The organism is Neobacillus phoenicis, from assembly GCF_047302305.1.
Lineage (GTDB): Bacteria > Bacillota > Bacilli > Bacillales > Cytobacillaceae > Neobacillus.
Genome location: NZ_CP154847.1, coordinates 173,015 through 1,095,760 on the forward strand (window position 1 = coordinate 173,015; position 922,746 = coordinate 1,095,760).

Genomic DNA, 922,746 nt, shown 5'->3' on the forward strand with positions numbered 1-922,746 from the left:
TCTTCTATAATATAGTGTTAAAAAAGAAAGCCGGCACACAGCCGGCTCCCCATTACTTTGTAATTTTAATAATACCTTCTTGTTTTACATCAACAAGACCCGGCTTTGTAATCTCCACTTTTTCGCCTTCAGCTAGATTAGTGAAGACAATTGGCGTGATCGTAGATGTAGCATGCTCTTTAATATAATCTAGATCGACTTTCAATAGCGGCTGACCCTTTACTACTCGGTCATTCTCAGAAACCAATGTTTCAAAACCTTGGCCCTTTAAGTTAACAGTATCAATACCCACGTGGATAAGGATTTCACGTCCGCCGTCAGATAAGATTCCAATCGCATGCTTTGTTGGGAATAGGTTGACAATCTTTCCGTCTACAGGTGATGCCACTAATCCTTCTGAAGGAACAATCGCAAAACCATCACCCATCATTTTTCCCGCAAACACTTGGTCAGGAACTTCAGTAATTTCTTTGATTTCCCCTTTAATAGGAGCCACGAAGACTTCGTTAGCTTTGGCTTGTGTTGGAGCTACAACTGGTGCCTCTTCATTCTTTTCTACATTTACTGTAGTTGCGCTTGGTCTTTTCCCAGCCATAATATCTTTCATTTGACCTTTAATGGTTTCAGAACGTGGACCAAAGATCGCTTGAATATTGTTACCTACTTCAAGAACACCTGCAGCACCTAATTTTTTCAATTGGTCTTTATTTACATCCTTAATATCATTAACAGAAACACGAAGACGTGTAATACATGCATCAAGGTGAGCGATGTTTTCTTTACCACCCATCGCTGCTAAAATGTTAGCTGCTAAATCACCAGAACCTGCTTTACCTGTTTGTGCTTGGACTTCTTCTTCCTCTACTTCACGACCTGGTGTTTTTAAGTTGAACTTACGAATCGCAAAGCGGAAACCAAAGTAATAAACAACCGCAAAAACTAAACCAACTGGGATGACAATCCATGCATGCGTTTGTGGGTTGATTAATCCGAATAGGATGTAGTCAATTAAACCACCAGAGAAAGTCATACCGATTTTTACATCTAATAAATGCATGACCATAAATGATAAACCAGCGAAAATCGCATGGATACCGAATAGAATTGGTGCTACGAATAAGAATGAGAATTCAATTGGTTCTGTAATACCAGTTAAGAAAGAGGTTAAAGCAGCAGATGCCATTAATCCCCCTACGAAAACTTTCTTCTCAGGTCTTGCTTCATGATAAATCGCTAATGCTGCAGCAGGTAAACCAAACATCATGAATGGGAATTTACCTGTCATGAATGTACCAGCAGTTAGATTTTTCACGTGATCAGAAATCTGTGCCATGAAGATACGCTGGTCACCGTGAACCACTTGACCCGCTTTTGTTGTATAGTTTCCAAATTCAAACCAGAATGGAGAATAGAAAATATGGTGTAATCCAAATGGAATTAACGAACGTTCAATTACACCGAAAACAAATGCTGAAAGAGTTAGGTTTGCATTAACCATGTTATTTGAAAATGCGTTCAATCCTGATTGGATTGGAGGCCAAATAACGAGCATTAGTAATCCTAATAGAATCGCTGTACCTGCCGTAACGATTGGAACAAAACGTTTTCCAGCAAAGAATCCTAAATAAGATGGTAATTCAATTTCAAAGAACTTATTATACAAAGCCGCCGCAATAATACCAACGATAATCCCTCCAAACACTCCTGTTTGAAGAGTTGGGATTCCTAGGACACTCACGTAATTCGTACCATTTATTTCCTTTGGGTCAATCCCTAAAACAGTACCCATTGTTACATTCATAATTAAATAACCGATGATTGCTGCTAGTCCGGCTGTACCTTCCCCACCGGCTAAACCAATAGCAACACCGACTGCAAAAAGGAGCGGCAGGTTACCGAAGACAATATCACCAGCATTTTTCATAACTGATGCCACCATTGCTACAGCACTGTTATCTAAGAATGGCGCTAAATCTAATAGGGCTGGGTTTACAAGAGCAGCACCCAAAGCAAGTAAGATACCAGCTGCCGGTAAAAGTGCAACCGGCAACATTAAAGCTTTACCGACTTTTTGCAAGACGCCGAAAGCATTTTTAAACATATTTGTTACCTCCTAAATATTTTTCTTAGCTCATAAAGCGGTTACATTATTGGTAAAAATACCAATAAAAAAAGGCATGAGTAAAAGTTCAATTGAATGCAGGCTATGGGTATAGATTACCCCTAAACCTTCAATTCAATTAATACTTTTCACTCATGCCTGATCGAATCAGTAACACGTAAAAAATAATAGCTATTTAAATTTATGTTGAAGTCGCTGCAGATGCATCGTTAGATAGACCGCTTCTGCATCAAAAACCTTCATTTTTAATGTTTGCTGCATCACTTTAATGAGCTTCCATGAGAGATTATAACACACAGGATATTCTTCTTTCAAGAGGGAAGCAATTTTTTCTGGTTCCTCTACTTTTTCCTCTTTCACTACTCTCTCAATGGCAAACCGCAAATGACGAACAAGCCTCATATAATCAATGCTTTCTTTATCAATCTCTATTTCAAACTGCTCTTCGACCATTTCAACCAAGCGGCTAACAAGCTGTGAATATTGATTCACGTCGGAGAGGTTTCTGTTGGTCACCGCACTATGAATATGGAGGGCAATAAATCCAACCTCCCCAATCGGCAATTCAATCCCGGTCTTTTCTTTAATTAACCCAACCACTTCTTTTGCTATTTCAAATTCATGGCGATAAAGAGCCTTTGTTTCCACTAAGAATGGATTTTTCATTTCCATACCTTGAGAAACTCTCGTTAAGGCAAACATAAGATGGTCCGTTAATGCCACATGAATATGTTCATTTAGCATCGCATTGGTTCTTTGCTTAATTAAATCCATGGAGGAAATAATGACTTCCAAGAATTCATTATCAATAAATGGAAGCAGTTTTATATAATTTTCTTGTTCTTTTTCATTTTTTAAGACAAAAAGCTTTTCGACTACATCTGTATCGATATAATCACCGCGCTTTCGGTTAAAACCAATGCCTTTTCCAATTACAACTACTTCTTCATAGGAAGGGTGCTCAGCAATTAAGACATTGTTATTTAACACTTTATCAATTAGTAAATTCGCCAAACCCTTCCCTCCCATTTCACCATGTTTATCTTAGTATTTTCATGTTATAAGAGGTGAAACAGGAAGTCAACGACAAAGTTCGACAACCATGTGACAAATAACTGGTAACGCCTAGTCTTCTTTTAAATAAAAAAAGAGCCGCTATGATAGCAGCTCTTCAGATTAATTATTTTAAAAAGATAAAATACAGAACAAAGATGACAAAGAAGAAGTACATGATTGGATTGATTTCTTTTATTCTTCCCTTAACAATCATGGTAATTGGATAAAAGATAAATCCTACTGCAATACCCGTTGCAATACTGTAAGATAGTGGCATCGCAATCATTGTTAAGAAGGCAGGCACTGCAATTTCAAAACGCTGCCAGTCAATTTTTCCTAAAGACGAAACCATCAATACCCCAACAATGATAAGAGCTGGTGCTGTTACAGGTGCAGTTACTACAGATAATAACGGAAAGAAAAAGAGCGATAAGATGAACATACCTGCTGTGACTAAGGAAGCAAATCCTGTTCTAGCTCCAGAAGCAACCCCTGCTGATGATTCGATATATGATGTTGTTGTTGATGTACCAAGAACGGCACCTACACTCGTTGCAATTGAATCAGAAATTAGCGCGCGGCCTGCACGAGGTAGCTTATTGTCTTTCATGATACCCGCTTGGTTCGCAACTGCTACCAAGGTTCCTGCATTATCAAAGAAATCTACAAACAAGAAAGTTAAAATAATCCCTAACATCGAAGTTGTATAGAATGAGCTGTCTCCAAAGGAGGAGAAAGCTGCACCAAAGGTTGGTGATAAACTTGGCACTGTATCAACTACTTGATGCGGCACCTTAATTAAGTCAAAAATCATTCCCACAATAACTGTAATGACCATTCCAAAGAATACTGCGCCATTAATTCCTCTAGTCATCATAATAACTGTAACTAGAATTCCAAAGATTGAAAGTAGTGTATTACCAGCTGTTAAATCGCCAAGTCCTACTAGTGTCGCATCGTTGTTTACAACAATTCCAGCATTCTGTAACCCAATAAAAGTGATAAACAAACCAATCCCCGCACCAACAGCGTGCTTTAAATCAATCGGAATCGCATTAATAATTTTTTCACGAAGACCTGTCAGTGTTAGTAAGAAGAAAAATACTCCGGAAATAAGGACAGCGCCAAGTGCATGTTGCCATGGAATTCCGCTTCCTAATACAACTGTGTAAGCAAAGAAGGCATTTAATCCCATACCTGGTGCCAAAGCCAACGGATACTTACCAAGGAGTCCCATGATAATGGATCCTAGAGCAGACGCTAAGGCTGTTGCTACAAATACAGCACCATAATCCATTCTTAGTGCATCAGGAAAGTCTTTTATCGAAGCAAGTGATAAAGTTAACGGGTTAACGACTAAAATATAGGCCATTGCCAAGAAAGTGGTTAATCCCCCGATAAATTCGCGGCGGTAATTTGTACCGTATTTTTCAAACTCAAAATATTTGTGCATGATTCTTTTCCCCCTAAAAATCTTTGTTTTTTACAACAAAAAACGCTCCAGGATATTCTACCGGAGCGCTGACGTGGGCAAAGATAATTAACAGAGGAAAGAGAAAACCCTCTCTATTAATCACTGCCTCGTAGTCAAGCCATTTACGGTGGCTCGGTAGAAACTTTTGGGCCATATTCCCAATATTATACGACGTGATTCGACAATCTATTCATTTCTTTATTATCATAACAGCATCAACCGTCTTCGTCAATAAAAAATACGAACGATTTTTATAAAAAAATAAAAATCGTTCGTATATAAGCAACATTATACAATTACTCGACTATTATTCCCACTCAATGGTTGCAGGCGGTTTGCTGGTGATATCGTAAACCACTCGGTTGACATGTGCCACTTCATTGACAATTCTCGTGGAGATCACTTCAAGGACATCCCAAGGAATTCTTGCCCAATCGGAAGTCATTCCATCGATGGATGTAACAGCACGGATACCAATCGTGTAATCGTATGTTCTCGCATCCCCCATAACTCCAACACTGCGGATGTCTGGAAGTACGGTGAAGTACTGCCAGATTTCACGATCAAGTCCTGCCTTCTTGATTTCTTCACGTAAAATCCAATCCGATTCACGAACAATTTCTAGCTTATCTTCAGAAATGGCCCCTAACACCCGAATTCCAAGACCTGGACCAGGGAATGGCTGTCTCCAAACGATATCATCCGGAATACCCAGCTCCGTTCCAAGTGCGCGAACCTCATCCTTAAACAAAGTGCTTAATGGTTCTATCAATGTAAATTGCATGTCTTCCGGCAGACCGCCTACATTGTGGTGAGACTTGATCGTTTGCGCCGTAGCGGTACCACTTTCGATGATATCTGTGTAAAGAGTTCCTTGCGCTAAAAACTCAATTCCTTTAAGCTTTGTCGCCTCATCATCGAATACATAAATAAACTCATTGCCAATGATTTTCCGCTTCTTCTCAGGATCAGAAACGCCTTCAAGCTTGGACATGAATCTTTCTTTGGCATCGACTTTGATGACATTCATATTGAAGCCTTCTGAGAAAGTCTTCATAACACCTTCCGCTTCATTTTTACGAAGCAAACCATGATCAACAAAGATACACGTTAACTGGTCGCCAATTGCTTTATGAATTAAAACTGCAACAACTGATGAGTCTACTCCTCCACTTAATGCACAAAGAACTTTTTTGTCGCCAACAGTCTCGCGAATCTTTGCCATTTCCATTTCGATGAAATTTTCCATGGACCAATCGCCACTACAGTCACACACGTTAAAGACAAAGTTCTTAAGAAGGTCATTTCCATAAACAGAATGCTGTACCTCTGGATGGAACTGAACCGCATAAAGCTTTCTAGCTTCATCACTCATCGCCGCTATTGGACAGGACGGGTTCGTACCGTCAACCGTAAATCCGGCTGGTGCTTCCACCACTAGGTCACCGTGACTCATCCAAATAACTTGCTCATCAGGTAGACCTGCAAACAATGAGGATTGATTTTGAACTGTCAAAGTCGCTTTTCCGTACTCACTATTTTTTGCTTTTTCAACTTTACCATTAAAATGAACGGTCATTAGCTGCATTCCGTAGCAAATCCCAAGAATCGGCAGACCCATTTCAAAGATAGATTCATCACAACGGAAAGAATTTTCATCATACACACTGTTTGGCCCGCCGGAAAAAATAATTCCCTTCGGATTTAAACGGCGGATTTCTTCAGCCGTAATGGTATGCGGGTGAAGCTCACTATATACACCAAATTCACGAATTCGTCGTGTTATCAACTGATTGTATTGACTTCCAAAATCCAAAACAATAACCAAATCATTTTTCCCTGCCAAAACAGCCACCTCAATCTTCTCAAGTTTTTATTAGCTTTTACCATTTTGAAAAAAAATAAAAAAAACTAGAATCTGCCCCCTAAAAATATCAGGAAGGCAGAATTCTAGTTCTCTAGTAAAAAGACTAATAGAAAAAAATCCTGCCTTCATAGTCAGGCCATTTTCGGCGACCCGGTAGAGACTCTCGAACCCTATTTTCGAGGATATATGAAGGAAACGTACCTATTTAGACTAGCTCATGCATTTGTGGATGCAATTGCTAGGCATTGAATTAAATCATATTGTAACAATAGGTCGTTTTTCAGGTCAAGCGATTGTCTTTTTAATTAAATTTTCCCATAATTTATACGACTCTTCCCATGTTCCCTTTGGAAGGTGCTGATGGTACATATATTGCTCATAATAAACCGTTAACCGAGTCATTTCCCTTGTTGAAAAAAACGTATCGATATAACGGGCATAGTTACGAAGGGTTTGATTTTCCTTTCGTTTTAACCCATAGCGATCCAGTTGAGCCAATAAGATTAAATAAGCTTCCCCGATGCTCTCATCCTTCTTCTTAAACCTGTATCTAAGCATGACGACGTATGGAACCCATTTGCCCCGGACTCGGTAAAGAATCCAGACAATGAATGTGAGAATAACAAGAAGGAAAACGCCCATCTTCCAATTGGTCTTAAAAGCGGTAGCTATACTTTTCCACATTTTATTAAAATCAAACGTGCCTTCCGAATCCTTCTTTGTATTCGGCTCATCCTTTTCTTCCTTTTGCGGTTTCTGTGCTAAAGGAGGCGTTGCTCCTGGATTGTTTGCAGAATTCCCTACAGCTTCATAGTTGATAATGATCTCGTTACTAAATCCTTTGGTCGGTTCAAATGGAACCCAGCCTTGGTTCGGAAAGTACACCTCTACCCAAGAGTGGGCATTATTGTTGGTCACCGCATAAACCTGTTCACCTGAACTCTCATCACTATATTGGAGAAAATCACCGCCCGTATATCCTTTTACCCAACGGGTGGGAATCCCCAATGTTCGGAGCATAATCGCCATGGAGGAGGAGAAATTATCGCAGTATCCCCTTTTGGTATCAAATAAGAACTGATCCACATAATCATCGTTTTCACCAGGTACCGCGACATTTTTTTGGTCATAGGAATACTCCGTTTTCCCAAAGTAACTTTCCACGGCTTTTGCCTTTTCAAACCAATTTGATTTTTCCTTCGTGATTTCTTCAGCTAACCCCTTCACTCGATCCGGCAACGCCTCAGGCACCTGCGTATACTTTTTATAAAACTCCGGATTCATCTCATTTGGATTGAAGCTGGTTGTTTTGATTAAGTCAGATGCTTTGTATTTTGGTTTTTCAAATTCCAAGGTAAAGACCTGTGGTGCAGCCGGCCGGTTGTCATTTTTGAAGAAACTAATCCGCTCATTGGTGGTATCAATAAAGAATTTATTCCCATTTGGATCTTGCGGAAGCATTTTCACAATTTTTTTAACACCCGCAGGATACATAATATAGTTGTACTTATAATTGACATGGGCTCTGACAATAACAGATTCCTTAATCGTCTCTACTGTATCTGGATAGGAGAAAACAGGTACTAGGTCTTCTTGACGAAATGAGATGGGGGTTGAGCCAGATGCAAGCCAGCCCTTGCCTGTATAGGTATCCTTTGTCTCCATCTTCCAATACGTTTTACCGTTTGCTTGATATTGAAAGGCCGGGCTACTGTCACCAATAAACGGTCCGCCTAATACCGAATCATCCGTGCCATAGCCTATACGGTGAATCCCACCTGCACTTTCCTTCTTATCCTTATCATTATTTGCTGTCAGATACGGAACAGGATCCGGCCAAATAGGAGCCGCCTTTGGAGCCGCAATTCCCACGAGCACACTAACAGCAATCATAACGGCCAGCGGTGCCATCCATTTGCGAACAAAAGAGGGATGATAAGAGACATTTTCCCTATGGATGATTCGTGAAAAGGTTAGCATCCCCATCACTGCAAATCCTGCCACGACCGTGCGAACAATGGCTATTTTTGCACTATAAGGTGTGAACGTGTCTAGTACGGTGATATACACCAGAGTCATAAAGAAAAAGATAAAAATTCTCTGCCTGTTTAACAACCAATAATGGATTAAGTAAACCATTAGCCATAGCAATACAAAAAACAACAGTGTTCGAAATTCATTGGTGATTTCACTCCATTGGCGGGTAAAAAGCAGACCGATATTATGAGCAATATCACCGAAAAAGCTCATCACCCAGCTTGCCTGGAAGAATCCTTCTTCATAATGTAATTGGTTGATAGAAAATAAAATATAGACAATCTTAATCAGAAACTGCCAGATCCACTTCAGATTCAAATAGGAGATTACAAAAGAAACCAACAGAAAAACAATAAACATTTCTATATTATCCGTGTTGGTTAATTTCTCCATCGGCCTAAGCCATTCCCACAGAAGTAAAAACCCTAACATGTTTAATAAAAACGAAGGAATATCCCTTTTCATTTATCGCGTCACCTCCGAAAAAACAGCAGCAAAATTACCTTCATGAACGAGTACAATGCGAATACCTCGTGCATTCGCGACGGCAATAAGCGAGCGTTCCTCATCTGTTGGTGACTCTTTTAGACCCTTAATAAGAAAAAGCGTAATTGAACCTTTTCTTTGTCCAAGAAAACTTGCCTTTTCAATGAGTGGTTTAGTTAATTGCGCCGTAACCAGCATAAACGAAACCATTTGTTGAATAAAAAACGCTTCTTTCTCTAACACTTTTTCAAAGGAACGTAAGCTTTTTGCTTCTATTTTAGCTAAATGATAAAAAAGCTGCTGTAGATGCTGCTCTCCCCCTCGAATAGGAAATGTGGCTCGCTCCTTGCTATAGGTTAACAGCCCCGTCTGCGCTCCTTTTTTTAGAACGGCACGTAGAAGAGATGCTGTAAAGGAAACGACCGGTTCAAAGCGTTGATCTGGCACACAATCCATGATAACGAATACGTCATGTGACTGCCGCTGTTCGAACTCCTTTGTCATGATCTCATTTCGTTTAGCGGAGGCTTTCCAGTTAATCCAAGAGAAACGATCTCCCGGCTGATAGTCCCTTACACCCACTGCCATGGAGGTATCGCGCTGGACCCGCTCCCGTGATGCGGTCAATCCTTGATCATATTGGTTTTCAAACGGTCGGTACAATAGCTCTGTATAAGCAGGATAGACTACGATTTTCCCTTCAGACGCAAACGTTTTTTCCTTTTCAAATAATCCAAGCGGGTCACCAATTCTCAGTGTAAAGGATTGAAAGAAATGCTCCCCCCTCGGGAGTTTAGTAATCGTATATTGATACGAAAATTCCCTTTTTAATCCGGGAAAAACAAGTGCCTTCGGAGAACTAATCTTTTCTGTATATTTTAATGCATCAGTTAAATGGTCTTCGACAAGCAAATAAAATAGTGGAAACGAGTTTCTCCTTTTGATCGTGACGGTCACCTTCAAGGGTTCCCCTGCATTATAATCTGACTTTGGTAAAACCCGTGTGACCTCAAGCTCATTTAAGGAATAGAAAGAGAGTACGACACAATAAATAGAAAATGGCAGAAAGCTGTAAAATAAAAACCAGCTAACAAACCCTCCCTGAAACATCGCGTACGAAAAGGTGAGGCAGATTAAAAAAAGCAATAGGATAAATCTCCATATTTTTTTAAATGGATTCCACAACTTTTTCATCCTACTTCACAAGCCTTTGTACCGGTACAGGAACTCTTGCAACCACCCGGTTCACCACTTCTTCCGCAGAAATCCCTTCGAATTTTGCTTCTGACTTTAAGATAATCCGGTGAGATAAGACAAATGGAGCTAAATATTGAATATCATCTGGTAACACATAATCACGGCCAAACATATATGCATAGGCTTGGGCTGCTTTCATAAGGGCAATCGATCCCCTCGGGCTTGCACCAAGGTACACACTTCCATGTCCCCTCGTCCGATTGACGATATCAACAATATAACGCTTGATACTATCATCAACGAACACGTCTTTGATTTCTCTTTGTAAATTGAGCAGACCTTCAAGGTCGACAACTGGATAGAGATCCTCAATCGGCGGTACCTTTTGCGCTCGATTCAATACTTCAATTTCCTCGTGCAACTCCGGATAACCCATCTTCATTTTTAATAGAAAGCGGTCGAGCTGCGCTTCCGGAAGTGGATACGTTCCTTCATATTCAATCGGATTTTGTGTCGCCATAACGAAGAATGGCTTTTTCAGTTTATGTGTTACCCCATCAATGGTAACGCTCGCTTCCTCCATCCCCTCTAACAAGGCAGACTGAGTCTTCGGTGATGTCCGGTTGATTTCATCCGCTAAAATAATGTTACCCATTAATGGACCTGGGCGAAATTGGAATTCCATTTCTTTCGGGTTATAAATCGAAACGCCCGTTACATCCGATGGCAATAAGTCCGGGGTAAATTGAATTCGTCGAAAGTTAGCATTTACCGATTTGGCAAGTGCTCGAACCATCATCGTCTTCCCTACACCTGGAACGTCTTCTAATAACACGTGTCCTTCTGCCAGTAAGGCAACAAGGCTGAGCTCCGCCACATTTCTTTTTCCAATCATAACCTTTTCAATGTTTGCTAGTATTTTCTCTATAGTGGGATTCATTTGTTCTAATGACAAGTTGACTCCTCCTTATCTAATCGACCATTTATCATTATGTATTCTCTATATTTTGGAAATCTCCTGTAAATAAAGTCACACAATATTCAAAAACTGCATAATTATTAGACGAAAAAGATGGAGAAAACGTTTCATAATTGCTATTCCATCTTTATTTAGACAGCATAAAAAGGCCACGGGTGACCCGTAACCTTTTTCGTCAAACCTTTAATTAGGAAACACGAAAACGTTGAATAATACAAATTTCCCCAGGAACAGGTACATCTGCAGTGCCACCAGATACAGTAATTGCATCGAAACGGGAAACGGTAAATGTAACACATCCCCCAGCCGGAATCATTACCGTCCGAACCGGCGTTCCACCTGTTCCGCCACTAGAAACTCCCCTTAGAAATGTGACCGTTAAAGTTGCTGTTCCACAGTTTTTAATCGAACCGGAAGCTACAATATCACATCCAACAGAGAGATCCCCTGTGAAAATAGTTGTAGTTCCTGCTGCCGACACAAAATCACAGCACAGTTTATCTGTGATGAATTTCTTTTCGGGACAGCAAGTAAAACAGCATGGATTGATGTCACCACGATTATCATGTTTTTTCATACACATATTTAAAAACCTCCATTATTTTTTTGAAGACATTACGGGATATTTACTCAAGATAGAATGGGTTTTCCAACGATATGACAGGAAGATAGTTTCCTATAATTCGGAAAGATTATAAAGATAACTATCGATTTGTCTCAATAGTCTTTTAGAGCGAAAATGATTTTATTTGATTTTACGAACCCCTATTCAGGAAACTGGAAAACGCTGAACAATGCAAAGTTCGCCAGTGCTTGGAGCACCCGGAGAAGCTACGATAATAGCATCAAAACGTGAAACCGTAAAGGTAGCACAACCCCCAGCAGGAATAACTAATGTACGTACATCTGTTCCACCTGTACCATTTGCAGCAACCCCTCTTAAAAATACAACACCAAGGATATCTGTTCCGCAGTTTTTAATGGATCCGGATGCAACTAAGTTACAGCTAGTAGACGGATCTGCTGTAAAAATAGTATTGGCAGTTTCACGAGTTGTTCCAGTTACTGTAAACTCACAGCAAAGTTTATCTGTAATGAATTCCTTTTCCTCACAGCAACTAAAGCAGCAAGGATTGATGTTCTCGTGGTGATCATGATTTTTCATACACATTATTTAACCTCCTAAAAATTTTTGAAAAACCCTTTTAAATTGAACTTTCCGAATTCAATTCCTTGTCCCTACTATTATTAAATGCAGACAAGCAATTTTGGTTAATAGTTAACCGCACATTTTTCAAGATGAGATATTAAAGAATGTGCAGTAAAACTTCTGAAGAAAAATAGGCAATATCACTCTCAGAATAGGATAAGTTTCCATATGATATGAGAAGAAGGAACTTGTCAGTAAAGGAGAAGGAAAATAATGGGTGAATACCACGATGATAGTAGTTGTATAAAAAGAACGTTAGAAAGAATACTTGAAGCACAAAGAAACGTAAAAAATAAAAATGATGATTCCTGCAGAACATCATGTCTTCGTTCACTTGGTGAAAGAAGACATTCAAATAATACAATCCCTTTTATCTTATTTTGTAATTGTCAACCATTAAAAGTCGAAGGGGTAACAACCTGTTTTGATGAACATTCGCAAAAGGAAAAGTTTGTTTGTTTTTTGACATTTGTTTTCAAAATAATTGACATAAAAGGTGACTGTGTAGTTTTGGAATTATTAAAATTTAAAAAGCATAATAAGTGTGTGCCAAATAGCCATAATCATATTTGTTCGCCATGCTGTCAGTTTGATTGTGAGGATGTAGACGATTTGATTGCAACAGGTGTGTGCGTCACTTTTGAAATTTCAAGTTTCAATGGTATCCATTGCTTAGCTCCTGTTTGCATTTAGAAACTGTTAATTTAATAAAAAAAGGGGTGATATTAAAAATAATCACCCCTTTTTGGCAAGCAAATTTAACAAAAAAACCACTCCTCGTTTTATTAGAGAAGTGGTTTTTGCTATTCATTTGTTATTTTACATCGTTCTATTATTCTCCTACTATTTTCGCATTCTTTAGCATCTCGTCAGTTAAAGTGATTCCTTCCTCCTGAGCTGCCTTTTTATTGATGTACAACTCCAGCTTTTCAGGGAAACCGACAGGAATCTCACTTGGTTTCTTCCCTTTGAGAATTTCAACGGCCATTTTACCCGTACTATAGCCAAGATCATGGTAGTCAAAGCCATAAGAGGCAAAGGTTCCGCGTTTCACAGAATCCCCTTCCCCAACAAAGGTTGGAATATTCTTAGCATTGGCCACAGTAATCACCGATTCTAGGGCAGCTACAACCGTATTATCCTTTGGAATGTATAATACATCTGCACGTCCTACCATGGACTCGGCTGCCTGCTTTACTTCGGAACTAGTTGTAATGGTGGTTTCCACCGCTTCCAGCCCTGCTGCCTCCAACGCTTTCTTGGCATTCTTCACATTTACAACCGAGTTAGGTTCACCGTTGTTATAAATGATGCCTACTTTCTTTGCATTAGGAATGAACGTTTTAATCGCTTCAATTGTATTCTTAATCGCATCGGGGTGCGTATCAGATGTGCCTGTTGCATTCCCTCCTGGCTTATCAAGGCTTTGGACAAGTTGAGCTCCAACCGGATCCGTAATCGCCGTAAATAAGATTGGAATATCCTTTGTCGACTTGACCACCGCCTGCGCGCTAGCAGTAGCAATTGCTAAAATAAGATCATTTTTGTCCGCGACTAGGTTTTGGGCAATGGACATGTTATTGTTCATGTCCCCCTGGGCGTTTTGGTAATCAAGCTTCAAGTTCTTTCCTTCTACATAGCCGGCATCTTTGAGAGCAGCGATAAACCCTTCTCGTGCCGCATCAAGTGACGGGTGTTCGACAATTTGTGTAATACCTATTTTTACGACTTTCTCTTTTTTCTCTCCACTTGTCTCCTTACTACCCGCTCCGCAGGCAGAAAGCAATAATAGCATTGCAGATAATAATAGAACTAGACTCTTCTTCATCCCCTTTTTCCCCCTTTAAAAATCTTTATGCACTCTTTCGCTGTATTAATAATAGTTGGATTTTAACACAGCAAAGCGTTGTAGCACAACTATATTTTCAGAATATACAAACATATTAAAAAAATTAACATTCATCTAAAAATCTTCCATTATCTTTGAAAACGATTTCAACTATAATGAAACATGTATTTTTGGAGAAAGGGGGTTACGGAGGTTACTTGCTTCACAAAAGACAGTTGAAAGGTGGTAATAATAGTTGAAGAGATTTAAAGAAAGTATTTCGATCTTCCTTGTACTTCTACTTGTATTTGGGCAAACAGGTGCGGTCACCTATGCGGAAACGCAATCTACTGCACCAGCATCTCCAGTAAACTTAAATACTGCCAAAACACAATGGAAATTAAATGTTTCGAAGAACCCAAGAGACATCACACGCCCTTATCTTGTTGCCTTATGAAAATATTGTAACTTGAAGCTTACAGGAATTAGTTAATTATTAAAAATTATAAATATTCTATCTATTATGATAAAATATTTATATTAATTCATTAGGAGGCAAACCAATGAAAAAAAATAAGTTAGTGATTGTAGGAGTGGGCCATGTTGGCTCTTATGTTCTTGCGGATGCCATGAAATTAGGATTATTTGCGGAAATAGCTGTCATTGATATAGATAAGGATGTTGCTTATGGCGAAGCTCTTGACCAAGAACATGCTACCGCTCTTACATATATGTCAAATACAACCGTACGTGCTGGAGATTATTCCGAATGTTCGGATGCAGATGTGATTATATGTGCTGCTGGTCCGAGTATGATAAAAAATGACAAAGATGCGATGCCGGACAGGGCACAATTAGCTGTTGTCAATTCAGTTGTAATTCGTGAAGTCATGACTGGAATCACTAAATATACGAAAAACGCAGTCATTATTATGATAACAAATCCTTTAGATACAATGGTGTACATAGCAGAAAATGAATTCAGCTATCCGAAAGGACGTATATTTGGAACCGGAACTATGTTGGATTCCGCACGTCTTCGTAAAATAATTGCAACTAATTATGACATAGATCCAAAAAGTGTGGCAGGTTATATGATGGGCGAACACGGACATACAGCTTTCCCAGTATTAAGCCGCTTAAGCGTGCAAGGATTTGGTGAAAAAGAATTAGACCAAGTTCTTCAAGGAAAAGAACCATTAAGTCGGGAAAGTATTAAACAACAAGTTGTAAAGGCAGCATTTGATGTGCTAAATGGAAAAGGGTGGACAAATGCAGGTGTTGCCCAAGCTGCTGTTACATTAGCAAAGACAGTTATGCTTGATGAACGCAGTGTTTATCCTGTATGTACAACACTGCACGGACAATATGGATATTATGGAGATGTAGCATTAAGTATGCCATGCGTCATCGGCAGAAGTGGCGTAGAAAAACAATTAGAGATTGCTCTCGATGATCAAGAACTTGAATGGTTGCATCAATCAGCGGAATATATAAAAGAAACGATGAAAGTAGCAAAGACAGGTAAGAATTCATCATTAAATCTGAAATCGTAGGTCTGTATAATTATATTTGCAACTTACATTTTTTTAGGCGAACAGGAATTGTACTGTTCGTCTTTTAATTTTTTGAGAGGCTACTTGCCTCTCTCAACGTAACGCAAGAAATAAAAAAGAAGCCTCCCAAAAGTTTACTCAACTTATGAGAAGCCTTCGTTAAAATATTCAAAATGTTATCATTTCACTCTCTTACTTTAAAAACCTAGATCAAGGCTTCAAGAGCGTTATTACATCATGCCGCCCATTCATTTTCGTAATTAATAGAAGAAAATCTGTTACAAAAAAATCGCTATAAATCAACATTTTGCTAGTTTTAATTTTATTAACCTGAAATAGTTTATAAACAAGTCGAGGACAAACCCGAGGACACAAAAAACAATTATAAAAGTTTTCTATTCTGAGAGGGCTTTGCTTATTTAACATAATTTTCAATATAGTCCTTGAATTCTAAAATTAAATTTTATACGTATAGAGATTTCATTTCCTATATTACTTATAGTTTTTATATTATTAATGTGCTGTTTAATTATTGTTCATCATATCTTAAGAAATCCTTGGCAGCTGCCACCTTCTGTTTACTATGAATCTATATCGTTTTGTTGCCTTAGTGCATCTATTTACTGGTCAGTTTTTTCCATTTAAACATATTTGTAATCCCAGTGGATATTCATGGTATCCTCCCTTTTATGATTTTGGACAGGAAGATTTACAAAAAGAACAACCATCTTTGGTTGCTCTTTTTGTAAATTATCAAATTATCTTACTGCTACTGCAGATTTTTCAGCAATTAAATCTTCTAATCTTTCTTTTTGGCTTACAAGTTCCTCCATTGTTAGTTCTGCTCTTGGCGCTTGAAAACTCAATGCAGGTACATTATTTTGAATTAAACTCTTTAATTGTCCATTATTTTGCTCGTACAAGCGATAGCCTACCGCTCCTACCACAGTTCCTGAAACAAATCCCATTAAAAAATCTCTGTTAAAAGCCATTAAAATCTCTCCCTCTACTCTAAATATTATATTTAAAGAAATCTTCGACTTCTTCTCATATCATGGAAAATTTCTAGAGCATTTACTGCCCAAGTAAACATTGCAACTTGTAAAATATTATTTGTTCCTAGGGAGAACATACTGATCATCCCTGTTAATACATCTGGATGCCTTAACTTATTTTCACCATGTGAGAGAACCGTGTAGGCAGTAGAAATGACAGCAGCATATTCAAAAATATTGGGACTTGGCCCAACTCCTTTTCGCAAATAAGCAATCAGTAAGAGAAATCCAGTACATAAGGAGCGGAGGAAATCCTTTCTACTATCTGGCTTAACCTGGACCATAAACCGATCAAGCGGATCAAATTGAGTCTGCTTAAAAAACAGGGATATGTAACGGAGGATTACACTCCTGTTAACAATCTTCGGTTCGTACTCAATCATCATAGACTGTATAATTGGTTCTATTCTCACTTTCTTAACGCCTTTTAATGCGGAAAACATTTTTTCAATATTTATATAATCAGTTTTATCCGATAATGCTTGAACAACGAGACGTACCCTTCCGGGAATACTGTGGGCGATTCGATAATTAGCTTCCACTCCAATTTCCCCCTAATAAAATAATCTTCCCACTATTGATTACAACGGCAATGGTCGCAGCATTATGAATAGCGGCTCCCACAACAGGTGATATAAAACCTAGTGTCCCTAGTAGAATGGCACCGCTATTAACAAGTACAGTGACAATGATATTTTGGTATATTAACTTCATCGTTCTTTGAGATAATTTAATTACCTTTGCTAGAGCCAAGGGGTCATCTGCTGTAACAATTACATCTGCAGTTTCTACTGCGATATCTGTACGTTTTGTGCCTAGTGTAACCCCTACATTAGCATATGCAAGAGCAGGTGCATCATTTATTCCATCTCCCACCATCATTAAGTGGTCCGTTTTATTTTTATAATTCAAAACAAACTTTGCTTTATCTTCAGGGAGAGCTTCTGCAACAAACGAATCCATCCCAAGCTGATTGGCTATCTTTTTCGCTGGATGATAAAGATCTCCAGTTAACATAATAATTTCATCTACACCGGATCTTCTTAACTGATTAATGCTCTTTTTCATTCCGTCTCTAACCTTATCTTCTAAAACAATGATACCGATAAGTTTCTGATTATACGCAACATAAACCATATTTTCATCTGGATTAACTTGACTGCTACTATCTCCAAGTCGACCTAGAGGAATTCTCCAATCAGATAAGAATCTCTTGCTACCGACGAGAACGTTTTTTTGACCAACTGAGACCTTAATACCCTTTCCAACTACCATTTCTAGTTCATCATGGTGAGGAATAGGAAGATTTAACTCATTTGCTTTGTTACAAATGGCTTCTGCAATCGGGTGTGAGGAATGTACTTCAGCAGAAGCTGCGAGGCTTAACACTTCATCCTCTGGCATTTCAGCAAGTGAAATAATCTTGGTTACTATGGCTCTTCCTTCGGTAATAGTCCCTGTTTTATCTAAAATAACCGTATCGATTTGCGCCAATTTCTCGATTGTTTGACCACCTTTTAACAGAATTCCATTCTTTGCAGCTAATCCGATAGATGACGAAATAGCTGTAGCTGTAGACAGTTTTAAACCACAAACATAATCAATAACCAGCATATTTAATACTTTATTCCAATCTCTTGTAACAAGATAAACTAACCCTGCTAAGGCAAATGAAAGTGGTACAAGTTTTTCGGTTAAGCGATTAGTAATAGATTGGATGGGCGCTTGTTTTGTTTGGGCATCTTCAATTAAATGGATCATTCTCGCAATGGCTGTGTCGTCTCCAGCCTTTTCTACTAAAATCTTGAAGTTTCCTTCAACGATAACGCATCCAGCGAAAACCAGGTCACCCTTTGACAGCTCTTTGGGAAGATACTCACCTGTAATCGATGATTCATCTACAACTCCTGTTCCATCAATGATTTTCCCGTCTACTACAACCTTTTCACCTTGGAAAACAACAACCTGGTCGCCTGCTTTTACTTGATCGACTGAGACCTTTACTTCATGGCCTAATTCATCTACTCTCCAGACAGAATCTGCTTTGACACTCAACATGTCTCTCACATAATTTCTTGTTTTATATGCCGTGAAATCGGTTAACCACTCACTAATGGTCGACATTAAATAGATAATGAGAGCTGATTTTGGATTTCCTTTTATGATAGATGCAAGTAAAGCTGCTGTCGTTAGTGTGTCTGCACTAGGTTTTCCAGTGGTTAATAACGATAAAAATCCTTTTTTGATAATACTGTACGATGAAAACAATACCGCTATGGAGGTTGGTCTAACTAGCTGAATCATTCCTTGAGTTGGAACAGGAGAGGATTTTACTACTTCAAAGACAAACGCACTAACACATGTAAGTAGTTCAATAATCGGAAACCTTGCTTTGGCGGGTGTGGGTGTAGTACCCGTCGTGGGTTTCGTATTTTTCTGAAAAAGATCAGTCCATGACCGCTGTGAATCATGATAGAGAAGCACTGACCCTGTTTCTTTGGTATAGGAGGCGGAATAAATAGATCGATTGGAACGGAAAAACGCTTCAATCTCCTTTTCATTTCCGTTTTTTAATCCTAACTTTAATCTTGTCCTTCCTGGTAAGGAATGGATTAAAGAAAGCTCGAATTCCATAGTCCTATCCTTTCCCTTTCGTAATGATAGTATATGACCAATAGAGCAAACTACTTGAAAAAGCCGGATTTGCAGATATACCTACTGTTCCGTAGATAAGGAGAAATAATGATAGCAATGAATCGATGTCTGCCTTGCCAGATGTTCTTTTCTTTATTAGACCATCTACGGAGGAAACGGTATTTTTCATTGTTTTCATAAGTTGCGCCTCTACATGTGGAAAGGCATTTACTGAGGTGTTAACAGCAAGCTTAACTAACTCGTCAAATTGCTCGGTGGTAAGACTAGGAACAAAAAACTCAATTAATAGACTCCCGGTAATAGGAGATGCACTTACATGTTTAACAATTCCAAGGTGTGAAAAGGTCTGTTCGAGATGCGCTGCCACGACCGGGTCTTTCCAGCGATCGCATTTAAGCCTTACTCTGCCAGGCATGGCATGAACAACTTCTACCTTTTGATCATTAATTTGGGATAAAATTTTAGGAGCTAATAGGGAAGCACCTAAACCTACTAGTGAAGAAATCATACTTTCTCTCCTTCTACTGGATAACGCTTACAGATATCCTTTCAATTTGTTCCACCCATTGTTCAAGCTGCTTGACATTGTCAACCGGACTACTATCATAGGAAATTAATAAACTACCTGTTTCAGGTGTGTATTGAATAGAATGAATTCTAGACTCCCCTTTAAAGTGACTAATTAATTGACCAACGGTATTGGGGTTATGCTTCCACAAAGTAGACTTTAGCCGAATTCTTCCGGGAATATAATGGGCAATTTCAATTGAGTGTCTATTCAGGATTTTATTTACCCTCGTAACCAGCATAAGCTCTTTTACTTTATTCAACATACACTCAAACTCCTGAAAAATAATTTAATAAAATATATATATGAGCGAACATGATCCTTAATGTTTACTGTTTAATATAGTGTTGCCCTGAGGCAAGTTTAAATCAATGATAATAGGAAATGGCATTAATGTAAACAAATATATGGATTTTATGGTAATTTTTTACTACAAAAAAGAATAGACTAGGTATTTATTACCTAATCTCAGCATTTTTTATGCCACTCATATAAGTTCTAATTTTTGCTATGGCATTTCCACTTAGATGGTATTTAATACATGAAATTTCGTGCGGAATATGTTTCTGATCCATTCCTATAAGCTGAAAAAAGGCTTCTAAAACTTGATAGTCGTATGCTAACTTTTCCCCTTTGATCATACCTTTTTCTGTCATTTGAATCTTTCCATACCGTTTGTATTCCAGGTATTCTTCATCACTTAGCTTTCGGACCATTTTGGTTACGGAAGATACAGATACATTTAAAGAAATGGCAATATTGGTAACACTACTATACCCTTGCTTTACGACATCGTAATAAATCTTCTCTAGATATTTCTCATTACGTGGTAATGCCATCTCAACATCCCCTTAATAAAAGAATCAACATTAAGTTTGATGAGTAAATTTATTTCTCCTCCATTTTTTAACCAAAATCCCGTGTATGGGTGAGAACAAGAAGGCAAGTACAAATAGGAATCCCGCAACCGAAACCATTGTTGCACCGATGGATGCATCTAGTAGAAAAGCAACGTAATAGCCTATGATAGAACATAAAATACTTACCACAACACTGATAACAATCATCATACTCAATCTGTCGGTTAAAAGATAAGCTGTTGCAGCAGGGACAATAATCATGCCCACTACTAAGATGGCGCCAACACTTTCAAAGGAAGCAACCGTTGAAACAGACACCAAGCCCATTAATAAATAGTGAAAAATTACCACCGGAATACCTAATGAAGCGGCCATTGCAGGATCGAAGGCGCTTATTTTAAACTGTTTATAAAAGATTCCAATACACAATACATTTAACAGAAAGCTAGCGCCGATTCCCCAAACGGCCTTTGGCCCGATACTATGTCCGCCAACTTCGAGAGTGTCCCATGGTGCATAAGCAATCTCCCCATATAAAACACAATCTAAATCCAAATCTACCTGTCTAGTAAACAGACTAACTAAAATAACACCTACAGCGAATAATGCCGTGAATACGACTCCAATGGACGCATCAGCCTGCACTCCGCTATTCTGAAACATTTGGATGAGAAAAACAGTGATCAAACCAATAGCAGCAGCCCCAAACATCATAATGAAAGAATCTCTTGAGCCACTCATTAAAAAAGCAATTACGATCCCCGGTAAGACGGAGTGACTGATGGCATCCCCGATCATCGACATTTTCCTTAAAACGAGAAAACATCCTAATATGCTACAGGAGCCCCCAACCAGTGCACCAATCAATATGATCCAGAAATGATTCATAAGGATTTCTCCTTTACAATCTGATTGGTGAAAGTTTTCTTGTAGTCATTCCTTGCAGAATGTCTTAATCTAATTTTCGCAACCATTCCGCGATTTGGTGCAAATACAATGGAAATCACAAAAATAATGGTGGCTGATAATACAATTAGGGGACCTGTTGGAAGATTGTTAGCCATCGTACTAACAACCGTTCCTATAAAACCACTTAGAGCCCCGAACAGGCCGGCTACAATTACCATCACATGTAGCTTTTCTGTCCAATATCTTGCTGCAACAGCCGGAGTTATGAGTAAAGCAGCCATTAACACGACACCTACAGCCTGTATTCCAATGACAACGGCCATTACAATGAGCAACATAATAAATTGATCTAACAGTACAACCGGAAGACCAATTCCTTTAGCAAAGCCTGAATCAAATGATAAAAGTTTAAATTCTTTAAAGAATAAAAAAGAAAGTGAAACGAGTAAAACACTAATGCCAGCAATTGTGTAAACATCTGATTGAACCATCGATGCTGCATGACCGAAAAGAAACTTATCTAACCCACTCTGATTCCCACTATTGCTATGTTGTATTTGTGTTAAGAGGACAATTCCTACTCCAAAAAATACAGTTAATATAATCCCTAACGCAGAGTCTTGTTTAATTCGAGAATGCCTTGTGATATAGCTAATCGAAACAGTTGCTAGAATACCAGCAATGATAGCACCAATTAGAAAGAAAAAGATGGACTTTGTACCGGTAATCATAAATGCTACACACACACCAGGTAATGCTGCATGCGATAGGGCATCGCCCATTAACGATTGTTTACGTAGATAGGCAAAGCTACCAATTACACCACTGCTCAACCCAAGAAGCATGGACCCCATTAAAATCCATTGTGTATTGGGATCTAAAAAGATGTAAAACCAATTCATACGATCACCTCTAACTAAGAATGAATGGTGATGAGTTTGATTCAATCAGCGTCAAGCTCCCACCGTATGTCTTCTGAAGATAATCTTTTGTAAACAATTCCTCGGTAGGTCCAATCCCAATCAGCTTAACGTTTAAAAGCATAATCCAATCAAAGTATTCTTTAACGGTATTAAGATCATGATGAACGACGAGAACGGTCTTTCCGTGTTCTTTAAGATTCATCAATAAAGAGATAATTGCTTTTTCCGTTGCAGCATCAACTCCTACAAATGGTTCATCCATGAAGTATAAATCCGCATCCTGTGCAAGGGCTCTCGCTAAAAACACTCGTTGTTGCTGCCCTCCTGAAAGCTGACTAATTTGTCGATGGACAAAATCACCCATACCTACTTTGTTCAGACAATCCAATGCAATTTCTTTATCTTTTTTACCTGGGCGTTTTAACCATCCAAGATGTCCATATCTTCCCATTGTCACAACGTCAAAGGCATTGGTAGGAAAATCCCAATCAACCGATTCCCTTTGCGGAACATAACCTACTTTTTTTCGATTCTGCTGATAAGCCCTCCCAAAGACCTCTACTTCTCCAGTAATAGATGGAATTAGCTCTAAAATTGACTTGATAAGTGTTGACTTACCTGCCCCGTTTGGCCCAATGACCCCAATAAGCTTTCCCTTGGGAATACTAAAGCTAATATCCTCTAAGACAGGTTTTTTCTGATATGCAACGGCTAAATTTCTAACCGTAAGTGGTGTCGTCATAAGCAATCCTCTCCTTCTATTTCAATGCATTTACAATCGTATCGACGTTATGTTTAACCATACCTAGATAGGTTCCTTCTTCGGTCCCTTCCTCGCCCATTGCATCCGAGAAGAGTTCCCCACCTATTTTTACATCGTGGCCTTTTTCTTTTGCTCCCTCAATAACCGCTTCTATTGCTTTTTTAGGAACACTTGATTCAACAAAAACGGCTTTAATTTTATTTCCAACTAGAAAGTCTCTCAACTCAGTAACATCCTTGGATCCATATTCTGAAGCCGTACTGATTCCTTGAAGACCCATTACCTTGATTCCATATGCTTCTCCAAAATAACCAAAGGCATCATGAGCTGTAACTAATACCCGAAACGGTTCTGGAATTGTCGAAATCTGCTTTTTAACATATTCATCAAGTTCTCTTAGCTTTTTTATATACTCTTCTGCATTTTGTTGATAATCTTCCGAATGATCAGGGTCAAACTTGGATAACTCTTGCTCAACGGTTTCAGCTGCTGAGATCCAATGTTTCACATTAAACCACACATGTGGATCATGTCCTTGCGACCCATCGGCAGGAGAGAGAAGTTCCTGTTCAGGAATATTTTTGGTAACGGCTACCGTTGGCTTATCCTTCGCCATTTTTTCAAATATATCGACCATCTTCCCTTCTAAGTGCAACCCGTTATAAAAAATCATATCGGCATTATCTAATTTCTTAATATCTCCTTGTGAGGCTTTGTACAGATGAGGATCGACGCCGGATTTCATCAAACCAATTGTTTCCAAATGATCCCCACCAATATTTTTTACAATGTCATTAATCATCCCAATGGTTGTCGTAACCTGAATTTTCTCTCCATGTTCTCGTTCATTGCCTACTTCTGAACTTGCACACCCTGCAATTGCCAATACCATTACAAACCAGAGTATGGCTATTTTTTTCATCATTTTGATCACCTGTAACTCCTCCTTTTACCTTCGGACAACACTTTTATCCACGACTATTTTTTTTATAAACATGAAATTATTTTGCTCTCGTGCAACTTTATGTTATTCCATATCCATTCAATAAGTCAATAAAAATAGTTCTAAATTTTTCGACAATAAAAAAGGATTAAACCCATGAAAGAGTTTAATCCTTTTTCGTTCTTTTTATCTCAAAATGTCTGTTATAAGAATCATCGTAAGTAGACCAATGACAAAAGAAAAGGTAGCAGACCTCTCATTCCCATCACCATGGCTTTCGGGAATGAGCTCCTTATAGACAACAAACAGCATTGCCCCTGCAGCAAACGCTAATCCATACGGAACAACTCCAAGATATTGATCCGTCAACTGTAACCCCAGATACGAAGCCGCTAATTCAATACCTCCTGTAAAGGCTGTATACATAAGGGCTGATAACTTTGGGATTCCATTCGCCACTAAAAACAAACAAACCAGAAAGCCTTCCGGGATATTTTGTAGGCCAATCGAAAAGGCAACAAGTGAGCCTAAATCCTCGTATTGACTTGCAAAACTAACACCGACTGAAATTCCTTCCGGTATATTATGTATAGCCATGGCCGCGATTAAAAGCAGTGGTCTTGCTTGGTGAGCAGCTGGAGAAGTATGCTCAAGTTCTATATGTGGCAAGCTCATTTCTAGGGCGGTAAGAGTGGCCGTTCCTACTAGAATTCCAATCGTCAATACAAACATATTGGAGAGCTTCAACGTAGAAGGAATCAGGGCATATGTTGAGGCTGCCACCATAATCCCCGCACTGTAGGCCAATAAATTATCCTTAAACCGGTGCGAAAGATTACCTAGGAACAAAGCAGGAACGGCTCCTAAGGCAGTACACAAAGCACTAATGAAGATTCCTAAGTTATTTCCCACAAAACCCCTCCTTTATAAAAAATCATTAGTCATTATATGTACAACCCCTTTGAAAAAGACATCACTATAACTAGTAAAAAGCCTGGCTTAGGTAACTTTATACTTCCTGCGTTCCTTTTACTCCATTGATGGAGTAGCTAGCGCAAAGTTAATTTCTTGTATTTTTCACCAGGAAAGGACACCGAGCCTTGCAATAACACCCTCAAAGAAATTTTTTATTGTTTTGGTTGTCAAGCTATGGGCGATATGATAATACTGGTTTCCCTTTTAAAAACGTATCACAAGCCAGGGCGGCTTATATCATAGCCGAAGACTTTGGTTTATTGGATAAGGTAAAACCGCAGCTAATTGGGAATTCCTTTTACAACTCTAGGAAATTATGAACGTGGTGATCGAAGTCCAGACTTTGGTACAGTCTTAGAAATAGCAAAATATTTTGGTGTTTCAATGGATTACCTCACAAAGGGGGATGAAGTTGTTAGCTATGATGAATACCAAGTAAATCGTTACAATGATGACTTTCATCAAATGCTTATAAAAGCTGAACCGAATGTAAGAGAAAAAATATTAAAAATAAATAATCAAATATTCTTTCTAACATCAGATCATGCCATCAGTAAACCAGATAATAAAGAACTAGACCATTTACATGAAATTTTTAATTTTATACTTAGAATGAAAAACAGCTTTGGAATGGGGACAAAAAAAGGGGGCTTTTCACCATCAGATAAATATGAGCTTTTAAAATTATTTCTAAAGGAAAAGCAAGAAATTGATAAAACCTTTAACGAACTCTTTGAAATATATATTGAAAGAAGTATTAAATAATTATTTAAATGCTTAATGGATAAACAGCTATGCTCTGAAAATCACATAATACTAATAAAGGAGAACACTTAATGTGGCAAAGTTTAGACAACGAGGAAAAACATGGAGTTATCATATTTATTTAGGGCTGGACCCCCTCACAAAAAAACGCAAAGAGATATCTAAAGGTGGCTTTAAAACCCAACGGGAAGCAAAGGCAGCAGCACGCCTTTTAGAATTAGAAATTCAAAATGGCACCTTTACCAAAGAATCCGATATGCCTTTTGAACAATTCGCCCAGGATTGGTTAAAAACGTATGGCCGTAGTGGTGTGAAAATAAGCAGTGTGAGAGCTCGAGAAAAGGAAATGTAACATTTTATCTCTGTTTGGGGACCTTATCCAATAAGCCGCATTACTAAGAAAATGTATGAAGAAAGAATTCTGGAATTAAACGAAAAATACAGCCAAAATTATATGGATGGTATTCATGCTTGTGGAAGAATGATTTTTCGGAAAGCAATAACTCAAGGGCTGATAAAAAATAATCCTACTGAGGATTTCAAAATGCCTAAAAAGTAGCAAAGTATTGAAGAACTGGAGAAAGCAGAAGAGGATATTGTCTTTCTGGAAAAAGAAGAGCTTGCTCATTTTCTTAAACTAGCCTATACAGAAGGGCTTGAAATGGATCATCTTGTCTTCACGGTACTTTCCTGTACCGGGCTAAGAATAGGTGAATTATTAGCCTTAAAATGGGGAGATTTTAACGAAAAGCAAGGTACTATTCGAGTTACTAAAACTCTTTATAACCCTAATAATCATTTTGAAAAATACCAGCTTTTAACACCAAAAACAAAGGGCTCTGTCCGTACAATCAAGATTGATGAAATGCTGACCAGCATGTTAAGGAAGCATCGTCTTAAACAAAATGAAATTAAATTAAAAAACAGACATATTTACCAAGATAACGGATTTATTTTCGCTCGGGAGGATGGACATCCACAACTAAGAAAAGTAGTTGAGACACGTCTTAAACGACTTCTTAAAGAAGCAGAAATTGAAAAGAACATTACTCCACACTCATTTCGACATACCCACACTTCATTATTAATTGAAGCTGGAGTTGGCATTAAAGAAATACAACAGCGGCTTGGACACACCGATATAAATACCACAATGAATATCTATGCCCATATGACCGCCAATATGGAAGAAAAGGCCTTCTAACAGTTTAGCAAACTGATGAAAGACCTTCTCCTATAGCTAGCTTTTTTGTCACAGGTTGCCTTGTTTTTTATAAAACGAGGACAAATCCGAGGACAAGAAAAGCATATTATCACTTTAGACGTTGATATAACAAGGTTTTAAAACCCTAATTACATCATGCCGCCCGTATGCTGCTAGAGTGTAATATTGTTAACAATGAATGCAAAAAGTGCGGTAAATCAACGTTTTGGGTGTTCTTGACTGTAACATCTTTAACGAGGATTTTCCGTTTTTTATGGTAAGGCGTTAGCAAAATGTTAGCATTTATTAGCCACAACTATCTAGTGCTTTAGCTATTCCTTAACTTCTTTCCTACCAAATAAAGACTATTTTCCAGCCACTGAGAATAATTACCTTCTATACTTGCTTTAGACGAGAAAGTATATGTTTCTTTCCATGGAAATCTATATACTCAATCGTTTGGATTTCACCAGCTGGATGATGAAATGTAATCTGCTCATGAATCATTTCTGTTAAAAGGACTGTTTTTACCGAATTATGGAGAATTGGTACAAGTTTAAATTTATATAGTACTCCATACATTTTAGGGACTGTAACATATAATCGCCCCTGATTAAACGAAATGTCCAGATTGAAATGATTCTCCTTTTCATACAGTCCAGAAAAGAGTTTTGGTTCTTTAATCTTAATTGGTAATATTGGTTCAGGTAATGAAACGGGTTCCTCAAACATAACTTTTGCAATTTGACGAGTTAGGTACGTTACAGGTGTGACGTTTATATTACTTAGGAAAATGATAGAAACTTGGTCATCAATAAATCTTAGAAAATCACTAAAAAATCCACTTATATCACCAAAATGATGGACACATTTCCTATTTACAATATTGGCTACCACCCAACCACATGCATACGAGTCAAGATTAGGAGTAAATAGCTTATCCATATGCTCTCTGCTTAAGAGTTGAGACGATGACAACGCCTTATCCCATATAAATAAGTCCTCCGTTGTGGAATATAGACCATATGCACCTAATGGAAAAGATAAGTCTGCATAGGCTGTGTGAATGGGTTGTTCCCAGAATGAATAACCAGATGCTAAATTAGGAACAACCTTCACTCCATTATCACAACCTGTATTATACATACCCAATGGGATACATATTTTTTCCCGAATATAGTCAGAATAAGGCATTCCCGAAACTATTTCTATAATAGCTGTAAGCAATGTGTAGCCTGAACTTGAATATTCAAATCGACTTCCAGGTTCAAAATCAAGTGGTTGTTTTTTTAATAAGTCAATAAGATTTTCCAAGGTAGAAGGGAGTCTCATTGTAGTCGACCAAAAATCAGGAAAACTTGTATAGTTTGGAATACCAGAAGTGCTTGTTAAACAATGGTAAATAGTGATTTTTTCACCATTTGGGTAATTCATCAGGTACTTACCAATACAATCAGTTATCCTCAATTTCTTTTTCTCATGTAATTGGAAAATGGCAATAGCAGTAAAAGCTTTCGTAAGGGAACCAATTCGAAACTTCGTATCTGGCTTATTTGGTACGGAATGCTCCAGATTGGCCATACCAAAACTCTTATTGACAAGAACCTCTCGGTTAGCTGATACCAAAATGGAGCCATTTAAATACCCGTTCCTCTCATACGCTTCTATCCAATCATTTACCCGTTTCTCTAGTTTCATTACTTCCTCCTAATTTGGACATCCCACATTAACTTCCAATACTCTTGGTACCATCTTTCATTAAAAGTAAGGTTAAAAGCTTTTCCAAAGTATACCTCAAACTGTATAAACCCTCATATTTAAAAATGCGGGCCTTTCCTATTTCCTTCAGATTTCTTGCAATAGTAAAAGCTTCTTCCTTATTTACTAGCAAACTTTTACTCATTAGGTACATATCTACCCATTGAATCATTTTTTAACTTTTCAATTAAACATTTCATATTTCAATATTTATCCCATTATTTGTATTTTCTTTCATCACTCCCAAGGTTGTGATAAAAAATATAATCGCAAAAACAAATGGGAGTGCAGGATATGCATAATCTAACATGTATCCCCCTATTAGAAATGCAGAGAAAGTCATCCCTAATGTCAAAAATAAATACCACTTACTCGAATATAGCCAATAGTAGATAATAAAGTGAGAACCGCCTAGCAAACCAATTGTAAAGGGTAGAAACTCTGGACTCTCCTGATAGACGAGAATAAACACAGGAATATAAAATGCTTGCATTCCAGCAGCAAGTCCACCTAAGTTTCCTAGTGGGTTCTCTTTCACAAAGTAATTAAGTCCAAATGCCTTTCCAATAAGAACACCTACTGGAAAAATGGCCATTAAACCTACGACCCAAACAAACTGAATGGTTGGTAATGGCAATAGAAAAGTTAGAATTCCTAATACAACATTGTAAAGGGCACCAGCCATTAAGATGGTATATCCACGCTTTGATGTTTCAAACAGTTCATCCCTATACTCTTGTATACTTTTATTCATTTTCTTCTCCTTTCTATGATTGGATTATTTTGTTTTCGCTCTTACTATTTTTATTGCCCTTGTGAAACTTTCGTTCGTAGTATGTTTTGAACCCAATTAAAATCGGAACTAGAACGAACGTCGGGGCTAACCATAAAAAGATATTTGAAGATGAAATTTGAAGTAATTTCGGTGCCCCAAAAACCGCAAATGCCGTTACTGTGGAAATACTACAAGCAAACATTCCACCAAAATGCTCAAAATACCAATGCATTTTCTTAGTAGTCTTTCGCAACCAATAATTCAGTTGTATGATTCCTAAAAAAAGTCCCAAAATTGGAAAATAAGTCAATAATGAGGAACCAATGCTTATCCCGTAAATACTTATGGAGATCCCAGAGGCAAGGAGTAAACAACTAGCAAAAAGATCGATTATATTTCGATGTTGGTTTTTTCTATTTTTGTATCGTAATACCCTTAGTCCATACCATGAAGAGGTACCGCTTAAAATAGAGATAAAGATTAGAAACCATGAAAATGATATTCTTTCTGAATCCGCGTCACTGTCAAAAAATATTCGATAGCTTCCCATAAAAAGAGCAGAAACTGCTACAAGCGCCATGGCAATCACAAATGACCAACCTACGCTATTATGCACCCTTCCCCCTTTTTTTGTAACAATCGGAATCCAAAATAAGAATAAAGCGACAAACCCTGCTACAATATGCAAGATTCGAAATGAACTAAACACAACCTCCATATCATTCACCTTTCTTAATCGAGATTCCCAAATTTTCTTCTGGGTTTTCCCTAATTAAACTTCCACTCCGATCGAAGAATGGCCATTAGGATACTATCATATCTATTACCGTCTCTATATACAGCGGACCTTTTTCTACCTTCATGTTGAAAACCTGCCTTTTCGTAAGCTCTTACGCCGCCTACATTATATTCAATCACTTCGAGAGAAATTCTATCTAAGTTTAATTCATTGAACCCATAATTTAAAATAAGCTGTAAAGCATCAGATCCATATCCTTTATTTCGGTGACTTTTGTTACCGATCCCAATGGCTAAAGTTCCTGTCCGATTATTCCACTCAATGCTGTGAATGGAAACAAATCCGATTAATTCTTCCTCCGAAATCGTTCGTAGCCGAAATGAATATTCATTGTGACCTATTTTTCCTTCTTCCAATAGTTGTTCCTTTGATTTTGGCATGGCAATCTCTGTATCTACATTTCGTAAATATTCAGCATCCTCCATCCACTCGAGCATAATAGAGGTATCTTCCTCTCTAGGTGCAGTTAATTTTATATATTTTCCGGTAAAAAGGTTGGTAGTAATAGATCGCATATTAATTCCTCATCTTTTTTCATTTTTTGTAAATTTTTCGATATTCATTTTCTAAGATTGCCATTAAAATAGAATCATGGTAAGCATGATCATAGTAAAGTGCATCTTTTTGAATTCCTTCCTTTTTAAAACCGATTTTCTCATATACACGATAAGCATTTTCGTTATAAGAAAACACATTCAGCTCAATTCTATGGAGATTTAATACACCAAAAGCATGCTCTAAAAGTAATTGTATTGCTTCTGTACCATATCCCTTCCCTCTATGCTTTTCGTTTACAATAGAGATTCGGATATTGGCATTTTGATTTAAATGATCAATAGATTGCAGGGCTATATCACCAACCACTTCCTCTGTCTCTATCACAACAATCAATAGCAGAATGCCAGTCGTTGTATCTTTTGCTTTTCTCTCAAGATAATCATGAATTTGTTCACGGGTAAATATAGCCTGTGTCCCTGTTAGACGGCGAGTGACCGGGTGAAATAATGTATTTAAATAGACCTCGGTATCTTCGACGCTGATTGGTCTTAGATAAACCTTTTGACCTTCTAATATTCTTGTAGATTGTGCATATAACATAGTTTTTACCTCCTATTAATTAGCAATTTTGATTATATAAGGAAATGGATGAACCCAAAATGGGCAATTTAAAGATTTTTTAAAGGACAGATAAGGAGAATAACCTTTTATGTTACCTCATGTTCAGTTTGATTTTAAAAATAAAAATATTCCTCAATACGAACGGCTTTATAAATATTACCAACAAGAAATAACATCAGGAAATCTTGTTGAAAATAGTCGTCTCCCCTCGATTCGGGAGTTAGCTGATTTCCTTGGCTTAAGTACCACACCTGTGGAAATGGCTTATCAGCAGCTTGTGGCTGAAGGTTACATAAAAAGTAAACCTAAAAGTGGTTACTATGTAGAAAAGATACAAGAGACATTTCAAATTCAAGCAGATCTTATAAATAGCCGCGCTCTCTCTTCCAGTGATCAATTCTCAGAATTTGATTTTCATATGTCTAAGAATGATTTTACACAATTTCCCTTTAAAGAGTGGAAGCTTGCTTACCATTATTCTCTTGACTCATTGCATCTAAATACATTGTTTTATGGGGACCGGCAAGGTGAAGTAGGTTTGAGAGAACAAATTGCGAGGTATGTTAGAAAGATTAGAGGTGTTAGATGTTCAGCTAACCAAATTATTATTGGAGCAGAACAACAAAATCTGATCTCCCTATTAAGTTACATTTTAAAGCAGAAATTTTTGCAGCTTGCTGTTGAAGATCCAGGATATCCACTCGCTCCGGAAACATTTCGTTTAAACGGTTTTTCTGTTACCCCCATTCCTCTTGACGAAGATGGGATCTCCATTCAGGATCTTTATAGTAGCGGTGCTAAGATCGTCTGTGTCACACCTTCTCATCAGTTTCCAATCGGGATCACCATGTCATTAGACAGAAGAATGGAGCTACTGAAATGGTCAACGGATGTGAATGGTTATATTATTGAGGATGATTACGATGGAGAATTTCGTTATTATGGAAACCCTGTACCTTCATTACAAGGAATGGAAAGAAGAAATAACGTTATTTATTTGGGCAGTTTTTCTCAGGTACTTGCTCCCGCGATAGGCGTTTCTTATATGATTTTGCCAGAGCAGCTACTCCCTGACTACCATGAGATAAAGAACTATCTTCTAAATGAACAAGGCTCTTCCAAATTACATCAGCATGCTTTAGAGTATTTCATGAAGCAAGGATACTTAGAAAAACATATTCGGAAAATGAGAAACATTTATCGAAAAAAACATGACTGCTTACTCACACAGCTCCACAAGGAATTTGGTTCAGCGATCACGATTAATGGGAAAGATGCGGGATTCCATATGTATGTAAGAGTGCAATCCACAAAATCTGAAACTGAAATGCTTAAAATAGCGAGAGAGGCCGGCATAAATATTGCCTCTGCATCATATACGTGGAATCGTAAAAGCGATTATCCTGGTAAGGAATTTATAATCGGCTTCGCAGGAATAGAAAAAAGGAAAATAATTGAAGGTATAAAATTATTAGCTGATTTATGGATTATGGAGTAACAAAAAGAATAAGACAAGCTCATACTCGGTTCTTCTTTCAAACTTTTGAAAAAATGGATTTATTACTAGAGCGAGAGTTCCAGATTGTAGGAACTGCACCTCTAGCCTTGCGCAACTTAAAGGCACAACGATACTCACCTAGGAGATAAATTAATATAAAGTTAAATAGGCATATTTGTTTATTCCCACTAGGAGTCAAGTGGCAGCAAGGCAACGAAAACATTTTCTTTGAACAAATCAAAATACTAACCTAACATCATTAAAAAACCAAATACAGTCATTAATAGCCCCAAAGAAAAAAGTGCTCCCGACGGGTCAATGACAAAATTGAAGAAGAACAGTCCCCACTTGTGCTTTCTTGTTTTGCCTTTTCTTAAATCACTTCTTAGTTTTTGAATTGGTTTGCCCATGACGAAAATTCCTGCTACGAGTAGGAGAAGTCCAAAAATGACGCAATATTAGCACCTCCAATCGTTGTTATTTTAAACGCCATATAGTCGCTATTTTATGTTAAGAGAAAATAATTTTTCATTCAGACACTTGGCCGAATTAACCCAAGATGAGTTAGCAAATATTGTTGGTGTCCGCCGGAATATAATTATTCGTTTGGAGGCAGCAAAATATAATCCTTCATTGGAACTAGCCATTGATATATCGAGGGCCATAACACCAAAGACAAGAAAGTAACGAAGGAAGATCATTGTTGACGAGGAAGTTATAAATACTTTGAAGGATCACAAAAACAATCAAAATCAAGTGATTAAACGTTTAGGTGCGGATTACTTTCATTTTGGCCAAAATGGAAAGACAATACGGCTATCCCGTAGATAAAAATGTGAGAGATCGAATGAAAAGACTTCTTAGAATCGCAGGACTAAACGAAGATTTAACACCACATAGTTTAAGACATACGCACACGTCTCTTCTTGCCGAGGCTGGTGTCAGTCTTGAACAGATTATGGACCGCTTAGGTCATACTGACAATCAAATTACAAAAAATGTGTATCTCCACGTTACGCAAGAGATGAAAAAGAAGCTTCCCAAAAGTTCAGCGAACTCATGAGAAGCCTCCGTTAATATCCTCTTTTGTTAAAAATGTTAGCAAACCACTCTCACCTTACCAACAAACCCAGTCATATCAAGGGTTCAAGGGGCAGATTACATCATGCCGCCCATTCCGCCCATACCGCTCATGTCAGGCATGCCACCTTGACCAGCAGGTTCTGGCTTGTCAGCAACAACTGCTTCAGTTGTTAAGAACATAGCAGCTACAGATGCAGAAAAGCTTAAAATAATCATGTATTACTTATATTCAATTAGCATTAACCACTTCTCATGATAAAGCTTCTAATACAATTATAAAGTAGTGATAGAATTCAGTAAAGTGGTCAGTGAAATAGCTTCTTCTACTCCCCAACTCAAATTCAAAAAATCTATTTGATGTAATGTAGCTAATCAGAAATTCTTTAAATAATATACCTTATTTGGCTACCTCCTGTTAAAATACCAGTTTACTTAAGTTCATCCAACATTACCCTTTAAAAGAGAACTGCTGAACTTTTCTATACAAATTTAATTCGTTAAATCATTTTTCAGAGACTTGTGACAGCAATAGCGGATATTTTTTCTCAAGATAATTTCTTGTTTCTTTTGTTATTTCCCTGATGTATATTATTAATTCAGCTACTGCTTTATCTAACTCTTCTTCTGAATAATCAAATCTTTCATTGCTCATAGCAACAACATTTATCCATCTATCTTCTAACTCACTTGGAATAATAGACCTCTTATCTAAAAATATTTCAGTAATTTTATCCATATCTGGAGTTGCCCATGGAAAATCATATGTTGGACCAGATAAAATTGGGTTTTTAAAATCGTTCCATTTTTGAAATACTTCCTTCTTACTACTTTGTAAAAGGAAAAAGGAAAATAACTCTTTAATAAATTTCTTAAGTAAATACCTTTGGTTACCCCTATAGGCTACAAAAGCTTCCGTTTTAACCTCGTGTAATAAGTTATTTAAAGGTATATATAATTCTATATATCTCCTACTTGCTAAACTTGCTCGTCCTAGCGTATTTGTTTTATAAGTTGTGTACAACCATTTAATAAGAATTATAATATTGGCACTTAATGAACTAATAATAAGCCAATTTTTTGTTATCCATGAAATGGTCGAATTAATATAATCCATAGCTTATCCCCACTAAATGTTTAAACTTTTACCTTTTTTATATAAACCTACATAAATCATCAGATATAGTTGTCATTTCTTTATTCTTTTTACTGCTGGAACTATACATGAATCAGACTATTTATTCGCTTAAAGCATCTTTAGTTGAATAGAAACCATTTAAGACGACTAATCTAAAATAAGAGAGTTCTTAATCTTTATATAAAGTTACATAAGGTAATTTCCATGATTCCCCATAAACTTCATTAACTTTTGAAATATGCTCCATTGGAGTTCCACTTTCAATTTCATTAAGATACTCGATAAATTCCTCTTTGTTAGACTGTGAGAATATCCTTGTTGGAAAACCTATGTTATCAGAAAATGGCTTTTCCTTCATGTAACTTGCACACTCATTATCTATAAACATAGCATCACAATATGGCAACAGAGTTGAAATCATTTCAATATCATTCGCAGTTCCTTTATTAGGTGGTTTTTTCCTTCCCGCCCCTGCTTTTCTTGCAATAGAAGCAAATAATGAAGCTGACAGATGTAAGAAGGGCAAATTTCCAAAATTAGCTGTATTGAAGTATTGAGTAATTTTATACCATACACTTGATAGTTCTTCAATTCCTCGCTCATTCAATATATCTTGCATCCTGTTTATCATTAAAGTTGAAGAAGTCGGATATAATTCAATGTAACTTTCTACTTCCTCAATACCCATTATCTTATTTAATTGTTTTAAATATTCGTTTATTATCCCTTTTCCAAATGATTCAATTTCCATCCGATACCAGTAGCTGAAATCCGTAATCTTTGAGTCATGCCAGTATTGAAAAACACCTTCTAACCCATTATGAGTTTGTTCTCTAATTCTCCTAATGGTTTCAACCAAATCTACATTCATTTCTACTTCAACGGATATGATAAACTTATCTGTCCATGAGTTTATATTTCCTCTTACAATGGAATTTACATCGATATCAATTGATTCATCTTCTTTACCATCTAACCAATTAATAAAATGCTCCTCTAGTTGAAATCTTTTGATTGTTTCCTTACCGTAAAAAGTGCCACCATGACTTAATAACTCATACAATCGTTTTAATTGTTTGTAGAATCCTGTTACTAACGATTCATTATTATGAAATTCTGAGTCTGGACAAGTAATTAATTGCATTTTGCACAAACTATCCAACCGTTCATATAATCTTAGCCAATAATCGTCTATTCTCCCTTTTTTATATGCATCTGTATTAGGATTTAAAACTTTCATCATGTTACTTATTGCAAATTGGTCTAGGTAAATAATTTTTTTGTTTAACTCGGGAAGTACATAACTAGCTGAAGATTCGCTTCCTTTAGGATAAAGGCAATTTTTACATCGCCTATCATAGGAATTATCATGTACCGCTAATATACCAAACGTTACATGATGGCATTTAGGGCAATTTATAAATGGACCAGATACCATCATTCGAGGGTCAAAATGAAAAGTTCCCACTTATTCTCCTCCCAACAAATTATTAAAGCAAAGTTAATTCTATCACAATCAATTATACCATTTGTTGGAATTGAAAATAACCTTAAAGTCCTCTTGCTGTAGCGCTATCTAGACCCGCTCTAGTACGTTTTGAGATTAAATCTCGTTCTATCTCAGCTAGGACAGCCACATCTTAAACATTGCCTTTCCGACGGCTGTAGTGGTGGCAATGCTATCTCTAATGCTAACTAACTCTATTCCTCTTTCTTCAAGTTCTTCTGATAGTTCAATCAATCACTTAGTAGACCTTCCAGACGGTCTAGTTGGCGAAAACATAAAAAATACCGTATCCATATGGAAGAGATACAGAAAATTGCTAGGCGAAAATGTAGTCGTTTTTTGATATGATATTCCTAGTTAAATTCGAAAGGAGTGCGTAAAAATGGAAAAAGAAAAGCAAGAAATAATGGAGTTAATATCTGGAATAAACAAGCAGATGAAGGAGTTAGACCACCTGTTTGACAAGGGATTTGATTCAATTAATAAGCGCCTTGATTCGAAAGAATCCAAAATGAAGGAAGAACGGCAAATACTCGAAAATATTTTGCGCAAATTATAGACCCAGTGAAGTAATATTCACAAAATTGAACACCTCCCCTCTTATAAAATACTACTGGAAAATTGTTAGATTTTTTTGGTTTATTTTAAATTTAACATACCTCCTTTGGAATATAAGTTAACCTTGGGCTAATGGTGTATTACCAACAGCCACTAAAACCTACCTATGTAATTTCCTTTTAACCACTCCCCCCATAGGTGCATAGTTCAAGTTATAATATAATTATGAATAAAAGAGAGGTGAAAGTCAGTATGGCTATAATTGAATTAGGTGGTGATACTACCCTAATTGACAAAATTGAGTATGAAGTATTTATCAATCATTATGTAGGTTTGTATTTTGAAAAAGATTTTGTTATTGATTTTAATCATGAATTAATAACAAAGGTCGAACTTATACCAATGCCTGAAGTTAAAGAAGAACCTTGCAAGTTAAAGGTTATTTTTTATTTGAGCAGTCCTTATAAGAAAAACACATTGATGCCCGCAGCCGATGAGCTATTGAATATGATTTTGGATTACTTAGCTTTTGAGTATGGAATAAGCATCAAAAGCACTCGATATTTGGATGGTGTTTACTTATCAGTTCATGCTGTGGTAACTCATGGATTTACAAAAGAACAAATAGCCAAAATGGAAGCTGAAATACCTCAATGTAAAAGTGAACCATATAAGCGATTATATAGGGCAGCATTACAAAGTGTTGACCCCATAGCTAGGTTTATGTTTCTATATAGCATTTTATTTGATGTATTAGAAGCAGAAATTGAATGGGGTCAATTTACTGTTGATTCGTTTATAAGAAAACACTGTAAAGACGTGTATAAACGAACAGAGGACAAAAAGAGTAAAAGGATTCAAAAAAATAAGAAGCCGCCTAGATATGAGACTATTTATACTTGGTTAAGAAACCAAGTGGGACATACCCAATCAGATAGCGAAATTATAGAGATAGGGAGAATGATAGATGAAAAACTAGGGGAATTATCTACAATAGTTAAAAAGGCTTTTAAACTTAAGGGAGTGGCTTAAATCACTCCCTTTTATATCCTTCAGCTTTTATCTTCTACCTACAAGCTACACTACATTTATAACTCCCATCAGACCACTTATTCCTACTATTGGTGAGTGATTTAATTATTGGGTCAAAGCAGTTCCGCTTCTTCCCGTTTATTTAAGGAACTAAGCATCCTCACTCCACTCTCTAACTGCTCTATACAAAGTAGCTTTACTTATCTTGGTTATCTCTTCAATCTCTTTAACAGTCATCTTATTAGTTGCTCTGTTTTTAAATAACTCAAGGGCATATTGTAATCCTCTGTTATTCTTTGTGTACTTCTTAGGTCTACCTTTATAAACACCCCTTTGCTTTGCTTCTACAATGCCCTCCAATTGTCGTTCCTTAATCATGTCCGCTTCAAATTCAGCTATTCCAGACAGGACAGTAATCATTAACTTACCAATTGCTGTTCCCGTATCAATCTTATCCCCACCCATGTTCAAAACAATAAGCGACACTTTTTTGCTATTTAAATATTCAATGGTGTTTAAAGCATCCTTTGTACTTCTGGCAAATCTATCTAGCTTTGTAACAACGATGGTGTCACCTTCTTGAACTGTCTCTAGAAGCATGTTGAATTGCTTCCTGTCTTCTTTCTTTCTTCCACTAACCTTCTCTTTATAAATGGTGTCACAACCTGCTTCTTGAAGTTGTTTAATTTGTGCAGTTAAGTTTTGACCTTCAGACGACACACGACCATAACCATATTTCATAGCAATTTCACCTCTCTATTTTGATACATGTATATGAGACACTTGTAATCTAAGTATATCAATCTTCCTATAACGTATCAATAGGGTGTACTCAAAAGATACACATTAATGCGAGCTTAATAATTAATACTCTTTTTGGATAATGTCTTATCAATGTTTGTATACTTGAAAAATACATCTAATCAAAAAACATATGTCATTAGATGTATTTTTTACTCAATAAAAAAATACTCACTTTTATAGTGAGCATTAAGTGCTTTTTTATTTCATTACTTTACTCTTAATCTTTTTAATTCTCCGACTGCAAATTTATTTTAACACACTGAATATATTACTATTTTCAATACGATTAAATTTCGTCAACAATTAGTGAACTCTAAAGTCACTCCTACATATTCTTTCGATTAGCTTGTTTTACGAACCATCTTAAACTTAGTTCTGTTGCTAAACACTCTCATAATAAAGAAATCAAGATATTGTGCTTTGGTATTATTCTTAATTTGATATTTTGAATGAAATTCATCATGACAATTTGTACATAAGGTAACTCCATTATTAACATCAGTTCGCTTTTCTTTGCACCAGCTGTAACCATCTAAATGGTGTGCCACAACATCTAAACCAATATATCCACAACAATCACATGTATAGTCATCTCTTTCCTTTACCTCTTTCACCCATCTATAATACTCTGGGTATTTTCGCTCCTTTATCCTTTCTTCTTCATTCAATGTATAATGCCAATCTGGTATCATGCACTTCCAACATTTACGCTTAGGATTTTTCCCTTCTCCAGCCCACATGAATCTTCTATATGTGACAGTATCAATGTTGCCACAAGTACATTCAAACTTCATTGGTGTCCCAGCATTCATATACTCATCTTCTAGTAGATTTAATCCTTCCTTTTTAAATAGATTTCTAACAAATTTAAGTGTGAGCCTTTTCGAACCACCACAATAGTCACATCCATGCTCAGCATTTTTAAATTTATTAAACGTCGTAACGCTCTTATGACCTTCTGGACATAGAAATTTCAATTTTTGATTTACATTTTTATATGTTTTAGACAATAGCAAATAACCACGTTCATTAAAGTAAGCTTTGACTTCCTCATAACTCCACCTTCTTAATCCTTGACAGTCTGGACAACGTCTTCCATTGTTTTTGAAGTTATTCCAAGTCATTGGGAAGGTATGACCTTTTGGGCATCTAAATATAAGATTTACCTTTGCATTAATATAATTGTTTGAAATCAATTCATAGCCAACACTGCAAGCATGCTCTTTAACATCCTCTATAGTAACTTTCCTTTTGCTGCACTTAGCACATCTACGACCATTCTTAAATGCGTCCCATGTTATTGAAACTGTGTGACCTTTGGAGCATAAAGCACTTAAGTGTGTCTTAGCGTTTATATACTCTTTACTAAGCAGTTTATACTCCTTTGACTCAAAAAACTTACTAACAAATTCAATGTTAATTCTTTTCTTCAATCACTTACCCCCTCTTTCAGATAGTATGGTAAGAGTATTGACAAAAAAACGCTATCAAATACATGTATTTCTAAATTATTTATTATAGCCAAAAGTAATCAAACAAATACTCAAATAAATAGTATTTTTTTATATAATTGCACTTATACGACAAAAACAGTCCATATTGGACTGTTTTTGTCATAAATCTTTACATCCTCTCATTTTTTACACTCTCTAGACTGGATTTGAAATCATTATCAATAAGAAAAGAAGCGATATTTATGTGTGATTACCATTCATTCACATAAACTTATTCAAACCTTTATCCATTACTACAAATACTAATTACCTTTTTTTATCGTTTCAAATAAAGTGCAAAAATCTGATATTTCACTGTCGAAACTATTAAGGAGAGTATCTGTTACAAATAAACTCAGTATTTTTTTGCATTGTTCAATCCTACTATCAATTGAAGGGTGAGTTTCACTTGGTTTATTTGAATCCTTAGACATAAGCTTAAGAATAGATAAGGTTAATAGTGAACCCAGTACAGTCTCTATTTCTTTTCTGGATTCACCCTTTGCCAATTGACTTTGAGTAAAATTTGAAGCCGAAATACCCAACATTAACATCAAAGCCAATGCATCTGCTTGGTATTCATTAGAGTGATTAAGGTTTTTGTTCTCCCAATATCTACAATCTTTTGGTAAGAGATTTAATACTGTTAAACCATCATTTCTTTTTCCTGTATGCCCTAGTAGGTGATGAGATACCTCATGAGACAAAATAAATAAATCGGTTAAGACTGCAATCGATGCTGCTTTTTGCTCAATCTTATTTGATTCGGGTATGATTATAGTATTCTCTTTCAAACCAACAATATCTTCATTTTGGATTGTCCAATCTTTAATTGCTTCCAATAATTTATGTACATGGATAAGTACATTAACATAAGCCATTTTATCTGAATGTTCATCAATTTTAATTTTTCCCCTAGCTTGTAAAAACTCTGTATAAACAGTTGTGAATTGAAAACAAGCATCAGAAAGTCCAACATGGAAATAGACTAAATCACCCCAGTACTCCACCATTGATTGGACTGCGTATGCATTACTTTTAAAATCTCTAATCTTAGCAATAAAAACATTTTCTAATCGTTTTCTTATGTAGTCAGAATTATTATTAATTAATTTTACTACTAACTCCTCTAATAACCTATCATTACTCCATTTCGGGATGTGTCTTAATATCTTCTTACCGATTAAGGTGTTATTACCATTATAAATTTTCTCTTGGTATATTTTTTGATAACTCTTCCCTTTATTTTCTTTCTTTATTATAGAGTAAAAGTACTGTCTAGCATTCATGTCTAATCTCCCTAATCTATATAGAAACTTAAAAGTATTTAATTGTATATTTGCCTATTCATACTAAGTATATTTAATACTTCTTTCCTTGATATATTGATAAGAATTGAACTTTTAGGTTGAAAAACTTATATATCTGTCCGTTCCAACCCATCTCAGTAAACTACTAAAACCAACATCCTTAAAATTAATTGTAGTAAGATAATAATCTTTTATAATCTATTTCAATCTCACATTTTGTAAGCCTATCTTTTCTTTTTTGATATAAATCTCTAATTATTTGTTCTATTTTGTCTAAAGATGCATGGTGAACCGCTTTGTGACAAAGAGGGCATAACGAAATTATATTTGCTTCAACATCTAAACTTCTATTAAATTGTTCTTGAAATTCCATTGGAATTAGATGATGTGCTTCTACATAGTTTTTACCTGTAACCTTTGATGTAAATGAACTATGACTCTCGTCATACTCACATTTATAATCTGCCAAAACAATTGCCTTTTTAGAGGTTATATTGTTTCTCTTCCACCTCTCTGACTGCCCTCTTGTAGAAGTACCTACAGGCTCTCTTGGTTCATCATTAACCTCTACAGTTGAATCAAGTTGTGTCTGTTCTATAGCATCCTGATAAGACTCTTCTGTATCATCAAGAACAGCAAACCTTATTTGCCTATTAGCGATTAATTTAATAAAATCTATGTAATTATATAAATCTAATTTCTTATGTGTTTGGGAAAATCCTTTAAAGCAGTTCCAAATACTATTCATTTCTTGACTATTAATTGAGTCAAATATCGCTATAGAAGATGGAATAAACCTATATGCCCCTCTATAAACACCACCCAATTTTGATTCAAAATCAATTCTTTCATCCAACACTGCTGAAGCTATAACATGTGCATTATATTGAAACAATACTAGCGTACCATGTTCACTGTTTAAGCCCCTTTTAAAGTTGTATTCTCGATAAGGCAATACATTGATAAACCATTTTTGAACTTCTTCAATACTGCTTCCTGTGAACTCTGGGTCACTACCTGACATAGGTAAAATCCGAACTGAGTTTACATCTGAATATGGTATCAATCCATTAGGTAACTCTAAGTATTTAGGATTAATCCTAACTTTTTCATCACCATAAAATGTATTCTTTGCATGATTATTCCTATTCCCACTATTTGCCAACTCTGTGAATTTATCTTTTAATATAGCATTACTAAAAATAAAATAGTCTCTACCTTTTTGCCCACTAAACATGCTAGTCATTGCATAATGATATGATTCAGTTTTAATAATTCCAGATGTATTGTAAGGAATAAGTGTTTCAATTTCCGATATTGTATACTCCTTTCCAAATACATCTCCCTGATGCCCAACTCTTGTTAATAACAATTCAAATAGTTTGTCAGCATTTGCATTACCTTTAAGTTCTACCATTTATGATGCCCCTATCATAACTACTAGTTTTATTGTAGCAACTATTAAGCAAGAACCATCTACTGATTCTTGCTTTAAAAAAATAACTGGTTTATCTTAATGCTCACCTAAAATATTCATATAATGCATTCCAATTATTCAAATACTCGTGCCTTAATCCTTCTCTCTCATGAACAACATTGCTTCTTACATTTTTAAATTCTACAATTGGGATGCAGGCATAAAAGGAGTTATCTGGATTATAGCCTACAACAAAATCAATGTAGCCCAATGCACTGTCTCTTTGGTCGTTATCTTTAAATGCTTCTACTTTATAGATGGTATATGGCAGAGGTGATTCTTTATATGCACCATCATACTCCAATTTCTTAACACGAATATTTGCTTTTTTGTCATTTCGCATCACACACAGATGAAACTCTTTGCTTATATGTGATTCCCTTACTACATCAAATCCTTCACGCTTTAGTAGTTCCCCAACCAATTTTTCCGTATCGTACTGATTGTATCTAGGCATATTACCACTCCTCGAAATCCAATCATTTAAATATATTAATATTTATTCTAGTCTTGTAAATTTTCCCCTTCCATATAAATACCTAAAATGGTGTTTTTTTACCCCCCTATTATAATTGCACTCCTGCTTCACTGGGTGCTATTAAAAAAGAAATTGCTTCCGCCCGTGAGGGGGGTGTGGGGGGTGGTGCGGGAGGTTCTGAGATTGTGGAGTGTAACGAAACAATCTCAGAAGATGGTTCAGCACCCCCCACTGATGAGATAAATAGCACACTCGCTTCTCTTGAGGGTGACTGACGCAGAAACCGCAAGACGGTTTCTTTGTCCCCGACAACAAAGGCAAGCTTTGTTGTCGCTGGTTCACATCTACAATAAAATATGCAATCTTCTTTTAACAAAAAGATTTTTAAATCCTTATAAACATTGGTGTTTTGCAATACGCTTAGGTAATGTTCCTGCCTAAATTAAAGCTCAGTAATTAACTACATCGACCAATCACTGTCATATTGGTCTGTAATTGCTCCTTTAGGTGGTTTTTCAAAATCATCACTGTTCAAGTATTGATATAACAAATTTCTCATCCGCTTGCTTGGGATATAAAGGTTAATTGGTTTCCCATCTCTAATACGGCTTCTCCAAATCCATTGTATAAGTTCTGATACTGCCCATGTATGTCTATCTACATCTACCCCATGTAATTGAAAAAACCTCTCTTCCATTACATGCATATACCTATTGACTAAGTATGCTAAATTATATCTGTCTTTGTACTTATTCGTTGCCCTCTCAGTTACAGAAACAAATCCACCAGCATATCCTCGTGGTTGTACTTTTTTCATAATCTTATCCTTTTCACCCTTAAAAACAGTCCACATAGAATCATCTGATTTTGCCTTATTCATGTTTTGTAAAAAGTTTCGAGCATTGTCACTTACTTTTTTTACAGCAGGGCTATACTGACTTTTTGAATACCACGTTTTAGAAAGCGAATTAGGTTTTTCACCTACTTTATTTAAGTCACCTTCATAAACATTAATCAGAGATTTTATTTTGCTTTTGTCGTGTATCATTCTTTTATCGTAAGGAACTATTTCATAACTTTCTTCATTTTGAGTAACAGACAAATATCGATACTTTACTTCATGCAAATCAAAATAATACTTCTGTTTTTGACCCTTAAATAGGTAAGTAAGTAAATACACATGCTTGAATATTGAGAACATATCTACTGGAAAATTCCATATAAATGCCGACTTGTTACAGAATACTAAATTGCCACTCAATGCCATGTTCCTTATATCGTCATATCTTGTTTGATAGTCTTTTTTTGTATCATTCCATTTTACTAATTCAATCTTATCTTTGTATGATTCAAGGAAGATTAAATTTGATTCGACTAGTAAGTTATAATCATCTTTCTCCAGTTCAATTTGTTCGATTACATCCATGACTTCATCAAGTATAAGTGTGTAATTTTGGGATTGAATTAACTCTCTAGTCTCCTTATTAGCTCGTTTGAATAGAGCATGAGTAGTACAAATGTCAGCCCCCTTTTTAAGCAACCTGTGAAGGTCAGAAAGCTTGGTTTCACCTTTTATGATAGTTGGTTCTTCAAATTTCCTATCTTTCACATGTGACTTAATCCGCTCAATCTCTTCTAAAAAGGGTGTAACGTAAATAAACCTGTGAGTATCCACACTTGCTTCATTCATCGTTTTTATAGCCCATGAAGTTTTTCCATACCCACATGGTGCATCAACAATATTAATTCTACTTTCATTATCCATTATCAAACATCTCCTTTAATATTCAGTAGATGTTTATAGACAAAGCAAAAAAAGCCAACAGTCTATAAACATGACAAATAGAATAGACTCTTGTCTATTTTTATTTGTGTTTATGACCATTAGCTCCAACTTCAGCTCAATGTAATATTTAATTAGTTAAAATTATAGTCAAAAAGATGGTGAATGTCCACAGAATTTCTAAATAGAATCTATCTTTCATTCAGAAGTTTTTGCTCTCGCTCGAATGCTTTTAAGAACGAGTGTCGGAGAGGTAGTATTAAAGGCGGTATGATTGAAGTAGTTTTATTCATTTCCTTTCAACCACCCTCCCCTGACAAAACAAAAACCGTTAGTATAAACTAACGGTTAAGTTCATTCTCCATATGGATTATCATTCAGAAGCTAGTAGTTTTTATCCTCAAATGTCTAATGTATTTAACGGATTATACTTATCGTTTTGCTCCCTCAATTCATTTCCCCACATCGCTACATATTTCATCGTTATAGAAATATTTTGGTGTCTCATTAGCTTTTGGATAGCAAATGCACTCATTCCTGACATAGCTAATCGATGGCAAAATGTGTGCCTAAAGGTGTGTGCTGATACCCTTACATCTTTGAAATTCATTCTCTTTTGAAGATATTGAAATACCAGCATTAAAGCATTCTCTGTTAACTGCCTGTTATCACGTTTAACAAAGACAAAATCACTCATGTTACCCCAATACTGTTTACAAAAAGTTTGATAGCCCGCAAGTTCTTTTGTTAGTTTGTCAGTAATCGGAATAGTTTCTTTCCTTCTGGTCTTGCCAAAAACTGATATGGACTTATTAACAAAGTCAATATCATTCCATTGTAAATTGATTATCTCTCCTCGCCTAATTCCTGTACCAAGAATCAGCACAATAACCATGTAGTCTCTGTAAGCCACGTAAGACTTTTCACGCTGTTTGATTCGTCTGTAGAAGTTCAGCATTTGGCGTATTTGGTCATCACTAAAAACGTTAATCTTCACATCAGCTTTTTGCATTTTGACTTTTTTAGCTGGGTTATTTTTAATGACCTCCCATTCTACCATATAATTAAAAAAGGCTCGTATTCTTAATAGTTTGGTGTTTATGGTACTGGCTTTGTCTCCTTTTTCTTGGCAAAACAACAGATATTGCCGAACATGACTGTACGTAATTTCCTCAACGTTTACCACTTGATTCTCAATACAATAATCAATAAATTTTCCTAAGAGCATCTCATAATTTTTGATATTCGTTTTAGTCGTGTTCTTGAAACGTCTGTCATCCAAAAAGTCTTGATACGCAAATTTTAACAACACAAAAAACCACTCCCTTATTTTTTTAGGAAGTGGTTATTGCTATTGAAAATAATTATTTACATGACAGCTTCACAGAATGGAAGTCGATGTTTGGCTCAAAAGCCTTACATCATGCCGCCCATTCCGCCCATACCGCTCATGTCAGGCATGCCACCTTGACCAGCAGGTTCTGGCTTGTCAGCAACAACTGCTTCAGTTGTTAAGAACATAGCAGCTACAGATGCAGCGTTTTGAAGAGCTGAACGTGTCACCTTAGTTGGGTCAACGATACCAGCTTGAATCATGTTTACCCACTCGCCATTAGCAGCGTTGAAGCCTGTGCCAACTTCTTCGCGCTTTAAGCGGTCAACGATGACAGATCCTTCAAGGCCCGCGTTGTGAGCGATTGTGCGAACAGGCTCTTCCATCGCACGTAATACGATGTTGATACCAGTTTGAATGTCACCTTCAGCTTGAATTTCAGCTACTTTGCTGTATACGTTTAGAAGGGCTACACCACCACCGGATACGATACCTTCTTCAACTGCAGCACGAGTTGAGTTCAAAGCGTCTTCGATACGAAGCTTGCGCTCTTTTAATTCTGTTTCAGTTGCAGCACCAACTTTGATGACTGCTACACCGCCAGCTAACTTAGCTAAGCGCTCTTGTAATTTTTCACGGTCAAATTCAGAAGTCGTTTCTTCTAATTGAACACGGATTTGGTTTACACGAGCTTCGATTTCTTCAGTAGCTCCTGCACCTTCAACGATTGTTGTGTTTTCTTTTGTTACAACCACTTTAGAAGCGCGTCCTAAAGATGCAATTGTTGCAGATTTAAGGTCACGGCCAAGCTCTTCAGTGATTACTTCACCGCCAGTTAATGCAGCGATATCTTCAAGCATAGCTTTACGACGGTCACCGAAGCCAGGAGCTTTAACAGCTACTGCATTGAATGTTCCGCGAAGCTTATTTACTACTAATGTAGATAATGCTTCACCTTCGATATCTTCCGCAACAAGTAATAATGGCTTACCTTGTTGTACCACTTGCTCAAGTACTGGAAGGATTTCTTGAATGCTAGAAATCTTCTTGTCAGTGATTAAGATATATGGATTTTCTAAAACAGCTTCCATTTTGTCTGTGTTTGTTACCATGTAAGCTGATACATATCCACGGTCAAATTGCATACCTTCAACAACGTCTAATTCAGTTGTGAAGCCTTTAGATTCTTCAATTGTGATTACGCCGTCGTTACCAACGCGCTCCATTGCTTCAGCAATCAATTGACCTACTTCTTCGTCAGCAGCAGAGATTGCAGCAACTTGTGCGATAGAAGCTTTGTTTTCGATTGGTTTAGAAATAGCTTTTAATTCTTCAACAGCAGTTGCAACCGCTTTTTCGATTCCTTTACGGATACCCATTGGATTCGCACCTGCAGTCACGTTCTTTAAGCCTTCGCGAATCATCGCTTGTGCAAGAACAGTTGCAGTTGTTGTACCGTCACCGGCAACATCGTTTGTTTTGCTAGCTACTTCAGCAACAAGCTTTGCACCCATGTTTTCGAATGCATCTTCTAATTCGATTTCTTTTGCAATCGTTACACCATCATTTGTGATTAGTGGTGAACCAAATTTTTTCTCAAGAACCACGTTGCGTCCTTTAGGTCCAAGAGTAACTTTTACTGCATTTGCTAGAGCATCAACACCGCTAAGCATTTTGCGGCGTGCTTCTTCACTAAACATAATCTCTTTAGCCATTGTTCAAAAAACCTCCTCATAATTTTTCAATTTTTATATTTTTGTATGAACCTTACTCAACAATAGCAAGGATATCGCTTTCGCGTAAAATTAAGTATTCAACACCCTGGTATTTCACTTCTGTACCAGCGTATTTTGAGAAGATAATGCGATTGCCTACAGTAACATCAAGTGCTACACGCTCTCCGCTTTCAAGTACGCGGCCAGTACCAACGGCAACAACTTTTCCTTCCTGAGGCTTTTCTTTCGCTGAATCTGGTAATACGATACCGCTTGCAGTTTTTTCTTCTGATTCAACAAGCTCAATGATAATGCGATCACCTAATGGTCTTAACAAATCAAACAACCTCCTCAAATATATATGTAGTTCTGTCATTATTAGCACTCTCGATTAATGAGTGCTAACACAATTATTATAATAATGAATCTGATAATCTTTTGCAAGTATGAAGCATAAAAATTTTTGGTAAAAAAATCATTTTTTACAACCTTATAAAGTATGCGAAGAAGAGGACATTCTATACCTGACTTATTAAAATAGTTCATCTAAATTGAAACAATACGCGTTTTAAGAGTAAAATGAATAATAGTGAAGTGAAGACAAGCATAAGAATGAGTAAAATAGATAGTTGTGCGAAAAGGAGATTACCATTTGAAAAAAGAGTATTGGTGGATCATCATTGTTTATATTGCTATGCAGCTTTCCAGTCTGGTTGGACTGCCATTATTACTATTCGGTTTTAAATATGCAGGAATTAATCAAAAGCTCGCTGTACCCATTTGGTTAATTGTCAGCTTTTCTATAGCCCTCATCATCATTCTTGTCCTCTTACGGAAAGAATTCAACACAAAAAGATTAGAGGAAAGAAACAGTTCTTTCGGCTCGTCCATCGCCTGGGCGATCTTTGGTGTCTTTTTAGCGTTATTTGCTCAATATATTGCGGCCATCATCGAAAGTCTTTTAGGAATTAAAATGGGCTCGGAGAACACGAAGGATATACTAACCATCATAGACACATTACCGCTCGCCATCCTTGTGACAAGTATTTTCGGTCCGATCTTAGAAGAAATCGTCTTTCGCAAAATTATTTTCGGCGCCCTCTATAAACGATTTAACTTCTTTATCTCGGCCATAATCAGTTCAGTGGTGTTCGCCTTGGCACATATGGAGCCTGTTCATATTTTACTTTATTCAGCAATGGGCCTAACCTTTGCCTTTCTGTATGTAATCACCAAGCGTATCTGGGTGCCAATTTTTGCCCATGTGACCATGAACACGATGGTTGTCTTAGTCCAATCAGTCTACAAAGACGATATTGAAAGACTGCAGCGAGAGGCTGAGGCGGTTCAAAACTTTATCGGAGGATTCTTATGAGACGTTCACCTTTGTTTTCCGGTTTAATTTATTTCTTTCTTGGCGGGTTGTTTACTTATTTTGCTATTGACGATGTTCAAAAAAACGGCTGGGGCTTTTTCAGCTATCTATTAGTTCTCCTCGCCACCTTTGACTTTGGCTCAGGCCTAAAAATGATCGTCTTTCATTTTAAATATAAAGATAAACTGAAAAAATAAGGCTTGTATTAGCTAAAGTTAAAACTTTTAGCTAATATAAGCTCTTTTTTATGTGTAAAATTACACTCATTCTGAAGAAATTATATTTTATCGGCGAATTTCTAACCTTTATCAGCGAATTCACCGGTTTTATCAGCGAATCTTGAATTTTATCAGCGAATTCAAGCCATTTATCAGCGAATCACAAAAAAAGGTTTCAGGCACCATGTGAAGTTTTCACATTGGTGCCTGACACCTATTATTTTGAAGTCTCACCCCGGTGGATGACCATTCGTTCTTTGCCTAAAATGAAGATAAATAAGAAAGCCAGACCCGCTGGTACCAATGCCCAAGTAAAGGTGTGGACGATTGAACTGGAAAGCGCATCTGTAATTTTATCAAGAATCTGTGGAGGGATCATCTTTCGCCCTTCCTCTGATAATAACGCCCGTGAATCCCCGAACGCTCCCCCCTTCGGCATCGGTCCCATACCAGCAAAGGCTTTTTCAAGAGCCTCTGTAAAATCATTTCGTTGAATCGTTCCAAAGATGGTAATCCCAATCGTCATGCCAAGTGAACGAATAAAGTTACTAGTTGAAGTCGCTGAGCCCCTCTGCTCTATGCCAAACGGATGAATCGCCGCCATGCTCAACACCGAAAACGAGAACCCTACTCCCAGTCCTATGACAATCATATACACCGTTAACATTGCTCGGCTGGTTTCTGGAGTGATCGTACTTAACAGCAAAAATCCACCAATCAGAATTACCGCCGACAAAAACATGATATTACGGTAGCTCATTTTCGTGGTCAAAAATCCGCCTACTTGCGCCGTCACCACCGACCCAAGCATCATCGGTAATAAAATCAATCCAGAATTCGTGGCACTGCCTCCATACACCCCTTGGACAAAAATCGGTATATATACCGTTCCGGCCATAAAGGCTGCCCCATAAAACAGACCGACAATCGTACTTCCAGCAAACAACCTGTTTTTAAACATCGAAAATGAGATGATGGGATCCTTCGCCTTTGTCTCAGCAAATAAAAAGACTACAAACAAAATCGTAAATCCTGCAAATAAGCTTAAAATTATCATGGAATCCCAGTCATACTTCTGGCCACCCAGCTCCAGGGCAAACATTAAGCAGACTACTGCGCTGACTAATGTCACTGCTCCCCACCAGTCAATGGTTTGCTTTTGATGAATCGGTGACTCTTTGTAAGCTATCACGACAAAAATCAAGGATAAAATTCCAAGTGGCATGTTAATATAAAAAATCCAATGCCAGCTGATATGATCCGTAATATACGCACCTAGCAACGGCCCAAAAATGCTCGATAATCCAAAGACGGCTCCAAACAATCCGCCCATCTTCCCGCGTTTTTCAGGTGGAAAGAGATCAAACATGATCGTAAAGGCAATCGGCACAAGTGCTCCACCGCCAATTCCTTGAATCGCACGGTAAATACTTAACTGTGTAATCGTCTCGGCTGTACCGCATAAGGCGGATCCTGCCATAAACAAAATTAGCCCAAAAATAAAGAACCGCTTCCGTCCGTACATATCAGACAATTTCCCGAAGATTGGCATCCCCGCCATCTCTGCAACCATATAAGCAGAAACAACCCAAACGAAGCTCTCTAGCCCCCCAAGGTCACCAACAATCGTCCCCATGGCGGTCACAACGATTGTATTATCCATAGAGGCCATTAAAATCCCCAATAATAATCCTGCAACAACAAACCCTAATTTGCTTTCCTTCGCTGTCATCCCATGTCCCCCTTAAATCTTTGTTTTCGTCTTAATCGTGGCACTAGGGTCATGGGTCAAATCGTCTCGATACTCCACCAAACCAATGTCGCATCCTGGTCCGATTTTCACACTATTTCCCCGAACAATTGCTGCCTTTGTGTTTTCTAAGTACACTTCATCGCCTTCGATAACTTTCGCATCGAGAAAGCCCGCCCTCTTTGAGAGTGGAATATTGGTGAATGGAATAAACCAAGATCCTCTTTTCACCGAAATCTTCCCGCCGCCAATTTCCTCTGCTGTGCTCTCACCAAAGCTCAGAATAATTTTAACGTTGTCGGCAGATAGCAACCCCTTAATTTCAAAGCCTCCGCTCGATTCAAATTTCTCATACTCGACATCACCTTTTACAGAGATACTTCCTTTAATTACGGCGGACTCGCCCATCAATCGGTCATCCGCCTCTAACAAGCCAAAAATCTTCATTTTTTTCAGCTGCGCCTTCCCGCCAACAGTCATTGTTCCCATGACAAGTGCTTCCTCTGCTTCCATCGATCCTTTAACCTCTGCCTCACCCAAAATCTTAGCTGATCGTGTTTTCACATTTTCGCACGCCTCACTTGTTCCATATACATGAAAGCTGGAGCAGTCGACATTATTGACGATGGTTCCTTCTCCTCTTATGCTGATTTTTCTATATTGACCGCCAGGGTAACTCCCTGAACCATTTATGATAAGGTTACTGCTTTTCTCCATTGTCCTACCCCCCAATTACACTTTTATACTTTCTTTGACTACAGCATTTTTATGTTGTGAAAAATCTTCCCGGTACTCTACGACACCAATTTGGCAATTCCGCCCAATCTTTACCTGATTTCCCCGTACAACCTTGGCAATGGTATTCTCTAGTTCAATTTTGTCCCCTTCAATAAATTCCACTTCCAGCTGAGTGGAAAACAGCGGTTTAATAAGACTTTCAAAAAAAGAACCTCTATGTTTCACCAATATTGTTTCTCCGCCGATTTCCTTTGCCTTGCATGGGCCATGAAGTTGGATCGTAATTTGTTCGGCATTTAATAATCCGCCAATAGCAAATTGAGAATCTGCTTTAAAAATCTCCGCCTCACAATCTCCCTCTACCCTTAACACTCCATTAATTTTGATTTCTTCACTTTTCACTTTTCCACCAACAGATGCCTTGCCAGAAACCTTTAATTTTTTCACATATAGATTTTCATCAATCTTTGCCGTTCCATCTATCGATAAGTGTTGGGATTCAATCGTTCCCTTGACCTTTGCTTTACCGTTTATTTTGGCCTGTTCACTTGTCACATTCCCATCCACAGTCCCGAAACCATTACTTTCAAACTCAACGCAATCAACATCACTGTTAACCGTACCGAATCCATTGACAATGACCTGGCGAAACGTCCCGCCATTGGAAGCACCGAAGCCATTGATGACTAAGTCTCCTCTTTCCTTCATATCCATGTATATTCTCCTTTATAATAATTTTGCTTTGATCTCTTCCATACACGACATCAGTGAGAGCTGCACAACCATTTTCGTCCCCAGATCCATATGCATGGCTTCTGCGTTAATAAGCAAAAGACATGATGACACCCCAAGCTTCCTTGTTATCACTAATTCACAGCTTTTTTGTTTGATTAAAGCCGCATGCTCTTTTAGCACCTGAAGCAGCATCTTTCCTTCATCTTGATTAATCTCACCAGATTGCAGCAGCTTCTCAAGCACGTATACCTCGAGCATTCTAGTAATCGTAAAGGTAAGGCTTCCTTTTTCATTCTCAAGGTAAAAATCCATGACAGTTGATGAAACAATGTTACGTTTTACTAACTCATCTTTTCCTAGCTGCAAATCAGAAATATTCGGTGAAAACATGTCTGCCAGTTCATCTAGCGATAAATTTTCTTTCATTGTTTGGATTTTATTGATTCTTTCTAGAATCTTCTCTTTTGGAAAAAAGGTCTCCTGTCCAGTAAAGGTTGATTTACGGATGAACCAGTCTTCTGGAATAAGGTCCTTTCGCTTCCATCTATATAGCTGCCCATACGAAATTCCAGCTAATTCTAATAGGTCTTTTTTTGAGATTAACTCCTCGCTCATGATAAAAACCCCTTTCTATTTATCAATGTAACATAACACTGTTACGTTTGTAAAGCTGTGACTTACCTATTTTTGTAAAAAAAAAGACCTCCTACGATTAAATCATCGTAAAAGGCCTTCCCCTGTTCTATTCTTCTATATCCACTGTCGGATAGTGCTTTAAAAAGTAAACCAATGATTGCAGTTCCACTGCCAAGTCAATATGGTGAACCCGAATCGACGCTGGTACATTTAACCGAGCGGGCGTAAAGTTCAAAATCCCTTTGACCTCTGCTTTTACAAGTCGGTCCGTTATCATTTGGGCAACAGGAGCAGGGACCGTCAAAATAGCCACCTGAATATCACTATTTTCTAATACCTTCTCCAAATCATCCATATGATGAACCGGAACTTCACGAATCATGGTTCCCATTTTTTCCGGGTCGACATCAAAAGCGACCTCGATCTTCGTGTTGTTATTTTTTAAAAAGTTATAATTTAAAAAGGCAGTCCCTAAATTACCAACCCCAATTAATGCAACCTTCGTTAATTCATCCTGATCCAGCGTTTTCCGGAAAAAGGTTAACAAATAGTTAACATTATAGCCATACCCCTTTTTACCTAATGCCCCAAAATAGGAAAAGTCACGGCGAATCGTTGCCGAGTCTACCTTTACCGCTTCACTTAACTCTGCAGATGAAACTCTTTGTTTGCCGGAAGTATGCAGGTTCTTTAAAAATCGATAATAGAGGGGCAGCCGTTTCGCTGTCGCCTGTGGTATTTTCATCGTTTCGTTACTCATATTCTCCCACACCCCATGAATGGTTTTTTAACTCTTATTTAACCTGTTCATTTCTTCTAAAATCACCGTTTTTACCGCCTGTTTTTTCCACTAAATAGGTTGGTCCAATAACCATCCCTTTATCAACTGCCTTACACATGTCATAAACGGTTAACGCACAAGCAGATGCAGCTGTGAGCGCTTCCATTTCCACACCTGTATTCCCCTTAGTTTTCACCGCTGCCTCAATATGTAATTGAAAGTTTCCTGTTTGATCCTCTTCCCATGCAAAAGAAATATTCACACCTGTCAGTGGAATGGGATGACACATTGGAATGAGATCCCATGTTTTTTTTGCCGCCATCACAGCAGCAACCTGGGCAACAGCTAATACATCGCCCTTTTTCATCTCATGATTGGTTATTTTATCAAAAATCTCTTTACTTACGGTTATGCTAGAATGAGCAAGAGCAGTACGTGCTGTTTCGGGCTTGTCACTGACATCGACCATCTTTGCTCTGCCTTCTTCATTAAAATGCGTAAATTCGGCCATATAAAAAATCCTCCTATCAAAAAATAATACACTATTTTTCCTTTTATGTGTGTGAAACTTTGAACGAATCACTAGATTTTTTATAAGAACAGCACCTAGAAGAGTCCGAGTTATTGCTGTCATTCCGCTTATACGGTACACTAGTCCTAAGTAATAGAGGTGAATAAAATGATTTTATTGCAAGTGAATCAATTACAAAAATATTATGGTGCTGACCTTATTTTATCGAATATAAAGCTAGAATTACAAACGAGAGACCGAGTGGCCCTTGTTGGCCGTAACGGTGCCGGAAAATCGACTTTATTAAAGATTATTGCCGGACATTTGTCTCATGATGGCGGCGAGATCATCAAACCAAAAGAAGTAACCATCGGGTATTTAGCCCAGAACACTGGATTAGAATCCAAATTGACCATTTGGGACGAAATGTTAACCGTATTTGAGCCACTTCAAATCATGGAAAAATCGCTCCGCAAACTGGAAGAACAAATGGCCGATCCTTCTGTGTTTGAAGACCCAAGCAAGTACGAACGGGTGCTGAAAGAATATGATACCCTTCAGGTAAAATTCAAGGAGCAGGGCGGATACCAGTTTGAAGCTGACATTCGTTCGGTTCTGCACGGTTTAAACTTCCAGGATCATTCTCTCATGATTGCTAGTTTAAGCGGTGGTCAAAAAACCCGGCTCGCCTTAGGGAAATTGCTGCTAACCAAACCTGATATATTAATATTGGACGAGCCTACCAACCATTTAGATATTGATACCCTTTCATGGCTGGAACAATATTTACAGGGCTACGATGGCGCGATTTTAATCGTCTCTCATGACCGCTACTTCTTAGATAAAGTCGTGAATCAGGTCTATGAAGTATCCCGCAAGCAAATCCAAAAGTTTCCGGGTAACTATAGTTCTTACCTTGAACAAAAAGCGGCCAATTATGAGCGAGATTTGAAGCTTTATGAAAAACAACAGCAAGAGGTTGCTAATTTACAGGATTTTATCCAACGGAATCTAGCGAGAGCCTCCACCACCAAACGAGCGCAAAGCCGTCGAAAAAAGCTGGAGAAAATGGACTTAATGGACCGGCCTCTTGGTGATGAAAAGTCTGCCACTTTCTCTTTTGAAATTGAAAGACAAACCGGGAATGATGTACTAACGGTCGATTCTCTTGCGGTGGGTTATGATGGAGAGAAGGTATCTGAGGCGATTTCGTTCCGGGCTTTTAAAGGGGAAAGTATTGCTCTTGTGGGCCCAAATGGAATTGGTAAGTCTACGCTTCTAAAAACGATTATTAAGAAGCTCCCTGCCCTTGCCGGCACCATCTATTATGGAACAAACCTTTCCATTGGCTATTACGATCAGGAACAGGCGGAATTAACCTCTAATAAGCGTGTATTAAATGAGCTTTGGGATGACTATCCGTTGAAAAGTGAAAAAGAAATCCGAACCGTTCTTGGAAACTTCTTATTCTCTGGTGACGATGTGTTAAAAATAGTCTCCACTCTTAGCGGCGGGGAGAAGGCTCGGTTAGCACTTGCCAAGCTGATGCTAGAAAAGGCCAATGTACTCATTCTTGACGAGCCAACAAACCACCTGGACCTTGATAGTAAGGAAGTCCTTGAGAATGCACTGATTGACTATCCTGGTACCATTTTGTTTGTATCCCATGACCGATATTTTATTAACCGGATTGCCACTAAGGTATTGGAATTAAGCAGACATGGCAGCATGGAGTATCTTGGGGATTATGATTATTATTTAGAAAAGAAGCTCGAGCAGGAAGAATTGGCTGCATTAGCCCTAGCGGAATCGGCTAAAAAGGCTGCGCAGGTTGAAGCTTTTGAAAAAAACTCTTATCAACAGGAGAAGGAAAGCAAAAAGCTAGAGCGCCAGCGCAAACGGAAATTAGAAGAAATCGAGTTACGGATTGAAGAGCTTGAGGAACAAATTCAGGATTACGAACAGCAGTTATGTGACCCAGAAGTGTTCCAAAATCACGAAAAAGTGCTGGAGATTAACATAAAAAGTGAAAAAGCGAAGGCGGAGCTTGAGCAATTAATGGAAGAGTGGGCTGAGCTGGCTGATTAATAGGAAAACCGGGCTGATGTGCCCGGTTTTTTATTATATTTTTTTCTGTCTTTGTGCTGGGGGGATTTTTTCTACATACTTTTGTTGTTTTTCTACACAAATCTGCGGTATTTCTACACACTTTCCGATTATTTCTACACACTTTCTTCATTTATCTACAATTTTGTAAAAAAACGCCCCTTTTTCCACAACCTTATCTACATTTTAAAGCCTACCATTTCAGTTACTCCACACACTTTTCCACATTATCCACAGTAATTACTGTTTTTATCCACATTATCAACAGTTTACCCTTGAGTTATCCACAACCCAAGGAGTTTTCAATCATTTTAAAAATTAATTATCCACAAGAAAACCCTTCCATGAAGGAAGGGTTACTCATTATTAATTATGCATTTCAATATCCAATCCCGGATTCGCATTTAGCGCTAGACCTGCTCTGATTCCTTTTTCAAACATGATGCTTCCTGCTGCAGCAATCATGGCTGCATTATCGGTGCACAAGGATAGCGGAGGAATGACTAATTCAATATCAGGTTGTTCAGCGAACGCCTTTTCTAGTGCATGTCTTAGCCCTTTATTAGCTGCCACCCCGCCTGCTACTAATACTTGCTTCACGCCATACTGGGCAACAGCCTTTTCTGTCTTTTTCACAAGTACATCAATGACACTCGCTTGGAAGCTTGCCGCTAGGTCTTCCGGTGCAATCGTTTCACCGCGCTGTTCCGCATTGTGGACCGTATTAATGACAGCCGACTTCAGGCCGCTAAAACTAAAGTCAAACGAGCCTTCTTCCAGCCAAGCCCTAGGCAAATCAATCGTTGGGCTTCCTTCCTGTGCTAAGCGATCAATATGCGGACCGCCTGGGTACGGCATATTTAACGTTCTTGCCACCTTATCATAGGCCTCTCCAGCTGCGTCATCTCTTGTTTCGCCAATTACTTCAAACTGACCGTGCTCTTTCATATAAACAAGCTCTGTATGGCCACCAGAAACCACAAGAGACAACAAAGGAAATTTCATTTCTGTTACCAGCCGGTTTGCATAGATATGTCCGGCAATATGGTGGACCGGTACAAGCGGCTTATTATGGGCAAACGCCAAAGCCTTTGCGGCATTTACACCAATTAATAGCGCACCCACCAATCCGGGACCTTCTGTGACAGCAATGGCATCCAAATCAGCAATTGTAAGGTTTGCCTGATTCAACGCTTCCTCCATCACGATGGTAATTTGCTCCACATGGTGACGGGAGGCAATTTCAGGTACTACCCCGCCAAACCGCTTGTGACTTTCTATTTGTGATGCCACGACATTGGCTGTAATCTCACGGCCGTTTTTAATAATCGCTACTGCTGTCTCATCACAGCTTGTTTCTATTGCTAAAATGTACTGATCTTTTTTCATAAATTCACCCACATTACTAATGCATCTTCTTGGTTATCTGAATAATAATTTTTTCGAATTCCGCCATTTTGAAACCCTAATTTCCGATAAAGGGATTGTGCAACATGATTCGTTACCCTTACTTCAAGCGTCATACTTCTAGCTCCTAACTCTCTAGCAATAGACATTAGCTTAGTCATTAATGCCTCTCCTAGCTTTTTTCCTCGATATCCAGGCATTATGGCCACGTTTGTCACGTGTGCTTCATCGATGACAACCCAGGTTCCACAATAACCAATGATCTGATTTTCTTCCTCAAGGACAATATAGACAGCGAATTTATTATTGTGTAGTTCATTATAAAATGCTTCCCTGCTCCAAGGCGTGGTAAAGGACGCATGCTCTACTTCAAGTACTTGGTCAATATCCTCTTCCCTCATATATCGAAAAACATAAGAATCTACCATATTTCTCTTTCCCTATCCATTTTTTATTTTCCCTTTTGCTTCAAGCCACTTCGTTTCCGCTTCTGCTAAACGTATATAATTTGGTACAAAAGAATGTAAATCGTCTCCTGCTCGGTCCTTTCCTAATAAAGCAAGTTCAGCTGGACGTGGGTTATGTTCTGTCATACTTGCAAAAATGGCTTTATGTCCCAAGACTTCTTCAATTTTAGCTTTATGAATCGGCAGGTCATTCCCTACAAATAAGATAGGCTTATCTGCAACTGATAACTGTTCCACCCAGCCATCTAGCATCACTAACTGATCCTGTTTCACCACTGTAAGCTTTCCGTCTACAAATTGATATAAGCCTGTATAGACTTGTCCTCTTCTAGCATCAAACAACGGGGACACCATGCCATCAAAGTATCGTCCAGTTCCTGCGGCTAAAATTTCTAAACTTGAAACACCCACAAGCGGAATCTTAAGAGTCCATGCTAGTGTTTTTGCAATCGTAACACCGATTCTTACTCCTGTATAAGACCCAGGTCCTTTAGCAACTACAATCTTCGTTAAATCTGCTGGCACCCGTTCACAATCACTCATTAAAGTTTCAATAGCCGGCATAATCCGAACAGAGTGATTCTTTTTTAAATTAGTAATGTATTCTCCTAATACTTGATTCTCTTCTAAAAGCGCTACTCCTAATGCATAGTTAGAAGTATCTATCGCCAAAACTGTCATTTGAAAATCTCCTTACATAGTTGCTCATATCTATTGCCCTTTGGCACAAATACCATTTTCCTTTGATCTTCCTCTCCACGATACAAGAAAATAGTTAATAATTCTTGTGGAAGCTGCTCCTCAATTAAATGAGCCCATTCCACTACAGTAACGCCATCACCTTCAAAGTATTCATCAAAACCAAGATCTTCAAAAGCATCCGCTACTCGATAGACATCCATATGATACAAAGGCAGCCTGCCATTATATTCTTTAATAATTGTAAAAGTAGGGCTGTTAACAGTTTTCTTAACGTCTAACCCTTTAGCAAGACCTTTGGTAAAGGTCGTTTTTCCGGCTCCTAAATCACCCTCAAGGGCGATCACATCCCCTGGCTGTAAAAGCTGAGCCATACGTTTGGCCAATGTAGAGGTTTCTTCAGAATTTGTAGTCTTCCATTCGAATTGGTTCATTCCATCACCTTTTACTTTCCTAGCAATCCTTTACTCTCATTTTACCTTATTTAAGTGCAAAAAAAACCTTAGGATCTCTCCTAAGGATGCTTTTCCATATGTAGTGTACATAATTATAACCCTATTGAGCAAAAAAACCTAATATAATGGCATAAAAAAAAGCCGAAACTTGGTTTCGCACTTGATTTTAGCATATATATGGCGGTCCGGACGGGACTCGAACCCGCGACCTCCTGCGTGACAGGCAGGCATTCTAACCAACTGAACTACCGGACCATATTGCGGGGACAGGATTTGAACCTGCGACCTTCGGGTTATGAGCCCGACGAGCTACCAGACTGCTCCACCCCGCGACGGTAAAATTTATTAATTTAAATAAAACAGCCTGGCAACGTCCTACTCTCACAGGGACTTTCGTCCCAACTACCATCGGCGCTGAGAAGCTTAACTTCCGTGTTCGGTATGGGAACGGGTGTGACCTTCTCGCCATAGTTACCAGACTATTTTGTTAGAGAGATCGTTCTCTCAAAACTAGATAATGCAGAAGAAGTGTTTGTAAAAAACGAGTTCGCTTAAAACTTGGTTAAGTCCTCGAACGATTAGTATCAGTCAGCTCCACATGTTACCACGCTTCCACCTCTGACCTATCAACCTGATCATCTTTCAGGGTTCTTACTAGCTTGACGCTATGGGAAATCTCATCTTGAGGGGGGCTTCATGCTTAGATGCTTTCAGCACTTATCCCGTCCGCACATAGCTACCCAGCGATGCCTTTGGCAAGACAACTGGTACACCAGCGGTGCGTCCATCCCGGTCCTCTCGTACTAAGGACAGCTCCTCTCAAATTTCCTGCGCCCACGACGGATAGGGACCGAACTGTCTCACGACGTTCTGAACCCAGCTCGCGTACCGCTTTAATGGGCGAACAGCCCAACCCTTGGGACCGACTACAGCCCCAGGATGCGATGAGCCGACATCGAGGTGCCAAACCTCCCCGTCGATGTGGACTCTTGGGGGAGATAAGCCTGTTATCCCCGGGGTAGCTTTTATCCGTTGAGCGATGGCCCTTCCATGCGGAACCACCGGATCACTAAGCCCGACTTTCGTCCCTGCTCGACTTGTAGGTCTCGCAGTCAAGCTCCCTTGTGCCTTTACACTCTACGAATGATTTCCAACCATTCTGAGGGAACCTTTGGGCGCCTCCGTTACTCTTTAGGAGGCGACCGCCCCAGTCAAACTGCCCACCTGACACTGTCTCCCACCCCGATAAGGGGTGCGGGTTAGAATTTCAATACAGCCAGGGTAGTATCCCACCGACGCCTCCACCGAAGCTAGCGCTCCGGTTTCTACGGCTCCTACCTATCCTGTACAAGCTGTACCAAAATTCAATATCAGGCTACAGTAAAGCTCCACGGGGTCTTTCCGTCCTGTCGCGGGTAACCTGCATCTTCACAGGTACTATAATTTCACCGAGTCTCTCGTTGAGACAGTGCCCAGATCGTTACGCCTTTCGTGCGGGTCGGAACTTACCCGACAAGGAATTTCGCTACCTTAGGACCGTTATAGTTACGGCCGCCGTTTACTGGGGCTTCGATTCAGAGCTTCGCTTGCGCTAACCCCTCCTCTTAACCTTCCAGCACCGGGCAGGCGTCAGCCCCTATACTTCGCCTTGCGGCTTCGCAGAGACCTGTGTTTTTGCTAAACAGTCGCCTGGGCCTATTCACTGCGGCTCTTCGAGGCTATTCACCTCAAAAAGCACCCCTTCTCCCGAAGTTACGGGGTCATTTTGCCGAGTTCCTTAACGAGAGTTCTCTCGCTCACCTTAGGATTCTCTCCTCGCCTACCTGTGTCGGTTTGCGGTACGGGCACCTTTTATCTCGCTAGAGGCTTTTCTTGGCAGTGTGGAATCAGGAACTTCGGTACTAAATTTCCCTCGCTATCACAGCTCAGCCTTTACGGAAAGCGGATTTTCCTACTTTCCAGCCTAACTGCTTAGACGCGCATATCCAACAGCGCGCTTACCCTATCCTCCTGCGTCCCCCCATCACTCAAACGATAAAGAGGTGGTACAGGAATATCAACCTGTTGTCCATCGCCTACGCCTTTCGGCCTCGGCTTAGGTCCCGACTAACCCTGAGCGGACGAGCCTTCCTCAGGAAACCTTAGGCATACGGTGGATGAGATTCTCACTCATCTTTCGCTACTCATACCGGCATTCTCACTTCTAAGCGCTCCACCAGTCCTTACGGTCTAGCTTCAACGCCCTTAGAACGCTCTCCTACCACTGACATCTAAGATGTCAATCCACAGCTTCGGTGTTACGTTTAGCCCCGGTACATTTTCGGCGCAGAGTCACTCGACCAGTGAGCTATTACGCACTCTTTAAATGGTGGCTGCTTCTAAGCCAACATCCTGGTTGTCTAAGCAACTCCACATCCTTTTCCACTTAACGTAAACTTTGGGACCTTAGCTGGTGGTCTGGGCTGTTTCCCTTTTGACTACGGATCTTATCACTCGCAGTCTGACTCCCACGGATAAGTCTTTGGCATTCGGAGTTTGTCTGAATTCGGTAACCCGATGAGGGCCCCTAGTCCAAACAGTGCTCTACCTCCAAGACTCTAACTACGTGAGGCTAGCCCTAAAGCTATTTCGGAGAGAACCAGCTATCTCCAAGTTCGATTGGAATTTCTCCGCTACCCACACCTCATCCCCGCACTTTTCAACGTGCGTGGGTTCGGGCCTCCATCCAGTGTTACCTGGACTTCACCCTGGACATGGGTAGATCACCTGGTTTCGGGTCTACGACCACATACTCATTCGCCCTATTCAGACTCGCTTTCGCTGCGGCTCCGTCTCTTCAACTTAACCTTGCATGGGATCGTAACTCGCCGGTTCATTCTACAAAAGGCACGCTATCACCCATTAACGGGCTCTAACTACTTGTAGGCACACGGTTTCAGGAACTATTTCACTCCCCTTCCGGGGTGCTTTTCACCTTTCCCTCACGGTACTGGTTCACTATCGGTCACTAGGGAGTATTTAGCCTTGGGAGATGGTCCTCCCTGCTTCCGACCGGATTTCACGTGTCCGGCCGTACTCAGGATCCACTCAGGAGGGAACGAAGTTTCGACTACAGGGTTTTTACCTTCTCTGACGGGCCTTTCCAGGCCGCTTCATCTACCCCGTTCCTTTGTAACTCCATGTTGAGTGTCCTACAACCCCAAGAGGCAAGCCTCTTGGTTTGGGCTATGTCCCGTTTCGCTCGCCGCTACTCAGGGAATCGCGTTTGCTTTCTCTTCCTCCGGGTACTTAGATGTTTCAGTTCCCCGGGTATGCCTTCAATACCCTATGTATTCAGGTAAAGATACTGTTCCATTACGAACAGTGGGTTCCCCCATTCGGAAATCTCCGGATCAAAGCTTACTTACAGCTCCCCGAAGCATATCGGTGTTAGTCCCGTCCTTCATCGGCTCCTAGTGCCAAGGCATTCACCGTGCGCCCTTTCTAACTTAACCTGAAAGGTTTGTTTCTCTAAATTAATAGAGAGAAAACTAAAATGGCGATTACTCGATGTTTTACTTGACTTCTTCATTACGATTATCTAGTTTTCAAAGAACGATGTTTTGAGAGAAAATTGCACTCTCAAAACTAAACAAACAAGAAACAATCAAACAAACATGTTTTGTCTGGCTCATATGTCCAGCTTATATCCTTAGAAAGGAGGTGATCCAGCCGCACCTTCCGATACGGCTACCTTGTTACGACTTCACCCCAATCATCTGTCCCACCTTAGGCGGCTGGCTCCTTACGGTTACCCCACCGACTTCGGGTGTTACAAACTCTCGTGGTGTGACGGGCGGTGTGTACAAGGCCCGGGAACGTATTCACCGCGGCATGCTGATCCGCGATTACTAGCGATTCCGGCTTCATGTAGGCGAGTTGCAGCCTACAATCCGAACTGAGAATGGTTTTATGGGATTGGCTAAACCTCGCGGTCTTGCAGCCCTTTGTACCATCCATTGTAGCACGTGTGTAGCCCAGGTCATAAGGGGCATGATGATTTGACGTCATCCCCACCTTCCTCCGGTTTGTCACCGGCAGTCACCTTAGAGTGCCCAACTGAATGCTGGCAACTAAGATCAAGGGTTGCGCTCGTTGCGGGACTTAACCCAACATCTCACGACACGAGCTGACGACAACCATGCACCACCTGTCACTCTGTCCCCCGAAGGGGAACGTCCTATCTCTAGGAGTGTCAGAGGATGTCAAGACCTGGTAAGGTTCTTCGCGTTGCTTCGAATTAAACCACATGCTCCACCGCTTGTGCGGGCCCCCGTCAATTCCTTTGAGTTTCAGCCTTGCGGCCGTACTCCCCAGGCGGAGTGCTTAATGCGTTAGCTGCAGCACTAAGGGGCGGAAACCCCCTAACACTTAGCACTCATCGTTTACGGCGTGGACTACCAGGGTATCTAATCCTGTTTGCTCCCCACGCTTTCGCGCCTCAGCGTCAGTTACAGACCAGAAAGCCGCCTTCGCCACTGGTGTTCCTCCACATCTCTACGCATTTCACCGCTACACGTGGAATTCCGCTTTCCTCTTCTGCACTCAAGTCCCCCAGTTTCCAATGACCCTCCACGGTTGAGCCGTGGGCTTTCACATCAGACTTAAAGGACCGCCTGCGCGCGCTTTACGCCCAATAATTCCGGACAACGCTTGCCACCTACGTATTACCGCGGCTGCTGGCACGTAGTTAGCCGTGGCTTTCTGGTTAGGTACCGTCAAGGTACCGGCAGTTACTCCGGTACTTGTTCTTCCCTAACAACAGAGCTTTACGACCCGAAGGCCTTCATCGCTCACGCGGCGTTGCTCCATCAGACTTTCGTCCATTGTGGAAGATTCCCTACTGCTGCCTCCCGTAGGAGTCTGGGCCGTGTCTCAGTCCCAGTGTGGCCGATCACCCTCTCAGGTCGGCTACGCATCGTCGCCTTGGTGAGCCGTTACCTCACCAACTAGCTAATGCGCCGCGGGCCCATCTGTAAGTGACAGCCGAAACCGTCTTTCAGCTTTTCCTCATGAGAGAAAAAGGATTATCCGGTATTAGCTCCGGTTTCCCGAAGTTATCCCAGTCTTACAGGCAGGTTGCCCACGTGTTACTCACCCGTCCGCCGCTAACCACCGAAGTGGTCCGCTCGACTTGCATGTATTAGGCACGCCGCCAGCGTTCGTCCTGAGCCAGGATCAAACTCTCCAAGAAAGTTGATTAGCTCATTTTGTTACGTTGGCTAGCTTCACTAAGAAGCTAAATATTATTGTTTGTTGACGTTTTTGTTTGTTTAGTTTTCAAAGAACAATTTTAGAATAAAAGTTGGAGCGGGTGATGGGAATCGAACCCACTACATCAGCTTGGAAGGCTGAGGTTTTACCAGTAAACTACACCCGCATATAATTAATAAAGTTGTTGAATGGTCGGGAAGACAGGATTCGAACCTGCGACCCCTTGGTCCCAAACCAAGTGCTCTACCAAGCTGAGCTACTTCCCGTAATAAGAATGGCGCGCCCGAAAGGAGTCGAACCCATAACCTTCTGATCCGTAGTCAGACGCTCTATCCAATTGAGCTACGGGCGCATCTTTTAAAATCAACTTTCAAAGTATATCATACTCAGTTTGGTTTGTCAATAAAGTTTTTGGTGCGGCCGAGAGGACTTGAACCTCCACGGGGTTGCCCCCACTAGGCCCTCAACCTAGCGCGTCTGCCATTCCGCCACGACCGCGTTATAATAGCGACAAAAACAATCATAACACGATAACTACTTTATTTCAAGAGGAAATGATTGGTTGGTGCGGGTGAAGGGAGTCGAACCCCCACGCCTTGCGGCGCCAGATCCTAAGTCTGGTGCGTCTGCCAATTCCGCCACACCCGCATATTTTAATAAATGGTGAGCCATGAAGGACTCGAACCTTCGACCCTCTGATTAAAAGTCAGATGCTCTACCAACTGAGCTAATGGCTCATACTAAGATGTTTCACTAATCTTTGATAGCCCTTAGTCAGATGCTCAAAAGAACTTCTATACCTGGTCAATAAAAGAAAAATGGCTGGGCTAGCTGGATTTGAACCAACGCATGTCGCAGTCAAAGTGCGATGCCTTACCGCTTGGCTATAGCCCAATATTATAAAAAGTAACTATAAAGATTAAGAAACAGGAAATGAGTTTAATGTCACTCCCCGTCCCTGATGACCCTTACGGGATTCGAACCCGTGTTACCGCCGTGAAAGGGCGGTGTCTTAACCGCTTGACCAAAGGGCCGTATAAATTATTATGGCGGAGAAGGAGGGATTTGAACCCTCGCGCCGGTTACCCGACCTACACCCTTAGCAGGGGCGCCTCTTCAGCCTCTTGAGTACTTCCCCATAATGGCTCCGCAGGTAGGACTCGAACCTACGACCGATCGGTTAACAGCCGATAGCTCTACCACTGAGCTACTGCGGAATAATGTATATTTCGTTTCAACAAGGCGATCGCCCTGTCGACTCTTTACATTATAATGACGGTTTAACAGAAAGTCAACATAGTTTTTAGATAAAATTCAATTCCAGATTTTTCACTTTAACCTACTATAATTTCCTTAGTTTTCACAAGCTTACCTCGGCATTTACCACATACATATCTACTGGTATTAATACTTCTCTTTCTCGTATAGGTGAGTTGGCAATTGGAGCACTGATATATTAGAAGCTTTTTCACTGAACGCTTTACCTTTTTATCCGGGAGTTGAGAACAAAATCGAGGAGCTTTTACTTTTTTCAACAATGCCTTAAAGTCCGAATCTTTATGTTGGTAGCCTTTCCCCTCAATATGGAGATGATAATGACAAAGTTCATGTTTAATTATGCCGACTAGCTCATCTTCTCCTAACTGATCTAAGTATTTTCTATTGATTTCTATATTATGTGTCCCTAGAAGATATCTTCCTCCTGTAGAACGTAATCTTGGGTTAAAGGTTGCTCGGTGACAAAAAGGTTTTCCAAATGACTCACTAGAAATCTTTTCGACTAATATTTGCAATTCCTGCTCGGTCATTTTACCTTTCACCCCTTTTTTCGCGAACGTGACAACCTATTATAGCATATATTGTTTATACCATTATTGGTGACGAACTTTTCGGGAGGTTTTCATTATGCCAACTTGGTTGCAAAACCAAATGAAAAGGGCTTTCTATGAGAAGGACCGCTACCAGATCAAACTCTTAAACCAGTGCTGGTTTTTTTACAGAAAAAAACACTGCTCGTAAAAAAGCAGTGTTTTCTTTTTATAATGTTTTCGGATTTGTTATTGAGGGTGTTAGTCTTATCTCAAATTAGTTGTCTACTACGTGACTCAAATTGGCTCAAAACCCTTTTCTAGTAACGTAGAGCCAACCTTTGTTACCCAATTCCGCTCTAAAACATATGGCCGGTCACGTAGAAGCACTCTACGTGACCCAATTCCTTTCCAAACCCTTTTCAAAGGCACGTAGAACCGCCATACGTTACCAACACCCATTTCAAAAGAGTAAAAAGATAACTTAGAACCGCAAATCAAACTAGATTACCTAACTATTTTGACGGCGCTAGCATCGTTAACGCGACCCTGCCCTTTTTCATATCAACAGAATCCACCCACACCGTCACTACATCACCAACAGAAACAATATCTAGCGGATGCTTGACAAAGCGGTTACTAAGCTTAGAAATATGAACTAAACCGTCTTGTTTCACACCGATATCTACAAAAGCACCAAAGTCGACGACATTTCGAACTGTCCCCTGAAGCTCCATTCCCGCCTTCAAGTCTTCGAGCTTTAACACGTCTTTTTTCAGTAGTGGTCTTGGTAAATCGTCGCGCGGATCACGTTCCGGTCTGACTAAAGCATCAATAATATCCTTTAGGGTTAACTCACCAATCGATAACTCTTCAGAAACAGACTTTAGATCAAGTCCGCTTAGCGCCACTTTTAATGCTTCCGTTCCTAAATCATCTGTTGTAAAGCCCAACTTGGACAATAACTTCTTAACCTCATCATAGTTCTCCGGATGAATACCCGTACGGTCTAGCGGCTGTTTCCCGTCTAATACCCGTAAGAAGCCAATCGCTTGCTCATATGTTTTCGCACCTAAACGAGGGACTTTCTTCAATTGAACCCTGCTGGTGAATTTCCCTTCCTCTTCACGCTTCTTAACAATATTGTTGGCAGCCGTTTTATTAAGACCTGCCACATACTGCAGCAAGGAGGAAGAAGCCGTATTTACATTTACACCTACACGGTTTACTGCTGTCTCAACGACAAAATGGAGTGATTCGGATAAACGTTTTTGCGTTACGTCATGCTGGTACTGACCAACACCCACTGATTTCGGGTCAATCTTCACCAATTCGGCAAGCGGATCCTGCAAACGTCTTGCAATAGAAACAGCACTTCTTTCTTCAACCTGGAAATTAGGAAACTCTTCTCTAGCAATGTCAGAGGCAGAGTACACACTAGCACCCGCTTCATTCACAATTAAATAAAAGATTTCCTCATCCATCTCTTTTAATATATCAGCAACGAACTGTTCCGTTTCCCTTGAAGCTGTTCCATTTCCGATTGCAGCCATTTCTACCTTATACTCACGAAGAATAGAAATAAACTTTTCACGTGCTTCTTTTGTTTTCGAAACCGGTGGATGCGGATAAATCACATCAATCTTTAATACTTTACCCGTTTCATCAACGACTGCTAATTTACAACCTGTCCGGTAAGCAGGGTCGACACCGATAACCACTTTTCCTTTTAACGGCGGCTGCAATAATAGATTCCTTAAGTTTTCAGAGAAAATATGTATGGCTTGTTCTTCCCCTTTTTCAGTTAACTCGCTACGAATTTCGCGTTCAATCGATGGTTGAATAAGTCTCTTATAACTATCTTCAATCGCCTCTACTACCACCTGTGCTGCTGGAGAGTGTTGATTACGAATCCATTTTCTTGAAAGGTAGGTCAAGATTAAACCGACATTCATTTTGATTGATACCTTCAAAATATCTTCCTTCTCCCCTCGATTCAAAGCAAGCGTGCGGTGAGGAACAATTTTATTAACTGGTTCTTCATATTCATAGTACATTTCGTACACGTTTTTCTCGTCTTTTTCCGCATCTTTTACAACTGAGGCAACGGTACCAGATTTGAACGTCTCTTTGCGAATCCATTTGCGGCATTCCGCATCATCTGAAACCATTTCTGCAATGATGTCTTTCGCACCAGCAATTGCCTCTTCAATTGTGAGGACTTGTTTTTCCTCGGATAAGAATTCCTTGGCTTTTGCCTCGATACTCTCTTTTGGAAAAGTCATCAACCATTCTGCGAAAGGCTCTAATCCTTTTTCTTTCGCAACAGTCGCTTTTGTTCGTCTTTTTTGTTTATAAGGACGGTATAAATCTTCCACTTCTTGAAGCTTCTCAGCCTTGGTAATGGCTTGGCTGAGCTCGTCCGTTAGTTTGCCTTGTTCCGCAATTATTCGAAGGACCTCTTCTTTTCTTTGCTCAAGATTCTGTATGTATTGCCATCTCTCCAAAATATTACGGATTTGAACTTCATCAAGAGCTCCTGTCATTTCCTTGCGGTAACGAGCGATAAAGGGAACGGTGTTACCTTCTTCTAGTAATGAAATGACACTCTTCACTTGTTTATACGAAATTGCTTGTTCAGCAGCGATTTTTCCTAGTAATTGATCATCTTTTACAACTGTATCATTCACAAAACAATCCTCCATTTTCGTAAAATGTATCAAGTGTGTTATTGCTTTCCTTACATATTGTACCAAAATTCAGGTTGCGTTTCATTAAAGCTACCAAAAGCAGTTGTTAAAAAAAGGCTTTGTTAAAACAAGTCTGTTGATTTCTGCTCCAGGCACGAGCGGTTCGCGGGCGGTCGGGGAGCCTCCTCGTCGCTTTGCTCCTGCGGGGTGTCCCCTGACACGCTTTTCCCGCAGGAGTCTACGCGCCTTCCGCTCCAATCAACAGAGTGCCCAAAATCTATAACTTGATATAACAAAACCAAAAAAAGAAAAGCAAGCTGGCGTAGCTTGCTTTAGGCAGAATTATAATATGAGGTCAGGATATGTATGAAAAAACGCTCTTTTAAAAAAGAGCGTGCTTTAAAACTAAAATTCGATGAGACCTAAGCTTACCTGCAAGGCTTCATCCACTTTCTCCATCATTTCGTCATCGAGATGGGTAATTTTATCGGTTAACCGCTGCTTATCAATTGTACGAATCTGCTCTAACAGAATGACCGAATCTCGTTCAAATCCGTAGCGCTTCGCATCAATTTCTACATGAGTAGGAAGCTTAGCTTTTTGAATTTGAGCTGTAATCGCTGCAACAATTACTGTGGGACTAAACCGATTCCCGATGTCGTTTTGGATGACAAGTACTGGTCGGACGCCGCCTTGTTCAGAACCAACAACTGGGGATAGGTCCGCGAAATAAACGTCACCACGCTTGACAATCAAAGGATTATCCTCCGCTTACAAGACGTTCAACTGTGTGTTCTGCCTCATATTCTGCTTGAAATGCTTCTGACGCAATTCTTAAATTAATTTTAGCCATTTCCATGTATCCACGTCTCATGGACTCGCGAATTTGTCTCTTTTTACGTTCGCGTAGATACATTTTTGTTGCCTGGTAGATAAACTCGCTTCGGTTCACATTTTCTTGCTTAACGAAACCATCTAATTCCGTTAAAAGATGTTGCGGTAATTTCACCAAGATTTCCGTAGTTGCGCCGGATTCAGACACAAACATACACCTCCACCATCACTACACACCAATATAATTTATCTGTACCATATTTAATAATAACACTATTCAACCTTAATTCATAGACTAAATATAATTCTACTGTATTATAAGCCAATAAAAGATGCTTTTATGCACAAATTACCGCAATAACATAAATATGTTTGAATTTCTTTATTTAGGCCTGATAATTGTTCAACAAATCATTTTTTAAATCGACAATTTTTCCGCCCTTTTTATAAAGCCGAGGAACTCGATTAGCTATAATACAAGGTACTTCATAGTTGATCGTCTCGAGTTTTTGAGCTATTTCATTCACGGAAATGAATTGATCTTCTTGCTTTCCAATTAGAGTAACCGTGGTTCCAACCGGCACATATTTAGGGAGACGTATCATGCATTGATCCATACAAATTCTGCCAACTATTGGCGAACGTTCACCCGCTACCAGCACTTCCTGACCTTGTAGCTTACGAAGCCACCCGTCTGCATAACCAATAGGAATAGTCCCAATCCATTCTTCCTCTTCACTTTCATACGTAGCCCCGTAACTCACTTTATCACCTTTTGTCAGTTTTTTCACATGGACAAGCCGTGAATGTAAGGAAAAGGCTTCTTTAATCGGAAAAGGAATTTCTTTTTCCATTTCTAAAGACGGGGTCAGCCCGTACATCGCAATCCCTATGCGAACCGCATTAAAGTAAGCCTTTGGGAATCGTATAGCGGCGGCACTATTACTTGAATGCACGTATTTCGGACGCTCAGGCAAAGCCGCAATCATGGTTTCAAATAACTCCAGTTGCTGCTGAAAATAGCTTTGATCCAGTTCATCTGCTGTTGCAAAATGAGTATACGCGCCTTCTAGCATCAAGCGTTTTTCCTCACCGATGAGTCGATGAATAGTGTGTAGCTCCTCTACACTTCGGACACCAATTCTCCCCATCCCCGTATCTACTTTGATATGAAGTGCCACTGATTGATTGGTTGTAAGATGTTTCTTTGCTTCTTCTAGCCATTCCTTTTGAAAAACAGTAAGGGTAATTGAAAACTTTGCTGCCATATTAATATCTTCTGGCCTCGTCGCTCCTAAAACAAGAATAGGTGCGTCAATCCCTTTATTTCTCAAGGCGATCGCTTCATCCATGAAAGCAACTGCTAGAAAAGATGCACCGGCAGCCAAAGCTGTTTCTGCGATCTGTACATCTCCATGACCATAAGCATTCGCTTTTACTACTGCAATAATCGAAACCTGTTGAGGCAGATGTTTTTTAACGGAGGTGACATTCTCTGAGATACAATCTAGGTCTACTTCTGCCCAAGTATCTCGATAGAAATATCCTTGCTCTTCCATACTTCCACTTCCTAATTGAATTTCACACATTAAATTATTTTATCACAAAAAATAACAGACTGCTTTCTCAAGTTACTATATAACAACTTCTCCAAAAAGAAAAACAGACCCTTATTGGGCCTGTTTCACTGATACCTTATTTTACAGCATCACCCTGAACGGATTTTGCCACCTCGATCATTTCATCCTTCGTTAGGTTTTTCGATGCGATCATATAATCGACACCACCATGCGACCAAGAAATCGAATGATCTGTTACTGCTCCAATGGTGAGGCCTAAATCCACAATATCGCCTTCAACATAGGTTGGTGTTGTTGACGCTACCTTCGCAGTTACTTTCTCTTGTACAAGAGTATATGACTTTTTACCGTCATAAGTGAGGACCACTCGTTTTCCATCTTCAATCGCTACTTCTTTTTCGCCAATTAACTTGGTACCTTTTAGCTCTACGGTTGGATACTTCACGCTAAAGGATTTGTCGCCGCCATCTGCCATTGCCGGCAAGTTAAGCTGGGCACGTGTCATATTTTTCTTCATATCGAAATCGTCTTTATCAAAGCTCGCATTAAATTTAACCTTCGAAAACTCGACAGTCACAAGAGCGTTTCGATCTGGATCCATTACCTTTACAACAGCAGGTGATAGGTCACTCTTATTTAGTTTAATTTCCTGGATTGGAAGCATACTATTATTTTGATAACGAGTTTTTGTTTCAAACACATAAAAGTCTTTAGTAGAGGAGAACTTGGCCTCTTTGTCCGCAACAATATCCTTAATTAGTGATTCATATAAGTATGCCTGGCTACTGTTTTGCGGCCAATCACTTTGGAAACGGAAACTTTTATTTAGGGCAGGTGTAAGAACAAATACCCCTTGGTTATTTCTTAAAATCATTTGACTTTGATCTTTTTCAGCATTCTTTAAATTGACGCGATAGAAAGTAGGATCCTTATGCCAGATTTCCACGTTATAGACTTGTGAATCTGCCCCCATTTTCAATGTCATTTTCGCGTTCACTTTGTAGCTCGATAAATCTCCTAATTTACCATTTAACTCTTTCACCACGTCATCTTGTGATTTAGAGCCACAGGCAGCTAGTAAAAAGATGACCATCAGTCCTGTCATGAGCAGCACTAACTTTTTCTTCATTCCTTCAACCCCTTCTTGTCTCATTTCATATGATTATAGAGAAGAGAAAGGCAGGGATCAGGCAGAGGATTCAAAACAAATTCTCTTTTTAAAAAGAGGTTTGTTTTCCAAAATGACCATAGCTGACCTTGTCTCTCCTATTTCCCTATGAATATATGAGACAACCTTAGGGTTTATGATAACGAAGTTGCCAAGCTGTCTATTTTTTGTTCAATTTGATAAGTCTGTTGATTTCCATTCCAGCCGCTTCGCTTTCCGCGGGCGTGCCGCGGAGCCTCCTCGCACTTCGCTCCTGCGGAGTCTCCCCTGCCCCGTACTCCCGCAGGAGTCTTCGCGCCTTCCAATTCAACTATGACTTTAATAAAGCAACTTTTAAAAATTATCTTTCTCATTCTCTTCAATCACCACTTGTGCCACTGCGTAGTCTCTGCTGTGTGAAATTGATAGGAGCGCCTGGACGTTTGGTTTTACTATATGTGGTTTTCCGAGTTGATCGCTGATAATTTCAATATCTAGAAAAGATAGGTCTTTTCCAATACCGGTTCCTGTTGCTTTTGAAAATGCCTCTTTGGCTGCGAATCTCCCTGCTAGAAACTCTACCTTACGCCTTTCTGATAGGGTTTCGAATGCATCCCTTTCACGAGCGGTTAATATTCGATCAATTAGCTTCGTTTGTCTATTCAAAATGTCCTGAACCCTTGATAGTTCAATAATATCAATTCCAATTCCTTTAATCATCGTGCATCAATCCTTCTATTTATAATGTCATCGGCATAATAGTGTACAAGACAGAAAATAAGGTTATCATGATAGTGAGAGGAGGGTGTTCATGTTTACAAGGACTGAAAACGTACGTGATTTTATTCGTTTCTATCCGGTTGTTTCAATAATCGTCAGCATTCACTTAGTATTATATCTTTTAACCATCTTACCAGTATTCCCAAACTATTGGTTCTTTGAAAATTTTTCTGGAGTCAATCTTTATATAATGGAAGGGGAATATTGGAGGCTTATTACACCGACCTTCATGCACAATGGTTTCTCACATATGCTATTTAATAGTTTTTCTTTGGTGCTATTCGGACCAGCACTGGAGCGGATGCTAGGTGGAGGAAGATTTTTATTTGTGTATCTTCTCTCCGGACTAATGGCCAACGTGGCCACACTACTTCTAGAGCCGTTAACGTATACGCATGTTGGCTCAAGTGGAGCAATTTTTGGACTCTTCGGCTACTATATTGCCGTCATTATTTTCCGAAAAAATATGATGACCAAACAAAACTCACAAATTATCATCACTCTGAGTGTAGTCAGTTTAATTATGACCTTTCTTCAGCCAAATATTAATATTACCGCTCATCTTTTCGGCTTTCTAGGCGGCTTTTTATTAGGTGCCATTCCTTATTATAATAAAAAAGATCTTTCTACTTCTATTAAAGGTACAGCCAGTTGGGCAAACAGCAGAAAGAAAAACCTGTCCTTTCAATCCCCTGTGAAGGTTTTGGTATGGGCAGTCATCATTATTGTTGCCGTTCTTGGATTTTGGAGCCAGAAATAACAGGGCTGGACGTTTTATAGGTGGAAAACGAGTTTATTTATTCGGATGAAGGACAAAACTCTGCTTCATTTCTATAAAATTGTCCTTCATCCCGCTCATGAAGGACAAAGCTTTGCTTCTTTCCTGTAAAATTGTCCTTCATCCCGTTCATGAAGGACAAAACTTTGCTTCTTTCCTGTAAAATTGTCCTTCATCCCGTTCATGAAGGACAAAACTCTGCTTCATTTCTATAAAATTGTCCTTCATCCCGCTCATGAAGGACAAAACATTGCTTCTTTCCTATAAAATTGTCCTTCATCCCGTTCATGAAGGACAAAACTTTGCTTCTTTCCTGTAAAATTGTCCTTCATCCCGTTCATGAAGGACAAAACTTTGCTTCTTTCCTATAAAATTGTCCTTCATCCCGTTCATGAAGGACAAAACTTTGCTTCTTTCCTGTTAAATTGTCCTTCATCCCGTTCATGAAGGACAAAACTCTGCTTCATTTCTATAAAATTGTCCTTCATCCCGCTCATGAAGGACAAAACATTGCTTCTTTCCTGTAAAATTGTCCTTCATCCCGTTCATGAAGGACAAAACTTTGCTTCTTTCCTATAAAATTGTCCTTCATCCCGTTCATGAAGGACAAAACTTTGCTTCACCCCAGTAAAATTGTCCTTCATCTCGCACATAAAGGACAAAATCCTGCCCCGTCCCCATACAATAGTCCTTCATTCCATTTTCTCAGGTCTATTCCATCTGAAAACTAGACTGATCGAGCCACTTTAAACCCTCATACCCCTTTAAATCCTTCACCAATTGAAAAAGTGCAGCGTCTTTTTGTTTGGCTTCTATCATGCAATGAATTTCCGGAACTGTTCCTTTTATTTCTTTTAAAAACTCCATGAACATTTCAGGGTTAACATGGTCGGCATGTGCGCGAAAATCCTTTTCGGAACGGGGACTAGAAATATGCATTTTCACCGGTAACGGCGAATGTGACCATGTGCTAATAATCCGCTCCCAATCTGATACCCAATCCAAATCATCATAATTAGCTAAATGGTGATGATAATCAAACACCATCGGAATCCCTAATTTTTCACAGAGATATAACGTTTCCTTTGTGGTGAAGGTGGTATCATCATTTTCAAGCATAATCATTTTTTGGATAGATGGTTTAATGTATCCCCAGTTATGAATAAACTGTTCAAGTGCTTTTTCCTTGTCATCGTACCCGCCGCCAACATGCAGAACACACCGGTGTTCGGTATCGATGGTCATTCCTTTCAGCATAGCCTGATGCATCATCAGTGTCTTAAGGGAATTTTTCAAGATTTCTTTATCAGGTGTATTTAAGACAACAAAATGGTCAGGATGGAAATCAATTCTTATCGATTTTTCTTTACTGTAACTCCCCAGCTCCTGAAGTGGCTCGCTCAACGGTTCCAAATAGTCCCAATCAAGCAACTCTTCATGATTGGCTAGGGGAATCAGACGTGAACTTAATCTAAAAAAGTGAATATCGTTAGCCGCATTATGCTTTAATAACCGCAAGCAATTTTCTATGTTTGAGATCGCAATTCTTTCTAGTTTCCGAATGGCGGCCTCTCGGTCTTTAATCCGGCTGAATTGCGCAAAGGTCATCGTTTGAGAGGGGGAAGCATTGGCTACCTCTACGCTCATTGCCACATAGCCAAGACGAACAATTGTCATACCATCACTCCATCGTAAGGGTTTTTATTAGTATTCCCTTATTGGACATAGAAAAAAGCATGAACATAAAGTCCATGCTTCTTGTCTATGATTTAACGTTCTTGAAACGATCTTGGCTTTGATGATTTACCACCAGTTCTTTTTTCACCGCTTCTTGGTTTTACCGGTGCTTTTTTTCTGTTGCGATCGCCACCACCATAAGATCCTCTAGAATCATCTCTTCTTTTACGGTCACGATCATTGTACGACTTTCTTTCTCTTTTTTGTGGAAGCTGTTCTTCTGTCAGCTTAACCGGTGTCGTATCAGGTTCTTTTGTAAGCATCTTAAGGACAGCAGCGATAACTGTTTCTGCATCATTTTCTTCAAGCAACTCTTGTGCAGCTGCTTTATAGTAATGCAAGTTATTGGATTCAATCGTTTGAACGATTTTTTCAACAACAGCTTTTTGTTGACCCTCTAATGCTTCATCAAGCGTAGGAGCCTTCATTTTATCCATCTTACGTTTTGTTGTTTTTTCAACTACTGCAAGATAAGATTTTTCACGCGGAGTAATGAAGGTCATAGCCATACCTGTTTTACCAGCACGACCTGTACGGCCAATACGGTGAACATAGCTTTCTGGATCTTGCGGGATATCAAAGTTGTATACATGAGTAACACCAGAGATATCAAGACCCCTTGCAGCTACGTCTGTTGCTACAAGGACATCAATTGTTCCTTCTTTAAATTTACGAAGAACAGATAGACGTTTTGCCTGGCTTAAGTCACCATGAATACCTTCTGCTGTATATCCTCTTAACGTTAATGCTTCTGATAACTCATCCACACGGCGTTTTGTACGACCAAATACAATGGCTAATTCTGGTGATTGAATATCAAGAAGTCTTGTTAACACATCGAATTTATTTCTCTCTTGAACTTCAAGATAGTATTGCTCGATGGAAGGAACAGTCATTTCTTTTGTTTTCACACGCACGATTTGCGGGTTCTTCATGAACTTTTCTGCCATTCTTTGAATGGGTCCTGGCATTGTTGCAGAGAAAAGCAATGTTTGGCGCTCTTCTGGAGTTGCAGCAAGAATGGATTCAATATCTTCAATGAATCCCATGTTTAGCATTTCATCTGCTTCATCAAGAATCACAGTATTTACTGTATCTAAGCGCATTGTTTTTCTGTTAATATGATCTAACACACGTCCAGGGGTACCAACAATGATATGAGGGGCTTTCTTGAGAGATCGGATCTGACGGCTAATATCCTGACCTCCGTAAATAGGTAGGACACGAACTCTTTTACCCGATCCAATTTTATAAAGCTCTTCTGAAACTTGAATCGCTAACTCACGAGTTGGTGCAATGATAATCCCTTGAATAGCATCCATTTTTGTATCAATTTTTTCCACCAATGGAATTCCAAATGCAGCTGTTTTACCGGTTCCTGTTTGAGCTTGACCGATCAAATCCTTGTTTTCTAAGCTCAATGGAATCGTTTCTGACTGGATTGGTGTTGCTTCCTCAAAACCCATTTTGAGAACAGCTTTTAAAGTGGCCTGGCTTAGACCTAAATCTTCAAACTTTGTCAATGTTTTCATTCTCCTTCATCTATTTGAAAATATTTATAGTACTGAATATTTTCGTCCGATACGCATCAAAATGCCGTAGTAATCAGGTAACATCTTTATTTTACCAAAAAAAAGACACTCTCCCAAGGAGTATGCCCTTTTTGCTCGTTCTTTAGACACGTTGATGATTATCATACCACTCTTACTAGTATTTTGCAATAAAGACGAGTTGTTTACTATTTCCAACTAGTCTTACCGCACCATCAAAAAGTCTAACACTTGATTAAACAGGGCTTCACGTTCTTCACAATGGCAGATATGATGTTTCGATTGCTTAATATAGGTAAGTTTTTTTTGTTTCGCGCCTATGGTTTGGTACAAATATTCAGCACTTTTGAGCGGCACAATCCCGTCACACTCCCCCTGTGCAATCAGCGTGGGGACTTTCACTTGGTTTAAAAGTGGCTTGATGAATGAAACAAGTTTGCGGAATTGCAGAGTAGCCGCTAAAGGTGTCTCTGTTATTTTTCTTTTATAGCGGTGAAATAATTCATTCTCTTTTAAGTTTCCTTTGAAAGCGTCAATAAGGGTCAGCTTGATATCAGAAACCAGCTGCCTTGGATTAATATAATAGGCAGCTGCGCTGAGGAGGATTAACTTGTTAACAGGATAATTGGCAGCAAGATAACTGGCGATCATTCCGCCCATTGAAAAACCGACCACATATACCTCATCACAGGTTTCGATGAGTTTTTTGAGCTCTGTTTCTGCATGGGTAAGCCACTCCTGGTAATGGACTCCTTTTAATGAACCTGTTTCACCATGTCCTGGTAGCGTGGGAACACGAAAGTCCCAATCCGTATGTTCTTGTAAAAATTCAACTAAGGGTTCTACCTCGTAGGGAGCACCAGTAAAACCATGAATACATAAACAGCCAATCATCCAGTTTCACCTGCCAAACACTCGAAATTTTTCTGTTCCTTATTTTTGTAACGCTGTGACGATTTCCTCCATCTTCATCCCACGTGATGCCTTTACAAGGATTAACGTCTGCTCATTCACATGCTTTTTTAATTCCTCGATGAGTTCTGCTTTATTACGGAAAGCAAGTACACGTTGATCTCCTAAAACTGTCCTTGCTCCTTTGGCAATGTGTTCTCCTAGAGGACCAAAAGTAAAGAGAAGATCTGTTTTTTCAGCATCCAAGCCTTCACCAATTTGCAAGTGGTATTGCTCTTCTTGTGGCCCAAGCTCAAGCATATCACCAAGAACAAGGATTTTTCGATCATACCCTTGAAGATTTGACACTAGTTCGATTGCCGCCATCATGGAAGTAGGACTCGCATTATAAGCATCATTAATGATTTTTTCCCCACGTTTGCCTTCGACCAGCTCCATACGCATATTCGTTAGTTTAATTCCTGATAAGCCAGCCTTCATTTTTTCATATGGAATGGAAAAATAGTGGGCAACGTGCATAGCTGCTAATGCATTTAAAATATTATGAGTGCCTAACACTGGTAGTTCAAAGCTTTCCGAAGAGACATTCATTTTAAAACGGTTCCCTTGTGCCATTTGGGTAATTTCTGTAGGGTACAAGTCGTTTGTTTCACTTCGGCCAAAGGTTTTCACTTGAACATTGCCTTTATATTTCTTAATCCGCTCCATTAAAAGCGGCTCATCTCCATGAAGAACAGCAAGTCCACCATCCTGAAGTCCTTGTAGAATTTCTAATTTTGCTTCAGCTATCCCTTCACGAGAACCAAGATCCAAAAGATGGGATTCACCAATATTCGTGATTACAACCGCATCAGGACATGCAAGCTTGGTGAGGAATTCAATTTCACCTCTTCCGCTCATCCCCATTTCAAGTACAGCTACTTCTGTATCCTCATGCAGGCCTAACACCGTTAATGGCAAACCAATATGGTTGTTATAATTTCCTTCTGTTTTTTGTACTTTATATTGGGTCGATAATAGACTTGTTGTCATATCCTTAGTCGTTGTTTTCCCGTTACTCCCAGTGATGCCCACCACTTTAACAGGTAACTGCTTTCGGTAATTCCGGGCCAATTCCTGGAGTGCAGTGAGACAGTCGTCTACAATAAGAATAGGCAGGTTTTCCGGTGGATTGGGAACATCCTTCTGCCAAAGAGCAGCTGCTGCACCTTTTTCAATCGATTCCACAACATACTTATGCCCATCTACACGTTCACCTTTAAAGGGGACAAATAAATTTCCTTCCCCTATTTTTCGAGAATCAATCGTCACACCGTTGATCACAACATCTGAGAATGCACTGCTATCATTTATTGCTGAAACCATCTCCGAAACCTGTTTTAAAGACCGCTTGATCATGTAATACCCCTCCTCCATCAATAATTAAACAGAAACGGACACGGCACTATAGCCGTGTCTCCGTTGTCTTTTCTTCGATACTAGAATGTATATTTTATGTTTTGTTTTTCTGTATGTCTTTCGATTGCCAGTTGAACAAGACGCTCAATTAATTGCGGATACTCAAGTCCTGTATGCTTCCATAAAAGCGGGAACATGCTAAACGGAGTAAAGCCAGGCATCGTGTTCACTTCATTGATTAATAATTTACCCTCTTTTGTTAAAAAGAAATCAGCACGAACTAGTCCGGAGCAATCCAACGCTTTAAAAGCTTGAACCGCCATTTCTTTTAACTCAAGGTATTCATCTTCTGTAATATCAGCAGGGATAATTAATGCGGTATCCCCATCTTCATATTTCGCTTTGTAATCATAAAAATCCTTTTTCGGAACAATTTCACCAGCAACAGAGCATTCTGGGTCATCATTTCCTAATACAGCAATCTCAATTTCACGGGCAATGACTCCCTCTTCAATAATGACTTTACGGTCAAATTGAAAAGCCTCCGCAAAAGCTACAGCTAATTCCGTACGATTGGTACACTTGCTAATCCCAACACTTGAGCCTAGATTCGCCGGCTTGACAAAACACGGATAACCTAGTTCTGCTTCCACCTTGCTATAGGCTTCGTCTGCCCCTTTTTCCCATTCGCTTTTAATAAAAGCAACGTAGTTTACTTGTGCGAGGCCTGCTTGCGCAAAGACATTTTTCATCATTACTTTATCCATTCCCGCGGCTGAGGCCAGGACACCATTTCCTACATACGGTAAGTTTAATAATTCTAATAGTCCTTGAACAGTCCCGTCCTCACCATTCGGTCCATGTAGTAATGGAAAAATCACATCAAGCGGTGCAGCTGCCTGCGGTTCCGCTTGGAATAGCGCTGGTGCTAACGAAAGTGGGGATAATTGGTTTCCCTGTGAAAACGCAAGTGCTTGCACGTTCTCTACCGGCTCACTGAGTTGAGGCCCTTTAACCCATTGTCCCTCGACATTTATGTAAATAGGATGAATTTCAAATTTTTCAAGATCTAACGCTTTTATTACAGCAAGAGCTGTCTGTAAGGATACTTGATGCTCAGCGGATTTTCCTCCGTATAATAACCCTAGTTTTGTCTTCATACCAAAACCTCCATATTCTCTTTCACGGTTTTATTTTAACACTTTATTAAATAAGAAAGGAAATGTAGTCATCCTATTTAGTAATGTTTTTTTCTATTGATTATTGTATGTTTCCAATAGCTTGCTTAAAAACAATCTATTGGAAATTTGTCATTATTTCACGCCATTTGCACTTGTTTTTCCTGATATGATAATTTTAATAAACCATACGGGGGCGACACATATGATTACCGGTTCATTATTATCTATTTTATTATTAGGCTTTGTACTCGGAATCAAGCATGCCATTGAGCCTGACCATGTCATTGCAGTTTCCACTATTGTTAGTGAATCCAAAAATATTAAACGATCACTTTTTGCCGGCGTGTATTGGGGAATTGGGCATACCGCCACGTTGTTTATAGTGGGTATGTTCTTACTTCTGGCGAAAAATACGATCAACAATACGGTTGCCATGAACCTCGAGTTTCTCGTTGGTATCATGCTGGTTACCTTAGGTTTTAACAGTCTATTATCCCTCATTACACATCGACACCATCATACATATACACTATCTGAACACAACAAAAAAACACGCTCAAATGTAAAGTCTTTTTTTATTGGACTTGTTCATGGTCTCGCCGGGAGTGCGGCCATGGTTCTTTTAACGATGAGTACGGTATCAACAGCTTGGCAAGGCGCCCTGTATATCCTTATATTTGGTGCAGGTACCGTTCTTGGCATGCTAAGCTTCTCTACCGTCATCGGGCTCCCTTTTATGCTAACCTCTGGTAAGCAAGTGAATCGCTACTTAAACAACATAACGGGAGTTATCAGCATTTTGTTCGGACTTTACTATATGTATAACTTAGGTGTGAACGAAGGATTGTTTTCCATTTGGTTTTAAGAAAAGCGCAAGCGCCTTGATCAGCCCCGACAGGCAAATGTTCTTCGGCAAGAAAAGTCCGCCTTTTGACTTTTATTGCCGAAGAACATTTGACCCGAGGGGCTAGGCGCTGGAGCTGGACAATTCTCGAAGTCGAATTTTATGATCGTTAAAAGTATAGGCTGACTCACAAGGAGTCAGCCCTCTATATTACATTTAATTTCCATTCTTTTGTCTTTTTATCAAAGATCAACTTGGCATGGTATGGTTTATTAGATAGATTTTCATATTCCTCATACATGTCATCCATATTCGCGAAATCACCAATCACCCAGATTGGAATTTCCAAACGCCCGCGTTGATGATCGGCATCCCGTAAAGAAATACAGATTCCTTCCTTAATGAACGGCGTTAATGAGAGCAGAATTTCTTTATTCACTGGTGGATAGATTCGTTTTTTTCGAATACCAAGAATGGACTTTTCCAGCTTCAGCTCGCCTACCTTGTGAGCAACCACTTCACTTAGTAAATGGAAAAAATCCTTAAAGCTTCGGTAATAAATTTTGTTGAACCAGCCATCATCATGCGCTAAATAAACAAAACGATTCCCCAGCTTATTATAAAAAGGTAGCTTTAAATGTTGTTTTTGATGGCCAAGATACAATAATTCAGCCAACTCCTGCCCTGATAATTCATTTAAGACCTCTTCTTCAATAAAATCAATCCAACAAAAGTCCCCATAACTGTATACATCTTCGCCAGCTAATTTATTTATTCTATCTTCCGGACAATATTCGAGTAGTGTATGCATATTAAAATCAGCATCATCAAAACGGTGCTTTAATAAAAGCAGATGATTTAATGAGCCTGAAAAAGCAGCAGCAAATTCATCGAATTCAATACCGTAGGACATAACATACTGGTCTGTTTGGTTTAAATGGACATAGATGAGATCCCGTATGTCTTGATGATGCTTCTTCAAAGCCAAACTCCTCCGATCAAACACATGTAATTTATGTCTTAAAGAAAATTGCCAAACCTTTTTTTCATACTTACTTATTTTATCAAATAATAGGTCAAATAGCTTATTTCAATTCTTTTACAAATAATATTTTTGAATAACACCTATTTTGCTTTTTTACACATACTAGTAATAGCACTTCTTATTATTATTTCTGATTCCCTTCTATTTCATTGATTTATTTTTATTCTCTGTAAAATTGCCTGTTGATTTCCGCTCCAGGCGCTTTGCTTTCCGCGGGCGGTCGGGGAGCCTCCTCGTCGCTTCGCTCCTGCGGGGTCTCCCCTGACACGCTTTTCCCGCAGGAGTCTTCGCGTCTTCCGCTCCAATCAACAGAGCTCAAAAAAATCAATTCAACCAGCTTTAACATAGGCTATTTTTAAAAATCATCAACACCGCACCTGAGGAAAGGAGTGTGGCCTGCGTGATTAAAGATATGACTCAAGATGAAATTAATCTTTATATCATAAAAACGTTAAAGGAAAACAAAAAAGCTGAGTTTGAATCCATCATAGAAGAACTTCAGCCTTATGATGTGGCAAAGATCTATGAGGAACTACCCGAGAAGCATAAAGCTCGATTTCTCCTCTTTTTAAAATTTGACCTTTTGGCAGACTTAATGGAGGAGTTACCGAAAACGGAACAGCTGGATTTATTAAACAAGCTCGGAATCGAAAAATCCAGTAAAGTTCTCGACTTAATGGATAATGACGATTTGGCCCTTTTGTTAGACGAATTATCTCCTGAAAAAAAGGATGAATTTTTATCAGGGATGAAGGCAGAAGAATCGAATGCCGTTAAAGGCATTATGAATTACCCGCCGGAAACTGCAGGGCGAATCATGACCAACCGCTTTGTATGGATTCGGGACTATTTTACTGTTAAAGAAGCCGTTGAAAAATTTAAGGTCTTTGCGGAGTTCGCCGAATCAATTAACTATATTTATGTCATAGACGAGACGCGAAAACTCGTTGGTGTTGTTTCCTATCGAGATCTCCTGTTAGCTGAACCTGAAGAAAAAATACGAACAATCATGTATGAACGAGTCATTTCTGTCACAGTAACGACTGACCAAGAAGTGGTTGCTCGAATGGCAGAACGATATGACTTCTTAGCCATCCCCGTTGTCGACGAGAGGAATGTGCTTGTCGGGATTGTCACTGTCGATGACATTATCGACATTGTCATCAAAGAAGCGAATGAAGATATTGAAAAATTATCAGCCACAGGGAAATCCATCGATTTTGAAACGAAAATGTTAGTGGCGGCCGCGCGGCGGTTACCATGGTTGATTTTGCTATTGTTTATTGGACTTATTTCAGGCAGGATTATCAGCAGTTTTGAGAATACCTTGGAGCAGGTTGTGGCCCTGGCCTTTTTCATGCCCATGATTGCGGGGATGACAGGGAATACAGGCACTCAGTCCCTTGCGGTGGTCGTTAGGGGACTTATTTCACACGATATCGACCGGGGTGTGATTACCCGCCTTATTATTAGAGAGCTCGGGGTAGGCATTACGATCGGAGTTACCTGTGCCATCCTTATCTCGATTATCGCTTATGTTTGGCAAGGAAATCTGATTCTTGGAGCGGTTGTCGGTTGCTCCCTTTTCTTCACCCTCATCATCGGAACACTTGCAGGGACAGTTATTCCCCTTATTCTTTATCGTCTCAAGATTGACCCTGCGGTGGCATCTGGCCCGTTGATTACCACCTTAAACGACATTTTTTCCCTGCTTACCTACTTCGGTATAGCCACCATGTTTTTAAAGCACCTTATGTAGTTTTTGAAAAAGGGAAACATTTTGCTAAAACAAACGTCATTTATTATAAGAGTTGTTATAGTTTTCCTAATTAGCATTGTGGGATAATCCCTTGTTTTCTTGCATAAAGTTAATAATTATTAAAAAAATTGGGTGTTGCAATGATGAAAAAAGCCGATCGATTTGACTGGACATTAACGTTATTCCTTTTTCTCTTCTTCCTTGTCAGCTGTGCGGCCATCTATAGCGCACAAACTTCAGAGCAGTATGGTGAAAAAGACTTCTTAGTTATGCAAGTATTTTGGTATGTGGTCGGAGCCGCAATTATATCTGTCTCCATCTTTATTGATGCCGATCAGTACAAGCGGCTTTCCTGGTATTTATATGGCTTGGGTTTATTGTTACTCCTTGCGGTATACGTTGCCCCAGAGTCCATTGCACCCGTCAGAAACGGCGCAAAGAGTTGGTTCATTATTAAGGGTATAGGTTCTATTCAACCGTCCGAATTTGTTAAGGTCTTCTTGATTTTGGCCTTAAGTCGGTTAACAACCAGCCACCAGGATAAATACATAGATAAATCATTGAAAACTGACTTTCTCTTGTTGCTAAAATTAGGTGTAACCACTGCCGCTCCACTCGGTTTAATTATGATGCAGCCAGACCTCGGTACTGGGCTTGTGATCCTTTCCATATTAACAGGGTTTATCCTTGTTTCTGGTATCACATGGAAAATCATTATTCCTATTTATAGTGCCGGAATTTCAACCGGTGTCCTTATCTTCTATCTTGTTTTACAAAAACCTGAACTTCTTGAAAAATATCTCCATGTAAAGACCTATCAATTCAATCGAATTTACACCTGGCTTGACCCAACCAATCATTCATCAGGATCAAGCTACCATCTATTAAAATCATTAAGTGCGATCGGCTCAGGTTTAATTACTGGTAAAGGTTTTACCCATCGAGAGGTATATATTCCTGAAGCACATACCGATTTTATTTTTAGTGTGATCGGTGAGGAATATGGCTTTGTCGGTGGAAGTATCGTCATTGGCCTTTACTTTCTATTAATTTATCATTTAATTAAAACCTCACTTGAAACCAATGACCCTTTTAACACGTATATATGTACAGGAATTATTAGTGTGCTAACCTTTCATGTGTTTCAAAATATCGGAATGACGATTCAAGTCCTGCCGATTACAGGCATTCCGCTGCCATTTATCAGTTACGGAGGCAGCTCCCTCATGGGAAATATGTTTGCAATGGGCCTTGTATACAGCATCCGTTATCATCATAAATCCTACTTATTTTCTTCAAGTAAATCATTAAGCAGTTAACCTAATTTATTTCTTAATGAGACAATCTAAGATAAAATAAGAGTAGACAAAAACTTTTTACATAAGCGAAGGTGAATTATGGCTGATTTTATTAATGGTGTTTTGGAGTTTTTATCACAGTTAGGCTACTTTGGGATTGCCTTAGGATTAATGATTGAGATTATTCCTAGTGAAATCGTGTTAGGCTATGGCGGTTATATGATTGCACAAGGACATCTCAATTTTTTTGGTGCCGTGATTGCTGGTACCATCGGGGGAACAATCGCTCAGTTGTTTTTATATTGGGCAGGTTATTATGGGGGCCGGCCATTTTTAGAAAAATACGGGAAGTTTGTCTTAATTAAGAAGAGTCATATTGATATTGCTGAACAATGGTTTGAGAAGTATGGAGCAGGTGTCATTTTCTCAGCACGTTTCATTCCAGTTGTGAGACATGCCATTTCGATTCCTGCCGGTATTGCTAAAATGTCTGCAACGAAATTTACGCTTTACACTGTGGCAGCAGTGTTACCTTGGTCGATCCTTTTCCTTTACTTAGGAAAGGTGCTTGGAAGCAACTGGTCACATATTAAAGAATACGCACAACCCTACGTTATGCCCATCATCATTGCAGCAGTCGTTATAGGCGCCATTTACTTTTTAATCAAAAAAACAAAGAAAACCACCGATTAGAATCGGTGGTTTCTTTCTTATGGTCTTTACGACGGTTGCTTAGAAAACTTCGCATGTGCCCAGGCATCGAGCTTTTTCACATGCTTTTTCCCTATCGTGAATCCATATAAAATCAGTAGCACAATGATTAAGGTAAACAAATCTATTTTTTTAGTCGCAATGAAGTTCACAATCCCCATTAATACCTGTGGAATCACGCCGGTTAACGCAAAGAGAACCGTAGCAACCTTAAACCAAAAGCTTGATTTCAACCCATATCTTGCGTAAAGCAAGAAAAAGGTTGAAGACCAGGCCAACACTTCAAGACTAACTAAAATGACCCACTTATTCTCAACCAAAAATTCCAAGTCCCTCTCCACCTTCTATTACTTTTTAAAATGAAATGGCAAGGTGGCCACAATCACTCTCTTTTTAAAAATGAGGTAGGTACGGATTAATAAACTTGATTGATTATGCAATATGTTATGCCAGCTTTTCTTAGTAATAAATTGCGGAATCAGCACCGTCACTCGGTAATTGTTTTCACTCGCCTTGTGTTCCACCGTATCAATAAACTTTGATAATGGCTGTAACACGCTGCGGTAATGTGATTGCAGTGTCACCAGCCGTACATCCGGCTGCCATTGCTGCCACTTTTCCTCAAATCGCTTTTCATCCTCACGGTCAAACGAGACATACACAGCAAAAATTTGATCAGTAATAGACTTGGCGTAGTTAATTGAATTGGCAACAACCTTCGTAATCCCTGCTACAGGAACGATGATAACGTTACCTGAAATGTTATAATCACAATCTCCCGGTTGAATTCTTAATTGTTCCCCTACCGCTTCATAATGCGTTTTCACTCTTAGGAAACCTATGACAATAAACGGCAAAAAGATGATTACAAACCAGACTTGACTGAATTTCGTTACGAAGAAAATGATTAAAACCGTTAACGTGATTAGAGCTCCGACTAAATTAGAAGTCAACTTTGCCACCCAGCCAGGTGGTTTTTCCCTGAACCACTTTAAGATCATTCCCGTTTGCGACAAGGTGAAGGGAATGAATACGCCAACCGCATAGAGTGGAATAAGGCTCTCTGTCTTACCCTGGAAGGCAATAATGAGTAGGATCGAAGCAATTCCTAAGGAAACAATTCCATTTGAGTAACCGAGACGGTCCCCCCTAATGGTAAACATCCTTGGCATATACTTATCCTTGGCCATGCTAAAAGCAAGTAACGGAAAAGCAGAGTAACCGGTATTGGCCGCAAGCACCAAGATCAGGGCAGTAGTTCCCTGGACGAAAAAGTAAAGGTAGTTTCGACCAAACGTTTCTTTGGCAATTTGGGAAACGACTGTTTCATCATGCTTCGGCGAGATACCGTAATAATACGCCAAAAAAGTGATTCCAGAAAACAGGATTGCTAAAAGGGTCCCCATAAGAACCAGTGTCTTGGCCGCATTCTTTGGAGCAGGATCCTTAAAGTTTGGAATGGCATTAGAAATAGCTTCCACACCCGTCAAGGCAGAGCATCCAGAAGCAAATGCTCGGAGCAGCAAGAATAAGGTTATCCCTTGAACCGGAGCTCCAATTGCCGCATGCTGTGCAGTTGGAGACACATCTCCAGTCATTATTTTATAAAGTCCCACTCCAATTAAAACAAAGAGAGCAACCACAAACAAATAAACTGGATAGGCTAAAATCGATGCTGACTCCGTTAGCCCTCTCAGGTTAAGAATGGTAATGAAAACAACCAAAATGCACGCGATCAGGACTGTATGGGTATGCAGGGCAGGAAATGCTGACGTAATCGCATCCGTTCCTGCGGATACACTAACTGCTACGGTTAATATGTAGTCAACTAGCAGGGAGCCTCCAGCAATTAATCCCGCTTTCTCACCAATATTTTCTTTTGATACAAGATAGGCACCGCCACCTTGTGGATAAGAATAGATGATTTGTCGATACGATAAGATGAGTGCAGCTAGAAGAAACAAGACGCCTACCGCAATGGGAATTGAGTACCAATAAGCAATCACGCTGATGGTTGCCAGTACAATTAATATCTGTTCAGTCCCATATGCTACAGATGAAAGAGCATCTGAAGACAAAATGGCTAACGCCTTAAGTACATTTAATTTTTGTTCACCTAGTGCCGTTGATTTTAACGGCCGGCCAATTAACAGCCTCTTAAAAGAAGAGAGCAAGTGATTCACCCACCACATTCAAAGTAGAATTACCGATTGATTTTATCACAAGATAACTGCGAAGATGAAGTGTTTTCTTTTTTGACAACGAAACTATTTCCATCATTTTTCATCTCTTTCTAGCTTAGAGTACCCGCTTTTAGTGCCATTAACACGTTTTGGCCATTCTCTGCATAAGAAAAGCATGAAGAAATGAACCTTCATGCTTAGCATACTATTTCGTAAATTTTATCGGGGAATGAGACAGCCTTCAATTTCTAGCAACATTTTTTTAATAGGCGTATTCGTCCCAGCATACCCTACTAGACTTCCGCTTTTTCCAATTACCCGATGACACGGAATAAAGATAGGCAACTGGTTTGCTCGATTGGCTTGTCCCACCGCTCTAACTGCTTTCGGATTACCAATCATTTCCGCTACTTCTGCATAGCTCTTTACTTCACCATAAGGAATAGACTGAAGTGCCTGCCAAACCTGCTTTCGAAAATCTGTTCCCTCAATGGAAAGAGGCAAATCAAATTCCCTCCGCTTACCGTTAAAATATTCATCCAACTGACGAATCGCTTCGCTACATAGTGCTTGGTCTTCAAGCATGTCAGGATGATCGTTCAAAAACTTTTCCCAATCCTCCTCAAATAGTTCCACGCGCTTAATCCCATCCGTATCTGCAATCACTCTTATTTTTCCAAATGGAGACTGATACTCGGCATAACCTAGAGTCATCATTTCACTGCCTCTCTTGTTTTCTTTACTCCCATTATACAAAAAGAAAGAAGAATCGGTATACGACTCTTCCTCTTTTAGCTGACCTTCTTATTTTACTTGAACTGCTTTAATCATTCGCTTCATTGCTTGTATTTGCCCCAGATGTAGGGATTCATGAAAAATAGCAAAGCTGGTTAACTCGCCAAAGGTCTCTTGACCTAGGAATGGCGTTTTTAGCTTGGCATCAAAACTTTCTACTGAAATTTCTTTGATTCTACCCAGTTGTTCATTTAACTGCTCTACCAACACCTGTACGGATGGAACTTCCCCCTGCCAATCAGCTGGTTTCGTTCCATTTCCAAATAGCTCTACGTAGTTCGCTGGTAAATGGGTTGATTTCTTCGGGAAGCCAAACATAAATTGCTCTGCCACTGTTAGAACATGACCGACATGCCAATGAAGGGTATTGTTGAAACCTTCTGGTTGAACATCTACCATACTTTCATCTAGTGATTCCACTGTTTTCACAAAATACCTTCTTGCTACCTCATAGCCTTTAAATAACACTTCACTCATTTCATTGCCCTCCCTTTGTCCATATCTCTATTTTATTACATTTCCTCAGGTGCTTCTATTCCTAATAAACGCAGGCCTTCCTTTAGAACAACGGTGACTGCCAAGACAAGCGCCAATCGAGACTGCTTCGCTTGATTTTCTTCTAAGATTTTCACCTCAGCATAGTACTTATTGAAAGCCTGGGCAAGGTCAACACTGTATTTCGCTACTTGTGATGGGTCAAAATTCTCACAGGCTCTTTTAATCGCTGGTGCAAATTCCATTAGCAGGCTTGTCACCTTCCATTCCTTCTCCCAGGAATAATCATATGCTAGGAAATCCATTTTAGAATACCCGTTTCCTTTTCTTAGAATGGAACACGCCCGAGCATAGGTATATTGGAGATAAGGTCCTGTTTCCCCTTCAAAACGAAGCATTTCCTCCAATGAAAACTCAATATCATTCATTCTGTTGTTCTTTAGGTCATGAAAAATAACTGCTCCAACACCCACTTGTTTTGCTACTTCATCTTTGTTCTCAAGGTTTGGATTTTTCTCCTCAATATTCTGTCTTGCCATCGCAATCGATTCATTTAGGACTTCTTCTAATAAAACAACCTTCCCTTTACGAGTGGACATCTTCTTGCCGTCTTTTAGCATCATCCCGAATGGAACATGGACCATTTTTCCTGCCCATTCATAACCCATTTTCCCTAACACAGCAATTAATTGTTTGAAATGAAGACTTTGTTCATGTCCTACGACATAAAGGGATTGGACAAAGTCGTAGTTTTCTTTACGATAGAGGGCGGCTGCTAAGTCCCGTGTGGCATAAAGTGTTGCCCCGTCGGATTTTTTAATTAAGCACGGCGGCAGTTGCTCCTCCGTTAGTTCCACCACCTGCGCTTGGTCAGATTCTACTAATAACTGCTTCTCCTCTAGGAGCTTTACAATTCGATCCATTTTATCATTATAAAAAGCTTCTCCTGCGAATGAATCGAACTGAACGTTCATTAGCTCATAAATTCTTGAGAATTCCTTCAGTGACTCGTCACGGAACCATTGCCAAAGCTTTAACGCCTCTTCGTCTCCGTCTTCAAGCCGCTTAAACCAGCTTCGTCCCTGGTCTTCCAGTGCTGAATTGTTCTCTGCTTCTTCATGGAACTTAATATACAGCTGTAACAGTTCTTTAATCGGATTTTGTTTGACCTTCTCAGACTCTCCCCAAAGCTTATAGGCAGTAATTAACTTCCCAAACTGTGTGCCCCAGTCACCAAGGTGGTTAATCTTAATTGGTTGGTATCCACATTTTTCAACAATGTGAGCGAGCGCATTGCCGATGACAGTGGAGCGTAAATGCCCCATTGAAAAAGGCTTAGCGATATTCGGTGAGGACATATCAATGGTGACATTGCCGTCGCCAAAATCCTGTGATCCGAATTGTTCACGTTGTGTGAGGACTTCACTGATTACTTTTTTCGAAACAAGCTTTTTATTTAAAAAGATATTGAGATAGGCTCCTACCACTTCTACTTTTTCAAATGTGGCTGACTGGATTTTCTCACTTAATTCCTGTGCAATGAGGTTTGGTGATTTACGTTTTAGCTTAGCTAGTGTAAAGCATGGAAAGGCAAGATCGCCGTGTTGTGTGTTTTTAGGTTTTTCAATCATGAGTTCCAGTTCGTTTAATGAAATTTCTTGATCAAGCAGTTCGTAAAGAATCGATGCAAGCTCTTTTTTAAAATTCATTCTGAAGACCTCCTAATTTATCTTTAAACTGTAGTAAACTTGGATGTTCCGCTCCAGGTACTTCGCTTTCCGCGGGCGTGCCGGGGAGCCTCCTCGTCGCTTTGCTCCTGCGGGGTCTCCCCTGCCCCGTACTCCCGCAGGAGTCTTCGTACCTTCCGCTACAATTTCATGCCTATCTTTAAATAACAAAAAACCCCCGTCTCTATAAAAGAGACGAGAGTTGAATTTCCCGCGGTACCACTCTAATTGTTCGTATTGAACCAGCTTTCCCTTGGTAACGGAGAATTCTCCGGCAAGCCCTACTCCATTCGGGTCCACATCTCAAAAGTGCGCTTCATTATCTATTCCGTATCAGGCTTCCACCATCCCTGACTCGCTGCAACATCCTAGGTAACTACTCTCTTTTTCATTGACTTTTCCGACTTTATTACCAGTTATTATACTGGAAGGAAAAGGATTTTTCCACTGAATACTGATTATTTTTTTTAATAAGGAAATTCTATACCTAAAGGAGGGATTTACTTGGCTAGAAGAAGAAATAAAATACTCGTTCCTGAGGCACGGAGCGGCTTAGATGCCCTTAAGGCAAAGGTGGTTCAATCACAAAGCCCGGATGAAGCGAAGTTTGAAGCTGCAGAAGAGGTCGGGGTGCCTTTACAAAGAGGTTATAACGGGAAGCTTACCTCTGAACAGGCAGGAAAAGTGGGCGGAAGGCTTGGAGGCAGCATGGTCCGCGAACTGGTCAAAATGGCACAGGAAAACCTAACGAAGAAAAAGTAAATGTGTCTAAGGGGGTCAGACCCCATTTTTCGGTCTGACCTCCTTATTTTTGAAAAAAAGTTTGACAATTTTGTGACAATTGATAGAATATTCTTAACAAGGAGTTGATAATGATGCGTGAAATACATTTAAAAAGCATTTTTACTTTTAAACGGACTGCTATTTTCGGGAGTTTGTTAGGCATTATTCTTATTTTGTCCGGACAATTTGTAAACGGTTCCAGTAATGCTTATTTTTTAACTGCTCTTGGATTTGGTATCCTGTTAGGGTCTGTAGTCAATTACCTGTTTGGAACCTTTTTAAGTTTAATGGAAGAATACACTGCCAACAGCAAGGTGGCTCCTAATAAGATACAATAATAAAAAAGACTTGTGGCTGCACAAGTCTTTTTTATATGGAGAGGCCTTTTAAAAAGAATACCTTAATCACTTCCGCTATTTGTTCAGAACTTAGTGGTTCGTGATGTCGCTCCCAATCAGAAACAAGAGCGATGTACATTTTTAAAAGAAGGAAGCTCGTTAACTCGATATTTGTGGCAGGTATAGATCCCTTATCAATGGCAACCTCAATTTTCCCCTTTAAATAAGTGATAATCTCTTTTTCTACATGCTGTAACATTTCCGAAACCGCAATAGTTCCCATTTCCGCTTCCTCTTGGACGAGCTTAATCATCAGCTGGTGCTGTGAACGGAATTCTAATAAGCGATAGAGGGCTCGATGAACTTTTTCCGTAAACGGCAGATCCGGTTGAATCACTGCCTCTGCTTCTGCTATCATTTCTTTTACCAGCGTGGAAATGATTTCTTCGAATAATTCTTCTTTATTTTTAAAAAAGGTATAGATGGTTCCTTTCCCCACATTAGCGAGCTTCGCCACCTGGTCCATGGTTGTTGCTTTGTAGCCAAATAATGAAAAAGACTTGGTTGCAGCCTCCACTATCATTTTTCTTCTATCGGGTGCCATTCAGCTCTCTCTCCTTTTTGACTATTTTAGTTCTACGGTCATATAGATAAATTTACTATAGCACAGCTTTATAGCGGTTTCAAACCTCTGGGAATTTGTTTGGAATTATGACAAAACATGACCAAATAATATACTGGTCATGTTTTTTTGATTTTTTATGCTAGGTTTCGGGCCATTCCTCGTTTTAAATCAACAAAGATTTCTGCGAATACCGGATCCCATTGGGTACCTTTTCCTTCATGAATAATCGTTAACGCTTTGTCGATTGGCATCCCACTACGGTAAGGACGATTGGAGGTCATCGCATCAAAAGCATCCGCAACCGCAATGATTCTCCCAAACAGAGGAATCTTCTCACCACTTAAGCCCTTAGGGTAGCCCTTACCATCATATCGCTCATGATGGTACAGCACCCCTTCTACTACAGGTTGAAGGTCAGAAAATCCCTGTACTTGTTTAATAATATTTCTACCTATTTCAGGATGTCTTTTAATTGCTGCGTATTCCTCATCTGTTAATTTTCCATCCTTTAAGAGGATTCGGTCCGCAACTCCAATTTTTCCAATATCGTGTAGAAGTGCCGAGGTTTTCAAAAGCATTAGTTCTTCCTCATTTAATCCTGCTTTCTCTCCAATTTCTAGTGAATAAGCAGCAACTCGGGTAGAATGCCCAAAGGTATATTGGTCCCTCGCATCTAATGCAGCTGTCATACTCTCTAAAAAACTCGCAAACATCGCCTTGTTTTTTTCATCGCGAGCCTGAATCGCCTCCACCATATGATTGAATCCATTTACAAGCCCTGCAAACTCATCGGAGTACAACGCATCCGTTTTTACCAAAGAGCCTTCCTGGACCTCTTTCATAGAGTCCCTAAGCTGGTCAATTGGCTGATGGACATCAAGAAACAGCAGCTTGGCTCCATAGTAGGCAAAGATAAGACCCAGCACAATAATAACGGCTGCCCAACTCCAGAAGCTTTGGCTTGAGTTTTCTGCAATACCCAGTTTTACTTGTGTAGCTAACCCAAATAAAAGAATCGGAAACACGGAAATGTAAAGGAAGCTGAATTGAAACTTGCGCTTAATCGAAAGAACCATTTTCCCTTTCAGCGTATGCTTATCTCCAAATTGCTTGATAGCCATCTGCTCCACTTTTTTTAATAAGGGCTGAACGGCTTTAATAGCCAAGAAGAACTCAATAATTCCGTGCATTCCCGCCACAAGCGTAGCCCCAGCCATGGCTAGCAAAATATAATAGTATGAAATATGTAGTAGCTGAAGTTTTATGGCAAAAACCGTTAGAACAATGGCAGGAGCGGATAGACCTAATAAGTGCGGTCCCATTATTCGCTTGAATGTTACTAGCGGAAATTCATGCAAATAATCAAACACACCTTGTAATCCTGCAAATTCGTGTATTTCTTTCGTAAATACAACAGAAACAGGCTTCATATCCTTAGAAAATTGAAGGAATTCTAAGATCATCATAATGATAAACGAAGTCCCTAAGATCCCTAACATATACAAATTTTCCGTTTTTGTAAGAGTTAAGGTGAAAAAGATAAAGACACCGCCAACGACCCCTACCGCCAGCGATGACCCTATTAAATAATTTTTTAACAATTGCTGTCGAAATCGTCTATATTCATTCATACAATATTGCCTGCTTTCAGCGAAACTAGTTTTGTACCAATAATTATAAACGAAACCATTATCATTTGTATCTACAACTACCTTAAATAGGAAAAAAACTTATGATCCTGTCGATCGATAATGTCTCACTCCAAATTGCCAAACGAAAAAACAAGGTAGAATGAAGAGGCTCCCAGCCACAGGTGTGAGTAAGTAAAGAATGTCATTCCCCTCACTTTTTCCGAGAATATACAGTAAGGGCAAATAATTTACTGTACCAAAAGGAATCACATAGGTAAAAAAACTAGACACCCATTTTTGATAGATATTAAGAGGATACTGGGCCATCTCCCTGCCACCATCTGTAAATATATTTGCCACCTCTAGACCCTGGACAGTCCAAAAACACATGGTAGCTGCAAGCATATATATCCCCGTAAAGATAAGTACCCCGCTGATGATCATAAACATTAGTATCAAAATTTTTATCGGCGTCCAATCAATCGATAGATTCATTAACGCCCAAATTAACACAAATAAACTTTGAAGCAGCCTACCAAATCTCGTAAACTCGAATTGTGAGCCCAATACTTGGACAAAGGTACTTCTCGGCCTTACCAGCACCCGATCAAAGTCTCCTTTAATGATGAGACTTGAGAAGGAATCAAAGCCCCTTGCAAAACATTCACTTAAGGCAAAGGCCATATGAATAATCCCAAAGCAAAGAGCTACCTCGAAAAACTGCCACCCTTTGATTTGACCAAATCTCTCAAACAATAAATACACACCTGCAAAAACGGTAAACGGAATAAAAAATTGCCCCATAGATAGCAGCAGGAATGACATTCGATACTGCATTTGAGATTTAAAGAGTATCTGCAAATATTTAAAATAAAGCCGCAACCTACATCAACCTCCCTGAACGACGACTTTCCCTAAGATTCGATTAAGCGAAAACCTTCCTAACACGACTAGCACAGCCAAATATACAAGCTGGATCAGGATTCCGTTGATGGCAGCCTGTTCGGAGATGTGCCCGGAGTAAACCCTGAACGGAAAATCGGCCGTCCAGCGGAAAGGAAGGATGTTGGCAATAGCCTGAAGCCATGACGGCATGAGCGGAACTGGGATGATTAAGCCTGCAAAAAACTCGCCGAGAACACTAAATACTAAAAGAGATCCTACCGGTGACATGGTCACGAATACGGATATGTATAAGAACATAGAAATAGCAATTAACAGAAGCAATCCTAGCAATAGGGTGATCATAAAAAGTATAAGTGTAATCACATTTGGCGGTAGTGTCAGGCGGTAGGGGGCAGGCAGCATGAAAGCAATGATCAATATAGGGAAGCAGCGCAGCATTGCACTCGACAGCCGTTGGGCTAGCAGCTTCGCATACCAAAATCCATAGAGCTCCCAAGGACGGCAAAGCTCATACGCAATGTTTCCACTTGTAATCAGTTCAAACAGTTCATTATCGCGGAACCACATCGTAACAAAGACTAGAAAGGCCTGTTGCAACCATATGTACGTAATAATTTGAGGTAAGGATATGGGTGGTGTCTTGGTCGCATGTTCATAGAAGGCTTCGAACACCATAATAATGATCATACCCCAGAAGAATTGTGTGGCTACTCCCGCAAATGCAGCTGTCCGATACTGCATCCCCATGTTAAGCCTCAATTTTAAAAAGGATACATATGGCCTCATATTTGGTACTCCTTATAAAGCTGGACAATTATATCCTCGATCGGCTGTGCCTCGATGGTCACATCTTGGAGTTCAACCTGATTAGACAGCTGGGTAATCACATCGGATGTTTTGCTCGCCTCGGTATCTACGCTCAGTACAACCCGTTCAGGTGACCAAGAAAGGATAGAAGTCCCCGGGATTTGAATTTGCTTTGAATTTTTTTCATAATCAGCCGTGATGGTCTTATGGGTACCATACTGGTTTCTTAGCTCATTTAGATTGCCATCGTATAATAAGCTTCCTTTTCCGATCAGAATGACTCGTTCAGCCAATGCTTCAATATCGTTCATATCGTGTGTAGTGAGGATAACCGTTACACCTTTTTCCTTGTTAATCGTTTTAATAAACTGGCGGACCGCTATTTTTGAGACTGCATCAAGGCCGATGGTCGGTTCATCTAAAAATAAAATCTTGGGATTATGAATGAGGGAAGCTGCAATTTCACAACGCATCCGCTGCCCTAAACTTAATTGGCGGACTGGTGATTGGACGATGGTTTGCAGTTCAAGTGTTTCAATGAGCAGATCAATGGTGGTGTAATATTCTTGCTGTGGAATCTTGTAAATATCTTTTAAGAGTTCAAAAGAATCGAGTACGGGAACATCCCACCAGAGCTGAGAACGCTGGCCAAAAACCACCCCGATGTTTTTTACATATTGCACTCGATCCTTCCAAGGGGTGTAGCCCATAATGCTGCAGCTTCCGGTGTCAGGCACCAGAATCCCACTCATAATTTTAATGGTGGTAGACTTTCCCGCCCCATTCGGACCGATGTAACCGACGATTTCTCCTGGATTAATAGAAAAAGAGATATCCTTCAGTGCCTCAACAGTCGTATGTTTTCGATAGAATAGGGCTTTTGCCGCTTCCTTCACTCCCGAAGTGCGCTGGGCCACTTTATAGGATTTCGAGATACCTTCTAATTTAATCAATAACTTCTCCCTCCTTTTGAGTCACAGAGGAAAATAATAACATTTGGTAGTTAATTCTGTCAATAATATTCCGAATAGTGAAAGTTAACTAAATGTTCATTTGTGGAGCAAGTGTTTATAGGTGAATTTTTATAAAATAGACATGAGTGTTTTTATAAAGAAAGGAAGTGGCCCATGGATGTTTTAAAGTCTCGTACCGAATCAAAGGAATTATTAGTCTGGAGGAGTTTACATGCACGAAGTGAATTAACATCTGATGAAAAATATTACTATCGCACCCTTGAAAAGGGATATGAAGGAGAGTTGATGTTCGATAAGCTGATAAAGGAGCTTCAATGTGATGTTTACATTTTGAACGGTCTACTCTTTGAAATTAACAACTCTTATTTCCAAATCGACACCCTACTGATTGCTCCACAAAAGATCTACGTGTACGATGTGAAAAATTCCGAAGGCGACTATTTGTACGAAGCTGAAAAGTTTCGAAGGCTTCGGGGTGGCAACGATATCAAAAATCCATTACACCAATTAGAACGGTGTGAAACATTACTTCGCCAATTGTTGAAAAAACTCGGCTATCAGTTACCTATTGATGGTCACATTGTCTTCATTAACCCTGAGTTCACCTTATATCAAGCTCCCCATGACAAGCCCATTATTTTTCCAACGCAGTTAAATCAACTTGTCCAGCGATTAAACACTATTCCTTCGAAGCTATCAAAAAGACATAAGGATCTTGCTGACCAATTAATGGCTGCGAACCAAAATGAGTATCCCTTCTGCAAATTTCCTCCCTATCAATTTGACCAACTGAAAAATGGGAAACTATGTGCGATTTGCCACTCCCTTTCTACTTTCCAAAGAGATAGACGTTTGGTGTGTAATGTTTGCGGCCATGAAGAGACTATAGAAGCCGCAGTCCTCCGAGCTGTGGCGGAGTTAAGGCTGCTTTTTCCGGAGAGGAAGATTACTACTAATCTTGTTTACGAATGGTGTGGTGAGGGTAAGGGTGAGGGTGGTTCACGAAAGAGGATTGTTAGGATTTTAAGAAATAATCTTTGTTCTAAAGGGCACAGGAGATGGGTTTACTATGAGTGATTAAAGTTTGAAATTCCTTATTTTTAAACAAATAAAACTTTTGTAAGCGACTGTTTTGTTTTGTGAATTTTGCTTTGTTCACGGTCTCGTAAATACACCGTACGAGACCGCTTGTCATTTTTTTTTGGCTTCGGGCGCATAGGACTCCTCTATGAACCCTTTTGCCATTTTTTCCTTTGACTTCGGGTGCATAGGACTCCTCTATGAACCATTTTCCTGTTTTTTCCTTTGACTTCGGTCGCATAGAATCCCTCTATGAACCCTTTTGCCATTTTTTCCTTTGACTTCGGTCGCATAGAACCCCTCTATGAGTCAAGTCCATTTAATTGTGTAAAAGTGTCAACAATGATTCCGATCAATAAAAAAATTAGTAAGGTGAACTATATTATTTCGAATTTACATTGAGAGGCGGGCATGATAGCCTAGGAGGGCAAGCCAGGTGTTGTTAAACTCCTGGCTTCCTGGCGTTACATCATGCCCGCTGGAGGCTCGATGTCAATTCGAAATTAGGCTTTTCCACTCCACTTGAGTAGAGAGTTATTTTTCATTTGTTTTCTTGAGGTAAGGAACATTATTTTTGTTCCAATCTTTTTCAATATCCATTAATACGGATCCAATTATTCGGATAGCGGAAAAATCATTTGTAAAAATACGTATGACTTTTTCTCTTCTCCGTACTTCTTGGTTTAAGCGCTCTAGCATATTCGTTGTGCGTAAGTGCTTATGATACTGGACCGGCTGTGAATGAAATTGGATTGCATCTTCAAAGCCATTTTCTAATGTTTCAATTACTTTTGCGAATCCCTTGGTATCTTGATACTTCTCTACAAAGCGATTTTTCAAGTCTCTTACCACACTTAAATCTGAGTTTTGAAAGAGGTCTTTTAATTCCTGACGAGCCTCAGCAGTACCTTTTTTCGGCATAGTATCCATGATATTTCTTAAAAAATGAACACTACACCTCTGCCATGAAGTTCCTAAAAATGATTCTTTAATGGAGGTAACTAAGCCACCATGAGCATCAGAAATCACCATTTTAGGGGATTGAAGACCTCTGGACTTTAAGTATTCGAAGAAGGAAGTCCAGCTATCAGTGGATTCGGTGTGATTGACTTTGAGGCCAATGATCTCTCTATGACCGCTTTCACTAACTCCAACCGCAATATGAACACTTTTAGAAACTACTCTATCGTTCTCACGAACTTTAATGTACATAGCATCCACGTACACATATGGATAATAATGAACGTTAAGTGGACGGTTTCTCCAGTCGTTGATGATGGGGTCTACGGTCTTCATTAGATTGGAAACAAGTGATTTGGACACACTCTTCCCGCATAATTCCTCTACAATTTTTGTGATTTTACGTGTAGAAACACCATTTACAACCATTTCAATCATAGAAAGAATTAGAGCTTGATCGCAGCGTTTAAATTTTTCAAAGATAGAAGTAGAAAATTCACCGTCTCTGGTACGAGGAACTTTTAGTTTGAGAGAACCTACACCAGTAATGAGTTCACGCTCATAGTAACCATTTCGATAGCCCCTCCGATCTTCGGTTCTTTCATGAGAAAGAGCATTAATATATTCATCTCTTTCTTTTTCCATTAAAGAATTTAAAATGAGTGATAAAGAAGCCTTAACTGGTGATTCTAATGAGCTGCTTTCAACTTTTTCTTTGAGATCTTCTAAGTTTATAGTAATATTGATTTGGGTCATCATCATGTCCTCCGTTTATGGTTTTCTTGGTCGAAAACATTGTAACACGGGTCATGATGATGACCTATTTTCTTTTTACACAATTATATGGACTTAATCCCTCTATGAACCCTTTTGCCATTTTTTCCTTTGACTTCGGGTGCACAGGACTCCTCTATGAACCCTTTTGCCATTTTTTCCTTTGACTTCGGGTGCATAGGGCTCCTCTATGAACCATTTTCCTGTTTTTTCCTTTGACTTCGGTCGCATAGAACCCCTCTATGAACCATTTTCCCATTTTTTCCTTTGACTTCGGGCCCATAGGACTCCTCACTGCGGTACCATCCTCTTCTTTTCGCATTCCACACAGTCAAATAGCTTACCAACTCAAAGAAAAACCGCCGCTTAGCTCATCTAAACGGCGGCACATCAACGATTAAACAAACTTTTGTTCAACCCTCCGAACCTCTTCGTATGGCTGCACTACAACAAAACCTTCGCCCTCAAATCTCATTTGGATGGACTCGCCGCTTCCTCTTCCAAAGAATGTCTTCAAACTAATATCCGTTTGAAACTCCGGGCGAAGATTACCTGACCATGCAACCGTTGCATTAGGATCCGTAATAACAGGCTGTCCTGGCGTAACCTTTAAGGTTAGCGGTTCATAATGAGTCGTGATGGCAATCATCCCTGTGCCTTCACAACGAACATTGAACAAACCACCAGCCATTAGCCCGGCAACCTTTTTCATTAACTTAATCTCCCACTTAATGCTCGGTTCAAATGCAAGCAAATCATTCCCGTTCACATAGATAGATTCATTATTCAAATGAAGAATAATAATCTTTTTGCCTTCATCCGCCAAATACAATTTTCCTTGGCCGCCGGCCTTCATTAACGAGGCACCCTCACCAGTGATCGCCTTTTTGAAAGCCGTCCCCAAACCATGCTCCAAAATCCCTTCGCGCTCAAACTTAATTTTCCCATGATACGCAACCATAGAACCAGCCTTCGCCCATACCTGACCGTCGAGATTCACCTCTAGCATTCTAGGAGTCTCTAATTCAAAGAACCCTTCACCCTTATCTACCTGCTCTGTTTTAGTAATAAATTCATTTATCGAATATTTACTCAACTTTTCCCCTCCTTAACATCCGCCTTCTCCTAAAAATTTTACCATACTTTTCCTTTTTAAAAATACACAAAAAACACCGTCCAAGTAATTTGAACGGTGTCCCCAGCCTTATTTCCGTACCACTAAATGCGCAAAATGAAAATGATTGAAGGCGTGCAGATCATCCTCTCTATCCACGAAGTACCATTCTTCAATATTTGCCGGCGATAGATTTTCATAGACTAACATATTACAATCCTGGAGTTCCAGATCTAGCGTAAATGGGTCAAAGCCAGTTATCATCGGTTCACCTGTATGAGCCGTGATTTGTCGCATTTGGATTATTTTCTTGGAGGCTAGTTCGTCATTAAATGCAGTATCGTCGAGGTAATCAAAGATGAAAGAACTACCATTCACCGACAGATCAGAAACAGTAGAAAGAAGTTGATAGAAATCGTTTTTCTCTAGGTACATCACCACACCTAGTAAGCTGAAGTAGGTTAAGGTTTGTTCATTGTAGCCGACCTTCTTTAACTCTTCCTGAAGAGAGTCCTTTTTAAAATCAACAGGGACGAACCTTACGTTCTTAGGAATTTCAATCCCCATTTCTTGGAGGCGGCTAATTTTAAAAGCTTGAGTTGCGGGGTGATCGACTTCATAGATGATAAAATCGTCTGGGAGATTCTCTTGCCTTAATGCAAATGTATCAAAGCCTGCCCCTAAAATCACATACTGTCTGACGCCTCGTTCAATAGCTGATAACAGTCCATCCTCTGCATAACGAGCGCGGCTGACTAATTGAGGTACCGTTTGGTTATTCATCACCCACTGCAATTTTTCTTCGAATGTCTTCAAGGTCTCACTCTTTTCTGGAGCAAAAAAAGCAAGCGCATTCGCCCAATTCGTGCTGATTAGCTGCTTTTCTTCATCCTTTAACAGAGCACTCGCAACAAAATCATTAAAAACGGGTTGATTGTTTTGCAAGGCATGATACCCCCTAGCAAAGCAACTGACTAATGCAGTTAAACTTTCCTTGTTCTTTTCCAAAGAAACTCCCCCTTCTAAAAAAACAAAAAACTCCAAGCAGAATTCTGCCAGGAGTCTATTATATGATACATTATATTAATTTACAATAATTTAAAAATTATAGCACGAATAAATTATTTTGTCAAGATTTTTTTATATTTTTTCAATTTCCGGTTCACTTAACTGCCTGACAAACTCTTGATCAAAATTACCATTTTGAAAGCCGCTCCCATTCACAGAATTCATCGTTCTCGCAACATGTCCCGACTTATCGTAAGGAATATACCCGAAATAAATACCAGTATTAAAAATGATTCCGTTAGAGAAAAGTCTAGTTTTTTCAGTAGGACCAGCTTGTGAGAATGAACTGATAGACGCAGCCCATTCATTAGGCATTTTCAACACCCCATAAGACTCTTTTTGTTCAACCATTTTTTCCATTTGAATCCTCGGTTCATACCATAGTTCTCTATTAGCACCATGATAGCCTCTATCCCTTATCAAATAAAATTTCAATTGATTCACTTGGTCATCAGGATGGAAGTTCCATAAAAAGTAAAACGTAGATGGGTCATTATTGTCTATTTTCCAAACATGCACATCCCCTGTAGTTTCAATGGAAACTACTTTCCACTTATGATATTTCCATTGCCAATAACTCACTCCATATTTTTCATCCTCCGAAATAAAAGGGACAAATCGATGCCGCTCATCTAGAGCAACGGAATCCTGAATGATTTTTGGTGAAGCCTCTGGGAAAACACGATGAATCTTCTCAAGTAATTGGTCACTTTTGGGAAACTCAGTCGGTTTTGAAAAATAATACCAATAAACCAATATACTAGATACAACAATGACAACAGCTAATAAAGGGAAAATAATTAACCTTTTTTTCAATGCTAGTTCCCTCCCATTAACAGCGACTCTTTAGATCGGTAATAGAGCTGCTTTTTCGGTGTAGATACTAACAAACCTTTCCCATCGGCTTCAATGTAAATAACGGCATTAAGATTACTTCCCCATTTAGGTGAAAAACCTATAAGTTGATAAGGGAATTTTTCATTTTTTTTAGTAGAATCCACTTCAATTTCGTTATACCACTCGATTCCATGGTTAACTGCCGGCTTCATATTATGTATTTGTTTTTGTAAACTTTCCTTATCTAAAGTTTGCTCATTTGCCGAAGGATTTGTATTGATTACGTAAGCATCCTCCACACGAGAGATATAGGTCGAAAGTTCATCTTCCGAGTAAAAAAACTGATGAACTGGTATAGAAAGTAACGTAGTTGCTAAAAAGATGTAATTAGCAAAAAAGCCCAGCCACGCATATGATCGGTACCTCTCCCATCTTCCTTCCTTTCTCTTTAAAATCCAATATAAAACCCAAACACCTAATGGTAAAATTGCAAGCTTTATCGGGGTATCCGCTACATTCCAATTGATAGAAAATGAAAAGAGTCCAATATAAGTACAAACAAGAATCTTCAAAACCTTTGATTTTTCAGGTATACCACTGTAAATTCGATAAGCAATCAGTCCGATTATGGCCCACGATATAAGTTCAAAAATGAACTCTATTAGATTAAACGAAAAATCATATGAAATATTCATCCATCCGCCTCCCACTTACATAATTCTCCAAAAATATACAAATACCCTTTATAATTATATATTCCGTAATTTATATGAAATGCCGGTATTTGTTTACTATTTTTTAATAGGCGGAAAGGTTTTCTGCGTTATAACATAGTCAAAAAATAAAAAGCCTCGTTCCAATAAAAATTGGAACGAGGCTTAAGTTTTCCTACTTACAATTACTCAACCGTTACTGATTTAGCAAGGTTACGCGGTTTGTCTACGTCGCAATCGCGGTGTAGGGCCGCGTAGTATGAAAGTAATTGTAATGGAATGACAGAGATAAGTGGTGTTAATAAATCATTTACTTCTGGAATCACGAAGCTGTCTTCGTCACGGTTTAGACCCTTCATTGAAATGATACATGGGTTCGCACCGCGGGCAACAACTTCTTTTACATTTCCACGAATACTTAGGTTGACACTTTCTTGCGTTGCAAGAGCAATTACTGGTGTACCTTCTTCAATTAAAGCGATGGTACCGTGCTTTAATTCACCGCCAGCAAAGCCTTCTGCTTGGATATAAGAAATCTCTTTCAGCTTTAGGGCACCTTCTAACCCAACGTAGAAGTCAATTCCACGACCGATAAAGAAGCAGTTGCGTGTAACGGATAAAAATTCTCTTGCGATCTGTTCGATAATCTCTTTTGAATCACAAAGAACTTCCATCGAGTTCGCCACGATACCTAGCTCTTTTACAAGATCAAAATCAATGCTTAGGTTACGGCTCTTTGCAGCCACTTCCGCTAAAATGACAAGAACAGCTAACTGAGCAGTGTAAGCCTTTGTAGAAGCTACAGCGATTTCAGGGCCTGCATGTAATAAAAGCGTATAGTCTGCTTCACGAGAAAGCGTAGAACCTGGAACGTTTGTAATCGTTAAGGCAGGGTGACCCATTTCTTTCACATTGACAAGAACGGCACGGCTGTCTGCTGTTTCTCCACTTTGTGAAATGAAAATAAATAACGGCTTTTCAGAAAGCAACGGCATGTTATAGCCGAATTCACTTGAGATATGAACCTCAACTGGAATTTTAGCCATTTTTTCAATGAATTGCTTTCCAACTAGACCTGCGTGATAAGAAGTACCAGCAGCAATGATGTAGATACGGTCCGCTGCATTAACAGCTTTGACGATTTCACGATCAATCGCTAATTCACCTTGCTCATCTTGATACATTTGGATGATACGACGCATCACTAGCGGCTGCTCATCAATTTCTTTAAGCATATAGTGTGGGTACGTACCCTTTTCAATATCACTTGCATCAAGTTCTGCTTTGTATGGAGCACGGTTGATGATTTCACCGTTAAGATTTTGAATCGTCACTTCATCCTTTGTAACGATAACAATTTCTTTGTCCATTAATTCAACGTATTGGTCAGTTACTTGTAGCATAGCCATTGCGTCACTTGCTACTACATTAAAGCCATTTCCAAGACCGACAAGAAGTGGACTTTTGTTTTTCGCAACATAGATGGTATCATTGTCCTCAGCATCTAAAAGGGCCAGCGCATAAGAACCATGTAACAATGTTAGTGTTTTACGGAACGCTTCTAAAACATCTAAGCCTTCGTTAACAAACAGTTCAATCATCTGAACGATTACTTCTGTGTCTGTTTCACTTACAAATGTTACGTCTGTTAGGTAGTCGTTCTTTAACAGGTCATAGTTCTCAATTACACCATTATGAACTAAAGTAAAACGGCCAGATGCACTTTGGTGCGGGTGAGAGTTCACTTTGCTTGGAACACCGTGTGTCGCCCAGCGAGTATGACCAATCCCGATATTAGCCATAACGTCCTGGTCTACAATATTACGTAAATCCGCAATGCGGCCCTTTTCCTTAAACACATGAATGCCGTTTTCGTTTTTAACAGCAATACCTGCTGAGTCGTATCCTCTATATTCAAGTTTTTCTAACCCTTTTAATAAAATTTCTTTCGAGTCGTCATTTCCAATATATCCAACAATTCCACACATTTTCTGTTTCCTCCCTGATACAGGGGGCAAGGCTCATTTGGAGGCGTACTTGCCCCCTTATCTCTGTTTTAGGTATCTGTCTATACCGTTTTAAACATTACAATTAGTATGCGCATATTCTTCTCTTTGTGCACAGAGTTGCCCCTATGTTTTAAAGAAGAATTTTTTCGGTTGTGCGTTGCAACCGGGAGGTATCCGCCGATCATTCGATAAACCTCCTCCTCGTCAACTAATCTACCCACTGAAGATTAGTTCAGGCGCTTTTATTGTTCCTACCTAACAACTATCCACCTTTCTATATTAAAATGATCAACCTGCTTTAAAAACAAAGCAAGTTAATACTACTATGATTGGCAGAGTCCGTCAACTAATAACCTAAAATTATAAATATTTTCCATAAATATCCGTCATACATAATAAGATATGCAAAGCGATACCCTCCCGTTCCCTAATTCAAAAAGCGGAAGCGCCTTGGTCAGCCCCGACAGGCAAATGTTCTTCGTCAAGAAAAGTCCGCCTTTTGACTTTTATTGATGAAGGTTATTTGACCCGAGGGGCTAGGCGCTGGAGCTAGATTACATGGAAAAGCTCCAGCCACTTGTGCCGGAGCTTCATTCATTTATTCTTTTAATTCCATTTCTTCTTTCACTACAGTCACAATACGGTCAACATAAGCATCACATAATTCCTGTGTTGGCGCTTCTGCCATTACACGTACTAACGGCTCTGTTCCAGATGGACGTACTAGAATTCTTCCATCTCCAGCCATTTCAGCTTCTACCTGATCGATAACTTCCTTCACTCTAACGTTATCTGTAACATGGTGTTTATCTGTCACACGTACATTCACAAGCTTTTGAGGGAATTTTTTCATTTCTCCCGCTAGCTCAGATAATGGCTTCTGTGTTGCCTTCATAATGTTTACTAATTGTAACCCTGTTAATAAACCGTCACCTGTTGTGTTGTAATCCAAGAAAATAATATGTCCGGATTGCTCTCCACCTAGATTAAATCCATTTTTCTTCATTTCTTCTACCACGTAGCGGTCACCCACAGCAGTTGGTACACTGTTAATTCCGTGGGCTTCAAGGGCTTTATAAAAACCAAGGTTACTCATAACTGTCGATACAATCGTTCCATGCTTTAAGCGTCCATGTTCCTTCATATACTTTCCACAAATATAAAGAATTTGATCGCCATCAACAATATTTCCCTTTTCATCAATCGCAATTAAACGGTCGCCATCCCCATCAAAAGATAAACCAACATCTGCACCTTTTTCTTTTACTAAAGCAGCAAGGGCTTCAGGGTGGGTGGAACCCACTCCTGCATTGATATTCAATCCATTAGGAGAAGCACCCATAGTCGATAGGTCTGCATCCAAATCGGCAAATAAGTGAGAGGCTAATGAAGATGTTGCCCCGTGTGCGCAATCTAATGCAATATGAATACCAGAGAAATCTTCATCCACACTATTTTTTAAGTATTGCAGATACTTTTGCCCGCCTTCAAAATAATCCATGACCTGTCCAAGGTCACCACCAGTTGGACGCGGCAGTTGATCTTCAGGTAAGTCCATTAACTCTTCAATTTCATTTTCCTGCTCATCAGATAGTTTGAAACCGTCCGGACCGAAAAATTTAATTCCGTTATCCGCTACTGGGTTATGTGAAGCAGAAATCATTACACCCGCCTGAGCTCCCAATGCTTTTGTTAAATAGGCCACACCTGGTGTAGAAATGACACCTAAACGCATAACCTCTGCACCAGTAGATAATAATCCTGCTACGAGGGCACCTTCAAGCATATGACCAGATATACGTGTATCACGTCCGATAAGAATCTTTGGACGATCTTTATCCTTCGTTAAAACATAACCGCCAAATCTGCCTAATTTAAAGGCTAATTCAGGTGTTAATTCACTATTTGCTACTCCGCGTACCCCATCGGTACCAAAATATTTTCCCATTCAAAAATCGCTCCTTCAATATATAGGCTGGATCTTATGCATTGTTATTTGTAATCGTGATTTTCGCCTTCGCTTTATCCGGTTTCCAGTTCAGATTTTTAGGGCCTTCTATACGGATATTCACATCGTAATCCCCTTCAGAAAGGCTGGAGAGGTCAACATACACGGAAAAATCCTCAGGCTTTAACCCATTTATAGAAGCACTAGGACCAGTAACCAATAAACTGATCATCTGATTTACAGGGTCGTTAATCTCCGCATTATAGTTTTCGGATAATCCTCTAATTTTTAAAGGGATTTGCGAAACCGTTTTTTCTTCCACCTTGCTCACAACCACTGTCGCCTTTACCATTTGCGGGGTTACCTTGCTTATTCCATTGGATATAATGACTGGTAGGTCGAGGGTAGTGTTACCCGTTATTTTACTTACGTCAACCTCTACTCGTACACTTTCTGTATCCTTAAGAATATCCTCAGGGCCGATAATGGTCGCCTCTTTTACATCTAAATCAATAGATTCAATCGTAACTCCTGCTGGTGGTGTTCCTTTTTTTACGATGGAAATCGGTACTGTTTTACTATTATCTTTAATTGGAATGGTGACTTTCACCGTACTAGGCTCTACCTTGACATCCAACTTATTTAATTCTTTGTCTAAAACTTGTACAGTGGCTTCTTTCGACACTGTCTCTTTCATTTTTTCTTTTTCTTCCAAAGTGGCTTTTACATAGGTAATCCGGTCAATATCACTCTTCGCTCCTGTTATCTTTACCTTATTTGGTTCTACAACAGGTTGTCCGGCAGAATACCCATCCTCAATCTGATTCTTATTAAATTCAGCTTCTACTTTGAATTCTTTGGTGATTTTCTCTTGAACCGTGACTGTGACAGTATCCGGCTTCAAGGTTGCCTTTAGTTTATCGGAAAGGTCTTTTACCTCAAGTTTCACTTTTTGCTTTCCAATTTTCACATTCGTTAAATCTACAAATACTTCAAAGTTTCTTAAAGCATTGGCTGATTGGACATGTGTAGTTGGACCTTTTAATGTAATGTCCACCGAATCTGGAATGCCAGAAACCACTAAATTTTCCGTATCATAATACACTTTTACAGGAAAATCCTTAATGGTAACGGATGATTGAACGCTTGGTACATTCACATCCGTCATTTCTTTACCTGTGTGTGGTGGGATGGAGTTATACAAAAGAACTGCCAATAACAACGCAAGAATTTTTATAAACCAAGGGTTATCCATCAATTTATCCATTATTCTTCCCCCTCCAGTTCCAACGAGTGGAAGAAGCTTGTTTCGCTTTGTTATGAATGACTAATTCACTAGTAAGTAATTCCTTTAATCCATCTGTTTTCAAATCACGATGTAGTTCTCCGTTCCTTGTAAGAGAGATACTACCTGTCTCTTCAGAAACAACGACGGTAATACTATCTGTAACTTCACTAATTCCTAGTGCCGCCCTATGCCTTGTACCTAACTCCTTTGAGATAAACGGACTCTCAGACAAAGGAAGATAGCAAGCGGCCGCTGCCACACTATTCTTTTGGATAATTACAGCCCCGTCATGGAGAGGTGTGTTTGGGATAAAAATATTAATGAGCAATTCCGAAGATATCGAGGAATTTAACGGAATACCTGTTTCTATGTAATCACCCATACCTGTTTCTCTCTCAATAGAGATCAAAGCACCAATCCGCCGTTTGGCCATATAGTCGGTTGCCTTAATAATCGCTTCGACTGTTTTTTCCTGGTCATCATCATCTGGATTACTACTCCGTGAGAAAAAGCGCCCTCTCCCTAATTGCTCAAGAGCTCTTCGGAGTTCAGGCTGAAAAATAATGATTATAGCAAGAAATCCCCAATTTATGGCTTGTTGCATCATCCAACTTAATGTGACTAAGCCAAGGAACTCACTGACAACTCTGACTAAGAGAATCACCAGTATCCCTTTTAATAACTGAACAGCTTTTGTTCCTTTTATCACATTAATCAGTTTATAAATGACATACCATACGAGGACAATATCAACAATACTAGCTAAATACTTCCATACAGTGAAATCAGCAAACTGCATTGTTTTTCCTCCGTAATTTTATAAAGACCTATATTCATGACAACTCAATTATTATACCATAAATTCCTCATATACTTATTATATGTCTATATTTAGGCGAAAACTCCCTCAATCCTAACACTTTTAAGAAAAGCGGAAGCGCCTTGATCAGCCCCGACAGGCAAATGTTCTTCTGCAAGAAAAGTCGCTCTTTGACTTTTATTGCAGAAGAACATTTGACCCGAGGGGCTAGGCTTGGGAGCTGGACAATTCTCGAAGTCGAATTTTGTACGTTCTTTATTACGATAAAAAACAAATCACTCATACACAGAGTGATTTGTTTTTAGTTGGTTTCAGGCTGTTCAAAAAGTTGGACAGCATCTTGTCCTGCCTTTTTCATATGATACCATATCCAATCAAAGACCTCATTTACCTCTTCAATTTGTCCGGTTACATGTCCCGCTGAAGCTAAATATTTCTCTCCATTAATAATCTCTCCATGGATAACTGTAACGTCACCTTGGACTTCGCCCTCTATTTTAAGTGTCCCATTACGTACAATGACATCGCCCTTTACAACTTCTCCTTTAGGCACAATGACCGTATCATTTTTGACGATTAAGTTATTTTGCTTAGATACAGCAAACTCTCTGTCCTGGTTCCAAGTAGAGAATAAGCTTCCCAACATTAAGACTACGAATACGGATGCCGCAGCAAGTATAGGATGATTTTTCAACCACCGTTGCATCCCTATCTTTTTCTTTTCTTTAGGAAGACGAGCTAACACTTTTGCTGTAAAATCGTCCGGAGCTTGCATATGAGAAATGCTTTGTACAAAAGCAATGGTCCTTTTTAGTTCATTAAAAATAGCATCACATTCTGAACAGCTTTTGAGATGCTCTCGTAGGACTTGTTCTTTTTCTGGTTCTATTTCTTCATCTAAATATTCGTGCATTAGTTCAATGATATGTTCTGGACACATTTAACGTTTCACCTCTTATCACACATATCTTAATTGTTGTCTTAACGCTTCTCGTCCTCGGTGAATTCTTGTTTTAACTGTTCCAAGCGGCAAATCAAGAATTTCACTAATTTCATTTAATGACAGCTCTTCAATGTATTTTAGGACAATAGCCGATCGATATTTTTCAGGTAGTTTTAAGATTTCCTGTTGAACAGTCTCATGCAGCTCCAAACTTTCGACCTCATTCTCAGGCAGCGGAGTATTAGACGGGACCTGTGCATACATAGTTAATCCTTCTGTTCCTGCCACTTCCGCATCTAAATAATAATCAGGTTTCTTTTTCCTCATGCGGTCAATACATAAATTAGTGGCTATCCGAAAAAGCCAGGTAGAGAATTTTAAATCTTGATTAAACGATTTAATATTTACATATGCTCGGATAAAAGCTTCCTGTGCCACGTCTTCCGCTTCATGTCGGTTCCCCAGCATTCTAAAACAAAGCTGGTAGACACTATTTTTATATATCTCGACGATTTCACCAAAGGCATCCTGGTCGCCTCTAATGACTTGTTTTATTCTTTTTTTAATTATAGCTTCCATTAAAATACCTCAGCTCCAATGCTGCTATACGATACTACGAATCGCTAGCAAAAAAGTTTCGTTTTAAAACGAAATAACTTTCAATACCTATAATATTAACAAAAATTTACTAATAACGTTAAGAAAATAGTTTAAAGTTTTTTCCTTGGGGTAAAAAGATAATAACGATTGAAAAGAAAAGAGGTTGTGTGCGAAGTGGTGCTTCAACGTCCTCAGTTAATGAAGGAAATAGAAATATGCCGTGATGAAATGGTGCGACTTGCATCCAAGACTTCTTTGTTACATCCCCATGTCATTGCTGTCAGTAAAAAGCTTGATGTGTTGCTCTATCAGTATCATACCTTGGATTCTTAATAAAAAAAGCAGCTGTGGTGTGGACAGCTGCTTTCTTATTTATAATAGTTTTTCCCCAAAAAGTGATCCCATTAACTCAACTGCGCAAACCGCAGTTTTATTTTTTTCATCAAGAATTGGGTTCACTTCTACAAATTCTACAGAAGTAATTATTTTTGCTTCTTCTAGCATTTCCATTGCAAGATGACTTTCTCTGTAGCTTATTCCACCCATAACTGGTGTTCCCACCCCTGGTGCATCGCTAGGATCTAGACCATCTAAATCAAGTGATAAGTGAACGCCATCCGTTTTTTCCTTTAGATAGGCAATCGTTTCTTCCATTACTTTCGTCATACCTAGACGATCAATCTCATGCATAGTATAAACTTTTATACCTTTTTCTTTTATTAATTCTTTTTCGCCCTCATCAAGTGCCCTTGCTCCAATAATGACAACATTCTCAGGCTTTACCTTTGGGGAGTAGTTTAAGATTTGGGTTAATAAAGAGTGACCCCATCCAAGGCTGACCGCTAAAGGCATCCCATGGATGTTTCCTGTAGGGCTTGTCTCTGCTGTATTCAAATCACCATGTGCATCATACCAGATGACACCTAGGTTTTTATAATGCTTGGAAACGCCAGCTAATGTACCAATTGCAATGCTATGGTCTCCACCCAAGACAAGTGGAAAAGCTCCGGATTGAACGACTTCGTCTACTTTTTCAGCTAGCAGAGTACTTTTTTCTGCCACTAGGTCTAGATTTCGTAAGTTTGATTCTTTATCTACGACAACTTCAGGTCTTCCAACTGGGATATCACCTAAATCGTGAATTTCGTCGAACAGCGGTTTTAACCGCTCGTAGATTCCTGCATAGCGGATGGCACTAGGTCCCATATCCACTCCACGCCGCATTTGGCCTAAGTCCATAGGCATCCCAATAATCGATAGTTTCTTAGTCAAAGCAATTCCCTCCCTAACCCTTTATCATTACTATTTTAACCGCTTTCATCCATATGACTCAACTCGACAGAATTTTGTATATATATGCGGTGGGAAGGTGTGGTTTGTGAGTGTGGTACTCTATGCGACCTTTTTTCTTATTAATCCTGATTACGGGCTCATAGGGCCTCTCTATGCGACCTTTTTTTCTTATTAATCCTGATTACGGGCTCATAGAACCTCTCTATGCGACCTTTTTTTCTTATTAATCCTGATTACGGGCTCATAGAACCTCTCTATGCGACCTTTTTCTTTTATTAATCCTGATTACGGGCTCATGGAACCTCTCTACGCGGACTTTCTATTATTATTAGCAAGAATTCAAGCTCATAAAAAAAGCCTTAAATCATCGTCTGATTTAAGGCAAAATATGTAGTGTGATGGTGGAGCCTAGCGGGATCGAACCGCTGACCTCCTGCGTGCAAAGCAGGCGCTCTCCCAGCTGAGCTAAGGCCCCATAATGGAGCGGAAGACGGGATTCGAACCCGCGACCCCCACCTTGGCAAGGTGGTGTTCTACCACTGAACTACTTCCGCATATTCGAAGATAAAACCCGAGGATACATATCCCAGGGTTTTATCTTAAATTTATGAGCCATGAAGGACTCGAACCTTCGACCCTCTGATTAAAAGTCAGATGCTCTACCAACTGAGCTAATGGCTCTTGGCTGGGCTAGCTGGATTTGAACCAACGCATGTCGCAGTCAAAGTGCGATGCCTTACCGCTTGGCTATAGCCCAATATTGAACGTTAATTATAGTTTGTCCAACTTTTTTAAAAATATAAATGGTGGAGGGGGACGGATTCGAACCGCCGAACCCGGAGGGAGCGGATTTACAGTCCGCCGCGTTTAGCCACTTCGCTACCCCTCCATATTTATTTTTAAAAAAGTGGTGCCGGCGAGAGGACTTGAACCCCCAACCTACTGATTACAAGTCAGTTGCTCTACCAATTGAGCTACACCGGCATTTAGTAAGGAAAATTTATGGTGGAGGATGACGGGATCGAACCGCCGACCCTCTGCTTGTAAGGCAGATGCTCTCCCAGCTGAGCTAATCCTCCAAAATGGTGACCCCTACGGGATTCGAACCCGTGTTACCGCCGTGAAAGGGCGGTGTCTTAACCGCTTGACCAAGGGGCCATAATTAATTATAAAAATAGGTAAGCTTCCAAGCGGGCTCGAACCGCTGACCTCTTCCTTACCATGGAAGTGCTCTACCTACTGAGCTATGGAAGCATAGCTGAATTTTCTTGATGACATAAAAATGGCTCCGCAGGTAGGACTCGAACCTACGACCGATCGGTTAACAGCCGATAGCTCTACCACTGAGCTACTGCGGAACAGTAAGATAACAGCCTGGCAATGTCCTACTCTCACAGGGACTTTCGTCCCAACTACCATCGGCGCTGAGAAGCTTAACTTCCGTGTTCGGTATGGGAACGGGTGTGACCTTCTCGCCATAATTACCAGACTATTATTTGACACTATTTTATTATAATGTCTTTTTTGATTTTTTCAAGAGGAAAATTAATTTTTTCATTCCCTCAAAACTAGATAATGCAGAAGAAGTGTTTGTAAAAAACGAGTTCGCTTAAAACTTGGTTAAGTCCTCGAACGATTAGTATCAGTCAGCTCCACATGTTACCACGCTTCCACCTCTGACCTATCAACCTGATCATCTTTCAGGGTTCTTACTAGCTTGACGCTATGGGAAATCTCATCTTGAGGGGGGCTTCATGCTTAGATGCTTTCAGCACTTATCCCGTCCGCACATAGCTACCCAGCGATGCCTTTGGCAAGACAACTGGTACACCAGCGGTGCGTCCATCCCGGTCCTCTCGTACTAAGGACAGCTCCTCTCAAATTTCCTGCGCCCACGACGGATAGGGACCGAACTGTCTCACGACGTTCTGAACCCAGCTCGCGTACCGCTTTAATGGGCGAACAGCCCAACCCTTGGGACCGACTACAGCCCCAGGATGCGATGAGCCGACATCGAGGTGCCAAACCTCCCCGTCGATGTGGACTCTTGGGGGAGATAAGCCTGTTATCCCCGGGGTAGCTTTTATCCGTTGAGCGATGGCCCTTCCATGCGGAACCACCGGATCACTAAGCCCGACTTTCGTCCCTGCTCGACTTGTAGGTCTCGCAGTCAAGCTCCCTTGTGCCTTTACACTCTACGAATGATTTCCAACCATTCTGAGGGAACCTTTGGGCGCCTCCGTTACTCTTTAGGAGGCGACCGCCCCAGTCAAACTGCCCACCTGACACTGTCTCCCACCCCGATAAGGGGTGCGGGTTAGAATTTCAATACAGCCAGGGTAGTATCCCACCGACGCCTCCACCGAAGCTAGCGCTCCGGTTTCTACGGCTCCTACCTATCCTGTACAAGCTGTACCAAAATTCAATATCAGGCTACAGTAAAGCTCCACGGGGTCTTTCCGTCCTGTCGCGGGTAACCTGCATCTTCACAGGTACTATAATTTCACCGAGTCTCTCGTTGAGACAGTGCCCAGATCGTTACGCCTTTCGTGCGGGTCGGAACTTACCCGACAAGGAATTTCGCTACCTTAGGACCGTTATAGTTACGGCCGCCGTTTACTGGGGCTTCGATTCAGAGCTTCGCTTGCGCTAACCCCTCCTCTTAACCTTCCAGCACCGGGCAGGCGTCAGCCCCTATACTTCGCCTTGCGGCTTCGCAGAGACCTGTGTTTTTGCTAAACAGTCGCCTGGGCCTATTCACTGCGGCTCTTCGAGGCTATTCACCTCAAAAAGCACCCCTTCTCCCGAAGTTACGGGGTCATTTTGCCGAGTTCCTTAACGAGAGTTCTCTCGCTCACCTTAGGATTCTCTCCTCGCCTACCTGTGTCGGTTTGCGGTACGGGCACCTTTTATCTCGCTAGAGGCTTTTCTTGGCAGTGTGGAATCAGGAACTTCGGTACTAAATTTCCCTCGCTATCACAGCTCAGCCTTTACGGAAAGCGGATTTTCCTACTTTCCAGCCTAACTGCTTAGACGCGCATATCCAACAGCGCGCTTACCCTATCCTCCTGCGTCCCCCCATCACTCAAACGATAAAGAGGTGGTACAGGAATATCAACCTGTTGTCCATCGCCTACGCCTTTCGGCCTCGGCTTAGGTCCCGACTAACCCTGAGCGGACGAGCCTTCCTCAGGAAACCTTAGGCATACGGTGGATGAGATTCTCACTCATCTTTCGCTACTCATACCGGCATTCTCACTTCTAAGCGCTCCACCAGTCCTTACGGTCTAGCTTCAACGCCCTTAGAACGCTCTCCTACCACTGACATCTAAGATGTCAATCCACAGCTTCGGTGTTACGTTTAGCCCCGGTACATTTTCGGCGCAGAGTCACTCGACCAGTGAGCTATTACGCACTCTTTAAATGGTGGCTGCTTCTAAGCCAACATCCTGGTTGTCTAAGCAACTCCACATCCTTTTCCACTTAACGTAAACTTTGGGACCTTAGCTGGTGGTCTGGGCTGTTTCCCTTTTGACTACGGATCTTATCACTCGCAGTCTGACTCCCACGGATAAGTCTTTGGCATTCGGAGTTTGTCTGAATTCGGTAACCCGATGAGGGCCCCTAGTCCAAACAGTGCTCTACCTCCAAGACTCTAACTACGTGAGGCTAGCCCTAAAGCTATTTCGGAGAGAACCAGCTATCTCCAAGTTCGATTGGAATTTCTCCGCTACCCACACCTCATCCCCGCACTTTTCAACGTGCGTGGGTTCGGGCCTCCATCCAGTGTTACCTGGACTTCACCCTGGACATGGGTAGATCACCTGGTTTCGGGTCTACGACCACATACTCATTCGCCCTATTCAGACTCGCTTTCGCTGCGGCTCCGTCTCTTCAACTTAACCTTGCATGGGATCGTAACTCGCCGGTTCATTCTACAAAAGGCACGCTATCACCCATTAACGGGCTCTAACTACTTGTAGGCACACGGTTTCAGGAACTATTTCACTCCCCTTCCGGGGTGCTTTTCACCTTTCCCTCACGGTACTGGTTCACTATCGGTCACTAGGGAGTATTTAGCCTTGGGAGATGGTCCTCCCTGCTTCCGACCGGATTTCACGTGTCCGGCCGTACTCAGGATCCACTCAGGAGGGAACGAAGTTTCGACTACAGGGTTTTTACCTTCTCTGACGGGCCTTTCCAGGCCGCTTCATCTACCCCGTTCCTTTGTAACTCCATGTTGAGTGTCCTACAACCCCAAGAGGCAAGCCTCTTGGTTTGGGCTATGTCCCGTTTCGCTCGCCGCTACTCAGGGAATCGCGTTTGCTTTCTCTTCCTCCGGGTACTTAGATGTTTCAGTTCCCCGGGTATGCCTTCAATACCCTATGTATTCAGGTAAAGATACTGTTCCATTACGAACAGTGGGTTCCCCCATTCGGAAATCTCCGGATCAAAGCTTACTTACAGCTCCCCGAAGCATATCGGTGTTAGTCCCGTCCTTCATCGGCTCCTAGTGCCAAGGCATTCACCGTGCGCCCTTTCTAACTTAACCTAAAAGGTTTGTTTCTCTAAATTAATAGAGAGAAAACTAAAATGGCGATTACTCGATGTTTTACTTGACTTCTTCATTACGATTATCTAGTTTTCAAAGAACGATTAAAAAAAGATTTGAGAGATTGCACTCTCAAAACTAAACAAACAAGAAACAATCAAACAAACATGTTTTGTCTGGCTCATATGTCCAGCTTATATCCTTAGAAAGGAGGTGATCCAGCCGCACCTTCCGATACGGCTACCTTGTTACGACTTCACCCCAATCATCTGTCCCACCTTAGGCGGCTGGCTCCTTACGGTTACCCCACCGACTTCGGGTGTTACAAACTCTCGTGGTGTGACGGGCGGTGTGTACAAGGCCCGGGAACGTATTCACCGCGGCATGCTGATCCGCGATTACTAGCGATTCCGGCTTCATGTAGGCGAGTTGCAGCCTACAATCCGAACTGAGAATGGTTTTATGGGATTGGCTAAACCTCGCGGTCTTGCAGCCCTTTGTACCATCCATTGTAGCACGTGTGTAGCCCAGGTCATAAGGGGCATGATGATTTGACGTCATCCCCACCTTCCTCCGGTTTGTCACCGGCAGTCACCTTAGAGTGCCCAACTGAATGCTGGCAACTAAGATCAAGGGTTGCGCTCGTTGCGGGACTTAACCCAACATCTCACGACACGAGCTGACGACAACCATGCACCACCTGTCACTCTGTCCCCCGAAGGGGAACGTCCTATCTCTAGGAGTGTCAGAGGATGTCAAGACCTGGTAAGGTTCTTCGCGTTGCTTCGAATTAAACCACATGCTCCACCGCTTGTGCGGGCCCCCGTCAATTCCTTTGAGTTTCAGCCTTGCGGCCGTACTCCCCAGGCGGAGTGCTTAATGCGTTAGCTGCAGCACTAAGGGGCGGAAACCCCCTAACACTTAGCACTCATCGTTTACGGCGTGGACTACCAGGGTATCTAATCCTGTTTGCTCCCCACGCTTTCGCGCCTCAGCGTCAGTTACAGACCAGAAAGCCGCCTTCGCCACTGGTGTTCCTCCACATCTCTACGCATTTCACCGCTACACGTGGAATTCCGCTTTCCTCTTCTGCACTCAAGTCCCCCAGTTTCCAATGACCCTCCACGGTTGAGCCGTGGGCTTTCACATCAGACTTAAAGGACCGCCTGCGCGCGCTTTACGCCCAATAATTCCGGACAACGCTTGCCACCTACGTATTACCGCGGCTGCTGGCACGTAGTTAGCCGTGGCTTTCTGGTTAGGTACCGTCAAGGTACCGGCAGTTACTCCGGTACTTGTTCTTCCCTAACAACAGAGCTTTACGACCCGAAGGCCTTCATCGCTCACGCGGCGTTGCTCCATCAGACTTTCGTCCATTGTGGAAGATTCCCTACTGCTGCCTCCCGTAGGAGTCTGGGCCGTGTCTCAGTCCCAGTGTGGCCGATCACCCTCTCAGGTCGGCTACGCATCGTCGCCTTGGTGAGCCGTTACCTCACCAACTAGCTAATGCGCCGCGGGCCCATCTGTAAGTGACAGCCGAAACCGTCTTTCAGCTTTTCCTCATGAGAGGAAAAGGATTATCCGGTATTAGCTCCGGTTTCCCGAAGTTATCCCAGTCTTACAGGCAGGTTGCCCACGTGTTACTCACCCGTCCGCCGCTAACCACCGAAGTGGTTCGCTCGACTTGCATGTATTAGGCACGCCGCCAGCGTTCGTCCTGAGCCAGGATCAAACTCTCCAAGAAAGTTGATTAGCTCATTTTGTTACGTTGGCTTAACTTCACTAAGAAGCTAAATATTATTGTTTGTTGACGTTTTTGTTTGTTTAGTTTTCAAAGAACAAATTCACCGTCGCCCAAAAGCGACTTTATTAATATATCATCTACAAAACATCATGTCAACAACTTTTTAAATTTCATTAAGTTGTTTTTATGTCAGCAGCGACGTTTATTACTATACCAAAGCCGCATATGATTGTCAACGATATTTATGAAAAATACTTATCCCTTTTTTCTATCTTTCTTTCCTCTCCTCATATACTTCAAACATTCATGTGGTGAGGCCACTCTTCTAAACAATGTAAATAATACTTTATATCTTTCTTCCATTGCTCTTTTTACAATATGATCAATTCGCTCATCTTTTAAATCAAATAGTATTTCATCCATTTCTCTTTTAATAAGGTATTCCATTTCTTTTACTTCTTTTTCATTAATCAGAAGTCCAAACATTGAATAACCTCCAGCAAATATTCTAGTTATAGTAGTCTTTTCCAATTTCTGTGATTTTATAAACGTAATTTTTAATCATATTTTCAAAAATACAAGCATAGGTTGAGACAAGGATGGTATTGGACGAGGTGGGAAGGATGAATTTCTTTTTTGTATTGAATGGGAAATCTTTAAAAAATGTATCATTGGTATTAATCGCAGCTTTTTTTACCGCATGGTTTCTTTATATGGAAAACCATGCACAAATTCCTGTATTTTCAACGAAAGATGGTCCAAAAGCGGTCTATCGGGGGGAAAAAGATTTAGCTTTATCCTTTAATATTGGTTGGGGTGATGAAAAGGCAGAACCAATTTTAGACACACTAAAGAAAGAAAATGTGAAATCAGCCACCTTTTTCTTAGCCGGTTCTTGGGCAGAAAGACACCCCGACCTTGTTAGCCGGATTGTTAAGGAAGGATATGAAATCGGTATTCTTGGCTACAATTATGAAGAGTATACCGATTTAGAAGATGTGAAGATTGCTAAGGATATATCTAAAGCACAAGAAGTCTTTACAAAATTAAATGTTAAAAACATCAAACTGCTTCGTGCCCCGACCGGACACTTTGATGAACGCACCTTAAAAATCGCCAAGAGATATGGCTACACAGTAGTCCATTGGAGTGTTGATTCTAAGGATTGGCAAAATCCTGGTGTATCTAAAATTGTAGAGAATACAAAAAAAGCGAAGAAGGGGGATATCATTCTTCTTCATGCATCAGATTCCGCCAAGCAAACAGCAAAAGCACTGCCGCTCATTTTAGCTGATATTCGCCAAAAAGGATTGAAGTTTGTTTCCGTTACTGAGATGATTGCTAACGGAGAAGCACATTCAAAGGAAATTAGATGAATATAATTTTACAGAAAAAACCGCCCATTTAATTGGACGGTTTTACTTTTTTATTTTTATTTTTCACATTTGGACTAGCTGTTTGTGCACGATTTTGACGTTCTTGTGCAGATTGTGTATTTAATTTATGAAGAATCAATAGCTGATAGGCATTACAGGCCATTAAAGCAAACATCATCAGAAAGAGCCAGCTTCTTTCGTTAACACGGAGAACAGGAACCCACTCAACCAGGGTAACCACAATCATAAAGAAAAGAGCAGGAATAAATGCCTCTCGACTGGTCTGTTTAGTTTTATACCAAGCAACGATTAGACCAACAACTAGAAGAATGAGAGCAGGGACAAAATAAGGTAAGACAGAGTCCCCATCTTTAGCAAAGTTATCGTATCGTAAATAGATCAAATCAAATAGAGCAAAAAGGATAAGAACCATTTGAACCGCATTCCAGAGAGAGGCGGATTTAAAAATCCCTAACCCGAAACGATGAACGGTTAAATAAGCAAAAAAACCCATCTGACTTATAACACTAAAAAGAAAGCCCATAACAATTAACCAAACTAACGTTGATAAAATATCAATGATTCTAAATTCAACAAAATAAGGCTGAAATTCGTTCCAGCGAACAATAAAACCCACAATAGCCGTTGTGATCCCGCCTATTAATAATGTGGTCATAAAAAGTCTTACCCAATTACGGCTTGTCACACTATAAACCTCCATATTACAAAAATGAATACCATACTGATTGTACCAAGCAAAATTTGAAAAATCTATAATTTCATTTACATACGAATAATCTCTTCCCTTTTACTTCATTATAAAATTAAGGATTCTTATGTGAAAGGAGCTTGAATAATGAAAATAAAAAGTATGTTGCTCCTCCTACCCATCATGTTGTTCCTAACAAGCTGTTCTTCTGGTGAATCAAGTAGCGGAGGGCAAGTTGATTACGAACAAACAAAGAAAATGGTTGTTGATATTTTAAAGACAGATGATGGTAAGAAGGCAATTCAAGATGTAATGGCTGACGATAAAATGAAAGAAAAGTTGGTTATGGACCAAAAAGTGGTCTCTGACACCATTGAACAAACACTTACCTCTGATAAAGCAACAGACTTCTGGAAAAAAACCTTCAGTGACCCTAAATTCGCTAAAGGTGTAGCCAAGAATATGAGAAGCGAAAATGAAAAGTTACTTAAGGAATTAATGAATGACCCGGAATATCGCGGCATGATGATTCAAGTCTTCAAAGAGCCGGAAATTCAAAAGGAAATGGCAGACGCATTGAAAAGCAAGGAATACCGGGCCCATCTTCAGTCAGTCATATCAGAGACGATAGAAAGTCCGCTGTTTAAAGCTAAAATGCAAGAGCTACTCTTAAAAGCAGCAGAAGAAGCACAAGGAAAATCCAGCTCAAAGCAAGGAGGAGACCAATCTAGTGGCGAACAAAGCTCTGGAGGCGGTCAAAGCGGAGCTGGAGGCGGTCAATAAAGAAAAGCGCAAGCGCCTTGGTCAGCGCCGACAGGCAAATGTCATAAATAAAGCCTCTTCGTTCAAAACGAAGAGGCTTTATTTATTATTTTTTAAGCAAGCTCGTTACTTTTTCAGCAATTTCCAAATAAATCTTTCCTATTTGATGATCTTCCTGATATACAGATGGAGCAAAATCTTCATCATTCCAGTCAGGCTGATTCAGAGGTAATCGTCCAAGAACTTCCGTATTTAGCTCATCGGCTAATTTGTCGCCGCCGCCTTGACCAAACACATATTCTTTTTCCCCTGTTAGCTTACTTTCGAAGTAAGCCATATTTTCAATTACTCCAAGCACCTCATGTTCAGTTCGAATAGCCATTGCTCCCGCACGCGCAGCTACAAAGGCCGCTGTTGGATGTGGAGTCGTGACGATAATTTCTTTACAAGCAGGCAGCATGGTGTGTACATCTAACGCAACATCCCCTGTACCCGGTGGTAAATCAAGCAGTAAATAATCGATTTCTCCCCATTCCACTTCATTAAAGAAACTATTCAGCATTTTCCCTAACATAGGACCTCGCCAGATAATCGGGGCATTATCTTCCACAAAGAATCCCATTGAAATAACTTGAACACCAAAGCGTTCCACAGGAATAATCTTTTCGCCTCTTACAACCGGTCTTTTTGTAATTCCCATCATATCTGGTACACTGAATCCATAAATATCAGCATCAATAAGACCCACTTTTTTGCCTAAACGAGCTAAAGCTACAGCTAGGTTCACAGATACAGTTGATTTACCTACTCCGCCCTTCCCACTAGCAATGGCAATAAAAGTCGTATTGTTAGATTGAAGCAGATTTTTTTCTTTTTCTGGCTCTTTATTTCGATGCTGGGTTAATACTTCTTCAGGAAGTTGATTGAAACGGATTCCAACAGTCGCTGCACCTGCTTCTTTTAAAAGATTTACAATTTGGGTTTGCAACTGTAACTGTTCAGACGTTCCTGTTCTTGCAATGGCTATTTTCACGCTAACGTGATTTTTCTCTTCTTTTATTTTAATTTCTTCAATCGCATGTAGTTCAGCTAATGTTTTATGTAAAAATGGCTCTTTAAGGCTGCCAAGAACCTCTTGGATCTTTACCTCTGTTAACATGAAAAGCACCTCACCTTATGAATTCGTTTCCATCTATCAGTATACCATAATCACGCTGGGATACAGTTAAATGAATCACACATACTACCTATTAAAACACAGAAAAGCATTTAAACAAAAAAGGGATGGCAGACCCCACCATCATCCTTCATCTATTTCTTTAATCTCTTTTTCATTTGTAAAATAACGCATAATTCCTTTATAGATAGAAATGGCTACTTTTTCTTGATAGGAATCCTTTTTTAACATGGCTTTTTCACCTGGGTTAGAAAGAAAGCCAACCTCAACTAGTGCTCCTGGTTTTTTTGCATTCTTTAAAATATATACTTGATTCAAAGGCTTTGCTTTCCTGTTTGTATTCTCTAAATTCTTGCGTAGCTCTTCTTGAATAAATTTAGCCGCCCTTGCATTCTCTTGATGATGCGGCGCATAGAAGGTTTGAGCCCCGCTCCATCTGGAGGAAGGTATGGCATTTAAATGAATGCTGACGAAAAGATCATTATCGGTATTATTAATCATCTTTAACCTTTTTTTCAAATCTTCCACTTTTCTTCTACTATACCCTCTTGTATCATCATCGGCCAAATCGGTATCCGTTTCCCGTGTCATAATAACGAGGGCTCCTTGCTGTTGGAGATAATCCCTTACTTTTATAGTGATATCTAATGCTATGTCTTTTTCAAGGGTTTTCCCTGTTCCTGCTCCACCATCTGGGCCTCCATGTCCCGCATCTAACAAAATGATTTTACCTGACAACGGAAGGTTCCATGTGTTCCAAGAATCATCCTCCATAAAGTCATGCTGTAAGATGAGAAACAATACAAGTAAACCTGCAATAAAACTTATGATTTTTATTCTTCGCTTCGACACCCAAATCATCCTTCCCGCTCGTCCCTGTTCAATAAACTATATGGGACAAGAGGGAAAAATAGAACAGAAGAAAGAGTAAAGCAGAAGTGCACTATTTATAGCTATGCACCTCTGCCAAAATATTCAAGGATTCAATTTAATGCAGGCGAAGTTTATGTCGCCTTTGGCCCTTTTCATACCCTTCTCTCCACCAAACATGTATATACTGTTCACATAGGTAATAAAGAGATTCACTCATCGTGCCTTCTTCACCATTTCCCCAGTAAAGTAGAAAATTGTATAACGTATCAATTAAGTGTTTTTCTTCTTTGTAACAACGTAACCGCACTGCCTCTTGGTCCTCTCCGTAATACCCAAATTTGCTGAACTTTGCCCCTAATAGGAAGGCCTCTAACGCTACATCATAACAAGCCTCTTCTATACCTGTATTCATGACAAAACTGGAGGCTATTTTTGTTGAACCAAAGTATTGTTTTACTCTTTCTTTTAACGTATTGATGGATAAGTCCCGAAGTACGGAACGCTCATATTTAATCTGTTTTTCACGTCTTTTTTCTTTAAAGGTAGTAATAACAGTCACTTCAATTTCACCTCTTAGAACTATTCTTTATCCCTTGTTCATAAGAAATGCAAAGACAGTTTTACCAATTTTTTATGTAATTGGACAGGTACACGAACGTATAGTCTCTTCCTCGATACAATATATATGTAAAACCCTTTATATAGGAGGAGCTGAAATGAAACTCTATTTAGATCCAGGTCATGGTGGTAGTGACCCAGGTGCCCAAGGTAATGGACTAAATGAAAAGGATATTACATTAGATATTGCGCTTAAAATTCGGACAATCCTTATCAACAATTACGAGAATATCGAAGTCAAAATGAGTCGTACAACTGATATAACAAAAAGCTTAAGCCAGCGGACAAATGAAGCAAACTCCTGGGGGGCCAATTTTTACATGGCCATTCATATTAATGCCTTTAATGGTACCGCACAAGGATACGAGGATTACATCTACAGTAATCTATCCGATTCCTCAACGACAGCAAGGTATCGTGAGATTATTCATGCGGAAGTAATGAAACTTAATCAATTAATAGACCGCGGAAAGAAAAAAGCAAATTTCCATGTTCTCCGGGAATCAGCAATGCCAGCCATCCTTTCTGAAAATGGCTTTATTGATCATGCCCATGATGCAGCCTTAATGAAACAATCTTCTTGGCGACAAAATGTAGCCCAGGGACATGCGAATGGCATCGCAAAAGCTTTTAATCTAAAGCCTAAATCCGTGTCACCAGTACCAGTACCTTCTGAAACCATTTACAAAGTGATTGCAGGATCATTCAAACAACGGAATAACGCTGACAATCGAGCAGCTTTCATTGAATCAAAAGGCATTGAAGCATTTGTTATGACAACAACCATTTCGGGTGAAATTTGGTATCGTGTACAGGCTGGAGCCTTTTCAAATCGAGCAAATGCTGAAGCTCGTCAGGAAGAAATCCAAAATCTAGGCATTACAGATACCTTCATCATTACCGAAGGTACCAGCCCGACGACTACACCTACTCCGTCAGAACCCACTCCCACTGGATATTCCATTCTTGGGCAGACCTTCTTGTCCCCAGAGCACATGAATCTTTATGTTAAAACAGTCAATCCCCATGCGATTGAACTAGGTGATTTTTATTTAACCTTTGGCGAATACTATGGAATCAGAGGTGATATTGCGTTTGCGCAAGCTTTACATGAAACAAACTATTTCCGCTTTACAGGCACTGTAAAACCAGCGCAAAATAATTATGCAGGGATTGGTACAACAGGACCGGATAATCCTGGCGCAAGCTTTGCCACACCAGAAGAGGGAGTACTCGCACATCTTCAGCATCTATTCGCTTATGCTTCTACAAAGGTCCTACCCGATGAATATCCGCTGGTAGATCCCCGTTTTTATCTAGTTAAACGAGGATCGGCTCCAACATGGACCGCTTTAAACGGTATATGGGCCGTGCCGGGCACAACCTATGGCCAATCTATTTTAAGTCTATATGGAAAAATGCATTCGCCAAACAAAATTTAGACACAGTTTTGAATGAAATCAATAAATAAGAAGCAGAGGCTGATTCCTTGGGTAGGAGTCAGCCTTGTTTCTTTCTTATTCGTTCTCCCCTATTACATAATCCTTCCACTATAGGAAATACTATTCTAAATGTGATGTAAACTACGGCGGTGAATTGTAATAATGAACTGGTTTATGAAGAAAAAGGCGCAAAATAGTGAAAAAGCAACGTTAGAACAATATCTCCAACGTTCGAATGATTATACAAAAGTTCATTATATAAACCAGGCAACCAATTGCCGATTTTCTTTTTCCTTTATATCTACACTCATTGACGAGAGCATTTTGCAGGAAAATGTCCTACCCTATTTACTAGAAAAGCCATTTGAAAAGATTGAAGAAGTAAAGAAGCTCATTCCCCTTGCGGATGTGCAGATAAGTAATGATGAAAGTCTTATTGAACAGAAATTATTTAATGGATATGTATTTTTAACACTTGATTCAGACCCAGGTCATTTTGCCTTTTTGGCTGCGCAAAAAGAAATTGTCCGCAGCATTACACAGCCTGAGGTTGAGTTTAGTGTTATTGGGCCAAAGGAAGCCTTTGTTGAATCTCTCGAGCAAAATGTTAACTTAATCCGCAAACGACTTCCTGTTAAGGAACTAATAAGTGAAGAGTTGACACTAGGCACTCTATCGAAAACAAAGATTTCGGTTATGTATTTAGATGGGATTGCTGACCCGGATAATATCCAGGAAGTGATGAAGCGGTTAAAGGCTGTTGACTTTGATGCCATAACCGATAGTTCTTATATTGTTCAATTAATCTCAGATAATAAAAATTCCCCCTTCCCACAGCTTCTCGATACCGAGCGGCCAGACCGGGTAACTGCCATCTTGGCAGAGGGGAAAATTGCTATATTTGTTGATGGGTCTCCGCATGTGCTGATCACGCCAACAACGCTGGTTGAGTTTTTTGGCTCGTTTGAGGATTACTTTTTAAATTGGATGTTATCCTCATTCTTTCGGTTAATTCGGCTTTTTGCCGTTGCCTTTTCTATTTTGATTACACCAGTTTATGTAGCGACTTTGTCTTATCATTATGAACTGATTCCAAAGGATTTAATGAATACGTTAGTTACGTCTCGCCGTGAAATACCGCTTCCCCCTATCCTGGAAGCATTGTTTTTAGAGCTAACGATTGAGCTTCTACGTGAGGCTGGAGCCCGACTTCCTACAAAGGTCGGTCAGACAATCGGTATCGTGGGTGGTATCGTTATCGGGACCGCTTCGGTTGAAGCAGGCCTTACAAGTAATGTTCTATTAATTATCGTCGCTCTTGCGGCACTGGCGTCATTTACTACCCCTGTTTATAAAATGGGCAACGCCATTCGTTTACTGCGCTTTCCATTTTTATTTTTTGCTGAGCTTTGGGGCCTGCTAGGAATCGTTTTTTGTTTTTGCCTGTTAATGGCACATTTACTTAGACTAACATCCCTTAATAGACCGTTTTTAGAACCGATCTATCCACCAAGAATGACGGACCTAAAGGATTCTATTATTAGGCTCCCATTCTCAAAGCAATCCTTAAGGCCTCAGACTTTACGGACTCAAAATCCCGTTCGTTTTACTCCTAGGAAAAAAGTGAAAAAAGGAGATATTGACGAATAGAACGTGGAGGAAGTGCTATGGAACATTTAGTGCCGGAAAAAGCAAAAGTATCGCCTTTTTTAGTTTTCTTTCTCGTCCATACGATGCAGGTGGGCATAGGCGTTCTTGGCTTTCAACGCATTATCGCTTTAACAGCAGGATATGATGCATGGATGTCGGTGATTTTTGCAGGTTTAAGCATTCATATCATCATATGGATGATGTATAAAATTCTTGAGACCGTCGATGGTGATATCATCACTGCCCATTCGTTTGTTTTCGGAAAGAAAATTGGTAAACTCCTATCATTTCCCTTTGTCCTTTATTTTTTGATGATTGCCTTGACCCTTCTAAGAACCTTTATTGAAGTCGTCCAAGTATGGATGTTCCAGGATATGAGCACCTTTTGGTATTCTTTCGCTTTTTGTGGATTAGCCATATATATTATCTTCGGAGGCTTTAGAACGGTGACCGGGGTGGCTTTCTTTGGAGTCGTCCTCCCTGCTTACTTAATCTTAACTTTTTTCTTTACGATTCCTTATGCAGATGTAAAAAATTTACTTCCTATTTTTGATCACTCCGTTAAGGATTTGGTAATGGCATCCTATCAAATGTCCCTTACCTACCTTGGCTACGAGGTGCTTTTATTTTTCTATCCATATATTAAAGATCCTCAAAAATCGAAAAAGTGGGCACATTTAGGAGTCCTTTACACAACTGTACTCTATACATTGCTAACGTTCGTCACCTTTACCTATTTTTCAGAGGGGCAGCTGCAAAAAAATATTTGGGCCACCCTGACGATGTGGAAAGTGGTTGAAATGCCCTTTGTTGAAAGATTCGAATACATTGGGATCGCTAATTGGAATATCATCATTCTTCCTAATTTTTGCATCGCCCTTTGGTGTGGTAGCCGGATTGTTAAAAGAGTAACCAACATAAAACAAAAATATGGTGTTCTTGTTTTAGCGATGTTTACTTTAATTTTTATTAATTTTTTTAAGTCACGGGAACAAATAAATACGCTTATCGATTATACCGGAAAAATTGCCTTTTTCCTTAATTACGGCTATATTCCATTGCTCTTTTTTCTTGTGTTAATTGTGAAGAAGGTGAAGAAAAAATGAGGAAACTCCTTACCTTTTTTATTGTTTTAACCATTCTAACAGGATGCGTACGAAAAGAAATTTTAGACGATGTCAATCTAGAAACGGGAAGTGCCTATGATTATATTGATAACCAAATACGCGGTACAGCTCTCATTCCTGTTTATTTACCCGATAAATCAGTAGAAAATAAAACCTTTTCCGCTTCTTCTAGTCTAAGCAGAGACTTTTTAAGAGATGTTCAGCGTCAATCTTCTGACCCTCTCGTAACAGGGTCTCTTAAAGTGGTTCTTTTTGGAGAAAAGCTTGCGAAGCAGAAAGGAATTTTAGCCCTCATCGACTCCTTTCAACGGGACCCAAGCATCGGTGCTGGCCTTTACCTTACTGTTACGGAAGGGGAAGCCAAAGATGTTATTGAAGGCAAATATGGAAAAAGAGGGAATGCAGTCTATCTATCCAATCTTATTCGCCATAATATGAAGTCGAAAGATTTGCCGAAAACAAATCTACAGCGATTTTTATTTGATTTTCACCAAAAGGGAAAATCCCCCTATCTGCCGCAAATTCGTTCGTTGAGTGATGACCAAATAGAAATTAGCGGCATCAGCTTTTTTCGATATGGTAAAGTGGTTCAGACCATACCAGCTGCAAAGATGTTTTATTTTAAGCTTCTTGTAGACAACTATAGTGAGGGAACCTTAAAGGTAAACATCGATAAAGAAATTGCATCCATTGAAAGTATTCGTTCTAAATTCAAGATGAAACTCGCAGCTAGGAATCCCTATACCGTAAATGTACACATTAAAGTGAAAGCCATGTTAAATGAATACACCGGAGCTAGTGTGACGCCAAAAGGTATTAAGGAAATTGAAAAAAAAGTGGAAAAGGACATAGAATCAGAATGCCTTAAGTTAACAAAAGGTTTTCAAGAAAATGAAATTGATCCCGTAGGATTTGGCCACTTTATAAAAAGTAGAACAAGGAATTTCAACTTTAAAAAGTGGGATACCGACTATCAATATTTGAAAGTCAATGTACATGCAGATGTGAGCATTATCGAATCAGGTGTTATTGAGTAAATTAAGCTAAAAAAGAGACTCCCATCAGCCTTCAATTGATAGGAGTCTCTACTGGTTAATTCATATTTTGTGACTGATTCATTTTGTAGATTTTTGCAGGCTTGGGAAGCGTTATCCCTGTAAAACCATAAAAAACAGTGAGTAGCGGTGAAAATAAACAAAATAACGCAAAAGGAAAATATTCTGTAACGGAAACGCCAAGGACTGATGCTAAAAATACACCACAGACACTCCACGGTACAAGCGGATTAACAACTGTCCCCGCATCTTCAAGCACCCGTGAAAGATGCTTTGGTTCCAAACCTGCTTTTTTGAAATGCTCTTTAAATGCGTTTCCAGGCAATAAGATCGATAAGTATTGCTCACCAAGTATAAAATTTACCGCTATCGCCATTCCGGCCGTTGCACTGATTAATACGGACACTCGGGTTAATAGGGAATTGATCATTGATAATACAGCTGGAATAATTCCTAATCTGAACAGCAGGCCTCCCATACTCAGTGCAAGCAGAATGACTGATATACTAAACATCATGCTTTCGATACCGCCCCGTGTCAGAATTGAATCAACTTCCTTTATCCCACTTTCAGATTTGTAACCAGAATAGAGCAGGTCTAAAAATCCTTTACCGCCCAATCCTCCCTTAATCCACAACGAGATAATAAGAGCAGATAAAATGCCCGCGGAAAGCGTTGCAATGGCAGGGACCTTTTTAGCAGCCAAAATGGCAAGGATTAAGAGTGGTAATAGTGAATACCAGTGCACTAGGCGCATATCTAGTAAAGTATTCTTAATAACTGCAATTTGTTGAATGCTCTTTGCTGTTTCCGCTGGGGATAGAACCAGATACACGATAAATGAAAGAATAAAAGCAGGGATAGTCGTCCATGCCATATTTTTTATATGTTCAAATAAATCGGCTCCTGCAACACTAGATGCAAGGTTCGTTGTATCCGATAGAGGCGACATTTTATCACCGAAGAAAGCACCTGATACTACCGCCCCTGCAGTGATCACAGGCGAAATGCCTAGTGCAGTGCTTGCAGAAACAAAAGCGACTCCTACTGTTGCAGCAGTGGTTAAAGAGCTACCTATACTGAGACCTATAATGGATGTTACGACAAAAACAATGGCATAGTAAAATTTCCCCGATACTAAGTCAACCGCAATATAAATAAATGTTGGAATGGTGCCACTTGCCATCCAACTGCTTATCAGCATCCCGATAAAAAAGAAAATCATAACAGCTGCGATGCCTGATTTAGCTCCATTTGACATGGCTTCTTCCAAATCTTTAAAGCTTACTTTTTTAATTACGCCATAACCCAGTAATAGAGCGATGCCTGAAATTATTGCTAAGTGCGGTACTACCTGAAGGCCAATAATTAAATAACTAACCAGCCCCATTAAAGCCGCTATAATCAACATGGCTTCAGCTGGTTTGATGGTTAATACTTTTTGTTCTTGTTCCATAAAAAATTTCCTCCTATTAAAGATATAACTAAACGCAAAAAAGCCCCTCCATCTAGGGACGAAAGGACTCCGCGTTACCACCCTAATTGGCAAGGTTAAATCTTGTACCCCTTACCCTCTTAAAAATGTATGCCTGTATAAAACAGCTGTACTTCAAAATGGTCACTGCCCAGATTTTCACCCTCCATCTGGTCTCTATTTGCTGCTCATGTCATTTCTACTAGAACTGTAGGCGTGATATTTACTATTACACTAAAACGCTTTTAAGCGTTAAAGTGTGTGTGTGAATAATATACAACGTCATTCTTTATTTGTCAAAAGTTTTTTTAACATAATGTCTGTGTTAAAGAACAGTGTTGATTTATACACCCTTTTGATTGGAGCGGAAGGCACGAAGACTCCTGTGGGAGTATGGTTCAGGGGAGACCCCGCAGGCGCAAGCGCCGAGGAGGCTCGCCGAAACACCCACGAACCGCTCGTGCCTGGAGCGGAAATCAACAGGCAAATTTAACAGAGCCAACATAATAAAAAATACTCTCAACCAATTTGGTTGAGAGTATTTGAACGTTCAGGGGAAAATCATGTTTTATTTTTCGATAGATATCTACTAAGAATTTGTCGATATTTCCTGGGAATTTGTAGAAAATTGGAAAAACAGTGGATACGGTAGGTTAAATATCATCTCGCATATCGACTTCTTTTTCTATTAAAGAAGAAGGCTCTGGGGATTTATTTGTATGTTATATCGCCCGGCGATACGAACAAAAAAAAGCCTTTAACAGGCACGTTATTTTCTGAATATGGAGAAAAGCCACGCCCATTTTTCTTTAGGCTGTTGTATCGCTTCTTCTAAACGTTTATTAAAAACATTTTGTGAAATCCATTCTTTTTTCTGTTCGTCCCTCATATTTTGTATTTCTTTTTGTAAGAAATCGCTTATTTGTTGCTCCTGTTTCAGCAATGTTTCGTAATGGATCATTTGGTGTTCAGTTAATTTTTCAATTTTAGCATGAGTTTTTTGTGCAGAATTTCCAATATTAGAACTTATAACATGATGATCTTGCTGGAGCCGGGAAACCTGTGTTTTAAGCTGAGACATATCGTTTGTCAGTTGAACATTCATTTCACGTGTGGCTGCGAGTTCATTAGCTAAAAACATTAAGATCTCTTCTAATTGTTTGGGGTCTTGTGGTAGATTACCATATGTATCGGGTATAGCAATCTCAGTTTCATTGAGTCCTTCTAAACTTTCTTTTTGTTTATATACAATGTCTTTAGCTGTTTCGTCTAGGGGCTTGTCCGTATCGCGTAACGCTATAAGAGCTCCGATGTCAGATAGTACAAAAATACGCCGATCTCCATCTTTCAAAAACTCATATCCATTCCGCTCTAAGATTTGTCCATACTTTCGAACAGTGGGTGTTGCAATTCCTAATTCTTCTGCCACTTCTTTGGAAGAGAAAGCTTGTTCATTAGGTTGTATATCACGTCGCATATCGCACCTCCTTTTTTATTAAATATGAACGTTTTCAAATGAATTTGCAAGGGTCATATCACCTAACGATACAAAATAAAAGAGAGAACCACTTAGCTCTATTACAAAGAATGTTTTTTTGGTGATATTGCAATGTATCGCCAGGCGATACGGAAACCCCATTCGATCCTGGATAAGTAGGAATCATAATTTCTTTCCCGCAACAAAACTAGGCGGCCTATTTCACGTTGATCGTTCATAGAATGTTGCTTTTATACAGGAAGTTCAATCAAGCCGGACACTCTAAAAGAGCAAACAGTTACTATATTTCAAAAATACATTGAGCTAAGATTTATGGTCAAACTGTGGTCAAATGCTTTTTTCTAAATAAAAGGCTATATTATCATTTGTTTGTTGATTTACGTGTAGATAAGAGAATTCATAAGCGGAGATATTCCGGTTAACTGCTCTAAATGAGACAAAATCCAAAGATTTGGATACAATAACCGGAAAAAATACCCTTATTTTTAAGGAAATAAGGGTATTTCCCAATTTAAGCGGAATTTTTCCGTTTATTTTTCAAACACTATGAAATCACCATTCAGTTATAACAGAGCCAAATAAAAAAGACACCCAACCAAATTGGTTGAGAGTCTTTGATGTTCGAAAAGATTAACGTTTTGAGAACTGAGGCGCACGACGAGCACCTTTAAGACCGTATTTCTTACGCTCTTTCATACGTGCATCACGAGTTAATAGACCTGCGCGCTTTAATGTTGGACGGAACTCAGGGTCAGCTTGAAGTAATGCGCGAGCAATACCGTGGCGGATTGCGCCAGCTTGACCAGTGTATCCACCGCCGCTTACGTTTACAAGAACATCATAGCTGCCTACAGTTTCAGTAGCTACTAATGGTTGTCTTACAACAACACGTAAAGCTTCAAATGGGATATAATCTTCGATTTCACGACCGTTAACTACAATTTTACCTGTGCCTGGAACTAGACGCACACGTGCGACTGAGCTCTTACGACGACCAGTACCGATATATTGAACTTGTGCCAAGTTAATTCCCTCCCTCTAAATTATCCGCGAAGTTCGTAAACTTCAGGTTTTTGTGCTTGGTGCGGATGTTCGCTACCAGCATATACGTGTAATTTTTTGATCATTTGACGGCCAAGAGAATTCTTTGGAAGCATACCTTTAACAGCAAGCTCGATCATTTTCTCAGCATAATTTGTACGCATTTCAAGAGCAGTTCTTTGCTTTAAACCACCAGGATGCATGCTGTGACGGTAGTAGATCTTGTCAGTTAATTTCTTTCCTGTTAGTTCTACTTTAGATGCATTAAGAATGATTACATTATCACCAGTGTCAACATGTGGTGTAAAAGTTGGTTTGTTTTTACCACGTAGAATTGATGCTACCTCAGAAGCAAGACGTCCAAGAGTTTTGCCCTCAGCATCAATCACGTACCATTTACGCTCGATATTGTTGGCATTTGCCATAAACGTTGTACGCATGAGTTTCCCTCCTAATTAAATCCATAAAGATTATTTTTTCGCACCTTCATAAAGCAATTAATGTTTATTCTGTTCCGGGAATCCACATTAATGCCCTTGTGCGCTTAAGTTTTCTAATTCATATATTTTCAATCACGATGAAGACTTTTCCGGGGCTTAATCGTGGGATTAAAAACACACACATATAATATAATAAATACTTTGGGTCTATATGTCAAGGGGATGTTACACCAGGTTGGGTTGTTTTATTAAAATGTTGAATATATATTGATTTCCGCTCCAGGCGCGAGCGGTTCGCGGGCGTGCCGGGGAGCCTCCTCGTCGCTTCGCTCCTGCGGGGTCTCCCCTGCCCCGTACTCCCGCAGGAGTCTTCGCGCCTTCCGCTACAATAAAAAGGTGTCTCAAATTAGCCTTAAAAAAGCTAATAAACCCGATGTTTCACATCCCAAATATTAGTAAAAAACTTCCCAAAGGTATAGACCGTGGGCTGGAGCTGTTTTTCCTGCCAGGCGTCTATCTTTTTTTTCTAGGATAGCAGGAATGTCATCAGGGTTTCGATCACCTGACCCTACTTCTAGCAAAGTTCCTACCAAAATTCGAACCATATTATACAAAAAGCCATTTCCGACAAAGCGAATCGTAAGCTGGTCATCTTCCAGCAAAAAGTCTATTGCTTTAACGGTTCGTACTTTATCCTCCACTTCTGTTTTTGCCGAACAAAAGCTAGTAAAGTCATGGGTGCCAAGGAAATATTTACTTGCATCCCTCATAGCATCTATATTGAGATGATAAGGGTAACGATAGGCAAAGAGCCTCTGAAAAGGATTCCTCTTAGAAGATAAGTGCAGCACATAGCGATACTCTTTCCCTATCGCATCAAACCGAGAATGAAAGCTATCGCTTACTTTTTTAACAGAAAGAATTGAAATATCCTCCGGCAACATCGAATTTAGCGCAATTTCCCACCGATCTTCAGCGATAGGTAAGGGAGAATCAAAATGAATCACCTGTCCTATTGCATGAACGCCTGCATCTGTTCGTCCAGAGCCTGTAACCTTTACAGAGGTGCCCTTATGCATTTTTGCTAAGACAGCTTCTATTTCTCGTTGTACAGTCCTCTTATTTGGTTGTACTTGATACCCCGAGAAACCCGAGCCATCATAGGATATAATGCATTTGTATCTTTGCATGATTTCGCTCCATTATGAACGTAATAAGATTAAAAAGATGGTTAAAACACTAAGAAGTACTAATTGCAAGGAATCGCCTAATTGCCATTCTAACTGCCTGTATTTTGTTCTTCCTTCTCCTCCGCGATAACCTCTTGCTTCCATCGCTATGGCCAGTTCTTCCGCCCGTTTAAAGGAGCTGACAAACAACGGAATAAGTAGTGGGATGACTGCCTTAATCCGCTCCATAAAGGGACCACTTGAAAACTCCACGCCACGAGCCATTTGAGCTTTCATAATTTTGTCAGTTTCCTGCATTAATGTTGGTATGAAACGTAAGGAAATAGACATCATTAAAGCCATTTCGTGGACTGGAAAATGGACCTTTTTTAGTGGATGTAAAAGTGTTTCTAGTCCATCTGTAATTTCAATAGGAGTCGTAGTTAATGTTAACAATGAAGTCATTAAAATCAAGAAGAAGAAGCGTAAAGAAATAAAGATCCCCTGTCTAACACCTTCTTCGTAAATTTTAATGGGCCCCCAATGATACAAAAGATCGCCTTGTTTTGTAAAGAACAATTGTAAGGCTAAGGTAAAGAGAACAAGCCATAGAACCGGTTTCAGGCCCCCATATAGAAAACGCACAGGAATACGGGACAAACCAAGCATGAAAAAAGTATAAATCCCTATAAGTGCATAAGTAACTGCATTATTTGCTAAGAAAATAACACATACAAATAAAAAGATAATTAGCAATTTAGAACGAGGGTCCATTTTATGGATTAAAGAATCAGCAGGAACATAGCGGCCAAAGATCATTTTCTCCATCATGAGCGAACACCTCTTAACGCTTCAGTAACAGCTTCAGTTAACTCATCTATTGATAAATACATTTTATTAAGTTTTACACCCATCTTCTCTTCCAGCTTTAACTGGAAACGTACTACTTCGGGAACATCTAAACCCATTTGTACTAACTGAGCAGGTGCAGAGAAAATTTCTTCTGGTGTTCCTTTATTTACTACTTTTCCTTGTTGCATGATGACAATCTGGTCAGCGTATCTAGCTGCATCTTCCATACTATGTGTAACTAATATAGTGGATAGATTTCTTTCTTTGTGTAGTGAATTAAACATATCCATAATTTCTTTCCGCCCGCGTGGATCTAGTCCTGCAGTAGGTTCATCCAGAACGATAACATCTGGTTCCATGGCCAACACACCAGCAATCGCCACTCGACGCATTTGCCCACCTGAAAGATCAAAGGGAGATTTTTCTAAGACTTCTTCCCCAAGCCCTACCTGTTTCAAGGCAAGACGCGCCCGCTTTTTTGCCTCAGTTTCAGAAACACCGAAATTCAGCGGACCAAAAATAATATCCTTTTCTACTGTTTCTTCAAAAAGCTGGTGTTCCGGAAATTGAAAAACGATGCCTACCTTTTGCCGTACTTGTTTTAAATTCTTATTTTTTTGCTGTGCTCTAATTTCATGTTCCCCAATTTTAACCGTTCCATTAGTTGGTTGTAATAGGGCATTTAGATGCTGTAGAACCGTTGACTTACCAGAACCTGTATGACCGATTATTGCCAAGAATGTTCCAGATGGGATGTCGATAGAAACATCCTTAATCGCTATACGTTCAAAAGGGGTGTTTGCTTGATAACGGTATTCTATATTTTGAAGCGAGATGTCCATAGCTCTGTCACCAACTCTTCTTCCGATAAATAATGCTTGGATAGGTCAATCCCTTTTTGACGGAATGCTTTGCTCATTTTAACCGAGAACGGAATATCCAATCCTAATTGAATCAACTGCTCGTCCATTGAAAAAATCTCTTCCGGTACACCTTCACGAAAAACCTCACCTTTATTCATGACAATGATACGATCTGCTTTTGCTGCCTCTTCTAAGTCATGGGTAATAGAGATAACCGTTAAAGACTTCTCTTCTTTTAATACTCTAACCGTTTCTAAAACCTCCTCACGACCTCTGGGATCAAGCATGGAGGTAGCCTCATCTAGAATAATAATAGAAGGTCTTAAGGCAAGTACGCCAGCAATTGCTACTCGCTGCTTCTGTCCACCTGATAGATGGTGGGGCTCTTGATATAGAAATTTATCCATTTTCACTTTTTTCAATGAATCTTCCACACGTAGTACCATTTCATCTCTAGGTATGCCATGATTTTCTAGACCAAAAGCCACATCATCCTGTACAGTTGTACCGACAAATTGGTTATCAGGGTTTTGGAATACCATCCCTAATTGTTTACGGACATCCCATATCGTTTCCTCATTCAAACCTATGCCACATACAGTAATCTCACCCTTTTGAGGGAATTGTAGCCCATTAAGGAGCTTTGCCATGGTTGATTTACCAGAGCCATTATGACCGACAATAGCCAGCCATTCACCTTCATAGATATCAAATGTTACATTATGAAGTGCGTAGCGTTCCTGTCCTTCGTATTGAAAGAAAACTTCCTTAAGTGAAACAATTGATTCTTTCATTGTTATTCCTCCTCTCGACTAACATACTAAACTATGCTCTACTAAGACAATATTTTTACATATAAAAAAAAGCCCGCACCTCGTCCCCAGGCAGCAATTACTACGGCTGCAAAAAGGAATTTCGATAAAGAAATGGGAGGAGGTGCATGAGCTAGACGAGACGTGAAAAAGAAAACAAATGTTACTATAAATCATTTTCAATCCCAGGGAGTATTATTCCCTTCATGCTCCTATACGTAGGAGTCACGCTCATCATAACACTCGTTTGGCTTGGGTCGGACAATATATTCCCTTACAGAAAAAGGGCAAAGAACAAGTTTGTTTGTAAACTGTCCAGCGCCCTTGTTGTCTGTTAAAAGGTATTAAACTAACTCGATAATAACCATTGGCGCACCGTCACCGCGGCGAGGTCCAAGTTTCATAATACGAGTATATCCACCTTGACGCTCTTGGTAACGTGGAGCGATATCAGCGAAAAGTTTTTGTACAGCATCTTGACCATTTTCAGCATTAGCAACTTCATTACGAACGTAAGAAGCAGCTTGACGACGAGCATGTAAATCGCCGCGCTTACCTAAAGTGATCATTTTTTCAACAGTCACACGAAGTTCTTTCGCGCGAGTTTCTGTTGTTTCGATGCGCTCGTTGATAATTAAATCTGTAGTTAAATCACGTAGCATAGCTTTACGCTGTGCACTTGTGCGTCCTAACTTTCTGTATGCCATGAAGGGTTCCCTCCTTTGTTGAAGTCATTAAACGGATCGTCAGCAGCGTTTGAACTAGTCGTCCTTACGCAAGCCTAATCCAAGCTCTTCTAGTTTCGCCTTCACTTCTTCGAGTGATTTGCGGCCTAAGTTACGGACCTTCATCATATCTTCTTCAGTCTTATTAGCTAATTCCTGAACAGTGTTGATTCCAGCACGCTTTAAGCAGTTATAAGAACGAACAGAAAGGTCTAGTTCTTCAATAGTCATTTCAAGAACTTTTTCTTTTTGATCTTCTTCTTTTTCAATCATGATTTCAGCATTTTGAGCTTCATCGGTTAACCCAACGAAAATGTTCAAATGCTCGGTCAAAATTTTCGAACCAAGAGCAATCGCTTCCTTTGGCCCAGTGCTTCCATCTGTCCAAACATCTAGCGTTAGCTTATCATAATTTGTCATTTGACCTACACGAGTATTTTCTACTTGATAGGACACACGAGAAACTGGAGTAAAGATTGAGTCAATTGGAATCACACCAATTGGTTGATCTTCTCTCTTGTTTAGATCAGCCGGAGTATAGCCACGACCGCGTCTAGCAGTTAACCGCATGCGAAGATGACCATTTGTAGCTAATGTAGCAATATGAAGGTCTGGATTTAAGATTTCAACATCACTATCATGTGTGATATTGCTAGCCTTAACAGGTCCTTCACCCTGTACATCAATCTCAAGGGTTTTCTCTTCGTCAGAGTAGATTTTTAAAGCTAATTTTTTAATGTTTAAAATGATGGATGTTACATCCTCTACGACGCCTTCAATTGTTGAGAACTCATGAAGTACCCCATCGACCTGAATCGATGTAACAGCGGCACCTGGGAGTGAAGATAGTAGGATACGACGTAAGGAGTTACCCAAAGTGGTACCATATCCACGCTCAAGTGGCTCTACGACGAACTTACCGTACTTGGCATCATCGTTGATCTCAACCGTTTCGATTTTTGGTTTTTCTATTTCGATCATCAAATAACCCTCCTTCAAAACGTCGAAACCTCAATTAGTTTTATTAACTAACTGAAATTCCCCCATGTATACGTTCCCGTTTTGTGCACAACAACTGGAATAAATTCTCTGTATGAACTCTAAAAAATTAGTATCATATCCATTATAGACGCATGATACAACTTCTATACAAAGAAATTAAACGCGACGGCGTTTTGGTGGACGGCATCCGTTATGAGGAACAGGTGTAACGTCTTTGATTGCAGTTACTTCAAGACCAGCAGCTTGAAGAGCACGGATAGCAGCTTCACGGCCTGCACCAGGTCCTTTAACAGTAACTTCTAAAGTTTTCATACCATGTTCGATAGATGTCTTAGCTGCAGTTTCAGCCGCCATTTGAGCTGCGAATGGAGTAGATTTACGAGAACCTTTAAATCCAAGCGCACCAGCACTTGACCAAGAAATTGCATTACCGTGTACATCAGTAATAGTTACGATCGTATTGTTAAAAGTTGAACGGATATGAGCGATCCCAGATTCAATATTCTTTTTAACACGACGTTTACGTGTATTAGTTTTACGTGCCATTTAAATAACCTCCTTTGCCGATTACTTCTTCTTGTTCGCTACAGTCTTACGAGGACCTTTGCGTGTACGAGCGTTGTTTTTCGTATTTTGTCCACGAACCGGTAAACCACGACGATGACGTAATCCGCGGTAGCAGCCGATTTCCATTAAACGCTTAATGTTAAGAGAAATTTCACGGCGAAGATCACCTTCAACTTTTAATTTGTCGATGATGTCACGGATTTTGTTTAATTCGTCTTCTGTTAAATCACGTACACGAGTATTTTCAGAAACACCTGCTTCAGCTAATACTTTTTGTGCAGTATTTTTACCAATACCATAAATGTAAGTTAATGAGATAACTACACGCTTTTCACGTGGAATATCTACACCAGCAATACGTGCCATATTTTAGCGCACCTCCTTCAGATTAACCTTGTTTTTGTTTATGTTTAGGGTTTTCACAGATAACCATAACTTTTCCGCGTCTACGGATAACTTTGCACTTTTCGCAGATCGGTTTAACAGATGGTCTTACTTTCATTATCCTAACCTCCTTAATGGTACGGAGTGCAAGCTGATTATTTAAAGCGGTAAGTAATTCTTCCGCGTGTTAAGTCATATGGAGAAAGCTCAACAGTCACCTTGTCACCCGGAAGGATTCGAATGAAGTGCATTCGAATTTTGCCAGAAACATGAGCTAGCACAGTATGACCATTTTCTAATTCTACCTTAAACATTGCATTTGGCAAAGTTTCAATTACTTTACCTTCAATTTCAATTACATCATCTTTGGCCATCGGTCTCGTCTCCCTTCTCTATTCAGAATAGCGTTCGCCAATACATAGTAGGGCGCATTGGGTCAATTCTTCATACGTAATCCTGCAACCTTACAATTTTAACATAATGAGTAGCATTCTGTCCTCTAGTAACTATTACAAATTACAAATATTTCGGATTAGAATGGGTCTGGTCATAAAACACTAAATTTTAGTTAATATTTCAAAACCTGTTTCAGTGATCGCAATCGTGTGCTCAAAATGTGCACACCATTTTCCATCTACTGTCACAACCGTCCAATCGTCAGCCAATGTTTTTACATACCGGCTTCCGGCATTCACCATCGGTTCAATTGCAAGGACCATACCAGGCTTTAATACAGGACCTTTGTTTGGTGGACCAAAATGAGGAATATCTGGGTCCTCATGTAAGTCTTGCCCTACTCCGTGCCCCACATACTCACGTACAATAGAAAAACCATTTGCTTCCACATACTTTTGTATCGCATGGGAGATGTTCGAGAGTCGCTCGCCCGGTTTAGCTTCCTTTAAGCCTTGATAAAGTGACTCCTCTGTTACGTCGAGAAGACGCTGGGAATTTTCATCAATCGTTCCTACAGCATACGTCCATGCTGAATCACCATGATAGCCGTTATACTTAGCACCGATATCGATACTAATAATATCGCCCTTATTTAGGACACGGTCACCAGGAATTCCATGAACAAGTTCGTTGTTCACACTTGCACAGATACTGCCGCGAAAACCATTATACCCTTTAAACGAAGGAAAAGCATCCCTGCTGAGAATAAACTCTTCAGCAATTCTGTCCAATTCACGCGTTGTCATACCTGGAACGATATGTTTCTTCAACTCCTGATGAGTCAAAGCAACTATTCGACCGGCTTCCCGCATGATGTCAATTTCCTTAGGGGTTTTACAAATGATCATTCAGCTAAGCCCCCAAGTAATTCCTCGATATCAATAAATACTTTATTAATATCTTGTTGGCCATCAATTGTGCGTAAATAGCCCTTATCCTCATAAAAACCTAATAATGGTGCAGATTGCTTGATGTTAACGTCTAAGCGATTTTGAACTGTTTCAGCATTATCGTCAGCTCGTTGGTACAGCTCACCGCCACAGCGGTCGCAGACACCCTCTTTTGCAGGAGGATTAAAAACTAAATGATAAGTCGAACCACAGTCCTTGCAAATACGTCTTCCAGTCAAACGATCCATTAAAATGCTTTTATCCACGTCGATATTAATCACATAGTCAATCTTTTTATTAAGATCAGCTAGTAGATTCTCTAACGCTTCTGCTTGAGGTACTGTTCTAGGAAAGCCGTCTAGTAAGAATCCCTTTTGACAGTCATCTTTACTTAAACGTTCACGTACAATGCCGATTGTTACTTCATCAGGAACAAGTTCACCTTTGTACATGAAAGATTTTGCTTGTAACCCTAGTTCGGTTCCTTCTTTCATCGCTGCACGGAACATATCTCCAGTAGAGATATGAGGGATGCCGTATTTTTCGACGATTCGTTCAGCTTGAGTACCTTTACCTGCACCAGGTAGCCCCATTAAAACTAAATTCACACGTGTTCCCCCCTCGTGCTATAAATGGGTTTTAGGGAACAATAGTCCCCAAAACCATTACTTTATAAATCCTTTATAATGACGTTTAACCAGTTGAGCTTCAAGTTGTTTGTACGTGTCAAGCGCAACGCCGACAACGATCAAAAGACTTGTTCCCCCAATTTGAGCCGATTGCGGTAAATTCGCTATTTTAATAAAAATAGTAGGAAGTACTGCAATGATGGTTAGGAAGATTGCACCAACAAAAGTTAATCGATATAAAACGCGAGTTAAGTATTCCTGCGTACTCTTACCAGGACGAATGCCTGGGATATAGCCGCTTTGCTTCTGTAAGTTTTCCGCTGCTTGTTCAGGGTTAACTTGGATAAAAGCATAGAAATAAGTGAACGCGATAATTAATGCTGCATATAGCGTCATCCCAAGTGGATGAGAATAATCTAGATTTCTGTTAATCCAAAGTGTTACATCATTTGTTGGAAAAAATGATGCAATAGTTCTTGGTGTTACAATGAATGAAACTGCGAAGATAACAGGGATAACACCTGCAGCGTTAACTTTTAACGGCATGTGTGTAGACTGTCCTCCAACAGGATTCTTTCCAGCAACAACACGTTTTGCATATTGAATTGGTATTTTACGATTAGCTTGTTGGATGAAAATAACACCCACAACAATTGCAATAACAGCAAGAGCTATTAAAACAACAGTTACAATACGTAAAAATAAAGCTTCTCCTGCGTTTTCAAACTGCTGAACATAAATTTGATTGATAGTTGAAGGCATTCCAGCAACGATCCCTGCAAAGATGATAATGGAAATACCATTTCCTACACCCTTTTCAGTGATCTGCTCACCTAACCACATCAAGAAAGATGTTCCAGCAGTAAGTGTAACGGCAATCAGTAGATACGTTCCAATTCCAGGACTTTCAATCAAACGACCGCTTGCTAAGTTATTAAAGCCGTATGACATACCTAATGCTTGGATAAATCCAAGCACAACAGTGAAATAGCGAGTGAATTGTGCAATCTTACGACGACCAGATTCACCTTGCTTGGACCATTCCGTGAATTTAGGAACAACGTCCATTTGTAACAACTGAATGATAATGGAAGCTGTGATATACGGCATAATACCCATTGCAAAGATGGAGAATTGTTTCAATGCTCCACCGCCAAAGGTATTTAAAATACCGAAAACACTAAGCTTATCCTGACTAGCAAGTACATCAGCATTAACATTCGGTACAGGAATAAATGTACCTAGTCGAAAGACGACTAGCATTAAGAGGGTGAATAAGATCTTACGTCGTATATCACCCACGCGCATAAAATTGGAGATTGTCTGGAACATTAGATCACCTCAGTAGTTCCACCAGCAGCTTCGATCGCTTCCTTAGCAGCAGAGGAGAATTTGTGAGCTTTTACAGTCAACTTTTTCTCTACGTTCCCTTTAGCAAGAATCTTGATTCCTGCTTTTTCGTTACTTACAACGCCTGTTTCGATAAGAAGTTCTGGAGTAACTTCTGTACCTTCTTCAAAGCGATTTAATGCATCAAGATTGACAACAGCATATTCTTTGCGGCTGACATTTGTAAATCCGCGTTTTGGTAAACGACGGTATAAAGGTGTTTGACCACCTTCAAAACCTAAACGTACACCACCGCCTGAACGAGCATTTTGTCCTTTATGACCTTTACCCGCGGTCTTCCCTTGACCAGAACCGATACCACGTCCTAAACGTTTACGCTCTTTACGAGAACCTTCGGCAGGTTTTAATTCATGAAGTTTCATATTGGCACCTCCTTATGAAAGAAAAGAATCAATTATTGTTCTTTAACTGTTACAAGGTGAGCAACTTTATTAATCATACCGCGAATCGCAGCGTTATCTTGATGCTCAACTGTTTGATTTAATTTACGTAAACCTAATGCAGTAACTGTCGCGCGTTGGTCCTCAGGGCGACCAATTACACTACGGTTGAGGGTAATTAAAAGTTTATTCGCCATTTGATTTCCCTCCTTATCCTAACAGTTCTTCTACTGATTTACCACGTAATTTCGCTACGTCTTCAGCACGTTTTAATTGTTTTAATCCGTCAATAGTTGCACGAACCATGTTAATTGGAGTGTTAGTTCCTAATGATTTAGAAAGAATATCAGCAACTCCACCTAATTCAAGAACGGCACGAACTGGACCACCAGCGATAACTCCTGTACCTTCAGAAGCAGGCTTTAGAAGGATTTCGCCAGCACCAAAGCGTCCAATTACTTGGTGAGGAATTGTAGTTCCAACCATTGGCACTTCGACTAAGTTTTTCTTTGCATCTTCGATGGCTTTACGGATTGCATCTGGAACCTCTTGAGCTTTACCAGTACCAAATCCTACATGACCGTTTTTATCCCCAACTACTACAAGAGCAGAGAAACGGAAACGACGTCCACCTTTAACAACTTTCGCAACACGGTTAACCGTTACTACGCGTTCTTCTAGTTCAAGTTTGTTTGGATCAATACGACGCATCTTTTTGTGTCCCTCCTTTGTCTATTAAAATTGTAAGCCGTTTTCGCGAGCAGCATCAGCTAATGCTTGCACACGTCCGTGGTATAGGTATCCTCCACGATCAAAGACAATAGAAGTGATACCTTTTTCTACCGCACGTTTAGCGACTAATTCTCCGACCTTTTGTGCTGCTTCAACGTTACTAGTAGATTCAAGACCGAAATCTTTTTCTTTAGTAGAAGCACTTGCTAAAGTTACTCCAGCCATGTCATCGATTAATTGAGCATAAATATGCTTATTTGAACGAAACACGTTTAGACGTGGACGAGCAGAAGTACCGCTAAGTTTCGCACGAACACGAGCATGTCTTTTCTTGCGAGTAGCGTTTTTATCTTGCTTCGTAATCATTTACGTCACTCCTTTCGTTTACCTATGCGGCATTACTTACCTGTTTTACCTTCTTTACGACGAACGTTTTCGCCTTCGTAACGGATCCCTTTACCTTTATAAGGCTCTGGAGGACGTACTCCGCGGATGTTGGCAGCTAATGCACCAACACGTTCTTTATCAGTACCTTTTACAATAACTTTTGTATTAGCAGGTACTTCGATTTCAAGGCCAGCTTCAGGTTCAATTTCAACTGGGTGAGAGTAACCTACGTTTAATACAAGCTTGTTACCTTGCTTTTGAGCACGATATCCAACCCCGATTAATTCAAGGTTTCTTGTAAATCCGTTGGAAACACCTTCAACCATGTTCGCAATCACTGCACGAGTTGTACCGTGCAACGCGCGGTGTTCTTTCACGTCAGATGGACGAGCGATCGTTACAACGTTCTCTTCAACGTTGATTGTGATATCAGGATTAAAAGTACGAGTTAATTCGCCTTTAGGTCCTTTAACAGTTACAGTACTACCGTTTAAAGTAACAGTAACACCTGCTGGAATTTCAATTGGTTTTTTTCCTACGCGAGACATTTAGTGCACCTCCATTCATTCAAAAACTCGATTACCAAACGTAAGCTAATACTTCTCCGCCGACTTGCTTTGCACGAGCTTCTTTATCTGTAATAACACCTTGTGATGTTGATACTAAAGCGATACCAAGACCGTTAAGAACGCGTGGTACCTCATTTGATTTAGCGTAAACTCGAAGTCCAGGCTTGCTTATGCGCTTAAGACCAGTAATAACACGTTCGTTATTTGCACCGTACTTTAAGAAGATACGGATAATACCTTGTTTGTTGTCTTCGATAAATTCGACGTCACGTACGAAACCTTCGCGCTTTAAAATTTCAGCAATTTCTTTTTTCAGATTAGAAGCAGGCACTTCTAACTTTTCGTGACGTACCATGTTCGCATTACGAATGCGAGTAAGCATATCAGCAATTGGATCTGTCATGACCATTATTTTTACCTCCTTCCCAGACTTGGGTTTTACCAGCTAGCTTTTTTAACACCAGGAATTTGTCCTTTGTACGCTAATTCGCGGAAACAAATACGACAAAGCTTAAATTTACGGTATACAGAGTGTGGACGGCCACAACGTTCGCAGCGTGTATACTCTTGTACTGCATATTTAGGCGTGCGCTTTTGTTTCGCAATCATTGACTTTTTAGCCACGTTTTCGCCTCCATTATTTAACGATTACTTTTGGAATGGCATTCCAAATTGAGTTAAAAGTTCACGAGATTCTTCATCAGTGTTAGCAGTCGTTACGATAACGATATCCATACCACGAACTTTGGTTACTTTATCGTAATCAATTTCTGGGAAGATTAATTGTTCTTTAATCCCTAAAGTATAGTTACCGCGACCATCGAAAGCTTTTTTAGAAACTCCACGGAAGTCACGTACACGAGGTAAAGAAACTGAAACTAATTTATCCAAGAATTCGTACATGCGCTCACCGCGAAGAGTAACTTTTGCACCGATTGGCATACCTTCACGAAGACGGAAGCCAGCGATTGATTTTTTCGCACGAGTTACTAATGGTTTTTGACCAGTGATAGTTGCAAGCTCTTCAACTGCATTATCAAGCGCCTTAGCGTTTGCTACCGCGTCACCAACACCCATGTTCACAACGATTTTTTCAAGTCTAGGAACTTCCATAACTGATTTATAGTTGAACTTGCTCATAAGAGCAGGAGTAACTTCTTTAACAAATTTTTCTTTTAGGCGGTTCACTTATTGTACCTCCCTTCTAAAATTTAAACTATTTATCTAAAACTTCACCGGATTTTGCTACGCGTACTTTTTTGCCATCAACCGCAGTGTAACCTACACGAGTTGGGTTACCTGACTTAGGATCGATAGGCATTACGTTTGATACATGAATAGGAGCCTCAAAACTGATAATTCCGCCTTGTGGATTCACTTGAGAAGGCTTAGCGTGTTTTTTAACAATGTTAACACCTTCAACTAGTACACGGCTTTCTTTAGGATAAGCAGCTAGGATTATACCTGTTTTGCCTTTATCCTTACCAGAGATGACTCTTACTTTATCACCTTTTTTTACATGCATCTGTGCGCACCTCCTTAAAGGCAATTAATTTTGAAATTATAATACTTCTGGAGCTAAAGAAACAATTTTCATAAAGTTGCTATCGCGAAGTTCACGGGCAACTGGTCCGAAGATACGAGTTCCACGTGGGCTTTTGTCGTCTTTGATAATTACACATGCGTTTTCATCAAAACGAATGTAAGAACCATCATTACGGCGAGCACCGCTCTTTGTACGTACAATAACAGCTTTAACAACATCACCTTTTTTAACAACGCCACCTGGTGTTGCTTGTTTTACTGTACATACGATCACATCACCAATACCAGCAGTTTTGCGACCAGAACCTCCAAGAACTTTAATCGTAAGTACTTCACGAGCACCAGAGTTGTCAGCAACTTTTAAACGTGATTCTTGTTGAATCATGTGTGTAACCTCCCTTCGGAATGAACATAATCCGAACCATTAAATAATTACTGCTTTTTCTACTACTTCTACTAAACGGAAGCGTTTTGTAGCTGAAAGTGGGCGAGTTTCCATAATACGAACTACATCGCCAGTCTTAGCCTGGTTTTGCTCATCATGAGCCTTAAACTTTTTAGAGTACTTAACGCGTTTACCGTATAATGGATGCTTTTTATATGTCTCGACAAGAACAGTAACAGTCTTATCCATTTTGTCAGAAACTACGCGTCCTGTGTAAACCTTGCGTTGGTTACGTTCACTCATTGTGTGAACCTCCTCTCAATTATTACTTGTTAACGCTGATTTCTCTTTCACGAACAACTGTCTTCATGCGAGCAATCGATTTGCGTACTTCACGAATACGAGCTGTGTTTTCAAGTTGTCCTGTCGCCAATTGAAAGCGAAGGTTGAAAAGCTCTTCTTTTAATGATTTAACTTTTTGTTCAATTTCTGCAGTGGTAAGGTCACGTAGTTCATTAGCTTTCACTTGATTCACCACCAATTTCTTCTCGTTTTACAAACTTACATTTTACTGGAAGTTTGTGCATTGCAAGTCGAAGTGCTTCACGTGCGATTTCTTCAGAAACGCCAGCAATTTCGAACATGATCTTTCCAGGCTTAACAACAGCTACCCAGCCTTCTGGAGCACCTTTACCGGAACCCATACGCACTTCTAATGGCTTAGCAGTGTAAGGCTTATGTGGGAAAATTTTAATCCAAACTTTACCGCCACGTTTCATGTAACGTGTCATCGCAATACGAGCAGCTTCGATTTGACGGTTTGTGATCCAAGAAGCTTCTAGTGCTTGTAGGCCGTATTCACCGAAAGTTACTTCAGTACCGCCTTTAGCGTTACCACGCATGTTACCACGGTGTTGACGGCGATATTTTACGCGTTTTGGCAATAACATGATTATTTGCCTCCTTCCGCATTTTTCTTCTTAGTAGGAAGGACTTCTCCCTTATAGATCCATACTTTTACGCCAAGCTTACCATATGTTGTATCAGCTTCAGCTGTAGCATAGTCGATATCAGCGCGAAGAGTATGAAGTGGAACAGTTCCTTCGCTGTAATGTTCAGAACGAGCGATATCAGCGCCACCAAGACGACCAGATACCATTGTTTTGATACCTTTCGCACCAGCACGCATAGCACGTTGGATAACTTGCTTTTGTGCACGACGGAAAGATACACGGTTTTCTAATTGACGAGCAATATTTTCAGCAACTAATTTCGCATCAAGATCAGCTCTCTTGATTTCAAGAATGTTGATATGAACACGTTTGCCAGTTAGTTGATTTAGAGCTTTACGAAGTGCTTCAACTTCAGTACCGCCTTTACCGATAACCATACCAGGCTTAGCTGTATGGATTGTAACATTCACACGGTTAGCAGCACGTTCGATTTCTACTTTAGAAACAGAAGCATCTTTTAAACGTTTCGTGATGTACTCACGAATTTTAAGGTCTTCGTGTAAAAGAGTAGCGAAGTCTTTACCTGCGTACCATTTAGATTCCCAATCACGGATGATTCCGATACGCAAACCGACTGGATTTACTTTTTGACCCACAGCTTATCCCTCCTTCTTTTCTGATAAAACGATTGTAATGTGGCTAGTGCGTTTGTTAATTTGGCTTGCACGGCCCATAGCGCGAGGACGGAAACGTTTAAGTGTCGGTCCTTCATCAACGAATGCTTGAGTAACAACTAGGTTGTTAACGTCCATTTCATAGTTGTGCTCAGCATTTGCCATAGCTGATTTTAATACTTTTTCTACGATTGGAGAAGCAGCCTTAGGAGTGAGATTTAAAATCGCCACCGCTTCACCAACTTGCTTTCCTCGGATTAAATCAACGACTAAACGTGCTTTACGAGGAGCAATACGAACTGTTCTTGCAACAGCTTTAGCTTGCATTTGGATGCCCTCCTCTCTTAACGTCTTGTTTTCTTATCATCGTTACCATGGCCTTTGTAAGCACGTGTTGGAGCGAATTCTCCAAGCTTGTGTCCTACCATGTCTTCAGTAACATATACAGGCACATGTTTGCGACCATCATAAACTGCGATTGTGTGGCCGATAAATTGTGGGAAGATCGTAGAACGGCGAGACCAAGTTTTAATAACTTGTTTACTCTCAGTTTCATTCAACTTTTCGACCTTAACCATTAAATGATCATCAACAAATGGTCCTTTTTTCAAGCTGCGACCCATGAAGGAACCTCCCTTCGTGACTGTTCTACGGTTCTTTCTTTGAACCGTAGGAAAGTCCCGTTATTTTTTACGACGACGTACAATAAACTTATCTGATTTGTTTTTCTTCTTACGAGTTTTGTAACCAAGAGTTGGTTTACCCCAAGGAGTCATTGGTGACTTACGTCCGATTGGTGAACGTCCTTCACCACCACCGTGTGGGTGATCGTTAGGGTTCATTACTGATCCACGTACAGTTGGGCGTTTACCTAACCAACGAGAACGACCAGCTTTACCAATGTTGATAAGTTCGTGTTGTTCGTTACCTACTTGACCGATAGAAGCACGGCACTCAGCAAGGATCATACGAACTTCACCAGAAGTTAAACGTACTAATACGTATTTACCTTCTTTACCAAGTACTTGAGCAGATGTACCAGCAGAACGAACTAGCTGACCACCTTTACCTGGTTTTAACTCGATGTTGTGTACTACTGTACCAACAGGAATGTTAGCTAATGGAAGAGCATTACCTACTTTAATATCAGCCTCAGGGCCAGACATTACTTCCATGCCAACTTGTAGATTTTTAGGAGCTAAGATATAACGCTTTTCTCCATCCACATAATTGATTAATGCAATATTTGCAGATCTGTTTGGATCGTACTCGATAGTGGCAACGCGTCCAGGAATGCCATCTTTGTTACGCTTGAAATCGATGATACGATATTGACGCTTATGGCCGCCACCTTGATGACGAACAGTTAACTTACCTTGGTTATTACGGCCGCCTTTTCTCGTTAATGGAGCTAATAGAGACTTTTCTGGAGTGCTAGTTGTGATTTCTGCGAAATCAGAAGTAGTCATTCCGCGACGACCATTAGAGGTAGGTTTGTACTTTTTAATCGCCATTTTATTTCCCTCCTCTTCTTGTTAGGTTCTTATGCTTCAAAGAATTCGATTTCTTTGCTGTCAGCAGTTAATTTTACAATTGCTTTACGACGTTTGTTTGTATATCCGCCGAATTTACCCATACGCTTGAACTTACCTTTGTAGTTCATGATGTTTACTTTCTCAACTTCAACGCCGAAGATTTCTTTGATTGCATCTTTGACTTGAGTCTTGTTAGCTCTAACATCAACTTCAAACGTATATTTCTTTTCAGCCATTAGGTCAGTAGAACGCTCAGTGATAACGGGGCGCTTAATGATATCGCGTGCATCCATTATGCAAGCACCTCCTCTACTTTTTCAACCGCTGCTTTAGTCATGATTAATTGATCATGATTCACAACATCTAATACGTTAATTCCATTAGCTATTACTACTGTTACACCAGGAATGTTACGAGCAGAAAGTGCTACATTCTCATCTAGGTCAGCAGTAACAATCAAAGCTTTCTTTTCAACAGAAAGACCAGCTAATACAGCTTTGAAATCTTTTGTCTTTGGTGCTTCGAATGCTAAGCTATCTAAAACTAAGATGTTTTCATCTTGTACTTTAGAAGATAATGCAGATTTAATCGCTAAGCGACGTACTTTCTTTGGTAAAGTATAGCTGTAGCTGCGTGGTGTTGGACCGAATACAGTACCACCTCCGCGCCATTGTGGAGAACGAATTGACCCTTGACGTGCACGGCCAGTTCCTTTTTGACGCCATGGTTTACGACCACCGCCGCGTACTTCAGAACGAATTTTAGTTTTATGAGTACCTTGACGTAATGAAGCTCTTTGCATAACAATTGCTTCGAATAATACGTGTTGGTTAGGCTCAATACCAAAAACTGCTTCATTAAGTTCGATTTCACCAACTTGTGAACCGTTTTGGTTTAATAATGCTACTTTAGGCATTCCTTGTTCCTCCTTTCTTAAGAACTATTTATGCTTTTACCGCACCTTTAATTTTTAATAATGCTTTTTTAGCGCCTGGTACGTTACCTTTGATTAGAAGTAAGTTGCGTTCAACGTCAACTTTTACAACTTCAAGGTTTTGAACAGTAACTTGATCTCCACCCATGCGTCCTGGTAATAATTTACCTTTGAATACACGGTTTGGAGCAACAGGTCCCATTGATCCAGGGCGACGGTGATAACGAGAACCGTGAGCCATCGGGCCGCGTGATTGTCCGTGGCGTTTAATTACACCTTGGAAACCTTTACCCTTTGAGATTCCTGTTACATCTACGATATCGCCTGCAGCGAAAATATCAACTTTGACTTCTTGACCAACTTCATATCCTGCTAAGTCGTCTCCGCGGAATTCGCGAATGAAGCGCTTAGGAGCAGTGTTTGCTTTAGCAACATGTCCTTTTTCAGGTTTGTTAGATAACTTTTCACGTTTGTCTTCAAAACCAACTTGAACAGCAATATATCCATCGCTATCAACTGATTTCTTTTGAAGAATTACGTTTGGAGCTACCTCAACAACAGTTACAGGGATTAAGTTGCCGTTTTCTGCAAATACTTGAGTCATACCAATCTTTCTTCCTAAGATTCCTTTGGTCATTTAAGTCACACCTCCTATAGAATGTTTGTTTATTTAGATTAAAGTTTAATTTCAATATCAACGCCAGATGGTAAATCTAAACGCATTAACGCATCAACTGTTTGTGGAGTTGGGTTAACGATGTCGATTAGACGCTTATGAGTTCTCATTTCGAACTGCTCACGAGAATCTTTGTACTTATGAACCGCACGTAGAATCGTGTAAACAGACTTTTCTGTTGGTAACGGAATTGGACCAGAAACTGCCGCACCTGAACGTTTTGCTGTTTCAACGATTTTTTCTGCAGATTGATCAAGAATTCTGTGATCATAAGCTTTTAAACGGATACGAATCTTTTGTTTTGCCATTATTTTCCCTCCTTTATTCGCCTATTTTTATAAATAGACATTCTCAGTGGAAATTTCCCACACACTCGCCATGGCAAAGCGGCCGGGTGTGTCAGCAACCTTCCACATCATCGCAGTCAAAGACCAACATTGTCTATTATACATAAAACATAGAACAAACGCAACATTAATTACGATTTTTTTCTTTATGTTTTTGTACTGAACACTTTTCCTATTATAGCGGGTGAAAAATACTTTTTCAACTGAAAATATCATTCTCCAATAATATCCTAATTACTAGTGATGATTAACGAATTTTTTGATTATATTTATATAGAAGAAACTCGAAAATTTTTCAGATATGAAGACACAAAAAAGCAGATGGATCGTCACCCATCTGCTTTCTTATATAAATATTACTCAGTGATTGAAGTGATTGAACCTGAACCTACTGTACGGCCACCTTCACGAATTGAGAACTTAGTTCCTTCTTCGATCGCAACTGGAGCGATTAGCTCAACAGTCATTTCGATGTGGTCACCAGGCATTACCATTTCAGTACCTTCTGGAAGGTTACAGATACCAGTGATATCAGAAGTACGGAAATAGAATTGTGGACGGTAGTTAGAGAAGAATGGAGTATGACGTCCACCTTCTTCTTTAGTTAAAACGTAAACTTGTGCTTTGAACTTAGTGTGTGGAGTGATTGATTTTGGCTTAGCCAAAACTTGTCCACGCTCGATTTCTTCACGAGCAACACCACGAAGAAGGGCACCAATGTTGTCACCAGCTTCAGCATAATCAAGAAGCTTACGGAACATTTCTACACCTGTTACAGTAGTAGATTTTGGCTCTTCAGTGAAACCTACGATTTCAACTACGTCACCAACTTTAACTACACCACGCTCAACACGTCCTGTAGCAACTGTTCCACGACCAGTGATTGAGAATACGTCCTCAACTGGCATCATGAAAGGCTTGTCAGTGTCACGAGTTGGAGTTGGGATGAATTCGTCAACAGCAGTCATAAGTTCAAGAACTTTTTCTTCCCACTCTGCTTCGCCTTCTAATGCTTTAAGAGCAGAACCTTTGATAACTGGAGTGTCATCGCCAGGGAAATCGTATTCTGATAATAGATCACGAATTTCCATTTCTACTAATTCAAGAAGTTCTTCGTCATCAACCATATCACACTTGTTCATGAATACAACAAGGTAAGGTACGCCTACCTGACGAGAAAGAAGGATGTGCTCACGAGTTTGTGGCATTGGACCATCAGTAGCAGATACTACTAAGATACCGCCGTCCATTTGAGCAGCACCAGTGATCATGTTTTTAACATAGTCAGCGTGTCCTGGGCAGTCTACGTGTGCGTAGTGACGTGCATCAGTTTCATACTCAACGTGTGCAGTAGAGATTGTGATACCACGCTCTTTTTCTTCTGGAGCACCATCAATTTGATCGTATGCACGAGCTTCTGCTTTACCTGATTTAGCAAGTACAGAAGTGATTGCAGCAGTTAAAGTAGTTTTACCATGGTCAACGTGTCCGATTGTACCAATGTTAACGTGTGGCTTTGAACGGTCGAATTTAGCTTTTGCCATTTGGAAAATCCTCCTTTGGATTATAAAAGTTTTAAGTATATTAGGTAGAAACTGCGAAAATGTTTGTCCATATTTCACAGTTTCTATTCTTACATAAGTAGTTATACTTTAAACAAAGGTGAAAATCAATTATTCACCTTTATTTTTTTTGATAATTTCTTCAGAAACTGATTTTGGTACTTCTTCGTAGTGATCGAAGTGCATAGAGAATACTCCACGACCTTGAGTACTTGAACGAAGTGCTGTTGCATAACCAAACATTTCTGAAAGTGGAACCATTGCACGAACTACTTGTGCGTTACCGCGTGCTTCCATACCTTCAACGCGACCACGACGTGCAGTGATTTGTCCCATGATATCCCCTAGGTATTCTTCAGGGATAACAACTTCAACCCTCATCATAGGTTCAAGGATAACTGGGCTACACTTAGACGCAGCATTTTTAAGAGCCATTGAAGCGGCAATCTTAAACGCCATCTCAGATGAGTCAACATCATGGTAAGAACCGTCAAATAGACGAGCTTTAATATCAACTAATGGATATCCAGCAAGAACTCCACGATCAAGTGAATCTTCAAGACCAGCTTGAACAGCAGGGATGTATTCACGAGGAACAACACCACCGACGATACCGTTTACGAATTCGAATCCTTTACCTTCATCATTAGGTGAGAATTCAATCCAAACGTGACCATATTGTCCACGACCACCAGATTGACGTGCGAATTTACCTTCAACTTGTGCAGAAGCACGGAAAGTTTCGCGGTACGCTACCTGAGGTGCACCTACGTTAGCTTCAACCTTAAATTCGCGACGCATACGGTCAACGATGATATCTAAGTGAAGTTCACCCATACCAGCGATGATTACTTGTCCAGTTTCCTGGTCAGTATGCGCACGGAATGTTGGATCTTCTTCTTGAAGTTTTTGTAGAGCTGTTGTCATTTTGTCTTGGTCAGCTTTTGACTTAGGTTCAACTGAAAGTTGAATTACAGGCTCTGGGAATTGCATTGACTCAAGGATAACAGGGTTTTTGTCATCACAAAGAGTATCACCAGTAGTTGTATCTTTCAAACCTACAGCGGCAGCGATGTCACCAGCAAAAACCTTAGAGATTTCTTGACGGCTGTTCGCATGCATTTGTAGAATACGTCCGATACGCTCACGCTTGCCTTTAGTTGAGTTCTGAACATATGATCCAGATTCTAAAGTACCAGAGTAAACACGGAAGAATGTTAATTTACCAACATAAGGGTCAGTCATAACTTTAAATGCAAGAGCAGAGAATGGCTCTTCATCGCTAGAATGACGTTCAATTACATCTTCTTCATCATCAATCGCATGACCTTTGATTGCAGGTACATCTAGTGGAGATGGAAGGTAATCGATAACGGCATCTAACATTAACTGAACACCTTTGTTTTTGAAAGCTGATCCACAGATTACTGGGTAGAATTCAACGTTAACAGTACCTTTACGAATCCCTGCTTTTAGTTCTTCTTTAGTGAGTTCTTCCCCACCAAGGTACTTTTCCATTAACTCTTCATCTAATTCAGCTACTGCTTCAACTAGTTTTTCGCGATATTCTTCAGCTTGCGCCATATATTCTTCTGGGATTTCACGAACTTCAATATCAGTTCCTAAATCGTTTCCGTAGAATACAGCGTTCATTTCCACAAGGTCAATGATAGCTTCGAATTGGTCTTCAGCACCAATAGGTAACTGAATAGGATGTGCGTTCGCTTGTAAACGGTCGTGGATTGTTCCTACAGAATAAAGGAAGTCAGCCCCGATTTTATCCATTTTATTTACGAATACAACACGTGGTACACCGTAAGTTGTTGCTTGACGCCAAACTGTTTCAGTTTGAGGCTCAACACCAGACTGTGCATCTAGTACAGCTACCGCACCATCAAGTACACGTAGGGAACGTTCAACTTCAACCGTGAAGTCTACGTGTCCTGGTGTGTCGATGATGTTAACGCGGTGGCCTTTCCATTGTGCAGTTGTTGCTGCGGAAGTGATTGTGATTCCGCGTTCTTGCTCCTGCTCCATCCAGTCCATCTGAGAAGCGCCTTCATGTGTTTCACCGATTTTATGAATCTTACCAGTGTAATAAAGAACACGCTCAGTGGTAGTCGTTTTACCGGCATCGATGTGAGCCATGATACCGATATTACGTGTGTTTGCTAAGGAGAACTCTCTTGCCATTTGGTCTTTCTCCTTCCTAGTTTGGAATGAAATTATTTATATTGAAGGTTAGATTACCAACGATAGTGAGCAAACGCTTTGTTCGCTTCTGCCATTTTGTGTGTATCTTCACGCTTCTTAACAGATGCACCAGTGTTGTTAGCTGCATCCATGATTTCATTAGCTAAACGCTCTTCCATCGTCTTTTCACCGCGTAGACGAGCGTAGTTTACTAACCAACGAAGACCAAGAGTTGTACGGCGATCAGGACGCACCTCAACTGGTACTTGGTAGTTTGCACCACCTACACGGCGAGCTTTAACTTCTAATACAGGCATGATGTTTTTCATAGCTGCTTCAAAAGTTTCCATTGGCTCTTTGCCAGTACGTTCGCGAATAGTATCAAACGCTGAGTAAAGAATTTCTTGTGACTTACCTCTTTTACCGTCAACCATCATTTTGTTGATTAAACGAGTAACTAATTTTGAATTGTAAAGCGGATCTGGTAACACGTCTCTTTTTGCTACAGGACCTTTACGTGGCATATATTTTCCTCCTTTCAAAGAAGCTATTATTAAAGTAGTAATTATTTCTTAGCTGCTTTCGGTCTCTTAGTACCATATTTTGAGCGACCTTGCATACGGTTGTTTACACCAGCAGTATCAAGTGCTCCACGTACGATGTGATAACGTACCCCTGGTAAGTCTTTTACACGTCCTCCGCGAATAAGAACAACACTGTGCTCTTGAAGGTTGTGGCCAATACCAGGAATGTATGCAGTCACCTCGATACCATTCGTCAAACGTACACGTGCATATTTACGTAACGCTGAGTTTGGTTTCTTTGGAGTCATTGTACCAACACGAGTACATACTCCACGTTTTTGTGGTGAAGATACATTTGTTTGTGATTTCTTGAAACTGTTATAACCTTTGTTTAGCGCAGGTGATTTTGACTTCTCCTCTTTTGATTGACGAGGCTTGCGCACAAGTTGGTTAATAGTAGGCATGTATTTTTCCTCCCTTCATTTTTTGTAAGCCCACACATCCAGGTGGTTCATTTTTTTGCAAAAACAAAGTTTTTGCAGACTACTCTATCTACAAAAACAGTTTTTAACGGATAATAGCGACAGCTGCAGCACCAACTTCAATTCCACATGCTTTTCCGAGCTTTTTCATCGAATCAACATATCGAACCGGAACTTCTATGCCAAGAGCTACTTCTACGACTTTCGCTGTAACCTTTGGTTCAGCATCGCTTGCAACGACTAACTCTTGTACATTACCTTCCTTAAGTGCTTTAACTGCTTGTTTTGTTCCTATAACAAACTTTTGTGCCTGTAATACTTTTTCATAAGACATAAATCATATTCTCCAAAGTATCAGGTGAATAGGAGCACCTTTGATATAGTATCATCTTACCAAATAGTTGTCAACAAATGTTTCGATATTTTATTCAAGACAGCATTTGGTAAATTTTATGCTTAAAATAGGGTACCCGCAATTGTGCAGGTACCACTATGTTAATTAATCAATTGCAACGGTCTCTTCAGAGGTTGTATCACGAAGCACTGGCTCCGCTTTACGGTAGCGTTGCATCCCCGTTCCAGCAGGAACAAGCTTACCGATGATAACATTTTCCTTCAAGCCGAGTAACTCATCACGCTTGCCTTTGATCGCTGCATCTGTAAGAACTCTTGTTGTTTCTTGGAAGGATGCTGCAGACAAGAATGAATCTGTTTCAAGAGATGCTTTTGTAATACCAAGTAACACTGGACGTCCTGTAGCAGGCAATTTACCTTCAAGTAACGCCTTTTCGTTAGCATCAGTGAATTGGTGAATATCAAGCAGGGTACCTGGAAGTACTTCTGTTTCACCTGCATCACTAACGCGGATTTTACGTAGCATTTGGCGAACCATTACTTCTACGTGTTTATCGCCAATTTCTACCCCTTGCATGCGGTATACTTTTTGTACTTCGCGCAATAGGTACTCTTGAACAGAGGTAACGTCTTTGACTTTGATTAACTCTTTAGGATCAATTGAACCTTCAGTAAGTTCTTGACCACGAGCAACCTTATCATTGATCGCAACTTTTAAACGTGCTGTGTATGGAGCGTTATAAGTACGTGATTCAACTTCGCCTTGAACAACGATTTCATGCTGACGGTCACGTCCTTCATTAATTCCAACAACTACACCTTCAATTTCAGAGATAACAGCTTGACCTTTAGGGTTACGCGCTTCAAAAATCTCTTGGATACGCGGTAAACCTTGGGTAATATCGTCTCCCGCAACACCGCCCGTATGGAAGGTACGCATGGTTAACTGTGTTCCTGGTTCACCAATGGATTGTGCAGCAATAATACCAACTGCTTCACCCACTTCAACTTCCTGACCAGTTGCCAAGTTACGGCCATAACATTTCTTACATACACCATGGCGTGTATTACAAGTAAATGCAGAACGAATTTTTACTGTTTCAATTCCTGCACCGACAATAATTTCTGCTAAATCTTCTGTAATTAAGCCGTTTTCAGGAACAAGTACTTCTTTTGTTTCAGGATGCTTGATTGCATTACGTGCATAACGGCCAATTAAACGCTCATCAAGGCCTTCAATGATTTCTGTACCGTCTTTCAATGCACTAATTGTAAAGCCGCGGTCGGTTCCACAATCATCTTCACGAACAATTACATCTTGTGCAACGTCCACGAGACGACGAGTTAAGTAACCTGAGTCAGCTGTCTTAAGGGCTGTATCGGCAAGACCTTTACGCGCACCGTGTGTAGAAATAAAGTACTCTAATACGGTTAAGCCTTCACGGAAACTTGATTTAATTGGTAACTCAATGATACGACCAGCAGGGTTGGCCATCAGACCACGCATACCAGCAAGCTGTGTAAAGTTAGATGCGTTACCACGGGCACCGGAATCACTCATCATGAAAATTGGATTCGTCTTATTTAAGGATTTCATCAACTTGCCTTGAATAACATCCTTAGCTTGAGACCATATCGCAATTACACGATCATAACGCTCATCTTCGGTAATAAGACCACGTCTGAATTGTTTTGTAACGTTATCTACTTTACCTTGCGCTTCTTGGAGAATTTGTTGCTTCTCACCAAGTACGACGATATCAGATACACCAACTGTAATACCCGCTTTTGTAGAATGTTTAAAGCCAAGGTCTTTCATGCGGTCAAGCATTTTAGACGTTTCAGTAATTTTGAATCGCTTAAATACTTCTGCAATGATATTACCAAGGATTTTCTTCTTGAACGGATCTACTAATGGCATCGCCTTGATTTTCGCTAGAATATCTTCACCTTTTTCTACGAAATATTTAACAGGTGTTTCAACTTCTAGGTTATGTCTAGTTGGTTCATTGATATATGGGAATGACTTCGGAAGAATCTCATTAAAAATAAGTTTACCAACCGTAGTTATTAGTAGCTTATTATTTTGTTCTTCTGTGAAAGTCTCATTTCCTAATGATCCAGCATGAACAGCTACACGAGTATGGAAATGAACAAATCCATTCTGATATGCAAGTATAGCTTCGTTTGTATCTTTGAAAATCATACCCTCACCAACTGCACCTTCACGTTCTAGAGTTAAGTAATAGTTACCTAACACCATATCCTGCGAAGGAGTAACAACCGGTTTACCATCCTTAGGGTTTAGGATATTTTGCGCTGCAAGCATTAATAATCTAGCTTCCGCTTGCGCTTCAGATGAAAGTGGTACGTGAACAGCCATTTGGTCACCGTCGAAGTCCGCATTGTATGCTGTACATACAAGTGGGTGAAGGCGAATTGCTCTTCCTTCAACAAGTGTTGGTTCAAACGCCTGGATACCTAGTCTATGCAATGTAGGGGCACGGTTCAAGAGAACTGGATGCTCTCTAATTACATCTTCAAGTACATCCCATACATCTGGAGAGACGCGTTCAATTTTACGTTTAGCTGATTTGATATTATGGGCTAAACCTTTTTCTACAAGCTCCTTCATTACAAATGGCTTGAAGAGTTCAAGTGCCATTTCTTTAGGAAGACCACATTGATACATTTTTAAGTTTGGACCTACAACGATAACGGAACGACCGGAATAGTCAACACGCTTACCAAGCAAGTTTTGACGGAAACGTCCTTGTTTACCCTTTAACATATGTGAAAGTGATTTTAATGGACGGTTACCAGGTCCTGTAACTGGACGGCCACGACGACCGTTATCAATCAAGGCATCAACTGCTTCTTGGAGCATACGCTTTTCATTTTGAACGATGATGCTTGGTGCACCAAGGTCTAATAGACGCTTTAAGCGGTTGTTACGGTTAATTACTCGACGGTATAGATCGTTTAAGTCAGAAGTAGCAAATCTACCTCCATCCAGTTGTACCATTGGACGAAGTTCAGGAGGAATAACAGGCAGTACGTCAAGAATCATCCAGTCAGGTTCGTTTCCAGAACCGCGGAATGCCTCTAACACTTCAAGGCGTTTAATCGCACGTGTACGACGTTGACCTTGTGCTGTTTTAAGTTCTTCCTTTAAAATATCTACTTCTTTATTTAAATCGATATCAGAAAGAAGTTTTTTAATCGCTTCAGCACCCATGGCAGCTTGGAATTTGTTTCCGTACTTTTCACGATAGGCACGATATTCCTTTTCAGATAGAAGTTGCTTTTTATCAAGAGCAGTATCTCCTGATTCTGTCACTACATAAGAAGCGAAGTAAATAACTTCTTCTAATGCACGAGGGGACATATCTAGAACAAGTCCCATTCGGCTCGGGATTCCTTTGAAATACCATATGTGTGATACAGGTGCAGCAAGTTCGATGTGACCCATACGCTCACGACGGACTTTTGCACGAGTTACTTCAACCCCACATCGGTCACAAACAACGCCTTTATAACGGACACGCTTATATTTACCGCAATGACATTCCCAATCCTTCGTTGGACCAAAAATACGTTCGCAGAATAAACCGTCCTTTTCAGGCTTTAACGTACGATAGTTAATGGTTTCTGGCTTTTTCACTTCTCCGAATGACCATGAACGGATTTTATCCGGTGAAGCAAGACCAATTTTCATATACTCAAAATTATTAACGTCAAGCAAGGGGCCTACCTCCCTTTCGATCTTCAGGTTCTACCCTTAGTGCTAAGAAAAGCGGAAGCGCGCGGGTTAGCCCCGACAGTCAATTGTTCTCCAGCCGGAAAGTCGCCCTTTGACTTTTTGGCTGGAGGTTATTTGACCCCGAGGGGCTGCGCGCTGCAACTAGACAAGTTTGAAAAACAAAACAGCGCACACACAATAGATGTGCGCTGTTGCTAAATATTAATTAATTACTCTTTTGAACCTACTTTTTCAGATTCAAGGCTTGGTGCATCAGGGATAATATTCAACGTATCGACTTGTTGTAAGTCATCCTCGTCTTCCGTGTCGCGCATTTCTATTTCTTCTTCATCACCAGATAGGATTTTTACATCCATACCTAAGCTCTGAAGTTCTTTAATTAATACTTTAAATGATTCTGGAACACCAGGTTCAGGAACATTTTCGCCTTTGACAATGGCTTCGTATGTTTTCACACGACCAACAACGTCATCCGACTTAACAGTAAGGATTTCTTGAAGAGTATATGCAGCACCGTAAGCTTCGAGTGCCCATACCTCCATCTCTCCGAAACGCTGTCCACCAAATTGTGCTTTACCACCAAGTGGTTGCTGTGTAACAAGAGAGTATGGTCCAGTTGAACGCGCATGAAGTTTATCGTCAACCATGTGCGCTAGTTTGATCATATACATGACACCAACGGATACTCGGTTATCGAATGGTTCTCCAGAGCGACCGTCATATAGAACAGTTTTCGCATCACGAGCCATTCCTGCTTCTTCAATTGTTCCCCAAACGTCTTCTTCACGCGCACCGTCAAATACCGGAGTAGCAACGTGAATATTAAGTGCTCTTGCAGCCATACCAAGGTGAAGCTCAAGCACCTGTCCGATGTTCATACGTGAAGGTACCCCTAATGGGTTTAACATGATATCGACTGGTGTACCATCTGGTAAATAAGGCATATCTTCTTCTGGTAAAATTCTTGAGATAACCCCTTTATTACCATGTCGGCCCGCCATTTTATCTCCTTCATGAATCTTACGTTTCTGAACGATATAAACGCGGACAAGCTGGTTAACACCTGGTGGCAGTTCGTCGCCATCTTCACGATTGAAGACTTTAACATCATGAACAATACCGCCGCCGCCATGTGGCACACGTAATGATGTATCACGTACTTCACGGGCTTTTTCTCCAAAGATTGCATGTAAAAGACGTTCTTCAGCCGTTAATTCTGTCACACCTTTTGGCGTTACTTTACCAACTAGAAGGTCACCATCTTTTACTTCGGCACCTGTACGAATAATACCGCGCTCATCCAGGTTACGAAGTGCATCTTCACCTACGTTTGGAATATCACGAGTAATTTCTTCAGGTCCTAGCTTTGTATCACGAGATTCTGACTCATATTCTTCAATATGAATGGATGTATACACATCATCTTTTACAAGACGTTCACTCATAATGATCGCATCTTCATAGTTATAACCATCCCAAGTCATGAAGGCAACTAGTACGTTACGTCCAAGGGCTAACTCTCCTAGTTCCATTGAAGGACCATCAGCAAGGATTTCGCCTTTTTTCACTCGGTCACCAACAGCAACGATTGGACGTTGGTTGTAGCAAGTACCTTGGTTAGAACGGATAAACTTTAATAAACGATATTTCTTCAGATCGCCTTTTACTTCTTGGCCATCCACTTCTTTCATTTCACGAACCCAAACTTCACGAGCTTCAACGTGCTCTACGATACCGTCTGTCTTACAGATGACGGCTGCACCGGAGTCTTTTCCTGATACATATTCCATACCTGTACCAACTCTTGGAGCCTCTGGCTGCATAAGTGGTACTGCTTGACGCTGCATGTTCGCACCCATCAAGGCACGGTTGGAGTCATCGTTTTCTAAGAACGGAATACAAGCTGTTGCGGCAGAAACAACCTGTTTTGGCGATACATCCATATAATCGATACGGTCGCGATTAACAACAGTGTTCTCACCACGGAAACGCGCAACAATATCTGCATCAATAAACGATCCATCATCACCAAGACGGGAATTCGCCTGTGCAACTACATAATTATCTTCTTCATCTGCAGTTAAGTAATCGATACGGCTTGTTACCTTGCCAGTGTCAGGATCAACACGACGGTAAGGTGTTTCAATAAATCCGAAACGGTTTACTTTTGCATAAGATGATAATGAGTTGATCAAACCAATGTTTGGACCTTCCGGCGTCTCAATCGGACACATACGGCCATAGTGGGAATAGTGAACGTCACGAACTTCAAATCCTGCACGCTCACGTGTTAAACCACCAGGTCCGAGTGCTGATAGACGACGCTTATGCGTTAACTCAGCAAGTGGATTTGTTTGATCCATGAACTGAGATAACTGGGAGCTTCCGAAGAACTCCTTAATTGACGCGATAACAGGACGAATATTGATTAGCTGCTGTGGAGTGATTGTTGCCGTATCTTGAATAGACATTCTTTCACGTACTACACGTTCCATACGGGATAAACCGATACGGAATTGATTTTGCAACAATTCACCAACAGAACGAAGACGTCTGTTACCTAAATGGTCGATATCATCTGTATCACCAACTCCATGCAATAAGTTGAAGAAGTAGCTGATGGAAGCAATGATATCTGCAGGTGTAATATTTTTAATTGGCTCTGCCACATAGGCATTACCCAATACATTAATTACTTTTTCATTTTCATCACCAGGTGCATAAATCTTAATTCCCTGTAAAGTGATTTCATCTTCAACCACACCGCCAACAGGATTGAAGCCTTTGAAATTAATGTTTTTTTCAAGAGCAGGAATAATTCTATCAAGGTTTCTTCTATCTAGAACAGTTCCCTTTTCAGCAATAATTTCACCTGTTTCAGGATCGGCAAGCGATTCTGCTAAACGTTGGTTAAATAAGCGGTTTTTAATATGAAGCTTCTTGTTAATTTTATAGCGTCCTACATTTGCAAGATCGTAGCGCTTTGGATCAAAGAAACGAGAAACTAATAAGCTTTTTGCATTATCAACTGTAGGTGGTTCACCTGGACGTAGACGCTCATAGATTTCAAGAAGCGCTTTATCCACACCTTCTGTGTTGTCCTTCTCAAGAGTATTACGAATATACTCATTGTCACCGATCAATTCAATGATTTCTTGATCAGAGCCGAAGCCTAATGCACGCAAAAGAACCGTAACGGGCAGTTTCCGAGTACGATCTATTCTCACATATACGACATCTTTGGCATCTGTTTCATATTCCAGCCAAGCGCCGCGGTTCGGAATTACAGTTGCTGTAAATCCTTTTTTTCCATTCTTATCAAGTTTTCCACTAAAGTAAACGCTCGGTGAACGCACTAATTGTGAAACAATAACGCGTTCTGCCCCATTAATGACGAACGTACCAGTTTCAGTCATAAGTGGGAAATCACCCATGAATACATCTTGATCTTTTACTTCGCCTGTTTCTTTGTTTACAAGACGTACTTTTACACGTAATGGAGCAGAATATGTAACGTCCCGTTCTTTTGATTCTTCTACAGAATACTTTGGATCGCCAAGGCTGTAATCAATAAATTCCAGTGATAGGTTACCAGTAAAGTCTTCGATCGGTGAAATATCCTGGAACATTTCACGCAATCCCTCATCCAGAAACCATTGATATGAAGAGGTTTGGATTTCAATAAGATTTGGTAATTCTAAAACTTCACTGATTCGTGCGTAACTTCTTCGTTGGCGGTGTCGTCCATACTGAACTAGTTGACCTGTCAACTGATTCACCCCTCAAATCAAGCGTTTTTTAAAAATCTATTAACGTCTACCGGAAGGAAAAAATACCCCTTCTCATTAGACAAAAAGAAAAAGGGTTTTTTACTCAAAAACCACATTTTCACATTTTGACTATTATTTTGTCATCATTTCCTTCTTATCCATATTTTATACTATAAACTTCAGTATTTTAAGGAATAATTCGGAAATTATTATGATGGCATTTTATAATGCTACCACAACAGAAATTCCAAGTCAACTACTTTATCGCTTTAATAATAAAATAGCCCTTGGATTTGTCAATAGTCTCTACTTCGGAAAATAGTGTCTTTAATTTTTCAATAGCTGATGGTGCACCTTGCTTCTTTTGAATAACTACCCACAGTTCACCAGTCGAAACAAGATGATTATAGCTTTGTTCAAAGATATCATGCACTGTCTGTTTTCCCGCTCTTATAGGCGGATTGGTTAAGATAGCAGCGAAATTGGATTCTTTCACGCTTACCAGCCTATCACTTTCATACACTTTAACATTTTCGATCTTGTTTAATGCTGCATTTTCCTTTGACAGTTGAATCGCTCGTTCATTAACATCTACCATATGAACCACACGATCATGATATTGTTTCGCAATAGACAAGCCAATTGGGCCGTAGCCGCAGCCTACATCCAGAACAAATCCTGCTGTCTGAGGCATTTCAAAAGACTCAATTAATAAACGTGAGCCAAAATCTACTTCTCTTTTTGAAAAAACACCGTTATCCGTTTTAAAACGGAAAAGGTTATTTTTTAACGTAAAGTCCCAAAACTTAGGATCACTTTCAACCTTTTGGGTACGAGAATAGTAGTGTTCAGACATAGAGCTCACCTCCCGAGGAGTATATAATGAAGAAAAACGAGGAATTCCTTTTAACTATTCAAAGCACTTCCGCTTTTAAAATAGCCAAAAAAAGCCCGCTTATACAGCGAGCTTTTCTATATGGTTATTACTTAACTTCAACGTTAGCTCCAACTTCATCAAGCTTAGCTTTGATTGCTTCAGCATCTTCTTTAGACACGCCTTCTTTGATTGCCTTTGGAGTGTTGTCAACAAGATCTTTTGCTTCTTTAAGACCAAGGCCTGTGATTTCACGAACAACCTTGATAACTTTGATTTTTTGATCTCCAGCGCTAGCAAGGATTACATCAAATTCAGTTTGCTCTTCAACAGCAGCAGCACCAGCGCCGCCAACCATTGCTACAGGAGCAGCAGCAGTTACGCCGAATTCTTCTTCGATTGCTTTTACAAGATCGTTAAGTTCTAAAACAGTCATAGATTTAACTGCTTCAATGATTTGTTCTTTAGTCATGATTAAATTTCCTCCTTAGTTTTGGTTACGTTTTATTTTGTTAGGCTGTTAGTATTAACTTACGCGCCTTGTTCTTCTTTTTGATCTGCCACTGCTTTTGTAGCAAGAGCAAGATTGCGAATTGGAGCTTGTAGTACGCTGAGTAGCATAGAAAGCAAGCCTTCGCGTGATGGTAGGTCAGCAAGAGCTTTAATTTCTTCAGCCGATGCGACGTTTCCTTCAATTACACCCGCTTTAAGTTCAAGCGCTTCGTGCTTTTTAGCAAAGTCATTCAAGATTTTAGCTGGCGCTACTACATCTTCAGTACTAAACGCGATAGCGTTTGGACCTGTTAATGCATCATTTAAGCTAGAAAGCTCAGCAGCATCAGCAGCACGGCGTACCATTGAATTCTTGTAAACTTTAAATTCAACGCCTGCTTCGCGAAGTTGTTTACGAAGTTCAGTTACTTCTCCAACTGAAAGACCACGATAATCAACAACGACAGTTGATACACTTGCTTTTAACTTATCAGTAATTTCGTCAACTAATTGTTTTTTTACTTCGATTGCACTGCTCATCTTTACACCTCCTGTAGATTATCTACATTTATACCAGGCAAGTAAAAGCCTCCATATCGATCATAAGACATGGAGGCAGCATACAACAGCCGAAAGATTTCAGCCAATTCTATCGCATTACCTCGGCAGGTTATTAAGCTATAATGCCCCTGCTGTCTACAGTACAAATGTTTATTATATTAAACAACAAAATACATTATATAAAATGCATTTCAGAATGTCAATTGGTAAAAATTACTTAACTGTGACTGAAGAAGGATCTACCTTCACGCCAGGTCCCATAGTTGAAGCAACTGTAACGTTCTTCATATAAGTACCTTTTGCAGCTGAAGGCTTAACTTTAAGCAATGTTTCAAACACAGTTCGGAAGTTTTCAACAAGCTTTTCGTTTTCGAAAGATGCTTTACCGATTGGTACATGAATGTTACCAGACTTGTCAACACGGTATTCAACTTTACCTGCTTTGATTTCGTTGATCGCTCTTGTTACATCAAATGTAACTGTACCTGTTTTAGGGTTTGGCATTAAGCCTTTAGGTCCTAATACACGTCCAAGTTTACCAACTTCACCCATCATGTCAGGAGTTGCTACGATTACATCAAATTCAAACCAACCTTGTTGGATTTTGTTAATGTATTCAGAATCACCTACATAATCAGCACCAGCTGCTTCTGCTTCTTTCACTTTCTCACCCTTCGCGAATACTAAAACGCGTTGAGTTTTACCAGTTCCGTTTGGAAGCACAACTGCACCACGGATTTGTTGGTCAGCTTTCTTAGGGTCAACACCTAAGCGGAAAGCCACTTCAAGAGTAGCATCAAATTTTGTGTAGTTAGTTTTCTTTGCAAGATCAATTGCTTCTGCAACTGGGTATGCTGTTAAACGATCTACAAGCTTTGCAGCTTCTAAATACTTTTTACCTTTTTTAGCCATTTTTATTTCCTCCTAGATTGTGGTTTTAGCGGAATAACCTCCCACGAATAAAGGTTGCGCAATAACGCAACCCCACTCCTTACAACAATAAAAACTTACATGGATTAATCTTCGATTACGATACCCATGCTGCGTGCAGTACCTTCAACCATGCGCATTGCTGCTTCAACGCTAGCTGCGTTTAGGTCAGGCATTTTTTGTTCCGCAATCTCGCGTACTTTATCACGCTTTACTGTTGCTACTTTATTACGGTTAGGCTGGCCTGAACCAGACTGAATTCCAGCTGCTACTTTCAAAAGAACGGCAGCAGGAGGAGTTTTCGTAATAAATGTAAATGAACGGTCTTCAAATACCGTGATTTCAACAGGGATAATCAAACCAGCTTGATCTGCTGTACGGGCGTTAAATTCTTTACAGAATCCCATGATATTAACACCTGCTTGACCTAGTGCAGGACCAACCGGTGGCGCTGGATTAGCTTTACCAGCAGGGATTTGCAATTTAACCATTTTAATTACTTTTTTAGCCACGAGACACACCTCCTTAAAGTCCGTGATGTGGTTAATGGGGTTTTTACCCCTCCCACTCAACAATAGTCTTTATATTATAATCATAAAGAACTTTACAAAAGTCTTGTCTCCATTGGAGACATACTGACCTATGAAATATTACCACTTTTTAAAAATGATTTCAAGTTTTTTTACAATATCAGTTTATTTTTCTTTAAAAAACAGCTTATCAAGGTATTTCTTAGAGCTTCTCAATCTGTGTAAAATCAAGCTCAACCGGAGTATCTCGGCCAAACATATTTACCAGAACTTTAAGTTTCGCTTTATCTTTGTCCATTTCTTCAACAGATCCAGTGAAGTTTGCAAATGGACCTTCTTTTACGCGGACTGTTTCGCCGATTTCATAATCGACATCCACACGTTTTTCTTCAACGCCCATGCGCTTCAGTAACACGGTTACTTCTTCCGGTAATAGTGGTGTTGGCTTCGAACCTGAGCCAGCCGAGCCAACAAATCCAGTGACACCTGGTGTATTACGCACGACATACCATGAATCATCTGTCATGACGATCTCAACAAGTACATATCCAGGGAATACTTTTCGTTTAACTACCTTTTTCTTACCGTTTTTGATTTCTGTTTCTTCTTCTTCAGGAACAACTACGCGGAAGATTTTATCCGACATGCCCATTGATTCGACACGCTTTTCTAAGTTGGCCTTTACTTTATTTTCATAACCCGAGTAAGTATGGACTACATACCAATTCTTTTCCATTTAAGAGGACTAGACGTCCGTCCCTCCCTATTTCTTTGAGATAATAACTATTTTCAGCTCTGTTATCCTCGGCTGATTTCCACTCCAGGCGCGAGCGGTTCGTGGGTGTTTCGGCGAGCCTCCTCGGCGCTTGCGCCTGCGGGGTCTCCCCTGAACCATACTCCCACAGGAGTCTTCGCACCTTCCGTTCCAATCAACTAAAAGTAACTTGGCCAATTTTTTAAGCAAATAAAAAACCCGTCAAAACGGGCTTTTAGCTAAAATTTCCTTTGATGTTTACCATTATACCATGAAAGTTGGTTTATTATTCAAGAATTAAGCGAATCAATTTTGAAATTCCTAAATCAAGAACAGCAAAGAATGCTGCGAAAAAAACAACAGTAGATAAAACGGTAACAGTAGAACGAGTCAGCTCACTACGTTTTGGCCAGCTAACCTTTCTCATTTCACGGAAGACATCACTGAAGAACTTCGTTATGCGTTGCATATCTGTAACCCCCAAAATCTAAAAATAACTGCAAAGATCTATCTAAATTATTTTGTTTCCCTGTGGATTGTATGGGTAGCGCAGGTTTTACAGAATTTTTTCAATTCCAATCTTTCTGTTTGCTCCTGCTTGCTGATGGTCGAATAATTCCTAGAGCCACAATCAGCACATGCAAGAATTACTTTTTTACTCATATTCGACACCTTCAAACAAATTTCTTTTACATCATCCAAAATGTAACATGACCCCTCATTAAAGTCAATAACATTGGGAACGGATTCACAAGAACGCCATTTCCTCTTTTTGTTAATTTATAGAGAGAATTCACGAATTTCTAAATAACGTTCTAGTTTCCGTTTCACGCGTTGTAGAGCGTTATCTATGGATTTTACGTGACGATTTAGCTCTTCTGAAATCTCCTGATAGGATTGGCCATCTAAATAGAGGGCCAGTACCTTTCTTTCTAAATCGCTTAATAATTCAGTCATTTTAATCTCTATGTGATCAAATTCTTCTTGATTAATAATCAATTCTTCCGGGTCCAATACCTTTGCACCTGATAAGACATCCATCAGCGTGCGATCAGACTCTTCATCATAGATAGGCTTGTCCAGAGATACATAAGAGTTTAATGGAATGTGTTTCTGCCTGGTTGCAGTCTTAATGGCAGTAATAATCTGACGTGTGATACACAGCTCGGCAAATGCTTTAAAGGAGGTAAGCTTGTCCTCACGGAAGTCACGAATTGCCTTATAAAGCCCTATCATACCCTCCTGAACAATATCTTCCTTATCTGCTCCAATTAAAAAATAGGATCTTGCTTTTGCACGTACAAAATTACGATACTTATGGATTAAATAATCCAACGCTTCACTATCACCTTGGTGCACTAAATCGACTATTTCTTCATCTTCCATTACGAAAAAATGTTCGTTGACCTTTGTCCCGAAGTCCGTACTCAAGTAGATCCCCTCCACCGAACAAGCATAGATACTAATATTATACATTAGAAAAATTTTGAAGTCTATCGCTCATTTCTGTCCTCTGCGCCATTTTTCAAAAATTTCTGCAAGTTCATCACTAATCGGTATCTTGGATACGGGCTTTTTTTCTTGAATCTTCTTTACTCTCTTCTCAATTCCCTTTTCTATCGATGACATTTCAATCAGCAGTTCACGAGCGGATTTTCTTAAGGCGCCTTGTCCAAAAATGGCCCATTGCTCTGTAAAATCGGATGTCGCCACATGAATTTGTGTTCTCCGATTGCTCAGACTAATAGCCATTTTTTCAATCCGCTCATCTGCCGTCTCATTTTCTTTTGTAAAAATCACTTCTACCTTATGATTTTTATACTTTTTTTCTGTTCCTTGAACATAATGGGCATCAAATACAACAATGACACGGAAACCAGAGAACGCTTGATATTCAGCCATTCTTTCCACCAAGCGATCCCGTGCAGCAGGTAAATCCCGATCCTTCAATTCCCTAAGCTCTGGCCATGCTCCGATAATGTTATATCCGTCGACAAGCAGAATATCCATAAACTACCTCTCGAGAGGATTTCTTTTACTATATACCTCATACATAAGCAATGATGCAGCAACAGAGGCATTTAGAGAGGTTACTTTTCCTACCATTGGCAGATTGATAAGGAAATCACATTTATCCCGAATAAGTCGTCCCATTCCTTTTCCTTCACTGCCTATCACTAAGCCAAGCGGAAGCGTTCCATCCAGCTGACGATAATCTAATTCTCCCTTAGCATCCGTACCAGCAATCCATAATCCTCGTTCCTTTAATTCATCGATGGTCCGTGCCATGTTCGTTACACGTACCACTGGTATATATTCAATTGCTCCTGTAGAAGCTTTGGCAACCGTGGCTGTTAACCCCACAGCTCTGCGCTTTGGAATAATAATTCCATGGGCACCTACTGCATCTGCTGTTCGCATAATAGATCCAAGATTATGAGGATCCTCAATTTCATCTAACAATAAAAAGAAAGGTGTTTCATTCTTCTTTTCTGCTGCGGCAAACAAATCATCGATTTCTGCATATTGATAGGCTGCTACATAGGCTAAGACTCCCTGATGATTTTCATCTGCAATTTGGTCGATTTTTTTCTTTGGTACAAACTGAACAAGCACATTGGCTTCTTTTGCTAATTGGGTAATTTGCTGCATTTGACCGCGCTGTGACCCTTCAGCAATTAAAATTTTGTTAATATCCCTTTCCGACTTAAGGGCTTCTATGACTGGATTTTTTCCAACGATGTACTCCTGGCTCATTCAACAGTACCTCCTTTCTGCTCTTCTACATAGGAAAAGGCTCTTTTAATTAGCTCTTCTAACCGCTCTTTATAACCTTGTAAAAATAAATATCCCATTAATGCCTCAAAGGCCGTGCTGTATCGATACGTTTGAACATCTGTGTTTTTGGGAACAGTCCCCGATTTCGCATTTCTGCCGCGCATGACTACAGCCATTTCCTCCTCAGTAAGGAGCTGGTCATTCATCATTTGAAAGAGAATATGACACTGGGCCTTCGCCGACACGTATTTGGTTCCAGCACGGTGTAAATGATGCGGTCTTACCTTCCCACTGTAGAGAAGGTGACGTCTAACATACGTTTCAAAGACCGCATCTCCCATGTAGGCAAGTGCAAGGCTATTTAATTGTTTGGCGTCCACTGTTTCTTCATAGTCAAGCATGCATTAGCCCCTTTTCCATCTGGTTCCTTGTGGCGTGTCCTCTAGAATGATATTCATTTCCTTCAGTTGGTCCCGAATTTGGTCAGACAATTGAAAATTTCGATCCTTCCTTGCCTGGTTTCTCTTTTCAATCAGCGCATCGATTTCTTCGTCCAGCAATTCTTCACTTTCTAGCGTTAACCCTAACACTTGGAATAATTCTTGAAATTGAGCTGTAAATGCATCAATCACTGCTACCGAAGTATTTTTCTCTAAAAGATAATAATTCGCAAGTTTGGAGAGATCAAACAATACAGAAATGGCTTTTGCTGTGTTAAAGTCATCATCCATTGCCTCAATAAACTGCTCTTTTGCTGCTGTAATATTATCGAGCCACTCTTGATTGTTATCAGTTAAATCCGTGCTTACTTCTCTACGATGCTGCAAGTTTTGATAGGAAGTGGTTAATCGTTCAAATGCCGCTTTCGTGCTTTCCAATAATTCTTCACTGTAGTTGATTGGGTTTCGGTAGTGTACCGATAACATAAAAAATCTTAACACTTGTGGATTATGCTTCTTAATAATGTCATGTACAAGGACGAAGTTCCCAAGTGATTTTGACATTTTTTCATTATCGATATTGATATACCCGTTATGCATCCAGTAACGAGAGAATAGTTTTCCACTCAAAGCTTCCGATTGAGCAATTTCATTTTCATGATGCGGGAAGGTTAAGTCCTGTCCGCCAGCATGAATGTCAATCGTTTCACCGAGATACTTTTTGGCCATTGCTGAGCATTCAATATGCCAGCCTGGTCTGCCAAGTCCCCATGGGCTTTCCCAGAAGATTTCTCCTTCCTTCGCCGCTTTCCACAGAGCGAAGTCTAAGTCATCTTGTTTTTTATCTCCAACTTCAATTCTCGCGCCGACACGCAGTTCATCTATCGATTGATGAGAAAGCTTGCCATAATCATCAAAGTGTCTTGTGCGGAAATAAACATCCCCCTCTGATTCATAGGCATAACCTTTTTCAATTAACTGGCTGATAAATTCAATAATGATATCCATATTTTCCATTACTCGCGGATGGACATCTGCTTTTGCACATCCTAATGCCGTAACATCTTCAAAGTAAGCATTAATAAATCGGTCAGCAATCGTCGGTACATCTTCCCCTAATTGATTGGCTGCACGAATCAATTTATCATCTACGTCTGTAAAATTTGAAACGTATTGGACATCGTAATCACGATACTCTAAATAGCGTCTTACCGTATCGAAGACAATTGCCGGGCGTGCATTTCCTATATGAATATAATTATAAACCGTCGGACCGCATACATACATTTTCACTTTTCCTTCTTCAAGCGGTACGAATGCTTCTTTTTTCCGAGACAGTGTATTATAAATTTGAATGGCCATTTACTTCGATCCTTTCTTTTCTTAATCCATCTAGTTCCTGCTTTAAGAGATTAAGTTCATTTTCCAATTCTTTAAACCGATCTGCAATTGGATCTGGCAGATCACAGTGATTTAAATCCTTATCCTTTTTAATCCTCTTTCCATCCTGAATGACCACTCTTCCAGGAACCCCAACCACTGTAGAGTTTGGCGGCACTTCCTTTAAGACAACAGAACCGGCACCAATCTTCGAGTTCTCACCGATAGTAATGGAACCGAGCACTTTTGCACCTGTTGCGATGAGGGCATTATCCTTAATCGTTGGATGACGTTTTCCCTTTTCCTTACCCGTTCCTCCAAGGGTAACGCCTTGAAACACGGTCACATTATCACCAATTTCGCATGTTTCCCCAATAACAACTCCCATGCCATGGTCAATAAAAAATCTTCTGCCTATTTTTGCCCCAGGGTGAATTTCAATACCCGTAAAGAACCGGCTTATTTGAGATATAACCCTGGCAATGAAAAATAACTTTTTCTTAAAAAAAGCGTGTGCAAGCCGATGAGCCCAAATGGCATGTAAGCCTGAGTATGTTAAGATAACTTCTAAATAACTTCTTGCTGCAGGATCTTGTTCAAAAACAACCTCAATATCTTCTTTCATCATTTTGAACATTGCCATTACTCCCCCTTAGTTTAGCTCTATCTTTAAGAAATTAAAAAAGCGCCCCTGTCGATACGACAGAGACGCTTGTGCGTGGTTCCACTCTGATTAGGCAGTCACTTTACCTACACTTCCACTGTATGAGTAGTGTAGTAGAGCTATTTGTTGCCTCACTCTTACTTGTTAACGGATGGTTCCGCCCATATCTACTAGAGTTGACTCTTTCGAAATGGGGCTCAGAGGGGCACTTCAAAAAATGAGGGGCCTAAACCACTTTCAGCCGGTGATGGTTTTCTCTTTAAAGCATCATTTTTTTACTTTTCCTCTTCTACGCTTTTGAAATATTAAATTATTTATACTTACTATATTACATTTTTATCTCAATGTTAACCAATAATTTGATTAATTCGCATTTGGACTTTTTGTTTTCCTAACAGCTCAATCGCTTGTGGAAGATCTGGTCCATGTGTCTGTCCTGTGACTGCTGCACGGATTGGCATAAAGAGATTTTTTCCTTTTTGACCAGTAGATTTTTGTACTGCTTTCATCGCTGCCTTTATGCCTTCGGCTTTAAAGCTTTCCAATTGATCCAGCTCAATGGAAAATGCCTTTAAGACTTCAGGAACTGTTTCTCCTGTTAGAATTTCCTTCGCATCTTCTTCGTATTCAGCCTCGTCTTTAAAGAACATGTCCGAAAGTTCAACAATTTCAGCACCAAAGCTCATTTTTTCCTGTAAAAGTGAGACTAGGCCCTTTACCCAATCATGCTGTTCATCAGTCATATTTTCACTTATACGACCAGCTTTGATTAAGTGTGGCAATGATAGCTCGACTACTCTGTCTAGCTCCACTTTTTTCATGTATTGATTGTTCATCCAAGTAAGCTTTTGCTTATCAAATAATGCTGGTGACTTAGAAAGTCGATCCGCATCAAATATTTCAATAAATTCTTCTTTAGAATATAACTCTTCTTCGCCAGCTGGAGACCAGCCAAGTAAAGTAATAAAGTTAAATAGTGCTTCTGGGAGATATCCTAATTCCTCATATTGCTCAATGAACTGAATAATGGATTCATCACGTTTGCTTAGCTTTTTACGGCTTTCATTTACAATCAATGTCATGTGTCCAAAGACCGGTGGCTCCCAGTCTAGTGCCTCATATACCATTAATTGTTTTGGCGTATTAGAAATATGGTCGTCCCCACGTAGTACGTGTGAAATCTTCATAAGGTAATCGTCGATTGTCACCGCAAAGTTATAGGTTGGAGTGCCATCCTTTTTAATGATTACCCAGTCACCCATTCCCTCTGATTCAAAGGAAACCGTACCTTTTACCATATCGTCAAAGGTGTAAGTTTTTCCTTCAGGAACAGCAATACGTATGCTTGGCTTGCGGCCTTCACTTTCTAAACGTTCACGATCTTCAGGAGTTAAATGACGGCATTTACCGGAATAATGCGGAGTTTCTCCTCTTTCTGTTTGGGCCTCACGCTCCGCCTCCAACTCTTCTTCTGTACAATAACATTTATAAGCATGACCGTTCTCTAGTAATTGCTTGTAATAAGTTTCATAAATATCATTTCTTTCGGATTGACGATAAGGGCCGTATTCTCCACCTACATCGACACTTTCATCCCAATCCATGCCAAGCCATTTTAAATATTTAAGCTGACTTTCTTCTCCACCCTCTATATTCCGCTTTTTATCCGTATCTTCAATCCGGATAATAAATTTTCCTTGCTTGCTGCGTGCAAACAAATAATTGAATAATGCGGTCCGGGCATTTCCAATATGTAAATGTCCAGTAGGACTTGGAGCATATCTTACACGAACTTCGTTTGACATTTGTACATGGCCTCCGTGCTTAATTAATATAGTTTCAATTGACTATTTTATCACTGTATAGGATTTCAATAAAGACTATTCATTTACCTTCTTCAATAAAACTACAGCTTGTGAGGCAATCCCTTCTCCCCTGCCGGTAAAACCTAGTTTTTCAGTTGTCGTTGCCTTCACATTGATTTGTTCTGGAGAGGCTTCAAGCAGCTCAGCAATTCGATTGCGCATTTGTTCAATATAGGGAGCCATTTTTGGTTTCTGTGCAATAATTGTACAATCCGCATTCACTAGCTCATACCCCTTCTCCTTCACTAGCTGCCAAACATGCTCCATCAGCTTTGCTGAGTCTGCATCCTTGAAATCGGGATCCGTATCAGGAAAATGCTTACCAATATCACCTTCCCCAATTGCACCAAGACACGCATCGGAAACGGTATGTAATAATACATCTGCATCCGAATGACCTAAAAGGCCCTTTTCATATGGAATGGTAATCCCCCCTATGATTAGCGGGCGTCCTTCTGTTAATTGGTGGACATCAAATCCCTGGCCAATTCGAAACATTTAGCAAAACTCCTTTTCTCTCTTTTTCAATATCGCCTCAGCGAAGTATAAATCTTCTGGTGTAGTCAGTTTAATATTGTCGTAATCTCCTTCTACAATGGAAACCGGTTGATGCAATCGTTCAACTAAACTCGCATCATCTGTTCCAACAAAGGCATCTATTTTTGCCTTTTCGTATGCCTCCTGCAATAACGAAATACGAAAAGCTTGTGGGGTTTGTACAGCCCACAAGCTTGAACGTTCGACGGTTTCCACTACGACACCATCTTGTACCTTTTTCATGGTGTCTTTAGCTGGTACTCCAATAATCGCAGCACCTGTTTCGCGCGCCTTTTCAGTTAAACGTTGGATTTGCCCTTTTTGAATAAAGGGACGTGCAGCATCATGAACAAGAATAGTTCCATCGTTTTTGACCGTTTGGAGGGCATTATAAATGCTATGCTGACGTTCCTCTCCACCCGGCACCAAGTTGATTACCTTCGTTACGTTATACTTATTTAGTAACTCTTTGAATTCCATTTCATCCTGGGGGTGAATAGCTAAGATCATCCCCGTGCAAGCTTCATCCTCTTCAAATACCCTTAAGGTATGAATGAGCACTGGTACTCCATTAAGCTCTAATAAAAGCTTATTTTTCCCCGCTCCCATTCTTTTTCCCTGACCTGCAGCCGGGATAATGACTTGGTAAGTCATAAAAAAACCCCACTCTACTTTTCTATAGCGCTTTTTCTAATAATTTCGGTTTGGCGAAGATCATACGGCCGGCAGAGGTTTGTAGCACACTTGTTACGAGAACTTCGATTCTCTTACCAATATATTCTCTTCCTTCTTCCACTACAATCATTGTTCCATCGTCTAAATAAGCAACGCCCTGGTGATATTCCTTACCATCCTTGATCACTTGAACTGTCAACTCTTCACCTGGAAGGACAACCGGTTTCACTGCGTTTGCTAAATCATTGATATTTAAAACCGTCACGTTCTGTAATTCACACACTTTATTAAGGTTAAAATCATTTGTAACGAGAATACCATTTGTTAACTTAGCTAGTTTCACTAGTTTTGAGTCTACTTCACTTATTTCTTCAAAATCTCCCTCGTAAATTTCAACTTTAATGGCGAGTTCTTTTTGAATTCGATTTAAAATATCCAAGCCTCGTCTACCACGGTTTCGTTTAAGAACATCAGAAGAGTCAGCAATATGCTGTAATTCCTCGAGAACGAACTGAGGAATGACAATTGTCCCTTCTAAAAATCCAGTCTGGCAAATATCAGCTACCCGGCCATCAATAATGACGCTTGTATCTAATATTTTTAATGCCTTGCCGGCTGCCTTTTCTGCTTCTTCATCGCCCGCTTTTTTCTTATGACCGCGGTTTCCAAACAGCCCTAATAGTTCATCCCGTTTCTTAAAACCTACTTGGAATCCAAGGTAGCCAAACAATAAGGTTAACAAAATAGGAGCAACTGCATTTAAGATTGGCACTTGAACAGCATTTAACGCAAAGCCAACTAAGAAGGCAACAAATAACCCAAAAATAAGGCCCAAACTACCAAAAAGGACATCCGTTACAGGAATTTTTACTAACGAATCTTCCGCCCATTTAATAAAATTAAAGACGTAATCTACTGCCCAAAAGGTAATAAGATAAAAAATAATAGCCCCTAAAATAGCAATAACATAAGAGTTATTAATCACTGGAATGTCATTTATATGAAGAAGTCTGAACAATTCCGGTAATAACAATATTCCTAGCGTACCTCCCATAATGAGGAAGCATGCCTGCACAATACGTTTTAACATTCCTTCACCTCCTCTAATTCATTATAAACATATTCTTAAAATTGAAACGTTAATTTGATGATTATTTTTCCAAAATGTAAATCGTTTGAAATATATTCGTTATGAGAAAAGGAATAATGGTTACTCCCCATAGGTTAGCACTGGAAAAAATCATTGTCAAACAATTGGAAATTCCCGTTCATTCTCTATTTTTCCTTTTGACTTTGTTAAACTTGTCTGTTGTTTTCCGCTCCAGGCACTTCGCTTTCCGTGGGTGTTTCGGCGAGCCTCCTCGGCGCTTGCGCCTGCGGGGTCTCCCCTGAACCATACTCCCACAGGAGTCTTCGTGCCTTCCGCTCCAATCAACAGGGTATAAAACCTTAACACAGCCATCCTTATAGATGGCGATCGGTATATAAGCGATCCTTGACTAATTTAAACCCTTCCTTGATCTTTTTAGCCCGGACTTCACCAATCCCGTCCACTTCATCTAGCTCGTCTACTGATGCAGTCATAATTTTTGATAGTTCTCCAAAGCTGCTAATCAAGTTTTCAATAATGATGGACGGCAGTCTCGGAATTTTATGAAGGATCCGATAGCCACGGGGTTTCTTATTTTCATCCAAATGAACATAACCAAGGTAGCCCATTAATTTTAATAAAACGGTATCCTCGATGTTTCCACTGGCAGTCATTGCCTGCATTCGTTGCAGAACCTCACGGGCCTTAATATCGCGTTCGAATGCATAATCTTTAATGATTAAGAGTGTTTCTTCTTCCAATTCCGTTAATATTTCATTCATCTGCAACCGAATGAGCCGTCCCTCTGTTCCTAGTTCATGCAGAAAGGATAATAGTTCATTTTTTATCTTTAACACCATTTCAAAACGATGAAGGACAAGCAAAAAGTCGTTGTATGTAACCGACTCCTCAAATTCAAGAATACTTAAGTTTGTTATACTATGCTCCAGCACTACCTTATACTTTTCTAGCGTCTGAATCGCTTGGTTCGCTTTTGTTAAGATGACAGAGATATCTTTTAAGGAATAGCGGAAATTCCCTTGGTAAAGGGTAATGACATTTCTTCTTTGTGAAATGGCAATGACAAGTGATTTCGTTTGTCTAGCTACTCGTTCAGCCGTACGATGCCGCATGCCTGTTTCGGTCGAGGATATTTCTGAATTGGGGGCAAGCTGGGCATTAGCAAAAAGAATCTTATTTCCTAATTCGTTTAAAATAATAGCACCATCCATTTTTGCTAATTCATATAAAAAGCTTGGTGAAAATGGACAATTAATCTCAAAACCACCATCGACAATACTTTTCACCCTGTCATTGTAACCCACGACAATCAGCCCGCCTGTATTTGCTCTTAGAACATTATCAATCCCCTCGCGAATAGGTGTCCCTGGTGCAATAAACTGTAATACCTCATTTATTGATTGTTCACCAAGCTTTTTATTTTCCATCTGCTACCCTCCCAACGTTGCCTTGAGTGCTTCACTAACTGAAGATACGCCTATTAGTTGGACTCCCTCTGGTGCCTTCCATCCTCCTAAATTGTTTGCTGGTAAAATCACTCGTTCAAAACCTAATTTTGCGGCTTCTTGAACGCGCTGCTCAATTCTTGAAACCCTTCTTACTTCACCCGTTAGCCCGACCTCGCCAATAATACAGTCAGTCGGTCTTGTTGGCTTATCTCTAAAACTGGAAGCAATACTAACTGCAACAGCTAAATCGATTGCAGGTTCATCTAATTTGACGCCCCCTGCAACTTTTAAATAGGCATCCTGGTTCTGCAAAAGCATACCCACTCTCTTTTCTAAAACCGCCATTAACAGTGGTACACGGTTATGGTCAATACCCGTTGCCATTCTTCGTGGGTTACCAAAGCTAGTTGGTGAAATTAACGCTTGAATTTCAACTAACACAGGCCGTGTACCTTCCATCGAAGCTACTACGGTCGAACCTGCCGCTCCACGGGAACGTTCTTCCAGGAAAATTTCCGATGGGTTCTCTACTTCATCGAGGCCAAATTCCTTCATTTCAAAAATGCCCATTTCATTTGTAGAGCCAAAGCGATTCTTCACAGCCCTTAAAATCCGATAGGTGTGATGTCTTTCTCCCTCAAAATAAAGAACCGTATCTACCATGTGCTCTAACAACCTAGGCCCCGCTATAGACCCTTCCTTTGTTACATGACCCACGATAAAAATAGCAATTCCTTTGGTTTTACCTATTCTCATTAATTCAGACGTACATTCACGAACCTGTGATACACTTCCTGGTGCAGATGTCACATCTGGATGAAAAATTGTTTGGATCGAGTCAATAATAACAAAACTAGGATTCGTACTTTCAATCGTGCGGTTTATTTCATCAAGATTGGTCTCTGAGTATACCAGTAAGTTTTCTGATGCAATGCCTAATCGTTCCGCACGAAGCTTTGTCTGCCGTAATGACTCCTCACCAGATATATATAATACCTGATTCCCTTTATTTGCTAACTGCGAAGATACTTGCAGCAAGAGAGTCGATTTCCCTATTCCCGGGTCTCCCCCTATTAAAACCAATGAACCCTTAACCACACCACCGCCTAGTACACGATTCAGCTCATTTAAGTCAGTTAATATTCTCGGTTCATTTTCCATCTCAATAGATGTAATGGGCATTGGTTTGGTTAAGATATTTGAACCGCTTGGAGAATGGGCAAACGCTCCTCTTCTTGTTGTACCCGTTACTTCAACCTCTTCAACCATCGAATTCCATTGTCCGCAGCCTGGACATTTCCCCATCCACTTGGGAGACTCATATCCGCACTCCTGACACATAAACTTTGTTTTTCGTTTTGCCATCGTTTTTCTACTACCTTTCCATAAATCCCAAAAATGAAAAAAGAGGTACACGGTTTGACTTTATTCACGTGTACCTCTGATTGATCATATCAAACTACATTATTTAGTGATGTGATGAAGAGGGATGGTCTATTTGACTAAACTGGTCTTTTCCGCCATTCTTACGACGAACTCCCCATCAACTACATCTATTATAGCATGTTGACCTGTCAATAAGGTGCCTTTAAGCAGCTCTTCAGAAAGACGGTCTTCAATATGCTTTTGAATCGCTCTGCGTAACGGTCTCGCCCCATATTCAGGGTCATACCCTTCTTGGGAAATTTTCCCTCTAGCAGCAGCTGTTAATTCTAACGAAATATTTTGTTCATTTAGACGCTTAATTAATTGATCAGATAGCAATGTAACGATTTCATCTAAATGCTTCTTCTCTAACGCATGGAATACAATGATTTCATCAATCCGGTTCAAGAATTCAGGACGGAAGGCTTTCTTGAGCTCTTCCATTACTTTACCCTTCATGTCTTTGTAATCCTGCTCGCCATCCTGAATATTAAAGCCCACATACTTGTTTCGCTTCAGGGCTTCAGCACCAACGTTGGATGTCATAATGAGGACAGTATTTCTAAAATCAACGGTTCTACCCTTAGAATCCGTTAATCGGCCATCTTCAAGGACTTGAAGGAGAATATTAAACACATCTGGATGTGCCTTTTCAATCTCATCAAGTAGAATAACAGAGTATGGTTTCCGGCGGACCTTTTCAGTTAATTGACCGCCTTCTTCATAGCCGACATATCCTGGAGGTGAACCTACAAGTCTAGAGGTAGAGTGCTTCTCCATATATTCAGACATATCAATCCTGATCATCGCATCCTCATCACCAAACATCGCCTCAGCAAGAGCACGCGCCAATTCCGTTTTACCCACTCCAGTAGGTCCAAGGAAAACAAAGGAACCAATAGGGCGCTTTGGATCTTTTAATCCGGCTCTAGCACGACGTACCGCTTTTGAAACAGCAATGACTGCTTCCTCCTGGCCAATGACTCGGGAATGCAGTAATTCTTCTAAATTAAGTAACTTAGCCGTTTCTGTTTCTGCAAGCTTAGAGACCGGTACTCCCGTCCAGCTCGAAACCACAGTTGCAATATCCTCTACTGTTACTTCATTGTTTTCTTTTCCTTGCTTTTCCTTCCACGTCTTCTTCGTTTCTTCTAACTGTTCGCGGAGACGCTGCTCTGTATCTCTTAGTGATGCAGCTTTTTCAAACTCCTGGCTTTGTACTGCCGCATCTTTTTCCTTACGTACTTCATCTAGCTTGACCTCTAATTCTTTTAAGTTTGGAGGTGTCGTATAGGAACGAAGGCGAACCTTAGAACCAGCTTCGTCGATTAAATCAATCGCCTTATCAGGCAGGAATCGGTCGGAAATATAACGGTCAGAAAGCTTAACAGCAGCTTCAATTGCTTCATCCGTAATCGAAACTCGGTGGTGGGCCTCATATCGGTCACGCAATCCTTGTAAAATTTGAACAGACTCTTCAGCTGTTGGCTCATCCACACGAATCGGCTGGAATCGGCGTTCTAGTGCGGCATCTTTTTCAATGTATTTTCGATATTCATCAAGCGTAGTTGCTCCGATACACTGAAGTTCACCACGTGCAAGCGATGGCTTTAAGATATTGGATGCATCAATCGCACCTTCAGCGCCTCCTGCCCCAATTAATGTGTGGAGCTCATCAATAAACAAGATGATATTTCCTGCTTGGCGGATTTCATCCATGACTTTTTTCAAACGGTCTTCAAATTCTCCGCGGTATTTGGTTCCGGCAACAACCGTTCCCATGTCTAATGTCATTACACGCTTATCTCGAAGAATTTCAGGTACCTCATTGTTGACAATTTGCTGGGCAAGACCTTCAGCAATCGCTGTTTTACCCACACCTGGTTCACCAATTAATACTGGATTATTTTTTGTCCGGCGGCTTAGAACTTCAATCACACGCTGAATTTCTTTACTACGTCCAATAACAGGATCCAGGCTGCCTTCACGGGCAATGGAGGTTAGATCTCGAGCAAGGCTATCGAGTGTTGGTGTATTAGCACTAACTGATGCACCACCCTGATGTCCCCCAGATTCATTACTTCCTAATAATTGAAGAACCTGCTGACGTGCTTTATTTAAGCTTACACCCAAGTTATTAAGTACTCGAGCAGCTACTCCTTCTCCTTCACGAATCAATCCCAGAAGTATATGCTCTGTACCCACATAAGAATGTCCTAGCTTTCTTGCCTCATCCATCGATAATTCGATGACCTTTTTCGCTCTAGGCGTATAGTGAATCGTTTGAGAAGCTTCTTGTCCTTTACCAATTAAATTTTCTACTTCCTTCTGAATTTTATCAGAACCTAATCCAAGACCATAAAGTGCTTTTGCTGCAATTCCTTCACCTTCTCGAACTAAGCCTAACAAAATATGCTCTGTTCCAATATTGTTGTGTCCAAGGCGAATTGCTTCCTCTTGTGCTAGTGCAAGAACCTTTTGTGCTCTTTCAGTAAAACGGCCGAACATCATATTCTCTTCCTCCTCACCTATTTTTGCTGTTCCATTTTAAGTCGTTCTCTAATTAAAGCTGCTCTCCTAATATCTCTTTCATGAGGTCTTAAAGGACCTCCGGCATACTGCTGGAGAAAACCTGGCTGTGTTAAGATCATTAATTCATTTAATATGGTTTTAGGCATGTTATCAATAAGGCCCATATCTATCCCAAGCCGTACATCAGATAAACACCTTGCTGCTTCCTTCGTTTCAATAATACGGCTATTCGTTAGAACTCCCAACGAACGGAAGACTCTGTCTTCTAATTGTATGTTCGAAGTTTTTCGTAATGCTTCTCTAGCAGACCTTTCTTGAGAAATGAGTTGACTTACAACCCCTTTCAGATCATGGCAGATGTCTTGTTCTGATTTTCCTAAGGTTATTTGATTAGAGATTTGAAAGATATTTCCTAGAGCTTCACTTCCCTCACCATAAATTCCTCGTACAACCAGCCCTAATTGGTTGATGGCCGGGATAATTCGATTAATTTGCTGCGTAAGGATTAACCCCGGCAGATGCATCATCACCGATGCCCGGAGACCTGTTCCAACATTGGTAGGGCAACTTGTTAAATAGCCATACTGTTCATCAAACGCATATTGAATATTACTTTCTAGCCAATCATCTATTTCATTTGCAGCATCTAAAGCTTCAGATAATTGCAAGCCTGGAAACAAACATTGAATTCGGATATGATCCTCTTCATTTATCATTATACTAACTTCTTCATTTTCGGTTAAAAGAACAGCACCATATGGTGAGTCCTCAGCAAGATGCGGACTAATTATATGCTTTTCTACTAGTACTCTTTTTTGTAGAGGCTGCATACTATCGATTTTTAATAGTTCCATCTGGCCAAACTTTTGTAGATCTGACTTTTGAAAAATTTCCTCCATATTTTCTATAATCTTTTTTGCCTCTTCATGTGAAAAAAGTGTTGGAAATTTATAGGCGTCAAAGTTTCGGGCTAAGCGAATCCGTGAACTTAGGACAATATCCGAATCAGGTCCCTCTTCACTCATCCAGGAACTAACTGCCTGATTAAGAAAACGTTCAAGCGACACGTTATTCCCCTCCCTCTTCGCTTCCATTTAATTGTTTCTCTAATGTGCGAATCTCATCGCGAATCTCCGCCGCATTCTCAAATTCTTCTTGGGAGATTGCGTTCCGTAAATTAAGTTTTAAGTCATCAATTTGCTTACGGAGAAAGATACTGCCGCCAATTCGTTTTGGAATTTTCCCATTATGTGTCCAGTTACCACTATGCAACCGTCGTAATACAGGTTTAAGTTGTTCTTTAAATGTTTCATAGCAATGCGCACATCCAAAGCGCCCTACTTTTAAAAACTGAGGAAATGTCATGGAGCAGTGTTCACACTGAAGGATTTCTTCTTGATGGAAAGGGCTTTGATTGGGTTTTTGATAAGAATCAATATTGAGTAAGCCGGCTAATAAGTTATTAAAAGCAAATCCTGATTCTCCACCAATCATAAACATTTCGCCCTTTTCCTGAGCACATTTTTCACAAAGATGCACTTCTGTTTTTTCACCATTAATGATTTTTGTAAAATGAAGTGCTGCAGGCCTTTGATTACATTCTTGGCAAATCATCTTTTCACCTCTCCAGCAGCAATAATTATTTATATTTTAATGATGTTAACATAGCTTTTAGAATTCTCGCACGCAATTCATCTCGGTATGGAAGATCAATATATAATACTGAACGGTCGATTACACTTAACATAATTTTAGCTTCCCGATTCGTAATAATTTCTTCCTGAACCAATCGTAAAATGACATCCTCTGCACTTGTTTGGCTAATGTGCTTTTGAATAAGTGAGAGCAATTGTTCGATTAAGTGGGCCAAATCATGAGATTGAACCTTCATAATTCTGATGTAACCGCCCCCACCTCGTTTGCTCTCGACAATATAGCCTCTTTCTATTGTAAAACGAGTGTTTATAACGTAATTAATTTGTGATGGAACACATTGAAATTTATCAGCAATTTCACTTCGTTTAATTTCAACAAGATCTTCCTCACTCATCTCAAGGACTTGCTTTAAGTATTTTTCAATGATATCGGAGATGTTTCTCATCTTCCCACCCCCTATCTTTCTGACTTTGACTATCTTTGACTTTGATTATACTGAAAATTTTATGTAGATGCAACGATTCCCTACTAATGATTTTCCCCAAATCTCGCGGTTGCGAAACCTTTAATTGTTTAAAAAATTTCATGATTGGAGGTTTAGAAATTAGATAGTTTGGTTGTTGAAGAGGTTTTGTCTTTTAATTATAGACAAAAAAAGACAACCCATTACAGGTTGTCTTTTTATTTGCCTGGCAACGTCCTACTCTCACAGGGACTTTCGTCCCAACTACCATCGGCGCTGAGAAGCTTAACTTCCGTGTTCGGTATGGGAACGGGTGTGACCTTCTCGCCATAGTTACCAGACTATTTTGTTAGAGAGATCGTTCTCTCAAAACTAGATAATGCAGAAGAAGTGTTTGTAAAAAACGAGTTCGCTTAAAACTTGGTTAAGTCCTCGAACGATTAGTATCAGTCAGCTCCACATGTTACCACGCTTCCACCTCTGACCTATCAACCTGATCATCTTTCAGGGTTCTTACTAGCTTGACGCTATGGGAAATCTCATCTTGAGGGGGGCTTCATGCTTAGATGCTTTCAGCACTTATCCCGTCCGCACATAGCTACCCAGCGATGCCTTTGGCAAGACAACTGGTACACCAGCGGTGCGTCCATCCCGGTCCTCTCGTACTAAGGACAGCTCCTCTCAAATTTCCTGCGCCCACGACGGATAGGGACCGAACTGTCTCACGACGTTCTGAACCCAGCTCGCGTACCGCTTTAATGGGCGAACAGCCCAACCCTTGGGACCGACTACAGCCCCAGGATGCGATGAGCCGACATCGAGGTGCCAAACCTCCCCGTCGATGTGGACTCTTGGGGGAGATAAGCCTGTTATCCCCGGGGTAGCTTTTATCCGTTGAGCGATGGCCCTTCCATGCGGAACCACCGGATCACTAAGCCCGACTTTCGTCCCTGCTCGACTTGTAGGTCTCGCAGTCAAGCTCCCTTGTGCCTTTACACTCTACGAATGATTTCCAACCATTCTGAGGGAACCTTTGGGCGCCTCCGTTACTCTTTAGGAGGCGACCGCCCCAGTCAAACTGCCCACCTGACACTGTCTCCCACCCCGATAAGGGGTGCGGGTTAGAATTTCAATACAGCCAGGGTAGTATCCCACCGACGCCTCCACCGAAGCTAGCGCTCCGGTTTCTACGGCTCCTACCTATCCTGTACAAGCTGTACCAAAATTCAATATCAGGCTACAGTAAAGCTCCACGGGGTCTTTCCGTCCTGTCGCGGGTAACCTGCATCTTCACAGGTACTATAATTTCACCGAGTCTCTCGTTGAGACAGTGCCCAGATCGTTACGCCTTTCGTGCGGGTCGGAACTTACCCGACAAGGAATTTCGCTACCTTAGGACCGTTATAGTTACGGCCGCCGTTTACTGGGGCTTCGATTCAGAGCTTCGCTTGCGCTAACCCCTCCTCTTAACCTTCCAGCACCGGGCAGGCGTCAGCCCCTATACTTCGCCTTGCGGCTTCGCAGAGACCTGTGTTTTTGCTAAACAGTCGCCTGGGCCTATTCACTGCGGCTCTTCGAGGCTATTCACCTCAAAAAGCACCCCTTCTCCCGAAGTTACGGGGTCATTTTGCCGAGTTCCTTAACGAGAGTTCTCTCGCTCACCTTAGGATTCTCTCCTCGCCTACCTGTGTCGGTTTGCGGTACGGGCACCTTTTATCTCGCTAGAGGCTTTTCTTGGCAGTGTGGAATCAGGAACTTCGGTACTAAATTTCCCTCGCTATCACAGCTCAGCCTTTACGGAAAGCGGATTTTCCTACTTTCCAGCCTAACTGCTTAGACGCGCATATCCAACAGCGCGCTTACCCTATCCTCCTGCGTCCCCCCATCACTCAAACGATAAAGAGGTGGTACAGGAATATCAACCTGTTGTCCATCGCCTACGCCTTTCGGCCTCGGCTTAGGTCCCGACTAACCCTGAGCGGACGAGCCTTCCTCAGGAAACCTTAGGCATACGGTGGATGAGATTCTCACTCATCTTTCGCTACTCATACCGGCATTCTCACTTCTAAGCGCTCCACCAGTCCTTACGGTCTAGCTTCAACGCCCTTAGAACGCTCTCCTACCACTGACATCTAAGATGTCAATCCACAGCTTCGGTGTTACGTTTAGCCCCGGTACATTTTCGGCGCAGAGTCACTCGACCAGTGAGCTATTACGCACTCTTTAAATGGTGGCTGCTTCTAAGCCAACATCCTGGTTGTCTAAGCAACTCCACATCCTTTTCCACTTAACGTAAACTTTGGGACCTTAGCTGGTGGTCTGGGCTGTTTCCCTTTTGACTACGGATCTTATCACTCGCAGTCTGACTCCCACGGATAAGTCTTTGGCATTCGGAGTTTGTCTGAATTCGGTAACCCGATGAGGGCCCCTAGTCCAAACAGTGCTCTACCTCCAAGACTCTAACTACGTGAGGCTAGCCCTAAAGCTATTTCGGAGAGAACCAGCTATCTCCAAGTTCGATTGGAATTTCTCCGCTACCCACACCTCATCCCCGCACTTTTCAACGTGCGTGGGTTCGGGCCTCCATCCAGTGTTACCTGGACTTCACCCTGGACATGGGTAGATCACCTGGTTTCGGGTCTACGACCACATACTCATTCGCCCTATTCAGACTCGCTTTCGCTGCGGCTCCGTCTCTTCAACTTAACCTTGCATGGGATCGTAACTCGCCGGTTCATTCTACAAAAGGCACGCTATCACCCATTAACGGGCTCTAACTACTTGTAGGCACACGGTTTCAGGAACTATTTCACTCCCCTTCCGGGGTGCTTTTCACCTTTCCCTCACGGTACTGGTTCACTATCGGTCACTAGGGAGTATTTAGCCTTGGGAGATGGTCCTCCCTGCTTCCGACCGGATTTCACGTGTCCGGCCGTACTCAGGATCCACTCAGGAGGGAACGAAGTTTCGACTACAGGGTTTTTACCTTCTCTGACGGGCCTTTCCAGGCCGCTTCATCTACCCCGTTCCTTTGTAACTCCATGTTGAGTGTCCTACAACCCCAAGAGGCAAGCCTCTTGGTTTGGGCTATGTCCCGTTTCGCTCGCCGCTACTCAGGGAATCGCGTTTGCTTTCTCTTCCTCCGGGTACTTAGATGTTTCAGTTCCCCGGGTATGCCTTCAATACCCTATGTATTCAGGTAAAGATACTGTTCCATTACGAACAGTGGGTTCCCCCATTCGGAAATCTCCGGATCAAAGCTTACTTACAGCTCCCCGAAGCATATCGGTGTTAGTCCCGTCCTTCATCGGCTCCTAGTGCCAAGGCATTCACCGTGCGCCCTTTCTAACTTAACCTAAAAGGTTTGTTTCTCTAAATTAATAGAGAGAAAACTAAAATGGCGATTACTCGATGTTTTACTTGACTTCTTCATTACGATTATCTAGTTTTCAAAGAACGATTAAAAAAAGCTTTGAGAGATTGCACTCTCAAAACTAAACAAACAAGAAACAATCAAACAAACATGTTTTGTCTGGCTCATATGTCCAGCTTATATCCTTAGAAAGGAGGTGATCCAGCCGCACCTTCCGATACGGCTACCTTGTTACGACTTCACCCCAATCATCTGTCCCACCTTAGGCGGCTGGCTCCTTACGGTTACCCCACCGACTTCGGGTGTTACAAACTCTCGTGGTGTGACGGGCGGTGTGTACAAGGCCCGGGAACGTATTCACCGCGGCATGCTGATCCGCGATTACTAGCGATTCCGGCTTCATGTAGGCGAGTTGCAGCCTACAATCCGAACTGAGAATGGTTTTATGGGATTGGCTAAACCTCGCGGTCTTGCAGCCCTTTGTACCACCCATTGTAGCACGTGTGTAGCCCAGGTCATAAGGGGCATGATGATTTGACGTCATCCCCACCTTCCTCCGGTTTGTCACCGGCAGTCACCTTAGAGTGCCCAACTGAATGCTGGCAACTAAGATCAAGGGTTGCGCTCGTTGCGGGACTTAACCCAACATCTCACGACACGAGCTGACGACAACCATGCACCACCTGTCACTCTGTCCCCCGAAGGGGAACGTCCTATCTCTAGGAGTGTCAGAGGATGTCAAGACCTGGTAAGGTTCTTCGCGTTGCTTCGAATTAAACCACATGCTCCACCGCTTGTGCGGGCCCCCGTCAATTCCTTTGAGTTTCAGCCTTGCGGCCGTACTCCCCAGGCGGAGTGCTTAATGCGTTAGCTGCAGCACTAAGGGGCGGAAACCCCCTAACACTTAGCACTCATCGTTTACGGCGTGGACTACCAGGGTATCTAATCCTGTTTGCTCCCCACGCTTTCGCGCCTCAGCGTCAGTTACAGACCAGAAAGCCGCCTTCGCCACTGGTGTTCCTCCACATCTCTACGCATTTCACCGCTACACGTGGAATTCCGCTTTCCTCTTCTGCACTCAAGTCCCCCAGTTTCCAATGACCCTCCACGGTTGAGCCGTGGGCTTTCACATCAGACTTAAAGGACCGCCTGCGCGCGCTTTACGCCCAATAATTCCGGACAACGCTTGCCACCTACGTATTACCGCGGCTGCTGGCACGTAGTTAGCCGTGGCTTTCTGGTTAGGTACCGTCAAGGTACCGGCAGTTACTCCGGTACTTGTTCTTCCCTAACAACAGAGCTTTACGACCCGAAGGCCTTCATCGCTCACGCGGCGTTGCTCCATCAGACTTTCGTCCATTGTGGAAGATTCCCTACTGCTGCCTCCCGTAGGAGTCTGGGCCGTGTCTCAGTCCCAGTGTGGCCGATCACCCTCTCAGGTCGGCTACGCATCGTCGCCTTGGTGAGCCGTTACCTCACCAACTAGCTAATGCGCCGCGGGCCCATCTGTAAGTGACAGCCGAAACCGTCTTTCAGCTTTTCCTCATGAGAGAAAAAGGATTATCCGGTATTAGCTCCGGTTTCCCGAAGTTATCCCAGTCTTACAGGCAGGTTGCCCACGTGTTACTCACCCGTCCGCCGCTAACCACCGAAGTGGTTCGCTCGACTTGCATGTATTAGGCACGCCGCCAGCGTTCGTCCTGAGCCAGGATCAAACTCTCCAAGAAAGTTGATTAGCTCATTTTGTTACGTTGGCTTAGCTTCACTAAGAAGCTAAATATTATTGTTTGTTGACGTTTTGTTTGTTTAGTTTTCAAAGAACAATTGTCTCATGTGCGACTTTTATATAGTATCAAATAATGATTATATTGTCAACACATTAATTTAATTGGTGGAGCCTAGCGGGATCGAACCGCTGACCTCCTGCGTGCAAAGCAGGCGCTCTCCCAGCTGAGCTAAGGCCCCAAAATATTAATGGTCGGGAAGACAGGATTCGAACCTGCGACCCCTTGGTCCCAAACCAAGTGCTCTACCAAGCTGAGCTACTTCCCGTAAAATATGGCGCGCCCGAAAGGAGTCGAACCCATAACCTTCTGATCCGTAGTCAGACGCTCTATCCAATTGAGCTACGGGCGCATTATTTTAAAAGTGGTGCCGAGGACCGGAATCGAACCGGTACGGTAGTCACCTACCGCAGGATTTTAAGTCCTGTGCGTCTGCCAGTTCCGCCACCCCGGCATTATGAGAGCGGAAGACGGGATTCGAACCCGCGACCCCCACCTTGGCAAGGTGGTGTTCTACCACTGAACTACTTCCGCATATAAAATTAAATGGTGCGGGTGAAGGGAGTCGAACCCCCACGCCTTGCGGCGCCAGATCCTAAGTCTGGTGCGTCTGCCAATTCCGCCACACCCGCATATTCATTTAAAATGGTGAGCCATGAAGGACTCGAACCTTCGACCCTCTGATTAAAAGTCAGATGCTCTACCAACTGAGCTAATGGCTCTCGAATTAAGATGATTCTTGCAATTAAATTAATAAAAGTGCCGGCGAGAGGACTTGAACCCCCAACCTACTGATTACAAGTCAGTTGCTCTACCAATTGAGCTACCCCGGCATTAGTTTGGAAAAAATATAAGTTTGTACACGCTATCCTAGTTATCGTCATCCTGACCTCAGAAAGCTTATTCAAGCTGCAACTCGGTCAGTATGCTGTAGATTATTCAGGAAGCTTATTCGGTCGTGCTCTACCAATTGAGCTACCCCGGCAGGTAAATATGGTGGAGGATGACGGGATCGAACCGCCGACCCTCTGCTTGTAAGGCAGATGCTCTCCCAGCTGAGCTAATCCTCCATAAATATATATAGCCTGGCAACGTCCTACTCTCACAGGGACTTTCGTCCCAACTACCATCGGCGCTGAGAAGCTTAACTTCCGTGTTCGGGATGGGAACGGGTGTGACCTTCTCGCCATAGTTACCGGACTATTTTATTAGAGAGATCATTCTCTCAAAACTAGATAATGCAGAAGAAGTGTTTGTAAAAAACGAGTTCGCTTAAAACTTGGTTAAGTCCTCGAACGATTAGTATCAGTCAGCTCCACATGTTACCACGCTTCCACCTCTGACCTATCAACCTGATCATCTTTCAGGGTTCTTACTAGCTTGACGCTATGGGAAATCTCATCTTGAGGGGGGCTTCATGCTTAGATGCTTTCAGCACTTATCCCGTCCGCACATAGCTACCCAGCGATGCCTTTGGCAAGACAACTGGTACACCAGCGGTGCGTCCATCCCGGTCCTCTCGTACTAAGGACAGCTCCTCTCAAATTTCCTGCGCCCACGACGGATAGGGACCGAACTGTCTCACGACGTTCTGAACCCAGCTCGCGTACCGCTTTAATGGGCGAACAGCCCAACCCTTGGGACCGACTACAGCCCCAGGATGCGATGAGCCGACATCGAGGTGCCAAACCTCCCCGTCGATGTGGACTCTTGGGGGAGATAAGCCTGTTATCCCCGGGGTAGCTTTTATCCGTTGAGCGATGGCCCTTCCATGCGGAACCACCGGATCACTAAGCCCGACTTTCGTCCCTGCTCGACTTGTAGGTCTCGCAGTCAAGCTCCCTTGTGCCTTTACACTCTACGAATGATTTCCAACCATTCTGAGGGAACCTTTGGGCGCCTCCGTTACTCTTTAGGAGGCGACCGCCCCAGTCAAACTGCCCACCTGACACTGTCTCCCACCCCGATAAGGGGTGCGGGTTAGAATTTCAATACAGCCAGGGTAGTATCCCACCGACGCCTCCACCGAAGCTAGCGCTCCGGTTTCTACGGCTCCTACCTATCCTGTACAAGCTGTACCAAAATTCAATATCAGGCTACAGTAAAGCTCCACGGGGTCTTTCCGTCCTGTCGCGGGTAACCTGCATCTTCACAGGTACTATAATTTCACCGAGTCTCTCGTTGAGACAGTGCCCAGATCGTTACGCCTTTCGTGCGGGTCGGAACTTACCCGACAAGGAATTTCGCTACCTTAGGACCGTTATAGTTACGGCCGCCGTTTACTGGGGCTTCGATTCAGAGCTTCGCTTGCGCTAACCCCTCCTCTTAACCTTCCAGCACCGGGCAGGCGTCAGCCCCTATACTTCGCCTTGCGGCTTCGCAGAGACCTGTGTTTTTGCTAAACAGTCGCCTGGGCCTATTCACTGCGGCTCTTCGAGGCTATTCACCTCAAAAAGCACCCCTTCTCCCGAAGTTACGGGGTCATTTTGCCGAGTTCCTTAACGAGAGTTCTCTCGCTCACCTTAGGATTCTCTCCTCGCCTACCTGTGTCGGTTTGCGGTACGGGCACCTTTTATCTCGCTAGAGGCTTTTCTTGGCAGTGTGGAATCAGGAACTTCGGTACTAAATTTCCCTCGCTATCACAGCTCAGCCTTTACGGAAAGCGGATTTTCCTACTTTCCAGCCTAACTGCTTAGACGCGCATATCCAACAGCGCGCTTACCCTATCCTCCTGCGTCCCCCCATCACTCAAACGATAAAGAGGTGGTACAGGAATATCAACCTGTTGTCCATCGCCTACGCCTTTCGGCCTCGGCTTAGGTCCCGACTAACCCTGAGCGGACGAGCCTTCCTCAGGAAACCTTAGGCATACGGTGGATGAGATTCTCACTCATCTTTCGCTACTCATACCGGCATTCTCACTTCTAAGCGCTCCACCAGTCCTTACGGTCTAGCTTCAACGCCCTTAGAACGCTCTCCTACCACTGACATCTAAGATGTCAATCCACAGCTTCGGTGTTACGTTTAGCCCCGGTACATTTTCGGCGCAGAGTCACTCGACCAGTGAGCTATTACGCACTCTTTAAATGGTGGCTGCTTCTAAGCCAACATCCTGGTTGTCTAAGCAACTCCACATCCTTTTCCACTTAACGTAAACTTTGGGACCTTAGCTGGTGGTCTGGGCTGTTTCCCTTTTGACTACGGATCTTATCACTCGCAGTCTGACTCCCACGGATAAGTCTTTGGCATTCGGAGTTTGTCTGAATTCGGTAACCCGATGAGGGCCCCTAGTCCAAACAGTGCTCTACCTCCAAGACTCTAACTACGTGAGGCTAGCCCTAAAGCTATTTCGGAGAGAACCAGCTATCTCCAAGTTCGATTGGAATTTCTCCGCTACCCACACCTCATCCCCGCACTTTTCAACGTGCGTGGGTTCGGGCCTCCATCCAGTGTTACCTGGACTTCACCCTGGACATGGGTAGATCACCTGGTTTCGGGTCTACGACCACATACTCATTCGCCCTATTCAGACTCGCTTTCGCTGCGGCTCCGTCTCTTCAACTTAACCTTGCATGGGATCGTAACTCGCCGGTTCATTCTACAAAAGGCACGCTATCACCCATTAACGGGCTCTAACTACTTGTAGGCACACGGTTTCAGGAACTATTTCACTCCCCTTCCGGGGTGCTTTTCACCTTTCCCTCACGGTACTGGTTCACTATCGGTCACTAGGGAGTATTTAGCCTTGGGAGATGGTCCTCCCTGCTTCCGACCGGATTTCACGTGTCCGGCCGTACTCAGGATCCACTCAGGAGGGAACGAAGTTTCGACTACAGGGTTTTTACCTTCTCTGACGGGCCTTTCCAGGCCGCTTCATCTACCCCGTTCCTTTGTAACTCCATGTTGAGTGTCCTACAACCCCAAGAGGCAAGCCTCTTGGTTTGGGCTATGTCCCGTTTCGCTCGCCGCTACTCAGGGAATCGCGTTTGCTTTCTCTTCCTCCGGGTACTTAGATGTTTCAGTTCCCCGGGTATGCCTTCAATACCCTATGTATTCAGGTAAAGATACTGTTCCATTACGAACAGTGGGTTCCCCCATTCGGAAATCTCCGGATCAAAGCTTACTTACAGCTCCCCGAAGCATATCGGTGTTAGTCCCGTCCTTCATCGGCTCCTAGTGCCAAGGCATTCACCGTGCGCCCTTTCTAACTTAACCTAAAAGGTTTGTTTCTCTAAATTAATAGAGAGAAAACTAAAATGGCGATTACTCGATGTTTTACTTGACTTCTTCATTACGATTATCTAGTTTTCAAAGAACGATTAAAAAAGCTTTGAGAGATTGCACTCTCAAAACTAAACAAACAAGAAACAATCAAACAAACATGTTTTGTCTGGCTCATATGTCCAGCTTATATCCTTAGAAAGGAGGTGATCCAGCCGCACCTTCCGATACGGCTACCTTGTTACGACTTCACCCCAATCATCTGTCCCACCTTAGGCGGCTGGCTCCTTACGGTTACCCCACCGACTTCGGGTGTTACAAACTCTCGTGGTGTGACGGGCGGTGTGTACAAGGCCCGGGAACGTATTCACCGCGGCATGCTGATCCGCGATTACTAGCGATTCCGGCTTCATGTAGGCGAGTTGCAGCCTACAATCCGAACTGAGAATGGTTTTATGGGATTGGCTAAACCTCGCGGTCTTGCAGCCCTTTGTACCATCCATTGTAGCACGTGTGTAGCCCAGGTCATAAGGGGCATGATGATTTGACGTCATCCCCACCTTCCTCCGGTTTGTCACCGGCAGTCACCTTAGAGTGCCCAACTGAATGCTGGCAACTAAGATCAAGGGTTGCGCTCGTTGCGGGACTTAACCCAACATCTCACGACACGAGCTGACGACAACCATGCACCACCTGTCACTCTGTCCCCCGAAGGGGAACGTCCTATCTCTAGGAGTGTCAGAGGATGTCAAGACCTGGTAAGGTTCTTCGCGTTGCTTCGAATTAAACCACATGCTCCACCGCTTGTGCGGGCCCCCGTCAATTCCTTTGAGTTTCAGCCTTGCGGCCGTACTCCCCAGGCGGAGTGCTTAATGCGTTAGCTGCAGCACTAAGGGGCGGAAACCCCCTAACACTTAGCACTCATCGTTTACGGCGTGGACTACCAGGGTATCTAATCCTGTTTGCTCCCCACGCTTTCGCGCCTCAGCGTCAGTTACAGACCAGAAAGCCGCCTTCGCCACTGGTGTTCCTCCACATCTCTACGCATTTCACCGCTACACGTGGAATTCCGCTTTCCTCTTCTGCACTCAAGTCCCCCAGTTTCCAATGACCCTCCACGGTTGAGCCGTGGGCTTTCACATCAGACTTAAAGGACCGCCTGCGCGCGCTTTACGCCCAATAATTCCGGACAACGCTTGCCACCTACGTATTACCGCGGCTGCTGGCACGTAGTTAGCCGTGGCTTTCTGGTTAGGTACCGTCAAGGTACCGGCAGTTACTCCGGTACTTGTTCTTCCCTAACAACAGAGCTTTACGACCCGAAGGCCTTCATCGCTCACGCGGCGTTGCTCCATCAGACTTTCGTCCATTGTGGAAGATTCCCTACTGCTGCCTCCCGTAGGAGTCTGGGCCGTGTCTCAGTCCCAGTGTGGCCGATCACCCTCTCAGGTCGGCTACGCATCGTCGCCTTGGTGAGCCGTTACCTCACCAACTAGCTAATGCGCCGCGGGCCCATCTGTAAGTGACAGCCGAAACCGTCTTTCAGCTTTTCCTCATGAGAGGAAAAGGATTATCCGGTATTAGCTCCGGTTTCCCGAAGTTATCCCAGTCTTACAGGCAGGTTGCCCACGTGTTACTCACCCGTCCGCCGCTAACCACCGAAGTGGTTCGCTCGACTTGCATGTATTAGGCACGCCGCCAGCGTTCGTCCTGAGCCAGGATCAAACTCTCCAAGAAAGTTGATTAGCTCATTTTGTTACGTTGGCTTGTTTCAATTAAGAAACAAAATATTATTGTTTGTTGACGTTTTTGTTTGTTTAGTTTTCAAAGAGCAATGTCTTCATCGCTTGAAAGCGACTTTATTATCTTACCAAGTTATCAATCGAAAGTCAATAACTTTTTTAACTACTTTTTTCTTACTAAGTTACTGTCTCGCAGCAACAGATATTAATATACCATCAATATCACTTGGGCGCAATAGCGTTTTTCGCTTTTATTCTTATTTATTTAAAGTAAAAATATTCATACAAATTATTCGAAATGAAAAGTACCAACTTGAACTTAAAGGGTTCCTTTTTTGGATGCTTTCTTATTGAAAGAAACATGAATTGGCATACGCTTTTTCTTCATTCCCATATCTAAGATCACGAGAGTCCGCACTTATCGGTTGGGAAAACTGGTTAAGCACCTGATTCGAGCTGATAAATAGGCGGAGAAATTCCGCTTATTTAAAGATTATTAGAAAAAAGAGCTAAAATAGAGGGAGAAATTCCGCCTATTGATTCAAAAAATGCGAAAATGGGAGATTTTTTTTGAATAAGCGGAAATCCTCCCCTTATTTTCCCCCGAAACGAGCTCCATTCTACATGTAAGCGGAAAATCTCCCCTTATTTTACTATTGCTAGTGGCTCGATTAAGGGAAAGACATCTTATTCAAGAGGGAGTGAGTATAGCTCCAAAATCCAAAAGAACATCATTTAGATGCATTATGGTGAACCGTATCACAAGTAAGTTAGGTTTAATAATATATTCCTAATAAAGAAACTCGCCAATTATGGCGAGTTTTACTTCTTTATATTAACGATGACGCATTAATGGGAATAATAGAACGTCGCGAATGGATGGTGAGTTGGTTAATAGCATAACTAGGCGGTCGATACCGATTCCTAGTCCACCTGTTGGCGGCATTCCATATTCTAATGCTTCAACGAAGTCGTCATCCATCATATGGGCTTCATCGTTACCTTGTTCACGCTCTTTTAATTGTGCTTCAAAACGTTCTCTTTGATCAATTGGATCGTTTAGTTCTGTGAAGGCATTCGCATGCTCACGCGCAACGATAAACAATTCGAACCGATCTGTGAATCGAGGATCTTCTTCATTTTTCTTTGCTAAAGGTGAAATTTCTACTGGGTGACCAAAAATAAAGGTAGGTTGAATCAGTTTCTCTTCAACTTTTTGCTCGAAGAACTCATTTACAATATGACCGTAAAGCATATTATCGTTTATCTCTACACCGTGTTCTTTTGCAAGTTGACGTGCCTCTTCTACACTCATTTTTTTCCAGAAGTCCACACCAGTATATTCTTTAATTGCATCTACCATATGAAGTCTCTTCCACTCAGGTTTAAGGTCTACTTCATATTCACCATATTGAATAGTTGTAGTCCCTACAACCTCTTCAGCAATATGTGCAATTAAGTTTTCTGTTAGACTCATAATGTCTCTGTAATCGGCATACGCTTCATACAGCTCAATCATTGTGAATTCTGGGTTGTGTCGTGTTGACACTCCCTCATTTCGGAATACACGGCCGATTTCATAAACCTTCTCAAGTCCTCCAACAATTAGACGCTTTAAGTGAAGCTCAATTGCAATCCTCATAAATAAAGGCATATCTAGAGCATTATGGTGGGTAATGAACGGTCTAGCAGATGCTCCACCAGCGATAGAGTGCATCATTGGCGTTTCCACTTCTAAATAGCCATGGCTATCTAAATAGCGGCGCATAGATTGGATAATACGACTTCTAGCAATAAATGTCGCCTTGCTTTCTTGGCTCATGATGAGATCCAAGTAACGCTGGCGGTAGCGTTGCTCTACATCTTTTAATCCGTGGAATTTATCCGGTAGTGGACGGAGCGCCTTCGTTAAAAATTCAAAGTTCTCAACCTTTACAGAAAGCTCACCGACTTTTGTTTTAAATAGAGTACCTGTTACGCCGATAATATCGCCCAAATCAGCAGAATCAAAGATCTTATATGCCTCTTCACCGATTGCATCTTGACGAACATAAACTTGAATTTGTCCGGTTAGATCTTGAACATGAGCAAATCCAGCCTTCCCTTTACCACGCTTAGTCATAATACGACCAGCTAAAGAGACAGAGACATTTTTCGCTTCAAGGTCTTCCTTTTCAACTTCTCCATATTGATTAATTAATTCGATTGCGTTGTGAGAACGGTCAAAACGCTTACCAAATGGATCAAGACCTTGCTCACGCATACTGCTCATTTTTTCGCGTCTGACCCGCAGTTGGTCATTTAATTCTTCCTGACTCAAAGCTATCAACTCCATTTTTTCTTTTATTATGTAAAACGCTAAACAAATCCGCGCATTATCACTTTTTTTACATACTATATTATTTTACACAAACTTAAGAATTCAGACATCAAAAAAGTACGTAAATAGAATAAAAACTGCCAGTTATTCTACTGGCAGCTTCATTCTAATCAAAAATAGTATAGAAAAAGATAGATTAGATGTCAAACTAACCTACGATTAATTCACTTTGTTCTAATTCTTCAACCTCAGCAACCAATCCATTAAGAAGGATGACTAGGTCTTCTCTTGTATTACATTCATTGATAGCATTGCGGACTGTTCCATTTCCACGAACACCTTTTAAATACCAAGCGGCATGCTTACGCATTTCCCGTACAGCGATATACTCACTCTTAAGTGCAATAAGACGATCTAGGTGCAGGATGCATACATCAATTTTTTCACGCACAGAAGGCTCTGCCATTAATTTACCTGTTTCTAAATATTGAACCGTACGGTAAATCATCCATGGATTTCCTAGAGCTGCTCTGCCAATCATGACGCCATCAACACCGGTTTCATCTAACATTCTTTTCGCATCCTGTGGTGTTTGCACATCCCCATTACCGATTACCGGAATGTTAACAGATTGTTTAACTTCACGAATGATATCCCAGTTTGCTTTTCCTTCATACATTTGAACACGCGTACGACCGTGAAGGGCAACTGCCTTACCGCCTGCTCTCTCAACAGCCTGGGCGTTTTGAATCGCAAAAATATGCTCGTCGTCCCATCCCATACGCATTTTAACTGTAACTGGTTTTTCTACCTCTGCAACAACAGCAGAAACCATTTCATAGATTTTATTCGGATCTAACAGCCACTTAGCCCCAGCATCACACTTCGTAATTTTCGGAACTGGACAGCCCATATTAATATCGATGATATCTGCATTCGTGTTTTTATCTACAAATTTCGCTGCTTCTACGAGTGTTTCTTTTTCACCGCCAAAAATTTGCAAGCTTAGCGGCTTTTCACGTTCGTCAATATAAAGCATATTCATTGTTTTTTCATTTTTTAAAACGATTCCTTTGTCACTAATCATTTCGGCACAAACTAAGCCTGCTCCAAATTCTTTGACCGTCAAACGAAATGCTGAGTTACATACACCGGCCATTGGTGCTAGGACAACAGGATTTTTCATTTCAATATCGCCGATCTTTAACAACTATTACGCCCTCCCTATTCTTTCGGACTTAAATCATCTATAGTTATTTTTAAGGAGTGAGCGATGCGCTCTAGTAAATCCTCTGCAGGCAGACGATTTCCTCTTTCAATTTCTCCTAGTATTGATACTGATACTCCTAGTTCCTTCGAGAAGCTTTCTTGCGTAAAACCTTTTAGCTTTCGATAGGCTCGAATACGTCTTCCCCATTTTTCTGCTTCCATATTCGGACTCCTTCTTTATCAGGTATAGCATTTATCCATGCTGCTAGAGGTTTTTCCATTTCTGGAATACTGATGTCACGATTTGTTTCTAAAAGTGGAATCATCACAAACGCCCGCTCTATCATTCTCGGATGTGGAACGATTAGCTTCTCCGTTTCAATATTTTCTTGGTTATAAAGGAGAATGTCAAGGTCTATTGTGCGTGGACCCCATTTAATCTCCCTTTTTCTTCCAAGTTCTAGTTCAGTCTTCAGACATACTTCTAATAATTCCATTGCACTAAATGCTGTTTGAATCTCAATTACCATATTTAAAAATAAATCTTGTTCTTCATAGCCTACAGGGTCTGTTTCATAAATGGAGGAATAATTTACTAGTTCTATCTGTGTATACTCTGCTAAACACTTAATGGCAGCCATTAGATTATCATAACGGTTTCCTATGTTAGAACCAAGGGCAATAAATGCTGTATTTTCCACTTTTATCTTCTCCTCGTAATTTCTACTGCAACAGACCGATAGTGACCAGGAATAGGCGGGTCTGGTTTAATGACCTTTACCGTCACATCCAAAACTAAAGGAAATTGCTTCAACACACTGCCAGCAATTCTTTCTGCAACAGCTTCCACTAACTTATAGGGTTTTCCCTCAACTATTTCTTTGCACACTTGATAAAGTTCACCATAATTGACGGAATGCTCAAGTTCGTCCGTTTCTCCAGCTTTTTTCAAATCAACTGTCACTGATAAATCCACAGCAAAACGTTGTCCTAATCGGTTCTCTTCGGGAAACACACCATGGTACCCGTAAAATTCCATCCTATTGACATATATTTTATCCAAGTACTTCACCCTTCCCCATTAGTACATCCATCATTTTTGCCATTCTACTCATTTCTTTAATATCATGCACCCGAATAATTTGGCAGCCTTTTTGTATTCCGTAACAAACCGTTGCTCCCGTGCCTTCCATTCTTTCTTCAACAGGGAGATTTAACGCTTGTCCAATGAGTGATTTTCTTGATGTCCCTAGAAGAACCGGATAGCCAAGCATTACTAATTTGTCTAAATTTTGCATTGTCAGCACATTTTCATTATAGTCGCGCGCAAAACCGATACCTGGATCGAGGATTATATTTTCATCTCTTACTCCGGCTTTTTTTGCAATAGCAATACTTTCAAAAAGGTCATTTATAACATCTCTCATAAAACATTGATAATTCCGTTCATGTCGATTATGCATTAACACAATGGGAACATCATATTGAGCAGCCACAGGGGCCATTTGCTCATCAGCCTTTGCTCCCCAAATATCGTTAATAATATGAGCTCCTGCTTCAATTGCTTGTTTGGCAACTTCCGCTTTATAGGTATCAATGGAAATTGGTACTTGGACATGCTCTGAAATCGCCTTAATAATAGGGATGACTCTTTCTAACTCTTCTTCTACAGGAACAGCTGCAAAGCCTGGTCGAGTTGATTCGCCGCCAATATCGATAATATCCGCACCATTCGCTACCATTTCTTCCGCATGTTCAATTGCTTTTTCAATATGATTATATTTACCGCCATCAGAGAAGGAATCTGGAGTGACATTTAGAATTCCCATGATCATAGTTTTCTTTGTAAAGTCTAAGGTATAAGGTCCACAATGAATTTGTCGTTGGTGTCCGTTCAACCCAATTCCTCCTAGCTATGTGTAATTCACTCTTTTTATCATACATGAAATTTGGAAATGTTTCATTTCTAACAGAAAGGTTCTTTTAAACTTGCCTGTTGATTTCCGCTCCAGGCGCTTCGCTTTCCGCGGGCGTGCCGGGGAGCCTCCTCGTCGCTGACGCTCCTGCGGGGTCTCCCCTGCCCCGTACTCCCGCAGGAGTCTTCGCGCCTTCCGCTCCAATCAACAGAGTGCCATAATGAGCTTTAACATAGTCAACAAAAAAGAGGCATCGGCAACAGCCAATGCCTCTCTCTATTTATTTACTCAGCATCATATTGGTAAAGCGGAGTACTTAAGTAGCGCTCACCGTTATCTGGAATGATTGCTAGGACCTTTTTACCTTTTCCAAGCTTCTTAGCTACTTCTAATGCAGCGTGAATGGCCGCACCTGAAGAGATTCCGCCAAGAATACCTTCTTCTGTTGCTGCTCGACGTGAAGCAGTAAATGCATCTTCCGCCGCTACTTGGATAATTTCATCATAAATTTCTGTATTAAGAGTATCAGGGACAAATCCAGCACCGATTCCTTGAATTTTGTGAGGACCTGGTTTTCCACCTGAAAGCACTGGAGAATCTGTTGGTTCGACAGCAATGATTTTAATCCCAGGGAAGTTTTCACGAAGGACTTCACCTGCACCAGTAATGGTTCCACCTGTGCCAATTCCTGAAATAAATGCATCTAATTGTTCCATTTGCTGGACAATTTCTGGACCTGTTGTTCTACGGTGAACTTCTGGATTCGCTTCATTTTTGAATTGCTGTGGCATGAAGTATCCATTCTCAGCAGCTAAAGCCTCTGCTCTTGCAATCGCACCCTTCATTCCTTCAGGACCAGGTGTTAGAACTAATTCAGCTCCATAAGCACGAAGAAGATTTCTTCTTTCTAAACTCATCGTTTCCGGCATAACAAGAATAGCCCTATATCCCTTCGCCGCCGCAACCATAGCAAGCCCGATACCAGTATTTCCACTTGTAGGTTCAATAATTGTATTTACACCTGGCTTAATTAACCCTTTTTCCTCTGCGGATTCAATCATCGATAAACCGATACGATCTTTCACACTGCTGCCTGGATTGAAATATTCCAGCTTTAAGTAAACCTCAGCACTATTTTCATCTACTAATCTGTTTAATTTAACAATAGGAGTTTGGCCGACTAATTCGGCAACTGAATTTGCAACGCGAACCATATTGGCACCTCTATTCCGAGTATTTTTATTGGATTTATAATGAATTTACCAGTTTTATACTTGTTTTGTCAATGGTTTTAGCTCGCTAAAATATTGAAATTTTCCGCAATTTTCGTAAAAGAAAAACACAGACATTATGCTGTGTTTTTTTACCATGTCTTACTCTTTATTTTTTTCTTTTCCATAGAACCATTTTACCTCAGCCTCGTCCCAAAAATTTGAAGCTGTAGCAGGTATTTTCATTTGCTCAAGAGCTATTTGCCGGCGGATTTGTTCTTTCACTTCATCAAAGGAATAACTTTTTCCGCTCAGCTTACCTTCTAGCTTAATTAAGACGTACCCATCATCCACCTTCATTGGTTTACTGTACGCACCCTTTTTAAGCTTTTTAGCAGTATCTATATATTTTTGGGGATACCGTTCATCCTCTACAGTAATATACCCAATATCTCCGCCTTCATTAGCTGAGAATTCATCAATCGAGCGCTCCATGGCCAAGGCAGAAAAACTAGATCCATGCGCTAACTCTTTTGATGCTTTTGCTGCTTCACCTTTTGTTTTGACAATAAGATGTGATAGATGATAGGCAGTAGGAACATTGAAAAGGTCTTTATTTTTTTCATAATACCTTTTTAATTCTTTTGAAGACACATCCACATCTCTTGTTAAAAGTTCTTCTAACAAAAGGGTATTACGTATTTCTTCTTTCCACTTCTTATCGCTCGCATGGTTTTTTTGACTAAGCGGATCTACAGTAGTTTGGAGCATTCTAAATTCACGCTCAACCTCTTGATCTGAAATTTTTATTTTGTACTTAGCCGCTGTTTCTTTAACAACCTTTTGATCGATCATTTCCTTTAAAACATCTTTCCCATATTTGGCTTCTAACTCATTTAGCCAATCCTGCCTGGAAATCTCCGTTTTTCCTATTGTTGCAACGGCTTCCTCACTCATCGCTGCCCCGCTTGCTTCTTTCACCTTCGACTGAAAAAAAACAACCGTTAGAATATTCACCAAAATAAGGGCAGCAATTACCATCCAAAGCTGCTTCTTCCCCAATTTTTTTCCCCCTAGGAAAGCTTATTTCGCTTCCTTTTTCATTTCTTCTAGTTCTTCTTTAGTGAAAAGGTATTTCTCATTACAGAAGTGACAATGAGCTTCCGCTTGGCCGTCTTCCTCAATCATCGCATCAATTTCAGCTTTACCTAATCCAATAATTGCATTGCCAAATCGATCCTTCGAGCAGTTACACGCAAATTGCACAGGCATCTTTTCTAATATCTTTACCTGTTCTTTTCCGAATAACTCCGCTAAAATCGCCTCAGGTGTTAACCCTTGTTCAATTAACTTTGAAACTGGCGGAATGGTCTTTAACCGTTCCTCCACTTGTGAAATAACAGATTCAGGGGTTCCAGGCATTAATTGAAAAATAAACCCGCCCGCTGCTAAGATTGTATCGTCCGGATTAACCAACACACCGACCCCAACAGAAGATGGTACCTGTTCAGAGGTTGCAAAATAATACGTAAAGTCCTCACCCAATTCTCCAGACACAAGAGGGACCTGCCCAGAGAAGAAATCACGTAGGCCGATATCCTTCACAACGGCTAACATCCCGTCTGTTCCGACTGCGCGGCGGACATCAAGCTTTCCATTCTCATTGGATTCAAAATCAACCTCTGGATTTGTTACATATCCACGGACTTCTCCTTTCGCATTGCTGTCAACTACGATTGGACCGAGTGGACCTCCACCGTTAATTTTTATGGTAAGCTTATCCTCGCCCTTAAGCATAGCCCCCATCATGACCCCTGCGGTCATCGTGCGGCCAAGTGCTGCTGATGCTGTTCTCCACGTTTGATGACGCTCTTGCGCCTCACGAATGGTTTCGGTTGTTCTTACTGCATATGCTCGTATATTTCCCTCAAAGGCTAATGCCTTAACTAAATAATCACTCATGGTAAAACTCCCTTCTACGCTGCTAATTCTTAGGTTATCCCATATTACGCTTATAGATAAGCTGCAATCCTTTTAAAGTTAAAAATGGATCAACAATATCGATAATTGTTGATTCTTGGGCAATTAAGTTAGCCAAGCCGCCTGTTGCAATGACAGTCGGCTTCTTGCCACTTTGCTCCATCATTCGTTTGACAATGCCTTCTACTTGACCTACATATCCATAAACAATACCTGCCTGCATCGCTGCTACCGTATTTTTACCGATAACCCCTTCAGGTCGAGCAATTTCAATTCGAGGCAGTTTTGCAGCTCTTGAGTATAATGCTTCCGTAGAAATACCTACCCCAGGAGCAATAGCCCCTCCCATATATTGACGCTCTTCATTTACATAACAATAGGTAGTGGCTGTACCAAAATCAACGATAATCAGCGGGCTTCCGTATTCATAGATCGCTGCCACTGCATTTACAATTCGGTCTGCTCCCACTTCTCTTGGGTTTTCATATTTAATATTGAGTCCCGTCTTAATCCCAGGTCCTACAACTAGCGGCTTAATATGGAAATACTTCTGGCACATCCTTTCTAGTGCAAACATGATAGGTGGCACAACAGAAGAAATAATAATACCGTCAATATCGGTAAAAGATAGACCAGAATGATCAAATAATGCTTTTATATTCATACCAAATTCGTCTTCTGTACGATTTCGGTTTGTCTCTATCCGCCAATGATATTTCAGTTCATCTCCTTGATAAACACCTAATACGATATTTGTATTTCCTACATCAAATACGAAAATCAAATCTATCACTCACTTTACCGATTTTTCTTTTCTTTACTCGGAAACATCATACCATAAATAGTATATGAAGAAAAAAAGAGTGCTTCCGCGAAGCACTCTTTCGTAGTTTACTTATAATCGATATCATCAGGAGGAGTATCTAAAAAGGACTTTTCTTCTTTAGGTGCTTCTTCCTTTTTCGTGCTGATGTTTACCTTCACATCTTTCTTCGGTCCAATCTTCACAGCATCTAAGTGAAGAGAAGGATCTGGCATATGACCATGTTCAACCAAGTATTTGATTTGTTCAGCAACAAGTGTTTCCACTTCAAGTAGAGTCTTAGCAATCAAGTCAAGCTTATCACGATTCTCAGTAAGAATCTTTCTTGCTCTTTCATAACACTCTTTAATAATTCTTTGGATTTCAAGATCGATTTCGTAAGCAATCGCATCCGAGTAATTTTGCTCATTATGGATGTCACGGCCTAAGAATACTTGACCGCCTTGACCTTGGCCAAACTGAAGTGGCCCAAGTTTATCACTCATACCATATTCAGTTACCATTTTACGAGCAATACTGGTCGCACGTTGGAAGTCATTATGCGCACCCGTACTTACTTCTCCAAAAACAATTTCCTCAGCGACACGTCCACCTAATAGACCAACAATTTTATCAAGTAATTCAGGTTTAGTCATAAAGTAACGGTCTTCTCTTGGAAGCATGACAGCATATCCACCAGCTTGCCCACGCGGTACGATTGTAACCTTGTGAACCATATCCGCTTCATCAAGTACTAACCCAATAACCGTATGACCACCTTCGTGGAAAGCAACAATATTACGTTCTTTTTCTGAAATAACCCTGCTCTTCTTAGCCGGGCCTGCAATCACTCGGTCTGTTGCTTCATCGATATCTTCCATATCGATTTTCTTCTTACTGCTACGGGCTGCAACAAGCGCTGCCTCATTCAATAAGTTTTCTAAATCGGCACCTGAAAAACCAGGTGTACGCATAGCAATATTCTTTAAGTTAACTGATTCATCTAACGGCTTATTACGAGCATGTACTTTAAGAACTGCTTCACGACCCACTACATCTGGGCGGTCAACCGTGATTTGACGGTCAAAGCGTCCTGGACGTAATAATGCTGGGTCAAGGATATCTGCACGGTTGGTTGCGGCAATAATGATAATTCCTTCATTTGCTCCGAAACCATCCATTTCAACTAATAGCTGATTCAAGGTTTGTTCACGTTCGTCATGTCCACCGCCAAGTCCGGCTCCACGCTGACGTCCAACAGCATCAATTTCATCAATGAAAATGATACATGGTGCATTTTTCTTTGCATTTTCGAATAAGTCACGTACACGGGAAGCACCAACCCCAACAAACATTTCAACGAAGTCAGAACCACTTATTGAAAAGAAAGGGACTCCTGCTTCACCAGCAGTTGCTCTTGCTAACAATGTTTTACCCGTTCCTGGAGGTCCTACTAATAGAACACCTTTTGGAATTCTGGCGCCAAGCTCAGCAAATTTGCGAGGGTCTTTTAGGAATTCAACGACCTCCACTAATTCTGCCTTTTCCTCATCTGCACCAGCTACATCTCTAAAACGAACCTTTTTCTTATCATCATTATAAAGCTTAGCCTTACTTTTCCCAAAGTTCATTACTCGGCTTCCGCCGCCTTGAGCTTGGTTTAATAAGAAGAAGAATAAAATAAAGATAATCACAAACGGAATAATGGAAGTAAAGAAGGTAACCCAGCCGCTTGTTTCTTTAGCCGGCATCACTTCTACATCTTTTCCTGACTTATCTATCCGGTCAAGAATCTTCTCACTGTTAGGTACGTAAGTGATAAACTTCTTACTTGCTTTATCCTCGCCTCGAACTTCGAAAACACCTCGTTCAGGCTGCATAGAGAAAGATTTCACTTCCCCATTTTCGAGCTTTGTAACAAACTTATCATACGTTAAACGAGTCGTAGTCTCATTGCTTCCGTTAAAGAAGCTAACTACACCAATAATGACTAAAAATATCAATAAATAAAAGATGGTATTACGGAAAATCCGATTCATCTCTTACCTCCTCCCGCGGGTAAAAACTATATTAAATAGTATCATAGAAAATCTTACTAATTCAAGGAATTACTCTCAATTCTACCGGGTGTTGAAAGCCCATCGTTGAAGGGTTTATGATTCCATTTTCAATGAAATTTATTGATTATTGCTATATACTTCCGGTTTTAAAACCCCAATATATGGGAGATTCCGGTATTTCTCAATATAATCCAATCCATATCCAACAACAAACTCGTCTGGAACAATAAATCCTACATAGTCTGCTTGGATCGAACTCTTTCTGCCTGTTGGCTTATCAAGCAGAGTAACAATTTTGATTGATTTTGCTTTTCTGTATCGGAATAAATCTACTAAGTAGCTGAGAGTTAAACCACTATCAATGATATCCTCAATAATTAATATGTCTCTTCCTTCTACAGAAGTATCTAAATCCTTAAGAATTTTTACTTCACCTGAAGAAACAAAGGCGCTACCATAGCTGGATACATCCATAAAGTCCATTTCTAGATAACAGTCCATCCGCTTCAATAAATCAGCCATAAAAGGCATTGCTCCTTTTAAAACACCGATTGCTAGCGGAAAACGGTCCTTATATTCTTCAGTTAACTGTGTAGCCAACTCTTTAATTTTTTCTTGAATTTCTTCTTCTGAAACTAACACCTTTTCAATATCCTGATTCATCATAAAATGTGCCCCCTAGAAGATTGTTACTTATTGTATGTGAGTAGTATATATTGCTTAGCGTTGTAATCTATACCTTCAAATGAAGATTTTTTTAAACCTGGAAGCCAGAGAATACAATCTTCACTATCGGTTATTACAGGCCAAATATCCCTATCCTGTACAGGAACCTTTTGATCAATAAAAATATCCTTTATTTTTTTTGATCCGTGCATTCCCTTTAATGTCATTCGATCACCATTTTTCCTTGTTCGGATAACAAGCGGCCATTTGATTACATCCGCATGAAACAAAGCAGTGTATGGATGATGTAATTCAGGTATTTCCCCGTCTAAATAATCGATTCGAATATTCCCGCCATTTGGCAGCATAACCATTCCTGGTTCTTCGATTTCAATCTGAAAAGGCATAGCCATAGGCGAGTCAAATTGAAACGACAATAGATGGTAAGATCGAATAACTTTTAAACCATTTGGGAAATCAAGTTTACCTGAAGGCTCGCGGTGATGAATGATTGAAAATACTTGGTCGATATGTACGGCAGAAAGAGAAGCAGGCTTATCTTTGTAAAGATAGTTTAATATTAGTTGAATACCTCTCCTTTGTAAAGGTAAAGGCATTTCAAGAAATGTTTTTATGTCAATAGTAATTTTGCCCTTTTCTCTTTTTGTCATTACGGAATCCAACTGTTTTTTTGTTAATTCCAGAAGGAAGGCTTCATCACCCTGTAATTCCTCGCTAAATCGCTGGAAATGCTCATGAACATGATTGTTTTCCTCCTTTAAAAAAGGAAGAACCTGTTTGCGAAATCGGTTTCTACTATAGATACTTTTCAAGTTACTAGGGTCTAACCTCGGTTTTAATAAATGTTTTTTACAGTAGTACTCAATTTCATCCTTTGTCACTGAAAGGAACGGACGAAAGATAAATCCTTTTCCAAACGTGCGGCTAAATGGAATCCCGGCTCTTGCCATTCCAGAACTGCCTCTAGTTAAGCGCATGAGAATGGTTTCAATTTGGTCATCTCCGTGATGGCCAAGGGCCAAATAGTGGAAACCATACTTCTCCATTATTTCAGAGTAAAATTGATACCTCACTTCTCTTGCCGCTACTTGAGAACTCTTTCCTGTAGCCTCCATTATTTTCGTTACATTGATTTGTCTCATTTCAAACGGAATAGCGTATTCTTGACAGATACTTTTTACAAACATGGCGTCCTCATAAGACTCCGCACCACGGAACATATGATCCACATGGGCGACAACGATGGATAGGTTTTTCCTGTCTTTATGAGAATGCAGATAATGAAGTAGTGCCAGGGAATCAGGACCACCTGAGACTCCAACGACGATCTGTTTGTTATCTAATTGAAACGAGTGGCGATTAAGAAAATCCTCAATCTTTGTTTCTAACATAGTATGGCACTCTTTCCTTAAAACAAAGTATTTACAAAAATAATTTTAGAATACAAATAGCTTACCACTAACCATAAATAACTATCAAAAATTAGGCATTATAAATGTAGGATTACTTTCTTAATACGTTTGTAATAAAAAAAGGTTTCAACTATTTAAAGTAATTTATCGAATGTGTACCAAGCATAGAAAGCACCTAAAAGGACTGCTATGATTAAAAACTCAAGCCACCCGCTTTTTTTCTTCTTTTTTCGGTAAGTTTGCCTTGTTACTTGCTTTTGATTCTTTGTTAATCCCCCTTTTATCTGGTTTGAGGAAGAGGGAGTAGACATGGATGATTTCAAAGGAGGAGTTTCTGTTTTTTTATCAGTCATATGCTCTAAAAGATCCGCACGCATCTCTCTAGCATTATTGTATTGTCCTTGAAGGGCACGCAGGATTATTTTTTCATATTTGGTTAACTCCGGCTTTTGTCGGATCGCATCTTTTAACTGCTGTATTCCTCCAGTTGTTTTAGTAAATCGTTTTGGATATGCGGTATTAATCATGATCATAGCTACGGCAAACAAGTCATAGGAAGGTTCTGCCTTCCTCGATCCTAACCCCCAGTAGCCTCGGTCATAAAACTCCGTAAATTCCTTAATGGCTCTCCCTTGAATGGTGGTACCACCCACATCGATACACCTTATTTTCGGAGGCGGGCCAGTAACAATTAGATTTTCAGGTTTTAAATCGCCAAATACCCATCCATTTTCATGAAGTGTACCTAAATCCTTAAGCAGCTGAATAAATAATACCGTTGACCAAGACTTGCCCTTTTCTCGTATAAAAGTAAGGAGATCGGGACCTTGGATATATTCCATAACATAAAAGGAAATTCGTGCACGAGGGCTTTGCCAATCATCGACATCAAGTAAAGAAGGCCCGAGGGGTGATCCCTGGACCTTTGCAAAGGATTTTAATACATTTACCTCAGAGGTAATCGACATACCATTGTCACTCATTTTTAAAGCTACTTGAGTGTTTTTATGCTTCGCAAGGTAGACGACCCCATTTGCTCCAAATCCTAGCTCTTTTATAATGGTATAGTTATTTGAATGCCATTTCCCTGAAATGACTGTCCCGGGGCTAACCTTACATTGATTCTTCAAAGTATGATTCATCATCACGTGAAAGCAGGCTCCTTAAAGATTGTTTTTGATTAAACGCTGAAATAGCAGTCCTTAATGCAGGTCCTGTTGGTGTAATCCCTCCTGTCGAAAGTTGAGAGAACACACTTGTCAATGATTGCATCTTTGGTGTCCAGTCAAGCAGTTTTTCGACATCATTCTTTTTCCCGGGAAATACATAAACAGAGAACTGATTCTCTCCAGAGCGGGCATTTAAGCTTAGAGAAAGGTCAAAAAGCGCCTCTTTTACCATTGGCAGTTTATGTTTCATACTCGCGCTGGTATCGACAAGAATCAACACATCTAATTCGACAGTTTCTCCTAATTCATCAACAATCTCCATCACTTCTCCTCGTTTTTCCGGAGGCAGGTCTTCCATGGTTTGTGAGCGGCCAAGGATTTGCTTTAATTGACTGTTCACAACTCCTTGAATGGTTTGATTCATGGCTTTACGAGTAACCATTTGTACAGTTTGAGAAAGAGCCTGTGCATAGACTATTTGGCTGACTCCTCCACCTGATAATGCAATTCCTTCAATTTCTGTCATACCTTTTTCATCGATAATATCCTGTTCAACAACACCAATGACATTTACCGTAATGCCTTGTTCTTTCGCAAGAGCAGCCATAGCAATTGGATCTTCACCTTGATTAGAGCACCCATCTGTTATCAATAGGATCTGGCGGATTTTCCCTGTGTACATAACCTTCTCCCTCCATAAACGTATTGGTACCATTTTCGACGGGTTCAGGTTGATTTATACATAGTTTCCTAGGTATCGGGCAAAATAATCAGTTTAATGTGTAGGCATGTACACAGGGTTTTATTAAATGTCCTGTTGATTTCCGCTCCAGGCGCTTCGCTTTCCGCGGGCGTGCCGGGGAGCCTCCTCGTCGCTTGTGCTCCTGTGGGGTCTCCCCTGCCCGGTACTCCCGCAGGAGTCTTCGCGCCTTCCGCTCCAATCAACAGGGTATAAAAATTCAACCATGACCATTCACACTACCTTTTTCATAAAAATAGCCTACGCATTTTTTTTGTATACAGGGATGGATGCCCACTTTGGTGTGTTATGCTTTATTTTTGCGACTGTTACCGTCATATCATCCTCTATCAATCCAGATCTTGATCGAATAACCTCCTCCATGATTAAGTCAGCAACTTCTTGCGGGTCATCTGTCTGTAATTCTTGAACTTTTCTCTTCATCCATAAATCATAATTCTCCACATGCTTCGGGCCTTCAAACACCCCGTCACTCATCATAATTAGTAAGTCTCCTGCCTTAAGCTGCTCACTTACCACATCCACATCAAACTCTTGGATAATTCCCATTGGCAAATTGCTTGCCTGTATTTTGATAATCTTATTTCCTCTCTTAATAAAGCTCGGTGTCGATCCAATCTTTAAGAACTTAGCTGAGGCATTTTTAAGGTCAATCATCGCTAAATCCAAGGTTGAAAATATTTCATCCGTTGTTCGAAGTGAGAGTATTGAATTCACCGATTTAATTGCTACCTTTTCTTCAATTCCGGATTGGAGAATTTTTTGTAGTAACTGCAGTGTTTCTTTACTCTCATAATGAGCTCTTTCACCATTTCCCATTCCATCACTGATGGCAATGGCATACTTACCTAAACCTAGTTCAATCGTTGAATAGCTGTCACCTGATACCAATCCGCCATCCTTAGCGGCATGAGCCACTCCTGTTTCAACCGTATAGGCTTTTGATGAACGAAACGTTACATGACAGAAGCCACTTGGATAGGATGCACATTCCTCCTTGTTCACTACAATTGTTTCCCCAAGAATATCGGATAACATCGGAGCAATTAACTTTTCACATTCACCATGACCATTGCAAAACGGGACAGACATCTCAATATCCACATTCCCTTGTTCAAGGCTATAAATTTCTACTTGTTCGATGTGGATACCGAAATCCTGAAGCGCTTCCATAATTTGCTCTTCCTGCTTATGATGATTTTCCCTTTCCCTTTGGATTTCTTTTGCAAAGTTCTCCATTACTTCAGACACACCTAACAATTGGTCGGCAACCAGCTTGCGACTTTCCTGGACTTGTTTCTTTAATTTTTGATTAGCTTGAAAGAAAGTTAATTCCTGACCAATTGTTTCGAATACTTTTTTCGAACGTGTGCAATGCTTGTCCCACTCTCTTGATAATCTTGGAGAGACATTCCCATCATTCTGATCCATTTCGTGAATAATTTCTTCCATGTAAGCATAGGTTGTATTAAAATTCTTTGCCCAGCATTGTTCCTTTTTAAAACAAGTTTGACAGGTTCTTTCTGTTACATTGCTCATAAAGTAATCCATTTCTCTGTCATTTTCATTATCATCAGGCTGCACTTCCATTTGAGAAAAGCTCTTTGATAAGGCATGAAATACACTGGAAAATTGCGAAACCCTCTGTGCCGTTACATCTCGCATTTTCCTCATATATTTTTGCTGTTCGGCTGTATATTCTGGCGTCCCAGGTATATACTTGGCTAATCTAGAAGTGAAGGCTTGCGGTGTTATGAGGAATAAGAAAATAGCCGCCGTGGATTCTAACACCGTTAAGAGGATGGACCCTCCTCCCTCCCCATACATACCAATTAATAGAGTCGCAATTATTAAGCCTGCGGATACACCTATTTTTTTCCCTTCTTTTAGCAGTCCGCCCAACACACCTGAAAAAGCAAGCAAGCTCATATGATAGAAGCTAGATACACTTGCAAGGCTAAAAATCAAGCCTGTTACGACACCAACCGTCGAGCCAACCGTGGCCCCGGCAATAAAGGAAAACACTAATACCAAATATCTCGACATAATATGCTCAATCGACAAATCATAAACCTTCCAGCCAATCGTTCCGGTCATAATGGAAGCCAACATAATGATTAAGCACACAATTTCTTCTGTTTTTAATAATTGCCTACGTTTATTTAAGGTTAATAGAGGAATGCTTTGTAAAAAAATGAGTGTCAAAATAAATGAAAGACTAGCTTGTACCCCTACCATCATTAAGTCATATACGGTTAGTTGTTTCGTTAAGATGAATGCTTCTGCTAGTTTCCCTAGCCCTAAAATAATCCCGACAAAGAAAGGCATGGCTTTCATTTCATTTGTCAGCCATTTTCTGCTGATTCGAAAAATAGCGAGAAAGAGAATGGTGACTATAAAGGTAAAAGCGGCATTCGCTAATGAGATGGTAGCTGCCCCTACAGTCAGTCCGATAAGGGCAAGCGGTGCCCGATCCCTTTTAATTAAGTACACAGAAGCAAAGAAGGGAAGACAGAATGGGGTTAACTTCGCCAATATTAAAGCTCGGCCAAGTAAAAAGCCGACGATTAGTAAGAGGAAACCCTTTTTTATAAAAAAGGACTCGAGCATGAATTGAACTTTCTTTAGTCCCCTCCCTACATCCCATTTTGACGAATGAAGGTTGACTTCTCTGATTGGTTCTATGAAACTTGCATTTGTCTTTTCCATAAATCACACTCCCTATTCTTTCATCGTTCAGATAATTATAAAATTAATAGGGTTAGAAGTTTGTCAAAATAGTGAACGAATGAAAATAATCGTTCGACGGTTTTCACCGTAATTAATCAATTAATGCAATTAAGGAAAGTTGCCTGGTTTGCACAACAAAAAAAGACAAGTCGTTTGACTTGTCTTTGATTTATCATAATCGGCGATATTTACCTGATCGAATATATAAATAAGCAGCTAAGTTAGCCCCGTTTAGCGCCTCTTCCTCCACGCTTGGATTCCGTGTGCCGTTTTAAGGAAGTTAAACGATCCTCACTCTCTTTTAAGAACTTCGCCATTTTCGTTTCAAAATTCTCAGGTCTAGCATTATTCCGATCATTTGCTCTACCCTGATGACGAGGACGTTGTGATTGGGATCTTTGTTGCGGTTCTGGTCTATCTTTTGCCTTTTTTATAGATAGGCCAATTTTTCCATCTTTCTCAACATTAAGGACTTTTACTTCAACTTGGTCGCCTACTTTTAAATGATCGTTAATATCTTTCACATAATTATCAGCAACCTCACTGATGTGTACGAGTCCTGTTGAGCCTTCTGGCAGCTCCACAAATGCTCCGAACTTTGTAATCCCTGTTACCTTTCCTTGTAACTTGCTGCCTACTTCAATTGACATAAAAAGAATGTTCCTCCTTAAAAATATAAAAAATCAATCTTACCCTATATTATACAAAAGGGGAAAAATCAGTGTCAATAAGACACCAGATTGGTTAATTTTCTTTCTTATCTTCAGGAATATTAAAAATGATTTCATTCTTTTCTGAGAAAAAATATTCTTTTCTGGCTAGTTTCGCAATATAATCATCGTCGTTTAATTTGACGATATCCTCTTTAAGGATATCCTGCTGTTTTTTCAAATCCGCAAGCTGTTGATCTAGCTGTTTCTTTTGTGCTATTTTCGCTTCGAGTTTAGCAGATTGGGAAATAGTACTGGAAATCATGAAGTATGATAGTAAACTGGCAAAAACGATAAACATCGCTAGTCTTCTTATTAAAAGTTTTCTTTTCCTCGCTGAGGCAATTTCTGCATATTCTTGTTGTTGCACATAGGTTGACTGGATTCTTGATACATTTCGTTTCGGCTCCGCTCCCATTTCCCGTCCCTCCTTACTCTTTTCTCTTCTTCCACTTATTTATAAAGGTATTAATATAATTCTTGATTCCCGTTAAATTTCCTGCCGTTTTATTATATAACTTCTCGACGCTTTTTTTAATACTTTTCGGCAAAAGTTTCCAAAAAAGTAATATAATTTTTTGCACTGGAAAGATAACAATTTTAAAAATAAATAATACAACTTTAAATATAAATTTGACAAGGGTGGTTATACCCCTGCCAATCGCTATAATAATGGCAATAACTAGCTGAATCAGTCCTAGGATCGGTTTAAAAATGAGGAGCCTGAAGGTTTTTTTCAAGAAGTTAATCGTTGCAATAACCGTCTGAATAACTACCTCCAACAACTTTAAATAGACCCCTTTAAACAAGCTTTGATAAGCGGCAAATCCACATAGAAGTGCGATAAAGATATAAAAACGCAATTCTCCATTATTCACCATAAATAACGTATAAAAAATGAGCAATGCCTGGATGATCCAAAATAATAAATCATTAATAAAAACAATCCATTGCTTCCTTTTTGGCCGATTCAAAAACCGCTGATACGTATCAAACATGGCGCCAAATACAGACCCCATTCCTATCATAGAAAGCATGGTTAGAAATTGCGTGGAAAGCGTCATCGAAACAACTTGCTAAAGAATCCTTTAGCCTTCTCCCCATGCTGTTCGTCCAGGTAAACTAAATCAAAGATTTTCCCTTTAATTGAAACAATGCCCTTTTCAACATCAAGATTTTTCATTTGTAGATTTTGCCCTTTAATAGCTAAAAAACCCATCGATGTTTCTAACAGGAATTCCTCATTATCAAAGCTTTCAACTTGTTTAACGCCCGTAATATCAAGGAGTTTTCTCCCTCTCATAACGACATCATGATCAGGAACACTACTCTTCGATGGATTGGTTTCATAATATTGACTCATCATTCATCCCTCACAATCATTTGTACAACCCTTTGTACATTTCTATGTGAAGAATGAATGAAATAGAACATTGGAATTAGAAGCTATCCGTAGAACCCAGCCTCTCTTCTTTTATAATCGTATACATCTCCGCTGCGTCTTCCTTCCGCGTTGTATCTTGTATGCGATCGATTCGAGCAGTAACTACACGTTGCCCAAGACGAATCGTTAATTCATCACCTACTTTTACAGTTGAGCTTGCTTTTGCTTCCTTCCCATTAATTTCAATTCTACCTTGATCAGATACCTCTTTTGCTAAAGTCCTTCTCTTAATTAATCGAGATACTTTTAAAAACTTATCTAAACGCATATGTGAATCCTCCTCCGTTATAATCCTTTATCTTTTGCATCGTCCCAATACTTATCAAGCTGTTCTAGCGTGTGCTCCTCAAAAGCTCTGCCGCTCTCCTTCACATTCTCTTCAACGTATTGGAAACGGCGGATGAACTTTTCATTCGTTTCAAAAAGTGCTTCTTCAGGATGTATTTTCAAAAATCGAGCTACGTTAACAAAGGCAAACAATATATCTCCAAATTCCTTTTTTGCCAGCTCTAATCCATCATCCGTTCCATTTAATTCATGAATAAATTCATCTAGCTCTTCTTTCACTTTCTCTAAAGCAGGTGTAATTTCCTGCCAATCAAACCCTACTTTTGCCGCTTTCTTTTGTAATTCATAGGCTCTTAATAAATTCGGCTGGGACTTTGACACTCCCTCTAATAAGGAAGATGGGGATTTCCCCTTTTCCTGCTCCTTGATTGCCTGCCAATTTTGTACTACTTCCTCTGCATTTTCGGCTTTTCCATTCCCGAACACATGAGGATGGCGGCGAATCATTTTGGCTGATAGCCCCTCAATCACGTCATCAACCGAGAAATATCCATCATCCTCACCAATCTGGGCATGAAGCATTACCTGCAGCAAGACATCACCCAGTTCCTCAATTAAATGGTCAATGTCCCCGCTATCAATGGCTTCTATAACTTCATAGGTTTCTTCGATTAAATATCTTTTTAACGATTCATGTGTTTGTTTCTTATCCCAAGGGCAGCCATCTGGTCCTCTTAAAATAGCAATAATATCTCTTAGCTTAGAGAAATTCTTATAGAGAATCTCTTCTTCCACAACAGGTGGAACATATACGGAAGTAAGGTTATTGATTGATACATTTCGGTCTAGCTCATAAAGTGGTACTTTCTCAATAACCTCATCTTTACTGCCTGCTGCTGTAACAATAAAGACCTCGTAATCATCCGGTAATTTTTCCATTAATGTTAATTTAACATTGGAAGCAATAAATTGATCGTACACCTGGCTGATAAAAATGTGCTGCTCTAATTGCAGTTGTTCCACATGCAATGCATTTCCATCCAGCAATTGAAATCCTTCAATTGGATCAATTTTTAAGGAAGCAAACAAAGCATCAATAAAACTTTGTCCTCCGCCAATGTTTATTTCAACCTGGTTCTTCGGTCCATATTGTAAAAGAAGCTGAACGGTCCGTTCTGCAACAAGCGGATGTCCTGGCACGGCATAGACAACGGTCTCATGTTCAGCTTTTTGCAATAACGTCTGCACAATTTCCTCATAAACCGCTTCAAACTGATCATGTTTTTCATAGATCGAATCAAAAGAGAAGTACGTCATTCCTTCTTTTTCTAAATCCTGCACAACGGGATGCTCTTTTGTCCTTAAATATAAATGACTTGAACCCAATAATTTTTTATATACTCCAACCGGAAGCTGTTCTAAATCTCCCGCTCCCAATCCAAGAACTTCAATTCTTTTCACCATGATTTATTCAATCCCTTCGCGCTAAAAAATGTATCAATCTACTCCCAAGAGGAAATAACGCCAATTCCTTCTCAAGGAACACCCTGCCTCTTATGATGATGACCATAAAAAGAATGCCTCCAAGACAGACGGCACTTAACGCCTGCAATGCAGCTCCTATCCGCTCCAAACCTAGATTACCTATCAACATATCCGTACCCAAGATATACCCTTTTAAAAATACAACCATCACCACAGTTGCCAAAAGGATTGTCGCTAAAAAGCGGACTGATAAAAGAGACGTTGCAAATAGTTTCTTTAGCCTTACTACTAATAATAGGGTAACAAAAGCCAAGGTAATAATGGTAGAAATGGCCGCTCCCTTGGTTCCCCACCAGGGAACCAACAACATATTTAAACCATATTTAAAGGGAAACGAGATGGTTACGACTAAAGCCGGGAACACCAGCCTGCCCAGCCCCTGCATGATGGCAATAATGGTTAATATTATCGATGTAAAAAGAATAACAAAACCTAATATACCTAATTCGGTGGAGCCAAGATCATTCTCAAACAGCATAATGTTTGTCGGCCGAATAATGGCCCATAGTCCCGCTGAAGCACCGAGGCCTATGACGATGCTTACCTTCAAAGCTAACTGGATTTTTTCTGAAAGGTTGCTCTCTTTTTCTGTCATTCTTTCACGAGTGATAAGAGGAACAAGGGTTAAAGACATCGAGGTCGCTGCAACAGTGCCTAATTGAATGAGTGGCTGCCCGCGGTCAAAAACCCCCTTTAGACTTTTGGCTAGGTCCCTTTCTATCCCGCTGTTGGTTAATAACGAGAATAAGTTCAAAGAATCCGCTAATTGGATAAGGATCAGGAGCATCCCACTTAAACAGATCATCAATCCTTGAAGAGTCAGTGCCTTCATAATTTCTTTTGCCTCTACAGCAAAGGTTCGGAACATTCCACTTGTGGGAGCAATCCATTTCCATTCTTTACGAATCCATATAAACATAAACAGAAGAAGACTAGAAACCATGCTGCCTGTAATAGAACCAAACATCGCCCCACCTCCAACGAGATAAAGCGAATATCCCTTCTGCATAAACAGATAGGACAGCAAAAGAATCGTCAACACCCGAATGGTTTGTTCTCCTACTTGCGACAGAGCGGTCGGAACCATATCACCAATTCCTTGGTAGTATCCTCTTAGTAATGAGACAAAAGGGAAGGTTAGATAAACAATAGAAACTACCCTTAATAAGATGGTTAAATGAGGATCGTTCATCCAGAGAGCAATTATATCTGCTCCGAAATAAAGAATTAGGAAACAAATAAAACCGAATAGTTGTAAGTATATAAATGAGGTAAATAGAAGAAGTCTTGACTTATCAAGGTCCCCTTTTTCTCTTTGCTCTGCGTATAACTTAGATATGACAACTGGGAAGCCTGTTGTAGATAGGACGATCGCTATCCCGTAGATTGGATAGACTTGTTGATATATGTAAAAGCCAATATCTCCGACAATGTTTTGAAAAGGAATACGGTAAAAAGCACTGAGGATTTTAACCAATAGTGCTGCAATGGTTAGAATGAACGCTCCTCTAAACAATGCCTTTGATTGATTGGCAGACTTCGTTGAATACATTGCTTCACCCACTAATAATAAACTCCAAAGTATTATAGCATATGAAGGCCTGATATTAGATTAAATAAAAAAGACAGCTAGTCGCTGCCTTTTTTATAATGAAAGAATTTTATGACTCCATCTGTCGAGCTAAGAACCCAGCAGCTGTTTCTACTGCTTTTTGTTCTACTTCGCCAAGGGTACCTTCTCTAGAGAAGATAATGACGGCTCCAATTGGATCTCCATTAGCAATAATTGGGCCAATGGTATAGGAAGCGACGGCTTCATCATTTCCATCAGCGAGTGCAATGTCACCCTGCTGTGTATGTAGAACTGAATTCCGTTCTTCCATCGTCTTTTCGACTAAATCACTTATATTCTTATTTAAATACTCTTTTTTTGACCCGCCAGCGACAGCAATATACGTATCTCTATCACAAATTAAAACAGGATTACCGAGGCTATCAAATAGGGCTTCCGCATATTCTTTGGCAAAATCGCTTAACTCGCTGATTGGTGAATATTTTTTTAAAATGACTTCCCCGTCACGATCCACAAAAATCTCTAACGGGTCCCCTTCACGGATACGCAAAGTTCTGCGTATTTCTTTGGGAATAACAACACGACCCAAATCATCGATTCGACGAACTATTCCAGTTGCTTTCATCCAATGTTGCCTCACTTTCATCTGATGATTATTCAACTTGGTAATGATAATCTTCCTTTTATTGAAATCATCACCAACTTTGAACTTAGTATCTTTCATCTGGAAAGTTCTATACACATTAGACATATAATTTTCACATTTTCACATATACAGGAAATTAGTTCACAGGATTTTCTTGGGCCTTTTTAGCCTTTGAGATTCCTTTTACCATCTCACCAACGATTTGGAGCCATTGCTGTGTCTGATACTCTTTCGTTTTTATCATTATTTTTAACCTAGGTCCCTCCATACCAGGGGTCACATTCCGACCAAACTGACTGCCTATATGGAAAATTTTGCTTCCATCAATACTCTGGGTAACCTGCTCATTTATAAGGATCGTTACCTCTTGTTTCGCTTGTTTAATTTGTTCCACACCATTTAATAGTGCATAAACCTTTATTTCTGCAATTTGGAAAAGGAAAGCTACTTCTTCTGGATACTCGCCAAAGCGATCAAGGATTTCTGCTTGCAGTTCTTCAATCTCTTCAAGCGAATCGGCACCCCTAAACCGTTTATACATCTCGATTTTCTGGTGTCCGTCCTTAATATACGTATCCGGAATATACGCATCAATCTCGAGGTCAATTTCAACCGATTTTTTCACTTCTGCCCCCAGGTCTCCCTTGCGTTCTTCAATCGCTTCTTTTAGCATTTGTGAATAGAGGTCAAAACCAACCGAATCAATAAAGCCATGCTGTTGGGCACCCAATAGATTACCGGCTCCCCTAATGGACAAATCCCTCATGGCAATCTTAAAGCCAGAGCCTAATTCGGTAAATTCCTTAATGGCCTGTAATCGCTTTTCAGCTACCTCTGTTAAAACTTTATCTTTTCGGTAAGTGAAATAAGCATAAGCTACACGGTTTGATCTTCCTACCCGGCCTCGAAGCTGATAAAGCTGAGAAAGCCCCATTCGATCGGCGTCAAAGACAATTAATGTATTTACATTCGGAATATCTACTCCGGTTTCGATGATGGTTGTACTGACAAGCACATCAAATTCGCCCGCGAGGAAGCTGAGCATAACAGACTCCAACTCATTTTCCGTCATCTGCCCATGAGCATAGGTAACACGCGCATCAGGAACAAGCATAGAAATTTCCTCTGCTTTACGTTCGATATCTTCCACTCTGTTGTATAGAAAGAATACTTGTCCGTCCCTTGCAAGCTCCCGCTCGATGGCCTCACGTACTAATGAACCATTGTATTCCATTACATACGTTTGCACTGGGAAACGATTTTCAGGCGGCGTTTCAATAACCGATAGGTCCCGAACCCCAAGCATAGACATATGAAGTGTTCTTGGTATTGGAGTGGCTGTTAGGGTTAATACATCTACATTGGTCTTTAACTTTTTAATCTTTTCCTTATGTGTTACTCCGAATCGTTGTTCTTCATCAATAATCAACAGTCCTAAATCACGGTAGACAATATCCTTTGAGAGTAACCGATGGGTCCCCACAACAATATCAACTGTTCCAGCTTTTAAGCCTTTAATCGTTTCTGTTTGTTGTTTTTTTGAGCGGAAGCGACTTAACAAACCGATATTGATCGGATAGTCCTGGAACCTCTCCCGTAAGGTTTCATGATGCTGCTGGGCCAAAATCGTTGTTGGCACAAGAAACGCGACCTGTTTACCATCCGCAATTGCCTTAAAGGCAGCACGAATAGCCACTTCTGTTTTTCCATATCCAACGTCACCGCAAAGCAGCCGATCCATTGGACGTGCTCGTTCCATATCCTTTTTAATCTCATGGATGGAACGAAGCTGATCATCCGTTTCCTGATAGGCAAAAGAAGTTTCAAATTCCCTCTGCATATCTCCATCCGGGGTAAAGGCATAGCCGACTGCAGCTTCGCGCTCTGCATACAGCTTAATTAAATCATCTGCAATGTCTTGAACGGATGATTCAACCTTCTTCTTCACCTTTTTCCAATCGGTGCCGCCTAGTTTATAGACCTTCGGTTCTTTGCCTTCTGACCCTACGTATTTCTGGACAAGGTCAATTTGTTCTACAGGCACATACAGTTTATCTGTTCCCTGGTACCGAATGTGTAGATAATCTTTATGGATTCCATTGATCACCAGTGTTTCAATACCTAAGTATTTTCCAATCCCGTGATTAACGTGGACCACATAATCGCCAATTTTAAGTTCTGAATAACTTTTAATTCGTTCCGCATTCGATAGTTTTTGACGGCTGACAGACTTCTTCACCCGCTTATTGAATAACTCTTCTTCAGTGATAACCGCAATTTTTTGAATGGAAAGCTCAAACCCTGAATGGAGGTTTCCTTTCATAATTTGCACTTTCCCTGGCAAAAGCTGCTGGTTTCCCTTTGCAACGCTGCCCTCAATTTCATAATCCTCTAGGACACGCTCTAATTTTTTTACCCGTTCTTCATCTGAACCTAAAAAAAGAATAGAATAATTACCCTTCTTCCATCGATCAATCTCTGCCTTTAATACATGCATTTGTCCATGGAAGTTTTGCATTTGTTTACATGAGACATTAATAATATTTTGCGGGCTGGTATTAGCTACATGCCGTAAAAATAAGGACATATAAACGATAGGAAATTCCTTTTTTTGCAGCATTGCCTGCAAGTCATGAGAAATATGGAGATCATGGATAATTTGACCTTCAGCCAGTAAACCGGTATACCATTCCGCTTCCTCTTTTACTAATGAATCATTCATCTCTTGGACTCGGCTTATTTCATCAATAAACACCAGGCCGTTGGTTGGAAGATAGTCTAGTAAACTAGCAGGCTTTTCGTAGGCTAATGAAAGGTACTTATATACCTGGTCCGGCTTTTGCCTATTTTTCAACTGTTCTAATTCATAGCTAATGTTTTGCGAAAGCTGAATTTTTGCCTTATCGTCTTTTAATTTCCTAAGACTTTTTGCTAACCCAGTCTCTAACTGATTGATCATCCGGCTATAATTCTCATCTTCTAACAGGATTTCGGTGGCAGGTCCAATCAAAATCTTTTTTACTTTTTCTTTTGAACGCTGATCTTCAAGAGAAAAATAGCGAATGGAATCAATTTCTGTATCGAACAATTCAATTCGAAGCGGGTTGGTTTCTGTAAGAGGATAGATGTCAATGATTCCGCCCCTTACACTAAATTCGCCTGGCGTTGTGACCATTTCAGCACGCATGTAGCCCATTTTGACAAAGGTATTTAATAGATGATCTATATCGATGTCTTCCCCTAATTTAAGCGAGAGCTGATATTGTTTCCACTGTGACTTAGGAGGAACGATTTTTTTCAAACCGGCTATCGGGACAATTAAAATCCCTTTATTATTTTTACTCCAATGGTTTAAGGCCTCTATTCTTTGGGCCTTCAATTCCGGACTCGCAATACTTAGCTCGGCGGCAATTAATTCATTGGCTGGAAAAAGAAATACTTCCTTGTCACTTAGTAGATTAACAATATCATCATAGAGTTTTTGTGCTTGTAATAGATTATGGGTTACAAGCATAATTGGCTTCTGCATTTGTTCGTAAATCGAAGCGGTTAATACTGTTCTTGAGGAACCTGATAAGCCTGCAACCAGTTGTTCCTTCAATCCTTCTTCCACACCGGCAATCACCGAGTGGACATCTTCTTGTTTAAGAAACAGTGACTTTAAACCATCCAAGGTTTCTCCTCCCTTCCAACAAATATGTAAATGTCCCTAACCGGGTTCTTCTCATTTAAATTTAAATATAATTAACATTTTAATAGTAGAAAATTAAAAATAGAAAAATGCTTTGGATATGATTCCAAAGCTAGTGAATAAGGAAATCGTATTGGTGGTAATCAGGATTCCGTTCTAAAGCTTCCTGACAGTCTTCACAAATAGCTGAAATGTGAATATCGCCGGATGAGTCATACGCAACCATTTCCTGTCTTTCCTGTTCTGTTAATTTATGAAGACCAAGGGTTTCGCTGTGAATCGATGCTTTTTCAATGGAACCAAGCTTTGTACCACAATGACGACAATTGTAATGAATGGCCACGCCTGTCCCTCCCTAATCTATGATTCCTTATTAGTATGTACCTGAGGGGAGGAACTTATTCAACTAGTTTTACTGACAATAGTTTTGCTTTTGTTTCTGTCTTTTTCAATCATATGAAAATATGGCTTGTTACATGAACAATTATTGATTATATTCATTCATTACTTGTAAAAATGGCTTCTCCAACCAGGCCTCACATGCAGCTGCACTCTTTTTAACAGCTTCTTGGGTTAATGGTGTCTCCTCACTACGAAAGCGTCCTAAAACATAATCTGGCACGCTCATTCCTGGAGTAGGACGGTCAATACCTATTCTGATTCGATTAAATTGCTGTGTACCGAGATGGGCCACTGTTGACTTAATTCCATTATGTCCACCAGGGCTTCCTTTTTGACGGAGCCTAATTTTTCCAACTGGAAGATCTAAATCATCATAAATAACTAATAAATCTTCCAAATCTATTTGATAATAATCCATAACAGCTCGAATGGATTCACCTGATAAATTCATATATGTAAGTGGTTTTAGTAATAAAACTTTTTCCCCTTTATATACACCCATTCCATACAGCCCTTTAAATTTAGACTGTGTGAGCGGAATGGAAAATTGATGCGATAATTCATCAATTACCTCAAAGCCAATATTATGTCTCGTTTGATCATATTGTTTTCCTGGGTTACCTAAACCTACGATACATTTCATATTTCCCACCTCTTCTAGTTCAGCCAACCTTTTAAATAGTTTTCGAAACATGGTGTTCTCCCATTGTTCATTTATTTATGCGGCAAAAGACGTAACCACAGGTTGGTTACGTCTTTTGCTCTTAAATTGACCGCTCATTTATTCTGGTGTTGTTTCTCTTCCTTCTTCATTAGCTGGGTGTCCTTCTTCTTGCTGTTCACCAGAGTTGATTTCCTCTTCCTGTCTTGGAGGTAGGATGGAAGCTACTACTTCATCGTCCTCATGGTTGATTGTAAATCCACCAGCTGAAGGGATGTCACCGACTAGTACGGTTTCTCCTACTTGCAAGTTCGTAATATCTACTTCTATTTGCTGTGGAATATTATCAGGGGTAGCAGTAATCGATAACTCGTGAACAGGCTGCTGCAGCACACCACCATCTTTTACCCCTGGTGCATCACCGACAAGAACTAATCTCACAGCGACGTTAATCTTAGAGGACTTATCTACAGCTAGGAAATCCACATGGATAATTTCCTTTTTGATAAAATCACTTTGAACATCGGTTAAAACCACATCTTGCTTACTTCCATCCACATCGAGAGAAATGACACCATTTCTACCAACAGAACGGATGGTTTTCGTTAAGTCAGCAGAACTTACTACTACTGGTTTACTATCAACCTTTGACCCATAAATTACAGCTGGAATATCTCCATTTTCCCGGATTCGCTTTAATGCAGAATGACGCAATTCCTTTCGTTCCTTCGCTTGTAATACAGTACTCATACGTTTAGTCCCCTTCCTATTCATATCTGTCTATATAAAATTGCCCTAAAATCGGAAGGTCTAAACATTTTTTTGTATTCTTATGACTATGTAAAACGAGCATGTTGAATTCCACTCCAGGCCGCTTCGCTTTCCGCGGGCGGTCCGGGAGCCTCCTCGTCGCTACGCTCCTGCGGGGTCTCCCGTGACCAGCTTTTCCCGCAGGAGTCTTCGCGCCTTCCGTTCCATTCAACTTCGTTTTAACATAGCCATTCTTATAGACAACGAATAGAATTTACATAAAAGCAGGAGCAGGACCTGACTGATATGCCAGGTCCTGTTTAAGGACTATTAATCAAATAATGTGCTTACAGACTGCTCTTCGTGTACACGAATAATGGCTTCACCAATTAATGGGGCAACCGATAGGTTAATAATTTTACTGCTCTTCTTCTCTTCTGGAAGTGCAATAGAGTTTGTTACAACTAATTCTTTTATTTTTGAGTTTTCAATTCTTTCAATTGCCGGTCCGGACAATACAGGATGTGTACAGCAAGCATAAACCTCTGCTGCACCATTCTCAACTAGCGCATTAGCAGCCAATGTTATCGTACCTGCAGTATCAATAATGTCATCAATCAAAATAGCAACTTTTCCTTCGATATTACCAACAATATTCATGACTTCTGCAACATTTGGTCTTGGACGGCGTTTATCAATGATCGCAATTGGAGCTTTTAAGCGTTCAGCCATTTTTCTAGCTCTAGTTACACCGCCATGGTCCGGAGAAACAATAACGATATCACCATTTAGATCTTTTGTCTTAAAGTATTCTGATAAAATAGGTACACCCATTAAGTGATCGATCGGAATATCAAAGAATCCTTGAATTTGAGGTGCATGTAAATCCAGACAGATTACACGAGTTGCACCAGCAGTCTCAACAAGGTTTGCAAATAGTTTTGCAGTAATTGGTTCACGAGCACGTGCTTTACGATCTTGACGAGCATAACCATAGTACGGCATGACAATATTAATCGTTTTAGCAGACGCTCTCTTGAGTGCATCTATCATGATTAATAATTCCATGATATTTTCATTTACTGGTGAACTAGTTGACTGAATGACATACACATCACAGCCACGAATACTTTCTTCAATATTTATTTGAATTTCACCGTCACTGAATCTAGTTACAGAGCTCTTCCCTAATTCAACTCCGATAACTTTTGCGATTTCTCTCGCAAGTGGAACATTAGAATTTAAGCTAAATACCTTTAAGTTCGGATCTAAATATTGATTTGACATGATGGCCCTCCAATTATCATTGCTTATTTCTTTACATTAAGCTTTTGAACATAATTTTCTTTATTCACTTGTTGTGCACGGGCAATAGATAAGGCTTCACCTGGTACATCCTTTGTAATGGTTGAACCGGCAGCCACGTATGCACCCTTGCCAATTGTGACAGGGGCAACTAAATTTGAATTGCAGCCAATGAAGACTCCATCTTCAATTTTTGTTAAATATTTATTTTTACCATCATAATTGACAGTAATGGAACCACAACCAAGGTTGACATCACTGCCTACTTCGGCATCACCAATATAACTTAAATGAGAAGCTTTGCTTCCTTTTCCAAAAACGGCCTTCTTGATTTCCACGAAGTTTCCGATTTTCACATCATCTTCAATATTGGAATCCGGTCTAATATGTGCAAACGGCCCAATATTAACGAGGGAACCAATGGAGCTTTTATGTGCTGCTGATTGGCGAATAACTGTCTCATTTCCAATTTCACAAGAATCAATTTCTGAATTTGGACCAATATGACATTCAGAACCGATGACTGTGTTACCTTTAATGATGGTTCCTGGATAGATGACAGTATCCTGTCCGATTTCAACTTCTGTCTCAATGTATGTGTTAGCAGGATCAATGATCGTTACACCATTACGCATATGAGTAATATTTGTCCGATTTCGCATAATTCTCTCTGCCTCAGCTAGGGCTACTCGATCATTTACACCTAATGTTTCTTCAAATTCATTCGTTTGGAAGGCAGTTACTACCTCCCCTTGCTTTTTAAGAATCTCAATGACATCTGGTAAATAATATTCCCCTTGAACATTGTCATTGGACACACTTCTTAATGCTTCGAACAATGCTCGATTGTCAAAACAGTATGTGCCTGTGTTAATTTCATTTATTTCTCGTTCCGCTTCTGTAGCATCTTTATGCTCAACAATTTTTTCAACTAAGCCTTCTTCATTTCGTATGATTCGACCGTATCCAGTTGGGTTATCTATTTTTGCTGTGAGGATTGTTGCCTTTGCAGATAGTTGTTCATGTTGTTTAAAAAGTGACTCCATCGTTTCAGCTGTTATCAATGGAGTATCACCACAAACTACGATGGTTACACCCTCTTTACCCTCAAGCATACTGCTTGCCTGCATCACTGCGTGTGCAGTACCAAGCTGTTGCTCCTGTAAGGCGTAAAGACTGCTGTCACCTAACTGTGATTGCACCATTTCTGCTCCATGGCCAATAATTGTGACCATTTCGTGAACATTTAGTTTCATGATTTGGTCAACGACATGTTGGACCATTGGTTTGCCGCATACTGGGTGTAAAACTTTATAAAGCTTTGATTTCATCCGCGTACCTTGCCCTGCGGCTAAAATCACAGCATAACGATTAGACATGGACAGTCCTCCAATTTACCTTTTTATCCATTAAAAATATTAACGTAAATGGGCTCTGTTTTCAAGGAATGAAAAGTATGTGTCTAATTTCATAATATTAAGTTTATTATTTAAGGAGGGGAAATTTAGGTAGGGGATAAGAAATATAAATTTTTGGGCAATAAAAAAGAGCCTTACTCAGAAGAAAGGCCCTAGTTGTTAAAATCCTTAGGAAGCTCCGGCTTCTTCAAATTCTACTTCCATTTCGCCTAAACGGTGGTACTCAGCCAAAACAGCTTCTTGGATTTTGCCGCGTGTTCCCGAATTGATTGGATGCGCAATGTCACGAAATTCTCCATCTGGAGTACGTTTACTTGGCATAGCTACAAATAAACCGTTGTTTCCGTCGATAACGCGGATGTCATGAACAACAAATTCATTGTCTAAAGTGATTGATGCAATCGCTCTCATTCTTCCATCCGTGTTAACCCGGCGTAATCTTACGTCAGTTACTTCCATGTGCTCACACCCTTTTCTTTTGTATAAAAAGCTAGTTTAATAAATTCAACAATTATTTGCATTTTCCTTCTTTAAATAAAAAAATTTTTTGAAAATTTAGGGCAAAATAGTGAACATTTGTAAAAAATGGTTGTTTTTATCCTCTTTTTGACCTATAAAAAAAAGCGCTCGATTAATTAACGAGCGCAATTACTTCGATTTCTACCAATACATCTTTTGGAAGACGAGCTACTTCTACACAAGAACGTGCTGGTTTATGTGTGCTGAAATACTCACCATATACTTCGTTAATAGACGCAAAATCATCCATATTTTTAATAAATACAGTAGCCTTCACCACTGTTTCAAAAGAAGCACCTGCTTCTGTTAGAACCGCCTGTAAATTTTTAAACACCTGGTGTGTTTGTTCCTTCACATCACCGGTTACCAAATTCCCTTCAGCAGTCAAAGGGATTTGGCCAGAGCTATAAAACAGATTATTTACGATAATCCCTTGCGAATAAGGACCGATTGCAGCTGGTGCTTGATTAGTTTGGACTGTTCTCATTTTAACTCCTCCAAATAGAAAAATAGTTTCCTGCTTCTACTTTGATTTTCTTATCTTTTACATCCACATCGGATAGCTGTACAAGCGAGATATACTCATCCACTAAACGCTCTTGAATTTTTTCAGACTCTACTAACACAGCAATGCCGGCTAATTCGGAATTAAATTCCTCTAGCATGCTGATCATTCCCATAACAGTACCGCCAGCCTTCATAAAATCATCGACAATAAGTACCCGGGAATTTTGCTTCATGCTTCGCTTAGAAAGAACCATGGTTTGTATTCTTTTGGCTGATCCTGAGACATAATTGATGCTAACTGTTGGCCCTTCTGTTACCTTACTATCCCTTCTAACAATGACAACAGGGACATTTAATTGACTGGCAACAGCGTAAGCAAGGGGAATTCCTTTGGTTGCTACTGTCATGACCACGTCAATTTTTGCATCTGCATAGGCAGATGCTATAATCCGTCCTGCCTTTTGTACAACCTGAGGGTCACCCAAAATATCGGTTAAGTATAAATACCCGCCAGGAAGTAGTCTTTCGGGATTGGCTATTAAGTCACATAATTCATTGACAAAAGGCTCAGCTTCTTCCCTGCTGACTTTTACAAAGAATTTTACCCCGCCTGCCGCACCAGGCACTGTTTGTAATGTTCCAATTCCTCTTTGCTCAAACGTTTCCTTCACAATAGCAAGGTCCTCACTAATAGAAGATTTGGCTGATATATACCGTTCTGCAAAAAAAGTTAGTGGGACAAGCTGACGAGGATGGTCGAGTAAATAATTTGTCATGTCTATCAAACGTTCACTGCGGCGAAATTTCATAAAGAACCCCCAAAACCCGTATATTCTACTTCAAGAATATATTATTGTACGTCTCTAATCAAGCGTATGTCGTTCACCTAACAGTCGTACAGCAAAAACCTGATCACAGAATCCTCTTAGCCCATTATAGATTCGGTGCATACGGGAATCATGTTGCACAATTCCAAAAACAGTTGGACCACTTCCGCTCATTAAGACAGCATCTGCTCCGAAGCGCTTCATTTGATCCTTTATCTGGGCAACTTCAGGGTGAAGGTTTAACGTAACCTCCTCTAAGACGTTACCCATATTACTGCATACCTTTTGATAATCATGCTGGTTAATGGCCTCAATCATTCCTTGAATATCAGGGTGCTTCATTCCATTAACATCTAGTCTTCTGTATACTTCAGCTGTTGAAACGCCAATAAACGGTTTCGCTAGAATAACCCAGCAAGTCGGTGGGGCAGGAAGCTCGGTAATCATTTCTCCTCTACCCTTTGCTAATGCTGTCCCACCGTACACACAAAAGGAAACATCCGAACCAATTTCTGAGCCAAGCTCAGCTAATTCATCTAAGGTTAAACCAAGATCCCAAAGCTTATTTAAGCCTCTTAGGGTGGCAGCAGCATCACTGCTTCCTCCTGCAAGTCCCGCAGCAACTGGAATCGTTTTTTCAATCGTAATCACAACACCCTTTTTTACCTGAAAGCGGTCCTTTAAAAGTTGTGCAGCTTGATAAGCTAAGTTACGCTGGTCATCAGGTACATAACGATTGTGAGATAGGATATGTATTTTATCTTGATTTAATAAAGTGAGTTCCACCCGATCAGCCAAATCGATGGTTGTCATAATCATTTCTACTTCATGATAGCCATCCGGACGTTTATGTAAAACATCTAATGATAAATTGATTTTGGCCGGTGCTTTTACTAAAAGCTTCACTACGTCCACCTACTTCTATATTATCCGCCCTTCCGCGAGTTATTTGCATACGGGCACTTTCCGAAAAATCCACATTTTGTCCTATTTTACCACAAAATGATAAATGTAAGACGTCAGTTATCATATATCTTAATAAATTTAAATATTTTATCACTAATTTAATGAAATTATGAAATATATGATATATAAATACCAGAGGGCATAGCCCCCTGGCAGCTGTGGGACAGATTTTGTTTAAACGAAATGCTTATGCACCATTTCTAAGGATTAAGAATGTGAACCTTGATTGACCATTTGTTGCTGGGCAAGCTCCACAGCCCGCTTCACCATATTTCCTGCGTCCTTGGACTTAATACCGCCCCAACCTTCCTTTTGAACCACACCATAAAAACCAAGCTCTTTCGCAAGCTCCACTTTTAGCTGATCAGACATGATACCTCTTCTCCTGGCCATCTAAACAACCCCTTTTTTCACCCCACAGCATTATTAGTATTAACTAGTAGGTCTGTGTCATTCAGTCAGGTGAATACAGCAAAACAAGTCTGAAGACAGCAAAAAGCAGTAAACTTTAAGTTTACTGCCACTCCATTGCTTATATACTAACTCAAAGCTACATGTCCTGTTGTTTCATCGTAGAATGTAATTTGAACTGTTTCCGTTAAGACATCCGCATAGCTGTATGAAACACGCTCGAATGAATTTTCATCTTGGTCAAGTTCAATAACAAAAACAGATGGGTAAGTTTCAGCTAAAACACCGGAACGTTCAATCGTCTTTCTACGTCCTCCATTTGCCTTTAGCAGTAACCTTTTCCCTAAATTTGTGTCGAGAGCCTTTTTAATATCGGCTAAGGTTTTTGGCATTCGGTCCACCTCACTGTGTAAAGTATAACACACTGACATAGTTCTGTCAAACAAAAACATAAATTATATCAGTCCAACAAAAAGATTGTCAATCATTTTTCTTCTACTTTTTCTCTAAAATTTCAACATTTCTATCGTTACCTTATTGTACGTGGATTATGTATCATACAAAAAAAATAAGCCCATTAGAATAATGGGGCAGTACTTATTAGTACTTCCGCTTCTCTAATAGGCTTATTCTTCTTCTTCCTCATGGTGTGGCCTGTAAGGCATTCCCGTACGTAATACCCCTTTTGTTTCAATTCCTCCAAGGCCTTTTTCACCAGTCAGTGTATTTCTTAGAACATCCCAAACATTTATTCTCTCCATAAAGGGTGTAAAGCTTATTTTAGCAACAATATATACGGGGTCTAACGCATGAATATTGATCCTGGATGGTGAGCTGGCAAAGTTCGCTCCTGCATGAATGAGGGATTCAAAGTGAGATTGGCAGGCTCCAGCAAAAATTACGAGTTGATCTAAATGAGGAATCTTTCTTCTAGCTTCTCGGACTGTTTGAACGAAATGTTTGGAATGGCGGTAAGCGTTAATATCTGTTATCTTTCCCTTTGCTTTTGAATACGCATCATGGCCGGTGATGACGAGAATATCTGGACGATAATAATCAATTAATTCACCAATTCTCTCAGGCATTTCCTTTTCATTGCAATGAATTCCGAGCACCGGTATTCCGATCTTTTCGTATAAAGTCATGCATTTTTTTAAATACGCAGGATCTCCATCTACATGTAGAACCTTCCCGGGGATTTGAAAGTAATTGCTCGGCTTCACATATCCCCCAGTAGCTTCATATTCTTGTCTTTGCCTTAATAGATCTACATCCTGTTCAAACAGTTTTAATGATTGTTCCTCAAGTGTTCTATATTCTTGTTCCAGTTTCACTCTTTCATTTTGGTCAATAATGACTAAATCAGTGAAAGGTGAATCTGCAATCAGTCGAAAATCCTCACCATAAAGGATAGCAACTTTTTGGCCGTTTATATGTTGAATATCAATAACACGAAATAGAATATCACAGTTATATGATTTTCTACCGACAATATCCATTATTTTTATATTCACTGCCGTCACTCCAATAAGACCAGCAAAAGGGCCTTTTCTATATAGTTTCTCTTCCTTAGGCTATGCAAAGTGCATTGTCCTTGTGAAAAGAAAAGCCAAACGCCATTTGCAGAACGCTTGCAACACAAGCTCTTTAAACTTGTCTGTTGATTGGCGCTCCAGGCACTTCGCTTTCCGCGGGCGTGCCGGGGAGCCTCCTCGTCGCTTCGCTCCTGCGGGGTCTCCCCTGCCCCGTACTCCCGCAGGAGTCTTCGTGCCTTCCGCACCAATCAACAGAGTGTATTAAATCATTAATAGGCTTTGACATAGCCTTTTCTTATTAGAAGAAAGAAAAGAAAAAGACCCTTTTATAAGAGTCTTAATGGAAGTATGGATATAGTTGATCGCTTAGCATGCCAAATTCCTCTAAGGAAAGCGTTTCTCCTCTTCGGGTTGGTTCAACTCCGCTGGCAGATAGAGCTGCAAGGATTTCTTCCTTCTTCAGTTTTCCTCCAGGAAGCTGACTGGTTAAATTATTAAGAATGGTTTTTCTCCGCTGCGCAAAACTCGCTTTTGTCACTTGGAAAAAGAAGCCCTCATCCTTCACAATAACAGCAGGCTGGCTTCGCTTAGTTAGTCGAATAACAGCTGAATCTACATTTGGCTGTGGAACAAAAACGGTTTTAGGTACGATCATTACCGTCTCAGCTTCTGTGTAATATTGTATGGCAATGGAAAGAGAACCATATTCCTTAGTACCAGGCTTGGCAGAAATTCGATCAGCTACCTCTTTTTGAAGCATGCAAACAATTCCACGGATCGGCAAATGTTCCTCTAGAAGTTTCATGATAATAGGTGTGGTTACGTAATAAGGCAAATTAGCTACCACCATTACATCCTCTATACCTTGGAATTCCTCCAGCATCACGCTTTGCACATCTGCCTCTAGCACGTCTTTATGAATAACCTTGACATTCGAGTATGGCGACAAAGTGTCATTTAAAATAGGTAATAAGCGTTGATCAATTTCAAATGCCACAACCTTTTCACTCGAACGGGCAAGCTGTTCGGTTAGTGCCCCGATTCCCGGACCAATTTCAATAGCGCCGGAATTCTCACTCAAATCAGCGAAGCTAACAATTTTTTTTAATATATTGGTATCAATCAAGAAATTTTGACCCAGGCTTTTCTTAAAAGAAAAACCATATTTCTCTAGGATAGCCCTTGTTCTCACAGGGGTTGCGATATCTTTATTCATATTCTTCCTCCCGATGCTGGACAACTCTTATTGCTTCAGCAAATTCCTGTTTGCTAATTTGGAACATCATTAAGCGTTTATGCAGTTGTTTTCCATTTGTATAACCTATTTTTAAAATTTCTCCCAGCAGCTCTCTTCGCTCTTTGGCGCCTTCTCCGCCAATTAGACCAGCTGTTAGAAGATCTTCCTGTGTAATGACCTCTGAAGGGTCCTCCCTTAAAATTTGGGCCTCCTTCAATGCTTCTCTAATCGCTTCTGGGCTGGCATGCTCAACCCCAATACCTTTTCCACCCTTTGCAAGCGCAGCCGCCTTTGTCAAAAAGGCATGTTTACAGCCAGGGACACTTTCTGCAATGGTCTTTCTAATTTTCTCACCCGGAAAGTCAGGGTCAGTAAAAATAATGACACCTCTTGTCTCCTGTGCACGTCTTACTTTTTCAATTGTTACTTGATTGACAGCTGATCCGTTCGTTTCAATTGTATCTGCATCAACCGCTCGTTTAATGGCAGTGGTATCATCTTTCCCTTCTACCACAATTATTTCTTTAATCTTCATAATAAAAGCCAATTCCTTCGTAATAGAATTAAGAAAAAATGAAAAAAATTTGAAACAATTCTGTAATGTCCATCGTCTATATTATTGAACAGATTCATACACTAAAGTAAAGAAATAATGAAAAAATAACAAAGTATGTATCGATGTAAGTATAAAGAAAAACTCGGAAAAAGCAAAATGCAGAGGAAGGACCCTCTGCACAGAATAAACTACTGTAAAATTTTAATTTTTACCTTCTTGCGACCCCAACGATAGCAATCCTGGTTAGAGGGCATGAATACATCGATTTTGTATCCTTTTATTGCTCCACCTGTGTCAGCAGCTACTGCATAGCCATAGCCTTCCACATACACCTTCGTTCCTAGCGGGATGATTCTAGGATCCACCGCAATTATTTTCATGTTTGGATTAGCCCGCAAATTTAGGCCTGTTGCCGTACGACCGGAACAACCGTTGCAATTAGCAGTATACGCAGTTGATGTTACGTAAAACTCTTTACCTGTTTCTACTGCACCACGTGAAACCTGTAATGACAAATCCTTTGTTCCTACAGCCACAATTTTATCCTTTTTCTCTTTGAGATTCTGCTCGCTTACTAGTTTCCTAGCCACCTCTTTGCCATTTTCCAGTACCACTTCGTACTGTCTTGACACGAGGCCATGCATTCCTGCACTTAGGACTTTCTCTTTACCTTTTTCTAGACTTTCATCCTTTTTCGTAACCACGGCAAATTGAACTGGTTCTTCCACTACATCGGTGACTTTTTCTACTCGAATGACGTTAACTACACCATTCTTTGAGATGGTTTCTGTTAATGACGGTTCAACTCGGTCAAATTCATTTAGTATAATTCCCTGTTGTGTTAAAAAGTCAGCGACCGTAGCCGAAGTGGTCCAAACTTGTTGTTCTTTACCGCCGTCCACATATGTAAGATGAAAAGCAATTTTTATATCTATATTCATCTTATCTTTTATTGCCGCTTGTGGTTTTGGTGAAACTTGATCATGTCCATTTAATGCAATTTTCTGCTCTTTTAAGAGCTCAGCCACCGTTTGGGCTGTAGTCCAGATCGTTTTCTTCTCGTTGTCTTTGACAATGTGAACCTTGTTTGCTTGCTTCCAAACGACCTTAAGGTGGTCCTTCACCTTAGTATTTGCCTTTGGATACAAGTAGTCTTGTGAGCGAAGCGATACATCCATTTCATCCAATAATTCATTGATTGTATCAGCATGTGTTTTCACGACCATCTCTTTGCCATTCAGAGTTACCGCTACTGTATTCTTCGATCCCTCAAAAAACAGAATCCCCAGAGTAGTTAGCAATACTACGAAACTAGCAAAAATAATGACCCATGACCTTCCACTCAAAGACTTGGGAAACAGGTTTTTCATGTTTTGGAATACGATGAAAAACGCCTCCTTTTCTTGGAGAGATTATGGAAAACCTATTGTCGGCGGTCAATCCCTGCATCACCTGTGAAGGTATTTCTAATTATGCACAAAACTGGAAACTTTGCAAAGAAAAACTTCTCGACACGGTTATCCTATGTAGAAAAGGAGACATGTAGAACTTTTTGTTATCAGAAAAAATTAAGACAAGCTTCCCGTCTCTTCGACAAATTCCCTTATCATTTTATGGCGAATACTTTTTTAGCATTTCGTGTCGTTGCTTCCGCTACTTCTTCAAATGTCACCTCCTTTATTTCGGCAATTTCTTCAGCAACTAGCTTCACATATCCGGGTTCATTGCGCTTTCCTCGATAAGGATGTGGAGCTAAATACGGACAATCTGTTTCAATCAACAGTTTTTCTAAAGGAATTTCCGCTGCTACTTCCTTTGGTTTTTTTGCATTTTTAAAGGTAACAGGTCCGCCAAGCGAAATATAGAAGTTCATTTTTACACATTCCTTTGCTACTTCTGCACTTCCACTGAAGCAATGCATGATCCCACCTACTTCTTCTGCTCCCTCTTCCTTTAATATATCAACGATATCTGCTGTCGCTTCCCGGTTATGGATTACAATGGGCAACTTAACTTTTTTAGCCAGCCGGATTTGTTTACGGAAGACCTCTTTTTGAATATCCTTAGGAGACTTGTCCCAATGATAGTCCAAGCCCATTTCACCAATGGCTACTACCTTTGGATGTGAAGCTAATTCTTCAATCCACCGTAAATCCTCATCCGTCATATCAATAGCATCAACGGGGTGCCACCCCACGCAGGCATACAAAAACTCATATTGTTCTACTAATTCCATTGCTCTTGTAATTGTTGGACGATCAAATCCCACAACCACCATATTGGTGACACCCTCTGCTTGAGCTCTTTCAATCACTTCTTCTAAATCTTCATCATATTGGTCCGCATTTAAGTGTACATGTGTGTCAAATAACATATCTTTTCTCCTTTTTTCTGCAATACTTTCTACTTTTTAATAAAAAGACAAAATTTAGCGAATAATGTTTCACGTGAAACAACGAAAAGCGGAAGCGCCTTGGTTAGCCCTGACAGGCAAATGTTCTTTTGCAATAAAAGTCCGCATTTTGACTTTTATTGCCGAAGGTTATTTGACCCGAGGGGCTAGGAGTTGCAGCTAGACAACTGAAAAGGAAAAGCGCCAAAATTGGCGCTTTTTTCTTACATTATTTTACTTTCGAGCCATTAGGTAAGGTTTGATCAACGGTTGCTAAGGAAAGCTGGCCGTCTTTTGAACCTGCTAAGATCATTCCTTGTGACAATTCTCCACGGAGCTTTACAGGTTTTAAATTAGTAATACAAATCACCTTTCGTCCTACTAATTCTTCAGGCTTATAATATTGGGCAATTCCAGAAACCACTTGACGCTTTTCATAACCCAAATCAAGCTGCAGTTTCAAAAGCTTGTCTGCTTTTTTAACTGGCTCCGCTTGAATGACTTCTGCTACACGTAAGTCAATCTTCATGAAATCATCTATAGAAATTTCATCCACAAGCTCTGGTTTTTCTTCCACTTTTTCCTCTTTCTTTTCTTCTACTGCTGGAGTTGACCCTTGCATTTTCACTTTAATGAATTCTACTTCTTCAGCAATTTCCAGTCTAGGGAATAGAGGCGCATCTTTTTCAACCTTTGTTCCACTTGGAATCATTCCAAAGCTTTCAAGACTTTCCCATGTTTTAAGCTCCTCACCATGAATCCCAAGTTGCTTAAAGATACCACCAGGTGTACGCGTTAAGAAAGGTTGTAAAAGAATGGCCACTCTTCGTAGTGATTCTGCCAAATGAACCATAACACTTGCAAGCTCACCTTTTTTCTCCTCGTCCTTCGCTAATGTCCACGGTTGTGTTTCATCGATATATTTATTAGTCCTGCTGACTAAATGCCAAATCGATGTTAATGCAACTGAAAACTCCATTTTCTCCATGGCCTCTTCATACTTTTGAATGGTATCATGATTCATTTGCAGCAATGACTCATCAAATGCTCCAACTGAACTGGTGTACTCAGGAATAACACCATCAAAATATTTTTCTATCATTGCAACAGTCCGATTTAACAAGTTTCCTAAGTCATTGGCTAAATCAAAATTGATTCTTTCAACAAATCCCTCCGGTGTAAATACACCATCTGCACCGAATGGTACCTCTCTTAATAAATAGTAGCGAAGAGCATCTAAACCGTACCGGTCAATTAATGTAACAGGATCCACCACATTCCCTTTCGACTTGGACATTTTGCCATCTTTCATTAATAACCATCCATGAGCAAATACCTTCTTTGGTAAAGGCAACTCAAGAGCCATTAACATAATGGGCCAATAAATCGTATGGAAACGGACAATTTCCTTCCCTACAAGATGAACATCTGCCGGCCAGTAATTTAAATATTTGGAGTCATTCTCCGTCCCATATCCAAGGGCAGTGATATAATTGGATAAAGCATCAATCCAAACATAAATGACATGCTTTGGATCTCCAGGAACTTTAATTCCCCAATCAAATGTCGTTCTAGAAACCGCTAAATCTTCTAAACCTGGTTTAATGAAATTATTAATCATTTCATTTTTACGAGACTCGGGTTGGATGAACTCCGGATTTTCCTCATAATATTGTAATAACCGATCTGCATACTTACTCATTCTAAAGAAGTAGGATTCCTCTTTGACGAGCTCTACTGTTCGGCCGCAATCTGGGCACTTTCCTTCTACTAATTGGCGGTCCGTAAAAAAGGACTCACATGGAGTACAATACCATCCTTCATATTGATCGAGGTAAATATCCCCTTGCTCCAATAGTCTCGCAAAAATCTTTGACACCACTTGCTTATGTCTTTCTTCTGTTGTACGGATAAAATCATCATAAGAGATATCAAGCTTTTTCCATAGCTCTTTGATTCCATCTACAATTCCATCCACATACTGTTGTGGTGTAATATTTGCTTCTTCCGCTTTACGCTGAATTTTCTGTCCATGCTCATCCGTTCCCGTTAAGTACATGACATCATATCCGCGCATCCGTTTATAACGTGCCATTGCATCACCTGCAACAGTCGTATAGGCATGTCCTATATGTAAATTCCCACTTGGATAGTAAATAGGTGTGGTAAGGTAAAACGTTTTTAATTTTTCCTCCATTATATTTCCTCCTCATCAGAAAAGCACAGCACTAAAGGTAAACCATTACCCGGCTAAAAAGCCTAAATCTCATCTACCCATTATTGCCTTTTTTTCCCGCTTCTATCATCAAAATATACCGAAAAAAAAACTTTTGTGCAAGAAGACGCTTTTTTAGAAACTTTTTTAAAAAACCTCTTCCTACCCCCATAAAACAGGTGACGAACTCGAAGAATATATTGGATTAAGTCTATTATTGTAGAAATTTGTCGAATGTTGTATGATTCATTTAAATAAACATTTGAAAATCCAATAATATTAAAAATCTGTGACAATTGTATGAATTTTTAGTAAAACCTTGTTAAATCAACGTTTCTTAACTTGGAAAAATTTTTCTCTTGTTTTTAAAATAAAATAATTGACGAATATGGGAAGTACTGGTATTATAAATCTGTAAGAATTTTGTCGAATAATGACGAATAAAAATAGATAAAATATCGTACTATTGAGAGGAGATCACTTTAAATGAAATCTACAGGTATTGTTCGTAAAGTTGATGAATTAGGTCGTGTAGTTATTCCGATTGAATTAAGACGTACTCTTGGAATCGCTGAAAAAGACGCTCTAGAAATCTATGTGGATGATGAGCGCATTATCTTAAAGAAATACAAGCCAAACATGACTTGTCAGGTAACTGGTGAAGTTTCTGATGATAACTTAGCACTTGCAGGTGGAAAGTTAATTCTAAGCCGTGAAGGTGCAGAGCAATTATTAGCAGAAATTAAAAATAACTTTGAATTAGCAAAATAAAACTCCGGGCACGTAAAGTGCCGGAGTTTTTTTTATTCAATATGATATGCTTGATACACTTCTCTTTTGTTCAGTCCGCGGTCTTTAGCGGTTTGTTTTATAGCATCTTTAGAAGAAATATTTTCAACTGACATATAGTGATTGACATGCTCTTCTATTGATAAGTCTTCCCACCAGCTAGTTTCCTCTTCTACCTCTTCATTTGTGCCTTCAACAATGATACAAAATTCTCCACGAATCTCATCATTATGTGCCCACTCGATTACTTCTTCAAGTGTTCCTCTAATAAACTCTTCATACTTCTTTGTTAACTCCCGGCAAATAGCAATGTTTCTATTTCCCAAAACTTCAAGCATAACGGCTAGTGTCTCTTTCAGCCTATGGGGAGATTCATAAAATATTAGGGTGGCCTTTTGCCACTTTAAAACCTCTAATTCAGCCCGTTTGTCTTTTTTATTTCGATGTAAAAACCCATAAAAATAAAAAGGCTGACAGGTTATACCTGAGGCAATTAAGGATGTTAATGCGGCATTAGCTCCAGGTAAAGGAACGACCGTTACATTCTCGCTAATAGCTGCTGAAACCAGCTCGTAACCAGGGTCAGAGATAGCTGGCATACCTGCATCACTTACAAGAGCTACCTTTAACCCTTGTTGTACCTTTTGAATCAGTTTCTCCCCACTCGTTTCCTTATTATGTTCATGATAGCTGACAATCGGAGTGTCAATTTCAAAGTAGTTACAAAGTTTTTTTGTATTTCTAGTGTCTTCTGCACCAATCAAGTCAGCTTCTTTTAATATCCTAATTGCCCGGAAACTCATATCTTCCAGATTTCCAATCGGAGTGGGAACAAGGTATAGAATCCCCTTATTTTCTTCATTCTCAAAGCTTTTCTGTTGCCACATGTTCATCACCCGTTTCGCGTATTAAAAACTCGACCTTTTTCTTTCGAGTTAAACTTTTAAAATGATGCTCTGCCCTCAGTGCATCCCCTTTATGATCAAAACCTTTGTAGTAGGTCAGCTTTACCGGCCCTCTTCCCCGAGTATATTTGGCGCCTTTTCCCTCATTATGCTGCATCACTCGGCGCTCAAGGTTAGTGGTATAGCCGCCATAAAGACTTCCATCCTTACATGTTAGCACATAAAAGAAGTGGTTGTTATTCTCCATATAAGATTGCCCTTATTTCCGGGGTATACTGATCATCCTCATCATAAACAAACAGCGGCGGGGAAATTTTTAAGTCAGGACTGCCATCTTTAATTGCTTCTACTAACAAGGTATTAGCCTCTTTCCCCTTCTTAGGATAGACAAATTGAATTCGTTTTGGCTCTAATCTGTACTGCCGCATTAGAGTGATGATATCCAATAGTCTGCCCGGACGATGGACAAAAGCTACCTTTCCTCCCTGCTTTACTAACTGACTCGAAGCCTTAATCGCATCCTCAAGGGTACAGAGAATCTCATGCCGAGCTATCGCTAAATGTTCATTGGGATTCACTTCATCCTTTGATGAAGTAAGAAAGTAAGGAGGATTACATGTAACCACATCAAATTTTCCATATCCCAGCTGCTTTGGCATTTCCTTTATGTCCCCATGAATCATATGTAACCGATCTTGTAGACCGTTATATTCAATACTTCTAATCGCCATATCATATAAACGCTCTTGTATTTCTACACCCGTAATTTGCCCCTTAGTCCGAGTACTTAAAAACAACGGAATGACGCCGTTTCCACTACAAAGATCAATCAGATTTCCCTTTTGTATTGGTACGTACACAAACCGCGCTAATAATACAGCATCGAGTGAAAAAGCAAAAACGGAGGGGCTTTGAATAATTCTTAAATTCTCAGCTAGTAAAAAATCAAGCCGCTCATCATCTTTTAAGTTAGCCACACGTAATCATCCTATCTTAAAATGTATGAAAATAGAGGCTGATTTCGTCAGCCTCTTTAGGTTATTTCTTATTAAGAAAAGAAAGACAAAATAAACAATCGCCTTCCTTACGCAAGCTTCCAAAATGAAGGTTGCAAATATGAAACCCTTCTTGATAAAGACGGGCGAGGTTATCATATCCTTCACCAACATCAAAAGGTTTTACCCCAGGAGCTGCTTCAGGGGTTATCCCCTTCTTATTCTTTATCTCTTTCTTGTTATCCTCCGTGGTTACATCTAAACGGCGCCTCAGATGTTCATTTTCAAGCTTTAAATAATGATTCTCTTCTAGTATTTCAGCTAGGTGCTGCTTTAATTCTCCTAGTTGCTGGTATAGATGTCCAATTTGTGTTTCCATATTACTTACTGACTCAAAAATTTCTTTTTTATCCACGTCTTCCACCTCATTAATCTGTGGATTGTATAGAAAAGGCACCTTCTTTAGTGATTTCATCCAAAGTATACTCCAGAACACGCTCTTGTTCCTTTAGTTCAACCTGAAGCACCCGCTCTAATATATTTAATCCTACTACTTTTCCTGTACCTTGTGGTGTTTCAATGATTTCTCCTAAATCTGGAAGCAGTTCTTTTGCAGATTCATATTCATCATTTTCATATTTTAGGCAGCACATCAACCTGCCACATAAGCCAGAAATTTTGGTAGGATTCAATGAAAGGTTTTGATCCTTTGCCATTTTAATTGAAACAGGATCGAAGTCACCTAAAAATGTAGAGCAGCATAGCATCCTCCCACAAGGTCCGATGCCCCCAAGCATCTTGGCTTCATCACGTACGCCAATCTGTCGCAATTCAATTCGTGTTCGAAAAATAGCTGCTAAATCTTTTACTAGCTCACGGAAATCTACTCTTCCATCGGCAGTAAAGTAAAAGATGATCTTATTTCGATCAAATGTATATTCAACATCCACCAGTTTCATATCCAGCTGATGTTCATTGACTTTTTCATTGCATACCTCATAAGCTTCCTGAGCCGCAAACTTGTTTTCTTCGACAATCATTCGATCCTTTTGGTCCGCAATTCTGACCACCTTTTTTAATGGAAGGACGACATCGTGCTCCTCTACCTGTTTACGAGCAATGACAGCCTTTCCATATTCAACGCCACGGACCGTTTCAACAATGACAAAGTCATCCTTTTGAATGGAGAGGTCTCCTGGATCAAAATAATAGATTTTCCCCGCTTTTTTAAAGCGTACTCCTACAACATCATACAAATGAAGATCCCTCCTGCAATTTTAACACAAGCTGTTCCATCATCAGCTGAGGATTCATATTTGCCTGCAGCTTTCTTTTCGCATCAAGAATAGCTGACATTTGATCCGATATGCGCCGTCCAGATGATTGCAAGGCAAACTGCTTTAACCGCTCGTTTTCTTCTATGAAAACAATTTGCTCCTGCTTATCTAGCTGTATATATAGTAAATCCTTAAAAATAAGAAGTAAAAGATCTAAACCACGATTAATTTGTTCTTTTTCTTTAAAGTGTAAAAACCAATCTCCTTGGAGTGTGACCATTGCCTCCAACGGATTTTTTTTCAACACCTCATATAATTTTAACACTATTTTTTGGGCTTGTGCAAACCATTCATCGACATTTAATTTAAGAGCTTCTTCCAAATTATTAGTAAGCTGAGCCAATAATGGCGCATTAGTTGGTTTTACGCCGTTTTCAACCAGTTTTTTAACCATCACTTGAGGGGATAAAGGTTGGAATGCTAATATTTGGCACCTAGAAAGAATAGTAGGCAAAATTTGTTGCATTTGCTCCGTCAACAAAAAGGCTACTGTTCCTGGATTAGGTTCCTCAAGGAACTTTAAAAGACTATTAGAAGCACTTACACTCATTTTATCAGCATGAGAGATTAAGTATACTTTTTTCGAAGATTCTACACCTTTTTTAGCAAACTCTGCTTGTAGATTCCTAATCTGCTCCACTTTAATCGATAGCCCGTCCGGTTCCACAATATGGACATCGGGATGATTTCCATTATTGATTCGCCGGCAATTATTGCAGGATTCACATGGTTTGTAACCATCGATAAGTGCTTCACAATAAAGGGATTTTGTTAGCAATAACCCTATTTCCCTTTTACCTGTTCCTCTCATGCCTTCAAATAGGTACGCATGGGCCACTCGATTTTTCACTAAGCTGTTTTTTAGCATTTTTAAGACGGTTGGCTGTAGCTCCTCTAGTTGATCCCATGATTTGACCAATGTAATCACTCACTTACTGTATAAGATTCTTAGCATATTCATCTCTTTAGAAATGTAAGGATTGTTCGATTGGAAGAACGAAAACTGTTGCACCGCCGACTTCTACTTCTACGGGGTATGGAACAAAGGAGTCTGCATTTCCACCCATAGGTGAAACTGGTGACACTAGCTGTTCCCTAGCCCTACAGTTTTCTTTTATAATTTGAAGTGCTCGGTCAACCCGAATATCTTCCGTCCCAATCATAAATGTGGTGTTCCCCGATTTTAAAAATCCACCTGTACTGGCTAGTTTTGTAGCCCTAAAATTATTTTCTATTAAGGCCTTTGATAATCGGTTACTATCCTGGTCTTGGATAACAGCAATAATAAGTTTCATATGGAACACCCTTTCTTCTTAATCTGTCGGCAAAAGTTTTCTTATCTATATTATAACAGGTTATTGTCCCGCTTACATTTGTTATAGAAAGGAACACAAGATTAATTCCTGTTAGGTCAAAAAAAGACCTAACATCTGTAGGCCTTTACTTTTCTAGTTTGTTTTTTATCATTTTTACTGTTTGTTTATAGACTTCTTCAACTGTACCTGAAGCATCAATACGCACAATTCGATCTGGGAAACGTTCCATTAATAGATAATATCCATCTCTTACTTTCTGATGAAAGTCAAGATTTTCTAAATCTAGACGATTAACTTCTCTTTCTTTATTTTTGTTAATCCGTTTTAGCCCTAACTCTGGCTCAATATCAAAGTATATGGTTAACTGGGGCATTAACTCTTCAATAGCAAACTGGTTTATGGACCATACCTCATCAATTCCTAGGTCCCTTGCATATCCTTGATAGGCTAGTGAACTATCAACAAACCGATCACATAAAACCATTTTCCCTTCCTCAAGAGCAGGTTTTACCTTTTCAATCAAATGCTGTCTACGTGCAGCGGCATATAGCAATGCTTCTGTTCTCGGATCCATAGCGGTGTTCTCTTTGTTTAGGATTACTCTGCGTATTTGTTCAGCAATATCGATGCCGCCAGGTTCTCTTGTCACCATGGCCTCTTTAAAATAATTAGCGACCATGCTTAAAATTGTTGTTTTTCCGGCACCATCTGGACCTTCAAACGTAATAAATATTCCACTGTTCAAAAATAAAACCTCCATATATAAAAAAGCGCACTATATTTTATCGCTGTGTTAAAAAAACTGGTTGTGATTTCCGCTCCAGGCACTTCGCTTTCCGCTCCAATCAACATTGTTTGGTAAATTAACACAGCCTATTTTATAAATACCCTTATCATTTCTTTAGTTAGGCAGGAGCATCCTTGGAATCTTGCTCCTGTTTTTAACAGTCTTTGAAGCTGATTAATCCTCTCATTTGTTATTTCTTCCCCTTTTAACAGCAGCGGAATCCCAGGGGGATAGGGAATAATTGTTTCTGCACAAACAGATCCTATGGCTTCAGTAATAGGTACATCCATTGACTCTAAGTTGTCCATTTCCTTATAAGGGATAGCCAGTTCTGAGACTTTTCGATTACTCATCGTCAGTTTGCTCTTTTGTTCGTGAAAAGGCAAGTCTTTACACACCTTTTTTATCTTTCGAGCAGTATCTTCAAACGGGTACCTTTGACCTTCTTTTAATAACGGAAGAACGAAGAGTACATTATACGGATCGGCTAATTCTGTATAGACGGCCTCTTCTTCTAATCTCCTTTGAAGCTCAAAACCGCTTAAGCTACACCTAGTTTGAATTGTTATTTTTAATAAGTCTCCCTTTTGATGGGGGTATTCTAGTACCTTAATTCCAGGAACACCTTCCAATTCTGCTTTAAAATGTTGGATCCCTGTTTGTAAATCGTCTAGATCTTGCTGTGTGTATGTAGCCAAGTATTTTCTTGCCAAATCGAGTGACGCCATAATTGGGTAAGATGGACTGCTCGATTGAAATATCTGCAAATAATCCCTTACTTTATTTACATCAACTAATTGGCCGTTCACATGCAAATACGAACCCATCGTCATGGCAGGAAGTGTTTTATGTGCCGATTGAACGACTATATCCGCACCTAACTGCACAGCTGAAGCAGGAAAAGGATGACCGATAATAAAATGAGCTCCATGTGCCTCATCAACTAAAACAGGAATGTGATGAAGATGGGCTTGATTTATAATTCCTTCTAAATCGGAGACTATTCCATAGTAATTAGGATAGGTTAGAATGATGGCTTTCACGTTTGGATAAAGACTAATTGCCTCTTTTACTGTCTCTATACTAACACCTGTAGCTACCTTCCAGTCGTGTGTATATTCTGGTTCCAAGAATATGGGTCTTACTTTTGCTAACCTTAAAGCATTCAAAATAGATTTATGGCAATTTCGCTGTACTAAGACTGTATCATTCTCTGAGCATGTGGCCATAATCATTGCTAAATTACCTACTGTTGATCCATTTACTAAAAAGAAGCTCTTTTTCGTTTGAAAAATTTCAGCCAAAAGTTGCTCAGCTTCTAAGATAACTCCTTCAGGTGAATGCAAATCATCTAGCCCTGACAGCTCTGTTACATCAATTTTTAATATCTGTTCAAAAAAACGTCTTGCTTCGCTTTGTATATTTAATCCACTTTTATGTCCAGGGACATGAAAAGAAATAGGATCCTTTTTGTTATGTTCCATTAGTGCCTTAAAAAGAGGCGTATCCATTTGTTTTTTCATTTTATTACTTCCTTTTGAGAGTCTTATTTATTTTACCAAAAAAGAGGTTCCCTTTCCCCTTTCATGACAAAAAAATAAAGCCCTTAAAAGGACTTGTTAAGAGAAAATTTCTGGTGTGGTAATTTTTCTAAGTTGTTTAAGAAAATATTTATACTTTGGATCATTTGTATCTGTTTGTATTAAATCAGTTTCACAATCTGTACAGATAAAAGAAGTATATAGATGTATGCCTTTTGGTTTTAGATTTTCACAAATAACGCACGTTTCCTCGTAATGACTATGTGCTAAAAATGAACTCAAGCCCTCCACCTCCATACATCCATTCTGTCCTTTAATTCATATTTGTATACAATTTTTTGAATAATCATCTCGATTCCATCCTGTAATATACTATGTAGAAATGTTGAATTGGGTGTATGTCTATAGGCGATTTCTTTTAAAACACTTCGTACTTTTTTATTTAAACAAGGATTTTTTCATAAAAACACAAAAAGACAACCATTTTCAGGTTGTCTTTTCATTTGCCTGGCAACGTCCTACTCTCACAGGGACTTTCGTCCCAACTACCATCGGCGCTGAGAAGCTTAACTTCCGTGTTCGGTATGGGAACGGGTGTGACCTTCTCGCCATAGTTACCAGACTATTTTGTTAGAGAAATCATTCTCTCAAAACTAGATAATGCAGAAGAAGTGTTTGTAAAAAACGAGTTCGCTTAAAAATTGGTTAAGTCCTCGAACGATTAGTATCAGTCAGCTCCACATGTTACCACGCTTCCACCTCTGACCTATCAACCTGATCATCTTTCAGGGTTCTTACTAGCTTGACGCTATGGGAAATCTCATCTTGAGGGGGGCTTCATGCTTAGATGCTTTCAGCACTTATCCCGTCCGCACATAGCTACCCAGCGATGCCTTTGGCAAGACAACTGGTACACCAGCGGTGCGTCCATCCCGGTCCTCTCGTACTAAGGACAGCTCCTCTCAAATTTCCTGCGCCCACGACGGATAGGGACCGAACTGTCTCACGACGTTCTGAACCCAGCTCGCGTACCGCTTTAATGGGCGAACAGCCCAACCCTTGGGACCGACTACAGCCCCAGGATGCGATGAGCCGACATCGAGGTGCCAAACCTCCCCGTCGATGTGGACTCTTGGGGGAGATAAGCCTGTTATCCCCGGGGTAGCTTTTATCCGTTGAGCGATGGCCCTTCCATGCGGAACCACCGGATCACTAAGCCCGACTTTCGTCCCTGCTCGACTTGTAGGTCTCGCAGTCAAGCTCCCTTGTGCCTTTACACTCTACGAATGATTTCCAACCATTCTGAGGGAACCTTTGGGCGCCTCCGTTACTCTTTAGGAGGCGACCGCCCCAGTCAAACTGCCCACCTGACACTGTCTCCCACCCCGATAAGGGGTGCGGGTTAGAATTTCAATACAGCCAGGGTAGTATCCCACCGACGCCTCCACCGAAGCTAGCGCTCCGGTTTCTACGGCTCCTACCTATCCTGTACAAGCTGTACCAAAATTCAATATCAGGCTACAGTAAAGCTCCACGGGGTCTTTCCGTCCTGTCGCGGGTAACCTGCATCTTCACAGGTACTATAATTTCACCGAGTCTCTCGTTGAGACAGTGCCCAGATCGTTACGCCTTTCGTGCGGGTCGGAACTTACCCGACAAGGAATTTCGCTACCTTAGGACCGTTATAGTTACGGCCGCCGTTTACTGGGGCTTCGATTCAGAGCTTCGCTTGCGCTAACCCCTCCTCTTAACCTTCCAGCACCGGGCAGGCGTCAGCCCCTATACTTCGCCTTGCGGCTTCGCAGAGACCTGTGTTTTTGCTAAACAGTCGCCTGGGCCTATTCACTGCGGCTCTTCGAGGCTATTCACCTCAAAAAGCACCCCTTCTCCCGAAGTTACGGGGTCATTTTGCCGAGTTCCTTAACGAGAGTTCTCTCGCTCACCTTAGGATTCTCTCCTCGCCTACCTGTGTCGGTTTGCGGTACGGGCACCTTTTATCTCGCTAGAGGCTTTTCTTGGCAGTGTGGAATCAGGAACTTCGGTACTAAATTTCCCTCGCTATCACAGCTCAGCCTTTACGGAAAGCGGATTTTCCTACTTTCCAGCCTAACTGCTTAGACGCGCATATCCAACAGCGCGCTTACCCTATCCTCCTGCGTCCCCCCATCACTCAAACGATAAAGAGGTGGTACAGGAATATCAACCTGTTGTCCATCGCCTACGCCTTTCGGCCTCGGCTTAGGTCCCGACTAACCCTGAGCGGACGAGCCTTCCTCAGGAAACCTTAGGCATACGGTGGATGAGATTCTCACTCATCTTTCGCTACTCATACCGGCATTCTCACTTCTAAGCGCTCCACCAGTCCTTACGGTCTAGCTTCAACGCCCTTAGAACGCTCTCCTACCACTGACATCTAAGATGTCAATCCACAGCTTCGGTGTTACGTTTAGCCCCGGTACATTTTCGGCGCAGAGTCACTCGACCAGTGAGCTATTACGCACTCTTTAAATGGTGGCTGCTTCTAAGCCAACATCCTGGTTGTCTAAGCAACTCCACATCCTTTTCCACTTAACGTAAACTTTGGGACCTTAGCTGGTGGTCTGGGCTGTTTCCCTTTTGACTACGGATCTTATCACTCGCAGTCTGACTCCCACGGATAAGTCTTTGGCATTCGGAGTTTGTCTGAATTCGGTAACCCGATGAGGGCCCCTAGTCCAAACAGTGCTCTACCTCCAAGACTCTAACTACGTGAGGCTAGCCCTAAAGCTATTTCGGAGAGAACCAGCTATCTCCAAGTTCGATTGGAATTTCTCCGCTACCCACACCTCATCCCCGCACTTTTCAACGTGCGTGGGTTCGGGCCTCCATCCAGTGTTACCTGGACTTCACCCTGGACATGGGTAGATCACCTGGTTTCGGGTCTACGACCACATACTCATTCGCCCTATTCAGACTCGCTTTCGCTGCGGCTCCGTCTCTTCAACTTAACCTTGCATGGGATCGTAACTCGCCGGTTCATTCTACAAAAGGCACGCTATCACCCATTAACGGGCTCTAACTACTTGTAGGCACACGGTTTCAGGAACTATTTCACTCCCCTTCCGGGGTGCTTTTCACCTTTCCCTCACGGTACTGGTTCACTATCGGTCACTAGGGAGTATTTAGCCTTGGGAGATGGTCCTCCCTGCTTCCGACCGGATTTCACGTGTCCGGCCGTACTCAGGATCCACTCAGGAGGGAACGAAGTTTCGACTACAGGGTTTTTACCTTCTCTGACGGGCCTTTCCAGGCCGCTTCATCTACCCCGTTCCTTTGTAACTCCATGTTGAGTGTCCTACAACCCCAAGAGGCAAGCCTCTTGGTTTGGGCTATGTCCCGTTTCGCTCGCCGCTACTCAGGGAATCGCGTTTGCTTTCTCTTCCTCCGGGTACTTAGATGTTTCAGTTCCCCGGGTATGCCTTCAATACCCTATGTATTCAGGTAAAGATACTGTTCCATTACGAACAGTGGGTTCCCCCATTCGGAAATCTCCGGATCAAAGCTTACTTACAGCTCCCCGAAGCATATCGGTGTTAGTCCCGTCCTTCATCGGCTCCTAGTGCCAAGGCATTCACCGTGCGCCCTTTCTAACTTAACCTAAAAGGTTTATTACTCTTATTAAATAAGAGAGAAAACTAAAATGGCGATTACTCGATGTTTTACTTGACTTCTTCATTACGATTATCTAGTTTTCAAAGAACAATTTTGGTGGAGCTTAGCGGGATCGAACCGCTGACCTCCTGCGTGCAAGGCAGGCGCTCTCCCAGCTGAGCTAAAGCCCCGTAGAAGGAAAGTGGGCCTAAATGGACTCGAACCATCGACCTCACGCTTATCAGGCGTGCGCTCTAACCAGCTGAGCTATAGGCCCCCACTACGACTATACATTTGAGAATTTGCACTCTCAAAACTAAACAAACAAGAAACAATCAAACAAACGTGTTTTGTCTGGCTCATATGTCCAGCTTATATCCTTAGAAAGGAGGTGATCCAGCCGCACCTTCCGATACGGCTACCTTGTTACGACTTCACCCCAATCATCTGTCCCACCTTAGGCGGCTGGCTCCTTACGGTTACCCCACCGACTTCGGGTGTTACAAACTCTCGTGGTGTGACGGGCGGTGTGTACAAGGCCCGGGAACGTATTCACCGCGGCATGCTGATCCGCGATTACTAGCGATTCCGGCTTCATGTAGGCGAGTTGCAGCCTACAATCCGAACTGAGAATGGTTTTATGGGATTGGCTAAACCTCGCGGTCTTGCAGCCCTTTGTACCATCCATTGTAGCACGTGTGTAGCCCAGGTCATAAGGGGCATGATGATTTGACGTCATCCCCACCTTCCTCCGGTTTGTCACCGGCAGTCACCTTAGAGTGCCCAACTGAATGCTGGCAACTAAGATCAAGGGTTGCGCTCGTTGCGGGACTTAACCCAACATCTCACGACACGAGCTGACGACAACCATGCACCACCTGTCACTCTGTCCCCCGAAGGGGAACGTCCTATCTCTAGGAGTGTCAGAGGATGTCAAGACCTGGTAAGGTTCTTCGCGTTGCTTCGAATTAAACCACATGCTCCACCGCTTGTGCGGGCCCCCGTCAATTCCTTTGAGTTTCAGCCTTGCGGCCGTACTCCCCAGGCGGAGTGCTTAATGCGTTAGCTGCAGCACTAAGGGGCGGAAACCCCCTAACACTTAGCACTCATCGTTTACGGCGTGGACTACCAGGGTATCTAATCCTGTTTGCTCCCCACGCTTTCGCGCCTCAGCGTCAGTTACAGACCAGAAAGCCGCCTTCGCCACTGGTGTTCCTCCACATCTCTACGCATTTCACCGCTACACGTGGAATTCCGCTTTCCTCTTCTGCACTCAAGTCCCCCAGTTTCCAATGACCCTCCACGGTTGAGCCGTGGGCTTTCACATCAGACTTAAAGGACCGCCTGCGCGCGCTTTACGCCCAATAATTCCGGACAACGCTTGCCACCTACGTATTACCGCGGCTGCTGGCACGTAGTTAGCCGTGGCTTTCTGGTTAGGTACCGTCAAGGTACCGGCAGTTACTCCGGTACTTGTTCTTCCCTAACAACAGAGCTTTACGACCCGAAGGCCTTCATCGCTCACGCGGCGTTGCTCCATCAGACTTTCGTCCATTGTGGAAGATTCCCTACTGCTGCCTCCCGTAGGAGTCTGGGCCGTGTCTCAGTCCCAGTGTGGCCGATCACCCTCTCAGGTCGGCTACGCATCGTCGCCTTGGTGAGCCGTTACCTCACCAACTAGCTAATGCGCCGCGGGCCCATCTGTAAGTGACAGCCGAAACCGTCTTTCAGCTTTTCCTCATGAGAGGAAAAGGATTATCCGGTATTAGCTCCGGTTTCCCGAAGTTATCCCAGTCTTACAGGCAGGTTGCCCACGTGTTACTCACCCGTCCGCCGCTAACCACCGAAGTGGTTCGCTCGACTTGCATGTATTAGGCACGCCGCCAGCGTTCGTCCTGAGCCAGGATCAAACTCTCCAAGAAAGTTGATTAGCTCATTTTGTTACGTTGGCTTGTTTCAATTAAGAAACAAAATATTATTGTTTGTTGACGTTTTTGTTTGTTTAGTTTTCAAAGAGCAAAGTTATCAAAGTCACTCAAAAGCGACTTTATAATCATATCGAGTTAACGACGAAAAGTCAATAACTTTTTTATTTTTATTTCATCGTCTCGGTGACGACTTTTACTATATTACAGCATTACAATCGAATGGTCAATAGTTATTTTAAAAAAATAAAAACCGCTGGTTTCAGCGGCTTATACAGCTATAAAACCCAGTGTTGAATTGCTACTAATGCAAATACTCCAGGTATCCCTAGAAAACCGGAAACTGCAGATGTAGCCACATTAATGGGAACATGGATCCCGTACCGGTTGCCGGCTGCATTTAAGAAAAATAGAAACAACGCCCCGATTAAGAATTTAACCGCTGCTTGACCAATAAACCGTGCTGGTTTAAATGGTGCCCCGGAGAATAAGAGTAATAGGATTAGGCCTCCTAGTACAGAAATTACAATAATAGGTTCCAAATAGCGCTCCCCTCCTCCTTCAAACATTATCCATACAGTTTATGTACAAGTTAGGGGAAATAGACCTAAACAATAAAAAAGCCCGTCCACACAGGGTGGTCAGGCTCATCATTTAAATTCATCTTAATAAAGTGACATTTCGCTGTTTTGCTTCTCTTAATAAGAAGATATATTTCGCTTCTGCAATTTTTGTTTGGCAAATAACCTCTTCGGAAGGATCAAAACTTTTTTCCAATAGCTGTTTTTCTTGCTGCCAATGCTCTTTCAAACGATTCAACTGTATTAAGAGCTTTTCATCATACTCTTTTCGAAGCCGTCCTTTACGTCGAAAAAACATACTTTTTTTCCTCCGAATTTTTTCTTATAGTTCTCGTCGGCCCTCTATTGCTTTCGATAAGGTTACTTCATCAGCATACTCAAGGTCCCCGCCAACCGGTAATCCATGGGCAATTCTTGTCGTCTTAATACCTGATGGCTTTAACAAACGAGAGATATACATAGCGGTTGCTTCACCTTCAATATTCGGGTTCGTAGCCAAAATGACTTCCTGTACAGTTTCATCCTGAAGCCGCTTTAGTAAATCAGGGATATTAATATCCTCTGGACCTATCCCGTCCATTGGAGAAATGGCCCCATGTAACACATGATATAACCCGTTGAATTCCTTCATCTTTTCCATTGCAATAACATCCTTGGGATCCTGGACAACACAAATGATACTTCTATCCCTGCGTTGATCCTCACATATATAACAAGGATCCTGATCCGTGATGTGACCACAAACAGAACAATACGTTAAATTACGCTTCGCATTCACAAGTGCTTTGGCAAAATCAAGGACGGTGTCCTCTTTCATACTTAACACGTAAAAGGCCAGGCGTGCAGCCGTTTTCGGGCCGATTCCTGGCAGTTTCATAAAGCTGTCAATGAGCTTAGAAATCGGTTCAGGATAATGCATTACTATTTTTCCCCTTTAATAAAAGAGGCTGCACGTAAGAACAGCCTCTTTTGGTTTAATCTAGCTTAGAAAGGAAGGTTCATCCCTTTTGTGAACTGTCCCATTGTATTGTTTGTTAGCTCTTCAGCCTTTTTAAGGGCGTCATTTACTGCTGCTAATACAAGATCCTGCAACATTTCTACATCATCCGGGTCAACTGCCTCAGGTTTAATTTGTACATCTACCACTTCTTTATGACCGGTTACAACGACCTTAACCATACCGCCGCCAGCAGTTCCTTCAATCTTTTCTTGACCTAATTCTTCTTGAGCTTCCGCCATTTTTTTTTGCATTTTTTGCATTTGCTTCATCATATTTTGCATATTACCCATTCCGCCACGCATCATAACACATTACCTCCATATAGTAAGTTATTATTATTCTATTACTTCTACGAACTCAGCGCCAAAAAGTTTTTTTGCCTCAGATATATGAGGTTCCTCTTCCTTCCTGCTTGTTTCGCTGACTTCTCCTTCTTCACCATGCTGACTGTTCAAGAAACTTTCTCGAATGTCTCCCCATTGTTCCTCAGGTACACCCAAGAATAGAAATCTTTTACCAGTTAATTTTTGAAGGGCACCGGTAATCGCTTCTTGAAAATCCTTTCTATCTGTTGCCATTTGACAAATCATTTCATGCTTAAACTTTATAATTAAGGCATCCGCAGAAGCTGCAACTGGCTCCGCATCATTTAACAAGGCTGCGTGCGATTTTATTAAGTTTGCCAGCATTTCTCCCCATTTGCCTTTAATCTGATTTAAATCGTTTTTGGTAGCTACCTTTAATACTTCATTGATTTTACCAACTGCAGGCTGGAATCCTTTCCTGGACACTCTCTGAGCAGGTTTTTGCTGCTGAGGTGCTGCATCTTGTGAGGTAACAGTAATCCCACTGGTTTTTAATTGCTGGAGTTCATTTTCTAGTTGTTCAATCCTAGATAACAAATGGTCGACATTTGAAAGCTGTGCTGCTACCTTTTCTATCCCTTCCATTTGACAGAGCTTAACAATCGCCACCTCAAGAAATATCCGTGGATGGTTCGTCCATCTCATTTCTTGTTGTGTTTTATTTAAGAATTCAATGAACTGATAGATTTGTACGGTAGGTGTGGCTTCCGCCATCCTGCGAAATTCATCGTCAAGCATGACTCTTTCAAGCGACTCTTCAAGGTTTGGTGCTGTTTTATAGAGCAGCATGTCTCGATAGAATAAAATCAAATCTTCAATAAAACGCGTTGGGTCCTTACCGTGAAATAACAATTCCTCAAGCGCCTCTAAACCACTCGCCACGTCTTTTTCTTGAAATGAACTTGTTAATTTATTCAAGAATCCTTGTGATACAGAGCCTGTCACGGTCAAAGCATCCTCTACCGTTACCCGATCCTGACTATAGGATATCGCCTGGTCTAATAAACTTAAAGCATCACGCATCCCGCCCTCTGCTGCACGGGCAATCATTTTTAAGGCATCCTCATCACATACTACTCCAGTTTCATCGACAATTAATTTCATCCGCTTCACAATAGAACCCGCTGTGATACGTCTAAAATCAAATCGCTGACATCTAGAAATAATCGTTAATGGAATTTTATGAGGCTCTGTTGTCGCTAAAATAAAAATGACATGCTTTGGCGGTTCTTCTAATGTTTTTAATAAAGCATTAAAAGCACTAATAGAAAGCATATGAACCTCATCAATGATGTAAACCTTATAGTTAACAGCAGTCGGTGCGAATTTGACCTTTTCCAATACATCTCTCATTTCTTCCACTCGAGAGTTGGAAGCAGCATCAAACTCTAACACATCCGGAATCGTCCCATTGGTAATTCCACGGCAGGCTGCACATTCATTACATGGTTCTGATACAGGTGCTCGTTCACAGTTAATTGCCTTTGCTAAAATCTTAGCTGCGCTCGTTTTACCTGTTCCTCTTGGACCAGAAAAAAGATAGGCATGTGATATCTTTTGTTGAAGCAGGGCGTTTTGCAATGTCTGCGTTACATGTTCTTGTCCTACTACATCGATAAATGCCTGCGGACGCCAAACACGATATAAAGCCTGATAAGCCAACTGACACCGCCCCCTTCGAAATAATTCATCCTAACCATTATAACGTATTCATTTTCATTTTTTCAAAGTGTATTCATAAGAGTTCACAAAAAAACTCATCTCCATTCTGAGATGAGTTAATTTATATACATATGTAACTGCCGTGCACCTTCCTTCGACTAACGCCCATAAGCGTTACTTAAGCAGTTAGCTCGACCCAGGCAACCCTGCGGCACATGAGAGCGTCCACTTAATGCTGCTTCCTTCCGGACCTGACATGGTTCATGGATTCCCATTGCGCAGGACCCGGGCGTCAACACCACTTACTTAAGGCAGACCCTACAGGCCATTAGCCTCGGGAAGGGATTCAGTCCCGCTAGAGCGGATTGCGGGTACAGGGCACCGCTACCTCCCCACCTAGCACGGCAAAGTTGATAACTAAGTTTAGTGCGTCGTATCTGACGCCTTTCTAATATACAACCAATCTGGCAAAAAAGCAATATTAATAAACTGTAAGTTATTGTAAATTTTCTATTCCATTTCGTTCCTTCGTTGTTTCTCAAGCTTTTTCCTTTCTCTTAACCCCCTAAAAAAATCAGAAAGCAATTGGCCGCATTCACCTTCTAATACACCCTTGGTTATTTCACTTTGGTGATTGAAACGGTCGTCCTGTAAAAGATTCATGAGCGTCCCTGCACATCCGCCCTTTGGGTCACTCGCACCATATACCACTCTTTTTACCCTCGATAATATAATGGCACCGGAACACATTGGACATGGCTCAAGTGTCACATATAAGGTGGCATTCTCCAACCGCCAGGAACCTATTTCCCGGCAAGCTTGTTCGATCGCGATAAGTTCGGCATGTGCGACAGCGTTCTGCTCTCTTTCACGCAAGTTATGTGCCCGGGAAATAATTCTATCCTCCATGACAAGCACGGCTCCGATTGGAACTTCCATTAGTTCCTCCGCCTTTTTGGCTTCCTTTATTGCTTCACTCATATAGTATTCATCTAGGTTTTCTTCCACCTTCATAGCAATCTCCTTCTAATGGATAAGTATTCTTTTATTACTCCAAAATATAGGAAGGAGGAGAAGCAAATGGAGAATAATTATCCTGCACTGATTATTATTGATATGATTAACAACTTTGATTTTTCACATGGTTCCATTTTAGCCAAAAAAGCACTGCAAATTGCTAAGCCCATCAAAGAATTAAAAAAACAATTTAATATACAAAATTTACCCGTTATCTTTATGAATGATCATTATAATTTATGGCAGGCTGATTTTAATAAAATCATTGATTTTTGTAGGAACGATTACAGTCAGCCTATTTTTGATATCCTGCTGCCAGACGATGATGATTATTTTTTAATCAAGCCAAAGCATTCCGCTTTTTACGAAACCTCTTTAACCATATTGTTAAATCAATTAAAGGTGAATACGCTCATATTAACTGGAATTGCGGGCAATATTTGCGTGCTCTTTACAGCAAATGATGCCTATATGCGCGAGTATCCCATTTATGTACCTCGTGATTGTATTACCTCTGTTGATGAGCAGGATAACCACTTTGCTCTAACGATGATGGAAAATGTACTCAAAGCTAAAACAATACCTAGTCATCATGAAATTTATCAACATTATATCATTTATCCTCACCCTCCCTCATAAAATAGTTGCAACGTATGTTTGTTGGGAGGGATTAGGATGCAAATCCATGTTATAAGAAGGAATGAGTCATTAACCTCGATTGCCAGAGCCTACCACACGACCGTTAACGATATTATTGAAGCAAATGAATTACCGAATCCAAATGACCTTGTTATTGGACAGTCCATTGTCATTCCAATTATCGGTCGCTTTTATTTCGTTCAGCCGGGTGATTCCTTATTCTCTATCGCTAGAAAAGTCGGTGTCCCTTATCAAGAGCTGGCTAATATTAATCGGATTAACGTAAATCAGCCGCTAAATGTTGGGTTCCGTCTTTATATCCCCCAAGGCCGGAAAAGAAACGCTGAGTTTAATGCCTATGTAGAGCCGAGAGGAACAACGGTTGCACCTGTATTAGAGAATAGTGCCAGGGAAGCTGCACCTTATTTAACGTATTTAGCCCCTTTTAGTTTTCAAGCGCGCCGTGATGGAACCTTGAAAGAACCTTTACTGAATAATTTCCCTGCTATCGCAAGGACTAATCGTAACGTACTGATGATGGTAATCAACAACCAGGAAAATGATCAATTTAGTGATGAGCTCGGGCGAATTTTATTGAACGACATGGCCATTCAAGATAAATTTCTCAATAATATTGTAGCAACTGCAAAAAAATATGGATTCCGTGATATTCACTTTGATTTTGAATTTTTGCGACCGGCTGACCGTGAGGCTTACAACAACTTTCTGAGAAAGGCAAAACAACGCTTTAAGAATGAAGGTTGGCTCATGTCAACTGCCCTTGCCCCAAAGACCAGTTCCACACAAAAAGGAAAATGGTATGAAGGCCATGATTACAAGGCACATGGGGAAATTTCTGACTTTGTGGTAATTATGACGTATGAGTGGGGCTATAGCGGCGGCCCTGCGATGGCCGTTTCGCCTATTGACTCAGTAAGGAAAGTTTTAGAGTATGCCATAACCGAGATGCCTTCTAATAAAATACTTATGGGGCAAAACCTTTATGGCTATGATTGGACACTTCCTTTTGTTCAAGGATCCGTTGCAAAGGCTGTCAGTCCGCAGCAGGCCATTCAACTTGCGGCCAAACATAATGTGCCGATTCAATATGATACAAAAGCAGAGGCACCCTTCTTCAAATATAAAGACGAGGCTGGCAAGGACCATGAAGTTTGGTTTGAGGATGCCCGCTCCATCCAAGCTAAATTTGATCTAATCAAAGAGTTAAATTTACGCGGAATGAGTTATTGGAAGCTCGGTTTATCGTTCCCACAGAATTGGTTGTTAATCGTAGATAATTTCAACGTCACAAAAAGAGGAACATAATGGAGTAAAAAAATATTTTTTACAACAAAAACTGCCGTTTTTCGGCAGTTTTTTCATATATCTGACATAAATCTACTTACTTCTAAATATTCCATATCCCTTCCTGTCGTAGATTGTGATAAAATATCTTTTGTGTCGATAAATCAGTAAGACATAAATAATATAAATTATCCGGTGATAACTGGTTAATCATAGAAGTGCAGGCAGTTGGAGAAGGAGGACTTGCAATGGGGGATACACCCTTTATTACGGTTGAAGGGCCGATTGGTGTTGGGAAGACATCGCTCGCAAAAGCCATTTCAGAGCAATTTCAATTTGCTTTACTTAAAGAGATTGTGGATGAAAACCCATTTTTAGGGAAGTTTTATGACAACATTGAGGAATGGAGTTTCCAGACGGAAATGTTTTTCCTCTGCAATCGCTTTAAGCAATTAGGGGACATCAATACCCATTACCTAAGTCAAAATCAATCTGTTGTTGCAGACTATCATATTTTTAAAAATTTGATTTTTGCACAGAGAACATTAAATCCGGAAGAATACCAAAAATATTATAAGATTTATCAAATTCTTACCGAAGATATGCCAAAGCCTAATGTCATTATTTATTTAAATGCCAGCTTAGATACATTGTTAAAACGAATCAAGCTTAGAGGGCGCGAGGTTGAAAAAAACATTAGCCCATTATATTTAGAACAGCTTTCCATCGACTATGAAAATGCCATAGCGATTTTTGAAAAAGAACATCCAGAAATACCTGTTCTTCGCTTTAGCGGCGATGAGTTGGATTTCGTGCAAAACGAAAATGATTTAAACCATATTATTGAAAAGTTAACCTTTTCGTTAAAGACTTGCAGCTGGACAAACATATAGAATAGGGGGATGTTAGTGAGTATCGTTATTGGTGGTATGATTGGTCTAGGGAAAACCAGTGTGGCTGATACCTTAAATGCACACTTTAAAAATAAAGGAATTGAAAGTAAGGTGTTTTATGAATCGGTGGATGATAACCCCATCCTTCCTCTTTATTATGAGTTGACACCTGAAGAATTAGATGCAAGAAGAATTCCGTTCCTCTTACAATTATTTTTCTTAAATAAACGATTTAAGACAGTAAAAGATTGTATTAACTGGAGTGAACCGATTTATACGATTCAGGATCGTTCGATTTATGAAGACTGGTATTTCGCTCTTGTAAATAAAAATTTAGGCAGAATTTCAAGCTTAGAATTCAAGATTTATGAAGATCTTGTAGATAATATGTTGGAAGAACTGCAGGAATTACCTAAGAAGGCACCAGATCTAATGGTTTACTTAAAAGGTTCATTTGATACGGTTATTGACCGGATTATGGCCCGTGGTAGAAGCTTTGAGATTAATCCTGAGCTGAAAGAGTACTACTTTGAAGTGTGGAAGGGTTATGATGAGTGGGTAATGAACCAGTATGCGGCAAGTGAAGTCCTGGTTATTGACATGGACACGACGGATGTTGTGAAGAGTCAAGCGGATGCCGAAAGAGTATGCCGTGAAGTAGATGAAAAATTAAAAGCCATTCTTAATCTAACAGAAGCACATATTGGTTAATCCAATATGTGTTTTTTTGGTCGCTTTCTTATTAATTGATACAAGAATTGACGTATGAATAAGCATTCATCAAGGTTTTTAGCATCAAAAGCGTCCGCACATATTGGTTGGGGTGATCAGGGTTAACCACCCGATACGAGCTGATAAATAGACGGAGAAATTCCGCTTATTTAAAAATTATTAGTTAAAAGAGCTAAAATAGAGGGAAAAATTCCGCCTATTGACTCGAGAAATGCGAAAATGGAGGATTTTTCTTTGCATAAGCGGAAAATCTCCTCTTATTTTCCCCCGAAACGAGCTCCGTTCTGCATTTAACAGGAGAATCTCCGCTTATTTTACTTTTGCTGGTTACTCAATTTTGAACAATGCCTCTTATTAAAAGGGATTGAGTTTTCTCTCTAAGGGGCTAGGAACTACAGCTAGACAGTATTTAAAATTTAGGCTCTGTTAAACTTGTCTGTTGATTTCCGCTCCAGGCGGCTTCGCTTTCCGCGGGCGTGCCGGGGAGCCTCCTCGTCGCTTCGCTCCTGCGGGGTCTCCCCTGCCCCGTACTCCCGCAGGAGTCTTCGCCGCCTTCCGCTCCAATCAACAGAGTTAAAAATCAACAATGTTCTTTAACACAGCCAAAATTTAAAAACCAAACAAAAAAAAGCCCGCTACAATCATTGTAGCGGGCCTTTATCTCCAGTATTTTATGCGCGATTGTTTTAATGATGGCGGAGGAAGAGGGATTCGAACCCCCGCGCGGTTTAACCCGCCTGTCGGTTTTCAAGACCGATCCCTTCAGCCGGACTTGGGTATTCCTCCGTATCAACAAAAGATAATTTATCATATATCCAATATGAATGTCAACAAAGAAATTCAAAAAGCGGAAGCGCCTCGTTCAGCCCCGACAGGCAAATGTTCTTCGGCGGGAAAAGTCCGCCTTTTGACTTTTCTTGCCGAAGGTTATTTGACCCGAGGGGCTAGGCGCTGAAGCTAGATTCAACAAAGAAATTACATTGGCTTTATTACTTCACGATTGCCCATGTAAGGACGTAATACAGTCGGTATGATGACACTGCCGTCCTCTTGCTGGTAATTCTCTAGGATTGCGGCGACCGTGCGGCCAATCGCAAGGCCAGAACCATTTAATGTATGAACATGTTCCGGCTTGGCTTTTGGATCACGACGGAAGCGAATATTCGCGCGTCTCGCTTGGAAGGCTTCAAAATTACTGCAAGAAGAAATCTCGCGGTACGTCCCATAGCTTGGAATCCATACTTCAATATCATACTTCTTCGCAGCCGTAAACCCAAGATCACCCGTACACATGCTTAGCACACGGTATGGAAGCTCTAGTAATTGTAATACTCGTTCAGCATCATTTGTCAGCTTTTCAAGCTCCTCATAAGAATCCTCCGGCTTCACAAACTTCACTAGTTCCACCTTATTGAATTGGTGCTGACGAATCAACCCTCGTGTATCACGTCCAGCAGAGCCAGCCTCAGAACGGAAGCATGCGCTATAGGCAGCAAAGCGAATAGGAAGGTCTTCCCCACTTAAAATCTCATCACGGTGATAGTTTGTAACAGGTACTTCTGCCGTTGGAATAAGGAAATAATCTTCGCTCTCAATTAAGAAGGCATCCTCTTCAAACTTTGGCAATTGCCCTGTTCCCGTCATGCTTGTGCGATTCACCAAGTATGGCGGTAGGATTTCAGTATAGCCATGTTCATCCACATGCAAGTCGAGCATAAAGCTCATTAGTGCACGCTCTAAACGCGCACCTAATCCTTTATAAAAAACAAAGCGGCTTCCTGTTACTTTCCCTGCACGTTCAAAATCAAGGATTCCTAACTGATCAGCAATATCCCAGTGCGGCTTTGCTTCAAATTCAAAGTCACGTACCTGACCCCATTGTCTGATTTCTACATTGTCATCTTCTGTTTCCCCGACTGGTACACTTTCATGAGGGATATTTGGGATACTTAGAAGTAACAGTTCTAATGTTTCTTCTACTCCGCGAAGCTCGTCATCTAGAGCTTTAATTTGATCGCCGACCTCACGCATCTCTTTGATTAGATGATCAGCGTCCTGCTTTTCACGCTTTAGAGCTGCTACTTGCTGTGTCACTTCATTTCGTTTGCTTTTTAATTTTTCAGATTCTACGATTAGTTCTCTTCTCTTTAGGTCCAGTTCTTCAAAACGGCCAAGATCGGTTAAATCTTCTCCACGGTTTTGAAGCTTTTCTTTTACTTCAGCAAAATTTGCTCTTAGAACTTTAATATCCAGCATATTTGACACTCCTTTTATGATGAATTGCAAAAACAAAAAACTCCCGCCCCTGAAAAACAGGGACGAGAGTTAACCCGCGTTACCACCCTGGTTGACAGCATACACTGTCCACCTCGAAAAAAAATGTAACGGTTTTCACCGAAAGTACTTACTTACTACAATCTGTAGTGTTCCATACCTTGCTCGAGGAGGGATTCACAAGCTTCATTCACCGGTTTTCACCAGCCACCGGCTCTCTGCTAGAATGAGTTTCCTGTTACTAATTCCTCTCATTGCTTTCATCAATATTTATGATTTGTATATTTACGTTACTATAATTATGAACGAAATGCAACCAAATTATCCCTATACAAATTGCTTTTGTTTAGCTTCTTTTACCATCTCAACAAAGTAAGCCGTAATGCGATGATCATCCGTTAATTCTGGATGGAAGGAACACCCAAGGAACTGCCTGTCCCGTGCGGCCACAATGCGATCATTATGCTTACACAGGATTTCCACATCTTCTCCCGCCTCAACAATGTGAGGCGCACGAATGAAGACTGCTGGGAAGGACTCTGCTACATCCTTAATCGCCAGGTTTGCTTCAAAACTGTCCACTTGGCGGCCAAAGGAGTTTCTCTCCACCTGAATGTCCATGACACCGATGTGAGGTTCATTATAGCCGACAAGCTGCTTAGCTAATAGGATGAGGCCCGCACATGTCCCAAACATTGGTTTCCCACTACGGGCAAATTCCTTTAACGCATCCATGAAATCATATTTGTCAATCAGGCGCCGCATTGCTGTGCTTTCTCCACCAGGAAGAATTAGTCCATCTAAGTCTTGTAACTCTTCCTTTCGTTTAACAGCAACTGCTTCTACATCGCAGGCCTCAAGTGACCGAATATGTTCCCGGACCGCTCCTTGTAAAGCGAGAACACCGATCTTAATCATAACGATACTCCTTTAACCGTTTTTACTTTGATAACTGTCTAGCTCCAGCTCCCAGCGACTAGTAGCCATCCCACTCCTCCCTACGATAAGTCAACATCGAATCGCTACCGCTCTTCGTGTTTCCTTTATCTCAGTCGGACCGGGCCCTGGCTATACGTCGCTAAACGGTCGCTTCCGCTTTTCCTTTTACCATCCTCGCTCCTGCATGCGTGCTTCTGGTGCTAATGATGAAATTTCGATCCCTTTCATTGGTGTTCCAAGATCCTTTGAAAGTTCAGCAATTAATTTATAGTCTTGGTAGTGAGTAGTTGCTTCCACAATTGCTCTTGCAAACTTAGCAGGGTTTTCTGATTTGAAGATACCAGACCCAACAAACACACCATCTGCACCAAGTTGCATCATAAGTGCTGCATCCGCTGGTGTTGCCACACCGCCAGCTGCAAAGTTAACAACTGGAAGACGTCCAAGACGCTTAATTTCAAGAAGTAATTCAAATGGCGCACCTAAAAGCTTCGCTTCTGTCATTAGTTCATCTTCATTCATTCCCACTACTTTACGTACCTGTGCGTTAACCTTACGGATGTGTCGAACCGCTTCAACGATATTACCAGTTCCCGGCTCACCCTTTGTACGAAGCATGGAAGCACCTTCGCCAATACGGCGCGCTGCCTCACCAAGGTCACGGCAACCACAAACAAACGGAACAGTAAAATCACTTTTATATAAATGGTACTCTTCATCAGCAGGTGTTAATACTTCACTTTCGTCGATATAGTCAACACCCATTGCCTCAAGCACTCTAGCCTCTACAATATGACCAATTCTTGCTTTAGCCATTACAGGGATTGAAACAGCATTAAGTACCTCTTCAACTATTCTTGGATCAGCCATCCTTGCCACTCCACCAGCTGCACGGATATCTGAAGGCACCCGCTCTAAAGCCATTACTGCTACTGCACCTGCTTCTTCAGCAATTTTTGCCTGCTCGGCATTCACAACGTCCATAATGACGCCGCCTTTTTGCATTTCAGCCATACCACGTTTTACGAGTTCCGTACCTGTTTTCATTGTTAAAATCCCCCTTTTATTTAAAATATTTAGAAAAATCTCTTTATACTTGTGGAAAATTCCCATTCAATCAATCGGAATTATCTATTTCCATAAAATCATTAAAGCAACAAAAAAGGACTCCTGTCAAGACAAGAATCCTTCTTAAAAAATCCAAAATTTTCATTTGTTTTTATTCTAATTAAAACCAACCTTTTACGGTTGAAGAAATTCCGTGCCAAACATCACCGAAGAAATTGCCAATCCCACGCATCATTAGGACAAACCAATTTGCTTTTTCTACATCTTGTGCAGCGATGACATCCACTTTGATTTTCTTCTGTCCCTCTTCAGTTAAAAATGAAACCTTTTCACCATTTTTCGGTTCAATAGTTAAATATCCAACTGTTTCACCTTTTTTGACTGGTGCTGTTATTTCTCCATCTTTATTAACCTTTTTCTTATCTAAAACAAGAACTGGTTTGTAACTCTTCTTTTCACCATTAAGGACAACCATGTTAATAGCTGACTTTGTATAAATTTTCACTTGGTCTTCCTTCCCTTTAGTGATAGGAAGTGTTTTATGCCCCTTTACCTGATAATGTTTAGGAACAATTTGTTCTTTTGTATAATTACTAAATGCATAATCCATCATTTTTCTTGTTTCATCAAAACGTGCTTTGTAGCCGCCTTTTCCGCTGGCATCCTTTGCATTTTGAACAACAGTTATAAATCGTTTGCCATCACGGCTTGCCGTTCCAGTGAAGCAATAACCCGCAAAATCAGTTGTACCTGTTTTAAGCCCGTCCATACCTTCATAACCGTAAACCAGCTTCGGAAGCATCCAGTTCCAGTTATCCATCTTTATTTGATCGTCAGTGCCTTCTCTGAACATTTTCATCGGCGTGCTAGCTGTTTTTAACACTTCAGGGAAATCATTAATTAAATGAAATGCTAATTTTGCAACAGCACGTGGAGACATTACGTTCTCATCCTCTGGACCTGTTCCTTCAGGATGCTGTCCATGATAATCTCGGTTATTTAAACCTGTAGAGTTAACGAATTTATAATCCTTTAATCCTAATTGTTTAGCTTTGTCATTCATCATTTTTACAAAGTTTGCTTCTGATCCGCCAATGGTTTCTGCAATTGCAATGGTTGCACTATTTGCAGAATAAATAGCCATTGCTTCATATAATTCACGGATCGTATATTTGCCATCTGCACGTAATGGCACATTCGAAAGACTTCTGTCATGAGAATTTTTATAAACAAGATCACTTACTGAATATTCCTGATCCCATTTCACTTTGCCTTTCTTAACCGCATCAAGTAAAAGATATTCTGTCATCATTTTAGTCATGCTGGCAACCCCTAATACACTGTCAGCATTCTGCTCATAAAGAACCTTACCTGTTTCTGCATCAACTAATATCGCACCATCTGCATTTACATTTAACGCTGCTTGTGCCTTAGCTTGGTTTACACCAGCAAATAGGCTAAAAAACATAATCATTGCCAGTGCACTGGCAACACATTTCTGATAAAAATGTTTATTCACTGTAACGCCCTCCAACGAATTTATACACTTTGGTTATTTTAACATAAGTAGCTGGTAAATCATAGACAGAGCATAGAACCATTCTTTTTCCAATTCTGCTATTTTTCTAGGAATATTTGACCGTAAAAAAAAACAGAGAAGCTAGGCTTCCCTGTTTCATTTGAAGATTATAGAGAATAGTTAGGCGCCTCTTTTGTAATTTGAACATCATGTGGATGACTTTCTCTTAATCCAGCACCTGTCATCTTAATGAACTGTGCTTTTGTTCTTAATTCTTCAAGGTCCTTTGTTCCGCAATATCCCATTCCCGCTCTAAGACCGCCAATGAGCTGATAAACTGTCTCTGATAATGGTCCCTTATAAGGAATCCTTCCTTCAATTCCTTCAGGCACAAACTTTTTGTTATCTTCCTGGAAATATCGGTCTTTCGATCCCTTTTCCATCGCAGCCACAGAGCCCATTCCACGGTATACCTTAAAGCGACGCCCTTGGAAAATTTCTGTTTCTCCTGGACTTTCTGATACACCAGCTAAAAGGCTTCCTAGCATGACTGCATGTCCACCTGCGGCTAAGGCTTTTACGATATCTCCAGAGTATTTGATTCCACCATCAGCAATTATTGTCTTTCCATGCTTCATTGCTTCCGTTGCACAATCATAAACAGCAGTAATTTGTGGCACACCTACACCTGCTACAACCCTTGTTGTACAAATGGAGCCTGGTCCAATTCCTACTTTAACAACATCAGCCCCTGCTTCAATTAAGTCCTTTGTCGCCTCCGCTGTGGCCACATTTCCTGCAATGATTGTCAATTCAGGATGAGCCGCTCTAATTTCCTTCACAGTTTCAAGAACGCCCTTTGAATGGCCGTGTGCTGTATCCACTACAATGACATCTACATTGGCCTTCACAAGCATATCCACACGCTTCATTGTGTCACTAGTTACCCCTACTGCTGCTCCCGCTAATAAACGTCCTTGCTTGTCTTTCGCTGAGTTTGGAAACTCAATAACTTTTTCAATATCTTTGATTGTAATTAATCCTTTTAATACGCCCTGTTCATTTACGAGTGGGAGTTTTTCAATTTTGTACCGTTGCAGAATCTTTTCTGCCTCTTTCAATGTGGTCCCAACTGGTGCTGTTACAAGATTTTCCTTTGTCATCACATCTGCAATTTTAAAGGAGTAATCCTGATCCTGGATAAAACGTAAATCTCTATTAGTAATAATGCCTATTAGTTTTTGTTCTTCGATGTTATTAACAATGGGTACTCCCGAAATCCGATATTTGCCCATTAAATGTTCGGCATCAAACACTTGATGTTCTGGCGTGAGGAAAAAAGGATCGGTAATGACTCCACTTTCTGACCTCTTAACCTTTTCCACCTGTTCAGCCTGCTGCTCAATCGTCATGTTTTTATGGATAATTCCCAAACCACCCTGACGAGCCATAGAAATGGCCATCTCAGATTCGGTAACAGTGTCCATTCCAGCACTAATAATCGGAATATTAAGCTTTACACTTGGTGATAACTCCACTTGCAAACTGACATCTCTCGGTAAAACCTCAGACTTACCTGGAATTAATAATACATCATCAAACGTTAAACCTTCTTTTACAAATTTACTTTCCCACATTTTAACGGCCCCCAGGATAAAAAATATTATTTGTAGGTTATCAATTGGACAAAATACTGTCAAGGAATAATTATTAGTTTGATTCTTCTGAAAAAGGTGGTACGAACTTGGATATTCACTATAAGGGTTGGAACAGCTACTCAAGTTTTTTTTCGGCAGAGTATTGCCAGCGGTATTTAAAAAACAGCTATCAAAAGCGTCAAATAGATAATCCTGAACAAAAAAGCTACGAAAACGGATATGCTTTCCTCTATTATCTTGAGCATGGAAAAATATATTATGAGCAGGCGGAAAAATCTCCTCTTATTTTAAAACCAATTTTACTATTTTATGGGCTCGTCCATTTAATTAAGGCTTGTATATTAACCATCGACCCTTCTTATCCCGAGACAACAGCTGTGCTGGCACATGGAGTTTCGACAAGGAAAAGAAAAAAGCAAAATTATCTTTTTTTTCAGGATGAAGTAAAAGTGCAAAAAAATGGACTTTTCCCCTTCATGTCGGAAAAATTGTTTCACATGAAACAATTAGAAGGGGAGAAAGTCATAATGGAGGAATTACTACAGCTTATACCGGAATTAGATGATTTATTCTATTTACTTTTAGGAAAACGGACATTTGTCCAATTAGATCGCGTTGGCAAACAATTAACCATACCAAATAGCGTTCTGGACTCCTATCATATGACTGAGAGCAGGTTAAAGGAATTTCTCGCCTCTAAGTTGGACCACTCAATTGAGTTTTCCAACGAGGGACTTTCATTTACAATGACCTCTACTTCAGCAAACTCACCACTAAAAATAAATTTGGAGAAGCCATGCTATGTACTGCCACTGCAGAAAGGGAATCATTTTGATTTTCCAGAGCTGCTTGTACATTATTTATTACTCTATAATTTAAGTATGATTGCTCGTTACGAAACCGAGTGGTGGAGTGAATTAACAAAAATGATGCCAAACCAAGATTATCCATTTATTAATTCATTTCTTGATGTAACCCTCCAAAAAGGACCGTTTTTAGTTTATCAGTATCTTATGAAACCATAAAAAAAAGACAACCCATTTCAGGTTGTCTATTCAAAGGCTGTCGAAAAACTTTCGATAGCCTTTTGTTTTGTACTATTTCCCCGCCTTAATCTGTTTAAACCTTACTAATATATAGCATTTTCAACAAGTATGTTGAATGGAGCTCCAGGCGCTTCGCTTTCCGCGGGCGTGCCGGGGAGCCTCCTCGTCGCTTCACTCCTGCGGGGTCTCCCCTGCCCCGTACTCCCGCAGGAGTCTTCGCGCCTTCCGCTCCAATCAACAGTGTATAAAAATCAAAAATGTTCTTTAACACAGCCAACAAAAGAAAAAAAGACAACCATTTTCAGGTTGTCTTTTCATTTGCCTGGCAACGTCCTACTCTCACAGGGACTTTCGTCCCAACTACCATCGGCGCTGAGAAGCTTAACTTCCGTGTTCGGTATGGGAACGGGTGTGACCTTCTCGCCATAGTTACCAGACTATTTTGTTAGAGAAATCATTCTCTCAAAACTAGATAATGCAGAAGAAGTGTTTGTAAAAAACGAGTTCGCTTAAAAATTGGTTAAGTCCTCGAACGATTAGTATCAGTCAGCTCCACATGTTACCACGCTTCCACCTCTGACCTATCAACCTGATCATCTTTCAGGGTTCTTACTAGCTTGACGCTATGGGAAATCTCATCTTGAGGGGGGCTTCATGCTTAGATGCTTTCAGCACTTATCCCGTCCGCACATAGCTACCCAGCGATGCCTTTGGCAAGACAACTGGTACACCAGCGGTGCGTCCATCCCGGTCCTCTCGTACTAAGGACAGCTCCTCTCAAATTTCCTGCGCCCACGACGGATAGGGACCGAACTGTCTCACGACGTTCTGAACCCAGCTCGCGTACCGCTTTAATGGGCGAACAGCCCAACCCTTGGGACCGACTACAGCCCCAGGATGCGATGAGCCGACATCGAGGTGCCAAACCTCCCCGTCGATGTGGACTCTTGGGGGAGATAAGCCTGTTATCCCCGGGGTAGCTTTTATCCGTTGAGCGATGGCCCTTCCATGCGGAACCACCGGATCACTAAGCCCGACTTTCGTCCCTGCTCGACTTGTAGGTCTCGCAGTCAAGCTCCCTTGTGCCTTTACACTCTACGAATGATTTCCAACCATTCTGAGGGAACCTTTGGGCGCCTCCGTTACTCTTTAGGAGGCGACCGCCCCAGTCAAACTGCCCACCTGACACTGTCTCCCACCCCGATAAGGGGTGCGGGTTAGAATTTCAATACAGCCAGGGTAGTATCCCACCGACGCCTCCACCGAAGCTAGCGCTCCGGTTTCTACGGCTCCTACCTATCCTGTACAAGCTGTACCAAAATTCAATATCAGGCTACAGTAAAGCTCCACGGGGTCTTTCCGTCCTGTCGCGGGTAACCTGCATCTTCACAGGTACTATAATTTCACCGAGTCTCTCGTTGAGACAGTGCCCAGATCGTTACGCCTTTCGTGCGGGTCGGAACTTACCCGACAAGGAATTTCGCTACCTTAGGACCGTTATAGTTACGGCCGCCGTTTACTGGGGCTTCGATTCAGAGCTTCGCTTGCGCTAACCCCTCCTCTTAACCTTCCAGCACCGGGCAGGCGTCAGCCCCTATACTTCGCCTTGCGGCTTCGCAGAGACCTGTGTTTTTGCTAAACAGTCGCCTGGGCCTATTCACTGCGGCTCTTCGAGGCTATTCACCTCAAAAAGCACCCCTTCTCCCGAAGTTACGGGGTCATTTTGCCGAGTTCCTTAACGAGAGTTCTCTCGCTCACCTTAGGATTCTCTCCTCGCCTACCTGTGTCGGTTTGCGGTACGGGCACCTTTTATCTCGCTAGAGGCTTTTCTTGGCAGTGTGGAATCAGGAACTTCGGTACTAAATTTCCCTCGCTATCACAGCTCAGCCTTTACGGAAAGCGGATTTTCCTACTTTCCAGCCTAACTGCTTAGACGCGCATATCCAACAGCGCGCTTACCCTATCCTCCTGCGTCCCCCCATCACTCAAACGATAAAGAGGTGGTACAGGAATATCAACCTGTTGTCCATCGCCTACGCCTTTCGGCCTCGGCTTAGGTCCCGACTAACCCTGAGCGGACGAGCCTTCCTCAGGAAACCTTAGGCATACGGTGGATGAGATTCTCACTCATCTTTCGCTACTCATACCGGCATTCTCACTTCTAAGCGCTCCACCAGTCCTTACGGTCTAGCTTCAACGCCCTTAGAACGCTCTCCTACCACTGACATCTAAGATGTCAATCCACAGCTTCGGTGTTACGTTTAGCCCCGGTACATTTTCGGCGCAGAGTCACTCGACCAGTGAGCTATTACGCACTCTTTAAATGGTGGCTGCTTCTAAGCCAACATCCTGGTTGTCTAAGCAACTCCACATCCTTTTCCACTTAACGTAAACTTTGGGACCTTAGCTGGTGGTCTGGGCTGTTTCCCTTTTGACTACGGATCTTATCACTCGCAGTCTGACTCCCACGGATAAGTCTTTGGCATTCGGAGTTTGTCTGAATTCGGTAACCCGATGAGGGCCCCTAGTCCAAACAGTGCTCTACCTCCAAGACTCTAACTACGTGAGGCTAGCCCTAAAGCTATTTCGGAGAGAACCAGCTATCTCCAAGTTCGATTGGAATTTCTCCGCTACCCACACCTCATCCCCGCACTTTTCAACGTGCGTGGGTTCGGGCCTCCATCCAGTGTTACCTGGACTTCACCCTGGACATGGGTAGATCACCTGGTTTCGGGTCTACGACCACATACTCATTCGCCCTATTCAGACTCGCTTTCGCTGCGGCTCCGTCTCTTCAACTTAACCTTGCATGGGATCGTAACTCGCCGGTTCATTCTACAAAAGGCACGCTATCACCCATTAACGGGCTCTAACTACTTGTAGGCACACGGTTTCAGGAACTATTTCACTCCCCTTCCGGGGTGCTTTTCACCTTTCCCTCACGGTACTGGTTCACTATCGGTCACTAGGGAGTATTTAGCCTTGGGAGATGGTCCTCCCTGCTTCCGACCGGATTTCACGTGTCCGGCCGTACTCAGGATCCACTCAGGAGGGAACGAAGTTTCGACTACAGGGTTTTTACCTTCTCTGACGGGCCTTTCCAGGCCGCTTCATCTACCCCGTTCCTTTGTAACTCCATGTTGAGTGTCCTACAACCCCAAGAGGCAAGCCTCTTGGTTTGGGCTATGTCCCGTTTCGCTCGCCGCTACTCAGGGAATCGCGTTTGCTTTCTCTTCCTCCGGGTACTTAGATGTTTCAGTTCCCCGGGTATGCCTTCAATACCCTATGTATTCAGGTAAAGATACTGTTCCATTACGAACAGTGGGTTCCCCCATTCGGAAATCTCCGGATCAAAGCTTACTTACAGCTCCCCGAAGCATATCGGTGTTAGTCCCGTCCTTCATCGGCTCCTAGTGCCAAGGCATTCACCGTGCGCCCTTTCTAACTTAACCTAAAAGGTTTATTACTCTTATTAAATAAGAGAGAAAACTAAAATGGCGATTACTCGATGTTTTACTTGACTTCTTCATTACGATTATCTAGTTTTCAAAGAACAATTTTGGTGGAGCTTAGCGGGATCGAACCGCTGACCTCCTGCGTGCAAGGCAGGCGCTCTCCCAGCTGAGCTAAAGCCCCGTAGAAGGAAAGTGGGCCTAAATGGACTCGAACCATCGACCTCACGCTTATCAGGCGTGCGCTCTAACCAGCTGAGCTATAGGCCCCCACTACGACTATACATTTGAGAATTTGCACTCTCAAAACTAAACAAACAAGAAACAATCAAACAAACGTGTTTTGTCTGGCTCATATGTCCAGCTTATATCCTTAGAAAGGAGGTGATCCAGCCGCACCTTCCGATACGGCTACCTTGTTACGACTTCACCCCAATCATCTGTCCCACCTTAGGCGGCTGGCTCCTTACGGTTACCCCACCGACTTCGGGTGTTACAAACTCTCGTGGTGTGACGGGCGGTGTGTACAAGGCCCGGGAACGTATTCACCGCGGCATGCTGATCCGCGATTACTAGCGATTCCGGCTTCATGTAGGCGAGTTGCAGCCTACAATCCGAACTGAGAATGGTTTTATGGGATTGGCTAAACCTCGCGGTCTTGCAGCCCTTTGTACCATCCATTGTAGCACGTGTGTAGCCCAGGTCATAAGGGGCATGATGATTTGACGTCATCCCCACCTTCCTCCGGTTTGTCACCGGCAGTCACCTTAGAGTGCCCAACTGAATGCTGGCAACTAAGATCAAGGGTTGCGCTCGTTGCGGGACTTAACCCAACATCTCACGACACGAGCTGACGACAACCATGCACCACCTGTCACTCTGTCCCCCGAAGGGGAACGTCCTATCTCTAGGAGTGTCAGAGGATGTCAAGACCTGGTAAGGTTCTTCGCGTTGCTTCGAATTAAACCACATGCTCCACCGCTTGTGCGGGCCCCCGTCAATTCCTTTGAGTTTCAGCCTTGCGGCCGTACTCCCCAGGCGGAGTGCTTAATGCGTTAGCTGCAGCACTAAGGGGCGGAAACCCCCTAACACTTAGCACTCATCGTTTACGGCGTGGACTACCAGGGTATCTAATCCTGTTTGCTCCCCACGCTTTCGCGCCTCAGCGTCAGTTACAGACCAGAAAGCCGCCTTCGCCACTGGTGTTCCTCCACATCTCTACGCATTTCACCGCTACACGTGGAATTCCGCTTTCCTCTTCTGCACTCAAGTCCCCCAGTTTCCAATGACCCTCCACGGTTGAGCCGTGGGCTTTCACATCAGACTTAAAGGACCGCCTGCGCGCGCTTTACGCCCAATAATTCCGGACAACGCTTGCCACCTACGTATTACCGCGGCTGCTGGCACGTAGTTAGCCGTGGCTTTCTGGTTAGGTACCGTCAAGGTACCGGCAGTTACTCCGGTACTTGTTCTTCCCTAACAACAGAGCTTTACGACCCGAAGGCCTTCATCGCTCACGCGGCGTTGCTCCATCAGACTTTCGTCCATTGTGGAAGATTCCCTACTGCTGCCTCCCGTAGGAGTCTGGGCCGTGTCTCAGTCCCAGTGTGGCCGATCACCCTCTCAGGTCGGCTACGCATCGTCGCCTTGGTGAGCCGTTACCTCACCAACTAGCTAATGCGCCGCGGGCCCATCTGTAAGTGACAGCCGAAACCGTCTTTCAGCTTTTCCTCATGAGAGGAAAAGGATTATCCGGTATTAGCTCCGGTTTCCCGAAGTTATCCCAGTCTTACAGGCAGGTTGCCCACGTGTTACTCACCCGTCCGCCGCTAACCACCGAAGTGGTTCGCTCGACTTGCATGTATTAGGCACGCCGCCAGCGTTCGTCCTGAGCCAGGATCAAACTCTCCAAGAAAGTTGATTAGCTCATTTTGTTACGTTGGCTTAGCTTCACTAAGAAGCTAAATATTGTTTGTTGACGCTTTTGTTTGTTTAGTTTTCAAAGAACAATTTTTCTTGATCGCTCGTAAGCGACTCAATAAATATATCATGTACAGCATTTAAAGTCAACGGTTTTTTTAAAAGAAAAAAAGAGACTGTCTCATTGATGTCGAGTCAGTCTCTTTTCCTTTTATTCTTCAGTCTCAGGAGTGTTCATTTCTTGGTTTTCTTCAACATTGTTACCTTCAGTGCCATCACTGTCCACTTCATGAGATTCTTCTTCTTTTTCAACCTTGGCTACTGTTGCAACGAACTCGTTATCGCTCTCTTTCATACTAATAAGTTTGACACCCTGCGTGCTTCGACCCATTTTAGAAATACCAGCAACATCCATTCGGATGAGTACACCACCGGTTGTGATAAGCATAAGGTCTTCTTCACCTGTCACTGCTCTCATAGAGACAAGTGGACCATTTTTCTCCGTCACCTGGCAGGTTTTTATTCCTTTACCGCCTCTACCTTGGATACGATATTCTGATGCAGGAGTACGTTTACCATAACCATTCTTGGTTACAATAAGAACATCATTGTTCTCTTCTAAAACTTCCATTCCAACAACTTCATCATCAGAATCTAGAGTAATTCCTTTTACTCCAGTTGCTGTACGTCCCATCGACCTAACATCGGTTTCAGGGAAGTGAATTAACATACCCTTTTTAGTTCCAATGATCATATGCTTGTTGCCATCAGTTAGACGAACAGATATAAGTTCATCACCTTCACGTAAACTCAAAGCAATAAGACCGTTATTACGGATATTAGCAAATGATGTTAACGGAGAACGTTTAGATACTCCCTCTTTAGTTGTAAAGAAAAGGAACCAATCATCGACAAATTCCTCGACAGGAATAATCGCATTTACCCATTCACCTTTTTCGATTCCAAGCAAGTTAATGATTGGAATTCCTTTAGCTGTTCTGCTATATTCAGGTATTTCGTACCCTTTTGATCGATATACCTTCCCTTTGTTTGTAAAGAAAAGAATCGTATCATGCGTTGATGTGGTAATCAAATGTTCAACGAAATCATCTTCATTCGTTCCCATACCTTGAATACCACGACCACCACGTCTTTGGGCACGATATGTAGATACAGGTAGACGTTTGATATAACCATTATGGGTTAATGAAATGACAATATTTTCTCGAGGAATTAAATCTTCATCCTCAATATTTTCAATTCCACCAGTTACAATCTCGGTACGGCGTGTATCATTAAAGCGCTCTTTAATTTCGATTAATTCCTCACGGATAATTTCAAGAACCTTTTCTTCATCAGCTAAAATAGCTTTTAATTCTGCAATTAACTTAACTAAATTTTGGTACTCTTCTTCAATCTTTTCTCTTTCTAATCCTGTTAAACGCTGCAGACGCATATCAAGGATCGCTTGTGCCTGCTTTTCGGAGAGATTAAAGGTTGTCATTAATCCTTCACGAGCAATATCCGTCGTTTGTGAACTTCGAATTAAAGTAATAACAGCATCAAGATTGTCTAAAGCGATTCTTAAGCCATCTAAAATATGGGCCCGTGCTTCTGCTTTTCGCAATTCAAATTCAGTTCTTCTGCGGATGACTACTCTTTGATGATCTAAGTAGTGAACTAAACATTGCTTTAGGCTCAGTACCTTCGGCTGTCCACCAACAAGTGCTAGCGTGTTAATACCAAAGCTGGTTTGAAGCGCCGTTTGTTTATATAAATTATTTAAAAGGACATTTGCATTCGCATCTTTTCGAACTTCAATAACGATTCGCATTCCTCTACGGTCAGATTCATCTCGCAGATCAGTGATGCCTTCAATTTTTTTATCACGAGCTAATTCAGCAATTTTCTCGATTAACTTCGCCTTATTTACCTGATATGGAAGCTCATTTACAATGATAACTTCTTTACCGTTAGACTTTTGTTCAATTTCTACTTTAGCTCGGATTGTTATGGAGCCTCTGCCAGTTTCGTAAGCCTTACGAATACCACTTCTGCCAAGAATCATTCCGCCTGTCGGGAAATCAGGACCAGGAATAATCTCCATTAATTCCTGAGTAGTAATTTCAGGGTCATGACTGAGTGCTAACACTCCATCAATTACTTCCCCAAGCTGATGTGGTGGTATATTTGTAGCCATACCTACCGCAATACCAGTCGTACCATTAACTAATAGGTTTGGAAACCTAGCTGGTAAAACAACTGGTTCTTTCTCCTCACCATCATAGTTATCTTGATAATCAATAGTATCCTTGTTTATATCTCTCAATAATTCCATTGATATCTTAGACATTCTTGATTCGGTGTAACGCATAGCTGCTGCAGCGTCTCCATCCACCGAACCAAAGTTACCATGCCCATCAACGAGCATATAACGATAGTTGAAATCCTGTGCCATACGTACCATTGTTTCATAAACAGCAGAATCACCATGTGGGTGATACTTTCCGATTACATCCCCAACAATACGAGCAGATTTTTTATATGGTTTGTCTGAATGCATTCCTAAATCATGCATAGCATAAAGAATACGACGATGAACCGGTTTTAACCCATCACGGACATCCGGAAGGGCACGAGAAACAATAACACTCATCGCATAGTCAAGAAAGGAAGATCTCATTTCCTGACTTATATTAATCTCTTTTATTTGAGAACTTGGTGATTCAGCCATAATTGGTACCTCCTATTGGATCACACTAAGGGCTAGGTAAAAGAAAAAGGAGGATAGTGGTCATCCCTCTACCCCTTAATCTATATCTAGTTATATATCTAGATTCTTTACATATTGTGCATTTGCTTCAATGAAGTTACGACGAGGTTCTACCTTATCGCCCATTAACATTTCAAATGTCTCGTCTGCTTCTATGGCATCTTCAAGGCTTACTTGAAGCATGGTTCTAGTAGATGGATCCATCGTTGTTTCCCATAATTGTTCTGGATTCATCTCTCCCAAACCTTTATATCGTTGGATATTTGGTTTTGGTGTTGCTGGTAACTCCGCAAAAATCTTATCAAGTTCTTTATCATTATAGGCGTACTCTATGCGTTTCCCTTGCTGAACCTTATATAGAGGAGGCTGGGCAATGTAGATATAGCCAGCTTCTAAGATCTTTCTCATATAACGATAGAAGAAGGTTAAAATAAGTGTCCGAATATGTGCGCCATCCACGTCGGCATCTGTCATGATAACGACTTTATGATAACGAGCTTTCGCAATATCGAAATCTTCTCCAATACCAGTTCCGATTGCTGTGATCATCGCTCTTACTTCGTTGTTAGACAAAATCTTGTCGAGACGTGCTTTTTCAACATTCAGGATTTTACCTCTTAGCGGTAGAATAGCTTGGAAGTGTCTATCTCGCCCTTGCTTTGCTGACCCTCCCGCAGAGTCACCCTCAACGATGTATATTTCACTCTCAGAAGGATCTTTTGAAGAACAATCAGCTAGCTTACCTGGTAAGCTTGAAACTTCTAACGCACTTTTCCGACGCGTTAACTCCCTGGCTTTCTTAGCTGCAAGTCTTGCCCGTGCGGCCATCAAACCTTTTTCAACGATTTTTTTCGCTACTGTAGGATTTTCTAAGAGGAACTTTTCAAAGTGGCCGGCAAAGACCGTATCTGTGATAGCTCTAACCTCTGAATTACCGAGTTTCGTCTTTGTTTGTCCCTCAAATTGTGGATCAGGATGTTTGATGGAAACAATCGCTGTTAACCCTTCACGGACATCTTCACCTGATAGGTTCGTATCATTCTCTTTGATTAGGCCGTTTTTCCTTGCATAATCATTGATGACTCTTGTTAAGGCTGTTTTAAATCCGGATTCATGTGTTCCACCTTCATAGGTGTGAATATTATTGGCAAAGGAATAAATGCTATCAGTGTAGCCCTCATTATACTGAAGAGCAACTTCCACACTAATACCATCGCGTTCCCCGCCGATATATATCGGTTCTTCATGAATGACTTCCTTCGTGCGGTTTAAATGTTCAACATACGATTTAATTCCGCCTTCGTAGTAGTATTCATTCTGTTTATTTTCAACACGCTTATCTTCGATGGTGATTTTAATTCCTTTGTTTAAAAAGGCTAATTCACGAAGACGAGTAGCGAGAATGTCATACTCATATACTAATGTTTCAGTGAAAATCTCTCCATCGGGTCTAAAGTGTGTAGTAGTACCCGTTCGATCAGTTGTACCAATGACCTCTAACTCTTGAACAACAGCGCCTCGCTCAAATTTAATCGAGTGGATTTTCCCATCACGGTGGACATATACCTCAAGTTCGGTAGAGAGGGCATTAACAACTGAAGCACCCACACCATGAAGGCCCCCAGAAACTTTATAACCCCCACCGCCAAATTTACCGCCGGCATGGAGTACCGTCATAATAACTTCAACTGCAGGTCTGCCCATCTTTTCTTGAATATCAACCGGAATTCCACGGCCATTATCCTTGACAGTAATACTGTTATCTTTTTCAATTAAGACATTAATCTCATCACAGTAACCAGCGAGTGCCTCATCAATACTGTTATCAACAATTTCCCATACTAGATGATGAAGACCCTTTCCACTAGTTGATCCAATATACATACCAGGTCTTTTTCTAACCGCTTCAAGGCCTTCAAGGACTTGAATTTGATCGGCTCCGTATGTTTGTTCCTGAACCGCATTTTGTTCGATAGTCATACTAGTTCACCTGCACCTTCTGACAAAAATATATCTATATTTTCGTGGTTTAAAACAATAAAAGAATGTTTATATTAAAATTCATGTATATTCCTTTGGTTTGAACGTTTCTTTAAAGTTCCAGAGGCAATCGGGGATAGGTATACTTTTTCATGGGTAATAATGACTGATTTATAAGGGTTTTTAGATAAATTGATTACCTTTTCCTGATGGTGCTTTAGGAATTCCTCGACAAGTGACGATTGATTGGCACTCTCTTTATCTAAAATAGAAATAATATCCTTAGCCCTAATATTAAGATCTTCCCCGATATGAATATACATGGTTCACCTCAGTTTACTTTCCTTATCGCACCAGCCTCAACAACAAAGGTTGAAGCCTCCTTTAATGTTTGGTGGTCAATCCCTTCGACACTTGTTGTTGTCACAAATGTTTGAACTTTCCCTTGGATGGTATTAAGTAAATGGGATTGCCTGTAATCATCTAATTCGGATAACACATCATCAAGCAGTAAAATAGGGTACTCACCAATTTCAGAATAGATTAGCTCAATTTCTGCAAGCTTTACCGAAAGGGCCGTTGTTCGCTGCTGTCCCTGTGAACCAAAGGTTTGAACATCTCTTCCGTTCACAAAAAATAATAAATCATCACGATGAGGCCCAAAAAGGGTAGTGCCTCGTTCAATTTCCCTCGTTTTGACCTTCGCAAATTTTTCTTCAAAGCATGCTATCATCTTCGACAAATCTTGTTCTTCTAATACCTCTACCGAAGGCTTATAGGTAATTTCCAGGTTCTCCAACCCCCTTGAAATCCCTTGATGAATTGGTTTTGCCCATTTTTCAAGTAAACGAAGGAATTCAAACCGCTTTGTAACAATTTTCACTGCTATTTGGATAAATTGTTCCGTTAAAATTTCAAGCATGGTTTGATCCGATTGTTTCTTTAATTGCATCATTTTCAAATAATGATTACGTTGTTGGAGTATTTTTTGATATTGGCTCATATCATGTAAATAAATTGGCGAAACCTGACCAATCTCCATATCAATAAACCGTCTTCGCACCTGTGGACTACCTTTAACAATATTAAGGTCTTCTGGTGCAAACATAACCACATTCAAATTGCCCACATATTGACTTAACCTTTGCTGTTCAATATGGTTGCACTTTGCCTTCTTTCCCTTTTTGGAGATAATTAACTGCATTGGCAAAGAACTGTGTTGTTTTTGAACCCGTCCCTCTATTTTAGCATATTCTTGGTCCCAACGAATAAGTTCTTTGTCATTAGATGTCCGGTGTGATTTAGCCATGGCAAGGACATAGATGGATTCCATCACATTTGTTTTCCCTTGGGCATTTTCACCTAAGATCACATTTACTTTATTTTCAAATTCTACGAATAACTCTTCATAGTTTCGATAATTAGTTAAGGCTAATTTTTCAATATACATGGCAACGCATCCTTTAGCTAGTCGGTAACCACAAACTCCCCAAAGCCAGCAATTTGGACTTTGTCACCTACTCGAAGCTTTCTACCTCTTCTTTGATCTTGTTCACCATTTATAATTACTTCATGTTCGCTCAAAAACCATTTTGCCATTCCACCCGTCTGAATTACATCAGCTAATTTCAAAAACTGGCCTAATGTAATAAATTCTGTGTCCAGCTTTACTTTTTCAGGCATGTTGTCACCCTCATTTCTAAAATGGTCTCAATACTTTATTTTACTAAAAAAATCATCAGGATACAAAGAAAACCAAAAAAAGAAATCATTTTACTTTCTGTAAGTAAAGAAAGCCGCCATTTAATTGGCGGCAATCTGTAGTTTTTTATTGGTTAGTAAGTTCTTACAGGTAAGATTAGCTGTAAGATGCTTTCGTCATGTAGTGGACGGATCAAGAAGGGCCGCATGGCTCCTGTGAAACTTACTTTGATATCAGTTCCCTCAAGTGCTTTTAATGCATCCATCATATATTTCGCGCTAAAGGAGATTTTTAAATCTTCACCCTCAATGGATGAGCTTTGAATTTCTTCTACAACTTTTCCAATTTCAGGTGTATTGGAGGAAACCTCAATGATTCCATCCTCAATGGTAGAGAACTTAACAACATTATTTCTTCCTTCACGTGCTAAAAGGGAAGCACGATCAATCGCTTGTAGGAATTCCTTTGTATTTACTGTTACGTCCGTTTTACTCTCATTTGGAATTAATCTAGACGTATCAGGATAGTTTCCTTCTAACAATCTAGAGAAGAATAATAGGTGCTTTGCTTTAAATAAAATTTGATTTTCTGTAATAACAATATCAATTAGTTCATTGGAGTCATCAATAATTTTACTTAATTCATTTAAGCTCTTACCTGGAATAACAACATTATAGCTTTCGTTATTCTCCGTTTCGATTTTTGCTTTTCTTAGTGCCAGACGATGGCTATCTGTTGCAATACAGATTAGTTCCTCATTTTCAATCTTCCAGTTTACACCTGTCAAGATGGGGCGTGTTTCTGAGGTGGACACTGCAAAATGCGTTTGTCTAATCATCGCTTTTAGAAGGTCTGTTGCAATATGAAACTTATTATTTTCTTCAATTTGTGGAAGATGAGGATATTCCTCTGCATCTAAACCGTTTAAGTTAAACTCTGATTTCCCAGATCGAATAACGGTTTGAAGTGAACCAAGTACTTCAATTTCAACTGAGTCTGTAGGCAGTTTTTTAACAATTTCGCTAAAAAACTTAGCTTGTAGAACAATTGATCCTGATTGTTTGATTTCAACAATCTCATCCCCGGCATCTTCTTTTGGAATAAACGATTCGATGGAGATATCAGAATCACTTCCTGTTAACGTTACTCCCTCTGCAGTCGCAGTAATCTTAATCCCAGTCAAAATTGGAATGGTTGTCCTTGAAGTGACAGCCTTCATAACATCTTGCACACTTTGAACAAGGCGGTCTCGTTGGATTATAAATTTCATATCAAAATCCTCCGTATAGGCATATTTTTATAGCTGTATCATATAATATTATTTTTTAAAAAAATAGTAGAAGTACTAGTAGGGCCTGTTAGTATGTGGATAACTGAAGTTTTTCAACGGAAACACAGCCTATCCACATGTGGACAGACTGTGTACAACAAGTAAGAAGTTATTCACACTGTTAGATAGAAAAATAAAAAAAATAATTACACTTTCAATAAATCATGTAATTCCTTCATTTGCTTTTGCATTTGAGCATCGGTCTGAAGAAGCTTTGAGATTTTTTCATGTGCATGAATAACAGTTGTGTGATCGCGTCCACCAAACTCTTCTCCTATTTTAGGCAAGGAGTAGTCTGTTAATTCACGGGATAGATACATGGCGATTTGCCTAGGAAATGCAACAGATTTGGTCCGTTTCTTCGCTTTAAAGTCCTCTAATTTAATACTAAAGTGTTCCCCAACAACCCGTTGAATTTCATGAATCGTTATCACTTTTGGTTTAGAACTTGGAATGATGTCTTTTAATGCCTCAGCAGCTAAATCTGCATTTATATCCTTGTTAATTAAGGATGAATAGGCAACTACTCGAATCAATGCTCCCTCTAATTCACGAATGTTTGAATCAATTTGGTTGGCAATATAGAGCATGACCTCGTTGGGAATATCCAATCCTTCTGCTTTTGCTTTCTTACGAAGAATCGCAATTCTTGTTTCTAAATCAGGCGGAGTAATATCTGTAATTAATCCCCATTCAAAACGGGAACGTAAACGATCCTCTAATGTCGGAATCTCTCTTGGCGGCCGGTCACTAGAGATAATAATTTGCTTACTTTCCTCATGCAAAGCATTAAATGTATGGAAAAATTCTTCTTGGGTTGATTCTTTTCCGGCTAAAAACTGAATATCATCTATAAGTAAAATATCTACATTTCGATATTTATTGCGAAAATTCTCTGCTTTATTGTCACGAATCGAGTTGATGAATTCATTTGTAAATTTTTCTGATGATAAATAAACGACCTTCGCTGAAGGGTTATGATCTAAAACATAATGACCAATGGCGTGCATTAAGTGAGTTTTCCCTAATCCTACGCCCCCATAAATAAATAGTGGATTATAGGCTTTTGCTGGTGCTTCAGCAACCGCAAGTGATGCTGCATGTGCAAAACGGTTACCAGAACCGATAACGAATGTATCAAATGTATATTTTTGATTTAGAATACCTTGAGGAAAGTCACCGTGATCATCCTCTTTTTTCACCTTTTTTGGCGGTAAATGCACATCGGTCTCTGCTTCATTCTGGTTTTGCGGAATTATAAACTTTACTGATAGCTCTTCTCCGGTAATTTCATAGAGAATACCAGAGATCAACTGAGAATAACGCTCTTCCAACCAATCACGCGCAAATTCATTGGGTGCTGTAATGATAAGCAAATTGCCTTGAAGGGAATGGGCCTTTGTAGACTTAAGCCAGGTATCAAAGCTAGGCTTGCTTATCTTTTTCTCAATATTGGCCAGGGCAGCATTCCAAAGATCCGCAATATTTTCCAACTAGTATCCCTCCTTATTCGTCTTTTTTTCTTTATTGTCCAGCTCCAGCGGCACATATTTCGCAAACGACCGCTTGTACTTTTGTATTCTACTTGACTAAAGTTCCGTTAAAAAACATAGGTTATACAAGTTGTACAACCTATTAATTTATAAATATACGAAACACTGGTTGTGGAAAACATATAATAAGGAATAAATGTGGAGTTTCGACAATATCCACCCCTTGTGGACAAGTTTTTACATAGTGCTTGGATAAACTATCCACATGTTATCCACAAATTGTGGATAATGTATTTTGGGGATAAAGTTATTCAGAGTGAAAACACAAATATAATATCAAATAATTGCTTATGGCGCAATGCCTTTTCGTAGTTTATCCACAACTGAAACAATGTGTGCATAAAAATTGTCCACAAGTAGATAATTTGTGCAAAACCTGTCAATATGTTGTGTGGATAATGAAAAAAATGTCGAAATAATATCCACAACTAAATTTGAGGTTAGAATTATTCACTTTGCTTTCTCTAGAGTTTATGTCACTTTTCTTACTTATAGTTTTCAGGAAAATCAAAAATTCATGTTCGAAAAAAATTGGAAATGGGAAACAATAATTGGAGAGTGGTTGACAATTTTGGGTAGACCTCTTTATAATAAGTTAGACTGTCGTTTAAAATTGTCAGCTATTCCTCAGGGAGGTGTCATATAATGAAAAGAACATATCAACCAAATAGTCGTAAACATAGTAAAGTTCACGGTTTCCGTAGTCGTATGAGCTCAGCTAATGGACGTAAGGTTCTAGCTCGTCGTCGTCAAAAAGGAAGAAAAGTATTATCAGCATAGACCACTGAAGAGTCAGTGGTCTTTTTTCTAATTAAAGGGGGAGAAGATCTTCCCTTTAATTTAGAAGGCTGTGTTAAAGAACATTGTTAATGTTATACCCTGTTGATTGGAGCGGAAGGCCCGAAGACTTCTGTGGGAGTACGGTTCAGGGGAGACCCCGCAGGCGCATTTCGCCGAGGAGGCTCGCCGAAACGCCCACGGAAAGCGAAGAGCCTGGAGCGGAAATCAACAGAAAAGTTTACAGAACCAATTAAAAAATTCGCCGATTTACAAAAAAGTCCTTTTCGGCTTAGAAAATAGAGCATATTTGAATACTACGAATGGTTATAGTAGAAATTGATATATCTTACCTGAGCCAATCAGAGACTGAAGGTGTTTATTGATGAAAAAAGAGTTTCGAGTGAAAAAAAATAAAGAATTCCAGGCTGCCTTTCAAAAAGGGCATTCATTTGCGAATAGGCAATTTGTTGTCTATTCCCTTCAAAAGGCTGATCAGGACCATTTCCGTATCGGTTTGTCTGTAAGCAAAAAGATCGGAAATGCTGTTACCAGGAACAGAATAAAACGGTATGTAAGACAAGCTATTTTTGAACTGAATGAGCAGCTAGCAATTGGAAATGATTATGTCATTATTGCGAGGAAGCCTACTGCTGATATGGATTTTTTTGAAGTGAAAAAAAGCTTAACCCATGTCCTTAAGGTAGGAAAAGTGCTAAAAAAATGATAAAATACCCATAAAATATACATAAAAAAATTTATATATTGGCAAGGAGGAAAATTTGGTTGAAAAAACGAATATTACTTTTGTTCGGTATGCTTTCTGTCTTTGTATTTTTAACCGGATGTAGTGAAATCAAAAAGCCGATTACTTCTGAAAGTACTGGTTTTTGGAATGAATATATTGTCTATCCACTATCCTGGTTAATTAAAGAAGGAGCCCATTTACTCGGAGGTAGCTATGGTCTTTCGCTAATCGTCGTAACTATTGTTATTCGACTAGCTATTCTGCCATTAATGATCAAGCAGACGAAAAGCTCTAAAGCGATGCAAGCTCTCCAGCCAGAAATGAAGGCCCTTCGTGAGAAATATAGTTCGAAAGATCAAAAAACACAGCAAAAATTGCAACAAGAAACAATGGCACTATTTTCAAAGCACGGTGTCAATCCAATGGCCGGTTGTTTTCCATTAATTGTTCAAATGCCAATTCTAATTGGTTTTTATCACGCTATTTCACGAACAAGAGAAATTGCTTCAGATAATTTCTTATGGTTTGACCTTGGAGAAAAGGATCCTTATTATATTTTGCCGATAGTTGCAGGTATTACCACTTTTATTCAGCAAAAATTGATGATGGCGGGCCAAGAACACAATCCACAAATGGCCATGATGCTTTGGATGATGCCGATCATGATTGTTTTCTTTGCATTTAGTTTCCCAGCAGCTCTTTCATTGTACTGGGTTGTCGGTAACATTTTTATGATTGTTCAAACCTATTTTATTAAAGGACCGGATTTAAGGGCAAACGCCACCGGTAATGTGGGAGGAGCAAAAAAGTGAAACAGGTAACTGCTACAGGACAAACTGTCGAAGAAGCAGTAGAATCAGCTTTAGCTCAATTAAATACCACCAAAGACCGCGCAGATGTTGACATTATTGACGAAGGTAAAAAAGGGATTTTCGGAATTTTTGGTTCACGTCCAGCCATAGTGAAAGTAACGGTAATTATTGATCCCATCGAAGAAGCAAAGAAATTTCTATCTCAAGTGAGTGAGCAAATGGGGGCGCCTGCTGAAATAGAAATCAAACGTGAGGGTAAGCAGGTTACTTTTGTGATGACTGGTGAAAAGATTGCGTTATTAATTGGAAAAAGAGGACAAACATTAAATTCATTGCAATATTTGACTCAGCTTGTGATTAATCGCTTTTCCAACCAGTATTTAAATGTAATCCTGGATGCTGAAGATTACCGAAATCGAAGAAGTGAAACTCTGATTCAATTATCCCATCGTCTAGCCCAAAAGGCAGTGAAAACAGGAAAAGAAGTTTCCTTAGAACCGATGCCTTCCTATGAGCGTAAAGTCATTCATACCGCTTTGTCGGAAAACAAACGTGTTAAAACCTCTTCTGATGGATCTGAGCCACATCGTTATGTGGTGATTACGCCGGTTAGAAGGTAATTGTCATTCATAAAAGACATCCTATTAGTAGGGTGTCTTTTTTTTGTGGGATTTTTTAATTGTCCAGCGCCTAGCCCCTCGGGTCAAATAACCTTCTGCAATAAAAGTCAAAGTGCGGACTTTTATTGCAGAAGAACATTTGCCTGTCGGGGCTGATCAAGGCGCTTGCGCTTTTCTTAGTGTTAATAACTAAGTTTGAGTTTTCGTTTTATTGTTATTCACATGTGGATAAGTTAAAATAATAAATAGACATTTTTCGGTTGTGGATAATTTGATTGCTTTGTTAACGGGGATTCATGTGGTATTCTAATAATTTGAGAAAAAATTTCCGAGTGATATATATAGATAAATTTTTTTATGTGAGGTGAAGATCATGGAGTTTGATACGATTGCGGCTATATCAACGCCAATGGGAGAGGGTGCCATTGCGATTGTCCGACTGAGCGGTGATGATGCTATTCAAATAGCAGATAAGCTTTTTAGAGGTATGGGCGGGAAAAGGCTTATAGAGGTGCCATCCCATACCATTCACTATGGACATCTGCTTGACCCTAAAGACGGCCAAGTGGTAGAAGAGGTAATGGTCTCAGTAATGAAGGGCCCGAAAACTTTTACGAAAGAGGATGTTGTTGAAATTAACTGTCATGGCGGAATTGTATCCGTCAATCGAGTACTGCAGCATGTATTGAATCATGGGGCTAGATTAGCCGAACCAGGTGAATTTACAAAACGAGCCTTTTTAAATGGACGGATTGATTTATCACAGGCTGAAGCAGTAATGGATTTAATAAGGGCGAAAACGGACAGGGCTATGAATGTAGCTCTTGGTCAAATGGAAGGTCGACTTTCAAACCTTATTCGGAGACTACGTCAGGAAATTTTAGAAATTCTTGCTCATGTTGAAGTGAATATTGATTATCCTGAATATGACGATGTAGAGGAAATGACCCATCATATGTTGTTAGAAAAAGCGGCATTTGTAAGGGAGGAAATTAAGAAGATTCTTCAAACATCGCAGCAAGGGAAAATTTTACGAGAAGGTTTATCTACCGTTATTGTCGGACGGCCTAACGTTGGGAAATCTTCCTTACTTAATAGCCTAGTACATGAAAATAAAGCCATTGTTACCGATATTCCCGGTACCACTCGTGATGTGATTGAGGAGTATGTGAATGTTCGTGGTGTACCGTTAAGGCTATTAGATACAGCAGGAATTAGAGAAACAGAGGACATCGTTGAACGAATTGGTGTGGAGCGCTCCCGTCAGGTTTTAAAAGAAGCTGATTTGATTTTGCTTGTCTTAAATTACTCTGACAAACTGAGCGTAGAGGATGAAAACCTTTTTGAGGTTGTTAAAGGAATGGATGTCATTGTCATTATTAATAAAACAGACCTTCCGCAACAAATCGATATGGAACGAGTAGCTCAGCTTTCAGAAGGTCATAAATTGGTGACGACTTCCTTACTTGAAGACCATGGTGTCGACGAATTGGAGGAAGCAATAGCTTCATTATTCTTTGCAGGTTCCATTGAAGCAGGTGACATGACGTATGTTTCAAACAGCCGTCACATCGCACTATTAAACCAAAGTATACATGCGATCGAAGAAGCAATTGAAGGAGTAGAAACAGGTACTCCGATTGATATCGTTCAAATAGATTTAACTAGGTCATGGGAATTACTTGGAGAAATTACTGGTGAAAGTGTCCATGAAAGTCTCATTGATCAATTGTTTTCACAGTTCTGCCTTGGAAAGTAAGATTGTCGAATGAAAGTAAGAATGTCGAATGAAAGCAAGTTTCCGTTTTGACGGAAAAGGAGGAACAACATGCAATACGAAGCAGGAAAGTATGACGTCATTGTCGTTGGAGCTGGACATGCCGGTTGTGAGGCTGGACTTGCCTCTGCAAGACTTGGCGCCAAAACATTAATGATTACAATTAATTTAGACATGGTTGCCTTTATGCCATGTAATCCTTCTGTTGGAGGGCCAGCAAAGGGGATTGTTGTGCGTGAAATTGACGCTCTGGGCGGAGAAATGGCCAAGAATATTGATAAAACCTACATCCAAATGCGGATGTTAAACACGGGAAAAGGGCCAGCCGTCCGTGCGCTAAGAGCACAAGCGGATAAATTTGATTACCAGCATGAAATGAAGAAAACACTCGAAGAAGAACCAAACTTAACGTTACTACAAGGTATGGTTGAAAAATTAATTGTGGAAGATGGAATGGTTAAAGGGGTCATCACAAAGACAGGTGCCACATATTCTGCAAAAACTGTTGTTATCACAACGGGAACCTATCTTCGTGGGGAAATTATCCTTGGTGAATTAAAGTATTCGAGCGGTCCGAATAATCAACAGCCATCCATCAAGCTATCAGAGCATTTAGAGGAGCTTGGTTTTGAGCTTGTCCGTTTTAAGACAGGTACACCACCTCGAGTAGATGGTAATACGATTGATTATAGCAAAACCGAAATACAGCCTGGCGATGAGGAGCCAAGAGCGTTTTCGTATGAGACGACAAAGTTTATTACCGATCAGTTGCCATGCTGGCTGACCTATACAAATGACAGAACGCATCAATTAATTGATGATAACCTACACCGTTCCCCTATGTTTTCTGGAATGATTAAGGGTACTGGTCCAAGATATTGTCCTTCCATTGAGGACAAGGTGGTTCGTTTCAACGATAAGCCACGTCATCAAATTTTCCTTGAGCCAGAAGGAAGGAATACAAAGGAAGTGTATGTTCAAGGTTTATCTACTTCTCTGCCGGAAGATGTACAGCATCGAATCCTTAAAACGATTCCAGGGCTAGAGGAGTCTCAAATGATGAGAGCTGGATATGCCATTGAGTATGATGCCATTGTTCCTACACAACTATGGCCGACATTAGAAACAAAGGTTGTTAAAAATTTATATACGGCAGGACAAATTAATGGAACATCAGGTTATGAGGAAGCGGCTGGCCAGGGGTTAATGGCTGGTATTAATGCGGGTCTTAAAGCATTAGAGAGAGAAGAATTAGTCTTGAGCCGATCAGATGCGTATATTGGTGTGTTAATTGATGATTTGATTACAAAGGGGACCAACGAGCCCTATCGTTTGTTAACATCTAGAGCAGAATATCGCTTATTATTACGTCATGATAATGCGGATCTAAGATTGACTGAAATCGGTCATAAAATAGGTCTCATTCGTGATGAGCGCTATAATGCATTTTTAGCTAAAAAATCAGCAATCGAAGCGGAAAAGGAACGATTGCAGTCGATTATTCTTAAACCATCTGCAGAAGTCCAGGCAGTCATTCGAAGCGTGGGTGGCAGTGAACTTAAAGACGGGATTCATGCTTCCGATCTGCTAAAAAGACCAGAAATGACGTATGAGTTAGTCGAACAGCTGACGAAGAGTGAGATTGAATTAGACAATGAAATTAAAGAACAAGTAGAGATTCAAATAAAATATGAAGGTTATATTGAAAAATCTTTACAGCAGGTAGAACGCTTAAAGAAAATGGAAAACAAGAAAATCCCTGAAAATATTGATTATGATGCGATTAACAGTTTAGCGACAGAAGCCAAGCAAAAGCTTAAGCAAATAAAACCGCTATCGATTGCACAGGCATCCCGTATTTCCGGCGTTAATCCGGCGGATATTTCAATCCTCCTTGTTTATTTGGAGCAAGGCCGGATTGCGAAAGTTCATGAATAATTTAGAAAAGCTCCCAGCATCTGATGTTGGGGCTGAACAGTTAGTGAGGAAGATGGTCTATGGATATCGAACAATTTAGGGCAAGCCTGGAGGAAAAGGGAATTAGCCTTACAGATAAGCAACTTGACCAGTTTCAGACTTATTTTGAAACACTTGTCGAGTGGAATGAAAAAATGAATTTAACGGCAATTACTGAAAAGCATGAAGTGTATCTAAAACACTTTTATGATTCCATTGCTGCATCCTTTTATTTTGATTTTACCAAACCCTTTCATCTATGTGATGTGGGAGCAGGTGCAGGATTTCCAAGTATTCCGTTAAAGATTGTGTATCCTCATATTGAGGTGACCATCGTTGATTCCTTGAATAAACGGATATCTTTTTTAAATCATCTTGCTACCGTTCTAAAATTAGATAACGTTCACTTTGTTCATGATCGTGCGGAAACCTTCGGGGTAAATCCAAGTTATCGGGAAGCCTTTGATGTGGTTACAGCTAGAGCGGTTGCTAGAATGTCTGTTTTAAGTGAACTTTGCCTACCGCTGGTAAAAGTCGGAGGAACCTTTATAGCTATGAAGGCAGCCCATGCTCAGGATGAATTAGGAACTGGTCAAAAGGCCATCACCACTCTTGGTGGAAAAGTGGAAAAGGTGTTTACCTTTACGCTTCCAGTCGAAGAGAGTGAACGAAATATTTTAATCATAAAAAAGGAAAAACAAACGCCAAAGAAATATCCTCGGAAGCCGGGAACACCAGGAAAATCGCCAATAGAATAGGTTGGTTAGATGTTGATTGGAGCGGAAGGTGCGGGGTAAATTTATTTTGTTAAACTAACAATTTTTCTATAAAAATGGTATCCTAGGCAGGAAGAAATTATTTGGATAGAGAATAAGTAATAGGGAGTTTCGTAAAGGTGGTGTTGGGGATGAAGCATTCGTTTACACGCTTTTTTGGCCTCGGCGATAAGGGAGAACAAGAGGTTGAGGTTGAGCTTGAGCAGGAAATAGATATCGAACGAAACGAGGAAATAAGGAAAATACCGATTGATCATATTGTAGCAAATCGGTTCCAGCCTCGAACGGTATTTGATGAAGACAAAATTGAAGAGCTATCAAGAACCATTCATATACATGGTATTATTCAACCTATTGTCGTCAGGGAGTTTGATATCGATAGATTCGAAATTATAGCCGGGGAGCGCCGTTGGCGTGCGATGAAAAAGCTTGGCTGGGCTGAGGCCCCTGCAATTGTAAAGAATTTATCAGATACTGAAACAGCTTCTGTTGCACTGATAGAAAATTTACAACGTGAAGAATTATCGCCTATTGAAGAAGCCATTGCATATGGAAAGCTGCTTGAGCTCCATAATTTGACACAAGAGGCATTAGCACAGCGACTGGGTAAAGGACAATCAACAGTTGCTAATAAGCTGCGTCTTCTTAAATTACCACAGCCTGTTCAAGAGGCTTTATTAAATAAAGTGATTACTGAACGCCATGCTCGTGCACTGATTCCATTAAAAGATCCAGAAAAACAAGTTATGTTATTGGCTGAAGTAATTGAAAAGAACTTTAATGTGAAGCAAACAGAAGAACGCGTTGTCAGGATGCTGGAACAAAAGAATGAAAAGCCAAAACCGAAGCGCAAGGCTTTTAGTAAAGATATGAGAATAGCGGTCAATACAATTCGCCAATCGTTAACAATGGTAACAGATAGTGGAATCAACTTGAATGCAGAAGAAGAAGAATTCGACGAATTCTACCAATTCACCATCCGCATTCCAAAGAAAAAATAATAGAACAAATGCTAAAAACCAGACTGAAAAGTTTGGTTCTTTTTTATGTGTAGATATCCTCACATAGTTAGTTATTGGTAAATATATCCATATTATACATTGGAATATTTTTAGAAAATAAATAACAACGAAATCATTTCATGTTAAAATAAAGGAATGGAATTTTACATTCCTCAATATATGGTGGATAATTAATAATAATGACTTTTAATAGAATCTAAGATTAAAATATTTGTAGAATTGAGTAAGGTAGGTGACAACGTGGGCAAAATCCTTGCAATTGCGAATCAAAAAGGCGGAGTCGGAAAAACGACAACAAGCGTCAACCTAGGAGCCTGCTTAGCATACATAGGGAAACGTGTCTTATTAGTAGACATAGACCCGCAAGGCAATGCAACAAGTGGGGTTGGAATTGAAAAAGCTGAAGTAGAACAGTGTATTTATGATGTGTTAGTAGATGATGTAGAAGCAAAGGATGTTATCAAACCAACATCCGTTGATAATTTATATGCGATACCAGCAACAATTCAATTGGCAGGGGCTGAAATTGAATTAGTTCCTACGATTTCAAGGGAAGTGCGCTTAAAACGTGCTCTTGGAGAAGTAAAGGATCAGTTCGATTATATTATTATTGATTGTCCTCCATCCTTAGGATTATTAACTCTTAATGCATTAACAGCATCTGATGCGGTAATCATCCCTGTTCAATGTGAGTATTATGCGTTAGAAGGACTGAGTCAATTATTAAATACTGTTAGACTGGTGCAAAAGCATTTAAATCAGGATTTAAAAATTGAAGGTGTCTTACTAACGATGCTTGATGCGAGAACGAATCTCGGAATTCAAGTTATTGAAGAAGTCAAAAAATACTTTCAAGATAAAGTTTATAAAACCATCATTCCGAGAAATGTGCGTCTAAGTGAAGCTCCAAGTCACGGGGAACCAATCATAACTTATGATTCAAAATCCCGTGGAGCGGAAGTGTATTTAGATTTAGCAAAGGAAGTGGTATCGAATGGCTAAAGGTTTAGGAAAAGGCCTGAATGCGTTTTTTGCGAATGTTGAACCTGGTAAGGAAGAGGCAGTCCAAGAAATTAAGCTGAAAGAACTGCGTCCCAATCCTTACCAGCCCCGAAAAACCTTCCACCAAGAAGCCATCGATGAATTAAGAGATTCGATCATCGAGCATGGAATCTTACAGCCTCTAGTCGTTAGAAAGAGTATTAGAGGCTATGAAATTGTTGTAGGGGAACGACGTTTTCGTGCGGCAAAGGAAGCGAAGCTGGAAACTGTTCCAGCCGTTGTTCGTGAATTATCTGAGCAACAAATGATGGAATTAGCGGTATTGGAGAATTTACAGAGGGAAGATTTAAACCCAATTGAAGAAGGACAAGCTTACCAAACGTTAATGGAGAAGTTAAAGCTGACGCAGGAAGAAGTAGCCAAGCGTTTAGGAAAGAGCCGTCCACATATCGCGAACCATATCCGCCTCCTTTCTCTTCCACAAAAGATTCAGGAATTAATTTCAGCTGAGAAAATAACGATGGGACATGGACGTGCCTTGTTAGGGCTTAGACAAAAGGCAAAGTTACCGGCTGTCGTTGAAAAGGTCATTCAGGAAGGATTAAATGTCCGTCAGTTAGAAAAATTAATTCAACAACTAAATGAAAATGTTTCACGTGAAACAAAGAAGCCAGAAAAGAAAAAAGATGTCTTTTTACAGGAACGCGAGCATGTTCTTCGTGAGCGCTTTGGAACCACAGTAAACATTAAACAAAACAAGAATAAAGGGAAAATTGAAATTGAATTTTTCTCACAAGAGGACCTCGAGAGAATCCTAGAAATGCTAGATCGCGAAGAAACCTTGTAAACCATCTCCAGGATGGTTTATTTTTTTATAAGCTAGGTTAAACCTTTACACGATTTGACACACCTGTTGATTGGAGCGGAAATCAACAGGCAGGTTTAACAGAGCTTTTTTAAAAGAAAATTCTTTTCAATCTAGCAGAAAAGTGATAGTTTAATACTTATATTATTTCGAGTGGCGAAAAAAAGGGGAACCAATCATGTTTTTATTAGGCACATTAGTAAATGGACTGTTGATTATTATCGGTACACTAATTGGAAAAGCATTAAACCGAATCCCTGAAGGAATGAAAGTAACCGTCATGTATGCAATCGGGATGTCCGTGATGGTGCTTGGCCTTCAGATGGGCTTAAAGAGTGAAAACTTCTTGATCGTTATCATCAGCTTAGTCGTTGGAGCTGTAACCGGAGAACTTTTAAAATTAGAAGATAAATTAAATGATCTGGGACAGTGGCTTGAATCAAAGGTTGGCTCAAACGGAAAAGGCAGCATTTCTGAAGGATTTGTTACTGCTACTCTGATTTTTGTCATTGGGGCCATGGCGATCCTAGGCGCACTTGATAGTGGAATTCGGGGTGATCATGATGTATTGTATATGAAATCATTGATTGACGGATTTACTGCGCTAATCCTAACGACTACTCTAGGAATTGGCGTGATCTTCTCTGCTGTTCCAGTCATGCTGTATGAAGGCTTAATTGCTTTATTTGCTACCCAAATTGACCGGTTCGTTCCACAGGCACTAATGGATCAATTTATTGTTGAAATGACGGCTACAGGCGGAATCATGATCTTTGCCATCGGCTTAAATCTAACAGGTATGACAAAGATTAAAGTGGCTAACCTGTTGCCAGGGATTGTCATGGTTGGAATCATCGTGACAGTTATGTATAATTTCCATCTTTATTTCCAATAAATAGGATATTAAAAGAGCAACCGGTACGTGCCGGCTGCTCTTTTAATTTGTTTTCTCCTCTTCAACCCAACTTAATTCCGTCCAGTTTTGCTTTGGGTAGAGAAGGCTTGCTTGGTAAATGCCATCTGCAATTGTTTTAGCCATTTTCATGACTAAATTTAATCGTGTATTCTGCAGTACAAAAAACTCCATAAATCCGCTGACATTCACAATGCCCGTGATATGTATATCCCCCACAGCAGGAAGGTCCTTATTCACACCTGCACCGGGCTTGACGGGTCCTGTACCAACTTGGATCACGCCGACATTCTTAATTCGACCTAAACATGCATCTATACCAATAATATAAGGATCAACATATTTTGCTTGAATCTCTTTCAACTTTTCAGCTAAATTTACCGCATGAATCGGCTCATCTAATGTGCCATACACATGAAAAGCTTTGAGATTCTTATCTTCCAGTAGTGTTCCGACAAGTGGTCCTAATGAATCGCCTGTAGAGCGGTCTGTTCCAATACAAATAAAAACAATTGGGCGTTTGGTTACACTAGGAATATGATCAATTAACTCTTCCGCTAAATGTTCTGCAGCGTGAAGGTCATCGTGACTAATGCGTGCTTTGGCCCTCCTGTCAAAAAGGTTTGTTTTCAGATTCACTCGGCCCACTCCCTAAATTTTGAATAGTTTTACTATTATACGGAAAATTCAGGGATTCTATACATAACAAGGCAGAAAAAGAAAAATCACAATGCTATTATCTAACTAGAAATATTGTTAAAATAGATGAAGTATCAAAGGTTAAGGATGGTGTTAAATGAGTATCACTGAAAAAGGAATTCAAAAAATAGTTGATAAATTTCAAAATGAAGACACATGGCTTTCCATGGGTGAAGGTCTTTTAAAAATTGTTGCCATCATCGTTATTTCTAACATCTTAATTCGGATTGGAAAAGTAGCCATTCATAATATTTTTAAAATCAGAAATCTCTCACCCCTTACCACTTCCGTAAGACGGGAAGAGACGCTTTCCAAACTTCTCGATAATATCCTGTCCTATGTCATTTATTTTATTGCTATGATGATGATTCTTTCTGTACTTGGAATTGATGTGAAAGCATTAATTGCTGGGGCTGGGGTAGTGGGCTTAGCAGTGGGTTTCGGTGCTCAGAACTTGGTGAAAGATGTGATTTCTGGCTTCTTCATTATTTTTGAAGATCAGTTTTCAGTTGGTGACCATGTCCGTATTGGACAGTTCGAAGGTAACGTCCAAACAATTGGATTACGAACAACTAAATTAAAAAGCTGGACAGGTGAGGTCCATATTTTGCCTAATGGTAGTATAATGGAGGTAACAAATTTTTCCCTTAATAACAGCCTTGCCATTATAGATGTAGGAATTGCTTATGAAGAGGATATAGATAAAGCCGAGAAGGTTATTAGAGAATTACTTGAAACAATGCCAGAAAAATATGAGGAGTTAGTGAAAACACCAGATTATTTAGGGATTCAAAACTTTGGACCTTCAGAGGTAATCGTCAGGATTGTGGCTGAAACCTTGCCGATGCAGCATACAGCAGTTTCAAGGAAAATTCGTAAAGATATTAAACTACACCTAGATGAGCACGGAATTGAAATACCGTATCCGCGTATGGTCATGTACTCAAAGGATTCTGGAGTGACGAAAGAACCTGGGGTGTAAAGGAGGGGAAGTTCGATGGAAGAAAAAGAATTTGCCTTAAATGATGTCGTTGAAATGAAAAAGCAACATCCTTGTGGAACCAACCGCTGGAAGATTATCCGCCTTGGAATGGACATTAGGATTAAATGTGAAGGTTGCGGACATAGCGTATTAATCCCAAGAAAAGAGTTTGGAAGGAAAATGAAAAAGATTTTAGTGAAGCATGAGGGTTAAGCCCGTGCTTCTTTTTTTAGATATAGAAGTGAAGGTTGGGGGTGGAGAGGTTGAAGGAGATTCGAAAGGCAGCGTGTCCTTTAAATTGTTGGGATAGCTGCGGTTTTAATGTAACAGTAGAAAACGACAAGGTAGTAAAAGTGGAAGGTGACCCCTCCCATCCAATTACGAAGGGGAAAATTTGTGGACGAGGCAGAATGCTCGAAACAAGAACCAACTCAAGCCAAAGGCTATTGCACCCCTTAAAGAAGATTAATGGACAATTTGAGCAAATCACCTGGGAGCACGCACTTGACGAAATTGCTGCAAAATTAAAGGAAATTAAAGAGCACTACGGCTCAACAGCTGTTTTGCATAGTCACGATTACGCGAATAATGGCATCTTAAAAAACCTGGATCAGCGCTTTTTTAATTGCTATGGCGGGGTAACTGAACTATATGGCTCTCTTTGCTGGGGGTCAGGTATTGAAGCGCAAAAGTGGGATTTTGGAAAGGCGCATAGCCATGGACCTGAGGACATTACTAACAGCAAACATATCATTATTTGGGGAAGAAATGTCGCTAGAACAAACATGCACTTTTATGAAAAGCTCTTAGAAGTGAAGAAAAAAGGGGCTAAAATTTATGTTATTGATCCCATCTATAATGCTACGGCTAAAATAGCCAATCAGTATATTTCAGTAAAACCAGGAATGGACGGTTTATTAGCAGCTGCAATTATTAAAGAAATGCTTCGTCTAGGATTGGAAGACCGGCAGTTTATCGAACAATATACACATGGGTTCCCAGACTTAGCTGCACTATTAGAGGAAATCTCAGCGGAACAATTGAGTGAAATGACGGAAGTACCTCATGAGATCATCACGCAACTAGCTCAAGTTTACGCAGATAAGCCAACCGCGACTTATATGGGTTTAGGCCTGCAGAGATATACAAATGGCGGAAATACCATTCGTTTTATCGATGCTCTTGTGGCAATAAGTGGGAATATAGGAGTTGCTGGCGGCGGTGCAAATTATGCGAATCTGCAGGTAGGTCAAAGTTTTGTGTTCGATGAGTTAACCCTTCCTAGTCGCAAACAAAATCATCGGCAATTTTCAATTATGAAGCAAGCGGAAGAGGTACTTGCGGCAGTTGACCCGGAAATTAAGATGATCATCGTAACCTGCGGGAACCCTGTTACTCAGGTTCCAGATACGAGTGTAGTAGAGAAGGCATTTTCCTCAGTGGATACTCTTGTGGTGGTTGAACAATATTTGACAGATACTGCAAGACTAGCTGATTATATTTTACCAACTTCCACTGCTTTTGAGGAAGAGGATATTTATTATTCTTCTATGTATCATCATTATGTGAATTATGGTCCTAAGCTGGTCTCCTCTCCTGGTGAGGCAAAGCCTGACTTATGGATCTGGACAGAATTAGCAAGACGCTTAGGATTCGGAGAAGACTTTGAATTTTCGAGAGAAGAATGGCATAAGATGACCTTCCAATCCTTAGAGAAAAAAGGTGTTACGCTTGAGCAATTAAAGGAACAGCAAACAGTAGAATTACCTGTTGATACAATTCCGTGGCAGGACTATCGGTTTCAAACGCCAACAGGAAAGTTTGAATTTACTTCGTTGTTAGGTGGGCCTTTAAAGTTAGCTGTACCAGAGGAATCGAAATGGAAAAATCCAATGCTTGCCGAAAACTATCCATATAGTTTGTTAACGATTCATCCTTTACGTTCGAATCATTCACAAAACTACCATCTCTTCCCTTCTGAGCCGAAGGTGAAAGTAGAGATTGCCTCCAATATTGCTGAAGAAAGATCCTTACAGAATGGCGATTTTGTCAGGGTTTGGAATGAGCGCGGAGAAGTAAAAGGCTATATTTCCGTATTAGTAACCGCTCATCCCAACACAGTAAACATTGACGAAGGAATTTGGAAAAAATTTGGCGGTTCAGTTAATCAGCTAACATCCAGCAGGGAATCAGATAATGGACTGGGAAGCACATTATATGATTGTCTGGTAAACCTTGAAAAAATAAGTTTAAAGTAATGAAAATAGGAAAAGGACTGCGGTTAACCGCAGTCCTTTTGGAAATATTGGAGGTTTATTATGTGACATTTTCATTATTTATACTGAGGAATTTCAAGGACAAGTTTATAGAAATCTAGTAAGTTATAAAGATTATATATTTGATCTACTTGTTTGAACGCCCAGCCAATATCTGTGGCATATTGGTGAGAGGCATACCCGTTTGCTGATGCAGAATATGGGTTCCATCGCATTTTATATAGAGTATCTTGCCCTGAATTAATATAGCCATTTGCTATAAACTTTGCCCCTCCAATAATAGCTGCTTCAGGAGTAAACCAACCCTCATTATATGCAAATTGTGCCCCGCTGGTAACTGCAGTTGAATCATAGGCACCTATACCGAACATGTTGTAAACCGTTTTTCCGTTTATTAGGACACCATTAGCAAGCTCGGATTTCCCATTATTTGTCTCTAATAATGCGTGTGATATTAAATAAACTTCATTAACACCATATGTATTTCCTGCATTAATAAATGTGGAAGCTAACCCCTGTAAGATCCCTTTTCCCGCAAGAATTCGCTCATTAACTTCTGTTGCATTTAAATTGGCTGTAACCGATAATTTTAGAAATTGCATGGAGTCTACTGTTCTATTTGAAAGATTATTAGGATTAACATAAAAGCTCACATCATCGGGACTTGCGTTCACCCATGTTTTATTATAGTTTATCTGATACCAATCAAATCCATCCGTCCCCTTTACTTTAGATAGAATTTGAAGTTTATCTTGATTATTCACTTGCCCAATTACCCAGTATTTTGAACCAGCACCTCCTCTTACATTCCACCCTGTTCCTGTTACTATTCCAGTTGCCGTATCTATTAGAGTCAATGCATCTTCTCTAATAAAGGTAGAATATTTTTTATCGGTTTGTGGACTACTTGCCATTTGCATTTTGACCATATCAGTCAAGCTTATATTGTAACTTTGATATATTTTCTCGATGGTGCCACCGGTGGTATTAGGATTAAATGGTTCCGTGGTTGATAAATATTGTGAACTGACATAACCTGTTTGTCCGTTTGCTGTTACATTTGCCCAACCATTTACTTCGGAATAAACAGTTACAATCGTCCCTCTTGCCAACTTAGAGATAATAGGTGCAGATGAAGATGCATCTGCTCGTAAGTTTAAGCTGGAACCATAAATTATGTTTACATACTTTTCAACCGTACTAGAAGGATTTTCTGAGTTATTCGATCCATTATCAGGTTTAGTAGGAGAAAGATTTTCAGTGTAAACATAGCCAATTTGTCCATATGCTTCAATTTTTGTCCATCCATTCGATTTAGAAAAAACAGCTACTTCTAAGCCCCGAACTAATTTTACGAGGATAGAGGAATTGGTTGAGGGACTATTAAACATATCTAAGCTACTACCGAGACTAACATTAACATATTCAGTTGTCGTTAATTCTTCGCCGCTTTGCAAGGGGTCTGACGTTTGTTTACTTAAGGAAAGATAATCAGAACACACATATCCTTCTTTTCCATTCACTTGTATTTTAGTCCAACCACTTGACTCAGAAATAACCTTTACTTCCGCTCCATTTGTTAGTTTGTCTAAAATGGTTGAATTGGTCGAACCACTACTTCGAAGATTTAAACTCGAACCGGGTTGAATGCTAACAAATTTAATAATTTGCTGCTGAACTTTGGGAGTATCTGTTGTATTTTGCTTTGTAGCAGATAAATATTGTGAACTGACATAACCTGTCTGTCCATATACTTCTATTTTTGCCCATCCGCCAGATTCTGAAGAGACCTTTACCACCGTACCTTTGGCAATTTTTAAAATAATTGACGAATTAGTTGAGGCACTTGTTCTTAGATTGAGCAACCCGCTGTCGACATTAACATACTTTGTTACCGGCGTGACTGCAGGATTAGAATTCGAGCCGGAAGTTGAGTTTGGATTTACGTTCGATAAAAAAGTAGAACTGACATATCCTTCTACTCCGTTAGCTAGCACTCTTGCCCAGCCGTTTGCATCCGAATAGACAGTAACTGCTTTCCCTTTTGAGAGGGTAGTGATTATAGTAGCAGTAGAGGAAGCGTTTTTCCTTAAATTTAAAGACCCGCTGTCGACAGTAACATACTTGGTTACCGGAGTGGCTGAAGGATTAGAATTCGAGCCGGAAGTTGAGTTTGGTTTTACGTTCGATAAAAAAGCAGAACTGACATATCCTTCTACTCCGTTAGCTAGCACTCTTGCCCAGCCGTTTGCATCTGAATAGACGGTAACCGCTGTCCCTTTTGAGAGGGTAGTGATTATAGTAGCAGTAGAGGAAGCACTTTTCCTTAAATTTAAAGAACCACTGCTCACATTTACATATTTAATAATAGACGGTGCCGTAATTTGATTATTTGTCTGTGTACTGGCGTATATTTTATTTTCCAATGCAATTGTGGACAGTACAGCGAAACAAATACTAGGTAATATGGTCTTTTTCATTTTCCTCCCCCTTACTTTTTTCTTGTATTTATGAATAATTACTTGTAAAAAATAGAAAACTATGTATCTATTATAAATTTTACCATATATACCTAAAAAAATTGTAAGAAATTAAAGAAAATTGGAGAAAATAGAAGGGATAAAAAATTTACTAGGGTGTAATAAGAATGACAAATTTCAATCTATTCTTGTCTTTTTTTTTGCAAAAACCTATAATTGTGAAAGGCTTGACTATAGATTTGATGGACTCAATTTTATTTAAATAGATTTATTTTTGATATGAGGAGTGAAGGAAATGGCTTTAACAGCTGGTATCGTAGGTTTACCGAACGTTGGTAAGTCTACTTTATTTAATGCAATCACACAGGCTGGAGCGGAATCAGCGAACTATCCTTTCTGTACGATTGATCCAAACGTAGGAATTGTAGAAGTACCTGACCATCGTTTACAAAAATTAACGGAGCTTGTTCAACCTAAGAAAACTGTTCCAACAGCATTTGAATTTACCGATATTGCTGGGATTGTTAAAGGAGCAAGTAAAGGTGAAGGGCTAGGAAACAAGTTCCTTTCTCATATTCGCCAAGTAGATGCGATTTGCCAAGTAGTTCGCTGCTTTGCTGATGAGAATATCACACACGTTTCTGGAAAAGTGGACCCAATTGATGATATCGAAGTCATTAATCTTGAGTTAATTCTTGCAGACATGGAATCCGTGGAAAAGCGTATTAGTCGTGTTGAAAAATTGGCTAAGCAAAAAGATAAGGATGCAGCAGCAGAATTCGAAGTTCTAGCGATGCTTCGTGATGCGTTTGAAGCAGAGAAACCAGCTCGTACGGTTGACTTCACAGAGGAACAAATGAAGTTAGTTAAAGGTCTACATCTATTAACGATTAAACCTGTTCTATATGTAGCTAATGTGAGTGAAGATGATATTGCAGATCCTTCTGAAAATGAATATGTACAAAAAGTTCGTGAGTATGCTGCAGCTGATAATGCTGAAGTAATCGTGGTTTGTGCGAAAATTGAAGAAGAAATTGCAGAGCTTGAAGGTGAAGAAAAGGCTATGTTCCTTTCTGAACTTGGTATCGAAGAATCCGGTCTAGATCAGTTAATCCGTGCAGCATATAGCTTACTTGGCTTAGCAACCTATTTCACAGCTGGAGTGCAGGAAGTTCGTGCATGGACATTCAGAAAAGGAATGAAGGCTCCTCAGTGTGCGGGTGTCATTCACTCTGATTTTGAACGCGGATTTATTCGTGCGGAAACAGTATCCTACGATGATCTTCTAGCAGCAGGAAGCCACAACGCTGCCAAAGAAGCTGGAAAAGTCCGTCTCGAAGGAAAAGAATACGAAGTAAAAGACGGCGACGTCATCCACTTCCGTTTCAATGTTTAGATACTAGCATATGTTGATTGGAGCGGAAGGCACGAAGACTCCTGTGGGAGTACGGTTCAGGGGAGACCCCGCTGGCGTAAAAGCTCCGAGGAGGCTCGCCGAAACACCCACGAACCGCTTGTGCCTGGAGCGGAAATCTACATGTTTAAATCAATGTAAATAGGTAAAAATGGGAACAGGGAAAGAACATTGCTTTTCCTGTTTTTCTATGCTATAATCTTAACTTGTGAGTAATGAATAATTGCTCCTTGCCCATTCGGGCCGTTTAGACCAAAAGGAGGTGACTGTGATGAATAAGTACGAAATCATGTACATCATCCGCCCAAACATTGAAGAGGAAGCGAAAAAAGCTCTAGTTGAGCGTTTTAACACAATTCTTCTTGACAATGGTGCGGAAACTGCTGAAACAAAAGATTGGGGTAAGCGCCGTCTTGCATACGAAATCAACGATTTCCGTGACGGATACTACCAAATCGCTAAAACTACATCTTCAGCTGATGCAGTACAAGAATTTTCTCGTCTTGCAAAAATCAGCGAAGATATCATTCGCCATATCGTAATTAAAGAAGAAGCTTAATATTAATATAAAATTTTTTCAGGTACAGAATGTTTCATGTGAAACATTACCTGGAAGAAAAGGAGTTGATTCTGATGATGAATCGTGTCGTGCTTGTTGGCCGTTTAACAAAAGATCCTGATTTGCGCTATACGCCAAATGGGGTTCCTGTTGCTACCTTTACTCTAGCAGTTAATCGACCATTTTCTAGTCAAGCGGGTGAGCGTGAAGCAGACTTTATTAACTGTGTTGTTTGGCGTAAACCGGCTGAAAATGTAGCGAACTTCTTGAAAAAAGGCAGTCTTGCAGGTGTTGATGGTCGTATTCAAACCCGCAACTATGAAGGACAAGATGGTAAACGTGTTTACGTTACAGAGGTTCAAGCAGAGAGCGTTCAGTTCTTAGAACCTAAAAGCTCTTCTGGTGGCGGCGGTGGAAGAGGCGACAATGATTATTTCGGTGCACCACTACGGGAACCGCAAGGAAACCAATATGGAGGCGGCAATCAGAATCAACGCCAGTACCAAAATCAAAATCAAAACCCAAATAAAGGTTTTACTCGTGTGGATGAAGATCCATTTGCAGGAAATGGACAAATTGACATTTCTGATGATGATCTTCCATTCTAAACAACCTTTATTGAGCGTGAATAAAAAAATTATAAAGGAGGGAATTTTCATGGCAGGAGGACGTAAAGGCGGTCGCGCAAAGCGTCGTAAGGTTTGCTATTTCACATCAAATGGCATCTCTCGCATCGATTACAAAGATGTAGATTTACTTAAAAAATTCATCTCTGAGCGTGGAAAGATTTTACCACGTCGTGTAACTGGTACTAGCGCTAAATACCAACGTAAACTAACAGTTGCAATCAAACGTGCACGTCAAATGGCATTATTACCATTCGTGGCTGGAGAATAATAAGTTTTTTAAGGCAGTAAGGGTCGCCCTTACTGCCTTTTTCCTTTTTATAAGGCTGTGTTAAAGAACATTTTTGATTTTTATTCCCTGTTGATTGGAGTGGAAGGCGCGAAGACTCCTGTGGGAGTACGGTTCAGGGGAGACCCCGCAGGCGTGAGCGCCGAGGAGGCTCGCCGAAACGCCCACGAACCGCTCGTGCATGGAGCGGAAATCAACAGACAATTTAACAAAGCCTTTTATAAAGTTGAATCATAACTCTTATGTAGTCTAAAATAAGAGGATAGCTTTCATAATTAGAGGTGAAGAAGTGAAAAATGTACATAAACTAACAGAGGGTGCCATTCTTTTAGCAACCATGGCAGCCCTTATCTTAATAAGTATCTATGTTCCACTCGTTGGAGGAATTATAACGATTGCTATTCCGCTGCCATTTATTTTGTTTTCGGCAAAAAATAATGTGAAAATGATTACGGCATTTGTTGTGGCTGCGATATTTATCTCCTTTTTAACAGGCTCCTTAAGAGGACTGGCATTAATGTTGATTCATGGTTCTGCTGGAGTAGTCATTGGTTACCTCCTGCAAAAAAACAAGAGCAGAAATGTTATTTTAATGGCAAGTACACTTACTTTAGCCATTGGTATGGTTATTTTTTATAGTGTTTCTGCTGCATTCTTTCAACTGGATATTCTTCATGAGTTAAAGACAGCCATAACCGAATCGGTGAAACAGTCTGAAGTGATATTAAAAGCACAGGGGCAAGAAGATCAAATTGAGAAATTACAAGAGCAAGGTACCCTTATGGTAAAACAAATTACGACAATTGCTCCGACTGCGCTTATTTTTGCTGCGGTAGCTGCTTCTTTTGTCATTCAGTGGATTAGCTTTCCAGTCGTAAAAAGGTTTGGAATAAAGGTGCAGCCATGGGGAAGTTTTCGCAATCTTTCCCTGCCAAAAAGCCTTTTATGGTATTATTTAATTGCCTTAGGGGCGATGCTAGTGTTTCATCCGCATGAGGGTACATACGTTTATTCAGTATTAATCAATGCCAGAGCTGTTTTAGAAACCTTAATTATTGTACAGGGTCTAGCTTTTTTATTCTATATTTTCCATCAAAGGTCCGTTGCGAAAGGACTTGGGGTGCTTGTTGTAATTCTTACTTTCATGATTCCAATAGTCCGTTATATAATAATGATATTGGGCATTACTGATTTAGGCTTTGATTTTCGAAAGAAGTTTGAAAAGAAAGAGTAAGATTCACGACTAGGAGCTGAAAACTTTGCCTGCATTTTTAGAAAAGCGGTCAATCCGTTATCCCTTTTATGGGTTAATTGGCGTTACAGTGGTACTGCTCATTGTCCTGTTATTGTATAACTGGATATTAAGTGTGGCAGGGTTATTATTAATGTTTTTTCCTCTCTACTATATGTTTGTCATTGAGCGGCGCCAAAGAAAGGAAATGGAAGAATACATCTCCACCCTTTCCTACCGAGTTAAAAAGGTTGGCGAAGAGGCGCTTATGGAAATGCCGATTGGAATTATGCTCATTAATGAAGAGTATTTCGTTGAGTGGACTAACCCTTTCTTGGCCTCATGCTTTGATGAGGAAACATTAGTCGGAAGATCGCTTTATGATGTTGCAGATACACTCATCCCATTGATTAAACAGGAAGTGGAAACGGAAATTATTACTCTTCATGAACGGAAATTCCGTGTGATTCATAAACGTGAAGAACGGCTATTATACTTTTTTGATGTTACCGAACAAAAAGAAATTGAAAAAAAGTACCAGGATGATCGGACCGTTATTGGCACCATTTTCTTAGATAATTATGATGATCTGACACAGGGTATGGATGACCAAATGCGTGGGAGTATTAATAATCTCGTGACATCTATCCTAAATAAATGGGCTCAGGATAATGGGATTTTCCTCAAACGGGTATCCTCTGAACGATTTATTGCCGTGTTTAGTGAAGGAATTCTCCATGCTCTTGAAAAGGGTAAATTTACTATTCTTGATGATGTAAGAGAAATGACCTCCAAGCAAAATGTCTCCTTTACCTTAAGTATTGGAGTTGGAACAGGTGTTACTTCTTTACCTGAATTGGGAGCATTAGCACAATCAAGCCTTGACTTAGCTCTCGGCAGAGGCGGCGACCAGGTAGCCATTAAACTGCCAAATGGGAAAGTGAAATTCTTTGGTGGAAAAACAAATCCTGTTGAAAAGAGGACAAGGGTAAGAGCACGTGTCATTTCTCATGCCTTGAGGGATTTAATTACGGCCAGTGATAAAGTGATTGTCATGGGGCATAAAAACCCCGATATGGATTCAATTGGTTCAAGTATTGGCATTTATAAAGTAGCGCAAATGAACCAAAAAGAAGCGTATATTGTGGTCAATACGATGGAATTGGACACCGGTGGCAAAAGGCTGATGGAAGAAATACGCCAAAACGAGCAGTTATATTCACATTTTATTGGTCCAGAGCAAGCATTAGAAATATCTACAGACAAAACCCTTCTTGTGGTTGTGGATACACATAAGCCTGCCTTAGTCATGGAAGAGCGACTGTTAAATAAAATAGACAATGTAGTGGTCATTGACCATCATCGTCGTGGTGAGGACTTTATTGCTAACCCATTGCTTGTTTATATGGAGCCTTATGCATCTTCTACAGCTGAGCTAGTAACAGAGTTTTTGGAATATCAGCCTAAACGAGGTAAAATTGAGATGATCGAGGCTACTGCTCTATTAGCAGGGATTATAGTCGATACAAAGAGTTTCTCCTTACGGACGGGCTCCAGGACGTTTGACGCAGCCTCGTACCTACGGGCACATGGTGCAGATACAGTTCTTGTCCAAAAGCTTTTAAAAGAAGATGTAGATACATATATCAAACGGGCCAAGCTGATTGAATCTGTTTCTTTTTACCGTGATGGAGTGGCCATAGCAAAAGGAAATGAAAATGAACTGAATGACCAAGTCATTATTGCGCAAGCAGCAGATACTTTGTTAACAATGGATGGAGTTCTCGCTTCTTTTGTTATTTCAAAACGAAGCGAAGGTGTTATAGGAATTAGTGCGCGTTCACTAGGAAACATCAATGTCCAAGTGATTATGGAAAGCCTTAAAGGCGGCGGTCACCTTACGAATGCAGCGACCCAGCTTAGTGGTTTAACGATCAACGAAACGGAAGCAAAGTTAAAGCTGGCAATTGATGAATATTTTGAAGGAGTGAAAAAAGAATGAAGGTAATTTTTCTTAAAGATGTAAAAGGAAAAGGTAAAAAAGGTGAAGTGAAAAATGTAGCAGATGGCTATGCACATAACTTTTTAATTAAACAAGGTTTAGCTGTTGAAGCAAATAATGCCAACATCAGCTCTTTAGATGCTCAAAAGAAGAAGCAAGAAAAAGAAGCCGCTGAAGAATTGGCTGAAGCGAAAAAATTAAAAGAAGTATTGGATCAAATTACGGTGGAGTTAACGGCTAAAGCTGGTGAAGGCGGAAGACTCTTTGGTTCTATTACAACAAAGCAAGTAGCAGAAGAATTGCAAAAGAAACATGGAATTAAAATTGATAAGCGTAAAATGGAACTAGCTGATGCCATTCGTACACTTGGCCACACAAAGGTTCCAGTAAAGCTTCACCATGAAGTAACAGCTACATTAACTGTCTCTGTCAAAGAAATAAAATAATACGGGGATAAAATTTGCCAGTGTGATTTGGTATGAAACCATGATAGAATATAAAAGTTATCAATGATGTGATCGGTCCTAACTGGTCACTTTTTTCTTTTTAGGATATGATATAATACTTTTAGACTATTACTTAAAATCATCCTACTAGAATAGGAGGTTTTTTATAAATGAATGATTTATTCGCGGATCGCATGCCGCCACAAAATATAGAGGCCGAACAGGCTGTTTTAGGGGCTATCTTTTTAGAGCCTTCTTCTTTAACTTTGGCATCGGAAATCTTAATTCCTGAAGATTTTTACCGTGCCGCACATCAAAAAATATTCAATGTGATGCTCAACTTAAATGATCAAGGAAAAGCTGTTGACTTGATTACGGTGACGGAGGAGCTGGCTGCAGCCAAGCTTTTAGAAGATACCGGTGGTGTGAGTTATTTAAGTGAGCTTGCTGGTTCTGTACCTACTGCTGCTAATATTGAGTATTATGCGAGAATCGTAGAAGAAAAATCGTTGCTTAGAAGACTGATTCGTACGGCAACGAATATCGCAACTGATGGATATTCGCGTGAGGATGAGGTTGAGGCGCTTTTAAGTGAAGCGGAAAAAAGCATTATGGAAGTTGCCCAGAGAAAAAATGCGGGAGCGTTCCATAATATTAAAGATGTCCTTGTCCGTACGTATGACAATATTGAAGAAATGCACAACCGTGTGGGAGAGATTACGGGGATTTCTACCGGATTTGCTGAGCTAGACAGAATGACAGCCGGGTTCCAGCGAAATGACTTAATTATTGTGGGTGCGCGTCCTTCCGTAGGTAAAACGGCCTTTGCTTTGAATATTGCTTCCAATGTAGCGACAAAGACAGGGGAAAATGTAGCTATTTTCAGTCTTGAGATGGGTGCAGAACAGCTGGTTATGCGTATGCTGTGTTCGGAAGGTAATATTGATGCGCAGAGGCTGCGTACCGGCTCTTTAACGGATGACGACTGGGGCAAGCTGACAATGGCAATGGGTAGTCTATCAAATTCCGGAATTTTTATCGATGATACTCCTGGAGTTAGAATTAGTGATATCCGTTCGAAATGCCGTCGCTTGCAGCAAGAGCATGGGTTAGGTATGATTTTAATTGATTACTTGCAGTTGATTTTAGGAAGCGGTCGATCAGGTGAGAACCGTCAGCAGGAAGTTTCGGAAATTTCCCGTTCCCTTAAGCAGTTAGCCCGTGAACTGAAGGTTCCTGTTATTGCTCTTTCTCAGCTTTCCCGTGGTGTGGAACAGCGTCAAGATAAGCGTCCGATGATGTCCGATATCCGTGAATCAGGAAGTATCGAGCAGGATGCTGATATTGTTGCCTTCTTATATCGTGATGATTACTATGATAAGGAGTCAGAGAATAAGAATATCATTGAAATCATTATTGCTAAGCAGCGTAATGGTCCAACTGGTACTGTAGCGTTGGCCTTTGTTAAGGAATACAATAAGTTCGTCAATCTCGAGACGCGGTATGAGCCGCCTGGTGCATAGATTTTGAAGGTTAGCCATTTCTGGCTAGCCTTTTTTGTTTACAACTTGGAAGATTAATAGAATGATAAAATAATATTTTACGAACATAATATAAAGTTTTATGTAAAATGTTCGTGTTTTATTGATTTTTGTGTGGTAAATTGGTAAACTGTCTGAGGGAATAATAATTATTTACTTGAAAGCAAAAATTACGGAGGTGCCTTTTATGTCATCAGTAGTGGTTGTTGGTACGCAATGGGGAGACGAAGGAAAAGGAAAAATTACTGATTTCCTGTCTGAAAATGCAGAGGTCATTGCACGTTATCAAGGTGGAAACAATGCAGGCCACACCATCAAATTTAATGGAGAAACCTACAAATTACACTTGATTCCATCAGGGATTTTCTATAAAGAAAAAGCATGTGTAATTGGGAATGGTATGGTTGTCGATCCAAAGGCACTGGTTAAAGAACTTGCTTATTTACATGAAAAAGGAATTACAACGGATAATCTTCGCATTAGTAACCGCGCACATGTCATTCTTCCTTATCACCTCAAGCTAGATGAAGTGGAAGAAGAACGCAAAGGTGCTAATAAAATCGGTACAACTAAAAAAGGGATCGGTCCTGCTTACATGGATAAAGCTGCTCGTGTCGGTATTCGTATGGCAGATTTATTAGACCGTGAAATTTTTGAAGAAAAGCTGGAACAAAACCTGGCAGAAAAAAATCGTCTATTTGAACGTATATATGAAACAACCGGCTTTACCAAGGAAGAAATCCTTGATGAGTACTATGAATACGGCCAACAAGTGAAGCATTATGTTTGTGACACATCTGTTGTGTTAAATGATGCTTTAGATGACGGCAAACGTGTTCTTTTTGAAGGCGCACAGGGTGTTATGCTTGATATTGACCAAGGCACATACCCATTCGTTACATCTTCGAATCCTGTTGCTGGCGGAGTAACGATTGGCTCTGGTGTTGGTCCATCTAAAATTACACATGTAGTCGGAGTATGTAAAGCCTATACTTCCCGTGTGGGTGATGGTCCGTTCCCGACTGAATTACATGATGAAATTGGTCACCAAATCCGCGAAGTAGGTCGTGAATATGGTACGACAACAGGACGCCCTCGCCGTGTTGGCTGGTTTGACAGTGTAGTTGTCCGTCATGCGCGCCGTGTCAGTGGATTAACAGACCTTTCACTTAACTCGATTGATGTACTTACAGGTATCGAAACATTGAAAATTTGTACGGCATACCGTTATAAGGATGAGTTAATCACTGAATACCCTGCGAACTTACGAATTTTAGCAGAGTGTGAGCCGGTTTATGAAGAATTACCAGGCTGGACAGAGGATATTACGGGAGTGAAATCATTAGATGAACTGCCTGTGAATGCCCGCCACTATGTAGAGCGTGTAACGCAGTTAACAGGAGTGCCATTAACAACCTTCTCTGTAGGACCTGATCGTAATCAAACAAACGTAGTGAGAAGCCCTTGGAGACAAGTGTAAAACATAATGAGAAGCCCTCAAATTTGAGGGCTTCAATTATTTGAAGGCTCTGTTATAACTGAATGTTTCACTGTGTTTAAAAATAAGCGGAAAAATTCCGTTTAAATTGGGAAATACCCTTATTTCCTTAAAAATAAGGGAAGTTTTTCCGCTTATTTTATCTAAATCCTTGGATTTTGTCTTATTTAGAGCAGATAAGCGGAATATCTCCGCTTATTTCAGCTTCTTAAGCTTCCTCTTTATACAATAGGCGGAATATCTCCGCTTATTAATTCTCATCTTACAATAACAGAGAGTCTATTTAAAAAAACTTTTGAAAAAGTATTGCCTAATGGTTATTATCCGTGCTATTATAAAAAGCGTCGCCACGATACGACAACTTAGTACGAGCCATTAGCTCAGTTGGTAGAGCATCTGACTTTTAATCAGAGGGTCGAAGGTTCGAGTCCTTCATGGCTCACCATTTAAATATTTTTTGTATGGCCCCTTGGTCAAGCGGTTAAGACACCGCCCTTTCACGGCGGTAACACGGGTTCGAATCCCGTAGGGGTCATCGGCATTTGATTGTCAGTAAGTGACTGGCAAGGACGGTTTCCTTGCTGACGATCAATTTATAATGGTCCGGTAGTTCAGTTGGTTAGAATGCCTGCCTGTCACGCAGGAGGTCGCGGGTTCGAGTCCCGTCCGGACCGCCATTTTACATAAAAGTAAAATATGGCTCAGTAGCTCAGTCGGTAGAGCACGATCGAATAAGCTTCTGAGAATCAGCTTCAGCGTACCCATCGAGCTGCTGCTTGAATAAGCTTTCTGAGATGGGGACGAAGGTTTGACCTCAATCAATGTTTAGGGGATTTTATAATATGGCTCAGTAGCTCAGTCGGTAGAGCAGATTGCTCACATCCTGATTACGCTTCTGCGGCAATCTGCGAAAAAGAACGGAAGTTCTTTTGAGCAAAGGACTTTTTTCTAATAAAAGATTAGTGAATCATCTTAATATGGCTCAGTAGCTCAGTCGGTAGAGCAAAGGACTGAAAATCCTTGTGTCGGCGGTTCGATTCCGTCCTGAGCCATCCTAAAAAGAAGTTTGCTTCGGCAGACTTCTTTTTTATTTCCTCGCAGAACACGTTTTGTAACCTTTTTGTAATAAATCTCCCTCTTATTTTACAAACCAGGAATAATTCGCTTGTCCTATTTTATAGAAAGAAATCTATGACTCTAGAACTATTGTAATCCTTGATAATATAGGGATTCTCCCTAATTCCTATTTTAAAATCCAAAGAAAAAACGAGCTAATTTGACTGAATAATTTAAAATAAAAGTAGAAAAATGTCAGCAATTATACATTTTTGTTACATTATATCAACTATTAATCTTTTTAAATCAATCTATGGTAAAGTTAAGAAGGTCTAAAATTCTGGAAAATTCTTTATTAGTCAAAAGTACTAGAGTAAGAGGGTTTTACCGTGGTTTAGGAGGAAAAGATGTTATTTTTTAATAAGATAGCGAAAACAAAAAAGTTTTTACTACTTAAAACGACCGTTATTACTGTATTGGCTGCATCTGTCGTTGCCTTTAGCAATGGACCGGTTGCACTTGCTACTTCATCAAAATTAACCACTATTTATCATGTATATCTGAATGGTGCATATATCGGCAATGTCACTGATAAACATATAGTCGATCAATTAGTAGATGCGGAAGTTTTAACAGCCAAGAAATCGCTCAAGGATGTCACACTGAAATTTGGTCCACAGGTTAAATACATACCTGAACAGGTTTTTCGTGCTTCTGCCGATAATCAAGAAACACTTCAAAATATTAAAAAGTCATTCCAATTGCAAGCAGAGGCATCAGCCATCGTTATTGATGGAAAACCAATTGCTTATTTAGAAAATAAAGAGACTGCCGAAGAAGTCGTCAAGAAATTAAAGCTACAATATGTAACGGAAGAGCAATTAAACGAACTGGAGTCTAGAAAAGCGTCAGCTACTTCTTCTTTACCCGCATTAAAGGAAAATGAAACTCGTTTATTAGATGTTCGATTATCTAAAAATGTTTCAATTGAAACAGAAAACATTGCTCCCGAAAAAATATTGTCTAGTGAGGAAGCCTTAACGTTTTTACAAAAAGGAACGTTAGAGGAAAAGAAATACATTGTTCAAGCGGGCGATGTTCTTGAAACGATTGCTGCGAACCATGGCTTAACTCAGGCTGACATCCTGGCATTAAATCCAGGTCTGACCGCAGAAACTCTTTTGAAGATTGGTCAGGAATTAAATGTTACGGTTCTACAACCGTATGTTGCTGTCATTGTTGATAAAGAAGCTAATCTAAAGGAAGAAATAGCATTTACCAATGAAGTAGTTGAGGATTCAACTATGCCTAAAGGCGAGACCAAGGAAAAGCAAGCAGGACAAAATGGATCACGCTTAGTAAGCTATTTAATATCAGAACAAAATGGCGTTACCATTAAAAAAGATCAGACAAATGAACAAATTATACAGCAGCCAATCAATCATATTGTAATTAAAGGTACGAAAGCAATCCCGTCTCGTGGGGAGGGCTCCTTTGCCTGGCCAACAGTAGGTGGCTATGTATCCAGTAAGCTTGGCTATCGCTGGGGGAAAATGCATAAAGGGATTGATATTGCTAGACCAAGTAACAAGACTATAAAAGCTGCGGATAATGGCGTTGTTGTTTCTGCTGGTTGGGATTCAGGTGGTTATGGAAATAAAGTCATTATCGACCATAAAAATGGATTCCGTACGCTATATGGCCACATGTCATCGATTAATGTAAAAGTAGGGCAAACTGTTTCTAAAGGCACAGGAATAGGAATCATGGGTGCTACAGGAAACGTAACCGGCGTCCACCTTCACTTCGAAGTATATAAAAACGGAAGCTTAGTCAACCCACTTACGTATTTAAAATAATATAAATAGAAGGTCTCTAGTCATTACTAGAGACTTTTGCTTTTTATGGAAAGCCTATGTTGATCTTTAACACCTGTTGATTGGAGCGGAAGGCCCGAAGACTCCTGCGGGAGTACGGGGCTGGGGAGACCCCGCAGGAGCGCAAGCGACGAGGGGGCTCCCCGGCACGCCCGCGGAAAGCGAAGTGCCTGGAGTGGAAATCAACAGACCATGTTAACAAAGCTTAAGAAAAATAATGGGAAGTGGAAAAATATAACATGTCAATCTTGCCAAATGCTAGTTATAGATGAATTTATGCTTATAAAATGGTAAAGTAAAATAGTATAGTTATGACTTTTAACAGCTATGATTGAATAGATATTTGATAAAAAAAGGAGCAATGGTATGGAAAAGAAAATTCTTGTTGTGGATGATGAAAAGCCAATTGCAGATATTTTGCAGTTCAACCTGAAAAAAGAAGGATATGTTGTCTATTGCGCCTATGATGGAAACGAAGCACTCGAATTAGTGGAAGAGATACAGCCAGATCTAATTCTCCTAGATATTATGCTCCCATTAAGAGATGGTATGGAGGTTTGTCGGGAAATTCGTAAAAAATACGAAATGCCGATTATTATGCTAACAGCGAAGGATTCTGAAATCGATAAAGTATTAGGTCTGGAACTAGGTGCAGATGATTACGTAACAAAACCGTTCAGCACAAGGGAATTAATTGCCCGAGTGAAAGCGAATTTACGTAGACATCAACAAGTTTTGGCACAGCCTGATGCCGAAAATGAGTCAAATGAACTTGAAATTGGTTCCCTCGTGATTCATCCAGATGCCTATGTGGTTTCCAAACGCGGTGAGACGATTGAATTAACGCACCGTGAGTTTGAGTTGCTTTATTATTTAGCAAAGCATATTGGGCAAGTCATGACGAGAGAACACCTCCTTCAAACCGTATGGGGCTATGATTATTACGGTGACGTGAGAACGGTTGATGTAACGGTTAGACGTTTGCGTGAAAAAATTGAGGATAGCCCAAGCCATCCAACATGGATCGTTACCCGCCGCGGAGTTGGATATTATTTACGGAATCCTGAACAGGAGTAATATTATTGATGAAAAAGGTTGGTTTTTTTCGGTCAATACACGTAAAATTTGTCATCATTTATGTATTGCTTATATTAGTTGCCATGCAAATTATCGGCGTGTATTTTGTTAAGCAGCTGGAAGAAACGCTGAGAACAAACTTCCAGACATCCTTAAAAGAGCGCGTGAATTTGCTTGCTTATAATATCGTTGAGGAAATGAAAAAGGAACGGTCCCCTGAAGATCCAACTGTCGAAGAAGATATTAAGAAAATCCTCCGAGACTTTGATGCGGGGGATATTTCCGAAGTTCGGGTAATTGAAAACAGGTCACTAAAAATTCTCGGAACATCTAATACAAACAATCAGGGGCTCGTGGGACAACGAACAACAGAGCTTCGAATCAAACAATCCATGGTTATGGAAGAGGATCAAAGTGTCATTCAGATTGACCCTCATACGGGCGACCGAATATGGGTCCTTGCTACCCCTATTAAATCAGGGAAAAAAGTCATTGGGGCCATCTATCTTGTCGCAAAAATAGAAAATGTGTTTGAACAAATGAAGACCATAAATGGTATTTTTGCCACAGGAACAGCTATTGCATTATCAATTACGGCTGTTTTAGGCATTTTATTAGCCCAGACAATTACAAGACCGATTGCCGATATGAAGAAGCAGGCATTAGCCATGGCAAAAGGGAATTTTTCACGGAAAGTAAAGGTATATGGATATGATGAGATTGGAACATTGGCCATTACCTTTAACAACTTGACGAAAAAATTGCAAGAAGCACAAGCCATGACCGAGGGGGAACGTAGAAAGCTTTCGTCTGTTCTTTCTTATATGACAGATGGGGTTATAGCCACCGATCGGAAGGGTCGAGTGATTTTAATCAACGAACCGGCAGCCAAGCTCTTGAATGTTTCACGTGAAACAGTTCTATCCCAACCGATTGTGTCCCTTCTAAACTTAGATGATACGAATACGTTTGAAGACTTACTCGAGGAGAAGGATTCATTAATCCTAGATTACAGTACGAAATCGGAGCGCTATTTCCTTCGTGCGAATTTTTCCGTTATTCAAAAGGAAACCGGGTTTGTGAATGGACTTATTGCCGTTCTACATGATATTACGGACCAGGAAAAAATTGATGCAGAAAGACGAGAATTTGTAGCCAATGTATCACACGAACTAAGAACACCTTTAACCACGATGAGGAGTTACTTGGAAGCCTTAGCTGATGGTGCATGGCAGGATGAAGAAATTGCTCCGAACTTTCTAGAAGTAACCCGAACGGAGACGGAGCGAATGATCCGATTGGTCAATGATTTGTTACAGCTTTCCAAAATGGATAGTACAGATTATCGACTTACCATTGAATGGGTGAATTTTGTGGACTTCTATCACCGAATCATCGATCGATTCGAGATGACCAAGGAGCAAAAGATTACCTTTAAACGAAAGCTTCCTAACCATGCCATTTTTATTGAAATTGATGAGGATAAGATGACACAGGTCTTATATAATATCATTTCGAATGCCTTAAAGTACTCTCCTGAAGGTGGACAAGTGACCTTCTCTATCAAAGAAGAAGAAAATAGAATTATTGTCAGCGTCAAGGACCAAGGCGTGGGAATACCAAAGGATAACATAGGAAAGATTTTTGATCGCTTTTATCGCGTTGATAAAGCAAGGACCCGTAAATTGGGTGGGACAGGCCTGGGTCTAGCCATTGCGAAGGAAATGGTCAATGCTCATGGGGGGGCAATTTGGGCTACTAGTGAGGAAGGAAAAGGAACGACTATTGCGTTTTCCCTTCCATATGAGCGTTCAGAAGAGGATGAATGGTCATGAGATACGAAAATATTAAATCATGGATTTTAACCATATTAGTCTTGATTAGCATTTTACTAACCTGGAACCTTTGGACCTATCAACCTAACTATGACACGATGGAAAATGGAAATACCGTGAAAGAGGTTACGGTAAGTGAAAAACAAGAGGTTCAAAGTATTGTCAGTCCTAACCAGGTTTTATTTCATTTGAAGGGCAAGCACTATGGAACGAACAATCCAGTGGAATTAGACAATATGGTGAAGGAACTAAGAAAATGGTCCTTTTTTGATGTGAAAAATGTGACCGACAAAGTTGGGAATATTAACGATCTATCTCGTAAGGATGGAAATGCTGAAATTATTTATACAGGAGAAATTCCCATTGAACTGTATCGCAGCGTATTAAATATTGAAGGAAAAAAGGTTCCTTCCTTCAATTTTAACCGTATTATCATAGATGTTGATAATAATTCGGAGAAGGACACAGGAAGCGTCTATTTTGTTTCCTCCGAAAATCAACAGGTGTATTTAAGTCGGATCTCTTCCGTTAATTTGAGCGAATTTAATCATGATTTTTACAAAAATGCAACTCGGTATCCTGAGTTTTTTGCCTTTGAAGCATCTGAGAGGCGAACGATTTACCTTCCTGAAGGAAAAACAGAGATGACAACTTATAAATATTTACCGGTAGCTATCAACTCAGAGGAATTCAAAGATGCGCTGTTTAATGATCCAAGTTATGTGCAAAAAAGCTTTATTTCAAATGGGGAAGAATACGCAAATGATTCAAGTAAAATGACGATTAATTATGATACGAGTATGCTTCAATATGTAAACCCTATTCCGGAAGACAATTATATTGATAGCTCTTATGATTTAGTCAAGCGTAGCATCGATTTCGTGAATGAGCATGGCGGGTGGACAGGCCCTTATCGATTTGTTTCTAAAAGTGAATATAAACGTTCCGTTACGTTCCGATTGTACAGTGCTGACGGTTACCCCGTTTATAATGACCGAGGGTTGTCAGAGATATATGAAGAATGGGGACGAGATGAAATAGAAAAGTATGTTCGCTCATTCATATCACTTAATCTACCGTTAACAACTGAAATGAAAAAGTTGACACAACCTTCAGGTCATGAAATAGTGGAGTTTTTACAAAAAAAGCAGAACTTTAAACCAGAGCTTCTTGAGGAATTGATTTTAGGCTATCGAATGGAAAAGGATTCAGAGGAGAATAAATTGATCCTCTTAGAACCTACCTGGTTTTATCGATATGATAAGACGTGGGGGCAAATTACGATGGACGATCTAGGAGGCTCAAAGCATGGATTGGAGTAAAATTAAAACCATTTTTATCATAACCTTCTTGATTTTAGATGTGTATTTGTTATTTCAATTCATGAAAATTCGTGATGCTAATAAGTATGAAATCAAAACGGAAGCATCCTTTGAAGAACGATTAAAGACCGACGAGATAAAGTATGTAGAGCTTCCGAAGGAACCAGTAAAGAGTCAGTATCTAAGCGCTAAGCCGAAGATTTTTACGAAAGGGGATTTGGCCAAGCTAAAAGGACAAACGCCCGCCTTAATAGAGCCTGGGACGACCCTGCAAGCTACACTTGAAAAGCCTGTGCAGCTTAGTTCTAAGTTTGAACCAGCAGAGCTTGCTACCTTTTTAAAGGAAAATATCCTCTACGGTGAGCATTATCAATTTGGGGAGAAAAACGACAAAAAAAATACGATTATTTATTATCAACAATATGATAATTTCCCCTTATTTAAAAATAGGAATGGGATGATTACCTTTACAATTAATACGGATCATCAAATTGTCTCTTATCAACAAACCTATCTTGAAGGAATTGAAAAGCTTATGGGGAAGGAAGAGATTCTTACTCCATTAAAAGCAATTGAAACCCTCCATTCTAAAGGGAATTTAAAACCGAAAAGTAAAATTACTAAGGTTGAGCTTGGATATTCGACACTCGTTCAGTTGGCGGCATCACAAGTGTTAGCACCGACCTGGCATTTTGTTGTTGATGATAAGGAAAGCCTGTTTGTGAATGCATTTGAAGGTCAGATTATTGAATTTAACAGCGATGAAAATAGTAAAGTGGAGTGAAGTAGCATGTCTTTACGATATAGCATTCTGGCAAGCGGCAGTACAGGGAATGCCCTCTATGTGGAATCAGATGAGCATTCCTTCCTTGTTGACGCTGGATTCAGTGGGAAGCAAATGGAGTCTTTATTTGCGCAAATTGACCGTGATATTAGTAAGCTTTCCGGCATTTTTGTCACCCATGAACACAGTGATCATATTAAAGGCATTGGTATTCTTGCACGTAAGTACCATTTACCCGTATTTGCAAATGAAAAAACCTGGCGTGCAATGGAAAGCTCTGTAGGAGCAATCCCAACGGAGCAAAAGTTTGTTTTTGATATGGAAACAGTTAAGAGTTTTGGCGGGACGGATATAGAATCATTTGGCGTCTCACATGACGCAGCTGAACCGATGTTTTATGTGTTCCATCATTCAGGAAAAAAACTGGTCCTAATTACGGATACAGGTTATGTCAGCGACCGCATGAAGGGGATCATCTCTAACGCCGATGTGTATATTTTTGAATCCAATCACGATGTGCAAATGTTAAGGATGGGAAGATATCCTTGGAACATTAAGCGGAGAATTCTAAGCGATGTGGGGCATGTGTCCAATGAAGATGCAGCTCTTGCGATGAGTGATGTGGTGGGCGACCAAACGAAGCGTGTGTATCTCGCCCATTTAAGTCTAGATAATAACATGAAAGACCTAGCCAAGATGGCCGTCTCTCAAACGTTGGAAAGTCGCGGACTGATTGTTGGAGAACAATTTGACCTCTATGACACAGATCCAAAAACACCAACCATATTAACAGCAGTATAAGTTTTAAAAGAAGTTGCTATTCTAGCAGCTTCTTTTTTATGAAAAAATTATGAACAAAGTCGTAAGTTTTTCTTAAATTTAAGCCGATTTTTAGAAATTTAAGGAAGAACGAGTATAATTGTTATTATAAGCCAAAATAGTAATTAGCAATCTTTTCGAAAGAGAGGAATGGTGTAAATTGGGTTATTATGACGATCATTCACAAGGACGCTATCGGGAACAAAAAGGAAAAAAAAGCGGGATCTTTCTCGCTAGTTTAGTTGGTGCAATACTTGGTGCGATTTTAGTTATCATTGCCATTCCAGCCTTGTCTAATCAAGGTGTTCTGCCTTATGAGATTAATCCAGCTCAAAATGCAGGAACAGAAAATAACAACACGAATACAAATCAGCAAAATAATATCGTTCAAAGGCAAGTTGCATATGACGTCAATACAAATACCACAAAAGCAGTTGATATAGCAGCAGATGCAGTGGTTGGAATTAACAACATTCAGTCAACCAGCTTCTGGTCAGACAATGGGAATGGGAATAATTCAGAGGAAGCTGCAGGAACCGGATCAGGTGTTATTTATAAAAAAGAAGGCAATCAAGCCTTTGTCGTGACGAATCATCACGTTGTAGAAGGAGCCACAAAACTCGAGGTAAGTATGGCGGACGGAACAAAAATCCCGGCTAAACTGCTTGGAAGTGATGTTTGGACAGACTTAGCGGTGCTTGAAATAGATGCCAGCAAAATAAAAAAGATTGCTGAATTTGGAGATTCAGATAGCTTAAAAATGGGTGAACCTGTTATTGCTATTGGAAATCCGTTAGGGGCAACGTTTTCTGGATCTGTGACACAAGGGATTATTTCAGGGATTAAACGAACCATTCCGGTAGATATCAATCAAGATGGCATTATCGATTGGCAGTCAGAGGTTCTGCAGACAGATGCAGCGATTAACCCAGGTAATAGCGGTGGGGCCTTGATTAATATTGCAGGCCAAGTCATTGGCATTAATTCAATGAAAATATCTCAAGAAGCCGTTGAAGGAATTGGTTTGTCGATTCCAATTAACTCAGCTAAGCCGATTATTAATGACCTTGAGAAATTTGGTTCGGTTAAACGTCCATATATGGGCGTAGATTTAAAGTCAGTATCTGAGATTCCAGCCTATTATCAAGAAGAGGCATTAAAGCTTCCACGGGATGTAAATTACGGAGTAGCTCTTCGTCAGGTGGTACCGAATTCTCCTGCCTCCTTAGCTGGTTTAAAAGAACTGGATGTAATCGTGGAAATGGATGGGCAAAAAATAAATGACGTTATCGATCTTCGTAAACACTTGTATCAGAAAAAGAAGATTGGCGAGAAAATGAGGATTAAATATTATCGAGATGGTCAGTTAAAGGAGACAACTTTAACGTTATCTGGAGAAAAACTACAATAATAGAAGCAGGCAGGTGGTAGATTCACCTGTCTGTTTTTTATTTTCTTATGTTATGATGGATAAGTTATTTAAGTAGCTGTATGACGACTACTTATAAAGTTAACAATAGGAATAATAGATTGATTCGGTTTAGGAAGGTGAAGAGAAATGATTTATTGCTGTGAGGAACATGTAGATGTTGCTCTAGATACAGTTGTGGACGAATACGAAACTTTTCCGGTATTAACAAAAATTGATGTGGATAACTTATCAACAAGTTGTGAATACTGCCAAAATACAGCTGTATATATGGTAGCGAACAAGTGATTCCATACAATATGTGGACAAAAAATGTGGATATGTGGATAACTTCTGTGGATATGTTGTTTGTAAACTGTTTGTAATATAAATAAAAGGGTTGTGGATTGTGAATATCTCGATCATTACGGTTGGTAAATTAAAAGAAAAATATTTGAAACTTGGGATTGAGGAATATGTAAAGCGATTGTCTGCCTATGCGAAGATAGAAGTAGTCGAAGTGGCTGATGAAAAAGCACCAGAGGAATTAAGTGAGCTAGAGATGAAGCAGGTTAAGCAAAAAGAGGGAGAAAGAATTCTTGCTAAAATCAGTGCAGATACATATGTGATTGCTTTAGCAATCCAAGGGAAATTGCAATCATCGGAAGAGCTTGCGGATACATTAGATAAATTAGCGACGTACGGAAAAAGCAAGATTGCTTTTGTGATTGGTGGATCGTTAGGGTTAAGTGAGGAAGTGTTGAAAAGGTCGAACGAGCAGCTATCCTTTTCCCGGATGACCTTCCCGCATCAGCTTATGCGATTGATATTGGTGGAACAGATCTACCGAGCTTTTCGTATTAATCGGAATGAACCGTATCACAAATAGTGGTAAAGCAGAGAGTGGAAGTAACTCTGGATAAAGATTTCTTAAAAAGGCTAATTTAAATTGAAGAAGGAGACCGTTGGTTATTTAAACGGTCTCCTTTTGGTTTTCTTAAACTTGTACTTCACTCATAAATGCATGAGTATTATCTTCTGTATCTTTAAAAAATACCATCCATGTTTCTGTTTGTCCCATTTTCGCTACAGCATGTGGTTCATCAATAAAGATAACTTCTTTACCTACTAAGCGCTCATAAGTATCATTAATATTAGTTACTTGAAAATAAATAACTGAACTTGAATGAGCGAATTCATCTTTTTCTGGTAGTGATAACATTAGTCGCAACCCATCACATTCAAAGAAAGCCATACTATCAGTGTTAAATAAAAGGGAGAGACCTAATTTCTCTTTATAAAAATCTAATGCTCTATTCAAGTCTTTGACAGGTACACCAATCTGTCCAACCTTTTGAACCATTGTTGTTTCCATAAAACATTTCTCCTTTCAAATATCTATTCAAGATAAGCATAAATAATTTCCTCTAATTTTTCTTATCCAATATCACCTTTTTTCGATATTCTATAGGAGATATACCAACATGCTGTTTAAACATTTTACTAAAGGACACAGGGTTTTGAAATCCAAGTTCAAAGGTTATATCAGTCATATTTTTATCTACTTTTGATAATAGTTGCTTTGCTTTTTGTATTCTAAATTCTGAAATATGCTGATGGGGTGATCTACCGTATATTTGATTGTAAGTTCTTAATAAATGGTTAGGTGATAAACAAGCAACTTTAGCAACTTCTTCTAGTTTTATTGGTTGATTAAAATAAGATCTAATATAATCGTGTGCTATACTTACTCTTCTATATAATTCTTCACGTGTAGAATTGCGAATTGCATGTAATGATTCTATTTCTGTATATGTATTTAAGTGTTCATTTAAAATGGAATACATTATCTTATGAAATTGTTCCTCATAACCAACGGAATCAATATCTAGACTAGGTAATATCTGCTTGAAATTTTCTAGTTGAGAAGATAAAATACTATTTTTATGATAGGTTTTTTCAAAAAAGCCAATAGAACTTGTATCCTTAAACGGATCGCTTAGAAGACGATCATTTGTTTCTTTTAAGGAATGAAGGACTTCTTCTGCAAACCCATCTTTAAAGAAAAGACAAAAGGATTCTACAACTTTAGGTTCATCAATTGAAATTGTGTATGCACCTTCATTGAGGAGTAGGTATCTACTCTCTTCAACAGCAAAAAAGCCTTTGTTAGTTTTATAATGGGCTTTACCATTAAAGAATGTTTTAATGGACAGTTGACCATTTCCTTCCCAGTAAAACTGTTCACTTTTTGCATGCAACACGAAATTGGTAGATTCATTTTTTGTCATAATACGATCTCCATAATAGATAACTTATTTTTCCATAGTAATATTATACATAATAATAGAATTTTAAGTATGTTCATATATATTACCAATAAATTTGGATGAACCTTATCATAAATAGAGGCAGTTTTTTACATTAATTTTCTTGAACCATATCATAAGTAAGTGAGGTTATTAAGTAAAAAAATGTAGTCGGATAAATCTTCTTTAGTACGTTATTATAGCCCCGTAGGATGACTACGGGGCCTAATTTTTTTATGGTTTTTAAATCTTTATTTGCTTTTTTCATAGATTGGCTTTTCTATGGATTTCCTACCTAAAGAAATCCGTATCTGTGTTTTACTACCCTTTTTATGATTGCAGGGCAGATGGAGCCGCCACTGATAGCGAATAGCAGACATGCGTAAAGCTATAACAATAAGGACAATCAGCGTCAACTGAATGGGGGTGCTCCAACCCAGCCAAATACATATGGCACATAAAATCGTTAAAATTGCATGAATTTCTTCCTTTAAAGCAAGGGGTTTTCGGGCCGCAATGATGTCACGAATCATCCCCCCTCCAACGCCGGTAAACATCGACGCCAAGACCATTACACCCAAATCATTAGAAAAATTCTCTTGGGCTGACATTGCTCCTTGAAGAGCGAAGGAAGCAAGACCAATGGAATCAAAGAATAAACTCCACCGCTTCCAATGATTAATCCACTTTAGCGGTAATAATACGATGACTGTCAGCGTCAGTAAAACCGTTAAAATGGTGGAATGATCCCAAAGCTCTGATACCGGGACACCGATAATCAAATTTCGTATGATCCCTCCCCCAAAGGCTGTGGTTAAACCCAATGCGTAAACTCCAACAAAGGAATATTCTACTTCAAGGGCCACAAAAGCCCCGCTTGCTGCATATGAAATAATTCCGATAAAATGAAGGACGATCCAAGACATTCTTTTAAAAAACCTCCTGATATAAATAATTTATTTTCCTAATCTCTTCAGACGCAAATACGAACGTTGGAAAATACCTTGCAAGAGAGAAAAAATTTTAAACAAAAAACTCCACCACAAGAAATCGTCTCTCAGACGACATTTTGTGGTGGAGTAATCAATTAGCATTGCCTACTAATAAATCATTCCATTGGTAATAATAAATAGAGTTCTAACAATAGTTTTATTAGGACTCCATCATTAAATTTGTCTAAATTTTGTCCAACTGCATTGATTATACTCCTCTCAAACAGAAAAACAAGACAAATTTAGGTTTGGTTGAATTTTTTGTAGACTTTGTAGTATATAGTTTCGAGTTGTTAGGAGGAGAGCGCATGGGGAAAAAGGAAACAGCGTTTAATGATATTGTTCGGAAAATGAGGAAAGAGATTTTTGGAAAGGGGCCGGAGCGAGTTTTTACTCACTTCGTGGATAATATGGCTATCACAACCATGTATGGTATTCTAACTCCAACAGAAAAATTTATTGCACAATCTCAAGAGGGTAAAAAAGTAATTCATACTGCCCGAACCGAAATGATTCGGGATATATATAAGCAGAAAATACCTGAAGGAATGGAGGAAATCGTAGGTTCAAAGCTGCTCCATTTATTTTCGGATGCAAAGATTGAAGAGGATATGGCTGTATCTGTATTTATTTTTGAAAAAACGATTGAGTAATAACCAAGAGGATCTTTTGCAAATAAAATAGAGTATTATTCAAAACGCCTCTATTTGATATCATTATTAATGATAGCGAATTGTGATTTATCTCACAAAAATTGGTTTTGATCATTACCTGCAATTAAGGGACTGGCCCTTTTCAAACCATGATTAAAATAAATTATCCTGAGCAATTCAAACATTCAGGATAATTTTTTATAATTATATTTTCAACTTTCGCAGAGTGAAATCGGTAAATCGATATGAAATTGATTCGGTTTATGATATAATCCCGAAGGTTATTATTTACAATCTTTGCTATCGAAATTTTAATTTATAATAGTTAATTTTAGTTTTCACTATTTATTGAGTTATTCAAAGTTAGAAGAGTATAAATGAATGAATGAATAGACTATTATATTTGGATTGGCTACGGGTGTGCGCGACGATTTGTGTGGTTATTATTCATGTATGTGCTGCTGGTTATGTAACAACGCTACAACCAGATAGGGAAACGACTTGGTTTATAGGGAACTTTTTTGAAACCGTTTCACGTTGGGCTGTCCCAGGATTTGTTATGATTAGTGGTGCTCTGTTATTGAAAGATCAATGAGAAATGTCGTATTGGGATTTTTTAAAAAAGTGTGCGAGTAAAGTAATAATTCCTTTTGTGGGATGGAGAGTTTTATTTTATGCCTACGGAGCATATAGTGGTTATTTCCCACTATCAATTAAAAATGCTATAAAGCTTTTTATAAATAATGGTATAACCTATCACTTTTGGTTTTTTTATATGATTATTGGATTATATCTAATTACTCTCTATTAAGGGTGTTTGTGAAGCATGCTCAAAAGCATCATATAGAATCCTTTTTAATCCTGTGGTTATACACATCAGTAATTTCAGGATTGTCAAACTTTTTGATTGGTATGAAATTTTCTTTGGAACTAGAACATGTAACTGGTTATGTTGGTATTTCCTACTCGGGTATTAGCTTAGCAATTTTGAAATCAAAAAGTTTTGGAGAATACTTTCATATTTTGGATTATGTATTGGTATGCTTTCATTATTCTTTTTAACTTACTATTACACATTGGAAAATGGGGGAAAACTAAGCCAGTATTGGTATGAGTACTTTTCACCATCTGTATTCCTTTTCTCAGCTGGTCTGTTTATATTATTTCGATATAATTTTAATAAGTTATCTCTACCAATAGTATTTTCAGCGATAAATAAAGCTAGTTTAGGAATATATATTGTTCATTATTGGTTACTGAATAATTATTTATGGAGGGTATTCCCACAAGTTAACGCTAATTTCCATCAAGTATTGGTTATTCCAATAAATATTACAATTACTTTTGTTCTAAGTGCGTTAATTACAATAGTTTTACAACGTATTCCAATTGTGAAAAAATTGGTACCTTAATTAGCGGTAAAGCAATTTTAGACTGAATGCTATTTAGAGGAGTGAGATGACCGATCTTGTTCCTCTATTTTTTTGCTCTAGTGGAGGAATTTTTATCCTTTTTACAGAAGTAATTAAAATTAGCAAAAGAATGAAAAATTAAATGAAGGCCACCTAGTGAGAAGTATAGAGGAAGCAGTTCTCAAACAATTAAAACAACGAATTCAATAAGCTATATTTAGAAATGATCAAAAAAAAAAAGGGATGAATCAAAGTGGAAAAATACTTAATGTATTGCAATGGTGAATGGATTGGCAATGAGCTTCCAGTGATTGAAGTAAATAATCCAGCAACGAACGAGGTTATTGCAACGGTTCCTCTCGGAGGAAAAAACGAAGCTTCACTTGCTGTTGATGCAGCAAATGAAGCTTTTCCCGAATGGGCAGCACTGTCTGCCTATGAACGAAGTGATTATATTCGTGCTTGGTATGAACTCATTAAAGAAAATGAAATGGAACTTGCGAGAACGATGACTATCGAACAAGGAAAGCCATTAAAGGAAGCGCTTGGTGAGGTCCAATATGCGAATGGATTTCTTGCCTGGTATGCGGAAGAAGGTAAACGAATTTACGGAGAGACTATTCCAGCAACCCAGCGCAATAAGCGTTTATTTGTACTAAAGCAACCGGTGGGTGTGGTAGCAGCCATTACACCATGGAATTTTCCAGCTGCAATGATTACCCGTAAGGTGGCACCTGCATTGGCAGCCGGTTGTACGGTTGTGGTAAAGCCGGCAGAGCAAACGCCCCTTACTGCTTTAAAGCTTGCTGAACTAGCTGAAAAAGCAGGGATTCCAAAGGGAGTTATGAATGTCATTACAGGGGATGCAAAGGAAATTGGAGCGGTTTTACTAGAAGATAACCGTGTACGTAAGCTTACTTTTACAGGATCAACAGAAGTAGGAAAACTCCTAATGCGCGGCTCGGCTGAAACAGTGAAGAAAATCTCACTTGAACTAGGTGGACATGCTCCTGTCATCATTACAAAAAATGCCGATATGGATAAGGCGGTAAATGGTGTGATTGCGGCGAAGTTCCGTAACGCAGGGCAAACCTGTGTATGCTCGAATAGAATTTATGTTCATGAGGATCGTCGTGAGGAGTTCACACAAAGGTTTACAGCGAAAGTAAAGGAATTACGAATCGGAAATGGGCTGGATGAGGGGATTGAAATTGGTCCACTTATTGATGAAGCTGCTATTGCAAAAGTAGAAAAGCACGTAAATGATGCGGTTGAAAAAGGAGCAAAGCTAGAGACAGGCGGAAAAATAGCAAACGGTCTTTTCTTTGAGCCCACTGTTCTTTCAGATGTAAACGATAATATGCTTTGCATGACGGAGGAGACCTTTGGTCCGTTGGCACCTGTTACTACTTTTACAAATGAAAAAGAAGTAATTTTGCGTGCTAATAACTCAATTTTTGGTCTGGCGGCTTATGTATTCTCAGAAAATATTTCTGAAGCCATTCGGATTGCGGAAGGATTAGAATATGGCATTATTGGTCTCAACGATGGTTTACCATCCACACCGCAAGCCCCATTTGGTGGATTTAAACAAAGTGGCCTTGGTCGTGAGGGCGGACATCATGGGATTGAAGAGTACTTAGAAGTAAAATATATTTCGTTAGGCCTATAAAGATATTATCGTTGTTCGTGGTAATTAGTTAGGTCAAGTAAATGTTGTAAATTTAAGTATATTATTATTCTGAACCCCTTTCATGTGGGTTCTTTTTTTTGTGGTACTAACTTACTAATTAAAATGTTGAATTTGTGGTTATTAAATAGGTAAAAAGTATGGAAATAAGGGAATTTTATGATAATTATGTAATCCCTGTATTAAATGGATAGGGACCTAGTGTAGAATGAAAAACATAGGGAAATTTGTCGAAATAGTATGACCGGGAGTGTTTGAATGTTAAAGGAGCAGACAAGATATTCACGACTAGCCAATATTACGGAAATGATTAATACGAAGCTTGATTTACGAGAAGTATTGGAGCAAGTAACAATCGCCATCTCAGAAGAAATCGTTCAATGTGATTCTGTTGGGATATATTTACCACAGGAGGATGGGAAATTCAGAGGATATGTAGGAAAGCCAGAGGTCATTAATGGCTGGACATTGGATATGCATATCATTGATACAGAATATGATTTGTTAGCAAAAGAAGTAATTGAAACAAACAAGGCCATTTATATACCTGACACTTCAAAGGATGATCGACCTGATCCAAGGGCTGTCGAGGGATTTCAAATTAAATCATTATTAGTTCTTCCCATCTCTTTCGAAGAAGAGCTTTTTGGCTTGGTTTTTTTATTTGATTATGGAACTCCGATGAATTTAACAGAGGATGAAATTCAAACCGTTGAAGCTTACGTCAATATGGCTGCTGTTGCCATTCAAAATGCCAACAACTTAACACATAAAGAAAATCTTATTTCGGAAAAGCAAATGCTTCTTGATGTAACACGTGATTTATCGATGTGTTCTTCCATGCAAGAAAGTCTGGATACGTGTTTTTCCTATGTAGGTAAGGTATTAGATAATTACAATATAGGTGTTCATCTACTCGATCCATTAGCAGAAAAAAGGATTCGTCCGGCGAAATTAAGTAAAGACAGTGATTGGACCGAGGAAGAATGGATTAGGACCCATGAAAAAATAAAAATTGACCAAAGTAATGATCTGCTTATGCAAGAGGTAGTTGAAACGAAAAAGGCCATTTTAATTCCTGATGTATATGCAGATGAAAGACCCAACCATGATGTCTGCCGCAATTTCGGGATGAAGGGTCTATTTATGATTCCATTAGTTTCAATGGGTGAGGTGTTAGGGCAAATTTCTGTTGTTAATCTTGGTGAGGATCATTTTTCTTTTTCCGAAACGCAGATACAGCTGGCTCAATCCATTGTTGATGCAACAGCCTCCACATTATCGAACCTCTTATATATGGAGAAACAAGAAGTCATTATTGAGGAGAGAACTTCAGAAATAACGGAGAAAAATCAAGAACTTCAAAAAGTTGTGACTGAGTTAAAGCAGCTTAGCCGTGAAAAGGAATTGATTCTTAACTCTGCGGGTGATGGAATCTTTGGGTTAGACCTTGAGCGAAATATTACTTTTTGTAATCCTGCTGGAGCTTCTATGTTAGGCTATGATGCAAAAGGCGATCTAATAGGGAAGTCTGCCACGAGTATTTTTTCAAATGGTAATGAACAAAATGGACAAAATAATGTGCCCCCCACTTTTGATGGAAATTGGGATCATTATTACAAAGATGATAGGTTCATCAGAAAAGACAAAACCAGCTTCCCGGTTGAATATGTAATCACTCCTATTAAGGAGGGTGACAAAATTGTAGGGGAAGTAGTTACCTTTAAGGATATTACTCAAAGGAAACAATTGGAGGAAGAGATTAAGTACCGTGCCTATTTTGATAGTTTAACAGAATTACCAAATAGAGTGCTGTTAAAAGACAGACTTAATCAAGGGATTACTTACGCGCAGATGAATGGAGAAAAACTAGCCGTTCTCTACTTAGACTTAGACCGGTTTAAGTTTGTCAATGACACCCTGGGTCATAGCTTTGGGGATCTGTTGCTGCGTGAGGTTGCCGGGCGTTTGAGTAAATGTGTGCCAAAAACAGCTACCGTATCAAGGCAGGGTGGCGATGAATTTACGATTTATTTACCTAATATTAAGAATGAAAATGAGGTATTAAAGGTAGTGAATCGAGTCATCGATTCATTTTCAAAGCCTTTTAACTTAGTAGATAATGAAATCTATATTAAAACAAGCATTGGGATTAGTTTATTCCCTGATAATGGTGATACAACAGAAATTTTGATAAAAAATGCTGATACAGCAATGTATAAATCAAAAGAAATTTCGGGTAATAGTTATCATTTCTTTAGTGAGGGAATGGATACACGAACATTTGAGACGATTAAACTCGAGAATGCCTTGTATAAGGCGTTAGAACAGAAAGAATTAGTATTGTATTATCAGCCGCAAATAAATTTTCAAACGAAAAAGCTGGAAGGAGTAGAGGCCTTACTTCGTTGGAATCATCCAGAGCATGGCATGATTGCACCAGATAAATTTATTCCGTTAGCGGAAGAAACGGGTTTAATAGTGCCTATTGGCGAATGGGTGTTGAAGGAGGCTTGCAGACAGTTAAAGGAATGGCATGACCAAGGATATCCTTTCATCAGTATGTCTGTCAATCTTTCCGTACGACAGTTTGAACAAAACAACTTATTCTCGATTGTTAAGAACGCTTTAAAGAAGGTTGGACTACCGCCTGAGTATTTACACCTAGAGCTTACTGAAAATTTAATTGTTAAAAATACTGACTTAACCTTAAAGACCATGAAGAAATTAAAAGGTTTAGGTATTAATATTGCCATTGACGATTTTGGGACGGGCTATTCTTCATTAGGTTATTTGAAGAACCTTCCAATTAATACATTGAAAATTGATAAGTCCTTTGTACAAGACATGACTAATGATGATGCAGCCATCACCAATACGATTATTATGCTGGCACAAAATTTAAGCCTCAATGTCATTGCAGAAGGTGTCGAGACGAAGGAACAGGCGGAATTTTTAGCCGCCCGAAATTGTCATTTGATGCAAGGTTATTTTTTCAGCCGACCAGTAACAGCTCAGGAAATAATACAAAACTTTTTCTCTACCGTAGATAAAGATATGTGAAAAGAGGGATTGTCATGAAGGCAGCACGTAGTGTATTAGAATATTTAAAAGGGTATGGAGTAAAGCATATTTTTGGCATTCCGGCTGGTTCAGTTAATGCCTTATTTGATGAACTATATGATATGCCGGAAATTACACCAATTGTCACGAAGCATGAAGGAGCGGCCTCTTATATGGCTGCTGCTTACGCGAAATATAGTGACCAATTAAGTGTTGTTATCGGCTGCAGTGGGCCAGGCGGAACCAATTTAGTAACAGGTGCGGCGAATGCCATGAGAGAACATTTACCTGTGTTGTTTATTACGGGTGCTGTACCTGTAAACACGGAAGGACTAAATGCCTCCCAGGAACTAGATGCCGAACCTATTTTCCGTTCGGTTACTAAATATAGTGTAACGGTTAAGGATTCCAGTGAGTTACTAAATCAAGTAGTAATAGCTACGGAAATAGCATTATCAGGTGTGCCTGGTCCTGTCCATATTGCGATACCAATTGATATTCAACACGAACAAGTACAAGATCATGATATCCCGAATCCACCTAGGAGAAATCCAATTATTCCGGAGATTGATTTCATAAAAATGGCAGCGAAGGAACTGCTGGCTAGAGAAAAGGGTTATATTTTTGCAGGACAGGGAATGAGAAATTCTGTGGAGCAATTAATAGAGTTAGCAGAAATGCTAGAGTGGCCGATTGTGACTACGCCACAAGCAAAGGGATACATTCCTGAAGACCATCCGCTTTTAGTAGGAGTGTTTGGTTTTGCCGGACATGAGGCTGCATCGAAATTAATCACGGAAGGTGATGGCGAAGCTTTATTAATTATTGGCTCAAGCTTAGGTGAAACGGCGACCAATAACTATAATGGCAGCCTGACAAAGAATCGCTTCACCGTACAAATGGATTTCGACCAAACCGTATTTAATCGAAAATACCCCATTGATTTGCCCATTTTAGGTGATATCCATTTAAGCCTACTATTTTTAATAGAAGAATTAAAGATGCTTGAGGTATCGAGGAAAGAGCCAAAGTGTGTTGTTAAAAAGCAGGAAGAAAGTGCTCGGAATATGGAAGAGTATAATACGAAAAATGTCTTGTTGACTCTTCAAAACTGCTTACCTCCATCTACAAGATATACCATTGATATTGGTGAATTTATGTCCTATGTCATTCATTATATGAAAGTCATAGATTCGGATAGTTTTAATATTAATGTTCACTTTGGAGCTATGGGAACTGGAATTGGCTCAGCCATCGGAAGTAAACTAGCTGAACCTGAACGACCTGTCGTATGTATTACCGGGGATGGCTGCTTTTTCATGCATGGGATGGAAATCTTAACAGCGAAAGAATATAATCTACCTATATTGTTTGTCGTCATGAATAATGCTCGTTTAGGAATGGTGTATCACGGACATTCATTACAATTTAAACGGACCCATCCATCCTTTGAACAGGAACCAATCAATATTAGTGCAATGGCAGCCGCGATGAATATTCCAAGCTTTAGAGTTTCCGCTATGGAAGACCTAAATCAAAATATCATTAACAGCATATTGAGTTTAAAGGGCCCTGCTCTGCTAGAAATAGCGTTGACCGATAATAATGTTCCACCGATGGGTGATCGGGTGAAATTTTTATCATCTTTCGGAAAATAATTAAAAAAATCATATAGGTGCATGTGCCTATATGATTTTTTTATTAGTAATTGTATAAATCGAGAATGATTTGGCGGATCGTTTCTATTGTCTCGACTTTAAATTCGTGTCCCACAGATTCCCCTGTCAGGTTACAGTAATAGCACCAGTTATGATCAGGATCATAACGATATCCTAGTGGCGCCAATGCTTGCTGCAGCTCTGTTGGAACCCGTTCTAATCCTGTTTTTTCCGTGAAATGCGGGGTAGGATAAATCCTCACTTCCGCATCCCCAAGAGGTGTATCTACAACAAAGAGGTCATGCTCATGTTGTGTAATCCATTGCTCTTTGGAATAAATTGATATTTTTGCTCCATCTAATGAAGAAATGCCCTCTAAATTGATGCCGAAAAGGTTTTTGATGATATTGCGAATCTCTTTTCCTGTTAAGTCGCTTTTGGACTGATTTAAGTAGTAGTCTAATGCCACTCTAGCCACTGTCATATCCGCATTTGTTTCATCAAATGATAGTGGTGCTAAGTATTCCTTAAAGACAACCAATTTCGTCTCTAAATCAATGTCAAACAGCGAATGGACAATCTGACGCACCTCTTCATAGCCGAAGTCTTTTCCGAAAGACTTCAGATATTGATCCATCATTTCTACTTTTGATATAGTTGTCTTTGTTTGGCCCATTATAAAACTCCCCCTCGTTACCATTCCTTTGGCTCATAATTTAGCTCCAGGAATAATTGCTCGCGTTCTTTTTTAGATAAGTCCCGCCATTGCCCTACAGGTAAATTTCCTAAGTGGATATTCATGATTCGAGTTCGCTGAAGTCTACCCACTTGGTAACCTAGCGCTGAACACATCCGGCGAATTTGGCGGTTAAGCCCCTGGGTTAAAATAATTTGAAAGACGTACTTAGATAGCTGTGTTACCTTACAAGGGAGTGTTTTGGTATCTAGAATTTCTACCCCCTCAGACATCCTTTTTAAAAATTCAGGGGTAATTGGCTTGTCCACAGTTACAATATACTCTTTCTCATGTTTATTTTCTGCCCGTAATATCTCGTTGACGATATCGCCATCATTCGTAAGCAGGATTAACCCTTCTGACTCTTTATCCAGTCGCCCAATATGAAAGATCCGTAATGGATGATTAACGAAATCAACGATATTACCTTTTACATGGCGTTCGGTTGTACTGGTAATACCAACAGGCTTATTTAAAGCAATATATACATAATTGTTTGTGACCTTAACAGGACTCCCATCAATTCGTACATCATCTCCAGGCTCAACCTGGCTGCCGATTTGTGCCACCTTCCCATTGATGGTGACTCTCCCCTCACTAATTAATTTATCAGCCCCACGCCTTGAAGACTTTCCAGATTCACTAATAAACTTATTAATACGCATGTACGACACACCCTTAAGTGGATAATTGTAGATTTAAGAATAACGAACAATGGTTGGATTTTCAAGCTTCCCATTGGTACTGAGGCCCTCGTATACACGAAAATGTCATTTGAGTCAGGTCAGGCCTAATAGTATAGTTAAATTAGTAGATTCATAGTAAGTGATACCCTATTTGACTATATGCCAAGGAGAATTTGAATGGAAGAGATTTCTTTTCGAACAAAGATTTTTATTGGGGAACATGCGTTAGATCGACTTACCAAAATAACTGGGGAACGCATATTTATTGTTACGGACCCTTTTATTGAAAAGTCTGGAATGACAGCAGAAGTGACCAATCGACTTCAGCTTAAAGATAATGAGTACCAAATTTTCAGTGATATCGTACCAGATCCTCCGATTGAAACAGTGGCAGCAGGAGTAAAAGTGATTCAGGAGTTCAACCCTAGTGTTCTAATAGCGATTGGCGGAGGTTCAGCTATTGATGCAGCAAAAGCAATGAAGGATTTTGCGATTAGATTATCACCGCAGCAAAAGGGTATGAAATTCATTGCCATTCCGACAACAAGTGGTACAGGAACAGAAGTAACGTCCTTCTCGGTTATTACGGATGAAGTAAATCATGTGAAGCATCCGCTCGTATCTGATGCTCTACTACCAGATGAGGCGATTTTAGATCCCCTTCTTGTTAAGTCTGTACCTCAAACGGTTACAGCCGATACAGGAATGGATGTCTTAACCCATGCCATTGAGGCATATGTATCAACGAAGGCAAATGATTTCTCAGATGCTTTTGCGGAAAAAGCCGTCCAGCTAATTTTTGATTATTTACCGCGCTGCTATAAGGATGGTAATGATTTAGAGGCACGGGAAAAAGTTCATCACGCTTCGTGTTTAGCTGGATTAGCTTTTAATATGGTTGGATTAGGAATCAATCACAGTATTGCCCATGTGTGTGGTGCACAATTTCATATTCCACACGGAAGAATGAATGCGCTTTTACTAACGCCTGTTATCGAATATAATGCGGATCTGCAGGGGTTAACTCACCAATCCTATAGTGCGGCAGCAAAAAAATATGCTCAGCTTGCGAGAGTATCTGGTCTGCCAGCGGCCAACGTTCGAGTTGGCATAACTAGTCTGATTCAGCATATTAACCAATTAAAAAGAGAGCTTCAAATGCCAGCAAGCTTGCGTGCATGTGGTCTGAAAAAAGAACAAGTGATGTCTGCATTGGCCGCTATCAGTGGGTCAGCACTGAAGGACGGCTGTACGGCAACCAATCCAAGACTTCCAACAAGCAAAGAAATCGAAACCATCGTTGAACGGCTTTATTAATTAAGAAGAGGTTGACCTTTAATCGGGGTTAACCTCTTTTTATGTTAATGAACTATTAAATTGTATAAATTTCCAAGATATTACATAATTTTCACCAAGTTATGACAATATATTTTAAACCCCCATGTTATTTTAGTAATAACTATACAAATGGTAATTGGGGAGATATCTATGAAAAAATTTTTGATATTTGTTGTTCTTTTGGTTAGTTTCTTTTTCCTTGCCAACCAAACAGATGCAAGTGGGAATACGCAGTTAATTATTATTAACAAAAAGACCAATACCCTTGCCTTTTATAATGCTGGTAAATTAGTAAAAACCTTTAAAGTTGCTACAGGTAGAGTAAGCACCTATACACCTGAAGGGACATTTCGAATTGTTAATAAGATAAAAAATAGACCTTATTATACCAAAAACATCCCAGGTGGCGATCCCCGTAATCCACTAGGTGATCGTTGGATGGGTTTAGAAGCAAGAGGTACGTATGGTACAACATATGGAATTCATGGGAATAGTAATGAAAGCTCCATTGGGAAATATGCAAGTTCTGGCTGTGTACGAATGCATAATGCTGAGATAAGATGGCTTTTTGGTCAAGTACAGATGTATACAACGGTAATTATCACACGTTCGAATAATAGTTTTGACTCTATTGCAAAAGCTAATGGATATGGTGTTACTGTAAGTGTTAATGGAACAACAAGCGGTGATGTTAATGTAAATGGATGGGTACAGGCCGGTGGGGAAAAATATTATTATTCTAATGGTTCAGTAAAAGTGGGATGGCAAACAATTAGTGGAAAAAGATACTTCTTTGAAAACTCTGGAGTCATGAAGACCGGTTGGTTATCTAAAGACGGAAGTAAGTACTACTTAGATAACAATGGAGTGATGCAAACTGGTTGGTTAACTCTCGGGGAAGAGAAATATTACTTAGACCAAAATGGGGTAATGAAAACCGGTTGGCTAGTGGAGAGTGAAAAAAAATACTATTTAGACCAAACTGGAGCGATGAAAACAGGGTGGATAGAGGATAATGGTAATAAATATTACTTAGATAACAACGGAATGATGAAAACAGGATGGTTTACTGAAAGTGGAAGTTGGTACTATCTTGATGATACAGGTGCAATGAAAACGGGTTGGTTAGCTCTTGGAGGAAAGAACTATTTTTTAGATAACAATGGAGTAATGAAAACCGGATGGGTTAGTGATGGGGAAAATAGCTATTTTTTAGATACGGATGGCACGATGAAAACTGGGTGGATTAATTTCGAAGGAAAATGGTGTTATTTAAATCAGAATGGCCGTTTAAAATCCGAATTAGTTTCCACAAGTACTAAGTCGAATAATCAAGAACCTGTTGGATCACAGAAACCTAGTTGGTTAGATTATGCCTTTATAAATAGTGGAAAAATATTTGTTACTAGTTGGTTAAATTACCAGAATAAATGGTATTACCTATACGTAAGTGGAGATATGGCTAACTACTCGAAGACTGGTAGTTAGAACGTAAAGAGCAATGCTCTTTCTTTAATAATAAACTTATGACCTAAAGCCGACTGTGCTTTAGGTTTTTTTTATTATGCTTTCAAGTAATATTTGTAACAATTCCCCGTCGTTTACAGACTTGTAAACACGTATACTTTTCGTAAACAAACTGTTTACAATTATGTTTACATGTTTACAAACCTGTTTACTTCCCTTTAGATCAGCATGTTTACAACTATGTCTTTCTTGTATACAAAAAAGTATACAAGTCTACCAAAGTTTACATATTGTTTACTTTTTTACACTTATATTTCTTTTCTGGCTGTATCATTGAACAATCTATTAATCTCCTTTAGCCTTATAGAAAGTAACTAGATTTTGAGAATAAATCTATTAAATGAAAAGGAATGATGTTTGTATGACTAAGTCCAGAATCGCTGCAGTAGATGTGGGAAATGACTCCATTAAGGCCCTTTTCGGCGAGCTAGAGTACGAATTAAATATTCCAAACATTATCGCTCGAGACACAGAGGATCGCCCTGTTATTGGGATAGAAGAACTCGATAATAAAAACCCTTTAGATGGAATTCATATTAAGGTACACTCCCCTGCCCTGAAGGAAAACAACGCCATTTACCGTATTGGTCACCTTGCCACGAAAAGTAATAACGCCACTGAATTAGACCCTGGCAGCAGTAAATCTGAAGAAGACCAAACACTTGTCATGTTGTTTGCTACTTTGGCATTAGATGCAGTAAAGGAAGGAACTCCTTTTGCTAAAACAAAAAATGTGATTGATGCAAACTATACATTAGGGACCGGTCTCCCCCTACGCGAGGTAAAGGAAGGCAAAGATGCCGGTTACCGTTCAAAACTTATTGGCTCCGTTCATCAAGTTGAATTTCTCGTAACCCCAAAATACCAAGGATTAAAGGTGAATATAAAATTTGATGAAGTAAAGGTTTATCCTGAAGGATTTGCTGCTTACATTAACCTTGTTATGGATAATAGCGGGAAAATTATCAATAAGGACTTACTTGATAAGCGCATTTTAATCCAAGATATCGGTGGATTATCTACCGATATTGCAGTAATAAAAAACCGAAATGTAGATGATGATAAAGCCCAAGGATTCAACTTAGGTGTTTCAGAATCGTTAGAAGCCATTCGTGAAGAGATTCGAACAAAGCATGGGGTCGAGCTTGACAGTCGCCGTGATGTTGTAGAAATTATCACGAAGAAAAATGACCGTAACCATATTATGGTGAAAGGAAGCCGGACGAGTGTTCATGACATTACAGACCGGATTTTGCTTGATTTAGCAAAAAAACAATACCGTGTATTACGTAATGTATGGCAGCGGAATTCCCAAACGGAAATCTGTTATTTCGTTGGCGGTGGGGCCAATGTGTTAAAAGAATATCTTAAGACGTTAAATAACAATTTGGATGGCTACAACATCGATTTCTTTGAGGATGAAAAGGAAAGCATTTGGATGATGGCCAATGCGTATTACAAACTTATTATGGATTTTGTAAGAAAATCAGAGAAACAAAAAGCAGCTACAGATAAAGCACCAGTAAAAAGTTAATAAGGTGATGCTATGAAAAAAGCTGCCGCAAATGAAATAAAGAGAGGCCAAGCGATTTCCTTTCGCGTCCCCTCTGATACCCCGGAACATATTGTTAAGCATTTGCAAAAATTAAAAGAAACCGAGCGAAGGAATTTTTCCAGTAAAATTGCTGAATTCGTAATGCAGGGTGTGAGCCACTCTTATTCCAGAGAAAAAGAAACCATAACCATTCCCCTTCCCCATAAATTAACGAAAGCTCAACGGGACTGGTTAAAGCACGAGCACTCGGAGGCATTGCTGGGAAGTATACTTTTTCAGCTCATTTCGGACCCTGTACGGGCGACGTCGTTACTTGCCTCTTTAAATAGCCAATCGCTGGACATTGAGGAAGCCCTATATCTTCAGGAAAAAATATTTCCCGAGAAACAACCAATTTCTTCTTTTGAGGTTGGTGGTTTTGAAGAAACAGCAGTTGCTTTAGAAGAAGCACCCCCACCCATCGATTTGAGTGATATGGATGATGATCTCAGCGATTTTGATTGGGAAAGTGCGAAACCAATAGAAGTACCACCAGATGTTGAAGATAAACCAGATGTAGAAGATGATGTCGAGGACCTGCTTGGCGGGTTTTTGGCGAATATGAATAAGTGATGGAGCCAAGCGGCCAGACCCTGAATAGAGGGTCTGGCCGTTTGCTTTTATCGGATTAGTGCTGTTTATTTGGCAACCGTTGGCTTTGATGTGCCCTGCTTTGACGTTCCTTATTTTTCTCATCTTTTTGTTGTTTTTCATGTAGATCTTCAACATATTCATGTGTACTTTTGTTATCATCCATCTGCTTCATCCTCCTTTTGTAAACTGAACCATTGTTAGTGTGACCAGATGCGGTGAAAATATGTAATCATCTACACTCCCTAGTTTATGAAAATTATGGATTGAAATGGAGTTTGGGGTCATATGAATAAATAATGAGGAATTTTTACTGACAAGCAAATTTACTTGCCATGAGTGTTGGATTAACATTATATTCATAGTGGAAACATTCGCCAAAACAAATCTATGAAACTATTAATAGAGGAACAGGGTGGTGGGTTAATGGAGCTGCCTGCTAATATTGTCCGCGCCGACGGTACGTTAAATGAAGAATTAATCTTGAAAAAAGAACAAGTCTATCAAGGGATGAATGGAAGGTTTGTAGAAAGATTCTATCTATCTCCAACGGAGAGCTATATTTTTAAACCTTTGACAAATAATGGTCAATTAGGGCAGGAGGTGTGGGTACACGAGAATGTCCTCCCCCAATTCCCTGCTATTTTTCCAAAAATTATACTACATACCATCAGCGAGCAGCCAGAGTTGAATTGGATGATTCTTGAGGACCTTGGCACACTTCATCACACCTTTACTGAAGAAAGTGTTTTAGGTTTAATGAAGTGGGTTGCCTGGTGGCACTCTCTCTCGATTGATGACCTCGCGCATGTTCCGTCAGCAGGACTGAAGCCTCGCATGGAGAACATCGTAACAGATGTGCTTCATATGAAGAATGATTTCATGCAGCAATTGCCAAACTTACAATTAGACCGTGAATTGATCGAGCAGGTGTACACCACTCTCGGGACATTCGAGTTTTCCAAGAGTTTGGTTTTATCCCATGGTGATTTGCATGTAGGGAATTTTGCAGTTGTCGATCAGCGATTGATGATCCTGGATTGGGAGCACACACACTTAAATACGCCTCACTGGGATTTATACCATGTCATTGATATGTCTCATCCTCTTTTTCCAAAAAGGATTACACCTCAGTTTCGGGAGCAAATCCTGAAAGCGTATATGGCCCAAGTTAAATTTGAACTAGAGGAAGAGCAGTTTTTAAAGGAATATCATTTATTCTCTGCCGTATTTTCTGTTTGGATGCTTCTTCTTATTCAAAAAGATTTACATGCAAAGGATGCCAAGTGGCCAAGAGAACAATTGGAGCGACAATTAACTGAGACGATTTTGAGTCTTGAGCAGTGTGCAACCGCTCTTTTTATATATGAAAAAAGCTAACCCGTTTGTTGTGACTGGGTTAGCTTTCTTTTGGTTCTATGCCTTTTGCTCGGTTAGCTTAATGATTTCAATGACTGTTTGGGTAGCTTTGATCATGTTGTCGACGGAAATAAACTCAAATTTGCCGTGGAAGTTTTCGCCGCCGGTAAAAATATTCGGTGTTGGCAGCCCCATATAGGAAAGCTGTGAGCCGTCCGTACCGCCACGAATTGGTTGGGTGATTGGCTCGATACCTAAGCTCACCATTGCTTCGTGGGCAATGTCTACGATTTCCATGACCGGTTCAATTTTTTCTTTCATGTTGTAATATTGGTCATTCAGCTCAAGGGAGATGTTTTCTTGACCATATTTCTCTTTTAACTCATTTACGATGCCTTCGAGGGTTGCCTTTCTAGCTTGGAAGGTATCGCGATCATGGTCACGGATAATGTAGTTCAGCTTTGTAAGCTCGACATCACCTGTAAATGAAATCAGATGGTAGAAGCCTTCGTACCCTTCTGTATGCTCTGGTGCCTCCCCTGCCGGTAGCTTGCTATGTAATTCCATGGCAATTTTCATGGAGTTGACCATTTTGTTTTTAGCAGATCCGGGATGGATGTTGTTACCCTTGATGGTAATCTTTGCTCCCGCAGCGTTAAAGCTTTCGTACTCTAACTCCCCTAGCGGACCGCCATCAACCGTGTAGGCATGCTTCGCATTGAACGCCGCAACGTCAAACTTATGTGGCCCTCTGCCAATTTCCTCGTCCGGTGTGAACGCAACGCGGACTGCACCGTGCTTGATTTCCGGATGGTTGATAAGGTACGCCATTGCTGTCATGATTTCGGTGATGCCCGCTTTGTTATCCGCACCAAGAAGGGTTGTGCCATCTGTGGTGATTAATGTGTGTCCCTTATAGGTAGGCAGGCTTGGAAAATCCTTTGGTGACATGACTACATTAAGTGCTTGGTTTAAAGTGATTGCACCGCCATCGTAGTTTTCAACGACCTGCGGGTTGACGTTTTTTCCTGTGAAGTCTGTAGCCGTATCAACGTGTGCAAGGAAACCGATCGTCGGTACGGTTGTTTTCTCTGTATTAGCTGATAAAGTGGCCATCACGTAGGCATTCTCGTCGATTGTTACGTCTTGCATGCCGATTGATTTTAATTCATTAACGAGCATGTGGGCTAACGTCCACTGCCCCTCTGTCGATGGACAGGTCTGGCTGCTTTCATCGGATTGGGTGTCGATTTTTACATAGGAAGTAAATCTTTCAATAAGCTCATTTTTCAATTCACTGCACTCCCCTTTTTAAGTGTGATTCAAGGATATCATACCACTTTATGGTAGGGGTTACATCAAATTCAAAACAAGTGTGGCGCTCTAGACAAGGTGTTGCGATTAATTGGCGGATAACGAGTTTCAATCAGCGCAAGGCGATCCAATTGGCGGATGGCGAGCTGCAATTGGCGGATAACAGGATCCAATCAGCGGATAACGAGTTTCAATCAGCGCAAGGCGATCCAATTGGCGGATGGCGAGCTGCAATTGGCGGATAAAACACTTCAATCAGCTCGTAGCCCCCTAGTATAGGTAACTAAGGTTTTTTAATAAGTTTACTTAGGTCCATCCTATATGAACGGTATCTATATTCTCCTTCAGGTGTTAGGTCCATGCTCTGCAAAATACGTTTGGCTGTGTCAATATCCACCCCCAAAAACTCCCTACACTCCCGATTCGTGATTGTCTTTTTAAATATCAAAAACCACTCTCTTAAATTTCTCTCGTGGGCTAGGTGATCGGTTGCCTCACAAAAAGGGTAAAACCACGTTCTGGGCTGCTTCACCATCCCTATCCTTCCGCACACCCCACACCTTACGCCTGGTTTAAAATCCTTCAACGGAATCCTATACGCTTGAGAAATGGGCTTTGGGATAAAAGGTTGGTGACTTTGGAGAAGTTCAGCCGAAAGCCAGTGGAATGTGTCAGGGTCTAACCTCTTTCCTTGCTGTGGAAGACTTCGAATATAAGCGGGAAGCAAGTTGGGGAATAACAGCGTGGTCTTCGCTGGAGGAACCGCAACGATTTGTTTGGGGTAAGCGAGGACGACCGATCCGTAAATAGGGAGACGAACATTCCTCCCTCGCAGCCACGTCCCCAATAAATCCTGATTACGCTCTAGTTGAACAACCGGGCTCTCAAAACCATCCTTATGCCCATCTTCCTTGGTCCGAATCAATTGTGGCGGATTGTCCTTAAACTCCAGCACACCGCCAATATTCTTTACCTCTAATATCACACCATACCAAGGTGTCAAAGCAACAGTGTCCATTTGGAAATTTTCATCAGATGAGGGAGATAAATCGTGCTATAAGTGGTTGGTGAATGAAAAGCTATGCCGGCGGAAAATCTCAGCAACCCGTTCCTCTCCGCCGATTCCAGCCTCTAAGGATGCTTGTTTAGCTGCCAAAACTGGGACCAACGGGTGGCCAGTAGTTAAACGGCTCTGAGCGGCAACTAGCCCTTCTAGTGTTAATGAGTAATCTCTATTCTTCATACAAATGATACGTCACCTCCATAAAAAATAAACCCTACCTTATGCATCGTACCACTGCCATCCGCCTCATACTATCCCTACCACAATAAATACAAATTTTTGTAAAAAATTAAGGTTGGTCACTATTGACCATTATAGTCAATGAGAGTAGAATGAAGTTGACTCCAGTGGTCAACGTTTTACAGGGAGGACTCAAGTATGTATTCCAAATTTCTCAATCTTGATTCAGAAAAACAAAACCGCATTATTAATGCCGCAATCCAAGAATTCGCTCAAAAGGGATATAGCAACGCCTCGACTAATGAAATTGTGAAGGAAGCAGGCATTTCAAAAGGGTTGCTGTTTCATTATTTTCAAAATAAAAAGCAGCTGTTTCTTTTTTTATTCGATTCCTGTGTGGAGCTCATTACGGATGACTTCTACAAAAAAATTGACTTAACGGAAACAGACTTTTTCCAAAGAATCCGCCAGTCCGTTTTAATCAAAATGGAACTCCTGGCCCAATACCCTGACCTCTTTAAGTTTGTCGAGAAAGCGTATATGGAGGATGCTGCTGACATACAAGCGGAGATGCAGAAGAAGGTCAGAGAACTAAATCATATCAATATCGGAAAAATCTACGAAGGAATTGATGTTTCCAAGTTTAGGGATGACATCGATATTCAAAAAATCTTTAAGATTATTACCTGGACCTTTGAAAAATTAAGTGACGAGGAACTTTACAAAGCGAAGCTGATACCTAATTATGAAATCGATTATCAAAAGGTCCAAAAGGAAGCAGAAGTATATTTTGAAATACTTATTAAGTGTTTTTATAAATAGGGGGTTGTAACGATGAATGTGATTGAAATAAATAATCTAACAAAGATGTATGGCAAATCACGAGGCATCACCGACATTAGCTTTCATGTAGAGGAAGGTGAAATCTTCGGCTTCATTGGGCCCAATGGTGCTGGAAAATCAACAACCATCCGAACCCTTCTGTCGCTGATTTATCCAACCAGCGGCAGTGCGACCATCTTTGGGAAGGATTGCATTAAGTTTGCCCCGGAAATAAAACGGGAAATTGGCTACCTTCCATCAGAGGTTTTTTACTATGACAATATGAAAGTAAAAGACCTATTAAACTATTCAGCTAGTTTTTATAAAAAGGATTGCAGTAAGAGAATCAAAGAATTAGCGGAAATCATGAACTTAGATCTGAATAAAAAAATTGATGACCTTTCGTTAGGAAACAAGAAGAAGGTAGGAATTGTCCAGGGACTGCTGCATGAACCAAAGCTTATTATTCTAGATGAGCCGACGAGCGGCCTAGACCCACTTATGCAGCAAAAATTCTTTGAATTACTGGAGGAAGAAAATAAAAAGGGTGCGACAATTCTTTTTTCATCACATATCCTCAGTGAAGTACAGAGACTATGTAATCGAGTCGCTATCATTAAAGAAGGGAAAATCGTAACCGTTGAAAAGATTAGTACCTTAAAGGAAAATACTTATAAAAAGTTCAAGGTAGAAACAAAAACGCCGCAGGACCCTGATTATTTTAATATCATCGGGGTCAATAATTTAACCGTAAAGGACCATGTGACGAGCTTTATTTTTAAAGGAAATATTAATACCATCATGAAAAAGATAGCAGATATTGAGATTGCGAATCTTTGGATAGAAGAGCCGGACCTTGAGGAGATCTTTATGCATTACTATGAAAAGGAGGCGTAAGGAACGATGAATATCTTTTTTCATGAATTAAAAGCTTATCGGAAGTCGACGATTATTTGGTCGGTATCGTTAATTCTGGTTACACTAATGTTCATGTCTATGTTCCCTGCGTTTGCGCGTGATGCGGAGGAATTTAAAAAGCTTTTGGAAGGTTATCCTGAAGGGGTGAGGAAAGCAATCGGGTTGAATCTGGAAAATTTGTTTTCCATTCTCGGATTCTATTGTTATGCCTTATCGTTTATCACCCTTTGCGGTGCCATACAGGCTATGAATCTCGGAACGTCCATAGTCAGCAAGGAGGCACGTGAGAAAACGGCCGACTTTCTGTTAACAAAGCCGGTAACAAGGACAATGATTGTAACCGCTAAACTGTTGGCGGCCTTCTCCTCACTTGTCATAACAAATATAGTTTATATTACGGCTGCAGCAATCATTGCATCGCAGGTGAAGACGGAGGATTTCAGCTTAAAACTACTAATCTTGCTTTCACTTACTGTCTTTTTTATTCAACTAATCTTTTTGGCATTAGGAATCATTCTTTCGGTTGTCGTTCCTAAGATTAAATCCGTGTTGACGGTATCTCTTAGCACTGTGTTTGCCTTCTATTTTTTAGGCATGCTTAGTGCGACTTCGGGAGAGGAAGGAAAACGCTACCTTTCCCCCTTTAAATATTTTGACACAGCCTATATTTTGAAACATTCAGCATATGAAACATCATTTATGATCACGGGATTAATGGTGATTGTGGTGGCCACCTGTGCGAGTTATTTTGTTTATACCAAAAAGGATATCCATGCTGTTTAAGGTAAATGGAGGGGTTAACTCATGAATATTTATCGAAAAGAATTGAAATCTCACCGGAAATCGCTCATCTTTTGGTGTATTGGAGTCATTCTCATGGTGGCTTCAGGTATGAACAAATACTCCAGTTTGTATTCGTCTGGGCAATCGATGAATGACTTGATGGCGGATATGCCTAAGTCAATGCAGGCCATTATGGGAGTCGGTGCCTTTGATCTATCCAAGGCTAGTGGGTATTATGGCATGCTGTTTTTATATTTGGTCTTGATGGCAACCATTCATGCCGCGATGCTTGGAGCTACTATTATTGCTAAAGAGGAACGCGATAAAACCTCGGAGTTTTTATTCGTCAAACCTGTTTCGAGGGGGAAAATCATTACGGCCAAGCTGTTGGCTGCCTTCACGAATATCGTCATTTTTAATCTCGTTACCTTTGTATCATCGATTGTCATTGTTGGGAAAGTCAGTGACGGTGAAAAGATAAACGGGGATATCGCGATAACCATGCTAGGAATGTTTATTTTGCAGCTGTTGTTTATGGTCATGGGCAGTGCAATAGCGGCTGTGAAAAAGCGATCAAAAACGTCAGCATCCTTGGCTACAGCTTTTCTTTTGCTTACGTTTGTTCTATCAGTTGTAATTGATTTAAATGAGAATCTGGACATTCTTAAATACCTGACCCCTTTTAAATATTTCGAAGCAAAGCATATGATGGTTGGTGATGGGATGGAGGTTGTATCTGTTGTTTTATCATTCATTATCATTGCGATCCTTACTTATGGTACTTTTGCTTTTTATAAAAAAAGAGATTTGAACGGGTAAAACTCCCCCTTCCTTTTATTCATTTAACAATAGTGTTAATATAAGAAAATGAAATGGTAAAAGGAGGATAATTTGATGACACAAAATGATAATCAAACATTACCGCCAAAGACTTGTTCCGTTGACCGTTTAGTGACAATGGAAGAAGACGTAAAAAAGGTTTTAGCAGGAGAAAAGACAGCAACACGCAGAAATGGAAGATATGCGGACCCAGGTGAAATTATGACCCTTGAAGGCCGTCAATTCTTGGTTGATAATGTGTACTCACAAAGCTTAGGTGAACTAACAGACGATGATGCTCGCCGCGAGGGCTTCAACAATGTGGAAGAATACAAACAAAGCATCCTAAGCATCCACCCGGGAATGCCATGGCTGCCGCAAATGCGCGTATGGGTTCACGAATTTAGCCCAGTTCAAGAATAATATGATTAAACGAGAGACTGATATTCCAGTCTCTTTTTTTATCCAATATTTCTAGAGTCTAATTATTTGTTTATTAAAGGAGAACAAAATTATAATAGCTTTATTAAAGTTGGCTGACATGTTGGGGTGGATTCATGAAGTTTCTGTCAAAATACGTAAAGAAATACTGGAAGACCTTTTGCTTAGCTGTTTTATTTCTCACCTTTGAGGCGATCAGCGACCTGATGCAGCCGACGATTATGGCAAAGATTATTGATGAAGGTGTAGCAAATCGAGACCTTCACTATGTGTTAAAAATGGGCGGACTAATGCTGTTGATTACGGCACTAGGTGCAGTTAGTGCATCAACAAGAAGTGTGTTAGCGAGCATCGTTTCGCAAAGCTTTGGAACCGAGCTAAGGTCCGACTTATTTAAAAAAGTCCAATCCCTTTCGTTTAAAAACCTCGATAAGTTTGACCGCGCGTCCTTAATAACTCGACTGACAAACGATGTGACACAAGTTCAGGTATTCGTTAATGGATTGATGCGGATTTTCGTAAAGGCCCCGCTTTTAGCGATTGGCGGCTTGATAATGGCGACGCGGCTGAATTTGCACTTATCAGTTGTGTTAGCTGTAGTAGTGCCTATTGTGGCGCTATTAATTATTTTTAACTTAAAATTAGGGTTCCCGCTATTTTCCAAGGTACAAATGGCATTGGATCGGGTGAATTCTGTAATGAGGGAGTACTTATCAGGGGTTCGTGTCGTAAAGGCATTCAATCGTTTTGATGTGGAAATAGGTAAATTCAGCAAGGCAAATGATCATTTCAAAGATCAATCCATCGCCGCAAGCCGTCTCATGGCCACCTTTAGCCCGGCGATCATGCTGACAGTCAATCTTGGCATTGTTGTCGTCCTTTGGATTGGTGGGTTAGGCGTGGATTCCGGCGAAATTCAGGTAGGCCATATTATTGCTTTTACCAACTATATGACACAAATCTTATTTTCTTTGATGATGATTTCCATGGTATTCAATATGTTTGTCCGGGCAAAGGCCTCAGCAGGGAGAATCGACGAAGTCTTTTTACTAGAAGATTCCTTTACCTGGGATCAGGAAGAGCTCCATAGTCAAACGGAAAAAGGACGAATTGATTTTGAAGATGTTACCTTTGCCTATGGAGGAACAACAGGTGAACCCATCTTAAAACATATTAATCTCACAATACATCCTGGAGAAACGGTTGGAATCATTGGTTCAACTGGTTCAGGGAAAAGTACCTTGGTGGGACTCATACCCCGCTTTTACGATGTTACCAGTGGAACAATAAAAGTAGATGGTGAAAACATTCAACGTGTAAATCCCAAGAAGCTAAGGGAGAAGATTGCCATTGTTCCGCAGAAAAACATCTTATTTTCGGGAAGTGTGGCGGAAAATCTCCGTTGGGGAAAAGAGGATGCAACCGAGGAAGAAATGGTAGCTGCAGCATCAATGGCAGGGGCTCATGATTTTATCAACGCCTCCCCTGAAGGGTATCACACAAGAATTGGCCAAGGTGGGGTTAATTTTTCCGGCGGACAGAAACAGCGGATTTCGATTGCCAGAGCGTTAATAAAAGGACCGGAGATTTTAATTCTTGATGATAGTACAAGTGCTGTGGACGTGGCAACAGAGGCAAAAATCAAAGCATCCTTAAAAAAGTATGCCGAAGGGCTTACCTGTTTACTGATTGCGCAGCGGATTACCTCCATTATGGATGCTGATAAAATCATTGTTCTTGATCATGGAGAACTAGTTGGGGTTGGCACACATCAGGAACTAATCGAGACGTGCAGCGTGTATCAGGAAATTTACCAGTCACAAATCGGCAAGGAGGGGTTGTAAATGTCACAGGGAAATGTACAGACGGGGAACACCGCCCCTACCCCGCTGCCGATTAGACCTGGTGGCGTGGGTGGAGGGCACCGCCGGGGTCCCGTGGTGAAACCCAAAAATTTCAAAGGGACTTTAAAGCGACTTTGGCATTACTTTGGAAATGAAAAGAAGATGCTGACCCTTATTTTTACTTTTATTTTAATCGACTCTGTCCTCATGCTCCTTGCTCCGTTCCTTATTGGAAGAGCGATAGACGCTATGACCCCTAAATTTGGAAAAGTGGACTTCAATCTGTTAGAAGTAATGATTATCGTCCTTACCTGCGCGTATGTGACGGATGCTGTTCTTACTTTTTTACAAGGATGGCTGATGGCTGGCGTGGCTCAGCGAGTGGTGAAACGATTGCGGGAGGCCTTGTTTCAAAAGCTGCAGAAGCTCCCTGTTTCTTTTTTTGATTCAAGGACACATGGAGAACTCATGAGCAGACTTTCCAATGACGTCGATAATGTGAGTAATACGATTTCCCAATCGACCACGCAGCTCATGTCTGGGCTGATGATTATTAGCGGTTCACTAATCATGATGTTAATTTTGAGTCCTTTGTTAACCCTGGCTAGTTTAGTAACGGTACCGCTTGTTTTTTTACTAACAAGGACGATTGCGAAAAGAACAAGCGTGTTATTTAAGAATCAACAAATTCAGCTAGGCACATTAAATGGACACATCGAGGAGACTATTTCTGGAATTGAAGTGGTTAAAGCCTTTAATCATGAGGAGAAGGTTATTGAGGAGTTTGATGCGGTCAATGAAAAGCTCCGTGCGGTGGGCTTAAAGGCACAAATCTGGTCGGGCTTCCTGATGCCGATTATGAACGTCATCAACAACCTTGGTTTTGCCATTGTAGCTGTTATTGGCGGTGTCCTCGCGGTTAAAAGCTTAATTACGGTTGGAGCAATTGCCAGCTTTATTACCTATTCCCGACAATTTGTTAGACCGTTAAATGATCTGGCTAATATCTTTAATATTTTGCAATCTGGTGTGGCTGGAGCTGAACGGGTATTTGAAGTCATGGATGAGCAAGAAGAGCCTGCGGACCTTCCATCGGCTGTCCCCTTGGAACATCCAAAAGGCCATGTTGTATTTGAAAATGTCAGCTTTGGTTACCGGCCTGATGTGCCCATTTTAAAAAATGTTAGTTTTGAAGCCCATATTGGCAGTAGCACAGCCTTGGTTGGACCAACAGGTGCTGGGAAAACAACCATTGTGAATCTGCTGACCCGATTTTACGATGTGACGGACGGAAGAATTCTCCTTGATGGCCGGGATATTCGTGAATATACAAGGGATAGCCTGAGGAAATGCTTTGGGTTTGTACTGCAGGATACGTATTTGTTTTCAGGTACCATCAAAGAAAATATTAAATATGGGAAGCCGGATGCTACTGATGAGGAAGTAGAGCAAGCGGCTAGAATGGCTAATGCGGATGGGTTTATTAAGCGGTTGCCACAGCAGTATGAGACGGCCCTATCAGAAAATGGAGGTAATTTAAGTCAAGGGCAACGACAGTTATTAGCGATCGCGAGAGTGATTTTAGCCAAACCGTCCTTACTGATTTTAGATGAAGCCACAAGCAGTATTGATACGAGAACAGAACTTCATATACAAGCGGCCTTGCTCTCTTTGATGGAGAACCGAACCAGCTTTATTATTGCTCACCGCTTAAATACAATTCGTGATGCAGATACGATCATGGTCATTGATCATGGGGAGATAATTGAAAAAGGCAGCCATGATGAATTAATGATAGTTAAGGGCCGATACCATCAAATGTTTGATAATCAGTTTAAAAATGTTGAGGGTGCTTAAAGCATTCTCTTATTTTTTTGTAGAATATTGGTACCCTTTGTTTATTTTATCGTGACAACTGTAAAGACACTTGTTAAAATACAGTTGATTACTAGATTACATTTTATACCTAAAGGAATGGAATTTGGGGAATAATGTAAGTGCAGGCATTAACATAGGGGGAACAATATGAAAAACAAAAAAGAAATATCAGAAAGAAAGCTGCTCGGCATCGCCGGGATGGGCTGGATGTTTGATGCAATGGATGTCGGAATGCTTTCCTTCATTATTGCTGCCTTAAAGGTGGAATGGGAGTTAACGCCTGAACAAATGGGCTGGATTGGCAGCATTAACTCGATCGGTATGGCTGTTGGGGCACTTATCTTTGGTTTAATGGCTGACCGAATTGGAAGAAAAAATGTATTTATTATTACCTTATTGTTATTTTCAGTCGGTAGTGGAGCATCCGCATTTGCTTCCACATTAGCTGTCTTTTTAGTGTTTAGGTTTATAATTGGTGCTGGTTTAGGTGGGGAACTTCCTGTAGCCTCTACTCTTGTATCAGAAAGTGTCGCTGTTGAAAAACGGGGCAGAATTGTTGTATTGTTAGAAAGTTTCTGGGCAGGCGGTTGGTTGATTGCAGCCATCATTTCGTATTTCATCATTCCGAAGTTTGGCTGGCAGGTAGCTTTATTTATCAGCGCCCTTCCTGCTTTCTATGCCCTTTATTTGCGAATGGGTCTCCCTGATTCACCTCGCTTTGAGGCGATTAAGAAAAAGGAAAAAATCTCTGCATGGGAAAGCTTTGCAAAGCTTTGGTCTAAAGAGCATGTCCGTCAAACGTCCATGCTATGGATTGTTTGGTTTTGTGTGGTCTTCTCTTATTATGGAATGTTTTTATGGCTGCCAAGTGTGATGGTCATGAAAGGGTTTAGCTTAATCAAAAGCTTTGAATACGTGCTGATTATGACAATTGCCCAATTACCAGGTTATTTTACAGCAGCATGGTTTATTGAAAAATTTGGACGTAAGTTTGTATTAGTTGTTTATTTAATTGGAACGGCCATTAGTGCGTACTTCTTTGGAACAGCGGAGTCAACAGCACTGTTAATGACAGCAGGCATTCTGCTATCCTTCTTTAACCTTGGCGCTTGGGGTGGTCTGTACGCGTATTCTCCAGAACAATACCCAACGGTTATTCGTGGGACAGGAACAGGTATGGCAGCTTCCTTTGGTCGAATTGGCGGTGTGTTAGGGCCATTGTTAGTAGGTAATCTTGTTGCACAAAAGGTATCGATTTCTTCAATCTTTACCATCTTCTGTATATCCATCCTTGTGGGTGCATTGGCTGTTTTCGTTTTGGGAAAGGAAACCAAAAAGAAAGAATTAGTATAATAATTAGAAGAAGGAGATTCCCTTACAGGAATCTCTTTTTCACATTAGCAGAGGAAAGAATCATATTTAGACAAAATAATTCATTTGCCGCGTTACTTTCAACATAAAAGTAATTTTCTATCCACTTTACTGAAATAAAGCCTTTAAGGACAGTGAAAGCTTAGTTTTCATTGTTTTCTAAATTATTTTAAAATAATGGACTTTCCTACTAGACGAACCCTCAAATATTATGTACAATGTTTTCAGAATATTATCTTTATTGCAAAGAGTAACACAACTATCTTGGGAAAATTTTTTAAAAAAACAGGGGGTAAAGCCATGAGAAAGAAAAAATTAGCTGGTGTTTTTATGTCATTTATGCTATCAGCAGGCGTAATGGCAGGATGTAACTCGACCACTAGTGGTGATGGTGGAGGAGATACAATTAAAATTGGAGCCAACCTTGAGCTGTCAGGCGGAGTAGCTTCTTACGGTCAATCCGAAAAAGAAGGTATTGATCTTGCAATTGAGGAAATCAATAAAAAAGGTATTGATGGCAAGAAACTAAAACTTGTTACCTTTGACAATAAATCAGAGGCATCAGAGGCAACAAGTGGTGCGCTTAAATTGGCTACACAAGACAAGGTGGCAGCAATCATCGGCGCGGCAACAAGTACAAATACGCTTGCACAGGTACAAATTGCTCAAGATAATAAGATTCCATTAATTACTCCAACAGGTACAAACCCTACTATTACAAATAAAGATGGAAAAGTAAGTGACTTTGTTTTCCGTACATGCTTTATCGACCCATTCCAAGGTACAGTTGCAGCGAACTTTGCAGCGAAAGAATTAAAGGTGAAGAATGCAGCGATCCTAATTGATAGCTCAAGTGACTATGCAAAAGGACTTGCAGATGCGTTCAAGAAAGCATTTAAGGCGAATGGTGGAAAGATTGTAAAAGAAGAAGCATATGTGGCAAAGGATACAGATTTCCATGCAACTTTAACAAATATTAAAGCAGCGAATCCAGAATATGTATTCATTCCTGGATACTATGAAGAAGTGGGCCTAATCATTAAGCAAGCTCGTGAAATTGGTCTAAATGTACCATTAATGGGTGGCGATGGCTGGGATTCTCCTACTCTAGTAAAAATTGCTGGTGGCGCGGACCCATTAAAGAATACGTTTATCACAAACCACTATTCATCAGGGGATAGTGACAAGAAGGTACAAGACTTTGTTACGGCATTCAAAGCGAAATATGATGGCAAATCACCGGATGCGTTCAACGCATTAGGCTATGATACTGTGTACTTTATTGCTGACGCGATTAAGCGTGCAGGAAGCAGTGATTCTAAGAAAATTCAGAAGGCACTTGCAGAAACAGATGGACTTGAGCTTGTATCAGGAAAAATGAAGCTTGATAAAAATCATGATCCAATCAAAGCAGCTGTTATCCTTGAGTACGTAAACGGCGAACAACAATTTAAGGTGAAGGTAAATCCGTAATCTAATTTTATAATGGGCAAATGAATAGGGAGAATGGATGTCTCCCTATTCCCATTTTAAGAGATAGTTGAAGTCCTTTTAAGGGAGTGTTTGGACATGGAACAATTTATACAACAATTAGTCAACGGAATATCCCTAGGGAGCATATATGCATTAATCGCCCTTGGATACACAATGGTATACGGAATCGTCAAACTGATTAACTTTGCCCACGGGGATGTCTTCATGGTCGGTGCATTTATTGGCTTTTATTCTATTACTATTTTAGATTTAGGATTTTTCCCTGCTTTAGTTATTTCCATGGCGGCATGTGCCATCTTTGGTGTGTTAATTGAGCGAATTGCATACAAGCCGTTGCGAAACGCGACAAGGATAGCAGCTCTTATTACAGCCATTGGGGTGTCGTTGTTTATCGAATATGGAACGATTTATGCACGTGGTGCACAGCCAGAGGCGTATCCAAGCGGATTGGTTCCAATCAAAAGCTTAGATGTATTTGGTGTAAAAATAAGTGGTCAGTCGATTTTGATACTTGGAACATCTGTGATTCTGATGGTTCTTCTCCAATTCATTGTACATAAAACAAAAATTGGGAAAGCCATGCGTGCTGTCTCACATGATATGGATGCAGCAAGATTGATGGGAATTAATGTAAATAACACCATTTCTGCAACCTTCGCTATCGGATCTGCTTTAGCAGGTGCAGCAGGTGTTATTTTCGGAATGTATTATACAAAGATTGAGCCGTTGATGGGGATTATCCCAGGATTGAAAGCCTTTGTTGCGGCTGTTTTAGGCGGAATCGGAATTATTCCAGGTGCAATGGCAGGAGGCTTAGTTTTAGGTACAATTGAAGCGTTTGTTAGTGCCGCAGGCTATTCTTTATGGCGCGATGGAGTGGCATTTATTGTCCTAATCTTAATTTTGATCTTCAAACCTGCAGGCTTATTTGGTAAAAATGTCAGGGAAAAGGTATAGGGGGTGGCTTAAGCGATGTCAATTTTTAAACAAGCAAAGTTTTTTTGGACCTCAATCGTTTTAGCCGTAATTTTTTCGGTCATCGTTCAATTTTTAATTGTGGGTGGAACACTGAATCAATTCTATGTGAATACGCTCTTTTTCATGGGTATTAACATTATCTTAGCGGTCAGCCTTCACTTAATTATTGGGATTACAGGGCAGTTTTCCATTGGACATGCTGGGTTTCTCGCGGTGGGTGCCTATGCGTCTGCTATTATGACGATGAAATTGAGCTTGCCGTTTCCAGTCGCATTAATTACCGGAGGATTAGCGGCAGCTGTAGCGGGTCTAATTATAGGGATTCCGACACTACGATTAAGAGGAGATTATTTGGCCATTGCTACACTTGGTTTTGGCGAAATCGTTCGAATCGTATTTTTAAATATTGATTATGTAGGCGGCGCAAGCGGGATGACCGTATCCCATTTAACCACATGGCCGTGGTTGATTGGCTGTGTCGTATTTACGATTATTGTCATTGCAAACTTCACCAACTCTACACACGGAAGAGCTTGTATTTCCATTAGAGAGAATGAGATTGCTGCCGATGCGATGGGGATTAATACAACTTATTATAAAGTAGCTGCCTTTGCGCTCGGTGCCTTTTTTGCAGGAATTGCTGGTGCTCTCTTTGCACATAACTTTTATATTATCCAACCAACCAACTTTGGATTCTTAAAGTCATTTGATATTTTAATTTTTGTTGTATTGGGTGGTTTGGGTAGTATGTCTGGTGCTGTTATTGCTACTGTTCTGTTGACAATCATCTCTACCTATCTACAAAACTATCCAGAGGTACGGATGGTCATCTATAGCTTAGTCTTAATCGTAATGATGCTTTACCGTCCACAAGGATTAATGGGCACAAAAGAGATTACGTCATTCTTTACATCTAGTAAATCCGCTAAAGGAGGAGTACAGCATGGCAGCAAAAACACAGTTGCTTAAGGTAGAAAATGCAGGAATCCGATTTGGTGGGTTGAAGGCTGTGTCTGATGTAAACCTGGAATTAAAGCAGGGTGAACTAGTCGGTTTAATTGGACCAAACGGTGCAGGGAAAACAACCTTCTTTAACCTGCTAACAGGTGTGTATGTTCCCACTGAAGGAAGCATTTCATTAGAGGGAGAAAAATTGAACGGTCTAGCTCCTTATCGGATTACAAAAAAGGGAATCAGCCGGACCTTTCAAAATATCCGTTTGTTTAGTGAATTATCCGTACTGGATAATGTAAAGGTTGCTTATCATTCATTGTCTAAGCATTCCATATTTAGCTCCATTCTTCGCCTCCCCTCCCACTTTTCTGGTGAAAAGGAAATGGAAGAAAAGGCCATTGAATTTTTAAAAATCTTTAAGCTTGACGATGTCTTGCATGAGAAAGCAAAGAACTTACCATATGGACAGCAGCGCCGTCTTGAGATTGCCAGAGCCTTGGCTACAAATCCAAAGTTATTGCTCTTGGATGAACCCGCAGCTGGTATGAACCCGCAGGAAACGGAAGAATTGATGAATTTAATCGCTCTAATTCGCGAGAAATTTTCATTGACGATTCTTCTAATTGAACATGACATGCTTCTTGTTATGGGCGTATGTGAGCGAATCTATGTACTTGACCATGGTCAATTGATTGCCGAGGGTACACCTGAACAGATCAGAAATAATCCAAAAGTCATCGAAGCGTATCTTGGCGAGGAGGTCTCTTAATATGCTAAAAATAAAGGATATGAATGTCTATTACGGAAATATTCATGCATTGAAGGGAGTTTCCCTCGAAATCAATCAAGGTGAAATCGTCACACTGATTGGGGCAAATGGCGCCGGTAAAAGTACGCTATTAAAAACGATTTCTGGGCTCCTGAAGCCAAAAAACGGAGAAATTGTGTTTGAAAATGAGCACGTAGGTGGGAAGGTGGCCCAATCAATCGTTAAAAGAGGAATTTCTCAAGTTCCTGAAGGGCGTCGAGTGTTTTCAAATATGTCCGTTGAGGAAAATTTAGAATTGGGAGCCTATTTACGAAAAGACAAAAAGGGCATACGCGAGGATTTTGAAAAAGTTTATCAGCTTTTCCCTCGCTTAGAGGAACGTCGGAAGCAGCAATCGGGTACGCTCTCAGGCGGTGAGCAGCAAATGCTCGCGATGGGTCGTGCACTAATGGCAAGGCCTCGCCTTTTGCTATTAGACGAGCCATCCATGGGTCTTGCTCCGCTGTTGGTAAAAACCATCTTTACTATCATTGAGGAAATCAATCAGCAAGGAACGACCATATTATTAGTTGAGCAAAATGCAAATATGGCATTATCTATTGCCGACCGTGCCTATGTCATCGAGACAGGAAAAATAGTGGCTGCAGGTACTGCTGAAGAACTGAGCCAATCAGACCAAATAAGACAAGCCTACCTAGGTGGGCATTAAAACAAAAAAGGGTTTTACCCTTTTTTTTTAGGCTGTCGAAAAACTATCGATAGCCTTTTATTTTATTTATTCTCTTTATCTTTAGTAAATGAATGCGTTAATTAGTAGCGTAAATTGAATATGCTTTTTTAACAAGTCTGTTGATTGGAGCTCCAGGCGCGAGCGGTTCGCGGGCGTGCCGGGGAGCCTCCCCGCGGAAAGCGAGTACCCGGAGCGAAAATCAACAGGCCAGTTAGCAGGGAGAAACATTTATTAAATATCTGAGAAAAATACACTTTCTCGACAAGTGGGAAAAGGGATTTGCCCCCTTTTTTACATTATACCTTCATTTTCTGCCGCTCCGTTTCAAGCTTGAATTGAGACCGTTGTTTCGGACTTACTTTATTGCGTATGATATTGCAGTAATCCTGATAAAGCTGCTCTAATCCCACTAAAGCAAGTGAAAAGAAATTGGCATAATTCTTTTGAACTTCCCACTTGAGCTCATTCTTTCCACAAATACTGTATTTATTTAACTCTTCAATCTCCTTTTGAATGTTAATCAATTCCGTTGCCTGATCTTCCTTAGGTAAGGCCAGCACATGGTCAATCTTTTCAATATAGGCCATTGATTTCTCAATCTTCCCTTTAATTTCCTCGTACCCCTCTCTGTCAATCAGGTTGTACCTTAGTTTAAACTCATTTAATAGATTGGCAGATTCATAGGTAGCATTGACAATATCATCCCGTGTCATATCCTTTGTTTCATAGCTGAGCATATGCTTCCAAGAAGGCTGTGTAATTGCTCTACGATGGTCTTCAAGGGTATGACAGAATTTCTTATAGCCGTGGATTTCAGGATGTTCAAAAGCAGGGCTTGCAGGATCTAAGAATGGAGCAAGCGGCGCTACAAAGTAATAGACTCTTGGATCCTTATGGCAGGCCAGATGTATCGTTTCACAGAAATCGATGTTTTCGATGGCACTTTGATAGGTCTGTCCAGGAATCCCCACCATGAAGAACAAATCGATTTTTTTACAGCCATTCTTTAAAGCAAAATTAAGGGTGTCTATAACCTTTTCATTGGTACAGCTGAACTTCCCATTGTAACGCCTTATGTTCTCATCATGTGTCTCCAGGGTAATTTCAATACTATACTTGGGTACACTTTCATTCATTTGCTTAAAAAATTCCTCATCGGCATACTGAAACAGTTCAAAGACGATTTCATTCTTCAGGTTGAGTTTTTTAAGGCGGCTAAAGAACTCATTAACATATTCACGACCACCCTGCCTGAGGTCATGAAGAATGAAAATAGGTGCGCGGCTAAACCGCGAAATAAAATGAATGTCCTCTACCAGCTTTTTCGGTGATCTTAGTGCAAGTGAATTGCGATTACAATTTTGATCATAGGCCTCTCTCGATCCCCCGCAAATCAAACAGTTTTGTGTACATCCTCTTGCTGTTAACAGCGCTGTGTTAGGATATTGAAGCCAGCCGTTATAAGGAAGTGGATCAAGGAAATTTCGGTATTTGAAAACGGAACGAATGGTGTAGCGATAGCCGGGAACGTCTATATCATCAAGATCCTTTGGTACATACGTTATTGGATTGTAGCCGTACTCGCTGCCTTTTTTCCAGGTCAAATTGGGTATGTCAGCATAGTGAGTGCTCCCTGCCTCAATTTTGTTCATCAGGAGAAGCATCAGTTTTTCGGTAGAGTCGCCACGCATAACAAAGTCGATAAATGGATAGACAATTAATTCTTTATGATAATAGGTGGCTGATAACCCGCCAAAAATAATGGGTGTTTGGGGATGAAGGGTTTTTACGATTTTAGCAAGTTCAATACTGCCATGTGCATGCGGGAGCCAGTGAAGGTCAATTCCGAATGCTTTTGTTTGGATTTTCTTTAATTTTGCTTCCACGTCAAATGATGAATTCATCAGCATCCGATTAGCAATATTGATGATCTTCACCCGCAGGCCATATCTTTCAAGGTAATCCGCAATGCTTGTCAGTCCAATGGGATACATTTCAAACACTGGTGATGAAGGAACTACATCACTTATTGGGCCTGCGAGCAAAGCATTTTTCCTAAAGTCGTACACACTGGGTGCGTGCAGGAGGACTAAATCATATTTCATAATTTCACCTCTTAAAATAGGTTGTTAATTTGTGAATATATACACAATGGAATGTAAGTTATGTGTTAATAATTTTAGTTTACTATAATAATAGGTTAATAGAGTGACAAACGGGTGACAATATTTGGGTGATTTTGTGGATAAAACCAGTTGGATGTAGGACCTTCCTATAGACTTGTACACTATTAATACAAAGGTAGTAGAGAAGAATAATCCTTTTAGCAAATACAAAAAGACGGAGAAATGTGCCATAATCATTTTACAAACCGGAGACGGTTTGGCCCAGTATCGGTCAGTGTGTTTCATTTGTACCGGTCTGGGTTTTTCTGTGTCCTATTGGGAAATTTCAGATTGTAATTTATCATCATGGGTCCTCTTTTATTGTGTTTATAGAATATATCCATTAAACTAACAGTAATTAACAGAAAATTTAGATATCAAATCATAAGCGGATGAAGGAGAGAAATGAATGAATAATTCGTCCAATTCGCAAAAAAAGGAACGGTTATCAAGAAACTTTTTACTTTGCATCTCCCTTATTGGAATTTGGATCTTTATCCAATTTGGACTGGTAACCATAACAGCGCCCAATGAAATAATGATTCTTGCTTTATTAGTTTTTTTTCTCCTGATTGTTGAGTTTTTTCCATTGCCAGTTTGGAAAGGCACCGTAACGATTTCTTTTCCACTAGTGTATACCATTTATTTAATGGATGGCCTGTCATATACAATTCTATCTTATGGATGTATCGTGGCATTGATTAATTTATATAAAAGAAGGCCGCTCAGGATTGTGTTTTTTAACCCTGCGCTGCTACTTATCAGTTTTTATTCTGCACACGTAATCAGTCAATGGTTTTTATCCTTTTTAACAATTGAGCTTCAGTCAAGATTCCTGCAAGGAGTTCTTCACTTTAGTCTGCTCATCCTGCCCTTTTATCTCATTAATAATTTAATTGTTGATGTCTTGCTTACGATTAGACCGCAGCTCTATAACTTCCGGATATGGAAGCGAAAAACACTGCAGGAATTGAATAGTTTCCTACTTTCATATGGATACCTGGTCCTTTTTTATTTTCTTGGAAATCAAAACAGAGGGGAAATTGATGTCTTTTCGTTCTTTTTCTTTTTTGCCCCATTAGTGTGTTTTGCGTTATTAAGTTCCATTATTGCCAACTTAAAAAAGGAGAAATCAAAATTAAAGGCACTATTTAGTATATCTTCTGAACTTAATAAAAAAATTGCAGCACCTGATTGGTTATCCTTTTTAGCTAATAATCTTCAGGAATTTATTGATGTGGATGCCTGGATTTTATGGAAAAGAGAGAAGAAGGGCTGGAATCTAAGGTTTGCCTCAGGATTAGTGATAGACGAAATTATTTTAACAGACGAAACGGCTCAGGCGTTTGATAAAACCAGGCAGTTGACCGTTTATCATCATACAAAAAAGGATGCAGGGCCCGCGGGTAAAATATTTTCAGAAGAAGTGGGATCGTTATTATATGCACCATTAGTTCTTGAAAATGAGCTGGTTGGCATGTTTGTATTTGGAAGGATTCGGTCAAAAAGCTTTACGGAAGAGGATATGCAGTCAGCGGCTACCCTTGCCAATCAGTTAGCGGTCCTTATTAAGACGAAATGGTTGTTTGCGGAACAGGAAAAAAGGTTGATTTTAGAAGAAAGAAATCGAATTGCGCGTGATATTCATGATGGGGTGGCTCAATCCCTGGCAGGGGCCATCATGAATTTGGAAACCGCCACTCGGAAATTTACCAAAATGCCAGATGATTCGTTCCGACTAATGGTAGAAAGCACGGAAAAGCTGAGGAGAAGTTTAAAGGAAGTCAGGGAATCCATATATGCGCTTCGCCCTTATCCAACGGAACGCGTAGGGCTGCTGTCGGCGATTGCCTCAAAAATCAATGCGATTCAACGAGATACTATCATGGACATATCGTTTGATACCCGCGGCCCTGAGTTTCAGCTCAGTCCTATGGTGGAAAAGATTATATTCGATATCTGCAAAGAGAGTTTGCAGAATGCTCTTAAGCATGCAGAGGCAACGAAGATTGACATTTTAGTAAGCTATCAAAAGGAACATGTTCTATTAAAAATTAAGGATAATGGGAAGGGATTTTCATTGTTCCAAGCCATGATTAAAGCAAGGCAGCATCCTCATTTTGGAATCCTGCATATGAATGAGGCGGCGGAGAAAATCCAAGCGTCGCTCCAAGTGGATAGTAAAGAAGGAGCAGGAACAGAGATTACGTTAACCGTACCAAGAATGGGAATTGAAGGGAGTGATTTAAGTGATCAAGCTTATGCTAGTCGATGATCATGCGGTATTACGTGATGGACTTAAAAATATAGTAGGAATGGAAGCCGATATTGAAGTAGTGGCAGAAGCGGTAAATGGGAATGATGCGATTGCGAAGGTGGATGAGATTTTACCGGATGTCATTCTAATGGATATTAATATTCCTGAAAAAAATGGCATAGAAGCAACAAGTGTGATAAAGGAGCGTTATCCAGCTGTTAAAATTCTCATTTTGACCATGCATGATCATGATGAATTCTTTATGGCGGCTATCCGCGAAGGGGCGGATGGATATCTTCTGAAGGATGCCCCTTCACAGCATGTCATTGACGCCATTCGTGCAGTTGCTAATGGCCAGTCGGTTATTCACCCTGCTATGACAAAGAAGTTCCTGGGTTTCCACCAACAGAAGGCAGAGCCTGTCGAAGAAAAGACCGACTCCGTGCTGACCGTAAGGGAAAAAGAAGTGCTTTTGTGTCTGGTTAAAGGAATGAATAACAAGGAAATCGCGCAAAGTCTATATATCAGTGATAAAACAGTAAAAATTCATGTCAGCAACATCTTCAAAAAACTCGGCGTAAAAAGCCGCTCCCAAGTCGTCATCTACGCCGTCCAAAACCAACTCGTCCCATTAGCATAAAAGGAAAGTGTAAAGGGTGTCAGGCACCATGTGAAAAATTCACATGGTGCCTGACCCTTTTCTGCTATTGAATTTGTTGGAGGGGCACTTGTTTATTGGAGCGGAAGGCACGAAGACTCCTGCGGGAGTACGGGGCAGGGGAGACCCCGCAGGAGCGTAGCGACGAGGAGGCTCCCCGGCACACCCGCGGAAAGCGAAGTGCCTGGAGCGGAAATCAATATCCAAGTATACAGAGCCCTTCTCAAAGGACTACGTCCTATAACTTAAGTACGAAAACAAAATAGTACTTATTCCTACTATAATTACTCCCTTTGCTGAATAGCGTTATCGTCCCCTTTTCTAGACAATAGAATTAACAACTATTAGTAGAAAAGGGGAATGGAATGTGAAAAAAAAGAAACGTTGGTTATCGGTCTTTCTTACTCTTGTCATACTAGCATCACTTGTAACTCCTGGTCTATCAAAAGGGAACGCTGAAGGGACCTCTGCTTTCATCGATAGTAAATTGCTCAAAGCACTTGAAACCGCCGTAGAGCCCTTACAAGTCATTGTTACTTTTGATGGCCACGGGGCTCCAACAAAAGACCAGCTTAACCTTTTAAGTAGTCTAGGAATCTCCAAAGGACTCTCACTGAAGACCTTACCAATGGCAGGAATACTAGCAACGAAAGATCAAATCAATAAATTAGCCGCTTCACCGGGAGTAAAGTCAATTTATTTAAATCATAAGCTCTCTTATTACAATGCAGATGCGACCAGTTTAACAGGCGTGGATAAAGTCCGAACAGATTCAGCAATGCAACAGGCAAATGGAGGATTGCCGATAACAGGAAAAGGAATCGGCGTGGTGATCAACGACAGCGGGGTGGATGGGACTCATCAAGATCTACAATTTGGCAATCATCTCGTTCAAAACGTTATGGCGAATATTAATTTAAATAGTTTGGTACCTGGATTACTGCCGATTAGTTATGTGGAGAATGTGCCAAACACGGACACTAATTCCGGGCACGGTACCCATGTAGCCGGTATCGTTGGCGGGACAGGAGCAAGCTCCAATGGAAAATATGAAGGGGTTGCTCCAGGTGCTAGTTTAATAGGATACGGTTCAGGTGCAGCTTTGTTTGTACTAGATGGCATTGGCGGATTTGATTATGCCATCAAGCATCAATCTCAATATAATATCAGAGTCATTACAAATTCTTGGGGTGGGTCAGGTGACTTTGATCCTAACGATCCGATAAATATAGCCAGCAAGGCAGCCTATGATCACGGCATCACCGTTTTATTCGCGGCTGGGAATGAGGGCCCGGGGGAAAACACGCACAATCCCTATGCTAAGGCTCCATGGGTCATTTCTGTGGCAGCTGGAGAAAAAGATGGTTCTTCTCTGGCGGATTTCTCTTCGAGAGGGACAAAAGGAGTCGGTGGTACCTTTGAAATGGATGGTAAGACATGGACATGGAAGGATGAACCAAGTGTGACCGCTCCGGGTGTCGATATTATTTCCACTCGTGCACTTGGACCCGTGTCATCGTTAGGTGCAACAACAGATGTAGGACTGATTGAACCATTATACTTGCCTTTTTATACAGCCATGAGTGGAACCTCAATGGCAACACCGCATGTTGCCGGTATTGCTGCACTTATGTTAGAAGCAAAGCCATCATTAACCCCAGATGAAATCAAGGGGATTTTACAGGACACAGCCAACCCTATGCCTGGCTATGAAACATGGGAAGCTGGAGCAGGCTATGTAAATGCCTACGCGGCACTAAAAGCCGTCCTTTTTGGAACCACAAAAGCAGTACGCTAAATATAGGTGAGGGAGAGCTGCGAGGGCAGCTCTCCTTTTTAATGGCATAATTGATATAATTAATTTAGTTTATAAAAAGAGGATGATGAACATGGCACAGGCTAAAACGAACGCAATGCGCATACTGGATGCGAAAAATATCGAGTATGACATGCTTACATACGATAATAAAGACGGGAAAATTGATGGGATTTCTGTAGCGGGAAAAATCGGCCGGGATCCAAAGGAAGTCTTTAAGACACTTGTGGCACAAGGCCCAAGCAAGCATATTTATGTATTCGTCATTCCAGTTGCCGAGGAATTGGATTTGAAAAAGGCAGCAAGAGCGGCGGGTGAAAAAAGCATGGAGATGCTTCCTGTAAAAGATATTCAAAAGTGGACAGGCTATATCCGTGGTGGCTGCTCCCCTATCGGAATGAAAAAAGAATACAAGACCTTTTTGGACGAAAGCTGCAGAGAGCTTCACACGATGGTGGTCAGCGCAGGGAAGATTGGCGTGCAAATAGTACTGGATCCTATTGTATTAAAAGAAGTAACAAAGGCGGAAGTTATTAATATTACAAAATGAGCGGCTATGTTAAAGCATTATGTTGATTTGGCACATCTGTTGATTGGAGCGGAAGGCGCGAAGACTCCTGCGGGAAAAGCGTGTCAGGGGAGACCCCGCAGGAGCGAAGCGCCTGGAGCGGAAATCAACAGACAAATTTATTAGAGCAAAATGAGAATAAGATGAATTTTTCCATGGGCACTCACCTATAACCCAGAAGCGCATATGATAGGGTGTAAATATCTCACCTAATAACTGGCCATTAAATATGACAAGAAAATGAAAGAGGCGCAGTTGAGTAGCGTAAAAGGGAGTGTTGATGAATGGCAGGGAAAATTAGAAATTATTTTGCTGGCGGGAATACAGCCAGAGGTTTCCATAACCTTTACGATTCCAATCTTCAAGGATTAGAAAGGTTGTTTATTCTAAAAGGCGGTCCTGGAACAGGTAAATCTTCATTGATGAAAAAAATAGGCAACGAATGGGTGGAACAAGGTTATGATGTGGAGTTTTTACATTGTTCCTCTGATAATAATTCCATCGATGGCGTGATCATTCCAGCATTAAAGGTTGGGATTGTTGATGGAACCGCACCACATATTATTGAGCCGAATGCACCTGGAGCAGTGGAAGAATATATTAACCTTGGTGAAGCCTGGAATGCCCGTGCTCTTAGTGTGCAGAAAAATGTGATCCAAAAGCTAACCAGACAAATTAGCCAGTCCTTCCAAAAGGCCTACGCAACATTTCATGAAGCATTAGAAATTCATGATGATTGGGAAAAAATTTATATTAATAGCATGGATTTTAAAAAGGCTGATCAATTAACAAAGAAATTAATTGACACCTTCTTTGGAAAAATGAAATTAAATAAAACGCCGGATGTTCGTCATCGATTCTTAGGTGCAGCCACACCTAAAGGCGCGGTTGATTTTGTTCCGAACTTAACGGAGGAGATTCCGAAACGTTATTTTATTAAAGGGCGTCCTGGTTCCGGGAAATCAACGATGTTGAAAAAACTAGCGGCGGCTGCCGAAGAGCGCGGTGTGGATGTAGAAATTTATCACTGCGGCTTTGACCCAAATAGCCTCGATATGTGTATTTTCAGAGAGCTCGGCATCGCAATTTTTGATAGTACGGCTCCACATGAGTATTTCCCAAGCCGTGATGGCGACGAAATACTCGACATGTATGAACTTTTGATTGAACCGGGAACAGACGAAATTTTTGCTGATTTTATCAGTAAAATTTCTGCCAAATACAAAAATAAAATGACTGAGGCGACCAGCTATCTCGCTAAAGCAAAAGAGCTGCACGATGAGCTTGAAGAAATTTATGTAGCTGCGATGGACTTCTCGGTTGTTGAAAAAATTCAAAATAAAATTGCTGAGGAAATAAAGGATTTAGCGGCTTCTACCGTTTAATAATCGCATGTTCAAGGGGTCAAACCACACTACATAATAGTGGGGTCTGACCCCTTTTCCTGTTTATTTCTTTTGTTTCTTCTTTTGCGTATGATTGTTTTTATTGCCCTTACTATTATCGCCACTTACAAATTCAGTCGCAAATTCAGCTTCCGCATGCCCCGCTTGAGGGGAATTTTGATTTTTGCTACCTTTGTTGTATTTCTTAGTCATAGTTAAATCCCTCCTTGTTATTGTAGTTTGCTGTTTGGGTGTGTTTTCATGCTAATAATTAAAGGATAAACTAGAAAATAATAGTAATTTGAAGGAGGCGTTTTTTTTGCCAACCAAAATAGAAAAGGTAACAAAGCTTTTTGAGGCGAACCGCAACGAAGAAGAGGCGGAGCCGATGACGAAGTATATGAAGAATCATTTCCCCTTTTTAGGAATCAAGTCTCCTTTACGGAAGGAACTGGAAAAGGGATTTTTCAAAAAAACGGGAATGTTGAACGAGCCATTTGATCAAGAATTTATTCTAGGGCTTTGGGAAAAGGATGAAAGAGAATACCACTATCTGGCTTTAACTTATATGGAAAAGTCGTTTAAGAAGCTGCAAAAAGAAGATTTGCCCTTAATGGAACGGCTGATAGTAACCAAATCATGGTGGGATACGGTGGACGCCCTTGCAGCAAAACCGGTCGGAAAAATTGCGGAGAAGTTTCCAGAAGTCATTGAGGAAACGATTGACGGCTGGGCAGTGCATGACAATATGTGGCTGAGAAGAACAGCTATTCTTTTTCAATTAAAATATAAACAGAAAACCGATGAAGAACGGTTGTACACATACATAAAGAGCAATTCGGATAGTAAGGAATTTTTTATCCAAAAAGCCATTGGCTGGGCGCTTAGGGAATACTCCAAAACCAACCCTTCCTCGGTGAAGCAGTTTATCAATGAAAATAGTCTTGCCCCGTTAAGTGTAAGGGAAGGAAGCAAATATGTAGACTGAGCATTTAAACGATACGGTGTAGCTATTCATGTTAGAATGGGCATAATGAAAAATTATGGAAGGTGAGACTCTTGATTAAATGTATTGCATCAGACATGGATGGAACATTATTAAATTCTACACAAACGATCAGTGAAGAAAATAAGAAAGCTATTTTAAAGGCACAAGCACAAGGAATTGAATTTGTTGTGGCGACAGGAAGGTCTTATCAAGAGGCGACCTATGTGTTAGCTGAAGCCGGTTTAAACTGTCCGGTCATCGGTGTGAATGGGGCTGAGGTGCGCTCGAAGGATGGAGAAGTTCTTGCTTCTACTCCAATCAGCAAAGAATTGGCTAGAAAAGTAGCCGTAAAGCTGGTTGAAAAAGACGTGTATTTTGAGGTGTATACCGATAAGGGTGCCTATACGATTGATGCGGATAAGGCAGTTTCTATCCTAGTCGATATCGTTGTGAGTGCGAACCCAGAGGCAAATGTTAAAGAGATTGTGGAGGCAGCGGGGGCAAGAATCCGAGATGGGTTAATTCATACCGTTGAGGATTACGAGGTTTTATTCGCTAGTGATGACTATCAAATCTACAAATTCCTGGCGTTTGACTTTGATGCAGACAAATTGGAAGAAGCGAACGAGTCTCTTGCTGAGTTGGACAATCTGGCTGTTTCTACTTCAGGTCATGAGAACTTGGAAATTACCAATAAGAATGCGCAAAAGGGAATTGCTCTAGCATCCTTTGTAGAAGCAAAAGGAATCGAGTTATCCGAAACGATGGCGATTGGTGATAACTTTAACGATGTCTCTATGTTTGAAGCAGCAGGAAGAGCGGTGGCAATGGGCAATGCAGGCTCGTATATCAAGTCTATTTGCGATGCTGTCACTGCTACTAACAATGAACATGGTGTGGCGAAGGCAATTCTCGAGGTATTGTAGGAAAGGAAGGGGTCTATGTATAAGTACAAGGTTGGTTCTATTTTACTTTTGATGATGGTCTTTTTGTCTAGCTGTTCTCTTGTTGGAAAAAAGAAGCAAGAACAGCAGGAAAATGAGGCGGCTCTTATGCAGCCGAGTGTGGAAGTAGTTGCTGAAAATTTATCTGTCCCATGGTCCATCAATCGGATGAACCAGACATTCTACATCAATGAACGAACCGGAAGTATCGTCAAGATTGAAAATGGTAAAATGGAGCGCCAGCCTGTGCGTTTAGAAAAGCCGCTTGCAAAAGCTGCGGAAGCAGGTTTGCTGGGCTTTGTATTGGATCCAAAGTTTCCTGAAGTTCAAAAGGCATTTGCCTATTACACCTATTATGATGAAAATAAAGGACAGTTTAATCGAGTCATTGTGTTGGGCTTCGGCGGAGGCGAGTGGAAAGAGGAAAAGGTGCTGATCGACGGTATCCCGAGTGCGGCCTATCATCATGGCGGAAGGCTGAAAATCGGGCCCGATGGGAAGCTGTATAGCACGACTGGTGACGCAACGGTACCAGAATTGGCGCAAAGACTGGATTCGGTGAATGGGAAAATTTTAAGGATGAATCTGGATGGGACGATCCCGACTGACAATCCGTTTCCTAACTCTTATGTGTACAGTTATGGGCATCGCAATCCACAGGGGTTGGTCTGGGTGGATGGTACGTTATATGCGAGTGAGCATGGTCAATCAGCACATGATGAGATTAATCGGATTACACCAGGGGCGAACTATGGCTGGCCTGTGATTCAGGGGTTGGAAAAGCGAGCGGGTTTGGAGACGCCAATTTTTCAATCGGGAGATGAAACGTGGGCGCCTTCTGGTCTGGCTGCAACGGATGGGAAGCTGCATGTGGCTGCACTCCGAGGGAATGAGGTTCGTGAGTTTGACTTGGCGAAGGGGACGACTAAGTCAGTGATTAGCGGCTTGGGAAGAATCCGTGACGTCTATGTCGAGCGCGACTATCTATATTTCGTTAGCAACAACACCGATGGACGCGGTAATCCAGATAAAAATGATGACAAATTGTATCGGGTATTGTTGAGTGAGTTGAAATGAGGTTTTTTGTAATGAATGAAGGACATTTTTGAGTGAAATCCCTGGTGTTTTGTCCTTCATAAGGCGGATGAAGGACATTTTTGGGTGAAATCCCAGGTGTTTTGTCCTTCATAGGGTGGATGAAGGACATTTTTGGGTGAAATCCCAGGTGTTTTGTCCTTCATAGGGTGGATGAAGGACATTTTTGGGTGAAATCCCAGGTGTTTTGTCCTTCATAAGGCGGATGAAGGATTAAGTCCATATAATTGTGTAAAAAGCAAATGAGTCAAATTAATTCCTCATGGCTACAATGTTATCAGCGACGAAAACAATGTGGAGGAATTAATTATGACTCAAATACAGTTTAACCTAAATATTGATGGTTTAAAAGATTCTGTTATGAACTCTGATATAGACGCTGTCATCAAAGCTTCTATCGTCCTTGTATTAAACTCTGTTATGGAAAAAGAACGCGATGAGTTCTTACAAGCGGTTCTTACGAACGTTCAAGTTTACGTCGTAGAACCGCTCTATGAACCGTTATTCCTTTTTTTCCATTAAAAAAGGTCGCATAGAACTCCTCTACGCGACCTTTTTCTTTTTTCCTTTTGGCTTCGGTGAGAAGTAGAAGTAGTCTACGAGACAGAACAAGGCAAGGAAAGAGTAACAAGTAACATAAACACAATGAAAAAAGCCCTTCGTGTGCGAAGGGCTTTTAGTTTGCAAATTTATAGGTCCAAAAACGCTCATTATTGATCCAAATCATGACTTGTGGGTCTTGATTTTTCAGCTTCTCTTCCATACCAATAAACATCTGCTCTGTTTGTGAACGGTGTGCTTGGATGGCTGCGAGCTTTGTTTGGCCTACAGGCGTGATATTGTTGATAATATCCGGTTCCCCAAGCTCTTCGACACAATTATTAGAGAAGGCGACACAGTGTAAGGTCGGCCTTGCAGTGGCAGGCATCTTCTCAACTGCCCTCACAACTGCCGCACCGGTGGCATCGTGATCAGGGTGAACCGAATAACCTGGATAAAAAGTGATAATTAGGGATGGATTTAGCTCGTCTATTAAGGCTGACATCGTGTTAGTCAGCTTCTCTTCATCTTCAAATTCAATCGTTTTATCACGGAAACCAAGCATACGGAGGTCTTGAATCCCCAATATACGGGCGGCCTCCTTCAATTCCTGCTTCCGTATTTTAGGGAGATTTTCCCGATTAGTAAAAGGGGGATTGCCCATGTTTCTTCCCATTTCACCTAATGTTAAACAAGCATAGGTAACAGGAGTTCCATTCTGAACATGAGTCGCAATCGTACCTGATACACCAAAAGCCTCATCATCAGGGTGAGGAAAAACAACCAAGACATGGCGCTCTTTTTTCATAGTTCATTCTCCTTTCCGAGGTAACTGTTCAGCTCTCCTTACTCAAATGGAGTTTGGCTGATTTCAAGGGCAACGGCCAGCTTTCCTTCATGGTCATGGCCGGCTAATAATAGATGGTTCTCTTCGTCGATCTCAAAGTGGGTAATCCCCTCTGCGTAAATCCAACCGAGGTTAATTTTTAAACCGACGCGATACGGACCATTTCCTGTAATCTTTCCTAATTCATAACGGACAAGGGCGTTACGAATATAGGCTCCAGCGGAAAAGAAAGATTGATCTTTATGTGATGCATAAGCACCATTGGTTGTTTCAAGGTGAATATAAACATCTTTGTTTGCAAAGCCATTAATGGCCTCTTGGACACGGCTTAACTCCACTAACTCCATGCCTCATGACCTCCTTCCCTTTGATCCACAAGCAGAATCTATAAACTATTCTTATTTAATAATGTAACTATCATACTAAAATCATTTAAAAAATGCGAAATGAATGCTTAAAAAAAGAGGTTGCTTTTACGCCAACCTCTTTCGATTATATTTATTCACAATCCTCACAGTACTCGGTAACAGCGCCGCCGCGGTATGCACCATGCCAAGTAGGACCGACGAATTGGTTTAAGCGGAAGCCTTGCTGGATGGCTGCAGTGATAAACTCCTTCGCCACATCCACTGCATCATAGACAGATTTCCCTTTTGCCAGTTCCGCCGTAATAGCTGATGAATATGTACAGCCTGCACCGTGCGTATACGTTGTTTCGAATTTTTCTGATTCGTATAGCTTAAATTCTTTTCCATCATACAGAAGGTCAACAGCTTTATCCTCTGTAGTAAGCTTGCTGCCGCCTTTAATAAGGACGAATTTCGCACCTTGCTCATGGATTTTCACTGCAGCTTCCTTCATTTCCTCAACGGTCCGCGGTGTCTTCATTCCAGCAAGTTGTCCTGCTTCGAAAAGGTTTGGCGTAACCACTAAGGCACGTGGTAAAAGAAACTCGCGCATCGCATCTGTTGTCTCCGGATTCAATACCTCATCTTCGCCTTTACAAACCATTACTGGATCAATGACTACTTTTTCCAACTTGTTTTCATCGATTTTTCTTGCAGCTAATTCAATAATTTCAACGGTTCCAAGCATTCCTGTTTTCATCGCGTCAATTCCAACGGATAAAACAGTTTCCAATTGAGTCTCTAATGTATCTACTGCAATGGGAAACACACTATGGTGCCAGTCTTTTGGATCCATCGTTACAATCGTTGTCAGTGCCGTCATTCCGTACACACCAAGCTCCTGGAATGTCTTCAAATCTGCCTGAATGCCTGCGCCGCCGCTCGTATCCGAACCGGCAATCGTCATTACTTTTTTAATCGTCATTATGTACTCCTCCTTCATGGTATAAGGCCCTTCTATTATTATAAAACAAATTCAAAAATATAACATAAATGTGATTTGGCTTTTGTGTGGTGGTGGAATCCTTGACAGAAAAATGACAATTACACCATTTGTACTATTTGCATGTATTTAGCGTGATAAATATTACTTTCAAAAAAATGCGTCGAAAGTACGATAAATACATAGGGACGTCTGATATTTTTCGACAAAGTGACAAATATCGCTGAGCTGTTAGGGGTCCTATTTTTACAATGAATAAATAAAGAAATCTTAATGGGGAGGGGAAACAATGAACCGCAAGGGGTGTCCCGATGAGTATCCAATTTCCTTGAGCATAAACGGATATGAAATAGCCATTTTTCAATTAACGAAATACGACCTAGAGGATTGGACCTATGGATATTTGTTTTCTGAAGGATTTATTCAGGAAGCTAGTGATATTGAATCCATCTTAATTAATGAGGAGATGGGCAGCATTCACGTTTCTCTCAGCTCCCATTTTGATGAAGAACAAGTTTTTTCAAAAAAGAAGCACTATACCGCGGGGTGTGGCAGAGGAGTTACCTTCTTCTCTATGACAGATGTGAAGAATTTTGACAGGATTACCTCGGATAAGACCTATCAATTAAGCTATCTCTTAAAAAAGAGAAGTGAGTTTGCCCAGAATTCAGATCTATACCTGGAAACAGGCGGAATGCATGGAGCCTGTATTATCGGTGAAGATGGCATGTTGGCGATTCGCGAAGATATTGGCCGCCATAATGCCGTAGACAAGATTATTGGATATGCCATAAGAAAACGGTTACAGCCCGAAAGGTTAATTTTACTCACAACCGGCAGGGTTTCATATGAAATGCTCTCAAAAGCAGCGAAATTTGGTTTTCCTGTTATCGGTTCACGTACGGCAGCCACCAAGCAGGCTGTACAGCTGGCAAAATTTTTAAAAATTGAGGTAATTGGCTATTTAAGAGGGAAAATGGCCACGGTTTATACCTCTGCTGGCCGAGTGATCAATGATGTAACGGCCGAGTTGCCATTAGAGAGAAGTATTGAAGGGGGGAATTCATAACGTAGAGTATATGATGAAGAGAAATAGAGAGAGAAATACGGGATGTTCTAATCAATTTTGGGAAGGAGATTAGTGATGGTTGAAATGAACTTAAATCGCCGGCAATTTTTAAAGCTATCTGGTGCGACTGCAGCTACTCTTGCTGTTGTTGAACTGGGCTTTAATGAAAAGAAGGCCTACGCGAAATCAAAAGAATTCAAAATTGCCAAAGCTACTGTAACACCAACCATTTGCTGCTACTGTGGTGTCGGATGCGGAATCCTCGTTCACACCAAAGATAATACTGTGGTTTATACGGAAGGGGATCCGGATAACCCAATTAACGAAGGTAAGCTTTGTAGCAAAGGAACCACATTAAGACAGTTATATACATCTGAAAAACGATTAACCAAACCACTTTATCGTGCTCCAGGAAGCGATAAGTGGGAGGAAAAAGAATGGGATTGGATGCTAGACACCATTGCCAAACGAACAAAAGAAACACGCGACAGTTCATTTGTTGAGATTGAAAATGGCATCACAGTGAATAAAACAGAAAAGATTGCAAGCCTTGGCGGCGCAGCACTTGATAACGAAGAAACTTATTTGCTATCCAAATTAATGAGAGGGCTTGGTGTCACCTATTTAGAGCACCAGGCACGAATATGACATAGTTCTACGGTTGCCGGTCTGGCACCTACATTTGGTCGTGGAGCAATGACTAACCATTGGAATGATCTGCAGCATACTGATTGTGCGTTGATTATTGGCGCAAACCCTGCAGAAAATCATCCGATTAGCTTTAGATGGCTGACAAAAGCCAAGGAAAGAGGCGGTAAGATCGTCAGTGTGGACCCACGTTACACAAGAACGTCGGCACAGGCAGATGTATATGCACCGCTTCGCTCCGGTACGGATATTCCGTTCATCGGCGGGATGATTAATTATGCATTAGAAAACAATCTCATCCACAAAGAGTATGTTGTTAACTATACAAATGCTGCTTTCATCGTGAAAGAGGGTTATGACTTTAATGATGGTCTTTTCTCCGGATACGATGAAGCAAAACGGGCATATGACAAAACAAAATGGGCAATAGAAACAACGGAAGACGGTAAACCAGTGAAGGACGTATCATTAACCCATCCACGCTCCGTATTCCAGCTAATGAAGAAACACTATTCCCGTTATGATGTGAAAACGGTAACAACGGTCACAGGAACACCAAAAGAAGATTACTTAAAGGTTTGTGAGGCCTTCTGTTCTACCGCTAAGGTGGGAAAAGCAGGTACGATTATGTATGCAATGGGAACAACTCAGCATACGGTCGGCTCTCAAAACGTCCGTATTTATGCGATTCTACAGCTTCTATTAGGCAACATCGGCTTACCTGGCGGCGGAATCAACGCGATGCGCGGTGAATCGAACGTACAAGGTTCAACCGACTTTGGTTTATTATTTGATAACTTAACAGGTTACCTGGGCGCACCTAAAGCCACAGTTCCAGAGCATGCCTCGCTTAAAGGCTACCTGGAAAAAGAAACACCAAAAACAGGCTACTGGAGCAATAAGCCGAAATTCGTAATAAGCTTACTGAAAGCTTGGTACGGAGCCAATGCAACAAAGGACAACGAATTCGGTTATCAATTCCTGCCAAAAGGAAACAAAAACTACTCCCACATCAATTTATTTAACGCGATGTATAAGGGTGAGTTAGACGGCGCGTTCCTATTCGGTACGAACCCAGTGGTCGGCGGACCGAATGCAGGAAAAGAAAAAGAAGCTCTGGGCAACCTTAAATGGTTGGTAGCCATAGACCTTTGGGAAACAGAAACGTCTGCTTTCTGGCAAAAAGAAGCAGGCAGTAACCCTGCAAAAATCAACACAGAAGTATTCTTACTTCCAGCCTCTGCTTCATTTGAAAAAGAAGGTAGTGTATCAAACAGCTCCCGCTGGATGCAATACCGCTGGAAAGCGATTGATTCACGTGGCGAAGCAAGACCAGACCTTGATATCATTCATGAATTAGCCTTAAAACTAAAAGCATTATATGCGAACAGTCCTAAATCAGCAGACAAGCCGTTCTTAGCTCTAGATTGGAATTATGGAACAGGGGATGTACCTGATATTGATCTAGTTGCTAAAGAAATCAATGGCTATGACTTAAAAACAGGTAAATTAATCGCTGGTTTTGGTGCTTTACTAGATGATGGAACCACCTCAAGTGGTAACTGGATTTATTCCGGTTTCTACCCTGAAGAAGGCAAAAACAAATCCAAGAACCGTGATAACAAAGATACGGGCGGCGAGAACTATTTGAACTGGTCCTATGCATGGCCTTCCAACCGTCGGATTCTTTACAACCGTGCAGCAGCCGATCCTAGTGGTCAGCCATGGAGTAAGGAAAAGGCCGTCATCTGGTGGGATGCTGCTCAGAAAAAATGGGTCGGAAATGACGTCCCAGACTTTAAACCAGTTTTAGGGCCAACAGAGCCAGGTGGAACAGGAGCATTCATGATGAACAAAGATGGTGTAGCGCTATTATTTGCACCAACCTTGAATGATGGACCATTCCCTGAGCATTATGAGCCATTTGAAAGCCCAGTGGCGAATGCTTTTTCTAAGATTCAATTAAACCCAGCAACAGTGGTCATTGAAGGTGACTTCAATAAAAAAGGCGATAAAAAGAAATTCCCGATTATTGCAACCACCTACCGTGTCAGTGAACACTGGCAGTCTGGCTCCATGACAAGGAACCAGGAATGGCTTTCTGAACTAGCAGGTCATATGTTTATTGAAATGAGCGAAGAACTTGCTAAAGAAAAAGGCATCAAGAACAAAGACAAAATCGTCGTCAGCTCCGCGCGCGGGGAAATTAAAGCCTACGCGATGGTGACAAAACGATTTAAGCCAATCCTCACAAACGGTAAGAAGGTCCATGAAATCGGAATGCCATGGCACTTTGGCTATAAAGGATTTGCGACCGGAGATACAGCCAACCGCCTGACTCCGCATATTGGGGATGCCAATACGATGATTCCTGAATACAAAGCATTCCTCTGTGATGTTAGGAGGGCGGACTAATGACGAAATATGTAAAGTATGTTGACGTAACCAAGTGTGACGGCTGTCGTGCCTGTATGGTGGCCTGTAAAAACTGGAACGACCTTCCGGCGGAGCCAACGGAATTCCAAGGAAGTGTGCAATCCCATGCGAAAACAACAGCAGATACATGGAATGTCTTGCAATATATTGAGCATGAAAATAGAAAAGGTGATTTAGAATACCTATTCCGTCACTCCTCTTGCTTCCATTGTACAGATGCTGCCTGTGAAAAGGTGTGTCCTGAGAATGCCATCAGCTATACAAAGTATGGCTCTGTGGTCATCGATCAAGACAAGTGTGTAGGCTGTGGCTACTGTGTTCAGAACTGTCCATTTGAAGTAATTTCTTTAAAGACTTATAAAGATAAAAATGGTAAAGAGTACAAGAAGTCGCATAAATGTACGATGTGTACGGATCGTTTAGATGAAGGCCTGCAGCCTGCCTGCGTAACCACCTGCCACACAGGAGCGATGGAGTTTGGTGATGCGGAGGCTATGATTCAAAAAGCAGAAAAGCGCGTGAAAGAAATCAAGGATCGGTACCCGAATGCCATGGTTTACAACCCACAAGGGGTAGGCGGCACACACACTGTTTATGTGCTGGCAGAGAAGCCATCTGTATATGGGTTACCAGAAAATCCAAAGGTTCCTACCTCTGCAGTGGCTTGGAAGGATTACGCGCAGCCAATCGGTAAAATGATGCTTGGTGCGACAACCATGGCTGTTGTGGGTGCATTCATTACCAACCGTTTATTTAATAAAGAAGGCAAGGACGAGAATCAAGATGGAGGTGGTAGCCATGAGTAAAAAACAAAAGCCAACCGTCCAAGTAAAGCGGTTTTCGAAGGCCTTTGTTTGGGCACACGCCGTCAATGCCATATCATTCTTTGCACTCTATATTACGGCACTGCCTATGTACACGGAATTCTTTGACTGGCTGTATCCAGTTTTAGGCGGTCCAGAAGGAGCACGTCTTCTTCACCGAATCTTTGCGGTTGCATTTGTTACGCCTACAGTTATTTGGGTAATTTTTGATTTTAAAGGCTTTAAGCGCTGGATGAAAGAGCTTATTACCTGGAAAAAAAGAGATCTTCAATTCTTTACTGAATTTGTGAAAGAACTTTTCGGCTTCAAATTTAAACATGTCAGACAAACATTCTTTAACGCTGGTGAGAAGATCAACTCGATCATCCAAATTGTTACGGCGATTATGATTATTGGTTCTGGCTTTCCGATGTGGTTCCCACAATTTTTCCCAAGAGCGGTAGTACAGTGGGGCTACTTCTTCCACAACTTCGGCTTTGGTCTAGCCATTGCTGTTGTTGTCGGACATATTTATTTGAGTGTCGTTCATAAGAACTCAAGACCAGGATACTCCGGTGTTGTCACAGGAAAGGTTCCTGCTTGGTGGGCTAAAGAACACTATACCGAATGGTATGAAGAAGAAGTGAAAAAAGGCAACTTCCCTAAACTAGATGACCCAAGCAACAAGAAGAAAAAAGGCGCTTAATAAAAAATCGGGGAAAGAGGTTGACTCATAAGGGGTCTGACCCCACTGAAAAAACAATATCTAGACCTAGATTATTCTAAGTTTTAACTAGATATTGAATCGTGGGGTCTGACACCTTTGCTTTTGAGTCAACCTCTTTCCTTATAAAAAAGTGGAGGTAAAACGATGATTAAATCCGTTGTTTCAAAAGAGTACCAGGAGTTGCAGAAGGAAATTGTGAAGCTTCAAGAACAGTGGAAACAACAGATAGGATTGGAGACCATCAGGCCCAATCTAGATAAAGCAGCTATGGCCGCAGGGGTACCAGTTGCCGCATTAACCGCTTTTGATTTTGAAATTTCACTATTCCAACAGTGGATAGAGGAAATAAATTCCACACTAGTAAGATTTAATCCAGAACTAGAGCCAAAACTAGCTAGTATTGGTAATCTATTAAATGAAGAAGTAGCGGTGAAATGGATTGAAGAGGGATTTTCCTTCAATCATGCATATTTTGTTCGGTTTGCAGATGAATATGGCCTGGAAGAATGGATTCCGCAATTCCTGGCTGAAACAGCCCTTCGACCTTATTTACAAGTAACCGCTGAAAAGGTTCAAAAGGACATAGATAAGGCTGTTCCAGGAGCCGGTTGCCCTGTCTGTGGTGAACCGGTAAGAATAGCGACTCTTGAGGAAGAAGGGGAAAAAGTGATGCATTGCCCACGCTGTTTGGCACACTGGCATGCAAGGCGCCTGGAATGTTCGCATTGCGGCAATGAAGATCACAAAACCATTCAGTTTTTAACGATTGAAGGCGATGCTGTTTCGCAAATTCAAGTTTGCGATGAGTGTCACGGCTATATTAAAATTATTGATACAAGACAATATATCAGCAAACCCTCTGCCGCATTACTAGATTTGAACAGCATCCATTTAGACTTCGTCGCTCAAGAAAATGGATACAACGCGGTAGGTGTGAAAAAAGTAGACAATTAGGCTTTGTTAAAAGAGTGTTGATTTTGGCCTCCTGTTGATTGGAGCGGAAGGCACGAAGACTCCTGTGGGAGTACGGTTCAGGGGAGACCCCGCAGGAGCGAAGCGCCGAGGAGGCTCGCCGAAACGCCCACGGAAAGCGAAGTGCCTGGAGCGGAAATCAACAGACAAGTTAAAAGATACAAAAACTAAGAAGGTGCAAAGGTGAAGGCTGCGGCTATTATTTTATCAGGTGGAAAATCTAGCAGGATGGGCACAAACAAGGCCCTGCTAAAAATAAACGAGAAAACAAACATCGAAAGAATTGCAGATACGCTTAAGCCCCTCTTTGATGATATAATTCTAGTAACGAACAATCCTGAATCTTATGAATTTTTAGGATTGAAGATGGTAAAAGATCATTATCCTGGTATGGGGCCGCTCGCTGGAGTACATGCTGGCTTGAATCACTCGGATTACGATGTGAATTTTATTGTCGCCTGTGATATGCCGTTTGTCTCAGGAGAACTGGCGCAAGCGCTCGTCCACTTCTGCAGCCATTATGATGCCGTCATACCCGTGATTAATGGGAAACAACATCCACTTTTTGCTGTCTTTAAAAAGGAGATTGCAAGTAAAGTGGCTGGGTGCATTGAAGAAGGAACACTTCGAATGAAGCACCTTCTGGATCGCTTACATGTGTTGTACGTTACTGAAAGAGAATTGCAATCGAATAGCCTACTAGATCTTGATAAGGTCTTTTTTAATATGAATCACCCGAATGAGTACGAAGATGCAAAAAAGTGGGCCGAAGCAGATTAGATGAACACAAGGGGGAAAAGGGGAACCATGCAATTTTTCAAAGTAAAAACAGTGGAAGAAACATTTGCCTTAATTGAGGAATATATACCGGTAACGCCTACGAAAGAGGTGCGGACGCTTGAAGAAGCGCTCCATTACATTCTTGCCGAGCCAGTCGTGGCCAAGGAAAATGTCCCGAGCTTTGACCGCTCAACTGTAGATGGATATGCTGTAAAAGCGAAGGATACGTATGGTTCCTCTGAATCAATGCCTGGATTCCTTACTGTAACTGGGGAAGTGAAGATGGGAGAAGTCCCTCAATCTGTGGTGGGCCCGGGTAGTGCTGTCTATGTGCCAACTGGCGGGATGATGCCTGCTGGCAGTGATAGTGTCATAATGATTGAACATTGCGAGGACCTCGATGGTCTCTTAAATACATATAAACAAATTGCACCAGGCGAAAATGTGATTAGAGCCGGTGAAGATATTAAAGAAGGAGAAACCCTCATAACCGCTGGGACAAAGCTTCGTCCACAGGAATTAGGGGCCATGGCCTCCTTAGGGATTACCCATGTAACGGTCTTTCGTCAATTGAAAGTCGGCTACCTATCGTCCGGAGATGAAATTGTTCCTTATCAAACAGAAACTCTCCAAGAAGGCCAAATTAGAGATATCAATCATTTAACCATCTCAGGGTTAGCTCGAGAATGGAATGTGGAAGTTGTTTACGGTGGGATTGTGAGGGATGATTTTGAAATCTTCCGTCAAAAAGCGAGAGAGCTTTACGATCAAGTGGACTGCCTTATTCTTTCTGGAGGAAGCTCTGTTGGGGCAAAGGATTATACAACTGAAGTCATTCAATCCTTAGGGGATCCGGGAGTATTTGTCCATGGAATTTCCATTAAACCAGGGAAACCAACCATCCTTGCTATGGCAGATGGAAAACCAGTCATTGGGCTACCGGGACACCCTGCATCTGCGATGATTATCTTCCGTTTATTTGGTGAAAGGATTTTACGAAAGCTGATGGGTGAAAAAGTAGAGCGGAAACCAGAGCGGATTTTTGCAAGAATCACAAAGAATATCCCTTCCTCCCCGGGACGATCTGATTATATTCGTGTCCGTCTAGTTGAAAAAGAGGGAGAATGGTGGGCGGAGCCGATTATCGGAAAATCAGGTTTAATCACCACACTAGTTAATAGCGATGGAATAGTTGAGATTAGTTCGGAAAAAGAGGGAATTTCACAGGGTGAATACGTTCCTGTGATTGCATCACGATAGGGGGAAGATCAAATGGAGCAGACATATTATAAGCGGAAAATTTATTTAGAAGATAAACCCCGAGCGGAAGCGAGAGAAGAAATTCTTGCGGCACAACAGCTGCCCTCTGAAACGGAATATATCTCAGCAACAGAAGCTTTGGGACGAGCAACGGCTGAACCGATTTTTGCAAAGGTTTCGATGCCGCATTATCATGCGTCAGCGATGGATGGCATTGCTGTGGTGGCAGAAAGTACCTATCAAGCACATGAACAAAATCCACTGCAATTAAAAAAAGGCAGTCAATTTTGCTATGTAGATACAGGCAATGCGATTCCATCCCCCTTTAATGCCGTGATTATGATTGAGCATGTGGATGTAATCGATGAGGAAACGATTGAAATTATTGAGCCAGCCACACCTTGGCAGCATATCCGCCCAATTGGTGAAGATATCGTTCAGGAGGAAATGCTGTTCCCGCAAGGACATATATTAAGGCCAGCCGATTTAGGTGTGTTACTAGCTGCACAGCAAACGGTCATTCCGATCGTTAAAAAACCAGTGGTGACGATTATACCGACCGGGAATGAACTGGTAGAGGCAGATTCAGAGCTAGCTTCTGGGAACATTATTGAATTCAATGGCACGGTTTTTGCTAATTTTATTAAAGAGTGGGGCGGAGAGCCGAAGCTTCATACGATTGTGAAGGACGAGCCTGAGAAAATAAAAAATGCCCTTTTGGAAGCATCGGAAACCTCCGATATTATTGTCATTAATGCCGGTTCTTCTGCAGGACGGAAGGACTTCACGGTGCACATTATTGGCGAAATCGGCACCGTCTTTACCCATGGGGTCGCCGCACGGCCTGGAAAGCCTGTTATTTTAGGAAAAATAAATGGGAAAATCGTCGTTGGTGTTCCAGGATATCCGGTCTCCGCCTATTTGGCCTTGGAGTGGTTTGTCCGTCCACTGGTGTGTAAATACTTAGGAATTCCTGAACCAAAAAGACAGACAGTAACGGTTAAGCTTGGCCGCCGCATTGTCTCGTCCATGGGTGCAGAGGACTTTGTTCGAATGAATATCGGCTATGTGAATGGCCAATTTGTTGCTAATCCACTGACAAGGGCGGCAGGGGTAACGATGTCGTATGTCAGAGCAGATGGCCTCTTAATCGTACCGCCAAATGTCATTGGCTATGAGCAAGGAGACTTCGCTGAGGTGGAGCTGTTACGACCGCTGGAAGAAGTGAGAAACTCCATTGTGTTTAGCGGCAGCCACGATTTAACGATTGATCTATTATCATCGCAATTGAAACGAGTGCATACGGATAGAAAAATCGTTTCATCGCATGTCGGCAGTATGGCAGGAATTATGGCAATTCGAAAAGGGGAGGCCCATGTAGCGGGCATTCATTTGCTTGACCCAAGCACAAAGCAATATAATGTTTCATATGTAAACAAAATTCTAGCTGGTCAAGACGTGGTTCTGTATCCTTTTTTAAAAAGAAAGCAAGGCTGGATTTTACCAAAAGGAAATCCACTTGAAATAGAAAACGTGGCAGATTTGGTTAAAGGTAAGGCGAATTTCGTCAATCGCCAAAAAGGAGCCGGTACAAGAATTCTGTTTGATCTCTTGCTATCGGAAGAGGGACTCTCCTCGGAGGACATTATTGGCTATGAGCGTGAAATGTTCTCCCATCTTGCCGTAGCGGCAGAGGTCAAGGGTGACCGTTATGGTGCCGGATTAGGTATCTACCCTGCAGCGAAAGCAATGAACCTGGACTTTATTCCTGTTGCCGATGAAGAATATGATTTAGTAATGACAAGAAGCTTTTATGAAAGTGACAACGGAAGACAGCTAGTTGAGTTAATCCAGTCTCCTGCATTTAAAGAACAGGTAGAAAAGATTGGCGGCTATCAAGTAGTGGAAAATGCAGAGCCAAAGCGCTTGTCTGAAGAGGTGAAATAAATGAAAATGTTCGAGATTTCAAAGGAACCAATTGATATCCAAGCAGTGATTGATAAAGTAGTTCAGCGTGAGGCGGGTGCGATTACGACCTTTATTGGTACCGTCCGTGAATTAACAAAGGGAAAGAAAACGTTGTTTCTCATTTATGAGGCATATGAAGCCATGGCTGTGAAAAAGCTGGAGCAAATTGGTACCGAGATTGAACAGCGTTGGGAAGGTTCGTGCGTCGCAATCACCCACCGTGTCGGTCGTTTAGATATTACTGATGTAGCGGTAGTGATTGCCGTTTCTACCCCACACCGTGCAGATGCATATGAAGCCAACCGTTATGCGATTGAACGGATTAAGGAAATTGTTCCTATTTGGAAGAAAGAGCATTGGGAAGACGGCGAAGAATGGATGGGCAATCAGCTTGAAACAGTCGCTTATCCAAGCGGCAAGCCTGAGGAGAGTGACTTGAATGAATAAGGTACTATTTTTTGCCCATTTACGTGATGCAGTCGGCGGTGAGGAGTTTCTTACTATGGATGCAAGCGGTAAAACGGTCGCGGAGTTAAAAGCAGAGTTATCCGCCAACTATAACTTGCCTAAAATGGATACGGTGATGACAGCGATTAATGAAGAGTTTGCTTCCAATGATGAGGTTATCTCTGATGGTGATGTCATTGCGTTCATTCCTCCGGTTAGCGGGGGCTGATTTAGTATGGATGAAAGGTATTCACGGCAAGTTCTCTTTCCAGGGATCGGTAAAGAGGGGCAAGAGAAGATTAGTAAAAAACATGTACTGATTATCGGTGCCGGTGCGTTAGGATCGGGAAGTGCTGAGGTTTTGGCCCGGTCCGGTGTGGGCAAGATGACGATTATTGACCGGGATTATGTCGAAGCGAGTAATCTGCAACGGCAGCAACTTTATACGGAGGAAGATGTGGCTGAAAAGCTACCGAAGGCTGCGGCTGCAGAAAAGCGCCTTCGTGCGATCAATTCCGACGTAGAGATTCGGGCGATTATCGGTGATGCGACTCCTGATTTGCTGGAGGAATTGGTAGCCGGCGTGGATTTGATGATGGATGCAACCGATAATTTTGAGACGCGGATGGCCATGAATGATGTATCACAAAAATACAATATTCCATGGATTTACGGGGCTTGTGTCGGCAGCTATGGGATGAGTTTTTCTATTATTCCAGGGAAAACACCATGTCTGAACTGCCTGTTACGATCGATTCCACTGCAAGGGCTGACTTGTGATACGGGTGGGATTATTTCTCCTGCTGTTCAAATGGTGATTGCGCATCAAACGGCAGAAGCGCTAAAGATTTTGGTTGAAGATTATGATGCTGCCCGCACATCGTTTGTCAGCTTTGATTTATGGAGAAATGAATATACGAGCTTAAAGATGTCGAAGGCGAAGTTTGCTGGCTGCTTATCATGCGGCGAGGAACGAACGTATCCGTATCTCGATTATGAGAATATGACAAAAACAACGGTGCTGTGCGGCCGCGATACCGTGCAAATCCGTCCCGCTGCGGCTAGTGAAATTTCTTTGGAACGGCTTGCCGGACAGCTTAGCTCACTAGGTTATGTAGTGAAAGGCAATCCCTATCTGTTGTCTGTGGAAATGGGCGAAGAACGGATGGTTATTTTTCAAGATGGCCGCGCTTTGGTCCATGGAACCAAGGATTTAACACATGCAAAATCTATTTATCAACGAATTTTAGGCTAATAATAGACCCGTACCAGTTCATGGTGCGGTTTTTTTACGTAATAGCCATCCTGTTGATTGGAGTGAAAGGTGCGAAGACTCCTGTGGGAGTACGGTTTCAGCGAGACCCCGCAGGCGCAAGCGCCGAGGAGGCTCGCCGAAACGCCCACGAACCGCTCGCACCTGGAACGGAAATCAACAGACTATGTTAAAAGTACGATATTCGACTTGTTTCACGTGGAACATGTCGAAGGGTGGAGGGGTCTATTTTTCGTAAAATGGTTAATAATCAGGTAGAATAGAAACGAGACTGAAAATAGAGGTGTCACGAATGAACATATCCATCCAAAAGCTCTTAACTAAAATAGAAGAAGAATTAAAACAAGCGAAAACAGCTCACATGCAAGAAAGCTTGCGGGAAAAGGTGTACTCTATTAAAATATTATGCGAATTGATCCTCGATGATCAGCCAACAGCGCAGAGTGAACGACCATTGAATGCACCTGCCGCCTTGATGCCAGTACACACACAACCTGCTTACCAGCAGCCAGTGGCCGCACAGCCAGTTTTTCAACAGCCGATGATGAATCAACCCATCTTTCAGCAGCCGGCACCCGTCCAACAGGGAAAGAAACTAGAATTGGACGACGAAGCAAACGGAGATTCATTATTTGATTTTTAACGAGAAGGCTAAGGCACTATGTTGATTTTTGGCATCCTGTTGATTGGAGCGGAAGGCTCGAAGACTCCTGTGGGAGTACGGTTCAGGGGAGACCCCGCAGGCGCAAGCGCCGAGGAGGCTCGCCGAAACGCCCACGAACCGCTCGAGCCTGGAGCGGAAATCAACAGACATTTTAATAGAGCCAACACAAAAGGAGGAAATACAAGATGAAAGCTTTTATCGTAATCGGGGCGATTAATGCCTTTTTAGCAGTAGCACTTGGTGCCTTCGGTGCACATGGATTAAAGGACAAGCTAGATGCTCATTATCTAGAGATTTGGAAAACAGGCGTGACTTATCAAATGTTTCATGCAACCGGCATATTAATTATTGGTATTCTTCTGGGGAAAGTAGCAGCAAGCACGCAATTTACCTGGTCCGGATGGTTAATGTTAGCCGGTATTATCCTATTTAGCGGCAGCTTGTATGCATTAAGCTTAACAAAGGTAGGCGTATTGGGAGCCATCACACCAATTGGAGGAGTATGCTTCTTAGCAGCATGGATCCTGATGATTGTTGGAGCAGTAAAACATTTTTAACAAATAAGAGGCATTGGGCGCTTAAGACCCAATGCCTTTTTCATGTATTATTTTACCTTGGTGGATAAGTACCTAAGCTTGGTGCAGCACCATATGGATATTCATATTCGATTTCTTCAGCAAACGTAATGTAATCGACTGCTACCATCGGAATAAGGAAACGAGTACCGGCTTGCGGATCACTTAAAATAACATGGTCCCTTCCTGCCGCCTCAATAATTCCTTTGAATTCTTTCGCATTCCACTGATTGTTACCCTCAAAGGTTGCAAATACACTCACAAGTTTTCCTTTGTTCAAACGTAGAATATTTTCAATGTACGATTGCTCAATTGGAAGCATACCTGGCGCAGCTCCACCAGCTGGTGGCATTTGAGGCATTTGTGGCATTTGCCCCATTTGCTGCTGCATCTGTCCTGTGGATGGTTGCGGGAATTGTGGGAAGCCTTGCCCTCCACCCATAGGTTGTGCACGGTTTTGGCCAGCTACTCCAGTATAAGGCTGAAATCCTTGTGGATTGTTATATTGGTTCATCTTTTCCCCTCCTAAAATGATTGAACGAATTGCCCAACAGTCTATTCATACTCCAAAGAAGCCCAAATGTTACAGTTGGGATACTACTTTTTTCTCACCTCACCTTGATGAGACATACGGAGCTTTATTTGAGACTCGCTGTTTAAATAGTATGAAGGGGTTGGGGGAAATATGACTGGCTTTTGGCAGGAAAACAAAAAAGCTCTCAAGCCATGGCCTGAGAACTTTTCGTATTATACGTGAAGGAATGTGGATACGCGTTCTTCTTCGAGAAGGTTCCCCACGAAGAAGGCTCCAAATTCGCCGTAGCGAGCACTTACTTCATCAAAACGCATTTCATAGATAAGCTTCTTGAACTGTAGAACATCTTCTGCGAACAGGGTAACGCCCCATTCGTAATCATCAAAGCCAACAGAGCCAGTGATGATTTGCTTAACCTTCCCTGCATATGTACGACCAATCATTCCGTGGCTGCGCATCATATTGCGGCGTTCTTCCATCGGAAGCATATACCAGTTGTCATTGCCTTGACGGCGCTTATCCATTGGATAGAAGCAAACATGCTTGGTTCTTGGAAGCGTCGGATAAAGGCGCGCCAAAATTTGTGGGTTCTGATATGGATCTTCTCCTGCTGGCAGGTAGTTACTTAACTCCACAACTGAAACATAAGAATGAGCAGGAATCGTGAATTCTGCTAATTTTGTTTTGTTGAATTCCGTTTCAATCGCATTTAATTCTTCCATTGTTGGACGTAAAATCATCATCATAAAATCAGCTTTTTGGCCAACGATTGTATATAAAGCATGACTGCCTTCTTTACGTTCCTGTGTTTGGTTCCATTTTTCAACTAGACTTAGAAACTCATGGATAGCGGCTTGGCGTTCATCACTTGAAAGCATTTTCCATGTTGTCCAATCAACTGTACGGAAATCATGCAGGCAATACCAGCCGTCAAGCGTTTGTGCTGCTTCACTCATTAAAATCACTCCTAAATAATGATTCTTCTTATTAACACTCTTAACTATAACATAGTTTGACCAAGTGAAGCCTCAATAAAACCTTAATTGAAGAGAACTGGATATTTTTATTAAAATGGGTAAATAGTAAAAATGAGAGTGTAATTTTTTGAAAACAAAAACATTTCGATGAAACCGCTATCTGTGACGTACCTTGCTTGAAATTTTACCTTGGTAAAGTATGCTAATAGGGGTAGTTTTTTTAAAAGGAGGATTTCATTGTGAGTGATTTATTTGAAGGGTTAAAGCAAAAAGTTTCCGGCCGTGATTTGCGTATTGTTTTTCCAGAAGGCTTAGATGAGCGAATTGTAAGAGCAACTGCTCGTTTAGCTGAGGAGAAATTAATCACACCGATTCTAGTAGGTAATATTGAACAAGTTCAGGCTAAAGCAAATGAGCTTGGTGTTTCGTTAGATGCTGCTGAAATATATGATCCGGCAACTTATGCAGGTATGGATGAACTAGTGGCTGCGTTTGTTGAGCGCCGCAAAGGGAAAGCGACGGAAGAGGATGCACGTAAGATTTTACTAGATGAAAACTATTTCGGAACGATGCTCGTATATACGAAGCAAGCACACGGTCTTGTTAGTGGTGCGGCACATTCGACTGCAGATACAGTGCGTCCTGCCTTACAAATTATTAAAACAAAAGAGGGCGTAAAGAAAACATCCGGCGTGTTCATCATGGTTCGTGAGGAAGAAAAGTATGTGTTCGCTGATTGCGCCATCAATATTGCTCCGGACAGCAACGATTTAGCAGAAATCGCGATTGAAAGTGCGAAAACGGCTGAAATGTTTGATATCGAGCCGCGTGTGGCCATGTTGAGTTTTTCAACAAAGGGTTCAGCGAAGTCTCCTGAAACAGAAAAAGTGGTTGCAGCTGTTGAAGAAGCGAAGCGTCGGAATGCTTCCCTTGTATTGGATGGCGAGTTCCAATTCGATGCGGCATTTGTTCCATCTGTGGCAAAAAGTAAGGCGCCAGGTTCTGTGCTTCAAGGGGATGCAAACGTGTTTGTTTTCCCAAGTTTGGAAGCAGGAAACATCGGTTACAAAATTGCGCAGCGCTTAGGCGGATTCGAGGCAGTAGGACCGATCTTACAAGGCTTAAATGCCCCGGTTAACGACCTGTCCCGCGGATGTAACGAAGAAGACGTGTACAAGCTAGCCTTAATTACGGCAGCACAAGGATTATAAGAAAAGTGGAGCTAGTCCGGGGTGGGCTGGCTCTTTTTTGTGGTGGATTTGTAGAATTCCTACAAAGATGTGTAGAAAAATGATGAAAGTGTGTAGAATTGTTTCGACTTTGTGTAGAAATAACATGGAACCGTGTAGAAATAAACTAAAATTGTGTAGAAAAAATAGGAAAACGTGTAGAATCCCTCTATTATTCAAACAGAATTGGTTACAATCCATACTTTTTGATAAAATAACTCTATCTGACGGGTAAGGAGTTAGGCGAATGGAAGGTTTACTGCGCCAACCTGAGTGGCGAATCATTGACCAGTCTGCAGTTGGCATTCATTTTCAGGCAACACAATCCTTTGGCACGGATGATACTTTGTGTGCCTCGGTAGGAACCGGTAATGCACCAGCCACAGCGCGGACTTGGGTTCATCACAACACCGTAGTGCTAGGCATACAGGATACGAAACTGCCATTCTTACAGGAAGGCATCGACTATTTAAAGAGTATGGGCTATCAGTCTATAGTTAGGAACTCTGGCGGCTTGGCGGTCGTCTTGGATGAAGGTGTCCTTAATATCTCGTTAATTTTTCCAGAAGCTGAAAAGGGAATTGATATAAACCGCGGCTATGATGCGATGTGGGAATTAATTCAACGGATGTTTGCCGATTTCCCGCAAGCTATCGAGGCGAAGGAAATTGTTGGGTCGTATTGCCCGGGAAGCTATGACCTTAGTATTGGCGGGAAAAAATTCGCTGGTATCTCACAGCGACGGCTAAAAAAAGGTGTTGCTGTTCAAATTTACCTTTGCGTCAATGGCAGCGGCAAGGCAAGGGCGGAGTTGGTGAAGCAATTTTACCAGCAGGCAAAAAAAGAGGAACCTACCAAATTTGAATACCCTCAAATTGTGCCGGAAGTAATGGCTTCTCTTTCAGAATTACTTGGTACCCATTTCACGATTGGGGATGTCATGCTGCGTCTATTAAACCAGTTAAAAAGCAATAGTGATTATTTACTTGCCGGACAACTTAACGAATATGAACTTTCATTATTTCCCGGATATTATCAAAGGGTTGTTGACCGGAATGAAAAAATTGCTGATAGGTAAAAAGAGGCCGACTCATCAATTGAGTCAGCCTCTTTTCTAAATGGGATGCTGCGCGTATTCTCTTCTCCCAAAAATCTCTCTTATTCCGCTACCTTCTCTAGGTTCCCGTTACGGTCCATTTTAAATTTTGTAGCAGGTCTTTCTTCTTCTTCGAATAAAACGAGTTTACGGGCACGGTTCATGATCTTCATTAAGGTCTCGTAATCTTCTTGGATGGTCTCCGTATTTTGCTCGAGTCCGGCAATCTTATTGGATAACTCTTCATTTTGCTTCCTTAATTCAGCGATTTCTCGCTTCAATCTTTCATTCTCACTTTTTAATGCTTCATTTTGCAGATTGGCATGATGAAAGTTTTGTAAGTATGAAATAACTGAATCAAGCGACATGCCGCCAGATGCAGCAGGTGCTGGTTTATAGCTTGGTGCAGCTGGTTTTACATAGGTTTCAGTGGCCATTTCTGCTGTCATATCTGGCATTTCAACTGGCATTTCAACTGTTGTTTCCATTGGCATTTCCATAGAAAGCGGTAGTGCCTCAAATTCTTCAGTAGTAGTAATCGGTGGGCTATAGAGAAGCTTTTTCTTGCCACCTTGTTCTTTTCCTAGCACTCTTTGTCTTTGTTTTCGCTGTTTTTTAGCTAATTGCAATGCTTTTTCATATGTGTGACGAACCACTGCGTTCCATCTGAAGCCACAGGCTGCTGAAGTCCTATTCAGCTTGTCACCCACCTCTTCAAAGGCATTCAGCTGTGTACTGCCTTCTCTTACATGGCGAAGGACAGTCTCAGCTAATAATAGATCATTTTCATCTGTCCATGCATCTTGACGTACTTTCATATTTTTCAACTCCCTAAAATAATTTCCTTTACAGTGCAGTCTTGTTTCTGACTAATTTTTTAAAGTTCTAGTCTTATGATGGACAAGTTTTTCAGGGTTTATACCAAAATGATTAAAAGGATACTAGATTTTTTAAATGAAAGATTTAGTCTTGGTGATGTGGGATTGCTAAAGATTGCAACTTGCATTCAAAAACAAGAAAATGTAAAATACCAATGGAGTAAATATGGATATACTAAACAAAAGATAAATGATTGATTGTAGAAAGGGTTGTACCAAATGTCCAATGAATTTCGTGTTTGCGATGATTGTCAGGCCGTAAATTTAAAGACATTGATCCCTCGATTGAAAGATTGCGATCCGAATGCCGAAGTCAAAATTGGCTGCCAGTCTTACTGTGGACCTGGTCGGAAAAAGACCTTTGCCTTCGTTAATAACCGCCCGGTTGCAGCATTAACGGAAGAGGAATTAATGGAGAAAATAAATAAAAAGATAAAATAATCACCTTAAGACAATTGATTAAGGTGATTTTCTTTTTTTAGAGGCATGTTAAACGTGCATGTTGATTTCCGCTCCAGGCACTTCGCTTTCCGCGGGCGTGCAGGGGAGCCTCCTCGTCGCTTCGCTCCTGCGGGGTCTCCCCTGCCCCGTACTCCCGCAGGAGTCTTCGTGCCTTCCGCTCCAATCAACATTGTCTATAAAACAACATAGACCTTTAACACAGCCTTTTTAGAAAAAAATAGGAGCTTAGGATTTTGTCGAAAACTACTGTAGAATTTTGCTGAAAAACAGGTGGTTTTTGGGATATAATAGGAAATAATAGTTAGTCAGACGCAAGTTTATGAGGAAGAGGGAAGTCCATGCAATATTCGGCGGTAAAACTGAGTGAAGAAAAAGTGTTTAAAGACCCCGTCCACCGCTACGTTCACGTGCGTGACTTGGCCATTTGGGACTTGATTGGAACGAAAGAGTTTCAGCGCTTACGGCGGATTAAACAGCTTGGAACAACCTTTTTAACCTTTCATGGTGCAGAGCACAGCAGATTCAACCATTCGCTGGGAGTATACGAAATCGTCCGCCGGATTATCGACGATGTGTTCGCGGGAAGGCCAGAATGGAACGATGATGAACGACTTCTCACCCTGTGTGCGGCCCTTCTCCATGATCTGGGGCACGGACCGTTTTCCCACTCCTTCGAAAAAGTCTTTGGTTTCGACCACGAAGATTTTACCCGCGCCATTATTTTAGGTGATACAGAAGTCAATGGCGTGCTGTTGAAGGTGGGACCCGATTTTCCTACGCAAGTAGCCGAGGTGATTGAAAAAACATCCGAGAAAAAGCTTGTTGTGAGTCTGATCTCCAGCCAAATTGATGCCGATCGTATGGATTACTTGCAGCGGGATGCGTATTTTACCGGTGTCAGTTATGGACAATTTGATATGGAACGGATTCTACGCGTGATGCGGCCGAGAGAAGACCAGGTTGTGATTAAAAAGAGCGGTATGCACGCGGTCGAAGATTATATTATGAGCCGCTACCAGATGTATTGGCAGGTTTATTTTCATCCTGTAAGCCGCAGTGCCGAGGTTATTTTGACAAAAATCCTCCATCGGGCGAAGCAGTTATTTGAAGAAAACTATTCATTCAAACATGAACCGATTCACTTTACGTCTTTTTTTCATGAAAAAGCGACATTAGAAGACTATCTAAAATTAGATGAGTCTGTTATTATGTATTATTTTCAAATTTGGCAGGAAGAGGCCGACCCGATATTAAGTGACCTTTGCCGTCGTTTTGTGAATCGTAATCTATTCAAATATGCAGAATTTGATCCTGCGAAGGAATACAAGAAGCTTGCTGAATTAACTTCTTTATTCCAAAAGGCGGGAATGGACCCTGAATATTATTTGGTGGTCGATTCATCCTCTGATTTACCGTATGATTTTTATCGCCCGGGTGAGGAAGAAGAAAGGCTGCCGATTCATTTGTTAATGAAAAACGGGGAATTACGGGAGCTTTCCCGAGAGTCAGAGATTGTGGATGCCATTTCGGGAAAAAGAAGAACCGATCATAAGCTTTATTATCCAGCTGATTTTCTTGAGAGTGATTCCGGCTGTAAGGAGAGTAAAGCGAAAATCCGCGCTCTTTTGGAAAGTTGATAGACAGAAGGCCCTTTGAGGCATGAATGGTAGATAATAAGAGACCTGTTTAGATGGAGTAGGAGATGACGAATGTTGTTAAAAGATCATGCGAAGCTGATGCAGGCAATTTTAGTTTCCGGCGAAATTACGGGGAGAAAAAAGCTGCAAAAGATGATATATATTGCAAAAAAGGTTGATTTTCCGTTTCAGGAACGGTTTCAGTTTCATTTTTACGGGCCGTACTCGGAGGAATTAACCACTAGAGTAGAAGAGCTTTGTAATATGGGGTTTCTGAATGAAGTGAAAGAGAAAAAGGGCGGTTATTTTCAGTATCGCTACACACTGACGGATGCTGGGAAAGAGTTCTTGAGCATGAATGATGTGGACATGCCCTGCCTGCAGGATTGTCTCGTGGATATGAATGAGCAGAATGCTAGATTCCTTGAGCTTGTTTCTACGGTTTTATATTTTGATAATCTTCCAAAGGACGAGGTTGCGAATAAGGTATTTACGTTGAAAAGCAGCCAGCGCTATACCGAAGCTGAGATTGATGAAGCTTACCAGTATATTGAAAGCTTGAAAGCGAAAGTGCAATAAAAAAAGTGGAAGCGCAATAGGCGCTTCCATTTTTCTTATTATAAGAAAGTAAAATTCGACTTCGAGAATTGTCCAGCTCCAGCGCCTAGCCCCTCGGGTCAAATAACCTTCGGCAATAAAATTCAAAAGGGCGGACTTTTTTTGCCGAAGAACATTTGCCTGTCGGGGCTGACCGAGGCGCCTCCGCTTTTCTTATTTATCGCTTGCACGGACGCCGCCGACGCCGTAGTGGTTTTTGCTCATTTCTTCAATGAAAACGGTAATGTTTTCTTTGGGAGCGCCTGTTGTTTCGCTGACAGCGTCAGTAACTTTAGCCACTAAGGCTCTTTTTTGGTCTTCGGTACGTCCTTCTAGCATTTTGACTGTAACGTATGGCATGATGACTTCCTCCTTATAATCGTAACTAGTTTTAAGTTTCCCTCATTCTGCAAAAAAGTGCAATAATAGTCGGCATTTTTGATTTTCTTTTTCCATGCGATTTCATGTATACTAAAAGGAATATAATAGAAGAAAGAGAAAACGGAGGCATGCCTTCCGTTCAGTAAGGAAGGAGAAACCACTTGGAACATTTTCTTGCCTATCCCCTTAAAGAGATTCCCTATGTTGTCATTACGCTTATGTTTGCCTTTACGTTTCATGAGTTTGCTCATGCATATGTAGCCTACAAATTCGGTGACATGACGGCTAAAAAACAAGGGCGCCTGACGCTTAATCCAATCCACCACCTTGACCCATTTGGAACACTCTTGATTCTGATTGCCGGCTTCGGCTGGGCTCGTCCTGTCCCGGTGAATCGGTTCCACTTTAAAAAGCCGCGCTTGGCAGGAGTCCTTGTTTCTGTTGCAGGGCCGTTGAGTAACCTGGTATTAGCTTCGATTGGCTTTATCGTTTGGTATGCATTAAACCGTTTTGGTTCGATACCATCTGATAATTTTATTGATTTCCTCAATATATTTATTAATCTGAACGTTGTCTTGTTTATTTTTAATCTGCTTCCGCTACCGCCGCTCGATGGCTATCGGATCGTGGAGGATTTAGCACCGAATCATATTCGTGCTAAAATGACACAGTATGAGCAGTATGGAGTATTGATCTTTTTAATACTAGTCATTACACCGCTGGACCAATTTACGATTCAACCGATTTTTAGTGTCGTCATCCCCTGGGTATTAGAGGGGTTAAGTCATTTCTTTTATAGTATGTTTTTTTAGGAGGGTTACGTTCTATGGATGAAAAAAAGAAAAAGCTAGGTTTTAATATAATAAAGAAAAGCGATCCAATGGATAACCATAAAGGGTTTGGAAAAGGGGCGTTGAGCCTTGATAATGTGTCGCCTGTATTCATTGATATCGATGCGGGAGAAGCGGTAATCGATGTCGGAGCAATGCATGCCCGCAGTGTGGTGGAGAAGGGAATCAAGTTTTTACCGAATAAAGAAGAGGTTCCAAATGGTAAGCCGTATTGGCTGGTGTGGGTGACGATTGACCGCCATGAAGAGGGACCTTATTATGCCGGTGTGACAGCTTGTTATATGACGGTTGACCGTGAAATCCGCCGTGGCTACAAATCCCTTCCAGAGCATGTCAATCGCATGGATAAGTCACTCAAGCGCCATATTATTGTCGCTGATATGGATGATAAGTCAAAGAAGGTATTGGCGGACTTTTTGAAAAATCATAATGAGGTATTGTGGAATAATTCTACGGATGAATTGAAACAAGGATTGAATGCGGAGTAAAAAATACCTTGAGATAATTTTTGGTAGTTTTTTTACACGATAGATAGTATGATAAACAATGTGTGAATACACGTAAAACTAGGACAAGAAAAGCTCCGGAGTGATCCGGAGCTTTTCTATTTAGATATAATTTATTAATTGTCTAGCTCCAGCGCCTAGCCCCTCGGGTCAAATAACCTTCGTCAAGAAAAGTCAAAGGGCGGACTTTTCTCGCCGAAGAACATTTGCCAGTCGGGGCTGAACAAGGCGCTTCCGCTTTTCTAATTCCACGGCATAATCTTCTTATACCAAGGAACTTTCTTGTTTTCTTTCTTTTTGGTGGAATCAGGATTTTTGATATGCTCGGTACAATAGTCGGTTGGCTGGGTGCCAGCAACGTAATAGGTGAAACGGCGCACTGGACAGTCTTTTGTCGCCAGCTTGCCGTTTTCCGGATTCACGTAAACACCGACGACTCCTTCTTTTGGCGGTTTAAAGGCCTTGACCGGCTTTCCGTCTAAAGCTTCCTCCATAAAGTTCGCCCAAATTTTCTTCGCATACGTTTTTTCCGCAGTTAGCTCAAGCGGCTTCCCAATATCATACCCTGCCCACACAGCCGTCACGAGCTGTGGCGAGAAACCAATCATCCAGCTATCGGTTTCGGTAGAACCGGATTTTCCTGCATAGGGACGGGTAATGTTTTTGATTACCGTACTTCCCGTGACCTTGGCATAGCCATTTAGTTTAGGATCGAAAATCCCTGTAAGCATCTGCGTCATGACATATGCCTTGGCTGGGTCTAATACTTTCTTTGTCTGATTTTCTTTTTCAAAAATGACATTGCCATTATAGTCTTCTACTCTTGTAATAAAGGTTGGGTCTACACTTTTTCCACCGTTGGCAAACAGGCTGTAGGCATCTGCCATCTCAATTACCCGGACGCCAGAGGTTCCCAGCGCTAGAGACGGGACCTCTGCCATTTTTGTTGACAAGCCGAACCGCTTGGCTGTCTTAATTAATGTATCTTCTCCTAAAAATAGATGAGTTTTCACAGCGAAAATATTATCAGAAACGGCGAGCGCTTGAGCGAGTGTAATTTCTCCATCTGCATACTTATTGTTAAAGTTATGCGGTGTATAATCCGCCTGGCCGTCATCAAAATGGAAGGTTGTAAATTCACTTCTCATGGTCGAGGAAGGAGTAAATCCTTGCTCAAGAGCGGCATAATACAACAGCGGCTTGATGGTCGATCCCGGCTGACGTACAGCTTGAACGGCCCTGTTAAAAGGACTTTTCTCATAGTCCCGTCCTCCAACCATGGCCTTCACATACCCGTTTTTCGGATCTATTGCGACTAAACCGACCTGTATTTCTGAGGTGCTGGCCACATATTGGTGGACTTGGCGTTCGGCTGCTTCCTGCTGGTGTAGGTTAAGGGTTGTATATACCTTTAAACCGCCGAGAGCAATTGTGCGGTCATCTAAATGTAATTGATTTTTCAACGCATTTTTGACAGCATCCTGAAAATAAGGAGCAACCTTCACCTTTTGAGTCGTATGAACCCCCACTAAGGTGAGCGGCTGTTCTGCTGCTGTTTTAGCAGTGTTCTTCGAAATGTACTTGTTTTTGACCATGCTTTGTAAAATAATATGCTGCCTGGTTTTCGCTCGCTCCATTGACGCGAGTGGAGAATAAAGACCCGGACCCTTTGGAATGCCTGCGAGCATGCTTGCTTCAGCCAAAGATAAGTCCGCGGCCTTTTTTCCAAAATAATATTGGCTTGCGGCTTCTACACCGTAAGCACCTTTGCCATAGTAGATGGTATTTAAATAGCCTTCAAGAATATCCTTTTTCGAATAGTTCATTTCGAGGCGAATGGTATAGAATGCCTCATGCAGCTTCCGTTTCCACGTCTTGTCGTGTTCCAAGAAGAGGTTCCTTGCGTATTGCTGGGTGATCGTGCTTGCTCCCTGCACTTTGGCAAAGGCTTGAATATCGGCTAGGACAGCGCCGGCAATTCGTTTATAATCAAAGCCGTGATGCTCGTAGAAATTTTTATCTTCAATTGAAACTGTTGCATTCACTAAGTCAGGTGAAATATCTTTTAATCTCACCCAGTACCGTTTTTGACCACTATTGCTTTCGCCAATCAAGGTTCCATCATCTGCGAAAAATAAGGTAGATTGCGGAACCGCGAGCGGAGGTGCGCCTAATATCTTTGCATAGGCCAAGATGCTGCCAAAGATAATAAGCATGCAAATCATGCCTATCAAACTGATGATAATAAAGGCACGCAAATATTTTATGGTCTTTCGAAACCCTTGATCAGTCATGATTTCCATAGAGTTCACCCCCGTTTTTTCTATCAGGAAAAATTTAGATAGTAATAGTATTGAAAAAAGTAAGTTTTTTTAAACATTTTTCGTATAAAAATGAAATTTTTCTTAAATTTTGCTAGACTTTTTCTTATGTTTGTAATTCAATAGTTTGGGTAGCATAAAAAATGAAGTGATTACTTCGTAATCATATGAGTATAAAAAGTGTATAAATATGAAGCGTATTGAAAGGAAGATGGATATGTCAATTTGGTTTACAGAGAAGCAAACCGAAAATTTTGGTATCACAATGAAAGTAAATAAAACATTACATACAGAGCAAACGGAATTTCAAAAGTTAGATATGATTGAAACAGAAGAGTGGGGCAACATGCTTCTACTAGATGACATGGTTATGACGTCTGTTAAAGATGAATTCGTTTACCATGAAATGGTGGCCCACGTCCCTTTATTTACACATCCAAACCCTGAGAACGTATTAGTTGTTGGCGGCGGCGACGGTGGCGTAATCCGTGAAGTGTTAAAGCATCCAAGCGTGAAGAAAGCTACTCTTGTTGATATTGACGGTAAGGTTATTGAATATTCTAAGAAGTTCCTTCCAGAGATCGCTGGCAAGTTAGATGATCCACGAGTAGATGTACGTGTTGATGATGGCTTCATGCACATTGCGAACAGTGACAACGAGTATGACGTCATTATGGTTGACTCTACAGAACCAGTTGGTCCTGCAGTAAACCTATTTACTAAAGGCTTCTATGCTGGGATTTCAAAGGCATTAAAAGAAGACGGAATCTTTGTAGCGCAATCAGATAACCCTTGGTTCAAAGCGGACTTAATTCGCAACGTACAACGCGATGTAAAGGAAATCTTCCCAATCACTCGCCTGTATGTAGCCAACATCCCTACATACCCAAGCGGCCTATGGGCATTTACAATCGGTTCTAAGAAATACGATCCATTAGAAGTAAGCGAAGATCGCTTCCACGAAATCGAAACAAAATACTACACAAAAGAACTGCACAAAGCAGCATTCGTATTGCCTAAATTCGTTGGCGACCTAGTGAAGTAAACAAATGTCGGGGGACAGTCCCCCGACCTGGTGATGCGTTAAAGTGATGGGGGACTGTCCCCATAAGGGAGGTTTTTTTATGCGTTTTGATGAGGCGTATTCGGGTAATGTGTTTATTAAGAGTCATCCGAGTTATGAGGAGAGCCAGGTGGTTCTTTATGGGATGCCGATGGATTGGACGGTAAGTTACCGCCCGGGTTCTCGTTTCGGCCCTGCGCGTATTCGTGAGGTGTCGATTGGTCTTGAGGAGTACAGCGCGTACCTTGACCGCGAGTTGGAAGAGGTTAAATATTTCGATGCGGGTGATATTCCGCTTCCGTTCGGAAATCCGCAGCGAAGCATTGATATGATTGAAGAATATGTGGATTCGATTCTGGCTTCAGGCAAGTTCCCGCTTGGTATGGGTGGAGAGCATCTTGTTTCATGGCCGGTGATGAAGGCAATGTATAAGAAGTATCCTGATTTAGCGATCATCCATTTTGATGCCCACACCGATTTGCGTGAGGAATATGAAGGTGAACCGTTGTCACATTCGACTCCAATTCGTAAGATTGCCGAGCATATCGGACCGAAAAACGTGTATTCTTTTGGAATTCGTTCAGGTATGAAGGAAGAATTCGAGTGGGCGAAGCAAAATGGCATGCATATTTCTAAATTTGAAGTGCTTGAGCCTTTAAAAGAAATTCTGCCAACACTTGCAGGACGTCCTGTATATGTAACAATTGATATTGATGTATTGGATCCAGCGCACGCACCTGGAACTGGTACGGTTGATTGTGGAGGAATCACGTCGAAAGAGCTTCTTGCTTCGATTCATGCGATTGCTCGTTCCGAAGTGAACGTCGTTGGTGGAGACCTTGTTGAGGTTGCTCCTATTTACGATCCTTCTGAACAAACAGCCAACACGGCGAGCAAGTTAATCCGTGAAATGATTTTAGGATGGGTAAAATAGGTCTCCATCCAAAGATAAAGTTTTTGATTGGTGCCTGTCCCATTGGGGCGGGCATCTTTTGATTTGTATCGTGACTATGTTTATAATAGAAAAAGTATGCGGTGACGCGCTAATGTCAATTATGAGGACTATAACCAGTCGAAAGAACAGGTTTAAGTTCCTTTTTAAAAAAGGAAGTGCAGTTTCGTTTGTCTACTCATGAGATTCCAATGAAGATTAAGGTGAAAACGACGATTGAGCAGGACGGGGGCAAGGAGACCTTTGAGTTGATGGTGTTTGGCCGTTATCTTGAGAAGGATGGTGCCTCGTTTCTTAAATATGAGGAAGTGCAGGATGAAGGCAGTGTTCGCACGATTGTGAAGGTGGCGGATCAGGATGCATTGATATTGCGAGGCGGTGCGGTGAAGATGCGGCTGCCGTTTCGGTTGAATAAGGTGCTTCGTGGAAGTTATGAGATGCCGTTTGGTGTGTTTGAGACGTTGACGATGACCAAAAGGTTGGAGCACTCGTTTGAAAATGGCCAAGGCTTGATTGATATATTGTATGATTTTAAGATGGAGGGTTCGCCCGGTGGTACATATCGGTTAGAAATTACCTTTGAGGAGGATGGGAAATGAATATAGTAGAGATGACGCAAAGTAAGATCAAGGAAGAGATTCGGGCGGCGGTTCTGAAGGCAGAGCTTGCGACGGAAGATCAGATTCCTGATGTAATCCTTGAGATTCCGAAGGATAAGGCGCACGGGGATTATTCGACGAATATGGCGATGCAGCTTGCTCGTGTGGCCAAGAAGGCGCCGCGGATGATTGCGGAAGCGTTGGTTGAGCATTTCGACCACTCGAAGGCATCGATTGAAAAAATTGAGTTAGCGGGACCTGGGTTTATCAATTTTTATATGAATAATGCGTATTTAACGGATTTGATTCCAACGGTTCTTAAGGCTGGTGAAAAGTACGGGGAAACTACGGTTGGCGGCGGTCAGAAGATCCAGGTGGAGTTTGTTTCAGCGAATCCGACGGGAGATTTGCATCTTGGACATGCTCGCGGTGCGGCTGTTGGGGACTCACTTTGCAATGTGTTAGCTAAGGCGGGCTATGCGGTGTCACGGGAATATTATATAAATGATGCTGGAAACCAGATTAATAATCTAGCGAAGTCTGTGGAGGCTCGTTATTTCCAAGCACTTGGCATGGATAAGGAAATGCCGGAGGACGGATATCATGGTGTGGATATTGTGGGCATCGGGCAAGCGCTGGCTGATGAGTTTGGCGATAAGTATGTGAATGTTGACGAGGCAGAGCGCTTTGAGTTTTTCCGTGAGTACGGTTTGAAGTTTGAAATGGCGAAGTTGAAGAAGGACCTTGAGGATTTCCGCGTGGGCTTTGATGTGTGGTATTCTGAGACGTCTCTTTATAAGAATGGAAAAATTGATGAGGCGTTGGACGCGCTTCGTGCAACTGGCTATATCTATGAAGAAGAGGGCGCGACTTGGCTTCGTTCGATGGATTTCGGCGATGATAAGAACCGTGTGTTGATCAAGCAGGACGGTTCTTATACGTATTTGACACCGGATATCGCTTACCATAAGGACAAGCTGGACCGCGGCTTTGAAAAGTTGATTAATATTTGGGGTGCGGATCACCACGGGTATATTCCTCGTATGAAGGCGGCGCTTCAGGCGTTGGGCTATGATCGTGATACGCTTGAAGTGGAAATCATTCAGCTCGTTCATCTATATAAGAACGGGGAAAAGATGAAGATGAGTAAGCGTACCGGTAAGGCCGTTACGATGCGTGATTTGGTGGATGAGGTCGGCCTCGATGCGACTCGTTATTTCTTTGCGATGCGTAGCTCGGATACGCATATGGATTTTGATTTGGATTTGGCTGTGTCTGAGTCGAATGAGAATCCGGTTTATTATGCACAGTATGCGCATGCTCGTATTTCTAGTATCTTGCGTTCTGGGGAAGAGCAGGGTGTGAAGTTTGATGCAGAGGCGGCTGATTTTTCATTGGTGACGTCTGAGAAAGAGATGGATTTATTGAAGAAGGTTGGCGAGTTCCCAGCTGCTGTTGGGGAGGCTGCTTTGAAGCGTATGCCGCACCGTATCACTAATTATATCTTTGATTTAGCGTCGACGTTCCACAGCTTTTATAATGCGGAAAAGGTGTTGGATATGGACAATGTCGAGCGTACGAAGGCGCGCCTTGCGTTGGTGAGAGCGGTGCAGATTACGTTGAAAAATGCTTTGGCATTGATTGGTGTGTCGGCTCCGGAGAAAATGTAATTGTTTTTTTGAAGGTGGCTCCCTGATTTGGGGGCCATTTTTTTTGTTGTTAGGTGTTTGGCGAGTAAAATAGGAAAAAGACGAGTAAAGTGTGAAGGTTGACGAGTAAATTTAAAAAATGACGAGTAAACCTCAAAAATAGACGAGTAAATTGAACAAATGAGTAAATCCTTGTCTTGGAGAAAGGAAAACGGGACATTGTTACACGAAAAAAGACCAAAATAATGAATACTATCCAAAAAAATGCAGATAGTAATAGAGAATTATGAGTGAGGAGTGACCGATAGCATGAATGTTGGAAGAGCAAAGGAAATAATGGAATCAGCCGATATGATTAACGTGACCTACGATGGAACGCCTGTGATTATTCAAAACGTGGATGAGACCACCAGAATGGCACGAATTTATTCCAGAAAAGACCCTGAGAACGAAAGAGACGTACCGGTTTTGAATCTGATCGAGGAATAAAGGGTGGGGACAGTCCCCCAGTGCGGTGAAGCTTCACTACGCTGGGGGACTGTCCCCGTTTTTATTTGATTTCAATCGTCCCACCACTAATCCGTTTATATCCGCGCAGTTTACTCAAATCCTCGATGAGTTTTAATGCTGCCTGGTCTTTCGCCTTGGCTTCAATCATGAAATCGACATCCTGGCCGGTCTCCTTCAGCAGCTGCAAAAAAGGCATAATGAATTCCGGATCCACATAATCTGCATGAGAACGAAATTCTTTTTCTGATTTTGGCGACGAGATATGAATCTTTGGTTTATGTGGGACATGCCCCCACGTCCTGACAATCCGTGGCCATAGCTCCTCTAGCGGAGTTTCTGACAGATTGGCCATATGGTGATGATAGTCAAACACCAAGGGAATGGTTTCTTTTTCACAGACCACTAAAGTTTCTTCTACGGTATAGGTCTTATCATCATTTTCTAACGTCATCACTTGTTTAATGTTGGCCGGCAGGGTGGTTAGGTTATGATGAAAACGAATCAAAGCCTCCTGCTTATCCCCATAAGCCCCACCGATATGTATATTAATTAAGCCTTGATCGGCAATCCCCATCGCTTCAAACATTTGAAAGTGATAGCTCATGTCGATGACTGCATTTTCGGTGATAGTATTTTTCGGCGAGGTAAACAAAGTAAATTGATTCGGATGGAAGCTAACCCGCAGGTGATTGTTCCGAACCAGTTCTCCAAGATCCTCCCATTCCTTTTTGAAGGGGGTGGTAAAGTCCCAGCGCACCTCTGGATGGGTGGCGAGGGGGACAATCGAGCTAGACATCCGATAGACTTCAATTTCATGGGCAAGATTGAAATACAGCATTCGCTTCGTGTGCTCGATATTTTGCCTTGTCACATCGAGCAACTTTTCTATGCGCTCCTCGGGGCTAAGCTGCTGATAGCGGGTAAAGGTAAGCGTCTTAGCTGGAGAAGCATCCCATAAAGTAATGGCAGTCGAAACATAGCCAAAACGAATTTTCATACCAGTAGCTCCCTTCTGGGGACAGTCCCCCGTTGCATTAATACGTTACTACGCCGGGGGACAGTCCCTCGTTGCATTAATACGTTACTACGCCGGGGGACAGTCCCTCGTTGCTTTAGTACGTTACTACGCCGGGGGACTGTCCCCCTCATTAAAGGAAAAAAGCGATCAAACGGGCAAATCTCTCTTTCAGTGACCGTAATGGATTGGGTTTGTTCAGGACTTCTAAAGTCAGCAACGCGGAGTCTTTGATGTCTTTTTCGATTACTTCCTTTACACGCCTGATAAAGGCAGGGTCATAAATATAACAGTTGATTTCCTTGTTTAAGAAGAAGCTGCGGTTATCGAAATTAGCGGTGCCGATGTCACAAATCGTATCGTCAATCACCATGGTTTTTGCATGATAAAAACCATTTTTATATTGATAAACAACCGCTCCCTTTTTCAGCAGTTCTCGTAAATAACGATAGGATCCTTCCTGTACAAGCATATGGTCAGCGGTATACGGAACCACAACGGTAAGCGACACGCCGCGGCCAATCGCCTGAAGCAATTCCTTCATGACCCGTGGACTTGGTACAAAATAAGGACTTCCAATAATGATGGAATGTTGGGCCTTTTGAATTACTTGGGTAAATTTTTCCTCTAACATGCCAGCCTCAGTTGGAACAAACTGATGGCGGACGGGACCTTTAGAAAGCGAAGGGAAATAGGCCGGTTGATGCTGGAGATTTTCACCCCCATACTCTTCCCAGTCAATCATAAACTCACTTTGTAACGAATGAACACTTTCACCCATAATTTTTAAATGGTAATCACGCCAAGGACTTAACTTTGGGTCTTGATCAATGTATTCCTTCCCAATATTAAACCCGCCCACATAGCCGATTTTCCCGTCGATTATCGAAATTTTACGGTGATTGCGGATTTGAGAGGAGTAAAAGGGAAAAGGCAGCTTGATGCGGTTGCTAAAAGCAAATTTGACCCCCGCCTCTTTAAGGGCTCTCACCGTTGACGCCTTGATCCTCCAACTGCCAAGACGGTCAATCAGCAGCCGCACTTCTATCCCTTGTCGTGCTTTTTCTTTTAAAAGAGCGAGAAATTCCTGGCCGAACCGGTCATCTTTGACAATATAAAAAAGCACATGAACATGCTCCGTTGCTTGACGAATTTCCCGGAAATAATCTGCGAATAATTCCTTTCCATGTGTAAAAATATCCACATGGCCATGGAGGGTACTTGTTTCCATATAACTGACAATAGAAAGATGCTTCTTTCGTCCTAATCTAAAATCTAATACGAGCCATATAATGATGAGTAGTAGTAGTGCACTTAAACAGATGGCCAAGCTCATGTAGAATCTTTCCCCCAATCGGTTTCATTAGTGTTTCCGAACCAGTTCGTTTCTATAAGTCGAACGAATTTTGCAAAAATTGATTGACTGAATGCTCATTCATAATATAATAGAGGTAAGACAGAGTTCAGAAAATTTATTATTTTCTTGTAAGAACTGGGGAAAGGGGCGTTAGTTGATGAATATTCTTTTGTGGATTAACCTCATTGCATTTTTAGTTGTAACCGCTTACGCTATTAGCCTATTTGTTTATGTGGTTAAGACTCGGATTGAATTTATTAAGTTGGGGAAAAAGGTCGAGTTTGATAACAATGTCAAAGAACGGCTGCAAAAAATTTGGGTCAATGTGTTTGGCCAGAAAAAGCTGCTAAAGGATAAAAAGAGCGGCGCAATACACGTCATGTTCTTTTACGGATTCATTCTTGTTCAATTTGGCGCAATTGATTTTATTTGGAAAGGGCTTGTCCCAGGTTCACACCTGCCGCTTGGACCGCTCTATGCGGGGTTCACGTTTTTCCAGGAAATCATCACATTGATGATCCTTGTGGCAGTGATTTGGGCGTTTTACCGCCGCTATGTAGAAAAATTAGTTCGTTTGAAGCGCAATTTTAAATCGGGACTTGTCCTATTGTTTATCGGCGGCCTTATGGTTTCCGTATTGGTTGGAAATGGAATGGGCATCATTTGGCACGGCGAAGAAACATCATGGACTGAGCCGGTAGCCTCCCTCATTTCAATGGGCTTTTCATGGATAGGGGAGACAGCTTCCATCGCCATTTTTTATGTGGCATGGTGGATGCACTTATTGTTCTTATTAACCTTCTTAGTATACGTGCCGCAATCCAAGCACGCACACTTGTTGGCTGGACCGGCAAACGTGTACTTTAATCGCTTAGAAAAACCAGGTAAGTTGAAGAAAGTGGATTTTGAAGACGAAACACAAGAGTCTTTTGGGGTTGGAAAAATTGAAGACTTTACGCAGCACCAAATGATTGATTTTTATGCCTGTGTAGAATGTGGCCGCTGTACCAATATGTGTCCGGCAACAGGAACAGGTAAAATGCTGTCTCCAATGGACTTAATTGTGAAAATGCGTGACCACCTGACAAATTACGGTGCGTCCGTCACTTCGAAACAGCCGTGGGTTCCTACATTTGCTTTTTCCAATACAAAAGGAAACCAAATTGCTCTAGCTGCGGCTGGTCAGGGTGCTGAAGAAACGGCAGCTGCGCTCGCATATAGCCCAAGCTTGATTGGCGAGGTCATTACCGAAGAAGAAATTTGGGCATGTACAACGTGCCGCAACTGTGAAGATCAATGTCCAGTTATGAACGAGCATGTAGATAAAATTATCGACCTTCGTCGTTACTTAGTTTTAACAGAAGGAAAAATGGATGCCGATGCACAGCGCGCAATGACGAATATCGAACGTCAGGGCAATCCATGGGGCTTAAACCGTAAAGAGCGAGAAACCTGGCGTGAGGTTCGCGAGGATGTTGAAATTCCAACTGTTAAGGAAATGAACAAGAAGGGTGAAGAATTCGAGTATCTCTTCTGGGTGGGTTCCATGGGATCTTACGATAACCGCAGCCAAAAAATTGCTCTTTCCTTTGCGAAGTTGATGAATGAAGCAGGTGTGAAGTTTGCGATTTTAGGCAACAAGGAGAAGAACTCTGGTGATACACCGCGTCGTCTAGGTAATGAGTTCTTGTTCCAGGAGTTGGCGACGAAAAATATTGAGGAATTTGAAAAGGCAGAAGTGAAGAAAATCGTTACGATTGACCCACATGCCTATAATATTTTCAAAAATGAGTACCCTGATTTCGGCTTACAGGCAGAGGTTTATCACCATACAGAGATTCTATATGAGCTGGTTCGTGATGGGCGTCTAGTTCCGAAGCATGCGGTCAATGAAAAGATTACGTTCCACGATTCTTGTTACTTAGGTCGTTACAATGATGTCTACGATCCGCCACGTGAGATCTTGAAATCGATACCTGGTGTACAGCTGGTGGAAATGGAGCGTAACAGAGAAACGGGTATGTGCTGTGGGGCTGGCGGCGGCTTGATGTGGATGGAGGAAGAAACCGGTCATCGTATTAACGTGAGCCGCACAGAGCAAGCGCTGGCTGTAAATCCTTCTGTCATCAGTTCTGGCTGTCCATACTGCTTAACCATGCTGTCAGATGGAACAAAGGCAAAAGAGGTAGAAGAGAAAGTAGCAACCTACGATGTGGCTGAGTTGCTTGAAAAAGCAGTTTGTGGAGAGGTTAAAGAAATCGCTTCGTAAGGTTGGTTAATAGTTAGAATAGCAAAGGTTGAGATTTTCATTCAAAATTTTAGGAATTTTGTGTAAAACATTTCAACTTTTGCTATTTTTTATGTAAAATAAAAAGTAAGAGTAAAACGCTTACATTTCCTTTTTTATTTTCGTACGTGGGCAGTGAGTTTTTGGGTAAACGAACCGGCTTGCGTTATTTTTTGAGATTTTTTCGAGCGAGCGTTCAGTCGCCGAAAACAGAAGGGGTATTTTTATAAAAATATAAGACTGAATATTGGGAAAAGGGAGAGTGTTTTGAATGGGAAAAACGGTTATTTTGAGCGGAGTAAGAACACCTTTTGGAAAACTTGGGGGTGGGCTAAGCAGCTTCACGGCTTCACAGCTTGGGGGAATCGCAGTGAAGGAAGCATTGATTCGCGCCGGCGTTAAGCCTGAAGAGGTAGGGGAAGTCATCCTAGGAACGGTTTTGCAAGGGGGGCAAGGACAAATTCCGTCGCGCCAGGCAGCTCGTCACGCCGGTTTGCCGTGGGAAGTGAAAACGGAAACGATTAATAAGGTGTGTGCGTCAGGGATGCGCAGCGTGACAATGGCAGATCAAATCATTCGCGCTGGCGATGAAGAGGTCATTGTAGCAGGGGGAATGGAATCAATGAGTAACGCGCCCTACATTTTACCGAAGGCAAGATGGGGCTTTCGAATGGGCGATTCACAAGTGAAGGATCTCATGATTCATGATGGCTTGAGCTGCAGCTTTACAGGTGTTCACATGGGTACGTACGGCAATTCAACGGCGGCAGAAATGGAGATTTCTCGTGAGGCGCAGGATGAGTGGGCGTTACGAAGCCATGAGCGTGCACTTGAGGCGATTGAGAGTGGAAAATTAGCGGAGGAAATCGTTTCTGTTGAGGTTCCACAAAGAAAAGGAGAGCCTGTGGTTGTTTCTGTAGACGAGGGACCGCGTAAGGATACTTCATTAGAGCGATTAGCCAAATTGGCGCCTGTGTTTAATTCAACGGGTACGATTACGGCGGGGAACGCACCAGGGGTGAATGACGGTGCGGCTGCCCTTGTATTAATGAGCGAAGAGCGCGCGGCTCGTGAAGATCGTGAAGTCGGAGCGGTGATTCTTGGCCATGCGGCTGTCGCAGTCGAAGCGAAGGATTTCCCGCAAACACCGGGACTTGTAATCAATGAGATTTTAAGAAAGACCGGCAAGAGCTTGGAGGAAATTGATTTATTTGAAATCAATGAGGCCTTTGCAGCAGTTGCGTTAGCGAGTGGAAAAATTGCCGGGCTGGATCCGGAAAAGGTCAATGTGAATGGCGGTGCGGTCGCACTGGGGCATCCAATTGGCGCTAGTGGTGCGCGAATCATCATCACGTTGATGCACGAATTGAAGCGCCGTGGCGGCGGAATCGGAATTGCGGCAATTTGCAGCGGCGGTGGCCAAGGCGATGCGGTGATGATTGAAGTGCCGAGAAGGTAGGAGTTGGGTGCGAGGCGTATCTGTCGGATAACCCGAATTTACTGTCGCATAGTGTGGGCTAACTGTCAGATGACGAACATTTACTGTCGGATAAACTGACTTAACTGTCGTAAAGACATTTTTTAATAAAAAAAGGGGGCTGTGTCTGCGGAAAACAGCCCCAATCTGGAGGGGAAAACATGAAGGTATCAAAGGTAATGGTAATTGGTGCGGGACAAATGGGCTCAGGGATCGCTCAGGTTTGTGCCCAAGCGGGATATAACGTGATGCTAAATGACTTAAAACCTGAATTCGTGGAACGCGGCTTTGGGGTAATCAATAAAAACCTGTCCCGCAACGTCGATAAAGGCAGAATGACCGAGGAGCAAAAGCAGGAAGTGCTCGAGCGACTTACGGTTTCAACAGATCTAACCGATGCCGCTGGCGTAGACCTCGTCATTGAGGCAGCTGTTGAAAACATGGAAATCAAAACAAAAATCTTTGCGCAACTAGATGAAATTGCCCCAGCACATACGATTTTAGCGAGCAATACCTCGTCCCTGCCAATCACAGAAATCGCTGCAGCGACGAAGCGTCCGGAAAAGGTCATTGGCATGCACTTTATGAATCCAGTACCTGTCATGAAGTTGGTTGAAATCATTCGCGGATTAGCAACGGCGGATGAGGTTTATCAAGTGATTGAAGACATGACAAAGACCTTAAGCAAGGTGCCTGTAGAAGTTAATGACTTCCCTGGCTTTGTTTCTAATCGTATCTTGATGCCAATGATCAATGAAGCGATTTATACCTTGTATGAAGGTGTGGCAACGAAGGAAGCAATCGATGAGGTTATGAAACTTGGTATGAACCATCTGATGGGGCCGTTAACCCTGGCCGACTTTATTGGTTTAGATACTTGCTTGTACATTATGGAAACGTTGCATGAAGGCTTCGGCGACGACAAATACCGCCCTTGCCCATTGCTTCGTAAATATGTAAAAGCCGGGTGGCTCGGCAAGAAATCAGGCCGTGGGTTCTATACGTACGAATAGAACGGAAGCAATTTTAAAAATAAAAAAACCAGGTGGATCACTGGCGACATTACATACCCTTCTGTGATCTCCCCTGGCAAACGAATCCACCTCAAAAAGGGGAGAGACATATGAATCTGACATTTACAGAAGAACAAGAAATGATGCGGAAAATGGTCCGTGATTTTGCGAATAGTGAAATTGCTCCATTCATTGACAAGATGGAAAACGGTGAATTTCCGCGTGAGATTCTCCGCAAAATGGGCGAGCTTGGCTTGATGGGAATTCCGGTGCCTGAAAAATATGGCGGGGCTGAAATGGATTTCACTTCCTACATTATTGCCATCAATGAGATTTCGAAGGTAAGCGCCACATTGGGGGTAATTTTATCTGTGCATACCTCGGTGGGAACGAACCCGATTCTTTATTTTGGAACGGAAGAGCAAAAGCAAAAGTATGTGCCGAAGCTTGCTTCAGGCGAATACTTAGGGGCTTTTTGTTTAACCGAGCCGAGCGCTGGCTCAGATGCAGCGAGCTTGAAGTCGCGTGCGGTCAAGAAGGGTGACCATTATGTCATCAATGGCTCGAAGGTATTCATCACTAACGGCGGTGAGGCGGATGTGTACATTGTGTTTGCTACCACCGAGCCGAAGTTAGGCACAAAAGGGATTGCTGCTTTTATTGTTGAAAAAAATACACCTGGCCTGATCATCGGGAAGGATGAGCACAAAATGGGCCTTCACGGTTCGAGGACCGTACAGCTTACCTTCGAAGATATGCGTGTTCCGGTGGAGAACCTTCTTGGCAACGAAAGTGAAGGCTTTAAAATCGCGATGGCGAACCTCGAGGTCGGCCGCATCGGTATCGCCACTCAGGCACTTGGTATTGCAGAGGCTGCACTATCCGCCGCAACGAACTATGCGAAGGAGCGTCACCAGTTTGGCAAGCCAATCGCCGCACAGCAGGGAATCGGCTTTAAGTTGGCGGATATGGCGACGAGTGTGGAGGCGGCGAAACTATTAGTCTATCGTGCTGCTGATTTGCGAACCCGTGGAGTGAAATGCGGAATGGAAGCATCGATGGCAAAGCTGTTTGCCACTCGAACAGCGGTAGAGGTAGCAACGGAAGCCATCCAAGTGTTTGGCGGCTACGGCTATACGGAGGATTACCCGGTGGAGCGCTATTTCCGCGATGCGAAGGTAACCGAAATTTATGAGGGCACGAGCGAGATTCAGCGGATCGTGATTAGTAAGTATTTATGATGATTTGTAGAAAAGTTCAAGATTTGTGTAGAAAAACTAGTAAACCGTGTAGAAAAAATTAAAAAGTGTGTAGAAAAAATCAATAACCGTGTAGAAATCCGAGTCAATCATGTAGAAAAACACAAAAAATGTGTAGAAAAAATCCAAAAATATATAGACTCGATCTATAAACATGTAGATATCCCAAAGGAGGACTTGAAAATGAACTTTAAGTTAACCGAAGAACATGAAATGATCCGAAAAATGGTTCGTGATTTTGCTAGAAATGAAGTGGCGCCTACTGCTGCTGAGCGTGACGAGGAAGAGCGCTTTGATCGTGAGATTTTTGACAAAATGGCGGAGCTTGGCTTAACAGGGATTCCATGGCCAGAAGAGTACGGCGGCATTGGCAGTGACTATTTGGCTTACTGTATCGCCGTTGAAGAGCTTTCTCGCGTTTGTGCATCAACAGGGGTAACCCTATCTGCTCATACATCACTTGCTGGCTGGCCAATCTTTAAATTCGGCAGCGAAGAGCAGAAACAAACGTATCTTCGTCCGATGGCAGAAGGAAGCAAGATTGGGGCATACGGTTTGACAGAGCCAGGCAGCGGTTCGGATGCAGGCGGCATGAGAACAACGGCTCGCCTCGAAGGAGATCATTACGTCCTGAATGGCTCGAAGATTTTCATCACTAACGGCGGCATCGCTGATATTTATGTAGTATTTGCCCTTACTGATCCATCTAGCAAACAAAAAGGTACTACAGCATTTATAGTCGAAAAAGACTTCCCAGGCTTCTCTGTTGGTAAAAAAGAAAAGAAACTCGGCATTCGTTCGTCACCAACAACTGAAATCATTTTCGAAGATTGCAAGGTTCCTGCTGCCAACCGACTTGGTGAAGAAGGTGACGGCTTTAAAATTGCCATGATGACACTGGATGGCGGCCGAAATGGAATTGCGGCGCAAGCGGTAGGTATCGCACAAGGTGCATTGGATGCAGCGGTTGATTATGCAAAAGAACGCCAACAGTTTGGTAAACCAATTGCAGCACAGCAGGGAATCAGCTTTAAGTTAGCTGACATGGCGACTGGAGTTGAAGCTGCTAGACTATTAACCTATCAAGCGGCATGGTTAGAGTCAAAGGGTCTTCCATATGGAAAAGAGTCTGCGATGTCCAAATTGTTTGCTGGGGACACAGCGATGAAGGTGACAACCGAAGCGGTTCAGGTGTTTGGAGGCTACGGCTATACAAAGGATTATCCAGTTGAACGATTCATGCGTGATGCGAAAATCACGCAAATATACGAAGGTACACAGGAAATTCAGCGCCTGGTTATCTCAAGAATGATCACGAAGTAAGGTGGTTGGGATGAAAAAGCGGGAAGTACAGGCTTCGGTCAAGGATGAGCGCTTGGTGCAAAAACGGCGCGATCAAATGATCAAAGGGGCCGTGACACTTTTTAAACAAAAGGGGTTTCACCGGACGACGACAAGGGAAATCGCCAAAGCGGCGGGCTTTAGCATTGGGACGCTGTATGAATACATTCGCACAAAAGAGGATGTTCTCTATCTAGTATGTGACAGCATTTATGATCATGTTAGTGACCGTCTTCAGAAGGACCTGGCCTTGAAAAAAGGGACCTTGGAAAGCTTGAAGCTTGGGATTGCCAACTTTTTTCAGGTCATGGATGAAATGCAGGCGGAAGTGCTCGTGATGTATCAGGAAGTGAAGTCTCTTTCGAGGGACGCACTTCCTTATGTGTTGAAAAAAGAGATGGAAATGGTAGCAATGTTTGAGAATCTGCTTTCAAGATGCGTGGAAAACGGGGAATTGGCGCTGACGGAAAAGCAGGTAGAACTGATTGCTCATAACATCTTTGTTCAGGGGCAAATGTGGGGCTTCCGTCGCTGGGCGCTGCGAAAACTTTTTACGCTCGAGGAGTACATTGATTTGCAGACGGAGATTTTGTTATCGGGGATTGGCGGCGATGTCACGTCTGCCGAAAAACGTCTGGAAAACGAAACGAATCGCGAACGATAAATAGAGTTCATTTTTCAAAAAGGGGGAGTACGATGGGAACTTATCAGCCTAAGCATCATATCCGTTTTGTGACGGCGTCGAGTTTGTTTGATGGGCATGATGCGTCGATTAATATTATGAGGCGAATTCTTCAGGCGAGCGGGGCGGAGGTTATTCACCTTGGGCATAACCGTTCGGTGGAGGAGGTTGTGAACGCGGCGATTCAGGAGGATGTGCAGGGGATTGCGATTTCTTCTTATCAAGGTGGGCACGTTGAATACTTTAAATATATGTATGACCTGTTAAAGGAAAAGGGTGCACCGCATATTCGCATTTATGGCGGCGGGGGCGGCGTCATCATACCAAGGGAAATTGATGAGCTTCACGCGTATGGCATTGCACGCATCTTTTCACCAGAAGACGGTCGTTTGCTTGGCTTACAGGGCATGATTGACCGAATGATTCAGGAGTGCGATTTTTCAACGGTTGACATGGATGCGGCGGAGCAAATTGAGAAGCTTCCGACTGGGGATGTAAATGCGATTGCCAAGTTGATTACGTTAGCGGAGCTTCATGTTGATAAAAAGAATGAGGCGGCGGCAGCGGCCGAGCAGGTGCTCGAGCAGGTGAAGTCGCTGGAGAAGACGATTCCAGTTGTCGGGATTACGGGAACCGGCGGCGCTGGAAAAAGTTCGTTGACGGATGAGTTAATCAGACGTTTTATCAATGAGCTGCCTGATAAAAAGGTAGCGATTCTTTCTGTTGACCCGACGAAGCAAAAAACGGGCGGTGCCTTGCTTGGGGACCGGATTCGGATGAATGCGATTTTCTCTCCGAATGTGTATATGCGAAGCTTGGCAACAAGACGTTCGAAGAATGAATTGTCGCTTGCGATTAAGGATGCAGTGGCGGTGACGAAGGCCGCGGGCTTTGACTTGGTGATTGTGGAAACGAGCGGAATTGGGCAGGGGGATGCAGAGATCACGGAGATTTGCGATGTGTCCATGTACATCATGACGAGTGAATTTGGAGCACCTTCCCAGCTTGAGAAAATCGATATGATTGATTTTGCTGACTTAATTGTCATCAATAAGTTTGAGCGGAAGGGCTCAGAGGATGCAAAGCGCCAGGTGCAGAAGCAGTACCAGCGCAGCCATATGCTGTTTGAAAAAGATCTATCAGAAATGCCGGTGTACGGAACGATTGCCAGTCAGTTTAATGACCCGGGCACGAACGCACTGTTTGCGGCATTAGTGGAAAAAATCAATGGAAAAATGGCGACGGATTGGGTGACTTCTTTTAGCAAGAGTGCTGTGGTGGAAAAGCAAAATGTGATTATTCCAACGGACCGCCGCTATTATTTACGAGAGATTTCTGAAACAGTAAGGGGCTATCATAAGAAGGCGGAAGCGCAGGCGAATATTGCCCGGAAATTATTCCAACTGGAGGGTGCGATGGCTGCTGTTCAAGACCAGCCGGAAGTAGTGGCTGCGTTGGCAGCGGTGAAGCAGGAGACAGAATCGCGGTTAACGCCTGAATCGAAAAAGATTTTAGATACGTGGGAACAAACGAAGGAAGCTTATTCAGGCGACCAGTTTGTCACACGAATCCGAGATAAAGAAATTATTACGGTGTTACGGACGAAGAGTTTATCGGGTATTGATATTCCGAAGGTGGCTTTACCTAGGTATAAGGATTATGGGGAAATTCTCCGCTGGGTGTACCAGGAAAACGTGCCGGGCTCGTTCCCGTATACGGCTGGGGTATTCCCATTCAAGCGTGAGGGTGAGGATCCGAAGCGCCAGTTTGCCGGAGAAGGCACACCGGAACGGACGAACCGCCGTTTCCACTATTTATCGAAGGATGACGCGGCGAAGCGCTTAAGTACGGCGTTTGACTCGGTAACATTATACGGGGAAGATCCGGATTACCGCCCAGATATTTATGGGAAGGTTGGCGAGAGCGGCGTTAGTGTTTGTACGTTAGATGATATGAAAAAGCTGTATGACGGCTTTGATTTATGCCATCCATCGACTTCTGTTTCGATGACGATCAATGGACCGGCACCGATTATTTTGGCGATGTTTATGAATACGGCGATTGACCAGCAGGTGAAGAAGAAGGAAGAAGAGTGGGCCGCGTGTTAACGGTCGGAGAGTTTGCCGAAGTTCGTGCCTATACGTTACGGACGGTTCGCGGTACGGTTCAGGCAGATATTTTAAAAGAAGACCAAGGGCAAAACACGTGTATTTTTTCAACGGAATTTGCACTGCGGATGATGGGGGATATTCAGCAATATTTCATTGATCACCAGGTGCGCAATTATTATTCGGTGTCGATTTCGGGGTACCATATTGCCGAAGCAGGAGCGAATCCGATTTCGCAGCTGGCGTTTACGCTTTCGAATGGATTTACCTATGTGGAATATTATTTAAGCCGCGGCATGAAGATTGATGATTTTGCTCCAAATCTATCGTTCTTCTTCTCTAATGGTTTGGATCCAGAGTATACGGTGATTGGCCGTGTGGCTCGCCGCATCTGGGCGACCGTTATGCGTGATAAGTATGGTGCGAATGAGCGAAGTCAAAAGCTGAAGTACCATGTTCAGACGTCAGGGCGTTCATTGCATGCACAGGAGATTGATTTTAATGATATCCGCACGACGCTTCAGGCGTTAATGGCGTTGCATGATAATTGTAATTCCCTTCATACGAATGCGTATGATGAGGCGATTACGACGCCGACTGAGGAATCGGTGCGCCGCGCGATGGCGATTCAGATGATTATTACGAAGGAGCATGGCTTAACGAAGAATGAGAATCCGCTGCAAGGCTCGTTTATCGTTGAGGAGCTGACGGAGTTGGTTGAGGAAGCGGTGCTGCAGGAGTTTGAGCGTTTGAATGATCGCGGCGGTGTGCTTGGTTCAATGGAAACGCAGTATCAACGCGGCAAGATTCAGGATGAGTCGATGTTCTATGAAATGAAGAAGCATACGGGAGAGTTGCCGATTATTGGGGTAAACACGTATTTGAATCCGAATCCTCCATCTGAGGAAGAGGTCAACAATATGGAGTTGGCTCGGGCAACGACGGAGGAAAAGGAATTGCAGATTCATAATTTACGTTCCTTCCAAGAGTCGCATGCGGAAAAAACGGCTGATGCGTTAAAGCGGTTAAAGGAAGCAGCGGTCTCTGGTGGCAATATTTTTGCTGAATTAATGGAAACCGTCCAAGTCGCAAGCCTCGGCCAAATCACACGTGCATTATACGAAGTCGGCGGGCAGTATCGCCGTAATATGTAGTAAATTTTAAGGTGTCAGGCACCAGTGAACCGTTCACAAAGGCGCCTGACACCAATCTTTGTTTTTATGGAAAAATTTTTGGGTACAACATGTTAAATTGAAGCGTTATCTTATATAATCGAACTAGTGTAAAAAACTTCTAAGAGATGCAGGCAGGTGAGTTTAAATGAAAGTTAGTCATATATTATTAATTTTAATTGTATTTGCCTGGCCATTAAACTATCTCTATCAGCGTCAATTAGGAGCCATCTCGTTTCTATTACTAGCAATTTTCTTCATGGTGATCACGATTAAAGAGACCAAAAAGTTAAAAAAGCAGGAAAATGGTGACACACCTAAGTCCAATCAAGAAAAAATCAAGTGAAACATTAGTTAGAAACTAGCATAAACGGGAAGATTTTGTTTATAATGGAGAATATGTCTTTAAAGCGGAAGCGCCTTGTCCAGCCCCGACAGGCAAATGTTCTTCGCCAAGAAAAGTCGTCTTTTTGACTTTTATTGGCGAAGGTTATTTGACCCGAGGGGCTAGGCGCTGCAGCTGGATAGGACACGTAGTATTAAGTTCGTTAATCACTCATAACCGAGTGTTAAATAGAGAAAGGAAGTGCCAAAATTGAGTTTAGCACAGTACTCAAAAGAGGAATTACAAGAGTTATCCCTCATAGAAATGGCTCACGAATACTTAAAAAATAGCAAGCAGCCAATCACTTTCAATGAATTAGTTAATGAAATCACCAATGCTGTAGGTATGTCTCAAGAGGAAGTTCGCTCAAGACTTGCACAGTTTTATACAGACATGAATATCGATGGCCGCTTCCTCTCATTAGGAGAAAATCGCTGGGGACTTCGCGTTTGGTATCCAGTTGATACGGCGGAAGAAGAAGTAGTCACTGCGGTTAAACCGAAGAAGAAGAAGGCGAAGAAGGTTGTTGACGAAGACGAAATTGAAGATTTCGATGACGTTGATGAGGAAGAATACGATGAACTCGATGACTTCGCTGATGAGGACGACCTTCTAGATGACGACGATGATCTAGACATTGATGAAGATGAAGATTTGGATCTTGATGAAGACGTCATTGAAGAAGATGAATTCGATTTAGACGAAGATGAAGAGTTAGATGAAGACCTTGAAGAAGAAGAGGAAGTTTTTGACGAGGAAGAAGACGAAGACTTGTAAACAGCTTGACTTTTTTTTCTCGCCCTTGTATTATCTTTTTTGGGCTCCTTAAAAAAGGACAAATCAATCTTTACTTATATGCGCTCCCTTGCACTGGCGAGAGGGGCGCTTTTTATTTTTAAAAAAACTCCCGTAATATGGAGTTTTTTCGTTTTTTAGTCTATAGGATAGGTAAGTATCATGACGATTGACGAACCCACGGCTTTGATGGATGACAGTTTCATTCAGCTGGCCAAAATATTTTTTTATGAAAAATCCTAAACAGACTGAATAATGGTCAAACTGTAAATAAGGGGGAATTTTTAATGACAAAGTATATTTTTGTAACTGGTGGTGTGGTGTCATCACTCGGAAAAGGTATTACCGCTGCTTCTTTAGGGCGCTTATTGAAAAATCGGGGCTTGAACGTAACTATCCAAAAATTTGACCCGTATATTAACGTAGACCCAGGAACGATGAGTCCTTACCAGCATGGTGAAGTTTTCGTTACTGGTGACGGTGCGGAAACGGATTTAGACCTTGGCCACTATGAGCGTTTCATCGACATCAACTTAAACAAGTACAGCAATGTGACAACAGGAAAAATCTATTCAACGGTTTTACGTAAAGAACGCCGCGGTGACTATTTAGGTGCGACGGTTCAGGTTATTCCGCACATTACGAATGAAATTAAAGAGCGCTGCCTACGTGCCGGTAATGAAACAAATGCCGATGTGGTTATTACTGAAATCGGCGGAACTGTTGGTGACATTGAATCTCTGCCATTCCTTGAAGCGATTCGTCAAATGAAGAGTGACATCGGTAGTGACAATGTTATGTACATTCACTGTACCCTAATTCCGTACATAAAAGCGGCGGGTGAGATGAAGACGAAGCCAACACAACACAGTGTAAAAGAGCTTCGCAGCTTAGGAATCCAGCCAAATATTATTGTTGTTCGTACGGAAATGCCTGTTTCACAGGACATGAAGGATAAGATTGCATTATTCTGTGATATTGACGCCAAGGCTGTGATTGAATGTCAGGATGCCGACACACTTTATTCTATTCCACTTGCCCTTCAAGAGCAAAACATGGATCAAATTGTGTGTGATCATTTGAAGCTGCAGACGAAGGAAGCGGAAATGACCGAGTGGAAACAGCTTGTTGACCGCGTTCTTAATCTTTCAAATAAGACTCGTATTGGTCTTGTCGGAAAATATGTTGAGCTTCAGGATGCTTATATTTCAGTGGTTGAAGCGATGAAGCATGCGGGATATGCGTTTGATTCAGATGTAGAAATTAAATGGATCAATGCAGAGCATGTAACTCGTGAGAATGTGGCTGAGCTATTGGCTGATGTGGATGGCGTACTCGTTCCAGGTGGATTCGGCGACCGTGGAGTGGAAGGGAAAATTGAAGCGACTCGCTATGCCCGTGAGCAGAAGAAACCGTTCCTTGGTATTTGCTTAGGCATGCAGTTGGCAACGATTGAATTTGCACGTAATGTTCTTGGTTACAGTGATGCACATTCTGCTGAGTTTGTACCTGAAACAAATCATCCAATTATTGATTTACTACCAGAACAAAAGGATGTAGAGGATTTAGGCGGAACGTTACGTTTAGGTCTATACCCTTGCCGTTTGGTGGAAGGTACGAAGGCGTTCGAGGCGTATGAAGATGAGGTTGTTTACGAGCGTCACCGCCACCGTTATGAATTTAACAATCATTACCGTCAAGAGATGGAAGCACAAGGCTTTATTTTCTCAGGTACTAGTCCTGATGGCCGTTTAGTGGAGATTATCGAGCTTGCGGATCACCCGTGGTTTGTGGCTTCTCAGTTCCATCCAGAGTTTGTGTCCAGACCAACGCGCCCGCAGCCGTTGTTCCGTGACTTTATTAAAGCTTCTTTGCAAAAATAATTTGAGTGGGCCAGTTTCCTTTTTTTTGGGGGGACTGGCTTTTTTTGTGTAGATTTTGGGTGAAGTTGGAAAAATATCCAATGATAATAGAAAATGAGCCAATCCACCCTAAAAATGATCCAAGCATAAAAACTCAGCAAAAAAACGACCCCAAACCAGGGCCGTTTACTCAAAATAATCCGCTAAAATCTCATCAATTGTAAATTTTAAGCCAAAATAGACGTACAAGGCTGCCATCGACGACGGATAACCGAAGCGATTACCTAAATCATCTGGCAACAACCCTTTTTTCAAGCGTAAATCAATATGTACATCCGCTAATTCAGCCAAATCCCCCGCGGCAGTATCATCCATTACCGTAGAAACAGCTACAAAGGGGATGCCTTTATCTTGCAAAGCCGTAGCAACAGCGACCGCTGCTTCATCAGAGGAAGTCCGGGTAAAAAGAACGGCACGGTCCGCTTCAGTTAGCTGGTCGATCAAAACGAGACTGAGCGCCTTCGCCCCATTCAACGGTTCTGCACCTGCTATTGCTTCGAACTCCACAGCCTTCATTTCCGCCTCACCAAAAATATATATAGACCCATCGCCTACAGGTGCTTGGGCAAGCAATCGAGCACCATCCTCGAACGCAAATTCTTCTTTTTCCTCGATCCGCTTGAACAAGCCTGTTAATTGGGTAGAAAACATTTTTAACATAGTAACCCTCCTTATCACGCCTACTATTATAGACTTTTTTACCATAATGTAAAATTAGGTAAAAATTACCACAAAAATCCCTAGCTTGTTAACAAAATACAAGAAGGAGAATGACAACCTCTGTCGAATATGTATAAGGATATGTATAGATAATTGAATCTAAATAAAATAACCAAGGAAGAGGTGGAAGGTATGAAAGAGAAAATTTTAATTGTAGACGATCAATTTGGCATTCGAATTTTGCTAAATGAAGTGTTCCAAAAGGAAGGGTACCAGACATTTCAAGCGGCGAACGGCGTTCAGGCGTTAGACATTGTCACCAAGCATGCCCCTGACCTAGTGCTACTTGATATGAAGATCCCAGGAATGGACGGAATTGAAATTTTAAAACGAATGAAAGTGATTGATCCAGAGATTCGCGTGATTATCATGACCGCCTATGGTGAATTAGATATGATTCAAGAGGCCAAGGATCTTGGTGCAATTACACATTTCGCAAAACCGTTTGATATTGACGATATCCGTGCGGCGGTTCGCAAACATATCCCGCAAAAAACAAACTAAACATTTCAAAATAAGGCATCGAAAAGAATGCCTTTTTTTATAAAAAAATAACCAATCGAGATGGTGAAAACGCTTGCTGTAACTTGAGTGCGCTTTCATTATGACAGTTTGCAAAACTGGTGGTTGTTTAATAGCATTTCTCTATTTCTTTTGATATGATACATATGAATCTTAACAGGATGAACATCATTTTTCGGAGAATACATAAACACCTTATGAGAGGGAAACCTTTAATATGGAAAGCAATCTTTCGAAATGGAGTTCAACCTAATTTAAGGAGGAAAAGAAATGCCTTTAGTTTCAATGAAAGAAATGCTTAACAAAGCGAAAGCAGAAGGCTACGCAGTTGGGCAATTTAACCTTAATAACCTAGAATTCACACAAGCTATTCTTCAAGCTGCAGAAGCAGAAAAATCACCAGTTATCCTTGGTGTATCTGAAGGTGCAGCACGTTATATGTCAGGCTTCAAAACTGTTGTAAAAATGGTTGAAGGCTTAATGGAAGATTTAAAAATCACTGTACCAGTGGCAATTCACCTTGACCACGGTTCAAGCTTTGATAAATGTAAAGAAGCAATCGATGCTGGCTTCACATCTGTTATGATCGATGCGTCACACCATCCGTTTGAAGAAAACGTAGAAACAACTAAAAAGGTTGTTGATTACGCTCATTCAAAAGGTGTTTCTGTTGAAGCTGAGTTAGGTACAGTTGGCGGACAGGAAGACGATGTGGTAGCTGAAGGCGTTATCTACGCTAATCCACAAGAGTGTGTAGAGCTTGTTAAGCGCACGGGTATTGACTGTCTTGCTCCTGCATTAGGTTCTGTACACGGTCCTTACAAAGGCGAACCAAACCTTGGTTTTGCTGAAATGGAGGAAATCGGAAAAGCAACTGGCCTTCCATTAGTACTTCACGGTGGAACTGGTATCCCAACAAAGGATATCCAACGCTCTGTTTCTTTAGGAACAGCTAAAATCAACGTGAACACAGAAAACCAAATCGCATCTGCAAAGGTAGTTCGTGAAACACTTGCGGCTAAACCAAATGAATACGATCCACGTAAATATTTAGGACCAGCTCGCGACGCAATTAAAGAAACTGTAATCGGCAAAATGCGCGAATTCGGTTCTTCAAACAGAGCTTAATTCAAAAAGCCGTTTTTTGGCACTTTTTGTTGGATGCTCAACTATGATAAAATTAAAACCGCTCTTACTATGAGGGCGGTTTCAGTGTGTTAAGTAGAAACTGAAAATTTAGTCGAAAATTGGAGGTTATACCATGAAATTTTTTATCGATACTGCAAACTTAGAAGAAATCCGTGAAGCACATGAACTCGGATTACTAGCAGGAGTAACAACAAATCCATCCCTTGTGGCCAAAGAAAAAGGCGTTTCCTTCCACGATCGTTTACGTGAAATTACCGCTCTTGTTCCAGGCTCTGTTAGTGCAGAAGTTATTGCACTTGATGCAGAAGGCATGATTAAAGAAGGAAGAGAACTAGCGGCGATTGCTCCAAATATTACTGTTAAAGTTCCAATGACTCCTGATGGCTTAAAAGCGGTACATGCTTTTTCGAAAGAAGGAATCAAAACGAACGTTACCCTCATCTTTAATGCAAACCAGGCATTGCTTGCAGCACGTGCAGGTGCAACATATGTATCCCCATTCCTAGGAAGATTAGATGATATCGGTCAAAACGGTTTAGACTTAATCTCTACTATTGCAGAAATTTTTGCTGTTCATGGAATTGAATCAGAAATTATTGCTGCTTCCATCCGTAATCCGATTCATGTGACAGAAGCTGCATTAAGAGGCGCACATATTGCGACTATTCCTTACAATGTATTAATGGGATTAACAAAACATCCTCTAACAGATAAAGGAATTGAAGCATTCCTTAAAGACTGGAATTCTCGTACGGAAGCCTAATTTACCGCTGTTTTTCCATTTTTGAGCAATTTTTTTTAATATGCATACATGAAAATAGGATTTTCGTGTAAACTAAAGGATAGACAAGCTGTCGGAATTTGGCTTTTAATGTTGGAAAAATATACCTAAAGCCTGGTAGGATGGTACGTAGGTGAGGATACTTATACCCCAAAAGGTAAGCGCATTCTTATGAGAGAATTTTCTTACAACGTACACCGGTCATCATCACTGGACCTTTCCTGTGATATATAGGGCTTAGAAGGGAGTCAAAAATGGAAAAACTTAAAATTGCGGGCGGATATCCGTTAAAAGGAACAGTTCGAATCAGCGGAGCAAAAAATAGTGCGGTTGCATTAATTCCTGCAACGATCCTAGCTGAATCACCTGTTACGATTGAAGGTTTGCCAGATATTTCGGATGTGGAGATTTTAAAGGACCTGCTTGAGGAAATCGGCGGGAAGGTTCAAATCAGCGAGGATGAAATGACGGTTGACCCATCAACAATGATTTCGATGCCACTGCCAAACGGCAAGGTGAAAAAGCTTCGTGCATCCTATTATTTAATGGGGGCCATGCTCGGACGTTTTAAAAAGGCGGTTATTGGACTTCCAGGCGGCTGCCATTTAGGTCCAAGACCCATTGATCAGCATATTAAAGGCTTTGAGGCCTTAGGTGCACAAATCACTAACGAGCAAGGGGCGATTTATCTTCGTGCCGATGAGCTTCGCGGTGCCCGTATCTATTTAGACGTGGTCAGTGTGGGGGCAACAATCAATATTATGTTGGCTGCGGTACGAGCTAAAGGACGGACGATCATTGAAAATGCCGCGAAAGAGCCGGAAATCATTGATGTAGCCACGCTTTTAACAAACATGGGTGCCAAAATAAAAGGGGCCGGAACCGACGTCATCCGCATTGATGGAGTGGATACGTTACACGGCTGCCGTCATACGATTATTCCTGACCGGATTGAGGCAGGGACGTATATGATTCTAGGTGCAGCAGTTGGCGAAGGTGTGGTTATTGATAATGTGATCCCACAACATTTAGAATCGCTGATTGCTAAGCTTCGTGAAATGGGTGTACACGTAGAATCTGGCGATGACCAGGTGTTTGTCGGTGGAGGAAATAACTTGAAGGCGGTTGATATTAAGACACTCGTGTATCCTGGATTCCCAACCGATCTGCAGCAGCCATTTACGACTCTTTTAACAAAAGCCACGGGTTCAAGCGTCGTGACCGATACCATTTACGGTGCACGATTTAAGCATATTGATGAACTAAGACGAATGAACGCCAATATTAAGGTGGAAGGGCGCTCCGCAATTATTAATGGCCCTATTCAGCTTCAAGGAGCGAAAGTGAAGGCCAGTGACCTCCGCGCAGGAGCGGCACTTGTCATCGCCGGCCTTTTAGCTGAAGGGATTACGGAAGTGACTGGGCTTGAGCATATTGACCGGGGTTACAGCAATCTGGTTGAAAAATTAAACGGGCTTGGTGCGACCGTTTGGCGTGAAGCATTAACGAAAGAAGAAGTCGAGCAACTGAAAAACACATAAATTGCGGATGCGACCGTTTCATGTGTCGTGACTGTGACTGTTCGAGAGAGAAAATCTTCAGAGACAAAACAAACGAAAACATGGGAGATGGGAATCGATGGAAAGAAGTTTAACGATGGAGCTTGTCCGCGTTACAGAGGGAGCTGCCCTAGCATCAGCACGTTGGATGGGCCGCGGGAAAAAAGACGAGGCAGATGGTGCTGCGACAACAGCCATGCGTGATGTTTTTGACACGGTTCCAATGAAAGGTACCGTTGTGATTGGTGAAGGGGAAATGGATGAAGCCCCAATGCTTTATATCGGAGAAAAGCTTGGTACAGGCTATGGTCCACGTGTGGATGTCGCTGTTGACCCGCTTGAAGGAACCAATATTTTAGCATCAGGCGGCTGGAATGCCCTTGCCGTTTTAGCGGTAGCTGACAATGGCAACCTTTTACATGCTCCAGATATGTACATGGAAAAAATCGCGGTCGGTCCGGAAGCGGTTGGCCTGGTTGACATTAATGCTTCTGTCTTAGATAACCTAAAGGCTGTAGCAAAAGCGAAAAACAAGGATATTGAAGACGTAGTAGCAACTGTTTTAAATCGTCCGCGTCATGAGCATATTATTGCCCAGCTTCGTGAAGCAGGTGCGAGAATCAAGTTGATCAATGACGGCGATGTCGCTGGTGCGATTAATACGGCGTTTGATAATACGGGCGTAGATATTTTGTTTGGTTCCGGTGGAGCGCCTGAGGGTGTAATTGCAGCGGTAGCCTTGAAATGTCTTGGCGGTGAAATCATGGGTAAGCTATTGCCACAAAATGATGCCGAGCTTGAGCGCTGTATCAAAATGGGCTTAGACGTGAACCGTGTTCTTCGCATGGAAGACCTTGTTAAGGGTGACGATGCTATTTTTGCAGCAACCGGTGTTACAGACGGAGAATTACTGCGCGGTGTTCAATTCAAAGGCTCATACGGCTCTACACACTCAGTCGTCATGCGTGCAAAATCAGGCACAGTCCGCTTCATCGAAGGCCGTCACAGCTTGAAAAAGAAACCAAACCTTGTAATAAAATAAAAAAATTGAATTGACTCGATGTTGATTGGAGCGGAAGGCGCGAAGACTCCTGCGGGAAAAGCGTGTCAGGGGAGACCCCGCAGGAGCAAAGCGACGAGGAGGCTCCCCGACTGCTCGCGAACCGCTCGCGCCTGGAGTGGAAATCAACAGTTATTTAACAAAATTCAAAGGGTGTCAGGCACCAATTCGACTTGGTGTCAGACACCCTTATATTTCTAACGAAAAAATTAGTTGATTAATTTTTTAATCACAGGGTAAAATAGTAATTGTTTTTATTATCTTTAATTTCTGCAATTCTATTCATTTCAATTCTACTTCAATCATCAATTCCTCTAATCTCTTAATTATTATCTAACAGGAAGATCTCCCGCTAACGAAAAAGAAGCGGATTTGATGGAAAAATTCAAAAGTGTGGTGTACTAATGGACTTAACAATCTCAAGTTTAGAAAATATGAAGCTGAAGGAACTTTACGAGCTTGCTCGCGAATTTAAAGTTACTTACTACAGCAAATTAACAAAAAAAGAATTAATCTTTGCCATCCTGAAATCTCGTGCGGAACAACAGGGTTATTTTTTCATGGAAGGCGTTCTCGAAATTATCCAATCAGAAGGATTCGGATTCTTACGCCCGATCAATTACTCGCCAAGCTCAGAGGATATTTATATTTCAGCCTCCCAAATCCGCCGTTTCGACCTGCGTAATGGGGACAAGGTCTCTGGTAAGGTTCGTCCTCCGAAGGAAAATGAACGTTATTACGGCTTACTGCATGTAGAAGCGGTGAACGGGGAAGACCCGGAATCAGCGAAGGAACGTGTCTACTTCCCGGCATTAACACCTCTATATCCAAACAGACAAATGAAGCTGGAAACTACTCCAAAGTATCTTTCAACAAGAATCATGGATGTTGTGGCACCGGTCGGTTTCGGTCAAAGGGGATTAATCGTTGCTCCGCCTAAAGCAGGTAAAACGATGCTGTTAAAAGAAATCGCCAACAGCATTACGACGAATCATCCAGATGTGGAACTAATCGTTCTGTTAATCGACGAGCGTCCGGAAGAGGTAACTGATATTGAACGTTCCGTTGCTGGTGATGTTGTCAGCTCGACGTTTGATGAAGTACCTGAAAATCATATTAAAGTGGCTGAACTCGTGCTTGATCGTGCAATGCGTTTAGTGGAACATAAGCGCGATGTTGTCATCCTAATGGATAGCATTACGCGTCTGGCTCGTGCCTATAACCTAGTCATTCCGCCAAGCGGACGTACGCTTTCTGGTGGTATTGACCCTGCAGCGTTCCACCGTCCAAAGCGTTTCTTTGGTGCGGCACGTAACATTGAAGAGGGCGGAAGCTTGACAATACTTGCGACGGCTCTAGTAGATACAGGTTCTCGTATGGACGATGTGATTTATGAAGAGTTCAAAGGAACAGGAAATATGGAGCTTCACCTTGACCGCGGTCTGGCTGAACGCCGTATTTTCCCTGCGCTTGATATCCGTCGTTCGGGTACACGTAAGGAAGAATTGCTGATCCCGAAAGATCATTTAGATAAACTATGGGCAATCAGAAAATCGATGTCTGATTCACCAGACTTTGCAGAGCGTTTCTTGAAAAAATTACGCCAGACCAAATCCAACGAAGAATTTTTCGCCCAACTTGGGGAAGAGCTAAAAACAAGACGGTCGTAATTGAGCCACGCCCTAGGACAAGCCATGTTGAGGGGTGGCATGGAGTTCCTTTTTAACAATGAAACCAACAAATCCCAACTTGCAAAAAAAGGGTACCCTTGTTATAATGGGTGCAGTGTGTTTTTAGTAAGTGAGTGTATGTTGAAAGACAAGCACTTGATATAACTCTGTTTCGAAAGATTCAGGGCGGAAGGAGATGAAAAGAATGAAAGCAGGAATTCATCCAAATTATAAAACAGTAACGGTGACATGCGCATGTGGTAACACATTCGAAACTGGTTCTGTTAAAAATGAGATCCGTGTTGAAACTTGTTCAGAATGTCATCCATTCTATACTGGTCGTCAAAAATTCGCTGAAGCTGGCGGACGTGTTGACCGTTTCAACAAAAAATACGGCCTTAAGCAAAAATAATCGCTCAAAAACAGGCAAGAGAAAGTCGGCTTGCCTGTTTTTTTTTGAAAAAAATAATAAAAACCACTTTCCATCGCCTGGTTAGTTCAGTCGATATAGGGTAAAGTGATACTAATGAGATACTACAGAGAACTGTTTAATTATAGATAGGCGAAACATAGGAAAGTTGGACAAGTATCGTTAAAAAAGGTTCGTTTTTTATAGGAAGGAGATGCCGTTTATGTATTTAATGAAGCAAACCGGATGGGTTGAGGTTATCTGCGGCAGTATGTTTTCTGGAAAATCAGAGGAATTGATTCGTCGTGTGAGACGGGCTCAATTTGCGAAGCAAAAAATCGCTGTGTTTAAGCCAAAAATTGATAATCGCTACAGTGAACAATCTGTAGTTTCCCATAATGGCTCTTCTTTTCATGCGAAGCCAATTTCCCATTCTATAGAGATTCTTCATCATGTGGAAGCAGATATGGATATTATTGCGATTGATGAAGTGCAGTTTTTTGACGAAGGCATTGTCCGGGTGGTTCAGCAGCTAGCAGATAGCGGGCATCGCGTCGTTTGTGCTGGTCTTGATATGGATTTCCGCGGCGAGCCGTTCGCACAGATGCCAGCGTTAATGGCGATTGCTGAGACAGTAACAAAGCTTCAGGCTGTTTGTACGGTTTGTGGTTCCCCATCTAGCCGCACACAGCGCTTGATTGACGGGCGTCCAGCATCCTATCATGACCCGGTAATCTTGGTTGGCGCTTCCGAGGCATACGAGCCACGCTGCCGTCACCATCACGAAGTACCAAAAACAGCATCATACCGTTCCGTGATCCAAGAAGCAACAAACTAGTGCTTATGGGGTCAGTCCCCCGCTGCTTTAAAGCGCTGGGGGACTGACCCTTTTTTTTACTTTGGCTGTGTTAAAGGCTAATGTTGTTTTTATAGACAATGTTGATTGGAGTGGAAGGCGCGAAGACTCCTGCGGGAGTACGGGGCAGGGGAGACCCCGCAGGAACGCAAGCGACGAGGAGGCTCCCCGGCACGCCCGCGGAAAGCGAAGCGCCTGGAGCGGAAATCAACATTCATGTTTAACACAGCCTTTACTTTAGAAAGGGTGGGTGCGATGAGGAAAGGGACTTTTTGGTTGATTAGCTTGTTGATAGTTATTTTGGCTGGTTGTGGTTCGAATGATTTTCAGCTTGAACTAGTCACACCAAAATCGTTTTCGCCAGATCAACCTTCGACTATTCACATAAAAGTTCTAGATTCTGGCGGGAAACCTGTAACTGGGGCGAAGGTAAGAGTTGATTTGAATATGCATATGATGAGCCATGGTGATGTTTCGATCAAAAATATGAAAGAAACGGCTGATGGCGTGTATACAGGGATCGCCCAATTCGAGATGGAAGGCGACTATACGGCCACCATCCAAATCGATGATAACGGTAAAAAGTGGACAGGAGAAAAGAGATTTTCCATTGTTTCTAACCAAGGGAAGTAGGCAAAGCTTTGGAAGGAATTCACAACGCAACTTCACCTTCTAGACGGGCATGATAGTAATGGGAGGTGTAAGATGCTGAAAAAGTTGATGTTTCTATCCGTCACAACGTTATTTTTATTAAGTGGATGTCAGAGCAACCGCGGGGCGAATGAAGAGGCCTATGATTTGAAGAAAGACCGCTCCGCACCAAACTTTATGTCCAGCACCCGTAACAATGCGGATGATCTGGATACGATTGATGATACAGCGACGCCCAAAAATAAGGACATCGTTGATAATATGAGCAACAGCAGCAACGACAAAAATCACCCTGATAATCTGTCCGATCGTGGAAAAAACAAGCGGCATTTAGTGGAAGATGATATCACGAACCAAAATCCAAATTTCCTTGACTTAAAGAGGACAGGAAGCGGCTCGGAAGCTGGTGGCGGGAAAAATACGGGTAATGACACTTACAAAGCTAAGCAAGTCATTGCTAAGACAAATGAATTTGTTACTGATTCAGTTTGGATTAATGGCGATCGTATGTGGGTGTCTGTTTATAAAAAAGGGATGCTTTCTGACAAAGAAAGAATGGACGCACAAGCACGACTCCATCGCAAGCTTGTACAAGCCCTACCCCGTTACAATATCGAGGTTCGCGTAAAAGAAGACCGAAGATAACATGCTCTGACCCCAGGGCATGTTTTTTATTTGAATTTTTTTCCTGGGATTGATAAAATTAGAACAAACGTTCCTTTGGAGAGGGGATTATCGGATGCAGCTCTATTTTTATGATGAGAAGTTTAAAACAGATATTGAACAATATCAAATAACAGAAGATCAGTTGCGTTTTACCGGGAAGCCACAAGATTGTGTCCGGTTATCCCAAGAGGATGTGGACCGCTATGCCATCGTAGCTATGGAAGAAAATCAGCTGGTCACGTATTTTGATTTACATAAAAATGAGGGTGCGAAACCATATTCAAATAATAAGAATGCAATATTAATTAGAGCTTTTTCAACCGATTCCCGTTACCTCGGAAAAGGATACGCCACAAAAGCACTCAAGTTGCTACCTGACTTTGTGAAGGAACACTTCCCTGAAATGGACGAAATGGTTTTAGGAGTTAATCTAGCTAACGAAGCGGCACAAGCTTTATATAAAAAGTGCGGCTTTATCGACGAAGGGGAAAGAAGAATGGGACCAAAGGGTGTACTCATTGTCATGAGCTATTATTTATAGGTGAATTTTGGCATCCTGTTGATTGGAGCGGAAGGCCGGAGACTCCTGCGGGAGTAGCGGTCTCGGGAGACCCCGCAGGAGCGAAGCGACGAGGAGGCTCCCGGATCGCCCCGCGGAAAGCGAAGCGCCTGGAGCGGAAATCAACAGGCCAGGTTAGCGGCGGTTTTCTATAAAAATACGCGATGCAAAAATTTTTCTCCCGCAAATTGGTTTTGACTGAGGTTTTCACCTATACTATAATTAGAATGTTATGGACTAAAAACTGAGGTGAATGGCTGTGTTTGATCGTCTTCAATCTGTGGAAGATCGTTACGAAAAGTTAAATGAACTTTTGAGCGACCCAGAAATTATTAATGATTCAAAAAAACTTCGTGAATATTCAAAAGAACAATCAGATATACAAGAGACTGTACAAACGTATCGTGAATATAAAGAAGCTCGCGAACAGCTTCAAGACGCGAAAGCAATGCTTGAAGAAAAGCTCGACGCTGAAATGCGTGAAATGGTAAAGGAAGAAGTTAACGAGCTTGAGGCTCAAATCGAAGAGCTGGAAGCAAAGATGAAGATTCTTCTAATTCCAAAGGATCCGAACGATGACAAAAACGTTATCTTTGAAATCCGCGGAGCTGCCGGCGGAGATGAAGCAGCATTGTTTGCTGGTAATTTATATCGCATGTACAGCCGTTATGCGGAAGCACAGGGCTGGAAAATTGACCTTCTTGATGCGAGCCCAACCGGACTTGGCGGATACAAGGAGATCAGCTTTATGATTAATGGTCAGGGTGCATACTCCAAATTGAAGTATGAGAACGGTGCTCACCGTGTTCAGCGTGTTCCGGAAACGGAATCAGGCGGCAGAATTCATACGTCGACGGCTACCGTTGTTTGTTTGCCGGAAGCAGAGGAATTAGAAGTAGAAATCAATGATAAAGATATTCGTTTTGATGCGTTTGCTTCGAGCGGTGCCGGGGGACAGTCCGTTAACACGACTATGTCAGCCGTTCGTTTAACGCACATTCCAACCGGGATTGTTGTTTCAATTCAGGATGAGAAATCCCAGCATAAAAACAAGGATAAAGCGATGAAGGTTTTACGTGCACGTATTTATGATAAGTATCAGCAGGAAGCACAAGCTGAGTATGATTCCGTGCGTAAATCTGCTGTTGGAACGGGAGACCGTTCTGAGCGGATTCGTACGTATAACTTCCCGCAAAACCGAGTGACGGACCACCGAATCGGCTTAACGATTCAAAAGCTGGATCAAATCTTGGAGGGTAAGCTTGATGATATCATCGATGCGCTAGTTATGGATGACCAAGCGAAAAGACTGGAAAGTGCATCTAATGAGTAAAAAAGGTTTCGAAGCTCTTCATTGGGCTTCTTCTTTTTTAGTTGAAAATGGTCGTGATGAGAATGCCGGGGAGCTGCTTCTTCGCCATTTCAGTGGTATGTCGCGGGCGCAGTTGTTTGCGAATATCCGTGATGAGTTAGCTCCCGGTGTGTGGGAAGTCTTTGAAAAAGCAGTCTTTGACCATGTCTCAGGTGTTCCGGTGCAATATATCATCGGTTCGGAGGATTTTTACGGACGTGAGTTTATTGTGAATGAAGAGGTATTGATTCCGAGGCCGGAGACGGAAGAGTTGGTAGAAGGAACCCTAAAGCGAATCAAACGGCTTTTCGGTGAAAAAGAGGAAATTAGGCTCGTTGATATTGGTACTGGCAGCGGGGCGATTGCGATTAGCATGAAGCTTGAACTGCCTATGATGAAGGTCTTTGCTTCTGATATTGCTGAGGAATCCTTGAAGGTGGCGAAGGAAAATGCTTCTCGCCTTCAGGCGGACGTTGAGTTTGTTCAAGGTGATTTGCTGAAGCCGTTTTTCGGAGGAGCATTTGATGTGGTGATGTCGAATCCGCCGTACATTCCTGCTGGTGATATCGTGACGATGTCGGAAGTAGTAACGGATCACGAGCCGCATCGGGCTTTGTTTGCCGGGGAGGATGGGTTGGATTTTTACCGCCGTTTTATGGTGGAACTCCCGCAAGTTCTAGGGTCGCCCGCGCTGGTATGTTTTGAAATTGGGGCCGGTCAGGGCGAAGCGGTAGCGGAGCTTTTTCGAAAAGCGTTCTCGAATGTGAAGGTAGAAGTGGTCAATGATATTAACGGCAAGGACCGGATGGTGTTTGCAGAAATCGGCTTCGGGGCTTAGTGCCTCGGAGCTTTTTTGGTTTCAAGGAGGTATTGGAGAGGGATATCCATGGTAAGTTCTATGAGCCCGAAAAGGCAGATGGAAAGAGGAAAGGGTCGCATAGGGAGTGTCTATGAGCCCGAAAAGGCAGATGGAAAGAGGAAAAGGTCGCATAGGAAGTGTCTATGAGCCCAAAAAGGCAGATGGAAAGAGGAAAAGGTCGCATAGGAAGTGTCTATGAGCCCGAAAAGGCAGATGGAAAGAGGAAAAGGTCGCATAGGAAATGTCTATGAGCCCGAAAAGGCAGATGGAAAGAGGAAAGGGTCGCATAGGGAGTGTCTATGAGAGTCAAGTCCATTTAATTGTGTAAAAGTGTCAACAATGATTCCGATCAATAAAAAAATTAGTAAGGTGAACTATATTATTTCGAATTTACATTGAGAGGCGGGCATGATAGCCTAGGAGGGCAAGCCAGGTGTTGTTAAACTCCTGGCTTCCTGGCGTTACATCATGCCCGCTGGAGGCTCGATGTCAATTCGAAATTAGGCTTTTCCACTCCACTTGAGTAGAGAGTTATTTTTCATTTGTTTTCTTGAGGTAAGGAACATTATTTTTGTTCCAATCTTTTTCAATATCCATTAATACGGATCCAATTATTCGGATAGCGGACAAATCATTTGTAAAAATACGTATGACTTTTTCTCTCCTCCGTACTTCTTGGTTTAAGCGCTCTAGCATATTCGTTGTGCGTAAGTGCTTATGATACTGGACCGGCTGTGAATGAAATTGGATTGCATCTTCAAAGCCATTTTCTAATGTTTCAATTACTTTTGCGAATCCCTTGGTATCTTGATACTTCTCTACAAAGCGATTTTTCAAGTCTCTTACCACACTTAAATCTGAGTTTTGAAAGAGGTCTTTTAATTCCTGACGAGCCTCAGCAGTACCTTTTTTCGGCATAGTATCCATGATATTTCTTAAAAAATGAACACTACACCTCTGCCATGAAGTTCCTAGAAATGATTCTTTAATGGAGGTAACTAAGCCACCATGAGCATCAGAAATCACCATTTTAGGGGATTGAAGACCTCTGGACTTTAGATATTCGAAGAAGGAAGTCCAGCTATCAGTGGATTCGGTGTGATTGACTTTGAGGCCAATGATCTCTCTATGACCGCTTTCACTAACTCCAACCGCAATATGAACACTTTTAGAAACTACTCTATCGTTCTCACGAACTTTAATGTACATAGCATCCACGTACACATATGGATAATAATGAACGTTAAGTGGACGGTTTCTCCAGTCGTTGATGATGGGGTCTACGGTCTTCATTAGATTGGAAACAAGTGATTTGGACACACTCTTCCCGCATAATTCCTCTACAATTTTTGTGATTTTACGTGTAGAAACACCATTTACAACCATTTCAATCATAGAAAGAATTAGAGCTTGATCGCAGCGTTTAAATTTTTCAAAGATAGAAGTAGAAAATTCACCGTCTCTGGTACGAGGAACTTTTAGTTTGAGAGAACCTACACCAGTAATGAGCTCACGCTCATAGTAACCATTTCGATAGCCCCTCCGATCTTCGGTTCTTTCATGAGAAAGAGCATTAATATATTCATCTCTTTCTTTTTCCATTAAAGAATTTAAAATGAGTGATAAAGAAGCCTTAACTGGTGATTCTAATGAGCTGCTTTCAACTTTTTCTTTGAGATCTTCTAAATTTATAGTAATATTGATTTGGGTCATCATCATGTCCTCCGTTTATGGTTTTCTTGGTCGAAAACATTGTAACACGGGTCATGATGATGACCTATTTTCTTTTTACACAATTATATGGACTTAATCTCTATGAGCCCGAAAAGGCAGATGGAAAAAGGAAAGGGTCGCATAGGAAGCGTCTATGAGCCCGAAAAGGTAGATGGAAAAAGGAAAAGGTCGCATAGGAAGTGTCTATGAGCACGAAAAGGCAGATGGAAAGAGGAAATGGTCGCATAGGAAATGTCTATGAGCCCAAAAAGGCAGATGGAAAAAGGAAAAGGTCGCATAGGAAATGTCTATGAGCCCGAAATTGCGCATCAGCAACTAGTTCGGTCACATAGACTAGTAGCTGCTAGTTCATCAACTTGTTGTTCTTAGAAAAAATAGTAATTTTTATCATTTTACTAGTTTAAGATTCTGGCATTCTGTCCACAATGAGGATATCGAAGGGACGGTGCTGAGATGAGAAACAAATTAGTAGTTTGGGGATATTTAGTGATTTTATCGTTAGGGACAATCCTAAGTTTATATATGCCGAAGACGGAAGCTGCAGCGAAGGAGTCGATTGTGATTCCGGGAGAGGCGATTCGCCTACGAATTCTAGCAAATAGTGATTTTGAATCGGATCAGGCGATTAAGCGCAAGGTACGAGATGCGGTGAATGCGCAGATTACATTGTGGGTTCAGGATTTAACGTCAATGGAAAAAGCAAGAACGGTTATCAATTCGAAGCTTCCAGAGATTCAAGAGATTGCGGAGAAAGTCGTGCAGGAGCAGGGTTCGGATCAATCGGTAAAAGTAGAGTTTGGCAAGGTTCAGTTTCCAACGAAGCTATATGGACAGTTTTTATACCCAGCAGGCGAGTATCAAGCGATTTTGATTACTCTTGGTAAGGGTGAAGGAGCGAACTGGTGGTGCGTGCTTTATCCGCCATTATGCTTTCTAGATTTTTCAAATGGTGTGGCTGTGAGTGACGGGTTTGAAGAAGGGAAAACGGCGAAGGCTGAGATGGCAGCAGATAAAGAAGTGGAGCCAAAAGCGGAGGTAAAGCCGGTTAAAGAACAGGTGACGGTGCGGGACAAGGACCAAGAAGAGGAAGAGTTGGTCGACCATAAGAAGTTTGCAGCCGCTGAAGAGGAAGAAGTAGTCAATCATAAAAAAACGGCTGTGGTAGAAAAGGAAGCAATTAAGAAAGAAGAAAAGAAGACGAAAAAGCATGTGAAAAAGAACGCGCCTGTGTATACAGAAGAAGATGAAGAGCCAGTCAAAGTAAAATTCTTCGTAGTAGAAATGTGGGAAAAACTAATGTACTAAACCAGTTTCAAAAAGGAACTGGTTTTTTGTTTGCGAAAAAATTTACTAGATTCCCGGAATAGGCCTGTTCTATTTTTCCTACCTATTCATATTAATAGAGTAGAAAAAGAAAATGAATGAGGTGGAAAAGAGATGCAGGCATTAATTCGTAGAGCAAATAAAGAGGATTTAGGAAATTTAAGAGAGTTTCTTTCACGGGCGAAGCTTGGTGCGGATGGACTAAATGATGAGACGATTGATCACTTTTTACTGCTAGAAAACGAGGACGGTTCGTTGCGGGGGTCGCTTGGCATGGAAGGGTTCGGGGAAGATGGGTTACTGCGCTCGCTGGTCGTGACACCTGGACAAGCAGATAAAGAAATTTTCGTCCTTTTTGATCAAATGGTGCAATTAGCGAAAGAAAAGGGAATGAGAAGCTTATTTTTGGCAACAAATAAAAGTGTGGCTCTTCCATTTTTTGAATTAATGGGCTTTCAACGGGTCGTTCGTGAGGAATTACCAGAAGGATTTTATCAATCAGAGCACATTCGACACGTTTTAAATGTGGATAACTCGTTATTCTTAAAATTTTCTTTATAAATGTGGATATATCCACAAAGTTATCCACTTTTTTCGGAAACTTATACACAATTTGTGGATAAACCTTGTTTTTATACCCACCTTCTTTTATACTTTCAAACGTACTCGTTCAAAAATCTGAGCCAAGGTGCCTAGATTCGCCAAATTTCGATAAAAGGCTCAGTTACGATAAAGGTGGATAACTATGAACACAAAAGTCTGGAAAGTGGATAAGTATGTGGATAATCTCGTAAATAATCCACAAGTTGTGGATGCAGCTCATTTTTTACGGGAAAATGAGGTGGTAGCCCTCCCGACGGAGACAGTGTATGGATTGGGTGGGAATGCCGAAAGTGATGAAGCGGTAGCGAAGATTTTTGCTGCGAAAGGACGGCCAAGTGATAACCCGTTAATTATCCACATTGCAGACCGGGAGCAGTTGAACCGGTTTGTAAAGGAGATTCCTGCTAAGACGGAAATCTTGATGGATGCTTTTTGGCCAGGACCGTTGACGGTTATTTTTAAAAAGAAAGAAGGCGTTCTTTCGGAGAAGGCGACTGCTGGCCTAGCGACGGTTGCAGTTCGGATGCCGGATCATCCTGTGGCGCTGGCGCTGCTTAAGGTGTGCGGTCGGCCAATTGCTGCACCAAGTGCCAATAGCTCCGGCAAACCGAGCCCTACGAATGCCGTGCATGTGATGGATGATTTAAATGGAAAAATTGCCGGAGTGCTTGATGGTGGTGCGACCGGGGTGGGTGTGGAGTCGACGGTGATCGATTGCACGGAATCAGTTCCGGTTATTTTACGGCCGGGCGGTGTTACCAAGGAGCAGCTTGAAGCAGTGATTGGTGAGGTTCGAGTCGACCCAGCGTTAACCGATGAGGCAGCAAAACCAAAAGCACCGGGAATGAAATACCGCCATTATGCGCCGAACGCACCGCTTTATATGGTGTCAGGCACCAGAGAATTTCTGCAACGTTTAGTAGAAGGAAAGCGGCAGGAAGGTTTGCGGGTCGGGGTGTTAACAACGATGGAGAATGTGGAGTTCTACCATGCTGATGTGGTGTTCGCCTGTGGAAGTCGGGCAGAGTTAGAGACGGTGGCCACGGCATTATATGATACGTTACGCCGATTTAACGAGGCTGATGTGGATATCATTTATAGTGAAATCTTCCCGAGCACTGGCGTGGGACATGCAATCATGAACCGCCTGCAAAAAGCAGCAGGAAATAAGTTAATTACCGAATAAGCACCAGGATGAATCCTAAGCCGTTCTCTTTTGAGGTACCCGCATAGGAAAAAGCAAATATAAAAGTAACTATAAAAGCAGTGTGTTTCTCATATGAAATCACACTGCTTTTAGCACGTTTATAGGAGGATTATGTTTATATTGGCTTCTTCAACTAACAGGAAGTTTAGTGGAATAATGGCTTTCATATATCTTACACACAATTAAAGGAGATTAGGAATATTCCTTTGAAAAACAAAAAAGCTACCGCAACTTTTGGTAGCTTTATTTTTTTTAGTCTTGAGCAAGCTTATCCCTATTTAGGGCAACAGGAGGTTTCTCCATCCACTCATTTTTTATCATAAAGGTTTTTATATTTTCTTCATATTGATACACATCTGCAATTATCTTTGCATATGTAGTTTTTAAATCTTTTCGGATACTTACTGCTGCACTATACCCATAACTAGCGATACCATCACGATTAAGTTGTTCTAATAGATATGATATTAATTTATCTGAAAAAGGAGATGTTTTACCATCCAAAACATTCGTATCCCAAGTCATTGAAATAGGCAAATCATTTTGAACTAAAATATCACCTAATTTTTCTATAATATTTAAAGATAATTCTTTTCCATGTTGCAATAAACTGATTAATTGCTGATTAGAAGTAGATTGAATAAATCCTATTAATAAGTTTTTACCAATATAATTCATAAAAACATTTTTGTGTAGCTCATTTGCTTCTCTTGCCGTTAATTCTCTATTATCATTAAAGAAGTTACCCAAAAATCCTTTACCTGCAATTGGGTTTGTTTCATGAGTGGAGGTAATTGAAGGAGGTCTTACAAATACTCCCTTTTCCAATAGAATAGTTGTTATACGTTCAAATAAACTTGAAAAGTTTTTTAATTGTTCTTGGAAAAAATTGCGGATATCCTCCCTTACTGAATCGGATAGTGCCATACTTGTTAAGGACATTCCAATTTTAGACATATTATTTAAATAAAATAGTATAAAAACATCCGTATACATCTTAGGGGCATTTGGGTTTAAATCATCTTTAATGTTAAAGCCTTTGGGGATTGGATAGTTTTCACTTCGTAGAACAGATTCAAAAAATTGTACAGCCGATTTAGAAATAGAACCCGCCTCACTACAAAGAGATTTAACTTCTTCTAGTTCTGATGTTAAGGTAAGATACTCCAAAACAACATTTGACATACTATTATTCATTAACTGTTCCCAACAGTGTGCTAACTCACCCGCAGTTAATTTTGCAGCCTTTTTATAATCCATATAATCAATCCCTTTTTAAGATTAATTTTATATTCTATAACAAGTATCTGGTGTTTTTTTATCATTTATGTAATATTGCATGGAAAATTAATAATTTTTTGGTTTGATAAGGGAGATATCATTACTAAGAGGGCTTTTCAACAATGGGGGACTTAAAAAAGTTTGTGAAATATTGTACTTAAACTATCAGGTGCTTTAGCTTAGCAGAAGAGCAAAGTGACATAAAAGTGGGAACTTCAAATGAAGTTCCCTAATTTTTTGATTATGATGAAAATGTTATAGGTGTATGAAATCGCACACGAAAACGCAAGACCATAATTTTTATTATGGTGTATGCTAATCGGTATGTGATTTAAGGTGCGATTTTAGCCCTTATTTCCTTAATAAACCTTATTAAATAAATAAAAGGTAGAGCAAATTTCATTGCTAATTGTTTTGCGAAATGGGTTGCTTTTATATATGTTTTTATAGTTGCGGGTACTCCAAAAGAGAACGGCTTAGATGAATCCCTGGTGTTTTTTTATGGACATGTTATAAAAAATTGGTGATTTATTACACTCTGTTGATTGGAGCGGAAGGCGTGAAGATTCCTGCAGGAAAAGCGTGTCACGGGAGACCCCGCAGGAGCGAAGCGACGAGGAGGCTCCCGGACCGCCCGCGAATGCTCGCGCCTGGAGTGGAAATCAACTGACTAGTTCAAGGAATTATGAAAATCCAATTTCTCCCTAGTGACTTCTAAACTGGTTTGGACGTGCATATGCTTAGGTTAGTTAGTCCAAGGGGGCGGGGACAGAATGTCTGAAATAGTTGGAGAATTACTTACATTAGTGATTATGGCCTTTGCGCTAGGCATGGATGCCTTCTCGGTGGGGCTTGGAATGGGAATGTACAAACTGCGGGTGAGGAAAATCTTTGAGATTGGGATCACCATTGGAATCTTTCATGTGTGGATGCCGCTCGTGGGCTTACTTACCGGTAAATTTTTATCAGAGAAATTTGGCACGTTTGCCAGCTTAATTGGCGGACTCTTACTCATCATTCTCGGACTGCAGATGATTTGGGCAAGCCTGAAAAAAGGAGACGAAAAAGTCATTACGCCGGTTGGTTTCGGCTTACTCTTATTTGCTTTAAGTGTTAGTCTTGACAGTTTTTCTGTGGGTCTGACATTAGGGATTTACGGGGCAAAAATTGTGCTTGTGCTCATCTCCTTTGGAATCGTGGCCACGGTTCTAACATGGGCAGGTTTGCTGTTAGGAAAAAAGGTACAAGGCTGGCTTGGCAGCTACAGTGAAGCTCTTGGTGGGGCGATTTTACTTGCGTTTGGCTTAAAACTACTGGCGCCTTTATGGTAGTTGTAATGATTTATCAGAGATAACTTCAAAATTAATTACTTAAGATTTTTTACTACATCGTTATGACCTTTTTCTACTTGTATGGGAAAGGTTTTTTTAGTCTGAGATTTTGCGTTTCGGCAAATTTTCGTAGAAGTGGGCGGGGGACAGTTGGAAACTTGTCAAAATGTTTTATAATAATAAGAAAAGCGGAGGAGCTGGAGCTGGACAATTCTCGAAGTCGAGTTTTATCCCTTCCTAAAATGAAAAAGGGGGCAGACACATTGCAGCGCATTTTGTTTGTTTGTACGGGAAATACGTGCAGAAGTCCTATGGCAGAAGCTATTTTAAAAAGCAAGAATCTCGATGGGATGGAAGTCAAATCGGCTGGAATATATGCGGCCACCGGCAGTGAGGCATCCTCGCATGCAAAAACGGTGCTCGGCAACAACACCATTCCGCATAACCACCGGTCGAGTTTGTTGACAACAGCAGAGGTAGAATGGGCAGATCTGATTTTAACGATGACATCATCCCATAAATATGCCATTCAGCAGCAATATCCGAATGCCATTATGAAGGTGTTTACTTTAAAAGAATTCACCGGAGAAACGTTTGACCACGATGTTGTCGACCCATACGGCGGAAGCCTGCCCATCTATGAAGAAACATTTCGTGAGCTCGAACAATTCATTGACAAAGCAATTGAAAAATTAGGCTTTGTTAAATAACAACGTTGATTTTTACACCCTGTTGATTGGAGCGGAAGGCACGAAGACTCCTGTGGGAGTATGGTTCAGGGGAGACCCCGCAGGCGCAAGCGCCGAGGAGGCTCGCCGAAACACCCACGAACCGCTCGTGCCTGGAGCGGAAATCAACAGGCAAGTTTAACATAGCAAAAAATAATAACATTAGCCTTTCCTAAACTGGCTCTCTTTTTTAAGAGAGCCCTTTATATTTCTGTAGCAGTATGTCAAAATTAATAGAAGAGATAGACCAAACTAGGGAGGCTTTTAAGATGAAAGTAGCATTAGCATCAGATCATGGCGGAGTCAATATTCGCAAGGAAATCGCCAGCTTGCTTGAGGAATTAAAGATTGAATACGTTGATTTTGGCTGTGATTGTGAAACATCTGTCGACTACCCTGATTATGCCTTGCCTGTGGCGGAAAAGGTCGCAAGTGGTGAGTTTGACCGCGGCATTTTGATTTGTGGAACAGGCATCGGTATGAGCATTGCTGCAAACAAAGTAAAGGGTATCCGCTGTGCACTTGTACATGACACCTTCAGTGCAAAAGCGACACGAGCACATAATGATACAAACATGCTCTCCATGGGCGAACGCGTTATCGGGCCGGGACTTGCACGCGATATTGCTGAGATCTGGTTGACTGGTAAGTTTGAAGGCGGTCGTCACTCCAAACGGATAGGCAAAATTACGGAATATGAAAATAAGCATGCGTAAATGATAGGCAGTGCTTGAGTGTGGCGTAATTTTGCGCTTAAAAGCAAGATGGCTATACAAGACTTATACTTTCTAAGAGGAAAGGTCGGGTCCAATGATTCAGGAATGGGAAAAACAATTAGAAGCAATAGTGACGGAATTCAAGGAGCAAGCTTCGTTTAAGCCGGGGCAGTTGTTGGTGATTGGCTGCAGCACAAGCGAAGTGGTAGGGGAGAGAATCGGTACCTCGGGAACCCTTGAAGTAGCCGAAATGATTTTTCGCCAATTAAAAAAATTGCAGGCAGAAATAGGCATTCAATTAGCGTTCCAATGCTGTGAACACTTGAACAGGGCGTTGGTTGTCGAACGATCTGTTGCCGAACAGCGCGGATTCGACGAAGTATCCGTGGTCCCGGTCCGTAAAGCGGGCGGTGCGATGGCTACCTATGCGTTCGAGCAGCTAAACGACGCCGTTGTAGTGGAATTCGTAAAGGCCGATGCGGGAATGGATATTGGGCATACGTTGATTGGCATGCATCTGAAGCATGTAGCGGTGCCGATTCGCGTCACACAAAAGCTTGTCGGAGAGGCGTATGTCACGTTAGCAAAGACGAGACCAAAGCTGATTGGTGGTGCGAGAGCAGTATATGAACGGACGAAAGCGAATTCTAGCTGTTCGTAAGTGTGCGGACAACAGGGGAATGTGAAAAAATTTTCGAGCGTGCGCTCAACTTATTTTTTTACATAGAGAAAAAACGTGTTAAAATAAATAAGGAATTTTCAAATATTTTTACGCTTGCATACATAAAAGGGGGAGAAATATCATGAAGCATTTGTCTCAAGCCGATGAACAGGTTTTTCAAGCAATCCAACAAGAATTAGGTCGTCAGCGGTCTAAAATCGAATTAATTGCCTCAGAAAACTTTGTAAGTGAAGCAGTCATGGAAGCACAAGGTTCCGTTCTAACCAATAAGTACGCAGAAGGCTACCCGGGCCGTCGCTATTATGGTGGCTGTGAGTATGTCGATGTGGTGGAAGATTTAGCCCGTGAACGTGCGAAAGCGATCTTCGGAGCGGAATATGTAAACGTGCAGCCTCACTCTGGTGCACAAGCCAATATGGCGGTTTACTTCACCGTTCTTGAGCAGGGCGATACAGTGCTTGGCATGAATTTATCCCACGGCGGTCACTTAACACACGGCAGCCCAGTCAATTTCAGCGGTATTCAATATAACTTCGTTGAATATGGTGTTGATGAAGTGACACACCGCATCAATTATGAAGACGTTCGTGCGAAAGCTCTTGAGCACAAGCCAAAGATGATTGTGGCAGGTGCAAGTGCATACCCACGTGAAATCGATTTTGCGAAGTTCCGTGAGATTGCCGACGAAGTGGGTGCCTACCTTATGGTGGATATGGCGCACATTGCTGGTCTTGTTGCTGCAGGCCTGCATCCTAACCCAGTTCCTTACGCTGACTTTGTGACAACGACAACTCACAAAACCCTACGCGGTCCACGCGGGGGTATGATCCTTTGCAAAGAGGAATTTGGTAAGAAAATTGATAAATCTATTTTCCCTGGTATTCAGGGCGGTCCGCTTATGCATGTGATTGCGGCAAAGGCTGTTGCTTTTGGTGAAGCACTGCAGGACAGCTTTAAAGAATACGCGGGCAACATCATTGCCAATGCCAAGCGCTTAGCGGATAGCTTACAAAAAGAAGGCTTGAAGTTAGTGTCTGGTGGGACGGATAACCATTTATTATTGGTTGATGTTCAGTCACTGAACTTAACGGGTAAGGTTGCGGAGAAAGTGCTGGATGAAATCGGGATTACGGTGAATAAGAACACGATTCCATTTGATCCACAAAGCCCATTCGTAACGAGCGGTGTTCGCATCGGTACAGCAGCGGTAACGAGCCGTGGTTTTGGTCTAGAAGATATGGACGAAATAGCATCCATCATCGCCTTTACGTTGAAAAACCATGATGATGAAGCGAAACTAGAAGAAGCACGCGGACGCGTAGAAGCCTTAACAAGTAAATTTACACTCTATCCAGAATACTAAACATCACAGAATCGGCCTATTTTTTATAGTAGGCCGATTTTTTTGAAATAGGTGAATTTTTTCGAAAAATTCCTACTACTAAAAGTAACCGTTTTCCCGTTTGCTCATTACACTTTTTTTCTGTAAAATGATACGGAGTATTTGATTAATTTTAAAAAAGGGGCGATTTTTTTGGCAAAGGTATACGTCTTCGACCATCCATTGATCCAACATAAGTTGACTTATATACGTGATAAAGACACAGGAACAAAGGAATTCCGCGAATTGGTTGATGAAGTGGCAACTTTAATGGCGTTTGAAATCACAAGGGACATGCCGCTTGAAGATATCAATATTGAGACACCAGTGTGCCAAACAAAATCGAAGGTTCTTTCTGGGAAGAAAATTGGTTTAGTGCCAATCCTACGTGCCGGAATCGGAATGGTTGACGGAATCTTAAAGTTAATCCCAGCGGCAAAGGTAGGTCATATCGGACTATACCGTGACCCAGAAACACTGAAGCCGGTTGAATATTATGCAAAGCTTCCAAGTGATGTGGAAGAACGTGACTTCATCGTGGTTGATCCAATGCTGGCAACAGGCGGTTCTGCTAATGAGGCGATTAACTCCTTGAAGAAGCGCGGCGCTAAAAATATCAAATTTATGTGTTTGATTGCTGCACCTGAAGGCGTGGAAGCGGTGAAAACAGAGCACCCTGACGTGGATATTTATATCGCAGCGTTAGATGAGAAATTAAATGACCATGGCTATATTGTACCAGGCCTTGGTGATGCTGGTGACCGTTTGTTTGGGACGAAATAAGGATAATTTGGAAAAAGCCGACGTTGTTCGGCTTTTTTTATTTGGTTTTTGGGGTGTGCATTTGGCATAAATTGTATTTTTACACAAAACACCTTGAAAATGGCACAAAACATTCAAGAAATGACACAAAACCATTGATTTTTTGCACAATACCCATCAATTTTGGCACAAAACCACCCGTAAAACGCACAAAACTCAAATAAGCACAATATTAAATAATATAACGAACAGCTAATCTATAAAAAATCACATATTGTCCTTAAATCCCAGGCAGGAAATCACTTCATTTAATAGAATTTACCAGTAAGTCTAATAAATGAGGTGAAGGAATGATTGTTTTACCATTAAAATTACCTATTATAGCTTTGCAGTGTATGGCACTTCTCCGCAGACTGCCGAAAAATCACCCAATGAGGCCTATTATTGAAAGAGACCTGCGATTTTGGTTGAAGGGATACTACGGTGAGAAGGAATGTGTCTATTATCTATCATTTTTACCAGAGGATCAGTACTATATTTTCCATGGAATAAGGCTTACAGATAAAAAAGCATTTCAAATGGACTTACTAATTGTTTCACAGTCCTTTGCCTTAATTGCAGAAGTGAAAAATGTATCGAAAAAGCTAATTTTTAAAAAAGAATCTAACCATGTAATAAAGGAGTTTAATAATGAAGAGGAAGGAATTCAGAATCCGATTCTTCAAGTAAAAAGGCAAAGGATGCAATTCATCAATTGGCTGGAGCATAGGCAGATTAAGGGACTGCCGATTGAAAGATTAGTCGTCATCAGTAAAACTTCCACGTTGGTAGAGACCACACCTGATAATCAACAAATTTATAAAGAATTGATTTATGCAGAGTCGATTATTGATAAGATACAAGAATTAGAAAAGAAGTATGACAAACCCCGCTTTAGCAAAAAGAATCTCACACAATTAGTGGATCTCCTATTAGATAACCATCAACCCCTTATTACAGACATTCTTCAAACATATAAGATTTCCAAAGACGAAATTAAAACGGGTGTTATTTGCCCTAAGGATCAAATTTCCACTATGACGTATTATTCAGGAAGCTGGCATTGTTCAAATTGTCATTTTTCATCAAAAACTGCACACCTTCCTACTGTTGATGATTATTTTCTTTTGTTAGGACCAACGATTACTCGAAAACAATTGGGTGAATTTTTACATATCGGATCTACTTTTATTGCTGGGAAAATGGTGCGAGCTCTTGGATTACCATTTACGGGGTCAAAACGCGGCACGACATACTTCTTACCGCAAAAATATGAGTTTATCCAGCCTAAGGAGAAGGACATTAAATTACCCAATGCATACTTTCCCCGCTAAATGAAAACGATAGGAAAAAAGGGGATTTTCACTGATGAAATTCATACTTGCGTTGCTCCTTGCTTTTCAATCTCCAAGCATTCTTATTCATCCTCCCATTCCAAAACCTTCAAATGAACAAACCGTAGCGATTATCCTTTTGGACCGGCCGCAGTCGGAGCAGGAAATTGCGCAACTCATCCGTCCGTACCGGGACATCAAGCTAAGACGAGTCTTTAAAGAGGCCATTGATGGGTTTTCTGTTCAAGGTCCCGCCGAAGTCATCGCCAAACTCGCCAACCAGCAGCACATTATGAACGTCTCACATGTGACACAGTATCAGGTAGAAACCGAGGAAAGTGTCAAAATTATTGGTGGAGAAGAGGTCCGCAGTTATTTTGACGCCAAAGACGAGCGACTTACTGGAAAAGGAGTGACGGTTGGGGTGATTGATACGGGTGTTGATTATACACATCCCGACCTGCAGCGGAACTATGCCGGTGGGCATGACCTCGTTGATAATGACCGTGATCCAATGGAAACGCTCGCTGTTGGAAAAGCGACCATCCATGGCACCCATGTAGCGGGAATCATTGCGGCTAATGGAAAAATAAAAGGCGTGGCACCGGAAGCGAAAATTGTAGCGTACCGGGCACTCGGACCTGGAGGTGGCGGGACGACCGAACAGGTGCTTGCGGCTATTGATCAGGCAATCAAGGACAAAGTCGATATTATGAATCTATCGCTCGGGAACGATATCAATGGGCCGGACCTTCCGATTAGTATGGCCCTTAACCGCGCAGTGGACAAAGGAATTGTGGCGGTAGCTGCTTCAGGTAATTCCGGGCCGAATGTGTGGACAGTGGGTTCGCCGGGAACGGCGTCTAAAGCGATTTCGGTCGGAGCCTCCACACCCACAATGGAAATTCCATCCTTATTAATAGAAGGAAGCCGGAATAAATATCGGATTCAGCCGATGGAGGGTTCAGCTAAATGGGCGCTAGACCGGTCAGCCGATCTGGTGGATGGTGGCATCGGCAAGAAAGAGGAATTAAAGAATGTTCAAGGAAAAATCGTTCTGATGAAGCGGGGGACGCTAACCTTTACGGAGAAAGCAGAAAATGCACGTAGAGCGGGTGCGAGAGCGGTATTAATCTACAATAATACGAGCGGAAACTTCATGGGGAATTTGGAATCTCCGCTGACCCTACCAGTGGGTTCACTATCTAAGGGTGACGGGGTAATTTTACAAAAAGAAATAAAGAAACAGCGTGTGGCGGCGAGAATTTCGGTGGTAGAGGAGCGGGATAAGCTGGCAGACTTTAGTTCAAGGGGGCCGGTGACGGGAACGTGGGATATTAAGCCGGACATTGTTGCGCCGGGGGTAGCCATTAATTCGACGATTCCAGGCGGCTATTTGTCTTTGCAGGGAACGAGTATGGCGGCACCGCATGTGGCCGGGGCCTGTGCGTTAATCAAGCAGGCGCACCCCGATTGGACACCGGTGCAAATTAAAGCAGCCTTGATGAACACGGCAAAACCGCTTGTGAAGATGGAGCCCGGAACGATTAGTTCTGCTGCTGATGAGAGCCAAGGGTTTTACCGTACGTTCGAACAGGGGGCCGGACGCATTCAAGTAGATGAAGCGATCAAGGCGACCTCGCTGGTTTCGCCGAGCAGTATGAGGTTTGGGAAATATAGTGACGATCACGATGTCCATCAGGCGACACTGCATGTGGAAAATAGGAGCGCAAAAACTGAGCGGTATTCCTTTTCGATTCCGCAGCAGGTGGAGGGACTGAACTGGAGGTTCCCGTTGTCGTTCACGCTTGGGCCGAAGGAGTCGCGGGATGTGACGGTTGAGTTAACGGTTGACCCGAAAGTGTTTTTGCGAAAAGTTCATGACGGTTATATTCAAATGCAGGCTGGTTCGTCCACCATTCATATCCCCTATTTGTATGTGCTCGAGGAGCCGGGGTACCCACGGGTGATGGGTTTTGATTTTGGAGAAAGCGACCATCCGGGACAGTACAGATATGAGGTGTATTTGCCTGGGGGGGCAGAGGAGTTTGGAATTGCTTTGTTTAACCCGGAGGATTACCGGTTTGTTGGCTTTTTAGATACGAAGACAGATGTAAAGAAAGGATTAATCCGGAAAGTGATTCCGACCGAGCAGTTGCCGGAAGAGGGGACTTACCTTGTGAAGGTGTTTGCTAAAAAGGCAGGGAAGGAAGATTTTATCGAGCGGATGATCGTTATTGAGAAGAAAAAAGAGTAAACTGTGCGAGTGACTGGGCAAGCCAAAATTTGTCGGGCTTGTCCAGCCGGTCCATCACGGAAAAATGGCTTTCAATGACATTGTTCACAAAATAGACACAAAATGGTCAAAAAACTTTTAAAAAATCCACTACAATAATAGAGTAAATTAAAATTTCATGAGAGAAATGCTTGGGGAATTGTTTGTGGAATAATTCACTAAATTCCATTGACTTTAAAAGTTGCCTATTGTATGCTAACAAAGGGTGTAAAATGATAGGGTTTTCATCGGATTTATCGACTATTTTTGACGATGTTTGCGCCTATTTGCATACTATTACCCGGTTCTCATTCTCTTACAGTGAGGATGCGATAAGCATGCGACAAAACAACCGCAATCCATTACAAGCTATGGCTTTAATGTCCGCGATCGTCTCCCAGTTAGTCGGTTCCATTCTAATAGGTATTTTCTCAGGCAGATGGCTGGATCGGCATTGGGGTACCGAGCCAATTTTTTTAATAGTTGGACTGCTTTTAGGACTTGCAGCAGGCACCTATTCCATGCTTCTTTCAATCCGCCATTTCTATTCAGGAGATAAATAACTATGCCAGATTTTAGAGTCATGTACAACAGACAGCGGAAATGGATTTTTTACTTGTTGTCCATTTATGTTCTCGGCTGGGGATTCACATCGTACCAAACAATCTTTCTAGGGTTGATTCTCGGGACATGCTTTGGTTTCTTAAATCTTTGGTTATTAGTAAGAAAAACCGAAGACTTTGATAAAAAGGTGGGAGAGGGCAAGAAGGTCCGCTCACTTGGGTCGCTTTCCAGAATGGCAGTAGGTGGAATAGCGGCAGTCATTGCATTGAAATATCCTGAGTATTTCAATGTGATTGGTTTAGTTATAGGATTGATGACATCCTATATTGTCATTATGATAGATTATTTTTATCATGCATTGCATGTACATAAATGAAGCGGAAACGAGGTGAGTTTACATGGAACACGGAACTCCGGATTTTAAGTTTATGGGGCTTTGGTTTAACGGGGCCAATATTCTAATGATTACCGTTGCAAGTGCGATTGTTTTCCTAATTGCAGTCCTTGCCACCCGCAAACTTGCGATGAAACCAACTGGGGTGCAAAATTTCTTTGAGTGGATTTTGGACTTCGTTAAAGGAATTATCAACAGTACAATGGATTGGAAGACAGGTGGTCGATTCCACATTCTTGGGATCACACTATTGATGTATATCTTTGTATCTAATATGTTAGGTCTTCCGTTTGCTATCGTAGTTGGTGAAAACCTTTGGTGGAAATCACCGACAGCTGACCCAACGATTACTTTAACGTTAGCGGTTATGGTTGTTGCGCTTTCACACTTCTATGGTGTGAAGCTAAAAGGTGTAAAAGGGTATGCAGAAGGCTTCTTTAGCCCAATGAAATTCCTTTTCCCATTAAAGATTATTGAGGAATTCGCGAATACGCTAACTCTTGGTTTGCGTCTATACGGTAACATTTTTGCCGGTGAATTGCTTCTTTCACTACTAGCAGCTGGACTAGCGCATCAAGGAATTGCTGGAACTATCGCAGCAGTACCACTAACACTAGTATGGCAAGGTTTCTCTATTTTCGTTGGTTCAATTCAGGCGTACATTTTTACAATGTTAACAATGGTTTATATGGCTCATAAAGTGAGTCACGACCATTAATATAAACCGTTCATTACTTATGAACAAAATAATAAACTATATTTTTTTATACATTTAAGGAGGAAAAACGAAATGACAGGTTCAATTGGTATTTTAGCAGCAGCGATTGCAATTGGTTTATCAGCTATTGGCGCAGGTATTGGTAACGGTCTTATCGTAGGACGTACTGTAGAAGGTGTTGCTCGTCAACCTGAATTACGTGGTACTTTACAAACTACAATGTTCATCGGGGTTGCGTTAGTTGAAGCATTACCGATCATCGGTGTAGTTATCGCGTTCATGGTTTTAAATAAGTAATTATCATTAAAACTCCAGATGGCGAAGATACATACATCCTTCGCCATTCATTTATGTCTAGTTAAATTGTTGTTACTTTCATCGTTTAGCGACTCTTGAAAGGAGTGAACCCAGGGTGTTAACAAGCAATTTTGTATTGGCTACTGCTGCTGAAGGCGGTTCCCATATTAATTTGGGAGATATTTTCTTCCAGTTACTAATGTTTATCATTTTGTTAGCATTGCTTAAAAAGTTCGCATGGGGTCCATTAATGGGCATCATGAAGGAACGTGAAGCACACATTGTTAATGAAATTAATGCGGCTGAGAATAGTCGTTTAGAAGCAAAGAAACTTTTAGAAGAGCAAAGAAGTCTTTTAAAAGAAGCACGTACCGAAGCACAGAACTTAATGGAAAACGCTAGAAAACAAGGCGATATCCAACGAGAAGAGATCGTAGTTGCAGCACGTACGGAAGCTGAACGTATTAAAGAAGCTGCCAAGCTTGAAATTGAGCAGCAAAAAGAAAAAGCAGTTGCAGCTATTCGCGAACAAGTTGCTTCCCTGTCTGTATTAATTGCTTCTAAAGTAATTGAGAAAGAATTAACTGCAGCAGATCAAGAACAACTTATTAGCGAATATATCAAAGAGGCAGGAGAAGAGCGATGAGCAATTCTATGGTAGCAAAACGCTACGCGTCAGCTCTTTTTCAAATTGCAAAAGAACAGCAGATTCTAAGTACAGTAGAAGAAGAACTTCGTGTAGTAAAAGAAGTTTTACAATACAATGCTGATTTGAAAGCTGTGCTAAAATCATCAAAACTAACGATTGATAAGAAAAAAGAGGTTATAAAAGCAGCTTTTGTATCTATCAATGCCTATGTACTTAATACATTGTTAATTTTGATTGATCGTCACCGCGAAGATGAAATCGTTGAAGTGGTGGACCAGTTTATTGAGCTGTCAAATGATGAAATGGGGATTGCTGAAGCAAAAGTGTACAGCATCCGTCCGCTTACAGATGCTGAGCGCGAAGCTATTTCTACTACATTTGCAGCAAAAGTAGGCAAAAAATCATTGAGAATTGAAAATATCGTAGATTCCGAATTGCTTGGCGGCGTAAAGCTCCGCATCGGAAACCGTATATATGACGGAAGCTTGCGCGGCAAGTTAAACCGTTTAGAACGTAAATTGTTAAGCTAAGATTCGTAGATAGGGGTGAAACTCATGAGCATCAAAGCTGAAGAAATCAGTGCCCTGATTAAAAAGCAGATTGAAAACTATCAGGCAGAAATTCAAGTGAGTGATGTTGGTACAGTTATCTCCGTAGGTGACGGTATCGCTCGTGTTCATGGCCTCGACAATGTCATGGCTGGAGAACTTGTTGAATTTTCAAATGGCGTTATGGGTATGGCACAAAACCTAGAAGAAAATAACGTCGGTATTATTATCCTTGGACCTTTCACAGAGATCAAGGAAGGCGGCGAAGTTCGCCGTACAGGACGCATCATGGAGGTTCCAGTTGGTGAAGAGCTAATTGGACGTGTTGTTAACTCTTTAGGACAACCAATTGATGGTATGGGTCCAATCAATGCAACAAAAACTCGCCCTGTAGAAGCAGTAGCTTCAGGTGTTATGGCTCGTAAGTCCGTTCATGAGCCATTACAAACAGGTATCAAAGCGATTGACGCACTAGTTCCAATTGGTCGTGGTCAACGTGAATTAATCATCGGTGACCGTCAAACAGGTAAAACATCTGTTGCGATCGATACAATCATAAACCAAAAGACTGAAAACATGATCTGTATCTATGTTGCAATCGGTCAAAAAGAATCAACAGTACGTAATGCGGTTGAAACGCTTCGTAAGAATGGTGCATTAGATTACACAATCGTTGTATCTGCATCTGCTTCTCAACCAGCTCCAATGCTATTCTTAGCTCCATATGCTGGTGTTGCGATGGCTGAAGAGTTCATGTACTCTGGCAAACACGTATTAATCGTATATGATGATCTTTCTAAACAAGCGGCTGCATACCGTGAGCTTTCCCTATTACTTCGTCGTCCTCCAGGTCGTGAAGCATATCCAGGGGATGTATTCTACTTGCACTCCCGTTTATTAGAGCGTGCTGCGAAATTGAACGACACATTAGGTGCAGGTTCAATCACAGCATTACCATTTATCGAAACACAAGCAGGTGACGTTTCTGCTTATATCCCAACAAACGTTATCTCCATCACTGATGGACAAATCTTCTTACAGTCTGACTTATTCTTCTCTGGCGTACGTCCAGCGATCAATGCAGGTCTTTCCGTATCCCGTGTAGGGGGTTCTGCACAAATCAAGGCGATGAAAAAGGTTGCAGGTACACTGCGTCTTGACCTTGCTTCATACCGTGAACTTGAAGCATTTGCTCAGTTCGGTTCTGACCTTGATAAAGCGACACAAGCGAAGCTTGCTCGTGGTGCACGTACCGTTGAGGTATTAAAACAAGATCTTAACAGACCGCTTTCAGTTGAAAAGCAAGTCGCAATCCTATATGCATTAACACGCGGATTCCTTGATGATATCCCTGTTCAAGATATTCGTCGTTTTGAATCAGAAATGTTAACTTGGTTAGATCACAACCGCAAAGAAGTGTTAGACCATATTACGAAGACGAAGGATCTTCCTTCTGATGACGATTTCGCTTCTGCTATCAACGACTTTAAAAAGACGTTTGCAGTTTCCGAGTAATATTGGGGGCGCCTAAGGGCGCTCTTAGCTAAACATTCTTTGAATGAGGGTGGTGAGAACCAATGGCATCTTTACGCGACATTAAAAATCGTATAAATTCAACCAAAAAGACGAGTCAGATTACGAAAGCAATGGAAATGACGTCGGCAGCGAAATGGAACCGTGGAGTGATGAATGCGAAATCATTTGTCCCTTACATGGAAAAAATCCAGGAAGTAACGGCTTCGATTGCAATCGGCAGCAAAGGAATTAACCATCCTATGCTTCAGGCTCGTACTGTGAAGAAAACAGGTTATATCGTTATGACTTCTGACCGTGGACTTGCAGGCGCATTTAATAGTAACGTGATTCGACGCGTACACCAAGTAATCCAAAGCCGTCATAAAACCAATGATGAATTTGCGATTATTGCAGTGGGTAGAGTAGCTCGTGACTTTTTTGTTAAGCGCGGCATGAATGTAGCCCTTGAAATTGTAGGGGTTTCCGATCAGCCAAGCTTTTCAGATATTAAGGATATCGCTTCAAGTACGGTAGGAATGTTCTCTGACGGTACTTTTGATGAAATATATGTGTATTACAGTCATTATATAAGTGCCATTTCTCAGGAAGTAACGGAGAAGAAGCTTCTTCCGCTAACGGATATCACAACTTCTTCAAAGCTGGCTTCTTATGAGTTTGAACCGTCTGCAGAAGAAATCTTAGAAGTTCTCCTGCCGCAATATGCAGAGGCTTTGATTTACGGTGCTCTTCTAGACAGTAAAGCAAGTGAGCATGCTGCCCGTATGACGGCAATGAGAAATGCAACTGATAATGCGAAAGAAATGATTCGTAACTATACGCTTAGCTATAACCGTGCACGTCAAGCTGCGATTACACAAGAAATCACAGAGATTGTTGGCGGTGCGTCGGCGTTAGAATAGAATTTTTACAATTAGCCCATTCGGCGGGCAAAAAAAAGAGAATGAACGGGAAGGCAGCATTTGTTCATGAGTGAACAGATGCGTGTCTCCAACTACGTTCATTTTTCAAAAGAGTAAGTTAGGAGGGAAAAAGATGAACATAGGACGCGTAGTTCAAATTATGGGTCCGGTCGTTGACGTTAAATTTGAAAACGGTCAGCTGCCTGAGATCTATAACGCATTAAGAATTAGTTACAAAGCGCGTAATGAATCAGAAGTTGATATCAACTTAACCCTTGAAGTAGCCCTTCATTTAGGTGATGATACTGTTCGTACGATTGCAATGGCTTCCACTGACGGTGTAACTCGTGGTGTAGAAGTAGTGGATACAGGTGCACCGATTTCCGTACCAGTAGGGGATGTAACACTTGGACGTGTATTTAACGTATTAGGTGAGCACATTGACCTTGCTGATGAAATCCCTGCAAGTGCACGTCGTGATTCGATTCACCGCGAAGCACCAACTTTCGAAAATCTTTCTACTGAGGTAGAAATTCTTGAAACTGGAATTAAGGTAGTAGACCTTTTAGCACCTTATATTAAAGGTGGTAAAATCGGTCTATTCGGTGGTGCCGGTGTAGGTAAAACTGTATTAATCCAGGAATTAATCAATAACATCGCACAAGAGCATAGCGGTATTTCCGTTTTCGCTGGTGTAGGTGAGCGTACTCGTGAGGGTAACGACCTTTACCACGAAATGACGGACTCTGGCGTTATTAAGCAAACAGCGATGGTATTCGGACAAATGAACGAGCCACCAGGTGCACGTATGCGTGTTGCCCTAACTGGTTTGACAATGGCTGAATATTTCCGTGATGAGCAAGGACAGGACGTTCTTTTCTTCATGGATAACATCTTCCGTTTCACACAAGCAGGTTCTGAGGTTTCTGCCCTACTTGGCCGTATGCCATCTGCGGTAGGTTACCAGCCAACTCTTGCTACTGAAATGGGTAAATTACAAGAGCGTATCACATCTACTAACGTAGGTTCTGTTACATCAATCCAAGCGATTTACGTACCAGCCGATGACTATACGGATCCGGCTCCGGCTACAACTTTCGCTCACTTGGATGCAACGACTAACCTTGAGCGTAAGCTTTCTGAGATGGGTATCTACCCTGCGGTGGATCCACTTGCATCAACTTCTCGTGCATTGTCACCTGAAATCGTTGGTGAAGAGCATTACGAGGTATCACGTCGTGTGCAAAAAACGTTACAACGTTACCGTGAACTACAAGATATCATCGCGATCCTTGGTATGGACGAACTTTCTGATGATGATAAGTTAGTCGTACTTCGTGCGCGTCGTCTACAGTTCTTCTTATCACAAAACTTCCACGTAGCTGAACAGTTTACTGGACAGCCAGGTTCATATGTTCCTGTTAAGGAAACGGTTAAAGGATTTAAAGATATCCTTGATGGTAAATATGATCACCTTCCTGAGGATGCATTCCGTCTTGTTGGACGCATCGAAGAAGTGGTTGAAGCTGCAAAACGCATGGGCGTAGAGGTCTAAATCCTGCCAGGAGGGTAAAAAATGAAGACGATTAAAGTCAATGTTGTTACTCCCGATGGCCCGGTGTATGAATCAGATGTGGAAATGGTTAGTACAAAGGCTCAAAGTGGTGAGCTAGGTATCTTACCTGGTCACATTCCGTTGGTTGCTCCTCTTGCAATTGGGGTTGTTCGCCTCAAGAAGGGTGGAAAAACGGAACTGGTTGCGGTAAGTGGTGGATTTTTAGAGGTCCGTCCTGATCAAGTAACCATTTTGGCGCAAACGGCTGAAAAAGCATCCGATATTGATGTTGAACGTGCACTAAGAGCGAAGGAACGTGCAGAACAGCGTATGCACGATCAGCATGCTGAGCATATCGACTTCAGACGTGCGGAGCTTGCCCTGCAACGTGCCATCAATCGCCTCGCCGTATCGGAAGGTAGAAAGTAATAATATCTTATATTTATCAAACCCCTTTAGCGGATTTTTTAGGGTCCGCTGGAGGGGTTTTTTGCGTTTTCGGGATTGGGGCATGGTGGTTGATAAAGTGGTGGAAGTGGCCGAAATGTTTGGGGAAGTGGACGATTTATCGTAGAAAGTGGCAGATAAGTTTGGGGAAGTGGCTGATATGTTTGGAACAGTGGCCGATATAATGGTGAAAGCGGTCGATAAGAGTGGGGAAGTGGATGATAAGTAGATTTTGGTGGGGGAACTATCCGAGGTTTATATAAAAATGGTCGCTTAAGTTTGGGGCTTGAGGAGATAACGTTTGGTTTGGATGAATAATGGGTGGGAAGTTAGTTGTGCCCGTCTTGCGACTGGCATTTTTAGGGGATAGTTTTAGTTTTTGGGGAAGGTGAAGTAGAAGTAGAGAGGTTCTATATCTACTTTTAACGAGGGAAAGCAAGAGAGAGTGGACGTAGAGAGGTTCTATATCTACTTTTAACGAGGGAAGGCTAGAGAAAGTAAACGTAGAAAGGTTCTACATCTACTTTTGTATGAAAAAAGAAGAAAAAAGTATATGTATAGAGTTTGTTAAGGCCAGTCTTTCAATCGGCCTTTTTATGCTTGTTGCCATTGGTTGAGGAAAGACTGCATGATTTGTACATCTTTGCATAAGATGGTAGGGCGGAACAAGATTGGATTTGTGATAGAAAGGTTCATTATATGTTTTTACATAGTTTGGGTTTAGTAAGAATTGAGTTTGTCGAATTTTTATTTAGATAAGGAGAAAAACGCATATTTATGAAGATTTAATGACAAATCTCACATACATTCTTGAGTATTTATTGTTAAATTGGGGTGTTGTCGGTTTTTTTGTAGTGTTGTTGAGCGGCTCTTGCGTCATCTCTAAAGCATCTACAAGGCAGCCAACTCAGCGAAATCACGCAAACGCTCAGGAAGGGGACCCATGTCGACATCCTAGTGTACCGTAAAATTGAAATTCTCCCGCAATGTGCTACCCGCACAATGCGCTTCAGCTAGCGAAAATTTATCAGTTTAAGCCCCTTTTGAGACCGAGCTCTCAAGTGTCTTAAACTGATAAATTCTCGTTGCGGGAGAATTCCAATTTAAGTATAATGGCTTGTCGACATGGGTTTGTAACAATGCTATAATGAATTCGGTTACAATATTCATTAGTATGAAAATTTACAACATTGGAGGGGATAGACATGGAACTTCTAAATATATATCAGAATAATTATCTGATAGTTTTTGTGTTCCTATGTCTTGGGGTGTTGCTGCCGATGGTGGCGTTATATTTAGGTAAGCTTTTGCGTCCTCATAAACCTAGTGATGCAAAGTATACCACATATGAAAGCGGTATTGAGCCTTTTCACGATTCCCGTGTTCAGTTCAATGTCCGCTATTATATTTTCGCCCTAATGTTTGTTGTGTTTGATGTGGAAACGGTGTTTTTATATCCATGGGCGGTTGCCTATGATAAGCTAGGTATTTTTGCGTTGATCGAAATGTTAATTTTCGTAATTATGCTGTTAATCGGCCTAGTGTATGCTTGGAAGAAGAAGGTGCTACGATGGATTTAAAACTAGACGGCATTTCACCTAAGGAAATGGAAGAGTTACAAAGAAATGTATTTATGACGACGCTGGAGCAAATCAAGGCATGGGCTCGAAGTAATTCGATCTATCCGATGACATTTGGTCTGGCTTGTTGTGCGATTGAAATGATGGGTGTAGGGTCTTCGCATTATGACCTTGACCGTTTTGGTTCGTTTTTCCGTACATCTCCACGTCAATCGGATTGTATGATTGTGTCTGGAACGGTAACGAAGAAAATGGCTCCTATTTTGCGCCGTTTGTATGATCAAATGCCTGAGCCGAAGTGGGTTATTGCCATGGGTTCATGTGCAACGGCTGGCGGGCCGTATGTTAAGTCGTATTCTGTTGTTAAGGGTGTCGATCAAATCGTCCCTGTTGATGTTTACATACCAGGATGCCCACCAAACCCGGCCGCTTTAATTTATGGAATTAATAAATTAAGGGAAAAGATTCGCTATGAAGCGAAGACTGGGAAGAAGGTGATCTAACCGATGAGTGGGGAAAAGGATCTTGAACAGTTAAAGAAGGAAGCTGTGGCGAAGGCGAAGGCAGCTGCGGCGGCGAAACGGGCCGCAAAGGCAGCAGGGGAAGCTGCACCTAAGCAGGAGGCAACCCCAACACCAACTGAGCCAGTGAAACCGGAACCACCGGCCGCACCGCCAAGCGAAGCGCCAGTAACAAAGGCAGAAGAAGCCCCTGCGGCCACGTCAAGTGAAGTCCCTGCAGCAAGCTCTGATGCGGATGATTTGGCGAAGAAGAAAGCAGCAGCAGTAGCCAAAGCAAAGGCGGCAGCAGCAGCCAAGCGAAAAGCGATGGAGCAAGCAGGGGAAACAGTCCCAGCGGCCGAGACGACACCAGCAGAGGAAGCAGCAGGAAATGATGCAGATGACCTGGCGAAAAAGAAAGCAGCAGCAGTAGCGAAAGCGAAGGCGGCAGCGGCAGCCAAACGGAAAGCAATGGAGCTAGCGGGCGGTGCAGACACTGCAGCGGATGCAGACGAAAGCGTACCAGCAGGTGATGATGCCAAGGCAAAAGCGGCAGCAGCAGCGAAAGCCAAAGCAGCGGCCAAGGCGAAAGCAGCTGGAATAGCGGATGCACCAGCAACTGGTGGGGACGATGAAAAGGCAAAAGCAATTGCTGCAGCGAAAGCGAAAGCAGCGGCAGCAGCAAAGGCGAAGGCAGCAGCAGGCGGAAAAGCTGGTGAAACAGCAGCCCCAGCAGCGGAAGTGAAGCCTTCAGTCAATCAGCCATTTTTAGATAAGTATTTGAAAGTCATTGAAGAAAATATGGGGTCTGATGTTTTAGAAGATTCTTATATTAATAAACTCTCCAAAGATGTTCCAACCCTTGTGGTGAAGCGTGAGAACTACTTTAAGCTAGCTCAATTTTTGAAATACAATGAGCTGTTAGGGTTTGATTACTTATCAGAGCTTCATGGATCAGATTTTGAAACACATATGGAAGTGTATGTTCACTTATACTCATACAAAAACCGTCAATCTGTCGCGGTTAAAGTGATGATTGACCGTGATGAACCAACAATCGAATCTCTGCAGCCAATCTGGGCTGGTGCGAACTGGCCGGAGTGTGAAGCTTATGATTTACTCGGTATTAAGTTTACCGGGCATCCGAACCTTTACCGGATTATGCTTGGAGATGATTGGGTTGGCCATCCACTCAGAAAAGATTATGAGCCGTACGATGTGGAGGTGTAACCAGTGATACGAACGGAAGAAATGCTATTAAACGTAGGTCCTCAGCATCCAAGTACACACGGAGTTTTCCGACTTGTGGTAAAAATTGATGGGGAAATCATAACGGAAGCGAATCCTGTCATCGGTTACTTACACCGTGGAACAGAAAAATTAGCTGAAAACCTGCAATATACTCAGATTATTCCTTATACAGACCGTCTGGACTATTTGTCGGCGATGACAAATAACTACGTTCTTTGCCATGCGGTGGAGACGATGATGGGAATTGAAGTGCCTGAACGAGCGGATTTCCTTCGTGTCATCGCGATGGAATTGGGCCGGGTGGCTAGCCACCTTGTTTGGTGGGGTACATACCTGCTTGACCTTGGGGCGGTTAGTCCATTCTTATATGCGTTCCGTGAGCGCGAAATGATCATTAATTTACTGAACGAATTATCAGGTGCCCGATTAACGTTTAACTACATGCGTGTAGGCGGCGTTAAGTGGGATGCACCTGAGGGCTGGATTGAAAAGGTAGGAGAGTTTGTTCCGTACATGCGTGAACAGCTTAAAGGCTATCACCAGCTTGTTACGGGTAACGAAATCTTTATAGATCGTGTAAAAGGTGTTGGAACGTATACGAAAGAAGACGCACTTCATTACTCACTCAGCGGACCAAATCTTCGCTGTACAGGTGTGAAATGGGATCTTCGTAAAGATGAGCCATACTCCATCTATGATCGCTTTGATTTTGATGTTCCGGTACAAGAGGGCGGCGATGCATTAGCACGTTACCATGTACGTGTGGCGGAAATTGAAGAATCTTTAAAGATCCTTGAGCAAGCGGTTGCGCAATTCCCTGCTGAAGGAGAAATTTTAGCAAAAGTGCCGAAAATCATTAAGGCGCCTAAAGGGGAAGCATTTGTACGAATTGAATCACCACGCGGAGAGATTGGCTGCTATATTTCAAGTGACGGTAAAAAAGAGCCGTACCGCTTAAAGTTTAGAAGACCATCGTTCTATAATCTACAGATTCTCCCGAAACTATTAGAGGGCGAAAATATCGCAAACTTGATTGCTATTTTAGGGGCAATTGATATTGTCCTTGGGGAGGTGGACGGCTAATGGTAAACGATTTACTCCAGTCCAGTCCAGGTCTTTTCAACTTTGCTATTTTCTTCTTACTCGGTGTCATCTTGCTTTTAGTCGTATTAGGCTTCGTAACATACGGAATTTTAGCCGAGCGGAAAGTCATGGGTTACATGCAGCTCCGTCACGGTCCAAACCAAGTCGGCGGACGCTGGGGACTCCTGCAAACCGTGGCTGACGTATTGAAGCTTTTATTAAAAGAAGATATTATCCCGAAGTTAGCGGATAAACCATTATTTATCATTGCACCGGTGATTGCTTTTGCACCGTCATTTATGGTGCTAGCAACGATTCCTTTCACTGACAAGTTTCAGTTTGCGGATATCGGTGTGGGATTACTGTATTACATCGCCGTTTCTGGCTTAACAACGTTCGGGGTGCTACTAGGCGGATGGGCATCCAATAACAAGTATGCGCTACTCGGGGGAGCCCGTGCAGCGGCACAAATGATTTCCTATGAAATTCCGCTTGTTATGTCCGTTTTAGGGGTTATCCTTTTAGCGGGAAGCTTAAACTTAAATGATATCGTGGATGCGCAAAAACATGGTTGGTTCTTCTTACTTCAACCAATTGGCTTTGTCGTTTTCTTCATTTCATCGATTGCAGAATTAAACCGGACACCGTTTGACCTTCCAGAAGCAGAATCTGAGCTTGTTGCTGGTTATCACGTAGAATATTCCGGTTTCCGTTGGGCGTTCTTTATGCTCGCTGAATATGTGTATTTATTCGCAATGTCATCCTTAATCACCGTTGTGTTCCTTGGTGGTTGGCTGCCGCCATTCGCGTTCCTTGGCTTCATTCCAGGTGCGGTTTGGTTTGCATTGAAATTCAGTGTGGTCGTCTTCATGTACATTTGGCTCCGCGTAACATTACCACGTTTCCGCGCAGACAAACTAATGGAATTCGGCTGGAAAGTACTGTTACCAGTATCCTTGGCTAACATCTTCCTAACAGCACTGATCAAATCGTTATTTTTCTAAAGGTCATGTAAAGTTCATTGTTGATTTGGCACTCTGTTGATTGGAGCGGAAGGTGCGAAGACTCCTGCGGGAGCGAAGCGACGTGGAGGCTCCACGGCATGCCCGCGAACCGCTTGCACCTGGAGCGGAGATCAACAGACATGTTAATTGAGCTATTCTAAAAATGGTGCCTGACACCAATAATAATTTTTAAAATGTAAAAGGGGTGAAAAACGTGCTTGGATTAGCAAAAGGCTTGAAATATACCCTAAAACAACTAACCCGTGAAAAAGTTACCTATGATTATCCAAACAAACCGCTTCCACTACCGGACCGGTTCCGAGGAATTCAGAAGTTCTACCCGGAAAAATGTATTGTGTGTAATCAATGTATGAATATTTGTCCGACCGAATGTATTAACCTGACAGGTAAAAAGCATCCGGATCCAACGAAAAAAGGCAAAATCATCGACACATACGACATCAACTTTGAGATTTGCATCCTTTGTGACCTATGTACGGAGGTTTGCCCAACTGAAGCCATCATCATGACCAATAACTTTGAGCTCGCTGAATACAGCCGCGATATGTTATTTAAGAACCTTGAATGGTTAGATGAAAACGACGAAAACATACGGAAGGAGAATAAAGCATGACCTTCTCAGGCGAATTCCTCGCGTTTATGGGACTCGCACTTGTTGCGATCATCGGCGGCGTGCTTCTGTTGAACCTAACGAAAGTGGTTCATATGGTTGTTGCCCTGATCTTCACTTTCGTCGCAATCGCCGGTATTTACGTTCTGCTATCTGCAGAATTTGTAGCTGCCGTACAAATCTTAATTTATTCAGGTGCGATCACCATCATCATGCTGTTTGGCATTATGTTAACGAAGCATGATGACGAAAGTGAACCTAAAGCAGGCAGATGGAGAAAGTTACTCTTGTTCTTAGGAATTGTGGGCTTTGCCTTTGCCGTGTATATCGGCATCTACGATTTCAACATCGAACAGACACCGTCCACGCTGCACGAAAATAATACGTTACAAATTGGTAAGGCACTTTACTCAAAATATGTCATTCCGTTTGAGTTAACATCGGTTCTACTATTAGTAGCCCTTGTCGGCTCCATTATCTTGGCGAAAAATGAGAAAAAGGAGGCGGATGAGGAATGAGTTCAGTTCCCGCTTCAGCCTTCCTGGCACTAGCACTTATTCTGTTTTGCATCGGCTTATACGGTGCGTTAACAAAAAGAAATACAGTCATCGTCCTGATCTCAATCGAATTGATGCTGAACGCTGTGAACATTAACCTAGTCACCTTCAGCAAATACGGTCTGGCGCCATCGATTACAGGCCAAATCTTTGCCCTGTTCGCAATCAGCGTGGCTGCAGCAGAAGCAGCGGTCGGACTAGCGATTCTAATTGCACTGTACCGCAGCAAGAAAACCGTCAACATCGACGAAATGGACACAATGAAAAACTAGATAGAGCACTTTGGGTGTCAGGCACCACAAAAAGACAATCCGCCCATTTGTCCCTCTCAGGAGGACTACTTTCGCTGAGCGAAGAATGTCCATTCTAGAGAGACAAATAAGGGATTTGTCCACGGAGGGTGTCAGGCACCATGTTCTATAAAGGGGATAGTGATAATGATGGAGAATGCATGGCTCATACCGCTTTTCCCGCTATTATCGTTTTTGATCCTTCTTCTATTCGGTAAGCGGTTGAAGGAGGCAAGCAGTTATGTGGGGATTCTTCTTACGCTCGCGTCGCTTGTCTATTCAATCCTTGTGTTATTTGAGCGCTTTTCAGAGCCAACCTACGTCACGAAATTTGACTGGCTCACGATAGGAGATCTGCATCTAACAGCGGGCTTTGAAGTGAATCAATTAAATGCATTAATGCTGTTTATCGTATCGCTCGTAAGTTTCTTAGTACATACCTATTCCAAAGGGTACATGCATGGAGATGAGCGGTTTCCAGTATTCTATGCCTACTTAGGATTATTTACCTTTGCAATGCTAGGCTTGGTCCTTTCACCAAACCTATTGCAAACATACATCTTCTGGGAGCTTGTCGGTGTCGGTTCGTTCCTATTAATCGGTTTTTATTTTTACAAAGAAGAAGCGAAGGCCGCTGCGAAAAAGGCGTTCATCATGACCCGTATCGGGGACGTGGGCCTATTCATCGGTATGGCTCTTCTATTCTGGGAAACAAAAAGCTTTGAATATAGTGAAATTTTCGCCGCAGTAGATGCTGGAAAGATTTCACCAACAATGATTACGTTAACTGCGATCCTTATTTTCATCGGAGCAGTCGGTAAATCAGGTCAGTTCCCGCTTCACACTTGGCTTCCAGATGCGATGGAAGGTCCGACACCAGTTTCGGCTCTCATCCACGCAGCAACGATGGTTGCCGCAGGGGTCTACTTAGTGGCAGCCTTATTCCCACTGTTCTTAGCAAGCCAAACAGCACTACTTACCATCGCCGTGATCGGTGCGTTTACAGCTATTTTTGCAGCGAGTATTGGTCTTGTACAAACGGACATCAAGCGTGTATTAGCGTATTCAACCGTTTCACAGCTTGGCTATATGATGCTTGCCTTAGGGTCTGCAGGCTATGTAGCAGGTGTGTTCCACTTAATGACTCATGCGTTCTTCAAGGCGTTACTATTCCTTGCAGCAGGTTCTGTCATTCACGCGGTTCACTCGCAAAACATCGAAGAGATGGGCGGGCTTTGGAAAAAGCTGAAGCTGACTGGACCGCTTTTCTTAATCGGAACACTCGCGATTAGCGGTGTGCCGTTATTTTCCGGTTTCTTCTCAAAGGATGAAATTTTAGTAGCAGCTTGGGAAGGCGGACATCCAGTTCTTTTCTTGCTAGCATTAATCGCAGCGTTTATGACTGCATTCTACATGTTCCGCTTGTTCTTCCTAGTATTCACTGGTGAGGCACGCGGCGATCAGAAACATGTTCACGAATCACCGTCCAACATGACATTCCCGATGATTCTTCTCGGTGTCTTGGCAGTGGTCGCTGGTTATGTCAACACCCCATGGTTCGGTACGTTCCTTGGTGATTGGTTAGTGGACGGCAATGAAGCACTTGCACACCACGGCCATGTCGAAGGTCCAGTCTGGATTATGATTGCAGCAACAGTCGTTTCTTTAGCAGGAATTTTCCTTGCTTATATGATGTATTACAAGCGTTCACTAGCCCGTAACTGGTTGAGCGGTACAGGTGACACGCTGCACACGATTCTTTTTAACAAATATTACGTTGACGAGTTCTATCAACTGACTGTCGTAGCAGTTACAAAAGCAATCAGCTACTTCTTACGCTTCATCGATGTCTTCATTGTAGAAGGGCTCGTGAAGGGCGTAGTCGGGATCGTCCAAGGGCTTGGTCAAACAGGTTCGAAGATGCAGACCGGACAGGTTCAGACCTATGGCGCAGTGGCCTTCATCGGTCTCGCACTATTAGCCGTCATCTTTGCATTAACAGGGGGGTACCTACGATGAATTTACATGCAGTCCTTTCCGTCCTAGTATTCTCCCCTTTACTAGGTATCGCGGTTTTGGCGTTCATGCCTAAAACGCAGGAAAAATCAATTAAACTAGTCGGCTTTTTAGCGACACTACCGGCTTTAATCCTGGCATTAGCGGCCTACCTCCATTATCAATGGGGCAAGGATTTAGCTGATTTTTCCGTATCAGTGCCATGGATTCAATTCCGCGGCATGAACGGGATTTCCGAGCCAATTTTCTCGGTTCACTACGAGCTTGGATTAAGCGGCTTCCAGCTTCTATTGGTTGTCTTAACAGCGGTTGTTGCGACACTCGCATCCATTGCTTCCATTTTTGTAAAAAAAGAATGGAAAGGGTATTTCATGCTATTCCTTCTTTTAGAAGTGGGCATGCTCGGCGTATTTACCGCTGAAAACTTAATCTTGTTCTTCATCTTCTTTGAAGTGACACTCATTCCGACCTTCTTCTTAATCGGAAAATGGGGTTATTTTGAAAAAGAAAAAGCAGCTTACAGCTTCTTGATTTATAACGGTTTAGGATCAGCAGTCCTGTTGATCGTGATTATGATTCTGTTTGCAAAAACAGGAACATCGAATATTGAATTATTAACACAAATGATGGCCGATCCAAATACACCGGTAACTGGTGATTTGAAACTGGGCTTACTGATTGCGCTTTTAGTTGCGTTTGGTGTAAAATTACCGATTTTTCCATTGCACAGCTGGATGCTGAAGGTTCACGTTCAGGCGCCGCCATCAGTGGTTATGATCCACTCTGGTATTTTGTTAAAGATTGGTGCGTACGGATTAATCCGTTTTGGAATGGGAATTTTTCCGGAGCAGTTTGAGACGCTTGCGACAATCATTGCTGTACTTGGAGTGATCAATTTACTCTACGGGGCGTTTCTAGCGTTCATTCAATCAGACTTTAAAATGGTTTTGGCGTATTCATCTATTTCTCACATGGGAATCGTGTTGATTGGCCTTGCTGCGATGAATGAGGCAGGGGTTCAAGGAGCGATTTTCCAAGTGATTTCACACGGATTGATTTCCGCACTCTTGTTCTTCTTAGTGGGTGTATTGTACGAACGTACGGATACATCATTAATGGAAAATCTGGGCGGAATGGCGAAGGGAATGCCGATTGCGGCAGGCTTCTTGCTTGCAGGTGCGATGGCTTCACTCGGACTGCCAGGTATGTCTGGATTTGTCAGCGAATTTATGGCGTTCTTAGGTCTTTTCAAAGAAATGCCGTGGATTGCAGCAGTTGGTACCATTGGTATTATCATGACGGCAGCCTACTTACTACGTGCGGTTCTAGGTATGACGTACGGCAAGTCACACCGTGAATTTACTGGTGTGGTTGATTTAAAAGGCGTGGAATTCATTCCAGTCCTTGTTCTTACATTATTAATCGTATTAATTGGTGTGTATCCAAGTGTTCTAAGCTCTCCGCTGCAAACTACACTTGAAACAATCATGCTAGGGTTAGGAGGGTGATGAAGGATGGATTTTGATACATTGAAATCATTTGAATGGAGTGTCATGACACCAGAGTTCATCATCCTTGGTGTGTCAGCACTATTAACATTGCTCGATTTATTTATGCCGAAAAAACAAGACAGACGAGTTCTTGGCTGGATCGCGATTCTCGGGGTCTTTGCAGCGATTGTTTCTGTTGCGGGCTTGATGAACACAGATGTCACTTCGATTTTAGAAGACAGCTTTACACTGGATGGCTTTGGCAAGGCCTTTAAACTATTGCTTCTTGTCGGTTCAGGGCTGGTGCTATTTTTAGCTGTCAGCTATGAGAAAAAGGATGGAGTGGAAGACAGTCACGGCGAGTTTTACTACCTGTTTTTAGCAGCGTTGCTCGGTGCGATGATTATGACTTCCAGCGGTGATTTAATCACTCTTTTCATCGGCTTAGAATTATTGACGGTTTCTTCTTATATTTTAGCGGGTATTCGCAAACACGATGTGAAATCCAACGAATCTGCGATGAAATATGTCATCAATGGTGGAATTTCTACGGCGATTACGTTATTCGGAATGAGTTATGTGTACGGGTTAACCGGAACCACGAACCTTTTCAACATTGCGCAAACTCTTGCGGCGGTTGGTGATGCACAGCAGACTTACTTACTTGGTCTTTCCTTCTTAATGATTTTCGTTGGTTTATCCTTTAAGCTCGCGGCTGCTCCGTTCCATATGTGGGCACCTGACGTGTATCAAGGAGCGCCAACACCTGTTACTGCTTTTTTAAGCGTAGTTTCTAAAACAGCAGGCTTTGTCATCGTGATTCGTATCCTTATTGCTGTGTTCTATAATGCAGCACCAGCGGGGGGCGCCGGTGGTGAAAGCATTCTGTTCAAGATGCATGACTACCTAGCAGTGATTGCCGCGGTAACAATGGTTGTCGGTAACGTGGTAGCATTGAAGCAGTCGGATATTAAGAGAATGTTCGCCTACTCCAGTATCGCCCATGCAGGGTATGTGCTGGTGGCAATAACAACCATGAGTGCGAACTTAGTGTTCTCGATCTGGTTCTACTTGCTTGCATACATGCTGATGAACCTTGGTGCCTTTGCTATCATTCAAGTGGTGACGGAAAAATCAGGCTCAACGAAGATCGCTGATTTTGCTGGACTTTACCGCCGCTCGCCGGTTCTTGCAGTGTTAATGGGAATTTTACTGGTTTCCTTAGCAGGTTTCCCGGGTACAGCAGGTTTTATTGGGAAATTAAACATCTTTGTTGGAGCGTTTTTCGGAACTCCGCATTATGTGCTCGCATCGATCATGATTGCGACAACAGTTGTTTCTTATTTCTACTATTTTGGCGTCATGACGCAGATGTTCTTCCGTCCGGCTAAGGATGAAAGTAAGCTAAGTGTGCCATTTGGAATTGTGGTTGTGCTGCTGGTTGCGGTTGTCGGCTCTGTCTTGTTCGGAGTAGCGCCAAACCTGGCACTCGACTTCTTGAACAATATGTAAGGTTTTTGGTTTTTGGGGGAAATGGATGAACCGGCTGGGGCCTTGGGGAAGGTGCCAGCTCAAATAAAGGGGTTATATATCAAAAAGAAGAGGTTGGGGAACCTCTTCTTTTTTTATGTGTTTTTTGAGATTGCATGGATGATTCCGCTGAATTTCTAGATTATTCCGCCTGTTTGATAAGGGATTCCGCCAGGTTGGACGTTATTACCGCCGAATTTTAAAAGAATTCCGCCAACTTCTCACCTTATTCCGCCAAACATTAAAAAAGTGCCAGACACTCCAACAAAATGCTGTAGTGTCTGGCACTTTTCAGGTATCTCAAAATGTTTTACCAATCGTTTTAATCTTCCAGTTTATCCTTCACATCGCCGTAGCCTTCTCTTACTTTTCCTTTTGCCTTGTCCATCTTGCCATCCATTTCAGTAGAGTGATCATCCGTTAGTTTACCCCATTGTTCCTTTGCTTCACCTTTTGCCTGCTCTAAGTTACCTTTTACTTGGTCTTTATTCATTGTGTCGTCCTCCTTATTTTTTAGTTAGTATTTTAAATACCATTATTGGTATGGTATTAAACATGATTTAGGTAATCTAAACGAATTATAGGTTATCAGGCTGGTCCTTCTTTTCACCATCGCTGACACCATTATCCTGGTCGACGCCGTCACCCACGCCTTTGTCTTTCAATTCCTGCTCAATATCCTCTTTTGCATCCTTTAAATTTTCCTTTGCATCCTTAAAGGAGGTATCTACTTCCTTCTTGGTATCGTTATCTACTGCGTCCTTTTGCTCACCATCACTGATGCCGTTATCTTGATCGACGCCGTCGCCACAACCGGCTAAGCCGCCAAATGTGAACAAAACCGCTAACCCACCCGCTAATAATTTTCTTCGCCTATTGGTAATCATATAAATCTCCTCCTTGTGATTTATGTGTTTCGTTGTGTTGGTGACTATATTCCCAGCGAAAACAAATTCAAAACCTTTCTTTTTTGAAAAAATTCCCCCTTCATTAAATGCATTTTTACAAAAAGTTTGCTTGCTAGATTGTTGGTTTGAATAAGGGGAGAGGGGGTATTACAGAAAGCAGAACAAATACTTGACGATGAAAAGGAGAGAGATGATATGCACGTAAACGAAATGATGATGGGATGGTCCTCTTATTTTCAAGACCTTCCCAATCTAATCATGGCATTATTGGTGCTATTAGTGGGTTGGCTGATCGCCAAGTGGATTAGCCGAGGCGTAGAAGCGGCCCTAAGGAAGACCAACTTTGATGATAAGCTGTTTTCGAAGTTCGGCAAGCGGAAATATTCATCCGAAGTGATTATTGGAAAAATAGTTTACTATCTATTATTAGTAGTAGTTTGGACAATCTTCTTCAATATGCTGAGCTTAAGCTTTATTGCCACACCATTCGTACAAATGCTATCGACCATTACGGCGGCAATTCCTAATCTATTAAAAGCAGCACTTATCTTACTGTTTGCCTGGGTGGTCGCATTCATGCTGTCCAATCTTTTCACAAAAGCAGCAGCCCGCTTCCATTTAGAAGGTCATTTAGTGAAACGGAAGCTGGCAAAAGGCGAAATTGACGCGATGAATAAAGTGAACAGCATCTCGAAGGTAATCTTCTACTTAGTGCTTCTCTTATTTTTACCAGGAGTATTAGGCGCACTGCATATGGAAGGCATCTCAAAGCCGTTTGCTCAAACGTTATCTGTGTTACTCGCGTTTATTCCGAAATTATTTGCAGCCGCATTGATTGTCTTCATCGGCTGGTTGATTGCCAAAATTGTTCGTGATGTGTTAACAAACCTATTATCGAACGTAGGACTGGAAAAAGTTAGTCAGCGTTTAGGCTTCGATCATTCCGCGGATGGACGAGCAAGCCTTGCCAATATTATTGGAAATATCGCGTTTATCTTAATCTTACTTCCAACGATTATAACGGCTTTAGAAAAATTAGATTTGAAGGGCGTTTCGGAACCAGCAATTAGCATGCTTCGTGCGGTACTGTCGATGATTCCAAATATCGCTGTGGCCGTAATGTTGATTTTAGCAGGAATTTGGCTTGGAAAAATGGTGGAGAAAATTGTCGCCCAGATGCTGTGGCGCGTAAGGTTTGATAGTCTATTTCACAAAATGGGTGTCGGCTCATTAACTCCGGATGCTTCGAAGACAACCTTGTCACAGTTGGTTGGGTTGCTGGCAAAAATCGTAGTGGTTCTACTATTCACGGTGGAAGCATTGCAAATTGTACATCTAAACTTCTTAGTAACACTCGCGACCGGTGTGATTGCCTACTTACCAATGCTGTTTGCGGCCCTCGTCATCTTAGGGGTTGGCTTATACGTGGGACACTTGGTGGAACGAATCTTACAAAATGTCTTAAAAAACACCTATTCTCGCACACTAGCGGCGGTAGCGAAGTACGCTGTGTTTGCGATTACCATCTTTATGGCGCTTGACCAGCTTGGTGTCGCACATAGCATTGTTAATGCTGCTTTCATCCTTGTCTTAGGCGGACTGGCCCTCGCCTTTGGACTAGCCTTCGGAATCGGAGGAAAGGAATTCGCAGCCAAATACCTACGCAAACTAGACCAAAAACTAGAAGAATAATTCAGGAGGGGTCAGTCCCCCACTGCTTTACAGCAGTGGGGGACTGACCCTCTCTCTGTAAGGGGGGATGTTTTATGATTTTGAAGTTGGTAGCTGTTGCTTTGTTAATTGCTTTGACCGGGTTCTTTGTGGCGATTGAATTTGCGATCGTGAAGGTTCGGCCTTCGAGAATAGAGCAATTGCTGGGGGAAGGAAAGAAGGGTGCCACTGCCGCAAAAAGAGTGGTATCCCATTTGGATGAGTATTTATCGGCCTGTCAGCTGGGGATTACGGTAACTGCGTTAGGACTGGGGTGGCTGGGGGAACCAACGGTAGAAAAGCTGCTGCACCCGTTGATAGGAGCCCTCCACTTGAATGAATCACTTACCCATATTATATCGTTAGGACTCGCCTTTGCTCTCGTCACCTTCTTACATGTCGTCGCAGGAGAATTGGCGCCAAAGACGGCGGCGATCCAAAAAGCGGAGACGATTACGCTGGTGTTTGCTACACCAATGATTTGGTTTTACAAACTCATGTATCCGTTTATCTGGTTATTGAATAGTTCGGCGCGCCTGCTTACAAGAATGGTAGGATTAAAGCCGGTTTCGGAGCATGAGTTAGCGCACTCGGAGGAAGAGCTTAGGATTCTTTTATCCGAAAGCTTTAAAAGTGGAGAAATCAATGAGAACGAGTGGATCTATGTAAATAATATATTTGAGTTTGATGAGCGGATGGCGAAAGAAATCATGGTTCCGAGGACCGAGATGTCCTGCATTTCTGTGGATGCGCATCTGTCAGAGGTACTTGCTACCGTGAAAAAGGAAAAGTTTACACGCTATCCAGTGATGGATGGGGATAAAGATCACATTCTTGGTGTGTTAAACGTGAAAATGTTCTTAACAGCTACCATCTTAAAGAGGGACCAGGAGTGGAATATATCCTCGTTAATCCAGCCAGTTATCCGGACGATTGAGACGATTCCGATTCATGATCTGTTGGTGAAGATGCAAACGGAACATGCGCATTTGGCAATTTTGATGGATGAATATGGAGGAACTTCAGGGTTAGTGACAGTCGAGGATATCCTGGAGGAAATTGTCGGTGAGGTAAGAGATGAGTTTGATGCGGAAGAAGTCGCGGCGGTCAGAGAATTTCCGGGAAATAATTTTGTCGTCGATGCCAAACTGAGTATCAGTGAGGTGAACAATCTACTCGGTACAGATTTATCGGAAGATGGTGTCGATACGATCGGTGGATGGTTTCTAAAACAAAATGGTGATGTCGACTTGGGAACCACGGTAGAAGCTGAGGGCTATGAGTTTACTGTGGAAGAGGTGGATGGGTACCATATTTTGTATTTGAAAATAAGGTTGTGTTAAACATTGTTGATTTTACACCCTGTTGATTGGAGTGGAAGGCACGAAGACTCCTGCGGGAGTACGGGGCAGGGGAGACCCCGCAGGAGCGGAAGCGACGAGGAGGCTCCCCGGCACGCCCGCGGAAAGCGAAGTGCCTGGAGCGGAAATCAACAGACAAGTTTAAAAAAGCAAAAATTAAGGAGAAGTTGAAAAAGTATATAATTCTGACCCACCACAGTCCTTGATAACTGTGGCAATTATTATGGAAGGAGTGGGTGTAAATTAGTAGTTGGCGAGTAAAATGGGGTTATTGACGAGTAAAGTGTGAGTTTAGACGAGTAAAATAGAAAATCGACGAGTAAATCATATATTTGACGAGTAATTCATCGAAAGTGACGAGTAAGAAAGGAAATTATATTAAATAGGTAATTATAGATGAACTTCCGCGGTAATAGCCTCAATAAAACAACGGCAAAGCATCTGCCGTTGTTTTTATTTTTGCAAGCCTACATCCACGTCGTCCATTTGTCTCTTCTTCATAATATGCCAATCATGCTCAAAAACAGACCGAAGCACGTCCCTCGCACCGAATAAGAGGAGCTGGTCGCCTTCATGGAGTGTAGTCGTATAGATGCTCTTTCTAATTCTCACATTTCCACGCTGGATAAATAGGACAACAAAATCCAACCGCTCATGGTCCTCAATCGCTATGTCTAGTGTCTTCTGATGAAGCATGGATTCCTTGTAAATAGGAAGACTCACCAAGGCATCTTTCTTAGCGGTTAAAAACACATCCCGCACCGGCAAATCAACGAGCTCAACATTCTGTTTCATTTGGCGATTAAACAACGTGGACAACAGCCGTTGCATCCGAGACATCCGTAACACAACAAAGACCAGCATCACAGCAATGGCCACGGTTAGGATTTCCTTCGTTCGAAGTCCCTCAGAAAGGAACTGGCTGATCGAAGAAATAATGACTGCAAGCGAGAAGGCGCCAAACAGAATTAAAAAAATAGCCAGCTTCCTTCGGATCGGGTGTCCTAAAATCAGCTCGGATTCACCTGTCGTAAATCCTGTTCCTGTCATCATCGAAATCACCTGAAACCTGGAGATTTCCACTTTCAAGCCCGTACAACGAAACAGCACCACAAAAATCTCAATAACCGCCGTAATAATAACAAAATAGACCAGTAAAAAGAAGAGGACCATTCTATCCACCTCACATAGGGACAGTCCCCCACTGCTTTAAAGCAGCGGGGGACTGTCCCCAAAAATAAAGGTTACTGTAATTTTTCATTATAAAACTGGACCGAGTACTGCGCGCCTTCGCTTACCATGTTGTTGTCTTCTACATCATGTGGGTGGGGGTGTCCGCCTTTTTCAATCGGAAGTTGTTCGCTTTTTTCATAAACAGTTGGTAGAAGTTTTCGCTTCCACTCTCGAAGTACCGTTTCTGCTTTGACGCGATTTGGCTTTGACGACAACCACACCGCAGAGGCACCGATTCCCACAGCTACTAATGATTTCATACCAAATACTTGCTTCATAACAAATCCCTCCTAGAAAAAGTTGTTCCAAAATTCATCCATTCCTATCAACCAATCGAATATTCTATTTGAACTATGTATACCCACTCATCCAACCGTCAAACATAAAAGTTTCAATTCCTATAAATAAGGGAAATAAAATACAAAAAAAGGAGACCGCCATGAAAACCTACCGCACACCAACTAACTGGACCTGGATTCAGGCGAGTAAAAAGGAAACCGAGCAACTCACTCCCATCCTTGAACATGACAGTAGCATCGATTGGTTGCAGCAAATTCAAAACAACAAAACCAATTGTCTCAGGGTCTCTATCACGGCTGATGGAAAAAAAGTGGTCAAGGGCTCACTCATTTATAAACAAAGCTTCGAAGAGGAGCACGATGTCAAACTCTTTCATTTCTATGTCACCACCGACAGATGGGTAACAATTGACTTGGATTGGGACACCCTGAAGCACATCGACCTTCAGCTTCTCCAAGGTCAAATCAGCCAAACGGCTAATGCTGTCGAAGGCTTCATGCTGTTCATTGCAGAATGGATGAATGCCTGGCTGGTTGAGATTGACCGGTTTGAAGAGGACCTAAAAACCCTCATCTGGAGTATCCGCAAACGAAATGAAACGAGCATTCTCGAGCTCGTTTATTTGCGCAGGCACGAACTATTAGTGTGGAAGAGTCTCCTCATTCCGGTCAAAGAGCTAAAAATGGCGATTGAGGAAGTGAACCTTCATGAACCCTGCGAGGGAAAAATTTTCCCAATGACCTGCAAACGGATTGAGCGCGCACTAACCCTTCTCCAGGAATATGAACATGAACTAGATTCCATCATCAATTTAGAGGAAGTCATCTCCTCTCATCGAGGAAATGAAATTACGAAGACGTTAACCGTTATTACCACTGTGTTTACCCCGATTATGGCCTTCGGAGCCTTATGGGGTATGAATTTCAAGCATATGCCGGAGCTCGATTGGAAATGGGGCTATCCTTTTTCAATCGTTATGATTGTCATTTCAACCTTACTTCTATATGCTTATCTTAGGATTAAGGGCTGGACAGGAGACTTATTAAAAGGCAAAAAACGAGGCTCTTTTTTCAAGTGAGGGACACCAAATGACCAAGAACTAGTACTTTTGGTCTAGTTCATTATGGTGATTTTTTTAAATAGAATATATTGGTATAATACTAACTAGAAATAATAGGAAAAAAGGTAGGATGGGAGAGGTAAGATGGAAAACGCAACTCGAATGATTGAGTTTATTCAAGCGAACAGGGGGCAGCTTTTACAAGAGTGGGTAGAAAAAATGGCCGCGTTGGATGAGCAGAAACTATCAACCATCATAACAGACCAAGTCTATACGAATATTGGCGATGAATATATTAATATATTAGTTCATGATTTAATCAATCAGGACAAACAAGCGAAGAACAAAATGAGAGATTTCTCACAAAAATTGGTTCAATTAGGTTGGAATTTGAACTTTATTATGGACAGCTTAATGGAGTTTTCCAAAATTATGTTTTTCCGCATGGTGGGTGAGGCATCGGAAAAAGAACAGATTGAATTTGGTTGGGCCTATGATAAATGGGTAACGCCGATTAACAAAGAAGTGCTTAATCACTATGCATCGTCTTGGCAAAGGACTGTTTCATTGCAAAAAATTGCTCTTCAAGAGTTGTCAGCACCGCTGATTCCGATTTTTGACAATATCACCGTTATGCCATTGGTCGGGACAATCGATACCGATAGAGCAAAACGGATCATGGAAAATTTACTGCAGGGTGTCGTGAAACATCATGCACAAGTAGTGTTAATTGATATTACAGGTGTGCCAGTAGTAGATACGATGGTAGCCCATCATATTATTCAAGCGTCAGAGGCGGTACGATTGGTTGGTGCCAAGTGTTTAATTGTCGGGATTCGACCGGAGATTGCGCAAACCATCGTTAACTTAGGGATTAACCTCAATCAGGTCGTTACGAAAAACAGCCTGCAAAAAGGGGTTGCCGCTGCATTGGAAATGACAAATCGCAAAATCGTCTCAGTGGGGGAATAAACAATGAATGGTAGAATTCCAATTCTAAAATTATATAACTGCCTGCTCATCTCGATTCAATGGGAGCTGGACGACCAAACCGCGTTACAATTTCAGGAGGACCTTCTTTCCAAGATCCATGAAACAGGAGTGGGCGGTGTCGTCATTGATTTGACATCTGTGGACGTGATAGATTCCTTTATTGCCAAGGTGCTTGGTGATGTGGTTAGTATGTCCCATCTAATGGGCGCAAAAGTGGTGTTGACGGGTATCCAGCCAGCTGTAGCGATCACACTAGTCGAACTAGGGATACACCTTCAAGATGTGCAAACAGCACTCGATTTAGAAAAAGGGTTGGAAACACTACAGCGGGAGTTGGGGGAGTAAAGCATGGAGAACGAATCCTGTGTGAAAATTATAACCGAATGGGATATCGTTGCAGCGCGTCAGCTTGGGAGAAACGTTGCAAAGGAGCTTGGATTTGGTTCGGTTGACCAAGCAAGGATCACCACAGCGATTTCGGAACTGGCCCGCAATATTTATCTGTACGCTGGAACAGGCGAAATCGAAATTGACCGCATGTATGAACTAGGAAAATGCGGCTTAAAGGTTATTGCATCGGACAAGGGTCCGGGCATTCATGATATTAGAAAAGCAATGGAAGATGGATTTACTACATCGGGTGGTTTAGGGGCAGGATTACCAGGGGTAAAACGATTAATGGATGAGTTCAGCATTACTTCGACGGTGGGAGAAGGAACGAGCATTCAGGTGGTGAAATGGCTTCGCTAGGAAGGTGTGAGAGAATGGATTTTAAAGATATGTTCGAATCAAAGTATCGCAGCATATTATACAGCTATCTGAAAGAATCAACGGAAGCAGCACTATATCAAGGACAAAAGTTTAGCCGAAAAGCAATGGAACACCATATCTCCCCTGAAGAAATTATCAATGTGCATGGTACCGCATTGAAGGAGCTCTTCCCCGACCTCCCACAAGAAGTGTTCGCTTCCTTAGACTTTCTTTTAGAGGTGATGATGGACTATGGGTTAGCCTACCAGGAACATCAAAGCCTCCGTGACCAGCAGTTTGAAATCAGATCGGAAATTGAGATTGCTGCGAGCGTTCAAGATAACCTTTTAGAAACAAAAATTCCCAAGATAGATGAGTTAGATATTGGTGCCATCAGCATTCCCGCCAAGCAAATGAATGGCGATTATTATCGATTTGTTCAGGACCAGCAGTTAATCAGTATCGCAATCGCTGATGTCATTGGCAAAGGCATCCCTGCTGCTCTCTGCATGTCGATGATCAAGTATGCGATGGACAGTCTGCTAGAGTCACGTGTCTATCCACATCATGTGCTCGAAAATTTAAATAGAGTCGTAGAAAACAATGTTGATTCAAGTATGTTTATTACCATGCTATATGGCATCTATGATTCAGAGGAACACACCTTTACATATGCATCAGCCGGTCATGAACCAGGTTTCTATTATCAATCATCCAAGGATACATTTTCGGACCTCCTCGCTAAAGGTCTCGTCCTCGGAGTGGACCCGAATGCCACTTATCATCAATATGAGAAAAAAGTCGAGCCGGGCGATATGATTGTTTTATTATCAGACGGTGTCACCGAATCAAGAACCGAAGAGGGCTTTATCGAACGGTCTGTCATCACGGATTTTATTCGTATATATCAGCATCTGCCTGCACAAGAAATGGTGAAAAATATCTATCGTGACCTCGAGAGAATTCAGAATTTTGAAATACGTGACGATTTTACTTTAATTATTTTAAAAAGAAAGGTTTAGACTTTCGTTGAGCGGGTATGTAAAAAATAAATATTCCTGAGGTGATGAAAAAATGAATCTATTAATAGATAAATATCACAATAATGAGGATACAGTCGTAAAGATTGCAGGCGAAATCGATGCCTTTACAGCACCACAGCTGAGGGAAGAGCTTTTACCTCTAGCAGAAGGGAAAAATCAATCGATTGTCATCAGTCTGAAGGATGTGTCTTATTTAGATAGTACAGGCCTCGGTGTCTTTGTGGGTCTTTTCAAACAGCTGAAGAAAAATGAGGGTGAATTGAAACTAGTTGACCTTTCTGATCGACTGAAACGTTTGTTTGAAATTACCGGTTTAAGCAATATTATTACAATTGCTACGAATTAGAACGGACGATAGTAAAACAAACACGGCGAAAATTATTTGCATATGAAAAGGTGGGGGGAGTATGAACCAAGTGATGGATTATATCGAAATGAAGATTCCAGCGAAACCCGATTATGTGGGGGTAATCCGATTAACGTTATCAGGTATCGCAAGCCGTATGGGATTTACATACGAGGAGATCGAGGATATTAAAATTGCCATTAGTGAGGCAACAACGAACGCCGTACAGCATGCCTACCAAAGTGATGAAGGTGGGGAAATCATCGTCGGCTTTGGGATTTACCCGGATAAATTAGAAATGATGGTAGCTGATTACGGACAAAGCTTTAATTTTATCCAAACGAAAAAAGAACTAGGCCCCTACACGAAATCAAGTACAATGGACGATTTGGCAGAGGGAGGGTTAGGTCTATTTTTGATAGAAACGCTCATGGACGAGGTCCGTGTATCGAATCAGTCTGGGGTAACGGTCTTCATGGTGAAGAATGTAAGTGGGGAGCGTGAAAATCATGACCAAACCATCTCAAACCGTGAAGCGAACTAAAGAAGAAATTGATGCCCTCATTCTCGAGGTGCAGCAGACAGGCTCTCCAGAGGTACAGCAAATCCTCGTGGAGAATTATACTGCTCTTGTTGGGAGTCTTGCCAATAAATTTTCCAAAGGCAGAGACTTTCATGAGGATATCATGCAAGTAGGGATGATTGGGTTATTAGGAGCGATTAAGCGATACGAACCAGATGTCGGACGGTCGTTTGAATCGTTTTTAATCCCGACGGTCATCGGAGAAATCAAGCGATTCTTACGGGATAAAACGTGGAGTGTCCATGTGCCGAGACGCGTGAAGGAATTATGGCCGAAGCTCAAAACAGTGGTGGACGAGCTGACCAATCTGTACCAACGATCACCGAAAATCCCGGAAATTGCTGATTATTTGAATGTGAGCGAAGAAGAAGTGCTAGAAGCAATGGAAATGGGGAAAAGCTATCAATCCGTTTCTGTTGACCAACCAATCGAAACCGGATCTGAGGGAAGTACGGTTACGGCGCTCGATGTGATGGGATCGAAGGACGAAGGTTTTGAAAAAGTGGACCAACGCATGATGCTGGAAAGTGTCCTCCATGTGTTATCGGACCGAGAAAGAGAAATTATACACTGGACGTACATCGAAAACAAGAGTCAAAAGGAAACAGGTGAGTTTTTGGGAATATCACAAATGCATGTATCACGTTTGCAAAAAAAGGCGATTGAAAAATTACGAAAGGCATTAGCGAAGGATGCCTTTTCAGGGGTTACTCATGCTTGATCATGAAGCCAACGCATATGTTCAAGCGCGTGCCTTTCAAATTCAAAAAGAAGGAAACAGCTTTAACGGTGATAGTTTTTTCATGAAGGCAACGGATGAGTACTTTATCTGTTCGGTGGCTGACGGTCTAGGGAGCGGACTGTACGCGAATCACTCATCAGATGCGGTGAGGAAAGTGATTGAAGAGCACCATCATGAAGAGGTCGAGGTGTTGATGGATTATTGTAATAAAGCACTGAAATCGAAGAGGGGCGCTACCGTTTCGGTTTTAAAGGCGCATTTTCAACGGAAGGAAGTCACCTACTGCTCTGTGGGTAACATTCAATTTGTCTTTTATCTTCCTTCAGGCCTCTATATTTATCCCATTCCTGTTACTGGCTTTTTATCAGGAAAGCCGCAAACCTATCGAATTGAGACCTTTCCCTATGAAGAAAACTCCAAATTTATGATGCACACGGATGGACTCCACCTACCATCGATTAAACAGGAGTTAACCCGATTCCAATCGATCGAAGATATGTCCAACCATTTAAAACTGCATATGACGAAGCGAAAAGATGACGCCACCTTTTTAGTCGGCCAGCTATTTTAATAGTATGGCCGGCTTTTTTTTGTGCTGGAGAGTGGTATCCGCTAGTTGGAGAGCGCCATCCGCCAATTGTGGAGTGGTATCCGCTAGTTGGAGAGCGCCATCCGCTAATTAGACTCGCAGCCCCATAGTGTGAGTGGTTTAGCTTTTTCATGAAAAGGGTACTTCATAGATAAAAAGATGCAGGGAGAAACGCATATGAAAAAACTCAGGGTCGAATTTGTTTATGTCCTCATGATGATAGTTTTCGGCTACGTGGCGTTGTGTACCGACGTCCCCTTTCACTGGAAAGCACTCTGCGTCACGTTTTACACCATCATGATAGTAAATACGGTGGTCTCACTCTGGCTCGAAAACCGCCCAGCCCAGAACACCTTGCTATGGATGTATATATTAGTGTTCCTGCCAATACTAGGCTATATCTTCTACGTCTATTCCGGCCAACTCGTACATAAAGGCGAGCTGTTTAAAAGGAAACGCAGGCTCGACCGGGAAATGTTTGAGGAGCTGAACAAAAAGAAATGGGGGGGCGCTGGTGGAAGTGCCGCAACACTGGAGATGTCCGGGCTGAATGGGCACCAGCGTGAATTTGCGAACTATTTAGAGCGGGTAACCTTAACCAACTGGAATCAGAATACAAGAACGAAAGTGTTGAGAAACGGAGATGAAACCTTCGAGGAAATTAAACGCCGACTCCAGCAAGCAACAGACTTTATCCATATCGAATACTATATTTTCCGCTATGACCGCCTGGGGAAAGAGCTCATTGACATCCTTACAGAAAAGGTCAAGGCCGGAGTGGAAGTCCGTCTCATGTACGATGCGGTCGGCAGCTTCTCCCTTTCCGCCGCCGATCTGAAAATCATGGGGGAGGCAGGCATACAGATTCACCCGTTTTTACCGATTCAAGCAGGATTCATCAATCAAAAATTCAACTTTCGTAATCATCGCAAAATCATCGTCATCGATGGAAAAATCGGCTTTGTCGGCGGCTTAAACGTCGGGGTCGAATACCTGGGCGAGGACGACCACTTCGGCTTTTGGTGCGACACCCACCTCATGCTCGAAGGGGAAGCCGTCCAAACCTTACATGCCGTCTTTTTGCTAGACTGGCTCTATGCCTCAGGTGAGAATTTTTTTGAAAATGAACGCTATTTGGAGCCGAAACCGGTGGACGGTGATGGATTGGTGCACGTCGTTGCAACTGGTCCCGAAACACGTGATATGAGTGATCACTATTACGCGATGATCTCCTCGGCCAAAGAATCCATTTGGATTGCTACCCCGTACTTTATTCCGAGCCCGTCCATCCAAACAGCTCTCCGGATCGCCGCCAGGAAAGGCATCCAGGTTCGCTTAATGATACCGGAGACGAATGATGGGTTTCTAACCCAGTATGCGACGCAATCCTATTTTCCAGAACTGCTGGGTGCAGGAATTGAAATCTATTCCTACCAAAAGGGATTTCTTCATAAAAAGGTTCTTATTGTCGATGGAGACCTGGCTTCGATTGGGACCGCCAACTTCGATATGCGCAGCTTTCATTTGAATTTCGAGGTCAATTTGTTTTTATCAGGAACAGACTCGATTGGCGATCTAGTGGATCATTTCCAGGAAGACCTCAACGACTGCCGTCGCATCCGCGCTGTCGAGTTTTACAAAAGAAAGCCAGTGGTCAAATTCAAAGAAAGCTTCGCGCGCCTGTTTTCAGGGGTGTTGTGATTTTGAGGTCTAAATGTGAATCGAATCTAATATTTTTAGGTAGAGGATAATTCTAATGAAAATAGGTGATTCGATCATGTTTGCTGTTCATTTTTTAGAAAACAAAAATGTATTATTAACGCAGCTGCTAAGGACTGTGCCGGAAGAAGGCGAAGTCATCAAGATTAAGGGGCGAAAAGGGACGGTTACCAAAGTAACCAATGTGGATGAGAAAAATATCCATGTGCAAGTGGTTATAGAAAAGGTCAATAAAAATAAACAAGTCGCCTTGGATCCTTCTAAAAAGAAAAGAAGATAGCAAAACGTATGAAGCACGCACCTCTAGTAGGTGTGTTTTTTTGTGGAAAAACTCGGTTTTATAGCGAACAAAACAGTTCGTTCAAATCTTTGTCAAAACATTTCTAACAAACTGTGAACTTATCAATATAACCATGTTTTTAAAGTGAAAAAGTAATATATTGTAAGTGTAAAGAACATAACAAACTTTGAAAGAAGGAATCATTTATGTTTAACAAATTTTTAAGAGAAAATAAGATTGCATCTGTTATCTTAACAGTCTTACGTTTATACCTCGGTTACTCTTGGTTTACTGCAGGATTTCATAAATTAACTGGCGGATTTGACGCTGCTGGCTTCTTAAAAGGGGCGATCGCCAACCCAGTAAAAGGCCCAGATGGCACAGTTGTCTTTGGCTGGTATGTAGATTTCTTAAAACACATTGCTCTTCCAAACGTCGATGTCTTTAACGTTCTTGTTCCTTGGGGCGAAACGTTAATCGGTTTAGGCTTAATCCTTGGCTGCTTAACAACTGCCGCCATGTTCTTTGGTCTAGTCATGAACTTCAGCTTCTTCCTAGCTGGTACTGTATCTCACAACCCTAGAGACATCTTCCTTGGCTTCATCATCTTAACTGCTGGCTACAACGCTGGTAAAATCGGTTTAGACCATTGGGTTGTACCTTTCTTCAGAAAAATGAACAAGGGTACTGTAAAGCATAAGAAAACTGCTTAACAATACTGGAAACAAAAAGAGAGACTGCAACTAGTTTGCAGTCTCTTTATATTTATATAGGTAGGGGGGATGTTGTTGTTGTTTGAACCGATTATGACTGGTTACGCAGTGCGTTTCATACTTCTAAAAATAAAGCTGACAATGAATACAAGGATAATCGCACCGATGAGAGCCGGGATGATAAAGAAGCCTCCGACTTCAGGACCCCAGCTTCCTAATAGGAAGGATCCCAACCATGCTCCAATGAAACCTGCGATAATATTTCCAATGATACCACCTGGCAGATCACGCCCCATAATAAGTCCGGCTAACCAGCCAATAATTCCTCCGATAATTAATGCCCAAATGAATCCCATATGATTTCTCTCCTTTCTTTTTTTCAAGTAGTAAGTAACTCTGACTATTAAATACCCGCCTTAGCGGACCTTAAACCAACAATTTCGATTTTTTTCAATTAAACGATATCTCTATTATGTTGCACCCTCTCGCGTAATCGTGCAGTAGGGTGGGGAGCGCCCGTCTTTAACGCAGTATGGCATGCTTTTAGTTCTTTGGTGAGCTTTTTAAAGCCATCTTTGTCTCGCTCATCCAGACAGGTGTCGATTTTCCTCTTTAATAAACTAATCTTAAAGATCAATTCGGTTTGCCGCTTTTGTTCTTCGTGATAGACTTCTTTCCATTTCTTTGATTCCTCCCAGCGATAATCGCTGAGCTTTGATAAACGACAACCACACTTGCACAATGTTTCGTTCATATTAATGACGTAAAATTCAGCGTTCCCACAGTTTTTGCATAAAAGTTTCCTCATCCTTCATACACCTCCATATAAATTGCAGCTTGGATCTCGCTTCTGTAAAAATCTACTTCCTATATACCCACTGTCATTTCATTTGTAACCCTTCAAAATTTTTAAAATTAATAGGTTTTAATTTTTCAGGAGCGGTTATATAACAAGTAGAACGACAAGCTGCTAATAAAAAGGGCAGCTTCATCAAATCACAAGGAGGAAATAACAATGGAAACAGTAAAAGTCGTTGAAAATGGTGTACAAGCGAAGCAGGAAATTGAACAGTTGATGACGCAGGGCTATACGAAGGATGAGATTTATTTATTGGCGCATGATAAAAATCGCTCTGAGAACCTAGCGGATAATCTGGATCTTACCGATGTTGGTGTCGCCGAACAAGGCTTGTTTGATAGTATGGCCAATGTGTTTCGCTCACGAGGAGATGAGCTGCGTTCGAAGCTAGAGTCGTTAGGCTTGTCACAAGCAGAGGCTGAGCGTTTTGAGGAAGAAATGGATCACGGTCGAGTGGTCGTTGTAGCAACGAAATCAGCATAAGGTCAAAACTTGATAGGAAGCAAAAGTGTGGGTCTTTTGTTTCCTATCGATTCCATTTTATTGAAAAGGTAGTCTTAAAGAATATTGTTGATTCTTATACCCTGTTGATTGAAGTGGAAGACGCGAAGACTCCTGTGGGAGTATGGTTCAGGGGAGACCCCGCAGGCGCTTGCGCCGAGGAGGCTCGCCGAAACACCCACGGAAAGCGAAGCGTCTGGAACGGAAATCAACAGGACAAGTTTACAAAGCACAAAAAAGGAGAGGAACGAGATGAAATTTTCGAATTTAAGTTTGGAGAAATTAGTAGGAGCCAGTGAGCGAGCGCGTCATAAGTTTCGGTCAGACCGTAGCCTTGATCAACATTTTGAGAAGCCAATTATCCACCGAGAAATTCAGGGAGACCGAGTGTACGTCCCATTAAACCTATATCGAGTATGGAATGAAGCGTAAATTCTTAGAAAGACACCCAAACTAGCTGCCTAAATCCCGTTAAGAGAAGGACGAACGGAATTTAGGCAGTTAGTTTGTTTTTTTGATAAAACTTGCTTGTGATGAGGTGGAATTCCGCCGACTTTGTATGGAATTCCGCTAGATGGACGGTTTATTCCGCCAACTTCGGGTGGTATTCCGCCCAATTCACGTAGGATTCCGCCTGCTTCGCCAATTATTCCGCCAAACTCCAATTTAACAATTACTAATATCGATAGAACTTCCCCGGAAATTTGCGCTATTGGTAATTTTTTCTTACTAAAATGGAGTATAATGGAATTTGATATACATAATGCAAATAGAGAGACAACATGGACGGACCTTAGTCCACTTTCTTCATTAACTTAGGTGTAAGGTGATATCGTTCAACTTAAATAAAGTGGAGCATTCATACGAACCGATTGGGTTTGATGGAGGCAAGTGGTATTATCTTGAGAGTTCGGGGGCGATGAAAATCGGTTGGTTGTATTACAATAAAAAATGGTATTACCTTAACAGTTCGGGAGCAATGGTAACGGGACGGGTTTGGATTAGTGGAAAATGGTATTACTTCAATGCAAATGGCAGCTTAAGCCGTTAGTTTGAAAGCCGTGTCGGGCCCCCGATGCGGTTTTTGCTTTTGGCTGTGTTAAAGGTCTATGTTGTTTTATAGACAATGTTGATTGGAGCGGAAGGCACGAAGACTCCTGCGGGAGTACGGGGCAGGGGAGACCCCGCAGGAGCGAAGCGACGAGGAGGCTCCCCGGCACGCCCGCGGAAAGCGAAGTGCCTGGAGCGGAATTCAACAGTGACGTTTTAAAAAAGCCATTCTTTTACAGAGATTTCACAAAATCGTCACATTTAAGGGGGATTTTGAAAAAAATAGAAACTGTTATATCTTCCTTCGTCTATATGTTAGAATAATCCTTGTGTGTAAAAAGGGGGTAGCAGAATGATAAATGATTTTGGGCAACTGGCGTTAGTTAGCATCCTGTCACATTTAGTGTTCATCGCCATTTCTTGGTGGGCGTTGCAGGCGATTCGCTTAGATAAGTTGATTAGACCGAACCATGTTTTTCAGGCACGGCTTCTCTACATATTATTAGCCATTTTCATCGGGTCATCTGTTAGTAACTTTTTCCTTGATTATCTTCAATGGTCCAAACAGCTGCCATTAATTTTTCAATAATTAGCAGAAATGGTTCGAAATGACAAATTTACTAATCCTGTACATACAACTGGAAAAAATTTAGGTCTTCGTACATGTTCCCATTTGACGATATTTTGAGTACAATCATCTTTATGTGGAAAGCTAAGGTTGTCTCCCTTAGGAACTTGTCTCATTTTGGTTAAGTTTTTGAAACTTGTCTAAATGTGACGACAATTCCCAAGTATGCTCACCCGCTACCTGGTAACAATGGTAGTAAGGGGGAGTAGAGAGATGAAAAGATATCGTTCGTTTTTTTTATCTGTGATGACAATTTTAAGTTTGATCCTGGTTGTTTTCGGGTACAACACAACTGAAGCAAATGGTAACGGTGCGTTTACACGTCAAGCAAATCCGGATGGTGCCGAGGATTTGGCAAAAATCGGCTCTGTTTTAGAAGCCGAAAATATTTTGCTCGATGAATGGTCTTTTTATGCAAGAGAAAAAATGACCGGCATAAAAAGTGAGCAGGACGTGAAGGAATACGCCGAGCAACTTCAGGAAAAGTTCCCCGATTGGGATTGGTCAATTAAAAATACCAGCCAAAAATGGGAAGTAACAGCAGTATCTCCAAAATCTAAACACCACAGCGAAATGCTTCAAATTATGGCAACCCACACAAAACAACCTGTTAATGCGTATATAGTATATAGTGTCACTGGAAAAGAGTGGAACAAGGCGATAGCGGCCTATTTCACTTCTGATGAATTTAAAAGTAGGCTATCCGACATATTTCGTGGAAAACCTACAGTTTTTTCTTGTATGAAAGGCGTTTTCAGTGATAAGATTGATACGGCTTTACCCATAACAGTAAAGAATTTACTGTCCGTTTTTCATGCAAAAGAGATCGAAGCGTTAAAAGAGGAGACATTCATGTCTGTTTCGGCGAATTCGCCGATGTTTACTGGCTCCATAGAAAATCAAAGAGATAACATGAATTTACAAATTGGCATACGCTCCGAACGATTGGGCGGTAAGACTACCATTGTAGTTGGCACACCAATCATAACGATTGAATATTAATATAGAGAAAATGGACGCGGAGGGGAATACTCTTGGAAAAGATCATCGTCCGCGGCGGACAAAGGCTTACAGGAACGGTTAAAGTAGAAGGCGCAAAAAATGCCGTCCTGCCTGTTATCGCTGCAACATTATTAGCAAGTGATGGAAAAAGTGTGATACGTGACGTACCTACACTCTCCGATGTATATACTATCAATGAAGTTTTACGCAACCTAAATGCTGAAGTCGTGTTCGAAAACAATACAGTTGTCGTCGATGCATCCAGAGAGTTGAAAGTAGAGGCGCCATTCGAATATGTTCGAAAAATGCGCGCGTCTGTTCTAGTCATGGGATCTTTGTTGGCACGCAATGGCCGTGCAAGAGTCGCTTTACCTGGCGGCTGTGCAATCGGATCTCGTCCAATCGACCAGCACTTAAAAGGCTTTGAAGCCATGGGTGCAACAGTGAAGGTTGGAAATGGCTTCATCGAAGCGGAGACCGAAGGCCGCTTAAAGGGAGCAAAGATTTACTTGGATTTCCCAAGTGTTGGTGCTACTGAGAACATCATGATGGCAGCAACTCTTGCACAGGGCACAACCATCATCGAGAACGTCGCAAAAGAACCAGAGATTGTCGATTTGGCTAATTTCTTAAATAAAATGGGCGCTAAAGTAAGAGGCGCAGGTACGGGCACGCTTCGTATTGAAGGTGTCGATGTGTTATTTGGTGCCGACCATAACATTATTCCTGACCGTATTGAAGCAGGTACCTTCATGGTTGCTGCTGCGATTACTGGCGGAAATGTATTAGTAAAGGGTGCAGTTCCAGAGCATCTTTCTTCTCTTATTGCAAAAATGGAGGAGATGGGTGTTGAAATCAATGAGGAAATGGACGGCGTTCGAGTAATCGGTCCTGATAAGTTAAAGGCCGTTGACATCAAAACGATGCCACATCCAGGATTCCCAACGGATATGCAATCCCAAATGATGGCGTTATTGCTTCGTGCAGAGGGGACTTCTATGATTACGGAAACGGTATTTGAAAACCGTTTTATGCACGTAGAAGAATTCCGCCGCATGAATGCAGATATCAAAATTGAAGGCCGTTCCGTTATTTTAAATGGTCCTTCTAACTTACAAGGTGCGGAAGTATCCGCAACAGACCTTCGTGCAGCAGCTGCATTAATCTTAACTGGTTTAGTGTCAGATGGCGTGACACGCGTGACTGAGTTGAAACACTTGGATCGCGGTTACGTTGATTTCCACGGCAAACTAGCTGGATTAGGCGCTGATATCGAACGCGTCAAAGAAGCAGACGAAATCTTCGTTGTAGAGGAAAAATTCGTCTCCGACATGAACGCTTAATGTAAATATTGAAGACAACGGACCCTGATGGATATCGGGGTCTGTTTTTTTATGGAGATTTGGTGCGCTGCACTTTGTGCGATGCTTTTTAAGCGGTGCCTGACTCCTTTATGGTGCCTGACACCGTTTGTGGACACTTGTGTGCGTGGGGTGGACACAGGGTTTGGTGATGGGTTTAGGTTTCAGCGGAGACTTTGTCGGGGGTCGGGGATTGTGTTCATTTTTATAAAAGTTTGTGTAATAAATGCTTGTCCGCTTCCATATGTATGAATGAGACGCAACTCGGCTGATTTGTGCCGGGTGTGAATTTTACAAACTGGAGGCACAATCATGAAAAAAATCAAACCACTCATCGTACTAGCGACACTCCTCATTGCCCTGACTTTAGTTGTTCCAGCTGTTCTTGTGTTACCGTTCTCGGATGAGCATAAGGCGAGCGGAAAATTAGGTGAAGACTTGAAGAAGACCTCTGCAGAGAATGCGAAAGCGGCGTCACCTTCCGCGGATGCTGCGGTCGAAGTAGCGGTGTTTCGTTCCGCAAAATCAAAGATCGAGACAGTAAACTTAGAAAATTATCTCGTTGGCGTTGTGGCAGCAGAGATGCCGGCAGATTTCAAAGAGGAAGCTCTTAAGGCCCAGGCACTAACAGCGAGAACGTATATTGTGAAGCGATTGGTCAGTAAGGATACGCTAGGGGCACCAAAAGGGGCTCAGGTCACGGACACACAAATCCACCAGGTGTACAAGAGCGATGATGAGCTGAGGAGAGCGTGGGGCGCGGATTATAATTGGAAAATGAAGAAGGTAGTGGAGGCGGTCCGTTCGACGGCGGGGCAAATTTTGACTTACAAGGGTGAGGCGATTCAGGCTACTTTTTTCTCTACCAGTAATGGTTATACTGAGAATTCGGAGGATTACTGGCCAGGTAATATTCCGTATTTGAGAAGTGTGTCGAGCCCGTGGGATAAGAGTTCACCGAAGTTTAATAGCCAAAAGGTGATGACGGTGAAGGAGTTTGAGGCGAAGCTGGGTGTGAAGGTGGGCACTGGTTCGCAGGTGGGCAAAATTGTGGAGCGCACGACGGGTAAGCGTGTGGCGAAGGTAGATTTTAATGGTAAGGTGCTGTCTGGAAAGGACATCCGCGAGAAGCTGGATCTTCGGTCGTCTGATTTTGCTTGGGAGCGCAAGGGCACGAATATTGTGATTACGACGAAGGGCTTCGGTCACGGCGTTGGGATGAGCCAGTATGGTGCAAACGGGATGGCAGAGGAAGGAAAGAGTTATAAGGATATTGTGAAGCACTATTATCAGGGGGTCGAGATTACGTCGGCAGAGAGTTTGATGGCGACGTTAACGGCGCAGAAGTAGTGGTGTGTGAAGGAAGCCGGGCTTGGGGTGCCTGGCTTTTTTTGTTTTGTTAATGGTGGTTGGTGAGTAAAATGGGGAAAGTGACGAATAAGTTGTGAAAGTTGACGAGTAAAATAGCAAAGTTGGCGAGTAAATAAAAAAATAGACGAGTAAATCAGCGAAAGTGACGAGTAAGAAAACAATTATATAAAAAGGGTAATTTTAAAGGCACTTCAAGAGGAGCACAACACATATTTTCAAAGGAAGATACCTGAGCCAGGCTGAACGCCTGGCTTTTTAGTGGAAAAGTGGGTGTATTTAAGTGGTTGGCGAGTAAAATGGGGTTTCTGACGAGTAAAGTGTGAAAGTTGACGAGTAAAATGAAAAGCAGACGAGTAATCGTAAAATTTGACGAGTAAACTGCCGAAAGTGACGAGTAAACCAAACAAAGCACCAGGAATCAATTAGAAGTTTACAAATCGTTCATAATTACTGTCGATTTTTGCAGGGATAAGAAACAAAGAAGAAGAATTTTTAGAAAAAAAGAAAGGGATGATGTGTTTGATCGCTAAAGAAATGCGTATAACGCCAAGAATGGATAAGCTTGAAGCACTTATTAGAAGATTGCCCGAGTTAAATCCAAAGTATCCTGAGGTGGTGGCTGAATATAAAAGAAGAATGGCTGGTTACCGAGGCGAGAAATCAGTGTACTTTTACTTAACTATGCTTCCTGACAAAGATTACATTATTTTTCATGGACTTCGGCTATTTGACGGACAATACTACTTTCAAATCGATTTCCTCTTATTATGTGCCAATTTTGCAATGGTTTTGGAGGTAAAGAATGTCGGTGGAGAACTATCCTTTGAAAAAGAGTTTAATCAAACGATGTGCAAAAGGAATGGTACAGAAGAAAGAGTTAAAAACCCTGTTCTACAAGCAAAACTGCAGGCAAAAAAACTAAAAGTTTGGCTAAGAGAACATAATTGTCCTGAGATTCCTATTCATTATTTTTTTGTAAATAGTAATGAAAAAACAATCATAAAGGCGGAACCAAAGAATGATTAAATGACTCTACATATCTGTAACAGTGAAAATGTATTAGAGAGAATTGAACAAATAGCCGCCTATTATAAAAAGGAACAATTAGACAAAAGAGAATTGAAAAAGATAACGCGCCTCCTTTTAACCAATCACACGCCTGATGACCCGAATATCCTTCAAGCCTACAATTTATCTCCAAAAGACATCCCTACAGGTGTACAATGTCCAGATTGTTTCACAATCCCAATGACCTATAAAGGTGGGAAATGGTGCTGTTTAAAATGTAATCTAATATCCAAAACCGCCCATGTTCCATCCATTAATGATTATTTTCTTATAATAAAGCCTTCGTTTACGAATGCCGAGATCTGTGAATTCTTGCATATTCCCACCATTCATGTTGGCAACAGGATCATAAAATCAATGAACCTTCCCCACACTGGAACATTTAAAAATCGTGTGTATCATAAACCGAAAAGCTAAAGTGTTCTTAGTATTTTTCCCAGCCGTTGAAATCTCCCTCCAAACAACGCCCCTCTTATAAAATAAAAACACACGCTAATTCCAATGATATCTTTGACAAAATCGAATAGCGATGATGAGCGGTAGGGTACGAACGATTGGTGAATTTCATCGCTGATTCCGTAGAGGGCGGCGAATATGGCGCAGGCTACGTTCAGGATGGGTGTTAACTGACCGCTTCGTGTTAAGAAGGCAAACACTAGTAAAACATACAAAATGGCAAACTCTATTAAATGCAAGGATTCCTTGATGATTGTGTCGAGGGATGCATCGGGCAGCTCGACAAAATGGTCGGATGGCAGGCTGGATTGAATCCAGATGATGGCCATGTATGCAAGGGGTAAAACACGTAAACCCCATTTTAATAGTAATTTCATAAGTATTTTCCTCCTAAGTAAAAAAATTTTCAGCTTCATGCATAAAAAGAATAGGTCTGTCGAAAAATAACTCCAAAAAAATTTTTTTGACTTGTGTATATAATTCTACTTATCTGTTCAGAATGATTGCTGAGGTGATGAAAATGAGAGAGGAAGAAAACAAACGATCTTCTCAAAGTTCCAGTGTAAAACGCTTTTTCAAGAAGCGTTGGGTATTTCCAGCCATCTATATCGCAAGTGCAGCAATCATTCTGACCGCAGTTCTATGGTTCCAAACTAGCAATAGTGCGACAGACAAATACGATTATAAGTCCACTGATCTTGCTGGTAAAAAGAATCAAACACCAGCTGTTGAAGTTAATAAAGCTCTTGAAAACTTCAAAATGCCGGTTGCCAAGGCTGATGATGCAGTCGTAAAAATGAAATTCTATGATTTCCAAGGCAAAGCAGAAGACCAGGAAGCAGCATTAGTATTCTACAACAATACGTATGTGCCAAACACTGGTATCGATATCACAATGAAAGACGGCGAAACGTTTGATGTAGTTGCATCATTAAGTGGTACCGTTACTCGTGTGGATGAAGATGCCGTCCTAGGAAACGTCATTGAAGTGGAGCACGACAAAGGTATTGTAACACAATATCAATCAGTTAAAGATATAAAGGTCAAGGTTGGCGAACAAGTAAAACAGGGACAAGTTCTTGCCAAGGCTGGACAAAGCTTGTTCAATGAAAAAGCTGGAACCCATGTACATTTTGAAATCCGTAAAGACGGTGTTGCTGTAAACCCAACGAATTATTTTGAAAAATCGTTAACGACATTACAGGAAGACAAGCTTTCGGATGACAAATCAAGTGATTCAGTAGATAGTCCACAAATCAAGGAAGATGAGCAGAAACTAGAAGATCCTGCAAACTCTACCGACGATAAAAAATCAGGCGACGACAAGTCTTCTGACGAAAAAACGGACGACGAATCAATGAACTCTACACAAAACAAAAATTCATAATAATGAATGTGACCAAAGGGGAAGGGGAATTACTTTCCTCTTTTTTTTGTGCAGATTTGTGGGTGTCTATGAATGGAGGACAAATGCCCACGTATGGTGCCTGACACCCAACTGTATCCAATTTATGTTAAAATGGAATTAAAGGGAGGGATTGGTTTGAGGAGAGTGGCAGGATTCTTGGTTGTAGTGCTTCTGATTGTTGCTGCGCTGGCCGGGTGCAGTAAGGAGCCGACACCGCAGGATCGGTTTTCGGAGTACATAGCCTTATGGAATAAGCAGAAGTTTGATCAGATGTATGGCTACCTTTCGCAGGATGCAAAGCAGAAAATCACCAAAGATGAGTTTACAACCCGCTATCAAAAAATCTACAAAGACCTTCAGATTACAGACCTCAAGATTCACTTCAAAAAACCGAAAGAGGATAAGCAGGCTGACAAGGAACAAGCCCAGTATTCTTTTACCGCAAAAATGAGCAGTATTGCTGGAACCATTCAATTTACCCAACAAGCTAAGTTACAAAAGGAAGAAAAAGACGATAAGAAAAACTGGTATGTAGACTGGAATACAGGGTTCATTTTTCCCAAGATGAAGGAAGGCGACAAGATCAGTTTGAGCACGGTGGCGCCGACGCGAGGGGAAATCCTTGACCGCAATGGCAATGGGCTAGCTGTGAATGGCCAGGTGTATGAGGTGGGTGTGGTCGCTGGGAAGGCGGATGAGGCGATCATCGCACAATTAGCACCGCTGTTAAAAATGCAGCCGGAACAGATTCAGAAGGCGCTAAGCGCTAGTTGGGTAAAGCCGGAGCTGTTTGTGCCGTTGAAAAAGGTATCGATGGACGATCAGGAGCGGATTGCCCAGTTGGTTGCCCTTGGGCCTGTCCAGACGCGTAAGGTTGGGGCAAGGGTTTATCCCTATAAGGAAGCGGCGGCGCAACTAATTGGCTATGTGGGGCCGATTACGGCGGATGAGCTGGAGAAGCGCAAGGATAAGGGCTATACAAGTAGAGATGTGATTGGGAAGCGCGGCCTTGAGCAGGTGCTGGATGAGCAGCTGAAGGGGACGAGCGGAGTGAAGATTATCATTAAAAAGAAGGATGGCGGCGAGGAAGTGCTCGCCGAGAAGCCTGTTGAGAATGGGCAGAATGTGAAGTTAACAATTGATGCGGAGTTGCAGCTGGCGGCATTCAATGAGATGAATGGGGAGGCCGGGACGGCGGCAGCGATGAATCCGATGACGGGTGAGACGCTAGCGCTTGTGAGCAGTCCGTCGTTTGATCCGAACCAGGCGGTGCTTGGATTCTCAGCGGATGAGTGGAAGTCGCTGCAGGAGGATGCAGGGAAGCCGTTAACGACGCGGTTTAAGCAACTGTATGCACCGGGGTCGGTGATGAAAGCAATCACGGCGTCTGTCGGGCTTGAGAAGGGTATGATTAACCCCGGGGAGGCGGTTCCGATTCTTGGGCCGAAGTGGCAAAAGGATCAGTCGTGGGGCGGCTATTTTGTGACGCGGGTCCATGTGGGCAGCCCGGTTAATTTGGAAAAAGCTCTCGTGTTCTCGGATAATATTTATTTCGCACAAGCAGCGTTAAAAATGGGGAAAGAGGGCTTTGCGGAAGGGTTGAAGAAGTTCGGGTTTGAAGAGGAGATGGGATACACGTATCCGCTCGAGACCTCTCAAATGGGAAAAATGGACAGTGAGATTGCGCTGGCGGATTCTGGTTATGGGCAGGGGCAGATACAGATGAATATTGTGCATTTGCTGGCGTCCTATACTCCGTTTGTTAATAATGGCAATATGATTAAACCGACGCTTTTGGCAGATGAAGATCAGGGGCAGGTGTGGAAGGAAGCGGCGGTTTCTAGTGAGCATGCTGCTATGATTGCTGCGGATTTACGGAAGATTGTCGGCGATGCGGGTGGAACGGCGCATGCGGCGGAGATGGCGGATTATCCTCTTTCAGGGAAAACGGGCACGGCTGAGATCAAGCTGAAGCAGGGGGTATTGGGTTCTGAGAATGGCTGGTTTATCGCGTATAATGCAAATTCGACAAGCTTGATGGTGGCAATGATGGTGGAAAATGTGCAGGACAGAGGCGGTTCCAAGGTGCCGGTGAAAAAGGTGAAGAATATCTTTATGAATTGGAAATAATGTTTGTTTTGTCGCCTGGGGGACTGGGCGTTTTTTTTTTGTCCCACCGCAGTTCTTGATAATTGTGGTGTTTATTATGGAGGCGGGTGTGTAGTTTAGTAGTTGGCGAGTAAAATGAGATTATTGACGAGTAAAGTGTAAAGTTTGACGAGCAAAATAAGAAAATCGACGAGTAAATCATATATTTGACAAGTAAATCATCGAAAGTGACGAGTAAGAAAGGAAATCATATAAAAAGGTAATTTTAAAGACATCTCAAGAGGGAATCTACACATAATTTTGAAGGAAGATATCAGAGCCAGGCTAAACGCCTGGCTTTTTAATGAAGGATTAGGTGTAGTTTCGTGGTTGTCGAGTAAAATGGGGAAAGTGACGAGTAAAATAGAAAATCGACAAGTAAATCATAAACTTGACAAGTAAATCATCGAAAGTGACGAGTAAGAAAGGCAATTATATAAAAAAGGTAATTTTAAAGGTATTTCAAGAAGTGATCAACTTATAATTTAAAAGGAAGATATTTAGAGGATGTCCGAGAAGGAGCTGAACTCACGTTTAATACTCATATATGGTGAATCTTTTAGGAAAAGTTCAGCTATTTGTTGAGGTTGTGGGGTCTGAAACTTTGTTTTGGGGGCTTCCTCTTTTTGTATCTAATTTGGTTCGGGATTGGAGAAGGTTTCTAATATCCGTGATTTTTTTGAGGAACGAGGGTTATTCTACGTGCCCGAACCAGGAAAGAAAGCAGGCCCCGGGAAACGTAGGAGTGTTCTATGTGCCCGAACCAGGAAAGAAAGCAGGCCCTGGGAAACGTAGGAGGGTTCTATGTGCCCGAACTAGGAAAGAAAGCAGGCCCCGGGGAACATAGGAGTGTTCTACGTGCCCGAACCAGTAGAGAAAGAGGGATCCGGGTAACGTAGCAAGGTTTTACGAATGCCCATGAGACAATTACGGCTTCCACTGATATTTCTCTAAATCAATTACCCCTCCAAGGCCGACCTCTACGCCTTCCGCCTCCAGCGACAGTACCTGCTCGTTATAGGCTTCATCTTCCTGCAGGGCGATCTGTCCTTTCACGTTGATGACGCGGTGCCAAGGGAGGCGGTGCTTCTTGCTCATGGAGTGGAGGATGCGGACGACTTGGCGGGCAGCGCGGGGGCTTCCGGCGAGACCGGCAATCTGGCCATAGGTCATAACCTTGCCTTCAGGGATGCCAAGAATAATTTTAATTACATTTTCGGTAAATGGAGTCATGGGTTTTGGTTCCTTTCAGGAAAATCCTTCTAAACAGTCTATGAACATTATATAATATTTTGAAAAAAGACAAGAGGGGAAGCAGCAGATGAAGACCTTACTTTTAACAGGGTTTGAACCATTTTTGGAGTTTCCGATTAATCCGACCGAGAAAATTGTAAAAGAACTTGATGGAGCCTGCATGGGTGGTTATCAAATAAAAGGTTTATTGTTGCCGGTTGATTACCAGGAGGCGGGGGAACGAATCCTAGAAGAAATCAAAAAACAAAGTCCAGATGTGGTGCTGTCCTTAGGTCTCGCGGCAGGGCGGTCAACGATCACTCCTGAGCGAATTGCCATCAATTGCCGCGATGGCGCGCCGGACAACAATGGTGTCGTGCTGAATGATGCTTCCATTATCGAGGATGGTCCGGATGGTTATTTTTCCACACTGCCAATAAGAAAATTCGTCAATAAGCTCAATGAGAGCGGCTTTCCGGCGAAGATATCAAATTCTGCCGGGACGTATCTTTGTAACAATGTCATGTATGTGGTGCTGCATGAAGTGAAGGACAGGCCAGCGGGATTTGTTCATATCCCCGCGTCGCATGAATTGGTGCTGAATGGAAAAAAAGAGCTGCTGTCTTGGTCAGAACGGGATTTATTGGAGGCCGTAAAAGTCATGATTGGCACTTTAGAATAATATTTTTTTGAAAAAATAGCCAATTTTCGTTCGACAAATTTCTTGGGAAATATTGCGCGCAATTCTATATTTCCACGCAGAAACCCTTGAAATATAGGCTTTTTCTAGAATGTCAAACGATGTTAAATTGTCCAATTTTCAAAAAACTTTTGAGATGCCTTGTCCCGTTTGTGGATTTTGTGCATAAACCCGTATCCAAGCTAATAAAATGGTTACAAACCTTTACAAAGAGAGTGTTTGAGGTGAAGAGTCGTTTGAAGTTAGCGGATATTCAGTCGGGGACATGATTATTCATTGTATTGTCAGAAGGTAGATTACTTTCTGTCGTGTGGAGTTCGACAAGGAACACTGATTTTGAAAGGCTGTCCATTGTATGCGGACAAATGTCTTTCGATGGTGCCTGACACCCATCCACACGGAAGCAGAATTCGTCGAAGTGATAAGCGGGTCTCATTTCACACTACTCACATCCATATTAGGGAGGGCGAGAGTGTGCACGATTACATCAAAGAGAGAACTATCAAGATTGGAAAGTATATCGTGGAGACGAGGAAAACGGTTCGCGTAATTGCGAAGGAGTTTGGCGTATCCAAAAGTACAGTCCATAAGGATTTGACAGAGAGACTTCCTGAAATTAATCCAGAGCTGGCAAATGAGGTAAAAGAAATTTTAGATTATCATAAATCGATTCGTCACCTCAGGGGTGGGGAAGCGACAAAGATGAAGTATCAAAAAGAAGAAAAGGAAGGCGAGGCTGTCAAATAAGCCGCAACAGCAGTGGGGAATATGGGGTTATCCGTGAAACCTTAAAAGACATTCTCTTGGAATCCTTCGTCAAGAAAACATTTCCGACATAATTCATCAAAATTCCAAGTAATTTATTTAAAACGTTATGGGAATTTTAAGGATTATGATACAATAGAAAATTAGGAAATGCATGTGGAATTCCGCTTTGAGGAGGAAAGAAAAGAGAATGTTTGCAAGGGATATTGGGATTGACTTAGGGACGGCTAACGTGCTGATTCACGTTAAAGGCCGTGGGATTGTGTTGAATGAGCCATCTGTCGTAGCAATTGATAAAAATACAAATAAAGTGCTTGCTGTTGGTGAGGAAGCTCGCCGCATGGTCGGCCGTACACCAGGCAACATTGTCGCGATCCGTCCGTTGAAAGATGGCGTTATCGCTGACTTTGATGTAACAGAAGCAATGCTGAAGCATTTTATTAATAAGTTAAACGTAAAGGGCTTTTTATCGAAGCCGCGCATTCTGATCTGCTGCCCAACGAACATCACAAGTGTTGAGCAAAAGGCGATTAAAGAAGCAGCTGAAAAGAGCGGCGGGAAAAAGATCTATCTTGAAGAAGAGCCAAAGGTAGCAGCAATCGGTGCTGGAATGGATATTTTCCAACCTAGCGGTAACATGGTAGTGGACATCGGGGGAGGAACGACGGATGTTGCAGTTCTTTCTATGGGCGATATCGTGACTTCTTCCTCCATTAAAATGGCCGGCGATAAGTTTGATATGGAAATCCTCAACTACATCAAGCGTGAGTACAAGCTCTTGATTGGTGAGCGTACGGCTGAAAATATTAAAATCAACATCGGTACCGTATTCCCTGGTTCTCGTTCAGAGGAAATGGAAATTCGCGGCCGTGACATGGTGAGCGGATTACCGCGCACAATTACGGTTCGTTCGGAAGAAATTGAGGGTGCCCTTCGTGAATCTGTGGCTGTAATTGTTCAGGCGGCGAAGAGTGTTCTTGAACGCACTCCACCAGAATTATCAGCGGACATCATTGATCGTGGCGTGATTTTAACTGGCGGTGGCGCATTGCTGCACGGAATCGACATGCTGCTTGCTGACGAATTGAAGGTTCCAGTTCTTGTAGCAGAAAATCCAATGGACTGTGTAGCGATCGGAACAGGTATCATGCTTGATAACATCGACCGCATTCCTAATCGCAAATTAGGGTAAGAGTTTTTTGTACATTTTTTATTGTTCGTGGTGGTATGACATCTAACCAATGATGAAATAGTCCCGAACTAAACATGAAAAGTCTAATGAAGCAGGCTGGACAAGCCTCGGTCATTGGGCTTTTTTATTTGGCTTAAATTCCTCTTTAATAAGCAGATTTTGCGTTTTTTTTACATCAATTGACTTTTTTCGCAAAAAATTAATGTGCAATGGGGAATATTTTTTTATAATAGAAGTAATGAAAATTTTTCAATAGTTTGCGAAAGCAATTTTTATATAGGAATTAAAGTTACCGATTTTAAAAAAGTTGGTTATAATATGTATAACTCACTGGGCCCATGGGGCAGTCCGGTTAAAGGGGAATTAGTGAATGTCTGTAAACAATCAAGCCAAGACAAGAGAAGAATATAAACGAACTAAATATGAAGAACAGCAAAAGGTGAAGGCTGAAAAGCAGAAAGCCAAAGATGAAAAAGCTGTGATGAAAAAGGAACGCGCGCAGGTGGATCGCACAAGTGAAAAGGTGGAGGCAGCACCGCACGTCCATAAACGCATCCGCATTCGTCTGATTCCAATTTGGCTTCGTCTGCTTCTTTTAGTGGTGTTCACATTTGTCAGCTTAATGGCTGGAACTGCGGTTGGCTACGGTGTGCTTGGCGGCGGGAAGGTTGCGGATGTTTTTAAAGGATCGACTTGGACACATATTCAGGATTTAGTGGATAAGAAATAAATCGTTGGGGAAGGGAGCGAAAGCCCTTCCCTTTTCTGTATCTTTTCTAGTAGAATAGAGAATAATAATAGTTGTTACTAGTAGGAGGTACTAATTCAATGCTTGATATCGAACAAATCAAAGAAATTATCCCGCACCGCTATCCATTTTTGCTTGTTGACCGCATCTTGGAAGTGGAAGAAGGCGTAAAAGCGGTTGGCATTAAGAATGTTTCAGCTAATGAGGAGTTTTTCAACGGGCATTTTCCGGATTATCCTGTGATGCCTGGTGTACTGATTGTTGAAGCACTGGCACAGGTTGGCGCAGTGGCTATGTTAAAAAAGGAAGAAAACCGTGGCCGCTTAGCATTTTTCGCTGGAATTGACGGCTGCCGTTTTAAAAAACAAGTAAAGCCTGGTGACCAGCTTCGTCTTGAAGTAGAAATTATCCGCCTGCGTGGCCCAATCGGAAAAGGGAAGGCCGTTGCAACGGTTGACGGCGAAGTGGCATGTGAAGCAGAAATTACGTTTGCGTTGGGTGAGAAAAAAGAATAAGTTTGTGATAAGACGACTGAAGCTAATGGGGCTTAGGTCGTTTTTTTATTTGTGGGAATTTTTGTAACTAGTGGTTGGCGAGTAAAATGAAGTTATTGACGAGTAAAGTATGAAAGTTGACGAGTAAAATGGGAAAACAGACGAGTAAATCATCCATTTGACGAGTAAATGATCGAAAGTGACGAGTAAGAAAGGAAATCATATAAAAAAGATACTTCAAGAGGGGTTCAACAGACAATTTCAGCAGACATAGCTGTAAAAAACTTCAAGCCATCATTTTTTTACCAATGGGAAAGATAAAAAAAGACCATTGCAAGTACAGGTCAAAACTTATTTGGTGAAAGGGGCTTTTGCGCTTGAAGAAGAAGTTAATTATGCTGCTTGCGGGTTCTGTTTTATCGGGTGTGTTGTTAGTGGGCTGTAACAATGACAGGGATGATCAAAATCCACCGCCACCGACAAATAACAATATTAACACACCGACAGATAACCGTATGAATAATGATTTAACACCTAACGATAATAACGATGTAATCGATGACAACATCATCGACCGCAACCATTATCCGGAATCTGAAGATAAGAATACGCCACACGATAAAGACCCAGGCAAGGACAACAACACCCCGCAAGAAGATATCATAGAGGATGATATCGACGTCAAAGACAGAGACAACAAAGACGAGTAAAACAAAAAGGACAGGCATCCGAGCCTGTCCTTTTCTCTACTAACTGAAAAACTTGTCCATTCTAAGCGAACAAGTGTCCACGAGTGGTGCCTGACACCATCAGTGTGCCTCCACCAATGACATCACCAAAGAATCGATCAAGGCCCAAAACCATTCGCAAATAGTACGGCAGCAAGAACGACTAAGACGATGAAGGCCAGGTAAAGGAGTCCGACGATGATTACCATAATCCAGCCAACCACTTTGCGGCCAGTTTTGATAAAGTAGATCCCTAAGGCAAACGGACCGAAGAAAAAGCCTAGAATAGCCCAAAGCCATGGACTTTTATTATGTTTCGGCGCGTCAACATATAAGAAAATAGCAATAATAATTTCAACTATAAAACTAACGATTCCTGACATAACTTCCCCCCTAAAAATAAATTTTTCTACTTACACTTTTAGTATCTCTAGGGAAACGGAAAAAATCAACATAAATGTTAATAATATTACTGTAAATACATAAAAAACCAATCCGAAGACTGGTCATGGTAAGAATCATAATTAAGGGTTTTTCACTTTAATCTTCGGTTTACTCTTCATTTTCTCCTTAAATTCCTTAAGAAGGGCAGCACCCTCCAGCCCTTTTTGCATCAGGCTATCGAGCAGCAGCTCTGAGTAATCACTTTTATTACGGCGGAGATGACCCTCGAACAACACACTGATGTGCTCTTCAAATTTATTTAAAGAAACAATCTTCGTCTGAAAATAAGCAGGCGTGTTCTCCTTCTTCGTAATCACAGCTTCAACAATTAAATCACGGCTTTGATTGTGAATCGTGTTAAAGAAATCATAGAGGGACAAATCTGTATACGCCTCAAGCAGCCAGGTGGAGCGCTCATCTTCCTTATTAAGAATTAAGCCGTCTTCTAAAGGAACTTCAACCGAAGTTTCACCATCCATAACGTCCAATGAGTATAACTTAAAAGATTTCATCGCAACCTCCAGTTACCTTTTTTCTAAATTATAACATATGTCGAGCAGAAGCAAATGTCGAAAAATATTTGTCGAGTTTTGTAAAAATCATATTTCGGTGATACGAAAAAGCCACTTTTTGACCAAAAGCTAGGGGGATAGCACACGTATCCGCACGAAAAGTCTCAGATACGTCATTTAGGGTCATTTTACAAGGGACGCCCCAGGGGTCTATGATGGAAGCATCAAATAAAAAGGAGATGAAACCATGATTAATCAGGTCACGCTTGTTGGCCGACTGACGAAGGATCCAGAATTAAAAAAGACGCCAGAAGGAAATTCCGTCGCACATGTCACTCTGGCGGTCAGCAGACATTTTCGGAACCACAACGGGGAGATAGAGGCCGATTTCGTGCAATGTGCACTTTGGCGAAAGGCCGCTGAAAACACATGCCAATACTGTCGGAAGGGCTCAGTTGTAGGAATCACTGGCAGATTGCAAACCCGGAATTACGAAAATAAAGAAGGAAAAAGAGTGTACGTTACAGAGGTGGTGGTGGAAACAATCCGTTTCCTAAGTGCCAAGCCTCACGATGTGGTGACAGAGCAAAAAAGGGAGGAAGCGAGCGTTGGAATTTAGCAGCGAAGCAGCAAGGAATCTAGAACAGTTACTAGAAACATTGATAAAGATGGTTGGAAAATCCAATCAAAAAATTGACAGCCTGGAAAAACGGGTCAGCCAGTTGGAATGGCTCCTCAGGGAACAGCAGTTAGAGCAAAGGGACAGAACTCCAATCTCAATGTACTCCAGAACCCCACACCTTTCTTCTGAAAAAATTTCCTTTCATCTGTGATCCTACATTATTAAGATTCGAACATTTTCACCCAAGACGTACGAGTAGCTTTCCGGCGAGTTTTTGAAGATTTCCCCGCAACAGATCCCAGTTGTTACAAAGAATCAAAGACTTCTCCGTATGCATCCCCGTTTTTTCCGGCTAACCATTGCCGGAATTTTTTTTTTGAAGAAGGCTGTGTTAAAGAGCATTGTTGATTTTTATACACTGTTGATTGGAGCGGAAGGCACGAAGACTCCTGCGGGAGTACGGGGCAGGGGAGACCCCGCAGGAGCGAAGCGACGAGGAGGCTCCCCGGCACGCCCGCGAACCGCTCGTGCCTGGAGCGGAAATCAACAGACAAGTTTAACGAAGTCTTGCAGAAAAAAATACGGTGTCAGGCACCGAAGGATAATTTTTAGGTTTAAATTTCAGCGAGAGGGGTAAACTAATTGAAAAACCCCCCTGTTTTTTTGATAGGAAGCCGCTGAACACGTGTCAGCGGCTTCTTTGATGTTTTGCCCCTCATATTGAAAAAATTACCTGTCCACTTTAAAAATTGGTTTTATGCCGCTTATAAATTTTAAGATTCCCAAAAAATTAGGTATTTCGTTGCAGGAAAAAATAAAATTATTGTCGAATAGTAAACAGCGATGTCATATATTGTATATTTGGAGGTATTTGATTGAATGAAAAGGTTGCCTTAATATTTATTGGAGAACAAGTAAGTAAGCAAGAATGCCGGATTAAAAGCAAGCCTAGTTTTTCTGATGCAGTCGTCCTCTCAAATCAGTCATCCCATCAAACAACATGTGTTTCCTATCAGCACATTCTACTAGATTACAAAAACAATTCGTTTCAAATCTCTGATTCCGATATTGAACTCACCTGTGACAGAGACTCATTAAAGATCACGCAAGGAAGTAAATGCAAACAGCTTACGGAAGAAGAGGTATTTGACATCATCAATAACTTTGTCTTCAAAAAAGGAAACAAAGTTACCTTCCTACGTACCATCCCATACCGTAAAAGCAAAAAACGGAAAAAGAACAAGAACCGCGTCCTCGCGGTAGGAATGAAACTAGAGGTCGAATAACCGAAGTACGAGCGAAGTGTCCTTTCAGGGTGGACAATGTCCACGGACGGTGCCTGACACCATCCACTGACACCATTCACCATTGCTGTCAAATGCTGGCGCTGTTATGACACAGAATTGACACTTTCCTCACAAATAAGACAAAATGTGATACACATTTAATATTCTTGTAACATAACTGGTACATTAATCTGTTATAAATAGGTTAATAAGGAGGGGGAAGCGTATGCAAAAGACAACTAAGCGTATAATTCTCATGTTACTTACAATGATGTTATGTGTATCAGGGAATATGATTACATATGCACAAACCAATAGTGATGCCCTACATAATGCTAAACAAGCGCTAGACGAAAAAACTAGATTAGTAGAGCAAAAAGAGCAAGAAAAACAAGCGGTTAATAAAGAAATAGAAAATATTCAACATGAGTTAGAGTCTTTATACAACACCATTACGGCCAACAAAGATGCGATGGCCAAAACACAGAAGAAGATGGATGAGACCAATCAATTGATTGAGGCAAAGAAAGAGGAAATCGTTCAATTAGAGGACAAAATCCTTGCCCGCAGAGATATTATGAAGCAAAGAGCTGTTGCAATGCAGCAAAATAATAATATCAATCTGATGATCAACCTATTCTTTGAATCTGACAGTATCTCTGATTTCATCCAGCGTGCGAGCGCAGCATCCACCCTGATCGATGCAGATAAAGATATCTTGACGGCCCAAAAAGAGGACCTTCAACAGATTGAGAAGGACAAGGCAGAGATCGACAAGCAGGAGCAGGCACTGGAGAAAGAAAGACAAACCCTAGCCGAGCAACAGGCGGAGCTTGATCAAAACCTGCAAAAGAGACAACAAACATTAACTGCCATGCAGGAAAAATATAATGCCATTACACAACAAATGGCGCTTGCCGAGCAGCAGAAAGCTGGCATTGAGTCACAAATGAAATCGATTCAAGCAAAAATTAGCCAAGAAGCAGCCGCTGCAAAAGCGCGCCCTGTTTCAAAACCAGCCACTTCACCAAGCAATGATGCCGGTGTAGCGATTAGTGGCAAAGAGATGTATGTAACAGCAACGGCTTATACTCCGTATGATTCTGGATCGATTACGGCTTTAGGCTACAATATCGGAGCGAACCCGAACATGAAATTAATCGCTGTCGATCCATCCGTCATCCCACTTGGAAGTAAAGTATGGGTAGAAGGATACGGCGTAGCAATCGCTGGGGACACTGGCGGTGCCATCAAGGGTCATAAAATCGACATCCTCGTGCCAACGAAAGCACAGGCACTTCAATGGGGAAGAAGAACTGTTAAAGTTGTTATTTTACAGTAGAACAGGAAAGAGCTTGGAGTCCACCTCCAAGCTCTATTTTTATGTTTATTTTCGCCTATTCTCCGGCTGCTTCAGCCAATAACGAAGCCCTTTTCCCGCTAACGGTTCATCGTTATACCTCGGGATAACATGTAAATGACTATGCAAAATCGTTTGATTGGAAGCCTCACCGACATTCCAGCCAAGAGTATACCCATCCGGTGAGAATCTTTCATCGAGATAACCCTTCGCTTTTTGTAAAAGCTCATAGGTATCGTTCCACTCTTCTGGTGTTAGTTCAAACGCATTCGCATGGTGCTTTTTCGGAACAATCACACCAGAGCCTTCCAATATATCCTGCTCTCGATTATGCTGCAAAAAGTAACACGTCTCATTTTCAAATATAATATGCTGATCCTCATCTTGATGTGGGGAACAGAACGGGCAATTTACTGCATAACTCACCTAAAATCTTCCTCTCATTTCTTAGTTATGGCTCGCTGACTTCAAGGATACTTCTGTCTCGCCCCCGTGAACCCGTTGATCCAAAGCTGGCAAGATCCGGTTAAATATTATAATTCCGATGACGCCCATGCTACTGATAAAAATCGTCGTCACCATGCTGGATAAAAACGAACTCAATGTTACGGTGATGGAACAGATGAGCATCGCGAGATTAAATGTTAACCCGGACACCGCCATATAAGAGCTCCGCGCGTGTTCCGGCGGCAGCTCTGCCATGTAGTTTTGCTGCACAGGCACGCGAAGTACCTCAGCGACCGTCGCTGCCAGCATCGCGACAAACAAAAGCCAGATATTATTGGAATACGAAATCACAGCATACCCCACAACAAACACAATACAGCTAACGATCAAGGTATTTCGATCCTTAAAGCGATCCACGATTTTAGTCGCCACCAGGGCCATCAACACGACAAGAATTGTATTTTCTGTTCGCAGGAACCCGAGCATTTCGATTCCTCCGAAGGTCCAGCCGAAAAGATGCTGTTCGCTCATCTCATTCGCCAGGCGAATCCCGATATAATTAGTCAGCTGGAATTCCATCGACAAAACGAGCAAGCCTGCTAAGACAAAGAGAATAAACACTCGATCGAGAAATACTTCCTTGTAGCCGTTCAACATCCCGTGCACATGGTCCCTGACTGCTTTACCAGCCATTTTTTCAGTGGCGTAGCTTTCTTCAATAAAAAAGGTGATGAGTACCCATGTCAGTAAAGCCGCAGCCGACAGCGCCAGCAGCAATTCAAATAAGTAATTTTTAAAAAGGAATCCACCGATGATACCGCCGAGCGCAATCGACAGGTTATTGGCCCAATACATAATGGAATACATGGCTTTCCGTTCCTCAGGCTTACTTACATCAATCAGCATCGCCTGAGTGGCCGGCCCCGCCAGTCCCCAGCAAATACTGTTCGCCGTCATCGTAAAAAACGTCAACACTGGAGAGAAGAACCACGGAGAATTACTCAGCATCATAGTGAAAAAAGCAAAGAACCTTAGTGTTTCGGCAAACACAATCACCTTTTTTCGGCCAAACTGATCGGAAAAATAGCCGCCGAAAAAGTTGATCACGATGCCGATGAACACATTTACGAGCAGCAATAAGCCGGCCGATTTTGCCCCGAAATGATGAGATAAATAGATCGCCATAAAGGGGAAAATCATTCCGCCGATGGTCGAGCTTAGAAAAGACTCGACCAGTCGTATTTTTATATTTCGATGAAACTTCAAGATATTCATATTATTTTCTCCTAACCTAGGTTTCTAGCTCCTTCAAGCGGTTGGAAAAGGTCTCTGTCCAATCTTTTGAAAGTTCGGCGAGACTCAGCATTTTCTTCATCCCGTCAAGATTCTTCTTGTCTTTATATTTCAGTTTGTTTGCGTAAGAAATACTTACACTTTCGGGGTTCCGCTCCACTAGTTTCAAAGAATCCATGCTCGAAACATAGCCTTCTTGTAAAACACGGAAATAGAATCCGGTATAGCCGGTATGCTGCACCATCAGAGGCAGTTTTGGCTGTTTCAGTTTGGTCGCCAATTTAAAACAAGGCTGCCGTGGCTGCGTTACCTGCACAACGGCTTCCCCCAGTTCGAACACATCTCCGATAAAAATATCTTCCTCGGTGATCCCTGTTACTGTTAGGTTCTCGCCAAAGGCCCCGACCTCAAGCATCGTATCAAGCACACTTTCCCAAAACGAATAATGGTCATGGGAATAGACGCAAACGGCTTTATCAGGCCCGCCGTGAAAATTTAAATCAGCCTGCTGGTCGCCTTCGAAATTTAGTGTCGAAAGAAACACCTTTCCATGAACCGGCTTTTTATCGATTGCAGAAAGCAAAGTTTTCTCTCCGTATGTAAATTCCTGCGGTGTCCGCACGTTAATGGATAATACAGTTATGTCATTCATTTGGTTTCCTCCTCTATCAGGAACTTTGCAATACATCTATAGTAAAAAATAACAGGTTTGGGTGTGTTAGGAAAGTAGAAAAGGTGAAAATAGGAAATTTCACCCTTTGATTGGAGGCGGTTTCAACCTTGCTAAATTTGGAATTGATGATGAAAATAGGTATGAAATAAAATGAGTGGATAACATGATTAAATTGTAGATAGGGTGGGATTACGTGATCGAATTAAAGCTGCGTTCGATTTTAAAGCAGGTAAAAAGTGAAAATCCACAAAAAAGATATGAGGCTCTTGACCAGCTTTTTCAATATAAACAGGATGAAGGACTGGAAATTCAAATAGATGTGTTAAAAGATATCATCAAAACGGCGGCATCCAGCTTCCCGGAGCGCGTCGATAACTGGGACAACCCCTCATTTTATCTGATCGATTTTGTCTGCGATTTTCCGATGCCGGAAGTGGTGGAAGGCCTCCTCAAGTACTTCGACGGGTTGGACCTGCAGGCAAAAGAGCGTGCTATTGAATTTTTACTAGGAACAGAAGATGAGGAAATCTTTTATCTATTGGAAGAAAAAATCGTCGGGTTAATCCAATCATCGGAGAATTTCCTCATCCCAATAAGAGAGCTCGCCAACTATCCGATGTTGATTAATGGAATCCTTGATAAAACCCTGGACAAGCTGGACAGTAAATACTATAAATTTATGCTCTATGATTTATTATTATCGCTGAATTCCTCCGGCTTCGAGAAAGGGTATCGTAAAGAGATTGTTCTCCCGTCCTTGCTCAAGGATTATCAGGTGGAAAAAGAAGAATACTTGAAATTCGATGCTGATTTTTCCAGCAAGTATGTGTACACCGCATGGAAAAACAGCTATTTTGCGGTTCGGTCACGGATTCGATTGTTTATTAGTTTAATGGAATACTATTTTTCTGAGGAAGTGGGAGCGGAGCTGGAGCAGGCCATGCGTTTCCGCGATCCTTTTATTAAAACTGAAGCGCTACTGGTGTGCATTGGTAAAAATCTCCCTTACGATCCTAGTTTGTTAGCAGAAGCGGCCAATCAGATGGAAACGGCTGAAATGGTTTACTGGGAATTGAAGGAGAAGAATCTCGAGCATTTGTATCCAATTAAGGAAGGCAAGCAGCCCCATTTGGCGAAAACGAGGCTTTTTTCAACGATTATCAATCTGCCCGAGGAAGAAGAAGGTTTGATCCGTTTCCCTGAAGATATCCAGGTCATGGACAAGATTGAAACGGAAAATATGTACGGCCAGCCGGTCCGCTACTATTTGTTAAGCTTTATGGAGAACGGGACACGGTATGCGGGCTGGGCAGGAGGCTACGCGCTCGAGGATGGTGACGATACCGCTGAGTTATGGGACGGAAGCTACACGGATTTTGTTGAGTGGGATGCAGCTAGCATCGAAGAGCATAAGGCGGCCTTTTTCAAAAAAAGAGCGGAAGAACAGCAGGAACATGAATCGAGCATCTATTACGAGAGCTCGCCGCGCCTCAGTCGTGGCGCCTGGTTCTTCCTAGGCCTGGCGATTGTGCATTGGGTGAAGGCGGTGTTTACGGGTTTTGCCGAAGATTCGATTCCTATTTTGGTGCTGCTAACGGTCATTGGCGGTGGTTTTTGTTTATATGAACTAACGAAAAATAAGAAGCGCAAGGTCCAAATCGTCGGTCAGCAGCTTGTGAAGGTGGACGGATCGAAGCAGCACGTTATCGAGATCGCTGATATCAAAAAGATAGAGTACAACAAAAAGAACGTTGTGATTTATAACAAGAAGAACGAAGTGTCGTTCTCTGTCCCTCTACGCTGGGTTCACTACGACCTGTTTTATGCGCACATGAAAGAGCACACCAACCACTTAAAAGAACGACCATTTATACAATCATAGCAATAAAAACTGTGGGGACAGTCCCCCACCGCTTTAAAGCAGCGGGGGACTGTCCCCAGCTGTAGGATGAAACGGTTTGCCAACCAGTATAATGGATGGTGAATCGTTTTTTTGTTTTGGGTGATGAAGGACAATTTGGAGAGCGAGAACGGGAGGACTTTCCTTCATGAAGGGGATGAAGGACAAAATTGAAGAGGAACCGTGGCAAAATGTCTTTCATGGAGGGGATGAAGGACAAAATCGAGAAGGAATCGTGACAAAATGTCTTTCATGAAGGGGATGAAGGACAAAATCAAGAAGGGACCGTGACAAAATGTCCTTCATGAAGGGGATGAAGGACAAAATCAAGGAGGAACCAGGGAATGTAAATTATTTTGTGTAAATGGTTAAATCCTATATGATTTGACTATATTGAAACTAAAGTGTTCTTACCTACTAGGGGGATAGGGCAATGCTGGGGAGCAACCCGAGCACCTAGTAGGGTTCTGTACAAAAGGAGAGAGGATTTTTCCTCTCTTTTTCCTTTTGGGAGAACGAAAGCGATAAACCCTTAGGGCAGAGCCCTAACTTAACTACGTCAATTATTTCCCAAGCCGGCCCTCAAACATGATATCAAACTGCTGTCTACATTCTAACCATCCAGGAATAGGATTAGACCATTTATCTGTAACTCCAACAGTCGCAAGGTAAACAATTTTCCTTAATGCATTATCCGTTGGATAAGCAGTTTTTGTTTTTGTGACTTTCCTTAGTTGTCTATGGAATGCTTCAATAGTGTTGGTTGTGTAAATTAACTTTCTAATCTCTACTGGGTAAGAAAAGAAAGTCGTGAGTTCTAGCCAGTTGGTCTCCCATGATTTAATAACAGAAGGATATTTCTTTCCCCACTTTTCTTTAAACTCATCAAATTCCAATTCTGCTTGTTCAATTGTATATGCTTTATATACCTTTTTTAAATCGTCCATAAGTTCCTTACGGAATTTGTGAGGAACACACTTTACATTATTTCGTAATTGATGAATGATACAAGACTGAATATCTGTTTTCGGAAACGTGGCATTAATTGCCTCTGAAAATCCAGAAAGCCCGTCTTTACAGGCAATTAGGATATCTTGTACACCACGACTCTTCAAATCTTGGCAAACGTTCAACCAAAAACTAGCACTCTCATCTTCGCCGATCCAAATACCAAGAATGTCCTTAATACCATCTGTATTTACGCCTAAAACTGTATAAGCTGCCTTACTAACAATCCTATTTTCATGCTTAACTTTAAAGTGTATTGCATCCAAAAACACAATAGGATACACAGGGTCTAGTAGACGGGACTGCCATTCATAGACAAGAGGCAACACTTTGTCTGTAACCTTACTTACTAAACTAGAAGAGACGTTAATACCATAAATATCCTTCATGTGGTCCTCAATATCCCGTGTGGACATACCTTTAGAATAAAGGGCAATTATTTGATCCTCTAATCCATTAATAGAGGTCTCATATTTCTTTATAATCTGCGGTTCATATTCACCTTTACGATCTCTAGGGATATTTAACTTGGTTTCACCTAACTTAGATTTAATGGTCTTTTTACTATAGCCATTCCGGCTATTTCCCGTATTGATACCTTTAGAATCATGTTTGGAGTACCCAAGGTGCTCCTCAATCTCAGCCTCGAAAACCTGTTGGAGAGTCTCCTTGAAAAGGTCCCTAATCATGGCATGAATATCGTCCACTGTTTCACATTGACCTGCCAATTCTCTAATTGTCATATCCCTATAATTTTGCATAAATGATCATCTCCTTAATTGGTAAGTATAACCATTTACACAAAACTATAGACGTTCTCAGGAACCATGGCAAAATGTCTTTCATAGAGGGGATGAAGGACAAAATCAAGGAGGAACCATGGCAAAATGTCTTTCATAGAGGGGATGAAGGACAAAATCAAGGAGGAACCATGGCAAAATGTCTTTCATAGAGGGGATGAAGGACAAAAACGAAGAGGAACCGTGACAAAGTGTCTTTCATGAAGGGGATGAAGGACAAAAACGAAGAGGAACCGTGACAAAATGTCCTTCATGAATGTCCTTCATGAATGTCCTTCATACTTTACATGTCCCTCTGTAAATTCAGCATTTATTACATGAAAAAGAGGAAAACCACAGGATTAGGTTGAAATAGTGTTATAAAAGATGAGAGGAGGGCTTACCTACATGTTTTTTTTACTATTAAAGTACATTAAGCCAATTGAAGAAGTAGAAAAAGAATTAGAACCACACAGAGCCTACCTAGAAAAATACTACTCCTTACAAAAATTCATCTGTTCCGGCAGACAAAATCCAAGAGTCGGTGGGGTCATCCTTTGTAACGCAAACAACCGACAAGAAGTCGAAGCCATCATCCAAGAAGATCCATTTTACAGCAAAGAAATGGCCACCTACGACATCATCGAATTTATCCCAACCATGCACGCGGATGGATTTGAACAGTTTATCAGTATGTAATCGGGCAGAAGTGTCAGGCACCACACAAGCAGTAAAAATGGGGACAGTCCCCCAGCGCTTTAAACCAGCGGGGGACTGTCCCCAAACCTTACTCTTTCAACGGCTCATTCAAAACATTCTCTTCCAGCACGGAAAACTTGTCCCCATACACCTTGGTAATATGCTTTTCACCCCAGGCGCACAGCGAATCCAAGATCCCCTGCAACGTCCAGCCGTATTCACTCAACTCATACTCAACCTTCGGCGGCACTTGATTATACACAATCCGATTAATAATGCCATCCGCCTCTAACTCGCGCAACTGCTGGGTTAGCATCTTCTGCGTAATATTTGGCATCAGCCGCTTCAAATCACTCGTTCGCTTTTTCCCATGCGTTAAATGACAAAGAATCACACTCTTCCATTTCCCGCCGATGACCTCCAACGTCGCTTCCACCGATATATTAAATTTCTTCTTTTCCATCGTCCGTCTTTCCTCCTCTTCCATAGGCACCAAAAAGTACCTATGGAACCTAAAAGTATCTATAGCACTTCAAAGTACGTACTTTTCAATAGATTCTCTATCATCCATAATAACACTTGCCGGTCGAAAATAATCATACACTTTTTTACAGTTCACATACAACCACACAAAATGAGGAGGAAACACATCATGGCTTTAAATCAAAAACAAAGCACACTCGCACTGTTAGCCTTAGCAGTCAGCGCATTCGCTATCGGAACAACCGAATTCATAAGCGTCGGCTTACTGCCGATGATCTCAAACGATTTACACATTCCTGTGACCACCGCAGGATTGACCGTATCATTATACGCACTCGGCGTCACATTCGGTGCGCCAGTCCTAACATCGCTCACATCGAGCATGTCACGCAAGACCCTATTACTCTGGATTATGATTGTTTTCATCATTGGCAACAGCATCGCGGCGAGCGCGACCACCATAAGCGTGTTACTCGCAGCCCGCGTCATCTCAGCACTATCACACGGCGTCTTCATGTCGATCGGCAGCACCATTGCGGCTGACCTCGTGCCGGCCAACCGCCGCGCGAGCGCCATCAGCATCATGTTCTCAGGCCTCACCGTCGCCACCGTGACCGGAGTACCATTTGGAACCTTCATCGGCCAACAATTTGGCTGGAGAACCGCCTTTATCTTAATCGTAGTCATCGGCATCATTGGCCTCATCGCTAACAGCGTGCTCGTTCCTTCTTTCTTGAAAAAAGGAACGAAAACAAGCTTTGGCGACCAGTTCAAGCTCATGACCAATGGACGTCTGTTACTCATGTTCATCATCACGGCGCTTGGGTATGGCGGGACATTTGTTGTCTTCACCTATTTAGCACCATTACTACAGGATATAACAGGTTTTAAGGAAGGCACCGTTGCCATCATTCTACTAGCATACGGTGTGGCGATTGCCATTGGAAACATGATTGGAGGAAAGCTCTCCAACCGCAATCCAATCGGATCATTGTTCTACATGTTCATCGTTCAAGCGGTAGTCCTTTTTGTTTTAATGTTCACGGCACCATTTAAAGTGGCTGGACTTATCACGATTATTTTTATGGGACTACTCGCCTTTATGAATGTACCAGGACTACAGGTGTACGTAGTCATGCTAGCTGAACGGTTCGTACCAAGCGCGGTTGATGTAGCGTCAGCCCTCAACATCGCTGCCTTTAACGCCGGTATCGCCATCGGTTCCTACCTGGGCGGAGCGATCACCGACTCTATCGGCCTCATCCACACCACTTGGATTGGAGCCATAATGGTCCTCGGCGCCGTCATCCTTACAGGCTTGAGCCGCGGCCTCGAAAAGAAAGACCAGCAAGCCAAAGCCTTTGCAAAACAAGCGGGCTAAAGGTAAAATGCAAGAGGTTAGGGTGTCAGGCACCCCTCGTGGACACTTGTTTTTCTACAGTAGACATCGCGGTGCATGACACCACATGAAGACATTTGTCCTCCTAAGGTGGACACAAAACATTTTTACAACAAGAGGAGGTTGTTTACTATGGTTAAGAATTTACAGGATACTACAACATTAAGTAATGGCGTGAAGATGCCTTGGTTTGGGCTTGGTGTGTTTAAAGTGGAAGAGGGCTCTGAGGTAGTGGAGTCTGTGAAGGCAGCAATTAGAAACGGATACCGCAGCATCGATACAGCGGCCATCTACCAAAACGAAGAGGGCGTGGGACAAGCCATCCGTGAATCAGGAATCGCTCGTGAAGAACTATTCGTGACTTCTAAGGTATGGAATGCAGACCTTGGCTACGAGTCTACGATTGCTGCCTATGAAACAAGCCTACAGAAACTAGGATTAGAATACCTAGACCTTTACCTTATTCACTGGCCAGTAGCGGGAAAATATAAGGAAGCATGGAGAGCGTTAGAGACCCTTTATAAAGAAGGCCGTGTCAAGGCAATCGGCGTAAGTAATTTCCATGTTCACCACCTTGAAGACATCATGAAGGATGCGGAAATCAAGCCGATGGTGAACCAAGTGGAATACCATCCGCGTTTAGCGCAAAAAGAAGTCCGTGCATTCTGCCAAGAGCATGGCATCCAGCTAGAAGCTTGGTCCCCATTAATGCAGGGACAATTGCTCGACAATGAAGTACTTCTAGGAATCGCACAAAAATACAACAAATCCGTGGCTCAAGTCATCCTGCGCTGGGATCTGCAAAACGGCGTCGTGACGATTCCAAAATCAATCAAAGAACACCGAATCATCGAAAACTCACAAGTATTCGATTTCGAGTTAACCGCTGAAGATATGGAAGCCATCGACAGCCTCAACGAAGACCGTCGTGTCGGACCAGACCCAGACAACTTTGATTTCTAAGATAAACCAAAAAAGGTAGCTCAACGCTACCTTTTTAAATGTAATTCGCTGATAAAATCTCACATTCGCTGATAAAATCTAATATTCGCCGATAAAAGGTGAAGATGCGCTGATAACTGCCTAGAAATCACTGATAAATTTCATAATCAGTTGAATTAGTGTAATTTTACATCAAAAAAGTCCTCGGTTAGTGCATCGAACTCCGAATTTTTGTTAAAATATCCACCTGTGCCTACTTCTTCGCGAACTTCGCTAGTGTCCGCAGCACCGAATAAACAAATCGAATGCTTTTTCCCACGTATCCGGTACGATTAAAGCTGCCAATGACATACACATCCAATCCAGGATTATACAGCATAAACGAACCCGTCGAACCTAAATGACCCCACACATGATACTTTTGTGTAAAAGGCTGCATCCGCACCCGCATCAATCCGAATCCATAATTAACGCCGATCCACATTTTCGTCCACTTTTGCATCGTTGCCAATGACTCTCGGCTAATCAACTGTCCACCCTCCAAGGCCTTCATAAAAAGGAACAGGTCCTCAGACGTGCTCACGGTTTGTCCCCCGGCAAAAATACTGCTAAAGCTCTTATGCGCTGTAACATCTACTTTCTTATCTTTCATAAAAATAGTGGCAACAGGATATTCACTCACTACCGCTGGCTCCGAGTAATGGCATAAATATGAGTGCTTCATCCCAAGCGGATCAAATATGTATTCATGCAAGACTTCGTGGTACGGCTTTCCGGTTACTTTTTCAATAATCATCCCTAACAGATTAAAGCCGGTATTCGAATAGTGGCAGCCCTTACCCGGTGCGAACTTGGGTGTTAAATGCTGCTTCGTCCATTCAATTGTTTCCACCGGAGTCCAAAAGCGGGACGGTTCCTGAAACAACAATTCCTGAAACGAAGGACCGTTTTTCGGCTTCAACTCATAATAATCCGGTAAACCAGAAGTATTGCTAACCAAATGGTCGATGCAGAGTTCCTGCGAATAATCGGTCCCTTTATACACATGCAAACCCTTCACTAGGTCTTCTGGTAAAAACTTCGCAACTCGATCGGTATAGCTAATTTCACCTTTTTCTACTAATATCGCAATCAAGACGGCTGTAAACGTCTTGCCGACGCTCGCTGTATGAAAAGGCTGCTCAGAATTAGCGGGCACGTCGCCTGTTTTTCCGCGCGCTACATTCAAATGGAGATTATGAGAATCAGAGTGAACGAGCAAATAGGCGTTATCAACCTTGGCATCAGAATCTACGGTCTTGCCGAGTTTTTTTTCAATGACTTGAAACATACTTTCCCCTCGCTTCCATATTTGTTTATATGAAACTATTTAAATTTAATTACAGTTATTTTAATAAATGGAAAAAAACACCTCGTAACTTCTATCTTATCATCCGATAGTAAGAAAAGTAATAACAATATGAAGCTGATGATTGCTGTTCTCTTTATAGACACTCACCTATGGGAACCAAATGGAATATCTTATGCTTAATTACGATAGGAACGGAGGAAAGGCATGGGATATTTTGTTCCGGTAGAGCAGGTTGTAAATTTATATGTGGAAGATCTCAATCCAAGTGGTAGCAAGACGATTGTGTTTATTCATGGTTGGCCTTTGAGCCATAAACAGTTTGAATATCAGTTTAATGTTCTTCCTGCAAAGGGGTACCGCTGTATTGGCATCGACTGGAGGGGGTTTGGGAATTCGGATAAACCAGTGAGTGGATACACGTATGACCGACTGGCAGATGATATCCGCGTGGTGATGGGCGCCCTTCAATTACAGAATGTGACACTCGTAGGTCATTCCACGGGGGGATCCATCGCGATTCGATATATGTCTCGATACAATGGGTATGGTGTGTCCAAACTAGTCTTGGTTGACGCAGCGGCTCCGACAGGCTTTACACCGGAAACGGCGGATAAATTTCTGAAGGAAACGTTAAAGGATCGCCCAAAGATGATGCAGGAAGTGACAGATGGCTTTTTCTTTCAGTATATTACGCCCCAATTCTCCGAGTGGTTTTTCCAAATGGGCTTACAGGCGGCAGGGTGGTCGACCGCGGCAGTGGTGGTTTTACTGAGGGATGAGACGGTGCATGCCGATCTTCCAAAAATAGAGGCACCCACGCTAATTATTCACGGCATTCATGACAAGGTGATTCCTTTTCAGCAGGCACAGGAACTTCAGCGAAAAATAAGAAACTCACAGCTTGTTCCGTTTCAATATAGCGGCCATGGTGCTTTCTGGGAAGAGCGTGACAAGTTTAATCAGCTGCTGATACAATTTAGTAGTTAATAACGAACTATAAAGGATTTAAAAAATGAAAAATCAAAGCTATAAAGTTATCTTCTTGAACGCAGGGAAAATCAGGGTCCGCAATAATCGATTGGGGATCAGGTTAAGCACCGATCTGATAAATAGACGGAGAAATTCCGCTTATTTAGAAATTTTTATAAAAAAAGGCCTAAATAGGCGGAGAAATTCCGCCTATTGACTCAAAAAATGCGAAAATAGGAGATTTTTTTTTGCATAAGCGGAAAATCTCCGCTTATTTACCCGCGAAAAGAGCTCCATTCTGCATTTAAGCGGAAAATCTCCGCTTATTTTACTTTTACTGGTTCCTCTTGTTTAAAAGGGAGTAAGTATATTTCAAAAATCCAAGAGAACTCATCTTGATGCATTGCGGTGAACCGTAGCACAAGTAAGTGAGGTTTTACCTTTTTTATACCAATAACGATGCCAAGACGACCGTCATTTCGGCACGTATTTTAAGAAAAGCACCTCAAAACGAATCTCTTAACTCTTATGAGCAAACCTCTTCATTAATTTTTGATGAAAAAATAGTAGGAAGATAGGAAAATGAGAGCTAAGCAGACTACGATTATGCTGAACACATAGTAAGCTTGGATAGCTGCTGGAATAAATGGGACTATTAGCATCAATAGACCTAAAACCACAAACACTTTTCCGCCAAATCGATGAGTTTTTTTCCATACCTCTTCACTTGCTAAGGTCCATGGTGTACGAATACCAATAAAATAATTATGTTTAAATTTTGGGCTAAAGTTGCCGATAAGAATAAATAATAATCCAACTAGTTCTGGCACCACATGTGCAGGATTAATCTTTCCTAAGCTAGTTGTAATTTGGACAACCTGCATTAAGAAGAGAAAGGATAGGATGATATTCATGATCAGATAATAGGTATCTTGAAATCGTTGATAATTCTTTTTCTTAGGATCGATTTTTGGTAGGAGAATGGTCAAAATATACAAAATGAGCATGGTTCCCGGTAAAAAAAGGGCACCGTAAGATTTTTGCACGAATTCATCAGGAACACCCTTATAATTCCAATGTGCACCCACCTGTTGAGGTAAGTAAGGATAAGCAATACCTGTGCCAATTAGTACCATTACTAATAAAAGTAAGCCAAACCAGTGTTTTTTCATTTTATCTCCTCCTCTTCCTCTTTCTTTAGAAAATCCATAAACCACGTGACCACATCTTCAAATACACTCGTATTTAAGGAGTAGATGATTTGTTGCCCCTTTTTTTCTGAATCCACCAAGTTCGCTTGTTTTAATAGATTCAAATGATGGGATATGCTTGGCTTCGTCATGTTAAAATGGTCAGCAATTTCTCCTGCAGATAAGTCCTGTTTCTTTAGTAAGTGTAGAATCTTCCTCCTGCTCGGATCAGACAACGCCTTAAACGCATCATTCATTTTTATAAACCTCCTAGGGGGACAGTCCCCCACTCCTTTAACGCATTACTGCTACGGGGGACAGTCCCCCGTCTTGGTAAAGTGTTAACGCATCGGGGGACTGTCCCTCTATATTTAGGTATTTAGAAAATTATCTAAATATAGAGTAATAAATTCCCTAAAATTAGTCAATAGGTTCTTTTAAATATTTAGATAAATTTCTAAATGTTAGCGGAGAGGTTTCCATTGATACAATTACCGTAGCCGATAATTATGGGATAGGTAAGCTGCTATTGCCGTTAACTTTAATAATGTGGATCATCTTTCTTGTAGCAACCTTGATGGGGATCCAGGTCAGAAAGAAGACATTTTCTTCGAGTCTTTAAGAGGCGAGCGATTCTTCATTAAAGAAGGTCGCTTTTTTTTAGTTAAGAACGGCCTTTTCTTATAACGAGAACCAACATCCATACCACCATTGCACTGAGAAACGCGATAAAAATAGGAACAAACACATTGTTTACCATAGAAATTCCCCCTTTAGATGATATAATTATCGTATCATAATTAGAAGATATTGGATATTGAAAATATAAATCTCTTTGCATCAATCGTATATTGAAGCCATGCTTGAAGGTGAACTTAGTATAAATGTTGAAAGTAACACTACAGCCGCCATTTATTGGCGGTTTTTTATTGTGTTGGCTCTCTTTTGTTCTAACAAACAATGTGATTGGAGCGGAAGGCGGCGAAGACTCCTGCGAGAGTACGGGGCAGGGGAGACCCCGCAGGAGCTCAGCGACGAGGAGGCTCCCCGGCACGCCCGCGGAAAGCGAAGCCGCCTGGAGCGGAAATCAACATCCAAGTTTAATACAGCCATTGCGTTAAAAAAATTTATTATTTTTTGTAACGAAAAGGACTTTAATCGGATATATAGAGCGAAAGGAGGAAAGGCCTTGGGAGAACTAGATGAAATTTATTACAAGTATGCGGATGACGTCTTTAAATATCTGATGTGTCTTTGCCACAATGCGGACCTAGCAGAAGAACTTACACAAGAAACTTTTTTTCAAGCGGTGAGATCAATAGATAGATATAACGGCGAATGTAAAATGTCAGTTTGGCTTTGCCAAATTGCGAAGCATTCCTATTATAAATACCTTGAAAAAAATAAGCGGCAACGAAATGAAATTTTTCGAGACGATCCTTTACATACTTCTCCTGAAGCTGAATTTATTCATTCCGAAGACAAAATTGCTCTCTACCGTATCATACACCTGCTTGAAGAACCGTATAAAGAGGTGCTTTTGCTACGAATTTTAGGCGGTCTAAGTTTTAAAGAAATAGGAGAAATTCAGCTGAAGAATGAAAACTGGGCAAGAGTGACGTTTTATCGAGCCAAAATGAAATTAAAGGAAAGGGGTAAGATGGGGAATGAACAATAAGTGTCATATTGTAAGAGATTTACTACCATCTTATATAGACGATCTGTGTAGCAACGAAAGTCGACAGTTTATTGAGGAACATGTTGCTTCATGTCATGTATGCAGGGATGTACTACATACCATGGAAAATGATGTGGAAGTTTCTGATGGAATCGAACAAAAGAAGAGGCTGGAAGCAAAAAAACCATTCAAAAAAGTAGCTGCATTTTTCAATGCTCAGAGAAGGCTAACTAAATATATCCTTATAACGGCACTCATTTCATTGGGGCTAGGAATCTGTTTTCTTGCCAATTCGATGGTGAAACAGAAAGAATATAAGGCTGAAGTAACTAAGCTTGAAATGGTCGAACAAGAAAAGGCAGATATTATGGAGGATGTTTTTCATATTCTTGGCTCTTCAAATGAAGTGACGAAACTAGAAGAGGAACAACTGCTCGAAGTATTTAATAAGTACAAGGAAAAACTACATTTATTAGCGATTTTTCCTGCTGCCGATTTAGGAGATTGGGTAAAGGAAAACCCTTCTGTAAGAAAGGAACCTACAACCATATTTCCAATTGAATATCATAAAGCTGTCTCTGTTATTGGAAGCGAGGGCATTATTGGGGCGAATAAACAAATTATTTCTAGTCAATATGATTTAGGAACGGTAGTCATGGCGAATTCAAAGTGGGTGATCCAATATGAATACAAAAGTTCGTATGAAAAGACTGTGGAGAGGCATCATCAGTTTAAATACTATGGACCAAGCGTTTGGAGCTTTTTCCAACTGCCTATTCTCCTATTTGCGATATTTAGTGTTCTATTGATAGTTTGGTTGATCCTGAAAAAACATAACAATCATATAAAAGATGTAATGGGGTAAAGTACGTAAGACCGCTCAAATTGGGCGGTTTTTTTCATTATATTGGTTATTTTAAAAAAGAGTTTAAAAGAGGTGGTGGAAGTTTTACGATAAGCCAAAATCTTATATTAAGGATGAGCTTCCCTTTAGTGTAGGCCCTTACTTGTCTCTTTCCATGTGGTTACTTAAATGTTCTTATGGTAACTTTAAAAAGTTTGTGTTTCTTAATGTGATTGCAGACGGGCTCTTTGCTTTTTTCTTTATTGATGTACTAAAAAAAATGTAAAATCATCCGTCTAAATCGCTTAAATCGTTTTCAATTTTTCATCTATATACACTATAAAGCGTATTTATTATATGGTGTACAGTATTTAATTGAAAAAATAAAAAGGATTTGAGGAACGAACCAGAAAGGTACACCACTATGGTTTAGTGTGTACCTTTCTGCATTCTTATCGATTCATCGCCTTTTGAATCTCTGGATGATTCATGAGGATTTCATTGCCATAAAAATAACTAAGAGACAGAGCAAGGACGAGACCTATATAGATGAGAAATAATTTCGCTTTTGTTTTTTTTTCGGTTTTATAATAGGTTTCGGTTGTCTTTACATCCTTTTTATACTCAGCTAGTTTTTCTTCTAAGCGGATGATGAACCTCTCAATCACTTGTTGATTGTCAGCAAAGGCGTCCTCACTCGAAGAATAGGTCCCCGTTAATTGTTGAAGATAGAGCTCTCTTTTTATTTTTTCAATTTCCAGATTTAATGTGCGAAGTATTTCTGTAATCTCAAAGTTCTTAATGCTCCATCTAAGCTTTTTAACGGTTTCATGGACCGAATCCAAGTGATGAGATTCATGCTTTAAATTTTCTATTGCGTGCTCCAGTTCTTGTATTTCTAATTGATGTGCCTGTAAATTCTTTTGTTTTTTATATAATTTGTACCATTCGGTTGAACCCAAAATAACGATCAGGAACCCTATAAAGCTAAGATTCATGACTGAATAAGTGAGTAATAGGATAATTCCCAATCCCCATAGCTTCGTACTGATTCCTGCTGCAATTCTTCCTCCATCCAAGGGAGTAATCGGTATTAAGTTAAATAAATTTAGCATCCCGCCTAAAATAATTAGAAGAGCCCAGAATGGTTCATGGGTAAAAATATACAAGGGAATAGCAGGGAAAAAGGATAATAGTCCAAATAAAGGCCCCATATACGCAATAAATCCTTCATCTTTTGCATTCTTAGGCATTTCCTTCAGGCCGATGACCGCACCGACAAAAGGAATAAATAAAGCGGGGCTAACTGGCAATTTGATCCGCTTTGCCGCATAAAGATGACCCATTTCGTGAACAAACAATAGATAGACGAGAGCTACTGCAAACTTCCATCCAAAAATAAGTGCGTAGGTTCCGAGATAAATAAACATGCTCACAAGTGTTTGGAGTTTAAGTATCTTAAATATAATGAAAAGATATTTAAATTTACCTAATAATAAAGCGCCAATGGTACCTATTACTCCCCAAGTGGTTTTCTTGCCGTTGCTGCCCTCGACCATCTTTTTCTCCACACAAACATCCCCTTTTAAAAACACAACCAAAAATCTAGTCGTATGTCTATTATACGAGAAATAAATGGAAAAAGATTCAAAAAACAGGTTTAATAATAATGGAAGAGTTTGAGATGTAAATCAAAATGGTTAAGCTATTTTTAATGTGATAGGTAGGAAGGATGATCCAATTGAACAATCTAACGAAATTTAAAATAGGTAAGCCGGCAAATGAAGTATTTGAAGCCTTCGTCGACCCTTCGAAAATCGGGAACTTTTGGTTTTCCTCCAGTTCTGAAAGATGGGAAGAAGGCAAGGCCATTACATTGAGATATGATGAATACAATGCTGAAGTTGTTATTAAAGTATTGGAAGTGGTTAAAAATAAGAAGATTGTGTTCTCGTGGGGTGAAGCAGAGGATGCTCATATTGTAACGATTACACTAAAAGAGAGTGAGAATAGGAGTACGGTTATTGAGGTAAACGAAGAAGGGTTTAATGAAGAAGGTGAGGAGTTTATTCATCATTTGATAGACAACAAAGAAGGCTGGGTCTATATGTTAAGTTGCTTAAAGGCGTATTTAGAATTTGGTGTGACCAAATTGAGAGCGGGGCTCGTGAAAGAGTGACCTATTAAAGAAAGCTGCTATTTTTAGCGGCCTTTTCTATGTGTATGAAAAATTCTTTTTGTATCAACCTCATTATTTAAGGAAATATATAAAATATAGAAAATCGGTTTTGAGGATGATAAGTAATGGTCGAACATGTAACCAAATTAACGTCAGCAGAATTATCGATGTTGTGGAGTACATATATTGGTGACACGATGTCTATTTGTGTGATGAAGCATTTTTTACAAACCTGCGAAGATCAGGATATTAAGCCAGTTATTAAACTGGCACTCAGCTATTCCTACGACCATGTGACTCAAGTTTCCGATCTATTTACAAAGGAAGGAATTCCTGTGCCTAATGGATTTGGAGAACAAGATGTGAACATGCAGGCAAAGAAGCTTTTTTCCGATGTTACCTACATGCGTTATTTGCACCATATGGGGAGAACCGGATTGAACTCATACAGCTTAGCGAAGTCAGTTTCCGCGCGGAAAGATGTACGTACCTTGTTCAAACAGTTTTACAGTCAAACGGAAACGTTATATGACCGTAATGCAGAGCTCATGCAGGAAAAAGGAGTCTTTATTCGCTCTCCTTACATTTCCTATCCTGATAAAATTGAGTATGTAACGGATAAAAAGTTCCTTGGGGGATTAATAGGTGCTCCCCGGCCGCTTCTTGGAGTAGAAATTGCTCATTTAGGAGTAAATATTGAGGTGGCAAACATAGCAAAAACCATCCTTTTAGGTTTTAGCCAAGTAGCTCAGTCTAAGAAAATGAGCGATTACTTTAAAGATGGATATGAGTTAGGAAAGAAGATGGTAGAGGATTTTATGGTCAAACTTAAGGAAGATGACAACTCCTATCCATCCACATGGGATTCTACAATCTCGAACAGTATAGAGGCGCCATTTTCAGATAAATTGATGTTATTTCATACGAATGCCCAAAGTGCGATTGGTCTTGGCGATTTTGGACTGGCGATTGCTTCCTCTTTTCGAAAGGATTTAATCCTAAGCTATGAAGGGTATATCCTTAAGGTCGGGGCCTATGCGAAAGAAGGGGCAAACCTGTTAATTGATCATGGATGGTTCGAGAAACCTCCACAATCGATTGATAGAGAATCAGTAAGAAATCAAAATAAATATTAGGCTTTAAAAAAGGGGGTACCTTATGTTCTTTGGACTAAAGAAAAAACTCGCAACGATTTTATTAATGGCTATTGGAGCTGGGATACTCACCACACTTTATACAACGATACTTTTCCTTTATGTATATAAAATTAACAAAAAAGTAAACAAGCTACTCTAGATTTGCAGGCCAATATAGATGTGACCATCGTCAACCATGTGATATTTAATTTAAAGGCTGTGTTAAAGAACATTGTTGATTTTTAACTCTGTTGATTGGAGCGGAAGGCGGCGAAGACTCCTGCGGGAGTACGGGGCAGGGGAGACCCCGCAGGAGCGAAGCGACGAGGAGGCTCCCCGGCACGCCCGCGGAAAGCGAAGCCGCCTGGAGCGGAAATCAACAGACAAGTTTAACAGAGCCAATTTAAAAAAAGCTGTATTAAAGAATACTAAAGGGTTCCGTTTTGTGGTGCCTTCTTATTAAAGTATTGACGTATGTATTGGCATACGTCTTTTTCTTTATTTTTCAAGGTTCTTGAGAGGGTCCGCACTCATCGGCTGGGAGATCAGGTTAAGCACCCGACTGATACATAGACGGAAAAATTCCGCTTATTTTCCCTTTGCTGGTTTATCCTTCCACATTCCCCGCATGTTCTCTGTGATACTCAGGTCCGGAACCTACACGATTCTCGGAAATTAGAAAATTTTTCTATATTAGAAAATAGATGTATGGTAAAATAAGTGTAAAATTACACTCCTCGGTAAGGGGGATTTCCTATTATTAAGAAACTCATACTAGTAATCCTCTCGCTTGGTGTCTTCACCTGTTCAGTTTCCTATGCAGTCTTCCGGTATTCGTTAAACCACTATTCGGATGACCTGTACCAAGAGCATACCATTCAGGATGTCGGGAGACTCCTGCCAACGAAAATTGAGCGGATTGAAAAAGGGAAAGAAGTAGAGCAAATTGTCGATATCCTGAAGGAAGCAAAAAAAGATAGGTTAAAAGTGAGCATTGCCGGAAAAAGGCACTCCCAGGGCGGGCATACCTATTATCCGGACGGGGTGGTCCTGGATATGTCTAGTTTTAATAAAATTCTAGAAATAGATGAAAAAAGAAAAACGATTCATGTTGAAAGTGGAGCCACGTGGGACGACATCCAAAAAGCCCTTGGACCAAAAGGACTCGCCGTCAAAGTCATGCAAAGCCAGAATATTTTTACCGTCGGAGGGTCGATCAGCGTGAATGTGCACGGCCGGGATATCAAAAACGAATCCCTTGGTCAAACGATCAACTGGTTCCATCTATTGCTTCCTAATGGAAAAATCGTGAAAGTGGACCGTGTTGGCGAACCAGAGTTATTCATGGATGTTCTTGGCGGATACGGTTTATTTGGTGTGATCTTAGATGTGGAATTGCAGGTGACCGATGATGAGGTATACGAGATTCGCACGAAAAAGGTGAGTGTAGAGGAATTCCCGGCGTATGTCCATGCCTTAAGGGAAAACCCAGGGGTGAAGATGGCTTATGGGCGTATTTCAGTGGCTCCTCGGACATCGATGAACAGCATGTTTGTCGTCGAGTACCATACAACCGAGTATCCCCTGACGGAAAAACTTCGCGTGTTGAAGGGGGACGAGCAGCCCTTTCTGACCTATTTCTTACTCAATTTATCCCGTAAGACCGGCTTTGGAAAGGATTGGTTGTGGAACCTGCAGGAAAAATACTTCCTTTCGCTTGATCATCGTTTAATCTCAAGGAACAACGCTATGCGTTCAGAAAGCGACTTTCTACTGTATAAAAATCAGAAGAATACCGACACCCTGCAGGAATTTTTCGTTCCAATCGATGAATACCCTGCCTACGACGAGGACATGAAGGCTTTTTTGAAAAAAGACGACATCAACCTGCTGAACTTCACCATTCGCTATGTATCAAAAGACGACTTATCAAGGCTATCTTATGCTAAGACAGATATGATCGCCCTTGTCGCACTGTTCAACCACGGCAAACAAAAGCAGGAAGTCGAAAAGGCGCAAACGTCGATTCGAAAAATGATTGATATTACCTTGAGGCACAACGGAACCTTTTACTTGCCGTATTATCCTTACGCAACTAAACAACAGTTGCTTGAGGCCTATCCGAACTTTCCTGAGTTTGTGAAGGAAAAGGAGATGGTCGACCCAAATGGGGATTTTACCAGTCTGTTTTATGAGAGGTACAGGGATGAAGACTAAATGGATGATCCGCGGAAGTGTGCTTGTCATTCAGACGGCGGTCTTCCCTTATTACTTGCTTTTTTTGAAAAATATTGGGGAAACGTACAGCACGTTCTCTCTGTTATACGCGATGTTCGCTCTATCATCAGCCGCTTGTTTTTATGCCCTAACCTGGATTCCTCAAGCACTTCCACTTCGAAAAATGTACAGTGTCTCGTTGTTCGGACTCGGCTTATCCATGATTGCGGTGCCGTTTGCCGAAACGGTCCTTCATGTGTGCTTCATCCAATGCGTAATGGGGATTTTTCAAGCATTTTACAAACTAGCGGAGAAAGAGTTTGATAAGAAAGACAATCTAAGCTGGAAAAAGGAAAATCTCCATCAATTTCTTTTGCAACTCATCATCGTCGCGAGCATCCTTGGAGCAGGATTCATCTTTGACTGGTTCTCCGTTCATATGCTGTTTTACCTTGCGGGGGCTTGGTATATGGTGAATGCTTGGTTGGCATTAAGAAGAACATATCGTTCTGACCTAAAAATATAATGAAGTGAACAGGAATAATGAGGGACAGCAGAGAATGAATTATTGCTAGCTATTAATTGGGTATACAAGAGTAAGGAGGGTATGGGGATGTATAAGAAAATTGCGTTGGCAACAGATGGTTCTGAACACTCCAAGAGGGCAGCAGAAAATGCAATACATATGGCAAAATGCAGCTCTAACTCCAAGATTGAAGTCATTTATGTTGTGGATCATGACAAAGTGAAGTCTGATGTCCTTAGTCATTGGAATGCCGCAGATATTGGTGATGCCCGTAAGAGACGAATGAGGGAAGTAGAGAGAATGGCGAAGGAATCAGGAGTCGCCTATGAGCTTATCATTCTCCACGGTGATCCTGGTCCAACGATAGTTGATTACGTGAATAAAAACCACTTTGAAATCGTTATTATTGGGAGTAGAGGACTAAATGCCCTTCAGGAATTCGTGCTCGGAAGTGTGAGTCATAAAGTCGCGAAGCGGGCAAACTGTCCTGTATTGATCGTGAAATAATTCGGAGACCCATTAAGGGTCTTAGGCTGTCGAAAACTTTCGATAGTCTTTATTTCATATGAACCCTTTAATGATTTACCGCATTAATTACATGTGATGCTAGTATTATATAGAGCTTCAAATTAGTATGTTGATTTCCGCTCCAGGCGGCTTCGCTTTCCGCGGGCGTGCCGGTGAGCCTCCTCGTCGCTTCGCTCCTGCGGGGTCTCCCCTGCCCCGTTCTCCCGCAGGAGTCTTCGCCGCCTTCCGCTCCAATCAACAGTGCGTATTCAATTAGAACCTTCCATTCATCTAATAAATAATAAAAATAGGCTGTTTTCGTAAAGAATGTTGTTATTAATCCGTTCAAACTCCGATTCACTAACAAATAAGGTGTAAAACGGTACTTTATTAATTAGTGAATCTGTTTTATCAGCGATTTTTTCATATTTATCAGCGAATTGAACCACTTTATCAGCGAATTTCAAAGTTTATCGGCGAATCCAAAAAGCAACAAACTTTTAGAAAAAAGCCTAAAAATAAGTGGTGAAATAAATATTTTTAAGCCAAAAGTTTAGCCAAAGTGAATATGGATTTGTGTCTATTGAAGAATTAGTTCTTTTATCTAAATATGAAAAATTGCACAGATACAATCTTTCTCGACATTCTGAGACCCATTAAGGGTCTTTTTATTATGGATGTAACTCCCAGATAAATTTTTGATGTTATATTGAAAAACAAAGAAAAGAGAAGGAAATCAAAGTTAAGATAAAATGTGTCCGCTTACATTAAGTTTCACAAATTTGTCACATTCCTTTATACTATGTTCTGTTATCAACGGCCCCGACTTTCATGAGAGTTGAAAGTCAATTAAATAAAAACAAAACAAAGGGAGATGTGCTAGATTTGAATGTAAGTACAATTAAATATGAATGGTTTGGAAACATCAAGGGAGATGTGTTGGCAGGGATTGTGGTAGCTATGGCTTTAATTCCAGAAGCGATTGCTTTCTCTATTATTGCCGGGGTAGATCCAATGATCGGGCTATACGCATCTTTCTGTATTGCCGTTACGATTGCTTTTGTCGGTGGTAGACCTGGGATGATTTCAGCTGCTACAGGTGCAACTGCGCTATTAATGACGACCTTGGTGAGAGACCACGGGTTGCAATATTTACTTGCAGCCACAGTGTTAACAGGTGTCATCCAAATCATTATGGGTGCGTTAAAGCTAGGTCGGTTGATGAAGTTTGTACCGCGTTCGGTTATGACTGGGTTTGTTAACGCACTAGCCATCTTGATTTTCGCGGCACAGTTGCCTCATTTTGTGGGCGAATCATGGCAAATGTATGCGATGGTTGCGGGCGCTCTTGCGATCATTTATATACTGCCTCGTTTTACAAAAGCGGTCCCATCACCATTAGTGGCTATTCTCGTGATCACGGCGATTTCTATTTTTACAGGAAGTGATGTACGTACGGTAGGAGATATGGGTGAATTAACATCCAAGCTGCCTATATTCATGATTCCGGATATTCCATTAAACTTTGAGACACTCCAAATTATTTTTCCATATTCTTTATCTATCGCTATCGTGGGTCTAGTAGAGTCATTATTAACCGCTTCAATTGTGGATGACATGACAGATACGCAAAGTGATAAGAATAAAGAAGCACGTGGACAAGGGATCGCCAACATTGTTTCTGCTTTCTTTGGCGGTATGGCCGGATGTGCGATGATCGGCCAGTCGGTGATTAATGTGAAATCCGGTGGACGTGGACGACTGTCTACGCTGGTAGCCGGTGTATTTCTAATGACCTTAATCGTTTCGTTAAAAGGCTTCCTCGTGCAGATTCCAATGGCAGCCCTTGTCGGGGTTATGTTCATGGTATCGATTGGTACCTTTGATTGGTCTTGCTTAAAATCCTTTAAGAAGGTGCCAGTCACGGATACACTTGTTATGGTTGTCACTGTCTCTACGGTAATTAAAACACATGATTTATCGAAAGGTGTTTTAATTGGAATCATTTTAAGTGCGATTTTCTTTGCAGCAAAGATTTCAAAAGTGAAGGTCACAAGTCTAGCAGCCGAAGGTTCACATAAGAAGGTGTACCATGTTTCAGGCCAACTTTTCTTTGCTTCGGTCACAGACTTTGTTAATAGCTTTGATTATAAAGAGAACGTCGATGAAATTGAATTAGATTTATCGAATGCTCACCTTTGGGACGACTCAGCTGTGGGCGCCATTGATAAAGTGGTCATTAAGTACCACCAAAACGGAGTTAAAGTAAATCTAAAAGGAGTAAATACGGAAAGCAACAAGCTCCTTGAAAAAATTGCCGTTCATAATAAGCCGGGCGGACTAGAGAAAGTCGCTGGGCATTGATAAGGGTGGGGACAGTCCCCCGTTGCGCTAAAGCGCCGGGGGACTGTCCCTAAAAATATGTAAAAAATTATCGAAACTAGGAGGAAGTCTAGTCACGTTCCATTAGTACTCATATTCTATAAAAGCCAAAACAATTGGACGAGTCAATTTTATAGAAAGGTAAAGGGGTGCTTTATGTTTGGACGTCATTTGGATGAACAGGTAAAGACAAGTGTAAATTCCATTGTAAAGTCATTGGAGTCATTAGAAAAGTTATCTCAAGATATGAAAACCATGATTAGTCATTTTAACTGGTCAAGAAATATCAAAAGTAAAAAAACCAAAAATAATGATTTTCCATGGTCAAAAAGTATCAAACGTGAAAGGGAAAAAATAAATACAGATCATGTTCCACTAGACAATGCTAGCAAAGGAATAGCAAAAATTCCAAATGGAGATATTGAGGTTAGCATTATTATTCCATCCCAAAACAAGTATCCACTAAATTTATTTACCCTCTACTCACTCGAATATCAAACCTTTGATCCAGCTAAAATGGAAGTAATTCTTATTGATGATGCTTCGACGGATGAAACCGAAGGACAACTTAAAACCTATCAACCCCCTTATCATTTCAAGTATATTCGTAATACAGAAAGGGTTGGTAGAGCTAGAGTCAGAAATGTGGGCATTCAAGCTGCAAGAGGGAGTGTCCTTATTTTTCTCGATGCAGAAATGCTGACTGAGCCCAACTTCGTTGAAAATCATTATAAAAATCATCAGAACCAAAATAATCTAATTTTATCGGGGGCTATGTATTTAAGGGCATTGTATTCATGTATTTTCCCTACTTTCTCCGAGCAACAAATAAAAAAAGTGGCTGACTTAACCAAACAAAATCAAGAACTGTATTCAAGATATAAACAGTGTAAATTCCCTCTCGATCGCCCGTATCCATTAATAGATAAAAGGGAAATAGCCCAAAAAAGTTTCAAAAATCTATCATTCAATGCATACCCATGGTACCAACAAATAGTAAGGAACTTTAATCAGGATTTGGAAGGGTTTGCCTTTCCTTGGATGGCCTTTCTAACAGGGAACATGTCGATCCGCAGGGAATTAATCATACAAGCTGGCTTGTTCGATGAGGAATTTTATCATTACGGATATGAAGATTGGGAATTAGGCTATCGTTTATATCAAATGGGAGCTCAATATAAAATCAGTAATGAAATCGTCACATACCACCAGGAGCATCCGGTGCAGGAAAGGAAATGGAAAGAGGCAGTTGGCAACTTTGGTCTCTTTAGCATTAAACATCATGACGTGGATGTATTGATCTTGGGATTAGAGCTTGCTAGAATGACCGATTTACTGACCATGAATCATATATTAAAGGAATATAAATTACTGTTACAATCCAATCCTACTCACTTCCAAAGCTTCAGTGAAAGATTCATTTGTATTTTAGAAACCATAATCCTCCTTCTTGAGGTCGATATTCGTCACTTTAATCTCTTAGGTGCAGCAGGCTTTAATGCAAAAGCAAGAAATGATTTGAAAAATGATATGAAACAAATAAATAAGCTGAAAAAATATCCTAATTTAACTGAATTTTTAGACAAGATTATAAACGAAAACTAATGGGAGGAGTATGAAAGTGGTATCCATCATTACTTGTACGATTAGAGAAGAGTTCATGGATAATGTGTTTACTAATTACCAGCAACAAACGTGGAAGGATAAAGAATTAATCATTATTTTGAATAGAGATTCGATGGACATGGACAAATGGATTCAAAAGGCCATGGACTATCCGAATGTCAGAGTCTATCAATTACATGAAAAAGCAACCCTAGGTGATTGTTTGAATTATGGGGTATTACTAGCTAATTATGATATCATTGCTAAATTTGACGATGATGACTATTACGGTCCTGATTATATTACGAACTCAATGCCGGCATTTGAGGACAGGAATGTTTCTATTGTGGGTAAAAGCGCGTGTTTTATCTATTTTAAAAACAGGAAAGCACTCATACATGTAAATGGAAATGAGAACACTTTGACCGACTCGGTGGCAGGTGCGACGTTAATGTTTAGAAAAGAAATATTTTATTATATTCGTTTTGAAAAAGTGAATCGTGCCGAAGATTACTTTTTCATTGATGAAAGCAAAAAAAAAGGATTTACTATCTATTCAACTGACCGTTATGATTTTGCTGCAATCCGGCATAACGCAGAAAATCACACTTGGAAAATCTCTGATGAGGATCTTATGTCGTGGGGAGATTTAATCGCTGAAACGGATGATTTTCCATCTTTCGTGTCAAAAAGGAAAGATGGATAAAGTATAAATCTGCTGCCTTTAAAGCGGCAGATTTTATTACTATCATTCTCTTAACCTCATACTGAAGTAGTAACTACCCTTTTTATTATATTTTATATTTACATAATCAGTAAGTAGTGGATTTACTATATAATGTCGTCAAACCAACCTGAAGTGCAGAGAGTGTTAAATCGGTAACCGGGGAAAGGAACTACAGTTGTTCTACAAATCCCAAAAGTGGATGATTTAAAAGAGGGAATATTTACCTATTAATAGAATACTAATTATAAGAAGAAAGTAGAATGATTATAAAAATTATAGGGGGTAGTGTGATGAGTGAGATCGTATGGGGTAGTCCGGCAAGTTTGTTCTGTTTAGGTTTTTTCTTTGCGGGGTTAGGAGTGTTTATTAAACTATCAAGAATGCCAAGAAAGTAAACTAAATAGATCAAACATAAAAATAGCAGCCGAGTTTGGCTGCTATTTTTGTTTCAGAAGAACTAATGCCCTCTAACATAAAACGATAATTCGATATGGCGTGGTTTGAGCCGGGATACTTTTCGTGGCAGGTCCATAAATAACGATGAGATCTCGGTTCGCAGGGCTTTTTGAAAAGAGTTGCCCATTGGTTAAGACCATTTGGGTATAAGGAGAGAGATTTAATCGTAATTGGCCATCGCTACTCACTAGTTGACTATCAAAATAGGATACTTTTACATTCTGGTATGGACTATCTTTTACCATGACAAGTGCCCGATATTGTGGTGGATAAATAAGCGGTACAGGTGCATTTCCATCATAATATCCAGTGACTCGATCTCCGACTTTCACCATTGCATGGTCTACAAAGTAAGTGGTTGGAGACACGACGAAATTTACGGTTCCTCCAACTCCATTTTCTACGGACATTAATTGATAGCAGCCTTCTCCTTCGCCAGTTTGCCCAGTGAAAAAATCACTAATCATGGTGACGGTCCCATGAAATGAATAAAAATTGATCATATTCATACCTCCATTAATTAAGGCAGACGGTGGACCTAAAATCCCCCTAAAACATTTATATGTAAGGGAGAGCCTATATGATAATTAGGGACAGTCCCCCAGCGCTTTAAAGCGCTGGGGGACTGTCCCCTTTTTAGGGCAAAAGCCCATTTCTTATAGAACAAGTTGTTAGGCGTATGACTATTGAATAGGATGAGGGGAGATGAAAATGTAAGGAGTGCGAGGTATGTATCCTAGTTATGTAAATCCGTATGATAACAATCCATATAATCAACAAGTTTATGGTTATTCAGCTCCCGTTCAGCAGGTGGAATATCATTATACAACCCATGATGACAGACAATTTGGCGGGTTTTTGCCGCCATTTGGAGGGTCAGGCCAAGGAGGAGGATTTTTGCCGCCATTTGGAGGGTCAGGCCAAGGAGGAGGATTTTTGCCGCCATTTGGAGGATCGGGCCAAGGAGGAGGGTTCCAACCGCCGTTCGGACCACCTGGCCAAGGAGGAGGGTTCCAGCCACCATTCGGGCCGCCTGGTCAAGGGCCATCAGGGCAACCGGGCCAAGGGGGTCCAACATCCGGACCGCCAACAACTCCACCGCCTTCGTATGTTCCCCAACAACAAGCAACCGCATTTGCCGTTGACCCAGGCGGGATTAGACGATGCCTTTTTAGATTTACGTATATATGGCTAAGGGGACGTGAACAGTTCTGGTTCTTCCCAATCTTTGTTGGCCGAGACTCAGTCGCCGGGTACCGTTGGACTGGATTCAGATGGATGTATTTCGGAATTAGCCTCCGCCAAATCCAATCATTTACTTGCGTCTGATATAAAGGGTGTACATGAAAAGGCTGCTATCCTAGCAGCTTTTTCTATTGGTACGAAAAAAATAATCAGACAGTAAGAGCAAGAATGAGGATGAATGCAAGCCGGACTTCTTGTAAAATGGGAGTCAGTTAAGGAGAAATCCAAGAAAGGGGAGTTTCCCTGATGGCCCAGCTTAATTTTTCGTTTGATGAAATGTGGGAGAAAATCCTTGCTTGTGACCGGTCATATGATGGACTTTTTTATACCGCAGTGAAAACGACCAAGATTTACTGCAGGCCATCCTGCCGATCCAGAAAGCCGAAGAAAAGGAATGTGGAATTCTATTCCGAGATGAGTGATGCGGAAAAGGCGGGCTACCGGGCATGCAAGAGATGCCAGCCGGAGGCCGAACATTCCCCGCACGAAGCACTTGTACGAAGTGTGATGGTGTACCTTGCAGAGCACTATAAGGCGAATCTCAATTTGGAGGATATTTCTGCTCATATCGGCATGAGTCCCTACTATTTGGAAAGACTTTTTAAGAAGGAAACAGAAGAAACACCGCGAACCTACTTGGAAAAAATAAGAATAGATAAAGCAGCCTTTTTGCTGAAAAGCACAGGACTGGCGAACCTGGATATTTGCTATGAAGTGGGGTTTCAGAGTCCTTCTAATTTTTATAGGGTGTTTAGACAGTGGAAAAAGTGTACACCGAGTGAGTATAGGAGTCAGTCTCAGGAAGGTGGCGCATAGGATGATTGAGATTAAAACCCCAAAGGACTTTAATTTTAAGGAATGTTTAGTTTTTCTAGGCCGGTCCGACCAGGAATTACTGCACAAGATTAGCGATGGATATGTATTTAAGTTGCTTAAGGTTGAACAAGAGCTCGTTTTATTGAAAATCAGTTACAAGAATGATGCGCTTCAGGTTGAATTTCCAATGGGTAACCCCACTTTGGATGCTCAAAAAATGGCTGCAAAGTATGTAGTGGACTGGTTTGATTTGGACCGGGATTTATTTGGATTTTTTGAAATGGCACGGAATGATCAGATGTTGCAGCCAGTAGTAAGTAAATATAGAGGATTACGGATTATTGGCATACCAGATTTGTTCGAAGCACTGACATGGGCGATTATGGGGCAGCAAATCAATCTGACCTTTGCTTACACCTTAAGGAAACGGTTTGTGGAACGGTTTGGCGAAAGTGTGACGTTTGATGGAGAAACCTACTGGTTGTATCCTACTTTTGATAGGATTGCAGAAATAGAAGTAGATACATTAAAGGATCTTCAATTCACGGCTAGAAAGGCGGAGTATGTGATTGGTGTTTCTCGAGCCATGGTGAATGGGGAATTATCGAGGGAAAATCTACTTAAGATGGAGGACTATCAACAGATCCATACTTATTTGACTAAATTAAGAGGGATTGGTTCGTGGACAGCCGATTATGTGATGATGAAGTGCCTTCATCAAAGTGCAGCGTTTCCTATTACAGACGTGGGTCTTCATAATGCAGTTAGAATTCAATTAGGGCTTGAGCGAAAGCCCACTTTGGATGAATTGAAAGAAATGGCGGCGGGCTGGACAGGCTGGGAAGCTTACGCGGTGTTTTATCTTTGGAGGTCTTTATATGTATAAATTGGATTACCCATCTCCAATTGGAGTGGTCGAAATAGTAGGCACGAGTGAAGGGATTCTGTCTATTTTGTTTACTGAAAGGGACAAACCGTTGTATGCGAGAGAGTCTACGACACCTAAAGTGTTAGAGGATGCGTATAGCGAGTTGAATGAATACTTCAGGGGAGAGCGGCAGACCTTTACTTTTCCTTGTATCGTTGCTGGAACGGCATTTCAGCAAAAGGTATGGGAAACTTTGAAAGGTATTCCGTTTGGTGTTACGGCATCTTACAAAGACATCGCCGTTTCAATGGGAAACGATAAGGCCATCAGAGCGGTGGGAAGTGCCAATGGAAAAAATAAGTTGAGCATCGTAATCCCTTGCCATCGGATCATTGGCTCGAATGGAAAATTGACTGGATATGCGGGAGGGCTCTGGAGAAAGGAATGGCTTTTGCTGCATGAGAAGAACTTATGCCCATTGAAGGTTGAAAGCCGTACGAAAGAGAACGGTAAAAATATTGAACAGGAAAAATAATACAAATGTATTTACTTAAAGGGTATCATAGTTTAATCTTATACATAGGATAACTACATACATAAAATTACTATGTATGTAAAGATGAGACAGAATGGCCTATTAATGAGTCAGAACTATGAGGTGAGTGGGAATGGGTTTCTATTATTTACTATTACTCTTTATAGGTGTAGTCCTTCTTGGAGTAGGTGTACTAAAAGGCTTTTTTGCCCCTGTAAAAAAATCTATGTTGCTATCCGTTACTGGAATCGTGTTCATCGTTACATCCTTACTACTATTGATGCCTGGCAGTTCTGATGTTATTTCCAAGCTATTAACTTCTTTATTTTACTAGGTGGAAATCTGTTAAGAATAGAAAGACGAGAGCGATTGCTGACCGACGGCGATCGCTTATTTACTATAAATTAGATATTTATGGTATTGTTGTATATAAAAAGGAGGGGGTAAATGAATGTCAATTAAGCCATCCGCTATTGGTTTAGTTGCGGCAATAATATCCATCATCTTATGGTTGATCTTAAACTTCTTCAATCCATACTCAAATCAAGCTAGTTTTGATTCCACACTCATAACCTTATTTATGCTGGTCTTTCCGGCTTTTGCAGCCATTTTTTCTTATTATCGCTCAAAAACAATCTTTATGTTAATTGCATTCATTTGGTCTTTACCTTTAAGTCTCTATTTACTAATGACTCCGGGTATATTCCTCCTTTTTGGGATTACCAGTTTTACATATCTTATAAGTTTTATTTTAATGCGAAAATCAACTGGACGAATTAAATAATAAATACAAGGTGCGTAAATTCTTAGGATTTACGCACTTTTTATTTATTACGGTCGTCAATAGCCTCGATTGGCTATCCAAAAAGTCCTTGTTCGGGTGGAAAAAACAGATATCGACCTCTTTCACAAGGATATCTGCCACTTTTAAAATTTATCTGCCACTTTTCAAACTTTATCGTCCACTTTCAACAACATATCAGCCACCACCACCCAACCACCCAAACAACCAGTGCCTGGTGCAACCCCTACCCAAAATTTTAACTTTGACTAATTAGCCACCGCCGCCCATTTATGTAAAGTTTACTTGACATCATGTATGGTTCTTGTTACATTATGTATAACATAGTTTACTTAATTTGGAATTTTATATGAGGGAGGTGTGAACCATGACTTATCAAGAAAAGAAAAGCATCGTAACGTTGATCAGCGCCATACTCATCTTCGTATCCTACAGCTTGTACATGTATCCTCAGCATCCTGAAGGGGGTCTGGAATCGACCGAAACCTTTCGTTATTGGGGCTCCTTTGTCCTCATCTTAACTTTGGTATCAATAGTCGCGCACATCTTGATTAGCATTATTTTTAACATCGTCTTCAGAATAACGACCAAAGAAAAGGAACCGAAATTTGCCGATGAACTAGATAAGTTAATTGATTTAAAAGCAAACCGAAATTCCTTTTTTGTGTTTATCATCGGCTTTCTACTTGCAATGGGCTCGCTTGCTTTCTATCAGCCTTCACAGGTGATGTTCGTGATCCTGATTATTGCAGGATTCCTTTCCGATGTGACCGGCTCCGTTACGAAACTTTATCACTATAGGAGAGGAGTATAAAATGGGAAAAATTCTTGTCGGCAATCACATTCGCAAATTACGATTCAATCATGATGAAATGACCCAGCAGCAATTGGCTGACAAGGTGGGTGTAACAAGACAAACCATCGTGGCTCTCGAAAAGGGAAACTACTCCCCATCTCTAGAACTCGCTTTTCGCATTGCTCACGCCTTTAACTTACCGTTGGAAGAGGTATTCTTTTACGGTGACCAAACAAAGCAGTAGGAACGAGGATTGTTTTTGAATTTATTAAAAGGGGAGAATAAAATGAATTCAAACAAAAGAGCAGCAAAATTGGTGGGTGTCCTGTTTATACTGGCAGCCGTTACGGCGGTCATCGGTCTTCTTTTATACGACCCGATCCTAAACGGCCCCGATTATCTGATTAATGGCTCCGAACACGCAAACCAGGTGGTCGTGGGGGCACTTATGGAGTTAATTCTTGTTGCCTCAGCGGTGGGTACGGCAACGACCATGTTTCCTATTTTAAGAAAGTATAATGAAACGATCGCTCTTTGGCATGTGTGCTTCAGGTTTCTTGAAGCCATCATTATTACGATTGGTGTCATCAGCGTACTGTCCCTATTGACCTTAAGCCGGGAATTTGTAGCAGCAGGAGCCCCGGATACCGCCTCTTTTCAAGCTTCAGGTACTGTATTAAAAGCCATCCATGACTGGACATTTATGCTTGGCCCCCTTTTCATGCTGGGCATCAATACGATGATGTACAGTTATATATTTTATAAAACCAAGCTCGTACCAAGGTTTATCTCCGTCTTAGGTATAACAGGGTCAACACTTGTTTTTATTTATGGATTGTTAGTCATGTTCGGTGTCATTCAACAAATTTCTGTATGGAGCCTTTTGTCACTGCCAGTGGCAGCGAATGAAATGATATTAGCCGTCTGGCTCATCGTGAAAGGATTCAATGAATCCGTACTTGCTTCCCTATCCGCAAAAAAAGTAGTGTCTAATTAAACGTTTCAACATATTTTCTCTCCACAAAAATAAGCCCCTCTCAATTGAGAAGGGGTTTTAATCATTCAATGCAAAAATTAATTCCGATTACGGATCGAATGAATCACTGCAACGATGGTTATAACGGCTGCAATAGCAGTAACGATAATGGCTATTGTAAGCATTACAAGCCCCCCTTATGTTTATTCCTCCCGTGTTTCACCATATACATGGTTGAATTGTTATATGCCAAAAAATGAATCCATTCCTTAAATCTTTCATTTATTTAAAAAGGTCTATTGACATAAACGTAAAAAAGTTTTATTATTATCTCAGATTCAAGATATCTTAATTCGAAATAAAACAGGAGGTGAGAGGATGAACAGAAAATGTACCAATTTGCCCTTTCTTGTATTGATGCAAACATCCAAAGAAATTCAGGAGAGAATAAAGGTAGAAATGACAAAATACAACCTGAGTATTACAGAATTTTCTGTTCTAGAAGTGCTTTATTACAAAGGAAAACAAACCATACAACAAATTGGTCACAGAATATTAATTTCAAGTGGTTCTATGACCTATGTTATTGATAGATTGGAACAGAAAGGCATGTTAAATCGCAGCGCTTGCCCAAATGATCGGAGAGCCATACATGTGGATTTAACTGATCAAGGCAATAACTTGATGGAGGAAATCATGCCGAAACATCAAGAACTAGTGGATCACATGTTTGGTTCTTTAGATTCTCATGAGTCGGAGCTATTGGTTAAACTTTTGAAAAAAGTAAGTAGTGAAAGTTAATATTTTTTTTGGAAATATATCTCGAAATCGAGATAAATAAAAATTTAGGAGGATATAATAATGATAAATCTTGGTTTATTAATCATTCGTTTAGTTGTTGGTGTATTATTCATTGGTCATGGGGCTCAAAAATTGTTTGGTTGGTTTGGCGGCTACGGGTTAAAAGGTACAGGAGGCTGGTTTGAATCCATTGGAATGAAACCAGGTGTAACCATGGCGCTTTTCGCAGGGTTGGCAGAACTTATTGGTGGTATTTTGTTTGCTGTAGGATTCTTAACTCCGCTTGCTGCACTGTTGATTGCAGGAACCATGATCATGGCTATTGTAAAAGTGCATGCTCCAAACGGATTATGGGCAACATCAAATGGATATGAATATAACCTAACTTTACTGGCAGTAGCTATTGGTGTCGCTTTAATAGGTCCTGGCAAATATGCGCTAGATATATTTTTCTTTTAGGCTATGTAAAACAATATGTTAATTTGCAAACAGTTGATTGGAGCGGAAGGTGCGAAGACTCCTGCGGGAGTATGGGGCAGGGGAGACCCTGCAGGAGCGCAAGCGACGAGGAGGCTCCCCGGCACGCCCGCGAACCGCTCGCACCTGGAGCGGAAATCAACTGTCAACTTTAATAAAGCCTACTTTTAAAAGGATTAAGATAAACATTGAATTTTTATAAGGAGGGGTAATAAATGAGCAAGAAAACAATGGGTATTCACCATATTACAGCCATCGTAGGCCATCCCCAGGAAAACGTGGATTTTTATGCAGGCGTGTTGGGTCTGCGTTTAGTTAAGAAAACAGTGAATTTTGATGATCCAGGAACGTATCACCTGTATTTTGGGAACGAAGGTGGGAAGCCTGGAACCATCATTACATTTTTTCCATGGGCAGGAGCTCGTCAAGGAACCATTGGGGACGGCCAGGTAGGTGTCACATCATACGTTGTTCCAAGCGGGGCCATGGAATTTTGGAAAAGAAGGTTAGAGAAGTTCAATGTTTCTTTTACCATCATGGAACGCTTTGGAGAGCAGTATCTGGAATTTGATGATCCACACGGTCTTCACTTAGAAATCGTTGAAAGAGAAGAAGGAGAAATCAATCAATGGACCTTCGGTGACGTAACACCAGAAGTGGCGATTAAAGGCTTTGGCGGTGCCACACTATTATCAACCCAGCCGAACAGAACAGCTGAATTATTAGAAAAAGTAATGGGCCTTGAATTAATCGGTAAAGAATATGACTTTGCTCGGTATCGTTCAACAGGAGATATTGGGAATGTGATTGACCTTAAATTAACTCCGATTGGCCGCGGCCGTATGGGAGTAGGAACCGTTCACCATATCGCATGGCGTGCGATTGATGACCAGGATCAACTTGATTGGCAGCAATATGTGGCGGCAAATGGCTATGGTGTTACTGCTGTCCGGGATAGAAACTACTTTAATGCAATTTACTTTAGAGAGCACGGAGAGATCCTGTTTGAAATCGCAACGGATCCTCCGGGATTTGCTCATGATGAGTCCCTAGCGACAATGGGAGAAAAATTGATGCTGCCAACACAGTATGAGCCACAAAGAGCACAAATTGAACAAGTGTTACTACCGTTTGATGTAAGAGAAATAGACTGATTATGTGAAAAGGAATGATTTCTTTGCTTTCAATCGACCCTGCATCATTATCTGAAAGAGACAATTATAAATTTCTAATAGGTAGCATCATACCTAGGCCAATCGCTTTTGTCACAACTCTTTCAAAAGACGGTGTTTTAAATGGGGCACCATTTAGTTATTTTAATATCGTGTCATCTAATCCCCCAATGATTTCTTTATCGATCCAACGGTCATCAGGGAGGCAAAAGGATACAGCGAGAAACATGATCGAATCCAAGCAATTTGTGGTTCATATCGTTGATGAGCAAAATGTTGAAAAAATAAATAAAACAGCAGCAAGCCTTCCTCCTGATCAAAGTGAAATAGAGTTAGCTAACTTAACACCGGTAGAAAGTATGAAAATATCAGTTCCTGGAGTGAAGGAAGCGAAAATTAGAATGGAATGTATAGTAGAGCATTCCTTGGAATTGGCTGGCTTGGATACCCCGGGGTGTGATTTGATAATAGGAAAAGTTGTTCAATTTCATATCGAAAGTGACATTTATGAAAATGGAAGAATCAATCCAAAGGAATTAGCTGCAGTTAGCAGATTGGCTGGCAATAATTACGCAAAAATTGGTGAGATTTTTGAAATTGAAAGACCGAATTAATTCGTTTTATATCCCATTGAAAAATGGAGGGGTAGCATGCAAAAAACAGCAGGGATCCATCATATTACAGCAATGGTGAATGATGCTCAAAGGAACATCGACTTTTATGCAGGTGTACTGGGTTTACGACTTGTTAAAAAAACGATTAATTTCGATCGGCCAGAAGTGTACCATCTTTATTTTGGGAATGACACGGGCCAACCAGGTACTGTTATAACTTTTTTCCCTTGGGCTAAACAGCTGAAAGGTCGAATTGGAACGGGGCAGGTCGGCGTAACTAGTTATGTTATCCCGAAAGGTACCGCTCTATTTTGGGAGAAACGATTAGATAAATTTGGTGTTGAATTTACCGCATCCCTTCGTTTTGGTGAAAAATATATAAAATTTAACGACCCTGACGGACTTCAAATTGAATTGACTGAAAGAGACGAGGGACCAAGGAATACTTGGAATTTTGGAGGAGTTCAACCAGAAAATGCGATTAAAGGATTTGGCGGTGCTGTTCTGTTTTCGGCACAGCCACATAAAACGACAGACGTGCTAGAAAATGTGTTGGGATTAGAATGCATGGGTCAAGAGAATGAATTTCTACGATTTAAGTCTGAAGGCAATGTTGGGAATACTATCGATATTCAGTTAAATCCATCAGTCAGGGGACTGATGGGAGCAGGGACGGTTCACCATATAGCATGGAGAGCAAAGGATGAGGACGATCATCAAAGGTGGAGGTCCCTTCTTGTTGAAAATGGATATTATCCGACAGAGATTCTGGACCGAAACTACTTCAAGGCTCTTTATTTTCATGAAGCAGGGGGAATCCTTTTCGAAATATCCACTGACCCACCAGGTTTTGAGATAGATGAACCTGCTCATGTACTTGGAAAAAAACTTATGCTACCGTCTTGGTTAGAGTCCAAAAGAGAAGAATTAGAAGAAACTTTACCGCAGGTGGAGGTTCGAGTTCTGGAAGGAGATAAATAATGAAACATATTTTCAATAAAGGGAAAGATTCGACAAAACCAACGCTATTAATGCTTCATGGTACGGGTGGCAATGAGTTAGATTTGTTGCCTCTTGCAGGAAGAATAGATGAGGAAGCTTCTGTATTGAGCGTTCGCGGAAATGTATTAGAAAATGGAATGCCTCGATTTTTCCGAAGATTAGCGGAGGGGGTATTCGATATAGAAGACCTTATTTTTCGAACAAAAGAACTAAATGAGTTTTTAGATGAAGCAGCAGAAAAATATGGTTTCGACCGAGATAACATATTCGCTGTTGGATACTCTAACGGTGCAAATATAGCGGCCAGTTTATTGTTCCATTATCAAAACGCCTTAAAGGGTGCTATTCTCCACCACCCCATGGTACCAAGAAAAGGGATCGATCTTCCTGATTTATCAGGTAAGTCGGTGTTTATTGCTGCTGGGACAAATGATCCGATTTGCTCGCCAATGGAATCGACCGAACTACAATACTTACTAGAAAAGGCTCATGCGAATGTGGAACTTCATTGGGAGAATAGAGGTCATCAATTAACACTTCAAGAGGTGGAAGCAGCGGCTGATTGGTATCGCAAAGTAATCATTAAATAAATGAATGGAATTATAGAAAAAAGACATAATAGGTGGTGTGTTGAATTGGGTATCCTATCCAATCTGTTTGGAAATTCGTCTGATAAGGAGACAGAAAAAATGACAAATGTAAAATTAGCTGTGGTTTATTACAGCATGGGTGGCACAAACTATCAACTAGCAAAATGGGCCGAAGAAGGAGCAAAAGAAGTTGGTGCGGAGGTAAAAATAGTAAAGGTTCCAGAACTTGCGCCACAATCAGCGATTGAAGGCAATCCGGTTTGGAAAGCACATGTAGATGCAACAAATGATGTACCAGAGGTTCAATTGGAAGACTTAGAGTGGGCGGATGCCATCATTTTCAGTGTACCTACTAGATTTGGAAATATGCCTTCACAAATGAAGCAATTCCTCGATACAACTGGTGGTCTATGGTTTAACGGAAAACTGGTAAATAAGGTTGTAAGTGCGATGACCTCTGCTCAAAATCCACATGGCGGACAAGAAGCTACAATATTATCGCTTTATACGACTATGTATCACTGGGGAGCAATCGTTGCTGCTCCTGGTTATACAGATCCTGTAACGTTCGGTGCTGGTGGAAACCCTTATGGAACAAGCGTGACCGTGGGGCAAGATGGAAAAATGATTGAAGATGTTCAAGCTGCGGTTAAACACCAAGCGAAACGTACAGTTACAGTTGCAGAATGGGTTAAAAAAGCGAATCAATAAAGGATAGAGAAGCTAATTGACGATGGTCGATTAGCTTTTTTTTGATATCTGGCGAGAGATAGTTAATCTTTCGCAAGGAAAAATAGCTTAAATCATGAATGGGACTCCTTTTAACTTGGCAGGGTGCATTGGAAAATAATTTTCAAATTTTGTAGAATTCCTCCTCATTTTTGTAGAATTCTCATTGATCAAACGATAAACGTATGAATATCTTGCTCATTGGTACATAAAAAAGGCAGAGGGAACATCCCGCTGCCTTTCTGCTAACCTAATATTCGCAAACTCTCTTCAACAAAGGCCGGTATGTCATCTGGTTGTCTACTAGTGACTAGCTGATTCTGGCACACGACTACTTCTTTGTCATGCAAATGGCCGCCTGCATTCTTTAAATCTACATGAATAGATTTATAGCCCGTTACATCACGCCCTTGAAGCGTTTCAGCAGTGATTAGCAGTTGTGGTCCATGGCAGATGGCTAAGACAGGTTTTTTCGCATCCATAAATGCTTTAGCGAAGAGGACAAAACGCTGGTCTGCACGAAGAATATCCGGTGAAAAACCTCCTGGAATGAAGAGTGCATCAAAATCCTCAGGAGAGACATCATCAATGCTTGCATCAATGACAACTTCGCTGGTTCCCTGCTTTCCCTTCACGGTTTTATCCTTCTCCATTTCGATTGTCGTAATCGCATGGCCCTTTTCCTTAAAGGACTGTACTGGTTCCATATACTCGGAATCCTCAAAATGATCAGTTACTACAACAGCAATTTTTTTACCCACATTCATTCACTCCTTATCCAAGTCTCTTGAATAAGATACCCTTCTCTAACTCGGTTGAAACGAGTTAATAAGGAACGAAAAAATTCCGGTAGGTAACAGCAGCTGGTGGTACCGGCGGTGGAGGAATAAAGGGAACGACCATTGGCTTATACCACGGGTGGTAGTGGTGATAAAGTATGTAATAATACATTCTTATCATCCTTTCATGTCATGTCACAGTAGATTATGAGCCATCACCTTCGTATGATTGGATGCATGCCTACTTTCCTTTTTACAAAAAAAAGAAGCAAAAATATGCTTCTTAGCTTGTTCCTTTATCTAGTTTAGAAAAGCTCTCCATTTTCGTAACCCAATAAGCTGTAAAATAAAGGAGTAGAAAAATAATAAAATCATAAAAAGAGGACCAATGTTTCGGGTCATAAAAGCCGATTGCGTCAAAGAACTTCATTCCTCCAAAAGCAGCAAGGGCAGAGAATATGGCTCCTTTTAATAAGGGATTCATCTTTGGCTTGATCTGTAGAGCGAGCATAACCCCAACGGGTGCTAAAGAATAGTGATATGGTAAAAAAAGAAAAGGTGCTAGAGGGATAATTGTCATCGGATAAGACCACAGCCCAAGAGATAAGGCGGCAAGATCAATTGTAAGTGCCAAAATGACGGTCAATAAGCCTCCTAAAAGAAGACGCCCCGTACTATTTTTATCCCTGACTAGGAACCAAACAACCCATGGGACGATAAACAATGCCAAACCAAACCACCATTGCCATGTCGAAAGAAAATCTTCTCTCACAGCTTTTGCAAAAAACGAACTGACCTCAGTAAATTGGTGATAGGCTTTTTCTGATTGAGCGAGACCTTCCTCATATGCCATGTGTATAACCTCTCTCTAGAAACATAATTAATGGTATTTTTTTCAGCTTTACACTCTTTTATACTTTGTCGATGTCCTTTATAAATATAAAAAGAGCCTGTTTTTATTAAAACAAGCTCTTCCTTTTTGCTATTTAATTTTGTAAGTCTCTTTTAACGCTATTGCCTAGTTTAGGCTAGCCTCATACAAGACTATTGTGATGGTTCACCTTTTAAGCAAGAACACGTTTGTACAACTTGATGCAATATCGAGCACTATCTCCAGCGTCTACACCAATATCAAAAGAAGTTGGGTTAACAACGGAAATGGATACTGTAGTTCCTACTGGTACAGGAGTAGTTGCTACACCATTAGCTCCGATTTCAATGACAGATGCACCAGTATTAGTTACTGTAAAAGTACCTTGAAAATAATCATTAGGTGTAGGTGCGATCCAAACTGGTCCAAGATATTGTCCAAGAGCGTTTCCGCAAATCTCCTCTACAAAAATCTCTCCTTCTGGACAGCAGTGTCTATTAGCTGGTAAAACAGTAATGCGATTATCAAATGATCCTCCGCACATATTGATCTCTCCCTTTCATTTCAAGAATTATTACTACACTCTATTAAATGCAGCATGTCCGAAATGGTTCAGTGCAAATGTTGATTTTTAAAAGATTTTTCAAAGTTTTAAAAGGTCTATTATTAGGCCAGGCCCAATAATAGACCCCTTTTTAATTTAGACCCTGTTAAGCAAGAACACGCTTGTACAATTTGATGCAATATCGAGCGCTATCGCCAGCATCTACACCAATATCAAAAGAAGTTGGGTTAACAACAGAAATGGATACTGTAGTACCTACTGGTACAGGTGTAGTTGCTACACCGTTAGCTCCGATTTCAATGACAGTTGCGCCAGTATTTGTTACTGTAAAAGTACCTTGAAAATAATCATTAGGTGTTGGTGCAATCCAAACTGGTCCAAGATATTGTCCAACTGCGTTACCACAAATCTCTTCTACAAATATTTGGCCTTCAGGACAGCAGTGTCTATCAGCAGGTAAAACAGTAATACGGTTACCAAAAGATCCTCCACACATAGAAATCCCCCCTCTCTTTTTCTAAATTTTTATTACTCTTTATTTAATGCAACTTGTCCAAGGTTGTCCTGTGCAAATGTGGATTTATTTAATAATTTTATAAAAATAATAAAGGTGACCATGCCTGGTCACCTTTTATCTGCCGATCTTCCTAATTTTCCTTACCTTTGTCTTTTTCGTCAAAAATAACGAAACAAAAGTCCAAGCAGAATTTACCTTCTGTTATCCCGTCGCCAACCTGGGATACCGTAATCGAATCTACATGATCAACAGAGGCTGAATTTGTATTACCAGGAGGGACGGTAAACTCAACTGGACTTCTGCCAGTACGAGTGACGAGAACCCTAATAGAGCCTGTACTTCTGGTGTTATTGAAAACGGAGATATTTACGATAGCATCAGTCCTGGCTCGTTGTTTCCAAATTTCCAAATTGGAAGTTTGATTGTTCAATAATAGATTTCCACATATACTGTTACATACCACCTTTCCATGCCGCTCTTTAGGTGGTTTCACTTCCACTTTGACGATATGTTCCACTTTTTGCTTCTTTTTTTCCTTATCACAAGTGCAATAAAAATGTTCACAATCATTGCATCTTTCTTGATAGGGATCCCATATTTCTCCGTAATACCTTTTGCCCAAAACCTAAACACCCCTTTCAGTTGATACCATCATATGAAACTTTACTGGATTGGATTGGACAGGGTCCATGTAAATATAAAAATAGGCTATATATGATCTCAAAAGAGAAGGAGGAATTTTTCTGCAAGTGATTTTTATTTTTTAGACTGTGTTAAAGGTTAAGGCTGTTTTATTCTTGCTCACATCGGATTGAACTACCAATGGGTGATGAGTATCTGTAAAAGAGTGTTTAAATCCAAGGAAGGAAAGCTTCGAAAAGGTGTCATCGCATCTGTTGTTCTGTCACTCGCCATTTTGGCAGGTGGAATCCAATGGTTTGCTTCAACCGCTACACCAAGCATGGGTAATTTCCGGCATGAGCAAATGCAACAAATCGGGCTGGGATCTACTAATGGAAACACAGGGAATACAACCACAGCGAGTTCAAATCAGGGACCGCCTAACGGAGAAGATTTTCACCGAGGAAAATTTGGTGATAGAGACGGAAAAGAAGGCCACGGTGGCAGCAGCAATCCATTTTTAGTCGTTCTTAATTATTTCGCCATCTGGGCAGCCATCATCATACCTACTTATTTTCTGGAAACGCGGGTCTTAAGGAAAAAACGAAGATCGACCAATATTCAACCCACCTAATAGTAAGAGCGAATCGATCAGAATGGTTAATATGGTACCGATAGATGGGACATTTGAAAAAGTGTTCCATCTATCGGTTCTTTTTATTTACTTGAATCCAATCGAATCAAAAAAAGATGGCCCCTAATTAATAAATTAATATAGGGATCATCTTTTAGCATCTTAACTTTTTTATCGCACCGTTTTCAAGTTCAATCGCAATTAGGTCCTTCTTGTCTAGGTGTTTCGCACGAAAGTCTTTGTGAAAGGTAAAAAATATACCTAGTTACTAGGTTCATCGTTCATATGGGATTTGAATAAATGGATAGATGGTGAACCATATTAATGGGTATGTACATTTTTTTGTTACACCTCGGAAAAGTTGAGAAGTTTCAAAGGTGGGTACGCAATGAGAGGTTCATTTTTTAAATATAAACCTAAGGGTGATAGTGATAAAAGAGAGTTTCAGGAACAAGCACCATTTTCAGGGGACCTAGGAGCGGATATTGCTTTAATCAAATCAATATATTCTTTCCCTGAGAATAAGGACTTTATGGTACGAGAATTTCAGGTTTATTCCTTGAAAAAACAAGCTGCACTATTTTATATTCCTTCATTAGCAGATTCAAAGGTAATCGATGAGGAAATTATCAAGCAGCTTGTCACAGGGGAAAAAGCAATTAAAGAGCTCCCTTCATTAGTCAGTATAAGCGCAGTGAAAGAGGAGCGGATGGTCAAACAAGCCATCGACGATTTAAATGTAGGCGACACCTTGCTTTTACTAGAGGGTGAAAAGAGTTCCTATGTGATGAAAACAGCCATGGCTGCAGGTAGAAATGTAGAAAAACCGCAAAACGAAACGACTTTATTGGGTCCAAAAGAGGCGTTTAATGAAAAAGCGGATACCAATATCTCGCTTATCAGAAAAAAGATTCATAGCAAAGATTTTATGGTAGAAAAAATAATTGTAGGTAGTCGATCCCATAATGAAATATACCTTGTTTATAACAAAGAGTTGGTGGGTGAACGACTTTTAAAAGAGGTAAAACAGCGAATTGAGTCCATCGAAAAGGATGCTGTGCAAAATCTTAGCCTATTAGTACAATACATTGAAGACAGAAAATCGAGTCTATTACCTACTATTTTACAAACAGAACGACCGGATCGAGCGGCATCTTTTATAGAAGATGGATATATAACCGTATTGATGGACAATTCACCCTTTGCACTAATTCTACCAGCAACTTTTTGGTCTTTTTTCCATTCAGCAGACGATCATTATTTCCGATTTGCTTATGGGAATTTTACAAGGTTCCTTAGAAGTATCGCTATTTTTATCACCTTGTTTGTTCCATCCATTTATATTGCTATTACTAATTATCACGTCGAAATGATTCCAACAGATTTACTTTTAGCGATCGCTGGTGCCAGGGAGAAAGTTCCTTTCCCTGCCATATTGGAATTGTTAATCATGGAATTGTCCTTTGAGTTAATACGAGAAGCCGGTATTAGGGTTCCCTCGCCAATCGGACCCACGATTGGGATCGTAGGCGCCCTTATTTTGGGTCAGGCAGCTGTTGAAGCAAACATTGTAAGTCCCATTGTCGTCATCGTTGTAGCGTTAACAGGGTTATCTTCTTTTGCTATTGGGGACGTCAATTTGAATTATGCAATGCGGATTGCCCGATTTATTTTTCTCCTTGCTTCTAGCCTGTTTGGCATCTTTGGGATGGTGGGTTGTTTTATTATGGGGTTATCGTATTTATCAGTCACGAAATCATTTGGAGTTCCTTATTTTGCTCCGTTAACACCAAATTATAGGTCTTCGAAGGATACCATATTCCGGAGAACGCTAAAAAATGAAAAGTTTAGACCTGCTTATGTGAAAACGGGTGACATCACAAAAGAATCCACTGAAAATGAGTAAAGTTAGGTGGTATCGTGGTTAAAGTTGAAAAAGATCAAATAGGTGGAAAAGAATTTTTGTCAATCATTGTTCTGCTAATTGGTACGAAGGCAGGGGATATGACAACTACCTTATTGTATGGGAAAGCTCTGAATGCCGCTTGGATGGTGGTTCTAGGCTCTTTTCTCGTTATGCTGCCAGCGTTGGTTATATTAAATCATGTTTTAGGGAAATTTCAGCAGAAAAACCTGATGGAAATTATCTACTTAACCTTTGGTAAGTATGTGGGTTTTTTGATCGGGTTTGGTTTATTTTCTATTGTTTTGTTTGCAACCGCAATCGATACAAGGAGTTATTCTGATCAGCTAATCACTATGAATTTTCCTAAGACTCCACTCTTCGCCTTATATGGAATTTTTCTTGTCATTTCTTTTTATTTAGCGAAAAAAGGGTGGGAATCCATTGGCTCCGTTGCATGGATGATTATCCCGTACATTATTATTGTGATGATATTATTGGGTTTTCTTTTGTTTGCACAAGGAGAAGTGAAGCGTATTTTCCCTTTATTTGGGCCAGGGAAAATAGAACTAGCGAAAATTAGCTTTTCTTATACATCTATTTATGGAGAGGCAGTGGCTCTTGCAATGGTCTATCCATTGGTAAAAAGCCGAGGAGTCTATACGAAAGGGATCCTACTTTCTTTAAGTATGACTGTCATGGGGATGGCTCTATTTTATTGTTTGTACAGCTTGGTATTTGATTATCGAAGTATTGATAAAATTACCTACCCCTTCAATGAAGCCACACGATTTGTATCCCTGGGAAGCAGTATTAAAAACATTGAAACATTGTATTTGACCTTTTGGCTTCTAGGGATTTTCATCAAATTTTCTATCTATTTGTATGTGCTAAGCAAAATATTCGGTTCTTTGTTTGGAATTGGTGAATTTGAACAAACAATTTTTCCACTTACAATCCTTGTGTTGCTGATTGGTATGATGCCTGAGAACCAAATTGAGAATGTATTCGTTTTGAGAGATAAAATGCTAATCTATTCAAAATACTTTTTCTTAACGTTACCACCCCTTCTTTGGCTGACGATCAAGGTGAAGGAGGTTATGAAAAGATGAGAGGTAAGAGAATCTCCCTTTTTGTCATTTTACTATCTCTTTTTTTGACGGGGTGTTGGGATAAGAAAGAAGTCGAAGAGATGTCTTACGTGGTGGCGATTGGCCTGGATATGCCGAGTAACATTAATTTAAAGAAAGAACAAGCACTTGATGTTACCTTCCAATTTGCCAACCCAAAAGCAAGCGCTCAAACGGCCGATAGCGGAGGGGGAGCAGAACAGGCAAAGCGGGATATTATAACGTTAACCGCACCTGATTTTGTCACGGCTAAAAATACGGCCAATTCCTTTGTCACTAGGCAAGTGTCCTTTACTCACACGATGGTTATTGCGGTATCAGAGGAATTAGCGAAACGGCCAGAATTTTATAATTTTATTACTACTACTTTAAAAGAAAGAGAAATTCGCAGGGAAACGAGTCTTCTAGTTACAGAAGGGAAGGCTGCTGATTTTATCAAAAATAATAAACCGGAAATGGGCGTTCAACCCCACAAATATTTTCAATTTATTATCGATCGTTCCGTTGAGACGGGGATGGTTCCTCATTCCACACTCAATCGGTTCGTCAATATCACTGACGCTGATGGTGACTTATTTTTAGCCATGTATGGGTCTTATAAGAGTAAAGACGGACTAAATAACTTCAATGAAGAGGATAAATATAAAGCGGGTGAAGTGCCGAAGAAAGGTGGAAATCCTGTTCAATTTATTGGTTCAGCAGTTTTCAAAGAGGGACGGATGATTGGAAGGTTAAGCGGAGAAGAAACAAGAGCTTCTTTGTTGCTAGACAATACCTCAGAGATTGAAGATATGTTCGTTAGCTATCCGGATCCTCTCAAAGAAAGGTTTAAGATTAGTGCAAGAATTAGAAAGAAAGTGAGCACAGAGGTCAAAATGAAAAGGAGAAAGGGTCTTCCTCCTAAAATAGATGTGAAGGTTCCTTTGGAATTAGAGTTGGTCTCCATTCCAAGTATGATTGGGTACGGTGATGACTTGAAGAAGCAGAAAATATTAAAAGATAATATCGAGGGTTTACTGGAAAAAAGATTAACGAACTTGGTTCAAAAATCACAAGAAACATTCAAATCGGAACCATTTTATTGGTCATTGGAAATTCGCCCATTATTTAGTTCTGTGAAGGAATATGAATCCTGGGATTGGACGAAAAAAAACTTCCCCTATGCGGATATTCATGTAGAGGTAGATGTTCGATTTATTGGGTTCGGGAAACAGATCAAAGAGGGTAAATTGGAAAAGGTGAGAGACTAATGATGTTGATTTTGTGGACGATTGTCCTTTTAAGCTCTTTTTATAGCTTTGGCCATGCTTACTTTTTACTAAAGGGAAAAAATAGGTTGGGGGCGGTCGGTGTATTACTTGTTGGTTTATCCATATTAATTTGCCCATTTTTTATAAGGATGAAATAGTCTTGAGGGCAAAGAGAACACATAATGAGGAGGATCCACACATGAAATGCCCGGAATGTGATTATGTCAGTCAGAGTGATGTGGGAAGGTATTGCATTAATTGCGGCCATACCTTTTTGAAGGACGGAGAGACGCATCAGGATTCAAGCAGCCTTTTTTATGAATTTGCCACGTATGTTGATGCGGTTCCGAAGCAGTTCCGTTCGGTGGAGCCTAAATTCCAAAATATCTTCTCGCGGGTGTTCCGTAAGCATAGTGAACTGGAGGCGGAACGGCTTTTTATCGTAGGAACGGCCCTTACCACACCAAAGATTGGCGAGGTAAAGGAAACGTGGCCAAAGCCTTGGTTGTTTGCAAGAGTCTTTCTATTTGCCCTTCTTGCTTTTATAGGATTATACCTGGGTGTGAGCTATTTCAAAAATATCAACTTTATACCGGGGCTAATTATTGTCGGGGCGTTTGCCGTTCCCATCTCGACGCTGATCTTCTTTTGGGAGATGAACGCACCCCAGAATATTGCGATCTATCGAATCATTTATGTAGTCTTTATCGGCGGCATCCTTTCTATGCTAGTGGCACTGTTGTTTTTTAATATCCTAAAAAATAACATCAACCCGATTACGATTGGGATTGTAGAAGAACTAGCCAAAGCACTGGTCGTCATTTTTTTCGTGCGAACGAGAAAATACCGGTACACTCTCAATGGACTGCTGTTAGGAGCTGCGGTCGGAGCGGGCTTTGCGGCATTCGAAACGGCTGGTTATTCACTAAGGGCTCTATTATCCGGCAGTTTCCCTGGCCTGTATTCCACCATCCTGGTGCGCAGCTTCTTGGCTCCAGGAGGACATGTGGCGTGGGCCGCATTAACGGGAGCCGCTTTTTGCCGGGTACAAGGAAACCACAAATTTGAGCTGAGCATGTTGCTAAAACCAAGGTTTATCCGAGTCTTCGCTCTTGTCGTGTTAATGCATGCTTTATGGGACACCCCAATACCAGGTATATTTCCAGTTGGACAAATCTTCCTGATGCTCGTATCATGGATTGTAGTTTTTCTGATGATTCGAAGGGGCTTAAAGGAAATCGCCACGAAGAAAGTACAATTGAGCAGCGTTCCTTTTGAGCCTACATCCTAAGGGAAGAGGGGAAGGGTCGTCAAAAAAAGCTGAGTTAAACAGAGTCAAAAATAAAAAGGGCTATTGAAGCCCTTTAATTTGTTTTTCATTAGGCTGTGTTAAAGAACAGTGTTGATTTTTATTACCTGTTGATTGGAGCGGAAACAACAGTCAAGTTTAACAGAGCCTTTCATTAAAATAAGAATAACACCTAAATATTCTCTTGATTTTTATAAAAAATTAAAAACTTATAAAACAAAAGTGTGAGAGATAGAACCACGATATAAATGGGCAAAGAAAAAACTAACTTCCAGCCTGTATAGACAAAAACATGCAATTTTACTAATAAAAATTCAAAACCAACACTAAAGAAAGACCAAATGACTAGATAGACCACTAACTTAGGGCCTTTTAAGTTGAAATACTCATAAATATTAATAAAAAGAAAGCCGAAAGCAGGAAAAACCCCGTATAATGCGACGTCAAAGAGTTCGTATTTACTTGAATCGGTTAAATCATAAAGATTGAAGGGTTTCACTGCCATTGTATGGTCCATTACTTTTGGAAAGGAGATACTTAGTAAACAAATTAGAGGTGTAATTTCTTTAGACATTCTATTTGGCAATAGTTTAAATACTAAAAAGTTGAAAAGGATGCCAATGAGTATGGTCCACTCATTGGCATCAAACTGCTTTGGAAAGTAAAGGAGCATATTAATACCTCACTAAACGTTTTTTATGATACCAAAGCCAAGAGAGATAGGTGAGTAAAATAGTAAAAGTCCATTCTAGTAGGGCTGAACCAAAACTAAAATGTTTATTAATTAGGATGCCTAAATGAATGAATATAAACTCTAAAACAGAAATCAAAAGGATATTTATGCAAAAAAGAAACACTTTTATGAAAACGGTGTTTATCCTTAAGTGAATATCTAAAAAAATTACAATAATCAAGGGATATAAAAGAAGACGTTTAAAAAAATGCATCCAAAAATCACTTTGAGTTTGTGATAGGCCAAGAACTTTTAAATTTACAATCAAAATAGAAGAAACCGAATGTGTTATTAACCAAACCGTCATCCAAATAAACAAAATTTCAAATAGGTGAAGCTTTTTTTTATAGCTGCAAAAGGATATGATTAATACCACCAAAATATAGATAAATATGGATATGGTCATTAGTTTTCACCTGAAATAAATGTATTAAATACATTTTTCCTTTTCAAAGACTTAGTTATTCGAAAAGATGTCTCGATAAAAAAATATTTGCCAAGTATAAATCGATTTGTCATGAATAAAAAAGTTTGTAAAATTGTCCTCCCCTAAACACTCGGGGCAAGGGACACAGCAAAGAGGCAGAAGGAAGTTACTTCAGCCTCTATATTTATTCCACCCAGATTCTAAGGAAAGAAGGGACGGTTTTGATTACTTACAGTTGCATCCATCACGTAAGTCTGACAGTGACAGATTTGGAAAAAGCTAAAGACTTTTATAGTAGAATTCTGTGTTTAAAGGAAATACCGCGTCCGGCTTTTGATTTTCCAGGCGCCTGGTACGAAGTCGAGGGCCAACAGCTTCACTTGATAGTTGATCCTTCATCGCAGACGATTCGTCAGGATAAACGCTTATCCAGCCGAGAAGGTCACTTTGCCCTTAGAGTGGCGAACTACTATGACACTTTGGAATGGTTGAAGCAGAAGGAAGTGGAAGTACTTGAAAAACCACACGGAAAAAGTGGATTTGCACAAATTTTTTGTGCCGACCCGGATGGGAATTTGATTGAGCTAAATGTGGATCAAAAAGATCTATAAAGTAGGGAGCGCTACTACTAACGGGTTCCGTTACCTGCCGCTAATTAAAATGAGTGCCAAATTGCAGATGAATTTGACACTCATTTTTTATTGCTATAGAGCTATTTATACGGGATTTCCCTAAAATCCCCATAGGAAAATGTACAGGATTTGTAGGGGTACACTGGCTTTTTTATCCTTACAATTTTGGTTGCATTTTGGCATACAAATCGTCTTTGTATATCTTAACTACCACACTAATATTCACGAAAAACCTTCTTATCCTTTACCGTTTTTCGATAGGTTTTCATTAGAAAGTTAAATACAATTGTTGTTAATAATTGAGTGAACAAATAAACAAGGAATGAATAGCGGCTAGCCCAATCTTTATATACAAAAACCTTAAAGATTTTCGCCAATTCCTCAAACACAGTCCCGAATGTTGACCAACACAAAATAAATAATGGAATAAAATAACCTCTAACATTAAACTTGTCGTATAGATAAATATACAAGTATCCCGAAATTGGATACATGCCCCAAGTTAGAATTTCAGTGAGGGTTAGCCATGGCTCAATGTTTGTATCGTATAAATCTATTGGGGGAGCTCCTATAGTATGATCTAAACCCAAAGCAATTGCTAAACTCATGGTCATGATAAGTATTGTCACGGTTATAGGTAACCGTTGAGGAAGCCGATATACTAAAAAGATACCCAAGAGAAAAAATATAATATTAAACCACAGGTTAATATTTTGTTGACTCATAATATATCCCATCTTTTCTCATTAGATATCGAATGCACCGAACCGATAATAGGGCAATAATTAATGGGATTGCTTTGAAAGGTGTATACCATAACATCCCTACTGAACTGAAACGTATAACTCCCAATAAGTGGAGTGCAAATCCTGCCAAAAAGAAAATTGCAAGAGTCACAAGATAACACAAGTATCTCAAAATGGCGTGTTTTACCGCGAGTGACTCATCGAGAATCCATGTAATAATAAGAGGACATATTACTTCAGTATAAATAATACGAATAATGGCTAGTTCTTTGTTATCGGATACAGTAATCCAATGTTTATTTATCAGAAAAAACGAGTAGATTGGAGAATTTACTGCGGTTACACTAAACCAGATGGCTAACAATTCGAACAGATGAATATTCTTAGGCTTAATCCAGAAGGAAGTTAATGATAAAACGGCAAAGGCAATTACCCCAATTAAAAACATTATCTTATGGTTCCTTTCATTTACATTTTGCCTAATTTTTTTTCCTAGTAATTATGCTGTTGTAACTAATATTCCATATTAAACTATTTATAATGCATCCTAAATTGTGTAGTAGCTTTAAAAGCGGGCATTTCACTCACGATTCAAAAAGGGGAATTTGTTTCTATTGTAGGAAAGTCAGGAAATGGGAAGTCAACATTAATCAACATGATTTTTTATTGCTATAGGGGGAGTTTTGTTGAATAAGCAATATTGCCCATTTCGGTATCGTTCCATACTTTTTGCTTATCCGTTAAGAGATAAGAATTAATATTCCAATCATTTTTGTACATAACTATGAAAAAAATAAAGGAGTATTGAGTAAGAATGGAACATAACCCGAAGCTAAGTAACCGAAGCATGGATGATATTTTAGTACCTGAAGCGTATCAAGACTGGTACTTTACCCAGTATTTTAAAGCAAATCTCCAAAAAGTTTATGAGTTAATTCAAAGTTAAACAAAGAGGAAGGAAGATTGATTTATACCTCTTTCTTCCTTTTCTTTTTAAAAAATGTCACGGGGAATTTGTTTCTGCGAGGCGCAATGAATATAAAAATAAATCGGAAGATCGGCAGTCGTTAACTCGTCGATATTTTCAACATCCACCGTGTTACTTGGCAAGAATGCTAACCCTTTCCCTTGAGCGACGAATTCTCTTATTAACGAATAAGAATCCACCTGATGGAGTTTTCGCTTGGAGAGTCCATGCTCCTCCATGAAGGCAACGGTATGCATGCGAAAAGGACACTGTGTATCATGACTAACGAAAAAGAACTCATCGGCATAATTAGGAACAGGTCCACCCTTTGCTTTTTGCAGACTCATTGAAAGCATGGTGCGGAATACCTCTTCCAACTCAGGATTCGCATGATTCGTGTAGGTAATGATCATATCTGCTTTTTGTTGAAGTAACAATGGCTGCAATTGACTGCTATGATCAATAATTAACTGATACTTCATAAAGTCTTCTTGAATCCGGTCCTTTAAGTAAGCGGACAAAATGGATTGGGATGTGCCAATACGGTACGTCTCCCCGCCGATTTTAATTTCACGCTTGGCTTCATCTACTAAATGTAAGATGCGGTTCGCATACTCCAACAAAATTTCTCCAGATGGTAGTAACGAAATGCCTTTGTGATTCCGATGCAATAAAGGGGCCTCTAGCTCTTGTTCGAGTTTCTTGATTCGTTCGGATACATTCGGTTGAACATACCCCAATTCTTTGGCCGCTTTCGTGATGGACCCTTCATCAACTACCGTTTTAAATATAATCAGATCATTTAACTCCATTTCACTCAACCCCATCATTTAAAATGATGCCACTCATCACTAACACCTATTTTACATCATCAAACCCAAAAGTTACCATTGTTTTAAAGAGAATAAGAGGAGTGGTACGTATGATAGGCATGCAATATAAGGTTATTTTACCAACGGATTACGATATGGATATTATTAGACGGCGAGTGCGCGAAAATGGGCATAAGACAGATGGATTTCCGGGGCTGTTGTTTAAGGCCTATTTAACCACTGAATCGGAGAAAAACGGCGGCTTATACAATTCCTATGCACCCTTGTATATTTGGAATACTGGACAAGGGATGAATTCCTTCGTCTTCGACGGGTATTATGATAATATTTTAGCCTCATTCGGATGGCAGCATATTAACATTGGAGTTCCTTTGAATGTATCCTTGGAAGAGAATTTTGCTAAAAGTAGATACGCGGTTGAGTATGCGGGGAACATTTCGCAGCAAAAATCATTAACCGATGTTTCATTCACTTTAGTGGATCAATTTGTACAAAATCCAGAACAAAAAGGTGGGGACTTTTTAATTTATAATCCTGATAAATGGGGCTATAGCCATTTCAGCTTTTTTCAAGAAAAACCAGAAGTGGACCAATCTAGCAATCTAACCATCTATGAAATTTTACACATCTCACAATAGAAGTGAAAATAAGCCGACCAGTGATGTCGGCTTATTTTCGCGTTAATAAAAAGGGAGCCGTGCAAATGACGCCGACCAGGTAGAGGACGACGGCAAAATAGGCAGGTAGTAGATGGACGAAATCTGTATAGGAAATGACAAAATGCGTGATTAGTCCGGATAAAAAGGCGGGTATGGCACCGAGTGTAAACGTCCACCAAACCCAGCGTTCCCCTTCGCGAATGCCCCATAAGGCCAGCATCAAGACAAGCAGTCCCACACTTAACAAGGCGCTGCCGAACCCAGCCCGGTCATGGGCAATCAAGGGGATTAATCGGTCATTGAACTCATTGAGCATGTCTGGCGTGAGACATAAATAAGTCAGATCGGTGGGAACAAAAACAGTCGATGCTCCAATGACGGAGATGACGCCGCCGCCAATCGTTAAGGCGAATCCGAGTATGATGAAGGATAATTGCCCAATCAAGCTCCATTTCCATTGCTGATGATTGAAGCGGTTAATACTTGTAGGTGTCTCGTTCGCCGCTCGTGATTTTACATAGCCCAGAATAAATAAAGGTAATAAAACCAGCCAAAACAATCCATGAAGCCAGTCGAAATAGCCGTAGCCGATAAATAAGAAAATGCCAAGGAACCCAATCGTACCGGCAATATTGACGGCTTTCCTTGCCCAATGGAGGCCGTGCCTAATTCCATGCCTCGCTAGCTGCATGTAGATGATTCCACCCGAAATCATGGTCCCGGAAAGGGTCATCCGGTCATGGGCCATAAAGTATAAGATGGCCGGATTGAAACCGAGAAGGTCGCTTCGAATCATGCCTAAAAATGACTCATCGTATGGAAGAATAATCGATGTCATGCTGAAAAACAGGGCAATGAAGCCGGCGATAGTGATCGCCAGTCCAAACAGCCAATACCACAGCCAGCCCTCTATCTTCACTGACTCCTTCGGCAAGCTGTGGCTGTAGGCCTCATTGATTCGCTTCGGCAAGCCAGGTCCGGAAAAAACATACTCAAAGCCAAGCATCACTAGGGAAGCACCCTGTTCCAATAAGACGACCCCATCCTGTGGTTCTCTAATTCCACCTGACGTAATGATGGGGACGTCTTCACCAAGCATTTTTCTTAATGCCACGAGCGTATCAAGTTGGCATTCTTCAAGGAGGATTCCGCTAGGTTGATAGTTTTCTAGCTTAGTTATGTTGTCTGCTGAATAGGCTAATATAACGGGTTTATTTATTTTTTTTCGAAAAAGAAGATAGTGGTCAGCTGAAGGAAAAGCATCGTTGTTGACGATAAACCCATCGCTAAACGGGAGAAGCTCTTCGCAAATCTGCTCAACTTCTTCCAAAGATCCCTCGGCCCTTATGAAAAAAGGGACTTTCTTCTTTTTCAAAGAGTGAAGGTTATCTTTAACGGTAGATAGCTTGATAGAAAAATTGGTCAAACTCAGGGTCTGTTCTTGAACGTCCAAGTCGTCCTTCCCAATTGAACCGTGAAGGGAGACCGGTCCAATCTCGATGAAGCCGAATCCAAGGTTTTGAAAGGCTTGAAGCCCAGATAGTTGCGGGTCGATTTTGCCACTTAGTCCAACCGGCGTAGCAAAGGGAAGGCCAAATGCCTGTTTCTCTAGCTTTTTTGAAGGGGTCATGTGGCCAAGGAATTCAATTAATTTTTCCCCGATGAAGGTCGATGATAACAGACTCATCCCGCGATGAATAAACTCCCGGCTAAAGGACGGGGGCAGTTGATGAAGAATCGGTTTGAATAGCGTATGATACGACCAATCTGGCATGGGTAGTCACCCCTTTTGCTAAAATTTGCACACTTTTGGTGGTTACTTGATATTTTACTATATTTTGAATCGGAATTAAGGAGGAAAAAGGAAATGAGGAAACGTGTGTATATATTTTTCGCTTTCATGCTTCTCTCTATAGTTGCCTGCACGAACATACATGACCCCAATTTATCTGTGGAGGTTCACATTTCAGAGTTAAGTAAGAAGGAATTTAGGATGGTTGGAACGAAAGGTTTTGATCATCCTACTATCAATGACTTTAGAAAGTTTACTTTAGACGTAAAGATGGACCCTACCGATGAAATCACCGCTCGCACCATTCATATTCCAAATGGGCTGGAAAGGGTAATTAATACCATCGATAGGGAAAGATATTCTTATGGTGGTGGCTTTGAGCAGGATAATAAAGGGGAGAATTTTGCAAAGTATAGACAAGAGTTTGTCTTTTACTCTAAAGGGCTGAGTGAAAGTGACATAAAGAAGGCCTTCGATTCTGCTGTCATAAGGGTGTCTTGGGTAGATCGGAAGACTGTGACAAAAGAGTTTGTTATCGGTGATATTATTCAATTTAACTAGGAAAAGTAGGGGTTGGCATGAGTATAGTTTTGGCATTATTGGCAGCATTGTTTGCGGCAATCACCGGGATATTAGCCAAAATCGGAATGGAGAACGTTAATTCTAACTTAGCCACAGCAGTTCGAACCATCGTTGTGGTGGTGATGGCTTTTATCGTTGTTTTAGTTACCCATCAACTTCATACGATTTCTACGATTACCAATAAAGCCATGCTGTTTATAGGGCTTTCGGGCATTGCCACTGGTTTGTCCTGGCTGTTCTTTTTCAGGGCGTTGGCGATTGGGGAAGTGTCGAAGGTCGTTGCTATTGATAAGTCCAGTATTGTGCTGACCATTATTTTATCTGTGCTTGTGTTGGGAGAGCCTGCTAAAGCCATGGTCATTGCGGGTGGGGCCATTATTTCCATAGGTACCTTTATTTTAATTGGAAGAAATGAAGAGAAGAAACGATTTACGGGCTCGCAACGCTATATTGTCCATGCGATTATAGGAGCTGTGTTTGCTGCGTTAACGGCTATTTTAGCAAAAATAGGACTGGAAGGGGTCGATTCGAATGTCGGTACTTTCCTGCGGACCGTTGTCATCTTATTTTTTGCATGGGGGATTGTATTGTTTCAAGGGACCTTTAAGGAGTTGTGGCGGATTTCCAAAAAGGGCTATCTTTTTCTTATCCTATCAGGTGTGGCCACCGGTCTGTCGTGGCTGTGCTATTTTGCCGCGATTGCCTTGGGGGATGTTTCGGTCGTGGCACCCATCGACAAATTCAGTGTCGTGCTGACGATGGTGTTGAGTTTTATCATTTTAAAAGAGCGAGTGGCCAAGCATAAGATTTGGGGCGGAGTCCTTATTACGGGTGGGACGATTGTTTTGATTTTATAGGGGGTTTTGGAACTTCGGACCGAGTGGGATGAAAAGCAAGCAACATAGTCAGAAGCCGAGACAACTTCGGACAGAGTTGAAGGAAAAGCAAGTAACATTGTCAGAAGTCAATGAAACAGGATAAGATTCAACTGACTTTAATAGAGTTCGCAGCAACCTTTCTCGTCGTACCGAGAAGGAATCGAGCTTATAGAACCTCTCTATGCGACCTTTCTCGTCGTACCGAGAAGGAAAAGGGTTCATAGAACCTCTCTATGCGACCTTTCCGGTCGTACCGAGAAGGAAAAGGGTTCATAGAACCTCTCTATGCGACCTTTCCCGTCGTACCGAGAAGGAAAAGGGTTCATAGAACCTCTCTATGCGACCTTTCTCGTCGTTACAGAAAGTAATCGGGCTCATAGAACCTCGCTACGCGACGTCTTTTTAACTTTGAGCGACGATTTTTCCACTGTAAGCTGTTGGCAGGCAGGGCAGAATAGGTTAAGGAGAGTGTTATGGTAAACTTAAATAAATAAAATTTATAAAGTGAGGAATTTGATGGGTACGAATAAAAAGAATAAGACGAACAAACTTAGAATGATTTTAAGAGGATTAATGGTCATCCTGGGCGGATTTATTGCGGCCTATGGACTCGAAACGGTATTAATCCCAAACAACGTATCTGATGGAGGCGTGACGGGCCTTAGCATCGTTGGCTCCGAACTGTTTGATTTACCACTAGGAATTCTCATTGCCGTGTTGAACCTCCCCTTTATTTGGTTAGGTTATAAACAGATTGGTAAAAGCTTCGCGATTTTTTCTGTGATAGGAATCATTTCCCTAGCAGTTGGGACAAGCCTGTTGCATCATACTCCGGCCATTATTGAAGGGGATACCTTGCTGATTACCGTGGTTGGGGGGATCATCCTCGGTTTTGGGATGGGGTTAGCTTTGCGTAATGGCGGAGCATTAGATGGAATTGATATGCTTGCCGTCCTGCTCTCGCGGAAATTACCGTTTGGGACAAGTGATCTCATTCTCTTTTTAAATACCTTTGTATTTATCTTCGTTTCTACCGTGTTCGGTCTCCAAGGCGCCATTCTATCGGCCATTGCCTACTTTATCGCTTCAAAAGTCATACATATTGTTGAAGAAGGTTTAAGTGGATCGAAAACCTTTCAAATTATCACCACGCAGCCTGAATCAATGATCGAGACCATCCGTGACCGCCTGGGCCGTGGAGCAACGTATAAGGAAGCGTACGGCGGGTTCACCAATGAAATGTTTAAAGAAATCACCTGTGTTATTAACCGCTTAGAAGAAACCAAGCTAAAGGAAATCATCAATGAAATTGACCCGAAGGCCTTTGTTACTGTCTATGACGTAGCCGAAGTAAAGGGCGGCAATTTCAGAAAGCATGATATTCATTAAATTAGAGTTCAAGCAAGACAAAAAACGGGTTTACTTACAGAGTGCAAGCTGTAAAAAGTAGGTCAAATCTCTGATTTGTTTTCACAGTTCCTCGCCATTTCATTAACAGGAAAAATCATATTAGGATTTGAAATTCATAACCAGGATGAAAGACAATTTTCATGTTAACCCACCGAATTTTGTCCTTCATAACGCGGATGAAAGACAATTTTCATGTTAACCCACCGAATTTTGTCCTTCATAACGAGGATGAAAGACATTTTTCATGTTAACCCACCGAATTTTGTCCTTCATAACGCGGATGAAGGACAATTTTCATGTTACCCAACTGAATTTTGTCCTTCATAACGCGGATGAAAGACATTTTTCATGTTAGCTAACCGAATTTTGTCCTTCATAACGCGGATGAAAGACAATTTTCATGTTACCCAATCGATTTTTGTCCTTCATAACGCGGATGAAAGACAATTTTCATGTTACCCAATCGATTTTTGTCCTTCATAACGCGGATGAAAGACAATTTTCATGTTAACCCACCGATTTTTGTCCTTCATAACCTGGATGAATAAATTTTTTATTTGGTCGATTTTAATACAAACCTCAAATCACATTTATTTCACACACAACTTCCAATTATTTTTTCAGTAACCCGTTAGCAAAAAAGGTGGGCTTATTTCACTTCTCTCAAGCCCTTCCCATCAAGAATCTCTTGAATCCCTTCTTCGCAAACCCCGTAGGAACGCCAGTGGCAGGTTGAACAGACGGTTTGAATATCGGTGGGAATGACGTGCTTTTGGATCCGGGACTCAATGTCCTCCCATTTCAGTTTCTGTCCGATGTGAAGACCCATTTTTTCTAAAATAACCGCATCCCTCTCAAAGAGATTGGCGTCCTGACAGTGGTAGTCCCCTGTGTTGGGGTACTTTTCACACAATTGATCAGGTCCCTTAACAAGCTCAATCAAAGTCTTGGGGTTTTTTCGTAAATCCTGATGCAAACGCGTCATATTTTCCACGTATTCTTGGGAATAACCCATTCCCCGATAGCCCAAAAGGCAAAAAAGATGATGTCCACGTAGCTTATACATAATAAACCCCCAGTTCGACAGGTATTAATATATTAAAAGTTAACTAAAATGGTTGTTTGGTTGACTTATGATTTTTATCATAACATTCAAAAAAAAATATTTCATCGATTAGTTTAGATACTAAGTATCTTTTTTAAGTTATTATTCGTTTTATAATAAAAGAGATTACGTATGGGGGGATTTTGATGGAAAAGGTACTTATTCTTGGAGCAAGCGGTCTTGTAGGAAGAGCTTTATTAGATGAATTTAGAGATGGATTTGACCTCTATGGAACATATTCTTCTACGTCAACCAGTCTTCCCGAAGGTAAGCAGTTTAATTTAGAACTTCAACAAACCGATGAGTTGAGAGAAGTTATATGCACAATTAAACCCGACATTGTGATTTCTTGCATAAGAGGAGAGTTTGAACATCAGCTCACGTTTCATAAAGAATTGGCATTGGAATTACGTGGGAGTAGTACCCATTTGTATTACTTTTCTACTACTAATGTGTTTGATGGGGACTATTCAAAGCCACACGCTGAAACAGAACTCCCTATTGCCGAATCAGATTATGGGAATTTCAAAATCAAATGCGAAACTATGTTAAAAGAGATTTTAGGTGAGCGTGCGATAATCATCCGAATCCCAGCGATATGGGGTAAGAATTCTCCAAGATGGAACTTATTTAAAGAAAGCATAAAAAAGAATAAAGTGATCGATGTGTACAGTAATTTGGTATGTAACAATCTTTTGGATGTTCAGTTAGCAAAACAGTTGAGGTTCATTATTAAAAATAAGCTAAAAGGTATTTTTCATTTAGTTTCAGAAGATATGATGACTCATGGCCAATTCTATGAACAGATAATAAGTGCGGTTGCAAGTGATACGAGTCTATTGCGATATAGACTTTTTCAAGATAGTGCAGAAATATGTTATTTTGCCTTGAAATCAAATCGGGAGGATATACCGAGTTCGCTGCAGATCAATAATAAAGAGATTATTTCATACTTATTGGGTTAAAAAAGAATGCCCCTGGCTAGTTAACCAAGAGCGTCTTCCCACTTTCATCGAAAGCATGCTTATAGTCAAACGCAAAAGGAGTTGCTCCATGCTGAATATAATGGTTGTATCTCTGGAAAGCCTCTTCCCAGGATACATCTTTCACCTTCTCCACCCACCACACCACATATGTAGGTTGTTTCTCTTGATGAGGTTCAATCCACTTGTTCCTGTCTCGAAGCGCTTGCTTATGTTTACCTGAATAGGTAAAACGATATAAAGATTGAAGGCTTCTCCATACTGTTAGTGTAAGAATAGGAGCACCCTCACCTTTGACCACTTCCTCAGGGAATGGCACTCCTTTAGGTGAGAATTCCTCAATAAGATGCCCTGATATAGCAGCCTGTCTCATTACTTTGTATCCAACTTCATAAAACTCACGTGAGGCAGGATGTTCATAAGGATGTTTTAGCCTACCAACAGTATAGATTGCAACAAAAGCCATAACGACCTCCCCGTTTCTATCTTTTCCTAAATATATTCATGCAAGGCTGGACTCATTCATAAGGAGTTTGGGGACAGTCCCCTTTCTTTGAAAGGAGGAGTTTCTTAAACAGAAGTGGAAATAAATCATAATTATTTATTATTAAAGGAGAATGGGTATGTGGAAAGAATTTGTTATGTCTGTATCAAAAGAGCATCACTTTAGGGACCCTGCAACAACGTTTGAGATTTCTCAAATTCAAAAAGAACTAAATGTTGTTGATTTACCAGATGAACTAGCTGGCTTGTTGAATGAAACAAATGGTGTTTTCGATCATTGGAATTGTCCTTTGATATGGTCAACTACTCAAATTCTTAAAGACAATCTATTTTTTAGAAATTTTGAAGATTATAAGGATATGTATATGCCGTTTGAAAATCTATTGTTTTTCTCTGATGCGGGAAATGGCGACCTATTTTTCTACGCCATAGTAAAGAACGGAACCATTGAAAAAACAGATATATATGTGTGGAATCACGAAGATGATAGTCGAACCTGGGTTGCTGCTTCATTAAAACATTTTATGGAGGGGTGGATGACTGGTAAGATTGGGGTTTGATTGGAACTCGGGGCAATGACAGGAGACTGTGGACTTTTTGATAGGAAAATAGGTAAATAAACCAAACAATCAATATTTCTATTTTTTTATAAGAGAAAAGTTCGCCACATAAGATAGAAAAGTAAAATTCTATTAAAGGAGGGAAATAAAGTGGAGAAAACGAATAATAAATCCATTGCTGCACTTACGTTGGGAATACTATCAATAATAGTGCCTTACATTGGTTTAGTCCTTGGTATTATTGGGCTTGTTTTATCATCTAAAAGTATTAAAGAGATTGATCATTCCAATGAAAATGGTAGAGGGTTGGCTATTTCAGGAAAGGTTTGTAGCATCGTGGGAATATGTCTTCACGCTCTTCTCATTTTACTAATGATTTTGTCAATCAGTCTTTTTTACATGACTGAATCTTCATAGTAATTAATACTATCCATGATTATAAAAAAGGATGAGAGTTTGAATAAAATAACTTCTTTATTTAGGAGTGTGAAAAAGCTGCAGATTTTGTTGATTCGTCACGGAGAATCGGAAGATGACTTTTTAGACCGAGGTTTTATCCAATACGTTTGGTTGTTCAGTTGAATACGTAGATCTCATTTAAGATAACAACAGGAATCAGAGATTAATGGTGTCAGGCACCTTCAAGGCACAGTTGCCCCGAACGGTGCCTGACATTACCGCTTCTTACGATTGCTCCACGTATTTTTTAAAATTGTCCAGAATCGCCTGCCAACCTTGTTGTTGCATCTCAATTGGATTTGACGTTTCTGCATCAAACATTTCGATTACATGGGTTTCGTTTCCTTGACCTTTAAAGGTGATTTGAACTTTTCTTCCATCGCCGAGTGTATAAGCGATCACCTCATGTAATTTCACTTCATCATAAATTCCACCAAAATCGAACCCAAAACTGCCATCTTTGGCTTCCATTCTTGAATGGAATTTCCCTCCCGGTCTTAGATCATTTTCAGCAATGGGTGTGTGCCAGTCGTCTGAAGCGCTATTCCATTTTTTTATATGTGTGGGCTCTGTCCAGTATTCCCATACCTTTTCAACTGGGGCTTGAACGGTTGTTTCGACTTTAACTTTTTTTGATGTTTCCATCACATCTACCGCCTCTCTTAGTACGATCTTTTTTAAGCGATGTGTCCACATTAGGTGCCTGACTTAATTGTAAAAGATTACGAAAATTCACGCCACTTATTCATTGTATCCTTTTCAAGTCATTGTAATTCGACTGTTCCCACATCATTTGTGGGCTTTATTTTATTAAAATAAAACGAGTTTGGCGACAAAAAAGGAATACTTTTCTAACACGAAGAATTATCTAAGGAAGAAACGACCTTGTTCCATTACTAACAGTCATTTAGAAATGGGGTTACGCTTAACATCTATTTGAATCAGAGTTCGAAAAAAGACAACAAAAATAAAACTAACCAAAAATTAGATGAAATTTACAATAACACAGATACTGAGATTCTTCGGGTTTTTAAAGACGGAGAAGAAACCTACATTCAAGCTGTGGGTGGGTAAGCTAAGGGGCCGTGAGAAGTGCGAAAAACAATGATATCAATCCTAATTTTTGCGATTGTATTGATTGGATTTTTTGTTTTTATTAAAGTTAATCCACCTTTAGAGACTGGAACCATTAGTATAGGTACTTCCGAGAATAAGCAAATTCTTATACTAGAAATAGGAAACAAAGGTTTTGGAGATATAAAGATTAAGAGAGTAGTGGTAAATGATAATGAAGAACTAGTGGATGCGAAAATCCAGGTAAGTAATCCCTTAAAGGGCTTCATTGTATCTGAGAATTTTGATGGTAAAGCCAAAGAGTACGGGATGACAGACATCAAAGATGTGAAGCTCCTGCCGCATACTTCGCCCTCGGAAAATTTAGAAACAGTAAACAACGGCACTGCCACTGAGAACGATAAAAGCTATGGCTTAACCGTAATGAACAGAAATCCTATATACGAAGTGAAGATCTACTATACTTACCTTGGGTTTTCCTTTGAAAAAAGAATTCCGATTGCGAAAAATTGACGCGTTTAATGGTTAAGAGATTGTGCTTCAGGGGGATGGGTTATGCTAAAAATTTCTGAACGAACAAAAACGGAAAAGCACTCTATGTAGGTACTGTTAGTGCACTATTAATAGATTTAATTATAGGGTGGGCAGGATATTCGGATACCCTCTTTGGAACGATTAGTTCCTGTATCTTAGCCGTTTTCGTTTTATTACTACTACTGGTGCTAAATAGAAAAAGACAGGGAGAACCCATGAAGAAATCTGTCTTTAAAGTTTGCTATATCATTTTGTGTACTTGTTTTTTACTATCTCAAATATTTAGAGAAGGTGTCATATTTATAGTCGCTCTTATCCTTGGTTTATCCTCTTTTGCCGTATTAGCGATCACTCTTCTAATTAAAGAGGACAATTGATTAATCATTTCGCGGGGACTACGTACCCCAGGCTAGTTCACAGCATCATTTCGTTGTTTCCTTAAAAGTGACCTTAATGACTTTTTCTGTAGTATTGTTAAATTCAATATCTACCAAAACGCCAAATTCTTTTTGTTGATCTTTTAACCATAATTTAAATTTCTCAGTTGATGTCCGAGAGCCACTAATTCGTCCGATATGGAGATAGTCATTAATCTGGGCATTCGGGTACTTCTCCTGTGTACTCTTCATTGCCAACTGTCCCCACTTAGCATAAGGAGGAATAGGCTTCCGTTGCGCGTATGAGGTATGAAGATAGCTTGATGAATAGATTCCACTTGAGCTTGAAACGAAAATAATGATCAAACAAATCAATAACTTTTTCATAGGAGTATCCTCTTTGTTTTTATTTTTATCTTTAGATGATTAATCATAATTTATGTACGAATTTTAGATGGGTGGATGGAAATGAATCAGCGATCTTACTTATTTCTAATAGGTTCGGTAATTCTCACGATAATCATCTTATGTGGATGTGGATACAATCATTTCGAAGATAAAATTATTGAAGATAATGACATAACAAAAATCACCATTTATAAGAATGGGGATAACGAAGGACCGTTTGTCATTAAAGATAAGAAGGTGATCAGTCAAATAATCCAAAAGATTAATTCGTCTCCGAGAAAGGACATTTCAAAAATAGTGTTTGAACGTGGGCCCGATGGAAGAATGATTTTTGAAGGTGAGAATTCGAAATTTGAAGTGGGAGTTTTTAGCGACTCAGGGAATGTAGTGACCAAAAAATACTATATTCATTCCGCCTTGAACCTAATGGAATAAAAACAATGTTGGGGACAGTCCCCCGCTGCTTTAAAGCGCTGGGGGACTGTCCCTCCTAGTACGGATGCTACAACATTTTTTGCAAAAAAAACCTGAAAAAAAGAGAGGAAACATCCTCTCTAAGTAATCTATCATGAAATTATTGTTTAGCTCTCTTTTTCAATCGTCCTACAAGAGGTACTACGATGATACCCGCTATGACGACCTGCATGATGTTTCCAGGGACCGAACCAAAAGGCTGAATCCAGTTTCCGTATAGAATCACTTCGGCAAAATAGTAGCCAACCACCTTGATGATTAGAGCAGTTGCAATAGCAAGAGAGTTCACAACGACCCTTTTACCAGGTACTTTCTCGGAAATAAGTCCGACTACGAAGCCCATCGCCCCAACAATGACAAAGGTAAATGGTGACCATAGGGCCCATCCAGAAATCACATCGAACAAGCCCATTCCGAAAGCGCCTGCTATGAATCCTGTTCGTTTGCCGTATACTAAGGCAGCTATAAAAAGAGGTACGTTACCCAAATGGATGAGACCTCCGTTACCCATTAATGGGAGCCTAATGTTAATGAACATTGTGGCTACGAGGGTTAAGGCGATAAAAAGTGCGTTGATGACGATAACTCTTGTTTTAGTTGTTCCTGGAGATGATAATGTTGTATTCATATGATTACCTCTTCTGTTTTTTAAAATAATATCATATATACACATACTTAATAAATACGTAATACGATTAAAATGAATTGGAGAAGAAAACACATGAACAATCAAAATGGTAAAACTGCATTGCTAGTAATGGATCTGCAAAATGGTATTGTATCCCGCTTCGCAGAAAATAGAGAGGTTCTTCAACCATTCCAAAGAGCTGTGGAAGCCGCTCGGCAAAATCGTATACCCGTCATTTTTGTTCGAGTAGGGTTTAGCGAAGGGTACCCAGAGGTTAGCCCAACCAACAAGATATTCTCCGCAATCTCTAAATCCGGTGGAATGACCCTCAAGGATTCATCTACCCAGATTCACGAATCTGTCCAGCCTAAACCTGATGAGCCCATTATTACCAAGTATCGTATTAGTGCATTTGCGGGTAGCAATCTTGAAGTCATCCTTCGCGCACAACAAATTGACACACTTATTCTCAGCGGAATTTCTACAAGTGGAGTCGTATTATCAACAGTAAGGGAAGCGGCGGATAAAGACTATTCGATTACGGTGCTTTCGGATGCGTGTCTGGATGCAGATTCTGAGGTCCACCGTGTGCTCATGGAAAAAGTATTCCCACGCCAAGCAGATGTGCAGACTGTTGACGCTTGGATTGGCACTTTGAAGTGATATTGCCCCTTTTATGAAAAAACATCGTATTAAATTAATTCATTTACATAATTCGGAGTGAACAAATTGGACCCAATACTAATGAGCGAAATCCCTATTGAAATAAAACAATACGTTGGAACCATTCATTCCATTAGATTTCCACGACAAGGATATACCTCTGATGTAGGAATAATTGATACAAGTAGTGGCATGTACGTCTTAAAAAGAACAAAAAGGGAGATATTTAATTCTTGGCTAAATAAAGAAATAACCGTGATTAACCTTTTGGATAGTGGAAGCACTTTGCCCATTCCGAAAGTGAAGAGATACCTTTTGGAGAAAAATAAAGGTCAATCTTGGGCTCTATTGGATTTCTTCGAGGGGGAAACCTTAAGAACGGCTTTATTTAACGAGGAGAACGAGGAGAAAAGAAGAGAGATGATATTTAACTTTGGTACTACCCTTTCTCAAATCCATTTAACTCCTTGTCCAAAAGAGTTTACACATGAACAACAACCTTGGCTTGATCAAATGTTGGTTCAGGCGGAATGGAATTTGAAAAATAGCCAGGTGGATGGAAGTGAACAGTTATTAGAGAGGATTAAAAGGGATAGGCCTAATGAGTATAAGCAGACGCTTATTCACGGAGATTATACAATAGATAATGTATTAGTGAAAAACGGGATCATTACAGGTGTAATTGATTGGGGTGGTGGAGCTTATGGAGACCCTAGATATGATGTTTCAATAGCGATTCGCCCCAAACCCAATGTATTCGAGAATGAAGTAGATCAACAGATTTTCTTTGAAGGCTATGGAGGAAAGATCATTAATAAAAGGGAATATGATTATTTTGTTAACGGATTATACGAGTTCTTTTAAGGTGAATTTTTAGACTGGAACTGGATATAATCTAAATGTTGTTGACACGAGGCGAATGTGATAGTAATATAGTAATTCCTGATGCGGAATAACATAGTTTTAGTTGTTCCTTTTGAAAAATAAAAATTCAGGATTGACGAAGTTGGTTTTATAGTATAATATTAATTTCTGTTGCTGCTAGCCAGTAACGCTTGAAAAAAGAAAGTAAAAAAGTTGTTGACTTCCGGTTGATAACTTGGTAAGATGATAAAGTCGCTTTTGAGCGATGGTGAAATTGTTCTTTGAAAACTAAACAAACAAAAGCGTCAACAAACAATAATATTTTGTTTCTTAATTGAAACAAGCCAACGTAACAAAATGAGCTAATCAACTTTCTTGGAGAGTTTGATCCTGGCTCAGGACGAACGCTGGCGGCGTGCCTAATACATGCAAGTCGAGCGAACCACTTCGGTGGTTAGCGGCGGACGGGTGAGTAACACGTGGGCAACCTGCCTGTAAGACTGGGATAACTTCGGGAAACCGGAGCTAATACCGGATAATCCTTTTCCTCTCATGAGGAAAAGCTGAAAGACGGTTTCGGCTGTCACTTACAGATGGGCCCGCGGCGCATTAGCTAGTTGGTGAGGTAACGGCTCACCAAGGCGACGATGCGTAGCCGACCTGAGAGGGTGATCGGCCACACTGGGACTGAGACACGGCCCAGACTCCTACGGGAGGCAGCAGTAGGGAATCTTCCACAATGGACGAAAGTCTGATGGAGCAACGCCGCGTGAGCGATGAAGGCCTTCGGGTCGTAAAGCTCTGTTGTTAGGGAAGAACAAGTACCGGAGTAACTGCCGGTACCTTGACGGTACCTAACCAGAAAGCCACGGCTAACTACGTGCCAGCAGCCGCGGTAATACGTAGGTGGCAAGCGTTGTCCGGAATTATTGGGCGTAAAGCGCGCGCAGGCGGTCCTTTAAGTCTGATGTGAAAGCCCACGGCTCAACCGTGGAGGGTCATTGGAAACTGGGGGACTTGAGTGCAGAAGAGGAAAGCGGAATTCCACGTGTAGCGGTGAAATGCGTAGAGATGTGGAGGAACACCAGTGGCGAAGGCGGCTTTCTGGTCTGTAACTGACGCTGAGGCGCGAAAGCGTGGGGAGCAAACAGGATTAGATACCCTGGTAGTCCACGCCGTAAACGATGAGTGCTAAGTGTTAGGGGGTTTCCGCCCCTTAGTGCTGCAGCTAACGCATTAAGCACTCCGCCTGGGGAGTACGGCCGCAAGGCTGAAACTCAAAGGAATTGACGGGGGCCCGCACAAGCGGTGGAGCATGTGGTTTAATTCGAAGCAACGCGAAGAACCTTACCAGGTCTTGACATCCTCTGACACTCCTAGAGATAGGACGTTCCCCTTCGGGGGACAGAGTGACAGGTGGTGCATGGTTGTCGTCAGCTCGTGTCGTGAGATGTTGGGTTAAGTCCCGCAACGAGCGCAACCCTTGATCTTAGTTGCCAGCATTCAGTTGGGCACTCTAAGGTGACTGCCGGTGACAAACCGGAGGAAGGTGGGGATGACGTCAAATCATCATGCCCCTTATGACCTGGGCTACACACGTGCTACAATGGATGGTACAAAGGGCTGCAAGACCGCGAGGTTTAGCCAATCCCATAAAACCATTCTCAGTTCGGATTGTAGGCTGCAACTCGCCTACATGAAGCCGGAATCGCTAGTAATCGCGGATCAGCATGCCGCGGTGAATACGTTCCCGGGCCTTGTACACACCGCCCGTCACACCACGAGAGTTTGTAACACCCGAAGTCGGTGGGGTAACCGTAAGGAGCCAGCCGCCTAAGGTGGGACAGATGATTGGGGTGAAGTCGTAACAAGGTAGCCGTATCGGAAGGTGCGGCTGGATCACCTCCTTTCTAAGGATATAAGCTGGACATATGAGCCAGACAAAACATGTTTGTTTGATTGTTTCTTGTTTGTTTAGTTTTGAGAGTGCAATTTTCTCTCAAAACATCGTTCTTTGAAAACTAGATAATCGTAATGAAGAAGTCAAGTAAAACATCGAGTAATCGCCATTTTAGTTTTCTCTCTATTAATTTAGAGAAACAAACCTTTTAGGTTAAGTTAGAAAGGGCGCACGGTGAATGCCTTGGCACTAGGAGCCGATGAAGGACGGGACTAACACCGATATGCTTCGGGGAGCTGTAAGTAAGCTTTGATCCGGAGATTTCCGAATGGGGGAACCCACTGTTCGTAATGGAACAGTATCTTTACCTGAATACATAGGGTATTGAAGGCATACCCGGGGAACTGAAACATCTAAGTACCCGGAGGAAGAGAAAGCAAACGCGATTCCCTGAGTAGCGGCGAGCGAAACGGGACATAGCCCAAACCAAGAGGCTTGCCTCTTGGGGTTGTAGGACACTCAACATGGAGTTACAAAGGAACGGGGTAGATGAAGCGGCCTGGAAAGGCCCGTCAGAGAAGGTAAAAACCCTGTAGTCGAAACTTCGTTCCCTCCTGAGTGGATCCTGAGTACGGCCGGACACGTGAAATCCGGTCGGAAGCAGGGAGGACCATCTCCCAAGGCTAAATACTCCCTAGTGACCGATAGTGAACCAGTACCGTGAGGGAAAGGTGAAAAGCACCCCGGAAGGGGAGTGAAATAGTTCCTGAAACCGTGTGCCTACAAGTAGTTAGAGCCCGTTAATGGGTGATAGCGTGCCTTTTGTAGAATGAACCGGCGAGTTACGATCCCATGCAAGGTTAAGTTGAAGAGACGGAGCCGCAGCGAAAGCGAGTCTGAATAGGGCGAATGAGTATGTGGTCGTAGACCCGAAACCAGGTGATCTACCCATGTCCAGGGTGAAGTCCAGGTAACACTGGATGGAGGCCCGAACCCACGCACGTTGAAAAGTGCGGGGATGAGGTGTGGGTAGCGGAGAAATTCCAATCGAACTTGGAGATAGCTGGTTCTCTCCGAAATAGCTTTAGGGCTAGCCTCACGTAGTTAGAGTCTTGGAGGTAGAGCACTGTTTGGACTAGGGGCCCTCATCGGGTTACCGAATTCAGACAAACTCCGAATGCCAAAGACTTATCCGTGGGAGTCAGACTGCGAGTGATAAGATCCGTAGTCAAAAGGGAAACAGCCCAGACCACCAGCTAAGGTCCCAAAGTTTACGTTAAGTGGAAAAGGATGTGGAGTTGCTTAGACAACCAGGATGTTGGCTTAGAAGCAGCCACCATTTAAAGAGTGCGTAATAGCTCACTGGTCGAGTGACTCTGCGCCGAAAATGTACCGGGGCTAAACGTAACACCGAAGCTGTGGATTGACATCTTAGATGTCAGTGGTAGGAGAGCGTTCTAAGGGCGTTGAAGCTAGACCGTAAGGACTGGTGGAGCGCTTAGAAGTGAGAATGCCGGTATGAGTAGCGAAAGATGAGTGAGAATCTCATCCACCGTATGCCTAAGGTTTCCTGAGGAAGGCTCGTCCGCTCAGGGTTAGTCGGGACCTAAGCCGAGGCCGAAAGGCGTAGGCGATGGACAACAGGTTGATATTCCTGTACCACCTCTTTATCGTTTGAGTGATGGGGGGACGCAGGAGGATAGGGTAAGCGCGCTGTTGGATATGCGCGTCTAAGCAGTTAGGCTGGAAAGTAGGAAAATCCGCTTTCCGTGAAGGCTGAGCTGTGATAGCGAGGGAAATTTAGTACCGAAGTTCCTGATTCCACACTGCCAAGAAAAGCCTCTAGCGAGATAAAAGGTGCCCGTACCGCAAACCGACACAGGTAGGCGAGGAGAGAATCCTAAGGTGAGCGAGAGAACTCTCGTTAAGGAACTCGGCAAAATGACCCCGTAACTTCGGGAGAAGGGGTGCTTTTTGAGGTGAATAGCCTCGAAGAGCCGCAGTGAATAGGCCCAGGCGACTGTTTAGCAAAAACACAGGTCTCTGCGAAGCCGCAAGGCGAAGTATAGGGGCTGACGCCTGCCCGGTGCTGGAAGGTTAAGAGGAGGGGTTAGCGCAAGCGAAGCTCTGAATCGAAGCCCCAGTAAACGGCGGCCGTAACTATAACGGTCCTAAGGTAGCGAAATTCCTTGTCGGGTAAGTTCCGACCCGCACGAAAGGCGTAACGATCTGGGCACTGTCTCAACGAGAGACTCGGTGAAATTATAGTACCTGTGAAGATGCAGGTTACCCGCGACAGGACGGAAAGACCCCGTGGAGCTTTACTGTAGCCTGATATTGAATTTTGGTACAGCTTGTACAGGATAGGTAGGAGCCGTAGAAACCGGAGCGCTAGCTTCGGTGGAGGCGTCGGTGGGATACTACCCTGGCTGTATTGAAATTCTAACCCGCACCCCTTATCGGGGTGGGAGACAGTGTCAGGTGGGCAGTTTGACTGGGGCGGTCGCCTCCTAAAGAGTAACGGAGGCGCCCAAAGGTTCCCTCAGAATGGTTGGAAATCATTCGTAGAGTGTAAAGGCACAAGGGAGCTTGACTGCGAGACCTACAAGTCGAGCAGGGACGAAAGTCGGGCTTAGTGATCCGGTGGTTCCGCATGGAAGGGCCATCGCTCAACGGATAAAAGCTACCCCGGGGATAACAGGCTTATCTCCCCCAAGAGTCCACATCGACGGGGAGGTTTGGCACCTCGATGTCGGCTCATCGCATCCTGGGGCTGTAGTCGGTCCCAAGGGTTGGGCTGTTCGCCCATTAAAGCGGTACGCGAGCTGGGTTCAGAACGTCGTGAGACAGTTCGGTCCCTATCCGTCGTGGGCGCAGGAAATTTGAGAGGAGCTGTCCTTAGTACGAGAGGACCGGGATGGACGCACCGCTGGTGTACCAGTTGTCTTGCCAAAGGCATCGCTGGGTAGCTATGTGCGGACGGGATAAGTGCTGAAAGCATCTAAGCATGAAGCCCCCCTCAAGATGAGATTTCCCATAGCGTCAAGCTAGTAAGAACCCTGAAAGATGATCAGGTTGATAGGTCAGAGGTGGAAGCGTGGTAACATGTGGAGCTGACTGATACTAATCGTTCGAGGACTTAACCAATTTTTAAAGCGAACTCGTTTTTTACAAACACTTCTTCTACATTATCTAGTTTTGAGAGAACGATCTCTCTAACAAAATAGGTCTGGTAGCTATGGCGAGAAGGTCACACCCGTTCCCATACCGAACACGGAAGTTAAGCTTCTCAGCGCCGATGGTAGTTGGGACGAAAGTCCCTGTGAGAGTAGGACGTTGCCAGGCCAGCCCCAATAGGGGCTATTATTTTTGTCAAAATTCCATCTGGCCCCTTGGTCAAGCGGTTAAGACACCGCCCTTTCACGGCGGTAACACGGGTTCGAATCCCGTAGGGGTCACCATTTTGGAGGATTAGCTCAGCTGGGAGAGCATCTGCCTTACAAGCAGAGGGTCGGCGGTTCGATCCCGTCATCCTCCACCATATATTTTTGTACGAGCCATTAGCTCAGTTGGTAGAGCAGATTGCGAACTTCTTCGAGTCAGCTTCTGCGGGCAATCTGCGAGAAAGAACGTGAATTCTTTTGAGCATCTGATTTACCACAATAAAAGATTAGTGAAACATCTATGTACGAGCCATTAGCTCAGTTGGTAGAGCACGATCGAATATGCTTCTAAGAAATAGCATCAGGGCACACGCCGAGCTGCTACTTGAATAAGCTTACTGAGGCGGGGGCATCCGTCGCAAATCAAAGATTAGTGAATTATCTTAATTCGAGAGCCATTAGCTCAGTTGGTAGAGCATCTGACTTTTAATCAGAGGGTCGAAGGTTCGAGTCCTTCATGGCTCACCATTTTAAAGAATTTAGCGGGTGTGGCGGAATTGGCAGACGCACCAGACTTAGGATCTGGCGCCGCAAGGCGTGGGGGTTCGACTCCCTTCACCCGCACCATTTAATTTTACATGCGGAAGTAGTTCAGTGGTAGAACACCACCTTGCCAAGGTGGGGGTCGCGGGTTCGAATCCCGTCTTCCGCTCTCATATTGCCGGGGTGGCGGAACTGGCAGACGCACAGGACTTAAAATCCTGCGGTAGGTGACTACCGTACCGGTTCGATTCCGGTCCTCGGCACCACTTTTAATATAATGCGCCCGTAGCTCAATTGGATAGAGCGTCTGACTACGGATCAGAAGGTTATGGGTTCGACTCCTTTCGGGCGCGCCATATTTTACGGGAAGTAGCTCAGCTTGGTAGAGCACTTGGTTTGGGACCAAGGGGTCGCAGGTTCGAATCCTGTCTTCCCGACCAGTCAGAACTATTTTTCTAATATGGGGCCTTAGCTCAGCTGGGAGAGCGCCTGCTTTGCACGCAGGAGGTCAGCGGTTCGATCCCGCTAGGCTCCATCTATATATAATTGAAATGGCGGTGTAGCTCAGCTGGCTAGAGCGTACGGTTCATACCCGTAAGGTCGGGGGTTCGATCCCCTCCGCCGCTATATAATATGGAGGAATACCCAAGTCCGGCTGAAGGGATCGGTCTTGAAAACCGACAGGCGGGTTAAACCGCGCGGGGGTTCGAATCCCTCTTCCTCCGCCATATCTCTTTTCAAATTATATTGTTGTCGCGGGGTGGAGCACGTTCGAATAAACTTCTTCGAATAATCTACAGCGCAACGATTGAGCCACAGCTTGAATAGGCTTTCCGAAATCGGGGCGGTCTTAACACATGGTGCATGCTCAAAATTAAATAGTTTTTTACCGTCGCGGGGTGGAGCAGTCTGGTAGCTCGTCGGGCTCATAACCCGAAGGTCGCAGGTTCAAATCCTGTCCCCGCAATATGGTCCGGTAGTTCAGTTGGTTAGAATGCCTGCCTGTCACGCAGGAGGTCGCGGGTTCGAGTCCCGTCCGGACCGCCATTTTTATTCCAGTAGTTAACTCTACTGTTTGATATATATTTTTTGGCTCATTATTTGGCTCAGTAGCTCAGTCGGTAGAGCAGATTGCTCACATCCTGATTACGCTTCTGCGGCAATCTGCGAAAAAGAACGGAAGTTCTTTTGAGCAAAGGACCTTTTCTTAATAAAAGATTAGGGAATATTTTAATATGGCTCAGTAGCTCAGTCGGTAGAGCAAAGGACTGAAAATCCTTGTGTCGGCGGTTCGATTCCGTCCTGAGCCACCTTTTATTTTTATGAAACAATTTAATGTGGAGGGGTAGCGAAGTGGCTAAACGCGGCGGACTGTAAATCCGCTCCCTCCGGGTTCGGCGGTTCGAATCCGTCCCCCTCCACCAAATTATGGCGATTGTGGCGAAGTGGTTAACGCACCTGATTGTGGTTCAGGCATTCGTGGGTTCGATTCCCATCAGTCGCCCCATTTATTATATTATTGGGCTATAGCCAAGCGGTAAGGCATCGCACTTTGACTGCGACATGCGTTGGTTCAAATCCAGCTAGCCCAGTCATGGCAGCATAGCCAAGTGGTAAGGCAGAGGTCTGCAAAACCTTTATCCCCGGTTCAAATCCGGGTGTTGCCTCCAAACATGCGGGTGTAGTTTAATGGTAAAACCTCAGCCTTCCAAGCTGATGTCGTGAGTTCGATTCTCATCACCCGCTCCAATGGGCCTATAGCTCAGCTGGTTAGAGCGCACGCCTGATAAGCGTGAGGTCGATGGTTCGAGTCCATTTAGGCCCACCATACTCTATACTGTTGTTCCGCAGTAGCTCAGTGGTAGAGCTATCGGCTGTTAACCGATCGGTCGTAGGTTCGAGTCCTACCTGCGGAGCCATTTTTTATTTTATGGGCAGGTTTTCTTGAGGCTGAAGAGTTACAGTTCTCACTTTCCGCTGTCAATACATATCTTAATGCGCCTTTAGCTCAGCTGGATAGAGCATACGCCTTCTAAGCGTACGGTCAGAGGTTCGAATCCTCTAAGGCGCGTAAAAACTAGAAAACGCTAAATTTAGCGTTTTTTTTATGCTCTTTTTTGACGTAGAGGGCACACAGTGATGGACCTCGTGGCGCTTAAGACCGCCTTGATGGGAAAAAAGCAAACAGGATCTTTAGGAATACACTTCCCGAATCCTCTTATCGACCGGTTTGAAGAATATATCATCCACTTTCCGCAGGATATCGTCCACTTTTTAAAATTTATCGTCCACTTTTGACCTCATATCGTCCAGTTCCAACACTTATCGTCCACTACACACTAAAATCGTGGGGACAAATAATTAGGCAAAAAACACCAAAACCGTCCCCATGGATCATAGCTGGGGACAGTCCCCCGCTACTTTAAAGCGCCGGGGGACTGTCCCCAAAAATTTGTTTTTAATTTCTTCGTCCAAATGAACTTTGTTTCGGTCTAATAGTGTAAAGAGAAAAAAGGGGTGAGGAAATGACCTTTTCTGCCAATGATGGAATCCTAAATGAGAAGTTGTTTATTAGCTTATTTGAAACACATAAAGATTCCATTTATCGAATGGCCTATATGTATATGAAGAATCAAGCGGACTCACTGGATATCGTCCAGGAGGTTGCCTACCGGGCGTTTAAAAACAGGAACAGTTTAAAGGAATTGAATTATTTTAAGACATGGATCTTGAAAATCACTATCAATGCATCCATTGACGTTTTAAGAAAGAAACAAAAAGTTGTCGAGCTGCCATTCACTAGAGAAGTAGGAACGCAGCAGACAGAGGACAGATATTCCGATTTATTATTAAATGAGCTACTACATTCCTTAGATGAAGACGATAAACGGTTAATTTATCTCAAGTATTATCAGGAATACACCTTCCAGGAAATTTCGGAGATTGTTGAAGCACCAGTCAGTACCGTCAAGTCGAAAATTTATCGAGCCTTAGAAAAAATCCGCTTGGACTATCCGAAGGAGGAACTTTCATGAATAAGATTCAGAGAGAGCTAGAAAAAATCCAAATTCCAGAAGAGGTAATGGATCGTATGTTCAAAGGAATCGAGCAAGCAAAAGGGGAAGAGAAGGTAACGCCGATAAAATTCGAGGGCATGAGCAGGAGGAAAAAACTTATCGGGTCATTAGCAGGACTTGTGGCAGTCGGCGGTTTGTTCTTCGGTTCTGCCTTTGTATCTCCCGCAATGGCACAAATCGCATCGAAAATTCCATATTTAAATCAAGTGTTTTTGAAAGACATAGATATAAATGGAGAAAAATCGCTGATGGCCCTTGTTCGAGAGGAAGGATTGAAACGCGGGTACGAGGTTACTGGTCTACGTGTGGGTCAAGGATTGATGGAGGGCGACGAACCGGAAAAAGTCTATGTCTTTCTAGTAAGTAAAGATTATAACGAAAAAACGAAAGTGGATGCTGAAAATCTGACAAAAGAAATGCTCGATCAGAAGGGATATTATGCAAAAGCGATAGAGGTTCTTCCGTTTAAAGCTGATTTTTATGCCTCTATGAGACGAATCAATCGCATCATGCTTGATGAGGCCCAAAAAATCAAAACCTTAATCAATGATAAAGGGTATAGTGTCGATTACGTTGGAATGAACCCGGGGCTCGATGAAATATTTGTGATCCTTCCTGAGACAGAAAAACACGTCGATGAGGTTCGGGCGATTATTCAAGCCTACCAAAAAAAGAAGTATAATGAATTTTCTTTGGACATTAGATCAGTGAACCTAACTAATATGGATGAAGAAACGAAGCTCAAAAAGAATCTTTATACCATTTTTGAAGGATTACTGGGTAAGAAAGAGACGTACAAAATCAATTCTTTCACTTACACTACCAAAGGTGAACTGGTCATTACGATCGAGACCTCCCTTGAGAAGAAGGATCAGAAGCTCATAGAGCAAATTCGTAAGGAAGTATCCTCACAAGTTGCGAAAGAATACAAACAGCCTTACGCCATTAACATAGTTGGATTAGAGGATTTGAAGACGGTTGGAGAATAATTTTTCTATCAAAAAAGACTGCCAGTTGGCAGTCTTTCTGTCTTCATGATTCCAATCCTTTAAATGATTGCTCCCAGTCATCGATGATCGTGGTAGGTTTATTGATTGGTTCCTTTGCAGTCAACGCTTTGCTTTCTCGAGCTTTACCACTCTTCCATTTGGATAATGTCTTATTTAGAGCAGTTAATCGGAATATCTCCGCGTATATCTGGAGCTTAAGCTTCCTCTATATACATTAGCCGGAAATTCTCCGCCTATGAATTCTCATACCTACACGAAAATCAACACTGAATAATAACAGAGCCTTTCAAAAAAGAATGCGAAGGCTGCTGCTTCCTATAGTTCAAGTAACCTATTACATTTATAAACGTCTAAGTACCAGAGGGACGGTCCTTGGCAGGAGTTGAAAAAGCTTTATCGAATACTACATAAAAGATTGCTAGATTCAAGGATTCTAAGTAGATTGAAACCCTCGTGGATGTTGGAGGAGTGTATTATGGTAAAAGTTTTATTGGTGCAGCACCAAAGAAAGTATGCGGAAGCCATGTCGGCTCTATCATCAGCGCCTCAGGTGAAGGAAGCGTTGGGGCTTACCGATAGCCAAACCTCAGTGGAGGGAACGATTGGATTCATTGAGTTCATTCTGGAACAAGAAAAACAGGGGAAGCAATATTCCAGAGTTATCTTGAATGAGAAGGAAGAGGTCATTGGGGTCATTACTTTAAAAGAGATTGATCCGATTAAGAAGACGAGTCATATCGGAACCTGGATTGGGCATCCGTATTGGGGTCAAGGGCACAATGCCTTAGCGAAGGCAGAGATTCTATATACCGCGTTTACCGAGTTGAACTTAGAATACGTTTTTGCAGGAGCGAAATTAGCGAATATCCGATCGCAAAAGGCGCAGGAAAAGCTTCCTTATATAAGGATAGATGTACAAGCAGAATTTCCAGATGAACATGCTAAGTTAGAATCTCAAGTAAAGGCTCCTTGCGTATTGAATGTGATCGAGAAAGATGCGTTTTTGAAATGGTTTTTGAATCAGGAGATGAATAAAAATGAAAGTAACATTAAAAGAATTGCCAGATTATGAGGTAGCATTTTTTAGACGGATAGGAAGTTACTTTGAAGCCACAGACGATCATTGGGGAAAATTGATCAATTGGGCTATAAGGAATGAACTATATCCACCGAAACAAAATTTTATTGGGATATCTCTAGATAACCCAGAGCTTGTGGATAGTCAGCAATGTCGGCATGACGCCTGTGTGACTATACCTCAGGGATTTGGAAAGGACCAATCTAAGGAAAATGGTATTCAATTTAAGAAACTAGATGGTGGGCTGTATGCCCTGAATCAATTCTATGACACACCTGAAAAGCTGAATCTGGCCTATAAATATATGTACGAAGAATGGTTGCCGAATAGTGAGTATGATACGGATTTCGACAGGTATAACCTTGAGTTCAGTATGAATAACCCTGCCGAAGACCCAGAAGGGAAATGTAGAGTCGATTTATTTGTACCAATAAAAAAACGAGTATCTTGAGCGAGCGGTGGATTTGGACAGTTTTGCTGATTTAGGTTCACCTGTCCGAATCAGAGGTCACTTTCAGTAAAGGACATCATTTAAAAAAATATATTCAAAAAAGCTAACGAAAAAGGAAGATAATCATGAGAATTGGTCTAGCGCAAACAAGGTTTTCCACCAAAGCCTCAGACGGATTACAAAAGGTGGAGAAAATGTTGGTCAAAGCAAATAAAAAACAGTGCGACCTCGTTTGTTTCCCCGAATCCATTATTCCGGGTCTTAGAGGTGTGGGATACGAAATAGAAGAATACGATCACAATGTGCAACAAGAAGCTTTAAACAAAGTATGTAGAATAGCAAAAGGGTTGGGTATTCATGTTATTTTACCGATGGAATGGAAAGATAACGAGAATATGCACCTTTTGGCGTTTGTGATCAATAAGAATGGAGAAATCGTTGGGTATCAGACAAAAAATCAAATGGACCCCGAAGAGGATTTTTTTGGGTATGCACCTGGCAAAGGGAGAACATTGTTTGAAGCGGAGGGGGTTAAATTTGGGATAGTTATTTGCCATGAAGGCTGGAGATATCCTGAAACGGTTCGCTGGGCGGCAAGAAAAGACGCGAGTATTGTTTTCCATCCCCAATTTACAGGTGATGTGAAAAATCCAGAGTTTTATAACCAGGCCATGGTTTGTCGGAGCATGGAAAACTCCATCTTTTTTGCCAGCGTCAATTATGCATTAGAAAACCAAAAAAGCACAACCTCGCTCATTTCGCCGTTTGGTGAAAGGCTGTTATGTGCAAAATCGAATGAGGAAGAACTGCTCATCTATGATATTAACCCTGAGGAAGCATCTTTACATCTTGCAAAAAGATTTAATCCTGACTTGTTTTAATCCTTAGAAATGCGGGGACTGTCCCCCAAAAAACAGGCAAGCAGGAATCCCTGCCTGTTTTTTTGTTGTTTAAGAAATGATAATATTCTCACTTATGGATAACAGGAATAGTTGTTTTAAAACTGCACCAGCGTACAGTCTCTCTTGGTCAGATAACCTCAGCATGGCATGTCACAAGAGGATATCTCATTCCAAAGAACAATTGCTTATGTGGGCAGTACATGGTGCTTCCACCTTTTATTTTGGGTACTTATTGGGGTTGGAAATTGATTTCCAATTTTTATAGAATTCCTCCTTAAATTTGTAGAATAAATTGATATTTTGTAGAATTCCTCTGATTTTATGTAGAATTATCTTCAAGTTATGTAGAATTATCATCATTTTATGTAGAATTCCATTGATTTCATGTAGAATTCTCCTAATTTTATGTAGAATTGAAAGGCCAACTTTAAAAATATGTAGAGATATTCCTAAAGGTTACCTCCTAGAGGGTGTGATCATCACCAAAAGGCAGGCAAGGAGAGGAATCCTTACCTGTTTTTGGATAAATTAAACTGATTTGGTGGAATTAAAGCAAAAGCACCACCGCTTCCTATAAAAGTAACTGGATATTTTTTCTATTATAACCTTGTGTAACGAGGTGCATCGTGTTACGATGTAAAAAGAAACCAACTTAAAGCGAGGTGACTTTTTTGGATAAGGAAATTATGAAAGGGAGCATCGATATATTGCTTCTTTCCATCGTAAGCAAAAGGGATATGTATGGATATGAGATGGTAAAGACGCTAAAAGAAAACAGCAACGAGCTATACAACATGAGTGAGGGAACCCTATATCCGGCTCTAAAACGACTAGAAAACAAGGACTGGATCGAGTCTTACTGGGAAAACCCAGATGTCGGGTCAAGGAGAAAGTACTACCGCATCACGGAGGATGGCAGGAAGGAATTAGAACGGAAGCTTAACGAATGGGAGAAGGTACACAACTTAATTAAGAAATGTTCGGAGGGAATGGCTTGGATCAAAACATTAAGACCTACGTTAACCAGATAGTAAAGGGACTACAATGCGATAAAAATGAAAAAGCGGAAATAGCGGAGGAAATGATTCAGCATCTAGAATTGTTAAAGGCGGAGTACATAGAACAAGGTTTTTCCGAGAAGGAAGCTAGTCAAAAAGCACTGGAGAGTTTTGGAGATAAGAATACTTTAAAAGACGGTTTGCAATCCTCTTTGTTTCCAGGCTATAAACTGTACAGTGTTGGCGTAAAAATCGCATTCTACCTTTATTCTTTTATTATACTTTGGAATCTACTATTTCAGAGAATCATCGGTAGAATCATTGACAGTGGTTCGTTTAATCGTTACTTTTGGTATCCCGAAAACGCACAGAGCTTTTTCAGCGTGGAGGTTTGGAAACTGAATTCGAATCTCATCCCATTCAAAACCATCTCGCGCTACATTATCGAAAGGGAACACTATAATGTGGATATCATTTTACATAACACACTAGGTAATATTTTGATTTTTGTTCCTTTAGGCATTTTACTGCCGATCCTTTTTAAAAAATATAGGTCATTCGCCAAACTTCTCATAAGTGTAGTAGGTATGACATTTGCTATTGAAATAGGTCAATTCTTTCTACAAATAGGTCAGTTTGATATCGATGATGTCATTTTAAACGTGATTGGCGCTTTAATAGGTTTTGCTTTTTTCAAAGGGCTAACCATCATTTCAAGACAAACGAACTGGAAGTTACTTAAAAGGATAATAGCATTATAATAGGAAGATTGAGCGGATGCCTCTGCTACGTGGGGCGATCCGCCTTCCTTATTGGTTAATGGTTTTCAATATATTTTACAACATCGCCGACCGTTTGAAGCTTCGCTGCAATTTTATCACTAATTTCGATTGCAAATTCATCTTCAATTTCCATCGTCAGGTTCACCATATCAAGCGAATCCGCTTCTAAGTCATCTTTAAATGACGCGTCCGGTGTGATATTCTCCATTTTCACACCTAGTTGGTCTGAAATAATAGGCCTTAACTTATTAAATGTGTTCATTGTGGTACCCCCTAAATATTTCTTAACAACCATTATAACAACCAAATTCCGAACATAAAACGTACAAGTATTGCCAATCCTGCGTGAATACCAAAGGGACGGTTCTCTTGGTCGGAGTGAATAGCTCAACCATGAGGCAGTCCCTGTATATTTTACAAAGCCATAATTCTTTTTCTAGTGATTTCATCAAAAGCAAAAAAGAGAATCGAGCAAATAATAGCAGGTACAGAGAAACCTGGGGCAATAAAGTATGTAACCAGCCCAAATCCAATATGTATCAAACCAGATACCCAGAAACGAATGGTGGAGAACTTCATTGAAACCCATTCAGCCAATGCTGAGACAGGTAGGCCATAAACGAAATTTCCTATTAAACTATAAAAAAGCACAATGAAGATGAAAAGAAATTCGCCTCCAGTAAAATGAAAGGAATCTTCCATAAGGAAAGAGAGGAGAAACAACCCGATCGTAAAGGTTAATGAGGAATAGAAAGCCACTTTAAGCTTTCTGCATTTATGATTAAATAGAATTTTTCTAAAAATAGGGAACAAAAACGCAATCGTTGCAATAGCTAGTATCGCTTTAATGATGAGCGGCGTAGTTGAAACGAATAGGATGATCAAAAAAATAAGTACAGAGAAAATGAGAATATAAGAATTTCCTTTTATCATGAGATACCTCGCACTTTATAGAAATACCAAGGGACGGTTCAAGAACCGTCCCTTATTGAATGTTACCAAACAAACGGGATTAATTTCGATGTTTTTTGAATATACCGTGGATATTCTTCTGGAAAACCAGCTTCCAAGGCTTTTTCTTCAATACGCATCCGATAACCGAATACAACGATGAAGAAGGCAAGCATAATTACGGAACCAACCCACGTATTAAAAGCAAGGCCAATACCAATAAACACCAGCAATGCACCTGTATAGGAAGGATGGCGGACCGCTCGGTAAGGGCCGCTTTGGATGATTTTTTGCTCGGATTCAACTGAGACGACCAACGAGAAATGTTTACCTAAAGTTACAACTGCCCAAAGTCGAATGAATACACCGACAATGATTAAGATGGAACCCAAATCGGAAATGGTGGAATTGACGTACCCGATTTTCATAGAATTACAAATTTGATTGACGAGGATACAGGTAAATATACCGATCGTAATCGCCCAAAATGAACCCTTATCTTTATTTTCTGAAGCCACATTTTTTCGTTGCACTTTGGTTTTTATTAAAATAGCAATCTCAGACAATAGCCACAAGTAAAACGAAACCTCTGCAAATGAACTAATTTCCATTCTATCCAGCCCCCAATTTCTTTATCTGTTTCTTATTTTAGACAGGAAAATTTTCTTTTTTATTAATCAAATCTTACGAAATTCTTAAGAAAGTAACGCTAGATTTTTCCATTTAATTCTAATGCATTTTTTGGGATATAACCATAACCAGCATGCGAATAATAATAAAAATTTGAGTTGGAAGAGGGATTTTTTTTGAAAAAGCTAGCAATGCTGTCCCTGATTAGTCTTGTGTTTCTCACCGCAATGGCGAAGCCGCCGGAGGTCGTTCCCTTTTTACGACCGGCCGTAAAGGTGCTGACACAATATACAAAGGTTCCGGTTTTGTTGCCCACCTATTGGAGTGCGCAAACGAGAAAGTCAAAGAATTATATGACTTGCAATTATCAAGCCTACGAAAATGAGTACAGGATTGATTTCTTATCTATGGATAAGCCGTATCCACCTAACGATTCGGCCTTATTTAATCCCCGGGAGTCGAGTAAGATGGGGGATCTGTTTGGGAACGTTGGGTCAGTAACATCTGTCGTTCGCCCCAAACATTTTGTTTTTTATAAAAAGAAAAATGGATTCGATTTATGGATTGAACCGAAAGTAAGATCGATGATCCATGCGAAGAAGGGGAAATGGACGCTTCTATTTGATGGTGATTATGGAGAAGAACCGTACCAACAGGCAGATGAGCTGTTCAACTATATGAAAAAAGTAAGTTGGCTTAAAAATTTGGAAATGGATGAGGGGGAAATCTTCGTTCGGGGTACCAGACGCGCTGCATTCGTGAATGTTGTCTGGGAGACAAGGGATGGATTTGTGTATAGCTTTTTTTACAAGGGACCGATTAAGGAAGCAGTAAAAATTGTTGCTAGCCTAAAGAAGGTGGAATAGCCATTTTCATTATTGTCCTCCTTCATGGATATCTTGTTATGAAGGAGGAGTAATGTCAAAGAAGAAAAAAAGTGCAAATGTTCCACTCAAATGGATAGGGGTCCCCTGAAACATGGTAACAATGATCTCATTACAGATTAATTTTTTCAAAATGTTCAACTGTTGGGAATGGGTGATAAAAGTGATGTAATAATTCTTTCCATTCCTGATACTCACTGGATTGTCTGAATCCTACAGTGTGGTCTTCTAAACTCTCCCACTTAACCGTAAGTAAATATTTACCATTTACTTCCATGCAACGCTGTAATTCGTGTGAGATATAGCCCTTCATAGATGAAATAATAGTAGATGCTTTGCGAAATGATTCTTCATATTCCTGTTCCAATCCTGGCTTGACTTGTAGCAAAGCGACTTCCAGTATCATAGACTCTCCCCCTAAAAACTACTAAAAAAAGTGGAAAAACTTGTTAGTCCAAGCCTATCATAAGTAACACTGATTGAAAATAAACTTCGAGTATAAATAAAGAGATGATTATAACAAATCCAAAAATGTTTAACGAAGAACTGTAAAAATTAGTTAATTTTATAATATAATAGTAATAAACCGATTGTTGATGGAGGTGTTCGAATGATTTGGGTATACATTATGCTGCCAATCGTTGTCCTCAGTGGTATTGCGATTTATTTTGATAAAAAGTCAGGAATGGCTCCGACTGATGATATGAGAACAGCTGATAAATTAGAGGAATATCCGCCGGAACATGGGATGAATTCTTTTGGACCTTGACGAATAGGTTGAATCCAAAAGGGATCTGACCCCATGAGACACTTCTCGACTAATCAGTGTGTTGTGGAGCAGATCTGTAAAAGATATCGTTACTAACGGTAGATTGTAACTGTGATTATTGTGCTAACTTTGTTTTAGCTTGTGATAATTTTCCAATAAAATTTTATTAAAGGAGGTTGCACTCCTCTTTTTTTTGTTATATAGTTAACCACATGGTTAACTATTACAAAGATAATCTTGATCAAGTATTTTCAGTTTTATCAGATCCAACCAGAAGAGCAATCATACAGGAGCTATCCAGGGGAGAGAAGACAGTTAAAAAGCTGGCAGAACCTTTTGATATGTCATTACCGGCTTTTTCAAAGCATATGAAGGTTCTAGAAACAGCGGGCTTAGTCTCGTATAGGAAGGTGGGAAGATATAAACACTATTATCTTCACCAAGAACAGTTTAATGATGCAACAAAGTGGCTAAATGAATTACAGTCATTCTGGGAAAATCAGTTAACAGGCTTAGAAAAATATTTATTAAACAATGAAGATGATGAGGGAGGAAACGAAAAATGATTACGATGAATAGCACGCAGAATTTTACACTTCAATTAAATAAGACGTATCCAGTTAATAGAGAAAGAGTGTTTAGTGCTTGGACAAAACCAGAAGCGCTGAAACAATGGTGGGGGCCAGAAGGATTTACAACGACTATTGATGAGATGGATGTCCAAGTGAACGGTAGCTATAAGTTCAATATGCATGCGCCAAACGGGGAAACGCATGTACTTACTGGACAGTATCTTGAAATTGAACCGAATGAAAAATTAGTTTTTACATGGAAATGGGAAAATGGGAACAGCGACTTTCCTCCAACAAAAGTAACGATTGATTTTCTAGAGAAAGGCACTGCAACAGAAGTAGTGGTGACTCATACCGATCTTCCAAGTGAAGAGGAAGCGAAAAACCATAACAATGGTTGGACAAGCACACTTGAAGGCAGCTTGAAAACGTATTTAGTGTCATAAAAAATTTTACGATAAAAAGGGGAATATTATCATGAATGAAAAAATGTTATTTGATCAATTTGAATTTGCCCGCAACGTTACATTAAAGGTGGCACAAGGTATTACGGAAGAAAACGCGGACGTGATCCCAGCAGGATTTCCAAATTCGCTACGGTGGCAGCTAGGTCATATTTATGCATCTGTTGAGGGAATTGTGTTTCACTTTGCAAACGAAATGCCAAATCTACCTGAAGGCTATATGGAATTGTTCAATACGGGGACAAGACCATCTGAATGGACGATCACTCCACCTTCTATCGAGGAGCTCCTTCCATTACTAGCTGAACAAATAAAGCGTGTAAAAGAAACGTTCACTGGACGTCTTGATGAAAAACTAGCTCAGCCATTACCGATTGGTCCATTAACCCTAGAAACAATCGGTGAACTTCTATCCTTTGCATCGTTTCATGAAAGTGAACACATTGGGATCATCAAAAGCCTACAAAATAGCCTAAAAGGTTAAAGGAAATAGGAAAAAGCAGGGGTTCATTTCCCTGCTTTTCTAATTGAAAGAATGAGTTCTTGGAAAAATAGTAGATAGCAAAGGGGGGATTAACTATGGTAGACGTATTGACTGATATTATCATTAATTGCCCTTATGAAAAAGTGGCAGATTATGCTGCAAATCCAGAAAATGCACCTGAATGGTATGTAAATATTAAAAGAGCCGAATGGCAATCGGAAAAATCAGTGGTTGTCGGAGCGAGAATTGCTTTTAAAGCACAGTTTTTAGGGAGAGAACTCTCCTATGTTTATGAAATTGTGGAATATCTGCCAGGTGAAAAAATGGTTATGCGCACTGCGAACGGTCCTTTTCCAATGGAAACAACCTACACTTGGGAAGCAATCGACGACCATGTAACTAAGATGACGTTGAGAAACAAAGGAATTCCCACCGGTTTTTCAAAGCTGTTTACGCCATTTATGTCAGTCATGATGAAAAAAGCAAACAATGCTGACCTGAAAAAAATAAAAAACATCTTAGAAAAAACCTATTAGAAACTCGTAGAAAAACACGAAGGTTGGTAGAGGTTTGAATATCATCAAACGAGAAATTTGGAGGTCCTTACAAAAGAACTGCTGCCATTGATGACAGCATGTTCTTACTTGTAGGCTCCTAATTTTTAAACTATAAACTTAATTAGAATCTACGTCTTCTTCTTCTTTCGATTTCGAATCGTCTTCTTCTCTCTAATTCGATTTCAATTTCAATACGTCTTCTTTCAATTTCGATTTCAACAATAGGGAAAAACGGTCTTCTTCTAAAGCCGTCACAAAAAAAACAAATCTCTTCGTCCAAATCCCAAAAACGGCATTCCATGTATCATCCTTTTCATAATAGCAGAAAAAGGGCAGACACTATGTTCTGCCCCTTTTTCCATTGGAATTGTCGCGATCTTGTCCAATCGTTAATTAAATTCAACTAGAAAGTAGAAAGGACGATAATTAACAAGATGAACAATACAACAATTAACACAAAGCTGCTTCCGCCATAGCCACCGCCATAGCCATAGCCGCCACCGTATCCCCAGCTCATATATTTCACCCCCTTTTGTGAATGATTTGAAGGAAAAATATATCCTCACACTATATATATTTTTAAAAGGGAAGGTCGTTTGGACAAACATCCTATAGTAGAAAAAATCCGCGTTTAAATATGGAGTTTAAGCCAGTAAGTTGAATTTTGTGAAAGAAGGAGTAAAGTGCCTTATTGGAGGCGTTTCTACCATTCATACTAGGTGAATATTACATTTGAAATAGTGCAAGATAGGACTGTCCGAAAAGTATCTAAAATGAGGGATGATACGATTATGTACAGTCATTTGGAAAAGGCATTTAATAAGTATCTCACATCGGAAACAGAGATATGGCTGCATCAGGATTTATTTAGTGCCCATTGGTGGAGTATTGTCATTTTAAATGCCATATTTTTTGTGCTTTTTCTCATATTAATTGATCGTTATCGAATTGTGCTGATTTCATTGGCTTTCATGGTTAGTTTCGTCATCTGTGGTCTTGCGGATGAGATTGGGAATTACTTTGATTATTGGGAATACCCACACCAATTTTTGATTTTTACCCATCGCTTTAATGCAGTGGATTTTGCGGTGATCCCAGTGATTATGACCTTATGCTATCAATATTTTAGAAAATGGAAAACGTTCCTCGTGGCGCAGGTATTATTATCTGCTGTCATCAGCTTTATAGGGATTCCGCTATGCGTGTACTTTCATTTATACTCGATGGAGAATTGGAACTATTTTAACTCACTTATCGTATCAATCATCCTGTTTATTGTTTTGAAAATGATAGTTGATTTTATATGGAAGCAAGCAAATAAGTATTCACCGAGTGGTCAAAAAAAGAGCTGAACGGCTCTTTTTATTTTTGAACATCTTCTCCTTCTAATGAGAATAGGTGGTGTACCCATGATCAAGAAAATTCCTATCTGCTTAGTTATCCTTTTCCTATTTGGAGGGACTTTCGAAAAAGCGAATGCGGTTGAGCGCGTGGTCATCGCGTCCCTTCCATCAGAGCTGTGGTATGACAATCTATTTTTAATGGCCGACACAATTGACGGAAACTGGATGGCGGTGAAAGCGTCCTGCTGTACCACTTCCCTGATTGGTACAACGTAAAATTTACTCCGGAACTATTTTATGAGGATCTGACCGGGGACCATTTAAAAGATATTGGAGTTGTGCTCATTTCAGGCGCTGGGTCAGGACTCTCGACGAAAGAAATTCATCTATTAAACCAAATCCAGGATCCTAATCGACGATATGAAGAGGTTCCGGTTGAATCCATTAATGAAGCCGTCAAACGACTGGTCAAAATGGAGCGGCAAGGAAACCTAGCCACCATTTTAATAGGCAAAAAGAAACATGTAGTAGAGCTTTCAAAATTTCATTTTCTTCCGGGAACCTTTTCCCCTAGTCCAGGGGTTGGCCAAGTAGAAAATTATTCTGCGGAAAATGGGGTCCTTTACGGCACGACAATTGTGTATATTTCTGCTGCTGGCCACATTGGAACCTTGCGAATCAAATATGCCTGGGATGGAAAAATGTATAAAGCAAAGTCCGTCCAGTTTGAAGAGGCAGAACCGTTTAAAAGAATGAAATAATTCCCTTGTTTTTGGGAATTGCTAAATGAATAAGACATTTAATGAGGGATGAAATGGCTGAAATAATTGGAGTTAGTATGTGGACATTAGTGACCCTAAGGTGGGGGGACTGGAGAAATTTTGAGAAGTATTACGCCACCATTTTATATTTCCTTTTTTGCGATGTGCTCTATTATTACCTCACATATAATCACCGACTCTGGTCGATTACGCCTACACCTCCACTGACGAGTGAATTCGTAGCGTTGGCAGGAGAGTTCATTGTATTTATCAGCACCATTTTGCTATTCCTCGGACGCTATCCGTCTAGTAAATTTTTTTCCATTCGCTGGACAGCATTATGGGTGATTCTTTACACAGTGAACGAATGGGTATTGCTCAAAACCGGTACATTCGTATACGAGCATGGCTGGACCATCGTTCATTCCTTTATTTTTAATATCTTTATGTTCATTTTCCTTCGATTACATGATCAAAGGCCCATCCTTACGATGATTCTTTCGATACCGATTCCTTTTATATTAATAAAATTATTTTCGATACCGCTTCGATAAGAGCATTTCTTCAGGAGAGGAAGTGCTCTTTTATGTTGTCAAAATTACGTAAAAAGGTATAAAAAATCCTTTATATAGAAATCTAAGAAAAAGGTTTTTGGGGAGATTTGGGATGAAGACGTTAGGAGGAATGGGTTTGGCAAGTAAAATAGGGATATTGACGAGTATAGTGTGAAGTTTGACGAGTAAAATAGAAAATCGACGAGTAAATCATACATTTGACGAGTAAATCATCAAAAGTGACGAGTAAGTAAGGTATTAAATTTTAGAAGTGGTGAGCAACACATAATTTGATAGGAAAATACCTGAGCCAGGCTCAACGCCTGGCTTTTTAGTGGTAAATCTTTGGATTTTGAAATGAATTTCCAAGTTTTGTAGAATTGTTCCTCGATTTTGTAGAATAAATCAAAACTTTGTAGAATTCCACCTCAACTTTGTAGAATTGTACCTTAACTTTGTAGAATTCCACCTCAACTTTGTAGAATTGTACCTTAATTTTGTAGAATTCCATTTCAATGTTCCAAGATTAAAGGCTAATTACAAAAAAGTAGCTGAAGAAAAATTCTTCAGCTACTTTTTTTACCCCAAATACACCAGGTCCTTCAACTCATCCGTAGAAAGCTCCGTAATCCAGTTTTCGCTTTGGATGATTTGGTCGTTGAGGAATTGTTTTTTCTCGAGCATCGCGTCGATTTTTTCCTCCAGCGTCCCGGTGCAAATCAGCTTGTGCACATGCACGAAGCGCGATTGCCCGATTCGATACGCCCGGTCCGTCGCCTGGTTTTCAACCGCCGGATTCCACCAGCGGTCATAGTGAATCACGTGATTCGCCGCAGTCAGGTTCAACCCCGTTCCGCCGGCCTTCAACGAAAGCAAGAACACCGGAAACTTCCCGTCCTGGAATCGCTCGATCATCTCATCACGCTGCGTCTTTGGCACACTTCCATTCAAGAACGGTACCTCGATACCAAACTTCTTCTTCAGCGTAGCGCGAATCATTTCACCCATTTCAATATACTGCGTGAAAATCAAACAGCTTTCGCCTTGTTCCAATACCGCATCAATCAACTCAACGAGCTTCTCCATTTTATTCGAACGGTCAAGAAGGTCGCGCGCTGCCGATTTTTCCTTTAAATAGAGGGCAGGGTGGTTGCACAGCTGCTTCAAACGGCTCAACATTTGTAAAATTAACCCCTTGCGCTCAAACCCGGACAATTTTTCAATTTCCGCAAACGTATCGTGAATGAGCTGCTCGTATAACGAAGCCTGCTCAGGGGTAAGCGGGCAGTACTCTTTTTGCTCGAGCTTATCCGGCAGGTTGAGCGCAACCTCTTCGTCCTTTTTCGTCCGGCGCAATAAGAATGGCCGGATCAACGATTGCAGCTGCTGCACTTTTTCCTTTTTCTCATCTTTTTCAATCGGAATGACGAACTTCTTCTGGAATTGCCCCAAGCTGCCGAGATAGCCGTGGTTGGTAAAATCAAAAATTGACCATAGCTCAGACAGGCGATTTTCCATCGGCGTCCCCGTCAACGCAATATGGTGACGGCCACGCAATCTGCGAACCGCTTTCGACTGCTTCGTCTGCGCATTCTTAATGTTCTGCGCTTCGTCAATCGCAATCGAGCTCCAAATAATCGACTCGAACTCCTCAGAATCAAGGTGGCTCAAGCCATAAGAGGTCAGCACGACATCGGCGTCCTTCGCTTTATCGGAAAAAGCCTCCACTTTCAGACGGTTCGAACCATAATGCAGGTAGACATTCATCTCCGGTGCAAACCGCTCAAGCTCCTTCTGCCAGTTGCCAAGAACGGAGGTAGGGCAGATAATCAGTGCTGCTTTTGTAGGAACCTTCACCTTCGCAGGGGCCTCTTCATTTTTCCGCCGAGTTTTTGGTTGGGGGTCAGGCACCAAATCTAACTCCTTGCTAGCATCACTTTTTACTTTTAACAAGTAGGAGATGAGCTGGACGGTTTTTCCGAGACCCATGTCATCGGCGAGCACCGCACCAAATCCGAATTGGCGCAAGAACCAGAGCCAGCTCATGCCAAGCTGTTGGTAGGGACGAAGTTCGCCCTGCAGCCCGGAAGGCACATCCGCAAGCGGGATTTCATGCACCTCTGACAGCTGCTTGACCATCTGCTTCCATTGACGGTTCAGCTCTATTTGTATTTTCGCAAACGCCTTTGGATTCTCCAGCTCGTCTTCCGTTGCTTCCGAATCCACCAGCTCCTGCTCGAGAAGGTCGCGAACATGCAAGCCTTCTTTTTCCGCACGCTTCATGAGATCTTGGATTTGTCGGATGAACTGCGGGTCCAGCTTCACCCACCGGCCGCGAATATAAACAAGACGCCGTTTTTCCTCCACGAGCTGTCCGAACTCTTCCTCAGACAGGTCGACCCCGTTCATGGAAAAACGCCAGTTAAAGTCAAGCATCGCTTGCAGCCCAACGAACGACGGTCGATGGCTTCCAGTACCTTTCAACGACGCCTTCACCTTCAAGTTGGCATTCTTCATCGCCTGCCACCAGGAAGGGAGGAGGATTTCGACATCCAGTGCCAGCATCGTTTCGCTTGCCTCGGTTAAAAACATCCACGCTTCTTCCTCGGTGAGATGCGTTTTGAAGTAACCATCCTCACTAAGCCACGGAATGAGTCGCACCCAGCGGCCTTGTTCACGGTCGACTTTTTCTAAAAATGGTCGCCATTTCGCTGGAATTTTGGTGCTACCTTCGATGTCATAGATCTCATCAGGGTTCTTTTTCCCGCGCAAAAAGATGTCCAGGGTCCAGGCGCCTTCGCCATCAAGGGGCTCATCTAAGCGGAGCCCGATTGTAAACGGCGTGTCGCTTTCCTTGATGCCAACCCACTCGAGCCAGCTTTCTTCGTCAAAATAGCGGGCGAGCTCGCCACCGGAAATGTTTTGCTTACGTAGCAGGTCAAGCTTCGGGCCGAACAGCTCCTTCATCGCTGCGTTTCGCGTTAAGTAGGCATCTAGGGCACTATTGTATAAATCAGATATGTAATTTTTAGTTGTTGTGCCGGATTCATCGTCATCGTCGCCGGCAGGATTGTCTGCCCCCGAAACCGGTTGCTCCCAAAACGAAGGATCAAATTCATCCTTCACGCGTTCCGGCAGTTTCCAGCGGAAATCGCCATGTTCCCACACCGAAAAGTCCGGCAGCCAGTCTTTTTCCACGATGCCTTCATGCATGGCATGGGCGGCCGCAAGACAAATCTCGGACTGCTCATTCCAATCCCACTCGATGAAGCGGTTGAAGGACTCCTTGGCAAAAAGGGAGACAAGCTGCCAGCCGCTAAGGACCACACCTTCGACGTCGTCTACGGTCTCCGTCTCAAGGAGCGTGCCAAAGAAACTTTCTTCATGGCTGCTAAAAACGAGGTTCTTCCACCGAAATGGATTCATAAAGTGACCACGCTCATCCTGGGCCGTAAGCAGAAAGCGGCCTTCCCCTAATTTAGTTGTCAGCAATTTCATAAACCTTGTTTTAAGCATCGGTACACAAACTCCTTTTATATGAGAAGGGCATTTTTAAGTTACCTATTTTGGGGGGTATTTATTTCCATAAAATGTATATTCGCACAAAACCCCTGAAAAATGGCACAAAACGATGTGAAAATGGCACAAAACACATTAATTTTGATACAAAACTACGGCAAAATGGCACAAAACACCCCAAAAACGGCACAAAACCAAAACCGTCCACTCCACCAAGACAAATGTCCACGCGTGGTGCCTGACACCACCCCCTTGGGGGACAGTCCCCCGGCGCTTTAACGCATTAACCCCTCGGGGGACTGTCCCCACAAAAATACCAGCCCTAACTCTCTATCAATTTACTCCGCTTACATTCTTCATGGAACGCGCGCAACCGTTTCGTCCGCTCAAGCAATGTTTCCAAAAAATACTCCCAGTCATCGACTCGCTTCAGTTTCTTGTACAACGTCCGCAGCTTCTTCAAATGCCGCACCGCCAACCGGTAGCTGCTCCGGTTCTTCTGGTCAATCTCCCGCTGCGCCGTCTGATGCAGCATCCCCAGCAGCACCTCCGGACGCTCCTTCTCAATCAACTTCAACCGTTCCTTCGGCAAATCATAAAAATTCAAGCCGACAAACGCCTGGAGCTCGCCCCAACGGTCATACTGCCCGCGCTCAAACAACATATACTCATACTCCCTGAAACTATACGGCAGCGTCTGCAGCAACGCCCGTTCCAACAAATCCACCCGGTCCGTCTCCGAACAATATGGCGTCACCGCCCGAAGCGCATCCCGGACAAACGCTACACAGCTATGATAGCCGCCCAACTCCTCCAAATACCCCTTAATTTTTTGCAAAAACAACTCAATCAAAACCCCAACACGGCGCCACGCCTTCAACTGGCTCAAATAATCGATCCAGTACACCAAATACGGCACAATCACCCGGTCCTCAAACTGACCCACCAACTTCAACGCCGCCTCATCGTCCCCGAGCAGCAAATTGATATGAATGCCAGCAACCATCAATGGCGCCGGATTCTCCCAATCATGAAGCTCCTTCAACCGAGCCCGAATCTTCCCAACCTCGGCCTCACGCCAACTCTTCTGCTTGAAAAATTGCACCCACAACAGGCGATACAAATAAATCCGCTCATTCTCAATCCCGCTCGTGCACGTCAGCAAATCAAACGCATCGTCCTTCAATTTCTCAATAAATTCATCAAACGCAAACGGCAGCGACTGCACCCCAATCTTCACCGCCAACTCATGCGCATCCTCCAGCAAATTCTGGAACACATGCAAATAAGCCCGCTTCACCATATCCTCGCTGTGCTCCAGCTGATCACTCAGCACCGCCAGCTTCCGGAACGATACCACGATCCAAACCATCTCATATAACAAGCGCCATTCCTGCTCTACAGGGGCACTCGCATGAACCCGGCGCTCATAAATCCCGAACAACTCCGGAATCACATACGGGCTTGTGTACTTTTTCGTCGCCAAGAGCGTATCAAAGCTCAACTCAAACGACTGCACCCAACGGCTGTATTCCGGCTTCATCACACCGTTCGCCTTCACGAGATCCTTCGCCGTCTGCATGCCCCATGACGAAAACGCCGCTTGCTCCCGAGCCGGTTCGCGCCAGTCGGTCACCCAATCCGCGACACTGCCAACACGGGCATACACCGCAAAAAAGGTCGCCATCTGATGCCGGCAAAAGCCCTCCGTCGGACACGAACACGAGCTCTCCGACAAAAACGAGAGGATGAGCTTCACATAACAAGGCGTGACATCCTGAACCGTCGAGGTCACTTTTTCATCATGGAAGATTTGGACCTGCTTCACCAACCCTTGACGGTACAGCATTAACCCTTTCGAAACCAGCTTCGCATCCTCCGTCACACTCGAATGCAGCAGCTCCTTCACCTGTTCCGAGAAGAGCTCAATTTTTTCACTAGCAGGTGTCGACTCCATATCCGTAACCCCCCTTTTTTGGAAAAATAAAAATCAGCACCAGAGCGCGATCTTTTTTTTATAAAAAGTCCGTCCATCCATTTATAAAAATCCATATTCCTTTATTATAACCAAAAAATCACCATTCGAGGAGGGGGCGGCTTGGAAACATGGGATTTTAAATTTATTTGGGTCACGTATAGGGAGAAATAGGAAACAGTTTGATCGGAAATGTTCAGCCAGAGAGGAACTTCTACTAGGTCTCGAGGCTGAATCTACAACTATAGTTGTAGAAAACTTCCCACTAAAGCTGAATGTCTATTTTTTATAAAAACACTAAAATAAAGGTATCAATAGGGAATGGGGTTGGGCGGAATGAAAATATATGAAACGCATGTAAACACAAGGAATTTAGAACAATCCATTGAATTCTATCAATCACTGGGGTTGGAGCTCGCGTACGTGATCAACGAGAGAAGAGTCGCGTTTTTCTGGCTGGAGGATGCCGAGAAGAAGGAGCAAATGCTTGGAGTGTGGGAGGGGGCTGCTGAAAAGTTTGTACCATCACACTTTGCCTTTGGGGTGTCATTGGATGAGTTAATGAAAATACCTTCATTTTTAGAAAAAAAGGGAATCGAGCTGCGCCCGTCATTCGGGTTGGATACCTCAGAGCCAGTGGTCCATGCTTGGGTTCCGGCGGCCTCCTACTATTTCGCGGATCCGGACGGAAACTCGCTGGAATATTTGGCGTTGCTAGAGGGGGAGGCAAGGCCTGAACTCGGTGCGGTCCACTTGAGCAAATGGCATGAGGTGATGAATCATGATAAAAGGTCTGTATGAAGCTCATTTACCAGTTAGCGACCTGGAGCGGTCTATCGATTTTTATAAAAATCTCAACTTAGAATTGGCTTTTCAAAAGGAGAAGGTTGCTTTCTTTTGGATTGAAAAGGGTCGCAGTTGGCTGGGGTTGTGGGAGACGGATAAGGTACGCACGCCTTATCACCCGTCATTGCGGCATGTGGCGTTCCGGGTGGAGCTTGAAGATATGGAGAGAGCGAAGGTTTGGCTGGAGGAGAGAGGGATTGCAATTAAGCCGGATTTCGGTTTTTCTGCGGAAAACCAGCCGCTCGTGCTGCCGAATCATCCCCAAGCGCATGCCGCCATCTATTTTCAGGATCCAGATGGCAATTCTTTGGAGTTCATGACGCCCTTGCGATTGGATGGGGCGGAGGAGTTTGGGATGATGACGTTGGAAGAGTGGAATCGGGGGAAGTAGAGGGTGCTGGCGGGTACCCTTTTAATCATTTGGAAGGATATTTCCAGTTTTTGTAGAATTCCTCGCTAGTTTTGTAGAATAAATTGAAATTTTGTAGAATTCCTCTGGAGTTATGTAGAATAAATCTAAATTTTGTAGAATTAGCCCGTCGATTTGTAGAATTAATTTGAACCTGGGGGGCTAACCCCGGGATTGGTTAAGAAATCCATTTAGAAAAACTTGGATTTGTAGATAAATCGTGAATTTGTGTAGATATAATCCATAATCGTGTAGAAAAAACCTAAATTGTGTAGATATAATCCAAATTCGTGTAGATAAAACCTGATTTTGTGTAGATATAATTCCAAAGTGTGTAGAATTCCTCTAAAACGACGAGATGTTCTGTTCTGGATCCGGGTAAATCCTATAAAAATTAGGTAATATTCCAACCAAGCACTGGAGAAATCCTCTTAAATAGGTAATATTCATTCCAAGCTCAAAAGAATCCAGCTAAATTAGGAAGAATTCCATCAAAAGCTCTCAAGAATTCTTCCTACCTTCCGTAAAAACTACTAAAACTCCCCCTAAAACCAGTCCCAATCTTATAAATATGCTTCCTCGCAGCACATCAAAAAACTAATTAAGATTTTTCACAAACAAAACCCTGTCTTGCCCCAAAACTTAATCCCCAAAACTCATAATTTTCCATAAAATTAGCATAATAACCCCATATGACTAAATGCTGTAAATTAATCGTAACAAATAATGATCTCACTTCACCCGCTTCATGGGTATCAGAATTGACCGATTCAACCATTCCACCGTTTTCAGATAAATTGATGTTATTTCATATCGTCATCCTGGTATCTGCGGGAGTCGGCTACTTGGGCGCCTGCTTATCGGTTTCACAGAGAAGGGACCTGGCGCTACAATACACGATTCTTATTGGCGACATCGGAAGATACGCAGAGGATGGGGCCCATTGATTAAAAATGGCTGGTTGGTACATCCGCCACTTGCTACAAACCGAGATGAATTGGCCAAAGAATAAATAGAAAGAGAGGGATTGAAATGGTTTTATTGATAATGACCGTCATCGGATCCATCCTAGCAATCATTTTTATCCCAAAGCGCATTTCCAAGTTAGAAATGTATACAACCTCCTTCTTTGCTATAATCCTAGCCGCCGTCGCGGACATTTATTTAGATTTGAAATTTGACTATTACGGTTTTTTTAACACGGGCGTGGATTGGCAATACCTGCTCATATTTGTCTTTGTCTATCCAGCGGCAAACATCGTGTTCCTAAATTTTTACCCCTTTGAAAAGACATGGATGAAAAAAGTACGCTATGTTGTGATCTGGACTTTTCTTACCACTGGCTTTGAATACATCTCCTTACATACTGAGGTTTTTTATCATCATGAATGGAAGCTGTGGTATTCCTTCCTTTGCTACCCGTTTCTTTACTGGATCTTGGTCATGAATCTAAGGTTTATAAGGTCTTTAGCAAAAAATAATTGAAAATGGTGAAAAACATGCCAATCTATACACAAAAGTGGCAACCAAGACGACCGAAGGCAAACTTAACTTCCTTTAACATCAATTATTTACGAGTGGGAAACCCGTTTATGCCTTTGTGGTGGGAAATGGCGATGCCAGGCGCGGGCCACTTTATGGTCGGGAAAAAATTTAAGGGGTTTTTGTTATTTGTATTTGAGTTCCTCGTCAATACACAAGCAATCTGAACTTATCCATCTTTTATACGTGTTCCGGATAATTCGAGATGGCATAAGCGTGTCTAGATAGCAGATGGTTCTTCATTTATATAGGCTTTTACATTTTTAACGCCTGGACGCGTACCGATTAACGATGGATATCAACCAATTTTCGATGCTCGCGGTGAGAGCGAAAACACCGTTCCAAGCATTTAACATCAGTATCTTGGAAATCAAATTGCGAAGAGGACCAGGTGGAGCTGGTGGAAAAAATTCTTAAACAGCATCATACGTTGGGGCTGGTGAGAATTTAGCAAAATTTCTGTTCTTGAAAACCAATAGGTTGGTTTGCTAAAATACTTGTATATAACTGCAAAGGCGATGGAGTTCGCCATAAACGCTTAGAAAGCTAATGACTCCTACCAGAAAAGTCCTGGTAGGAGTCTATTTATTTAGAATGGATGTTTTGAACTTGAATTTTCAGTGTAAAATTACACCTCAGAGGATAATTTTATAATATATTAGCGAATTCTCAGCAATTCTCAGCGAATTTCAGAGTTTTATCGGCGAATCCAGGATTTTATCAGCGAATTTCGGCATTTTATCAGCGAATCATAAAAGTAAGATAGAGGTGGGCCAAAGTGAATTTTTTCTTAGTCGGTATTGCTGGCATAATCGGAGCCACGCTCCGTTACTTATTGGGTGTTTACTTCAGTCAGTGGTGGGTGAATGACTTTCCTTTAGCAACCTTTGTCACCAACATGGTGGGGAGCTTTCTATTAGGCTGGTTCACACATTTTCTGCCGCGGTTCAAATCATTGCACCCGCATATCATCACGGCCATAGGCACCGGTTTGATCGGTTCGTTTACGACGTTTTCCACCTTTAGTGTGGAAACCGTTCACCTAATCGATGCATCGAAATGGGGCACCGCAATTCTATATGTACTCCTCAGTCTTTGGGGCGGTTTGTTGTTCTCATGGCTCGGCTACCGCTTAGGATGGAAAAAGGATGCTACAGTAGGCGGGGGTGTACGGTCATGATCACTAATATCTTATGGGTCGCATTGGGCGGTTTTTTCGGAGCGATGTCCCGTTACGGCGTTGGCTTATTTATGAAGAAAAGGTACCCATCAGATTTTCCGTTCGCTACCCTGTTTGTCAACCTATTGGGTTCGTTTTTGCTGGGATTCATCATGGGGGCGCATACGGATACTACGTTAAGATTGCTTTTAGGAACAGGGTTTATGGGGGCGTTTACGACGTTTTCCACGTTTAAATTAGAGAATATCCAGCTGCATGTAAAAGGAAAAATGAAAGTAATCGTATTATATCTGGCAATCAGCTACACCTGCGGCATACTACTCGCCTTTTTGGGCATTCGGGTAGGGAGTCTTTTGTAAAAGGCACCAATAAGAAAAAAGCCAACCCACATAATGGTTATGGGGTTGGCTCGGTATTTGTCTTTTGATTTTTTGATAGAGTAGAGAAGTACTCAAATAGTTGATTAATATAGTTGTTTAGTTCAAAACCATCCTCACTAGCAAACTCCGACAATAACAATTTGTTCTCATTCATTGGTTCGTCCCCCTCGATTCCCTTGTTATTCCCATTCTTGCCAAACTATTAGTCTCTTATACAAGAAAAATGAGAATTTTTTAGATTTTATTGTGCTCGACCGGGGAGGGGAGCGCAACCAATTAGAAAATACCCCAACCCGCATACAAAAACTCCGCTAACTCTCTAAAAACAACAAAAAAACTGGCCCCATCGAGAGCCAGTCTTACCAGAAAAATTAATAGAATCTCTTAAACCCATCAAAGTGTGCCGTATAATATGGGCTTTTTAAGGTGGAAATCATGATTCCGTGGGCTTCGTCGGCATGGATAAACTGGTCGCCGCCGAGATAGATGCCCACATGAGAGATTCCCTTTTTATATGTATTTTCAAAGAATACAAGATCGCCGGCCTTCGGTTGGTCGACATAGTAAGCACGGCTATATAAGCCTTCCGCCGAATAGCGGCCAATTTTCTTGCCTGACTGATTCGCCACATAATAGATAAACCCGCTGCAGTCAAAACCGGAAAGGCTGCTGCCGCCCCAAACATACTTGATACCCATTAAGCTTTTTGCTGTATTCACCATATTCGTTGCAAAATCAGAAGACGATGCAGGCGCACTAACCACCTGACCCCCAGCCACCTTCAATTTTTGCCCAACATAAATCATATCAGAAGTTAAGCCATTCGTTGACTTCAAAACTTGAACCGACAAACCATATTGTAAAGCGATTCTTCCGAGAGTATCGCCACTTTTTACAACGTATTCACTTGTAGTGGACGGCTGAGTTACCACTGGAGGCGTCACAGCTGGTGGCTGAGAAGGAGAGGTTACAGTGCCATTCACCTTCAGCGTTTGTCCCACATAAATCCTATCGGAATTTAGGTTATTCAGTGTCTTTAACTGTGAGACAGTCATGTTATACTGAACACCGATCTTACTCAAGCTGTCGCCTCTTACTACAGTGTAATCACCCGTAGTTGCTTGCGGGGCCGGCGCAGGAGTAGGAGTAGGTACCGGAACAGACACAGTCCCAGTTCCCGGTGCAGAAACCTTCAACACTTGTCCAACATAAATAATCGTGTTAGTTAAATTGTTCCATTGCTTTAGCTCGTCGACAGTCACGTTGAAACGATTCCCAATCTTAATTAGTGCATCACCAGAAACAACTGTATAGGTATTCGTCTGTGGTGCCTGCACATCAATCGGCTCGTTGCTCACTTTCAGCACTTGATTCACATAAATCATATCCGACTTTAAACTGTTCAAAGTCTTCAAATCACTCACACTAGTATTGTATTTTGAGGCAATCTTTGATAAATTGTCACCTTTTTGAACTTGGTATGTATCCGCAAGGGCAGAACCAGCAAAGAGTGTCGAAAAAAGCGCGGCTGTTGATAGAGTACGTATGATATTTTTCTTCATCTGAAATAATCACCCCATATATTTTCATTTTTTTATTTATTTTACCATAGTTTGCTAGATTTTCGGGTAAAAAATTGAAAATCTTGACATAAATTAGCGGAAAAATGACAGATTTTAGCTAGAAAAGAACAAAACAGATATCAGGATTTTCGAACAAAAAAAGCCAGCCCCGATAAGCTGGCTTTCTGTTATTAATAAGGTGAAAATCAACCAAACTCATTTTTCCTTTGCAAGCTCCTCCCGATTAGGGGCAAGAGGGGGCTGTTCTAACCAGCCATATTTCACCATGATATTGAACCATTTCTTGTTGACCAGTAAATTTTTCAGAATGACGCCTTCAAAAGCAGCAACCAAATCCGTCCGCATGGCCGATGCAAGACCGGTTCCGTGATAGGCTTGGGCAGCCTGGAATAAAAAGCCGATATGATACATCATGAGTTTGTCGGAAAAAGGAGAGGTAGTAGAGGTGGTGACCTCCGTTTCCCATGATTTAGGAACAGGTAAATTATCAGCTAGCATGATTTTACTAAACGATCTAATTTGGTCATCCGAGGTTTTCTCCGTATCAGTGAGAAATTCCCTGACAAATTTATTTTGAGCTACCTGACCAAAGGCAATCGCCAACGTTTTCGCCATAATACTCTTTTTCAGATTAAAAGAAATACTGATAATTTCAGTCGCAGTTAACCGGCGGCCTTTTCCGAAAAACCCGTCGGTAAAATCTTTGCTGGATATAAATTCAGTCTGCTTGCTTGGGTAAAACAACGGATCTCTCTGAAAACTTCCTTTTTCCAGCAAGAGCTCAATCGTTTGATGATACATCCTTTTCGCATCATTATCACAGGAATCGTAGAATTCCCTTAAATCCTTACGAACGGAAACACCTAAGGATGTGGTGTGTCCGAGCAATCCATGTAAAGTCATGACATGCAAATAATTTAGGCAAAATATATCGGTAAACAGCCTCTCCGCACCTTGGTTGAGATCTGTTTCAGAAAATCCTCTCGGGAGAGGAAATCCCTCATTCTCGATAAAAATAACCAATTGTTTCTTCTGTCTTGCGAAAGTCTCAATGGCATCCTCAAAAATGGCTTTGATGGATGGATCCTCAATAATGGTAACCATATATCTATTTACTACATCTGTCATCGTCCCGTTTACATACTCTCCCCACAACGTGCCGATTTCGGATGATGTGAGTTTCATTTGATTTTTATCCACGATTTTCACCTCGTGGATATTATTACCGTTAGATTCTAGTTTTATGAATGTATAGGTATAAAGATGGTTTGTAAAGTTCAATTAATTGTCAGATTTCTTAGGAAGCTGGACACTAATGAAAAAATTTCTATGACTTTTATCCTAAAAATTGTAAAATAAGGAGGATTTTTTCCTTTTGCAGTGAAATTATAGAGGTATAATTCATTCAGGGGGAAACCACCATGAGGCAAAGTCGTCAGTATCGGTCACCATATGCGGCCATGTTGTGGTCGCTTGTTTTACCAGGCTTCGGACAGATGTACAATAAAGATTACATAGTTGGCTTTGTATTAATGGTTTGGGAGATCCTGGTCAATGTGAAATCACACTTGAATATTACTCTGTTAAATACCTTTAACGGGGACTTACGGGCGGCCCACCAAATTATCGATTATCAGTGGGGACTATTTTATCCTTCCATTTATTGCTTTGCCTTATGGCAGGCGTTTAATTCCGCGGTGGTGAACAACAACAGACTTGCAGGAGTAGAAGGGGAGAAGCGGACCTATTTCTCTGGATTTTTCCTCGGAATGGTCGTGGGAATGGATTTCGGACTCTTCTGGCACAACGCTCACATTTTCAACCATTTTGCGGCTGCAAAGGTCTGGGACTACCCGGTCTTTAACGGCATCATTCTTGGCCTATTTTTGGGTCTTTTGGGTCATCAACTGGAAAATAAAGTATACCGAAAATATAAACGGAAAATCACACCTAATACGTAGTATGGGATAAAAAGATGGGGGACAGTCCCCCGGCGCTTTAATGCGCTACCCCATCGGGGGACAGTCCCCCGATGCTTTAATGCGTTACCACTCCGGGGGACTGTCCCTTAAACATAAAAGGAGATGGTGGGCAATTTTGGGATCCTGCTAGTATTTAGTTGGTTCTGACGAGTATTTAGTGCATTTTGACGAGTAACAAAGGAAAAATGACGAGTAATTTCTGATTTTGACGAGTAAACAGGAGAAGTAAACGAGTAAATGATATTTTCAAATTGAGGTGTATTATATCCCGCATATTTGCCGGGTATTTTTTGTCCTTTCGGAGGTCCAGGCTATTTTCAGGGCTAGAACTTCCACACAAGCAAGTATTTTCAATTACCCTTTTATAGGAAAAACCATATTTCGACCACATCGCGACTGATATCGACCACTTGTACGAAGATATCATCCACTTTTGAAATTTATCGGCCACTTTTCACCTAATATCGACCACCCCCTCAAAATCCAGCCCAAACCCACATAAAAAAGCCAGTCCCGCACTTTGGGGACTGGCTCAACTCATTAATCTTTTAATGGTTACCACTTCGGGGGACTGTCCCCCAATGCTTTAATGCGTTACCACTCCGGGGGACTGTCCCCAAAAGAAAACCCCAAAAAAACATGTCTCAAAATGTCGAATTTTGTTATGATAGGTGCAGGGAAAACCTCCCCCTATTTCGTTGAGGAGAACAACTAACTTGAACCTAAAACTTCGTACCTATATGGCTGTCATGTTTGCCATAGGAATTAACGCGCTAGCCGCCATCTTAAGCCTCACGATTGGGCACCAGGCCTGCGAAAAAGTAGAAAAAGAAATTGGCAATTCACTCTCGGCCACAGCCTACCAAATGGCAGATAAACTCGACTTCTTTATGTGGTCGCGCTCAGGCGAAATCGATATCGTCAGCCAACTAAAAGACATACAACAACCAAACGATAAAGAAAAAGTGCAACAATTACTAGACCAGCTACAAGTCAGCTTTCCCGCATTTTCCTGGGTGGGGTTAACCGATGCCAAGGGGAAAGTGGTGGCGTCGACCAAAGGGATCCTGGAGAATGCCGACATATCGGAGCGGCCTGTCTTTAAGAACGGAAGGAAAGGCCAATTTATCGGTGACGTCCATGATGCTGTCCTGTTGGCCAAGCTTCTCCCTAATCCAAGCGGCGAGCCCCTGCAGTTCGTTGATATTAGTCGCCCAGTCGTAGGCGAGAACGGGAAGCTAGTCGGCGTACTCGCGGCCCATTTAAGCTGGGAGTGGTCGCGTCAGGTCGAGCAGGAAATCCTGAAACCGATAAAAGAAAAGAACAAAGCCGCTGAAATCTTTGTAGTGAGCCAAAATGATCAAGTGGTTCTTTTAGGGCCGAAATCAATGATTGGAAAAAGGCTCAATATAAATAGTATCAAGCAGGCTCAAAAAGGCCAAAACAGCTGGTACCTTGAAAAATGGCCAGATGGGAAGAACTATTTAACGGGTTATGCTCTTGGGGACGGCTATCAGAATTACCCAGGATTAGGCTGGTCCATTCTCGTTCGTGTCCCAGAGGAAACAGCCTTTGCCCCCGTGGCTGAACTGCAGAAAACAATCTTCATCACCGGCATCCTATTAGCACTCATATTTGCCATTCTTGGCTGGTTCATTGCCGGTTACATCACGAAGCCGTTGCAACAAATCACTGATTCGGCAAATCGTCTGCGCGCCGGGGAAAAAGTGGAGATCCCACATTACCGTGGCATTAAGGACATCGAGATTCTCTCGGTATCGTTACGCGAGCTAGTCGATTCGCTTGTTCGCACTGTTTCCGATCTGGGAAAAATGGAGAACCTCGCGCATCACGATAAATTGACCGGGCTAATGAATCGAATTGCCTTTGACTCATATATCAAAAATGCTTTGGAACAAGCGAGACTGACAAGAGAAAAGCTGACTTTCCTGTACCTGGACTTGGATGGCTTTAAACATGTCAACGACACATATGGGCACCAAGTGGGTGACTTACTCTTGCAAGAGGCAGCACGGAGACTGAAGAACTGCGTCAGAAGTGAGGAGGGCGTGTTCCGGATAGGCGGGGACGAATTTATGATTGTGCTTTTTACCGAGGCGTCTGATCCTGTCCGCGATGCATCCGTAGTAGCAGCAAAAGTGATCGAGAACCTGAACAAACCGTTCGACTTAGTCAACGAAAAAATCAAAGTAGGCTGTTCAGTCGGGGCAGCAGTGTGGGAGGACGAATCAACCGCATCAGTCGAAATCATCCGTTATGCCGACGAAGCCCTCTACGTATCCAAGCGTACAGGAAAAAACAAAGTAACATTTCATTAACTTAAAAAAGGGGACAGTCCCCCGGCGCTTTAGCGCAACGGGGGACTGTCCCTACTCATTACTTTAGCTACGGAGCAACGCTCAACGCCCTCTTATCTAAATACCTCCTCAGCCTGTCATAAAAAAACACATTAACAATCATCACGAGAAAATAAAATAGAACCGAATAGTAAATTTTCCAGGTCTTATAGGTAAACAATTGAAAGAAATATACCGAAATGCCTTCTAGCGAACCTAAAATAATCGTACATAGCAAAATAAAGAACCATTTCCGCGGCTTCCTACTCTTATAAAAATGCATGAAAAATAGCATCGTTCCCGGATACACCAAATTTTGCAGAAAAATATCTGTGATTTCGCCACTATTATTATCGACTGTATCGTAAAAATCATAGGGAGGCATCGCCAGAAAATAATCCCCTAACGTAGTCAACTGTAAGTTCAGTAGCGAAATACAGATAATTTCTGACCAAGTCAACTTCCTATTCCTCACGGTAATATAATAGACTACCATGGCAACGATAATCGAAATCCCGATAACAAACCACTCATTCCCATCAAACTGCTTCGGGAGCAGCGGCTTAAACGCTTTTTCATAAATCTCCTTCATCTCGTAACACCATCTCCCTTCGAAGAATCGGAGGCAGCTTTTCCATGAAAAAAATACACGTATAGAGAACAATCATCGCAAGAACAAAATCAATCGAAGGATACCAGCTCTTGCTTTTCGATACCAACACACCAACTAGAAGCAAAAGCTTCTCAATAAAAACCCCACCTGCCACCCAGGAGAAACAAGCGAGGACTTTGACAGATAAACGATGGTTGCCTCGCAATACGTACAGAACCCACATCAAAAGAACAGGAAAAATAATTCCGTATTGTAGTCTAGCCGACCAAAAAGGCAGATGTTCCTCTACAACCCTTAATCGCTGGTAAGGGGAGGAGAGCAAATAGAAAAAGTTCTGACACCAGTAGGATGCAAACATAAATAGAATAAAGACCTCAAACGGATCGAACCGCTTCTTCAGCGACCATAAACTTAATAGTGATAGGATAGACAAAACAAGGAGCAATAAGAAAATAATGACCATAATCCACTCACCTTATAAAAAGTAAGACATTACTACCTATCGTTTAACAGTGTGAGTAAAATTATCCACAAAGTGTCTTGTCAGGCGCCGCCTCCAAAAAAATAAATAATTTTTTCACCTTTATTCATAGTTTGTTCATAATTATGGACTAAAATATATTCATGCAGCGAAAAGGCATAAGCACCTTTTTCTGACCCCTTAAAAATATATTTGTATTGCGTCCGGCAGGCTTGCCGGACATTTTTTTTGTTTTTTCGGGGGAGATTTTCGGGGGGAAGTCCTCGAACTTAGCTGCAATTTCCAATTACTATTTATAGGAAAACTCAAATATCGACCACTTTGCGACAGATATCGACCACTTTGACGAATATATTTGCCACTATTGGGGATTAATCGACCACTTTCCACACAATATCGGCCACTCACCCAAAATCCAGCCCAATCCCCAAATAAAATAGAAATTCTTAAAAAAATCACAAATAGTTTAATAGTATCGTATCTATGTCGAAAAACAGGAATTACATACTAGTTTCAGCAGATTTAAATATGAAATTTCTTCATTTTTGAAAAACAAATCCTTCAATAGTTCGACAAAATTCATGGTTTATCCGCATGTTCGATGGGGTAAACTATTTACAATTTATGTATATTGTTGTAGAATTCAAAATTAGAAGATTAGAAGGGAGGGAGAATAAGAAGTTGGAAAGGAATGCTGGAAAGAGCGCAAACACCGTCGATTTTTCTGAGATTGTGAAAAAGGCTTATGACAAAGGCGTAAACGAGAACGAAATCACCCTTGAAAAACTAATGGAAGAACTAAAAGCGGACTTAAAACAATTAGTCGTCTAATATATATATACATAAGGCTGTGGGGGAAACCTCTGCAGCCTTTTTCTGTGGGAAAAATGGTTATATTCCACTCTCGTGGGAAAAATAAAGAAAAACCGCCTGATAAGCGGAGAAATGGCCTTTAATATCAACAGATTACAAATCAAAGACTTTAAAATTACCCTTTTTTAATATTTGCTACCCAAAGATAGAACTGAAAATGATATGTATTCGCGAATTGTAGATAGTTATTCGCGAATTTCCAACTTTTATTCGCGAATCTGCATAACTTATTCGCGAATCCACGGACCTCATCAAGTCTACGGATCAACCCAAACGATTTATGAGCGAATTTTCATCAATTATGAGCGAATCTCACATTATATGAGCGAATTCCCGTACCTTATGAGCGAATCCATCCCGTTTATGAGCGAATCTAAAAAGAGGTAACTTAAAAGCCATCAACTTAAGAGCGTTCCGCCCAATCTATCGGCGAATCGCAAAAACTAGCCTATTCAAAGAAAAGATAGCCCAACAACCTTTCGAACGATTTAAACCTATTTAGATCAAACCGTACGCTTTACAGGAGGAAACCCACCCATGCATATTATCCTTACCGCAATCCTTCTCCTAGCGGCGTTCTGGAAGGGGGACTGGCGACATTGGCGTAAATACCATCACACCATTCTATATATTGTAATCTGTAACCTACTCTACAACTTTCTCTGCAGAGACCATCTGCTCTGGAAACAGAACCCGGACATATTACCGGAATCCCATGCCATCGTCGATCTCATCTATACCTTTATCAACCTCCCTGCGGTGACATTGATCTTTCTGACAAATTATCCATTCAAAACATCTAACGGGAAACAAGTGCGGTACATACTATGGTGGATCCTGGGCTCACTCGCCGTCGAATACCCTTTTTATAAAATGGGACGACTGCAACTACTTCACGGGTACCACTACTGGATGGAGCCCATCTTTTACACATCTATGTACACATTGCTCCGCCTGCACCATACCAGACCGCTACTTACCTACGGAATATCAGCGGTCATTATTTTCGTCCTAATCCAATACTTTCACATACCCGTTAAATAAAAGAGGTCAAAACACATGTCTATCGATTACATTGTCATCATTCTAATATGGGTAATAGGAATACTAGCATACCTATTCCTTACGCCGAAAAACCGCTACAGAAAAGTCTTATTCGCCTTACTTCTCTGTCAGGCGTTCGTATGGCTCAGCTCCTTGTTACATGTCAAATATCACCTGCTGGCCTTCCCGGTCCGTGAATTTCCAAAAGCCACCGACGTGCTGTGCTAGTCACAACCGAATATTTCTTTTACCCACTACTATCCGGGTTTTATCTCATTTTTGAACCAAAACGCTCACTCGCGATTCGCATCCTCAATTTGGCGCTATGGATCTCGGGCCTGACCCTAATGGACGTCATGCTGGAAAAATACACAAACCTCATTGAGTACGTACATTATTCCTGGTACCTAACCTGGATCAATTTCTTTTGCATATTTGCCATCACAAACCTCATCTACCAATGGTTTTTTAAAGACAAGGCCCATTTTCAGGTGGAAAAGGAGGCGGTTAAATGAGACTAGAATGGTGGATTTTACTCGCTGTTTGGATCCTAACGACGGGGATGCTTTTCTTCATTTCCAAAAAAAAAAATTCGCCTAGCCGTAACCGCCTTCTTATTCAAACAAGGCATCACATGGATCTTTGGTTTAGTGGTAGTTGAATACGGACTCCTAACGTACCCAATCAGGCTTTTTGCTGACGTCAATCGCTCAAGCTTTACCTACGAGTTTTACGTCTATCCGGCCGTTTGTGCAATCTTCAATGTGTTCTACCCGTACGCGCGGAGCAAGCTCATCCAGTTCCTATACTACTGTGCTTACTGCACCGTTTTGACCGTACCGGAAATCTTTCTCGAAAAATATACCGAATTAATCCCACTACCTAAACTGGGCCTGGTACTGGACATGGATTACGCTGTTTCTCACCTTTGCCATGACACGATGGTTTTGTGTGTGGTTTTTCAAGGGGATTGATAAAGAGATGGATAAGTGAAGAGGGTTATAAAATCTCTTCTCCTGCGAAAAAGCAACTGTGCAATTTAAAAAAACATATTTTAAACATCTTTAAAGGTTTATTCATAGTTTGTTCATACAAACAGGGTATAGTAAATACATGAAAACGAGATGCATATCTTACTTTTCTAAGACCCCCTTTTAATATATTTTTTATTTCGCGTCCGGCTTCTCATTAGAGTCGGATCTTTTTTTGCCTCATTGAAGGACAAGTCGAAACCACCCGAAGCAAAAATGTCCATCACACCCAAAAAAATAAAGGACATTTCCCATCCCAACATAGAGAAAATATCCTTCATTACACCAAGTTTCTTCAATCTCAAGTGGATTTCTAAAATTGAATCCTTAGGGGAAACCTATATAGGAAAGTTTCCGCAATCTGAAAAGAAAGCCTATATATCTAAACTGAAAATTAATGAGGTACACCGCTTAATGGGTACGTGAGAGGTTTTTTCCATCAGGGGAAGAGCCTTCTTTTATAGCTACAAAAAAATAAGCGATCCCAAGAGGGCCGCTTATTCATGTATTAAGTAGTGAAGAAGATATTCACTCCATACCTGATTCCCTTTTTCACTAGGTGCACTTTGGTCAGGGGTTACATATTCTTTGATCTCTTCGGTGTTCGCATCTGGCCAGGCTGTCCAGTGATCCAGGTAAGTCAGCTTTTGTAGCTCAGCAAACTGCTTTAACTGATCGACCTGACTTGGATAAATTTTCGCTTTATAAAGCGGATAGGATGGTTGAAGAAGAATGACGGCATCCGGATTCTTTGCTTTGATGTCGTCTATCATAGTCTTGATGTCTTTGACTGTATTTTGCATAAGGACATTGCCGTTATTCATTAAAATAAACGGTTCAAGAATAATCAGATCAGCCTCTTCGGCAGCGATTTCATCTTGCTTTTTGTTTGCAATGACTTGTGTTGAAGTGGAATTGAAGGTCTTAATCGCCACTTGCAGGTTGTTCTCGCCAAAAGTCGCAAGCAGTTTGTCTTTAACGATGGCGTATGTACCTGTTGTATCTGTGCCGATGGCAGGAGAGCCGGTAAACAAGATTTTAAAGGGTTGCTTCTCCTCTTGTGTATGCTTCCATCGTTCCACTGCAGCCTTAGGCCAGTTACTTGTATAGTTCAGTAGGTCCTTGCTGGGCTTGCTAGATTCTTGTTTCTTATCTGACTGTGTCGTGGTTTCTTTTGTTGTAAGATTAGGTGATTTTGCTGATGCCGCATCAATTCGTTGATTCCAATGGAAATGGCCGTAAATGAGTACAGTCACACAAGCAATACCTAATAATATGGTTAAAACATTCTTCATTATGTAATACCTCCAGAGTGTAATCCTAATTCATTATAACAAAAAAGGATTGAAAATTAATTCCAATTTCGATAATTATCTACAAAAATTTACAAAAAGGTGTAAAATAAATACCAGTGATGTAATAATTGAAATAAAAAAGGAAAAAAACTAGAAAATGTGTCGGAATTTGCATGTAGTTTGATTCCTTTATGCTATAATATCATTTGTGTTAATTTTGGAATAATACACGGGAGGGCATCATGGAAGAAACAATTAGCTTAAAAGAGTTACTGCAAACATTACGAAAGCGACTGAGTTTAATCTTGAGTATAACATTCATTGCAGTTTTAATCAGTGGTGTGATTAGTTACTTTTTCTTAACTCCAATCTATCAGGCATCCACACAACTGCTTGTCAACCAATCGAAAAATGAGCAGTCTGCGTACCAGTATAATGAGGTACAAACCAACCTTCAATTAATTAATACCTACAATGTCATTATTAAAAGTCCAGCAATTCTCGAGTTAGTCAAAAAAGACTTGGATCTAGACATGACGGTTGGAGAATTGAATCAAAAGATTACTGTTCAAAATGAAACAAACTCACAGGTAGTCAATTTATCTGTTCAGGATACGAGTGCAAAAAATGCGGTGAAAATCGCCAATAAAACCGCTGAAGTGTTTCAAAAAGAAATTGTTAAAATCATGAGTGTCGATAATGTGAGTATTCTAGCAAAAGCAGAAGTTTCCGACCATTCAACACCGATCAAACCGCAGCCTTTGTTAAATATTGCGATTGCACTAGTAGTTGGTTTGATGGCTGGGGTAGGATTAGTATTTTTACTTGAATACTTTGACACGACGATCAAAGATGAACAGGAAATTGAAAAATTACTAGGTTTACCTGTGTTAGGTGTGATTGCCAGAATGGATGAAACACAAATCAACAAAAAAAGCCGTGCGGTGAAAAAAGCTAGTAGAGTAAGAGGTGAGACGGTTGGCTCTTAGAAATGGAAAAAAAGCAAATACAAATAAAAGAACGATTGTTGCGATGTTGGACCCAAAATCTCCAATTTCTGAACAGTATCGTACGATTCGAACGAATATCCAGTACTCATCCGTTGACAAAGAAGTGAAGACTTTACTTGTTACGTCTTCGGGTCCTGGGGAAGGGAAATCGACCACGGTTGCTAACTTAGCTGTCGTATTTGCCCAACAAGGGAAAAAGGTATTATTAGTAGATGCAGATTTAAGGAAACCAACGGTTCATTATACGTTTAATCAAACCAATACATTCGGTTTAACCAGTGTATTAACGAAGCAAGTGAGCTTAGAAAACGCGATTGCAGATACGGAAGAAAAGAATCTCTTCGTGTTGACGAGTGGTCCTGTGCCGCCGAATCCTGCCGAATTATTAAGCTCCCATGCGATGGAGCAACTATTACAAGATGCTCATGAAGCATTCGACTTAATTTTGTTCGATACGCCTCCGATCTTAGTTGTCACGGATGCGCAAATTTTAGCGAATAAGTGCGAGGGGACACTTTTAGTTGTTTCTAGTGAAGTGACAGAAAAAGAACAAGCAGTGAAAGCGAAAGAGCTCCTAGAAGCAGCGCAGAGTAAGTTGCTAGGTGTGGTTTTAAATAACAAAAAGCTACAAGATACGAACTATTACTATTATTACGGGGTAAAGTGACAATTTTCGACATTTTACACCCCTTGCGGTATTTATAATCCATGTTACTATGATAAAAGTCTTGTTATTTCAGCATAATGATGGAAGGGGTAGGTCAAATGATTGATATTCATTGTCATATTTTGCCAGGAATTGACGACGGAGCGAAAAATGTCGAAGACAGCCTAACGATGGCAAAGGAAGCAGAGAAACAAGGGATTCATACAATCATTGCTACCCCTCACCTGAATAATCAGTACAACAACAGAAAAAGCATGATTGTTGATAAGGTAGTAGAGTTAAATCGGGCGATTCAAGAGGCAGGAATCGAAGTGACGATCCTTCCGGGACAAGAACCTCGGATTTATGGAGAGTTACTTGAAGACCTGGATAAGGATCAGATTCAGACCCTCAATGATAGTCAGTATGTATTTATTGAATTCCCTTCAAATCATGTACCGCGATATTCAGAAAAGCTTCTGTTTGACTTGCAGATACAGGGGCTAACGCCAATTATTGTCCATCCGGAGCGGAATGTGGAAATTATGGAACGCCCAGAGGTACTTTATCGCCTGGTGGAAAAAGGAGCATTAACGCAAGTAACTGCATCCAGTGTGTGCGGTTATTTTGGGAAAAAAATCAAAAGTTTCTCAGAGCAGTTAATTGAAGCGAATTTAACTCACTTCATTGCATCAGATGCTCATAACGTAGGCAATCGTGGCTTTAAAATGGACGAAGCCTTTACTGCAATAGATTCGCAGTTTGGGATTGATTATATCTATTTATTCAAAGAAAATGCAGAGCTTTTAATAGAAGGAAAAAATGTGATAAAAGAGATGCCGATGGAAATAAAAAAGAAAAAGAGATTCTTATTTTTCTAGGGTCTGGTAAAAGAAAAGAATAAGCAAATATTTTTGTCGGGAAGTTTCGATTCCTGACCGGCGAGGCTTCCCTGTCCGTTATCCATGGGGGCACTCGATCATGCTGTGGGAGGGAAGATGAATCTTCCTATCCTTAGACGCATGTCGTCAAAAGAATGATGTGAGGCTGGGTTCGATGCCCGAATACTATAAAAATGATAAATATCTAATGAAAGAACAAGTGTCAAGTCACGTGTCATTCCATTAGATATTTATTTTTTTGCCCACGTGCTTTAGTAAGAGAAAGCGAATGTAACAAAAGAGGGAAAAGGGGAGTAGAAGGTGCCATATAGACAAAGATTAATGATGCTTATTTTAATTGATTCAGTAATTCTCCTAGCTGCAAGATACATAAGGGTTGTCACTCTTGATCCGGAGTTACAAATCTTAAAAGTACCGATGTTTTTAGGTACCTCACTTGCATTATTACTGTTCTATCATGTTTTTGCTTTTATGTATAAGCTTTATAACAAAGTATGGCAATATGCGAGTGTGGGAGAACTGCTAACCATTGTTAAAGTGGTGAGTATGACCATAGTAGCTACAGCAGTCACCCAGTTGATTGTATTCCATGATATGAATATAAGGGCATTATTCCTAAATTGGATGATTCTCGTCCTTTTACTTGGTGGATCAAGGTTTTCGTGGCGGATTTTCCGTGACAACTACATGAATAAGCACCAGAATATCAAGCGAACGTTAATCATTGGTGCCGGTGCTGGCGGCAGAATGGTAGCACGTCAATTACTGAGTAACCATGAAATTGACTTAAAACCTGTAGCCTTTATTGATGATGATTCGATGAAATATAAATTGGATATTCTTGGAATAAAAGTTGTTGGAGATTCGAGATGTATTAAGGAAACAGTGGAGAAATACCAAATTGATAATATTGTGATTGCGATTCCTTCTTTAGGTCAGAAAGAGTTGAATCGTATTTTCGAAGAATGTGCAAAAACAACGTCAAAAACGCAAATCATTCCAAAGTTGGAGGATTTAATGACAGGAAAGGTATCTGTTAACCAATTCCGAGATGTACAAGTAGAGGATTTGCTTGGGAGAGCGCCAGTGGAGTTAGATATTAATGGTATATCTGAAGTCGTTTCCGGTAAAACAGTATTAGTTACGGGGGCGGGGGGCTCGATTGGATCAGAAATTTGCCGTCAGATCTGTATGTTTAATCCACACAAGATTGTCCTGGTTGGACATGGGGAGAATAGTATCTATTTAATCGATATGGAGCTACGGAAGAAATATCAAAAACAGATAGAGATTGTACCTGTGATTGGGGATATACAAGATAGGACTAGAATGTTTGAAGTGATGGAAGAGCATCGACCGTTTGTTGTCTATCATGCAGCAGCACATAAACATGTTCCGTTGATGGAGTACAACCCGAGAGAAGCGGTGAAGAACAATATCTTTGGAACACGAAATGTGGCAGAGGCAGCTGACACCTTCGGTGTGAATACTTTTGTTTTGATTTCTTCGGATAAAGCGGTGAATCCTCCGAATGTGATGGGGGCTACGAAGCGTTTTGCTGAGATGATTATTCAGAGTTTGGCGGTTAATAGTAATACGAAGTTTGTTGCGGTTCGGTTTGGGAATGTACTTGGTAGTCGCGGGAGTGTTATTCCGTTGTTTAAGAAGCAAATTCAGGCTGGTGGGCCGGTTACGGTTACACACGAAGATATGACACGTTACTTTATGACCATCCCGGAAGCTTCACGACTCGTCATTCAAGCAGGAACTCTAGCTCGTGGCGGCGAGGTGTTTGTCCTAGATATGGGTGAGCCTGTGAAGATTGTGGATCTTGCTAAAAACGTAATTAAATTGTCAGGTTATTCAATAGATGAAATTGGGATCCAGTTTACTGGACTTCGACCTGGAGAGAAGATGTACGAAGAGCTTCTTAATGAGAATGAAGTACATCCGGAGAGTGTGTTTCCAAAAATTCATATTGGGAAGGCGAAAGTTATTCATTCTGATGACCTAGGCCGATTGATTAGTAGTTTATTAGATATGAATGAAATGGAAATGCATGATACGTTAATTGATGTGGCTAATAATAGATTGGAAGGTAATAAGGTTTTGTCGGAAGTAAAGTAGGACGATTGGTTTTTAGAATAAAAGTAGTTAGGTGGAGTGAATATGAAAAAAGTACGTAAAGCAATTATTCCAGCAGCTGGGCTTGGAACAAGATTTCTACCAGCAACAAAAGCTATGCCAAAAGAAATGTTGCCAATAGTTGATAAACCTACTATTCAATATATTGTTGAGGAAGCAATTGCTTCTGGAATTGAGGATATTATTATTGTTACAGGTAAAGGAAAGAGAGCTATTGAAGATCATTTTGATTATGCTCATGAATTAGAACAGAATCTCCTAGAAAAAGGTAAAATAGAATTATTGGACAAAGTTCGATATGCTACTAATCTTGCTGATATTCATTATATCCGTCAGAAGGAACCAAATGGTCTTGGTCATGCAGTTTGGTGTGCACGTAATTTTATTGGTGATGAGCCGTTTGCTGTACTTTTAGGTGATGATATTGTTCAGAGTGAGACTCCTTGTTTAAAGCAGCTTATTAATCAATATGAAGAAACTCTTTCGTCTGTGATTGGGGTTCAGACTGTTCCTGACGAGGAGACACATCGTTATGGGATTGTTGAACCTTCGGTTCAAGAAGGTAGAAGGTATCAAGTTCAGAATTTCGTGGAGAAACCTGCACCTGGAACTGCTCCTTCTAATCTTGCGATTATGGGACGATATATTCTTACTCCTGAGATTTTTATGTTTTTGGAACAGCAGGAAACTGGAGCTGGTGGGGAGATTCAGTTGACGGATGCGATACAGAAGTTGAATCAGATTCAGAGGGTATTTGCTTATGATTTTGAGGGTAAGAGGTATGATGTTGGTGAGAAAATAGGGTTTGTGAAGACTACTATTGAATTTGCTTTGCAAACTCATGAGTTGAGGTCCGAGTTGCTCACTTATCTTGAAAATGTAATGAATGGATTAAAAGTAAAATAGAGAATTGATTCAATTAGACTCTGTTCATAATCTCTTATGTTTATGGGCAGGGACTGTTGTTCTGTTGGTTAATTGGGAAAACGGCTAATGAACTTTTAATCCATATTTCTTTAGCATAATAGACTGTAGAGCCCATACGTTAGAGGCGATAATGTGGTTATTTCATAGTAATAAAGTATAACTGTTTTGCCTGTTTTGATTAGTTTTATGGTCAGAAAATAGTGGTTGTATAAGTTTAGAGGGGTTTGAAACTGGATTAGATATATTAATCATTTATTGAATGGTTGTTAGATAGAATTAAAAAATGTTGAGAATGAAACTTTTTATATAGATTGAATTAGTATTTTGTAGATAAGTAGTTGTTTATTCTGGTGTATTATGGTAATCCGAATAAAGTACCAATCTACTAAAGAATTAATAATGTAATATATTGTCACATGAAAAAGGAAGGAAGTCTTAGGGGATGGAAGATAGAATATTCCTCTCATCACCACATATGAGTGATGAAGGTTATGAAATGCAATTTATAAAGGAAGCTTTTGATACGAACTGGATTGCACCTCTTGGAGAAAATGTAAATCAATTTGAAAAAGAATTAGCAGCTAAGGTTGGTTCAAAAACTGCTGCAGCACTATCTTCTGGAACAGCTGCGATTCATTTGGCACTTAAAGCAGCTGGTGTTGGTGAAGGGGACATTGTGTTTTGTCCAACACTTACTTTCTCTGCTACTGCTAATCCAATTATCTATCAAAATGCGACTCCTGTTTTCATAGATAGTAATTATGAAACTTGGAATATTTGTCCTAAAGCATTGGAACAAGCATTTTTGAAATACCCAGAAGTAAAAGCAGTAATAGTGGTTCATCTTTATGGACTTTCTGCAGATATGGATAAGATTATGGAAATCTGTAAAAAGCATAATGTTCCAGTAATAGAGGATGCTGCTGAGAGTTTAGGTACTTATTATAAAGGGAAACATACTGGAACCTTTGGTGATTATGGGATTTTTTCTTTTAATGGAAACAAGATTATCACTACATCAGGTGGTGGTATGCTTGTTTCAAATAATGAGAAAAAAATTGCCAAGGCGAGATTTTGGGCAACACAAAGTAGAGACCAAGCAAGGCACTATCAGCATAGTGAGTTAGGGTTTAATTATCGAATGAGTAATGTTGTAGCTGGGATTGGCAGAGGGCAGCTTAAGGTGTTAGATCAGCGGGTTGCGAAAAAGAAATCAATTTATGAGTTTTATAAGAGAGAACTTGCAGAACTTGAAGGGATTGAGTTCATGCCTATTAATGAATGGAATGAACCGAACTATTGGTTAAGCTCATTGACTTCAAATGGCAAGGTTAGACCATTAGATATTATGGAAGTTCTTGAAAAGGAGAATATAGAGTCAAGACCGCTTTGGAAGCCAATGCACAAGCAGCCGTTTTTCGAGAATTATGATTTTATTGGCACAGAAGTATCAGAGAAACTGTTTGAGAATGGTGTTTGCTTGCCGTCTGATACGAAAATGACTGATGGAGATTTGGAGAGAGTTATTAAGATCATTAAAGGATTGTGGTTAGATTGATGTATAACTCCAAAGGTGGTATTTATAGAAGATTTATAAAAAGACCGATGGATTTTACTCTATCTTTGATTGCAATTATAGCTCTTTCTTTAGTTCTTATGATAGTTGCTTTCCTTGTAAGAGTAAAGCTAGGTAGTCCAGTGTTGTTTAAACAAAAGAGACCCGGGATGAATGAGAATCTTTTTATGATGTATAAGTTTAGAACAATGACGGATGAAAAAGATGTGAATGGAGAACTATTACCTGATAGTGTTAGGTTGACCAAGTTCGGGCGGCTACTACGTTCTACATCTCTTGATGAACTTCCGGAACTTTTTAATATTCTAAAGGGGGATATGTCCATTATAGGTCCTAGACCATTATTGGTACAATATCTTTCACTCTACAATGATCATCAAAAACGTCGTCATGACGTTAGACCTGGACTGTCTGGTTTAGCGCAGGTTTCTGGCAGGAATGCAATCGGCTGGGAAAATAAATTTGATCTTGATGTAGAATATGTAGATAATGTGAGCTTCCTTGGAGATTGGAAGATTATTATTTTGACTCTCAAAAAGGTTTTTGTAAGAGAAGGTATTAATTCAGAGTCTGCTGCGACAATGGAACCATTTAAAGGAACTAAAAAGGAAAGTTATTGAACTATGAAACAAAACTTCTTATTATCGATGCTAATAAAAAACTTTGATGTGTGTAGTACTATTCAAAAAATAGGATTCTCTCAAGGAACAAGGAAATTCGTAATTATATTATGAGGTGAAGAATGAAAATTTTGCAAATATTCAGTACTCTTCATAGAGGGAATGGAGTAATTGAGGTACTAAAAGCTCTCATTAGCCGAATGTCTAAGTACGAAAATGTTGAGATAAGTTCATATTCTAATCGGAATTATGATAAAGAAATACATTTACTTATAAATAATTTAGGAGCCAATTATTACTATAAAAAAAATAATAATTTTATTTGGAGCTCATTAGAACAAGATGTTCCAAACATTAGAGAATATGATATAGTTCATATTCATGGAGTCTTTACTCTTAAAAATATGTATATTACGAAGAAGATTAAAGAACTTGGAATACCTTATATAATAACCTTACATGGGAATTTGATGGAAGAAGCTTTAAAAAAGTCAAAAATTAAAAAATACATTGCTAGGAAGTTAATTGTTGATTGGGCTCTAAATAATGCTGAGGCAATACATGTATTAGCAATGGAAGAAAAACGTTCCTTGGAAAAAATTGTGGATAATAAAAAGGTGATTCTTATACCCAATGGATTAAATATGAAAAATTACAAGTGTATAACAAAGAACAACATTGTTCCTAACACTTTTAGAATTTTATACCTTGGGAGATTGGATGTAATCCATAAAGGTTTGGACTTGCTTATAGATTCAATTTTACTTAACCCTACCTTTTTTAGAGAAAACAATGTAAAGGTAGACCTTGTTGGAAATTATTCCAGTAAAAGAGATAAACGGTATTTTGATAATAAAATCAAAAATTCCCCTGAACTTAACGATATATTGGTATTTCATGGTCCAAAATATGAAGAGGATAAATATGAATTCTTCCAAAAAGGAGATATATTTATTCATACTTCACGATATGAAGGTATGCCAATTGCAGTCCTTGAAGCAATGAGTTATGGATTACCATGTTTGGTTACAATAGGAAGCAATATGAGTGATATTATTAACAAATCAAATTCAGGAATTGTTTCTGAGTTTAATAAGGAAGAAATCTTTAAAGCATTAACTAAATTAGTAAGTATGACAAAGCAAGAGCTTGAAAAAATGGGTGAAAGTGGAAGGTTGTTTCTAGAAGAAAATCTATCATGGAATGATATAGTCGATCAATATATTAATGAATATAATAGAATTCTATTTCATAATGATTGATCAGGAATGAATTTACAAATAAATTTATAATCCAGAATGGAGTAAGTATGAAAAAGATTATTGTAATAAATCATTACGGACTCACACCCGATTTACCTGGTGCTACTAAACATTATGATATGGCTAAATATTTCTCTGATCAAAAAACACATAATATTGAATTCTGGATGTGTGGCTATAATCATCATACAGGTATAAATCATGAGGATTTAAAAGGTTTAAAGATACAAGCTGAAAAGAAAGACAAAAATTTAAATATAGTTAGAATTAAAAGTACACCATATCGTAAAAGTTCAATTTTAAGACAACTTAATATTACTTTCTTTGACATAATTACTTCACTTAAAATCCTATTTTCAAAGAATATTGATGCTATTGTCTTAAGTGTACCACCCATTTCAATTTTTAATGTCTGGGCCGCAAAATTTAGAAAAGTAAAACTGATAACAGATGTTGAAGATTTATGGCCATTATTTTTAATAGAAATGGGTTTGTCTAATAATTTGGCCATAAAATATATGGAGTCTGCTGCAAATTATACCTATAAAGTTTCTGATGGGATTGCAGCTGTTTCAAAAGGAATGGAGGATTATGTAAGGAATCAAGTATCAGGCGATGATAAGGTTATATGGCTTTCTCCATTAGGAGTCAATCTGAATGAGTATTCTAACAAAACTAAAGATTTAAGTTTGGTTGAAAATAAGGTCTGGAAAAATGATTTTAAAATAATGTATATTGGAGCACATGGTAGAGCGAATGATTTATCTGCGGTTTTAACAACAATAAAAAGTTTGAATGAAATATCTGAAAAAAATAGTGATGGAAAACAGATATCTTTTATTTTTATTGGTGATGGTGATCAAAAATCAAATTTAATTAAATTAAGTAAGGAATTGTCTTTAAATAACGTGTTTTTCGAAGACCCAATACCAGGAAAGTTAGTTCCAGACTATTTAGCTCATTCGGATATTTGTCTAACTAACCTTAAGAAAATTGAGAGTTTCAAACTTGTTAGACCAAATAAAATTTTTCAATATATGGCGGTTGGAATCCCTATAGTAACAGGTATATGGGGTGAAGCTAAATCAATCGTTGAAGAAGCTAAATCAGGTATATATATAGATTTTAATCAAAATCAAATTGCAGCAGAAACGCTACTTAATTTTATTAATGACAGTAGCGCATTAGGTAATTATAGCTTTAACGGAAAAAAATATGTAAAAGAACATGGAAACAGAGAGAAAATTTTTGAAAGGTTTTATAGAAATATATTAAAGATTATCTCTGAAAAATAATGTAAGTACGTAATAATAATCTCATATTAAAAAGTAGGCTATCATTTGAAAAATCCATAGTATTTTTAGGTGTTATGGTAAAATATGTATTAATAATTTTTAGTGGAGAAAATAAAGAGGCTTAGTTACGTTGAAATTAAAAATATTCATTTTGTAAATTCTTCCTAATCATAAAAAACATTTAATTTAAAAGGTAAGCCAAATAATTTAATTTATAAATACACCATTTCATTTAAAAAAACTAAAGTTAAAAAATATTTTTAAATAATTCAATATTTATGGAATATACGTTTAAGTAAAAACTCGGAATTTACAAAACACTAATAAATGATGTTCAGACTATATTACAAAAAATAAGGGGTATGTTATGTCTAATAGAATTGCAGCTATTGTTGTTACCTTTAATAGAAAAGAGTGCCTTCAAAATTGTTTGATTTCCCTATTAGAACAAACAAAAAAGGTCGATAGGATATTTATTATAGATAATGCCAGTACTGATGGTACAGAAAATTTCGTTAAAAGCACTTTTAGCCAATTTGAGGATATAGAATATATTAGATTGAATAAAAACATAGGAGGAGCCGGTGGTTTTAATTATGGTCTAAAAACTGCATTTGATAATGGCTATGATTACATGTGGGTCATGGATGATGACGGTATACCACAAAGTAATTGTTTAGAAGAATTACTTAATATAAACCATAAAACTGGTGGAGAATATATATGTTCCTCAGTAATTAATCAAGATGATCATGATACTTTTGTTTTCGGATTATTTGATAAACAAAATAATAAAATGATTAGAAATTTAAATGATGTAAGCATATATAAGTCTAAAGGTTATATAGAAGGATGTGCTAATCCATTTAATGGTTTATTACTTACTCGTAATTTAATTGTAAGGGCAGGGTTACCTAAGAAAGAATTGTTTATATGGGGAGATGAAATTGAATATGAACTAAGAGTGATAAACAAAGGATTTAAAATTTATACTGCTATAAATGCTATACATTTACATCCAGTTAATAAGATTAAAACATATAAGCTTCTATTTGGAAAATTAAATGTTAGTTATTTTGGTGAAAATAATCTGCGAAGCTATTGTTATTTTAGAAATAGAGCTTTTATATATAAAAAATATTTTGCGTTAACCAAACTTCCACTTTTTTATATTAAGTATTTCATGTTCTTTATAACAAAAAGGAACTTTAAAGGTATTAAGTTTTTCTTAAAGGCTTCCCATGATGGTCTAAATGAGAATTTCAGAAAACATTTTCATTATATTAATTAGGTGATATAGAAATGTATGTATTGATTCTTTTGGCTATATTCCTAGGCTTTGTAACATCATATTTTTTACATGGAAAATTAAATACACCATTGACTATTTTCACATTATCATGGAATGTAACATTTTTAATGAGTAATTTAAACCTTTCAAAACATGTTCCAATCACTACTGAAGCAAATTTCATTATTGTAGGAACATACTTCCTTTATCTTCTGGGATATTTAACTAGTGGATTATATTTTAAAAAGAGAAATCTTCATGCTTTCAGAAGGTTTAATAGAACAAGTAGTACCTCAGTTAATATTTTAAATAAAGGAGTAAAGTATTCTGTTTATATTTCACTTTTGGGCCTTTTACTATATTTAGTTTATGCAATAAGATTAGTTGGAATATCTGGGATAATTTCAGGTAACTCGTATATTAACCGAGAATTAATTGCTAATAATATTCCAACCTTATTTAGTTATATGATAATTTCATTTAGTATAGGTGGATCTATTATTATTTGTTTACTAATGGCAACTAGAGAAAAAATAAAAGTCTATTATTATCTTGTTTTATTTCCTCCAATAGGTGTAGGCATAATAACAGGACAAAGAATTTTAGCAGTTTATTGTTTTGTAACAATTATTGTGGGTATTATTTTATTTTACGAGAAGTTAAAAAATAGAAAATGGATGATATCATCTGCAATTGTTTCTTGCTTTATTTTTTTTATATATGCAGCTAAAAAAAGAGGAAATATAGAAAATACTCTAGGCGGATTGCAGCAGTTTTATAGTTATACCAGTGATTCTTATGTAGCCTTTTCAGAGGCACTAAAGACTTGGGATGGTAGCTTGCAATATGGGGTGAATATGTTTTTACCATTAGCAAAATTAATGGACATATTCTTACCAATATCAGTTAATTCACAACTTATTGAAAATAGGATATTTGTAAATATACCTTACGGTTTTAATGTTTATACTTATTTATGGGACGTTGTTAGTGACTTTGGTTACCTAGGGTTAGTGATAGTTCCATATATTTTAGGTGGTTTATCAAACTATCTGTTAAACATTAATAATATTGTTCCAGAAAAATTAATAACTGTTAAAAAGGTGCTTTTAATTGGAGTTTCGTCTTTTTTATTCTATACTTTTATATCTAGTTTAAGTACTCTTTCTTCAATTTGGTATGGCTATTTATACGTTATACTTTTAATTTATTTATCAAAATTCAAATTAAAAAAGACCATTAAAGACTAAGCAGATTAATATTAAATAAAATACTTAATAAAAATAAGGTTAATTAACAAGTGAATTAATAGAAAAAAATCACAATAACGGAAGGCTAAATATGGCAAATGTGAAACAAAAATCAATTAGAAAAAATTTCTTATGGAATACATCTCTTAGGATACTTAATATAATATTTCCCCTAATAACTTTTCCGTATATTGCAAGAGTGTTATCTCCCCAAGGTATTGGGAAGGTAGATTTTTCAATGTCTGTAATACAGTATTTTATTTTAATAGCACAAGTAGGTATTCCAATGTATGCTATCAGGGAATGTGCTAAGTATAGAGAAGATAAAGAAAAACTTTCAAAGACTGTACAAGAGATTTTATTAATCAATTCTGTTATGGTTATAATTTCATTTACATTGTTTTCAATTACTATATTAAATGTAGGGAGCCTCTCCAATTACAAAACTCTGTTAGTAATTATGAGTATTAACATTATTACTACTTGCTTGGGAATAGAGTGGTTTTATCAAGCGATCGAAGAGTACCGTTTAATTACCATTAGAAGTGTATTAGTGAAATTTCTATCTCTTATATTTGTTTTTGCGCTAATTAAAGACGATAGTGATTATATTTTATACGGAATAATATTAGTTCTCTCAGTTTCTTTAGGCTATCTTTATAATTTTATTCATTTAAACAAGTATATAAAGCTTTTCAAGAGAAATTCAGAATATAATTTTAAAAAGCATATTAGACCAATATTAGTTTTATTTGCTATGAGCTTATCAATAAGTATCTATGTTGAACTTGATAAAGTAATGTTGGGAATAATAGTGGGAGATGAATCGGTCGGTTTTTATACAGCAGCTAGTAAAATTGTCAAAGTTGTATTGGCCTTAGTAACCTCTCTCGGAGTGGTTTTATTACCAAGAATGTCCTATTATATTGAAAATAATATGAATGAAGAAGTAAATAGGTTAATAAAAAAATCACTAGATTTTATTTTATTAATTTCAATCCCATCTACAATTGGGATTATTATGCTGTCTGAACCTATAATTATACTTTTTGCTGGTAAGGAGTTCTTGCCTGCTTCATCAACAATAATGATTATTGCTCCGACTATAATTGCAATTGGTTTAAGCAATTTAATTGGAGTGCAAATCTTAATTTCTTATGGTAAAGAAAAAATTACTGTACTTTCAACCATTGTAGGTGCCATCGTTAATTTTACTTTGAATATGTTACTAATATCTAAATTTAAGCAAGATGGGGCTGCCGTAGGTACATTAATTGCTGAATTTACTGTATTGTTTGTTCAAATCTATTTTTCTATAAATATCATTAAAGAGAATGTTAACTTTAAGTCTATTTTTCATTACTTAATCGGAAGCATACTAATAGGTTTAACTTGTTTATTATTTAATCATTTAATTTCACATTTGTTAATTAGAACAGTCTTTTCAATTTCGTTTTCATTATGTATTTACTTTTTTACATTATATATATTAAGAAACAAAATAGTATATGAGCTTGCTAATGAGATAATAAAAAAATATTTTAAAAAGTTTGCTTAATAGTCACTTAAGTACTTTACAAATAGAAAGTAGGGATTTAGATGTCATATATTTATGATTATTTAATTGTGGGTGCTGGTTTATATGGAGCAACATTTGCATATGAAGCCAAAAAAAGAGGGAAAAAGTGTTTGATTATTGATCGGAGAGAACATTTAGGTGGAAATATTTATTGTGAAAATATTGAAGGGATAAATGTTCATAAATATGGTGCCCATATATTTCATACTGATAATAAAGAGATTTGGGATTATGTAAATCAGTTTACGAAATTTAATAGATATACTAACTCACCAATTGCAAATTACTATGGTGAGATCTACAACCTCCCTTTCAATATGAACACATTTAATAAATTGTGGGGTGTTTTTACACCTGAAGAAGCTAAAGCTAGAATAGAAGAACAGAGAAGGGCTGCTGGAATTGAAAAACCTCAAAATCTTGAGGAACAAGCAATTTCGTTAGTTGGTACTGATATCTATGAAAAACTTATAAAAGGCTATACCGAAAAGCAATGGGGAAGAAGTGCTAGAGAATTACCAGCTTTTATAATTAAAAGACTACCTGTAAGATTTACTTATGATAACAACTACTTTAATGATAAGTATCAGGGTATACCTGAAGGAGGATACAACAAGATAATTAATAAAATGTTAGAAGGAATCGATGTAGAACTAAATGTGGACTACTTTAAAAATAGAAGTGAACTTGAATCAAAGGCAAGAAAGATTATTTTTACGGGAATGATAGATGAATTTTACGGTTATAAATTCGGTAAATTAGAGTACAGGAGCCTCGAATTCAAGAATGAACTAATGGAAAAAGAGAATTACCAAGGCGTTGCCGTAATGAATTATACAGATAGAGAGACACCATATACTCGTATTATAGAACATAAACACTTTGAATTTGGTAAACAAGATAAAACAGTTATTACAAAAGAGTATCCAGCAGAGTGGTCACCTGGAAAGGAACCCTATTATCCTGTTAATAACGATAAAAACAACCTTATTTATCGGAAGTATAAAGAATTAGCCGAGAAGGAAGACAAAATTATATTTGGTGGAAGACTTGCGGACTATAAATATTATGATATGCACCAAGTAATTGGAAGTGCGCTCGCTTGCGTTAAGAAAGAATTTAAATAACTATAGGTATGTCAATTGATTAAAACCAGATAAAAGTAAATCACATCATAAACAGTTATTCTTTCCTAAGATTCTTTTCAAAGAATCTTATTTCAAAGGACTTTTATAATGATAATTTTTGAATCGTTATCCATATCTAACCAATTCTAACCTTCCAAGATCGTCAAATAAGCTGTTTATTGGCGGTTTTTGGTTGGCCAACTGTATTAGAATGGCATACCAAGTAAAGATATCGTCCGTGGGTACGATCTTGCACCATCCTCACTCGATTAAGGGTTGGTGCAAGAGAACTACAGGTTCTTTTAAAGAGAAGACAACCCAACCCCAGAAGAACTCAGATAAACAAACTACGAATAAAATAAGAAACTACTAATAACTGAAGCTGCACAGATACTAGAATGAAATTAATTTGAATAATAGTGACAGATGCAAATACTTGATATCGGTCAATATGAAAGGTCTCGCAACTACCGAGGCTTATTGTTATGGCAAATGAGCGAGTTTCAGAAGATGGTATTACCTCTATATATTATTAAGATTTTACCAAGTGAGCTGTAAAACTAATACAAATAGAGTAAATTTATTAGACATTTATTTTCTGTTTGAAAGTTGCACTTTGTAGTCAATCTTTGTGTTTATGGAAATACTTAATAGTATTAACCTAATTAGAGTTTTTAAAAAAATTTATATTATAAAAAAGGGGTTTATTTAATTGAAAAATTTAGTAATATATGGTGCTGGAGGATTTGCTCGAGAAGTAGCGTTATTAATTGATCAAATAAATGAAGTTTTACCTACATGGAATCTAGTTGGGTATATAGATGATAATCTAAGCAATGAAGGAAAAATGTTAAATGGATATCCAGTTTTAGGGGATATTGGTTGGTTTAATAATTACAATAATGAAATCAATGTTGTTTTGGGTATTGGATGTCCATCTATTAAAGAAAAAATTGTAGATAAACTTCAACTAATGGAATCAATTGAATTTCCAAATATTATACATCCAACTGTAAGACTCTCTCCTTATAACAATTTTGGAAAGGGAATTATAATTTGTGAAGGGAATATTTTAACTTGTAATATTGATGTTGGTGACTTTGTAATATTGAACCTTAATTGTACAATTGGTCATGATACAGTCTTAGAAAACTACTGTACAATTCTCCCTAATGCCTCTATATCAGGAAATGTTAAGCTTGGTAAGGGTGTTGAATTTGGTACTAATGGTACTATTATACAAGGTATTAATGTTGGTGAAAATAGCATTATCGGTGCGGGTGCTGTTGTAGTTAAGGATTTGCCATCCAATTGTACAGCTATAGGAATGCCGGCAAAGCCAATTAAATTTCATAATATTTAGTAAAAGGTTTTTTTGAGAGAAACCTTTATCCTTGTGGGTAATAAATTAGAAAGTATTCTACTGGAAAACGTTTGGTGTAAAGAAAATCATGAGAAAGTTAACCTAAGAAGTATAGCTGAATATATTAAAGAAATTTTAAATCGTAAAAAAGGGGTACATCATGATAAAAACAGTTACTGTAATTGGAGCTAATGGTACGATGGGGTGTAATGTCTCAGGCATATTTGCATCTTTTGGTGATGCAAAAGTTTATTTGGTAAGCCGTACATTGGAGAAAGCACAGAAGGCTGTTGCAAAAGCTGCAATGTCAGTAAAAGCTGATGCTATTATGGGAAATCTTATACCAGCAGATTATTCAATGCTTGAAAGTTGCATCAAAGATTCGGATTTAGTTTTTGAAAGTGTAGCAGAAAATTTAAATACGAAATTAGAAGTCAATCGAGAAATCTCAAAGTATGCAGGCAGTGATACTATAATCTGTACGGGTTCATCAGGTTTATCAATTAAACAACTTGCAGAAGTTTTTCCAGAGTCAATTCGTAAGAATTATATGGGCGTTCATTTTTTTAATCCGCCATACAACTTAACTTTGTGTGAGTTGATACCTTCTAGTTATACAGATAGAAAACTTTTTGAAAATGTTAGAGATTATGTAACAAAAAAACTATATAGAACAGCTGTAGAAGTAAATGATTCGCCAGCATTTCTAGGTAATAGAATAGGATTTCAGTTTATTAATGAGGTCCTTCAATATGCAGAAAAGTATAAGGATAATGGTGGAATTGATTATATAGATACAATTCTTGGTCAATTTACTGGAAGAAGTATGGCACCACTAGTAACATCTGATTTTGTTGGATTGGATGTTCATAAGGCAATAGTAGATAACATCTATCAAAATACTAGTGACTATGCTAGAGGTACTTTTGTTATGCCACAATTTGCGGTTGATTTGGTCAATAGTGGTAAGATGGGTAGAAAGACAAAAGGTGGCTTATATAAACTTGATGTATCAAATAGTGGTGTTAAAAGGAAATTTGTTTACGATATTGCTACTAACAGTTATAGAGAAATGATCAAATACAGTTTCCCTTATGCTGAGAATATGGTTAACTCCTTTAAGGTTGGAGACTATCATTCTGCCTTTAAAACATTAATCAATAATCAATCAAAAGAAGCCGCGTTATGTCTTGAATTTTTACTAAAATATGTTGTTTATTCGTTAAATGCTACTAATCTGGTTGGTGACGGCATACAGTCGGCAGATGATGTAATGGCTACCGGCTTTAATTGGTGTCCACCTCTTGCTGTAATTCAAGCATTGTTTGGAGTAGAAAGCTTTAAGAGTTTAGCTAAAGAGAGATTGAGTAAAGAAATATTGGATCAGATTGATTTAGATTTACTACTTAGGAAAGTAGAAGTATCTAAGTATGACTTTCGGAGATACTTCAAAGCCAAACACTAATATTCCAAATGAAGAAATTATGAGGTGTGAAATGGAAAAAGTATATGTTTTGGGTGGAGCTCAAACTGATTTTGAACGAAATTGGACAAAAGAAGGTAAAAACGTTACTGCTTTATTAAAAGAAGTGATTACGGATGGGTTTGATGAAGCCGGCATTTCCTTTACAGATATCGAGCAATTGAACAAGAAGAATAAGGTTGCTTGTTTTGTAGGTAATTTTATAGCTGAAGAATACATCAACCAAGGTCATTTAGGGGCATTGATTTCAGAAGTTCATCCAGCATTTTACGGAGTACCTTCTGCTAGATATGAAGCAGCATGTGCTTCAAGTTCTGTAGCATTAGATGCTGCGATAACTAAGTTAAAGTCTGGTGATTATGATGTGGCAGTTGTCATTGGTTGGGAGCTGATGAAAACCGTCGATTCTAAAACTGGAGGCGATATTTTAGGAAGAGCCGCTTATTATGAAAAAGAGGGGAAAGGAATTGATTTTCCATTCCCTAAGCTGTTTGGTAAGCTGGCAGATGAAATACTCAGAAAGTATAGTATAGATGAACAACGCTTTATGGATAGTCTAGCTATAATATCAAATACTAACTATAGTAATGCTAAGAGAAATTCTAAGTCACAAACTCGCAATTGGTTTATGAACTTAAAACAAGCCCAAATGAGAGGTACTGAAACCAATCCATTAGTAGGTGGAAGATTAGCTGTCTCTGATTGTTCACAGGTAACAGATGGTGCTGCTGTAATTGTATTAGCATCAGAGAAGTATGTAAAAGAAAATTATAAAAAAACATTTCCTGTAGTAAAAGGTTTTGGCCATAGAGTAGCACCGATGTTGTTTGATAAAAAGATAGAAGAAAGTCGTAAGTCCCCATTTCTATTGCCATGGACAAGACAGGCGGTTGTTGATGCTTATACTCGTTCGGGTTTGACGGTGGAAGATATTGATTTCTTTGAAACACATGACTGTTTCACTTCAAGTGAATATGCAGCTGTATCAGCTTTTGGAATATCAGAACCTGGAAAAGAGTTTAAGGCTATTGAAGAAGGAATAATTGCATTTGATGGAAATAAGCCTATTAACCCTAGTGGTGGTCTTATCGGGTGTGGTCATCCGGTTGGAGCAAGTGGAGCACGGATGTTCTTGGACTTATATAAGCAAGTTTCCCGGAAAGCTGAAGGATATCAGTTAAAGAAAGCTGATAATGGCATAATGCTTAATATTGGTGGAAGTGCAACAACAAATTATGTATTTATAGTTGGAAATGAGTAGGCTTAAACTTCTCCTCATATAATAAATGAAATTATTACAGCTCCAGTTGGACGAATAGACTTGTAATTTTATTAAAACCGCTACCAATGCTGGCGGTTTTCTTGTTGTATATATGTCTTTGTATATGGTGAAACATTACGTGTCTAATTACTCCTTGGATTTGTCAAAGATTGATACATTTATAATCAGTTAAAAGTTATAAAGTGCAACTGAATTTTTAGGGTGGTAACTCACCCACTGAAAATTTTGTTTTTCAAGTTGTTGCACGGGTATCATTACTTGTTATTATTCTTATTTCTCCCCCTAGGGTAAGATGAATAATAAGTTTGTTAGGTGAGGTTCTTGCAAAATGGCTTTAAAAGTAATAGGCTGCGGTGTTAGATATAACGACAGTCATACTTTTGTTGAGCTAAGATGGGGAATATGACCATATTAAGAATAGATAGATTGATTGATGTCATTAAGGGTACTTTATGCTGAATATCAAAATTTTATATGTGTTAATGTTCAAATAAATTTTTAGGAAAGTTGGTTGATTTGATGAAAAAAAAAATAATGGTAGTATTTGGTACAAGACCTGAAGCTATTAAGATGTGTCCTTTAGTGAAAGAACTTAAGACACGAGATAAAATACACACTTTTGTTTGTGTTACAGGTCAACATAGAGAAATGCTAGATCAAGTCTTGGAGGCATTTAATGTTGTTCCGGATTATGACTTATCAATTATGAAGGAAAAACAGACTTTATTCGATGTGACTATAAATATACTAGAAAAAATGAAAGACGTTTTGGAAGAAGTAAAACCGGAAGTGGTTTTGGTCCATGGTGATACCTCTACAACTTTTGTAACGTCTTTAGCTTGCTTTTACTTACAAATTCCGGTTGGTCATGTCGAGGCCGGACTTAGAACTTATAATATCTACTCTCCATTTCCAGAGGAATTTAACAGGCAAGCTGTGGGAATTGTAGCAAAGTATAACTTTGCACCAACTGAGTTGTCTAAAGAGAACCTTTTAAAAGAGGGTAAAGTTGCTTCTACTATATATGTGACAGGTAATACTGCTATAGATGCACTTAAAACTACTGTTAGAGATGATTATACGCATGAGCAACTTGAATGGGTAGCAGATAGCAGACTTATTATGATAACGGCGCACAGAAGAGAAAATCTTGGTAAGCCGATGCGAAATATGTTTAAAGCTATTAAAAGAATTGTTGATGAATATTCAGATATTAAGGCGATATATCCTATTCATATGAATCCAATAGTAAGAGAAGTGGCAGACGAGATTTTAGGAAACTGTGATAGAATAAGAATTATTGAGCCATTGGAAGTTCTGGACTTTCATAATTTTCTTTCGAGTTCATACTTAATACTGACGGATAGTGGTGGTATTCAGGAGGAAGCCCCTAGCTTAGGTAAACCTGTACTGGTTATGCGTGACACGACAGAACGGCCTGAAGGCATAGCTGCAGGAACATTGAAATTAGTAGGGACTAATGAAGATAATATTTACAATACATTTAAATTACTTCTTGAAGATAAAGATGAGTATGAAAAGATGAGTCAAGCAAGTAATCCATATGGTGATGGTTATGCAAGTAAGAGAATTGCGGATGTGTTACAGGTTTAGGTTCAATTAATTTTTGTTCGTGTATCTATCCAGAGCGACTGAATTCAGGTCGTAATTATTGTGATTGGAATTGTTTGTACGTCAAGCAGGAGTTTGCTGCCCACTTATCGGGAGTCTTGGAGTGGTTTGGGTAAAACTGTGGTTAAAGGGTAGGCAGTTAAATAATAGAACGAAAGCAAATTTTTGGGTTTCGTGGCAGTTCGTGTTAATTCAGAAGTATGAGAATATAAATTCATGTATTGAATAAGGGCTGTTAAGTTCTGGTTCTTTTTTTCTTCTCATTATCCGTATGAGTCAAATAAACCTAATTTTAATAAGTGACACTCGGGCACATAATCATTAATCATCCCAAAGTTCGTTTTTGTTACATAAGGGAATCTTTAGGGTTGATTTTTAAGCAAGCATGTATGTAAGAGTCTGATAACTTTTACCGCATTTTGTAAATTTTTGTTGAACACTTTACTGGATCTTAGATCGTATCTTGCCCGCCCTCCGTATAATGATATCAAGAAACTCCCTTAACAAGATGGTTAGTTACCAGTTGATATCTAATATTGTATTTAATTTCGGGCCATGCTCTTGGTCCCATTGGTTCATAGCTCAGTATAAATCTTCAATGGCCAAGTTTATACTTTTTTCTTTGTCCTTATGTACCCCCTCCTTCTAAAACTTAATGCCGATAATAAGAAGTGTATGCTGCAGAGAAAATTTAATAGGGAAGGGGGTGTGTAACTGCTAGACTAAAGTGAACAGTTTATTTCTACTATCGATAGGAAATTAAATAAATCAAGAAATACGGTTTACAAGTATATTAGTAAATCAGCTGAGGAAATAGCGGAGTGGACGGAATCAATCATGACTAGGAGTAAGAATTTTAGACATTCATAAAGAATTAATCCTCTATCGGTTGAGAGAATATCCATGTCTAACTGTAGCCGAAGTACAAGTGTGAACGCCTTATCTTTTTCTTTAAGCATAGAAAGTCCCCCATTTGTGTATTGCAAAATAGAAGTGCAGAGCTTTGCAAGTAATAAATGCAGAGTTCTGCACTTTATTTATTGAGTGCATAAAAAAAGACTTGCCAGCCACCTCAAGTCCCTCTACTGTATAGGTGTCGCATCAATACAGAGTGGAGGATTACGAAAGAATGCTAGCAATGTCTGATATTAATTGTATCAAACACCTAAGAAACAAAAAAGGACGATCTATAACAAAAATTAAAGAAACTTTAGGGATTAATTGGAGGACAGCTAAGAAAGATGCAGATGAAGATCAATTACCCGAATCTAAGATAAAACAGTCCAATGAGATGATGTATTCAAAAAAATGGGGAGATATTATTTCAGATTGGCTTTTTGAAGATAGCAAGTTAAAAAAGAGGTTACGTAGAACCAAGAAACAAATGTTTAATGAACTTAGGGGCTTGGTTTTAAAGGTTACTATCGTACATTCTGTTAATTTATATCTGATTGGGAGAATAGTCATAATGAAGAAGAAATTGATAAAGGGCACGATCGTTTAGAACATCTCCCTAGCGAGGCTGTAACTGTCAAGTACAAATCAACAGTTTTTAGTCAATTAGATTAAACAGTTTCCATCAATTAAGATTCAAACACCCTGATTGTTCTTCGTTAAAGTCAAAATTTCACTTCGATGAAGGAGGCGACCCGCTAAATCAGTAGGTACGCATGTGGTAGCTATTCAATTTAAAGATGGAAAGACAAGCTTGTTGGAAGTAGACGATAAAATTTATGCTTCTTTAACTAGAGCTTTATTTTAAAACAAAGCCCCCTCGAAATGAGGAGGCTTCTTTTATTAAAACATCACTGCCCATGTTTTAGGACCCACTAAACCGTCTGCCACTAAACCATGTCGCTTTTGATAGGCTTTTAACTGATGCTTCTGTTTTTGGCCCAAATATGCCGTCTGCCGTGACTCCTACCGCACGTTGTATTCTCTCCACGTTTTTTCCTTTTGAACCTCTTTTAATTAATCCAGGATACGGAACGACTGAACTTTGAACAGGTGCCGTTTGGGTAGTTGGTTGTGTAGGTAGTTCAGCTGGTTGAACTTGTTGGTTGTAAGTAACCACCTGTTTAATAAATTCACCATGATCTATTCCTGTACCAGGACACGTTTTACTAGCGTGTTCACGATGGAACATGATTTGTGCGCCACATTCTGTGATAAGAAAATGCTGTACCTTTAACATGGCTTCTAATTGCATCCCTTGGAGCTTGTCCTTGCCTTTGTCAAAGTCCCCTAACATTTCCGTCATGAATGCGCCTGTGTTGTATCCACTGATACCAGCAGGTGTTTTATTGAAGGCTCTACCTGTGACGAATAAACCATCTGGCATTAACGTCACATACTGTCCGATGTCATCCCATCCACGAGTGTTCGCATGGTAATTCTTCATACCTTGCTGCAGTTCGATATGGTTCTTACCGTTAAAGTCTGCATGATTCAGTCTCCATGTGTGATGAACCTGTGTGTATTTGTATTTTCGTCCTTTGAGTCGTTCAATTAATTGGTTGGCTGTTAAGAGTTCAAACATTCTTATCATCTCCAAACCCTTTATTTTCCGTGGTAGGGTTATATATTAGACCTGCAAGAACTAATATTCCGAGTAATCCAGTGACTAACTTGTCGTAGTTACCTGGTAATTGAAAATCAATATGGTAAAAACCTACCGCATCTGTCAAAAAAGGGATATAGGCTAAATAGCCGCCCATAAGCCGAAATTCTTCCACCGCATATTAAAACCCTCCTTTTATCAATAAGCCTAATAAAGCCTCTACAATCGGCCCTATAATATTCGCAAAATCCAAGTTGTATTTTTGTTAATGGAGTCCAATGTTTTATAGATTTCTTTGATATTGGTTTCAGGGATTGCTAGACGAGTTTCTATGTTATTTACTCATTGCTCTAATTTATCTAATCGTTGTTCCAATGGACTTCCCTCCCCCAAATAAAAAGAGAGCGACTACGGAATCTCAACACTCCACTTCTTTTAATGCTCACTAACCCTACAAATATGGTGGATACATTCTCATTTTGGTCTTTGATTTCACATTCATGATAATACGTGCCGGCTAACTCACTGGTATCTGGTGGCTTAATTGGTAATGTGATTTCATTCCCTTGAATGATAATTTCCGATTCTTTCAGTAAAATGTTTGTCGTGTCATGGTCGTATTTCTTTAGTACCCATTTCACTGTAGCTCCAGTTAGATCCACATTGGAGCCGTCATCCTTCGTCACAGGTACCACAATATTTTTACTATCCCCTGCATACATACTGAAATTTTGGTTTTTCGCTGTCATTTTATCAACCCCTTTAGATTGACGTTTAAGGCTTGTTTGCATTGTAAATGTATATCTAATGACTGTTTACAGATTAAATATATATTCAATTCTTGATTACCTTGTAAGTGTATGGTGCCGATAATTTGCTTATCTACATCGAAGATAGATTGTTTCATATCAAACAGAGTGAAAGCATCTGAATAAATCTTCTGGTTTGTATCGACTCTTAATAATGTATCTGCATAGAGTACGAGTTTCATATCCGTATGAAATTGACTAGCTTCATAAGATGGATTGCTGTAAGTCTGATTGAAATGTTACTTCTGTGTAAAAGGCTTGTTTGCTGTCAAACGATGTGGAGCTATCCGAGTATAGGATAAACTTCATATCAAAAAGGTGTAGAACCGATAACTCCATCAGAGAAAAATTCTTGTAAAGTGTCATACGCTACGGCTGAATCACTGTATAGCATTTGTTTACTGTCCACCGCTAACGAACCATCTTGATAGAGTGCTTGTTTGGTATCTACAATCGTTAGAGAGTTGCTGTATAGGCTTAGGAATGTATCTGCGTTTAATGATGAATCAGAATAGGTACTTTGTTTTAAATCAAATGTAGTAGTTCCGTCTGTTCCTGTACTTCCGCCTACACCATCATCTAGCCATGTACCACCGTTTAACGATGCATGGTTGCCGTTTCCACTCATGTCTTGAACGGTACCTGTTGACATATCATACCAAGCGACTAAGGTTGTGCCGTTGTATAGTTTGATGTCATGAATCTTGCATTTAACAGGATAATTCGCCCAAAAAACGTAACCCTTACAAAATACCCATAAATTAAATCTGTTGATGCGTTAAGCGTGAAATTTATTGTTGTTCTTTGACCGAAAATTGCCCCGCTTGTGATGGTTAGTTTTTGCACCGTAAAAGTCGTATTCGCATTAAATGCGAGTAAACTATTTGAGTCACCATATATAGCTTTTGCTGCTGTGGATGTATCTAAAAGTTCAATATCTAACTGAACATTATTATAAGTTTTACCTGTTAAAACCGCACTAGTTTTTACCCTTAAATAATCATCCACACCATCCATCTGAAGGTATTTAACCATGTTAATTACCTCCTATATTCCTCTTGAATCATACAAGGCTTTTTATAGCGTTGGTCATGTGTGCAAGTATGCCAATCAATAAACCCTGTAAATTCATCGACATACGGCTTTATTTCTTCGAATAAAGAGGTTTTATTCGTTTCTTCCGCTAACCATATTTCAAAAATAAAAATATTCTCATCCCAGTCCTGTTTCATTGTTAATCGCCAAGCTGTGTAAGACTGTAAAACAGGAATGACGGTTTCACCTTCGGTATTATGAAGATTTCCACGAATTGAATATTTCATAATTACACCGCAAACTCTCGATAATTTACAGTCAGTTTAATATCCGTCTTATTCCGCACACTCTGACCGCTTGGAGAAGTGACTTTGACATAAAACGTGTGACCTGTCGTGTCGCTGATATTCGTCATACTTAACGGAGCTGAAGCTATTTGCCACGTTGACCATCGGCTGATAACTACACCCAACTGGATTCATCGGTACTTACGGAGTCTGTAGGGTCAATAGTGATGTTTTCATATCGTTTGGTGGCATCGTTATTGAATAACCATAGCTGGATGGTTTGAGATGAACCTGTAATCGGATGCTATGTGCTAATCGGGTTGCTGTTATCTCCTGTGGAAACCACATCTGTTAATCCACTATTTTTAGAGATTTTAACATGCGAATCACGCCTTATTCAAAATAAAAAGAGGACTGTATTAGTCCTCTGTGTTACGTCCGAGTTTTCTCCAAGGGCGACACAATTTCATTACTTTTGAACACGGTTAGTTAAATTAAATCTTCTATTAACCGGTATCTCGTGGTAAAATTTCCTAGTGAATTTCAAAATACTTCTAGGAGGTTTCATTTGTGAATGTAAATGTCGGAAATCCATTAGTTCGTCTTGTACTAAATCAAATTCAGCATTATAACCACGAAAAATATTGGGAAATGAGGAAACACGTAATAGACGTGAATTCCAAAATGCCAAAAATAGTAAGATTGTTCTATTTGCTTAGAATTAAAAGGATGGATGCCTTTCACAATGCCTCGATGGGTACAGATTTGGGCAGAGGCTGTCAATTCGCAAGTCCCCCAATATTCGATCACGGTTTAAACGGAATAATCATCTCGCATTATGCGAAGATAGGAAACAACTGCCGGATTAATCAGCGCGTAACCATCGCTCAAGACAACAATAAACCAGTAGCAGCTACAATCGGCGATAACTGTTTTATTGGAGCGGGAGCTGCTATTATTGGCGACGTAAAGATCGGCAACAATGTGACTATTGGTGCTAACGCTGTTGTTATCAAAGATATCCCTGACAACTGCATTGCTGTAGGTGTCCCAGCCAAAATAATCCCAAAAAACCAATGATTGAACTTGCATAAAACCTAATTAAGCCCTTATCAATATTTTTGATCTTGAACCTTTATTAGGTTTTTTGCTTTTTTATTACATGTTAAAGTAAACCACTTTTTTAGTTGGAGTGCCTTCCACCTCAAACAAGGTAAGAGTAGGTACTTTATTGATGGTATAAATACAATGTATTGATAGTCAGCAAATCCATTGAAATGAATACCATTCAAAATGTTACTATTTAGAGCACTTCTCTTTTTTATTATATATCCATTATATATAAAAACATTCCCATTTAAAAGTGGCAGAAGTTAACTTCCCGTGCCATGCACCGCCTCTAAGAGGTAGGAACTCTGTTGGTCATGGTTCGCAGATTTATTTTAGATCCATGAAGGATTTTGCTCATTTTTGTAGAAATCTCCTATTAGATTATATACCCTTTAATTTTTCCCCAATTAGGTAGTTCCTCAATCGTTTTTTCTAAGATCATCATTTGTTTTTTCCATTCCCAGCTAATTCCGATTAAAACAAAATACATGTTGGAGGCTTTGTCATAACTGTTAAGGTATCCAGTATTGGTTTAAAAGGTCTAGAAGGCTATCGTGTGCAAGTGGAAGTAAAGATCAAATCTGGGACGGAATCGATGGTGATTGTGGGTTTGCCGGATGCATCGGTTAAGGAGACGAGGGAGCGCGTCATTGCGGCGCTGAGCCATTTTTCTGTGGATGTGACGGATCAGAAAGTGGTGGTCAATTTATCACCGTCTGAGCAAAAGAAAAATGGTCCCTTATTTGATTTGGCGATTCGATTGCGGCACTGAAGGAGCAGAAGGTGATTAAGGGTGAGATCCCATTGGAGACAGCGTTTATGGGGGCTCTTTCTCTTGATGGAATGGTCGTTACAGCAGAAGGAATGCTCCCAACAGTGATTTCTGCCAAAGTTCTTGGTTTAAAGAGAGTATATCTTCCTTATGATCCAGCGATTCCGATTCATATGCTGCAAGGCATAGAATGTATTGTAGTTCATCATATTGAAGATGTTGTTCGTCACTTAGAGGGGCAAGAAAGCTTATTTACGCATTTCCCCTTACAACCCATCCCTCCTAGTCCTCTTTTTTCTGCTTCTCCCCAAAAGGATTTTTGCCACGTCATCGGTCATGACCAAGCCAATCGTGCACTTGAAATTGCGCAGCTGGTGAACACAATCTCCTCATGAGCGGTCCGCCAGGCTGCGGAAAAAGTTTGCTCGCAGAAACATTTCCTTCTATCTTACCCCCGTTATCGACTCAATCTCGATTGGACGTGTTAAGCCTCTATCAGCTTGCTGGTGAGAAATGGAGCCTGTCTCAAGCCATACCCTTTCGGCATCCGCATCATTCCGCCTCTTCTGTAGCCATTATTGGAGGAGGTTCATCACCTAGACCAGGAGAAATCGCTGAGTTTGCAAAGAAGACGCTTGATATGCTGCGGCAACCTCTTGAAACGGGTCAAGTAACGATTAGCAGAGCCCATTCGACCGTGACCTATCCCTCCTCGTTTATTCTTATTGCTGCCAAGAATCCCTGTCCGTGCGGCTACTTTGATGCCAATCATCATTACTGTACCTGTTCACAGAAGCAAATTCAAACCTATCGGAACCGGTTATCCGGCCCGGTGTATGATCGGATTAATATTTTGCTTTCCTTACAGTCTATTAACCTAGATCAGTCGTTGAAAGCAGTAGAGACCTCAGAGGAAATCCGCCACCGGGTGCAAAAGGCTAGAGCCCTCCAATATCATCGCTATCAACAGGAGATTAGTAATGCGAAGGTTTCCTTTGAAGTACTTCATCAGCTAAGTCCGTTAACGACTGAACAGCAAAAGCTGCTTACCAAAGTAGCAGCGAAGCAGAATTGGAGTAACCGCGTGCAAATTAAAATTATTCGATTGGCACGAACCATCTCGGATCTTGCAGGGGAAGAGAGGATTACGGATACAGCAATTTGGGAATCCATGGCGTTAAGGCGCTGGGGAATTCATCAAAAACAACAAACGATTGCGAGGGAAACGTAGATGTCACGTGAAAAAAGAGTATGGATCAGCAACCGTTATTATCATATAGTCTGTCGGGGGAACCGCCGGGATCCCTTATTTTGAAACGCATCTGATTTCGAAGCCTTTTTACATATTCTTCATCAACTTCATAAGAAATACCCATTCGAAATTGCCGCTTATTGTCTGATGACGAATCATTATCATCTGCAAATCCGCTCGCAAGAGGTCTCTTTTTCCAAGATCATGGGACTTATTAATAAACGTTATGCTAATTATTACAATACCAAGTACCGCTTAACCGGCCATGTATTCGAAAAACGTTTCCATGATACGGTTATTGAAGATAAGGAAGGGATGCTAGATGTCAGCCGTTATATTCACTCAAACCCTGTTAAAGCCAAAATGGTAAGAAAACCAGAATATTACCCATGGAGTAGCTACCCCTTATACAAAAACACGGCTTCCACCGTCCCCAGCTTCATGAACGTGAGCAGTCTACTAAACTACTACGAAGGAAGCGAAGAACAGAAAAAAGAAAAATACTGCGGTGATGGGGACAGTTCCCCGGTGCGTTAAAGCAGTGGTGTACCTTTCTAAGTCCCTGCGTAGCATAGGTCACAGTCCAGGCATGGAGTTCATTTTATAAAAGAAAGAATGAAATATACCGTCACTTATCGACATTCTTTTTGGTAATTTATGAGAAAAAGTCCTTAATATACATAGGACCTGCATTTTGTTAATTAAACGTCCGATTAGTATCGAATAAATTCATAATGGAACGAAGACTGTCTTTTGAGGAGAAAATACGTTTATTTTGATGAAATACGGGAAACCGATTGCTGGATTTTCGACTATTTTCTTATTCTTATTTGCCTGAATAAGGCCTATTTAAGCCGTTTCTGACGTTTTTAAATAAACGATTGAATAGTATAGCATATAGGGGAAACTGTCAAAGCATGACAATAAAAACGGTTCTTGTTGTCGAAAACATCCATTAATATGAACACCAAGGGGAGGGTTCTACTGGTCCTTTTGAGTACGTCACTTCGGTACAATTTTCATTTCATTGTGTACCTTTTAAAAGCCACGAGAACCGTCCCTGTGGTTTCTTCTGTTTTTTAATGCTGTTTCTTTTTCCCTTTCTTTCGTTTCTTTGGATCAAGGAGAAAGACGACCGGATGTTTAGGAGGGCCAACGGTCAGGTCTTGTAACTGCTCGGCGTTTTGTAGTTTGGTGTTGAATGATGAGAGTTTAGTTGGAACGAGTATAGAAGAACCGTTGCTAAGTAGAACGGTAGTTTTTAGAGTAAAGCTTCGCGTTCTCTTGATGTGGAAGGGGTTAAACCAGATGGTATCTTCATGCTTGTGTGTTCTGGTTGGAAACACGACGATTCGGTCGATGGGATTGACAAGAATGGGACACATATAAACATCACCAAGAAGATCTCTAGATGTTTCAATGGCTCCGCTTAGATTATACCCTATACATTTAATACTAATAGCGAGAATTTCTAACGGGGACATATCGACAAGGAAGGCCCGATTGGTTTCGTGAACCTCCGTGCATGTTTTCCCAAAGCGATCATTATGTCCCCTCATATACATGAAATCTGGTAAAATGATATACTGTTTTTCCATAAACAAACAAGATTGCTCCTTTTGCAGCCATTCTGCTGGATTTAATAAAACGGAACTACGGGTAGTGGAATTTGAAGGTATTACTAACTAGCTTCACCACCCTTCTATACTGTGAAAACGTCCTTGCCTCTAGTTAAATATCTCCTATTTCAGGAAAATCCCCCTCTTCGTATCGTTTGTCCAACATTTTTCCTACTATATTTGTAAAGGTAGAAGGACGAACTTCTAGAATTCTCGCTAGTTTCATAATGGTGTCATAATTGGGTAAGATTTTATTATTCTCAAGATTGCTCAAATGTTTACGGCTTACCCCGGAATAGTCTGCTATTTCATCTTGTGTTTTCTGTTTCCCCATACGTAACCTTACGATGAATTCTCCAATGGTCTCGTGATTCTTCAATGGAATTTCTCCTTTTTAAGACCATTAAATAGTTTATAAGATTAGATAGACACGTTGCCGCGGTTACATTATTTGGTGGTGATAAAAATAGTTTCCCGAGGTAAAAATTAGGCCCGTAAACAAGATCATTTTTTTTAAAAATGAACCTTTTAGATCCTTAAAAAAAGCGAAATCACACGGTTTTTGACCAAATAGTTGATTAAAGTTGTAAAAAGTAGAATATTACAAATTTATGAATTTTTCAGAAATGGGCTGTGGGTAAAGTTCTTAGATCCTGAGATTCACTCCGTTGGTATCAACTGTTATCTAAGAAAGAATGGGTTCGTTCAGAGGCATATTTCTTAATTTCTGTAATGCCCCTATCTTCCATTGCTTCACGGCTGAAACAGACACGTTTTCTTGAACGGCCAGATCCTTCATGGTTTGATCATGGAGGATAACACCCATCACCCATTTTGTTTCTTTTTCTGTTAGCCCATGACAATAAGAAAGCAGAATCTCAGCTTGAAAAGGAGTGTCAGGATTTTGGTCCGGTACGGTTTCCCAATACTCTTCTTTTGGATAACTGACCATTGTCTCATCCTTATTTTTTTGAGTCAGCTCCATTAGGAGTTTCCCTTTTATATAGGTGTACGCATAGTTGGTGAAGCTTCCTTTTTCTGGGTTAAAGCGATTGTCTGCCTCCCAGAGGGCAATTAATGCGGCTTGATAGAATTCATCCTGGTTGCGGTAAAGATGAAGAGAGTGCATGATTTTATGAATCATAGGGTTATACTGCTCGACTAATTGATTAAAGCTATCCATTGCTGGATCCTTTCGGGACAGCATGCTTCCGATTTATTCCTAGGTAGCTTAAAGATAACGAGAATAAAGGCTTTAATCGAATGGAGCTTTTTCATTTTTGAAAGGGGTAAATGGGAGGAAAAGAGTCTTTTGTAGCCTCAAAAAACAAATTTGGAGCTGTTTTTAGCAAATTTGAACCGTTTTGATATGAATTTGGGGAGTTTTGGTGCCTGTCGCGCCACGGAATTTGTTGATGGAGTTTCTTGAATGGTTAATTGGTCCTTTGTTTCCACGCCCTCGGGCAACAACTGACTTATCAATTTTAAGATAATCCACAGGGAAGTATTTTAAGTATTTATCGAACTATATCCTGTACCAAAATCATAAATGTACTAATTGGATTAATAACGCCATTCCCATGGGGGGAGCGGCAAAGGGACGAGTAGGGTCAGGAGTACGGGTCTGGTCTGCAGGTTCTTACCTCTTAAGTGTATTAGTGAAAACTACATTTTGAAGCCCTTTGGCGTTTGAGCCAAGAGAATCACCTCTGTAGCTATAGAGAAACATATTGTTTTTTTTCGAGAATTACCGATCAAAATAGCTAACAAACACTAAGACTTTTCTAATATCTTAAGAGTGTTTAAGTGGAATTTTATTCCTTATTTATAGTAAAATGATACTACTTGATTGCGGTATAACGTTACTACGGAGGGATAAATTTGTTTAGCCAGGTAAATTCGGAAAAGGACAAAAAGAAATTTAATGCTATTTGGGAGGAGGTTTGTAAAGAGAAAGGCTTTGACTGTGAACCTACATCTTCACGCTCGGATTTATTTTTGATTTACAGTGATAAAATTGCTATTGGAACGGTAGAGTTAGTTCCCTATGAAAATAATAAAAATATAGCTGACAGCGTATTTCCTTTTTATTCTATAGATGTTGTCAAAGATCATCCCTCAAAAATCTTCGAAATTGATAAGGTAGCTATATTGAAAAAATACAGAGGATCTAATATTAGTAAAATTTTCAGGATTATTTATACATATGCTCTTGAAAACCGGTGCACTCACGGGATTATGTTACTCGAACCTATTTTCTATCGAGCGCTTAGAATTTTTTATAGAATCCCGATAAAAAGAGTGACAAACGAAAAGATATTCTATAAAGGGGATTATGTTGTTCCCTCCATCATTGATTTTACAAGGATTAATAAGAACATAAGTGAGTTTAATTGGGCGCTAAAAATTAAAGAATACTAGTATTAGATAAGGGTAAGATTAGAAGTTCCTAGTGGACGGTTCTACTGATCAGTGTTTATTTGTTGATTTAACTAAACGATTAATTAGTTTAGCGTATAAGGCAAATGATAAAAAGATGACGAATATGAGCATTCGTTTGACCATAGCTATTGCCAGGAGAACCGTCCTGTGGTGTTACGAATTGTATTACTTCAACAATTGTAGGATTCATCCTTGCTGGATCAACGCCCCCTTAGATTTTGAGAGACAAGCCTACATTATTTTTTATCCCAAACCACTATATAAGTGTGGCAATCGGGCCTAAGAGTAAGGATAGAAAAAACCAATTTAATCCACTTCTGTTCTTGCCTTGGGCTAATCCCGCATTGATTAATGCTAAGGTACCCCAGCTCATATAATACTGATCGTTCATATTCATTCCTACCTTCTGACAACATTTTGTTATTCCAGGTAGATTCCTACCTATCTTAATGGTGATCCGGAAACGATATGCCAATGTAGGTGTTTGGAGTCTTGATAGTTTCCTAGGTTTGTAATCACTTTACAGGCTCCGTTCTCTTCAGTAACCATGGCAGCTACCTTCTTAATGACGTCCAGAAGCTCCAATAATACCTCATTATCGCTTTCTTCTACTGTAAGTAAAGAAGAGATATGTTTCTTAGGTATGGCAACAATATGGACCGGATAAAAAGGTCTAGTATGATAATAGGCTAAGACATTTTCAGTTTCCATTACCTTATTTATTTCTGTTTTCCCACTTAATACTTCATCACAATAAAAATCCTGAGTCATAATGCCCTCCTTACAGAATCCCTTTGATTTGCTGTTCTTATAACTATTCTATTCCTGTATTCTATAAACCTGCTTAGTAGGTCACAGTGAAGGTCATTGTGGACGGATTACATGGGTATTGTCTCCCTAACCGATGCCAATTCTCGACGATTTTTTTGCTGATTTTTAGCAAGAAATCAGTGATAGCAAGTACTCATCCTTCTTTTAATCAAACGTTTGTTTACGGTCAAATTAGGGGGAAGAAAAGGGAAAGAAGTCGATTAAAGAGAAAAAGGAACTATTTTGTGGAATTGGCGGGAAACTCGCGGAAAGCTAGCCGACAATTTTTTCATGCCTTTTTTGTTGAAAATAGCCACATAGTTGAGTTGATGCTCATTTTAACCAAATAATTAATTAGTATAGCTTATAGGGAAAATGATAAAAAAATGATGAAAGATAGGGTGAAAGGGACGGTTGTACGGGGCTTGGTCAAAGCCAAGAGAACCATCTCATTGGTTTGTCGCTTCCTTTTACTATACATTTTAGAAAGTATTGGCAATAATTCATTTGTAATCATTTAGGCTTGTTGTCATCTGAATTCCTACTTCCTTAAATTGTAATTCAACCTATTTATTCACTATCTATCATGGTAATATGTAAATATAAAACTATTAAAAATTATTAGGTGAAATATGAAAAAAATAGGACTTGTCTTAGCTGGTGGCGGAGGAAAAGGAGCCTACCAAATCGGAGTGGCGAAAGCGTTAAGAGAGTATGGGGTTGACCAAAATATACAAGCAATTGCCGGGACATCTGTTGGTGCATTAAACTCACTATTGCTAGCTCAAGGAGATATCCAATTAGCAGAGAAGGTATGGCTTACTATTTCTCCTGAAAAGATTTTAACCATGGATCCAAATAGATGGTTAACTGGTGCCAAAAAGAGATGGCCTAGTCGTGTATTTTCAATAGTAGATTCTCTAAGTACCCAATTAATAGAGCATGGATGGTTTTCACGGGATGGACTTTTAGACATTATTCGAGAAAATGTGAATCTATCCTACATTTCAAACTTGAATATACCCATTTTTTCCACTTGTCTTCATGCAGGCAGTTTAAAAGCAACATATTTTAAAATAAATGGGTCGGCTCACGAGCGTATTGAATCCATTCTACTTGCTTCATCCGCTATCCCTTTTATTTTTGATCCTGTAGAAATTGATGGTGAGCTGTATTGGGATGGTGGTGTTCCCTTACCAGCTGCAGATAACATTCCGATTCAACCTTTGTATGACGAGGGCTGTGAGGTAATTATTACTGTCCACCTCAGTCGTGATCGTTTCATCGATCATAGTCAGTTTCCACATGCTCAAATTATCGAGATTGTACCTCAGGAAGACCAGGGTGGATTTATTAAAGGAACACTTGATTTTTCTCCTTTAGGTGCAGAGAGACGAATGCTTCAAGGATACGAAGATGCTAAAAGAATATTACAACCGATCTTTGATATGATGATGGTTCAAAGGAACATTCAAATCACCTTGAATGACATGCGAGAAGATGAAACGGAGTTTAGAATACAACGGGCACGATTAGTAAATGAACGAGAGGTATTAAAACAGGATCTTGTCCAATACATAAAGAGATAATGGGAGAGTATAATGGGTGAATTGCTAACTGTAAAAACAAATACGGAACTAAAAGAGTCTGATAAAGCAGAAATAGATAGGTTAATAGAACAAACCATTGCATGGCATAGTAAGAATGGAGCCATGATCATAAAACTAACCATGGATAGTGTCACAGCCTTGACCGCTAGTGAATCAAGAGCGAAAGAATTAGCACAGCAATCCTTTTTTAAAAGAGCATGGAATAATCTTACGGGAAAAAACCAAAAAATCCGGGCCCAAATAGATGTAGATGTGTCACGTGTTCAATATGCTTCCCAACAGATGATTCAAAAACTTGCTGAACAAAACCTACTAACCTTTGATTTAATTACAGCCGTAAATAATAAGTTAAATACTCTCGTATTAGAAATAGATGAAGAGTTTAATCAAATTTATCGAGTATTAGGAGCATTTTTTAAACAAACACGTTCTGATGTTGTGCAATTAGAAAACAGATTAGACAAAGTAGAAAGAAACCTGGAATTATTAAACTGGAAGGCAACCATTGAATATCAAATGTACGATGGTAAGGAATATGCTTACCTTCCTGATATGGAGAAGATTATTTGTATCGCGAATGATTTTTTACATAAGACAAAAGGGATTTGGTCAACAACGGATTTAATGTTGTTAAAATCAACACTTGCTGAATTAGGGTTATCCATTAAACAATCCATTTCTGCAAGGTCCTTTTATCAATCCTTGAGTGAAAAGCCCATTCTAATTGAGCGTTTATTTGACGGTATTTCATTAGATAGCCTACTTGCGGTTGAACCGTATCAAGCACCCGTTTTAAAAGGGATAGAAAAAACTCTAAAGCTACATTCGGAAGAGAAATATATTCTAGAGAGTGTGAAAGAGCAGCTACACCTTGCGGGAGTATCATGTAATGAAAGAGATATTCAGTTGTCCCTTGTTCATCAATACTTAAAAAATCATGCGTATATGAATTCAGATGTTGAAGTAAATTTGTTTGATTTTGTTGTAGAGTTGTTAGTTGATTTAAATATGATTCACACTGCAGTAGTTATTCCAGAGGAAAGCGGAGTAGAAAATAAAAAAAGGAAAGTAGCGGGAGACTACGATCTTTCCTTAATAGACATGGGGGAAAATAGATTAGATGTCATAGAAGCAGTAAAAAATATTTGTGAGATAAGCTTAATTGAAGCAAAAGAGTGTATTAATCATGTACCTTCTACTATTCTCTCAAGAGTAACAAAAAAACAAGCTAATGAGGCAAGAGATATTCTTATTGCCGCTGGAGCAAAAGTAATAGTTAAAACATACATTGAAAATGTACATATTGTCACTGCACTTAAGGATGGATATGTAAAGCTTAAAGCTCAAGGAAACTTTGTTAGAGTGGGTGAATATGTTCAGAAGGGCACCATATTAGCAGAAATATCTGATGTTGAATTGACTAAACCAAAACCTCCAAGTTTTCTTACAGGAGGAGTATTATCAAACCATAGCAAATTACGATCAACTGTTAGCGGAAAGGTAAGCTCGCTCTTAGTTCAAAATGGAGAAAAAGTGGTTCAATCTCAACCTATCATGGTAATACTTATAGAAGCATAGAAAGTAGGGGGACAGTCTTACACTTCTTTTACTAATGTGTGAGGCTGTCCTTGAATGAACTCTAATGTCTTGATCTAGCCTCTGATAGTTGTTCATAACTTTAATAAATTTCCTGTTGACGTAAATTTTGTAAGTAGTTATAATAATGTTAACGCTAACATTATTAGTGGTGAAACGATTGGTAATTAAATTAATTATAGTAAGTGTTTCTCATATTTTTGAAAGATTTTTTTTACATAAAAATGTTAGCGCTAACAAAATAAAATTGGGTAAAGGATGGTGTGCTTGAAGAAAAACCCTAAATTAGATGAAGTGGCTTCACTTGCAGGTGTTTCTACTATGACTGTTTCTAGAGTGGTTAATAACAGTGGAACAGTATCTGAAAAAACGAAGCAAAAAGTATTAAGTGCTATTAAAGAATTGAATTACCAACCCAATGTAATTGCTAGAAGCTTAGCGAAAAGAAAGACCAATATTTTAGGTCTAGTGGTTTATAAAGAAAAAGGCGTCCATCCTGAGTTTCATAATGAAATTATTAATGGTGTCCAGGCAGGGGCGTCAGAATTAGGTTACGATCTATTGGTCTTTGCTCATAATGAGGAAGAATCGTATAGTAGCAGAATTATTCAATCTAGTTTGGTTGATGGTGTTGTTTTTATGGGGATTTCTCCAAATAATGCAGATTTATTAGCTGTCCATAACAGTCAGTTTCCATACATTTATATTGGAAAAAGAGAGGTTGAAGGAGTAGAGCCATTCTTTTTATCTCCTGACTACATCGCTGGCACAGAAAAGGCCACAGATTATTTAATTAGCCAAGGTCATACTCGAATTGGGTTTATTGGTCAGTCAAGAAAAATTGAACCAGACAGGGATAAGTTACACGGGTACCAAAAAGCCTTGTTTAAGCATCATGTTGTTTATAATCCAAATCTAGTGTTTGAAGAGAGCCAATCTCAATTGGATGGTTACAAAGCAATGATGGAATTATTACAACATAAACCTTCTGCAGTGGTTATGAACAATACTTATACAACCCTTGGGGCAATTACAGCAATAAAAGAGGCTGGCTTGAAGATACCTGAGGACATATCGGTAATTGGTTTTGATGATAATCAAGAATTGAATCAACAGTTTAATGACTTCATTGGTCTAGAACTAACGGCACTACAAATTCCGAAACTTGAATTAGGCAAACAAGCAGCGAAACTAGCTGTTTCTATAATCACAGGTGAGGAAGTACCAAAAGAAAATTATATGGATCTGGTGTTTTTACAAAAGAATTCTTGCCTGGGACTTAAATAATTTTACAACTAGAAAAAGGGCTAACAGAAACGAAATTATTCCATTTCTTACGGAGGTTTATTATGTTAAAGAAATTTAAAATGCCTTTACTATTTGCTGTGTTACTCATTTTATCTTCTATTGTAAGCGCTTGTGGGGGTAAAGAAGAAGAAGCAAGCGGTTCTAAAAAATCGGATGGTCCCGTGGAATTAAGGTTCATCATAAACAATGATAACCCTACATTAGTGGAACAGATCAAGCAATTCGAAAGTGAAAATAAGAATATTAAAGTAAATGTTGAAAAAATACCACTAGATCAATTTTTTGAAAAAGTTGAGACTATGATTGCTGGAGATCGAGCACCGGATCTATTATATACTCCAGTACTTGCAACAAAACGCTATGCAAATCTTGATTTACTATTGGATGTCTCTTCTGAGCTTTCAGATGAAGAGAAAAGTGATTTTCTCCCATCTAGTATCGTTAGTGTAAAAAAGGGAGATAAAATCTATGGTCTACCACATTTTACTGATGATATTGCTGTGTTTTATAACAAAAATTTATTTGAAAAAGCTGGCGTAAGTGTACCAACTTCAATTGATAATGCTTGGAGCTGGGACGAATTCCTTAATGCTGCTGAACAAGTAAAGAAAGCTAATAACTTAAAATATGGTGTCAGCACTGGAAGTGACGTTTCTCAATTTTTACCATTCCTTTATCAAAATAAAGGATCAGTGTTAAATAAAGATCAATCAGCTGCTGGTATTGATTCAAAAAATTCAATTGAAGCCATTAAATGGTTTAAATCTTGGTTCGACCGCGGCTTAGCATCTAAAGAATCCTTTGTAGGATCTGAAAAAGCAGATGAGTTATTTAAACAAGGTAAGCTTCCAATGGTTATTACTTTCTCAGGATTAATTAACACATTTGATACGGATATTAAGGACTTTGATTATGGTGTTACTTATATGCCGAAAAAAGAGGTTACAGCAACAAAGCTTGGTGGCTCTAATATCGTTGCATTTAAGAATACTAAACATCCAAAAGAAGCTGTGAAATTAATGAAGTACTTAACAAGCACGGATGTAATGGCTGATTTTGCAGCAAAACAAGGAGTTATTCCAACAACAAAAAGTGCACAAGAAAAAGTAGATTACGGTCCAATTAGTGAGGGAATGAAAGTAATCACTACGGAAGTAAATAGTGTTCCTGATTTTGCCGTAAAAGACTTCTCCATTCCAGAGTATTTAGGTTATAAATCTGTATTAACAAGTGAATTGCAGACTGTTATTTTAGGTGAAAAGTCACCTGAGAAGGCAGCAAAAGATATTGAATCACAAATTAATACATCCGTATTGAAAAAATAATACAAAAAGGAGAGGAAATGGTTATGGGAAAACTCCTCTCCTTTCTATTTCTAGGAGTGAAAAAAAGTGGATGCGGTCAAATCTATTAAATTAGAAAATAATGCTGAATCTTCCGTTACGAAAAAAAGAAAATGGAAGCGACACCTCACGCCATTTGGATTTTTATCACCTGTTCTTATCCTGTTTTCTCTATTTCTATTTTTTCCAGTCGTCTTTGCGTTTTATATGAGCTTTCAGAAGTGGGGATTAATCGGAAGTCCAGAGTTTGTTGGTATTGATAATTATATTCGGTTATTTAAAGATCAGTTGTTTTGGACATCTGTAAAAAATACACTGATTTTCACTATTTCAGTACCTTTTAAAGTAGCAATTGCGCTTGTCATAGCTGTATTCCTAAACCAAAAAATTAGAGGATTAGCCTTTTTTAGAGCCGCCTTTTTCTTTCCGGTTGTTCTTTCAATGGTTGTAGTCGGACTTGTATGGCAATGGATGTTTAGTCCTAGTTATGGATTTATTAACTTTGTTCTTGGTAAATTAGGATTCCCATTACAAAATATGCTGGTTGATTCCAAACAGGCAATGATTGTTCTAATCATCGTAAGTATTTGGAAGGGCTTAGGAAACAATGTTCTTCTATTCTTAGCTGGTCTACAATCCATTCCTACTAGTTTATATGAAGCTGCGGATGTGGATGGAGCTAATACATGGCAGAAATTCTGGCATATTACTGTGAAATTATTAAAACCTACTACATTATTTGTTTTAATTATTACGTTAATCGGATCGTTTAAGATTTTTGACCTTGCCTATGTTATTACAGGCGGGGGGCCGGGAACAAGTACGATGGTGTTGGTTCATTATATCTATCAAGAGGCATTCCAGCGGTTTGATATGGGATATGCATCTGCTGCCGCGTATGTCTTCTTCATCATCTTATTTATCCTTACTTTAGTACAAATGCGGATCTTTAAATCTGATAGTGAGCAATAGGAGGATCTTCATGAATAGTTTACGCTCAAAAGTTTTGGTACGTGGTTCACTATATACATTTTTGCTTCTTGGCTCCATAGGAATGCTTATTCCATTTGCTTGGATGATTACAAGTGCTTTAAAACCAAATAATGAGATTTTCTCCAGCCCGCCAACTTTTTTGCCGAAGCATGCAAACTGGGGAAACTTTGTTGAAGCATGGACATCTGGGGACTATACCCAATACTTTATTAACACGACAGTTATTTCGGTCTTAACAACCGTTATCACTCTATTTATTTGTGGTCTAGCCGGGTATACGTTTGCAAAGTTTGATTTTATGGGGAAGAAAACTCTCTTCATCCTTTTTCTTGGAACCATGATGGTGCCTATGCAGGTAACGATGATTCCGATTTTCTTAATGGTATCTAAGTTACATCTATTAAATTCTTATTGGTCTGTTATCTTACCGCTTGTTGCGAATGCCTATGGGGTATTTTTGATGCGACAGTTTATCAGCACGATTCCAACAGAATTAATGGAAGCGGCAAGGATTGATGGGTGTTCAGAGTTTCGTATTTTTTGGCAGATTATTCTCCCATTAACGAAACCAGCTCTTGTTACATTAGGGATTCTTACATTCCTTGGAGCATGGAATGAGTTTTTATGGCCGCTTATTATGATGGATTCACCAGACATGATGACACTTCAGGTAGCGTTAACTCAGTTTAAGGGGCAGTATGAAGTGAAATGGAATTTGTTAATGGCAGCATCTGCCATATCTATGATTCCAATTGCATTAATATTTATCATTTTCCAACGATTCCTTGTTGAAGGAATTGCTTCATCAGGGGTTAAGGGATAGGAGGTTTTTTTGATGGAAATGTACACACAAACAAAGGATATTGAAATAACCAAACATGCGGATGTTATTGTTGCAGGGGGAGGTCCAGCAGGAGTAGCAGCTGCGATTGCTGCAGCAAGACAAGGGGCCGATACTATTTTGCTTGAAAAAAATGGGTTTTTAGGCGGCATGGGAACGGCTGCTTTAGTTAATCCATTCATGAGTTTTTCAGCAGGAAAAACTCAACTTGTAAAAGGGATCTTTCAAGAGATGATTGACCGTTTAAAGCAGGCAGATGCATTTGGTGGTACTGGGCATGCTTGGTCATTTGATGTTGAAGCGTATAAATATGTTTTAAATGAAATGGTTTTGGAAAGCGGTGTGCGTCTGCAACTTCATACTTATGTCGTTGACGCGATTCTTGAAAACCAAACGATTACTGGCCTAATTACAGAAAGTAAGTCAGGACGTCAAATGTTACTAGCAAAAAATTACATTGATTGTTCAGGTGATGGTGATTTAGCTGCCCGTGCAGGTGCTGATTTTAAGGTTGGACGTGAAAGTGATGGAATGGTCCAACCGGCAAGTGTGATGTTTAAAATGGGTGGAGTGAAGACAAAAAAGAAAGCACTGGAATATCGAGTGGAGGACTTCGATTTACCGCAAGGAAGGGTTTTATTTTTTGGAATGCCAAGAGCTGGTGAAGTGATGGTGAATATGACCCGAATTGTGAAGGTAAATGCACTTGATGTGGATGATTTAACAAGGGCGGAAATCGAAGGAAGAAGACAGGTTAAGGACGTAGTTGAATATTTACAAAACCATGTTCCTGGTTTTGAAGATTCCTACTTAGTTACAACAGGACCACAGATTGGAATCAGAGAATCACGTAGAATTATGGGAGAATATGTTCTTACTAAAGAAGATGTTATCGAATGCCGGAAGTTCTCAGATGGGATCGCTTCTTGTATGTATATGATTGATATCCATAATCCTACAGGGACTGGGACCGAAAAAGTAGTTCTACCAAAAGGGGAATGGTATGAAATCCCTTATCGTTGCCTGCAGCCTGTCGCTCTCGACAACTTGCTTGTTGCCGGTAGATGTATTTCAGCTACACATGAAGCTCATTCCTCCTTACGAATTCAACCAACCTGTTATGCGTTAGGGCAAGCAGCTGGGACAGCAGCAGCCATTGCGGTGAAACAAGGTGTGAATCCGAAAGAAATCAATGTTGAAGAGTTACGAACTAATTTAACAGAACAAAATTGTTTTATTCAATCTAGTGTTGCGATGAAGTAATTCGGATTAAAAGAGGATGATTGCAATGAAAAAAACCTGGTGGAAAGAATCAGTCGTATATCAAGTATACTGGCGAAGTTTTTATGATACGGATGGGGACGGCTATGGAGATTTAGAAGGAGTCATTCAAAAGCTAGATTACATTCAAGAACTAGGGGCAAATGTCATTTGGTTAAATCCATGTTATGAATCTCCAGATGTAGATAATGGATACGATATTTCCGATTATTGCTCAGTCATGTCAAAGGCAGGAACGATGGACACCTTTGAAAGGTTACTCCAAGAAGTGCATAAGCGGGGCATGAAATTAATCATGGATTTAGTAGTAAACCATACTTCCGATCAACATCCATGGTTTAAGGAATCACGTTCTTCTATAGATCATCCGAAAAGAGATTACTATATTTGGAGTAAAAAGCCCAACAATTGGCGTTCCTACTTTACTCCATCTGTATGGGAATATGATGAACAAACAGAAGAATACTATTTTCATTCCTTTGCAGTGGAGCAGCCGGACTTAAATTGGGCAAACTCAGAAGTTCGGCAGGAAATCTATTCTAGTATGAGGTTTTGGCTAGACAAGGGTATTGATGGATTCCGAATGGATGTCATTAATCTGCTGGCAAAACAGGTCGGATTCCCGGACGCAGAAAATCCAGCGGATATCTCGTATCTTGGGAATAACCCAGGTATCCATGAGTACCTTCAAGAGATGCACGAGGAAGTATTGCAACACTATGATATTTTTACAGTTGGAGAAATTCCTTTTGTTACCCCAGAGGATGGACTGTTATATGTGGGTGAAGGCCGAAGGGAACTTCATACATTATTTCACTTTGAAGTTTGTGATTACATGAGTCATTGGGATATGCAACGGTTTAAAGAAATCCAAAGACGTTGGTATAAAGGACTGTGGGGAAAAGGCTGGAACTCGCAATTTTTAAATAATCATGACCATACTCGGCTGGTCACTCGATTTGGGAATGATACAAACTACAGAGTGGAGTCGGCCAAGTGTTTTGCAGTGTTATTACATATGCTGCCGGGAATGCCGTATATTTATCAAGGTGAAGAAATCGGCATGACTGGGGTTAGGTACCAATCGATTGATGACTATCATGATATTGCGATGAAAAATAAGTATGAAGAAGAAGTGGAAAAAGGCCGCGATCCTAAGGAAGTATTTGAGAGTTTACTTCATCTTTCTCGTGATAATTCTCGTACTCCTGTCCAGTGGGATGATTCGCCAAATGCTGGGTTCACACAGGGAGCACCATGGGTAAAAGTTAATCCGAACTATAAAGAGATAAATGTTACTGAAGCTCTAGCTAATCCTGATTCGGTTTTCTATTTCTATAAACAATTGATTCAACTTAGAAAAGAAAATCCAGTCATGGTATATGGGGATTACCAAGAGGTATTAGAGGATCATCAACAAATCTATTCCTTTATTCGTGAATTAGATAATGAGAGATGGCTTGTGGTTTTGAATATTTCTGAGCAGCAGGTAGATGTAAGCCTGCCGGAAACCCTATCAGCTGCAAGGAAGGAATTATTACTGACAAACTATAAAAATCATTTAGATTTTCATGGGGAATTAATAATGAGTCCCTATGAGGCAAGAGTATATCGGTTATTATAGAAATTCCTGCGTCTGTAAACAGGGAGATGTGTTACCGGCACTTCTCTTTTTTATCTACGTGCAAAATGGAGAAAAAGTGGCTCAATCTCAACCTATAATGGTACTACTTACAGAAGCATAAAAAAGTAATAGGACAGTCTGACACTTCTTTAAACGATGTGTAAGACTGTCCTTTTTAGATTCATGAATTCCTTATTGATTTGTTTTTTGATTTTCGACATACTCGGTTAGCTGGCTAACTAATCGGTCAATGGCCGTTTGTCGAGAAGGGTTGGTTTGGTAAATTTCTGTTACCTTTTTCAATTGATCCTCATTTAACTTGCTTGGATTAATGGCTGTCACTGCTTCATTTAATAGGGTAGGAAATGTAGGCTCTGTCCCCGTAAAAGTGCCATTGGATGGCTGTGCTTGTATCGGTTGTCCTCCTTGATAAGAGAGATTATTTGTGACCACACCATCTGGAGCTGTTCTCACGTAATCATGGACCTGAACGAGATTTTGCATAGTAGGTGGCTTGGCATCCGGCCCATGATAAGATAAGTTGTTCGTTGGATCCCCATCTGGAGCCGTTCTTACATGTGCTTGGACATGTTGAAGATGGGAGCCATTGGCTACAGCAGTGTCGGCTGATTGGACTCCATTTGGGGCTATGTGATCCCCGTTGGTCAAGACGTGACCATCCGTAAACGCTGCATCATGGGCAAAGAAGTCTCCACCAATATGCATTTTCAAAAAGGGCAGGATAAAAGAAATAATAATTAGTGGTGCACTTCCCATTATCCCTAGCGCCGTTGAGCTCGTATATCCTTCACGGTAGAGCCAGATTAACACGCTTCTTAAGACAAAGAATCCAAGGGCAGCGACGATTATTGCTTCCATGAAAATGGAAGAGGAAAAATGGGTGGATAACCACGTAAAAGGGTCTGCACTTACTTTGGCAAGAAGAGAACCAGCAGCCCCGTATATGAAAATACCAGCAACAAATGGTTTCCAATTTTTTATGACAAATCCTATCCGCATTATAAAAAGGATAATCATGATGATTAGTATGATGGGTGCCAAAGGTGGAATAAGCGCCGATAGAGCACCTAAAATCAGCATATATATAATCATCGTTTTTAGTAACTTAAAGGAGGTAACTAAAAAGAAAATAATCAGTCCGATTCCCAAAAATGCTGGATGAAAATACCCTAGGAAAAGAATAATCGGAAATAGAATGATGGCTGTTTTGTGATGTCCTGACTCTTTTTGTATTTGTATTTGATTATACATATCTATAGGTCCCTTCTAAGTACTAAACGCTCTTAAAATAAAGCTGGGCAAAACTAACACCATTAATCAGTTCTACTTGGTTGTCAGCGGCCAGTTCTATATATTTTTCATTATAACAACAAAATTGTTACAATTCGACAAAAAATTGTGAAAATTGACATCAATCTTTATGCCTAGAAATTACATAAAATTGTAAAATATGATTTGAAATTTGTTAAGTTTTTCTTAAGGAAAGAGTTTTATAATAGATTCATCAAGGGAAATATATTACATTTGCACTATGAAAGGAATAGTGGAGGAAAATTATGTACAACATTAGAGATTCTTGCCAAAGTAAAATAATAAGAGAGTCATAGAAATAGACAAGAGGGAGAAGTGTTTACACACATCTCCCTCTTTTTTCTTATGAAAACAAAAAAATGTTATAATACTAGAGTAATATCAACATTATCCATTTAAGGTTGAATATGGGTATTGGGTGATTCATAAACAATCATTAACTCATAGAGGTGACAGAATGCTAACACAACAGAATCATGAAATTATTGAGAACTACTATCGACATATTCGAGAGTTAATTATTCAATTAGATACCGTAACATTTGAGTCGCGACATGAAGAAGAAAAAACAAAAGTGTTAGACCAATTAAAGGCGTTACATAATAAATTAAGTATCACCAACTTAATGGCTAACCGTTCATTAGTAGCCATTACAGGCCTTCAAGGGACAGGGAAAACGACGATCATTAAGCGTCTCTATGAGCTGCCAGAAGATATTTTGCCGGAAAACAGCGGGCGTGGGGAGCGGTTACCAGTATTTATTACAGAGAAAAAAGTAGACCGAATTGAAACCTATGTGAATCGTCCTAAGCAAAATGATGACGGGCATTTAGAAGTAGTGGCGGAAAAGGTTAGTCCACAGGAATTTAATAGAATCGCCATGAATCCAAAGGTGAATGAAGATTTATGGCTGGAATGTATGGTGCCAGAGCGCTACTTAAAAGATGAGATGAAATCCATTGTCTTACTGCCAGGATTTGAGAAGGATGACAAGGATATTTCACAGCTGTTACTGGAGCATATTTTATACTTGTCGAATTCTTCTGTTATGGTTCTTCGCAAAGATACCTTTGCACGTGAATCGACTCAAGAGATGATGCGAAAGGTCAAGCAAATCTATAAAAACATGAAACCGGTCATTGCCATTACGTTTGGCGATGTGAATGCGGATCAAAATGCAGCGTTTAAAAAGCAAATAATGGAAGAGTTTGAATTGCAGGTCCACGAGCATGATCATGTGGTCATTACGGGGGAAAAGCCGCAGTTTTCAGAGGACTGGCAATCCCACTTAAAAGATGCGATCGATCGTTATGGCTATGAAAATAACACTCGCGATGATTTAGTGAAACAACTCATTCGTTCTCTTGCAAGGCAAATGGATGATGCCTTATTCCAAGTGCGTAAAATACTTGAGGCTGAAATGAAAAAGCGCAAAATGGAACAAGGGCAATTGGATGATTATCATACGATATTGATTAGCTTTGAGACTATTTCTTCCAAGTTTTTAAGTGATTTAGAAAATGATATTAAAGTAGCCTTACAGAAACGTACTAAGCCAGCCCGTGACGCATTCCGTGAACATTTAGCCCAAAACACAACATGGGGAAAAGAACTGAAGACAAAGTTCTTTGGACAAAAACCACAAGAACTCTATGAACTTGAGGAGAAAATCCAAGAAATTTGGGAGAATCCCTATCATAACCAAACGATTATTCATGCAGTGGATCAGAAGGAAGCACCGCGGTTATTACCACCCAATTTGGAGATTCTAGAAGTGGTCACGAAGTATGTGAATGCCACGGGTACAGAAGTCCTTCAAAGTATCGAAGAGCCGGTACAAACCGCTGCTTCCAACGATTCTCCATCTTCAACTGAGGATAAAAAGGCGGCATTCCTTGCAAGGGTGAGAGGAAATCGTAGTGTAGGGGTTGTCCATAAGAAAAACGAACCAACACAGCCGCTAGCACGAATTGATGCTTATTTTAAAGCGGAAGATGCCCTTCCTATTAAGCTAAACCAGAAAGACTGTAAAACACTAGCGGTTATTGGTACGATGCTTATTCGTGAAACGTATTTAGCAGAAGCGAAGTCGGAAACGGGTGAGATTCGATTAGACCGTCAATTTTTATCACACGCAAATGTGGAAATAAACCCAATGGAACAAATCGAAAAATTAAGTATAGCCGCTCCGAAGCTATTAAAGGCCATTCCAGTAATTCTCGGACTAGATGGGTTAATAGATGGTGAAATGGATTTATTGTCCAATGCCACAGCTGCGTTAGCGGCCATCGGTATTAAACTTTCAGGGGCTCAATTACTTGGTATCTTTGGTGCTGGATTTGCGGCTGCCTATGCGGCAAAAGCCATTCAAGAGAGTATGCGTAAAGCAAATGAGCGCCAATTGCAGCTATCCCAAGCAGGTGAACGCATTTTTAATGAATTGCCTGAGATTCAAGCGAAAGCGTTTATTAATGGATTAAAGCGTACATTTGACCGTATGGCTGATCAGTTGGTTACTAAGCATTTAGAGTATTCTGGTCGCTACGATCAAGTCGGCGAGCTTGAGCATCTTACCTATACCGTTCGTAAAATCGGCTTAATTAGCCAGGAATTAAAGAGAGTGCAATATGAGCAATCTGTATTTATCTAACTATCATGAGCAAAGATGGGATTGGACTCGAACGGCTGTCACCAAGTTCATTAATGGCTTTAACCGGTTTGATGGATATATGGAAGATAAGGAACAAGTGTATATTGGTGTGTATGGTCCAACCCAAGTAGGGAAAACCACCTTTATTTTAACCTTATTAGGAATAGAATTTGAACGAATCAATCCATTGGCGGATGCCCTGCGAGGCGGACGGGAAAAGGGGAAGTCTGCCACAATCACGTGTACGATTTTTAAGAAAACAAATGAATCGGATTTTCAAATTGTCTGGCCTTCAGGTCAAAGGTTTACCTGTTCGACACTTACACAGGTGGAACGAGTGATGGGGCAATTACGGAATGAAATTTATGGTGAAGAACAATTTTCACTCACGCCATTAATGATAGAAATTCCAAAGATTTATTTCAACCAAGAAGATGTGGAACGTCGTGTCCGCGATTTAGCGATTATTGATTTGCCAGGGGATGATAGCAAAGACTTGGGGGAAATGCACCATGTGAACCGGGTGCTGAAAGAGTATATTAGCCGTTGCAAGGTGTGTATCATTATGGAAATTGCCAGCCAAATGACCAATTTAACCAAACTAGATAAGGAGTTTGTGAAAGATTGGATGGTCCTTCCTGAGCAGTTTCGTATTTTACTCACGAGAAGTGTCACTAATGGTTCGGTGATGCGTCCGATTTTAGAGGGAAGTGTGTCCTCTGTCGAAGAGTATAAGGCATTGTACCGGAAGGAGTTAACTCGTGTCAGCGAAATGGACGTGCTTGAAACGGATGTCTATCCACTGGAGTTTGGGGATTCATGGATGGATTTAAAGCAGACGCAGCCGGAGCTTTTTCATCAAGCAAATAGGTGGGTCCAAATGCTTTTTAATGAGTTAGTAGAGGATCTAACACAAATTGATTCACCTGAACAAGAAATCCGAAAAATCAAATCGATGGAACGCTATATCGTGAAGAAGCAGGAAAAAGAAGTGGCAGCGTTACAGGTGAAGATGGAAAGAACCATTCTAGAGCTTGAGGAGAAAGAGTTTATTGCAGGTGGATTAGCGAATAAGTTGAAGAATGAAAATAAAAAGCTTGAGCGCTTGGAAAAAGCCATTCCAGCAGTTGATGTATATGGCGGACTTAAACTGCCGCCCCTTTTCATTCCAGTATGGTCAACATTAACGTATGCTGAAAAAAAAGCATCCTATTTAAGACGGCAATTTGACGCAGAACTTGAAAACTTACAAGTGTTGGCAGAGGAATCTGTCGACAAACTGAATGCGTATATTAGGCAACTAAATCGGCAAGAGCAGCTTGCCCTTTCGTTGATGCTATTCCCACACGATCTATTTGATACATCCCTCTATATCGATTATGTGGTGGATCGTTATTTTAAAGAGAGTACGTATTCAACGGATGTGTATGTGGCTAAAAATAAGCTTGAAACTATCTTTAATGAGTTTTTTTTGCAATATAAGGAAGCCATCCGTGTGGTGAAACTTGCTTTACACAAGAAAATAGCTTTACAGGATATGATTTGTGCTGATTATAAAGAGCAGTATATTCAGCAGTTGAAAGATAATTGTCAGCTTCAGGCACGAATAGACGAATTGAACAGCCAATTTGATGAGGCAAATAAAGAGTGGCAGGAAGACATCGAACGTTCCAGACAGTTGGATTTATTTTTGAAGGAAAGCTTTATTGAACAATCAGCGATTTACAAAGAGCGTCTCTTTGATCAAACTAAAACGAAATCAGAAAGATGGGTTATCCATCAATATTGGAATCTATTAAAAATGCAAGCCGAGAGGATTATTGATGATGACAACTAGTACAGAAGTGGATTTTAAACAGGCGTTAAAAGACTTACAAGAAGTCAATGATGAGCTCTTTTATGATGAGTTAAAGAGTAAGCTGACACAGCACATTCAACATTTAGAGGATGAATATGCGAAGGTTGAATGTGCGATGGAAGGCGTTCAATTTAAACTCGAACGTTTTGAAGATGATTTTCAGCGGATTACGCAGGAAGCGGCCACCCAATTGCGTGCTACTGTTGCCAATCTTCAACAAGATGTACCAAGCTTATTTGAAGAACAGCTAAGTGTTTTAGGGGATGTCTTTGTATCGTTTAGTGACTTAGCGGAAGAACAAAAAAAGATTCTCCAAGACAGTGAGCAAGTTTGGCGGGAGTTAAGTACGAGGGTTTTAACTAGGCAGAAGGAAAACTATACCTCAATCATGACGGAACTACACGCTCACTCCTTGAAGCAGCAAGAAGATTTAAAGGCATTTTTTGAAGTAGCTACGAGTGAACATAAGGAGCAGGTCCAAGAGGTTGCAGGTATCATTAAAGGGTTTAAAGAGAATGTGGATCAAAAGCATGAAGAAGTAAAAGAAGGCTTTGCGCAAGTTGAAGCATTGGTTAGTGACGCAACGCAAACCTTCCAAGTACAGTTGAAGATCGAGCAGCAAAAGCGTGAAACACAATGGATGCACCAACAGGACGAGCTCGATTTGATCAAACAAGAACAAGAGGAACATTGGGCTTCCTCTAAGAAATGGGTAATAGGGGTAGTAATTACACAAGTTGTTTTATTGGCTGCTATTGGTGGGTTGTATTTAATATAGGAGTTTCTGAGTTTCTGAGTTTCTGGAATTAGGTACATTTGCTATTCCTACAGAAAACCACCCGCGCTGTTGGTAGGGGGAGCAGGTTAAGCACCCGATCTGATAAATAGAGGGAAAAATTCCGCTTAATTAGTAATTAGAGTTAAAAAATGCTTCAATAGATGGAAAAATTCCGCCTATTGACTCGAAAAATGTGAAAAATGGGAGGTTTTTCTTTGCATAAGCGGAAAACCTCCCCTTATTTAGTCAAGTCCATTTAATTGTGTAAAAGTGTCAACAATGATTCCGATCAATAAAAAAATTAGTAAGGTGAACTATATTATTTCGAATTTACATTGAGAGGCGGGCATGATAGCCTAGGAGGGCAAGCCAGGTGTTGTTAAACTCCTGGCTTCCTGGCGTTACATCATGCCCGCTGGAGGCTCGATGTCAATTCGAAATTAGGCTTTTCCACTCCACTTGAGTAGAGAGTTATTTTTCATTTGTTTTCTTGAGGTAAGGAACATTATTTTTGTTCCAATCTTTTTCAATATCCATTAATACGGATCCAATTATTCGGATAGCGGACAAATCATTTGTAAAAATACGTATGACTTTTTCTCTCCTCCGTACTTCTTGGTTTAAGCGCTCTAGCATATTCGTTGTGCGTAAGTGCTTATGATACTGGACCGGCTGTGAATGAAATTGGATTGCATCTTCAAAGCCATTTTCTAATGTTTCAATTACTTTTGCGAATCCCTTGGTATCTTGATACTTCTCTACAAAGCGATTTTTCAAGTCTCTTACCACACTTAAATCTGAGTTTTGAAAGAGGTCTTTTAATTCCTGACGAGCCTCAGCAGTACCTTTTTTCGGCATAGTATCCATGATATTTCTTAAAAAATGAACACTACACCTCTGCCATGAAGTTCCTAGAAATGATTCTTTAATGGAGGTAACTAAGCCACCATGAGCATCAGAAATCACCATTTTAGGGGATTGAAGACCTCTGGACTTTAGATATTCGAAGAAGGAAGTCCAGCTATCAGTGGATTCGGTGTGATTGACTTTGAGGCCAATGATCTCTCTATGACCGCTTTCACTAACTCCAACCGCAATATGAACACTTTTAGAAACTACTCTATCGTTCTCACGAACTTTAATGTACATAGCATCCACGTACACATATGGATAATAATGAACGTTAAGTGGACGGTTTCTCCAGTCGTTGATGATGGGGTCTACGGTCTTCATTAGATTGGAAACAAGTGATTTGGACACACTCTTCCCGCATAATTCCTCTACAATTTTTGTGATTTTACGTGTAGAAACACCATTTACAACCATTTCAATCATAGAAAGAATTAGAGCTTGATCGCAGCGTTTAAATTTTTCAAAGATAGAAGTAGAAAATTCACCGTCTCTGGTACGAGGAACTTTTAGTTTGAGAGAACCTACACCAGTATGAGTTCACGCTCATAGTAACCATTTCGATAGCCCCTCCGATCTTCGGTTCTTTCATGAGAAAGAGCATTAATATATTCATCTCTTTCTTTTTCCATTAAAGAATTTAAAATGAGTGATAAAGAAGCCTTAACTGGTGATTCTAATGAGCTGCTTTCAACTTTTTCTTTGAGATCTTCTAAATTTATAGTAATATTGATTTGGGTCATCATCATGTCCTCCGTTTATGGTTTTCTTGGTCGAAAACATTGTAACACGGGTCATGATGATGACCTATTTTCTTTTTACACAATTATATGGACTTAATCCCTTATTTTCCCCGAAACGAGCTCCATTTTTCATTTAAGCGGAAAATCTCCGCTTAAATTACTTTTGCTGGTTACTCAATTAATGACAAGACATCATATTTAAAAGGGAGTAAGTATATCTCAAAATCCAAGAGAACCTCATTGTGATGCATTACGGTGAACCTTATCACAAATTAATTAATTACCTTTTGGGTAACCTTTATTACTCTCGTGATCCTTCAGATATTTTAGTAAATAAAAATTCGTACTATATACAATTAAATACACTGGGATAGAGTAATAAAGTGTCCACCCCTTATAAATATAAATATTTAGTTTAGTTCCAATAAATTCGCTACCTATATTTAATAGAGTGATGAGTAGCAGATAAATAATTTTTTTAAAAAGAGACTTATGGTAAAACCATTTATCATAAATGTAAATAATGATATAGGTGAATGGTCCATATACAAAAAAATATATAATCAAATCGAAGAATTCAAATTTTGGTGTATCCATTACATCATAGAGATCAAGAGGTGGACCTGCGAGTAAATGGTCAACTACAATAGCAACAGCAATCTTATGTAGGTACAATATAATACTTGTTGTATAAGTAAATCGATTAGGAAGCAGTTTCACTGCAATTAGAGTAAGAATGATTCCATTTACCATAATAAATATTTCGTTTGTGTCAAATTTAATTGGAAGGGGCATTATTCACGCTACTCCTTGCTAGTTTATCAAATACATATGACATAATAAGAGACAGAGTAATAATAATTCCTCCGATATAACCACAATTAAGTAAAGTCCAATCCTTGAGCGTTACAATTTGAAACTGTTCATTTAGTTTGATAAAAAAATAAAACATAATAATCCATACAATGGAAAACAAAATCTTTTTGAAAAAATGTTGAGGGATTTTTTGAAATAAGAACAATGAAAGTGGTAAAAAAATATTTCTATTGATAAATAAATGGTAGATATTAATTGGTTTTTCTTTTAAAGTAATCATTTTATAATTTAGTGCGAAAACGTCAAAAATTAGAGTGAAAATAAAAAGGATAAAAAAAAAGTTTCCTAAGGTTTGAACTGGATCTTTTTTACATTCCCGTAACCATAACATTATTAAAATAATACAAATAATTACTTTTATAATAAGAAAAATCATATATCTCCCCTTGCTCAAATTTATTAAATACTTAAAGATATAGTTTCCCTACAGTGGTTAATACATTCACTAATTTGTATTTGGTGATTAATAAATGCTATAAATGGAATTTTCTTGTAAATATAAAAAGAGCCAAACTACGCAATATATAAAAACTTGCATAGTTTAGCTCTTATTTTTATTCCTAATAGTAATATAGTAAATGATTTTTTACTATTTTTTAAATAAATGTTGAAAAAATTATACATTAGTAATATTATTATTACTAAATTGGATGAAGAGTAATAAATGGAGGAAGAAATTGCTAAATAATATCTTGCATTGATACCCAATATATTTAATAGTTTAGGCAGTTAAATAAAGATTCTGTAGAGTTAACACATTTGCAAGATCATGTTATTGAGTTTATGTATATGCAACAGAGATCTTTGAATCTAAAAGAAAGTCAAAAAGCTAAAAATATAAATCGTAAATATTAAACAGAAGATAATTATTGGAGGCTTAATATAAAATGAACAATAATAAAGCCTTTTCTCGAAAAGGAATTAATTATGATGTAGGCACTTTTACTCGAGGAAAAGGTTCTTCATCTCGTGATACTTTCAACCCTACTATTGTAAAACGTGAAATTGAAATAATCCGTAATGACCTGCATTGCAATGCCATTAGAATTTCTGGTCAGGATTTGGCTAGACTCTCGCTTGCTTCGGAAATTGCTCTTCAACAAGGGTTAGAGGTTTGGTTTTCTCCAGCATTAGTTGATGGAACGGAGCAAGAAACCCTAATCTACTTTGCAGAATGTGCCAAAATAGCAGAAAAGTTACGAAAGCAGTCGCCTAATATAATTTTTGTTGCAGGCTGTGAACTTACCTTTTTTATGAAGGGTCTTGTTATGGGAGAAACTTCATTTGACCGTATCAACACGTTTATGTCACCTTGGAAGTTATTAAAAAACACGATTCTAAAAGGCTCCTACCACAAACGACTAAATGCCTTTTTATCAAATGCAGTTAAGGTAATAAATGAACATTTTCACGGTCCAATTACTTATGCTTCAGGAACTTGGGAAAATGTTCATTGGGATATATTTGATTTTGTTGGAGTTGATTATTATCGAGATGTGCATAATAAGAATTCCTATCGTGAGAAATTAAGAACATATTTTAAATATGGAAAACCAGTAGTCATTTTAGAATTTGGTTGTTGCACCTATAAAGGTGCTGAAGATAAAGGCGGATATGGGTGGGCAATTGTAGATAGAGATAAAACACCTAACCAATTAAAAGGCGATTTTATTCGGGATGAAAATGTACAAGTGGATTATCTCAAAGAGTTACTTGATATTTTTGTTGAAGAAAATGTAGGAGGAGCATTTTGGTTTACCTTTGTAATGCCAAGTTATCCATTTAACGAAAATACTGCATATGATTTGGACATCGCTAGTTATAGTATTGTGAAAAGTTATATCGAGAAAAATGGCAAAACTTATAATGATATGCCTTGGGAAACAAAAAAATCTTTTGAAGCATTAGCAAAATATTATGTGAGCAATTAATCTTATTCAATTTAAACACAAGTACTTTAAGTACAGAACTTCACAAACTAACTAACTATGGAATAAGAAAAAAAGAGCTGCCACAGCACCTTAACGGGTACTCTTTTGAGGTGCAAAATTTAAAATGAAAGTAAGAGCATTTCTTTTTAATTAGAAATGCTTTTTATTTTTTTAAAAATAGGCTGTGTTATAACTGAATGTTGATTTCACAGTGTTTGAAAAATAAAGGGAAAAATTCCGCTTAAATTGGGAAATACCCTTATTTCCTTAAAAATAAGGGTATTTTTTCCGTTTATTTGATCCAAATCTTTGGATTTTGTCTTATTTTTGAGCAGCTAAGGGGAATTTTTCCGCTTATTTCTGCTTATTAAGCTTACTTTTTATACAATAGCGGGAATTTCTCCTCTTATGATTCTCATACCTACACGAAAATCAACAATGAATGATAACAGAGCCCTAAAAATTAAAAGGATATTTCAATAACAACAACAATATAATATAAAACGATACTAATTTATTGTAAAACGATAAATTATATGGTAAATTCGTATTGTCATTAAATAAGTGAGGTGTTTTAAATGAATGTTAAACGAGGTTCTACCACTTTCTTAAAGGTCATTATTTTTCTGGTTGGAATTGCAGTGCTTGCCGTGTGTATATATTTTTTGCCTGAAGCAGCCAGAAGAGATGCGATAGAGCGCCCAGGTGATTATTCGCTATATCCACTTTTGGTATGTGCATATGGAATATGTATTACGTTTTCTGTGGCGTTGTATCAAGGATTTAAACTTTTAACCTATATCGAAAAGAACAATGCTTTCTCTGAGTTATCTTTTCAATCTTTGAAGGTACTAAAAAAATGCACTTTTACAGTCATTTTCTTCATTTTCTTAGCAATAGTTTATTTAAGGGTGCGTGCTCAATTCACAGTTGATGATGCAGCAGGTCCAATATCTCTAGGTCTAATAGGCATCTTGGCAACAAGTATCATCGCAGCCATTGTGGACGTACTTCAAAAACCTATAAAGAATGTCTTGGATTCGCAGCCAAAAAACAATTAACATTTTGAAATATACGAGAGGTGTTTTTTATGAAGATAGCAACCACATTATTTTTGAAGATAGCTGTTATTCTCATTGGAATTCCGGTTCTCGCTTTGTGCATATTTCTGGTTCCCGAACTGGGAAATGCGGTAGCAGATTTCTTAGGGGTTCATTCCATAAAATATATCATTTTCATCCTTTTATATGGAGGGGCATTACCCTTTTACTTCGCCCTTTATCAAGCTTTTAAACTGTTAAGTTATATAGACAAGAACATTGCTTTCTCTGAATTGTCTGTTCAAGCTTTAATGAGAATCAAATACTGCGCCATTTCCATCTGTAGTTTGCATGTCTTAGGTTTGCCGCTTTATTATCTCGTGGCAGATAAAGACGATGCCCCAGGTCTCATATTTGTTGGAATGGTCATTCCTTTTGCTTCGTTTGTTATCGCAGTTTTTGCTGCTGTTCTCCAAAGGCTTTTGCAGGAAGCGATTAACATAAAATCAGAAAATGATTTGACGGTCTGAGGTGGAGGATATGGCAATTATTATTAATATTGATGTGATGTTAGCAAAACGAAAAATGAGTGTAACGGAGCTTTCGGAGAGGGTTGGAATTACAATGGCGAATCTTTCCATTCTGAAAAATGGGAAAGCAAAAGCGGTTCGTTTTTCAACATTAGAAGCGATATGTAAGACTTTGGATTGTCAGCCAGGTGATATTTTGGAGTACAAAAGCGACGAAGACACTCACTAATAACAGACAACAAATTTCTTCAAACAACAGGATTAGGTAGCGAAATTAAGATGAAGGGATAGCGATTAAGCTATCCCTTCTCTGCGTTTATTCTTGTTTTTATATACCAATAACGATGCCAATACGACTGTCATTTCGGTACGTATTTTAAGAAAAGCACTTCAAAACGGAACCCTTTAGTTGCAAGCAAAGGGTAGTAAATTTATGTTGAATATATTACGCCTTTTTAGGGTCTACCCAATATTATTAGTTTCTACTCCATCTGGGTTAGTTTGTATGTAGCCCCCACCTTGTTCAGCGGTTAAATGTGTACTGGAATCCCCGTCGCCATCTCTCCAATAACCGCTCACTTCGGTACCATCGGAACGAACATATCCATTTACATAATGCGGATCTACATGGTGTGCCCCGGGATCAGAATTGACTGTGTGCGGCTCAACAAGGTGTACGCCCGAATCAGAATTGTAATCGGCATCGGCGACGTCAGCATCAGCATTTAGGTCTATTCCGTCTGCTCCATCGATGAAGTCTACTACTCCAATTGCGAGTGCTCCAACGGCAACAGTCTTTACGATCCCAGTTGCGCCTCTTTTTACTGTATCCATGTCACCATCCATAGCTCCACCGATGACATCTGCGCCATTTTTCAGCGTGATTTTTACAGTCGTGTAGACTCCTTTAGCGGTGGTTCCAATCGCATTTCCCATACTGCTTAACCCTTCATCGCGTTTGGCTGGATCCTCTTGAATAATCCCTGAAACCGTTCCAACAGCCCCATCCGTAAATGTACCTAGTGTTTCACCAGCAATGGTGGAGGCCTTCTGAACCCCTTTACCAATATCTTCAATTAAATCTACTCCGGTTAATTCTCCAACTACTTGGATCGGTCCACCAATCACTACTCCGGCTACTTTCCCAGCAAATGTCCCAATGTCTCTAAATAAGCCCATTTCTATGCCCCCAATAATATCTATCTATTTTTATATCATTATAGATAATATTGGGATAAATGTCATTTTTTTAATAGATTAGCTCTGTTATAACTGAATGTTGATTTCACAGTATTTGAAAAATAAGCGGAAAAATTCCGCTTAAATTGGGAAATACCCTTATTTCCATAAAAATAAGGGGAATTTTTCCGTTTATATGGTCCAAATCGTTGGATTTTTTTATTAACTCGAATTGCCTGATGGAGTAGAGTTACGGTCGCATAGGCAGGCTCTATGAACCCGAATTGCCTGATGGAGAAGGGTTACGGTCGCATAGAAGGGTTCTAAGAGCCCGAATTGCTTGATAGAGAAGGGTTACGGTCGCATAGAAGGGTTGTATGGATTAAGTCCATATAATTGTGTAAAAAGAAAATAGGTCATCATCATGACCCGTGTTACAATGTTTTCGACCAAGAAAACCATAAACGGAGGACATGATGATGACCCAAATCAATATTACTATAAATTTAGAAGATCTCAAAGAAAAAGTTGAAAGCAGCTCATTAGAATCACCAGTTAAGGCTTCTTTATCACTCATTTTAAATTCTTTAATGGAAAAAGAAAGAGATGAATATATTAATGCTCTTTCTCATGAAAGAACCGAAGATCGGAGGGGCTATCGAAATGGTTACTATGAGCGTGAACTCATTACTGGTGTAGGTTCTCTCAAACTAAAAGTTCCTCGTACCAGAGACGGTGAATTTTCTACTTCTATCTTTGAAAAATTTAAACGCTGCGATCAAGCTCTAATTCTTTCTATGATTGAAATGGTTGTAAATGGTGTTTCTACACGTAAAATCACAAAAATTGTAGAGGAATTATGCGGGAAGAGTGTGTCCAAATCACTTGTTTCCAATCTAATGAAGACCGTAGACCCCATCATCAACGACTGGAGAAACCGTCCACTTAACGTTCATTATTATCCATATGTGTACGTGGATGCTATGTACATTAAAGTTCGTGAGAACGATAGAGTAGTTTCTAAAAGTGTTCATATTGCGGTTGGAGTTAGTGAAAGCGGTCATAGAGAGATCATTGGCCTCAAAGTCAATCACACCGAATCCACTGATAGCTGGACTTCCTTCTTCGAATATCTAAAGTCCAGAGGTCTTCAATCCCCTAAAATGGTGATTTCTGATGCTCATGGTGGCTTAGTTACCTCCATTAAAGAATCATTTCTAGGAACTTCATGGCAGAGGTGTAGTGTTCATTTTTTAAGAAATATCATGGATACTATGCCGAAAAAAGGTACTGCTGAGGCTCGTCAGGAATTAAAAGACCTCTTTCAAAACTCAGATTTAAGTGTGGTAAGAGACTTGAAAAATCGCTTTGTAGAGAAGTATCAAGATACCAAGGGATTCGCAAAAGTAATTGAAACATTAGAAAATGGCTTTGAAGATGCAATCCAATTTCATTCACAGCCGGTCCAGTATCATAAGCACTTACGCACAACGAATATGCTAGAGCGCTTAAACCAAGAAGTACGGAGGAGAGAAAAAGTCATACGTATTTTTACAAATGATTTGTCCGCTATCCGAATAATTGGATCCGTATTAATGGATATTGAAAAAGATTGGAACAAAAATAATGTTCCTTACCTCAAGAAAACAAATGAAAAATAACTCTCTACTCAAGTGGAGTGGAAAAGCCTAATTTCGAATTGACATCGAGCCTCCAGCGGGCATGATGTAACGCCAGGAAGCCAGGAGTTTAACAACACCTGGCTTGCCCTCCTAGGCTATCATGCCCGCCTCTCAATGTAAATTCGAAATAATATAGTTCACCTTACTAATTTTTTTATTGATCGGAATCATTGTTGACACTTTTACACAATTAAATGGACTTGACTGTTGTATGAGCCCGAATTGCCTGATGGAGAAGGGTTACGGTCGCATAGAAGGGTTCTAAGAGCCCGAATTGCTTGATAGAGAAGGGTTACGGTCGCATAGAAGGGTTGTATGAGCCCGAATTGCCTGATGGAGAAGGGTTACGGTCGCATAGAAGGGTTGTATGAGCCCGAATTGCCTGATAGAGAAGGGTTACGGTCGCATAGAAGGGTTGTATGAGCCCGAATTGCCTGATGGAGAAGGGTTACGGTCGCATAGAAGGGTCCTACGAGCCGAACTACCTGATGGAGAAACAAAAACACCTTGCTTGCCCTCCCCCTCTAGGCAATAATGCCAGCCTCTCGATGTAAACTCAAAATAAATGTAATTCACCATACTTAATTTTTTTATTAGTCGAAACCATTGTTGACACTTTTACACAATTAATTGGACTTGACTGATTTTGTCTTATTTTAGAACAGTTAAAGGGAATTTCTCCTCTTATTTCTGCTTCTTAAGCTTACTTTTTATACAATAGTGGGAATTTCTCCGCTTATTTCTGCCTCTCAAGCTTCCTCTATATACAATAGCGTGAAATTCTCCGCTTATGAATTCTCCTACCTACACGAAAATCAACGATGAATGATAACACAGCCAATGGATTAAAGTGCCCGCCGCCCGAATGATCGATAATCTTTTGGAGGCTTCTACTGCAAGAAATCAAGGCTAGCAGGGCTTTACCTACTACTAACCAAACGTTTATTCTTCCGAGTCCTCAAGTGCTTCGATAAATTCAGATGCTTTGATTCCTAGCTTTGAGGCGATAATGAAGATGGTTCCAAGACTTGGTTCTTGAATGTTTCGTTCTAGTTTACTCATATATGACACGCCGAGCGCACAATTAAATGCCAGGTCTTGCCGTGTTATGTCCTTTGCCTCCCGAAGCCTTTTTAGTAATTTTCCTATATATTTTCCTCTTTTTTTCATTTTGTTGCTCCCCTCTTTAAGTAAATTTGAATATACGCGATAAATAGATTTCAATTGAATGGCTTTTTGAATCATGCGTTTAAATGTAGAGCGGGAAATCCCATGATCGTGGTATTCCTCATGGATCGCTTTTAAGATGGCTCCAATTTTCGCATGAGAGACGCCCGGTATTTTCGCTGAAAAACGGATCAGCCGTTTCAATCCGATGAGTTCTCCTTTAGAAAAAGTCGGTTTCGTTTCTAAGAGCCACATTTCAATATGATAATTAAATTCCTTTACACTCCCAAACTGTGAATAGTGTTCATAACGATCCATAGAGCCTGATTTTAGATTCTTCATCCCGTAACAACCTTTCGTCGATAGAGTGGATGCCTGTTGGCAGTTCCTAGAATATCGGGTTTTGAGAGAAGTATCGAACCGCTCTATTTCCAGTTAGAGCGCATTTTTGTCGTCCAATGGACCATTTTGCTTTCAAAGTGAAAAAAAGAAGCGATTTTGGTATTTTTGGGGTAGATTTCTACCAAATTGGAGGAACCAACGAGTTTGGGGATCCGTTCCCGGTGCTTATTGAATTAGGTCTATTGACCTGGTTTTATTTGGCAATTATAATTTAGTAAGATAGATGTTTACTAATTTTAAAATTAAATAGACTGTGAAGGGCAAATTCATTGAAAGATGAAGACGCAAAACTATAGGGACTAAAGTCGTGAGACCATGTTAGCCAGTTACCAATATGCATGTTCCAGTTAAATGGACTAATCTATGTTGGGTTGGTCCATTTTTATTTTGATCAAGAATTTAAAGAAACTTTTATCAGAGAGATAGGAGAAAAGGAAATGAAGGTAACGGTCATCCTTTTATTAGTAGTAGTTGTTGTTCTTCTGGTGGGATTTCTTTACGGAAAGTTAAAGTGGAAAAGAAAATATCAAACCATCTTCCAATTAATAGAAAGTTCAAAAGATGTTGTTTATTACTATGAAGTATTGACGATGAAATTTAAATATATAAGTCCTTCCATCGAAACGTTTTTGGGCAAAGGAGTTATAGAAGAAGCTGACTTAAACCCTTACGCACCCTTTGAAAGGGTCCATCCTGATGATTATGAAACACTAGTTCATAAAGTAAGCGGAGAAATGGATTATTCTGAAATCCTCATTCAGCGTTGGAGAGACAATGATGGAAACTATAGGTGGTTTGAGGAATACGCCACACCTATTTATGAAAATGGGCAATTAGTTGTCATACAAGGAATTATGAGGAATATTGACGAAAAAGTAAAACTCCAACAGGAATTAGAATATCGAATCCACCACGATCCCTTAACAGGTATTTATAATAGGGAATATTTTGAAATGAAATTTGAAGAGCTCAATAGAAAAATAAATGTCCCTGTTGCATTAGTTGTGTGTGATGTAGATGGTCTTAAATATGTGAATGATCATTTTGGACATAAAGCTGGAGATGAATTAATCAAAGGGGTTGCAGCACTTATCAATCAATACTCATCGGATGCGATATCGGTGGCACGAATTGGTGGGGACGAGTTTATTATAATGGTAACTAATCAGTCGGAAAATCTAGTCCAACATTTGGTATCTGAAATTCATAAGGATATAGAAAAGTATAATGCTAATTCGTTAGTCGTTACGATTAAAATGTCGATCGGATATAGCTATGCTTCCGGTTCAGTAGGACAAATGGAAGGATTATTTTCCCAGGCAGATAAAAATATGTATAAAGATAAAAGGAGCAGAAAAACTCTTTTGATGAAATAGATGAACTTCTAATTTACCAATTAGACAAATTAGAAGTTCAAGACTTATTTAACAGTTAATGTTGATTGGGTAAATCATGATTTGGAAGAGTAGTTAGTATATCATTTGTAATGGTAGTGAATAAATCATTCCCGTCGATATTTAGCATTACTAGTAGAGTTGCTATTAAAATAAAAGTTAATCGTTTCATTTTTTCTTACCCCCTATATGATGATAAGGCAATCATACTATATTTTAAGACTATAAAAATTTTCAATAATGGGAGAAAAGTATGGTTGAATCGGGGGAACGCTATAAATTATGCCATTATTTGGTTTGGAATATAACTATAGTTGTATTTTTTGGGGGTAGTCAAATGTATGAGAAGGCGCAAATAATAGGAAGTAATATTAAATATTTAAGGAAATATGCCCAAATTACACAAAAACAGCTAGCAGAAGGAATTGGGACCCAGGCACAAATTAGTAGAATAGAAAAAGGAGAAGTCATTCCACTTTCTACTACACTTTACGAAATAGCAGAGAAGCTGGGCGTAGACGTTAATTATTTTTATGATTTAGCGTATACTCCGAGAATTGATTATGTAAACGAAGTAAAATATCAAATTCGGAAAGCAATAAGAGATAGAAACTATTCCGAGGTCGATCGAATTATCAAACAAGAAGAACAAAACAGAGCGTTTAAGAATGGTAGTAACCTACAATTTATTTTGTGGCATAAAGGAATAACAGAATACTACATTCGGCAAAACATAGATAATTCGCTGAATATTTTAAGGTCAGCTTTTGAAATTGGAAAATCAAATAAAAAGATAGCCATTTCAGCCCAGGATATTGAAATAATTAATAGCATGGCAATCATTTACAACGAAATTAAACAATATGAACAATCAATCCAAACCTATTTGAACGCTTTAAATCACTTGAAATATATTCCAGATTTTTCTGACCCCAAAGTTGAAATTCGCATATATTATGGACTGGCCAAATCTTTGTTTAAAACAGAACAATACAACGAATCCATTAAGTATTGTAAAAAGGGAATGACCCTATGTATCAAAGAAGAATTATTATACTTATTAGGCGAATTACACTATGAAAGCGGCCAAAATTATCAAGCATTAAATATACAGGAGAAGGCATTAGAGCATTTTTCCAACGCAAAATTAATATTTCAAATTGGGAATAGACGTGAATTTGTAGGAAGTGTTAAAGAAAAAATCAGTAAACTAAGTTAGTAATAGTAGAAATGTATAGTTGTAAAGAAATGAGTTGGTGCTATTTAATAAATCTGGAATGAAAACTTACCAAGAAAACTTCTTGAGTAAGTTTTCATCTGTTAGTAAATTCCACATAAAATTCTGTAGTACATATAGAGGTTGTAATTACTGTTTTTCTAATTCAAAAATAATATCAAAGTAATTGGCTGCTCCAAAACCAGAAATGGGTGGAGCGAAAATTTGGACAAATTTCCAGCCATCTTCCGCGTGCTCTGAAATAATTTTTTGATAATCCTCTGTTGGCTTACCTTTCCATCGATCAATTTCTACCCGGACAAATTTATAATCGTACATATTACCCTCCGTTTACCATTTCATTTTTAAAAGGAATATTAACTGGCTTTTCGTTTGAAATAGACTTGTGCCCATAAATAAATCGCACACCCAATCAATAGAATGGGAAATTGCCAGCCAGTATTACCTGTCTTAAAATAATTAAATAATGACCAGATCAATAAAGTGATTGTATAGAAACTAAAAGCATATCGTGCGGCAATTCCTGATTGATATTTTTCCATTTCATCCATTTTTCTCATATGCTCATCCCTCTCTCTTAATTAAAATTATGACTGTTTATAAATAAAACAATGATCTACTATGACACCAAGATAATCAGCAATACAAAATGCCAGACTTAAGCTTGGATCATATTTATTATTCTCAATCGCATTTATGGTCTGCCTGGTGACCTTACAAATTTTAGCTAGTTCATCTTGTGAGACTTTTTTTTCCTTTCTCAGTGCTTTAATACGATTCTCCATCTTTTCCCCCCCTATATCCATTTTCAAAGGAAAAACAGTTAAATTCTAAATAAATGTCAAATATCTTTTACATCATTAGTGTATACTGGAAAAAATTATGTGTCAAACATTTTTTACATATTTTATCTGGAGATAAAAAAACAACTAAAATTATACTTTTCTGTAGAGACAGGAGATATTTAATGGATTTCTCATTGCGTTAACAGCTTTTTGGTGGTTTTTGCAAAATTATGCGGTTTTATGGATGTCGGTACTATCGGATAATATGTAAATTGTTAGGGATATTGGTAGGAAAATGGGGGAAGAAGATGAGTTTAGTATTAAAATCTCAAAAAAATAAAGCAGCATTAGCTATAGTTGTATCCGCAGTTTTAGTTTTAGCTCTTCTTAATTTTAAAAGTAATCACTTAAGCATGGATGTTGTTGATATCCTTGCTAGAGCAGGTATTATTGCTCCAACTTGGATTGTCAATGTGATTACAGGATTAGGATCTGTTTTAGCAATTATTACAGTATTAGGTTCACTTGGTGCTGGTCTTCCAATAGCTGTTCTTGAGCAGTTGGCAGCAGCTAGTACTGCAGCAGCATAAAGAGATCTGACTTAAGATCTGATAACTGATGCTACTGTCCTAAAAAACTACTATTAAAAAATATTAAACCAGTATCCCTAACGAACATAAATCCCCGCATAATAGGTGAGAATGTTGTGGAATTCACTGACAATTTTTAGAATCTATCAAATATGTACGGTTATTTTTTTTATTACAGCCCTATTGGCATGTGTATACACCGATCCTGTTTCTACTAAACAGTTAAATGAAAATATTAACGCTAGTTTCAGTTATATTTTCTTAAATAATTTAAAAGTCGCTTGCTTATTAATTTTTTTAGGTCCAGTTACATTTGGGCTTGGAACATTTACTGTATTAATTATTAATGCGCTTGTACTAGGTGGTGTATTTGGTAGCATAAAGGCTGATTTAAGTCTTATGAGATTGCTCATTCCTCACGGTATCATTGAAATTCCCATTTTATTATTCGCAGCAAGCATCGGTGTGAAACTAGCGTTAAACTTACTCAAATTACAGATCAATATAAGGTTGCTTCTAAAGCACCTAGTTATAGTCATTATTGGCTTACTGGTAGCTGCAGGAATCGAAACACTTATTACACCAATGTTTTTAAAAGGAGTCTAGGTAAAATGTCTACTGTAAATGTGTCAATTATTAGTGAGAAAGAAATAAAATTTTTACGTCCTTTTTTATTCTACATTTTAGGATTAGGCTGTTATCTCAGCACACTTTTACCATATATGAATAGTTTAATCCCTCAAAAAGTCTCTGAAGATATTATTCTGAAAATCCCACATTTGGATATTTATATCGCTATTTTGGCCTATTTTCTTTTACTATTTGGGGTATTCTTTGAAGGTTTTATTTTGTTTTTGGTTGGAAATTTACTCGGAGCAAAGGTGAATTTTCGATATTTTTTTAAATTATTTACATTCGCCAATATCCCAATGGCGATAAGGTTAGTAGTTATCTCAATAAAGAATTTGTTTGTAGATCACCCATCTACTAATTTAATTTTTACGGAAAAGAACATCTATCTATCAGCTTTGAATCTATTTAATATTTCCTACTTAATCATACTCTTTCTATTACTAAAATATAAAACCGAACTAAATAATACTCCTCTGTTGCTGCTATTTATCGCTGTTGCTTTTATTTATAGAATGATGTTCTAGCATTCTCAAAAGGCATTCTATCAGTAATACATAAGCAAGGAGTGAAGAAATGGAGCCTCTACAAGTACGTACTTCAAAGATGAAATGGATCACGGTAGGAATGATTCTACTTATGCTTTTATTTATTGCGTCTAATGTCTATTCTGCCCAAAAAGATAAGAAGGAGGTTTCTCCTAACCTTCAGTTTATTCAAGCAAAAGGAATGATGATAACCAATACAAAATTGATTTCTGGCAGCATTAAAGCTGGGAATGTGGAGATTATTTATCCTGACTCTTTAAAAGGGGATATTAAAGAGATTCTTGTAAAGGAGGGTCAGGAGGTTAAGAAGGGACAAGAGTTGGTTAAATATGAAGATGAAGAATTGAATATGCAAATTAAGCAAGCGATACTAGATAAACAAATCACAGAGGCAAATGAGAGCCATATAAATGAAAAGATAAAATCAACTAAAGCGAATATTACAAAGATCACAAAAGAACTAAGTGAAAATGATTTATCCATTCCTCCCCTTCGAGAACAACTAATAGATTTAGAACATCAGAAGAAAACAACAAAATTAGAATTAGACAAATATAACCTAAAAATAGAAGAACTTCAAGATCGACAAAACCATTTATCTCTTTATAGCAATAGAGACGGCATTGTTCAGGAAATTAACCTAAATGTCCTTAATAACACAGGCAATAGTAAGAATTCACAATCATTAATGAAAATTGTTTCAAATGACCCCTATATAATTGAAGGGGTTTTAACAGAAATGCAAAAAGGGCAAATAGTACCCGATCAACAAATTTCGATTACATCCAAAGCAGTACCAGGCAAAAAGTGGACGGGGAAAATGGTGAAAATAAGCGATTATCCTGTAACGAGTGATTTAACAGGACAAATATCTGCAACATCTGGAACGGAAATGTCTACTATATCCTACTATAGTTTCATTGCTAAACTGGATTCCAATGAAGGACTATCGCCGGGGTACCATGTTGCTATTCAGGTAAACTTATCTTCTGAAAATGTACTGGTGATTCCGCAATCAAGTATTAACCACGACGCGAATGATAGCTTTGTATATGTAAAAGTGAACGGGAAACTTGAAAAGCGCTCAGTACAAATAGGAATTACGAATAATAAATGGACAGAAGTGGTTTCAGGAGTTAGATCAGGAGAGGAGATCGTAAAAAATCCTTCTTCAACCCTTCATTCTGGTATGGAAGTGAATGATTAGTGATTCATTTACAGCAGATAAATAAAACATACAAACAAGGCGCGATGGAAGTGGATGTCTTAAAAAATATTAATTTGATCATAAACAAAGGGGAATTTGTTTCAATCATGGGCCCGTCGGGTTCTGGGAAATCCACGCTAATGAATATTATAGGATGTCTAGACCGACCATCTGATGGTGTATACATGCTTAATGATATAAATATTTTACAAGTCCAAGATACAGACATGGCATATATAAGGAATAAACATATAGGGTTTGTGTTTCAAAATTTCCACCTGTTACCGCGATTATCTGCGCAAGAAAATGTAGAACTTCCTTTACTCTATCAGGGTGTACAAAAAAAAGAGAGGCGTCTTCGTGCATTAGAAGCCTTAAAAAAAGTGGGACTGTCAGATCGGATGGGCCATTTACCTAATCAACTTTCTGGAGGACAGAAGCAAAGGGTCGCTATAGCAAGAGCAATCGCTTCGAATCCAACGTTTATTTTAGCAGATGAACCCACGGGTTCATTAGATTCGATCTCCAGTCAACAGATAATGGAAATCTTCTCGGCTCTAAATAAAGAAGGAACAACAATTATTATTATTACTCATGAACTAGAGGTGGCAGCCTATACAACAAGGAATCTTCTAGTGAAAGATGGAAGGTTACTTTCGGAACAGAAGGTGTTGAAATGAGTCTGATAGATAGTATTAAAATTGCCATTTCATCCATTGTCACGCATAAAATGCGTTCCATTTTAACCATGTTAGGCATTGTGATTGGTGTTGGGTCTATTATTACTATTGTAGCTATCGGACAGGGTGGAGCAGAAGCATTGAAATCGCAATTTGTAGGGTCCAAGAATAATACCTTGGATATTCAATTTCATGCTGATCAGCCAATGAGTGCTGAACGGACACCTACCTTCAATCAAGATAGTATATTTCAATTAAACCAAATCCCTGAGATCTCATCAGTCATTACGACCAACACTCAAACAGAAATGGTCACATTGGGTGATGAAGCCATTCCGTCTTTTATTTCCGGAATTATCAAGGAATATTTTGATATTTATACTATTCAATTGATAGATGGGCGGTTTTTAGACTCCAACGATTTTTCTCAATCAAATAACTTCATTATGATTAATCAAGAAGCGGAAAGGCAATTTTTTAAAAACAATAAGGCGCTAGGTGAAATGGTAGAAATGAAAGGTCAATATTTTCAGGTCATCGGAATCTATAAAGCAAAAAATACCGCCTCCGCTTTAGGGAAACCTGAAATATTATTGCCTCTATCGATTTGGCCAGTTTTATTTGGTACCGATCATGTTCAGTCTGTAACGATCCAAACAAAGGATGTGGATCAGTTAGAATTGGCTGGTAAAAAAGCTGTGCAAGTTTTAAATGAAATAAAGCCATTAGATCTAGAAGGAAAGTATGAAGTACTCAATATTGCGGCTATTCAAGAAGGAATTACAACCATTACAAAAATTATGACCATGGTTATTGCTGGGATTGCAAGTATATCTTTGTTAGTCGGAGGCATCGGTGTAATGAACATGATGCTGGTTTCTGTTACGGAAAGAACAAGAGAAATCGGTATTAGAAAAGCACTGGGAGCATCCAGGAGAAAAATTCTTCTTCAATTTTTGATTGAATCAATTATGCTGACACTTATTGGTGGAAGTATCGGCATTGTGTTAGGTGTTGGGGGAGCGTATATTGTCTCTGCATTTGCACATTGGCCGCCGCTCGTTTCTCCAGAAGTGGTCATTGGAGGAGTATTATTTTCCATGTCACTAGGTATTATATTTGGCTTACTCCCTGCGAATAAAGCTGCTAAATTGGACCCTATTGAAGCTCTTCGCTATGAATAACCTTGTGGCCGAGAGACAATCGCAAAAATATGATTTGTTGGGGAACGAGAAAATAAGGTTCGACCAAGGAAACCTATACTTTTGAAGAAACCTGTGACAGTCCCAAATGTAATAAGTAAGATTGTTCCTAACCGTTTATAGCATAGGTTCCTTTGCTATAAACGGTTTTTATTTTTTCATTGTTTCATCCTCCACTGTTTTCAAAGTCTAATTAAAACCGTCCTTTTTTCCTATTTTTTGCCCAGTCCCAAATATTCTCTCTCTGAATATACTTTCAACACGAACAGTGAAGGGAGAGAGGGACGATTAAAATTTCAAGCATGTTTTTCGGTATTTTTTCCGTCTTTGCATTAGCTTTTTTGATTTTAATTCCCTTATATATAGAACACCATTCCAAATACACAGCCACTCAACCGTCTCAGCATCAACTGCAGCAAAAACCTCCTAATCAACCACCAAAAAATGAACAATCACAGAAGCCTCAGCCACCACAAAAAGAAGAACCCCAAAAGCCAGCTGAAAATAAACCTGATCAATCCAAGATTTATTGGGGGGTGGATACCGCAAGTGAAATTAATCAAGCCTTTTATCAATGTGTTGAGCAAAATTACGGAAAACCGGATGTGGTCGGAAGATATATCGGAGATAACCAAGGGGCCTCGACAGGACTAACCAAAGAAGAAGTTGCTTTCCTTAAACAACAAGGGATAAAAATCATACCGATCTATAATCACTTTTCGAACGCAACTGGCTATCAAAATGGGGTAGCGGAGGCCGAAGCTGCCATTGCTCTTGCCAAGGAGCTCGGTATACCTAAAGATGTAGTGATTTTCGCGGATATTGAACCTAAGTACCCTGTGGATGCTGAATTCATAAGGGGATGGGTTGAAACGCTCTCATCTTCTCCGTACAAACCAGGAATATATGGTGTTTTTCTCGATGGTAAAGAATTAAGCAAAGCTTATAATGATGCCGTTGCTAAAAATCAAGCTTTCAATAATATGATTTTCATATGGACCAGTAATCCTGAAGTAGGGACGACAGCAAAAGATCAAGCGCCTAACTATAATCCTAACACTCCAAATACCATTCCTGCGTCGATCTGGCAGTACGGACTAGAAGGGAAACAGTGCAATATTGACACGAACTTAATCCAAGCAACGGCTTATTCTGCAGCTTGGTAATCCAACAAAAAAGAGCCAAATAATTATTTTGGCTCTTTTCAATTAATGACCAACTACGAGAACGGTCCCTATAGAGTTAAGAGAATAATCGTTGCACTAGCCAAATAGCTCCTAATGTGACAATCGCGTAGGAACCATAGAACTATTTTCTTCGAATTTTTTAGCTTAAACATATAAGTTAACAAAGGGAGAAGTAATAATACAACTACAAACTGAACGGCTTCAATTCCCAAGTTAAAATTAATTAATGCGACAGCAAGGTGACTTTTCGGGATCGCCATTTCCCTTAGGATACTGGCAAATCCGAGGCCGTGGATTAAGCCGAAAAGAAACGTGATGCTCCAGCGGTGACGGATTTCTTTCCTGAATATGTTTTCTGCTGCTACATAACAAATACTAAAAGCGATGGTCGCCTCAACAAAACGAGAAGGGAGTGTGACCCATCCTAAGACAGCCAAACTCAGTGTAATACTATGCGCAATCGTAAAGGACGTGACAATTGCTGCATATTGCTTGAAGGTTTGTTTCCTTAGCAATAGGGCATAAAGAAATAAAAGATGATCATATCCTGTTAAGATATGAAGAGTGCCTAGTTTGAAAAATGAAAACCACGTAGAAGTAGTTGACTTTTCTACTGGTTTCAATTCCTTTGGCTGTTCTTGAGTAGTCTCGGGTTGTGTTGTTTGACCTTGGTCTTGCTGTACTTCTGTTAATAGAATGGTCCAAGTCCTGTCCTTCCCTTGTAAAACTGCTTCACTTTTTTCCCCCATGTAAGAGGCAGAAAGAAGATCCACATAGTTGGTGGCCGTATCATTGAAATAAAAACCATCATTAAAAGAGATCGTTTCACCTGGAGAAAAGGAAGGGAAGCTCATATAAGTTGAAAGAAAAATTTTGTTTTCTTTTTTCACGAGTTTCATCTTCTCAATCTTAGGTGTTACTTCTTTGTTGTCCCGATCAAGCGTGAGCCCCTCTGTAATCAACTCCTCTAAATGGTGTTTCTCCTTTTTTATTTCCGATTTTTCTAAGACCCAGTTTTTATTTTGATCTAATTCAGGTAGTAATTCTAACAGGGATAAAGTGTCTAATGTAAAGATGATTTCTGTTTTTTCGTTATTTATTGTTATTTGTGTAAAACTTGCACTGTAAGCATGCGCCTGGACTATTGTTGGACTCGAAATAAATAAAAGGAAGAAGATAGATAGAAACAGGACTAGGAAGACAATATGCCCTTCAATAATCGAGTTTCTTCATTAACTCATTAAACAGATTGTCCCTTGCCCAGCCCACGCCCATCACCATAATAGCGATATAAATTTCGCCCTTCGGCCTTAGCCTGGTAGAGAGCATAATCGGCATGCATCATTAACGTTTTTTGGTCCTCTCCTTCCTCTGGAAAGAGGCTGATTCCGATGGAACAAGTAGTAGTAAAGGTGTGATCACCGATGGACCAAGGATCCTGCAATCCTTGAATAATCTCTCCCGCTAACTCATCGATTTTATTCTTATTCTCACGATATGTCAGCTTCAGAGATCGATTCTTTGAATCCGGCTGAGTCACATTCCCGACCGCAGCTTCTGATTCAGTCCAAGAATAGATAATCGCAAACTCATCGCCACCCAGGCGACAGAGCGAGGCATCTTCGGGTAGCACAGCCTGGACCCTGGCGATGAACTGCTTCAACAGTTCATCGCCTACATCATGCCCCATTGTATCATTGACCCATTTAAAACGATCTAAATCTAGAAAAAATAAAGCAAAGCGTCGAGCCGGAACTGCATGCCCCGCTCGAGTCACAGCGCCAGACCCCACCCGAGGAAGATCCGTGCCATCCGCCCGAGCATCATTAAACGCTTCCCCCAACAACCGATAAAACGCCCTGCGATTCGCCACACCCGTCAGCGTATCCACATAGGCGAGCTCCTCAAGTTTCTCCTCATACCGCTTGCGCTCCGACACATCCCTAGATACAACGACATATTGCAGCAACCGCCCATCCTCATCGAAAAACGGATCACAGTGCGCCTCGATATAAACTGGCGCGCCACCATCCTTCTGCAGCTTTCGGTATTCCAATACATAGGTCCGTGGCTCAGCCATCATCTCCTCAAACGACGCCCGAACCCCTGCCACATCCTCGGGATGAATATTGATATCAAACGGTTTCCCCATCAACTCTTCCGGGTCATAGCCGAGCAACGACTCGTGGGCAGGCGACGCATACTGCACCAACCCGTCCGTAGACACCAAACGTATCAAATCAGAAGAATTCTCCGCAATAATTTTAAACCGATTCTCCAGACTCTTCCGTTCCGTTTCATCCCTCGTAATAGCAGCAAAACCAGTAATCCTTCCATCGGCATCCCTCAAAGGAGAAACAGACACATTCACATCGAGAAATGAGCCATCCTTACGAACAAACTGCGTCTCCCAATTTTGGACCACCTTCCCATGCAGCAGTGACACCCTCATCCTGTCCTCTTCTTCCCGTAAGCGAGCTGGAATAATTGGCAGCTTTCTCCCAATCAACTCATCCCTCGTCCAGCCGTACATTTTTTCAAACGCTGGATTGACATACAAAACCTCACTATCGACAGTCGTAATATTAATGGCATCTACCGTACTGTTAAAAAAAGAATCCAGTCTCTCGTTAGTTTCCTGTAACGTTGCCGAAACGAGCTCTCTCTTCCGAGTAATCCTCAACCACCACATAGACACCGAACAGCCTACGGTCAACCATTGGAATAAACTTCAACAGTAACACTAAGTTGCGGCCGGTTTGGCAGGTACAAGAAACCTTATATTCGGAAGGTCTCCCTTTTAATGCCGAATGCAACTGGGTTAAAACAGGCAGCATATTACTTGTCTCCACGATTTCTGTGAAAAACTTGCCCGCTAACTCCAAATAAGTATAGCCAAATAATTGTTCCGCGGCAGGGTTCACTTTTGTAATACGGCCATTCTCATCCAAGCTAAGAATTGCATGTGAATTTTCTTGAATGAGTGACTTAAATAACGGTATATTGAAATTCAACATCTCACGGCGATAATTTAAAAATAGATATTGAGTAACAATCGCAAGCAAAACCAATAAGATGCAAAGCAAAAAGACAACATATGGATTATAAAAATTCATAAGGCAGGCTGCACCTCCAAGGTAAAATAAGAGTAATAGATTCATTTTAGATATCACTAGGACTTTCGACAATGTCCTAGACGTGAAATGGAGGAAACTGCGACTAAAAAGTAGGTATTTGGAACTGTTGTGTCCATTTTTTACCGAAAAAATTACTAACTTTTACATGTTAAAATTTATGTAAGAATAGTTTACCATTATTTTAGGAAACTAATTTCCAACTAAAGAAACAGCAGGTGATAGAATGGAAGCAATCATTCATCCTGCCCTATCGGCGTTAGAGCGCATATCTGATGGGGTTTTTAGTATAGATTTAAAAGGACAAATCACATATATCAATCAATCAGCAGCTAAACTGATAGAACTAGCCGAGCCAACACAAACGGGGAATCCTATAAGTAGAGTTCTACCAGATGAAATCGCTGATAAACTGGAGAAGAAAATCAACCAAGCGATTCGTCAACAAAGTAACACCCATTTTGAGCTCCAGACCCAATCCTCACAATGGCTTGAAGTTCATATTTATCCGTCTGAGGATGGGGCGACAGTTTTCCTAAGGGATATCACGCCAAAAAAGCAAATTGAAGAAACGATCCAAGTCCAGCATGAGCGTTTGCTACTGTTAACGGAGGCAGCCAATCATTTGTTTTATAAAAAGGAACCAAAAGCTTTGCTAGACGCGCTGTTCCATGATTTAGCCGAATACTTGGACCTAGATGTCTATTTTAATTACTTGTACGATCCGGAAACCAACAAAATCCGCTTAATGAATTACAGCGGGATTCCTGAAACAACGGCTAAAGAAATTGAGTGGCTGGAACTGGGGGAAGCAGTTTGTGGCTGTGTCGCCCGTGACCGCCAGCGGATTGTGGCAGAAAAAATCGATACCTCAGACGACGTCCGTGTGCAGCTTGTTAAAGGTTGGGGGATTAAAGCCTATGCTTGTCATCCATTAATGTCATACGGTAAACTAATTGGAACCCTTTCGTTCGGTTCCAGTAAGCGGTCCCATTTCACGGAAGAGGAAGCTTGACCTCATTTTTACCATCTGCCAGCAGTTGGCGACTACCTTAGAGCGGACCTTCTTAATTGCCGAGTTGACAGAGAAGAAAGAAGAGGCGGAAAAAGCCAATCAAGCGAAGTCGGAGTTTTTATCCATGATTAGTCATGAACTGAGAACACCGCTCAACTCGATCATGGGTTTTGCTCAGATTTTAGAGATGGACCAAAGAGATCCATTGTCTGCCGGACAAAAGGATAAAGTGCAAAAGCTTCTGAAGTCGAGCCGGCACTTATTATCGCTCATCAATGACATGATTGACATTACCCGCACGAAAACAGGCACGCTCGCCTTCCAAGTGGAACCGGTGGCAATTGGCTCCATGGTATCGGAATGTGTCAAAATGATCCGCTCCCTCGCGGACCGCAAAGGGATTCATGTCACAAGTACATGTGATGAAGTCATGATTCACACCGATTTGAAACGGGTAACACAAATAGTACTGAATTTATTAGCCAATGCCGTTAAATACACGCCGCCTAACGGACAGGTGAAAGTCACTTGTGAACCGCAGGGCGAGAGCATCAAATTAATCGTGAGTGATACTGGAATAGGCATTCCACCACAAGAACAGGAAAAAATATTCGCTCCGTTTTACCGAATTTTTAATCGGGATGTCAATATTGAAGGAGCAGGCATTGGTTTAACCATTGTCAAGCAGTTTGTCGAGGAACTACAAGGGGAAGTGGGAGTCAAAAGTGAGCCAGGCAAGGGAAGCCGGTTTTGGTTCACGATTCCCAATCAGCGTTAATCAAAGGGGAGAAACACTATGAGACCGATTAAATGGATACTGGCAGAGGATCATCCCGACTCAATGGAAATTATCAAATATTTCTTAGATGAACGCCCAGATTTTGAGTTAGTCGGATGCTGCACGAACGGGGAGGAGCTCGTGGAGATGGTGATCACTGTGAAGCCGGATCTCGTGCTCACAGATATTAATATGCCGAGGAAAAATGGCCTGCAGGCGGTAAAAGAATGCCTTTCTTTCCATCCATCGCTCAAGTTCATTTTTCTAACGGGCTATGATGAATTTGCGATCGAGGCGTTTGCGATTACGACTGTCGATTATTTGGTGAAACCAATTGACCGGAATCGCTTGATGGCAGCCTTGGAAAAAGCGAAAAGCCTTCTTCAGTTTGAATGGGGTGAGGGCGAAGCGGAGGCGCAAAAGATGAAAATGCTCCCCTTAAAGGAGCAAAACTGTACGCAGTACATCCCGCTTTCGAACATCTATTTTATTGAAAAAGTAGGGAAGAAATGCCTGGTGTATACGAAAACACAGATCTTTGAAACAAGTGAGGCCATCAGTAAGATTATGTCCCGGCTCGATGACTCCTTTTTCCAAGCGCATCGCTCGAATATTATTAATCTGGCAAAAATCTCGCAAATTACGCCTCAGAATGAAACCTATATTGTTTATTTTAAGGACTATGACAAGACAGCCAGCCTGTCAAAGCTAAAAATCAATGAAGTCAGAGAACGTATGCTTTTGTAAAAAGGAGTAACCACATGTGTAGACACTCTCACACGTGGTTACTCCTTTTTCTGTGTTACCTGATTTAATAGGTTCAGATATTCATCTAGCTGATGGCTGCATTCGACCGCTTCAGCCGAGGTAATGCCGTACGTTTCTACCCGTTCAGCTAACTCTTTCTTACATCGCTCAATCAAGATAATTAAATAGGTCATCTGCCTTCTGCCCCTATGCCCAAATTCCCAGTGATTTGTAAAACCAATAGTAGCATGGAACTGACAAAATATGATAGCGGGGGAGTGAAATGGGCGCATTCCTGACTGAAATGCGGAAATACCAGCTTAAAGGTGTCAGAGCACGTTTGAATTAAAAATAATATCATTTGTACGTTACTAATAGATTGAGTATGATGGGAGGGATACTCAGATTAAAGGTGTGATATTCATGGTCCATACAGGATCTTTCGATACAAAGCTTGTCATTTTATCCGTCATTATTGCTATCTTCTCTTCATTCGCCTCGTTAAAAATCATGACAAGACTTGCCATAACAAAGGAAACAGAAAGAAAAACATGGATCCTTGCAGGTGCCGCCATTATGTCCATCGGCATTTGGACGATGTATTTTATTGGCATGCTTGGGTACGAGATCCGCATGCCAGTCACCTTTAATATTAGTCTAACCTTTCTATCTTTCGTGCTGATATTCTTGGGTTCGACCTGTGTCTATGTGATTACGGCTCGATCCACCATTCCCATTCTCTCAAAGGTGACGGGTGTCACCGTAATGGTGCTCTCCATCATTGGTACACATGTGATCGGGATGTTGTCGATGCAAATGGAGGCAACGGTCCATTATAATTTGTTCCTGTCACTCATCATGTTGTTTCTCTCCATGATAGTAGGGGGCGGGATTTTTCTCCTGCTTATTTATATAAAAAATGCTCTAACGCATATCACGTTAAAAAAATTAATTAGCTCGATATTCATGGGCTTAGGGATTTCAGCTGTCCACTACACGGCCATGGAGGCGGTTCAATTATCGGGCGGACCTCTGTCGATTAAAGTAGAACGAATTACCACTATTAGCAATGTGGTGGTATCAATCGATCGGCTTGCCTATGTAGTGGGTTTAGCAACTATCATCATCATCCTGTCAATCATCGTATTAGCTTACTCTGATAAAATAAAAGCGGAACAAGAGCGGATCCTGTTGGCCGAACAAATAAAGAAGGCACAACAGGACTTGATTAATACCATTCAGCGGCAGCAAGGATTAACGCTGAAATATGTCAAAATCGGGGAGCGCTACATCCATACTTTAGCGGAAGGCGAGCTCCTAGCCAAGCTTGGCCTCACCCCAGAAATTGTCGTCGGCAAGGAATTGAGAGACTTTTTACCATTGGAATACTCCGAACATAAGCTAAAGTCCTATATAAAAGCCTGGCAGGGCGAGGTCGTGAACTATGAAGAAGAGCTGAACGGCACGGATTATATGGTGAGCTTAAAACCGGTGATGGAAAACGGCAAGGTGGTAGAGGTCATCGGGTCAGGGATAGATATTACCGAACGGAAGCGGGCGGAACGAATTTTAGTAGAAAGTGATAGAAAATTAAGAGAATCCCACGCCTTACGAAGAACGATGATTGATAATCTCCCCATTGCCATCTTAGTCCTGGATAATGATCTCAACATCATCGCACTAAATAGGCCACACTGTCAGTTATTTGAGATTGATGTACCCATAAAAAAACTAATCGGACAAAATGTCAACCGCTATCGTTCAGCCTACTACAAGAATGATCAATTGGAGGAAGAAAAGATAATAAATATTATTAAAAACAAACAGCCTCTAACAGATGAAATCGAGCTGGATAGCGGGAAAATTTTAAAACGAAGCTATTTCCCCTTCTATGTCGGCGAAGAATTAAAGGGACATCTATGGACCTTTGAAGAAATCACCGAGAGAAAGCAAATGGAGCTTGCCAACCAGAGGGCAAGGGAAGCCGCGGAAAAGGCCAACTTGGCGAAGTCACGTTTTCTTTCGAATATGAGTCATGAGCTGCGGACTCCTTTAAACGGCATTCTAGGGTTTGCCCAACTGCTCGAGTTAGATGACTCGCTCACCAATCAGCAGCGGATGTTTGTTCAAGAAATCAACAAGGGTGGCAGGCACTTGCTCCATTTGATTAACGAAATCTTCGACCTCTCGAAAATTGAAGAGGGAAAACTAACGATCTCCACCGAAAGCATCCGAGTCGATACCGTGACCAACGAATGTATCAATCTGATTGGATCGGCGGCGGACCAAAAAGGAGTAAAGATCATTCATAATGCCATCCACCTACAGGATGGATATGTGTATGCCGATCCGATTCGCTTGCGGCAGATTATCTTGAATTTACTGGATAATGCCATCAAGTACAACCGGGATAATGGGGAAGTGCGGATCAGCTATGACGTGAAAGATGACCAGCTGTCTATCCATGTCCAAGATACAGGAGTGGGAATTCCGAAAGAGGAGCAGGAAATGGTTTTCGCCCCTTTTTACCGAATCAATCATGCGCATACAGAGGGAACAGGAATCGGGCTTTCCCTCGTCAAACAGCTTGTTTCCTTGATGGGCGGCAAGGTCGGAATCAATAGTCAAGTAGGAGTGGGAACCGATATGTGGGTGTGTTTGCCTAAAGCCACCTGTGAACGGGACGCCCCACTTAAACCGCAGGAAAATGGCATGGAACGCCTCCGCATAAATAAGACATATAAGATCCTATATATAGAAGACAATCCCTCCAATCTACATTTAGTGAAGGAGATTCTCGCGACGTTACCGGGCGTCACCCTGCTTACTGCGATGACGGGGAAAGAGGGGTTAAAGGCAGCAGCTGAACAACCATTAGATTTAATCCTATGCGATATCCATCTGCCGGACCTGCATGGGTTTGAGGTGCTCGAACGATTGCAATCCAACTCGTTAACCGAACAGATCCCTGTTATTGCTGTAAGTGCTAATGCTCTTAAGGAAGACATTCACCGCGCGCTCGAAACCGGCTTTACCGACTATATAACGAAACCAATAGACATTGCCTCATTCCTTGAAGTGATCGATGAGCATGTGCCGAACAGCCACTAGGAGGAAATATCAGGAATGAACACCCGCCTTTCCGCCTATGTTTCAAAGTGTGGTCAGAATGTCGTGAAATGTCTATTTTTTGTCACATGCTGTCCTTTCCTATCCATAATTGGCAGAAATACCTACCTCTCGTGTCGAACCATGAATAGACAGAACCTGTGAGAAAAGATACAGTTAAAGTCAAAAATTAACGTATATAATGGTATATTGGCAAAGAGGAAGGGCGAGTGGGTGATGAGCAGAAGAGCAATCAATCAGCTTCCATTGTTGAAAATGGAACATGTGTATCAGCCAATGTGGAATGTTGCCAATATGAGTCTTTTTGGATATGAAGCACTGTTGCGCTTTCCGGACGGGGTTTTTGAAGGAAATATCGAAACTTTCTTTGAGCAGGCAAGAGAAGCAGGGATGCTATACGAGCTGGATACGAAGTCCATTTTTGGTGCGGCTAAAAGCTTTCCCCTCCATCGGTTAGACGAGGAACGGTTGTTTATTAATATTTATCCGTCGACTCTTCTGCATCCAGAATTCGAAGTATTTATTGGTCAATTTCTGCTTACCTTTCCTCAAGCCTATGGGAAAATTGTTTTTGAATTAAGTGAAACCAAATTTGAAGACGATATATGGGAAATCAAAGAATTAAAAGAACGTGTGAAGCTCCTAAAAGAGAAAGGCTTCTTAATAGCGCTAGACGATATCGGCAAGGGTGCAGCCGAATTACAAAAAATGATTGAGTTTACGCCGGATTACATTAAATTAGATCGCTATTTCGCCAGAGAACTAGCGGAATCCAAAGAAAAACAAGAGATGATTGCTTTATTCATTCAATATTCGAAGGGGAAAATGGGTGTGATTCTGGAAGGGATTGAACAAGGGCTTGATTTAGAACAAGCCAAAAGGCTACATGTTCCCGTTGCCCAAGGTTATTTATTAGGAAAACCGCAAAAAGTAACCAATTAGCGCTTTATTCGTGATTTTTCTGCGTAAGCTAACAAGGAGCAGCACGGGAATGAGAGGAGGATACGAATGGGAGAAATGAGAGTAATTGTCGTCGATGATGATGCTTCTTCAAGAATGCTTTTATCCCATCTTACCCAATTAGTACCTGATTATCGTGTGATTGGCGAAGCCGCCAGCAGTAAAGAATGTATCGAATTAGTGAAAAAAGAAAAGCCTGATATTGCCTTAGTCGACATTAGGATGCCGGATGTCAATGGGGTCGAAACCATGAGAATCTGTAAGGAAATGCATCCGCAGTTACAGGTTATTTTTACAACAGGTCACGATGAATATGCCATTGATGCCTTTGAGCTTTCGGCGGTCGATTATCTCGTTAAGCCGATTGAGCGGGTGCGGCTGTTCATCGCACTGGAAAAGGCGAGGAAATTGATACAGATGGCCAAAAGCATCGAAGCGAAAAAGTATAAAAAAGGTGTCAACAAGCTGTTATTCAAATCGAATCAGGCCTTTGTCTACCTAGCTCCAGACGAGATCCTATTTATAGAAAAAGAAGGAAGAAAGTCGGTTATTCATACGGAAACGGATCAGTTTGAAACGATGGAGTCACTCTTAGAAATCGAGTACCGATTACCAGATACATTTTTTAAAACGCATCGCTCCTATTTGGTGAACCTGAAGCGAATCGCCAAGATTGAATCTTTAGGAGAAACGTACGCAGCAACCTTTCCGCAATCAGACAATAAGGCGTATATCTCAAAGTTGAAAATTAATGAAGTGCATCGGCTAATGGGAACTTAAATAAGTTCTCTTTTTTTAATTTATAAGATTGTGTATTGAAAAACCTTCCAATTTCGTAAAATCGCTTCAAAATTTCTGACAAATGGGTGTTTAATAAAGGATGTACAATAAAACTGAAATATATCTGACAAATATCAGTAAAAACAGACAAATTATGATCAAGAGGTCTCTTTCTCAAAAATCATGGGGCTTATTAATTAATAAACGATATGCTAACTATTACAACACTAAGTATCATTTAACCTGCCATGTTTTTGAGAAACGGTGTCATGATACGCTGATTAAAGATAAAGAAGGAATGCTAGAAGTTAGCCGTTATATTCATTTGAATTCTGTTTTAGCCAAAATGGTGAGCAAACCAGAATATTATATTATCCATGGAGCAACGTTTAATTAGTAAAGCCTATAGGGGAAAGGATAGAAAAATGTCGAAAAATAGGATGATAGGGACGGTTCTTGTGGTCCGGATCAAGCCAGGTAAACCGTCCTGGTGATAACCTGTTGTTCTAATTAGATCCCGTGCCTAGTCACCACCCGGAATTTTTGTATGGGTGGTTGTTGCACTTCTTTCCGTTTGGGGAGGGAAGTGATCATCATGAAACAATTCTTGAAATTCTATGAGAAGTTTAAAGGGGATTATGCGTGTAATACCACGGACGGTTCTGCTGGTTCTATATCAATTTTTTATGGTCCCCGTGTGATAAAGTGCCAAAAGAACCGTCCCTGTGGCTTTCAGGTCGTAACTTCTACAATAGGAGTTTTTTTTTTTGTAAATACTATTTATTTGAATTTATGGGATTATTTTAAAATCGCTCAAGGCAAGTGGGACTGAATCCTTTTTGTTTCGTTTGTTGTTCAATGGGTCGTTGGTACAGTGTTTAGGACATTTTGAGTAGGACTTGATACATATGAGTCTAATGATATTGTCATACATTGTCGGAATATAGATAATATTGATACAAGGAGTCATCACAAGTAAAGTGAACATAAAATTCCAACTCTTGTTAGCAAATTGGATTTAACCTCAAAAAGGGAGTGTTTTGAGTTTTTTAAAGGGGGTGAAATAAATGAAAGCTAACGTTAAAAGAATCTTAGTAGTTTGTGCAGTAGTGGCTGCTGCATTAGGACCGGTAGTTGGTAAGCCATGGTGGGGTTAAGCAATAGATAAAGACTTGGATGATACCTTGGATCAATCACCTAGGATTGTCGCCAAGTCTTTTTAATTTGTTTAGTAGGAGGTCATTGAAATTGAAATATTTTCTATTAATAGCCATTCTTTTCACACTAGTAAAAAGGAGAAATCCGCTGACATTTATTTATAATATTGAATTTCAATGGCCTCTTCTTATATTAATAAGCTTTGGAGTACAAATTGCACTTGCATTTATCACGATTGAAACCAAAAACAAGCTAGAATGGATTCTAGTCCTTACTTTCCTCGGAATCATTGCCGGCCTATGGAAGAACAGACATTTGGCAGGGATCAAATGGATGGTCACAGGAGCGCTCTTAAATTTGACGGCATTAATGCTGCATGGGGGCTTCATGCCTGTTTCTGAAGAAGCGCTCGTCATGACAGGACAAACAGACCCTTCCTTTGAGAGTGATTCTCGCCATCGACTCATGGAGGATTCCATGCCGTATTGGATTTTGGGCGATTGGGTTCCTGTTGTCCGCTATGTATTAAGCCCTGGTGATTTCTTAGTTGGCCTTGGGATCGTCCTCCTTATTTTTCATCATTCCTCAAAAATAAAACCAAAAGGTGAGAGACAATGAAAGTGGTAAATGGGTACACGATTAGTTTAGTAATTATCTCCTGTGTATCTTTTTTGTATTCAATAACTCAAGTAAATACGTCTTTCATGCCTTATTTTTTGATTATAGCCGGGATTGTAATTGTTTTAGAAATTTGCCCGGTACGATTGCCTAGTGGGGACCAATATTCAGCAGGCAGTATTGGATTCTTGTTTTTGCTGATTCACAGTGGCTTTTCTTTTTCCATCTTAGCGATTTATCTAGCCACCGGTGCTTATTTTTTAAAGAGTTTAAAAAAGAGGAAAGTCCGGCTGATTCATCTTTTTGTAACCATTGGAATGTATGCGGGTTCTATAATTGCCTCCCTTCTGGTCTGGGAATTGACGGAATCGGTATACTTATTATTTAGAATTGGACTTGTCTCCGTAGTATTTGAAATGGTGAATTTTATGTTGTTAGAGGGAATCGAGGTAACTATATTTGGTAAAAAAATGTTTACCAATCTTAAAACGAAAATAGTTGAGTTACTAATTCCTGTGGTTGTTAGTATCATTGTCCTTTCCCGTCTAACTTATATTGAATCTGATACTGAATTACTCTTCTCTATGTTCTACTCCTTATTTTTCCTATTAGTGGTTAACTTCTTTTCTCGTGAATCTATCAAACAGCTGACCATTAGAAAGTCAATATCAGAAGCATTCATTCAGGTTCTAGAAGGTCGTATTACCCCTAGTCTCGCAGGACATGGAAATCGTGTAGGGATCATTTGTGACACAATTCTGGAAGACTTAGCTTATCCGAAGAGAAAGCGGTTTGATTTGGTGCAAGCAGCCACTATTCATGACATCGGAAAAGCTCTTCTTCCATCCTATATTTTTAGAAAAAGAGGAGACATGACTCTTTCAGAGGAACGTGAATATAAAACACATCCTGAAAAAGCATTGGAGATGGTTAAAACAATGTTTCCGAAAGAATCCTTTTCTGATTGGATTCTCTATCACCATGAACGGTGGGATGGAAAGGGTTTTCCAAAAGGACTCCAGGGAGAAGAGATTCCCCTTGAGTCAAGAATTATAGCGGTAGCTAACGAGTTAGATCACTTTATTTCGCGTAATCATGATCCGGAAACGATTTTAAAGTTGCTTGTAGAAAAATCAGGAACGTGGTTAGATCCTCAATTAGTAAAAAAAGTGGAACTGCATCATATCGAGATGGTACTGGAGAACATCCTTCCATATCAGGAGGAGACAAAAACGGAATCAGTTCATCAATACTCTGAACATGGCACGTATTCGAATTTAGGAGAATCGTACTTCATTAAAGTAAAAAATGGCACAGTTGTTTCACAAAAAAATGAGCTGCCTATCGATTTTGCTCTTTCTCTAGCAGAAATAGCAAGTAAGCGGAAAGAGACGGTTCATGAAACGTTTACAAGTGATCATCACACCTTTGACCTTCACGCTCATTTAGAGCCGAATGGTGAGATTACGATTTTTGTCCATGATCTTACGCCTTATCTAGGTTATAGAAAGCGTTTGGAAAAAAACATTTTAGAGTCCTATGTAGAAGTGGTAAACACCGTTTCAGATGGAAAAATTACGCTTCACTCTTCAAAAACTGGCCTTATGAAACAGTTAGGAGAACAAATCGCAGATATTCCAGTAAATAGCAATTCGGATGTACCGAAAAGCCGGAAATTGACAATGGAAGTTTTGCAACAAGTGCCAACAGAAATGAATTCCATGCAGGTACAAGTGGCTGTTTCAGAGGCAGTAACAAATATCCTTAAGCACGCTACTAGCGGAAATTTATCGATTTACCGACGAGGTCAGTTACTGCAGTTTTTAATTTCTGATAAAGGATCAGGGATCCCACTGCATGAAATTCCCAAAACTATCTTGGTTTCGGGTTATTCTAGTAAACGTTCATTAGGTCAAGGATTCAAAATGATATCAAATTTTTCTAACGGGGTATCCATCTATACCTCTTCTGAAGGAACCAGCATTTTAATTGAATATAAACAGCAAAGAAAAAATAACAATGAGCCTGGAGATGTTGCCTAATAGGTTGAACCTATTGGAGGAGAATACGTGTTGTTAAATGGTAGGTATGAGGGAGGTACAAAATATGGAAAACGAACGTCGAGAGTTTGGAAGAGTGGGGTTTGACACTTCGGTAAAATTGTTGATATTAGAACCCTTTTACAAGATTGTTTCTATGGATGATGCTAGTAAAGACGGGTTGCGTATTGTTACGGAATTGAATTTGGAATTGCATGAAGTGTTTACTTTTAAAAACATTGAAGTAGAGAATAGCATTTTGTTTCAAGCAAAAGTGGTCCGAAAAAGGCCTGTAGAAAGTGGTTTGTTTAGCTACGGATTGGTAATAGAGAGTTAAGAATTCTCATTTAGGTCATCGAAGAGTGGGAACAAACGAAGGGTGAGGAGGGGAAAAATGAGTTTAATAGTTGAAAAGCGGCACGAAAAAAAGTGCGCCGTTATCCGAATAAAGGGTATTTTAGATATTACTACAATAGAAGACTTTGTTACACAAATCGAAGTATTACCTGAGGTGCATTCTCTCATTCTAGATTTTTCAAGCCTGGAATTTGTCGACTCTACTGGTATAGGAGCCATTATGGAATTAATCTATCTAGCAAGGGAAAACAATTTTTCTATTGAATTACAAGGCATGGATGAAGGGACTAAGCAGATTTTTGAAGTAGTTGGTTTATTTACGATTATGAAAGCCCTCAAAAGGGAGGGAGCATGACTTGAAGTTTCGTGACCGACTTACTTTCAAACAGGCTCCTTCAGTGTCCGAAGAAACGCAGGATGAATTACGGATTTTGAAACGAGAAATAAATTTGGCCAGAAATATTCAAACCCAACTCTTAAATGCAAAACCTCCCAAATTAATTTCAGGTGAAGTGATTGGTTCCTCGATTCCAGCAAGACTTATTGGTGGAGATTATTTTGACTTCTATCCTTTAGCTAATGGGAAAATACGGATTGTCATTGGGGATGTGATGGGGAAAGGTATACCTGCAGCCATGTTAATGATTTTGACGAGAGGGGCATTTCGTAGTGCAGCCGAAAGTACGGCAGGCCCAGGTGAAACGTTAACGGCTATGAACAATGCCTTATATAACGATCTGCGTTCTCTAAAATCTTTTGTCACTGTTTTCTGTTCAGATTGGGACCCTAAACTAGGAGTTCTTACTTTTGCAAACGCGGGTCATCACCTTCCGCTCTATTTTGATGAAAATAAAGTGGAGGAACTTCCAAAAGTCACAGGAGTGATGCTGGGAGGTTTACCAAACCAAGTCTATCATGAAAGTCAGATACATTTAAAACCCACTCAAACTGTTTATTTTTATACGGATGGAATTGTCGAGGCCCGAAACCAAGAGGGAGAGCAATTCAAACTAGAGCGGCTAATTAATACCTTGCTGCAAAATCAAGGAAGAAGTGTTCAGGAACTGGAACAAGCAATTGTTCTTGATGTTTTTCAATTTATGAATGGAGTGAATCAAAAAGATGATATCACCATGGTGATTCTACAAGTAGGCGAGCACTCAACAGACATCGCCTGTTATAATTCACCAATGATTCAATCGGAAGGAGGCATGCATGATGAGTGAAGTTATGATTTCAAGAGGGAAGACACTTGATCAAGCCATTGAAAACGGTCTGAGTTTATTGGATATACCGAAGTCTCAGGTAGATATTGAAATTATTCAACCAGAGACAAAGCGGTTGTTTGGTATCCTTGGGACAAAGCCAGCTGTGGTTCGGTTAATCAAAAAACCAAAGCACACGAAGGGTGGATTGAACATGGAAACTCACCCAGCAGATCACCATGTTTCCCACGAGAAGGCTAGTATAAATCTAAAAGATAGAAAAACTGAAATGAACAAAGCATTAGGTAAGGTGTGGGTGAAAGATGGACGAGTTTATTGTAAGGAAACGGACCATCATTACCCGACTATTACACCTGTTAAGGGAATAAACCTCTATAAAAACGGGGAATTGGTAAGGAAAACAACAGTACTCATGGAAAAGGATCAAGTCAAAATTGAACTTAAAGCAGAAATGAAAGAAGCATCTTGGTCTATTAATCTGGATGACAGAAAAATGGAGGCCACGCTTCAGGTGGAACCAGGTTTTCGGAAAACCTATCGTTTGGTTGATCAGGAACCAATTTCCAACTTGTACCTTGAAGTATCGGTAGAGGAGAAAGTAATCAATCCTCTTCAACCTATTCACATTGAACAAAAAATGAAAGAGTTAGGTATAAGAATAGGGATCCGAAGGGAAGAGATTCAAAAAGCCATGGATGCAACAGAACCAGGAAAATATCTGATTGCGAAAGGGGTGGAACCTCTTAAAGGTGAAGATGGTTGGCTAGAGACAGTAGTAGATACGAACTGGGAGAATAATAGGTGGAAATTCATAGAAAATGGAAAACTAGACTTTCATAAACTTACTACCTTTCCTAATGTGGAAACAGGACACCTGTTAGGAATCATTCATCCTTCCAAAACGGGTAAAATAGGTTATACCGTAACGGGCGAGGACATTAAGCCCGAAGCTGTAAGAGAAATGGAAGTGCAAACAGGGAGAGGAGTAGACATTGTTGATCAAGGTTCTAAGCTGGTCGCGGTGGAATCGGGAAGGCTGTCTACTCAATTCAAAGAACTGAAAACAAAAGTGTCTGTGATTCCTAGGTTAATTCATTCTACAAATGTTGATTCTGTGTCTGGAAACCTACGATATTATGGAGATATTGAAGTTAGAGGGAATGTAAACGGGGGGATGGAGCTCCTAGCGTTATGCGACCTCTATGTTCAGGGGACGGTAGAACAATCAAAACTTATTTCAGGGAATAGCATCATTATCTGTCAAAATGTGTTTAATAGTTATCTTCACGCAGGGAAGAGCAATGACTTGATTTTACAAATAGAGCATGTAATGAGAAGAGTTTCTACGGAATTAAAAGGGTTGGCCCTAGCAGTGGACCAAGTGTATCAATCTCCTGTTTTTAAAACATCTGATATTGTGAAAAAGGGATTAAGTTCCCTGATAAAAATTTTATTGGAGAAAAAGTTTAAAACCTTACCAGCTTTAATCAAGGATTTAAACGAGCTAATATCCAGAGCTGATCAACTACAAATACTTGAGGAAGAAATAAAAGAACTTCTGATAGATTTATCTAACGGATTCTTGAGGGTCCTGCCTTCACAATTTCAGGAAGCGTCAGACATTATTACATTAGCAGATCGAATTCATGATCTATGTCCGGATGTCCTAGTTGATAATGCCATGATGATCCTTCCGTATGTATTGAATAGTGAACTTACCTGCTGTGGAGATATCTCTATAACTGGAAAAGGCTGTATTAATTCTACTATTCATTCAGAAAGGAAAGTGATAATCAGTGGAAGTCTCCGTGGGGGAGAAGTATATGCGGCACTTGGGGTGGAAGCAGAAGAGACAGGAACAAAAGGTGGATTGGTGACGCGTATTCGTGTCCCCGAAGGACAAACAATCAAAATAAACCATGCGCTGGAAGGGACAATCATCCAAATTGGAAATCAATCCTATGAATTTGAACGCGAGGAAAAAAGTATTTTCGCTAGAGTAACACCTGAAGGAAGACTGCTGTTATTTTAAATTGTTAACCACCTATAAACGAATCTAGAGGAGAAGAATATATGTTTGAATATCAGATCATCATACATGAAGCGGAAAAGGCGACCGCACTGTTAAAGGGAGATATAGATATTGAGGCCACTGAATTGATGGAAGAAGAATTGGTTACTGTTTTAAAGAAGTACCAAGAGGTAGAACTGCACTTTAAAGATGTTTTATTTGTTGATTCTACAGGAATAGGGTTATTAATGAACCAAGTTCGGGAGCTTACAGAACGAAAAGTGAAGGTAACGATTACCCACTTAAGTGAGGACGTCTATCAAGTATTCGATCTTTTGCAGATTCCAGAAATATTAGGGCGTGATGTTTTCTCAAGCTGATTGCATCTGAACAAAGTGAAGTCACAGATCAGGAAACGGATCCCACAGGGAAGGTTCTGATGGTTCTTTGAGATGAGCCACTAGAACCTTCCCTGTGTGCTTTTTCTGAAGGAGTAACTTATATACTTTTAAAATAAATTTGGGCAAAATCAACCCCATTAATCAATTCCACTCGATTGTCGGCCGCCAATTCCTTGCATTCTTCCGTGAACCCGTCAGCAAGGGAAATCAGGATTTTTTGAATCACATGAGCTTCGTCAAGGTTTAAGTTTTTTTCCATGCTTACCAATTGGTGGACCCCAGTAGAGCCTGTTAAATCTTCGTGCTTTTTAATTTGAATACAATAAGTGAGATTAATAGATTTAAGTTCAAATGGTGTTTCCACAGGAATGTTCTTTGAACATAGTAAATCAATATCTCCGCCTTTTCGGTCATAGCTGTTCGATTTAAGAATGGTGAATCCGTTATCTTTCATACATTTTTTGACTAGTTTTTCAAAATCACTAGGTGTTAGGTTGCGAACAGTTTTTACCCACTCCGTATACAGCTTGTTCTCAATCGTTTGAAGCTTATCGTGTAGCGGATGGGCTTTTTCAAGTTCTTCTTTTTCATTGGATGAAAACACCTCTACAATGGCTTGCTTAAACTCTTGGTTTCTAACCATATTCACTGGACTTGAATAGGCGATCGATTTTAGCAGCCTCTTCACAATCAAGGGTGTAAGAGGGAAATCATAATGGACCTTTTGGATATGGTCAAGATCAATGTGGATCACATGACGGTAATCATTTGTTGGCTCCAAAGGCAGGCTGAACTCATAACAGCTATGCGAGTCTGGTGCCTGCTTCGCTTTGACAATCAAAAAGTGATGGTAATCCGGTTGTTTAGGAATAATGATTGTATCACCTTCCTTAATGAATAACATTCTAGATAATACATTCCACTGTTTTTGAGCCTTTCCATCCAAATCCGTTTTTTCGTTTTGGTAGCTTTGGATAAAGCTTTGCTGTCCTTGAAATAAAGAAAAGCGGTCAGAATAGCCCCAGCCTTGTCTAAGTCTGCCTTGGAGAATTTCTTGGTACAGAAGTTTTCTGGCTGCATCATTTTGCCTGAACACTACACACTTAGACTCTTCTTCACTACCGTATAGCTCACTGAAAGGCATCAATGGGCCGCCAAGGGTTACCTCTACCTGAAGCAGAGGAAGAAGATCGTTTAAATTCAGATTCCCTTGATAATCCTGCCAGAATCCATGGCTATAAAAAGATTCTATGTGCATCGGGGCGGAAAGGACTTTTTCCTTTAAATGTAGGATACTGGCTTGATCATTTCCTAAACTCAAAAGATAACGCTCAGACCCTTCCTGGCCGACAATCTTTATGTTGCTTACATTAGTTTGCATCTTGTATGTCTCCATTCATCTTTTCATAATACCCGCACTGCTTTTCACAGACCCATGCTAGAAACGAATCTACTATCATATGATCATCCATCAGATGGATTTCTTCCCAAGCATCTTCCTTCATCGTAGATCCGCATTGTTTGCATTTTTTCATATATTGAATCCTCCAAAAGGATCTAAATTTTTCATTTTAGTAGAATTCTTACATTTCGTCGAAAATTGACATCCATAATTGATCAATTTTACTGATTTGTTTTTTTATCCTCACTAAGCTGGGTTAGCCGGTTAACCAATCGGTCAACAGTTGTTTGTCCTGAAGGGTTTGATTGGGTAATTTCTGTAACTTTATTCAGCTGCTCTTTATTTATTTTACTAGGATTGATTGCTGTAACGGCTTCATTGACTAGAGTAGGGAATATAGCCTCTGCCTCGGTCACATGGACATTTGAGGAGGTTCCTGGTGTAGCCGGACCCCCGTGGAAAGACAGATTATTGGTTACCAAAGCGTCTGGAGCCGTTCTCACATAGTCATGGACTTGAACCAAGTTTTGCATATTTGGTGGCTTTGCATCCGGACCATGATAGGATAAGTTGTTCGTAGGATCCCCATCCGGTGCGGTTCTTACATGGGCTTGTACATGCTGTAGATTTGATCCATTAGCTATGGCCGGATCGGAGGAATGTATTCCGTTTGGCACCACATGATCTCCACCCGTCACAACATGACCATCTGTAAACGCTGGGTCATGGGCAAAGAAGTCCCCACCAATATGCATTTTTAGGAATGGTAGAATAAAGGAAATAATAATTAGTGGTGCGCTCCCCATGATGCCGAGTGCTGTTGAACTTGTATAACCTTGTTGGTACAGCCAGATTAAGACACTCCTCAATACAAAAAATCCAATGACAGCGACGATTACCGCTTCCGTAAATACGGCAGAGGAAAACCGGTACGACAACCATGAGTAAGGGTCCGAACTTATTTTTGCAAGCAGAGCTCCAGCAGCCCCATAGATGAAAATACCTGCTACAAAAGGTTTCCAATTCTTAATGACAAATCCGATCCGCCTAATAAAAAGGATAATCATAATGATGAATATAATGGAATAATCTTGGAAACATTTCTTGAAATTCTACGAGAAGTTCTGAAGGGAGTTATGCGTGAAATCATTCCCATTTAAAAGTCTGAGACTTAGTAGGAGCAAGTGGCCGGTTCTGCTGGCTTTTTTATGATCCAAGAGAACCGGCCCCATGGCACTTCATTCCATAACAGGCACGGGAGATGTAGGAGGGTTTCCTTATTCATGATAAAAATCAACTATTATTCTTAGTGTTTTCGAGAACCTTTGGAATATCAAACTCTATCTCAATCAAATTTTGAAACTCCTTATTTTCGGAATCGGACAAATAGATTAGTTTTGAATGAATTCCTAAAATGGACTGAGCTAGGTACATGAACCGCATCTGTGGAACTCTAAGCACATCTCTTTCCTTCTTTACCTCCACGAAGAAACAAGTCTACAGATTGTAAATGAACAGATCAGGATTTTCAATGGAGTGGTCTGTGTCTTCCAATATTTTAACTGCATCTTTAAACTGTTCGAGTTTTTGCTGACCGGTCATAAGAGAAATGATGTCATTGTATATCTTAAATTTCGAGGTTCTGGATAAAAGGTTAAATTCATTGGTGATTGTATTAAACCCTTTAGCACGAAAATATTGCTCCGTTACCATTCTCCAAAACCATAGCCATTACTTATGCCAGGGCCATTCCAAGCAAGCATGAAGGAGGGGACAATGGATGAGTCTCTTTTCTTCCACTTTTGAAGTATTTCTTCCTCATAAGGTATTGTCATTTTTTCAATGATCATAGATGGCATAATCGGCTCTCTCCTTCACAAATGTTCCCAATAGTAAAGCACGAAGATGTACGATTACTCGGTAATGGTATAGCTATAAATATCGTAGTTCATAGAGTCTAATTTGCTTGTCCATCGTAAACCCGAAATTTCAGGCAGCAGGTCTCTGTGATCTCCCCAATTCAGAATATGAATATCCTGTAGCTCGGTATCCCGTATAAGCGATAGACTCTTTGAGTTGTAGGCTGGTTTGTGTACAGTGATTAGAAGTTTTTCGGCCAGATCAATTTCCTTTGACCAAATGGCCTCCGTGGGTGTATGTTCCCCAGCTAGACGGCCCGCATGATCTTAAGGTGGTTGGAGTCGTTGGTAATCCACCAAATTTCTTGTGATACTCTCTTCCCAATGGTTTGCTGGTCCGCTTTTCCTATATATAATAAAACATCTTTTCCATAGACCAAGTGTTTCCCGTAGATTTGATAGATTCCATAGTCGTGAGATTCGTCGGTTAGGAGATGTAGCTCATCTAATGTAAAAGAACCTTCCCAATCTATTTGGATTAGTTTCATTGTTCTTTTTTGCATGATGGTCTCCTATATCTAATTAGGTATATGAAAATTATACCAGTGGCGAGTGATGGGTTCTAGTCGTCTTATTTGCTTCAAAAATAAACTATCTATCGCACCTGGTCGTAAATAGAGAGTATGTGACCAATCAAGGTCCCTGCTTAACAATCTTCTCAGTCACCATATTGAGTTCATTTTTATAAAAGACAGTAGTCGACAATCTTTTTGATGATTTCAGATTAAGAAACGAGTATTAACAAGGGCTAATCCTTCAATTAATCAAACGTTTGTTTAGTCTCGGAATTCGGTGGGAGTAATAGAATAGAGTCGGTTGAAGAGAAATGGCTTGGGTTTTGTGGATTGGTAGGGGAATTTAGGGGAGGGATCATCGAGATTGTTTTTATGAGAAAGTGGTCAGGAATATGTAAAGGGAGCGGTTCGCGGGATTTTTAATTAAACGTTTGATTAGTATAGCAGATAGGGAAAAATGGTGAAGTCTGTTGGCTTATGGGGGATATGACTAGCTTGCAGCCATACATTTTGGCTGAAATTTGGTTGGAGATGTTGCTAGGAGGGGCTCTTATAATGTGCTTCAAACTGTGGATTGGAGCCCCTGTACTATTTTTACTGCTTGAACCTGTATGGATCAGACACGTAGATGCCAGACAGGTCGTTTTATATTATGCTCTGTTACAACTTAATTGTGTTTGTAAAATAAGGGGAGAATTTCCACTTAAATTGGGAAATACCCTTATTTCCTTAAAAATAAGGGGAGTTTTTCCACTTATATGTTCAAAATCATTGGTATTTTGCCTTGTTTAGAGCAGTTAAGGGGAATTTCTCCGCTTATTTCAGCTTATTTTGCATCCTATTTATACAATAGAGGGAAATTCTCCCCTTATTTCAACTTCTTAAGCGTCCTCTATATCCAATAGAGAGTCAAGTCCATTTAATTGTGTAAAAGTGTCAACAATGATTCCGATCAATAAAAAAATTAGTAAGGTGAACTATATTATTTCGAATTTACATTGAGAGGCGGGCATGATAGCCTAGGAGGGCAAGCCAGGTGTTGTTAAACTCCTGGCTTCCTGGCGTTACATCATGCCCGCTGGAGGCTCGATGTCAATTCGAAATTAGGCTTTTCCACTCCACTTGAGTAGAGAGTTATTTTTCATTTGTTTTCTTGAGGTAAGGAACATTATTTTTGTTCCAATCTTTTTCAATATCCATTAATACGGATCCAATTATTCGGATAGCGGACAAATCATTTGTAAAAATACGTATGACTTTTTCTCTCCTCCGTACTTCTTGGTTTAAGCGCTCTAGCATATTCGTTGTGCGTAAGTGCTTATGATACTGGACCGGCTGTGAATGAAATTGGATTGCATCTTCAAAGCCATTTTCTAATGTTTCAATTACTTTTGCGAATCCCTTGGTATCTTGATACTTCTCTACAAAGCGATTTTTCAAGTCTCTTACCACACTTAAATCTGAGTTTTGAAAGAGGTCTTTTAATTCCTGACGAGCCTCAGCAGTACCTTTTTTCGGCATAGTATCCATGATATTTCTTAAAAAATGAACACTACACCTCTGCCATGAAGTTCCTAGAAATGATTCTTTAATGGAGGTAACTAAGCCACCATGAGCATCAGAAATCACCATTTTAGGGGATTGAAGACCTCTGGACTTTAGATATTCGAAGAAGGAAGTCCAGCTATCAGTGGATTCGGTGTGATTGACTTTGAGGCCAATGATCTCTCTATGACCGCTTTCACTAACTCCAACCGCAATATGAACACTTTTAGAAACTACTCTATCGTTCTCACGAACTTTAATGTACATAGCATCCACGTACACATATGGATAATAATGAACGTTAAGTGGACGGTTTCTCCAGTCGTTGATGATGGGGTCTACGGTCTTCATTAGATTGGAAACAAGTGATTTGGACACACTCTTCCCGCATAATTCCTCTACAATTTTTGTGATTTTACGTGTAGAAACACCATTTACAACCATTTCAATCATAGAAAGAATTAGAGCTTGATCGCAGCGTTTAAATTTTTCAAAGATAGAAGTAGAAAATTCACCGTCTCTGGTACGAGGAACTTTTAGTTTGAGAGAACCTACACCAGTAATGAGCTCACGCTCATAGTAACCATTTCGATAGCCCCTCCGATCTTCGGTTCTTTCATGAGAAAGAGCATTAATATATTCATCTCTTTCTTTTTCCATTAAAGAATTTAAAATGAGTGATAAAGAAGCCTTAACTGGTGATTCTAATGAGCTGCTTTCAACTTTTTCTTTGAGATCTTCTAAATTTATAGTAATATTGATTTGGGTCATCATCATGTCCTCCGTTTATGGTTTTCTTGGTCGAAAACATTGTAACACGGGTCATGATGATGACCTATTTTCTTTTTACACAATTATATGGACTTAATCCAATAGAGGGAGTATCTCCCCTTATTTCAGCCTCTTAAGCTTCCTCCATATCCAATAGCCGGAAATTCTCCGCCAATGATTCGTGGAACTCTCGTGCCAGGCACGACACGAATTTTTTAAACGCGATTTGAACTAAAGGAGGATATCTGCAAATTGTTCTTCTGAAATTACTTTTAATCCATTTCTTTTTAGTAAAGCAGAAGTAACTCCCATCCCCATCATTTTGTTTCCGGTAAATTCACCGTTATATATGGTTGAGCTGCCGCAGGATGGGCTATTTTCCTTTAAAACTACCAAAGTCGCATGCAATTCTATAGCTTGTTCCAGGGTAGCATATGCTCCTTTTAGGTAAAGTTGGGTAACATCTTTACCTGATTTATCAACAACTTTAGCGTTTCCATCCAATACATCTTCCCCGTTTCCACCAATGATCTCAGCTGGTTCTCTAGGCGTTGTAAACCCACCAAGTAGTTCTGGACATATTGTAATAGCTTTATTTTCTTCTACCAATTTACTAATTTTATCATTTAAACAATTTGTCCCGTTATATCTCACATCTAACCCTGCTAAGCAGGAACTCACCAAAATCATTTACTAACCCCCTTCTGCTAAATCCTTTTAATTGAATTTTACTGGATTTTCGTGCCTGTCACCACCCGGATTTTGTCAAAGAGTGATAGGCTTTTAAATAGATTGAAATATTGTTGGAGTGCGGGGATGGAACTTGGAAAGTCTATTTAAATTCTTTATAATACAGATTGATAGAGTTTACCTTAATTTGGTTAAGTATACGAAGCCAAGAAAACTTACATATGGAAACTACAAGGGGGGACTGAGGATAAAATGACTAAAAATGAGGCTAAAATTAAAGTAAATAAAAATGAATTTGTTTGGGACAAAAAGGCAGGGTTATTTTTATTTGATGGTGCTCCCGCTCTTTTATTTTGGGACTCTGCAATCATGTTATTTCTTGAGACTATTGAAGAAGTGTCTGGTAAAGAGGCAAGCAGGACTGTGTTCGAGTCAACAGGCTACCGAATGGGACACCTTGTCACTTCCTACTACGAAGGACGAAATGATTATGAACAACTATTAGCAGACTACGGTGATATATACAGAAATGCCGGTTGGGGAAAATATGAGATTGTTGATTTTTCTTTTGAAGAAAAGACAGCCACCATCAGATTGATCAATAGCTGGGAACACAGGATATTTAAAGATAAAGAGAAAATGGATGCATCGATCATTTTACCAAGTCACTGGGCTGGTGTATTGGCAGGACTTTTCAAAGTGAATATGTGGTATAGGATTACCAAAAGACAATCTGAAGGATACGATTATGATGAAATTGAATATTTCCAGTCCAGTTTTACTCCATCTCAAAATATTCATGATTTAGCTCGAAGGAAAGAGCAGCAGAGTATTTTGGAATTGGAAGAAAAGGTAAATGAACGGACAAGGGAATTATCTGAATTAATAAAGGAATTATCTTCGCCGATCATTCCTGTTCTAAGTGGCATTCTGGTCATTCCAATGATAGGAAAATACAATGAAGAACGACTTAGAGACATAACGGAAAGTGCTTTATATGAGGTTTCAAAACAATGGGCGAGTTATCTGTTAATTGATGTTACAGGACTTTCAAACGCTGATGAATTGACAATCCATCATATTCAAAAATTAATCTCTGCTATTCGCTTGCTCGGAAGCGAATGTTGTATAGTGGGAATTTCACCAAAACTGAGCATGGAAATGTCTACCTCGCATATCAGGCTAAATGATGTAAAGACATTTTCTAATTTGCAGCAAGGTGTGGAGTTTGCCATCAGACAAACTGGTTACCAGCTTGTCCCGCTTAATAAAGAATAAAAAGTGGGGGGGCATTCAGGTGCCTGTCTAGGCTGAAGGTTGAATTCACGTGTTGGAAAAATAAACGGAAAAATTCCGCTTAAATTGGGAAATACCCTTATTTCCTTAAAAATAGGGGGAGTTTTTCCGCTTATATGATCAAAATCGTTGGTATTTTGTCTTATTTAGAGCAGTTAAGCGGAATTTCTCCGCTTATTTGTGCTTAATTTGCATCCTATATATACAATAGACGGAATTTCTCCGCTTATTTCTGTTTCTTAAGCTTCCTCTTTATATACTAGCCGGAAATTCTCCGCCTATGAATTCTCGTAAATCAACAATGAAGAGTAATAGAGCCTTATATTAATAAAATTCCACTATAATCCTTATTAATTTAGATTGTTGAAAGGATAGTAAAGTCTTAAAATAAAGGGATAATAACGTTTTTAGGCGGTGGCTCTGTGGAACTGGTTAGGGAGTTGTCCTTCAATCTTGCAATCATCATGCTTCTATTATTTATTTTTAATCTTTGGGTTGAACGGTACTATAAGAATTCCCTTCCAAAGGTTTTAGGTATTTTTGGGTTTCTCTTATCGATCATGATTTGTCTAATATTTTCAACAAGACATTATGGAGTCATGGTAGATTTAAGGCAAATCCCTATTCTGATAGGTGGGTTTTACTTTGGATTTGGGCCACTATTAACTTTCTTTTCGCTCCTTTTTAGAGGGGTGTTTTTTGGAATTGACAGTGCTTTTTGGAGCGTTCTACCGCTCTATATCCTTTTAGCCATTTGTTTAAAGGTTGCTCACCCGTGGTTCCTTAAGCAAAATGCAAAAAAGAGACTTTGCGTCGTGCTTAGCACTGCAGTGATCATGAACATGCTAATTTATATTGGTCTATTGATTACTGGACATTCGGCTAATGGACTTGAGGCTGTTATGATCACCACTATCATTGTGTGTATCGGTACCTGTATGATTTCCTACTTAATTGAGGAAATGAAACAAAATAAGTTTCTTACTGAACAAATGGTGAAGTCACAAAAAATTGAATTGGTCAGTCACATGAGTGCTGCTATCTCGCATGAGGTTCGGAATCCACTAACTGCTGTTAATGGTTTTTTACAGCTTGCTTTAGAAGATTCAAAAATGGAAGACAATACGAGGGGTTATATTAATATCGCTTTGACAGAACTTCATGCTGCTGAACAAGTGATAAAGGATTATTTAACAGTTGGACAACCATCTTTGCAGACAATTGAGAGGTTTGATCCCACTGAAGAACTGAGAAAGATTATTAAATCCTTACAACCAATGGCAAATATGAATTCAGTTGAGCTGAACATGGAGACCCTTCATCCTTGTTTCATCCTCGGTGATAAAAATCGATTTCGTCAATGCTTCCTAAATATAGTAAAGAATTGTATAGAGGCTATGCCAAATGGCGGAAGGTTATGTATTGATAGTGAAGTATTTAATAACGAAGTGAAAATACAGATTACGGATTCTGGGATTGGTATGACACAAGAACAGATTAACCGATTAGGAGAGCCCTATTTTTCTACAAAAGGAAAAAAAGGAACAGGTCTTGGACTTATGGTCTCATTTAGTATTATTCGGGAGCTAAAAGGCACGATAAAAATTAAAAGTACAGTAGGAAAAGGAACCGTTTTTGTCGTCACCCTTCCTGTTGTAAGTAAGTAGATGGGGGACAGTCCCCCAGCGCTTTAACGCGCCGGGGGACTGTCCCTGATTCACCTATTATTCATTTGCCCATAAACTGAAGGTGGGGGGATGAATGTGTTACTACGGAATCAAACGGACCCAGCTGTCTATCATCAAAAATATTTTCGTCCATCTAGGTTACCAGCTTTAAATTTAAGATTTACCACTTCAGAGTTCTTACAGCCGTTTGTTGAAAAAACACACGACCAAATTCAGGTGCCTGTAGAATGGACTAAGACCCCTGAAGACACTCTTCTCAATTATTTTAGTATTTTGCGAGAAGCTGAAAACTTGGGAGGGCGAAGCTGCGGGACGGTTGGCCATGCACGAACGCCATTTCCACTGGCCTACAATTTTTTATCTAAAGCGTATCAAAAAAAGTTAACTTATGAAGTCTATTTTGATTCGTTTACTGGGATTGGGCATACGAGTTTGATCAAGCTTTGTCGCGTGCCAGATGGAAAACGAGGCATACGTTTTTTTTATGAGATTGAAACCATTGAAGGATTCGAGGGTAAGAGAGCGGAGTATTTTGGTTATTCTTACGGATTTATTCAGCTGGTTCACGGACAAGAAGGGTATCGGATTGCAGATTTGCAGCAGTTTCCAGAGGATTTTCTATGCGCACCGTACCATCTTTGGCAGCATGATGCTGAATCAGTGATTGATATTAAATATGGATATTGGTGCAAGTTGGTGCAGAAAAGATACCCAACGATGAAAAATGGTTATGTTAAGCATATTTACTTTCACGGTACCGATGGCGCTGATTACCATTTTATATTTTTTACATTAACAAATGGAACAGACATCGAAATCGCACAATTTCGCAAAATAGCCGGTCAAAAATGGAAACAGGTAAAAATGAAGCCGGAAGAAGAGTGTTTAACGTGACCATGGGGACGGTTCTGGTGGTTTTTTTCATAAGGATTGGCGCCGTTTCTCGACAATCTTTTGGCTGGTTTTGCAGCAAGAATTCAATGCTTTCATGGGATCTACCTACTACTAACCAAACGTTTGTTTAGTTTCGAATAAGAGGGAGGAAGAGAGAAGAATGTCGTTTTAAGAAAAGAGACTAGTTTATTGTGGAATAGAAGAGAAAATTTGCGGGTAGGGTGGCGACATTTTTTTTATTCTATTCTGGATGGAAAGGGCATAATATTGGGATTTTTCACTTTTTAAACAAACGATTGAATAGTATAGCCTATTGGATGCCCGTGCCTGTCACCGCCCGAAAAATCTTGTTTCACAGATTCTGTTCCACAAGATGGATGCTCGGTGCCAAGGGGACGGTTCTGGTGGTTTCTTTTGTGGGGCATAGAAAATCGTCCCTGTGGTTTCGTAACAATGAAAGATAAGAAAGAATATTGTTGTGTCCCATCACAGTCTTTGATACTGTGGAATTTTTTATGGGGGAGTGGGTGTAGTTTAGTAGTTGGCGAGTAAAATGGGGATAGTGACGAGTAAAGGGAGAAGGTTGACGAGTAATCATAAATTTAGACGAGTAAACCTCCGAAAGTGACGAGTAAGGAGTCCAAGTGGACGGTTTCCGTTTATGTTTTCTCAGTAGATGCATCCAGCTCTCGACAATCTTTTTTCTATTTTTACAACAAGAATACAGTGTTATCAAGGACCTTACTACTTCTAATCAAACGTTTGGTTAATATCGAATGAGAGGAGATACACGAGAAAAAGTCGTTTATAGAGAAAAGACTAGTATTTTGTTGATTAGAGGCAAAATTGCGAGTAGGATACCGACATTCTTTTTATTCCTTTCTGGATGGAAAGCGTATGATAGCGGAGATAATGCCCTTTTTAACCAAACGATTGATTAGTATAGCATATAGGGAAAACAGTAAAATCATGGAGAAAGAGACGGTTCTTGAGGTAGAAAAAACCATGAGAACCGTCCCTGTGGTTTTCCTGAGGTTTGTGGTTCATCATTCTTAGAAATAAAAGAATAATGAAATTGCTTGTTTGAGACTATGTATGAACGGTTTGAGGACGATAGTAAACATGATTAAAGTAATCCTAGTATAGCATTAACCCCAAATTTCATTTACGTTCCTCCTTGTAATGACAGTATTCTTGGGGTAAGTATAAACCTTGTTTGTAAACTCAATATTGTTGAAAAGTAAAAGATCTGTATATTTACTGTTAATGAACGGTTCGAAACAAAAAAACATACACCAAAGGGACGGTTCTAGTGATAAGGTTGATAGTAATCATCACACCTTCCATGCCTCTAAAGATCCCCTCAAACACTTACCCCTTTTTACCCCTATCGTTCATCCCTTTATCCTTTTTTATCTTTACTATCCCATTTATTCTATTACTCTATGAATAACACATCATCCCACCCAAGAATATGGATTCCTACACATTTGCTTACCTATTTTCTTTACCCGTCAATAGCTAGCATCAAAATAGTAAAAAGATAGTTTACCATAAACCATTTTTAGGAGGAATGTAAGTATGACAGTACGGGTTCCTGTGCCTGTCACCACCCGGAATGAAGGAGAAGTTCCCCGCCAAAACAATGACGGATGTACTAGAGGACGAAATCAACTATTCTCAGGAGTTAATCCATGTAATAGAGAAGGAAGAAAACCTCATTCAGTATCCAAAGGTTAATGAACAATTAAATCTTCTGAAAGAAACGTTGGAGGATGATATTGATCGACTTCAGAGTTCGAAGGACCAGGATGCCATAGTTGGTCATAAGACACACCTTGCTTTAAGTGAAGAAAGAATCATCACTGCAGCGGTTATTACAACCGGTGAAAAAAATGATGGCAAACAACTTCAAACTTCATTGAGAAAAGTAAGGAAGCAGGCATAAAAGTTGAAACAGTTATTGGCGATGCTGCTTATTCAGAAAAGGAAAATATCATTTACACCGCTGAAAACGATATTAAATTGGTATCCAAATTAAATCCAAATATTTTGTAAACTTTTTATCGTTGCAGATAAGAAGTAATCGGTAGGTATCCGGTGGCTGGGCCGCGTCTAACTCCAAGTATAGCTGCCTTGGGCTCCTATTTGTGTTAAAAACAGAATACAAATTTTTATACCAATACGAAATTTAAATGAAGAATATTTAAAAAATTTAAAAAATATATTGTAATTAAAAAAAGAAGAAATTATAATCAGAAATAGGAAAACGTTTTACTATGTGAAACTCTTCGTTGTTAGGTAATTGTAAGCGTTGCATTGGATATTAATCAATAAAAAATGAAACGTTTTACCATTCTAGTTGTAAATAGGCATCTAGATTAATGATTTTGCTAATTATCATTGAAAAATTAGCAGAAATAAGGCGGATTTTGGCAAGATAATAGCATTCCTTTAGTGAAACGTTTTAATGAATTTCCAAGTAGAAAAAGTATTTTACATTTAACACAAGGAGATGATCATTTGAAGCATTTATATGGTGTAACTACAGCAATGGTAACCCCTTTTAATCAAAAAGGTGAAGTAGAGCTAGGTTTGGTTGAAAATTTAACTGAGTTTTTAATTTCGAAGGGTGTACATTGTTTGTATCCTTTGGGTACAACAGGGGAAATGTTAAGGCTTAGTGTTGAGGAGCGAAAAGCAGTTGCAGAGACCGTTGTGGGAAAGGCGAATGGCAGAGTCACTGTTTATATTCATGTCGGTGCAATGACTCAAGAGGAGACGATTGAGCTAGCGAGACATGCTCATTACATAGGCGCTGATGGTATAGGGGTAGTTACACCTGTATTCTTTAATGCCGATGATCGAGAACTTGAGGAGTATTTTGTAAAAGTTGCCTCAAGTGTTCCTGAAGATTTTCCAGTTTATTTGTATAATATCCCGCAATGCGCAAGCAATGATTTAACCACCCAGGTAGCGCAGAATATTGCCAACCACTGCAAAAATGTAATCGGTATCAAATACAGCTATCCGGATTTCTTAAGAACCAATGAATACTTAAACATTAATGAGGGTGAATTCTCCGTCGTACCCGGAACCGACAGGTTGTTCCTTGCAGGATTAGCGATGGGGTGTGAAGGGGTTGTGTCAGGCGTTTCCTGTGTCTATCCTGAGCCATTTATCGAAATCTATAACGCGTTTACGGAAAATAATCTCGAAAAAGCAAGGAAGTATCAAAAAATAGCGGTTCAGTATTGTGAAACATTAAAAAATGGCGGCAATATGGCTTATTTTAAAGCAGCACTTGAAATGAGAGGGATCAATGTTGGGTATATGAAAGCCCCTCAATTAAATCTAACGGAATCTGAAAAAGAGGTACTTAAAGAAAAACTAAATGAAATCAGCAGCCGTTTTTCAATAGTAATCTAAATTTTTTGAAATGAATGAGACATCGTAAGATTCCGGGTTCGTGTTTTTTCGTAAAAAGCTATAATTTGATTAGGTAAATAGTCGTTATAGCCTAATTTTTTTGAACTTGGAGGCCGCATGGAAAAAGTAACAATCAAAGACGTAGCAAGAGAAGCGGGAGTATCAATCGGCACTGTATCAAAGGTGCTAAATAATAAAGGTTATGTGAGCAAGGAGACTCGCTCAAAAGTATTAGAAATTATTGAATTACTAAAATATCAGGTCAATGCAAATGCACGAAGCTTAAAGGCAGTAAGAACGAAGAAGGTTGGAATGATTGTATCAGACATTTCTAACCCGTATATCATGTCCATAGCTAAAACAATTGAGAGTACGCTTCGACCGATTGGCTGCCATATGTTGATTATGAGCCATAATGAAAATGAAGAAACGGAAAGGGAATTAATCCAATTAATTCTTGAACAGCGGGTCGAAGCTCTTGTTTTGATCCCGACTGGCGGAAATCCAGAATTGGTTCAGTTTGTTATTAATCAAAAAATACCTGTCATTTTAGTAGATAAAAAGATAGAAGGCATAACAACCGATTTAATTGTGGATGACAATTACTATGGTTCCTACGAATCGATTTCCTACCTGAATTCATTAGGTCATGAACGAATAGGGGTTATCTATGGTCTTACTAAAAACTCAGTTGGTAAGGAAAGGTTAGAAGGAGCATTAGATGCGATTAAAACGTTTCAATGTTCCAATGACAGCAGCTTGATTAAGCCTGGTGAATTCAATGCAGAAAGTGCATATGAAGCAGCAACAGAATTGTTGCTTCTGCCTAATCCGCCAACCGCTATTTATAGTTGCAATAATACGATGACAATAGGACTTCTTAAAGCCACCAATGAACAAGGGCTTAAAATCCCGGAAGATATTTCTATTATTGCTTTTGGTGATGCTTCGCAGTGGGAATTAATCCAACCGCCATTAACCTTGATGACTCAACCTTTGAAAAGAATTGGTGTAGAATCGGCCATTCTTCTCAAAAATCGAATAACAATGGACGAGGACTTTTCACCAAAACAAATCATTATTAAACCTGAATTGCAAATCCGGAGTTCTTGTTCGAAACCGAGAGTCACTATTAAATAATACTAATTAAAAAGGCTGAAGAATCATGGATACCAATGTGTATAAACCAAAAGTAACAGTGGTTGGAAGCGTTAACATGGACTTGGTGGTGGAAGCAACCAGGTTTCCTATTAAAGGTGAAACGATCCTTGGAAAAAGCTTTAAGCAGTTTCCTGGGGGAAAAGGAGCAAACCAAGCTGTAGCTGCAGCAAGGCTAGGTGCCGATGTATCGTTTATCGGCTGCATAGGAAATGATGCATTTGGCTCCGGATTAAAGAGTCAATTAGTAAAGGAAAACATCCATGTTAACGGACTTTTTACAACCCCTGAAGAGCCTACAGGCATTGCTCAAATAACCATTTCTGAGGAAGATAACACCATTATTGTTATCTCTGGTGCCAATTATCAACTAACCAAGGAATGGGTTGAAAAAAATCGTTCATTAATTACAGAAGCTGATGTGGTCTTAACTCAATTAGAAATTCCAGTTGAGATTGTAGAACAGGTGGTGGGAATAGCTTATGAGAACAATGTTCCGGTTATTTTAAATCCAGCTCCAGCTCAAATTTTATCAACGAATCTATTAAATAAAATAACCTATCTTACTCCTAATGAAAGTGAGTTATCGCTTTTAACCATGATGAGTGGGGAAGATATCCCTGAAAAAATAGAAGTGTTACAGAGAAAAGGTGTTAAAAATGTGGTTGTCACAAGGGGAGCCAAGGGAGTTGCCTTCAAAAGGATGAACGATAATCAAGTCACCTACAAAGAAAGCAGGAAAGTAGATGTCGTTGATAGCACAGGTGCAGGTGATACTTTTAACGGTGCTTTGGCAGTAGGAATTGGCTTGGGCAAACCATTAAAAGATGCCATTGAATTTTCAATAAAGGTGGCAGCGCTTTCTGTAACAAAATTAGGTGCTCAGTCAGGATTGCCTTATTTACATGAATTATATGAATAGCATTTTAACAGATTGATAAATTGATAAAACAATAACAAAGGACTTTAAGGAGGACGGATAAAAATGAAAAAATGGCTTGTTGTAGTAGTAGCGTTATGTATGGTTTTACTGGGAGCCTGCAGCAGTTCCAAATCGAATCAGGCATCAGGGTCAGAAGCAAAAAAGAAGAAAGGATCCGATTATCCTACTAAACAAATCGAATTAGTGGTTCCTTATGCTCCTGGTGGTGCTTCTGATATGGTTTCTCGTACAGTTGGTTCTTACTTGGAAAAAGATTTAGGTGTACCTGTAGTGCCTGTTAATAAGACGGGTGGTACTGGAGCTGTTGGAATGTCTTATGTTGAAGGAAAGAATCCAGACGGATATACGATTGGATATGTGCCGGTTGAAATGACGATGGTTAAAGCTCTAGGCTTTGCTGACATTGAACCAGGAAAATTCGACATGCTAGGAAGAGCGATTGTGATTCCGGCGGCGATCACTGTACCTGCTGATGCTCCTTATAATACCATTGAAGAATTTATTAAGTATGCAAAAGAGAATCCAGGCAAAGTACGTGTTGGAAATTCCGGTACAGGCTCTATCTGGCATATTGCTGCCGCTGGTTTGGCAGAGAAAACTGGCGCAGAATTTAAATATGTACCATTTGAAGGAGCTGCCCCTGCTGTTGCGGCATTAATGGGCGGCCACATTGAAGCTGTTTCTGTCAGTCCATCCGAAGTCAAAGCGGGAGTAGATGGTGGAAAACTCAAGATTCTAGCTGTAATGAGTAAAGATCGTGATGCTACGTTTAAAGATGTTCCGACGTTAATTGAATCTGGGATTGACCTTGAAATTGCTGCTTGGGGTGGCTTTGTCGTTCCAAAAGGCACACCAGCTGATGTGAAAACGAAATTAGAAGAGTCGGTTAAAAAAGCAGTAGAATCTGACGAATTCAAAAAAGTGGCTGGCGAAAGAGGCTTAAATCCATCCCATCTTTCTGCTGAAGAATTTACTAAATTTGCGAACGATCAATTTAAATTCTTCGGAGAATTAATTCCGAAAATGCAACTGAAATAAACCTGATTTTACATCACCTAAAATAAGAGAAGAGGGTGAGACCTCGAATGAAAATTGCTAATATGATATTCCATGTTATTCTTATCGCGGTATCGTTGTTTTTCTTTAAGGAAAGTTTATCCTTTCCTAAAGGTGACGGTCTAGGCGGGTTAAGCCCCGCCTTTTTCCCTCAATTAATGTTAATTCTTGTGATTGTATTTAGTGCCTATGATTTAATTGTTTCTTTTTTAAAAAAGGAAAACGCTCGTTTTTTTGAAGGTGTTACCGGGAAAATGGCGGTTAGCTTTGGTGTTGTTTTTGGCAGCATGTTGCTCATGATTTTCCTTTTGGGGAAGTTACCATTTATCCTTATTGCGGCAGTTATGTTATTTATCCAATGTATGATTCTAAAGCTTAAGCTGGGTACGTCATTGGTGACATCGGTTGTTTTGAGTGTTTCCATTTATCTTATTTTTGTAAAAGGATTTAATGTTCTTCTGTAAGGAGGTGGATATGAAATGTTAGAAGCTATCATGCAATCGCTTCAACCTATGGTTTTATTATATATGATCATCGGTGTTGTATTAGGAATTTTTATTGGAGCATTACCTGGATTAACTGCAACCATGGGGGTTGCGATTCTAATTCCTTTAACCTTTTGGCTGCAGCCGGCAGAAGGATTAGCAATGTTAATTGCGATTTACTGTTCCGCTATTTTTGCCGGCGGTGTTCCAGCTATATTAATCAATGCTCCTGGTACTCCAGCCTCAATGGCCTCAGCTTGGGATGGCTATGCCATGAACAAACAGGGAAAGACAGGGCTGGCGCTGGGGATTAATGCCATCTATTCTGCTTTAGGTGGAATTGTCAGTACCCTCTTCCTTTTAGTTGCGGCCTTCCCTATTTCGAAGATAGCGTTAAGTTTCGGCCCTCCTGAATATTTTGCTTTGGCAGTATTCGGACTAACGATGATGATCAGTGTCTCCGGTAAGTCCATTACAAAAGGACTCATCATGGGGTTTCTCGGTCTGTTTATCGCGACAATTGGTTTAGACCCAATGCTGTCATTTCCACGATTCACCTTTGGGAGCACCACTTTATTAGAGGGAATTGACTTCATCCCGATTATGATTGGATTATTTGGTTTAGCAGAGGTTCTATCGCAAATCATTGAATCTAGTAAGACAGATAAAGTGGAAAAGAAAAAAATTGGTCGGATTCTTCCTAATAAAGAAGAACGGAAATTGATGAGGAAACCATTCTGGCTTTCTACAGCGATATCCACAATTATTGGTGCCATACCTGGAGCCGGCGGTGATATCGCGTCTATCATCAGCTGGGAGCAAAGTAAACGCCTTTCGAAGAAAAAGGACGAGTTTGGAAAAGGTTCAATCGAAGGTCTATGTGCCAGCAGTACAGCAAACAATGCCGTTATCGGCGGAGCATTTACCACGATGCTTACATTGGGGTTGCCGGGAGATAGTGTTACTGCCATTTTAATCGGAGCCCTGATGATGTACGGAATGCAGCCCGGCCCGACTCTTTTTACCGACCATATTGATTTTGTTTATATCATTATCTGTTTATTATTTATCGCCAATGTCATTGTTCTGCTTGTCGGTGTATTAGGGGCGAATCTGTTTTCAAGAATCATGTTAATCAGGCAAGAAATTATCTGGGTTTCCGTTATTCTGTTTAGTATCGTTGGATCTTACGCGCTGAATAACTCTTTCTTTGATGTTTGGGTAATGGCAGTGAGCGGGGTGCTGGGTGTTGTTTTTAGAAAGCTGGATTTCCCTTTAGGTCCGCTGATTTTGGCTTTGATTTTAGGTCCGATGGCTGAGTCGAATCTGCGACGTTCATTATCGATGAGCTTAGATGGCACAGCCGCCTACTTTATGACTAGACCAATCACGGTGGCATTACTTGCTTTAGCGATTATCTCGCTGGTTTTACCGTTTATCAAAAAAGTATTTTTTAAGCCGAAGAATAGAAATCACATGGATGTATGAAGATTGATAGTAGGAGGGGAAAAGTGTGAAAAAATTTATTAATATGCCGGAAAACGTTGTTACTGAAATGTTAGAAGGCTTACTTGCCGCCCATCCGGATTTATTGAAGTCAGTAGAGAATAATAGCAAGAATCTTGTGAGAAAAGATGCGCCTGTTCAAAATAAGGTGGCGATTATTTCTGGCGGCGGTTCAGGGCATTTGCCGCTTTTCTTAGGCTATATCGGCAAAGGGATGCTCGATGGAGTCGCGGTCGGAGAAATTTTTGCTTCGCCAAGTTCGAAGCAAATACTAGATGTAACCAAGGCAGTAGATAGCGGTAAAGGGGTTCTTTATTTATATGGTAATTATGGCGGAGACATCATGAATTTTGATATGGCCGCAGAAATGGCCGAAATGGAAGGAATTCAAACAGCAACTGTGATCGGCACGGATGATGTGGCATCCATGCCAAAGGGACAGGAGAGCGAAAGAAGAGGCGTGGCCGGCTTATTTTACTTATATAAAATTGCTGCAGCCAAAGCCGAAGAGGGAGCCTCTCTTGAGGAAGTAGTGGAAATTGCGCAGTTTACGAATAATAATGTCCGAACGATGGGAGTCGCCTTAAGTCCTTGTACGTTGCCTGAAGTTGGGAAACCGACCTTTACCATTGAAGAGGGAAAAATGGAACTAGGAATGGGTATTCATGGTGAACCTGGCTATTATAAAGGAGATATACAAACTGCCGATGAAGTGGCGGAAACAATTGTTTCGAAGATTTATGACGATTTAGTGCTCGAGGAAGGCAGTAAGGTCTCTGTGCTAGTGAACGGGCTAGGCGCTACTCCTTTAGAAGAGTTATATATTATTTTCCGTAAAGTGAAAAATGTATTGGAAGAAAAGAAGGTTTCGCTTCATAGAGCTTATGTCGGAGAATATGCAACCTCTTTGGAAATGGCCGGTCTATCGGTCTCTGTCCTAAAATTAAATGATGAACTGGAAAGGCTGTTAGATCAACCTTTCGTCACGCCATTCCATGTGCAGCCTTAGGAAGAGCAGGAGGGATTTCTTATGAGGAATACATTACAGTCTGATGATATTATGGGGATTTTGTCTTCAATTAAAGATCTAATGGAAGAAAATAAGGATTACCTATGTGAATTGGATGCTGCCCTTGGGGATGGCGATATTGGCCTTACGGTTTCAAAAGGTTTTAAAGCGATTGCGGAGGAAGTGGCTCCATTAGAGATTTCTGATATGGGGCTACTCTTTAAGAAAAGCGGTTTTGTCCTTGCTGAAGCTGTTCCTTCTACCATTGGCACGATTTTAGCTTCGGCTTTCATGCAAGCGGGCAATGGGTTGAAAGGGAAAAACGCCTTGGAAACGGCGGATTTGGCTACGCTTTTCGAAGGTATGATTGAAGGTATCCGAAAACGCGGTAAAGCTTCCTTTGGAGATAAAACCATTCTTGATTCACTATATCCGGCATTAGAGGCGTTGAAAGAGGCATCAAAAAACGGGCTTTCGCTGCAAGAATCCATTAGACTTGCCTATGTTGAGGCGCAAAATGGTGCTGAACGGACGAAAGAAATGCAATCTAGACATGGGAGAGCGGTAAGATATTTCGAAAATTCGATAGGACATCAGGATCCAGGAGCAACAGTTGGTGCGCTCATTATAAAAGGATTCAATGTTTATTTGAATAAGTAGAGTAGACAGGGGTAACGCGTCGGAAGCAAAAGGGTGGTTCTCATAAACTTTGACAACCATCACCCTGACGGTAGAGGTTGCATGGAAAGAGGTGCTAGAACACTTCTCTCTTTTTATTATATGTCAATTATATACAAAATCATTCCCACTTAAAAGCGGAAGAAAAAATTCCGGTGTCTGTTCCCTCCCGCGCCGTACGAAGCCAGCGGGGTTGGGGACAGTCCCCCACCGCTTTAACGCAGTGGGGGACTGTCCCCGTTATTTTGTCCCTGTTATCTTAATGACCCGTTTTTGTCGAAGTAGTAGGTTGTGCCTAATATTCGATAGGATCCGGTGACCATAGCTCCGTTTGGTTGAAGGAAGTACCAATGACCGTTGTAGAAGAACCTGCCGGTAAGCATGTCCCCGAAGATTTGGAGATAGTACCATTTGTTATTGACGTTCACCCATCCAGTTGCCATTGCCCCGCTATTTTTTAAATAGTACCAGGAACCTTTGTATCTGATCCAGCCGGTTTGCATAACCCCGTCATTATTGGAGAAGTACCAGGTGCTGCCGACTTTGTACCAGCCGGTCTTTTTCACATAGGTAACGGGATCGTAGTAGTACCAGTACCCATTTTCCAATGACCAACCGGGCTTTCCCCTCACGACTTGAACGGTTGTTGGGTCGCTCTTATTACCTTCCCAGTCTACTGCAATAATAGTTAGGACGGTGCCCGCCTTTTGTGTAGTGATGGTAATCGAGAACTTTTTATCTGATCCAGCCCGGCCTGTGCTAATGATGTCCCCGTTTACGACGACATCAACGGTTGCTCCAGGTTCTGTGGTACCTTGCACGACTGTAACCCGGTCGGTAACCTCATTGACAACTGGTTTTTCAGGTTCGGTTTGGTCCGGGAGAATGGTAAATTGCCCCGAAGATAAATCCACGCTATCCGCCCTTACCCTTGTTATGTTGTCGTTCATGTCTTTTGTTTCAATGGAATCGACCTTCCAGCTACCAGCTTTGGTATTGCTATGAATGAGAAAATCTCCTGTAACAGTTGAACCAGTTGAACCGTTAAGTGTGAGCGGGACCGCTATTTTTGTTTTTGTTATTAGTGAGAGATAATAGACCACTGCATCCTGCAAATGGGTATCATCTGTTGCATGTAGTGTTAAATGAATGGTTTGGTCGGCTTCTATCAATTCCATTACTTTTTTATCAACTGTTAAATTGGTGAATACTGGTGGATTGTTCTCTGTATATACATGAAATTCTCCCTTCGCCAGGGCCTCTTTGTCCCAGACCAGGAGATCATTTTCAGATGTATCTCTAACTAGTATATGATCGAATTTGTAGGTACCTGCTTCTACATTGGTCGAGACCTCGAAAGTTGCTTCATAGGCTCCTGTTTCTTGATTATATCTACAGGTTATAGCTTCCAATCTATTTGTAATGGGTGTACGGTAATAGGCCAGTATCCTCGACATTCTTTTTCTGTGTTTTTGGTCAGGAACGTGTACAGGGAGCGGTTCGCGGTCCTTTTAATTAAACTTTAGTTAGTATAGCGGATAATGGAAATAGGAGAAATTTGTAGGATTGTAGGATAGTAACGAGGGTAGGGGGTCCAAAATATGCAAGGTTTTATGCACTACTTGCGTATTTTGGATTTTTTTACATTCATAAAAATCTATTAGTTTAGCAAGGCTTTCTTTGGCTTTTATTAGGTTGACTTGATAGAATAAATTGCTTGCTCGGCGCCAAACCTGCTAAGGGTTCCTTCTAAATTCATACCTAATTTCTCTAGAAGCCTACAAGAGGGCCTATTAGCGATTTGTGTTTCGGCAATTACTTTTGGTAGGTTCAAGTCATCTAGCGCAAAATTAATAATCACTTGAACTACTTCCGTTGCATAACCAGCTCCCCACCAAGTGGGTAATAACTGATAGGACATTTCGAGGTAATCGCCGTCGTGGTGAGGGTCAAGGGACACCATCCCAATAAAATCATCGGTGTGTTTTTCGCTGACCACCCAATAAAAAGAATCATTACTTGAATGAAGCATTTCGTCGAATACAACTTCAATGGAATCATCTGGGCGTACCCCACCGAGATATTTTCTGACATCCTCATTTACATATAACTTTTTCACATCTGCAAAATCAGACTTTTGAAGGCAGCGTATAACGCATCTTTCTGTTTCAAACAATTACATTCATCCCCTAAGCATATTTTTTTCTTTCATATTAAAATGTTGAAATGCTTCTCTAAGACCATACTGTTTGGAAGGCGGGCAAGGGTGCGCCCTTGAGGTGGGTGAATAAACTTTAGGATTGAGTCCACAATCTTCTTTCATATGAGCGATCCAACACGTTTTAACTGAATAACCATATTTGTCTTTTATGTAGTCTTGAATCTGCTTATAAGTAGCCATGTAATCACATCCTCGTGCTATCGGCTTTCAATGGTAGAGGCCATCATGCTATGTGTTCCATCAATCATTTTATTTAGTTGGGCTAAAGCCCTCTTACTAATTAATTATCTCCACAATCTTTCATCTATAAAAAACCTCCCAGTTCACTGAATGGGAGGTTTTTTTGTTAATCCTCTGGACGAGGCATTTAAATTTTCACAACTAATCATAGGAGCTGTAGCCGTTGCTGTAGGGTTTATGTGTTAATCCTCTAAATGGGGCTTTTAAATTTCCACTTGATCTTGGAATGATTTTAGGCAACAGGGTAAAAGAAAAGTGTTAATCCTCTAAACGAGGCTTTTTAATTTCTATACGACTTCTTCCGCAGTGAGAAAGAAAGCAACTTAAGAATGTGTTAATCCTCTTAACGAGGCATTTCAATTTCCACTGCATCCTTATTTTATCCCTTATGTATCAAGGGTTTCAAGCTCTATTTTTGCACGCATATTTAGTCAAACAAGGTCAAACTTTTCGTTTTTACTATTAAGAAAATTCAGAACTTTAATTTCCTCTTAATTTCTCCTGTTTCCTCTTGTTTTCATTTTTTCGCTTTGTGAAAAACTTATGCACGCTCCCCCCGTTTTTTAAGGGTTTTTTGACCGTGTAATGAAGAATTAATGATTCCCTTTTTATTGTACCACAACAAGATCAAACACTCTTTTTATTAAATGCACCCTGGAGACGTTTGTAAGGGTACAGTTCGTAGAAGAAAGAAGCAGACTTGCGACATCTGAGGTATAACTTCACTTGTTAAGAAGACCATGGGACCGGTTGGTCAAAACCAGAGAATCGTCCCTGTTGTTCTCGTGGTACAGAAGGTAAATCCCTCGTTTGTAGAGAATAATGAAAGTAGTAGATATCATAATTCAAATGCATCAGTGTTTTTTTGTGGTATGACAAAAATGATATAGTAGAAGACATGGAAGTTGCCTTAAAAAAGATACTTAAATAAAGGTAATGAACAAACCTCTTTTAACCTACCTTGGAAACAAATCAACCGTGTTGTACTTCATGCTAGACAGGATTAGGTTCAGTCACTCTATTAAGTTCCTTTTCATAAAAGAAGCTGCCAGATCTCGACATTCTTTTTATCGTTTCTATTGCGAGAAACCATGGATAGGAAGCATTTATCTTTCTTTTAACTAAACGTTTGTTTACTTTCGAATGAAAGGGAAGAATAGAGAAAGGAGTCGATTGGAGAGAAATATGGGTTATTTTGAAGAATAAGAGGAAAATTCGCGGAATGTTGGCCGACACTCTTTTTATGCCATTTGTGATGAAAATAGCCATATTAGTGGACTTAAGCATGTTTTAACTAAACGATTAATTAGTATAGCTTATAGGGAAAACAGTCAAAACGTGGTGAAAAAACCATGAGAACCGTCCCTGTGGCAAGGATAAGGAGATGATTTTTAATGGAAAAAGTTACACCATTCTTAATGTTTCAAGATGGAAATGCAGAGGAAGCCATGAATTATTACATATCAATTATTGAGAGTTCAGAAATTACAAGTATTGTTCGTTATGGAGCGAATGAAGCTGGTGACGAAGGGGCTGTCATGCAGGCTACTTTTTCCTTAAAAGGGCAAGAGTTTATGTGCATTGACAGTAATGTGAAGCATCAGTTTTCCTTTACTCCTTCATTCTCGATTTTTGTTACTTGTGATAGTGAAGAAGAAATTAACACTCTCTATCAAAAACTTCTCGAGGGTGGACAAGCACTTATGCCAATTGGGAATTATGGTTTTAGCCAGAGGTTTGGTTGGCTCAATGATCGATTTGGAGTATCGTGGCAACTAAATCTTCCTGCGTGAACGTCTTAAGTGCTTTTATTAAATCAATACTAGAGTAAAAGCAGCAAGGTATTACTTCGTTAGGGGTAATACCTAGTTTTATATTAAGGAGCTTATCGTTTTGATCTCTTGATGTTGTTAGTAAACTTAGGAGGCGATGCTTCAATAACAAAATATTGTCTTTTCTTATCGAAGTATCGGAGGGGGGATATTTAGATGTCAAACCATGAGAATGAAGAAATGTTAACAGGAGGGAATGTTTCTAACGTTTATCGATCAGGAGATACTGTGTTACGAGAATTAAAGCCAGACAGTACTAAAATTCATAAACTATTAAAGCATTTGGAGGACAAGGGTTTCCGTTATGCACCAAAGTTTTTAGGTATGGATGAAAAAGGAAGAGAGATATTATCGTTTATTGAAGGAGAAGCCGGTAATTATCCTTTAAAAGAATACATGTGGTCGGATGCTGTCTTAATTGAAATAGCGAAAATGCTCCGTCTTTATCATGATTCTGTGAGTGATTTTCCATTGGATGATAGCTGGCAATCGATAGATAATACCCCCAAACCATTTGAGGTATTATGCCATAATGATTTTGCCATATATAACATTATTTTTAATCATGATAGACCAAAGGGTATTATTGACTTTGATGTTGCTGGACCTGGTCCAAGACTGTGGGACATAGCTTATACTCTTTATACTTGCGTCCCATTAAGTAGATTTTATCTTTCTGAAACAGGTGAGAAGGTTCATTATAATTCATTACTGCATGCTAACCGTATAAAACAAAGAATTAGATTGTTTTTTGAAGCTTACGGTGAGGGAATAGAAGAAGATTATATGGAAATGGTAATACTGCGATTAGAAGGGTTATGTAAAACAATTACAAGAAAAGCCAGTGAAGGTGACATAGCTTTTCAAAAGATGATCGATGAAGGGCATCTTGAACATTATCAAAACGATATTACATTCATTCTTGAAACTGGAAAAGCGTGGATTTGAACTTTTTACTAGAATAAATATAAATGATCAGATAATAAATTTTTACACATAAGGAGATAAAACTATGGCAAAAAACAAATTACTAAGAATGGACAATGTCGGCATCGTGGTAGAATCCCTTGATGACGCAATCTCTTTCTTCGAGGAGATTGGCTTGAGCCTCGAAGGGAGAGCCACTGTCGAAGGTGAATGGGCTGGTAGCGTAACCGGACTGGGTTCTCAGTGCGTAGAGATTGCTATGATGGTTACCCCAGATGGACACAGTCGACTTGAACTTTCGCGATTTCTCACCCCACCTACTATATCAGATCACCGGACTGCGCCTGTAAACGCCCTCGGTTATCTACGCGTCATGTTTACAGTTGAAGACATTGACGAAATGGTATCCAGACTCACTAAGTTTGGTGCTCAGCTCGTTGGCGAAGTGGTTCAGTACGAGGACTCGTATCGTCTCTGCTACATTCGTGGAACCGAAGGACTTCTAATCGGTTTGGCGGAACAGCTCGGTAACAAATAAGTAAGTGACGTTTTATAAAAAATAAAAGGGCGCTTTTCTTTAATAGAGGGCGTCTTTTGTAATGCCTCAACACATTATTAGAAACTGACGAGTAAAAGATATTTGTAGGTTTGTGGAAAATAAACGAGGGTATGTCTCTTTTCATGTGCTCCAAGCTGAGGGTTAATGAAAAGGACTGTTCTTGTGGTAGAACCGTCCTTCTTGCAATTGGGCACCTGTCGCGATTAATTCTTACCAGTGAGTATTTCGATTAGTTCTGCTGATTTCTTTTTGTCCAATTGAACATATTTACTTTGGGCGTCTATTACCAGTTCAACTTGGTCCTTGTTGGGACTGATCCAAAGTTCGTATAACACGGCTTTTGCCTCTATTTCAGGATTCGTAAATTGAAATACAAATCGGTAATCAGGCGGGCGTACCATAGATACTTTTGCATTTTCCCAATCACTGTCTTCTAATATATCTTTTACCTTTTGAACTTGGATTTTGGTAGTAATTTTTTTGAAGGCTTCATATTTATTTTCATCACCAACACGTTTTTTCACTTCTATATATTGCTCTTCATTCTTCATTCCGTCGAAACAACCCGTTGTAAACAATGAAATGATTCCAATAAAAACAGTTAAATAGGTAAATTTTTTCAAGATTCACCGCCCCCTTCAGTAATAAGACGGATTTCTTTTAGAAAAGTATCAAATATTCTTTTCAATTTAATTAATCTGGGGTTGCCCCGCCACGGTCCTTGATGACTGTGGTTTTATTTATGGAGGTGTGGGTGGAGGTTAGTGGTTGGCGAGTAAAATGGGGGAAATGACGAGTAAAGTATGAAAGTTGACGAGTAAAAAAGAAAATAGACGAGTAAATCATAAATTTGACGAGTAAAAGACCGAAAGTGACGAGTAAAAAAGGAAATCATATAAAAAGGGTAATTTTAACGAGACATCAAGAGATGATCAACACATAATTGGGGAGGAAGATACTAAAGCCAGGCTGTTCGCCTGGCTTTTTAGCATGTAGGGGGAGTTCTAGTGCCAGGCACCTTTCAAATTTATCGTAGATTGATAGGCTTTTGGAAAATGATAGATTGAAATGTGGAACCGAGGAACGGTTTTCTGGTGGCTATTTCTAATCGATGAGCTTTTATTAGCCAGGAGAACCGTCCGGGACCTGTGGCGCCTGGAGGGACAGTCCCCCACCGCTTTAAAGCGGCGGGGGACTGTCCCCTTTTTTGAAATTATTTTTTCAGAATCATCTCTTTATAGGAAGTAATTTTATGTTCTAATATTTTATCTGTTTCTTCTAGTGTCTTTAGCTGGCTTTCGATCGAACGTTTATGATCTTCTAAGAGTTTTAATCGATTAATTGCTGTATGTTCACCTTCCGTATACAAGTAGGCATATTCTTTTATTTTTGTGAGCGGCATTTGCGTCTCTTTTAATTTTAAGACAAATTTCAGCCATTGAAGATGGGATTCAGAATATGTTCTTTCTCCGTGTTCATTCCGATCGGGGAGAATAATTTTCTCTTTTTCATAGTAACGTAATGTATGTGCGCTGACTCCTATTAGTTGAGCCACTTCTCCGATTGTATACATAATAACCTCCATATTTAACCAATACTAATCTGATGAAAAATAGTTTGCCTTAGAGTGTACTCTAACCAATATAATAAATCCGTATCAGCTAAACAATCATTTTTATGAGTATATACAAAATAGTAGGAGGAAATGAAATGATGAAATATACAGTTATTACAGGTGCAAGTTCTGGGATTGGGTATGAAACAGCTCTTGCATTTGCAGCTCGTGGAAAAAATTTAGTCATTGTGGCACGTAGAACAGAGGAGCTTGAAAAACTAAAATCAGAAATCGCGAAAGTAAATGCAGAACTAGAAGTGGTTATAAAAACAGTGGATTTATCTCATACGAAAAATGCGTATATCTTATATGAAGAGTTAAAGGAATACGAAATTGAAACGTGGATCAATAATGCTGGGTTTGGTAATTTCGCATCCGTTGGTGATCAAAATTTAACTAAAATTGAGACGATGCTGAATTTAAATATTGAAGCGCTAACGATTTTAACTTCACTTTATGTGCGTGACTATTCAACCGTGGAAGGAACGCAAGTAATTAACGTTTCTTCGGGTGGAGGCTATACGATTATTGGAAATGCCATCACTTATTGTGCTTCTAAATTCTATGTAAGTGCCTTTACTGAGGGACTTGCACATGAATTAAAAGAACAAGGTGCAAGGATGCAAGCAAAAGTATTAGCGCCAGCTGCAACTGAAACTGAATTTGCAAAAGTATCGAATGACCTAGAGGAAAATGTGAAATTCGAAGGACTTCTACCTAAATACCATACAGCGAAAGAAATGGCTGGATTTATGCTTGATCTTTATGACAGCGAAAAAGTAGTTGGCATTGTCGATGGTGTTACGTATGAATTTCAATTAAAGGATCCCATTTATCCTTATGCAGTAAGAATGAGAAACTAAAGCCAAGGGGACGGTTCTGGGGGTTTTTTCTCCTCGGCTTTTTGGTGACTTGTGATGTTTGGGGACAGTCCCCCGGCGCTTTAACGCAGCGGGGGACTGTCCCTTCTTTTTTTGTCGCTTCCTTTTGCTATACATTTTAGAAAATATTGGTTATAATTGGTCTATATAAACTAGCCGGTCGGTTTATTTCGTGGAGAAGGTGGGGATTTGTATGGGAGAAGAGAAGTATATCAAGCTTAGGAATGAAATGATCTACACCAACATAATGGGAAAAGGGGAACCTTTGATTTTTTTACATGGTGGACCAGGTGGGGAGCATCGCTTTTTTTTACCTCATTTACAAGATTTATCCCAACGCTTTACACTCATTTTTTATGACCAAAGAGGTTGTGGGCAATCAGAGAAAGCAGAAAATGAGGATTATACGATGGATGGAGAGGTTGAAACGTTAGAGGCACTTCGTCAATTTTTCAAGATAGAGAAACTGAATCTTATTGGTGAATCGTGGGGGTCCATGCTAGCCCTTTTATACGCCGTCAAATACCCTGATCATGTGAATAAACTATTTATGACGGCCGCGGTGGGTGCGACAACGGAAGGGTATTTCAGATTTGAGAAAGAACTGATGAATCGATTAACAATGGATGAACGGAAATGGCTGGAAGAGGTATCGCCTAAAGTGGATAGTGAAGAGGTGGACGTTGCGGAGATTTTTAAAATGATTGATCCGTATTACGTGTACTCGCCTGAAAGCTTAACGAAGAAGACGAAAACCCAATCGAATGCGAGGGTAAATGAGCTGATAGGGAAAGACATTGCCGATAACTATGATGTGTCAAAGGCTGCTTCCAAACTTAGTCGGATCCCCATGCTAGTTGCACAAGGTGACCATGACATCCTTACACCGGAAATCCTAGAACAAGTATTAGTTAACTATATCCCTCATATTGAAGTAAGGGAAATAAAGGATTGCGGGCATTGGTCAGTAGTTGAACAACCGGAGCAGCTTCAGGCGATGATCAAGGAGTTTTTTCAAAAAGGATACTAGCTTGATAGGTGGAGGAGGACATCAAAATGGGGTTGGAAGATACTGTTTTGGAGGAACTATTTCATCAATATAGCCCTATTATTTATCGCTATATTTTATTTGTGACGAAATGTAAAGAGGAAGCGGAGGACTTAACGCAGGAAGTGTTTTTTAAAGCTTACCGCGGTTTAGCCCATTATCGGGGAGAGTCGTCGTATAAGACTTGGTTATACACCATTGCACGTAATGTTATTATTGATCATTATCGAAAAAAAAGGGCAATCAATGATGGTTTGATAGATTTGGATTTACTCTTATCTGACCAAAATCAGCTGGTTCCTGAAGAAGTGTTGGATCGTAAGGAACAAACACAAATTTTATACAGAGCGATCATGGAGTTAAAGTTTCCCTACCGTGAGGTCATTATCTTACGGAAGATTAAAGGATATTCTGTCACTGAGACTGCTACTATACTAGGATGTACGGAGGGCAAGGTCAAAGTCACTCTTCATCGAGCCTTACATAGACTTAAGGATAAATTGAATCGAGATCGGTGGAATTTCGATGAATTACGTAAAAGTTGTTAAAAATATAAAAAGAATGGGGACAGTCCCCCAGTACGTTAAAGCAGTATGCCTATTTTTAATACAGACGGGCTCCAACTTCCTCTCTGAGTGTAATATATAGGGTAAGTCGTATTACCTCTCTATACATTCGAAAGGAAGTGTAAAAAATGGATAATGCCATACCGTATTCAAATGCCTTACCGATTTCAAATGCCATACCGGCTAATGTTATTCCCCAACCTCAATTATCTTACTGCTATGCAGCACCTGTTTATACAGATTGTTTTCCTGCACGTGGCTGCGGTGATTTTATACTGATAGTTGTGTTGTTTATTTTATTAATCATTGTTGGTGCAGTTTGTTTCTGTGGGTAACAGATGTGACTGTATCTATTAAATAATCCTCATTTTTACTCCTGATGAGGATTATTTTTCTGAAGGAAGGATGTTCGTTTCTTATCGAAGTAACGGGCAGTTTAGTCCAAGAAGGAATATTCAATACTCTAAACCAATAATACAATATATCTAAAACAGGACATTTAAATAGTGTTCTTAAGTAAAGTGTGCTTAAGTTTAGATTATGGCTGTCATTGAGGCAGCTTTTTCTTGTTAATCAAACGGGTGCATAGTTGAAGAAGGACTTATTGGAAATATCCTGAATAAATTAGGATATAGGCAATTTTTAGGAGGGATTGGATGAAAAAAAATTACAGATTTTTGGGTATGTTTTATTTTCTTCTGGAACTGTATTATTTGGTTTAATGCATCTTGCAATTGCTTTGTATATTCCTAAATTGAATGGGTGGAGTGACCCACCAGGGAAATTTGAAACAGTGCTAAATGATATTATGGGGTGGGTTCCATATACGTTAAGTCTATTATTTATATTAATTGGTGGATTTATTGTTATTTTTGATATATTGCAAACCAAGAGGATTGAAAAAGATAATAATTTTACAAATTAATTAAGTAAAAAATCTGGTTAGTATTAAGCTAACGGGAGCGTTGATCCAAGAAGGATTAACGCTCCTTTTTGTTTATGGGCTAGATGATCAGCAGTAAGATGGCCGTCACTACATAGGTAAGAAGGATAAACTTGAACAGAGATGATAGTTGCAAGGACAATCGCTCCAGTAGCCATCATGCAAAACGCATAACCGAAACCGCCAATTAATCCAGCAGACTGTAAAATGGCTGCAATGGCTCCCCCAGTATCATCTTTGTATTTCTTGGATAATCTGCAACCGATACATCATGAGCCTCCAGAAAAAAGCCTACTCCCCTTCGTACCAATTTCAACATACTCTCCTCCTAAACAAATGATCGACCAACAAAAGCGGGTGGTGCCTGGCATCGGTAAAGAAATGTTAGGTGTTTTGCTTGTATAAGATTAAGATGGATGCCATCTCTAACATGTATTCTTGCAAGAGTAAATCATGCATGGTTTTTTCATGGGAGAGATGAACCGTCCCCTGTATCTTTCTTCTTCTGGTTGGTTGGTTCCCACCATAAAAAACGAATTGGGAAAATTCCCTTTGCCGCCCTCTTGCATTAATAGTGTATTAAGTATATAATACAAGCAACAGGTGTATTACACGCTTAATACATTTGAGCTCAATGGTACAGTCTGATCTCTTTTTAGCCTTTTTTTATCATTGGTGTATTAACCGTATAATACAGTATGAATTTATAGGAGTTGGGTCTATGGATGTCAAGTTTAACAATAGGGATCCGGTTTATGTGCAGGTGATTCGGCATTTTAAGGAACAAATTGCCACTCGGTATTTTGAACCGGGTCAAGAAATTCCATCGCGAAGAGAACTAGCGAATCAGCTGAAAATTAATCCAAATACGGCGCAGCGTGCGTATAAAGAAATGGAGGAACAGGGGTTGATCTTTACGGAGGGAAATTTGCCTAGCCGCATTACGAAAGACGAGCAGGTGTTGAAAAGGGTTCGAGAGGAATTAATCTTAGAGGCAGTCGATGCTTTCGTTCAATCCGTCCGTTCCATCCAGGTACCATTACACGAAGCATGGGACTTGGTGAAGAACGAGTTTGAGCGGGAAAGTCATGAATAGGGGGGATTTAAGTGATTGAAGTAAAAAATATAACCAAAAAATTTGGTCGGAAGAAAGTGTTAGATGGCGTCACGTTTACAGCTGAAAAAGGGAAGATTACCTGTTTAATTGGCATTAATGGGGTCGGGAAAACAACGATTATGAAAGCGATTATGGCCTTAACCCCGATAAATAGCGGTGAAGTCCTCATTAATGGAGAAAAAATTCATAAGGGAAGCTATGAAAAAATCACCTTTATCCCAGATGCGATTACGATGCTTCCGCAAATGAAAATCAGCGATGCGTTTACCTTTATGGCTGACTTTTACGATTGTTGGAACCAGGACAGGGCAAGTGAACTGCTCCAATTTTTCAAACTAAAAGAATCTGATCGAATTTCCGAACTATCGAAAGGCAACACCGCCAAAGTGAACCTGCTGCTCGGGTTAGCTCTGGATGTGGATTATATCCTAATGGACGAACCTTTTTCCGGGATTGATATCTTTAGCAGGGAGCAGATTGCAGAGGTATTTACGAGTCATCTCATCGAGAACCGGGGGGTTGTCATCACGACACATGAAATCACTGATATTGAACATCTCATTGATAAGGTCGTGCTGCTCGATCATGGGGTCGTGTTAAAAGAATTTAATACCGAAGAAGTAAGAGAAACGGAAGGGAAATCGGTCATTGATGTGATGAGAGAGGTGTATAAAGGATGAGTCGTTATTTGAAGCTAGTCAATTTCGAGTTTACTCGCTTTTGGAAATTATTTGTCGTTTTAATGGGTGTGACAATTGTTTCCCAAATCATTGGCGTAATCTATAAAGCACGAAAATATGTAAGTCAATCCAATCAAATGATCTATGAAGAACACCTGTCGAAGAGTGAGTTTCTCGAACAATTTGGCACCCTCTCCTTACTTAATATTTCACAGACACTTTGGTTTATCGGGCCAATTGGACTTTGTATGGTTGTTTTACTGATTTATGTCTTTTTTATTTGGTATCGTGATTGGTTGGGGAAAAATACCTTTATTTATCGTTTGTTGATGCTGCCGACAGCCCGCCTTCATGTTTATTTAGCAAAGGCGACCACGATTTTCCTATTTACAATCAGTCTTGTTGCCATGCAGCTGGTTTTATTCCCAATCGAAAATTATATTTTGAAAATGATCGTTCCACAGGAGTTTCGAACGGACCTTTCCGTGTATGAAATGACTAAGTTTCCAGATTTGCAGATTATGTTCCCGAATACTTTTACGGAATTTGTTCTTTATTATGGCGGTGGAATCGCGGCTGTGATGATTGTTTTTACGGCCATTTTGTTTGAACGTTCATATCGCCTCAAAGGGGTGTTTTATGGCCTTCTCTATAGTGCTGCGTCTGTATTCATTTTTTTACTGCCATTATTAGTGAATACTTTTATTCTAAACAATTATTTCTATCCCCTAGAACTATTCTTCATGGAACTAGGAACTGGGATACTGGTTTTGGCTGGTGCTATTTGGACAGGAAATTTCCTCATTCAGAAAAAAGTAAGGGTTTAGGGAGGCACAGAAATGAAACGATATTGGAAAATCATCACGCTTAGTATCGTAACAGTACTTATTATTGGCACCTTTTATATACAATCCAGTTTGGCTGCCGAACAGAATACAACGATTGATTTTGAAAAAGTAAGCGGGAATGAAGAGGAAATCAATGATTTACTCCTATCCGGTGACTATGTGGTTGGTAACTTGAATCAATCATTACAAATCACAAATAAGGAAACTATCAATCTAACGAACCAATCGTTCTTTCAACGACTAACCAGGGTTAACAATGGACCCATTATAAAAAAATTGATCAATCAATATCGAAGCTTTATGCGTGGGAAGGAATTAAACCCTGCTGCCTTTTATGAAGATGAAAAACTAGTAGCCTATGCTAATATAATTGACCCGGACTCTAGAGATGCTTCTATTGATGTTGACTTCTTTAATAAAAAATCAGAAGAGACGACTTCCATTCAGCTGGATGTGCCCAAAAATGAAACATATAGTTGGATGGATGTGGTTGATGTCCAAGTCATCGCTGGAAACCTAAAGGTCATCACTCGGGGGTTTCAAACAAAAGGCGGAAGTGATCTGAATGTCTACACCATTAACATCGCTGAACAAAAGCTAGTGAAGAATGAAGTGATTTATACGACTCCACCGGTAGAGAATGGTGGGTCAGACCTCTTCGTTATGAATGATGATAATTCTATTAAACCGGAAAAATATCTTTTATTAAAATTGGATGTTTATGGTGAGCAACCGGCCCAAGATAATGGTGAAATGGGATCAGAAGCTGGACCGCAAGTAGTCTCAAATGAAGTCATGGTGTACGATTTAGAAACAAATCAGTTGGAAAAAATAGGAGTGCCTGATGAAATGTTAGGATCCATTAACAATTTGGCCGCTGTCAGCCAGTCTTCCATTTATATTCCATCCCAGACGGCAAAGGGGATAGAAGTGAATACGTATGATATCAAAAATCAGAAGTGGGGCACAAAACTGACCATTGAGATCGTCCAGAATAAAAATGGTGAGAGTTCTCCCTATATGAAACTAATATATGATAAATTATATATCATTCAAGCAACACCAACCGGACACACCATCCAGATTCGCGATCTAAAAACAGGAAAATCTCTATATGAAGGAAAACTAAAAGTAAAAAATACAAACCAAGGACAAAAGGATTATCAGCTCTTCATTAATGAAATAGAGAAAATTCAGTGACAATGGACAGGGGGACCGCAGTTTAAATCCGTGCCCGGAATGCCGTGGATTTGGCCGATTATTTTACAAATATAACAAATGAATGAGAAAGGGTGGGGACAGTGGTTGAAAATAATATAAATCGTGTTGCACCCTCTTGTCCCTTATCCGAAAAAGATTTTGACCAGTTGATTAAAGAATATGAAATCGAACTACGTTTCGTAGCCTACAAATATGTTCGTAACTGGATAATCGTGGACGATATTATGCAAGAGGTGTTCATCAAAATATTCTTGAAATGGGACTCGTTTGAACAACGGTCTTCGATCAAATCCTGGTTATACACGGTTACTATTAACCAGTGCATCGATTATTTTCGAAGTAAAACGGTCAAACACACTCTACTAATCGATGATCTTGAAAAAATGGAAGTGTTGCATACTGACCCAGCAGCAGAAACTGAGGCCATCCAACAGCTTGACAATAAGTGGCTGTATCATACTGTTAATTCCTTACCTACCCAATTTAAAGAACCAATCATCCTTTATTACTTTAAACAGTATTCTTATAAGGAAATTGGCGAGCTATTAAATGAAACCATTTGCGTTATCAAAAATCGACTCTTTAGAGGTCGACGATTGCTTAAGGAATTGATATTTAGACAGGAGATGGGGTGACGGGGGAGGACCAGGGGACGGTTCTGCCGGCTATCAAAAATTTTGACCCTGGTTATAAAATGCCTAAACCCTTGGTACATGTGGGATTAGGCATTTTTTTATTTGTCCATAATTAAGGTTAAGAAGGATTAACGCTTTTTCTTGTTGAACTTTATTAAAGGAACGCAGGTTCGTTTTTACATGAGTGGTTTGTTTCTATTTCGTCTTCTTGATCTAACCGATGCAGATTAGCTCAAGAAGGAAATCGCCCCTTTCATAGCGAAAGAAAAAATTTAAGGAGGGTTGGCTATGAAAAGGAAAATTATTTATTTTCCACTTATATTAATATTACTGCCCGTTTTATTTTTCACTGTAGATTTAAGTCTTGCTAAACTTAACAAACCTCCAGTATTTGCGATTAAAACTGAAATATATAAAGATGGTGGAACAAAGGATTACAGAGGTCTTGGATATAAAGTGATTGATTATAATGAATTAGATGGTGAAGGAAGACAAGATGTAGTTTTTATATCAAAATTAATTAAGGTTGGTAATTCTAAATAATTTTATAAAGGAAAAAATTAGCAACAACCTCATCAACGAACTGGGTGCTTGAGTTTAAGAAGGATTTCTGCAGCTCAACTTACGGGACAGGTTAGTTTTATAAGGAAAGACAAAGGTGACCTCTGCTCCAAGAGAAATATAATACTAAATAAAAATCAGCAAGAAAAAGGACAATACCTATTTGAAGGTATTATCCTTTTTTTTCGTAATCGAGTTAATTTCTATGACAACCTATTTTTGCAGTTATTTATTCATTTCAATCGTTTCATTCACATCTGTCGATTGAGAACTTTGCCCTGTCATGCGTTTGTAGAGAAAGGCGATTTTCTTCGTAAAATTACCGGTATCCCAATATTCGGCTGCTTCTGCTTTTACCTTTAGCAAGACAACGTTAGGATCATCATAAGAAGTTTGCATTATTGTCTCATATGCTTTGCTCCACAATTCCTTTTTTTTGCCTAAATCCTCAACGATTTCCGCTCTTCCTCGGACGGAAACATAGGATTTACCTGCATAAGCCACATTTACATCTTGATCATGTAAAATTTCTTCATATTTATTAGTCTCTTTTTTTGTGAAAAACCATAAGTCACCATCAAACTCTACTTCTTGTGTTTTCATAGGACGAGAAACAAGCCCTTCTTCCGTTACCGTAGTCAGCATGGCCGTGTCTACGTCTTTGATTAACTCTCTTAATGTTTCTATTTCTTCTTGTTTCATCATGTTAGACATTTGGATCACCTCATGAATGTTTTAAGATGTATACTACCCTTTCCATCAATTTTTATTCAGGTATGGCGAAATACTACAGGTTAATTAAATAAGGATTATCAATATGTTAAAATTAGGAAAATATAAAAATAATAGTAAAGTATTTGAGATGAAAATTTACTTTAAAGAAGTGGGGAAAATAGATGTTTGGAATATTCTATTTTATATTGGTGTCATTTTAGCCTTGATTGGTATATTTACTTTTATAACACATCAAGCACCTATATTTGCATAAAATATTAAAGGAGGAATACGATTGATCTACATAAGTGTTGCGGCTGTTGTTCTTGGTTTAGTTGCATTTAATGTTTCATTCGATTCAAAGAGAAAAATAAAAGAATTAGAACATAGGGTTAGCGAATTAGAGAAGAAAAGTGGAATTTAGTAAGAAATCCCTGTGTTTTTAGGTAGATTAGTATAAATTGTAAAAAATTGTTATAATTAAGTGGTAGATTCTTAGAATATATGAGGGCACTCGTTATGACCATGCATTTGCTTGAACTAACCATTCTGACATTAATCGTCCATTTAATTGACACACTGGCTTATTCAGTCCGACTTAACTCTGTAAAAAATGGGAAGTTTGCACTTTCTATATCACTATTTAATATTTTTGTTTTAGTATCGAGGACGGCAAATATGTTCCAAGCTCCTTTAATTGGTGGACTAATTGGAATTAGTATATTAAAACATCAAGATCCTTTGTCCGATATTAGAATGGTCATTTTATCTGCCACGATTGGAACGATTGTAGGAATTGTGTTAATCCCCACGTTTTTAAAGTTATTTTCAAAAGCTGTCGATCAGCTTGAAGTAAGAGGGTCAGTCCCTTCTATTATAGTAGAGGCTTTGAGTATTAATAACATAAAAAGAATTGTTAAAAGTACTACTAGACCTAGAAAAAATATGATGACACGTTTAAGGTTTCGAGAAATACCCAAACGATTTTTATTACTTAATACGATGATCACAGCTATATATACCATTGGGGTCATTGCTGCATATTATGCAGCATTCTTTGTTGATGAAAAATTCCGTTTGGCGGCGTCAGCTTCATCTGGAATGATAAACGGTATTGCCACCATTTTATTAACGCTGTTGGTGGATCCTCAATCTGCCATCATCACTTATCAGGCACTTAGGGGAAAACGACCGTATGGAGATGTTAAAGCCCTTGTCATCATGTTAATAGGAACAAAACTTATTGGAACACTATTGGGACAAATACTAATCTATCCCGCTGCTCGAATGATTGCATTCTTTTATTCATAGAGAGGACCAGGGGGACGTTCGAGGAGGTAAGGTTTTCTCCCTGGGAAAATTCTATATCTATAAATCTACTATCTTTCATTGCCTCTTTGTTTGTTGTCAATCTGTCCATTTATTTTATTTACTATCTATTTTCTTTACTAAGGAAGTGATTTTTTCAGAACTCAGATCCAAAGTGACTTGTGTGACGAACGAAGCAGGTTAGTGAAAGAAGGAATTCGCTTTCAAAACTAGAATTTAAAATTAGTAACTAACGGAATAGGAAGGGGATTTTTATGATAATAAAGGGTTTCGGAGGAATTTTTTGGAGGACTAAAAATCTTGAGGATGTAAAAAAATGGTACAGTGAAGTGTTGAAGATTGAAATTAATGATTGGAATATGACTATAATTAAACCTGATTCAGGAAATGAAACGATCTTTTCTTTCTTTACTGAAGATGACACCTACTTTCCAACAGAGCAGCAAGTGATGTTGAATTTCGAAGTTTATAATCTTGACGAGACGATTGAGCATCTTGAACAAATTGGTGTACCGCTTGAAAAGAAAAAAGAGGTTAGTGAATTTGGTCAGTTTATTTGGATTAAAGATCCTGAAGGGAGACTGGTTGAGCTTTGGGAGAAATAACGGGGGCCTGAGCGAAACAAGGAGTTGTAGTTGCGGCTCCTTTTTCCTTTTTCACGAACGGGCAGTTTTCTTGGAGTAGAAAAAAGCCTAATCTTATAGTTTCTGGAGGTAAAATTAGGCTTTTCTTAATCCCAAACATCATAAATTGAATTTTTTAGTACTCCCCTAGATCGATAGGCAATCGTTATCTATTTTTCCAATTATGAAACAAGTTTTAGTCCTACCGCCGCACATAAGACCATTGTGATGAAGACCAACCTTTTCCAATCCTTTGATTCTCCATATAAAAGCATTCCTACTATTGCTCCACCAGACGCACCAATTCCTGTCCAAATTGCATATGCTGTCCCCATAGGAAGTGTTTCCATTGCATAAGATAGAAATATGAAGCTTGCCCCAAATCCAAGAAACATTAGAACCAGTGACTGCCAATTACGGTCCCTATGAAGTTTATTTATCATAGCAACACCAAACATTTCAAATAACCCTGCTAGGATTAAAGAAATCCACGCCATTAGGAATCAGCCCCTTCCTGAACTGTATCCTTTGTCACTAATTTCAAACCAATTACCCCTGCTAGTAACAATAAAATCAAAAGTATTTTACTTATTTTGAATGGTTCACCAAAGAATATTATTTCAGAGATAACAGTGCCCGCTGTACCCAATCCCACAAAAACTGCATATACAGTTCCTACGGGAAGTTTTCGACCCGCCATAACCATTCCATAGAAGCTGATGATTATGGATAAAACAGTTCCGGACCAAGTCCAAAAGTCATCTGCGTGTTTCAGTCCAACCACCCAAAATACCTCAAATAGTGCTGCAATAAAAACTTTAATCCAATGTGCTTTCATTTAATGATTCCTCCAATCTTATTTTTACCAAAACAAAAAAAAGCCTGAGAGATGACTGTTAAACAGTTTCTCCCAGGCTTTTATCCTTCCGTGACACAGCAAAGCTGTGAGTTTTCTCTCGGACCAGACCAACGTTAAAGCTGCGGAACCCTAGAAAACATTCCTCTTATGCAATTAATTAAAATTATACACACACCTTCAAATTATTCAATAACAGAAATATCCATCACTTTAAAGATAGAGGTGTGAATCATTGTACTTAAAGTAAAGGGTACGTTTCTTCAATAAAGGGAGGATTGCTTTTTCCTTATTAATGTATTGGAGCGGGAAAGTTGAAGAAGGGATTCGAGTAATTTAGGAGAAATATAAGTAAAGTTCGTATATATGAAGGTGGACAAATGGATAAATTTATACAGTTTTTAGAGAATCATCTAGGAATGATTGAATGTGGCTGTACTAATGATGATAGAGGCGAACGACTTCCTGTTCAAATTGTAAAATACAGTAAAGGTCCTTTTTCAGGTACTAAAACATTTTCTACTTTGGGATTAAGTAAAGTTCCATTGACTTCCTATGTTTCTGGAAAACAAATTTGGCAGGAATTAATTTTCATTTCATACTCCAATATTGGAAATTTAAATATACCTGCATTACTGACACAAGTTAGCCAGATGGCTTTAGATTCAAGTACAGCATTCTTAAGAGGAGATGTAATTGGACCCTATGGACCAATTTTTGAAGACTCAAATTTAGAAGCCCTTTATGTAACAGGTCCAGGTTACTTTCCAGATTCATTTGATGCTTTTAAAGTTGATGATAAAAAAACTATAATAATGGCTTGGTTAATTCCAATTACTTCAAAGGAAGCAGAATTTATTAAACAAAAAGGATGGGAAGAATTCGAAGATAAGCTTGTGGAATTAGACCCTGATTTGATTGATTTTAAGAGGGAAAGTATTATCTAATGTCATTCGGTCTTCTTCAACTTACTGGTGCTTTTGTTCAGAATGATGTGATCGCTGCAGCGGTCTTTTTTCTTGTTGCACTAACGGGCAGTTTAGTTGAAGAAGGAATAACGAATTGTGAAGAATATGGGGATTGTATAAAGAAGGGATTTTTGTTAAAGAATAAGCTAAAATTTGATAAAACAAATATTCTTTGGGTGATATAAATGAAAAATCAAAAATTGTTATTGCTGTCTTTACTGGTTCTACCTTGGTTAACGGTACCGTTACTGGGTAGTAAAGCATTTAAAAGATTTCTGCCCACTGCCATTTTTATGTGTACATTCACTAAAGCTCTAGATTTTTATGGTGAAAAGAAAAATTGGTGGAAATTTTATAATGGTATTGGACCTTTTGAAAGTATGAATTTTATGAATTTCGGTCCATACCTTGTTACTAGCTTATGGATATTAAAAGTGACTTTTGGTAAATTCCCTTTATACATTATTTCAAATACTCTCCTCCATATGTCATTTATCTTCGGCGGACTAAAAGTTGTCGAAGATAATAAAATATTTTCCTTAGAAAATTTAACAAAAGTTAAATATTTAGCAATAAATTTCTTAAGGGCTTTGGTTCTATATGCTTTTCAATACATAACGGAACCTAACCATATAAGGAAGTCGTTTTTTAATAAAAAATGACAAGATTAAAACCTTCAATAAAGTTCCAAGGGGTTGCGGTAGTAGCTCCTTTTTACTTGCACTAAAGGGCAGGTTAGTGGTTCAATGTTGGTTCATTTTTATGATTAGGTATCTATGGTGGATTTCTCATGGATTAATTTCCGTATTTTTTACATAATAAGTAATTTGGTCGTGGAAAATAAGAAAAAAATCTGGAGGTAAATTGCATTGGTCTTAACAAACCCTTTAAGTGCCTCAGAAGTGGGAACACTTTGGTTAACATATCAAGAAAAAACCATGATTCTCAGGATTTTAGAATACTTTAATGAAAAGGCAGATGACCAACGGGCTAAAAATATTACAGGAGGCTTGTGGGAGTCACTAAATTCTTATGTTTTAGAGATGGAAAAGATTTTTCAAGACCAAGGAATAGCTAAACCTATTGGATTTACAAAAGAAGATGTGAACTTAGAAGCACCAAAGTTGTATGATAATGGATTTGATGTTATGTTTGTCCGCGTATTAAAAGAAGTTAGCATGGGGATGTACACCATGAATATGAATATGGCTTACAACAACCAAATGATAAAGCTCTATGAGGGACTTACTTCTACGACTCAAAGAGTTTATCTTTTATCCACTCAATATTTGCTGGAAAAAGGCATTTTGTCTCTTCCTCCAAAAACGACCATGCCAAAAACAGTCGAATTCATTAAAAGCAAAAAATACCAGAGTGGTTTTAATCTGTTTGCAGAAAAAAGGGCTTTGAATGACCTTGAATTGGGTATTCTTCATCACGGCATAGAATCAAATAATGTTGGTTTACAGCTCATTACTGGTTTTGCTCAATGTGCAAAGACCCCAGAGGTTAAAGCACATTTTGTAAAAGGAATGGAGCTTTGTAAGAAACAAATAAAAATGTTTGAGGAAATCCTTTTGGATAGCAATGTTCATTTTTCCGCTACATCTGGAAGTACAGTAACAACTTCAACAGTTCCACCATTCTCAGAAAAACTCATGATGCATTGTATCTTTATTCTCAATGGATTCAGTATTACAGGGAATGCCTTTGGAACATTTTTCACTTTTAGAAATGATATAATCATGAAAATTGCATTAATCGCCAAAGATATATTTTTTTATGGACAAGAAGGAATTGAAATTAAAATTAAACATGGCTGGTTTGAAGAACCTCCACAAATGGAAGACCGAGCCCAAATCATTAATAATAATCAATAAATTTATTTATATAACGAATAATAATAATGGTGTTTTTTATAACACTAACTTTCAATGTGGGGGGATATATTTTGAAAAAACTTATTAACTTATTTTCGGCTTTAATTACTTTATTAATTAAAGCAACGTTCTTAATGGATAACCTCAATCACAGGTTAAATGCTTTAATAATAAGAATGTCTTCAATATTAAGAATGCAACCTGTAGGATAAGCATAAGGGTTTCATAATTATCTAATTCCACATTGCAATAAAAAGGCGAGCACGGTTGTGTTTGCCTTTTTATTATGTCCCGATATGGTAAATAGGGAGTATTTTAAATTAAATATTGTGAAGGTTTTCACTTAAAGTAAAGGGGGCTATAGTTTAAGAAAGTGACTGTCAACTAGACGGTCTTTTTTTTTATGCATAAAGTGTCATAACTTAAAAGTTTTGACTCCAAAATATGGAAGTGATAAAATAAGGGTATTGAATGGTGTCATAACTTATATTCATAAGTGAGGTGAACAAAATGAAGTATGGATACTGTCGCGTAAGCACTTTAGGACAGGACTTGAATGTGCAAATAGAGAGATTGCAAGCTGAAGGCTGCGATAAGATTATTGAGGAAAAATTCACTGGTACAAAGTTGGAAAGACCAAAGTTTAGTAAATTGGTTAAAGAATTAACTGAAGGCGACACATTAGTGGTCACCAAGCTGGATCGGTTAGCCAGGAATGTTCGTGAAGGAATTGACGTTGTAGAGGAATTATTCAACAAGGGTGTTCGGGTCCACGTACTAAATGTAGGATTACTCGAAAACACAACTATGGGGCGGTTCTTCCTTCAAACCATGTTAGCGGTAGCGGAAATGGAAAGAAATATAATTGTGGAACGAACCCAAGAAGGGAAAGCATTAGCGAAGCAGCGCGAAGATTTTAGAGAAGGCCGCCCGAGGAAGTTTAAAAAAGCCCAAATCGAGCATGCATTGAAGCTTCTTGAAACCAACTCCTATATGCAAGTGGAAAATATAACAGGCATAAGTAAAAGCACGCTTATCAGGGCAAAGAAACGACATGAGCAACTGACCGAATGAAAAACGATCACAAGTAAAATGAGTCGACCATTGTGGTCGATTTTTTTATTTCTTCTACTGTTATAACGATTATCACTTTAAATGTTTTAATTGTAATTTCAGTTGCATGAATAAATGATCAAGTTGTCGTTGCAATTGGCTTGCCTTTCTTAAACTGCCATTATGGTGGCTTTATTATTGGACTTACCGGGCAGGTTGAACAAGGATTATCAATTTCATAACTACAATTTAATTTACTCCATGCCTATTGATTTTTTAACATAATCATTCCACAAATTATAGGAATAATAGTTAGTATTCCAACTGTTAGAGTAGGTAACGGTAATCAGTTTCCAAATATAGCACCTAACTCTCTGAGGAAGCCACCAATAACAAAAGGTATATCGTTTTTGTTTTGTCGGCATTGGGTTTTGCGAAATACCGAGCATCCCAAACTGCATAAGCATAAAACCCTGAATAAACAAAAAAAAGCCTGTATTATCAGGCTATTTAAGAAATGCATTTTTTCGTTCTTCCTCATATTTAATACGTAAATTAAGGAGCGTACATAAATTACACCTTTTTCAAAGTCAACGTTGTCCATCTTAAAGCAAGAATTTCTCCTCGTCGCTTTCCGGTAAAAATTGCTAATAAAAAAATTAAATAATTGTCTCAATCCTATTTCAAGAAAAATTTAGCTTTGACTCAAGGAAGATTTTGTTTAAATGCTTTAATAAATTGTTTACTATGTTCGGATAATTTTTTGCGTCTCGATCGAACGATTCCAACTGAAAAGCGAAATGGATGAGGAAACACAAATGGAATTGTAATAATGCTACCATTTTGAATACTAGTAAGTTTATTCAAAAATAAATTCATTGTAATAATAATACCCAAACCCTCTGATACTGCTTCAGTAATTACCTTAACATTGTTTGTTGTAAATAATATATTTATATTAGGAACATAGTTAATCAGTTCATTTGCATATCCTGACAAAATAGGATCTTCCGTAAGAATCAAAGATTGATTAGCAAGATCCTCAATTTGTACCTTTTCTAAATAAGCAAGGGGAGAATTTTTGCTGGCACAAATTACTGTGCCACCTTCGAGAATGGTTTCAAATTCCAAATCGGGATTAGTAGCTGCCATTTCGTCAGTAAATATTGTAATACCAAAATCAGTCTTATCCGTTTTAACGTCGGACAAAATTGCATTAGGATTTTTTTCAAAAACTTCTACTTGGCAATAAGAATATTTTTTTTTATAAGTAACAAGTGCGCTAGGGATTACTAACATAGCATTAGGACTGACAGATAATGATATATTGATTTTTTCTGGATAAAGCTTCTGATGCGCAAAAATGGAAATATCTTTGACCTTTAGCATAATTTCCTGCGCCTTACTTACAATAAATTCTCCATCTTCGGTAAGCTCAGCACCCAATCTAGAACGATTAAAGATCTTTATTTGAAGTTCCATTTCTAGATTAGTTATGGCTTTACTAATACCAGACGGAGAAATATGAAGATTCTCAGCAGCTTTAATTAATGATTTTGTTTTAGCAACCTCAAGTAAGTACTCCAATTGTAATAGATTCATAGGATCACTCCGATTCATTTAAGTGAAAAAAATTCAACTAAGCCTCACTAATTTACACTTTATATTAACTTAAAGAGAAAGTATATTAATTTCAACGATGTAGATTCGTTTTTTGAAAATTTTTATTCGTAAATGATGAACAAACCAAAAATAGTTTTGGAGGTGTAATTTATGGTGAATCTTTTTTTGGAATTTTCACGAAATAGCCAGTGCAGAAAGCTTTTTGTTGAAATAATAATGCTAAAAGTGAGGGTTATTAATGGAACTAGAAAAAAATTCCGGCTGCTGTTTGCCAAAAAAACAAAAATCAACTGTATCTGAATCCTTAGGATTAAGTGTTGTTAAAAGCTGTAAGGGGGGGTCTGACCAAAATGCAATTTACGTTCCAGGTGGTGAATTTTTAATGGGAACCGATGATCCCGAAGGGCACAAGGACGATGGTGAAGGATTGGTACGTAAAGTAAAAGTTAATCCTTTCTACATAGACGCTTGTACAGTAACAAATTTTCAGTTTGAAGAATTTGTATCTGATACAGGCTACAAAACTGAGGCAGAAATTTACGGCTGGTCTTTTGTTTTTCATTCGCTAGTGTCAAATGAAACACGAACGAAGGTTACTCAATTTGTTCAACAGACTCCTTGGTGGCTAGTTGTTGATGGAGCAAACTGGAGACATCCAGAAGGACCGGATTCAACACTTAAAGATAGATGGGATCATCCAGTAGTTCATGTATCATGGAATGATGCTTTAGCTTATTGCAACTGGGTTGGGAAAAGACTGCCGACTGAAGCAGAGTGGGAATTTGCTGCTAGGGGAGGATTGGAACAAAAAAAATATGCGTGGGGAGACGAATTACTACCTAACGGTCAACACTATGCAAATATTTGGCAGGGGCAATTCCCAAACGAAGATCAAGGTTTAGACGGATATAAAGGAACTGCCCCAGCTCGATCATTTCCACCAAATAATTATGGCTTATATAATGTTTGTGGAAATGTCTGGGAATGGTGTTCTGATTGGTTCAGTTCAACCTATCATGTATATGACCCAAGACAAAATCCCAAAGGTACACCAAACGGAACATCAAAAGTAATACGTGGAGGCTCCTATCTTTGTCACGAATCTTACTGTAATCGTTATCGAGTAGCGGCCCGTAGTTCCAATACACCAGACAGTTCTACAGGACATATGGGATTTCGATGTGCTAAAGATGCGTAATTAATCATTCGTTAGGATTTGAATGTTTTTATATGCCCAGTGGGAAGCTAGATTAGTTTTTTTCTATACTTAAAGGAGACGATAAAAATGAAAAATAATATTGTATTCATTGTCCTTGACGATATGGGTTTTTCTGACCTAGGTTGCTATGGTTCGGAAATTAAGACGCCTAATATAGATCGTTTAGCACAAAATGGATTGAGCTATAATAATTTCCATGTTACGCCACTTTGTTCCCCAACAAGAGCAAGCTTATTGACAGGCAGAAATCATCATTCTGTTGGTATGGGGGTTCTAGCAAATTTCGATTTAGGTCCAGATGTACCGAACTCACGAGGTAAAATCAAATCTTCAGCAGGAACATTAGCGGAAATTCTAAAGGAAAATGATTTTAGTACTTATGCTGTAGGGAAATGGCATTTAACACCAATATATGAAGAAACACCGGCTGGTCCTTTTGATAACTGGCCGTTGGGAAAAGGTTTTGAACGGTTTTACGGATTTTTAGATGCTTGCTCAGATCAATATACACCTACTTTAGTTTACGATAATCATAACGTGGAGCCTCCCAAAAAAACCGATTATCATCTTTCTGAAGATCTTGTTGATCATGGAATAAAGTTTATTTCTGATCACGTTTCAATTTTTCCAGATAAACCATTCTTTATGAATCTTGCATTTGGCGCGCAGCATTATCCTCATCAAGTCTCACAAAGTTATATTGATATGTATAAAGGAACATATGCAAAAGGATGGGATCAAATACGCGAAGAAAGATTGGAACGTCAAAAATTATTAGGAATCGTACCACAAGATACAGTGCTTGCGGAACGTAATCCTGGTGTGAAGGAATGGGATAAGCTTACATCTGATGAAAAACGTCTCTTCGAAAGATTTCAAGAAACATATGCAGGGTTCCTAACTCACACAGATGAACAGATCGGTCGATTCGTTGATTTTCTTGAAGCTATTGGGCAATTGGACAATACGATGATTGTATTTCTTTCTGATAATGGGGCGAGTCAGGAGGGGGAATTTGATGGGATTTTGGAACCAGATTCTTATTATAACGGAATTCCAACGACAGCTGAAAAAATGTTCGATCGCATCGATGAAATTGGTGGACCAAATGCACACCCTAATTATCCTCGTGGGTGGGCTCAGGCAAGCAATACACCGTTTAAGTACTATAAACAAACAACTTTTGACGGAGGAATTCATGTTCCTTTGATTTATCATTTCCCAAATCGAATCAAGGATATTGGAAGTGTTCGTAATCAGTTCCATCATGTCATTGATATCACTCCGACAGTTCTAGACTTGGCTGGAATAAGTGCACCTAAAGAAATCAAAGGAGTTAAGCAAATGCCGTTGCATGGAAAGAGCATGCAGTATACATTTGATAATCCCAAAGTTCAAACTATCCGTGAAACTCAATACTTCCTTATGGGAGCACAGCGAGCGATTTGGCATGACGGCTGGAAGGCGACCTCTTTTCATACGAAAGGAACACCTTTTGAGGATGATCGATGGGAATTGTATAACACGATTGAAGATTTTTCTCAATCCAATAATTTAGCTGAATGGTTTCCAGAGAAACTGAATGAATTAAAGGAAATCTGGTTTGTAGAAGCTGAAAAATATGATGCTCTCCCAATTATTGATAAAACGATTGAATTATTTTCTTATGTCTCCCCTGATGATAGAGTAAGAAATCGTACAGAGTTTACTTACTATCCAAACATGGGCTATACTCTTGCAATGCCATCTATACTTAATCGTTCTTACAAGATTAAAGTACCGATTGATTGTTTGAGTAAAGAAAGTAAGGGTGTATTAATTGCGCACGGAAGTCCAAACAGCGGTTATACAATGTATATTCAAAATAACCGTATATATTATGAGTATAATTATGTGGGGACTGTCTATAAAATTGAATCTAATCTAGAAATTCCGGTTGGAAAGTCAACGATACGTTTCGAATTTGAGAAAACAGGTCAATTTCAAGGAAAAGGCAGCCTATTTATCGATGATCACCATGTTGGAGAAGTTGATATGCCAAGGACCTTACCGTTTTTGATTTCAATGGAAGGATTATCTGTTGGACGAGATGCATATTTACCAGTAAGCAAAAACTATACAGATAGAGGAGACTTCGCATTTACAGGGAATATCCAAAAAATCGAGTTTATTTTGCAAAATGATTAGGTTGAAGCTTTTAAATAGGGTAGAACATGTTAGTTAAATGAAAAATGTTCATAAAAACAATGTTTTATAAGGTTTGAACTGTATTACGGTAACCTATAAGTAGCTTGATGGATAGGTATCTATAGTTCAAGCCTAGTTGGATTATATTAGAAACAGACTCTTGGTAATCCTTGATTATCAAGGGTTTTGTTATACGCTCTAAAAAGTGCATAATGTTTAAAAGTGTAAGTAAATTTCGCCTACTCAATTTTGGAAAGAATTATTATTGTAAAAAAGTTGCCCTTTTTAACCTTAGCACTAAGAATGGAAAACAGCAGTAATCACAGAAAAAATATAACATAGCTGTATTTGTTAATTAATATGAGCATTTTCATCAAGTTTTACTAAAAGAATGACCCATTTATAAAGTAACCGTATTAAACCTCGAAGGAGGAGAACAGGAAATGCAAGGAAAAAAGAAGAACAGATTTCGAAACATTTTCACAAAAATGGTCGCTCGAATAGTATTTTAAGTAGACACTTCGGTTAGGTTCTGTGAAGCTTTAGCTATACAAAATGTATGGCTCAGGGAGTTGAAAGAAATAAGAACAATAAAAACAGCAGTTTTTTCAGGTGGCTCTATATTATAGAGTTGCCTTTTATTTTAGTCATGAGAGGGCATTAATTACATATTTGGTGTTGTATTTTTTCTTTTTGAACAAGGAAATCTCATAACTGAACCTAGTAGATTTGTCGGTAATCGTACTGTTTCAAGGTAGGCACCTTCTGCAATTCCTTGTCTAAGGCAGTTATAGTAGAGGATTAGGTAAACTAATGTTGCTTGCTTAACAACAATCATTAAATCGCTCTGTTGCTTCGCGGATTTATTTAACCCGTTATAAGCATTACGATTGCGTTCTTATTTAACTAAAGAAGCAGGTTAGTTTAAAAAAGATAAACATTCAAACCTATTTTACTGATTTCATAGTACTATTTTTTATTTTTTTGAATATTACATAAAAAATTAAATTTTATTGCTGGCTACGACAGACTTAGAAGTAATTGATCTTATCGAATGAGTAGTTTGCAAAGAGGATCCGGACAAATACTAAAATCATTTGAAGTCGGTTATCACATAATAAATGAAATCTTGAATGGAAAAGGAGAAGGTTGCGTTTATAATCTCGAATTTAAAATAAAAAAACATAAATGAAATGAGTATTGACCGTTATTCTATAATAAAGGCAGGTGAAAGGAATGCCGTTTTTCTACCAAAACACAAAAACAGCCTCCCCTTATTTGGAGAGACCGTATGAAACGTAATAATATAAGGTTATAACTTATAAAATATTTGTAACAGTATTGTTAGCAGTCTGTAGTTTTCTGTAGTACATATTTAACAAGGAATATTACGTTCAATTTCCTCAGCTGTAAAAACCGCGTCCTCTATCCCTTCATTACTCTCGTTACCCGGAGCTGAAGTATTGATTCTTCCTTCTAAAACATAAGTGAAAAATCCCACACCAGGTCTGTCGATCGCGGTGAAAGTAGTTGTTGCAAAGTCAATATTCGTATCTTGAACTCTAATAATCTCCTCTTCTGGTGCAACGCGTCTAATTCGGTATGTGAATAACTGTGCGAGTGGGTCTGCGACTGTGGAACCAAAATTATTTGCTACAATTGTTGCCAAAAATCTTACTGTGTCTAGAGGATCATCAATAGCGATGGTTAATGTTGAAATTGTAGTAAATTCTGATGGTGGGGGGAATGGTAATTCAGGAAGTGGATTCGCGTTAGTACCTACTACAAACTGGTGTAATAATCCAGACTGACAAGGAAAATGAAACGGCAATTTTCCAAAATCACATAAGCAATGTTTTTTGTCTTTACTCAATGTTTTATCACCACCTTTCTTATCAAATCTATTAACCAGTTTATGAACTGACAATTAAATTCGATTGGACAAGTTCCCTGCAAAAAAAATATTCACATAAATGGCGTACAAAGTAAAAAGAGCAAAGGAAACAAAAAACGAAAGTAACATTCGGGTTTAAGTTTCAAGATACTTGAGCAGTAAGAAAAATTTTCCAGTTGAGTAATGTCGGTAGCGGATAAAATATTGTATAACGTAATTTTGAATACTTCTGGATTCCAAAAAGATCTATAGAGCAAAAAATAGTTTTTTCTAAAATCAAATTGTGAAGAATTACACTTAAACAAACGGGTAGCTAGAGTTTAAGAAGAATTATAACAACTGTGGACCTTTTTTAAAGTGGCAGTGTAGTTCATGAAAAATTCTATTTAAAGAGAAGTGTTTTATATGAAATATCAACAAAAGGATTTCACAGATGACCTAAAGATGAAGGTTAAGAGTGCTGAGTCGGCATTAAGAGGGCATATCGAAAAATTGTTAAAAGAGTATAAATCCGTTATTGCTAGGAAGAACTTAGCATTTGAAGCTGATTTCGATCAAGTGGACGATGACCCTTTTCAGCCAGGGTATAGTTCCTCCGTTGCAATAGGCTTGGCAGATAAAACTGACAAAAATGGTGAACTTATTGACGTACATATTATTAAAATATGGGAATGTGAACGAACTTTCTTAGGTATGCCGGTTGCCAAAAACATTCCTGGAAGTAAAATTACCGGTGAACTACTTGATGAAACAGTGAAGGAAGTACAAGAAGAGATAATGGAATATATTGAAGATATATTAAATGATGTGTAAAGGTTCTTCGGGGCAAAGATGGGGACAGTCCCCCAGCGCTTTAAAGCGCCGGGGGACAGTCCCTTTCTCGACAATGTTTTTATTGTTTTTGCTGCAAGAATCCATTGCTAGCAAGTGTTTATCCTACTTTTAACCAAACGTTTGATTACAATCGAATTAGGGTGAAGAAAAGGGAAGGAAGTCATTAAAGCGAAATACTTACTATTTTGTCGAATAAGAGGGTAACATTCGGAAAGTTGGCCGACAACCTTTTTATGCCTTTTGTGATGTGAAGTAGCCAGATCAATAGGTATATTCTTGTTTTAACTAAACGATTAATTAGTATAGCCTATAGGGAAAATGATAAAAAAATAACGAAAGATAAGGGAAAGGGACGGTCTGCTGGTCTTGGTCAAAACTAGGAGACCGTCCCTTTGGTTTGTTCCTTTTAAACAACTCTTAAAGATAACTCAGGTAATAAATTAATAGTAGCTTGTACAACGGTTGTAATTTCTAGCTAAAATCCCCGTGCCTGTCACCGCCAAAAACAACCATCAGTATTCGACATCCTTTTTGAAGAATTCAAAGCAAGAATCCAATGTTTACTAGGACTTAACCTTCTTTTAATTAATCGTTTGATTAGTATCGGAAAAGGGCAGAAGTAACAGAATTGAGTCGGTTAAAGAGAAAAGACAAGGATTTTGAGGAATGTTAGCGGAGCAAACGAATAGGTCATCGACAATCTTTTTATGTGTTTTTGTCGAAGAAAATATATAGGGAGCGGTTCATGCTTCTTTTAATTAAACGTTTGGTTAGTATAGAAAAATAGGAAATTAGATGAAATTTGTAGGAATACAACGATATTATAGGCTCTTTTTATCAACGAAGAATTTAACAATCCAAATGGCAATGAATAGCCATATCAAAATAAAGAGTACGGCAACAAACCAATTTTTTGGTTTGCCATTTTGTCTAATTTCTTCTGCTTTTGCTCTGTTTTCTTCAATAATGAAAGGCGGTATTAATTTTAAAGCTAGTGAGATTCCAAGTGGAACGATAATAAGGTCATCGAGATAGCCTAATACAGGAATGAAGTCAGGGATTAGATCAATTGGACTAAAGGCATAAGCAACTACACAAATAGCTACCAATTTAGCATACCAAGGGACTCTACTGTCTTTATATGATAAATATAGTACGAATAAATTTTGTTTTAGTTGTCTGGCGTAGTTTTTTAATTTTGTTAATGCATGGGGCTGCTCCATTTTTATGCCCTCCTTTTGATAAAATTAAGATTTTTGCTAACATAATGTTGCTATTTTTGGATTCGCTGATAAAAGTGGAAATTCGCTGATATATTGGCAGTTTCGCTGATAAACTTGAAAATTCGCTGATAAACTATTGAAATTCGCTGATAAAGTCTTAAAAATGTTCATCTGGGTATAATTTTACATCTAATCGAACGTTTTTGAAGTTTAAACCTTTGGTGAAAACAGTAATATATACGAAAAAAGCCTAAAATTATAACCATAACAAAGTAAGTTGGCATGTTTCGTGAATTAAATGTTTAATTACCTGATAGAATATGAAGTGAGTAGTGAATAGCCTTCGTTTAAAATCTTTAAGTAGGGACAGTCCCCCAGCGCTTTAAAGCGCCGGGGGACTGTCCCTTTGGTCTGCGACTAGAAATGTTATAATATGGATAAAGGGGGTTGGTACATGAAAAGTAATCGGAAGTTACTGATGGTAATGTTAAGCGGCGTATTAGTTATTTTGGCTGCTTGTGGAAAGTCTTCTGTTGAGTCAAATGCTAAATCGAACGACCAGCCAAAGGTCCAAGAAGATACTTCGAATCATACATCTACAGATACAAATTCAAATGATGGAGAGTCACAGGAATCCCGTAATAATGAAAATACTGAAAGTAAAAAGGATCAATATCTTAAGAAACTAAATGAAATGGAAGAAGCAGACAGAAACGAAGAAGCTAAAACAACCATGGTAGAAATGGAAAAACAAGAAGCGGATAGATATAAAAGATGGGATGAGGCCTTGAACGAAATTTATGGGGTGCTAAAAGAGCAGCTTGATACAGAACAGATGGAGAAACTAAAGGAAGAACAACGGAAATGGATTAAGCACAGGGATGAAGCGGCGAAAGAAGCATCACTAAAGTATGAAGGTGGTACGACGGAAGCATTAGAATATGTGGCTACGCAAGCAACTCTAACAAGAGAAAGGTGCTATGAGTTGGTTGCGAAATATATGAAGTGATTTTTCGAGACAAACGAGGGATTATGCGTGAAGTTAGCGCTAATTTCTTTCGGAAGACGCTTCTAGAACACAAGAAAACCACCCTGCACCGTAGGAAGCAAAAGGGTGGTTCTCACAAAAAATTACCTTTAACAACAACCATTCTGCACCGTAGGAAGCAAAAGGGTGGTTCTCACAAAAAATCACCTTTAACAACAACCATTCTGCGCCGTCGCAAGCAAAAGGGTGGCTCAAGAATAACATAAACAACCATAACCCTGACGGTAGCGGTTGCGTGGGAGAAGTGTTAGCGCACTTCTCTCTTTTTATTATATGTCCATTCTAGACAAAATCATACCCATTTAAAAGTGGCTGGAGCTTCGGGGACAGTCCCCCGTCCCGTTTTTTAGTAGTTGGCGAGTAAAATGGGGTTATTGACGAGTAAAGTGTAAAGTTTGACGAGTAAATTAGAAAATAGACGAGTAAATAATAATATTTGACGAGTAAATCATCGAAAGTGACGAGTAAGAAAGGAAATCATATAAAAAGGGTAATTTTAAAGGTACTTCCAGAGGTGATCAACACATTATTTGAAAGGAAGATACTTGAGTCAGGCTAAACGCCTGGTATTTTTTATTTTTCAGTCTCTGTCACCGCACGATTTTTGAAGAACTAAAATCAGTACATCCCTAGTAGAATCTTTCTAGCTTACTAGGAGAAAGACCACGGTAACTTATCTGCTGTCATTTCCTCTTTAAGGAACCTTTTTGAGCCAAGCGAACCGCCCCTGTTTGTTTCGGGCAACAAATTAAGGGACAGTCCCCCATCGCTTTAAAGCGATGGGGGACTGTCCCCAAGTTTCACTTGATCTGCTCTAAAATATAAGGATCCTTAATCTTTTTATCCTCTGCCAGCATAAGAACTTTTGAAACGATTTCAGCAGTTTTTGGGTCTTCGTCCATGAATGGTAGGAAGACGCGGCCTCGATGCTGAGAGTGAACCGGTACAATGAATAAGGTTCCGCTCGCTTGCTTATAGGCATTGGCACTGCCTAAATGAACGGAATATTCCCCCAGACTGCCTTCGATGAGGGCAAAGTTTCCTTCCACTCGGACATTGTCGAGCTTTAACAAGCGGATCGATTCCGAGACAATCGCGCGTCTCATTTCAATCGTCGTTAAGCTTGCTTCTGGATCCACTCCGCCCACATGCGCGACGCTCACCACTAAATCCACATCACGCATCGTTTCAGAGAACAGCAGCTTAGGTACATCCTTTAAGTCGACGCTCTTATACGTATGCCGGTCGAAGAACTCAACAGTCTCTAATGTCGGACTTTCGATATCAGAAGGGGAGAACCAGTCAGCCATCGCATAAACTTTGGCAATCATATTTTCCTTATAAAACACCTTCTGTAGACCTTCTTCATAACTGACGGTCCAATTTCGGCCTTTTAATAGAGCTACAGTCTTCCCAGGCTGTACCTGATGCCCGGCATATCTCATCGATGCCGTGCCTGCAGCAAATTCATCTTGATTCGGAACATACAATTCTCTAAACACCTGTTTGAAAGGCTGCTTTACCCGACGATCAAATAAATCTCGTTGAAAATCGCTCCATAGACCGCTTTCGTACAAATGGACGGGATGGGCAATGAACAGTTCGTCATCGGACTCAATCAGGACATCTTCTCCCGTTACGTTAACCAAACGGCCTTCCGCAAAATAGCCCAACTGTTCCTCTACTTTAAACACTAAACTCTCTAACAAAGGTGAAATCACTGGATTGTTCATCATCTTGGTTAACTCAGCGAGAGTAAAGCTATTCTGGCTCACCATCGAGCGTTCTAGCTCTTGCTTGGCACGCTTATATTGATTGGTGAGGTCCGTCTTAACGGATTTTAACTCCATAACATACTCATGTTTGTTATATTTAGAAGGAATCGATTTTAGCGCTTTACCATTTTTAGAAACATGAATATCCGCTTTTCCACTAGCATCAATCACCAGCTGTAACGTCAAGTCATCGATGTCCTTTGGTTCCAGAAGCGGCTGAATTTCCTCCAGTTTCTTGGCTTCCATTTCCCAAATTAATCGGGTCACATCCTTGTAGCCGGCATTCCGGGCCAGGTTTTCAAGGGCGATCCCAACCGCTTTTGATTCGCTCGCACGTCTAGCAGAACCAAACTTCTTGCTTTCTTGTAAATACGCTTGTAAAAACTCGTAACGGTCTAATACATCTCTCTCATTTTCTGAGTCAATCGGTATGAGACTAACCACCAGTAAATGGTCTTTATTGCGCTTTTCACTGGCTGATTTTTTCATATCGGACAGAGACAATTTCCCTAAGGTCGCATCGGCGAATAATTGTGACCGTCTATGATTGGCGCCGGCTGAAATATACTTTGCAGCATCATATACTACCTTGAACCTTTTTTTGCCTAATTCCTGATAAGCATCCTTAAACCAAGCAATATCAAACGCTCCGTCGTTAAAATCCTCCGGTTTAATCGGTGAATAGTGGGCCACAATCGTTTCTTTTTCCGCAGAAAAACTCTCATTCATATGCGCATGGAAATACCAGGCTGCACTTCGCAGGCCGTCCCATTGCAAGTATTTTGAAACAATCTCAATCCATTGCGGCGCATACATGGCTGCCTCTAGTAAACGTTTATCCACCACCTTTTTCCCTTTTAAAAGTTCCGCCAACATCTCTTCGTTATCGCTGGCTTTCGGGTAGCATACCTTTAGCAAGTGGCTGAACGTTTCCTTTTTAGAGGCTTGGCCATCATAGCTATAAATATAGCCACGGACAAACGATTCCTTTTCTGTTCCTAAAAGGATTTTGACAAAATACTCGATTCCTTCATATTTGCTTATATTTAAGGCAAGCGGTGTGACATCCGTCGGAAGCTCGCCGCGACTTAGTTCGATTTCTAGAATCGTTTCAATCGCACGCTCCTTAATCGGCAGCATCGAAGGATACTTTTTCAAGAGGTCGGATCGTTCATTCGTCAGCTTCCAGTAATGCTGACTGCTTTCTTCCCTAGAGAACAATTCACGATAGACTTCCTCATCATCGATTACATCCGATTCATACGCTCTCGCAAAGTCCTCGATTGACGGGGAGAAGTTCTTATAATTAGACGAGCGATACAAATAATTAATCGCAGAAAAATAGTGTGTAAAGGATGCTTCATCATAAACAAAATCCTCTGTCCAATCCAACCAAGGCTGAACAAGCAGCGACACAAATTTAGATTGATTTTTCTGCTCATCCCCCGGTGTGGCTTTTACCATGGAGTAAAGGATCGGATACAACACGTCAAAGGCTGCTGGCTTCTCGAGGTCCTCAAAATAAGCATCAACGATTTGGAAAACTTGCTGTGCATACTCCGTTTTTTCATTAAAGCTTTCCACCTGCTCGATTTGTTCGATCGAGTAGATGTGGCTTAATAAATCTTTTCTCGTGCTTGTTAGAGCAGGATAATGTTCTCTTTCCCATCGATTCATTTTATTAAAATAATAACGATAGAAATCGTCTCTAGAGAGGAGGAAACGTATTTGAACCAGCTGCTCCGTTGTTATTCCTTTTTCCTGGAAGTATTGTTTCCATATTTCCGATAGAGGCAAACGATCCAAGCTAGCCTGTCCTTCTTCTTCTTCTTCTTCTTTATGGAAGTTGACACGTAAATCACTTCCCAGTAACAAGGTTTCTTTATATCCACCGTAATATTCCACCACATATTCATGATGGCGATGTTCATAAACAAGGTTGGATAGTCCTTGTAAAAATGCAATGACATCCTCTGTAGATAAGGTAAACACATCACGAAGCTGGACGATTGGTAGTTCCTTCAGTGGCACCTCAGCTGCTACCGTTGGGTCGTACAAGCCAAATCCATTTTTCAATCCTTTTACCTCTGTGTTGGAAAATTTATCGATGAAGACTTTTTCTTTTTCCGTAGGATTGGCAATGGTATGGATTTTCCCTTTCAACGAAGCGAATTCCTCTTGTCTCTTAGGATCCTCTTTCAACTCCGTCAGCATCTCTAATGCGCCTAAGCGTTGCAGTTCCTGCTTGCTTGAGATTAAGCGGTCAACTGATTTTTCTAAGCGTTCCTCTTTTAGTAAAAGTAATAGTTGAATCGCCTTCTGCCTTAGGCTTCCTGTCTTCAGCTTGAGAATCGCTTCTACTTTTTCCACTTCGGCATCCGTTAAATCGAGACGGCTTAGCTTGCCCATTGCTGTTTCACGGTTGGTCATACTTTTATCCGAAAGACTATCAAAAAGGAAATCACGCTGGGTTGGATTCGTTACATCTTTGATATAGAAATCTAAAAGGTTTGAGCGGACATCAGGGCCCACCTTATCCTTCAGTTCAATCATTTGGGCAATCCACTCCGGATCCATATCATAGGCAATGAGGTATAAAAGTTTTTCCGCAATCATATCAGTTGTAAGAGAAACCTCATTGTCATGGAACACGCTTGACTGAATCGTTAGTTCTTTTTTCGGAAGGCTTAACAGGATTTCTTTTAAGCGGAAAAATTGTCTGGCCCGTTCGTTCTTGTCCTTTAACGATTCCATTTTTCCTAACTCTAATGTCTTCTCATGCGCCTCGCTTTTATAATTAATGCTATAAGAAAAGTGATAGCCAAGGTTTGCAATCAGATAATATTGAAGCTCACGATCGGTTTCATCTAAGTATTTATGAGCAATGTCATATTTCAAGCCTTCATTTTGACTTTGTGATAAAAAGGACATGGCGACAATTTTTTGATAGTGAGCCCCATGCTCCATCAAATGATAGATTTTGTCCTCGACATCATTTTCTTCATAAACCGCCGTTGCCCATAGACTGATATACAATTGGTCGACATTATTACTAGTAAGCCACTGCTCACGAGCTTGTGCATCTGTCAAGGCTTGGTACACATACTCAATACATTGCTTGGTCACCCGCTTATTGGCCGCTTCTAAATTTAACCCAGTCCAAACGTCAAGTGCTCGGATGACAGAACTGTAACGGATTAAGTCATGGTCGATGATGATTTTTAATAGATAGAGGGTTCCTTCCAACGTTCCTTCATCCATGCTCTCGACAATACTTTGGCGCAGTCCTTCTTGAAGGCTGGCGGCCAGTAATAACTCGCCTACCATTTCATATGCTTTCGGTTGATGGCTATGAAGAATGCCTTCAATCATCCATTTGTCCAGAAGAGCGGTGTTGTTTTCGCCGTAAATGATGTCCTTTAATGCTTGAAAAATTGCCTCGTTACCGCGGTCTAATTCAAACGCGATGTAGTCGCTAATAACATGGTTGTTGGCGTAATCTACTTCCACTTTATGGGTCAAATAATCGGTAATGTTAAATGATTCGCGCGTTAATTCAAGAATGCTAAATAACTTGTTGATTACCACATGAAAATGCCATATTACATTGGACGTCCTGAAGGGTCTGCGGTAATAGCCTTCACTATAGGGATAGTCCGTCGTGGATTCCGCAATATATTGAAAAAGAGCTCCGGGCTCGTCTCCGAGCCATTTGTTGACGACATGGATGAGTGGCTGAAGGGAGAAGGGATGGTTGGCATTTTTCTCTTCAGAACCTATCCACTTCTTGACCGCTTGGACAAGTGGCTTGAAGGAGGATGAGGTTTGATTTTGGCTCAGCAGCTCTACTAAATGGTAAAGTTTATTTTGATTGTCTTTACGTTCATAATAGTCTAATCGGGCTTGTTTGATGATGTGTTGGGCAAGCTCCCGCTCTGTACCGGTTAATACCTTTTCTGCTTTTTCTATGAGGCCTTGATAATAGGTGTGTTTGTCTTGAACCATTTCGGAAATCCCCCTAATCTACCACATTCGTCCTGCTAACATCGTTAGTTTAATCAAAACAAGTTGATCCCCGTCGTTTAATTGAATAGTGGGGCTCGCTACACCTTGTTCCACATCATTGATAAACACTTTGAATAACCCATCTTCAAATGCTTGAAGAGCTGTTTTGATGGCCTCTTCTTCGTTGGCTTTTTGCTCGTTGTAGGAGGCAGCAAATCCTACCTTGCCAACAGCTCCACTTAGTGTGATTTCTTCTTTTGTTAAAAATTGAGTGAGTGGAATGTTTTCCTGTCTTTCATTAAAGGCACGGACGTTCATGGAAACAAGCTCGGATATAAGCTCAACGATCGTCACAGGTTGCTTCGTTAACTGAAGTTCTACCATTTCTATAAACGCTTTACGCTTAGCTAGACTCTTCAAAGTTACGTAAATTTTCATTCGGCATACCTCTTTGTGAGAATATTTCTACACTTATTTTATATGAAGTCGTCGAATAGGGACAGTCCCCCGCTGCTTTAAAGCAGCGGGGGACTGTCCCTAAACCGTTCTAGAATAAATACAGGATGTGGTTGTGTGATTGGCGAGTAAAATGGGGATTCTGACGAGTAAGTTTGTTATTTGACGAGTATAATGAGAATTTTGACGAGTAAATCATGCATTTAGACGAGTAAATCATCTAAAGTGACGAGTAAGTGTAAAAAAACAGTAAAATTTAAATTTTCCGGTGCCTGTAACACCACAGAATTTGTCGAGGTTTTATAAGTGTTGTTTATAACAAATTGTCCATATATACTAGTCGTGAAGAATGTTTTGATTATTAAAAATAGTTAGGTGGAGGAATTATGAAACTAGGTGCGTTCTCTGTAAGTTTAACTGTAAAAGACATTCATGTATCAAAATCATTTTACGAAGATCTAGGATTTCAAGTTTTTGGGGGAGATATAACACAAAATTGGTTAATTATGAAAAACGAAAGTTGTGTAATTGGCCTTTTCCAAGGGATGTTTGAAAATAACATTTTGACGTTTAATCCAGGGTGGAATCAAAATGCCGAGAATCTCGAATCGTTTACAGACATTCGAGAAATGCAAAAGCAGCTGAAAGATAAAGGAATACAACTTTTGTCTGAAGCTGATGTAACAACCAATGGCCCGGCAAGTTTCACCATTAAAGATCCTGACGGGAATCTTATTCTAGTAGATCAACACGTATGACCAAAGAAGACCAGGTGGGAAGACCAGGGGGGACAGTTCTAGCGGCACTTTGATGATAGGGACAGTTCTTGTGGTCTTGGTAAAAGCCAGGATACCCGTCCATGTGGTTGTCAGCTGCGCGTTTCATTTGATAAAAATGAAAGGCCCGAATAAGGATCGTAACAGCTGCGGTCCTTTTTTCTATTTAAGTAACGGGGAGGCTAGTATAAGAAAAGAAGCCTCTGAAAATGTGAAGATCATAGGAGGAAAAGATGATTATAAAGGAAATGAGTGTAGAAGATATATCACAACTTGAGCAATCATATAGACAATTTTAGGGAGAAGAATCTTGTATTAAAACCATGAGTAAGCAGTTTAATAAACTTCACAAAAACAATTCCCACATATTTATCAGTGCCTTTGAAAATGAAAAACTAATCGGCTCTGTTATGGGCGTAATATGTGAAGAACTATATGGAGATTGCAAGCCTTTTTTAGTCCTTGAAAACATGGTAGTTGATAAAAATTATAGGAACTCAGGAGTAGGAAAAGCATTAATAACAGAACTTGAGAGAATTGCAACCCAGAGAGGCTGCTCACAAGTGGTATTTGTAACAGAACGGGATAGGATTGACGCTATAAAGTTCTATGAGTCAGCAGGATATAGTTCTCAAACCCTTATTGGGTTTAAAAAAAAGCTCAATTAAGCAAAGATGTACGAGAGATTAAGAAGAATCGTAACGGCTTCTTCCTAATTTCTTATTGAAGTAACGGGGCAGTTTAATTTAAGTGAATTTCTTCACAAATCTATTGAAATTATTTAGATCTTCTTAAGAATAATCACTTGTCTATTTAGCAGTCTAAGCTGTCACATTTGATAAAAACACCTTTGAAGCCGTAAAAACGGGCTTTTTTGACGAAAAGTTTTATTGACAAGTGATGCTATTTGGTAATACTATATAGTAGTAGTCAGTAACACTGAATATTGGTAACACAAAATACTTGTGATACAGAGTACTGAAAAAAATATAAGTAAAATATAAATGGAGGTAAAACATTGGAAAATATCACGGAAATGCTGAAAGGGGTGCTTGAGGGGTGTGTGCTTGAAATCATCAGCCGTGGCGAAACTTACGGATATGAAATCACGCAACAGCTGCGAGAACTTGGCTTCACTGATGTGGTTGAAGGCACAGTTTATACGATTACCATGAGGCTTGAAAAAAACAATCTGGTGGACATCGAGAAAAAACCATCCACTATGGGACCGCCGAGAAAATTTTATACCCTCAACGCAGCAGGTCAAGAACAGCTTGAATTATTTTGGAAAAAATGGAATTTTATCTCAAGTAAAATTAACGAACTTAAAACTAAAATAAAATTAAAAGGAGAGAAGTAAAATGAGTTTTTTTGAAAAAATTATCGGAAGTCTGGATGACAAGCGGGAATGGAAGGCGATGGAGGCGCGTGCGAAGGCACTTCCAAGTGAGTACAGCAACGCTTACAAAGCTATCCAAAAATATATGTGGACTGCTGGTGGTGGTCCCACCGACTGGAAGGACAGCAGCCGTATCTTTGTCGGCATTCTCGACCTCTTCGAGGAAGGAGCAGCGGAAGACAAGAAAGTCACTGACCTTACGGGCGAGGACGTAGCTGCTTTCTGTGACGATCTAGTAAAGGACGAGAAAACCTGGAGGGACAAATATCGCAAGAAGCTGAACGATACGATTGGTCGTGGCTAACCGCGAAATCCTAGTGGATTTCTGCCTAGCATCGACACTAACGCCGCAAACAGTTACTAGGGACGACTTGGCTTCCTTTGCCGACGAACTAGTGGCAAACGCTAAAACCTATGTCGACAAGTATGTGAAGATTTGAATCAGAGTATTATGAAGCGATTGGAAAAAAAAGTAAATTCAATAAATCATTCCTACTGAATAGCTGGTTACAAATGTAATGTGTCACCTTCACTATTCAGTTATATTTTTAACCTGGTAGTAAGTAATACAGATTATCGGTAAGACTGAGTAGGGGAGTATAGGCAATCTAGCGCCTTGCTGCGCTTTTTATAAGGAGGAAAAACGTATGAGCAATGCAGCGATTACTGTAAAAGGGTTAAAAAAATCCTTTAAAGATAAGGAAGTCTTAAAGGGGGTGGAGTTTGAGGTGCGGCGTGGCGAAATTTTCGCACTGCTGGGCTCAAATGGAGCGGGTAAGACGACGACGGTCAACATCCTCTCGACACTGATGAAGCCCGATGGCGGCGAGGTGGAAATTTGCGGCTTTGACATCCAGCGTCAACCGGATCATGTTCGCCAAAGCATCAGCCTGACAGGGCAGTTCGCTGCTTTAGACGGCATGCTTACAGGAAGGGAAAACCTGATGATGATCGCCAAGTTGCGGGGAGTTTCCAATCCCGCTCAAGTCGCCGATAATCTGCTTGCAAGATTCAGCCTGACCGATGCGGCCAACCGCCGGGCAGACCAGTATTCAGGCGGGATGAAGCGCCGGCTTGACATCGCCATGAGCCTGATAGGGACGCCAGCAGTTATTTTTCTCGATGAACCGACCACAGGGCTTGACCCCGAAGCGCGGATTGAAGTTTGGGCTTTCGTCAAGGAGCTTGCCGATGGAGGCACGACCATCTTGCTGACGACCCAGTACCTGGAGGAAGCCGAACAACTGGCAGACCGTATTGCCATCCTGCATGGTGGAAAAATCATCACGACCGGTACCCTTACTGAACTCAAGGAGATGTTCCCGCCAGCGAAAGTGGAGTACATCGAGAAGCAGCCGACATTGGAGGAAATTTTCCTGGCGATCATCGGCAAAAAGGAGGAGATGTAAATGAAAAGTAAAACAGGGGTATTACTAGGACGTTTAATGCGCAACATCATGCGCAGCCCGGATACGATTATCACTGTGGCGATTACGCCAATTATGATGCTGCTGCTATTTGTTTACGTATTTGGCGGCGCCATAGAGACGGGCACGGACAACTACGTCAATTATTTATTGCCGGGAATCTTGCTGATGGCTGTTCTCTCCGGCGTCGCTTACACTTCCTTGCGGCTGTTTAACGATGTAAAGAGCGGGTTGATGGCGCGTTTCATTACCATGCCCATCAAGCGCTCATCAATATTGTGGGCTCACGTGTTGACCTCGCTTGTTTCCAATGCACTTACTGTCGTAGTGGTTATCCTCGTTGCCCTTTTGATGGGCTTCCGTTCCAACGCTGATATCCTGGATTGGCTCGAGGTAGCTGGGATACTCGGACTTTTTACTCTGGCGCTGACATGGCTGGCGGTCATTCCCGGATTAACAGCGGGGTCTATGGAAGGGGCGACAGCCTACTCGTACCCACTGATTTTCCTGCCGTTTATAAGTTCGGCCTTTGTCCCCACCGAAACCATGCCCAAAATTGTCCGTGCATTCGCTGAGAACCAGCCTGTGACTTCAATCGTGAATGCGATTCGTGCCCTCTTGTATGAAGGGTCTGTCGGCAACGATATCTGGATTGCGCTTGCCTGGTGCGTCGGTATCATGGTCATCGCTTACTTCTTCGCCAGTAAACAATTTAAACGCCAGTTAGGGTAAGTACACCAGTATGGGATTAGCCAAATCAATAGTCTAGCCGATCCGATAAATGTATTTGCTACACATGGAAGGCTGCTTACATGCGGTGCAACCATCGATGAAATCATGGAAACCCTTGGTCAAGGGGACGGTTCTGGTGGTTCTGGTCCCCTATTAATACCTTTTTTGAAATATAACCAGCACCTTAACAAGGATTATTAATTTCCTTTATAATTATAACAAACAAAAAAATAGATTATTTAAGGACGGCTGATCACGTGAAGACAAAAGCTAAATATCAAACTTGGATTCGAGTTTACAAACTTCTCATTTTTGCAGGTATTTCACTCATTCTTCTCTTGGTACCATTCCTACCTGTTCATTTGTATCTGCGGGTACTGTCAGGGATTTTAGCAGTGCCTTTTATTTATATAGCATTTATCCTTTCCTATTCTGTTTACCAATTCGCAGCATTTGGGGGGAATTATCAGTCAAAAATACATGATTTGATTGTTGCGAAGGTGAATGGGGTTGGGAAAGGAAAAATATTAGAAATAGGAACAGGCAGTGGTTCACTGATTATTAAACTAGCAAAGACTTTTCCAAATTCCTTTTTAACAGGAATTGATTATTGGGGCGGGAATTGGGAATATTCGAAAGCTCAGTGCCAACAGAATGCTGAAATAGAAGGGGTATCTGAGCGGATTGATTTTCTGAAAGCAAGTGCTGCAGAACTCCCATTTAATGATAATGAATTTGATATCATTGTAAGTTGTCTCACATTTCATGAAGTAAAAGATAGAAGAAATAAAACGGAAGTAATGATTGAGGCATTACGAGTGTTAAAACCTGGTGGTGAATTTGTCTTTTTAGATTTGTTTATGGATGAAAAAATATTTGGTGATGAAAAAGAGCTCTTACATGTCTTAAAGGAACACGATGTATCTGAATTGAATAGCTACAAGCTTGCTGAAGTAATGAAATTGCCAAAGCTCTTATTGAACAAAAAAGTACTAGGAAATGCAATGATTTTGAGTGGAAGGAAATAGGGGAGGGTTCTGGTGGCCCCTTGATCATAGGGACAGTTCTTGTGGTCTTGGTTAAAGCCAGGAGAACCGTCCCTATGGATCCATAACTTAGTGCTTAGACGAATAAACAACGAGAATTGTTTCATAAAGTTTTATAAATGATGGGAATGGGGGACTGTGAATAGTTCATCCTGTAAGGGAAAAGCAAATTTAGGAATGGAGAATTCAGAAAGGTCGCTCATAATTTCTATAACCTTTTCGTATATAAATACGTATACGTATATTTAAAGGCGGTGGAAGTGATGAGTTTCGCTTCATGGTTTGCTATAGGGATTGGGGTAGCAGTTGCAATAGGTCTATTTAGTAGAAAATCAAAAAAGAAGAAATAATTTGTTTTAGGCGGAAACTTACAAAATAAAAGAAGATTAATGGAGGAGTCGGTGTAGTTTAGTGGTTGGCGAGTAAAGTGGGGTTATTGACGAGTAAAGTATGATATTTGACGAGTAAAATAGAAAATAGACGAGTAAATCCTATTTTTGACGAGTATTTCATCAAAAGTGACGAATAATAAAGGAAAACATATAAAAAAGGTAATTTCAAAGGTACTTCAAGAGGTAATCAACACATAATTTAAAAGGAAAATACTTGAGCCAGGCTAAACACCTGGCTTCTTGGTTGTTTGCGGTATATATTTCACTTTTTTAGATCATGTGTGAACTAAGGAAATCATTTTATACTACTGGATCTAAACATGGAGGCATCTTGATTCATAAAAATACGCTGACCATGATAGAAAGTCCTCATTTCTATTGATTTAAATCCAACTTCGGATAAACTGTTTTTCAGTCCTTCATGCGAAAAACCGTTATGAACTTTCGGATGATTTATTTTATCGTTTTTGTCAAAATCAATAATAATGAGCTTGCCACCATCATTTAAAATGTTGAACAGTTCTTGTAGAATTTTTTTAGTATCCGGAATATGAAGGAGGACTAGTGACATTAAAACGATGTCTGCCTTCAGTTCAGGCGTTCCTTGAGTGAAATCAGAATAAAGCACTTTTGCGTTGGTTATTCCTTTGTGGGAAATTTTAGCTTTCGCGACCTCCAACATTTGTTCTGATGAATCTACCAACAAAATAGAATCTACTAAATCTGTTAATTCCAAACTAACTAGGCCAGTACCACTTCCATAGTCCATTAAAGATTTTGATTTACTATTTAGTAATTCAGATCTTACTTCCTTCACAATCACTTTAGCTAATTCCATTCTTTCTTCTGTATCATATCGTTTTGCCATCTCTTCAAACACGTTATTTTCCATATTCACTCCCCAATTTATTTAAAAGGCTGTATTGTGGTCATTATAGCAAAAATCTTTTTGTGTTAGTTGACTTACTTAAGAATTGGAGGATGGACGGTATTTATTTTTTAAAATCCGAATATATATAGAACTCTAAAACTAAGGTTAAGGTGGATTCGAAATGAGCAAAAGAGTTCTATTCGACTTTGAAATTGAATTTACGAATGGTGGGGGAATTCAAGGGCAAGAATTCCGTCTTGATATTGATGGAGAGGATATTTCTGACGAAGATTTAGCTAGGTATATTGTAGAAGATATGAGGTTGCTAATGGTTGGTAAAGTAAGGATTCTTAAAAAGAAGATAATAAATGAAAAACATAAACGACGACCAGCTGACTAAAGTTTGGTGAAACGTACCAATAGCAGAGAAAAAGCACAAATCCAGTACGGAGGAATTGTGCTTTATAACCTAATAGATACCTCTGTTCCGTCTTTAAGGCTTGTTTCAAGCAGCAGGAGACCTTTGTGCTCTGAAAGTTCCCTAAGCAAAGGCTTCAAATCATTCTTGTTTATAGAAGGAATTTGAAATTTGTTCTTTGCTTTTTTTTCAATTGCACGATTTACATGCACAAGAATTCGCTTGGAAGTGAGGATCCCAATAGATAGATGTAAAAAAGCATACGGGACGGGAATAATAAATCGTTTGGCTTTTACTTTAATTTTTATCTTCATCATATTACTCAATAATAACTAGTACTTTGTCACCTTTGGCTGAGGTAACATCTACAATTTGTCCGTCCAATTCATTTTCAATCGCTTCCATTAAAAGTTCAACGTCGATATCCTTTACATACTTTTCTGATTCGGGAATCATTTTAGCAATATTTGTTCCTACCTTTAAAACAGCTTTTATGAGTTTTATTGGCAGATTAACATTTACATTGTCACCTTCTTCAGAAGTAACACGGATTTTTAGCATTTTGTTTAAGTAGGTGGGTGAGGTCCGTTTAGTTAGAACGACCTGATTCTCCTTTCCTTGCAGTACTTCGATTAATTCAGCAGCCTTCTCTTTGTTCAACTTTCCTTCTTCCACCATGGTTAAAACTCTTGAAATTTCGTCACTCATTTAGGATTCCTCCTCATTTAATATGCCAATCGCTTCTTCGGCGGTTATTTCGCCTTTTTCCAGCATTGATATGACTTTCTTTCGATCCACTTTTTCAACCTTCTTAGTGGTGGAATATCCAAGGGAAGAGATAATGTCATCTAATTTCCCACGTACGGTCGGATAGGATACTCCAAGTTCTTTTTCAACTTCTTTAATATTTCCACGACACTTTAGAAAAGTTTCTATAAAACCAAGCTGCTCCTTGCTAAGTGTTGCAAAATTAGAGAGTTCAAATTCATTTTCAATTGTGGTATGACAATGAGTACAATGCAGCTTTGTAATTTTTAATTGCTTACTACAAACGGGACAATCTGAAATAAGAGGATATGCCATAATTCTCTCCTTCCTTATTTATAATTAAATAATACATCAGTTTATTTGAAAAATAAATATTTAAATTAAAAAATATAAATTTTAAACTTATAAAAATAAATATATTTAATTTATATATTAAATAATTTGATTGAAAAGGGCCAAAGGGGGGCCAAGGGGACGGTTCTGGTGGTTTTTTCTATTTCGTGATTTCTAAAAAAGCCAGGAGAACCGTCCCTGTGGTTTTACCCCTTTAGTCAAAAAAAGAGTGACTAAATCAGCCACTCCACAACATTTCCACATTAAGGTATAGTAAAAAAATAACTGTAACCTCTAAGTAAAGACTTAAAAATAGTTTTATGTATATTTAGTAATAATTCATGATAGATTTCCATAGGATTTGTTTGTTTAGTTTCATTTAAAACATTATTATACTCGTTAAGTAGGCTATCAAGTTCTTGGCTACAATTGATTGTCTCATGACATAACAATCCTTTATCCATTCCTAACTTAATCATTTCTTCTCTTTTCTTCTTTATAGCCAATTCCAATTCAGCTGGTTTCATTTGGGACTCACACCTCGTGGAATTTTTATCCATGGTATATTAGCTAATCTAATGAGGTAACTTGGATATAAAAAGTATTCTATCATTTTCTGACCAAAGAAAAATAGATTCGACAAAACGATATAAAAACAGACAAAAAACTACTTAAGTTCAGTAATTGAACACCGCTAAAAGCCAGTTGTCTGTTTCTTTTTAGCATATTTTAATATCTAAATTAAAATATAATTGAATTAATTTGTGGAGGTATTTTTTATGTACGTAACAATTTCAGACTTTATTAAAGAATGGGATAAAGAGGCAGTGCTAACTCAAAAGGTTTTGGATGGTTTGACAGACGCCTCCTTGACACAACAGGTTTATCCAGAGGGACGTACTTTAGGGAGAATTGCGTGGCATTTCACAACAAATATTCCTGATTATTTATCTCATTTCGGATTAATAATGGATAAAGTTGAAAATACAGAAAATGTCCCAACTTCAGCTAAAGAAATTGCAGAAACATTTAAAAAGGTAAGTGATGAAGCATCTCAAGCGATTGAACAACAGTGGACAGATTCCTCTTTGAGCCAATTACAAAAGGCATTTGGAAGAGAAGAAACAAATGCTCAAATTTTGATGGGACTAATCAAACACATTGTTCATCATCGTGGCCAATTAACCATTCTTATTCGGCAAGCAGGATTGAAACCTTTTGGAGTCTATGGACCACCAAAAGAAGATTGGAGCCATTTAGGTGTCCAAAATCCACCACTTTAGGAAGACCAAGGGGACGGTTCTTGGGACAATGGTGAGGACTTTTTGCCTCTAGAATGTTTTCGGTGGTGACCATGAGAATCGTCCAGTTGGCTACACTATTTTTTATCCCAAACAACTAACATCAATGTGGCTAGTGGACCTAATAGTAAGGATAGAAAAAACCAATTTAGTCCACTCCTGTTCTTGCCTTGGGCTAACCCGGCATTTATTAAAGCTAAGGTGCCCCAGCTAACATAATACTGATCATTCATTTTAAGACCCACTTCCTATCATCAGTTTTTGTTATTTTTACATGATTCTTCTGTTTAAGTTGTTCCTATAGCTTATTCTATTCGCGACTTCTATTAACCTGCTTCGGCTCTAGTGGTCCTTGGGTTTAGAGAAATATCCGAATGGGGTGAAACGAACGAGTGTGAGACCAGGGGGATGGTTATGGTGGTTTATTTCTCCTTTGAGGTGCTATAATGTGTGCCATAGGAAGGGTCACTATGGCAATTCCATTGAAGTGGGGATGATTATTGAGGAAGGAAGTGCACAGCGATGGATTTCGAAACGGTTATGCAGGAACTAGAAGCGCTCGGCAAGGAGCGAAGTAAGAAGATGTACATAAGCAATGGGGCGCACGAACCGGTTTTTGGTGTGGCTACAGGTGCAATGAAGCCGATGGCAAAGAAAATCAAGAAAAATCAGCCTCTGGCCGAGCAGCTTTACGCCACTGGTAACTACGATGCTATGTATTTTGCGGGCGTCATTGCGGACCCAAAGGCGATGACGGAGGCGGATTTCGATCGTTGGATTGATGCGGCGTATTTTTATATGCTGTCTGATTATGTGGTTGCCGTTACTTTAGCAGAAAGCGATTTGGCACAAGCGGTTGCAGATAAGTGGATTGCAAGCGGGGAAGAACTTCGTATGTCGGCAGGCTGGAGCTGTTACTGCTGGCTTTTGGGTAATCGCAAGGACCACGAGTTTGATGCAAACAAGCTTGCAGGTATGTTGGATCAGGTGGAAAAAACGATACACGATGCTCCTGAGCGAACGAAATCCGCTATGAATAATTTTATCTACACTGTCGCGATTTCCTTTGTGCCGCTCCATGAGAAAGCGGTTGAAACTGCAAAGGCAGTGGGCACTGTCGAAATGAAGCGAGACAACAAAAAAAGCAGCATCCTGAATGCTTCCGAAATTATTCAAAAGGGAATCGATCAAGGGAGACTTGGTTTTAAACGTAAATATGTAAGGTGTTAGTGGAAGAAGAAGAAGTTTGGGGACAGTCCCCCGACGCTTTAAAGCGCCGGGGGACTGTCCCCATTTTAAATTGTTGCCCCTCAGAGTCGAGGCTTGGCGAGTAATATGTGGAAAGTGACGAGTAAATTGGATAAAGTGACGAGTAATTGCTTAAATAGACGAGTAAAATCCAATTTAGACGAGTAAATGGAGCAAACTGACGAGTAAGAAGAAATTCCTCCATATTCTATCTATGTCTATTAGGTTTCGTAACCCAAATATCGCTCATTTTTCTTCATTGGATGTATTTCAATCTGGATATTCAGCAAAAATGATTCCAAAAGCAAAGAAAATGGTCCTCAAGCTTCGATTTAATCGAAAACTGAGAACCACCTTTATGCCTATAATATAAAGAAGGTAATTACCGACAGAAAGATTGATGTGATCAGCATGGCGATTAGTGGTCTAAATGCTTTTGTTCGGAGGTCACGAAGGCTTACGTTTAGGCCCAGTCCGACCATGGCTGATGTGAGGATAAAGGTGGTTGCGGTAGAGATGCCGTCTAGTACGGGTGCTGGGACTGGTACCCATGAACCAACCGCATAACTCCCGAACAAACTCATGAGAATGAACCCCACCAAAAACCACGGAAAATCAACCTTTGTTTCTCCTGCCGCATCTGCACTTTTTCGTTTCATCCAATACATCAAAATAAAGCATAATGGTACCAGCAGCAGAACGCGTCCTAGTTTAGCCAAGAGTGCCATGGCTAATCCATCGGGACCCGCAGGCGCACCGGCCAAGGCTACATGGGCAATTTCATGAAGGCTGCTACCGCTCCAGATCCCGTAATCCACAGCGGATAAGGGAAGAAGCGGGCGGATAATCGTATAGATGATGGAAAAAATGGTGCCCACTAGAGCGATGATTCCAACCCCAATCGCCGTATCCTCTTCTTTTGCTTTGATGATGGGCGCTACCGCTGCAATGGCTGCTGCCCCGCATACACCGGTGCCGACTCCCAAAAGTAGCGATAGAGATGAATCCGCTTTCAGTTTTTTACCTAGCCAAACTGTAGTGAGGATCGCAAAGACGATGACTCCCGCATCACGAACCACCAATCCCAAACCTTGGTTCATAATCACATCGACATTTAATTTTAATCCATATAAGATAATCGCAAAACGTAAGAAATATCTCGCTGAAAATTGGATGCCTGCTCGTATTTTTTCAGGATATCCAAAAAATTGCCGGTAAATGATGGCAAGGATAATTGCGCAGACCATGGGTCCGACTCGATTAAAGCCAGGTATGGCGGAAAGGGCAAATCCAGCCGCCGCAATGACAATAGTAAAAGCGATACCGCCTGCCCATAAACCAGCTTTTGATTTTGGCTCCGGCTTTTTTTGTTGCTGTTGCTGACCAGCTATTTCGTGTGAAGATAAGGCTCTCGCTGATTGACTACTCATTCAATCACCCCACAACTTATTTTGTACTTTCATCCTACTCTCGTTTTGTAAATAAGGAAAATAATGATATATAATAGTTATCATAAGTAAATCGATATACATAAAAATGGGGGGGGTACCATGGATCATTATTTAGAGGTGTTTGTAAAGGTTGTGGAAAAGGGGAATTTTTCAAAGGCAGCGGAAGATCTTCACATGACGCAGCCGGCGGTCAGCCAATACATCAAAGTCCTGGAAGAATCGGTTGGAGCGCGGCTCTTGGAACGGAATAATAAATTTGTCCGCCTGAATAAGGCTGGCGAAATTGTTTTTCATCATGCAAAAGAGATTCTTGCCCTTTATTCCAATATGCAGTATTTAATCGATGACCTCACCAATAAAGCGAGCGGCCCGATTGCGATTGGTGCGAGTTACACGTTTGGGGAATATATCCTGCCTCATATTATCGCAAGGCTGCAAGCAACATACCCGCTTATTACACCGACGATTCAGATTCACAATACAAAAGAAATCATTGATCTTGTGCAAACCCATCAATTAGATATCGGTATCATTGAAGGGCATATCGACGAAAAAGTAGCAAATGTAGAGGTTGTTTCTGAGGATAAAATGGTCGTTGTCGCTTCTTCGCAACATCCTTTGTTGAAAGAGGGGCGTAAAAGAAACATAGCAGAGCTGGGGGAGGAAACCTGGATTTTACGAGAGAAGGGTTCAGGCACGAGGGAAGCGGCCGAGCATCTTTTTCAAGAGTTGGATTTTACCCCTAAGAAAGTGATGGAGTTCGGTAGTACACAGGTCATCAAGGAATCGGTGGAGGCGGGTCTAGGAATCAGCTTACTTTCCCAATGGGCCATTAAAAAAGAACTGATGTATAGTTATCTGGATATCGTTGATGTGGAAGGCTTGCCATTTAAAAGGAATTTCTCCATCCTAACGCACTCGCCATACCAAACGAAGGCGTTACAACAATTTATTGAGACATTGCGGGTGTACTTGGGGGATTAATGGGGGACAGTCCCCCACTGCTTTACAGCGGTGAAGAGTGTTATTATGATTCGCCTCTAAAATAAAAGCTCTATTCGTAAAACTTCGGACAGAGTAGCACCAATCAATAGCAACATTGTCAGAAGCTGTGGGACCTCTAAAAATATAATACTCTCTTTTTGAAAACAGCCAAAATGCCCCCTTCCTATAAGCCAATAATCTATTGACCAAACCAGCCGCGGGTGATTTAATATAATTAAAGTGGTTGGGTCACTGAGCCGTAAACAAAGGAGGGAAATCAATTTATGAAAGCCTTGATCACCGAATTAATTTGGAATGAAGGAATTGAGGAACTGGTTCGCCAAGGGTTTGAAGTCCACTATGATGAGAGTCTATGGAACAATCGCGCGAAGCTGCTCCATCTAGTCAAAGAATATGATGCAATTATTGTTCGGAATCAAACCAAAGTGAATCAGGAATTACTAGATGCCGGAACCCGCTTGAAGGTAGTCGGCCGCTTGGGTGTTGGTATGGATAACATTGATATTCCAGCCGCGAAAGCAAGAGGTATTCAAGTCGTATATGGCCGTCATGCCAATGCCACGTCTGTTGCCGAATATGTGCTGTCGGCCATGTTAAGTGCGAACCGACCGCTCTATCTTGCAGATGCAGATATCCGAACCGGCAATTGGAACCGCAAAAGGTTTACGGGCGGCGAAATCGCCAACAAAACACTTGGATTAATTGGCTTAGGGGAAATCTCGCATCGTGTAGCGAAGCGGGCACTTGCTTTTGGCATGAAGGTCATTGGCTATGATCCATTTGTCACCGAGTACGACCACATCGTTTCAGAAACCGGAATCCAGCTAAAAGACTCTTTAGATGACGTACTAACCATGTCCGATTTCATCTCCCTACATGTTCCGTTAACACCTCAGACGCACTATTTAATCTCCGAATTCGAATTGAGAAAGATGAAACCGACGGCATATATCATCAATACCTCTAGAGGAGGCATCATTCATGAACCGGCACTGGCAGCTGCATTAAATAGCCAAACAATTGCCGGGGCCTACCTAGATGTCCTGGAAGTAGAACCAATCTCACAAACTAATCAACTCTTATCCTGCGAAACTGCGACAATCACACCTCATATTGCAGGACTCACCGATGAATCTCAGATCAGAACCTCATTATTAGTTGCAAAGGAAGTAATAAAAGTTGTCAATGGGGAACGCTCCTTGTGCACCGTCTAAACGAATTTTTAACAGGTAGGTAGCTCTTCTTAAGCGTCTAAACAAAATATTTAGAAAATTAAAATATTATTGTTGACTAACCAGTTATTGGGTGTTTTAATAAGGATATAGAAATTGGTTGGGTCACTCAACCACAATCACCAACCGCAACAATCAAAACCACAAACACAACCAAAAAGGAGGCTTTCAAATGAGTAACAATAGTCAAGCAAATACTCTCACGGAACAACAGCCAGCGACGGCCGGAAATGTAAGCACTCACAAGTTTTTAATCCATCATCGCGGCGATCATGTAGGAGTGGCTACCACTCCCATCCAAAAAGGAGAAAAAGTAATCGGGATTTATATGGATGATAATTCCGATGTAGTAGTAGTGGCTAAAGGGGACATTCCTTTAGGACACAAAATCTCATTAGTGAATTTAGAAGCAGGAGAACCAGTTCTAAAGTATGGAGTTCAAGTTGGTTTAACAACAGAAAAGTGGGAAATTGGCGATTACGTTCATACCCACAATATTAAAACGGCGAGGTGGTAGAAGATGGGTCAACAGCTTTTTGGATATCGCAGAGAAAATGGTAAGGTTGGCATTCGGAATCACGTGATTATTTTACCGGTAGATGACATTTCTAACGCAGCTTGTGAAGCTGTTGCAAGACAAGTTCAAGGTACGCTAGCTCTTCCACATGCGTACGGCAGATTACAGTACGGTCCAGACTTGGATTTGCATTTCAGAACGATGATTGGAACGGGGTCCAACCCGAACGTTGCAGCCGTAATCGTCATCGGAATTGAACAAAACTGGACGAAGAAAATCGCTGATGGTATTGCTGAAACTGGTAAACCAGTATCCTATTTTTCTATCGAAGGAAATGGTGATTTCGAAACGATCCGCGCAGCAAGCTGGAAGGCGAAGGAATACGTTCAATGGGCGACTGAACTTCAAAGAGAACCAATTGAATTAAAAGACTTAACCATCAGCATTAAATGTGGTGAATCCGATACAACAACTGGCATGGGCTCTTGTCCAACTGTTTCTCAAGCAGTTGATCGCTTGGTTGATGCTGGTGCGACAGTGTTCTTTGGGGAAACCTCTGAACTAACCGGCGGTGAGCATTTAATCCGCGAGCGTATGGCTACACCGGAACTGCAAGAGAGATTCATGGCCATCTATGATGATTATGTAGGTGAAATTGGATCTAAAGGTGTCGATCTATTAGGATCTCAGCCAACTCAAGGAAATATCGCCGGCGGCTTATCTACCATTGAAGAGAAAGCCTTGGGGAATATCGCAAAAACAGGTACGAAGGAAGTTGTAGGTGTCCTAGACCCTGCCGACAAACCAGAAAATGGACCTGGTCTTTACTTCATGGATACTTCTTCTGCGGCAGCAGAATGTATCACTTTGATGGCTGCAGGGGGAGCGGTTCTTCACCTATTCCCAACTGGCCAAGGTAATATTATTGGTAACCCAATTGAACCAGTTGTGAAGATTACAGCTAATCCAATCACGGCTGCCACGATGAGTGAACACATTGACGTGGACGTGCAAGGTTTGCTTTCCCGTAACATCTCTTTGGAACAAGCAGGGGATCAATTAATGGAAATGATTTGCCGTACCGTTAATGGTCGTCTTACTTGTGCAGAGGCATTAGGCCACCGTGAATTTGTCATGACAAAACTATATCGCAGTGCTTAAAACTCTTCTCCCTACACATAGCTATGCGTAGGGAGTTCCTTTTTGGGGCATTTTTTAATAGAAATTTAGTTGAGGAGTTTACGAATGGGAACCTACAGTGAAGTTAATCTTAAGAGTTTTTGTGAAGACCTGCTAGTAAGAGTGGGAATGAACCAAGAGAATGCCTCAGTGGCTGCAGATTCATTAGTGAAAGCGAACCTGGAAGGTGTGGATAGCCACGGCATCAGCCGGCTTCCCATCTACGTCAAACGGTTCAAGGATCAACGGATTAATGTGAATCCCGAAATTAAACTAACGGAGCAGACCCCATCTGTTTTACTGGTGGATGGAGATAATGGCCTCGGCCATGTGGTGAGTTATCAGGCGATCCAAAAAGGAACAGAAATGGCGAAACAAAGCGGAATCACTGCAATCGCGATAAAAAATAGCAATCATTTTGGTACCGCATCTTATTTTTGCCAGCTGGCCTGTGAGCAAAACCTCGCTTGTATCGGCTTCACCAACTCGCCGCCAGGCATCGCACCATGGGGAGGGAAGAATGCCTTTTTTGGAACCAATCCCATTGCATTTGGTTTTCCAACAGGGAATGACCAGCCCGTAATCATTGACTTATCTACCAGCATTGTCGCTAGAGGGAAAATTATTCTAGCCGCGAAACAGGGAAATTCCATTCCTGATGGGTGGGCGATTGATGAGGATGGTCTTCCTACCAATGATGCGGAAGCGGCATTAAGGGGTTCTGTCCTGCCATTAGGCGGAGCGAAGGGATCCGCTTTAGCTTTAGCGGTAGAAATCTTAACCGGGATTCTTACTGGAGCCGCCTTTGGCCCATATGTTAAAAATATATATAATGAAGCGGAAACGGGGAGCGCCAATGTAGGGCACTTCTTCTTATTGTTGGATATCGAAAAGTTTATGCATCTATCCACCTTTTTCGAGTCGCTCGAACATCTGTTAACAGAGATGAAGGAGGTTCCGAAAGCTCCAGGAACGAATGAAATCAGGTATCCAGGGGAAAGACGAAAAAGGGATCGGGAGCAGCGCCAGTTGGCAGGAATTGATTTGTCGTCCAGTGTGGAAGAGGAGCTCATTAGGCTTGCGGAAGAGTACCGCGTCCCATTTCCAGAGACTCTTTCATTAGAAAAAATATAACAAAAAGGCTGTTTACAAACGTGTTAAAGGCTTCCGTTTTGAGGGGAATTTCTAAAAATTTGTGCCGAAATGACAGTCGTTTTGTCATCATTATTAACATATATAAAAACAAGACTCGCCATAGTATTTGGCGAGTTATTTATATTAGTTATTATGGAATGCTTATTCAACTAACGCACCCGTTATTGCAATAAGGAAATTTATTTTGTTACTACCAGTGTACTTGAAGTTTATTACCATTTGGATCATAAAAGTGGAAATACGAATGACCGTTATCTTCTTGTATATCCTCGACTTTATCTTGATTATTAATTAGGTGTTGACGAAATTCGGATAGTTCTGGGCTTGTAAAGCCAATACTAAAAGCTGATTCATTATTAATTGTAAAGTGGGCAAATGTTTCATCGTCAGTTGGAACTAAGATAAGTAAAAAAGCTCCCTCATTTACTTTAAAAATCGCAAATGGATCGTCAGTAATGTTTAATAACTGAATCCCTAATACATCTCTATACCATTGTGCAGACTGTTCTAAATCTTTTACAGGAATTCTAATATAATGTACTTGCTCAATAAATGATTTACTCATATTTACCTCTCCTTACTTTAATCTGGTATATCAAATAATTCTCTTTTTTGTGTTTCTTTCCTTCCAAATTATTGAATTAACCAGCTTAGTTAGTTCAACAAGAAAAAATGACCGCCGCAGCGATCCATATAAACTCTTGCCCCCGTTCGTAGCAGAAAAAGCCCCTGCCCTGCTCTTTTTAATGTTTAGCGGGTGTATTTATCCTCGAAACGATAAAAGCCCTCTTGGTATTCTTGTGGGCTTACTTTAGGTTTGTGCGAAATAGGATTGCTTTAGATTTAGCTACAATTTCTTGTTTATCGTTATAAATCGAACACTCCGTATGAATTAAAGTTTTGCCCTGTTTTTCAATTTTGGCATTTGCCATCAAGTATGTACCAGTAGCGGGTTTCAAAAAAGAAACATTTAAATCAACGGTTACAGCTTGTTGTATACCATCTTCATTTGCTGGTAACAAGTTTGATACAGCTACATCAGCCAATGAAGAAATGATACCACCATGTATAACCCCTGCACTATTAATGAATAGGTCCTGAACTGGCAATATAATTTGCAAATTATTATCATCAAACTTTTTGTATTTCAAACCTAAAAATTCGTCAAATGGCTGTTTTATAAACATCTCATACACCTCTTATATATTTAATTTAACGCTACATTACATATTCTTTTAAGTTCTTAAACAATCCTGCCCCGTTAGCGGAACAAGAAAAGCGATGCCTTGTAGAAGCATCAGTTGAACAAGAAAAATTACTCTAAATACTCATCACTTAGACTTGGATTTAAATACCTTGCCATTCCAGTTTTCAGCTTTTTTAATCCAAGTTTTCGATAAAATCCTTCATTACCAGTTGTTGATATTAAATGTATACAAGAAACATTACTTAGCTTATCAAGTAAAAACTCCATAATTTTTTTAGCTATTCCTTGCCTTTGAAATCTCGATGAACCACTACATCATAAATTCCTGCATTAAAAACGCCATCTGTAATCCCTCTACCAATCCCAATAATTCTTCCATTGAACTTAACTAAAGCTACGACATTACTTGCTTCGAATACTTGTCTAATTATCTCGTTTGTATGTTTAGTCCACCCAACAGAAGCATAAACTTCCTTCATTTCATCGAGATTTGCATTGGCGAAATCACTATGAATTTCTATATCCATATATACTCCCCCCTATAAATCGCATATCTAAGTTTTTTAAGAATTTACTATATTTTCAGTTTTTCTTCTTCAACTAAACTGCATCTTTTACTTGAATAACGATAATGAAAAAGGACTGCCGAAACAGCAGTCCAATTGTTGTTTTACTAAAGCCACCACGTTACTTTAAGTGCAACCCTTCACAATCTCCTACTAAATTTTGAATGAAGTTTTCTTGTTAACTCACTAGAAAAGTGGGCATTATATATTTGCAAATTATTAATTTTAAGGAGTGATAATATGGCTGATATGAAAATAAATGTGAATGCTTTTTGGGATGGTGGGGTTACAGGAAATGGCACACTTAAAGCGGAGTACCTTGATACAAAAATCGCTATTCCTACATCCTTAGGAGGTAGTGGTAACGGAGCAAATCCAAAAGAGGTTCTCGTTGCCTCTGTAACGACGTGTTATACAGCAACACTTACTTTTGTACTCGAAAGCAGAAAACTGCCTGTGGTGGAACTTACAGTGAACTCAGAGGCAAATATATCTGATAATGAGTTTAAAATTACTCATTATCCTAACATCGTTTTATCTGCAGAAGCAACTGAAGAACAGATTCAATCTGCACAAAGAGCGACAGAAGCAGCAGATAAAGGGTGTGATGTCGGCAATATATTGAAAAAAGCAGATGTTAAAATTGAAGTTCAAGCCAAAGTTACTTCCAAATGATATTATATATCCAAAGATGTAAAACTTCATTTCTTAGACCTACAAATTAATACGGGTCTTTTAAAAATCTCTATTTTCTTATTAAGGTAAAGGTGGCGAAACTGCTGCCTTTTTTAGTGTTGAAAAACTAATACATTAAACAAATCCTCAAAAAAGCCCTTGTTCCACTATCCTGCCACGGTTAGTACAACAAGAAAAAAGACCGCCGTAGCGATCATTCTTAAGCTCAAGCCCCCATTAGTTGAACAAAAATCAATTTAATTTCTCATTATTAAAATGGTTCATTAGTGTGTTAATCAATTGAACTGCTGTATCTTTCTTATTTTTGGTATTTAGCACATCCCCATTTTTTGAAACAATATAATGAATACTAGTATCTATGTTTAAAGAACTTGATGGATTTGCTACAACATAATCTGCATTCCAATACTCCATTCTTTGTAAGGCTCGTTCTATTAAATACTCTCTATCGTTTGAATGTTCGAGTTTAAAACCAACAAGCACAACATCTTTATTAATATTTTTGATATCTAATATTACTTTAGGAGCTTTTTTAAAATGGATAATCGGAGGCTGATCACTAGGAATTTTACCTAAATTATTTAATACATTTCCCTTGTCATCAAATATTTTGTCAACAATCCAGTCAGATATAGCTGCTGTCATTATAACAACTTCAATCTCTTCATTTTCTAATAAGTTTTTCAGTTTTTCTTGTAAATCTTCAATTCCTTCAAATTGGATTGTCATTAGATTTGGGTTTTGTTTAGGTATTTTTGAAAAATAACCATGTAAGAAAATTACTTGTGCATCTATTTTTATAAGTTCTTCTGCTATATAACATCCGATTGTACCTTTTGCCAAGTTTGTATGCCCTCTAACTTGGTCCCATTTTTCTAATGTTCCGCCACTTGTTACTAGTATTTTCTTCCTCTTAAATACCATTATCTAGTTTCTCCTAAACATTAATTATTTGTAAAAAAATACAAGCCTTATATAATTCTAACACTTTCTCACTACAAATAAATTGAATATTCTTATTAAACTATTCTTCTCCGTTAGGTCAATAAGAAACAATCCGGCTGGTTTACCGCTAGATCTAAAACTCTTGCCCCTGTTAGTTTTAGCGCATTTCTTCAATGAGGTTAAAAAGTTAAAACAGGTCATTTTATTAATAAAAAATATGTGGTAGAATGAAGCGAATGTTTGTTCTGTTTTTTGGTTAGAATAGAAACATGGACATAACGAAGGTACAGGATGGGTAACAAGGTATGACACGAAACTGAAATACAAAGCCAGGCAGATGGATCGATCCAGGATGCTAAGGGAATGGTTTATAGCAACGAAAGGGGAAAGAATTTGACTACACAAAACAGAACCTCTCAAAACTCTCAAAATGGAGGGGCATTTGGGAGCTTAAGTAATTTATTATTGGTCATTATCATGATTCTTGGTGTGTTTGTAGCTATTTTAAATGAAACACTGCTTAATGTAGCTTTATCCAAAATTATGAATGATATCGGAATCACACCTAGTACGGCGCAGTGGCTGTCAACGGGATACCTGCTGGTAATCGGAGTGCTGATTCCTGTTACTGCTTATTTGATTCAACGGTATACAACTAGAACCTTGTTCCTTGCGGCTATGGGTTTATTTACGGTGGGAACATTTATTGCTGCCGTTGCACCGGGGTTTACCATGCTTTTAATTGGGAGGATGCTTCAAGCTTCGGGTACCGGACTGCTCTTTCCTTTGCTAACTAATGTGGTTTTCTCCATTGTACCGATTGAAAAAAGGGGTTCAGCAATGGGGACGATTGGGATTGTCATCACATTTGCTCCCGCGATTGGTCCCACTCTTTCCGGAATTATTGTCGAGCATTACAGTTGGCGGGTTCTCTTTTACGGTGTCCTGCCAATTGCATTATTTGTCATCGTCTTTGCGTATCTGAAACTCAAAAATGTAACGGAAACGACGAATCCAAAGATTGATCCGATCTCGCTTCTGCTTTCCACTTTAGGATTTGGGGGCATTGTATACGGATTCAGTAGCTCCGGTGAAGGACATGGGGGATGGTTGAGCAATGAAGTCCTTCTTCCGATTGCCATTGGTGTTATTGCCTTGGTGCTTTTTACTTGGAGGCAATTGACGATTTCACAGCCGTTGCTCGATTTAAGAACCTTTAAATACTCTATTTTTAGGCTGTCGACGCTGATTATGATTATTGTCATGATGGCAATGTTTTCTGCGATGATGCTGCTCCCGATATTTCTGCAGAATGGGTTAGGATACAGTCCGTTAGAGGCCGGTTTGGTCATGCTTCCAGGCGGTATTGTCATGGGGATTATGTCGCCAATCACCGGCCGACTATTTGATAAATTCGGCGCGAAGTGGCTTGCGGTTATTGGTTTAGGATTGATTGCGAATACCTTGTGGCAATTTGCGTCTATTACATTATCAACTTCCTACAGCACAATCATGATTTTCAATACATTTTTGATGTTAGGTATTTCGATGGTGATGATGCCGGTTATGACTAACGCATTAAATGAACTGCCGCCTCCGTTATATCCGCACGGTACAGCGATCATCAGCACGCTTCAGCAGGTGGCGGGCGCTGTCGGAACGGCATTGCTTGTGTCCGTTATGACCAATAGCTCGAATCATTTTATGGAAAATACGGTGATGAAAGATGATTCCACCTTACCTATTTTAGCGATGATTGCTGGGATGAAAAGCGCGTTCTTACTGGCATTCGGATTAGTTGCCAACGCATTGATCGCTTCATTATTACTAAAACGGTCCGCAACTCAAGAAGTAACTATGGAGCAGCCCTCTCCGAATTGATCATTTTTAAATGGATTTGTTTTTGGGTGTATTTTTGGAAAAAGACTTGAGAAATGCTGTGTGAATGGCCACACAGCATTTCTAGTGTTATCTATTATTCTTCCTTATGCTTCCGTTACCGCATTCTCCGTAATCGAACGCTCCACGCTTTCTAGATGCTCCTTCATACATTGCTGTGCTAATTCTGAATTTTTCTGTTTGATGGCTTGTAAAATTCTCGTGTGTTCCTGAACGGATTGTAAGGCACGGCCAGGAATTTGCATGGTTTTACTTCGTGACTCAGACAATAAATCAATTAGATAATTCATAATCCCGGTTAAAACAGTATTCTTTGAGTTATTGGCTATTGTTATATGAAATTTATGGTCCAATTCAGCTAATCTCGTATAATCTATTTTTCCTTTGACGATTTCATTTGCTTCATTCACAATTTGTTCTAACTCGTTAAATTGGTCGTTATTCGAGTTTTCAATTGCCCACTTGACTGTCCATTCTTCAAGGATTTTGCGGACAGAGAAGAAGTCCTTGATCTGTTCAGTTGAGACAAAAAGTGCTTCCGTCACCTTTTGAATTTGATGTTCGGGTGAGGCAACAAATACGCCCGTTCCATGCTTCACTTGTAGGTACCCATAGGCTTCGAGAATTTTATAGGCTTCCCTCACCGTATTTCTGCTTACGGAAAGTTCGATCCCCATCTCTCTTTCTCCTGGAATTCGTTCCCCGACTTGGTATTCTCCAGCTTGAATCTTTCTCTTAATACTGTCTGCTACCTGTTCAGAAATTCCTTTTCTATTAAATTCCACGTTATCACTGCTCCCTCCGTTAAAATCGAAGCGCACATTATGTTTTTAATAATCTAGTACCTTTATACTAGTTGCTCTTAATTTTATTTAAGCACTCTGTAAATCACTTGTAAATGGTTTCTATCAATTTTTGGGTTTTATTGGTTAGGTGACCCAACCAGTACCAGTGTATTTTCATTAAACCATTTTTACTGTTACTAAGCAATAAATATTTTTTATAGGAAAAATAATATTTGATTTTTTAGAAAATTGAAATATAATTAATTTAGTGGTTGGGTGACTGAACCATAATGTGAAAGGAGGAGTACATAGATTCTTTTTAAAAAAATGAAAGGGCTTACAAATTGGTAGGGAGGTTAGGAAATGAAAAAAGCTTCTGTCTTCGTTCTCATAGTGTTAACCTGTTTATTCATGATTACCGGCTGTTCCAGTACCAGTACGGCAACAAGTAAAGGCACAGATGCAGAGTATGTTTTAAGGCTCGGACATTTGCAGACAGAAACTCATCCTTATCATAAGGGGGCTTTAAAGTTTAAAGAACTCGTGGAAAAAGAATCAAAGGGGAGAATTCGAATTGATATTTTTCCTAGTAGCCAGTTAGGAAACGGAAGGGATCAGATTGAGGGAGCCCAAATCGGATCGATTCACTTTCACATCGGTTCCGTTGCTCCCGTGACTAACTTTGCCCCGAAGTTTAATGTACTCAATCTACCTTATTTATTTGAAAGCCGTGAGCATGCATTTAGGGTTCTTGATGGTGAAATCGGTGAGGAACTTGGAGCTGATTTGGCCAATCGGGGTTTAATGAATCTAGGGTTTATGGAAAACGGCTGGAGACATATGACCAATAATGTCAAGCCGATTAAAACGGCTAAAGATGCAGCAAGTATGAAAATCAGGGTCCAGGAATCGCCACCCTATATTTCATTTGTGAAGGCGCTGAAATCGACGCCTGTTCCGGTACCGTTTGGGGAACTTTATACAGCGCTGGAGCAGCATGTTGTAGATGGCCAGGAAAACCCGCTGGCGCAGATTTACTTGAACAAATTTAATGAAGTGCAAAAGTATCTGACGTTAACCGCTCATAATTATGATGCTGCTGTTTTTATTATGAGTAAAACAACTTATGACACTCTACCAAAGGATTTGCAAAAAGTGATCACTAAAGCGTCCAAGGAAGCGATTCAATATGAAAGAAAGGTAGCTTTAGAGGATGAGGCAAAACTGCTTGAGGACCTCAGAAAGACGGATATGCAAATAGAGGAAAACCCTGATTTAGACTCCTTTAGAGAAGCGGTTAAACCAGTATACAAAGAGTTCGAAGACTCCATTGGAAAAGATCTGCTGGATAAAATAGAAAGCTTAAAATAATCATGTGGAGGTGCATTCAATGAAAGGGTTTATGACGGAACTGAGTCAAAAGGTGAATAAAGCCAGCAAATTTCTCTTAATCGTTTTTTTCGTGGTTGCTTTCGTGGCTGCTGTCTATCAAGTATTTTCCCGATTCGTTTTACAAAGTTCCATCGTGCAAAAGATGCTTCCAATGGTTGACTTTTCCGTATTTAATTTAAGCTGGGCAGAAGAGCTCATCCGTTATATGTTTGTTTGGATTGTCTTTTTAGGAATCGGAATTGTCTATAAGAGCAAGGAACATGCACAAGTGGAAATTTTACTTCATTATTTGCCTGAAAAGTTGAAAGGTAAGCTACAAGTCCTCATTGAAGTCATCAACTCTGCTGTCTTTCTATTTTTGATTGTATATGGCTGGAGCATCTTAAAATTTACCAGTCAACAAATATCCCCTTCTATGGGACTGAATATGACCCTGATTTACGGCTCCGTCCTCGTCTGTTCGCTCATCTGTCTTCTTCATTCTATTGTTTCCATACTTGATATTGCAGTTGGAAAAGAGAAGAAGGCTGAGATTGTTCAGGTAGAAGTAACAAGTGAGAATCCCCATATTGGATAAAGAAGGAGGAAGATGAATGACAGTAGCGGTTGTCGTCCTGGTTGTACTGTTTTTACTAATGTTTCTGGGTGTTCCAATTGCCATTTCTTTAATTTTAGCATCCATTTCCGGCTTTTTGTCTAGCATCTACTATGTTCCATTAGAAGTCGTTCCTCAAAGATTATTAACCTCTGTAGATTCTTTTCCACTTCTAGCCATTCCCTTTTTTATGCTGACGGGTGAATTTATGATGTCTGGCAGTATGGGACAACGGATTGCAGGATTTGCTTTTGCATCGGTCGGCTGGTTGCGTGCTGGATTAGCACAGGTTTCGACGTTAACAAGTATGTTCTTCGCTGGAATTTCTGGTTCAGGTGCAGCTGATACGGCGGCTGTCGGTAAAATGATGATCCCGATGATGGAGAAAAAAGGGTATGATAAAGGATTTGCCGCTGCAACGGTAGCGAGTGCAGGAACCATCGCCGTTGTTATTCCGCCATCGATTCCGATGATTGTATACGGTGTAACGGCTGGCGTTTCGATTGGGGATTTGTTTACGGCCGGGATTGTCCCTGGGATCTTAATTGGTTTGTCGATTATGATGCTAAACTATTGGCTGACCAAAAAGAATAACTATTCTGATGAGAACATGAAGTTTGAGTTCTCTTCTTTTAAAAAGACCTTTTTTGAAGGAATATTGGCTTTGATTCTTCCTTTAATTATTATCTTTGGAATCCGGGGAGGAATTTTTACGCCAACGGAGGCTGGTGCGATCGCTGCCGCCTATGCGTTTATTATCAATAAATTTGTCTATAAGGATATGGATTGGAAGGATATTCCGGAGGCATTTATTAAGGCCGGAAAAATGACAGGGATGGTTGTCTTTATTATTGCGGCTGCGAATCTATTTGGCTGGCTGCTAACCGCTGAACAAATCCCGAAGCTGCTTGTTAACTTAGTGACGGGCTTTGCTGATAATCGTTATCTAGTCTTGCTTATGTTTACGGTCATCTTCTTTATCGCAGGCTGCTTCTTGAACGCATCTGCTGCTATCACGATCTTAACACCACTATTGCTACCGATTGCTCTAGCAGCAGGCATTGATCCAGTCTTCTTTGGACTCATTATGGTCGTCAACTTGTCCATCGGGCTCATCACACCGCCAGTAGGATTAGATCTCTTTGTCGTAAAAGGGATCGCCGACATTTCCTACGACAAGCTGGTGCGATCGATTGTACCATTCATTGTCGTCATGGTCGTTGACTTACTAATCATCACCTTCTTCCCGGCACTATCTATGTTTTGGGTGACCATGTAGGAAGTACAAATTTGGGGACAGTCCCCCGCCGCTTTACAGCGGTGGGGGACTGTCCCCGTTTTGTGATACTATAGGTATATGAATTTGAAATGTAACGAGGTTGAGGAACATGAGTACAATTTTGGATATTGCCAAGCTTGCAGGTGTGGCGAAGAGTACGGTGTCTCGGTATTTGAATGGCGGTTCTGTTGGGGAAGCGACCAAAAAGAAAATTGAACAGGCAATAAAGGAGACTGGGTATACTCCGAATCCATTTGCGCAAAGCTTGAAAGCGAAGAAAACTAATATTATTGGCACGATTGTCCCCAGGCTGGATTCCTATGCTTCTTCGCAGACGTTAATTGGCATCGATGAACAATTAAAGCAACTGAATTATCAAATGCTAATCTCCAATACCAGTCAAAGTCTGGAGCGAGAGATTGAAAGCATTTATAGCTTCGCCAATCAAAAAATGGCGGGGATTATTTTGCTTGCGACCGAAATCACGGATCAGCATATCAAGGCCTTTGAAACGGTTAACGTTCCTGCCCTGTTAATTGGACAAGAGCATGAGGGCTTTTATAGTCTGATCCATGATGATTTAAACGCTGGGTATGAGATGGGAAGGTATGTCCTTGAAAAAGGATACCGGAAAATTGCTTACCTAGGCGTAACCGAACGGGATATTGCTGTTGGGGTGAAGCGAAAGCAGGGATTTACAAAGGCGATTCAAGAAGTAGCAGATTGCGAGGTTCGATTCTATGAGACCTTGTTCAAGATTCCCGCTGCGCAAGCGAGTGCAACGGAAATCATCCGTGAATTCCAGCCCTCTATCATTGTTTGTGCGACCGATAATATTGCCCTTGGGGTTCTGAAGGCAGCGTATGCTGAGGGGCTGAAAATTCCCGAGGATTTAGCGGTAACGGGTTTTGGCGGCTATGATGTGACAGAAATCATCCATCCGAGCTTAACGACTGCGAAATTTTTTTACAAGGAAGCGGGGGAAGCGGCAGCAAGGCAAATGGTCGAGTTAGTCAATGAACGCCATGTGGAAAAAATAATCGTTTCTAAATTTGAAATTATTGAACGAGAAAGCGTTGACAATTTCTTTTAGCGTATCCTATAATAAAAACAACGAAACCGGTTCCAATCAAGAGAACCTTTTCACTTGGTCACAAGCGAATTCGGTTTCTCTTTTCATCTTTTATTTTTTTAACCTACTTTGGAACCGGTTCCAAAAAAAACAGAGAGTTGTTTCTATTTTTTTTGCTCTAAAACGGAACCGGTTCCCAAAACAAAATCCAAACACAAAAGAGAGGGATTAAGATGGATCATAAGAAAATTGCACGGGAAGTACTCGATGCCATTGGCGGTCAGGAAAATGTATCAGCTGCAGCGCATTGCGCCACACGTCTGCGTCTAGTTTTACACGATGAATCACTCGTTAATCAAGCAGGGTTGGATCAAATGGATGCCGTGAAAGGTACTTTTTCAACAGGAGGTCAGTTTCAAATTATCTTAGGTGCTGGGACGGTGAACGAGGTCTATAAGCACTTGGCGAAGATGACTGGTCAAACGGAAATGTCAACGAGTGATGTAAAAGACGCGGCTTCGAAGAAACTGAATCCCATTCAGCAATTCGTCAAAATGCTGTCAGACATTTTCGTTCCGATTATCCCAGCCATAGTTGCTGGCGGTTTACTCATGGGGATCAACAATATCTTAACCGCCCCAGACTTGTTTATTGAAGGAAAATCATTAGTGGATGCCAATCCGGAAATGGCGGATTTAGCGGCACTTATTAATACTTTTGCCAATGCAGCCTTTGTCTTTTTACCGATATTAATTGGTTTTTCAGCAACGAAGCGGTTTGGCGGGAACCCATTCCTTGGTGCGACACTTGGAATGCTGATGGTTCATCCGGACTTGTTAAATGGGTACGGATATGGTGCCGCGTTACTGAAACATGAAGTTCCGGTTTGGAATATTCTTGGCTTAGAAATTGAAAAGGTTGGCTATCAGGGAACCGTTCTTCCGGTTCTTGCGGCGTCATTTATTTTAGCAAAAATTGAAACCTACCTGCGGAAGGTTGTCCCATCTGCTTTAGACAATCTATTAACACCGTTATTCTCGATCTTTATTACCGGGATTTTAACGTTCACAGTTGTAGGACCGCTTACACGCTCAGCTGGTAATCTATTAACAGACGGAATCGTTTGGTTGTATGACACAACAGGTGTCATTGGCGGAATCATCTTTGGTCTGCTGTATGCACCAATTGTAATTACAGGTATGCATCATAGTTTCATAGCAGTAGAAACACAATTGCTTGCCGATGTGGCAAAAACGGGTGGATCTTTCATTTTCGTCATTGCGGCGATGTCAAACATTGCGCAAGGTGCTGCGACACTTGCCGTGCTTAAGACAACGAAAAATGCGAAAATCAAAGGAACGGCTTCTGCAGCGGGAATCTCTGCCTTGTTAGGAATTACAGAGCCTGCTATGTTTGGGGTGAACTTGAAATTACGCTATCCATTTATCGGGGCGATTACGGGTTCTGCTGTCGGGTCTGGTTTTGTGACGTTGTTCAAGGTGAAAGCGACGGCGTTAGGAGCAGCGGGTCTTCCAGGAATCATTTCGATTCGCCCAGATACGATTGTTTCTTATATTATCGGTATGGCTATCGCGTTTGTTGTTGCCTTTATCGTCACGCTTGTTTTAGCAAAAAGAGACGAAAAAAAAGCCGTGAAACAATTAACTGATCAAAGAGCAGCATAATAAAAAAAGAGGAGAATCCCGTGATTCTCCTTTCTGTATTAGGAGTGTATCAGCATGGAATGGACAAAAGAGCAACGATACAGAAGCATGGATGACGTGACAGAAGAGGAAATCCAAGGATTAGCGAAGCTCGTGAATCAATGCCCATGGCGGCAGGCTTTTCATATTCAGCCGGTGACAGGTTTGCTAAACGACCCGAATGGCTTTAGTTATTTTAACGGTGAATATCATTTATTCTACCAATGGTTTCCCCTCGGGCCGGTTCATGGATTGAAGCATTGGTATCACACAAAGTCTAAGGACCTGGTTCATTGGGAAGAAGTCGGAATGGGCATTGCGCCATCCAATGAGTTTGATAGTCATGGAGCCTATTCCGGAAGCGGAATTGAGCACGAGGGAAAATTGTATTTACTATACACAGGTAACACGCGCGATGACCAGTGGATCAGACACCCGTATCAATGTCTGGCGGTGATGAATCCGGATGGAAGTATCGTGAAAATGGATGCTCCGGTAATTGCAGATGTGCCAAGTGGATATACTAATCATTTTCGTGATCCAAAGGTTTGGAAACAGGGGGATTCCTTCTACGCAGTGATTGGTGCGCAGAGGGAAAATGTGACTGGAACTGTCGTTTTATACCGCTCTTGTGATTTGAAAAATTGGCAGTTTGCGGGCGAAGTGAAGACCGGCTTAGGTGAAGCTTTCGGTTATATGTGGGAATGTCCGGATTATTTTGAGCTGGATGGGCAAGGCGTGCTCCTTTTCTCTCCACAAGGGTTACAAGTGGAAGGCGACCACTATCAAAATATATATCAATCAGGGTATGTCATTGGAAGTCCTATAGATTTAGAGACTATCGAACTAAAGCATGGAGCTTTTCATGAGTTGGATCGCGGGTTTGATTTTTACGCACCGCAAACGACGGTAGATCCTGAGGGACGCCGGATTTTAGTCGGCTGGATGGGCTTGCCGGAGATTGACTATCCCACTGATAAAAATGGCTGGGCTCACTGTTTAACCCTTCCGCGGGAACTTTCGATTCGTGAAGGCAAGCTGATTCAGCGGCCAGTCTCTGAGATTGAATTGCTTCGCGGGAAAAAGGTACAAGAAAGCCGTACGCTAGACAATGAAAATGTTGGGTTTTCGGGCTTTAAAGGAGACGTGTATGAGCTTCTTGTGGAATTCTCTGAGAGCTCGGCTGAGGAGTTTGGTTTGGAGCTCCGGGTCGGAGAAGAAGAGAAAACCGTGATTAAGTATGATGCGGTGGCGAAAAAGGTTGTGTTTGATCGGACGCAATCCGGGGAAGCCTTTGCTGAGGAGTTTGGTACCGTTCGAAAATGTGCGTTGGATGGTGATCCGGAAAAGATTTGGTTCCGAATTTTTGTGGATGTTTCCTCTGTTGAAGTGTTTGTAAATGACGGCGAGGAAGTGTTTACGGCGAGGATTTTCCCTGGGAAAAATAGCAACGGAATCCGAATGTTTGCACGCGGTGGCCAAACGAAGGTAACTGCGGTTAAATGGGAGATCAAAGAGGGACAGAGGTGACAGAATGGGAAAACTTTTTTCGATTGGTGAAGTGTTAATCGATTTTATTCCTCTTCAAAAAGGAGCGGCCTTAAAGGATGTGGGTGCGTTTGAGAGAGCGCCAGGGGGTGCACCGGCCAATGTGGCTGCGGCCGTTGCCAAATATGGGCAGAAAGCAGCGATGATTTCAAAAGTAGGGAACGATGCGTTTGGCGACTTTTTAGTCGAGAAGCTTTTCGAGGCTGGTGTGGAGACGGAAAAAATATACCGGACGGGGGAAGCTAATACGGCCTTGGCGTTTGTCTCATTAAAAGAAAACGGCGAACGTGATTTCTCGTTTTACCGGAATCCTTCTGCTGATTTGCTGTTGAGCGAGGAAGAAATCGAGCCGGATTGGTTTCAAGCGGGAGATATTCTCCACTTTTGCTCGGTTGATTTAGTGGAAAGCCCGATGAAACAGGCGCATACTAAAGCGATCGTGGCGGTTTCAGCTACGGGTGGCTTGGTCAGCTTTGACCCCAATGTGCGCCTTCCGCTTTGGGTAAATCCAGAGGACTGTCGCAAGGCGATTCTCGAATTTTTACCGGCAGCTGATATCGTCAAGGTGTCGGATGAAGAGCTTTCGTTTATTACGGGAATACAAGAGGAGTCGGATGCGATCCAATCGTTATTCGTTGGAAACGTGAAGGCTGTCGTCTACACAAAGGGCGCGGCTGGAGCGGATTTGTACTTAAAAGATGAAAAGTTTGCATCGAGCGGATACACGGTGGAACCGGTGGATACAACCGGAGCAGGTGACGCCTTCATTGGTGGATTTTTATACCAACTGCTAGAGTTGCAAGCAAACCCGGACAACTTGGAAGAAGTACTTAGAGGAAATGCAGCCGATATCCTCCGATTTGGGAACGCAAGCGGCGCCATCACCACAACAGGAAAAGGAGCGATCTCCGCGCTGCCGAGCAAAGAAGAGGTGGAGAGCCTAATATAAAATATAAATTTTTTGGGGACAGTCCCCCGGCGCTTTAACGCAACGGGGGACTGTCCTTTTTTATTGAGCTACTGTGTTTCTTCCACTATTTTTCGCCTGATATAAGGCGTGATCGGCTGATTTTAGTAAATCTGTTGGATTTCTTTCAGGGTTGGGTATGACGGATGCCACGCCAAAGCTCATGGTTACCCACCCGTTTAGCTTGGACCTTTCATGTGGGATGTTTAATTGCTCGATTTCTACTCGGATTTTATCAGCAATGAAACGAGCTTCATTTAAAATAATCGACATCGAACAAAATGATTGAAAGAGAGGTTTGGTTAGTAGATAGAGACTGCCAATAATAATCCAGCATTTTATCAAAATATCTTCGATTGAATAAGGAGGTTAATCCATCCACATTTGATAGGTATTCCAACTTCTTCTCCAGCTCCTTGCTTTTTGTAATGTCATTTCGAATGACGATATATTGAAAGGGCTTATTATGTTTGTCTAAGAACGGAACAATGGTAGTAAACGTCCAATTGTATGTACCTCTTTTTGTCTTATTTCGAATTTCTCCACTCCACACTTTTCCTTGAGTGACAGTATTCCAAAGGTCTCTAAAAAACTCTTTGGAATGATAGCTGCTATTTAAAACTCGCATGTTTTTTCCTTTGAGTTCTTCAAAGGAGTATTCGGAAAGGCGGCAGAATTTCTCATTCGCATATAAGATATTGGCCGATTTATCGACGATTTGAACAAGGTTGGACTCGTCTAAGGCAAATTTTAAGTCCTGAAGATCTTTAAGGGTATCCAGATAATTTTTCTCCAATTCATTCCGCTGCTTACTATTAGGAAAAAATTTATCTAGAAATTTGTTTTTAATATAAAGTGTAATAAATAACGCTACCACTGTAATAAGAGAAGTATCCATTACCTCATGATAAAAGCTCATCATTGTACCCCTTCACATGCTCATGAATGATTTAATTGGTATGAAAGACCTAATTACTATTTTAAAAGTAAAGACATTGAATATGTATTGTCCATTTTATGACATTTTTATCGGAAAGTATTATATTAATCTTTCCTTAAGAATTGCTTAACAGTGGGAGTAGTTGTGTGATTGGCGAGTAAATGGGAAAAATGACGAGTAAAGTTGTGAAGTTGACGAGTAAATCATGAATTTAGACGAGTAAATTATCTAAAATGACGAGTAAACAATCTGGTGCCTGTCCCTTTTAATTAGGTAATTTTCGACACTCTTTTTGGTGGTTTAACAGGAGAAATGCTTACTATATTTATGTTTAGCCCTTTATTAATTAATCGTTTGATTAGGATCGAAAATGGGGAAGGAGATCGAATAATGTCATTTCCCAAGAAATTTAACTTATTTTGGAGAGTTGTAGGGGGAGTTTGAAAGATTAAGCGACAATATTTTTGGCTCTGTTCCGGGAGGAAAGCGGTAATATAGCGGTTTCTAGCGTTTTTAATTAATCGTTTGAATAGTATAGCACATAGGGAATGTTTACGAATTTTGACTAGTATGTGTAGAGAATAAAGGATAAGCTAGTTTGAATAAATGGTAAAACGTAATAATTTAAAGAAGGAAATGTAAATCCAAAGTTGAATCCTAAATAAGGTTAGGGTTCAACCATGGTTTCTCCAGTTCTCCAGTAATGGAAGGAATAAGTAGCAAATGTCAAAGTTAAGGAGACATCTTATATGACCAATCCGAATAAGAATCAAAAGGTTTGCAGCAAAGGCCATACCTATTATAAGAGTAGCGATTGTCCAACCTGTCCGATTTGTGAGAAGGGGCGCAAACCTGAAAGTGGGTTTCTTGCATTGCTATCAGCACCGGCAAGACGAGCCTTGGAAAACAATGAGGTGACTACTTTAGAGAAGCTATCCACCTATAGTGAAAAGGAAATTTTGCAGTTTCATGGGATGGGTCCAGCTTCGTTGCCTAAACTTAGGGCGGCTTTGAAGAAAAGTGGCTTATCCTTTAAAGACTAATTTGGGGTTGTTATTTATCACTATATCTTCATGGGGGAGATTGTTATGGCATTAAAAGTAGGAGATATCATTATCTTTGTGCGGACGTTTACGGTAAGGGATGTGGAGTTATTTACAGAGGTATCAGGTGATGAGGGGATTCATCATATTACTCCAGATGAACAGGGAAGGCTTGTCGTGCAAGGGTTGTTGACGGCAACTTTACCGACAAAAGTAGGTGGCGATCATAACGTACTAGCCCGCAATATGAATTTTGAGTTTTTGAGGCCTGTGTTTACGGGCGATACCATCATTTGTGAAGTGACAATAGAAAAATATGAAAGGCAAGAGAATAACAGAACGGCTATTATGGCGTCTTTCTTATGTAAAAATCAGAATGAAAAAGAGGTTTTAAAAGGGGATTTTTCAGGGGTAATCCTTTAAATTCTGGCTCGGAATTTTTTTTTTAAAAAAGACCATAAGGATGCTTCTCAGGGTGTAACTACCAACAACATGAAATGGGGACTGTCCCTTTATTAGAGGAGCAGGATTTTCCTATAATAATTCGAAAAATAAAGAGTCAAAGTTTTAATGGAGGACAAGAAAAGATGAATAAACAGAGTGCTCAAAATAAAAAAGCGTGGGAGCATAGAGCGTATGAATTTTGGACCAAAAGATTTGGGACACCAAAAAACTTGGCCAAGCAGATTTTAGGTAACCCGGAAGCACATTTAAAAAAACATAAAATCTATTTTGATAACATAGAAGGAAAAAAGATTGCGAATCTTTGTGGTTCAAATGGAAGAAAGGCTGTTCCGTTATCCCTTTTAGGTGCAGATGTTACTGTATTTGATATTTCAGAGGAAAATAAAAAATACGCCCTTGAATTAGCAGCGTATGCAGATGCGATTATCGATTATATTGTCACTGATGTTTATGATATAGACATATCCAAGTATAGAAATCACTTTGATATTCTATTTTTAGAAGGCGGAATCCTGCACTATTTTAATGATTTAGACCAATTGATGAGGCTCCTTCTTTCGCTACTCAAAGAAGGAGGAATAATGATTCTAAGTGATTTTCATCCTTTTGGAAAATGTATTGTTAAAAGTCCTGAACTTCTATTCCAATATCAAATAAAACTTAATTATTTTGATAAAGAATTGCATACTGGTGATATTGCATATAAAAATTTCTTTGATGAAAAGGAACAACAGGATTTTCCGGAAGTTTCTGTTAGGGCGTATACCCTAAGCGAAATTATTAACTCTGTCATCTTATCTGGCTTTACATTGAAAAAATTTGATGAACATCGTGGTTGGAACAATGAAAATATTCCTTGGGAGTTTACGATTGTTGCCGTTAAATAAGATACTCTTTGGGGACAGTCCCCATTTTCACTATGATTTCTTGGCCAAGGATTTTCTATCAATGGTTTCGGGTTGTTTTTCCAACCAGCCGTGTTTCACGAGGATGGTGTAACAGAAGGTGCCGGCCTCCATGGCATGAGTGAATACTTTGTAGTAGTTTAACATGATATCCGACCGTAAGCTGGAACCCAATGCTGCCCCATAATAGGAAAGAGCTGCATTAACTAAGAACGCTGCGTGAAACATCATCAATTTGTCCGAAAATGGACTGATCGTTGAATCTGTAATCTCTACATCCCATTTCTCGGGTATGGGTAGATGATCTTGTAGTAAGATCGCGTCAAAGCTGTCCGCATCTTTCCCCGCTAATTTTACGTTTTTTATCATAAAATTTCGAACGTCTTCCGATTTTGCGACCTGACTAAAAGCAATACTTAACGACCTAATAAAGCCAGTTTTCTTTGAATTAAAGAAAAGGGTACTGATTTCGGAACTAATTAGTGGTCTTTTGTCCCCGATTAAATTATCTATGATTCCTGTTGATTCAAAAAACTCAGGTCCATGAGGCGATGGAATGGAGGGAACGCTAGAAAATTTCGGTTGATCTTTGGCCAGTTGCTGGATTTTTTGGAACAACTCATTCGTCTGTCTCGTACATTCGAAAAAGTAATTTTGAAGGTCTTGTCGCTCTAGTGTTGTAATCGCTAAGCTATACGCAGGTAATCCGTGTAGGCTCATTATATAAGAGTAAAAAAGGATAAATTGATCAGAAAACAGACGCGGGGCATTCAGATTGACGTCCGCCTCTGTGAACCCAATGGGGACCTGGAAACGAGCAGCTTTCAGGAATTCCTTGATTTTCGTGATGTGGGTCTCAGATAATTGTAAGGATATTTTTACAATTTCCTTTATGTCTTTATTTTCAACAATTGTAAGAAAATATTTGTACATACAGATGGCCATGCTGTCGCCCATATATTGAAGCCAAAGAGCAGATACCTCAGCGACCGTTAAGGATTCAGTCTTCGGTTTTTTATTAAAAATCCCCAAAAGGAAAACCCCCAATTTATGCACCATTTCTTTTATTTCCTATTGTGTGATTATTTTATGGTATTGGGTAAGAAGTATACATATAGAGTTTGGGGACTGTCCCTATTTCAAGAAGGCATTTGCTAACGAGTGTACTTCTACTTTTGTGACTGTTATAATTTGAATATTATGAATATATTTTTATAACTTTGTAATAGGTTGGGAGAAGAGTTCATGTTCATGAAGAAGAATTTTGAGCAAAAGACCGTGAATGGGGTGCAGATGGGGAATGGAACCCTATCATTCCAAAGTGTGAAATTAAATGTTCATTGCTTTTTCATTGATGGTGTTTTAATTGATACTGGAGCAAAGTCACTGGAAAGGTTTTTCAAGGCGTTCTTTAAGCAGCATGAAATTGATCAAGTAGTGATCACCCACTTTCATGAAGATCATACAGGCTGTGCCTCATTTTTGCAGAAAGAACTTCAGCTTCCGCTTTTCATGGATGACCTCATGCTTGAATCCTGCATGAAGAAGGCAGATTATCCACTATATCGTCAACTGTTTTGGGGAAGGCGTAGGCCCTTTCGCGCTGAACCAATTGGTGAAACATTTCGTTCACCACATGCCACATGGCAGGTAATCAAAACACCAGGGCATTCCATTGATCATCTTGCATTTTTAAATACAGATACAGGTCAGCTTTTTACTGGAGACCTCTATTGTCAGGAAAAGACAAAGGTTGTTCTTCGAGAAGAAAATGTCCCTGTAATTATCGAATCATTAAAAAAAGTATTAACCTATGAGTTTGATGATGTGTTTTGCAATCATGCAGGATATCTGAGCAATGGGCGTACAGCTCTTAAGAGAAAGCTGGAATATTTATTGGATCTGCAAGGAACTATTTTAAAACTTTATGATGAAGGAAAGAAACTCGACGAGATTAATCATACATTGTTTCCAAAAAAATACCCGATTATGTCTTTTTCCTCAGGAGAATGGGACTCCGTCCATATTGTCCATTCTGTTATTAAACAAAAAGATCATACACTTATATCCTAATGTCTTTAAAAATTATTGATAAATTAAAAGGAAAAGGGTGATAGGAATAAAATTTTTAGTTGACCACCATACGGTAACATCGATCATCAACAAGCTTCGGAGTGCGGGATGTGTTTTTGCAGAAGAAGAGGCTCGGTTACTTGTTACAGAGGGACAATCTTTAGATGGCCTCTTACAAAAGGTCGACATGCGAGTCGAGGGGATACCACTTGAATACGTAATTGGATGGGCACCGTTCTGTGGTCTTCGGATAGTAGTGGAGCGAGGCGTTTTTGTTCCTCGGAAACGTACAGAATTTCTTGTTCGCCAGGCGGAAGACCTAGGGTGTTCTGGTGATATCGTCGTTGACCTCTGTTGTGGTTCAGGGGCAATCGGTGCTGCTTTAGCAGCTGCTATGGGAGACATAATGTTGTATGGTTCTGACATCGACCTGATCGCCATTCGATGTGCCAGAAAAAACGTAACCCCATTCGGAGGTCATATTTTCGAAGGTGACTTGTATAAGGCTTTGCCACGATGGATGAAAGGACGTATCAATATACTGGTTGCTAACGTACCTTATGTTCCCACGAAAGCAATAGAGCTGCTTCCCGTGGAGGCCCGTCTTTATGAACCGCATTTGGCATTGGACGGAGGAGAGGATGGCCTTAACATTTTAAGAAGAGTGGTAAAAGAAGCCCCTGATTGGCTCGCTCCGGGAGGACACCTACTGATCGAGACCAGCGAAATGCAGGCACCACGAACTTTTGAGATTTTTGCCCATTCTGGATTGGCCACTAAAGTAGTTAGAGACGCAGAACGGGACGCTACGGTTGTTATTGGAACCAATAGTGGGGACAGTCCCCCAGCGCTTTAAAGCGGCGGGGGACTGTCCCATAAATACAATGTCATGATTGTAGGCTTTTTTTCATATTATATTTTGGAGGTGAAAAAATGCCTAGAGTAAGTTACCGAAGTTCAGACGTTGATTTAATGGCAAGGATGATGAGAGCAGAGGCCGAAGGTGAAGGAAAACAAGGAATGTTATATGTTGGAAATGTAATTGTGAATCGCCTGGTTGCAAATTGTTTAGACTTTAAAGGTTTAAGAACAGTAAACCAAGTTATTTATCAAGTACAAGGTGGAAATTTTTCCTTTGAAGCCGTTCAAAAAGGGAATGTATTTTATCAAAGATCAAGAACTTCTGAAAGAAGATTAGCCAAACAGAATTTGGATTATTGGAGACAACACCCAGGGAAATATGCGCTTTGGTACTTTAATCCACATGCACCATGCCCTCCAACCTGGTACGGTCAACCTCATTCTGGTCAATTTAAAGAACACTGTTTTTATGAACCAAAAGCTGGAACATGTGATAGTGTTTATAGCGGTTAAGCTTACTCTTTGAGTAAGCTTTTTTACATATTTAAAATATTTACAGAAAAAAATTTAATATCCAAGAATGCAAGATTGTGAACTATTGTATCTAAGATAGCGGGTGCTTGTGTTGAAGATCGAGCTGTCATTTTGGCGGCTATTTTTATTAAGCTAACATGCAGTTTAGCATTATAAGAAGTTGAAACATTTCTTAGGGTAAAACGTATTAAAGATATGTGACTTGGAGGTGGAAGTGTATGTATGAATATAAGTTTGTAGAAACTTCTCTTGGAGGATTTTTTTCTTCTCCAAAACATAGAGAAACCATTATGCTTATGCATCAGAGGGTTGGAAATTAGTACAGGTCTTGCCATTGGAATATAATGGACACGGGAAACCTATGTCATATGAGATCATATTTGAAAGGCTTATTCAAGACTAGTTTTATCATTATAGGAAGTGAAAAAATGTTCTTTTATTATTTAATGCTCATACTTGGAGCTTTGTTTGTAATAGGCGCAGTAATTGCCTTTATTGTTATGTATAGTGATAGAGACTATTCATTTTTAAATGTAAGTAAAAGCCTTGGAAGCTTATTAGTTGGTGTTTTACTTTTAGCGGTTACGCTCCCAAGCCTGAAATATGTTGTGCTAAAGGAATACGATGTCGTCAGTGGGAAATGTGTTATCGAAATAGATTCATCAGGTCGTTCTTCTGAAGCGGACTTTGAAATGCCCGATACAGATGAAATATTTAGCTTCAGAGATATTCCTGAACTTGATGCCTATGGAAAGGCAATCCCTTATTATTGTGAGGTGACAGTTACAAAAGACCATATGTTTGAAATTAGTTATAAAATATATGATGTCAAAACACGAAAGTTAATCTTAACAAGTAAATAGCCTATAATCAGTAGGTTTACCTGTAGCCCAATGGGGAATTCTATTGTTAACAAAATTTTTGCATGACATTTTTGTTTTTGAAAGGTGAGAAGTGGATGGATTCACTATGGCTTGAATATGCATGGACCTTGTTAATTCTAATCGGATTAGAAGGATTGTTATCGGCTGACAACGCTCTTGTACTAGCTGTGATAGCCAAACATTTACCCGCAGATCAGAAAAAAAGAGCTATAAATTATGGAATCGTTATGGCATTTGGTTTCCGATTTGCTGCACTTTTTCTCATTTCTTTTATTGCAAACGTCTGGCAAATCCAGGCGATAGGAGCAGCTTATCTTCTATACCTAGGATTAAAGCATGTCATTAAGGCGCAGTTCGGAAAAGAAAATGAGAATATTCATAAGGACGATGAAAAGGAATCAGTAGGTAAAGGTTTTTGGCCCACAGTAGGGAAGATTGCATTAGCTGACCTCGCTTTTGCAATTGATTCGATTCTAGCTGCGGTTGCTCTGGCCCTTGGACTTACAGATTCACCGCTTGGCAATTTCGGGGGTATGGATGGAGGACAGTTCATTGTTGTTCTTCTTGGAGGGATTGCTGGCCTTGTCTTGATTAAGTTTGCAGCAACCTGGTTTGTGCAACTTCTAGAAAAACGCCCAGCTTTGGAAACAACAGCATATGCCATTGTAGCCTGGGTTGGTGTCAAACTTGCAGTAATTACCCTTGCCCATGAGGATATTGGTGTCTTAGATCATCATTTCCCCCACGGTACCACTTGGACACTAATATTTTATGGAGTATTGCTTGCTATCGCTCTAATTGGTTGGTTTGCACCAAGTAAAAGCCATATTAAAGCTAAATCCTAAAACATTAACGGTGCGATGCTTCAATTAACGAAGGATCGCTTTTTCTGATACAAGAAAACTTGTTTTTAAAAAAAACCACTACAGAGTGGTTTTTTAATCGCGCATGGCTCCTGCCTCTCGGGAGGTAATTGCCCCTTGTCCTTGGCTTACATCTTTTTGTATTTCTCCTTTTACCTTTTGTGCATCCGTTCCGGCAAATGCCGGTTGCATAATTGAACCCACATTCTCTTTAGGTTGTTGATTTTGTTGCATACAATCCCTCCTTACGTGATTGTTTTACTATCTTACTATTTACAAAAAACACTCGGGATATCCCATGGGCGTGGCGGCTCCTATGTGCTGAAAGAAAGAAATTAGAGGTAAAATGACTTTCATTTGAGAACTTGTCCTATGTAACCATTTAGACCGCCTCATTGACGGTCTATTTTTATAGGTGAAAAAATACTTGTAACTTTTTCTTAGGATCAAACGATTTATATTTGTAAATCAGAATAAGGGGGAACGATTTGTTTGATCATGAAAAATTGGAGGGAAAGATTGAAAATGTCTATAGTTCCTATTATTTGGAAGTGTATAGATTCCTTGTATGTAGGAATAAATGAATTTTCTATAAAAGAGACGTCTGAAATCATTCAATGTAGTGATTGAACGCAAAAAAACCGCCAATGACTTGGAGGTTACCGAGTTTTTCCTTATTTACATGCAAACACGAAGTATTCTAATGCTTTATTCATCTTGTTATGTAATTAACTATAAAAAAAGAGCTGATACAGCCAACACCTATAAGAAAAGAAATAAACGGCAAATCACGGTCAGATGCCTTTTTAAAAATTACGACCGCTAAAACAAACGAAAAAACGGTACCAATAAGTAAAACTCTATTTACCCACATAAGTAAAATACTATCTAACCACTGCAAAAAAATGTCTCCTTTTATTGTTTAGGATAAGTTATGGCTTACTAACAACATTATAAAAGACATTTTTAAAGCCCTGATGAAATTTATGTAAACATTTCTTATAATTTAGGCCTATTACAGGAGTTATTTTTAAGGACTTCCAATCCGACGAAAAAGCTAAAAACGATGAAACTTAAACCTCTTTTCCGTTTTCTATATAGATTGTGTTGTGTAATCCGGTTTGGGTTACCAGATATTTAAATACATTTTTTGCTACGCTTCTGATTATCAGGCTCAGACCTAAGTTGTCAAACAGGCGTGCATAGCAGCGGATTATCAACGTATCATTTTCTCTTAGCAGATGATAATAAACAGTTTCTTTCTGCACTTTCGAAAAACAGTGGATAAATAGATATTCATCTGTTGGTTCTATTCCTTTTATCAAAAGTTCGTTTTGAACTATTTGTTTTATTTCCTCTATTTGTTTCTCTGATAAATCTATTCTCATACCAGCTTCACCACCTTATTTTGATCGGTATTCCATCCATGTTCATTATACGAAAGTGCCAGTTCGCCTGTCACACAAATAGAATGTTTTTCATTACTCTTACAGGGAGCAACAAGTTTTCAAAAAGAAAGCCTCCTTACGATTGCTCTGCCTATTTTTTGAAATAAAAAAGCCGATCCCCCCACCTGGAAAATCGGCTGCATTTCTCATTATAATTTTGTATACCATTCGTCCTCTACCGGTTCTAACCAATCCGTTGGCCCTGGTGTAAGGGCTAAATGCACAAACCAACTGTCTTTTGTCGCACCATGCCAGTGTTACACATTCGCATTTATTGAGCTGATGTCTGAAAAAAATTTAGATGAAATGACGATACAGGACATTGCCGACAGGGCAAATGTTGGAAGAAGGACGATATATCTTCATTACTTGGATAAATACGATCTACTGGATAAGCTCATCGAAGAACATATTAACCAACTTAGGATGCTGTGCGAATCGGCAGCTGATTTGAGTTTCGTTGAGGGAAATTTGATATGGTTTGAATACTTTGAACGTCATTCTTCCTTCTTTTCAACCATGCTAGCGAGTAAAGGAGCTTCAGCTTTTCGAAGTCACTTCCTTGAATTCGTCATCGAGGAGTTAGAGGGGGATGTCAATGTAACCGAAGGAATAAATCAACGCTTAAATAAGGATTTACTTCTAAAATTTTTTGGAGCAGCCATCGTAGAGACCGTAGAAGCATGGATCACCAATGGACTATCAGAACAGACGCAAGTCGTGGCTGAACAAGTAGGGATATTGTTAGATAGGAATCTTTAAAACTTTGGGGACAGTCCCCCGCTGCTTTACAGCTTTACAGCGGTGGGGGACTGTCCCCGTTTGTCACATTTAATCTAGCGAAAGTGCTTTTGATAGGTTTGATTTGATGGTGACTTTGTTAAAGTTGAGTCCAAGTTGTACGGCTGTTTGTGCGATTTCAGGGCGCAATCCTGAGAGTGTTGTTTCCACGCCAATTAGGTTTAGGGCATCGATTAATAAAAAGATTTGATGAGCGACCATGGTATCAATCATGATGACTCCCGATAAATCGATAAATAGTTGGTTCACATTTTTACTTGCGCATTGTTCAAGTGTATACTCAAGTATTCGTTTCGCTCTAGCTGTATCGATGTCCCCAACTAATGGAAGTAAAGCAGAATCTTTTGATAGGGTGATCACCGGTGAACTTAATTCATTGATCAGCTCTTGTTGTGCGAAAAGTTGGGAAGTGGAAGCATGGTGTGTTTCTTCTGCAAAACGCAGAATCACTGTATCAAACGTCTTGGTGATTAATCTATTCCACGTTTTCACTTCTTGTAGTGTTACTTCTTCTTTGTGTAGTGAAACATATTCATCTAAGAAATCCAGATACTGTTCCCGGGTTCTCATAAATTCTCTAATAATAAAATGAATGGGCGTTTTTTGATGTTCCGTATCACGTGCTACTTTCTCTATCCACGTTTGGAAATTGGTAAAGAACTCGCATTCCTCCAGGATAAAAATTTCACATGCATGTAAATGGAACTCATAGTTTTGTTTTTTTAAGTTCTCAATTACCTTTGGGTCCTTTGAGGCATATACACCCTTTGGATCACTTTTATCTAGCGAGTTATACCAATCCTCTGTTAATTGTCGGGCTTTGCTTAATAAAAAAGAGTGCAGACTCTTACTTCTGTGCATACCATTCACTCCAATACCTCTAATTTCTGATTCTATTAAAAGTAACTATTTCTATTTAACAATATTTGTTTATAACCTCGCAACTTTGCGGGTTTGGGGACAGTCCCCCGCCGCTTTAAAGCAGCGGGGGACTGTCCCCGTTTTTTGAACCCTTTCATTCCATGAATAAGTTACACCCTTTCTTACCAACTTAAGAACTATATATATAAGAAGAAGGTGTACTATGGCGAAAAATGGTTATCAGTCTTTCACCATCATTTTTATAATCATGGCATTATTACTACTGTCATCCTGTAATCAGGTACAAAGAAAAGTGGAACATCATAAGAAAAAAACGCCCCGCGAAGTTTTAGGTTTTTACACAGAGCAGGAAGGAACGTATCCAGGGTCACAACCTACAGTGGACTCGCAATTCACCAATTTGAGCATCATTGCCCCCTTTTGGTATAAGCTTGATGATAAAACACCAGGGAATCTTATCGCTTCCGTTACAGCTGAACATAAGAAACAGGTGATTCAGAGTGCTCATGAAAATCACCTGAAGGTATATATGGTTGTACATAATCTCTTTTATGAAACCGTGGAGAAGGGCAAGCAAGTAGCGAGTAATGTCCTAGATAACGATACAAACCGCAATGTTTTCATTCAGAACCTACGGAATGAAATGAATCAGTTTAACTACGACGGGATTAATATTGACATGGAAAACTTACATTTGACGGACCGAGATACCTTTAGTCTGATGATAAAAGAATTGTCTGATGCACTACATCGTGATGGAAAAGTCGTGACCGTTTCAGTACCAGCAAACACAGGTGATTCCCGTGCGAATCCCTGGTCACCGTGGTTTGATTACGAAAAGCTTGGGCACTATTCAGATGGGTTAATGATTATGACCTACGATGAGCACAATCCACGAACAAAACCGGGGGCAAGCGCATCCGTCGATTGGACAGAAGCAACGATTCGGTATGCGTTGAAAAATGAAGTACCATCCTCAAAAATTTTACTCGGTATCGCTGGTTATGGATGGGACTGGGATACAACAACAAATAAAGCACTGTATAGCTCCTATCCACAGTTAATGGATCAGAAAACAAAATATAAAGCGAAAGTTAGTTGGGACTCCCAATCGCAAACACCTCATTTCAGTTATGTTGATGAAAAAAAACATAGCCACGAGGCCTGGTTTGAGAATAGCCATAGTCTACGGTTTAAATTAGACCTTGTAGAAAAATATAACTTACGGGGAATCGGGATTTGGCGGCTCGGCTTAGAAGACCCCAAGTACTGGACAACGATCCCAAAGAAAATCAAAGTTAAAAAGTAGCTGTGAAACAATGAAATCCATCCCAGGGGGTTCCCAGGATGGATTTATTTTTTTGTTGTAAATGCAACAAATTTTGGGTAAAATTAATTTATTCCGTTTTTATTGCATTTGCAACAAAAATATGTACGAGGGAGTTAATTATGAAGGAAATTCTTCGCGAAATTGGAATGATAGCAAGGGCACTAGATTCCATCAGTAATATAGAATTTAAAGAGTATGACCTTACAAAAGGGCAGTATTTGTACCTTGTACGAATATGTGAAAACCCAGGAATCATACAGGAAAAGTTAGCTGAAATGATCAAAGTCGATAGAACAACAGCAGCCCGTGCTATAAAAAAACTTGAAATGAATGGCTTTATTGAAAAGAAAGAAGATCAACACAACAAAAAAATTAAAAAGCTTTTTCCAACAGAAAAAGGAAAAAATGTTTATCCTTTTATAAAAAGAGAAAATGACTATTCCAATACCGTTGCATTAGAGGGATTTTCCGAAAGAGAAGTAGAAACCATTTTCAATCTTCTTCAACGAGTTAGAGAAAATATTGAAATAGACTGGGAATATGTGAAAAAAGGAAACAAGAGAAATTACTAAAGGAGCGGCGTAAAATGACAATTACTATAAGAAGTTGCACGCTTGAAGATTTACACATCCTTCAAGAAATTAGTTATGAAACATTTAATGAGACATTCAAGCATCAGAATTCACCTGAAAATATGAATGCGTACTTGGAGAAGGCTTTTAACGTAAAAAAATTAGAAAAAGAATTATCCAATCATTCTTCGCATTTCTTTTTTGTTTATTTTAACAATGAAGTCGCTGGATATTTAAAGGTGAATACCAATGATGCTCAGTCTGAAGATATGGGTGATGAATCACTTGAAATTGAGAGGATTTATATAAAGAGCCACTTTCAAAAACATGGGCTTGGTAAATATCTGCTAAATCAAGCGATGGAACTTGCGATGGAATGTAATAAAAAGAAAATCTGGTTAGGCGTATGGGAAAAGAATGAAAATGCGATTGCTTTTTATAAGAAAATGGGGTTTGTTCAAACTGGAGCCCACTCATTTTATATGGGTGATGAAGAACAAACGGACTTTATCATGACTAAAACACTCCTATAATGGAATTGAAAGGATTCATTATGTTAAAGATGGGATGGCTGCGGCTATCCTATTTTTATATGGAATTAAATGACAAAAATGATAAGATAAAATTAGGTGAATTTATGAGGCCGGCTGATTATAGAAAGTTTTTTGAAAATGGAGGGAAGTTGTGTTAAGTAAGAAACTGAGTATCCCACAATTATTAATTACAGTGTTTTGGGTAGTTACGTTAATTACTATTTCGGATGCATTCATAGTATGGGATAAACCGATATATCACGGTATGTATGCGGGTGGAATGTTTATTGTTGGTATAGTAATTGCTAAGCTGATAGTTAAGGATAAAAAGAGAGAATCAAAATGAGTAAAGAACATCGTTTGCGACATTATTTGGGTCTCAACGTCTATTTCATTAATAGGAGGGATTAATTAATGTCTAAATGGTTAGCTGCACCTGTATTTTTTATCCTATTTACTCTCATGGGTTGTTCAAGTAATGGAATGGAAGGAGATCAGCCTCCAAAATCCATGATTCAGATTGGGAAGCAAACTTATGCGATGAAGCTGGGGTCATATTGCTGGAATGCAAATGGTCAAGGAACGTGCGTGGATACACTTGGACCAGTTGAGCAATTAAAAGGGAAAAAGCCTATAGAAGTAAGAACTGGCGAAGTGGTAACTTTTGTGATGAACTATCATCCAAAACCAAACGAATTCCGTTTAACTCAGATGAATAATAATCACGAAATTGATTTCGATGTAGAGAAGAATCTGTTTACCGCACCTGTTGAAAAAGGGATATATTATTATTCTTACGGAGTATGGTGGATGGATGAAAAGGATGAACATCTTTCAAACGGAAGTGCCTCTTATGCATTCGCTTTAGAGGTAAAATAGGATTTATTATTTTTTGCAAATAACCATTTATGCTTTGGCCTATTTTTTGTTAAAGATGTGGATATAATATAGAGAGAATCAATTTCCATTATTAGTTTACACCTCTTCAATTTATTAATATATTTATTACGGTAATGGGAGGGGTCTATATGCTGAGATGTGCTTGGTGTATGAAAATAATAAAGAATAACCAACCAGTATTTGGTTTAAGTGTTAAGTTCGCAGATGGAATCGATAATACTGAAAGTGAAGGGAAAATCATCCAAGTAGGTCTAAGTACTCGAAACACTACTGTTCCTATGATTGTCACAGCGAAAGGATCAGAAGCCAAATTACAAGGAACTGATGGTATATTTGCAATATGTAGTGAAAAATGCGGAAAGAAAATGAGAGAAACCTTAACAAAAGAATTGGCTACTTTTAAAGAATTTCACGATATTGCTCTTCAATAAAATTAATTTCTGTGTAGTTTAGACGTTTCTATAAAAGGGACGCTTTTTTTATTTAGGGAGTGGTTGAAAAATATGTTGCTTTTAAAAGAGCAATGAAGTTACCGTCCTGCTCTTTTTCTCAGGTGACCTTGTAGAAAAATAAAAACGCCAAATACTGGCGTCTTCTGTTTTGTGGTTCTAGCGATTATCGTTGTCTGTTAAATTGTCAACTGCGTTTGCAGTTGCGTCAACAGCATTCATTGCAGCATTCTCCGTGGCTTCTAACCCTTTATGGATCGAATGAAACATGGCTCCTGCTCCATTTTTAATGTTCTCTGAAACATTTTTGTTATTTCTTTCTTGGTTAGACAATTTATACACCTCCTAAATGTCCTTATGTTATGTAAAAAACAATAAGATATTCTGTGTATTGTCGAGGGCACCCATCCTTTTTAAAAAGGCTATGTTAAACGTGCCTGTTGATTTCCGCTCCAGGCACGAGCGGTTCGCGGGCGTGCCGGGGAGCCTCCTCGTCGCTTCGCTCCTGCGGGGTCTCCCCTGCCCCGTACTCCCGCAGGAGTCTTCGTGCCTTCCGCTCCAATCAACATTGTCTATAAAACAACATAGACCTTTAACACAGCCTTTAAAAAATGAAAACTCGAAAATAATAAACGGACTTTTCGATTTTTATCTGGCCAATGATATGTGAGAATGTGATTAAACAAAGTTTCAAAGAATGTGAGGGAAAGTAAAAATGCTAAAAGATATTCGAGTAGGAGTCATTGGTGTTGGTGGAGTAGGGGAAATCCTTTTAAGGGAGTTTTTACATCATCCGAATACGGATGTGATCGGTATTTATGATACCAATCCATCCAGATTGAACGATATAAGTGAGAAATATAATGTTCCTATTTTTAAGCATTATCTTGATCTTATTGAGGATGAAAGAATCAATTTTGTCTATATCGCCGTCCCGCCTAAGTATCACCACTCCATAGCCATGGAAGTGATCAAAAGAAATAAACATGTTATTTGTGAGAAACCATTGGCCAATTCCTTGGATGAAGCGGAGGAGCTTTTTTCACTAGCGCAAGAGAGAAATATTATTCATGTGATGAATTTTCCAACCATCTACAGACAATGCTTCTCTACATTAAAAGACTATCTATCCAATGGGGATATTGGGGATGTGCAAAGGGTCGAAATTCAATGTTATTTTCCAGAATGGCCAAGGCCGTGGCAACAGAATAACTGGATCAGTTCAAGGGAGCAAGGTGGATTTATACGGGAAGTGTTCCCCCACTATATCCAAATGGTTCAAATGTTGTTTGGTGAGATGGACATTCGATACTCATCGGTAATATTCCCGGAGGATACGGAAAAATGCGAAACGAGTTTCATAGCTCATGGACAGATCAATGGTCAAATACCCGTCTTATTTAATGGAATATCTGGAATCGGTCAAAAGGAAGAGATCGCCTTTACCATAATGGGGGATAAGGGTGTGATGGCCCTTGAAAACTGGCGTTCATTATCAATAAAAACTAGATCATCATCCTCTGAAACCATTCAATTATCGGAAAGTAATCACCTGAAAATCTTAATTGATGAGATCATAAAAAAGCTAAATAATGAAGACGCCTCTATTGTCTCCTTTCGTGAAGGGGCAGAGGTACAAAGAATCCTTGAAAAACTGTTAGGAAATAGGTGAGGGGACAGTCCCCCGCCGCTTTAAAGCGCCGGGGGACTGTCCCCAACTATTTATAAATTCCTAATTCCGGGAGAAAAGGGATAAGATAGCGGTTTCTACCATTTTTAATCAATCGTTTGAATAATATGGTGGCTATTATTGTTTTTTCATGGAATGGTCAGTTTAGTAGAAGAAGGAAAAAACCTACTTAAAATAATCAAACATCTACAGGTGCTGCGGCACCTGTATTTTTTTACAAATTGAATGAAGGTTCAAAAATGGAACATTTTGGAGTTTGATTCGTATATAGTCAAAGGGAGAAATAAACATATTTGGTTTTATAGGGTTGGAGAAAGGGAGAGGTGTTAAGCAGTGAATAGATCAGCGATTGAATGTATAGATGAACTAGTATTTATGGATAGAATCCATCTTTTTGAAAGACCTGATGTGATTATTTATCATCCAGGTCACTTTCCAGAGCTAAACGAACAGTTAATAGAATACTATAAGAAATCTGGAGCCAATCTTATTATGATTCCTGGAGTTTATAATGAATTCTTACAATGTAATGAATATGATTTTTATGCGCATCAATTAATAAATGAAGGGATCGAAAAGGAAAAGCTAATGCCCATTCCCACTAGTACGATTAAAGGAGTGGACGGCGTCATTCAATCAGCCTTTCGTTTTCTCAATAACACCAGTCATAACAATATCTTATTGGCTGGAAAATCATTCTTTTGTAGACGGTTCTATCTATTGGCGTCTATCTATGCAAATGACGATAAGGTTTTAGATATATTACCACTACAAGATCATAGAGACATTACACCTACCGAGTGGACACAAAGTGAAAAGGGCAGAGCAAGGGTACTAAATGAAATCGAACAATATGCAAAAATTGTAAAGGGAAAATTAATGGGGGGAGAGTACAACAATCTATGAAAAAGGTTATAACCATCGTTATTACATTAGTAATCTTATTAGGACTAAACTATGGATTAACCTATTTTACAAACACAAAATTTATTGATTTTGCCTTCTTTGTGGGATTAGGGGTTACTATACTTATTTGGTTTTTTACTTCCAAGGGGGGATTAACCACTAAGAATACGGACATGTTAGTCCAATCCACAACAGGAATCAAGATGGGTGAACAAAAGTATGAGTTTTCACCAAACATTGCTTTTATCACATCCCTGGTCTATACCGTCATTACATTGGCAGCAACGATTTATCATTATAGAAGTTACTTTTAGAGACCTTTTTCAGACAGTAGAGCTGTAGAACGGATATAGTTTTCTAGTTATAGGGGTTCATCCGACAGTAACGGAAACCCATACGACAGTAAAAGTAGCCTATCCGATAGTAATGGATAGCCATGCGACAGTAAAAGCGGATTATCCGACAGTAATGGAGCGGAAATTTAATATCAGATGGATGTTAAGTGCCTACTATTCATTTTTAAAGCTTGAAATCGGCCTTCTATTTTAGAAAGGTCGTTTTTTATTAGCCGGTTTCGTGGATTTTTAGTAGATCATTTTATCTATTGATAGAGGAATTCTACAAAATTTAATTAATTCTACAAAAACGAGAATGGATTCTACAAAAGTTGGAAGTAAACTTCCAATTCCACCTGATTGCCAGAGTTATTCTACAAAGTTTCAAGTTATTCTACAAATTCCAGAGGGAATTCTACAAAAACTGGAAACTGAATTACAATCGGACAAAAAGACCCAAGAGCTAAATTAGCAAAAGGAATTTCACTAGAAAGAACGAATAGTATAGGAGAAGAATGATGCCTTCTTCAACTAGAGGAGGGGTGCGAAGAAATGGATGAGCAAGAATGGATCATCTTAAAGGTGCTTTACGAAAAAAAGAACATTACGAAAACGGCCGAAAGCTTATATATATCCCAACCATCCCTAACGAAAAAAATTCAACAAATCGAGAAAGAATACCAAGTAGAAATTGTTAAACGGGGGACAAAAGGGGTTCACTTTACGCCCGAAGGAGAATATTTGGCACAATGTGCGGATGAAATGCTGAATCGTCTCCAACAGATTAAAGATACCGTATCTAATATGAGTGAAGAGGTTAGCGGAACCTTACGATTAGGGGTTTCTAATTACATAACTAGGCACAAGCTGCCAGCTCTTTTAAAGCTTTTTCGGGAGCAGTTCCCGAAAGTAAATTATAAAGTGACAACGGGATGGAGTAGGGATGCGTTTCATCTCGTCTATAACGGGGATGTTCATATTGGGATGGTCCGTGGGGACTATCAGTGGTCCGATTCGAAAATACTTCTCTTTGAAGAAAATCTCTGTGTCGTATCAGTAGAAAAAATGGAGCTTCAAGACTTGCCTTCCCTACCGCGGATTGAATACGAAACAGATGCGTTACTTAAGACGATGATTGATCATTGGTGGAGTGGGGAATTTGCGCAGCCGCCTTTGATAGGCATGGAAGTGGATAAAGCCGATACATGCACAGAAATGGTATTGAACGGTTTAGGATACGGAATCCTTCCAAGTGTGCTTGTTCAGGAGCATCCGAACCTTCATCGCATCATTCTAAACGATAAAAACGAGGACCCCATTGTACGAAGAACCTGGATGATGTATCATGAGAAATCTCTTGAGACCAAAGTAGTTAAAGAGTTTGTAGAGTTTGTGAAAAAATTGAATTTTACAACTGCGATTTAAGAAGCCTGGGCAAATGCTCAGCTAGTCTATTTTGGTGGACAAAAGTAAAATCACATATGAAATCGCAGACCTATTCGCTAAAGTGAATAGGTCATTTTTTTTTGAAATATAACTTAATAGGTTTGGAACTATTTTAAACTTTTAGCTGTTCTTCAATTTCTTCTTCCCCGATACCAATATAAGTAACCTTTTTCTCAGATATGCACACACGATAGGTTACTATTCCAGCCTCAGCAATCTCTTTTAAGAAGTCTAAAAAGGGGAGAGAAATGTTAGCGATTGCCTCAAGTACCTTACTTCTATTAAATTTATCTGAGATCACCAAGTTTACTTGGGGAACTGTTTTAAACTCCAAATGGACTCCTTTATATGTAGCTTGACCCGTAGCAACATCTATTTCGTATTCATTTATACCTCTTTGGGACAATTCTTCTAAGAATCGGGGGAAGCTTATCTCGCCGCTACTTCTTCTACGGATAATCTCTTGAAACTCACTTTCTGTTAATTTGTCATTCATACATATGCCTCCAAACAGAATTAATTCGTAAATTTCCCATCATCATAATTCTAACCTGGGAGGTACTTCTTATTCTTGTAAAATGGGCTTAATTTAAGCCCACGTTCGTTTAAGTAAAAAGTAGTTACAATCTGAATTTGGTGTGAAACAAAATTAATAGCGACCTGCCAATGCAAATCGCTGATTTCGTCCATATCGCTTCTTGAGAATTCTTTTTTTGTGCCAATCAGGAAATGTTGTCATTCCTTTTTTGAATGATTGTCGATAATTTATTCGTATTTCCACTGTTTGGATATTGTTTTTAAAATAAATAGTAGAGGGGGGATCGTAATTGGAGGCCAATTCGAAGAAACTTATGACCTTTTTAATGGAGCACGAAGGGAAAGATTTCGATGCCATCCTCAAGGATGAGATCGAAGGAAACGTGGGATTTAGTTTCATGAGCTACATTAAAAGGGCAAACATTCATAATCAAGCAGGGAGAATAACCGTTAGCGAACCGAAAACAGGAAAATACTTTTGCTTGCCGATTAAGGGCATCCAACAAATCTGCGACCACACCTGTGGGCCGTATGATGTAGCCTTAGCGATAAAATATAACAATGACTATCGTATCTCTATACAAATCTTTGAACCTAATTGGAAGGACAACTAGATATTTAAAAAAGGGGAGGAGTCGTGAATGAGCGTTTTATTTCATATTACCTTGAATGTGATATTACCCCTATTTGCTCTTATTGGAGCTGGGGCCTTTCTTCATCGGCAATTTCAATTAGACATGAACACTTTGTCTAAGTTAAATTCCTATTTACTCATGCCTGCTGTGTGTTTTACCAATGTATATCAGAGTAGGATAAAAGGAGATACGCTACTGCAAATTCTTAGTTTCTTAGTCATTCAAAGCCTTTGTTTAATGATCGTAAGCACGGGAGTATCGAAAATAGCGAGATTTGAGAGCAGTCTGTCCGCTACCTTTAAAAACAGCGTGGTCCTATTGAATTCGGGGAATTATGGATTACCTGTCAGTCAGTTTGTTTTTCAGCACAATCCACTTGGTTTATCGATACAAGTTGTGGTCTTGATTTTTCAAAATCTCATCACGTATACATATGGATTATTTAATTCTGTTTCGGTTGATAAAGCCAAAATCCATGCGCTAAGAGAATTTTTAAAAAATCCTGTTATCTACGCTTTTTTGTTAGGGTTGTTTTTCCAGGTAGTTTCAGTAAGTATTCCTGAGTACATATGGACCCCTATTAAAAATACGTCAAACGCCTTTTTAGCGATCGCGCTTGTAACACTTGGTGCACAATGTGCGTTCCTAAAAATAAGTCGGTTTTCGCTCCCTCTCGTTCTAAGTTTGATTGGACGGCTCATTCTGTCACCATGTATTGCGCTCCTCATTATTTTCACATTAAGTCTCGACGGGACTATTGCCCAGTCATTGCTCATTGCGAGCTCTTTTCCCACGTCGAGAAATAGTTCCCTGTTTGCACTGGAATATGGAAATCATCCGGAATACGCAGCCCAAGCCGTTCTAGTGTCCACGGTATTCAGTATCATGACAGTAACTACAGTCATATTCTCTGCTCAATTGTTATTTTCCTAAAAAAGTTTGGGGACAGTCCCCCGCTGCTTTAAAGCGCCGGGGGACAGTCCCCCGTTCTATCAGAAAATGGGGCGTCTGTTTAGTACAAGTTCTGTCATCCATACGTATATATACATAGGGAAAATCTCTGCAAAGATAGTAATCTCCGAAAGTCTATTTTTAAATATGAAGGGAGGTTAACGAATATGTCTAAGGAAAAGGTCACAGTAGTCATGCCTGTTTATAATCGAGAAAAATACATTGGAAATTCAATTACCAGTGTTATAAACCAAACTTTGAAAAAGTGGAAAATGCTGATTATTAATGACGGCTCTACGGATGCAACAGCCGATATTATTGAGAAATTTACATCCGACAAAAGAATTGAACACGTAAGACTTCCAAACAATCAAGGAACGGGAAATGCCTTACAGACGGCATTAAATATGGTCGATACTCCTTATTTTGTCATTGTGGACTCCGATGATGGGATCGAACCACAAACATTAGAGGTCCTTTTATATGAAATGGAGAAACAACCAAAGGAAACTTCTCTGGTTTATTCTAACACCATTTGGTGGTATGAAAGAAATGGTGTATTAAAACGAGGTCATATTGAAAAACACCGTTCCTTTCAGGATAAATATGATTTTTTAATGTATCGACCTATGGTATATCCGCGTTTTTTTCGGACAGAAGCCGTTCGTCAAGTAGGTGGATTTCAATCAAATGATCCTTATAACGGACGCTATGCGGAGGACAGATATCTCCTGCTCCGATTGATTGCCATTAGTCATTTTCATTGGGTGGATGCCAATCTTTATAACCTAAGAATCCATGACAATAATATTACTCAAGGTAAAAATCGAAAATATTTTGCAGATGTCTTACGTTATATGTATACGAAACTGTTAAAAGAATGGGGAAACCAATATCAACCAGTATTTGAAGTAGATGAAAATGGTTGGTTATATATAAAAGAGTTAAACCCTAAAGAATCCCCTATAACAGGTTTGAATCCTGTACAGGCAAGGATTGAAGACATGCCTAACGGGAAAGTAACTGTAGTCATGCCTGTATTTAATAGAGAAAAATACATTGAAAAGGCGATTACAAGCGTACTAAACCAAACATTAAAAGATTGGAAAATGATTATAATAAATGACGGCTCATCGGACGCAACAGCTGATATTATCGGGAAATTCACATCCGACAAAAGAATTCAACTCGTAAGCCTTTCAAAAAATCAAGGAACGGGAAAAACGTTACAAATGGCATTAAGTATGATCGATACCCCTTATTTTGTCGTTGTAGACTCCGATGATTGGATCGAACCTCAAGCATTAGAAGTGCTTTTAAATGAAATGGATAAACAGCCAAAGGAGACTTCATTGATATACTCAAACACAGTTTTTTGGAGTGTAAAAGATGGAGAATCAAAAAAGTTATTTGTCCAAAAACACCGTTCTTTTCAGGATAAATACGATTACCTTATGTATGGGTCCATGGTATATCCTCGTTTTTTTCGTACGGAAGCTGTCCGTCAAGTAGGTGGATTTGAAAACGATGACCCCTATCAAGGGCGATTTGAACAAGATCGATATCTTCTTCTTAAATTGATAGGGGTTAGTGATTTTCACTGGGTCGACAAAGATCTATACAATTGCCTATCACATGGTGATAACTCTACGCAACCCAAAAATCGAAAATACTATGCGGAAGTGAAACGTTATATCTTTACCAAAATACTGAATGAATGGGGGGATTATGATCCAGTATTTGATATAGCTAGTGATGGGTGGTTATATATAAAAGAATTAAAAAATAAGTGTTAATCAGATTTGAATGGATTGTTTTATAATGGGGACAGTCCCCCGCTGCTTTAAAGCGCCGGGGGACTGTCCCCATTTTTTGTATATTACATTGCTACCAATCAATTCGTGTTCCATCTCTGGAGAATCCACTGTGGGGTCCAAAAAGAAACTTATAATAGTATTGTTACTTTGACGCTAGGTCCTTCTACTATTTTATTCCTTTAATTGTCATATCTTTTCTCCTATCTATATTGACAAACAATTTGCAATAGTAATATATTAGAAGTCCTGCCAAAAAAATGTTGGCGTTAGGGGACTGTGAAAAGTTCATTCTTGTTTGAAAGGGATGGATGATATGAACAAAGAACAATTAATGGAAAGTGCACGCAAGGTGAAAACGGCTGCCTATGTACCTTATTCCAAGTTTCCTGTGGGTGTAGCATTATTACTAAAAGACGGAACAGTAATTAATGGCGTAAACGTAGAAAATGTTTCCTTAGGTGCAACTAATTGTGCTGAGAGAACAGCTATTTTTACTGCCATAACGAATGGTTATAAAAAGGGAGATTTCCAGGCTATAGCTGTTGCGGGTGATACGGTAGATTTTCTCCCACCGTGTAGTATTTGTAGACAAGTTTTAGCTGAATTCTGTTTACCTGACATGCCAGTCTATTTAACTAATGAAAAGAAAGATATATTAGAGTTGGCCTTAAAGGAATTACTACCTTATGCAATTACTGATCTTGATATGTAATATCGTATCAATAAAACAAAGTCTTTGATCTTCCGGGTCAGGGACTTTGTTTTTTTTATACCGGATTAATTAACGGATTATTTGACCGCGATAAAAAGGAAAAAAGTAGTCGAATGAGGAAATTAGTATTAAATATTTCAAAGGAGACTAAATAATGGGTGAGAAATTATTAAGGATTGGAACAACATATATACCAGTAACTAATGTTGACCTTTCTTCAGATTGGTATGTAAATAAATTAGGGGCTGAATTAAGCTATATAGATCAGGACAAAGCTATTTTAAATCTTGCCAATCAAAGCATTTTTCTTGTGAAGTCTAATGAAAAACAAAGTTCCAATTTCTTTGATATTTACGGTAATGAGCGTTTTTCATTAACATTCGAAGTAAATGGATTAAATGCCTTAGAATCTATATATAAAGGCTTTAAGGAAAATGAAATTAGGGTTGGAGAGATTGAGGACAGAGGACACTCCGGAAGGAATTTTGTTTTTTATGATCCAGATGGTAATAAATTTGATGTATGGAGTGAACTTAGTCCAAACTTTAAAGAAAATTATCTTCTTTCCTGAGAAACAGGTTAACATAAAGCCGGAAGAAGAGTGTTTAACTGAAAAAAGCACTGATAATTGATTGGCGAATCAAAGAGTCGTAGCTGCGGCTCTTTTTCTTGGTTCACTAACGGAGCAGTTTTGTTGAAGAAGGAATGTAAATAAAAATGGTAGAATAAGTAAATCGGATATAAATCTTAACGTCTAAATATTAATAAGAGGAGAATGTCTATGGGAACTAACGAAGTAAAAGGTTAAACTAAATAAGCGCTGGGGGTTAAAAATATGAAACAATTGGGAACGCTATACTTTTTCTGTGGAAAAATGGGAGCTGGAAAATCAACTAAATCAAAACAATTGGCGATAAATAAACATGCGGTACTGTTGTCTGAAGATGAATGGCTTTCATCTCTTTATCCCAATCAGATTGCATCATTTGAGGACTATCTAAAATTCTCAGCGCAGCTCAAGCCGTTGGTGAAAAAGCATGTCCAAAACATATTAAGTGTCGGTACAGATGTAGTGATGGATTTTCCAGCTAACACTCAAAAACTGCGAAAGTGGTTTTTGGATATGGCGTCAGAGGTCAATGCAAGCCATCAACTAATTTTCCTTAATCTAAATAATGAGCAATGCTTACGTCAAATTGCACAAAGGCGTAACGAACAACCCGAAAGAGCAGCTTTTGACACGGAAACGGTGTTTATTCATGTTACTAAATTTTTTGAAGCACCAGAGGCATCTGAGGGTTTAAATATTTTAGAGTTTAGCGGAAATGAATAACAAGGAGTTCAATGATTCGTGTGTATAGAGTACCGTGCTCTATATGATATAAAATGAAATGTGAGTAAGAAAAGTTTCAATGTATATATGTTAATCGATGTAACTTTGTGAAGTGGTACACTTAAAGTAACGGGTGCTTGAGCAAAGGATGGGGACGCTACCACGATCATTACTAAAATAAAATTTTTCAAAAAACTCATGATAAAATAACAATGAATGGAGGGATATTTTTGAAAACGTTTGAGGAAAAATTAAAAAGCTATGCAGAATTGGTTGTAAAAGTGGGATTAAACGTTCAACCGAACCAAATCCTTTATGTAAGAGCTAGTGTGGATACGATTCCATTTGCTAGAGCTGTCGCTCACGAGGCTTACAATGCAGGTGCAAAAAATGTGTATGTGGACTATAATGATCCCGAAATCACACTCTCGCGCTATTTGAGAGCATCAGAAGATGTTTTTACAGTGTTTCCTGAATGGGAGCGAATTCAACGTGAGAAGTTGATTGATAAGGATTCGGCGTTTTTATTTATCGTTTCCGACGATCCGGATTTATTGTCCAAAGCTGATCCAAATCGTATTGCGAATTACCAAAAAGTAAGCGGAGAAGCCATGGTAAAATGGCGAGAGCAGCATGATGATGTTAGTTGGGTCATCTGCGCAGCTCCAAGTCAAGCGTGGGCAGATAAGGTTTTTCCAGGCGAAACAAATAGCTTGGACAAACTTTGGGATGCAATCTTCAATTCAGTCCGTATAGGGGAAGTTGAACCTGTACATGCATGGAAAGATCATATTGGAAACTTGCTCCAAAAGGTTACTTATTTGAATGAAAAGAAATATAAGAAGTTACATTACAAAGCTGAAGGAACAGATTTAACGATTGAGCTTCATCCCCTACATCTATGGAGAAGTGGTGGAGCCAAAAATCGACATGGTGTTCAATTTGTTGCTAATATGCCAACTGAGGAAGTATTCACTTCGCCATTACGTTCAGGTGTTAATGGTTTCGTTTCGAGTAAAAAACCACTTAGCTATGCAGGTAATTTAATTGATGAGTTCAAATTAACTTTTGAAAATGGTCGAATTGTTGAAATTACAGCTAAGAAGGGAGAAGAAGTATTAAAGAACCTAGTAGAAACAGATGAAGGCTCCCATTATCTTGGAGAAATAGCCCTGGTTCCACATGACTCACCTATTTCTAACACAAACGTACTTTTCCTAAATACATTATTTGATGAAAATGCTGCAAACCATTTAGCATTAGGATTCGGTTTCCCTAACTGTATTGAAGCTGGAGAGAAAATGACGAAGGAGCAGCGTGAGGAAGTAGAACTTAATTCGAGCATAACTCATGTTGATTTCATGATTGGTTGTGCGGATATGGACATTGATGGTGAATTACCTGATGGTACACGTGAGCCAATCTTTCGTAAAGGGAATTGGGCTTTCTAATTGATTTTGTCGGAAAACCCCTTATTTGTTAGTGCATAAGGGGTTTCCAGACTGTAGGGAAATGGGACTTCTTTTCATTCGAACCTCAATCTGTGAAATGGTGTACTTAAACTAATGCTAATGGGTGCGTTCATTCAATAAGAAAAGTCGCTTTTTTACTAACAGGGCGGGTTAAAAGAAACCTTATTACTAGGATGTGAGGTTTATGATAAGTTTTAGGAAATTAGTGTATCCAGCATTCGTACAACAGGAAGATGAAGGAGGAATGTTTGGTGTTTACTTCCCTACGCTTTTTCCGGAAGCAGGGTGGGATTATCCCTTATCACGAGGAAAAACAAGAAGTAGAGCACTAAAAAATGCAGAAAAAGATTTAGCTTTCTCTTTGGCAGGAATCTTATATGACAATGAAGAAATTCCTGAACCGATCCCAATTCCAAGCATTAAACTTTCTCAAGGGATGGAATTAATTGATGTGGAGACTTCTTTTGACCAGTATGCTGAAGAAATACTGGAGCATTTAAAAGGACGCCATTGGCATATTGGCTATTACATCGAAGAAAAAGATGAATACATAGAAGCAATTGGATTCAAAAATGACAAAGGAATGTGGGACATTTTTTTTGAGGATGATTCAGTGGAAGAGGGCCACCCGGAGGATACTTTACTTTTTACCGTAAGACTTTATTCTGAAGCCGAGGAGAAATTCAAGCAATTTGTTGAGGATGTTATTTTAAAGCATCGAGGGGATTAAAGAAGATTGACTCGTAGTTGAACGAACGGGTGCGTTGATCTAAGAAGGATTAACGCTTATTTATGTTGAAATAAATACGCAACATCGAACTGGATGATAAGGAATGGAGGGAAAAGGATGGGTGCTTGGGGTACTGGCTTATGGGAAGATGATTTATCTTGCGATATTCAAGATGAATGGAATGAACTGATGGATGAAGGGGTAAGTACAAGAAAAGCTACAAAAATCATTCTTAAATCGTGGCAGGAAGAGTTTTCTGATTATGATGATGAAGAGGATAAGCAGGCAGATGAATCCATTCTGTTCATTTCTCTCGCAGGTCTTCAAATGAGACATAAGGCACTGACCGCTTCGGTTAAAAAAAAGGCGCTACAGCTAATTGAAAAAGGTGCAGACCTTTCGCTATGGGAGGATGCCGATGATGAAAATTATCAAGAAAGAAAAAAGGTACTGGAAAAGTTTAAAAATAAATTAAAAAATACAAAGTCTAGTCTATTTTGATTAACTTAGAATGATAGAGAAAGAGACCATAGGGACGGTTCTGGTGGTTTTTTATCTTAATGTTGATAATAGATTAGAGCCATGAGAACCGTCCCCGTGGTTTCCTTGGTTTAGTAAGGTGACTTGATAGAGTAAATGGCTTGCTCGGCTCCAAATCTGTTAATCGTTCCTTCTAATTTCATCCCTAATTTTTCTAGAGGCCTGCAAGAGACTATGTTAGCGATTTGTGTTTCGGCAATGATTTTTGGTTGTTTTAATTCATTTAAAGCAAAATTAATAACCACTTGAACGACTTCCGTTGCATAACCAACTCCCCACCAATTTGGTAATAACTGATAGGACACCTCATAGTAAATGCCATCGTGGTGAGGGTCAAGGGACACCATACCAATAAACCATTCCCTCCTAATCATTAGATTTACCTAGAAAATTTAAGTTAATGCTTTCTTAGTTTTATGGAAGTAAAGGGAAGAGAGTTTTCTTTAATTTCTGGACGTTGTATTTATCACACACCTGCATGAGGGGACACGTCATATAATACAATAGCTTTTGAATTCAAAGTGATTCGTCACTGCTACCTATAGAGAATAGCTTTATTAGGGGAGATGCTTTATTTTCTAAAAGAAATTAGGAGGGACATTTTGAAGACATTATTATTGGAGAACATCTTAACGGCAATGAATATTCGGCCTAATAACAAGCAAAAAGGTATACAGATCCAGACGGTTACTGATGACAGATCTGAAATTAGGAGTCATACGTTATTTTTTCGTAGGAACAACAGAGAAGTGCCTGTTGAGATGATAAAGAGGTATAAGAATGTATTCATCGTTACAGATACACCATTTTCTAATATGGAAAGATTAAATCTTGAGCAAATCATTATGGTAAAGGATCTTAAAGACAGTTTCTTTAAATTCACTTCGTATTACAGGCATCTGTTTAACATTCCTGTAGTTGCCGTTACAGGTACATGTGGAAAGTCTACTACGAAGGAAATGCTCAAACACATTTTGGAAGAAACACACAATGTCCAGGCAACCATATCCAGCAAAAATGCAGATTATTACAACCTTCCTTATTTAATGGGCATTGATGAAAATACGGATGTGGCTATATTTGAAACAGCTGTTTCTAAAAAAGGGGATATGACAGAATCCTGTAAGTATTTTTACCCGACGATTGGGATTATGACCATGATTGATGTGGATCATACGGATAAAATTCAATCCTTCGATGATTATTTGGCAGAAAAGGCAAAAATCATGCAAGGCATGAACAATGAAGGGACGCTCATTCTAAATAGGGACGACCCCTATCTCTCCTCCCTCGATACTTCTCAATTTAAAGGAGAAATCATAACGTTCGGAAAAAATAGGGATGCCACTTTTAGGATAAAGAAGTATCAATATCATTCATCCGGCATGATATTTTGGATTGAATATAAGCAATGGGAATTGAACGGTTATATACCGGGTCTTGGTGAGCATAATGTCTATAATGCTGCAGCTTCATTAGCAGCCGCTGCAAGCTTAGGAGTGGATCTTCATAATGCTGTAAAGAGATTATCCACTTATCATCACATGGGATCCCATTTTCAAATAATGGAAGGAAGAAATCAAGTTACGTTGGTGGATGATACTTGGAAGTCCAATCCTGCTTCGTTAAGAAAAGGCCTAGAAACGTTAAGCCGGATAGCATTACCATTCCAAAGGAAAATTGCCGTTCTGGGTAGAATGGCTTCATTAGGAAAATATGCAGATGAAGAATACGAAAAGGCAGGACAACTGCTCGGTAATTTGGGGATTGATGTGCTAGTTACCAAAGGATTTATTGCGAAGGATTTTGCAAAGCCAGCGATTGAGGCAGGAGTTAATGCGAAAAATGTGTACCATTTTTCAGATGCAGATGAAATGAAGAGGTTTTTTGATTCATTTTTACGCCCAAATGACATTGTTTATTTCAAAACGGGCGGGGATGACTCAGACTTCGATGAGACAATCGAATATTTAAAAAGGTAATTGGCAGAAGAGCGCTTTGCAACTATTGCGGCCGCTCTTTTTTTATGCAAATTTATTAATCTTTGCCTTAAGTATTATACGTTTGTCCAAACCAATCTTGTCTAAAGACAATATATTAAAAAGGTACCCTGTGTTTTTTTTACAGTCCAACTTAGCTGTTAAAGCTAAATCTTTCATATAAACCACAAAGATAGGATGAAAAGTTAATGCGAACCATTGTCTTTATTGAGACGAGCAAATCCGGATCGAGTCGAGAAGCAATTAAAGCTGCAGAACGGCTCGGCTATTTTACGGTGTTATTTACCAATAAACAAACAATCATTCATCAAAGAACAGAATTTCCCGATGTCCATCAAATGATTTTAGTGGATACATCCAATTATGCCGCATTAAAAAGGAACATTCGCAAACTACAAAATCAAGGGAAACAAATAAAAGGGATCATGAGTTTTGTAGACCCTTTTGTTCATGTTGCAGCAGCCTTATCAGAGGAATTTTGTTCAAGTGTGGTATCAGCAGACTCAATTTATAAAATGGAAAATAAAGTTTTAACTCGGCAGGTTCTCAAAGGCCTCCCAATGACTTCGAATTATGAGATTTATACCCCAGATTATTCCTTAGAATATTTTACAGAACTAGCCAATACCCATTTACCACTAATTGTGAAGTCTCCCACATCTGCAGGCTCCAGAGATGTTCTGTTGGCGAATAACGAGAAAGAATTGAAACTGGCAATCCAAAAATTACTAAATAAAAATGAACAGATTTTATTGGAGGAGTATCTGGAAGGACCACAATATTTAGTTGAAGTTTTAGTACACAATGGAAAAGCTCATATTGTCGCGATCGTCGAACAACAGGTTACTTTTTCGCAACGATTTATCGTGACCGGGTATTGTTTGCTGCCATCTATCGATCGAAATTTATATGAGGGTATCCATGAGACCGTAAGTTCCGTCTTAAAGGCTTTTCAAATGAAAAATGGTGCGTGTCACTTAGAAATGCGTTTAGTCAATGGGCGATGGAAATTAATTGAAATTAATCCTCGGATTTCAGGTGGAGCAATGAATCGAATCATTGAAATTGGATATGGAATTAATTTGGTAGAGGAAACCATCCAAGTAATGCTAGGAAATGAGCCTAACCTAACTAGAAAACACAGTAAGTTTGTATACGCGCATTATTTAACGGTTGATTCTAAAGGAAGATTACTGAAGGTAACGGGGAAAGAGCGAAGTTCTCATTATCCCGGTGTAGAAGAGGTGTATATTAAGCCTCGGAAAGGACACATATTACGTCCACCTTTATCAATGGGGGATCGTTGCGGATACATTTTGGCATCCGCTGGCAATAAAGAAGAAGCAAAAAGACTTGCCAGGAATGCAGCAAGTGAGATCCGTTTCTACCTTGACCCAATTTCATAATATGGAGTGAAAGATCATGACGCTTATTGGCATGCTTCATCATCGTGCAGATCCAAATAAAGTAAAGAAAGCCTATGCGTATGCCGCCGCAGCAAAAGCTGAAGGTGTCGACTTTTTTTACTTTACCCCAGGAAGGGTAAATATAAAACAGCAAAAAATAATAGGGAAAGTCTATGAAAATGGACGGTGGATTGAAAAGGAGTTTCCTTTTCCTGATGTGATTTATAATGCGAGTTATCCTGTAAGTGATAAAGCCGAACAAATCATTGATTATTTATTCGAAAGGATTCCGTTCACAAGTCATTCTATTGGAGACAAAATATCAGTATATAATAGAATTAATAAGGCAAAAAAATTCAACCAATATCTTATTCCTTTTTATAAATTAACAGACGTTCAAATATTTTTAAACATGATCAACCGCTATAAAAAAGTTATTATCAAGCCGTTGTCCGGCCATCAAGGCGGTGGTGTTGTTTTAATTGAAAAATATGGATCCCATTACAATATGAATGCTGCAGAGTTGCAATCATCTATTAATGAAAAACAATTGATAGAGTGGATCTCCCATAAAATACAAGAAAAAGATTACTTAGTTCAACAGTTTATTACAAGTCAAACAAAATCTGGTCATGTTTTTGATTTTCGATTGCATGTACAAAAAAATGGAGATGGAAAATGGTTGATTACTTCTATTTATCCAAGGATAGGTAGGTTGGGGACGATAACATCTAATATGGGTAGTGGTGGTTATAGTACTTACCTGGAAATTTTTTTAAAAACAGAGTTTGGTGACTCCTGGTATGATATTCAAAGGTATCTTGAACAGTTTGCGATTACGTTTTCAAACCATTTCGATTCTTTATATGGCAACAAATTGGATGAATTAGGAATTGATGTCGGAATTGATGAAAACCAAAAACTATGGCTTTTTGAAGTAAATTGGAGACCTGGCCCACCTAATATATTTAATGTTGAATTAGATGTAGCTAAAAATACGATTCTTTATGCAAAATATTTAGCTGATAGAAATAAACATTAAATAGTGAAAAAATCCCCAGATAGTAAGGACGCTGTTATTGCGTCCTGTTTTTATTTTTTATATGTGGTCACTATTACATATGACTTGGTACAGTTTCCGTCTATTATTTTAATAAAGGCCCTGGAGTGAAAGATATTTTTAGTTACCATTCCAATGATAGATTATTTGCACAACGCCAGAGGAGAATGTTCGTGTATTAACCATTTTTAAATGAATCCTCTGTTTTAAATCAATAAACAACGGTTTCCCTTCCCCTAAAACAACAGGGTGAATAGATAATCTAAATTCATCAACAAGCCCCAAATTTATAAAAGTTGTAATGAGACTTGCTCCACCATATAGCCAGATGTCTTTACCAGGCTTTTTCTTCAAATTAGTTACTTCTTCAAGAATACTATTATTTATAAATATTACTTGATCATCAGTCTTATTTTGTGTTCTTGAAAAAACATACTTCTTCTTACTATGAACCAATGTCCAAATTTCTTTTTCAGCATCAGGGTCTTCATTTTTCGGAATATATTGTCCCCATAAATCGTAGCTTTTTCTTCCATATAAAATCGTATCAATTTGATTTAAAAAATCAGGGAACCCCATATCAGGGTCCATAATGCACCAATCAACTTCTCCATTTTTCCCTTCAATAAAACCATCTAAAGTAACTGCTAAATCTAAAATTATTTTTCTCTGTTTCACGTTATTCTTCATCACTTTTCATCCTTTTATCATAGTATCAACTTTTAATTTTAGGCTTTGTTAAACTTGTCTGTTATTTTTACAATAACACTGCGATTCCAAGAAATTGCTACATTCTTTATATAAGTATATGGGTGCTTGAGTTGAATTAAAATTAGAAAGTGAGAGTGGTCGCTCTTATCAATTGTTTATTTTGGAATAATCCCCATTAAAAAATGCAAAATATTATCGATTAATTCGTGGAGGTTATTGGTATGCTTAACAAAAAAAAGAAGATTACATCATTATTTTGGATTGCTATACTCGGCTTAATTTTAACAACAATATATACAATACTTATTGGTATTTTAGGATATAGGACAATGAACAGGATAGATTATATTTACAAAGAGAATAAAATAAGAGCAAAAAAATAACTAATAAGAGTGACAGGAAAGTCACTTTTTTTAATGCTTCCTTAATAACGGAGCAGGCTGCTTCAATAGGAAGTATCTTGCAAAATTAAATAAAGACCTAAAAGTAAAAAGAATAAAATTAATTTAGAAGTTTCTAATTTCATCTACTGTTTTTCGATTTAAGCGTTTGATGACTTCGGTCATTAACTTAACGATTCTTTTATTTATCCAATTTCTATTTATTTCTGTATTTAACTGGTCAAAAATACTGCAAATTAATTATTATTGAATAATGCTTACCGGGTGTCAAAAGAGGATTAACGTTTCTATTTGTTGAATTTTATTGGATCAACGGAGACGACAAAGGGGACGGTTCTGGTGGAACTTTTAATGAGAAATTAGCCCACTCTCGACAATCTTTTTCGTGGTTTAGTAGCAAAAGTCCTTTATTTTCATAGGCTCAGCCTGTTGTTAATCAAGCGTCCGATTAGTATCGAATAACTTCATAATGGAACGAAGGCTGTCATTTGAGGAGAAAAAACTCTTATTTTGATGAAAAACGGGAAACGTGTTGCTTGATTTTCGACTATTTTCATAAAGGATTTTGCCGGAAAAAGTTATACCTAAGCCATTCTTGACGATTTTAATTAAACGATTGAATAGTATAGCATATAGGGGAAACTGTCCAACGATGACTATAGAAACTGTTCTTGTTGTCGAAAATAGCTCGATGATTGAATCAAATCACACCGTCATGGTGGTGGTGGTATTTCATTAGGTCCTAACAGAAAAAGCTACGGAGACGATTCAGCGGGTCTTGTCCAGTTTCTAGATTTTAAAAAGCCAGAAGAACCGTCCCCATGACTTCCCAGCAATATGACCGCAAAAAAAGGGGGTTTGAGAAAAGTATGTATTTCGAGACTGAACGTCTATACACAAGAAGATTTGAATTAGATGATATTGCGGAATTCCACGAAATGCAAAGCAAAGATAATGTTATGAAATATATCATTGGTAGAGGTAAAACAAGGACGGAAAATTCAAATGAATTACTTAAAATAGTAAATAGCTATAATGAAAATAATACTGATAGATTAATAATGGCTATTTCAGAGATAAATGTTGAAAATCGTACATTAATTGGTTCTTGTGCAGTGGTTAAAAGTGAAAATGAAGAGTTTGAAGTTGGATACAGGTTCTCGGAAAAATATTGGGGAAAAGGGTACGGTTCTGAAATTTTGAATGGATTACTCCAATTCTGTTTTAATGAGTTAGCTATAGATAAGGTATTTTCTATTGTAGAAAAGGAAAACATTTATTCAGTAAGAATTCTTGAAAATTCCCCTATGCATTTTGTAAGAGAATATGAAGAAGAGGACACAAATAATATAGTGAGACTTTATAGGTTGGAAAAACCTGTATTATTTTTATAGTTTTATATGTTGTTTGTGAGATTTATACTAGAATTAACAGGGGCAAGAGTTAAATTAATGAGGCTAATACAATGATCGCTGCGGCGGTCTTTTTTTTCTTGTTGTACTAATGGGGCAGGTTAGTGAAACAAGGATTTAGATAAGTATATATAGAATTATTAGTGTTATCCGCAATTTTTAGGGGGTAACAAATTGAATACAAAGGTTACTTTTATGGTATTAAAGATTTTAGGTTTAGCATTCTTTCTCGTTCCAATCTTAATGAGCAGACTTATAATGTTTTCTGATATATCTTGGGTGATTCTTGAATCACTATCTGTCCTGGGCTTAATTGTACTAATTGTAGTAAATATCGTGGAATGGAAATCTAAAAGGAGAAAAACGAATCAAGATTTTAAATGATTTGTTATTTCTTTAAAAAACAGAAAAACCTCCCATAAGTTATTATGACTCCAAGTTTGTGAAGAAATGTACTTTAACTATCGGGCAGGTTACTTGAATAAGCACAAAAAGCATCGTACTTTGTTTAGGATATGGGAGGTATGAATAATTCGGGTTTGTAGGAAAATAGTCTCAAGGACTTGTGGTTACGATGTGGTTCTTAATACTGTGCTCTGGTTGATACCAAAAAAGCTTATGGAAATTGAGCGCATAATTTCTAAAGTTCCCCAATTAAAAGTTTTGAAAAAAATATTGTTTGAGTATTCTTTGGTACTTACTAATTACCTTTGAAATTGGAGAGATTTAAATGTTCTTGTGGACATTATTGGGAGTTAACGTGCTTATTACATTTTTTCTCATTTTTCGTTCTTTAAGGCTATTAAAACTATTCCATTGGTATGAACTTTTAATTATTTTTCTTTTTATTGCTTCTGTAAATTCTTGGTGCTTTAATCTGTATCAATCTGCTTACGATACCTTAAATATTGTAAGAAAGCCAAAAGAATACATGATAGCTTATATCCAGTTTGTTATGTTGTTTCCAATATCACTGCTATGGATTGTAAGTTTAATTAGAAGAAAAGTATCTCTCCATTATATAATCGTATTCTTCTTTATTTGGTGTTCAGCTTATATTTTGGTCTTAGAATTTGATGCTTTTTTAGATGTTATAAAAATAAAGCATTCACATTGGTATCCAATCCTCATTACATTTGGATATAACATAACAACATTTGTATTAACTATTTTTTTTATGAAATTCTTAAAAGGACATTTAATAAAAGAGGGGAAATGGAATGGATAATGTTGTAGAAACACTACTTAAGATTTATGATCCTATTTCCCCAAAACACTTTGACAAAAATGAATGGTGGATTATTTGCTTATTTTTTTTCATTGGATATGTGGTGTTTTATCTTCATAAGAAGTCTCGGTTGATAGCAACATCTGAATTAATATTAATTTTCTTATTTAATATTTACTTCGCTTCTATAGGAGATTATGTTCTTGCAATGGATCCTGTAGATCTATATGACACTGTTGATTTGAATAGCGGAGAATTATTTGATATACCTTTGCACATAGTGGTATACCCAGGAACAATTTATATTGTATTACACTCCTATTTATTATTAAGCCCTAAAAAGTCACATTTCATTGTGTTCTGGGCTTTACTTCTGTCACTTTTAGAATGGATCTCTACACACTTCTTCCACTTATATACTTATAAAGGTTGGAATCTGATATTTAGTTTTCTATTTTATGTAGTTGTTATTACTGTAAACTTGTTATTATTAACGGGAGTAAGGAAATCATTTAGTAAATTCAAATAAGGAACTAAGTATTAATAAGTTCTTGTTTTAAACAAAAAATGCACTCTGAATTTTTTGAATATACATGTTAACCAAACCAAACTTTACTCATTAGGATTATAACTCTTTATTTTTAAAAGCCCCTAATGAAGCTAACATGTGTGATACTTTAACAAGGTATCACCTTTTTGGTTTGATAACGTAGTAGATTGTGAAGGATTGTACTTAAAGTATCGGGTGCTTTTGTTAAGGATGATGATCGCTGCGGCGGTCTTTTTTTCTTGATATAAAGGAGCAGGTTACTTCAATAAGAAGTGCTTTTAAATGATGTTGCAGCACATACTGTTAATTGCATGATATGCTTTTCATGGAAAATACTTAAATTTTTTGAAACTTTTCTTGTTGATAGATTCCACTAATTAGTAAAGGGGGTCAAACAGCACACTTCCATTCTACTTTTGACTTAAACGGAGAAGAAAGGATTGAGAATTTTAAGCTGGAAAATACCATGTTGCTATTTGATTATTCAAGCTTAATCCCGGCTAAGGAATTAACGCCATTTACTGTTGAAGTTCCAGTAGGGAAGGAATAAACAATTAAAGTAGTTCATGATAGGTAGGAGTTATAGACAATATGATTTTTTTAAGAAATGTTGAGGTTACAGATATAGATCAGCTGTTACTTATTGAGAATGAAGGCTTTCCGATAGAAGAAGCTGCCACGAAAGAAGCATTTGTGGAGAGGATTCAATTGATACCTGATACCTTTATTGTGGCAGAAAAGGGAGGGGAGATCCAAGGGTTTATTAATGGACCTATCATTAATCAACCTTACATTACCGATGATCTTTTCGAGAAAATTAAAGAGAACCCGAAAAGAGGCGGGTATCAGAGTATTTTAGGATTAGCTGTGTCCAAAAAAGCAAGAAATCAAGGGATTGCTAAGATATTACTTGAGAAAATGGAAGAGCTTGTAATAGAAAATGAAAGAGAAGGAATCACTTTGACATGTAAACAGGAATTAGTTTCTTTGTATAAAAAATTTGGGTTTGTTAACTATGGCATGTCTGAATCCCAACATGGAGGAGTACGCTGGTACAACATGGTCAAATTAAGAGAGGCTATGGATTAATCCTTTTACCTTGAATCGGAAAATGGTGACATCTACTATATAAAAGAGAGCATTAATCTGAGAAGGATAAATGCTCTCTTTTATTGAATACCAAAATAGTAATTAGTAAAATAACCATCTTTTTACATTATCTGGGGGATAGTAAGAAAATGACTAGTCACTACTTTATTGCGACGATTAAGCCTATACCCGAATTTCATTCATCCGAAAATAATTATGCTTTTCTAAGTGGTAAAGCTTATAAGGAACAACTTCCCTTTACACTTCCCTATGTTTATGAGTTTGGTGGGGAAACTATTGAATTTCTTACCTTTTTAGATGAGTTTAATGAACTTGGTGATATGGTAGAACAATATATCTTTGAAGAAGGGAAAAATGGTATTAGCCTATCAAGGAATTACCCAGAAGAAGTGAGAACGGTAAATTTATTAAAAAGAACTTATAAAGATCAATTTGGTGAGTATAAGTTAAATGAAAAAGCGTGGAAAGAGGAACTGTCTAAACGAACCATTGCTTCAAAACGAAGTGTAACAATCTTTGTAAAGTATTAAAAATATATAATAGTCTTTATTGTGATAACTGGGCAGTAGCTGACCAAGGACAATTAAAGGGGGTTAATTCAAAACGCCCAGAGAATACTCTGAGCGTTTGATTTAATCGTTTCTCATATTCCCGTTACATTAAGTAGAAAGGTTCATAAATATCTTTTTCAAATTTCCCTTGTCTATCTGAAAAAATAAAGACGTAAAGCATCATATTGTTCAAATAATCTTCAGGTTAGAGTATTATCTAAATTTTTTTTTTAGTTTATTATATTCTTCTTTAATCTTTGCAACTGTTTTCTCTATTTGCTCTCCCCAATGATCATCTTTGGTAGTAAAAATAATATTCCCTTCTTTATCAATCATGCCGTACCCCCTATAAGCCACAGCATTTTTCTTCATTCCCATTTTATCAATTAATTCTAAATTTGGATCCGAAATAAAGGGGAGACTATGTCCAAATGTTTCCTCCAATTTATTATGTAATGAAAGTAGCTCTTCTGGTGAATCACGACTAATTACAAACATTTCAATATCCATTCCATCTAATTTATTTATATTTTTATGCAACTGAACCAGTTGCTTCTGACAAAGCTTTCATGTATAGGTTGTGATAAAAAAGAATACTGTTGGTTTTTCTAAAGGAAAGGTTACCTCTTTTTGTTCGTGATTTAATAAAGTGATTGGTTCGGGAAGCGTCTTTTGTCCAAATGCTGATAATACTAGAAAAGAAATTAAGGACAAGACTATTATTATAGTTCGCATTTTTAACTCCTTCCTTAAAACAGATTTGGATTACAGATTGGAGTGGGGCTAAATAATCCCTATTTTTAGTATTTAATTTACCATTGGTTCTTCCTCCTTATTGGGATTTTCTAAAACCTCATAATATTCAACCCCATTTTTTCTTTTTTAGAATAAACAAACCAATGAAACATTATCCAAGTTTTTTCTAATAACCCTTCAGAATATTCAAAATCCCTTCTCAATGAAAAGGATTAGTTCTTTTTTTCAGCTAGTGATTTGATTTTGTTGTAGATTTGTGAAAAAGTGTGCTTTAGCTAACGAGGGCATTAATAAAAAGGCAGAGGAGTATCCGTTGCCTTGTGCCATTATCTCTAAAAGTATTTTCAGTATTTGTAAGTAATGTGAAGCGTAGGTTCATTTATTTAATTTTTCCAAATATATACTTATTTGTAAGTTTTTTTGGTTTATAATGAAGTAGGATAAAAGTCTTGAAATAAAGGAGAAAATTATGGCTATAGTGAGTAAGTGGAAAGCACTCTTTGCACCCATTACCCCTGATAGTTATTCAAGGAATGATATTTTGGCGGGTTTAGGAATCACTAGCTTTGCAATGATCGGTATATTTGTAGCAAGTATAATTGGGGGATTAGTAGAGATATCGAATATCGGCTTCCATCTAAAAACCTTTGCTTATTATACAGGACTCACATTACTATCATCAGGCTATGAAGAATTAGTGTTCAGATGTATCTTATTAATCATTCTTGTAAAGGTATTCAGAAAACCATGGTTTCCAATACTTATTACATCAATTTATTTTGGCTATGTTCATATTGATAATGACCATGCGACCCTATTATCTGCGTTCAGCAATGGGTTAGGCGGGGTTATGTATGGGCTAGCTTTTATCTATACACGGAAAATTTGGTTTCCTTGGGCACTACATTTCGCTTGGAATTATGTACAAGTACCAATTTTTGGTTTCCCTCTTAGTGGATTTAAAGTAGAAGGAATTTTTAAATTAAAACTTTTAGATGACTCCTGGCTTTCTGGTGGATTATATGGTCCAGAAGGTGGAATTGTAGGGGTAGCCTTTCGTTTCATCGTTATCTTCCTTATTGTTTTATGGATTAGAAAGTCTCGTGGTAGTTTAAAATATAGCTTCAATCAGCCATATCATTTACAAAGCTAATTTTGCTCCATTGCTTGTTAAACAAACGGGGGCAATAGTTGAAGGTCAATTTATGGATCAGCAGCTCTTTTTTCTTGTTGTGTAGGGGGCAGTTTACTTGAAGAAGAGATGACAGCATATTTATGCATTTTTATTAAAGTCATTTCAAGGAGAATAAAATGATTCAGATACTAAATAAGTCAGATCGCGTGGTTGTTGTAATTCACGAAATTTACGGTATTAATCAACATATGGAGAGTATATGTAAAAAATTATCATCACAGGACTTTGATGTGTTTTGTCCTAACTTACTAGAACGTGAACAACCATTTGATTATTCAGAAGAGAAAGTTGCCTATCAAAATTTTATGGAGAATGTGGGTTTCTCTAACGCTGTACAAAAAATAAAAGATATTTTATTAACTATTAAAAATGAATACCAAAAGAGATATGTTATTGGATTTAGTGTTGGGGCTACTGTTGCTTGGTTGTGCAGTGAAGAAGATTATCTCGATGGGATCATAGGATACTATGGTTCGAGAATTCGAAATTACAAAGAAGTAGTCCCTTTAAGCCCTACAATTTTATTCTTTCCACAAGAAGAACAGTCCTTCGTAGTTGATGAGTTAATTTCAATTCTAGATAACAGAAATGTTGAGATACATAAATTTAAGGGGAAACACGGATTCAGTGACCCATATTCTCTTAATTTTAATGAAAAATCAGCCCAAGAGGCCTTAAATAAAATGATTACCTTTATCAAGAACCATTAATTGATAATTTAAGGTTTTGGATCATCAAAAAAAATCTTCCAAGGCGGAAGATTTTTTATTTTAAATGGGGAAATCCTTGCTGACGCAAAGCCTCATACACCAATATGGCTGCTGTGTTCGAAAGGTTCAATGAGCGAATATGATTATTCATTGGTATTCTCAAAAAGTGATCTTGATTTTTCCTTAGTAAATCTTTTGGTAAACCAGTTGTCTCTTTTCCAAACATAAAATAATGTTCCTTTGATGCATCACTGAAATCGAAGGCAGAATGTGTCTTTTCACCAAATGTCTCAATATAGTAGAACTCACCTTGATTTTTTGAGAAAAAGTCATCTAATGAGTCATAATACGTTATGTTTACAGAATCCCAAAAATCTAAACCAGACCGTTTAATCATTTCTTCATCGGTTGAAAAGCCGAGTGGCCGGATTAAATGCAAGGCTGTATTGGTTCCGGCACAAGTTAGTGCGATATTTGCCGTATTCGCCGGAATTTCTGGTTGATATAGTACAACATGTATGGCCAACAATCGTCACCTCTATCTTTCATTTACCCTCCATATTATAGCATATTGTGATGGGAATTCATGAAGGTGGAAAAGAATTGAATCCTAATGGTAAATTTTGTTATTATTTATATAATCATTATAAAGGTGTAAAACTCGTGATAAATCTCTCCCCCGGATTTATCCGCTAATGGAAAGGAGCTAAGGTTTACTTGATTAGTCCAATCTAGATCCCCCTTTTTAAAATTGAACATTCATTTTAAATGGGGGAATACGAAATGAAAATGAATAAGAATTTTTCTGTATTGTTACTGGGTCAGTCTCTCGCCAATATGGGCGATGTATTATATATGGTTTGTGTGATCAGCACGATTTTTGATATAACAGGTTCTGCAACGGCAGCATCATTTGTTCCGTTTACGGTCACTTCTGCTATGTTTGTTTCAAGTCTTCTCACACCGCTTTTGATCGGAAAAATTAATTTAAAGTGGTTATTGGCTGGGACTCAAATCGGAAAGACTATGCTGCTTCTCATTCTTGGTTTTATTCTAAGTGGTTTAACCACATCCAATTACTCGGTTATTTACTTACTAATAGGCTTGATTGCCTTCTTGGACGGGTGTGCAAACCCCATCAGTCAGACATTGGTTCCGCACTATGTGAAACCTGACAATTTGGTCCAAGCAAACGGGATTATACAAACGGTTACGCAAATTCTCCAGGCAGTGATGTGGTTTATAGGCAGTATGTTTTTGATTATTTTGAGTGCACAACAACTTGTCTGGTTAGTGGGCGTCTTGTTTGCCATATCAAGTGGATTGTTATGTCTGTTGGAAAGCGTAAGTTATGTCGTCACTGAGAAAAAGGGGAAAGTAGAACAAATTAAAGAAGGGTGGCAAACGTTAGCTAACACGGAAGTTTTGCGAAGGATTGCCTGGATCGATTTAGTTGAAACCCTTTCAGGGACGGTATGGATTGCAGCGATTTTATTGGTGTTTGTAAATGATGCGCTGCATGCAGACGATAAATGGTGGGGGTTTATCAACGGGGCATTTTTTGCAGGCTTAATTCTAGGAAGTATGTATTGCATCAAATACTTTTCTTTTATTGAGAAAAAGTTGGGTACGTTTATTTTCGTTGGTTCATTTGCTACTTTTTTGTCGACGCTATGGTTCGGTTTAAATAGTGTACCAATCCTTGCCTTACTCTTATCCTTTTTTGTAGGGCTTTTTGGACAAATAAAAAGTATTCCGCAACAAACCATTATCCAAACGAGTGTAGCAAAAGAGAAGTTGGCAACGGTGTATACTTCTTTAGGGACGATTGGCACAGGGGCGTTTGGAATAGGCTCGGTTGTTATGGGGTTCTTAGCGGATTTGCTAGGGATTCGGTTTGTTTTCGTTATATCAGGTTTCTTGCTTCTGATTGTAAGCATCATCGTTTATAAGAGCGATCATTTATTGGTTAGGAATGTTATGGAACAATAATGGGAGAGGCTGACTGTCAGCCTCTTTTTGCAAAAAAAAGCACTCGAGGCCCATCTTAAAGGTTCCGTTTTCGGTTGTGCATCAGTTAAGCATCCGTTCTGATAAATAGACGGAGAAATTCCGCTTATTTAGAAATTTTTATAAAAAAAAGCTAAAATAGGCGGAGAAATTCCGCCTATTGATTAAAAAAATGCGAAAATGAGAGATTTTTCTTTGCATAACCGGAAAAATTCCGCTTATTTAACCTGAAAACGAGCTCTATTCTGCAAATAACCGGAAAAATTCCGCTTATTTTACTTTTGCCGGTTACTCGATAAAGGACAAGACATCTTTTTTAAAAGGGAGTAAGTTTTGAGCATTGCTGTGAACCATGTTTTAAGTAAATGAGTTTTTGCCGAATGCCTCTCCTTAAGGCTGGGGAGGCTAGATTGAAATAGCAACCGCAAGAATATTATTGTCGAAATATAAAGAAAATAGATTGACAAATTTTAGTATTCTATTAAACTAAAAATAGTTCCATCCTCAAATGTTCATCTACTCTGCAAGTCTAATTTTCTTCATTTTAAAACACATTACCTTCTTTTTTTCACACTCTTTCATTCTAAAAATCTTTCAGAAGTTCAACTGAATAATAATAGTCCTTTCGTGGTGTCATTGCCCATGTTGTAATTATGTACACTAAATATAATTGATTTATCGGCAAAAGTATTTTAAGTGTCCTGTAAAAGATAGGACCATTTGATAGGAGAAGGGGATGCTATGGGATTTGAAGAAGAATACCAAACCTTTATGAATGCTCACTTGCAGGCAAGAACCGGTGAACGGTTGCGGCGCCTACAAGAAGGTCACCAACATGCTGAAATGTTGTTTTTGAAGCAAGTGTGGTGGCCCTTATTTCACCATTTTCGCTATCTGCATCCAGAGTATGAAGTCGATGATTTCAAGGATGGTAAAAGGTATTTGGATTTTGCTTATATTCGTCCTGCCATCCGGATTTGCTTTGAGATCGACGGGTACGGTTCTCACTTAAAGAACATAAGCAGATGGCAATTTTCCGACAGTCTGGAACGACAAAACCAGTTGGTGATTGACGGATGGACCGTGATCCGCTTTTCTTTTGACCAAGTTCAAGAGAAGCCTCGTCGGTGTCAACAAATTGTTCAGCAAGTGATTGGGAGATGGCTGGGGGATGAACTGGACCAGACCACTCTGTCCTTAGTTGAAAAGGAAGTGCTTCGGCTAGCGATTCGAAAAGGAGATGCCATATCACCTATAGAAGTTGAGAACCATTTGAAGCTAAGTGATAAGACGGTAAAAAAAGTACTTTCCCTACTAGTTGATAAAAAGATGCTGATTCCCGAATCTGGGATCGTGAGGGTCCGCTCTTATCGGTTGGGTGATCAGGTTAAGAATCCAATCCGAGCTAATAAATAGACGGAAAAATTCCACTTATTTAGTATTTTTTATAAAAAAAAGCTAAAATAGGCGGAGAAATTCCGCCTATTGATTAAAAAAATGCGAAAATGAGAGATTTTTCTTTAAATAACCGGAAAAACTCCGCTTATTTAACCCGAATACGAGCCCCCTTCTGCATTTAACCGGAAAAATTCCGCTTATTTTACTTTTACACCTTACTCGATTAAGGACAAGACATCTTAAAGGTGTGTAGGCCCATCTCCAAGGCTTATTGCCAATCTCTTTTATCAATTTGTAAACCTTCGTTCCCAAAGAAATGCTCGATGTATTTCTGTTCTTCTTCAGCCGTTCTTACTTTCAATACTGGACTCTCGCTCAGCTGTAAGTGGGCACCTTTTATGTTCCTAATGGACAGATAGTCATTTTCGATTGTAGAGAAGTCTCCTTTTATCCACTTGTCTAAGATTTTCTGATATGGTTCTGATGCTTTTAATTCAACTACTTTGTTTTTCAAATATTGTAGGTTCGCTCGGTCAAACTGGATTCTTTTGATATTCTCCACTGACATGGGAAGACGGTAATTTTCTTCTCCTTTAAACTCAAGCTTCTGGAGAGCCATCGTGATCATTGAGTAGTAAAAGAAGTCATCCCCTTTTTGATCGTTCGCCATTTGCTCGAAGTTTTTTGCTGCCCGATCTAATTCGGCTTGACTAACTTTAGGAACTGGTTGAGTAGTTGTAACAGCTTCGGTACTGCTATTCTTTTTTTCTAAAGACATTGAATCCTTCTTTAGTTGATTACCAAAAGAAAGATAACCAAGTCCTATTAATAGAATTACACAAGCAGCTAATGATAGAAGATCTTTTAATAGATTTTTTGATTTTACAATTTTTCTGTTATGTATCGTATTCAAAACTTTATACTTTTCTTTTTCCGTAAAATGAATTTCACCAAAAACGCCTTGGTCCATTTTATCTTTCATATTATTAAAATTCATATTTGCAAATCCTCCGCAGATAGCTTATTTTTCAAAAGCTGTTTTCCCCGTCTTAATCTGCTTTTTATTGTTTCGGTATTGATCGTAGTGATTTGGTGGATTTCGTGAATCTTTAAGTCCTCATAATAAAATAAATAGATGATTTCTCTGTACTTAACTGGTAGTGAGAAAATACACTCCACTACTTTATTGTTATTTTCCTTTCGAATAACCTCCACTTCTGTAGAGGTGCTACTTTTTTTAAAGGGATTCATGATATGACTAAGCGAAACCATCCTGAATGCCTTGCTTTTTACCATATCTTTCGATCGATTCATGGTGATGCGGTAAATCCAGGTTTTGTAGCTCGATTCACCCTTAAATGAATCGAGATTTTTATAAGCGGCAATAAAAACCTCCTGTGCGATATCTTCTGCTAAACTCTTATCTTTTACATAGGAAAATGCTAATCTCTTCACCATCGTGCCGTATTCGTTCATTAAATATATTAAAATATCATCCTTATTAGTAAAATGCCTTCCTTCAACATGATCGGCTAACATATTTTTGCTCCTTTTCATAACTTAGTGCTTAGACGAATAAACAACGAGAATTGTTTCAAAAAGTTGTATAAAATGATGAGGATTGTTTGGCTTTTCATAAGTATATATTAATGGAGCAGAATCGTTTGAGGAAGGAATTGTTAATAAGCAAATATGGGGATCTTAGGAGACATCTCATTTTCGCCAGTGCTTTAAACTATTCAGGACACCACGGTGGGGACTATGATAAACTTACTTTTTCTGTAAGGGATTCAAACATAGAAGGGTTGCAAGTAACTAAAATAAAAATAAAGAAACATATTTCTCAAGAAGAAAGCGAAAGACAATGTCGAACGTTCGATTAATGTAGGTTATATACGAAAGGAGCGTTTCTAAAGCGACGGGGAACGCTTCTTTTTCATGTACTTAATTTGTATATTTTATTAGTGAGATATTAGAATTACACATATGATTAAAAGGAATACACGTTTCTTGAAGGGAGTTAATCAGTCGTGCGGCGGATAAAATTCTTTCTTAAACAATTCCAATATGAGCCCTTGTGGTTTAAAATACTTATTCCTACAACATTGCTAATCTCAATCATTTTAAGCAGTTCATTTTTTGCGAATATGGCTTATTATCAAAGCGGTTCCAAATTAGCAGCCGCTATCTTCTTTTGTGCTTACGGAATTAAATTTAGAAAAAACTTCAAAATAGCAATCCTCTTTTTTGCCTGCTCGGTTCTTTGCATTTACCTATCCATAATTTGAGTCATTTGGGGACAGTCCCCCGGTGCTTTAAAGCACCGGGGGACTGTCCCTAAATAAGGTTATTAGTCGATATTTGATAGATATTGGAGGAAATGAGTAGTATAATTATATAAAAAGGAGGTGTGAACGAATGGAGCAGAAGCAACTTGATCGTATGGAGGACATGCTAACAAATCTTATCAAAATTGTAGGTACCTTGAGCAATGATTTTCAGGTGATGAAAGAAGAAATGCAAGAGATGAAGCTAGAAATCCAAGACGTCAAAAAAGATGTAGAAGAAGTAAAAAAAGTACAGGAAGTAACAAATCGTATCCTGACAGATATGCGAGCAGACCAGGACCATATCTGGGAAAAGGCAGCGAAAAATGAAAGAGAATTAGCTAAACTTAAAAGACATTTACAACTTTAAAGAAATCACGAACTACTTTGTTAATCCGCATGATTTACCTCTTCATACTAATGCCGAACAGTTGTCCAAATTCGCTGTATAGGCTACCAACATGTAAAAATCTCTCTTTTTAAGAACAAATCTTCGACATTTTTCTGCTGCTTAGACGGCCAGTAATCTTTATTTACCTTGGTTCAATCCGATACTAATCAAACGTCCGATTAGTATCGAATAATAGGAAATGCCAACGAAAAAAGTCATTTCCCAAGAAATTTCACTAATTTTGGAGAATTTTCAACTTCATCTTGCAGATATTGCTAAGGAAAGTTTTTCAAATAGAAGAGAAATAGGCAATGGGATGAGTATAAATTAAGAATTTAAAGCACTTATTATTTTGGTAAGTCATTCACTTCATATGCCACTCGTATTCCAGATTCAATGGCTCCTTGGATCCAACCATGGGTCAGAGACGTATGTTCACCTGCAAAGTGCACTCTTCCCTCAGGTGTAGAAATATAAGGATATAACTCTAAATCCTGCCCAGGTTCAAAAGATGTAAAAGCGCCACATGAATAAGGATTCTTACTCCAGCTAAAAGACGTTCCTGATACAAACTCTGAATAAACCTGAGGTCCATACATTTCTGCTAAGTTCATTAAAGCATATTGAATCTGCTCCTTTTCCGGAAGACTCTCTAATGTTAATGCCTCATCTGCCCATATATAGCTAGCAATAATTACTGCGGGACCAGGTGTACCAATGCCATAACTCGGGTAATACGTAAAGCGAATGGGCAGGTCCGTTATCGATTTCCCACCCTTTTGACCTTCTTTTTCCCAAAACCTACTTTTAAACTCGATTCCTATTTTTGTTGATGCCATATAATTAAGTTCGCGAATCGCGACCCTTTTATAATAAGAAATAGAATCGTATGGCTCGAATTTTACAAATCGTAAGGTCGAAAAAGGTATGGTCACGATTGCTAGATCACCAGTTATCCTTGCATTTTCGGCAGTTAGTTGATGTTTACTATGAATGGTTACACTATTTTGATATTGAGATATTTTCATCATCTTTTGGTTGAATACAATATTTTCTTTTAATTGCGGTAAAAAGGACAGAGGCAATCGGTCCATGCCACCTGTTATTTCATAGAAAGCCTTAGCAGAGGTTAGGATGATGATCTCCCGTAATACTTCAACAAAGGTCATCCCCATAAATGCTTCCAAATCAAGAAGGACACCAATCATATCAATAGCGCCGATTGAAAAATATGAACTTAAGAAAGCACCGAACGAAAGACTTCTATATTGTTTTTCTATTAGCGGCCAATTCTTTTCCGGATCTTGATTAATAAAATTTATAATTGGTTGTATGACTGAAAGTAAAAGTTCTTCAGACGATTTTCCTCCTTCATGGGGAGCGACTGGGAATTTTAATACGCTTGGGTTACTTTCAAAAACATTTAGACGAGTTTTGATGCCGTTTGCGTAGAGGAGGTCAGTTGGAGTCCGGTTAATAAATAGATTGGTAGCTAAATTAAATTTTTTAATATACTCAAAGGTTAAATCATGCATATCAGGAATACGCATTGCTCCGGCGTTGAAATATAAGTTTTCACTATAGGGAGCACGCAACGTGTAAACACGCCCTCCAATTCGATTATTCGCTTCTAGAAGGATGACATTATGTCCGGTATTCTTTAATAAAGATGCAGCCACGAGTCCAGCCATGCCTGCGCCGATAATAATAATATTTTTAGGATATTTTGATGTTGTAAGACCATTTCTAATGATTGTCAGCATTTGTGTATTCGTTAATTGAGAATTCATGGTATAGGGCATCCTCCCTTCCTTTTCCATAAAAATGCTTATTGCATTATATACAGTTAAAAGGAGGCATATGAGATAATTTCCTGTAATGTCGAGAGTGGGTTACTGTCTACGGGTCGGCTGCAGCAACGTACAAAATTTAGAATTACCTAAGGAGTGGGAAGATTGGCACGTGTTTTATTTATAAATGCCGGATCAGAAGGACATATCAATCCAACAATTGGAGTTGTGCAAGAGCTTATTTCGCGCGGAGAAGAGGTAGTGTATTTTACAATAGAAGCTTTTCGAGAGCGAATAGAGAAGACGGGAGCAATTGTACGAACCTTGGACGGTCAAAAATATATACAAGCCTTTATCTCTGGTGGAAGAGAATATTTGCTTGAAAGAATTAACGGTCTATTACATACGGCAGATATTGTCATCCCTAGCGTGCTTGAACAGATTGAAGGAGAACATTTTGATTACATCATCCATGATTCCATGTTTGGTTGTGGAAGTTTACTTGCCCAAATCCTTAATCTCCCGGCCGTCAATTCTTGTACAACCTTTTCACTGACAAAGGAATCATTCGAAAACATGTTGGAACAGCTTTCTAAAAATATTCCTACAGAAGTGGGTAAACAAATAAACGGTGAATATCAAAGCCTGACGGCAATGGTAAAGGAAAAATATAATGTCGAGATCCATTCTCCTTACGAAGTTTTTTGTAATCCTGCACCCCTTACCATCGTTTATACAACGAGGGAGTTTCAGCCTTTTGGTGAAACATTCGACCAAACTTACAAATTTATAGGTCCATCCATCTCTACACACGTCATTCAAGCTAACTTTGACCTTACAGCTATCAAGGGAAAAAGCCTAATTTACATTTCACTGGGTACTGTCTTTAACCAAGCCATTGATTTTTATAAGCTTTGTTTTGAAGCATTTGGAAGTAGCCATCACACGTTGGTCATGTCAATCGGGAACCAAACCCTGCTAAATGATTTAGGAGAGATTCCCCAAAACTTCATTGTGAAAAATTATGTTCCACAAACAGAAGTGCTAAAATACGCTAAATTATTTATCACGCACGGTGGAATGAACAGTGCCAATGAAGGTCTCTACTACGGGGTTCCGCTCATTGTCATTCCACAAAGCGCGGATCAGCCGATTATTGCCGGGCAAGTTGCCAATATTGGAGCCGGTATTAAATTGAACATGCAAGGCTTGACTGCCAATCAACTGCGCGAAGCCGCAGATCATGTGTTAAACGCCCCGTCTTTCCATAAAGCTGTTTCAACTATGAGGGAATCTATGCAAAAATCGGGTGGATATCAGCGGGCTGTTGATGAGATTTTTGAATTTAAATGTCAGAATGAAATATAAACACTTAAAAAGAACATCACAATATGTTAATACTCGTGTATATTTATTAGAGTTTTCAGTTGAATAAGTGCAATTATAGTGGTGATTAAATAAAAGTCCGAAAGCGAATGCTTTCGGACTTTTAGACTTTTCCTTCAAGTATTTGCTTCCGGATTTGGACGGCCGTCAGTAATTTATAACCTCTTAACTTAGGTATCATTTTTTCGAGCAGCGCAACCGCCGCATGCTTTTTCCCATCATAAACGGCTTGATCGACTTCCAGCATGTTTAAAAAGAACGCGTCATTTATCTTCTCTTTATATTGTTTGATTGATTCGGCGTCCTCCTCCTGAATAGCAATATCCGCCAATGTATACCACTTGGACTTATGTCCACTCATTTTCGCAAGAAGATCTTTTGCTTTTCCGTATTCTTTTCGTTCCCTTAAGAGCATCAATTCGGAGTGTTGTTTCGATTTTTTCGACCGGATACTTCCAAGCGCAAGTTCTGCCGCCGATAGGTCCCCCTGAAGAAAATGGTACAGGAATTGCAATTGCGGCGCTTTTGATTTTTTTAGGTACGCCATCATCTTTTCGGGATCTTTTCCAAATACAAGCGGGTTTCGAATTAAAAAGAAAATAATCATGACCGCCAATACGCCATACATGATCCAAATCGGAACCTGGAAATATCCCATGACTAAAGCAAAAATAAAAACAAGCAACAAAAACCAAATCATAGCCATCCTCCGTCAACGGGTTTTATTCCTATTTTAACACATGGTTTTTAGGAGCGCAGAATAGTTAAAAACAACATGAATATTGGCAATTCTTTATTAATTCTTTATTAATATGATTAAATAGTTTTATAAGGTAGGAGGAGAAAAATACAATGATTAAGGCTGCTATTTTTGATTTAGATGAAACCTTACTTAATAGGGATAAGGCAATAGAGCAAATGTTTTTAATAATTTAGCTGTGTTAAACTTGCCTGTTGATTTCCACTCCAGGCGCGAGCGGTTCGCGGGCGGTCGGGGAGCCTCCTCGTCGCTACGCTCCTGCGGGGTCTCCCCTGACACGCTTTTCCCGCAGGAGTCTTCGCGCCTTCCGTTCCAATCAACAGGGTGCCAAAATCAACAATAAGCTTTAACATAGCCAATAATTTTAGAAAGGTGTTATGAGGATGTTAAACATTCAGCAAAAAATGAAATATTGAAGAAGTTCAAAGAATACGATAAAGAAAGATATGGCGACAATGATAAAACAAAAGTTTTTGAATCACTTTTTGATGAATGCCCACCAAGATATAGATTGCCACGCAATGACATTCAAGATTTTTGGAATAATAATTTCCCTCATTGTTTTACTATAAACCAAAATACTATAAATATAGTAAATACAATAAAGATGCAAATGAAAGTTGCAATTATAACAAATGGCTCAACTCTGAGACAAAAAGCTAAAATAAGTAATACTAATTTAAATAGTTGTTTCGATATTATAATTATTTCTGAAGAAGTAGGATTTAGTAAACCTGACAAACGCATATTTGAATTAGCATTAAATAAGCTTAATGTACAACCCGAAGATGCATTATTCGTTGGAGATGACATTGAAAAGGATATTGGTGGGTGTCAAAAAGCAAATATAAAGGGTATATGGTTCAATCCTCGTAGAATCAAGAATCATACCGAAATAAAACCATATGCCGAGATCCATTCTTTTGAAGGATTATTAAGTTATTTTACATAATCGTTGTTGGACTAACAGGGTGCAAGAGTTAAAGATTGGATGGCTACGCCGATCCATTTTTTATTCGACTAACGAAGCAGGATAGCTCAAGAAGGAAAATATGAGGAACGAGAGAATTATAAAATATAAGGGATAAAATCCAATTATTTGAAAGGAGTAAAAAAATGAAAGAACTCCATATAATTCTCTTCAAACAGTTAGAAACTTACCGAAAAGAAATTTTAGATAGTTTAAACGGAATAAGTGCAGATGCAGCCGAAATAGTCCTGAATAAGTTTAATAATAATATTAGATGGAATATGGGACATATTTATCTGGACCAATACCTATGGATTGAGGCTTTAACGAAGGAGAAGACAGAGGCCCCAGATATTTTTCGTAATTGGTTTAGTTATGATACAACACCAGTTCATTTCTCAGCGGAAACGCCCTCTTATATAGAACTAAAGAAATTGCTGGAAGAACAACCTTTCAAGTTGATGGAAAACTATGGACATCGTTTGGAAGAAGAGTATCCTCCTACTGAAATGGGGATGCGAACAATCGAACAAGTGTTAATTCGAACCATCTTCCATGAAGGAATGCATTTACAAGCTATCAATGATATTAAAAAGTGTTTACAATAATATATTTGTCTTAGCTGCCTTTGGTAGTTTTTTTTGCTTTATACTACAAACAGGGCAACAGCATTTCTACAATAATGGAAAATGAACAAGTTTGTGAAAAAATACACTTAAACAAACGGTGCAGGTTAGTGCAGGAAGACGGCCACTCATAAGATACAAACTCTTGTAAATGCATAAAAAACTCTCCAATAGACAAAATTTTATTAGTAAACAGAATGTAAAAATAAACAGGAGGTAGCCAACCTCCTGTTTTCTGTCACAAAGATGATTACTATTTTTGGTCTATTCTTGAGTAAATGTATTTTTGTATAGTAGATTTTCCTTTATAATCAACAATTGTATATACATTTACATTTTTACTATCTTCAGAAACAAATACTTGCTTGATATCTAAGTTAGATGGAATTAAAACAGAATTTATTTCTCTCGCAGATCCATCACTATCGAGTTGAGTGTAACCCAGTAAGTAATCAGATTTTATTCTTGTAACTGTATAAACTCCATTTTTTTCAAGAGAATATGATTGGGCATTGCCATCAGCAATTGGAAACTCAAATTTACTGCCATCTGCATTCCAAATTAAATCGTTCTTTTTGAGGCTATAACTTTGTGCGTGTTTCATACCACCAAAATATAAAATTCCATCATTTATAAAAGAAAGATTACCTAATAATTCAATTTTGGAATCGGAATTAGGATCGGAATTGGTGATGGTGGTTATAAGTTTGTCATCTTCACTTAAGATGTTGTATTTATCTAGGTTATCGTCCAGACTACTAGAATATATATGTTCAAATAGATATGGGTGTTCAAAGTTGTTAACTATTCCATAATTAAAATTGCCTTCTGTAGTTTCTCGTTTGTTTAAGATCATTGTATCTTGTGCAACACCATCATTACTGAATGTTATTCTATGAATTTGGTGGATAGGTTGCTCTGTTGACTCCCCCGTCCCAGCAAAATCAGTAGTAGTTAATACGTACATAGCAGAGTTTGTAAATTCAATACTGGATGTCCAAGTTTTAGCCTTTTCATTTTTTGTATTCCAAACTTGATTCAATAGGTCTGTGACCTTATTTTTTACAATCCATTTATCATCTTTTAAAACAGAAACATTTAAGGAAAAAGCTAAATCATCAGGAGAAAATAATTCTGATTCTACATCTTGAGCATTTACTGTTAGTACATATGTATATCCGTCTTTTTCAAAAATATAGTCAGTATCTCCTGGATTAGGGATAGGTTCCATCCCTAATTGGTCAATATTTTTTACTAGTGTTAAACCTTTTTGTCCTTCACTATCAGATGTCTCACCTTCGTTAGATACTGCTTTAGCTATTTTACTATGACCTTTACCATTATTACTTGTAGTATCCTTTCCACAGCCACTAGCCACAAGCATAGCAAGTAACAGTAAAATCATTAATTTTTTCATTATTCTTCCCCCTGATGTATAAAAATTCCAAGCGGATAATATTTTAATATAAGATGAAAAATTTTACAAGCAATGAGAATATGAGATATAGGAATAAAAAAAATAATTTAGTTATTAGAAGAAAAAATTGTGAAATAATATTCTTAATCTAACGGGTGCTAGAGCTTAAAGAAGTGATCGCTACGGCGGTCTTTTTTCTTGTTGTGCTAACGGAGCAGGTTTGGTTAAGAAGGAAGATAAAAAAACATAGTCGAATTAATATTTATACGCATAAATCTAGGATTGAAAACTGGGGGAAGTGGGCGATTGTTCAATAAGAGCATTCGCTTTTCTTGTTCAGCTAACTAGACAAGTTAGCTGAACAAGAGGAGTATATAAAACGATGTCGAATATATTTTTATTGGTGTAGTTTGAGGCATTGGAGGAAACATTTTGAAGAACTATAAGATTGAAAACAATATTCCAACATTGAAAGAATACAAATATTTGTGTGAGTCTGTGGGATGGACTAATTATATGAATTTTGAAGTGGTGGAAACATCACTAAGGAATTCTATTCATTGCATTACAGTCAAGGATAATGAACAAATTGTGGGTATGGGCAGAATTGTTGGCGATGGGGTTATTTATTTCTATATCCAAGATATAGTGGTTCATCCAAAATATCAGAAAAATGGTATTGGAAATGAAATAATGAATCTTTTGGTCGAATACTTAAATACAAATGCCCCAGACAAGGCGTTTGTTGGTTTGTTTGCATCACAAGGTAAAGAACCGTTTTATGAGAAATATAATTTTAAAGACTTCTCACCCAATATGACAGGGATGTTTACTGTCATTTCAAAAAAAAAGGCATAATAGATAAAGGACATAATAGAGTTTTTTTAAAATAATAAACCAAAAATCTTTCATACTATCTTAAGAAATGGTTAGAAATGCGTATTCAACTATCTGGGGCATTAGTTGAAGAATGGGAATCGCTACAGCGATCCTTATTTCTTCTTCAGCTAATGAAGCAGGATAGCTAAGAAAAATAATATATACCCAAACGCATATGGTAAAATGAGGATATTAATTCAGATGAATATTAAGGGGGATGAGTAATGACAAAGAAGAAAAATGGAACGTTTGAATGGGTTAAATCGATATTGGGTGCTCTTGTAATAGCATTTATTATTCGCTCTTTTTTCTTTACGCCCATTGTTGTTGATGGTGAATCAATGAACCCTACTCTCCAGGACAAGGACCGTATGGTTGTAACCAAAATTGGGGAACCGAAAAGATTTGATATTGTTGTGTTTCACGCCCCAGACGGTAGGGATTACATAAAACGTGTCATCGGACTCCCAGGTGACAGTATTGAGTATAAAAATGATGTTTTATATATAAATGGGAAGGCATACAACGAACCTTATTTAGAAAAATATAAGAAAAGACTTAATGATGGAACCTTAACATACTCTTTCACTTTAAAGGAGACTGCTGTAGGTAGTGATACTGTCCCTAAAGATAGTTTGTTTGTAATGGGAGATAATAGAAGGCGAAGCAATGACAGCCGTGATATTGGAGCGATTCCAATGGAAAAGGTAATAGGGACAACAAATGTTGTTTATTATCCAATAAAAGAAATTAAAATCGTAAATAACTAATTGCTGTGGTTGGACTGGTCTCGTTTTCAAAACCATCGGGTGCGTTGATCCAGGAAGGGTTAACCACCTTTTTTGTTGAATTCTTTAATTAACAAACGGGGGGGCATCCCTGTATTAAAGCTAAGATTGTAAAAAATGCACTTAAACTAATGGACGCGTATGTAAAACAAGAAGATATGCTTTTTTACAAACAAAGCAGTTTAGATATAATTCAATTATGAGTAAAAACTAGGAGGAAACGAATATGAAAATTGTAAAAATGGAGTTGTCACTAGAACAACGTGAGGAACTACTTAGTACATTGAAAGCACGTTTTGAGAAAAACATGAACCGACATGAAGGTTTGGAATGGGCTAATGTACAAGCTAAGCTCGAAGCTAATTCTGAAAAACTGTGGTCACTCCATGAAATGGAAGCAACTGGCGGTGAACCGGATGTTGTTGGCTATGACAAAGAGACAGGCGAATATATTTTTTATGATTGTTCACCGGAAAGTCCTAAAGGTCGAAGAAGTTTTTGTTACGACCGTGAAGCGCTGGAGTCAAGGAAACAACACAAACCAGAAAATAGCGTGATGGATATGGCAGCTGCCATGGGCATTGAGCTTTTAACGGAAGAACAATACCGGGAGCTGCAGGAGCTTGGAAACTTTGATTTGAAAACGTCGAGCTGGGTGCAAACACCTGACAATATTAGAAAACTTGGCGGGGCCATTTTTTGTGATCGTCGCTACGACACTGTCTTTGTCTACCATAATGGGGCAGAATCCTACTATGCTGCAAGGGGTTTCCGTGGATCGCTACGGGTTTAAACTTTGCACAGACAGTTAGTAGGTTTCAAAAACAAGCAAATAGTAATGGCCCAGCCCAATACTAAAGGGTTCCGTTTTCGGGTGCTTTTTATTAAAAGACACAAGAATTGACATACGTCTTTTTCTTTATTTATCAAGGTTTCTATGATCAAGAGGGTCCGTAATTATCGATTGAGGGATCAGGTTAAGTACCCAATCTGATAAATAGATGGAAAAATTCCGCTTATTTAGAAATTTTTGTAAAAAAAGGCTTAAATAGGCGGAGAAATTCCGCCTATTGATTCAAAAAATGCGAAAATAGGAGATTTTTTTTTGCATAAGCGGAAAATCTCCGCTTATTTACCCCCGAAAAGAGCTCCATTCTGCATTTAAGCGGAAAAATTCCGCTTATTTTACTTTTGCTGGTTCCTCTATTCAGGCCGAGACATCTTTTTTAAAAGGTTGTTACGGTAGCATTGCTTTCATCGGATGAAATTCAGTTGTCATGATCCCAGCCATTACGGCTGGGTCTTTTTCTATAAGTATTGGAACTTGAGCTTCATTTTCAACTTCGATTATGGCAAGTCCATGCGGAGCTACAGGATTTAAAACAGGACCGAAGACCAGTGCAATTCCCTGGTTTTGCTTGTCTGTCCAATAGGAAATATGTTTTAACATAATGTCCCGTTCTTCCGCTGTCATATCCTGATGAAAAGTTGTTCTAGGTGGAGTAGACTTTAGCATAAAGTGCATTTTAGTTGTAGCTTTACTTGCGGTACTGTCTGACATCCTAATTGACCTCCATCAATGTAAATTTCTTATTCTTCGTTACGACATCCAGCATCAATTATTCCATATATTTTTTTCGAATACAATGAACCACCTTTTAGGTCACTTAACTGCGTCCTTTTTTTCTTATTGTAGTAATGGATCAGGTAAATTGAAGAAGAAAAGGTTATGCGAAGTTAAAGATAGAATTATTAAGTAGAGAAGATAAAAAATAGGAGAAAATCTCTATGAGATACAAAATGTTAATCATTCTATGGGTTGTTTTAATTTTTGGAGTGCTTGTAATGAGTGGTGTTCCAATTGAAAATGTTTTCTTTGGATGACCTACATTAGTCTTGCCTTTCTAGTTTGTAATGTGCTGTGGCAACTATTCGCCTTTATTTGGATACTCATCCTTCAAAAAAAATCTTATGATCGTTTTTTATTCTGGATAAAGCCAAAGTCAAAAAGAAAACTCAAGAAAAAGAGAAAAAAGGTTAAAAGGTAATGCTTTAGCACCACTACTGAAACAATATTATTAAGCAAAAATTAGATAGTTTGCTATTTTATGATGCTTAAAAAAGAATCGCCTTTTTTGATATTGATCTAACTGAGCAGGTTAGTAAAATAAAGGAAAAAGGTTAATGCGAATAGAATAATGCAAGATGATGAATATGAGGTGTTATTTTTAATGAAGATCACTGATTTGTGTGAAGCCTGTAAAATAAATGAAATTAATGTGGTAGAAACGTCTGATGATCCCAATCAGCCTTATAAATTATGCATTCATTGTCACGAAAGGCTATTAAACTATTCACTAAGACCTATCGAATGGTACAACCTAGCTGTTATCCATTCCCCTAATAAATTTTTATTACATGATGATTTTTACGAAGAAGACGGAGAGGCTAGTCAACCAGAAGAGGATGTACTTGTCATTAAAAACGATAAAGTACCAACCTTAAAGCAAGTTGAAAGTGATTTGGGGAGTTTATTGGATTTTTCTATAACGAGGTGGTTTCTTGAGGATGATGTCATTAAATCCTTACATAAACACGATAAACAAACAACTTTTAACTATGTAAAATCAAGGTTTTATGGAACAGAGAATGTCGAAGTAAAGTCCCGTATGTTGGAAATTGCAGCGGATGTTTTAGGTACCTCAGCTTCAGAATGGATAAGAGTACTTTGGAATAATATGGATGAAGAATTGTTTTACCCCATTTCTTGGGCGACAGCCAGTAGTCTACCAACCGAAGAGGGATTACATAATGTATTTGAAAAATTGAGATTGGTAAGTGAAAAAGAATTGCCGAGAGCGGCTTTTACCAGCCTCTACCGTTTCCGTTCCACCGTTATTCTTGATTGGATTGAATCCACGTGCACCGTTTTTAACGATCAGTGGGGAAGGCTGGCAGCTGTATGTTTCCCTACCTGGGAAAGAATGAAATTTTGGTTGAACGAAGGAAGACCTTTAAGTTTAATTGCACTCGATACAATGGCGAGCTGTGCTAAAGGATATGGAGACTATTATATTGAGCGACTTTCTCCCAAGATACTTGGGACCGACAAAAATGAGGTTGAACAAGTATTAAATGATTATTATCAAAAAGATGGTGTTCCTCGTGTCAAAATGAAAGTGGCTAGAATAATGGAGAACAAAGAAGAAATATTTGAATAAAATCGAATTATTTTCTTTAAACTCTTCACATTTCAACCTTTTACGATTTTTGTATGGAAAGACATAAGTCTGGAGATATAAGTAGAACTGAGGAAGAAAGAGAGTGTATTAGTAACTTAGAGGCGATTAGATTGATAAAAAATCTAGACATAATTACGGATCAGACGAAAAGTTTTTCAATGCATTCTGATATTAAGTTTATTGTTGGATTCTTTTTGAGCTTTCAAAGTGAATTTTCTGAAGGTTCTTCTGTACTTGATATCGAGTTTCTTATTGAAGTGGATGAAAGGCAATATGTTACCCGTATACGCTTCTATAATCCTGACAGTATCAAGTTTGAAAGTGGAGGGCCATTTCACCAAATTGACCTTGATATTCACGATATTAGGGATAGAGGTTGGGAAGAGAAGAAGTACGAAGTTATTGATTATGAAGAGAGTACTCTTCACTTTTATTGTTCGGAAATTGAAGTCATTTTTATTAAAGAAACGCATTATTTCATTTAGTTTTAAACTAGCGGGGCGGGATATGCAAATGAATTTAAATAAAATTAGAATCGTCGAAGTATCTAAAGATAAAATTGGAAGCTACATTAAACTGGACGTTCAGCTTCCAGATGGAGATTGTATCATTCGATGGGATTTAGATGAGCTGACTTATAAAAATATTAAGGAAGTTGTATCTAAAAAACATTTTGATTCACTTGCAATAGATAACCGATACGAGATTCGCCCCTATATTTCAACTTACCAGGAAAGACCAAACAGCCAACCATATTTCAAAGGAGTAATTAGTTGTATCCAAGGAAATCGAGTAGCAAGAGTTGAATTCCCCTGTTCGGAAAGATTTGCTGGAAATATGGAATGGTTCAGAAAAGAAGTAAAAAAGGTGGAAGATATAAAGCATTTATTTTGGGAGAATTTTCTTAAATGATCATTACTTCAATAGTTGAAAACGGACTAGATCTTTCTTTTACAAAATACGTTGTAGGAAAAAGGTGATTTTTTTATGAAAATACAAGTCAAACTAAATGCTATCATTGAGGAAATGGAATTAGCGTTTGAAGAGTCATGTTCATTATTAAATACAAAAACAGGTGAAATCGTCCTGCTTACGTCGGATGACTTGCGTGCTGCTGAAAATGAAGAACCCTTTGAAGACTTACCTGAGTGGCAACAAGAGAATAGAATGATTGCAATGGATGTGGTTGAGAACTTCGATGATTATTTAGAGTTACCTACAAAATACGATGTGAATGAATATGACATAATGGAAAACTTCTGTTTTACAGTTCGGGACCAACGAACGCAGGAACGCTTACTTAGGGCAATTAAGGGAAAGGATGCTTTTAGAAGGTTTAGAGAAAACCTAATTGATTTGGGCTTAGAAGAACATTGGTATTCCTATCGTTCTAAATGTTTCAAGGTAATAGCGATAGAATGGTGCCGGGAAAATAACATAGAATGTATTGTTGAATAAAGTTAATTATAATGAACCAGGCGATTCTTCATGAAGGGTCGTTCTTTCTCTTCCTTGAGTAAGACCAGCTTTCGAAAAAAGGGGACAGTCCCCCGTTGCTTTAAAGCAGCGGGGGACTGTCCCTGATTAGTATGTCAGGGGAAAAAGATGAGGGATGAGATTGCTGCGGTTTCATCCTTTTAATATGAAATATTTAGTGAAAAAACAAATAAATCAAAATATGTAATAATTTTCTTTTTTATTTTCGTGATTAGAAGTATAATAGTTTTTCTCATCAAGTGAAATCGTGGCTGAAAACGCAAAAGGACTGGAGTGATTTTCATGATTATTAATCAACGAGATTTCAATGTTAAAGGATTAGACTACGTGATTAGATCTGCTGTGGAAAGTGACGCAAGAGATTTGTCAGAATTAAGAGTAGACATTGATGGAGAGACGGAAAATATGGACAGAGAAAAGGGAGAGGCGTTCATAGACCAGGCCGGTTTTGAAAAGATTATTGAAACGGATACTAACCATCCTAGGCGCTTATTTTTAGTTGCAGAAGTGGACGGACGAATCGTAGGTTATTCAAGATGTGAAGGTCATGATTTAAAAAGGTTCTTACATAAAGTGGAGTATGGGTTAGGTGTTTTGAAAGATTTCTGGGGATATGGGATTGGAAAGAATCTAATGAAAGAAACCATTTCATGGGCTGACGCCAACGGCATTAAAAAAATAGTGTTAGCTGGTGTTGTGGAAACGAATGAAAATGCCATTGAACTGTATAAAAGGCTCGGCTTTGAAATTGAAGGTCTAATGAAAAATGACCGAATCCTTTCAGACGGAAAATACTATAACACTTATACCATGGGAAGATTTAAGAAATAGTTTTTGTTTTGGGGACAGTCCCCCTGCGCTTTAACGCAGCGGGGGACTGTCCCTGAGGGGGGATTATTATTCATCCGACAGAAATAATAGAGATTCTGATTATTGGTAGTATGATTGCGTCCATTTTAATTATCTCCCTATTCTTAAGAGGCAAATGGAGAAAAGTGGGTTGGTTGATAGCGGTTGTTGTATTAGTAGCCTATTGTCTATTTTTTGTAGCTCGCCCTTATTGGATTGATGCACAAATTGACCATAAAGTGAAATTATTGAGGCCCTACTTGAAGGAGCATTAACCCAGACGATGAATGGGCTATTTCCACGGTCCCTCATCGTGAAGACGGTTTTAAACATTTAAACCCATACATTATTAACGTTGTTTTTGATAGTGAACCCGAAGTGATCTATGGTTATCTTGTAGAAAGTAAGGACAATATCTACCAAGTTAGTTATACGACAAACAAGAGGTTAGGAGAATTAAAACATTTAGAAAAGAGGAATAAATAATTTTTGAGATACAACTTGAATGAAGGAGTGGAAAGGCCTAATTTCATAATGGTACAAGGACAAATTTTGACATCCTTTTTATTGATTTTAATATAAAAATCCTTTATTTCCTGGGACTCAGCACATTACTAATCAAACGTCCGATTAGTATCGAAAAAGATAGAAAAACAGTGAAATAGGTCATTTCCCAAGAAATTTATCTTATTTTGGAGAATCATATAAGGGGATATAATTAGATGCACGACAAATTTTTGAGGCTAATTTAGAGGGAAATCCCTCTGTAATGAGGTTTCTAGCAATCTTAATCAATCGTTTGAATAGTATAGCACATAGGGAATCATGACGATTACTGTAAACTAGTCAAAAAACAAAAGCCTAGCAAATGCTAGACTTCATAGATGTTGGGCGAATATTTGAAAGTATTTACAAAGTCAACGAGGCAAGTTTCGCAGATGTCAAATTTCCATATTTGTTCATCATAAATTGAACCATATCCAAAGGACAAAGAGAAGGATTGGAATTCTCCAAATTCCCAGCCATCTTCAGATATTTTTCTCGATTTTCCACATTTGTTGCACGTTATACCGGTAGCGACTTTTTTTGTTTCCGTTACTTTTATTTCTTCGTATTCTTTCATAAGATATCCATCTCCCATCCAATGATGTGATATGAGCCATCATCATTTTTTTCTCTTCTTCTAGAATATCCCTAGAATCACATCTTTTGCAAATTGAAATTTCATATGAAGTCTTGAGATTTAAGCCATAACAAATGGAAGTAGTAAATAATCAAAAGTAATTTTTGGGGACAGTCCCCCGCTGATTTAAAGCAGTGGGGGACTGTCCCCATTTTGTGTGTTTGAACTGATTTATATTTATTGTTGGTGTATAAACCAGGTGAACCAGCTATCTTATTGAATAAAAATTCTAAAAATTCTGTCGAAATCGTTTACTTTGTCATATAATTGTTATTTAATAGAGACGTATTTTATTTTTTTAAAAAAACTAGGGGGGTAGTGAAATGAGAAAGATTGTAAATAAGTCATTTCTATTTATTTCTATTCTTTTACTTGTTGCGCTAACAGCTTGTAGCGGCAATAGTAAAGAAACATCAGGAAAGGGCGATTCTAAAGACGGTGGACAAGCAAATGAAGCCGTGAAAGCCAAAATTGGAGTCATCTCGTATTTAAGCGGTCCTGGGGCGGCTTATGGGGAAGCGATTACAAGTGGTTTTAAGCTAGCGCAAAAAGAAATTAATGAAAAGGGCGATGTCAATATTGAACTTGTGATTGAAGACTCAGCTGGAAAGCAGGAACAGGCTTTGGCAGCAGCTCAAAAACTCATGAGTGATGATGACATTGTTGCTCTTTTAGGACCTACTTTAAGTACGGAAATGAATGTTGTCGGGCCTGAGGCGGACTTAAATGGAATTCCTATTATGGGAACTTCCACTACAGCTGTCGGAATTCCGCAAATTGGAGACTATGTTTTCAGAAATTCATTGCCTGAGGCACTTGCTATTCCAGCAGCTATTAAAAAAGCAGTCGATAAATACGGAGCGAAGAAGGTTGCCATCCTTTATGGTAATGATGATGTTTTTACAAAATCCGGATTTGATACGATGAAAAAACAAGCAGAGAAGATGGGACTTGATGTTTTAACGATTGAAACCTTCCAAAAAGGACAGTCAGACTATAATGCTCAATTAACGAAAATCAAGGGACTGAAACCCGATTTGATTTTATGCTCGGCCCTTTATAATGAAGGCGCCGTCATCATGGACCAGGCCAGAAAAATGGGTATTGATGTTCCTTTTGTTGGAGGAAATGGCTTTAACTCGCCACAGGTCCTTGACATTGCTGGAAAAGCTTCTGAGGGATTAATTGTTGCGACTCCATGGTTTGCCGAAAAAGATGATCCGAAAGTAAAAGAATTTGTTCAAAAATTTGAAGCAGCTTATGGCAAGAAACCAGACCAATTTGCTGCCCAAGCCTATGATGCCCTATATATTTATGCAGAAGCTCTGAAGAATGCAGGCGAAGCTGACAGGGATGCATTTCGCGATTCACTTGCTAATATCAAAGACTTAGAAGGTGTACTTGGTAAATTCTCCTTTGATAAAGATGGAGACGTTGTCATGGATCCAATAGTCCTAATCATCAAAGACGGCAAGTTTCAATTGTTTGAATAAAAAATTTGAGTAAAAGGGTGAGACGTCTTGCTTTTAGAGCAGCTAATTAACGGAATCACACTAGGAAGCATCTATGCCATCGTTGCTCTTGGCTTCACACTAGTTTTTGGGGTCCTTGGCATTATAAATATGGCACATGGTGAAATCTTTATGTTTGGAGCTTTTATAGGAGTAATTGTTACAAGTACGATGGGCTGGCCGCTTTGGGTAGCATTTGTCGCCGCCATCATTTTAACAGGCATTTTGGGATATATGCTTGAGCGCTTTGCTTTACGTCCATTGCGTGGGAAGCAAGGCGTCTCACACCTTGCTCCATTAATCAGTACGATCGGGGTATCGATTTTACTTGAAAATCTCTCGCATCACTTATTCGGTGCAGGAAATCATCCTTTCAGTAATGCGTTTGCTGAGATTCATTTCCAAATCGGCTCTATCACCATTTATGTTGTTCAAATCCTAATTTTTGTCATATCCGTTGTTTTAATGATGGCCCTTTCGTATTGGCTTTCAAAAACAAGGGCAGGGAAAGCGCTCCGTGCAACAGCAGAAAATCTGGAGACGGCTAGTATTCTGGGAGTAAATACAAAACGAATCATTACGTTAACGGTTATTATTGCATCAGCAATGGGAGGGATTGCTGGAATTTTAGTAGGTATGGCTTTCAACTCCGTTAACCCACAAATGGGATTATCAATGGGACTTAAGGGGCTGGCCATTATCATATTAGGTGGAATGGGAAATGTGAAAGGCGCCATGGCAGGGGGATTGATTCTTGGATTGTCCGAGACGTTGGTTGTTGCCTACGGAGATTCAGGATATCGTGATGCCATTGCCTTTATCACCATCATCATTATCCTTTTGTTAAGACCTCAAGGGCTTTTTGGACAAAAGACAGCTGGAATAGGGAGGTGATGGCATGCTTGGAGAATTAATTAATCCCTACTACTTACAAGTTGCTTCCTTTATTTTGATCAATATTATTCTCGGCTTAAGCATATATGTTACGCTTTCTTCTGGACAACTCTCATTAGGAAATGCCGGGTTTATGGGAATTGGAGCCTATACATCTGCCTTATTAACCATTAACTACAATGTTCCCATCATCATTGGGATCATTGCAGGGGCAGTGGTTGCGGGGATCGTCGGAATTCTTATTGGAATTCCCTCACTCCGATTAACTGGTGTTTATTTGGCCATAGCAACCCTGGGCTTTGGGGAAGTCATCCGAGTCTTCTTTGTAAACTGGGAATCTATTACGAGAGGTGCCATTGGTATTTCGGGTATTCCTCAAATCGGAAGAGAGTTATTCGGAGTTTTTCGAGAGGCTGGATTTGACCCAAGTACGATCGGCTTAAGAAATAATCAATTTGTCTATATACTAGTCCTTATCATTTTGTTACTTATTACCCTTTTCCTTATTTGGTTTTTGATCAGACAAAGCAAATCCCGTGTTGGACGAGCCTTCGCATCGATCAAAATGGATGAAAAAGCCGCAGAAGCGATGGGAATAAATATTACTTATTATAAAGTTTTATCCTTTGCACAAGGTGCTGTTCTATCCGGTTTTGCCGGAGCGTTATTTGCTCATGTCATGGGATTTATTAGTCCAGCGGATTTCTCCTATCATCGCGCTGTCGAAATCTTGATTTTTGCCATATTTGGAGGCAGTGAAGTCATTTGGGGGTCTATATTTGGAGCGACTTTTATGACTATTATGCCAGAAGCGCTCCGATTTATTAGTGAGTACCGGTACGTCATTTATGGTCTTATACTTATCCTCATGATGGCATTCCGTCCTCAAGGATTAATCGATGTATCATTTGTGCAAGGGTTTAAAAAGAGAAAGCTGTCAAAAAGGGGTGCCGATCATGGTTCTAAAAATCAAAAACATATCTAAAAACTTTGGCGGCATCTCCGCTTTAACCGATGTTACTTTTTCTATTGAGGAAGGGGAAATCTACGGTCTCATAGGTCCAAACGGTGCAGGGAAAACGACGATGTTTAATGTCATAACCAATATGTTTCCGCCGTCTTCCGGAGAGATTAGCTTTCTTGAAAAAAAAATAACTGGGCTCAAACCCTACAAAATTACCGATAAGGGGATTTGTCGCACATTTCAAAATATCCGCCTTTTCTCTCAAATGACGGCTTTAGAAAATGTATTGGTTGGTGGGCATTCCCGCAGTAAGTCAGGAGTATTCAGCGGCGTTTTTCGGACAAAGTCGCAGCGCCATGAAGAAGAAAAACTGCATCAAACCGCAAAGGAACTCCTTGAGTTGGTGGGTTTAACCCCTTATGAAGATGTTGCGGCAGAAAATTTAGCCTATGGTCAGCAAAGAAGGCTTGAAATTGCCAGAGCGTTAGCAAGTAAACCGCGGCTATTATTGTTGGATGAGCCGGCTGCAGGGATGAATGAAACCGAAACCGAAGAGTTAGTTTATTTAATTCAAAAAGTCCAACAAAGAGGGATTACCGTCCTGTTAATTGAGCATGACATGCCTCTTGTTATGAAACTGTGCGACCGAATTACCGTATTAAACTTTGGGAAGAAACTTGCTGAAGGAACACCTGAGGAAATTCAAAACAATCAAGCGGTTATTGAAGCCTACCTCGGAAAAGAGGAGGAAGATGATATTGCTTAAAGTATCTGGAATTGCGACTTTTTATGGGAAAATTCAGGCGCTAAAAGGAGTCAGTCTTGAGGTGGAACAAGGGAAGATTGTAACCATCCTTGGTGCCAATGGAGCCGGAAAAACGACTACCATGAAAACCATAGCAGGTTTATTAAAGCCGAAGCAGGGATCTGTTGAGTTTTTTGGAGAAGATATTACAGGTTTCAGGCCTGACCAGCTTGTTAAAAAGGGAATTGCTCTTGTTCCTGAGGGTAGAGCGATTCTATCGAGTATGACGGTGATGGAAAACCTTGAAATGGGAGCTTACCATCGAAATGATAAAGAGATTGGAAAAGATATTGAAGATGTCATGAAGCACTTCCCGATTTTGAAAGAAAGAAAGAATCAGTTAGGTGGAACCCTTTCTGGAGGGCAACAACAAATGCTGGCTATAGCAAGGGCATTACTTTCCCGGCCAAAACTATTACTTCTAGATGAGCCTTCTATGGGACTTGCTCCTTTAATTGTAGCGGATATCTTTAGGATTATAAAAGAAATAAAAGATACTGGTACAACCGTGCTACTTGTTGAACAAAACGCAAGGCAAGCTCTGAAGGTCGCTGACTATGGGTACGTTTTGGAAACCGGAAAAGTCATTATTAGCGGAAAAGCAGAAACTCTTTTAAAAGACCCTAGAATCGTAGAAGCATACCTTGGAAGAAGATCAAGTTAGAGAACCAGGGGGGATGGTTTTAGAAAACAAGAAAACCGCCCTTTGCAGGAGAGAAGTGATCCCACACTTCTCTCTTTTTTATGGGGGTCAGTCCCCCGCTGCGGTAAGGCAGCGAGGGACTGACCCTTCAAAAAACTTGCATAATTATGTACTTATCAACAAAGAATAAGATATATATATATTTGAGCAAAAATTGCGGTGGTCAAGATGACAGTTATTAGCGAAGCATCAGATGTTCTAGAAAACAATATACAAAGTTTAAATACTATTTTAGGGAAGAGTTCTGATTTTCAAGTAAGAAAAATTTATTTGACAGGTATAGATAAGAAAGCAGCAGTTCTATTCATCGATGAGATTATTGATTCGACAGATGTTCAACGCTCCATTATCGAACCTCTATTAACATACTCCCTACCTCATTGTAAAGCGGATGAGGAACTGCTTGCTTTTCTGGAATCTGCGGTCATTCAATCGAAAACTATTGCACGTGTGGAAGATGTGACGCATGCTTCAACTGAGTTGTTAGCAGGCAAGACTCTAATTATGGTGGAAGGAATCCATACATTCCTCTCGGCCGATACAACCAAGTGGAACGGACGCAGCATAGCAAGCCCGAAAGGACAACGGGTGGCTAAAGGCCCTGATGTTGGTTTCTCCGAAAATAGAAGTACAAACATCTCTCTCGTTCGAAAGATTATTAAAAATCCTAATGTAAGAGTAACTACCAAACAGTATGGAACAAACACCCATACAGACGTATCAGTCATGTACATTGAAAACATAGTGGATCAACAAGTGCTAGAGACTATCTTTGCACGCCTAGAAAACCTGCAGTTGGATGCAGTGCTGGAAGCGAATTACATTGAGATGGTTCTGACGAAGGAGTCCAAGACTTTTTTTCCACTCATGCTTAATACAGATAGACCAGATGTAGTAGCTGGCGAAATGCTGGAAGGAAAAATTGCCATCTTTGTAGATGGTTCTCCTTATGTTCTTATTGCTCCTGCGGTCCTCATTCAATTTTTTCAAACACCGGAGGACTATTATCAAGGTAATACAGGTTTAACTAATCTACGCCTCATTCGTTTTTCTCTTTTTATTTTATCAATGTATATTCCAGGGATGTATGTAGCGTTTGTGACCTACCATGCAAACTTGTTACCGTTAAAACTGTTAGTGGGTTTTGTTGCTCAACGAGAATTGGTCCCATTTCCAACCTCGTTAGAAGTAACTATTTTGCTAATTGTACTTATTGCCATTAACGAAAGTTCCACTCGATTACCTCAAAATCTTTCTATTACAGTGTCCATTTTTGGGGGGATCATATTGGGACAGTCTGTAATAGAATCGCAATTGGTAGAATCTCCTACCTTAGTTGTAGTTAGTGTTACCTATATTTTCTTAAGTGTTGTCCCTATTCTTAAACTGCGAATAGTGGCAACCAATGTTACACTTTGTTTTACTGCCAGTGGCGCAGCTCTTGGCTTTTATGGAATCGCCTTAATGTCCCTAGTATTATTGCTTCATCTTTGCGCTTTGCGTAGCTTTGGCATACCTTATTTATCTCCTTTTGCACCACTTGTTGCTCATGATTTAAAAGACAGCGCCATTCAACTCTCACAAGAGGAAATGACAAACGATGAATCTCAAGTCACGAAGGAAGAAATGATTGAAGAGACAGATAAAGTGTAACCAAAAGGAGAAGCTTATGCTAAGGAAATCAGCTATAACCATCTATCTAGTAATTGGATTAATCATCGCCTTAATGGTAAGTAAACAGGTACAGGACAGTATGCTAAATAAAATCAGAATTGTTTCCGCGATTGGGATCGATAAAAGTAAGAGAGGATACATCGTTAGCATACAAAAATTTAATCCAGCTGCCTTTAGCAAAGAAGGAGCAACTGAAATAGGTGCGTATACGTACAATGCAGAAGGGAGAACTATCCCTGAAGCCATTGAACGTATTCAAAATAAACTATCACGAAATCTCTTCCTAGATACTACGCTAGTGGTTGTTATAGGGGAATCATTAGTAAAGACCGAAGGAATTTCCTCCCTTTCCCATTACTTTATGCGGGAAACCAATTTGCCTGCCAATATAAGGTTTGTCATAGCTAAGGGGGTAAAAGCCGATCAACTGCTTCAAATCATTACGCCTGTTCAAAAAAATTCAGGAATCAGAATGGAAGAAATGCTTAATAGAAAACAAGAATCCTGGGGGCATCTTTCTGATATTACTGCCAACAAAATAAAGGAAAGGTTAAATCAGAATAGAACGGAAGTAACCATCCCCTATATCACCATTAAAGGTCATTCCTCAAAAGGAATGTCGAAAACCAATGTTGAAAAAGTTGCTCCAGATGCTGTACCGGCAATCGAGGGATTGGCCGTTTTTAAAAATCAAAAATTTTCGTATTGGCTTTCTTCGTTGGAAAGTAACTTATACGCGTTAACTCAAGCAAAAATAAAGGATACTTCTTTGGTAACGAAATGCGGAAAAAAGTCTGGATTTGTTACCTGGAAAGACGTTCAAAGCAAACCCGTTATTCATGTACAAGACAAAAAGGGAGTTCCATCCTTCCTTCTTCAGCTTCAAGTAAAAGGAAAGTTGTCTGATGTATCTTGTAATATAGACACTTCTACTGTCAAAGCCGTTATCTCATTGCAACATGATGCAGAACATGAACTTCAAAAGCAGATTAAACAGCTCTTGGAAAAAACGCAGAATAAAAAAACCGATATAGATGGATTTGGTGAAGTTTTGTTTCGAAAACAACCAGATAGGTGGAACAGGGTAAAAAACAATTGGGAATCAGTCTATTCAACCGTACAAATTCGAACAAAAGTGAAGTTTGAACTTTTAGATGTGGGGGATATTTCATCGTCATTAAAATAGACTCTGTGGATGGAAGGGAATCGATAGGATGAAGGTTAAACTTGCTCCAGTGGAATTATTCTCCTTAATGATCAACTTTTTGCTTGGAAGCGCGATTGTCGTAGGATGGAACTTCCAACCGAAACAAGATGTTTGGATCAGTATCTTGTTATCGTTAGGGTTTGGAGTGGGAATTTTTTATTTTTATCTCCTGCTTCACTCATTAGGAAAATGGGGAAATTTAATTCAACTCTTAGAACTAGGATTTGGAAAGTGGATATCCAAACTACTTGGATTTATTTATTGTCTATACTTTTTATACATTGCAGGCAGAGTGTTGAAAGATTTTTCTTTTTTCATCGGTCAAGTGCTATTTATCAATATTCCTTTTTGGATTATATCTTTCACGTTTCTTCTGGTGGTGTCTTATAGTTGTTTTGTTGGCATCGAAGCTACAGCAAGAAGCTCACTGATTTTATGTGTATTTACATGTGTTATTATTTTGGTACTCATGGTATTTGGATACCTATCTCCTCATTTTGAACTCAGCCGTTTAACTCCAGTATTTCGGACGAGCTGGAAGCAGATACTCTCTTCCATTTTCCCAACCGGCTTAACTTTTCCGTATGGAGAGCTTATCGTATTTACCATGATTTTTCCGTATGTAAACAATAGGAAAGCGTTACGAAAATACGGTTGGATTGCTGTGTGTACTACAGGAATGTTACTACTTGTAGCCGGAGAAATGATATTGGGCTTATTAAGCCCAGAAACCGTCAACTTGTATGTATTTCCTTTTGTGAAGGCTGTGGAGCTAAACGTCGTCACAGATTTCCTGCCACACTTAGAGGCTTTTACGGTCATACTTAATCTTATAGGGGGATTTATTAAAATTTCTGTATTTATGTACGGTGGATTCATGATTCTTGCTCAAATGTTTCCAAAGGCAAAGCGGAATCGTCAAATTCTAACTGCAACCATCCTCACTTTTTTATGTGCATTTATATTATCAAAAAACATCATTCAACACTTATTCATTGGATTGAAAATCGTTCCACTCTATATGCACATTCCCTTACAACTAATCGTCCCATTCATTTTAGTTATCAGTTTGATTATAAAGAAGTACATAAGTAAAAAACAGGGGGACAGTCCCCCGCCGCTTTAACGCATTAGATGGCCGGGGGACAGTCCCCCTCCTTTAATTTCCTTTGAATAGGGAGGAATAATATGTTTTAATTAACAGATAGGTTGGCCATAGAGGCGGTTCTGGTGGTTTTTGACCTTTACGAGGTGTTTTTTTTACGTTGTAAGAAAGCATAAAATTCGACTTCGAGAATTGTCCAGCTCCAGCGCCTAGCCCCTCGGGTCAAATAACCTTCTGCAATAAAAGTCAAAGAGCGACTTATCTTGCAGAAGAACATTTGCCTGTCGGAGCTGATCAAGGCGCTTGCGCTTTTCGTTTGAACTACGAGAACTGTTCCTGTGGATAGAAAGGCCCAACTTTTACAAAGTTGGGTCTATCAGTTTTTTAAAAAATTAAATTTCTTTAGATTCATAGCAAACTAGAATGTAATACAGCAAGAAAGAAGGATTTCAAATGAATGGTACACAGATTGATAAAAAAACACAAGACGCTTTACTTAGTGCGTTACATAATGCAAAGGCACATAGTCGACAGATGCAAATCAAACGAGAAAAGCAGCTTTGGAAAGAAATCAAAACGCCTTGCAACCTTATTGATGTTTTAAACTTACTTAAGAAGACGGAATTGGATGATATTCGTAAAAAACTGGAATTTAAAGGGATGAGTTCACTCAATAAGGGTGCGTTAGCTAATGAACTGGCTCGATTAATCCCTATTCAATTTAAAAACATTCTATTAACTCTTGATAAAGAGAGATACGATCTCATTCATGAGATTGTTAGCAACGGTAAATATTCCATTTTAAATAGAGAGTTTCCTATTTCAAAGATTGTAGTACTCATGGAATGAGGGATTATTTTCCCTGGGTTGGATCAGGGTCAAAAGTTCCTAACCATGCCTTCTGAGCTTACAGATCTTTTTTCAAAAATAGATGGACCTGAGCTAAAGAATATTATTCGTCGGAATACCGAGTGGATCCGCCTCACACATGGGATGCTATATTATTACGGGGTTATGGATACGTCGGAAATTCTAGAGAGAATTCGTAGGCTGACTATGCAAAAAATCGATGTTTTGGACTACTTAAATGTTATTTCTGTTGCTAGTGAATATTATGAGCAAGCAAGATTTTCGTCGAATGGGGTTAGTCTTGAAGATGACCGGGTATTTGAGACCGATGAAATTATCGAGGAACATAACAAGAGAGCTAGTATCGATTTTTATCCTTTTACAAAGGAACAGTTGTTAAAAGCTGGAGAAACTGGTTATATTGATCGAACTCCTGCTATGGAAAAGTTCCTAGGTTTCCTATTAGAGCATTATGATTTAACCCCAATGGAAACAGAAGATATGGCCATGGAGTTAATCAATATCATCAATATGGATGACCATTCGTGGATGATGAAGTACTTAAATTCCCGTTTGGAGTTCCCAACCTTTGAATTCGTACAGGAGATCACGGCGTTGGTAATGGAGTTTTATAACCAGACTCGCATGTGGGCACTAAAAGGATATGCCCCTTCAGAATTGGCTCAAGAAGAGAAGAAGCACTTGCTTCCATTACCATCTGTTGATGAGAATAAAAAAGTAGGTCGTAATGATCCGTGCCCTTGTGGAAGCGGGAAGAAATATAAGAAGTGTTGTGGAAATTAAGAGGTGGTATGGGGACAGTCCCCCAGCGCTTTAGCGCAGTGGGGGACTGTCCCCACTTTTTTTTTCAATCTGTAAAACTTTTCTTCAAGATAAACGTCTAAACATCAAGGCTCTTAAAAAGGGGGATGAAGGTGTCGGATATACGAAATAGAGAGATATTGAGATGGTATGAGGAGTTTAACGAACCTCTTTTTAAGTATATTTTTATGATGATACAGGATTACCAGCAAGCGGAAGATTTACGGCACGAGGTCTTTTTGAAGGCCTATGTTCATTATGATTCCTTTCGGCGTCAATCCAACCCAAAAACGTGGCTTTATAGTATTGCGCATAATATCACCATTGATTTTATCCGAAAGCGGAAGCCGATCTTACTTTTGAAAGAAGCGTTTTTGTTTAAGAAGGATCCGAATCCGTTACCTGAAGACCGGATTCAAATGAAAGAGAGCGCCTATGAACTTTATCGAGCATTAGGGGCCATTAAAGATTCCTATAGGGAAGTAATTATCTTGCGGAAAATTAAAGAGTTTTCGATTGAGGAAACAGCGGAGATTTTAGGCTGGTCTGATAGTAAGGTGAAATCTACTCTTTTTCGTGCCATTCCTGTATTGGAGAAGCAACTGTTAAAGGAGGGGTATCTGCTTGAAGAAACCATATAAGGGGAGTATATTGGATAGCGAGTTAGCTCATTTAGAGACAGATATCGTATGGAAAAACGGCCAAAGTGATGAAATGAAAGAGCGATTGATAAGGGATTTACATAAGCTTTCCGACAAAACCAGGAGAAATAAAGTTTTTGCATTTCCTGTAAGGGTGTGTGTAGCGGCTGCCGTGATAGTTATAGCCTTTGTTCTTGTCAAACAGGAAGATTTCAATGGTAGCCATTCATCCCGCAGCTCGTATCCTGAAGGGATCAACACTTTCGAGCAACCTGCACAAAATAAAGATGTCTCCGTTTCTTTTTCAAGGGAAGAGCAAGATTTGATCGAAAAAGGTAACAGCGATCAGGAACGCTTTTTAACAGAAGAAGCGGTGATTCCGTCTACGGTTATCCTTCCTTCGATTGCAGGAGGAGAACTAGAGATTGCTGCAACGAAGAGTCAGGGGCGGGTTCTAGCGAGTGTCACTTACCTTGTAAAAGGTGGAAAATCCTTATCTATTGAAACGGCTATTAATCAACATGGTTCTGCGAAACGGGCTTATGATTTGTTGGTAAAAAGGTATTCCGGTTTTAGCTCTTTGTTAACCATTGGAGGTCACCAGGCCATCTTGATAAAACCTGTTGAAGCAGATGGGCGCCATCAGTTAATTTTGGTCAGTGATGGATATATCTATTCTATTTCGGGTGGAGAAAGTAGTGACGATGTGATAAAACTGGCTGAATCTATCCATTTTATTAATTAATTTAAAAAGAGAGGCATTTGTATGAAAATTGATTTACCTAGAATCTCACCTGATCGATCGACTAAGAAGTTCCATGATATCTTTTATGAAGAGGATTCCATGCTAGAAATGTGCACTATTGTAGATTCTGTGTTTGAAAATGAAGTGGTTGATCGGGTGCGGATAGCGAATGCGGTGGTGAAAAATTGCAGGTTCAACCAAACGGATTTCGGTAATGGCGATTTTACGGACGTGTGTTTTGAGAACTGTGATTTTTCAAATGTCAACTTGAGTAAAGCTTCTATTCATCGTGTGGAATTTAAAAATTGTAAGCTGGTCGGTGTGAATTTTACGGAGTCGAGCTTTGGTAATGTAGGCTTCACAGATTCGGTGCTAAATCTGGCGACCTTCGGAAATTCGAAGCTGGAGAAGGTTGTTTTTCAGGATGTTTCGTTAAGAAATACCGATTTCTATGATTGTAAGCTTAAGAAAGTGGATTATCAATCCTGTCAGTTGGATGGTGCCAACTTTGACCAAACATCATTAAAAGGAATCGATATTAGTTCCTCTGTCTTTGAAACCATCACGGTTTCCATGGAGAAACTAGTCGGATGCAAGGTATCCTCTCACCAGGCGATTCAGTTTGCGGCATTGATGGGATTGGTTGTAAAGGAATAACATTTTGGGGACAGTCCCCCTGCGCTTTAACGCAGTGGGGGACTGTCCCCCTTTTTTATCATCCAGTTTCTCTTTTCCAATACCCAAAAAGGAATTTCCTCGAAAAATGTAGAATGCAATAAAAGACATGTATAAAAGACATGTATTTTGAATGAAGGGGATTCTGATGGAATTAATAGCTATTAAACAAAATATTAAAAGGTCTTTATTATCATTACCGTATCGGGTTAAATTAGTTCTCGTCTTCTCACTACTAATTTTGATTACTGCAACCCTTCTTGGAAGTATTACTTATTATCAGGTTGCGAAATCAAGCCAGGAACGTACAGAGGAATATCAAATCCAATTAGCCGATCAAATAAATAGAAATTTGGATCGATATCTAAAAGAAATGCAAATCATTTCATTATCTCCCCTCTACAATCAAGATGTCATGGATACTTTAAAAAATCATCAAACACAGAGTAATAAGACTATGTTTCCACCTGCAAATGAAAGAATCACGTTATGGCGATATATCTCTAGTTTTATTCATATGAGAGATGAGATTAAAGGAATCCATATAATGGCCAATGATGGAACCATTTTTAGTAATTTAGATTCCAATACTGTTATGTTAAAAGTATTTGAAACGAATAATGAATGGGTAGGAAAAATTAAAAAGGCTGATGGAGAATGGGTGTTACTTCCCCTCCATAAACCTAATTATTATTTACGAAAAGACGTCACGGTTTTTTCTGTTGCTAGGCTTATTAGGGACCCGGCATCCTATAAACCACTTGGCATTATAAAAATCGATTTAAAACAAGAGTTAATACAAGAAATTTTAAGTAAGACTAATAAATCAAGCCGCATTTTTATTCTGAACAAAGAAAATCAATTCATTTATCCAACTAAAAAAGATAAACTCCTTGGAAACTCTATCTTGTCTGAAATTAAAATGTTCAAAGAAAACAATCATATGAAAATTCCAATTGATGGAGTTAACTATTTGGTAGTATTTAATGAATCACCCTATTCAGGAGTTAAGACGATTATGTTAACTCCAAGTGCAGTTATATTAAGTGAAGTGAACCACCTACGTAAAGTGGTTTTCATGGTCGTTTTAATAGGCATTTTAATCTCCTTTCTATTAGGTTTTATTTTATCGAAGCCCCTGGTAGGATCCATCCATAAATTAAGAAGGGCTATGGAAAATGTAGAGAAAGGCAATCTGGATCAAAGAGTTTCTATCCAATCGTATGATGAAATAGGCAAGCTTGGAAAAGGCTTCAATCATATGATTAACGAAATTGACCGTCTTGTTTCAGAGGTATATAAAACTGGTTTACGTGAGAAGGAAGCTGAGATCAAGGCATTGCAAAGTCAAATGAATCCTCATTTCCTATACAACACATTAGAGACCATCAATATGCTTGCTATAACAAAGGGAAATTTAGAAGTTTCCGATATGGTCTCATCTCTTGGCAGATTATTAAGATATACCGTTGATAATTCTTCTAAAATTGTAACCTTAAATGAGGAATTGTCTTTTATTCATTCATATATAGCGATTCAGAGAGTTAGAATGGGGGAGGAACTTCAATATGATGAAGAAGTTGAGTCATCCTTACGTGATGTACTCATCCCAAAACTAGTTTTACAGCCGTTGGTTGAGAATGCCATCATACATGGGCTTTTTGGACAAGGAGGACGAATTGTTATTAAAGCATCTATTGAAAATCATCTTATAGTGATCGTGATAAAGGATAATGGAAGGGGAGTAACGGCTGAAAAGTTAGAGGATCTAAAGAAGACATTGGAAACAGGACAATCTAAGCCAACGAAGAACCATAATGGGATAGCTATGCCAAATGTTCATGAAAGAATACAGCTGTTATATGGAAAACAGTACGGAATAGAAGTAGAAAGTCAAGAACAAAATGGATGTTCCGTTACTCTAAAAATGCCTATTCAACGAAGGGGGTCAGAGATCATTGAAAGAGATATTAATTGTTGAAGATGAAGCTATTATTAGACAAGGTCTTAAAGTTTTACTTGAACAGGTTATGGGCGGTTTTCAAGTCATCGAAGCAAAAAGCGGTGAAGAAGGAATTCTAATTTTCCACCAGAGAATTCCGCATTTAATTGTGACCGATATCCGTATGGGGGGAATGGATGGTCTTAGCTTTATTTCAAAAGTAAGACAAATATCCAAGGAAGTGCCGATCATCATTTTAAGCGGACATAGTGATTTTGAGTATGCAAGAACAGCGATGCGTTATGGAATAACTGATTATCTTTTAAAGCCGATAAATCGGGTTGAACTGTCTGAAGCCATTTCCAACATCTTTAGAGAGACCAGGGAAGAAAGTACGAATGTTTCCAAACAATTTCAAGAGATTCTTCAATTTATTGACGATCATTTAGGTGGAGAAATTACATTAAAGCATATTGCGGATCATGTGTACTTGAATCCACAATATGTTGGCCACTTATTTAAATCAGAGTTAGGAACAACTTTTACAGAATACATTACGGAAGAGCGCTTAAAAAGGGCAAAAAAATTATTAAAAGGAACTAATTTAAAAGTATATGAGGTTGCTCAGCTTTCAGGCTATAAAAGCCCAAAACACTTTATGACAGTATTTAAAATGGAAACTGGAATGACACCAGTAGAGTTTCGGAAATTTTCTTAATGTTTCAAAAGTATAAGATTAGCGAACTATTTCTATTTCTGAGAGGATATTTTTTTAATGCTTTCCTCCTTAAAATGAAATACAAAGGGAGGTAATCAAATGATAAAAAAGCTTGGAATTATTTTTTTAGCCATTCTTTTGGTAGCGTTTTCAACTGCGTGTAATAAGGATACTGAAAAGACTGCTTCAAATGCTGGAGGATCAAAGGCTAAGGATGAGCCGGTAGATTTGACCTTTATGATGTGGGGGAATGAGGCACACCAAGAGGTTTATAACCAGTTAATCGCAAAATTTAATGAAACTCATCCAAATATCAAGGTGAAAATGGAAAGTGTTCCTTTCCCGGATTATCAACAGAAAATCACCGTATTAGCGGCAGGTAAAGAATTACCTGATGTGGGATGGGTAGCAGAGCGAATGGTTCCGCAATTCATGCAAAACGGAATTTTAGAAGATGTTTCTTCCTTTAAAAAGGATAAAGATTATGACATGAATGACTTCTTCCCGTCAACTTTGGATTTGTTTGAGAAGGATAAAAAATTATATGGCATTCCTTTCTCAACACCGCCAATGGTTTTATTTTATAACAAGGATTTGTTCGTAAAGGTGGGAGAAAAAACGCCAAACGAACATGTGCAAGCTGGAACATGGAATTGGGAGCAATTTGAGAAATCTGCCAAAGCTATTTCATCAAACGGTGTTTACGGGGCTAACTTCTTCCGTGACTGGAATACGTGGATTGCCTTATTATCGCACACTTGGGGTTATGGCGGCGACTTATTTAATAAGGATCAAACAAAGTTTGCATGGAATAGTCCAGAGGGTGTAAACACACTTAAAATGCTGGATCGTATGATGTTTAAAGATGCATCACATCCAAAAGCAGGCGAGCAAGTAAGCTTTGAGTCTGGAAAAATTGGTATGTTCTTTGATGTATATAGTTATGTTTCTCGTGCTCGTGAAGTGAAAGATTTTGCATGGGATATCGCTCCACTTCCAGAAGGACCTGAAGGAAGATTTCCAATGCTGGGGCAAGCAGGATATGGATTATTTAAAGGTTCGAAGCATCCTGAAGAAGCAAAAGAGCTTCTAAAATTCTTTACTAGCAAAGAGGGTATTAAAGCGACCTCTACTTACTTTGTACCCCCACGTGAATCTGTTATTAGTTCAGATGACTTTGTCAATCAGCCAAATAATCCGCCAGTAGAAAGTATTCAAAGAGCAGTTATTGATGAAATGGACAATGCCAGATTGCAAGCCGGGCATGTAGAGTGGCAAAAAATTGATAATGCGATCCAATTTGGTTTTGATGAATTGTTTGGGCAACTGAAAAAGCCAGAAGACATATTAAAAGATATGGAAGCAAAAATTAATCCATTATTGAAGAAATAATTTGAGGTGCGGTTAACCCTTTAAAGGATTAACCGCATCCCTTTTACTAGGGGTGTGAAAATTTGAGTTCTTCATTAAAACAATTAGTAGAAAAAAACAAATTAACCTTAATCGTGAGTTTGCCAGAAAACAGATTGGATCTCGCAAAAGCAGCCATTGATTCTGGTGTTGATGCTATTAAATTGCACGTGAATGTGGATCATCGTGCATCAGGCAATCAATTTGGTTCCATTCACTCCTATGAGGAGGTTTTTCGCAGTATTAGAAAAGAATTTTCTGGGCCTCTTGGAATTGTCCCTGGCGGTTCATTTGAACATATAAAACGGAGTGAAATGGATCAATTAATTGATATAGGTTTTAATTTCTATTCTGTCTATGCTCATCATCAGCCGAGTTGGATGATTCAGCTCAACCATATTGAAAAAACTTTTGCTATTTCAAATGAATATAGTTTTAGCCAATTAGATGAGGTCAAGCATCTTGGAGTATCTGCCCTGGAAGCTTCCATTGTTCCGGGAAAAGAATATGGAAGTCCTCTGACCTTTAAAGATGTCCTTGCTTATAATGCACTTGTTAAAAGAGTCGATGTACCTGTACTGGTTCCGTCTCAAAGAAAGATCGAGAAATTTGATATTCCGTTGCTTTATAGGACTGGGATAAAAGCCGTTATGTTAGGGGCGATAGTGGTTGGAAATACGGAAGATAGTATGAAAAGAGCCATATCCTCTTTTAGAGAGGCTATTGATTCATTGTAAAGGAGGCAGGGGAGTTGGAAGCAAATCTAAAGGTAACAAAGGAACTACCTATGAAGAGAAGGCGAAGGGGTTTTTATAGAAGTGAAGCTTTTTACGGCTATTTGTTTATAAGCCCAATGGTACTTGGATTTTTCGTAGTCATGTTCATTCCTTTTGTTTATTCCGTTTATATGAGTTTAACAGATTGGCAGCTTCTGGGTGATCCTAATTTTATAGGCAGCGAAAATTATCAACGTCTAGTAAATGACCCTGACTTTTGGGAAGTCTTAAAAAATACGCTCCTATTTTCTGGTGGGCTCGTTCCTATCAATATTGTGATTGCTTTATTACTGGCACTGCTGTTGCAACGTAATTTACCAGGTATCGGATTATTCCGAACGGCGATTTTTATTCCGGTTATGACATCTATTGTTGTATGGTCGATTATTTGGAAATACATGTTTGGGACAGAAGAGGGGTTTATCAACCAAATACTAGCAGCTATTGGTATTGATGGACCTGCATGGTTGTATGACCCAGACCTTGCAATGAGTGCCGTTATTTTTGTCAGTGCTTTAAAGAATGTTGGATTAAATATGGTTTTATTCTTAGCCGCTCTACAACAAGTTGATAAAAATCTTTATGAAGCCTCCTATCTCGACGGAGCAAATAAATTAAAACAATTTTGGCATGTTACCCTTCCCATGATTACACCAACGGTTTTTTTAACACTAATTTTAACCGTCATTGGATCAATGAAGGTTTTCGGGCAGATTTATGTGATGACGGGTGGCGGTCCTGGAAATCACACAAAGGTACTAGTTTATTATATCTGGGAAAATGCCTTCAAATTATTTGATTTTGGCTATGCTTCTGCCATTGCCATTGTTTTATTTATCATAATCTTATTCTTTACACTTATCCAATGGATTGTGAGAAAAAGGTGGGTTTTCCATGAACAATAAGAAGAGAAATGGGATTTTTACGAAAATATCTTTTTACGGAATTTTAACTATCATTTCCTTGATCATGCTTGTGCCGTTTTTATGGATGATCAACACATCATTTAAGGATTCAACGAAAATATTTACATTCCAATTATTCCCTAAGCCGTTTAGGTGGGAGAACTATCTTGAGGTACTACAATCTACACCATTTCATCTATTTTATTTTAATAGTTTTTACATTGCCGTATTAGTAACGATTGGTACGATTTTTTTCGGCTCATTAGCCGGCTATGCCTTCGCAAAATTAAAGTTTAGAGGAAGTTCATTACTGTTTTTATGTTTATTAAGTACGATGATGATTCCTGTAGAAGTGATTACCATTCCCCTTTTCTTGTTTATGAGAGATTTAGGATTTATCAATACCCATGTCCCATTAATCGCTATTCCTATCTTAGGTCCAGCGGGGGTGTTTGGGGTTTTCGTTATGAGGCAATTTTTCTTATTGGTACCTAAAGAATTAGAAGAGGCTGCTAAGTTAGATGGATGCTCCTACTTTCGAATCTATTGGAATATTATGCTTCCTCTTGCCAAACCAGCGATTGCCACGCTAACGATCTTCACCTTTTTAACAAGCTGGAATGAGTTTTATGAGCCTCTCATTTACATTAATTCGAAAGAGCTGATGACCTTACCATTAGCTTTGGCGCTATTTACCGATGAGGTAGGTACAAAATGGGAGTTACTGATGAGCGCGTCTGTCATGGCAACCGTGCCATTGTTAGTTATCTTCTTCTTTGCGCAAAAGCAGTTTATTGAAGGAGTTACGATGACCGGTGGGAAATAATCAATTTTAGTAGAAAAGGATGTGTCTAGTTTGAAGACTGAATTAACTTTTGATGTGGTGGTGGCAGGCGGAGGTCCTGCGGGCATAAATGCAGCCATTGCTTCAGGCAGAGCCGGAGCCAAAACACTGCTTATTGAAAGGTATGGTTTTTTAGGAGGTATGTCAACGATCGCACTTGTCTATCCGTGGATGACCTTTCATACTTATTCGGGGAAACAAGTAATTAAAGGAATTGCTCAAGAAATTGTCGATCGGTTAATGGGAATAAACGGTTCACCAGGTCATTTACGTGATACGGTGGGATTCACCTATTCCGTGACTCCCTATCATCCGGAAAAATATAAGCTTTTGGCATTAGACATGCTTGAAGAAGCTGGTGTGGAAGTACTCGTTCATAGTTTTGTAGATAATGTTGAGATGGAAGGGAATCTGATTACGTCGCTTCATCTGACCACAAAGTCCGGTCCCATTCGTATTTTTTCGAAGAGATTTATTGATACAACAGGGGATGCGGACGTCGCTTACCTTTCTGGGGCTCCTTGTTTAAAAGGAAGAGACCAGGATCACAAAACACAGCCTATGACCATGAAATTCCGTATGAGGGGTGTAGACCTTGAAAAGGTAAGGGAATCGATGAAGGCCAATCCAACTAATTTTTACAGGAAAACTCCCATTGATCTATTAGATGATATACCATTAACAGGCGTTCAGGGCTTTTATAAGGAATGGAATGAATCTGGCGTACCGATTAATCGGGACCAAGTCCTCTTTTTTGCAGGACCGGAGGAGGATGAGGTCCTTGTTAATTGTACTCGCGTACAGGGCTTAGACGGAACAAATGTGTTTGATTTATCAGCGGGGGAAAGAGAAGGCAGAAAACAAGTACTGATGATGGCGGAGTTTTTACAAAAGAAAATTCCAGGCTTTGAAAAAGCATCGATCTCAGCAGTTGGTTCTCAAATAGGTATCCGAGAAACACGCCGTATTGATGGACAATATGCACTGTCCATTGAGGATGTAGTGGAAGGCAGGAAATTTGAAGATACCATAGCGCTTAGCGGCTACCCAATTGATATACATGATCCAAGTGGTAAAGGAGTTCAAGCTAAGGACATCGAAGGTGATGGCAGCTACGGCATCCCGTATCGATGCCTCGTACCAAAACAAATTGATAATTTATTGGTAGCAGGGAGGTGCATTTCAACTAGTCATGAGGCATTAGCAACCACTAGACTTACACCGAGCGCAATGGCAACAGGCCAAGCTGCAGGAACAGCTGCAGCCCTTTCGATAACTGATCATGTTGCACCAAAAGACGTTAATATCACCAAGCTAAAAAAACAATTAGCAGATAATGGGGTAGTTCTTTAAGCATGTCTCAAGTTAGGTCATTTAAAGGAGGAATATGGTGAAACGTTTGAGAAGATTATTTTCAATAAGCATTGCTGTCCTTTTACTTTTTAGTTCTGTGGGTATGATTCAAGCTGCGGAGGAAAAGAAGGAATTAGCTACTCTTCTATTGGTTCCACTAGATGATCGACCAGCCAATACTTACTTTCCTCAGCAAGTGGGACATTCAGCTGGTGTAAATGTAGTTGTTCCACCAAAAGGTATGATTGGTTACTTCACTGAACCAGGTAATGGTGATGAAATTAGCAAATGGGTCTTGGACAACGCAGACAAGGCGGATGGATTTGTTATTTCTACGAGTATGCTTGCCTATGGAGGCCTGGTGGCTTCACGAACAGGTGTCAAATCCTTAGAAGATTCCCTTAGGGATATTCAGGTCATTAAAAAGTTGAAGGAATTATATCCGAATAAGCCTGTATATGTATATGATACGATCCAAAGGCTTGCCGTTACAGCTATTAGCGATGAGTATGTAAAATATTATTCCCTCATTAGTGAATGGGCTATTTTGTACGACAAGGTTGTTAACCTAGGAATGGAGGGTAAAGAAAGACTTGATGAACTTGAGTCAATCATTCCTGCAGCTGTTTTAGATGATTACAAGAAAGCTAGAGCAAGAAATCACACAATTAACCAACTAATGATTGATTGGGTTGATCAAGGGTATATAGATAATTTAATTCTAGCTCAGGATGATGCTGCTCCTTATGGACTGCACCGTGCTGAGAGAGAACAGTTACTAGCAAAAGTCAATGAGCTTCAGGTTCAGGATCAAGTATCTGTTTTTCCCGGCGCAGATGAAGTAGGTGTGGTATTTATATCTCGTTTCGTTAACCATTTCTTTCATACTTCACCAAAGTTCTTTGTAGAATATGGAGGTATCCATGGAAAAGAATGGATTGCTCCTTTTGAAGATACTACTTTTGATTACAATGTTCAAAAACATATTCACTCAGCAGGGGGCACTATCGTAGATAACGAAGAACAAGCTGATATTCATCTCTTGTTAAATACACCTTCTGCTAGTGATTCAACAAGAGCAGAAGATATAGACTGGTTGGTTAATAGAACAAAAGAATTAATTGCACATGGTAAGCAGGTTGCTATTGGAGATGTTCTATTGGTCAATAAAGCAGATGAAGAATTTGTAATGAAACTTGCTCATTCGGTAGACCTTACAAAGATCTTATCCTATAGCGGCTGGAATACTGCTGGGAATGCTCTTGGAATTACTGTGGGTCATGCAGCAGCACGTCTTGCCTTTTTAAATCAAACAGCCGGGTTTGGAGTTCCTCTATATGAACAAACAGCAAAGGCACATTATGAATTTTTACTCCACAGGTTTGCTAAAGATCAAGGGTACAAAAATGTAGTCCATCCAGCGGCAAGAGCCTACATTCAACAAATAGGAGCAAGTGAATGGTCCCTGGGAGATAAATATGACTTAGTAAACAATTTTGTTAAAGAAAAACTGACAAAGGAAACAGAAAACTGGTATCAATATTTTGATGGTAAGCAGGTATACATTGGTTCAAGAGGAACTAAAGATTTTTATAAAAAGATTTCTTCATTAGAAAGTGTCCATGTAAAATTACCTTGGCCACGAATCTTTGAAGCCGAGCTTGAGCCTAAATTAGAATTAAATTAGTATAGATTCCTTAACTAGGGGACAGTCCCCCTTTTTTGTTTTTATTTTGTAAAGTTGGGTAATTATCAAAGAAAAACTGTATGTTATGGGGGCTTTGATGAATTTGCATAATGGGGAATTGTTTTGGGAGACAACGGAAGAAAAGGAGCTAAACTTCCCTCGACGGGACATCGATGACTATTACGATGTCATTATTATTGGAGGCGGAATGTCTGGAGCCTTGTGTGCTTATACACTGGAAAGGGAAGGACTAAAAATAGTCGTTGTTGACAAAGGGAAGATGGGGGAAGGTAGTACCCTGGCCAATACGGGGTTATTGCAATTCTCCAATGACATCATGCTTCATGAATTGATTGAACAGATCGGTGAAGAAAACGCTGTGCTTTTTTATAAAAAATGCCTTGAAGCCGTCAATCTACTGTAAGCCGTTTCGGTAACATTAGATATACCAAGTGATTTTATCCGAAGGAAAAGTCTCTATTTTGCCAGTGAAGACATGTCAAAAAGATCAAACAGGAATATGAGGTATTAGCCAAAAACGGGTTCAGTGTCGACTATTGGACCAGTGCGGATATAGAAAACCATTTCCCTTTCTCCAAGCTGGCAGCTCTTATGATGGCAGGTGACGCGGAAGTCAATCCTTATCAATTTAACCGAGGAATCATCGATTATCTAAACAAGAGAAACGTCCACTTATTTGAATGTGTAGATGTAAATGATGTTGCGGAGACAGTGGTTGGTGTAGAGGTCCACACCTCCTTAGGCCGTTTCTATGGAAACCATGTTATCGTCGCCACTGGTTATGATGAACCGCCATTATTAGTGAAAAACCGATTAGACCTTAACCGTTCCTACGCTATTGCCACAGACCCCATTGGTGATCTTTCAGTATGGGAAAATCAAGCGCTGATTTGGGAAACAAAACGTCCGTATTTATATCTAAGAACGATTGCAGATGGGCGGATTATTGCAGGAGGGTTAGATGAGGATCGACCGAAGACAGCACCGAGCGAAGAATGGATTTCCAACCGGGCGCAGCAACTAAAACGAGAAGTGGAGAAGTTGTTCCCTATGTTGAAGGTTAGCGTTGCTTATGAATGGGGAGCCCTCTTTGGTGAATCGATTGATAATCTACCTTTCATAGGTAAGCACCCTTCCAAAAATCGCATCTATTACTTGTTAGGGTACGGAGGAAATGGAACGGTTTATAGTATGCTAGGATCGTTTCTATTGAGAGATTTAATTCTAAAGCGACCAAACCGATTTACGGAGATTGTGAAGCTGGATCGGTAGAGAGTTTTTTTTAGAAGAATAGCTCTATTAAAAAAGCCACTAGAATAATTCTAGTGGCTTAAAAAATCATGTAGTTTTCTTGGTCTTCAATGATACGATAAGGGGCTCCTGTTCCATACAATATTCCAACAAGACGATTTTTCCTTCACTCTCTAAAGTTTTCGCTAAATGAATGAGGTCTTCGCATTCTTCCGTTGTTGAAATAGAAGATATTTTCACCTCACCATTACTCTCGGTAATTAGGTCTAAAAGGTCTTCCTTTTTCATTTGCTCACCCCCATTCATCTAATTACACTACTAATACCCGCTAAGCATTTGTTTTAATCTACTTTTTTGTAGTAAACAGGGTAGTTCGATTTTTAAGAGGTGGTTTTTTGACTTTTAAGTTCATTGACCAAGGTTCTCGATTCTATTTAATAAATTTGTTACTTCATTTACCGTCGTAAAAATTTGTGAGTTCTCTAACTTATCCAACGCCAAATGTCCGTCTTGTAACACTTGATTGATTTCATCGAGTAGCTGTTCATTTTTTACCACTAGTTCTTGATGGAGATCTTTTGCTATAGAAGGGACGTCGTTGATTTTAATAAAGTTTTCTATATCCTGTTTGAGGTTGACTAATTTAGTTTCAAGTTCTTTCTGAACCGCTACATCGTTGGCGGCATTCTGGAGCAATTGAGGAGCTTCTTCTGCAAAGGTATTTAATTTATTAATATGGTCAGTGGCTTGATTTACATAGTCAATGGAATTATTCACTTCACCTAGAAATGAGCATGCGCTTAACAAAATTGAGACCGCAATGATAAGAAAAAAATGGATTCTCTTCATACCTGACTCCTTTCTTAAATTAACTACTTATGTATGATACGAAATAAATTAAGAAAGGTTTCATGAATGGTGAGGGACAGTCCCCCGGCGCTTTAACGCAGCGGGGGACTGTCCCTCTTTAATTAATAAACACGAACATTAATTAGGTATTTTGTATTATTATTCGTATTTTATGTTGATATATTTTAGCGGTTTTGCTATATTAACAGGGTAATCATCTAATAAATCATTACTCGTATATACTCGGAAATATGGTCTGAGCGTTTCTACCTGGTTCCCATTGAAAGAACCAGACTACGAGTTGAAGTATTTGGTATTATTCGGTTTTTAGCCGATGCCATATTGTAATGGGCATTCTTTAGGTATGCCTCATTATTATACTTTGACTTTGTAGGTCTAGAAGGTAGAAAACATTCTGCCATTCTAGGCCTTTTTGTTTGGATATAGAACCGAGTATTGCAAACAACTAGAGAAAAGGAGAGATTATGTATGAAAAACAAAATGGTAAAGACCATTGCTTCTTTGGTCAGTATTGGTGTCTTATTATTATTGACGGTTGCAGGTACCCACTTCAGTTTTGTCAAGGGAACTAAAGTTGAAGCTACACAAAGGCCAATTCTCATAGAGGGCCCGATGCCAATAGAGGATGAAAAATTTGCTCAGAGATTAGAAAAAGTGAAAGTAGAAAAATCAGGAACGTTTATTTTTTATAAAGGGAAGATAGAAAATTACCCTGTCATTGTGGCAAAAACGGGTAAGGGAATGGAAAATACAGCAGCAGCAACAGCCATAGCGATTGAAAAATATAATCCGATTGCCATCATCAACCAAGGTACTTCTGGAGGGCATGATCCGAATTTAAATGTATTTGATATTGTTTTAGGAAAAAGAACGACAAACATCGGTTCCTTAAAAACAGAAAGTAAGACTGAAAACGAGGGAATGGATCCTTCTCAATGGATTCCGATGGACTTGATGGCTTCTGAAGGAAGTGGATCGGATCCCAATGCTGAAAAAATCCGTTACTACGAGGGCGACAAGGATTTACTCGCAGCTGCGAATGCGGTGAAAGATACATACACAAAGGGGAAAGTGGTCGAGGGAACAATAGGATCAGCGGATGTTTGGAATAATGAAGTAGATCGAATTAAATGGTTCCATACAAACTATGGTACCTCTGTAGAAGAAATGGAAGGTGCAGCGGCCGCACAAATTGCTGATGCTTATGATGTAGCCTTTTTGGGAATTCGAATTCTGTCCAATAATAAAACAAATGGCGGAGCCTACAACCCGAACACGGCTGCTGCCAACCAAGAATATGTTTTTGAAGTCGTGAAACATTATATATCTACTATTAAAAAGTAAATAACATAGTTCTATTTTGGGGACAGTCCCCCGGCGCTTTAACGCAACGGGGGACTGTCCCCTTTTATTTTCAAATAAAGGAAATACCCTGCTTATTGTTGAATTTATTGAATGGTAGAATTAGGTAGAAATAAATATAGAGATAGGGTGTAGAGAATGGGTTCACTTGTAAAGCTTATGCAAACAGATGAAGAAATCATGTCGACGTTTAGGACGATTAATCAGCTGCGGCCTCACTTAATTGAGGATGATTTTTTAGAAAGAATCAAACGAATGCAAGCGACATATGGATATCACGTAGTTGCTGTCATGGAAGATGATGAAGTGAAAGCGGTAGCGGGGTATCGGGTGACGGAATCCCTCGCGTGGGGGAAGTACTTTTATGTGGATGATTTGATTACTGAGGAGGGAAGCCGGCGCAAGGGGTATGCGAAAACTTTGTGGGAATGGCTCATTGATCAGGCCAAGGGCAATGGGTGTGAACAGTTCCATCTCGATTCAGGCGTACATAGGTATGATGCGCACCGTTTTTATCTTAAAGGTGGGTTAGATATTACTTGCCATCATTTTCAGATGTCACTGTAGATACTCATGTGTCTTGCCGGTCAGTTTTCCGAATGAACTTAGATAAAGGGGCGTGATTCTATTGATAAAAGATAAAAAATATCTATATATTGCCCTTATCCCTTTTTTTCTGTCAATGGCATTAAATTTTCCCTTTCCAGATGCAGCCCCATATGGAGAGACACTTGTTTCAGTTTTTGCCATTCCTATTAAGACTGAAATTGGTATTAATTTTATAGGAATATTTTCTTTATTATTATTGATTTTAAGTCTTTATTTACTCAGTAAATCATTAAATAAATACAAGGTTCGAATGGGCTTGCTTGCTATTTTAATTGCCATTTTTGCTCCGCTATATGTAGTAAAGTCGATTCAAAAAACGTTCGCTCCAGGCATTTATGCTGTCTCCTATGATTCCGAAGAAAGCACTTGTAGTTTTGAAAAAAATAATAAGACGACTTTAAACGCGATATGCGAGCTTCCATTTAAAAATTACAGTGACAAGAGTGTAGAGTTTACTGTTGAATTTAAAAATTTGAACTCCTTTCCGCTTGAATCCATTATGAATAGCCATGCACCATATAAGGTCAGGTTAGAAGGAAATGAGCGCAAGGTAGTGAAAATTGAGACAAGTGTTGAGGTTTCTAAGCTAAAAATCCAGCTGGATTCAGGTGAAGTATCCGGATTTAATATTATCATTAAGTCTGGTAGCAAAAGTCGAAAGTTATAACCATATAGCTTTGCGGGATAAGAGGTGGGGATATGAAAGCTAAAAGGGCAGCTGTGTTTGTTGCTATTGGTTTATTATGCATAGCTATTACTGTTATTATCAATTTTTTACAAAAGGACGTATGGGATCAAAACGAAGATTTGTTGAAAGAAGAAGTTCTATCTCTGGGAGCTTCCGTTGACACCGTTCATTTACGAGAGGTCACGCCATTTGACTGGGACGTCGTCTATTCCTTCCCACCGTATACGATGAAGGAATCAATCTATAAAACGGTAGGGTACAAATGGGATCAAATCAGTGAGACGGTCAATGAGGGAATGGATCAGATCGTGTTTATGAAGGACGGAAAAGTAGTCTGCTATATTTATGGGTATCCGGAGAATAAGGGATATGGCCTATCCATTCAATCGGGTCAGTATAAAGATGCGGCTAGATTGCTTCGGGCGGAGGATGATTTGACCTTCCAAGTGGAACGAAGCGATGGAGTTGTTTATTTGAGTAACTAATATTTGGGGACAGTCCCCCGGCGCTTTAGCGCGGTGGGGGACTGTCCCTCTTTTTGTGAATTTTCAAATATTATTATGCACTTGTCTTGGTGGAAAATGTTAGAATGGAGTAGCAACTGAATATTGTTAGGGTGGGTGGTTGTCAGTCTTCTTTCCTTCTTATGGTAGGGGGTGATAATCATAGAGATTTTTCTTGAATTTATTCTTGAGGTTCTAAAGGGGATTGTGCGGGAAGTCACCGCTTATATCTTCCGTAGGAACGTGCTTGAACACAAGAAAACCACCCTACGCCGTCGGAAGGTAGAGGGTGGTTCTCAAAGAAAATAACTTTGTAGGACAACCATCACCCTGACGGTTAGGTTGCAAGGGAGAAGTGTTGGAGCACTTCTCCTTTTTATTATATATCTATTATACACAAAATATTTCTGTGTTAAAAGGAAAGGGGACAGTCCCCCGGCGCTTTAGCGCAGTGGGGGACTGTCCCCTTCCCTTTTTTTATGATAAGAAAGTTTAAAATTCGACCTCGAGTCCAGCTTCAGCGCCTAGCCCCTCGGGTCAAATAACCTTCGGCAAGAAAAGTCAAAGAGCGAATTTTTCTTGCCGAAGAACATTTGCCTGTCGGGGCTGACCAAGGCGCTTGCACTTTTCTTAATATCGTTTGCATAATTTTTCATCCTGTTTTTCAGACTATTAGGTAGCAATAAATGATAAATGAAAGGATCATGAGATGCGAAAATTTTGGATGCCTTTATTTTGTTCCATTCTTTTACTAGCGATGGATTTATCTCCTGCCTCTGTTTCTGCTGCGGGCGGTGACTTTCGCAATATATATGACGTGAAAGCAGGAGACACGTTATGGGGAGTATCCGTTAAGTATAGTACGACGGTAGAAGAACTAAAAGCGAGCAATGGCTTGGTTTCGGATTTATTGTTAGTTGGTCAGAGATTATGGGTTCCACCGATGTATGAAGTCGTAGCTGGGGATACATTGTGGAAGATTGCTACTGCTTATAATTCAACCGTCCCGCTAATTGTCACAACGAATGGTCTTTCTTCCGATTTAATTAGGGTAGGGCAAAAATTGAAGATTCCACAAAAGCGGTTGGCCATGCAGGGACAGTATATTTTGATGACGAGAGATGAGTTTAAGGATTGGTTATTTCACAATCGATTCACCAGAAAAATAGGAAAGATTCAGGAACATCATACCTATCAACCTTCTTACAAGAGTTTCAATGGCTCCAATCATTTTGGCTTGTTGAAGGGGATGGAGGAGTACCATGTTCAGGAGATGAAATGGAAGACGATTAGTCAAAACTTAACGACTTTCCCGGATGGAAAGGTAGCGGTATGCCGGCCGATTAACATGGCTCCTGAAGGTTCATTTGCGTTCCAAAATCCCGCTGTCCGGGATGAGATTGAAAGTGACTCGCTGACCATTGAAAATGTGGGGAACTTTGATCAAGGGGGCGATGGGATGACGGAAGCACAAAGGGAAACGATCGTGACTGTCGCAGCCGTGCTGAGTATGAAGTTCGGGTTAACCCCTTCAGTTGACACGATTACCTATCATCACTGGTGGGATATGAACACGGGGGAACGAGTGTTAGATAACAGCGCTGGACATTCGGTGAAAACATGCCCCGGAACAGGTTTCTTCGGAGGGAACTCCACTGAGAGTGCCAGAACGAACTTCTATCCGCTCGTGTTAAGGAAAATGCAAGAGCTAAGGTAGGGACAGTCCCCCGCTGCTTTAACGTAGTGGGGGACTGTCCCCCAATTAAAGGGGGTTTCAAACATGTTTAAGCCTACTGCTGGGGAGAAGTTGGTTGAGTTATTGATTGAGTGGGGTGTGGATCATATTTATGGGATGCCGGGTGATTCAATCAACTCGATTATTGAACCACTTCGGAAAGCGCAGGACAAGATAAAGTTTATTCAGGTTCGGCATGAAGAAGCCGGGGCGCTTGCTGCTGCGGCTTATGCCAAGTTGACTGGGAAGATTGGCGTTTGTACCGCGATTGCCGGTCCTGGTGCAATACATCTTTTAAACGGATTATATGATGCGAAGCTTGATAAAGTACCGGTGCTAGCATTGACTGGACAAGTAGAATCGGATTTATTAGGGACTGATTCCTTCCAAGAGGTAAATTTGGAGCGGATGTTTGATGATGTGGCAGTCTATAATCAGCGGATTATGTCGGCTGAGCAGCTTCCGGCCGTCGTCAATCAGGCCATCCGCACAGCCTATGCTCGTAAAGGGGTGGCAGTCCTCACCATTCCAGATGATATTCCGCGGTTTGAGATAGGAAAAGAAGCACGGGTGACTTCAAGTTTTACAGCACAACAGGAAATTCTTCCGTTAAAGGAAGATCTACAGCGGGCGAAGGAATTACTTAATGCTGCTGAGAGGCCAGTGATTCTTGCGGGAAGAGGGACACATGGCATTCGGGAGACGTTGCTTGGGTTTGCGAAAAAGATGGCGGCTCCGATTGTGTTGACTTTGCCAGGTAAGGGGGCCATTCCGGATAAACATCCATACTGTTTAGGCGGGCTGGGGTTAATAGGGACAAAGGCTGCCTATGAAGCGATGCAGGATACGGATTTGCTATTAATGATTGGGACATCGTTTCCGTTTACGGGATTCTTGCCTGAGCATGCGAAGACGATTCAAATTGATATCGACCCATATCAAATAGGGAAACGGTATCCTGTGGATGTGGGATTGGCAGGTGACGCGGGCCTTACACTAAATTGGCTGATGGAGAATGTACATGCAAATGAGAATCGAGAATTTTTAGAAGCGTGCCAGGAGGCCATGCAAAATTGGTGGAGTCGATTGGAGAAACAGGAAGAGGCTGAATCTGTTCCGATTAAGCCGCAACGTGTGATTCGTGCCTTGCAGGAAGTGGCAAAAGAGGATGCGGTGTTGTCGGTGGATGTAGGGAATGTGACGGTATGGATGGCTCGCCATTTCCATATGACCCATCAAAAAATGATTATCTCCAGCTGGCTCGCGACACTTGGCTGTGGACTTCCGGGGGCACTAGCGGGGCAGATTGCGTATCCGGATAAACAGGTGTTTGCGATATGCGGTGATGGTGGCTTTGGAATGACGATGAATGATTTCGTTACGGCTGTGAAGTATCAACTTCCGATTGTCGTTGTGGTGTTAAACAACCATAAGATTGCGATGATTAAGTTTGAACAAGAGGTCATGGGGAATATTGAATTTGGAACGGATTTGCAGAATCCGAACTTTGCTAAGTATGCTGAGGCATGTGGCGGGGTTGGTTACCGTGTGGAGCGTCTGGAAGACCTAGGGCCAGCCTTCCAGGAAGCGGTGAACCAGCGGAAGCCTTGTATCATAGATGTGGTCGTGGATGCGGAAGAGGCGCCAATGCCAGCCAATATTACCTTCGCTCAAGCGGCAGGCTACACGAAACACATGCTTAAAATGTTGTTTGAACAAGGGAAAATTGATCTGCCCCCATTGTGATGTTTGGGGACAGTCCCCCAGCGCTTTAGCGCACCGGGGGACTGTCCCCTCTTTTTAGTTTGGAAGGATATTTTAACCTTCTAAATCTATTGGTGGAGAATCGACTTCTTCTAATTCGAGGTTGAAATTTACCTCTAGAGATCAAGTGATGTCATTTTTGCTGTCAAAATTCACGATGAACGAGCTAATGAGTTATGCGAATGCAGCAAAGGGCGGCATTACTTCTGAGAAAAAAGCTGAAATCAAAGCAACGGTAATGCAGCGGTTAACACCAGAAGAATACGAAGCACTGAAAGTTTACGCCATCCTTGAATTGAGCAAATAAATGAATTGTACGGGGACAGTCCCTCACTGCTTTAACGCAGTGGGGGGCAGTCCCCCTTTTTTTATCCTTTCCGACAAATTCTAACACTTTTTCCAGTTTTGTTTTTGTACTATGGATTTATAGTTATGTTATTATTGTGGTCCATACATAGTGTTAAGGCGCCTAACTTGCAAAGGGTTAAAGTTTGGAGGGATATTGATGAAGGTACGAAAAGCGATTATTCCAGCTGCGGGGTTAGGGACTAGGTTTTTGCCTGCTACTAAGGCGCAGCCGAAAGAGATGTTACCGATTGTGGATAAGCCAACCTTGCAATACATTATTGAAGAGGCGGTGGAATCGGGAATTGAGGAGATTTTAATTATCACCGGGAGAAATAAAAAGTCGATTGAAGACCATTTTGATAAGTCGGTTGAACTGGAATTGGAGCTTGAGTCACGGGGAAAGGACAAGTTGCTTGAAGAGGTCCGTCGGATTTCCAACATGGTCAACATTCACTATATCCGCCAGAAGGAGCCTAAAGGTCTTGGGCATGCCATTTCTTGTGCGAAAAGCTTCATAGGCAATGAACCATTTGCGGTTCTCCTTGGAGATGATATCGTGTTTAATGAGCAGCGGCCATGTTTAAAGCAACTAATCGACAAATATGAAGAATATAAAACTACGATTCTGGGTGTGCAGGAAGTGGCGGGAGAAGATGTGGATAAATACGGGATTATTGGCGGATTGCAGTTCGAGGACCGGTTGTATAAGGTGCGGGAATTGGTAGAAAAACCAGCTGTTGGTCAGGCGCCGTCTAACGTGGCGATCCTCGGAAGATATATTATTAATCCAGCTATCTTTGATATCTTGGAGCGAACAGAGCCCGGAAAGGCGGGCGAAATCCAGTTAACGGATGCGCTGAAGGAGCTAGCCGAAAAAGAGGCGATGTATGCCTATATCTTTGAAGGACAGCGCTACGATGTCGGGGACAAGCAAGGCTTCCTACAAGCCACTGTGGACTTTGCGTTAAGAAGAGAAGACCTGCGGGATGATTTTTTGCAATACTTGGTTAGTGTGGTTAAAGGTGTTAAAACGCAGGTTAGATGAAATTTGGGGACGGTCCCCCAGCGCATTAACGCGCCGGGGGACTGTCCCCATTATTATTTTTTCTATTAAGAAGGAGAATGGAAGGAGATGTCGAATTGTGTAAGGGTAAAACGATTCTTTGAAAGTAGAGGTGTATATAGTTTGTCTAGAAAACCCCGTGTTTGGATCCAAGGTGCCACGTATCATATTACGAATCGCGGTAATCGGAAAGAGCTGATCTTTATGGATGATGACGATCGTCTCACCTATATGGAATTGCTTGAAAAAGTCCGGTGTAAATTTCCCTTCAACCTCCATGCCTACTGCCTCATGCCCAACCACATTCATCTTCTATTAGAAACCATCGACCATCACCCAAAAGATATCATGAAAATGCTTAATACCCGTTATGCTATGTATTTTAATAGACGTCACGAACTGGTGGGCCATCTCTTTCAGGACCGCTATGAAGCTAAGATTATTGATTCGCTTAATTATTTTCTCGAAGCGAGCCGCTACATTCATTGGAACCCAGTTGAAGCCGAGATGGTCCAGTTCCCTGAAGAATATCCCTGGAGCAGTTATTCCGCTTTCCTAGAAAAATCCCAACACCCGCTTGTGACAACAGGGAGAATTTTATCTTACTTCCCAGAACCTTGTAGTGAACGCTATTGTGACTTTGTGTGGAATAAGCCGGAGGGACAGTCCCCCAGTGCTTTAACGCGACGGGGGACTGTCCCCGATTTTGGGGTTGAAAGTCTCCCGTTTGGCAATAAATAGAGTAAAGAGGTTTTTTGGAGGCTTTTTATGGCGGATTTGAAGTATTTAGAACCGACTGAGCTGCTGGAGAAGATCTATGCCACGCTTTGCTCCGAGTATGAGGATGCTCAGCATTACAAGGATAAAAAGGACCAAGAAGAAATAGAAGTGACGAAGAAACGGTTAACGAAGAAGGTATTCAACGAATTTGTTGTGGATGAAGAGTACTTTTTGACTATGAATGATAAGACATTTAACGAGAGATATCACTTGTATGAAGAAGATTTCTTAAGGTTGATTAAGGAGTGCAGTGAAAATGGGGTTGAATATGACAGCTTCATACAGATTATTGATGATCTGATCGCAAGCGCCAAGTTCCGAATCCATGCATTCGAGCAGCTAACGGAGGAAATCCAACGGTTGCAGGAGGAGACAGAAGAAGAGGAAGAGGAAGAATAATTTTGGGGACAGTTCCCCGGCGCTTTAGCGCAGTGGGGGACTGTCCCCGATTTATTTTACTTTCGCTACGCCAATGGCGAAGTTATCCCATAGAATAGCCTCGACAGCTTCTGCTTGTGTTTCTTCGCATTCGATAATGACGATGATTTCGGAATGAATGCCTTTTAATAATCTTTTTCGTTTCCTGACGACTTTTTCTATGAATAGTCGGATGAGAAGGCCAACCAAAAATCCTCCAGCCGCCCCTATCAGTCCCCAATAAATAGGACCCCAAGCTAGTTTAAAGCCGATACTAGCGGCAATAACAGAAAAGGCAGTGGCTAATGCCATTCCAATATCGATTAATGTGGTCCCATCAGAGCGATGAAGGGAATCAAAAAGTTTTCGCTCCTCTGTACGAATATCAAGCGGGACTGCAAATATATTCTCTTTTTTAATCCCTTTTTTCTCCAAAGTAGTAATAGCCAGTTCTAGGAAACCAGTCGTTTCAAATGTCGAAAATATTTGCAAAGTATCACTGCACCTTTTGACCTTTTAATATCCGGAATTTCTTGCTTTGGTAGTTTTCTTTCAAGTGACTTCTAAGATCTTTTTCAAAAAGCTTATTATTTTCAACCGTGTGAATAAATGCATCAAAAGCGGCAAACCCGTAATGGGAAGGAATAAACAAGAGCCATTCCGGTTTTATGACAGCTGTAGCTTCATTTATTTTTCCTAAAAAAAGAAGTGAAATAGCTTCTTGCACATGAGAGAAATAGAAGAAAACGACCAGCCAAAAGATGATGAAAAAAGCAGTTAAAATCCTATGAATATAAAGTTGTCCTAAACCTGGGATAAAAAGTGACCACATTACGGCGAGGGATGGTTTGCGTTTGTCAAGGTAGTTAATTTCTAATGCGCCTAGAGCAAAGGTATTGTAACGGTGACCCTCGTTGTTGGCTAATTCATATACCCTGTTCATATCGACGGTTGTTCGGTAGCTATCCCAAATACTAAACAAATAAACGGGAATATACATCAAAAGCCATCTTGTGTTTAAGACCTCCTTGGCTAATTCGGTGTTCCCCTGGAAGGAAAGGATCATGGCATCATTCACGTGTGCTTTGATGTTAATCACCACTTCCCAAATAAACAGAACATATCCTCTGAGATATTTGGATAAAAGCATATGCCCGAACCCAGGGAAAGCGGCGGACCACCAGGCAATGATGTAGGGATTTCTTAAATGGATCTGCGATGTCCCGAATATACTAACATGCGCAACATACCGTCTGGCAGTATTCTGATTTGTGTAGTTATCCATGCTGGCCCCTTTTATGAATTATTTACCATTAGCATGTGCCATGGGTGATGTTCTTATTCGAAAAAAGGGGACAGTCCCCCGGCGCTTTAACGCAGCGGGGGACTGTCCCTGGATATTTATATTTCCAGCTTTTCATAGGTGCTTATTTTATATTGTTGGCTTAATTTATGGGCCTTTTTATGTAGTCTATTCTTATTTTGTTCCTTTAATTCATTAACAAATTTGATAACCACTTTATCTTGTAATTCTTTCCGTAGCTCATTTAGTTCTTTTATGTAAGGTCTGGTATCGACTTCGTACTTATTTACATCTATTGATTTTCCTTTAGTCAAATATTCATGGTCGGTCACAATTACGGCTTTGTTCATGTTTTTCTTTTTTATCATTCTTAATGCAACCAACACGTCCAGAAATTCACTTACATTTGATTTGGCTGTTTTTATATTCCAAACAGAGGATATGCCGGTTAGTGTTTCCCAATTTTCAACCAGTACCAACCCAGTCCCTGCTTGGTGTTTTTTAGAACTGTAGGAACCATCAACGATAAAAAATGGTACCTCCTTAGGAATACTCTGACAAAGAGGCATTAAGAATGATTTTATAGAGTTTTCAGTTGTAGGTGCCTTGGGATTCTGCTTTTTCGTCCCCTTCGTTGCTTTCATGGAGCTTTGACCCTGCTTCTCTTCCGCTCTTGTTATTGTATCCTGGCGATAATAATCCAGAATATCCTGAACGTGGTAGAAATCCTTTTCTCCGACTTTCTCAAAGGGCATTCCTTTTCTACATAGTCCAACTAATTTATCTTTTTTGATCCTTAGCGTTGTGACAATGACTTCTTCCGTGACATATTCTTCTAAAGTGCGTCCCTTTTTATCTCGAAACTCCCTCTCCAGCCGCTCCTGAGAGGGTTTGTAGGTATTCAGCCAGGTCCTTATTTCACTTTCTAAAAACCGAAATTCATTGCCAATCAAATAGTGAGGCATGCCATCATCTAGATAGGCACTTAGTTGATTATTCGTTACTTTTAACTTTTGAATAAGTTCTCCCTTTAAAAGTAAAGCTATCGGGGATTTTTGTTGGATTGTTGTAGCGATTATTCTCACCTGCGCATTCTCTAATCGACGTTTCCATTGGGTGTCTGTTTATATTCATTATATTACCTTAGTAAAATAAATAAATCCCAAACTTTTACAATTTTTTCATAGATATTGAGACGAAAACCTATATTGATCAAGGATTAAGGCGTATTTAACTAATCGTTTGATTAGTAGCAGAAGAAGGCGATTTTCGGAAAATGATGTCATGACCCGGGAAATTTCTCGTTTATTGCAGAACAAGAAGGTATTTTGGAAAAAGTTTTTCACCAAATTTTTTAAGACAATTTAAATAGAAACCGCGCAAGAGAGTGCTTAAAGCCTGTTCTACTCAAACGTTTGAATAGTATAGCATATAAGGGAATCAGTCGATGTTTGTCACTAGTAACTACATGTATTTTATGAATTTAATAGTCACTCTTACCTACTAATAGTAAAATAAAGGTAAAAACGTTTTGATAGGAGAGATTAATCATGGATTGCTTACATATTAGAAAAATGGAAGAGACCGATAAAGAGTTTATCATTGGACTATCGACTCGTTTTACTGAGTTTGATTTTTTGAAGTGGCGAGACCCTCAAGTAATGAAGGACGCTCAATTAAAGATGGCCCAGGAAGCGGTCCATAGCAACGATCCTGATTTTGATATTTTTGTATTAGAAGATGAGAGGAAAAACTTATTAGGCTTTCTTCATATGACAAAAAATGTTGATTACTTTTCCGGAGAAGAACAAGGCTATATTTCTTCCATTGCCGTTGCGAAAGAGGGCGAGGGGAAGTATTGCAAGGAAGCTGATGGAGAAAGCCGAAGAGTGGACAAGAAGCAAAGGATACAAGCAACTAACATTGAACGTCTTTGCGCAGAACGAAAGAGCGATCAATCTCTATAAAAAATTCAACTTCGAAAACGAGATTGTAAAAATGGTGAAAGAATTATAATTTTCTGGGACAGTCCCCCGGCGCTTTAGCGCAGCGGGGGACTGTCCCCAAAATGGGGGAATTAATTTGAGCAAAAGAAGAACCAAGAAACAACAAGAAAAATTAGAGGGTGGTATAGGACTAATCATTTTATTTGTGGCAGGTGTAGCTTGGTATCAAACCCACAACCCAATAGTAGCTTTTATATTTGCATTTATTACCCTTTTAGTTATTCTGTGTATCGTTATCTATCAAAATAGTAAACGTAAGGAACGGTTAAGAAACTCTGGTATTACTGAGATTGATGCCATGGATGGAATTCAATTTGAGCACTATCTTAAGGAACTGTACCTAACGAAAGGATTTTCAGCGGAAGTAACCAAAGCTAGCGGCGATTATGGTGGAGATCTACTGCTTAAGAAGGATGGAAAGAAGATAGTTGTCCAAGCCAAGCGCTATTCAAAAGAGGTAGGAATCAAGGCGGTTCAGGAAGTCATTGGTGCTAAGTCCTATTATAGTGCAGATGAGGCTTGGGTTGTGTCCAATCGCTACTTTACGAAGGCTGCTAGTGAGTTAGCTCAAAGGAGCCACGTTAAACTAGTGGACCGCGATGAACTGATTGATGAGATTCTAGGAATGAATTCTGGTGTTATGACAATGAGTCAGACCAAATCCACCCCCGTTATTCCTATGCCTACTATTCCATCGAGCCCTGACTCAACCTGTATTAGGTGCGGTAGCCCGATGGTCTTAAGAACTGGCAAACGAGGGAGCTTCTTAGGGTGCAGCAGTTTTCCAAAATGCCGGTACACGAAAAACATTGAAGGGGACAGTCCCCCGGCGCTTTAGCGCAGCGGGGGACTGTCCCCCTCTTTTTTTTATGTCGACAGGTTTTGTAAGATGTTGTAAAATAAACACTAGTTTATTGTAGTTTTATAAAGAACTAATTGTGCTGTATATAGTACAAAAGTCCCAAAAATCCTCAGAATTACCCAAATTATGTCACTTTTGAACGAGGACAAAAGTCTCATGATTCTACATAATTAACCACTCACATCCGAAACAAACCGAAAATTTTTCCGTTAACCTCGGATTTTTAAAAAAATAAAAAAATTCCAAGAGTAATAGAGAAGGATTCACTTCCTTTAAAGAATGGTTCACAAGGGGTAATACAAATGATTGTCACGTTAATAAACAAAGAAAACATCCATTCCATAACCTTACCTGACAAAATCCAGGGGCAGTATTGGATCTATGACACCCATCCCAACACCTCCAAAAAGCTGGTCGGGATCGAAGGCGCAAATGGCGAGTGGATTCTAAAGTCCAACAAAGATGCCAAGATTGTTGATTCTTCAGGCAGTCCGATTCGAAATACCGTCTTACAGCCATTAAGCATTTACCATCTGGCCACCGAGGGGCATGAGCACAAAACACTTGTGTTTGCAGAACCCAACACAGAAGACCGCCAAATCTTCACCAAATTCGTCGTCGACCAGGATATGGACATTCACATCGGGAGAAACGAGAAAAACCATATCGTCCTATCGAACCAATTTGTCTCCGCCTCCCATGCCAAACTAACCATTTTTAATGGCCAATGGCGCATCGTTGACATGGATAGCACGAACGGGACCTTCGTCAATGGCGTAAGAGTGAAAAGCAGCGAATTAAAGATGGGTGACATCATATACATAATGGGATTGAAAATCATCATTGGCAGCTGCTTCTTGGCCTTCAATAACCCGGATGGAATGGTATCCTTCCGAAAAAATGCACTCAAGCCATTTATCCCACAAGTCGTAGAAACTCCCGACGAAGAAGATGATGAATTCGAAGCACCAGCCATCGATTATTTTTACCGATCCCCTCGCTTTAAACGAGACGTCGAAAAGGCAGTTTTTAAAATTGATTCACCGCCGCCCAATGCCATTGGGGAAGAAATGCCGATGATGCTCGTGATTGGTCCATCAATGACCATGGGGATGGCCTCCATGGCGACAGCTATTTTCGCCATCAATAACGCCATGGCAACAGGCGACATCTCACGGGCCATGCCTTCCATCATTATGTCAGGAAGCATGCTGCTCGGAACCATCCTTTGGCCTGTTTTATCAAAAAAGTACGATATGAGACGCAGAAGGAAAAAAGAGAAAATCCGTCAGCAAAAATACAAAGAGTATTTAGATAAATTTGCCGTCCTATTTAATGAAGAGTCTCAAAAGCAAGAAGAAATCTTACGGGAAAATTATGTTCCCATCACAGAGGTGGTCCAGCGGATTGAACAGGTGGACCGCAACCTATGGGAACGAGGACCCGGACAAAATGATTACTTGAAGCTAAGAGTTGGAATCGGAGACGGTCTGTTATCGGCAGGCATCACCTACTCCGAAAAAAAATTCTCGATCGACGATGACAACCTACAGGAAGAACTGTACACCATGTGCGAATCACCAAAGGTCCTGAAAAATATTCCGATCACCATCTCGTTATTCGAAGAATATATCACTGGGATTATTGGCCACCGCCAACAAACGCGGGAATTCGCCAAAGGGCTGATCTTTCAACTGGCGGCACTGTATAGCTATGACGAAGTGAAGATGGTCTTCATCTATGACCAGGAGGAAGAAGCCGAGTTTGATTTTACCAAATGGCTGCCGCATGTATGGAGCCAGGATAATAAGTTCCGTTTCATTGCCACGAATCACAATGAGGTGAAGGAAGTTTCCGCGTACCTCGAAAAAGAAATCGACCTCCGCTCGCAAATCAATGAAAGTGAGCTAGACGATGTCACACCTTATTACATTGTGTTTGCGATGAGTAAGAACTTAGCTGTCCGGGCAGAGATGCTGAAACAGGTCTATGCGAAGAAAAAAAATCTACATATCAGTGTTGTTACTTTTTATGATGAACTGAAAAATCTCCCGAAAGAATGCACGATGGTGGTGGAGCTGGAAGAGCACAGCGGGAAGCTCTTCGATAAAGATGATCTCACGGGTCAATCGACGACCTTTGTTCCTGACATTTACGTCACATCAGACCCAAATGAGTTGAGTGTGAAGCTCGCAAATATTCCGCTGGATACACTCGGCCATTCCTTTCACCTTCCGCAAATGGTTACTTTTTTAGAACTTTATGGGGTAGGAAAAGTGGAGCATCTCAATGCCCTGACTAGATGGCAGGACAATGATCCAACGAAGTCATTGGAAGCGCCAGTCGGCGTGGACACATTAGGGGAACTATTCAAGCTTGATTTGCATGAGAAATTCCACGGACCGCATGGATTGGTTGCGGGGATGACGGGTTCAGGTAAGAGTGAGTTTATCATGACCTACATTTTATCCCTGGCCGTGAACTATCATCCGAATGAAGTGGCGTTTATCTTGATTGATTATAAAGGCGGCGGCATGGCGAAATCCTTTGAAAAATTGCCGCACACGGCCGGTATCATCACGAACTTAGACGGTGCCATGATCAAACGATCGCTGGTTTCGATTGAAAGTGAATTGAAGCGCAGACAGGCTCTTTTTGCAGAGGCAAGTAAGCTAATCGGCGAGAGTAATATCGATATTTATAGCTATCAAAAGCTGGTTCGTGAAGGAGTCGTGACCGAACCACTGCAGCATTTGTTCATTATCTCGGATGAGTTTGCTGAATTAAAAACACAACAGCCGGAATTTATGGCGCAGCTGGTCAGTGCCGCCCGGATAGGCCGAAGCTTGGGCGTGCATTTAATCCTCGCTACGCAAAAGCCAAGCGGTGTCGTCGACGATCAGATTTGGAGTAATAGTAAATTTAGGGTCAGCCTGAAGGTTCAAGAGCGAGCGGACAGCATGGATATGCTGAAGCGGCCGGATGCGGCAGAGCTTACAGATACTGGACGCTTCTATCTTCAAGTGGGCTATAACGAATTGTTTGAGATGGGGCAGTCGGCTTGGGCCGGTGCTCCCTATTATCCATCCGATAAAGTGGTGGTGGAAAAAGACACTAGTGTGGTGGTCATTGACCGAAATGGCCGCCCGATTAAACAGGCGAAAATCGATAAAAAGAGAAGCCTGTTTGTTAATCCGAAAAAGCAACTCGATGTCGTTACCGATTATCTGCATACGATTGCCGAGGAAGAAAAGATTCGTATTCGCCCGCTGTGGCTGGATCCGATTCCTTCTTTGATTTTATTAGAGGATGTAAAGCGGAAATATATCGCTCGAAACAATGAGTCATTCGTGCTGAATCCTGTCATTGGTGAGTACGATGACCCGGTAAGACAGCAGCAATGCTTGTTGCGTCTGCCGCTTACGGAAGAAGGGAATACGATTGTCTACGGGGTGGCCGGCAGTGGAAAAACTACTTTCATCACGACGATGGTGTATTCGCTTATCCAAGAACATACGCCAAACGAAGTCAATATCTATTTACTAGATTTTGCTTCGGAAACGTTACGGGCTTTTGCCAAAGCACCGCATGTGGGCGATGTGATTCTATCTTATGAAAGTGAAAAAGTTAGCAACCTGTTTAAGCTTCTGCAAAGCGAAGTGGAAAAGCGGAAGAAGCTGTTCGCTGATTATGGCGGCGATCATGCTTCCTATGTGAAGGCAACTGGCGGGAAGCTGCCATCCATCGTGGTGGCGATCAATAACTTTGCGGCTTTTACAGAAATATACGAGGAAAAAGAGACAGCGGTCAGCTTCCTTTCACGCGAAGGGACCAAGTATGGCATCTATTTCGTCTTAACGGCGCTTGGCACGAACGCGGTCCGGTTCCGGTTGCTGCAAAACTTCAAGCAATTGATTACGCTGCAGTTAAATGATGAATCTGATTATTCGACAGTCGTTGGAAAAACGGATGGGTTATTCCCATCAAAGTTCAAAGGCAGAGGTTTGGTGAAAAAAGACGCGGTGTACGAATTCCAAATCGCAACAATCACCGATGCACCGGTCCTATTTACGTTTATTCAACAAGCATGTAAAAATCTGCAAACCGCTTGGAAAGGTTATGCTGCGAAAAAGATTCCTATTTTACCAGAGTATGTGGATTTTGAATTCTTGGCTGACTACGTGGGGCCACAGCAGAGCCTCACCATCCCGATCGGGGTGGAAAAGAACTCCTTGAATGTTCATTACTACCCATTCGGCCAGTCCTATGTCTCGATGATTCTATCTGCTGGTACCGAGCATCAGTCCTTTACACATGACGTGTCGGTGTTCATGGCAGAGAAATGTGGATTGGATGTAACGATTCTTGATGCCGTGCAAGGCTTTGCCGATAAAAATAACAAGGCAGTTACCTACTATTCTACGGCTAAAGAGTTTGAACAGGTGATGGATGAACTGTTTGAGCTGGTAGTCTACCGAAACAACACCTTTAAAGAGGCGTTGGAGCAGGGAAGAGAGATTCCTTCCTTTGACCAAAGAGTCATTGTTATCAACAGTATTGCAGCCTTGAAACATGCTCTTTCTGGCCAAAGTGCTGAAAAGCTAGCATTGATCCTTGAAAAGGGTGAAGTGAAGTATAACCTCACGATTATTTTTGCCGAGCAAGCGAAGAATCTGTCAGGAGTCTCCTATGATAAGTGGTATAAACGCCATATGAATCAGGGGGATGGAATTTGGGTTGGCAGTGGGATTACCGAGCAATATCAGCTGAAGCCGTCGAAGACGACGCCTGAACTGCGTGAGGAAATGACCGCTGACTTTGGTTTCTCCCTGCAAAAAGGAAAGAGTGTCAAGGTCAAGCTAGTAAACGCTGAAAAGGAGGAGGACAACAATGAATAAAGTCCTTGTTGAAATTTTTCTTCCTGCTGCCAATAGAAGCTTTGATGTATACCTGCCGCTCGAAAGCAAAATGAGTGAGGTATTGGTGTTAGTGTCCACGCTATTAAGTGACCTGTCAGATGGCAAATACAAAGCGATGGGCAATCCCGTCTTGTGTGACACATCATCAGGAATTATTTTCAATATTAACATGGCTGTTGCGGAACTGGGCATTCAAAACGGTTCCAAGCTCATGCTGATATAAATTTTTAGGCTAGGTAAAAGTTCTTGTTGATTGGAGCGGAAGGTGCGAAGACTCCTGCGGGAGTACGGGGCAGGGGAGACCCCGAAGGAGCATAGCGACGAGGAGGCTCCCCTGCACGCCCGCGAACCGCTCGCAACTGGAGCGGAAATCAACAGGCCACTTTATCAAAGCTAAATTTTTAAAAGAAGAAAGGGGTATGAAAATGGGGAAACGAATCAAAGTCACACCACAAGAACTTGAAACAGCTTCGAAGAAACTAACGGAGCTATCTGAAACGTACACAGGAATCTATACTCAGCTTATGCAGGCTGCAGGAACCATGGGTGAAGCATGGGAGGGCGAAGACAACCTTGCCTTCGTTGATCAAATCAACGGCTTCAATGAAGATCTGAAAAATATGGCGGATAAACTAGCAAATGCGGGTCAGGCGCTGGAAGCACAAAGAGCCAATTATGTGGCGACGCAAGAAAATAACATGGTTCAAGTAAGAAAGTTAACAAACTAATAAACTCACATACACGCAAAGGAGTGAAGGGAATGGCTGGACATATTAAAGTCAATACGGCTCAAGTTGCCGACATTGCATCAACAATTGAGCGTTTAAATAGACAACTGGCGGAAGAATTAAAGACAAGTCAAAATACGATTAAAAATCTTTCGAATACTTGGGATGGAGAAGCAGCCCAAGCAACGATCTCTTCTTATGAAGAGTTCGCGGCGAAGTTCTTCCAGAATTACTACGATATCCTAGATAACTACGTGAAATTCCTACGAATCAACGTCGACCAAGGATACTTCGAAACAGAAAGCGTCAACACCAACCTAGCTGACGCATTCAAATAGGGGGACAGACCCCCGCTGCGGTAGTGCGTTACCAGGTCGGGGGACAGACCCCCCGCTGCGGTAGTGCGTTACCAGGTCGGGGGACAGACCCCCCGCTGCGGTAGTGCGTTACCAGGTCGGGGGACAGACCCCCCGCTGCGGTAGTGCGTTACCAGGTCGGGGGACAGTCCCCCGCTACAGTAATGCGTTACCATCCCGGGGGACTGTCCCCCAAAAAATTTAAACTTTGAAAACAATACCGTTTGGATAATATAGATATAGATTAAAAAACATTGGAGATCTCGCTAATGAAAAAATTCATAGTTAGTATATTTTTAGTACTTTTAGTGGCAGGAGTGAGTGGATGTATGAGCCAGCAACCGACGAAAGAGGAAAAGAAGACGAGTGAATCAGCGATGCTTTCTTACTTGGATAAGAAGTACGACCAGAACTTTTCGGCGATCAACTATATCCCGGCCAAGAGGGGTTTCAATGACAGCATGAACGTGAACATTTTGGTGGCGAAATCAGAAGACGGCATTCTAGTCAATGTTCGTGAAAGATTGTCCAAACCGGGGAAGTTTTTTGATGATTACCGTAATGCCGTTGCTTCTAAATCCCTTAAGGACAAAATCAATTATGGGTCCATTGAAAACCTGCATCTAGCAAAAACCTATATCACTCTTACTCCCGAAGTTGAACCCGAAGCTGTAAAGAATGGGGTATCTAGCTTAGCAAAAGACGATGTCATTATGGTGTTTAGTATCGTGTCCGTATCTAGCGACGCCGATGAAAAAACGCTCAAGGCATTATACGACGTTTATCAGCAACTTCAATCCTTAGGCTATCCAGACACCGCCCTTATCGTTGCCTTCTCGCCTGACAAAGACAAAGCAGAATCGTACGTCAATAATTTCTTCCTTTATGGAAATCAAAAGTGGGAAGAGTACGACAAATCGGTGAAACACGTACTGAAAGTAAACGAAAACGGATTATCCTTTGAAGAATTTAAGAATCAACTGAAGTAGGGGGTTGGATGGATGCCTAATCAAAAAGATGGAACCGAACAAGTTCCACTTAGTGAGCTGAGGGATCAGCAAAATGCCGTGTTAAATAAACTTGCCTATGCCAACGTCATTGATGAATGGAAGCCTGGACAATCCTTATATAAACTGGCTGCCCAGGTAGATACCGATCTTGCCGCAGAACTAAAGGCAGCCGGCCTCGAACATCTCGTCATCAAGGATTATGTGAATAAGAACGCCCAATCCGGATTTTGCGCGATTGCGTTCGAAGACCCGAAGACTGGGGAAGTCGGCATGTCCTTCAGGGGAACGGAAGGCATGGATGACCTGCTCCACGACCCAAAGGATATGGCGGATAATACATTAACCGCATCCATTGGGGTCTCACCACAATCATTAGAGGCGATTGCTTTTTTTGAAAAAAATGAAGAGAAGAGCGGAAAAAACTATCTATTTGGTCACTCGAAAGGCGGCGAACTTGCGGCCGAGGTGTATGCAACGAATTATACCCATGTTCTAGGGGTTCACATCATTAACCCGCAACCGATCAATCCCTACAAGCTCGGGCCCGATCAATTAGCGGCCTTGCAGTCGAAAAAATTTGATGCGGTCGTCGTAAACGGAGACCTTGTATCCTGGTTAGGGCGAACTCCTTATCCCGTTCGATATGTTGAAAACAATGGCACACAGCCAGGCTTTTTTGGTCCGCATTCAATTGATTCTATGAAACTAGATCATCGGGGCTATGCCGTAATTGAGAAGGATCCTTTTTCAGGCTATGCCTGGCAAGGTCTAGCCTCCACCATTGCGACCGCCGTTATGGGTGATATTCAAAGCCATCTACGAGTGTATTCCTTCGCCATTAATACGGTGGTTCGCGTCGGCAACTTCATGATCAATGACCTGCCAGACATGGTCCACAAGTTTGTAGAATACCTGAAGCAGGCCATTGAGAGATTCAGAGTGATTTCCAATGCTGCCAGAACGGCCTTAATCCAGTTCGTCGGCAGTCTCGTCAAAGGTGTGTCGCTCTTGTTCAACCTGGCCTTCAATGCCGGATACCGATACGCAACTGCGAATCCGATGATAAAAGTAGATACGTATAAACTCCGAAACTACGCGGATCAGTTAGAGAGCATAAACAGACGGATTAGCCATATTGACCGCAGGATGGATTCTCTCTATTTAAAAGCAGGTTTTTCAGACTTATGGAATCTGTTACAGGCCGATTTATTCACGGAAGAAAGTTGGAATATCAAGAAGTGTATCTATTATCTAAACGAAACGGCCGACGATTTTGAAACGGTGGAACGGAAGATTATCCAACAGTTGTAATGGGGGGCTGGGGACATGAATGAAAGTGGACAGCAGGAACTCTATTTAATCAAACAAGAGCTTCAAAATATTATCAACGAGTTAGAGAGTATTGCAGTGGGCATCCAAAGTGATTTTGAAGGAATCGGCAATGAGAAATGTGCCTCAAAAGTGAACCGAATTGCGGAACAATACAGATTTGTAAAGGGAAAACTCAACAATATCGATACCTCCAAGGTTACCGAAGAGTTCGCCAAAAGTCATGGTGGAGCTGCCACTTCCAAATAAGGATAGAAAGAAGGGGTAACGATGGCTGATATGATTAAAGTAGATACGGAGCGTGTGTCCGCTGCTGCAAAACAAATCGCGCAGTATAACCGGAAAATCAGAGAGGATTTTTCAGCAGTGGAAGCAGCGATGAGAGCATTGAATAACGTATGGGACGGTACGGCCTCTAGTCAGGCACTGAGTGCATTTCATGACTTGAAGCATGCCTATGACGAACCGCGCTATGAAGTGATGAATAACTATGTGACCTTTTTACACCAGCAGGTGGATCCGGGCTATACCCAAACAGAGAATACGAATGTTTCGTTAGCGGATCGGTTTAAATGATAGATTCATAGCCTAAGGGGGGACGGAATTGAGCAACTATATAAAGGTAAACCACCGAGAATTTGAAGCGGCTGCCGATGCCATTGACACCTATGTAACCAGCCATAATAAAAACATGGACGCGGCAGGGCAAGAGGTAAAAGCCCTTTCTGCCACTTGGCAGGGTACTGACAGCTCTCAATTTCAAAATCAGTGGAATCGGTTGACGGAGGCGGATTCAACCTCACGAAACATGACAAAGGCGCTAACGAATTATGCGGACTTTTTACGATATGCGGCGGGCCAATACAAGGATGCGCAATCGAAAGCAGTCAATCGAGCGAACGGCCTTTAAGAGTAGATTTTGATATTCGGGTGATTTTTTATGGGAAGAACAACAGTTGAACAAAACAAAAATGATTATACCGTGGTCAATCGGCTGGCGTATCCTGAAGCCATCAATGAACGGGAATTACACGCCATCGCTGGGGGCGTCGTCGACGGGCTCATTCCTGTGACGACGGAGAAAACCAAGAAGGGTGTCCTCATTCAAAGTACGGTCGAGGATATGATTTCCTTGAAGTCCTATTTTAGCAGTGTAGTTTCTAAAAAGATGTTCCTGGATACGCTGATTCAATTGGCGACAATTGTGAAGACATGCGAAAAGAATTTGATGAATGTGAACAATTTGATGCTCGACTGGGACTATATTTTTCTAGACCCGCGCACGAAAAAAGTAAAATGCCTGTTCTGGCCGATTGTCAACAATCAACAGACCGTATTATTAGCTGAATTTTTCCGTGAGCTGCCGTTCTGCGTTGTTTTTTCCAAGCATGAAGACGCTAGGTATGTAGCCAGCTATATTGAATTTTTCAAGAGCCAGGTTCCTTTTTCTATTAATCAATTCGAAAAATGTATCCTTGGGCTGATGGGGAAAATCGTAGAGAACAAGTCTCATATTCCATCAGGTTCTACGGGACCGGAACCGCAGGCTGTTAGAGTGGAGGAGAAAAAAGGAAGCACGGGGAATGTGGCCTATAATCCGTTCGCGAGCCATGAGAGGACCCAGAAGGAGGAGCTCCCACAAGTGAGTGAGACGTCTGTGTTAGGCTTGGTGGATGTGGACGGTGGGACCACGGTGCTGGGTGCGGACCTGTTTGAGGAACCGAGCTATCCGTATGTGGTAAGAGAGAAAACACAGGAAAAGATCACGATTAACCGGACCTGTTTTCGAATTGGAAAGGAACGTCAGCAATGTGACTATGTGGTTTCCGATAATAACGCGGTGAGCCGCAATCATGCAGACATCCTCACGAGGCATGGACGGTATTATATTGTCGACAACGGCTCTACTAATAAGACTTTCGTCGATGGGCGAGTGATTCCAGTAGAAAAAGAGATGGAGATCTTCTCAGGCACTAAACTACGACTCGCCAACGAAGACTTTGTTTTTTACATTTAAGCGGCGTGGTGTTGATAGAGCAGATGGCACAAAAAGCTAACAAGCAAGGAGTTTGGAGATGGAAGTATTAACTGCAGCATGCACCGATATTGGATTAAAAAAAGAAACCAATCAAGACAGCTACCTGCTAAAGATGGCAGAAACCTCTCTGGGAAAGGTCGTCTTGGCCGTCATTTGTGATGGGATGGGCGGGCTTTCCCAGGGAGAAGTTGCCAGCGCGAGTGTCATCCATGCTTTTTCCGAGTGGTTCGACAAAGAGCTGCCCGTCCATCTTGGCAAGCAGGATTGGAACGAGATTCAGTATCGTTGGGGCCGGATCATTCAAGAGCAGAACCAGCGGATTGCCGAATACGGTCGTGAGATCAAGATTCAGCTGGGGACTACGTTGACCGCCCTGCTCCTCATCGATTCCGACTTCCTGCTGATCGGTCATGTCGGCGACTCCAGAGTCTATCGGATCGACCAGGACGTCGAGGTGCTGACGGACGATCAGACGGTCGTGGGGAGAGAGCTGAAACGAGGCCGAATCACGCCGGAACAAGCGAAGAGGGATCCGCGCAGAAATGTCCTCTTGCAGTGCATCGGGGCATCCAAGCTGGTGGAGCCTGAATTCATCCATGGCAAGCCAACTCAAGGCGAAGTTTATATGCTTTGTTCGGATGGATTTCGCCATATGATTACTGAGGGTGAAATCTATCGTGCATTATCGCCACACGTTCTCGTGGACGAAAGGGTCATGGCACAAAAGGCAAGCGAATTGGTGGAGCTCAATAAGCAGCGGAATGAAACAGATAATATCACTGTTTTGCTTGTGAAAATTCAGTAAGGAGGGGGAAAAACTTTGGCAGCTATTGGGTCTGTAATAGACGGTAAATACGAAATACTCAAGCTGATTGGACAAGGTGGTATGTCAAAGGTATACCTCGCCATGGACAAACGGCTCAATAAACAGTGGGCAGTTAAAGAAATCGAAAAAAGAGCACGAGATAAAAATAATGAAGTCATCATTCAGAGTGCGATTGCCGAAGCCAACATGATTAAGAGGCTGGATCATCCTGCGTTGGCCCGGATTGTCGACATCATCGATAACGGACAGGTGATTTTTGTCATCATGGACTATATCGAAGGCGAGCCGTTGAGCAAGATTTTAGATGAATATGGTGCCCAGCCGCAGGAGCTCGTCATCGATTGGGCGAAGCAGCTTTGCGAGGTGCTCGATTATTTACATACATGTGATCCGCCGATCGTTTATCGCGATATGAAGCCGGCCAATGTCATGCTGAAGCCAGACGGGCATTTGAAGCTCATTGACTTCGGGATCGCGCGGGAGTATAAGGAACAAAATTTGGCGGATACAGTTAGCCTCGGAACGAAAGGATACGCGGCGCCGGAACAGTTCGGAGGCAAGGGACAAACCGATGCAAGAACAGATGTCTATTGTTTGGGTGTGACGCTCTATCATTTGGTGACAGGGCAGAATCCGTGTGAGCCGCCTTACGAATTATATCCGATTAGAGAATGGAATCCTCAGCTATCGGGCGGTTTGGAAAAAATCATTCAGAAATGTACGCAGCTCAACCCGGATGACCGGTATCAGTCTTGTGCCGAGCTGTTATATGCGCTCAACCATTATGAGCAGGTAGATGACTTGTACCGGGCGAAGCAAAAACGGAAGCTGCGCAATTTTGGCCTGGTGGCCGGGGCAGCGGTGTTGTGTTTGGGTTTGGGCGTATTGGGTCAAGTGATGCAAACGAAGACCAATAATGCGGACTACGATAATAACATCCAATTGGCAGAAAAAGCGGCCACTGATGATCTGAAGGTGGACTATTATCTGAAGGCGATTGAGATCAAGCCAACGGAGAAACCAGCCTATGTCGGTTTACTCGACGCTTTTAAAGGCGATGCCGCTTTTACAGTGGAGGAAGAAGAGCAGCTGAAGAAAAAGGTAAACTCGCATCTCACAGAGATTCGTAGTAATCCTAAGTACGGTGATTTAGCGTTTGATATCGGCAAAACCTATTGGTACTACTACAATTATGGAAAAACTGAGACGAATGACAATCAAGTGACGAGAATGAAAAGCTCAATTCAGTGGTTTGAGGATGCGGTTCGGTATGGCTCGAAGGATCGGGACTATTACGAGATGGCCACCATTTACCGGGATATCGGCCGGTTCAATCGCGATATCACGCTTAACATTGAAGAGGCATCTGATAAAGGGAAGTACAAGCCCTATTGGGATGATATGAAAAACCTGATTAAAATGGTGGATCAGAATCCCGAGGAGAGCGAAATTGTGAAGCTTGAGCTTTACAAATTAACGATGTATTCCATTGAAACGTATGCACGGAAGTTTAAGTTAGATGGTGTGAAGGAAAGTGAAATCCGTTCGGTGGCGGAAGCTGTGAAACAGAGCACGAATCGGGTGGCGGTTACTACTGAAAAAACGGAAACAATCAAGAATGAGGTGATTAGTCGTTTTGATCTAACCGACAAAGCGATTAATAATGCGTATCGGAAGGATTAAGGGGGGATTCGAATGGATGCAACTACATGGCAAATCATTTCTATTGTCGGATATTCCCTGGCAGGCGCGCTCCTGATCACGGCCATCGTGTTGTTTTTTAAGATGAAGGTTCCGGCGATTATCGGCGAGTTAACGGGCCGGACGGCAGCCAGGCAGATTCAAGAAATCCGTGAGCATCGTGGTAATAAGCGCCACCAGCCGAATGTCTTTGATGTGGACCCGGGGATTATACGGGAACCGGTGGTTTCTGAGGGGGTGGAGCCGGTTAGTCGTCCGGTGATGGAGGCAAAGGGAGCTACGGAAGATCACTCCCGACCAACACTACTGGGCAGCTTGCCAACCGAGGTTTTAGATCAGGATGAGGGTGGTTTGTATCCGGGGGCTTTTTCAGAAGAGGGTTCTGAGGGGACCGAGGTGCTGGTTGAAGATATGGATGTTTGGAAAGGGCCGTTTAGTGAAAAAGAGGAACGGGATGCATTGACGGATGTGCTGAACGATGAGGGCGGTCAGTTTGTTGAAAAAGAGGAGCGGTATTCCTTAACGGACGTGTTGAACGATGGTCGTGAAGAGAGGCACTCATTGACGGATGTGCTGTCTGATGACGGTAAGAGATTGCCTGTTGAAAAAGAAGAGCGGTACTCGTTAACGGATGTACTGTCTGATGAACGGAAGGAAAGGCCTGTTTCAAAAGAGGGCCGATATGCGCTAACAGACGTGCTGAACGCTCATCGGGAGGGTCAGCTGCTTGAAAAAGAAGTTCTCTATGCGTTAACGGACGTATTGAACGATGAGAAAAAGCTGATTTCCTCTGAGGGACGGAATGCGGCAACGGGAAGGCGATCATCCTCTGATCGAGTGGTCCCGTTATCTCTGACTGAAATTCTGGGCAGCTACAAAGAAGGTGAGCCTCCTATCGCTGATGCAGGAAAAGAGTTGCTTTTATCCTTAACCGAGGTGCTTTCTAATGAAAAAGAAGCGACGGCGGAAGCCAAATCAAAAGAACGCGAGGTTCTTTTATCATTGACTGAAATTCTGTCTACAAATCAAGAAAAACCATCCGCATCCGTTGAGGTGCCGAAAAAGGTACTTTTATCGCTGACGGAAATTTTGTCAAAAAATACAGGGGTTGTCTCGTCTAGCGCTGAAAAGGGCTCTAAAGAAGCAATGCCTGTGGCGACTGATGAGACCGAGATTCTGAGACCTCGTACGGAAGTGCTATCGGATAAAAAAGAGGATCTAAGGCCTCGAACTGATGTGTTAACAAATGATACAGAGGTTCTGGATTATGGGACTGAACTATTAAGGGAAGATCAAGGAACCACTGTATTATATCCGACTGCTGAACTAGAAAATGAGAGCGAGAAGTATGTTCCAGAGGTTGCATTTAAGATAGTGAAGGACATTAAGGTTACCCATACAAACAAGAAGATTTGAATGGGTTACAGATTCGGACAAAGAAGAGTGTGAAACTATCAACCTAGTCAGAATCAAGCCTGTATTCGGACAAAGAAGAAAGAAAACCAATTAACTCTGTCAGAATCAACCCCTGATTCGGACAAAGAAGAGTGTGAAACTATCAACCTAGTCCGAATCGAGCCCGGATTCGGACAAAGAAGAGAAAAAACCAATCAACCCTGTCCGAATCAAGCCTGTATTCGGACAAAGAAGAGAAAAAACCAATCACCCCTGTCCGAATCAAGCCTGTATTCGGACAAAGAAGAGAAAAAACCAATCACCCCTGTCCGAATCAAGCCTGGATTCGGACAAAGAAGAGCAAAAATCTATCAACTCTGTCCGAATCGAGCCTGGATTCGGACAAAGAAGAGAAAAAAACAATCAACTTTGTCCGAATCAAGCCCGGATTCGGACAAAGAAGAGCAAAAATCTATCAACTCTGTCAGAATCGAGCCCTGATTCGGACAAAGAAGAGCAAAAATCTATCAACTCAGTCCGAATCGAGCCCTGATTCGGACAAAGAAGAGAAAAACCCAATCAACTCAGTCCGAATCAAGCCTGTATTCGGACAAGAAGAGAAAAACCCAATCAACTCTGTCCGAATCAAGCCTGTATTCGGACAAAGAAGAGAAAAACCCAATCAACTCTGTCCGAATCTAGCCTGTATTCGGACAAAGAAGAGCAAAAATCTATCAACTCTGTCCGAATCAAGCCCGGATTCGGAAAAAGCTGCGCAAGAAACCAGCAACACTGTCCAAAACGAGCAACAAAACAAATTTCAAATAGACCACCAAGCAAAGGAGTGTGAATCATGTTTGCCAAAAGGAAATCCAAGCTGAAACGGCTGATGGCCGTCGTTCTGGCCATCATGCTTGTCGGCTATAACATACCTGTTGGTGTTATCACCAAGGCGTTTGCCCAAACAGGCACTAACCAAAAGGTATTCACCATGGAAATCTTAGAAAATGGGGCCCCCGTTCCCAATCAGGAAATTACCGGACATAACGCCAACAATGAAGTCAGTGTCACGGGCACAACCGACAAGGACGGCCTGGTCGAGTTTCCGGAACTCACCAATGCCCTATTCGATAAAAACAATCAGTTTGAGTTTTTAGTAGCTTCAAATACTTTTTCCATCGTGCTAACAGAGGGAACCACGGACCACTATATTTACGATGTGGCCATTGAAAAACTAACCCTCGTAGAAGAACCACCGGCACCACCGGTGAAAGAAAAATATATTGTGACCATCAACCAAATAGGTTCTGGTCAGATAAAACTTAACGACATCGACTACACAACCCCTGCCCAATTTGAGGAGGGGACAAAGGTAGACGTTGCTATCACTCCGGACCCGAATTACGAGATTAAAAACGTAAAAGTGGATGGGGAAGAAAAGAAGGTCACGAACAACGAAGGATACATAGAAACAATCGATGCCCTTTCGGCGGATACCACGATTGACGTCCAGTTTGTGTTAAAAACCTACACGATTTCTTTTTCTAGCTATAAAAATGGAACCGTCAAGGATGAGCATAACCAAACGATTAACACTGACGGAGGGACGGTCAAGGTTCAGCATGGATCTGATTCTTCATTTTCCGTTACCCCAACAACAGGCTACCATCTTGGAAGCATCACAATTGATGGAGCGCCTATTAATCTAGCGGACGAACTGTCACCGATCAAGAACGGTTACGAGTACACTTTTTCAAAAGTGACAGAAAACCATCAGGTAGAAGTGACATTCGCGATCAATACCTATCAGGTAACGGCCACTGTCCAAGGGGACCACGGAACGATTGAACTCGCGCAGTCTGTAGTCGACTACGGCAGTGATGCGAAGGCGGTGATTACGCCGGAGGATAACTCTTACAAAGTGGCTGCCCTAAAGGTGAACGGTGCAGCGGTCGACCTTACCAACAACGACAACTTTGTGGATAATAACGACGGCACGAGCTACACCTACACCGTGAAAAATGTGACCAAGGATACGACGATTGAAGTGTCGTTTGAGCGGATTGCGATGCTTGAGGGAGATTGGGAAACCTACGTCTCGATTAAACCGGCCTCCGGTTCGTTACTCAAATCGTATAAAGAGGGCAATAATGAGATTCATGTCTATTCAAAGAATGCCATCGTCGTTGTTTCGGCGATTGATCCCTATTACCGTGTCGACATCTCCGATTCGATTAAACATTGGAAAGGGAATTATATTTTACGAGATTCCACTACGATTAAAAGATTGCTAGTCGCGAAGGGGCCTTTTGGTGGCGAGGAAATCAAGCTGCCGGGTCATTTAATTCTGTTATTTGATACAGAAGGGCCAACGGTAGAGGTACCGACCGTCAAGGGTGACAACGAAGCGACTGTGGAAGATGCGACTTGGTTCAGTGGCGGTGTCACAGTTTCAGGTAAGATTGACAACACGGAGCAGACCTTTGATGGCGTGACTTTTTCCACTCCAATTGAAAAAGTGTTTTACCAAAAGGGGCCTTATACTCCGTATGAGCCGGGCAAGGAAGCTACCTTTAATGCAGAGAAAAATAGTTATTCCTTCAAGCCCGATGATGAAAAGTACAGCGGGGTCTATAGCATTTGGGCGGAAGACCAAGCAGGGAACGCATCAACCGTGAAGACGGTTCAAGTCAATATTGATAAAAAGGAACCGATGCTTGCTGACGGAGAAGCCGTTACCTTTGAACAGAAGAACGATGATTATTTTTCAAAAGTTTTAAACTTCCTTTCGTTTGGAACATTTTTCAATAAAGAAGTGGAAGTTACTGTTCGAGTGAAGGACGATGCCTCCGGTGTTGAAGCGATTTCACTAAAGACGAGTGATGAGAAGGTCGTTCCAAAGCAGGCAGAGTTTGAGAATGATGGACTGTTTGCACAAGCGAAGTTCACGGTGGATGCGGAAAGCTTCAAGGGGACGTTTCAAGTCACGGTAACCGACCATGTGAAGAATAAAAACGCTGAGCCGTACTTGGTGACGAAAGACAACTCGAATATCGCGGCCGACAACAGCGGAGTCGTGATGATTGAGAAGAAGGCACCAACTGCCAGGGTGGATGTTACGCCGAAAGAAAACGTATCTTCGGATGGCGATGCGTACAACGGTGATGTCACCTATGATGTGACCGTTCAAGATGCAGAATCCGGCATCAACACAGTAAGCATTGATGTGAACGGGAAGAAGTTGGAATACGATTATTCGGATTTGACGGAAAAACATACCTATACGTTTGCTTCGGATGATCCGGGGATTCAAATCAAAGAGGATGGAACTTACGTGGTTTCGATTTATGTGGTGGATAACGCCGGAAACACGAACACCGTCATAAAAACGATTTATGTCGATAAAACGGCACCAGCCATCACGGACTTCAGTTTCTTAACGAAAAATGATCAGGGCAGCTATGAAAAAGTGGAACAAACCGTCACGCTGAAGGATTCGGTTGAACTGACGGGATATGGTTACTTTTTCAAAAAGCCAACGCGAGTAAGCGTGAAGGCAGAGGATCCTGAAGTGGCTTACGAATACACGAGTAACGTTAAATCGATGATTGTGTATTTGAAAGATTACGAGAGTGGAAAGTTCTATGCAGTGCTAGCCGATGGTTCTTTTAAAGAAATAGCGGAGTCTGGTGTTGATAAAATTGCACCGGTTCCTACAACAGGCGAATTTACTTTCGCCGTGCCAGAAGCGTTCAAGGGACAAATTTTTTCAAAAGCAACGGACCGCGTCAACAACACAGGTACGTTTGAAACGCCGGACGGCACGGTGATTGAAAACGAAAAACAGCACGCGAAAGAATCGCATATTACGCTTGAAAAAGCGAAAACGAGTTATAAGGATGCGAACAACTTAGAGCTTTATGCGAAAAATGTGGACGTGAATGTGAAGATTGCCGATTCCTATTCAGGGATTCAGAAGGTGGAATGGTCAGTGGTTGCCCCGTATGATACGGCGAATAACCAGTCCGGCAGCCTGACAATCAACAATGATAAAACGTACGCAGCGGGGAGTTCGGTGGACGGTTGGAAGCAGACCAAGACGGACTTGAACCTCGTGACGGAACTGACCAAAACGCTTACGGTAAAAAATAATAGCAATAGCATTGTGGTAAAGGTAAAAGTGACGGACCGGGCTGGAAACGTGTCGGAGGATGAGATGACTTTCAGCATCGATAAGACGGCACCGACGATTCAGGTGACGTATGATAACAATCAATCAGACCCGGTGAATAAGGATTTTTACAAAGAGGATCGCACGGCGACGATTGTGATTACCGAGCGTAATTTCAATGCCAAAGATGTGGTTCATAAGATCACCAATACGGATGGAGTCATTCCGAAGCTGGTGGGCTGGACCACGAAGGTGAATGCGAAGGATCCGGACCAAACTACGCATACGGCGACGGTAAAATATGCCGCCGATGGCGACTATACGTTTGATATCCAGTATAAGGATAATGCGGAAAATGCGGCGCCAGCTTTTGCCCAGCAGAAGTTTACGATTGATAAAACCAAGCCTGTGATCAAGGTGTCGTATAGCGGTGGCGCAGCGGCGAATGGCAACTACTATAAAGCCGCACGTACGGCGACGATTTCGATTACCGAGCACAATTTTGACACGAGCCGCATCAAGGTGTCAGGCACCGCAACCGATAATGGCAAGGGTGTTGCGTTCCCGGCGGTAAGCGGCTGGAGAACGAGCGGCGATGTGCATACGGCAACGATTCATTATTCAAGTGATGCCAAGTACCATTTCGACATTGATTATACGGATATGGCTGGGAATATCGCGGCCGATTACAAAGCAGATGAGTTTTTCGTGGATCAAACAGCTCCTAAGCTTGCGATTACTGGTGTGAAGGATCAGTCGGCGAATAAGGGCGATGTGATTCCGGTGATTACTTATTCCGATACAAATTTTAATAAAAATGCCGTTTCGATTAAGATAGTTGGATCAAACAGAGGCGGAGTGACGCCGAGCGGCCGCTATGCAGATGTGGCGAACGGCCAGGTCTACACGTTCAACAATTTTGCGAAGAAGAAGGAAGTTGACGATATTTATACGTTGACGGCTGCGCTTGTGGATAAGGCGGGCAACCGGACGACTCAAATGATTCAGTTCTCTGTCAACCGCTTCGGTTCTGTGTACGTTTTTGATGAAGCGCTGAAGAATATTGATGGCAAGTATGTTCAGCATGCAACGGATATCACTGTAACGGAAACGAATGTGGACAGCTTGAAGCCGGAAACGATGATGGTGAAGATGACGAAAAACGGGACACCGACCGATTTGGCTGCAGGCAAGGATTATACGGTCAAGGCATCTGGCGGAAAGGGCAAGTGGAGTAAGTACACGTATGTGATCAAGAAGTCCTTGTTTGCCGGTGATGGCAGATACACGGTGGCGCTTTATTCGGAAGATGCGGCCGGCAATATTAATGAAACGATCGATGAGACGAAGAAGGCGGAGATTTCGTTTGGCATCGATAAGACGGCGCCTGTGATTGTTCCGATTGATATTGAGAGTGGGGAGCAGTACCCGGTTGAGAATAAGTCAGTCACGGTTTCGATTAAGGATAATCTTGTTCTTAAGGGTGCTGAGATTTATGTGGATGATAAGAAGGTTGCGCATAAGGAAGAGGGAGAGAATTTCGTGTTTGATATTGGAAGCTCGAACTCTAAGCAGAATGTAAAGATTATTGCGGTGGATGCAGCGGGGAATGAGCTGACGTCGAGGGTCAATGACATTCTCGTATCGACCAACCCAATCGTCCGCTGGTATAACAACACGCCTGTATTTGCTGGATCTCTTGGTGGAGTAGGCGGAATTGCTATTGCCATAGGAGGATACTTCCTCTACCGAAAACAGAAGGGTAAAGACGATCAAGAGGAAGTAGACGATCGAGTGGTAGGATAGGAGGTTAAAGAATTTGTTTGAAGATACATCTCTTGTGATTGTGCTGCTGGTAGCTAGTTTGGTTGTTAATCTCATTACAATGGTAATGGTAATTGTGTTATTTAGGAAAAACGGGATGGGGGCAAGCCGAAAAGAAGGACGAGGAGGATCAGCGCAAGTAGAAGCTGCTGCTTCTACTGCACCTGTATCCGGCATCGTCTTCTGCCGAGCGTGTGGCAACCAATACGACTCAACCAGCCCGGCCTGCCCGAGTTGCAAGGCAGTGAGATAAAAGACGGGGACAGTCCCCCAGCGCTTTAACGCGCCGGGGGACTGTCCCCTTTTCTGTACTAAATAACACTCGTCTTTAATGTAACATCAATATTGCCGTTTGTTGCTTTAGAGTAAGGGCAAACACTATGTGCTTTTTTGACTAATTCCTCTGCAACTTCTAATTCTTCTCCGTTTATGACCACATTTAAGACTACAGCTAATTTGAATCCGCCATCAAGATCTTTTCCAATGGAAACTTCCGCGGTAACCTTTGATTCGATGCGTTTTCGTGCTTGTCGTGCAACCAGATTTAACGCACTATCGAAGCAGGCTGCATAGCCGGCAGCGAATAATTGCTCAGGATTCGTTGCATTTTCCGTTCCTGGACCTCCTAAAGATTTAGGCATAGATAAGGCTAAATCTAACGTTCCATCACTACTTCTAACCTTTCCTGCTCTACCACCCTCTGCTGTTGCAATTGCTGTATACAATGATTCCATAATAAACACCTCTTAATATGATTTTATAAAATTAAATCGTGCACAACTTATTATTAAACGAAATGTACTCATAAGTCAACAATTAAATTGCGCAAAATTAAATTGATGTTTATAAGATTGTTTTTTATATTATAATAATATAGAGGACAGAGGAAAGGACCGAACCATGGAGACTAATCATTTAAAGCTAGAAAACCAAATTTGTTTTAAGATCTATTCAGCAGAACGGGAAATCACAAAATTGTACAGAAATTTATTAGTAGAAATGGAAGTGACCTATCCGCAATACCTAGTTTTACTGGTGTTATGGGAGGAAAATTCGGTAACGGTGAAAGAGCTGGGTCAAAAATTATTTCTAGATTCAGGCACATTATCCCCCATGCTTAAGCGGATGGAGGGAAATGGTCTCATTGAACGCCGGAGATCAGTAGAGGATGAAAGGACTGTCGTCATTTCATTAACTCAAAAAGGGGAAAGGTTGAAAGAAAAAGCACAATGTGTCCCCACAAAACTGCTTGAAAACCTCTCATTGGACTTGAAGGAATTAGAGAACTTAAATCAGACCTTATCAACTATATTAAACAGAGCTCAACAAATTAACGGGTGAAGGAGAAGCATGGATGTCTAAAACCATCGTTGATAAATTAAACTTGCTAAAGTATAAGAAAGTCGTTGTATTGGACATGCCTGAGGGTGGGGATTACTTTATTGGCTTACCGGAATATGATACAGAGTTTATGGATAAAGGGTATGATCTCATTTTTGCTTTTGTCCTTAGGAAGAGTGAATTGAAAAAATTGATGGATTTGGTCATCGAGAAAAATTATCTAAATGAAAATGGATATATTTATATCGCTTATCCGAAAAAAGGGAATAAGGTTTATCCGTCCTATATTCATCGTGATGAATTATTCGAGACGTTAGGTGCGGATGAAGAAGGATATGTTGGAACCAGCAACATTAAATTTGCCCGAATGGTTGGCCTAGATGAGATATTTACGGTAGTTGGGCTAAAAGACGAAAATCGAAACAAGAAAAGTAAAAGCTCAAAAGCCAGTCAGTGTGTGGATGATTACATTGCCATGATACCAGATATAGAAAAGGATTTGCAGGACAACAAGGAGATACTTTCCTTCTACCAATCACTTACCCCCGGGTATCAAAAAGACTGGGCTCGTTATATTTATAGCGCCAAACAAGAGGTAACTAAAGAAAAGCGGCGTGAAGAAATGAAAATGATCCTTGGAGCAGGTTACAAA

The 922,746-nt window shown here is 40.2% G+C and carries 904 protein-coding genes, 62 tRNA genes, 21 rRNA genes, 1 other RNA gene, 17 pseudogenes, 6 riboswitches and 4 other annotated features (1 of these 1015 running past the window's edge); of the genes and pseudogenes, 556 read left to right on the forward strand and 449 right to left on the reverse strand.

Annotation, left to right across the window (positions count from 1 at the left end):
- Positions 1-52: 52 nt before the first annotated feature.
- The 9 genes from ptsG to AA0X95_RS00810 form a co-directional block, all read right to left on the reverse strand.
- Positions 53-2,101, reverse strand: coding sequence for a glucose-specific PTS transporter subunit IIBC (ptsG, locus tag AA0X95_RS00770; protein WP_413304333.1), 2,049 nt, complete (start codon positions 2,099-2,101; stop codon positions 53-55).
- Positions 2,102-2,293: 192 nt separating this feature from the next.
- Complete coding sequence (glcT, locus tag AA0X95_RS00775) at positions 2,294-3,136, reverse strand: glucose PTS transporter transcription antiterminator GlcT (protein ID WP_413304335.1); 843 nt, start codon at positions 3,134-3,136, stop codon at positions 2,294-2,296.
- Between the two features lie 166 nt (positions 3,137-3,302).
- Positions 3,303-4,631, reverse strand: coding sequence for an NCS2 family permease (locus AA0X95_RS00780; RefSeq protein WP_413304338.1), 1,329 nt, complete (start codon positions 4,629-4,631; stop codon positions 3,303-3,305).
- A gap of 111 nt (positions 4,632-4,742) precedes the next feature.
- Positions 4,743-4,844, reverse strand: a riboswitch (purine riboswitch).
- 115 nt (positions 4,845-4,959) lie between these two features.
- A complete protein-coding gene (gene guaA / locus AA0X95_RS00785) occupies positions 4,960-6,498 on the reverse strand; it encodes a glutamine-hydrolyzing GMP synthase (RefSeq protein WP_413304341.1) in 1,539 nt (512 codons plus the stop codon).
- Positions 6,499-6,627: 129 nt separating this feature from the next.
- Positions 6,628-6,729, reverse strand: a riboswitch (purine riboswitch).
- A gap of 75 nt (positions 6,730-6,804) precedes the next feature.
- Complete coding sequence (locus AA0X95_RS00790; RefSeq protein WP_413304344.1) at positions 6,805-9,021, reverse strand: DUF3488 and DUF4129 domain-containing transglutaminase family protein; 2,217 nt, start codon at positions 9,019-9,021, stop codon at positions 6,805-6,807.
- Entirely contained in the window at positions 9,022-10,188 is a 1,167-nt protein-coding gene (locus tag AA0X95_RS00795) for a DUF58 domain-containing protein (RefSeq protein WP_413304347.1), read from the reverse strand.
- A 49-nt stretch (positions 10,189-10,237) separates the two neighbouring features.
- Complete coding sequence (locus tag AA0X95_RS00800) at positions 10,238-11,179, reverse strand: AAA family ATPase (protein WP_413309784.1); 942 nt, start codon at positions 11,177-11,179, stop codon at positions 10,238-10,240.
- A 226-nt stretch (positions 11,180-11,405) separates the two neighbouring features.
- The gene (locus AA0X95_RS00805) at positions 11,406-11,801 is read right to left on the reverse strand and encodes an S-Ena type endospore appendage (protein WP_413304350.1); all 396 of its coding nucleotides are present in this window, start codon (positions 11,799-11,801) and stop codon (positions 11,406-11,408) included.
- Positions 11,802-11,987: 186 nt separating this feature from the next.
- Positions 11,988-12,389, reverse strand: coding sequence for an S-Ena type endospore appendage (locus AA0X95_RS00810; RefSeq protein ID WP_413304353.1), 402 nt, complete (start codon positions 12,387-12,389; stop codon positions 11,988-11,990).
- A 252-nt stretch (positions 12,390-12,641) separates the two neighbouring features.
- Between AA0X95_RS00810 and AA0X95_RS00815 the strand changes: the two genes are divergently transcribed.
- Entirely contained in the window at positions 12,642-13,121 is a 480-nt protein-coding gene (locus tag AA0X95_RS00815; RefSeq protein ID WP_413304356.1) for a CotY/CotZ family spore coat protein, read from the forward strand.
- 139 nt (positions 13,122-13,260) lie between these two features.
- Here the strand turns inward: AA0X95_RS00815 and AA0X95_RS00820 are convergent, their stop codons facing one another.
- Positions 13,261-14,256, reverse strand: a complete 996-nt coding sequence (locus tag AA0X95_RS00820) for an ABC transporter substrate-binding protein (RefSeq protein ID WP_413304359.1) — start codon at positions 14,254-14,256, stop codon at positions 13,261-13,263.
- 256 nt (positions 14,257-14,512) lie between these two features.
- On the opposite strand from AA0X95_RS00820, the gene AA0X95_RS00825 reads away from it, so the two are divergent.
- Together AA0X95_RS00825 and AA0X95_RS00830 are read left to right on the forward strand one after the other, a co-directional pair.
- Positions 14,513-14,713 (forward strand): hypothetical protein, encoded by a 201-nt coding sequence (locus AA0X95_RS00825; RefSeq protein WP_413304361.1) that lies wholly within the window; start codon positions 14,513-14,515, stop codon positions 14,711-14,713.
- A gap of 106 nt (positions 14,714-14,819) precedes the next feature.
- On the forward strand, positions 14,820-15,812 hold the full coding sequence (locus AA0X95_RS00830; RefSeq protein ID WP_413304364.1) for an L-lactate dehydrogenase: 993 nt from the start codon (positions 14,820-14,822) through the stop codon (positions 15,810-15,812).
- A 758-nt stretch (positions 15,813-16,570) separates the two neighbouring features.
- Here AA0X95_RS00830 and AA0X95_RS00835 read toward each other — a convergent pair.
- The 11 genes from AA0X95_RS00835 to AA0X95_RS00885 form a co-directional block, all read right to left on the reverse strand.
- Positions 16,571-16,804, reverse strand: a complete 234-nt coding sequence (locus AA0X95_RS00835; RefSeq protein ID WP_413304366.1) for a hypothetical protein — start codon at positions 16,802-16,804, stop codon at positions 16,571-16,573.
- Between the two features lie 32 nt (positions 16,805-16,836).
- Entirely contained in the window at positions 16,837-17,409 is a 573-nt protein-coding gene (locus AA0X95_RS00840; RefSeq protein WP_413304369.1) for an HMA2 domain-containing protein, read from the reverse strand.
- A complete protein-coding gene (locus AA0X95_RS00845; RefSeq protein ID WP_413304372.1) occupies positions 17,399-19,501 on the reverse strand; it encodes a heavy metal translocating P-type ATPase in 2,103 nt (700 codons plus the stop codon). Before AA0X95_RS00845 ends, AA0X95_RS00840 begins: the two co-directional genes overlap by 11 nt.
- 4 nt (positions 19,502-19,505) lie before the next feature.
- Positions 19,506-20,030 carry an HMA2 domain-containing protein gene (locus AA0X95_RS00850; RefSeq protein WP_413304375.1) on the reverse strand — a complete coding sequence of 175 codons (525 nt, stop codon included), beginning with the start codon at positions 20,028-20,030 and terminating at the stop codon, positions 19,506-19,508.
- A gap of 13 nt (positions 20,031-20,043) precedes the next feature.
- A complete protein-coding gene (locus AA0X95_RS00855; protein ID WP_413304378.1) occupies positions 20,044-20,355 on the reverse strand; it encodes an HMA2 domain-containing protein in 312 nt (103 codons plus the stop codon).
- A gap of 193 nt (positions 20,356-20,548) precedes the next feature.
- Positions 20,549-20,929: a transcriptional regulator MntR gene (locus AA0X95_RS00860; protein ID WP_413304380.1), complete on the reverse strand. Its 381-nt coding sequence runs from the start codon at positions 20,927-20,929 to the stop codon at positions 20,549-20,551.
- Between the two features lie 30 nt (positions 20,930-20,959).
- On the reverse strand, positions 20,960-21,838 hold the full coding sequence (locus AA0X95_RS00865) for a metal ABC transporter permease (RefSeq protein WP_413304383.1): 879 nt from the start codon (positions 21,836-21,838) through the stop codon (positions 20,960-20,962).
- Complete coding sequence (locus AA0X95_RS00870; RefSeq protein WP_413304386.1) at positions 21,835-22,761, reverse strand: metal ABC transporter permease; 927 nt, start codon at positions 22,759-22,761, stop codon at positions 21,835-21,837. The genes AA0X95_RS00865 and AA0X95_RS00870 overlap by 4 nt, the downstream gene beginning before the upstream one ends.
- A gap of 10 nt (positions 22,762-22,771) precedes the next feature.
- A complete protein-coding gene (locus tag AA0X95_RS00875; RefSeq protein ID WP_413304389.1) occupies positions 22,772-23,524 on the reverse strand; it encodes a metal ABC transporter ATP-binding protein in 753 nt (250 codons plus the stop codon).
- Between the two features lie 16 nt (positions 23,525-23,540).
- Positions 23,541-24,470 (reverse strand): metal ABC transporter solute-binding protein, Zn/Mn family, encoded by a 930-nt coding sequence (locus AA0X95_RS00880; RefSeq protein WP_413309786.1) that lies wholly within the window; start codon positions 24,468-24,470, stop codon positions 23,541-23,543.
- Positions 24,471-24,674: 204 nt separating this feature from the next.
- Complete coding sequence (locus AA0X95_RS00885; RefSeq protein ID WP_413304392.1) at positions 24,675-25,400, reverse strand: ZIP family metal transporter; 726 nt, start codon at positions 25,398-25,400, stop codon at positions 24,675-24,677.
- Between the two features lie 348 nt (positions 25,401-25,748).
- On the opposite strand from AA0X95_RS00885, the gene AA0X95_RS00890 reads away from it, so the two are divergent.
- The 3 genes from AA0X95_RS00890 to AA0X95_RS00900 all read left to right on the forward strand — a co-directional run bounded on the left by AA0X95_RS00890 (position 25,749) and on the right by AA0X95_RS00900 (position 27,432).
- Positions 25,749-26,228 carry a helix-turn-helix domain-containing protein gene (locus AA0X95_RS00890; protein WP_413304394.1) on the forward strand — a complete coding sequence of 160 codons (480 nt, stop codon included), beginning with the start codon at positions 25,749-25,751 and terminating at the stop codon, positions 26,226-26,228.
- 73 nt (positions 26,229-26,301) lie between these two features.
- Positions 26,302-26,580 (forward strand): Arm DNA-binding domain-containing protein, encoded by a 279-nt coding sequence (locus AA0X95_RS00895; RefSeq protein ID WP_413304397.1) that lies wholly within the window; start codon positions 26,302-26,304, stop codon positions 26,578-26,580.
- 252 nt (positions 26,581-26,832) lie between these two features.
- Entirely contained in the window at positions 26,833-27,432 is a 600-nt protein-coding gene (locus AA0X95_RS00900; protein WP_413309788.1) for a site-specific integrase, read from the forward strand.
- Between the two features lie 396 nt (positions 27,433-27,828).
- Here the strand turns inward: AA0X95_RS00900 and AA0X95_RS00905 are convergent, their stop codons facing one another.
- The 5 genes from AA0X95_RS00905 to AA0X95_RS00925 all read right to left on the reverse strand — a co-directional run bounded on the left by AA0X95_RS00905 (position 27,829) and on the right by AA0X95_RS00925 (position 31,862).
- Complete coding sequence (locus AA0X95_RS00905) at positions 27,829-29,130, reverse strand: serine hydrolase domain-containing protein (RefSeq protein ID WP_413304399.1); 1,302 nt, start codon at positions 29,128-29,130, stop codon at positions 27,829-27,831.
- Positions 29,131-29,386: 256 nt separating this feature from the next.
- Entirely contained in the window at positions 29,387-29,944 is a 558-nt protein-coding gene (locus AA0X95_RS00910; protein WP_413304401.1) for a DUF7010 family protein, read from the reverse strand.
- Positions 29,945-29,957: 13 nt separating this feature from the next.
- Positions 29,958-30,683 carry a DUF2306 domain-containing protein gene (locus tag AA0X95_RS00915; protein ID WP_413304404.1) on the reverse strand — a complete coding sequence of 242 codons (726 nt, stop codon included), beginning with the start codon at positions 30,681-30,683 and terminating at the stop codon, positions 29,958-29,960.
- A 50-nt stretch (positions 30,684-30,733) separates the two neighbouring features.
- The gene (locus AA0X95_RS00920; protein ID WP_413309790.1) at positions 30,734-31,270 is read right to left on the reverse strand and encodes a GNAT family N-acetyltransferase; all 537 of its coding nucleotides are present in this window, start codon (positions 31,268-31,270) and stop codon (positions 30,734-30,736) included.
- Between the two features lie 28 nt (positions 31,271-31,298).
- The gene (locus tag AA0X95_RS00925) at positions 31,299-31,862 is read right to left on the reverse strand and encodes a GNAT family N-acetyltransferase (RefSeq protein ID WP_413304407.1); all 564 of its coding nucleotides are present in this window, start codon (positions 31,860-31,862) and stop codon (positions 31,299-31,301) included.
- Between the two features lie 109 nt (positions 31,863-31,971).
- Between AA0X95_RS00925 and AA0X95_RS00930 the strand changes: the two genes are divergently transcribed.
- On the forward strand, positions 31,972-33,381 hold the full coding sequence (locus tag AA0X95_RS00930; protein WP_413304410.1) for a PLP-dependent aminotransferase family protein: 1,410 nt from the start codon (positions 31,972-31,974) through the stop codon (positions 33,379-33,381).
- Between the two features lie 245 nt (positions 33,382-33,626).
- On the opposite strand, the gene AA0X95_RS00935 is transcribed toward AA0X95_RS00930, so the two are convergent.
- Positions 33,627-33,791 carry a hypothetical protein gene (locus AA0X95_RS00935; protein WP_413304412.1) on the reverse strand — a complete coding sequence of 55 codons (165 nt, stop codon included), beginning with the start codon at positions 33,789-33,791 and terminating at the stop codon, positions 33,627-33,629.
- Positions 33,792-33,888: 97 nt separating this feature from the next.
- On the opposite strand from AA0X95_RS00935, the gene AA0X95_RS00940 reads away from it, so the two are divergent.
- Entirely contained in the window at positions 33,889-34,068 is a 180-nt protein-coding gene (locus AA0X95_RS00940) for a helix-turn-helix transcriptional regulator (protein WP_413304415.1), read from the forward strand.
- A 112-nt stretch (positions 34,069-34,180) separates the two neighbouring features.
- Entirely contained in the window at positions 34,181-34,444 is a 264-nt protein-coding gene (locus AA0X95_RS00945) for a tyrosine-type recombinase/integrase (RefSeq protein ID WP_413309792.1), read from the forward strand.
- Between the two features lie 95 nt (positions 34,445-34,539).
- Here the strand turns inward: AA0X95_RS00945 and AA0X95_RS00950 are convergent.
- The 4 genes and pseudogenes from AA0X95_RS00950 to AA0X95_RS00965 all read right to left on the reverse strand — a co-directional run.
- Positions 34,540-34,671 (reverse strand): annotated as a pseudogene (locus tag AA0X95_RS00950) (hypothetical protein); the annotation flags it as partial.
- A 295-nt stretch (positions 34,672-34,966) separates the two neighbouring features.
- Positions 34,967-35,578 carry a hypothetical protein gene (locus AA0X95_RS00955; protein WP_413304418.1) on the reverse strand — a complete coding sequence of 204 codons (612 nt, stop codon included), beginning with the start codon at positions 35,576-35,578 and terminating at the stop codon, positions 34,967-34,969.
- Between the two features lie 190 nt (positions 35,579-35,768).
- Positions 35,769-37,067: a hypothetical protein gene (locus AA0X95_RS00960; RefSeq protein ID WP_413304420.1), complete on the reverse strand. Its 1,299-nt coding sequence runs from the start codon at positions 37,065-37,067 to the stop codon at positions 35,769-35,771.
- A gap of 82 nt (positions 37,068-37,149) precedes the next feature.
- Positions 37,150-37,236: a recombinase family protein gene (locus AA0X95_RS00965; protein ID WP_413309794.1), complete on the reverse strand. Its 87-nt coding sequence runs from the start codon at positions 37,234-37,236 to the stop codon at positions 37,150-37,152.
- Positions 37,237-37,488: 252 nt separating this feature from the next.
- On the opposite strand from AA0X95_RS00965, the gene AA0X95_RS00970 reads away from it, so the two are divergent.
- Positions 37,489-37,665 (forward strand): hypothetical protein, encoded by a 177-nt coding sequence (locus AA0X95_RS00970; RefSeq protein ID WP_413304422.1) that lies wholly within the window; start codon positions 37,489-37,491, stop codon positions 37,663-37,665.
- 251 nt (positions 37,666-37,916) lie between these two features.
- Positions 37,917-38,696 carry a methylamine utilization protein MauJ gene (gene mauJ / locus AA0X95_RS00975; RefSeq protein ID WP_413304424.1) on the forward strand — a complete coding sequence of 260 codons (780 nt, stop codon included), beginning with the start codon at positions 37,917-37,919 and terminating at the stop codon, positions 38,694-38,696.
- Between the two features lie 150 nt (positions 38,697-38,846).
- Here the strand turns inward: mauJ and AA0X95_RS00980 are convergent, their stop codons facing one another.
- The 9 genes from AA0X95_RS00980 to groES form a co-directional block, all read right to left on the reverse strand.
- A complete protein-coding gene (locus tag AA0X95_RS00980) occupies positions 38,847-39,437 on the reverse strand; it encodes a recombinase family protein (protein ID WP_413304426.1) in 591 nt (196 codons plus the stop codon).
- Positions 39,438-39,841: 404 nt separating this feature from the next.
- On the reverse strand, positions 39,842-40,933 hold the full coding sequence (locus AA0X95_RS00985; protein WP_413304429.1) for an HNH endonuclease signature motif containing protein: 1,092 nt from the start codon (positions 40,931-40,933) through the stop codon (positions 39,842-39,844).
- Between the two features lie 323 nt (positions 40,934-41,256).
- Complete coding sequence (locus AA0X95_RS00990) at positions 41,257-42,282, reverse strand: hypothetical protein (RefSeq protein ID WP_413304431.1); 1,026 nt, start codon at positions 42,280-42,282, stop codon at positions 41,257-41,259.
- 187 nt (positions 42,283-42,469) lie between these two features.
- Positions 42,470-43,720: an HNH endonuclease gene (locus AA0X95_RS00995; protein ID WP_413304434.1), complete on the reverse strand. Its 1,251-nt coding sequence runs from the start codon at positions 43,718-43,720 to the stop codon at positions 42,470-42,472.
- Between the two features lie 103 nt (positions 43,721-43,823).
- Positions 43,824-44,237, reverse strand: a complete 414-nt coding sequence (locus AA0X95_RS01000; RefSeq protein ID WP_413304436.1) for a hypothetical protein — start codon at positions 44,235-44,237, stop codon at positions 43,824-43,826.
- A gap of 481 nt (positions 44,238-44,718) precedes the next feature.
- A complete protein-coding gene (locus AA0X95_RS01005) occupies positions 44,719-46,023 on the reverse strand; it encodes a DEAD/DEAH box helicase family protein (RefSeq protein WP_413304438.1) in 1,305 nt (434 codons plus the stop codon).
- A 418-nt stretch (positions 46,024-46,441) separates the two neighbouring features.
- A complete protein-coding gene (locus AA0X95_RS01010; protein ID WP_413304441.1) occupies positions 46,442-47,353 on the reverse strand; it encodes a tyrosine-type recombinase/integrase in 912 nt (303 codons plus the stop codon).
- Positions 47,354-47,457: 104 nt separating this feature from the next.
- The gene (gene groL / locus AA0X95_RS01015) at positions 47,458-49,089 is read right to left on the reverse strand and encodes a chaperonin GroEL (protein ID WP_413304444.1); all 1,632 of its coding nucleotides are present in this window, start codon (positions 49,087-49,089) and stop codon (positions 47,458-47,460) included.
- A 52-nt stretch (positions 49,090-49,141) separates the two neighbouring features.
- Positions 49,142-49,426, reverse strand: coding sequence for a co-chaperone GroES (gene groES / locus AA0X95_RS01020; protein ID WP_413304446.1), 285 nt, complete (start codon positions 49,424-49,426; stop codon positions 49,142-49,144).
- Positions 49,427-49,741: 315 nt separating this feature from the next.
- Here groES and AA0X95_RS01025 point away from each other — a divergent pair, with 315 nt between their 5' ends.
- Both AA0X95_RS01025 and AA0X95_RS01030 read left to right on the forward strand, forming a co-directional pair.
- A complete protein-coding gene (locus AA0X95_RS01025) occupies positions 49,742-50,464 on the forward strand; it encodes a CPBP family intramembrane glutamic endopeptidase (protein WP_413304447.1) in 723 nt (240 codons plus the stop codon).
- Positions 50,461-50,661, forward strand: a complete 201-nt coding sequence (locus AA0X95_RS01030) for a YdiK family protein (protein WP_413304450.1) — start codon at positions 50,461-50,463, stop codon at positions 50,659-50,661. Before AA0X95_RS01025 ends, AA0X95_RS01030 begins: the two co-directional genes overlap by 4 nt.
- A 238-nt stretch (positions 50,662-50,899) precedes the next feature.
- Here AA0X95_RS01030 and AA0X95_RS01035 read toward each other — a convergent pair whose 3' ends face one another.
- The 6 genes from AA0X95_RS01035 to moaC all read right to left on the reverse strand — a co-directional run bounded on the left by AA0X95_RS01035 (position 50,900) and on the right by moaC (position 55,833).
- Positions 50,900-52,414 (reverse strand): MDR family MFS transporter, encoded by a 1,515-nt coding sequence (locus AA0X95_RS01035; protein WP_413304452.1) that lies wholly within the window; start codon positions 52,412-52,414, stop codon positions 50,900-50,902.
- A gap of 12 nt (positions 52,415-52,426) precedes the next feature.
- A complete protein-coding gene (locus AA0X95_RS01040) occupies positions 52,427-53,149 on the reverse strand; it encodes a cytoplasmic protein (RefSeq protein ID WP_413304455.1) in 723 nt (240 codons plus the stop codon).
- 15 nt (positions 53,150-53,164) lie between these two features.
- A complete protein-coding gene (locus tag AA0X95_RS01045; protein ID WP_413304457.1) occupies positions 53,165-53,884 on the reverse strand; it encodes a polymer-forming cytoskeletal protein in 720 nt (239 codons plus the stop codon).
- A 12-nt stretch (positions 53,885-53,896) separates the two neighbouring features.
- Entirely contained in the window at positions 53,897-54,520 is a 624-nt protein-coding gene (locus AA0X95_RS01050; RefSeq protein WP_413304460.1) for a YhbD family protein, read from the reverse strand.
- Positions 54,521-54,647: 127 nt separating this feature from the next.
- Positions 54,648-55,301 (reverse strand): redox-sensing transcriptional repressor Rex, encoded by a 654-nt coding sequence (locus AA0X95_RS01055; protein WP_413304462.1) that lies wholly within the window; start codon positions 55,299-55,301, stop codon positions 54,648-54,650.
- A gap of 34 nt (positions 55,302-55,335) precedes the next feature.
- Positions 55,336-55,833, reverse strand: a complete 498-nt coding sequence (gene moaC / locus AA0X95_RS01060) for a cyclic pyranopterin monophosphate synthase MoaC (protein WP_335533894.1) — start codon at positions 55,831-55,833, stop codon at positions 55,336-55,338.
- Positions 55,834-56,001: 168 nt separating this feature from the next.
- Between moaC and AA0X95_RS01065 the strand changes: the two genes are divergently transcribed.
- On the forward strand, positions 56,002-57,921 hold the full coding sequence (locus tag AA0X95_RS01065; RefSeq protein ID WP_413304467.1) for an ABC-F family ATP-binding cassette domain-containing protein: 1,920 nt from the start codon (positions 56,002-56,004) through the stop codon (positions 57,919-57,921).
- A 384-nt stretch (positions 57,922-58,305) separates the two neighbouring features.
- Here AA0X95_RS01065 and tsaD read toward each other — a convergent pair whose 3' ends face one another.
- The 20 genes from tsaD to AA0X95_RS01165 form a co-directional block, all read right to left on the reverse strand.
- Positions 58,306-59,328: a tRNA (adenosine(37)-N6)-threonylcarbamoyltransferase complex transferase subunit TsaD gene (gene tsaD / locus AA0X95_RS01070; protein ID WP_413304470.1), complete on the reverse strand. Its 1,023-nt coding sequence runs from the start codon at positions 59,326-59,328 to the stop codon at positions 58,306-58,308.
- On the reverse strand, positions 59,325-59,774 hold the full coding sequence (gene rimI, locus AA0X95_RS01075) for a ribosomal protein S18-alanine N-acetyltransferase (RefSeq protein WP_413304473.1): 450 nt from the start codon (positions 59,772-59,774) through the stop codon (positions 59,325-59,327). The genes tsaD and rimI overlap by 4 nt, the downstream gene beginning before the upstream one ends.
- Before the next feature lie 12 nt (positions 59,775-59,786).
- The gene (gene tsaB, locus AA0X95_RS01080; RefSeq protein WP_413304476.1) at positions 59,787-60,494 is read right to left on the reverse strand and encodes a tRNA (adenosine(37)-N6)-threonylcarbamoyltransferase complex dimerization subunit type 1 TsaB; all 708 of its coding nucleotides are present in this window, start codon (positions 60,492-60,494) and stop codon (positions 59,787-59,789) included.
- Positions 60,491-60,946, reverse strand: a complete 456-nt coding sequence (gene tsaE, locus AA0X95_RS01085) for a tRNA (adenosine(37)-N6)-threonylcarbamoyltransferase complex ATPase subunit type 1 TsaE (RefSeq protein WP_413304478.1) — start codon at positions 60,944-60,946, stop codon at positions 60,491-60,493. The genes tsaB and tsaE overlap by 4 nt, the downstream gene beginning before the upstream one ends.
- Before the next feature lie 199 nt (positions 60,947-61,145).
- Positions 61,146-61,222, reverse strand: a tRNA-Asp gene (locus AA0X95_RS01090).
- A gap of 3 nt (positions 61,223-61,225) precedes the next feature.
- Positions 61,226-61,299 (reverse strand) — tRNA-Met (locus tag AA0X95_RS01095).
- A 30-nt stretch (positions 61,300-61,329) separates the two neighbouring features.
- A 5S ribosomal RNA gene (gene rrf, locus AA0X95_RS01100) occupies positions 61,330-61,446 on the reverse strand.
- Between the two features lie 79 nt (positions 61,447-61,525).
- Positions 61,526-64,461, reverse strand: a 23S ribosomal RNA gene (locus AA0X95_RS01105).
- A gap of 201 nt (positions 64,462-64,662) precedes the next feature.
- Positions 64,663-66,200 (reverse strand): 16S ribosomal RNA (locus tag AA0X95_RS01110).
- Between the two features lie 112 nt (positions 66,201-66,312).
- Positions 66,313-66,386: transfer RNA gene (locus AA0X95_RS01115), tRNA-Gly, on the reverse strand.
- Between the two features lie 23 nt (positions 66,387-66,409).
- Positions 66,410-66,486, reverse strand: a tRNA-Pro gene (locus AA0X95_RS01120).
- 9 nt (positions 66,487-66,495) lie between these two features.
- A tRNA-Arg gene (locus tag AA0X95_RS01125) sits at positions 66,496-66,572 on the reverse strand.
- A gap of 60 nt (positions 66,573-66,632) precedes the next feature.
- Positions 66,633-66,718 (reverse strand) — tRNA-Leu (locus tag AA0X95_RS01130).
- Positions 66,719-66,783: 65 nt separating this feature from the next.
- A tRNA-Leu gene (locus AA0X95_RS01135) sits at positions 66,784-66,868 on the reverse strand.
- A gap of 13 nt (positions 66,869-66,881) precedes the next feature.
- A tRNA-Lys gene (locus tag AA0X95_RS01140) sits at positions 66,882-66,957 on the reverse strand.
- An 82-nt stretch (positions 66,958-67,039) separates the two neighbouring features.
- Positions 67,040-67,114 (reverse strand) — tRNA-Gln (locus AA0X95_RS01145).
- A 68-nt stretch (positions 67,115-67,182) separates the two neighbouring features.
- A tRNA-Glu gene (locus tag AA0X95_RS01150) sits at positions 67,183-67,254 on the reverse strand.
- 13 nt (positions 67,255-67,267) lie between these two features.
- Positions 67,268-67,358 (reverse strand) — tRNA-Ser (locus AA0X95_RS01155).
- Between the two features lie 4 nt (positions 67,359-67,362).
- Positions 67,363-67,437, reverse strand: a tRNA-Asn gene (locus tag AA0X95_RS01160).
- Positions 67,438-67,554: 117 nt separating this feature from the next.
- Complete coding sequence (locus AA0X95_RS01165) at positions 67,555-68,028, reverse strand: SprT family protein (RefSeq protein ID WP_413304481.1); 474 nt, start codon at positions 68,026-68,028, stop codon at positions 67,555-67,557.
- 97 nt (positions 68,029-68,125) lie between these two features.
- Between AA0X95_RS01165 and cmpA the strand changes: the two genes are divergently transcribed.
- Positions 68,126-68,239 carry a cortex morphogenetic protein CmpA gene (gene cmpA, locus AA0X95_RS01170; RefSeq protein WP_007083554.1) on the forward strand — a complete coding sequence of 38 codons (114 nt, stop codon included), beginning with the start codon at positions 68,126-68,128 and terminating at the stop codon, positions 68,237-68,239.
- Between the two features lie 304 nt (positions 68,240-68,543).
- Here cmpA and AA0X95_RS01175 read toward each other — a convergent pair whose 3' ends face one another.
- The 6 genes from AA0X95_RS01175 to acpS all read right to left on the reverse strand — a co-directional run bounded on the left by AA0X95_RS01175 (position 68,544) and on the right by acpS (position 74,999).
- A complete protein-coding gene (locus tag AA0X95_RS01175) occupies positions 68,544-70,718 on the reverse strand; it encodes a Tex family protein (protein WP_413304484.1) in 2,175 nt (724 codons plus the stop codon).
- A 405-nt stretch (positions 70,719-71,123) separates the two neighbouring features.
- The gene (gene ndoA, locus AA0X95_RS01180; protein WP_007083556.1) at positions 71,124-71,474 is read right to left on the reverse strand and encodes a type II toxin-antitoxin system endoribonuclease NdoA; all 351 of its coding nucleotides are present in this window, start codon (positions 71,472-71,474) and stop codon (positions 71,124-71,126) included.
- Positions 71,475-71,478: 4 nt separating this feature from the next.
- Entirely contained in the window at positions 71,479-71,760 is a 282-nt protein-coding gene (locus AA0X95_RS01185; RefSeq protein WP_071354167.1) for a CopG family ribbon-helix-helix protein, read from the reverse strand.
- A gap of 178 nt (positions 71,761-71,938) precedes the next feature.
- Positions 71,939-73,111 (reverse strand): alanine racemase, encoded by a 1,173-nt coding sequence (gene alr, locus AA0X95_RS01190; RefSeq protein WP_413304489.1) that lies wholly within the window; start codon positions 73,109-73,111, stop codon positions 71,939-71,941.
- Positions 73,112-73,247: 136 nt separating this feature from the next.
- Positions 73,248-74,261, reverse strand: a complete 1,014-nt coding sequence (locus AA0X95_RS01195) for a LolA family protein (protein WP_413304492.1) — start codon at positions 74,259-74,261, stop codon at positions 73,248-73,250.
- 372 nt (positions 74,262-74,633) lie between these two features.
- Positions 74,634-74,999 (reverse strand): holo-ACP synthase, encoded by a 366-nt coding sequence (gene acpS / locus AA0X95_RS01200; protein ID WP_413304494.1) that lies wholly within the window; start codon positions 74,997-74,999, stop codon positions 74,634-74,636.
- A gap of 91 nt (positions 75,000-75,090) precedes the next feature.
- Here acpS and AA0X95_RS01205 point away from each other — a divergent pair, with 91 nt between their 5' ends.
- A complete protein-coding gene (locus AA0X95_RS01205; RefSeq protein WP_413304497.1) occupies positions 75,091-75,819 on the forward strand; it encodes a rhomboid family intramembrane serine protease in 729 nt (242 codons plus the stop codon).
- Between the two features lie 729 nt (positions 75,820-76,548).
- Here the strand turns inward: AA0X95_RS01205 and uvsE (AA0X95_RS01210) are convergent.
- From uvsE (AA0X95_RS01210) to AA0X95_RS01230, 5 genes are all read right to left on the reverse strand, one after another.
- Positions 76,549-77,514, reverse strand: a complete 966-nt coding sequence (uvsE, locus tag AA0X95_RS01210; protein WP_413304500.1) for a UV DNA damage repair endonuclease UvsE — start codon at positions 77,512-77,514, stop codon at positions 76,549-76,551.
- A gap of 92 nt (positions 77,515-77,606) precedes the next feature.
- The gene (locus AA0X95_RS01215; protein ID WP_413304503.1) at positions 77,607-79,106 is read right to left on the reverse strand and encodes a DEAD/DEAH box helicase; all 1,500 of its coding nucleotides are present in this window, start codon (positions 79,104-79,106) and stop codon (positions 77,607-77,609) included.
- Between the two features lie 222 nt (positions 79,107-79,328).
- A complete protein-coding gene (locus AA0X95_RS01220) occupies positions 79,329-80,018 on the reverse strand; it encodes an alpha/beta hydrolase (protein ID WP_413304506.1) in 690 nt (229 codons plus the stop codon).
- A gap of 39 nt (positions 80,019-80,057) precedes the next feature.
- Entirely contained in the window at positions 80,058-81,434 is a 1,377-nt protein-coding gene (locus tag AA0X95_RS01225) for a UDP-N-acetylmuramoyl-tripeptide--D-alanyl-D-alanine ligase (RefSeq protein ID WP_413304509.1), read from the reverse strand.
- Between the two features lie 80 nt (positions 81,435-81,514).
- A complete protein-coding gene (locus AA0X95_RS01230; RefSeq protein WP_413304512.1) occupies positions 81,515-82,594 on the reverse strand; it encodes a D-alanine--D-alanine ligase in 1,080 nt (359 codons plus the stop codon).
- 226 nt (positions 82,595-82,820) lie between these two features.
- On the opposite strand from AA0X95_RS01230, the gene AA0X95_RS01235 reads away from it, so the two are divergent.
- On the forward strand, positions 82,821-83,480 hold the full coding sequence (locus tag AA0X95_RS01235; RefSeq protein ID WP_413309796.1) for a sulfite exporter TauE/SafE family protein: 660 nt from the start codon (positions 82,821-82,823) through the stop codon (positions 83,478-83,480).
- Positions 83,481-83,664: 184 nt separating this feature from the next.
- Here AA0X95_RS01235 and AA0X95_RS01240 read toward each other — a convergent pair whose 3' ends face one another.
- Positions 83,665-84,441, reverse strand: a complete 777-nt coding sequence (locus tag AA0X95_RS01240; RefSeq protein ID WP_413304515.1) for a hypothetical protein — start codon at positions 84,439-84,441, stop codon at positions 83,665-83,667.
- A gap of 463 nt (positions 84,442-84,904) precedes the next feature.
- On the opposite strand from AA0X95_RS01240, the gene mgtE reads away from it, so the two are divergent.
- From mgtE to AA0X95_RS01255, 3 genes are all read left to right on the forward strand, one after another.
- A complete protein-coding gene (gene mgtE / locus AA0X95_RS01245; protein WP_413304518.1) occupies positions 84,905-86,263 on the forward strand; it encodes a magnesium transporter in 1,359 nt (452 codons plus the stop codon).
- 140 nt (positions 86,264-86,403) lie between these two features.
- Entirely contained in the window at positions 86,404-87,582 is a 1,179-nt protein-coding gene (locus AA0X95_RS01250; RefSeq protein ID WP_413304521.1) for an FtsW/RodA/SpoVE family cell cycle protein, read from the forward strand.
- 78 nt (positions 87,583-87,660) lie between these two features.
- A complete protein-coding gene (locus tag AA0X95_RS01255; RefSeq protein WP_413304524.1) occupies positions 87,661-88,254 on the forward strand; it encodes a DedA family protein in 594 nt (197 codons plus the stop codon).
- Positions 88,255-88,280: 26 nt separating this feature from the next.
- On the opposite strand, the gene AA0X95_RS01260 is transcribed toward AA0X95_RS01255, so the two are convergent.
- The 6 genes from AA0X95_RS01260 to argS (AA0X95_RS01285) all read right to left on the reverse strand — a co-directional run bounded on the left by AA0X95_RS01260 (position 88,281) and on the right by argS (AA0X95_RS01285) (position 93,454).
- Positions 88,281-88,601 (reverse strand): hypothetical protein, encoded by a 321-nt coding sequence (locus tag AA0X95_RS01260; protein ID WP_413304527.1) that lies wholly within the window; start codon positions 88,599-88,601, stop codon positions 88,281-88,283.
- A gap of 18 nt (positions 88,602-88,619) precedes the next feature.
- Positions 88,620-90,446: an APC family permease gene (locus AA0X95_RS01265; protein WP_413304529.1), complete on the reverse strand. Its 1,827-nt coding sequence runs from the start codon at positions 90,444-90,446 to the stop codon at positions 88,620-88,622.
- Complete coding sequence (locus tag AA0X95_RS01270) at positions 90,430-90,552, reverse strand: hypothetical protein (protein ID WP_413304532.1); 123 nt, start codon at positions 90,550-90,552, stop codon at positions 90,430-90,432. The genes AA0X95_RS01265 and AA0X95_RS01270 overlap by 17 nt, the downstream gene beginning before the upstream one ends.
- 122 nt (positions 90,553-90,674) lie before the next feature.
- Entirely contained in the window at positions 90,675-91,169 is a 495-nt protein-coding gene (locus tag AA0X95_RS01275) for a methylated-DNA--[protein]-cysteine S-methyltransferase (RefSeq protein ID WP_413309798.1), read from the reverse strand.
- A 90-nt stretch (positions 91,170-91,259) separates the two neighbouring features.
- Positions 91,260-91,727 carry a DinB family protein gene (locus AA0X95_RS01280; RefSeq protein WP_413304535.1) on the reverse strand — a complete coding sequence of 156 codons (468 nt, stop codon included), beginning with the start codon at positions 91,725-91,727 and terminating at the stop codon, positions 91,260-91,262.
- Positions 91,728-91,762: 35 nt separating this feature from the next.
- Complete coding sequence (gene argS, locus AA0X95_RS01285; RefSeq protein WP_413304538.1) at positions 91,763-93,454, reverse strand: arginine--tRNA ligase; 1,692 nt, start codon at positions 93,452-93,454, stop codon at positions 91,763-91,765.
- Between the two features lie 206 nt (positions 93,455-93,660).
- Positions 93,661-93,873: a binding site (T-box leader), on the reverse strand.
- A gap of 103 nt (positions 93,874-93,976) precedes the next feature.
- On the opposite strand from argS (AA0X95_RS01285), the gene AA0X95_RS01290 reads away from it, so the two are divergent.
- Both AA0X95_RS01290 and AA0X95_RS01295 read left to right on the forward strand, forming a co-directional pair.
- Positions 93,977-94,234, forward strand: coding sequence for a small, acid-soluble spore protein, alpha/beta type (locus AA0X95_RS01290; protein ID WP_413304541.1), 258 nt, complete (start codon positions 93,977-93,979; stop codon positions 94,232-94,234).
- Between the two features lie 110 nt (positions 94,235-94,344).
- Entirely contained in the window at positions 94,345-94,593 is a 249-nt protein-coding gene (locus tag AA0X95_RS01295) for a hypothetical protein (protein ID WP_413304544.1), read from the forward strand.
- Between the two features lie 31 nt (positions 94,594-94,624).
- On the opposite strand, the gene AA0X95_RS01300 is transcribed toward AA0X95_RS01295, so the two are convergent.
- The 5 genes from AA0X95_RS01300 to AA0X95_RS01320 all read right to left on the reverse strand — a co-directional run bounded on the left by AA0X95_RS01300 (position 94,625) and on the right by AA0X95_RS01320 (position 99,515).
- The gene (locus AA0X95_RS01300) at positions 94,625-95,197 is read right to left on the reverse strand and encodes a TetR/AcrR family transcriptional regulator (RefSeq protein WP_413304547.1); all 573 of its coding nucleotides are present in this window, start codon (positions 95,195-95,197) and stop codon (positions 94,625-94,627) included.
- A 155-nt stretch (positions 95,198-95,352) separates the two neighbouring features.
- Positions 95,353-96,849 carry an HD domain-containing phosphohydrolase gene (locus tag AA0X95_RS01305; RefSeq protein ID WP_413304550.1) on the reverse strand — a complete coding sequence of 499 codons (1,497 nt, stop codon included), beginning with the start codon at positions 96,847-96,849 and terminating at the stop codon, positions 95,353-95,355.
- A 99-nt stretch (positions 96,850-96,948) separates the two neighbouring features.
- Complete coding sequence (locus tag AA0X95_RS01310; protein ID WP_413304553.1) at positions 96,949-97,731, reverse strand: ABC transporter permease; 783 nt, start codon at positions 97,729-97,731, stop codon at positions 96,949-96,951.
- A gap of 6 nt (positions 97,732-97,737) precedes the next feature.
- On the reverse strand, positions 97,738-98,541 hold the full coding sequence (locus AA0X95_RS01315) for an ABC transporter permease (protein WP_413304556.1): 804 nt from the start codon (positions 98,539-98,541) through the stop codon (positions 97,738-97,740).
- A complete protein-coding gene (locus tag AA0X95_RS01320) occupies positions 98,538-99,515 on the reverse strand; it encodes an ATP-binding cassette domain-containing protein (protein WP_413304559.1) in 978 nt (325 codons plus the stop codon). Before AA0X95_RS01320 ends, AA0X95_RS01315 begins: the two co-directional genes overlap by 4 nt.
- Before the next feature lie 174 nt (positions 99,516-99,689).
- On the opposite strand from AA0X95_RS01320, the gene AA0X95_RS01325 reads away from it, so the two are divergent.
- Positions 99,690-100,613 carry a nuclease-related domain-containing protein gene (locus AA0X95_RS01325; protein ID WP_413304562.1) on the forward strand — a complete coding sequence of 308 codons (924 nt, stop codon included), beginning with the start codon at positions 99,690-99,692 and terminating at the stop codon, positions 100,611-100,613.
- 537 nt (positions 100,614-101,150) lie between these two features.
- On the opposite strand, the gene AA0X95_RS01330 is transcribed toward AA0X95_RS01325, so the two are convergent.
- From AA0X95_RS01330 to sigW, 11 genes are all read right to left on the reverse strand, one after another.
- The gene (locus tag AA0X95_RS01330; RefSeq protein WP_413309800.1) at positions 101,151-102,332 is read right to left on the reverse strand and encodes an IS256 family transposase; all 1,182 of its coding nucleotides are present in this window, start codon (positions 102,330-102,332) and stop codon (positions 101,151-101,153) included.
- Between the two features lie 415 nt (positions 102,333-102,747).
- A complete protein-coding gene (locus tag AA0X95_RS01335) occupies positions 102,748-103,446 on the reverse strand; it encodes an AIM24 family protein (RefSeq protein ID WP_413304565.1) in 699 nt (232 codons plus the stop codon).
- A gap of 108 nt (positions 103,447-103,554) precedes the next feature.
- On the reverse strand, positions 103,555-104,472 hold the full coding sequence (locus AA0X95_RS01340) for a class I SAM-dependent methyltransferase (protein WP_413304568.1): 918 nt from the start codon (positions 104,470-104,472) through the stop codon (positions 103,555-103,557).
- A 132-nt stretch (positions 104,473-104,604) separates the two neighbouring features.
- The gene (locus AA0X95_RS01345; RefSeq protein ID WP_413304571.1) at positions 104,605-105,348 is read right to left on the reverse strand and encodes a hypothetical protein; all 744 of its coding nucleotides are present in this window, start codon (positions 105,346-105,348) and stop codon (positions 104,605-104,607) included.
- A 2-nt stretch (positions 105,349-105,350) separates the two neighbouring features.
- On the reverse strand, positions 105,351-106,064 hold the full coding sequence (locus AA0X95_RS01350; protein ID WP_413304573.1) for a hypothetical protein: 714 nt from the start codon (positions 106,062-106,064) through the stop codon (positions 105,351-105,353).
- A 203-nt stretch (positions 106,065-106,267) separates the two neighbouring features.
- Positions 106,268-108,070: a glutamine--fructose-6-phosphate transaminase (isomerizing) gene (gene glmS, locus AA0X95_RS01355; protein WP_413304576.1), complete on the reverse strand. Its 1,803-nt coding sequence runs from the start codon at positions 108,068-108,070 to the stop codon at positions 106,268-106,270.
- Between the two features lie 619 nt (positions 108,071-108,689).
- Entirely contained in the window at positions 108,690-110,039 is a 1,350-nt protein-coding gene (gene glmM / locus AA0X95_RS01360; RefSeq protein ID WP_413304579.1) for a phosphoglucosamine mutase, read from the reverse strand.
- A 34-nt stretch (positions 110,040-110,073) separates the two neighbouring features.
- Entirely contained in the window at positions 110,074-111,306 is a 1,233-nt protein-coding gene (locus AA0X95_RS01365; protein WP_413304582.1) for a YbbR-like domain-containing protein, read from the reverse strand.
- A complete protein-coding gene (gene cdaA / locus AA0X95_RS01370; RefSeq protein ID WP_413304585.1) occupies positions 111,299-112,126 on the reverse strand; it encodes a diadenylate cyclase CdaA in 828 nt (275 codons plus the stop codon). The genes AA0X95_RS01365 and cdaA overlap by 8 nt, the downstream gene beginning before the upstream one ends.
- A gap of 322 nt (positions 112,127-112,448) precedes the next feature.
- Positions 112,449-113,087: a zf-HC2 domain-containing protein gene (locus AA0X95_RS01375; protein ID WP_413304587.1), complete on the reverse strand. Its 639-nt coding sequence runs from the start codon at positions 113,085-113,087 to the stop codon at positions 112,449-112,451.
- Between the two features lie 18 nt (positions 113,088-113,105).
- Positions 113,106-113,669 (reverse strand): RNA polymerase sigma factor SigW, encoded by a 564-nt coding sequence (sigW, locus tag AA0X95_RS01380; RefSeq protein ID WP_413304590.1) that lies wholly within the window; start codon positions 113,667-113,669, stop codon positions 113,106-113,108.
- A 195-nt stretch (positions 113,670-113,864) separates the two neighbouring features.
- Here sigW and AA0X95_RS01385 point away from each other — a divergent pair, with 195 nt between their 5' ends.
- Positions 113,865-114,023, forward strand: a complete 159-nt coding sequence (locus AA0X95_RS01385) for an aspartyl-phosphate phosphatase Spo0E family protein (RefSeq protein ID WP_413304592.1) — start codon at positions 113,865-113,867, stop codon at positions 114,021-114,023.
- A 39-nt stretch (positions 114,024-114,062) separates the two neighbouring features.
- Here the strand turns inward: AA0X95_RS01385 and rocF are convergent, their stop codons facing one another.
- From rocF to AA0X95_RS01460, 15 genes are all read right to left on the reverse strand, one after another.
- Entirely contained in the window at positions 114,063-114,962 is a 900-nt protein-coding gene (rocF, locus tag AA0X95_RS01390; RefSeq protein WP_413304595.1) for an arginase, read from the reverse strand.
- A 420-nt stretch (positions 114,963-115,382) separates the two neighbouring features.
- Positions 115,383-115,458 (reverse strand) — tRNA-Ala (locus AA0X95_RS01395).
- 4 nt (positions 115,459-115,462) lie between these two features.
- A tRNA-Gly gene (locus AA0X95_RS01400) sits at positions 115,463-115,537 on the reverse strand.
- 54 nt (positions 115,538-115,591) lie between these two features.
- Positions 115,592-115,664 (reverse strand) — tRNA-Lys (locus AA0X95_RS01405).
- Position 115,665: 1 nt separating this feature from the next.
- A tRNA-Gln gene (locus tag AA0X95_RS01410) sits at positions 115,666-115,740 on the reverse strand.
- A gap of 47 nt (positions 115,741-115,787) precedes the next feature.
- A tRNA-Tyr gene (locus AA0X95_RS01415) sits at positions 115,788-115,872 on the reverse strand.
- Positions 115,873-115,891: 19 nt separating this feature from the next.
- A tRNA-Thr gene (locus AA0X95_RS01420) sits at positions 115,892-115,967 on the reverse strand.
- 19 nt (positions 115,968-115,986) lie between these two features.
- Positions 115,987-116,062, reverse strand: a tRNA-Val gene (locus AA0X95_RS01425).
- 4 nt (positions 116,063-116,066) lie between these two features.
- Positions 116,067-116,141: transfer RNA gene (locus AA0X95_RS01430), tRNA-Glu, on the reverse strand.
- A gap of 23 nt (positions 116,142-116,164) precedes the next feature.
- A tRNA-Thr gene (locus tag AA0X95_RS01435) sits at positions 116,165-116,237 on the reverse strand.
- 29 nt (positions 116,238-116,266) lie between these two features.
- Positions 116,267-116,341: transfer RNA gene (locus tag AA0X95_RS01440), tRNA-Asn, on the reverse strand.
- Between the two features lie 14 nt (positions 116,342-116,355).
- Positions 116,356-116,472: ribosomal RNA gene (rrf, locus tag AA0X95_RS01445) — 5S ribosomal RNA — on the reverse strand.
- 127 nt (positions 116,473-116,599) lie between these two features.
- Positions 116,600-119,535, reverse strand: a 23S ribosomal RNA gene (locus tag AA0X95_RS01450).
- A 206-nt stretch (positions 119,536-119,741) separates the two neighbouring features.
- Positions 119,742-121,279 (reverse strand): 16S ribosomal RNA (locus AA0X95_RS01455).
- Positions 121,280-121,534: 255 nt separating this feature from the next.
- A complete protein-coding gene (locus tag AA0X95_RS01460) occupies positions 121,535-121,765 on the reverse strand; it encodes a hypothetical protein (RefSeq protein WP_413304598.1) in 231 nt (76 codons plus the stop codon).
- Positions 121,766-121,902: 137 nt separating this feature from the next.
- Here AA0X95_RS01460 and pdaB point away from each other — a divergent pair, with 137 nt between their 5' ends.
- Complete coding sequence (gene pdaB, locus AA0X95_RS01465) at positions 121,903-122,655, forward strand: polysaccharide deacetylase family sporulation protein PdaB (protein ID WP_413304601.1); 753 nt, start codon at positions 121,903-121,905, stop codon at positions 122,653-122,655.
- 28 nt (positions 122,656-122,683) lie between these two features.
- On the opposite strand, the gene AA0X95_RS01470 is transcribed toward pdaB, so the two are convergent.
- Entirely contained in the window at positions 122,684-123,361 is a 678-nt protein-coding gene (locus AA0X95_RS01470) for a KinB-signaling pathway activation protein (RefSeq protein WP_413304604.1), read from the reverse strand.
- A gap of 150 nt (positions 123,362-123,511) precedes the next feature.
- Here AA0X95_RS01470 and gerD point away from each other — a divergent pair, with 150 nt between their 5' ends.
- A complete protein-coding gene (gerD, locus tag AA0X95_RS01475; protein WP_413304607.1) occupies positions 123,512-124,147 on the forward strand; it encodes a spore germination lipoprotein GerD in 636 nt (211 codons plus the stop codon).
- A gap of 85 nt (positions 124,148-124,232) precedes the next feature.
- On the opposite strand, the gene AA0X95_RS01480 is transcribed toward gerD, so the two are convergent.
- From AA0X95_RS01480 to AA0X95_RS01490, 3 genes are all read right to left on the reverse strand, one after another.
- A complete protein-coding gene (locus AA0X95_RS01480) occupies positions 124,233-125,285 on the reverse strand; it encodes an Mrp/NBP35 family ATP-binding protein (RefSeq protein WP_413304609.1) in 1,053 nt (350 codons plus the stop codon).
- Positions 125,286-125,426: 141 nt separating this feature from the next.
- A complete protein-coding gene (gene cwlD, locus AA0X95_RS01485) occupies positions 125,427-126,155 on the reverse strand; it encodes an N-acetylmuramoyl-L-alanine amidase CwlD (protein WP_413304612.1) in 729 nt (242 codons plus the stop codon).
- 136 nt (positions 126,156-126,291) lie between these two features.
- Positions 126,292-126,735: a YbaK family protein gene (locus AA0X95_RS01490; protein WP_413304615.1), complete on the reverse strand. Its 444-nt coding sequence runs from the start codon at positions 126,733-126,735 to the stop codon at positions 126,292-126,294.
- 157 nt (positions 126,736-126,892) lie between these two features.
- Here AA0X95_RS01490 and AA0X95_RS01495 point away from each other — a divergent pair, with 157 nt between their 5' ends.
- The 4 genes from AA0X95_RS01495 to AA0X95_RS01510 all read left to right on the forward strand — a co-directional run bounded on the left by AA0X95_RS01495 (position 126,893) and on the right by AA0X95_RS01510 (position 132,050).
- A complete protein-coding gene (locus tag AA0X95_RS01495; RefSeq protein WP_413304617.1) occupies positions 126,893-128,236 on the forward strand; it encodes an N-acetylmuramoyl-L-alanine amidase in 1,344 nt (447 codons plus the stop codon).
- A gap of 162 nt (positions 128,237-128,398) precedes the next feature.
- Positions 128,399-129,886 (forward strand): spore germination protein, encoded by a 1,488-nt coding sequence (locus AA0X95_RS01500; RefSeq protein ID WP_413304620.1) that lies wholly within the window; start codon positions 128,399-128,401, stop codon positions 129,884-129,886.
- A gap of 17 nt (positions 129,887-129,903) precedes the next feature.
- A complete protein-coding gene (locus tag AA0X95_RS01505) occupies positions 129,904-130,992 on the forward strand; it encodes a GerAB/ArcD/ProY family transporter (RefSeq protein ID WP_413304623.1) in 1,089 nt (362 codons plus the stop codon).
- Complete coding sequence (locus AA0X95_RS01510) at positions 130,989-132,050, forward strand: Ger(x)C family spore germination protein (RefSeq protein WP_413304626.1); 1,062 nt, start codon at positions 130,989-130,991, stop codon at positions 132,048-132,050. The genes AA0X95_RS01505 and AA0X95_RS01510 overlap by 4 nt, the downstream gene beginning before the upstream one ends.
- A 55-nt stretch (positions 132,051-132,105) precedes the next feature.
- Here AA0X95_RS01510 and nhaC read toward each other — a convergent pair whose 3' ends face one another.
- The 126 genes from nhaC to metG form a co-directional block, all read right to left on the reverse strand.
- A complete protein-coding gene (nhaC, locus tag AA0X95_RS01515; protein ID WP_413304629.1) occupies positions 132,106-133,524 on the reverse strand; it encodes a Na+/H+ antiporter NhaC in 1,419 nt (472 codons plus the stop codon).
- 787 nt (positions 133,525-134,311) lie between these two features.
- On the reverse strand, positions 134,312-135,019 hold the full coding sequence (locus AA0X95_RS01520; protein ID WP_413304631.1) for a hypothetical protein: 708 nt from the start codon (positions 135,017-135,019) through the stop codon (positions 134,312-134,314).
- 651 nt (positions 135,020-135,670) lie between these two features.
- Positions 135,671-136,063, reverse strand: a complete 393-nt coding sequence (rpsI, locus tag AA0X95_RS01525) for a 30S ribosomal protein S9 (protein WP_098533175.1) — start codon at positions 136,061-136,063, stop codon at positions 135,671-135,673.
- A gap of 20 nt (positions 136,064-136,083) precedes the next feature.
- A complete protein-coding gene (gene rplM, locus AA0X95_RS01530) occupies positions 136,084-136,521 on the reverse strand; it encodes a 50S ribosomal protein L13 (protein ID WP_309856899.1) in 438 nt (145 codons plus the stop codon).
- Positions 136,522-136,973: 452 nt separating this feature from the next.
- Entirely contained in the window at positions 136,974-137,711 is a 738-nt protein-coding gene (gene truA / locus AA0X95_RS01535; protein WP_413304635.1) for a tRNA pseudouridine(38-40) synthase TruA, read from the reverse strand.
- Positions 137,712-137,723: 12 nt separating this feature from the next.
- Positions 137,724-138,521 carry an energy-coupling factor transporter transmembrane component T family protein gene (locus tag AA0X95_RS01540; protein ID WP_413304637.1) on the reverse strand — a complete coding sequence of 266 codons (798 nt, stop codon included), beginning with the start codon at positions 138,519-138,521 and terminating at the stop codon, positions 137,724-137,726.
- A complete protein-coding gene (locus AA0X95_RS01545; protein WP_413304640.1) occupies positions 138,518-139,384 on the reverse strand; it encodes an energy-coupling factor ABC transporter ATP-binding protein in 867 nt (288 codons plus the stop codon). Before AA0X95_RS01545 ends, AA0X95_RS01540 begins: the two co-directional genes overlap by 4 nt.
- Positions 139,360-140,199, reverse strand: a complete 840-nt coding sequence (locus tag AA0X95_RS01550) for an energy-coupling factor ABC transporter ATP-binding protein (RefSeq protein WP_413304643.1) — start codon at positions 140,197-140,199, stop codon at positions 139,360-139,362. Before AA0X95_RS01550 ends, AA0X95_RS01545 begins: the two co-directional genes overlap by 25 nt.
- A gap of 362 nt (positions 140,200-140,561) precedes the next feature.
- Entirely contained in the window at positions 140,562-140,924 is a 363-nt protein-coding gene (rplQ, locus tag AA0X95_RS01555; RefSeq protein ID WP_307282758.1) for a 50S ribosomal protein L17, read from the reverse strand.
- 54 nt (positions 140,925-140,978) lie between these two features.
- The gene (locus AA0X95_RS01560; protein ID WP_307282759.1) at positions 140,979-141,923 is read right to left on the reverse strand and encodes a DNA-directed RNA polymerase subunit alpha; all 945 of its coding nucleotides are present in this window, start codon (positions 141,921-141,923) and stop codon (positions 140,979-140,981) included.
- A 177-nt stretch (positions 141,924-142,100) separates the two neighbouring features.
- Positions 142,101-142,490 carry a 30S ribosomal protein S11 gene (gene rpsK / locus AA0X95_RS01565; RefSeq protein ID WP_026574109.1) on the reverse strand — a complete coding sequence of 130 codons (390 nt, stop codon included), beginning with the start codon at positions 142,488-142,490 and terminating at the stop codon, positions 142,101-142,103.
- Positions 142,491-142,511: 21 nt separating this feature from the next.
- Complete coding sequence (rpsM, locus tag AA0X95_RS01570) at positions 142,512-142,877, reverse strand: 30S ribosomal protein S13 (RefSeq protein ID WP_166243776.1); 366 nt, start codon at positions 142,875-142,877, stop codon at positions 142,512-142,514.
- Positions 142,878-142,899: 22 nt separating this feature from the next.
- Entirely contained in the window at positions 142,900-143,013 is a 114-nt protein-coding gene (gene rpmJ, locus AA0X95_RS01575; RefSeq protein WP_000868344.1) for a 50S ribosomal protein L36, read from the reverse strand.
- 37 nt (positions 143,014-143,050) lie between these two features.
- Entirely contained in the window at positions 143,051-143,269 is a 219-nt protein-coding gene (infA, locus tag AA0X95_RS01580; protein WP_007085268.1) for a translation initiation factor IF-1, read from the reverse strand.
- 183 nt (positions 143,270-143,452) lie between these two features.
- The gene (map, locus tag AA0X95_RS01585) at positions 143,453-144,199 is read right to left on the reverse strand and encodes a type I methionyl aminopeptidase (RefSeq protein ID WP_413304648.1); all 747 of its coding nucleotides are present in this window, start codon (positions 144,197-144,199) and stop codon (positions 143,453-143,455) included.
- Positions 144,196-144,849, reverse strand: a complete 654-nt coding sequence (locus AA0X95_RS01590) for an adenylate kinase (RefSeq protein WP_413304651.1) — start codon at positions 144,847-144,849, stop codon at positions 144,196-144,198. The genes map and AA0X95_RS01590 overlap by 4 nt, the downstream gene beginning before the upstream one ends.
- Before the next feature lie 57 nt (positions 144,850-144,906).
- On the reverse strand, positions 144,907-146,202 hold the full coding sequence (gene secY, locus AA0X95_RS01595; RefSeq protein WP_413304653.1) for a preprotein translocase subunit SecY: 1,296 nt from the start codon (positions 146,200-146,202) through the stop codon (positions 144,907-144,909).
- Positions 146,202-146,642, reverse strand: a complete 441-nt coding sequence (gene rplO / locus AA0X95_RS01600) for a 50S ribosomal protein L15 (RefSeq protein WP_309856931.1) — start codon at positions 146,640-146,642, stop codon at positions 146,202-146,204. Before rplO ends, secY begins: the two co-directional genes overlap by 1 nt.
- A gap of 32 nt (positions 146,643-146,674) precedes the next feature.
- Positions 146,675-146,857 carry a 50S ribosomal protein L30 gene (gene rpmD, locus AA0X95_RS01605; RefSeq protein ID WP_307413407.1) on the reverse strand — a complete coding sequence of 61 codons (183 nt, stop codon included), beginning with the start codon at positions 146,855-146,857 and terminating at the stop codon, positions 146,675-146,677.
- Between the two features lie 13 nt (positions 146,858-146,870).
- Positions 146,871-147,371, reverse strand: coding sequence for a 30S ribosomal protein S5 (gene rpsE, locus AA0X95_RS01610; protein WP_098533200.1), 501 nt, complete (start codon positions 147,369-147,371; stop codon positions 146,871-146,873).
- A 24-nt stretch (positions 147,372-147,395) separates the two neighbouring features.
- Positions 147,396-147,758 (reverse strand): 50S ribosomal protein L18, encoded by a 363-nt coding sequence (rplR, locus tag AA0X95_RS01615; RefSeq protein WP_413304658.1) that lies wholly within the window; start codon positions 147,756-147,758, stop codon positions 147,396-147,398.
- 32 nt (positions 147,759-147,790) lie between these two features.
- Positions 147,791-148,327, reverse strand: coding sequence for a 50S ribosomal protein L6 (gene rplF, locus AA0X95_RS01620; RefSeq protein ID WP_308081558.1), 537 nt, complete (start codon positions 148,325-148,327; stop codon positions 147,791-147,793).
- A gap of 31 nt (positions 148,328-148,358) precedes the next feature.
- Positions 148,359-148,757: a 30S ribosomal protein S8 gene (gene rpsH, locus AA0X95_RS01625; RefSeq protein ID WP_283921071.1), complete on the reverse strand. Its 399-nt coding sequence runs from the start codon at positions 148,755-148,757 to the stop codon at positions 148,359-148,361.
- A gap of 29 nt (positions 148,758-148,786) precedes the next feature.
- Entirely contained in the window at positions 148,787-148,972 is a 186-nt protein-coding gene (locus AA0X95_RS01630) for a type Z 30S ribosomal protein S14 (RefSeq protein WP_034676107.1), read from the reverse strand.
- A 24-nt stretch (positions 148,973-148,996) separates the two neighbouring features.
- The gene (gene rplE / locus AA0X95_RS01635) at positions 148,997-149,536 is read right to left on the reverse strand and encodes a 50S ribosomal protein L5 (RefSeq protein ID WP_413304661.1); all 540 of its coding nucleotides are present in this window, start codon (positions 149,534-149,536) and stop codon (positions 148,997-148,999) included.
- Between the two features lie 28 nt (positions 149,537-149,564).
- Positions 149,565-149,873, reverse strand: a complete 309-nt coding sequence (gene rplX / locus AA0X95_RS01640; protein WP_413304664.1) for a 50S ribosomal protein L24 — start codon at positions 149,871-149,873, stop codon at positions 149,565-149,567.
- A gap of 36 nt (positions 149,874-149,909) precedes the next feature.
- A complete protein-coding gene (gene rplN / locus AA0X95_RS01645) occupies positions 149,910-150,278 on the reverse strand; it encodes a 50S ribosomal protein L14 (protein WP_413304667.1) in 369 nt (122 codons plus the stop codon).
- Positions 150,279-150,317: 39 nt separating this feature from the next.
- Entirely contained in the window at positions 150,318-150,581 is a 264-nt protein-coding gene (gene rpsQ, locus AA0X95_RS01650) for a 30S ribosomal protein S17 (RefSeq protein WP_309856954.1), read from the reverse strand.
- Between the two features lie 22 nt (positions 150,582-150,603).
- On the reverse strand, positions 150,604-150,804 hold the full coding sequence (gene rpmC / locus AA0X95_RS01655; protein WP_040203247.1) for a 50S ribosomal protein L29: 201 nt from the start codon (positions 150,802-150,804) through the stop codon (positions 150,604-150,606).
- Positions 150,794-151,228, reverse strand: coding sequence for a 50S ribosomal protein L16 (gene rplP / locus AA0X95_RS01660; protein WP_307282803.1), 435 nt, complete (start codon positions 151,226-151,228; stop codon positions 150,794-150,796). Before rplP ends, rpmC begins: the two co-directional genes overlap by 11 nt.
- Before the next feature lie 2 nt (positions 151,229-151,230).
- Positions 151,231-151,887 (reverse strand): 30S ribosomal protein S3, encoded by a 657-nt coding sequence (rpsC, locus tag AA0X95_RS01665; RefSeq protein WP_308081563.1) that lies wholly within the window; start codon positions 151,885-151,887, stop codon positions 151,231-151,233.
- A 3-nt stretch (positions 151,888-151,890) separates the two neighbouring features.
- Entirely contained in the window at positions 151,891-152,232 is a 342-nt protein-coding gene (gene rplV, locus AA0X95_RS01670) for a 50S ribosomal protein L22 (protein ID WP_308081564.1), read from the reverse strand.
- Between the two features lie 17 nt (positions 152,233-152,249).
- Positions 152,250-152,528, reverse strand: a complete 279-nt coding sequence (gene rpsS / locus AA0X95_RS01675) for a 30S ribosomal protein S19 (RefSeq protein WP_026565526.1) — start codon at positions 152,526-152,528, stop codon at positions 152,250-152,252.
- 60 nt (positions 152,529-152,588) lie between these two features.
- The gene (rplB, locus tag AA0X95_RS01680) at positions 152,589-153,419 is read right to left on the reverse strand and encodes a 50S ribosomal protein L2 (RefSeq protein ID WP_308081565.1); all 831 of its coding nucleotides are present in this window, start codon (positions 153,417-153,419) and stop codon (positions 152,589-152,591) included.
- A gap of 29 nt (positions 153,420-153,448) precedes the next feature.
- Complete coding sequence (gene rplW / locus AA0X95_RS01685) at positions 153,449-153,736, reverse strand: 50S ribosomal protein L23 (protein WP_307290695.1); 288 nt, start codon at positions 153,734-153,736, stop codon at positions 153,449-153,451.
- Complete coding sequence (rplD, locus tag AA0X95_RS01690) at positions 153,733-154,356, reverse strand: 50S ribosomal protein L4 (protein WP_413304673.1); 624 nt, start codon at positions 154,354-154,356, stop codon at positions 153,733-153,735. The genes rplW and rplD overlap by 4 nt, the downstream gene beginning before the upstream one ends.
- A 28-nt stretch (positions 154,357-154,384) precedes the next feature.
- Complete coding sequence (gene rplC, locus AA0X95_RS01695; RefSeq protein WP_413304675.1) at positions 154,385-155,011, reverse strand: 50S ribosomal protein L3; 627 nt, start codon at positions 155,009-155,011, stop codon at positions 154,385-154,387.
- A 38-nt stretch (positions 155,012-155,049) separates the two neighbouring features.
- Complete coding sequence (rpsJ, locus tag AA0X95_RS01700; RefSeq protein ID WP_007085291.1) at positions 155,050-155,358, reverse strand: 30S ribosomal protein S10; 309 nt, start codon at positions 155,356-155,358, stop codon at positions 155,050-155,052.
- 395 nt (positions 155,359-155,753) lie between these two features.
- Positions 155,754-156,941 carry an elongation factor Tu gene (tuf, locus tag AA0X95_RS01705; protein WP_413304678.1) on the reverse strand — a complete coding sequence of 396 codons (1,188 nt, stop codon included), beginning with the start codon at positions 156,939-156,941 and terminating at the stop codon, positions 155,754-155,756.
- 129 nt (positions 156,942-157,070) lie between these two features.
- Positions 157,071-159,152, reverse strand: a complete 2,082-nt coding sequence (gene fusA, locus AA0X95_RS01710; RefSeq protein WP_413304680.1) for an elongation factor G — start codon at positions 159,150-159,152, stop codon at positions 157,071-157,073.
- A gap of 53 nt (positions 159,153-159,205) precedes the next feature.
- A complete protein-coding gene (gene rpsG / locus AA0X95_RS01715; RefSeq protein WP_308081571.1) occupies positions 159,206-159,676 on the reverse strand; it encodes a 30S ribosomal protein S7 in 471 nt (156 codons plus the stop codon).
- A gap of 41 nt (positions 159,677-159,717) precedes the next feature.
- Positions 159,718-160,140: a 30S ribosomal protein S12 gene (rpsL, locus tag AA0X95_RS01720; protein WP_026565517.1), complete on the reverse strand. Its 423-nt coding sequence runs from the start codon at positions 160,138-160,140 to the stop codon at positions 159,718-159,720.
- 103 nt (positions 160,141-160,243) lie between these two features.
- Complete coding sequence (locus tag AA0X95_RS01725; RefSeq protein ID WP_413304684.1) at positions 160,244-160,492, reverse strand: 50S ribosomal protein L7ae-like protein; 249 nt, start codon at positions 160,490-160,492, stop codon at positions 160,244-160,246.
- A 165-nt stretch (positions 160,493-160,657) separates the two neighbouring features.
- Positions 160,658-164,257, reverse strand: coding sequence for a DNA-directed RNA polymerase subunit beta' (gene rpoC / locus AA0X95_RS01730; protein WP_413304687.1), 3,600 nt, complete (start codon positions 164,255-164,257; stop codon positions 160,658-160,660).
- Between the two features lie 227 nt (positions 164,258-164,484).
- Entirely contained in the window at positions 164,485-168,045 is a 3,561-nt protein-coding gene (rpoB, locus tag AA0X95_RS01735; protein ID WP_413304690.1) for a DNA-directed RNA polymerase subunit beta, read from the reverse strand.
- A 256-nt stretch (positions 168,046-168,301) separates the two neighbouring features.
- Positions 168,302-168,901 carry a class I SAM-dependent methyltransferase gene (locus tag AA0X95_RS01740; protein WP_413304692.1) on the reverse strand — a complete coding sequence of 200 codons (600 nt, stop codon included), beginning with the start codon at positions 168,899-168,901 and terminating at the stop codon, positions 168,302-168,304.
- 127 nt (positions 168,902-169,028) lie between these two features.
- Positions 169,029-169,391 carry a 50S ribosomal protein L7/L12 gene (gene rplL, locus AA0X95_RS01745; protein WP_066321249.1) on the reverse strand — a complete coding sequence of 121 codons (363 nt, stop codon included), beginning with the start codon at positions 169,389-169,391 and terminating at the stop codon, positions 169,029-169,031.
- 59 nt (positions 169,392-169,450) lie between these two features.
- Positions 169,451-169,951: a 50S ribosomal protein L10 gene (gene rplJ / locus AA0X95_RS01750; protein WP_413304695.1), complete on the reverse strand. Its 501-nt coding sequence runs from the start codon at positions 169,949-169,951 to the stop codon at positions 169,451-169,453.
- Between the two features lie 33 nt (positions 169,952-169,984).
- Positions 169,985-170,131: a sequence feature (ribosomal protein L10 leader region), on the reverse strand.
- 54 nt (positions 170,132-170,185) lie between these two features.
- The gene (gene rplA, locus AA0X95_RS01755) at positions 170,186-170,884 is read right to left on the reverse strand and encodes a 50S ribosomal protein L1 (protein ID WP_413304697.1); all 699 of its coding nucleotides are present in this window, start codon (positions 170,882-170,884) and stop codon (positions 170,186-170,188) included.
- A gap of 104 nt (positions 170,885-170,988) precedes the next feature.
- Positions 170,989-171,414 (reverse strand): 50S ribosomal protein L11, encoded by a 426-nt coding sequence (gene rplK, locus AA0X95_RS01760; protein ID WP_043931588.1) that lies wholly within the window; start codon positions 171,412-171,414, stop codon positions 170,989-170,991.
- A 220-nt stretch (positions 171,415-171,634) separates the two neighbouring features.
- Entirely contained in the window at positions 171,635-172,168 is a 534-nt protein-coding gene (gene nusG / locus AA0X95_RS01765) for a transcription termination/antitermination protein NusG (RefSeq protein ID WP_413304702.1), read from the reverse strand.
- A 304-nt stretch (positions 172,169-172,472) separates the two neighbouring features.
- A complete protein-coding gene (secE, locus tag AA0X95_RS01770) occupies positions 172,473-172,655 on the reverse strand; it encodes a preprotein translocase subunit SecE (protein WP_413304705.1) in 183 nt (60 codons plus the stop codon).
- A 47-nt stretch (positions 172,656-172,702) separates the two neighbouring features.
- A complete protein-coding gene (rpmG, locus tag AA0X95_RS01775; protein ID WP_308081580.1) occupies positions 172,703-172,849 on the reverse strand; it encodes a 50S ribosomal protein L33 in 147 nt (48 codons plus the stop codon).
- 117 nt (positions 172,850-172,966) lie between these two features.
- On the reverse strand, positions 172,967-173,617 hold the full coding sequence (gene sigH / locus AA0X95_RS01780) for an RNA polymerase sporulation sigma factor SigH (RefSeq protein WP_335544677.1): 651 nt from the start codon (positions 173,615-173,617) through the stop codon (positions 172,967-172,969).
- A 69-nt stretch (positions 173,618-173,686) separates the two neighbouring features.
- Positions 173,687-174,196, reverse strand: a complete 510-nt coding sequence (locus AA0X95_RS01785; RefSeq protein WP_413304710.1) for an NYN domain-containing protein — start codon at positions 174,194-174,196, stop codon at positions 173,687-173,689.
- A 3-nt stretch (positions 174,197-174,199) separates the two neighbouring features.
- On the reverse strand, positions 174,200-174,943 hold the full coding sequence (rlmB, locus tag AA0X95_RS01790) for a 23S rRNA (guanosine(2251)-2'-O)-methyltransferase RlmB (protein ID WP_413304712.1): 744 nt from the start codon (positions 174,941-174,943) through the stop codon (positions 174,200-174,202).
- Entirely contained in the window at positions 174,940-175,365 is a 426-nt protein-coding gene (locus AA0X95_RS01795) for a Mini-ribonuclease 3 (RefSeq protein WP_413304715.1), read from the reverse strand. Before AA0X95_RS01795 ends, rlmB begins: the two co-directional genes overlap by 4 nt.
- Before the next feature lie 3 nt (positions 175,366-175,368).
- The gene (gene cysS, locus AA0X95_RS01800; RefSeq protein ID WP_413304717.1) at positions 175,369-176,766 is read right to left on the reverse strand and encodes a cysteine--tRNA ligase; all 1,398 of its coding nucleotides are present in this window, start codon (positions 176,764-176,766) and stop codon (positions 175,369-175,371) included.
- A complete protein-coding gene (gene cysE, locus AA0X95_RS01805) occupies positions 176,747-177,421 on the reverse strand; it encodes a serine O-acetyltransferase (protein WP_413309803.1) in 675 nt (224 codons plus the stop codon). Before cysE ends, cysS begins: the two co-directional genes overlap by 20 nt.
- A gap of 64 nt (positions 177,422-177,485) precedes the next feature.
- Positions 177,486-177,749 (reverse strand) — a binding site (T-box leader).
- Positions 177,750-177,795: 46 nt separating this feature from the next.
- Positions 177,796-179,253 carry a glutamate--tRNA ligase gene (gene gltX / locus AA0X95_RS01810; protein WP_413304719.1) on the reverse strand — a complete coding sequence of 486 codons (1,458 nt, stop codon included), beginning with the start codon at positions 179,251-179,253 and terminating at the stop codon, positions 177,796-177,798.
- Positions 179,254-179,328: 75 nt separating this feature from the next.
- A complete protein-coding gene (gene ispF, locus AA0X95_RS01815; protein WP_413304722.1) occupies positions 179,329-179,811 on the reverse strand; it encodes a 2-C-methyl-D-erythritol 2,4-cyclodiphosphate synthase in 483 nt (160 codons plus the stop codon).
- Positions 179,812-180,504 (reverse strand): 2-C-methyl-D-erythritol 4-phosphate cytidylyltransferase, encoded by a 693-nt coding sequence (ispD, locus tag AA0X95_RS01820; protein ID WP_413304725.1) that lies wholly within the window; start codon positions 180,502-180,504, stop codon positions 179,812-179,814.
- A 22-nt stretch (positions 180,505-180,526) separates the two neighbouring features.
- The gene (locus AA0X95_RS01825; protein ID WP_413304727.1) at positions 180,527-181,615 is read right to left on the reverse strand and encodes a PIN/TRAM domain-containing protein; all 1,089 of its coding nucleotides are present in this window, start codon (positions 181,613-181,615) and stop codon (positions 180,527-180,529) included.
- 374 nt (positions 181,616-181,989) lie between these two features.
- Entirely contained in the window at positions 181,990-183,063 is a 1,074-nt protein-coding gene (disA, locus tag AA0X95_RS01830) for a DNA integrity scanning diadenylate cyclase DisA (RefSeq protein ID WP_413304729.1), read from the reverse strand.
- 3 nt (positions 183,064-183,066) lie between these two features.
- Positions 183,067-184,449, reverse strand: coding sequence for a DNA repair protein RadA (gene radA / locus AA0X95_RS01835; protein ID WP_413304731.1), 1,383 nt, complete (start codon positions 184,447-184,449; stop codon positions 183,067-183,069).
- A 129-nt stretch (positions 184,450-184,578) separates the two neighbouring features.
- Complete coding sequence (clpC, locus tag AA0X95_RS01840; protein WP_309857028.1) at positions 184,579-187,020, reverse strand: ATP-dependent protease ATP-binding subunit ClpC; 2,442 nt, start codon at positions 187,018-187,020, stop codon at positions 184,579-184,581.
- A 17-nt stretch (positions 187,021-187,037) separates the two neighbouring features.
- On the reverse strand, positions 187,038-188,108 hold the full coding sequence (locus AA0X95_RS01845; RefSeq protein ID WP_413304734.1) for a protein arginine kinase: 1,071 nt from the start codon (positions 188,106-188,108) through the stop codon (positions 187,038-187,040).
- Between the two features lies 1 nt (position 188,109).
- A complete protein-coding gene (locus AA0X95_RS01850) occupies positions 188,110-188,655 on the reverse strand; it encodes a UvrB/UvrC motif-containing protein (protein WP_413304737.1) in 546 nt (181 codons plus the stop codon).
- A 25-nt stretch (positions 188,656-188,680) separates the two neighbouring features.
- Positions 188,681-189,142, reverse strand: a complete 462-nt coding sequence (locus tag AA0X95_RS01855) for a CtsR family transcriptional regulator (RefSeq protein ID WP_413304739.1) — start codon at positions 189,140-189,142, stop codon at positions 188,681-188,683.
- A 242-nt stretch (positions 189,143-189,384) separates the two neighbouring features.
- A 5S ribosomal RNA gene (gene rrf, locus AA0X95_RS01860) occupies positions 189,385-189,501 on the reverse strand.
- 79 nt (positions 189,502-189,580) lie between these two features.
- Positions 189,581-192,516: ribosomal RNA gene (locus tag AA0X95_RS01865) — 23S ribosomal RNA — on the reverse strand.
- Positions 192,517-192,722: 206 nt separating this feature from the next.
- Positions 192,723-194,260 (reverse strand): 16S ribosomal RNA (locus AA0X95_RS01870).
- Between the two features lie 162 nt (positions 194,261-194,422).
- A tRNA-Ala gene (locus tag AA0X95_RS01875) sits at positions 194,423-194,498 on the reverse strand.
- A gap of 10 nt (positions 194,499-194,508) precedes the next feature.
- Positions 194,509-194,585, reverse strand: a tRNA-Pro gene (locus AA0X95_RS01880).
- Between the two features lie 7 nt (positions 194,586-194,592).
- Positions 194,593-194,669, reverse strand: a tRNA-Arg gene (locus AA0X95_RS01885).
- Positions 194,670-194,682: 13 nt separating this feature from the next.
- A tRNA-Leu gene (locus AA0X95_RS01890) sits at positions 194,683-194,771 on the reverse strand.
- Positions 194,772-194,779: 8 nt separating this feature from the next.
- Positions 194,780-194,851: transfer RNA gene (locus AA0X95_RS01895), tRNA-Gly, on the reverse strand.
- A 13-nt stretch (positions 194,852-194,864) separates the two neighbouring features.
- Positions 194,865-194,949 (reverse strand) — tRNA-Leu (locus AA0X95_RS01900).
- A gap of 14 nt (positions 194,950-194,963) precedes the next feature.
- Positions 194,964-195,039: transfer RNA gene (locus AA0X95_RS01905), tRNA-Lys, on the reverse strand.
- Positions 195,040-195,077: 38 nt separating this feature from the next.
- A tRNA-Thr gene (locus AA0X95_RS01910) sits at positions 195,078-195,150 on the reverse strand.
- 161 nt (positions 195,151-195,311) lie between these two features.
- Positions 195,312-195,387 (reverse strand) — tRNA-Val (locus tag AA0X95_RS01915).
- A gap of 13 nt (positions 195,388-195,400) precedes the next feature.
- A 5S ribosomal RNA gene (rrf, locus tag AA0X95_RS01920) occupies positions 195,401-195,517 on the reverse strand.
- Between the two features lie 79 nt (positions 195,518-195,596).
- Positions 195,597-198,532: ribosomal RNA gene (locus tag AA0X95_RS01925) — 23S ribosomal RNA — on the reverse strand.
- A 205-nt stretch (positions 198,533-198,737) separates the two neighbouring features.
- Positions 198,738-200,275 (reverse strand): 16S ribosomal RNA (locus tag AA0X95_RS01930).
- A gap of 840 nt (positions 200,276-201,115) precedes the next feature.
- Positions 201,116-202,615 (reverse strand): lysine--tRNA ligase, encoded by a 1,500-nt coding sequence (gene lysS, locus AA0X95_RS01935; protein WP_413304741.1) that lies wholly within the window; start codon positions 202,613-202,615, stop codon positions 201,116-201,118.
- A gap of 193 nt (positions 202,616-202,808) precedes the next feature.
- Positions 202,809-203,810, reverse strand: coding sequence for a tRNA dihydrouridine synthase DusB (dusB, locus tag AA0X95_RS01940; RefSeq protein WP_413304743.1), 1,002 nt, complete (start codon positions 203,808-203,810; stop codon positions 202,809-202,811).
- A gap of 14 nt (positions 203,811-203,824) precedes the next feature.
- Complete coding sequence (locus AA0X95_RS01945) at positions 203,825-204,031, reverse strand: helix-turn-helix domain-containing protein (RefSeq protein ID WP_413304746.1); 207 nt, start codon at positions 204,029-204,031, stop codon at positions 203,825-203,827.
- Positions 203,983-204,510, reverse strand: a complete 528-nt coding sequence (folK, locus tag AA0X95_RS01950; RefSeq protein WP_413304748.1) for a 2-amino-4-hydroxy-6-hydroxymethyldihydropteridine diphosphokinase — start codon at positions 204,508-204,510, stop codon at positions 203,983-203,985. The genes AA0X95_RS01945 and folK overlap by 49 nt, the downstream gene beginning before the upstream one ends.
- A 2-nt stretch (positions 204,511-204,512) precedes the next feature.
- Positions 204,513-204,872, reverse strand: coding sequence for a dihydroneopterin aldolase (gene folB / locus AA0X95_RS01955; protein WP_413304751.1), 360 nt, complete (start codon positions 204,870-204,872; stop codon positions 204,513-204,515).
- Positions 204,865-205,644, reverse strand: coding sequence for a dihydropteroate synthase (gene folP, locus AA0X95_RS01960; protein WP_413309805.1), 780 nt, complete (start codon positions 205,642-205,644; stop codon positions 204,865-204,867). Before folP ends, folB begins: the two co-directional genes overlap by 8 nt.
- A 365-nt stretch (positions 205,645-206,009) precedes the next feature.
- The gene (gene cysK / locus AA0X95_RS01965) at positions 206,010-206,939 is read right to left on the reverse strand and encodes a cysteine synthase A (protein ID WP_413304753.1); all 930 of its coding nucleotides are present in this window, start codon (positions 206,937-206,939) and stop codon (positions 206,010-206,012) included.
- A gap of 159 nt (positions 206,940-207,098) precedes the next feature.
- Positions 207,099-207,998, reverse strand: coding sequence for a peptidyl-prolyl cis-trans isomerase (locus AA0X95_RS01970; protein WP_413304756.1), 900 nt, complete (start codon positions 207,996-207,998; stop codon positions 207,099-207,101).
- A gap of 21 nt (positions 207,999-208,019) precedes the next feature.
- The gene (gene hslO / locus AA0X95_RS01975) at positions 208,020-208,898 is read right to left on the reverse strand and encodes an Hsp33 family molecular chaperone HslO (RefSeq protein WP_413304759.1); all 879 of its coding nucleotides are present in this window, start codon (positions 208,896-208,898) and stop codon (positions 208,020-208,022) included.
- Between the two features lie 34 nt (positions 208,899-208,932).
- Positions 208,933-209,700, reverse strand: coding sequence for a type III pantothenate kinase (locus AA0X95_RS01980; RefSeq protein ID WP_307282924.1), 768 nt, complete (start codon positions 209,698-209,700; stop codon positions 208,933-208,935).
- Positions 209,701-209,807: 107 nt separating this feature from the next.
- A complete protein-coding gene (ftsH, locus tag AA0X95_RS01985) occupies positions 209,808-211,757 on the reverse strand; it encodes an ATP-dependent zinc metalloprotease FtsH (protein ID WP_413304763.1) in 1,950 nt (649 codons plus the stop codon).
- 138 nt (positions 211,758-211,895) lie between these two features.
- A complete protein-coding gene (hpt, locus tag AA0X95_RS01990) occupies positions 211,896-212,444 on the reverse strand; it encodes a hypoxanthine phosphoribosyltransferase (RefSeq protein ID WP_309857061.1) in 549 nt (182 codons plus the stop codon).
- A gap of 23 nt (positions 212,445-212,467) precedes the next feature.
- Positions 212,468-213,856, reverse strand: coding sequence for a tRNA lysidine(34) synthetase TilS (gene tilS, locus AA0X95_RS01995; RefSeq protein ID WP_413304767.1), 1,389 nt, complete (start codon positions 213,854-213,856; stop codon positions 212,468-212,470).
- Between the two features lie 155 nt (positions 213,857-214,011).
- Entirely contained in the window at positions 214,012-215,022 is a 1,011-nt protein-coding gene (locus AA0X95_RS02000) for a serine/threonine protein kinase (protein WP_413309807.1), read from the reverse strand.
- Positions 214,991-215,728 (reverse strand): VWA domain-containing protein, encoded by a 738-nt coding sequence (locus tag AA0X95_RS02005; RefSeq protein WP_413304770.1) that lies wholly within the window; start codon positions 215,726-215,728, stop codon positions 214,991-214,993. The genes AA0X95_RS02000 and AA0X95_RS02005 overlap by 32 nt, the downstream gene beginning before the upstream one ends.
- Positions 215,729-216,046: 318 nt before the next feature.
- Positions 216,047-218,515, reverse strand: a complete 2,469-nt coding sequence (gene spoIIE, locus AA0X95_RS02010; RefSeq protein WP_413304773.1) for a stage II sporulation protein E — start codon at positions 218,513-218,515, stop codon at positions 216,047-216,049.
- A gap of 242 nt (positions 218,516-218,757) precedes the next feature.
- Positions 218,758-219,186, reverse strand: a complete 429-nt coding sequence (locus AA0X95_RS02015) for a S1 domain-containing RNA-binding protein (RefSeq protein WP_413304776.1) — start codon at positions 219,184-219,186, stop codon at positions 218,758-218,760.
- Between the two features lie 94 nt (positions 219,187-219,280).
- Complete coding sequence (locus AA0X95_RS02020; RefSeq protein ID WP_413304779.1) at positions 219,281-219,664, reverse strand: FtsB family cell division protein; 384 nt, start codon at positions 219,662-219,664, stop codon at positions 219,281-219,283.
- Between the two features lie 13 nt (positions 219,665-219,677).
- Positions 219,678-220,310, reverse strand: a complete 633-nt coding sequence (gene yabQ / locus AA0X95_RS02025) for a spore cortex biosynthesis protein YabQ (protein ID WP_413304782.1) — start codon at positions 220,308-220,310, stop codon at positions 219,678-219,680.
- Positions 220,307-220,609 (reverse strand): sporulation protein YabP, encoded by a 303-nt coding sequence (gene yabP / locus AA0X95_RS02030; protein ID WP_309867585.1) that lies wholly within the window; start codon positions 220,607-220,609, stop codon positions 220,307-220,309. Before yabP ends, yabQ begins: the two co-directional genes overlap by 4 nt.
- A gap of 76 nt (positions 220,610-220,685) precedes the next feature.
- Positions 220,686-220,958 (reverse strand): RNA-binding S4 domain-containing protein, encoded by a 273-nt coding sequence (locus AA0X95_RS02035; protein WP_413304784.1) that lies wholly within the window; start codon positions 220,956-220,958, stop codon positions 220,686-220,688.
- Between the two features lie 17 nt (positions 220,959-220,975).
- Positions 220,976-222,442 (reverse strand): nucleoside triphosphate pyrophosphohydrolase, encoded by a 1,467-nt coding sequence (mazG, locus tag AA0X95_RS02040; protein WP_413304787.1) that lies wholly within the window; start codon positions 222,440-222,442, stop codon positions 220,976-220,978.
- Between the two features lie 7 nt (positions 222,443-222,449).
- The gene (locus AA0X95_RS02045) at positions 222,450-224,087 is read right to left on the reverse strand and encodes a putative polysaccharide biosynthesis protein (protein ID WP_413304790.1); all 1,638 of its coding nucleotides are present in this window, start codon (positions 224,085-224,087) and stop codon (positions 222,450-222,452) included.
- Between the two features lie 97 nt (positions 224,088-224,184).
- Entirely contained in the window at positions 224,185-224,721 is a 537-nt protein-coding gene (gene spoVT, locus AA0X95_RS02050; protein WP_413309809.1) for a stage V sporulation protein T, read from the reverse strand.
- A gap of 157 nt (positions 224,722-224,878) precedes the next feature.
- Positions 224,879-228,415 (reverse strand): transcription-repair coupling factor, encoded by a 3,537-nt coding sequence (mfd, locus tag AA0X95_RS02055; RefSeq protein WP_413304792.1) that lies wholly within the window; start codon positions 228,413-228,415, stop codon positions 224,879-224,881.
- Positions 228,416-228,545: 130 nt separating this feature from the next.
- Positions 228,546-228,776, reverse strand: coding sequence for an anti-sigma-F factor Fin family protein (locus tag AA0X95_RS02060; RefSeq protein WP_413304794.1), 231 nt, complete (start codon positions 228,774-228,776; stop codon positions 228,546-228,548).
- Between the two features lie 141 nt (positions 228,777-228,917).
- Positions 228,918-229,478, reverse strand: a complete 561-nt coding sequence (gene pth, locus AA0X95_RS02065; RefSeq protein WP_413309811.1) for an aminoacyl-tRNA hydrolase — start codon at positions 229,476-229,478, stop codon at positions 228,918-228,920.
- Positions 229,479-229,616: 138 nt separating this feature from the next.
- Positions 229,617-230,246 carry a 50S ribosomal protein L25/general stress protein Ctc gene (locus AA0X95_RS02070; RefSeq protein ID WP_413304796.1) on the reverse strand — a complete coding sequence of 210 codons (630 nt, stop codon included), beginning with the start codon at positions 230,244-230,246 and terminating at the stop codon, positions 229,617-229,619.
- Between the two features lie 330 nt (positions 230,247-230,576).
- Positions 230,577-231,533 (reverse strand): ribose-phosphate diphosphokinase, encoded by a 957-nt coding sequence (locus AA0X95_RS02075; RefSeq protein WP_335534519.1) that lies wholly within the window; start codon positions 231,531-231,533, stop codon positions 230,577-230,579.
- A gap of 23 nt (positions 231,534-231,556) precedes the next feature.
- Positions 231,557-232,930 carry a bifunctional UDP-N-acetylglucosamine diphosphorylase/glucosamine-1-phosphate N-acetyltransferase GlmU gene (gene glmU / locus AA0X95_RS02080; protein ID WP_413304799.1) on the reverse strand — a complete coding sequence of 458 codons (1,374 nt, stop codon included), beginning with the start codon at positions 232,928-232,930 and terminating at the stop codon, positions 231,557-231,559.
- Between the two features lie 207 nt (positions 232,931-233,137).
- Positions 233,138-233,428: a septation regulator SpoVG gene (spoVG, locus tag AA0X95_RS02085; RefSeq protein ID WP_007084183.1), complete on the reverse strand. Its 291-nt coding sequence runs from the start codon at positions 233,426-233,428 to the stop codon at positions 233,138-233,140.
- A 172-nt stretch (positions 233,429-233,600) separates the two neighbouring features.
- Positions 233,601-233,975, reverse strand: coding sequence for a 2-iminobutanoate/2-iminopropanoate deaminase (gene ridA / locus AA0X95_RS02090; protein ID WP_413304803.1), 375 nt, complete (start codon positions 233,973-233,975; stop codon positions 233,601-233,603).
- Position 233,976: 1 nt separating this feature from the next.
- Positions 233,977-234,804 carry a pur operon repressor gene (gene purR, locus AA0X95_RS02095; RefSeq protein ID WP_413304806.1) on the reverse strand — a complete coding sequence of 276 codons (828 nt, stop codon included), beginning with the start codon at positions 234,802-234,804 and terminating at the stop codon, positions 233,977-233,979.
- Between the two features lie 54 nt (positions 234,805-234,858).
- Positions 234,859-235,728, reverse strand: a complete 870-nt coding sequence (ispE, locus tag AA0X95_RS02100; protein ID WP_413304808.1) for a 4-(cytidine 5'-diphospho)-2-C-methyl-D-erythritol kinase — start codon at positions 235,726-235,728, stop codon at positions 234,859-234,861.
- A gap of 267 nt (positions 235,729-235,995) precedes the next feature.
- Positions 235,996-236,181 (reverse strand): small, acid-soluble spore protein, alpha/beta type, encoded by a 186-nt coding sequence (locus AA0X95_RS02105; protein WP_413304811.1) that lies wholly within the window; start codon positions 236,179-236,181, stop codon positions 235,996-235,998.
- A gap of 146 nt (positions 236,182-236,327) precedes the next feature.
- Positions 236,328-236,591, reverse strand: a complete 264-nt coding sequence (gene veg / locus AA0X95_RS02110) for a biofilm formation stimulator Veg (protein ID WP_307282979.1) — start codon at positions 236,589-236,591, stop codon at positions 236,328-236,330.
- 234 nt (positions 236,592-236,825) lie between these two features.
- Entirely contained in the window at positions 236,826-237,713 is an 888-nt protein-coding gene (gene yabG / locus AA0X95_RS02115) for a sporulation peptidase YabG (RefSeq protein WP_413304814.1), read from the reverse strand.
- A 358-nt stretch (positions 237,714-238,071) separates the two neighbouring features.
- Positions 238,072-238,950, reverse strand: a complete 879-nt coding sequence (gene rsmA, locus AA0X95_RS02120; protein WP_413304817.1) for a 16S rRNA (adenine(1518)-N(6)/adenine(1519)-N(6))-dimethyltransferase RsmA — start codon at positions 238,948-238,950, stop codon at positions 238,072-238,074.
- Positions 238,943-239,506, reverse strand: a complete 564-nt coding sequence (gene rnmV / locus AA0X95_RS02125) for a ribonuclease M5 (RefSeq protein ID WP_413304820.1) — start codon at positions 239,504-239,506, stop codon at positions 238,943-238,945. Before rnmV ends, rsmA begins: the two co-directional genes overlap by 8 nt.
- Before the next feature lie 209 nt (positions 239,507-239,715).
- Complete coding sequence (locus AA0X95_RS02130; protein ID WP_413304823.1) at positions 239,716-240,897, reverse strand: ubiquitin-like domain-containing protein; 1,182 nt, start codon at positions 240,895-240,897, stop codon at positions 239,716-239,718.
- A gap of 236 nt (positions 240,898-241,133) precedes the next feature.
- Complete coding sequence (locus AA0X95_RS02135; protein ID WP_413304826.1) at positions 241,134-241,901, reverse strand: TatD family hydrolase; 768 nt, start codon at positions 241,899-241,901, stop codon at positions 241,134-241,136.
- Between the two features lie 247 nt (positions 241,902-242,148).
- A complete protein-coding gene (gene metG, locus AA0X95_RS02140) occupies positions 242,149-244,116 on the reverse strand; it encodes a methionine--tRNA ligase (RefSeq protein WP_413304829.1) in 1,968 nt (655 codons plus the stop codon).
- 504 nt (positions 244,117-244,620) lie between these two features.
- Here metG and AA0X95_RS02145 point away from each other — a divergent pair.
- Positions 244,621-244,905 carry an AbrB/MazE/SpoVT family DNA-binding domain-containing protein gene (locus AA0X95_RS02145; RefSeq protein WP_307282999.1) on the forward strand — a complete coding sequence of 95 codons (285 nt, stop codon included), beginning with the start codon at positions 244,621-244,623 and terminating at the stop codon, positions 244,903-244,905.
- Positions 244,906-244,937: 32 nt separating this feature from the next.
- On the opposite strand, the gene rsmI is transcribed toward AA0X95_RS02145, so the two are convergent.
- The 22 genes from rsmI to tadA all read right to left on the reverse strand — a co-directional run bounded on the left by rsmI (position 244,938) and on the right by tadA (position 261,981).
- A complete protein-coding gene (gene rsmI / locus AA0X95_RS02150; RefSeq protein ID WP_413304833.1) occupies positions 244,938-245,810 on the reverse strand; it encodes a 16S rRNA (cytidine(1402)-2'-O)-methyltransferase in 873 nt (290 codons plus the stop codon).
- Entirely contained in the window at positions 245,788-246,075 is a 288-nt protein-coding gene (locus tag AA0X95_RS02155; RefSeq protein WP_413304836.1) for a GIY-YIG nuclease family protein, read from the reverse strand. The genes rsmI and AA0X95_RS02155 overlap by 23 nt, the downstream gene beginning before the upstream one ends.
- A complete protein-coding gene (locus AA0X95_RS02160) occupies positions 246,065-246,805 on the reverse strand; it encodes a tRNA1(Val) (adenine(37)-N6)-methyltransferase (protein WP_413304839.1) in 741 nt (246 codons plus the stop codon). The genes AA0X95_RS02155 and AA0X95_RS02160 overlap by 11 nt, the downstream gene beginning before the upstream one ends.
- 61 nt (positions 246,806-246,866) lie before the next feature.
- On the reverse strand, positions 246,867-247,298 hold the full coding sequence (gene yabA / locus AA0X95_RS02165; RefSeq protein ID WP_413304841.1) for a DNA replication initiation control protein YabA: 432 nt from the start codon (positions 247,296-247,298) through the stop codon (positions 246,867-246,869).
- Entirely contained in the window at positions 247,252-248,079 is an 828-nt protein-coding gene (locus AA0X95_RS02170) for a stage 0 sporulation family protein (RefSeq protein WP_413304844.1), read from the reverse strand. Before AA0X95_RS02170 ends, yabA begins: the two co-directional genes overlap by 47 nt.
- Positions 248,072-249,079, reverse strand: a complete 1,008-nt coding sequence (holB, locus tag AA0X95_RS02175; RefSeq protein WP_413304847.1) for a DNA polymerase III subunit delta' — start codon at positions 249,077-249,079, stop codon at positions 248,072-248,074. The genes AA0X95_RS02170 and holB overlap by 8 nt, the downstream gene beginning before the upstream one ends.
- A 46-nt stretch (positions 249,080-249,125) precedes the next feature.
- Positions 249,126-249,455 carry a cyclic-di-AMP receptor gene (locus AA0X95_RS02180; protein WP_307283017.1) on the reverse strand — a complete coding sequence of 110 codons (330 nt, stop codon included), beginning with the start codon at positions 249,453-249,455 and terminating at the stop codon, positions 249,126-249,128.
- A 145-nt stretch (positions 249,456-249,600) separates the two neighbouring features.
- On the reverse strand, positions 249,601-250,221 hold the full coding sequence (gene tmk / locus AA0X95_RS02185; RefSeq protein ID WP_413304850.1) for a dTMP kinase: 621 nt from the start codon (positions 250,219-250,221) through the stop codon (positions 249,601-249,603).
- A gap of 128 nt (positions 250,222-250,349) precedes the next feature.
- Complete coding sequence (locus tag AA0X95_RS02190) at positions 250,350-251,786, reverse strand: aminotransferase class I/II-fold pyridoxal phosphate-dependent enzyme (RefSeq protein WP_413304853.1); 1,437 nt, start codon at positions 251,784-251,786, stop codon at positions 250,350-250,352.
- 96 nt (positions 251,787-251,882) lie between these two features.
- A complete protein-coding gene (locus AA0X95_RS02195; protein ID WP_413304856.1) occupies positions 251,883-252,101 on the reverse strand; it encodes a sigma factor G inhibitor Gin in 219 nt (72 codons plus the stop codon).
- A 208-nt stretch (positions 252,102-252,309) separates the two neighbouring features.
- A 5S ribosomal RNA gene (gene rrf, locus AA0X95_RS02200) occupies positions 252,310-252,426 on the reverse strand.
- A gap of 79 nt (positions 252,427-252,505) precedes the next feature.
- Positions 252,506-255,441 (reverse strand): 23S ribosomal RNA (locus AA0X95_RS02205).
- 108 nt (positions 255,442-255,549) lie between these two features.
- Positions 255,550-255,625, reverse strand: a tRNA-Ala gene (locus AA0X95_RS02210).
- 12 nt (positions 255,626-255,637) lie between these two features.
- Positions 255,638-255,711: transfer RNA gene (locus tag AA0X95_RS02215), tRNA-Ile, on the reverse strand.
- A 107-nt stretch (positions 255,712-255,818) separates the two neighbouring features.
- A 16S ribosomal RNA gene (locus AA0X95_RS02220) occupies positions 255,819-257,356 on the reverse strand.
- A 281-nt stretch (positions 257,357-257,637) separates the two neighbouring features.
- A complete protein-coding gene (locus AA0X95_RS02225; protein WP_413304859.1) occupies positions 257,638-257,901 on the reverse strand; it encodes a pro-sigmaK processing inhibitor BofA family protein in 264 nt (87 codons plus the stop codon).
- A 118-nt stretch (positions 257,902-258,019) separates the two neighbouring features.
- The gene (locus AA0X95_RS02230; RefSeq protein ID WP_413304862.1) at positions 258,020-258,238 is read right to left on the reverse strand and encodes a YaaL family protein; all 219 of its coding nucleotides are present in this window, start codon (positions 258,236-258,238) and stop codon (positions 258,020-258,022) included.
- Positions 258,239-258,262: 24 nt separating this feature from the next.
- Positions 258,263-258,859 (reverse strand): recombination mediator RecR, encoded by a 597-nt coding sequence (gene recR / locus AA0X95_RS02235; protein WP_308081646.1) that lies wholly within the window; start codon positions 258,857-258,859, stop codon positions 258,263-258,265.
- 65 nt (positions 258,860-258,924) lie between these two features.
- Entirely contained in the window at positions 258,925-259,245 is a 321-nt protein-coding gene (locus AA0X95_RS02240; protein WP_309857152.1) for a YbaB/EbfC family nucleoid-associated protein, read from the reverse strand.
- A gap of 30 nt (positions 259,246-259,275) precedes the next feature.
- Entirely contained in the window at positions 259,276-260,967 is a 1,692-nt protein-coding gene (dnaX, locus tag AA0X95_RS02245; protein WP_413304865.1) for a DNA polymerase III subunit gamma/tau, read from the reverse strand.
- Positions 260,968-261,107: 140 nt separating this feature from the next.
- Positions 261,108-261,372, reverse strand: an RNA gene (gene ffs, locus AA0X95_RS02250) — signal recognition particle sRNA large type.
- A gap of 105 nt (positions 261,373-261,477) precedes the next feature.
- Positions 261,478-261,981, reverse strand: a complete 504-nt coding sequence (gene tadA / locus AA0X95_RS02255) for a tRNA adenosine(34) deaminase TadA (RefSeq protein ID WP_413304868.1) — start codon at positions 261,979-261,981, stop codon at positions 261,478-261,480.
- A gap of 66 nt (positions 261,982-262,047) precedes the next feature.
- Here tadA and AA0X95_RS02260 point away from each other — a divergent pair, with 66 nt between their 5' ends.
- The 4 genes from AA0X95_RS02260 (at position 262,048) to AA0X95_RS02275 (ending at position 265,532) form a co-directional block, all read left to right on the forward strand.
- Positions 262,048-262,623, forward strand: coding sequence for a cysteine hydrolase family protein (locus tag AA0X95_RS02260; protein ID WP_413304871.1), 576 nt, complete (start codon positions 262,048-262,050; stop codon positions 262,621-262,623).
- A 36-nt stretch (positions 262,624-262,659) separates the two neighbouring features.
- The gene (locus AA0X95_RS02265) at positions 262,660-263,949 is read left to right on the forward strand and encodes a glycosyl hydrolase family 18 protein (RefSeq protein WP_413304874.1); all 1,290 of its coding nucleotides are present in this window, start codon (positions 262,660-262,662) and stop codon (positions 263,947-263,949) included.
- Between the two features lie 227 nt (positions 263,950-264,176).
- The gene (locus tag AA0X95_RS02270) at positions 264,177-264,821 is read left to right on the forward strand and encodes a deoxynucleoside kinase (RefSeq protein ID WP_413304877.1); all 645 of its coding nucleotides are present in this window, start codon (positions 264,177-264,179) and stop codon (positions 264,819-264,821) included.
- A gap of 15 nt (positions 264,822-264,836) precedes the next feature.
- Positions 264,837-265,532 carry a deoxynucleoside kinase gene (locus AA0X95_RS02275; RefSeq protein WP_413304880.1) on the forward strand — a complete coding sequence of 232 codons (696 nt, stop codon included), beginning with the start codon at positions 264,837-264,839 and terminating at the stop codon, positions 265,530-265,532.
- A 714-nt stretch (positions 265,533-266,246) separates the two neighbouring features.
- Here AA0X95_RS02275 and AA0X95_RS02280 read toward each other — a convergent pair.
- The 6 genes from AA0X95_RS02280 to guaB all read right to left on the reverse strand — a co-directional run bounded on the left by AA0X95_RS02280 (position 266,247) and on the right by guaB (position 272,990).
- A tRNA-Ser gene (locus tag AA0X95_RS02280) sits at positions 266,247-266,339 on the reverse strand.
- A gap of 189 nt (positions 266,340-266,528) precedes the next feature.
- Positions 266,529-267,809 (reverse strand): serine--tRNA ligase, encoded by a 1,281-nt coding sequence (serS, locus tag AA0X95_RS02285; protein ID WP_413304883.1) that lies wholly within the window; start codon positions 267,807-267,809, stop codon positions 266,529-266,531.
- A gap of 55 nt (positions 267,810-267,864) precedes the next feature.
- Positions 267,865-268,091: a binding site (T-box leader), on the reverse strand.
- 63 nt (positions 268,092-268,154) lie between these two features.
- Positions 268,155-268,745, reverse strand: coding sequence for a pyridoxal 5'-phosphate synthase glutaminase subunit PdxT (gene pdxT / locus AA0X95_RS02290; protein WP_413304886.1), 591 nt, complete (start codon positions 268,743-268,745; stop codon positions 268,155-268,157).
- Between the two features lie 186 nt (positions 268,746-268,931).
- On the reverse strand, positions 268,932-269,813 hold the full coding sequence (gene pdxS / locus AA0X95_RS02295) for a pyridoxal 5'-phosphate synthase lyase subunit PdxS (RefSeq protein WP_308081655.1): 882 nt from the start codon (positions 269,811-269,813) through the stop codon (positions 268,932-268,934).
- Between the two features lie 181 nt (positions 269,814-269,994).
- A complete protein-coding gene (locus tag AA0X95_RS02300; protein WP_413309813.1) occupies positions 269,995-271,308 on the reverse strand; it encodes a serine hydrolase in 1,314 nt (437 codons plus the stop codon).
- 212 nt (positions 271,309-271,520) lie between these two features.
- Positions 271,521-272,990 (reverse strand): IMP dehydrogenase, encoded by a 1,470-nt coding sequence (gene guaB / locus AA0X95_RS02305; RefSeq protein ID WP_413304889.1) that lies wholly within the window; start codon positions 272,988-272,990, stop codon positions 271,521-271,523.
- Between the two features lie 107 nt (positions 272,991-273,097).
- Between guaB and AA0X95_RS02310 the strand changes: the two genes are divergently transcribed.
- A complete protein-coding gene (locus AA0X95_RS02310; RefSeq protein WP_413304892.1) occupies positions 273,098-274,036 on the forward strand; it encodes a YaaC family protein in 939 nt (312 codons plus the stop codon).
- Positions 274,037-274,377: 341 nt separating this feature from the next.
- Here the strand turns inward: AA0X95_RS02310 and rrf (AA0X95_RS02315) are convergent.
- From rrf (AA0X95_RS02315) to dnaA, 12 genes are all read right to left on the reverse strand, one after another.
- A 5S ribosomal RNA gene (gene rrf, locus AA0X95_RS02315) occupies positions 274,378-274,494 on the reverse strand.
- 79 nt (positions 274,495-274,573) lie between these two features.
- Positions 274,574-277,509 (reverse strand): 23S ribosomal RNA (locus AA0X95_RS02320).
- A gap of 108 nt (positions 277,510-277,617) precedes the next feature.
- Positions 277,618-277,693 (reverse strand) — tRNA-Ala (locus tag AA0X95_RS02325).
- Positions 277,694-277,705: 12 nt separating this feature from the next.
- Positions 277,706-277,779: transfer RNA gene (locus tag AA0X95_RS02330), tRNA-Ile, on the reverse strand.
- Between the two features lie 107 nt (positions 277,780-277,886).
- A 16S ribosomal RNA gene (locus tag AA0X95_RS02335) occupies positions 277,887-279,424 on the reverse strand.
- Positions 279,425-279,640: 216 nt separating this feature from the next.
- Positions 279,641-282,163 carry a DNA gyrase subunit A gene (gene gyrA / locus AA0X95_RS02340; protein ID WP_413304894.1) on the reverse strand — a complete coding sequence of 841 codons (2,523 nt, stop codon included), beginning with the start codon at positions 282,161-282,163 and terminating at the stop codon, positions 279,641-279,643.
- Positions 282,164-282,253: 90 nt separating this feature from the next.
- Complete coding sequence (gene gyrB / locus AA0X95_RS02345; protein ID WP_413304897.1) at positions 282,254-284,182, reverse strand: DNA topoisomerase (ATP-hydrolyzing) subunit B; 1,929 nt, start codon at positions 284,180-284,182, stop codon at positions 282,254-282,256.
- Between the two features lie 74 nt (positions 284,183-284,256).
- Positions 284,257-284,505, reverse strand: coding sequence for an extracellular matrix regulator RemB (remB, locus tag AA0X95_RS02350; RefSeq protein WP_413304899.1), 249 nt, complete (start codon positions 284,503-284,505; stop codon positions 284,257-284,259).
- An 8-nt stretch (positions 284,506-284,513) separates the two neighbouring features.
- Positions 284,514-285,632 (reverse strand): DNA replication/repair protein RecF, encoded by a 1,119-nt coding sequence (gene recF / locus AA0X95_RS02355; protein ID WP_413304902.1) that lies wholly within the window; start codon positions 285,630-285,632, stop codon positions 284,514-284,516.
- A gap of 17 nt (positions 285,633-285,649) precedes the next feature.
- On the reverse strand, positions 285,650-285,865 hold the full coding sequence (gene yaaA, locus AA0X95_RS02360; protein ID WP_309857189.1) for a S4 domain-containing protein YaaA: 216 nt from the start codon (positions 285,863-285,865) through the stop codon (positions 285,650-285,652).
- 152 nt (positions 285,866-286,017) lie between these two features.
- The gene (gene dnaN / locus AA0X95_RS02365) at positions 286,018-287,154 is read right to left on the reverse strand and encodes a DNA polymerase III subunit beta (RefSeq protein ID WP_413304906.1); all 1,137 of its coding nucleotides are present in this window, start codon (positions 287,152-287,154) and stop codon (positions 286,018-286,020) included.
- Positions 287,155-287,360: 206 nt separating this feature from the next.
- Positions 287,361-288,707 carry a chromosomal replication initiator protein DnaA gene (gene dnaA, locus AA0X95_RS02370; protein WP_413304909.1) on the reverse strand — a complete coding sequence of 449 codons (1,347 nt, stop codon included), beginning with the start codon at positions 288,705-288,707 and terminating at the stop codon, positions 287,361-287,363.
- A 705-nt stretch (positions 288,708-289,412) separates the two neighbouring features.
- On the opposite strand from dnaA, the gene rpmH reads away from it, so the two are divergent.
- The 11 genes from rpmH to AA0X95_RS02425 all read left to right on the forward strand — a co-directional run bounded on the left by rpmH (position 289,413) and on the right by AA0X95_RS02425 (position 300,017).
- Positions 289,413-289,547 carry a 50S ribosomal protein L34 gene (rpmH, locus tag AA0X95_RS02375; protein WP_024031040.1) on the forward strand — a complete coding sequence of 45 codons (135 nt, stop codon included), beginning with the start codon at positions 289,413-289,415 and terminating at the stop codon, positions 289,545-289,547.
- A gap of 382 nt (positions 289,548-289,929) precedes the next feature.
- Positions 289,930-290,271 carry a ribonuclease P protein component gene (gene rnpA / locus AA0X95_RS02380; protein ID WP_413304914.1) on the forward strand — a complete coding sequence of 114 codons (342 nt, stop codon included), beginning with the start codon at positions 289,930-289,932 and terminating at the stop codon, positions 290,269-290,271.
- A 59-nt stretch (positions 290,272-290,330) separates the two neighbouring features.
- Positions 290,331-291,104, forward strand: a complete 774-nt coding sequence (spoIIIJ, locus tag AA0X95_RS02385) for a YidC family membrane integrase SpoIIIJ (RefSeq protein ID WP_413304917.1) — start codon at positions 290,331-290,333, stop codon at positions 291,102-291,104.
- The gene (gene jag / locus AA0X95_RS02390) at positions 291,101-291,724 is read left to right on the forward strand and encodes an RNA-binding cell elongation regulator Jag/EloR (RefSeq protein ID WP_413304920.1); all 624 of its coding nucleotides are present in this window, start codon (positions 291,101-291,103) and stop codon (positions 291,722-291,724) included. The genes spoIIIJ and jag overlap by 4 nt, the downstream gene beginning before the upstream one ends.
- Before the next feature lie 373 nt (positions 291,725-292,097).
- Positions 292,098-293,483, forward strand: coding sequence for a tRNA uridine-5-carboxymethylaminomethyl(34) synthesis GTPase MnmE (gene mnmE, locus AA0X95_RS02395; RefSeq protein WP_413304923.1), 1,386 nt, complete (start codon positions 292,098-292,100; stop codon positions 293,481-293,483).
- A 69-nt stretch (positions 293,484-293,552) separates the two neighbouring features.
- Positions 293,553-295,439 carry a tRNA uridine-5-carboxymethylaminomethyl(34) synthesis enzyme MnmG gene (mnmG, locus tag AA0X95_RS02400; RefSeq protein ID WP_413304926.1) on the forward strand — a complete coding sequence of 629 codons (1,887 nt, stop codon included), beginning with the start codon at positions 293,553-293,555 and terminating at the stop codon, positions 295,437-295,439.
- Between the two features lie 59 nt (positions 295,440-295,498).
- Positions 295,499-296,215: a 16S rRNA (guanine(527)-N(7))-methyltransferase RsmG gene (gene rsmG, locus AA0X95_RS02405; protein ID WP_413304929.1), complete on the forward strand. Its 717-nt coding sequence runs from the start codon at positions 295,499-295,501 to the stop codon at positions 296,213-296,215.
- A 149-nt stretch (positions 296,216-296,364) separates the two neighbouring features.
- Positions 296,365-297,234 (forward strand): nucleoid occlusion protein, encoded by an 870-nt coding sequence (gene noc / locus AA0X95_RS02410; RefSeq protein WP_413304932.1) that lies wholly within the window; start codon positions 296,365-296,367, stop codon positions 297,232-297,234.
- Positions 297,235-297,495: 261 nt separating this feature from the next.
- Entirely contained in the window at positions 297,496-298,257 is a 762-nt protein-coding gene (locus tag AA0X95_RS02415) for an AAA family ATPase (protein WP_308081673.1), read from the forward strand.
- Positions 298,250-299,104: a ParB/RepB/Spo0J family partition protein gene (locus AA0X95_RS02420; RefSeq protein ID WP_413304935.1), complete on the forward strand. Its 855-nt coding sequence runs from the start codon at positions 298,250-298,252 to the stop codon at positions 299,102-299,104. The genes AA0X95_RS02415 and AA0X95_RS02420 overlap by 8 nt, the downstream gene beginning before the upstream one ends.
- Before the next feature lie 196 nt (positions 299,105-299,300).
- A complete protein-coding gene (locus AA0X95_RS02425) occupies positions 299,301-300,017 on the forward strand; it encodes a DUF554 domain-containing protein (protein ID WP_413304937.1) in 717 nt (238 codons plus the stop codon).
- A 42-nt stretch (positions 300,018-300,059) separates the two neighbouring features.
- Here AA0X95_RS02425 and yyaC read toward each other — a convergent pair whose 3' ends face one another.
- Positions 300,060-300,674: a spore protease YyaC gene (gene yyaC, locus AA0X95_RS02430; RefSeq protein WP_413304940.1), complete on the reverse strand. Its 615-nt coding sequence runs from the start codon at positions 300,672-300,674 to the stop codon at positions 300,060-300,062.
- A gap of 157 nt (positions 300,675-300,831) precedes the next feature.
- Here yyaC and AA0X95_RS02435 point away from each other — a divergent pair, with 157 nt between their 5' ends.
- The 3 genes from AA0X95_RS02435 to AA0X95_RS02445 are packed head-to-tail and all read left to right on the forward strand — an operon-like array spanning position 300,832 to position 303,974.
- A complete protein-coding gene (locus AA0X95_RS02435) occupies positions 300,832-301,716 on the forward strand; it encodes a mechanosensitive ion channel family protein (protein ID WP_413304943.1) in 885 nt (294 codons plus the stop codon).
- 15 nt (positions 301,717-301,731) lie between these two features.
- A complete protein-coding gene (locus AA0X95_RS02440; protein WP_309857234.1) occupies positions 301,732-301,929 on the forward strand; it encodes a DUF951 domain-containing protein in 198 nt (65 codons plus the stop codon).
- Between the two features lie 50 nt (positions 301,930-301,979).
- On the forward strand, positions 301,980-303,974 hold the full coding sequence (locus AA0X95_RS02445; RefSeq protein ID WP_413304945.1) for a molybdopterin-dependent oxidoreductase: 1,995 nt from the start codon (positions 301,980-301,982) through the stop codon (positions 303,972-303,974).
- A gap of 74 nt (positions 303,975-304,048) precedes the next feature.
- Here AA0X95_RS02445 and AA0X95_RS02450 read toward each other — a convergent pair whose 3' ends face one another.
- Positions 304,049-306,472: an SH3 domain-containing protein gene (locus AA0X95_RS02450; protein ID WP_413304948.1), complete on the reverse strand. Its 2,424-nt coding sequence runs from the start codon at positions 306,470-306,472 to the stop codon at positions 304,049-304,051.
- 295 nt (positions 306,473-306,767) lie between these two features.
- Between AA0X95_RS02450 and ychF the strand changes: the two genes are divergently transcribed.
- The 22 genes from ychF to rlmH all read left to right on the forward strand — a co-directional run bounded on the left by ychF (position 306,768) and on the right by rlmH (position 327,145).
- Positions 306,768-307,868 (forward strand): redox-regulated ATPase YchF, encoded by a 1,101-nt coding sequence (ychF, locus tag AA0X95_RS02455; RefSeq protein ID WP_413304950.1) that lies wholly within the window; start codon positions 306,768-306,770, stop codon positions 307,866-307,868.
- A 289-nt stretch (positions 307,869-308,157) separates the two neighbouring features.
- Positions 308,158-308,445, forward strand: coding sequence for a 30S ribosomal protein S6 (gene rpsF, locus AA0X95_RS02460; protein ID WP_307283115.1), 288 nt, complete (start codon positions 308,158-308,160; stop codon positions 308,443-308,445).
- A gap of 74 nt (positions 308,446-308,519) precedes the next feature.
- Positions 308,520-309,053 (forward strand): single-stranded DNA-binding protein, encoded by a 534-nt coding sequence (gene ssb, locus AA0X95_RS02465; protein WP_413304954.1) that lies wholly within the window; start codon positions 308,520-308,522, stop codon positions 309,051-309,053.
- A gap of 49 nt (positions 309,054-309,102) precedes the next feature.
- A complete protein-coding gene (rpsR, locus tag AA0X95_RS02470) occupies positions 309,103-309,342 on the forward strand; it encodes a 30S ribosomal protein S18 (RefSeq protein ID WP_413304957.1) in 240 nt (79 codons plus the stop codon).
- A gap of 307 nt (positions 309,343-309,649) precedes the next feature.
- Positions 309,650-310,594 carry a YybS family protein gene (locus AA0X95_RS02475; RefSeq protein WP_413304959.1) on the forward strand — a complete coding sequence of 315 codons (945 nt, stop codon included), beginning with the start codon at positions 309,650-309,652 and terminating at the stop codon, positions 310,592-310,594.
- Positions 310,595-310,619: 25 nt separating this feature from the next.
- Positions 310,620-312,593 (forward strand): DHH family phosphoesterase, encoded by a 1,974-nt coding sequence (locus AA0X95_RS02480; RefSeq protein WP_413304961.1) that lies wholly within the window; start codon positions 310,620-310,622, stop codon positions 312,591-312,593.
- Positions 312,590-313,039, forward strand: a complete 450-nt coding sequence (gene rplI / locus AA0X95_RS02485) for a 50S ribosomal protein L9 (protein ID WP_413304963.1) — start codon at positions 312,590-312,592, stop codon at positions 313,037-313,039. Before AA0X95_RS02480 ends, rplI begins: the two co-directional genes overlap by 4 nt.
- Before the next feature lie 170 nt (positions 313,040-313,209).
- Entirely contained in the window at positions 313,210-314,562 is a 1,353-nt protein-coding gene (gene dnaB / locus AA0X95_RS02490) for a replicative DNA helicase (protein ID WP_308081688.1), read from the forward strand.
- A 205-nt stretch (positions 314,563-314,767) separates the two neighbouring features.
- Entirely contained in the window at positions 314,768-316,060 is a 1,293-nt protein-coding gene (locus tag AA0X95_RS02495; protein WP_413304965.1) for an adenylosuccinate synthase, read from the forward strand.
- Positions 316,061-316,447: 387 nt separating this feature from the next.
- Positions 316,448-316,523: transfer RNA gene (locus AA0X95_RS02500), tRNA-Lys, on the forward strand.
- Positions 316,524-316,541: 18 nt separating this feature from the next.
- Positions 316,542-316,613: transfer RNA gene (locus AA0X95_RS02505), tRNA-Glu, on the forward strand.
- 65 nt (positions 316,614-316,678) lie between these two features.
- Positions 316,679-316,755: transfer RNA gene (locus AA0X95_RS02510), tRNA-Asp, on the forward strand.
- Positions 316,756-317,057: 302 nt separating this feature from the next.
- Positions 317,058-317,130: transfer RNA gene (locus AA0X95_RS02515), tRNA-Phe, on the forward strand.
- 411 nt (positions 317,131-317,541) lie between these two features.
- On the forward strand, positions 317,542-318,993 hold the full coding sequence (locus AA0X95_RS02520; protein ID WP_413304967.1) for a peptidoglycan DD-metalloendopeptidase family protein: 1,452 nt from the start codon (positions 317,542-317,544) through the stop codon (positions 318,991-318,993).
- A 384-nt stretch (positions 318,994-319,377) separates the two neighbouring features.
- Positions 319,378-320,088, forward strand: a complete 711-nt coding sequence (yycF, locus tag AA0X95_RS02525; protein WP_413304970.1) for a response regulator YycF — start codon at positions 319,378-319,380, stop codon at positions 320,086-320,088.
- 8 nt (positions 320,089-320,096) lie between these two features.
- On the forward strand, positions 320,097-321,923 hold the full coding sequence (walK, locus tag AA0X95_RS02530; protein WP_413309815.1) for a cell wall metabolism sensor histidine kinase WalK: 1,827 nt from the start codon (positions 320,097-320,099) through the stop codon (positions 321,921-321,923).
- A complete protein-coding gene (locus AA0X95_RS02535) occupies positions 321,920-323,245 on the forward strand; it encodes a YycH family regulatory protein (protein WP_413304973.1) in 1,326 nt (441 codons plus the stop codon). Before walK ends, AA0X95_RS02535 begins: the two co-directional genes overlap by 4 nt.
- On the forward strand, positions 323,232-324,029 hold the full coding sequence (locus AA0X95_RS02540; RefSeq protein ID WP_413304976.1) for a two-component system regulatory protein YycI: 798 nt from the start codon (positions 323,232-323,234) through the stop codon (positions 324,027-324,029). Before AA0X95_RS02535 ends, AA0X95_RS02540 begins: the two co-directional genes overlap by 14 nt.
- 6 nt (positions 324,030-324,035) lie before the next feature.
- A complete protein-coding gene (locus AA0X95_RS02545) occupies positions 324,036-324,830 on the forward strand; it encodes an MBL fold metallo-hydrolase (RefSeq protein WP_413304979.1) in 795 nt (264 codons plus the stop codon).
- A 178-nt stretch (positions 324,831-325,008) separates the two neighbouring features.
- A complete protein-coding gene (locus AA0X95_RS02550; protein WP_413304981.1) occupies positions 325,009-326,259 on the forward strand; it encodes a S1C family serine protease in 1,251 nt (416 codons plus the stop codon).
- Between the two features lie 147 nt (positions 326,260-326,406).
- Positions 326,407-326,565, forward strand: coding sequence for a CxxH/CxxC protein (locus tag AA0X95_RS02555; protein ID WP_309857273.1), 159 nt, complete (start codon positions 326,407-326,409; stop codon positions 326,563-326,565).
- A 100-nt stretch (positions 326,566-326,665) separates the two neighbouring features.
- Positions 326,666-327,145: a 23S rRNA (pseudouridine(1915)-N(3))-methyltransferase RlmH gene (rlmH, locus tag AA0X95_RS02560; protein WP_413304984.1), complete on the forward strand. Its 480-nt coding sequence runs from the start codon at positions 326,666-326,668 to the stop codon at positions 327,143-327,145.
- A 108-nt stretch (positions 327,146-327,253) separates the two neighbouring features.
- On the opposite strand, the gene AA0X95_RS02565 is transcribed toward rlmH, so the two are convergent.
- The 3 genes from AA0X95_RS02565 to AA0X95_RS02575 form a co-directional block, all read right to left on the reverse strand.
- Positions 327,254-327,631, reverse strand: coding sequence for a VOC family protein (locus tag AA0X95_RS02565; protein ID WP_413304987.1), 378 nt, complete (start codon positions 327,629-327,631; stop codon positions 327,254-327,256).
- A gap of 52 nt (positions 327,632-327,683) precedes the next feature.
- Positions 327,684-328,547 carry a helix-turn-helix domain-containing protein gene (locus AA0X95_RS02570; RefSeq protein WP_413304990.1) on the reverse strand — a complete coding sequence of 288 codons (864 nt, stop codon included), beginning with the start codon at positions 328,545-328,547 and terminating at the stop codon, positions 327,684-327,686.
- Positions 328,548-328,816: 269 nt separating this feature from the next.
- Positions 328,817-329,491, reverse strand: coding sequence for a trimeric intracellular cation channel family protein (locus tag AA0X95_RS02575; protein ID WP_413304993.1), 675 nt, complete (start codon positions 329,489-329,491; stop codon positions 328,817-328,819).
- A gap of 374 nt (positions 329,492-329,865) precedes the next feature.
- Here AA0X95_RS02575 and AA0X95_RS02580 point away from each other — a divergent pair, with 374 nt between their 5' ends.
- From AA0X95_RS02580 to AA0X95_RS02600, 5 genes and pseudogenes are all read left to right on the forward strand, one after another.
- Positions 329,866-330,210, forward strand: coding sequence for a DUF2294 domain-containing protein (locus tag AA0X95_RS02580; protein ID WP_413304995.1), 345 nt, complete (start codon positions 329,866-329,868; stop codon positions 330,208-330,210).
- Between the two features lie 385 nt (positions 330,211-330,595).
- Positions 330,596-331,622 (forward strand): annotated as a pseudogene (locus AA0X95_RS02585) (acyltransferase).
- A 253-nt stretch (positions 331,623-331,875) separates the two neighbouring features.
- Positions 331,876-333,294 carry an NAD-dependent succinate-semialdehyde dehydrogenase gene (locus tag AA0X95_RS02590; protein ID WP_413304998.1) on the forward strand — a complete coding sequence of 473 codons (1,419 nt, stop codon included), beginning with the start codon at positions 331,876-331,878 and terminating at the stop codon, positions 333,292-333,294.
- Between the two features lie 276 nt (positions 333,295-333,570).
- On the forward strand, positions 333,571-336,375 hold the full coding sequence (locus tag AA0X95_RS02595) for an EAL domain-containing protein (RefSeq protein ID WP_413305001.1): 2,805 nt from the start codon (positions 333,571-333,573) through the stop codon (positions 336,373-336,375).
- Positions 336,376-336,389: 14 nt separating this feature from the next.
- Positions 336,390-338,033, forward strand: a complete 1,644-nt coding sequence (locus tag AA0X95_RS02600; RefSeq protein ID WP_413305004.1) for a thiamine pyrophosphate-binding protein — start codon at positions 336,390-336,392, stop codon at positions 338,031-338,033.
- 43 nt (positions 338,034-338,076) lie between these two features.
- On the opposite strand, the gene AA0X95_RS02605 is transcribed toward AA0X95_RS02600, so the two are convergent.
- Positions 338,077-338,709 carry a hypothetical protein gene (locus AA0X95_RS02605; protein ID WP_413305006.1) on the reverse strand — a complete coding sequence of 211 codons (633 nt, stop codon included), beginning with the start codon at positions 338,707-338,709 and terminating at the stop codon, positions 338,077-338,079.
- Positions 338,710-338,726: 17 nt separating this feature from the next.
- Complete coding sequence (gene rluF / locus AA0X95_RS02610) at positions 338,727-339,434, reverse strand: 23S rRNA pseudouridine(2604) synthase RluF (RefSeq protein WP_413305009.1); 708 nt, start codon at positions 339,432-339,434, stop codon at positions 338,727-338,729.
- 198 nt (positions 339,435-339,632) lie between these two features.
- On the opposite strand from rluF, the gene AA0X95_RS02615 reads away from it, so the two are divergent.
- The 4 genes from AA0X95_RS02615 (at position 339,633) to AA0X95_RS02630 (ending at position 344,487) form a co-directional block, all read left to right on the forward strand.
- Positions 339,633-340,772 (forward strand): 1-propanol dehydrogenase PduQ, encoded by a 1,140-nt coding sequence (locus AA0X95_RS02615; protein ID WP_413305011.1) that lies wholly within the window; start codon positions 339,633-339,635, stop codon positions 340,770-340,772.
- A 171-nt stretch (positions 340,773-340,943) separates the two neighbouring features.
- The gene (locus AA0X95_RS02620; RefSeq protein WP_413305014.1) at positions 340,944-342,281 is read left to right on the forward strand and encodes a L,D-transpeptidase family protein; all 1,338 of its coding nucleotides are present in this window, start codon (positions 340,944-340,946) and stop codon (positions 342,279-342,281) included.
- A 400-nt stretch (positions 342,282-342,681) separates the two neighbouring features.
- Complete coding sequence (locus tag AA0X95_RS02625) at positions 342,682-343,854, forward strand: hypothetical protein (RefSeq protein ID WP_413305017.1); 1,173 nt, start codon at positions 342,682-342,684, stop codon at positions 343,852-343,854.
- Positions 343,855-343,866: 12 nt separating this feature from the next.
- Positions 343,867-344,487, forward strand: coding sequence for a hypothetical protein (locus AA0X95_RS02630; RefSeq protein ID WP_413305019.1), 621 nt, complete (start codon positions 343,867-343,869; stop codon positions 344,485-344,487).
- Positions 344,488-344,542: 55 nt separating this feature from the next.
- Here the strand turns inward: AA0X95_RS02630 and AA0X95_RS02635 are convergent, their stop codons facing one another.
- Positions 344,543-344,671 (reverse strand): DUF4023 domain-containing protein, encoded by a 129-nt coding sequence (locus AA0X95_RS02635; protein ID WP_413305021.1) that lies wholly within the window; start codon positions 344,669-344,671, stop codon positions 344,543-344,545.
- A 260-nt stretch (positions 344,672-344,931) separates the two neighbouring features.
- On the opposite strand from AA0X95_RS02635, the gene AA0X95_RS02640 reads away from it, so the two are divergent.
- Positions 344,932-345,885: a phosphotransferase gene (locus AA0X95_RS02640; RefSeq protein WP_413305023.1), complete on the forward strand. Its 954-nt coding sequence runs from the start codon at positions 344,932-344,934 to the stop codon at positions 345,883-345,885.
- A 36-nt stretch (positions 345,886-345,921) separates the two neighbouring features.
- On the opposite strand, the gene pepT is transcribed toward AA0X95_RS02640, so the two are convergent.
- The 3 genes and pseudogenes from pepT to AA0X95_RS02655 form a co-directional block, all read right to left on the reverse strand.
- A complete protein-coding gene (pepT, locus tag AA0X95_RS02645; protein WP_413305025.1) occupies positions 345,922-347,157 on the reverse strand; it encodes a peptidase T in 1,236 nt (411 codons plus the stop codon).
- 304 nt (positions 347,158-347,461) lie between these two features.
- Positions 347,462-348,205, reverse strand: a pseudogene (locus tag AA0X95_RS02650) (nuclease-related domain-containing protein); the annotation flags it as partial.
- A 27-nt stretch (positions 348,206-348,232) separates the two neighbouring features.
- The gene (locus tag AA0X95_RS02655; protein WP_413305028.1) at positions 348,233-348,421 is read right to left on the reverse strand and encodes a hypothetical protein; all 189 of its coding nucleotides are present in this window, start codon (positions 348,419-348,421) and stop codon (positions 348,233-348,235) included.
- Positions 348,422-348,619: 198 nt separating this feature from the next.
- Between AA0X95_RS02655 and AA0X95_RS02660 the strand changes: the two genes are divergently transcribed.
- The 13 genes from AA0X95_RS02660 (at position 348,620) to AA0X95_RS02720 (ending at position 362,201) form a co-directional block, all read left to right on the forward strand.
- A complete protein-coding gene (locus AA0X95_RS02660; RefSeq protein WP_413305031.1) occupies positions 348,620-349,243 on the forward strand; it encodes a TetR/AcrR family transcriptional regulator in 624 nt (207 codons plus the stop codon).
- A 12-nt stretch (positions 349,244-349,255) separates the two neighbouring features.
- Entirely contained in the window at positions 349,256-350,140 is an 885-nt protein-coding gene (locus AA0X95_RS02665) for an ABC transporter ATP-binding protein (protein WP_413305033.1), read from the forward strand.
- A 6-nt stretch (positions 350,141-350,146) separates the two neighbouring features.
- Positions 350,147-350,944: an ABC transporter permease subunit gene (locus tag AA0X95_RS02670; protein WP_413305036.1), complete on the forward strand. Its 798-nt coding sequence runs from the start codon at positions 350,147-350,149 to the stop codon at positions 350,942-350,944.
- A gap of 21 nt (positions 350,945-350,965) precedes the next feature.
- On the forward strand, positions 350,966-351,763 hold the full coding sequence (locus AA0X95_RS02675; protein ID WP_413305039.1) for an ABC transporter permease subunit: 798 nt from the start codon (positions 350,966-350,968) through the stop codon (positions 351,761-351,763).
- 75 nt (positions 351,764-351,838) lie between these two features.
- Positions 351,839-352,186 carry an ASCH domain-containing protein gene (locus tag AA0X95_RS02680; protein ID WP_413305042.1) on the forward strand — a complete coding sequence of 116 codons (348 nt, stop codon included), beginning with the start codon at positions 351,839-351,841 and terminating at the stop codon, positions 352,184-352,186.
- A 134-nt stretch (positions 352,187-352,320) separates the two neighbouring features.
- Positions 352,321-354,048, forward strand: coding sequence for an ABC transporter ATP-binding protein (locus tag AA0X95_RS02685; protein ID WP_413305046.1), 1,728 nt, complete (start codon positions 352,321-352,323; stop codon positions 354,046-354,048).
- Positions 354,049-355,905, forward strand: a complete 1,857-nt coding sequence (locus tag AA0X95_RS02690; RefSeq protein ID WP_413305049.1) for an ABC transporter ATP-binding protein — start codon at positions 354,049-354,051, stop codon at positions 355,903-355,905.
- Between the two features lie 168 nt (positions 355,906-356,073).
- On the forward strand, positions 356,074-357,279 hold the full coding sequence (locus AA0X95_RS02695; RefSeq protein WP_413305052.1) for an MFS transporter: 1,206 nt from the start codon (positions 356,074-356,076) through the stop codon (positions 357,277-357,279).
- Positions 357,280-357,597: 318 nt separating this feature from the next.
- On the forward strand, positions 357,598-358,770 hold the full coding sequence (locus tag AA0X95_RS02700) for an ABC transporter substrate-binding protein (protein WP_413305054.1): 1,173 nt from the start codon (positions 357,598-357,600) through the stop codon (positions 358,768-358,770).
- A 96-nt stretch (positions 358,771-358,866) separates the two neighbouring features.
- Positions 358,867-359,748, forward strand: coding sequence for a branched-chain amino acid ABC transporter permease (locus AA0X95_RS02705; protein WP_413305056.1), 882 nt, complete (start codon positions 358,867-358,869; stop codon positions 359,746-359,748).
- A gap of 15 nt (positions 359,749-359,763) precedes the next feature.
- Complete coding sequence (locus AA0X95_RS02710; protein ID WP_413305058.1) at positions 359,764-360,738, forward strand: branched-chain amino acid ABC transporter permease; 975 nt, start codon at positions 359,764-359,766, stop codon at positions 360,736-360,738.
- Positions 360,713-361,492, forward strand: coding sequence for an ABC transporter ATP-binding protein (locus AA0X95_RS02715; RefSeq protein ID WP_413305061.1), 780 nt, complete (start codon positions 360,713-360,715; stop codon positions 361,490-361,492). The genes AA0X95_RS02710 and AA0X95_RS02715 overlap by 26 nt, the downstream gene beginning before the upstream one ends.
- 1 nt (position 361,493) lies before the next feature.
- The gene (locus AA0X95_RS02720) at positions 361,494-362,201 is read left to right on the forward strand and encodes an ABC transporter ATP-binding protein (RefSeq protein WP_413305063.1); all 708 of its coding nucleotides are present in this window, start codon (positions 361,494-361,496) and stop codon (positions 362,199-362,201) included.
- A gap of 317 nt (positions 362,202-362,518) precedes the next feature.
- On the opposite strand, the gene AA0X95_RS02725 is transcribed toward AA0X95_RS02720, so the two are convergent.
- Positions 362,519-364,327: a TIGR04190 family B12-binding domain/radical SAM domain protein gene (locus AA0X95_RS02725; RefSeq protein ID WP_413305065.1), complete on the reverse strand. Its 1,809-nt coding sequence runs from the start codon at positions 364,325-364,327 to the stop codon at positions 362,519-362,521.
- Positions 364,328-364,796: 469 nt separating this feature from the next.
- On the opposite strand from AA0X95_RS02725, the gene AA0X95_RS02730 reads away from it, so the two are divergent.
- From AA0X95_RS02730 to AA0X95_RS02750, 5 genes are all read left to right on the forward strand, one after another.
- Positions 364,797-366,662 carry a GAF domain-containing sensor histidine kinase gene (locus AA0X95_RS02730; protein WP_413305068.1) on the forward strand — a complete coding sequence of 622 codons (1,866 nt, stop codon included), beginning with the start codon at positions 364,797-364,799 and terminating at the stop codon, positions 366,660-366,662.
- Positions 366,637-367,284 carry a response regulator gene (locus AA0X95_RS02735; RefSeq protein ID WP_413305070.1) on the forward strand — a complete coding sequence of 216 codons (648 nt, stop codon included), beginning with the start codon at positions 366,637-366,639 and terminating at the stop codon, positions 367,282-367,284. The genes AA0X95_RS02730 and AA0X95_RS02735 overlap by 26 nt, the downstream gene beginning before the upstream one ends.
- A 385-nt stretch (positions 367,285-367,669) precedes the next feature.
- Entirely contained in the window at positions 367,670-369,100 is a 1,431-nt protein-coding gene (locus AA0X95_RS02740) for a S8 family serine peptidase (RefSeq protein ID WP_413305073.1), read from the forward strand.
- Positions 369,101-369,191: 91 nt separating this feature from the next.
- The gene (gene ybaK, locus AA0X95_RS02745) at positions 369,192-369,668 is read left to right on the forward strand and encodes a Cys-tRNA(Pro) deacylase (RefSeq protein ID WP_413305076.1); all 477 of its coding nucleotides are present in this window, start codon (positions 369,192-369,194) and stop codon (positions 369,666-369,668) included.
- Positions 369,669-369,970: 302 nt separating this feature from the next.
- Complete coding sequence (locus AA0X95_RS02750) at positions 369,971-371,071, forward strand: PRK06851 family protein (protein ID WP_413305078.1); 1,101 nt, start codon at positions 369,971-369,973, stop codon at positions 371,069-371,071.
- 63 nt (positions 371,072-371,134) lie between these two features.
- Here AA0X95_RS02750 and AA0X95_RS02755 read toward each other — a convergent pair whose 3' ends face one another.
- The gene (locus tag AA0X95_RS02755) at positions 371,135-371,284 is read right to left on the reverse strand and encodes a hypothetical protein (protein ID WP_335526641.1); all 150 of its coding nucleotides are present in this window, start codon (positions 371,282-371,284) and stop codon (positions 371,135-371,137) included.
- Between the two features lie 106 nt (positions 371,285-371,390).
- Between AA0X95_RS02755 and AA0X95_RS02760 the strand changes: the two genes are divergently transcribed.
- From AA0X95_RS02760 to AA0X95_RS02775, 4 genes are all read left to right on the forward strand, one after another.
- Entirely contained in the window at positions 371,391-372,059 is a 669-nt protein-coding gene (locus AA0X95_RS02760) for a DNA alkylation repair protein (protein WP_413305081.1), read from the forward strand.
- A gap of 71 nt (positions 372,060-372,130) precedes the next feature.
- Positions 372,131-372,985 (forward strand): Cof-type HAD-IIB family hydrolase, encoded by an 855-nt coding sequence (locus AA0X95_RS02765; RefSeq protein WP_413305084.1) that lies wholly within the window; start codon positions 372,131-372,133, stop codon positions 372,983-372,985.
- A 15-nt stretch (positions 372,986-373,000) separates the two neighbouring features.
- The gene (locus AA0X95_RS02770) at positions 373,001-374,080 is read left to right on the forward strand and encodes a PQQ-dependent sugar dehydrogenase (protein WP_413305087.1); all 1,080 of its coding nucleotides are present in this window, start codon (positions 373,001-373,003) and stop codon (positions 374,078-374,080) included.
- Positions 374,081-374,407: 327 nt separating this feature from the next.
- Positions 374,408-374,620: a hypothetical protein gene (locus tag AA0X95_RS02775; protein WP_413305089.1), complete on the forward strand. Its 213-nt coding sequence runs from the start codon at positions 374,408-374,410 to the stop codon at positions 374,618-374,620.
- 154 nt (positions 374,621-374,774) lie between these two features.
- On the opposite strand, the gene bshB2 is transcribed toward AA0X95_RS02775, so the two are convergent.
- The 3 genes from bshB2 to pdxK form a co-directional block, all read right to left on the reverse strand.
- The gene (gene bshB2, locus AA0X95_RS02780) at positions 374,775-375,446 is read right to left on the reverse strand and encodes a bacillithiol biosynthesis deacetylase BshB2 (RefSeq protein ID WP_413305092.1); all 672 of its coding nucleotides are present in this window, start codon (positions 375,444-375,446) and stop codon (positions 374,775-374,777) included.
- Between the two features lie 38 nt (positions 375,447-375,484).
- On the reverse strand, positions 375,485-375,832 hold the full coding sequence (locus AA0X95_RS02785; protein ID WP_413305095.1) for a YojF family protein: 348 nt from the start codon (positions 375,830-375,832) through the stop codon (positions 375,485-375,487).
- 151 nt (positions 375,833-375,983) lie between these two features.
- Positions 375,984-376,817 carry a pyridoxine/pyridoxal/pyridoxamine kinase gene (pdxK, locus tag AA0X95_RS02790; RefSeq protein ID WP_413305098.1) on the reverse strand — a complete coding sequence of 278 codons (834 nt, stop codon included), beginning with the start codon at positions 376,815-376,817 and terminating at the stop codon, positions 375,984-375,986.
- 307 nt (positions 376,818-377,124) lie between these two features.
- On the opposite strand from pdxK, the gene fdhD reads away from it, so the two are divergent.
- From fdhD to AA0X95_RS02855, 13 genes are all read left to right on the forward strand, one after another.
- Positions 377,125-377,904, forward strand: a complete 780-nt coding sequence (gene fdhD, locus AA0X95_RS02795; RefSeq protein WP_413305101.1) for a formate dehydrogenase accessory sulfurtransferase FdhD — start codon at positions 377,125-377,127, stop codon at positions 377,902-377,904.
- A gap of 84 nt (positions 377,905-377,988) precedes the next feature.
- Positions 377,989-380,967 carry a formate dehydrogenase-N subunit alpha gene (gene fdnG / locus AA0X95_RS02800; RefSeq protein ID WP_413309817.1) on the forward strand — a complete coding sequence of 993 codons (2,979 nt, stop codon included), beginning with the start codon at positions 377,989-377,991 and terminating at the stop codon, positions 380,965-380,967.
- Positions 380,967-381,794, forward strand: a complete 828-nt coding sequence (locus AA0X95_RS02805; RefSeq protein WP_413305104.1) for a 4Fe-4S dicluster domain-containing protein — start codon at positions 380,967-380,969, stop codon at positions 381,792-381,794. Before fdnG ends, AA0X95_RS02805 begins: the two co-directional genes overlap by 1 nt.
- Entirely contained in the window at positions 381,787-382,497 is a 711-nt protein-coding gene (locus tag AA0X95_RS02810; protein WP_308081758.1) for a formate dehydrogenase subunit gamma, read from the forward strand. Before AA0X95_RS02805 ends, AA0X95_RS02810 begins: the two co-directional genes overlap by 8 nt.
- Before the next feature lie 165 nt (positions 382,498-382,662).
- Positions 382,663-383,472, forward strand: coding sequence for a formate dehydrogenase accessory protein FdhE (locus tag AA0X95_RS02815; protein ID WP_413305107.1), 810 nt, complete (start codon positions 382,663-382,665; stop codon positions 383,470-383,472).
- 201 nt (positions 383,473-383,673) lie between these two features.
- Positions 383,674-384,270 carry a molybdenum cofactor guanylyltransferase gene (locus tag AA0X95_RS02820; protein WP_413305110.1) on the forward strand — a complete coding sequence of 199 codons (597 nt, stop codon included), beginning with the start codon at positions 383,674-383,676 and terminating at the stop codon, positions 384,268-384,270.
- Between the two features lie 27 nt (positions 384,271-384,297).
- On the forward strand, positions 384,298-385,530 hold the full coding sequence (gene glp / locus AA0X95_RS02825; protein WP_413305113.1) for a gephyrin-like molybdotransferase Glp: 1,233 nt from the start codon (positions 384,298-384,300) through the stop codon (positions 385,528-385,530).
- 12 nt (positions 385,531-385,542) lie between these two features.
- A complete protein-coding gene (locus tag AA0X95_RS02830; protein ID WP_413305116.1) occupies positions 385,543-387,477 on the forward strand; it encodes a molybdopterin biosynthesis protein in 1,935 nt (644 codons plus the stop codon).
- On the forward strand, positions 387,478-387,945 hold the full coding sequence (locus tag AA0X95_RS02835) for a molybdenum cofactor biosynthesis protein MoaE (protein ID WP_308081763.1): 468 nt from the start codon (positions 387,478-387,480) through the stop codon (positions 387,943-387,945).
- Positions 387,938-388,174 (forward strand): molybdopterin converting factor subunit 1, encoded by a 237-nt coding sequence (moaD, locus tag AA0X95_RS02840; protein ID WP_413305121.1) that lies wholly within the window; start codon positions 387,938-387,940, stop codon positions 388,172-388,174. The genes AA0X95_RS02835 and moaD overlap by 8 nt, the downstream gene beginning before the upstream one ends.
- 6 nt (positions 388,175-388,180) lie before the next feature.
- Complete coding sequence (locus AA0X95_RS02845) at positions 388,181-389,200, forward strand: thiazole biosynthesis adenylyltransferase ThiF (protein WP_413305124.1); 1,020 nt, start codon at positions 388,181-388,183, stop codon at positions 389,198-389,200.
- Positions 389,201-389,510: 310 nt separating this feature from the next.
- On the forward strand, positions 389,511-389,861 hold the full coding sequence (locus AA0X95_RS02850; RefSeq protein ID WP_413305127.1) for a YwdI family protein: 351 nt from the start codon (positions 389,511-389,513) through the stop codon (positions 389,859-389,861).
- A gap of 206 nt (positions 389,862-390,067) precedes the next feature.
- Positions 390,068-390,439, forward strand: coding sequence for a DUF423 domain-containing protein (locus AA0X95_RS02855; protein ID WP_413305129.1), 372 nt, complete (start codon positions 390,068-390,070; stop codon positions 390,437-390,439).
- Positions 390,440-390,491: 52 nt separating this feature from the next.
- Here AA0X95_RS02855 and gerQ read toward each other — a convergent pair whose 3' ends face one another.
- Positions 390,492-390,971, reverse strand: a complete 480-nt coding sequence (gerQ, locus tag AA0X95_RS02860) for a spore coat protein GerQ (RefSeq protein ID WP_413305132.1) — start codon at positions 390,969-390,971, stop codon at positions 390,492-390,494.
- Positions 390,972-391,204: 233 nt separating this feature from the next.
- Positions 391,205-391,948: a hydrogen peroxide-dependent heme synthase gene (gene hemQ / locus AA0X95_RS02865; RefSeq protein WP_335526691.1), complete on the reverse strand. Its 744-nt coding sequence runs from the start codon at positions 391,946-391,948 to the stop codon at positions 391,205-391,207.
- A gap of 260 nt (positions 391,949-392,208) precedes the next feature.
- Between hemQ and pta the strand changes: the two genes are divergently transcribed.
- Together pta and AA0X95_RS02875 are read left to right on the forward strand one after the other, a co-directional pair.
- Entirely contained in the window at positions 392,209-393,180 is a 972-nt protein-coding gene (gene pta, locus AA0X95_RS02870) for a phosphate acetyltransferase (protein ID WP_413305136.1), read from the forward strand.
- A 265-nt stretch (positions 393,181-393,445) separates the two neighbouring features.
- Entirely contained in the window at positions 393,446-394,276 is an 831-nt protein-coding gene (locus AA0X95_RS02875) for a biotin/lipoate A/B protein ligase family protein (RefSeq protein ID WP_413305139.1), read from the forward strand.
- 80 nt (positions 394,277-394,356) lie between these two features.
- Here AA0X95_RS02875 and AA0X95_RS02880 read toward each other — a convergent pair whose 3' ends face one another.
- On the reverse strand, positions 394,357-395,112 hold the full coding sequence (locus AA0X95_RS02880; protein ID WP_413305142.1) for an RsfA family transcriptional regulator: 756 nt from the start codon (positions 395,110-395,112) through the stop codon (positions 394,357-394,359).
- A 279-nt stretch (positions 395,113-395,391) separates the two neighbouring features.
- Here AA0X95_RS02880 and AA0X95_RS02885 point away from each other — a divergent pair, with 279 nt between their 5' ends.
- From AA0X95_RS02885 to AA0X95_RS02895, 3 genes are all read left to right on the forward strand, one after another.
- Complete coding sequence (locus AA0X95_RS02885) at positions 395,392-395,613, forward strand: DUF1450 domain-containing protein (RefSeq protein ID WP_307283366.1); 222 nt, start codon at positions 395,392-395,394, stop codon at positions 395,611-395,613.
- A 359-nt stretch (positions 395,614-395,972) separates the two neighbouring features.
- The gene (locus AA0X95_RS02890) at positions 395,973-397,271 is read left to right on the forward strand and encodes an HD domain-containing protein (protein WP_413305145.1); all 1,299 of its coding nucleotides are present in this window, start codon (positions 395,973-395,975) and stop codon (positions 397,269-397,271) included.
- A 75-nt stretch (positions 397,272-397,346) separates the two neighbouring features.
- Positions 397,347-397,850 carry a YwgA family protein gene (locus AA0X95_RS02895; protein ID WP_413309819.1) on the forward strand — a complete coding sequence of 168 codons (504 nt, stop codon included), beginning with the start codon at positions 397,347-397,349 and terminating at the stop codon, positions 397,848-397,850.
- A gap of 192 nt (positions 397,851-398,042) precedes the next feature.
- Here AA0X95_RS02895 and AA0X95_RS02900 read toward each other — a convergent pair whose 3' ends face one another.
- Complete coding sequence (locus tag AA0X95_RS02900; RefSeq protein WP_308081774.1) at positions 398,043-398,228, reverse strand: 2-hydroxymuconate tautomerase; 186 nt, start codon at positions 398,226-398,228, stop codon at positions 398,043-398,045.
- Between the two features lie 182 nt (positions 398,229-398,410).
- Here AA0X95_RS02900 and AA0X95_RS02905 point away from each other — a divergent pair, with 182 nt between their 5' ends.
- Both AA0X95_RS02905 and AA0X95_RS02910 read left to right on the forward strand, forming a co-directional pair.
- Positions 398,411-399,061, forward strand: coding sequence for a site-2 protease family protein (locus tag AA0X95_RS02905; RefSeq protein ID WP_413305148.1), 651 nt, complete (start codon positions 398,411-398,413; stop codon positions 399,059-399,061).
- Positions 399,062-399,075: 14 nt separating this feature from the next.
- Entirely contained in the window at positions 399,076-399,588 is a 513-nt protein-coding gene (locus AA0X95_RS02910) for a YwhD family protein (protein ID WP_413305150.1), read from the forward strand.
- Between the two features lie 260 nt (positions 399,589-399,848).
- Here the strand turns inward: AA0X95_RS02910 and AA0X95_RS02915 are convergent, their stop codons facing one another.
- Entirely contained in the window at positions 399,849-401,909 is a 2,061-nt protein-coding gene (locus tag AA0X95_RS02915; RefSeq protein ID WP_413305152.1) for a transglycosylase domain-containing protein, read from the reverse strand.
- A gap of 235 nt (positions 401,910-402,144) precedes the next feature.
- On the opposite strand from AA0X95_RS02915, the gene speE reads away from it, so the two are divergent.
- From speE to AA0X95_RS02940, 5 genes are all read left to right on the forward strand, one after another.
- On the forward strand, positions 402,145-402,972 hold the full coding sequence (gene speE / locus AA0X95_RS02920) for a spermidine synthase (RefSeq protein ID WP_413305154.1): 828 nt from the start codon (positions 402,145-402,147) through the stop codon (positions 402,970-402,972).
- Positions 402,973-403,051: 79 nt separating this feature from the next.
- Positions 403,052-403,924, forward strand: coding sequence for an agmatinase (speB, locus tag AA0X95_RS02925; RefSeq protein ID WP_413305156.1), 873 nt, complete (start codon positions 403,052-403,054; stop codon positions 403,922-403,924).
- A 188-nt stretch (positions 403,925-404,112) separates the two neighbouring features.
- Positions 404,113-404,541, forward strand: a complete 429-nt coding sequence (locus tag AA0X95_RS02930; RefSeq protein ID WP_413305158.1) for a DUF1934 domain-containing protein — start codon at positions 404,113-404,115, stop codon at positions 404,539-404,541.
- On the forward strand, positions 404,538-406,211 hold the full coding sequence (gene argS, locus AA0X95_RS02935; RefSeq protein ID WP_413305160.1) for an arginine--tRNA ligase: 1,674 nt from the start codon (positions 404,538-404,540) through the stop codon (positions 406,209-406,211). Before AA0X95_RS02930 ends, argS (AA0X95_RS02935) begins: the two co-directional genes overlap by 4 nt.
- 288 nt (positions 406,212-406,499) lie before the next feature.
- A complete protein-coding gene (locus tag AA0X95_RS02940) occupies positions 406,500-406,679 on the forward strand; it encodes an H-type small acid-soluble spore protein (RefSeq protein WP_308081781.1) in 180 nt (59 codons plus the stop codon).
- A 61-nt stretch (positions 406,680-406,740) separates the two neighbouring features.
- Here the strand turns inward: AA0X95_RS02940 and uvsE (AA0X95_RS02945) are convergent, their stop codons facing one another.
- Positions 406,741-407,697 carry a UV DNA damage repair endonuclease UvsE gene (uvsE, locus tag AA0X95_RS02945; RefSeq protein ID WP_413305163.1) on the reverse strand — a complete coding sequence of 319 codons (957 nt, stop codon included), beginning with the start codon at positions 407,695-407,697 and terminating at the stop codon, positions 406,741-406,743.
- 151 nt (positions 407,698-407,848) lie between these two features.
- Entirely contained in the window at positions 407,849-409,051 is a 1,203-nt protein-coding gene (cls, locus tag AA0X95_RS02950) for a cardiolipin synthase (RefSeq protein WP_413305166.1), read from the reverse strand.
- A gap of 178 nt (positions 409,052-409,229) precedes the next feature.
- Between cls (AA0X95_RS02950) and AA0X95_RS02955 the strand changes: the two genes are divergently transcribed.
- The 10 genes and pseudogenes from AA0X95_RS02955 (at position 409,230) to AA0X95_RS03000 (ending at position 423,474) form a co-directional block, all read left to right on the forward strand.
- Complete coding sequence (locus AA0X95_RS02955; RefSeq protein WP_413305169.1) at positions 409,230-411,341, forward strand: heterodisulfide reductase-related iron-sulfur binding cluster; 2,112 nt, start codon at positions 409,230-409,232, stop codon at positions 411,339-411,341.
- A gap of 289 nt (positions 411,342-411,630) precedes the next feature.
- Positions 411,631-412,818 (forward strand): acetyl-CoA C-acetyltransferase, encoded by a 1,188-nt coding sequence (locus tag AA0X95_RS02960; protein ID WP_413305171.1) that lies wholly within the window; start codon positions 411,631-411,633, stop codon positions 412,816-412,818.
- 179 nt (positions 412,819-412,997) lie between these two features.
- Entirely contained in the window at positions 412,998-413,849 is an 852-nt protein-coding gene (locus AA0X95_RS02965; RefSeq protein WP_413305173.1) for a 3-hydroxybutyryl-CoA dehydrogenase, read from the forward strand.
- A 110-nt stretch (positions 413,850-413,959) separates the two neighbouring features.
- Entirely contained in the window at positions 413,960-415,090 is a 1,131-nt protein-coding gene (locus tag AA0X95_RS02970) for an acyl-CoA dehydrogenase (RefSeq protein ID WP_413305176.1), read from the forward strand.
- A gap of 201 nt (positions 415,091-415,291) precedes the next feature.
- A complete protein-coding gene (locus AA0X95_RS02975; RefSeq protein WP_413305177.1) occupies positions 415,292-416,431 on the forward strand; it encodes an acyl-CoA dehydrogenase in 1,140 nt (379 codons plus the stop codon).
- A gap of 10 nt (positions 416,432-416,441) precedes the next feature.
- Positions 416,442-417,113: a TetR/AcrR family transcriptional regulator gene (locus tag AA0X95_RS02980; protein WP_413305181.1), complete on the forward strand. Its 672-nt coding sequence runs from the start codon at positions 416,442-416,444 to the stop codon at positions 417,111-417,113.
- Between the two features lie 32 nt (positions 417,114-417,145).
- A pseudogene (gene icmF, locus AA0X95_RS02985) lies at positions 417,146-420,393 on the forward strand (fused isobutyryl-CoA mutase/GTPase IcmF).
- A gap of 166 nt (positions 420,394-420,559) precedes the next feature.
- The gene (locus AA0X95_RS02990; protein WP_413305184.1) at positions 420,560-420,757 is read left to right on the forward strand and encodes a hypothetical protein; all 198 of its coding nucleotides are present in this window, start codon (positions 420,560-420,562) and stop codon (positions 420,755-420,757) included.
- Positions 420,758-421,006: 249 nt separating this feature from the next.
- Positions 421,007-421,573 carry a DNA-directed RNA polymerase subunit delta gene (rpoE, locus tag AA0X95_RS02995; RefSeq protein ID WP_413305187.1) on the forward strand — a complete coding sequence of 189 codons (567 nt, stop codon included), beginning with the start codon at positions 421,007-421,009 and terminating at the stop codon, positions 421,571-421,573.
- Positions 421,574-421,878: 305 nt separating this feature from the next.
- Positions 421,879-423,474, forward strand: a complete 1,596-nt coding sequence (locus AA0X95_RS03000) for a CTP synthase (protein WP_413305190.1) — start codon at positions 421,879-421,881, stop codon at positions 423,472-423,474.
- A 165-nt stretch (positions 423,475-423,639) separates the two neighbouring features.
- On the opposite strand, the gene AA0X95_RS03005 is transcribed toward AA0X95_RS03000, so the two are convergent.
- Positions 423,640-424,173, reverse strand: a complete 534-nt coding sequence (locus AA0X95_RS03005) for a DUF2529 domain-containing protein (RefSeq protein ID WP_413305191.1) — start codon at positions 424,171-424,173, stop codon at positions 423,640-423,642.
- 192 nt (positions 424,174-424,365) lie between these two features.
- On the opposite strand from AA0X95_RS03005, the gene AA0X95_RS03010 reads away from it, so the two are divergent.
- The 13 genes from AA0X95_RS03010 to prmC all read left to right on the forward strand — a co-directional run bounded on the left by AA0X95_RS03010 (position 424,366) and on the right by prmC (position 436,304).
- Positions 424,366-424,737: a response regulator gene (locus AA0X95_RS03010; protein ID WP_309857520.1), complete on the forward strand. Its 372-nt coding sequence runs from the start codon at positions 424,366-424,368 to the stop codon at positions 424,735-424,737.
- A gap of 288 nt (positions 424,738-425,025) precedes the next feature.
- A complete protein-coding gene (locus AA0X95_RS03015; protein WP_413305193.1) occupies positions 425,026-425,883 on the forward strand; it encodes a class II fructose-bisphosphate aldolase in 858 nt (285 codons plus the stop codon).
- A gap of 133 nt (positions 425,884-426,016) precedes the next feature.
- A complete protein-coding gene (gene fsa / locus AA0X95_RS03020; RefSeq protein WP_307283434.1) occupies positions 426,017-426,667 on the forward strand; it encodes a fructose-6-phosphate aldolase in 651 nt (216 codons plus the stop codon).
- A gap of 272 nt (positions 426,668-426,939) precedes the next feature.
- Positions 426,940-428,226: a UDP-N-acetylglucosamine 1-carboxyvinyltransferase gene (locus AA0X95_RS03025; RefSeq protein ID WP_413305197.1), complete on the forward strand. Its 1,287-nt coding sequence runs from the start codon at positions 426,940-426,942 to the stop codon at positions 428,224-428,226.
- Positions 428,227-428,323: 97 nt separating this feature from the next.
- Complete coding sequence (gene glpX / locus AA0X95_RS03030; protein WP_335544445.1) at positions 428,324-429,286, forward strand: class II fructose-bisphosphatase; 963 nt, start codon at positions 428,324-428,326, stop codon at positions 429,284-429,286.
- Positions 429,287-429,708: 422 nt separating this feature from the next.
- Positions 429,709-430,974 carry a transcription termination factor Rho gene (rho, locus tag AA0X95_RS03035; RefSeq protein WP_413305200.1) on the forward strand — a complete coding sequence of 422 codons (1,266 nt, stop codon included), beginning with the start codon at positions 429,709-429,711 and terminating at the stop codon, positions 430,972-430,974.
- 205 nt (positions 430,975-431,179) lie between these two features.
- The gene (rpmE, locus tag AA0X95_RS03040; RefSeq protein WP_413305202.1) at positions 431,180-431,386 is read left to right on the forward strand and encodes a 50S ribosomal protein L31; all 207 of its coding nucleotides are present in this window, start codon (positions 431,180-431,182) and stop codon (positions 431,384-431,386) included.
- A gap of 220 nt (positions 431,387-431,606) precedes the next feature.
- Complete coding sequence (locus tag AA0X95_RS03045) at positions 431,607-432,221, forward strand: thymidine kinase (protein WP_413305205.1); 615 nt, start codon at positions 431,607-431,609, stop codon at positions 432,219-432,221.
- 273 nt (positions 432,222-432,494) lie between these two features.
- A complete protein-coding gene (locus AA0X95_RS03050; protein WP_413305207.1) occupies positions 432,495-432,872 on the forward strand; it encodes a FixH family protein in 378 nt (125 codons plus the stop codon).
- Positions 432,873-432,944: 72 nt separating this feature from the next.
- Entirely contained in the window at positions 432,945-433,535 is a 591-nt protein-coding gene (locus AA0X95_RS03055) for a hypothetical protein (protein ID WP_413305209.1), read from the forward strand.
- Between the two features lie 94 nt (positions 433,536-433,629).
- Positions 433,630-434,097: a GNAT family N-acetyltransferase gene (locus tag AA0X95_RS03060; RefSeq protein WP_413305212.1), complete on the forward strand. Its 468-nt coding sequence runs from the start codon at positions 433,630-433,632 to the stop codon at positions 434,095-434,097.
- A gap of 277 nt (positions 434,098-434,374) precedes the next feature.
- Complete coding sequence (prfA, locus tag AA0X95_RS03065; protein WP_413305215.1) at positions 434,375-435,448, forward strand: peptide chain release factor 1; 1,074 nt, start codon at positions 434,375-434,377, stop codon at positions 435,446-435,448.
- The gene (gene prmC / locus AA0X95_RS03070) at positions 435,441-436,304 is read left to right on the forward strand and encodes a peptide chain release factor N(5)-glutamine methyltransferase (protein ID WP_413305218.1); all 864 of its coding nucleotides are present in this window, start codon (positions 435,441-435,443) and stop codon (positions 436,302-436,304) included. The genes prfA and prmC overlap by 8 nt, the downstream gene beginning before the upstream one ends.
- A gap of 552 nt (positions 436,305-436,856) precedes the next feature.
- Here the strand turns inward: prmC and AA0X95_RS03075 are convergent.
- Positions 436,857-438,038, reverse strand: coding sequence for an IS256 family transposase (locus tag AA0X95_RS03075; protein ID WP_413309821.1), 1,182 nt, complete (start codon positions 438,036-438,038; stop codon positions 436,857-436,859).
- 474 nt (positions 438,039-438,512) lie between these two features.
- Between AA0X95_RS03075 and spoIIR the strand changes: the two genes are divergently transcribed.
- From spoIIR to AA0X95_RS03090, 3 genes are all read left to right on the forward strand, one after another.
- Complete coding sequence (spoIIR, locus tag AA0X95_RS03080; RefSeq protein ID WP_413305220.1) at positions 438,513-439,364, forward strand: stage II sporulation protein R; 852 nt, start codon at positions 438,513-438,515, stop codon at positions 439,362-439,364.
- Between the two features lie 132 nt (positions 439,365-439,496).
- Complete coding sequence (locus AA0X95_RS03085) at positions 439,497-439,943, forward strand: GNAT family N-acetyltransferase (RefSeq protein WP_413305223.1); 447 nt, start codon at positions 439,497-439,499, stop codon at positions 439,941-439,943.
- Positions 439,944-440,127: 184 nt separating this feature from the next.
- Positions 440,128-441,171 (forward strand): L-threonylcarbamoyladenylate synthase, encoded by a 1,044-nt coding sequence (locus AA0X95_RS03090; protein WP_413305226.1) that lies wholly within the window; start codon positions 440,128-440,130, stop codon positions 441,169-441,171.
- A gap of 273 nt (positions 441,172-441,444) precedes the next feature.
- On the opposite strand, the gene AA0X95_RS03095 is transcribed toward AA0X95_RS03090, so the two are convergent.
- Positions 441,445-442,452: a DUF3231 family protein gene (locus AA0X95_RS03095; protein ID WP_413305229.1), complete on the reverse strand. Its 1,008-nt coding sequence runs from the start codon at positions 442,450-442,452 to the stop codon at positions 441,445-441,447.
- Between the two features lie 794 nt (positions 442,453-443,246).
- Here AA0X95_RS03095 and AA0X95_RS03100 point away from each other — a divergent pair.
- From AA0X95_RS03100 to nuoN, 29 genes are all read left to right on the forward strand, one after another.
- Complete coding sequence (locus AA0X95_RS03100) at positions 443,247-443,804, forward strand: manganese efflux pump MntP family protein (protein ID WP_413305232.1); 558 nt, start codon at positions 443,247-443,249, stop codon at positions 443,802-443,804.
- 263 nt (positions 443,805-444,067) lie between these two features.
- On the forward strand, positions 444,068-444,514 hold the full coding sequence (locus tag AA0X95_RS03105) for a low molecular weight protein arginine phosphatase (protein ID WP_413305235.1): 447 nt from the start codon (positions 444,068-444,070) through the stop codon (positions 444,512-444,514).
- Between the two features lie 287 nt (positions 444,515-444,801).
- Positions 444,802-445,248: a ribose 5-phosphate isomerase B gene (gene rpiB / locus AA0X95_RS03110; protein WP_413305238.1), complete on the forward strand. Its 447-nt coding sequence runs from the start codon at positions 444,802-444,804 to the stop codon at positions 445,246-445,248.
- 94 nt (positions 445,249-445,342) lie between these two features.
- Positions 445,343-445,909 (forward strand): TIGR01440 family protein, encoded by a 567-nt coding sequence (locus AA0X95_RS03115; RefSeq protein ID WP_413305240.1) that lies wholly within the window; start codon positions 445,343-445,345, stop codon positions 445,907-445,909.
- Between the two features lie 142 nt (positions 445,910-446,051).
- On the forward strand, positions 446,052-447,293 hold the full coding sequence (gene glyA / locus AA0X95_RS03120; RefSeq protein ID WP_413305243.1) for a serine hydroxymethyltransferase: 1,242 nt from the start codon (positions 446,052-446,054) through the stop codon (positions 447,291-447,293).
- A 171-nt stretch (positions 447,294-447,464) separates the two neighbouring features.
- Positions 447,465-448,094 carry a uracil phosphoribosyltransferase gene (gene upp / locus AA0X95_RS03125; RefSeq protein ID WP_335526762.1) on the forward strand — a complete coding sequence of 210 codons (630 nt, stop codon included), beginning with the start codon at positions 447,465-447,467 and terminating at the stop codon, positions 448,092-448,094.
- A gap of 329 nt (positions 448,095-448,423) precedes the next feature.
- Positions 448,424-449,446, forward strand: coding sequence for a nuclease-related domain-containing protein (locus tag AA0X95_RS03130; RefSeq protein WP_413305246.1), 1,023 nt, complete (start codon positions 448,424-448,426; stop codon positions 449,444-449,446).
- A gap of 34 nt (positions 449,447-449,480) precedes the next feature.
- Positions 449,481-451,703: a S8 family serine peptidase gene (locus AA0X95_RS03135; protein ID WP_413305248.1), complete on the forward strand. Its 2,223-nt coding sequence runs from the start codon at positions 449,481-449,483 to the stop codon at positions 451,701-451,703.
- A 356-nt stretch (positions 451,704-452,059) separates the two neighbouring features.
- A complete protein-coding gene (locus AA0X95_RS03140) occupies positions 452,060-452,284 on the forward strand; it encodes an AtpZ/AtpI family protein (protein ID WP_413305251.1) in 225 nt (74 codons plus the stop codon).
- A gap of 2 nt (positions 452,285-452,286) precedes the next feature.
- The gene (locus tag AA0X95_RS03145; protein ID WP_413305254.1) at positions 452,287-452,661 is read left to right on the forward strand and encodes an ATP synthase subunit I; all 375 of its coding nucleotides are present in this window, start codon (positions 452,287-452,289) and stop codon (positions 452,659-452,661) included.
- Positions 452,662-452,683: 22 nt separating this feature from the next.
- Positions 452,684-453,397: a F0F1 ATP synthase subunit A gene (atpB, locus tag AA0X95_RS03150; protein WP_308081821.1), complete on the forward strand. Its 714-nt coding sequence runs from the start codon at positions 452,684-452,686 to the stop codon at positions 453,395-453,397.
- A gap of 72 nt (positions 453,398-453,469) precedes the next feature.
- Positions 453,470-453,694, forward strand: coding sequence for a F0F1 ATP synthase subunit C (gene atpE / locus AA0X95_RS03155; protein WP_308081822.1), 225 nt, complete (start codon positions 453,470-453,472; stop codon positions 453,692-453,694).
- A gap of 115 nt (positions 453,695-453,809) precedes the next feature.
- The gene (locus AA0X95_RS03160; RefSeq protein ID WP_413305257.1) at positions 453,810-454,340 is read left to right on the forward strand and encodes a F0F1 ATP synthase subunit B; all 531 of its coding nucleotides are present in this window, start codon (positions 453,810-453,812) and stop codon (positions 454,338-454,340) included.
- On the forward strand, positions 454,337-454,873 hold the full coding sequence (locus AA0X95_RS03165; protein WP_413305260.1) for a F0F1 ATP synthase subunit delta: 537 nt from the start codon (positions 454,337-454,339) through the stop codon (positions 454,871-454,873). The genes AA0X95_RS03160 and AA0X95_RS03165 overlap by 4 nt, the downstream gene beginning before the upstream one ends.
- 24 nt (positions 454,874-454,897) lie before the next feature.
- Entirely contained in the window at positions 454,898-456,406 is a 1,509-nt protein-coding gene (gene atpA, locus AA0X95_RS03170; RefSeq protein ID WP_413305263.1) for a F0F1 ATP synthase subunit alpha, read from the forward strand.
- A gap of 62 nt (positions 456,407-456,468) precedes the next feature.
- Entirely contained in the window at positions 456,469-457,326 is an 858-nt protein-coding gene (atpG, locus tag AA0X95_RS03175) for an ATP synthase F1 subunit gamma (protein WP_413305266.1), read from the forward strand.
- 133 nt (positions 457,327-457,459) lie between these two features.
- The gene (gene atpD / locus AA0X95_RS03180) at positions 457,460-458,881 is read left to right on the forward strand and encodes a F0F1 ATP synthase subunit beta (protein ID WP_413305269.1); all 1,422 of its coding nucleotides are present in this window, start codon (positions 457,460-457,462) and stop codon (positions 458,879-458,881) included.
- Positions 458,882-458,902: 21 nt separating this feature from the next.
- Positions 458,903-459,310, forward strand: coding sequence for a F0F1 ATP synthase subunit epsilon (locus tag AA0X95_RS03185; protein WP_413305272.1), 408 nt, complete (start codon positions 458,903-458,905; stop codon positions 459,308-459,310).
- A 1,223-nt stretch (positions 459,311-460,533) separates the two neighbouring features.
- The gene (locus AA0X95_RS03190; RefSeq protein WP_413305275.1) at positions 460,534-460,908 is read left to right on the forward strand and encodes an NADH-quinone oxidoreductase subunit A; all 375 of its coding nucleotides are present in this window, start codon (positions 460,534-460,536) and stop codon (positions 460,906-460,908) included.
- Positions 460,899-461,411: a NuoB/complex I 20 kDa subunit family protein gene (locus tag AA0X95_RS03195; protein WP_307283528.1), complete on the forward strand. Its 513-nt coding sequence runs from the start codon at positions 460,899-460,901 to the stop codon at positions 461,409-461,411. The genes AA0X95_RS03190 and AA0X95_RS03195 overlap by 10 nt, the downstream gene beginning before the upstream one ends.
- Positions 461,412-461,414: 3 nt before the next feature.
- Complete coding sequence (locus AA0X95_RS03200; protein ID WP_413305278.1) at positions 461,415-462,638, forward strand: NADH-quinone oxidoreductase subunit C; 1,224 nt, start codon at positions 461,415-461,417, stop codon at positions 462,636-462,638.
- A 3-nt stretch (positions 462,639-462,641) separates the two neighbouring features.
- Positions 462,642-463,742, forward strand: a complete 1,101-nt coding sequence (locus AA0X95_RS03205) for an NADH-quinone oxidoreductase subunit D (protein WP_413305281.1) — start codon at positions 462,642-462,644, stop codon at positions 463,740-463,742.
- Positions 463,742-464,746, forward strand: a complete 1,005-nt coding sequence (nuoH, locus tag AA0X95_RS03210) for an NADH-quinone oxidoreductase subunit NuoH (RefSeq protein ID WP_413305284.1) — start codon at positions 463,742-463,744, stop codon at positions 464,744-464,746. Before AA0X95_RS03205 ends, nuoH begins: the two co-directional genes overlap by 1 nt.
- A 214-nt stretch (positions 464,747-464,960) precedes the next feature.
- Positions 464,961-465,380: an NADH-quinone oxidoreductase subunit NuoI gene (gene nuoI, locus AA0X95_RS03215; protein WP_413305286.1), complete on the forward strand. Its 420-nt coding sequence runs from the start codon at positions 464,961-464,963 to the stop codon at positions 465,378-465,380.
- Complete coding sequence (locus AA0X95_RS03220; protein WP_413305289.1) at positions 465,377-465,895, forward strand: NADH-quinone oxidoreductase subunit J; 519 nt, start codon at positions 465,377-465,379, stop codon at positions 465,893-465,895. Before nuoI ends, AA0X95_RS03220 begins: the two co-directional genes overlap by 4 nt.
- Positions 465,892-466,206 carry an NADH-quinone oxidoreductase subunit NuoK gene (gene nuoK, locus AA0X95_RS03225; protein WP_308081848.1) on the forward strand — a complete coding sequence of 105 codons (315 nt, stop codon included), beginning with the start codon at positions 465,892-465,894 and terminating at the stop codon, positions 466,204-466,206. The genes AA0X95_RS03220 and nuoK overlap by 4 nt, the downstream gene beginning before the upstream one ends.
- A 165-nt stretch (positions 466,207-466,371) precedes the next feature.
- Positions 466,372-468,243, forward strand: coding sequence for an NADH-quinone oxidoreductase subunit L (nuoL, locus tag AA0X95_RS03230; RefSeq protein ID WP_413305293.1), 1,872 nt, complete (start codon positions 466,372-466,374; stop codon positions 468,241-468,243).
- Positions 468,240-469,748, forward strand: a complete 1,509-nt coding sequence (locus AA0X95_RS03235) for an NADH-quinone oxidoreductase subunit M (protein WP_413305296.1) — start codon at positions 468,240-468,242, stop codon at positions 469,746-469,748. The genes nuoL and AA0X95_RS03235 overlap by 4 nt, the downstream gene beginning before the upstream one ends.
- 6 nt (positions 469,749-469,754) lie before the next feature.
- On the forward strand, positions 469,755-471,242 hold the full coding sequence (nuoN, locus tag AA0X95_RS03240; protein WP_413305299.1) for an NADH-quinone oxidoreductase subunit NuoN: 1,488 nt from the start codon (positions 469,755-469,757) through the stop codon (positions 471,240-471,242).
- 340 nt (positions 471,243-471,582) lie between these two features.
- Here nuoN and AA0X95_RS03245 read toward each other — a convergent pair whose 3' ends face one another.
- Both AA0X95_RS03245 and AA0X95_RS03250 read right to left on the reverse strand, forming a co-directional pair.
- Entirely contained in the window at positions 471,583-471,753 is a 171-nt protein-coding gene (locus AA0X95_RS03245) for a CsbD family protein (RefSeq protein ID WP_413305302.1), read from the reverse strand.
- 85 nt (positions 471,754-471,838) lie between these two features.
- The gene (locus AA0X95_RS03250) at positions 471,839-472,147 is read right to left on the reverse strand and encodes a hypothetical protein (RefSeq protein WP_413305304.1); all 309 of its coding nucleotides are present in this window, start codon (positions 472,145-472,147) and stop codon (positions 471,839-471,841) included.
- Positions 472,148-472,363: 216 nt separating this feature from the next.
- Here AA0X95_RS03250 and AA0X95_RS03255 point away from each other — a divergent pair, with 216 nt between their 5' ends.
- Both AA0X95_RS03255 and AA0X95_RS03260 read left to right on the forward strand, forming a co-directional pair.
- On the forward strand, positions 472,364-473,860 hold the full coding sequence (locus AA0X95_RS03255) for a mechanosensitive ion channel (RefSeq protein ID WP_413305307.1): 1,497 nt from the start codon (positions 472,364-472,366) through the stop codon (positions 473,858-473,860).
- Between the two features lie 74 nt (positions 473,861-473,934).
- The gene (locus AA0X95_RS03260) at positions 473,935-475,221 is read left to right on the forward strand and encodes a hemolysin family protein (protein ID WP_413305310.1); all 1,287 of its coding nucleotides are present in this window, start codon (positions 473,935-473,937) and stop codon (positions 475,219-475,221) included.
- 471 nt (positions 475,222-475,692) lie between these two features.
- Here AA0X95_RS03260 and AA0X95_RS03265 read toward each other — a convergent pair whose 3' ends face one another.
- Together AA0X95_RS03265 and AA0X95_RS03270 are read right to left on the reverse strand one after the other, a co-directional pair.
- Positions 475,693-476,412: a hypothetical protein gene (locus tag AA0X95_RS03265; RefSeq protein WP_413305312.1), complete on the reverse strand. Its 720-nt coding sequence runs from the start codon at positions 476,410-476,412 to the stop codon at positions 475,693-475,695.
- Positions 476,413-476,483: 71 nt separating this feature from the next.
- Positions 476,484-476,750 (reverse strand): hypothetical protein, encoded by a 267-nt coding sequence (locus tag AA0X95_RS03270; RefSeq protein WP_413305314.1) that lies wholly within the window; start codon positions 476,748-476,750, stop codon positions 476,484-476,486.
- A gap of 161 nt (positions 476,751-476,911) precedes the next feature.
- On the opposite strand from AA0X95_RS03270, the gene AA0X95_RS03275 reads away from it, so the two are divergent.
- The 12 genes from AA0X95_RS03275 to AA0X95_RS03330 all read left to right on the forward strand — a co-directional run bounded on the left by AA0X95_RS03275 (position 476,912) and on the right by AA0X95_RS03330 (position 485,590).
- The gene (locus tag AA0X95_RS03275; protein WP_413305317.1) at positions 476,912-477,850 is read left to right on the forward strand and encodes a magnesium transporter CorA family protein; all 939 of its coding nucleotides are present in this window, start codon (positions 476,912-476,914) and stop codon (positions 477,848-477,850) included.
- Between the two features lie 126 nt (positions 477,851-477,976).
- On the forward strand, positions 477,977-478,804 hold the full coding sequence (locus tag AA0X95_RS03280) for an STAS domain-containing protein (RefSeq protein WP_413305320.1): 828 nt from the start codon (positions 477,977-477,979) through the stop codon (positions 478,802-478,804).
- Between the two features lie 3 nt (positions 478,805-478,807).
- Positions 478,808-479,170 (forward strand): STAS domain-containing protein, encoded by a 363-nt coding sequence (locus AA0X95_RS03285; RefSeq protein ID WP_413305322.1) that lies wholly within the window; start codon positions 478,808-478,810, stop codon positions 479,168-479,170.
- Between the two features lie 3 nt (positions 479,171-479,173).
- Positions 479,174-479,575 (forward strand): anti-sigma regulatory factor, encoded by a 402-nt coding sequence (locus tag AA0X95_RS03290; RefSeq protein WP_335533200.1) that lies wholly within the window; start codon positions 479,174-479,176, stop codon positions 479,573-479,575.
- A 14-nt stretch (positions 479,576-479,589) separates the two neighbouring features.
- Positions 479,590-480,597, forward strand: a complete 1,008-nt coding sequence (locus AA0X95_RS03295) for a PP2C family protein-serine/threonine phosphatase (RefSeq protein ID WP_413305325.1) — start codon at positions 479,590-479,592, stop codon at positions 480,595-480,597.
- Between the two features lie 52 nt (positions 480,598-480,649).
- Positions 480,650-480,964 (forward strand): anti-sigma factor antagonist, encoded by a 315-nt coding sequence (locus tag AA0X95_RS03300; protein WP_309857708.1) that lies wholly within the window; start codon positions 480,650-480,652, stop codon positions 480,962-480,964.
- A gap of 61 nt (positions 480,965-481,025) precedes the next feature.
- A complete protein-coding gene (gene rsbW / locus AA0X95_RS03305) occupies positions 481,026-481,508 on the forward strand; it encodes an anti-sigma B factor RsbW (protein ID WP_413305328.1) in 483 nt (160 codons plus the stop codon).
- The gene (gene sigB, locus AA0X95_RS03310; RefSeq protein ID WP_413305330.1) at positions 481,474-482,268 is read left to right on the forward strand and encodes an RNA polymerase sigma factor SigB; all 795 of its coding nucleotides are present in this window, start codon (positions 481,474-481,476) and stop codon (positions 482,266-482,268) included. Before rsbW ends, sigB begins: the two co-directional genes overlap by 35 nt.
- Positions 482,261-482,860: a PP2C family serine/threonine-protein phosphatase gene (locus AA0X95_RS03315; RefSeq protein ID WP_413305333.1), complete on the forward strand. Its 600-nt coding sequence runs from the start codon at positions 482,261-482,263 to the stop codon at positions 482,858-482,860. Before sigB ends, AA0X95_RS03315 begins: the two co-directional genes overlap by 8 nt.
- Positions 482,861-483,055: 195 nt before the next feature.
- Complete coding sequence (gene cls, locus AA0X95_RS03320; RefSeq protein WP_413305336.1) at positions 483,056-484,579, forward strand: cardiolipin synthase; 1,524 nt, start codon at positions 483,056-483,058, stop codon at positions 484,577-484,579.
- A gap of 76 nt (positions 484,580-484,655) precedes the next feature.
- Positions 484,656-484,877 carry a hypothetical protein gene (locus AA0X95_RS03325; RefSeq protein WP_413309823.1) on the forward strand — a complete coding sequence of 74 codons (222 nt, stop codon included), beginning with the start codon at positions 484,656-484,658 and terminating at the stop codon, positions 484,875-484,877.
- A 206-nt stretch (positions 484,878-485,083) separates the two neighbouring features.
- Positions 485,084-485,590, forward strand: coding sequence for a DoxX family membrane protein (locus tag AA0X95_RS03330; RefSeq protein WP_413305338.1), 507 nt, complete (start codon positions 485,084-485,086; stop codon positions 485,588-485,590).
- A 101-nt stretch (positions 485,591-485,691) separates the two neighbouring features.
- On the opposite strand, the gene AA0X95_RS03335 is transcribed toward AA0X95_RS03330, so the two are convergent.
- On the reverse strand, positions 485,692-485,946 hold the full coding sequence (locus AA0X95_RS03335; protein ID WP_413305341.1) for a GlsB/YeaQ/YmgE family stress response membrane protein: 255 nt from the start codon (positions 485,944-485,946) through the stop codon (positions 485,692-485,694).
- Positions 485,947-486,044: 98 nt separating this feature from the next.
- Positions 486,045-486,398 (reverse strand): IDEAL domain-containing protein, encoded by a 354-nt coding sequence (locus AA0X95_RS03340; protein WP_413305344.1) that lies wholly within the window; start codon positions 486,396-486,398, stop codon positions 486,045-486,047.
- 207 nt (positions 486,399-486,605) lie between these two features.
- On the opposite strand from AA0X95_RS03340, the gene AA0X95_RS03345 reads away from it, so the two are divergent.
- From AA0X95_RS03345 to AA0X95_RS03385, 9 genes are all read left to right on the forward strand, one after another.
- A complete protein-coding gene (locus AA0X95_RS03345; RefSeq protein ID WP_413305346.1) occupies positions 486,606-486,932 on the forward strand; it encodes a general stress protein in 327 nt (108 codons plus the stop codon).
- Positions 486,933-487,202: 270 nt separating this feature from the next.
- Entirely contained in the window at positions 487,203-487,382 is a 180-nt protein-coding gene (locus tag AA0X95_RS03350) for a hypothetical protein (RefSeq protein WP_413305348.1), read from the forward strand.
- 418 nt (positions 487,383-487,800) lie between these two features.
- On the forward strand, positions 487,801-488,001 hold the full coding sequence (locus tag AA0X95_RS03355) for a hypothetical protein (protein WP_413309825.1): 201 nt from the start codon (positions 487,801-487,803) through the stop codon (positions 487,999-488,001).
- 351 nt (positions 488,002-488,352) lie between these two features.
- Positions 488,353-488,589, forward strand: coding sequence for a DUF1146 family protein (locus AA0X95_RS03360; RefSeq protein WP_413305350.1), 237 nt, complete (start codon positions 488,353-488,355; stop codon positions 488,587-488,589).
- Between the two features lie 252 nt (positions 488,590-488,841).
- Positions 488,842-489,630 (forward strand): YwmB family TATA-box binding protein, encoded by a 789-nt coding sequence (locus AA0X95_RS03365; protein ID WP_413305351.1) that lies wholly within the window; start codon positions 488,842-488,844, stop codon positions 489,628-489,630.
- 32 nt (positions 489,631-489,662) lie between these two features.
- Complete coding sequence (murA, locus tag AA0X95_RS03370; protein WP_413305355.1) at positions 489,663-490,973, forward strand: UDP-N-acetylglucosamine 1-carboxyvinyltransferase; 1,311 nt, start codon at positions 489,663-489,665, stop codon at positions 490,971-490,973.
- A gap of 330 nt (positions 490,974-491,303) precedes the next feature.
- Positions 491,304-492,341 (forward strand): stage II sporulation protein D, encoded by a 1,038-nt coding sequence (gene spoIID, locus AA0X95_RS03375; protein WP_413305358.1) that lies wholly within the window; start codon positions 491,304-491,306, stop codon positions 492,339-492,341.
- Between the two features lie 540 nt (positions 492,342-492,881).
- On the forward strand, positions 492,882-493,388 hold the full coding sequence (locus tag AA0X95_RS03380; protein WP_413305360.1) for a nuclease-related domain-containing protein: 507 nt from the start codon (positions 492,882-492,884) through the stop codon (positions 493,386-493,388).
- Positions 493,389-493,847, forward strand: a complete 459-nt coding sequence (locus AA0X95_RS03385) for a hypothetical protein (RefSeq protein WP_413305362.1) — start codon at positions 493,389-493,391, stop codon at positions 493,845-493,847.
- Here AA0X95_RS03385 and AA0X95_RS03390 read toward each other — a convergent pair.
- Positions 493,844-494,263 carry a VanZ family protein gene (locus AA0X95_RS03390; RefSeq protein ID WP_413305364.1) on the reverse strand — a complete coding sequence of 140 codons (420 nt, stop codon included), beginning with the start codon at positions 494,261-494,263 and terminating at the stop codon, positions 493,844-493,846. The genes AA0X95_RS03385 and AA0X95_RS03390 overlap by 4 nt on opposite strands.
- A gap of 143 nt (positions 494,264-494,406) precedes the next feature.
- Here AA0X95_RS03390 and AA0X95_RS03395 point away from each other — a divergent pair, with 143 nt between their 5' ends.
- Entirely contained in the window at positions 494,407-495,273 is an 867-nt protein-coding gene (locus AA0X95_RS03395) for a peptidoglycan DD-metalloendopeptidase family protein (protein ID WP_413305366.1), read from the forward strand.
- A gap of 165 nt (positions 495,274-495,438) precedes the next feature.
- A complete protein-coding gene (locus AA0X95_RS03400) occupies positions 495,439-497,424 on the forward strand; it encodes a penicillin-binding transpeptidase domain-containing protein (protein ID WP_413309827.1) in 1,986 nt (661 codons plus the stop codon).
- 945 nt (positions 497,425-498,369) lie between these two features.
- On the opposite strand, the gene AA0X95_RS03405 is transcribed toward AA0X95_RS03400, so the two are convergent.
- Positions 498,370-498,675, reverse strand: a complete 306-nt coding sequence (locus AA0X95_RS03405; RefSeq protein ID WP_413305368.1) for an MGMT family protein — start codon at positions 498,673-498,675, stop codon at positions 498,370-498,372.
- 88 nt (positions 498,676-498,763) lie between these two features.
- Between AA0X95_RS03405 and AA0X95_RS03410 the strand changes: the two genes are divergently transcribed.
- From AA0X95_RS03410 to AA0X95_RS03435, 6 genes are all read left to right on the forward strand, one after another.
- On the forward strand, positions 498,764-499,357 hold the full coding sequence (locus tag AA0X95_RS03410) for a pyroglutamyl-peptidase I (protein WP_413305370.1): 594 nt from the start codon (positions 498,764-498,766) through the stop codon (positions 499,355-499,357).
- 492 nt (positions 499,358-499,849) lie between these two features.
- Positions 499,850-500,122, forward strand: coding sequence for a sporulation transcriptional regulator SpoIIID (spoIIID, locus tag AA0X95_RS03415; RefSeq protein WP_007086083.1), 273 nt, complete (start codon positions 499,850-499,852; stop codon positions 500,120-500,122).
- Between the two features lie 208 nt (positions 500,123-500,330).
- Positions 500,331-501,332, forward strand: coding sequence for a rod shape-determining protein (locus AA0X95_RS03420; RefSeq protein ID WP_309857771.1), 1,002 nt, complete (start codon positions 500,331-500,333; stop codon positions 501,330-501,332).
- A gap of 370 nt (positions 501,333-501,702) precedes the next feature.
- Positions 501,703-502,062 carry a DNA-directed RNA polymerase subunit beta gene (locus AA0X95_RS03425; RefSeq protein ID WP_413305373.1) on the forward strand — a complete coding sequence of 120 codons (360 nt, stop codon included), beginning with the start codon at positions 501,703-501,705 and terminating at the stop codon, positions 502,060-502,062.
- Positions 502,063-502,160: 98 nt separating this feature from the next.
- Complete coding sequence (fabZ, locus tag AA0X95_RS03430; RefSeq protein ID WP_413305376.1) at positions 502,161-502,595, forward strand: 3-hydroxyacyl-ACP dehydratase FabZ; 435 nt, start codon at positions 502,161-502,163, stop codon at positions 502,593-502,595.
- 356 nt (positions 502,596-502,951) lie between these two features.
- Positions 502,952-503,284, forward strand: a complete 333-nt coding sequence (locus tag AA0X95_RS03435) for a hypothetical protein (RefSeq protein ID WP_413305379.1) — start codon at positions 502,952-502,954, stop codon at positions 503,282-503,284.
- A gap of 137 nt (positions 503,285-503,421) precedes the next feature.
- Here AA0X95_RS03435 and AA0X95_RS03440 read toward each other — a convergent pair whose 3' ends face one another.
- A complete protein-coding gene (locus AA0X95_RS03440) occupies positions 503,422-503,685 on the reverse strand; it encodes a hypothetical protein (RefSeq protein WP_413305382.1) in 264 nt (87 codons plus the stop codon).
- Positions 503,686-503,826: 141 nt separating this feature from the next.
- The gene (locus AA0X95_RS03445; protein ID WP_413305384.1) at positions 503,827-504,258 is read right to left on the reverse strand and encodes a YwpF-like family protein; all 432 of its coding nucleotides are present in this window, start codon (positions 504,256-504,258) and stop codon (positions 503,827-503,829) included.
- Between the two features lie 247 nt (positions 504,259-504,505).
- Here AA0X95_RS03445 and ssb (AA0X95_RS03450) point away from each other — a divergent pair, with 247 nt between their 5' ends.
- The 4 genes from ssb (AA0X95_RS03450) to AA0X95_RS03465 all read left to right on the forward strand — a co-directional run bounded on the left by ssb (AA0X95_RS03450) (position 504,506) and on the right by AA0X95_RS03465 (position 507,508).
- Positions 504,506-504,877 (forward strand): single-stranded DNA-binding protein, encoded by a 372-nt coding sequence (gene ssb / locus AA0X95_RS03450; RefSeq protein ID WP_413305387.1) that lies wholly within the window; start codon positions 504,506-504,508, stop codon positions 504,875-504,877.
- Entirely contained in the window at positions 504,867-505,091 is a 225-nt protein-coding gene (locus tag AA0X95_RS03455) for a hypothetical protein (RefSeq protein ID WP_413305390.1), read from the forward strand. Before ssb (AA0X95_RS03450) ends, AA0X95_RS03455 begins: the two co-directional genes overlap by 11 nt.
- Positions 505,092-505,755: 664 nt before the next feature.
- Complete coding sequence (locus tag AA0X95_RS03460; RefSeq protein ID WP_413305393.1) at positions 505,756-506,166, forward strand: hypothetical protein; 411 nt, start codon at positions 505,756-505,758, stop codon at positions 506,164-506,166.
- 226 nt (positions 506,167-506,392) lie between these two features.
- Positions 506,393-507,508, forward strand: a complete 1,116-nt coding sequence (locus AA0X95_RS03465; RefSeq protein ID WP_413305395.1) for a 3D domain-containing protein — start codon at positions 506,393-506,395, stop codon at positions 507,506-507,508.
- Between the two features lie 45 nt (positions 507,509-507,553).
- Here AA0X95_RS03465 and AA0X95_RS03470 read toward each other — a convergent pair whose 3' ends face one another.
- The 3 genes from AA0X95_RS03470 to AA0X95_RS03480 are packed head-to-tail and all read right to left on the reverse strand — an operon-like array spanning position 507,554 to position 509,918.
- Positions 507,554-507,952, reverse strand: a complete 399-nt coding sequence (locus AA0X95_RS03470; protein ID WP_413305397.1) for an HIT family protein — start codon at positions 507,950-507,952, stop codon at positions 507,554-507,556.
- 21 nt (positions 507,953-507,973) lie between these two features.
- Positions 507,974-509,248 carry an MFS transporter gene (locus AA0X95_RS03475; RefSeq protein ID WP_413305399.1) on the reverse strand — a complete coding sequence of 425 codons (1,275 nt, stop codon included), beginning with the start codon at positions 509,246-509,248 and terminating at the stop codon, positions 507,974-507,976.
- Between the two features lie 16 nt (positions 509,249-509,264).
- Complete coding sequence (locus AA0X95_RS03480) at positions 509,265-509,918, reverse strand: MOSC domain-containing protein (protein WP_413305401.1); 654 nt, start codon at positions 509,916-509,918, stop codon at positions 509,265-509,267.
- 214 nt (positions 509,919-510,132) lie between these two features.
- Between AA0X95_RS03480 and AA0X95_RS03485 the strand changes: the two genes are divergently transcribed.
- The gene (locus AA0X95_RS03485; protein ID WP_413305404.1) at positions 510,133-511,821 is read left to right on the forward strand and encodes a hypothetical protein; all 1,689 of its coding nucleotides are present in this window, start codon (positions 510,133-510,135) and stop codon (positions 511,819-511,821) included.
- A 581-nt stretch (positions 511,822-512,402) separates the two neighbouring features.
- Here the strand turns inward: AA0X95_RS03485 and AA0X95_RS03490 are convergent.
- Entirely contained in the window at positions 512,403-513,608 is a 1,206-nt protein-coding gene (locus AA0X95_RS03490; RefSeq protein ID WP_413299614.1) for an IS256 family transposase, read from the reverse strand.
- A 426-nt stretch (positions 513,609-514,034) separates the two neighbouring features.
- On the opposite strand from AA0X95_RS03490, the gene AA0X95_RS03495 reads away from it, so the two are divergent.
- Positions 514,035-514,325, forward strand: a complete 291-nt coding sequence (locus tag AA0X95_RS03495) for a YciI family protein (RefSeq protein ID WP_413305406.1) — start codon at positions 514,035-514,037, stop codon at positions 514,323-514,325.
- 88 nt (positions 514,326-514,413) lie between these two features.
- Here AA0X95_RS03495 and AA0X95_RS03500 read toward each other — a convergent pair whose 3' ends face one another.
- Positions 514,414-514,788, reverse strand: coding sequence for a winged helix-turn-helix transcriptional regulator (locus AA0X95_RS03500; protein WP_413305409.1), 375 nt, complete (start codon positions 514,786-514,788; stop codon positions 514,414-514,416).
- 189 nt (positions 514,789-514,977) lie between these two features.
- On the opposite strand from AA0X95_RS03500, the gene AA0X95_RS03505 reads away from it, so the two are divergent.
- Entirely contained in the window at positions 514,978-516,189 is a 1,212-nt protein-coding gene (locus AA0X95_RS03505; protein WP_413305411.1) for an MFS transporter, read from the forward strand.
- 150 nt (positions 516,190-516,339) lie between these two features.
- Positions 516,340-517,170 carry an aldo/keto reductase gene (locus tag AA0X95_RS03510; protein WP_413305414.1) on the forward strand — a complete coding sequence of 277 codons (831 nt, stop codon included), beginning with the start codon at positions 516,340-516,342 and terminating at the stop codon, positions 517,168-517,170.
- Between the two features lie 232 nt (positions 517,171-517,402).
- On the opposite strand, the gene AA0X95_RS03515 is transcribed toward AA0X95_RS03510, so the two are convergent.
- Entirely contained in the window at positions 517,403-518,479 is a 1,077-nt protein-coding gene (locus AA0X95_RS03515; RefSeq protein WP_413305416.1) for a serine hydrolase domain-containing protein, read from the reverse strand.
- 225 nt (positions 518,480-518,704) lie between these two features.
- On the opposite strand from AA0X95_RS03515, the gene AA0X95_RS03520 reads away from it, so the two are divergent.
- Entirely contained in the window at positions 518,705-519,487 is a 783-nt protein-coding gene (locus AA0X95_RS03520; protein WP_413305419.1) for an alpha/beta fold hydrolase, read from the forward strand.
- A gap of 527 nt (positions 519,488-520,014) precedes the next feature.
- On the opposite strand, the gene AA0X95_RS03525 is transcribed toward AA0X95_RS03520, so the two are convergent.
- A complete protein-coding gene (locus AA0X95_RS03525; RefSeq protein WP_413305422.1) occupies positions 520,015-520,641 on the reverse strand; it encodes an SdpI family protein in 627 nt (208 codons plus the stop codon).
- Entirely contained in the window at positions 520,638-520,916 is a 279-nt protein-coding gene (locus tag AA0X95_RS03530; RefSeq protein ID WP_413305425.1) for an autorepressor SdpR family transcription factor, read from the reverse strand. Before AA0X95_RS03530 ends, AA0X95_RS03525 begins: the two co-directional genes overlap by 4 nt.
- 932 nt (positions 520,917-521,848) lie before the next feature.
- Between AA0X95_RS03530 and AA0X95_RS03535 the strand changes: the two genes are divergently transcribed.
- Complete coding sequence (locus AA0X95_RS03535; RefSeq protein ID WP_413305428.1) at positions 521,849-522,337, forward strand: RNA polymerase sigma factor; 489 nt, start codon at positions 521,849-521,851, stop codon at positions 522,335-522,337.
- Positions 522,327-523,202, forward strand: coding sequence for a zf-HC2 domain-containing protein (locus tag AA0X95_RS03540; protein WP_413305431.1), 876 nt, complete (start codon positions 522,327-522,329; stop codon positions 523,200-523,202). The genes AA0X95_RS03535 and AA0X95_RS03540 overlap by 11 nt, the downstream gene beginning before the upstream one ends.
- Positions 523,203-523,633: 431 nt before the next feature.
- Here the strand turns inward: AA0X95_RS03540 and AA0X95_RS03545 are convergent, their stop codons facing one another.
- Positions 523,634-524,740 carry a site-2 protease family protein gene (locus AA0X95_RS03545; protein ID WP_413309829.1) on the reverse strand — a complete coding sequence of 369 codons (1,107 nt, stop codon included), beginning with the start codon at positions 524,738-524,740 and terminating at the stop codon, positions 523,634-523,636.
- 182 nt (positions 524,741-524,922) lie between these two features.
- Here AA0X95_RS03545 and AA0X95_RS03550 point away from each other — a divergent pair, with 182 nt between their 5' ends.
- The 6 genes from AA0X95_RS03550 to AA0X95_RS03575 all read left to right on the forward strand — a co-directional run bounded on the left by AA0X95_RS03550 (position 524,923) and on the right by AA0X95_RS03575 (position 529,746).
- Positions 524,923-525,360 (forward strand): SRPBCC domain-containing protein, encoded by a 438-nt coding sequence (locus AA0X95_RS03550; RefSeq protein ID WP_413305434.1) that lies wholly within the window; start codon positions 524,923-524,925, stop codon positions 525,358-525,360.
- Positions 525,361-525,485: 125 nt separating this feature from the next.
- Entirely contained in the window at positions 525,486-526,496 is a 1,011-nt protein-coding gene (locus tag AA0X95_RS03555) for a DUF3231 family protein (RefSeq protein WP_413305437.1), read from the forward strand.
- A 22-nt stretch (positions 526,497-526,518) separates the two neighbouring features.
- A complete protein-coding gene (locus tag AA0X95_RS03560; RefSeq protein ID WP_413305440.1) occupies positions 526,519-526,656 on the forward strand; it encodes a hypothetical protein in 138 nt (45 codons plus the stop codon).
- Between the two features lie 758 nt (positions 526,657-527,414).
- Entirely contained in the window at positions 527,415-528,713 is a 1,299-nt protein-coding gene (locus AA0X95_RS03565; protein WP_413309832.1) for an FAD-binding protein, read from the forward strand.
- A complete protein-coding gene (locus AA0X95_RS03570; protein ID WP_413305443.1) occupies positions 528,703-529,239 on the forward strand; it encodes a hypothetical protein in 537 nt (178 codons plus the stop codon). The genes AA0X95_RS03565 and AA0X95_RS03570 overlap by 11 nt, the downstream gene beginning before the upstream one ends.
- A gap of 87 nt (positions 529,240-529,326) precedes the next feature.
- Positions 529,327-529,746 carry a universal stress protein gene (locus AA0X95_RS03575; RefSeq protein ID WP_413305446.1) on the forward strand — a complete coding sequence of 140 codons (420 nt, stop codon included), beginning with the start codon at positions 529,327-529,329 and terminating at the stop codon, positions 529,744-529,746.
- Positions 529,747-530,033: 287 nt separating this feature from the next.
- Here AA0X95_RS03575 and AA0X95_RS03580 read toward each other — a convergent pair whose 3' ends face one another.
- Positions 530,034-530,213: a hypothetical protein gene (locus AA0X95_RS03580; protein WP_413305448.1), complete on the reverse strand. Its 180-nt coding sequence runs from the start codon at positions 530,211-530,213 to the stop codon at positions 530,034-530,036.
- Between the two features lie 418 nt (positions 530,214-530,631).
- Between AA0X95_RS03580 and AA0X95_RS03585 the strand changes: the two genes are divergently transcribed.
- The 3 genes from AA0X95_RS03585 to AA0X95_RS03595 all read left to right on the forward strand — a co-directional run bounded on the left by AA0X95_RS03585 (position 530,632) and on the right by AA0X95_RS03595 (position 534,439).
- Positions 530,632-532,110 (forward strand): SulP family inorganic anion transporter, encoded by a 1,479-nt coding sequence (locus AA0X95_RS03585; RefSeq protein WP_413305451.1) that lies wholly within the window; start codon positions 530,632-530,634, stop codon positions 532,108-532,110.
- A 174-nt stretch (positions 532,111-532,284) separates the two neighbouring features.
- Entirely contained in the window at positions 532,285-533,733 is a 1,449-nt protein-coding gene (locus AA0X95_RS03590) for a glycosyltransferase family 2 protein (RefSeq protein WP_413305454.1), read from the forward strand.
- 16 nt (positions 533,734-533,749) lie between these two features.
- Positions 533,750-534,439 (forward strand): glycosyltransferase, encoded by a 690-nt coding sequence (locus tag AA0X95_RS03595; protein ID WP_413305456.1) that lies wholly within the window; start codon positions 533,750-533,752, stop codon positions 534,437-534,439.
- 488 nt (positions 534,440-534,927) lie between these two features.
- Here AA0X95_RS03595 and AA0X95_RS03600 read toward each other — a convergent pair whose 3' ends face one another.
- Positions 534,928-535,419 carry a hypothetical protein gene (locus tag AA0X95_RS03600; protein WP_413305459.1) on the reverse strand — a complete coding sequence of 164 codons (492 nt, stop codon included), beginning with the start codon at positions 535,417-535,419 and terminating at the stop codon, positions 534,928-534,930.
- A gap of 226 nt (positions 535,420-535,645) precedes the next feature.
- Between AA0X95_RS03600 and AA0X95_RS03605 the strand changes: the two genes are divergently transcribed.
- The 16 genes from AA0X95_RS03605 (at position 535,646) to wrbA (ending at position 546,321) form a co-directional block, all read left to right on the forward strand.
- Positions 535,646-536,245: a hypothetical protein gene (locus AA0X95_RS03605; RefSeq protein ID WP_413305461.1), complete on the forward strand. Its 600-nt coding sequence runs from the start codon at positions 535,646-535,648 to the stop codon at positions 536,243-536,245.
- A 162-nt stretch (positions 536,246-536,407) separates the two neighbouring features.
- A complete protein-coding gene (locus tag AA0X95_RS03610; protein WP_413305463.1) occupies positions 536,408-536,977 on the forward strand; it encodes a bifunctional transcriptional activator/DNA repair enzyme AdaA in 570 nt (189 codons plus the stop codon).
- 1 nt (position 536,978) lies between these two features.
- Positions 536,979-537,863 carry a DNA-3-methyladenine glycosylase family protein gene (locus AA0X95_RS03615; RefSeq protein ID WP_413305466.1) on the forward strand — a complete coding sequence of 295 codons (885 nt, stop codon included), beginning with the start codon at positions 536,979-536,981 and terminating at the stop codon, positions 537,861-537,863.
- The gene (locus AA0X95_RS03620; protein WP_413305469.1) at positions 537,856-538,380 is read left to right on the forward strand and encodes a methylated-DNA--[protein]-cysteine S-methyltransferase; all 525 of its coding nucleotides are present in this window, start codon (positions 537,856-537,858) and stop codon (positions 538,378-538,380) included. The genes AA0X95_RS03615 and AA0X95_RS03620 overlap by 8 nt, the downstream gene beginning before the upstream one ends.
- A 133-nt stretch (positions 538,381-538,513) precedes the next feature.
- Positions 538,514-538,714, forward strand: coding sequence for a hypothetical protein (locus AA0X95_RS03625; RefSeq protein ID WP_413305472.1), 201 nt, complete (start codon positions 538,514-538,516; stop codon positions 538,712-538,714).
- Between the two features lie 117 nt (positions 538,715-538,831).
- Positions 538,832-539,164, forward strand: coding sequence for a hypothetical protein (locus tag AA0X95_RS03630; protein WP_413305474.1), 333 nt, complete (start codon positions 538,832-538,834; stop codon positions 539,162-539,164).
- A 385-nt stretch (positions 539,165-539,549) separates the two neighbouring features.
- The gene (locus tag AA0X95_RS03635; RefSeq protein WP_413305476.1) at positions 539,550-539,996 is read left to right on the forward strand and encodes a hypothetical protein; all 447 of its coding nucleotides are present in this window, start codon (positions 539,550-539,552) and stop codon (positions 539,994-539,996) included.
- 1 nt (position 539,997) lies between these two features.
- A complete protein-coding gene (locus AA0X95_RS03640; RefSeq protein WP_335526214.1) occupies positions 539,998-540,222 on the forward strand; it encodes a helix-turn-helix transcriptional regulator in 225 nt (74 codons plus the stop codon).
- Positions 540,223-540,264: 42 nt separating this feature from the next.
- Positions 540,265-540,975 (forward strand): DUF4386 domain-containing protein, encoded by a 711-nt coding sequence (locus AA0X95_RS03645; RefSeq protein ID WP_413305479.1) that lies wholly within the window; start codon positions 540,265-540,267, stop codon positions 540,973-540,975.
- Between the two features lie 357 nt (positions 540,976-541,332).
- Positions 541,333-541,755, forward strand: a complete 423-nt coding sequence (locus AA0X95_RS03650; protein WP_413305482.1) for a MarR family winged helix-turn-helix transcriptional regulator — start codon at positions 541,333-541,335, stop codon at positions 541,753-541,755.
- A 60-nt stretch (positions 541,756-541,815) separates the two neighbouring features.
- Positions 541,816-542,214: a DoxX family protein gene (locus AA0X95_RS03655; RefSeq protein WP_413305485.1), complete on the forward strand. Its 399-nt coding sequence runs from the start codon at positions 541,816-541,818 to the stop codon at positions 542,212-542,214.
- Positions 542,215-542,447: 233 nt separating this feature from the next.
- Entirely contained in the window at positions 542,448-543,386 is a 939-nt protein-coding gene (locus AA0X95_RS03660) for a ring-cleaving dioxygenase (protein WP_413305487.1), read from the forward strand.
- 23 nt (positions 543,387-543,409) lie between these two features.
- Entirely contained in the window at positions 543,410-544,018 is a 609-nt protein-coding gene (locus AA0X95_RS03665; protein ID WP_413309834.1) for a flavin reductase family protein, read from the forward strand.
- 36 nt (positions 544,019-544,054) lie between these two features.
- Entirely contained in the window at positions 544,055-544,999 is a 945-nt protein-coding gene (locus AA0X95_RS03670; RefSeq protein ID WP_413305490.1) for a ring-cleaving dioxygenase, read from the forward strand.
- Positions 544,999-545,610: an alpha/beta hydrolase gene (locus AA0X95_RS03675; RefSeq protein WP_413305493.1), complete on the forward strand. Its 612-nt coding sequence runs from the start codon at positions 544,999-545,001 to the stop codon at positions 545,608-545,610. The genes AA0X95_RS03670 and AA0X95_RS03675 overlap by 1 nt, the downstream gene beginning before the upstream one ends.
- Positions 545,611-545,709: 99 nt before the next feature.
- Positions 545,710-546,321 carry an NAD(P)H:quinone oxidoreductase gene (wrbA, locus tag AA0X95_RS03680; RefSeq protein ID WP_413305495.1) on the forward strand — a complete coding sequence of 204 codons (612 nt, stop codon included), beginning with the start codon at positions 545,710-545,712 and terminating at the stop codon, positions 546,319-546,321.
- Positions 546,322-546,584: 263 nt separating this feature from the next.
- Here wrbA and AA0X95_RS03685 read toward each other — a convergent pair whose 3' ends face one another.
- The 5 genes from AA0X95_RS03685 to AA0X95_RS03705 all read right to left on the reverse strand — a co-directional run bounded on the left by AA0X95_RS03685 (position 546,585) and on the right by AA0X95_RS03705 (position 549,693).
- Entirely contained in the window at positions 546,585-547,100 is a 516-nt protein-coding gene (locus AA0X95_RS03685; protein WP_413305497.1) for a type 1 glutamine amidotransferase domain-containing protein, read from the reverse strand.
- A 301-nt stretch (positions 547,101-547,401) separates the two neighbouring features.
- Positions 547,402-547,971, reverse strand: a complete 570-nt coding sequence (locus AA0X95_RS03690; protein WP_413305500.1) for a CBO0543 family protein — start codon at positions 547,969-547,971, stop codon at positions 547,402-547,404.
- A 211-nt stretch (positions 547,972-548,182) separates the two neighbouring features.
- Positions 548,183-548,533, reverse strand: coding sequence for a hypothetical protein (locus tag AA0X95_RS03695; protein ID WP_413305503.1), 351 nt, complete (start codon positions 548,531-548,533; stop codon positions 548,183-548,185).
- Positions 548,534-548,699: 166 nt separating this feature from the next.
- Entirely contained in the window at positions 548,700-549,050 is a 351-nt protein-coding gene (locus AA0X95_RS03700) for a hypothetical protein (protein ID WP_413305505.1), read from the reverse strand.
- A gap of 151 nt (positions 549,051-549,201) precedes the next feature.
- Entirely contained in the window at positions 549,202-549,693 is a 492-nt protein-coding gene (locus AA0X95_RS03705) for an S-Ena type endospore appendage (protein ID WP_413305508.1), read from the reverse strand.
- A gap of 225 nt (positions 549,694-549,918) precedes the next feature.
- Here AA0X95_RS03705 and AA0X95_RS03710 point away from each other — a divergent pair, with 225 nt between their 5' ends.
- From AA0X95_RS03710 to AA0X95_RS03730, 5 genes are all read left to right on the forward strand, one after another.
- Entirely contained in the window at positions 549,919-550,326 is a 408-nt protein-coding gene (locus AA0X95_RS03710) for a hypothetical protein (RefSeq protein WP_413305510.1), read from the forward strand.
- Between the two features lie 388 nt (positions 550,327-550,714).
- Positions 550,715-552,232 (forward strand): spore germination protein, encoded by a 1,518-nt coding sequence (locus AA0X95_RS03715; RefSeq protein WP_413305513.1) that lies wholly within the window; start codon positions 550,715-550,717, stop codon positions 552,230-552,232.
- Positions 552,233-552,246: 14 nt separating this feature from the next.
- Positions 552,247-553,341, forward strand: coding sequence for a GerAB/ArcD/ProY family transporter (locus AA0X95_RS03720; protein ID WP_413305516.1), 1,095 nt, complete (start codon positions 552,247-552,249; stop codon positions 553,339-553,341).
- Complete coding sequence (locus AA0X95_RS03725; RefSeq protein ID WP_413305519.1) at positions 553,338-554,609, forward strand: Ger(x)C family spore germination protein; 1,272 nt, start codon at positions 553,338-553,340, stop codon at positions 554,607-554,609. The genes AA0X95_RS03720 and AA0X95_RS03725 overlap by 4 nt, the downstream gene beginning before the upstream one ends.
- 199 nt (positions 554,610-554,808) lie before the next feature.
- On the forward strand, positions 554,809-555,900 hold the full coding sequence (locus AA0X95_RS03730; protein WP_413305521.1) for a PrsW family intramembrane metalloprotease: 1,092 nt from the start codon (positions 554,809-554,811) through the stop codon (positions 555,898-555,900).
- 190 nt (positions 555,901-556,090) lie between these two features.
- Here AA0X95_RS03730 and AA0X95_RS03735 read toward each other — a convergent pair whose 3' ends face one another.
- A complete protein-coding gene (locus tag AA0X95_RS03735) occupies positions 556,091-556,591 on the reverse strand; it encodes a hypothetical protein (RefSeq protein ID WP_413305523.1) in 501 nt (166 codons plus the stop codon).
- Between the two features lie 708 nt (positions 556,592-557,299).
- On the opposite strand from AA0X95_RS03735, the gene AA0X95_RS03740 reads away from it, so the two are divergent.
- A complete protein-coding gene (locus AA0X95_RS03740; RefSeq protein ID WP_413305526.1) occupies positions 557,300-557,689 on the forward strand; it encodes a VOC family protein in 390 nt (129 codons plus the stop codon).
- 236 nt (positions 557,690-557,925) lie between these two features.
- Here AA0X95_RS03740 and AA0X95_RS03745 read toward each other — a convergent pair whose 3' ends face one another.
- Both AA0X95_RS03745 and AA0X95_RS03750 read right to left on the reverse strand, forming a co-directional pair.
- Positions 557,926-558,435: a hypothetical protein gene (locus AA0X95_RS03745; protein ID WP_413305529.1), complete on the reverse strand. Its 510-nt coding sequence runs from the start codon at positions 558,433-558,435 to the stop codon at positions 557,926-557,928.
- Positions 558,416-558,904 (reverse strand): hypothetical protein, encoded by a 489-nt coding sequence (locus tag AA0X95_RS03750; protein ID WP_413305531.1) that lies wholly within the window; start codon positions 558,902-558,904, stop codon positions 558,416-558,418. Before AA0X95_RS03750 ends, AA0X95_RS03745 begins: the two co-directional genes overlap by 20 nt.
- 96 nt (positions 558,905-559,000) lie before the next feature.
- On the opposite strand from AA0X95_RS03750, the pseudogene AA0X95_RS03755 reads away from it, so the two are divergent.
- Both AA0X95_RS03755 and AA0X95_RS03760 read left to right on the forward strand, forming a co-directional pair.
- Positions 559,001-559,117 (forward strand): annotated as a pseudogene (locus AA0X95_RS03755) (ATP-binding cassette domain-containing protein); the annotation flags it as partial.
- 153 nt (positions 559,118-559,270) lie between these two features.
- Entirely contained in the window at positions 559,271-559,402 is a 132-nt protein-coding gene (locus AA0X95_RS03760; RefSeq protein WP_413305533.1) for a hypothetical protein, read from the forward strand.
- Positions 559,403-559,449: 47 nt separating this feature from the next.
- Here the strand turns inward: AA0X95_RS03760 and AA0X95_RS03765 are convergent, their stop codons facing one another.
- Positions 559,450-560,235 carry a LysR family transcriptional regulator gene (locus tag AA0X95_RS03765; protein ID WP_413305535.1) on the reverse strand — a complete coding sequence of 262 codons (786 nt, stop codon included), beginning with the start codon at positions 560,233-560,235 and terminating at the stop codon, positions 559,450-559,452.
- Between the two features lie 110 nt (positions 560,236-560,345).
- Between AA0X95_RS03765 and AA0X95_RS03770 the strand changes: the two genes are divergently transcribed.
- Positions 560,346-560,894 (forward strand): DUF4865 family protein, encoded by a 549-nt coding sequence (locus AA0X95_RS03770; RefSeq protein ID WP_413305538.1) that lies wholly within the window; start codon positions 560,346-560,348, stop codon positions 560,892-560,894.
- 31 nt (positions 560,895-560,925) lie between these two features.
- Here AA0X95_RS03770 and AA0X95_RS03775 read toward each other — a convergent pair whose 3' ends face one another.
- Positions 560,926-562,689 (reverse strand): dihydroorotate dehydrogenase, encoded by a 1,764-nt coding sequence (locus AA0X95_RS03775; RefSeq protein ID WP_413305540.1) that lies wholly within the window; start codon positions 562,687-562,689, stop codon positions 560,926-560,928.
- 93 nt (positions 562,690-562,782) lie between these two features.
- On the opposite strand from AA0X95_RS03775, the gene AA0X95_RS03780 reads away from it, so the two are divergent.
- The 3 genes from AA0X95_RS03780 (at position 562,783) to AA0X95_RS03790 (ending at position 565,556) form a co-directional block, all read left to right on the forward strand.
- Entirely contained in the window at positions 562,783-563,268 is a 486-nt protein-coding gene (locus AA0X95_RS03780) for a hypothetical protein (RefSeq protein ID WP_413305543.1), read from the forward strand.
- Between the two features lie 17 nt (positions 563,269-563,285).
- Complete coding sequence (locus tag AA0X95_RS03785) at positions 563,286-564,146, forward strand: EamA family transporter (RefSeq protein ID WP_413305545.1); 861 nt, start codon at positions 563,286-563,288, stop codon at positions 564,144-564,146.
- A gap of 537 nt (positions 564,147-564,683) precedes the next feature.
- Positions 564,684-565,556, forward strand: a complete 873-nt coding sequence (locus tag AA0X95_RS03790; protein ID WP_413305547.1) for a YitT family protein — start codon at positions 564,684-564,686, stop codon at positions 565,554-565,556.
- 670 nt (positions 565,557-566,226) lie between these two features.
- Here the strand turns inward: AA0X95_RS03790 and AA0X95_RS03795 are convergent.
- Complete coding sequence (locus AA0X95_RS03795) at positions 566,227-566,643, reverse strand: DUF1284 domain-containing protein (protein ID WP_413305550.1); 417 nt, start codon at positions 566,641-566,643, stop codon at positions 566,227-566,229.
- 185 nt (positions 566,644-566,828) lie between these two features.
- Between AA0X95_RS03795 and AA0X95_RS03800 the strand changes: the two genes are divergently transcribed.
- Positions 566,829-567,647 (forward strand): sugar nucleotide-binding protein, encoded by an 819-nt coding sequence (locus AA0X95_RS03800; protein ID WP_413305553.1) that lies wholly within the window; start codon positions 566,829-566,831, stop codon positions 567,645-567,647.
- Between the two features lie 16 nt (positions 567,648-567,663).
- On the opposite strand, the gene AA0X95_RS03805 is transcribed toward AA0X95_RS03800, so the two are convergent.
- Positions 567,664-568,131 carry a DUF3291 domain-containing protein gene (locus tag AA0X95_RS03805; protein WP_413305556.1) on the reverse strand — a complete coding sequence of 156 codons (468 nt, stop codon included), beginning with the start codon at positions 568,129-568,131 and terminating at the stop codon, positions 567,664-567,666.
- A 157-nt stretch (positions 568,132-568,288) separates the two neighbouring features.
- On the opposite strand from AA0X95_RS03805, the gene AA0X95_RS03810 reads away from it, so the two are divergent.
- Together AA0X95_RS03810 and AA0X95_RS03815 are read left to right on the forward strand one after the other, a co-directional pair.
- A complete protein-coding gene (locus AA0X95_RS03810) occupies positions 568,289-568,729 on the forward strand; it encodes an SMI1/KNR4 family protein (protein ID WP_413305558.1) in 441 nt (146 codons plus the stop codon).
- A gap of 150 nt (positions 568,730-568,879) precedes the next feature.
- On the forward strand, positions 568,880-569,146 hold the full coding sequence (locus AA0X95_RS03815; protein WP_413305561.1) for a DUF4190 domain-containing protein: 267 nt from the start codon (positions 568,880-568,882) through the stop codon (positions 569,144-569,146).
- A gap of 267 nt (positions 569,147-569,413) precedes the next feature.
- On the opposite strand, the gene AA0X95_RS03820 is transcribed toward AA0X95_RS03815, so the two are convergent.
- Positions 569,414-569,833, reverse strand: a complete 420-nt coding sequence (locus tag AA0X95_RS03820; RefSeq protein ID WP_413305564.1) for an SRPBCC family protein — start codon at positions 569,831-569,833, stop codon at positions 569,414-569,416.
- Positions 569,834-570,280: 447 nt separating this feature from the next.
- On the opposite strand from AA0X95_RS03820, the gene AA0X95_RS03825 reads away from it, so the two are divergent.
- Positions 570,281-570,775, forward strand: a complete 495-nt coding sequence (locus AA0X95_RS03825) for a hypothetical protein (RefSeq protein ID WP_413305567.1) — start codon at positions 570,281-570,283, stop codon at positions 570,773-570,775.
- Between the two features lie 443 nt (positions 570,776-571,218).
- On the opposite strand, the gene AA0X95_RS03830 is transcribed toward AA0X95_RS03825, so the two are convergent.
- Complete coding sequence (locus AA0X95_RS03830; protein WP_413305570.1) at positions 571,219-571,560, reverse strand: YqzG/YhdC family protein; 342 nt, start codon at positions 571,558-571,560, stop codon at positions 571,219-571,221.
- A gap of 81 nt (positions 571,561-571,641) precedes the next feature.
- Here AA0X95_RS03830 and AA0X95_RS03835 point away from each other — a divergent pair, with 81 nt between their 5' ends.
- On the forward strand, positions 571,642-572,016 hold the full coding sequence (locus AA0X95_RS03835; RefSeq protein ID WP_413305573.1) for a hypothetical protein: 375 nt from the start codon (positions 571,642-571,644) through the stop codon (positions 572,014-572,016).
- Positions 572,017-572,155: 139 nt separating this feature from the next.
- Here AA0X95_RS03835 and AA0X95_RS03840 read toward each other — a convergent pair whose 3' ends face one another.
- The gene (locus AA0X95_RS03840; protein WP_413305576.1) at positions 572,156-572,683 is read right to left on the reverse strand and encodes an ECF transporter S component; all 528 of its coding nucleotides are present in this window, start codon (positions 572,681-572,683) and stop codon (positions 572,156-572,158) included.
- Between the two features lie 93 nt (positions 572,684-572,776).
- Between AA0X95_RS03840 and AA0X95_RS03845 the strand changes: the two genes are divergently transcribed.
- The 34 genes from AA0X95_RS03845 to AA0X95_RS04010 all read left to right on the forward strand — a co-directional run bounded on the left by AA0X95_RS03845 (position 572,777) and on the right by AA0X95_RS04010 (position 588,313).
- Positions 572,777-573,346, forward strand: coding sequence for a cysteine hydrolase family protein (locus tag AA0X95_RS03845; protein ID WP_413309836.1), 570 nt, complete (start codon positions 572,777-572,779; stop codon positions 573,344-573,346).
- 57 nt (positions 573,347-573,403) lie between these two features.
- Positions 573,404-574,210, forward strand: a complete 807-nt coding sequence (locus tag AA0X95_RS03850; RefSeq protein ID WP_413305579.1) for an aminoglycoside phosphotransferase family protein — start codon at positions 573,404-573,406, stop codon at positions 574,208-574,210.
- A gap of 372 nt (positions 574,211-574,582) precedes the next feature.
- Positions 574,583-576,120 (forward strand): 16S ribosomal RNA (locus tag AA0X95_RS03855).
- Positions 576,121-576,321: 201 nt separating this feature from the next.
- Positions 576,322-579,257 (forward strand): 23S ribosomal RNA (locus AA0X95_RS03860).
- Between the two features lie 81 nt (positions 579,258-579,338).
- A 5S ribosomal RNA gene (gene rrf, locus AA0X95_RS03865) occupies positions 579,339-579,455 on the forward strand.
- Positions 579,456-579,496: 41 nt separating this feature from the next.
- Positions 579,497-579,571, forward strand: a tRNA-Glu gene (locus tag AA0X95_RS03870).
- 4 nt (positions 579,572-579,575) lie between these two features.
- A tRNA-Val gene (locus tag AA0X95_RS03875) sits at positions 579,576-579,651 on the forward strand.
- Positions 579,652-579,945: 294 nt separating this feature from the next.
- Positions 579,946-580,021: transfer RNA gene (locus AA0X95_RS03880), tRNA-Lys, on the forward strand.
- A gap of 14 nt (positions 580,022-580,035) precedes the next feature.
- Positions 580,036-580,120 (forward strand) — tRNA-Leu (locus tag AA0X95_RS03885).
- A gap of 13 nt (positions 580,121-580,133) precedes the next feature.
- Positions 580,134-580,205, forward strand: a tRNA-Gly gene (locus AA0X95_RS03890).
- A gap of 8 nt (positions 580,206-580,213) precedes the next feature.
- A tRNA-Leu gene (locus AA0X95_RS03895) sits at positions 580,214-580,302 on the forward strand.
- A 13-nt stretch (positions 580,303-580,315) separates the two neighbouring features.
- Positions 580,316-580,392: transfer RNA gene (locus tag AA0X95_RS03900), tRNA-Arg, on the forward strand.
- A gap of 7 nt (positions 580,393-580,399) precedes the next feature.
- Positions 580,400-580,476: transfer RNA gene (locus AA0X95_RS03905), tRNA-Pro, on the forward strand.
- A 22-nt stretch (positions 580,477-580,498) separates the two neighbouring features.
- Positions 580,499-580,571, forward strand: a tRNA-Ala gene (locus AA0X95_RS03910).
- A gap of 18 nt (positions 580,572-580,589) precedes the next feature.
- Positions 580,590-580,663 (forward strand) — tRNA-Met (locus AA0X95_RS03915).
- A gap of 8 nt (positions 580,664-580,671) precedes the next feature.
- Positions 580,672-580,764: transfer RNA gene (locus tag AA0X95_RS03920), tRNA-Ser, on the forward strand.
- Between the two features lie 165 nt (positions 580,765-580,929).
- Positions 580,930-581,003: transfer RNA gene (locus tag AA0X95_RS03925), tRNA-Met, on the forward strand.
- A gap of 3 nt (positions 581,004-581,006) precedes the next feature.
- Positions 581,007-581,083, forward strand: a tRNA-Asp gene (locus AA0X95_RS03930).
- Positions 581,084-581,273: 190 nt separating this feature from the next.
- Positions 581,274-581,346: transfer RNA gene (locus tag AA0X95_RS03935), tRNA-Phe, on the forward strand.
- A gap of 29 nt (positions 581,347-581,375) precedes the next feature.
- Positions 581,376-581,460, forward strand: a tRNA-Tyr gene (locus tag AA0X95_RS03940).
- A gap of 7 nt (positions 581,461-581,467) precedes the next feature.
- Positions 581,468-581,543: transfer RNA gene (locus AA0X95_RS03945), tRNA-His, on the forward strand.
- A 13-nt stretch (positions 581,544-581,556) separates the two neighbouring features.
- Positions 581,557-581,628 (forward strand) — tRNA-Gln (locus tag AA0X95_RS03950).
- Positions 581,629-581,632: 4 nt separating this feature from the next.
- Positions 581,633-581,706 (forward strand) — tRNA-Cys (locus AA0X95_RS03955).
- A 5-nt stretch (positions 581,707-581,711) separates the two neighbouring features.
- A tRNA-Gly gene (locus AA0X95_RS03960) sits at positions 581,712-581,785 on the forward strand.
- Between the two features lie 2 nt (positions 581,786-581,787).
- A tRNA-Ile gene (locus AA0X95_RS03965) sits at positions 581,788-581,864 on the forward strand.
- Positions 581,865-581,880: 16 nt separating this feature from the next.
- Positions 581,881-581,955: transfer RNA gene (locus AA0X95_RS03970), tRNA-Asn, on the forward strand.
- Between the two features lie 78 nt (positions 581,956-582,033).
- Positions 582,034-582,107: transfer RNA gene (locus AA0X95_RS03975), tRNA-Arg, on the forward strand.
- 454 nt (positions 582,108-582,561) lie between these two features.
- The gene (locus AA0X95_RS03980; RefSeq protein ID WP_413305581.1) at positions 582,562-583,071 is read left to right on the forward strand and encodes a sigma-70 family RNA polymerase sigma factor; all 510 of its coding nucleotides are present in this window, start codon (positions 582,562-582,564) and stop codon (positions 583,069-583,071) included.
- Positions 583,068-584,102 (forward strand): DUF4179 domain-containing protein, encoded by a 1,035-nt coding sequence (locus AA0X95_RS03985; protein WP_413305584.1) that lies wholly within the window; start codon positions 583,068-583,070, stop codon positions 584,100-584,102. The genes AA0X95_RS03980 and AA0X95_RS03985 overlap by 4 nt, the downstream gene beginning before the upstream one ends.
- 496 nt (positions 584,103-584,598) lie before the next feature.
- Positions 584,599-585,195: a GNAT family N-acetyltransferase gene (locus tag AA0X95_RS03990; protein ID WP_413305587.1), complete on the forward strand. Its 597-nt coding sequence runs from the start codon at positions 584,599-584,601 to the stop codon at positions 585,193-585,195.
- Positions 585,161-585,652: an AraC family transcriptional regulator gene (locus AA0X95_RS03995; protein WP_413305590.1), complete on the forward strand. Its 492-nt coding sequence runs from the start codon at positions 585,161-585,163 to the stop codon at positions 585,650-585,652. The genes AA0X95_RS03990 and AA0X95_RS03995 overlap by 35 nt, the downstream gene beginning before the upstream one ends.
- Positions 585,653-585,777: 125 nt before the next feature.
- Entirely contained in the window at positions 585,778-586,533 is a 756-nt protein-coding gene (locus tag AA0X95_RS04000) for a carbon-nitrogen hydrolase family protein (RefSeq protein WP_413305593.1), read from the forward strand.
- Between the two features lie 692 nt (positions 586,534-587,225).
- Entirely contained in the window at positions 587,226-587,585 is a 360-nt protein-coding gene (locus AA0X95_RS04005) for a PadR family transcriptional regulator (protein WP_413305595.1), read from the forward strand.
- Complete coding sequence (locus AA0X95_RS04010; RefSeq protein ID WP_413305597.1) at positions 587,549-588,313, forward strand: VanZ family protein; 765 nt, start codon at positions 587,549-587,551, stop codon at positions 588,311-588,313. The genes AA0X95_RS04005 and AA0X95_RS04010 overlap by 37 nt, the downstream gene beginning before the upstream one ends.
- Positions 588,314-588,368: 55 nt before the next feature.
- On the opposite strand, the gene acpP is transcribed toward AA0X95_RS04010, so the two are convergent.
- The 3 genes from acpP to AA0X95_RS04025 all read right to left on the reverse strand — a co-directional run bounded on the left by acpP (position 588,369) and on the right by AA0X95_RS04025 (position 589,896).
- Complete coding sequence (acpP, locus tag AA0X95_RS04015; protein WP_413305600.1) at positions 588,369-588,596, reverse strand: acyl carrier protein; 228 nt, start codon at positions 588,594-588,596, stop codon at positions 588,369-588,371.
- A 152-nt stretch (positions 588,597-588,748) separates the two neighbouring features.
- Positions 588,749-589,267, reverse strand: a complete 519-nt coding sequence (locus AA0X95_RS04020; protein ID WP_413305602.1) for a hypothetical protein — start codon at positions 589,265-589,267, stop codon at positions 588,749-588,751.
- A 62-nt stretch (positions 589,268-589,329) separates the two neighbouring features.
- Positions 589,330-589,896, reverse strand: a complete 567-nt coding sequence (locus AA0X95_RS04025) for a methyltransferase family protein (protein ID WP_413305604.1) — start codon at positions 589,894-589,896, stop codon at positions 589,330-589,332.
- Positions 589,897-590,091: 195 nt separating this feature from the next.
- Between AA0X95_RS04025 and AA0X95_RS04030 the strand changes: the two genes are divergently transcribed.
- Positions 590,092-590,781: a hypothetical protein gene (locus tag AA0X95_RS04030; RefSeq protein ID WP_413305606.1), complete on the forward strand. Its 690-nt coding sequence runs from the start codon at positions 590,092-590,094 to the stop codon at positions 590,779-590,781.
- A gap of 130 nt (positions 590,782-590,911) precedes the next feature.
- Here AA0X95_RS04030 and AA0X95_RS04035 read toward each other — a convergent pair whose 3' ends face one another.
- A complete protein-coding gene (locus AA0X95_RS04035; RefSeq protein WP_413305609.1) occupies positions 590,912-591,205 on the reverse strand; it encodes an antibiotic biosynthesis monooxygenase family protein in 294 nt (97 codons plus the stop codon).
- A 204-nt stretch (positions 591,206-591,409) separates the two neighbouring features.
- Between AA0X95_RS04035 and AA0X95_RS04040 the strand changes: the two genes are divergently transcribed.
- The 5 genes from AA0X95_RS04040 (at position 591,410) to AA0X95_RS04060 (ending at position 593,624) form a co-directional block, all read left to right on the forward strand.
- Positions 591,410-591,568, forward strand: coding sequence for a hypothetical protein (locus AA0X95_RS04040; RefSeq protein ID WP_413305612.1), 159 nt, complete (start codon positions 591,410-591,412; stop codon positions 591,566-591,568).
- A 176-nt stretch (positions 591,569-591,744) separates the two neighbouring features.
- Positions 591,745-592,134 carry an ArsR/SmtB family transcription factor gene (locus AA0X95_RS04045; RefSeq protein WP_413305614.1) on the forward strand — a complete coding sequence of 130 codons (390 nt, stop codon included), beginning with the start codon at positions 591,745-591,747 and terminating at the stop codon, positions 592,132-592,134.
- Entirely contained in the window at positions 592,131-592,586 is a 456-nt protein-coding gene (locus tag AA0X95_RS04050) for an SRPBCC family protein (protein ID WP_413305617.1), read from the forward strand. Before AA0X95_RS04045 ends, AA0X95_RS04050 begins: the two co-directional genes overlap by 4 nt.
- Before the next feature lie 31 nt (positions 592,587-592,617).
- Positions 592,618-593,088 (forward strand): DinB family protein, encoded by a 471-nt coding sequence (locus AA0X95_RS04055; protein WP_413305620.1) that lies wholly within the window; start codon positions 592,618-592,620, stop codon positions 593,086-593,088.
- Between the two features lie 95 nt (positions 593,089-593,183).
- On the forward strand, positions 593,184-593,624 hold the full coding sequence (locus AA0X95_RS04060; RefSeq protein ID WP_413305623.1) for an SRPBCC family protein: 441 nt from the start codon (positions 593,184-593,186) through the stop codon (positions 593,622-593,624).
- Positions 593,625-593,766: 142 nt separating this feature from the next.
- On the opposite strand, the gene AA0X95_RS04065 is transcribed toward AA0X95_RS04060, so the two are convergent.
- Positions 593,767-593,946, reverse strand: a complete 180-nt coding sequence (locus tag AA0X95_RS04065) for a hypothetical protein (RefSeq protein ID WP_413305626.1) — start codon at positions 593,944-593,946, stop codon at positions 593,767-593,769.
- A 102-nt stretch (positions 593,947-594,048) separates the two neighbouring features.
- Positions 594,049-594,162, reverse strand: a complete 114-nt coding sequence (locus AA0X95_RS04070) for a YjcZ family sporulation protein (protein ID WP_413305628.1) — start codon at positions 594,160-594,162, stop codon at positions 594,049-594,051.
- Positions 594,163-594,436: 274 nt separating this feature from the next.
- Between AA0X95_RS04070 and AA0X95_RS04075 the strand changes: the two genes are divergently transcribed.
- From AA0X95_RS04075 to AA0X95_RS04090, 4 genes are all read left to right on the forward strand, one after another.
- Positions 594,437-594,997 carry a CBO0543 family protein gene (locus AA0X95_RS04075; RefSeq protein WP_413305631.1) on the forward strand — a complete coding sequence of 187 codons (561 nt, stop codon included), beginning with the start codon at positions 594,437-594,439 and terminating at the stop codon, positions 594,995-594,997.
- 57 nt (positions 594,998-595,054) lie between these two features.
- Positions 595,055-595,264, forward strand: a complete 210-nt coding sequence (locus AA0X95_RS04080; protein ID WP_413305633.1) for a hypothetical protein — start codon at positions 595,055-595,057, stop codon at positions 595,262-595,264.
- A 62-nt stretch (positions 595,265-595,326) separates the two neighbouring features.
- Positions 595,327-595,749: a hypothetical protein gene (locus AA0X95_RS04085; RefSeq protein WP_413305636.1), complete on the forward strand. Its 423-nt coding sequence runs from the start codon at positions 595,327-595,329 to the stop codon at positions 595,747-595,749.
- A gap of 53 nt (positions 595,750-595,802) precedes the next feature.
- The gene (locus tag AA0X95_RS04090) at positions 595,803-596,303 is read left to right on the forward strand and encodes a CBO0543 family protein (RefSeq protein ID WP_413305639.1); all 501 of its coding nucleotides are present in this window, start codon (positions 595,803-595,805) and stop codon (positions 596,301-596,303) included.
- 579 nt (positions 596,304-596,882) lie between these two features.
- On the opposite strand, the gene AA0X95_RS04095 is transcribed toward AA0X95_RS04090, so the two are convergent.
- Together AA0X95_RS04095 and AA0X95_RS04100 are read right to left on the reverse strand one after the other, a co-directional pair.
- Positions 596,883-599,819, reverse strand: a complete 2,937-nt coding sequence (locus AA0X95_RS04095) for a DEAD/DEAH box helicase (protein ID WP_413305641.1) — start codon at positions 599,817-599,819, stop codon at positions 596,883-596,885.
- A gap of 325 nt (positions 599,820-600,144) precedes the next feature.
- Positions 600,145-601,779 (reverse strand): SWIM zinc finger family protein, encoded by a 1,635-nt coding sequence (locus AA0X95_RS04100; protein ID WP_413305643.1) that lies wholly within the window; start codon positions 601,777-601,779, stop codon positions 600,145-600,147.
- A 354-nt stretch (positions 601,780-602,133) separates the two neighbouring features.
- Between AA0X95_RS04100 and AA0X95_RS04105 the strand changes: the two genes are divergently transcribed.
- The 6 genes from AA0X95_RS04105 to crcB (AA0X95_RS04130) all read left to right on the forward strand — a co-directional run bounded on the left by AA0X95_RS04105 (position 602,134) and on the right by crcB (AA0X95_RS04130) (position 606,133).
- Positions 602,134-602,598 carry a VOC family protein gene (locus tag AA0X95_RS04105; RefSeq protein ID WP_413305645.1) on the forward strand — a complete coding sequence of 155 codons (465 nt, stop codon included), beginning with the start codon at positions 602,134-602,136 and terminating at the stop codon, positions 602,596-602,598.
- Entirely contained in the window at positions 602,579-603,034 is a 456-nt protein-coding gene (locus AA0X95_RS04110) for a VOC family protein (RefSeq protein WP_413305648.1), read from the forward strand. The genes AA0X95_RS04105 and AA0X95_RS04110 overlap by 20 nt, the downstream gene beginning before the upstream one ends.
- Positions 603,035-603,744: 710 nt before the next feature.
- Positions 603,745-603,999: a DUF3231 family protein gene (locus AA0X95_RS04115; RefSeq protein WP_413305651.1), complete on the forward strand. Its 255-nt coding sequence runs from the start codon at positions 603,745-603,747 to the stop codon at positions 603,997-603,999.
- An 85-nt stretch (positions 604,000-604,084) separates the two neighbouring features.
- On the forward strand, positions 604,085-604,537 hold the full coding sequence (locus AA0X95_RS04120) for a CBO0543 family protein (protein ID WP_413305653.1): 453 nt from the start codon (positions 604,085-604,087) through the stop codon (positions 604,535-604,537).
- A 562-nt stretch (positions 604,538-605,099) separates the two neighbouring features.
- Positions 605,100-605,160: riboswitch (Fluoride riboswitch) on the forward strand.
- A gap of 212 nt (positions 605,161-605,372) precedes the next feature.
- Positions 605,373-605,774, forward strand: coding sequence for a fluoride efflux transporter CrcB (crcB, locus tag AA0X95_RS04125; RefSeq protein ID WP_413305656.1), 402 nt, complete (start codon positions 605,373-605,375; stop codon positions 605,772-605,774).
- Entirely contained in the window at positions 605,771-606,133 is a 363-nt protein-coding gene (gene crcB, locus AA0X95_RS04130) for a fluoride efflux transporter CrcB (protein WP_413305659.1), read from the forward strand. The genes crcB (AA0X95_RS04125) and crcB (AA0X95_RS04130) overlap by 4 nt, the downstream gene beginning before the upstream one ends.
- Before the next feature lie 37 nt (positions 606,134-606,170).
- Here crcB (AA0X95_RS04130) and AA0X95_RS04135 read toward each other — a convergent pair whose 3' ends face one another.
- From AA0X95_RS04135 to AA0X95_RS04145, 3 genes are all read right to left on the reverse strand, one after another.
- The gene (locus AA0X95_RS04135; RefSeq protein WP_335534720.1) at positions 606,171-606,308 is read right to left on the reverse strand and encodes a hypothetical protein; all 138 of its coding nucleotides are present in this window, start codon (positions 606,306-606,308) and stop codon (positions 606,171-606,173) included.
- Between the two features lie 217 nt (positions 606,309-606,525).
- Complete coding sequence (locus AA0X95_RS04140; RefSeq protein ID WP_413305661.1) at positions 606,526-607,716, reverse strand: LysM peptidoglycan-binding domain-containing protein; 1,191 nt, start codon at positions 607,714-607,716, stop codon at positions 606,526-606,528.
- A 216-nt stretch (positions 607,717-607,932) separates the two neighbouring features.
- Positions 607,933-608,937 (reverse strand): DUF3231 family protein, encoded by a 1,005-nt coding sequence (locus AA0X95_RS04145; protein ID WP_413305663.1) that lies wholly within the window; start codon positions 608,935-608,937, stop codon positions 607,933-607,935.
- Between the two features lie 221 nt (positions 608,938-609,158).
- On the opposite strand from AA0X95_RS04145, the gene AA0X95_RS04150 reads away from it, so the two are divergent.
- Both AA0X95_RS04150 and AA0X95_RS04155 read left to right on the forward strand, forming a co-directional pair.
- A complete protein-coding gene (locus tag AA0X95_RS04150) occupies positions 609,159-609,698 on the forward strand; it encodes a hypothetical protein (protein WP_413305666.1) in 540 nt (179 codons plus the stop codon).
- Between the two features lie 737 nt (positions 609,699-610,435).
- Positions 610,436-612,058 carry a diguanylate cyclase domain-containing protein gene (locus tag AA0X95_RS04155; RefSeq protein WP_413305669.1) on the forward strand — a complete coding sequence of 541 codons (1,623 nt, stop codon included), beginning with the start codon at positions 610,436-610,438 and terminating at the stop codon, positions 612,056-612,058.
- A 67-nt stretch (positions 612,059-612,125) separates the two neighbouring features.
- On the opposite strand, the gene AA0X95_RS04160 is transcribed toward AA0X95_RS04155, so the two are convergent.
- Together AA0X95_RS04160 and AA0X95_RS04165 are read right to left on the reverse strand one after the other, a co-directional pair.
- Complete coding sequence (locus AA0X95_RS04160) at positions 612,126-612,668, reverse strand: hypothetical protein (RefSeq protein ID WP_413305672.1); 543 nt, start codon at positions 612,666-612,668, stop codon at positions 612,126-612,128.
- A complete protein-coding gene (locus tag AA0X95_RS04165; protein ID WP_413305675.1) occupies positions 612,652-613,152 on the reverse strand; it encodes a hypothetical protein in 501 nt (166 codons plus the stop codon). The genes AA0X95_RS04160 and AA0X95_RS04165 overlap by 17 nt, the downstream gene beginning before the upstream one ends.
- A gap of 699 nt (positions 613,153-613,851) precedes the next feature.
- On the opposite strand from AA0X95_RS04165, the gene AA0X95_RS04170 reads away from it, so the two are divergent.
- The 5 genes from AA0X95_RS04170 to AA0X95_RS04190 all read left to right on the forward strand — a co-directional run bounded on the left by AA0X95_RS04170 (position 613,852) and on the right by AA0X95_RS04190 (position 616,061).
- Positions 613,852-614,001 (forward strand): hypothetical protein, encoded by a 150-nt coding sequence (locus AA0X95_RS04170; protein ID WP_413305677.1) that lies wholly within the window; start codon positions 613,852-613,854, stop codon positions 613,999-614,001.
- Positions 614,002-614,580: 579 nt separating this feature from the next.
- Positions 614,581-615,087 (forward strand): CBO0543 family protein, encoded by a 507-nt coding sequence (locus AA0X95_RS04175; protein WP_413305680.1) that lies wholly within the window; start codon positions 614,581-614,583, stop codon positions 615,085-615,087.
- Between the two features lie 221 nt (positions 615,088-615,308).
- The gene (locus AA0X95_RS04180) at positions 615,309-615,602 is read left to right on the forward strand and encodes a CBO0543 family protein (RefSeq protein ID WP_413305683.1); all 294 of its coding nucleotides are present in this window, start codon (positions 615,309-615,311) and stop codon (positions 615,600-615,602) included.
- Positions 615,599-615,748, forward strand: a complete 150-nt coding sequence (locus tag AA0X95_RS04185) for a hypothetical protein (protein WP_413305686.1) — start codon at positions 615,599-615,601, stop codon at positions 615,746-615,748. The genes AA0X95_RS04180 and AA0X95_RS04185 overlap by 4 nt, the downstream gene beginning before the upstream one ends.
- Entirely contained in the window at positions 615,726-616,061 is a 336-nt protein-coding gene (locus AA0X95_RS04190) for a CBO0543 family protein (RefSeq protein ID WP_413309838.1), read from the forward strand. Before AA0X95_RS04185 ends, AA0X95_RS04190 begins: the two co-directional genes overlap by 23 nt.
- A gap of 554 nt (positions 616,062-616,615) precedes the next feature.
- Here the strand turns inward: AA0X95_RS04190 and AA0X95_RS04195 are convergent.
- A complete protein-coding gene (locus tag AA0X95_RS04195) occupies positions 616,616-617,413 on the reverse strand; it encodes an SGNH/GDSL hydrolase family protein (RefSeq protein WP_413305689.1) in 798 nt (265 codons plus the stop codon).
- A 242-nt stretch (positions 617,414-617,655) separates the two neighbouring features.
- Between AA0X95_RS04195 and AA0X95_RS04200 the strand changes: the two genes are divergently transcribed.
- The 17 genes from AA0X95_RS04200 (at position 617,656) to wecB (ending at position 638,785) form a co-directional block, all read left to right on the forward strand.
- The gene (locus tag AA0X95_RS04200; protein ID WP_413305692.1) at positions 617,656-618,402 is read left to right on the forward strand and encodes a YveK family protein; all 747 of its coding nucleotides are present in this window, start codon (positions 617,656-617,658) and stop codon (positions 618,400-618,402) included.
- On the forward strand, positions 618,392-619,090 hold the full coding sequence (locus AA0X95_RS04205) for a CpsD/CapB family tyrosine-protein kinase (RefSeq protein WP_413305695.1): 699 nt from the start codon (positions 618,392-618,394) through the stop codon (positions 619,088-619,090). Before AA0X95_RS04200 ends, AA0X95_RS04205 begins: the two co-directional genes overlap by 11 nt.
- Positions 619,091-619,188: 98 nt before the next feature.
- On the forward strand, positions 619,189-619,950 hold the full coding sequence (locus AA0X95_RS04210; protein WP_413305698.1) for a tyrosine-protein phosphatase: 762 nt from the start codon (positions 619,189-619,191) through the stop codon (positions 619,948-619,950).
- A gap of 321 nt (positions 619,951-620,271) precedes the next feature.
- Positions 620,272-622,098 carry a polysaccharide biosynthesis protein gene (locus AA0X95_RS04215; protein WP_413305701.1) on the forward strand — a complete coding sequence of 609 codons (1,827 nt, stop codon included), beginning with the start codon at positions 620,272-620,274 and terminating at the stop codon, positions 622,096-622,098.
- Positions 622,099-622,140: 42 nt separating this feature from the next.
- Positions 622,141-623,022, forward strand: coding sequence for a UTP--glucose-1-phosphate uridylyltransferase GalU (gene galU, locus AA0X95_RS04220; RefSeq protein ID WP_413305703.1), 882 nt, complete (start codon positions 622,141-622,143; stop codon positions 623,020-623,022).
- A 463-nt stretch (positions 623,023-623,485) separates the two neighbouring features.
- A complete protein-coding gene (locus AA0X95_RS04225; protein WP_413305706.1) occupies positions 623,486-624,601 on the forward strand; it encodes a DegT/DnrJ/EryC1/StrS family aminotransferase in 1,116 nt (371 codons plus the stop codon).
- Positions 624,601-625,239, forward strand: coding sequence for a sugar transferase (locus tag AA0X95_RS04230; protein ID WP_413309840.1), 639 nt, complete (start codon positions 624,601-624,603; stop codon positions 625,237-625,239). The genes AA0X95_RS04225 and AA0X95_RS04230 overlap by 1 nt, the downstream gene beginning before the upstream one ends.
- A gap of 122 nt (positions 625,240-625,361) precedes the next feature.
- Positions 625,362-626,501 carry a glycosyltransferase gene (locus AA0X95_RS04235; RefSeq protein WP_413305708.1) on the forward strand — a complete coding sequence of 380 codons (1,140 nt, stop codon included), beginning with the start codon at positions 625,362-625,364 and terminating at the stop codon, positions 626,499-626,501.
- Positions 626,502-626,548: 47 nt separating this feature from the next.
- Positions 626,549-627,796: a glycosyltransferase family 4 protein gene (locus tag AA0X95_RS04240; RefSeq protein WP_413305710.1), complete on the forward strand. Its 1,248-nt coding sequence runs from the start codon at positions 626,549-626,551 to the stop codon at positions 627,794-627,796.
- 367 nt (positions 627,797-628,163) lie between these two features.
- Positions 628,164-629,087: a glycosyltransferase family 2 protein gene (locus AA0X95_RS04245; protein WP_413305712.1), complete on the forward strand. Its 924-nt coding sequence runs from the start codon at positions 628,164-628,166 to the stop codon at positions 629,085-629,087.
- 11 nt (positions 629,088-629,098) lie between these two features.
- Complete coding sequence (locus tag AA0X95_RS04250; RefSeq protein WP_413305715.1) at positions 629,099-630,337, forward strand: O-antigen polymerase; 1,239 nt, start codon at positions 629,099-629,101, stop codon at positions 630,335-630,337.
- A 91-nt stretch (positions 630,338-630,428) separates the two neighbouring features.
- Positions 630,429-631,895: a flippase gene (locus AA0X95_RS04255; protein ID WP_413305717.1), complete on the forward strand. Its 1,467-nt coding sequence runs from the start codon at positions 630,429-630,431 to the stop codon at positions 631,893-631,895.
- A gap of 50 nt (positions 631,896-631,945) precedes the next feature.
- Entirely contained in the window at positions 631,946-633,043 is a 1,098-nt protein-coding gene (gene glf, locus AA0X95_RS04260; RefSeq protein ID WP_413309842.1) for a UDP-galactopyranose mutase, read from the forward strand.
- Positions 633,044-633,755: 712 nt separating this feature from the next.
- Positions 633,756-634,406, forward strand: a complete 651-nt coding sequence (locus AA0X95_RS04265) for an acetyltransferase (RefSeq protein ID WP_413305720.1) — start codon at positions 633,756-633,758, stop codon at positions 634,404-634,406.
- A gap of 160 nt (positions 634,407-634,566) precedes the next feature.
- On the forward strand, positions 634,567-635,871 hold the full coding sequence (locus tag AA0X95_RS04270) for a 3-hydroxyacyl-CoA dehydrogenase family protein (RefSeq protein WP_413305723.1): 1,305 nt from the start codon (positions 634,567-634,569) through the stop codon (positions 635,869-635,871).
- A complete protein-coding gene (locus tag AA0X95_RS04275; RefSeq protein ID WP_413305726.1) occupies positions 635,837-637,150 on the forward strand; it encodes an acetyl-CoA acetyltransferase in 1,314 nt (437 codons plus the stop codon). Before AA0X95_RS04270 ends, AA0X95_RS04275 begins: the two co-directional genes overlap by 35 nt.
- 540 nt (positions 637,151-637,690) lie before the next feature.
- Positions 637,691-638,785 (forward strand): non-hydrolyzing UDP-N-acetylglucosamine 2-epimerase, encoded by a 1,095-nt coding sequence (gene wecB / locus AA0X95_RS04280; RefSeq protein WP_413305728.1) that lies wholly within the window; start codon positions 637,691-637,693, stop codon positions 638,783-638,785.
- An 800-nt stretch (positions 638,786-639,585) separates the two neighbouring features.
- On the opposite strand, the gene AA0X95_RS04285 is transcribed toward wecB, so the two are convergent.
- Positions 639,586-639,762, reverse strand: a complete 177-nt coding sequence (locus AA0X95_RS04285; RefSeq protein WP_413305730.1) for a hypothetical protein — start codon at positions 639,760-639,762, stop codon at positions 639,586-639,588.
- Between the two features lie 170 nt (positions 639,763-639,932).
- On the opposite strand from AA0X95_RS04285, the gene AA0X95_RS04290 reads away from it, so the two are divergent.
- On the forward strand, positions 639,933-640,307 hold the full coding sequence (locus AA0X95_RS04290; protein ID WP_413305733.1) for a hypothetical protein: 375 nt from the start codon (positions 639,933-639,935) through the stop codon (positions 640,305-640,307).
- Positions 640,308-640,600: 293 nt separating this feature from the next.
- Here the strand turns inward: AA0X95_RS04290 and AA0X95_RS04295 are convergent, their stop codons facing one another.
- The 6 genes from AA0X95_RS04295 to AA0X95_RS04320 all read right to left on the reverse strand — a co-directional run bounded on the left by AA0X95_RS04295 (position 640,601) and on the right by AA0X95_RS04320 (position 643,494).
- Entirely contained in the window at positions 640,601-640,702 is a 102-nt protein-coding gene (locus tag AA0X95_RS04295; protein ID WP_413305736.1) for a peptidoglycan-binding protein, read from the reverse strand.
- A gap of 632 nt (positions 640,703-641,334) precedes the next feature.
- Positions 641,335-641,538 (reverse strand): hypothetical protein, encoded by a 204-nt coding sequence (locus AA0X95_RS04300; protein WP_413305739.1) that lies wholly within the window; start codon positions 641,536-641,538, stop codon positions 641,335-641,337.
- Between the two features lie 184 nt (positions 641,539-641,722).
- A complete protein-coding gene (locus AA0X95_RS04305; RefSeq protein WP_413309844.1) occupies positions 641,723-642,172 on the reverse strand; it encodes a DUF2808 domain-containing protein in 450 nt (149 codons plus the stop codon).
- Positions 642,173-642,482: 310 nt separating this feature from the next.
- On the reverse strand, positions 642,483-642,824 hold the full coding sequence (locus AA0X95_RS04310; RefSeq protein ID WP_413305742.1) for a hypothetical protein: 342 nt from the start codon (positions 642,822-642,824) through the stop codon (positions 642,483-642,485).
- A 14-nt stretch (positions 642,825-642,838) separates the two neighbouring features.
- Complete coding sequence (locus AA0X95_RS04315; protein WP_413305745.1) at positions 642,839-643,207, reverse strand: hypothetical protein; 369 nt, start codon at positions 643,205-643,207, stop codon at positions 642,839-642,841.
- 5 nt (positions 643,208-643,212) lie between these two features.
- Positions 643,213-643,494 (reverse strand): hypothetical protein, encoded by a 282-nt coding sequence (locus AA0X95_RS04320; RefSeq protein ID WP_413305748.1) that lies wholly within the window; start codon positions 643,492-643,494, stop codon positions 643,213-643,215.
- A 570-nt stretch (positions 643,495-644,064) separates the two neighbouring features.
- On the opposite strand from AA0X95_RS04320, the gene AA0X95_RS04325 reads away from it, so the two are divergent.
- The 3 genes and pseudogenes from AA0X95_RS04325 (at position 644,065) to AA0X95_RS04335 (ending at position 647,165) form a co-directional block, all read left to right on the forward strand.
- Entirely contained in the window at positions 644,065-644,574 is a 510-nt protein-coding gene (locus AA0X95_RS04325; RefSeq protein WP_413305751.1) for a serine O-acetyltransferase, read from the forward strand.
- 535 nt (positions 644,575-645,109) lie between these two features.
- Positions 645,110-646,607 (forward strand): annotated as a pseudogene (locus AA0X95_RS04330) (YifB family Mg chelatase-like AAA ATPase).
- Positions 646,608-647,165, forward strand: a pseudogene (locus AA0X95_RS04335) (REP-associated tyrosine transposase). It abuts the pseudogene before it with no gap.
- A 542-nt stretch (positions 647,166-647,707) separates the two neighbouring features.
- Here the strand turns inward: AA0X95_RS04335 and AA0X95_RS04340 are convergent.
- The 3 genes from AA0X95_RS04340 to AA0X95_RS04350 all read right to left on the reverse strand — a co-directional run bounded on the left by AA0X95_RS04340 (position 647,708) and on the right by AA0X95_RS04350 (position 649,430).
- A complete protein-coding gene (locus tag AA0X95_RS04340) occupies positions 647,708-648,226 on the reverse strand; it encodes a competence protein ComK (protein WP_413309846.1) in 519 nt (172 codons plus the stop codon).
- 133 nt (positions 648,227-648,359) lie between these two features.
- Positions 648,360-648,626, reverse strand: coding sequence for a helix-turn-helix domain-containing protein (locus AA0X95_RS04345; RefSeq protein ID WP_413305753.1), 267 nt, complete (start codon positions 648,624-648,626; stop codon positions 648,360-648,362).
- Between the two features lie 306 nt (positions 648,627-648,932).
- Positions 648,933-649,430, reverse strand: coding sequence for a sigma-70 family RNA polymerase sigma factor (locus AA0X95_RS04350; protein ID WP_413305756.1), 498 nt, complete (start codon positions 649,428-649,430; stop codon positions 648,933-648,935).
- A gap of 698 nt (positions 649,431-650,128) precedes the next feature.
- Here AA0X95_RS04350 and AA0X95_RS04355 point away from each other — a divergent pair.
- The gene (locus tag AA0X95_RS04355; RefSeq protein WP_413305759.1) at positions 650,129-650,668 is read left to right on the forward strand and encodes a hypothetical protein; all 540 of its coding nucleotides are present in this window, start codon (positions 650,129-650,131) and stop codon (positions 650,666-650,668) included.
- A gap of 277 nt (positions 650,669-650,945) precedes the next feature.
- On the opposite strand, the gene AA0X95_RS04360 is transcribed toward AA0X95_RS04355, so the two are convergent.
- Both AA0X95_RS04360 and AA0X95_RS04365 read right to left on the reverse strand, forming a co-directional pair.
- Complete coding sequence (locus tag AA0X95_RS04360; protein ID WP_413310305.1) at positions 650,946-651,080, reverse strand: hypothetical protein; 135 nt, start codon at positions 651,078-651,080, stop codon at positions 650,946-650,948.
- Positions 651,081-651,130: 50 nt separating this feature from the next.
- Entirely contained in the window at positions 651,131-651,460 is a 330-nt protein-coding gene (locus AA0X95_RS04365) for an HIT domain-containing protein (protein WP_413305762.1), read from the reverse strand.
- A gap of 671 nt (positions 651,461-652,131) precedes the next feature.
- Between AA0X95_RS04365 and AA0X95_RS04370 the strand changes: the two genes are divergently transcribed.
- The 8 genes from AA0X95_RS04370 (at position 652,132) to AA0X95_RS04405 (ending at position 662,095) form a co-directional block, all read left to right on the forward strand.
- Positions 652,132-653,088, forward strand: a complete 957-nt coding sequence (locus AA0X95_RS04370) for a patatin-like phospholipase family protein (RefSeq protein WP_413305764.1) — start codon at positions 652,132-652,134, stop codon at positions 653,086-653,088.
- Positions 653,089-653,100: 12 nt separating this feature from the next.
- Complete coding sequence (locus tag AA0X95_RS04375) at positions 653,101-654,687, forward strand: ribosomal protein L7/L12 (RefSeq protein WP_413305767.1); 1,587 nt, start codon at positions 653,101-653,103, stop codon at positions 654,685-654,687.
- Positions 654,688-654,972: 285 nt separating this feature from the next.
- On the forward strand, positions 654,973-655,992 hold the full coding sequence (locus tag AA0X95_RS04380; RefSeq protein WP_413305770.1) for a LacI family DNA-binding transcriptional regulator: 1,020 nt from the start codon (positions 654,973-654,975) through the stop codon (positions 655,990-655,992).
- 62 nt (positions 655,993-656,054) lie between these two features.
- On the forward strand, positions 656,055-657,338 hold the full coding sequence (locus tag AA0X95_RS04385) for an ABC transporter substrate-binding protein (protein WP_413305773.1): 1,284 nt from the start codon (positions 656,055-656,057) through the stop codon (positions 657,336-657,338).
- Positions 657,339-657,404: 66 nt separating this feature from the next.
- Positions 657,405-658,328, forward strand: a complete 924-nt coding sequence (locus AA0X95_RS04390; protein WP_413305776.1) for a carbohydrate ABC transporter permease — start codon at positions 657,405-657,407, stop codon at positions 658,326-658,328.
- 10 nt (positions 658,329-658,338) lie between these two features.
- The gene (locus AA0X95_RS04395) at positions 658,339-659,172 is read left to right on the forward strand and encodes a carbohydrate ABC transporter permease (RefSeq protein ID WP_413305779.1); all 834 of its coding nucleotides are present in this window, start codon (positions 658,339-658,341) and stop codon (positions 659,170-659,172) included.
- Between the two features lie 12 nt (positions 659,173-659,184).
- Positions 659,185-660,453 (forward strand): FAD-dependent oxidoreductase, encoded by a 1,269-nt coding sequence (locus AA0X95_RS04400; RefSeq protein WP_413305782.1) that lies wholly within the window; start codon positions 659,185-659,187, stop codon positions 660,451-660,453.
- Positions 660,454-660,478: 25 nt separating this feature from the next.
- Positions 660,479-662,095 carry a glycoside hydrolase family 13 protein gene (locus tag AA0X95_RS04405; RefSeq protein WP_413305784.1) on the forward strand — a complete coding sequence of 539 codons (1,617 nt, stop codon included), beginning with the start codon at positions 660,479-660,481 and terminating at the stop codon, positions 662,093-662,095.
- Positions 662,096-662,287: 192 nt separating this feature from the next.
- Here AA0X95_RS04405 and AA0X95_RS04410 read toward each other — a convergent pair whose 3' ends face one another.
- Entirely contained in the window at positions 662,288-663,367 is a 1,080-nt protein-coding gene (locus AA0X95_RS04410) for a hypothetical protein (protein WP_413305786.1), read from the reverse strand.
- Between the two features lie 517 nt (positions 663,368-663,884).
- Here AA0X95_RS04410 and AA0X95_RS04415 point away from each other — a divergent pair.
- The 3 genes from AA0X95_RS04415 to AA0X95_RS04425 are packed head-to-tail and all read left to right on the forward strand — an operon-like array spanning position 663,885 to position 668,713.
- The gene (locus AA0X95_RS04415) at positions 663,885-666,077 is read left to right on the forward strand and encodes a hypothetical protein (RefSeq protein ID WP_413305789.1); all 2,193 of its coding nucleotides are present in this window, start codon (positions 663,885-663,887) and stop codon (positions 666,075-666,077) included.
- Positions 666,055-667,914, forward strand: coding sequence for a hypothetical protein (locus AA0X95_RS04420; protein ID WP_413305791.1), 1,860 nt, complete (start codon positions 666,055-666,057; stop codon positions 667,912-667,914). The genes AA0X95_RS04415 and AA0X95_RS04420 overlap by 23 nt, the downstream gene beginning before the upstream one ends.
- Positions 667,901-668,713, forward strand: coding sequence for a hypothetical protein (locus AA0X95_RS04425; RefSeq protein ID WP_413305794.1), 813 nt, complete (start codon positions 667,901-667,903; stop codon positions 668,711-668,713). Before AA0X95_RS04420 ends, AA0X95_RS04425 begins: the two co-directional genes overlap by 14 nt.
- A gap of 471 nt (positions 668,714-669,184) precedes the next feature.
- On the opposite strand, the pseudogene AA0X95_RS04430 reads toward AA0X95_RS04425, so the two are convergent.
- The 3 genes and pseudogenes from AA0X95_RS04430 to AA0X95_RS04440 form a co-directional block, all read right to left on the reverse strand.
- Positions 669,185-670,365: pseudogene (locus tag AA0X95_RS04430) on the reverse strand (IS256 family transposase).
- 276 nt (positions 670,366-670,641) lie between these two features.
- The gene (locus tag AA0X95_RS04435; RefSeq protein ID WP_413305796.1) at positions 670,642-671,160 is read right to left on the reverse strand and encodes a hypothetical protein; all 519 of its coding nucleotides are present in this window, start codon (positions 671,158-671,160) and stop codon (positions 670,642-670,644) included.
- Positions 671,144-671,617 (reverse strand): hypothetical protein, encoded by a 474-nt coding sequence (locus tag AA0X95_RS04440; protein WP_413305799.1) that lies wholly within the window; start codon positions 671,615-671,617, stop codon positions 671,144-671,146. Before AA0X95_RS04440 ends, AA0X95_RS04435 begins: the two co-directional genes overlap by 17 nt.
- A gap of 511 nt (positions 671,618-672,128) precedes the next feature.
- On the opposite strand from AA0X95_RS04440, the gene AA0X95_RS04445 reads away from it, so the two are divergent.
- The 4 genes from AA0X95_RS04445 (at position 672,129) to AA0X95_RS04460 (ending at position 674,971) form a co-directional block, all read left to right on the forward strand.
- On the forward strand, positions 672,129-673,172 hold the full coding sequence (locus tag AA0X95_RS04445; RefSeq protein WP_413305802.1) for a hypothetical protein: 1,044 nt from the start codon (positions 672,129-672,131) through the stop codon (positions 673,170-673,172).
- A 578-nt stretch (positions 673,173-673,750) separates the two neighbouring features.
- On the forward strand, positions 673,751-674,233 hold the full coding sequence (locus AA0X95_RS04450) for a DUF2975 domain-containing protein (RefSeq protein ID WP_413305805.1): 483 nt from the start codon (positions 673,751-673,753) through the stop codon (positions 674,231-674,233).
- A 29-nt stretch (positions 674,234-674,262) separates the two neighbouring features.
- A complete protein-coding gene (locus AA0X95_RS04455; RefSeq protein ID WP_413305808.1) occupies positions 674,263-674,742 on the forward strand; it encodes a DUF2975 domain-containing protein in 480 nt (159 codons plus the stop codon).
- A 10-nt stretch (positions 674,743-674,752) separates the two neighbouring features.
- A complete protein-coding gene (locus AA0X95_RS04460) occupies positions 674,753-674,971 on the forward strand; it encodes a helix-turn-helix domain-containing protein (RefSeq protein ID WP_413305811.1) in 219 nt (72 codons plus the stop codon).
- A gap of 233 nt (positions 674,972-675,204) precedes the next feature.
- Here AA0X95_RS04460 and AA0X95_RS04465 read toward each other — a convergent pair whose 3' ends face one another.
- Positions 675,205-675,921, reverse strand: a complete 717-nt coding sequence (locus AA0X95_RS04465; protein WP_413305814.1) for a hypothetical protein — start codon at positions 675,919-675,921, stop codon at positions 675,205-675,207.
- Between the two features lie 479 nt (positions 675,922-676,400).
- Here AA0X95_RS04465 and AA0X95_RS04470 point away from each other — a divergent pair, with 479 nt between their 5' ends.
- The gene (locus tag AA0X95_RS04470) at positions 676,401-677,582 is read left to right on the forward strand and encodes an IS256 family transposase (protein WP_413309821.1); all 1,182 of its coding nucleotides are present in this window, start codon (positions 676,401-676,403) and stop codon (positions 677,580-677,582) included.
- A 963-nt stretch (positions 677,583-678,545) separates the two neighbouring features.
- Here AA0X95_RS04470 and AA0X95_RS04475 read toward each other — a convergent pair.
- Positions 678,546-679,112, reverse strand: coding sequence for a helix-turn-helix domain-containing protein (locus tag AA0X95_RS04475; RefSeq protein ID WP_413305817.1), 567 nt, complete (start codon positions 679,110-679,112; stop codon positions 678,546-678,548).
- A gap of 309 nt (positions 679,113-679,421) precedes the next feature.
- Positions 679,422-679,506: riboswitch (cyclic di-GMP riboswitch) on the forward strand.
- A 103-nt stretch (positions 679,507-679,609) separates the two neighbouring features.
- Between AA0X95_RS04475 and AA0X95_RS04480 the strand changes: the two genes are divergently transcribed.
- The gene (locus AA0X95_RS04480) at positions 679,610-680,548 is read left to right on the forward strand and encodes a diguanylate cyclase domain-containing protein (RefSeq protein WP_413305819.1); all 939 of its coding nucleotides are present in this window, start codon (positions 679,610-679,612) and stop codon (positions 680,546-680,548) included.
- Positions 680,549-680,603: 55 nt separating this feature from the next.
- On the opposite strand, the gene AA0X95_RS04485 is transcribed toward AA0X95_RS04480, so the two are convergent.
- Entirely contained in the window at positions 680,604-680,738 is a 135-nt protein-coding gene (locus AA0X95_RS04485; RefSeq protein ID WP_413305822.1) for a hypothetical protein, read from the reverse strand.
- 165 nt (positions 680,739-680,903) lie between these two features.
- On the opposite strand from AA0X95_RS04485, the gene AA0X95_RS04490 reads away from it, so the two are divergent.
- A complete protein-coding gene (locus AA0X95_RS04490; RefSeq protein WP_413305824.1) occupies positions 680,904-681,785 on the forward strand; it encodes a helix-turn-helix domain-containing protein in 882 nt (293 codons plus the stop codon).
- A gap of 147 nt (positions 681,786-681,932) precedes the next feature.
- Here AA0X95_RS04490 and AA0X95_RS04495 read toward each other — a convergent pair whose 3' ends face one another.
- Genes AA0X95_RS04495 through AA0X95_RS04505 form a run of 3 tightly spaced genes read right to left on the reverse strand, consistent with a single transcriptional unit; the run spans position 681,933 to position 682,588 of the window.
- Positions 681,933-682,121 (reverse strand): DUF4177 domain-containing protein, encoded by a 189-nt coding sequence (locus AA0X95_RS04495; RefSeq protein ID WP_413305827.1) that lies wholly within the window; start codon positions 682,119-682,121, stop codon positions 681,933-681,935.
- A gap of 38 nt (positions 682,122-682,159) precedes the next feature.
- Positions 682,160-682,363: a hypothetical protein gene (locus AA0X95_RS04500; RefSeq protein ID WP_413305829.1), complete on the reverse strand. Its 204-nt coding sequence runs from the start codon at positions 682,361-682,363 to the stop codon at positions 682,160-682,162.
- A gap of 27 nt (positions 682,364-682,390) precedes the next feature.
- The gene (locus AA0X95_RS04505) at positions 682,391-682,588 is read right to left on the reverse strand and encodes a helix-turn-helix transcriptional regulator (protein WP_413305832.1); all 198 of its coding nucleotides are present in this window, start codon (positions 682,586-682,588) and stop codon (positions 682,391-682,393) included.
- Positions 682,589-682,896: 308 nt separating this feature from the next.
- Here AA0X95_RS04505 and AA0X95_RS04510 point away from each other — a divergent pair, with 308 nt between their 5' ends.
- The 7 genes from AA0X95_RS04510 (at position 682,897) to AA0X95_RS04540 (ending at position 688,611) form a co-directional block, all read left to right on the forward strand.
- A complete protein-coding gene (locus AA0X95_RS04510) occupies positions 682,897-683,178 on the forward strand; it encodes a hypothetical protein (RefSeq protein ID WP_413305834.1) in 282 nt (93 codons plus the stop codon).
- A gap of 111 nt (positions 683,179-683,289) precedes the next feature.
- Positions 683,290-683,784, forward strand: coding sequence for a stage II sporulation protein M (locus AA0X95_RS04515; protein ID WP_413305836.1), 495 nt, complete (start codon positions 683,290-683,292; stop codon positions 683,782-683,784).
- A gap of 5 nt (positions 683,785-683,789) precedes the next feature.
- Positions 683,790-684,335, forward strand: coding sequence for a YIP1 family protein (locus tag AA0X95_RS04520; protein WP_413305839.1), 546 nt, complete (start codon positions 683,790-683,792; stop codon positions 684,333-684,335).
- Positions 684,336-684,384: 49 nt separating this feature from the next.
- Entirely contained in the window at positions 684,385-685,563 is a 1,179-nt protein-coding gene (locus AA0X95_RS04525) for an efflux RND transporter periplasmic adaptor subunit (protein ID WP_413305842.1), read from the forward strand.
- A complete protein-coding gene (locus tag AA0X95_RS04530; protein WP_413305845.1) occupies positions 685,563-686,243 on the forward strand; it encodes an ABC transporter ATP-binding protein in 681 nt (226 codons plus the stop codon). The genes AA0X95_RS04525 and AA0X95_RS04530 overlap by 1 nt, the downstream gene beginning before the upstream one ends.
- Complete coding sequence (locus tag AA0X95_RS04535) at positions 686,240-687,427, forward strand: ABC transporter permease (protein ID WP_413305848.1); 1,188 nt, start codon at positions 686,240-686,242, stop codon at positions 687,425-687,427. Before AA0X95_RS04530 ends, AA0X95_RS04535 begins: the two co-directional genes overlap by 4 nt.
- A 320-nt stretch (positions 687,428-687,747) precedes the next feature.
- Positions 687,748-688,611: a glycoside hydrolase domain-containing protein gene (locus tag AA0X95_RS04540; RefSeq protein WP_413305851.1), complete on the forward strand. Its 864-nt coding sequence runs from the start codon at positions 687,748-687,750 to the stop codon at positions 688,609-688,611.
- Between the two features lie 68 nt (positions 688,612-688,679).
- On the opposite strand, the gene AA0X95_RS04545 is transcribed toward AA0X95_RS04540, so the two are convergent.
- From AA0X95_RS04545 to AA0X95_RS04555, 3 genes are all read right to left on the reverse strand, one after another.
- Positions 688,680-689,522 (reverse strand): HupE/UreJ family protein, encoded by an 843-nt coding sequence (locus tag AA0X95_RS04545; protein WP_413305853.1) that lies wholly within the window; start codon positions 689,520-689,522, stop codon positions 688,680-688,682.
- A gap of 350 nt (positions 689,523-689,872) precedes the next feature.
- The gene (locus AA0X95_RS04550; protein ID WP_413309848.1) at positions 689,873-691,324 is read right to left on the reverse strand and encodes a PAS domain S-box protein; all 1,452 of its coding nucleotides are present in this window, start codon (positions 691,322-691,324) and stop codon (positions 689,873-689,875) included.
- Positions 691,263-691,748 (reverse strand): PAS domain S-box protein, encoded by a 486-nt coding sequence (locus tag AA0X95_RS04555; RefSeq protein ID WP_413305855.1) that lies wholly within the window; start codon positions 691,746-691,748, stop codon positions 691,263-691,265. Before AA0X95_RS04555 ends, AA0X95_RS04550 begins: the two co-directional genes overlap by 62 nt.
- A 244-nt stretch (positions 691,749-691,992) precedes the next feature.
- Between AA0X95_RS04555 and AA0X95_RS04560 the strand changes: the two genes are divergently transcribed.
- The 3 genes from AA0X95_RS04560 to AA0X95_RS04570 are packed head-to-tail and all read left to right on the forward strand — an operon-like array spanning position 691,993 to position 694,306.
- A complete protein-coding gene (locus AA0X95_RS04560; RefSeq protein ID WP_413305858.1) occupies positions 691,993-692,781 on the forward strand; it encodes a GAF domain-containing protein in 789 nt (262 codons plus the stop codon).
- Entirely contained in the window at positions 692,723-693,559 is an 837-nt protein-coding gene (locus AA0X95_RS04565; protein ID WP_413305861.1) for a sensor histidine kinase, read from the forward strand. Before AA0X95_RS04560 ends, AA0X95_RS04565 begins: the two co-directional genes overlap by 59 nt.
- 18 nt (positions 693,560-693,577) lie before the next feature.
- The gene (locus AA0X95_RS04570; RefSeq protein WP_413305863.1) at positions 693,578-694,306 is read left to right on the forward strand and encodes a LytR/AlgR family response regulator transcription factor; all 729 of its coding nucleotides are present in this window, start codon (positions 693,578-693,580) and stop codon (positions 694,304-694,306) included.
- Between the two features lie 38 nt (positions 694,307-694,344).
- On the opposite strand, the gene AA0X95_RS04575 is transcribed toward AA0X95_RS04570, so the two are convergent.
- Positions 694,345-694,500, reverse strand: a complete 156-nt coding sequence (locus AA0X95_RS04575; protein WP_413305866.1) for a Spo0E family sporulation regulatory protein-aspartic acid phosphatase — start codon at positions 694,498-694,500, stop codon at positions 694,345-694,347.
- A 229-nt stretch (positions 694,501-694,729) separates the two neighbouring features.
- Between AA0X95_RS04575 and AA0X95_RS04580 the strand changes: the two genes are divergently transcribed.
- From AA0X95_RS04580 to AA0X95_RS04630, 11 genes and pseudogenes are all read left to right on the forward strand, one after another.
- Positions 694,730-697,417, forward strand: a complete 2,688-nt coding sequence (locus AA0X95_RS04580) for an ATP-binding protein (protein WP_413305869.1) — start codon at positions 694,730-694,732, stop codon at positions 697,415-697,417.
- A gap of 234 nt (positions 697,418-697,651) precedes the next feature.
- A complete protein-coding gene (locus tag AA0X95_RS04585) occupies positions 697,652-698,377 on the forward strand; it encodes an EAL domain-containing protein (RefSeq protein ID WP_413305872.1) in 726 nt (241 codons plus the stop codon).
- 66 nt (positions 698,378-698,443) lie between these two features.
- Complete coding sequence (locus AA0X95_RS04590; protein ID WP_413305874.1) at positions 698,444-699,175, forward strand: LytR/AlgR family response regulator transcription factor; 732 nt, start codon at positions 698,444-698,446, stop codon at positions 699,173-699,175.
- A 193-nt stretch (positions 699,176-699,368) separates the two neighbouring features.
- Positions 699,369-699,545, forward strand: a pseudogene (locus tag AA0X95_RS04595) (transposase); the annotation flags it as partial.
- Between the two features lie 878 nt (positions 699,546-700,423).
- Positions 700,424-700,951, forward strand: coding sequence for a DUF5317 domain-containing protein (locus AA0X95_RS04600; RefSeq protein ID WP_413305876.1), 528 nt, complete (start codon positions 700,424-700,426; stop codon positions 700,949-700,951).
- Positions 700,948-702,993, forward strand: a complete 2,046-nt coding sequence (locus AA0X95_RS04605; protein WP_413305878.1) for an HD domain-containing phosphohydrolase — start codon at positions 700,948-700,950, stop codon at positions 702,991-702,993. Before AA0X95_RS04600 ends, AA0X95_RS04605 begins: the two co-directional genes overlap by 4 nt.
- 64 nt (positions 702,994-703,057) lie before the next feature.
- On the forward strand, positions 703,058-703,327 hold the full coding sequence (locus AA0X95_RS04610) for a PilZ domain-containing protein (RefSeq protein WP_413305881.1): 270 nt from the start codon (positions 703,058-703,060) through the stop codon (positions 703,325-703,327).
- A gap of 57 nt (positions 703,328-703,384) precedes the next feature.
- Entirely contained in the window at positions 703,385-703,702 is a 318-nt protein-coding gene (locus AA0X95_RS04615; protein ID WP_413305883.1) for an STAS domain-containing protein, read from the forward strand.
- 1 nt (position 703,703) lies between these two features.
- Positions 703,704-704,573: a PP2C family protein-serine/threonine phosphatase gene (locus tag AA0X95_RS04620; protein ID WP_413305885.1), complete on the forward strand. Its 870-nt coding sequence runs from the start codon at positions 703,704-703,706 to the stop codon at positions 704,571-704,573.
- A complete protein-coding gene (locus AA0X95_RS04625) occupies positions 704,563-706,605 on the forward strand; it encodes a flagellar assembly protein A (protein WP_413305887.1) in 2,043 nt (680 codons plus the stop codon). Before AA0X95_RS04620 ends, AA0X95_RS04625 begins: the two co-directional genes overlap by 11 nt.
- A gap of 41 nt (positions 706,606-706,646) precedes the next feature.
- Positions 706,647-706,964 (forward strand): lipid asymmetry maintenance protein MlaB, encoded by a 318-nt coding sequence (locus AA0X95_RS04630; RefSeq protein ID WP_413305889.1) that lies wholly within the window; start codon positions 706,647-706,649, stop codon positions 706,962-706,964.
- Positions 706,965-707,082: 118 nt separating this feature from the next.
- Here AA0X95_RS04630 and AA0X95_RS04635 read toward each other — a convergent pair whose 3' ends face one another.
- The 8 genes from AA0X95_RS04635 to AA0X95_RS04670 all read right to left on the reverse strand — a co-directional run bounded on the left by AA0X95_RS04635 (position 707,083) and on the right by AA0X95_RS04670 (position 713,827).
- Complete coding sequence (locus AA0X95_RS04635) at positions 707,083-708,366, reverse strand: restriction endonuclease (RefSeq protein ID WP_413305892.1); 1,284 nt, start codon at positions 708,364-708,366, stop codon at positions 707,083-707,085.
- Positions 708,356-708,520: a hypothetical protein gene (locus tag AA0X95_RS04640; protein ID WP_413305894.1), complete on the reverse strand. Its 165-nt coding sequence runs from the start codon at positions 708,518-708,520 to the stop codon at positions 708,356-708,358. The genes AA0X95_RS04635 and AA0X95_RS04640 overlap by 11 nt, the downstream gene beginning before the upstream one ends.
- 88 nt (positions 708,521-708,608) lie before the next feature.
- The gene (locus AA0X95_RS04645; RefSeq protein ID WP_413305897.1) at positions 708,609-709,454 is read right to left on the reverse strand and encodes a hypothetical protein; all 846 of its coding nucleotides are present in this window, start codon (positions 709,452-709,454) and stop codon (positions 708,609-708,611) included.
- Between the two features lie 430 nt (positions 709,455-709,884).
- A complete protein-coding gene (locus AA0X95_RS04650; RefSeq protein WP_413305900.1) occupies positions 709,885-710,100 on the reverse strand; it encodes a hypothetical protein in 216 nt (71 codons plus the stop codon).
- 22 nt (positions 710,101-710,122) lie between these two features.
- Positions 710,123-710,209, reverse strand: a complete 87-nt coding sequence (cas5, locus tag AA0X95_RS04655; RefSeq protein ID WP_413309850.1) for a CRISPR-associated protein Cas5 — start codon at positions 710,207-710,209, stop codon at positions 710,123-710,125.
- Positions 710,210-710,554: 345 nt separating this feature from the next.
- The gene (locus tag AA0X95_RS04660; protein WP_413305902.1) at positions 710,555-710,809 is read right to left on the reverse strand and encodes a hypothetical protein; all 255 of its coding nucleotides are present in this window, start codon (positions 710,807-710,809) and stop codon (positions 710,555-710,557) included.
- A 1,146-nt stretch (positions 710,810-711,955) separates the two neighbouring features.
- Positions 711,956-713,137, reverse strand: a complete 1,182-nt coding sequence (locus tag AA0X95_RS04665) for an IS256 family transposase (RefSeq protein ID WP_413309821.1) — start codon at positions 713,135-713,137, stop codon at positions 711,956-711,958.
- Positions 713,138-713,368: 231 nt separating this feature from the next.
- Positions 713,369-713,827 (reverse strand): DUF523 domain-containing protein, encoded by a 459-nt coding sequence (locus AA0X95_RS04670; protein WP_413305905.1) that lies wholly within the window; start codon positions 713,825-713,827, stop codon positions 713,369-713,371.
- 252 nt (positions 713,828-714,079) lie between these two features.
- Between AA0X95_RS04670 and AA0X95_RS04675 the strand changes: the two genes are divergently transcribed.
- The 12 genes and pseudogenes from AA0X95_RS04675 (at position 714,080) to dhaL (ending at position 727,951) form a co-directional block, all read left to right on the forward strand.
- Positions 714,080-715,105, forward strand: coding sequence for an STAS domain-containing protein (locus AA0X95_RS04675; RefSeq protein ID WP_413305908.1), 1,026 nt, complete (start codon positions 714,080-714,082; stop codon positions 715,103-715,105).
- A 440-nt stretch (positions 715,106-715,545) separates the two neighbouring features.
- Positions 715,546-716,790, forward strand: coding sequence for an ATP-binding protein (locus AA0X95_RS04680; protein WP_413305910.1), 1,245 nt, complete (start codon positions 715,546-715,548; stop codon positions 716,788-716,790).
- A 90-nt stretch (positions 716,791-716,880) separates the two neighbouring features.
- Positions 716,881-717,705: a hypothetical protein gene (locus AA0X95_RS04685; protein WP_413305912.1), complete on the forward strand. Its 825-nt coding sequence runs from the start codon at positions 716,881-716,883 to the stop codon at positions 717,703-717,705.
- 1,615 nt (positions 717,706-719,320) lie between these two features.
- A pseudogene (locus AA0X95_RS04690) lies at positions 719,321-719,757 on the forward strand (transposase); the annotation flags it as partial.
- A gap of 471 nt (positions 719,758-720,228) precedes the next feature.
- Entirely contained in the window at positions 720,229-721,134 is a 906-nt protein-coding gene (locus tag AA0X95_RS04695) for a dihydrodipicolinate synthase family protein (RefSeq protein ID WP_413305914.1), read from the forward strand.
- Positions 721,135-721,251: 117 nt separating this feature from the next.
- The gene (locus AA0X95_RS04700) at positions 721,252-722,274 is read left to right on the forward strand and encodes a LacI family DNA-binding transcriptional regulator (RefSeq protein ID WP_413305916.1); all 1,023 of its coding nucleotides are present in this window, start codon (positions 721,252-721,254) and stop codon (positions 722,272-722,274) included.
- Between the two features lie 25 nt (positions 722,275-722,299).
- Positions 722,300-723,214 (forward strand): ribokinase, encoded by a 915-nt coding sequence (gene rbsK, locus AA0X95_RS04705; protein ID WP_413305919.1) that lies wholly within the window; start codon positions 722,300-722,302, stop codon positions 723,212-723,214.
- Positions 723,215-723,277: 63 nt separating this feature from the next.
- On the forward strand, positions 723,278-724,273 hold the full coding sequence (locus AA0X95_RS04710) for a tripartite tricarboxylate transporter substrate-binding protein (protein ID WP_413305922.1): 996 nt from the start codon (positions 723,278-723,280) through the stop codon (positions 724,271-724,273).
- Between the two features lie 47 nt (positions 724,274-724,320).
- Positions 724,321-724,755: a tripartite tricarboxylate transporter TctB family protein gene (locus AA0X95_RS04715; protein WP_413305925.1), complete on the forward strand. Its 435-nt coding sequence runs from the start codon at positions 724,321-724,323 to the stop codon at positions 724,753-724,755.
- Between the two features lie 15 nt (positions 724,756-724,770).
- Positions 724,771-726,264 (forward strand): tripartite tricarboxylate transporter permease, encoded by a 1,494-nt coding sequence (locus AA0X95_RS04720; protein WP_413305927.1) that lies wholly within the window; start codon positions 724,771-724,773, stop codon positions 726,262-726,264.
- Between the two features lie 25 nt (positions 726,265-726,289).
- On the forward strand, positions 726,290-727,291 hold the full coding sequence (gene dhaK / locus AA0X95_RS04725) for a dihydroxyacetone kinase subunit DhaK (RefSeq protein WP_413305930.1): 1,002 nt from the start codon (positions 726,290-726,292) through the stop codon (positions 727,289-727,291).
- A 21-nt stretch (positions 727,292-727,312) separates the two neighbouring features.
- The gene (gene dhaL, locus AA0X95_RS04730; RefSeq protein ID WP_413305933.1) at positions 727,313-727,951 is read left to right on the forward strand and encodes a dihydroxyacetone kinase subunit DhaL; all 639 of its coding nucleotides are present in this window, start codon (positions 727,313-727,315) and stop codon (positions 727,949-727,951) included.
- Between the two features lie 272 nt (positions 727,952-728,223).
- On the opposite strand, the gene AA0X95_RS04735 is transcribed toward dhaL, so the two are convergent.
- The 3 genes from AA0X95_RS04735 to AA0X95_RS04745 all read right to left on the reverse strand — a co-directional run bounded on the left by AA0X95_RS04735 (position 728,224) and on the right by AA0X95_RS04745 (position 730,370).
- A complete protein-coding gene (locus AA0X95_RS04735) occupies positions 728,224-729,426 on the reverse strand; it encodes an Ig-like domain-containing protein (RefSeq protein WP_413305936.1) in 1,203 nt (400 codons plus the stop codon).
- Between the two features lie 233 nt (positions 729,427-729,659).
- A complete protein-coding gene (locus AA0X95_RS04740; protein ID WP_413305938.1) occupies positions 729,660-730,145 on the reverse strand; it encodes a GNAT family N-acetyltransferase in 486 nt (161 codons plus the stop codon).
- A gap of 6 nt (positions 730,146-730,151) precedes the next feature.
- Positions 730,152-730,370, reverse strand: a complete 219-nt coding sequence (locus AA0X95_RS04745; protein WP_413305940.1) for a hypothetical protein — start codon at positions 730,368-730,370, stop codon at positions 730,152-730,154.
- Between the two features lie 1,454 nt (positions 730,371-731,824).
- Here AA0X95_RS04745 and AA0X95_RS04750 point away from each other — a divergent pair.
- From AA0X95_RS04750 to AA0X95_RS04760, 3 genes are all read left to right on the forward strand, one after another.
- Positions 731,825-732,223, forward strand: a complete 399-nt coding sequence (locus AA0X95_RS04750; protein ID WP_413305943.1) for a VOC family protein — start codon at positions 731,825-731,827, stop codon at positions 732,221-732,223.
- Between the two features lie 195 nt (positions 732,224-732,418).
- Positions 732,419-733,210, forward strand: a complete 792-nt coding sequence (locus AA0X95_RS04755; RefSeq protein WP_413305946.1) for a phosphotransferase — start codon at positions 732,419-732,421, stop codon at positions 733,208-733,210.
- A 64-nt stretch (positions 733,211-733,274) separates the two neighbouring features.
- Positions 733,275-733,727: a VOC family protein gene (locus AA0X95_RS04760; RefSeq protein ID WP_413305949.1), complete on the forward strand. Its 453-nt coding sequence runs from the start codon at positions 733,275-733,277 to the stop codon at positions 733,725-733,727.
- A gap of 224 nt (positions 733,728-733,951) precedes the next feature.
- Here the strand turns inward: AA0X95_RS04760 and AA0X95_RS04765 are convergent, their stop codons facing one another.
- On the reverse strand, positions 733,952-734,371 hold the full coding sequence (locus AA0X95_RS04765) for a hypothetical protein (RefSeq protein ID WP_413305951.1): 420 nt from the start codon (positions 734,369-734,371) through the stop codon (positions 733,952-733,954).
- A gap of 590 nt (positions 734,372-734,961) precedes the next feature.
- Positions 734,962-735,321, reverse strand: coding sequence for a MerR family transcriptional regulator (locus AA0X95_RS04770; protein WP_413305953.1), 360 nt, complete (start codon positions 735,319-735,321; stop codon positions 734,962-734,964).
- 140 nt (positions 735,322-735,461) lie between these two features.
- Here AA0X95_RS04770 and AA0X95_RS04775 point away from each other — a divergent pair, with 140 nt between their 5' ends.
- The 5 genes and pseudogenes from AA0X95_RS04775 (at position 735,462) to AA0X95_RS04795 (ending at position 738,783) form a co-directional block, all read left to right on the forward strand.
- Entirely contained in the window at positions 735,462-736,226 is a 765-nt protein-coding gene (locus AA0X95_RS04775) for an SDR family NAD(P)-dependent oxidoreductase (protein WP_413309851.1), read from the forward strand.
- 211 nt (positions 736,227-736,437) lie between these two features.
- Positions 736,438-737,274, forward strand: a complete 837-nt coding sequence (locus AA0X95_RS04780; RefSeq protein WP_413305956.1) for an alpha/beta fold hydrolase — start codon at positions 736,438-736,440, stop codon at positions 737,272-737,274.
- Between the two features lie 26 nt (positions 737,275-737,300).
- Positions 737,301-737,840, forward strand: a complete 540-nt coding sequence (locus AA0X95_RS04785; RefSeq protein ID WP_413305959.1) for an RNA polymerase sigma factor — start codon at positions 737,301-737,303, stop codon at positions 737,838-737,840.
- 275 nt (positions 737,841-738,115) lie between these two features.
- Positions 738,116-738,193 (forward strand): annotated as a pseudogene (locus AA0X95_RS04790) (YjcZ family sporulation protein); the annotation flags it as partial.
- A gap of 317 nt (positions 738,194-738,510) precedes the next feature.
- The gene (locus AA0X95_RS04795; protein ID WP_413305962.1) at positions 738,511-738,783 is read left to right on the forward strand and encodes a hypothetical protein; all 273 of its coding nucleotides are present in this window, start codon (positions 738,511-738,513) and stop codon (positions 738,781-738,783) included.
- A 23-nt stretch (positions 738,784-738,806) separates the two neighbouring features.
- Here the strand turns inward: AA0X95_RS04795 and AA0X95_RS04800 are convergent, their stop codons facing one another.
- Positions 738,807-738,962 (reverse strand): hypothetical protein, encoded by a 156-nt coding sequence (locus tag AA0X95_RS04800; RefSeq protein ID WP_413305964.1) that lies wholly within the window; start codon positions 738,960-738,962, stop codon positions 738,807-738,809.
- Between the two features lie 26 nt (positions 738,963-738,988).
- Positions 738,989-739,120, reverse strand: coding sequence for a hypothetical protein (locus AA0X95_RS04805; RefSeq protein WP_413305967.1), 132 nt, complete (start codon positions 739,118-739,120; stop codon positions 738,989-738,991).
- A 402-nt stretch (positions 739,121-739,522) separates the two neighbouring features.
- Here AA0X95_RS04805 and AA0X95_RS04810 point away from each other — a divergent pair, with 402 nt between their 5' ends.
- The 6 genes from AA0X95_RS04810 (at position 739,523) to AA0X95_RS04835 (ending at position 743,845) form a co-directional block, all read left to right on the forward strand.
- The gene (locus tag AA0X95_RS04810) at positions 739,523-739,897 is read left to right on the forward strand and encodes a GntR family transcriptional regulator (protein ID WP_413305970.1); all 375 of its coding nucleotides are present in this window, start codon (positions 739,523-739,525) and stop codon (positions 739,895-739,897) included.
- Between the two features lie 11 nt (positions 739,898-739,908).
- On the forward strand, positions 739,909-740,598 hold the full coding sequence (locus AA0X95_RS04815) for an ABC transporter ATP-binding protein (protein WP_413305973.1): 690 nt from the start codon (positions 739,909-739,911) through the stop codon (positions 740,596-740,598).
- The gene (locus AA0X95_RS04820; RefSeq protein ID WP_413305975.1) at positions 740,595-741,425 is read left to right on the forward strand and encodes a hypothetical protein; all 831 of its coding nucleotides are present in this window, start codon (positions 740,595-740,597) and stop codon (positions 741,423-741,425) included. Before AA0X95_RS04815 ends, AA0X95_RS04820 begins: the two co-directional genes overlap by 4 nt.
- A gap of 12 nt (positions 741,426-741,437) precedes the next feature.
- On the forward strand, positions 741,438-742,646 hold the full coding sequence (locus AA0X95_RS04825) for a hypothetical protein (protein WP_413305978.1): 1,209 nt from the start codon (positions 741,438-741,440) through the stop codon (positions 742,644-742,646).
- 101 nt (positions 742,647-742,747) lie between these two features.
- The gene (locus tag AA0X95_RS04830) at positions 742,748-743,302 is read left to right on the forward strand and encodes an RNA polymerase sigma factor (protein ID WP_413305980.1); all 555 of its coding nucleotides are present in this window, start codon (positions 742,748-742,750) and stop codon (positions 743,300-743,302) included.
- A gap of 288 nt (positions 743,303-743,590) precedes the next feature.
- Complete coding sequence (locus AA0X95_RS04835) at positions 743,591-743,845, forward strand: hypothetical protein (RefSeq protein WP_413305983.1); 255 nt, start codon at positions 743,591-743,593, stop codon at positions 743,843-743,845.
- A gap of 243 nt (positions 743,846-744,088) precedes the next feature.
- On the opposite strand, the gene AA0X95_RS04840 is transcribed toward AA0X95_RS04835, so the two are convergent.
- Positions 744,089-744,577: a pyridoxamine 5'-phosphate oxidase family protein gene (locus AA0X95_RS04840; RefSeq protein ID WP_413305986.1), complete on the reverse strand. Its 489-nt coding sequence runs from the start codon at positions 744,575-744,577 to the stop codon at positions 744,089-744,091.
- 103 nt (positions 744,578-744,680) lie between these two features.
- On the opposite strand from AA0X95_RS04840, the gene AA0X95_RS04845 reads away from it, so the two are divergent.
- The 4 genes from AA0X95_RS04845 (at position 744,681) to AA0X95_RS04860 (ending at position 746,511) form a co-directional block, all read left to right on the forward strand.
- A complete protein-coding gene (locus AA0X95_RS04845; protein WP_413305989.1) occupies positions 744,681-744,851 on the forward strand; it encodes a hypothetical protein in 171 nt (56 codons plus the stop codon).
- A 21-nt stretch (positions 744,852-744,872) separates the two neighbouring features.
- On the forward strand, positions 744,873-745,001 hold the full coding sequence (locus tag AA0X95_RS04850) for a hypothetical protein (RefSeq protein ID WP_413305991.1): 129 nt from the start codon (positions 744,873-744,875) through the stop codon (positions 744,999-745,001).
- 95 nt (positions 745,002-745,096) lie between these two features.
- Entirely contained in the window at positions 745,097-745,888 is a 792-nt protein-coding gene (locus AA0X95_RS04855; protein ID WP_413305993.1) for a lipid II flippase Amj family protein, read from the forward strand.
- A 275-nt stretch (positions 745,889-746,163) separates the two neighbouring features.
- Complete coding sequence (locus AA0X95_RS04860; protein WP_413309853.1) at positions 746,164-746,511, forward strand: VOC family protein; 348 nt, start codon at positions 746,164-746,166, stop codon at positions 746,509-746,511.
- Between the two features lie 200 nt (positions 746,512-746,711).
- Here the strand turns inward: AA0X95_RS04860 and AA0X95_RS04865 are convergent, their stop codons facing one another.
- The gene (locus AA0X95_RS04865) at positions 746,712-747,026 is read right to left on the reverse strand and encodes a DMT family transporter (protein WP_413305996.1); all 315 of its coding nucleotides are present in this window, start codon (positions 747,024-747,026) and stop codon (positions 746,712-746,714) included.
- On the reverse strand, positions 747,026-747,367 hold the full coding sequence (locus AA0X95_RS04870; RefSeq protein ID WP_413305999.1) for a DMT family transporter: 342 nt from the start codon (positions 747,365-747,367) through the stop codon (positions 747,026-747,028). Before AA0X95_RS04870 ends, AA0X95_RS04865 begins: the two co-directional genes overlap by 1 nt.
- Before the next feature lie 67 nt (positions 747,368-747,434).
- A riboswitch (guanidine-I (ykkC/yxkD leader) is annotated at positions 747,435-747,532 on the reverse strand.
- A gap of 233 nt (positions 747,533-747,765) precedes the next feature.
- On the opposite strand from AA0X95_RS04870, the gene AA0X95_RS04875 reads away from it, so the two are divergent.
- The 5 genes from AA0X95_RS04875 to AA0X95_RS04895 all read left to right on the forward strand — a co-directional run bounded on the left by AA0X95_RS04875 (position 747,766) and on the right by AA0X95_RS04895 (position 751,307).
- The gene (locus AA0X95_RS04875) at positions 747,766-748,332 is read left to right on the forward strand and encodes a suppressor of fused domain protein (protein ID WP_413306001.1); all 567 of its coding nucleotides are present in this window, start codon (positions 747,766-747,768) and stop codon (positions 748,330-748,332) included.
- Positions 748,332-748,538: a hypothetical protein gene (locus AA0X95_RS04880; RefSeq protein WP_413306003.1), complete on the forward strand. Its 207-nt coding sequence runs from the start codon at positions 748,332-748,334 to the stop codon at positions 748,536-748,538. The genes AA0X95_RS04875 and AA0X95_RS04880 overlap by 1 nt, the downstream gene beginning before the upstream one ends.
- Positions 748,539-749,015: a hypothetical protein gene (locus AA0X95_RS04885; protein WP_413306006.1), complete on the forward strand. Its 477-nt coding sequence runs from the start codon at positions 748,539-748,541 to the stop codon at positions 749,013-749,015.
- A 207-nt stretch (positions 749,016-749,222) separates the two neighbouring features.
- Positions 749,223-750,233 (forward strand): DUF3231 family protein, encoded by a 1,011-nt coding sequence (locus AA0X95_RS04890; protein WP_413306008.1) that lies wholly within the window; start codon positions 749,223-749,225, stop codon positions 750,231-750,233.
- 510 nt (positions 750,234-750,743) lie between these two features.
- Positions 750,744-751,307: a recombinase family protein gene (locus tag AA0X95_RS04895; RefSeq protein WP_413306011.1), complete on the forward strand. Its 564-nt coding sequence runs from the start codon at positions 750,744-750,746 to the stop codon at positions 751,305-751,307.
- A gap of 684 nt (positions 751,308-751,991) precedes the next feature.
- Here the strand turns inward: AA0X95_RS04895 and AA0X95_RS04900 are convergent.
- Positions 751,992-752,888, reverse strand: coding sequence for a LysR family transcriptional regulator (locus AA0X95_RS04900; protein WP_413306014.1), 897 nt, complete (start codon positions 752,886-752,888; stop codon positions 751,992-751,994).
- Between the two features lie 259 nt (positions 752,889-753,147).
- Here AA0X95_RS04900 and AA0X95_RS04905 point away from each other — a divergent pair, with 259 nt between their 5' ends.
- Positions 753,148-754,107, forward strand: coding sequence for a formylglycine-generating enzyme family protein (locus AA0X95_RS04905; protein WP_413306017.1), 960 nt, complete (start codon positions 753,148-753,150; stop codon positions 754,105-754,107).
- A gap of 87 nt (positions 754,108-754,194) precedes the next feature.
- Positions 754,195-756,315 carry an arylsulfatase gene (locus tag AA0X95_RS04910; RefSeq protein ID WP_413306020.1) on the forward strand — a complete coding sequence of 707 codons (2,121 nt, stop codon included), beginning with the start codon at positions 754,195-754,197 and terminating at the stop codon, positions 756,313-756,315.
- A 1,375-nt stretch (positions 756,316-757,690) separates the two neighbouring features.
- On the opposite strand, the gene AA0X95_RS04915 is transcribed toward AA0X95_RS04910, so the two are convergent.
- Positions 757,691-758,188 carry a hypothetical protein gene (locus AA0X95_RS04915; RefSeq protein WP_413306022.1) on the reverse strand — a complete coding sequence of 166 codons (498 nt, stop codon included), beginning with the start codon at positions 758,186-758,188 and terminating at the stop codon, positions 757,691-757,693.
- 426 nt (positions 758,189-758,614) lie between these two features.
- On the opposite strand from AA0X95_RS04915, the gene AA0X95_RS04920 reads away from it, so the two are divergent.
- The gene (locus tag AA0X95_RS04920) at positions 758,615-759,022 is read left to right on the forward strand and encodes a hypothetical protein (RefSeq protein ID WP_413306023.1); all 408 of its coding nucleotides are present in this window, start codon (positions 758,615-758,617) and stop codon (positions 759,020-759,022) included.
- An 842-nt stretch (positions 759,023-759,864) separates the two neighbouring features.
- On the opposite strand, the gene AA0X95_RS04925 is transcribed toward AA0X95_RS04920, so the two are convergent.
- Positions 759,865-760,266: a YkvA family protein gene (locus tag AA0X95_RS04925; RefSeq protein ID WP_413306026.1), complete on the reverse strand. Its 402-nt coding sequence runs from the start codon at positions 760,264-760,266 to the stop codon at positions 759,865-759,867.
- A 454-nt stretch (positions 760,267-760,720) separates the two neighbouring features.
- On the opposite strand from AA0X95_RS04925, the gene AA0X95_RS04930 reads away from it, so the two are divergent.
- Positions 760,721-761,275: a lysozyme inhibitor LprI family protein gene (locus AA0X95_RS04930; protein ID WP_413306028.1), complete on the forward strand. Its 555-nt coding sequence runs from the start codon at positions 760,721-760,723 to the stop codon at positions 761,273-761,275.
- Positions 761,276-762,114: 839 nt separating this feature from the next.
- On the opposite strand, the gene AA0X95_RS04935 is transcribed toward AA0X95_RS04930, so the two are convergent.
- The gene (locus AA0X95_RS04935) at positions 762,115-767,094 is read right to left on the reverse strand and encodes a DUF4132 domain-containing protein (RefSeq protein ID WP_413306030.1); all 4,980 of its coding nucleotides are present in this window, start codon (positions 767,092-767,094) and stop codon (positions 762,115-762,117) included.
- Positions 767,095-767,112: 18 nt separating this feature from the next.
- Complete coding sequence (locus AA0X95_RS04940) at positions 767,113-767,532, reverse strand: hypothetical protein (RefSeq protein ID WP_413306033.1); 420 nt, start codon at positions 767,530-767,532, stop codon at positions 767,113-767,115.
- A 404-nt stretch (positions 767,533-767,936) separates the two neighbouring features.
- On the opposite strand from AA0X95_RS04940, the gene AA0X95_RS04945 reads away from it, so the two are divergent.
- From AA0X95_RS04945 to AA0X95_RS04975, 7 genes and pseudogenes are all read left to right on the forward strand, one after another.
- Complete coding sequence (locus tag AA0X95_RS04945; RefSeq protein WP_413306036.1) at positions 767,937-768,308, forward strand: VOC family protein; 372 nt, start codon at positions 767,937-767,939, stop codon at positions 768,306-768,308.
- A 341-nt stretch (positions 768,309-768,649) separates the two neighbouring features.
- Positions 768,650-768,994 carry a GNAT family N-acetyltransferase gene (locus AA0X95_RS04950; RefSeq protein WP_413306038.1) on the forward strand — a complete coding sequence of 115 codons (345 nt, stop codon included), beginning with the start codon at positions 768,650-768,652 and terminating at the stop codon, positions 768,992-768,994.
- A gap of 350 nt (positions 768,995-769,344) precedes the next feature.
- A complete protein-coding gene (locus AA0X95_RS04955; RefSeq protein WP_413306041.1) occupies positions 769,345-769,686 on the forward strand; it encodes a PadR family transcriptional regulator in 342 nt (113 codons plus the stop codon).
- A 1-nt stretch (position 769,687) separates the two neighbouring features.
- Positions 769,688-770,224, forward strand: a pseudogene (locus AA0X95_RS04960) (DUF1048 domain-containing protein).
- A 148-nt stretch (positions 770,225-770,372) separates the two neighbouring features.
- The gene (locus tag AA0X95_RS04965; protein WP_413306044.1) at positions 770,373-771,134 is read left to right on the forward strand and encodes an ABC transporter ATP-binding protein; all 762 of its coding nucleotides are present in this window, start codon (positions 770,373-770,375) and stop codon (positions 771,132-771,134) included.
- Positions 771,135-771,884, forward strand: a complete 750-nt coding sequence (locus tag AA0X95_RS04970) for an ABC transporter permease (protein WP_413306047.1) — start codon at positions 771,135-771,137, stop codon at positions 771,882-771,884. It begins immediately after the preceding gene.
- A gap of 257 nt (positions 771,885-772,141) precedes the next feature.
- Positions 772,142-772,912 (forward strand): class I SAM-dependent methyltransferase, encoded by a 771-nt coding sequence (locus AA0X95_RS04975; RefSeq protein ID WP_413306050.1) that lies wholly within the window; start codon positions 772,142-772,144, stop codon positions 772,910-772,912.
- Between the two features lie 705 nt (positions 772,913-773,617).
- Here AA0X95_RS04975 and AA0X95_RS04980 read toward each other — a convergent pair.
- Positions 773,618-774,214: a class I SAM-dependent methyltransferase gene (locus AA0X95_RS04980; RefSeq protein ID WP_413306052.1), complete on the reverse strand. Its 597-nt coding sequence runs from the start codon at positions 774,212-774,214 to the stop codon at positions 773,618-773,620.
- 160 nt (positions 774,215-774,374) lie between these two features.
- Between AA0X95_RS04980 and AA0X95_RS04985 the strand changes: the two genes are divergently transcribed.
- Complete coding sequence (locus AA0X95_RS04985) at positions 774,375-774,593, forward strand: cyclase (RefSeq protein ID WP_413306054.1); 219 nt, start codon at positions 774,375-774,377, stop codon at positions 774,591-774,593.
- A gap of 62 nt (positions 774,594-774,655) precedes the next feature.
- Here AA0X95_RS04985 and AA0X95_RS04990 read toward each other — a convergent pair whose 3' ends face one another.
- The 4 genes from AA0X95_RS04990 to AA0X95_RS05005 all read right to left on the reverse strand — a co-directional run bounded on the left by AA0X95_RS04990 (position 774,656) and on the right by AA0X95_RS05005 (position 776,239).
- The gene (locus AA0X95_RS04990; RefSeq protein WP_413306056.1) at positions 774,656-774,928 is read right to left on the reverse strand and encodes a hypothetical protein; all 273 of its coding nucleotides are present in this window, start codon (positions 774,926-774,928) and stop codon (positions 774,656-774,658) included.
- Between the two features lies 1 nt (position 774,929).
- Entirely contained in the window at positions 774,930-775,319 is a 390-nt protein-coding gene (locus AA0X95_RS04995) for an SHOCT-like domain-containing protein (protein WP_413306059.1), read from the reverse strand.
- Positions 775,320-775,694 carry a DUF2089 domain-containing protein gene (locus tag AA0X95_RS05000; RefSeq protein WP_413306062.1) on the reverse strand — a complete coding sequence of 125 codons (375 nt, stop codon included), beginning with the start codon at positions 775,692-775,694 and terminating at the stop codon, positions 775,320-775,322. It lies immediately after the preceding gene.
- 281 nt (positions 775,695-775,975) lie between these two features.
- Positions 775,976-776,239 (reverse strand): aspartyl-phosphate phosphatase Spo0E family protein, encoded by a 264-nt coding sequence (locus tag AA0X95_RS05005; RefSeq protein WP_413306065.1) that lies wholly within the window; start codon positions 776,237-776,239, stop codon positions 775,976-775,978.
- A 252-nt stretch (positions 776,240-776,491) separates the two neighbouring features.
- Here AA0X95_RS05005 and AA0X95_RS05010 point away from each other — a divergent pair, with 252 nt between their 5' ends.
- Entirely contained in the window at positions 776,492-776,995 is a 504-nt protein-coding gene (locus AA0X95_RS05010) for a DinB family protein (protein ID WP_413306068.1), read from the forward strand.
- 95 nt (positions 776,996-777,090) lie between these two features.
- Here AA0X95_RS05010 and AA0X95_RS05015 read toward each other — a convergent pair whose 3' ends face one another.
- Positions 777,091-777,246 carry a hypothetical protein gene (locus tag AA0X95_RS05015; protein WP_413306071.1) on the reverse strand — a complete coding sequence of 52 codons (156 nt, stop codon included), beginning with the start codon at positions 777,244-777,246 and terminating at the stop codon, positions 777,091-777,093.
- 289 nt (positions 777,247-777,535) lie between these two features.
- On the opposite strand from AA0X95_RS05015, the gene AA0X95_RS05020 reads away from it, so the two are divergent.
- Positions 777,536-778,243, forward strand: a complete 708-nt coding sequence (locus tag AA0X95_RS05020; protein WP_413306073.1) for a DNA alkylation repair protein — start codon at positions 777,536-777,538, stop codon at positions 778,241-778,243.
- A 380-nt stretch (positions 778,244-778,623) separates the two neighbouring features.
- Here AA0X95_RS05020 and AA0X95_RS05025 read toward each other — a convergent pair whose 3' ends face one another.
- Entirely contained in the window at positions 778,624-779,691 is a 1,068-nt protein-coding gene (locus AA0X95_RS05025; protein WP_413306075.1) for a YeiH family protein, read from the reverse strand.
- Between the two features lie 120 nt (positions 779,692-779,811).
- Here AA0X95_RS05025 and AA0X95_RS05030 point away from each other — a divergent pair, with 120 nt between their 5' ends.
- The 5 genes from AA0X95_RS05030 to AA0X95_RS05050 all read left to right on the forward strand — a co-directional run bounded on the left by AA0X95_RS05030 (position 779,812) and on the right by AA0X95_RS05050 (position 784,779).
- Positions 779,812-780,696, forward strand: coding sequence for a LysR family transcriptional regulator (locus AA0X95_RS05030; RefSeq protein ID WP_413306077.1), 885 nt, complete (start codon positions 779,812-779,814; stop codon positions 780,694-780,696).
- Positions 780,697-780,980: 284 nt separating this feature from the next.
- The gene (locus AA0X95_RS05035) at positions 780,981-781,931 is read left to right on the forward strand and encodes a hydroxyacid dehydrogenase (protein ID WP_413306079.1); all 951 of its coding nucleotides are present in this window, start codon (positions 780,981-780,983) and stop codon (positions 781,929-781,931) included.
- 190 nt (positions 781,932-782,121) lie between these two features.
- On the forward strand, positions 782,122-782,466 hold the full coding sequence (locus AA0X95_RS05040; RefSeq protein ID WP_413306082.1) for a UxaA family hydrolase: 345 nt from the start codon (positions 782,122-782,124) through the stop codon (positions 782,464-782,466).
- Between the two features lie 3 nt (positions 782,467-782,469).
- Entirely contained in the window at positions 782,470-783,627 is a 1,158-nt protein-coding gene (locus AA0X95_RS05045) for a UxaA family hydrolase (RefSeq protein ID WP_413306084.1), read from the forward strand.
- Positions 783,628-783,711: 84 nt separating this feature from the next.
- A complete protein-coding gene (locus AA0X95_RS05050; RefSeq protein WP_413306086.1) occupies positions 783,712-784,779 on the forward strand; it encodes an Ldh family oxidoreductase in 1,068 nt (355 codons plus the stop codon).
- 211 nt (positions 784,780-784,990) lie between these two features.
- Here the strand turns inward: AA0X95_RS05050 and AA0X95_RS05055 are convergent, their stop codons facing one another.
- The 3 genes and pseudogenes from AA0X95_RS05055 to AA0X95_RS05065 form a co-directional block, all read right to left on the reverse strand.
- On the reverse strand, positions 784,991-785,365 hold the full coding sequence (locus tag AA0X95_RS05055) for a VOC family protein (protein WP_413306089.1): 375 nt from the start codon (positions 785,363-785,365) through the stop codon (positions 784,991-784,993).
- 241 nt (positions 785,366-785,606) lie between these two features.
- Positions 785,607-785,987, reverse strand: coding sequence for a PaaI family thioesterase (locus tag AA0X95_RS05060; RefSeq protein ID WP_413306091.1), 381 nt, complete (start codon positions 785,985-785,987; stop codon positions 785,607-785,609).
- Between the two features lie 128 nt (positions 785,988-786,115).
- Positions 786,116-786,534 (reverse strand): annotated as a pseudogene (locus AA0X95_RS05065) (GNAT family N-acetyltransferase).
- A gap of 279 nt (positions 786,535-786,813) precedes the next feature.
- Here AA0X95_RS05065 and AA0X95_RS05070 point away from each other — a divergent pair.
- Positions 786,814-787,248, forward strand: coding sequence for an OsmC family protein (locus AA0X95_RS05070; protein WP_402965673.1), 435 nt, complete (start codon positions 786,814-786,816; stop codon positions 787,246-787,248).
- 252 nt (positions 787,249-787,500) lie between these two features.
- On the opposite strand, the gene AA0X95_RS05075 is transcribed toward AA0X95_RS05070, so the two are convergent.
- Positions 787,501-788,193 (reverse strand): phosphopantothenoylcysteine decarboxylase, encoded by a 693-nt coding sequence (locus AA0X95_RS05075; protein ID WP_413306093.1) that lies wholly within the window; start codon positions 788,191-788,193, stop codon positions 787,501-787,503.
- Positions 788,194-788,577: 384 nt separating this feature from the next.
- On the opposite strand from AA0X95_RS05075, the gene AA0X95_RS05080 reads away from it, so the two are divergent.
- Positions 788,578-790,095: an MDR family MFS transporter gene (locus AA0X95_RS05080; protein ID WP_413306096.1), complete on the forward strand. Its 1,518-nt coding sequence runs from the start codon at positions 788,578-788,580 to the stop codon at positions 790,093-790,095.
- A 104-nt stretch (positions 790,096-790,199) separates the two neighbouring features.
- Here the strand turns inward: AA0X95_RS05080 and AA0X95_RS05085 are convergent, their stop codons facing one another.
- Entirely contained in the window at positions 790,200-790,898 is a 699-nt protein-coding gene (locus AA0X95_RS05085; protein ID WP_413306099.1) for a FadR/GntR family transcriptional regulator, read from the reverse strand.
- Between the two features lie 363 nt (positions 790,899-791,261).
- Here AA0X95_RS05085 and AA0X95_RS05090 point away from each other — a divergent pair, with 363 nt between their 5' ends.
- The 7 genes from AA0X95_RS05090 to AA0X95_RS05120 all read left to right on the forward strand — a co-directional run bounded on the left by AA0X95_RS05090 (position 791,262) and on the right by AA0X95_RS05120 (position 799,436).
- Positions 791,262-792,269: a DctP family TRAP transporter solute-binding subunit gene (locus AA0X95_RS05090; RefSeq protein ID WP_413306102.1), complete on the forward strand. Its 1,008-nt coding sequence runs from the start codon at positions 791,262-791,264 to the stop codon at positions 792,267-792,269.
- A gap of 19 nt (positions 792,270-792,288) precedes the next feature.
- Positions 792,289-792,867 carry a TRAP transporter small permease gene (locus AA0X95_RS05095; RefSeq protein WP_413306104.1) on the forward strand — a complete coding sequence of 193 codons (579 nt, stop codon included), beginning with the start codon at positions 792,289-792,291 and terminating at the stop codon, positions 792,865-792,867.
- Between the two features lie 16 nt (positions 792,868-792,883).
- Positions 792,884-794,164 (forward strand): TRAP transporter large permease, encoded by a 1,281-nt coding sequence (locus tag AA0X95_RS05100; protein WP_413306107.1) that lies wholly within the window; start codon positions 792,884-792,886, stop codon positions 794,162-794,164.
- A gap of 109 nt (positions 794,165-794,273) precedes the next feature.
- Positions 794,274-795,257 (forward strand): LacI family DNA-binding transcriptional regulator, encoded by a 984-nt coding sequence (locus AA0X95_RS05105; RefSeq protein WP_413306110.1) that lies wholly within the window; start codon positions 794,274-794,276, stop codon positions 795,255-795,257.
- Positions 795,258-795,469: 212 nt separating this feature from the next.
- Positions 795,470-796,921 (forward strand): sucrose-specific PTS transporter subunit IIBC, encoded by a 1,452-nt coding sequence (locus tag AA0X95_RS05110; RefSeq protein ID WP_413306113.1) that lies wholly within the window; start codon positions 795,470-795,472, stop codon positions 796,919-796,921.
- A 54-nt stretch (positions 796,922-796,975) separates the two neighbouring features.
- Positions 796,976-798,469, forward strand: coding sequence for a glycoside hydrolase family 32 protein (locus AA0X95_RS05115; RefSeq protein ID WP_413306116.1), 1,494 nt, complete (start codon positions 796,976-796,978; stop codon positions 798,467-798,469).
- 4 nt (positions 798,470-798,473) lie between these two features.
- Positions 798,474-799,436 (forward strand): PfkB family carbohydrate kinase, encoded by a 963-nt coding sequence (locus AA0X95_RS05120; RefSeq protein WP_413306119.1) that lies wholly within the window; start codon positions 798,474-798,476, stop codon positions 799,434-799,436.
- Between the two features lie 60 nt (positions 799,437-799,496).
- Here the strand turns inward: AA0X95_RS05120 and AA0X95_RS05125 are convergent.
- Positions 799,497-800,376 (reverse strand): annotated as a pseudogene (locus AA0X95_RS05125) (diguanylate cyclase domain-containing protein).
- A gap of 767 nt (positions 800,377-801,143) precedes the next feature.
- On the opposite strand from AA0X95_RS05125, the gene AA0X95_RS05130 reads away from it, so the two are divergent.
- The 3 genes from AA0X95_RS05130 (at position 801,144) to AA0X95_RS05140 (ending at position 802,789) form a co-directional block, all read left to right on the forward strand.
- Entirely contained in the window at positions 801,144-801,437 is a 294-nt protein-coding gene (locus AA0X95_RS05130) for an RNA polymerase alpha subunit C-terminal domain-containing protein (protein WP_413306122.1), read from the forward strand.
- A gap of 45 nt (positions 801,438-801,482) precedes the next feature.
- Entirely contained in the window at positions 801,483-801,860 is a 378-nt protein-coding gene (locus AA0X95_RS05135) for a hotdog domain-containing protein (protein ID WP_413306124.1), read from the forward strand.
- A 164-nt stretch (positions 801,861-802,024) separates the two neighbouring features.
- On the forward strand, positions 802,025-802,789 hold the full coding sequence (locus tag AA0X95_RS05140; RefSeq protein WP_413306126.1) for a class I SAM-dependent methyltransferase: 765 nt from the start codon (positions 802,025-802,027) through the stop codon (positions 802,787-802,789).
- A 30-nt stretch (positions 802,790-802,819) separates the two neighbouring features.
- Here AA0X95_RS05140 and AA0X95_RS05145 read toward each other — a convergent pair whose 3' ends face one another.
- Positions 802,820-803,839 (reverse strand): DUF3231 family protein, encoded by a 1,020-nt coding sequence (locus tag AA0X95_RS05145; protein ID WP_413306129.1) that lies wholly within the window; start codon positions 803,837-803,839, stop codon positions 802,820-802,822.
- A gap of 213 nt (positions 803,840-804,052) precedes the next feature.
- Here AA0X95_RS05145 and AA0X95_RS05150 point away from each other — a divergent pair, with 213 nt between their 5' ends.
- The 6 genes from AA0X95_RS05150 (at position 804,053) to AA0X95_RS05175 (ending at position 808,004) form a co-directional block, all read left to right on the forward strand.
- The gene (locus AA0X95_RS05150; RefSeq protein ID WP_413306132.1) at positions 804,053-804,880 is read left to right on the forward strand and encodes an MBL fold metallo-hydrolase; all 828 of its coding nucleotides are present in this window, start codon (positions 804,053-804,055) and stop codon (positions 804,878-804,880) included.
- A gap of 46 nt (positions 804,881-804,926) precedes the next feature.
- Positions 804,927-805,736, forward strand: coding sequence for a putative protein N(5)-glutamine methyltransferase (locus AA0X95_RS05155; protein ID WP_413309856.1), 810 nt, complete (start codon positions 804,927-804,929; stop codon positions 805,734-805,736).
- A gap of 77 nt (positions 805,737-805,813) precedes the next feature.
- Entirely contained in the window at positions 805,814-806,254 is a 441-nt protein-coding gene (locus AA0X95_RS05160; RefSeq protein ID WP_413306134.1) for a cell wall hydrolase, read from the forward strand.
- 355 nt (positions 806,255-806,609) lie between these two features.
- On the forward strand, positions 806,610-806,678 hold the full coding sequence (locus tag AA0X95_RS05165; protein WP_413309858.1) for a hypothetical protein: 69 nt from the start codon (positions 806,610-806,612) through the stop codon (positions 806,676-806,678).
- Positions 806,656-807,138: a hypothetical protein gene (locus tag AA0X95_RS05170; RefSeq protein ID WP_413306137.1), complete on the forward strand. Its 483-nt coding sequence runs from the start codon at positions 806,656-806,658 to the stop codon at positions 807,136-807,138. Before AA0X95_RS05165 ends, AA0X95_RS05170 begins: the two co-directional genes overlap by 23 nt.
- A gap of 95 nt (positions 807,139-807,233) precedes the next feature.
- Positions 807,234-808,004, forward strand: a complete 771-nt coding sequence (locus AA0X95_RS05175) for a TerC family protein (protein ID WP_413306139.1) — start codon at positions 807,234-807,236, stop codon at positions 808,002-808,004.
- A gap of 93 nt (positions 808,005-808,097) precedes the next feature.
- Here the strand turns inward: AA0X95_RS05175 and AA0X95_RS05180 are convergent, their stop codons facing one another.
- The 4 genes and pseudogenes from AA0X95_RS05180 to AA0X95_RS05195 all read right to left on the reverse strand — a co-directional run.
- On the reverse strand, positions 808,098-808,256 hold the full coding sequence (locus AA0X95_RS05180; protein WP_413306142.1) for a hypothetical protein: 159 nt from the start codon (positions 808,254-808,256) through the stop codon (positions 808,098-808,100).
- A 478-nt stretch (positions 808,257-808,734) separates the two neighbouring features.
- Complete coding sequence (locus tag AA0X95_RS05185; RefSeq protein ID WP_413306144.1) at positions 808,735-808,923, reverse strand: hypothetical protein; 189 nt, start codon at positions 808,921-808,923, stop codon at positions 808,735-808,737.
- Positions 808,924-809,095: 172 nt separating this feature from the next.
- The gene (locus AA0X95_RS05190; protein ID WP_413306146.1) at positions 809,096-809,410 is read right to left on the reverse strand and encodes a hypothetical protein; all 315 of its coding nucleotides are present in this window, start codon (positions 809,408-809,410) and stop codon (positions 809,096-809,098) included.
- A 209-nt stretch (positions 809,411-809,619) separates the two neighbouring features.
- Positions 809,620-809,727: pseudogene (locus AA0X95_RS05195) on the reverse strand (cupin domain-containing protein); the annotation flags it as partial.
- 25 nt (positions 809,728-809,752) lie between these two features.
- On the opposite strand from AA0X95_RS05195, the gene AA0X95_RS05200 reads away from it, so the two are divergent.
- Positions 809,753-810,232: a TetR/AcrR family transcriptional regulator gene (locus AA0X95_RS05200; RefSeq protein WP_413306148.1), complete on the forward strand. Its 480-nt coding sequence runs from the start codon at positions 809,753-809,755 to the stop codon at positions 810,230-810,232.
- A 69-nt stretch (positions 810,233-810,301) separates the two neighbouring features.
- On the opposite strand, the gene AA0X95_RS05205 is transcribed toward AA0X95_RS05200, so the two are convergent.
- Positions 810,302-811,132 (reverse strand): STAS domain-containing protein, encoded by an 831-nt coding sequence (locus tag AA0X95_RS05205; protein WP_413306151.1) that lies wholly within the window; start codon positions 811,130-811,132, stop codon positions 810,302-810,304.
- A 223-nt stretch (positions 811,133-811,355) separates the two neighbouring features.
- On the opposite strand from AA0X95_RS05205, the gene AA0X95_RS05210 reads away from it, so the two are divergent.
- The 6 genes from AA0X95_RS05210 (at position 811,356) to AA0X95_RS05235 (ending at position 814,919) form a co-directional block, all read left to right on the forward strand.
- The gene (locus AA0X95_RS05210; protein WP_413306154.1) at positions 811,356-812,462 is read left to right on the forward strand and encodes a glycosyl hydrolase family 18 protein; all 1,107 of its coding nucleotides are present in this window, start codon (positions 811,356-811,358) and stop codon (positions 812,460-812,462) included.
- 140 nt (positions 812,463-812,602) lie between these two features.
- Positions 812,603-813,055 (forward strand): MarR family winged helix-turn-helix transcriptional regulator, encoded by a 453-nt coding sequence (locus AA0X95_RS05215; protein WP_413309860.1) that lies wholly within the window; start codon positions 812,603-812,605, stop codon positions 813,053-813,055.
- A 14-nt stretch (positions 813,056-813,069) separates the two neighbouring features.
- The gene (locus tag AA0X95_RS05220; RefSeq protein WP_413306157.1) at positions 813,070-813,588 is read left to right on the forward strand and encodes a GNAT family N-acetyltransferase; all 519 of its coding nucleotides are present in this window, start codon (positions 813,070-813,072) and stop codon (positions 813,586-813,588) included.
- A 151-nt stretch (positions 813,589-813,739) separates the two neighbouring features.
- Positions 813,740-813,934 (forward strand): hypothetical protein, encoded by a 195-nt coding sequence (locus AA0X95_RS05225; protein ID WP_413306159.1) that lies wholly within the window; start codon positions 813,740-813,742, stop codon positions 813,932-813,934.
- A gap of 68 nt (positions 813,935-814,002) precedes the next feature.
- Positions 814,003-814,467, forward strand: coding sequence for a hypothetical protein (locus AA0X95_RS05230; protein ID WP_413306162.1), 465 nt, complete (start codon positions 814,003-814,005; stop codon positions 814,465-814,467).
- Positions 814,468-814,616: 149 nt separating this feature from the next.
- Positions 814,617-814,919, forward strand: coding sequence for a hypothetical protein (locus AA0X95_RS05235; RefSeq protein ID WP_413306164.1), 303 nt, complete (start codon positions 814,617-814,619; stop codon positions 814,917-814,919).
- A gap of 177 nt (positions 814,920-815,096) precedes the next feature.
- Here AA0X95_RS05235 and AA0X95_RS05240 read toward each other — a convergent pair whose 3' ends face one another.
- Complete coding sequence (locus AA0X95_RS05240; protein WP_413306167.1) at positions 815,097-815,270, reverse strand: hypothetical protein; 174 nt, start codon at positions 815,268-815,270, stop codon at positions 815,097-815,099.
- A 382-nt stretch (positions 815,271-815,652) separates the two neighbouring features.
- Between AA0X95_RS05240 and AA0X95_RS05245 the strand changes: the two genes are divergently transcribed.
- The 4 genes from AA0X95_RS05245 to AA0X95_RS05260 all read left to right on the forward strand — a co-directional run bounded on the left by AA0X95_RS05245 (position 815,653) and on the right by AA0X95_RS05260 (position 819,293).
- A complete protein-coding gene (locus AA0X95_RS05245) occupies positions 815,653-816,609 on the forward strand; it encodes a Gfo/Idh/MocA family protein (protein ID WP_413306170.1) in 957 nt (318 codons plus the stop codon).
- A gap of 351 nt (positions 816,610-816,960) precedes the next feature.
- Positions 816,961-817,533 (forward strand): hypothetical protein, encoded by a 573-nt coding sequence (locus AA0X95_RS05250; RefSeq protein ID WP_413306173.1) that lies wholly within the window; start codon positions 816,961-816,963, stop codon positions 817,531-817,533.
- Positions 817,530-817,847: a hypothetical protein gene (locus tag AA0X95_RS05255; RefSeq protein WP_413306175.1), complete on the forward strand. Its 318-nt coding sequence runs from the start codon at positions 817,530-817,532 to the stop codon at positions 817,845-817,847. Before AA0X95_RS05250 ends, AA0X95_RS05255 begins: the two co-directional genes overlap by 4 nt.
- Before the next feature lie 573 nt (positions 817,848-818,420).
- Complete coding sequence (locus AA0X95_RS05260; protein ID WP_413306178.1) at positions 818,421-819,293, forward strand: LysR family transcriptional regulator; 873 nt, start codon at positions 818,421-818,423, stop codon at positions 819,291-819,293.
- 133 nt (positions 819,294-819,426) lie between these two features.
- Here AA0X95_RS05260 and AA0X95_RS05265 read toward each other — a convergent pair whose 3' ends face one another.
- Positions 819,427-819,810, reverse strand: a complete 384-nt coding sequence (locus tag AA0X95_RS05265) for a DUF1398 family protein (protein WP_413306180.1) — start codon at positions 819,808-819,810, stop codon at positions 819,427-819,429.
- A gap of 331 nt (positions 819,811-820,141) precedes the next feature.
- Between AA0X95_RS05265 and AA0X95_RS05270 the strand changes: the two genes are divergently transcribed.
- From AA0X95_RS05270 to AA0X95_RS05310, 9 genes are all read left to right on the forward strand, one after another.
- Positions 820,142-820,465, forward strand: coding sequence for a hypothetical protein (locus AA0X95_RS05270; protein WP_413306183.1), 324 nt, complete (start codon positions 820,142-820,144; stop codon positions 820,463-820,465).
- A 27-nt stretch (positions 820,466-820,492) separates the two neighbouring features.
- On the forward strand, positions 820,493-821,419 hold the full coding sequence (locus tag AA0X95_RS05275) for an AEC family transporter (protein WP_413306185.1): 927 nt from the start codon (positions 820,493-820,495) through the stop codon (positions 821,417-821,419).
- A gap of 185 nt (positions 821,420-821,604) precedes the next feature.
- Complete coding sequence (locus tag AA0X95_RS05280; RefSeq protein WP_413306187.1) at positions 821,605-823,233, forward strand: glycosyltransferase family 2 protein; 1,629 nt, start codon at positions 821,605-821,607, stop codon at positions 823,231-823,233.
- A 334-nt stretch (positions 823,234-823,567) separates the two neighbouring features.
- Positions 823,568-823,966, forward strand: coding sequence for a cytidine deaminase (locus AA0X95_RS05285; protein WP_413306190.1), 399 nt, complete (start codon positions 823,568-823,570; stop codon positions 823,964-823,966).
- A gap of 154 nt (positions 823,967-824,120) precedes the next feature.
- On the forward strand, positions 824,121-824,537 hold the full coding sequence (locus AA0X95_RS05290) for a VOC family protein (RefSeq protein ID WP_413306193.1): 417 nt from the start codon (positions 824,121-824,123) through the stop codon (positions 824,535-824,537).
- 264 nt (positions 824,538-824,801) lie between these two features.
- Positions 824,802-825,299 (forward strand): AAA family ATPase, encoded by a 498-nt coding sequence (locus AA0X95_RS05295; RefSeq protein ID WP_413306196.1) that lies wholly within the window; start codon positions 824,802-824,804, stop codon positions 825,297-825,299.
- 230 nt (positions 825,300-825,529) lie between these two features.
- Positions 825,530-826,750, forward strand: coding sequence for an aminopeptidase (locus AA0X95_RS05300; protein ID WP_413306199.1), 1,221 nt, complete (start codon positions 825,530-825,532; stop codon positions 826,748-826,750).
- 205 nt (positions 826,751-826,955) lie between these two features.
- Entirely contained in the window at positions 826,956-827,501 is a 546-nt protein-coding gene (locus tag AA0X95_RS05305) for a type II toxin-antitoxin system HicB family antitoxin (protein ID WP_413306202.1), read from the forward strand.
- Between the two features lie 117 nt (positions 827,502-827,618).
- Complete coding sequence (locus AA0X95_RS05310) at positions 827,619-828,002, forward strand: MarR family transcriptional regulator (RefSeq protein WP_413306205.1); 384 nt, start codon at positions 827,619-827,621, stop codon at positions 828,000-828,002.
- Positions 828,003-828,112: 110 nt separating this feature from the next.
- On the opposite strand, the gene AA0X95_RS05315 is transcribed toward AA0X95_RS05310, so the two are convergent.
- Complete coding sequence (locus tag AA0X95_RS05315) at positions 828,113-828,415, reverse strand: GNAT family N-acetyltransferase (protein WP_413306207.1); 303 nt, start codon at positions 828,413-828,415, stop codon at positions 828,113-828,115.
- Positions 828,416-828,643: 228 nt separating this feature from the next.
- Here AA0X95_RS05315 and AA0X95_RS05320 point away from each other — a divergent pair, with 228 nt between their 5' ends.
- The 3 genes from AA0X95_RS05320 (at position 828,644) to AA0X95_RS05330 (ending at position 832,489) form a co-directional block, all read left to right on the forward strand.
- On the forward strand, positions 828,644-830,023 hold the full coding sequence (locus tag AA0X95_RS05320) for a Mur ligase family protein (RefSeq protein WP_413306210.1): 1,380 nt from the start codon (positions 828,644-828,646) through the stop codon (positions 830,021-830,023).
- A gap of 206 nt (positions 830,024-830,229) precedes the next feature.
- On the forward strand, positions 830,230-831,447 hold the full coding sequence (locus AA0X95_RS05325) for an ATP-grasp domain-containing protein (protein ID WP_413306213.1): 1,218 nt from the start codon (positions 830,230-830,232) through the stop codon (positions 831,445-831,447).
- A 16-nt stretch (positions 831,448-831,463) separates the two neighbouring features.
- Complete coding sequence (locus tag AA0X95_RS05330) at positions 831,464-832,489, forward strand: YheC/YheD family protein (RefSeq protein ID WP_413306215.1); 1,026 nt, start codon at positions 831,464-831,466, stop codon at positions 832,487-832,489.
- A 138-nt stretch (positions 832,490-832,627) separates the two neighbouring features.
- Here the strand turns inward: AA0X95_RS05330 and AA0X95_RS05335 are convergent, their stop codons facing one another.
- Complete coding sequence (locus AA0X95_RS05335) at positions 832,628-833,197, reverse strand: dihydrofolate reductase family protein (protein WP_413306218.1); 570 nt, start codon at positions 833,195-833,197, stop codon at positions 832,628-832,630.
- 242 nt (positions 833,198-833,439) lie between these two features.
- On the opposite strand from AA0X95_RS05335, the gene AA0X95_RS05340 reads away from it, so the two are divergent.
- The 7 genes from AA0X95_RS05340 to AA0X95_RS05370 all read left to right on the forward strand — a co-directional run bounded on the left by AA0X95_RS05340 (position 833,440) and on the right by AA0X95_RS05370 (position 838,449).
- Complete coding sequence (locus tag AA0X95_RS05340) at positions 833,440-833,601, forward strand: hypothetical protein (protein WP_413306220.1); 162 nt, start codon at positions 833,440-833,442, stop codon at positions 833,599-833,601.
- 887 nt (positions 833,602-834,488) lie between these two features.
- Positions 834,489-835,013, forward strand: a complete 525-nt coding sequence (locus AA0X95_RS05345; RefSeq protein ID WP_413306223.1) for a GNAT family N-acetyltransferase — start codon at positions 834,489-834,491, stop codon at positions 835,011-835,013.
- Positions 835,014-835,205: 192 nt separating this feature from the next.
- A complete protein-coding gene (locus tag AA0X95_RS05350) occupies positions 835,206-835,415 on the forward strand; it encodes a hypothetical protein (RefSeq protein WP_413306226.1) in 210 nt (69 codons plus the stop codon).
- A 346-nt stretch (positions 835,416-835,761) separates the two neighbouring features.
- Positions 835,762-836,259 (forward strand): hypothetical protein, encoded by a 498-nt coding sequence (locus tag AA0X95_RS05355; protein WP_413306229.1) that lies wholly within the window; start codon positions 835,762-835,764, stop codon positions 836,257-836,259.
- Complete coding sequence (locus AA0X95_RS05360) at positions 836,252-836,788, forward strand: hypothetical protein (protein WP_413306232.1); 537 nt, start codon at positions 836,252-836,254, stop codon at positions 836,786-836,788. Before AA0X95_RS05355 ends, AA0X95_RS05360 begins: the two co-directional genes overlap by 8 nt.
- Before the next feature lie 612 nt (positions 836,789-837,400).
- A complete protein-coding gene (locus AA0X95_RS05365) occupies positions 837,401-837,898 on the forward strand; it encodes a GNAT family N-acetyltransferase (protein ID WP_413306234.1) in 498 nt (165 codons plus the stop codon).
- 149 nt (positions 837,899-838,047) lie between these two features.
- Positions 838,048-838,449 (forward strand): hypothetical protein, encoded by a 402-nt coding sequence (locus AA0X95_RS05370; RefSeq protein WP_413306237.1) that lies wholly within the window; start codon positions 838,048-838,050, stop codon positions 838,447-838,449.
- Between the two features lie 234 nt (positions 838,450-838,683).
- Here the strand turns inward: AA0X95_RS05370 and AA0X95_RS05375 are convergent.
- A pseudogene (locus AA0X95_RS05375) lies at positions 838,684-839,022 on the reverse strand (redoxin domain-containing protein); the annotation flags it as partial.
- A 15-nt stretch (positions 839,023-839,037) separates the two neighbouring features.
- Entirely contained in the window at positions 839,038-839,205 is a 168-nt protein-coding gene (locus AA0X95_RS05380; protein ID WP_413306240.1) for a hypothetical protein, read from the reverse strand.
- 490 nt (positions 839,206-839,695) lie between these two features.
- On the opposite strand from AA0X95_RS05380, the gene AA0X95_RS05385 reads away from it, so the two are divergent.
- Both AA0X95_RS05385 and AA0X95_RS05390 read left to right on the forward strand, forming a co-directional pair.
- The gene (locus tag AA0X95_RS05385; protein WP_413306243.1) at positions 839,696-840,379 is read left to right on the forward strand and encodes a CPBP family intramembrane glutamic endopeptidase; all 684 of its coding nucleotides are present in this window, start codon (positions 839,696-839,698) and stop codon (positions 840,377-840,379) included.
- Positions 840,380-840,537: 158 nt separating this feature from the next.
- The gene (locus AA0X95_RS05390) at positions 840,538-841,131 is read left to right on the forward strand and encodes a dienelactone hydrolase family protein (RefSeq protein WP_413306246.1); all 594 of its coding nucleotides are present in this window, start codon (positions 840,538-840,540) and stop codon (positions 841,129-841,131) included.
- 55 nt (positions 841,132-841,186) lie between these two features.
- On the opposite strand, the gene AA0X95_RS05395 is transcribed toward AA0X95_RS05390, so the two are convergent.
- On the reverse strand, positions 841,187-841,657 hold the full coding sequence (locus AA0X95_RS05395) for a tRNA (cytidine(34)-2'-O)-methyltransferase (protein WP_413306249.1): 471 nt from the start codon (positions 841,655-841,657) through the stop codon (positions 841,187-841,189).
- Positions 841,658-841,914: 257 nt separating this feature from the next.
- On the opposite strand from AA0X95_RS05395, the gene AA0X95_RS05400 reads away from it, so the two are divergent.
- On the forward strand, positions 841,915-843,123 hold the full coding sequence (locus AA0X95_RS05400) for an MFS transporter (protein ID WP_413306252.1): 1,209 nt from the start codon (positions 841,915-841,917) through the stop codon (positions 843,121-843,123).
- A gap of 738 nt (positions 843,124-843,861) precedes the next feature.
- On the forward strand, positions 843,862-844,557 hold the full coding sequence (locus tag AA0X95_RS05405) for a DNA-binding response regulator (RefSeq protein ID WP_413306254.1): 696 nt from the start codon (positions 843,862-843,864) through the stop codon (positions 844,555-844,557).
- 250 nt (positions 844,558-844,807) lie between these two features.
- Here the strand turns inward: AA0X95_RS05405 and AA0X95_RS05410 are convergent, their stop codons facing one another.
- Positions 844,808-845,536, reverse strand: coding sequence for a hypothetical protein (locus AA0X95_RS05410; protein ID WP_413306256.1), 729 nt, complete (start codon positions 845,534-845,536; stop codon positions 844,808-844,810).
- Positions 845,533-846,078: a sigma-70 family RNA polymerase sigma factor gene (locus tag AA0X95_RS05415; protein WP_413306259.1), complete on the reverse strand. Its 546-nt coding sequence runs from the start codon at positions 846,076-846,078 to the stop codon at positions 845,533-845,535. Before AA0X95_RS05415 ends, AA0X95_RS05410 begins: the two co-directional genes overlap by 4 nt.
- Positions 846,079-846,957: 879 nt before the next feature.
- Here AA0X95_RS05415 and AA0X95_RS05420 point away from each other — a divergent pair.
- The gene (locus AA0X95_RS05420) at positions 846,958-847,236 is read left to right on the forward strand and encodes a hypothetical protein (RefSeq protein WP_413306262.1); all 279 of its coding nucleotides are present in this window, start codon (positions 846,958-846,960) and stop codon (positions 847,234-847,236) included.
- A 368-nt stretch (positions 847,237-847,604) separates the two neighbouring features.
- Here the strand turns inward: AA0X95_RS05420 and AA0X95_RS05425 are convergent, their stop codons facing one another.
- Positions 847,605-849,047 (reverse strand): flavin monoamine oxidase family protein, encoded by a 1,443-nt coding sequence (locus AA0X95_RS05425; RefSeq protein WP_413306264.1) that lies wholly within the window; start codon positions 849,045-849,047, stop codon positions 847,605-847,607.
- A 165-nt stretch (positions 849,048-849,212) separates the two neighbouring features.
- Here AA0X95_RS05425 and AA0X95_RS05430 point away from each other — a divergent pair, with 165 nt between their 5' ends.
- A complete protein-coding gene (locus AA0X95_RS05430) occupies positions 849,213-850,415 on the forward strand; it encodes a macrolide family glycosyltransferase (protein ID WP_413306267.1) in 1,203 nt (400 codons plus the stop codon).
- Between the two features lie 121 nt (positions 850,416-850,536).
- On the opposite strand, the gene AA0X95_RS05435 is transcribed toward AA0X95_RS05430, so the two are convergent.
- Entirely contained in the window at positions 850,537-851,133 is a 597-nt protein-coding gene (locus AA0X95_RS05435) for a hypothetical protein (RefSeq protein WP_413306269.1), read from the reverse strand.
- Between the two features lie 418 nt (positions 851,134-851,551).
- On the opposite strand from AA0X95_RS05435, the pseudogene AA0X95_RS05440 reads away from it, so the two are divergent.
- Positions 851,552-852,145 (forward strand): annotated as a pseudogene (locus tag AA0X95_RS05440) (HAD family hydrolase); the annotation flags it as partial.
- A 164-nt stretch (positions 852,146-852,309) separates the two neighbouring features.
- Positions 852,310-852,771: a DinB family protein gene (locus AA0X95_RS05445; protein WP_413306272.1), complete on the forward strand. Its 462-nt coding sequence runs from the start codon at positions 852,310-852,312 to the stop codon at positions 852,769-852,771.
- Positions 852,772-853,042: 271 nt separating this feature from the next.
- Here the strand turns inward: AA0X95_RS05445 and AA0X95_RS05450 are convergent, their stop codons facing one another.
- Complete coding sequence (locus tag AA0X95_RS05450; protein ID WP_413306275.1) at positions 853,043-854,206, reverse strand: hypothetical protein; 1,164 nt, start codon at positions 854,204-854,206, stop codon at positions 853,043-853,045.
- A 432-nt stretch (positions 854,207-854,638) separates the two neighbouring features.
- Here AA0X95_RS05450 and AA0X95_RS05455 point away from each other — a divergent pair, with 432 nt between their 5' ends.
- From AA0X95_RS05455 to AA0X95_RS05465, 3 genes are all read left to right on the forward strand, one after another.
- Positions 854,639-855,064, forward strand: a complete 426-nt coding sequence (locus tag AA0X95_RS05455) for a GNAT family N-acetyltransferase (protein WP_413306278.1) — start codon at positions 854,639-854,641, stop codon at positions 855,062-855,064.
- Between the two features lie 245 nt (positions 855,065-855,309).
- The gene (lepB, locus tag AA0X95_RS05460; RefSeq protein ID WP_413306281.1) at positions 855,310-855,855 is read left to right on the forward strand and encodes a signal peptidase I; all 546 of its coding nucleotides are present in this window, start codon (positions 855,310-855,312) and stop codon (positions 855,853-855,855) included.
- A 244-nt stretch (positions 855,856-856,099) separates the two neighbouring features.
- The gene (locus AA0X95_RS05465) at positions 856,100-856,666 is read left to right on the forward strand and encodes a DUF4256 domain-containing protein (protein ID WP_413306284.1); all 567 of its coding nucleotides are present in this window, start codon (positions 856,100-856,102) and stop codon (positions 856,664-856,666) included.
- A 444-nt stretch (positions 856,667-857,110) separates the two neighbouring features.
- On the opposite strand, the gene AA0X95_RS05470 is transcribed toward AA0X95_RS05465, so the two are convergent.
- Entirely contained in the window at positions 857,111-857,434 is a 324-nt protein-coding gene (locus AA0X95_RS05470) for a YciI family protein (RefSeq protein WP_413306287.1), read from the reverse strand.
- A 670-nt stretch (positions 857,435-858,104) separates the two neighbouring features.
- Here AA0X95_RS05470 and AA0X95_RS05475 point away from each other — a divergent pair.
- From AA0X95_RS05475 to AA0X95_RS05495, 5 genes are all read left to right on the forward strand, one after another.
- Positions 858,105-859,094, forward strand: coding sequence for a hypothetical protein (locus AA0X95_RS05475; protein ID WP_413306290.1), 990 nt, complete (start codon positions 858,105-858,107; stop codon positions 859,092-859,094).
- 131 nt (positions 859,095-859,225) lie between these two features.
- A complete protein-coding gene (locus AA0X95_RS05480; protein ID WP_413306293.1) occupies positions 859,226-859,600 on the forward strand; it encodes a hypothetical protein in 375 nt (124 codons plus the stop codon).
- A gap of 22 nt (positions 859,601-859,622) precedes the next feature.
- Positions 859,623-860,027, forward strand: a complete 405-nt coding sequence (locus tag AA0X95_RS05485; RefSeq protein WP_413306295.1) for a hypothetical protein — start codon at positions 859,623-859,625, stop codon at positions 860,025-860,027.
- Positions 860,028-860,102: 75 nt separating this feature from the next.
- The gene (locus AA0X95_RS05490) at positions 860,103-860,573 is read left to right on the forward strand and encodes a UPF0158 family protein (protein WP_413306297.1); all 471 of its coding nucleotides are present in this window, start codon (positions 860,103-860,105) and stop codon (positions 860,571-860,573) included.
- Between the two features lie 321 nt (positions 860,574-860,894).
- A complete protein-coding gene (locus AA0X95_RS05495) occupies positions 860,895-861,443 on the forward strand; it encodes an N-acetyltransferase family protein (RefSeq protein WP_413306300.1) in 549 nt (182 codons plus the stop codon).
- A gap of 889 nt (positions 861,444-862,332) precedes the next feature.
- On the opposite strand, the gene AA0X95_RS05500 is transcribed toward AA0X95_RS05495, so the two are convergent.
- Positions 862,333-862,584, reverse strand: coding sequence for a hypothetical protein (locus tag AA0X95_RS05500; protein ID WP_413306303.1), 252 nt, complete (start codon positions 862,582-862,584; stop codon positions 862,333-862,335).
- Positions 862,585-862,967: 383 nt separating this feature from the next.
- On the opposite strand from AA0X95_RS05500, the gene AA0X95_RS05505 reads away from it, so the two are divergent.
- The 23 genes from AA0X95_RS05505 (at position 862,968) to AA0X95_RS05615 (ending at position 886,167) form a co-directional block, all read left to right on the forward strand.
- The gene (locus tag AA0X95_RS05505; protein WP_413306305.1) at positions 862,968-864,137 is read left to right on the forward strand and encodes an ABC transporter substrate-binding protein; all 1,170 of its coding nucleotides are present in this window, start codon (positions 862,968-862,970) and stop codon (positions 864,135-864,137) included.
- A 27-nt stretch (positions 864,138-864,164) separates the two neighbouring features.
- Positions 864,165-865,049, forward strand: a complete 885-nt coding sequence (locus AA0X95_RS05510) for a branched-chain amino acid ABC transporter permease (RefSeq protein WP_413306307.1) — start codon at positions 864,165-864,167, stop codon at positions 865,047-865,049.
- Positions 865,050-865,053: 4 nt separating this feature from the next.
- Positions 865,054-866,034 carry a branched-chain amino acid ABC transporter permease gene (locus tag AA0X95_RS05515; RefSeq protein WP_413306310.1) on the forward strand — a complete coding sequence of 327 codons (981 nt, stop codon included), beginning with the start codon at positions 865,054-865,056 and terminating at the stop codon, positions 866,032-866,034.
- Positions 866,006-866,779: an ABC transporter ATP-binding protein gene (locus tag AA0X95_RS05520; protein WP_413306313.1), complete on the forward strand. Its 774-nt coding sequence runs from the start codon at positions 866,006-866,008 to the stop codon at positions 866,777-866,779. Before AA0X95_RS05515 ends, AA0X95_RS05520 begins: the two co-directional genes overlap by 29 nt.
- Positions 866,772-867,482 (forward strand): ABC transporter ATP-binding protein, encoded by a 711-nt coding sequence (locus AA0X95_RS05525; protein ID WP_413306315.1) that lies wholly within the window; start codon positions 866,772-866,774, stop codon positions 867,480-867,482. The genes AA0X95_RS05520 and AA0X95_RS05525 overlap by 8 nt, the downstream gene beginning before the upstream one ends.
- 207 nt (positions 867,483-867,689) lie before the next feature.
- Complete coding sequence (locus tag AA0X95_RS05530) at positions 867,690-869,174, forward strand: spore germination protein (RefSeq protein ID WP_413306318.1); 1,485 nt, start codon at positions 867,690-867,692, stop codon at positions 869,172-869,174.
- Between the two features lie 16 nt (positions 869,175-869,190).
- Positions 869,191-870,381 carry a Ger(x)C family spore germination protein gene (locus AA0X95_RS05535; RefSeq protein WP_413306321.1) on the forward strand — a complete coding sequence of 397 codons (1,191 nt, stop codon included), beginning with the start codon at positions 869,191-869,193 and terminating at the stop codon, positions 870,379-870,381.
- Between the two features lie 28 nt (positions 870,382-870,409).
- The gene (locus AA0X95_RS05540) at positions 870,410-871,528 is read left to right on the forward strand and encodes a GerAB/ArcD/ProY family transporter (protein WP_413306324.1); all 1,119 of its coding nucleotides are present in this window, start codon (positions 870,410-870,412) and stop codon (positions 871,526-871,528) included.
- Positions 871,529-871,960: 432 nt separating this feature from the next.
- Positions 871,961-872,356, forward strand: a complete 396-nt coding sequence (locus AA0X95_RS05545) for a hypothetical protein (RefSeq protein WP_413306327.1) — start codon at positions 871,961-871,963, stop codon at positions 872,354-872,356.
- Positions 872,357-872,374: 18 nt separating this feature from the next.
- Complete coding sequence (locus tag AA0X95_RS05550) at positions 872,375-873,160, forward strand: SEC-C metal-binding domain-containing protein (RefSeq protein ID WP_413306329.1); 786 nt, start codon at positions 872,375-872,377, stop codon at positions 873,158-873,160.
- 125 nt (positions 873,161-873,285) lie between these two features.
- Entirely contained in the window at positions 873,286-873,819 is a 534-nt protein-coding gene (locus tag AA0X95_RS05555; protein WP_413306331.1) for an RNA polymerase sigma factor, read from the forward strand.
- Entirely contained in the window at positions 873,803-874,564 is a 762-nt protein-coding gene (locus AA0X95_RS05560; protein WP_413306333.1) for a hypothetical protein, read from the forward strand. The genes AA0X95_RS05555 and AA0X95_RS05560 overlap by 17 nt, the downstream gene beginning before the upstream one ends.
- Positions 874,565-874,585: 21 nt before the next feature.
- Positions 874,586-875,221: a pentapeptide repeat-containing protein gene (locus AA0X95_RS05565; RefSeq protein WP_413306336.1), complete on the forward strand. Its 636-nt coding sequence runs from the start codon at positions 874,586-874,588 to the stop codon at positions 875,219-875,221.
- Positions 875,222-875,387: 166 nt separating this feature from the next.
- Positions 875,388-877,220, forward strand: coding sequence for a sensor histidine kinase (locus AA0X95_RS05570; protein ID WP_413306339.1), 1,833 nt, complete (start codon positions 875,388-875,390; stop codon positions 877,218-877,220).
- Positions 877,198-877,899, forward strand: a complete 702-nt coding sequence (locus tag AA0X95_RS05575) for a response regulator transcription factor (protein WP_413306342.1) — start codon at positions 877,198-877,200, stop codon at positions 877,897-877,899. Before AA0X95_RS05570 ends, AA0X95_RS05575 begins: the two co-directional genes overlap by 23 nt.
- Before the next feature lie 99 nt (positions 877,900-877,998).
- Positions 877,999-879,291 carry an ABC transporter substrate-binding protein gene (locus AA0X95_RS05580; RefSeq protein WP_413306347.1) on the forward strand — a complete coding sequence of 431 codons (1,293 nt, stop codon included), beginning with the start codon at positions 877,999-878,001 and terminating at the stop codon, positions 879,289-879,291.
- Between the two features lie 62 nt (positions 879,292-879,353).
- Positions 879,354-880,046 carry a hypothetical protein gene (locus AA0X95_RS05585; RefSeq protein WP_413306350.1) on the forward strand — a complete coding sequence of 231 codons (693 nt, stop codon included), beginning with the start codon at positions 879,354-879,356 and terminating at the stop codon, positions 880,044-880,046.
- Positions 880,047-880,060: 14 nt separating this feature from the next.
- Entirely contained in the window at positions 880,061-880,990 is a 930-nt protein-coding gene (locus AA0X95_RS05590; RefSeq protein WP_413306352.1) for a carbohydrate ABC transporter permease, read from the forward strand.
- Positions 880,980-881,816 carry a carbohydrate ABC transporter permease gene (locus AA0X95_RS05595; RefSeq protein ID WP_413306355.1) on the forward strand — a complete coding sequence of 279 codons (837 nt, stop codon included), beginning with the start codon at positions 880,980-880,982 and terminating at the stop codon, positions 881,814-881,816. The genes AA0X95_RS05590 and AA0X95_RS05595 overlap by 11 nt, the downstream gene beginning before the upstream one ends.
- 30 nt (positions 881,817-881,846) lie before the next feature.
- Positions 881,847-883,187: an FAD-dependent oxidoreductase gene (locus tag AA0X95_RS05600; RefSeq protein WP_413306358.1), complete on the forward strand. Its 1,341-nt coding sequence runs from the start codon at positions 881,847-881,849 to the stop codon at positions 883,185-883,187.
- Positions 883,188-883,221: 34 nt separating this feature from the next.
- The gene (locus AA0X95_RS05605) at positions 883,222-884,874 is read left to right on the forward strand and encodes a DUF4127 family protein (protein WP_413306361.1); all 1,653 of its coding nucleotides are present in this window, start codon (positions 883,222-883,224) and stop codon (positions 884,872-884,874) included.
- Between the two features lie 97 nt (positions 884,875-884,971).
- Positions 884,972-885,298 (forward strand): FAD-dependent oxidoreductase, encoded by a 327-nt coding sequence (locus AA0X95_RS05610; protein ID WP_413306364.1) that lies wholly within the window; start codon positions 884,972-884,974, stop codon positions 885,296-885,298.
- Positions 885,299-885,381: 83 nt separating this feature from the next.
- Positions 885,382-886,167, forward strand: a complete 786-nt coding sequence (locus tag AA0X95_RS05615) for an NAD(P)/FAD-dependent oxidoreductase (protein WP_413309863.1) — start codon at positions 885,382-885,384, stop codon at positions 886,165-886,167.
- Positions 886,168-886,233: 66 nt separating this feature from the next.
- Here the strand turns inward: AA0X95_RS05615 and AA0X95_RS05620 are convergent, their stop codons facing one another.
- Together AA0X95_RS05620 and AA0X95_RS05625 are read right to left on the reverse strand one after the other, a co-directional pair.
- Complete coding sequence (locus AA0X95_RS05620) at positions 886,234-886,434, reverse strand: hypothetical protein (protein WP_413306367.1); 201 nt, start codon at positions 886,432-886,434, stop codon at positions 886,234-886,236.
- Positions 886,435-886,554: 120 nt separating this feature from the next.
- A complete protein-coding gene (locus tag AA0X95_RS05625; RefSeq protein WP_413306370.1) occupies positions 886,555-886,995 on the reverse strand; it encodes a DUF6376 family protein in 441 nt (146 codons plus the stop codon).
- 213 nt (positions 886,996-887,208) lie between these two features.
- Positions 887,209-887,312: riboswitch (purine riboswitch) on the forward strand.
- A 172-nt stretch (positions 887,313-887,484) separates the two neighbouring features.
- On the opposite strand from AA0X95_RS05625, the gene AA0X95_RS05630 reads away from it, so the two are divergent.
- From AA0X95_RS05630 to AA0X95_RS05675, 10 genes are all read left to right on the forward strand, one after another.
- Positions 887,485-888,360, forward strand: coding sequence for a 5'-methylthioadenosine/S-adenosylhomocysteine nucleosidase (locus AA0X95_RS05630; protein ID WP_413306373.1), 876 nt, complete (start codon positions 887,485-887,487; stop codon positions 888,358-888,360).
- 156 nt (positions 888,361-888,516) lie between these two features.
- Positions 888,517-888,945, forward strand: a complete 429-nt coding sequence (locus AA0X95_RS05635) for a GNAT family N-acetyltransferase (RefSeq protein WP_413306376.1) — start codon at positions 888,517-888,519, stop codon at positions 888,943-888,945.
- 61 nt (positions 888,946-889,006) lie between these two features.
- Positions 889,007-889,654, forward strand: coding sequence for a hypothetical protein (locus AA0X95_RS05640; RefSeq protein WP_413306378.1), 648 nt, complete (start codon positions 889,007-889,009; stop codon positions 889,652-889,654).
- A 32-nt stretch (positions 889,655-889,686) separates the two neighbouring features.
- Complete coding sequence (locus AA0X95_RS05645) at positions 889,687-890,160, forward strand: hypothetical protein (RefSeq protein WP_413306381.1); 474 nt, start codon at positions 889,687-889,689, stop codon at positions 890,158-890,160.
- 727 nt (positions 890,161-890,887) lie between these two features.
- Positions 890,888-891,895 (forward strand): LysM peptidoglycan-binding domain-containing protein, encoded by a 1,008-nt coding sequence (locus tag AA0X95_RS05650; protein WP_413306384.1) that lies wholly within the window; start codon positions 890,888-890,890, stop codon positions 891,893-891,895.
- 63 nt (positions 891,896-891,958) lie between these two features.
- Positions 891,959-893,659: a pyruvate oxidase gene (locus tag AA0X95_RS05655; RefSeq protein ID WP_413306387.1), complete on the forward strand. Its 1,701-nt coding sequence runs from the start codon at positions 891,959-891,961 to the stop codon at positions 893,657-893,659.
- Between the two features lie 148 nt (positions 893,660-893,807).
- Entirely contained in the window at positions 893,808-893,984 is a 177-nt protein-coding gene (locus AA0X95_RS05660) for a hypothetical protein (RefSeq protein WP_413306389.1), read from the forward strand.
- Between the two features lie 198 nt (positions 893,985-894,182).
- The gene (gene galU / locus AA0X95_RS05665) at positions 894,183-895,070 is read left to right on the forward strand and encodes a UTP--glucose-1-phosphate uridylyltransferase GalU (protein WP_413306391.1); all 888 of its coding nucleotides are present in this window, start codon (positions 894,183-894,185) and stop codon (positions 895,068-895,070) included.
- An 87-nt stretch (positions 895,071-895,157) separates the two neighbouring features.
- The gene (locus AA0X95_RS05670; protein WP_413306393.1) at positions 895,158-895,829 is read left to right on the forward strand and encodes an REP-associated tyrosine transposase; all 672 of its coding nucleotides are present in this window, start codon (positions 895,158-895,160) and stop codon (positions 895,827-895,829) included.
- Between the two features lie 27 nt (positions 895,830-895,856).
- A complete protein-coding gene (locus AA0X95_RS05675) occupies positions 895,857-896,267 on the forward strand; it encodes a hypothetical protein (RefSeq protein WP_413306396.1) in 411 nt (136 codons plus the stop codon).
- A 51-nt stretch (positions 896,268-896,318) separates the two neighbouring features.
- Here the strand turns inward: AA0X95_RS05675 and AA0X95_RS05680 are convergent, their stop codons facing one another.
- The 3 genes from AA0X95_RS05680 to AA0X95_RS05690 form a co-directional block, all read right to left on the reverse strand.
- Positions 896,319-896,777, reverse strand: coding sequence for a hypothetical protein (locus AA0X95_RS05680; protein ID WP_413306399.1), 459 nt, complete (start codon positions 896,775-896,777; stop codon positions 896,319-896,321).
- 4 nt (positions 896,778-896,781) lie between these two features.
- The gene (locus AA0X95_RS05685) at positions 896,782-897,570 is read right to left on the reverse strand and encodes a hypothetical protein (protein WP_413306401.1); all 789 of its coding nucleotides are present in this window, start codon (positions 897,568-897,570) and stop codon (positions 896,782-896,784) included.
- A gap of 116 nt (positions 897,571-897,686) precedes the next feature.
- A complete protein-coding gene (locus AA0X95_RS05690; protein ID WP_413306404.1) occupies positions 897,687-898,673 on the reverse strand; it encodes a ribonuclease H family protein in 987 nt (328 codons plus the stop codon).
- A 787-nt stretch (positions 898,674-899,460) separates the two neighbouring features.
- Here AA0X95_RS05690 and AA0X95_RS05695 point away from each other — a divergent pair.
- From AA0X95_RS05695 to AA0X95_RS05775, 17 genes are all read left to right on the forward strand, one after another.
- Positions 899,461-899,604 (forward strand): GNAT family N-acetyltransferase, encoded by a 144-nt coding sequence (locus tag AA0X95_RS05695; protein WP_413306407.1) that lies wholly within the window; start codon positions 899,461-899,463, stop codon positions 899,602-899,604.
- A gap of 66 nt (positions 899,605-899,670) precedes the next feature.
- A complete protein-coding gene (locus AA0X95_RS05700; protein WP_413306410.1) occupies positions 899,671-900,432 on the forward strand; it encodes a restriction endonuclease in 762 nt (253 codons plus the stop codon).
- 326 nt (positions 900,433-900,758) lie between these two features.
- The gene (gene essC, locus AA0X95_RS05705; RefSeq protein WP_413306412.1) at positions 900,759-905,354 is read left to right on the forward strand and encodes a type VII secretion protein EssC; all 4,596 of its coding nucleotides are present in this window, start codon (positions 900,759-900,761) and stop codon (positions 905,352-905,354) included.
- Positions 905,347-905,598: a methyltransferase gene (locus AA0X95_RS05710; protein WP_413306415.1), complete on the forward strand. Its 252-nt coding sequence runs from the start codon at positions 905,347-905,349 to the stop codon at positions 905,596-905,598. The genes essC and AA0X95_RS05710 overlap by 8 nt, the downstream gene beginning before the upstream one ends.
- Before the next feature lie 202 nt (positions 905,599-905,800).
- Positions 905,801-906,103: a WXG100 family type VII secretion target gene (locus AA0X95_RS05715; RefSeq protein ID WP_413306418.1), complete on the forward strand. Its 303-nt coding sequence runs from the start codon at positions 905,801-905,803 to the stop codon at positions 906,101-906,103.
- A gap of 32 nt (positions 906,104-906,135) precedes the next feature.
- Entirely contained in the window at positions 906,136-906,441 is a 306-nt protein-coding gene (locus AA0X95_RS05720) for a WXG100 family type VII secretion target (protein ID WP_309858555.1), read from the forward strand.
- 347 nt (positions 906,442-906,788) lie between these two features.
- Positions 906,789-907,448, forward strand: coding sequence for a hypothetical protein (locus AA0X95_RS05725; RefSeq protein ID WP_413306421.1), 660 nt, complete (start codon positions 906,789-906,791; stop codon positions 907,446-907,448).
- A 12-nt stretch (positions 907,449-907,460) separates the two neighbouring features.
- The gene (locus tag AA0X95_RS05730) at positions 907,461-908,780 is read left to right on the forward strand and encodes a hypothetical protein (protein WP_413306424.1); all 1,320 of its coding nucleotides are present in this window, start codon (positions 907,461-907,463) and stop codon (positions 908,778-908,780) included.
- A gap of 15 nt (positions 908,781-908,795) precedes the next feature.
- On the forward strand, positions 908,796-909,047 hold the full coding sequence (locus AA0X95_RS05735) for a hypothetical protein (protein WP_413306427.1): 252 nt from the start codon (positions 908,796-908,798) through the stop codon (positions 909,045-909,047).
- Between the two features lie 21 nt (positions 909,048-909,068).
- Positions 909,069-909,374, forward strand: a complete 306-nt coding sequence (locus tag AA0X95_RS05740; RefSeq protein ID WP_413306429.1) for a WXG100 family type VII secretion target — start codon at positions 909,069-909,071, stop codon at positions 909,372-909,374.
- Positions 909,375-909,402: 28 nt separating this feature from the next.
- Entirely contained in the window at positions 909,403-909,708 is a 306-nt protein-coding gene (locus AA0X95_RS05745; protein ID WP_413306432.1) for a WXG100 family type VII secretion target, read from the forward strand.
- 30 nt (positions 909,709-909,738) lie between these two features.
- Positions 909,739-910,815, forward strand: coding sequence for an FHA domain-containing protein (locus AA0X95_RS05750; RefSeq protein ID WP_413306435.1), 1,077 nt, complete (start codon positions 909,739-909,741; stop codon positions 910,813-910,815).
- 58 nt (positions 910,816-910,873) lie between these two features.
- A complete protein-coding gene (locus AA0X95_RS05755) occupies positions 910,874-911,641 on the forward strand; it encodes a PP2C family protein-serine/threonine phosphatase (RefSeq protein WP_413306437.1) in 768 nt (255 codons plus the stop codon).
- Between the two features lie 15 nt (positions 911,642-911,656).
- Positions 911,657-913,345: a serine/threonine protein kinase gene (locus tag AA0X95_RS05760; RefSeq protein ID WP_413306439.1), complete on the forward strand. Its 1,689-nt coding sequence runs from the start codon at positions 911,657-911,659 to the stop codon at positions 913,343-913,345.
- Between the two features lie 12 nt (positions 913,346-913,357).
- Positions 913,358-914,779: a hypothetical protein gene (locus AA0X95_RS05765; protein WP_413306442.1), complete on the forward strand. Its 1,422-nt coding sequence runs from the start codon at positions 913,358-913,360 to the stop codon at positions 914,777-914,779.
- An 832-nt stretch (positions 914,780-915,611) separates the two neighbouring features.
- Positions 915,612-920,735, forward strand: coding sequence for an Ig-like domain-containing protein (locus AA0X95_RS05770; protein WP_413306445.1), 5,124 nt, complete (start codon positions 915,612-915,614; stop codon positions 920,733-920,735).
- A gap of 13 nt (positions 920,736-920,748) precedes the next feature.
- Complete coding sequence (locus AA0X95_RS05775; protein WP_413306448.1) at positions 920,749-921,006, forward strand: hypothetical protein; 258 nt, start codon at positions 920,749-920,751, stop codon at positions 921,004-921,006.
- Positions 921,007-921,064: 58 nt separating this feature from the next.
- Here AA0X95_RS05775 and AA0X95_RS05780 read toward each other — a convergent pair whose 3' ends face one another.
- Positions 921,065-921,487 carry an organic hydroperoxide resistance protein gene (locus AA0X95_RS05780; protein ID WP_413306451.1) on the reverse strand — a complete coding sequence of 141 codons (423 nt, stop codon included), beginning with the start codon at positions 921,485-921,487 and terminating at the stop codon, positions 921,065-921,067.
- A 166-nt stretch (positions 921,488-921,653) separates the two neighbouring features.
- Between AA0X95_RS05780 and AA0X95_RS05785 the strand changes: the two genes are divergently transcribed.
- Both AA0X95_RS05785 and AA0X95_RS05790 read left to right on the forward strand, forming a co-directional pair.
- Complete coding sequence (locus AA0X95_RS05785) at positions 921,654-922,094, forward strand: MarR family winged helix-turn-helix transcriptional regulator (RefSeq protein ID WP_413306454.1); 441 nt, start codon at positions 921,654-921,656, stop codon at positions 922,092-922,094.
- A 13-nt stretch (positions 922,095-922,107) separates the two neighbouring features.
- Positions 922,108-922,746, forward strand: partial view of a YdeI/OmpD-associated family protein gene (locus AA0X95_RS05790; RefSeq protein ID WP_413306457.1) — the 5' portion only. The gene runs 27 nt beyond the window's last position; 639 of the gene's 666 nt are visible here — the first part of the coding sequence; it begins with the start codon at positions 922,108-922,110; its stop codon lies off the right edge, out of view.

What these genes read in the sequence shown, in the direction of transcription:
- AA0X95_RS03285 (WP_413305322.1), top strand. Translation starts at nt 478,808, where the DNA reads ATGAATGGTAGAATTCCAATTCTAAAATTATATAACTGCCTGCTCATC.
- AA0X95_RS05645 (WP_413306381.1), top strand. Translation starts at nt 889,687, where the DNA reads ATGAAAGCTAAAAGGGCAGCTGTGTTTGTTGCTATTGGTTTATTATGC.
- AA0X95_RS01055 (WP_413304462.1), bottom strand. Translation starts at nt 55,301, where the DNA reads ATGAGTAACGAAACGATGAAAATACCACAGGCGACAGCGAAACGGCTG.
- AA0X95_RS04535 (WP_413305848.1), top strand. Translation starts at nt 686,240, where the DNA reads ATGAGTCTGATAGATAGTATTAAAATTGCCATTTCATCCATTGTCACG.
- AA0X95_RS03085 (WP_413305223.1), top strand. Translation starts at nt 439,497, where the DNA reads ATGCAGGCATTAATTCGTAGAGCAAATAAAGAGGATTTAGGAAATTTA.
- AA0X95_RS03025 (WP_413305197.1), top strand. Translation starts at nt 426,940, where the DNA reads ATGGAAAAACTTAAAATTGCGGGCGGATATCCGTTAAAAGGAACAGTT.
- AA0X95_RS02755 (WP_335526641.1), bottom strand. Translation starts at nt 371,284, where the DNA reads ATGACTAAGAAATACAACAAAGGTAGCAAAAATCAAAATTCCCCTCAA.
- AA0X95_RS03750 (WP_413305531.1), bottom strand. Translation starts at nt 558,904, where the DNA reads ATGTTTTTAATTGGGGTAATTGCCTTTGCCGTTTTATCATTAACTTCC.
- hslO (WP_413304759.1), bottom strand. Translation starts at nt 208,898, where the DNA reads ATGAGTGATTATTTAGTTAAGGCATTAGCCTTTGAGGGAAATATACGA.
- AA0X95_RS04575 (WP_413305866.1), bottom strand. Translation starts at nt 694,500, where the DNA reads ATGACCTATTTAATTATCTTGATTGAGCGATGTAAGAAAGAGTTAGCT.
- AA0X95_RS04060 (WP_413305623.1), top strand. Translation starts at nt 593,184, where the DNA reads ATGGTAGACGTATTGACTGATATTATCATTAATTGCCCTTATGAAAAA.
- rpmH (WP_024031040.1), top strand. Translation starts at nt 289,413, where the DNA reads ATGAAAAGAACATATCAACCAAATAGTCGTAAACATAGTAAAGTTCAC.
- fdhD (WP_413305101.1), top strand. Translation starts at nt 377,125, where the DNA reads ATGAACCGCAAGGGGTGTCCCGATGAGTATCCAATTTCCTTGAGCATA.
- AA0X95_RS05050 (WP_413306086.1), top strand. Translation starts at nt 783,712, where the DNA reads ATGGGAACCTACAGTGAAGTTAATCTTAAGAGTTTTTGTGAAGACCTG.
- pth (WP_413309811.1), bottom strand. Translation starts at nt 229,478, where the DNA reads ATGAAATGTATCGTAGGTTTAGGTAACCCAGGAAAACAATATGATCAA.
- AA0X95_RS04950 (WP_413306038.1), top strand. Translation starts at nt 768,650, where the DNA reads ATGAGTAAGCAGTTTAATAAACTTCACAAAAACAATTCCCACATATTT.
- AA0X95_RS04405 (WP_413305784.1), top strand. Translation starts at nt 660,479, where the DNA reads ATGAAAAAAACCTGGTGGAAAGAATCAGTCGTATATCAAGTATACTGG.
- AA0X95_RS00805 (WP_413304350.1), bottom strand. Translation starts at nt 11,801, where the DNA reads ATGTGTATGAAAAAACATGATAATCGTGGTGACATCAATCCATGCTGT.
- AA0X95_RS02730 (WP_413305068.1), top strand. Translation starts at nt 364,797, where the DNA reads ATGAATAATTCGTCCAATTCGCAAAAAAAGGAACGGTTATCAAGAAAC.
- AA0X95_RS03015 (WP_413305193.1), top strand. Translation starts at nt 425,026, where the DNA reads ATGCCTTTAGTTTCAATGAAAGAAATGCTTAACAAAGCGAAAGCAGAA.
- ispD (WP_413304725.1), bottom strand. Translation starts at nt 180,504, where the DNA reads ATGACTTACCAAGTCATTATCCCGGCTGCAGGTCAGGGAAAAAGAATG.
- AA0X95_RS02775 (WP_413305089.1), top strand. Translation starts at nt 374,408, where the DNA reads ATGACTCAAATACAGTTTAACCTAAATATTGATGGTTTAAAAGATTCT.
- AA0X95_RS04475 (WP_413305817.1), bottom strand. Translation starts at nt 679,112, where the DNA reads ATGAAGAATCTAAAATCAGGCTCTATGGATCGTTATGAACACTATTCA.
- AA0X95_RS05755 (WP_413306437.1), top strand. Translation starts at nt 910,874, where the DNA reads ATGGAAGTATTAACTGCAGCATGCACCGATATTGGATTAAAAAAAGAA.
- rsbW (WP_413305328.1), top strand. Translation starts at nt 481,026, where the DNA reads ATGAACCAAGTGATGGATTATATCGAAATGAAGATTCCAGCGAAACCC.
- rplF (WP_308081558.1), bottom strand. Translation starts at nt 148,327, where the DNA reads ATGTCTCGCGTAGGAAAAAAACCAATTGAAATTCCAGCAGGTGTTACT.
- AA0X95_RS04980 (WP_413306052.1), bottom strand. Translation starts at nt 774,214, where the DNA reads ATGGAAAATAACGTGTTTGAAGAGATGGCAAAACGATATGATACAGAA.
- AA0X95_RS05100 (WP_413306107.1), top strand. Translation starts at nt 792,884, where the DNA reads ATGACAGTAGCGGTTGTCGTCCTGGTTGTACTGTTTTTACTAATGTTT.
- AA0X95_RS04660 (WP_413305902.1), bottom strand. Translation starts at nt 710,809, where the DNA reads ATGCAAAAAAGAACAATGAAACTAATCCAAATAGATTGGGAAGGTTCT.
- prmC (WP_413305218.1), top strand. Translation starts at nt 435,441, where the DNA reads ATGAGTAAAAAAGGTTTCGAAGCTCTTCATTGGGCTTCTTCTTTTTTA.
- nuoL (WP_413305293.1), top strand. Translation starts at nt 466,372, where the DNA reads ATGATGGAGAATGCATGGCTCATACCGCTTTTCCCGCTATTATCGTTT.
- AA0X95_RS03995 (WP_413305590.1), top strand. Translation starts at nt 585,161, where the DNA reads ATGAAAGTAACATTAAAAGAATTGCCAGATTATGAGGTAGCATTTTTT.
- rplL (WP_066321249.1), bottom strand. Translation starts at nt 169,391, where the DNA reads ATGACTAAAGAACAAATCATTGAAGCAGTTAAATCTATGACTGTTTTA.
- AA0X95_RS03315 (WP_413305333.1), top strand. Translation starts at nt 482,261, where the DNA reads ATGCTTGATCATGAAGCCAACGCATATGTTCAAGCGCGTGCCTTTCAA.
- AA0X95_RS04470 (WP_413309821.1), top strand. Translation starts at nt 676,401, where the DNA reads ATGACCCAAATCAATATTACTATAAATTTAGAAGATCTCAAAGAAAAA.
- tadA (WP_413304868.1), bottom strand. Translation starts at nt 261,981, where the DNA reads ATGAAGGTGGAAGAAAACCTAGATGAATACTATATGAGTGAAGCAATA.
- rpsS (WP_026565526.1), bottom strand. Translation starts at nt 152,528, where the DNA reads ATGGGTCGCAGCTTGAAAAAAGGACCATTTGTTGATGATCATTTAATG.
- truA (WP_413304635.1), bottom strand. Translation starts at nt 137,711, where the DNA reads ATGCAAAGATACAAATGCATTATATCCTATGATGGCTCGGGTTTCTCG.
- AA0X95_RS03560 (WP_413305440.1), top strand. Translation starts at nt 526,519, where the DNA reads ATGTTCTTTGGACTAAAGAAAAAACTCGCAACGATTTTATTAATGGCT.
- rnmV (WP_413304820.1), bottom strand. Translation starts at nt 239,506, where the DNA reads ATGAAGATTAAAGAAATAATTGTGGTAGAAGGGAAAGATGATACCACT.
- AA0X95_RS04070 (WP_413305628.1), bottom strand. Translation starts at nt 594,162, where the DNA reads ATGAGCTGGGGATACGGTGGCGGCTATGGCTATGGCGGTGGCTATGGC.
- AA0X95_RS04510 (WP_413305834.1), top strand. Translation starts at nt 682,897, where the DNA reads ATGAGTTTAGTATTAAAATCTCAAAAAAATAAAGCAGCATTAGCTATA.
- rplV (WP_308081564.1), bottom strand. Translation starts at nt 152,232, where the DNA reads ATGCAAGCTAAAGCTGTTGCAAGAACAGTTCGTATTGCTCCTCGTAAA.
- rplN (WP_413304667.1), bottom strand. Translation starts at nt 150,278, where the DNA reads ATGATTCAACAAGAATCACGTTTAAAAGTTGCTGACAACTCTGGTGCT.
- AA0X95_RS01480 (WP_413304609.1), bottom strand. Translation starts at nt 125,285, where the DNA reads ATGTTAACAGAGGTAAAGATCCAAGAGGTTCTTGGCAGCCTTAAAGAG.
- recF (WP_413304902.1), bottom strand. Translation starts at nt 285,632, where the DNA reads ATGTATATTGAAAAATTAGCCTTAACTAATTATCGAAACTATGAAGAG.
- cysK (WP_413304753.1), bottom strand. Translation starts at nt 206,939, where the DNA reads ATGGTTCGCGTTGCAAATTCAGTTGCCGAATTAGTCGGCCAAACTCCT.
- map (WP_413304648.1), bottom strand. Translation starts at nt 144,199, where the DNA reads ATGATCATTTGTAAAACCCCTAAGGAAATTGACATCATGCGGGAAGCC.
- AA0X95_RS04515 (WP_413305836.1), top strand. Translation starts at nt 683,290, where the DNA reads ATGTTGTGGAATTCACTGACAATTTTTAGAATCTATCAAATATGTACG.
- AA0X95_RS03185 (WP_413305272.1), top strand. Translation starts at nt 458,903, where the DNA reads ATGAAGACGATTAAAGTCAATGTTGTTACTCCCGATGGCCCGGTGTAT.
- AA0X95_RS03275 (WP_413305317.1), top strand. Translation starts at nt 476,912, where the DNA reads ATGAAAACCTACCGCACACCAACTAACTGGACCTGGATTCAGGCGAGT.
- AA0X95_RS04195 (WP_413305689.1), bottom strand. Translation starts at nt 617,413, where the DNA reads ATGAAGAATGTTTTAACCATATTATTAGGTATTGCTTGTGTGACTGTA.
- AA0X95_RS04240 (WP_413305710.1), top strand. Translation starts at nt 626,549, where the DNA reads ATGAAAAAGATTATTGTAATAAATCATTACGGACTCACACCCGATTTA.
- AA0X95_RS03795 (WP_413305550.1), bottom strand. Translation starts at nt 566,643, where the DNA reads ATGTATAAGCTACGTGGACATCATCTTTTTTGCCTTTTGGGCTATCGG.
- AA0X95_RS03570 (WP_413305443.1), top strand. Translation starts at nt 528,703, where the DNA reads ATGAAGACTAAATGGATGATCCGCGGAAGTGTGCTTGTCATTCAGACG.
- spoVG (WP_007084183.1), bottom strand. Translation starts at nt 233,428, where the DNA reads ATGGAAGTAACTGACGTAAGATTACGCCGGGTTAACACGGATGGAAGA.
- AA0X95_RS00905 (WP_413304399.1), bottom strand. Translation starts at nt 29,130, where the DNA reads ATGAAACTAGAGAAACGGGTAAATGATTGGATAGAAGCGTATGAGAGG.
- AA0X95_RS02190 (WP_413304853.1), bottom strand. Translation starts at nt 251,786, where the DNA reads ATGAAAAAACAAATGGATACGCCTCTTTTTAAGGCACTAATGGAACAT.
- AA0X95_RS04315 (WP_413305745.1), bottom strand. Translation starts at nt 643,207, where the DNA reads ATGGTTAAATACCTTCAGATGGATGGTGTGGATGATTATTTAAGGGTA.
- AA0X95_RS03510 (WP_413305414.1), top strand. Translation starts at nt 516,340, where the DNA reads ATGGTTAAGAATTTACAGGATACTACAACATTAAGTAATGGCGTGAAG.
- AA0X95_RS04785 (WP_413305959.1), top strand. Translation starts at nt 737,301, where the DNA reads ATGGGGTTGGAAGATACTGTTTTGGAGGAACTATTTCATCAATATAGC.
- AA0X95_RS02180 (WP_307283017.1), bottom strand. Translation starts at nt 249,455, where the DNA reads ATGAAACTTATTATTGCTGTTATCCAAGACCAGGATAGTAACCGATTA.
- AA0X95_RS05570 (WP_413306339.1), top strand. Translation starts at nt 875,388, where the DNA reads ATGGAATTAATAGCTATTAAACAAAATATTAAAAGGTCTTTATTATCA.
- AA0X95_RS03820 (WP_413305564.1), bottom strand. Translation starts at nt 569,833, where the DNA reads ATGGAAACATCAAAAAAAGTTAAAGTCGAAACAACCGTTCAAGCCCCA.
- AA0X95_RS04560 (WP_413305858.1), top strand. Translation starts at nt 691,993, where the DNA reads ATGGAAGCAATCATTCATCCTGCCCTATCGGCGTTAGAGCGCATATCT.
- AA0X95_RS04610 (WP_413305881.1), top strand. Translation starts at nt 703,058, where the DNA reads ATGGAAAACGAACGTCGAGAGTTTGGAAGAGTGGGGTTTGACACTTCG.
- AA0X95_RS02575 (WP_413304993.1), bottom strand. Translation starts at nt 329,491, where the DNA reads ATGTCTTGGATCGTCCTTCATTTTATCGGAATTATTTCATATGCAGCA.
- AA0X95_RS00955 (WP_413304418.1), bottom strand. Translation starts at nt 35,578, where the DNA reads ATGGATTATATTAATTCGACCATTTCATGGATAACAAAAAATTGGCTT.
- AA0X95_RS03605 (WP_413305461.1), top strand. Translation starts at nt 535,646, where the DNA reads ATGTATCCTAGTTATGTAAATCCGTATGATAACAATCCATATAATCAA.
- AA0X95_RS01505 (WP_413304623.1), top strand. Translation starts at nt 129,904, where the DNA reads ATGGAACATTTAGTGCCGGAAAAAGCAAAAGTATCGCCTTTTTTAGTT.
- AA0X95_RS00845 (WP_413304372.1), bottom strand. Translation starts at nt 19,501, where the DNA reads ATGGAATTCGAGCTTTCTTTAATCCATTCCTTACCAGGAAGGACAAGA.
- AA0X95_RS04025 (WP_413305604.1), bottom strand. Translation starts at nt 589,896, where the DNA reads ATGGAAATTAGTTCATTTGCAGAGGTTTCGTTTTACTTGTGGCTATTG.
- essC (WP_413306412.1), top strand. Translation starts at nt 900,759, where the DNA reads ATGATTGTCACGTTAATAAACAAAGAAAACATCCATTCCATAACCTTA.
- AA0X95_RS05750 (WP_413306435.1), top strand. Translation starts at nt 909,739, where the DNA reads ATGGGAAGAACAACAGTTGAACAAAACAAAAATGATTATACCGTGGTC.
- AA0X95_RS04100 (WP_413305643.1), bottom strand. Translation starts at nt 601,779, where the DNA reads ATGGAGTCGACACCTGCTAGTGAAAAAATTGAGCTCTTCTCGGAACAG.
- rpsH (WP_283921071.1), bottom strand. Translation starts at nt 148,757, where the DNA reads ATGGTCATGACAGATCCAATTGCTGATATGCTTACTCGCATTCGTAAT.
- AA0X95_RS03735 (WP_413305523.1), bottom strand. Translation starts at nt 556,591, where the DNA reads ATGCTCCTTTACTTTCCAAAGCAGTTTGATGCCAATGAGTGGACCATA.
- atpA (WP_413305263.1), top strand. Translation starts at nt 454,898, where the DNA reads ATGAGCATCAAAGCTGAAGAAATCAGTGCCCTGATTAAAAAGCAGATT.
- AA0X95_RS04580 (WP_413305869.1), top strand. Translation starts at nt 694,730, where the DNA reads ATGGTCCATACAGGATCTTTCGATACAAAGCTTGTCATTTTATCCGTC.
- AA0X95_RS03545 (WP_413309829.1), bottom strand. Translation starts at nt 524,740, where the DNA reads ATGGTCGAGGGCAGCAACGGCAAGAAAACCACTTGGGGAGTAATAGGT.
- AA0X95_RS04895 (WP_413306011.1), top strand. Translation starts at nt 750,744, where the DNA reads ATGAAGTATGGATACTGTCGCGTAAGCACTTTAGGACAGGACTTGAAT.
- glyA (WP_413305243.1), top strand. Translation starts at nt 446,052, where the DNA reads ATGAAGCATTTGTCTCAAGCCGATGAACAGGTTTTTCAAGCAATCCAA.
- glmS (WP_413304576.1), bottom strand. Translation starts at nt 108,070, where the DNA reads ATGTGTGGAATTGTTGGATATATTGGAAATGACGACTCGAAAGAAATT.
- AA0X95_RS03765 (WP_413305535.1), bottom strand. Translation starts at nt 560,235, where the DNA reads ATGGAGTTAAATGATCTGATTATATTTAAAACGGTAGTTGATGAAGGG.
- AA0X95_RS04700 (WP_413305916.1), top strand. Translation starts at nt 721,252, where the DNA reads ATGGAAAAAGTAACAATCAAAGACGTAGCAAGAGAAGCGGGAGTATCA.
- cysE (WP_413309803.1), bottom strand. Translation starts at nt 177,421, where the DNA reads ATGTTCAAAATGATGAAAGAAGATATTGAGGTTGTTTTTGAACAAGAT.
- AA0X95_RS05190 (WP_413306146.1), bottom strand. Translation starts at nt 809,410, where the DNA reads ATGAGAATAGATTTATCAGAGAAACAAATAGAGGAAATAAAACAAATA.
- AA0X95_RS03700 (WP_413305505.1), bottom strand. Translation starts at nt 549,050, where the DNA reads ATGTGTGGAGGATCTTTTGGTAACCGTATTACTGTTTTACCTGCTGAT.
- AA0X95_RS01030 (WP_413304450.1), top strand. Translation starts at nt 50,461, where the DNA reads ATGAGACGTTCACCTTTGTTTTCCGGTTTAATTTATTTCTTTCTTGGC.
- AA0X95_RS04375 (WP_413305767.1), top strand. Translation starts at nt 653,101, where the DNA reads ATGGGTGAATTGCTAACTGTAAAAACAAATACGGAACTAAAAGAGTCT.
- AA0X95_RS04585 (WP_413305872.1), top strand. Translation starts at nt 697,652, where the DNA reads ATGAGCAGAAGAGCAATCAATCAGCTTCCATTGTTGAAAATGGAACAT.
- AA0X95_RS05425 (WP_413306264.1), bottom strand. Translation starts at nt 849,047, where the DNA reads ATGAATTCTCAATTAACGAATACACAAATGCTGACAATCATTAGAAAT.
- nusG (WP_413304702.1), bottom strand. Translation starts at nt 172,168, where the DNA reads ATGGAAAAGAATTGGTATGTAGTCCATACTTACTCGGGTTATGAAAAT.
- spoIID (WP_413305358.1), top strand. Translation starts at nt 491,304, where the DNA reads ATGAAAAAAATCAAACCACTCATCGTACTAGCGACACTCCTCATTGCC.
- rsmI (WP_413304833.1), bottom strand. Translation starts at nt 245,810, where the DNA reads ATGTGGCAACAGAAAAGCTTTGAGAATGAAGAAAATAAGGGGATTCTA.
- AA0X95_RS05565 (WP_413306336.1), top strand. Translation starts at nt 874,586, where the DNA reads ATGAAAATTGATTTACCTAGAATCTCACCTGATCGATCGACTAAGAAG.
- AA0X95_RS01520 (WP_413304631.1), bottom strand. Translation starts at nt 135,019, where the DNA reads ATGCGACGTGATATACAACCTAATGAACAAGCTTTCTCTTCCAAAGAA.
- AA0X95_RS04500 (WP_413305829.1), bottom strand. Translation starts at nt 682,363, where the DNA reads ATGAGAAAAATGGATGAAATGGAAAAATATCAATCAGGAATTGCCGCA.
- AA0X95_RS05670 (WP_413306393.1), top strand. Translation starts at nt 895,158, where the DNA reads ATGTCGAATTGTGTAAGGGTAAAACGATTCTTTGAAAGTAGAGGTGTA.
- AA0X95_RS05485 (WP_413306295.1), top strand. Translation starts at nt 859,623, where the DNA reads ATGCAAATGAATTTAAATAAAATTAGAATCGTCGAAGTATCTAAAGAT.
- AA0X95_RS04150 (WP_413305666.1), top strand. Translation starts at nt 609,159, where the DNA reads ATGAGGCAAAGTCGTCAGTATCGGTCACCATATGCGGCCATGTTGTGG.
- AA0X95_RS05435 (WP_413306269.1), bottom strand. Translation starts at nt 851,133, where the DNA reads ATGATTTGGTTTTTGTTGCTTGTTTTTATTTTTGCTTTAGTCATGGGA.
- AA0X95_RS03480 (WP_413305401.1), bottom strand. Translation starts at nt 509,918, where the DNA reads ATGAATGACATAACTGTATTATCCATTAACGTGCGGACACCGCAGGAA.
- AA0X95_RS02855 (WP_413305129.1), top strand. Translation starts at nt 390,068, where the DNA reads ATGAAAGCTTTTATCGTAATCGGGGCGATTAATGCCTTTTTAGCAGTA.
- AA0X95_RS05095 (WP_413306104.1), top strand. Translation starts at nt 792,289, where the DNA reads ATGAAAGGGTTTATGACGGAACTGAGTCAAAAGGTGAATAAAGCCAGC.
- AA0X95_RS05725 (WP_413306421.1), top strand. Translation starts at nt 906,789, where the DNA reads ATGAGCCAGCAACCGACGAAAGAGGAAAAGAAGACGAGTGAATCAGCG.
- AA0X95_RS03395 (WP_413305366.1), top strand. Translation starts at nt 494,407, where the DNA reads ATGAGAGAGGAAGAAAACAAACGATCTTCTCAAAGTTCCAGTGTAAAA.
- AA0X95_RS04805 (WP_413305967.1), bottom strand. Translation starts at nt 739,120, where the DNA reads ATGTTGAAATTGGTACGAAGGGGAGTAGGCTTTTTTCTGGAGGCTCAT.
- AA0X95_RS00815 (WP_413304356.1), top strand. Translation starts at nt 12,642, where the DNA reads ATGGGTGAATACCACGATGATAGTAGTTGTATAAAAAGAACGTTAGAA.
- rimI (WP_413304473.1), bottom strand. Translation starts at nt 59,774, where the DNA reads ATGGTAGATTCTTATGTTTTTCGATATATGAGGGAAGAGGATATTGAC.
- AA0X95_RS03730 (WP_413305521.1), top strand. Translation starts at nt 554,809, where the DNA reads ATGAAATGCCCGGAATGTGATTATGTCAGTCAGAGTGATGTGGGAAGG.
- AA0X95_RS05380 (WP_413306240.1), bottom strand. Translation starts at nt 839,205, where the DNA reads ATGCGAACTATAATAATAGTCTTGTCCTTAATTTCTTTTCTAGTATTA.
- AA0X95_RS03555 (WP_413305437.1), top strand. Translation starts at nt 525,486, where the DNA reads ATGGTCGAACATGTAACCAAATTAACGTCAGCAGAATTATCGATGTTG.
- rpsQ (WP_309856954.1), bottom strand. Translation starts at nt 150,581, where the DNA reads ATGAGTGAACGTAACCAACGCAAGGTTTACACAGGACGCGTAGTTTCT.
- glmU (WP_413304799.1), bottom strand. Translation starts at nt 232,930, where the DNA reads ATGTCTAATCGTTATGCTGTGATTTTAGCCGCAGGGCAAGGTACGCGG.
- AA0X95_RS02625 (WP_413305017.1), top strand. Translation starts at nt 342,682, where the DNA reads ATGACTAAGTCCAGAATCGCTGCAGTAGATGTGGGAAATGACTCCATT.
- AA0X95_RS04310 (WP_413305742.1), bottom strand. Translation starts at nt 642,824, where the DNA reads ATGTCAACAGGTACCGTTCAAGACATGAGTGGAAACGGCAACCATGCA.
- AA0X95_RS03060 (WP_413305212.1), top strand. Translation starts at nt 433,630, where the DNA reads ATGCAGCTCTATTTTTATGATGAGAAGTTTAAAACAGATATTGAACAA.
- AA0X95_RS05675 (WP_413306396.1), top strand. Translation starts at nt 895,857, where the DNA reads ATGGCGGATTTGAAGTATTTAGAACCGACTGAGCTGCTGGAGAAGATC.
- AA0X95_RS03280 (WP_413305320.1), top strand. Translation starts at nt 477,977, where the DNA reads ATGGAAAACGCAACTCGAATGATTGAGTTTATTCAAGCGAACAGGGGG.
- AA0X95_RS05080 (WP_413306096.1), top strand. Translation starts at nt 788,578, where the DNA reads ATGGTTTATAGCAACGAAAGGGGAAAGAATTTGACTACACAAAACAGA.
- rpmJ (WP_000868344.1), bottom strand. Translation starts at nt 143,013, where the DNA reads ATGAAAGTAAGACCATCTGTTAAACCGATCTGCGAAAAGTGCAAAGTT.
- AA0X95_RS03140 (WP_413305251.1), top strand. Translation starts at nt 452,060, where the DNA reads ATGCGACAAAACAACCGCAATCCATTACAAGCTATGGCTTTAATGTCC.
- AA0X95_RS00925 (WP_413304407.1), bottom strand. Translation starts at nt 31,862, where the DNA reads ATGTTATATGCACAATCTACAAGAATATTAGAAGGTCAAAAGGTTTAT.
- rplC (WP_413304675.1), bottom strand. Translation starts at nt 155,011, where the DNA reads ATGACCAAAGGAATCTTAGGAAGAAAGATTGGTATGACTCAAGTATTT.
- AA0X95_RS03475 (WP_413305399.1), bottom strand. Translation starts at nt 509,248, where the DNA reads ATGAATATCTTGAAGTTTCATCGAAATATAAAAATACGACTGGTCGAG.
- AA0X95_RS04630 (WP_413305889.1), top strand. Translation starts at nt 706,647, where the DNA reads ATGTTTGAATATCAGATCATCATACATGAAGCGGAAAAGGCGACCGCA.
- alr (WP_413304489.1), bottom strand. Translation starts at nt 73,111, where the DNA reads ATGGAAGAGCAAGGATATTTCTATCGAGATACTTGGGCAGAAGTAGAC.
- AA0X95_RS03780 (WP_413305543.1), top strand. Translation starts at nt 562,783, where the DNA reads ATGAGGAAACGTGTGTATATATTTTTCGCTTTCATGCTTCTCTCTATA.
- AA0X95_RS02700 (WP_413305054.1), top strand. Translation starts at nt 357,598, where the DNA reads ATGAGAAAGAAAAAATTAGCTGGTGTTTTTATGTCATTTATGCTATCA.
- AA0X95_RS00940 (WP_413304415.1), top strand. Translation starts at nt 33,889, where the DNA reads ATGTTAAGAGAAAATAATTTTTCATTCAGACACTTGGCCGAATTAACC.
- AA0X95_RS01305 (WP_413304550.1), bottom strand. Translation starts at nt 96,849, where the DNA reads ATGAATGAATATAGACGATTTCGACAGCAATTGTTAAAAAATTATTTA.
- AA0X95_RS03440 (WP_413305382.1), bottom strand. Translation starts at nt 503,685, where the DNA reads ATGTCAGGAATCGTTAGTTTTATAGTTGAAATTATTATTGCTATTTTC.
- AA0X95_RS04455 (WP_413305808.1), top strand. Translation starts at nt 674,263, where the DNA reads ATGAAGATAGCAACCACATTATTTTTGAAGATAGCTGTTATTCTCATT.
- AA0X95_RS05205 (WP_413306151.1), bottom strand. Translation starts at nt 811,132, where the DNA reads ATGCACAGAAGTAAGAGTCTGCACTCTTTTTTATTAAGCAAAGCCCGA.
- AA0X95_RS04465 (WP_413305814.1), bottom strand. Translation starts at nt 675,921, where the DNA reads ATGGGCTTATTTAGAGACATTGGGACATTTGCTGGGAAAGTAGCCGGA.
- mazG (WP_413304787.1), bottom strand. Translation starts at nt 222,442, where the DNA reads ATGGTGAAAAGAATTGAAGTTCTTGGATTGGGAGCGGGAGATTTAGAA.
- AA0X95_RS05650 (WP_413306384.1), top strand. Translation starts at nt 890,888, where the DNA reads ATGCGAAAATTTTGGATGCCTTTATTTTGTTCCATTCTTTTACTAGCG.
- folP (WP_413309805.1), bottom strand. Translation starts at nt 205,644, where the DNA reads ATGATCATGGGAATTCTAAATGTCACTCCAGATTCCTTCTCTGATGGC.
- AA0X95_RS04810 (WP_413305970.1), top strand. Translation starts at nt 739,523, where the DNA reads ATGGATGTCAAGTTTAACAATAGGGATCCGGTTTATGTGCAGGTGATT.
- rpsG (WP_308081571.1), bottom strand. Translation starts at nt 159,676, where the DNA reads ATGCCACGTAAAGGTCCTGTAGCAAAAAGAGACGTGTTACCAGATCCG.
- AA0X95_RS02570 (WP_413304990.1), bottom strand. Translation starts at nt 328,547, where the DNA reads ATGACAAAAAATGAATCTACCAATTTCGTGTTGCATGCAAAAAGTGAA.
- dnaN (WP_413304906.1), bottom strand. Translation starts at nt 287,154, where the DNA reads ATGAAATTTATAATCCAACGAGACCGCCTTGTTCAAAGTGTGCAAGAT.
- AA0X95_RS05245 (WP_413306170.1), top strand. Translation starts at nt 815,653, where the DNA reads ATGCTAAAAGATATTCGAGTAGGAGTCATTGGTGTTGGTGGAGTAGGG.
- AA0X95_RS05535 (WP_413306321.1), top strand. Translation starts at nt 869,191, where the DNA reads ATGCTAAGGAAATCAGCTATAACCATCTATCTAGTAATTGGATTAATC.
- AA0X95_RS03575 (WP_413305446.1), top strand. Translation starts at nt 529,327, where the DNA reads ATGTATAAGAAAATTGCGTTGGCAACAGATGGTTCTGAACACTCCAAG.
- cls (WP_413305166.1), bottom strand. Translation starts at nt 409,051, where the DNA reads ATGAGCTTGGCCATCTGTTTAAGTGCACTACTACTACTCATCATTATA.
- AA0X95_RS02875 (WP_413305139.1), top strand. Translation starts at nt 393,446, where the DNA reads ATGGAAGGTTTACTGCGCCAACCTGAGTGGCGAATCATTGACCAGTCT.
- AA0X95_RS01275 (WP_413309798.1), bottom strand. Translation starts at nt 91,169, where the DNA reads ATGACTCTAGGTTATGCCGAGTATCAGTCTCCATTTGGAAAAATAAGA.
- AA0X95_RS02720 (WP_413305063.1), top strand. Translation starts at nt 361,494, where the DNA reads ATGCTAAAAATAAAGGATATGAATGTCTATTACGGAAATATTCATGCA.
- AA0X95_RS01375 (WP_413304587.1), bottom strand. Translation starts at nt 113,087, where the DNA reads ATGTGTCCAGAACATATCATTGAACTAATGCACGAATATTTAGATGAA.
- ridA (WP_413304803.1), bottom strand. Translation starts at nt 233,975, where the DNA reads ATGAGAACAGTCCAAACTAATCAAGCACCAGCTGCAATCGGTCCTTAT.
- AA0X95_RS05295 (WP_413306196.1), top strand. Translation starts at nt 824,802, where the DNA reads ATGAAACAATTGGGAACGCTATACTTTTTCTGTGGAAAAATGGGAGCT.
- AA0X95_RS00945 (WP_413309792.1), top strand. Translation starts at nt 34,181, where the DNA reads ATGGAAAGACAATACGGCTATCCCGTAGATAAAAATGTGAGAGATCGA.
- AA0X95_RS04845 (WP_413305989.1), top strand. Translation starts at nt 744,681, where the DNA reads ATGTTAAAATTAGGAAAATATAAAAATAATAGTAAAGTATTTGAGATG.
- AA0X95_RS03090 (WP_413305226.1), top strand. Translation starts at nt 440,128, where the DNA reads ATGAACACAAAAGTCTGGAAAGTGGATAAGTATGTGGATAATCTCGTA.
- moaC (WP_335533894.1), bottom strand. Translation starts at nt 55,833, where the DNA reads ATGGCCGAATTTACGCATTTTAATGAAGAAGGCAGAGCAAAGATGGTC.
- AA0X95_RS02520 (WP_413304967.1), top strand. Translation starts at nt 317,542, where the DNA reads ATGTTATTTTTTAATAAGATAGCGAAAACAAAAAAGTTTTTACTACTT.
- AA0X95_RS05220 (WP_413306157.1), top strand. Translation starts at nt 813,070, where the DNA reads ATGACAATTACTATAAGAAGTTGCACGCTTGAAGATTTACACATCCTT.
- AA0X95_RS01560 (WP_307282759.1), bottom strand. Translation starts at nt 141,923, where the DNA reads ATGATCGAAATAGAAAAACCAAAAATCGAAACGGTTGAGATCAACGAT.
- AA0X95_RS02690 (WP_413305049.1), top strand. Translation starts at nt 354,049, where the DNA reads ATGTCACAGGGAAATGTACAGACGGGGAACACCGCCCCTACCCCGCTG.
- AA0X95_RS00935 (WP_413304412.1), bottom strand. Translation starts at nt 33,791, where the DNA reads ATGGGCAAACCAATTCAAAAACTAAGAAGTGATTTAAGAAAAGGCAAA.
- AA0X95_RS03405 (WP_413305368.1), bottom strand. Translation starts at nt 498,675, where the DNA reads ATGACTCCATTTACCGAAAATGTAATTAAAATTATTCTTGGCATCCCT.
- AA0X95_RS05780 (WP_413306451.1), bottom strand. Translation starts at nt 921,487, where the DNA reads ATGGAATCATTGTATACAGCAATTGCAACAGCAGAGGGTGGTAGAGCA.
- rplD (WP_413304673.1), bottom strand. Translation starts at nt 154,356, where the DNA reads ATGCCTAAAGTAGCATTATTAAACCAAAACGGTTCACAAGTTGGTGAA.
- AA0X95_RS02970 (WP_413305176.1), top strand. Translation starts at nt 413,960, where the DNA reads ATGAATCTGACATTTACAGAAGAACAAGAAATGATGCGGAAAATGGTC.
- AA0X95_RS04185 (WP_413305686.1), top strand. Translation starts at nt 615,599, where the DNA reads ATGAGACTAGAATGGTGGATTTTACTCGCTGTTTGGATCCTAACGACG.
- AA0X95_RS04555 (WP_413305855.1), bottom strand. Translation starts at nt 691,748, where the DNA reads ATGAATTTTTATAATCCATATGTTGTCTTTTTGCTTTGCATCTTATTG.
- AA0X95_RS02835 (WP_308081763.1), top strand. Translation starts at nt 387,478, where the DNA reads ATGAAAATGTTCGAGATTTCAAAGGAACCAATTGATATCCAAGCAGTG.
- rplO (WP_309856931.1), bottom strand. Translation starts at nt 146,642, where the DNA reads ATGAAACTTCATGAATTAAAACCTGCCGAAGGTTCTCGTAAAGAGCGT.
- AA0X95_RS04885 (WP_413306006.1), top strand. Translation starts at nt 748,539, where the DNA reads ATGAAAAATCAAAAATTGTTATTGCTGTCTTTACTGGTTCTACCTTGG.
- AA0X95_RS03770 (WP_413305538.1), top strand. Translation starts at nt 560,346, where the DNA reads ATGATAGGCATGCAATATAAGGTTATTTTACCAACGGATTACGATATG.
- lepB (WP_413306281.1), top strand. Translation starts at nt 855,310, where the DNA reads ATGACAAAGAAGAAAAATGGAACGTTTGAATGGGTTAAATCGATATTG.
- AA0X95_RS04550 (WP_413309848.1), bottom strand. Translation starts at nt 691,324, where the DNA reads ATGTGGTGGTTGAGGATTACTCGGAAGAGAGAGCTCGTTTCGGCAACG.
- AA0X95_RS03500 (WP_413305409.1), bottom strand. Translation starts at nt 514,788, where the DNA reads ATGGAAAAGAAGAAATTTAATATATCGGTGGAAGCGACGTTGGAGGTC.
- AA0X95_RS03610 (WP_413305463.1), top strand. Translation starts at nt 536,408, where the DNA reads ATGGCCCAGCTTAATTTTTCGTTTGATGAAATGTGGGAGAAAATCCTT.
- AA0X95_RS04750 (WP_413305943.1), top strand. Translation starts at nt 731,825, where the DNA reads ATGGAAAAAGTTACACCATTCTTAATGTTTCAAGATGGAAATGCAGAG.
- AA0X95_RS04400 (WP_413305782.1), top strand. Translation starts at nt 659,185, where the DNA reads ATGGAAATGTACACACAAACAAAGGATATTGAAATAACCAAACATGCG.
- AA0X95_RS05040 (WP_413306082.1), top strand. Translation starts at nt 782,122, where the DNA reads ATGAGTAACAATAGTCAAGCAAATACTCTCACGGAACAACAGCCAGCG.
- tsaB (WP_413304476.1), bottom strand. Translation starts at nt 60,494, where the DNA reads ATGACAGTTTTGGCGATAGATACTTCTAACTATGCATTAGGAGTAGCG.
- AA0X95_RS03985 (WP_413305584.1), top strand. Translation starts at nt 583,068, where the DNA reads ATGAATAAGATTCAGAGAGAGCTAGAAAAAATCCAAATTCCAGAAGAG.
- AA0X95_RS05630 (WP_413306373.1), top strand. Translation starts at nt 887,485, where the DNA reads ATGAAAAACAAAATGGTAAAGACCATTGCTTCTTTGGTCAGTATTGGT.
- infA (WP_007085268.1), bottom strand. Translation starts at nt 143,269, where the DNA reads ATGGCCAAAGATGATGTAATTGAAATTGAAGGTAAAGTAATTGAAACT.
- AA0X95_RS04370 (WP_413305764.1), top strand. Translation starts at nt 652,132, where the DNA reads ATGAAAAAAATAGGACTTGTCTTAGCTGGTGGCGGAGGAAAAGGAGCC.
- AA0X95_RS05710 (WP_413306415.1), top strand. Translation starts at nt 905,347, where the DNA reads ATGAATAAAGTCCTTGTTGAAATTTTTCTTCCTGCTGCCAATAGAAGC.
- nuoH (WP_413305284.1), top strand. Translation starts at nt 463,742, where the DNA reads ATGGTAAACGATTTACTCCAGTCCAGTCCAGGTCTTTTCAACTTTGCT.
- AA0X95_RS01540 (WP_413304637.1), bottom strand. Translation starts at nt 138,521, where the DNA reads ATGATGGAGAAAATGATCTTTGGCCGCTATGTTCCTGCTGATTCTTTA.
- AA0X95_RS05005 (WP_413306065.1), bottom strand. Translation starts at nt 776,239, where the DNA reads ATGAAACCAGCTGAATTGGAATTGGCTATAAAGAAGAAAAGAGAAGAA.
- AA0X95_RS04320 (WP_413305748.1), bottom strand. Translation starts at nt 643,494, where the DNA reads ATGAAATATTCAATTCGTGGAAATCTTCATAATACCGAAGGTGAAACC.
- rbsK (WP_413305919.1), top strand. Translation starts at nt 722,300, where the DNA reads ATGGATACCAATGTGTATAAACCAAAAGTAACAGTGGTTGGAAGCGTT.
- AA0X95_RS02695 (WP_413305052.1), top strand. Translation starts at nt 356,074, where the DNA reads ATGAAAAACAAAAAAGAAATATCAGAAAGAAAGCTGCTCGGCATCGCC.
- AA0X95_RS04415 (WP_413305789.1), top strand. Translation starts at nt 663,885, where the DNA reads ATGCTAACACAACAGAATCATGAAATTATTGAGAACTACTATCGACAT.
- clpC (WP_309857028.1), bottom strand. Translation starts at nt 187,020, where the DNA reads ATGATGTTCGGCCGTTTTACTGAAAGAGCACAAAAGGTTCTTGCACTA.
- AA0X95_RS02070 (WP_413304796.1), bottom strand. Translation starts at nt 230,246, where the DNA reads ATGAGTACTGTATTACAAGCGAAGGAACGAAAGGAATTGCGTCATTCT.
- AA0X95_RS01545 (WP_413304640.1), bottom strand. Translation starts at nt 139,384, where the DNA reads ATGGACATCTCGCTTCAAAATATAGAATACCGTTATCAAGCAAACACC.
- AA0X95_RS05545 (WP_413306327.1), top strand. Translation starts at nt 871,961, where the DNA reads ATGAATGGTACACAGATTGATAAAAAAACACAAGACGCTTTACTTAGT.
- AA0X95_RS04525 (WP_413305842.1), top strand. Translation starts at nt 684,385, where the DNA reads ATGGAGCCTCTACAAGTACGTACTTCAAAGATGAAATGGATCACGGTA.
- AA0X95_RS05610 (WP_413306364.1), top strand. Translation starts at nt 884,972, where the DNA reads ATGAATTTGCATAATGGGGAATTGTTTTGGGAGACAACGGAAGAAAAG.
- AA0X95_RS05520 (WP_413306313.1), top strand. Translation starts at nt 866,006, where the DNA reads ATGGTTCTAAAAATCAAAAACATATCTAAAAACTTTGGCGGCATCTCC.
- AA0X95_RS04710 (WP_413305922.1), top strand. Translation starts at nt 723,278, where the DNA reads ATGAAAAAATGGCTTGTTGTAGTAGTAGCGTTATGTATGGTTTTACTG.
- AA0X95_RS05015 (WP_413306071.1), bottom strand. Translation starts at nt 777,246, where the DNA reads ATGAATGATCAGTATTATGTTAGCTGGGGCACCTTAGCTTTAATAAAT.
- AA0X95_RS05735 (WP_413306427.1), top strand. Translation starts at nt 908,796, where the DNA reads ATGAATGAAAGTGGACAGCAGGAACTCTATTTAATCAAACAAGAGCTT.
- AA0X95_RS04670 (WP_413305905.1), bottom strand. Translation starts at nt 713,827, where the DNA reads ATGATTTTGGTGAGTTCCTGCTTAGCAGGGTTAGATGTGAGATATAAC.
- AA0X95_RS03980 (WP_413305581.1), top strand. Translation starts at nt 582,562, where the DNA reads ATGACCTTTTCTGCCAATGATGGAATCCTAAATGAGAAGTTGTTTATT.
- rplM (WP_309856899.1), bottom strand. Translation starts at nt 136,521, where the DNA reads ATGCGTACAACGTTTATGGCAAATGCCAACAATATCGAGCGTAAATGG.
- AA0X95_RS04760 (WP_413305949.1), top strand. Translation starts at nt 733,275, where the DNA reads ATGGCAAAAAACAAATTACTAAGAATGGACAATGTCGGCATCGTGGTA.
- uvsE (WP_413304500.1), bottom strand. Translation starts at nt 77,514, where the DNA reads ATGACAATTGTTCGTCTTGGCTATGTGGCAATGAGCGTAGAGGTAGCC.
- AA0X95_RS01050 (WP_413304460.1), bottom strand. Translation starts at nt 54,520, where the DNA reads ATGAGCGAGGAGTTAATCTCAAAAAAAGACCTATTAGAATTAGCTGGA.
- AA0X95_RS01795 (WP_413304715.1), bottom strand. Translation starts at nt 175,365, where the DNA reads ATGCTTGACTATGAAGAAACAGTGGACGCCAAACAATTAAATAGCCTT.
- AA0X95_RS04540 (WP_413305851.1), top strand. Translation starts at nt 687,748, where the DNA reads ATGTTTTTCGGTATTTTTTCCGTCTTTGCATTAGCTTTTTTGATTTTA.
- atpE (WP_308081822.1), top strand. Translation starts at nt 453,470, where the DNA reads ATGACAGGTTCAATTGGTATTTTAGCAGCAGCGATTGCAATTGGTTTA.
- AA0X95_RS05280 (WP_413306187.1), top strand. Translation starts at nt 821,605, where the DNA reads ATGTCTAAGGAAAAGGTCACAGTAGTCATGCCTGTTTATAATCGAGAA.
- cdaA (WP_413304585.1), bottom strand. Translation starts at nt 112,126, where the DNA reads ATGCAGTTTGCTGATTTCACTGTATGGAAGTATTTAGCTAGTATTGTT.
- AA0X95_RS04160 (WP_413305672.1), bottom strand. Translation starts at nt 612,668, where the DNA reads ATGAAGGAGATTTATGAAAAAGCGTTTAAGCCGCTGCTCCCGAAGCAG.
- AA0X95_RS01280 (WP_413304535.1), bottom strand. Translation starts at nt 91,727, where the DNA reads ATGAGTGAAGTGTTATTTAAAGGCTATGAGGTAGCAAGAAGGTATTTT.
- AA0X95_RS04270 (WP_413305723.1), top strand. Translation starts at nt 634,567, where the DNA reads ATGATAAAAACAGTTACTGTAATTGGAGCTAATGGTACGATGGGGTGT.
- AA0X95_RS04120 (WP_413305653.1), top strand. Translation starts at nt 604,085, where the DNA reads ATGGTTTTATTGATAATGACCGTCATCGGATCCATCCTAGCAATCATT.
- AA0X95_RS03290 (WP_335533200.1), top strand. Translation starts at nt 479,174, where the DNA reads ATGGAGAACGAATCCTGTGTGAAAATTATAACCGAATGGGATATCGTT.
- AA0X95_RS02495 (WP_413304965.1), top strand. Translation starts at nt 314,768, where the DNA reads ATGTCATCAGTAGTGGTTGTTGGTACGCAATGGGGAGACGAAGGAAAA.
- AA0X95_RS04135 (WP_335534720.1), bottom strand. Translation starts at nt 606,308, where the DNA reads ATGAATGAGAACAAATTGTTATTGTCGGAGTTTGCTAGTGAGGATGGT.
- AA0X95_RS04480 (WP_413305819.1), top strand. Translation starts at nt 679,610, where the DNA reads ATGAAGGTAACGGTCATCCTTTTATTAGTAGTAGTTGTTGTTCTTCTG.
- AA0X95_RS04825 (WP_413305978.1), top strand. Translation starts at nt 741,438, where the DNA reads ATGAAACGATATTGGAAAATCATCACGCTTAGTATCGTAACAGTACTT.
- gyrB (WP_413304897.1), bottom strand. Translation starts at nt 284,182, where the DNA reads ATGACTATCGAACAAAATGCGGTTCAGGAACAAACATACGGAGCCGAT.
- AA0X95_RS04875 (WP_413306001.1), top strand. Translation starts at nt 747,766, where the DNA reads ATGGATAAATTTATACAGTTTTTAGAGAATCATCTAGGAATGATTGAA.
- AA0X95_RS03390 (WP_413305364.1), bottom strand. Translation starts at nt 494,263, where the DNA reads ATGAAATTACTATTAAAATGGGGTTTACGTGTTTTACCCCTTGCATAC.
- AA0X95_RS03725 (WP_413305519.1), top strand. Translation starts at nt 553,338, where the DNA reads ATGAGAGGTAAGAGAATCTCCCTTTTTGTCATTTTACTATCTCTTTTT.
- AA0X95_RS04055 (WP_413305620.1), top strand. Translation starts at nt 592,618, where the DNA reads ATGAATGAAAAAATGTTATTTGATCAATTTGAATTTGCCCGCAACGTT.
- AA0X95_RS04490 (WP_413305824.1), top strand. Translation starts at nt 680,904, where the DNA reads ATGTATGAGAAGGCGCAAATAATAGGAAGTAATATTAAATATTTAAGG.
- AA0X95_RS04900 (WP_413306014.1), bottom strand. Translation starts at nt 752,888, where the DNA reads ATGAATCTATTACAATTGGAGTACTTACTTGAGGTTGCTAAAACAAAA.
- AA0X95_RS01300 (WP_413304547.1), bottom strand. Translation starts at nt 95,197, where the DNA reads ATGGCACCCGATAGAAGAAAAATGATAGTGGAGGCTGCAACCAAGTCT.
- AA0X95_RS02885 (WP_307283366.1), top strand. Translation starts at nt 395,392, where the DNA reads ATGTCCAATGAATTTCGTGTTTGCGATGATTGTCAGGCCGTAAATTTA.
- AA0X95_RS04110 (WP_413305648.1), top strand. Translation starts at nt 602,579, where the DNA reads ATGATAAAAGGTCTGTATGAAGCTCATTTACCAGTTAGCGACCTGGAG.
- AA0X95_RS04410 (WP_413305786.1), bottom strand. Translation starts at nt 663,367, where the DNA reads ATGTATAATCAAATACAAATACAAAAAGAGTCAGGACATCACAAAACA.
- AA0X95_RS02155 (WP_413304836.1), bottom strand. Translation starts at nt 246,075, where the DNA reads ATGGAGAATAACAACCACTTCTTTTATGTGCTAACATGTAAGGATGGA.
- AA0X95_RS02260 (WP_413304871.1), top strand. Translation starts at nt 262,048, where the DNA reads ATGGAGAATAATTATCCTGCACTGATTATTATTGATATGATTAACAAC.
- AA0X95_RS02540 (WP_413304976.1), top strand. Translation starts at nt 323,232, where the DNA reads ATGGATTGGAGTAAAATTAAAACCATTTTTATCATAACCTTCTTGATT.
- atpG (WP_413305266.1), top strand. Translation starts at nt 456,469, where the DNA reads ATGGCATCTTTACGCGACATTAAAAATCGTATAAATTCAACCAAAAAG.
- ispF (WP_413304722.1), bottom strand. Translation starts at nt 179,811, where the DNA reads ATGTTTCGAATTGGCCAGGGATTTGATGTCCACCAATTAACAGAAGGA.
- AA0X95_RS05010 (WP_413306068.1), top strand. Translation starts at nt 776,492, where the DNA reads ATGTACGTAACAATTTCAGACTTTATTAAAGAATGGGATAAAGAGGCA.
- AA0X95_RS05500 (WP_413306303.1), bottom strand. Translation starts at nt 862,584, where the DNA reads ATGAAAGAATACGAAGAAATAAAAGTAACGGAAACAAAAAAAGTCGCT.
- AA0X95_RS04235 (WP_413305708.1), top strand. Translation starts at nt 625,362, where the DNA reads ATGAAAATTTTGCAAATATTCAGTACTCTTCATAGAGGGAATGGAGTA.
- AA0X95_RS03715 (WP_413305513.1), top strand. Translation starts at nt 550,715, where the DNA reads ATGAGAGGTTCATTTTTTAAATATAAACCTAAGGGTGATAGTGATAAA.
- nuoK (WP_308081848.1), top strand. Translation starts at nt 465,892, where the DNA reads ATGAGTTCAGTTCCCGCTTCAGCCTTCCTGGCACTAGCACTTATTCTG.
- AA0X95_RS03255 (WP_413305307.1), top strand. Translation starts at nt 472,364, where the DNA reads ATGCACGTAAACGAAATGATGATGGGATGGTCCTCTTATTTTCAAGAC.
- AA0X95_RS04200 (WP_413305692.1), top strand. Translation starts at nt 617,656, where the DNA reads ATGGAAGAAACAATTAGCTTAAAAGAGTTACTGCAAACATTACGAAAG.
- AA0X95_RS04420 (WP_413305791.1), top strand. Translation starts at nt 666,055, where the DNA reads ATGAGCAATCTGTATTTATCTAACTATCATGAGCAAAGATGGGATTGG.
- AA0X95_RS05045 (WP_413306084.1), top strand. Translation starts at nt 782,470, where the DNA reads ATGGGTCAACAGCTTTTTGGATATCGCAGAGAAAATGGTAAGGTTGGC.
- AA0X95_RS05310 (WP_413306205.1), top strand. Translation starts at nt 827,619, where the DNA reads ATGGGTGCTTGGGGTACTGGCTTATGGGAAGATGATTTATCTTGCGAT.
- yabQ (WP_413304782.1), bottom strand. Translation starts at nt 220,310, where the DNA reads ATGACGCTTTCCACGCAATTTCTAACCATGCTTTCTATGATAGGAATG.
- AA0X95_RS03165 (WP_413305260.1), top strand. Translation starts at nt 454,337, where the DNA reads ATGAGCAATTCTATGGTAGCAAAACGCTACGCGTCAGCTCTTTTTCAA.
- yaaA (WP_309857189.1), bottom strand. Translation starts at nt 285,865, where the DNA reads ATGCCTGAAAAAGTAAAGCTGGACACAGAATTTATTACATTAGGCCAG.
- AA0X95_RS04640 (WP_413305894.1), bottom strand. Translation starts at nt 708,520, where the DNA reads ATGAAAAAATGCAAACAATGCGGATCTACGATGAAGGAAGATGCTTGG.
- pdxT (WP_413304886.1), bottom strand. Translation starts at nt 268,745, where the DNA reads ATGATTAAGATCGGTGTTCTCGCTTTACAAGGAGCGGTCCGGGAACAT.
- rho (WP_413305200.1), top strand. Translation starts at nt 429,709, where the DNA reads ATGGACTTAACAATCTCAAGTTTAGAAAATATGAAGCTGAAGGAACTT.
- rpsR (WP_413304957.1), top strand. Translation starts at nt 309,103, where the DNA reads ATGGCAGGAGGACGTAAAGGCGGTCGCGCAAAGCGTCGTAAGGTTTGC.
- fabZ (WP_413305376.1), top strand. Translation starts at nt 502,161, where the DNA reads ATGCTTGATATCGAACAAATCAAAGAAATTATCCCGCACCGCTATCCA.
- rplR (WP_413304658.1), bottom strand. Translation starts at nt 147,758, where the DNA reads ATGATTACGAAGCAAGATAAAAACGCTACTCGCAAGAAAAGACATGCT.
- AA0X95_RS04625 (WP_413305887.1), top strand. Translation starts at nt 704,563, where the DNA reads ATGATGAGTGAAGTTATGATTTCAAGAGGGAAGACACTTGATCAAGCC.
- AA0X95_RS05555 (WP_413306331.1), top strand. Translation starts at nt 873,286, where the DNA reads ATGAAGGTGTCGGATATACGAAATAGAGAGATATTGAGATGGTATGAG.
- AA0X95_RS02105 (WP_413304811.1), bottom strand. Translation starts at nt 236,181, where the DNA reads ATGGCCAGGAGAAGAGGTATCATGTCTGATCAGCTAAAAGTGGAGCTT.
- atpD (WP_413305269.1), top strand. Translation starts at nt 457,460, where the DNA reads ATGAACATAGGACGCGTAGTTCAAATTATGGGTCCGGTCGTTGACGTT.
- AA0X95_RS02965 (WP_413305173.1), top strand. Translation starts at nt 412,998, where the DNA reads ATGAAGGTATCAAAGGTAATGGTAATTGGTGCGGGACAAATGGGCTCA.
- AA0X95_RS04745 (WP_413305940.1), bottom strand. Translation starts at nt 730,370, where the DNA reads ATGGCTACTTATAAGCAGATTCAAGACTACATAAAAGACAAATATGGT.
- AA0X95_RS05355 (WP_413306229.1), top strand. Translation starts at nt 835,762, where the DNA reads ATGTTCTTGTGGACATTATTGGGAGTTAACGTGCTTATTACATTTTTT.
- AA0X95_RS04650 (WP_413305900.1), bottom strand. Translation starts at nt 710,100, where the DNA reads ATGGTAACGGAGCAATATTTTCGTGCTAAAGGGTTTAATACAATCACC.
- AA0X95_RS03785 (WP_413305545.1), top strand. Translation starts at nt 563,286, where the DNA reads ATGAGTATAGTTTTGGCATTATTGGCAGCATTGTTTGCGGCAATCACC.
- AA0X95_RS04685 (WP_413305912.1), top strand. Translation starts at nt 716,881, where the DNA reads ATGAATGTGTTACTACGGAATCAAACGGACCCAGCTGTCTATCATCAA.
- AA0X95_RS05765 (WP_413306442.1), top strand. Translation starts at nt 913,358, where the DNA reads ATGGATGCAACTACATGGCAAATCATTTCTATTGTCGGATATTCCCTG.
- AA0X95_RS00990 (WP_413304431.1), bottom strand. Translation starts at nt 42,282, where the DNA reads ATGAATGCTAGACAGTACTTTTACTCTATAATAAAGAAAGAAAATAAA.
- AA0X95_RS01035 (WP_413304452.1), bottom strand. Translation starts at nt 52,414, where the DNA reads ATGACAGCGAAGGAAAGCAAATTAGGGTTTGTTGTTGCAGGATTATTA.
- AA0X95_RS05605 (WP_413306361.1), top strand. Translation starts at nt 883,222, where the DNA reads ATGGTGAAACGTTTGAGAAGATTATTTTCAATAAGCATTGCTGTCCTT.
- AA0X95_RS04385 (WP_413305773.1), top strand. Translation starts at nt 656,055, where the DNA reads ATGTTAAAGAAATTTAAAATGCCTTTACTATTTGCTGTGTTACTCATT.
- remB (WP_413304899.1), bottom strand. Translation starts at nt 284,505, where the DNA reads ATGTATATTCATATCGGGGAAGATCTTAATATTAGGGCTAAGGATATT.
- AA0X95_RS04720 (WP_413305927.1), top strand. Translation starts at nt 724,771, where the DNA reads ATGTTAGAAGCTATCATGCAATCGCTTCAACCTATGGTTTTATTATAT.
- AA0X95_RS00830 (WP_413304364.1), top strand. Translation starts at nt 14,820, where the DNA reads ATGAAAAAAAATAAGTTAGTGATTGTAGGAGTGGGCCATGTTGGCTCT.
- AA0X95_RS05515 (WP_413306310.1), top strand. Translation starts at nt 865,054, where the DNA reads ATGCTTGGAGAATTAATTAATCCCTACTACTTACAAGTTGCTTCCTTT.
- cls (WP_413305336.1), top strand. Translation starts at nt 483,056, where the DNA reads ATGAAAAAACTCAGGGTCGAATTTGTTTATGTCCTCATGATGATAGTT.
- AA0X95_RS02620 (WP_413305014.1), top strand. Translation starts at nt 340,944, where the DNA reads ATGAAAAAATTTTTGATATTTGTTGTTCTTTTGGTTAGTTTCTTTTTC.
- AA0X95_RS01350 (WP_413304573.1), bottom strand. Translation starts at nt 106,064, where the DNA reads ATGAATATTTCATATGATTTTTCGTTTAATCTAATAGAGTTCATTTTT.
- walK (WP_413309815.1), top strand. Translation starts at nt 320,097, where the DNA reads ATGAAAAAGGTTGGTTTTTTTCGGTCAATACACGTAAAATTTGTCATC.
- AA0X95_RS01850 (WP_413304737.1), bottom strand. Translation starts at nt 188,655, where the DNA reads ATGATTTGCCAAGAATGTAATCAAAGGCCTGCAGCACTTCATTTTACA.
- AA0X95_RS03625 (WP_413305472.1), top strand. Translation starts at nt 538,514, where the DNA reads ATGGGTTTCTATTATTTACTATTACTCTTTATAGGTGTAGTCCTTCTT.
- AA0X95_RS04615 (WP_413305883.1), top strand. Translation starts at nt 703,385, where the DNA reads ATGAGTTTAATAGTTGAAAAGCGGCACGAAAAAAAGTGCGCCGTTATC.
- AA0X95_RS02230 (WP_413304862.1), bottom strand. Translation starts at nt 258,238, where the DNA reads ATGTTTTTTCGACGTAAAGGACGGCTTCGAAAAGAGTATGATGAAAAG.
- secE (WP_413304705.1), bottom strand. Translation starts at nt 172,655, where the DNA reads ATGCAACGCATAACGAAGTTCTTCAGTGATGTCTTCCGTGAAATGAGA.
- AA0X95_RS04095 (WP_413305641.1), bottom strand. Translation starts at nt 599,819, where the DNA reads ATGCTTAAAACAAGGTTTATGAAATTGCTGACAACTAAATTAGGGGAA.
- AA0X95_RS03505 (WP_413305411.1), top strand. Translation starts at nt 514,978, where the DNA reads ATGGCTTTAAATCAAAAACAAAGCACACTCGCACTGTTAGCCTTAGCA.
- AA0X95_RS04715 (WP_413305925.1), top strand. Translation starts at nt 724,321, where the DNA reads ATGAAAATTGCTAATATGATATTCCATGTTATTCTTATCGCGGTATCG.
- AA0X95_RS05025 (WP_413306075.1), bottom strand. Translation starts at nt 779,691, where the DNA reads ATGAGTAGTCAATCAGCGAGAGCCTTATCTTCACACGAAATAGCTGGT.
- AA0X95_RS04675 (WP_413305908.1), top strand. Translation starts at nt 714,080, where the DNA reads ATGACTAAAAATGAGGCTAAAATTAAAGTAAATAAAAATGAATTTGTT.
- AA0X95_RS04985 (WP_413306054.1), top strand. Translation starts at nt 774,375, where the DNA reads ATGAGCAAAAGAGTTCTATTCGACTTTGAAATTGAATTTACGAATGGT.
- AA0X95_RS02635 (WP_413305021.1), bottom strand. Translation starts at nt 344,671, where the DNA reads ATGGATGATAACAAAAGTACACATGAATATGTTGAAGATCTACATGAA.
- hemQ (WP_335526691.1), bottom strand. Translation starts at nt 391,948, where the DNA reads ATGAGTGAAGCAGCACAAACGCTTGACGGCTGGTATTGCCTGCATGAT.
- AA0X95_RS03675 (WP_413305493.1), top strand. Translation starts at nt 544,999, where the DNA reads ATGAAACATATTTTCAATAAAGGGAAAGATTCGACAAAACCAACGCTA.
- AA0X95_RS05325 (WP_413306213.1), top strand. Translation starts at nt 830,230, where the DNA reads ATGCGAACCATTGTCTTTATTGAGACGAGCAAATCCGGATCGAGTCGA.
- AA0X95_RS03130 (WP_413305246.1), top strand. Translation starts at nt 448,424, where the DNA reads ATGATTGTTTTACCATTAAAATTACCTATTATAGCTTTGCAGTGTATG.
- AA0X95_RS03645 (WP_413305479.1), top strand. Translation starts at nt 540,265, where the DNA reads ATGAATTCAAACAAAAGAGCAGCAAAATTGGTGGGTGTCCTGTTTATA.
- galU (WP_413305703.1), top strand. Translation starts at nt 622,141, where the DNA reads ATGAAAAAAGTACGTAAAGCAATTATTCCAGCAGCTGGGCTTGGAACA.
- AA0X95_RS05160 (WP_413306134.1), top strand. Translation starts at nt 805,814, where the DNA reads ATGCCTAGAGTAAGTTACCGAAGTTCAGACGTTGATTTAATGGCAAGG.
- AA0X95_RS05715 (WP_413306418.1), top strand. Translation starts at nt 905,801, where the DNA reads ATGGGGAAACGAATCAAAGTCACACCACAAGAACTTGAAACAGCTTCG.
- AA0X95_RS02265 (WP_413304874.1), top strand. Translation starts at nt 262,660, where the DNA reads ATGCAAATCCATGTTATAAGAAGGAATGAGTCATTAACCTCGATTGCC.
- AA0X95_RS04175 (WP_413305680.1), top strand. Translation starts at nt 614,581, where the DNA reads ATGCATATTATCCTTACCGCAATCCTTCTCCTAGCGGCGTTCTGGAAG.
- AA0X95_RS02020 (WP_413304779.1), bottom strand. Translation starts at nt 219,664, where the DNA reads ATGGGAGCGGAGCCGAAACGAAATGTATCAAGAATCCAGTCAACCTAT.
- AA0X95_RS04570 (WP_413305863.1), top strand. Translation starts at nt 693,578, where the DNA reads ATGAGACCGATTAAATGGATACTGGCAGAGGATCATCCCGACTCAATG.
- AA0X95_RS04065 (WP_413305626.1), bottom strand. Translation starts at nt 593,946, where the DNA reads ATGGAATGCCGTTTTTGGGATTTGGACGAAGAGATTTGTTTTTTTTGT.
- AA0X95_RS05720 (WP_309858555.1), top strand. Translation starts at nt 906,136, where the DNA reads ATGGCTGGACATATTAAAGTCAATACGGCTCAAGTTGCCGACATTGCA.
- AA0X95_RS05230 (WP_413306162.1), top strand. Translation starts at nt 814,003, where the DNA reads ATGTCTAAATGGTTAGCTGCACCTGTATTTTTTATCCTATTTACTCTC.
- AA0X95_RS04275 (WP_413305726.1), top strand. Translation starts at nt 635,837, where the DNA reads ATGACTTTCGGAGATACTTCAAAGCCAAACACTAATATTCCAAATGAA.
- glp (WP_413305113.1), top strand. Translation starts at nt 384,298, where the DNA reads ATGCAATTTTTCAAAGTAAAAACAGTGGAAGAAACATTTGCCTTAATT.
- AA0X95_RS04920 (WP_413306023.1), top strand. Translation starts at nt 758,615, where the DNA reads ATGAAATATCAACAAAAGGATTTCACAGATGACCTAAAGATGAAGGTT.
- tuf (WP_413304678.1), bottom strand. Translation starts at nt 156,941, where the DNA reads ATGGCAAAAGCTAAATTCGACCGTTCAAAGCCACACGTTAACATTGGT.
- bshB2 (WP_413305092.1), bottom strand. Translation starts at nt 375,446, where the DNA reads ATGAAAAAAGAGCGCCATGTCTTGGTTGTTTTTCCTCACCCTGATGAT.
- AA0X95_RS03490 (WP_413299614.1), bottom strand. Translation starts at nt 513,608, where the DNA reads ATGCAAAATTATAGGGATATGACAATTAGAGAATTGGCAGGTCAATGT.
- purR (WP_413304806.1), bottom strand. Translation starts at nt 234,804, where the DNA reads ATGAAATTTCGCCGCAGTGAACGTTTGATAGACATGACAAATTATTTA.
- radA (WP_413304731.1), bottom strand. Translation starts at nt 184,449, where the DNA reads ATGGCAAAACGAAAAACAAAGTTTATGTGTCAGGAGTGCGGATATGAG.
- argS (WP_413304538.1), bottom strand. Translation starts at nt 93,454, where the DNA reads ATGAATTTTAAAAAAGAGCTTGCATCGATTCTTTACGAACTGCTTGAT.
- atpB (WP_308081821.1), top strand. Translation starts at nt 452,684, where the DNA reads ATGGAACACGGAACTCCGGATTTTAAGTTTATGGGGCTTTGGTTTAAC.
- AA0X95_RS03330 (WP_413305338.1), top strand. Translation starts at nt 485,084, where the DNA reads ATGTTTAACAAATTTTTAAGAGAAAATAAGATTGCATCTGTTATCTTA.
- AA0X95_RS04445 (WP_413305802.1), top strand. Translation starts at nt 672,129, where the DNA reads ATGAACAATAATAAAGCCTTTTCTCGAAAAGGAATTAATTATGATGTA.
- AA0X95_RS03145 (WP_413305254.1), top strand. Translation starts at nt 452,287, where the DNA reads ATGCCAGATTTTAGAGTCATGTACAACAGACAGCGGAAATGGATTTTT.
- AA0X95_RS03520 (WP_413305419.1), top strand. Translation starts at nt 518,705, where the DNA reads ATGGGATATTTTGTTCCGGTAGAGCAGGTTGTAAATTTATATGTGGAA.
- AA0X95_RS00835 (WP_413304366.1), bottom strand. Translation starts at nt 16,804, where the DNA reads ATGGCTTTTAACAGAGATTTTTTAATGGGATTTGTTTCAGGAACTGTG.
- AA0X95_RS03220 (WP_413305289.1), top strand. Translation starts at nt 465,377, where the DNA reads ATGACCTTCTCAGGCGAATTCCTCGCGTTTATGGGACTCGCACTTGTT.
- AA0X95_RS03635 (WP_413305476.1), top strand. Translation starts at nt 539,550, where the DNA reads ATGACTTATCAAGAAAAGAAAAGCATCGTAACGTTGATCAGCGCCATA.
- AA0X95_RS05475 (WP_413306290.1), top strand. Translation starts at nt 858,105, where the DNA reads ATGAAGATCACTGATTTGTGTGAAGCCTGTAAAATAAATGAAATTAAT.
- AA0X95_RS03295 (WP_413305325.1), top strand. Translation starts at nt 479,590, where the DNA reads ATGGATTTTAAAGATATGTTCGAATCAAAGTATCGCAGCATATTATAC.
- AA0X95_RS04285 (WP_413305730.1), bottom strand. Translation starts at nt 639,762, where the DNA reads ATGCTTAAAGAAAAAGATAAGGCGTTCACACTTGTACTTCGGCTACAG.
- AA0X95_RS02195 (WP_413304856.1), bottom strand. Translation starts at nt 252,101, where the DNA reads ATGGAGGTGGAGGGCTTGAGTTCATTTTTAGCACATAGTCATTACGAG.
- cas5 (WP_413309850.1), bottom strand. Translation starts at nt 710,209, where the DNA reads ATGAGGAAGAAATACTTCAAAAGTGGAAGAAAAGAGACTCATCCATTG.
- AA0X95_RS04450 (WP_413305805.1), top strand. Translation starts at nt 673,751, where the DNA reads ATGAATGTTAAACGAGGTTCTACCACTTTCTTAAAGGTCATTATTTTT.
- AA0X95_RS05290 (WP_413306193.1), top strand. Translation starts at nt 824,121, where the DNA reads ATGGGTGAGAAATTATTAAGGATTGGAACAACATATATACCAGTAACT.
- AA0X95_RS03340 (WP_413305344.1), bottom strand. Translation starts at nt 486,398, where the DNA reads ATGAGGAAACTTTTATGCAAAAACTGTGGGAACGCTGAATTTTACGTC.
- AA0X95_RS02450 (WP_413304948.1), bottom strand. Translation starts at nt 306,472, where the DNA reads ATGAAAAAGACCATATTACCTAGTATTTGTTTCGCTGTACTGTCCACA.
- AA0X95_RS03805 (WP_413305556.1), bottom strand. Translation starts at nt 568,131, where the DNA reads ATGGCTTTTGTTGCAATCTATACTGTTGGTAGGCTAAAACATCCTTAT.
- AA0X95_RS00820 (WP_413304359.1), bottom strand. Translation starts at nt 14,256, where the DNA reads ATGAAGAAGAGTCTAGTTCTATTATTATCTGCAATGCTATTATTGCTT.
- AA0X95_RS04990 (WP_413306056.1), bottom strand. Translation starts at nt 774,928, where the DNA reads ATGATGAAGATAAAAATTAAAGTAAAAGCCAAACGATTTATTATTCCC.
- AA0X95_RS05385 (WP_413306243.1), top strand. Translation starts at nt 839,696, where the DNA reads ATGGCTATAGTGAGTAAGTGGAAAGCACTCTTTGCACCCATTACCCCT.
- recR (WP_308081646.1), bottom strand. Translation starts at nt 258,859, where the DNA reads ATGCATTATCCTGAACCGATTTCTAAGCTCATTGACAGCTTTATGAAA.
- AA0X95_RS02630 (WP_413305019.1), top strand. Translation starts at nt 343,867, where the DNA reads ATGAAAAAAGCTGCCGCAAATGAAATAAAGAGAGGCCAAGCGATTTCC.
- acpP (WP_413305600.1), bottom strand. Translation starts at nt 588,596, where the DNA reads ATGAACACATTTAATAAGTTAAGGCCTATTATTTCAGACCAACTAGGT.
- AA0X95_RS03525 (WP_413305422.1), bottom strand. Translation starts at nt 520,641, where the DNA reads ATGAAAAAACACTGGTTTGGCTTACTTTTATTAGTAATGGTACTAATT.
- AA0X95_RS05020 (WP_413306073.1), top strand. Translation starts at nt 777,536, where the DNA reads ATGGATTTCGAAACGGTTATGCAGGAACTAGAAGCGCTCGGCAAGGAG.
- veg (WP_307282979.1), bottom strand. Translation starts at nt 236,591, where the DNA reads ATGCCAAAAACCTTAGCCGATATTAAAAAGGCTCTCGACACAAATTTA.
- AA0X95_RS02615 (WP_413305011.1), top strand. Translation starts at nt 339,633, where the DNA reads ATGGAAGAGATTTCTTTTCGAACAAAGATTTTTATTGGGGAACATGCG.
- AA0X95_RS01510 (WP_413304626.1), top strand. Translation starts at nt 130,989, where the DNA reads ATGAGGAAACTCCTTACCTTTTTTATTGTTTTAACCATTCTAACAGGA.
- spoIIE (WP_413304773.1), bottom strand. Translation starts at nt 218,515, where the DNA reads ATGGAAAAGACAAATGCAAGTTTCATAGAACCAATCAGAGAAGTCAAC.
- AA0X95_RS05255 (WP_413306175.1), top strand. Translation starts at nt 817,530, where the DNA reads ATGAAAAAGGTTATAACCATCGTTATTACATTAGTAATCTTATTAGGA.
- AA0X95_RS04165 (WP_413305675.1), bottom strand. Translation starts at nt 613,152, where the DNA reads ATGGTCATTATTTTCTTATTGCTCCTTGTTTTGTCTATCCTATCACTA.
- AA0X95_RS01220 (WP_413304506.1), bottom strand. Translation starts at nt 80,018, where the DNA reads ATGATTGGCTGTTTATGTATTCATGGTTTTACTGGTGCTCCCTACGAG.
- AA0X95_RS01295 (WP_413304544.1), top strand. Translation starts at nt 94,345, where the DNA reads ATGATGCGTGAAATACATTTAAAAAGCATTTTTACTTTTAAACGGACT.
- groL (WP_413304444.1), bottom strand. Translation starts at nt 49,089, where the DNA reads ATGGCTAAAGAGATTATGTTTAGTGAAGAAGCACGCCGCAAAATGCTT.
- AA0X95_RS02655 (WP_413305028.1), bottom strand. Translation starts at nt 348,421, where the DNA reads ATGAAGAATAGAGATTACTCATTAACACTAGAAGGGCTAGTTGCCGCT.
- AA0X95_RS04340 (WP_413309846.1), bottom strand. Translation starts at nt 648,226, where the DNA reads ATGGAAAAACAGTATATCATTTTACCAGATTTCATGTATATGAGGGGA.
- rpsM (WP_166243776.1), bottom strand. Translation starts at nt 142,877, where the DNA reads ATGGCACGTATTGCTGGTGTAGATATTCCACGTGAAAAGCGTGTAGTT.
- AA0X95_RS01785 (WP_413304710.1), bottom strand. Translation starts at nt 174,196, where the DNA reads ATGGATATTCTGCTTGTCGACGGATATAACATTATCGGAGCATGGCCA.
- gyrA (WP_413304894.1), bottom strand. Translation starts at nt 282,163, where the DNA reads ATGGCTGAATCACCAAGTTCTCAAATAAAAGAGATTAATATAAGTCAG.
- AA0X95_RS01225 (WP_413304509.1), bottom strand. Translation starts at nt 81,434, where the DNA reads ATGATCAAGCGGTCTTTAAAACAGGTTTCGGAGATGGTTTCAGCAATA.
- AA0X95_RS01740 (WP_413304692.1), bottom strand. Translation starts at nt 168,901, where the DNA reads ATGTCTGAACACTACTATTCTCGTACCCAAAAGGTTGAAAGTGATCCT.
- AA0X95_RS05400 (WP_413306252.1), top strand. Translation starts at nt 841,915, where the DNA reads ATGAAAATGAATAAGAATTTTTCTGTATTGTTACTGGGTCAGTCTCTC.
- AA0X95_RS05465 (WP_413306284.1), top strand. Translation starts at nt 856,100, where the DNA reads ATGAAAATTGTAAAAATGGAGTTGTCACTAGAACAACGTGAGGAACTA.
- AA0X95_RS03350 (WP_413305348.1), top strand. Translation starts at nt 487,203, where the DNA reads ATGAAATTTTCGAATTTAAGTTTGGAGAAATTAGTAGGAGCCAGTGAG.
- AA0X95_RS02300 (WP_413309813.1), bottom strand. Translation starts at nt 271,308, where the DNA reads ATGATTATGTTTTTTAGCCTATTTGCTGGTGTAAACCAAGCTAAGGCA.
- AA0X95_RS00810 (WP_413304353.1), bottom strand. Translation starts at nt 12,389, where the DNA reads ATGTGTATGAAAAATCATGATCACCACGAGAACATCAATCCTTGCTGC.
- AA0X95_RS03410 (WP_413305370.1), top strand. Translation starts at nt 498,764, where the DNA reads ATGAAGACCTTACTTTTAACAGGGTTTGAACCATTTTTGGAGTTTCCG.
- AA0X95_RS04735 (WP_413305936.1), bottom strand. Translation starts at nt 729,426, where the DNA reads ATGTCGAGGATACTGGCCTATTACCGTACACCCATTACAAATAGATTG.
- AA0X95_RS03990 (WP_413305587.1), top strand. Translation starts at nt 584,599, where the DNA reads ATGGTAAAAGTTTTATTGGTGCAGCACCAAAGAAAGTATGCGGAAGCC.
- AA0X95_RS05655 (WP_413306387.1), top strand. Translation starts at nt 891,959, where the DNA reads ATGTTTAAGCCTACTGCTGGGGAGAAGTTGGTTGAGTTATTGATTGAG.
- AA0X95_RS04970 (WP_413306047.1), top strand. Translation starts at nt 771,135, where the DNA reads ATGAAAAGTAAAACAGGGGTATTACTAGGACGTTTAATGCGCAACATC.
- AA0X95_RS00865 (WP_413304383.1), bottom strand. Translation starts at nt 21,838, where the DNA reads ATGAATCATTTCTGGATCATATTGATTGGTGCACTGGTTGGGGGCTCC.
- AA0X95_RS03325 (WP_413309823.1), top strand. Translation starts at nt 484,656, where the DNA reads ATGTTTGCTGTTCATTTTTTAGAAAACAAAAATGTATTATTAACGCAG.
- AA0X95_RS03195 (WP_307283528.1), top strand. Translation starts at nt 460,899, where the DNA reads ATGGATTTAAAACTAGACGGCATTTCACCTAAGGAAATGGAAGAGTTA.
- acpS (WP_413304494.1), bottom strand. Translation starts at nt 74,999, where the DNA reads ATGATTAAAGGAATTGGAATTGATATTATTGAACTATCAAGGGTTCAG.
- AA0X95_RS04770 (WP_413305953.1), bottom strand. Translation starts at nt 735,321, where the DNA reads ATGTATACAATCGGAGAAGTGGCTCAACTAATAGGAGTCAGCGCACAT.
- AA0X95_RS05090 (WP_413306102.1), top strand. Translation starts at nt 791,262, where the DNA reads ATGAAAAAAGCTTCTGTCTTCGTTCTCATAGTGTTAACCTGTTTATTC.
- AA0X95_RS05625 (WP_413306370.1), bottom strand. Translation starts at nt 886,995, where the DNA reads ATGAAGAGAATCCATTTTTTTCTTATCATTGCGGTCTCAATTTTGTTA.
- AA0X95_RS05505 (WP_413306305.1), top strand. Translation starts at nt 862,968, where the DNA reads ATGAGAAAGATTGTAAATAAGTCATTTCTATTTATTTCTATTCTTTTA.
- AA0X95_RS01945 (WP_413304746.1), bottom strand. Translation starts at nt 204,031, where the DNA reads ATGGAAGCAGAAAAATGGGGAAGACGTATTCGAGCCTATCGAAAGCTA.
- AA0X95_RS04460 (WP_413305811.1), top strand. Translation starts at nt 674,753, where the DNA reads ATGGCAATTATTATTAATATTGATGTGATGTTAGCAAAACGAAAAATG.
- rpsE (WP_098533200.1), bottom strand. Translation starts at nt 147,371, where the DNA reads ATGCGTCGTATTGATCCAAACAAACTTGAACTAGAAGAACGCGTAGTA.
- guaB (WP_413304889.1), bottom strand. Translation starts at nt 272,990, where the DNA reads ATGTGGGAAAGTAAATTTGTAAAAGAAGGTTTAACGTTTGATGATGTA.
- AA0X95_RS01000 (WP_413304436.1), bottom strand. Translation starts at nt 44,237, where the DNA reads ATGCCTAGATACAATCAGTACGATACGGAAAAATTGGTTGGGGAACTA.
- AA0X95_RS03630 (WP_413305474.1), top strand. Translation starts at nt 538,832, where the DNA reads ATGTCAATTAAGCCATCCGCTATTGGTTTAGTTGCGGCAATAATATCC.
- AA0X95_RS03465 (WP_413305395.1), top strand. Translation starts at nt 506,393, where the DNA reads ATGCAAAAGACAACTAAGCGTATAATTCTCATGTTACTTACAATGATG.
- yycF (WP_413304970.1), top strand. Translation starts at nt 319,378, where the DNA reads ATGGAAAAGAAAATTCTTGTTGTGGATGATGAAAAGCCAATTGCAGAT.
- AA0X95_RS03615 (WP_413305466.1), top strand. Translation starts at nt 536,979, where the DNA reads ATGATTGAGATTAAAACCCCAAAGGACTTTAATTTTAAGGAATGTTTA.
- AA0X95_RS03300 (WP_309857708.1), top strand. Translation starts at nt 480,650, where the DNA reads ATGAATCTATTAATAGATAAATATCACAATAATGAGGATACAGTCGTA.
- AA0X95_RS05260 (WP_413306178.1), top strand. Translation starts at nt 818,421, where the DNA reads ATGGATGAGCAAGAATGGATCATCTTAAAGGTGCTTTACGAAAAAAAG.
- AA0X95_RS02975 (WP_413305177.1), top strand. Translation starts at nt 415,292, where the DNA reads ATGAACTTTAAGTTAACCGAAGAACATGAAATGATCCGAAAAATGGTT.
- AA0X95_RS03000 (WP_413305190.1), top strand. Translation starts at nt 421,879, where the DNA reads ATGACAAAGTATATTTTTGTAACTGGTGGTGTGGTGTCATCACTCGGA.
- AA0X95_RS03385 (WP_413305362.1), top strand. Translation starts at nt 493,389, where the DNA reads ATGACTCTACATATCTGTAACAGTGAAAATGTATTAGAGAGAATTGAA.
- AA0X95_RS04040 (WP_413305612.1), top strand. Translation starts at nt 591,410, where the DNA reads ATGATTTGGGTATACATTATGCTGCCAATCGTTGTCCTCAGTGGTATT.
- AA0X95_RS03055 (WP_413305209.1), top strand. Translation starts at nt 432,945, where the DNA reads ATGCTGAAAAAGTTGATGTTTCTATCCGTCACAACGTTATTTTTATTA.
- AA0X95_RS00790 (WP_413304344.1), bottom strand. Translation starts at nt 9,021, where the DNA reads ATGAAAAGGGATATTCCTTCGTTTTTATTAAACATGTTAGGGTTTTTA.
- AA0X95_RS03790 (WP_413305547.1), top strand. Translation starts at nt 564,684, where the DNA reads ATGGGTACGAATAAAAAGAATAAGACGAACAAACTTAGAATGATTTTA.
- AA0X95_RS02960 (WP_413305171.1), top strand. Translation starts at nt 411,631, where the DNA reads ATGGGAAAAACGGTTATTTTGAGCGGAGTAAGAACACCTTTTGGAAAA.
- AA0X95_RS02850 (WP_413305127.1), top strand. Translation starts at nt 389,511, where the DNA reads ATGAACATATCCATCCAAAAGCTCTTAACTAAAATAGAAGAAGAATTA.
- AA0X95_RS04365 (WP_413305762.1), bottom strand. Translation starts at nt 651,460, where the DNA reads ATGACTCAGGATTTTTATTGTGATGAAGTATTAAGTGGGAAAACAGAA.
- AA0X95_RS02805 (WP_413305104.1), top strand. Translation starts at nt 380,967, where the DNA reads ATGACGAAATATGTAAAGTATGTTGACGTAACCAAGTGTGACGGCTGT.
- glmM (WP_413304579.1), bottom strand. Translation starts at nt 110,039, where the DNA reads ATGGGAAAATATTTTGGTACCGATGGGGTACGCGGAGTAGCAAATAGT.
- AA0X95_RS05635 (WP_413306376.1), top strand. Translation starts at nt 888,517, where the DNA reads ATGGGTTCACTTGTAAAGCTTATGCAAACAGATGAAGAAATCATGTCG.
- moaD (WP_413305121.1), top strand. Translation starts at nt 387,938, where the DNA reads ATGAATAAGGTACTATTTTTTGCCCATTTACGTGATGCAGTCGGCGGT.
- AA0X95_RS03800 (WP_413305553.1), top strand. Translation starts at nt 566,829, where the DNA reads ATGGAAAAGGTACTTATTCTTGGAGCAAGCGGTCTTGTAGGAAGAGCT.
- AA0X95_RS01205 (WP_413304497.1), top strand. Translation starts at nt 75,091, where the DNA reads ATGTTTACAAGGACTGAAAACGTACGTGATTTTATTCGTTTCTATCCG.
- AA0X95_RS01500 (WP_413304620.1), top strand. Translation starts at nt 128,399, where the DNA reads ATGAACTGGTTTATGAAGAAAAAGGCGCAAAATAGTGAAAAAGCAACG.
- AA0X95_RS05530 (WP_413306318.1), top strand. Translation starts at nt 867,690, where the DNA reads ATGACAGTTATTAGCGAAGCATCAGATGTTCTAGAAAACAATATACAA.
- ssb (WP_413304954.1), top strand. Translation starts at nt 308,520, where the DNA reads ATGATGAATCGTGTCGTGCTTGTTGGCCGTTTAACAAAAGATCCTGAT.
- AA0X95_RS05740 (WP_413306429.1), top strand. Translation starts at nt 909,069, where the DNA reads ATGGCTGATATGATTAAAGTAGATACGGAGCGTGTGTCCGCTGCTGCA.
- disA (WP_413304729.1), bottom strand. Translation starts at nt 183,063, where the DNA reads ATGGAAAATAAAAAGCTTGGTGAACAATCAATAAATGAGGTATTACAG.
- AA0X95_RS05580 (WP_413306347.1), top strand. Translation starts at nt 877,999, where the DNA reads ATGATAAAAAAGCTTGGAATTATTTTTTTAGCCATTCTTTTGGTAGCG.
- ftsH (WP_413304763.1), bottom strand. Translation starts at nt 211,757, where the DNA reads ATGAATCGGATTTTCCGTAATACCATCTTTTATTTATTGATATTTTTA.
- pdxK (WP_413305098.1), bottom strand. Translation starts at nt 376,817, where the DNA reads ATGACGATTAAAAAAGTAATGACGATTGCCGGTTCGGATACGAGCGGC.
- AA0X95_RS00995 (WP_413304434.1), bottom strand. Translation starts at nt 43,720, where the DNA reads ATGGTAGAACTTAAAGGTAATGCAAATGCTGACAAACTATTTGAATTG.
- rplA (WP_413304697.1), bottom strand. Translation starts at nt 170,884, where the DNA reads ATGGCTAAAAAAGGTAAAAAGTATTTAGAAGCTGCAAAGCTTGTAGAT.
- mnmE (WP_413304923.1), top strand. Translation starts at nt 292,098, where the DNA reads ATGGAGTTTGATACGATTGCGGCTATATCAACGCCAATGGGAGAGGGT.
- AA0X95_RS04360 (WP_413310305.1), bottom strand. Translation starts at nt 651,080, where the DNA reads ATGAACGATCAGTATTATATGAGCTGGGGTACCTTAGCATTAATCAAT.
- AA0X95_RS03360 (WP_413305350.1), top strand. Translation starts at nt 488,353, where the DNA reads ATGATAAATGATTTTGGGCAACTGGCGTTAGTTAGCATCCTGTCACAT.
- fsa (WP_307283434.1), top strand. Translation starts at nt 426,017, where the DNA reads ATGAAATTTTTTATCGATACTGCAAACTTAGAAGAAATCCGTGAAGCA.
- AA0X95_RS04965 (WP_413306044.1), top strand. Translation starts at nt 770,373, where the DNA reads ATGAGCAATGCAGCGATTACTGTAAAAGGGTTAAAAAAATCCTTTAAA.
- AA0X95_RS05030 (WP_413306077.1), top strand. Translation starts at nt 779,812, where the DNA reads ATGGATCATTATTTAGAGGTGTTTGTAAAGGTTGTGGAAAAGGGGAAT.
- rpmG (WP_308081580.1), bottom strand. Translation starts at nt 172,849, where the DNA reads ATGAGTAAAAAAGTAATTCTTGCATGTGCTGATTGTGGCTCTAGGAAT.
- AA0X95_RS04840 (WP_413305986.1), bottom strand. Translation starts at nt 744,577, where the DNA reads ATGTCTAACATGATGAAACAAGAAGAAATAGAAACATTAAGAGAGTTA.
- metG (WP_413304829.1), bottom strand. Translation starts at nt 244,116, where the DNA reads ATGGAGGAAAAATTAAAAACGTTTTACCTTACCACACCTATTTACTAT.
- AA0X95_RS02890 (WP_413305145.1), top strand. Translation starts at nt 395,973, where the DNA reads ATGCAATATTCGGCGGTAAAACTGAGTGAAGAAAAAGTGTTTAAAGAC.
- AA0X95_RS04930 (WP_413306028.1), top strand. Translation starts at nt 760,721, where the DNA reads ATGAAAAGTAATCGGAAGTTACTGATGGTAATGTTAAGCGGCGTATTA.
- AA0X95_RS04945 (WP_413306036.1), top strand. Translation starts at nt 767,937, where the DNA reads ATGAAACTAGGTGCGTTCTCTGTAAGTTTAACTGTAAAAGACATTCAT.
- AA0X95_RS03005 (WP_413305191.1), bottom strand. Translation starts at nt 424,173, where the DNA reads ATGTTAAAAATGTTTTCTACCCAATTAACAGGCTTGTTCAAGCGGATC.
- rplJ (WP_413304695.1), bottom strand. Translation starts at nt 169,951, where the DNA reads ATGAGCAGTGCAATCGAAGTAAAAAAACAATTAGTTGACGAAATTACT.
- AA0X95_RS03425 (WP_413305373.1), top strand. Translation starts at nt 501,703, where the DNA reads ATGTCTGTAAACAATCAAGCCAAGACAAGAGAAGAATATAAACGAACT.
- AA0X95_RS03650 (WP_413305482.1), top strand. Translation starts at nt 541,333, where the DNA reads ATGAACAGAAAATGTACCAATTTGCCCTTTCTTGTATTGATGCAAACA.
- mnmG (WP_413304926.1), top strand. Translation starts at nt 293,553, where the DNA reads ATGCAATACGAAGCAGGAAAGTATGACGTCATTGTCGTTGGAGCTGGA.
- AA0X95_RS04435 (WP_413305796.1), bottom strand. Translation starts at nt 671,160, where the DNA reads ATGCCCCTTCCAATTAAATTTGACACAAACGAAATATTTATTATGGTA.
- AA0X95_RS02440 (WP_309857234.1), top strand. Translation starts at nt 301,732, where the DNA reads ATGGAAGAAAAAGAATTTGCCTTAAATGATGTCGTTGAAATGAAAAAG.
- AA0X95_RS03075 (WP_413309821.1), bottom strand. Translation starts at nt 438,038, where the DNA reads ATGACCCAAATCAATATTACTATAAATTTAGAAGATCTCAAAGAAAAA.
- gerD (WP_413304607.1), top strand. Translation starts at nt 123,512, where the DNA reads ATGAAAATAAAAAGTATGTTGCTCCTCCTACCCATCATGTTGTTCCTA.
- wrbA (WP_413305495.1), top strand. Translation starts at nt 545,710, where the DNA reads ATGACAAATGTAAAATTAGCTGTGGTTTATTACAGCATGGGTGGCACA.
- AA0X95_RS00880 (WP_413309786.1), bottom strand. Translation starts at nt 24,470, where the DNA reads ATGATGAAAAAAATAGCCATACTCTGGTTTGTAATGGTATTGGCAATT.
- AA0X95_RS01255 (WP_413304524.1), top strand. Translation starts at nt 87,661, where the DNA reads ATGGCTGATTTTATTAATGGTGTTTTGGAGTTTTTATCACAGTTAGGC.
- AA0X95_RS02715 (WP_413305061.1), top strand. Translation starts at nt 360,713, where the DNA reads ATGGCAGCAAAAACACAGTTGCTTAAGGTAGAAAATGCAGGAATCCGA.
- AA0X95_RS02000 (WP_413309807.1), bottom strand. Translation starts at nt 215,022, where the DNA reads ATGATGAATCATACTTTGAAGAATCAATGTAAGGTTAGCCCCGGGACA.
- AA0X95_RS00800 (WP_413309784.1), bottom strand. Translation starts at nt 11,179, where the DNA reads ATGAATCCCACTATAGAGAAAATACTAGCAAACATTGAAAAGGTTATG.
- AA0X95_RS05495 (WP_413306300.1), top strand. Translation starts at nt 860,895, where the DNA reads ATGATTATTAATCAACGAGATTTCAATGTTAAAGGATTAGACTACGTG.
- AA0X95_RS05360 (WP_413306232.1), top strand. Translation starts at nt 836,252, where the DNA reads ATGGATAATGTTGTAGAAACACTACTTAAGATTTATGATCCTATTTCC.
- AA0X95_RS02545 (WP_413304979.1), top strand. Translation starts at nt 324,036, where the DNA reads ATGTCTTTACGATATAGCATTCTGGCAAGCGGCAGTACAGGGAATGCC.
- AA0X95_RS02915 (WP_413305152.1), bottom strand. Translation starts at nt 401,909, where the DNA reads ATGGAAATCATGACTGATCAAGGGTTTCGAAAGACCATAAAATATTTG.
- AA0X95_RS04755 (WP_413305946.1), top strand. Translation starts at nt 732,419, where the DNA reads ATGTCAAACCATGAGAATGAAGAAATGTTAACAGGAGGGAATGTTTCT.
- AA0X95_RS05415 (WP_413306259.1), bottom strand. Translation starts at nt 846,078, where the DNA reads ATGTTAGCCGATCATGTTGAAGGAAGGCATTTTACTAATAAGGATGAT.
- AA0X95_RS03620 (WP_413305469.1), top strand. Translation starts at nt 537,856, where the DNA reads ATGTATAAATTGGATTACCCATCTCCAATTGGAGTGGTCGAAATAGTA.
- AA0X95_RS05120 (WP_413306119.1), top strand. Translation starts at nt 798,474, where the DNA reads ATGGGAAAACTTTTTTCGATTGGTGAAGTGTTAATCGATTTTATTCCT.
- AA0X95_RS04350 (WP_413305756.1), bottom strand. Translation starts at nt 649,430, where the DNA reads ATGGATAGCTTTAATCAATTAGTCGAGCAGTATAACCCTATGATTCAT.
- AA0X95_RS03115 (WP_413305240.1), top strand. Translation starts at nt 445,343, where the DNA reads ATGATTCAGGAATGGGAAAAACAATTAGAAGCAATAGTGACGGAATTC.
- AA0X95_RS03335 (WP_413305341.1), bottom strand. Translation starts at nt 485,946, where the DNA reads ATGGGATTCATTTGGGCATTAATTATCGGAGGAATTATTGGCTGGTTA.
- AA0X95_RS05180 (WP_413306142.1), bottom strand. Translation starts at nt 808,256, where the DNA reads ATGCAACAAAATCAACAACCTAAAGAGAATGTGGGTTCAATTATGCAA.
- AA0X95_RS03245 (WP_413305302.1), bottom strand. Translation starts at nt 471,753, where the DNA reads ATGAATAAAGACCAAGTAAAAGGTAACTTAGAGCAGGCAAAAGGTGAA.
- gltX (WP_413304719.1), bottom strand. Translation starts at nt 179,253, where the DNA reads ATGTCAAACGAAGTTCGTGTAAGATATGCTCCAAGTCCTACTGGACAT.
- AA0X95_RS05785 (WP_413306454.1), top strand. Translation starts at nt 921,654, where the DNA reads ATGGAGACTAATCATTTAAAGCTAGAAAACCAAATTTGTTTTAAGATC.
- rpsJ (WP_007085291.1), bottom strand. Translation starts at nt 155,358, where the DNA reads ATGGCAAAACAAAAGATTCGTATCCGTTTAAAAGCTTATGATCACAGA.
- AA0X95_RS03640 (WP_335526214.1), top strand. Translation starts at nt 539,998, where the DNA reads ATGGGAAAAATTCTTGTCGGCAATCACATTCGCAAATTACGATTCAAT.
- AA0X95_RS05210 (WP_413306154.1), top strand. Translation starts at nt 811,356, where the DNA reads ATGGCGAAAAATGGTTATCAGTCTTTCACCATCATTTTTATAATCATG.
- rpiB (WP_413305238.1), top strand. Translation starts at nt 444,802, where the DNA reads ATGAAAGTAGCATTAGCATCAGATCATGGCGGAGTCAATATTCGCAAG.
- AA0X95_RS00850 (WP_413304375.1), bottom strand. Translation starts at nt 20,030, where the DNA reads ATGATTTCTTCACTAGTAGGTTTAGGTGCTTCCCTATTAGCTCCTAAA.
- AA0X95_RS03660 (WP_413305487.1), top strand. Translation starts at nt 542,448, where the DNA reads ATGAGCAAGAAAACAATGGGTATTCACCATATTACAGCCATCGTAGGC.
- AA0X95_RS04645 (WP_413305897.1), bottom strand. Translation starts at nt 709,454, where the DNA reads ATGATTATCCTTTTTATTAGGCGGATCGGATTTGTCATTAAGAATTGG.
- AA0X95_RS02815 (WP_413305107.1), top strand. Translation starts at nt 382,663, where the DNA reads ATGATTAAATCCGTTGTTTCAAAAGAGTACCAGGAGTTGCAGAAGGAA.
- AA0X95_RS04255 (WP_413305717.1), top strand. Translation starts at nt 630,429, where the DNA reads ATGGCAAATGTGAAACAAAAATCAATTAGAAAAAATTTCTTATGGAAT.
- nhaC (WP_413304629.1), bottom strand. Translation starts at nt 133,524, where the DNA reads ATGGAACAAGAACAAAAAGTATTAACCATCAAACCAGCTGAAGCCATG.
- AA0X95_RS05420 (WP_413306262.1), top strand. Translation starts at nt 846,958, where the DNA reads ATGGAGCAGAAGCAACTTGATCGTATGGAGGACATGCTAACAAATCTT.
- AA0X95_RS03095 (WP_413305229.1), bottom strand. Translation starts at nt 442,452, where the DNA reads ATGGATTATAAAAAGGCTGCAAAATTAACTGCGGGTGAGTTAGCACAC.
- AA0X95_RS05135 (WP_413306124.1), top strand. Translation starts at nt 801,483, where the DNA reads ATGGCATTAAAAGTAGGAGATATCATTATCTTTGTGCGGACGTTTACG.
- AA0X95_RS05470 (WP_413306287.1), bottom strand. Translation starts at nt 857,434, where the DNA reads ATGTCAGACAGTACCGCAAGTAAAGCTACAACTAAAATGCACTTTATG.
- AA0X95_RS04880 (WP_413306003.1), top strand. Translation starts at nt 748,332, where the DNA reads ATGTCATTCGGTCTTCTTCAACTTACTGGTGCTTTTGTTCAGAATGAT.
- AA0X95_RS02595 (WP_413305001.1), top strand. Translation starts at nt 333,571, where the DNA reads ATGTTAAAGGAGCAGACAAGATATTCACGACTAGCCAATATTACGGAA.
- AA0X95_RS02660 (WP_413305031.1), top strand. Translation starts at nt 348,620, where the DNA reads ATGTATTCCAAATTTCTCAATCTTGATTCAGAAAAACAAAACCGCATT.
- ssb (WP_413305387.1), top strand. Translation starts at nt 504,506, where the DNA reads ATGATTAATCAGGTCACGCTTGTTGGCCGACTGACGAAGGATCCAGAA.
- pdaB (WP_413304601.1), top strand. Translation starts at nt 121,903, where the DNA reads ATGAATTTCTTTTTTGTATTGAATGGGAAATCTTTAAAAAATGTATCA.
- AA0X95_RS05235 (WP_413306164.1), top strand. Translation starts at nt 814,617, where the DNA reads ATGCTGAGATGTGCTTGGTGTATGAAAATAATAAAGAATAACCAACCA.
- AA0X95_RS04775 (WP_413309851.1), top strand. Translation starts at nt 735,462, where the DNA reads ATGAAATATACAGTTATTACAGGTGCAAGTTCTGGGATTGGGTATGAA.
- AA0X95_RS03775 (WP_413305540.1), bottom strand. Translation starts at nt 562,689, where the DNA reads ATGCCAGATTGGTCGTATCATACGCTATTCAAACCGATTCTTCATCAA.
- AA0X95_RS05035 (WP_413306079.1), top strand. Translation starts at nt 780,981, where the DNA reads ATGAAAGCCTTGATCACCGAATTAATTTGGAATGAAGGAATTGAGGAA.
- AA0X95_RS04835 (WP_413305983.1), top strand. Translation starts at nt 743,591, where the DNA reads ATGAAAAGGAAAATTATTTATTTTCCACTTATATTAATATTACTGCCC.
- AA0X95_RS05215 (WP_413309860.1), top strand. Translation starts at nt 812,603, where the DNA reads ATGAAGGAAATTCTTCGCGAAATTGGAATGATAGCAAGGGCACTAGAT.
- AA0X95_RS02980 (WP_413305181.1), top strand. Translation starts at nt 416,442, where the DNA reads ATGAAAAAGCGGGAAGTACAGGCTTCGGTCAAGGATGAGCGCTTGGTG.
- yabP (WP_309867585.1), bottom strand. Translation starts at nt 220,609, where the DNA reads ATGAGTCAATATTATGAAACCAATCCATCGAAGAGTAGTGTTCCTGAT.
- AA0X95_RS05450 (WP_413306275.1), bottom strand. Translation starts at nt 854,206, where the DNA reads ATGAAAAAATTAATGATTTTACTGTTACTTGCTATGCTTGTGGCTAGT.
- AA0X95_RS02750 (WP_413305078.1), top strand. Translation starts at nt 369,971, where the DNA reads ATGGCAGGGAAAATTAGAAATTATTTTGCTGGCGGGAATACAGCCAGA.
- AA0X95_RS04230 (WP_413309840.1), top strand. Translation starts at nt 624,601, where the DNA reads ATGTATAACTCCAAAGGTGGTATTTATAGAAGATTTATAAAAAGACCG.
- AA0X95_RS04115 (WP_413305651.1), top strand. Translation starts at nt 603,745, where the DNA reads ATGACTAAATGCTGTAAATTAATCGTAACAAATAATGATCTCACTTCA.
- AA0X95_RS02565 (WP_413304987.1), bottom strand. Translation starts at nt 327,631, where the DNA reads ATGGAAACAACAATGGTTCAAAAGGTTGGACAGATTGGTGTACCTGTC.
- AA0X95_RS03840 (WP_413305576.1), bottom strand. Translation starts at nt 572,683, where the DNA reads ATGAATACAACATTATCATCTCCAGGAACAACTAAAACAAGAGTTATC.
- AA0X95_RS01045 (WP_413304457.1), bottom strand. Translation starts at nt 53,884, where the DNA reads ATGGATATGAAGGAAAGAGGAGACTTAGTCATCAATGGCTTCGGTGCT.
- tilS (WP_413304767.1), bottom strand. Translation starts at nt 213,856, where the DNA reads ATGTTAGAAACAAAGATTGAGGATTTTCTTAATCGCCACTCGTTTCAA.
- AA0X95_RS05695 (WP_413306407.1), top strand. Translation starts at nt 899,461, where the DNA reads ATGGAGAAAGCCGAAGAGTGGACAAGAAGCAAAGGATACAAGCAACTA.
- AA0X95_RS03495 (WP_413305406.1), top strand. Translation starts at nt 514,035, where the DNA reads ATGTTTTTTTTACTATTAAAGTACATTAAGCCAATTGAAGAAGTAGAA.
- AA0X95_RS05445 (WP_413306272.1), top strand. Translation starts at nt 852,310, where the DNA reads ATGAAAGAACTCCATATAATTCTCTTCAAACAGTTAGAAACTTACCGA.
- AA0X95_RS02535 (WP_413304973.1), top strand. Translation starts at nt 321,920, where the DNA reads ATGAGATACGAAAATATTAAATCATGGATTTTAACCATATTAGTCTTG.
- spoVT (WP_413309809.1), bottom strand. Translation starts at nt 224,721, where the DNA reads ATGAAAGCAACTGGAATAGTTCGTCGAATCGATGATTTGGGTCGTGTT.
- AA0X95_RS05730 (WP_413306424.1), top strand. Translation starts at nt 907,461, where the DNA reads ATGCCTAATCAAAAAGATGGAACCGAACAAGTTCCACTTAGTGAGCTG.
- AA0X95_RS05175 (WP_413306139.1), top strand. Translation starts at nt 807,234, where the DNA reads ATGGATTCACTATGGCTTGAATATGCATGGACCTTGTTAATTCTAATC.
- AA0X95_RS05365 (WP_413306234.1), top strand. Translation starts at nt 837,401, where the DNA reads ATGATTTTTTTAAGAAATGTTGAGGTTACAGATATAGATCAGCTGTTA.
- AA0X95_RS02145 (WP_307282999.1), top strand. Translation starts at nt 244,621, where the DNA reads ATGAAATCTACAGGTATTGTTCGTAAAGTTGATGAATTAGGTCGTGTA.
- rplQ (WP_307282758.1), bottom strand. Translation starts at nt 140,924, where the DNA reads ATGGCATACAGAAAGTTAGGACGCACAAGTGCACAGCGTAAAGCTATG.
- AA0X95_RS02555 (WP_309857273.1), top strand. Translation starts at nt 326,407, where the DNA reads ATGATTTATTGCTGTGAGGAACATGTAGATGTTGCTCTAGATACAGTT.
- AA0X95_RS04290 (WP_413305733.1), top strand. Translation starts at nt 639,933, where the DNA reads ATGCTAGCAATGTCTGATATTAATTGTATCAAACACCTAAGAAACAAA.
- AA0X95_RS04050 (WP_413305617.1), top strand. Translation starts at nt 592,131, where the DNA reads ATGATTACGATGAATAGCACGCAGAATTTTACACTTCAATTAAATAAG.
- mauJ (WP_413304424.1), top strand. Translation starts at nt 37,917, where the DNA reads ATGGCTATAATTGAATTAGGTGGTGATACTACCCTAATTGACAAAATT.
- AA0X95_RS04910 (WP_413306020.1), top strand. Translation starts at nt 754,195, where the DNA reads ATGAAAAATAATATTGTATTCATTGTCCTTGACGATATGGGTTTTTCT.
- crcB (WP_413305659.1), top strand. Translation starts at nt 605,771, where the DNA reads ATGATCACTAATATCTTATGGGTCGCATTGGGCGGTTTTTTCGGAGCG.
- AA0X95_RS04105 (WP_413305645.1), top strand. Translation starts at nt 602,134, where the DNA reads ATGAAAATATATGAAACGCATGTAAACACAAGGAATTTAGAACAATCC.
- uvsE (WP_413305163.1), bottom strand. Translation starts at nt 407,697, where the DNA reads ATGAAAATTCGTTTTGGCTATGTTTCGACTGCCATTACTTTATGGGAT.
- AA0X95_RS05140 (WP_413306126.1), top strand. Translation starts at nt 802,025, where the DNA reads ATGAATAAACAGAGTGCTCAAAATAAAAAAGCGTGGGAGCATAGAGCG.
- AA0X95_RS03200 (WP_413305278.1), top strand. Translation starts at nt 461,415, where the DNA reads ATGAGTGGGGAAAAGGATCTTGAACAGTTAAAGAAGGAAGCTGTGGCG.
- galU (WP_413306391.1), top strand. Translation starts at nt 894,183, where the DNA reads ATGAAGGTACGAAAAGCGATTATTCCAGCTGCGGGGTTAGGGACTAGG.
- AA0X95_RS04485 (WP_413305822.1), bottom strand. Translation starts at nt 680,738, where the DNA reads ATGAAACGATTAACTTTTATTTTAATAGCAACTCTACTAGTAATGCTA.
- AA0X95_RS02640 (WP_413305023.1), top strand. Translation starts at nt 344,932, where the DNA reads ATGGAGCTGCCTGCTAATATTGTCCGCGCCGACGGTACGTTAAATGAA.
- hpt (WP_309857061.1), bottom strand. Translation starts at nt 212,444, where the DNA reads ATGATGAATCAGGATATTGAAAAGGTGTTAGTTTCAGAAGAAGAAATT.
- AA0X95_RS03045 (WP_413305205.1), top strand. Translation starts at nt 431,607, where the DNA reads ATGTATTTAATGAAGCAAACCGGATGGGTTGAGGTTATCTGCGGCAGT.
- spoIIR (WP_413305220.1), top strand. Translation starts at nt 438,513, where the DNA reads ATGAGAAACAAATTAGTAGTTTGGGGATATTTAGTGATTTTATCGTTA.
- AA0X95_RS02270 (WP_413304877.1), top strand. Translation starts at nt 264,177, where the DNA reads ATGGGGGATACACCCTTTATTACGGTTGAAGGGCCGATTGGTGTTGGG.
- AA0X95_RS04080 (WP_413305633.1), top strand. Translation starts at nt 595,055, where the DNA reads ATGATCAAGAAAATTCCTATCTGCTTAGTTATCCTTTTCCTATTTGGA.
- AA0X95_RS02770 (WP_413305087.1), top strand. Translation starts at nt 373,001, where the DNA reads ATGTATAAGTACAAGGTTGGTTCTATTTTACTTTTGATGATGGTCTTT.
- AA0X95_RS05330 (WP_413306215.1), top strand. Translation starts at nt 831,464, where the DNA reads ATGACGCTTATTGGCATGCTTCATCATCGTGCAGATCCAAATAAAGTA.
- sigW (WP_413304590.1), bottom strand. Translation starts at nt 113,669, where the DNA reads ATGGAAGCTATAATTAAAAAAAGAATAAAACAAGTCATTAGAGGCGAC.
- AA0X95_RS01550 (WP_413304643.1), bottom strand. Translation starts at nt 140,199, where the DNA reads ATGAAAGAATCAATTGTTTCACTTAAGGAAGTTTTCTTTCAATACGAA.
- AA0X95_RS05595 (WP_413306355.1), top strand. Translation starts at nt 880,980, where the DNA reads ATGAACAATAAGAAGAGAAATGGGATTTTTACGAAAATATCTTTTTAC.
- dhaL (WP_413305933.1), top strand. Translation starts at nt 727,313, where the DNA reads ATGAGGAATACATTACAGTCTGATGATATTATGGGGATTTTGTCTTCA.
- AA0X95_RS04865 (WP_413305996.1), bottom strand. Translation starts at nt 747,026, where the DNA reads ATGGCGTGGATTTCTTTAATCCTAGCAGGGTTATTTGAAATGTTTGGT.
- AA0X95_RS03695 (WP_413305503.1), bottom strand. Translation starts at nt 548,533, where the DNA reads ATGTGCGGAGGATCATTTGATAATCGCATTACTGTTTTACCAGCTAAT.
- AA0X95_RS04245 (WP_413305712.1), top strand. Translation starts at nt 628,164, where the DNA reads ATGTCTAATAGAATTGCAGCTATTGTTGTTACCTTTAATAGAAAAGAG.
- AA0X95_RS05390 (WP_413306246.1), top strand. Translation starts at nt 840,538, where the DNA reads ATGATTCAGATACTAAATAAGTCAGATCGCGTGGTTGTTGTAATTCAC.
- AA0X95_RS02035 (WP_413304784.1), bottom strand. Translation starts at nt 220,958, where the DNA reads ATGCGTTTAGATAAGTTTTTAAAAGTATCTCGATTAATTAAGAGAAGG.
- AA0X95_RS03235 (WP_413305296.1), top strand. Translation starts at nt 468,240, where the DNA reads ATGAATTTACATGCAGTCCTTTCCGTCCTAGTATTCTCCCCTTTACTA.
- secY (WP_413304653.1), bottom strand. Translation starts at nt 146,202, where the DNA reads ATGTTCCAGACAATCTCCAATTTTATGCGCGTGGGTGATATACGACGT.
- AA0X95_RS01230 (WP_413304512.1), bottom strand. Translation starts at nt 82,594, where the DNA reads ATGAAGACAAAACTAGGGTTATTATACGGAGGAAAATCCGCTGAGCAT.
- AA0X95_RS03420 (WP_309857771.1), top strand. Translation starts at nt 500,331, where the DNA reads ATGTTTGCAAGGGATATTGGGATTGACTTAGGGACGGCTAACGTGCTG.
- AA0X95_RS04635 (WP_413305892.1), bottom strand. Translation starts at nt 708,366, where the DNA reads ATGCAAACTAATGTAAGCAACATAAAGATTGTCGGCCAGGAAGGGTCT.
- rplB (WP_308081565.1), bottom strand. Translation starts at nt 153,419, where the DNA reads ATGGCGATTAAAAAGTACAAACCTACCTCTAATGGTCGTCGCGGAATG.
- AA0X95_RS02435 (WP_413304943.1), top strand. Translation starts at nt 300,832, where the DNA reads ATGAGTATCACTGAAAAAGGAATTCAAAAAATAGTTGATAAATTTCAA.
- AA0X95_RS04505 (WP_413305832.1), bottom strand. Translation starts at nt 682,588, where the DNA reads ATGGAGAATCGTATTAAAGCACTGAGAAAGGAAAAAAAAGTCTCACAA.
- AA0X95_RS02810 (WP_308081758.1), top strand. Translation starts at nt 381,787, where the DNA reads ATGAGTAAAAAACAAAAGCCAACCGTCCAAGTAAAGCGGTTTTCGAAG.
- AA0X95_RS04855 (WP_413305993.1), top strand. Translation starts at nt 745,097, where the DNA reads ATGACCATGCATTTGCTTGAACTAACCATTCTGACATTAATCGTCCAT.
- speB (WP_413305156.1), top strand. Translation starts at nt 403,052, where the DNA reads ATGCGTTTTGATGAGGCGTATTCGGGTAATGTGTTTATTAAGAGTCAT.
- AA0X95_RS00970 (WP_413304422.1), top strand. Translation starts at nt 37,489, where the DNA reads ATGGAAAAAGAAAAGCAAGAAATAATGGAGTTAATATCTGGAATAAAC.
- tsaD (WP_413304470.1), bottom strand. Translation starts at nt 59,328, where the DNA reads ATGAAAAAAGATCAGTACATTTTAGCAATAGAAACAAGCTGTGATGAG.
- rpsL (WP_026565517.1), bottom strand. Translation starts at nt 160,140, where the DNA reads ATGCCTACTATTAACCAACTTGTGCGCAAGCCTCGTCAATCAAAAGAG.
- AA0X95_RS03845 (WP_413309836.1), top strand. Translation starts at nt 572,777, where the DNA reads ATGAACAATCAAAATGGTAAAACTGCATTGCTAGTAATGGATCTGCAA.
- AA0X95_RS02830 (WP_413305116.1), top strand. Translation starts at nt 385,543, where the DNA reads ATGGAGCAGACATATTATAAGCGGAAAATTTATTTAGAAGATAAACCC.
- AA0X95_RS04520 (WP_413305839.1), top strand. Translation starts at nt 683,790, where the DNA reads ATGTCTACTGTAAATGTGTCAATTATTAGTGAGAAAGAAATAAAATTT.
- AA0X95_RS01325 (WP_413304562.1), top strand. Translation starts at nt 99,690, where the DNA reads ATGGATGTTTTAAAGTCTCGTACCGAATCAAAGGAATTATTAGTCTGG.
- glpX (WP_335544445.1), top strand. Translation starts at nt 428,324, where the DNA reads ATGGAAAGAAGTTTAACGATGGAGCTTGTCCGCGTTACAGAGGGAGCT.
- rpmE (WP_413305202.1), top strand. Translation starts at nt 431,180, where the DNA reads ATGAAAGCAGGAATTCATCCAAATTATAAAACAGTAACGGTGACATGC.
- AA0X95_RS03655 (WP_413305485.1), top strand. Translation starts at nt 541,816, where the DNA reads ATGATAAATCTTGGTTTATTAATCATTCGTTTAGTTGTTGGTGTATTA.
- rplX (WP_413304664.1), bottom strand. Translation starts at nt 149,873, where the DNA reads ATGCATGTAAAAAAAGGTGATAAAGTAAGAGTCATCTCTGGTAAGGAT.
- AA0X95_RS00910 (WP_413304401.1), bottom strand. Translation starts at nt 29,944, where the DNA reads ATGAATAAAAGTATACAAGAGTATAGGGATGAACTGTTTGAAACATCA.
- AA0X95_RS04020 (WP_413305602.1), bottom strand. Translation starts at nt 589,267, where the DNA reads ATGATAAAAGGAAATTCTTATATTCTCATTTTCTCTGTACTTATTTTT.
- AA0X95_RS03260 (WP_413305310.1), top strand. Translation starts at nt 473,935, where the DNA reads ATGATTTTGAAGTTGGTAGCTGTTGCTTTGTTAATTGCTTTGACCGGG.
- ybaK (WP_413305076.1), top strand. Translation starts at nt 369,192, where the DNA reads ATGGCACAGGCTAAAACGAACGCAATGCGCATACTGGATGCGAAAAAT.
- AA0X95_RS05150 (WP_413306132.1), top strand. Translation starts at nt 804,053, where the DNA reads ATGTTCATGAAGAAGAATTTTGAGCAAAAGACCGTGAATGGGGTGCAG.
- AA0X95_RS04140 (WP_413305661.1), bottom strand. Translation starts at nt 607,716, where the DNA reads ATGAAGAAAAATATCATACGTACTCTATCAACAGCCGCGCTTTTTTCG.
- AA0X95_RS05115 (WP_413306116.1), top strand. Translation starts at nt 796,976, where the DNA reads ATGGAATGGACAAAAGAGCAACGATACAGAAGCATGGATGACGTGACA.
- ychF (WP_413304950.1), top strand. Translation starts at nt 306,768, where the DNA reads ATGGCTTTAACAGCTGGTATCGTAGGTTTACCGAACGTTGGTAAGTCT.
- AA0X95_RS03540 (WP_413305431.1), top strand. Translation starts at nt 522,327, where the DNA reads ATGAACAATAAGTGTCATATTGTAAGAGATTTACTACCATCTTATATA.
- AA0X95_RS01165 (WP_413304481.1), bottom strand. Translation starts at nt 68,028, where the DNA reads ATGACCGAGCAGGAATTGCAAATATTAGTCGAAAAGATTTCTAGTGAG.
- AA0X95_RS05370 (WP_413306237.1), top strand. Translation starts at nt 838,048, where the DNA reads ATGACTAGTCACTACTTTATTGCGACGATTAAGCCTATACCCGAATTT.
- speE (WP_413305154.1), top strand. Translation starts at nt 402,145, where the DNA reads ATGTCAATTTGGTTTACAGAGAAGCAAACCGAAAATTTTGGTATCACA.
- AA0X95_RS04090 (WP_413305639.1), top strand. Translation starts at nt 595,803, where the DNA reads ATGGCTGAAATAATTGGAGTTAGTATGTGGACATTAGTGACCCTAAGG.
- AA0X95_RS02845 (WP_413305124.1), top strand. Translation starts at nt 388,181, where the DNA reads ATGGATGAAAGGTATTCACGGCAAGTTCTCTTTCCAGGGATCGGTAAA.
- AA0X95_RS03515 (WP_413305416.1), bottom strand. Translation starts at nt 518,479, where the DNA reads ATGTTTCAAGTCATTGAAAAAAAACTCGGCAAGACCGTAGATTCTGAT.
- rsmG (WP_413304929.1), top strand. Translation starts at nt 295,499, where the DNA reads ATGGATATCGAACAATTTAGGGCAAGCCTGGAGGAAAAGGGAATTAGC.
- AA0X95_RS05340 (WP_413306220.1), top strand. Translation starts at nt 833,440, where the DNA reads ATGCTTAACAAAAAAAAGAAGATTACATCATTATTTTGGATTGCTATA.
- AA0X95_RS03445 (WP_413305384.1), bottom strand. Translation starts at nt 504,258, where the DNA reads ATGAAATCTTTTAAGTTATACTCATTGGACGTTATGGATGGTGAAACT.
- rplI (WP_413304963.1), top strand. Translation starts at nt 312,590, where the DNA reads ATGAAGGTAATTTTTCTTAAAGATGTAAAAGGAAAAGGTAAAAAAGGT.
- AA0X95_RS01330 (WP_413309800.1), bottom strand. Translation starts at nt 102,332, where the DNA reads ATGACCCAAATCAATATTACTATAAACTTAGAAGATCTCAAAGAAAAA.
- AA0X95_RS02675 (WP_413305039.1), top strand. Translation starts at nt 350,966, where the DNA reads ATGAATATTTATCGAAAAGAATTGAAATCTCACCGGAAATCGCTCATC.
- AA0X95_RS00980 (WP_413304426.1), bottom strand. Translation starts at nt 39,437, where the DNA reads ATGAAATATGGTTATGGTCGTGTGTCGTCTGAAGGTCAAAACTTAACT.
- AA0X95_RS04935 (WP_413306030.1), bottom strand. Translation starts at nt 767,094, where the DNA reads ATGGTTCAAGACAAACACACCTATTATCAAGGCCTCATAGAAAAAGCA.
- AA0X95_RS05200 (WP_413306148.1), top strand. Translation starts at nt 809,753, where the DNA reads ATGTCTGAAAAAAATTTAGATGAAATGACGATACAGGACATTGCCGAC.
- AA0X95_RS03600 (WP_413305459.1), bottom strand. Translation starts at nt 535,419, where the DNA reads ATGATCAATTTTTATTCATTTCATGGGACCGTCACCATGATTAGTGAT.
- AA0X95_RS03365 (WP_413305351.1), top strand. Translation starts at nt 488,842, where the DNA reads ATGAAAAGATATCGTTCGTTTTTTTTATCTGTGATGACAATTTTAAGT.
- rluF (WP_413305009.1), bottom strand. Translation starts at nt 339,434, where the DNA reads ATGCGTATTAATAAGTTTATTAGTGAATCTGGAAAGTCTTCAAGGCGT.
- AA0X95_RS03265 (WP_413305312.1), bottom strand. Translation starts at nt 476,412, where the DNA reads ATGGTCCTCTTCTTTTTACTGGTCTATTTTGTTATTATTACGGCGGTT.
- rnpA (WP_413304914.1), top strand. Translation starts at nt 289,930, where the DNA reads ATGAAAAAAGAGTTTCGAGTGAAAAAAAATAAAGAATTCCAGGCTGCC.
- AA0X95_RS04590 (WP_413305874.1), top strand. Translation starts at nt 698,444, where the DNA reads ATGGGAGAAATGAGAGTAATTGTCGTCGATGATGATGCTTCTTCAAGA.
- noc (WP_413304932.1), top strand. Translation starts at nt 296,365, where the DNA reads ATGAAGCATTCGTTTACACGCTTTTTTGGCCTCGGCGATAAGGGAGAA.
- AA0X95_RS04870 (WP_413305999.1), bottom strand. Translation starts at nt 747,367, where the DNA reads ATGAAAGCACATTGGATTAAAGTTTTTATTGCAGCACTATTTGAGGTA.
- AA0X95_RS02910 (WP_413305150.1), top strand. Translation starts at nt 399,076, where the DNA reads ATGGATGAAAAAAAGAAAAAGCTAGGTTTTAATATAATAAAGAAAAGC.
- AA0X95_RS02955 (WP_413305169.1), top strand. Translation starts at nt 409,230, where the DNA reads ATGAATATTCTTTTGTGGATTAACCTCATTGCATTTTTAGTTGTAACC.
- AA0X95_RS05540 (WP_413306324.1), top strand. Translation starts at nt 870,410, where the DNA reads ATGAAGGTTAAACTTGCTCCAGTGGAATTATTCTCCTTAATGATCAAC.
- AA0X95_RS04820 (WP_413305975.1), top strand. Translation starts at nt 740,595, where the DNA reads ATGAGTCGTTATTTGAAGCTAGTCAATTTCGAGTTTACTCGCTTTTGG.
- AA0X95_RS03010 (WP_309857520.1), top strand. Translation starts at nt 424,366, where the DNA reads ATGAAAGAGAAAATTTTAATTGTAGACGATCAATTTGGCATTCGAATT.
- AA0X95_RS00860 (WP_413304380.1), bottom strand. Translation starts at nt 20,929, where the DNA reads ATGGCATTACCACGTAATGAGAAATATCTAGAGAAGATTTATTACGAT.
- AA0X95_RS04940 (WP_413306033.1), bottom strand. Translation starts at nt 767,532, where the DNA reads ATGAAAATTTACGTAACTTTGAAGAGTCTAGCTAAGCGTAAAGCGTTT.
- AA0X95_RS04225 (WP_413305706.1), top strand. Translation starts at nt 623,486, where the DNA reads ATGGAAGATAGAATATTCCTCTCATCACCACATATGAGTGATGAAGGT.
- AA0X95_RS04995 (WP_413306059.1), bottom strand. Translation starts at nt 775,319, where the DNA reads ATGAGTGACGAAATTTCAAGAGTTTTAACCATGGTGGAAGAAGGAAAG.
- AA0X95_RS01215 (WP_413304503.1), bottom strand. Translation starts at nt 79,106, where the DNA reads ATGAAAACATTGACAAAGTTTGAAGATTTAGGTCTAAGCCAGGCCACT.
- AA0X95_RS00875 (WP_413304389.1), bottom strand. Translation starts at nt 23,524, where the DNA reads ATGACGACACCACTTACGGTTAGAAATTTAGCCGTTGCATATCAGAAA.
- AA0X95_RS00930 (WP_413304410.1), top strand. Translation starts at nt 31,972, where the DNA reads ATGTTACCTCATGTTCAGTTTGATTTTAAAAATAAAAATATTCCTCAA.
- cysS (WP_413304717.1), bottom strand. Translation starts at nt 176,766, where the DNA reads ATGGCCATTCAAATTTATAATACACTGTCTCGGAAAAAAGAAGCATTC.
- AA0X95_RS02680 (WP_413305042.1), top strand. Translation starts at nt 351,839, where the DNA reads ATGACACAAAATGATAATCAAACATTACCGCCAAAGACTTGTTCCGTT.
- AA0X95_RS05075 (WP_413306093.1), bottom strand. Translation starts at nt 788,193, where the DNA reads ATGGTATTTAAGAGGAAGAAAATACTAGTAACAAGTGGCGGAACATTA.
- AA0X95_RS03100 (WP_413305232.1), top strand. Translation starts at nt 443,247, where the DNA reads ATGTCTGAAATAGTTGGAGAATTACTTACATTAGTGATTATGGCCTTT.
- AA0X95_RS01005 (WP_413304438.1), bottom strand. Translation starts at nt 46,023, where the DNA reads ATGGATAATGAAAGTAGAATTAATATTGTTGATGCACCATGTGGGTAT.
- AA0X95_RS02940 (WP_308081781.1), top strand. Translation starts at nt 406,500, where the DNA reads ATGAATGTTGGAAGAGCAAAGGAAATAATGGAATCAGCCGATATGATT.
- AA0X95_RS03190 (WP_413305275.1), top strand. Translation starts at nt 460,534, where the DNA reads ATGGAACTTCTAAATATATATCAGAATAATTATCTGATAGTTTTTGTG.
- ptsG (WP_413304333.1), bottom strand. Translation starts at nt 2,101, where the DNA reads ATGTTTAAAAATGCTTTCGGCGTCTTGCAAAAAGTCGGTAAAGCTTTA.
- AA0X95_RS05110 (WP_413306113.1), top strand. Translation starts at nt 795,470, where the DNA reads ATGGATCATAAGAAAATTGCACGGGAAGTACTCGATGCCATTGGCGGT.
- AA0X95_RS01495 (WP_413304617.1), top strand. Translation starts at nt 126,893, where the DNA reads ATGAAACTCTATTTAGATCCAGGTCATGGTGGTAGTGACCCAGGTGCC.
- AA0X95_RS04075 (WP_413305631.1), top strand. Translation starts at nt 594,437, where the DNA reads ATGTACAGTCATTTGGAAAAGGCATTTAATAAGTATCTCACATCGGAA.
- AA0X95_RS02725 (WP_413305065.1), bottom strand. Translation starts at nt 364,327, where the DNA reads ATGAAATATGATTTAGTCCTCCTGCACGCACCCAGTGTGTACGACTTT.
- AA0X95_RS02420 (WP_413304935.1), top strand. Translation starts at nt 298,250, where the DNA reads ATGGCTAAAGGTTTAGGAAAAGGCCTGAATGCGTTTTTTGCGAATGTT.
- AA0X95_RS04495 (WP_413305827.1), bottom strand. Translation starts at nt 682,121, where the DNA reads ATGTACGATTATAAATTTGTCCGGGTAGAAATTGATCGATGGAAAGGT.
- AA0X95_RS03135 (WP_413305248.1), top strand. Translation starts at nt 449,481, where the DNA reads ATGAAATTCATACTTGCGTTGCTCCTTGCTTTTCAATCTCCAAGCATT.
- AA0X95_RS04925 (WP_413306026.1), bottom strand. Translation starts at nt 760,266, where the DNA reads ATGGAGCAGCCCCATGCATTAACAAAATTAAAAAACTACGCCAGACAA.
- AA0X95_RS04605 (WP_413305878.1), top strand. Translation starts at nt 700,948, where the DNA reads ATGAAAGTGGTAAATGGGTACACGATTAGTTTAGTAATTATCTCCTGT.
- AA0X95_RS05070 (WP_402965673.1), top strand. Translation starts at nt 786,814, where the DNA reads ATGGCTGATATGAAAATAAATGTGAATGCTTTTTGGGATGGTGGGGTT.
- AA0X95_RS02705 (WP_413305056.1), top strand. Translation starts at nt 358,867, where the DNA reads ATGGAACAATTTATACAACAATTAGTCAACGGAATATCCCTAGGGAGC.
- AA0X95_RS02580 (WP_413304995.1), top strand. Translation starts at nt 329,866, where the DNA reads ATGGGGAAAAAGGAAACAGCGTTTAATGATATTGTTCGGAAAATGAGG.
- rlmB (WP_413304712.1), bottom strand. Translation starts at nt 174,943, where the DNA reads ATGAGCCAGGAGTACATCGTTGGAAAAAATCCAGTCATAGAAGCCCTT.
- rsmA (WP_413304817.1), bottom strand. Translation starts at nt 238,950, where the DNA reads ATGAATAAAGATATCGCAACCCCTGTGAGAACAAGGGCTATCCTAGAG.
- AA0X95_RS05490 (WP_413306297.1), top strand. Translation starts at nt 860,103, where the DNA reads ATGAAAATACAAGTCAAACTAAATGCTATCATTGAGGAAATGGAATTA.
- pdxS (WP_308081655.1), bottom strand. Translation starts at nt 269,813, where the DNA reads ATGAAAACAGGTACGGAACTCGTAAAACGTGGTATGGCTGAAATGCAA.
- AA0X95_RS01855 (WP_413304739.1), bottom strand. Translation starts at nt 189,142, where the DNA reads ATGAGAAACATCTCCGATATCATTGAAAAATACTTAAAGCAAGTCCTT.
- AA0X95_RS03270 (WP_413305314.1), bottom strand. Translation starts at nt 476,750, where the DNA reads ATGAAGCAAGTATTTGGTATGAAATCATTAGTAGCTGTGGGAATCGGT.
- AA0X95_RS03690 (WP_413305500.1), bottom strand. Translation starts at nt 547,971, where the DNA reads ATGGCATATGAGGAAGGTCTCGCTCAATCAGAAAAAGCCTATCACCAA.
- AA0X95_RS02240 (WP_309857152.1), bottom strand. Translation starts at nt 259,245, where the DNA reads ATGATGCGTGGCGGAATGGGTAATATGCAAAATATGATGAAGCAAATG.
- AA0X95_RS03810 (WP_413305558.1), top strand. Translation starts at nt 568,289, where the DNA reads ATGTGGAAAGAATTTGTTATGTCTGTATCAAAAGAGCATCACTTTAGG.
- AA0X95_RS04035 (WP_413305609.1), bottom strand. Translation starts at nt 591,205, where the DNA reads ATGATACTGGAAGTCGCTTTGCTACAAGTCAAGCCAGGATTGGAACAG.
- AA0X95_RS04210 (WP_413305698.1), top strand. Translation starts at nt 619,189, where the DNA reads ATGATTGATATTCATTGTCATATTTTGCCAGGAATTGACGACGGAGCG.
- sigB (WP_413305330.1), top strand. Translation starts at nt 481,474, where the DNA reads ATGACCAAACCATCTCAAACCGTGAAGCGAACTAAAGAAGAAATTGAT.
- AA0X95_RS03590 (WP_413305454.1), top strand. Translation starts at nt 532,285, where the DNA reads ATGTTTGGACGTCATTTGGATGAACAGGTAAAGACAAGTGTAAATTCC.
- AA0X95_RS05685 (WP_413306401.1), bottom strand. Translation starts at nt 897,570, where the DNA reads ATGGATAACTACACAAATCAGAATACTGCCAGACGGTATGTTGCGCAT.
- AA0X95_RS05335 (WP_413306218.1), bottom strand. Translation starts at nt 833,197, where the DNA reads ATGAAGAATAACGTGAAACAGAGAAAAATAATTTTAGATTTAGCAGTT.
- AA0X95_RS01065 (WP_413304467.1), top strand. Translation starts at nt 56,002, where the DNA reads ATGATTTTATTGCAAGTGAATCAATTACAAAAATATTATGGTGCTGAC.
- rplP (WP_307282803.1), bottom strand. Translation starts at nt 151,228, where the DNA reads ATGTTATTGCCAAAACGCGTAAAATATCGCCGTCAACACCGTGGTAAC.
- yabA (WP_413304841.1), bottom strand. Translation starts at nt 247,298, where the DNA reads ATGAAATCACTAAAGAAGGTGCCTTTTCTATACAATCCACAGATTAAT.
- tsaE (WP_413304478.1), bottom strand. Translation starts at nt 60,946, where the DNA reads ATGAACCAATTCGAATGGAAGACTACAAATTCTGAAGAAACCTCTACA.
- AA0X95_RS00855 (WP_413304378.1), bottom strand. Translation starts at nt 20,355, where the DNA reads ATGTTGAATAAAGTAAAAGAGCTTATGCTGGTTACGAGGGTAAATAAA.
- AA0X95_RS01460 (WP_413304598.1), bottom strand. Translation starts at nt 121,765, where the DNA reads ATGTTTGGACTTCTGATTAATGAAAAAGAAGTAAAAGAAATGGAATAC.
- AA0X95_RS05130 (WP_413306122.1), top strand. Translation starts at nt 801,144, where the DNA reads ATGACCAATCCGAATAAGAATCAAAAGGTTTGCAGCAAAGGCCATACC.
- AA0X95_RS05660 (WP_413306389.1), top strand. Translation starts at nt 893,808, where the DNA reads ATGTCATTTTTGCTGTCAAAATTCACGATGAACGAGCTAATGAGTTAT.
- AA0X95_RS02130 (WP_413304823.1), bottom strand. Translation starts at nt 240,897, where the DNA reads ATGAAAAACCTGTTTCCCAAGTCTTTGAGTGGAAGGTCATGGGTCATT.
- dnaB (WP_308081688.1), top strand. Translation starts at nt 313,210, where the DNA reads ATGAATGATTTATTCGCGGATCGCATGCCGCCACAAAATATAGAGGCC.
- AA0X95_RS02785 (WP_413305095.1), bottom strand. Translation starts at nt 375,832, where the DNA reads ATGGAGTTAGTGGAGTTAAGCCGTGTCCAAGAGGCCATTAATGGCTTT.
- AA0X95_RS02425 (WP_413304937.1), top strand. Translation starts at nt 299,301, where the DNA reads ATGTTTTTATTAGGCACATTAGTAAATGGACTGTTGATTATTATCGGT.
- AA0X95_RS04000 (WP_413305593.1), top strand. Translation starts at nt 585,778, where the DNA reads ATGAGAATTGGTCTAGCGCAAACAAGGTTTTCCACCAAAGCCTCAGAC.
- AA0X95_RS05305 (WP_413306202.1), top strand. Translation starts at nt 826,956, where the DNA reads ATGATAAGTTTTAGGAAATTAGTGTATCCAGCATTCGTACAACAGGAA.
- AA0X95_RS04440 (WP_413305799.1), bottom strand. Translation starts at nt 671,617, where the DNA reads ATGATTTTTCTTATTATAAAAGTAATTATTTGTATTATTTTAATAATG.
- AA0X95_RS02005 (WP_413304770.1), bottom strand. Translation starts at nt 215,728, where the DNA reads ATGTACACAGGGAAAATCCGCCAGATCCTATTGATAACAGATGGGTGC.
- AA0X95_RS04665 (WP_413309821.1), bottom strand. Translation starts at nt 713,137, where the DNA reads ATGACCCAAATCAATATTACTATAAATTTAGAAGATCTCAAAGAAAAA.
- serS (WP_413304883.1), bottom strand. Translation starts at nt 267,809, where the DNA reads ATGCTGGATATTAAAGTTCTAAGAGCAAATTTTGCTGAAGTAAAAGAA.
- AA0X95_RS00780 (WP_413304338.1), bottom strand. Translation starts at nt 4,631, where the DNA reads ATGCACAAATATTTTGAGTTTGAAAAATACGGTACAAATTACCGCCGC.
- AA0X95_RS02990 (WP_413305184.1), top strand. Translation starts at nt 420,560, where the DNA reads ATGAAAGTTAGTCATATATTATTAATTTTAATTGTATTTGCCTGGCCA.
- AA0X95_RS03250 (WP_413305304.1), bottom strand. Translation starts at nt 472,147, where the DNA reads ATGATTACCAATAGGCGAAGAAAATTATTAGCGGGTGGGTTAGCGGTT.
- AA0X95_RS01250 (WP_413304521.1), top strand. Translation starts at nt 86,404, where the DNA reads ATGATGAAAAAAGCCGATCGATTTGACTGGACATTAACGTTATTCCTT.
- AA0X95_RS04780 (WP_413305956.1), top strand. Translation starts at nt 736,438, where the DNA reads ATGGGAGAAGAGAAGTATATCAAGCTTAGGAATGAAATGATCTACACC.
- lysS (WP_413304741.1), bottom strand. Translation starts at nt 202,615, where the DNA reads ATGGAGTTGATAGCTTTGAGTCAGGAAGAATTAAATGACCAACTGCGG.
- nuoN (WP_413305299.1), top strand. Translation starts at nt 469,755, where the DNA reads ATGGATTTTGATACATTGAAATCATTTGAATGGAGTGTCATGACACCA.
- rpmD (WP_307413407.1), bottom strand. Translation starts at nt 146,857, where the DNA reads ATGGCGAATAAACTTTTAATTACCCTCAACCGTAGTGTAATTGGTCGC.
- AA0X95_RS05285 (WP_413306190.1), top strand. Translation starts at nt 823,568, where the DNA reads ATGAACAAAGAACAATTAATGGAAAGTGCACGCAAGGTGAAAACGGCT.
- AA0X95_RS02015 (WP_413304776.1), bottom strand. Translation starts at nt 219,186, where the DNA reads ATGTCAATTGAAGTAGGCAGCAAGTTACAAGGAAAGGTAACAGGGATT.
- AA0X95_RS05105 (WP_413306110.1), top strand. Translation starts at nt 794,274, where the DNA reads ATGAGTACAATTTTGGATATTGCCAAGCTTGCAGGTGTGGCGAAGAGT.
- AA0X95_RS02710 (WP_413305058.1), top strand. Translation starts at nt 359,764, where the DNA reads ATGTCAATTTTTAAACAAGCAAAGTTTTTTTGGACCTCAATCGTTTTA.
- AA0X95_RS05410 (WP_413306256.1), bottom strand. Translation starts at nt 845,536, where the DNA reads ATGAATTTTAATAATATGAAAGATAAAATGGACCAAGGCGTTTTTGGT.
- AA0X95_RS02670 (WP_413305036.1), top strand. Translation starts at nt 350,147, where the DNA reads ATGAATATCTTTTTTCATGAATTAAAAGCTTATCGGAAGTCGACGATT.
- AA0X95_RS00915 (WP_413304404.1), bottom strand. Translation starts at nt 30,683, where the DNA reads ATGGAGGTTGTGTTTAGTTCATTTCGAATCTTGCATATTGTAGCAGGG.
- AA0X95_RS05275 (WP_413306185.1), top strand. Translation starts at nt 820,493, where the DNA reads ATGAGCGTTTTATTTCATATTACCTTGAATGTGATATTACCCCTATTT.
- AA0X95_RS01315 (WP_413304556.1), bottom strand. Translation starts at nt 98,541, where the DNA reads ATGAGGCCATATGTATCCTTTTTAAAATTGAGGCTTAACATGGGGATG.
- AA0X95_RS02075 (WP_335534519.1), bottom strand. Translation starts at nt 231,533, where the DNA reads ATGTCAAATCAATATTTAGATCCGAACTTAAAGGTATTTAGCTTAAAT.
- AA0X95_RS02135 (WP_413304826.1), bottom strand. Translation starts at nt 241,901, where the DNA reads ATGTTATTTGACACACATGTACACTTAAATGCGGACCAATATGATGAA.
- argS (WP_413305160.1), top strand. Translation starts at nt 404,538, where the DNA reads ATGAATATAGTAGAGATGACGCAAAGTAAGATCAAGGAAGAGATTCGG.
- AA0X95_RS03670 (WP_413305490.1), top strand. Translation starts at nt 544,055, where the DNA reads ATGCAAAAAACAGCAGGGATCCATCATATTACAGCAATGGTGAATGAT.
- AA0X95_RS01365 (WP_413304582.1), bottom strand. Translation starts at nt 111,306, where the DNA reads ATGGATAAATTGATGGATAACCCTTGGTTTATAAAAATTCTTGCGTTG.
- AA0X95_RS05055 (WP_413306089.1), bottom strand. Translation starts at nt 785,365, where the DNA reads ATGAGTAAATCATTTATTGAGCAAGTACATTATATTAGAATTCCTGTA.
- AA0X95_RS02900 (WP_308081774.1), bottom strand. Translation starts at nt 398,228, where the DNA reads ATGCCATACGTTACAGTCAAAATGCTAGAAGGACGTACCGAAGACCAA.
- AA0X95_RS05770 (WP_413306445.1), top strand. Translation starts at nt 915,612, where the DNA reads ATGTTTGCCAAAAGGAAATCCAAGCTGAAACGGCTGATGGCCGTCGTT.
- AA0X95_RS04395 (WP_413305779.1), top strand. Translation starts at nt 658,339, where the DNA reads ATGAATAGTTTACGCTCAAAAGTTTTGGTACGTGGTTCACTATATACA.
- cmpA (WP_007083554.1), top strand. Translation starts at nt 68,126, where the DNA reads ATGCCAACTTGGTTGCAAAACCAAATGAAAAGGGCTTTCTATGAGAAG.
- AA0X95_RS01270 (WP_413304532.1), bottom strand. Translation starts at nt 90,552, where the DNA reads ATGATGGAAATAGTTTCGTTGTCAAAAAAGAAAACACTTCATCTTCGC.
- AA0X95_RS01825 (WP_413304727.1), bottom strand. Translation starts at nt 181,615, where the DNA reads ATGTTAAAACGTATTGTGCAGGCATGCTTCCTCATTATGGGAGGTACG.
- AA0X95_RS01725 (WP_413304684.1), bottom strand. Translation starts at nt 160,492, where the DNA reads ATGTCTTATGAAAAAGTATTACAGGCACAAAAGTTTGTTATAGGAACA.
- gerQ (WP_413305132.1), bottom strand. Translation starts at nt 390,971, where the DNA reads ATGAACCAATATAACAATCCACAAGGATTTCAGCCTTATACTGGAGTA.
- AA0X95_RS03530 (WP_413305425.1), bottom strand. Translation starts at nt 520,916, where the DNA reads ATGAATGATGCGTTTAAGGCGTTGTCTGATCCGAGCAGGAGGAAGATT.
- AA0X95_RS05000 (WP_413306062.1), bottom strand. Translation starts at nt 775,694, where the DNA reads ATGGCATATCCTCTTATTTCAGATTGTCCCGTTTGTAGTAAGCAATTA.
- AA0X95_RS03835 (WP_413305573.1), top strand. Translation starts at nt 571,642, where the DNA reads ATGAATCAGCGATCTTACTTATTTCTAATAGGTTCGGTAATTCTCACG.
- AA0X95_RS04905 (WP_413306017.1), top strand. Translation starts at nt 753,148, where the DNA reads ATGGAACTAGAAAAAAATTCCGGCTGCTGTTTGCCAAAAAAACAAAAA.
- AA0X95_RS04250 (WP_413305715.1), top strand. Translation starts at nt 629,099, where the DNA reads ATGTATGTATTGATTCTTTTGGCTATATTCCTAGGCTTTGTAACATCA.
- rpsK (WP_026574109.1), bottom strand. Translation starts at nt 142,490, where the DNA reads ATGGCACGTAAAACTAATACACGTAAACGTCGTGTTAAAAAGAATATT.
- AA0X95_RS05345 (WP_413306223.1), top strand. Translation starts at nt 834,489, where the DNA reads ATGTATTTCGAGACTGAACGTCTATACACAAGAAGATTTGAATTAGAT.
- AA0X95_RS02600 (WP_413305004.1), top strand. Translation starts at nt 336,390, where the DNA reads ATGAAGGCAGCACGTAGTGTATTAGAATATTTAAAAGGGTATGGAGTA.
- wecB (WP_413305728.1), top strand. Translation starts at nt 637,691, where the DNA reads ATGAAAAAAAAAATAATGGTAGTATTTGGTACAAGACCTGAAGCTATT.
- AA0X95_RS03760 (WP_413305533.1), top strand. Translation starts at nt 559,271, where the DNA reads ATGGAACATAACCCGAAGCTAAGTAACCGAAGCATGGATGATATTTTA.
- AA0X95_RS02685 (WP_413305046.1), top strand. Translation starts at nt 352,321, where the DNA reads ATGAAGTTTCTGTCAAAATACGTAAAGAAATACTGGAAGACCTTTTGC.
- AA0X95_RS03050 (WP_413305207.1), top strand. Translation starts at nt 432,495, where the DNA reads ATGAGGAAAGGGACTTTTTGGTTGATTAGCTTGTTGATAGTTATTTTG.
- AA0X95_RS02880 (WP_413305142.1), bottom strand. Translation starts at nt 395,112, where the DNA reads ATGAAAGTACGTCAAGATGCATGGACAGATGAAAATGATCTATTATTA.
- AA0X95_RS03745 (WP_413305529.1), bottom strand. Translation starts at nt 558,435, where the DNA reads ATGAGTCAACAAAATATTAACCTGTGGTTTAATATTATATTTTTTCTC.
- AA0X95_RS05315 (WP_413306207.1), bottom strand. Translation starts at nt 828,415, where the DNA reads ATGATTAGGAGGGAATGGTTTATTGGTATGGTGTCCCTTGACCCTCAC.
- AA0X95_RS04425 (WP_413305794.1), top strand. Translation starts at nt 667,901, where the DNA reads ATGATGACAACTAGTACAGAAGTGGATTTTAAACAGGCGTTAAAAGAC.
- fusA (WP_413304680.1), bottom strand. Translation starts at nt 159,152, where the DNA reads ATGGCAAGAGAGTTCTCCTTAGCAAACACACGTAATATCGGTATCATG.
- AA0X95_RS05060 (WP_413306091.1), bottom strand. Translation starts at nt 785,987, where the DNA reads ATGTTTATAAAACAGCCATTTGACGAATTTTTAGGTTTGAAATACAAA.
- AA0X95_RS01195 (WP_413304492.1), bottom strand. Translation starts at nt 74,261, where the DNA reads ATGAAGAAAAAGTTAGTGCTGCTCATGACAGGACTGATGGTCATCTTT.
- AA0X95_RS01040 (WP_413304455.1), bottom strand. Translation starts at nt 53,149, where the DNA reads ATGGAGAAAAGCAGTAACCTTATCATAAATGGTTCAGGGAGTTACCCT.
- AA0X95_RS00870 (WP_413304386.1), bottom strand. Translation starts at nt 22,761, where the DNA reads ATGAATTGGTTTTACATCTTTTTAGATCCCAATACACAATGGATTTTA.
- AA0X95_RS05265 (WP_413306180.1), bottom strand. Translation starts at nt 819,810, where the DNA reads ATGAATGACAAATTAACAGAAAGTGAGTTTCAAGAGATTATCCGTAGA.
- AA0X95_RS05620 (WP_413306367.1), bottom strand. Translation starts at nt 886,434, where the DNA reads ATGAAAAAGGAAGACCTTTTAGACCTAATTACCGAGAGTAATGGTGAG.
- AA0X95_RS03345 (WP_413305346.1), top strand. Translation starts at nt 486,606, where the DNA reads ATGGAAACAGTAAAAGTCGTTGAAAATGGTGTACAAGCGAAGCAGGAA.
- AA0X95_RS03830 (WP_413305570.1), bottom strand. Translation starts at nt 571,560, where the DNA reads ATGAAAAAGTTATTGATTTGTTTGATCATTATTTTCGTTTCAAGCTCA.
- rpsF (WP_307283115.1), top strand. Translation starts at nt 308,158, where the DNA reads ATGAATAAGTACGAAATCATGTACATCATCCGCCCAAACATTGAAGAG.
- AA0X95_RS04800 (WP_413305964.1), bottom strand. Translation starts at nt 738,962, where the DNA reads ATGATGGCTACTGGAGCGATTGTCCTTGCAACTATCATCTCTGTTCAA.
- AA0X95_RS02665 (WP_413305033.1), top strand. Translation starts at nt 349,256, where the DNA reads ATGAATGTGATTGAAATAAATAATCTAACAAAGATGTATGGCAAATCA.
- AA0X95_RS02605 (WP_413305006.1), bottom strand. Translation starts at nt 338,709, where the DNA reads ATGGGCCAAACAAAGACAACTATATCAAAAGTAGAAATGATGGATCAA.